This is a genomic window from Parabacteroides sp. KHUB-02, from assembly GCF_056640955.1.
In genome coordinates this window covers 2,364,022-3,286,767 of sequence record NZ_JBWQEV010000001.1, presented here as the reverse complement: position 1 = coordinate 3,286,767, position 922,746 = coordinate 2,364,022, and the positions used below count along the sequence as shown (strand labels likewise).

760 protein-coding genes, 12 tRNA genes, 3 rRNA genes, 15 pseudogenes and 1 riboswitch (1 of these 791 only partly in view) are annotated in these 922,746 nt (G+C 45.6%); of the genes and pseudogenes, 470 read left to right on the top strand and 320 right to left on the bottom strand.

The genetic code is table 11. The annotated features are described in order from the left end of the window. The first annotated feature begins 339 nt into the window (after positions 1–339). The 8 genes from ACYIA1_RS14350 (at position 340) to ACYIA1_RS14315 (ending at position 10,216) form a co-directional block, all read left to right on the top strand. Positions 340–1,560, top strand: coding sequence for a hypothetical protein (locus tag ACYIA1_RS14350; protein ID WP_147378375.1), 1,221 nt, complete (start codon positions 340–342; stop codon positions 1,558–1,560). Between the two features lie 20 nt (positions 1,561–1,580). Then, positions 1,581–3,518: a fimbrial protein gene (locus tag ACYIA1_RS14345; protein ID WP_480335623.1), complete on the top strand. Its 1,938-nt coding sequence runs from the start codon at positions 1,581–1,583 to the stop codon at positions 3,516–3,518. A gap of 23 nt (positions 3,519–3,541) precedes the next feature. Further along, positions 3,542–5,698 (top strand): hypothetical protein, encoded by a 2,157-nt coding sequence (locus tag ACYIA1_RS14340; protein WP_480335621.1) that lies wholly within the window; start codon positions 3,542–3,544, stop codon positions 5,696–5,698. 339 nt (positions 5,699–6,037) lie between these two features. Then, positions 6,038–6,190, top strand: coding sequence for a 50S ribosomal protein L34 (gene rpmH / locus ACYIA1_RS14335; protein WP_005633099.1), 153 nt, complete (start codon positions 6,038–6,040; stop codon positions 6,188–6,190). Between the two features lie 150 nt (positions 6,191–6,340). Further along, the gene (locus ACYIA1_RS14330; RefSeq protein ID WP_005861027.1) at positions 6,341–6,967 is read left to right on the top strand and encodes a PASTA domain-containing protein; all 627 of its coding nucleotides are present in this window, start codon (positions 6,341–6,343) and stop codon (positions 6,965–6,967) included. A gap of 4 nt (positions 6,968–6,971) precedes the next feature. Then, positions 6,972–8,051: an RluA family pseudouridine synthase gene (locus tag ACYIA1_RS14325; protein WP_005861030.1), complete on the top strand. Its 1,080-nt coding sequence runs from the start codon at positions 6,972–6,974 to the stop codon at positions 8,049–8,051. Positions 8,052–8,053: 2 nt separating this feature from the next. Continuing rightward, positions 8,054–9,046 (top strand): D-alanine--D-alanine ligase, encoded by a 993-nt coding sequence (locus ACYIA1_RS14320; RefSeq protein WP_022191919.1) that lies wholly within the window; start codon positions 8,054–8,056, stop codon positions 9,044–9,046. A gap of 6 nt (positions 9,047–9,052) precedes the next feature. Further along, positions 9,053–10,216: a 1-acyl-sn-glycerol-3-phosphate acyltransferase gene (locus ACYIA1_RS14315; RefSeq protein WP_009018407.1), complete on the top strand. Its 1,164-nt coding sequence runs from the start codon at positions 9,053–9,055 to the stop codon at positions 10,214–10,216. A gap of 105 nt (positions 10,217–10,321) precedes the next feature. Here the strand turns inward: ACYIA1_RS14315 and ACYIA1_RS14310 are convergent, their stop codons facing one another. Beyond that, complete coding sequence (locus tag ACYIA1_RS14310; RefSeq protein WP_048927888.1) at positions 10,322–12,001, bottom strand: tetratricopeptide repeat protein; 1,680 nt, start codon at positions 11,999–12,001, stop codon at positions 10,322–10,324. A 296-nt stretch (positions 12,002–12,297) separates the two neighbouring features. On the opposite strand from ACYIA1_RS14310, the gene ACYIA1_RS14305 reads away from it, so the two are divergent. Together ACYIA1_RS14305 and ACYIA1_RS14300 are read left to right on the top strand one after the other, a co-directional pair. Continuing rightward, the gene (locus ACYIA1_RS14305) at positions 12,298–12,771 is read left to right on the top strand and encodes a helix-turn-helix transcriptional regulator (protein WP_005866615.1); all 474 of its coding nucleotides are present in this window, start codon (positions 12,298–12,300) and stop codon (positions 12,769–12,771) included. Between the two features lie 67 nt (positions 12,772–12,838). Continuing rightward, positions 12,839–14,989, top strand: a complete 2,151-nt coding sequence (locus tag ACYIA1_RS14300) for an MAC/perforin domain-containing protein (RefSeq protein WP_480335617.1) — start codon at positions 12,839–12,841, stop codon at positions 14,987–14,989. Here ACYIA1_RS14300 and ACYIA1_RS14295 read toward each other — a convergent pair. Beyond that, entirely contained in the window at positions 14,986–15,240 is a 255-nt protein-coding gene (locus ACYIA1_RS14295) for a hypothetical protein (protein WP_158532651.1), read from the bottom strand. The two genes, ACYIA1_RS14300 and ACYIA1_RS14295, sit on opposite strands and share 4 nt — an antisense overlap. A gap of 61 nt (positions 15,241–15,301) precedes the next feature. On the opposite strand from ACYIA1_RS14295, the gene ACYIA1_RS14290 reads away from it, so the two are divergent. The 5 genes from ACYIA1_RS14290 to rocF all read left to right on the top strand — a co-directional run bounded on the left by ACYIA1_RS14290 (position 15,302) and on the right by rocF (position 24,747). Further along, on the top strand, positions 15,302–16,114 hold the full coding sequence (locus ACYIA1_RS14290; RefSeq protein WP_418191808.1) for a DUF6261 family protein: 813 nt from the start codon (positions 15,302–15,304) through the stop codon (positions 16,112–16,114). A 37-nt stretch (positions 16,115–16,151) separates the two neighbouring features. Next, entirely contained in the window at positions 16,152–20,318 is a 4,167-nt protein-coding gene (locus ACYIA1_RS14285; RefSeq protein ID WP_480335615.1) for a hypothetical protein, read from the top strand. 1 nt (position 20,319) lies between these two features. Beyond that, a complete protein-coding gene (locus ACYIA1_RS14280; protein ID WP_044544514.1) occupies positions 20,320–22,449 on the top strand; it encodes an InlB B-repeat-containing protein in 2,130 nt (709 codons plus the stop codon). A 189-nt stretch (positions 22,450–22,638) separates the two neighbouring features. After that, positions 22,639–23,847, top strand: coding sequence for an ornithine--oxo-acid transaminase (gene rocD / locus ACYIA1_RS14275; RefSeq protein ID WP_044544513.1), 1,209 nt, complete (start codon positions 22,639–22,641; stop codon positions 23,845–23,847). A gap of 3 nt (positions 23,848–23,850) precedes the next feature. Next, entirely contained in the window at positions 23,851–24,747 is an 897-nt protein-coding gene (rocF, locus tag ACYIA1_RS14270; RefSeq protein WP_005861034.1) for an arginase, read from the top strand. 105 nt (positions 24,748–24,852) lie between these two features. On the opposite strand, the gene ACYIA1_RS14265 is transcribed toward rocF, so the two are convergent. The 4 genes from ACYIA1_RS14265 to ACYIA1_RS14250 form a co-directional block, all read right to left on the bottom strand. Further along, a complete protein-coding gene (locus ACYIA1_RS14265; RefSeq protein ID WP_044544947.1) occupies positions 24,853–26,124 on the bottom strand; it encodes a hypothetical protein in 1,272 nt (423 codons plus the stop codon). A 129-nt stretch (positions 26,125–26,253) separates the two neighbouring features. Then, entirely contained in the window at positions 26,254–28,707 is a 2,454-nt protein-coding gene (gene tamL / locus ACYIA1_RS14260; protein WP_005866633.1) for a translocation and assembly module lipoprotein TamL, read from the bottom strand. Continuing rightward, complete coding sequence (locus ACYIA1_RS14255; protein ID WP_480335612.1) at positions 28,704–33,314, bottom strand: translocation/assembly module TamB domain-containing protein; 4,611 nt, start codon at positions 33,312–33,314, stop codon at positions 28,704–28,706. Before ACYIA1_RS14255 ends, tamL begins: the two co-directional genes overlap by 4 nt. Before the next feature lie 29 nt (positions 33,315–33,343). Further along, complete coding sequence (locus tag ACYIA1_RS14250; RefSeq protein ID WP_008780639.1) at positions 33,344–34,018, bottom strand: TonB-dependent receptor; 675 nt, start codon at positions 34,016–34,018, stop codon at positions 33,344–33,346. A gap of 177 nt (positions 34,019–34,195) precedes the next feature. Here ACYIA1_RS14250 and ACYIA1_RS14245 point away from each other — a divergent pair, with 177 nt between their 5' ends. The 10 genes from ACYIA1_RS14245 (at position 34,196) to ACYIA1_RS14200 (ending at position 54,570) form a co-directional block, all read left to right on the top strand. Further along, positions 34,196–34,981, top strand: coding sequence for an inositol monophosphatase family protein (locus ACYIA1_RS14245; protein WP_480335609.1), 786 nt, complete (start codon positions 34,196–34,198; stop codon positions 34,979–34,981). Positions 34,982–35,207: 226 nt separating this feature from the next. After that, on the top strand, positions 35,208–36,941 hold the full coding sequence (locus tag ACYIA1_RS14240; RefSeq protein ID WP_480335607.1) for a tetratricopeptide repeat protein: 1,734 nt from the start codon (positions 35,208–35,210) through the stop codon (positions 36,939–36,941). A gap of 86 nt (positions 36,942–37,027) precedes the next feature. Then, positions 37,028–37,393 (top strand): DUF3244 domain-containing protein, encoded by a 366-nt coding sequence (locus ACYIA1_RS14235; RefSeq protein WP_413633154.1) that lies wholly within the window; start codon positions 37,028–37,030, stop codon positions 37,391–37,393. Positions 37,394–38,011: 618 nt separating this feature from the next. After that, the gene (dxs, locus tag ACYIA1_RS14230) at positions 38,012–39,910 is read left to right on the top strand and encodes a 1-deoxy-D-xylulose-5-phosphate synthase (RefSeq protein WP_008773943.1); all 1,899 of its coding nucleotides are present in this window, start codon (positions 38,012–38,014) and stop codon (positions 39,908–39,910) included. A 20-nt stretch (positions 39,911–39,930) separates the two neighbouring features. Then, positions 39,931–41,268 (top strand): Trk system potassium transporter TrkA, encoded by a 1,338-nt coding sequence (gene trkA / locus ACYIA1_RS14225; protein ID WP_005861043.1) that lies wholly within the window; start codon positions 39,931–39,933, stop codon positions 41,266–41,268. Between the two features lie 9 nt (positions 41,269–41,277). Beyond that, complete coding sequence (locus ACYIA1_RS14220) at positions 41,278–42,732, top strand: TrkH family potassium uptake protein (protein WP_005861045.1); 1,455 nt, start codon at positions 41,278–41,280, stop codon at positions 42,730–42,732. An 11-nt stretch (positions 42,733–42,743) separates the two neighbouring features. Beyond that, a complete protein-coding gene (locus ACYIA1_RS14215) occupies positions 42,744–43,631 on the top strand; it encodes an SMP-30/gluconolactonase/LRE family protein (protein WP_048927900.1) in 888 nt (295 codons plus the stop codon). Positions 43,632–43,695: 64 nt separating this feature from the next. After that, positions 43,696–44,286: a Holliday junction branch migration protein RuvA gene (gene ruvA / locus ACYIA1_RS14210; protein ID WP_005866654.1), complete on the top strand. Its 591-nt coding sequence runs from the start codon at positions 43,696–43,698 to the stop codon at positions 44,284–44,286. A gap of 50 nt (positions 44,287–44,336) precedes the next feature. Continuing rightward, the gene (gene sov / locus ACYIA1_RS14205; RefSeq protein ID WP_413639917.1) at positions 44,337–51,755 is read left to right on the top strand and encodes a T9SS outer membrane translocon Sov/SprA; all 7,419 of its coding nucleotides are present in this window, start codon (positions 44,337–44,339) and stop codon (positions 51,753–51,755) included. A 100-nt stretch (positions 51,756–51,855) separates the two neighbouring features. Beyond that, on the top strand, positions 51,856–54,570 hold the full coding sequence (locus ACYIA1_RS14200) for a TonB-dependent receptor (protein ID WP_480335603.1): 2,715 nt from the start codon (positions 51,856–51,858) through the stop codon (positions 54,568–54,570). Between the two features lie 74 nt (positions 54,571–54,644). On the opposite strand, the gene ACYIA1_RS14195 is transcribed toward ACYIA1_RS14200, so the two are convergent. Then, a complete protein-coding gene (locus tag ACYIA1_RS14195) occupies positions 54,645–55,343 on the bottom strand; it encodes a M48 family metallopeptidase (protein ID WP_172724909.1) in 699 nt (232 codons plus the stop codon). Positions 55,344–55,449: 106 nt separating this feature from the next. Between ACYIA1_RS14195 and gpmI the strand changes: the two genes are divergently transcribed. Together gpmI and ACYIA1_RS14185 are read left to right on the top strand one after the other, a co-directional pair. Next, positions 55,450–56,973, top strand: a complete 1,524-nt coding sequence (gpmI, locus tag ACYIA1_RS14190) for a 2,3-bisphosphoglycerate-independent phosphoglycerate mutase (protein WP_011966935.1) — start codon at positions 55,450–55,452, stop codon at positions 56,971–56,973. 16 nt (positions 56,974–56,989) lie between these two features. Next, positions 56,990–57,571 (top strand): DUF3109 family protein, encoded by a 582-nt coding sequence (locus tag ACYIA1_RS14185; RefSeq protein ID WP_005861059.1) that lies wholly within the window; start codon positions 56,990–56,992, stop codon positions 57,569–57,571. Between the two features lie 93 nt (positions 57,572–57,664). On the opposite strand, the gene ACYIA1_RS14180 is transcribed toward ACYIA1_RS14185, so the two are convergent. Beyond that, positions 57,665–58,546: an Rpn family recombination-promoting nuclease/putative transposase gene (locus tag ACYIA1_RS14180; RefSeq protein WP_250788058.1), complete on the bottom strand. Its 882-nt coding sequence runs from the start codon at positions 58,544–58,546 to the stop codon at positions 57,665–57,667. A gap of 1,373 nt (positions 58,547–59,919) precedes the next feature. On the opposite strand from ACYIA1_RS14180, the gene ACYIA1_RS14175 reads away from it, so the two are divergent. Beyond that, on the top strand, positions 59,920–63,366 hold the full coding sequence (locus ACYIA1_RS14175) for a DUF6383 domain-containing protein (RefSeq protein ID WP_480335600.1): 3,447 nt from the start codon (positions 59,920–59,922) through the stop codon (positions 63,364–63,366). A 220-nt stretch (positions 63,367–63,586) separates the two neighbouring features. On the opposite strand, the gene ACYIA1_RS14170 is transcribed toward ACYIA1_RS14175, so the two are convergent. Continuing rightward, positions 63,587–63,907, bottom strand: coding sequence for a T9SS type A sorting domain-containing protein (locus ACYIA1_RS14170; RefSeq protein WP_259012110.1), 321 nt, complete (start codon positions 63,905–63,907; stop codon positions 63,587–63,589). An 86-nt stretch (positions 63,908–63,993) separates the two neighbouring features. After that, the gene (locus ACYIA1_RS14165) at positions 63,994–64,908 is read right to left on the bottom strand and encodes a ribonuclease Z (protein WP_057328035.1); all 915 of its coding nucleotides are present in this window, start codon (positions 64,906–64,908) and stop codon (positions 63,994–63,996) included. Between the two features lie 324 nt (positions 64,909–65,232). On the opposite strand from ACYIA1_RS14165, the gene ACYIA1_RS14160 reads away from it, so the two are divergent. Further along, positions 65,233–66,828: a M28 family peptidase gene (locus ACYIA1_RS14160; RefSeq protein ID WP_480335598.1), complete on the top strand. Its 1,596-nt coding sequence runs from the start codon at positions 65,233–65,235 to the stop codon at positions 66,826–66,828. Positions 66,829–66,951: 123 nt separating this feature from the next. Here the strand turns inward: ACYIA1_RS14160 and ACYIA1_RS14155 are convergent, their stop codons facing one another. Genes ACYIA1_RS14155 through ACYIA1_RS14145 form a run of 3 tightly spaced genes read right to left on the bottom strand, consistent with a single transcriptional unit; the run spans position 66,952 to position 69,941 of the window. Then, on the bottom strand, positions 66,952–68,103 hold the full coding sequence (locus ACYIA1_RS14155) for a cytochrome d ubiquinol oxidase subunit II (protein ID WP_005861074.1): 1,152 nt from the start codon (positions 68,101–68,103) through the stop codon (positions 66,952–66,954). 40 nt (positions 68,104–68,143) lie between these two features. Then, complete coding sequence (locus tag ACYIA1_RS14150; protein WP_480335596.1) at positions 68,144–69,700, bottom strand: cytochrome ubiquinol oxidase subunit I; 1,557 nt, start codon at positions 69,698–69,700, stop codon at positions 68,144–68,146. Between the two features lie 13 nt (positions 69,701–69,713). Continuing rightward, a complete protein-coding gene (locus tag ACYIA1_RS14145) occupies positions 69,714–69,941 on the bottom strand; it encodes a DUF4492 domain-containing protein (protein ID WP_005861078.1) in 228 nt (75 codons plus the stop codon). 291 nt (positions 69,942–70,232) lie between these two features. On the opposite strand from ACYIA1_RS14145, the gene ACYIA1_RS14140 reads away from it, so the two are divergent. From ACYIA1_RS14140 to ACYIA1_RS14110, 7 genes are all read left to right on the top strand, one after another. Beyond that, positions 70,233–71,723 (top strand): Gfo/Idh/MocA family protein, encoded by a 1,491-nt coding sequence (locus ACYIA1_RS14140; protein ID WP_036615329.1) that lies wholly within the window; start codon positions 70,233–70,235, stop codon positions 71,721–71,723. 22 nt (positions 71,724–71,745) lie between these two features. Next, entirely contained in the window at positions 71,746–72,600 is an 855-nt protein-coding gene (locus tag ACYIA1_RS14135) for a 3-keto-disaccharide hydrolase (protein WP_005861081.1), read from the top strand. A 117-nt stretch (positions 72,601–72,717) separates the two neighbouring features. Further along, positions 72,718–73,224, top strand: a complete 507-nt coding sequence (locus tag ACYIA1_RS14130; RefSeq protein ID WP_048927913.1) for a DoxX family membrane protein — start codon at positions 72,718–72,720, stop codon at positions 73,222–73,224. Between the two features lie 5 nt (positions 73,225–73,229). Then, the gene (locus ACYIA1_RS14125; RefSeq protein WP_005861085.1) at positions 73,230–74,888 is read left to right on the top strand and encodes a Gfo/Idh/MocA family protein; all 1,659 of its coding nucleotides are present in this window, start codon (positions 73,230–73,232) and stop codon (positions 74,886–74,888) included. A 177-nt stretch (positions 74,889–75,065) separates the two neighbouring features. Beyond that, positions 75,066–75,473: a DUF6249 domain-containing protein gene (locus ACYIA1_RS14120; RefSeq protein ID WP_008773927.1), complete on the top strand. Its 408-nt coding sequence runs from the start codon at positions 75,066–75,068 to the stop codon at positions 75,471–75,473. A gap of 10 nt (positions 75,474–75,483) precedes the next feature. After that, on the top strand, positions 75,484–76,047 hold the full coding sequence (locus ACYIA1_RS14115) for an RNA polymerase sigma factor (RefSeq protein WP_044545237.1): 564 nt from the start codon (positions 75,484–75,486) through the stop codon (positions 76,045–76,047). Positions 76,048–76,049: 2 nt separating this feature from the next. Then, on the top strand, positions 76,050–76,400 hold the full coding sequence (locus ACYIA1_RS14110; RefSeq protein ID WP_480335591.1) for a hypothetical protein: 351 nt from the start codon (positions 76,050–76,052) through the stop codon (positions 76,398–76,400). Between the two features lie 73 nt (positions 76,401–76,473). On the opposite strand, the gene ACYIA1_RS14105 is transcribed toward ACYIA1_RS14110, so the two are convergent. The 7 genes and pseudogenes from ACYIA1_RS14105 to ACYIA1_RS14075 form a co-directional block, all read right to left on the bottom strand. Continuing rightward, a complete protein-coding gene (locus tag ACYIA1_RS14105; protein WP_044545239.1) occupies positions 76,474–77,559 on the bottom strand; it encodes a DUF4097 family beta strand repeat-containing protein in 1,086 nt (361 codons plus the stop codon). A gap of 25 nt (positions 77,560–77,584) precedes the next feature. Next, on the bottom strand, positions 77,585–78,121 hold the full coding sequence (locus ACYIA1_RS14100) for a hypothetical protein (protein ID WP_008773924.1): 537 nt from the start codon (positions 78,119–78,121) through the stop codon (positions 77,585–77,587). A 2-nt stretch (positions 78,122–78,123) separates the two neighbouring features. Next, entirely contained in the window at positions 78,124–78,654 is a 531-nt protein-coding gene (locus ACYIA1_RS14095; protein ID WP_005861098.1) for an RNA polymerase sigma factor, read from the bottom strand. Positions 78,655–78,786: 132 nt separating this feature from the next. After that, entirely contained in the window at positions 78,787–79,548 is a 762-nt protein-coding gene (locus tag ACYIA1_RS14090; protein ID WP_005866685.1) for a NigD1/NigD2 family lipoprotein, read from the bottom strand. Positions 79,549–79,642: 94 nt separating this feature from the next. Further along, complete coding sequence (gene lpxB, locus ACYIA1_RS14085) at positions 79,643–80,776, bottom strand: lipid-A-disaccharide synthase (protein WP_057328043.1); 1,134 nt, start codon at positions 80,774–80,776, stop codon at positions 79,643–79,645. Between the two features lie 24 nt (positions 80,777–80,800). Beyond that, positions 80,801–81,568: a 5'/3'-nucleotidase SurE gene (gene surE, locus ACYIA1_RS14080; RefSeq protein ID WP_480335588.1), complete on the bottom strand. Its 768-nt coding sequence runs from the start codon at positions 81,566–81,568 to the stop codon at positions 80,801–80,803. Between the two features lie 125 nt (positions 81,569–81,693). After that, positions 81,694–82,610 (bottom strand): annotated as a pseudogene (locus ACYIA1_RS14075) (Rpn family recombination-promoting nuclease/putative transposase). A 1,041-nt stretch (positions 82,611–83,651) separates the two neighbouring features. Between ACYIA1_RS14075 and ACYIA1_RS14070 the strand changes: the two are divergent. The 6 genes from ACYIA1_RS14070 (at position 83,652) to ACYIA1_RS14045 (ending at position 91,296) form a co-directional block, all read left to right on the top strand. Continuing rightward, positions 83,652–87,173 carry a DUF6383 domain-containing protein gene (locus ACYIA1_RS14070; protein ID WP_480335586.1) on the top strand — a complete coding sequence of 1,174 codons (3,522 nt, stop codon included), beginning with the start codon at positions 83,652–83,654 and terminating at the stop codon, positions 87,171–87,173. A 224-nt stretch (positions 87,174–87,397) separates the two neighbouring features. Beyond that, positions 87,398–88,657: a sialidase family protein gene (locus ACYIA1_RS14065; protein ID WP_480335584.1), complete on the top strand. Its 1,260-nt coding sequence runs from the start codon at positions 87,398–87,400 to the stop codon at positions 88,655–88,657. An 11-nt stretch (positions 88,658–88,668) separates the two neighbouring features. Further along, positions 88,669–89,490, top strand: a complete 822-nt coding sequence (locus ACYIA1_RS14060; RefSeq protein WP_039848958.1) for a 3-deoxy-manno-octulosonate cytidylyltransferase family protein — start codon at positions 88,669–88,671, stop codon at positions 89,488–89,490. Next, positions 89,468–90,136 carry an AAA family ATPase gene (locus ACYIA1_RS14055; RefSeq protein ID WP_146375702.1) on the top strand — a complete coding sequence of 223 codons (669 nt, stop codon included), beginning with the start codon at positions 89,468–89,470 and terminating at the stop codon, positions 90,134–90,136. Before ACYIA1_RS14060 ends, ACYIA1_RS14055 begins: the two co-directional genes overlap by 23 nt. Next, positions 90,112–90,807 carry a histidine phosphatase family protein gene (locus ACYIA1_RS14050; RefSeq protein WP_048927922.1) on the top strand — a complete coding sequence of 232 codons (696 nt, stop codon included), beginning with the start codon at positions 90,112–90,114 and terminating at the stop codon, positions 90,805–90,807. The genes ACYIA1_RS14055 and ACYIA1_RS14050 overlap by 25 nt, the downstream gene beginning before the upstream one ends. Positions 90,808–90,813: 6 nt before the next feature. Beyond that, positions 90,814–91,296, top strand: a complete 483-nt coding sequence (locus ACYIA1_RS14045) for a hypothetical protein (RefSeq protein ID WP_005861117.1) — start codon at positions 90,814–90,816, stop codon at positions 91,294–91,296. A gap of 75 nt (positions 91,297–91,371) precedes the next feature. On the opposite strand, the gene ACYIA1_RS14040 is transcribed toward ACYIA1_RS14045, so the two are convergent. Next, on the bottom strand, positions 91,372–91,896 hold the full coding sequence (locus ACYIA1_RS14040) for a GNAT family N-acetyltransferase (RefSeq protein WP_048927923.1): 525 nt from the start codon (positions 91,894–91,896) through the stop codon (positions 91,372–91,374). 71 nt (positions 91,897–91,967) lie between these two features. On the opposite strand from ACYIA1_RS14040, the gene ACYIA1_RS14035 reads away from it, so the two are divergent. Then, the gene (locus ACYIA1_RS14035; protein WP_480335581.1) at positions 91,968–94,658 is read left to right on the top strand and encodes a LamG-like jellyroll fold domain-containing protein; all 2,691 of its coding nucleotides are present in this window, start codon (positions 91,968–91,970) and stop codon (positions 94,656–94,658) included. Between the two features lie 499 nt (positions 94,659–95,157). After that, on the top strand, positions 95,158–96,252 hold the full coding sequence (locus ACYIA1_RS14030; RefSeq protein WP_480335579.1) for a sugar phosphate isomerase/epimerase family protein: 1,095 nt from the start codon (positions 95,158–95,160) through the stop codon (positions 96,250–96,252). Between the two features lie 80 nt (positions 96,253–96,332). On the opposite strand, the gene ACYIA1_RS14025 is transcribed toward ACYIA1_RS14030, so the two are convergent. The 3 genes from ACYIA1_RS14025 to ACYIA1_RS14015 all read right to left on the bottom strand — a co-directional run bounded on the left by ACYIA1_RS14025 (position 96,333) and on the right by ACYIA1_RS14015 (position 98,518). Beyond that, positions 96,333–96,608 carry an HU family DNA-binding protein gene (locus ACYIA1_RS14025; protein WP_005866712.1) on the bottom strand — a complete coding sequence of 92 codons (276 nt, stop codon included), beginning with the start codon at positions 96,606–96,608 and terminating at the stop codon, positions 96,333–96,335. Continuing rightward, positions 96,605–97,525, bottom strand: coding sequence for an AraC family transcriptional regulator (locus tag ACYIA1_RS14020; RefSeq protein WP_005866714.1), 921 nt, complete (start codon positions 97,523–97,525; stop codon positions 96,605–96,607). The genes ACYIA1_RS14025 and ACYIA1_RS14020 overlap by 4 nt, the downstream gene beginning before the upstream one ends. 345 nt (positions 97,526–97,870) lie before the next feature. Beyond that, on the bottom strand, positions 97,871–98,518 hold the full coding sequence (locus tag ACYIA1_RS14015) for an HAD family hydrolase (RefSeq protein ID WP_005866716.1): 648 nt from the start codon (positions 98,516–98,518) through the stop codon (positions 97,871–97,873). A 178-nt stretch (positions 98,519–98,696) separates the two neighbouring features. On the opposite strand from ACYIA1_RS14015, the gene ACYIA1_RS14010 reads away from it, so the two are divergent. Then, positions 98,697–98,939, top strand: a complete 243-nt coding sequence (locus tag ACYIA1_RS14010; RefSeq protein ID WP_005861135.1) for a hypothetical protein — start codon at positions 98,697–98,699, stop codon at positions 98,937–98,939. An 82-nt stretch (positions 98,940–99,021) separates the two neighbouring features. Here the strand turns inward: ACYIA1_RS14010 and rpsA are convergent, their stop codons facing one another. Further along, positions 99,022–100,812 (bottom strand): 30S ribosomal protein S1, encoded by a 1,791-nt coding sequence (gene rpsA, locus ACYIA1_RS14005; protein ID WP_005861137.1) that lies wholly within the window; start codon positions 100,810–100,812, stop codon positions 99,022–99,024. Between the two features lie 217 nt (positions 100,813–101,029). Between rpsA and ACYIA1_RS14000 the strand changes: the two genes are divergently transcribed. Beyond that, complete coding sequence (locus ACYIA1_RS14000) at positions 101,030–102,073, top strand: ATP-binding protein (protein ID WP_318674380.1); 1,044 nt, start codon at positions 101,030–101,032, stop codon at positions 102,071–102,073. Here ACYIA1_RS14000 and ACYIA1_RS13995 read toward each other — a convergent pair. Both ACYIA1_RS13995 and ACYIA1_RS13990 read right to left on the bottom strand, forming a co-directional pair. Beyond that, positions 102,018–102,374: a hypothetical protein gene (locus ACYIA1_RS13995; RefSeq protein WP_005866723.1), complete on the bottom strand. Its 357-nt coding sequence runs from the start codon at positions 102,372–102,374 to the stop codon at positions 102,018–102,020. The genes ACYIA1_RS14000 and ACYIA1_RS13995 overlap by 56 nt on opposite strands. Then, a complete protein-coding gene (locus ACYIA1_RS13990) occupies positions 102,367–102,924 on the bottom strand; it encodes an RNA polymerase sigma factor (protein ID WP_008773907.1) in 558 nt (185 codons plus the stop codon). The genes ACYIA1_RS13995 and ACYIA1_RS13990 overlap by 8 nt, the downstream gene beginning before the upstream one ends. Before the next feature lie 149 nt (positions 102,925–103,073). Between ACYIA1_RS13990 and ACYIA1_RS13985 the strand changes: the two genes are divergently transcribed. Continuing rightward, positions 103,074–103,481 carry a DUF6249 domain-containing protein gene (locus ACYIA1_RS13985; RefSeq protein WP_022192544.1) on the top strand — a complete coding sequence of 136 codons (408 nt, stop codon included), beginning with the start codon at positions 103,074–103,076 and terminating at the stop codon, positions 103,479–103,481. A gap of 50 nt (positions 103,482–103,531) precedes the next feature. On the opposite strand, the gene ACYIA1_RS13980 is transcribed toward ACYIA1_RS13985, so the two are convergent. The 4 genes from ACYIA1_RS13980 to ACYIA1_RS13965 form a co-directional block, all read right to left on the bottom strand. Continuing rightward, positions 103,532–104,173, bottom strand: coding sequence for a carbohydrate-binding family 9-like protein (locus ACYIA1_RS13980; protein ID WP_005861151.1), 642 nt, complete (start codon positions 104,171–104,173; stop codon positions 103,532–103,534). A 1-nt stretch (position 104,174) separates the two neighbouring features. After that, complete coding sequence (locus tag ACYIA1_RS13975) at positions 104,175–104,834, bottom strand: LysE family translocator (protein WP_005861153.1); 660 nt, start codon at positions 104,832–104,834, stop codon at positions 104,175–104,177. 103 nt (positions 104,835–104,937) lie between these two features. After that, entirely contained in the window at positions 104,938–106,500 is a 1,563-nt protein-coding gene (locus ACYIA1_RS13970; protein WP_121962102.1) for an arylsulfatase, read from the bottom strand. Beyond that, positions 106,500–108,047, bottom strand: a complete 1,548-nt coding sequence (locus ACYIA1_RS13965) for a sulfatase family protein (protein ID WP_009018363.1) — start codon at positions 108,045–108,047, stop codon at positions 106,500–106,502. Before ACYIA1_RS13965 ends, ACYIA1_RS13970 begins: the two co-directional genes overlap by 1 nt. 381 nt (positions 108,048–108,428) lie before the next feature. Here ACYIA1_RS13965 and ACYIA1_RS13960 point away from each other — a divergent pair. The 4 genes and pseudogenes from ACYIA1_RS13960 to ACYIA1_RS13945 form a co-directional block, all read left to right on the top strand. Beyond that, a pseudogene (locus tag ACYIA1_RS13960) lies at positions 108,429–108,578 on the top strand (AAA family ATPase); the annotation flags it as partial. A gap of 5 nt (positions 108,579–108,583) precedes the next feature. Next, positions 108,584–108,827, top strand: a pseudogene (locus ACYIA1_RS13955) (HTH domain-containing protein); the annotation flags it as partial. Between the two features lie 689 nt (positions 108,828–109,516). Next, entirely contained in the window at positions 109,517–109,786 is a 270-nt protein-coding gene (locus ACYIA1_RS13950; protein ID WP_480335574.1) for a hypothetical protein, read from the top strand. 9 nt (positions 109,787–109,795) lie between these two features. Beyond that, on the top strand, positions 109,796–110,449 hold the full coding sequence (locus ACYIA1_RS13945; RefSeq protein ID WP_087343578.1) for a transcriptional regulator: 654 nt from the start codon (positions 109,796–109,798) through the stop codon (positions 110,447–110,449). A gap of 333 nt (positions 110,450–110,782) precedes the next feature. Here ACYIA1_RS13945 and ACYIA1_RS13940 read toward each other — a convergent pair whose 3' ends face one another. Both ACYIA1_RS13940 and ACYIA1_RS13935 read right to left on the bottom strand, forming a co-directional pair. Next, on the bottom strand, positions 110,783–111,124 hold the full coding sequence (locus ACYIA1_RS13940; RefSeq protein WP_005866743.1) for a type II toxin-antitoxin system HicB family antitoxin: 342 nt from the start codon (positions 111,122–111,124) through the stop codon (positions 110,783–110,785). Between the two features lie 11 nt (positions 111,125–111,135). Then, a complete protein-coding gene (locus ACYIA1_RS13935) occupies positions 111,136–111,396 on the bottom strand; it encodes a type II toxin-antitoxin system HicA family toxin (RefSeq protein WP_036615281.1) in 261 nt (86 codons plus the stop codon). Between the two features lie 329 nt (positions 111,397–111,725). Between ACYIA1_RS13935 and ACYIA1_RS13930 the strand changes: the two genes are divergently transcribed. The 10 genes from ACYIA1_RS13930 (at position 111,726) to ACYIA1_RS13885 (ending at position 122,445) form a co-directional block, all read left to right on the top strand. Next, complete coding sequence (locus ACYIA1_RS13930) at positions 111,726–113,039, top strand: porin (protein WP_005861166.1); 1,314 nt, start codon at positions 111,726–111,728, stop codon at positions 113,037–113,039. A 30-nt stretch (positions 113,040–113,069) separates the two neighbouring features. Then, complete coding sequence (locus ACYIA1_RS13925; protein WP_480335571.1) at positions 113,070–114,281, top strand: imelysin family protein; 1,212 nt, start codon at positions 113,070–113,072, stop codon at positions 114,279–114,281. A 17-nt stretch (positions 114,282–114,298) separates the two neighbouring features. Beyond that, entirely contained in the window at positions 114,299–115,705 is a 1,407-nt protein-coding gene (locus tag ACYIA1_RS13920) for a di-heme oxidoredictase family protein (protein WP_005866749.1), read from the top strand. Positions 115,706–115,727: 22 nt separating this feature from the next. Continuing rightward, positions 115,728–116,963 carry a porin gene (locus ACYIA1_RS13915; RefSeq protein WP_170105880.1) on the top strand — a complete coding sequence of 412 codons (1,236 nt, stop codon included), beginning with the start codon at positions 115,728–115,730 and terminating at the stop codon, positions 116,961–116,963. Between the two features lie 9 nt (positions 116,964–116,972). Next, entirely contained in the window at positions 116,973–117,680 is a 708-nt protein-coding gene (locus ACYIA1_RS13910) for a hypothetical protein (RefSeq protein WP_480335569.1), read from the top strand. Between the two features lie 11 nt (positions 117,681–117,691). Further along, positions 117,692–118,846, top strand: a complete 1,155-nt coding sequence (locus tag ACYIA1_RS13905; RefSeq protein WP_008778471.1) for a Rid family hydrolase — start codon at positions 117,692–117,694, stop codon at positions 118,844–118,846. Between the two features lie 82 nt (positions 118,847–118,928). Next, entirely contained in the window at positions 118,929–119,618 is a 690-nt protein-coding gene (locus ACYIA1_RS13900; protein ID WP_010185248.1) for a hemerythrin domain-containing protein, read from the top strand. Between the two features lie 10 nt (positions 119,619–119,628). Then, a complete protein-coding gene (locus ACYIA1_RS13895; RefSeq protein ID WP_005866756.1) occupies positions 119,629–120,240 on the top strand; it encodes a response regulator transcription factor in 612 nt (203 codons plus the stop codon). Between the two features lie 171 nt (positions 120,241–120,411). Beyond that, the gene (locus ACYIA1_RS13890; protein ID WP_121961248.1) at positions 120,412–120,978 is read left to right on the top strand and encodes a DUF3575 domain-containing protein; all 567 of its coding nucleotides are present in this window, start codon (positions 120,412–120,414) and stop codon (positions 120,976–120,978) included. A gap of 18 nt (positions 120,979–120,996) precedes the next feature. Beyond that, entirely contained in the window at positions 120,997–122,445 is a 1,449-nt protein-coding gene (locus ACYIA1_RS13885) for a DUF3868 domain-containing protein (protein WP_480335566.1), read from the top strand. Between the two features lie 60 nt (positions 122,446–122,505). On the opposite strand, the gene ACYIA1_RS13880 is transcribed toward ACYIA1_RS13885, so the two are convergent. After that, entirely contained in the window at positions 122,506–123,576 is a 1,071-nt protein-coding gene (locus tag ACYIA1_RS13880) for an NAD(P)H-dependent flavin oxidoreductase (RefSeq protein WP_005861189.1), read from the bottom strand. Between the two features lie 255 nt (positions 123,577–123,831). Between ACYIA1_RS13880 and ACYIA1_RS13875 the strand changes: the two genes are divergently transcribed. Both ACYIA1_RS13875 and ACYIA1_RS13870 read left to right on the top strand, forming a co-directional pair. Next, a complete protein-coding gene (locus ACYIA1_RS13875; protein ID WP_121962002.1) occupies positions 123,832–125,118 on the top strand; it encodes a porin family protein in 1,287 nt (428 codons plus the stop codon). Positions 125,119–125,203: 85 nt separating this feature from the next. Next, entirely contained in the window at positions 125,204–126,022 is an 819-nt protein-coding gene (locus ACYIA1_RS13870) for a PstS family phosphate ABC transporter substrate-binding protein (protein WP_005861193.1), read from the top strand. A gap of 47 nt (positions 126,023–126,069) precedes the next feature. Here the strand turns inward: ACYIA1_RS13870 and ACYIA1_RS13865 are convergent, their stop codons facing one another. The 8 genes from ACYIA1_RS13865 to rsmA form a co-directional block, all read right to left on the bottom strand. Continuing rightward, positions 126,070–126,849, bottom strand: a complete 780-nt coding sequence (locus ACYIA1_RS13865) for a UDP-2,3-diacylglucosamine diphosphatase (protein WP_005861197.1) — start codon at positions 126,847–126,849, stop codon at positions 126,070–126,072. Then, positions 126,846–127,163, bottom strand: coding sequence for a metal-sulfur cluster assembly factor (locus ACYIA1_RS13860; protein ID WP_005861198.1), 318 nt, complete (start codon positions 127,161–127,163; stop codon positions 126,846–126,848). The genes ACYIA1_RS13865 and ACYIA1_RS13860 overlap by 4 nt, the downstream gene beginning before the upstream one ends. A 71-nt stretch (positions 127,164–127,234) precedes the next feature. Beyond that, a complete protein-coding gene (gene radC / locus ACYIA1_RS13855; protein WP_005866762.1) occupies positions 127,235–127,942 on the bottom strand; it encodes a RadC family protein in 708 nt (235 codons plus the stop codon). Between the two features lie 85 nt (positions 127,943–128,027). Further along, positions 128,028–128,594, bottom strand: a complete 567-nt coding sequence (gene efp, locus ACYIA1_RS13850; RefSeq protein WP_121737042.1) for an elongation factor P — start codon at positions 128,592–128,594, stop codon at positions 128,028–128,030. Between the two features lie 100 nt (positions 128,595–128,694). Next, positions 128,695–129,399 carry an LrgB family protein gene (locus tag ACYIA1_RS13845; RefSeq protein ID WP_005861201.1) on the bottom strand — a complete coding sequence of 235 codons (705 nt, stop codon included), beginning with the start codon at positions 129,397–129,399 and terminating at the stop codon, positions 128,695–128,697. A 3-nt stretch (positions 129,400–129,402) separates the two neighbouring features. After that, positions 129,403–129,741 (bottom strand): CidA/LrgA family protein, encoded by a 339-nt coding sequence (locus tag ACYIA1_RS13840; protein ID WP_005861203.1) that lies wholly within the window; start codon positions 129,739–129,741, stop codon positions 129,403–129,405. Between the two features lie 111 nt (positions 129,742–129,852). Continuing rightward, positions 129,853–131,199, bottom strand: coding sequence for a magnesium transporter (gene mgtE, locus ACYIA1_RS13835; RefSeq protein ID WP_005861206.1), 1,347 nt, complete (start codon positions 131,197–131,199; stop codon positions 129,853–129,855). A 15-nt stretch (positions 131,200–131,214) separates the two neighbouring features. Then, complete coding sequence (rsmA, locus tag ACYIA1_RS13830) at positions 131,215–132,015, bottom strand: 16S rRNA (adenine(1518)-N(6)/adenine(1519)-N(6))-dimethyltransferase RsmA (RefSeq protein ID WP_480335561.1); 801 nt, start codon at positions 132,013–132,015, stop codon at positions 131,215–131,217. Positions 132,016–132,110: 95 nt separating this feature from the next. Between rsmA and ACYIA1_RS13825 the strand changes: the two genes are divergently transcribed. Next, on the top strand, positions 132,111–133,124 hold the full coding sequence (locus tag ACYIA1_RS13825; protein ID WP_480335559.1) for a lysylphosphatidylglycerol synthase transmembrane domain-containing protein: 1,014 nt from the start codon (positions 132,111–132,113) through the stop codon (positions 133,122–133,124). A gap of 50 nt (positions 133,125–133,174) precedes the next feature. Beyond that, the gene (locus ACYIA1_RS13820) at positions 133,175–134,629 is read left to right on the top strand and encodes an aminoacyl-histidine dipeptidase (protein WP_196006084.1); all 1,455 of its coding nucleotides are present in this window, start codon (positions 133,175–133,177) and stop codon (positions 134,627–134,629) included. A 90-nt stretch (positions 134,630–134,719) separates the two neighbouring features. Here ACYIA1_RS13820 and ACYIA1_RS13815 read toward each other — a convergent pair whose 3' ends face one another. Further along, the gene (locus ACYIA1_RS13815; RefSeq protein WP_011966904.1) at positions 134,720–135,541 is read right to left on the bottom strand and encodes an Rpn family recombination-promoting nuclease/putative transposase; all 822 of its coding nucleotides are present in this window, start codon (positions 135,539–135,541) and stop codon (positions 134,720–134,722) included. 1,053 nt (positions 135,542–136,594) lie between these two features. On the opposite strand from ACYIA1_RS13815, the gene ACYIA1_RS13810 reads away from it, so the two are divergent. Further along, on the top strand, positions 136,595–139,726 hold the full coding sequence (locus tag ACYIA1_RS13810; protein ID WP_480335557.1) for a DUF6383 domain-containing protein: 3,132 nt from the start codon (positions 136,595–136,597) through the stop codon (positions 139,724–139,726). A gap of 213 nt (positions 139,727–139,939) precedes the next feature. Here the strand turns inward: ACYIA1_RS13810 and ACYIA1_RS13805 are convergent, their stop codons facing one another. Continuing rightward, positions 139,940–140,668 (bottom strand): BRO-N domain-containing protein, encoded by a 729-nt coding sequence (locus tag ACYIA1_RS13805; protein WP_443899939.1) that lies wholly within the window; start codon positions 140,666–140,668, stop codon positions 139,940–139,942. A 136-nt stretch (positions 140,669–140,804) separates the two neighbouring features. Between ACYIA1_RS13805 and ACYIA1_RS13800 the strand changes: the two genes are divergently transcribed. From ACYIA1_RS13800 to ispF, 7 genes are all read left to right on the top strand, one after another. Further along, positions 140,805–140,906, top strand: a complete 102-nt coding sequence (locus tag ACYIA1_RS13800) for a hypothetical protein (protein ID WP_220445764.1) — start codon at positions 140,805–140,807, stop codon at positions 140,904–140,906. A gap of 245 nt (positions 140,907–141,151) precedes the next feature. Beyond that, positions 141,152–143,728 (top strand): M14 family metallopeptidase, encoded by a 2,577-nt coding sequence (locus tag ACYIA1_RS13795; protein WP_480335554.1) that lies wholly within the window; start codon positions 141,152–141,154, stop codon positions 143,726–143,728. A gap of 55 nt (positions 143,729–143,783) precedes the next feature. After that, positions 143,784–144,434 (top strand): redox-sensing transcriptional repressor Rex, encoded by a 651-nt coding sequence (locus ACYIA1_RS13790; RefSeq protein ID WP_022192530.1) that lies wholly within the window; start codon positions 143,784–143,786, stop codon positions 144,432–144,434. 3 nt (positions 144,435–144,437) lie between these two features. Next, positions 144,438–145,052 (top strand): fumarylacetoacetate hydrolase family protein, encoded by a 615-nt coding sequence (locus tag ACYIA1_RS13785; protein WP_005861219.1) that lies wholly within the window; start codon positions 144,438–144,440, stop codon positions 145,050–145,052. Then, on the top strand, positions 145,049–148,423 hold the full coding sequence (porU, locus tag ACYIA1_RS13780) for a type IX secretion system sortase PorU (RefSeq protein WP_480335552.1): 3,375 nt from the start codon (positions 145,049–145,051) through the stop codon (positions 148,421–148,423). Before ACYIA1_RS13785 ends, porU begins: the two co-directional genes overlap by 4 nt. A 91-nt stretch (positions 148,424–148,514) precedes the next feature. Beyond that, the gene (gene porV, locus ACYIA1_RS13775) at positions 148,515–149,714 is read left to right on the top strand and encodes a type IX secretion system outer membrane channel protein PorV (protein WP_480335550.1); all 1,200 of its coding nucleotides are present in this window, start codon (positions 148,515–148,517) and stop codon (positions 149,712–149,714) included. A gap of 6 nt (positions 149,715–149,720) precedes the next feature. Further along, positions 149,721–150,206 carry a 2-C-methyl-D-erythritol 2,4-cyclodiphosphate synthase gene (gene ispF / locus ACYIA1_RS13770; RefSeq protein ID WP_005866785.1) on the top strand — a complete coding sequence of 162 codons (486 nt, stop codon included), beginning with the start codon at positions 149,721–149,723 and terminating at the stop codon, positions 150,204–150,206. On the opposite strand, the gene ACYIA1_RS13765 is transcribed toward ispF, so the two are convergent. Together ACYIA1_RS13765 and ACYIA1_RS13760 are read right to left on the bottom strand one after the other, a co-directional pair. Continuing rightward, entirely contained in the window at positions 150,175–152,481 is a 2,307-nt protein-coding gene (locus ACYIA1_RS13765) for a sensor histidine kinase (protein WP_480335548.1), read from the bottom strand. The genes ispF and ACYIA1_RS13765 overlap by 32 nt on opposite strands. An 859-nt stretch (positions 152,482–153,340) precedes the next feature. After that, positions 153,341–154,474, bottom strand: coding sequence for a 6-bladed beta-propeller (locus ACYIA1_RS13760; protein WP_480335546.1), 1,134 nt, complete (start codon positions 154,472–154,474; stop codon positions 153,341–153,343). 183 nt (positions 154,475–154,657) lie between these two features. Here ACYIA1_RS13760 and ACYIA1_RS13755 point away from each other — a divergent pair, with 183 nt between their 5' ends. The 5 genes from ACYIA1_RS13755 (at position 154,658) to ACYIA1_RS13735 (ending at position 159,950) form a co-directional block, all read left to right on the top strand. Beyond that, complete coding sequence (locus ACYIA1_RS13755; RefSeq protein WP_008773880.1) at positions 154,658–155,002, top strand: translation initiation factor; 345 nt, start codon at positions 154,658–154,660, stop codon at positions 155,000–155,002. Positions 155,003–155,014: 12 nt separating this feature from the next. Next, entirely contained in the window at positions 155,015–158,182 is a 3,168-nt protein-coding gene (locus ACYIA1_RS13750; RefSeq protein ID WP_427486448.1) for a UvrD-helicase domain-containing protein, read from the top strand. Between the two features lie 72 nt (positions 158,183–158,254). Next, positions 158,255–158,917: a phosphatidylserine decarboxylase family protein gene (locus ACYIA1_RS13745; RefSeq protein ID WP_427486447.1), complete on the top strand. Its 663-nt coding sequence runs from the start codon at positions 158,255–158,257 to the stop codon at positions 158,915–158,917. After that, positions 158,914–159,615 (top strand): CDP-alcohol phosphatidyltransferase family protein, encoded by a 702-nt coding sequence (locus ACYIA1_RS13740; protein ID WP_048927943.1) that lies wholly within the window; start codon positions 158,914–158,916, stop codon positions 159,613–159,615. Before ACYIA1_RS13745 ends, ACYIA1_RS13740 begins: the two co-directional genes overlap by 4 nt. Positions 159,616–159,671: 56 nt before the next feature. Beyond that, a complete protein-coding gene (locus tag ACYIA1_RS13735; protein WP_005861240.1) occupies positions 159,672–159,950 on the top strand; it encodes a DUF4834 family protein in 279 nt (92 codons plus the stop codon). 3 nt (positions 159,951–159,953) lie between these two features. On the opposite strand, the gene ACYIA1_RS13730 is transcribed toward ACYIA1_RS13735, so the two are convergent. Then, positions 159,954–160,394, bottom strand: a complete 441-nt coding sequence (locus ACYIA1_RS13730) for a nucleoside deaminase (RefSeq protein ID WP_008780688.1) — start codon at positions 160,392–160,394, stop codon at positions 159,954–159,956. Further along, entirely contained in the window at positions 160,391–160,618 is a 228-nt protein-coding gene (locus tag ACYIA1_RS13725; RefSeq protein ID WP_005861242.1) for a hypothetical protein, read from the bottom strand. Before ACYIA1_RS13725 ends, ACYIA1_RS13730 begins: the two co-directional genes overlap by 4 nt. A 69-nt stretch (positions 160,619–160,687) precedes the next feature. Here ACYIA1_RS13725 and ACYIA1_RS13720 point away from each other — a divergent pair, with 69 nt between their 5' ends. The 12 genes from ACYIA1_RS13720 (at position 160,688) to ACYIA1_RS13665 (ending at position 174,258) form a co-directional block, all read left to right on the top strand. After that, positions 160,688–161,053: a YraN family protein gene (locus ACYIA1_RS13720; RefSeq protein WP_008773876.1), complete on the top strand. Its 366-nt coding sequence runs from the start codon at positions 160,688–160,690 to the stop codon at positions 161,051–161,053. 12 nt (positions 161,054–161,065) lie between these two features. Further along, complete coding sequence (locus ACYIA1_RS13715) at positions 161,066–161,425, top strand: MmcQ/YjbR family DNA-binding protein (protein WP_005866809.1); 360 nt, start codon at positions 161,066–161,068, stop codon at positions 161,423–161,425. Next, positions 161,412–162,161, top strand: a complete 750-nt coding sequence (locus ACYIA1_RS13710; RefSeq protein WP_427486444.1) for a biotin--[acetyl-CoA-carboxylase] ligase — start codon at positions 161,412–161,414, stop codon at positions 162,159–162,161. Before ACYIA1_RS13715 ends, ACYIA1_RS13710 begins: the two co-directional genes overlap by 14 nt. Positions 162,162–162,867: 706 nt before the next feature. Next, entirely contained in the window at positions 162,868–166,155 is a 3,288-nt protein-coding gene (locus ACYIA1_RS13705) for a DUF6383 domain-containing protein (RefSeq protein WP_480335540.1), read from the top strand. 821 nt (positions 166,156–166,976) lie between these two features. Then, the gene (locus ACYIA1_RS13700; RefSeq protein ID WP_480335538.1) at positions 166,977–167,261 is read left to right on the top strand and encodes a hypothetical protein; all 285 of its coding nucleotides are present in this window, start codon (positions 166,977–166,979) and stop codon (positions 167,259–167,261) included. 487 nt (positions 167,262–167,748) lie between these two features. Beyond that, the gene (locus tag ACYIA1_RS13695; RefSeq protein ID WP_005861254.1) at positions 167,749–168,528 is read left to right on the top strand and encodes a ParA family protein; all 780 of its coding nucleotides are present in this window, start codon (positions 167,749–167,751) and stop codon (positions 168,526–168,528) included. After that, positions 168,516–169,403: a ParB/RepB/Spo0J family partition protein gene (locus tag ACYIA1_RS13690; RefSeq protein WP_008773872.1), complete on the top strand. Its 888-nt coding sequence runs from the start codon at positions 168,516–168,518 to the stop codon at positions 169,401–169,403. Before ACYIA1_RS13695 ends, ACYIA1_RS13690 begins: the two co-directional genes overlap by 13 nt. Next, positions 169,400–170,110, top strand: coding sequence for a DUF5683 domain-containing protein (locus tag ACYIA1_RS13685; protein ID WP_005866821.1), 711 nt, complete (start codon positions 169,400–169,402; stop codon positions 170,108–170,110). Before ACYIA1_RS13690 ends, ACYIA1_RS13685 begins: the two co-directional genes overlap by 4 nt. A gap of 5 nt (positions 170,111–170,115) precedes the next feature. After that, positions 170,116–171,651, top strand: a complete 1,536-nt coding sequence (locus ACYIA1_RS13680) for a lytic transglycosylase domain-containing protein (RefSeq protein WP_048927948.1) — start codon at positions 170,116–170,118, stop codon at positions 171,649–171,651. Positions 171,652–171,719: 68 nt separating this feature from the next. Then, positions 171,720–172,778, top strand: a complete 1,059-nt coding sequence (locus ACYIA1_RS13675; protein WP_480335535.1) for a sensor histidine kinase — start codon at positions 171,720–171,722, stop codon at positions 172,776–172,778. A 6-nt stretch (positions 172,779–172,784) separates the two neighbouring features. Further along, positions 172,785–173,540 (top strand): LytR/AlgR family response regulator transcription factor, encoded by a 756-nt coding sequence (locus ACYIA1_RS13670; RefSeq protein WP_057328070.1) that lies wholly within the window; start codon positions 172,785–172,787, stop codon positions 173,538–173,540. 319 nt (positions 173,541–173,859) lie between these two features. Continuing rightward, positions 173,860–174,258: a hypothetical protein gene (locus tag ACYIA1_RS13665; RefSeq protein WP_005861266.1), complete on the top strand. Its 399-nt coding sequence runs from the start codon at positions 173,860–173,862 to the stop codon at positions 174,256–174,258. A gap of 102 nt (positions 174,259–174,360) precedes the next feature. Here ACYIA1_RS13665 and ACYIA1_RS13660 read toward each other — a convergent pair whose 3' ends face one another. Then, entirely contained in the window at positions 174,361–175,650 is a 1,290-nt protein-coding gene (locus ACYIA1_RS13660; RefSeq protein WP_480335532.1) for an O-acetylhomoserine aminocarboxypropyltransferase/cysteine synthase family protein, read from the bottom strand. Positions 175,651–175,818: 168 nt separating this feature from the next. Here ACYIA1_RS13660 and ACYIA1_RS13655 point away from each other — a divergent pair, with 168 nt between their 5' ends. Then, positions 175,819–176,289: an Lrp/AsnC family transcriptional regulator gene (locus ACYIA1_RS13655; protein WP_288656297.1), complete on the top strand. Its 471-nt coding sequence runs from the start codon at positions 175,819–175,821 to the stop codon at positions 176,287–176,289. A 97-nt stretch (positions 176,290–176,386) separates the two neighbouring features. Beyond that, positions 176,387–178,672 carry a RelA/SpoT family protein gene (locus tag ACYIA1_RS13650; protein WP_005861271.1) on the top strand — a complete coding sequence of 762 codons (2,286 nt, stop codon included), beginning with the start codon at positions 176,387–176,389 and terminating at the stop codon, positions 178,670–178,672. 45 nt (positions 178,673–178,717) lie between these two features. Here ACYIA1_RS13650 and ACYIA1_RS13645 read toward each other — a convergent pair whose 3' ends face one another. From ACYIA1_RS13645 to ACYIA1_RS13630, 4 genes are all read right to left on the bottom strand, one after another. Continuing rightward, positions 178,718–179,668: a calcium/sodium antiporter gene (locus ACYIA1_RS13645; RefSeq protein WP_008780694.1), complete on the bottom strand. Its 951-nt coding sequence runs from the start codon at positions 179,666–179,668 to the stop codon at positions 178,718–178,720. Between the two features lie 6 nt (positions 179,669–179,674). Further along, positions 179,675–180,076: a DUF3127 domain-containing protein gene (locus ACYIA1_RS13640; RefSeq protein WP_347173257.1), complete on the bottom strand. Its 402-nt coding sequence runs from the start codon at positions 180,074–180,076 to the stop codon at positions 179,675–179,677. Positions 180,077–180,155: 79 nt separating this feature from the next. Beyond that, the gene (locus ACYIA1_RS13635; RefSeq protein WP_005861277.1) at positions 180,156–180,512 is read right to left on the bottom strand and encodes a MerR family transcriptional regulator; all 357 of its coding nucleotides are present in this window, start codon (positions 180,510–180,512) and stop codon (positions 180,156–180,158) included. 14 nt (positions 180,513–180,526) lie between these two features. Beyond that, complete coding sequence (locus tag ACYIA1_RS13630; protein WP_005861279.1) at positions 180,527–181,510, bottom strand: M23 family metallopeptidase; 984 nt, start codon at positions 181,508–181,510, stop codon at positions 180,527–180,529. Positions 181,511–181,608: 98 nt separating this feature from the next. On the opposite strand from ACYIA1_RS13630, the gene alaS reads away from it, so the two are divergent. The 4 genes from alaS (at position 181,609) to ACYIA1_RS13610 (ending at position 189,345) form a co-directional block, all read left to right on the top strand. Next, positions 181,609–184,230, top strand: a complete 2,622-nt coding sequence (gene alaS / locus ACYIA1_RS13625) for an alanine--tRNA ligase (protein ID WP_270645817.1) — start codon at positions 181,609–181,611, stop codon at positions 184,228–184,230. A gap of 154 nt (positions 184,231–184,384) precedes the next feature. After that, complete coding sequence (aroB, locus tag ACYIA1_RS13620; RefSeq protein WP_122378453.1) at positions 184,385–185,446, top strand: 3-dehydroquinate synthase; 1,062 nt, start codon at positions 184,385–184,387, stop codon at positions 185,444–185,446. A gap of 36 nt (positions 185,447–185,482) precedes the next feature. Further along, positions 185,483–185,557: transfer RNA gene (locus ACYIA1_RS13615), tRNA-Pro, on the top strand. 866 nt (positions 185,558–186,423) lie between these two features. Next, positions 186,424–189,345 carry a DUF6383 domain-containing protein gene (locus ACYIA1_RS13610; RefSeq protein ID WP_480335527.1) on the top strand — a complete coding sequence of 974 codons (2,922 nt, stop codon included), beginning with the start codon at positions 186,424–186,426 and terminating at the stop codon, positions 189,343–189,345. A gap of 759 nt (positions 189,346–190,104) precedes the next feature. Here ACYIA1_RS13610 and ACYIA1_RS13605 read toward each other — a convergent pair. The 10 genes from ACYIA1_RS13605 to ACYIA1_RS13560 all read right to left on the bottom strand — a co-directional run bounded on the left by ACYIA1_RS13605 (position 190,105) and on the right by ACYIA1_RS13560 (position 212,316). Next, on the bottom strand, positions 190,105–191,376 hold the full coding sequence (locus ACYIA1_RS13605; RefSeq protein WP_005861286.1) for an ATP-binding protein: 1,272 nt from the start codon (positions 191,374–191,376) through the stop codon (positions 190,105–190,107). 239 nt (positions 191,377–191,615) lie between these two features. Further along, positions 191,616–193,034, bottom strand: a complete 1,419-nt coding sequence (locus tag ACYIA1_RS13600; RefSeq protein WP_172514231.1) for a calcineurin-like phosphoesterase C-terminal domain-containing protein — start codon at positions 193,032–193,034, stop codon at positions 191,616–191,618. Between the two features lie 37 nt (positions 193,035–193,071). Further along, the gene (locus ACYIA1_RS13595) at positions 193,072–196,242 is read right to left on the bottom strand and encodes a TonB-dependent receptor (protein WP_480335524.1); all 3,171 of its coding nucleotides are present in this window, start codon (positions 196,240–196,242) and stop codon (positions 193,072–193,074) included. A 169-nt stretch (positions 196,243–196,411) separates the two neighbouring features. After that, entirely contained in the window at positions 196,412–197,062 is a 651-nt protein-coding gene (locus ACYIA1_RS13590; RefSeq protein ID WP_008773859.1) for a hypothetical protein, read from the bottom strand. 267 nt (positions 197,063–197,329) lie between these two features. Then, positions 197,330–201,019: a phosphoribosylformylglycinamidine synthase gene (gene purL / locus ACYIA1_RS13585; RefSeq protein WP_480335522.1), complete on the bottom strand. Its 3,690-nt coding sequence runs from the start codon at positions 201,017–201,019 to the stop codon at positions 197,330–197,332. Between the two features lie 179 nt (positions 201,020–201,198). After that, positions 201,199–202,791 carry a RagB/SusD family nutrient uptake outer membrane protein gene (locus tag ACYIA1_RS13580; RefSeq protein ID WP_087343650.1) on the bottom strand — a complete coding sequence of 531 codons (1,593 nt, stop codon included), beginning with the start codon at positions 202,789–202,791 and terminating at the stop codon, positions 201,199–201,201. A 49-nt stretch (positions 202,792–202,840) separates the two neighbouring features. Beyond that, positions 202,841–205,957 (bottom strand): SusC/RagA family TonB-linked outer membrane protein, encoded by a 3,117-nt coding sequence (locus ACYIA1_RS13575; protein WP_480335520.1) that lies wholly within the window; start codon positions 205,955–205,957, stop codon positions 202,841–202,843. 547 nt (positions 205,958–206,504) lie between these two features. Beyond that, complete coding sequence (locus tag ACYIA1_RS13570; protein ID WP_288653078.1) at positions 206,505–208,988, bottom strand: S9 family peptidase; 2,484 nt, start codon at positions 208,986–208,988, stop codon at positions 206,505–206,507. Positions 208,989–209,062: 74 nt separating this feature from the next. After that, on the bottom strand, positions 209,063–211,384 hold the full coding sequence (locus ACYIA1_RS13565) for a glycoside hydrolase family 20 protein (protein ID WP_480335517.1): 2,322 nt from the start codon (positions 211,382–211,384) through the stop codon (positions 209,063–209,065). Positions 211,385–211,470: 86 nt separating this feature from the next. After that, entirely contained in the window at positions 211,471–212,316 is an 846-nt protein-coding gene (locus ACYIA1_RS13560) for an MBL fold metallo-hydrolase (RefSeq protein ID WP_250788116.1), read from the bottom strand. A gap of 201 nt (positions 212,317–212,517) precedes the next feature. On the opposite strand from ACYIA1_RS13560, the gene ACYIA1_RS13555 reads away from it, so the two are divergent. The 10 genes from ACYIA1_RS13555 to ACYIA1_RS13510 all read left to right on the top strand — a co-directional run bounded on the left by ACYIA1_RS13555 (position 212,518) and on the right by ACYIA1_RS13510 (position 227,359). Next, entirely contained in the window at positions 212,518–215,553 is a 3,036-nt protein-coding gene (locus ACYIA1_RS13555) for a SusC/RagA family TonB-linked outer membrane protein (RefSeq protein ID WP_217788580.1), read from the top strand. Positions 215,554–215,568: 15 nt separating this feature from the next. Beyond that, complete coding sequence (locus tag ACYIA1_RS13550; RefSeq protein ID WP_217788579.1) at positions 215,569–217,266, top strand: RagB/SusD family nutrient uptake outer membrane protein; 1,698 nt, start codon at positions 215,569–215,571, stop codon at positions 217,264–217,266. Positions 217,267–217,501: 235 nt separating this feature from the next. Then, positions 217,502–219,070 (top strand): ATP-binding protein, encoded by a 1,569-nt coding sequence (locus tag ACYIA1_RS13545; RefSeq protein WP_480335514.1) that lies wholly within the window; start codon positions 217,502–217,504, stop codon positions 219,068–219,070. 15 nt (positions 219,071–219,085) lie between these two features. Continuing rightward, positions 219,086–220,858 (top strand): DUF6057 family protein, encoded by a 1,773-nt coding sequence (locus ACYIA1_RS13540; RefSeq protein WP_048927959.1) that lies wholly within the window; start codon positions 219,086–219,088, stop codon positions 220,856–220,858. Next, positions 220,858–222,327 carry a TolB family protein gene (locus ACYIA1_RS13535; protein ID WP_008780707.1) on the top strand — a complete coding sequence of 490 codons (1,470 nt, stop codon included), beginning with the start codon at positions 220,858–220,860 and terminating at the stop codon, positions 222,325–222,327. Before ACYIA1_RS13540 ends, ACYIA1_RS13535 begins: the two co-directional genes overlap by 1 nt. Positions 222,328–222,390: 63 nt before the next feature. Further along, positions 222,391–223,317, top strand: a complete 927-nt coding sequence (locus tag ACYIA1_RS13530; RefSeq protein ID WP_005861318.1) for a Mur ligase domain-containing protein — start codon at positions 222,391–222,393, stop codon at positions 223,315–223,317. Beyond that, on the top strand, positions 223,314–223,862 hold the full coding sequence (locus tag ACYIA1_RS13525; protein WP_005861320.1) for a DUF4924 family protein: 549 nt from the start codon (positions 223,314–223,316) through the stop codon (positions 223,860–223,862). The genes ACYIA1_RS13530 and ACYIA1_RS13525 overlap by 4 nt, the downstream gene beginning before the upstream one ends. Before the next feature lie 14 nt (positions 223,863–223,876). Further along, positions 223,877–224,740, top strand: coding sequence for a dTDP-4-dehydrorhamnose reductase (gene rfbD / locus ACYIA1_RS13520; protein ID WP_009018324.1), 864 nt, complete (start codon positions 223,877–223,879; stop codon positions 224,738–224,740). Between the two features lie 29 nt (positions 224,741–224,769). Then, positions 224,770–226,350 (top strand): peptide chain release factor 3, encoded by a 1,581-nt coding sequence (locus ACYIA1_RS13515; RefSeq protein ID WP_005866938.1) that lies wholly within the window; start codon positions 224,770–224,772, stop codon positions 226,348–226,350. Position 226,351: 1 nt separating this feature from the next. Next, the gene (locus tag ACYIA1_RS13510) at positions 226,352–227,359 is read left to right on the top strand and encodes an FAD:protein FMN transferase (RefSeq protein WP_480335510.1); all 1,008 of its coding nucleotides are present in this window, start codon (positions 226,352–226,354) and stop codon (positions 227,357–227,359) included. 131 nt (positions 227,360–227,490) lie between these two features. Here ACYIA1_RS13510 and ACYIA1_RS13505 read toward each other — a convergent pair whose 3' ends face one another. The 5 genes from ACYIA1_RS13505 to ACYIA1_RS13485 all read right to left on the bottom strand — a co-directional run bounded on the left by ACYIA1_RS13505 (position 227,491) and on the right by ACYIA1_RS13485 (position 232,009). After that, positions 227,491–228,183, bottom strand: a complete 693-nt coding sequence (locus ACYIA1_RS13505) for a YjjG family noncanonical pyrimidine nucleotidase (protein ID WP_005866942.1) — start codon at positions 228,181–228,183, stop codon at positions 227,491–227,493. Further along, positions 228,183–229,055, bottom strand: a complete 873-nt coding sequence (locus tag ACYIA1_RS13500) for a Cbp1 family collagen-binding glycoprotein adhesin (protein WP_005861330.1) — start codon at positions 229,053–229,055, stop codon at positions 228,183–228,185. Before ACYIA1_RS13500 ends, ACYIA1_RS13505 begins: the two co-directional genes overlap by 1 nt. A 19-nt stretch (positions 229,056–229,074) precedes the next feature. Continuing rightward, positions 229,075–229,779, bottom strand: coding sequence for a 16S rRNA (cytidine(1402)-2'-O)-methyltransferase (rsmI, locus tag ACYIA1_RS13495; RefSeq protein WP_005861332.1), 705 nt, complete (start codon positions 229,777–229,779; stop codon positions 229,075–229,077). A gap of 9 nt (positions 229,780–229,788) precedes the next feature. Next, on the bottom strand, positions 229,789–230,484 hold the full coding sequence (locus ACYIA1_RS13490) for a hypothetical protein (protein WP_347172685.1): 696 nt from the start codon (positions 230,482–230,484) through the stop codon (positions 229,789–229,791). Positions 230,485–230,593: 109 nt separating this feature from the next. Then, complete coding sequence (locus ACYIA1_RS13485; RefSeq protein ID WP_005861336.1) at positions 230,594–232,009, bottom strand: ATP-dependent DNA helicase; 1,416 nt, start codon at positions 232,007–232,009, stop codon at positions 230,594–230,596. Between the two features lie 93 nt (positions 232,010–232,102). Between ACYIA1_RS13485 and ACYIA1_RS13480 the strand changes: the two genes are divergently transcribed. The 3 genes from ACYIA1_RS13480 to ACYIA1_RS13470 are packed head-to-tail and all read left to right on the top strand — an operon-like array spanning position 232,103 to position 234,123. Beyond that, positions 232,103–232,738, top strand: coding sequence for a hypothetical protein (locus tag ACYIA1_RS13480; protein ID WP_005861338.1), 636 nt, complete (start codon positions 232,103–232,105; stop codon positions 232,736–232,738). A gap of 12 nt (positions 232,739–232,750) precedes the next feature. Beyond that, the gene (locus ACYIA1_RS13475) at positions 232,751–233,575 is read left to right on the top strand and encodes a DUF3822 family protein (RefSeq protein WP_009018318.1); all 825 of its coding nucleotides are present in this window, start codon (positions 232,751–232,753) and stop codon (positions 233,573–233,575) included. Continuing rightward, positions 233,566–234,123, top strand: coding sequence for an RsmD family RNA methyltransferase (locus ACYIA1_RS13470; RefSeq protein ID WP_005861342.1), 558 nt, complete (start codon positions 233,566–233,568; stop codon positions 234,121–234,123). The genes ACYIA1_RS13475 and ACYIA1_RS13470 overlap by 10 nt, the downstream gene beginning before the upstream one ends. Here ACYIA1_RS13470 and cls read toward each other — a convergent pair. Further along, entirely contained in the window at positions 234,095–235,531 is a 1,437-nt protein-coding gene (gene cls, locus ACYIA1_RS13465; protein ID WP_005866953.1) for a cardiolipin synthase, read from the bottom strand. The genes ACYIA1_RS13470 and cls overlap by 29 nt on opposite strands. 597 nt (positions 235,532–236,128) lie before the next feature. Between cls and ACYIA1_RS13460 the strand changes: the two genes are divergently transcribed. The 3 genes from ACYIA1_RS13460 to ACYIA1_RS13450 all read left to right on the top strand — a co-directional run bounded on the left by ACYIA1_RS13460 (position 236,129) and on the right by ACYIA1_RS13450 (position 240,517). Continuing rightward, complete coding sequence (locus tag ACYIA1_RS13460; protein WP_039848939.1) at positions 236,129–237,379, top strand: hypothetical protein; 1,251 nt, start codon at positions 236,129–236,131, stop codon at positions 237,377–237,379. Between the two features lie 11 nt (positions 237,380–237,390). Then, positions 237,391–239,721: a carboxypeptidase-like regulatory domain-containing protein gene (locus ACYIA1_RS13455; RefSeq protein WP_009018316.1), complete on the top strand. Its 2,331-nt coding sequence runs from the start codon at positions 237,391–237,393 to the stop codon at positions 239,719–239,721. Between the two features lie 64 nt (positions 239,722–239,785). Then, positions 239,786–240,517: a YjbH domain-containing protein gene (locus ACYIA1_RS13450; RefSeq protein WP_009018315.1), complete on the top strand. Its 732-nt coding sequence runs from the start codon at positions 239,786–239,788 to the stop codon at positions 240,515–240,517. Positions 240,518–240,621: 104 nt separating this feature from the next. On the opposite strand, the gene glsB is transcribed toward ACYIA1_RS13450, so the two are convergent. After that, entirely contained in the window at positions 240,622–241,596 is a 975-nt protein-coding gene (gene glsB, locus ACYIA1_RS13445) for a glycine N(alpha)-acyltransferase GlsB (RefSeq protein ID WP_005866962.1), read from the bottom strand. 12 nt (positions 241,597–241,608) lie between these two features. After that, positions 241,609–242,433, bottom strand: a complete 825-nt coding sequence (gene glsA / locus ACYIA1_RS13440; RefSeq protein WP_195205471.1) for a lyso-glycine lipid O-acyltransferase GlsA — start codon at positions 242,431–242,433, stop codon at positions 241,609–241,611. A gap of 476 nt (positions 242,434–242,909) precedes the next feature. Here glsA and rsmH point away from each other — a divergent pair, with 476 nt between their 5' ends. The 14 genes from rsmH to ACYIA1_RS13370 all read left to right on the top strand — a co-directional run bounded on the left by rsmH (position 242,910) and on the right by ACYIA1_RS13370 (position 259,781). Further along, positions 242,910–243,827, top strand: coding sequence for a 16S rRNA (cytosine(1402)-N(4))-methyltransferase RsmH (gene rsmH / locus ACYIA1_RS13435; RefSeq protein WP_129984525.1), 918 nt, complete (start codon positions 242,910–242,912; stop codon positions 243,825–243,827). Between the two features lie 12 nt (positions 243,828–243,839). Next, a complete protein-coding gene (locus ACYIA1_RS13430; protein WP_005861360.1) occupies positions 243,840–244,193 on the top strand; it encodes an FtsL-like putative cell division protein in 354 nt (117 codons plus the stop codon). Between the two features lie 18 nt (positions 244,194–244,211). After that, on the top strand, positions 244,212–246,407 hold the full coding sequence (locus ACYIA1_RS13425; RefSeq protein ID WP_039848975.1) for a penicillin-binding protein: 2,196 nt from the start codon (positions 244,212–244,214) through the stop codon (positions 246,405–246,407). Between the two features lie 2 nt (positions 246,408–246,409). Then, positions 246,410–247,870 carry a UDP-N-acetylmuramoyl-L-alanyl-D-glutamate--2,6-diaminopimelate ligase gene (locus tag ACYIA1_RS13420; RefSeq protein WP_009018313.1) on the top strand — a complete coding sequence of 487 codons (1,461 nt, stop codon included), beginning with the start codon at positions 246,410–246,412 and terminating at the stop codon, positions 247,868–247,870. A gap of 13 nt (positions 247,871–247,883) precedes the next feature. Further along, positions 247,884–249,143, top strand: a complete 1,260-nt coding sequence (mraY, locus tag ACYIA1_RS13415) for a phospho-N-acetylmuramoyl-pentapeptide-transferase (protein WP_480335502.1) — start codon at positions 247,884–247,886, stop codon at positions 249,141–249,143. 3 nt (positions 249,144–249,146) lie between these two features. Continuing rightward, positions 249,147–250,484 (top strand): UDP-N-acetylmuramoyl-L-alanine--D-glutamate ligase, encoded by a 1,338-nt coding sequence (gene murD, locus ACYIA1_RS13410; protein WP_009018312.1) that lies wholly within the window; start codon positions 249,147–249,149, stop codon positions 250,482–250,484. 11 nt (positions 250,485–250,495) lie between these two features. Beyond that, complete coding sequence (locus ACYIA1_RS13405; RefSeq protein WP_005866970.1) at positions 250,496–251,803, top strand: FtsW/RodA/SpoVE family cell cycle protein; 1,308 nt, start codon at positions 250,496–250,498, stop codon at positions 251,801–251,803. Then, positions 251,800–252,906 (top strand): undecaprenyldiphospho-muramoylpentapeptide beta-N-acetylglucosaminyltransferase, encoded by a 1,107-nt coding sequence (gene murG / locus ACYIA1_RS13400; protein WP_480335499.1) that lies wholly within the window; start codon positions 251,800–251,802, stop codon positions 252,904–252,906. The genes ACYIA1_RS13405 and murG overlap by 4 nt, the downstream gene beginning before the upstream one ends. Positions 252,907–252,911: 5 nt before the next feature. Continuing rightward, the gene (murC, locus tag ACYIA1_RS13395; protein WP_005861375.1) at positions 252,912–254,300 is read left to right on the top strand and encodes a UDP-N-acetylmuramate--L-alanine ligase; all 1,389 of its coding nucleotides are present in this window, start codon (positions 252,912–252,914) and stop codon (positions 254,298–254,300) included. Next, entirely contained in the window at positions 254,297–255,025 is a 729-nt protein-coding gene (locus ACYIA1_RS13390; RefSeq protein WP_005866972.1) for a cell division protein FtsQ/DivIB, read from the top strand. Before murC ends, ACYIA1_RS13390 begins: the two co-directional genes overlap by 4 nt. A 5-nt stretch (positions 255,026–255,030) precedes the next feature. After that, complete coding sequence (gene ftsA, locus ACYIA1_RS13385; RefSeq protein ID WP_005866973.1) at positions 255,031–256,389, top strand: cell division protein FtsA; 1,359 nt, start codon at positions 255,031–255,033, stop codon at positions 256,387–256,389. Between the two features lie 33 nt (positions 256,390–256,422). Beyond that, positions 256,423–257,787, top strand: a complete 1,365-nt coding sequence (gene ftsZ / locus ACYIA1_RS13380; protein ID WP_005866974.1) for a cell division protein FtsZ — start codon at positions 256,423–256,425, stop codon at positions 257,785–257,787. 19 nt (positions 257,788–257,806) lie between these two features. Next, the gene (locus ACYIA1_RS13375) at positions 257,807–258,256 is read left to right on the top strand and encodes a GatB/YqeY domain-containing protein (protein ID WP_005861384.1); all 450 of its coding nucleotides are present in this window, start codon (positions 257,807–257,809) and stop codon (positions 258,254–258,256) included. Positions 258,257–258,371: 115 nt separating this feature from the next. Further along, positions 258,372–259,781, top strand: a complete 1,410-nt coding sequence (locus tag ACYIA1_RS13370; protein WP_087343704.1) for a carbon starvation CstA family protein — start codon at positions 258,372–258,374, stop codon at positions 259,779–259,781. 53 nt (positions 259,782–259,834) lie between these two features. On the opposite strand, the gene rprY is transcribed toward ACYIA1_RS13370, so the two are convergent. The 4 genes from rprY to ACYIA1_RS13350 form a co-directional block, all read right to left on the bottom strand. Further along, the gene (rprY, locus tag ACYIA1_RS13365) at positions 259,835–260,566 is read right to left on the bottom strand and encodes a response regulator transcription factor RprY (protein WP_005861388.1); all 732 of its coding nucleotides are present in this window, start codon (positions 260,564–260,566) and stop codon (positions 259,835–259,837) included. A gap of 2 nt (positions 260,567–260,568) precedes the next feature. Next, positions 260,569–262,128 carry a sensor histidine kinase gene (locus ACYIA1_RS13360; protein ID WP_005861390.1) on the bottom strand — a complete coding sequence of 520 codons (1,560 nt, stop codon included), beginning with the start codon at positions 262,126–262,128 and terminating at the stop codon, positions 260,569–260,571. Positions 262,129–262,392: 264 nt separating this feature from the next. Beyond that, positions 262,393–265,212, bottom strand: a complete 2,820-nt coding sequence (locus ACYIA1_RS13355; RefSeq protein WP_044545677.1) for a TonB-dependent receptor — start codon at positions 265,210–265,212, stop codon at positions 262,393–262,395. Between the two features lie 130 nt (positions 265,213–265,342). Beyond that, a complete protein-coding gene (locus tag ACYIA1_RS13350) occupies positions 265,343–265,894 on the bottom strand; it encodes an RNA polymerase sigma-70 factor (protein ID WP_034527742.1) in 552 nt (183 codons plus the stop codon). 323 nt (positions 265,895–266,217) lie between these two features. Between ACYIA1_RS13350 and ACYIA1_RS13345 the strand changes: the two genes are divergently transcribed. The 13 genes from ACYIA1_RS13345 (at position 266,218) to ACYIA1_RS13285 (ending at position 286,099) form a co-directional block, all read left to right on the top strand. Continuing rightward, complete coding sequence (locus ACYIA1_RS13345; RefSeq protein ID WP_009018305.1) at positions 266,218–267,276, top strand: FecR family protein; 1,059 nt, start codon at positions 266,218–266,220, stop codon at positions 267,274–267,276. 184 nt (positions 267,277–267,460) lie between these two features. Next, entirely contained in the window at positions 267,461–270,721 is a 3,261-nt protein-coding gene (locus ACYIA1_RS13340) for a SusC/RagA family TonB-linked outer membrane protein (RefSeq protein ID WP_196008784.1), read from the top strand. 17 nt (positions 270,722–270,738) lie between these two features. Then, a complete protein-coding gene (locus ACYIA1_RS13335; protein WP_009018303.1) occupies positions 270,739–272,427 on the top strand; it encodes a RagB/SusD family nutrient uptake outer membrane protein in 1,689 nt (562 codons plus the stop codon). A 16-nt stretch (positions 272,428–272,443) separates the two neighbouring features. Next, positions 272,444–273,115: a 3-keto-disaccharide hydrolase gene (locus ACYIA1_RS13330; protein ID WP_009018302.1), complete on the top strand. Its 672-nt coding sequence runs from the start codon at positions 272,444–272,446 to the stop codon at positions 273,113–273,115. 13 nt (positions 273,116–273,128) lie between these two features. Beyond that, positions 273,129–274,640 (top strand): Gfo/Idh/MocA family oxidoreductase, encoded by a 1,512-nt coding sequence (locus ACYIA1_RS13325; RefSeq protein WP_009018301.1) that lies wholly within the window; start codon positions 273,129–273,131, stop codon positions 274,638–274,640. Positions 274,641–274,785: 145 nt separating this feature from the next. Then, positions 274,786–275,358, top strand: coding sequence for an RNA polymerase sigma factor (locus ACYIA1_RS13320; protein WP_008773822.1), 573 nt, complete (start codon positions 274,786–274,788; stop codon positions 275,356–275,358). 68 nt (positions 275,359–275,426) lie between these two features. Further along, entirely contained in the window at positions 275,427–276,437 is a 1,011-nt protein-coding gene (locus ACYIA1_RS13315) for a FecR family protein (RefSeq protein WP_009018300.1), read from the top strand. 281 nt (positions 276,438–276,718) lie between these two features. Continuing rightward, positions 276,719–279,895 (top strand): TonB-dependent receptor, encoded by a 3,177-nt coding sequence (locus ACYIA1_RS13310; protein ID WP_480335492.1) that lies wholly within the window; start codon positions 276,719–276,721, stop codon positions 279,893–279,895. A 12-nt stretch (positions 279,896–279,907) separates the two neighbouring features. Beyond that, on the top strand, positions 279,908–281,497 hold the full coding sequence (locus ACYIA1_RS13305; protein WP_288655133.1) for a RagB/SusD family nutrient uptake outer membrane protein: 1,590 nt from the start codon (positions 279,908–279,910) through the stop codon (positions 281,495–281,497). A gap of 111 nt (positions 281,498–281,608) precedes the next feature. After that, complete coding sequence (locus ACYIA1_RS13300) at positions 281,609–282,949, top strand: glycoside hydrolase family 28 protein (RefSeq protein WP_288655135.1); 1,341 nt, start codon at positions 281,609–281,611, stop codon at positions 282,947–282,949. 17 nt (positions 282,950–282,966) lie between these two features. Beyond that, complete coding sequence (locus ACYIA1_RS13295; RefSeq protein WP_288655137.1) at positions 282,967–284,382, top strand: glycoside hydrolase family 140 protein; 1,416 nt, start codon at positions 282,967–282,969, stop codon at positions 284,380–284,382. Between the two features lie 33 nt (positions 284,383–284,415). Further along, positions 284,416–285,594, top strand: coding sequence for a glycoside hydrolase family 172 protein (locus ACYIA1_RS13290; protein ID WP_196007007.1), 1,179 nt, complete (start codon positions 284,416–284,418; stop codon positions 285,592–285,594). 121 nt (positions 285,595–285,715) lie between these two features. Then, positions 285,716–286,099, top strand: coding sequence for a hypothetical protein (locus tag ACYIA1_RS13285; RefSeq protein WP_005861419.1), 384 nt, complete (start codon positions 285,716–285,718; stop codon positions 286,097–286,099). 57 nt (positions 286,100–286,156) lie between these two features. Here ACYIA1_RS13285 and ACYIA1_RS13280 read toward each other — a convergent pair whose 3' ends face one another. Beyond that, positions 286,157–288,973, bottom strand: coding sequence for an NPCBM/NEW2 domain-containing protein (locus ACYIA1_RS13280; RefSeq protein ID WP_480335488.1), 2,817 nt, complete (start codon positions 288,971–288,973; stop codon positions 286,157–286,159). A gap of 104 nt (positions 288,974–289,077) precedes the next feature. Further along, on the bottom strand, positions 289,078–290,370 hold the full coding sequence (locus ACYIA1_RS13275) for a 3-keto-disaccharide hydrolase (protein WP_008773813.1): 1,293 nt from the start codon (positions 290,368–290,370) through the stop codon (positions 289,078–289,080). Positions 290,371–290,780: 410 nt separating this feature from the next. Between ACYIA1_RS13275 and ACYIA1_RS13270 the strand changes: the two genes are divergently transcribed. Genes ACYIA1_RS13270 through ACYIA1_RS13260 form a run of 3 tightly spaced genes read left to right on the top strand, consistent with a single transcriptional unit; the run spans position 290,781 to position 295,822 of the window. After that, positions 290,781–293,909 carry a contractile injection system tape measure protein gene (locus tag ACYIA1_RS13270; RefSeq protein ID WP_480335486.1) on the top strand — a complete coding sequence of 1,043 codons (3,129 nt, stop codon included), beginning with the start codon at positions 290,781–290,783 and terminating at the stop codon, positions 293,907–293,909. A gap of 21 nt (positions 293,910–293,930) precedes the next feature. Continuing rightward, positions 293,931–294,518 (top strand): eCIS core domain-containing protein, encoded by a 588-nt coding sequence (locus ACYIA1_RS13265; protein WP_005867018.1) that lies wholly within the window; start codon positions 293,931–293,933, stop codon positions 294,516–294,518. After that, entirely contained in the window at positions 294,515–295,822 is a 1,308-nt protein-coding gene (locus tag ACYIA1_RS13260) for an ATP-binding protein (RefSeq protein WP_480335484.1), read from the top strand. Before ACYIA1_RS13265 ends, ACYIA1_RS13260 begins: the two co-directional genes overlap by 4 nt. 1 nt (position 295,823) lies before the next feature. Here ACYIA1_RS13260 and ACYIA1_RS13255 read toward each other — a convergent pair whose 3' ends face one another. From ACYIA1_RS13255 to ACYIA1_RS13200, 12 genes and pseudogenes are all read right to left on the bottom strand, one after another. Further along, on the bottom strand, positions 295,824–297,947 hold the full coding sequence (locus ACYIA1_RS13255; protein ID WP_480335482.1) for a hypothetical protein: 2,124 nt from the start codon (positions 297,945–297,947) through the stop codon (positions 295,824–295,826). 10 nt (positions 297,948–297,957) lie between these two features. Beyond that, entirely contained in the window at positions 297,958–299,676 is a 1,719-nt protein-coding gene (locus ACYIA1_RS13250; protein WP_057325979.1) for a hypothetical protein, read from the bottom strand. 2 nt (positions 299,677–299,678) lie between these two features. After that, entirely contained in the window at positions 299,679–300,419 is a 741-nt protein-coding gene (locus tag ACYIA1_RS13245; RefSeq protein WP_005861427.1) for a thioredoxin domain-containing protein, read from the bottom strand. A 12-nt stretch (positions 300,420–300,431) separates the two neighbouring features. Then, positions 300,432–303,803: a baseplate J/gp47 family protein gene (locus ACYIA1_RS13240; RefSeq protein WP_048927986.1), complete on the bottom strand. Its 3,372-nt coding sequence runs from the start codon at positions 303,801–303,803 to the stop codon at positions 300,432–300,434. After that, positions 303,800–304,204, bottom strand: a complete 405-nt coding sequence (locus ACYIA1_RS13235; protein ID WP_005867028.1) for a GPW/gp25 family protein — start codon at positions 304,202–304,204, stop codon at positions 303,800–303,802. Before ACYIA1_RS13235 ends, ACYIA1_RS13240 begins: the two co-directional genes overlap by 4 nt. A 12-nt stretch (positions 304,205–304,216) precedes the next feature. Beyond that, positions 304,217–305,980, bottom strand: coding sequence for a type VI secretion system tip protein VgrG (vgrG, locus tag ACYIA1_RS13230; protein WP_480335478.1), 1,764 nt, complete (start codon positions 305,978–305,980; stop codon positions 304,217–304,219). Then, complete coding sequence (locus tag ACYIA1_RS13225; protein WP_005867031.1) at positions 305,980–306,636, bottom strand: CIS tube protein; 657 nt, start codon at positions 306,634–306,636, stop codon at positions 305,980–305,982. The genes vgrG and ACYIA1_RS13225 overlap by 1 nt, the downstream gene beginning before the upstream one ends. A gap of 161 nt (positions 306,637–306,797) precedes the next feature. Further along, entirely contained in the window at positions 306,798–307,301 is a 504-nt protein-coding gene (locus ACYIA1_RS13220; protein WP_005861439.1) for a phage tail protein, read from the bottom strand. After that, positions 307,301–307,753: pseudogene (locus tag ACYIA1_RS13215) on the bottom strand (phage tail protein). Before ACYIA1_RS13215 ends, ACYIA1_RS13220 begins: the two are co-directional and overlap by 1 nt. Positions 307,754–307,790: 37 nt before the next feature. After that, positions 307,791–309,299 (bottom strand): phage tail sheath family protein, encoded by a 1,509-nt coding sequence (locus ACYIA1_RS13210; protein ID WP_005867035.1) that lies wholly within the window; start codon positions 309,297–309,299, stop codon positions 307,791–307,793. A gap of 19 nt (positions 309,300–309,318) precedes the next feature. Continuing rightward, on the bottom strand, positions 309,319–310,074 hold the full coding sequence (locus ACYIA1_RS13205) for a hypothetical protein (RefSeq protein WP_005867037.1): 756 nt from the start codon (positions 310,072–310,074) through the stop codon (positions 309,319–309,321). A 90-nt stretch (positions 310,075–310,164) separates the two neighbouring features. Continuing rightward, on the bottom strand, positions 310,165–310,701 hold the full coding sequence (locus ACYIA1_RS13200; protein WP_005867039.1) for a Pvc16 family protein: 537 nt from the start codon (positions 310,699–310,701) through the stop codon (positions 310,165–310,167). Positions 310,702–311,585: 884 nt separating this feature from the next. On the opposite strand from ACYIA1_RS13200, the gene ACYIA1_RS13195 reads away from it, so the two are divergent. The 11 genes from ACYIA1_RS13195 (at position 311,586) to der (ending at position 322,187) form a co-directional block, all read left to right on the top strand. After that, positions 311,586–313,110, top strand: a 16S ribosomal RNA gene (locus ACYIA1_RS13195). A 150-nt stretch (positions 313,111–313,260) separates the two neighbouring features. Continuing rightward, positions 313,261–313,334 (top strand) — tRNA-Ile (locus tag ACYIA1_RS13190). Between the two features lie 10 nt (positions 313,335–313,344). Next, positions 313,345–313,418: transfer RNA gene (locus ACYIA1_RS13185), tRNA-Ala, on the top strand. A gap of 105 nt (positions 313,419–313,523) precedes the next feature. Next, positions 313,524–316,399, top strand: a 23S ribosomal RNA gene (locus ACYIA1_RS13180). Between the two features lie 83 nt (positions 316,400–316,482). After that, positions 316,483–316,593 (top strand): 5S ribosomal RNA (rrf, locus tag ACYIA1_RS13175). Together the 16S, 23S and 5S rRNA genes with 2 tRNA genes alongside form the textbook arrangement of a ribosomal RNA operon. 240 nt (positions 316,594–316,833) lie before the next feature. Then, positions 316,834–317,991 (top strand): sensor histidine kinase, encoded by a 1,158-nt coding sequence (locus ACYIA1_RS13170; protein ID WP_005853831.1) that lies wholly within the window; start codon positions 316,834–316,836, stop codon positions 317,989–317,991. A gap of 88 nt (positions 317,992–318,079) precedes the next feature. Next, a complete protein-coding gene (locus ACYIA1_RS13165; protein WP_005867041.1) occupies positions 318,080–318,670 on the top strand; it encodes a YceD family protein in 591 nt (196 codons plus the stop codon). A 12-nt stretch (positions 318,671–318,682) separates the two neighbouring features. After that, a complete protein-coding gene (gene rpmF / locus ACYIA1_RS13160; RefSeq protein ID WP_005634607.1) occupies positions 318,683–318,868 on the top strand; it encodes a 50S ribosomal protein L32 in 186 nt (61 codons plus the stop codon). A 102-nt stretch (positions 318,869–318,970) separates the two neighbouring features. Then, positions 318,971–319,975: a beta-ketoacyl-ACP synthase III gene (locus ACYIA1_RS13155; RefSeq protein ID WP_005867043.1), complete on the top strand. Its 1,005-nt coding sequence runs from the start codon at positions 318,971–318,973 to the stop codon at positions 319,973–319,975. Beyond that, positions 319,959–320,849, top strand: coding sequence for a GTPase Era (gene era, locus ACYIA1_RS13150; protein ID WP_008773803.1), 891 nt, complete (start codon positions 319,959–319,961; stop codon positions 320,847–320,849). The genes ACYIA1_RS13155 and era overlap by 17 nt, the downstream gene beginning before the upstream one ends. A 24-nt stretch (positions 320,850–320,873) precedes the next feature. Then, on the top strand, positions 320,874–322,187 hold the full coding sequence (gene der / locus ACYIA1_RS13145; RefSeq protein WP_008773802.1) for a ribosome biogenesis GTPase Der: 1,314 nt from the start codon (positions 320,874–320,876) through the stop codon (positions 322,185–322,187). Positions 322,188–322,239: 52 nt separating this feature from the next. On the opposite strand, the gene ACYIA1_RS13140 is transcribed toward der, so the two are convergent. The 3 genes from ACYIA1_RS13140 to ACYIA1_RS13130 form a co-directional block, all read right to left on the bottom strand. After that, the gene (locus tag ACYIA1_RS13140) at positions 322,240–322,515 is read right to left on the bottom strand and encodes a type II toxin-antitoxin system YafQ family toxin (protein WP_044545263.1); all 276 of its coding nucleotides are present in this window, start codon (positions 322,513–322,515) and stop codon (positions 322,240–322,242) included. Next, positions 322,515–322,721 (bottom strand): hypothetical protein, encoded by a 207-nt coding sequence (locus ACYIA1_RS13135; RefSeq protein ID WP_005867049.1) that lies wholly within the window; start codon positions 322,719–322,721, stop codon positions 322,515–322,517. The genes ACYIA1_RS13140 and ACYIA1_RS13135 overlap by 1 nt, the downstream gene beginning before the upstream one ends. A gap of 114 nt (positions 322,722–322,835) precedes the next feature. Further along, positions 322,836–323,687, bottom strand: a complete 852-nt coding sequence (locus ACYIA1_RS13130; protein WP_480335471.1) for a DUF6261 family protein — start codon at positions 323,685–323,687, stop codon at positions 322,836–322,838. Between the two features lie 624 nt (positions 323,688–324,311). On the opposite strand from ACYIA1_RS13130, the gene ACYIA1_RS13125 reads away from it, so the two are divergent. Both ACYIA1_RS13125 and ACYIA1_RS13120 read left to right on the top strand, forming a co-directional pair. Next, complete coding sequence (locus ACYIA1_RS13125; protein ID WP_480335470.1) at positions 324,312–325,655, top strand: hypothetical protein; 1,344 nt, start codon at positions 324,312–324,314, stop codon at positions 325,653–325,655. A 345-nt stretch (positions 325,656–326,000) separates the two neighbouring features. After that, positions 326,001–326,594, top strand: coding sequence for a hypothetical protein (locus tag ACYIA1_RS13120; protein ID WP_480335468.1), 594 nt, complete (start codon positions 326,001–326,003; stop codon positions 326,592–326,594). Positions 326,595–326,653: 59 nt separating this feature from the next. Here the strand turns inward: ACYIA1_RS13120 and ACYIA1_RS13115 are convergent, their stop codons facing one another. The 5 genes from ACYIA1_RS13115 to ACYIA1_RS13095 all read right to left on the bottom strand — a co-directional run bounded on the left by ACYIA1_RS13115 (position 326,654) and on the right by ACYIA1_RS13095 (position 333,411). After that, complete coding sequence (locus ACYIA1_RS13115) at positions 326,654–329,005, bottom strand: glycoside hydrolase family 3 C-terminal domain-containing protein (protein WP_480335466.1); 2,352 nt, start codon at positions 329,003–329,005, stop codon at positions 326,654–326,656. A gap of 176 nt (positions 329,006–329,181) precedes the next feature. After that, positions 329,182–330,957 (bottom strand): DUF4091 domain-containing protein, encoded by a 1,776-nt coding sequence (locus tag ACYIA1_RS13110; protein WP_288655806.1) that lies wholly within the window; start codon positions 330,955–330,957, stop codon positions 329,182–329,184. A 57-nt stretch (positions 330,958–331,014) separates the two neighbouring features. Further along, on the bottom strand, positions 331,015–332,091 hold the full coding sequence (locus tag ACYIA1_RS13105) for a TIGR04133 family radical SAM/SPASM protein (protein WP_217788612.1): 1,077 nt from the start codon (positions 332,089–332,091) through the stop codon (positions 331,015–331,017). A 3-nt stretch (positions 332,092–332,094) separates the two neighbouring features. After that, positions 332,095–332,565, bottom strand: coding sequence for a radical SAM-associated putative lipoprotein (locus ACYIA1_RS13100; protein ID WP_005867071.1), 471 nt, complete (start codon positions 332,563–332,565; stop codon positions 332,095–332,097). Positions 332,566–332,568: 3 nt separating this feature from the next. After that, a complete protein-coding gene (locus tag ACYIA1_RS13095; RefSeq protein ID WP_036609903.1) occupies positions 332,569–333,411 on the bottom strand; it encodes a radical SAM-associated putative lipoprotein in 843 nt (280 codons plus the stop codon). A 1,116-nt stretch (positions 333,412–334,527) separates the two neighbouring features. On the opposite strand from ACYIA1_RS13095, the gene ACYIA1_RS13090 reads away from it, so the two are divergent. The 8 genes from ACYIA1_RS13090 to ACYIA1_RS13055 are packed head-to-tail and all read left to right on the top strand — an operon-like array spanning position 334,528 to position 337,871. Continuing rightward, positions 334,528–334,743 carry a hypothetical protein gene (locus ACYIA1_RS13090; RefSeq protein ID WP_098032323.1) on the top strand — a complete coding sequence of 72 codons (216 nt, stop codon included), beginning with the start codon at positions 334,528–334,530 and terminating at the stop codon, positions 334,741–334,743. Between the two features lie 11 nt (positions 334,744–334,754). Continuing rightward, positions 334,755–334,976 (top strand): hypothetical protein, encoded by a 222-nt coding sequence (locus tag ACYIA1_RS13085; RefSeq protein ID WP_098032322.1) that lies wholly within the window; start codon positions 334,755–334,757, stop codon positions 334,974–334,976. A gap of 13 nt (positions 334,977–334,989) precedes the next feature. After that, entirely contained in the window at positions 334,990–335,406 is a 417-nt protein-coding gene (locus tag ACYIA1_RS13080; protein ID WP_103877878.1) for a PcfK-like family protein, read from the top strand. After that, positions 335,403–336,734, top strand: a complete 1,332-nt coding sequence (locus ACYIA1_RS13075; RefSeq protein ID WP_103877879.1) for a PcfJ domain-containing protein — start codon at positions 335,403–335,405, stop codon at positions 336,732–336,734. Before ACYIA1_RS13080 ends, ACYIA1_RS13075 begins: the two co-directional genes overlap by 4 nt. Positions 336,735–336,758: 24 nt before the next feature. Then, entirely contained in the window at positions 336,759–337,016 is a 258-nt protein-coding gene (locus tag ACYIA1_RS13070; protein WP_103877880.1) for a hypothetical protein, read from the top strand. Positions 337,017–337,036: 20 nt separating this feature from the next. Continuing rightward, positions 337,037–337,267 (top strand): DUF3873 domain-containing protein, encoded by a 231-nt coding sequence (locus ACYIA1_RS13065; RefSeq protein ID WP_103877881.1) that lies wholly within the window; start codon positions 337,037–337,039, stop codon positions 337,265–337,267. Next, complete coding sequence (locus ACYIA1_RS13060) at positions 337,264–337,509, top strand: DUF6956 domain-containing protein (RefSeq protein WP_103877882.1); 246 nt, start codon at positions 337,264–337,266, stop codon at positions 337,507–337,509. The genes ACYIA1_RS13065 and ACYIA1_RS13060 overlap by 4 nt, the downstream gene beginning before the upstream one ends. Positions 337,510–337,562: 53 nt before the next feature. Further along, positions 337,563–337,871 (top strand): hypothetical protein, encoded by a 309-nt coding sequence (locus ACYIA1_RS13055; RefSeq protein ID WP_103877883.1) that lies wholly within the window; start codon positions 337,563–337,565, stop codon positions 337,869–337,871. Positions 337,872–338,311: 440 nt separating this feature from the next. Here the strand turns inward: ACYIA1_RS13055 and ACYIA1_RS13050 are convergent. The 22 genes and pseudogenes from ACYIA1_RS13050 to ACYIA1_RS12945 all read right to left on the bottom strand — a co-directional run. Then, positions 338,312–338,521 (bottom strand): annotated as a pseudogene (locus ACYIA1_RS13050) (glycoside hydrolase family protein); the annotation flags it as partial. A 135-nt stretch (positions 338,522–338,656) separates the two neighbouring features. Then, positions 338,657–339,697 carry a tyrosine-type recombinase/integrase gene (locus tag ACYIA1_RS13045; RefSeq protein WP_117852433.1) on the bottom strand — a complete coding sequence of 347 codons (1,041 nt, stop codon included), beginning with the start codon at positions 339,695–339,697 and terminating at the stop codon, positions 338,657–338,659. After that, positions 339,687–340,580, bottom strand: a complete 894-nt coding sequence (locus ACYIA1_RS13040) for a tyrosine-type recombinase/integrase (protein ID WP_480334873.1) — start codon at positions 340,578–340,580, stop codon at positions 339,687–339,689. The genes ACYIA1_RS13045 and ACYIA1_RS13040 overlap by 11 nt, the downstream gene beginning before the upstream one ends. 422 nt (positions 340,581–341,002) lie before the next feature. Continuing rightward, positions 341,003–342,217 carry a tyrosine-type recombinase/integrase gene (locus ACYIA1_RS13035; protein ID WP_117991734.1) on the bottom strand — a complete coding sequence of 405 codons (1,215 nt, stop codon included), beginning with the start codon at positions 342,215–342,217 and terminating at the stop codon, positions 341,003–341,005. Positions 342,218–342,298: 81 nt separating this feature from the next. Further along, on the bottom strand, positions 342,299–342,670 hold the full coding sequence (locus tag ACYIA1_RS13030; protein WP_480335461.1) for a hypothetical protein: 372 nt from the start codon (positions 342,668–342,670) through the stop codon (positions 342,299–342,301). 4 nt (positions 342,671–342,674) lie between these two features. Beyond that, the gene (locus tag ACYIA1_RS13025; protein ID WP_098032200.1) at positions 342,675–343,250 is read right to left on the bottom strand and encodes a conjugal transfer protein TraO; all 576 of its coding nucleotides are present in this window, start codon (positions 343,248–343,250) and stop codon (positions 342,675–342,677) included. A gap of 2 nt (positions 343,251–343,252) precedes the next feature. Next, on the bottom strand, positions 343,253–344,242 hold the full coding sequence (gene traN / locus ACYIA1_RS13020) for a conjugative transposon protein TraN (protein ID WP_098032201.1): 990 nt from the start codon (positions 344,240–344,242) through the stop codon (positions 343,253–343,255). A 46-nt stretch (positions 344,243–344,288) separates the two neighbouring features. Next, positions 344,289–345,641, bottom strand: coding sequence for a conjugative transposon protein TraM (gene traM / locus ACYIA1_RS13015; RefSeq protein ID WP_098032202.1), 1,353 nt, complete (start codon positions 345,639–345,641; stop codon positions 344,289–344,291). Continuing rightward, entirely contained in the window at positions 345,622–345,900 is a 279-nt protein-coding gene (locus ACYIA1_RS13010) for a TraL conjugative transposon family protein (protein ID WP_098032203.1), read from the bottom strand. The genes traM and ACYIA1_RS13010 overlap by 20 nt, the downstream gene beginning before the upstream one ends. Positions 345,901–345,906: 6 nt before the next feature. Next, the gene (traK, locus tag ACYIA1_RS13005) at positions 345,907–346,530 is read right to left on the bottom strand and encodes a conjugative transposon protein TraK (RefSeq protein ID WP_098032204.1); all 624 of its coding nucleotides are present in this window, start codon (positions 346,528–346,530) and stop codon (positions 345,907–345,909) included. Between the two features lie 32 nt (positions 346,531–346,562). Then, on the bottom strand, positions 346,563–347,567 hold the full coding sequence (gene traJ, locus ACYIA1_RS13000; protein ID WP_098032205.1) for a conjugative transposon protein TraJ: 1,005 nt from the start codon (positions 347,565–347,567) through the stop codon (positions 346,563–346,565). 3 nt (positions 347,568–347,570) lie between these two features. Beyond that, complete coding sequence (locus ACYIA1_RS12995; RefSeq protein WP_098032206.1) at positions 347,571–348,200, bottom strand: DUF4141 domain-containing protein; 630 nt, start codon at positions 348,198–348,200, stop codon at positions 347,571–347,573. Positions 348,201–348,226: 26 nt separating this feature from the next. Beyond that, complete coding sequence (locus ACYIA1_RS12990; RefSeq protein WP_098032255.1) at positions 348,227–348,607, bottom strand: DUF3876 domain-containing protein; 381 nt, start codon at positions 348,605–348,607, stop codon at positions 348,227–348,229. 32 nt (positions 348,608–348,639) lie between these two features. Beyond that, a complete protein-coding gene (locus tag ACYIA1_RS12985) occupies positions 348,640–351,144 on the bottom strand; it encodes a TraG family conjugative transposon ATPase (protein ID WP_098032207.1) in 2,505 nt (834 codons plus the stop codon). Continuing rightward, the gene (locus ACYIA1_RS12980) at positions 351,141–351,473 is read right to left on the bottom strand and encodes a DUF4133 domain-containing protein (RefSeq protein WP_098032208.1); all 333 of its coding nucleotides are present in this window, start codon (positions 351,471–351,473) and stop codon (positions 351,141–351,143) included. The genes ACYIA1_RS12985 and ACYIA1_RS12980 overlap by 4 nt, the downstream gene beginning before the upstream one ends. Before the next feature lie 10 nt (positions 351,474–351,483). Then, positions 351,484–351,726, bottom strand: a complete 243-nt coding sequence (locus ACYIA1_RS12975) for a DUF4134 family protein (RefSeq protein WP_007845737.1) — start codon at positions 351,724–351,726, stop codon at positions 351,484–351,486. Beyond that, positions 351,723–353,378 carry a group II intron reverse transcriptase/maturase gene (gene ltrA / locus ACYIA1_RS12970; protein ID WP_004316241.1) on the bottom strand — a complete coding sequence of 552 codons (1,656 nt, stop codon included), beginning with the start codon at positions 353,376–353,378 and terminating at the stop codon, positions 351,723–351,725. Before ltrA (ACYIA1_RS12970) ends, ACYIA1_RS12975 begins: the two co-directional genes overlap by 4 nt. Before the next feature lie 636 nt (positions 353,379–354,014). Beyond that, a pseudogene (locus ACYIA1_RS12965) lies at positions 354,015–354,230 on the bottom strand (DUF4134 family protein); the annotation flags it as partial. Between the two features lie 197 nt (positions 354,231–354,427). Continuing rightward, a complete protein-coding gene (locus ACYIA1_RS12960; RefSeq protein ID WP_098032209.1) occupies positions 354,428–355,156 on the bottom strand; it encodes a conjugal transfer protein TraD in 729 nt (242 codons plus the stop codon). Positions 355,157–355,172: 16 nt separating this feature from the next. Then, positions 355,173–355,526, bottom strand: coding sequence for a DUF3408 domain-containing protein (locus ACYIA1_RS12955; RefSeq protein ID WP_098032210.1), 354 nt, complete (start codon positions 355,524–355,526; stop codon positions 355,173–355,175). 1 nt (position 355,527) lies between these two features. Continuing rightward, complete coding sequence (locus ACYIA1_RS12950) at positions 355,528–355,965, bottom strand: DUF3408 domain-containing protein (protein ID WP_098032211.1); 438 nt, start codon at positions 355,963–355,965, stop codon at positions 355,528–355,530. Between the two features lie 2 nt (positions 355,966–355,967). Then, on the bottom strand, positions 355,968–357,017 hold the full coding sequence (locus ACYIA1_RS12945; RefSeq protein ID WP_098032212.1) for a ParA family protein: 1,050 nt from the start codon (positions 357,015–357,017) through the stop codon (positions 355,968–355,970). 421 nt (positions 357,018–357,438) lie between these two features. Here ACYIA1_RS12945 and mobA point away from each other — a divergent pair, with 421 nt between their 5' ends. The 5 genes and pseudogenes from mobA to ACYIA1_RS12920 form a co-directional block, all read left to right on the top strand. After that, the gene (gene mobA, locus ACYIA1_RS12940; RefSeq protein ID WP_004291488.1) at positions 357,439–357,867 is read left to right on the top strand and encodes a conjugal transfer protein MobA; all 429 of its coding nucleotides are present in this window, start codon (positions 357,439–357,441) and stop codon (positions 357,865–357,867) included. Further along, positions 357,846–359,093: a conjugal transfer protein MobB gene (mobB, locus tag ACYIA1_RS12935; RefSeq protein ID WP_004291483.1), complete on the top strand. Its 1,248-nt coding sequence runs from the start codon at positions 357,846–357,848 to the stop codon at positions 359,091–359,093. The genes mobA and mobB overlap by 22 nt, the downstream gene beginning before the upstream one ends. 30 nt (positions 359,094–359,123) lie before the next feature. Further along, positions 359,124–359,843: pseudogene (locus ACYIA1_RS12930) on the top strand (YWFCY domain-containing protein); the annotation flags it as partial. Between the two features lie 630 nt (positions 359,844–360,473). Further along, positions 360,474–362,138 (top strand): group II intron reverse transcriptase/maturase, encoded by a 1,665-nt coding sequence (gene ltrA, locus ACYIA1_RS12925; RefSeq protein ID WP_187423474.1) that lies wholly within the window; start codon positions 360,474–360,476, stop codon positions 362,136–362,138. 104 nt (positions 362,139–362,242) lie between these two features. Then, positions 362,243–363,553 (top strand): annotated as a pseudogene (locus ACYIA1_RS12920) (TraM recognition domain-containing protein); the annotation flags it as partial. Positions 363,554–363,684: 131 nt separating this feature from the next. On the opposite strand, the gene ACYIA1_RS12915 reads toward ACYIA1_RS12920, so the two are convergent. From ACYIA1_RS12915 to ACYIA1_RS12855, 13 genes are all read right to left on the bottom strand, one after another. Beyond that, positions 363,685–366,939 (bottom strand): P-loop NTPase fold protein, encoded by a 3,255-nt coding sequence (locus ACYIA1_RS12915; protein WP_004291481.1) that lies wholly within the window; start codon positions 366,937–366,939, stop codon positions 363,685–363,687. Between the two features lie 16 nt (positions 366,940–366,955). Further along, positions 366,956–368,086, bottom strand: coding sequence for an ATP-binding protein (locus ACYIA1_RS12910; protein WP_004291480.1), 1,131 nt, complete (start codon positions 368,084–368,086; stop codon positions 366,956–366,958). A gap of 302 nt (positions 368,087–368,388) precedes the next feature. Further along, positions 368,389–368,994 (bottom strand): RteC domain-containing protein, encoded by a 606-nt coding sequence (locus tag ACYIA1_RS12905; protein WP_004304269.1) that lies wholly within the window; start codon positions 368,992–368,994, stop codon positions 368,389–368,391. A 238-nt stretch (positions 368,995–369,232) separates the two neighbouring features. Next, positions 369,233–369,655: a dihydrofolate reductase family protein gene (locus ACYIA1_RS12900; RefSeq protein WP_004291474.1), complete on the bottom strand. Its 423-nt coding sequence runs from the start codon at positions 369,653–369,655 to the stop codon at positions 369,233–369,235. 279 nt (positions 369,656–369,934) lie between these two features. Then, on the bottom strand, positions 369,935–371,257 hold the full coding sequence (locus ACYIA1_RS12895; protein ID WP_004291471.1) for a sigma-54-dependent transcriptional regulator: 1,323 nt from the start codon (positions 371,255–371,257) through the stop codon (positions 369,935–369,937). Beyond that, positions 371,250–373,568, bottom strand: a complete 2,319-nt coding sequence (locus ACYIA1_RS12890; protein ID WP_004291467.1) for a hybrid sensor histidine kinase/response regulator — start codon at positions 373,566–373,568, stop codon at positions 371,250–371,252. Before ACYIA1_RS12890 ends, ACYIA1_RS12895 begins: the two co-directional genes overlap by 8 nt. Beyond that, positions 373,568–375,493, bottom strand: coding sequence for a tetracycline resistance ribosomal protection protein Tet(Q) (gene tet(Q) / locus ACYIA1_RS12885; RefSeq protein ID WP_004291466.1), 1,926 nt, complete (start codon positions 375,491–375,493; stop codon positions 373,568–373,570). The genes ACYIA1_RS12890 and tet(Q) overlap by 1 nt, the downstream gene beginning before the upstream one ends. Before the next feature lie 657 nt (positions 375,494–376,150). Beyond that, positions 376,151–381,967 carry an N-6 DNA methylase gene (locus tag ACYIA1_RS12880; protein WP_004291462.1) on the bottom strand — a complete coding sequence of 1,939 codons (5,817 nt, stop codon included), beginning with the start codon at positions 381,965–381,967 and terminating at the stop codon, positions 376,151–376,153. Beyond that, positions 381,957–382,409 carry a DUF1896 domain-containing protein gene (locus ACYIA1_RS12875; RefSeq protein WP_004304266.1) on the bottom strand — a complete coding sequence of 151 codons (453 nt, stop codon included), beginning with the start codon at positions 382,407–382,409 and terminating at the stop codon, positions 381,957–381,959. Before ACYIA1_RS12875 ends, ACYIA1_RS12880 begins: the two co-directional genes overlap by 11 nt. 162 nt (positions 382,410–382,571) lie before the next feature. After that, entirely contained in the window at positions 382,572–384,659 is a 2,088-nt protein-coding gene (locus ACYIA1_RS12870) for a type IA DNA topoisomerase (protein ID WP_004291456.1), read from the bottom strand. Positions 384,660–384,719: 60 nt separating this feature from the next. Beyond that, positions 384,720–386,291, bottom strand: coding sequence for a DUF3945 domain-containing protein (locus ACYIA1_RS12865; protein WP_004291455.1), 1,572 nt, complete (start codon positions 386,289–386,291; stop codon positions 384,720–384,722). 20 nt (positions 386,292–386,311) lie between these two features. Further along, positions 386,312–386,662, bottom strand: a complete 351-nt coding sequence (locus ACYIA1_RS12860) for a helix-turn-helix domain-containing protein (protein WP_004291454.1) — start codon at positions 386,660–386,662, stop codon at positions 386,312–386,314. Positions 386,663–386,665: 3 nt separating this feature from the next. Then, the gene (locus ACYIA1_RS12855; protein ID WP_004291432.1) at positions 386,666–387,091 is read right to left on the bottom strand and encodes a helix-turn-helix domain-containing protein; all 426 of its coding nucleotides are present in this window, start codon (positions 387,089–387,091) and stop codon (positions 386,666–386,668) included. Positions 387,092–387,229: 138 nt separating this feature from the next. On the opposite strand from ACYIA1_RS12855, the gene ACYIA1_RS12850 reads away from it, so the two are divergent. Then, positions 387,230–387,529 (top strand): helix-turn-helix domain-containing protein, encoded by a 300-nt coding sequence (locus ACYIA1_RS12850; protein ID WP_004291426.1) that lies wholly within the window; start codon positions 387,230–387,232, stop codon positions 387,527–387,529. A 31-nt stretch (positions 387,530–387,560) separates the two neighbouring features. Next, positions 387,561–387,866, top strand: coding sequence for a helix-turn-helix domain-containing protein (locus ACYIA1_RS12845; protein WP_004291424.1), 306 nt, complete (start codon positions 387,561–387,563; stop codon positions 387,864–387,866). Positions 387,867–387,943: 77 nt separating this feature from the next. Here the strand turns inward: ACYIA1_RS12845 and ACYIA1_RS12840 are convergent, their stop codons facing one another. Both ACYIA1_RS12840 and ACYIA1_RS12835 read right to left on the bottom strand, forming a co-directional pair. Continuing rightward, a complete protein-coding gene (locus ACYIA1_RS12840) occupies positions 387,944–388,306 on the bottom strand; it encodes a hypothetical protein (protein WP_004291423.1) in 363 nt (120 codons plus the stop codon). A gap of 11 nt (positions 388,307–388,317) precedes the next feature. Then, positions 388,318–389,553: a site-specific integrase gene (locus ACYIA1_RS12835; protein WP_004291422.1), complete on the bottom strand. Its 1,236-nt coding sequence runs from the start codon at positions 389,551–389,553 to the stop codon at positions 388,318–388,320. A gap of 353 nt (positions 389,554–389,906) precedes the next feature. On the opposite strand from ACYIA1_RS12835, the gene ACYIA1_RS12830 reads away from it, so the two are divergent. Next, a complete protein-coding gene (locus tag ACYIA1_RS12830) occupies positions 389,907–391,754 on the top strand; it encodes an ABC transporter ATP-binding protein (protein WP_217788610.1) in 1,848 nt (615 codons plus the stop codon). 82 nt (positions 391,755–391,836) lie between these two features. After that, entirely contained in the window at positions 391,837–394,266 is a 2,430-nt protein-coding gene (locus ACYIA1_RS12825) for a glycoside hydrolase family 95 protein (protein WP_259013165.1), read from the top strand. A gap of 60 nt (positions 394,267–394,326) precedes the next feature. Here the strand turns inward: ACYIA1_RS12825 and ACYIA1_RS12820 are convergent, their stop codons facing one another. From ACYIA1_RS12820 to ACYIA1_RS12785, 8 genes are all read right to left on the bottom strand, one after another. Next, positions 394,327–395,547 carry an OprO/OprP family phosphate-selective porin gene (locus ACYIA1_RS12820; protein ID WP_009275551.1) on the bottom strand — a complete coding sequence of 407 codons (1,221 nt, stop codon included), beginning with the start codon at positions 395,545–395,547 and terminating at the stop codon, positions 394,327–394,329. A gap of 40 nt (positions 395,548–395,587) precedes the next feature. Then, complete coding sequence (phoU, locus tag ACYIA1_RS12815; RefSeq protein ID WP_005853873.1) at positions 395,588–396,262, bottom strand: phosphate signaling complex protein PhoU; 675 nt, start codon at positions 396,260–396,262, stop codon at positions 395,588–395,590. Positions 396,263–396,293: 31 nt separating this feature from the next. Then, the gene (gene pstB / locus ACYIA1_RS12810; protein ID WP_005867076.1) at positions 396,294–397,046 is read right to left on the bottom strand and encodes a phosphate ABC transporter ATP-binding protein PstB; all 753 of its coding nucleotides are present in this window, start codon (positions 397,044–397,046) and stop codon (positions 396,294–396,296) included. Positions 397,047–397,061: 15 nt separating this feature from the next. Continuing rightward, positions 397,062–397,949 (bottom strand): phosphate ABC transporter permease PstA, encoded by an 888-nt coding sequence (pstA, locus tag ACYIA1_RS12805; RefSeq protein WP_005867077.1) that lies wholly within the window; start codon positions 397,947–397,949, stop codon positions 397,062–397,064. A gap of 8 nt (positions 397,950–397,957) precedes the next feature. Then, the gene (gene pstC / locus ACYIA1_RS12800; RefSeq protein WP_480335453.1) at positions 397,958–399,145 is read right to left on the bottom strand and encodes a phosphate ABC transporter permease subunit PstC; all 1,188 of its coding nucleotides are present in this window, start codon (positions 399,143–399,145) and stop codon (positions 397,958–397,960) included. A 272-nt stretch (positions 399,146–399,417) separates the two neighbouring features. Then, the gene (locus ACYIA1_RS12795) at positions 399,418–399,660 is read right to left on the bottom strand and encodes a DUF6722 family protein (protein WP_008778724.1); all 243 of its coding nucleotides are present in this window, start codon (positions 399,658–399,660) and stop codon (positions 399,418–399,420) included. 91 nt (positions 399,661–399,751) lie between these two features. Then, positions 399,752–401,248 carry a butyryl-CoA:acetate CoA transferase gene (locus ACYIA1_RS12790; RefSeq protein ID WP_005867081.1) on the bottom strand — a complete coding sequence of 499 codons (1,497 nt, stop codon included), beginning with the start codon at positions 401,246–401,248 and terminating at the stop codon, positions 399,752–399,754. A gap of 101 nt (positions 401,249–401,349) precedes the next feature. After that, complete coding sequence (locus ACYIA1_RS12785) at positions 401,350–401,808, bottom strand: hypothetical protein (protein ID WP_005867082.1); 459 nt, start codon at positions 401,806–401,808, stop codon at positions 401,350–401,352. Between the two features lie 260 nt (positions 401,809–402,068). On the opposite strand from ACYIA1_RS12785, the gene miaB reads away from it, so the two are divergent. From miaB to ACYIA1_RS12770, 3 genes are all read left to right on the top strand, one after another. Then, complete coding sequence (gene miaB, locus ACYIA1_RS12780) at positions 402,069–403,442, top strand: tRNA (N6-isopentenyl adenosine(37)-C2)-methylthiotransferase MiaB (protein ID WP_005853885.1); 1,374 nt, start codon at positions 402,069–402,071, stop codon at positions 403,440–403,442. Between the two features lie 147 nt (positions 403,443–403,589). Continuing rightward, positions 403,590–403,922 (top strand): hypothetical protein, encoded by a 333-nt coding sequence (locus ACYIA1_RS12775; RefSeq protein ID WP_009017956.1) that lies wholly within the window; start codon positions 403,590–403,592, stop codon positions 403,920–403,922. Then, positions 403,919–404,557, top strand: a complete 639-nt coding sequence (locus tag ACYIA1_RS12770) for a nucleotidyl transferase AbiEii/AbiGii toxin family protein (protein ID WP_009017957.1) — start codon at positions 403,919–403,921, stop codon at positions 404,555–404,557. The genes ACYIA1_RS12775 and ACYIA1_RS12770 overlap by 4 nt, the downstream gene beginning before the upstream one ends. A 554-nt stretch (positions 404,558–405,111) precedes the next feature. On the opposite strand, the gene ACYIA1_RS12765 is transcribed toward ACYIA1_RS12770, so the two are convergent. Then, positions 405,112–406,074: an IS3 family transposase gene (locus ACYIA1_RS12765; protein WP_009018803.1), complete on the bottom strand. Its 963-nt coding sequence runs from the start codon at positions 406,072–406,074 to the stop codon at positions 405,112–405,114. Positions 406,075–406,100: 26 nt separating this feature from the next. Beyond that, the gene (locus tag ACYIA1_RS12760; RefSeq protein WP_005862367.1) at positions 406,101–406,478 is read right to left on the bottom strand and encodes a transposase; all 378 of its coding nucleotides are present in this window, start codon (positions 406,476–406,478) and stop codon (positions 406,101–406,103) included. A 738-nt stretch (positions 406,479–407,216) separates the two neighbouring features. Here ACYIA1_RS12760 and ACYIA1_RS12755 point away from each other — a divergent pair. From ACYIA1_RS12755 to metK, 12 genes are all read left to right on the top strand, one after another. After that, positions 407,217–410,804, top strand: coding sequence for a DUF1565 domain-containing protein (locus tag ACYIA1_RS12755; protein ID WP_480335449.1), 3,588 nt, complete (start codon positions 407,217–407,219; stop codon positions 410,802–410,804). A 20-nt stretch (positions 410,805–410,824) separates the two neighbouring features. Further along, positions 410,825–416,170: an Ig-like domain-containing protein gene (locus ACYIA1_RS12750; RefSeq protein WP_480335447.1), complete on the top strand. Its 5,346-nt coding sequence runs from the start codon at positions 410,825–410,827 to the stop codon at positions 416,168–416,170. Positions 416,171–416,347: 177 nt separating this feature from the next. Then, on the top strand, positions 416,348–416,500 hold the full coding sequence (locus ACYIA1_RS12745; RefSeq protein WP_005853901.1) for a hypothetical protein: 153 nt from the start codon (positions 416,348–416,350) through the stop codon (positions 416,498–416,500). Next, entirely contained in the window at positions 416,501–416,923 is a 423-nt protein-coding gene (locus ACYIA1_RS12740) for a type II toxin-antitoxin system VapC family toxin (RefSeq protein ID WP_005867093.1), read from the top strand. It abuts the gene before it with no gap. Positions 416,924–417,090: 167 nt separating this feature from the next. Beyond that, complete coding sequence (locus ACYIA1_RS12735) at positions 417,091–417,969, top strand: cell division protein FtsX (RefSeq protein ID WP_005853905.1); 879 nt, start codon at positions 417,091–417,093, stop codon at positions 417,967–417,969. A 27-nt stretch (positions 417,970–417,996) separates the two neighbouring features. Continuing rightward, on the top strand, positions 417,997–418,236 hold the full coding sequence (locus ACYIA1_RS12730; protein ID WP_005853907.1) for a DUF3098 domain-containing protein: 240 nt from the start codon (positions 417,997–417,999) through the stop codon (positions 418,234–418,236). Beyond that, positions 418,233–419,033, top strand: a complete 801-nt coding sequence (locus ACYIA1_RS12725) for an undecaprenyl-diphosphate phosphatase (protein ID WP_005867094.1) — start codon at positions 418,233–418,235, stop codon at positions 419,031–419,033. Before ACYIA1_RS12730 ends, ACYIA1_RS12725 begins: the two co-directional genes overlap by 4 nt. 3 nt (positions 419,034–419,036) lie before the next feature. Then, positions 419,037–419,744 (top strand): tRNA pseudouridine(55) synthase TruB, encoded by a 708-nt coding sequence (truB, locus tag ACYIA1_RS12720; RefSeq protein ID WP_005867095.1) that lies wholly within the window; start codon positions 419,037–419,039, stop codon positions 419,742–419,744. A 12-nt stretch (positions 419,745–419,756) separates the two neighbouring features. Then, a complete protein-coding gene (gene queA, locus ACYIA1_RS12715; protein ID WP_005853911.1) occupies positions 419,757–420,806 on the top strand; it encodes a tRNA preQ1(34) S-adenosylmethionine ribosyltransferase-isomerase QueA in 1,050 nt (349 codons plus the stop codon). Positions 420,807–420,816: 10 nt separating this feature from the next. Continuing rightward, the gene (folK, locus tag ACYIA1_RS12710) at positions 420,817–421,275 is read left to right on the top strand and encodes a 2-amino-4-hydroxy-6-hydroxymethyldihydropteridine diphosphokinase (RefSeq protein WP_087342365.1); all 459 of its coding nucleotides are present in this window, start codon (positions 420,817–420,819) and stop codon (positions 421,273–421,275) included. Positions 421,276–421,305: 30 nt separating this feature from the next. After that, complete coding sequence (locus ACYIA1_RS12705; protein WP_480335442.1) at positions 421,306–421,500, top strand: hypothetical protein; 195 nt, start codon at positions 421,306–421,308, stop codon at positions 421,498–421,500. Positions 421,501–421,688: 188 nt separating this feature from the next. Beyond that, a complete protein-coding gene (gene metK, locus ACYIA1_RS12700) occupies positions 421,689–422,975 on the top strand; it encodes a methionine adenosyltransferase (RefSeq protein ID WP_005867099.1) in 1,287 nt (428 codons plus the stop codon). A gap of 114 nt (positions 422,976–423,089) precedes the next feature. Here metK and ACYIA1_RS12695 read toward each other — a convergent pair whose 3' ends face one another. Further along, the gene (locus tag ACYIA1_RS12695) at positions 423,090–423,860 is read right to left on the bottom strand and encodes an ABC transporter ATP-binding protein (protein ID WP_005853918.1); all 771 of its coding nucleotides are present in this window, start codon (positions 423,858–423,860) and stop codon (positions 423,090–423,092) included. A 2-nt stretch (positions 423,861–423,862) separates the two neighbouring features. Then, entirely contained in the window at positions 423,863–424,609 is a 747-nt protein-coding gene (locus tag ACYIA1_RS12690; protein ID WP_008773770.1) for an MlaE family ABC transporter permease, read from the bottom strand. A 175-nt stretch (positions 424,610–424,784) separates the two neighbouring features. On the opposite strand from ACYIA1_RS12690, the gene ACYIA1_RS12685 reads away from it, so the two are divergent. Both ACYIA1_RS12685 and lptB read left to right on the top strand, forming a co-directional pair. Then, on the top strand, positions 424,785–425,900 hold the full coding sequence (locus tag ACYIA1_RS12685) for a glycoside hydrolase family 43 protein (RefSeq protein WP_036618449.1): 1,116 nt from the start codon (positions 424,785–424,787) through the stop codon (positions 425,898–425,900). 84 nt (positions 425,901–425,984) lie between these two features. Next, positions 425,985–426,737 carry an LPS export ABC transporter ATP-binding protein gene (gene lptB, locus ACYIA1_RS12680; protein WP_005853924.1) on the top strand — a complete coding sequence of 251 codons (753 nt, stop codon included), beginning with the start codon at positions 425,985–425,987 and terminating at the stop codon, positions 426,735–426,737. Here the strand turns inward: lptB and ACYIA1_RS12675 are convergent. Next, on the bottom strand, positions 426,732–427,619 hold the full coding sequence (locus ACYIA1_RS12675) for a CPBP family intramembrane glutamic endopeptidase (protein WP_480335439.1): 888 nt from the start codon (positions 427,617–427,619) through the stop codon (positions 426,732–426,734). The genes lptB and ACYIA1_RS12675 overlap by 6 nt on opposite strands. Before the next feature lie 143 nt (positions 427,620–427,762). On the opposite strand from ACYIA1_RS12675, the gene tig reads away from it, so the two are divergent. From tig to mutL, 11 genes are all read left to right on the top strand, one after another. Continuing rightward, entirely contained in the window at positions 427,763–429,115 is a 1,353-nt protein-coding gene (tig, locus tag ACYIA1_RS12670) for a trigger factor (RefSeq protein WP_005853929.1), read from the top strand. A 189-nt stretch (positions 429,116–429,304) separates the two neighbouring features. Then, positions 429,305–429,967, top strand: coding sequence for an ATP-dependent Clp endopeptidase proteolytic subunit ClpP (gene clpP, locus ACYIA1_RS12665; RefSeq protein ID WP_005853931.1), 663 nt, complete (start codon positions 429,305–429,307; stop codon positions 429,965–429,967). A gap of 21 nt (positions 429,968–429,988) precedes the next feature. After that, positions 429,989–431,221 (top strand): ATP-dependent Clp protease ATP-binding subunit ClpX, encoded by a 1,233-nt coding sequence (clpX, locus tag ACYIA1_RS12660; protein WP_005867105.1) that lies wholly within the window; start codon positions 429,989–429,991, stop codon positions 431,219–431,221. 32 nt (positions 431,222–431,253) lie between these two features. Then, entirely contained in the window at positions 431,254–433,434 is a 2,181-nt protein-coding gene (gene recQ / locus ACYIA1_RS12655) for a DNA helicase RecQ (RefSeq protein ID WP_005853936.1), read from the top strand. Positions 433,435–433,648: 214 nt separating this feature from the next. Further along, positions 433,649–435,124, top strand: a complete 1,476-nt coding sequence (guaB, locus tag ACYIA1_RS12650; RefSeq protein WP_005853938.1) for an IMP dehydrogenase — start codon at positions 433,649–433,651, stop codon at positions 435,122–435,124. A 108-nt stretch (positions 435,125–435,232) separates the two neighbouring features. Next, positions 435,233–436,819: a peptidylprolyl isomerase gene (locus ACYIA1_RS12645; RefSeq protein ID WP_057326857.1), complete on the top strand. Its 1,587-nt coding sequence runs from the start codon at positions 435,233–435,235 to the stop codon at positions 436,817–436,819. A gap of 13 nt (positions 436,820–436,832) precedes the next feature. After that, on the top strand, positions 436,833–437,687 hold the full coding sequence (locus tag ACYIA1_RS12640; protein WP_005867108.1) for a hypothetical protein: 855 nt from the start codon (positions 436,833–436,835) through the stop codon (positions 437,685–437,687). Between the two features lie 25 nt (positions 437,688–437,712). Continuing rightward, positions 437,713–439,077, top strand: coding sequence for a peptidylprolyl isomerase (locus tag ACYIA1_RS12635; RefSeq protein WP_009017967.1), 1,365 nt, complete (start codon positions 437,713–437,715; stop codon positions 439,075–439,077). Further along, positions 439,074–440,675 carry an OstA-like protein gene (locus tag ACYIA1_RS12630; protein ID WP_005867109.1) on the top strand — a complete coding sequence of 534 codons (1,602 nt, stop codon included), beginning with the start codon at positions 439,074–439,076 and terminating at the stop codon, positions 440,673–440,675. Before ACYIA1_RS12635 ends, ACYIA1_RS12630 begins: the two co-directional genes overlap by 4 nt. A gap of 29 nt (positions 440,676–440,704) precedes the next feature. Then, entirely contained in the window at positions 440,705–441,007 is a 303-nt protein-coding gene (locus ACYIA1_RS12625; protein ID WP_005867110.1) for a hypothetical protein, read from the top strand. Then, the gene (mutL, locus tag ACYIA1_RS12620) at positions 441,007–442,854 is read left to right on the top strand and encodes a DNA mismatch repair endonuclease MutL (protein ID WP_480335434.1); all 1,848 of its coding nucleotides are present in this window, start codon (positions 441,007–441,009) and stop codon (positions 442,852–442,854) included. The genes ACYIA1_RS12625 and mutL overlap by 1 nt, the downstream gene beginning before the upstream one ends. 51 nt (positions 442,855–442,905) lie before the next feature. On the opposite strand, the gene ACYIA1_RS12615 is transcribed toward mutL, so the two are convergent. Further along, positions 442,906–444,177, bottom strand: a complete 1,272-nt coding sequence (locus tag ACYIA1_RS12615) for a VapE domain-containing protein (RefSeq protein ID WP_081024239.1) — start codon at positions 444,175–444,177, stop codon at positions 442,906–442,908. A 314-nt stretch (positions 444,178–444,491) separates the two neighbouring features. Here ACYIA1_RS12615 and ACYIA1_RS12610 point away from each other — a divergent pair, with 314 nt between their 5' ends. The 35 genes from ACYIA1_RS12610 (at position 444,492) to eno (ending at position 464,870) form a co-directional block, all read left to right on the top strand. After that, positions 444,492–445,088, top strand: a complete 597-nt coding sequence (locus tag ACYIA1_RS12610) for an HU family DNA-binding protein (RefSeq protein ID WP_009017970.1) — start codon at positions 444,492–444,494, stop codon at positions 445,086–445,088. Positions 445,089–445,411: 323 nt separating this feature from the next. Continuing rightward, positions 445,412–445,822 carry a 30S ribosomal protein S12 gene (gene rpsL, locus ACYIA1_RS12605; protein ID WP_005853956.1) on the top strand — a complete coding sequence of 137 codons (411 nt, stop codon included), beginning with the start codon at positions 445,412–445,414 and terminating at the stop codon, positions 445,820–445,822. Between the two features lie 153 nt (positions 445,823–445,975). Beyond that, on the top strand, positions 445,976–446,452 hold the full coding sequence (gene rpsG / locus ACYIA1_RS12600) for a 30S ribosomal protein S7 (RefSeq protein WP_005853957.1): 477 nt from the start codon (positions 445,976–445,978) through the stop codon (positions 446,450–446,452). A 22-nt stretch (positions 446,453–446,474) separates the two neighbouring features. Beyond that, positions 446,475–448,601 carry an elongation factor G gene (gene fusA / locus ACYIA1_RS12595; RefSeq protein WP_009017971.1) on the top strand — a complete coding sequence of 709 codons (2,127 nt, stop codon included), beginning with the start codon at positions 446,475–446,477 and terminating at the stop codon, positions 448,599–448,601. A 22-nt stretch (positions 448,602–448,623) separates the two neighbouring features. Beyond that, positions 448,624–448,929 carry a 30S ribosomal protein S10 gene (rpsJ, locus tag ACYIA1_RS12590; protein WP_005853961.1) on the top strand — a complete coding sequence of 102 codons (306 nt, stop codon included), beginning with the start codon at positions 448,624–448,626 and terminating at the stop codon, positions 448,927–448,929. A gap of 19 nt (positions 448,930–448,948) precedes the next feature. Further along, positions 448,949–449,566, top strand: a complete 618-nt coding sequence (gene rplC, locus ACYIA1_RS12585) for a 50S ribosomal protein L3 (RefSeq protein WP_005853963.1) — start codon at positions 448,949–448,951, stop codon at positions 449,564–449,566. Beyond that, positions 449,566–450,195, top strand: a complete 630-nt coding sequence (gene rplD, locus ACYIA1_RS12580) for a 50S ribosomal protein L4 (RefSeq protein WP_005853966.1) — start codon at positions 449,566–449,568, stop codon at positions 450,193–450,195. The genes rplC and rplD overlap by 1 nt, the downstream gene beginning before the upstream one ends. A gap of 11 nt (positions 450,196–450,206) precedes the next feature. Continuing rightward, positions 450,207–450,500 (top strand): 50S ribosomal protein L23, encoded by a 294-nt coding sequence (rplW, locus tag ACYIA1_RS12575; protein ID WP_005853968.1) that lies wholly within the window; start codon positions 450,207–450,209, stop codon positions 450,498–450,500. An 8-nt stretch (positions 450,501–450,508) separates the two neighbouring features. Continuing rightward, complete coding sequence (gene rplB / locus ACYIA1_RS12570; protein ID WP_005853970.1) at positions 450,509–451,333, top strand: 50S ribosomal protein L2; 825 nt, start codon at positions 450,509–450,511, stop codon at positions 451,331–451,333. Between the two features lie 20 nt (positions 451,334–451,353). Further along, on the top strand, positions 451,354–451,623 hold the full coding sequence (gene rpsS / locus ACYIA1_RS12565; protein ID WP_005634738.1) for a 30S ribosomal protein S19: 270 nt from the start codon (positions 451,354–451,356) through the stop codon (positions 451,621–451,623). 52 nt (positions 451,624–451,675) lie between these two features. Next, entirely contained in the window at positions 451,676–452,086 is a 411-nt protein-coding gene (rplV, locus tag ACYIA1_RS12560; protein WP_005853972.1) for a 50S ribosomal protein L22, read from the top strand. Positions 452,087–452,093: 7 nt separating this feature from the next. Further along, positions 452,094–452,828, top strand: coding sequence for a 30S ribosomal protein S3 (gene rpsC / locus ACYIA1_RS12555; RefSeq protein WP_005853974.1), 735 nt, complete (start codon positions 452,094–452,096; stop codon positions 452,826–452,828). Between the two features lie 20 nt (positions 452,829–452,848). After that, positions 452,849–453,283, top strand: coding sequence for a 50S ribosomal protein L16 (gene rplP / locus ACYIA1_RS12550; RefSeq protein ID WP_005853976.1), 435 nt, complete (start codon positions 452,849–452,851; stop codon positions 453,281–453,283). Between the two features lie 5 nt (positions 453,284–453,288). Further along, on the top strand, positions 453,289–453,486 hold the full coding sequence (gene rpmC / locus ACYIA1_RS12545; RefSeq protein WP_005853979.1) for a 50S ribosomal protein L29: 198 nt from the start codon (positions 453,289–453,291) through the stop codon (positions 453,484–453,486). A 9-nt stretch (positions 453,487–453,495) separates the two neighbouring features. Continuing rightward, entirely contained in the window at positions 453,496–453,753 is a 258-nt protein-coding gene (gene rpsQ / locus ACYIA1_RS12540) for a 30S ribosomal protein S17 (RefSeq protein WP_005853980.1), read from the top strand. 1 nt (position 453,754) lies between these two features. Then, on the top strand, positions 453,755–454,120 hold the full coding sequence (gene rplN / locus ACYIA1_RS12535) for a 50S ribosomal protein L14 (protein WP_005853982.1): 366 nt from the start codon (positions 453,755–453,757) through the stop codon (positions 454,118–454,120). A 19-nt stretch (positions 454,121–454,139) separates the two neighbouring features. Then, a complete protein-coding gene (rplX, locus tag ACYIA1_RS12530; protein ID WP_005853984.1) occupies positions 454,140–454,460 on the top strand; it encodes a 50S ribosomal protein L24 in 321 nt (106 codons plus the stop codon). Continuing rightward, positions 454,460–455,017 (top strand): 50S ribosomal protein L5, encoded by a 558-nt coding sequence (rplE, locus tag ACYIA1_RS12525; protein WP_005853986.1) that lies wholly within the window; start codon positions 454,460–454,462, stop codon positions 455,015–455,017. Before rplX ends, rplE begins: the two co-directional genes overlap by 1 nt. A gap of 6 nt (positions 455,018–455,023) precedes the next feature. Further along, positions 455,024–455,293: a 30S ribosomal protein S14 gene (gene rpsN / locus ACYIA1_RS12520; RefSeq protein WP_005853988.1), complete on the top strand. Its 270-nt coding sequence runs from the start codon at positions 455,024–455,026 to the stop codon at positions 455,291–455,293. Positions 455,294–455,351: 58 nt separating this feature from the next. After that, a complete protein-coding gene (gene rpsH, locus ACYIA1_RS12515) occupies positions 455,352–455,747 on the top strand; it encodes a 30S ribosomal protein S8 (protein WP_005634758.1) in 396 nt (131 codons plus the stop codon). 16 nt (positions 455,748–455,763) lie between these two features. Next, entirely contained in the window at positions 455,764–456,315 is a 552-nt protein-coding gene (gene rplF, locus ACYIA1_RS12510; protein WP_005853990.1) for a 50S ribosomal protein L6, read from the top strand. A gap of 21 nt (positions 456,316–456,336) precedes the next feature. Then, a complete protein-coding gene (rplR, locus tag ACYIA1_RS12505) occupies positions 456,337–456,681 on the top strand; it encodes a 50S ribosomal protein L18 (RefSeq protein WP_005853992.1) in 345 nt (114 codons plus the stop codon). After that, positions 456,681–457,199 (top strand): 30S ribosomal protein S5, encoded by a 519-nt coding sequence (rpsE, locus tag ACYIA1_RS12500; protein WP_008773758.1) that lies wholly within the window; start codon positions 456,681–456,683, stop codon positions 457,197–457,199. Before rplR ends, rpsE begins: the two co-directional genes overlap by 1 nt. Positions 457,200–457,216: 17 nt before the next feature. Further along, a complete protein-coding gene (gene rpmD, locus ACYIA1_RS12495; RefSeq protein ID WP_005853996.1) occupies positions 457,217–457,393 on the top strand; it encodes a 50S ribosomal protein L30 in 177 nt (58 codons plus the stop codon). Positions 457,394–457,422: 29 nt separating this feature from the next. Then, positions 457,423–457,869 (top strand): 50S ribosomal protein L15, encoded by a 447-nt coding sequence (gene rplO, locus ACYIA1_RS12490; RefSeq protein WP_005853999.1) that lies wholly within the window; start codon positions 457,423–457,425, stop codon positions 457,867–457,869. Between the two features lie 3 nt (positions 457,870–457,872). After that, complete coding sequence (gene secY / locus ACYIA1_RS12485) at positions 457,873–459,213, top strand: preprotein translocase subunit SecY (protein WP_005854004.1); 1,341 nt, start codon at positions 457,873–457,875, stop codon at positions 459,211–459,213. A gap of 4 nt (positions 459,214–459,217) precedes the next feature. Beyond that, entirely contained in the window at positions 459,218–460,003 is a 786-nt protein-coding gene (gene map / locus ACYIA1_RS12480; RefSeq protein ID WP_005867121.1) for a type I methionyl aminopeptidase, read from the top strand. Positions 460,004–460,013: 10 nt separating this feature from the next. Continuing rightward, the gene (gene infA / locus ACYIA1_RS12475; protein WP_005854007.1) at positions 460,014–460,232 is read left to right on the top strand and encodes a translation initiation factor IF-1; all 219 of its coding nucleotides are present in this window, start codon (positions 460,014–460,016) and stop codon (positions 460,230–460,232) included. A gap of 13 nt (positions 460,233–460,245) precedes the next feature. Next, positions 460,246–460,362: a type B 50S ribosomal protein L36 gene (ykgO, locus tag ACYIA1_RS12470; RefSeq protein WP_005645768.1), complete on the top strand. Its 117-nt coding sequence runs from the start codon at positions 460,246–460,248 to the stop codon at positions 460,360–460,362. A gap of 35 nt (positions 460,363–460,397) precedes the next feature. Next, entirely contained in the window at positions 460,398–460,778 is a 381-nt protein-coding gene (rpsM, locus tag ACYIA1_RS12465; RefSeq protein ID WP_005854010.1) for a 30S ribosomal protein S13, read from the top strand. Positions 460,779–460,789: 11 nt separating this feature from the next. Then, complete coding sequence (rpsK, locus tag ACYIA1_RS12460) at positions 460,790–461,179, top strand: 30S ribosomal protein S11 (RefSeq protein WP_005634781.1); 390 nt, start codon at positions 460,790–460,792, stop codon at positions 461,177–461,179. 123 nt (positions 461,180–461,302) lie between these two features. Beyond that, positions 461,303–461,908, top strand: coding sequence for a 30S ribosomal protein S4 (gene rpsD / locus ACYIA1_RS12455; RefSeq protein WP_211743559.1), 606 nt, complete (start codon positions 461,303–461,305; stop codon positions 461,906–461,908). Between the two features lie 12 nt (positions 461,909–461,920). After that, positions 461,921–462,913: a DNA-directed RNA polymerase subunit alpha gene (locus ACYIA1_RS12450; protein ID WP_005867125.1), complete on the top strand. Its 993-nt coding sequence runs from the start codon at positions 461,921–461,923 to the stop codon at positions 462,911–462,913. A 7-nt stretch (positions 462,914–462,920) separates the two neighbouring features. Next, positions 462,921–463,406, top strand: coding sequence for a 50S ribosomal protein L17 (rplQ, locus tag ACYIA1_RS12445; protein WP_057319302.1), 486 nt, complete (start codon positions 462,921–462,923; stop codon positions 463,404–463,406). 180 nt (positions 463,407–463,586) lie between these two features. After that, complete coding sequence (gene eno / locus ACYIA1_RS12440; RefSeq protein ID WP_005854019.1) at positions 463,587–464,870, top strand: phosphopyruvate hydratase; 1,284 nt, start codon at positions 463,587–463,589, stop codon at positions 464,868–464,870. Positions 464,871–465,002: 132 nt separating this feature from the next. On the opposite strand, the gene ACYIA1_RS12435 is transcribed toward eno, so the two are convergent. Continuing rightward, the gene (locus ACYIA1_RS12435; protein ID WP_008778715.1) at positions 465,003–465,356 is read right to left on the bottom strand and encodes a DUF4907 domain-containing protein; all 354 of its coding nucleotides are present in this window, start codon (positions 465,354–465,356) and stop codon (positions 465,003–465,005) included. Continuing rightward, the gene (locus ACYIA1_RS12430) at positions 465,343–466,344 is read right to left on the bottom strand and encodes a Kelch repeat-containing protein (protein WP_008773751.1); all 1,002 of its coding nucleotides are present in this window, start codon (positions 466,342–466,344) and stop codon (positions 465,343–465,345) included. The genes ACYIA1_RS12435 and ACYIA1_RS12430 overlap by 14 nt, the downstream gene beginning before the upstream one ends. A gap of 271 nt (positions 466,345–466,615) precedes the next feature. Here ACYIA1_RS12430 and ACYIA1_RS12425 point away from each other — a divergent pair, with 271 nt between their 5' ends. Further along, the gene (locus ACYIA1_RS12425; RefSeq protein WP_005867135.1) at positions 466,616–467,932 is read left to right on the top strand and encodes a DUF4270 family protein; all 1,317 of its coding nucleotides are present in this window, start codon (positions 466,616–466,618) and stop codon (positions 467,930–467,932) included. Beyond that, complete coding sequence (bamG, locus tag ACYIA1_RS12420; RefSeq protein WP_008773748.1) at positions 467,919–469,124, top strand: BamG family beta-barrel-assembly machinery protein; 1,206 nt, start codon at positions 467,919–467,921, stop codon at positions 469,122–469,124. Before ACYIA1_RS12425 ends, bamG begins: the two co-directional genes overlap by 14 nt. On the opposite strand, the gene ACYIA1_RS12415 is transcribed toward bamG, so the two are convergent. The 3 genes and pseudogenes from ACYIA1_RS12415 to ACYIA1_RS12405 form a co-directional block, all read right to left on the bottom strand. After that, positions 469,125–469,562, bottom strand: a complete 438-nt coding sequence (locus ACYIA1_RS12415) for a LytR/AlgR family response regulator transcription factor (protein WP_008773747.1) — start codon at positions 469,560–469,562, stop codon at positions 469,125–469,127. It abuts the gene before it with no gap. A gap of 123 nt (positions 469,563–469,685) precedes the next feature. Then, positions 469,686–470,448, bottom strand: a pseudogene (locus ACYIA1_RS12410) (LytR/AlgR family response regulator transcription factor). Beyond that, entirely contained in the window at positions 470,445–471,626 is a 1,182-nt protein-coding gene (locus tag ACYIA1_RS12405) for a sensor histidine kinase (protein WP_005867144.1), read from the bottom strand. The pseudogene ACYIA1_RS12410 and the gene ACYIA1_RS12405 overlap by 4 nt, the downstream one beginning before the upstream one ends. Before the next feature lie 117 nt (positions 471,627–471,743). Here ACYIA1_RS12405 and ACYIA1_RS12400 point away from each other — a divergent pair, with 117 nt between their 5' ends. The 6 genes from ACYIA1_RS12400 to ACYIA1_RS12375 all read left to right on the top strand — a co-directional run bounded on the left by ACYIA1_RS12400 (position 471,744) and on the right by ACYIA1_RS12375 (position 483,354). Then, positions 471,744–473,432: a helix-turn-helix transcriptional regulator gene (locus tag ACYIA1_RS12400; protein WP_480335421.1), complete on the top strand. Its 1,689-nt coding sequence runs from the start codon at positions 471,744–471,746 to the stop codon at positions 473,430–473,432. Positions 473,433–473,557: 125 nt separating this feature from the next. Further along, positions 473,558–475,627, top strand: coding sequence for an outer membrane beta-barrel protein (locus ACYIA1_RS12395; RefSeq protein WP_480335419.1), 2,070 nt, complete (start codon positions 473,558–473,560; stop codon positions 475,625–475,627). A gap of 145 nt (positions 475,628–475,772) precedes the next feature. After that, positions 475,773–476,051 carry a DUF3791 domain-containing protein gene (locus ACYIA1_RS12390; RefSeq protein WP_005867148.1) on the top strand — a complete coding sequence of 93 codons (279 nt, stop codon included), beginning with the start codon at positions 475,773–475,775 and terminating at the stop codon, positions 476,049–476,051. Beyond that, positions 476,045–476,776: a DUF3990 domain-containing protein gene (locus ACYIA1_RS12385; RefSeq protein ID WP_008773742.1), complete on the top strand. Its 732-nt coding sequence runs from the start codon at positions 476,045–476,047 to the stop codon at positions 476,774–476,776. The genes ACYIA1_RS12390 and ACYIA1_RS12385 overlap by 7 nt, the downstream gene beginning before the upstream one ends. Before the next feature lie 795 nt (positions 476,777–477,571). Beyond that, positions 477,572–481,744: a leucine-rich repeat domain-containing protein gene (locus ACYIA1_RS12380; RefSeq protein WP_480335416.1), complete on the top strand. Its 4,173-nt coding sequence runs from the start codon at positions 477,572–477,574 to the stop codon at positions 481,742–481,744. A 5-nt stretch (positions 481,745–481,749) separates the two neighbouring features. Then, a complete protein-coding gene (locus ACYIA1_RS12375) occupies positions 481,750–483,354 on the top strand; it encodes an InlB B-repeat-containing protein (RefSeq protein WP_480335414.1) in 1,605 nt (534 codons plus the stop codon). Between the two features lie 185 nt (positions 483,355–483,539). Here ACYIA1_RS12375 and rplS read toward each other — a convergent pair whose 3' ends face one another. The 3 genes from rplS to ACYIA1_RS12360 all read right to left on the bottom strand — a co-directional run bounded on the left by rplS (position 483,540) and on the right by ACYIA1_RS12360 (position 487,683). Then, positions 483,540–483,887 (bottom strand): 50S ribosomal protein L19, encoded by a 348-nt coding sequence (gene rplS, locus ACYIA1_RS12370; RefSeq protein WP_005854040.1) that lies wholly within the window; start codon positions 483,885–483,887, stop codon positions 483,540–483,542. 137 nt (positions 483,888–484,024) lie between these two features. Next, a complete protein-coding gene (locus ACYIA1_RS12365; RefSeq protein WP_005854041.1) occupies positions 484,025–485,041 on the bottom strand; it encodes a DUF4249 domain-containing protein in 1,017 nt (338 codons plus the stop codon). Between the two features lie 5 nt (positions 485,042–485,046). Further along, on the bottom strand, positions 485,047–487,683 hold the full coding sequence (locus ACYIA1_RS12360; protein ID WP_005854042.1) for a TonB-dependent receptor domain-containing protein: 2,637 nt from the start codon (positions 487,681–487,683) through the stop codon (positions 485,047–485,049). Positions 487,684–487,797: 114 nt separating this feature from the next. On the opposite strand from ACYIA1_RS12360, the gene ACYIA1_RS12355 reads away from it, so the two are divergent. Next, positions 487,798–490,797 (top strand): serine hydrolase domain-containing protein, encoded by a 3,000-nt coding sequence (locus ACYIA1_RS12355; protein WP_121961005.1) that lies wholly within the window; start codon positions 487,798–487,800, stop codon positions 490,795–490,797. A 47-nt stretch (positions 490,798–490,844) separates the two neighbouring features. After that, entirely contained in the window at positions 490,845–491,873 is a 1,029-nt protein-coding gene (locus ACYIA1_RS12350; RefSeq protein ID WP_048927502.1) for a pyridoxal phosphate-dependent aminotransferase, read from the top strand. Between the two features lie 63 nt (positions 491,874–491,936). On the opposite strand, the gene ACYIA1_RS12345 is transcribed toward ACYIA1_RS12350, so the two are convergent. After that, entirely contained in the window at positions 491,937–492,107 is a 171-nt protein-coding gene (locus ACYIA1_RS12345; protein WP_005854067.1) for a hypothetical protein, read from the bottom strand. Positions 492,108–492,244: 137 nt separating this feature from the next. On the opposite strand from ACYIA1_RS12345, the gene ACYIA1_RS12340 reads away from it, so the two are divergent. Then, the gene (locus ACYIA1_RS12340; protein ID WP_048927503.1) at positions 492,245–492,982 is read left to right on the top strand and encodes a lysophospholipid acyltransferase family protein; all 738 of its coding nucleotides are present in this window, start codon (positions 492,245–492,247) and stop codon (positions 492,980–492,982) included. A gap of 9 nt (positions 492,983–492,991) precedes the next feature. On the opposite strand, the gene ACYIA1_RS12335 is transcribed toward ACYIA1_RS12340, so the two are convergent. Beyond that, complete coding sequence (locus tag ACYIA1_RS12335) at positions 492,992–494,479, bottom strand: capsule assembly Wzi family protein (protein ID WP_005867167.1); 1,488 nt, start codon at positions 494,477–494,479, stop codon at positions 492,992–492,994. Positions 494,480–494,538: 59 nt separating this feature from the next. Continuing rightward, entirely contained in the window at positions 494,539–495,540 is a 1,002-nt protein-coding gene (locus ACYIA1_RS12330; protein ID WP_048927504.1) for an alpha/beta hydrolase, read from the bottom strand. Between the two features lie 222 nt (positions 495,541–495,762). On the opposite strand from ACYIA1_RS12330, the gene ACYIA1_RS12325 reads away from it, so the two are divergent. Beyond that, positions 495,763–496,524: a LytR/AlgR family response regulator transcription factor gene (locus ACYIA1_RS12325; RefSeq protein ID WP_022191757.1), complete on the top strand. Its 762-nt coding sequence runs from the start codon at positions 495,763–495,765 to the stop codon at positions 496,522–496,524. A gap of 253 nt (positions 496,525–496,777) precedes the next feature. Here the strand turns inward: ACYIA1_RS12325 and ACYIA1_RS12320 are convergent, their stop codons facing one another. Next, on the bottom strand, positions 496,778–497,917 hold the full coding sequence (locus tag ACYIA1_RS12320; protein ID WP_121961016.1) for an AAA family ATPase: 1,140 nt from the start codon (positions 497,915–497,917) through the stop codon (positions 496,778–496,780). Positions 497,918–498,145: 228 nt separating this feature from the next. On the opposite strand from ACYIA1_RS12320, the gene ACYIA1_RS12315 reads away from it, so the two are divergent. The 18 genes from ACYIA1_RS12315 (at position 498,146) to ACYIA1_RS12230 (ending at position 527,145) form a co-directional block, all read left to right on the top strand. Beyond that, a complete protein-coding gene (locus ACYIA1_RS12315; protein WP_008779959.1) occupies positions 498,146–498,790 on the top strand; it encodes an HD domain-containing protein in 645 nt (214 codons plus the stop codon). Between the two features lie 9 nt (positions 498,791–498,799). Continuing rightward, positions 498,800–499,393, top strand: a complete 594-nt coding sequence (locus ACYIA1_RS12310; protein WP_005854082.1) for an RNA polymerase sigma factor — start codon at positions 498,800–498,802, stop codon at positions 499,391–499,393. A gap of 35 nt (positions 499,394–499,428) precedes the next feature. Beyond that, the gene (locus ACYIA1_RS12305; protein WP_005867179.1) at positions 499,429–500,418 is read left to right on the top strand and encodes a FecR family protein; all 990 of its coding nucleotides are present in this window, start codon (positions 499,429–499,431) and stop codon (positions 500,416–500,418) included. 213 nt (positions 500,419–500,631) lie between these two features. After that, a complete protein-coding gene (locus ACYIA1_RS12300) occupies positions 500,632–504,177 on the top strand; it encodes a TonB-dependent receptor (protein ID WP_480335409.1) in 3,546 nt (1,181 codons plus the stop codon). 25 nt (positions 504,178–504,202) lie between these two features. Further along, positions 504,203–505,945 (top strand): RagB/SusD family nutrient uptake outer membrane protein, encoded by a 1,743-nt coding sequence (locus tag ACYIA1_RS12295; RefSeq protein ID WP_005867182.1) that lies wholly within the window; start codon positions 504,203–504,205, stop codon positions 505,943–505,945. 55 nt (positions 505,946–506,000) lie between these two features. Continuing rightward, positions 506,001–507,866, top strand: coding sequence for an endonuclease/exonuclease/phosphatase family protein (locus tag ACYIA1_RS12290; RefSeq protein ID WP_005867184.1), 1,866 nt, complete (start codon positions 506,001–506,003; stop codon positions 507,864–507,866). Positions 507,867–508,000: 134 nt separating this feature from the next. Next, complete coding sequence (locus ACYIA1_RS12285) at positions 508,001–508,549, top strand: RNA polymerase sigma-70 factor (protein ID WP_005867186.1); 549 nt, start codon at positions 508,001–508,003, stop codon at positions 508,547–508,549. A gap of 80 nt (positions 508,550–508,629) precedes the next feature. Next, the gene (locus ACYIA1_RS12280) at positions 508,630–509,631 is read left to right on the top strand and encodes a FecR family protein (RefSeq protein ID WP_005867187.1); all 1,002 of its coding nucleotides are present in this window, start codon (positions 508,630–508,632) and stop codon (positions 509,629–509,631) included. 166 nt (positions 509,632–509,797) lie between these two features. Continuing rightward, positions 509,798–513,148, top strand: a complete 3,351-nt coding sequence (locus tag ACYIA1_RS12275; protein ID WP_048927507.1) for a TonB-dependent receptor — start codon at positions 509,798–509,800, stop codon at positions 513,146–513,148. Positions 513,149–513,152: 4 nt separating this feature from the next. Next, a complete protein-coding gene (locus ACYIA1_RS12270) occupies positions 513,153–514,712 on the top strand; it encodes a RagB/SusD family nutrient uptake outer membrane protein (RefSeq protein WP_008773708.1) in 1,560 nt (519 codons plus the stop codon). Positions 514,713–514,735: 23 nt separating this feature from the next. After that, the gene (locus ACYIA1_RS12265; protein ID WP_122380120.1) at positions 514,736–516,142 is read left to right on the top strand and encodes a sulfatase family protein; all 1,407 of its coding nucleotides are present in this window, start codon (positions 514,736–514,738) and stop codon (positions 516,140–516,142) included. A 12-nt stretch (positions 516,143–516,154) separates the two neighbouring features. Next, on the top strand, positions 516,155–517,534 hold the full coding sequence (locus ACYIA1_RS12260; RefSeq protein WP_008773706.1) for a sulfatase family protein: 1,380 nt from the start codon (positions 516,155–516,157) through the stop codon (positions 517,532–517,534). A gap of 26 nt (positions 517,535–517,560) precedes the next feature. After that, positions 517,561–518,919, top strand: coding sequence for a sulfatase family protein (locus tag ACYIA1_RS12255; RefSeq protein WP_005867192.1), 1,359 nt, complete (start codon positions 517,561–517,563; stop codon positions 518,917–518,919). A gap of 142 nt (positions 518,920–519,061) precedes the next feature. Next, a complete protein-coding gene (locus tag ACYIA1_RS12250) occupies positions 519,062–519,610 on the top strand; it encodes an RNA polymerase sigma factor (protein WP_122369567.1) in 549 nt (182 codons plus the stop codon). Positions 519,611–519,875: 265 nt separating this feature from the next. Further along, the gene (locus ACYIA1_RS12245) at positions 519,876–520,955 is read left to right on the top strand and encodes a FecR family protein (RefSeq protein ID WP_480335404.1); all 1,080 of its coding nucleotides are present in this window, start codon (positions 519,876–519,878) and stop codon (positions 520,953–520,955) included. 134 nt (positions 520,956–521,089) lie between these two features. Then, complete coding sequence (locus tag ACYIA1_RS12240) at positions 521,090–524,467, top strand: SusC/RagA family TonB-linked outer membrane protein (protein ID WP_122369584.1); 3,378 nt, start codon at positions 521,090–521,092, stop codon at positions 524,465–524,467. A gap of 11 nt (positions 524,468–524,478) precedes the next feature. After that, positions 524,479–526,011 (top strand): SusD/RagB family nutrient-binding outer membrane lipoprotein, encoded by a 1,533-nt coding sequence (locus ACYIA1_RS12235; RefSeq protein ID WP_259011677.1) that lies wholly within the window; start codon positions 524,479–524,481, stop codon positions 526,009–526,011. Between the two features lie 90 nt (positions 526,012–526,101). Continuing rightward, complete coding sequence (locus ACYIA1_RS12230; RefSeq protein WP_480335401.1) at positions 526,102–527,145, top strand: HU domain-containing protein; 1,044 nt, start codon at positions 526,102–526,104, stop codon at positions 527,143–527,145. Positions 527,146–527,177: 32 nt separating this feature from the next. Here the strand turns inward: ACYIA1_RS12230 and ACYIA1_RS12225 are convergent, their stop codons facing one another. Further along, positions 527,178–527,378: a type II toxin-antitoxin system antitoxin gene (locus ACYIA1_RS12225; protein ID WP_005854106.1), complete on the bottom strand. Its 201-nt coding sequence runs from the start codon at positions 527,376–527,378 to the stop codon at positions 527,178–527,180. Positions 527,379–527,406: 28 nt separating this feature from the next. Then, a complete protein-coding gene (locus ACYIA1_RS12220) occupies positions 527,407–528,357 on the bottom strand; it encodes an SPFH domain-containing protein (protein WP_057326318.1) in 951 nt (316 codons plus the stop codon). A gap of 135 nt (positions 528,358–528,492) precedes the next feature. Between ACYIA1_RS12220 and ACYIA1_RS12215 the strand changes: the two genes are divergently transcribed. After that, the gene (locus ACYIA1_RS12215) at positions 528,493–530,496 is read left to right on the top strand and encodes a tetratricopeptide repeat protein (RefSeq protein WP_480335399.1); all 2,004 of its coding nucleotides are present in this window, start codon (positions 528,493–528,495) and stop codon (positions 530,494–530,496) included. Between the two features lie 60 nt (positions 530,497–530,556). On the opposite strand, the gene ACYIA1_RS12210 is transcribed toward ACYIA1_RS12215, so the two are convergent. Continuing rightward, positions 530,557–533,847, bottom strand: coding sequence for a TonB-dependent receptor (locus tag ACYIA1_RS12210; protein WP_005867207.1), 3,291 nt, complete (start codon positions 533,845–533,847; stop codon positions 530,557–530,559). A gap of 436 nt (positions 533,848–534,283) precedes the next feature. Here ACYIA1_RS12210 and ACYIA1_RS12205 point away from each other — a divergent pair, with 436 nt between their 5' ends. Together ACYIA1_RS12205 and ACYIA1_RS12200 are read left to right on the top strand one after the other, a co-directional pair. Beyond that, entirely contained in the window at positions 534,284–537,637 is a 3,354-nt protein-coding gene (locus ACYIA1_RS12205; RefSeq protein WP_480335397.1) for a TonB-dependent receptor, read from the top strand. 81 nt (positions 537,638–537,718) lie between these two features. Further along, positions 537,719–538,924 carry an alkaline phosphatase family protein gene (locus ACYIA1_RS12200; RefSeq protein WP_005867211.1) on the top strand — a complete coding sequence of 402 codons (1,206 nt, stop codon included), beginning with the start codon at positions 537,719–537,721 and terminating at the stop codon, positions 538,922–538,924. An 87-nt stretch (positions 538,925–539,011) separates the two neighbouring features. Here the strand turns inward: ACYIA1_RS12200 and ACYIA1_RS12195 are convergent, their stop codons facing one another. The 4 genes from ACYIA1_RS12195 to ACYIA1_RS12180 form a co-directional block, all read right to left on the bottom strand. Continuing rightward, the gene (locus tag ACYIA1_RS12195) at positions 539,012–539,860 is read right to left on the bottom strand and encodes a sugar phosphate isomerase/epimerase family protein (RefSeq protein ID WP_036615478.1); all 849 of its coding nucleotides are present in this window, start codon (positions 539,858–539,860) and stop codon (positions 539,012–539,014) included. Positions 539,861–539,965: 105 nt separating this feature from the next. Then, a complete protein-coding gene (locus ACYIA1_RS12190) occupies positions 539,966–540,181 on the bottom strand; it encodes a winged helix-turn-helix domain-containing protein (protein ID WP_005854120.1) in 216 nt (71 codons plus the stop codon). Between the two features lie 126 nt (positions 540,182–540,307). After that, on the bottom strand, positions 540,308–541,801 hold the full coding sequence (locus ACYIA1_RS12185) for an NAD-dependent epimerase/dehydratase family protein (RefSeq protein WP_048927513.1): 1,494 nt from the start codon (positions 541,799–541,801) through the stop codon (positions 540,308–540,310). A gap of 94 nt (positions 541,802–541,895) precedes the next feature. After that, positions 541,896–541,967 (bottom strand) — tRNA-Glu (locus ACYIA1_RS12180). A gap of 271 nt (positions 541,968–542,238) precedes the next feature. Between ACYIA1_RS12180 and mutA the strand changes: the two genes are divergently transcribed. The 6 genes from mutA to ACYIA1_RS12150 all read left to right on the top strand — a co-directional run bounded on the left by mutA (position 542,239) and on the right by ACYIA1_RS12150 (position 551,459). After that, the gene (gene mutA, locus ACYIA1_RS12175; protein WP_048927514.1) at positions 542,239–544,098 is read left to right on the top strand and encodes a methylmalonyl-CoA mutase small subunit; all 1,860 of its coding nucleotides are present in this window, start codon (positions 542,239–542,241) and stop codon (positions 544,096–544,098) included. Positions 544,099–544,110: 12 nt separating this feature from the next. After that, positions 544,111–546,258: a methylmalonyl-CoA mutase gene (gene scpA, locus ACYIA1_RS12170; protein WP_048927515.1), complete on the top strand. Its 2,148-nt coding sequence runs from the start codon at positions 544,111–544,113 to the stop codon at positions 546,256–546,258. Between the two features lie 129 nt (positions 546,259–546,387). Next, entirely contained in the window at positions 546,388–547,242 is an 855-nt protein-coding gene (gene coaW / locus ACYIA1_RS12165; protein WP_008773692.1) for a type II pantothenate kinase, read from the top strand. A gap of 19 nt (positions 547,243–547,261) precedes the next feature. Then, positions 547,262–547,464, top strand: a riboswitch (cobalamin riboswitch). A 292-nt stretch (positions 547,465–547,756) separates the two neighbouring features. Beyond that, entirely contained in the window at positions 547,757–548,365 is a 609-nt protein-coding gene (locus tag ACYIA1_RS12160) for a porin family protein (protein ID WP_005867222.1), read from the top strand. A gap of 87 nt (positions 548,366–548,452) precedes the next feature. Continuing rightward, positions 548,453–550,915: a replication restart helicase PriA gene (gene priA, locus ACYIA1_RS12155; protein WP_480335392.1), complete on the top strand. Its 2,463-nt coding sequence runs from the start codon at positions 548,453–548,455 to the stop codon at positions 550,913–550,915. Between the two features lie 34 nt (positions 550,916–550,949). After that, a complete protein-coding gene (locus ACYIA1_RS12150) occupies positions 550,950–551,459 on the top strand; it encodes a low molecular weight protein-tyrosine-phosphatase (RefSeq protein ID WP_172618161.1) in 510 nt (169 codons plus the stop codon). Between the two features lie 106 nt (positions 551,460–551,565). On the opposite strand, the gene ACYIA1_RS12145 is transcribed toward ACYIA1_RS12150, so the two are convergent. After that, on the bottom strand, positions 551,566–553,605 hold the full coding sequence (locus tag ACYIA1_RS12145) for an HD family phosphohydrolase (protein ID WP_048927518.1): 2,040 nt from the start codon (positions 553,603–553,605) through the stop codon (positions 551,566–551,568). Positions 553,606–553,700: 95 nt separating this feature from the next. Between ACYIA1_RS12145 and gltX the strand changes: the two genes are divergently transcribed. After that, on the top strand, positions 553,701–555,218 hold the full coding sequence (gene gltX / locus ACYIA1_RS12140; protein ID WP_005867230.1) for a glutamate--tRNA ligase: 1,518 nt from the start codon (positions 553,701–553,703) through the stop codon (positions 555,216–555,218). A gap of 2 nt (positions 555,219–555,220) precedes the next feature. Continuing rightward, positions 555,221–556,456 carry a 3-deoxy-D-manno-octulosonic acid transferase gene (locus ACYIA1_RS12135; RefSeq protein WP_048927519.1) on the top strand — a complete coding sequence of 412 codons (1,236 nt, stop codon included), beginning with the start codon at positions 555,221–555,223 and terminating at the stop codon, positions 556,454–556,456. 134 nt (positions 556,457–556,590) lie between these two features. Here ACYIA1_RS12135 and ACYIA1_RS12130 read toward each other — a convergent pair whose 3' ends face one another. The 6 genes from ACYIA1_RS12130 to ACYIA1_RS12105 form a co-directional block, all read right to left on the bottom strand. After that, positions 556,591–557,994, bottom strand: coding sequence for a C1 family peptidase (locus ACYIA1_RS12130; RefSeq protein WP_048927520.1), 1,404 nt, complete (start codon positions 557,992–557,994; stop codon positions 556,591–556,593). A gap of 27 nt (positions 557,995–558,021) precedes the next feature. Further along, entirely contained in the window at positions 558,022–559,140 is a 1,119-nt protein-coding gene (locus tag ACYIA1_RS12125) for a carbohydrate-binding family 9-like protein (RefSeq protein ID WP_480335389.1), read from the bottom strand. A gap of 36 nt (positions 559,141–559,176) precedes the next feature. Then, on the bottom strand, positions 559,177–560,370 hold the full coding sequence (locus tag ACYIA1_RS12120) for a serine hydrolase domain-containing protein (protein WP_005867235.1): 1,194 nt from the start codon (positions 560,368–560,370) through the stop codon (positions 559,177–559,179). 157 nt (positions 560,371–560,527) lie between these two features. After that, entirely contained in the window at positions 560,528–561,043 is a 516-nt protein-coding gene (locus tag ACYIA1_RS12115; RefSeq protein ID WP_005854163.1) for a gamma carbonic anhydrase family protein, read from the bottom strand. A 10-nt stretch (positions 561,044–561,053) separates the two neighbouring features. Then, positions 561,054–562,841 carry an aminopeptidase P family protein gene (locus ACYIA1_RS12110; protein WP_048927523.1) on the bottom strand — a complete coding sequence of 596 codons (1,788 nt, stop codon included), beginning with the start codon at positions 562,839–562,841 and terminating at the stop codon, positions 561,054–561,056. 44 nt (positions 562,842–562,885) lie between these two features. After that, positions 562,886–563,521 carry an HU family DNA-binding protein gene (locus tag ACYIA1_RS12105; protein WP_005867237.1) on the bottom strand — a complete coding sequence of 212 codons (636 nt, stop codon included), beginning with the start codon at positions 563,519–563,521 and terminating at the stop codon, positions 562,886–562,888. A 401-nt stretch (positions 563,522–563,922) separates the two neighbouring features. On the opposite strand from ACYIA1_RS12105, the gene ACYIA1_RS12100 reads away from it, so the two are divergent. The 22 genes from ACYIA1_RS12100 (at position 563,923) to ACYIA1_RS11995 (ending at position 583,068) form a co-directional block, all read left to right on the top strand. Further along, positions 563,923–564,780: a hypothetical protein gene (locus tag ACYIA1_RS12100; protein ID WP_008773678.1), complete on the top strand. Its 858-nt coding sequence runs from the start codon at positions 563,923–563,925 to the stop codon at positions 564,778–564,780. A 14-nt stretch (positions 564,781–564,794) separates the two neighbouring features. Beyond that, positions 564,795–565,832 carry an S-methyl-5-thioribose-1-phosphate isomerase gene (gene mtnA / locus ACYIA1_RS12095; RefSeq protein WP_480335385.1) on the top strand — a complete coding sequence of 346 codons (1,038 nt, stop codon included), beginning with the start codon at positions 564,795–564,797 and terminating at the stop codon, positions 565,830–565,832. A gap of 84 nt (positions 565,833–565,916) precedes the next feature. Then, positions 565,917–566,108, top strand: a complete 192-nt coding sequence (rpsU, locus tag ACYIA1_RS12090; protein ID WP_005854174.1) for a 30S ribosomal protein S21 — start codon at positions 565,917–565,919, stop codon at positions 566,106–566,108. A gap of 73 nt (positions 566,109–566,181) precedes the next feature. Continuing rightward, complete coding sequence (locus ACYIA1_RS12085) at positions 566,182–567,090, top strand: tyrosine-type recombinase/integrase (protein WP_008773676.1); 909 nt, start codon at positions 566,182–566,184, stop codon at positions 567,088–567,090. Then, positions 567,080–567,379, top strand: a complete 300-nt coding sequence (hpf, locus tag ACYIA1_RS12080; RefSeq protein ID WP_008778704.1) for a ribosome hibernation-promoting factor, HPF/YfiA family — start codon at positions 567,080–567,082, stop codon at positions 567,377–567,379. The genes ACYIA1_RS12085 and hpf overlap by 11 nt, the downstream gene beginning before the upstream one ends. Before the next feature lie 93 nt (positions 567,380–567,472). Continuing rightward, positions 567,473–567,546 (top strand) — tRNA-Thr (locus ACYIA1_RS12075). 19 nt (positions 567,547–567,565) lie between these two features. Next, positions 567,566–567,648, top strand: a tRNA-Tyr gene (locus ACYIA1_RS12070). 44 nt (positions 567,649–567,692) lie between these two features. Then, positions 567,693–567,765 (top strand) — tRNA-Gly (locus tag ACYIA1_RS12065). Between the two features lie 10 nt (positions 567,766–567,775). Next, positions 567,776–567,847 (top strand) — tRNA-Thr (locus ACYIA1_RS12060). Between the two features lie 49 nt (positions 567,848–567,896). Continuing rightward, positions 567,897–569,084: an elongation factor Tu gene (gene tuf, locus ACYIA1_RS12055; RefSeq protein ID WP_048927526.1), complete on the top strand. Its 1,188-nt coding sequence runs from the start codon at positions 567,897–567,899 to the stop codon at positions 569,082–569,084. Between the two features lie 52 nt (positions 569,085–569,136). Then, positions 569,137–569,209, top strand: a tRNA-Trp gene (locus tag ACYIA1_RS12050). Positions 569,210–569,227: 18 nt separating this feature from the next. Next, on the top strand, positions 569,228–569,422 hold the full coding sequence (secE, locus tag ACYIA1_RS12045; RefSeq protein ID WP_005854211.1) for a preprotein translocase subunit SecE: 195 nt from the start codon (positions 569,228–569,230) through the stop codon (positions 569,420–569,422). Between the two features lie 11 nt (positions 569,423–569,433). Beyond that, positions 569,434–569,976, top strand: a complete 543-nt coding sequence (gene nusG, locus ACYIA1_RS12040; protein ID WP_048927527.1) for a transcription termination/antitermination protein NusG — start codon at positions 569,434–569,436, stop codon at positions 569,974–569,976. Between the two features lie 67 nt (positions 569,977–570,043). Beyond that, positions 570,044–570,487, top strand: coding sequence for a 50S ribosomal protein L11 (gene rplK / locus ACYIA1_RS12035; protein ID WP_005867244.1), 444 nt, complete (start codon positions 570,044–570,046; stop codon positions 570,485–570,487). Positions 570,488–570,502: 15 nt separating this feature from the next. Further along, positions 570,503–571,201 carry a 50S ribosomal protein L1 gene (gene rplA, locus ACYIA1_RS12030; RefSeq protein WP_005854218.1) on the top strand — a complete coding sequence of 233 codons (699 nt, stop codon included), beginning with the start codon at positions 570,503–570,505 and terminating at the stop codon, positions 571,199–571,201. Positions 571,202–571,215: 14 nt separating this feature from the next. After that, positions 571,216–571,746: a 50S ribosomal protein L10 gene (gene rplJ, locus ACYIA1_RS12025; RefSeq protein WP_005867245.1), complete on the top strand. Its 531-nt coding sequence runs from the start codon at positions 571,216–571,218 to the stop codon at positions 571,744–571,746. A gap of 50 nt (positions 571,747–571,796) precedes the next feature. Beyond that, the gene (gene rplL, locus ACYIA1_RS12020) at positions 571,797–572,174 is read left to right on the top strand and encodes a 50S ribosomal protein L7/L12 (protein ID WP_005854220.1); all 378 of its coding nucleotides are present in this window, start codon (positions 571,797–571,799) and stop codon (positions 572,172–572,174) included. Positions 572,175–572,281: 107 nt separating this feature from the next. After that, positions 572,282–576,094 carry a DNA-directed RNA polymerase subunit beta gene (gene rpoB / locus ACYIA1_RS12015; protein ID WP_005854221.1) on the top strand — a complete coding sequence of 1,271 codons (3,813 nt, stop codon included), beginning with the start codon at positions 572,282–572,284 and terminating at the stop codon, positions 576,092–576,094. Between the two features lie 77 nt (positions 576,095–576,171). Beyond that, a complete protein-coding gene (rpoC, locus tag ACYIA1_RS12010; RefSeq protein WP_005867246.1) occupies positions 576,172–580,467 on the top strand; it encodes a DNA-directed RNA polymerase subunit beta' in 4,296 nt (1,431 codons plus the stop codon). Positions 580,468–580,627: 160 nt separating this feature from the next. After that, positions 580,628–581,491: an endonuclease/exonuclease/phosphatase family protein gene (locus ACYIA1_RS12005; protein WP_480335379.1), complete on the top strand. Its 864-nt coding sequence runs from the start codon at positions 580,628–580,630 to the stop codon at positions 581,489–581,491. A 15-nt stretch (positions 581,492–581,506) separates the two neighbouring features. Further along, positions 581,507–582,391, top strand: a complete 885-nt coding sequence (locus ACYIA1_RS12000) for an AraC family transcriptional regulator (protein ID WP_005854224.1) — start codon at positions 581,507–581,509, stop codon at positions 582,389–582,391. Positions 582,392–582,753: 362 nt separating this feature from the next. Continuing rightward, positions 582,754–583,068 (top strand): DUF3467 domain-containing protein, encoded by a 315-nt coding sequence (locus ACYIA1_RS11995; RefSeq protein WP_005854225.1) that lies wholly within the window; start codon positions 582,754–582,756, stop codon positions 583,066–583,068. 199 nt (positions 583,069–583,267) lie between these two features. On the opposite strand, the gene ACYIA1_RS11990 is transcribed toward ACYIA1_RS11995, so the two are convergent. The 8 genes from ACYIA1_RS11990 to ACYIA1_RS11955 form a co-directional block, all read right to left on the bottom strand. Then, on the bottom strand, positions 583,268–584,230 hold the full coding sequence (locus ACYIA1_RS11990; protein WP_005867250.1) for an N-acetylornithine carbamoyltransferase: 963 nt from the start codon (positions 584,228–584,230) through the stop codon (positions 583,268–583,270). 79 nt (positions 584,231–584,309) lie between these two features. Beyond that, positions 584,310–585,785, bottom strand: a complete 1,476-nt coding sequence (locus tag ACYIA1_RS11985; protein ID WP_005854227.1) for a sensor histidine kinase — start codon at positions 585,783–585,785, stop codon at positions 584,310–584,312. A gap of 50 nt (positions 585,786–585,835) precedes the next feature. Further along, positions 585,836–587,083 (bottom strand): glutamate-5-semialdehyde dehydrogenase, encoded by a 1,248-nt coding sequence (locus ACYIA1_RS11980; protein WP_005867252.1) that lies wholly within the window; start codon positions 587,081–587,083, stop codon positions 585,836–585,838. A 5-nt stretch (positions 587,084–587,088) separates the two neighbouring features. Continuing rightward, a complete protein-coding gene (gene proB, locus ACYIA1_RS11975; protein WP_005854230.1) occupies positions 587,089–588,162 on the bottom strand; it encodes a glutamate 5-kinase in 1,074 nt (357 codons plus the stop codon). Positions 588,163–588,177: 15 nt separating this feature from the next. Then, positions 588,178–589,833 carry an AMP-binding protein gene (locus ACYIA1_RS11970; RefSeq protein WP_480335375.1) on the bottom strand — a complete coding sequence of 552 codons (1,656 nt, stop codon included), beginning with the start codon at positions 589,831–589,833 and terminating at the stop codon, positions 588,178–588,180. A 12-nt stretch (positions 589,834–589,845) separates the two neighbouring features. Beyond that, positions 589,846–590,400 (bottom strand): helix-turn-helix domain-containing protein, encoded by a 555-nt coding sequence (locus tag ACYIA1_RS11965; RefSeq protein ID WP_005854235.1) that lies wholly within the window; start codon positions 590,398–590,400, stop codon positions 589,846–589,848. 183 nt (positions 590,401–590,583) lie between these two features. After that, complete coding sequence (locus tag ACYIA1_RS11960; protein ID WP_005854236.1) at positions 590,584–591,237, bottom strand: DUF1349 domain-containing protein; 654 nt, start codon at positions 591,235–591,237, stop codon at positions 590,584–590,586. A 154-nt stretch (positions 591,238–591,391) separates the two neighbouring features. After that, positions 591,392–591,580: a ferredoxin gene (locus tag ACYIA1_RS11955; RefSeq protein WP_005854237.1), complete on the bottom strand. Its 189-nt coding sequence runs from the start codon at positions 591,578–591,580 to the stop codon at positions 591,392–591,394. Between the two features lie 216 nt (positions 591,581–591,796). Between ACYIA1_RS11955 and pruA the strand changes: the two genes are divergently transcribed. Next, positions 591,797–593,428, top strand: coding sequence for an L-glutamate gamma-semialdehyde dehydrogenase (gene pruA, locus ACYIA1_RS11950; protein WP_005854238.1), 1,632 nt, complete (start codon positions 591,797–591,799; stop codon positions 593,426–593,428). 90 nt (positions 593,429–593,518) lie between these two features. Beyond that, positions 593,519–594,706, top strand: coding sequence for a proline dehydrogenase family protein (locus tag ACYIA1_RS11945; RefSeq protein WP_036618525.1), 1,188 nt, complete (start codon positions 593,519–593,521; stop codon positions 594,704–594,706). Positions 594,707–594,768: 62 nt separating this feature from the next. On the opposite strand, the gene proC is transcribed toward ACYIA1_RS11945, so the two are convergent. Beyond that, positions 594,769–595,572 (bottom strand): pyrroline-5-carboxylate reductase, encoded by an 804-nt coding sequence (gene proC, locus ACYIA1_RS11940; RefSeq protein ID WP_005867255.1) that lies wholly within the window; start codon positions 595,570–595,572, stop codon positions 594,769–594,771. A gap of 154 nt (positions 595,573–595,726) precedes the next feature. On the opposite strand from proC, the gene ACYIA1_RS11935 reads away from it, so the two are divergent. Continuing rightward, positions 595,727–596,944 (top strand): C1 family peptidase, encoded by a 1,218-nt coding sequence (locus ACYIA1_RS11935; protein WP_121961757.1) that lies wholly within the window; start codon positions 595,727–595,729, stop codon positions 596,942–596,944. 105 nt (positions 596,945–597,049) lie between these two features. Here ACYIA1_RS11935 and ACYIA1_RS11930 read toward each other — a convergent pair whose 3' ends face one another. The 3 genes from ACYIA1_RS11930 to ACYIA1_RS11920 form a co-directional block, all read right to left on the bottom strand. After that, complete coding sequence (locus ACYIA1_RS11930; protein WP_057328206.1) at positions 597,050–597,658, bottom strand: hypothetical protein; 609 nt, start codon at positions 597,656–597,658, stop codon at positions 597,050–597,052. Positions 597,659–597,758: 100 nt separating this feature from the next. Then, positions 597,759–599,618 (bottom strand): mechanosensitive ion channel family protein, encoded by a 1,860-nt coding sequence (locus ACYIA1_RS11925; protein WP_087342521.1) that lies wholly within the window; start codon positions 599,616–599,618, stop codon positions 597,759–597,761. Between the two features lie 15 nt (positions 599,619–599,633). After that, complete coding sequence (locus tag ACYIA1_RS11920; protein ID WP_347173279.1) at positions 599,634–601,868, bottom strand: S9 family peptidase; 2,235 nt, start codon at positions 601,866–601,868, stop codon at positions 599,634–599,636. Between the two features lie 129 nt (positions 601,869–601,997). Here ACYIA1_RS11920 and ACYIA1_RS11915 point away from each other — a divergent pair. Both ACYIA1_RS11915 and ACYIA1_RS11910 read left to right on the top strand, forming a co-directional pair. After that, positions 601,998–602,512 (top strand): annotated as a pseudogene (locus ACYIA1_RS11915) (FKBP-type peptidyl-prolyl cis-trans isomerase). A 365-nt stretch (positions 602,513–602,877) separates the two neighbouring features. Beyond that, positions 602,878–604,992 carry an outer membrane beta-barrel family protein gene (locus ACYIA1_RS11910; protein WP_480335370.1) on the top strand — a complete coding sequence of 705 codons (2,115 nt, stop codon included), beginning with the start codon at positions 602,878–602,880 and terminating at the stop codon, positions 604,990–604,992. Positions 604,993–604,997: 5 nt separating this feature from the next. On the opposite strand, the gene ACYIA1_RS11905 is transcribed toward ACYIA1_RS11910, so the two are convergent. Then, positions 604,998–605,585, bottom strand: coding sequence for a hypothetical protein (locus ACYIA1_RS11905; protein ID WP_048927535.1), 588 nt, complete (start codon positions 605,583–605,585; stop codon positions 604,998–605,000). Between the two features lie 148 nt (positions 605,586–605,733). Beyond that, positions 605,734–608,412 carry a calcium-translocating P-type ATPase, PMCA-type gene (locus ACYIA1_RS11900; protein WP_005867270.1) on the bottom strand — a complete coding sequence of 893 codons (2,679 nt, stop codon included), beginning with the start codon at positions 608,410–608,412 and terminating at the stop codon, positions 605,734–605,736. A 122-nt stretch (positions 608,413–608,534) separates the two neighbouring features. Here ACYIA1_RS11900 and ACYIA1_RS11895 point away from each other — a divergent pair, with 122 nt between their 5' ends. The 3 genes from ACYIA1_RS11895 (at position 608,535) to ACYIA1_RS11885 (ending at position 610,473) form a co-directional block, all read left to right on the top strand. Further along, on the top strand, positions 608,535–608,870 hold the full coding sequence (locus tag ACYIA1_RS11895; RefSeq protein ID WP_005867274.1) for a DUF6565 domain-containing protein: 336 nt from the start codon (positions 608,535–608,537) through the stop codon (positions 608,868–608,870). Positions 608,871–608,889: 19 nt separating this feature from the next. Continuing rightward, a complete protein-coding gene (locus ACYIA1_RS11890) occupies positions 608,890–609,864 on the top strand; it encodes an alpha/beta hydrolase family protein (RefSeq protein WP_005867275.1) in 975 nt (324 codons plus the stop codon). 114 nt (positions 609,865–609,978) lie between these two features. After that, positions 609,979–610,473: a DUF4251 domain-containing protein gene (locus ACYIA1_RS11885; protein WP_005854264.1), complete on the top strand. Its 495-nt coding sequence runs from the start codon at positions 609,979–609,981 to the stop codon at positions 610,471–610,473. Here the strand turns inward: ACYIA1_RS11885 and mnmL are convergent. Then, on the bottom strand, positions 610,459–611,385 hold the full coding sequence (gene mnmL, locus ACYIA1_RS11880) for a tRNA modification radical SAM protein MnmL/YtqA (protein WP_005867278.1): 927 nt from the start codon (positions 611,383–611,385) through the stop codon (positions 610,459–610,461). The genes ACYIA1_RS11885 and mnmL overlap by 15 nt on opposite strands. Before the next feature lie 321 nt (positions 611,386–611,706). Between mnmL and ACYIA1_RS11875 the strand changes: the two genes are divergently transcribed. From ACYIA1_RS11875 to ACYIA1_RS11855, 5 genes are all read left to right on the top strand, one after another. Further along, a complete protein-coding gene (locus ACYIA1_RS11875) occupies positions 611,707–612,039 on the top strand; it encodes an LptM family lipoprotein (RefSeq protein ID WP_005867279.1) in 333 nt (110 codons plus the stop codon). A 12-nt stretch (positions 612,040–612,051) separates the two neighbouring features. After that, entirely contained in the window at positions 612,052–613,794 is a 1,743-nt protein-coding gene (locus tag ACYIA1_RS11870; protein WP_008778701.1) for a T9SS type A sorting domain-containing protein, read from the top strand. 375 nt (positions 613,795–614,169) lie between these two features. After that, positions 614,170–616,344, top strand: a complete 2,175-nt coding sequence (locus ACYIA1_RS11865) for a S9 family peptidase (protein ID WP_048927537.1) — start codon at positions 614,170–614,172, stop codon at positions 616,342–616,344. Positions 616,345–616,347: 3 nt separating this feature from the next. Beyond that, a complete protein-coding gene (gene lipA, locus ACYIA1_RS11860; protein WP_005864229.1) occupies positions 616,348–617,193 on the top strand; it encodes a lipoyl synthase in 846 nt (281 codons plus the stop codon). Positions 617,194–617,255: 62 nt separating this feature from the next. Beyond that, positions 617,256–618,374: a hypothetical protein gene (locus ACYIA1_RS11855; RefSeq protein ID WP_005864231.1), complete on the top strand. Its 1,119-nt coding sequence runs from the start codon at positions 617,256–617,258 to the stop codon at positions 618,372–618,374. Positions 618,375–618,379: 5 nt separating this feature from the next. Here ACYIA1_RS11855 and ACYIA1_RS11850 read toward each other — a convergent pair whose 3' ends face one another. After that, positions 618,380–618,880 (bottom strand): metallophosphoesterase family protein, encoded by a 501-nt coding sequence (locus ACYIA1_RS11850; RefSeq protein WP_048927538.1) that lies wholly within the window; start codon positions 618,878–618,880, stop codon positions 618,380–618,382. A 58-nt stretch (positions 618,881–618,938) separates the two neighbouring features. Between ACYIA1_RS11850 and ACYIA1_RS11845 the strand changes: the two genes are divergently transcribed. From ACYIA1_RS11845 to ACYIA1_RS11835, 3 genes are all read left to right on the top strand, one after another. Further along, positions 618,939–621,017, top strand: a complete 2,079-nt coding sequence (locus ACYIA1_RS11845; RefSeq protein ID WP_211738308.1) for an RNA degradosome polyphosphate kinase — start codon at positions 618,939–618,941, stop codon at positions 621,015–621,017. A gap of 5 nt (positions 621,018–621,022) precedes the next feature. Then, a complete protein-coding gene (locus ACYIA1_RS11840; RefSeq protein WP_005864237.1) occupies positions 621,023–621,706 on the top strand; it encodes a hypothetical protein in 684 nt (227 codons plus the stop codon). Between the two features lie 197 nt (positions 621,707–621,903). Further along, entirely contained in the window at positions 621,904–622,908 is a 1,005-nt protein-coding gene (locus ACYIA1_RS11835; RefSeq protein ID WP_048927539.1) for a DUF4837 family protein, read from the top strand. Between the two features lie 116 nt (positions 622,909–623,024). Here the strand turns inward: ACYIA1_RS11835 and ACYIA1_RS11830 are convergent, their stop codons facing one another. Continuing rightward, a complete protein-coding gene (locus tag ACYIA1_RS11830; RefSeq protein ID WP_121961763.1) occupies positions 623,025–624,422 on the bottom strand; it encodes a methyltransferase RsmF C-terminal domain-like protein in 1,398 nt (465 codons plus the stop codon). A 53-nt stretch (positions 624,423–624,475) separates the two neighbouring features. On the opposite strand from ACYIA1_RS11830, the gene ACYIA1_RS11825 reads away from it, so the two are divergent. From ACYIA1_RS11825 to ACYIA1_RS11805, 5 genes are all read left to right on the top strand, one after another. After that, positions 624,476–625,180, top strand: coding sequence for an SAM-dependent methyltransferase (locus ACYIA1_RS11825; protein ID WP_005854278.1), 705 nt, complete (start codon positions 624,476–624,478; stop codon positions 625,178–625,180). Between the two features lie 10 nt (positions 625,181–625,190). Beyond that, positions 625,191–625,793, top strand: a complete 603-nt coding sequence (locus ACYIA1_RS11820) for an acyltransferase (RefSeq protein ID WP_480335362.1) — start codon at positions 625,191–625,193, stop codon at positions 625,791–625,793. A gap of 14 nt (positions 625,794–625,807) precedes the next feature. After that, positions 625,808–628,084, top strand: coding sequence for a GH92 family glycosyl hydrolase (locus ACYIA1_RS11815; RefSeq protein WP_347511604.1), 2,277 nt, complete (start codon positions 625,808–625,810; stop codon positions 628,082–628,084). A gap of 214 nt (positions 628,085–628,298) precedes the next feature. After that, on the top strand, positions 628,299–629,672 hold the full coding sequence (locus tag ACYIA1_RS11810; protein WP_121960949.1) for an MATE family efflux transporter: 1,374 nt from the start codon (positions 628,299–628,301) through the stop codon (positions 629,670–629,672). After that, on the top strand, positions 629,641–629,844 hold the full coding sequence (locus tag ACYIA1_RS11805) for a hypothetical protein (RefSeq protein WP_009018039.1): 204 nt from the start codon (positions 629,641–629,643) through the stop codon (positions 629,842–629,844). Before ACYIA1_RS11810 ends, ACYIA1_RS11805 begins: the two co-directional genes overlap by 32 nt. Positions 629,845–629,864: 20 nt before the next feature. Here ACYIA1_RS11805 and ACYIA1_RS11800 read toward each other — a convergent pair whose 3' ends face one another. The 10 genes and pseudogenes from ACYIA1_RS11800 to ACYIA1_RS11755 form a co-directional block, all read right to left on the bottom strand. After that, the gene (locus ACYIA1_RS11800) at positions 629,865–630,467 is read right to left on the bottom strand and encodes a sugar O-acetyltransferase (protein ID WP_005854288.1); all 603 of its coding nucleotides are present in this window, start codon (positions 630,465–630,467) and stop codon (positions 629,865–629,867) included. A gap of 28 nt (positions 630,468–630,495) precedes the next feature. Then, positions 630,496–630,726 carry a hypothetical protein gene (locus ACYIA1_RS11795; protein ID WP_121960947.1) on the bottom strand — a complete coding sequence of 77 codons (231 nt, stop codon included), beginning with the start codon at positions 630,724–630,726 and terminating at the stop codon, positions 630,496–630,498. Positions 630,727–630,765: 39 nt separating this feature from the next. Beyond that, positions 630,766–632,403 carry an RluA family pseudouridine synthase gene (locus ACYIA1_RS11790; protein WP_121960959.1) on the bottom strand — a complete coding sequence of 546 codons (1,638 nt, stop codon included), beginning with the start codon at positions 632,401–632,403 and terminating at the stop codon, positions 630,766–630,768. Then, positions 632,403–633,944 (bottom strand): family 43 glycosylhydrolase, encoded by a 1,542-nt coding sequence (locus ACYIA1_RS11785; RefSeq protein WP_480335359.1) that lies wholly within the window; start codon positions 633,942–633,944, stop codon positions 632,403–632,405. The genes ACYIA1_RS11790 and ACYIA1_RS11785 overlap by 1 nt, the downstream gene beginning before the upstream one ends. 3 nt (positions 633,945–633,947) lie before the next feature. Further along, positions 633,948–634,460 carry a hypothetical protein gene (locus ACYIA1_RS11780; RefSeq protein ID WP_122382764.1) on the bottom strand — a complete coding sequence of 171 codons (513 nt, stop codon included), beginning with the start codon at positions 634,458–634,460 and terminating at the stop codon, positions 633,948–633,950. Positions 634,461–634,502: 42 nt separating this feature from the next. Then, on the bottom strand, positions 634,503–634,946 hold the full coding sequence (locus tag ACYIA1_RS11775; protein ID WP_480336319.1) for a GNAT family N-acetyltransferase: 444 nt from the start codon (positions 634,944–634,946) through the stop codon (positions 634,503–634,505). Next, a pseudogene (locus tag ACYIA1_RS11770) lies at positions 634,926–635,363 on the bottom strand (GNAT family N-acetyltransferase); the annotation flags it as partial. The gene ACYIA1_RS11775 and the pseudogene ACYIA1_RS11770, both read right to left, overlap by 21 nt. 7 nt (positions 635,364–635,370) lie before the next feature. Further along, a complete protein-coding gene (locus tag ACYIA1_RS11765) occupies positions 635,371–635,916 on the bottom strand; it encodes a GNAT family N-acetyltransferase (RefSeq protein ID WP_005864267.1) in 546 nt (181 codons plus the stop codon). Further along, complete coding sequence (locus ACYIA1_RS11760) at positions 635,913–636,470, bottom strand: GNAT family N-acetyltransferase (RefSeq protein ID WP_122144971.1); 558 nt, start codon at positions 636,468–636,470, stop codon at positions 635,913–635,915. Before ACYIA1_RS11760 ends, ACYIA1_RS11765 begins: the two co-directional genes overlap by 4 nt. 14 nt (positions 636,471–636,484) lie before the next feature. After that, positions 636,485–637,312, bottom strand: coding sequence for an SDR family NAD(P)-dependent oxidoreductase (locus ACYIA1_RS11755; RefSeq protein ID WP_009018046.1), 828 nt, complete (start codon positions 637,310–637,312; stop codon positions 636,485–636,487). An 85-nt stretch (positions 637,313–637,397) separates the two neighbouring features. Between ACYIA1_RS11755 and ACYIA1_RS11750 the strand changes: the two genes are divergently transcribed. After that, entirely contained in the window at positions 637,398–638,693 is a 1,296-nt protein-coding gene (locus tag ACYIA1_RS11750; protein ID WP_048927549.1) for a TIGR01777 family oxidoreductase, read from the top strand. A gap of 73 nt (positions 638,694–638,766) precedes the next feature. Here the strand turns inward: ACYIA1_RS11750 and ACYIA1_RS11745 are convergent, their stop codons facing one another. Next, the gene (locus ACYIA1_RS11745) at positions 638,767–639,327 is read right to left on the bottom strand and encodes a flavin reductase family protein (protein WP_039848881.1); all 561 of its coding nucleotides are present in this window, start codon (positions 639,325–639,327) and stop codon (positions 638,767–638,769) included. 6 nt (positions 639,328–639,333) lie between these two features. Next, positions 639,334–639,876 (bottom strand): flavodoxin, encoded by a 543-nt coding sequence (locus ACYIA1_RS11740; RefSeq protein WP_048927550.1) that lies wholly within the window; start codon positions 639,874–639,876, stop codon positions 639,334–639,336. A 173-nt stretch (positions 639,877–640,049) separates the two neighbouring features. Between ACYIA1_RS11740 and ACYIA1_RS11735 the strand changes: the two genes are divergently transcribed. Further along, positions 640,050–641,123, top strand: a complete 1,074-nt coding sequence (locus ACYIA1_RS11735) for an alcohol dehydrogenase (RefSeq protein WP_480335355.1) — start codon at positions 640,050–640,052, stop codon at positions 641,121–641,123. Here the strand turns inward: ACYIA1_RS11735 and ACYIA1_RS11730 are convergent. Further along, the gene (locus ACYIA1_RS11730) at positions 641,089–641,985 is read right to left on the bottom strand and encodes a HEPN domain-containing protein (RefSeq protein ID WP_008773635.1); all 897 of its coding nucleotides are present in this window, start codon (positions 641,983–641,985) and stop codon (positions 641,089–641,091) included. The two genes, ACYIA1_RS11735 and ACYIA1_RS11730, sit on opposite strands and share 35 nt — an antisense overlap. 543 nt (positions 641,986–642,528) lie before the next feature. On the opposite strand from ACYIA1_RS11730, the gene ACYIA1_RS11725 reads away from it, so the two are divergent. After that, positions 642,529–642,969: a DUF6078 family protein gene (locus ACYIA1_RS11725; protein WP_480335353.1), complete on the top strand. Its 441-nt coding sequence runs from the start codon at positions 642,529–642,531 to the stop codon at positions 642,967–642,969. Between the two features lie 117 nt (positions 642,970–643,086). Then, positions 643,087–645,162 carry a BT4734/BF3469 family protein gene (locus ACYIA1_RS11720; RefSeq protein WP_480335351.1) on the top strand — a complete coding sequence of 692 codons (2,076 nt, stop codon included), beginning with the start codon at positions 643,087–643,089 and terminating at the stop codon, positions 645,160–645,162. A 186-nt stretch (positions 645,163–645,348) separates the two neighbouring features. Here ACYIA1_RS11720 and ACYIA1_RS11715 read toward each other — a convergent pair whose 3' ends face one another. Further along, the gene (locus ACYIA1_RS11715) at positions 645,349–645,957 is read right to left on the bottom strand and encodes a type 1 glutamine amidotransferase family protein (protein WP_122370020.1); all 609 of its coding nucleotides are present in this window, start codon (positions 645,955–645,957) and stop codon (positions 645,349–645,351) included. 317 nt (positions 645,958–646,274) lie between these two features. On the opposite strand from ACYIA1_RS11715, the gene ACYIA1_RS11710 reads away from it, so the two are divergent. The 4 genes and pseudogenes from ACYIA1_RS11710 (at position 646,275) to ACYIA1_RS11695 (ending at position 648,841) form a co-directional block, all read left to right on the top strand. After that, a complete protein-coding gene (locus ACYIA1_RS11710; protein WP_317190768.1) occupies positions 646,275–646,460 on the top strand; it encodes a hypothetical protein in 186 nt (61 codons plus the stop codon). Between the two features lie 729 nt (positions 646,461–647,189). Continuing rightward, positions 647,190–647,768, top strand: a complete 579-nt coding sequence (locus ACYIA1_RS11705; RefSeq protein ID WP_011966736.1) for a metallophosphoesterase — start codon at positions 647,190–647,192, stop codon at positions 647,766–647,768. 43 nt (positions 647,769–647,811) lie between these two features. After that, positions 647,812–648,027 (top strand): annotated as a pseudogene (locus tag ACYIA1_RS11700) (hypothetical protein); the annotation flags it as partial. Between the two features lie 184 nt (positions 648,028–648,211). Next, entirely contained in the window at positions 648,212–648,841 is a 630-nt protein-coding gene (locus ACYIA1_RS11695; protein WP_413641114.1) for a hypothetical protein, read from the top strand. 1,225 nt (positions 648,842–650,066) lie between these two features. Here ACYIA1_RS11695 and ACYIA1_RS11690 read toward each other — a convergent pair. Genes ACYIA1_RS11690 through ACYIA1_RS11680 form a run of 3 tightly spaced genes read right to left on the bottom strand, consistent with a single transcriptional unit; the run spans position 650,067 to position 651,988 of the window. Then, positions 650,067–650,834: a metallophosphoesterase gene (locus tag ACYIA1_RS11690; RefSeq protein ID WP_480335348.1), complete on the bottom strand. Its 768-nt coding sequence runs from the start codon at positions 650,832–650,834 to the stop codon at positions 650,067–650,069. Positions 650,835–650,847: 13 nt separating this feature from the next. Next, a complete protein-coding gene (locus tag ACYIA1_RS11685) occupies positions 650,848–651,390 on the bottom strand; it encodes a hypothetical protein (RefSeq protein WP_480335346.1) in 543 nt (180 codons plus the stop codon). A gap of 16 nt (positions 651,391–651,406) precedes the next feature. Beyond that, positions 651,407–651,988 carry a metallophosphoesterase gene (locus ACYIA1_RS11680; RefSeq protein ID WP_220577188.1) on the bottom strand — a complete coding sequence of 194 codons (582 nt, stop codon included), beginning with the start codon at positions 651,986–651,988 and terminating at the stop codon, positions 651,407–651,409. A gap of 491 nt (positions 651,989–652,479) precedes the next feature. Here ACYIA1_RS11680 and ACYIA1_RS11675 point away from each other — a divergent pair, with 491 nt between their 5' ends. From ACYIA1_RS11675 to ACYIA1_RS11645, 7 genes are all read left to right on the top strand, one after another. Then, on the top strand, positions 652,480–652,686 hold the full coding sequence (locus ACYIA1_RS11675; protein WP_480335344.1) for a helix-turn-helix transcriptional regulator: 207 nt from the start codon (positions 652,480–652,482) through the stop codon (positions 652,684–652,686). A 5-nt stretch (positions 652,687–652,691) separates the two neighbouring features. Beyond that, positions 652,692–654,155 carry an RNA-binding domain-containing protein gene (locus ACYIA1_RS11670; protein ID WP_220577189.1) on the top strand — a complete coding sequence of 488 codons (1,464 nt, stop codon included), beginning with the start codon at positions 652,692–652,694 and terminating at the stop codon, positions 654,153–654,155. Between the two features lie 358 nt (positions 654,156–654,513). After that, complete coding sequence (locus ACYIA1_RS11665) at positions 654,514–654,720, top strand: helix-turn-helix transcriptional regulator (RefSeq protein ID WP_220577190.1); 207 nt, start codon at positions 654,514–654,516, stop codon at positions 654,718–654,720. Between the two features lie 9 nt (positions 654,721–654,729). Then, complete coding sequence (locus ACYIA1_RS11660; RefSeq protein ID WP_480335341.1) at positions 654,730–655,692, top strand: DUF4268 domain-containing protein; 963 nt, start codon at positions 654,730–654,732, stop codon at positions 655,690–655,692. Between the two features lie 23 nt (positions 655,693–655,715). Then, entirely contained in the window at positions 655,716–657,173 is a 1,458-nt protein-coding gene (locus ACYIA1_RS11655; protein WP_220577192.1) for a hypothetical protein, read from the top strand. 29 nt (positions 657,174–657,202) lie between these two features. Further along, positions 657,203–657,388, top strand: coding sequence for a hypothetical protein (locus tag ACYIA1_RS11650; RefSeq protein ID WP_480335339.1), 186 nt, complete (start codon positions 657,203–657,205; stop codon positions 657,386–657,388). 393 nt (positions 657,389–657,781) lie between these two features. Next, on the top strand, positions 657,782–657,988 hold the full coding sequence (locus ACYIA1_RS11645) for a hypothetical protein (protein ID WP_121735230.1): 207 nt from the start codon (positions 657,782–657,784) through the stop codon (positions 657,986–657,988). A 377-nt stretch (positions 657,989–658,365) separates the two neighbouring features. Here the strand turns inward: ACYIA1_RS11645 and ACYIA1_RS11640 are convergent, their stop codons facing one another. Next, positions 658,366–658,893, bottom strand: coding sequence for a hypothetical protein (locus ACYIA1_RS11640; protein ID WP_128616819.1), 528 nt, complete (start codon positions 658,891–658,893; stop codon positions 658,366–658,368). Positions 658,894–659,010: 117 nt separating this feature from the next. Here ACYIA1_RS11640 and ACYIA1_RS11635 point away from each other — a divergent pair, with 117 nt between their 5' ends. The 20 genes from ACYIA1_RS11635 (at position 659,011) to ACYIA1_RS11540 (ending at position 667,675) form a co-directional block, all read left to right on the top strand. After that, positions 659,011–659,217 (top strand): hypothetical protein, encoded by a 207-nt coding sequence (locus ACYIA1_RS11635; RefSeq protein WP_121735232.1) that lies wholly within the window; start codon positions 659,011–659,013, stop codon positions 659,215–659,217. 6 nt (positions 659,218–659,223) lie between these two features. Further along, the gene (locus ACYIA1_RS11630) at positions 659,224–659,439 is read left to right on the top strand and encodes a DNA-directed RNA polymerase subunit beta (protein ID WP_128616818.1); all 216 of its coding nucleotides are present in this window, start codon (positions 659,224–659,226) and stop codon (positions 659,437–659,439) included. 19 nt (positions 659,440–659,458) lie between these two features. Next, positions 659,459–659,851 (top strand): hypothetical protein, encoded by a 393-nt coding sequence (locus tag ACYIA1_RS11625; protein WP_128616817.1) that lies wholly within the window; start codon positions 659,459–659,461, stop codon positions 659,849–659,851. 34 nt (positions 659,852–659,885) lie between these two features. Then, positions 659,886–659,966 (top strand) — tRNA-OTHER (locus ACYIA1_RS11620). A gap of 27 nt (positions 659,967–659,993) precedes the next feature. Further along, positions 659,994–660,206 carry a hypothetical protein gene (locus ACYIA1_RS11615; protein ID WP_121735235.1) on the top strand — a complete coding sequence of 71 codons (213 nt, stop codon included), beginning with the start codon at positions 659,994–659,996 and terminating at the stop codon, positions 660,204–660,206. 7 nt (positions 660,207–660,213) lie between these two features. Further along, positions 660,214–660,432, top strand: a complete 219-nt coding sequence (locus ACYIA1_RS11610) for an ArsR family transcriptional regulator (RefSeq protein ID WP_121735300.1) — start codon at positions 660,214–660,216, stop codon at positions 660,430–660,432. Continuing rightward, positions 660,395–660,628, top strand: a complete 234-nt coding sequence (locus ACYIA1_RS11605; RefSeq protein WP_417174692.1) for a hypothetical protein — start codon at positions 660,395–660,397, stop codon at positions 660,626–660,628. Before ACYIA1_RS11610 ends, ACYIA1_RS11605 begins: the two co-directional genes overlap by 38 nt. An 18-nt stretch (positions 660,629–660,646) precedes the next feature. After that, positions 660,647–662,710, top strand: coding sequence for a kinase (locus tag ACYIA1_RS11600; RefSeq protein ID WP_480335335.1), 2,064 nt, complete (start codon positions 660,647–660,649; stop codon positions 662,708–662,710). A gap of 29 nt (positions 662,711–662,739) precedes the next feature. After that, complete coding sequence (locus ACYIA1_RS11595; RefSeq protein ID WP_196007223.1) at positions 662,740–663,612, top strand: AAA family ATPase; 873 nt, start codon at positions 662,740–662,742, stop codon at positions 663,610–663,612. Between the two features lie 41 nt (positions 663,613–663,653). Further along, a complete protein-coding gene (locus ACYIA1_RS11590) occupies positions 663,654–664,265 on the top strand; it encodes a P-loop NTPase family protein (protein WP_128616816.1) in 612 nt (203 codons plus the stop codon). A gap of 12 nt (positions 664,266–664,277) precedes the next feature. Continuing rightward, positions 664,278–664,706, top strand: a complete 429-nt coding sequence (locus ACYIA1_RS11585; RefSeq protein ID WP_234061089.1) for a hypothetical protein — start codon at positions 664,278–664,280, stop codon at positions 664,704–664,706. A gap of 2 nt (positions 664,707–664,708) precedes the next feature. Continuing rightward, the gene (locus ACYIA1_RS11580; protein WP_022192706.1) at positions 664,709–665,023 is read left to right on the top strand and encodes a hypothetical protein; all 315 of its coding nucleotides are present in this window, start codon (positions 664,709–664,711) and stop codon (positions 665,021–665,023) included. Further along, entirely contained in the window at positions 664,993–665,655 is a 663-nt protein-coding gene (locus tag ACYIA1_RS11575) for a DUF3164 family protein (protein ID WP_128616815.1), read from the top strand. Before ACYIA1_RS11580 ends, ACYIA1_RS11575 begins: the two co-directional genes overlap by 31 nt. Next, complete coding sequence (locus ACYIA1_RS11570; RefSeq protein WP_009275154.1) at positions 665,652–665,894, top strand: hypothetical protein; 243 nt, start codon at positions 665,652–665,654, stop codon at positions 665,892–665,894. The genes ACYIA1_RS11575 and ACYIA1_RS11570 overlap by 4 nt, the downstream gene beginning before the upstream one ends. Positions 665,895–665,905: 11 nt before the next feature. Beyond that, positions 665,906–666,142 carry a hypothetical protein gene (locus tag ACYIA1_RS11565; protein ID WP_230319851.1) on the top strand — a complete coding sequence of 79 codons (237 nt, stop codon included), beginning with the start codon at positions 665,906–665,908 and terminating at the stop codon, positions 666,140–666,142. Between the two features lie 178 nt (positions 666,143–666,320). Continuing rightward, positions 666,321–666,485 carry a hypothetical protein gene (locus ACYIA1_RS11560; RefSeq protein WP_172718850.1) on the top strand — a complete coding sequence of 55 codons (165 nt, stop codon included), beginning with the start codon at positions 666,321–666,323 and terminating at the stop codon, positions 666,483–666,485. A 13-nt stretch (positions 666,486–666,498) separates the two neighbouring features. After that, on the top strand, positions 666,499–666,828 hold the full coding sequence (locus ACYIA1_RS11555; protein ID WP_128616813.1) for a hypothetical protein: 330 nt from the start codon (positions 666,499–666,501) through the stop codon (positions 666,826–666,828). 17 nt (positions 666,829–666,845) lie between these two features. Beyond that, positions 666,846–667,061 carry a hypothetical protein gene (locus tag ACYIA1_RS11550; protein WP_480335331.1) on the top strand — a complete coding sequence of 72 codons (216 nt, stop codon included), beginning with the start codon at positions 666,846–666,848 and terminating at the stop codon, positions 667,059–667,061. A 13-nt stretch (positions 667,062–667,074) separates the two neighbouring features. Continuing rightward, positions 667,075–667,338 (top strand): hypothetical protein, encoded by a 264-nt coding sequence (locus ACYIA1_RS11545; RefSeq protein WP_128616812.1) that lies wholly within the window; start codon positions 667,075–667,077, stop codon positions 667,336–667,338. A gap of 115 nt (positions 667,339–667,453) precedes the next feature. Next, positions 667,454–667,675 carry a hypothetical protein gene (locus ACYIA1_RS11540; RefSeq protein WP_128616811.1) on the top strand — a complete coding sequence of 74 codons (222 nt, stop codon included), beginning with the start codon at positions 667,454–667,456 and terminating at the stop codon, positions 667,673–667,675. On the opposite strand, the gene ACYIA1_RS11535 is transcribed toward ACYIA1_RS11540, so the two are convergent. From ACYIA1_RS11535 to ACYIA1_RS11505, 7 genes are all read right to left on the bottom strand, one after another. Beyond that, positions 667,661–668,104, bottom strand: a complete 444-nt coding sequence (locus ACYIA1_RS11535; RefSeq protein WP_196007217.1) for a hypothetical protein — start codon at positions 668,102–668,104, stop codon at positions 667,661–667,663. The two genes, ACYIA1_RS11540 and ACYIA1_RS11535, sit on opposite strands and share 15 nt — an antisense overlap. A gap of 17 nt (positions 668,105–668,121) precedes the next feature. Next, positions 668,122–668,643, bottom strand: coding sequence for a phage virion morphogenesis family protein (locus ACYIA1_RS11530; RefSeq protein ID WP_128616809.1), 522 nt, complete (start codon positions 668,641–668,643; stop codon positions 668,122–668,124). 70 nt (positions 668,644–668,713) lie between these two features. Continuing rightward, positions 668,714–670,120, bottom strand: coding sequence for a phage minor head protein (locus tag ACYIA1_RS11525; RefSeq protein WP_368311895.1), 1,407 nt, complete (start codon positions 670,118–670,120; stop codon positions 668,714–668,716). Then, a complete protein-coding gene (locus ACYIA1_RS11520; RefSeq protein ID WP_368311893.1) occupies positions 670,024–671,244 on the bottom strand; it encodes a phage portal protein family protein in 1,221 nt (406 codons plus the stop codon). Before ACYIA1_RS11520 ends, ACYIA1_RS11525 begins: the two co-directional genes overlap by 97 nt. A 53-nt stretch (positions 671,245–671,297) precedes the next feature. Continuing rightward, the gene (locus ACYIA1_RS11515; protein ID WP_128616806.1) at positions 671,298–671,711 is read right to left on the bottom strand and encodes a phage protein Gp36 family protein; all 414 of its coding nucleotides are present in this window, start codon (positions 671,709–671,711) and stop codon (positions 671,298–671,300) included. A gap of 34 nt (positions 671,712–671,745) precedes the next feature. Then, positions 671,746–673,278, bottom strand: coding sequence for a hypothetical protein (locus tag ACYIA1_RS11510; protein WP_128616805.1), 1,533 nt, complete (start codon positions 673,276–673,278; stop codon positions 671,746–671,748). Then, positions 673,271–673,741 carry a terminase gpP N-terminus-related DNA-binding protein gene (locus tag ACYIA1_RS11505; RefSeq protein WP_128616804.1) on the bottom strand — a complete coding sequence of 157 codons (471 nt, stop codon included), beginning with the start codon at positions 673,739–673,741 and terminating at the stop codon, positions 673,271–673,273. Before ACYIA1_RS11505 ends, ACYIA1_RS11510 begins: the two co-directional genes overlap by 8 nt. A 128-nt stretch (positions 673,742–673,869) precedes the next feature. Between ACYIA1_RS11505 and ACYIA1_RS11500 the strand changes: the two genes are divergently transcribed. The 4 genes from ACYIA1_RS11500 to ACYIA1_RS11485 are packed head-to-tail and all read left to right on the top strand — an operon-like array spanning position 673,870 to position 676,584. Beyond that, positions 673,870–674,808 (top strand): HK97 family phage prohead protease, encoded by a 939-nt coding sequence (locus ACYIA1_RS11500; protein WP_128616803.1) that lies wholly within the window; start codon positions 673,870–673,872, stop codon positions 674,806–674,808. A gap of 18 nt (positions 674,809–674,826) precedes the next feature. Beyond that, positions 674,827–675,666 (top strand): hypothetical protein, encoded by an 840-nt coding sequence (locus tag ACYIA1_RS11495; RefSeq protein ID WP_128616802.1) that lies wholly within the window; start codon positions 674,827–674,829, stop codon positions 675,664–675,666. Between the two features lie 3 nt (positions 675,667–675,669). Continuing rightward, positions 675,670–676,128: an N-acetylmuramoyl-L-alanine amidase gene (locus ACYIA1_RS11490; RefSeq protein ID WP_272024454.1), complete on the top strand. Its 459-nt coding sequence runs from the start codon at positions 675,670–675,672 to the stop codon at positions 676,126–676,128. 51 nt (positions 676,129–676,179) lie between these two features. Beyond that, positions 676,180–676,584, top strand: a complete 405-nt coding sequence (locus tag ACYIA1_RS11485; protein WP_368311885.1) for a hypothetical protein — start codon at positions 676,180–676,182, stop codon at positions 676,582–676,584. A gap of 18 nt (positions 676,585–676,602) precedes the next feature. Here ACYIA1_RS11485 and ACYIA1_RS11480 read toward each other — a convergent pair whose 3' ends face one another. Next, on the bottom strand, positions 676,603–676,797 hold the full coding sequence (locus ACYIA1_RS11480; RefSeq protein WP_259010732.1) for a hypothetical protein: 195 nt from the start codon (positions 676,795–676,797) through the stop codon (positions 676,603–676,605). Positions 676,798–676,889: 92 nt separating this feature from the next. Here ACYIA1_RS11480 and ACYIA1_RS11475 point away from each other — a divergent pair, with 92 nt between their 5' ends. The 22 genes from ACYIA1_RS11475 to ACYIA1_RS11370 all read left to right on the top strand — a co-directional run bounded on the left by ACYIA1_RS11475 (position 676,890) and on the right by ACYIA1_RS11370 (position 702,814). Next, on the top strand, positions 676,890–677,456 hold the full coding sequence (locus ACYIA1_RS11475; RefSeq protein WP_480335325.1) for a hypothetical protein: 567 nt from the start codon (positions 676,890–676,892) through the stop codon (positions 677,454–677,456). 113 nt (positions 677,457–677,569) lie between these two features. Continuing rightward, entirely contained in the window at positions 677,570–677,935 is a 366-nt protein-coding gene (locus tag ACYIA1_RS11470; protein ID WP_480335323.1) for a hypothetical protein, read from the top strand. Further along, positions 677,839–678,147 carry a hypothetical protein gene (locus tag ACYIA1_RS11465; protein WP_128616799.1) on the top strand — a complete coding sequence of 103 codons (309 nt, stop codon included), beginning with the start codon at positions 677,839–677,841 and terminating at the stop codon, positions 678,145–678,147. The genes ACYIA1_RS11470 and ACYIA1_RS11465 overlap by 97 nt, the downstream gene beginning before the upstream one ends. Next, complete coding sequence (locus tag ACYIA1_RS11460) at positions 678,148–682,032, top strand: coiled-coil domain-containing protein (RefSeq protein ID WP_480335321.1); 3,885 nt, start codon at positions 678,148–678,150, stop codon at positions 682,030–682,032. It begins immediately after the preceding gene. Further along, positions 682,029–682,958, top strand: a complete 930-nt coding sequence (locus ACYIA1_RS11455) for a hypothetical protein (protein ID WP_480335319.1) — start codon at positions 682,029–682,031, stop codon at positions 682,956–682,958. Before ACYIA1_RS11460 ends, ACYIA1_RS11455 begins: the two co-directional genes overlap by 4 nt. Then, positions 682,951–683,688 (top strand): hypothetical protein, encoded by a 738-nt coding sequence (locus ACYIA1_RS11450; RefSeq protein ID WP_480335317.1) that lies wholly within the window; start codon positions 682,951–682,953, stop codon positions 683,686–683,688. The genes ACYIA1_RS11455 and ACYIA1_RS11450 overlap by 8 nt, the downstream gene beginning before the upstream one ends. 25 nt (positions 683,689–683,713) lie before the next feature. Continuing rightward, a complete protein-coding gene (locus tag ACYIA1_RS11445) occupies positions 683,714–684,475 on the top strand; it encodes a hypothetical protein (RefSeq protein ID WP_022192586.1) in 762 nt (253 codons plus the stop codon). A gap of 27 nt (positions 684,476–684,502) precedes the next feature. Continuing rightward, positions 684,503–685,984 carry a hypothetical protein gene (locus ACYIA1_RS11440; RefSeq protein ID WP_480335315.1) on the top strand — a complete coding sequence of 494 codons (1,482 nt, stop codon included), beginning with the start codon at positions 684,503–684,505 and terminating at the stop codon, positions 685,982–685,984. A 103-nt stretch (positions 685,985–686,087) separates the two neighbouring features. Next, positions 686,088–687,602: an RNA-dependent RNA polymerase family protein gene (locus ACYIA1_RS11435; protein ID WP_368311875.1), complete on the top strand. Its 1,515-nt coding sequence runs from the start codon at positions 686,088–686,090 to the stop codon at positions 687,600–687,602. A 198-nt stretch (positions 687,603–687,800) separates the two neighbouring features. Then, a complete protein-coding gene (locus tag ACYIA1_RS11430) occupies positions 687,801–688,073 on the top strand; it encodes a hypothetical protein (RefSeq protein WP_368311873.1) in 273 nt (90 codons plus the stop codon). Positions 688,074–688,085: 12 nt separating this feature from the next. Further along, a complete protein-coding gene (locus ACYIA1_RS11425) occupies positions 688,086–691,925 on the top strand; it encodes a tail fiber domain-containing protein (RefSeq protein ID WP_480335313.1) in 3,840 nt (1,279 codons plus the stop codon). Positions 691,926–692,112: 187 nt separating this feature from the next. After that, positions 692,113–692,367 (top strand): hypothetical protein, encoded by a 255-nt coding sequence (locus ACYIA1_RS11420; protein ID WP_259010761.1) that lies wholly within the window; start codon positions 692,113–692,115, stop codon positions 692,365–692,367. Between the two features lie 59 nt (positions 692,368–692,426). Then, positions 692,427–692,552 carry a hypothetical protein gene (locus ACYIA1_RS11415; protein ID WP_368311869.1) on the top strand — a complete coding sequence of 42 codons (126 nt, stop codon included), beginning with the start codon at positions 692,427–692,429 and terminating at the stop codon, positions 692,550–692,552. Then, on the top strand, positions 692,549–693,685 hold the full coding sequence (locus ACYIA1_RS11410; RefSeq protein ID WP_128616945.1) for a GNAT family N-acetyltransferase: 1,137 nt from the start codon (positions 692,549–692,551) through the stop codon (positions 693,683–693,685). The genes ACYIA1_RS11415 and ACYIA1_RS11410 overlap by 4 nt, the downstream gene beginning before the upstream one ends. Next, the gene (locus ACYIA1_RS11405) at positions 693,675–694,160 is read left to right on the top strand and encodes a formyltransferase family protein (protein ID WP_128616946.1); all 486 of its coding nucleotides are present in this window, start codon (positions 693,675–693,677) and stop codon (positions 694,158–694,160) included. The genes ACYIA1_RS11410 and ACYIA1_RS11405 overlap by 11 nt, the downstream gene beginning before the upstream one ends. A 187-nt stretch (positions 694,161–694,347) precedes the next feature. Next, positions 694,348–695,133 (top strand): restriction endonuclease, encoded by a 786-nt coding sequence (locus ACYIA1_RS11400; protein WP_480335309.1) that lies wholly within the window; start codon positions 694,348–694,350, stop codon positions 695,131–695,133. Positions 695,134–695,283: 150 nt separating this feature from the next. Continuing rightward, positions 695,284–695,520, top strand: coding sequence for a helix-turn-helix transcriptional regulator (locus ACYIA1_RS11395; protein ID WP_220577227.1), 237 nt, complete (start codon positions 695,284–695,286; stop codon positions 695,518–695,520). Then, complete coding sequence (locus tag ACYIA1_RS11390; RefSeq protein WP_480335307.1) at positions 695,513–698,743, top strand: type I restriction endonuclease subunit R; 3,231 nt, start codon at positions 695,513–695,515, stop codon at positions 698,741–698,743. The genes ACYIA1_RS11395 and ACYIA1_RS11390 overlap by 8 nt, the downstream gene beginning before the upstream one ends. Positions 698,744–698,748: 5 nt before the next feature. Continuing rightward, on the top strand, positions 698,749–700,401 hold the full coding sequence (locus ACYIA1_RS11385; protein WP_480335305.1) for an HsdM family class I SAM-dependent methyltransferase: 1,653 nt from the start codon (positions 698,749–698,751) through the stop codon (positions 700,399–700,401). A 3-nt stretch (positions 700,402–700,404) separates the two neighbouring features. Beyond that, complete coding sequence (locus tag ACYIA1_RS11380) at positions 700,405–701,412, top strand: virulence RhuM family protein (RefSeq protein WP_220577196.1); 1,008 nt, start codon at positions 700,405–700,407, stop codon at positions 701,410–701,412. A gap of 9 nt (positions 701,413–701,421) precedes the next feature. Further along, positions 701,422–702,198 carry an abortive infection family protein gene (locus tag ACYIA1_RS11375; protein WP_250738399.1) on the top strand — a complete coding sequence of 259 codons (777 nt, stop codon included), beginning with the start codon at positions 701,422–701,424 and terminating at the stop codon, positions 702,196–702,198. A 13-nt stretch (positions 702,199–702,211) separates the two neighbouring features. Then, the gene (locus tag ACYIA1_RS11370; protein WP_480335302.1) at positions 702,212–702,814 is read left to right on the top strand and encodes a restriction endonuclease subunit S; all 603 of its coding nucleotides are present in this window, start codon (positions 702,212–702,214) and stop codon (positions 702,812–702,814) included. Here the strand turns inward: ACYIA1_RS11370 and ACYIA1_RS11365 are convergent. The 12 genes and pseudogenes from ACYIA1_RS11365 to ACYIA1_RS11310 form a co-directional block, all read right to left on the bottom strand. Next, complete coding sequence (locus ACYIA1_RS11365; RefSeq protein WP_220577598.1) at positions 702,738–703,961, bottom strand: restriction endonuclease subunit S; 1,224 nt, start codon at positions 703,959–703,961, stop codon at positions 702,738–702,740. The genes ACYIA1_RS11370 and ACYIA1_RS11365 overlap by 77 nt on opposite strands. Before the next feature lie 76 nt (positions 703,962–704,037). Next, positions 704,038–704,994, bottom strand: coding sequence for a site-specific tyrosine recombinase/integron integrase (xerA, locus tag ACYIA1_RS11360; protein WP_408732698.1), 957 nt, complete (start codon positions 704,992–704,994; stop codon positions 704,038–704,040). Between the two features lie 857 nt (positions 704,995–705,851). Next, positions 705,852–706,379 (bottom strand): hypothetical protein, encoded by a 528-nt coding sequence (locus ACYIA1_RS11355; RefSeq protein WP_480335300.1) that lies wholly within the window; start codon positions 706,377–706,379, stop codon positions 705,852–705,854. A gap of 3 nt (positions 706,380–706,382) precedes the next feature. Then, a pseudogene (locus ACYIA1_RS11350) lies at positions 706,383–707,165 on the bottom strand (relaxase); the annotation flags it as partial. A gap of 61 nt (positions 707,166–707,226) precedes the next feature. Then, positions 707,227–707,646: a plasmid mobilization protein gene (locus ACYIA1_RS11345; protein WP_178069328.1), complete on the bottom strand. Its 420-nt coding sequence runs from the start codon at positions 707,644–707,646 to the stop codon at positions 707,227–707,229. A 312-nt stretch (positions 707,647–707,958) separates the two neighbouring features. Next, on the bottom strand, positions 707,959–709,029 hold the full coding sequence (locus ACYIA1_RS11340) for an AAA family ATPase (protein ID WP_480335297.1): 1,071 nt from the start codon (positions 709,027–709,029) through the stop codon (positions 707,959–707,961). 2 nt (positions 709,030–709,031) lie between these two features. Continuing rightward, positions 709,032–709,406 (bottom strand): helix-turn-helix domain-containing protein, encoded by a 375-nt coding sequence (locus tag ACYIA1_RS11335; protein ID WP_118154164.1) that lies wholly within the window; start codon positions 709,404–709,406, stop codon positions 709,032–709,034. Between the two features lie 99 nt (positions 709,407–709,505). Further along, positions 709,506–710,279, bottom strand: coding sequence for a hypothetical protein (locus tag ACYIA1_RS11330; protein ID WP_480335295.1), 774 nt, complete (start codon positions 710,277–710,279; stop codon positions 709,506–709,508). Between the two features lie 167 nt (positions 710,280–710,446). Then, positions 710,447–711,562, bottom strand: coding sequence for a tyrosine-type recombinase/integrase (locus tag ACYIA1_RS11325; RefSeq protein ID WP_113748688.1), 1,116 nt, complete (start codon positions 711,560–711,562; stop codon positions 710,447–710,449). A gap of 117 nt (positions 711,563–711,679) precedes the next feature. Beyond that, positions 711,680–712,558 (bottom strand): helix-turn-helix domain-containing protein, encoded by an 879-nt coding sequence (locus ACYIA1_RS11320; RefSeq protein WP_480335293.1) that lies wholly within the window; start codon positions 712,556–712,558, stop codon positions 711,680–711,682. 272 nt (positions 712,559–712,830) lie between these two features. Next, positions 712,831–714,216 carry a tRNA uridine-5-carboxymethylaminomethyl(34) synthesis GTPase MnmE gene (mnmE, locus tag ACYIA1_RS11315; protein ID WP_122379862.1) on the bottom strand — a complete coding sequence of 462 codons (1,386 nt, stop codon included), beginning with the start codon at positions 714,214–714,216 and terminating at the stop codon, positions 712,831–712,833. 8 nt (positions 714,217–714,224) lie between these two features. Continuing rightward, on the bottom strand, positions 714,225–715,343 hold the full coding sequence (locus ACYIA1_RS11310) for a DUF362 domain-containing protein (protein ID WP_480335291.1): 1,119 nt from the start codon (positions 715,341–715,343) through the stop codon (positions 714,225–714,227). Positions 715,344–715,420: 77 nt separating this feature from the next. On the opposite strand from ACYIA1_RS11310, the gene ACYIA1_RS11305 reads away from it, so the two are divergent. Together ACYIA1_RS11305 and ACYIA1_RS11300 are read left to right on the top strand one after the other, a co-directional pair. Then, on the top strand, positions 715,421–716,605 hold the full coding sequence (locus ACYIA1_RS11305) for an ATP-binding protein (protein WP_005854357.1): 1,185 nt from the start codon (positions 715,421–715,423) through the stop codon (positions 716,603–716,605). 21 nt (positions 716,606–716,626) lie between these two features. Then, positions 716,627–717,373, top strand: coding sequence for a nitroreductase family protein (locus ACYIA1_RS11300; protein ID WP_005854358.1), 747 nt, complete (start codon positions 716,627–716,629; stop codon positions 717,371–717,373). Here ACYIA1_RS11300 and rpiA read toward each other — a convergent pair. The 5 genes from rpiA to ACYIA1_RS11275 form a co-directional block, all read right to left on the bottom strand. Beyond that, a complete protein-coding gene (rpiA, locus tag ACYIA1_RS11295; protein WP_005864338.1) occupies positions 717,363–718,067 on the bottom strand; it encodes a ribose 5-phosphate isomerase A in 705 nt (234 codons plus the stop codon). The genes ACYIA1_RS11300 and rpiA overlap by 11 nt on opposite strands. Positions 718,068–718,080: 13 nt before the next feature. After that, positions 718,081–718,950, bottom strand: coding sequence for a nucleoside phosphorylase (locus tag ACYIA1_RS11290; protein ID WP_480335288.1), 870 nt, complete (start codon positions 718,948–718,950; stop codon positions 718,081–718,083). Positions 718,951–719,038: 88 nt separating this feature from the next. Then, positions 719,039–720,031, bottom strand: a complete 993-nt coding sequence (floA, locus tag ACYIA1_RS11285) for a flotillin-like protein FloA (protein ID WP_005864341.1) — start codon at positions 720,029–720,031, stop codon at positions 719,039–719,041. 10 nt (positions 720,032–720,041) lie between these two features. Then, positions 720,042–720,530 carry an NfeD family protein gene (locus ACYIA1_RS11280; protein ID WP_009275728.1) on the bottom strand — a complete coding sequence of 163 codons (489 nt, stop codon included), beginning with the start codon at positions 720,528–720,530 and terminating at the stop codon, positions 720,042–720,044. Positions 720,531–720,538: 8 nt separating this feature from the next. After that, entirely contained in the window at positions 720,539–721,987 is a 1,449-nt protein-coding gene (locus ACYIA1_RS11275) for a tetratricopeptide repeat protein (protein ID WP_005864344.1), read from the bottom strand. 111 nt (positions 721,988–722,098) lie between these two features. Between ACYIA1_RS11275 and ACYIA1_RS11270 the strand changes: the two genes are divergently transcribed. Further along, positions 722,099–722,845, top strand: coding sequence for a tRNA 2-thiocytidine biosynthesis TtcA family protein (locus ACYIA1_RS11270; RefSeq protein WP_195319851.1), 747 nt, complete (start codon positions 722,099–722,101; stop codon positions 722,843–722,845). Between the two features lies 1 nt (position 722,846). Then, entirely contained in the window at positions 722,847–723,218 is a 372-nt protein-coding gene (locus ACYIA1_RS11265; RefSeq protein ID WP_005854365.1) for a DMT family protein, read from the top strand. Between the two features lie 127 nt (positions 723,219–723,345). On the opposite strand, the gene miaA is transcribed toward ACYIA1_RS11265, so the two are convergent. The 5 genes from miaA to ACYIA1_RS11240 form a co-directional block, all read right to left on the bottom strand. Continuing rightward, positions 723,346–724,245: a tRNA (adenosine(37)-N6)-dimethylallyltransferase MiaA gene (gene miaA, locus ACYIA1_RS11260; protein WP_022192785.1), complete on the bottom strand. Its 900-nt coding sequence runs from the start codon at positions 724,243–724,245 to the stop codon at positions 723,346–723,348. Beyond that, the gene (locus tag ACYIA1_RS11255; RefSeq protein ID WP_005854369.1) at positions 724,245–724,805 is read right to left on the bottom strand and encodes an IS1096 element passenger TnpR family protein; all 561 of its coding nucleotides are present in this window, start codon (positions 724,803–724,805) and stop codon (positions 724,245–724,247) included. The genes miaA and ACYIA1_RS11255 overlap by 1 nt, the downstream gene beginning before the upstream one ends. Before the next feature lie 147 nt (positions 724,806–724,952). Next, positions 724,953–730,301, bottom strand: a complete 5,349-nt coding sequence (locus ACYIA1_RS11250) for an Ig-like domain-containing protein (RefSeq protein ID WP_480335283.1) — start codon at positions 730,299–730,301, stop codon at positions 724,953–724,955. A 19-nt stretch (positions 730,302–730,320) separates the two neighbouring features. Beyond that, positions 730,321–734,175, bottom strand: coding sequence for a hypothetical protein (locus ACYIA1_RS11245; RefSeq protein WP_480335281.1), 3,855 nt, complete (start codon positions 734,173–734,175; stop codon positions 730,321–730,323). A 181-nt stretch (positions 734,176–734,356) separates the two neighbouring features. Next, positions 734,357–734,803: an HU family DNA-binding protein gene (locus ACYIA1_RS11240; protein WP_009275732.1), complete on the bottom strand. Its 447-nt coding sequence runs from the start codon at positions 734,801–734,803 to the stop codon at positions 734,357–734,359. 523 nt (positions 734,804–735,326) lie between these two features. On the opposite strand from ACYIA1_RS11240, the gene ACYIA1_RS11235 reads away from it, so the two are divergent. Continuing rightward, the gene (locus tag ACYIA1_RS11235) at positions 735,327–736,223 is read left to right on the top strand and encodes an Rpn family recombination-promoting nuclease/putative transposase (protein ID WP_480335279.1); all 897 of its coding nucleotides are present in this window, start codon (positions 735,327–735,329) and stop codon (positions 736,221–736,223) included. A 101-nt stretch (positions 736,224–736,324) separates the two neighbouring features. Here the strand turns inward: ACYIA1_RS11235 and lpxA are convergent, their stop codons facing one another. The 8 genes from lpxA to ACYIA1_RS11195 all read right to left on the bottom strand — a co-directional run bounded on the left by lpxA (position 736,325) and on the right by ACYIA1_RS11195 (position 744,573). Next, a complete protein-coding gene (lpxA, locus tag ACYIA1_RS11230) occupies positions 736,325–737,110 on the bottom strand; it encodes an acyl-ACP--UDP-N-acetylglucosamine O-acyltransferase (RefSeq protein WP_005864347.1) in 786 nt (261 codons plus the stop codon). A gap of 17 nt (positions 737,111–737,127) precedes the next feature. Beyond that, entirely contained in the window at positions 737,128–738,513 is a 1,386-nt protein-coding gene (locus tag ACYIA1_RS11225) for a bifunctional UDP-3-O-[3-hydroxymyristoyl] N-acetylglucosamine deacetylase/3-hydroxyacyl-ACP dehydratase (RefSeq protein ID WP_005864349.1), read from the bottom strand. A 6-nt stretch (positions 738,514–738,519) separates the two neighbouring features. Continuing rightward, positions 738,520–739,563, bottom strand: a complete 1,044-nt coding sequence (gene lpxD / locus ACYIA1_RS11220) for a UDP-3-O-(3-hydroxymyristoyl)glucosamine N-acyltransferase (RefSeq protein ID WP_005864351.1) — start codon at positions 739,561–739,563, stop codon at positions 738,520–738,522. A gap of 89 nt (positions 739,564–739,652) precedes the next feature. After that, positions 739,653–740,495, bottom strand: a complete 843-nt coding sequence (gene pyrF / locus ACYIA1_RS11215) for an orotidine-5'-phosphate decarboxylase (RefSeq protein WP_005864353.1) — start codon at positions 740,493–740,495, stop codon at positions 739,653–739,655. A 32-nt stretch (positions 740,496–740,527) separates the two neighbouring features. Further along, the gene (gene prfA / locus ACYIA1_RS11210) at positions 740,528–741,637 is read right to left on the bottom strand and encodes a peptide chain release factor 1 (protein ID WP_048927563.1); all 1,110 of its coding nucleotides are present in this window, start codon (positions 741,635–741,637) and stop codon (positions 740,528–740,530) included. Positions 741,638–741,646: 9 nt separating this feature from the next. After that, the gene (locus tag ACYIA1_RS11205) at positions 741,647–742,813 is read right to left on the bottom strand and encodes an AIR synthase related protein (RefSeq protein WP_005864354.1); all 1,167 of its coding nucleotides are present in this window, start codon (positions 742,811–742,813) and stop codon (positions 741,647–741,649) included. Between the two features lie 46 nt (positions 742,814–742,859). Beyond that, complete coding sequence (locus ACYIA1_RS11200) at positions 742,860–743,768, bottom strand: glucosaminidase domain-containing protein (protein ID WP_005864355.1); 909 nt, start codon at positions 743,766–743,768, stop codon at positions 742,860–742,862. 73 nt (positions 743,769–743,841) lie between these two features. Then, positions 743,842–744,573 (bottom strand): class I SAM-dependent methyltransferase, encoded by a 732-nt coding sequence (locus ACYIA1_RS11195; protein WP_005864356.1) that lies wholly within the window; start codon positions 744,571–744,573, stop codon positions 743,842–743,844. Positions 744,574–744,698: 125 nt separating this feature from the next. On the opposite strand from ACYIA1_RS11195, the gene cdd reads away from it, so the two are divergent. Further along, complete coding sequence (cdd, locus tag ACYIA1_RS11190) at positions 744,699–745,175, top strand: cytidine deaminase (protein ID WP_005864357.1); 477 nt, start codon at positions 744,699–744,701, stop codon at positions 745,173–745,175. Positions 745,176–745,237: 62 nt separating this feature from the next. Here cdd and ACYIA1_RS11185 read toward each other — a convergent pair whose 3' ends face one another. The 5 genes from ACYIA1_RS11185 to ACYIA1_RS11165 all read right to left on the bottom strand — a co-directional run bounded on the left by ACYIA1_RS11185 (position 745,238) and on the right by ACYIA1_RS11165 (position 753,045). Then, positions 745,238–746,986, bottom strand: coding sequence for a phospho-sugar mutase (locus ACYIA1_RS11185; protein WP_008780043.1), 1,749 nt, complete (start codon positions 746,984–746,986; stop codon positions 745,238–745,240). 134 nt (positions 746,987–747,120) lie between these two features. Beyond that, positions 747,121–748,809 carry a M23 family metallopeptidase gene (locus tag ACYIA1_RS11180; protein ID WP_480335274.1) on the bottom strand — a complete coding sequence of 563 codons (1,689 nt, stop codon included), beginning with the start codon at positions 748,807–748,809 and terminating at the stop codon, positions 747,121–747,123. Positions 748,810–748,875: 66 nt separating this feature from the next. Next, a complete protein-coding gene (locus tag ACYIA1_RS11175; RefSeq protein WP_044545015.1) occupies positions 748,876–749,910 on the bottom strand; it encodes an endonuclease/exonuclease/phosphatase family protein in 1,035 nt (344 codons plus the stop codon). Between the two features lie 39 nt (positions 749,911–749,949). Further along, positions 749,950–751,437, bottom strand: a complete 1,488-nt coding sequence (locus ACYIA1_RS11170) for a hypothetical protein (protein WP_146374924.1) — start codon at positions 751,435–751,437, stop codon at positions 749,950–749,952. Positions 751,438–751,587: 150 nt separating this feature from the next. Next, a complete protein-coding gene (locus ACYIA1_RS11165) occupies positions 751,588–753,045 on the bottom strand; it encodes an aminoacyl-histidine dipeptidase (protein ID WP_121772262.1) in 1,458 nt (485 codons plus the stop codon). A gap of 147 nt (positions 753,046–753,192) precedes the next feature. Here ACYIA1_RS11165 and ACYIA1_RS11160 point away from each other — a divergent pair, with 147 nt between their 5' ends. Together ACYIA1_RS11160 and ACYIA1_RS11155 are read left to right on the top strand one after the other, a co-directional pair. Further along, positions 753,193–753,411 (top strand): hypothetical protein, encoded by a 219-nt coding sequence (locus ACYIA1_RS11160; RefSeq protein ID WP_005854411.1) that lies wholly within the window; start codon positions 753,193–753,195, stop codon positions 753,409–753,411. A gap of 25 nt (positions 753,412–753,436) precedes the next feature. Then, positions 753,437–754,042, top strand: a complete 606-nt coding sequence (locus ACYIA1_RS11155; protein ID WP_005854413.1) for an OmpH/Skp family outer membrane protein — start codon at positions 753,437–753,439, stop codon at positions 754,040–754,042. 182 nt (positions 754,043–754,224) lie between these two features. Here ACYIA1_RS11155 and ACYIA1_RS11150 read toward each other — a convergent pair whose 3' ends face one another. Together ACYIA1_RS11150 and ACYIA1_RS11145 are read right to left on the bottom strand one after the other, a co-directional pair. After that, positions 754,225–754,548 carry a hypothetical protein gene (locus tag ACYIA1_RS11150; RefSeq protein WP_036613279.1) on the bottom strand — a complete coding sequence of 108 codons (324 nt, stop codon included), beginning with the start codon at positions 754,546–754,548 and terminating at the stop codon, positions 754,225–754,227. After that, on the bottom strand, positions 754,549–754,854 hold the full coding sequence (locus ACYIA1_RS11145) for an FtsB family cell division protein (protein ID WP_122379871.1): 306 nt from the start codon (positions 754,852–754,854) through the stop codon (positions 754,549–754,551). It abuts the gene before it with no gap. A 69-nt stretch (positions 754,855–754,923) separates the two neighbouring features. Here ACYIA1_RS11145 and ACYIA1_RS11140 point away from each other — a divergent pair, with 69 nt between their 5' ends. Continuing rightward, positions 754,924–756,684: a DNA polymerase III subunit gamma/tau gene (locus ACYIA1_RS11140; protein ID WP_036613276.1), complete on the top strand. Its 1,761-nt coding sequence runs from the start codon at positions 754,924–754,926 to the stop codon at positions 756,682–756,684. Between the two features lie 45 nt (positions 756,685–756,729). Here the strand turns inward: ACYIA1_RS11140 and aldA are convergent, their stop codons facing one another. Next, on the bottom strand, positions 756,730–758,166 hold the full coding sequence (gene aldA / locus ACYIA1_RS11135) for an aldehyde dehydrogenase (protein WP_480335269.1): 1,437 nt from the start codon (positions 758,164–758,166) through the stop codon (positions 756,730–756,732). A gap of 967 nt (positions 758,167–759,133) precedes the next feature. Here aldA and ACYIA1_RS11130 point away from each other — a divergent pair. Then, positions 759,134–759,883: a hypothetical protein gene (locus ACYIA1_RS11130; RefSeq protein ID WP_196008616.1), complete on the top strand. Its 750-nt coding sequence runs from the start codon at positions 759,134–759,136 to the stop codon at positions 759,881–759,883. An 88-nt stretch (positions 759,884–759,971) separates the two neighbouring features. Here the strand turns inward: ACYIA1_RS11130 and nadC are convergent, their stop codons facing one another. Both nadC and ACYIA1_RS11120 read right to left on the bottom strand, forming a co-directional pair. Then, positions 759,972–760,811, bottom strand: coding sequence for a carboxylating nicotinate-nucleotide diphosphorylase (gene nadC / locus ACYIA1_RS11125; protein ID WP_122370007.1), 840 nt, complete (start codon positions 760,809–760,811; stop codon positions 759,972–759,974). A gap of 3 nt (positions 760,812–760,814) precedes the next feature. Continuing rightward, a complete protein-coding gene (locus ACYIA1_RS11120) occupies positions 760,815–761,186 on the bottom strand; it encodes a DUF4783 domain-containing protein (protein ID WP_008780051.1) in 372 nt (123 codons plus the stop codon). Between the two features lie 88 nt (positions 761,187–761,274). Between ACYIA1_RS11120 and rlmH the strand changes: the two genes are divergently transcribed. Then, complete coding sequence (rlmH, locus tag ACYIA1_RS11115) at positions 761,275–761,748, top strand: 23S rRNA (pseudouridine(1915)-N(3))-methyltransferase RlmH (protein ID WP_005854430.1); 474 nt, start codon at positions 761,275–761,277, stop codon at positions 761,746–761,748. A gap of 106 nt (positions 761,749–761,854) precedes the next feature. Here the strand turns inward: rlmH and ACYIA1_RS11110 are convergent, their stop codons facing one another. The 4 genes from ACYIA1_RS11110 to ACYIA1_RS11095 all read right to left on the bottom strand — a co-directional run bounded on the left by ACYIA1_RS11110 (position 761,855) and on the right by ACYIA1_RS11095 (position 765,167). Then, entirely contained in the window at positions 761,855–762,175 is a 321-nt protein-coding gene (locus ACYIA1_RS11110; RefSeq protein ID WP_005854432.1) for a DMT family transporter, read from the bottom strand. A 12-nt stretch (positions 762,176–762,187) separates the two neighbouring features. Then, positions 762,188–763,264 carry a chorismate synthase gene (gene aroC, locus ACYIA1_RS11105; protein ID WP_022192777.1) on the bottom strand — a complete coding sequence of 359 codons (1,077 nt, stop codon included), beginning with the start codon at positions 763,262–763,264 and terminating at the stop codon, positions 762,188–762,190. 103 nt (positions 763,265–763,367) lie between these two features. Further along, positions 763,368–763,943 (bottom strand): FKBP-type peptidyl-prolyl cis-trans isomerase, encoded by a 576-nt coding sequence (locus tag ACYIA1_RS11100; protein WP_005854436.1) that lies wholly within the window; start codon positions 763,941–763,943, stop codon positions 763,368–763,370. A gap of 48 nt (positions 763,944–763,991) precedes the next feature. Further along, complete coding sequence (locus ACYIA1_RS11095) at positions 763,992–765,167, bottom strand: MalY/PatB family protein (protein ID WP_480335265.1); 1,176 nt, start codon at positions 765,165–765,167, stop codon at positions 763,992–763,994. A 1,121-nt stretch (positions 765,168–766,288) separates the two neighbouring features. Between ACYIA1_RS11095 and ilvD the strand changes: the two genes are divergently transcribed. Genes ilvD through ilvC form a run of 5 tightly spaced genes read left to right on the top strand, consistent with a single transcriptional unit; the run spans position 766,289 to position 772,256 of the window. After that, a complete protein-coding gene (gene ilvD, locus ACYIA1_RS11090; RefSeq protein WP_005864376.1) occupies positions 766,289–768,124 on the top strand; it encodes a dihydroxy-acid dehydratase in 1,836 nt (611 codons plus the stop codon). A gap of 33 nt (positions 768,125–768,157) precedes the next feature. Continuing rightward, positions 768,158–769,861: a biosynthetic-type acetolactate synthase large subunit gene (ilvB, locus tag ACYIA1_RS11085; protein ID WP_048927571.1), complete on the top strand. Its 1,704-nt coding sequence runs from the start codon at positions 768,158–768,160 to the stop codon at positions 769,859–769,861. 15 nt (positions 769,862–769,876) lie between these two features. Next, entirely contained in the window at positions 769,877–770,431 is a 555-nt protein-coding gene (gene ilvN, locus ACYIA1_RS11080) for an acetolactate synthase small subunit (RefSeq protein ID WP_008780057.1), read from the top strand. A gap of 6 nt (positions 770,432–770,437) precedes the next feature. Further along, entirely contained in the window at positions 770,438–771,163 is a 726-nt protein-coding gene (locus ACYIA1_RS11075; protein ID WP_480335262.1) for an acyl-[acyl-carrier-protein] thioesterase, read from the top strand. A 49-nt stretch (positions 771,164–771,212) separates the two neighbouring features. Further along, positions 771,213–772,256, top strand: a complete 1,044-nt coding sequence (ilvC, locus tag ACYIA1_RS11070) for a ketol-acid reductoisomerase (protein WP_005864389.1) — start codon at positions 771,213–771,215, stop codon at positions 772,254–772,256. Positions 772,257–772,325: 69 nt separating this feature from the next. Here ilvC and ACYIA1_RS11065 read toward each other — a convergent pair whose 3' ends face one another. The 4 genes from ACYIA1_RS11065 to ACYIA1_RS11050 form a co-directional block, all read right to left on the bottom strand. Then, entirely contained in the window at positions 772,326–772,667 is a 342-nt protein-coding gene (locus ACYIA1_RS11065) for a type II toxin-antitoxin system RelE/ParE family toxin (RefSeq protein WP_008773528.1), read from the bottom strand. Continuing rightward, entirely contained in the window at positions 772,637–772,870 is a 234-nt protein-coding gene (locus ACYIA1_RS11060; RefSeq protein ID WP_008773527.1) for a hypothetical protein, read from the bottom strand. The genes ACYIA1_RS11065 and ACYIA1_RS11060 overlap by 31 nt, the downstream gene beginning before the upstream one ends. 119 nt (positions 772,871–772,989) lie before the next feature. Continuing rightward, complete coding sequence (locus tag ACYIA1_RS11055; protein WP_044546937.1) at positions 772,990–773,331, bottom strand: type II toxin-antitoxin system RelE/ParE family toxin; 342 nt, start codon at positions 773,329–773,331, stop codon at positions 772,990–772,992. After that, positions 773,298–773,534 carry a hypothetical protein gene (locus tag ACYIA1_RS11050; RefSeq protein WP_057327368.1) on the bottom strand — a complete coding sequence of 79 codons (237 nt, stop codon included), beginning with the start codon at positions 773,532–773,534 and terminating at the stop codon, positions 773,298–773,300. The genes ACYIA1_RS11055 and ACYIA1_RS11050 overlap by 34 nt, the downstream gene beginning before the upstream one ends. A 342-nt stretch (positions 773,535–773,876) precedes the next feature. Here ACYIA1_RS11050 and ACYIA1_RS11045 point away from each other — a divergent pair, with 342 nt between their 5' ends. The 9 genes from ACYIA1_RS11045 to leuB all read left to right on the top strand — a co-directional run bounded on the left by ACYIA1_RS11045 (position 773,877) and on the right by leuB (position 789,230). Continuing rightward, complete coding sequence (locus tag ACYIA1_RS11045) at positions 773,877–774,161, top strand: hypothetical protein (RefSeq protein WP_480335258.1); 285 nt, start codon at positions 773,877–773,879, stop codon at positions 774,159–774,161. A gap of 54 nt (positions 774,162–774,215) precedes the next feature. Then, complete coding sequence (locus ACYIA1_RS11040) at positions 774,216–778,751, top strand: T9SS type A sorting domain-containing protein (protein ID WP_480335256.1); 4,536 nt, start codon at positions 774,216–774,218, stop codon at positions 778,749–778,751. Between the two features lie 3 nt (positions 778,752–778,754). Further along, positions 778,755–782,234, top strand: a complete 3,480-nt coding sequence (locus tag ACYIA1_RS11035) for an InlB B-repeat-containing protein (RefSeq protein WP_480335254.1) — start codon at positions 778,755–778,757, stop codon at positions 782,232–782,234. A 409-nt stretch (positions 782,235–782,643) separates the two neighbouring features. Continuing rightward, positions 782,644–784,146 (top strand): 2-isopropylmalate synthase, encoded by a 1,503-nt coding sequence (locus ACYIA1_RS11030; protein WP_048927576.1) that lies wholly within the window; start codon positions 782,644–782,646, stop codon positions 784,144–784,146. Positions 784,147–784,160: 14 nt separating this feature from the next. Then, positions 784,161–785,558: a 3-isopropylmalate dehydratase large subunit gene (leuC, locus tag ACYIA1_RS11025; protein ID WP_005864399.1), complete on the top strand. Its 1,398-nt coding sequence runs from the start codon at positions 784,161–784,163 to the stop codon at positions 785,556–785,558. A gap of 26 nt (positions 785,559–785,584) precedes the next feature. Then, entirely contained in the window at positions 785,585–786,172 is a 588-nt protein-coding gene (gene leuD, locus ACYIA1_RS11020) for a 3-isopropylmalate dehydratase small subunit (protein ID WP_005854475.1), read from the top strand. A 2-nt stretch (positions 786,173–786,174) separates the two neighbouring features. Continuing rightward, a complete protein-coding gene (locus ACYIA1_RS11015) occupies positions 786,175–787,689 on the top strand; it encodes an alpha-isopropylmalate synthase regulatory domain-containing protein (protein WP_008778605.1) in 1,515 nt (504 codons plus the stop codon). 20 nt (positions 787,690–787,709) lie between these two features. After that, complete coding sequence (locus ACYIA1_RS11010) at positions 787,710–788,153, top strand: methylglyoxal synthase (protein WP_005854477.1); 444 nt, start codon at positions 787,710–787,712, stop codon at positions 788,151–788,153. Positions 788,154–788,168: 15 nt separating this feature from the next. Next, positions 788,169–789,230, top strand: a complete 1,062-nt coding sequence (leuB, locus tag ACYIA1_RS11005) for a 3-isopropylmalate dehydrogenase (protein ID WP_036613247.1) — start codon at positions 788,169–788,171, stop codon at positions 789,228–789,230. A 132-nt stretch (positions 789,231–789,362) separates the two neighbouring features. Here the strand turns inward: leuB and ACYIA1_RS11000 are convergent, their stop codons facing one another. Next, on the bottom strand, positions 789,363–790,184 hold the full coding sequence (locus ACYIA1_RS11000) for a tetratricopeptide repeat protein (protein WP_008780061.1): 822 nt from the start codon (positions 790,182–790,184) through the stop codon (positions 789,363–789,365). 158 nt (positions 790,185–790,342) lie between these two features. Between ACYIA1_RS11000 and ACYIA1_RS10995 the strand changes: the two genes are divergently transcribed. From ACYIA1_RS10995 to ACYIA1_RS10985, 3 genes are all read left to right on the top strand, one after another. After that, entirely contained in the window at positions 790,343–791,188 is an 846-nt protein-coding gene (locus ACYIA1_RS10995; RefSeq protein WP_005854480.1) for a mechanosensitive ion channel family protein, read from the top strand. A gap of 492 nt (positions 791,189–791,680) precedes the next feature. After that, a complete protein-coding gene (locus tag ACYIA1_RS10990; protein WP_005864403.1) occupies positions 791,681–792,010 on the top strand; it encodes a hypothetical protein in 330 nt (109 codons plus the stop codon). 266 nt (positions 792,011–792,276) lie between these two features. Further along, positions 792,277–794,931 (top strand): DUF6383 domain-containing protein, encoded by a 2,655-nt coding sequence (locus ACYIA1_RS10985; RefSeq protein ID WP_005864405.1) that lies wholly within the window; start codon positions 792,277–792,279, stop codon positions 794,929–794,931. 108 nt (positions 794,932–795,039) lie between these two features. On the opposite strand, the gene ACYIA1_RS10980 is transcribed toward ACYIA1_RS10985, so the two are convergent. After that, on the bottom strand, positions 795,040–795,864 hold the full coding sequence (locus ACYIA1_RS10980; RefSeq protein WP_250788224.1) for a hypothetical protein: 825 nt from the start codon (positions 795,862–795,864) through the stop codon (positions 795,040–795,042). An 88-nt stretch (positions 795,865–795,952) separates the two neighbouring features. Here ACYIA1_RS10980 and ACYIA1_RS10975 point away from each other — a divergent pair, with 88 nt between their 5' ends. After that, positions 795,953–797,383, top strand: a complete 1,431-nt coding sequence (locus ACYIA1_RS10975) for a CCA tRNA nucleotidyltransferase (RefSeq protein ID WP_005854484.1) — start codon at positions 795,953–795,955, stop codon at positions 797,381–797,383. A 129-nt stretch (positions 797,384–797,512) separates the two neighbouring features. Here the strand turns inward: ACYIA1_RS10975 and ACYIA1_RS10970 are convergent, their stop codons facing one another. Beyond that, complete coding sequence (locus ACYIA1_RS10970; protein WP_057329061.1) at positions 797,513–799,726, bottom strand: RelA/SpoT family protein; 2,214 nt, start codon at positions 799,724–799,726, stop codon at positions 797,513–797,515. 176 nt (positions 799,727–799,902) lie between these two features. On the opposite strand from ACYIA1_RS10970, the gene ACYIA1_RS10965 reads away from it, so the two are divergent. Then, positions 799,903–801,423: a DUF4301 family protein gene (locus ACYIA1_RS10965; RefSeq protein WP_005854486.1), complete on the top strand. Its 1,521-nt coding sequence runs from the start codon at positions 799,903–799,905 to the stop codon at positions 801,421–801,423. Between the two features lie 48 nt (positions 801,424–801,471). Here ACYIA1_RS10965 and ACYIA1_RS10960 read toward each other — a convergent pair whose 3' ends face one another. Beyond that, positions 801,472–802,785 (bottom strand): Gfo/Idh/MocA family protein, encoded by a 1,314-nt coding sequence (locus ACYIA1_RS10960; RefSeq protein WP_011966673.1) that lies wholly within the window; start codon positions 802,783–802,785, stop codon positions 801,472–801,474. A 507-nt stretch (positions 802,786–803,292) separates the two neighbouring features. On the opposite strand from ACYIA1_RS10960, the gene ACYIA1_RS10955 reads away from it, so the two are divergent. Then, complete coding sequence (locus ACYIA1_RS10955) at positions 803,293–804,519, top strand: site-specific integrase (RefSeq protein WP_034535980.1); 1,227 nt, start codon at positions 803,293–803,295, stop codon at positions 804,517–804,519. Positions 804,520–805,018: 499 nt separating this feature from the next. Here the strand turns inward: ACYIA1_RS10955 and ACYIA1_RS10950 are convergent, their stop codons facing one another. From ACYIA1_RS10950 to ACYIA1_RS10930, 5 genes are all read right to left on the bottom strand, one after another. After that, positions 805,019–807,496: a GLUG motif-containing protein gene (locus ACYIA1_RS10950; RefSeq protein ID WP_151856103.1), complete on the bottom strand. Its 2,478-nt coding sequence runs from the start codon at positions 807,494–807,496 to the stop codon at positions 805,019–805,021. A gap of 263 nt (positions 807,497–807,759) precedes the next feature. Beyond that, positions 807,760–808,620, bottom strand: coding sequence for a DUF6562 domain-containing protein (locus ACYIA1_RS10945; RefSeq protein WP_016661787.1), 861 nt, complete (start codon positions 808,618–808,620; stop codon positions 807,760–807,762). A 12-nt stretch (positions 808,621–808,632) separates the two neighbouring features. Continuing rightward, positions 808,633–809,694 carry a DUF6562 domain-containing protein gene (locus ACYIA1_RS10940; protein WP_016661786.1) on the bottom strand — a complete coding sequence of 354 codons (1,062 nt, stop codon included), beginning with the start codon at positions 809,692–809,694 and terminating at the stop codon, positions 808,633–808,635. After that, the gene (locus tag ACYIA1_RS10935; RefSeq protein ID WP_016661785.1) at positions 809,691–810,959 is read right to left on the bottom strand and encodes a DUF3575 domain-containing protein; all 1,269 of its coding nucleotides are present in this window, start codon (positions 810,957–810,959) and stop codon (positions 809,691–809,693) included. Before ACYIA1_RS10935 ends, ACYIA1_RS10940 begins: the two co-directional genes overlap by 4 nt. 288 nt (positions 810,960–811,247) lie before the next feature. Then, entirely contained in the window at positions 811,248–812,801 is a 1,554-nt protein-coding gene (locus ACYIA1_RS10930; protein WP_016661784.1) for a hypothetical protein, read from the bottom strand. 359 nt (positions 812,802–813,160) lie between these two features. Here ACYIA1_RS10930 and istA point away from each other — a divergent pair, with 359 nt between their 5' ends. Both istA and istB read left to right on the top strand, forming a co-directional pair. Next, on the top strand, positions 813,161–814,774 hold the full coding sequence (gene istA / locus ACYIA1_RS10925; RefSeq protein WP_016272705.1) for an IS21 family transposase: 1,614 nt from the start codon (positions 813,161–813,163) through the stop codon (positions 814,772–814,774). A gap of 21 nt (positions 814,775–814,795) precedes the next feature. Continuing rightward, positions 814,796–815,572, top strand: coding sequence for an IS21-like element helper ATPase IstB (gene istB / locus ACYIA1_RS10920; RefSeq protein WP_016272400.1), 777 nt, complete (start codon positions 814,796–814,798; stop codon positions 815,570–815,572). A 170-nt stretch (positions 815,573–815,742) separates the two neighbouring features. Here istB and ACYIA1_RS10915 read toward each other — a convergent pair whose 3' ends face one another. The 5 genes from ACYIA1_RS10915 to ACYIA1_RS10895 form a co-directional block, all read right to left on the bottom strand. Continuing rightward, a complete protein-coding gene (locus ACYIA1_RS10915; RefSeq protein ID WP_016661783.1) occupies positions 815,743–816,951 on the bottom strand; it encodes a site-specific integrase in 1,209 nt (402 codons plus the stop codon). Positions 816,952–816,958: 7 nt separating this feature from the next. Beyond that, entirely contained in the window at positions 816,959–817,771 is an 813-nt protein-coding gene (locus ACYIA1_RS10910; protein ID WP_016661782.1) for a hypothetical protein, read from the bottom strand. A 34-nt stretch (positions 817,772–817,805) separates the two neighbouring features. Continuing rightward, positions 817,806–818,738, bottom strand: coding sequence for a relaxase/mobilization nuclease domain-containing protein (locus ACYIA1_RS10905; protein ID WP_016661781.1), 933 nt, complete (start codon positions 818,736–818,738; stop codon positions 817,806–817,808). Next, positions 818,735–819,118, bottom strand: coding sequence for a plasmid mobilization protein (locus ACYIA1_RS10900; RefSeq protein WP_016661780.1), 384 nt, complete (start codon positions 819,116–819,118; stop codon positions 818,735–818,737). The genes ACYIA1_RS10905 and ACYIA1_RS10900 overlap by 4 nt, the downstream gene beginning before the upstream one ends. A 289-nt stretch (positions 819,119–819,407) precedes the next feature. Next, positions 819,408–819,920 (bottom strand): DUF3408 domain-containing protein, encoded by a 513-nt coding sequence (locus tag ACYIA1_RS10895; protein ID WP_016661779.1) that lies wholly within the window; start codon positions 819,918–819,920, stop codon positions 819,408–819,410. 745 nt (positions 819,921–820,665) lie between these two features. Here ACYIA1_RS10895 and ACYIA1_RS10890 point away from each other — a divergent pair. Both ACYIA1_RS10890 and ACYIA1_RS10885 read left to right on the top strand, forming a co-directional pair. Continuing rightward, positions 820,666–820,980, top strand: coding sequence for a helix-turn-helix domain-containing protein (locus ACYIA1_RS10890; protein ID WP_016661778.1), 315 nt, complete (start codon positions 820,666–820,668; stop codon positions 820,978–820,980). Positions 820,981–821,010: 30 nt separating this feature from the next. Next, positions 821,011–821,322, top strand: coding sequence for a helix-turn-helix domain-containing protein (locus ACYIA1_RS10885; protein WP_016661777.1), 312 nt, complete (start codon positions 821,011–821,013; stop codon positions 821,320–821,322). Positions 821,323–821,793: 471 nt separating this feature from the next. Here the strand turns inward: ACYIA1_RS10885 and ACYIA1_RS10880 are convergent, their stop codons facing one another. Next, positions 821,794–823,014 carry an IS256 family transposase gene (locus tag ACYIA1_RS10880; RefSeq protein ID WP_233550293.1) on the bottom strand — a complete coding sequence of 407 codons (1,221 nt, stop codon included), beginning with the start codon at positions 823,012–823,014 and terminating at the stop codon, positions 821,794–821,796. A gap of 352 nt (positions 823,015–823,366) precedes the next feature. On the opposite strand from ACYIA1_RS10880, the gene ACYIA1_RS10875 reads away from it, so the two are divergent. The 6 genes from ACYIA1_RS10875 (at position 823,367) to ACYIA1_RS10850 (ending at position 831,519) form a co-directional block, all read left to right on the top strand. Beyond that, positions 823,367–824,461: a PCMD domain-containing protein gene (locus ACYIA1_RS10875; protein WP_048927579.1), complete on the top strand. Its 1,095-nt coding sequence runs from the start codon at positions 823,367–823,369 to the stop codon at positions 824,459–824,461. A 13-nt stretch (positions 824,462–824,474) separates the two neighbouring features. After that, positions 824,475–825,257: a porin family protein gene (locus ACYIA1_RS10870; protein ID WP_048927580.1), complete on the top strand. Its 783-nt coding sequence runs from the start codon at positions 824,475–824,477 to the stop codon at positions 825,255–825,257. 150 nt (positions 825,258–825,407) lie between these two features. Continuing rightward, the gene (locus ACYIA1_RS10865; RefSeq protein WP_057317133.1) at positions 825,408–826,856 is read left to right on the top strand and encodes a Gfo/Idh/MocA family protein; all 1,449 of its coding nucleotides are present in this window, start codon (positions 825,408–825,410) and stop codon (positions 826,854–826,856) included. 23 nt (positions 826,857–826,879) lie between these two features. Then, entirely contained in the window at positions 826,880–827,884 is a 1,005-nt protein-coding gene (locus ACYIA1_RS10860) for a sugar phosphate isomerase/epimerase family protein (protein ID WP_195283820.1), read from the top strand. A 131-nt stretch (positions 827,885–828,015) separates the two neighbouring features. After that, entirely contained in the window at positions 828,016–831,255 is a 3,240-nt protein-coding gene (locus ACYIA1_RS10855) for a DUF748 domain-containing protein (protein WP_250788223.1), read from the top strand. A 3-nt stretch (positions 831,256–831,258) separates the two neighbouring features. Further along, the gene (locus tag ACYIA1_RS10850; protein WP_005864416.1) at positions 831,259–831,519 is read left to right on the top strand and encodes a GNAT family N-acetyltransferase; all 261 of its coding nucleotides are present in this window, start codon (positions 831,259–831,261) and stop codon (positions 831,517–831,519) included. On the opposite strand, the gene ACYIA1_RS10845 is transcribed toward ACYIA1_RS10850, so the two are convergent. Next, complete coding sequence (locus tag ACYIA1_RS10845) at positions 831,516–832,166, bottom strand: pentapeptide repeat-containing protein (protein ID WP_005864417.1); 651 nt, start codon at positions 832,164–832,166, stop codon at positions 831,516–831,518. The genes ACYIA1_RS10850 and ACYIA1_RS10845 overlap by 4 nt on opposite strands. 147 nt (positions 832,167–832,313) lie before the next feature. On the opposite strand from ACYIA1_RS10845, the gene ACYIA1_RS10840 reads away from it, so the two are divergent. Then, entirely contained in the window at positions 832,314–833,171 is an 858-nt protein-coding gene (locus ACYIA1_RS10840; protein ID WP_195318854.1) for an AraC family transcriptional regulator, read from the top strand. Positions 833,172–833,287: 116 nt separating this feature from the next. Here ACYIA1_RS10840 and ACYIA1_RS10835 read toward each other — a convergent pair whose 3' ends face one another. The 5 genes and pseudogenes from ACYIA1_RS10835 to ACYIA1_RS10815 form a co-directional block, all read right to left on the bottom strand. Further along, positions 833,288–833,704: a pyridoxamine 5'-phosphate oxidase family protein gene (locus ACYIA1_RS10835; protein WP_227154481.1), complete on the bottom strand. Its 417-nt coding sequence runs from the start codon at positions 833,702–833,704 to the stop codon at positions 833,288–833,290. A gap of 15 nt (positions 833,705–833,719) precedes the next feature. Then, positions 833,720–834,157 (bottom strand): annotated as a pseudogene (locus tag ACYIA1_RS10830) (AraC family transcriptional regulator); the annotation flags it as partial. A gap of 110 nt (positions 834,158–834,267) precedes the next feature. Beyond that, entirely contained in the window at positions 834,268–835,077 is an 810-nt protein-coding gene (locus ACYIA1_RS10825; RefSeq protein WP_057317138.1) for a helix-turn-helix domain-containing protein, read from the bottom strand. Between the two features lie 116 nt (positions 835,078–835,193). Continuing rightward, positions 835,194–836,276: a peptide-methionine (R)-S-oxide reductase MsrB gene (gene msrB / locus ACYIA1_RS10820; RefSeq protein WP_196008837.1), complete on the bottom strand. Its 1,083-nt coding sequence runs from the start codon at positions 836,274–836,276 to the stop codon at positions 835,194–835,196. A 59-nt stretch (positions 836,277–836,335) separates the two neighbouring features. Further along, on the bottom strand, positions 836,336–837,361 hold the full coding sequence (locus tag ACYIA1_RS10815; RefSeq protein ID WP_270645959.1) for an aldo/keto reductase: 1,026 nt from the start codon (positions 837,359–837,361) through the stop codon (positions 836,336–836,338). Between the two features lie 180 nt (positions 837,362–837,541). Here ACYIA1_RS10815 and ACYIA1_RS10810 point away from each other — a divergent pair, with 180 nt between their 5' ends. The 5 genes from ACYIA1_RS10810 (at position 837,542) to ACYIA1_RS10790 (ending at position 842,289) form a co-directional block, all read left to right on the top strand. Further along, positions 837,542–838,576 carry an alpha/beta hydrolase gene (locus tag ACYIA1_RS10810; RefSeq protein ID WP_270645960.1) on the top strand — a complete coding sequence of 345 codons (1,035 nt, stop codon included), beginning with the start codon at positions 837,542–837,544 and terminating at the stop codon, positions 838,574–838,576. 36 nt (positions 838,577–838,612) lie between these two features. After that, positions 838,613–839,422, top strand: a complete 810-nt coding sequence (locus ACYIA1_RS10805) for a helix-turn-helix domain-containing protein (RefSeq protein ID WP_146374962.1) — start codon at positions 838,613–838,615, stop codon at positions 839,420–839,422. 180 nt (positions 839,423–839,602) lie between these two features. After that, positions 839,603–840,055: a nuclear transport factor 2 family protein gene (locus tag ACYIA1_RS10800; protein WP_034527285.1), complete on the top strand. Its 453-nt coding sequence runs from the start codon at positions 839,603–839,605 to the stop codon at positions 840,053–840,055. A 12-nt stretch (positions 840,056–840,067) separates the two neighbouring features. Next, positions 840,068–841,219, top strand: a complete 1,152-nt coding sequence (locus tag ACYIA1_RS10795) for a cupin domain-containing carboxymuconolactone decarboxylase family protein (RefSeq protein WP_122368793.1) — start codon at positions 840,068–840,070, stop codon at positions 841,217–841,219. An 11-nt stretch (positions 841,220–841,230) separates the two neighbouring features. Beyond that, positions 841,231–842,289: an alpha/beta hydrolase gene (locus ACYIA1_RS10790; RefSeq protein ID WP_122368891.1), complete on the top strand. Its 1,059-nt coding sequence runs from the start codon at positions 841,231–841,233 to the stop codon at positions 842,287–842,289. Positions 842,290–842,341: 52 nt separating this feature from the next. Here ACYIA1_RS10790 and ACYIA1_RS10785 read toward each other — a convergent pair whose 3' ends face one another. From ACYIA1_RS10785 to ung, 3 genes are read right to left on the bottom strand one after another with little or no spacing between them, the layout of a single operon-like run. Continuing rightward, positions 842,342–842,653 carry an MGMT family protein gene (locus ACYIA1_RS10785; RefSeq protein ID WP_005864435.1) on the bottom strand — a complete coding sequence of 104 codons (312 nt, stop codon included), beginning with the start codon at positions 842,651–842,653 and terminating at the stop codon, positions 842,342–842,344. Next, positions 842,643–843,356 carry a DUF169 domain-containing protein gene (locus tag ACYIA1_RS10780; protein WP_036613193.1) on the bottom strand — a complete coding sequence of 238 codons (714 nt, stop codon included), beginning with the start codon at positions 843,354–843,356 and terminating at the stop codon, positions 842,643–842,645. The genes ACYIA1_RS10785 and ACYIA1_RS10780 overlap by 11 nt, the downstream gene beginning before the upstream one ends. 27 nt (positions 843,357–843,383) lie before the next feature. Continuing rightward, positions 843,384–844,046 (bottom strand): uracil-DNA glycosylase, encoded by a 663-nt coding sequence (ung, locus tag ACYIA1_RS10775; RefSeq protein WP_036631024.1) that lies wholly within the window; start codon positions 844,044–844,046, stop codon positions 843,384–843,386. 99 nt (positions 844,047–844,145) lie between these two features. Here ung and ACYIA1_RS10770 point away from each other — a divergent pair, with 99 nt between their 5' ends. The 9 genes from ACYIA1_RS10770 to ACYIA1_RS10730 all read left to right on the top strand — a co-directional run bounded on the left by ACYIA1_RS10770 (position 844,146) and on the right by ACYIA1_RS10730 (position 853,164). After that, the gene (locus ACYIA1_RS10770; RefSeq protein ID WP_270645961.1) at positions 844,146–846,029 is read left to right on the top strand and encodes an ABC-F family ATP-binding cassette domain-containing protein; all 1,884 of its coding nucleotides are present in this window, start codon (positions 844,146–844,148) and stop codon (positions 846,027–846,029) included. 13 nt (positions 846,030–846,042) lie between these two features. Beyond that, positions 846,043–847,218, top strand: a complete 1,176-nt coding sequence (locus ACYIA1_RS10765) for an MFS transporter (protein WP_008773494.1) — start codon at positions 846,043–846,045, stop codon at positions 847,216–847,218. A 144-nt stretch (positions 847,219–847,362) separates the two neighbouring features. Further along, a complete protein-coding gene (locus ACYIA1_RS10760; RefSeq protein ID WP_008773491.1) occupies positions 847,363–847,746 on the top strand; it encodes a hypothetical protein in 384 nt (127 codons plus the stop codon). Positions 847,747–848,202: 456 nt separating this feature from the next. Further along, entirely contained in the window at positions 848,203–848,586 is a 384-nt protein-coding gene (locus ACYIA1_RS10755) for a hypothetical protein (protein WP_005854530.1), read from the top strand. A 74-nt stretch (positions 848,587–848,660) separates the two neighbouring features. Beyond that, complete coding sequence (locus ACYIA1_RS10750) at positions 848,661–849,053, top strand: hypothetical protein (protein WP_005854532.1); 393 nt, start codon at positions 848,661–848,663, stop codon at positions 849,051–849,053. Positions 849,054–849,195: 142 nt separating this feature from the next. Further along, on the top strand, positions 849,196–850,095 hold the full coding sequence (locus tag ACYIA1_RS10745) for a YitT family protein (protein ID WP_048927593.1): 900 nt from the start codon (positions 849,196–849,198) through the stop codon (positions 850,093–850,095). 51 nt (positions 850,096–850,146) lie between these two features. Next, positions 850,147–851,346, top strand: a complete 1,200-nt coding sequence (locus ACYIA1_RS10740) for a pyridoxal phosphate-dependent aminotransferase (protein ID WP_005854538.1) — start codon at positions 850,147–850,149, stop codon at positions 851,344–851,346. Continuing rightward, on the top strand, positions 851,347–852,591 hold the full coding sequence (locus ACYIA1_RS10735; RefSeq protein ID WP_048927594.1) for an ABC transporter permease: 1,245 nt from the start codon (positions 851,347–851,349) through the stop codon (positions 852,589–852,591). 42 nt (positions 852,592–852,633) lie between these two features. After that, positions 852,634–853,164 carry a very short patch repair endonuclease gene (locus ACYIA1_RS10730; protein ID WP_122379884.1) on the top strand — a complete coding sequence of 177 codons (531 nt, stop codon included), beginning with the start codon at positions 852,634–852,636 and terminating at the stop codon, positions 853,162–853,164. Between the two features lie 67 nt (positions 853,165–853,231). On the opposite strand, the gene ACYIA1_RS10725 is transcribed toward ACYIA1_RS10730, so the two are convergent. The 11 genes from ACYIA1_RS10725 to hisH form a co-directional block, all read right to left on the bottom strand. Continuing rightward, positions 853,232–853,525: a hypothetical protein gene (locus ACYIA1_RS10725; protein ID WP_480335234.1), complete on the bottom strand. Its 294-nt coding sequence runs from the start codon at positions 853,523–853,525 to the stop codon at positions 853,232–853,234. 41 nt (positions 853,526–853,566) lie between these two features. Continuing rightward, positions 853,567–854,502: a hypothetical protein gene (locus ACYIA1_RS10720; RefSeq protein WP_480335232.1), complete on the bottom strand. Its 936-nt coding sequence runs from the start codon at positions 854,500–854,502 to the stop codon at positions 853,567–853,569. A gap of 55 nt (positions 854,503–854,557) precedes the next feature. Continuing rightward, positions 854,558–856,291: an ATP-binding protein gene (locus ACYIA1_RS10715; RefSeq protein WP_480335230.1), complete on the bottom strand. Its 1,734-nt coding sequence runs from the start codon at positions 856,289–856,291 to the stop codon at positions 854,558–854,560. Positions 856,292–856,421: 130 nt separating this feature from the next. Next, positions 856,422–857,585: a glycosyltransferase gene (locus tag ACYIA1_RS10710; RefSeq protein ID WP_480335228.1), complete on the bottom strand. Its 1,164-nt coding sequence runs from the start codon at positions 857,583–857,585 to the stop codon at positions 856,422–856,424. Positions 857,586–857,719: 134 nt separating this feature from the next. Continuing rightward, entirely contained in the window at positions 857,720–858,880 is a 1,161-nt protein-coding gene (gene lysA / locus ACYIA1_RS10705) for a diaminopimelate decarboxylase (RefSeq protein ID WP_005864472.1), read from the bottom strand. A gap of 62 nt (positions 858,881–858,942) precedes the next feature. Continuing rightward, positions 858,943–860,259 carry an aspartate kinase gene (locus ACYIA1_RS10700; RefSeq protein WP_480335226.1) on the bottom strand — a complete coding sequence of 439 codons (1,317 nt, stop codon included), beginning with the start codon at positions 860,257–860,259 and terminating at the stop codon, positions 858,943–858,945. Positions 860,260–860,325: 66 nt separating this feature from the next. Beyond that, positions 860,326–861,003: a cell division ATP-binding protein FtsE gene (locus ACYIA1_RS10695; protein WP_005854551.1), complete on the bottom strand. Its 678-nt coding sequence runs from the start codon at positions 861,001–861,003 to the stop codon at positions 860,326–860,328. An 8-nt stretch (positions 861,004–861,011) separates the two neighbouring features. Next, entirely contained in the window at positions 861,012–861,608 is a 597-nt protein-coding gene (gene hisIE, locus ACYIA1_RS10690) for a bifunctional phosphoribosyl-AMP cyclohydrolase/phosphoribosyl-ATP diphosphatase HisIE (protein WP_272060252.1), read from the bottom strand. Positions 861,609–861,624: 16 nt separating this feature from the next. Next, a complete protein-coding gene (gene hisF / locus ACYIA1_RS10685; protein ID WP_005854556.1) occupies positions 861,625–862,380 on the bottom strand; it encodes an imidazole glycerol phosphate synthase subunit HisF in 756 nt (251 codons plus the stop codon). 17 nt (positions 862,381–862,397) lie between these two features. After that, complete coding sequence (gene hisA / locus ACYIA1_RS10680; protein WP_005854558.1) at positions 862,398–863,117, bottom strand: 1-(5-phosphoribosyl)-5-[(5-phosphoribosylamino)methylideneamino]imidazole-4-carboxamide isomerase; 720 nt, start codon at positions 863,115–863,117, stop codon at positions 862,398–862,400. Further along, entirely contained in the window at positions 863,114–863,704 is a 591-nt protein-coding gene (hisH, locus tag ACYIA1_RS10675) for an imidazole glycerol phosphate synthase subunit HisH (RefSeq protein WP_005854561.1), read from the bottom strand. The genes hisA and hisH overlap by 4 nt, the downstream gene beginning before the upstream one ends. A 270-nt stretch (positions 863,705–863,974) precedes the next feature. On the opposite strand from hisH, the gene ACYIA1_RS10670 reads away from it, so the two are divergent. After that, positions 863,975–864,048 (top strand) — tRNA-Asp (locus ACYIA1_RS10670). A gap of 33 nt (positions 864,049–864,081) precedes the next feature. Beyond that, a tRNA-Asp gene (locus tag ACYIA1_RS10665) sits at positions 864,082–864,155 on the top strand. Positions 864,156–864,803: 648 nt separating this feature from the next. Here ACYIA1_RS10665 and ACYIA1_RS10660 read toward each other — a convergent pair. The 5 genes from ACYIA1_RS10660 to ACYIA1_RS10640 all read right to left on the bottom strand — a co-directional run bounded on the left by ACYIA1_RS10660 (position 864,804) and on the right by ACYIA1_RS10640 (position 869,361). Next, complete coding sequence (locus tag ACYIA1_RS10660; RefSeq protein ID WP_048927597.1) at positions 864,804–865,631, bottom strand: DNA-formamidopyrimidine glycosylase family protein; 828 nt, start codon at positions 865,629–865,631, stop codon at positions 864,804–864,806. An 87-nt stretch (positions 865,632–865,718) separates the two neighbouring features. Next, entirely contained in the window at positions 865,719–866,708 is a 990-nt protein-coding gene (locus ACYIA1_RS10655; RefSeq protein ID WP_211738222.1) for a fimbrillin family protein, read from the bottom strand. A 43-nt stretch (positions 866,709–866,751) separates the two neighbouring features. Continuing rightward, positions 866,752–867,216, bottom strand: a complete 465-nt coding sequence (locus tag ACYIA1_RS10650) for a YybH family protein (RefSeq protein WP_005864625.1) — start codon at positions 867,214–867,216, stop codon at positions 866,752–866,754. 83 nt (positions 867,217–867,299) lie between these two features. Then, positions 867,300–868,178, bottom strand: a complete 879-nt coding sequence (locus ACYIA1_RS10645) for an AraC family transcriptional regulator (protein WP_048927600.1) — start codon at positions 868,176–868,178, stop codon at positions 867,300–867,302. 13 nt (positions 868,179–868,191) lie between these two features. Next, positions 868,192–869,361: an esterase gene (locus ACYIA1_RS10640; protein ID WP_211738220.1), complete on the bottom strand. Its 1,170-nt coding sequence runs from the start codon at positions 869,359–869,361 to the stop codon at positions 868,192–868,194. 347 nt (positions 869,362–869,708) lie between these two features. Here ACYIA1_RS10640 and ACYIA1_RS10635 point away from each other — a divergent pair, with 347 nt between their 5' ends. Then, a complete protein-coding gene (locus tag ACYIA1_RS10635) occupies positions 869,709–871,091 on the top strand; it encodes an OmpP1/FadL family transporter (protein ID WP_005864631.1) in 1,383 nt (460 codons plus the stop codon). A 212-nt stretch (positions 871,092–871,303) separates the two neighbouring features. Here ACYIA1_RS10635 and glgP read toward each other — a convergent pair whose 3' ends face one another. Continuing rightward, positions 871,304–873,874 (bottom strand): alpha-glucan family phosphorylase, encoded by a 2,571-nt coding sequence (gene glgP / locus ACYIA1_RS10630; RefSeq protein WP_057326935.1) that lies wholly within the window; start codon positions 873,872–873,874, stop codon positions 871,304–871,306. Positions 873,875–873,947: 73 nt separating this feature from the next. After that, positions 873,948–875,606: a glycosyltransferase gene (locus ACYIA1_RS10625; RefSeq protein ID WP_009275771.1), complete on the bottom strand. Its 1,659-nt coding sequence runs from the start codon at positions 875,604–875,606 to the stop codon at positions 873,948–873,950. Between the two features lie 128 nt (positions 875,607–875,734). On the opposite strand from ACYIA1_RS10625, the gene ACYIA1_RS10620 reads away from it, so the two are divergent. The 4 genes from ACYIA1_RS10620 to ACYIA1_RS10605 all read left to right on the top strand — a co-directional run bounded on the left by ACYIA1_RS10620 (position 875,735) and on the right by ACYIA1_RS10605 (position 878,768). After that, positions 875,735–876,025 (top strand): C2H2-type zinc finger protein, encoded by a 291-nt coding sequence (locus ACYIA1_RS10620; protein ID WP_005854588.1) that lies wholly within the window; start codon positions 875,735–875,737, stop codon positions 876,023–876,025. Positions 876,026–876,027: 2 nt separating this feature from the next. Next, complete coding sequence (locus ACYIA1_RS10615; RefSeq protein WP_008773478.1) at positions 876,028–876,576, top strand: 1-acyl-sn-glycerol-3-phosphate acyltransferase; 549 nt, start codon at positions 876,028–876,030, stop codon at positions 876,574–876,576. A 135-nt stretch (positions 876,577–876,711) separates the two neighbouring features. Then, positions 876,712–877,497, top strand: coding sequence for an amidohydrolase (locus ACYIA1_RS10610; RefSeq protein ID WP_121961234.1), 786 nt, complete (start codon positions 876,712–876,714; stop codon positions 877,495–877,497). 20 nt (positions 877,498–877,517) lie between these two features. Further along, positions 877,518–878,768 carry an MFS transporter gene (locus ACYIA1_RS10605; RefSeq protein WP_005864650.1) on the top strand — a complete coding sequence of 417 codons (1,251 nt, stop codon included), beginning with the start codon at positions 877,518–877,520 and terminating at the stop codon, positions 878,766–878,768. A 120-nt stretch (positions 878,769–878,888) separates the two neighbouring features. Here ACYIA1_RS10605 and ACYIA1_RS10600 read toward each other — a convergent pair whose 3' ends face one another. The 4 genes from ACYIA1_RS10600 to ACYIA1_RS10585 all read right to left on the bottom strand — a co-directional run bounded on the left by ACYIA1_RS10600 (position 878,889) and on the right by ACYIA1_RS10585 (position 885,221). Beyond that, positions 878,889–880,805: a sensor histidine kinase gene (locus ACYIA1_RS10600; RefSeq protein WP_221734665.1), complete on the bottom strand. Its 1,917-nt coding sequence runs from the start codon at positions 880,803–880,805 to the stop codon at positions 878,889–878,891. Positions 880,806–881,012: 207 nt separating this feature from the next. Then, positions 881,013–882,944 carry a molecular chaperone DnaK gene (gene dnaK, locus ACYIA1_RS10595; RefSeq protein ID WP_005864708.1) on the bottom strand — a complete coding sequence of 644 codons (1,932 nt, stop codon included), beginning with the start codon at positions 882,942–882,944 and terminating at the stop codon, positions 881,013–881,015. Positions 882,945–883,145: 201 nt separating this feature from the next. Beyond that, complete coding sequence (locus tag ACYIA1_RS10590; protein ID WP_195320288.1) at positions 883,146–884,723, bottom strand: Rne/Rng family ribonuclease; 1,578 nt, start codon at positions 884,721–884,723, stop codon at positions 883,146–883,148. Between the two features lie 225 nt (positions 884,724–884,948). Then, complete coding sequence (locus ACYIA1_RS10585; protein ID WP_005854607.1) at positions 884,949–885,221, bottom strand: HU family DNA-binding protein; 273 nt, start codon at positions 885,219–885,221, stop codon at positions 884,949–884,951. Between the two features lie 189 nt (positions 885,222–885,410). Between ACYIA1_RS10585 and mutY the strand changes: the two genes are divergently transcribed. Genes mutY through ACYIA1_RS10560 form a run of 5 tightly spaced genes read left to right on the top strand, consistent with a single transcriptional unit; the run spans position 885,411 to position 889,633 of the window. Then, positions 885,411–886,490: an A/G-specific adenine glycosylase gene (mutY, locus tag ACYIA1_RS10580; RefSeq protein ID WP_005864713.1), complete on the top strand. Its 1,080-nt coding sequence runs from the start codon at positions 885,411–885,413 to the stop codon at positions 886,488–886,490. A 48-nt stretch (positions 886,491–886,538) separates the two neighbouring features. Continuing rightward, entirely contained in the window at positions 886,539–887,048 is a 510-nt protein-coding gene (locus ACYIA1_RS10575; RefSeq protein ID WP_005864715.1) for a single-stranded DNA-binding protein, read from the top strand. Between the two features lie 25 nt (positions 887,049–887,073). After that, the gene (gene gldE, locus ACYIA1_RS10570) at positions 887,074–888,426 is read left to right on the top strand and encodes a gliding motility-associated protein GldE (protein ID WP_480335217.1); all 1,353 of its coding nucleotides are present in this window, start codon (positions 887,074–887,076) and stop codon (positions 888,424–888,426) included. A gap of 6 nt (positions 888,427–888,432) precedes the next feature. Next, positions 888,433–889,014, top strand: coding sequence for a gliding motility lipoprotein GldD (gldD, locus tag ACYIA1_RS10565; protein WP_005864719.1), 582 nt, complete (start codon positions 888,433–888,435; stop codon positions 889,012–889,014). A 1-nt stretch (position 889,015) separates the two neighbouring features. Continuing rightward, positions 889,016–889,633 carry a 4'-phosphopantetheinyl transferase family protein gene (locus ACYIA1_RS10560; RefSeq protein WP_057326930.1) on the top strand — a complete coding sequence of 206 codons (618 nt, stop codon included), beginning with the start codon at positions 889,016–889,018 and terminating at the stop codon, positions 889,631–889,633. Positions 889,634–889,742: 109 nt separating this feature from the next. Here ACYIA1_RS10560 and ACYIA1_RS10555 read toward each other — a convergent pair whose 3' ends face one another. Genes ACYIA1_RS10555 through ACYIA1_RS10540 form a run of 4 tightly spaced genes read right to left on the bottom strand, consistent with a single transcriptional unit; the run spans position 889,743 to position 893,209 of the window. Continuing rightward, positions 889,743–890,486, bottom strand: coding sequence for a shikimate dehydrogenase family protein (locus tag ACYIA1_RS10555; protein ID WP_005854619.1), 744 nt, complete (start codon positions 890,484–890,486; stop codon positions 889,743–889,745). Positions 890,487–890,500: 14 nt separating this feature from the next. After that, positions 890,501–891,244, bottom strand: coding sequence for a bifunctional demethylmenaquinone methyltransferase/2-methoxy-6-polyprenyl-1,4-benzoquinol methylase UbiE (gene ubiE / locus ACYIA1_RS10550; RefSeq protein WP_008773451.1), 744 nt, complete (start codon positions 891,242–891,244; stop codon positions 890,501–890,503). A 10-nt stretch (positions 891,245–891,254) separates the two neighbouring features. After that, complete coding sequence (locus ACYIA1_RS10545) at positions 891,255–892,205, bottom strand: phosphoribosylaminoimidazolesuccinocarboxamide synthase (RefSeq protein ID WP_005864727.1); 951 nt, start codon at positions 892,203–892,205, stop codon at positions 891,255–891,257. An 11-nt stretch (positions 892,206–892,216) separates the two neighbouring features. Continuing rightward, on the bottom strand, positions 892,217–893,209 hold the full coding sequence (locus ACYIA1_RS10540; protein ID WP_005854625.1) for a PhoH family protein: 993 nt from the start codon (positions 893,207–893,209) through the stop codon (positions 892,217–892,219). Between the two features lie 226 nt (positions 893,210–893,435). Between ACYIA1_RS10540 and ACYIA1_RS10535 the strand changes: the two genes are divergently transcribed. Further along, a complete protein-coding gene (locus tag ACYIA1_RS10535; protein ID WP_008773450.1) occupies positions 893,436–894,095 on the top strand; it encodes a DUF5715 family protein in 660 nt (219 codons plus the stop codon). Here the strand turns inward: ACYIA1_RS10535 and ACYIA1_RS10530 are convergent. Beyond that, positions 894,076–894,603, bottom strand: a complete 528-nt coding sequence (locus tag ACYIA1_RS10530; protein ID WP_005854629.1) for an O-acetyl-ADP-ribose deacetylase — start codon at positions 894,601–894,603, stop codon at positions 894,076–894,078. The two genes, ACYIA1_RS10535 and ACYIA1_RS10530, sit on opposite strands and share 20 nt — an antisense overlap. Before the next feature lie 334 nt (positions 894,604–894,937). On the opposite strand from ACYIA1_RS10530, the gene ACYIA1_RS10525 reads away from it, so the two are divergent. From ACYIA1_RS10525 to ACYIA1_RS10510, 4 genes are read left to right on the top strand one after another with little or no spacing between them, the layout of a single operon-like run. Next, a complete protein-coding gene (locus ACYIA1_RS10525) occupies positions 894,938–895,309 on the top strand; it encodes a DUF2141 domain-containing protein (protein ID WP_005864733.1) in 372 nt (123 codons plus the stop codon). Positions 895,310–895,313: 4 nt separating this feature from the next. Continuing rightward, complete coding sequence (locus ACYIA1_RS10520) at positions 895,314–897,692, top strand: outer membrane beta-barrel protein (RefSeq protein WP_057326929.1); 2,379 nt, start codon at positions 895,314–895,316, stop codon at positions 897,690–897,692. A gap of 18 nt (positions 897,693–897,710) precedes the next feature. Next, positions 897,711–898,340 (top strand): hypothetical protein, encoded by a 630-nt coding sequence (locus ACYIA1_RS10515; RefSeq protein WP_005864737.1) that lies wholly within the window; start codon positions 897,711–897,713, stop codon positions 898,338–898,340. Continuing rightward, positions 898,325–898,609: a winged helix-turn-helix domain-containing protein gene (locus ACYIA1_RS10510; protein ID WP_005864739.1), complete on the top strand. Its 285-nt coding sequence runs from the start codon at positions 898,325–898,327 to the stop codon at positions 898,607–898,609. The genes ACYIA1_RS10515 and ACYIA1_RS10510 overlap by 16 nt, the downstream gene beginning before the upstream one ends. A gap of 162 nt (positions 898,610–898,771) precedes the next feature. On the opposite strand, the gene ilvA is transcribed toward ACYIA1_RS10510, so the two are convergent. Further along, positions 898,772–899,971, bottom strand: coding sequence for a threonine ammonia-lyase (gene ilvA, locus ACYIA1_RS10505; protein WP_008773447.1), 1,200 nt, complete (start codon positions 899,969–899,971; stop codon positions 898,772–898,774). Between the two features lie 97 nt (positions 899,972–900,068). Here ilvA and ACYIA1_RS10500 point away from each other — a divergent pair, with 97 nt between their 5' ends. Continuing rightward, on the top strand, positions 900,069–900,428 hold the full coding sequence (locus ACYIA1_RS10500) for a thioredoxin domain-containing protein (RefSeq protein ID WP_005854641.1): 360 nt from the start codon (positions 900,069–900,071) through the stop codon (positions 900,426–900,428). A 70-nt stretch (positions 900,429–900,498) separates the two neighbouring features. Here the strand turns inward: ACYIA1_RS10500 and ACYIA1_RS10495 are convergent, their stop codons facing one another. After that, entirely contained in the window at positions 900,499–901,809 is a 1,311-nt protein-coding gene (locus ACYIA1_RS10495; protein WP_005864743.1) for an anaerobic C4-dicarboxylate transporter family protein, read from the bottom strand. A gap of 88 nt (positions 901,810–901,897) precedes the next feature. Here ACYIA1_RS10495 and galB point away from each other — a divergent pair, with 88 nt between their 5' ends. After that, a complete protein-coding gene (galB, locus tag ACYIA1_RS10490) occupies positions 901,898–904,402 on the top strand; it encodes a beta-galactosidase GalB (protein WP_005864745.1) in 2,505 nt (834 codons plus the stop codon). A gap of 94 nt (positions 904,403–904,496) precedes the next feature. Here galB and ACYIA1_RS10485 read toward each other — a convergent pair whose 3' ends face one another. Next, a complete protein-coding gene (locus tag ACYIA1_RS10485) occupies positions 904,497–905,339 on the bottom strand; it encodes a PepSY-like domain-containing protein (protein WP_005864747.1) in 843 nt (280 codons plus the stop codon). Between the two features lie 183 nt (positions 905,340–905,522). Here ACYIA1_RS10485 and ACYIA1_RS10480 point away from each other — a divergent pair, with 183 nt between their 5' ends. The 10 genes and pseudogenes from ACYIA1_RS10480 (at position 905,523) to ACYIA1_RS10435 (ending at position 916,242) form a co-directional block, all read left to right on the top strand. After that, the gene (locus tag ACYIA1_RS10480) at positions 905,523–906,767 is read left to right on the top strand and encodes an efflux RND transporter periplasmic adaptor subunit (protein ID WP_005864748.1); all 1,245 of its coding nucleotides are present in this window, start codon (positions 905,523–905,525) and stop codon (positions 906,765–906,767) included. A gap of 3 nt (positions 906,768–906,770) precedes the next feature. Then, on the top strand, positions 906,771–908,042 hold the full coding sequence (locus ACYIA1_RS10475) for an ABC transporter permease (protein ID WP_005864750.1): 1,272 nt from the start codon (positions 906,771–906,773) through the stop codon (positions 908,040–908,042). 25 nt (positions 908,043–908,067) lie between these two features. Then, positions 908,068–909,321, top strand: a complete 1,254-nt coding sequence (locus ACYIA1_RS10470; RefSeq protein ID WP_005864752.1) for an ABC transporter permease — start codon at positions 908,068–908,070, stop codon at positions 909,319–909,321. Between the two features lie 30 nt (positions 909,322–909,351). Then, positions 909,352–910,623, top strand: a complete 1,272-nt coding sequence (locus ACYIA1_RS10465) for an ABC transporter permease (RefSeq protein ID WP_005864755.1) — start codon at positions 909,352–909,354, stop codon at positions 910,621–910,623. Between the two features lie 48 nt (positions 910,624–910,671). Continuing rightward, positions 910,672–911,940: pseudogene (locus tag ACYIA1_RS10460) on the top strand (ABC transporter permease). A gap of 50 nt (positions 911,941–911,990) precedes the next feature. Then, positions 911,991–912,272 carry a hypothetical protein gene (locus ACYIA1_RS10455; protein WP_005864759.1) on the top strand — a complete coding sequence of 94 codons (282 nt, stop codon included), beginning with the start codon at positions 911,991–911,993 and terminating at the stop codon, positions 912,270–912,272. A 61-nt stretch (positions 912,273–912,333) separates the two neighbouring features. Next, on the top strand, positions 912,334–912,612 hold the full coding sequence (locus ACYIA1_RS10450; RefSeq protein WP_005864762.1) for a type II toxin-antitoxin system RelE/ParE family toxin: 279 nt from the start codon (positions 912,334–912,336) through the stop codon (positions 912,610–912,612). A 198-nt stretch (positions 912,613–912,810) separates the two neighbouring features. Next, a complete protein-coding gene (locus ACYIA1_RS10445) occupies positions 912,811–914,073 on the top strand; it encodes an ABC transporter permease (protein ID WP_005864764.1) in 1,263 nt (420 codons plus the stop codon). A gap of 4 nt (positions 914,074–914,077) precedes the next feature. Next, the gene (locus tag ACYIA1_RS10440; protein ID WP_122368892.1) at positions 914,078–915,349 is read left to right on the top strand and encodes an ABC transporter permease; all 1,272 of its coding nucleotides are present in this window, start codon (positions 914,078–914,080) and stop codon (positions 915,347–915,349) included. A gap of 227 nt (positions 915,350–915,576) precedes the next feature. Next, positions 915,577–916,242 carry an ABC transporter ATP-binding protein gene (locus tag ACYIA1_RS10435; protein WP_005854666.1) on the top strand — a complete coding sequence of 222 codons (666 nt, stop codon included), beginning with the start codon at positions 915,577–915,579 and terminating at the stop codon, positions 916,240–916,242. A 121-nt stretch (positions 916,243–916,363) separates the two neighbouring features. Here the strand turns inward: ACYIA1_RS10435 and ACYIA1_RS10430 are convergent, their stop codons facing one another. Next, positions 916,364–916,699 (bottom strand): DNA-binding domain-containing protein, encoded by a 336-nt coding sequence (locus tag ACYIA1_RS10430; RefSeq protein WP_070104341.1) that lies wholly within the window; start codon positions 916,697–916,699, stop codon positions 916,364–916,366. A 141-nt stretch (positions 916,700–916,840) separates the two neighbouring features. Here ACYIA1_RS10430 and ACYIA1_RS10425 point away from each other — a divergent pair, with 141 nt between their 5' ends. From ACYIA1_RS10425 to ACYIA1_RS10405, 5 genes are all read left to right on the top strand, one after another. Then, positions 916,841–918,142, top strand: a complete 1,302-nt coding sequence (locus tag ACYIA1_RS10425; protein ID WP_480335206.1) for an ABC transporter permease — start codon at positions 916,841–916,843, stop codon at positions 918,140–918,142. A gap of 9 nt (positions 918,143–918,151) precedes the next feature. Then, on the top strand, positions 918,152–919,420 hold the full coding sequence (locus ACYIA1_RS10420) for an ABC transporter permease (RefSeq protein WP_480335204.1): 1,269 nt from the start codon (positions 918,152–918,154) through the stop codon (positions 919,418–919,420). Positions 919,421–919,496: 76 nt separating this feature from the next. Further along, positions 919,497–920,816, top strand: coding sequence for an ABC transporter permease (locus ACYIA1_RS10415; protein ID WP_122144337.1), 1,320 nt, complete (start codon positions 919,497–919,499; stop codon positions 920,814–920,816). Between the two features lie 17 nt (positions 920,817–920,833). After that, entirely contained in the window at positions 920,834–922,132 is a 1,299-nt protein-coding gene (locus tag ACYIA1_RS10410; RefSeq protein WP_480335202.1) for an FtsX-like permease family protein, read from the top strand. 53 nt (positions 922,133–922,185) lie between these two features. Further along, positions 922,186–922,746, top strand: partial view of an ABC transporter permease gene (locus tag ACYIA1_RS10405; protein WP_480335200.1) — the beginning only. The gene runs 729 nt beyond the window's last position; 561 of the gene's 1,290 nt are visible here — the first part of the coding sequence; it begins with the start codon at positions 922,186–922,188; its stop codon lies beyond the right edge, outside the window.

Sequence of the window (922,746 nt, the reverse complement as noted above, 5' to 3'; positions counted from 1 at the left end):
AAAGTTGAAAGTTCCGCCTATTCCATTCATTAATGTATCCATTTAATTTTGTCAGTGTAAAAAAATCCGCTAGCCTGTCCTTGGGAACTTCGTTCCGATAGGACTATATAACCTATCCTAATATTAAATCCTTATATTATAGTCTCTTATGCAAATCAATCCACTTTGGAGAAGAACTTATGAAAATTATCTTTACCTATTCTCAACAAGGTAAAGAGTTGATTCAGTCTTGTATGTCTTCTTTACTCAAGCCTGCCTAGACCTTCGTCCTATCGGAACTAAAACGATCCTTATATTCTAGACAATAAGGAATAAGTTAAACGAATAAAATATAGGGGTATGAAAATAAGGATAATAATCTCAAGTATTTGCTTGATGCTACTAGCGATCTCTTGCTCGATGGGGGATGAGGTGCTGGATGAGGTAGGCAAAGTTGTTACAGAGGAAGAATCGAGGATGGATATATATGCGGAATTCGACTTGGCTTTAACAGGTGGCACTCTACAAACTAAATCAGTAGGTACAGAAGCTCCGGATAATAATAAAACAACAGAAGGAGTTATCAATAGCTGTTATATAGCGGCATTCTTAGGGGGTGAAGATGCGTTAACAAACGGAAGTGAAATAATAGCCTCTGCTTTCTATAATACCTATCAAGGAGGTGATGCGATAGGCTCTGCACCTACGAAAGATAATCCTAATATTTATGCGTTGGGAAACCATATGATTATTAAGATTCCTGTAAGAAACGCGGATGCGACAGATAAACCTAAAGTGACGTTTGTGGCGGTCGCTAATATATTATCGGCCGATGCAAAAAAAGATCTGGATGGATTTGTGGCAAACTGCAAGACTTACGGTGATATATTGGGACGAAGAATTACTAAGACAGATCCTAATATCTTCGTGAAGTTCGGTTCAGCAACTATATCTGATTATAAAGTGCGGGAGAAGGTATTGGATGAATGTGTTGAGGGAGAGAATTGTACCAAGGTTGAAATACCGGTATATCAACTTACGTCGGCTATTCAGTTGGAGGAGTTTAAGGTAAATAAGAAGGTACAAACTGGAACAGATTCGAAAGGGGAACCTGTTTTCAAGGAAGAGACGGTACCCGATGCTAACGTTGTAAGCGTTTCATTATTAAACGCCGTTACTAGCACATATGTTAAAAAGGCTGATCCTAATGTGATTCTGAGATCTTCTCCTGTAGGTCCGCTTTCTGTAGGTGATGATAATCCTTTTCATCCGGATTATAATGATTCGAGTGTATCCCCAAAACCAACGTATGAGAATATTAGCGATATTCGTTTTTATACATATGCGAATGAAAGCAATGACGTGAATAAACAAACGGCATTGAAAGTCGTATATACGGTGAATGGAGTGGAATCTACAAGTACATTTAAGATAAAGACGGACGGCGCAGCCTGCGTACAGCCGGGGAATATATATAAACTGTATGTGACCATTACGAATGGCACGGCAGAAGGAACCTGCACGGTAAACGACTTTATATCGAATACGGTAACAGGAACTTGGGAAGAAGTAATAAAATAAACGGGTAAAATTAATAAGTTATGAGATTAAAGAATATACTATTTACGATAGCTGCCACGACATGGCTATTCTCTTCTTGCTCAGAGGAGACATTGGTTGACGGACCTGTTATAAGTGGAGGAGAGGAGGCTACGATATCGGCTACTTTGTCCATAAATAGTGTGGAGACAAAGGCTGCTGCGAATGAAGAGAATCTTGGTTATGAGACTCCGGTTAGTGACGACGAGAAGCTAATCAATAACTATGTGATAGCCGTGTTTGATGCCGCGGGAACCAATGTGGTAGGTTTAAAAGCCGAAACGTTGAGTGAGCCGGCGACGGAGTTCACGGTAGAGGTGTTGGCCAAGTGCGATGGAATATCTGCGCAAAAGATATTGACGATCGCTAACTTAACAAGCGCTCAACTTGACGCATGTAAGGCTTATACTACGTATGCGAGGTTTGAAGAATTGGTCGCACGGCAAACAGAGGCTTTCCGTTCTGGAAATTTGATGAAAGTGGCTCTGCAAACGCAAAAATTAAACAAAGGTAAAGTGAATAGCTTTGATATTAAGCTGGATCAATTGGTGGCTCGTGTGGATGTATCTTTTAACTTTTCTGATGAAGGAACAGGGGCCTCTTTCGAGATTACTTCTTTTGATGTATCGAAGTTGAACAATCAATCAACTGTATTACTTGTAGAGAAAGGTATAACACCAACAAATACCGAAAATATCCAGTCATCCATTTCATGGACAAAAGGCGATAATGGCACTTCATTGAAATCATTCGCTTTTTATACTTATGAGAAAGTGACCTCAAATGATTCTGTTATAATAAAAATGACCGGTCTATTAAAAATAAGCTCGGATGATAAGGGTTCGGTGAAGACTTATCAATTTAGGCTTGATCCTGTAAAAGAGGATGACTGCAATACGACAGGCATTGTGCATGGCAATAGCTATGACGTGGTTGGTACGATCAGCTTATCATCAAAGACCGTTACGTTTGGGGTTACGGCTGCGGGATGGATAAATAAGTCAATCAATGCGGAGATTGGCAATGTGAATTATTTATTCGTATCTGAGCGTTTGATTTATATGCCTAATATTAATGAATATACATTCTCTTATGCTTCCAATCAGAAGGTCTCTTTCTCTATCGAATCGGTTAAATATACAGGTTATGATACGAGTGGGAATAAGGTTGATGGTCGTTATGCGGAATCTGCGAATCAATATCCTCAGATTGAAATTACACCGAATGGTACGGATAAAGGATCTGTTAAGGTATCGATGAAATCTGTCCCTATAAATTATGTACCTACCTACATAACATTAAAGATAAAGACAACTGATAATAAATTGTCGGAAACTGTTACGATTATTCACTATCCGACTCCTTATGTAGAGGCGTTTCAGAACAATGGGGGGAATGATTATGGTGGAGTTCCTTCGTCTTTGCCCGGAGGACGGCACACTGATCTCAGCCAAAATAATTACAATGTCTTTAGTGTTACGTCGATCGCCTCTGGTAAGTTTATGATTGGAGATCCTACGGCAACTGGGGATATAGCAAAATATGGTACTTTTTCTACTGTTACGGGTGTGAGGATAACAGGGCGTGACGCAAAATCCAACAATCTGGTATCTCCTAAGTTTATAATTGCGTCTCAACGAGGTATCACCAATCAAATTAGCCAAAGTGGGGCGGAAATGCGTTGTCATTTATATAAGGAATATTATGACAAAGATGGTGATGGTGTAAAAGAGTTAATGACAGATTGGCGTGTCCCTACTCTGGCCGAGTTGAGATATATCGCAACGCTGCAAAAAGACGGAAATAGTGCGGTGAAGTCTTTATTGGAAGGTAGTTATTATTGGTCTGCTTTAACCAATTATGAGGTACAAATGTCGAATGCGAATGCGCATGAGAATAAGAAAGAGCAATATGTGCGCTGCGTACATGATATTTATTAATTAACCTATTAAATATAAGAGCTATGTCTAAATATATATATAACATTTTGGTATCTCTTTTGTTCTTTTCGGCTTGCTCCGTGGAAGATACATTAGGAGATTATACGATAAATGGAGGCGATGAGTCTTCGGTGGCGGTGGTTTTCTCCGTAGACGTACCTTCGGTGTCTGTGTCAACGAAAGCTTCGGTTCCAATTGCGGATGATGGGATTTCTAGTTTGAAATTAGCCACATTTGATGGTTCGGGAAATTTATTGGAGGTTGTTGCCGCTAAGTCTGCTGGAACGACAGGGAGATACATGGCATCTATCTCTAAAGAAACCCGTAAAATACATTTTGTCGCTAATTATGATGCTGATTTAAGCGGAGCGGCTGGTGATTATTTTTATACGGCGGCTACGCAAGAGTATTTATTCTGGAGAGAAATGTCTTTCAATGGTGAACCGGCGTCCGATCTTGGATTAGGAACGAGTAGTCTTGAGTTGTATCGTAATTGGTCTAAAGTGGTTGTGGATTTGGATGAGAAGGCAAAATCGTCATTAAAAGAAGTCTCTTTTTACCTGTATAATAAATCCACATATGCTACATTGGGTACGGAAGCGATAGGAACGATTAATGTTCCGGCGAGTAACGGCCATGTAAGCCCAAAAGAAGAGCCAACCTCTTCTTTTGTCGGAGTCGGGGAGGCCGATTATGCGTTTGAGAATAGTAACCAAGGGGATAATCCTACTTTTGTTATAGTGAAGGGTAAATTTAATAATTCTCAATCGTTCTCTTATTATAAAGTAGATTTAAGTGTTACGGAAACAACGGGAGAATCGAGCGTGTATGACATTATTCGAAATTATCAATATAATATTACAATAAAGGATGTTACAAGAGTCGGGGTGTCGTGGGATGAGATTATTGTTCCGGGTAGGGTTGCGGACTATAATATCATAACCTCCATGGAGTTGATTAAATATCCATCCATCTCTTTTGAGGATGCAGCTCTTTCCGTATCGAAGACAACCTATATTTTTGTGAATAAAGGGGGTAGCCAATTAAAAGCGACAGCTACTTATCGTGAAATCAGTGGCTCAACATCGACGGTGAAAAATAGTGAGTTGAAGCTAGGTACATCGGATGAGAAGCTCTATGATATAGTGAATGGTTCTATTTCTTTGAATAAATCAAATGGTGTTATCACGGCTAGTATCAAGGGGGCTGGGAATGCGGAGCAAAGAGCCGCTTTTTATGTCATGGCTGGTAAATTGCAGCGTAAGATTGATTTAATATTACGTCCTGCTTATAAATTCACTCGCTTTGAGGCAAATCCTTCAATAATAGAAGGAGGGATTGGTTCTTCCACTGTTTTAACTTTTGCGACGGAAGAAGTGGATGAATCTGCTTATCCGTTTGAGGTTAAAATTAAAACTAATTATTTGTATGCTGTAGATGATGGTGTTCGGATTGAGACGACAGGAAATGGTGAATATTATTATGTTTATGTCGTAAAGAGTTACCAAGAGTCTTATAGTTTGAATTTTAAGACAAATGCAGATGTGTTCGAGGAAACTCCGGAAATTTCCGCTGATTTGTTTGATTCAAAAACGTGTACGGTGAAGGCGGTAGCTCCAAAGGAGACTAAGGTTTCGGGTGTAATGACATGGAATATCGGTAATAATTCTTCTGTTAAAACATTTAATATCGATAATGTATATATTTCTTGGAAGACTGAGCATGCGAATGGAGCGGTTCAGTTGGAAGGTGGTACATACGAGTTTGTCGTGGATGGAGAGTTGAATAGCGACGATGAAATTACTTTCTCCTATAATACGGGAACAGTTTATGATAATGGATCAGTAACATTTGAGTATAAGGGGAAACTGTCGAATGTTCAAGGAAAAACAATTCATTTGATGCCGATACGTATTGTGGGTACATTGAAGTATAATAATAATAATGTTCCCAAAGATACAAAAGTTGAAGCACTAAATGATAATAAGAGTTATGGATCTGTGATTGTGGATGAGAATGGACATTATCAGTATGATTTACCTGCAAGTGTTACTTTGGGTAAGAAGGTTAAATTTAAAGCTGCGAATATAGGAGGTAAGTCTTATATTTCCGATGAAGTACCTTTGATCCGATGGATTAATGGTGGTAAGGATGGATTGAATATGACTATGAGTAGATAATAACGGGTTCCCATCCATCATGTGAATGACGGATGCGGGGAGCGTGCAGCACACAATGGATTGAATTTGTTTTACACATAGGCTGCACCTCCTCCCCGGCCCTTTACCTCATATAGCATTCGTGCTTTATCGATGCCATTCATTCCGTAAGGAGATGAGCGGCATCGCTTTCTTCATTTGCCGATGACGTTAACTTACTTGCCCCATGCAGTTAACTTGCTTTGGTCTGATATCAAAGGTTCTTGTGTAAAAAATTGCGCAACCCTTTGTTTATTAAAAAAAAGGCTCTATCTTTGCAGCCCGAATAAGTATGCGAATAATAATAAATAATATAGAAAGATGAAAAGAACATTCCAACCTTCCAACAGAAAAAGAAAGAACAAGCATGGCTTCCGTTCTAGAATGGCTACCGCTAATGGCCGTAGAGTATTAGCTTCTCGTCGTGCTAAAGGCAGAGCTAAATTAACGGTATCTGACGAATACAACGGATAATTAGTCACGTTCTAAAGATTTATAAAGAAAGTAGAGGTTTTTTCCTAAAAAGCCTTTACTTTCTTTGTTTTTGTAGTATTGCTCTGGTGGATATTGGTCTATATGCCGTTTTTTTTCTACTTTTGAACCGCCTACAAATACATACGTGAAATGAGTAACTTTTTTGTAAAACTGATAAAGAATCCGTTTGTCATCAATCTCTTGTTGGTGATAGTCGTGTCGTGCGGCGTTGTTTATGGCGTACTGGCGTGGCTGGATTCTTATACCCGCCATAATCAAGCGGTGGTCGTTCCGGACGTGAAAGGAATGAAGCTAGAGGACGCCGCCGAGTTTTTCGGGAATAATAAGCTACGCTATAACGTGATCGATTCCGTATTCTCGAAAGATGTGGCTCCGGGCTCCATCGTGGAGTTGGTTCCCGGTGTCGGATCGAAGGTGAAAGAGGGGCGGATCGTCTTTGTTACGATTAACGCGTTGACCTCCCAGATGGCCGTGATACCGGAGGTGGAAGACTTATCTTTCCGTCAGGCGTATGCCTTGCTGCGGGCCCGTGGCTTCTCGTCGGTCGAGATAGAGTATGTGCCGGGCGATTATAAAGATTTGGCGATGGGGGTGGAGTTAAACGGGCGTACCTTGCTCAAAGGGGAACATGTACCGTTGACCGCTCATCTGGTATTGAAAGTAAGCAGTGGCGATCCGAATATGCTTCCCGACTCATTGGCTTTGGATAGTATTCCGGTAGAACCATTGGATAGTGATATAGAAAACTGGTTTTAAGGGAATGGACGAGTTTTTGGACGATATGGATGATGAACAGGTAGACGACCTGTTGATGCCGGAAGAAGACGAAACATCGTCGAGCCAGATGTATGAGCATTTCCGTTTCGTAGCGGACAAGGGGCAATCCCTGCTCCGGGTGGATAAGTTCTTGGTAGACCGTATGATGGGCGCTACCCGTAACCGCATCCAATTGGCGGCTGAGGCGGGTTGTATCTTGGTGAACGATAAGCCGGTGAAAAGTAATTACCGGGTGAAACCTTTGGATGTGGTTTCTATCGTGATGGATCGCCCACGCCGGGAACTGGAGATTATCCCCGAAGATATCCCTTTGAATATAGTATATGAGGACGATGATTTGCTGGTGGTGAATAAGCCGGCAGGCTTGGTCGTACATCCCGGTCACGGTAATTATACCGGTACGTTGGTGAATGCCTTGGCTTATTATTTGAAGGATGATCCCTATTATGATCCTTCCGATCCTCGTTTAGGCTTGGTACACCGTATCGATAAGGATACGTCGGGCTTATTGGTGGTGGCTAAACGCCCGGAGGCCAAGAGTAACCTAAGCCTGCAGTTCTTCAACAAGACAACCAAACGTAAATACCGTGCCTTGGTATGGGGCATCGTTCAAGAGGATGAGGGGCGTATCGAGGGAAATATCGGTCGTGATCCTCGTGACCGTATGCAAATGACCGTCTTCCCGGAAGGCGATCAAGGCAAGACTGCCGTCACCCATTACACCGTGTTGGAACGTTTGGGCTACGTGAGCTTGGTGGAGTGTCGTCTGGAGACGGGGCGCACGCACCAGATCCGTGTACATATGAAATATATCGGTCATACGCTTTTCAACGATGAGCGGTATGGCGGACATGATATCTTGAAAGGAACAACTTTTACTAAATATAAACAGTTCGTGCAAAACTGTTTCGCTATTTGTCCACGTCAGGCCTTGCATGCTAAGACGTTGGGGTTCGTTCATCCTACTACGGGAGAGGAGATGTTTTTCGATTCCGAGATTCCTTCCGATATGCAGCAGCTGATCGACAGATGGCGTGTATACGCGAACACTAAAGAACTATAAAAATGAAAAAGAACATCGCTATCGTAGCAGGGGGAGATTCCTCCGAGATCGTTATTTCATTAAAAAGTGCGGACGGAATCTACTCTTTTATTGATAAAGACAAATATAATTTATATATTGCCATCGTTAAGAGGGATGAGTGGGCGGTTATACTTCCTAGCGGGGAACATACACCAATTGATAAGAATGATTTTAGCTTCAAGGAGAATGGCGTGACGAGGCATTTTGACTTCGCTTATATAACGATACACGGTACTCCGGGCGAGGACGGACGTTTACAAGGATATTTCGATATGATCGGTATGCCTTACTCGTCTTGCGGGATGCTGGTGAGCGCTTTGACATTCAATAAATACGTATGTAATCATTACTTGAAAGACTTTGGTGTAAAAATTGCCGCATCCATTCATTTATTCAAGGGAGAGACTATTACGGACGAAGAAGTCGTGACTCGTTTGGGTTTGCCTATTTTCGTGAAACCAAACGATGGGGGTAGTAGTTTTGGCGTGACGAAGGTGAAAGAGGTCTCCGCTATCCAGCCCGCTATCGCTAAGGCGTTTGGGGAAGGACGTGAGGTGATTCTTGAGAGCTTTATCGATGGAACGGAAGTGACATGCGGTTGCTATAAGGTGGAGGGTAAAGAGGTTGTCTTTCCTTTGACCGAGGTGGTTACGGATAACGAATTCTTCGATTTCGACGCAAAGTATAACGGGCAGGTGGACGAGATCACTCCGGCCCGTATCTCCGCCGAGTTGACGGAGTTGATACAGCGCAAGACATCAAGGATCTACGATATATTGGGCGCCAAAGGACTGATTCGTGTGGATTATATTATTCCGGCAGACGGGGAGCCTGTCTTACTGGAAATAAACACGACACCGGGAATGACGGCTACCAGCTTTATCCCACAGCAAGTACGTGCGGCGGGATTGGATATAAAGGATGTCATGACAGACATTATTGAAGACGAACTCAAAAACAGAAAAACAAAATGAATAGATATGGATACAGAAACAGTTTCCCCTAATTTCGACGACATCCGTCCGCTGAACAACAGTGAGGTGAAGGACGCGATTGAAAAATTGGTCGCCAATGAGGATTTCGAGCGGGCTTTACGTTACATAAAGCCGAATTTGAATTGGGAGGAATTCTCAGTTGCCATGCGTGCTTGCAAGACGAAGGAGGAGTTTAAATCTACTCTGGCCTATGACGCTGTAATGACGGTGGCGAAAAATACTACTTTCTCGCTTACTATCTCAGGGCGTAGCCGTCTGCCGAAAGATAAGGCGGCCTGTACGTTTATCTCGAACCATAGGGATATCGTATTGGATGCCTCCTTCTTGAATGTCATGTTATATGATGTGGGGTATGGTATGACGCAGGTCGCTATCGGCGACAATCTTTTAATCCGTCCGTGGATCGAGACATTGGTACGCTTGAACAATAGTTTTATTGTGAAGCGTGGTGTTTCTGTTCGTCAGATGTTGGAGGTCAGCAAGACGCTTTCCGCCTATATCCATCATGCGATCAAGAATGTGAACGAGTCTGTATGGATCGCCCAGCGTGAGGGACGTGCTAAGGATTCGGACGATCGTACGCAGGGTAGCGTATTGAAGATGTTGAGTATCGGCGGCGATAAGGATAATCTGTTGTTGAATTTGATGGACTTGAATATCGTACCGGTCGCTATCTCCTACGAGTTTGATCCTTGCGATTTCTTGAAGGCGAAAGAATTCCAGATGAAGCGGGATGATCCGGATTACGTGAAATGTCAGCGGGATGATTTGTTGAGCATGGAAACGGGTATCCTGAATAATAAGGGTCGTGTCCACTTCACGATCACTTCCCCGATCAATGATTCCTTGGCTAAACTGGACAAGGATATGGAGAAGAATGAGCTGGTAAGCGCTATCGCGTCCGTTATCGACCGGGAGATCTATAAGAACTATCGTTTCTATCCGTGCAATTACGTGGCGTATGACTTACTGAACGGCACTCGTCGTTTCCAAGAACATTATGGTCCGAAGGATAAGAAGCAATTCGAGGAATACTTGCAAGGACAATTGGATAAGATCGTCCTTCCGAACAAGGATGAGGCGTTCTTACGTAAGAAGATCTTAGAGATGTACTCCAATCCGCTGAAAAATTATCTGACAACTTTATAAGCGGCCTTTATCGGCTATGCGTAGCGGTTCGTACTTGATCCGCCCTTGATCCCCTCTTTCCGGCAAGCATGCCACCTTCGGGTGGCAGCCGCCGGAAAGGAGGGATTATCTTTTTTGCAGGAATTCGTCCAAGGATTCCTCTTTCTGCAATCCAAGTTTCTTGCGGATACGGCTGCGTCCGGAGTTGACGCTGGGACGGGAGATGCCCAAGGCCAACGAGATCTCGTCCGTGCTCTGCTTCAGGTAGATCAGCATGCAGAGCAGTTCGTCGGATTTGGTCAGTTCCGGGAAGTCCTTACGCAAGCCGGGCAGGAAGCGAGGGTACAGGGCAGCGAAGGATTGGCGGAACCGCAACTCGTCCTCGCCGCTCAGCAAGGAGGGGTTGAGCTTCTGGCGTACGCTGTCGATCACCTCGTTATGGGCGGCTTGCTCCAGCTCGGCGCTCAGTCGCTCATTGCGGCGGTTCAGTTCTTGTTGGGTAGCGAGGAGATTATCCAGTCGTTGACGCTGGATCTCCCGCTCACGTTGGTGAAGCCGGCGACGTTGGAGTGCGTAGACAATGATCCCGGTCAGCAGGCAAATGGCTAGGATCAGGATGACGCGCGTATAAACGAGCGAACGTTCCTTCAAGGCCACTTCGGCGGATAAGGCCCGATTCTCCTGCTCCTTCCGTCCGGTCTCGTAGCGTACGTTGGCACCAATGGCGTACCGCTGTTTCTCCGCCAGTTGCAACGAGTCGTGTATCTCCTTGTATTCCGGGTAGATCTCGGCCATCTTGTCTCCCTTCTTTTGTTGGGCGTAAAGGTTGAGCAAATGCCGTCCGGTCCAATCCATCATATCGTTCGCCTCGTATTTCTTGTAGAGAGCGTAGGCCTCTTCCATCAGGGGGAAGCCTTTTTCCGGCTTTCCGTCGCGTACGAGGCAGGCCCCCAGCATGAATTTGAAAAGATCTTGATACCCCGCGGAGATCGCTTCTTCCTCTTCTATCAATTCCTTGTACCCTTCGAGGGCGGCAGGGATAGAGTCGGGCACATATTCGTAGTAATAATTGTAAAGTATGTTTTTGGCGGCGAGGACATAGGCGTTCTCTTTCAGCTCCTCCCCTCTCTTTAAGGCCTGCCGTGCGTAATATAAGGTAGAGTCGTGCTGTTCCAGCTCCCAGAATATCCCGGCTTTCATCCGGTAGAGGTCGCTGATGGTAAAACTATCCAACTGGAGGGAGTAGTCGATGGAGCGTGAGATGGCCTCCATAGCCTTGTCGTACAATCCGAGGTCGCTATAGGTGGAGGAGAGGTCGGCGAAGGTGTAGACGAAACCCCGGTTGAGCTTCTCGGGGTGGGCTACGCACCAGTCCATGGCTTCCTGTATGACTTCCACCTCTTTTTCCCGCATTCCCTTGCGGCGGTAATAATGGCCGAGGGTAGAGAGCAGGTCGGCCGGATCGTCGGCGGCATCGGGGTGGAGGCGATAGACGGCGAGGGCCCTTTCTTGCACACGGATCGCATCCGAAGGGTCGCGGCGGAATTTATAGAGCGTGTTGGCTACCGCTTGGGCGATACGGATCTCTAGCCACGGGTCGTCGGAAGGGGGAAGAGCGGCGAGGCTGTCGGCGAGGCGCAAGGCCTCCTCCCGGTTGTCGCGGTCGTTGAGCTGCCGGAGTATCTCCTTGGTATCGGGCGGAAGCTGCCGGGAGAGGGAGCCGTCCGCGGGAGGCGTGTCGTGCCGGCAAGCGAGGGTGGCTAGCGAGAGGAGGGTGGCTAGCAGGAAATGCGTGATGTCTCTCATCTGCGTAGGATTTTATGGTTTATCGCGAATATACGCCGTTTTTCATGGAAAATAGCGTGTCCCGGGGGATAAATCGATTGAATCATCTATTGGTTTTTTATCCGTCCGAAGGCCCGGCGGCGTACCTTTGACTTGTCCGTACCACCGGTGCCCCGAGCGGCGTGTCAATTAAATTGATGATCGCATTTCGTGCGGATAAGGCCGTTGTTGAGGACTTGTTGAGCGGATTGCTCAAAAAAGAATTCGTCGTATAAGGATAGGAATGGTTTCCTTTGAGAAACAAAAACGAAGTAGTAATGGAAGGGTCATACTTACGGATTTTGATGATGTGCGGGATGCTGGCGCTCCTCCTCTGCGGGGGCTGCTGGGTGTTCGCATGGAAGCATCTGCGCCGGCGGATCGACGAGCGGTTCGACGTACTGTCGGAACACTTGGAGCGTCACGCCGCCGAGTGCCCGATACGGAAGGAGCACCTGCTGGCCTCGTGCCTTCCCGCCGATCCGGAGCGAAAAGGGAACGGATCGTTCCACCGATCGTTCCGGGCATCGTATCCGGGTTTCCTGCCGACGCTTAGGGAGCGGGTGCCGGGGATCACGCCGGCGGAGGAAACGCTTTGCATGCTGATCAAGATGAACCTGAGCAACCGGGAGATCGCCGACAAGATGTCTATCTCCATCGGAAGCTTGCACACCACCCGCTACCGGCTGAAACAGAAGATGCCGCCGGAGGCCGCCAAGGGCATGGACGAATGGGTACGGGCGATCGAATAGGGTCATGGGGAGGCGAACTCCCTACATTATAATATAGAGTATACACCTTTATCTAAGAAGAATCAGTATGAGAAGAGAATCTTTATTTTTCGGTATTTTGACGCTGGTGGTGTCGGCCTTCCTCACGGGATGTTCCGACGACGACACGGAAGTGTACGTCCCCCAGCGTGTGGCGGAGTTCAACCTCTCCGACGAGTCGGACGGCAACCGGCTGTTCATCATCCATCCGTGGGAGGGCGAGATCGCCATCCCGGTGCACGATGATCGTATCCGCGACTTCGAGTTCAGCGGCAAGTATTTCGATTGGGAGATGAGGCAGGGGGCCGAGAGCCGCTTCCTCGTGCTCAACCTCAAGAAGGAGGTGGAGCGTAAGCCTTTCCTCGAGAAGATCGCCCTGCGGGGGATCGCCAGCAAGTCGGGGGAGGCGGCGACGGACACGCTCTTCCTCGTGTCGCAACCCAAGCTGGAAAGCTCAGCGTCGGATAACGCCCCGAGCTATATGCACAACGTGGGCAAGACGGTGAACACGGCGGGCGATATCTTCGCCGCCCCTAGCGAGCCTTTCCTAGATTTCGACCTGATGTACGGCACGGAGGCTTTCGTGAAGACCCCCCACGCCGAGTCGTGGGGACGGGAACGCTCCGGCGTGGACTACGAGGAGATGGTGGACAACATGTGGCAGGAGCTCGGCATCTCGGTGAGCAGCCTCGGCTTCACGAACCAAGGCGCTCCTACGCCTACGAGGTCGAAACTCTTCTCCGGCTCCTTCGACCAGCGGTTCCAGCATAACCAGACCTCGTCCAACCGCTTCGAGTATCACGTGGACGTGCATGTCAAGCCGATGGTGGAGCTGCATATGGCCACCGCCATCTATACCTTCGCCAGCAATCCCGACGTCTTCCTGCCGTTCCTCACCACGACCGCCTCGCGCTTGCTGAACGAAACCAATAGCGACCTCTACAAGCGATACGGCAACACGCAGAAGGGCATCTACGATCTATACGACACCTACGGCACCCACGTGCTGGTGGGCGGTGTCTTCGGCGGGAGCTATACCTATATCTACAGCCGGAAGGAGAACCTCTATTACGACGAGACGGTGTTCGCCGCCGAGGCGGAGCTTTCCGCCAAGTCGTCGTCGCCGGCGGGAGAGAACGAGAACTGGCTCCAGACCTACTATCGCGTGATGGGTACCCACGGCGGCAAGATCGGCGCCGGGGGCGGCTATACGAAGTCGGAGCTGAACGAGCATATGTCCGAGGAGAGCATCATGATCATCACCGGCGGCAACGCCTCCGTGGACTTCGAGAGCTGGGACAAGTCCATCGCCGACGAGAACAGCAACCTCCACCTCGTAAGCTACGGCCCGAGGGGCGATACCACCCGTTGCTTCCTGGTCCCCCTGTATTACCTGACGAAGAACTATGCGCGGCAAGATGCGCTGAAGAAATATCTGGACTCCTACGTGGAGGCGCGTTCGAAGCTGGCCAAGAAACCGCAGCTGATCCTGGCCGACTTCATGATGCGTACCGGGAAGGACAATCACGGGGATCCCGCCGGACAACGTGTCTTCACCGGGCCGGACGGCAAGGAACGCATCTACAGTCCGTTGGTGCTGAATACCAAGGGACCGAACGACTCGCGGATCGGCAAGATGCTCGATACCTCGGCCCACGAGTACCTCGACGTGGGGGATAACGCCGACCAGCTCTGGTGGGTAGCCCTCGACTTCAAGGACGAGTGCCGCCCCATCTACCACATGCGCTTCATGAAGGAGGACGACGCCCGCAAGCACGGCTTCGAACCGCGGGGGCAGGACGCCGAATCGGGAATGATGTGGGACGCGATCGATAACCATTACGTTTGCTTGAAGTTCTCGCCCGACGACAGCCATAAGGAACCGGTCTCCGGCGTGGGCATCGCCCGCAAGGGGAAGAGCGATGACCTATACTACGTGATCGCCACCTCGCCCGGTACCGACATGACGCTTCCTTACTCCATCGACGAGCAATTCCCGGCCTATTGGGGAAGCAAGGAGTATAAATTGAAGAGCGAGAACCCGCCGTACCGCTTCGGGGTGGACCAAGAGAACGACCTCAACGAGGGCGACAGCTGGTTCGGCCGGAACAAGGCGACCAACCATAAGCAATGGATCTTCCCGGTCTACACCACCAAGGCATTGGACTGGCCGATCCGGTTTACGAAAGCGACGGACTAGCGAAATACCTCGGAAACGATCCCTACGACCGTAGCCATCCCTCTCGAGGCCTCCGGAACGATCCCCACGACCGTAACGGCCCCTCCCGAAGCCTCTGGAGTGATCCCTATGGTCGTAGTGGCCTCTCCCGAGGCGTCCGGAGCGATCCTTACGACCATAGCGGTCCTTTCCGGGGCCTCGGGAGAGATTTCGACACCCGTAGGCATTGTTTGATAGAAAAATATATGATTATCAAAGGGATTATCCTGCATTTGTAGGAAACCTTACGTCTGCGGACAAGAGGAAAGTATTAACGAAAAAACAACAAACAGTATGAGTTTAGCGAAACAAATCGGATCGGTATCGAAGACCGCGTTGACCAACGCCGGCCACATGAACATGAACAACGAGATCTACGCCCGTATCTTGGATACGACCGTGGCCGCCCTCCATCTGGAGGCCCTCGCCCCGGGTTACAAGGAATGCATCGACCGGGAGGCGGAGTGCGTGAACCGCGTCACCAAGAGCGCCTCCACCGCCCAGCTGGAGGCGAAAGACAAGGAGCGTGACAAGACCCTCCAGTTCATCTACTCCATGAACGGCTCCTATAAGGTATGCCCCGACGAGACCCTGCGTACCCCCGCCCTGCTGGTAGACAGCGTGCTGCGGGCCTACGACAAGATCTACGCCAAGGCCTACGCCGAGGAGACCGCCCTGATCGACGGCCTGCTGCTCGACCTCGCCAAGGCTGACGTATCGGAAGCCCTCAAGACCCTCCGCCTCGACACCTACGTGGCCCAGTTGAAAACCTTGAACGATGCCTACAAGGCTCTCGACATCACCCGCACCGACGAGTACTCCGCCCGTGTGAAGACCGATACCACCAAGGCCCGCAAGGCGACCGACGAGACCCTCGACCTCATCATCCAGCGTGTCAACGCCTACGCCGTACTTGAGCCTACCGAGGCCATCAACGCCTTCATCGACACCGTGAACCAGATCTTCCGCAAGTATAAGAACCTCATCGCCGCCAAGGGAGGCCCCACCAGCCCCTCCAAGTCCGACGACAAGCCTTATCCCACACCCGACCCTGCGCCCGACCCCGAGAACCCCGGCGGCGATAGCGAGAGCCCGGACGAGATCTGAGCCTAGCAAATTGTCAAACACTTAAAATCGAATCCATATGAACGAATTTTATCTTTCTAGAAAGATATCCGCGCGGCTCTCCCTCCGGGCCGCCGTGCGGATGTTCTGTATCCTGACGCTGGCCCTCTGGGGGCCGGCAATGGCAGGAGCGCAAGCGCAGACACAGCCGCTTGACGTGGCTAGTACTAGTATTACTGATAAACTAACTCTCACCTATAAACTGAAACCCAACAGCTCGACCGATTACGCTTGGTTTTACAAGGTCGGGACTAATGGCACCGAGACCGAGTTCTCCGGTACGCTGACGGGCACGAACGCAAACTGGCAGCAGGGCGCGATCGATATCAAAAGCGAGAAAGCGATAGCCGACGCGAATAATCTTGACAGCTACCCGATCCTAAAATTGGATGGGCTAAACCTGACCTCCACTACTGCCGACGGCTCATTATTTTATCTGGAGGGCAGTAAACCGTTCTGTATCCAAGCGACAGGCAACTCTGCCAGTAACCTGAAAGCGAAAAAGGATGTGATTAATAACTACCAAGGATGCATCCTGCTTCTGGATGGTGGCACCGCCGGATTGAATATCGCCGCGGAAGGAACTGGATCATATGGAATATATCTGTACTCTACTAGTTCTGCTATAAATACCACCATCAAAGGCAAGATAACTGTCACGGCGGAAGCTGTTGCTGTGTTTCTAGACAATTGGGGTGCTTTCTCGGCTACCGAAGACGCGAAAGTAACGGTTTCTTCGGAAGATAAAGATGGAGACGCAATTTATGGAAGCTCTAGAGTGAAATCCCCCTTCCTCCAATGGCAGTTCGCCACCGCCCCAACGAGTGGCCAGACGCTCGAGGTGAAAAACGCCAGCGGCCAATCGTTCGATCCCGTTATCCAATTCACCACCGACGGTAAAAAGAAGGGTTTCGCCATCAACGTCACAAAGAACACCGGCTACACCCTTTGGCTGGGCAACGAACAACTGATGGATTCGAAAGGAACAACCGTCTTTACGGCAACGGAAGATAAATTAGTCTCCTTCTCAGGCATGACGACTCTCCCCGCCGACTGGCCCGAGTACGCCAAATTAGCCAATGTCGGCCCGACTGGCACCGATGTCGCCGTCTCCGGCACTACCTACACCGTCAAGACCGCCTGCGGCCTCGCGTGGATCGCTTGGGTGACGAATAACGGGAAGACAATCGCCGATGCCGATAAAACCTATACCGATTCCTATCCCGCCTCCGAGGGCTTCAAAGACTGTACGGTTACGCTTGCGGACGATATCTCGCTGGCGAAACCTGCCCAAGGCGTGGCGAGCGGCTTCGAGGCTAATTGGATACCGATAGGGACTTATAAAGGCTTCGATGCACGTTACTACTTTCAAGGCACCTTCGATGGTGGCGGCCATACGATTACCGGAATGACGATCTCCTCGGCCTCGTTTTACTATATCGGCCTTTTCGGTTATCTGTATGGAGCGACCGTGCGGAATCTGACGATGGCAGGATCTGACAATATTAATTTGACAACTATTGCTAATGCTCAAGACACCGCTTACTATCTTGGCTGCGTGGCAGGTTATGTAAAGAATGGAAAAATCATCAATTGCCATAATCAATGCAAGGTTAGTTTTTCTGTGACCGGCAATTCTGGGTCTCTCGGTGGAATTGCCGGTTACTCTGAAGGTTCGGTGATTAGCGCTTGTTCAAACAGGGGAGCTGTCACTATGACCGGAAAGATGGGTCGTGGTGGTGGAATCGTAGCGACTAATAATGGCTCTTCTATCGTTTCCTGCTTCAATACGGAGGATATCCGTGTTACTGCTACCGGTTCTGGTTCTAGCGATGCCGCGTATGCGGGCGGTATCGGAGCCTATAGTAGCGGTAATTGTAGCATATCGCACTGCTATTCGACAGGGTGGATAATCGCTAAATCTTCCGCTGCTAATGCTTATTCTGGCGGCATTGCCGGACTATCTGAGAAAACGACGATTGAATCTTGTTTTGCCACAGGCGCTGTTTCTGCAGGATCAAACAGCGACAGCCGGATAGCTGCCGCAGGTGGTATTGTGGGGCAAGCTTTTGCTGGAAACATTAATATAACGATAAAGAATTGCCTCGCCTTAACTACCGCCGGCGTGAAAGCCTTAGGAAATACGTCGGATAAACAGGCCGGTCGGATTGTCGGATCTGATCCACCTACTAATAAAGTTACCCTTCTCGACAACTACGCCAGTACCATGATCCAACTGACGATAGGAGATAATACGCTAGCCGTCCCTACCGATAACATAGGTAGCGATAAGGCAAACGGTGCCGACACTTACCTCGATGATGTCGCCGCCGAGATCGCCGCTTGGGCAGGCCCCGAAAATACACAAGCCTTCACCGCCATCGGTACCGCCGAGAACGGCCTGCTCCCGCAACTGAAAGCTATTGCCGGCTATGGCGCTGACGGTCTGCCTACAGCTTACGCGAGTACTATTATCCCCGGCCAGTCCGGCTTGTCGTCTGCCTCCTATCTGAGGTCCTTGTTGTCACTGCCCTTGTCTTCTAGCGATACGATGACCTTCATGCTCTTCTACTCCAACAACAAATGGAGTTATAAAAAGGGAGCCGGAACGGAGACCCGTTTCAACGGCAAAATATCGTCACCCCCAGGCCCTTCCGCCAACAAGCTCATCGTCGCCACCGCTACCGGCAACCCGACGCTGACGTTGAATTACGTAACGATACGCCCGACCGACGGTGCTGCCTTGACCGTCAACGAAGGTTGCGATCTGACAATTGCGCAGACCGGTTCGATCCTCGGCTCGTCCGGTGCCTCTACCTTGATCAATAAAGGCACCTTGAGGCTGTCGGGCAGCAGCTTCCGCATTGAAAACAGCAGCTCGTCCGATATGCATTACTGCCTCGATAACTCTGGCACCTTCAGCGTGCTTGATCCGGTAAATGGCTATACCACTTTCCATTGTGCCCACACCGCTATCCATAACACCGGTACCCTTACCAATGCTTGGATGGAATGTCTGTTCACGGATGAGGCGGGAGATGCTGGCGCTACGATAAGGTTTCTGCCTCGCTCATCCCAGCCCATCGAAGTAAAACGCTACAACAAGACCTTAGCCACTACCGTTACGGCGGGCGAGGAGTATAAGCTCTGGGAGATGAAAGCTAGTACGTTTATCCCGCAGAAAGGCCTCGATAGCGAAGGCACGGCAATCGATCGCTTCCCTGCTCCCGAGGCGGATGGTAGGGTAACGACCTTTACGGAGGTGAGTGATTGGAAAGAGGTCGAGATCTCCGGCAATCAGAATCTCTCCGAGGCCGGCCTGTCACAGAGTGTCATCGTTAAATCCGATGGCGTGCTTACCGTCGATAGCGAGAATGCGTCCGTCTTTGAGTTGACATTGGAGGAGGGTGCGCAGGTCGTGACAACGAATGCGCTGAAGGTGTCCAAGACTTTCAAAACCAACCGTTCGCTGAATAACAAATGGACGACCTTCGGTAGCCCTATCGAATTGACAGCCTCTGCGGAATATGGTAGTGGGCTAATCCTTTATGCCGCCACCGGCTACACCGCTAAGGAGGCCGTTGCCCAAGGTTGGGAAGAGGTCTCTGTCCTTTACGGGAAAAGGGTCGATCTCACCGCCGGTAGCCCCTATCTGTTGGCCGCCGACGCAGCCTTGACTCGGGTAACCTTTAGCCAAACAGCCTCCGACGCGCCGATCGAGATACCGGCTACGGCTACGGTCGCTTCCGGCGATGCCCTCGAGAACGGCGTGTTCCTCTTCCGGACGAACCCGAATCTCGCCAACCTTACGCTCCGTGGTATCTACGTGCTCAATGCCGAGGGTACCCGCTTCGACCTTCAGGAGGCGGATTATGTGCTGAAGCCTTTCGAGGCATACATCACCGCCAATGCCGTCACCCGCTCGCTGGTTCGTAGCGTGGGTGTGTGCGATGGCTCCGTGGTGACCGCCAACGAGATCGCTACCGCTACCGCCGCTGTCCGTATCTGGGCCGCCGACGGTGCGCTGCATGTCTATTCCGGGGAGGCCGCCGCGCTTACCGTGGTACGCTCCGACGGACGTACCGTCTACGCCGCCTCTATCGTCCCCGGCGATACCCGCTTGGCTTTGCCTTCCGGTATTTACATGGTTCGAATCAATAACATCACTTATAAAATAGCGCTTTGATATGAAACAATATACTAGTTTATGGCTCGTATGCCTGCTGGCGGTCTTCTCGATGACCGCCCGGGCGCAGGAAGGGATCGAGACGAAGGCCCGTCCCGACTACCCCGCTCTTCCTTTCATGTTGACTTTCGAGGCTCCCGCGGAAGGATCTGCCTCCTTATCGATCTCGGCGGACGGTGAGACCCTCACATCCCCTACGACCTTGCATTCCGGCACCGAGGTGACGATTACCGTCACCCCCGCCGACGGCTACCGAATGGCTTCCGGTTACCCGAAGGTTTACCGCACGGGTACGCCCTCCGAAACGGTACCGGCTACGTTTAAGCCCGATGCCAGTAGCGGTATCGCCTACCTCTACACCTTCACCATGCCGGACTTCCCGGTCACGGTAGAGGTGGAGTACGAGAAGATCCAGTCCACCGTCACCTTCGCCAACCCGGCGAACGGTACGCTTACCTTGAGTACCGCCGATGCTCCGGGTAGTTCGATTGTTTCCGGCGGCGAGGTCGCCTCCGGTACGAAGGTGACGATTGCCGCCACCCCCAACAAAGGCTACCAAATGGTGTTCGGCTCCTTGAAGGTATCCGGGAAGGTCGGGGATAAAACCAATACTGTTCCGTTGCAGAAAGAGAAAGATGGTACGACCTACTTCTTGATGCCGGCCTATACGGTGGAGGCTGAGGTGAAATTTGAGCCTATCCTCGTGGCTCTGTCCTCGGAAGCCCGTTTGAGTTCCCTATCGTATAAGGAAGGAAGTGGGGAGGTTACCCCGCTTCCCGGTTTTCTTGCCTCTACGATGAAATATGAGGTGCTGCTCCCAAATTCCACGCAGAAATCGGCTACCCTCACCTTATCCGGCCAGCTGGTCGATGCGAAGGCTGAGCTGCTCGTGAATGGATCGCCTGTTTCCGTAGAACCGACAGGATCGTTCACGGCTACCGTATCGCTCGAGAGTGGATCGGCCAAGGCTACCTTGGTCGTTACCGCCGAGGATGGACAGACCAAGCGTACGTATGAGGTAAACTTCACGGTACTTCTCGAGTCGGAATATTACGTCAAGATCCTGCAGCCGGAAGGCGGTACGATCTCCGTTTCTTATACAAAAGAGGGTAAGGAAGTGAGCGTGAAATCCGGCGATGCCGTACCCGTTGGTACTGAGTTGAGCTTGGCACATACGGCCTTGCCAAAGTACGAATTCGTGAGTTACAAAGTGAATGATGACCCGCTAGCATCTGGGAATATTACCGTCTCCGGTACCGACGACTTGACGATAACCGCTGCCTTTACGCAGGAATCTTCCGTGACTCCGGAAGAGATCGCTACGATCGGTACGCCGGCCGTTCCCAAGGAAAAGGAAGGGCAGGAGGGAACGAATGTTCCAACGGATGATAACCCGATCGTGATCATCCCCGATGCCGTATCCCTGCCATCGGATACGGAACTCTCCAGCCTCCGCTTGGTGAAGGAAGATATAGAAGACCCAGCGAAAAAGGCTGAGATTGAAGAGAAAGCGAAAGCTGCCGCCCAAGATGCGGGTATCGCTCCTGATGCCCCGAAGATCGTGATGGAAGTGACCTTGGTTAAGGTGACGACCACGATTTCCGCTACCGACGCATCCACCACTACCGCCGTAACTCCCGTGCAGCCCTCCGATATCGTGACGGTACGTATCCCGTATCCGGAAGGCGTAAATAAAACCCAACATGATATCGTGATTATCCACCTCCGCTCGGACGGCGTGGTAGACGTGTATTCCGAGGGTAATAACAATTTGACATTAGAGGATGATTATATGGAGATCTCCGTTGCCAGCTTCAGCCCGTTCGTGGTAAGCTATACGCCCAAATCTGGGCCGGTGGATCCCGATTATCCTGACACACCCGACACCCCGGATACCCCGGATGTCCCGACATCGAATGCCTCGGTAGAGGGAGGCATAGCGGTTTGGACCTCTGCCAACGCCCTCCATATCCGTGCGGATCGTCCGGCTGAGGCATGGGTTGTCGGCCTGTCGGGTGCTAGTCGTGCCCGGTTTGCGGTCGTTCCCGGCGAGACAAGACACGCTCTTCCCGCGGGAGTCTATCTTGTCCGGATAGCCGACCAGACCTATAAGGTACGGATACGGAACTAAGCGTTGTTTGTTTGACGTGAGAGGGATGCCCTTGTTTCTCCTTGGGGAGAGCGGGGCATCCCTTCTTTTTTGTGGATATGTTTCTTAACATACATACCCGTAATCAATTGGTTAGCCGCAAATGCTTATCTTTGAGCTATCCCGATGTAAACGCTTACAATATGCTAGTCATTTAAACTCAATTATAGTATGAAACCGGAAGATTACATTACCAGAGAGGAGAAGTATGGTGCCCACAACTACCATCCTCTGCCGGTCGTTCTCAGAAGAGGCGAAGGCGTGTTCGTGTGGGACGTGGAAGGAAAACGTTATTTTGATTTCTTGTCTGGCTATTCTGCCTTGAGCCAAGGACATTGCCATCCTAAGATCGTGAAGGCCCTGATGGAGCAGGCGGAGAAGCTTACGCTCGTATCCCGTGCTTTTCATGCGGATATACTGGGTGAGTACATGGAATTTACCTGTAAGTTTTTCGGATATGATAAGCTCTTGCCGATGAATACGGGGGCCGAGGCGGTAGAGACGGCTTTGAAGCTTTGCCGCCGTTGGGGATACCGTCGGAAAGGGGTCGCTCCGGAGCGTGCGAAGATCGTGGTTTGTAGCGAGAATTTCCACGGACGTACGATCACGATTATCTCCATGAGCACCGATCCTAGTTCCTACGCCGATTTCGGCCCTTATACGCCCGGATTTATAAAGATACCCTATAATAAGGTGGATGCCTTGGCCGAGGCCTTGAAAGATCCCGATGTAGTAGGCTTCTTGGTGGAACCGATCCAAGGTGAGGCCGGGGTCGTGGTGCCCGGCGATGGTTATCTGCGGGCTTGCTATGATCTTTGCCATCAGCATAATGTGTTGTTTATCGCGGATGAGATACAGACAGGTATCGGTCGTACCGGTAAGTTATTGGCTTGTGATTACGAGGGGATTCGTCCGGACATCTTGATCTTGGGAAAGGCGTTGTCCGGTGGGGTCAGTCCGGTCTCGGCGGTATTGGCGGACGATGAGATCATGCTTACGATCGCTCCGGGAGAGCACGGTTCTACGTATGGTGGAAATCCGTTGGCGGCGAAAGTCGCTATCGCCGCCTTGGAGGTGGTACGTGACGAGCATTTGTCGGAGAATGCGTTTAAGATGGGTGAGCTGTTCCGTGGTGAGATGGAGCGGATTAATAATCCTATGATAAAGAAAGTACGGGGTAAGGGCTTGTTGAACGCTGTCGTGACGGAACCTAAAGATGGGAAGACGGCATGGGACATCTGTTTGGCGTTGAAGGAAAACGGCTTGATAGCCAAGCCTACCCACGATCATATCATCCGCTTCACGCCTCCTTTGGTGATTACTGAGGAGCAAATGATGGAAGCGATTGGCATTATACGAGATACGTTCGCTAAATTCTAGTGTATGAAGATAAATGTAATAGGTGTTCCCTTGAATCTGGGATGTGACCGGGCTGGCGTAGAGCGTGCCCCGAACCACCTTCGGGAACGGGGATTGATGGGGGTGATCCGGAAGAACGGGCATAAAGCCTTTGACTTGGGTAATTTGTATGTACCCCCTGTTAGCGAGGCGGATAAGTTCGTACGGGGTAACAGCATGAAATATCTGGATGCGATCGTGGAGGTGAATACGAATCTGGCGGAGTTGGTTTATGATACATTGCGTGGAGGAGCGTTCCCCTTGGTGATTGGCGGGGATCATTCGCTGGGTTTAGGTAGCGCCTCGGGCGTGGGTAAATGTTATGATGATTTCGGTATTATCTGGCTGGACGCTCATGGGGATATCAATACCAGCGAGACTTCTCCCAGTGGTAATATCCACGGGATGCCTCTGAGTGCGTTGATGGGGATGGGAAGCGAGGAACTGGTGAATATCTACGCTCCCGGGAATAAGGTGAATCCGCAGAACGTATTCTTGGTCGGGACCCGCAGTCTGGATGAGGGCGAGTGGGATTTGATCGAGCGGGAGAAGCTGAGTGTCTATACGATGGAGACGATCCATCTGAAAGGCATCGGCTTCGTAGCTGAGGACATCAAGCGGAAATTGAAGGAACGGAAGATCCGCAACGTGCATTTCAGCATAGACGTGGATAGCATAGACCCCCGTTTCGCTCCGGGCACGGGAACTCGTGTGTGTGAGGGACTGATGCCGGATGAGTTTAATAACTTCGTGGATCATATGTTGTCTACGAATCTGGTTAAGTCGATGGATTTGGTAGAGCTGAATCCGGAGCTGGACGTGAACGAGCAGACCACAAACCTTTGTCTGCAGATCATCGATTATATTACCGCCCGTCTATAAGGAATCTAAATTCCATGGTTTATGATAAGAGTGTGAAAAGGAAGTCCCCTTGTTCCGGTTAAGACCGGATACGAGGGGACTTGAAAATACGATATGTCTATTGGTTTATTTCATTCTTCGGATATTGGCGTAATTGAAGCTATCGCTCAAGAAATCGTCCTCGCTGAATTTATAGCCTTGCGGTCCCCAGTTGCCCATAGCGAGCATGGCGATCATCTTCATCGGGTTGAAACCGCTCATATCGCCGCCGGCGGCCGCTAGAGGAACGGACTCCATCAACTTGCGCATGGAATGTGGATAATTCTCGTTGATCACCATGTTGCGGTATAAGGCAAGGATTCCATCTCCTTGCTCCTTACGGTTCCAAGTCAGTATATATGTACCGTCGTTGGCTTCCGCCTTCGCTTGGAGATCGGGCAGTTTGGCGGAGTTGGCGTCCGCTATGATAAAGGTTACGAAACCTTCCTTGTCCACTTTAGGCATTTCTTTGTCGTAAATAGAGGCATACGAGTAGGTCTCGGCTGACCCAAGGCATATGGACCAGTATCGTACATCGGCGGTGGCGTATTCGCTTACGCTTTTAGGAGCCGTAGGAGGGATGAAACGGAAAGTTGCTACCTCCCCTTCGTTCAGTTTGATGCGGGCGAATAGGTATTCTGCCGGGCTGTTCGGGTACATTAGGCTCAGCGGGGCACGCATGAACGGGAGTTGCGGCAGGTCGGCGGAGAAATCCATCGGCGGCAAGTTCAACGATTCGTGGATGTTGCAGACCTCACGCTTCGGGAAATCTACTTCCTCACCTGTAGTCACATCGAAAGCTTGGATAGCAGGCATGTCCACGCCGCCATACTCATCGCCGCTATATTGTTTCGCCAAGTAAAGACGCATGAAAATGGAGACCATATTGACATCTTCCGGAAACTCGCATATGTTCTTCATCGAGGCACGTGCGCTGGCGGGGGTGTTAGCGGGAATGATGTAAATCGTATAGCCATTTGCTCCGTAGTCGTCTGTTTCCTTTACATAGGGGTTGATGGAGCTGTCATCGGGTTGGATATTTACGTCTTCAATGCTGGATACGTCTATTTGGGTCTCGTCGTTATAAACCGTGAAATTGAAGAAGCGTGACTTCGGGAACTTTCCAGTCAGACGAAGGCCGATGTTTGGATTATCTTTGTAAGAATAGGTGTATTCCCAATAATCGGCATAAATATCAGGAAAGGCCAGTAGGGTTTGATTGTCGCCCCGGAGCGTCTTGCCCCATTGTTCCTTGGGTTCCGGGTTGTTGATTTGAGGGGTATTCTCATCATCGTCGTCGCAAGCGGTGAACATACCCATAGTAAGGGCTACCAACATTAAGTAAAAAATCTTCTTCATGATTCTGTTCGTTAATTAATCTGTTTGTTATTAAAATGAGAGCGCAAAAGTATCTCATTTCCAATTAGGGTTGACCTATTGAAAATGAAATACCTTGGATAAGACCACAGAATCCTAGGAATGGAACAGCTAGAAGGGGTATCCGATAGCGAAATGGTAACCCATGCCGTCCTTGAATTTTGGGATATTGTAATAGCCTTTCTTTCCGGTATCGTAAGGGAGGTGCAGACCGATACCCACGTCGAAACGGATGACGATAAAGGTGAGGTCGTAACGCAGGCCGAAGCCGGTTCCTAAGGCTAGATCCTTGAGGAAGCTACCCCATTTCAGTTGTCCGCCGGGACGATCCGGATCGTTTCGGATCAACCAGATGTTGCCGCTGTCGAGGAAGGTAGCCCCGTGGAGGTCGCCAAGGATCGGGAAGCGGTATTCGAGGTTGGCCTCGAATTTAAGATCACCCGTACGGTCGATGTAAGCGTATTTATTGTTGTCGCTGTTCTGGTAGTAGCGTCCGGGACCGATGCTGCGGATCGTAAAGGCACGGATGCTATTCGCTCCGCCGATGTAGAATTGCTCGTTATAAGGGGAGGTACGGGCGTTGCCGTAGCTATAAATAGCGCCGGCCATTAATCGGCCTACGAGATATTGCTTATGCCCGAGGGCGTAATTATAACGTATCTCGGCGGTTCCCTTGATGAATTGGGCGAAGGGGTTGCCGAGTAATTCCTTATCCTCTTTATTGAATTTCTTCCCGGCTAACGCATAAATCCCATCCAAGACAAGGCCCGCTTGGGTAACGGATGCCTGCCACCAAAGATGGTTCCGGCGACTGGTAATCGGGGAATCATCATAGGTATAGGTATAGTTCATGGCCGGGATGAATTGATTTTGCAAACTCTTTTTTAGAGCCTTATTCACGTTGGTAATGCTGTCGAACTCGTGCGTGGTATGCTGGAGCAAGTTGAACGTCAGCTTGAAAGGGGTGATGGAATGATGAGACGTGGCGGTAGGCTGGAACTCATACGAGGCGTCACCACCGAATGCCAGCAACTTGAAGAAACGGGCCCGGTTCATCTGGTCCGCATAGAGGCGGAAGGTGGTGCTGGCCGGGAAATTCATGTCCCGTTTGCTGAATGTAGGGAACAATACCCGTGGGAAAGTCAGCGTGGTAGTCAAGCCTAACTCATAACTGTTGATCTTGGAGTTGCTACCATCCAGCTTGTTGCCGGTCTGCCATTCGTAAGAGCCGCGGAGTTTCACGCCGAAGGTCTCGCCCCCTCCGAAGACATTCCGTTTGGTCACGCTGAAAATGGCGCCCGGACCCACTTGGTCGTTGCTCTTGGCGGTAACGTTCAACTCGAGCTCGCCGTCCAATGGAAGATCGTAGACCGTATTGATCCGCAGATCCAGCGTATCTTGACGGCGCATGGTATCACGGGGGGAATATTGCAACTCGGCATAACGGAAGATACCCAAGCGGGACAGGGCCGTTTGCGTCCGTTCCTGCGCCCGCTGGTTATAAAGTTCCCCCGGCTTGAAATATAAACGGTTGTAAATGACCGAGGGGCGAACCCTTAGCTTACCCTCATAATGGATCGTAAGGTCCTTATAGCGGATCGAGTCCGTGGGAGTCTCATTCTGATAGCCGTTTAGCCAGACGGATATATCCCCGAGTTTCCAAGGACGGAGGGCCGAGGGGGGCAGGCTTTCCTTCGGGGCCACCCGTAAGGCCACTTTCCCGGGGTTCAACAAGGTATCCGCTTGATAGGTGATGAAATCGGGACGGAAATAGTAATATCCGTTGTTACGGAGCAAGGACGAGATGCGTTCCCGCTCGGCTTGCAATTGGACGACATTGAAATTCTCTCCTTTGTGGAGGATACGATCGCCGATCGTGGCATCGATCAATGAGTCGGCACGGTGACGGATATGGACGTATTGGATGCTGTCCAGCGTATACGGATCGTTCATGGTGACACTGTATTCCAGCTTCGCCTTCCGGGGATTCTTGGGATCGGGTATGACCTCGAAAGAAGTCTCTCCGTTGAAATAACCGTACTCGTTCAATAGGTTCCGGGCTACCTTGACGCGGACATCCGGGTTCACGGTGGTGATCAGCACCGGTTTCGACGCCAGTTTGTTGAAGATCCACTTGCCGACCTTCCCTTTCTTGTTCACGAAAGCGTTGTAGACCCACAGGCCGAAAGGAAAAGGCACCCGGATCGAGGAGCTTCCCAGCAAGGCGTTGTTGGGGGGATAGGCTAGGGCGGCCTCGACCTCTTCCAAGGCGGCTTCGCCGGGTTTGGTCTTATCCTCGTTCTTCACCTCTATTTTCTTGATACCGGTATATAGGACCGCTCCCTCGGGAAGGTTCTTCGTGGTGGAGCAAGAGGAGAGAAGAAGTACGGATAGGAGGATGCTCCCGGTGGCGACGTGCCATCCCCCGCTCGGGTTAGACGCTCTCCCTCGCCCGAGGGAGACATCCTCCCCTGCCCGAGGGAGACACTCTCCCCTGCCCGAGGGAGACATCCTCCCCCGCCCGAGGGAGTCGTCCCGCCTAAAATATATTAAAATGCTTTTCATTCCTTTTCATCATTTATGGGTTTCACTTTCGTTTTCTTGAAGTTGAATAACTCCCTGAGGTGCATCATTTTCTTGCGGAGCACGATACCGGCCCCGGTCTCCGTGATCTCGCCTTCCAGCAGGCTTTCGTAGTTCTTGTCGTGGAAGAGCTTGACGTATCGGGAACCGCTGCTGTCCAGCCGGTATTCTACGGATACGTTGTCGATGAACGGCTGCGCCTGCCCGTTGTTAATGTTCTCGCCGGTAGAGATACGGCCGCCTAGAACCACACGGATACGGTCATTATAGAATCGCTTGGCGAAGCGGAAGGAGTAGTCGGTACGGGTACCGCCTCCGGCGTCGCCATTATCGTCGTATGTCTCCATGCCGAAACTGATATCCACGGACTTCAAGGCGCTTCCGGCGATGTTGTTGATCTCGCTTTGCAAGAAGCTGGTCAAGGCGTCTCCCATATTCATGTTCACCTTGCCGCCACCACCGCCACCGCCGAGGTACATACCGGTCACGAGCATGCTGACAGCCAGCTTCGCCCGTTCCTCCGGACCTTTCGAGGTTAGTTCCTCTTGCATCGCCATGTCTTCCGGGGCGGTGAGGGTAAATTGCAACCCTAGGTTCTCCAGTTGTTGGGTCAGTTCGATGCCTACGTCGAAATTTACCAAGCGGGGCGATGATTGCCCGGTTAGGGTGACGGACGTACGGACTCGCTCGGTAGCCGTAAGGTTCAAGGTCGGGTCCATGGGGTTGCCCGTCCATTGCACGTAGCTACCCTCCTGTACGTTGAACTCCTTCAGCGGGATGACCGGGATGGAGTACTTGATGGTTCCGCCCGTCAGCGTGTAGCGTCCGTTCAAGAACATATCGCCTTGCGGGGTATACTGGAAGGAAAGGTCGCCGCCACCCTCCAAATTGATATGGTTGGACTGGTCGGGACTTAAATCCACGTTCGCTTGTACGGCGGGATCGATGTGGATCGTCATCAACATGTCCATGCCTCCCATCGGCAACGGGGGCTTACGAGGCATGCGCCGACGTAAGGTATCCGTGAAAGAGGTGAAGGTTACCATATCCGACATACGGTCTTGCACGGTCAGCGGGGAGTCTTTCAGCACGTAGGTGATATTCGTGCCGCCCAATAATTGCAAGTCCCCTCGCATGGTCAAGGCATCCAACGGCCCGCGTACGGTAGAATTCAGGTTGACGAACAGCTTTCCGTAGACAAGGCTTTCCTCGTTTTTCTTAACGTTCAGCAGTTGCAAGTTATTCGCCGTTAGTTTAAGATTGGCGGTCATGCGGGATAAATCGTTGAAATCCACTTCTCCGTTGATGATAAACGGATTCTTGTTGTATGCGTAAATACCATATTGGTTGAACAAGATTCGGTTGTTCTTTATCTCTATCTTCTTATCGTCGAAACGGAAGGTAGAACCTGCGGCGCCTACATAAACGGAGGCGGTATCGAGAATCAGATATCCCTCGGCCATGGGTTTATCGCTTTGTCCGCTGATAGCGAGCGTACCATCGAGGTCTCCGCCCATTTTCGCCATATCATCCGGGATGAACGGGTTGGCGATATCCAAGGGGAAGTGCATGAACTCGATATTACCGCTGATATGGTCTGTCTCGCCCATCTGGTATAAGGCGGTAATGGCACTCACCTCTTTCCGGTCCCGGAAAAGGTGCATATCCACTTGATGGTTCCCCTGCTCTAAAGGTAGATAGACAGCGTTGAACATGAGTTCGCCGACCCGCTCGTTCTCATAATACAGATCATCAATGTTCATATCCGCTACGACCATGAAGGCCGAGTCGGAAGGAGCGTACTGGAAATCGGCGTTCAATATACCTTTCATCGGCGGGATATAACTGAATGCGTTGGAGATAACCCCAAGGTCGATCTGGTTCAACTCGGCGTGGACTTCCTCCATCTCGTCACTTTCCGCTTGGGAGTGTATCCAGAGGGCGGCGTTATTATCTCCGCTGAGTCGTAGGTTCGCCTCGATATCCTTCATGCTGCGTACCACGACGTAATTATCCGGATTCAGCTTGAAAGGGCGGAACGCTATGATCGGGTCATCGGGGAAGAGATGGAACTTGACCCCGTTCTGTATCTTATCGGCCCGGATTCCGAGCAACAAGCCGGTCTCGCCTTTCCCGTCCTTGAAATAAAGGCGGGCGTCGCCGAAGCCATAACGTATTTGCCCGTCCAGCCCGGCGCTGAAAGGTTGTTGCTGCCTGTATTTATTCTTGATCACTTGGGCGCTATAGAGTAGTCCGAGCGAATCTTGGTGCATCTCCGCCCGGATGGTATCGATCTGCATCGTATCCCGTGCCAGATCGTAAATGGAGGCATCCATGCGTATACCCGTTTCCGGTGAGGTATAGGCGTTCATGGCGATGCTCTTGAAATCTACGTAATAGGTTTGGAGATAGTTGTAGATCGGATTGTCCTGTCCTGCCCGTACCTCGAGGTACATATCGGGGAGGAGCGGGCGAAGGATCTCCAGATTGACTGTCGAGTCCCGTTCCAATTGGAGGGTGATATCGTTCGATACCTTAGTCAACTTATCCGTGATGTGGTGTATGCAATCATTACCCGTGAGGATGATCCCTAAATCCCCGGCGTGGAAAGACACACGGGTGGTATCGATATCCGTCCGGGCATGCAAGGTCAGCGTTTTCGGCTTGAAACTTTGTTTTGGGGTGACGACCTCCCAGTTTCCTAACGTAACGTCGATCGTGTTATCTTCATCCAGATTACTTTCTGCCTCGGCGAAGAGCTGGAAAGAGGTGGCGAAGGGATTTGCCATTAAGTGCATACCCTGTAAATCCATGTTCTCTACATCCGCTATCAACATCGCTTTCACCTCGTGCTTGTGGAGGGTTGCGTTTAAGGAGACATCCATTTTCGCCAACGGGTATTTGCTAAGCAAGTCCACTTTCAGTAAGTTCTTTTCCAGAGAGCCATCGATGGATACGTCTGATACCGATGAGGCGCCATAGCGTATATCCGATATCTTACCGTCCAGTTTGGCCCATGTACGTTCAGAGAAAGGGTCTGTGCCCCGGCCTTCTGCTTTAACAGAGGCGGTCAGCCAAAATAGAGAGTCTTTGGGCATGAAATGAGTAGGTTCCAGACTGTCTATCCGTAAATTAGCCTCATAAGCCAGTTTTACCGGATTATAGCGGGCGGTCAGACCTACTTTGCCTTTATCTTGGGTAAGAACAAGCTCGGTGCGGTATTCTTGATTTGCGACTGTAGCTTCCCCCTTCAACTGAATTCCTGCCGGAATGGCAAATTGATCCCGTTGGGAGGCGGGAAGCATCGCCAGCAAAAAGTCCAGATTACCGGATCGAGCCTTTAACTGAATCTCACCGGTTCGCCGGATGCTATCCGTCACGGACTCCATGCTACCCGTGACGTTCATCTGAAACGCTCCCGGCAGCATGATATCGCCTTGTATGATACGTATACTGGAGAGGTTGCCTTCTACGCCAGCCGTAATAGCGAGAGGCTTGTCCGGGTAGGCTTTCTTGAAATCCTCCGGAAGAGAACCTGCCGCTATCAATAAATCCTCTTTCCCCAACGAGGCGTTTAACAGGGCTTTCATGCTACCTTGCGGATGGTCCTCGAGGGAGCTCCAAGGGATAGTCGCTGTCAATCTCACTTCGGAATTTGGTGTCTGGAGAAGTAGGTCCGGTACGTCTATCTGTTCATGGTCACTCCGGACATTTCCTGCTAATGCCGAAACCTTAAGGCCGGAACGTTCTTCCACGAAGAATTCCTTGATGTGGGCGTTTATTTCTTTTCCTTGATATAAGATGGAATCGATAGAGGTGTTCAGGTTCGTTAAACTGATATGGGAGAAATCGAGTCCTTGCTCGGGTGCCGCGTAATTCCCGTCATAAGCGAATGTAGAATTCGTTATGTCAAAGTTTCTCGCCTTATATTGTTCCGCTCCAAGATCTACGAGGCCGTTATTTAGCCCGGCTTTATTTACGAAAGCCGTAAGGCGTAAGGAATCCGAGGGCATTTGTAGGGCGAAGGCTACCCGGTCCAAACTAATTTTATCCAGCTTGAGTACCCAGTTCAGAGGTGTGGAAGTCGTGTCTTCTTTCGAGGTTGAATCATTTAATAGAAGGGTAATGGCGGTATCGGATAAATCTACGGTATTAAATGTAGCTTTTTCCTCGGACAGGTCTATACGATCGGCGTGCAGGTAAAGCTTTCCCAAGAATCCTTTGATTTCTATACCTTCAATCATAGTCCCGGTGTTAACCTTTACGTTCCGGAGGTCGATCGCCTCTACCAATACTTGCTTCCGTAAAAGAGGAAGGGCACGAACCCGTACCGTCAAGCTCTGTAAACTCAACAAGGTATCGGCGGGAGGATTTACGACCTCGACACCCTTAACCGTAAGGTCTAACGGGAAAGATAGCCTAATCTGCTCGATCCCGATTTGCATACCAGTCGCTTTTCCCGCATATTCGGTCGCTTTCCGTACCGCGAAGTTTTGGAAAGGAGGTATATATAGTAATATAGAGAGTAACAATACCAATGCGATCGGTATTAGGCATATCACTCCTATCCGTTTAATCCATACTCTCATGTTGATACGTTTCTCTTTTTCTTATTTGTTTATTTGCCTGTTTTTATGACGATCGCTCCGTTTGCGCCTCTTACCCCGTATTCACCGGCGTCTTTCAATACTTTTAATTCCGAGACATCTTCGACGGGAATCGTGTTTAGAACAGATAGGTCCATCGGTATACCGTCTACCACTACTAGCGGGTCACTAGGACTGTTTAGGGAAACGCTCGCACGGATACGTACGGAACCATCGGCGAATGTTATGCCACTCATCCTTCGTAGCAAGCAATAGAGATCCCGGCATCCGGTTTTCTGTATCTCTTCTTTATTCATAACGCTTGAGCTTACTATTTTGTTTCGTTCCCTTTCCATAATTTCTTTCAGGGCCTCATCCGGTTCAAAACTACGCTTTGCGTTGAATGTGCTATTCTCTAAAGTAATGGTTATATAATTGTATCCGTTGACCGGGACTTTGACTACATTTCTTGTTTTCTTAATAGTGACGAACAAGGTATCATTCAGGTTAGCCCCCGGGATGGTGAATACGCCATGTTTGTTCGTTTTCACGGTGATCGGATTCTGACTGCCTAGCGTGACCGGATAGCGTTTGATTATTTTATCGCTGATGTCACGCAATACACCGACTAAAGTATCATTCTGTGCCAAAAGTATTTGACTGCTGAATGATAAGATGATGATTGAAAGATAATGTATTGTTTTCATAGCTCAATCTTTTTAGCTGAACATAACACAAAGATAATATAATATTTCTTAAAGGCAGAGTTTTAGGGCAAATTCGTAATAGGTATTATTTTTACATTTCTATGTGGTCTCATTTGTCGCTAAAATGAGATTACTATAAATGGAAATCATTACATTTGCCAAAATAAAATGAACGGTATGGAATTAGATTTAGCCTATTTGTGTAAGGAGGTTCGAGAAATAGCTCGTGCTTCTGCGACATTCTTAAAAGAAGAACGCCGAAAGTTTGACCGGAACTTAGTGGAGGAAAAAAGTGCTCATAACTATGTATCTTATGTGGATAAAGAATCGGAACGACAGATCATAGAGGCTTTGTCTACTTTGCTACCCGAGGCTGGTTTTATCGCGGAGGAAGGCTCTGGAAGTTTGACCGATGAGGAATATTGTTGGGTAATTGATCCATTGGACGGTACTTCAAACTATATTCATGATATCGCGCCTTATTGCGTGAGTATCGCTTTAAGAAATCGGAAGGAGTTATTGTTAGGAGTAGTCTATGAGGTGTGTAGGGACGAGTGTTTCTATGCCGTGAAAGGCGGTAAGGCTTACTTGGATGGGAATGAGATACATGTATCGGATGTCTCAGTACTGGATAACGCTTTCATTGCGTTGGGTTTCCCTTATAACTCTGATGATTATCGTCCGGTAGCCGCTCATTTGGTTGATAGGTTGTATGGTTTTGCGGGAGGTACCCGTTTGATGGGATCTGCCGCCGCTGAACTGTGTTATGTGGCAGCAGGACGTTTTGATGCCCGTATAGAAGCCTATTTAGGCCCTTGGGACGTAGCCGCTGGTGCCTTGATTCTATTGCAGGCCGGAGGAAAAATATCGGATTTCAATGGAGGAGAGAACTGGGCTTCGGGTGAACAGGTAGTTGCCAGCAATGGCAAGGTTCACTCTCTTGTGTTGTCTTTGTTGCCCTAATACTAGAGTAATCCTGCGTATTCTAGTGCTTCTGTGTGTATTTAAAAGGTAAAAGAGTTTAAACTTACTTCTTATTTGCGGGGTGTTTGATCCGTTTTGATTTTCAAAATAGATGGAGGAATACAAATACCCGTAAATCCTCGTGTGTGTCTAATTCAGTAAAAATCAAGACTTTTAGGATTAGAGATTTTACTTACATTTGTGGGAAATAAAAATGTTACAGAGTATGAAAAACAATCTATACGTCTTTTTTCTGTTCTTTATTACTGGACTAATGTCATGTAGCCATCACTCAGGTCTATATGAACATGCGGAAAAGATAATGTCCCAACATCCCGATAGCGTTTTAACATTGCTATCAACAATACAAGATGTAAATGATCTTTCAGAAAAGGACCGTGCTATGTACTACCTACTTTTGACAGAAGCTGAAAATAAGACTTATGTCAAGCCTACTTCAGATTCATTGATTACAATAGCAGTCGAATACTTTGATAAAACCGAAGATTGGGAAAGAAAAGCAAAAGCTTGGTATTATCGAGGGAGAATAAACCAAGATCTAGGTGATGCACTTCATGCGCAAGATTATTATTTGAAAGCGTTACGAGAGGAAGATAAGATAGATGATTATGCTCTATTAGGGCGCTTGTGCAATAGTATTAGTATGCTATATACTGATCAACAGGTTTACGAGAAATCTTTAGTTTTTCAAAAAAAGGCTTTAAAATATTTTGAAACTCTACGTGATACAGTAGGGCAGTCTTTTGTTTTGAGAGGATTAGGAAGAGTCTTTTCTGTAATACATAAAAAGGATAGTGCAGTTTTTTATTACGAAAAAGCACTAAGCTTTGGGAACGAAGTTACAAAACGTTCTATATATAATGAGTTAGGTGGAGTCTATTTAGATTTAGGTTTATATTCGAAAGCTTTTGATAATATCCAAATGGCCTTGAGCTATCCTGCGAGTCAAGAACAATTATATCCAATTTATTTAACGCTAGGAGAATTGTATTTGAAAACGTCTCATTTAGATTCAGCGGATTGTTATTTGAAAAAAGGTTTAGTTAGTACAAGGCTGTCTACTAGAGCTGGTGCTTATTATCATTTATCTCAATTGTCTAAAGGTTGTAAGCGATGGGAAGAGTATGTGCTAAGACAATCCAAATATGAAGAATTACGTGATTCTTTAATGCTAATAAGACAAACAGAATCATTTAGAAGAGAGCAAGACTTATTCAATTATCATCAAACAGAGTCAAAACTTTTTCAAACTACGATAGCATTTAATAGAGCTAAAATTAATTTCCTAATAGTAAGCATAGTTGCAATAATACTTGCTATTGTTTTTGGATTGTTTGCCATTTTTGTTTATACTAAGTTTAAGAGGAAGAAAATGAGTATATTGGAACAACGTGAGAAGTTAGCAGAATTGTTGAGAAAACAACATGAAGATAAAATTCTTATAGAAAAGAATGAAGGACTCATCGCCGATTTAGAAAAGAGATTGCATGTATCTTCTATTGCTTATGATGAGAAAGAGAAAGAACTCATTACTTTGAGGAAGCAACGGCTAGAAATTGAAAATCAGAATTTATTGTTTGCTAAAACAGAAAATAAACTTTTAGTGGAGCGTTTTGTGGTTTCTGATATTTATTATCGTTTCCATATAAAAGAAGAGTGGAGACCTAGAGATTGTGATTGGGCTGAATTATTTGATGCTCTAGATAAGACCTATAATAATTTTACTCATAGATTGATGGGGCTTGTTTCAAAATTAACCCCTATAGAGCTAAAAGTTAGTTGTTTAGTGAAGTCAAATGTTCCTCCTGCTACTATTGCAATGTTAATAGTAACGACACCTACTAATGTGTCAATGATACGTAAGCGGCTTTATGAAAAAATATATACAACGGATAAAGGTTCTTCTGAGAAATTTGATAAATTTATTCGAGATTTTTAAGGATGTGCATAATTTGTGCAATAAAGTAATGCAGATTTGTGAAAAATGAATCATATGTTTGCTTCACAATTTATAAACATCAGATTATGAAAATTAAGAGACTTACTTTAATTGCATTATTATTTGCATTGTGTTTGATTCATCCTTTATTCGGTGACACTATCCCTACAGAAGGTCGTTGGGATGATGAGTATTATCGTTCCGTTGATACAAATCGTCCTCCAGTAGTATCAATCGAAGGAGACATCCTTTCTTTGAGCTTTGAAGATGCTTTATCAAACTTGACCGTATGTGTTATGAATGATAAAGGAGTGAAAGTCTATGAAGATGTTGTTTCTTCAGAGGCAGGTGGAACTTATTTTTTCTCTTTAGCGGGAGAAGCAAATGGCCAGTATCAGGTTGTGTTGTTACATCGGTTGGGACACTTGACCGGTAGCTTTACCTTGGAATAAAAAATTAAGAGGTTTTGTAAGAAGAAAGAGCTGTTAAGCTTCTCGGTAAAATGGGAAGCACAGCTCTTTTTTATTTGGACAACTGTACCAAATACGAATCTTTACTTGAAAACGTATCTATGTATATGTTTTACCGCTAAACGTATCATTAATCAGCCGGGAGTCATTCTGTTTATTGTATATTTCTTGAAAATAGGCTCCATTGTAGCCTGCTTTACTATCCATAGAAATAGCGATTAGTATTAATAGAAATTCAAAATACTATGGATACTAATCGGAGCTTGGATAGATACGATTTTATTGTATGTTGATTATTAGGTGTATAGGTAATAGTTTGGAAATATTAGACTTATTGTGCTTTTTAAGAGATCAAATTTGGTGTGGTTGGGCTATTTTTATTTCCAAATGGTGTTATTTCATGACTATATTATAACTTGAAAAATTCATAGTTATGAAATTCACAACTCATAACTATGTTTTGAAAAAAACATAACTATGAAATTTTATAGGATTTAGCTGTTAAAATCAATATGGATTTCCCCCTTGTCTAAGAAATGACAGAACAATACTATTATATATGCCGTTTATTCTGTATTTTTGCCAGAAAAATTAGCAGACATGGCTGAAAGCAAAGTTGAACACCTATTGGATAGCATTCATTTTCCGGAAGACCTGAGACATTTGTCACAGGATAAGTTGGAGCAGGTATGTGCCGATTTGCGTCAATATATTATCGATGTTTTGTCTGAGAATCCCGGTCACCTAGGTGCAAGCCTTGGTACGGTAGAGCTGACAGTCGCCCTTCATTATGTATTCAATACCCCCTATGACCGTATTGTCTGGGATGTCGGGCATCAAGCTTACGGACATAAAATACTTACAGGAAGGAAAGATATTTTCCATACGCTCCGTAAGTTTAAAGGAATTAGCGGATTCCCTAATCCTGCGGAAAGTGAGTATGACGCTTTTATCGCCGGACACGCCTCAAATTCAATCTCTGCGGCGATGGGTATGTCGGTAGCCTCGGCCTTGAAGAAGGAACTGGATCGCCATGTGATCGCCGTGATCGGGGATGGCGCTATGACCGGAGGACTCGCCTTCGAGGGGTTGAATAATGCGTCTGCCAACCCTAATAATTTGTTGATTATCCTGAATGATAACGATATGGCGATAGATCATAGCGTAGGTGGTCTTAGCCAGTATTTAGTGGATATAACGACGAGTCAAGCCTATAATAAAATGAGATACGATGTGTATCGAGGCTTAAAGAAGATCAAGCTCATCAATAACGATCGCCGGGAAAACATCTTACGTTTTAACAATAGCCTTAAAGCATTGCTTACCCAGCAACATAATTTATTTGAAGGCTTCAGCATCCGTTACTTCGGTCCGGTGGATGGGCATGATGTAAATTATCTGGTGAAGGTATTGAATGATATAAAAGATATGCAAGGCCCTAAGCTGTTGCATATCAAAACGAAAAAAGGAAAAGGCTTTAAACCTGCGGAAGAGTCCGCTACGGAATGGCATGCTCCCGGAAAGTTCAATAAGGAAACTGGCCAGCGTATTATCGTTCGTAAATTAGATGAACCTCAATTATATCAAGACGTATTCGGTCATACATTGGTAGAGCTTGCGGAGAAAGATGAGCGTATTGTAGGCGTAACTCCGGCTATGCCTTCCGGTTGCTCGATGACTTATATGATGAAAGCCTTCCCGGATCGTGCGTTTGATGTGGGAATTGCGGAAGGACATTCCGTAACTTTCTCTGCCGGATTAGCTAAGGAGGGAATGATACCTTTCTGCAACGTGTATTCTTCGTTTATGCAGCGTGCGTATGATATGGTTATCCATGATGTAGCTTTGCAAAAACTACATATGGTGATCTGTCTGGATCGTGCGGGATTAGTGGGAGAGGATGGAGCTACACATCATGGCGTGTTTGATTTAGCATATCTTCGTCCGATACCGAATTTGGTAATCGCTTCCCCATTGAATGAGTTGGATTTACGGAATTTGATGTATACAGGCTATGCCGCTTTTAATGGCCCGTTCGTAATCCGTTACCCTAGAGGTAAGGGGGAGATGAAAGATTGGCGTAACGAGATGCAAGTATTGCCTATAGGAAAAGGGAAAAAGTTGCGTGACGGGGATGATATCGCCGTACTTTCTATCGGACCGATCGGAAACGAGGTGATCAAAGCCATCGAGATGGTGAAAGAAGAGGGGGTATCGATAGCCCATTACGATATGATCTACTTGAAACCGTTGGATGAGGAGCTGTTGCATGAGATCGGGCGGAAATATAACCGTATTATTACGGTAGAGAATGGAGTGATAAAAGGTGGTTTTGGTAGCGCTGTCCTTGAGTTTATGGCAGACAATGGTTATACGCCTCATGTAAAGCGTATCGGAGTGCCGGATGCGTTTATCGAGCATGGTTCTATACCGGAACTGTATCAATTATGTGGTATGGATGCCGAGAGCATTGCGAAACAGTTGAAAAAGGAGAATTGATTATTGTCAATTAATAAAATATGAAAATTGTCATAGCCGGTGCGGGAGAAGTAGGTACACATTTAGCGAAAATGTTATCTCAAGAGAATCAGGACATCATTTTGATGGATCCGAATGAGGAACGGCTGAATTTCTCAAAATCTAGCATGGAGATTCTCCCTATGGTCGGGAATCCGACCTCGCTTAGAGATTTGGAGGAAGCGGGGATCAAGAAAGCGGACTTGTTCGTAAGTGTTACTCCCGAGGAGACTACCAATGTGACGGCTTGTATGTTGGCTCATAATCTAGGAGCGCATCGTACGTTGGCCCGAATCAATAATTACGAATATTTATTACCCAAAAATAAAGAGCTGTTCGAGAAATTAGGAATCAACTCGATGATTTATCCTGAGATGTTGGCGGCTAAGGAGATCGTGACAGCTGTACGCCGTCCGTGGACACGCCAATATTGGGAGCTGTTTGGTGGAGCCTTAATTCTGATAGGTGTTAAAGTTCGGGATAATTCCCGTTTGGTGAACCGGGTATTGGCCGAATTGCTAAATGAGCAGAAGCTATATCATATCGTCGCTATTAAGCGAAAGAACGAGACGATAATCCCCCGTGGTACGGACCGGATAGAGTCTGGTGACATCGTGTTCTTTACGACGACCCGATCTCATATAGAGGATGTGCGCTTACTGGCCGGGAAGAAAGATCCGGAAGTAAAGAAGGTTATTATTATGGGAGGAAGCCGTATCGCTATCCGTGCTTGCCAATATTTACCTAATAACATCCGGGTAAAAGTAATTGAGGCTAATAAAGAGAAAAGTCATCGAATCGCTGAGGTAGTGCCTAGTAATGTCTTGATTATAAACGGAGACGGCCGTGATACTGATTTGTTGATGCAAGAAGGCATCAAGGATGCGCAGACTTTTATAGCTTTGACGGAAAATTCCAGCACGAATATATTGGCATGTCTGGCCGCTAAGCGTTTAGGTGTGTTTAAGACAATCGCTAAGATTGAGAATATCGATTATATCCAATTGGCGGAAAGTATGGACATCGGTTCGGTTATCAACAAAAAGCTGATAGCGGCCAGCCATATCTATCAATTTCTTTTGGATGCGGATGTCTCTAACGTGAAATGTTTGACCTTTGCGAATGCGGATGTGGCGGAGTTAGTGGCTCGCCCGGATTCAAAGATTACCAAGAAACAAGTCAAGGATCTCCGTCTGCCGAAAGATATGACTCTCGGTGGGTTGATTCGTGACGGTGAACCTATGATGATCAAGGGTGATACTCAGATACAGGCATACGATCATGTTGTCGTATTCTGCTTGGATACGGCTATGCGTAAGCTGGAGGACTACTTTAACTAGTTGATAGTTATGTTGAACGTACGTTTTATAGTGAAGATGCTAGGGGTGATGTTCATCCTTGAGACTTTTTTTATGCTGGCCGCTACCGTCGTAGCCTTCCTTTATCGGGGGAGTGATGTATATCCGCTTCTTATTTCAAGCGGAATCTTATTCGGGACCGGTTTTTTGTTCTACTCTATGGGCTTTAAGGCGAATGAACACTCGGCCGGTCGGCGGGAAGGAATGTTGATCGTGACATTGACTTGGATTTTATTCTCTTTATTTGGAATGTTACCATTCTATATTGGAGGATATATAGATAATGTGACCGATGCCTTTTTCGAGACCATGTCTGGATTTACGACTACCGGCTCTACTATTTTAACGAATATAGAGGCGTTGCCTAAAGGTATCTTATTCTGGCGGAGTCTTACACAGTGGCAGGGAGGTATCGGTATGGTCGTATTCACCGTGGCTTTGATGCCTATTTTCGGAGGTGGTGCCTCGCAGATGTTTGATGCCGAAACGCCCGGTATAACCCATGAACGTTTTCGTCCTCGTATTACGCAAGTCGCTAAACGCCTGTGGGGGGTGTATGTTTTTCTGACACTTTTTTTAGTCGGCCTTTTATGGGCTGGTCCGATGAATTTGTATGATGCGGTAAATCATGCGTTCACGGCTATATCTACTGGTGGATATTCAACCAAAAACGCAAGTATCGCTTATTGGAATTCCTCTTATATAGAGTATGTAATAACTATTTTCATGTTTATCGGAGCTACCAATATGACATTGGTTTATTTCTGTTTTAATGGAAATGTGAAGAAATTGATTAAAGATGAGGAGTTCCGCTGGTTTTTCTTTTTTGTTTTAAGCGCTATTATCGTTGTCATGGTGTGGATCTTGTACCTTGGATTCGCCTCGGATGTAGAGAATGCGTTCCGTAAGGCGGCTTTCCAAGTGGTGACCTTGGTTTCTACCTGTGGATTCGCTACGGATGACTATATTCCTTGGGGACCGTTTTTCTGGTTTATCGCATTGATCTTGATGTTTATTTGTGGATGCGCCGGATCTACTTGCGGTGGCTTGAAGATGGGACGCTTCGTTATTTTAACGAAGAATCTCTCCAATGAATTTAAGAAACAGACACATCCCCATGCGGTGATTCCAGTACGAATGAACGGACATGTCGTATCTGGTGATATCGTACACCGTGTGTTAGCTTTTGTGTTCGCTTATATTACGTTAATCGTGGTGAGCTGTTTGGCTTTATCTTTGGATGGGATGGGATTTTCGGAGGCGATTGGTGCCGCTGTTTCTGCTATAAGTAACGTAGGGCCCGGCTTGGGAACGCTTGGTCCGGTAAGTAATTTTGCGGATGTCCCCACGGTGTCGAAATGGTTTCTGTCTTTTTTGATGTTAACAGGACGTCTGGAGATATTTACGGTATTAACGATATTAGTCCCCGGTTTTTGGAAACAGTAAAATTATTGAAAATGAAAAGTATACAGGTCATTGCTAGTCTGCTGTGTGGTATTCTGTATTGTGGGATTTCTTTAAATGCCCAGAATGTATTGAAAGCAACGGGTTGGATGCCAGAGCACACATTTACTTCCGGAATAGAAGGTCCGGCTGTAGATAGCGAAGGAAATTTATATGCCGTAAATTATAAGAAAGAAGGGACGATCGGTATTGTACGCCCAGATGGTAGCCATGGCTGTTTTCTCACTTTGCCGGAAGGATCTACCGGGAATAGTATCCGCTTCGGGAAAGACGGAAATATGTACGTGGCGGATTATACAGGGCATAATATCTTAAAAGTGGATATGAAATCTAAGAAGATCAGCGTATTCGCTCATGAGCCAAAGATGAATCAACCAAACGATATCGTATTCGCGTCAAATGGAAATATCTATGCGAGTGACCCGGATTGGCCGAATCAAAAAGGCCAACTTTGGTTGATTACCCCGGATGCGAAAGTCTCCTTATTGGAGACGAATATGGGAACGACTAATGGCATCGCTGTGAGTGAGGATGGTAAACGCTTGTACGTTAATGAATCTGCCCAATTAAAAGTCTGGGTATATGATATATGCCCGGATGGTACTTTAAGGAATAAACGTCTATTTCATACTTTTGAGGGGTACGGTATGGATGGTATGAAGTGTGACGAGAAAGGAAATCTTTATATTTGCCGTTATGATAAGGGCACTATAGCTTTGTTAAATCCGCAAGGAGATTTAGTTGAAGAGATTCAATTGACAGGAAAACAGCCGTCTAACTTAACATTTGGAAGACCTGATCATCGTCAATGTTATGTGACATTGCAGGATCGGGGTTGTTTTGAAACCTTTAAGGCTCCTTATCCGGGAAAAGAATGGTAACCCGATATACGTTTTTGATTAATTTTGCGTTATAATAGGTACGGAATATTAAAAAGATATATAGATGATAGAATATATAAAGGGTGAAATCGTGGAACTTACACCTACACGTATGATTTTGGAGTGTGGTGGTATAGGCTACGAGCTGAATATATCCTTGAATACATATAGTGCGTTTGGGAACAAGACTACCGGAAAAATATATATATATGAGGTAATCCGGGAAGATGCTCATTTACTATTTGGCTTTGCCGAGAAAATCGAAAGGGAGTTGTTCCTTTTGCTTACTTCCGTTTCTGGAGTGGGACCGAATACCGCACGCATGATCCTTTCTTCTCTACCGCCATCCGAATTGGTTCAAGTGATCGGTTCGAAGAATGAGGCCGCATTGACTGCCGTGAAAGGGATTGGTTTGAAGACGGCCCAGCGTATCTTGGTAGATTTGAAAAATAAGGTGAAACCTATGGAGAGTATGGCCGGAAACTTGCCGGAGGCATCAGTCTCTAATGGAGCGGTAACCGAGGAGGCCGTAGCCGCATTGGTTATGTTGGGTTTCCAGAAAGCGGCTTCGCAAAAAGCGGTATCCGCTATTTTGAAAGGCTCGCCCACTTTAGCTGTGGAACAAGTAATTAAAACTGCGCTTAGAATGCTTTGATAATTGACAATTGAGGATTAACGATTAACAATTGACAATTAAATGAGAAAATGAGAAAACGAATACTGAAATATTCCATATGGATCGTTGTATTATTGTTTGGTGTCGGCTTGTATTCGCTGAATGCTGATTACCTTGCGTATACATCATCTTTGCCGGAATTGGAGTTGCTGGAAGCTCCGGAGGATACGATTCCTCCCCGTTATCCGGTAGCTAAAACTACACCGGAGGAATATCAAGATATCGTGAAACAATCACCTGCCGATTTGCGTGATCCGGAGAATGTCAAGACTACGATTGAGTATGATTTAAAGACGAATACGTATATTGTCCGTACGAAATTAGGCGATATGGAGATTGGTACGCCGATGAGTTTAACCCCAGCGGAATACCAAGATTATTCTATGCAACAATCACTTCGTTCCTATTTCCGCCAAAAGAACGAGGAAGAATTCCAAAAAGCTACGAATAAACAGTTCAACTTAACCGATATGCAGTTTAATATCGGTGCGGCGGAACGTATTTTCGGCCCCGGTGGAGTACGTGTAAGAACACAAGGTTCGGCCGAGATCACGATGGGATTGAAGACGAATAAGAATAATGATCCTTCTCTTCCGGAGCGTTCCCGTAAACGTACTTTCTTCAATTTTGACGAGAGTGTGCAGTTGAATGTACAAGCCTCGGTGGGTAGCAAGGTGAATTTCGGAATGAATTACAATACCGAGACCTCTTTTGATTTCGATTCCAAAAAATTGAAGTTGGCGTATACAGGCGAGGAGGATGAGATTATCAAGTCGTTAGAAGCCGGTAACGTGAGCATGAATACCAGCAATTCCTTGATTAATGGAGGTGCGGCTTTATTTGGTATGAAAGCGGATTTACAATTTGGTAAGTTGCGAGTGAACGCCTTGTTTGCCCAGCAGGAATCTGAATCCAAGACGGTTAGCTCAAAAGGGGGCGTGCAGACGAAGCCCTTTGAGATCAAGGTGGATGAATACGACGAGAACCGTCACTTCTTCTTGGGCCATTATTTCTATGATAACTACGATAAGTTTATGGAGTCTTTGCCTACCGTCACCTCCGGTATCGAGATCTCCAAGATAGAAGTATGGGTAACCAATAAACGCGGTAATTATGACCAGTCCCGCAATATCGTAGCTTTCACCGATTTGGGAGAAAATGAATCTCGTAATATCGGTAATACTGCGTTGGTGATGCCTTCCGGAACGGACAGACGTCCGAATAATTCCGCAAACAATTTATATACGACTTTAACCACTCAATTTACGGATGCCCGTAAGATAAGTATGGTTAATGATGCGTTGAAAGGCTCCATGGAGGGAGGACGGGATTTTGAAAAAATCGAGAGTGCCCGTTTGCTAGAGTCATCTGAGTATACATTAAACAAGAAATTGGGTTATATTTCTTTGAGGACTCAGTTACAGGCTGATGAGGTATTGGGTGTCGCTTTTAGTTTTATCTATAATGGCAAGACCTATCAAGTCGGTGAGTTCTCTACGGATAATAAAGAGAATACGAGCGACTGTATTTATGTGAAGTTGCTAAAGGGCATCACGATGTCGCCTGATATGATGTTCTGGGACTTGATGATGAAGAACGTATACTCATTGGGTGCTTATTCGGTGCAGAAAGAGAAGTTTAAGTTAAACGTTACCTACCAGAGCGATTCTACCGGTACGTATGTAAACTATCTTCCGGAAGGTAATTGTGCGAATCAAATCTTGATTCGGGTATTAGGGCTGGATCGCTTGGATACCTATGACAATCCGAATCCGGATGGTTTCTTTGATTTTATTGACGGTTATACGATACAGGCGGAGACCGGTAAGATTATATTCCCTTGTGTACAACCTTTCGGCTCGAAATTACGGGAAAAGGTAGGTAATGCCTATGCCAGTAAATATGTATTCCAAGAGTTGTATGACTCGACATTAACTGTTGCTCGCCAGATCGCCGAGAAAAATAAATTTCTTTTAAGTGGTGAGTATAAAGCCTCGTCGGGTTCGGAGATCGACTTGGGAGCTACTAACGTGGCCCGTGGATCCGTACGTGTCACGGCAGGAGGAGCTACACTGACCGAGAATGTGGATTATACGGTAGATTACAGTTTAGGACGTGTGACGATCTTGAATGAGAGCATCATATCAAGTGGGACACCCGTTAGCGTATCTCTGGAGAACCAGTCTACTTTTAATATGCAGCGAAAGACGATGATCGGGTTAGACTTGAATTACCAGTTCAATAAGGACTTCATGGTCGGTGCCACGGTTATGCATATGTCGGAAATGCCTCTTACGGTAAAAACCACTTTGGGAGATGAGTCTATAAAGAATACTTTATGGGGCTTGAATACCTCTTATAAAGCCGAGAGCCAGTGGTTGACAAATGTATTTGATAAGTTACCCTTGTTGACATTGACCAAACCTAGCCAAATCTCATTCAATGCGGAATTCGCTCATTTAATAGCGGGACATTATGAGAATCAATATACGGGTGGTTACTCTTATTTGGATGACTTCGAGTCTACACAAAGTGGTATGGATCTTTTGAACCCGTATGCTTGGAACTTGGCGAGTACCCCCTATGAAGATTCGAATCCTAAATTTCCGGAAGCGGAGAAGGTGAACGATATCGCTTATGGTAAAAACAGAGCTTTGTTGGCTTGGTATACGGTAGACGGAATCTTCACACGGAAGAGTTCCTCTTCCCGCCCTCGACATCTTACGAATGATGATTTATCGAATCATTACACCCGTGGAGTCAGTTATAAAGAGATCTTCCCGAATAAAGAGTTGGGAACCAATGATAATACGACTTTGCCTGTATTAAACCTCGCTTTTTACCCGAATGAGCGTGGTCCGTATAACCTGGATGCGGAAAATGTAAACTCGGACGGTACGTTGGGTAATCCGGAAAAACGTTGGGGTGGTGTAATGCGCAAGATCGAGCCTAGCGATTTGGAATCTGCCAATTATGAATATATCGAATTCTGGCTTTTAGACCCGTATCTTGAGGACGAGACAGCCGAGGGTGGTGACCTATACTTTAACTTGGGTGAGATTTCCGAGGATATCTTGAAAGATGAGCGGAAATTCTTTGAGAATGGTATGCCCGTGGACGGTGATATGTCGAAAGTTGATACGACTGTTTGGGGTAAGGTGCCTCGCACGCAAAGTACGGGATATGCGTTTGATGCCCAAAATCGTGAGCTGCAAGATGTCGGTTTGAACGGTCTTTCTACGGAGGAAGAGCAAATTTTCCCTACGTATGCGGATTATTTGAATAAATTGAGGGCGAAACTATCCGGTGAGACAATCTCTAAGATGATGGATGATCCGTTTTCTCCTTTTAACGATCCTGCCGGGGATAATTATCACTATTTCCGTGGGGATGATTACGATGCTAAGGAGTTGGATATCTTATCTCGCTATAAACGATATAACGGTACAGAGGGAAACTCACAAGAATCCGATCAAAGATATGCTACAGCCGGAAAGAGTACACCGGATGTGGAAGATATCAATGGCGATAATACGTTGAATGAGACAGAGAAATATTTTGAGTACAAGATCTCTCTCCGTCCAAAAGATTTGCAGGTCGGTGTAAACAACATCGTCGATGAGCGTACTCCGGAAGTAACCTTAATGAATGGTGATAAGGAGAAAGTAAAATGGTATCTATTTAAGATTCCTATTAAAGATTATGAGAAGAGGGTTGGAGCGATCCGGGATTTCAAGACAGTCCGTTTCATGCGTATGTATATGACAGGATTCCGTAAGTCTACGGTTCTGCGTTTCGGTACCTTGGAATTGGTTCGTGGTGATTGGCGTACTTATACGCAGGATTTGTCAAATCCTCTTATTCCGCCAAAGTCTGATGGACAGATCGTCGTATCTTCTGTAAATATAGAGGAGAACGGGCAGCGTCAGCCGGTCAACTATGTGTTGCCTCCGGGTATCAGCCGTATGTTCGATTCCAGCCAGCCTCAGTTGCTTCAACAGAACGAGCAGGCATTGTCTATGAAAATAACGGATTTATCTCCTGCGGATGCACGTGCGGTTTATAAATCTACCGCTTATGACCTTCGCCGGTATAAACGATTACAAATGTTCGCTCATGCGGAAGCGCCGATTGATGAGAGCAAGACTTTGTCGAATGGTGATTTCTCTGTATTTATTCGTTTAGGTTCTGACTATAAGAATAATTATTATGAGTATGAGGTACCTTTGGATCTGACTCCCCATAGTACTATTCTTTATAATACGAACAATAGCGCGGATCAAGAAAAAGTATGGCCTTTAAATAATACCTTGAATTTTAAATTGGAGACGCTGACCGACTTGAAGTTGGAGCGAAATAAATTGAAACGTCAGGGACAGGGAAATATAAGCTACCAAAAGGTTTATTCGAAAAATGATCCGGATAATACGCGTAATAAAATCAGTATCATCGGTAACCCTAGCTTAGCGGAGGTGAAAGTGATCATGATCGGCGTACGTAATAATACGGGTGATATCAAGAGCGGTGAGGTTTGGGTAAACGAACTTCGTATGACCGATTTCGACGAGAAAGGCGGTTGGGCCGCTAATGCGAATCTGAACGTCGCTTTATCCGATTTGGGTACGGTCAATGTAAGTGGACGAATGGAAACCGCTGGTTTCGGTGCGTTGGATCAGTCGCTGGCCGAACGTCGGATGGATGATTATTCGCAATATAGTGTGGCGACCTCGATTGAGTTGGGTAAGTTGTTCCCTGAGAAAGCAAAGGTTAGCATACCTTTTTACTATGCTTATTCGAAAGAGACTACAACTCCTGAGTATGATCCGTTGAATGAGGATATTAAGCTTTCGGACGCTTTGGATGCGGTAGAGACCCAAGCCGAGAAAGACTCCATCAAGAGTTATTCTTTGAATCAGACCACTATTAAGAGCGTCTCTTTCAATAACGTAAAGGTAGATATCCGTAGCAAGAACCCGATGCCGTATGATCCGGCGAACTTCTCGTTAGGTTACTCTTATAGCCAGAACAGTAAGAAGAACCCGGAGACCGAATATGAGACAACCAAGGATTACCGGGGTAATTTCGCTTATAATTATACGCCTTACGTGAAACCGTTCCGACCCTTCGAGAAGCTGAAGAAGAATAATGGATATACGAAATATATCAAGCAATTCGGACTGAATTACGTTCCGTCGAATATTAGTTTCCAGACGGCGATGATGCGGAATTACTATGAGATTAAGCTAAGGGATTTGACAAGTTCTACGGATGGAGGTAACCAGTTGCTCTCATTCAGTCACAATTTCTTGTGGGACCGTGCCTTCAGTTTGCGTTGGGACTTTACGAATAATCTGAGCATGACGTTTACTTCCGGTACGAATGCCCGTATCGAGGAACCGAATGTTCAAGTGAATAAGAAATTGAATCCGGATGATTATCAGGTATGGAAGGATTCCGTGAAGCAAAGTATCCGTGATTTGGGTACTCCTTTGAAATATGACCAAACGTTTAATGTCACTTGGAATATGCCATTGCAATTCATACCGGCATTAGACTGGGTAAATAGTTCATTGACTTATAATGCCACGTACAACTGGGATCGTGGAGCCAATGTCGCTAGTATTGAGTTGGAACAGGGTAATATAATAAAGAACCAACGTCAATTTGACTGGCAGGGTAGTTTCAATTTGCAGTCATTGTACAATAAGAATAAATATCTGAAGAAGATCAACCAGAAATTTATGGCCTCTTCCCGGGTAAGCGCTCGTCAACCGGAGAAAAAGAAGAAAGAGGTGAAACTAGAGAAAGAGATTCAATTGAGCCCGGATAGTGGAACGATCGTGCAGCATGGAATGTTTACGAAGAAGGTTCGTATCACGGCACGTGGAGCGGATGGGAAGGTCTATTCAATTAAATATAAGCCGATCAATTATGCCCAAGTCATGATCTTGAATAAAGATACGGCTCATTTGAAGCTGACAATTGTGCCTGGTCCTCAGCCTTTGGAGGGAACTTTAACAAAAGTAGCTGAATATAGTAGCCGTTTCTTGATGATGGTACGTCGGGTAAACATACAATATTCGTTGGTAGACGGTATGATGTTGAGTGGTTACGCTCCGGAGGTTGGTGATATGTTCGGGCAACGGCGTACAGGAACTTTGGCTCCGGGACTCGGTTTTGCCTTTGGAGCGGTAAGAAGGAGCTTTATCGACGAGGCGGACGAGCGGGGCTGGCTGGTAAAGAATGAGAATATGACGACTCCCGCCATGATCAATAGCGCGAAGAATCTTACGATTCGTGCGAATCTAGAACCTATAGCCGGCTTGAAGATTGATTTGAACGCAAACCGGGTAGATACCCGTAGTACCGATATCTATTATATGCAAGACGGTATGCCCGAGCAGATGGGAGGTAGCTTTACGATGACGACGATTGCCTTGGGTAGCGCTTTCGGCGGTAGCGGAAACGCTAATAACGGTTATTCCTCGAAAGCGTTCGATAAATTTATCGCTCACCGTAGCGTGATCGCCCAGCGCTTAGCGGATACATATTCCGGTACGGTTTATCCGAGTTCCGGTTTTATGGCGGGGCATGCTTTAGCCGGAAAACCTTATGATCCAGCCGTAGGGGGAGGTGTAAGTCTGAATTCCATGGAGGTATTGGTGCCTGCTTTCTTGGCGGCTTATACAGGCAAGGACCCAAATAAGGTAGGTCTGTCAGCTTTCCCGTCCATTAAGAGTCTGCTACCGAACTGGCGTGTTACGTATGATGGCTTGATCCGTATACCGGTTATCCGCAAATACTTTAAGAGCATGATGTTGAGTCATCAATATCGTTGTTCCTATAGTGTAGGTGCGTTTTCCTCCTTCTTGGATTGGGTAGATGCCGGGCAGGATGGTTTGGGATATATCCGTGATATCCAAACCGGTAATCCTACGCCATCGTCTCCTTATGATATAGCGGCTGTGAGTATCACGGAAGGATTCAGCCCGTTGTTTGGTGTAGACGCTACTTTATTGAATAATATAACCGGTAAGTTTGAGTTGCGCAAGACTCGTAACTTAAGCCTGAATATTTCCTCTTACCAATTGGTGGAAGCGCTTTCCAACGAATTCGTGATAGGAGTAGGATATAAGTTGACTGAGTTTAACAAGGCGTTGAAAATGAAAAAGACACGGGACTTCAGTAATGATCTTACGATCCGCTTAGATTTCTCTTACCGTAAAATGCAATCGTTGATCCGTAAGATAGAGGATCAGTTTACGCAGGCTACCAGCGGGAATATCGCCAAGACCATCCAGTTCTCTGCGGATTACGGGTTAAGTCGTGCCTTGACATTGAGAGCGTTCTATGATTTACAGATCAATGAGCCGATCGTGTCCACATCTTCTTACCCGACATCGAACTCGAACTATGGTATTAGTTTACGGTTCTCCTTAGCGCAATAAAAAGAGTATAGTCTATTTACAGGACTTCTTGGTCTGTTTTTAAATACCTGTCTAGCGGTATGGAATAAACCTTTATATTTGTGCGAAATATAATTTGGATATGAAGAATACTTACAAATTGATATTATTTCTTCTCTTGATAACCCAAGCCTCTTTCGGCCAAGACGTGAAAGGGTATATTAAGGATGCGGAGAGCAAGGAAGCTTTAGCCGGGGTAAACGTTTTTTATAAGGACAAAGGGGGTACGAGAGGAACTGTGTCTGATATAAACGGTTATTATGAGCTGAAAGTGACGGATGGCGACGCTGTATTGACTTTTAGCTATCTGGGATATGAAACGTTGAGCGTTCCCGTGAAAGTAGATCCGGGAGAGTTCTTGACACGTGACGTATCCTTACGAACAAGCTCAAACATGATGGACGAGGTCGTCGTGAGCGTCGGGCGTTATGAGCAAAAGCTAAGCGATATTACCGTCTCTATGGAATTATTGAAAGCGAAAGATATCACTCGTCAGTCTCCGAAAGATTTAACGGATGTACTGAAGAATATCTCCGGAGTGGACGTAACGGACCGGCAACCTTCCGTACGCGGTGGTACGGGATGGACCTATGGCGTGGGTAGCCGTTGCTTGATTCTGGTGGACGGAATGTCGGTGCTAACTCCGGGTTCCGGCGAGATAAACTGGAATATGATCCCGATGGAGAACGTCGATCAAGTAGAGGTACTGAAAGGGGCCTCTTCCGTATTATATGGCTCTTCTGCGTTGAATGGTCTGATCCATGTGAAAACGAAACGCCCCGGATTAGATCCGGTAACACAGGTGAACGTACAAGGAGGATTGTATGGGAAGCCACGCCAAGACGGGACGCCTTTATATGGAGGGTTGGATCTCTCTCATTCCCGTAGGATCAAGAATTTTGATTTGACAGTGGGGGCTAATACATTCTTGGACGACGGGTATCGGCAGGATAATTACAATCGCCGTGTCCGGGTCGGTGGGAATCTTACGTATCACGATCCCCGGGTACAAGGGTTGAACTATGGCGTGAACGTGAATTACTTGTATAACGATTATACCGGTTTCTTTATCTGGCGTTCTCCGGAGGAACCCTATATTCAATCTCCGCTGGCGAATATGGGACGCCGTGAGAATACATTTTATATAGATCCTTTCTTGAATTATACAAATTCGGAAAAAGGAACGACTCATCGTTTCAAGGGGCGTTTCTTCCATCGGGGAAGCCGTATCATCACGCATACCACGGATAAGTCTCTTTTTGACATAACGAATAATATGGGTTTTGATATCTCATCCGTTCCGGAGATTATCAATATGGCGCAAAACTGGCAAACTGAGTTATTGCCGACCTTCTTACCGTATTTGCCGGAGGTGATGAACGGGAAGGTGAGCGGATTGATGGCTGAATTGGGCAAGCTGGGAAATCATTTTTTCCCGACAGCTACCTCGGCGGATTATATGGACTTGATTTCTTGGGTGATGGGACGTACTCCGCTACCCGATAAGAATAACGTAGGGGCTTGGTTGGTAGATGCCATGAAACCGATGGAGAAAAAAGCGCCGGAGGCTACGGATCATACCTATTCCTATAATCTGGACTATCAATTCAGCAAGAAATTTGATAACTCACAGCTCACCGTAGGCGGTACTTACGAGCGTATCCATGCGGATTCGAAGGTGACCGGACAGCATAGTAGCGATAATGTGGCTACTTTCCTGCAATATGACCATAAGTTTATCGATCGTTTGAACGTCTCGGTCGGTGTTCGTCTGGAATATTACCGGGTGGATGATTTCTACCGGGAAGCGGAGACGAAGATTTTCGGGGCGAAGGTTCCGGTAAAACCTGTTTTCCGTGGAGGCTTGAATTATGAATTGGGTGAGTATAGTTTTATCCGGGCATCTTTCGGACAGGGATACCGTTATCCGTCCGTTACGGAGAAGTTTATCCTGAAGGATATCGGAGGTGTGGGAGCTTTCCCGAACGCTGAATTGAAAGCGGAGCAAGGTTATAATGCCGAACTTGGTTTCAAGCAAGGCTATAAGTTGGGCAATTTGAAGGGCTTTATCGATGTGGCCGGCTTTTATACCCGTTACAAGGATATGATCGAGTTCCGTTTCGGCCTGTTTAATAATAAGACCTTCGATTATATCGATGGGCTTTCCAAGTTGTTCAATGCGTTCTCTAGCGGCGACGGCTTAGGAATCGGCGCTCAGTTCACGAACGTAGGCCGGGCGGAGATTTATGGGGTAGACTTGTCTACCTCGGGTGTGTATGAGTTTAACCGTGATACTCGTCTGGCATATACTTTGGGGTATGTTTATACGAATCCGATCGATATGGACGTGGATTCACGGAACGCGGAGGAGGAAGCGAATGATGACTTAATGGCGATGCGTTCGAAATCGAATGACAGCAAGTATTTAAAATATCGCCAGAAACATTCCGTAAAGGGGGTATTTGATCTGGAATGGAAACGGTTTAATATCGGAACGAATATGTCATGGAAAAGCAAGACATTGGCGGTCGATTATTTTATGGTCGATGAGCGTGCGAAAGCGGAGCCTAACCTGATGGATTATATGCGTTCGATGCTATTCGGGAACTTGCATGATTATTGGGGAGAGAACAATAAAGGATATTTCGTTATGGATATGCGTGTCGGAATGAAGGTGACAAAAAATATCCATGTACAAGGGTTGGTGAACAATATCCTGAACAAGCGCTATAGCGCCCGTCCGATGGATGTCGGTGCGCCCCGGACTTTCATCCTGCAAGTGGGAGCCAATTTCTGACAATTCACCCAGTTGTAGAGACGGAGCATGCTCCGTCTCTACAACTGTAACCTATGATGTTTTTTTAATTCATATCACAACATATGATAACTTTTCAACTCATTTCGTAAACGGATCGCTTGATTGTCCGTCACCTTATCCATCAATATCCAGAACCTTTCGCTATGGTTCATTTCTATCGTATGGCAAAGTTCATGCAATAATACATAATCCACCAAATGCCAAGGAAGCAGCATCAATGAAAGAGACAAATTAATACTTTTCTTCATCGTACAACTTCCCCAATGTGTTTTGCTATTATTGATTTTCACCCCGGTCAGCCTAAATCCATGCTGCCGTGCCAATAGCGTGATACGTTCCGGCAACAACCGTTTCGCCTCGTGGCGGAGCGCTTTCTCCAGCATAGATTTCAGTAAGGATTGTACCTCCTCCTCCTCGAAACGAGTCTCATTCGGACAAGCGATATGCAGTACTCCACCCTCCAGTCTCATATAGAAATTACTTCGCTCGGTGCGGAAGATACGCAAGCGGAATGTCGTAGCCTGTAATTCCGATCTTTCGTCGAGCAGGGGCCGGGCCGGATGCTTCTGGAGCGCTTTTACCAGCCGGGCCTTGTTCTCCATGATAAAAGCGATCATACGTTTCTCGTCTCCCCCGGGTGGCATCGTGGCGGTTATTTTTCCTTTTGATATCTTGAGCGTGTATCGAGTGGCCCGGGGAGTGGTACGGAGCGTTATGACTCCCAAATCCTTGTCTTGTATATTCTTTTCCATTCCTGCCACAAAAGTAATACATTGAGAGAAACAATAATACGATGGAATTGATTATCTTCGCGATCGTAAAGGTTAAAAACATAATCAATATAATAAATTAGCAATCATGAGCAAAAAAGCACTTTTAATTATCTGTGATGGTTGGGGAATTGGTGACAAAGGTAAAGACGACGTGATCTTTAACACGCCGACTCCATATTGGGACGAGTTATTGAAAACTTATCCAGCCTCACAGTTACAGGCTTCTGGCGAGAACGTTGGTTTGCCTGACGGACAAATGGGTAACTCTGAGGTGGGCCACTTGAACATCGGTGCTGGCCGTATCGTTTACCAAGATTTGGTGAAGATCAACATCGCTTGCCGCGAGAATACGATCATGGAGAACCCGGAGATCAAACGTGCTTATAGCTATGCGAAAGAGAATAATAAGCAGATCCACTTCATGGGCTTGGTTTCCGATGGTGGTGTACATAGCTCTTTGGAGCATCTTTTGAAGTTGACGGATATCGCCAAGGAATACGGAATCAGCAAGGCTTATGTTCATTGCTTCATGGATGGTCGTGATACGGACCCGAAGAGTGGTAAAGGTTTTATCGAGGAGTTGGAGAATCATCTGAAGACTACCGGCGGTAAGATCGCTTCTATCATCGGACGTTATTACGCTATGGACCGCGACAAACGTTGGGAACGTGTGAAAGAGGCTTACGACTTATTGGTCGAAGGTAAGGGTAAGCAAGCCGAGTGCATGGTAAAAGCGATGGAAGAGTCGTACGCCGAGGGTGTAACGGACGAGTTCATCAAGCCGATCGTTCACGTTGAGAACGGAAAGCCGGTTGCTGTTATCGAGGAAGGCGATGTCGTGATCTTCTTCAACTATCGTAACGACCGTGCGAAAGAGCTTACGGTTGTATTGACTCAGCAAGACATGCCGGAGGCCGGTATGCATACGATCCCGGGCTTGCAATATTTCTGTATGACTCCGTATGACGCTAGCTTCAAGGGTGTTCATATCTTGTTCGACAAAGAGAACGTAAATAATACGCTGGGTGAGTTCTTGGCAAACGTAGGCAAGACTCAGTTGCATATCGCCGAGACAGAGAAATACGCTCACGTGACTTTCTTCTTCAACGGTGGCCGCGAGACTCCGTTCGATAGCGAGGAGCGTATCTTGGTCCCTTCTCCTAAAGTGGCTACTTACGACTTAAAACCGGAAATGAGCGCTTTCGAGGTGAAAGATAAATTGGTGGACGCTATCAATACGAAGAAATTCGATTTCATCGTAGTGAACTACGCCAACGGTGATATGGTAGGCCATACGGGTATCTACAAAGCGATCGAGAAAGCGGTCGTAACGATCGACGCTTGCTTGCACGATACGGTTGAGGCCGCTAAAGCCAACGACTATGAGGTAATTATCATTGCTGACCATGGTAATGCGGATCACGCCTTGAACGAGGATGGCACTCCGAATACGGCTCATTCCTTGAACCCTGTTCCATTCGTTTATGTTACAGCCAACAAGGACGCTAAAGTAGAGGATGGTATCTTGGCCGATGTGGCTCCTTCAATCCTTCACATCTTGGGCTTGAAACAGCCGAAGGAGATGACTGGTAAGTCATTGATTAAATAAGAGCTAGGCGCATCTTATGATCCAGATAGATGACACTTTAGTAAGTCTTGACGTTATCGAGCGTTATTTTTTATGTGATCTTTCCAAATGTAAGGGGGAATGCTGCGTGGAAGGAGATTCCGGCGCTCCATTAGAGGATTCGGAGTTGGCGAAGCTCCAGAAAGTATTGCCCATTATCTGGGATGATTTATCCCCGAAAGCTCAAGAGGTCATTCATAAGCAAGGCGTAGCTTATATCGATGAGGAAGGCGATACGGTTACCTCTATCGTGAACGGCAAGGATTGTGTCTTTACCTGTTACGACGCCGATGGTACTTGTAAATGCGCTATCGAGAAAGCATACCGGGAAGGTAAGACGGATTTCTATAAGCCTGTTTCTTGCCATCTTTACCCGATACGTGTCACTCAGTATCGGGATTTCAAGGCCGTGAACTATCATCGCTGGAGCGTTTGTAAGGCAGCGGAGATCTTAGGAAAGAAAGAGCAATTGCCGGTTTATAAGTTCCTCAAGGAGCCCTTGATCCGTAAGTTCGGCCAGGCTTGGTATAAGGCCTTGGAAGAGTGTGCGGAGGAATGGAAGAAGCAGCGTGAGGAGTAGCTTTTAGATCGTTTATAAATATAAAAAATCCCTTCAGTCTCTTCCTTTGATAACTATACGTTAAAAACGGATGGAGGCTGAAGGGATTTTGTTTTATAGTCGCTCTATTTCCTCAAGGGAAAGGCCGGTGCATTTTTGGATGATAAGAGGGGTTATTCCCTCGGCTTTCATATTACGTGCCGTAGATTCTTTTCCTTTTTGCAATCCTTCTTGCAATCCTTCTTCCATTCCTTTTTTCATGCCTTTCTCAACGGCGAAATCCAAGGTGTTATAATAATCATTATACATCTTCCACTCCGCCTCGTACTGCGCCCGTTGTTTGGGGGTGAGGTTCGCCATGGATCCGATGCGTTCCAACCGTTCGAATATGGCCTTGCGTGCCTTGAAAGGCATTCTGTCTAATGTATCCATATGCTTTAGTACATAAATCCAACGTTCAAAATCTGTCTCGCATTCTTCCTCCTCTTTGCTGAATCGAGGAAGCTCAATATAGATTTGGCGGAACTTGGGGTTGAATACCTGTCCGTTCTCCCGGTCCGCCAATATGATGTCCCTTCGGAATTTTCCCTCCTTCCCGTTTTTGTCTGACCCGTTCTCTTCGTCGAGCGTGAAGTTCAGGAAGAATACTCCGTACACGGCCGCCAGCTCATAGTCCCATGTTCCCTTTATACCCTGTTCCACCACCGAGTGCGAGAGGTAGTATAAGGCCCTGTCCTTGAAGTGGGGCTGTTCCCTGTTCTGCATCTCGATTATGATCCGTTCGCCCTTGTCGGTCTCGCAATGGATATCGAAGATGACTTTCCTTCCTTGCTCTGTCTCGGGCAATCGCTCATTGTTCATGATCCTCAGGTCCATGATCGTATGCTCCCCTTCGAGGAGGTCATTCAGGAACTCGATTAGTATGTCCTTGTCCATTTCCCTACCGAATATGTGCTTGAAGCCGAAATCGGTGAAGGGGTTGATAAATTTTCCCATAGTGTTTATAGGTTTTAGTGATTAATAGGATATAGATGGCTCTTTTCCATCTTTGGCGATAAAGATACGATTTTTATTATATGGGGCATTCATTTAGGCTTTAAAAAAACACGAACGTCTTTTTTCGGAAACACCTTGTGTAGTTTGAGTGAAGACGAGATATAGTGAACGCATAAAGGATACAGCCTTAAAGCTAAAGGTGGGTTAATGAGGCTTTCCGCGTCAAATGTAAGCCAGAGCTTATTTTAAATGCGGGAAACATGTGCCTGTACAGGCCTTGATAACCAATAAACGGGCCCTCTCATTGGCTGTTGAAGTGAATAACTAACGGCTTGGGAAGTGAATAACTAATCACTTGGAAAGCCTCTTTATACCGGAATCAACAATGTCTTCTCAGTGGCTTTGGGATGCGGTTCAGTTATCCTGCGGGGCTTTTCTATGTCGATTATTCTGTTATAGCCCTTGCGGATGGATGGTAAGCGAAGCGGCGATAATCATGACAGTTTGTGCGAAACAAGGCTGTTTGTTTGACATACCTCTTCTTTGGAGAAGTCTAACCAGAGAGAAGAAATAGGTGAAAAGGGCCTTTTTGTCTCTTATTTATAGGTAAAAGGTCGCTTTTCCGGTGAGAAAGGTGGTGTTTGCCCACGCGAATATATGCGTTAGCCGACGCAACCGTATGTTTTAGCCGACATAACCGTATGTATTAGGTGATACATACGGTAGTAATCCCTATCGCATACGATAGAAATAGCCTTCACATACGGATGAATTATAGGTTTTAGCCTTAAGAATATGAATTAGGATGAATAATTTTCGCCAGAATGAAAGGGCGTATTCCGTTATCTTATTATGGAATAACTACTTGCGAATATTTTTTCTCGTTTTACGGAACTATATGTATAATCTCCCGGAAAATTCGATTCTCAAGGGCTTTAATTTACAAAGTGTCATAATGACAATCCGTAAATTCCGGATGACTTGTTTAATATAATATTAATGTACGCCTGTACATTATTAATGCTATACTATAAAAGTTGATGAATAATAGATTGAAATGATATCTGGAGTATGGAAACGACTAGTTTAAACGAACGATTCTTTTAGTCATTTGCAAAGGTACGCGTTTCTTCGATACTTGCAACCCTTCCGGGCTATTTTTTTACAGCTTATTCTCTTTCTTATCAATAGGATAGGTTATCCTTTACGAAACAAGCGATTCCTTCAACAAACCTTTCTATTTACCCCTTATAAAACGCAAGATTAAAACCTTCGTTTAAACTAGTCGTTTTTGAATGACAAAGCAATCGATACGATAACGTAATGAGCTGATTATCTTAATAAACACTAGTATTAATATTAATTTTAGAATTATGAACAAAAAGTTTTCTACTCTTTTGGCTGGTGCTGCGCTTCTGGGTGCGGTGACGGCTAATGCGGGAGGACCCGTGAAGACTGTCGCTGCTGATGGTTTATATCAGTTGGCGGTTGATGTCACTGGGGCAACTACTGGCACAGACAAGGTCCTTACAATGGACAAGGACGGCAAGCTTCTTCCGTTGACGTATAATCAGATTGCTGCAAATCCCGACACTCTTGCGTATTCCTTGTGGTGTGTTGAGGTAACTGCTGAGGGTTATGGAAAAGCTCCTGTCTACAACTTCACGAATAAGGCTACAGGTCAGCGTTTGGATGTTGCGTATGCCGGTACAGCGCTGAATGGTGCGGCTAAACCTGCTTCGGGTGCTACATATGCTGCAACTGGTGCTGTCGTAGGTGGTGAGATGCAAGATTGGGCTTTCTCTGCGACTTATAAGGATGCGATGAACCCTGCTACTTTGTATTCTTATTTCCACGCAGATTCAGTGGTTGGTCTTAAGCTTAATACATCAAATGTATTCGTGTTAGGAAAAGCGACTGCTACAACTGCTCAAGCAGATGCTCAAACTGGTTCTGTATTTACTAAATTCACTTTGGTAGAACCGGATTCAATCGTAATGAACGCGAATGCTGTTAATACAATCTTCGGAACTCAAACCGCTGATAAGGGTGTTAAGCTGACATTCGTTGACGACAAGAATAACACTACTTTGAAGAATTATTTCACGGACGACGCTAAGTTCTTCGCTGTAGATGCAGAGGATAACGGTACGGTAGACCCTTCTTGGTTGCGTATCATTACAGGTAAGAAAGCTGATTCTACTTTCGTTTATGTAGATACTGCTTATGTAAATGAGAATGGTGCTCGTTTCTTAGGTTTCAACACAAAACAACTTACTTATGCTAAATTGAACGCAGCTGGAACGACGAAGCATACAGTAGCTGATACATTGGGCACAGCTTTGAAAGATCAATCTAAGTTCCGTTTCGTTTACTTCCCTGCAAAAGATAGCTTGGTTATTCAGGTTAAGCAAGTTACTTATACGAAGGATGGCAAGAACGGTAAGTTTGGTGCGGCTATTGCAGCTAATACTGCGGAAATCATTAAGTTAAAAGCCGATGGTACGTTTGACGGTACTAATTCTGTTAATGCTACCAATGCGGATGTTGATCAATATGGAAAAGCAAACTACGTAACTGTTCAAGACTTGGTTAAGGCTGACCAAATCCGTATCGCTACGATCTATTTCAAGAAAGAGGTTGAGATCGCTTTGAACTATAAGGGCTGTGGCACTTATACGACAACGAAGACTTCTATCGCTGATGGCGTATATTTGATCAAGAGCGCTAAGACTGGTAAGTATTTGTCAGTCCCTATCCATAACGATACTACTTGGGTTAATAACGTAGAGCAAACGAATACAGCAGAATGGGTGACTTTGGACTTACAGGATGCTAATCATATGCCGGCTTATCAATGGGTTGTATTGAAGGTGAACGCTACGGATAAGAATAATGTTTCTCCGATCAATGCTTGGAACCGTGAGTATTCTCCAGCAGTTACTTATTCTGGTATTCAGTTGAATAAGAATGTAGGTGCTAAATATTACTATGCTTCAAACTTCGCTGGAGATTCTTTGGAATTTGTACCGGTAGATAAGAAGTACTATAGCGATAAATATCTTGGTTACAAGAATCTGTCTGAAGAAGAGTTGATGATCAACAAGTATACATTCAACTACTGGCATCCATATGCGACAGACAAATACATCGCTGTCGTGAAAGATTCTACGATGACTGTAAAGGATGGTATGACTGCGTTCAAGATCCAGACTAAAGGCAAAGAACATGCTTATGGTTATAATCCTTCCGCTATCAATGGTGACAAGGGCAGAATCCCGGGCTTGGCTCAGTTGGTTAGAAAGATGTACCAGATTTCTTATGATGGAGCGATCTTCGGTAACTACGATGAGGCTAAAGAGAACAAATACACTGTAAGTAAGTTGAATGCATCTTCGGATTCGGTTTACTTCAAGGAGAACAACTGTATTGAGTTGGCGGAAGGTGCTGGCTATAATCATTACTATGCGATCTTGGAGGCTAGTACAAATGGTATCATCCGTAACTATAAGGCTGGTGTTTCTGACTATGACGCTAACGCTTCCTTGAAGGCTCAGACCTTGAAAGAGACAAGAACTTCTGCTTTCTATATCGCTCCGGATCAGACTCCGTTGTATCGTCAGTTCGATAATAAGCTTGTAGGTGAGAATGCTGATAACTCAACAGATAGCTTGTATTTCGTTGAGTCTATTCGTCAGGAATACTTGATGGATGAGTGGAACCCGAACTTGACTACGGAGACTGTTGATTACGCTGGTATCTGGAATAAAGATAAAGCAAATGGTAAATTGGCCTTCCGTATCGATACCGCTTGGTTGACTCGTGGCGCAGGTAAGGTTAAACCTCAATACTTGGTTTCTGCTTATCGTGAGTTGATCGAGGGTGAGAAGATCATTCCTTGTACGGAGACTACAAATAATCACATCACTGCTGACGGTAAAGTTACAGATGATCCATATCAATGTGTACATGCCGTTCATGTGAAGACTCCGGCTTTCATCTATGGTAAGTATTTGGTTAACTTCTCTGACTCAGCTAAAGCAAACATCGCTGCTTCTGTTAACCCGTATTTGTTCAATACCAAGGCTGTTTCTAACAGTAGCTATACTCGCGTAGGTTTCGTTCCTGCCGTTCAATACGGTGATACTTTGTTTGTTTTGACTGGCAAATACAAAGGTATGACTGCTGAGCAATTGAAGAACGAGGGTATCGAGGCGATCAGCGCAGACTACCACAAGAACTACGCTAGCTTCATCAACGTATTGACAGGTGACAAGCATAAGAATGTAACTTGGTCATTCCGTTATGTAAATCCTGATTTGGCTGCTATCGCTTATGTAGATGGTAAAGAGGGTGAGAACAACTCATTCTTGATCGAGTCTAACGTATATGGCGCAACTGATACTCAATATCAGACCGTAGCTGGTGACGCTTCTCGTGCAATCGCTCCTAAAAATGCTGCCGCTTGGTTGAAGATGCATAATGGATGTTTAGTATTGACCGACAAGGCCGCTACATTCGAGGCTGCTAAGACTGGTGGTGACGGTGCATTGGTATTCAACGCATACCAGAAGACAGACGCTGAGGATATGGTAACTTCTAACGATGAAGTTTCTGTAGAAGGCGTATCTGTAGTAGCTGGTAACGGTACTGTAACTGTTCAAGGTGCCGCTGGCAAGTCTGTAGTTATCACTAACATCTTAGGTAAGGTTGTCGCTGAGACAGTTCTTACTTCTGATAACGCTACAATCTCCGTACCTGCTGGTATCGTAGCAGTAGCTGTTGATGGTGAAGAGGCTGTTAAGACAGTCGTTAAATAAGATAAGCCGTATAGCTTAAAATAATAGAGGCGGGGAGACCCGCCTTTATGTAATATATATAATTAAATAACTATGCCACAATAAAAAAGTATCCCGTGACGGGTGAACACGTGGCATATTAATACTAAAGTAATTAAAAGTTCTTCCGCAGGTATCCTCGTGAGAAGAGAGAGCGGATCAAAAAACAAGCCCCGTGGGATTTATCCTATGGGGCTTTTATTTATCGTATCGCCACCTTGCGTACCGTATCGCCAATGCGGATGATATAATATCCCTTTGCGATATCTACGACATATTCGGCGGTGGACTGCTTGACTTCGATTTCTTTCACCTTGATGCCTACGACACTGTAGATTTCCAAGATACTCCCGACAGGAGCGTTCTCTACCTTGATGCGATTCTCGTAGGCCGTGATTTCGATAGGAGAGGGATCTTCTTGCCTAGAAGTAAATGTCTTGACTCCCGATTTATTAGCTTGCGCGTAAACCGGATAACTTGCGGAGAATGCAAGTGCCAAAGCGATGATATGTATAAGCTTCATTTACTTGTCCCTAAATTCGTACAAATGTAGAAAGTTTTCCGCATATTAGAAAGTAATTAGCTTTATTTCGTAAAACGGATGTATGATTATACGCTAAGCCTCATACCTTCCTCTCCTAAGATCGTGCCGGGAAATATCTTGTCTGCTTCTTTCTTTAACGGTGCCATATTCTCGTAACGAGCCGAGTAATGACCGATAACCAATCGCTTCACTTGGGCTTTATAAGCAATCTCGGCCGCTTGGCGAGCGGTAGAGTGGAAGGTCTCTTTCGCACGTGCGGCGTCACATTCAGCGAAAGTCGCCTCGTGGTATAATAAATCCACCCCTTCAATGATGGGGATTATAGATGGGTGAAAAGCTGTATCCGAGCAATAAGCATACCGTTTGGGAGCGACGGCAGGACGGGTTAAGCGGGCATTCGGGATTACCTCTCCTTCCGGGGTGACGAAATCAGCGCCCCTTTTGATCTCTTGCATCATACGGACGGGAACTTGATAGAAATCTGTCATCTCCCGGATGATATGCGCTTCTTTGGCTTTCTCGGCGAATAAATAGCCACAACAGGGTATACGGTGCTTTAACGGAATGGAATAAACGCTTAAGGAGCGATCTTCCATAACCAACGAATGAGTTGTCGGGTCGATTAAGTTAAAACGGATCTCATAAGGCAACCCTTTGCAAAAGATATCAAGTACCGGACGCATATAGCTCTCGATCTCTTTCGGCCCATGAATAACAAGTTCTCCATTACGTCCCAGCATACCTAATGTAGAGATCAATCCCGGTAGCCCGAAGCAATGATCTCCGTGTAGGTGGGAGATGAAGATATGATTTAAACGGCTGAATTTTATACGCATACGACGCATTTGCACTTGCGTGCCTTCCCCGCAGTCGATCATGTATAGTTTATCTCGTAAATCTACTATTTGAGAAGTCGCCAGATGGCGTGTCGTGGGCAATGCGGAACCGCATCCCAATATGTTTATATCAAAATCAGCCATTTGTTGTCTATGGGAATAATTGAGTGCAAAGATAATACAAAAGCATTTCTGTTCTGTGAAAAATAACAAAAAAACAAAGTGTAATGTATGCAGGATGAGGTGGATTCCATATATTTGTTTGCTGTCCTTCGGGAAAGCGAATATACAGTCGGTAAATAGACTTAAGATATTTTTTTCTAAGCCTTAACTAACTTTTTCTTTTTGTTTAAAACGGTTAAATGTAGAAACGGCCAAGCGTGAGCTTCGCCGTTTCCTTTTTTTATTGTTATTTTGAAATCTAAATACCTATATCTAATAAATTATGTCATTTAACAATCTACGATTATGAACAAGAATTTTATCTCTGTTTTCTTCCTGATGCTCGCTATGGGCGTATCTGTTATGGCCCAGAGTTATGAGGAAGATTTGGCTTTTTTTAAGGAACGAGTAAAGACTTTAGGCTCGGATGAGTTCGGAGGGCGTAAGCCTTTGACCGAGTATGAGACGAAAACAATCCATTACATCGCTGATGAATTTAAGAAACTAGGTCTTCAGCCTGCTAATGGCGATAGTTATTTCCAGCCGGTGAAGGAAATATCTACTTTTACCCGTCCGGTAAAGGATAAGATCACGGTGAAATGCGCGAAAGACTCTATGGATTTGAAGTTCTCGGATGATATTGTCGTTTGGACGAACCGGGGGACTGAAAAGGTAGTTATCCCTACTACGGATTATGTGTTCTGTGGGTTTGGTATTAATGCGCCGGAATATGGTTGGAACGATTATGCGAATGTAGACGTGAAGGGGAAAATCGTTATCGCTATGGTGAATGATCCCGGTTTTTATGACGCGTCTTTGTTTCGCGGAAAGAACATGACCTATTATGGTCGTTGGACTTATAAGTTCGAGGAGGCGCAACGCCAAGGTGCCGCAGGTTTATTGGTTCTTCATAACGAGGCGGCCGCTTCGTATGGTTGGAAGGTCTGTCAGGCTTCTCACGTGCAGACAAATATCGCTCTTTGCTCGGAGACAATGAATGCGGAAGCTTTGGGCATGAAGGGATGGCTCTCGGAGGAGGCTTGCAAGAAAATGTTCGCCCTTAGCGGATTGAATTTTGATGAGACGATTGCCGCGGCGAAGAAACCGGGTTTCAAGAGTTTTACGATGAAGGCGAAGAGTAAGGTTATATTAAATGTAAAGATGACCGTAGGCGAGTCTCATAATGTGGCGGCTGTTTTACCGGGCACGGACTTGAAAGATGAATACTTGGTTTTTACCGCTCATTGGGATCATTTTGGGATCGGTACTCCGATAGATGGGGATAGTATCTATAATGGCGCTAGTGATAATGCTTCGGGTGTGGCTACCTTAATACTATTAGCTAAGAAATATCAATCATTGCCTGTTCGTCCTCGTCGCTCTATCGTATTCGTGGCGGTGACTTCCGAGGAATGTGGCTTATTAGGTTCTCAGTACTATTGTGAGCATCCTTTGTTCCCGTTATCTAAAACAGCTATTAACTTGAATTTTGACGGCACGGCCCCACGTGAGCGAACCCATGATGTTTCTCTCCGGGCAGCGGGCAAGACGGATACAGATGCCTTGGTGATCGCTATGGCCTCGGCACAAGGACGGACCGTGAAGGTTATTACCGAAGATCCTGCGGGTGGTTATTTCCGTTCCGATCATTTTAATTTCGTGAAAAAAGGCGTACCTACGATTTTAGTTGGTGGCGGTAAGGATTACGTGGATAAAGCACGCCATGAGGCTAAACCGAAAGTTTACCGGTATCACCAACCGAATGATGAGTATGATGAATCTTGGTGGGATTTTGATGGGGCTATGGAAGATATGAACTTAATGTTTAGTATCGGTTTAGTTATCGCCAACAATGATGAGATGCCTAAGTGGACAAAAGAGGCGGACTTCCAAAGGCAATAAATTAATGTGCCAATGTAGCAATATGCCAATATGCTAATGTGTCAATTAAGATACTATCACTTGCATTCTCACTGGCACATTGACATATTGGCACATTGGCATATTATTTAATTGGCACATTATTTAATAGGTATGACCTCCTTCTTGCATTTCCTTACTATTGATCTTATGTAGATCAAGCGCTCTCCAAGCATAGAAAATGTAGGCTAATACGAATGGGACGAGAATAGATACATAGCTCATTACTTTCAACGTGAATGGGCTTGAGCAACTATTCTGGATCGTCAATGAACTTTGTAGATCCGCCAAAGATGGGTAGTAAGCCGTATTATTCCATCCTGCGCAAAGTAATAAAGCTAATACGGTCAAGACAGTCCCTGCTCCCGCGAACCAGATGCCTTTTCTCCAAGTCTTCGAGAATATCGTTTTCCCTATGCCGAATAACACGCCAACCACGCCAATCAATAATACAGCTAACACGATTGGCATCTCGATCAGGTTCATAAAATACTTATACGGTTGCATAAATACTTCTCCGGTATCCGGGTTTACAGCGAAACCGTCCACCAACAATAAACGGATCAAGAATGTCAAGAAAAAGACGAGGAACAAGATTGTCTCCGGTATCAATTGTTTCCGGCTTTTAGCGACAATCTCTGGATCATCGATATTGTTGATAAAATAGAGTAGGGCCAGAGCTCGTGCCAAGAAGAAAACTGCCAGTCCTAGGCACAAATTCCAAAATACCAAAGCCGCCTCTAATCCATGCCAAGGATTGGCCCACGTGGAAATGACGGGCATGGCTACATCAGTCAACTGTTCTTTGTTAACAATAAATTCGGCGCCGTTAAAGAAGGTCGCTACAGCGGTTCCGAGTAAGATCGGACCTGCTATACCATTGATCATAAGAAATACTTGATACGTCTTTTTCCCGAGTAAGTTGCCTTTTTTCGCTTGATACTCGTAAGATACAGCTTGTATCACGAAGCAAAGTAAGATCAGCATCCATACCCAATAGGCTCCGCCGAAGCTTGTGGAATAAAATAAAGGGAAAGAGGCGAAGAAAGCACCTCCGAAAGTGACCAACGTAGTGAAAGTAAACTCCCACTTACGCCCGGTCGAGTTCAATAACATTTTTTGCTGTATCTCCGTCTTGCCGATAGTGAAGAGTAGAGATTGGCCTCCTTGTACAAAAAGAAGGAATACTAATAGCGCTCCCAGTAGAGATACCAGAAACCACCAGTAATGTTGTAACAATATATATGTACTATCCATAGGACTTTCTAATTAAGAATTGATATTTGAAAATTGAAAATTAGTGGGCGGCAGCTTCCGGCCCTTTCTTGATGGCCTTAACCATGATTCCAATCTCTGCGATCAGCAGGATCGTAAATAAGATAAGGAACAGGTAGAAAGTGGTCTGTACCGAGGACGGGTTTAACTTGGATATCGAAGCGCTGGTCGGCAAGATATCCTGTATAGCCCAAGGCTGACGTCCTATCTCCGCTACGATCCAACCGGCTTGTCCCGCTATATATCCTAAAGGTATAGACCATAGGCCCACGTATTGCAACCAACGTGTATTAGCGATTTTCCCTTTTTTATCCCATATCAACGTAATAATGAATAGTAAGATGAAGAAACAACCAAGGATCACCATCACACGGAAAGAATAGAATGTCAATCCTACATGCGGGATTAACTCTGCCGGATCCTTAATATAACCATATCCGAAATAGGGGAAATTCTCTTCCAAAGTTACCCTGTATTGCCCGGCGGCTGCGGTATCTTTATCTTTGACCGCTTTACGATAATCAGCTAACGCTTTGATAGCGGCTTTACCTTTCTCAATTTTTTCTTTGGCGGAGAGCGCTACCGTTCCCTTATTGGTCGTATAGCCTCCCTCTATCAAGTTTACGATACCCGGAACGTATGCGTTGATGTCACGTTCTGCTAAGAAGGAGAGGAGCTTGGGGAACTTAATGTCAAAAATAAATGCGTTCTGGTTATCCAGATAACTCGTCTTTGCCGGATTTAAGATGCCGATACCTACGAGTCCTACTCCGTTGCCACCCTCATAAAGACCTTCCATGGCGGCTAGTTTCATCGGCTGCTTTTGAGCGACTTGGTAAGCGGAGCCATCACCCGTCCAGATAATAAGGATGGAGGCTACCAACCCGAATATAGCGCTGACCTTGATACTTGACAAAGCGAATTCGGTATTCCGTTTCTTTAATAAATACCAGCAGCTGATTCCTAGTACGAACAAGGCGCCTACGATCCAACCGGACAATACCGTATGGAAAAACTTATTAATGGCGACAGGCGATAAGGCTACGGCCCAGAAATCGAACATCTCGTTACGGACCGTATCCGGATTGAAATGCATACCGACCGGATATTGCATCCATGCGTTAGCGATCAAGATCCAGAGAGCGGAAAGAGTAGCACCGATAATCGTCAGCCAAGTGGAGGCGAGATGAAAGCGTTTGCTAACCTTGTCCCAACCAAAAAACATAACAGCGATAAAGGTAGCTTCCATAAAGAAGGCGAGAATTCCCTCGATAGCCAAAGGTGCCCCGAAGATATCCCCGACAAACCAACTATAGTTAGACCAGTTGGTTCCGAACTCGAACTCGAGGATCAATCCCGTAGCGACACCGATAGCGAAATTGATACCGAATAATTTCATCCAAAATTGGGCGGTCTTTTTCCATGCCTCATTACCTGTCCGATAATAAATCGTCTCCATAATAGCTTGGATAACGCCAAGTCCTAGTGTTAGTGGCACGAAGAGCCAATGATACATGGCAGTAAGGGCAAATTGAGCCCTCGACCAATCGATCAATGAAGTGTCAATGTTTTCAATCATATTTATTAATGTTTTAAGGATTTATTGCCCGTTGTATGAGTTCGTTCGATACGTGGTTCTCCTTCTCACTATCGCTATCGAATTGCCCGAGATAATTAGGAAAGAAGAATAATCTCAGGATAAAAAACATGATAAACAATTTGACTAGAATGATTAGCCAAAGAGTCTTGCCCAGCTTCATCTCCCGGAATCCTTCCAGATAAAAGCGATATATTCGTATGAATGCAGATTCTTTTTTCATATAGTTGTTCTCATTTAAGATAACAGTTGTTAATATGAATATGTTTTCATGTTTTTACAAATATATCCAAACTGCGTTAATAAAATACCCCCAATCCTATAGATAATATTTATGAAATTATAAATAAGATCTATCCTGTCTGTTAAAAAAAACTATTTTAAATAAGAAAGCGGTCTTTTGATCTTGTCAATAATACAGCATTGGCTATATTTGCGACAATTTGTTGCCTGTAAAGGTGTAAAGACACATGAAATATCATTGTTAAGTGCTAATCTATAAAAAATTATTACTATGTCAAACATTACTAGAAGATCTTTTCTTCAAAAAGGTACGGCTGCCGCAGCAGCTTTGACTATTGTTCCGAGTGCGGTCCTAGGTAAAACCCATGGTCATATCGCTCCAACTGATAAATTGAATATTGCCGGTGTAGGTATCGGAGGTATGGGTAACGCTAACTTAAAGAACATGGAGACTACCGAGAATATCGTAGCTCTTTGTGATATTGACTGGAAGTATGCGAAACCGGTATTCGACCGTCATCCTCAAGCTAAGAAATACTGGGATTATCGTAAGATGTATGATGAGATGGGTAAATCTATCGACGCTGTGTTGGTAGCTACCGCCGACCATACTCATGCCATGATCACGGCTGACGCTATGACGCTTGGCAAACACGTATACACTCAGAAACCGTTGACTCACTCTGTTTATGAGTCCCGTTTGCTTACGAACTTGGCTAAGAAGTATGACGTAGCTACTCAGATGGGTAACCAAGGTTCTTCATTGGCTGAAGGTGTAGATTTGATCTGCGAATGGATTTGGAATGGTGAGATTGGTGAGGTTACTAAAGTAGAATGCGCTACCAACCGTCCTATTTGGCCGCAAGGTTTGAACGCTCCTGAGAAAGTAGATAAGATTCCTTCTACATTGAATTGGGATTTGTTTACGGGTCCTGCTAAATTGAGACCGTTTAATAAGACATATCATCCTTGGAACTGGCGCGGATGGTGGGATTATGGTACAGGTGCGTTGGGTGATATGGCTTGCCACATCTTGCATCCGGTATTCAAAGGCTTGAATTTAGGCTATCCGACAAGAGTACAAGGTTCTTCTACATTGTTATTACAAGACTGTGCTCCTAACGCTCAGCATGTTAAGTTGGTATTCCCGGCTCGTGATAATATGCCGAAGGTAGCTATGCCGGAGGTTGAAGTTCACTGGTATGATGGTGGTATGATGCCGGATCGTCCAGAAGGATTCCCTCAAGGTAAGGAATTGATGGGTGAAGGTGGTGGATTGTGTATCTTCCACGGTACGAAAGATACATTGATCTGCGGTTGCTACGGTGTTAACCCATGGTTGTTATCTGGTCGTAAACCGAACGTTCCTCAAACATTGCGCCGTGTGAAAGATGCTATGAAGGGTGGTCACGAACAAGACTGGATCCGTGCTTGTAAGGAAAGCGCTGGTAGCCGTGTTCAGACGAAGTCTAACTTCTTGGAGGCTGGTCCGTTCAATGAAATGGTTGTAATGGGTGTATTGGCTGTTCGTTTACAAAGATTGAATAAAGAATTGTTGTGGGATGGTCCTAACATGAGATTTACGAATATCGATCCGAATGATACGATCAAGATTATCCAGAAAGATACCTTCGAGGTTATCGATGGCGACCCGAAATTTAAGACAGTGTGGACGGATCCTATCAACGCTCAAGAATTTGCTGCAGGTTTGATTAAGCACAATTATCGTGACGGTTGGAAGCTGGTAGATATGCCGAGATAATAGTTTTAACTCAATAAATAAAATGAAAAAGTCAGTATTATTAGCAAGTGCTGCTATCATGATGTGTTATTTTACATCTTGTGGTGGTGGAAAGAAAACAGAAGAAGCTCCTGCAGCTGCTGAGACTACAACAGAAGCCGCAGCTCCTGAGTACAAGCTCATGACAGATCTTCCTACTGTAGATATCACGACTTTCCCGAAAGATAAAGAGGGTAGATATGTGATCTTCGATGGTAAGACATTCAATGGCTGGAGAGGTTATGACCGTGCTGACGTTCCGGGTGCTTGGACAATCGAGGACGGAGCGATCAAAATCAATGGCTCTGGTGCTGGTGAGGCTGGTGCTTCCAACGGTGGGGACTTGATCTTCGCTCATAAGTTGGGTAACTTCGAGCTTGAGTTCGAATGGAAAGTAGGTAAAGGATCTAACTCTGGTGTATTCATCATGATTCAAGAGGTAGAAGGACAACCTTCTTACATCTCTGCTCCTGAGTACCAAGTATTGGATAACGAGAACCATCCGGACGCTAAGTTAGGTAAGGATGGCAACCGTAAATCTTCTTCTTTGTATGACATGATTCCTGCTAAACCGCAGAACGCAAAACCGTTCGGTGAGTGGAACAAGGGTAAGATCATGTGCTATAAGGGTACAGTTGTTCACTATTTGAATAGCGATGAACCTGTTGTTGAGTATCACTTGTGGACTCCGCAATGGAAAGAAATGTTGGATAACAGCAAATTTAGCAAAGACAAATGGCCGTTGGCTTATGAGTTGTTGTTGAATTGCGGTGGCGCTAACAAAGAAGGTTTCATCGGATTTCAAGACCACGGGGATGATGTTTGGTTCCGTAACATTACTGTTAAAGTTTTGGATTAATCGTATCAAGCACATTTTAGCATAAATAACGCCCGAGGCCTAAATCTATGATTTTAGCTTCGGGTGTTGTGTTTTTAATAATCGACTTTTTCTAAACCAATTTTTTAGGACCAAGAAATGAAAATAGAACAAGGTTACACGAAAGCGCAGATGACTTGGCTGATGATGCTGCGTCTTTTTATAGGTTGGCACTTTATGTATGAAGGCCTAGTAAAAATCATGAACCCAAAATGGACATCTCTACCCTATCTACTCGATTCAAAGGGTCCCGCTGCTTCATTTTTTATCAAATTGACTCAAGACGACAGTTTGATGACAACTATCAACCTCTTGAATGAGTGGGCTCTGTTATTGATCGGCCTAGGCTTGACTTTAGGCTGTTTGTATCGTTTATCTTCTGTTGGAGGTATGATTCTTCTCGCTATGTACACGTTATCCCACCCCTCTTTTGTGGGAGCGAGCTATATGATGCCGTTTGAAGGCTCTTATTTATGGATTGACAAGAACCTTGTGGAGTTCGCCGCTTTAGGCTTGATGTGCGTATTCCCTACATCACAAATCATAGGATTCGATCGTGTGTTAGGACGTGTGTGTCCGATATTGCATAAACTTAAATTTATTTGATACCCATGGCAACAGAAGATGCAAAGAATACTCCTTCTCAGGAGCAAATGCCCGATAAAGGACGTCGGGACACATTGAAGACATTGGCTACAGTGCCTATCTTAGGTGCTTTGGCATATGGCGTTTACCAAAAAAGGAAAGACGCTTTAAGAGGCCGTAACATATCAGATGTATTTCAGGTAAGTAACAGACAGGCCTCCTATTTGGAGCCGCAAGGCGATGGCAAGAAGATCCGTATCGGTTTGGTCGGCTTCGGTATTCGTGGAAAGCAATTGATGCGTGCCGCAGGTTTCGCTGAGCCTTCTTGGATCGATAAGATGAAAGAAGCTAATAAGTTGAATAAGAAAGACACGCGTTATCAGCAATATATGGAGCAAGATGATCTGAATATTGAGATAACCGCGGTTTGTGATATATTTGATGTATATGGTGAGGCCGCTGTATTGACCGGTTCCAATATCCATCGTGAGGGTAGCGGCGGTAAGTTCGGGCCTGCTCCGAAACGTTACCGGACTTATCAAGAGTTGGTAACGGCTCCGGATGTGGATGCCGTTATTATCGCTGGTCCGGACCACTGGCATAGCACGATCGCTATGGCTGCGGCACGTGCCGGAAAGCATGTATATTGCGAGAAACCGTTATCATGGACGGTTCCTGAGACGTATATGGTTCGCCAAGTGATCAAAGAGACCGGCGTTGTATTTCAGTTAGGTCACCAAGGGCGTCAGACCGACTGTTATCAGAAGGCCGAGGAGATTATCGGTAACGGATTATTAGGTCCTGTTAACTTGATCGAGGTTTGTACGAACCGTAACTCTCCAAATGGTGCTTGGGTATATGATATTATCGAAGGCTCTAATCCTAATACGATTGATTGGAAGCAGTTCGAGGGTGATCCTGAGCGTATTAAGGAATATATGGATTATATGACATCCAACAAGCTTGAAAGATATATCGGTCCGGACGAGCGTAGCAAGTTCAGTCTGGAACGTTTCTTCCGCTGGCGTTGCTGGTGGGATTATAGTACAGGCCTTTCCGGTGACTTGTTGACACATGAGTATGACGCTGTCAACCAGATCATGCATGTGGGTATACCTCATTCCGCTACTTCATCCGGCGGTGTTTATTTCTTCAAGGACGGACGTACGGTACCTGATGTATTGCAGACTACTTTCGAGTGGCCGGATCGTGACTTGACGATGTTGTATAGCGCTACATTGGCAAGTAGCCGTAACCGTGGCAAGGTGTTCATGGGGCATGATGCTTCTATGGAGGTTTCCAATATCTTGGCTATTACGGTTGACCAAGATTCCACTCGTTATGCGGATAAGATCAAGGAAGGTATTATTCCTACAGATACCCCGTTCTATACCTATGTACCGGGACAAAATAGCTCGGATTCCGTTACATCTCCTACGGAGTTGTATTTCGCTAAACGTGGTTTGCTGTATACGTATGTAAATGGTAAACGTTATGATACGACTCACTTGCATATCCGTGAGTGGCTAGAATGTATCCGTCAAGGCAAGACTCCTAGCTGTAATATCGACGCCGCTTTTCAAGAGGCTATGACCGCTCATATGGGTACTCGCGCTTATCTGGAAGGACGTACGATGTACTGGGATAAGGACAAAGAAGAGATCGTAAGAGGTGAACTTGCGTAAGTATCTAAAAAGACGATAAATAACTTTCCCAAGAAGCGAACTTCATAAATGGATGGAGTTCGCTTCTTTTATTTGTGCATGTATAAAATTTCTTCTCTTTTTTGTAACCGATTTGTGATTGCTCATGTCTTATTGATAAAAGCGAATAATTTATTAAACCTTTAAAGAATAAAAGATATGAACGAGTTGTGGATTCCTATTTTAGGTGTTATTTGTGCGGTAGGTATGCCGGTATTGTTAGGTATTATCGCTAGTTACATGACCATTAAAAGTAAGCATGAGGAAAAGATGGCGATGATTGAGAAAGGAATTGTGTTGGAAGAGGCTATGCGGCCCGAGAGAAGGCCTAATCGTTATAATACCCTGCGTAACGGTATTTTTATGATCGGTTTGTCATTGGGTGTGATTGTCGGTATGATGGTCGACTCTGCTTTCACTTACGATAGCGATTGGTTCTTTTTGTTAGTTCCGGCTATTACGATTATGTTCGGTGGAGTAGCTTTTATAATTTATTTCTTTCTTTCCCGTTCTTTAATGGAGAAGGAGAGATTGGAAGACGAGAAGAAAATGCGTCTGGAAGAATAAACGATACCGGATGGATGAGCGAAAGTGGATAGAACGTATTTTGGCAGGGGACACGCAAAGTTTCTCCTGCCTTGTCGCGAAGTATGAGAAGATGGCTTATACCATCGCTCTTCGTATCTTGGAAAATCGCGAGGAGGCAGAAGAGGCTGTACAGGATGCGTTCGTGAAGATGTATCGTGCTCTTTCCGATTTTCATTTCGATAGTAAGTTCTCAACATGGTTTTATAGGATCGTGTATCGTACGGCGTTGACGGCCTTGAGACAACAGCGTATGTTCGTGAGTTATGAGGAGGCGGGCCCTGTAGACCTTTCGAATGACGAAGTTGAATCGGCTACGGCTTTATTAGAGCGTGAGGACCGGAAAGAGATGATCGCACGTACGCTGAAAAAGCTTCCGGTTGATGAGGCCTTGTTGCTTACTCTTTATTATTTGGAGGAATGCTCGGTGGAAGAGATCTGTCAGATCACTGAATTGAGCGCTTCTAATGTGAAAGTAAAACTATTCCGTGGGCGGAAACGGTTTTATGAAGTGTTGCAAGATAAAATGAAATTAGAGACAGCTGATTTGTTATGAATATGAATGAGAAAGATATTGATCATTTGACACGTAAGTTGATGCGAGGGACGGCGGAACAACCTTCGGCCTCATTAAACTCCCGTATTATGGCATTGATTATACAAGAGAAGAAGCGGGTATATAAGTACTATATCAAGAAACGGTTTACACCTGTAGGCATTTTTAGCATGTTTGTCGCTTATATGCTTGTGTTAGTAGGCATCTTGTATTTGGTTAAGCTTTCTCCGGGCGGGGCGGAAACGGTTTTAGGTTCTTTGCGAGCCTATTTCCCGATTGTTTTAACGATTGCTTCCGGGATCTCTTGTTTCTTCCTGTTTACACAACTCGATAACTGGTTGAAGAGAAAATAGATACGCCGGCAAAACACCTCAAAATAAAAATATCCGGTTGTAGAGACGGGGCACGCCCCGTCTCTACAACTGATTAATTGGTCTTGACTTTTAGATTTCCGTAACGATTTCCTTCGAAGTGAATCGTCGGTTGCTTTCCACCATTAATCTCATAGGTGTAATTCTTGTCACGATCCTCATCGTCAAAATGCTTGCGGGTGATATTGAAACCGTTCACGTCGCAGCTTGAATACTTCATGTTCTCCGCTACTATCCGGAAAGAAGTTTTTGCGGGAAGCGCTACCTCTAAATTCCCATAATGGGATTCTACGTTCACCTTCGAGAAAGAGGGAGACAAGTTCCGTATCTTTAAGTTACTATAGCTAAGGCTACTTACATTCAATGCATCCTTAAGGGTCCCGATTTTAGCGTCGCTGTACTTAATCTCCATGTCTAGTCTGCTTACGCTTTCAATGGTGAGATTACCATATTTAATCTCCATGCGTAAAGATTGTATATCCTGTATATCCAGATTGGAATATTTGCTGTCTATCGTTAAATCTTTAGCGTTGCGAATCTTGGCGGTTCCTACGTAGCCCAGATCCAGTTGGGCGTCCTGCAGATTTCCTACCTCGATGTTACCATATTTGGCCTCTATCATTGCGTTGGCTGTGAAATTACCCGCATTCAGGTTGCCGTATTTTACATGGATATCCATGTTGCCGTTATTATCGCTTGGCAAGTTGATGTTTCCGTATTTCTGGTTCAAGTCTGCGGCGAGCTTAGGAGGCATCTGGATATAATAATTGATCGTCATGGACTCATTATTCGAATTGCTATTCATCTCCTTCTTTATCGTAGTGACCGCTGAGACAATACCACCTATCTTCTTGGTCTCGATTTGGATACGGTCCAAGTTCTCTTGAGCACGTTCCTCGCTGCGAGCCTTACATTCTACCTCAACCCGTATAGCTACCGTATTCTGATTCCAGTGGGTAACGGTGATGTTTCCATAACGGTTTTCTACTTGGAGACGATCACCGGCGCTTACGCTGTAGGATTGGGATATCTCTTTTTTCTTGATCTTCTCTTGTGGCCTAGCTATTGCCGATAGATTGCATAGCAGCAATACGAAAGTCAGCAATACGGCGGGACTCAATTTTACGTGTGTCGTGTTCATGATTGATATGTATTAATTGTTATTACTATTTCTGGTTATCCGTGACTTGTTCCATTTGTTTAAGCATCAGCGTGAGGCCCTCCAAGCTATTGCTGTAATGTTGGGTCATGGCGAAAAGACCGTCGTTGGAACAAGGCAAGGTAGGGAGTATCGTTTCCTCGAACATATAATTATCCGTGAGGATCCGTTTGCTCTCTTGCAATAACTCCTCCGCTCCCGGTGTCCGGTCCTGTTTATACAACTTCTTCATTTGCGCCAATACGTCGTTCATTTGCATATTGTAATATAGGCGTAGTTCCTCGATCTCCTCTTGGGTCTCGCAGGTCTGGGCCGTGGTCTTTTGCGCGGGTTCCGGCAGACCGGTCCCTCCCGGCAAGCGGAATAAGAGCAACAAAGCGATAGAGGCAGCTATGGCAAAGACCGAAAGGCTGTATAAGGCCGCACGGTTCTTCCGTGGCTTCGGCAGCTTTTGCTCGAAACGTTCGAAGTGGCCTTCGGGAAGTATCTCATCTTCCTCGAATGCGTCACGGTTCGCGTCTATGAAATTCTTTAGTTTATCCATGTTTAATTGGCTGCTATAATGTCTAACAATTTCCGCTTGGCGCGTAGGTACTGGCTACGGACGCTTGGCGGTTGAATTTTCAGGATAGAGGCGATCTCTTCCATATCATATCCCTCAAAGAGGTAAAGCGAGAGGATTATGCGGTAGCCTGCCGGCAACTTCTTGGTAGCTTCCTTTATCTGTGCCACGGAATATTGGATTTCTTCCTCGTCCGGTCCGTCCGTTTCCGGTTCGGCCAGATTGTCGGAAAGCTCCTCTTGGTCCGGTGCTTGGCGGCGTACATAATCGATGGCCGTATGGATGGCGATGCGATGCATCCATGCCTCAAAGCATTGCCCGTCATGATATTGGTCCAAGCGTGTGAAGATCTTGAGGAACGAGTCCTGCATGGCTTCTTCCGCCTCGGATGAGTTGCCTACGATACGCAAGCAGGCTATATACAATCGCTGTGCGTATTGTTTGTACAACTTCAGTTGCGAGCTCCGGTCTCCCCGGCGGCAACCCTCGATCAGATGTTCGGTTACTTTGTCCATTTGTTTATATAAACGAGAGTGATGCCTTGACCGTTGCATCTTGTAGCGTAAAAATACAAAAAAAAGAAAGGCATCATCTCGACGCCTCTCCTCCTGAACTAAATGATAAAAATAAAAGTTATGTGGGAAGGTTTATTTCATGTCTGTTATATTGGAGATACTATCGTTCGTATAGCCTTGCGAAGTATCCTCCATTTTGGTCTTATCCGAATTATATTTTAATTTATAAGCCTGTTTTCCTTCGGAAGTCCAATAGTTTACGACAAGATCGACCGTCTCTCCTTTGGTATCCGGCAAGGAAGACAAGTTGAACGCCACACGTCCGGCCCCGATCGTATATTGGGGATCATCGTAAGCGTTATGCCTAAACTCCAGCGTATAAGGATCATTCTCGGCATCCGGTTGGATCAGGTTGATAAAGTGGGCGGTCTTGCCTCCCCAGAGTGTCTCGAAATAGATATTCAAATATCCGTCTCCGATCCACATATTATTCTCATAAATACTTACCGGGTCCGTACCATAGATAGAATCATTAGCCGCTCCCTCGTTCTTAGCGATGGATTTCGTAAGGATGTTATGGATCGCGTTAACCTTGACATAATGGGAGAAACCTCCTAGATTACTTTGGGTGGAATCCGCCAATATCGTGAAGTTCACCAAGGCACGTTGGTTAGGCTTCGGCTGATAGTTCGGATAGTTCGTGGCGGCGGGCCATAGCTTATCTCCGTCGTCCAGCCGTAAGTAATATACGTTATTACCTTCCGGTACTACGGTAGCGACCGCTATCCAGATATCACCTAAAGAATAGGAGTCATCGTCATCTAAGCAAGAGGGTAGGGTGAGGGATACTAAAGCGATCCCGATAACCAATAAAAAAGCTCTCAACGTCTTCATTCCTTTTGTTTCTTAAAAAGTTCACATTTCATCGTTCTATGAGGAAAGATGTAAGTTCGGGGTGAAATGCTGCAAAAGACGTTAATAAAAGATGTTAAGAACCAAGGGATTCAACGATTAGCCGTGCCGTACGCTTTGAAGCCCCGGGCATTCCTAGCGTATGGATAATCTCGTCGTATCCGTCTAGCATTCGTTTTCGATAGGCTGGATCTTGTAGGATACGTCCTAGCTCGTCTTGTATTTGCGATTCGGAGAAGCGGGCTCCGAATAGTTCTTGTACGATCTCCCGTCCCCCGATCAGGTTCACGAGGGATATGTATTTCGTATGGAAGAAATGCTTGAAAATAAAGCTGGCCAACTGTCCGGCCACGACATAGTAGCAAACGACTTGCGGAACCCGGAACAGGGCGGTTTCCAAGGTTGCCGTGCCGGAGGTTACCAAGGCGGCGGCGCTATGTTGTAGCAAGGGATAGGTTTTACCGAACACGATCTTGGCGGGATAAGAGCCTATGTATTCTTGATAGTAGGCGGGATCGATGCCCGGCGCTCCGGCTATTACCGGCTGGTAGTCGGGATATGCGGAGGCTACTTTCAGCATGGTCGGTAAATTATCCTTGATCTCTTGTTTGCGGCTACCGGATAGCAAGGCGAGGATAGGCTTGTCGGCCAATCCTTCCTCTTTGATAAATGCATCTTTGGGAATCGCTTGATGCTCCTTGTAATAGGCGACGGAGTCTACAGAAGGATTTCCTACGTAATCTACCGAATAATTAAGCTTCCGGAAAAACTCGGTCTCAAACGGCAGGATGCAGAACATACGATCTACATAACGCCGGAAGTCCTTGATGCGGTATTGTTTCCAGGCCCATATCTTGGGGGATATATAGTAATATACCGGGAGACCCAATTGGGTTTTCACATATTTGGCGATCTTCAGGTTGAATCCCGGGTAGTCAATTAAGATGACGACATCTGGCTGATAGCGGCGGATATCCTCTTGGCACGTCCTCATGTTATTTAAGATGGTGCGCAAGTTCAGCAATACCGGGATAAAGCCCATGAACGCCATCTCCCGGTAATGTTTGACAAGAGTTCCTCCGACGGCTCTCATCAGATCGCCGCCCAGAAAGCGGAACTCGGCCTTCGGGTCATTCTCTTTCAAGGCTGCCATCAAATTCGAGGCGTGCAGGTCTCCGGAGGCTTCTCCGGCTATCAGGTAATACTTCATGAATTGAAAATTGAGAATTGAAAATTAAAGGATCCAGTTGTTTAGGGTGGTCATGAAGTCGTAGTCCGTAACGTCAATCTTGCAGGGGGCTAGGGAGGCGTATCCGCTGTCCAGCGCAAGCATATCATTGTCCGGGTGGATGGGTTTGGCGCTTTCGAAAGCTCCTGTCAACCAGAATACGGGCTCTCCGCTGGCGTTCTCGGAACGCTTGAATTCACGTACCCAACGACCATCCGCTTGGCGACAAACTTTCAACCCTTTCACTTGCGGTAGCTTCGGCACGTTGAGGTTTAAGTAGGTTCCGTGCGGTAAGCCTTCTTTTAATACCCGGCGTGCCAGCATACGTCCAAGACGGCAGCATTCGGAGAAGTCGGCATCAGCCGCATGGTCCAGTAAGGATACACCCATGGAAGGGACATTGAAAATACAGCCCTCGGCGGCGGCACCCATCGTTCCGGAATAATTTACGCAGATAGCCATATTCCCCCCGTGGTTGATACCGGAGACTAACAGATCGGGCTTGCGCTCCAAAACCTCATTAATCGCTAATTTAACGCAATCAACCGGTGTCCCGGTGCAACTATAGATGGTAAGTCCTTCCTCCTTTTTCAACAAGGTATACTTGATAGGAACTAAAGATGTAATGGCACTACCCATCCCGGAACGAGGTCCATCGGGAGCGAATACCACCAAATCGCCTAGATCTTTCAGGCACTCAATCAATTCGTTAATACCTTTGGCCCATACGCCATCATCATTCGTGATCAGAATCAACGGTCTCTCGTTTGTCATATCGTTTTATCCTTATAGTTGTCGTACAAAGGTAACAATAATTTGCGAACAATGGTTGGGGTGTGAGGGATGGGAGTTGTCCTTTCGCCTAATCAGTTGTTGATCAGGCGAAAGGTCTCAGATTATTATAGTTTCTCTATTTCTTCTATGGAGAGGCCGGTGGCAAAGGCGATTTGCTCTATACTAACTCCTAATTTCTTAAGATTAAGTGCTATGGAGTGTTTCTCTTCCTGTCGTCCTTCTGCTTTTCCTTTTTGCAAACCTTCTTGCAAACCTTCCTGCAATCCTTTTTCCATCCCTTTTTTCATGCCTTTCTCGACGGCGAAGTCCAAGGTGTTGTAATAATCATTATACATCTTCCACTCCGCCTCGTACTGCGCCCGTTGTTTGGGGGTGAGGTTCGCCATGGATCCGATGCGTTCCAACCGCTCGAATATGGCCTTGCGTGCCTTGAAAGGCATTCTGTCTAATGTATCCATATACTTTAGTACATAAATCCAACGTTCAAAATCGGTCTCGCATTCTTCCTCCTCTTTGTTGAATCGGGGAAGCTCAATATAGATTTGGCGGAACTTGGGGTTGAATACCTGTCCGGTCTCCCGGTCCGCCAATATGATGTCCCTTCGGAATTTTCCCTCCTTCCCGTTTTTGTCTGACCCGTTCTCTTCGTCCAGCGTGAAGTTCAAGAAGAATACTCCGTACACGGCCGCCAGCTCATAGTCCCTGTTCCCTTTATACCCTGTTCCACCACCGAGTGCGAGAGGTAATACAAGGCCCTGTCCTTGAAGTGGGGCTGTTCCCTGTTCTGCATCTCGATTATGATCCGTTCGCCCTTGTCGGTCTCGCAATGGATATCGAAGATGACTTTCCTTCCTTGCTCTGTCTCGGGCAATCGCTTATTGTTCATGATTCTCAAGTCCATGATCGTATGCTCCCCTTCGAGGAGGTCGTTCAGGAACTCGATTAGTATGTCCTTGTCCATTTCCCTACCGAATATGTGCTTGAAGCCGAAATCGGTGAAGGGATTGATAAATTTTCCCATAGTGTTTATAGGTTTCAGTGATTAATAATGAATAATAGTATAATAAGACGGGGCACCCTGTCTTCCGGTTGTAAAGATACTACTTTTTTAATAGGATAGGCATCGTTTTAGCTTTTAAGAAAACACGTACGAGTTTTTCGGAAACACGTACATGTTTTTCGAAAAACTCGTACGTGTTTTTTGAGAGGCATAATGTAACTACTTCAAATACCGGATCAGCCGATAAATCGTGGGGATAATTTTCCTGAATGTATATTCCACCAAGGGATAGTATGGCCAGGCACTACATGATCTGATCATTTCACATTCGTGAAGAGATCTTTTCACCTACGTGATACAATCGTTTCGCATAGGTGAAAAGATTGTATCACAACCGTGAAACGATTTCATGGGCAGATAGAGCAAGCTACTGCCGATAATGTTTGTATTAAATAGAAAGGCTCAACGGTAACAACTCTTCGTAGGCATCTCTGCGCTCCCTTTCACATCCTTTACAACATATCACTGACATAAAGCAAGTTGGCCGACGTGAAACGTGTGATAAACAAATTGAAGTGTAGATAAAAGTACATTGCGAGATTATCCTCACTATTTATCGGGTGAGCCTGAAAAAGTCGATTCTCCGGGAGTTAAGAATACAAAATGTCAAAGTGTTATATTTTGATATAGATATAAAATGTACGTGCGTACATTAGTATAGAAGAGTAAAGTTTGTATGATTAGTAAATATTTTTCATTAGATGAAACGACTAGTTTAAACGATCGATTCTTTTAGTCATTTGCAAAGGTACGCGTTTCTTCGATACTTGCAACCCTTCCAGACGATTTTTTTATCGCTTATTCTCTTTCTTATCAATAGGATAGGTTATCCTTCACGAAACAAGCGATTCCTTCAACGAACCTCCCGTTTCGACGCTCAAAAAACGCAAGATTTAGACGATCGTTTAGACTAGTCGTTTTTAATAGCAAACGACGATTTTCAATTAGTCTAACAGGTTGATTATCTTAATAAACACTAGTATTAATATTAATTTATTTATTATGAACAAAAAGATTTCTACGCTTCTTGCCGGTGTAATGCTGGCATCTGCGTTCTCTGTCAATGCTGCGATGGAGAATGGCAAATCTTATTTGCTGAAGAGCGGAAGCAATTATTTGTCCGCTGAGACAGATAAGACTTCTGCTGATTATGGCAAACTTGTGTACGGCTCACTTAGCACTAACGATTTGAGTGAAGTTGTTGCCGGTACTTGGAAAGTTTCAACAAAGACTACTTCTGGAGCTGTTGTCTACACCTTCGTAAATAAGGTGACAGGAATGACATTGGCTGTTGATCCTACTTTGGCGAAAACGGCGACCAACGGTCTTTCTGGTGATGTGACATTAGGCAGTGGTACGGTTTCTGAATGGGTATTCGATGCTAGTAACCACATGTATTCTTACTTCAAATCGGACTCAATCGTTTTCTTTGATAATACGGGTGCCCTGAACAAAGGTAAGATTGCGGATTTGTCAGCTGCTTTGGCTGTTACAGAAGATGTAATAAGCACTCCTATTCCAATAAGTGCAGATGATTTAAATACATTGATGTGGTCTGTTGATTCTAAAGATAATTATTTTGCGTTGAATATGGACCCTGAAGTGTCAAAAGGCAAGGCGAATCATTTGACGGCGACAGGACTTCAAGCGGTTAGTGCTGGTAGTGGTTATGTTCAATTGAAAGCTAAGGACAAAAAGGCGGATGACAAACAATTGTATGTAGTTGTCGATACGGCTTATTATGAAGGAACTGAGACTAGCGGTCAGTTGTTGAAATATACCTATGACGTATTAAACGCAGACAATCGCTTGACTGGTTCTTATAAGTTCAAGTTCACTTATAATGTGAAAGAAGACAAACTCTATGTTCAAGTAGCGGAAGTTGCGGATAAATTAGTGAAAGCATCGGGTCAAACTGACGAGCAGTTTGCGAAGGATATCAAAGACAATAATAATAATTCTTATTGGTCTAATCAAGGAAAAACTGTAACGACAAGATCTGACAAGTACATCTACATGGCTAAATTGGACGGTACGAATGTGTTGACACTGAATACGAATGAGACGGATGGTGGTACTCCTACCGCTGCTTCACAGAATATTACGGTTAAGACTTCTGCTGACTATAGTAGCCTTACATTAACTACGATTCCTTCTGGTGTATACTTGATCCAGTATAAGGCTGGTGGTTCTTACAATACAGAAAAGGTAGGTTCTTATGTATTCGCTAATTTGGCTGGTTATTTCGGTTGGGCTGCTCAAGCTCGTAACCAAGAGTTCAAGCATATGCCGGCTGCTCAATGGGTAGTAGAGAAGAAAGGTACATCTTCTATTGCGCCGATCTCAATTACGAACCGTGAGTTCTCTGATGATAGCTATAAGACTTCTTATCAAATTCCTTCTGATATGCAATTATTCGCAGTAGAGGGTAGTGCTAATGAGGTATTCTATTTTAATGGAAACCAAAAGGATACGGTTAGCTTTATTAAAGTTGACGAGGATCTTGTAAAGGATGCTAAACTGGGATATAAGTATGTATCAGAAAATGAAGCTAAGGTTCAAACTTATCTGTTTAACTATTTGCATGGATTGGCATTAGATAAATATCTTAATGTTCCGTCAGGGAAGGATTCTATTGTACGTGTAGATGAGACTGGAGCTAAAGCAAGTTTCCGCTTACAAGTGGTTGTTAAAGACGATAAGTATGGTTATGGCGATGGTTTGGTAAGAAATGTTTACCGTATCACGGACGGAAAAGGTCGTTATTTGACTTATGACGGGACAACGAAGAAGTATATGATGAAGACTTATCCTACTGATTATTTCTTGAAAGAGAATAATGATATCGAAGGAAAAGAATATTATACTTTGGTTGAGGCTAATTTGCGTAATACATCTATGACACAGGCGCAAGCACAGGCATGGTATCCAGAATGGTGTAAGGGTATGGCTGTCGCAGATGCAATGACTATCGAGGAGCAATATACTCCGGAGGGAGGATCTGCTACTTATGTGACGGTTGGTGGAACCTCTTATTTGGCTTATCCGGGTTCTTCTGATATTGTTGCTGTAGCGATGTATGATAAAGACGGCCAACGATTGGTAGATGATAATAGTAAGGTAGACTACTATACTTATCAGAATGTTAATGGTAAGATTGCGTTGAAGAAAGTAGGAGCTGCTCAATATGCCTCTAGAAATTACGCTTCAGTGAAGGTCTCTGTTGACGACAACACGTTGGATTTGACTCGTGGTTCTTTGGATGATAAATTCTATAGCAATCAAGAGATTCGTACATCTGCTTTCGCCGTAGCAATGGATGATTCTCCTTTGTACCGTCGCTTCAACAACGCCGCTCTTGGTGAGAATGTAAATGACGGTCCTGATAGCTTGACATTCGTTGAGAGCGTTCGTAATGAGTACTTAATGGATGAGTGGAACCCGAACTTGACTACGGAAACTGTTGATTACGCTGGTATCTGGAATAAGGATAAGGCTGAGGGTAAATTAGCGTTCCGTATTGATACGGCTTGGTTGAATCGTGGTCTTGGAAATATCAAACCTCAATATTTGATCTCCGTGGCTCGTGACGACCAAGAGGGTGTTGAGACAGTTCCTTGTACAGAGGCTGGTCCTCACGTTGACGCTAACGGTAACATTACAACAGATCCTTCTAAGTGTGTTCATGCTCAACATGGTCGTGCTGGCTTCGCTTATGGCAAATACTTGGTTAACTTCTCAGACTCTGCCCAAGCGTTCATCGATAGAGAGGCTAAGGTTAATCCTTATATGTTCACAACGAATTCTAGTGCTAATAGCAGCTATACCCGTGTAGGTTTTGTTAAGGCTATCCATGCTGGTGACAGCTTGTTCGTATTGACAAATGGTTTCGAGAATGTAGAACCGGCTAAGTTAGATACGGCGACAATCATCGCTAACTATAAGAAAGCTAAGCTGGAAAACTTCATCGTAGACTTGGTTGGTGACAAACATAAGAATGTAACTTGGTCATTCCGTTATATTAACCCGGATAAGGCTGGTGCCGTAACAGAAGAAGGTGCAGAGAACGCATTCTTGTTCGAGTCTAATGTTTATGGCGAGAAAGATCAAAATTATAGAACCGTAAATGGTGACGCTGATCGTGCTATCGCTCCGACATATGCTGCCGCATGGTTGAAAATGCATAATGGTTGTTTGGTACTGACAGATATCAATTCACAGTTCTCTTCCGCAAAGACCAATGGTGATGGCGCATTAATCTTTAATGTCGCTCAGAAGGATGAAGAAGATATGGTTACATCTAATGATAACATCAACAATGTTGAAGGTGTATCTGTAGTAGCTGGTAATGGTACTGTAACTATCCAAGGTGCTGTTGGTAAATCAGTAGTTATCTCTAACATCTTAGGTAAGGTAGTCGCTGAGACAGTTCTTACATCTGATAACGCAACAATTGCCGTACCTGCCGGTATCGTAGCTGTAGCTGTTGATGGTGAGGAAGCTGTTAAAGTGGTTGTTAAATAATTAAACAAATAGATAGGTCAAGAGATGGGGGAATCCCCCATCTCTTCCTTTAAGAAGATATTTATAATTCTGAAATTCCCGTGTGGAGATAGATTCTTCAAGTACACCGCGATGGTAGAACATGCGGGGGTATTAATACTAAAGTAATAAATTAAAAGCTCAGGTCACGAGAACTTCTGTGAAGAAATGTCGTGACCTTTTTTTGTACTCTTAAATCTCTTGCTATGATTATATCTACTCAAGAAACATTGATCTATAAATCAATTAGTCCGGAAGACATTTATTGTTATACTCCCGGAATCACCGTGACTTCGACGGGACGCTTGGTCGTGACTTTCGACTTGGGCGGCAAGGGGGTAAAAGAAATCTATGCTTCTTCGCAGCTGTACACGGAAAGGACAAGACGGTTAGGTATCGGTAAGATTTTTGTATCGGACGACCAAGGCGCTAGTTGGTGTTTTATCTCGGATTTTAATTTTTGGCAAGCCCGCCCTTTTTGTATAGGGGAAAAGATATATATCATAGGAAATGCGGGCGATTTATGTATTATATGCTCGGAAGATGATGGGAATACGTGGAGCGTTCCCTCGTTTCTCTCCCAAGGTGAGAAATGGCATTCTTCTGCCTGTAATGTTCTTTTCGCTAACGAGCGGGTTTACTTGGCGATGGAACAGCGTTTTTATAACTCGGAGATAGAAGGCTGGAATGTGGCGGGTTTGAGCCCTACCTTGCTATCTTGCTCTATTCACGATGATTTACTGGATGCGTCTTCTTGGCGACGTTCCGATCCTTTTGTTTTCAGGGATAAGGTACATTTCCCGGAAGGGGTTGGCATTCCTTTTTACGAGTCATTGACCAATAAGCCGCTGGAATTGGCTCCCGGTCGTTTTAATGCGCCCACTGGATGGCTGGAGGCTCAAGTGGTTCAAATAAAGGATAAACATCATATTTGGTATGATCCAGAGGGGAAAACGTTCCATATGTTTCTTCGTGCGCATACCGGAGGGATTGGATACGCTTGTTTATTAAAAGTGAGGGAAGATGAGAACGCCCAGATGGTAACCGGTTTTCAAGAGGCTCCTTCCGGACAGATCTTGCTTTTCTTGCCCTTTCCCGGTGGCCATTTGAAATTTTTTATAGTGTATGATGAGATATCCCGGCTGTATTGGATGGCATCCAATCAATCCTTCGATGCTATGCGGACGATAAGTTCATTACCTGAGACTTCCCGGTATGGACTCCCGAATAATGAGAGGCATCGTTTACAATTGTTATTCTCAAAGAATTGTGTGGACTGGTGTATGGCTGGGATGATCGCTTGCCAAGAGAATGAATTGTATTCAAGAAATTATCCTTCGTTATGTATCGTAGGTGAGGATATGCACGTGGTTTGCCGTGCGGCGGATGATCATACAAAGGACCCTCAATACTCTGATTGTATTACATATTATAAAATTAAACGGTTTAGAATGTTAATCTATTAAATGAAGTGATTATGGAAAAAGTACTGATTGTAATACCGGCTCGATATGGTTCAAGCGGGTTGCCGGGTAAGCCTTTGGTTAAGATTAAAGGTATAGAGATGATAAAACGGGTCTCGGATATAGCGGATTTTGTATGTCGCAAAAATGAGTCTTGTTCTTATTTGGTAGCTACGGATGATGAGCGCATCGTCTCGTTTTGCGAATCCCGGGAGATTCCGGTGATGATGACTTCCACGAATTGTAAAAGTGGTACGGAACGTTGCTATGAGGCGGTAAGGAAACAGGACACCAATCCCGGACTGATAATAAATCTGCAAGGCGATAATCCCACGTGTCCTCCTTGGATCTTGCAAGATCTGATTGATACATGGAGAAAGGAGAAGGCGGATGTCCTTACCGCCTCGGTCTTGTTGGGATGGAGCGAATACGATCAATTACTGGCGATGAAAAAGGAAACCCCTTATTCCGGCACGACGGTATTGGTGGATCGGCTGGGATATGCCTTAGCTTTTTCGAAACAAACCATACCCGCTATCCGTAAGGAGGATCAGGCTAGGGATCTTTTGCCTAAAAGCCCTGTCAGGCGGCATGTGGGTTTATATGCGTATAGCGGTCGAGCCCTCGAGTCTTATTTCTCATTACCTCCGTCTGTGTATGAACGCTCTTATATAGAAGGATTGGAACAGATGCGCTTCTTAGAGAATGGCATCAAAATGAGGGTCGTAGACGTCGATTATCGGGGACGTGAGACAACAAGCGGGGTTGATTCCCCGGAAGATGTCAAACGGGTTGAGGAAATACTTGAGAAGTATGGAGAGTTCGATCTTTCGTGACTTAGATGGAATCGTAGATTCTATTTTATCTCCCTACCATACTTTGGAGGAGGTTCTACCTTCTGGCTGTGATGCTGGTCCGGTATGGATGGATTTTGACTGTTGGGTAGACAGCCAAAAGGTGGATATGCGGACATCGGAATCACCCTTACTCTTGAATATATGTGGTATACCCGCATCCGGTAAATCGTATTGGGCGGAGGAATGGCTATTAGAGAATGGACCTTGTTTGCATATCGCTTTCGACGCTATTATGGAGGCATTATCCGGGTATCAAGCGGATTGCTCGCTAGATAGGGAGAAAGCGTTCTTACGTTGGGAACTTCCTGCTCGTTTTTTAGGTTACCGTCTTCTTTTGTTGGGATTGAGGAATGGGTGGCCTATTTTATTTGAACATAGTAATGCGTTGAGAGAACATGTGGATTTGTATAAGAAGATAAAGAGTCTTGGATATCGGATTCATATGGTGTGCATCGATGCGACACCAGAAATGGTTATCAAAAGATTGGCTCGGAGGAATCGTTTTTTCCCGGAGGAGCAAGTGAAAAAACGTTGGGATTGCTTGATAGATTTGTTACCTGAATATCAAAAAATAGTAGATGACTTTAAATTAATACAACCATGGAAAAATGTAGAAAACTTGTGATCGTACGGCATGGTAATACGTTTCGTGCGGGAGAGACTCCGACTCGGGTTGGAGCTAGAACTGATTTGCCTCTGGTAGAGGAGGAACGAGCTAGATCTGCGGGACGTTATTTACGTGAGAAGGGGATTGTGATCGACAAGGTGATTTCGGCCCCCTTAAAACGCACATTGGAGACCGCTAATTATATCTTGGAGGAAATGAATGTGGATTTGCCTATCATTCAAGACTTACGTCTTAAAGAGATTGATTATGGGCCGGATGAGAATATGGTAGAAGATCATGTAATAAAACGTTTGGGATCTCTCTATTTAGAAAAGGAGGGAATGGGCCGGAAAGACCTAACGGAAGATCGGATCGTGGAGAGGGGACTTTCCGTGATCGCCCAATGGAATGAGAAGGCCGTGGTACCGTTAGGATGGAACGTAGATGTAGAGAAACTGATAAGCGGTTGGCAGGATTTGGCGGCTAGTATCCCTGATGGTGAGACTTGGTTACTAGTCTCTTCCAATGGAGTGATGCGTTTCTCCCCCTATATTCTGGGGAATTATGAGGATTTCTGTGCGACACATGATATTAAGGTCCCGACAGGCGGGGTTTGTATATTTGATTGCGAGGGTGATCATTGGAGGTGTACGGATTGGGGAATAAAGGCTTATAAACTCTTTAAATGATAAATCATGGAAGATATATGGAATATAACAGCTTTGGTGGTTAGTGTATTAAGTGTGCTTTTGTCTCTTTATGCTTTAAGACAGGCTACCACTAAAAATACCTCGGATATGTATCTGTTCTTTATCTCGCAATACGCGAAGGAGGATATGAAATTGGCTTTACGTAAATTGAAAGATATAAAGCGGGGGGTATATCGGTTGGAACAATGGGAGAGTGATATGAAAAATAATTTGCCGAAAGCCTTTGAGTATGACGAGGCGAGACGTTTGGTGAAATATTTTTATGATACTTTAGCCTATATGAAGTTAGAGAAACTGATAGAGGCACGTTTCGTAAGATTGATTTGCTTGAAGAAAGGAGCATGGCTTTATCTGGATACAGTCGAAGCCATGGAAAAGTTTTTTGACAGTGGCTATGATAAAAAGCCATATGCGGTTATTCGGGATGTATGCGAAAATTTACGAAAAGAAGGGTGTTGTCCTCCTTAGTTCCTGTTTCCGGCTTCTGGTGATATTAAATAAAGTCCTGATCGAAGAAACGATCGGGGCTTTGATATTTATATCTTAATTTGCCATGACGATATTCCGCAAGTCGGAACAGAATTGGATATACTCATCTTCAGTAATTGGCCTCTCTGTTGTCAGGATGATTAACGCATGTCCTTGATAGGCGTTTCTATAAGGAGGATGGAGGTGGTCGTAACTGTTTTCAAAGAAACCACATTTCTTGTAGAACTTTAACCGGTTAGCTGATACCTCGTCCATGATAGGATCGATCTCTAATAAAATGATCTTATTCAGGCGTTTATTAAAATCCTCCAGTAATAAGCTGCCATAGCCTTGTCCTCTGAAGTTCTCATGAATGGCGAAATGTTCGATATATACATAGGTGCTAAAATCCCAGTATGAGATAAAGCCAATAAAGAGGTTATCTTTCAGATAAACCTCTAGATGATAGTTGGGAGATTGGAAGGCCTGTTCTTGTTGTTCTTCTGTTCGCTGCTCAAATAGAGGGAAACTTGCCGTATATATTTGCTCAAAGGTAGGATAGAGAGGATCTTGCTTTCGCGTTATTTCTAGTATGTCCATATGACTTCGCTTTATTTTGATGCGAAGATAATAATCTAAAAACATTGTCATGTCATATTAAAGCCTTATTTTTGGATGATCTTATAATTAAGATATTGTATACGATGATAGCGTGGATTCGTTATATATGTTTAATTGTTAGCCTAATAATCACCCTGCCGGAATTACTTTCGGCACAACGTCTGGTTTCTCAACGTCAAGAGGATGTAGAGGCTGGTCTTTTATATAACGAGAGCGTCTATATCCTATCTAATTATTCTTGTCTATCCTCCAATTCCCCGGAAAAACTTTCTTTGGACGAGTTGCTGCGGAAACAGATCGAAGGCTTTTATTTCTATTTGAAGCGGGATACGGAGACAAATGTATTGCTACTAAGGAAACCCGATGGTACGTTTACTCCTTTTAGTGAATCGTTGAAAGCCATAAAGGTGGCCTTGGATGCGGACCCGGATAAGGTTATGACGCTTTTCCTTGATTTCTATGTAGAGACGGAGCTGGAATCCTCTTTTAAGGAAATAGGCTTGATGGAGTATGTGCTTGAATATGATACGAAAAACGGATGGCCATCCCTGAAAAATATGTTGAGTTCCGGAAAGCGACTGGTCGTTTTCGAGGTTCAGAAACATTTGAACAGTCCTTCATGGTTGCATAATATGAGGGATTTCGTGGAGCATACGGACGCTGATTGGGGAAACCAACCGGAAGGGGTTGAGAGTTTTGATGAGCGGCTGAAAAAGAATTTGTCTTTATTTACCGGATATAAGTTCTTGGAGACTTCCCGGGGAAATAGTAATGATATCTCGGCTTTAGCCCGGCAGACACCTTATTTAATAGAATCGTTTAAAAGAGCGTGGATCCGGGATGGAAGGGTTCCTAATTTTGTCTTGGTAGATAAGTATTACGCATGGTTGGATGTCTCGTTGGTTACTTTCCGGAATTTCGATATCATTTACGGCGCGGTTACGAATAACAATGAGCTGCTTAACTACGTGAATTGGGATGGGATGTCTAATTATACGACGGGTAAATATTGCTTTCCGCTAGAGCCCGGAGCCGAGTTGATGCTTTCCCCGATCTCTCCGGGCTATCGGATAGAGCCGGCTACGGTTTATGTCTCCGGTACCCAAAGGAAGGCTTTCGCCGGCGATTTTAAGGCTAGACCTTTGCGGATTGACGAGGATATAGAGATTTATTTACCGTTTGAGGGCGATGAGAAAGATGGTTCGTCCAATCATAATCTCACGGTATCTAGGAATGTCGAGTTTATTCAGGACCCTATACGGGGGCAGGTCGCTTCCTTGGAGAATCAGGCCCGTGTGGATTTACCGACCGCTTCGGAACTTTATATGCGGGATCATGATTTCACTGTCGGCGTTTGGTTGAAAATACCTAAGTACCTGCCGGAGAAGGAGGATTATTGTATTCTGGGAGCTAAGAACAGTACTTATCAACAAGCGTTGCATCTGTTGATACGGAATCGGAAACCGTATATGGGATTCTTTAACAACGATCTGGTTGGTAACACGGAGATCGAGCCGGGCAAATGGTATAATGTCGTATGGCGGTATAATAAGCGGAATGGGGAGCAGGCTATATTCGTAAATGGAAAACTGGACGCGATCTCTTTTGATCGTCCGGCTTATCTGGGTAGTGATAGCTTATATGTCGGTTTCGTGAATTTCAGCCAGTCCTCGAACTTCGTGGGTGTGCTGGATAATCTTTGTATTTGGTCTCGTGTGTTGAGCGATAAGGAGATATTGGGATTGAGCAACCAGTTATTAGATTTACATATATCGAATGCGATTACTTGGTTGGATGTCCTTGGAATTGGGTTGATTTTGATGGTTCTGGTCTCGATAGCTTATCTAGGCTATCGGAAGGTGAAAGAAAAGCCAAGGCAGGATGAGGCTGATGCGGGAACGGTTGCGGAGGAGGGAATCGAGGACGGAATCGAGGAGCCGGATCGTTCTTCGCGAGAGATGCCGGAGGAGATCGAGAAGGTTCCGGTTCTGCGCAATTATATCCGATTGTTTGGAGAGTTCTATGTGTTGGACCGGGATGGAAATGATATAACCTCTCTATTTACCCCCAAATTAAAACAGCTGTTTATCTTGATTATGCTTCACTCTTCCCGTGGAGGTTTCGGAATATCGAGCAAGGACTTGACACGGATGATTTGGGGGAATGACAACCCCTCGAAAAGTACGAAGAGCCTTCGAAGCGTATCTATATTGAAACTCCGGAAGATATTGGAACGTATCGATACGGTCGAGGTCCTATTTAATGCGAATCGATATATTCTCCAGCTTTCGGAAGATGTCTATTGCGATTATTTGGCTTGTTTGGATTGGCTGAAAGATAAACGGGTACGGACTCAGCCGGACTTTGAATATTTCTATGATATTATCAGCAAAGGAGAAGTGTTCAAAGGGGAATCGTTTGATTGGATGGATGATTTTAAAAGTTATATCTGTAATAGTACGGTGGATGTCTTGTCTCGCTTTATCGACACTTACTCGATCGAGGATGAGGCGGATCGGGTGATCCAGATAGCAGACCAGATCCTTCTGAACGATCCTTGCAACGAGGAGGCTTTGCTCTATAAGATCAAAGCCTTGATTTACCAGAACAACTTCAAATTGGCCCGTTATGTGTACGACCGCTTTTGCGCTTTATACCAAGAGATGTATGGCGAGGCTTTCCCCTCTTCTTTTGAGCAGGTCGTACCGTCTTCGCTGATGAGTCAGCAATCTCCCCAGTAATATTATAGTGTGCCTGCTCATTGGCAGGACTGTGCCATCGCTATTGTCACACCTGTGCCATCGTTGTGGCAAGACCGTGCCACCGTTATGGCATGCCTGTGCCATCCGTGTGGCACTCCTCTGGCATTACAGTGACAAATGTATGCGCCCCACTGATAGCGATCCTTTCGAATAGGGAGGCAGGTGCTATGCCTCTGACTTATCGAAGATTTTTATAAATATTTCTTGATTTATTTATATTGCTGTTATTATGTGAATTATGCTTTGTGCTGATATGAAATTAGCCTTAAATTAGCCCTAGGTTAATGTCTTGTTTAGCGTTCGTTAACTCATGGTTTACTGCTCATCCCTATATTCGCTCTCGTTGTTTCGCACGAGGAAGCGAGGAAGCGAAGTTGTGTTTTACTATATATTTTTTCTTACGATGAATATCGTAAAGGTTGAAGTCTGTAAGGGCCTTTCTTCTAAGAGTTGATATTTATGTATAAACTGAATAGTTATGAGTAAAGATGTGAACAATGGTCAGTCCAGACGTGAGTTTCTAGGAAGATCGGTCGCTGCTTTGGCGGCCGCATCTTTCCTTCCGAGTGCTTTCTCTTGTACGGGGAAGAGTGTGGCGGCTCCCGCTCCGGTTGATACGGCGGCGGAGGCAGGCAAGGTTAACTCGAAGTTCGGTGGCGTGCAAATCGGCACGATCACTTATAGTTGGCGTTCCATGCCGGGTGGATTGGAGAATATCATCAAGTATTGCCAAGAGGCGAATATCAGTTCCATTGAGTTGATGGGAGGTGACCTGGAAGCTTATTTAGGAGCTCCGGAGAATCCGATGATGAAATTCTTCCGTCAGCAAGCTCCTCAACCCGCAGCGAAACCGGGTGAGAAACCTGCGGCTCCTCGTCGGATGGGTCCCCCGAAGTTTACTCCGGAGCAGCAGGCTGAGATCGATAAATATAAGGAAGCGGTGAAAGCGTGGCGTCTCGGGTTGGATCTATCAAAGGTAGAAGGTGCCCGTAAGTTATTGAACGAAGCAGGAATATCGGCGCATATCGTGAAGATGGAACCTTCCCGTATGGGTTCGGACGAGGAAATCGATTATGCGTTCAAGGTAGCCAAGGTCATGGGCGCTAAAGCCGTGACGGACGAGATTAATTTGGAGACGGCGAAAAGAGTCGCTCCATTTGCCGAGAAGCATGGGATGTATATGGCTTTCCATAATCATATGCAATATGCCGAAGAAGGGTTTAGTTGCGATCCGATCTTAGCGGTCTCTCCTTCTATTATGTTGAATTTTGACGCAGGCCACTTCTTTGGCTCTACAGGTATCCACCCGAATGAGATGATCAAGAAATATCATGATCGGATCTATAGTATCCACTTGAAAGACAAGACGGGGCCTACGACAGGGAACCAGCCGAATACGAATCAAGTATGGGGACAAGGGGAGATGCCGTTGGAAGACGTGCTCTTGTTGATCAAACAAGAGAAATGGCCTATCTATTGCGATATAGAACTGGAATATGATATCAAGCCTTGGTCTGACTCCGTGAAAGAGGTAGGCACTTGCGTGAAATATGCTCGACAAATATTGATGTAGATTATAGAATGTTGTCTTTGGTATGTCATTAATAGGTATAACGAAAGGGCCGGTTCCTGATGGAGCCGACCCTTTATTTTTCATTTATTGATCTCTTTTACCAAATTGGGCGCACACTTAAAATGGACAATGGTTCTGGGGATCAACATTAAAGTCTCTCCGCTTTTCGGGTTTCTAGCCAACCTGCTTGTCTGCAAGCGGGGAGTATAAACACCGAAACCCTGTATACATACCTTTTCTCCGGCTCTCGTTTTCTCTAAGATGATGTTATTCAGTTCTTCCAATATGTACCGGATTTCTTCTTTGTCATTACCGACTCTTTTCGATAATTCCTCGATTAGCTGACTTTTATTCATATCGTATTATTTTTTGAGAAGTTTGTTCTTTGCTCTGTTGTTAAATATTTTTTCCTGTATTGCAAAGGCGATAAGCCCGTGTGCCTCCGAAAGAAGCGTCCCAACGAGGATTGGTTCGAGAACTGCGTCTTCTCAACAATCTCTTGGATATTCAAGGTAGAGTTGGTGAGTAATCCTTTTAATTCTAGGATCATATATTCCGTAATCCAATCTTTGGCGGATTTGCCGCTTACCTCCTTAACAACCATGGTCAAGTATTTAGGGGTGATGCATAGAGAGTTCGCGTAGAACGTCACGCTTCTGTTCACTTTGTAATTACTCATGACCAATTGAAAGAATTTGTGGGTCAGTTCTTTCTTGTGTACATCTATCGTTGCCGTACTGTCTAAAGAATTGACTTTATAATGGTTATATATATCAAGGAATAATATGCGAAGTAAGAGTATAACCGACTCTCTTCGATACTGGTTTTCCGGATCGACGGCTTTTCTTATAAGTAATTCAAAGAAGTCTACAAAGGAAAGAGTTTCCACGTCTTCCATCTTGAAATAGTAATGTTGCCTCATATAGAAAAAGAAATGTGGCGAGAAACGACTGATACCGCTTAATATATCAGTATAAAAGGATTCCGTGATCGTGAAATATCTGATTTGGAAATCTACGCTAACGTCCGTTAATGCGACCAATTGCCCCGGCAAGATGATGATGAGCTCTTTAGGGGTTATAATGTGCTTGTTGGAATAGATATCAATTTTAGCGTTTCCTTTTACACAATAGATGACAATCCCTAATCTTATATAAGAAGGGTAAGTGGTAATAGGGAGTTCTTTGGAAAGTGTAAAGATCTTGAAGTCCTTCTCCAAAGAATAATCAATACCACTATTCGGCTCAACTATTTTTTTAATATTTCCCGACATTCTTTTTGTCTATGTTTCTTATGTAAAATTATAACTTCGTCTTTTACTATATTTATCTAGTGGTTGTTTGGTATAATATTACAGAAATATAGGTCTCGTTTTGGCGTTTTTTAAAGTTTGGTTTAAATGATACCTTGAAAAATAACCGCTATTGGATGTTTTTGTTTGTAGGTCTAATACTTTTTTGTAAATACGGTTGAGGTGATGTTAGGGATAACTTGTATTCTAAGGGCTGTGAGAGCTGGATGGAATATGTGTTAGGAAATATTAGTAATTCAGGTTAAGGACAAGCGTGCGAGACAAGAACGGGAAGGATTGCCTCGCACGGCAGGCTTAGGTCGTCTTTTAGATAAACTTGAGTATATCTTCTGCCTTTTCCGCTATATGATCGGGTGCGTATTTCTCTAATTCCGTACGAGGGCGAAACCCCCATGTTACCCCACAGGAGGTCACTTCGCTGTTGATGGCGGTTTGCATGTCTACGTCCGAGTCACCGACATAAAGAGCGTTCTCTTTGGATATGCTCGCTCGTTCTACGATCTCATTGACGATACTGGGATCTGGCTTCGCCTTTACTCCTTCACGCTGTCCGAGAACCTCCGTAAATTGTATGGAAGGAAAGAAATGGGCGATGAGCTTACGGGTAGCGGCTTGATATTTATTAGAAGCGACCGCCAGTTTTATCCCTCTTTCCTGCAACAAGGCTAATAACTCAGGGATACCGGGGTAGGGAACGCTGCGATCTGTGTTATGCAGATCGTAATGCTTCAAGAACTCTTCCCTTACCTTTAGTATATTCTCTTCCGTCTTTTCACCTTCGGGTAACGCACGTTCGAATAATTTGTTGATGCCGTTTCCTACGAAGAAGTTATACTCCTTTACGTCATGTGTCGGAAAGCCGTTTTGCCGCAACGCATGGTTCGTGCTATGGGCTAAATCCGCGATCGTATTTAATAATGTTCCGTCAAGATCGAATATTACTAACTTTTTCATTTTAGTTTTCTGGCAAAATTAATGGAATGTAGAGATATACTTTCTCTTTCGACTGATAAAATAGATGAACCGATTTAAAAATAGATAAAAGTATTAGGTCATATATAAGATATTTGTATCTTTAGGACAGGAATAGAAATCCTTTGTAATATATTGTATAACCTAAAATTGGAACATCATGGGAAAGAATCAATTAATTCACGGGAATGAATTTCATTTGCTGAAACAAGCTGAGATTCATAAAGCTACAGGTAAATTAGTCGAGTCACTAAACTTGGCAGCCGGTTCTACGGGAGGTTTTGATATTTATAAAGTTGTAGAGGCTTATTTTACGGATTTAGAGAAAAGAAAGGAGATCAATGATTTGTTGGGTATTTCCGAGCCATGTGAGACACGTGTCACGGAAGAATGCTTTTCTTAAATAAGCCGCAGTAGGAATAACATAGAAAAAGGAGATACCTGAATCAGATATCTCCTTTTATTATATCTCAAAGAAGAATCAATTACTTACCAGAAAGTTTTTCTTTCAAAGCAGCCAATTCCTCGATGTCACCTAATGTAGTCTTTTCAACCGGACCGGTTACCATTCCAGATTCCTCTTCTTTTTTACCACCACGTTTTGAGGATGCCTTCTTTTCAGAAGTTGCCTTAGCGCCTTTTTGCTCATCTTCAAAGATGCGGCTGTGAGAAAGGATGATACGTTTAGCTTCCTTGTTGAACTCGATTACCTTGAATGAAAGTTTCTCATCTACTTGAGCTTGAGAACCATCTTCTTTTACAAGATGCTTCGGAGTAGCGAAACCTTCTACGCCGTAAGGCAAAGAGATAACGGCACCCTTATCCAATACTTCGATGATTGTACCTTCGTGGATAGAACCAACCGTGAAGATTGTCTCGAATACATCCCAAGGATTCTCTTCCAATTGCTTGTGGCCTAAGCTTAAGCGACGGTTTTCCTTATCGATTTCCAATACTTGAACCTCGATCTCTGCTCCGATCTGAGTGAATTCAGACGGATGCTTGATCTTCTTCGTCCAAGACAAGTCAGAGATGTGGATCAAGCCGTCAACACCTTCCTCGATTTCTACGAATACACCGAAGTTTGTGAAGTTACGAACCTTAGCCGCATGACGAGAACCTACCGGGAAGCGCTCCTCGATGTTTTCCCAAGGATCAGCCTTCAATTGCTTGATACCAAGAGACATCTTACGCTCGTCACGATCCAAAGTCAAGATTACGGCCTCAATCTCGTCACCAACCTTCATGAAGTCTTGAGCGGAACGCAAGTGCTGTGTCCAAGACATCTCTGAAACGTGGATCAAACCTTCTACGCCCGGAGCGATCTCGATGAACGCGCCATAGTCAGCCATAACGACAACTTTACCCTTAACCTTGTCACCAACCTTTAAGTTCGTATCCAAAGCATCCCATGGGTGCGGAGTCAATTGCTTCAAGCCAAGAGCGATACGTTTCTTCTCGTCGTCGAAGTCCAAGATAACAACATTGATCTTCTGGTCAAGCTGAACGATTTCTTCCGGATGAGAAACACGTCCCCAAGAAAGGTCTGTGATGTGGATCAAACCGTCTACGCCACCCAAGTCGATGAATACACCGTAAGAAGTGATGTTCTTGACAGTTCCTTCCAATACCTGTCCTTTCTCCAATTTGGAGATGATATCTTTCTTCTGTTGTTCCAACTCAGCCTCGATAAGAGCCTTGTGAGATACAACAACATTCTTGAATTCTTGATTGATCTTAACAATCTTGAATTCCATAGTCTTACCTACAAATACATCGTAGTCGCGGATCGGCTTCACATCGATCTGAGAACCCGGCAAGAACGCTTCGATACCGAATACGTCAACGATCATACCGCCCTTCGTACGACATTTGATGTAACCTTTGATAATTTCGTCTTTTTCAAGAGCCTCGTTAACACGATCCCAAGAACGTGTAGCGCGTGCTTTCTTGTGTGAAAGGATCAATTGTCCTTTTTTGTCTTCTTGGCTCTCGATGTAAACCTCTACCTCGTCACCAATCTTTAAATCCGGGTTATAACGGAACTCGGACATAGGAACAACACCGTCAGATTTGAAACCGATGTTTACAACAACCTCACGTTTGTTCATAGAAGTAACGGTACCCATAACCACTTCTTTGTCTTTTACCGTGTTCAGGGTCTCGTCATACGTTTTTACAAGATCGTCCTTGCTTACTTCGGTGTAAGTCTCGCCTTGCTCGAAAGCGTCCCAGTTGAAATCTTCAACCGGCTGGATGTTTTTTAAATTTTCCATTCTTTAATTGTTAATACTAAGTTTGTTTTAATTAGTAAGTTAGACTTTATGTTGTCATCTCTCAAAAATCGGGGCAAAGGTAATGCTTTTTTTCTGATTGACAAGAGTTTTGAGGGGTAAAAACATTCAATTGGGCCGTGTTGGCTGTAATTACGGAAAACTGTTGATTTTTATTGATATTTATTTTGTAAGTTTGCGAATTGTAAGCGATAAATCAATGAGTAGAGGATTTTTAAGAAAGTCCAGCGTCAATACTTTTATAGGAATAGTGTGGATTTTGTTTGCGGTGAGCGCAAGTGCGCAGAATGCCGTGAGTAAATTTCGTGCGGATAGCATACGCCAATCTTTATCGTGTATCCAAAAACCTCAGGATAAGATACCCCTTCTTAAAGAATTAATCGGCTTGTACTGGCAATTGCCGGAGGAGGTACCGGCGTTGAAAGAGATAATCGATATCGCGATGCCTTTGGATTCCATCGGGATCGTGTACGATGCGATGGCTGGCTTGAGTCGTTATTATTATAATGTGGAAAATAGAGATAGCCTATTATATTGGGTGGGGCAATTGGATTCGTTGGCCTCAAAAAGGCATGAGAGTCCCAGAGGGTTGTTTTTATCCGGTAGCTTGGTTTGTCAGGATTATCTATGGTCCGGCAATTATGAGTTGGCTATGGATAGGGCCATGCGATATATGGATCTGGCCCGGGATAGTAAGAGCGATTATGGTTTACTGCGGGCCTATCGTGATTTAGGAATGGTTTACCAACGTATCCGTAGGGATAGCGATGCCGTAGTCTCTTTTCAGGAAGGTTTGGATTTATTGAAGGATATAAAAGATGTTCCCGATATCATGGATACTAAAATCCGGTTAACTTCTTATCAATTGGAAAGTAGTGTCCGAACGAAACAATATACGTTGACGGAACGAATCTTGGAACAATATAAAGCCCTGCTGGATGAGCAATATGAGATTAACCTATCGTTCCAACTTGCGCCGGATCGGGAAAAGGTATACATAGCCGTTACGGATACGGGTGCCGGTATTCCCCTTGAAAAACAAGCTGCGGTATTCAATCGCTTTGAGAAGCTGGATGATTACAAACCCGGTGCGGGTTTAGGACTTTCTATCTGTCTTTTGATCGCCGAGCGGCTGAATGGTTCCTTGTCCATAGATTCCTCGTATACGGACGGAGCTCGCTTCGTGCTTATCCTTTCTTGTGAAATAGATTCCTCAATTTATAATCCGCCAATAGAAGTATGAGCGTGATGGCCCCTATGTATAAATAGAAAGCCAAGGCCGATGTGCTTATTGTGGGGACGGCTATCTTGGGTATCTCCATATATACGAAAGATACGATCGCAAGGGAAATCATGATAAGCGAGGCCACGATCGCCGCTAACAGGCTGAACCGTTCGTCACGTTTCTTCGCCTTTGCGGACTCAAGCATGATTTGTCGCATTACGTTCGAACGGAACGAGGCGGGAAGCTCCTCCTCCGGTATGCGTTTGAATAAATCCCCCAATAAATCGGGTTGTTCCTTATTTGTGTTTATCTTACTCATGATCCATTTCATTTAATAATACAAACAATTTTTTTCGGATGCGATGTAGCTTGACTTTAATATTCGAGGCGGTCAAGCCGGTGATAGAGACCAGTTCTTCTATTGTTTTTTCTTTCCAATAAAAGAGCAAGATCAAGGCCCGTTCGTCCGGTAGAAGTTGTTCAAGGGCGACTTCCAATCTTTGAACCTGTTCCGTGGATTCGGTTTGTCCGAACAGGTTCGTAACCTCCTCCTCCGATACGTTTTCAAGTGTAGTCTCCTCAATCGGTAGAAACTCATATCTCTTCTTCCTGACCGACGAGATCGCCGTGTTGTAAGCGATCCGGTAAATCCATGTGGAGAAACTACAATCCCCTTTGAATGAGGCGAGGTTTTTGAATACCTTCATAAACGTATCTTGCGCCAACTCCTCAGCCTCCTCTTGGCTTCGTACCACTTTGAGGATCAACGAGTGAATCGGACGGCTATACTTGTCCAAAAGGCAAGCGAAACATGCCACGTCCCCCGCTTGTATCCTTTGTATGTAATATGTATCGGTATACAATTCCATTGTACTTAATGGACGCAAGCCGGGTAAATAGGTTACAACTTGCGGTAACAAAAATAAAAAATATTTTTCAGCCCGGAGGTGTAACCTATGGGAAACTGTTGCGTCAAATTAGCAAACAATATGAATGAATCAATTAAAATTATACAGTTATGATGGATTTTATTTCTGTTCCGCTAGTTGTCGGAATCGTTTGTGCAGGTATTTACGGATTATTTGAGTTGTTTGTTCGTAGGAGAGAACGTTTGGCGATTATCGAGAAGATCGGTGATAAACTGGATGCCTCTGCTTTCGATGGCAAATTGGGACTGCCTAACTACATGCGAAACTTCTCGTTCAGTAGCTTAAAGGCCGGGTGTCTTTTGGCGGGAATCGGATTAGGTTTGTTGGTAGGCTTTATTATTAATATGTGTATGGCGACAAATTCTTATTATGATGATGGTTGGTACAGGCATGAGGTAGCGGGTACGGCTTATGGGGCTTCGGTTCTTTTGTTCGGGGGAATCGGCTTGATAATAGCGTTCGTCATTGAGTTGAAACTAGGTAAGAATAATAAATAGCCATAGGCTTGCCTGTATAGACGTAGCGTGCTGCATGCAGCACGCTACGTCTACAGGTAGATCTCCCCGAAGAATTCAGGACAATGGAAATTAGGCTCGGGAAGGTCGATCGGACTCCAACTTACGAAATGCGGATTCATTGTCTCATCGGCGCATTTATAGAAGTTCCCTAGTATTTTCTCCGGCAGATTACTAGGATCTAACCCCATCAACTTGAGTGGTATGACTACGATCAAGTTCCATGTATGAATACCTTTAATCTCCTCGAATGCCCTTCTTCTCACGGATGGGAGTCTTATGATGCTTTTATACTCTTCTTGCGAAAGCGACGTCTTGATATCCCGTGAGGTACGGCGGGCGGCATCGCAAGTCCCGATACAATTAAACTCGAAATTCATATAATGCGAGTCACCTTCCTTTTTCATGAAGAATTCCACGCAACTATCCTTATGGACCGAGGAATTGTCCATCTCATAAGACGCCTTTAGCGAATTACCCTGCACGCTATATCGTATATATAGATTTTTCTCTGTCCGGGCTATATTAAAAGCGGTGATCGGCTTATATGGATACTCATGCCAATTGGCATGGGTGAGGAACTCACGTTGGGATTGCACCTCAAGAATCGGTTCTATGGATGTTATATCGAGTACATCCAGAACAGGGATAACAGGAACTTTCAGTCTTTTCATTTTAACTATAGATTTGAAGTAAAGGCCATTGTAAGTAGGAGGTCAATAAAACCGATAGGGCACCGATAATAGACAATACGATAATGACAGAGCCCACGATCCGGTTCAGTAACCAAATACCTCTAACGTTGAACCATTTTCTCAGTTTTCCAATAATATATGTTATGCCGAACCACCAAAGAACGGCCCCTAACCCTATGCAAACAATGCCCAATACCAGCAGCCAAAACGAATGTTCAGGCAGCACGAAACCAAACCGGGCGAATAATCCGATATAGAGCAAGACGATTAAAACGTTGCTAAAGGTAAGTAGAAAAGCTGTAATAAAGTCTTGGGTGAACGATAATTTTTTTTCTCGGTGTTTCTTTAGGTTCCTAGTCGGGTTGCTTTGGAAGATATAATACCCGAAAATGCCGAGAACGATACTTCCGATCAATTGCAGGGGCGCTTGGTTCGCCTCCACGAAGTTGACCACAACTCCCATGCCCAGACAAGTCAGTGCCGCATAAATCACGTCGGATAGAGCGGCCCCTAATCCGGTGACGAACCCGTGCCAACGTCCTTTATTTAGTGTTCTTTGTATACAGAGCATACCGATGGGGCCCATGGGGGCCGAAACCAATACACCTATAATGATTCCTTTACTAACGATTCCTAGCATTAAGTTGAGTCTCTTCTAGTTTCTTGGGCAAAGATACATCCATTCCGCGATAAAAAAAAGGTAAAAAACGTAAGATACTGTAGGGACGAGGCTCGCTCGTCCCTTATTTCGGGAAATTGGGACTGTACAATAGGGTCGTATCGAGAGTCATCAATTTACCGTCTTTCACGAATGAGTCTCCTCGCTCGGACAGATGCTCTACCATCATCTTGCGTAATTCGGACAACTTATTCTGATAGGCTGCGTCCTCACTAAGGTTATGTGTCTCTCCCGGGTCTTCCCGTAAATCGAACAACTGCTCGCTTCCGTTGTGGAAATTCCAGATATACTTAATCTTCCCATCGGTAAGGGCTGCCCAGTAATTATCGTCGCTATAGCAAGTGGCATGCTCCATGTCTATATAGGGGCGCCATTGTTCCTGCTGGCCTTGGATCAGCTTAAGTAAAGACCGCCCGTCCATATCGGGAGGAACCGACCCGCCGGCGATATCGATAAAGGTAGGCAAGAAGTCTCTCAGTTCTACAGGTTGTTCTATGCTGCTTCCGTCCGGTATGGATTTGGATATACCGGCGGGCCATTTTACGATATAAGGAATATGGGCCGAACCCTCGTACGGATAGGTTTTCCGCCAATGATAATGATCGCCCAACATATCGCCATGATCCGCCGTGAAACAAATCAGGGCATTGTCGTACATACCTTTGTCTTTTAGGGTCTGGATGATTTGCCCTACTTGATCGTCGATAAAGGTGATATTGGCGTAATAATGGCGACGGGAGTTTATGGCATACGCATCCCCGAAATTACCGAATGGGGCATCTGATGCTCCTTGGCGAGGATCTTTCGGCTCGGCGTATTGTCCGCACCAATCTCCTATATGGGGTTTTGGGATATCCGCGTCCTTATACATATCCAGATAACGTTGAGGCGGATCATAAGGACTATGCGGGCGGGCGAATGATACCTTGAGGAATAAGGGCTTGTCGTTGTCGTAGTTCCGGATCAACTCGCAAGCGGTCTGTCCGGTCCAAGCCGTAGGATGAAGCCGTTCGTCTAACTTATAGACACCGGCGGCATGGTCGTTCCAGCCGATACCCGTAAGATCCGGGTCTTTGCCGGGTGCCTGCAATTGAAACCATTCCCGGTAATCGCTGATGAAATCGGGACTTTCCACCCGGCCACTCTCGTCGATCAAGGTCGCGTGGAATCCGTGAAGTGCTTTCTGCGGAAACCAATGCATCTTACCGATCCCGAAGGTATAATACCCCAGATTCCGCATCATCTGAGGCATCTCGTAACGATACTTCAAGGCCATGCGTCCGTATCCCAGCATACCATGATGCCAAGGAGACATCCCGGTCAATAAACCGGCCCGTCCCGGAGTACTACTTGGAGCGGAGGAATATCCGCTCACGAACAACGAGCCTTCTTGCGCCAGCCGGTCGATATTCGGTGAGATCACCGCCTTGTTTCCCATGCAGCCGAGGGTGTCGCCCCGTTGTTGATCGGTCATGATCAGGATGATATGCGGCTTACCGCTCTTTACGGGCATGGCGGGAGAGACGACGGTCTCTGCCTCTTTCCCGCTTTTGCTATGCGTCATCCCCGGAAGTGTCGCACCCAGACCGATTCCGAGGGATGATTTAATGAAGTTTCTTCTTTCCATTATTTAGCCTTGATTGTGTGATCCCGAACTCCTTTTAAGATTCCCTGCAATTGGAAAACGATCTCCGGATGTTGCAAGGCCTTGTTTCCTTCCTCGTAGACCTTCGTCATGTCGTATAACTGAGGCTCGGGGGAATATCCGGTCTCAATCTTCTCATATTCCATGATAGCGGAACCTACGCTCGGCTCGATATATTTCCAATCTTTCGTACGGACGGAAAGTGCCTTATTAAGCGCTTGCTCAATTACCCACGGGCGGTCTTCCTTGCTTTTCCCGATCCAAGTATCCAGATAATCATAGCTATCCGGCGCGCTTCCTTCCGGAAGACGGGAATTCGTCAGTGAGGCAAGGGAGGCGAACCAGTCGATCTGGCTCACTAGCGCATCTGATACGGCGGCTTGCTTGATCTCCTTTGGCCAATGTACGATAGCCGGGATACGGGTTCCCCCTTCGAAGGCACTGTATTTATTACCTCTAAGCGGTCCGGCGGGTTTATGATCGCCTAGTAGCTCCACGGCCCGGTCCGCGTAACCATCGTCTACGACAGGTCCGTTGTCGCTTGACAAGATGATCAAGGTGTTTTCCGTCAATCCCATCTCATCCAATGTTTTCATCAATTGGCCTACGCTCCAGTCGAATTGCTCGATAGCGTCGCCCCTCACGCCCATCGGGTTCTTTCCCCGGAAACGGTCGTGCGGGAAGCGGGGTACATGCACGTCGTTCGTGGCGAAATACATGAAGAAAGGCTTCTCTTTATTCTCCTTGATAAAATCGATGGCGTGTGTCACGATAGAATCGGCGATATTCTCGTCTTTCCAAAGCGCCTTGCCGCCACCTTTCATGTAACCGATACGGCTGATTCCGTTTACGATGGATTGGTCGTGCCCGAAACTAGGCTTCTGGTTGTATAATAATTCCGGATTATCTTTTCCGGTCGGCTCTCCGGGAAAGTTCTTCTGGTAACTGACATAGATCGGGGCGTCCGGATCGTAGTTCGCCACCTGCCCGTTCTCGATGAATACGCAGGGGACGCGGTCTGCCGTCGCCGCCATGATATAGGAATAATCAAATCCCAGATCGCCAAGGGCGGTGGGGAGTGGGGCGTTCCAGTCTTGCTCTCCCGCTTTGTCTCCTAGGCCAAGATGCCATTTGCCGATAGCGGCCGTGGCGTATCCCGCGTTCTTGAACATATCGGCTATCGTATAACGCTCCGGTCGTATGATCATTCCGGCGTTTCCCGCGGCGATGTCCGTTCCCGGGCGGCGCCATGCGTACTCTCCGGTTAGCATGGAATATCGGGAGGGCGTACTGGTAGAGGCGGTCGCGTGAGCGTTGGTGAAGCGGATACCGTTCTTGGCGAGCCGGTTGATATTCGGGGTTTTCACTTGCGTGCCGTCGTAGCATTCCAAGTCTCCATATCCCAAGTCATCCGCATAGATGAACAATACGTTTGGCGTTCTAGGTGTAATGTCTTGTCTCTGTTGGGCTTTTGCGATACCGGCTGTAAGAAGCGAGGCACCGATCCCTACGATAAGTGTTGATTTCATGTTGTTTATTATTTAGATGTTCTTGTTGTGTATCTGCGATTTCTTATTCATGGCATGTTCTATGGACATTAATTGAATTATATACAAAAATAACCAAATTATTTCAGAATAAGGGTAACCACACCAAAATATCTATGAGATGGAGCTTAGGAAGAAATGCTTTTTGGCTCTGGTTAAAAGGGGGGCTTATCGTATATTTTCATGTACGCTCTTGCTCCTTATCGAATGATGCTGTAAAAAGTCGTACGTGTTTCCCGAAAAACATGTACGACTTTTTACAGAAACACGTACGTGTTTTTCAAAAATCACAATCGTGTTTTTAAGGTGTTGATATTAAACAATTTATATATTTGTGCCATTTGTATACCTTATTGTATATTATATTACCAAGACGGAACACGCACTGCCTATACAAGAGTGGGTAATGAAAGTGTAGAATGTAATTCTCAACAACTTCTTTCATTGATATTGAAGGGTATGCACATGACATGGGATTCACTTCCTACCCAAGTGGATGCCAGCAAACATTCTTGTAAATGAAGAAAAGTTCGGAGAGTGAGTTCGGAGACACTGCGGATAAGCCTAAAAATATAGGTAGAACAGCACAGAAGATCATCGACCTTGTCATTTCCGACCTTTCTATGTCAGCCGAAGCTATGGCTTATAAAATTAGGTATAAGTTCCCGTGCTGTAGAAAAACAAATCGCAAAATTGCGTTCTATGGGTATATTGTCTCGTGAAGGCGCAGACTTTGGTGGTTATTGGCGTATTATTTTAAGTTACCATTTTGAGGGGATGAGACGCAGCACGCTGCGTCTCTACAACTGGAGACAAAATTGGGCGAAAAAAGTAAGTTAACTTCGTTGGCAAAGTAAGTTAACTTACTTCGGTATTTTAATTAACTTACTTTGCCAACGAAGTTAGCTTGCTTTGGAAGTGAGGTATTGGAGTTTGAAAATCAAATAAAATATTATACATTTGCATGACTGGATAAGTCAAAGCAAATAATAGGTATCAAACAATGATAAACTAAAAAACATATGGATTATCTTAGGTTGAAATATTATTAATACGTATATTTGCGACAAGAAAAGGCTTTTTAATTAAGAGCCTCGTGTTGCGTGTGATATTTGTGCTGTAGGACGAAAATCGGCTAATTTTCTTAAATCTCCCTATGCACGAAGAAGGCCCCGCAACCCTTTACTGGATATACGTGTTATCTATGCTAATATAGTATGGATATATTTTGTATACAGATAAAGGGGGCGTGTGGCTGACTTTATTGGGAGTTGGGTCTTAGCCGAACCTTCGTCTACATAAATGTTCAGTCCTCGCCCTTCCTTTATTTTATAAGAAAGGACCACTACTTAACAAAAGCCATATAGCGCTCGTCTTTACGAAGGACATCTTTTCTAAAACATGTCCGGATCTTGTAAATCTAATAATTAATTATGTAAAGTGAATGGCTTATGGACGCTTGTAATATTGATGAGATCCAGAATCTCTTTATTTACTACTCCGCTTGTTTCAGCAAGTATTTTCCAGAGTTAGGGTTTTATTGTAATGAGAGGGAATTCCAGATACATGGTATCGTGCGGAGATATAGTGACGTCACGGGAGTGTCCCATGATGGCTCTTATTTCTTAATTGAGATGCGAAAAGAATACCTGATCTACTTACCGTTATTGGTTGGTTCCAAATTCCGCATTTTAATTAAACAAAAACAACTTTATTCGTAATACGATCTTATGCCAGAACTCATATCCATAGAAGAAGCCGCCCGTATTACCGGTTTCCCGTACGAGGAGATTGAAGATTGGGTAAAATCCCGAAAGATAACCTCTTTCCATACGAGAACCGGTACACGTATGGTAGATCCTGAGAACCTACGTGATTTCATTGCCCATATCGAACATCTAGGGATTCAAAAACTATACTTGCAACTGGTCATTCAAGACAAGGAGGAGGAAGCCGACGAGATTATCGCCCAGTACGACGATTACCTTTTCTGCCTACGATCCTTAAAAAACATCTCTCCCCTACTTAAACAAATCATCGCCGAACTATCCACATTTATAGATGATAAGCAAGATCGGTATATATTCACGGAAATAACCTCTGGGGCAAAAATACTGGACGTAGCCAAACGGATCTCCCTACCGGTCACAAGCCTAACCCTGTCTCCCTACATCCGTAAATGCCTCCAAAAATTGGAACTGGAGACTATGGAGGACCTATTGCGCTACGCTAGGAAGAAAGGGCTCGATTCTTTGTTGAAGATTCCGGGATTCGGCCCTCTCGGTTTAGACCAGTTAAAATTTCAGCTGGAAAAGCATAAGATCATGAATAAGGCCGGAGACTCGGATCTCTATCAATACATCATCAATGAGCCGGATAGCTGAACACAAAAAGAGCCTCTCTTCACAGGGAGGCCCTTTTTATGTGATGCCGGAAATAACCAATAAAAACTTCCCGACACTACGGTGTTAATCATCTTATATGCTTACATAAAATTAGCAGAAGGCTTTGGTTTGCGATATACTAATAGTGTTACATTCTTTTTGACATTGCAAAGATACGTCGGCCTATAAGGGTGCGCAATACCTATATGTATGTAAAAAAGGAGAGTTCGTACCTATTAATTGTTATATTCTTCTTCATGGCCAGTGCAATATGGCGTAAAAAAGGCGTGAAACCAAGTGGAATCACGCCTAAATCTATCTATGCCTTTATTTTTAATGGGCAAGCTTCAACTGATTCTCCAAAGCCTGTTTTATATACCCGTTAATCGTAGTTCCCGCCTCTTGCGCCAATGCTGCGATTCGGCTATGTATTTCTGGTGAAATACGGATATTTAACGTGCCACTATAAGGTTTACGAGGTTCCACGCCATCAGCCAAACAGCCGGCAAGATAGCTTTCTACTCCGGCTTCAAAATCCGCACGAAGTTCATCGATAGTATTACCTTCATAAAGAATTAAATCTTTACTCATACCAAGTACCTTTCCGCAAAGACAGTTATCAGCCTTACTGTACTCAACAGAACCTTTATAACCTTTGTATTCCAAATAGTCCATATTGAATCATTTCATTTAATTAAACCATTACTTTTTAAATGCTGATATATCGCTTTCATCATCCACTCCTTCATAATACTACCCGGATGCGGTTTATGAATATCAATATATTGTCCCGTCTGTTCATTTTTAAATCTCACGCGAGAACCTGACGTTGCACCTTTATTATGCTCGTTATAGCCATAAGAAGAAAGCAATTTTAAAGTTTCCTCGTAGGTGAAATCTTTAGGTAGTTTACAAAAATGCTCGATCAACTTTTCTTTAGAACCCATATCCTTGTTCTTTCTGCAAATGTAACTAATATTAGTTGCAAAACAAAAGAATATGGAGGAAAACTTCCCGACACTACAGTGTTAATCATTTAATGATCTTCTCGCTTGTAATAACTAACGCTTACCTCTGAAATAATACAAAACCGTATTTTCCAAAATTAACTATCAAGTTGTCTTGCGGGTCAATAATGGGGCCTATTGGGTGTGACGTCCTGAAAATATTCTTCCGGGATACCTATGAGTAGGTAATTAGGGTCTTATTTTACCTACTTCGGGCGATTGTAGCAAATTCTCAGCCCCTGTAATTTTGCCAAAAATTATAAAACGCAATGAGAACGTTAACAAATTTATTAGCGATTGGATTACTTTCCTTTACCGCTCTACATGCTCAAGAGAGTAATATGAGCTCTACCGTAAAGGCATCGGAGATGTATGCCGACGGTTTTTCTAAATTCCGTTTTGGAGGATATGGTGAGATGGCTGCCAGTTATATGGATTATGATTGGAATTGGGTGACACCTCAAGGTACATCACATATGAATCGGGCTACTGTCTCTATCCCTCGTTTTATTTTAGCTTTTGATTATAAGTTCTCTCCCAAATGGGTACTGAGTTCCGAGATTGAGTTTGAGTATGGAGGAACAGGCGCCGCACGGGAAGTGGAGTGGTACGAGGAGAATGGAGAATATGAGACCGAGATCGAGAAAGGTGGCGAGGTCGCCTTGGAGCAGTTCCATATCTCTTATCTGATGAACAAGCATTTAAACTTCCGTTTTGGACATATGATCGTACCGGTAGGCTTGACCAACGCACATCATGAACCCTTGAACTTTTTCGGTGTATATCGTCCGGAAGGAGAGACTACCATATTACCTTCTACTTGGCATGAGACGGGTGTGGCTCTATTTGGTGATTTAGGAAATTTCGATTACGAGTTACAAGTCGTTTCCGGTCTGGACCCACAAGGTTTCCGTATGGAGAACTGGGTTGGCAAAGGTACGCAAGGCGCTTTCGAGGAAACTCAATTTACGCATCCTGCCTTTGTGGCTCGTGTCAACTATAATGGAGTGAAGAAATTTAAAGGCTTACGTGTGGGCGCTTCTTTTTATTATAACCAACCCTCTAAGAATAGTAGCAAACCGCTGCGTAACCAAGGTGAGAAATATCCGCTTACCATCGTGACGGCGGACGCTCAATATAAAAGTCCGAACAATAATTTGATCGCCAGAGGTAATATCGTTTACGGCCATCTGGGCAACAGCAACGCTTTGACAAAGGTAAACAATAACTCATCTTCAGCTTCCGGATATCCTAATTCAACCGTGGCGGAGACCGCTGTCAGTTATGCGGCTGAGGTTGGCTATAATGTAGGTTCCTTCTTTAGTCGGAAAGCCCCTAGAATTTATCCTTTCGTTCGCTACGAATATTATAATCCGATGCAATCCGTGGAGAAAGGCAGTAATAAACTGGCGGATAGACGTCTTCAAAAGAGCGTGATTACGGCTGGCCTTAACTATTACGCATTGCCTAATCTGGTCGTAAAGGCGGATTATGCGCACCGTATTGTAGGTAAGGGTGATTATAATAGCCAGAATATGGTTTCTGTCGGTATCGCTTATATCGGCTGGTTCTTATCAAGATAATAGACTATTAACAAATATATATGTAAGAATATGAAAAAAGTACTTTTATTACCCATGATGTTGATGGGTGTGGCTTTGAGCTTCACTTCTTGTGGAGACAACAATGATCCGGGCAAGGACCCCGATGTTGTAACTTATGACTTTAAGAATCTTCCTGCGGATTCGGGTGCAAAACCAACAGAAGATCAGATGAGTGCGGTTGTCGCTACTTTCGTTGATGAGGTAGCTTTGCCTACCTATAAGGACATGTTGACAAAGATGACCGCCTATAAAAATGCGGTAGACAAGTTCATCGCGTCTGGTTCTAAGAATGATTTAGCGGATGCCTGCGACGCTTGGCGTGCGGTTCGTGTACCTTGGGAACAAAGTGAGGCATTCTTGTTCGGTGTGGCGGATTTGGCACAGCTCGACCCGAGCTTGGATAGCTGGCCTTTGGATAAGAACGGTATAGAGGAGATTATAGCTACAGGAGAATTCAGCAAGATTTCAGGAGCTGTAGACGAAGATGCGGAAGATGGTCCTCAAAATTTACGTGGATTCCATACGGCGGAAAAGATGTTATTCTTAGACGGCGAGCCTCGTGATCTGGAAACAAGCCCGTTCGCAAAGAATGAATTGGAGTATTTGAAGTTAGTGTCCGAACGTATGTTATCTGATACTCAAGACTTATACAATGGTTGGTTGAAAGGCTTAGGAACTTCGGATGTTCCTTCTTCTTATGCGGAGGCTATGAAGAAACATGACGGTTCTGCCTATTCCATTGGTAATGTGTATCAGGCGATTGAGCTTATGCTGAATGGAAATAATGGTATGGCTGGAATCTCCAATGAAGTAGGTTCCGCTAAGATAACTGACCCGGTGACCGCATGGAATGGAAGTAATAAAGACGCTACTGACCCGAATAACCCCGGTGTCTTGGCTGTAGAGTCTTGGTATAGCTGGAATTCCTTGGACGACTATAAGAACAATATCGTAAGTATCAAGAACGCTTATTTCGGCGGTCGTGATTTGGATGAGGAATCCGCTTCCGAGAGTAGCTTGCATGCGTTGACTAAAATGATTAATCCTACGTTGGATAGTTTGATGGTAGTTCAAATTGATAAGACAATCGACGCTATCAATGCGATCGGCTATCCTTTCCGTAACAATCTAGGGGATACGGAGCATATCAATACAGCTACAGAAGCTTGCGCTGATTTAACGACAGGTTTGGGCGTTGTTAAGTCTAAGTTCACGAACTAATCGGACAAGCCGATACGATGAAACGAAGATTACTTCTATTATTCGCTTTATCCGGTAGTCTGCTGTGTAGTTGCGAATCCGAGGACTTGGAAAATTGGCAGGTTAAGAAACCCAATGGGCAGGTAGCTTCCGAGAAGGAATTGTCCGCGGGTATCTCAACCATTTTCTCCAATGCCCCGGATGCGTACGATACGCAGGCAAACTGGGTTACGGGCGAATTAGAGACGCGATTTAATCGTGGTGATGGATTGTACGACGATGCTCGCGGTGTTGAGAATGTGGATGGTGGAGGACTAGGGCCGCTTTATGCCGGATATTCTTGCGGTTCCTGTCATAAAAGTACCGGGCGGACCCGTCCGGCTATAGCCGATGGAGGTTCCGGCCCCGGCTTCTCATCCATGCTTATTTATATATCACGTAAAAGTGGCGGCTATTTTCAAGATTACGGCCGGGTACTACATGATCAAGCGATATACGGAACGAAACCGGAGGGAAGGGTTAAGATTACTACTACTTCCCAAAAATATACGTTCCCCGATGGGGAGGAATATGAGTTGGTCACCCCTCATTATGAGATAAAGGAATGGTATGCTGATAGTATCCCGATGTCGGATTTACGGATTTCCGTACGTCAACCCTTACGGCATGTCGGAATGGGGCAGATGATGGCGCTCGACTTGGATATGCTAAAGCAGATCGCTGCTAAAAGCAATTATCCGGAATATGGTATTAGTGGACGTATAAACTATGTGACGGAAAAGGGAAAGAAGCAGATCGGTATCTCTGGTAATAAGGCGAATCATGCCGACTTAACGGTGGAATTGGGATTCTCTTCCGACCTCGGTGTAACGAACGATCGTTTCCCGCATGAGGTAGGAGAAGGACAGAGTAATATGATGGGTTTTGCCATGACCGGGGCGCAGGTCTCTACGGAAGATATGGAAGATGTGGATTTATACCTCCAGACCTTGGGGGTACCCGCCCGTCGGAATGTGGATGATCCTACGGTTCTTCAAGGAGAGCAACTTTTCTATCAAGCGAAATGTCATTTATGCCATGTGACTTCCTTGAAGACACGCCCTCGCGGATCTGTCCTTTTGAATAATACGGAATTGCCTCAATTAGGTAATCAGGTGATCCATCCTTATTCGGACTTTTTATTGCATGATATGGGGGTTGAGCTAGGGGATGATTATCCCAGTGGCTTGGCCAACGGTAATGAATGGAGGACTACCCCGTTATGGGGATTGGGATTACAAGAGGTCGTAAACGGCCATACCTATTATTTACATGATGGCCGTGCCCGGAACCTGACGGAGGCTATTATGTGGCATGGTGGGGAAGGGGCTGCGTCGCGTACCCTATTCTCTCGCATGACAAAAGACGAGCGGGCCGCTTTGATTAAATTCCTACAAAGTTTATGAATAAATAACGCATAGAATCGAAATGAAAAAAATATATAGGACGTTGCTTGTGGTGCTTCTATCAGCGGGTGTTTTCTCTGTGAAAGCTCAAGATACAAAGAAAGAGATGGATGATAAATATGTAGAGAACGATGTGGTTTCACTAGCGGGAAAGAAGGGCTTTTCCTTTTCTACCAAGGCTGGTGACTTTTTGTTTAAGCCCTATGCGTTGGTACAGGCAAGCGTTTGCTACAACCGGTATGACGACCAAGGGCTGGAAAGCCATTATGCCAAGAGCGTAGCGAACTCTGGTTTCGCGATCCCTAACGCTATTCTCGGTTTTACGGGTAAGGCTTTTGGACGGGTTACTTTCAATTTATCGCTGAATGCCGCTAAGAGTGGAGGGGCCTTATTGCAACAGGCTTGGTTCGACGTAGCGATCAAGGAGTCGTTTCGTATCCGTGTCGGTAAGTTCAAGACACCGTTTATGCATGGCTATTTAAGTACTTTGGGGGAGACGTTGTTTCCGGTACTGCCTTATTCCGCTTCCCAATCCGTATTGCTTCCTTACGACGTGAATTATGTCATACCGAATATGTCCACGGGATTCGACTTGGGTGTACAGGTTCATGGTTTGATCAATGATAAATGGAATTATCAAGTCGGTATTTTTAATGGTACGGGTATCGACGTGAATTTGGCGACTAAGACAAACTGCGATGATCATAAATGGTTGCCTTCGCTGTTATATGCGGGTCGTCTGGCCTTTATGCCGAAGGGGGAGATGCCAACGTCTCAAGGCTCGCCGGAGAATCTGAACGACGATAAGATGTCTATCGCCGTATCTGCCTCTTATAATGCGGAGGCTGAGTTCTTGACCAGTAGCGACACCCGTGTGGGCGTTGAGTTCGCATGGATCAAGAACCGCTGGTATGTAGCAGCCGAAGGTTATTATATGAATATGCATTTTACCAAGATCATGCAAAAGCCGGATAAGAATTTCTGGGGAGCTTACGCTCAATTGGGCTATTTCATCACTCCGAAATTACAGGGTGCTTTGCGATATGATTTCTATGATCGAAACGCTACGGATGAGGGTGGTTTGTTAAATATGCCCGCCGCTGGTTTGAATTATTATTTCTTTAATAATAATTTGAAACTACAGGTTATGTATCAATATTTAGGTCGTAGCGGTCATGCTACGCAGAATGACCGGGATGAGGACGCTATTGGATTGGCTCGTCACTCCGCTACGGCTATGTTGCAGTTCACGTTCTAATCTTTGGGTATGAAACGATATAGTCTATATATAATGTATGCCGTATTCCTGTTATTCGGGCTGGGTTGTGATGAGGGTAAGATTTATCCGGATGAGACGGTTGATTCCGGGCGAACCGCTACCGTGTCACTTTCTTTCACTGGCCTGAAAGCTTGGCCGAAGGAGAATATGCTCTCGTTATGCGCTTTTGGCGAGGATAAGTCGAAACCTTTGCAAACCCAGCGTATCAGTAAGCCGGCGGAAGACGGCAAAAGACTAAAACTCCGATTGAATAATGTCACTCCGGATACGAGGAGTATAGAGGTCGCTGTGATTAGTAGGGGATTGCGGTTGGTTTACTCCTATTATACGTCTCCGGTGGATGATTCGGACGAACCGCTTGATTTGTCTGTGGGCGAATTGGATTTAGCGAGCTTCAAACGTGTACAAGCGCAGGTGTTCTACTTGAATTGCTTGTCTTGTCATGGCGGGGGATCGGGATTGGCCGGTCAGCTGGATCTTAGGGACGATGTTGCCTATAAATCCTTAGTGAATGTCAAGGCGCCCCTTTCGGAAGAGGGTAAGAACTACGTGACCCCGGGTGATATAAACGATAGTTTCTTGCTGGATATATTGGAGGATAATCCGGTACATAAGGATATGTTCAATAGTTCTGGGAAACAGGAGGTCCTTGCTTTGATCCAAGGTTGGATCTTAGGAGGGGCATTGGATAATTGATAAGAAAGAAAATGATGAATTATACGAGAAAAATAGATACGGATAAAGCGGTAGAGGTTCAGATCTCTTCATTCACGGGCAAAGGTGGAACAACGGAATATCAGGTGATGGTATCGATTACAGACCCTTGTTTGTCTTTCGTGGAGCAATTGCAAAACCTTTTGCGGGTTTATGTGACTGTCGTGAAGGAAGAGCTATCGAATGACGCTACCGCCGTTTTCCGCCGTTATTTTTTAAGTGACGCGGCTAATCAGACGGATAGCGTGATGGAGTGGGAGTGCGAGAGCGCCTTTTGTCCGCTCTCTATCGTGCAGCAACCGCCTTTGAATGGAACAAAGATCGCTATGTGGACTTATTTGCAAACGGGCATGTCGGTACAAACGTACGATTCCGGTTTACTGGAAGCGTCGCATAACGGTTATAGGCACCTCTGGGGGGGAGGTGCCTTCAATAAGGCGGCCAATTCGGAATACCAGATCCGGCTTTTATTGAATGACTATGTGATGCAATTGATGGGGCAGCGTTGTACGTTGGCCTCTCATTGTGTCCGTACTTGGTTCTTTGTGCAAAACGTAGACGTGAATTACGCCGGTGTGGTGAAAGCCCGGAAAGAAGTTTTTATCACGCAGAATCTTACGGAGAAGACGCATTATATCGCTAGTACGGGTATCGAGGGACGTCATGCCGATCCCTCGGTGTTGGTACAGATGGACAGTTATGCGGTGGATGGGTTGGAGCCGGGACAGATTCAGTTCCTTTACGCTCCCACGCACTTGAATCCTACTTATGAATATGGAGTAACCTTCGAGCGGGGTACGGCTGTTACGTATGGGGATCGTAAACAGGTCTTCATCTCGGGTACGGCGAGTATAGATAACCGGGGAGAGATTGTCTATCCGGGCGATATCGTAAAACAAACCGAGCGGATGATGGAAAATATCAGCGTGTTGCTGAAAGAGGCGGACGCTACTACTCGTGATATTACGCAGGCGATCACCTATTTGAGAGATATGGCTGATTATGCGGTGGTTAAGAAGTATTTTGAGGCGCATTACCCGGATTTGCCACATTTGATAGTCTTGGCCCCCGTTTGCCGTCCCGGATGGTTGATAGAGACTGAGTGTATAGCGGTCGTGCCGACGGAGTCGTCCTTTAAGCCTTTGTGAAATAATAATAAATGTACGAGATATGGAAGAAAAAGGAGTATATTTGGCTATTCAAACACCAAGACAAGTTAGAAAGAAGCCTATGTATAAAAATGGAATGTACCGGGAAACCGATAAAATGAGTGATCTGATCTGCGAGAACTATCCGATGGTTTTAGTCATGAGCCGTTTTGGTATAGCGCTCGGGTTCGGAGAGAAGAATATCGGGGAGGTTTGCCGGCAGAATGGGGTGGATGCTTGTACTTTCCTGACGGTCGTGAATTTCTTGGTCGAGGAAGTGAATACGCCTGTCGAGAATATCAGCAAATGCCTGTCGATCGAGAACTTGATCCGCTATTTGCATAATGCCCATGATTACTTCTTGAACTTCCGCTTGCCACATATCCGTCGTAAATTGGTAGACGCTATATCCGGGTGCCCGGAGGATGTCGCTTTTGTGATCACGAAGTTTTTCGATGAGTATGCGGAGGAGGTAAATAAACATATGTCTTATGAGGAACGTGCTGTTTTCCCTTATGTCCGTAATTTGTTGGAAGGAAAGAGAGATCCGAAATACAATATTACGATCTTCCGCAAGCGTCATGATCAGATCGAGATGAAGATCACGGAGTTGAAAAATATCCTGATCAAATACTATCCGGGAGCGGGTACGAATATGCTGAATAGTGTCTTGTTCGATATTTTTGCCACGGAGGAAGACTTGGCTTCACATACCCGTGTGGAGGATTATTTGTTTGTACCGGCCATATTGGCTTTGGAAAAACAATTATAAGCATGAATCGATGAGTACAAATCTAAAGATTGCGATAGCCGAACCTTCTGTTATCATAAGGAGCGGACTGGAGAACCTGTTGAAACGGTTACCGGGTTTCCGTATCCAGATGGTGGAGATTCATTCGGTGGAATCTCTTTTCGACTCGCTTCGTATGCACAAACCGGATGTGTTGATCGTGAACCCGGCTTTGCCCGGCTATTTCACGTTGCAGCATTTGAAGGAGGAAAGCGGCTGTGCCGAGATGAAATGTATCGCTTTATTATATTCTGTCTCAGACAGTGTGTTATTGCGTTCTTATGATGAACAAATTAACATATACGATAGCGCTGATGAGATCAAGCACAAATTGGAACGGTTGAACGCCGAGGTACTTCCGGATGACGAGCCGGAAGGGGATGACGAGCAACAATCGTTAAGCTCGAGGGAAAAAGAGATCGTAGTCTGCGTCGTGAAGGGAATGACAAACCGGGAGATAGCGGATCGTTTGTTTCTTTCTACGCATACGGTCATCACCCACCGTCGTAATATCGCTCGGAAACTTCAAATTCATAGTGCCAGCGGTCTTACGATCTATGCGATTGTCAATAAGCTGGTCGAATTAGGCGACATCAAGCAGTAATCGTATATTTATAAGTAAGTTAAAGGGAATGTGGATAAGCGATAAAAGCGCCTTCCGCATTCCCTTTACTATTAATATAATTAAATTTAATGATCATATCTTATTAACGCTTATCGAAAACTAAAACCCGTTTATTCCTGTTTCTTCTTCAAATCATTAAGCTTATAAGAAATGAAGAAAGCATTTTTACTTGGATTAGCATTGTTATTTTCCTTATCTATGAGCGCACAACATTTCGCGTTGAAGAACAATCTTCTCTACGACGCGACTACGACTCCGAACTTAGGATTCGAGGTGGGCTTAAGCAAAAAGGTTACATTGGATGTCTCGGCGGGATATAATCCTTTCAAGTTCAATGACGGTAAGAAACTGAAGCACTGGCTTGTCATGCCGGAAGTGCGTTATTGGACTTGCGAGAAATTCAACGGTACGTTTATTGGCGTGCATGCGTTGGGCGGACAGTATAATATCGCTGGGATTAAATTACCCTTTGGCATATTCCCTAATTTGAAGGACCATCGTTATGATGGTTATTTGTACGGTGGCGGACTTACGTTGGGACATCAATGGATACTGAATAAGCGTTGGAGTATAGAAGCCGCTATCGGCGCCGGTTATGCCCGTGTACATTATGATAAGTATAATTGCGGGGAATGTGGCACCAAGATCGAGACCAAGAACTCGAACTATTGGGGTGTAACGAAAGCGGCCCTTTCTATCATTTATTTTATCCACTAAAAAACGATCTAGAGAGATATGAGACATTTATTGAGTATATGTATCGCTTTATTGTTCCTCGGAGGTGTGAGCCTACAGGCACAGAACGGTGTGCGAGGAACTGTTAGTTTCGAGAATGTAAGCGCAAAGAAGGACGGAAGCCGGCTTATGATGAATTTTACGACCAATCTGAGCAATCTGCGTTTGAAATCCCAAGAGATGGTCATCCTGACACCGGTATTGCAATCGGTGGATAAATCGCAGTCTTACCAGTTTAACCCGATCGTGATTACCGGGCGGGCACGTATGAAGGCGTTGAACCGTGAGTTGGGTTTCAATAGTTATGAATTTCCCCAAACTCCTAGCTTGATTATCCGTCAGACGAAGAAGGGGCCGGAATTGATTCCGGTGGAATTGTCCGTACCCTATGCGGGATGGATGCGAAACGCTACCTTGATGGTGGATGAGAATACCACGGGATGCGCTTCTTGTGAGGTCTCAAATGACATCTATGGGGTGATGAGCCGTGTATTGCCTCCGTTAGCTCCTCCCGTTTATGAGCTTAGCTATGTTACTCCTCCGGTAGAGCCTGTGAAACAACGGAGCGAGACGCATTCCGCTTATTTAAACTTTGAGGTAGGCAAGTCCGTATTGTTACGTGATTTCAAGGATAACGCTACCGTGCTGAATGAGGTGAATAAGATTGTAACGGAAGTCCGTAACGATAAGAATCTTAGCTTTACCGAATTTAAGGTTACCGGATACGCTTCCCCGGAAGGTGGCTACGATTATAATATGAGATTGTCCGAGAGTCGTGCCAAGGCTTTTGTCGCTTACATGAAAGATAAGGAGAAGATAGATCCTTCCTTGATGAAAGTGAATTGGATGGGTGAGGATTGGATCGGATTGCGTCAAGAGGTTACGAAATCGGATTTGGCGAATAAGAAGGAGATTCTGGAGATCTTGGATATTCAAGATATAAACAAGCGCAAGGCTAAACTACATGCCTTGAACGGAGGTCGGACTTATAAGATATTATTGGATAAATACTATCCTCCTTTAAGACGTATTGATTATACCTTGGCTTATATCGCACGTCCGTTCGACGTGAACGAGGCCAAGCAAGTGATCAAGACGAAACCTCAATATTTAAGTTTGAATGAGATGTTCTTGGTAGCCAATTCTTATGATAAAGGTAGCGATCAGTTCAAGGAGGTATTCGATATCGCCGTTCGTCTTTATCCGACCGACCCGATCGCTCAATTAAATACGGCGGCCCTTGAGATTGAGACTGGTGCTTACGATCCGGCCATCAGTCGTTTGCAAGGTATTAATTTGCCGGAAGCATGGAATAACCTAGGTGTCGCTTATGCGATGAAGAAGGATTATACGACCGCTATGCAATATTTCGATCAAGCTGCCCAAGCCGGCGTGCAAGATGCCGCTGCGAACCGGGATGAGCTGGCTGCTTGGTTAGCCGAGCAATAATGGAGATACTTACCTTCGAATATAAAAAAAAGCCCCCGTTTCCGGAGGCTTTTTTTGTGCTTATAATTTCGCTTTCCATTCATTCATCAACTCGGTAATGGTTTCCCGTACCGAAGTGATCTTATTCGCTCGCCAAGCGTTACTGCCGGCGAAAGCGTATCCATTCTCGAAATTCCCTTTGAAGGCGTTGTATAAGGCGGTGACGATACAATACGGGCTGCGTGATATATCGCACGTCTTGATACAGTTGAAGGGACAAGCTTTCGGTTGCTTGATTCCCGCCTTTACTTTCTCAAGGAAACTGCAATGGATGGCTCGTCCGGGCATGCCGACGGGACTTTTGATGATCTCTATGTCCTTCTCCTCGGCCTGTATATAGGTCTGTTTGAAGGCTTCCGAGGCATCGCATTCCGTGGTGGTAACGAACCGGGTTCCTAACTGAACGCCTGATGCTCCAAGGTCTATCATGCGTTTGATATCTTCACCCGTATAAATGCCTCCTGCCGCGATTACCGGGATCTTTTTGTCGTATTTCTGCTCGAAATGAGAGACTTCCTCTACGACTTGAGGTAATAATTCTTCCAATGAGAAATGCTGGTCTTCCAACTGGTTTTCCTTATATCCCAGATGTCCACCCGCTTTCGGGCCTTCTAGTACCACCGCATCCGGAAGATAATCATAGTTATTCTTCCATTTCTCGCAGATGATACGTACGGCACGTGCGCTGGAAACGATGGGAACCAGCTTGGTGACGCTATCTTTCTTGAGGAAAGAAGGCAAGTCCAAAGGCAGTCCAGCACCGCTGAAAATGATGTCTACCTTTTCCGCTATACTGGTCTTTACCAGTTCAGCGAAGTCGGAAAGAGCTACCATTACGTTTACGCCGATGATACCTTTCGCTTTTTCCCGGGCCTTGCGGATCTCTTCCGCTAACCCGAGATTCCCAGCTTCTGTATAATTGCTGGGTGACAATTTCTTATATAAAAGTCCGAGACCGGCTGCGGAGATAACGCCGATCCCACCTTCATTTGCGACGGCCGAGGCTAAGCCGGAAAGAGAGATGCCTACGCCCATTCCACCTTGGATGATTGGAATACGAGCCTTTAGGTCTCCGATTGTTAATGTCTTCATTAAAAAAATAAATATAGTGTTTCAATAATCGAGGCAAAGGTAGCACAATATCCCAATAAATGTGCGAAATGGACCAGAATTATCGCGCAAATATTCTAGTCATGTGCAATGTATGGAACGAACCGATTATTTTATGTAAATTCGTCCCTGAATAATTAGGCAAGACGTCTGTAACAGGATTGTAATGTATGTGAAACGGGTGTGAAACAGGAGCGTTGTAACTTTGCGACGCAAATATAGTTTTTATAGTTAGGAATGAAATTTGGAAAAGTTATAGCGCTCATGTTAGTGCTGCTTCCATTCAGTATGGGAGCGCAGGAGGTGGATCAGTCGGTGGAAAAACGTATCGATTCCTTGGCTACGGAAGTGACTACCTTGGATAAGGTAGTCCAGAAGCTAAGCAATTTCAAGGTTTCCGCTTATATCCAAGGACAATACCAATATGGACAGGAGGACGCTACCTTGAAGGTGGGCGATAAGAACGAGAACTTGGATAAAGGGTTTAACCGGATCGGTATCCGCCGGGGCCGTATGAAGTTCGAGTACAATGATGGGATCGGAACAGGTGCTGTCCAGATCGAGGTGAATGATAAGGGAGTAAGTTTCCGTGATCTGTATATCGGTATCAAGGACCCTTGGACGAAGCGTAGCCAGTTGATGGCTGGTGTGTTCAACCGTCCTTTCGGTTATGAGGTCTGTTATTCCACGAGTTCTCTCGAATCTCCGGAGAGAGCGACTATTATCCAGTATTTCTTCCCGGATGAGCGTGACTTGGGAGCGATGCTTACCTTACGTACCAAGACTACCAGCCCATTGAGTTTCTTGCGATTGGATGCCGGTCTGTTTGCCGGAAACAGTATCAACCGGGAGACGGATAGCCGGAAAGATTTCATCGGGCGTCTGGGTGCCGAGAAGGCGATAGGCGACTGGGGAAAATGGGGAGCCGGTTTCTCCTATTACCATGGTTTTGTCTACAACCCGACTACCGAGGCATATGAGATGCGTGGCAATCATTTCGTTAAGAGGGATATGGGAGAGACGGGTACTTATATGAAGCGCCAGTATTTAGGTTTGGATGGACAGTTTAGTTTTCTTTCATCTTTAGGAAAGACCACTCTCCGTGCGGAAGGTTTGATCGGTACCCAACCCGGTATCGCCGGGAGCAGTAAAAGCCCGAACTACAGTACCCGACCGGAGAATTTGCCGGAAAATTCTTTGTTTAAGCGCCCTTTCCTTGGTTACTTCTTTTATTTGGTACAGGATATAGGCGCCTCTCCTTTCTCCGCCGTATTGAAATATGACGTTTACGATCCGAATACGAAGGTGAGTGGAAATGAGGTAGGGGCGGAAAATAGCTTCACCTCAAAAACCGACTTGGCTCAAAGCACGATAGGTATCGGCGGTATCTATAATTTCAATAAACATATCCGTCTACAAGCTTACTACGAGTTTAACTTCAATGAGAAAAGTAACCTCGTGAAGGGCTACGAGAACGACCGGAAGGATAATGTATTGACAGTCCGTCTTCAATATAAGTTTTAATTCATAGGATTGTAATATCTGTTTCATCCCATTGAAATACCGAAGTATTTATTTTGTATCGTAAATAAAAGATAAATACAAAGTAATGAAGAAGACGATTTTATTAGCTGCCATGGCAGCGTGTTTGTTTGCTACGAATGTGTTTGCCCAGAAGATAAAGGGTAGCGATACTTGTTTGCCTCTTACCCAGACTGAAGCCGAGAATTTCATGAATAAGAACAAAGCTGCTAAGATAACGGTGACGGGTGGTGGCTCCGGCGTGGGGATCTCCGCTTTGATGGAAGGCACTACGGATATAGCGATGGCTTCCCGTAAGATGAAATTCGACGAGCGCATGAAGTTGCAAGAAGCCGGGAAGAAAACGAAAGAGGAGGTGATCGCCTACGACGCTCTGGCTGTTGTCGTGCATCCTTCCAACAAGGTATCCAATCTGACCCGGGAGCAATTGGAAGGCATTTTTACCGGCAAGATCAAGAATTGGAAAGAAGTGGGTGGTGCGGATATGAAGATCGTGGCCTATTCCCGCGAGACTTCTTCCGGAACCTACGAGTTCTTCAAGGAGAGCGTGTTGAAAAATAAGAACTATATGAACGGTATCTTGAGCATGCCGGCTACAGGTGCCATTATCCAAAGCGTAAGCCAGACGAAAGGAGCCATTGGCTATGTAGGTCTTGCTTATTTGAATAAAGAAGTGAAGCCGATCCATGTATCGTATGATGCCGGAAAATCCTACGTGGAGCCTTCGTTGGAGAACGCAAGGAATAAGACCTATCCGGTTGTCCGTCCGTTGTTCTACTACTATGAGACGAAGAATGCCTCAAAGGTGCGACCGTTCATCGATTATGTGATGTCTGCCGAAGGACAAGCGACGGTGAAGAAGGTTGGTTATATCCCGGTAAAGTAAGCGGAGAATCCGGACAGCGTTGTATGAGCACATCATACAACGCTGTCTTATGTGTTGGGATAAGATTGTCCGTCCGTCTCTTCCAGAAACTGATCCATATACAGATTCTCGCCATCCCATACGATATAAGAGAAGAATTGCATCCAATCCCCGGCTATGAGAATACGGGAGGTACGGCTTAACATCAAGTCCAACATGATGTGGCGATGGCCGAAAATGAAGAAGTTTATATCGGGATGCGTCTTTAGATATTCCTTGGCGAAAACAACCATATATTCAGCGTCTTCCCCTTGATACTTTTTAGCCTCTTGCTTTTCCAGTCCACTCTTCCGGCTGTTGAGCGACCAACCTAAAGCGAACCCGAACGTCCAGCGGGGATGTATTCCTGCATATAACCATTGGCAGAACTTATTCCGGAAAATAGCCCTGATCAGACGGAATGCCTTACTCCGGAAATCTACCTCATCGCCATGCCCGAGGAAGAAACGTTTCCCTAATAAATCGACTGTCAAGGTATCCCGATGGATGATGGCGCCTATCTCTTTCGGCAAGTAGTCGAACATCCAGATGTCATGGTTACCGATAAAGATATGTATTTCTATGCCTCTGTCCGCTAACTCGGCCAATTTCCCCAGAAAACGTACATGGCCTTTCGGCACGACGTATTTGTATTCGTACCAATAGTCGAATAGATCTCCCAGAAACCAAATGGCGGAAGCGTCTTCCTTGATGCTATCCAGCCAACGTACCAGTTTCTTCTCGATGGCTAAAGGGTCCTTGTGGAAACGGGCTCCCAGATGTGCGTCTGAGGCGAAATATATTTTCATAGAAAACCTAATTCCAGTTTAGCCTCCTCCGTCATCATGTCCTTGTCCCATTCCGGCTCGAAGACGAGGTTTACCTCTACATTGTTCACCCCATCGACCGCTTCTACCTTCATACGGACATCTTCCAATATGAAATCGGCCGCCGGACAGTTCGGGGCGGTGAGGGTCATATCGATGCGTACATTTTTTTCCTCATCGATATCTACCTTATATATAAGCCCAAGATCGTATACGTTTACGGGTATTTCCGGGTCGTATACCGTCTTCAGCATAGCGACGATCGCTTCTTCTGTTTGGAGAAATTCGTTGTTCATCTTCTTTTGTTTTATACGCGAATATACATTAATACTTCTATATACTAAACCGGGGGAAAAGAGAATTTGTTTCACCGGACCAGCCTTCCTTCATCCGCATAGCTATAATAACCGCTATCGGACAGGATGATATGGTCCAGTATCCTAATATCCATCAGCTTCGCCGCCTTTTGGATACGCTCGGTCAAGGCATCGTCGTGCGTACTGGGGCGGAGGCTACCGGATGGATGATTATGGCATAGGATTATACCGGAGGCCAAGGCGTTGATCGCCGCTTTTAATACCAAACGGATATCCACGGAAGTCTGGTTTACTCCGCCCTGACTGATTTTTACCTTTTGTATCACCTTATTTAATGGATTGGTTAGAGCGATCCAGAGTTCCTCATAAGGTAAATCGCATAGTTGGGTACGGAATAGGAGATAGGAGTCTTTGCTGCTTCGGATAGCATCTTGAGGAGACGCCTCTGAGGTTTCCCGCCGTTTCCCTAGTTCCATAGCGGCGCAGATCGTGACCGCCTTCGCCTCTCCGATACCTTTAAAGCCGGAAGTTAATTCTTTGATGGAACGTTTACCCAATGTATTCAGATTGTTGTTTACGGAGTGAAGTATCCGTTGAGAGAGTTGTACGGCCGTCTCCTCATTGTTGCCGGATCCGATCAGTATGGCGATCAATTCGGCATCGCTTAATACGGAAGCGCCTTTTTGAAGCATTTTCTCACGGGGCCTGTCTTCTTCGGCCCATTCCTTGATGGAAAGTTTTCCTGTCTTTTCTTTCATAGTCGGGAAAGGTTTATGATTTGGTTAAAAAAATAGTTCCCGCCTGCTTATCAAGCGGGAACCGTATATTTTGACAAGACCCGGATTACTCGCGGATACGGCCTACGTAAGAACCATCAGTCGTATTGATCTCGATAATCTCGCCCTCGTTGATGAACAACGGAACGCGAACTTCCGCACCAGTCTCTACGGTTGCCGGTTTCAAGGTGTTAGTAGCAGTGTCACCTTTAATACCCGGTTCTGTATAAGTAACTTTTAATTGAACTTTTGTAGGCATGTCGGCGAAAAGAACCGTATCGGTAGATGCATCAGAAACAACGTCTACAATTTCTCCCTCTTTCATGAAATCAACGCCGTTGATCAAGTTTTTGTCGATGATCACGTCATCGAATGTCTCTTGGTTCATGAAATGATAATGCTCGCCTTCCGTATAAGTGAACTGATACGGGCGACGCTCTACACGTACATCTTCCAACTTCTCACCGATGTTGAAGCGACGCTCGATCTGACCGCCTTTTACAACATCTTTCAATGTGGTACGCATGATGGTATTACCTTTACCCGGTTTTACGTGAAGGAAATCGACGCAGAAATAGAGTTTTCCGTCCAAACGGATACAAGTTCCTTTCTTAATGTCTTGTGAATTGATCATATTTATTTTCTTTATTTATATATGTTATAGAGTAATCCTTAACGATTTTCGGGTGCAAAAGTAGTACATTCCTGCTAAAGTAGCAAAAAGTTTTGCGTATTTATATGGAAAAATAGTTGCAAATCAATCGAATAACCGGAACCAAGACCGCTGTCATGATACCCATCAAGCCAATCGCCAGTCCGCTTAATGCTCCTTCGATGGCCCCGATTTGAATGGCCGCTGCTGTTCCTACTCCATGGGAGGAAGCCCCTAACGCCAGTCCTTTAGCGATATGGCTATCTATTCCCAGTACCCTCATCACGATAGGGCCCACTATACTGCCAAAGATTCCTACCGCTACGACGATGACGGCGGTAAGTGAAGGTATGCCGCCCGCTTTCTCCGCTATCCCCATAGCGATCGGGGTGGTGACGGATTTCGGTTGGAGCGTGGCGATCAACGCTTGGTCGGCTCCCATCAATTTACCGATGATGATTACGCTTACGATTCCGACAATGGCCCCGACAAATACGGAAGTCAAGATCGAAACGACATTTCCCTTTAGATATTGGATTTGCTCATATAACACATAGCCAAGGGCCACTACGGAAGGCCCCAGCATAAAATGGATCAAATGACTGCTTTGCTGGAACGACTCATATTGAATGCCTAGGACTTCCAGTACCACGATAATCACGAAGATGGTCGTAAGCAAAGGATGCAAAAGACTGATATGGACTTTCTTGTAAAGAGCCAAGGAAGTCAGGTAGGTACCAATTACCAAGGTAAGAGCGAAAATCTCGGAATGCGCCAGATTATCCATGGTCTATTTTCCCTTTTCCAGTTTTTGTTGCACCAACGCTACGCTGGCGATGACTAAAATTGTACTTACTACGGAAGCGATCAGCAGGACTGCCCAATACTCGGAGATGATCCCGAAGGAATTCATAAGCCCTACACCGGCAGGAACGAAGAATAATCCCATGTTTTGGGTAAGAACCGTGGAAAGGCGTTTCACCTTTTCAGGTTTTACTTTCTTGAACGCGAGGGCTAAGAACAATAGCACCATCCCAATTACGCTACCCGGTATGAAACCGTCGATAAAGTAGCTGATAAACTCTCCCGTGAAATAGAAGAAGAGAATGTAAAAAGCTTCTGTTAGCATAGTTTTTCTACCTTTTTTGATAACCGCTACAAAGATAACAGCTATTTCGTAGATATGTTCTATAACATATTATTTTAACATAATAGGGGCGGGGTTCGCCCACCCGTGGCATCAAGCTAACGCAGAAGTAATGAACATATAAATCATCATACCGATAATATCGTTGGTAATGGTGATAAACGGTCCGGTCGCCAAGGCCGGATCTATCTTCATCTTATCTAAGGTCATGGGAACTAACGTGCCGAATATACTGGCGAACATTACGACGGCGAATAGGCTTAAAGATACGGAGGCCGTAATCCCCCGGTCTCCCAGCATGAAGAAGTTGTAAATGAACACGACCAGACTGATAATGCTGGCATTGATTAACGAGACTACGGACTCTTTTAGGATTTGCGGTACGATATTCCCTTCCTTCAAGGTATTGTTTGCCAAGCCTTGTACCACGATAGCGGAAGATTGTATGCCTACGTTTCCACCGGTACCACCGATCAGCGGGATAAATAGCGCCATCTTCGGGTTAGTGGCGAAACTGCTCTCGAAACCACCGAGGATAACGGAGTTTCCCAATCCTCCGATCATGCCGATCAGCAGCCAAGGTAGGCGGGCGGCGGTTTGGGTGAATACATTATCCGAGGTTTCCACGTCTTGCGAGATACCGGATGCCAACTGGTAATCACGCTCGTGTTGCTCGCGTACCTCATCCATAACGTCGTCGATCGTGATACGTCCTACCAGACGTCCGATACTATCGACTACGGGCAAGGCTACCAAGTCGTATTTCTCGATCGTCTCCGTAACCTCCTCGATACTGTCGCTGTCGCGAACGGAGATCGGGTCTTTTTTCATGACGTGCTTGATCTTGGAGACAGATGGGTGGGTGATCAGTTTCTGCAAGGGGAGCACACCTTTCAAGCGCTCGTCGTCATCCACTACATATACATAATAGATCTCGCTCATCTCCTCCGCTTGCTTGCGCATCTCGTCGATACATTTGGGCATACTCCAATTCTCGTTCACCACGATCATCTCGGTACCCATCAAACCGCCGGCGGTGTCCTCGTCGTATTTCAACAAGTCCACGATATCACCGGCCTGCTCTACGTCCTCGATATGCGAAAGGATCTCCTCTTGGGTATCCTCGTCCAACTCACGCATCAAGTCAACGGCATCATCCGTTTCCATGTTATCGACGAAACGCTTGGCGATAAGCTCATTGGGAAGTTCCTTCAATAATTTATGACGGTCTTCCTCATCCAGCTCCATCAAGACATCCGCCGCTTTGTCGCCATCCATCAATAGATAGAGATAAATGGCCTCTTGCAAGTTCAGTTCTTGATAAAGCTCGGCTATATCGGCAGGATATAGTTCATGAAGTACCTCCTGTGCCTTCGCGTCATCTTTGGCCTCGATGATGCTTTTCAGGTTCTCGATGTAATCTTTCGTCAGTTCGATCATTGGACTCTTATATTATTATAGGACATCACCAGCCTGCTTCTCCAGATGCTTTTGGCTGATCAAGGTCAGTTCCACGAATTGCTCCACGGATAACTGTTCCGGGCGCTTGTCGAATATCGGCAAGGCGTAATCCGGGCAATCTTTACCCAATAGGGGTTTCATGGAATTACGAAGCGTTTTCCTTCGTTGGTTGAATGAGGTCTTTACTACGGTCTTGAATAACTTCTCGTCGCATCCCAGCTCCTTGCGGTCGTTACGAGTCATTTTCAATACGGCGCTTTTCACTTTTGGAGGCGGATCGAATACTTTCTCACTGACGGTAAAGAGGTATTCCACGTCGTACCAAGCTTGGAGCAATACGCTCAAGATTCCGTACGTCTTGCTACCGGGACCCGCCGCTAGGCGTTCCGCTACCTCTTTTTGTAACATCCCCGAGCAGCAGGGAATCTGGTCCTTATAATCGAGGACCTTGAAGAATATCTGGCTGGAGATATTATAGGGATAATTACCGGTCACACAAAACTGCCCCGGAAATAGCTTCGAGAGATCCAATTTCAGGAAATCCTCGGCGATGATACGTCCTTTCAGATCGGGGAAATTCTGGTTCAGGTAATTTACGGATTCCATGTCCAACTCGACAACGGTTAAATCATGTCCCGCCTCCAGCAAGAACTGGGTAAGGACTCCCATTCCCGGTCCGATTTCCAAGACCGGCAAGGATTTGAAAGTATCGAGTGTGTCCGCAATGCGCTGTGCTATTTGCAGATCCTTTAGGAAATGTTGCCCTAATGCTTTTTTTGGCTTAACTAATCTCATCCACTTTTCGGTGTAATGTGTTTGTTTTTAAATATTATGCTTATCTTTGCGGATGCACAAAAGTACAATAAATAATTTAAAGTTCCCTATACCTAATGGATTTTAAGAGCATTCTACGTACGTTTCTGAAGATAATTCTACCTTTAGCCTTCGGCTGTTTACTCCTTTGGTTTTTGTATCGGAAAATGGATATCACTGAGATTTGGCGAGTAGTCAAGGAGGGGGTTCGTTATGATATTATTCTGGTTTCTTTACTGTTCGGCTTGTTCGCCAATATCGTCCGTGGCTTACGGTGGGGATTGCTGATCAGTTCCTTGGGCGAGCGCTTCAAGATGAGTAACGTGATTTACGCCGTGCTGGGTAATTATGCGGTGAATCTGGTATTGCCCCGTGTCGGCGAGGTATGGCGTTGCGGCATGATCACGAAATACGATAAGATCTCGTTTACCAAGCTTTTAGGTACCTTATTGATCGACCGTGTGAGCGATACGATCATGGTCGGTTTGATAACCTTGATGATATTCATATTTAATATAAGCTTCTTTACGAGTTTCTTCGCTAAGAACCCGGCTTTGCTCGAAGGGTTCCAATCCATGTTTAATTCGATATGGATTTACGTGGCGGTGATAATTTTTGTCGCTGTAATTTGGTTTGTATTCACTTATATGAGTAACTTTACGCTGGTACAGAAAGCCAAAGGCATGTTGAAGAATGTATGGACCGGTATGAAGAGTATCTGGTACATGGAGCATAAGATGCGTTTCGTGATAGAGACGTTATTGATTTGGGGAGGTTATTTCTGTTACTTTTATATTACGTTCTATGCTTTCGACTTTACCAAGGACTTGGGTATCGTGGTCGGGCTGATCACGTTTACGATGAGTAGTATCGGCGTGGCGGTGCCTGTTCAAGGTGGTATCGGACCATGGCATTTCATGGTGATCGCTACCTTGGTTTGTTTTGGCGTGAACGAGAATGACGCGGCGGCGTTCGCCTTGGTCGTTCATACGGTACAGACGGTATGGACTGGATTGTGCGGATTATTCGGCGTGGTGGCTTTACCGCTCACCAACCGGGAGAACAAAAAGGCTCCGGTCGCTGTTTCGTGATGAATACAAGATATGTATTAAATATGAACTGAACTAAATTATTAACATCTATGTCAGCAGAAATCAAAGATCTATCTCCGAAGCATGTATGGGGTTATTTTTATGACCTTACGCAAATCCCCCGTCCGACCGGACATATGGAGGCAGTAACCCGTTTTATGATATCCTTTGGTAAAGGATTGGGATTGGAAACCCTGCAAGATGAGGTGGGTAACGTATTGATCCGTAAGCCGGCTACGCCCGGAATGGAAGGTCGTAAGACCGTGACATTGCAGTCTCATCTGGATATGGTTCCCCAAAAAAACTCTTCCGTAAAGCATGATTTCGAGAAAGATCCGATCGACGCTTACATAGACGGTGATTGGGTGACGGCCCGTGAGACGACTTTGGGGGCGGACAATGGCATGGGCGCCGCTCTGGCGATGGCCGTGTTGGCGGACAATAGCTTGCGTCACGGACCGATCGAGGCCCTGTTTACGATTGATGAGGAACAGGGAATGGACGGCGCTTTCGGCTTGAAGCCGCATTTCTTAAAGGGTGATATTTTATTGAATTGTGATTCCGAGAAGGAAGGGGAGTTGTTCGTAGGTTGCGCAGGTGGCGCTAACGTGAATGTCTCTTTCCAATTTAAGGAGGATACTTATATTCCGGAAGGTGACGTGGCTGTCAAGGTTAGCTTGGCTGGCTTGAAAGGTGGTCATTCCGGTGTGGATATTCATTTAGGGCGTGCGAACGCGAATAAGTTGATCTTCCGTTTCTTGAAAGAGGCGGTATGCGATTATGGCGCTCGTTTGTCTTCTGTGGCGGGTGGTTCCTTGCCTAACGCTATCCCTCGTGAGGCTTTTGCCGTGATAACGATTCCGGGTGATAACGTGGAGTCTCTTTGGGAGCTAGTGGCTGATTACCAAGATATGTTCCGTACGGAGTATATGGGTGTGGAGGGTCAGATCGATTTCGTCGCGGAGATGGTTGAATTGCCGTCTACGTTGATTCCGGAGGAGATACAGGATGATTTGATCAATGCGATCGAAGGTTGCCAGAATGGTGTGATTAGCATGTTGCATGATTTCCCGGGTACGGTTGAGTCTTCCTCTAACTTGGCGATCGTGAAGACATCTGATGAGTTGATCGAGGTGAAGATCTTGGTGCGTAGCTCATCCGAGTCTCGCAGGGATTCTGTTTGCTCAAGTCTGGAAAGTGTATTCGCTTTGGCAGGGGCTAAGGTGGAGGAGTCCGGTCATTATAATGGCTGGCAGCCTAATATCAATTCCCCGATATTGAACTTGATGAAATCTACCTATCTGGATTTATTTGGTAAGGAACCTGAGGTGAAGGTGATGCATGCCGGATTGGAATGCGGTATCATCCAAGGTGCTTATCCGGATATGGATATGGTTTCTATCGGACCGGATTTGGAATATCCGCACTCACCGGACGAGCGAGTGAATATTCATTCCGTACAGAAGATATGGGAGTTTATTACAGCTACATTGGAGAGAATCTAAGGATCTCTTTCCTTATAGATATTAAACAAGCCCTCCAGCCTTGTTCTTCTAACCATTCGGTTAGCGAAAATAGGGCTGGAGGGTTTATTTTTATAGTTTCTCTATATCCTCAAGGGAGAGCCCTGTACATTTTTGGATGATGAGAGGTGCGATTCCCTCGGCTTTCATGTTACGGGCCGTAGATTCTTTCCCTTTCAATATCCCTTTCTCCTCTGCGTAATCGATCGTATTCTTATAATCCCTGTATCGTTTCAGGGCCTCGTCGTATTGTATGCGTTCTTCCTTGCTGAGGTTTGCCACGTCGGCTACTTCTAGCAACTTATCGAAGACCGCCTTTTTTGCCTTGAACGGCATTCTCTCTAAAGTGTCCATATGCTTCAATAAATAAATCCAACGTTCAAAATCATTCTCGCACTCGTCCGGTTCTTTTTGGAAGTAAGGCAGCTCGAGATAGACTTGCCGTATCCTGTCGCTGAACATCCTTCCGGTTTCCCGGTCCGCCAATATAACATCGGTCCGGAACTTTGAGTTCACGTCCATCTTGTAATTAAGTAGGAATACCCCGTATACGGGTTGTAATGCGAATTTCCAGTCCTTCCCTTTTTGTCCTTGGTTACTGATGGCCCTCGCTAGATAGTACAGTCCCCTGTCGTGGAAATAGGGTTGTGCGCCGGTTTGCATCTCAACCACGAACAGGTTTCCGTTGCTATCCTTGCAATGCACGTCAAAAACGATTCCCCTGTCGTCCAGCGTCTCGGGGGTCTGAATCGGGTTAAGGAACGTGATGTCCTCGATGTCGTGCTCTCCGAAGAACAATTGGTTCAGGAAATCGATTAGTAACTCCTTGTGTACCTCCTGTCCGAATATCCGGTGAAAGCCGAAATCGGTGAAGGGATTGATAAATTTTCCCATAGTGCTTATAGGTTTTAGTGATTAATATGAAAGGGATGGTTCTTTTTCCATCTCTTGCGGTAAAGATACGCTTTTAAAAATAAATACGTACGTCTTTTTGAAAAAACATGTACATGTTTCCGGAAAAAGACGTACGTGTTTTTTGAAGGTCATAATATTACCGTTATATCAAGTATCTTGAAGGAATCTCATGTCGTGAAAACGGTTGTTGTCTTGACTTTTTGCTTGATATAAGGCTTGAATCGTGACAATCCCTTTTTGCTGGCATCGTGAAATAGGGGGAAGGGGAAGACGATAATCGGGGTTTTTCATGGAAAAGTATGGCTTTTTACGCACGATATGCGGCAAAAGCTTGCGCCTATAGTCGCGTTGGGTAACGCCTATACTGTTGTTGGGCATTATAAACAGTCACGAATAGGGTTGTTAGTAGTCGTGAATAGGCATCGTAACCCTGTTAGAACCCAGTCGTAACCCTATGAGATAGCCCGAAGAAGTCAATAGATATGAATTACGATGAATGAATTTCGCTAGAACGGAAGGCGATTTTTAGACATTGTTCTGTCAATGAGTGGATTGCTGATTTTTTCTTGCGTATTTGGCGATGAGTTGTACGTTGGCCTAGAAAAATCGATTCTTGGGAGGTTCAGTTTACAATTTGTCAGAATGTCAAAAGGGAAAGCTTTTGATAGATGTTAGACTGAGTGGGGAATATTATTAACATATGTACGTGCGTACATTAATATTTATAAGGTATAAAACGATTAGTTTAAACCTTCGTTTAAATCTTGCATTTGCAAAGGTACGCGTTTCTTTGACACTTGCAACCCTTACTCATTATTTTTTTATCTCCTTATCCGCTTTCTTATCAATACGATAGCCTATTATTGACAAACCCGCCGCTTCTTCATACAAACGCCCTTCCGAAGAGCTAAAAAACGCAAGATTTAAACGAAGGTTTAAGCTAGCCGTTTTTACGGCGAATTGAATGTCTTCGAATGATGTAATAGCTTGATTATCTTAATAAACACTAGTATTAATATTAATTTCAGTATTATGAACAAAAAGTTTTCTACTCTTGTAGCTGCGTTTTTGTCACTGGGAACATTCGCAACCATGAATGCTGCGAATGTAGACGTGAATCCTACCGCGGTAACAGACGTAAAAGGTACGAAGTACTATTTCTTAGGCACTTCCACAACGGAAGCTTTGCAAATGACAAAGCATGACGGAAAGGATAGTGTTAAAGTTGCGTCTCTTTCTAATTTGGACTTCGCTCATGCGGATTCTATGTTATGGCAGATCAAGAAAGTTAGCCAAGAAGTTTCTGGTTCTGCTGTTTACACTTTCGTTAATAAGGCTACTGGCTCAACATTGAAATTCGCAAAGAAAGATGGTGCTACATCTATTATTGCGTCTGGTTTGGATCAATGGGCATGGACTCCGGGGCAAGCCTTGTATAACAAACAGGGAAATGATACTTACACTGTAGCTTTAGTTGGTGGCCAAGTAAAGGTGAAAAAGGCAGGTCAGTCTGCCGGGCAGGCGTTGACTGTTTATTCGCCGAAGGCTTCCGCTATGTCTGCCGCTGATTTGAATGATTATAGCGGAGCTTATTTCGAATTATCTTTTGCCAGTGATGTAAAGGATAATCCTTTTACAGGTAAGAAATTGGTAGCAGAGGGAAACGGTGAGTTTTATAAGTTGGCTTATTACGGAGTAAAGGCCGGTTATAAAAAAGATAAACCTGTTTATATCTACGTGGATAATGCTTACTACTCTTATCAATCTGTTTCAGATAATGGTAAGACTGGTGCTGGTTATAAATTCACGACGGATACAACCGTAGTAATAGCTCCTGCCGATAAAGAACAAAAAGACTTCGGTAAATTGTATGTAGAGGGAGCTAATATGTTTAAGGTGATCAAGCATATTGATGATGTAACTGGTGACAGATTCGATATTCAGATCCAAAATGTACCTTATACAACAGATAATAAGGTATTCTCTAGCTACAAGGTTCAGAATGCGAATGCTACTCCGTATGTAGCGTGGGCGTCTTTTGCTGGTGGTCCTAAGGTGTTGTCTACAGGTATCTATGAAGCTAATGTACGAGTTCCTGAGTATCCTGTTATCACTTTGAAAGAGGGTACTAAGGCTAACTTGAATACGAAGGTTGCTTATATCGTAACGGATGCCCGTGAGACTATCAAGAGTATTTCTCGTGATGACAATGAAAAGTTGATTGCTAATCCGTTTAAGGGACAAGCGTTTGGTGCTAATTGCGAGGAAAATATTAGAGAATATGTTTATACGAGCGCAAATTGGTATACGCAAAATTTGAGTCAAGGTGAACGAAATTATCTATTGCCGGTCTTGACAGACGGTAATGAAACAGTTGCTACTAATCATTGGGTCGTTTCTGGCGAGAATGGCGTATATACGATCGCAAACCGTGTTACTGAAGACAAGTTGATCGTAGGTAATGAAACTACTAATGCAACGATTGTGAATAAAAAAATGTATGTTGTAGGTGAGAATACGTACGCTATTGCCGGTACTTCTGATACGATCAAGATGGTTCCTGTAACGAATGCAAGCAAATATGTAGGTTACAAGCACTTTGATGTATTGAGTACATTCCGTGTAGCTCTGAACGTTGTATCTGAAGGCTTAGGAGATGATATATTCGTAGTAGAAGGTAAGGATGATGCTACGGCTGTTAAGTCTGGTATCACGGCTGATGAGTCTGTTAAGTTCTATCCTGAAGCTGTTAAACTTGTAGGGTTTGGTAAATATGGTACAGACTCTTTGACTTATTCTGCTTATAATTTGAAAGCTGATAATGGTAAGTATTTCAATACAGAGTATTTAAGTACTTATCCTTCGTACGCTTATTTATTCCAGGAAACAGGTGTGGAAGGTCAATATAAGATGATCGTGGCACATCGTTATGGTATGTATTCTGACGAGAAAACCTACTATAACTATAGTGGATCAGTTTTGAGTACATCTGAGTTTGTGATTGTTGATGATGAGACAGGTGAGTTATTAGGAGATTCTGAAGAAAACGCAATTACTCTTGAGTTGAATCGTACTACAGGTCGTTTTGAGATTGCTGATGAAGATGCGAAAATGCATGTTTCTTATGAGCCGTATTATGTAAAAGACGAAAATAAGGTAGCTGTAAATGTTACAACTTCTACGTTAGGTACAACATATCTATGTAATACAACTCGTGACATCTTCTCTTTGGTAGAGGGCAAGAAGGATGCTTATGCCGAGATGTCGATGGGACATAAGATCATCTCTACAATAGCCGATGATGGCAAGGCTGTGACGATGGATGGCGAAGGCTTCGCTAGCACATTGCGTGAAGGTCAATCTTTGGGTGATACTTCCGCTGTAGTTCCGGAGAATTTGAGCATGTGGTTGGATACGGCTTGCTTAGCCAATCCGGTAATGCCGTTGTATTATATCGCTACTTCTCGTGGTTTGTCAGATGAGGACAAGGCTGCCAATAAGATGAACTATTTGGTTTCCTTGACGGATTCTGTAGCCGATAAGAAATATACGGTTGTAAGTGGAGTTAAGAAAGTTCGTTTAGGATTTGTTAAGGGCGAGATTTTCGCTACGGATACATTGGTATTTGGTCCGGAGAAAGCTGATACTGTAGATGTTGAGGCTAGCCCGGCTGCTGTAGCGTTTGTATTGACAGACAACGAGGGTGAGTACATGATCGAACTTCCGAACTTGACTCGTACGCAACAGAAAGTTTACACTGGAGAGGATGGACAATATCGTGATCCTAATAATTATAATTATGCGGTTGACGAGTGGAACAACCCGATCATGGAGACTGTTGCCGAGAACGATAGATACTTCGCTGTCAACAATGACGTAATGTACTTGACGAATCGTGCGGGTGCTTACAAGTTTACGGTTGAGGCTGTAGAGGCTCCGACATCTAACGAAGGTATCGAGGCTGAGTCTTCTGTTAAGGTTATCGCTGGTAACGGTACTGTAACCGTACAAGGTGCGGCTGGCCAGACTGTAACAATCGCTACAGTTCTTGGTAAGGCTGTCGCTAACGAGGTAGTCGCTTCCGATAACGCTACGATCGCTGCTCCGGCAGGTGTAGTATTCGTAACCGTTAACGGTGAGACTACGAAGGTGGTTGTTAAATAAGCACTTTTGATATAAAATGCGAAAAGCATTTGAAGAAGATATATAATTCTAAGATTCCCGTGCGGAGATTCGTCTTCAAGTAAACCGTGAGGTTGAACATGCGGGGATATTAATACTAAAGTAAAAAATTAAAGCTCTCCGTCAGTATTTCCGTGAGGCAAGAAAGCGGAAAAAGAATAAGCCCCGGTCGGTTTCTCGATCGGGGCTTTTTGTCTATTCTTTGTCGTTTTTATCTTTAAGTCTCAATCCGGTTCTAGCGTTGAGGGGAGAGATTACCGAGTGGCCTAAATCGCTTTCAAGTTGTTTGCGGGCGGCCTCTGCTGCTTTTCCTCCTTGTTTGGCGATAACTTGGTCCTCTTCGAAATGTTGCGGATTCTTTTCTTTGGAAGTTTTACCGGCCCACGTTTGATAGATGATATCTGTAAGGGTAGCGAACTGAATACCCTCTTGTAGTCCGTGCCGTTTCCATTCGTCGGTTAGGTCTTTACGTATCTCGATGCTTTTAAGGCGTTGATTAATCCAGTTATCCGAGTAGCCCAACGCTTTATATTCCCTCATGGCTCGATCTATCGTTAACTCGGGGTCTTGCATTTCATCCAATCGCTCTTTTGCCACTTGAGCCATCCATAGTTTGAAAGGTTCAGCTTTAGGGGACGGGATGGATTGGATAAGCCGGAACAGCTGTTCTGTCGTAGCCACGTCGGTTTTGTAGTATTTCCCGTCGGTAGAAGGTAATTTCAGTTGGTGACAATTTGTCACCAACTCACTACCTTCAGCTTTTAGCCTTTGTTTGAGTTTATTCCAATATTTCCTTCCATCCACACTTTCGGTGAGGATACTTACAACGTCTACTATAGAGAAAAACCATTCCTCTGTTTCATCGTCCCAGACTGTACGTACTTTTTTTTCTTCGAAAATCTTGATAGCTTCTTTCTTTGTCATAATTGAAGTTTTTGTGTGAACACTTTAGTTAAAAGTGGATGATATCTAAATCTCAGCTATGGTTTTGGATATCTCGAAACTTTTGTGTAAAAATACAAAAGATTCGAATGTCTCCTAGGCTTATACGGGAAAAAGGATCGTAGAGACAGTTATTACTTCCGATAACGGTAGAATCGCAGTATCTGCAGGTAGCGTAGTTGTAGAAGGTGAGAATGTGATTAAGACAGTTGTTAAATAATCCGTGTAAATAGATTATGATATTATAATTCTAAAATTCCCGTGCATAGATTCGTCTCCAAGTAAGCCGTGAGGCAGAACAGACTAAGGTAATAATTAAAGCTCTCCGTCAGTACTTCCGTGAGGATGGAACCCGGAAGAAAAGACAAGCTCCGGTCGGATTTTCCACCGGAGCTTTTTTATGTTGTCAATTATTCGTAATTTTGGCAAGAACATGATCGTTTATATGAAAAATCCTTTGTCAAGATGAAAGCTAGCTGCATTATCTCTTTGCTGTTTATCTGTGTGTCGGTAGACCTTTTCGCCCAACCTAAGACGGTGGAGACAACGTATGATTTATCCTATTTCTTGCCGGAAGGCAATTACCAGTACGATTCGAATATCCCTGAACCTGCAACGGTTTTAGGTTTTCAATTGGGACGTCAACATGCCGATTGGGGACAAGTCGTTGAATATATGAAGGCTTTGGCTGAAGCCTCGGATCGGGTGACCTTGCAGGAAGTAGGGCGTACTTATCAATATCGTCCTTTTATAGAGGTGGTAATTACCTCTTCGGAAAACCAACGAAATATAGAAAAGATTAGAGAGGAACATTTGGCCTTGACCGATGTAGATCGTTCCACGGATCTGGATATACGGAAAATGCCGGTTGTTGTCAACTTGGTATATAGTATCCACGGAAATGAGCCTTCCGGCGTGAACGCTTCATTGGCTGTCGCTTACTTCTTGGCGGCGGCGCAAAGTAATGAGATCGATGACCTGTTGAGAAATACGGTGATCGTTCTATATCCGGGAGCTAATCCTGATGGCATAAACCGGTTCGCTAATTGGGTGAATACGACCCGTAGCCAAACGGACGTAAGTGACCTTAATTCCCGGGAATTCCAAGAGCCATGGCCTTCTAGCCGTACGAATCATTATTGGGCGGATTGCAACCGGGATTGGCTGATGGCGCAACACCCGGAAGGGATTACAGGAGTGAATACCTATTTTAAATGGATGCCGAATGTATTGGCCGACCAACATGAGCAAGGCGCTGATCGACCTTACTATTTCAGTCCGGGGCATCCGAAGCGTACGCATCAGTTGACTCCTCGGCAAAATCAAGAGCTTACGGCGGAAGTATCGGCTTATTGCGCAAAGGAGTTGGATAAGATCGGTACGTTGTATTACTCAAAGGAGGGATACGATGATTATTACTACGGCAAAGGAGCCGCCTATGGTGATATTCACGGATCGGTTTGCTTGCTTTATGAGCAGGGTACGTCCCGGGGGCATTTGCGGGAGACTCGTAATGGGGTGCGCTCGTTTGCGTGGACGATTCGTAACCAAGCATTCGGTTCGTATGGTACGATCCTTGCCGGCTATCGGCTAAAAGATAAATTACTGGCTTACCAACGGGATTATTATAAGAATGTCAAGGCGGATATCGCTAAGCAGCCGGTAAAAGGATATGTCTTCGATACCCGTGGCTCTCGCTCTGTGGGCTATCATTTTATCGAGAATATGGGGCATCACCGGATTAACGTATATCATTTGGCGAAAGACTTCTCGGTGGATGGGAAGACGTTTAAGGCGGATGAGGCCTTTATCATCCCGGTGGATCAGAAAAATAACACGATGATCCGTGCGATTATGGAAGATTGCCTAAGCTATGAGGATAGTACTTTCTATGATATCTCTACTTGGTCCTTCCCTTATGCGTTTAATTTGGAATTCGCGCAAGTGAAGAATACGAATGGCTTTATCGGTAAGCAGGTTGTGGAGAATCGGTTTGTACCCGGTCAAATGATTGGCGGTAAAAGTGATTATGGATACCTTTTTACGAATGTAGAGTTCTATACCCCGAAAGTGATGTATGAGTTATTGCGGAAAGGTATTCATGTACAAGCAAGTAATCGCCCGTTCCATTTCCGTTCGGGAGATATAGAGAAAGAGATGGGGTACGGTACAATCTTGGTATCTGCGTGGAATCAACCGGTATCTTCCGATGAGCTTTATGAGCTATTGTCTAAACTGGCGAAAGAATCGGGTGTGGATATCTATGCGGCTACAACCGGATTGATGCAAGACGTGGATTTGGGTAGCCCGGCTTATACGGCGTTGAAATTACCGAAGGTAGCCATTCTTGTGGGACGTACGATGGGAGTTCCGGATTCCGGCGAGGCGTGGTTTTTATTAGATCGACGTTTCCAGATGAGACCGACATTGATTGAGGCTACCGCTACGCTGACATCCCGGAAGTTGAGCCGTTATAATGTGATTATTCTGGCGAATGGAATTCCGGATCTCACGAAAGAGTCGGAAAAGGCATTGAAGGATTGGGTAGCGAATGGCGGTACGTTGATCGCCTCGGGAAAGGCCTACTCTTGGGTTGATAAATCCGGGATTCTTCCGATCTTGGTGAAAGACGCTTCATTTAAAGAGGATTCTACCCGTTATCGGGCTTACTCGGAGAAGAAAGAGGCGGCGGCAGAAAATAGCATCAGCGGTGTTATCTTGAGTTGCTCTCTGGATAGCTCTCATCCGTTGGCTTGGGGATTAGAACAACCGGAGATAGCGGTTCTAAAAAAAGGAAACTTGATTTTTGAGAAAGATAGCGATCCTTACGTCTCTCCTCTGCATTATACGGAAAAACCGTTGTTGTCCGGATTTCTTTCGGAGAAAAATGAGAGTTTATTGCGGAATACGCCGGCTGTGTTCGCTAAGAAATATAAGAGTGGGGCGGTATTTGTCTTTGCTGATGATCTGAATTTCCGCTCTTATTATTTTGGGACGAGTAAATTATTCATGAATGCGGTCTTTTTTGGTGAATGTCTTTAATTTTGTACTTTTGCAAGCTTGCACGAATGTTATACATGAATAGGAGAATTAGACAATGGCCAGCGATGATATAAAACAGGCATGGAAAGTGCCGGAACCTACGTTAAGGAGGTTGCCGTGGTATCTTGCGTTTGTAAAGTTGATGAAAGGAAAAGGGGAAACGTTTATCTCATCCACCCAGATCGCTAAGGAGATAAATGTAGATCCTAGTCAGGTCGCTAAAGATCTCTCTTTTGTGAATATCTCCGGGAAGACGAGAGTGGGATACGATATTAACGCATTGGTTGACGTACTGGAGGATTTCCTCGGTTTTACATCCCAGCATAAGGCATTTCTGTTTGGGGTAGGGAGTCTGGGCGCTTCTTTGTTGCATGACACCGGACTAAGTCAATATGGATTGGAGATCGTGGCGGGCTTTGATGTTCGTGAGGATTTGGACGGGAACATGATTAATGGCATTCCCGTTTTTCATATGGATGATTTTCCTGCCAAGCAGAAAGAATATGGCGCGACGATCGGGGTGATCACCGTGCCGGTGGAGAAAGCGCAGGAGGTGACAGACCGGATTATCGAGGGAGGAATCAAGGCTCTTTGGAATTTTACCCCCTTCCGTATACGGGTGCCGGAACATATCGTAGTCCAGAATACTTCTATGTATGCGCATTTAGCTGTTATGTTTAATCGATTGAACTCAATGAATCACTAAAATATGAAGATTATCGCCGTTGGAATGAACTATGCCGCTCACAATAAAGAGCTGCATCATTCGTTAGAATTATCAGAGCCTACTATTTTTATGAAGTCGGACTCCTCTTTGTTGAAAGATGGGAAACCGTTTTTTATTCCGGATTTCTCATCGGAAGTTCATTATGAGACGGAGATCGTGGTACGGATAGACCGTTTGGGGAAAAATATAGCCGAGCGTTTCGCTCATCGTTATTACAATGAGGTTACGGTCGGTATTGATTTCACGGCACGGGATTTGCAGAATAAATTGCGTGCGCAAGGGCTACCGTGGGAGATTAGTAAGGCGTTTGATAATTCGGCTGTGATCGGGACCTTTATTCCGCTGGAGCAAGCGGGGGATGTAAACCGGCTTCCGTTCCATCTGGATATCAATGGCTCGAAGGTACAGGAAGGCAATACCTCGAATATGCTGTTTTCGGTAGATAAGATTATCGCGTACGTAAGTCGCTTCTTTACGCTGAAAATAGGCGATTTGATTTATACCGGAACACCTGCTGGCGTAGGTCCCGTGAAGATCGACGATCATCTGGAGGGATATCTTGGCGAGCGGAAGCTTCTGGATTTTTATGTGAGATGAGAAGATTAATATATATATTCATTATAGGTTTATTACTTTGCTCATATACATGGGCGGATGGTAGCCGTTATGCTTCTAAATCCCTGTTATCGGAGGGGAAATGGGTGAAGATCCGGGTGGATAAGACCGGAATCTACAAATTATCCTATGCGGATTTGAAGAATATGGGTTTCTCGGACCCATCGAAAGTCTCTGTCCATGGCTATGGAGGATGGCCCTTGGATGAGGATTTCAGTAAGGAATATATCGATGATGTCCCTTCTACACCGGTTTGGCGTGGGAGTGATTACCTGTTATTCTACGGGAAAGGGCCGGTTAAATGGGAGTATGACTCGTCGAGCCAGACATTCGTGCATACGAATAATCCTTATTCATTGTATGGCTATTATTTTGTGACCGATGCCACTCCGACGAATGATATGACTTCCGTGGCTCAAGCGAGTGGCGCTTCCACTCGGATTACGACTTATGATGATTATCTATTGCATGAGCAAGAGTTAGTCTCCGTAAACCAATCCGGCCGGGAGTTTTTTGGAGAGGACTTTAGTGGGGCACGCCCTCGTACAATTTCTACCTTTTCTTCTATCCCCGGGATTACGGATGCGGATGGTAAGGTGACCATGCGTTTTATCTCAAGAATTAACTCTGGCTCCGGTACGGCTTCTTTAAGTATCAATGACTCCGAATTGTTGGATATAACCATACCTTCTATCCAAACAGTAAGCTCGAATGTCAGATCGTATACAAAGGCGATTCCCGGGACAACCACCGCGTTATGGAAGGGATCAAAAAGTGAGAAAAATAACGTAGTGGTTTCCTATAGTTCAAGTGGACATACGAATGTACGTTTGGACTATATCCGTATGCAATTTGTCCGTACGTTGCGCCCTTATGGGGCTTGTACTTTTTTCAGAAGCTTGACTTCTGTAGGAAATTCGTCTCGCTTTGTTATTAGCGAGGCGAATTCGAATACCTTGGTGTTTGATGTGACCGATGCGTTGAATGTGAAGAGAGTGGAAGCCGATCTGAATGGTTCTGAGCTTTCATTTACAATACCAGCGGGTAGATTGAGGGAGTTTGTGTTGGTTCAAACCAATCAAACATTTCCTTCTCCGGAAGTCGTGGGAGAAGTCGCTTCCTCGAATCTGCATGGTTTGGAACAGAGGGATATGATTATTATATCGGCCCCGTCTTTGGTTCAGCAGGCGGAGCGTTTGGCGGTTGCGCACCGTGAGAAAGATGGCTTGACTGTTGAAGTCGTAACTCCAGAGGCGATTTATAATGAGTTCTCTAGTGGAACTCCAGATGCGACGGCATATCGTCGTTTGATGAAGATGTTTTACGATCGTAGTTCTTCTTTGGGTAATCCTCCAAAATATTTATTGCTTTTCGGAGACGGGATCTATGATAATCGGGGAATAAGCGGTGAGGTTCAAGGTGTTTCGCGGAGTAATATGCTCCTGACTTTCCAGTCTCAAGAGTCATTGAATGTCTACTCTTATGCGACAGATGATTATTTTGCGTTTTTAGAGGATAATTCCGGCAGTAATTTTAGCCGAGATAAGATGTGTCTGGGTGTCGGGCGCTTTCCAATCCGTACAGTAACGGAGGCGACTCAGATGGTGGATAAGACGATTTCTTATATGGAGAACAAGGATTCGGGTAGTTGGAAGAATAACGTGACATTCGTGGCGGATGATGGAAATAATGAGGATAGCTTCACAACGAATCATATGAAGCAGGCAGATCAGCTTGCTGAGGCCATTGAAGAGATGCAACCCGGTTTTCTAGTTAATAAAGTGTATTTCGATGCTTATAAGCGTAGCAGCCTCGGGACTTATCCGGATGTGCATAATGAGATTGAGAAACTATTAAAAAGTGGTCAGTTGTTGATTAATTATACGGGGCATGGTAGTACGACCCATTGGGCGGACGAAAGCGTATGGACACAAACCGATATCAATAATTCCAGCTATAAGCATCTGCCGGTGTGGGTGACGGCTACCTGCGATTTTACCCGTTTTGACGATGTGAAAACTTCTGCGGGTGAATCTGTTTTCTTGAATCCTACCAGTGGGGGTATCGCTTTGTTTACGACGACCCGTGTCGTGTTCTCCGGTAATAATGCGAACTTAAATAAGGCGCTCATTGATAACCTGTTCCAAGAAGACGCGAATAGCCGTTATACGCTTGGAGAGGCGATGATGTATACGAAACGTCAACTCAATGACTCAAATAAATTGAACTTTATCTTAATCGGAGACCCGGCGTTAAAGTTTGCGTATCCAGAGTATAAGGCTCGGGTGACGGCTGTGAATGGAGAAGCTGTTTCTGATGAGCCTTTTGAGTTTAAGGCGTTATCCCGGATTACGGTAGAGGGTGAAATCTTGAATCCGTCAGGTTCTTTTGCCGCGGATTTCACGGGCGTATTAAGCTCGACCATATTTGATAGCCAAAGTTCCATTACGACTTTAGGGAATAGCTCTGAGAAATTCACTTATCTCGATTATCCGAATACGATTTATATAGGTAGAGACTCGGTTCGAAATGGAAAGTTCAGCTTTACTTTTATGGTCCCGAAGGATATCTCTTATTCCAATAAGAAAGGTAAATTAAACCTATATGCGTCTTCCGAGACAAAAGAGGCGCAGGGTTCTTTCTTTGATTTTATCGTGTGGGGGACTTCGGATACGGCGGAGACTGATACGATCGGTCCCGAAATCCGGCAGATCTATTTGAATGATTCCAGTTTTGTTTCGGGCGATAAGGTAAACACGACTCCTTATTTTGTAGCGAAGCTGTGGGATAAGAGCGGCGTGAATATAACCGGCAGTAGCGTAGGGCATGATATGATATTGACGATTGATAGTATGCCCTCTATGAGCTATAACTTAAATAGTTATTATGCGTTGCTACCAGATAGTGAGAACGAAGGACTTGTCCAGTTCTCCATCCCCGAGCTGGAGCCGGGAATGCATACGGCCGAGTTTAAGGTGTGGGATATCTTAAATAACTCCACGACCTATACCTTTACTTTTGAGGTGGCGGAAGGGTTGAAACCTAATCTGATCGAGATGTATGCCACCCCGAATCCGGCACGGGATCAAGTGGAATTCTTTCTGCATCACAATCGTCCGGAGTCGAACTTAAAGGTGACGGTTATGGTTTATGATATGACCGGTAAGTTCCTATGGAGTACCGAGAAGAGCGGTTCCTCCGAGTTGTTTAAGGCTTATATCGTAACTTGGAACTTGACGGATAACGGTGGCAGGCGGTTGCGCCCGGGAGTTTATCTGTATCGGGCGGCGATTAGTACGAATAACTCGAAAGAGGCGACGAAAGCGAATAAATTAATCATTCTCGCACAATAAAGTATCGGGTAATTAGTTTATAATAAGCATGGGGGTATGTTTATTACCCTCTAGGAATGATAAATGTAAATGTATTTTTAGAATAGAATATATGGTAAGAGTTTCAAGATTCAGTCTGTTACTAGCGGTTTTCAGCTTTTTGACGGCATTTACGGCTTTATTATATGCCCAAGGAGGCGCAGACGATGTTAAACATAAATTCGCCCCGATTAATACGGCGATACCGTCTTTGTCTATCGCGCCCGACGCTCGCGGAGGTGCTATGGGTGATAACGGTGTGGCTACTACGCCGGATGTGAATTCCCAATACTGGAACCCGGCTAAGTATGCTTTTAGCTATAGTAAGGCCGGAGTCGCTTTATCCTATACGCCTTGGTTACGTAAATTGGTGAATGATGTGGCTTTAGCGTATCTGGCCGGTTATTATAAATTAGGCGATAGCGATATGCAGGCGATCGGAGCTTCTTTGCGTTATTTCTCTTTAGGAGAAGTACAGGAAAGCCGGGATGGAGGAATGGGTAATCAGCTCATATTGAATCCTTATGAGATGGCTTTTGATGTAAGTTATAGCCGTAAATTATCGGATGTGTTTTCTATGGCAGTCGCCTTGCGCTATATTCGTTCGGACATGGGTGCCTCGTCGGATGCGGATATGGTTCCGGATAACGCTTTTGCCGCCGATATCGCCGGTTATCTCGAGAAATACGTGATCTTAGGGAATAGCGAGTGCTTGTGGAGCTTTGGTTTTAATGTCTCCAATATCGGTACGAAGGTCTCTTACGATGGTGGAAATACGAACCAGTTCTTGCCTACGACGCTGAAGGTAGGTACCGGCTTGCTCTACCCGATCGATGATTATAACCAGATCGGTATCTACGTGGATTTGAGTAAGTACTTGGTTCCTGTCGAGCCTCGGCAGGATAGCGGGGAGGATGAGGCCGATTTCAATAAGAGGAAAGAGGATTACAACAACATGTCGCCCATCACCGGTATCTTCAAATCATTCGGTGACTCGCCGAATGGCTTCAAGGGCGAGCTGGAGGAGATTATGGCCTCTATCGGTCTGGAGTATAATTACAATCAGCAGTTCTTTGTTCGTGGCGGTTATTACTATGAGAATAAATATCAGGGAAACCGTCAGTATTTCTCGGTCGGTGCCGGTTTCCGCATGAGTGTTTTCCAGTTGGATGCCGCTTATCTGATCAGTACGGTACAGAGTAACCCGTTGGACCAGACATTGCGCTTCTCCTTGTCGTTCGATATGGATGGAATCAAGAACCTTTTCAGATAAATGGGTATGAAGATACGTGTAGGTTTTGGTTATGACGTCCACGCCTTGGTGCCGGACCGGGAATTATGGCTGGGCGGGATTAAGATCGAGCATACGTTGGGCCTATTGGGACATAGCGATGCGGACGTGCTGATCCATGCGGTCTGTGACGCTTTACTGGGAGCGGCCAATATGCGGGATATCGGTTATCATTTCCCGGATACGGCAGGTGAATATAAGAACATTGATAGCAAGATATTGCTTCGTGACACCATGAAGCTTTTGAGAGACGCGGGCTATGAGTTGGGTAATATCGATGCCACCGTAGCCGCCGAACGCCCTAAATTGAATCCCCATATCCCTCTGATGAAGAAAACGCTGGCCGAGGTCATGAACGTGGACGAGGAGGATATCTCTATCAAGGCTACGACCACGGAGAAGCTGGGCTTTACCGGACGGCAGGAAGGGATCTCGGCTTACGCTACGGTCTTGATACAGCGCATGGGATCGTAAACCAGAAAGTACTCCCTTTTCCTTCTTCCGACTCTACGCCGATCTTCCCGTGAAGATTCTCTAGGATCGTTTGGCAAATGGATAGCCCGAGTCCGGTTCCTTGGATAAAGGAATCGAATTTGGCGAAACGCTCGAATACGTGCGGGAGGTTCTTTCGCTCAATACCTTTTCCGGTATCTTTTACGTAAAAGTATAATCCATCTTCCCTCTCCTTGTATCCCATGCGGATAGACCCTTGGAACGTGAATTTACAGGCGTTCGTGAGGAAGTTGGTGATCACTTGGGTCAAGCGATTCTTCTCGGAATAGATAACACAATCCTGTTCGGGTATCTCGCAATAGAGAGTGACTCCGCCTTTCACCCGGCTTTGGAGGGTCTGGTATAAGCTCCGGAATAGCGTGGATACGTTGAACTCGGAATAGATGAAATCCATTTGCCCGGCCTCGATCTTCGATAGATCCAGAATATCGTTCACGAGTTGAAGGAGAAGTTCGTTGTTCGTCTCGATGATCTCGCAAAATTCTTTTGTCTCCTCGGAGGGGTTTGTTTGGGCGAGCAGGTTCGAGAACCCTACGATAGCGTTCAGCGGGGTACGTATCTCGTGGCTCATGTTCGCTAGGAAGGCTGATTTCAGCCGGTTGGATTCCTCTACCTTCGCTTTGTCCCTCAATTCCTGCTCCATCAGCTTGCGTTGGTGGATCAGGGCAGTTCCCCCGATCAGGTAGATAGGTTTACCGACGGGATCGGTCTTGCCGGTGATGGCGTAAATTTCTATCCATATATAGTTTTCCCCCGTATCGTCTAGGTAGCGGATTTCCTCATCTACTGGTTGGCCCTCGCCGGAGGCAAGTGCTTCCATCTTATCACGGAGCCGGTCTAGGTCATCCGGGTACACGCCGCTATAGAACTCATCGGGCGACATCTTGAATATCCCGTTTACGCCTTTGTCACGGGCGGATCTTTGGGTGAGGTAGACATTATTGCACTCTATGATCTCGGCTCTTACGTCCCACGTCCATGTCATCATGTTGCTGGCTTTCAAGACGAGTTGATATTTCTGGTTTAAGTCCTGCGCTTGGCGTGCGATTCGTAGTTCCTTGTCTTTGCCCTTTTGCTTTTGGATAAAGAGGTGTACCCGTAATATCCCTATCGTTATCAATAACACCAGAATGACGAGTAGGCTTATGATATGGACCTTGTATTTCTGAAAGAAACCGGGAGGCTCTTGGAAATAAGTGGCGTTTGGGGGATATAAGCCGGGATCGATTTGGTGAAGCAATAGGTGTTGGTAATTCAGGTAAGTCTTCGGGGTTCCCGAAGTCAGGGTAGAGATTTCTTTGCTATCTTTTCCCGAGAGGATCATTTCGATCGTGTTGGCCGTCACCTGCGCGTAATCCTCCGGAGAAACATAATATCCCCCGGCGAAATTCCCGTTTTTTGTTTGTACGTCTTGCAAGGTAAAGACGGGGGGAACTGAGAAGCTGTTAATCATTTTCTGGACGTTATCGACTAGATAACGATTCTCGTTGTCCTTCTGGGTCCTGTACCATGAGTAATAAAGGACGCCGGTCTTATTGTCGAAAGAGGCCAACCTGTCCAATAAGTTCTCGGTGGAAATGGAAGTCGTAGACAGCGGCTCGAATTGGATGCCCGGGAAATCTTTCCGTAGCACGGCCTCCACATCCGCTTTCGTTTGCTGACTTATATAACGATGGTCGAAAATAAAGGCCAGCTTGGTTAATCCCAGTTGTAGCTTTTTGATTAGCTCGATCGTCTGCTTGATATAGACTGAGTATTTTATAAAAGTGGCGTTATAGCCTTTTACTACGTCCGTGATGGGGGTTAAGGTCTCGAGCGCGTTGGTATCCAGATCTATCAGATATTCTTCTTTCGGGTACATATTATCTCTGGCATAGCAGATGATAGAGGGAACATCTTTCCATTCCTTGTCAAACAACGGGCGGGTGATAAGCCAAGAGGGATCTCCTATGCATACGACTAAGGTGGGTGGCACAGGTACTCTCTCTAGGATCATTTTTCTCTTCTCTTGAAAACCTTCCATCGTGCGGATTCCGGGGATCTGTAAGGGAATCGCCTTTACGGTAAACCCTTCCTTCCCGAATTTATTTTCTATATCAAGATAGGTCTGTTTCGTCCAGCTTTCCTCGAAGTTGATGGAGTGCAGTACGACGATCGACTTGCCTTCTGAGGGTCGTGCGCCCACGCCCAAATGGATACAAAATAAAAGTAATATGAGAGGAATTGTATTTTTCATGGTCGATGATTCTAAGCGATATAAGCATCAATAGAAAATTTTGTAGCAAATGTAGTGAATCCGCTTTTATAAAGCAAAGGCTTTGTCTGTCATCTTCATAAAATAATGGTTTTGATACGGATACGTGTGCGACTCCTCGTTGAGACATATGATGTTTGGTGGCGTATAATATTTTTGCGCTGGACAATCGTACTGAATTTTATTTCGAAAAAATATACAATAAGTCTGTTTTTTACCTGTTATAATTGCATAATATTGATATTTAACTATTTATGTAAACGAGACTTGGTCTCTTCGAATTTCTATCCATAGTATTTTGAATTACTATGTATAGTAGATCGGGTTTACTATAGATAGTAATCATGATTATTAGGGTATCTATTCTAAGGAAACATATAATGTGTACAATAACAAAAGATATTCCATATCTCTGGATAGCGGCATATGGTGTTCTAGTGTGTTAGATATTAAAGGTTCATTCGATAAATCTTTATGATGAGTTTTGAAAATGGAAATTATTCTTGAATATGATTGATTTATTTTGCTGTATTAATATTTTTTTCACGAACTTGCAACCGTACTTTTTCTAAGTCTATTTCCGCTGAATTGTGAGCATAATCTTATTATATCAATCTAAAAACACAAGAAAATGAAAAAATGTGTATCTATTCTAATTATCTTGTTGGGGGGATTGGATTGTACATGCGGATGATGGAGACTTGAATTTTAAGTATAAAAGAAAAATGATTATTGATTTCGCTAAGAGATAATTGAATTTGAGGTTTACTCTGCCAGATCGAGTGTTTGAGGCGCTGATCCGGCAGAGTTTTTTTGTGGGTGGAAGGAAGAAGTATTCTGGTTACTCTTCATTTTTGAAAACATATTTTACTAAGATTGGATTCTCTTCTTCCGAGTGCGATTGAATAATTCTTTGCTGATCCTCATTTCTTAGCTTCTCGGGAAATAGATCATTTAGTGGAAGCCCTCCTTCCGGGGTACAAAGGATGAAGTCTTCTCCGAAGTAGATCGGGTAAAGTTGCAAGCCTTCCTTGGTTCGCTCGAATTGAAGCAAATCATGTTTTTCCCTATTATAGAACAAGTGGATGTATTTGTTTTTACGGACAACCATGGCATATCGGTATCTGCTGTTTTGCCCTTGTGAATCTATTACATAATTTACGCTCTTGGAGGAATAGGCGTCCTTTACGTATTGGATTTGTTCTTGCTTGCTCATATTGGGACGAAACTTTAAATTCTCAATGTCATTGTTTAAATCTCCGAAATCCCAGCGATAAAGCTCAGTCAAGGTCGCTCCTGAAAGTGAATAAATCGTGTTAGTCAAAGATCTGCGGAGAGCGTGTGGGAATGGAAATACACCCCTGCAAAATATATCTTTTCTCTCTTCCGGGAAATATTCATCGATTATCTCATTTCTTGATAGGGAATAGAACTTCAGGCGATTGTCATTATCATAGGTGAAGAAAGCGATCGTATCCTTGTTTTGGAACTGGAAAGAATTGTAGGCTCCAGTAATATCCGGAAGTCTCTTTTTCTCGATGAATTTACCCCCTAGGTCATAGAAAAAGAGAGCGTTGCTGACGGCGCAGAGTACTACAAGATTCCTGCGGGCTGTATCGATCGCGAAATCAGACAGATTTAGGTACTGCCCCGGGCCGTCTCCTTTTTCGTTAAGCGCGAATTGGAAACGTCCCTCCCGGTCGAAAACGAAGATTTGGGATCTTCGATAATCATGGATATAATATCGGTCCTCAAAAAACTTGATTTGGGTTATATCACGGATCAGCGATTCCGGCGTTGTCTCCAGTGGGATGACTTGGATATCGGAGAATAGGTCTTTTGTGGAGATCTTGTCTCGTCTTTCCAGATTCACGGTGATGATATCTGATTCCATATTTCTCTTTTCTTTAGATCCCGTACAAGAAAGAAAGAAAAATATGGATATCGCTGAATAGTAAACCAAACTACTCTTCATCTTATTGCTAGATTTAAGTGAAACCAAAATTAGAATATGTAAACGTAAGAAATAAATTATAATATTGGGTCACAAAAAGACGTGTTTTATTTCCCCGAAAAACATCATTGGGAGAAAAGAAATGCTTGTTTGCCTATTTCGGGATAAATCCGTAGCTTTGAACCATTAAAAACAATAGTATATATGAAGGATAACGACTGGAAAGATCGATTAGGCGTGATGTACTCCACGAATCCCGATTTTCAATATAATACGGGAGATACGGAGGAGGAAGATACGTTGCCGAAGGAGAAACAAGCTTTGCGTATTTCCTTGGACAAACGGAACCGGGGAGGGAAGATGGTTACCTTGATCACCGGGTTCCGGGGCACTTCCGAGGATCTGACCGCCTTGGGGAAACTCTTGAAAGTGAAATGCGGCGTAGGCGGCTCTGCGAAGGACGGGGAGATAATCATCCAAGGGGACCTGCGTGCCAAGGTATTGGATATCCTCCGGAAAGAGGGCTATTCGAAAAGCCGTACGATCTAATCCCCGATCGCTATGCTAACAATCTATAGGGCTTCCGCCGGGGCGGGCAAGACGCATAAATTGACAGGGGAGTACCTGATGTTACTCTTCTCCCAGCCGGGCGCTTACCGCCGGATCTTGGCCGTGACGTTTACGAATAAGGCGACGGATGAGATGAAAACCCGTATCGTCCAAGAACTTTATCACCTTGCTTCCGGCCGCACGTCCGATTATATCCAGCTACTCTCTTCCGCCTATTCCTTAACGGAGCGGCAGGTGAGGGAGCAGGCCCGGAAGATTCTGGTCGCTATCCTGCACGATTACTCCGCCTTTAATATCAGTACGATCGACCGCTTTTTCCAGCAAACGATGCGTGCCTTTACCCGCGAGATCGGTTTGCAAGGCGGCTATGGCATCGAGATGGACCAAGAACTGGTCTTGACCGAGGCGATCGATAACCTGCTGGCCGATCTGGAGAAGCCGGAGAGCAAGGATTTGCTAGGTTGGTTGCTGCGTTTCGCCGAGGACAAGATCGAGGATGGTGGCGGCTGGAGCTTGCGGAAGGATATCATGTCGCTCAGCCGGGAGGTCTTTAAGGAGAGTTATAAGGCATTTAGCGAGGAGGTCGGTAAAGATATTGCGGATAAGCAGGCCCTAGATGCCTATAAGAATGAGCTATACGCCATTATCCGCTCCGTAGAGGCGGAGACGAAACGTTTAGGAGAGGAGGGAGTGGCGTTGCTGAAACAGTTCGCGTTACAACCCTCGGATTTTAAGGGGGGAAGTCGTTCCCCCTTTTTCTATTTCGAGAAGCTGGCGAGAGGTGAGATGAAAGAGCCGACAGCCACGTTCCAAGCTTTGCCGGATAATCCGGAGGCCTATACGACCAAGACTACTCCACCGGGTCTCCGGCAGATCATCGGGTGTGTATATGAGGAAGGGTTGAATGCCTGCGTAAAGAATATCGTATCCCTGTTCGCCAACCTGACGGCCTATAACACGGCTCGGGAGATCGTGCGTTATTATTATACGTTAGGGATCTTAACCGATATCTCCCGGCAAATCGCCTCTTACCGGGAAGAAAAGAATGTGATGCTGATCGCCGATACGACCGAGTTGCTGAATAAGGTCATCAGTGGCAGCGACGCCCCCTTTATCTACGAGAAGACGGGTACGCACGTAGATCATTATATGATCGATGAGTTCCAAGATACCAGCGGCATGCAGTGGAATAATTTCCGGCCCTTGGTGGAGGAGAGTCTGGCGAATGGTAGGGCGAACTTGATCGTTGGCGATGTGAAGCAAAGTATTTATCGTTTCCGTAACTCGGATTGGAAGCTATTGGACGAGCAAGTCCGCAGGGATTTCGAGGAGGAACAGGTCCGTGAGGAAACCCTGATGGATAATTGGCGAAGCTGCCGCCATATCGTGGAGTTTAATAACGCGTTCTTCTCCGCCGCTCCGGCGATCCTGCAAGATCTATATAATGAAGCGTTGAAAACCTCCTCATTAAGCGAGGAGGAACGCACGGCCTTTTTCACGAAGATCATGACCGCTTATGATAAGAGCATTCAGCGTGTCCCTCCCCCTTTCCAGAAGAAGGACGGACATGTACGGATCGATTTCTTGTCCGGCGATGAGGAGAAGAAGTGGGAGCAAGAGGCGATGGAGCGCTTGCCGGCTACCTTGGAGCGCTTGCAGGATAACGGTTACGCGCTAAAAGACATCGCCATACTCGTGCGTACCAATCAAGAAGGCGCTTTAGTGGCTGATACGTTGCTAGCCTATAAGGAAGAGCATCCGTCCGACCGGTACAATTACGATATCATCTCCGATGATGCCCTGTTCGTGGGTAGTTCTCCGGTGGTCCGTTTCCTGATCGCCGTATTGCGCTATTTGCGAAATCCGGAGGACCGGACGAACAGGAAATTGGCGATGTATGCCTATCAAGTATTAACCGGAAAATTTGGGGAGAGCGAGGCGGACGAGTCTGTTTTTCAAAACCTTCAGTCTATCTCCCGGCAATCCTTGTACGAGGTAACCGAAGGGCTCTTCCGTAACTTCTCCGCTTACTTCCCGGAAACGGAACAGGTATTCGTGCAAGCCTTTTTGGATATGGTTTCCGAGTACGCCCAAAAAGAAAGCGCGGATTTGAACTGTTTCTTGAGATGGTGGGACGAGACCGGTTATCGAAAGACGATCGCTACCCCGGATGGGCAAAACGCTATCCGCATCTTGACCGTACATAAATCCAAGGGCTTAGGTTTTAAGGTCGTTATCATTCCTTTCGGGGACTGGGAGATCGACCATAAGCTGACAAAGCCCGTTATCCTTTGGTGCCACCCGGAGAAGAAGCCGTTTGACCGCCTGCACTTAGTTCCTGTCCGTTACGGACAGATCCTGAGTAGCACGATTTTCGCCAAGGATTATTTCAAGGAGCGCTTGCATGCTTTCATCGATAACTTGAACACCTTATACGTCGCTTTTACCCGTTCGAAAGAAGAACTGATCGTATTCTCCCCCCGTCCGAGGAAGATCAACAAGGAAGGTAAGGTTGAGAAGATAACTTCCATCGCCGATCTATTGTGGGCGGGGGTGGAGACGGATATCGAGGATGATACCTTTGAAAGGGGCGAATGGTGGCATCCAGCTTCGAGTAGAACGGCAGAAGATACCCTGGAGGAAATCCCCATGAGCCGCCTGTATTCCGTTTCCCCGGATGATCGTTTACAATTACGCCTGCATGGGAAAGGATTCTTTTTCGATAATGCCAGGCGGAAGCACGGTACCTTGATGCATGAGGTATTGAGCCGGATACGTACGCCGAAAGATATTCCCGCTTCGGTCGAAAGTTATCAGTTAGCCGGGGTGATTAACCGGGAGGAAGCGGCGGAGTTGATCAGCCGTCTGGAAGAATTATTGCAAGCGGAGGAGGTAAAGGCTTGGTATGATGGTTCCGCCCGTGTCTTGAATGAAGTGGATATCCTGTTCGGTAAAGGCTTGTCTAAACGCCCGGACCGGGTGATGATAAAAGATAACAAGGTAATTGTCGTGGATTATAAATTTGGCGAACGGCAAGATAAGCGCCATCCTAATCAGGTAAGAAATTACCTGCAATTAATTCGTAAAATGGGTTTCGAGCGGGTCGATGGATACCTTTGGTACGTAGAGTTAGGCAAAATAGAGGCAGTGAATAAGTGATATATTTTTGATATTCGGTAAAAATGAATATTTTTGCAGATTCTTAGTATAAAACGATACAGTCAAAGAAGAATGAAAGTACATAAAGAAGGAACCGGTTTACTGCTTACGTTGTTTACAATATTATTTATTGTGAATATAACTTTGTACCATACGGTAGGTAAGGGTATGCTGTTTTATTCTGTCGCTTTTGTTTCTACCGTATTGTTCCTATTGGTATTAAACTTCTTCCGTAGTCCTTTCCGTCGGTTTCCTTATGATTCGGAAGGCTTGGTGATCGCTCCCGCCGACGGTACGATCGTTGCCATCGAGGAAGTGATGGAGAACGAGATCCTTCATAAGAAGTGCCTACAGATATCTATCTTTATGTCTATCTTCAACGTACATGCCAATTGGTTTCCCGTAAACGGTACCGTTAAGCATGTTTCCCACCAGAACGGGCGTTTTATGGCGGCTTATCTGCCGAAGAGTAGTACGGAGAACGAACGTTCGGCGGTCGTGATTACCACGAGGAACGGGGTGGATGTCTTGGCTCGTCAGATTGCCGGGGCGATGGCACGCCGCATCGTTACGTATGCCAGGCCGGGAGAGAAATGTCATGTGGACGAGCAAATGGGGTTTATTAAATTCGGTTCTCGCGTGGATGTCTACCTGCCGGTAGGAACAGAGGTGTTAATAGAGATGGATCAAAAAGTAACAGGCAATCAAACGCCTATAGCCCGTTTGTCAAAATGAGTATAAGAAAACATATTCCTAATACAATTACGTGTCTGAGCCTTCTGTCCGGGTGTGTCGCCAGTGTTATGGCCTTGCACGGAAATCTTTTATCTGCGTTGATTTGGATTATTATAGCCGCGGTCTTTGATTTCTGCGATGGCTTTGCCGCTCGTTTATTGAAGGCTTACTCGCCGATGGGAAAGGAATTGGATTCCTTGTCGGATATGGTAAGTTTCGGCTTCGCTCCGGGCATGGTGGTCTATTGGTTGTTGGGAGAGGCTTCTACGGCTTTGCCTTTTGGCTCTTTGAATACGTATATCCCTTATCTGGCGTTCGTGATCCCTACGTTTTCAGGTTTGCGTTTGGCTAAGTTCAATATTGATGAACGGCAAACTACCTCGTTTATCGGCTTGCCGGTTCCGGCGCATGCTTTATTTTGGGCTTCGGCGGGGTATTCTGTTTTACCGGTTGTTCATGCGAATGAAGGCTTGTTCGTGTTGGTGACTGTTATCTTGGCGTTTATTACCTCCTTGCTGTTGGTGTCTGAGATACCGATGTTCTCGCTGAAGGTGAAATCCTTAGCGTGGAAGGGTAATGAGCTTCGCTATATATTGATCGCTTGTGCCATTATTTTCGTGGCGTTATGGGGATTCTTGGGAATCTCTGGAACCATCCTGTTATATATAGTCTTGTCTATTTTTAACAAAAAGGGATAAACAAGAATTCTTATCTTTGTGTTTGTGATAGTAAAGAATCATTTAAGTATCGGATTATGTTTAAGTTTTTGTTTGTAATATTCTTTTTCTTTATCCTGTTGGTGTTTCTGATGGGTTTCTCCATCTTGCGTACCTTTAAGAACATCTTTTTTGGTAGCGGAAACAGCACTCGTAAGGGAGAACAACGTCGTCAAACAAATAGCAATACTTCCGGACATCGTTCTACGACTACTACCGCCCGGGACGATGATGATGATCGTACACCTTATGTGCACCGTAAGAAGATATTCGCCAAGGATGAAGGGGAGTATGTGGATTACGAGGAAGTTAAATAGAGCTTAGCGTCTTTGCTTAAAGAAACGCTGCATTTCTTCCGCGCACTCTTTTTCAAGGATACCTTTTTTGATAATCGCTTTCGGATGGAAGGCTTGAGGGGCGAATTTGGAGAAACCTCTTTTATCATCGGATGCCCCGTATACGATCGTGCTTAATTGTGCCCATCCGATCGCGCCGGCACACATTATGCAGGGTTCCACGGTTACGTATAGACTACAATTTGTTAGGTATTTCGCTCCTAAGACTCCGGCGGCGGCCGTAATCGCCAACATCTCGGCATGTGCGGTCACGTCGTTCAAGCATTCGGTTTGATTATGCGCCCTCGCTATGATCTGGTTGTTGCAGACGATAACAGCTCCTACGGGAACCTCACCCTCGGACGCTGCCGCACGAGCTTCCACCAACGCTTGCTTCATGAAATATTCGTCATTGAAAGGATTCATCTTCTCATCTCATTTTCGTTGAAAAGAGTCGGATAATCCTCCTCCAAGGTCTTGAGGATGTGAGAAAGGATCGTCTCTCGGTACCAACGGGACTTGTTCTCGATCTTGTAGCGTGAAAGGTAACGTTTTACCGCTTTATGCTCTTCGTCATTCAGCATAAAGGTCACTTTGTGTACCCTCGGATGATTGGGGTGAGCCGATGAATATTTACGTTCTTCTTTCATACATTTGCAAATGTACGAGTGAATAGCCGAATAACAAAGAAAATGGCTATATTTGTGCAAATTAAAGCGATGGCAAGACAGAACGATATGGGTCGGGAAGGTGAGTCTGAGGCTCGTGCCTATCTGGTAAAACATGGATATAACGTGTTGCATACCAATTGGCATTGGCATCATTATGAACTGGATATTATCGCTGTCAAGGAAGATGAGTTAATCGTGGTGGAGGTAAAGACACGCTCTGAGGATTTTTTGCTTTCACCGGAAGATGCGGTAGACACCAAGAAGATTCGGAGGATTGTCGCCGCTGCGGATGCCTATGTCCGTTATTTTAATATAGACTTACCAGTCCGTTTTGATATCGTGACATTGATCAAGAAAGAGACGGGTTTCCTGATCGACCATATCGAAGATGCTTTCTATGCTCCTTGCCGTTAAAAGATAAAAGTTATGAATATAGAAGAAGTACGTGAATACTGCCTTTCCTTGAAGAATACCATCGAGTGTTTCCCGTTCGATGAGGTATCGCTGGTCTTTAAGGTAGAGAATAAGATGTTCCTGCTGCTTCCTTTGGATGCGGAGGAGCCTCATGTCTCCTTGAAATGCAGTACGGACTATGTGGAAGAGTTACGGGAACGGTATACGGCGGTTGAGCCGGCTTATCATTTTAATAAGAAATACTGGAATAGCATTTATCTGGATCGGGATATGGAGGACGAGGAGGTTAAACGTTGGATCTTCCACTCTTACCGGGAGGTGATCGCTAAACTACCAAAAAATATAAGGGAGATTTATAATGATGAGCACTGATAATGAATCTCCCCGCATCTTGCGTGTGGTGGAAACCACTTCTACGAATAGCCTGCTTCGTGAGTTGATCATCAAAGAATCTCTTCCGGAAGGAAGTGTAGTTGTCGCTGATTTCCAGACAGCCGGACGTGGGCAGATAGGGAATGTCTGGGAGTCTGAGGCGGGAAAGAACTTGATGTTTAGTACAGTCCTGTACCCTACGTGCATCCCTGCAAATCGCCAATTCTTGATTTCTCAAATAGCGGCCTTGAGCGTGAAAGAGACGTTAGAGTCATATACGGATCATGTCACAGTGAAATGGCCGAATGATATTTATTGGAAAGATAAGAAGATTTGCGGAATGTTGATCGAGAACGATCTATCAGGGCATAATCTATATTGCTCCATCATCGGGATCGGCATAAACTTGAATCAAGCGGTGTTTCGGGGAGATGCTCCGAATCCTGTTTCTTTATTTCAGATAATCGGCAAGGAAGTAGATCGAGAAGAGGTTTTGGACCGTTTCCTCTCGGTATTCTATCGCTATTATTTATCTCTCCTCCAAGAGGAATACGAGGATATTCGTATCCGCTATCAATCCGCATTGTATAGGAGGGAGGGCTATCATGCCTATAGGGATGAGGCGGGAGAATTCGAGGCCTGTATCCATGATATTGAATCAACCGGGCATCTTTTGCTAGCGTTACGGGATGGAAGCATCCGCCGCTATGCTTTTAAGGAGGTGTCTTATTGTTAGTGACCTCTCTTGGCGCAAATCTGGGATTTTTGCGAGGGCTTTCTCCTATGTTCTTCTTTCCATCTAAGTAGCTCGTTTATAGAATCTCTTTTCATGTTAGTCGTTTGAGTGATCACAAAAAATGAACGAATTTGAAGGATGAGGCTTTTGACGTAGGTCTGATTGGGATGATGTGTATTGGGATTGGGTGTGTGAGGAAGGTTCAGTAACGGGCGAGGATTTTGGGAGCAGTTATACTTACTTGGTTGGGGAAGTATATATCCTTTGGCACTTGCAGTATATATCCTATGAGGAGGTAAATAGTACTTTGTATCCTTTTAAGATACGGTAATTTCAGTGGAAGTAATCTTTATAACATAAATAACTAATGTACGTGTACATTAGTTATGTTGAATTTATGTTGATCGGTGGTTGAGGGATTATTATGCTTGGCCTTGGTTAGAGAATGGCTTTTATGGAGTGGGGGATATAGGTAAGGGATGGGTAGTTCGTGGTTATAATCCGCTATTTCGTAATGAATAGCCTATTTGATTGATAAGAAAGCGTGTAGGATGACAAAAAAATAATAGGGAAGATTTGCGCGAATCGAAGAAACGCGTACCTTTGCAAATGATAGATAAAGTCGGCTGCCAGTATTATGGTTTTGTGAAGGCAGCCCAATGAACGAGCTTATTACACTTTAGTATTAATATTAAATTATTTAATTATGAACAAAAAGTTTTCTACTCTTTTGGCTGGTGCTGCACTGTTAGGTGCGGTCTCGGCTAATGGTGCCATTAAACTGAATGAAGGAGCGAACAGCGGCCTTTATCAACTTAAGGCCGGTACGCAATTCTTGAGCATTACAGAGACTACGACGGGTGCTGATGAAATCAAAATGGTTGATCACACTTCAGCAAACTTAGGTGGTACAATGTGGTGCGTAACAGTTAACTCTGAGAATCAAGGACAGAATCCAAAGTTTGACTTTACGAACAAAATCGGAAAATTCTTAGGTCTTGACATTAACAAGATCGCTGGTAAGGCTGAATCTCCGTTAGTTTCTGTTCCAGCTGTTGTAGGTGGTGACCTTTCTGGTTGGAAATTCTCTCCGGTATTTAAGAATGGTGTTGAGAAATCAGTAATCTATTCTTATTTCACGAATGACTCTGTAATCGGTTTGAAAGTGAACGGGTCAGCGATAGAGATGGTTAAAACTATTGCTACCTCTGCTGGAATCACTGCTGCTAATTTTACTGAGTTTGAATTGGTTGAAGCTGATAAATTACCTATTTTAGGTGTCGATGAGTTAAACACTATCTTCGGTACTCAAGATAAGAAAGCTGGAATCACCTTGAAGTTTACTCCAGATGTATTAGGTGATGGTGCTGTGAATCCATTTGTTGAAAAGAAGTTTACTGTTGAGGCAACAGCTGATGCTGCCGACATTTCTACTACTAAGGCTTATTTCCATGTGTTGAGATCAGACTCTTCTTATTTGTATGTGGATACTGCTTATACGAATGCGGTAGGTGGAGCTAAGTTCTTAGCATACAACTGGAGCAAATTGAAAGATACGTATAAGACTGGCACGAAGACTCATGCTACTCCGAAGGATTCAATTGAAGCTTCTGATTTGAAAGACCAATATAAGTTTATGTTTACTTATTGGCCTTCAAACGATAGCTTAGAGATCCAAGTTAAGCAAGTCACATTGAAGGAAACATCTGCTGGTGTTGCTGTTGATTACTGGAATGATGCTACTGCTGCCAAAGAGACAGATCAGCATATCTCTTTGCAAGAGTTGCTTAAAGATAAGGTTCGCATCTTGACTGTCGATAAAGATCAAAATACTAAGATCGAATTAGGTTTCTCTGGTTGCAAGGCTATGCCGACAACTAAGACAACTGTTGCTGATGGCGTTTATTTGATCAAAAACAATAAGACGGGTAAGTTCTTGGCATCTCCGATCCATAATAACGGTGGTTCTGCAGAATGGGTAACTTTGGATTTGCAGGATGCTAATCATATGCCAGCTTATCAATGGGTTGTATTGAAGAATAATGTAACCGATAAGAATAATATCTCTCCGGTTAAGGCTATCAACCGTGAGTTCGATAATACTGCTGTTAATATCGCTTCTATGCAATTGAACAAGGCTGAGGGTGCTTCTTATATGTATGTTTCTGCAGCTGCTGGCGCGATAGTAACAACTGACTCATTGGAATTCATTCCTGTTGCTAAGGAGATTTATACTAACAAGTATATTGGTTACAAGCACTTGACTGAAGATGAGTTGATCACTAACAAGTATACATTCAACTACTGGCATCCGTATGCAGATGATAAGTTCATTGGTGTTAAGGACTCTACAATGAATGTATTGGAAGGTAAGAAGGCCTTCACTATCAAGTCTTCTTATAAAGAACATGCTTATGGTTATGCTCCGACTGATGAGGTTGCTGGTAACGCAGATAAGAAGATTACAGGTCGTATCCCGGGCTTGGTACAGCCGGTAAGAACAATGTATATCATCATGGACGGTGATAAGACATTCCGTAATCACGGTAGAGCTGTTGAGAACAAGTATATCTTGAGCAAGCACTATGCTGATACAAAGACTGACTCTGTTTACTTCAAGGAGAATAATGATATTAAGGGTATTCACTATTATGCTATTGTTGAGGCTGCTGAAGATGGTAAGATTAATTCTGCTAGCCAAGAAAAGGCTGGTGTATCTGACTACGATGCTACCGCTACTTTGAAAGCTCAAGTATTGGGTGAGACTCGTACCTCTGCATTTGCTATCGCTCCGGACAACACTCCGTTGTATCGTCATTTCAACAACGCCGCTTTAGGTGAGAATACTGATGACTCAACTGATAGCTTGATCTTCGTTGAAAAGATCCGTAAGGAATACTTGATGGATGAGTGGAACAAGAACTTGACAGCTGAGACTGTTGATTACGCAGGTATCTGGGCTAAGGATAAAGCAAATGGTAAGTTAGCGTTTACTGTAGATACAGCTTGGGTTAAACGTGGTTCAGGTTTGGTTAAACCTCAATATTTGATCTCTGTCGCTCGCGATGATCAAGACGCTATTCCGGGTGTTCCTTGTACATATGAGCATAATCACTATGATAACGCAGGTAACAAAGTTGATGCCGCACATTGTTCTCACGCAACTCAAGGCCGTGAAGGCTTCATCTACGGTAAGTACTTGGTAAGCTTCGCTGACTCAGTGATTGCTAAGAAATTCAAGACTCCGTACATGGATATCGATGGTGGTTACACTCGCGTAGGTTTCGTGAAAGCTATTAAGGTTGGTGATAGCTTGGTTGTTTTGACAAATGGTTTCGAGAAGATGGAACCTGCTAAATTAGATACTGCTACTATCTTCAAGAACTATCGTGACAATAAGTTGACTAACTTTATCGTTGACTTGACTGGTGACAATCACAAGAATGTAACTTGGTCATTCCGTTATGTAAATCCTGATAAGGCTGGTTCTGTGGATAAAGAAGGCGAAGCTAATGAATTCTTGTTCGAGTCTAATATTTACTCTGAGGCTGCTAATGCTGCTGTTACAGGTAATGCTGGTAAGGCTGCTGCTGGTTATGACAAGGTAGTTTCTGGTTCAATCGCTCCTGAGTTTGCTGCATGGTTAAAGATGCAGAATGGTTGCTTGGTATTAACTCGTGGTGATTCTCAGTTCTCTGCTGCTAAGACTGGTAGCGACGGTGCATTGGTATTCAACGCATACCAGAAAGATGAAGCTGACGATATGGTAACTTCTAACGACGAAGTAGCTGTAGAAGGTGTATCTGTAGTAGCTGGTAACGGTACTGTAACTGTTCAAGGCGCTGCTGGTAAGTCAGTAGTTATCACTAACATCTTAGGTAAGGTTGTTGCTGAGACAGTTCTTACTTCAGACAACGCAACTATCGCTGTACCTGCTGGTATCGTAGCTGTAGCTGTTGATGGTGAAGAGGCTGTTAAGACAATCGTTAAATAAGTAGAAAACTGACCGGATTTCCGTAAGGAAAGACACAGTTATAAGATAGAGCCCCGTCGATGTATTTCGGCGGGGCTTTTGTGGTTTTGCCTATTTGCCTGACTGTAAGCGAAACCGCAGTTATCCGAACTTTTTGATGGATAAATGGGGATATGCGTGATAAAGCCCTCTTGTAAAGACGCAGAAATAGAGGGAAAGCGGTGGCTTCAACGGGCGTTTTTGACAGGAAAAGTCCCCTTTTTGCACACGATAGGCGGTTAAAGCATATGCGATAGGTCGCGTTGGGCAACGCCAGTAGTGCCGTTGGGCATCGTAAGTAGTCAAGAATAGGGTTGTCAATACTCTAGAATGGGCATCGTAACCCTGTTACTTCCCGGTCGTAACCCTATGGAATCGCCCGAAGAACTCAATGGATATGAATTACGATGAATAAATCTCGCTAGAATGAAAGGTTATTTTTCGATAAAGGATTGTTATGCAGATGATTGCCGATTTTTTTTCTCGTATTTGCGCATGAACTGTCCGTATGCCCGGAAAAATCGATTCTCCGGGAGTTGATATTACAAATTGTCAGAATGATAATTGCGAAAATCCTCAAAGGGGAAGGCTAAGAATAAATAAATAAACATTGCTGATGTATTTTGATGAGCCCTTTTGTTTTTCGATATGAAAATATATTCTAACTTTGCATTAGTCACTAGGCTTGCCTGTGATTAGAGAATTTTCTCGAAAGAATATATAAAAGAAAGGAGTGCGGCTATGGATACGGATGGTTAGTTGTGTGAGATGATTGATTTGAATAGATTTGAAATTTTAACTATATGACCTACTTGAAGAAATACGTTTATCCTTGGTTTGTCGATATGGCATCTTTTGCTTCGATTATAGGGGTGATCATTGCCTTTGTATCAGATGACAGGGCTGTTTTTATAGCCTTGGTTACCTTTTGTCTTGTTTTGCTTATTCTTTTGTTTGCTAGTTTATTTGCGGTCAATCGGGTTATTCTTCGTAATTATCCGGTAGAGTATAAGAAGATCTCCTCTTTTTTTATTTTCCAGTGTGATGATGGAGTGCATTCCACCTTTGAGACTTATCGCTTGATTTAATGTAAAAGACCTCTGCTTACGGAACTAGAGTATAACTATAGGTGGTCTGGAAGTATTTCGCCAAAGATCAGTTCGGAAAATCAACGTATAGAGGAACTAGCCTGTAGGACGGACGATAATTACCATACCGCTATTATTAAGTTCAAGAAGCCTCTCACTTTTAAAGAAAGCGCTGTTCTCCATATAAAAACAAGCAATGATGACGCAAAAGGAGATGCTCTCTCGTCCGGACGCAGGGTATTATTATCGTATTGATTGGGAGAAATAAGATGTGAGAGGAGCCTCTGTTTGTTTAAAACTTCGTTATCATTTCCAAAAAAACACCTATATACCAGCCTTATAACCCTCTATTTGATTTATTCTGCTTATATTTGCGAGTTATCAACAGTTAGGGCGATTTATCAACAAAACAAGCATTGTTTTGATTGAACCCTGTTTGGTTCAGTTTTTAATGTTTAGTTTTGCCCTCGAATTAATTAGGTATAGTATGGGAAAGATTATCGCTTTAGCAAATCAGAAAGGTGGAGTCGGGAAGACAACCACCACGATTAATCTGGCTGCGTCATTGGCCGCTCTTGAGAAAAAGGTGCTGGTCGTAGACGCTGATCCGCAGGCGAATGCCTCATCCGGTCTGGGTGTGGACATACGTAATGTAGAGCTTTCTATCTATGAATGTCTGGTGAACGGTGAGGACGCAAGTGGCGCTATCACACAGACTGAAGTGGAAGGACTGGATATCATCCCCTCTCATATCGATTTGGTGGGAGCGGAGATCGAGATGCTAAACTTGGAGAATCGTGAACGGATATTGAAGCAGATATTGACACCGCTGAAAGAGAAGTACGATTTTATCCTGATCGACTGCTCTCCTTCTTTGGGATTGATAACCGTGAATGCCTTGACAGCCGCCGATTCGGTGATTATCCCGGTACAATGCGAGTATTTCGCCTTGGAAGGTATCAGTAAGCTGTTGAACACGATCAAGATTATCAAATCAAAGCTGAACCCGGCGCTGGAGATAGAGGGATTCCTCTTGACTATGTATGATTCCCGCCTGCGTTTGGCGAACCAGATTTATGAGGAAGTGAAACGTCCGTTCCGCGATTTGGTATTTACTACCGTGATCCAACGAAACGTGAAGTTGAGCGAGGCTTCCAGTTACGGTAAACCTGTCTTATTGTATGACGCGGATTCGAAAGGATCTATCAACCATATGCAGTTGGCACAGGAGATTGTTGAAAAAAATAAAGGATTATGGCAGCATTAAAAAGATCGGCGTTAGGCCGTGGATTAGACGCGTTAATTACGATGGATGACTTGAAGACAGGTGGTTCATCGTCTATTAGTGAGATCGAGTTAAGCAAGATCCAGCCTAATCCGGAACAACCTCGATCTGTCTTTGAGGAAGAGACCTTGGAGGAGTTGGCTACCTCTATCCGCTCGTTAGGCGTGATACAGCCGATTACGTTGAAGGAAATCGGCCCCGAGCAATATATGATCATCTCTGGCGAACGCCGTTATCGTGCGTCGCTTAAAGCAGGTTTGGAGCGTATTCCCGCTTATATTAAGACGGCGGCCGACGAGAACGTGGTGGAGATGGCTTTGATAGAGAATATCCAACGAGAGGACTTGAACTCTATCGAAATCGCGTTAGCTTATCAAAAATTAATCGATAATTACGGCTTGACCCAAGAGGGGTTGAGCGAAAGGGTTGGAAAGAAGCGTGCTACGATCGCCAATTACCTTCGTTTATTGAAACTTCCGGCCGAGATCCAAGTAGGATTGAAGGATAAGAAGATCGATATGGGACATGCCCGGGCATTGATCCCGGTGGATGATCCGGAGGTTCAATTAGCTTTATATGAGCAGATATTGGCTCAAGGACTCTCCGTTCGTAACGTGGAGGAGATGGTGCGTAATATAGCCGAGGGAATACAACCGGAATTGCCGGAAAAGAAAAAATCGGATCGTAAGCCGATACTTCCGGAAGAGTTTAAATTGCTGAAAGATCATTTGTCCCGTTACTTCAATACGAAAGTCCAGTTGACTTGCAATGAGAAGGGAAAAGGTAAAATTACGATTCCTTTCGCCACGGAAGAAGAGTTGGAGCAATTGATCGGGTTACTGGATAAATTGAAATGAGAAATCGAATCATACTCCTTTTGATCGGATTCATGTGCTATGCCGGGATGGGTAACGCACAGGAGGATAAGACGGAGAAAGCCGTTCCTGCTATAGTTTCCGATTCCGTGGAGGTAGCTGCCCCGGATTCTACCGTGCAAGCCGTCTTGATGGCGGCCGATTCGGTGGGCGTACCGGAAGTGAAGATGAAGCTGGCTTTTAAGCCGAATCCGACAAAAGCGGTCTTGTTCGCCTTGGTTCCGGGTCTGGGACAGATCTATAACCGGAAATATTGGAAATTACCGATCGTTTACGGTGGCTTGATGGGATGTATGTATGCCGTGACTTGGAATAATAAGAATTATAAGGATTATTCGACGGCTTATAAGGATATCATGTATGATGCCGCTAAGAATCTGGAAAATCCGGATGCTTGGAGTAAAAGTTGGCAAGACTTGACTTCCATGGCTCCTGAGGATGCGATTAATAATTCCAATTTCAAGGATCAATTGAAAAGACAGAAGGATTATTTTCGTCGATATAGAGACTTGAGTATAATTATTACGGTCGGGGTGTATGCGTTGAGTATCGTGGATGCTTACGTGGATGCCCAGTTATTCGATTTTGATATATCACCGGATTTATCCTTGCATTTGGAGCCGGTTGTTAGTCCGAAGACGAGTGTCACGCCTCGTACTTACGGATTGAATTGCAGTCTAAAATTCTGATATACATGAAAAGATACCTGCTAGCACTCATTTGTTTAAATTGTTTGGTCTCATTGGTCTATGCGCAGGAAGAGACCCGAATTGAGGAAAAAGATACCTTAAGCTCGCTGGAGTCTGAGGTCGGATTGATTCCGGAAAGCTTGGATGCGAACGTGGATAGTTTGCTCCGTACTTGGCATGTGCAATATTTCTCAAAAAGAGAGGACTTTTGCCATGATGACGACGAGAATGTCTATTTCCCGGATTCGGTCTATATCGACCGCCTGTCTAGGCTTCCCAGCGTGATCGCTTTGCCCTATAATAATATAGTGCGTGATTGTATTGACTTATATGCGGAGCGTAAACGAAATTTAGTGCGTTATATGCTGGGGATGGCGGACTTTTATTTTCCGATAATCGAGCAGGTGTTGGATGAGCATGGCCTGCCTATTGAATTGAAATATCTCGCCGTCGTGGAAAGTGCCTTGAATCCGGTAGCCCTCTCTCGTGTGGGCGCTTGTGGTTTATGGCAATTCATGCTTCCTACGGGTAAGAGCTATGGCTTGGAGATTAATAGCTTGGTGGACGAGCGCCGGGACCCCTTGAAAGCGACCGAGGCCGCTTGTAAGTATTTCAAGGATATGTACGCTATCTATGGGGATTGGAATTTAGTGTTGGCATCTTATAACTGCGGGCCGGGCAACGTGAATAAAGCGATCCGTCGTTCGGGGGGCAAGACGGACTTCTGGGATATCTTCCCTTATTTACCGAAAGAGACTCGTTCATACGTCCCCTTATTTATCGCCGCCAATTACGTCATGAATTATTATTGCGAGCATAACATCTGTCCGATGCAAACCAGCTTGCCGCTAGCCACGGATACGGTCATGGTGAATAATGCCCTACATTTGCAGCAAGTATCGGATCTATTGCAAGTAGATATTGAGACGTTGCGTGCGTTAAATCCACAATATAAAAGAGACATCGTTCCGGGTAATACCCGCCCTTCGGTTTTGAAACTACCTGCGGCGGAAACCTATGCTTTCATTGATAAAGAAGATACGGTCTATACGCATCGGATCGAGGAACTGTTGGCGAATTGCATTTCCGCGAATAACTCTAATGGCTCTTTACCAAGTGGTGCGACCCGGGAAAAAATCACCCACGTGGTATTGAGTGGTGAGAATCTTTATACGATCGCTAATCGCTATGGAGTGACAGCGAAAGATATCCGTAAATGGAACGGGCTAGGCTCCAACCGGGTAGCGAAAGGAAAACGGTTAAGATTATATGTAGATAATGGGGGTGTCGCTTTTGCCTCGGCTGCCAAGACTCCGGTGAAATCAACTGCGACAACAACGAAAAAGTCGGCTTCCGTCGCTACAAAACAGATCGCTTCCGCCAATAAAGATTTTGTCTCTTATAAGGTTAAATCGGGAGATTCACTTTATTCGATTTCCAAGAAATACCCTGGGGTTACCGCTTCTTCTTTACAAAAGGTGAATGGGCTGTCAAGTCCGGATATCCGTCCGGGCCAAGTACTGAAGATACCGGTAGGATGATCATTCGGGGATAAATTCGTCTTTAACTCTTTTTTTTCGCTTTCTTCGTGCACTGGAGAAGGATGTGAATGATTTTTTATTCCTTTGTATACGAAAAAAGATACAATCGTATGGGTTCATTGGATGAAAAGATATCAGTGGTCAAGGCTAAACCTTGGTTGGTCAGTTTGGTTTGCGCAGTGTTTATCGCCTATCCGAATTTGGCATGGATCTTTTGTGACATGAGCTATCTAGCTCCGAACGATCATCAAGGGTTTTTGCTCTTCTTTGGGTTTCGTTTTCTTTACTTCTGGGGACTTATTTGGTTTTTGCTGAAAAGTAACTTGAGGCACGAGGATTGTACCTCCTTCTTCGAGCGGTTGCTCTGGAATGCCCTGTACGTTTCCGGAGGCTTTGTTGTCTATAAATTGATCTCCTTCCTGACTATTAGTTATGATCGTTTTTTGAGTATCATTATCTTCCAGTTTATCGTGTTGGCGTTGTTATGTACCTTGATCGGCTATATACAAATGCTATATCACAATCAACGGGAAAAGGATCAATTGATCGAGAATCTGCGTGTCGAGAATTTGCAGAGCCGCTGCGATGCATTGGTGAACCAGATCAATCCGCATTTCTTTTTCAATTCATTGAATGGAATCTCCTCCTTGATACGGAAGAAAAACGATGAGAATACCTTGTTGTATGTTACGAAATTGTCCGATATATTCCGTTATATCCTTCAGAGTGATAAAAAGAATTTGGTACCACTGTCGGAGGAGCTTGCGTTTATAGAGGCTTTTCAGCATGTAATGGTAGTCCGTTTCGCCAATAAGCTTACTTTTACGATCGAAGTTCCCGAAGATAAGCAGAACTTGCGAATTCCCGTATTATCTTTGCTTCCGTTGGTGGAGAACGTGACGGTACATAATATTATAGACAGCGAGCACCGGATGGATATCTTGATCCGGCTGAACGAGCGAATGGAACTGGTTGTTTCTAATCCAATCTATCCGAAATTGACCTTACCGGATACGAATGGAACCGGGCTTAAGAATCTGGAGAATCGTTTCTTTCTATTAATGAATAAACAAATACGGGTAGAATCTGATGAGGATGAGTTTCAGGTATACCTACCCCTAAAATGATGCTATATGAGAATACTGATCGTAGAGGACGAGACCGCCGCCTATGAGAACTTAGCGGATATGTTGGTTACAATAGATCCCACGATTGAGATCATGGGAAATACGGAGAGTGTCCGGCAAACGGTACGTTGGCTGCAAGCCAATCCGAGGCCGGATTTGATTTTTATGGATATTCATTTATCGGACGGTTCCGCTTTCGCTATTTTTGACCAGATAGAGGTGGAGGCACCGATCATCTTTACTACGGCGTACGATCAATATGCGATCGACGCTTTCAAAGTAAACAGCATAGACTATATCTTGAAGCCGATTAAGCCGGAAGAATTGAAACGGGCCTTAGATAAGTTTAGCCGATGGAATCATCAAGATATCATCCATTATTTATCCCAATTAACACAGTTGTCTACTACTCCTAAATACAAGGATAAACTACTGATTCCTATTAAGGATAAATTGTTGCCTATTAGCTTGAAAGATGTGTCTTGTTTCTATACGGCTGATAAGAATACATATGTTTATTTAAAGACTGGTAATTCGTATCCATATGCTAAAACATTGGAACAGATAATTTCTTCTTTAAGTCCTGCTGATTTTATCCGTGCGAATAAACAATTCATCATTTCTCGTGATAGCGTGAAGGACATAACAATTTGGTTTGATAGCCGTTTGCTCGTTACTTTGGATATAGAAGTGCCTGAGCGTATATATATTAGTAAAAATAAAGCATCCGAGTTTAAGTCTTGGATAGTAAGTCTGGAATGATAATTAAATAGAAATGCCGGTTCTCTTAAAGCCGGTATTTTTTTGCCCTTTTCGTGTTCAATCCCCATTTTTTCCTTTTCGTCAACAATCGGAAACTGCCTATCCGATAATTCTTCATCTTTGCAATACAAACAAGGAGATACATCAATAAGATGTAAGTTGAAATTTTGATGTTAATCCGAGTTTTATCATACACATTAGATAGGTTAATAGGTTTGTAAAAAAGGATTAGTCCGAAACAAAAGAATGTTTAGGCTATCTTCTCTAAAATGAGTGTTTGTTTTGTGAATGGTTTTGTAATAGGTAAATTGTAGGTATTATGAGAAAGTTAATTATGGCGGTAGCGGTTTTGGGAATGAGTGCTACAATGAATTTTGCGAAAGCGCAATGTGTGAATGAATATGGGAATAAAGAACCGTTTGCGGTAGAGTTTAGCCGATTGAGTTCTTATCTAGGATTGGCTCCTTACCAAATGGAGGAGGTACTTAACATTAATGATTATTTTGTACAAGAGCAAAGAAAGAGTTTGAGCAAAGACCTGAAGCGTCAGGATGAACGATTGCAAAAAGCCGTGTATGGCAATTTGAAGCTGATGAAAGAGGCGTTGACTGCCGATCAGTATCGCAAGTATGTCATATTGTTAAATGTAACTAACAACAATAACCGATTAACCGGAGCTGTGACATTTACGGATATCTATTTGGCTGAGAATAAATGAGTGTAACCTTGGCTCGATGTGATGTTGATTAGAAAGGCGATCCTTGTGTCGAACAGGGATCGTCTTCTTTGCTTCTGTCCTTTTCCTTTTGGAAGTGCGCTATCAGATTTTAGCGAAAGCTTGATCCAGATCATCTATAATATCATCTATATATTCGGTTCCGATGCTCAAACGTACGGTGGATGGTGTTATGTGCTGTTGGGCAAGTTCTTCCGGACTCATCTGGGAATGAGTGGTCGTGTATGGATGAATGACAAGGCTCTTTACATCGGCGACATTCGCTAGTAGGGAAAAGATCTCCAGTGAGTCGATGAATTTCCAAGCGGCTTCCTGCCCGCCTTTGATCTCGAAGGTGAAGATACTGCCGGCACCATTTGGGAAATATTTATTGTAAAGTTCGTGGTCCGGATGGGTAGGAAGTGATGGATGATTCACCTTTTCTACTTTCGGATGTTTTGATAAATAATCCACGACTTTCAATGCGTTTGCTACATGGCGTTCCACGCGTAGGGATAAGGTCTCTAATCCTTGCAACAAGATAAAAGCATTGAAAGGAGAGATCGTTGCCCCGGTATCGCGAAGAATGACCGCACGGATACGGGTGACAAAGGCGGCGGAACCTGCTACGTCCGCAAATATGGCTCCATGATAACTTGGGTCTGGTTTGGCTAATGTAGGAAACTTATCGGCATTCGCCTTCCAGTCGAAAGTACCTCCATCTACAATTACGCCTCCTAGACTACTGCCATGTCCCCCTATGAACTTTGTGGCGGAATGGATGACGATGTCAGCTCCATGTTCGATCGGACGAATCAAGTAGGGGGTTCCGAACGTATTGTCTACGATTAATGGAATATGGTGTCGGTGGGCGACTTCCGCTACCGCATCCAGATTCGTTACGTCAGAGTTAGGATTCCCGAATGTCTCTACATAAATAGCTTTCGTATTTTCCCGGATGGCTGCTTCTAATGCGTTTAGGTCATTTACATTGATAATCGTATTAGTAATGTCTTGGGAGGCCAGTGTATGGGTGATGAGGTTGAAGGAACCGCCATACAAATTATCGGCCGCGATAATATGATCTCCTGCCCTCACTATGTTCTGTAACGCATAGGTGACAGCCGCTGCTCCTGAAGCCACGGCCAAACCTGCCACGCCTCCTTCTAAGGCAGCTACACGTGCCTCGAAAACGCCTTGCGTGGAGTTTGTCAAACGTCCGTAAATATTCCCCGCGTCACGTAGGCCGAAACGGTCTGCCGCATGTTGTGCGTTATGGAATACATAGGAAGTTGTTTGATAAATGGGTACCGCACGTGCGTCGGTTGCGGAATCCGGTTGTTCTTGTCCTACATGAAGTTGTAATGTCTCGAAATGTAACTTCTTTGTTGCCATAGTCATCTTGTTTATTTAGTTCTTATTCTGTTGGCAAATGTATGATGTGTGTGCTTTTTGAACAAGATTCGTTGAGAATATAGAAAATAATACTATTTTTAGGGCTATAAATAGAATACATCTTCGGCGAAGGACGCTGGGGAATCAATCCGATAGAATTTTTTTCTTATGAATGTTTCAGAAAAGTTAGACAAGGTGGATCTGCAAATCCTCCGAACGTTACAAGATAATGCCCGGTTGACTACGAAAGAGTTGGCGGCAAGGGTCAGTCTCTCGTCAACCCCGGTGTTCGAGCGTTTAAAACGTCTTGAGAATAGTGGATATATAAAGAAGTATATAGCGGTACTAGATGCGGAGAAGCTGAATCAAGGCTTTGTTGTCTTTTGTAGCGTGAAATTGGTTCGGCTGAATAAGGATATAGCTTTTGAGTTTACCCGGATTATCCAAGAAATCCCCGAGGTAACGGAGTGCTATAATATTTCAGGCGATTATGATTACTTATTGAAGATACACGCTCCCAATATGAAATATTATCAAGAGTTTATTTTAAATGTGTTAGGAACGATCGATAGTTTGGGCTCGTTGAGAAGTACTTTTGTCATGGACGAGGTTAAACACGACTATGGGATCCATATTTAAGCAGTAGATATTCTATTTTTGTCTTTTGTTAGGGTTTCCTTCCAAATATTTGTATATATTTGTGGCTATACAGTATAAAAATGGGAGGTGTAAAACCATGGACGATACAAAGGACACAAAAGATATAAAAGAAACGGGCGAGGCTGCGTCCGTTCTCTCTGCGGACGAACAGATGATACAAGATGGGTTCAATGCGTTGTTGAACGATTATTTGAAGTCAAACCACCGCCGTAAGGTCGAACGAATCACGAAAGCTTTTAATTTCGCTAATCAAGCGCACGCCGGAGTGAAACGGCGTTCCGGCGAACCTTATATAATGCATCCTATCGCCGTGGCTCGTATCGTATGCCGGGAGATGGGTTTGGGCTCTACCTCTATTTGCTCTGCGTTATTGCATGATGTCGTGGAAGATACCGAGTATACGGTGGAGGATATCCGGGATATGTTCGGAGACAAGATCGCCCAGATCGTGGATGGCTTGACAAAGATATCCGGTGGCATTTTTGGGGAACAGGCCTCGGCTCAAGCCGAGAACTTCCGTAAGTTGCTGCTGACTATGAGCGATGATATACGGGTGATTCTAATCAAGATCGCAGACCGTCTTCATAATATGAGGACTTTGGGTTCCATGCTTCCCGCCAAGCAATTTAAGATCGCGGGTGAGACTCTTTATTTGTATGCTCCTCTGGCGCATCGTCTGGGGCTCTTCTCGATCAAGACGGAACTGGAGGATTTGAGTTTTAAATATGAGCATCCGCAAGAATATGACTTTATCAGCGCTAAGTTGAAAGCGACAGAAGAGAGCCGTAATAAATTATTCGAGCGTTTCGCTGCCCCTGTGGACGAGAAGCTGAAATCGATGGGACTTCAGTATGAGATGCGTGCCCGTGTGAAATCGGTCTATTCCATTTGGAATAAGATGGAAAGCAAGGGTGTCGCTTTCGAGGATATTTATGATATTTATGCGGTCCGCATTATTTTTGACCCGCTTCCCGGTGTGGACGAGAAAAACCAATGTTGGGATATCTACTCGGCTATTACGGATATTTACCGGATTCGTCCCGACCGTATCCGTGATTGGGTGAGCCGTCCGAAAGCGAACGGTTATCAAGCGCTTCATCTGACCGTTATGGGACCGGATGGACAATGGGTAGAGATCCAGATCCGTAGCCGCCGTATGGATGATATCGCAGAGAAAGGCTTCGCTGCCCATTGGAAATACAAGGAATCCAACGTGGAGGAGGATACGGAATTGGATAAATGGATACAAACCATTACCGAGATATTGGAGAGTCCGGACCCGAATGCGCTGGATTTCTTGGATACGATCAAACTGAACTTATTTACTTCCGAGATATTTGTTTTCACTCCGAAAGGAGATATAAAGACATTGCCCCAAGGGGCTACCGCCTTGGATTTCGCTTATGCGCTTCACTCCGATATCGGTAATAAATGTATTGGCGCTAAGGTAAACCATCGTTTGGTGCCATTGAGTCATCCGCTGTCCAGTGGAGATCAGGTGGAGGTCTTGACTTCCCGTTCTCAGGAGCCGCAACCGGAGTGGTTGAACTTCGTGACTACCGCTAAGGCTCGTGCGAAGATCGATGCCGTATTAAAGCGTGTCCGTAAAGAGGTCGCTAAGTATGGAGAGATAAAAGTTCTTGATGCCTTCAAGCGTTCGGAGCTTGAGGCGAGTACATCCAATCTGGATAAATTAGGCATGTACTTTGGATTCTCGAAACGCGAGGAATTCTTTTATGCGGTAGAGAAGGGGGATGTGGTTTTGCCCGAGAATTTAAAGAAGCTGTTGAAGGAGAAGACGGATAATGTCTTGTTTAAGTATGTGAAACAGGCGTTGGGTGTCGCTTCCAAGAAGGTGAAACAACCCGAAGAGGAGGAAGCCAAGAAAGAGAAGCCTAAATATGATAAGAAAAAGCCTTATTTATTGAAAGAGGAGGCTTTTGAGCGTAATTATGTAATTGCCGAATGTTGTAAGCCGATTCCGGGAGATGACTCTTTAGGTTTTATCAATGACGATGGTAACGTAGTGGTTCATAAACGTTCCTGCCCGATCGCCATGCGCTTGAAAAGTAGCTTTGGCGAACGTATCTTGAATACGGTTTGGAGCAGCCATATGAACGCTTCTTTTGAGGCCACGCTAGAGGTGAAAGGTATAGACTCGATAGGCGTACTGAATACGATCACGAAAACGATTTCCGAGGATTTCAACGTGAACATCATGCGCTTGCTGATCGAGGCGAAAGACGGCGTGTTCGAAGGTAAGATAAAGATGAAAGTTCATGACGTAGAAGATATCCAGAAAATGTGCGTGACTTTGTCGAAGATACAGAATATTAAGTCTGTCGGACGTGTAGCGGATTAAGTGTAGCGAAGTGCTTCGCTACACTTTTGTTTTATAAAAGCTTTATCAGCCGACAATCAAATAAGTTATATAAGCTATATAACAAGCGATCAATAGGATTCCCTCCGGCCTAGTGATGGTCCGTTTCTTGAAGAAAAGGCCAAAAATATAAAGCAATACGCATGAACCGATCATGACGCCCAAATCCAGATTGGTAATGCCTTGTATGTTCATCGGCGTGATTGTCGCGCTACAACCTAATACGAAGAATATATTGAAGAGGTTGGAACCGATAACATTTCCGATCGCCATCTCCGGGTTCTTCTTTAATGCGGCCACGACGGAAGTCGCTAACTCAGGAAGAGAGGTTCCTCCGGCCACTAAAGTCAAACCGATAATAGATTCGCTGACACCCAGTCCACGGGCGATACCAGAAGCTCCATCCACGAAAAATTGTCCTCCGTAAATCAAACCAGCCAATCCACCAATGATGAATAAACTCGCTTTCCAAATGGGCATTATTTTAATCGTGCTCTCTCCATTTTCCTCTCCATTATGTGCGATCGCGAATGTATAGCCAAGGAAAATGGCGAAGAAGCATAATAGTAACATTCCATCGCTACTACTGATACTATTGTGCGATGCGCCGTTGATCAAAACGTCATTCGCACAAATAAATAATACGATTGAGGCAAGCACGCAAAGAGGGATCTCTTTGCTCAACGTACCTTTCGTGACGCTGATCGGTACGATAGCGGCCGTACAGCCGACAATCATCAAGGCGTTAAATATATTGCTTCCTACTACATTACCAATAGCGATATCCGAGCTTCCTTTCAAGGCGGATACGACACTGACCGTTAATTCCGGTGCGGAAGTCCCAAACGCCACAATAGTTAGCCCGATTACTAAGCTGGAAATATTGAAGCGTTTGGCTACCGAGGCGGCACCATCTGTCAAGGCGTTAGCCCCGACTAAAATTAGTAGTAAACCGCCAATTAGTAATACGATATCCATTAGTCTTTAGAATGGCAAATCATCGATTGGATTGGCCGGTCCGAAATCAGGAGCGGATGAGGCTGGAGCCGTAGGAGCGGAAGCCGGAGCGAAATTATCCGGAGTTACTCCCATCGGAGCGGCTTGAGGAGCTACCGCCATCGGACGGTCTACTTTCCATGCGTTGATACTGGTGAACCAGCGGCCTTGGTACTCACGGCTGTCAATGTCGAAAGAGACTGTCAATTCCTCGCCCGGCTGAATGGCCGCTTGAGCGATCTTATCCGCTCCGAATATCTGGAAGCATACTTTCTTGGGATATTGATCGTGTGTCTCTAATACGTACTCTTGTTTTTTCCATTCGTTTCCGGCTTTGCTGACACCGCCTACTTCCGGTAGGACTTGAATAATTTTTCCTGTAATTTCCATGTCTTGTATTTTATTTGCTTATGTTTTATTTAATTGGGGACGAAGGTACGGTTTTGTTCTGGTTTTATCAACAGAATAATCACACTTTCGGGGCAAAAGCATCGAATGCGTCTTTCATAGCTAACAGCTCTTCTTTGATCTGTTTCAGGCGGTTTACGATCTCTTCTTGCCGGATCGTCGTCTCTTTATTGTCCTTCAGTTTTTGCCGTGCGCCGGCCAAGGTCATCCCTCTCTCTTTAACCAGATGGTAGATGAGGCGTACCGCGTCGATATCCTCCTGCTTATAAAAACGGGTACCTTTGCTCGTCTTCCTTGGATTGATGATATCGAACTCCTTCTCCCAAAAGCGAAGGGTGGACTCGTTCACGTCGAACATCTGCGCCACCTCGCTGATGGAAAAATAGAGTTTGAGATCTTTATTCTTTTTTAGACTCATACTGCTAATGAAGTTTAATCCATAACCTGACCATGATTCTCGGCAATCTGGATCATACGGTCGTATTCCTCAGGTGAGAGATCCATGTAATAGTATTTAGATGGGTTATCATACTTCCCTCGTACGATTACCTCATAATGCAAGTGAGGACCGGTAGATTTCCCGGTATTTCCAACCTCGCCAATCACCTCTCCACGAGTAACCTTTTGTCCGACACGTTTCTTGAACTTACTCATATGACCGTATAAAGTCTGATAGCCGTAGCCATGATCGATAATCAAACAATTTCCGTATCCCTGTTTCCAAGCGGCGAAAGTGACAACGCCATTACCTGTCGCATAGATCTCCGTTCCCACTTTAGCCGAGAAATCCATTCCGGAATGGAAACGAGGTGTACGGTAAATCGGGTCGATACGTACGCCATAGCCGGAAGCGGTACGACGCAGATCCTTATTGGAAATCGGCTGGATCGCCGGGATACATTTACTTCTCTCTTCTTGGTTCTTTCCTAGGGAGATCAGTTCTTCCAAGGAATTGGATTGGATATATAATTGCTTACGTAGCATATCCATCTTTTGGGTCGTGGAGACAACAAGCTCCGGATTGGACAGGCTCATCAAATGCTCGTAACGGTTTGTCCCTCCAAACCCGGCTTTCCGAACGGACTCGGGGATGGACTCGGCTTGGAAGATCGCCCGGTACAGATTCTCATCACGCTGTTGGATATCATCCAATACGTCCAACGCGTTATTTAAGCGAAGGGAAAGTACCTCGTATTGAGTTTGCAATAGGCGGTTCTCTTTACGTAACTGAGATTCCATCGGAGAGTCCACCAAATGCATCATGACGAAAAAAGTGGCTACGCCGAACGCTATTCCGGTGCTTAAATGGCGGAGAACGGTGAACAGCCGGTCTTTGCTAGATGGGTATACACGCTCATAATTGAGAGTGTTCGGATTGTATAAATAGTATGTTTTGCGACTTTTAAAGAGTTTCATCTACATTTTTTGTTATCTGAATGCACGCAAAAATAATAATTTGCAGTACTTTTGCAAATTGTTTTTCAGAATATTAACGAGAACTATATAAATAGATTATGTTGACAGCAAAAGAAATCCGTGAATCCTTCAAGCAATTCTTCGCTTCTAAGGAACACCAGATCGTGCCTTCCGCTCCAATGGTGGTGAAGGGTGACCCCACGTTGATGTTTACGAACGCGGGAATGAATCAGTTTAAAGATATTATCTTGGGCAACGTGCCCCGTAAGTATCCTCGTGTCGCGGACTCTCAGAAATGTCTTCGTGTTAGCGGTAAGCATAACGATTTAGAGGAGGTAGGGCATGATACCTATCATCATACGATGTTTGAGATGCTCGGAAACTGGTCGTTCGGAGATTATTTTAAGAAAGAGGCGATCAACTGGGCTTGGGAATACTTGGTAGAGGTATTGAAGCTGAATCCGGAGCGTTTATATGCCACCGTATTCGAGGGAAGCCCTGCCGAAGGCTTAGATCGTGATAACGAAGCTGCTGGTTATTGGGAGCAATATTTACCGAAAGATCATATTCTGAACGGTAACAAACATGATAACTTCTGGGAAATGGGGGACACGGGTCCTTGCGGTCCCTGTTCCGAGATCCATATCGACCTTCGTTCGGACGAGGAGCGTGCGGCGGTCAGCGGCGCCGATATGGTAAATAAGGATCATCCGCAGGTAATCGAGATCTGGAACCTTGTGTTCATGCAATTCAACCGCAAGGCCGACGGCTCTTTGGAACCGCTGCCGGCTAAGGTGATCGATACCGGTATGGGATTCGAGCGTCTGTGTATGGCATTGCAGGGTAAGACCTCAAATTATGATACGGACGTATTCCAACCGATTATTAAGGTAATCGCGGGAATGGCGGGTACGACTTACGGTACGGATAAACAGCAAGATATCGCCATGCGTGTGATCGCCGATCACATCCGTACGATCGCTTTCGCTATCACGGACGGACAGTTGCCTTCCAACGCTAAGGCCGGTTATGTAATCCGTCGTATTTTGCGGCGTGCCGTTCGTTACGGTTATACGTTCTTGGATCGCAAGGAAGCGTTTATGTATAAGCTTTTGCCCGTATTGATCGAGACGATGGGCGACGCTTATCCGGAATTGATCGCTCAGAAAACCTTGATTGAGAAGGTTATCAAGGAGGAGGAAGAATCTTTCCTTCGTACCTTGGAAACCGGTATCCGTTTGCTGGATAAGAAAATGGAGGAGACGAAGGCTGCGGGCAAGACGGTCTTGAATGGCGTAGATGCCTTTACATTATATGATACCTACGGATTCCCGTTGGACTTGACGGAATTGATTCTTCGTGAGAACGGCATGGAAGCCGATATCGAGGAGTTCAATAAGGCTATGCAGAAGCAGAAAGAGCGTGCCCGTAACGCCGCCGCTATCGAGACAGGCGACTGGATCACGCTGAAAGAGGGTGAATGTAAGTTCGTGGGTTATGATTTGTTCGAATGCGAGGCAGAGATCTTGCGTTATCGCCAGATCAAACAAAAGAATAAAGTATTATATCAGATCGTTCTGGATCAAACCCCGTTCTATGCGGAAATGGGTGGACAGGTCGGTGATACGGGTTGGTTGATCGCCGATGACGAGAAGATCGACGTGATCGATACGAAACGTGAGAATAATTTGCCGGTTCATTTGGTAGCGAAACTACCGAAAGATGTGACAGCTACTTTTACTGCGAAGATCAACGAGAAAAAACGTATCCAGTGTGAGTGTAACCACTCCGCTACGCACCTTTTGCATGAGGCGTTGCGTGAGGTATTAGGTACGCACGTAGAGCAGAAAGGTTCTTATGTCTCTCCGGATTCTCTTCGTTTCGACTTCTCTCATTTCCAGAAAGTAACGGAGGAGGAGATTCGTAAAGTGGAAATCTTGGTCGGCCAGAAGATCCGTGCGAACTTCCCGTTGGAAGAGCATCGTAATATGCCGATAGCGGAAGCTAAGGCGTTAGGTGCTATGGCTCTGTTTGGCGAGAAGTATGGAGACGAGGTTCGCGTCGTGAAATATGGAAGTTCCGTGGAGTTATGTGGTGGTACACATATCCCGGCTACCGGAATGATCGGTTCTTTACATATCGTGGGCGAGAGTTCTATCGCTGCCGGTGTCCGTCGTATAGAGGCGGTTACGGCCGAGGGAGCGGAGGATTTCGTTTATGCTCAGCAAGATTTGATCCGTGAGTTGCGTTCATTGATGAACAATATGCCGAATTTGGCGCAAGCGATGAAAAAGTCTATCGAGGAAAACGCGGAGATGAAGAAACAGATCGAGGATTATATCCGTGAGAAGTCTATGCGTTTGAAGGAGGAGATCGTGGCGAAAGCTTCGGAGAGCAACGGTATCAAGGTTATGCAGTTCGTTGGTAAGGCAAATGCGGACGCTATGAAGAACGTGGCTTTCCAGATCAAGGCGGAGACAACCGATAGCTTTGTCTTTGTTGCCGGTATCATAGACGATAACAAATGCACGCTCATGCTTATGTTAAGCGATGATTTGGTGAAAGAGGGCTTGCATGCCGGTAAGATCGTAAAAGAGGCCGCTAAGCATATCCAAGGCGGTGGTGGTGGACAACCCCATTTCGCTACGGCCGGCGGTAAGAACATGGAGGGCCTTTCTATTGCGGTTGGCGCTGTGAAAGAGGCTGTTGGAGTACAATAAAATCGGTTCGGAAGAAATTGACTTTTCTTTCGGACGCAATGATAGATTCCTTCGGATCGAATAAGAATTCCATCCGAAGGAATTTTTTTATGTCGTTTTGATAATCGGAATACATGTTTTACCTTTGTGGTCTAAGGTTTTAAATAAAAAAGATATGTCAGAGCAAAAAGTGGTTATTTGCAAGGACCTGAAATCGGAACTGCAAGATTTTCTCTTCTCTCTAAAATACGATAAGTTGTTCATCCTTATGGATACGAATACCAAAGAGAAATGTTTTCCCTTGGTAGAGGATATACCGGCCTTTCAAAAGGCGCCGATTCTCGTGATGGAAGCGGGTGATATGAATAAGGGTTTTGTCTCTTTAGCCCAGATATGGACAGCTTTGTCGAATGAGGGGGCTTCCCGTAACTCCTTGCTGGTGAATTTGGGTGGCGGTATGATTACGGATATGGGTGGTTTTGCCGGCGCTACTTTCAAGCGGGGCATCCGTACGATCAATATCCCTACGACCTTGATGGCGTCCGTCGATGCTGCGGTTGGCGGTAAGACGGGTATAAACTTCAATGGGTTGAAGAACGAGGTCGGTTCTTTTTATCCCCCCTTGTGTGTATTCATCGATTGCGATTTCTTGCGCACGTTGGATCGCGATAATATCCTTTCCGGTTATGCGGAGATGATCAAGCACGGGTTGATTAGTTCGATGGAGAATTATGCGTCTGTCATGCTTTTTGATATCGACACCATGAATTATTCGTATTTGAATAGTTTGGTAGGCCAGTCGGTCGCCGTGAAAGAGCGGATCGTAGAGGAAGATCCCAAGGAACAAGGTATTCGTAAGGCATTGAATTTCGGTCATACGATCGGCCACGCTTTCGAGAGCTTGTCTTTCCTGAAAATGCGTCCGATCTTGCATGGTCATGCGGTAGCGGCGGGTATCGTGAGCGAGCTTTACCTCTCGCATAAGCTGTGTGGCTTCCCGATGGAGAAATTGAGTCAAGTCGTTTGTTATATAAAAGAGTATTATCCGGCGCTCTTCTTTGACTGCACGGACTACGATACCTTATATGAGTTAATGACACATGATAAAAAGAATGAGGGCGGTATCATCAACTTCACTTTACTGAAAAATGTAGGAGATGTCCGTATCAACCAATCGGTCACCAAGGAAAAAATCTTGGAGTCTCTTGATTTTTATCGTGAAAGTTTTGGCATTTAACGGAAAAAAACTACCTTTGCACCCGTAAAATAAAAGCGGGATGTAGCTCAGCCCGGTTAGAGTACGCGTCTGGGGGGCGTGTGGTCGCTGGTTCGAATCCAGTCATCCCGACTAAAGCTGAGATAAAAGGAGTTAAGTCTATGGCTTAACTCCTTTTTTTGCTCTCTACCACTTTCCTAAAACAATGAGGCAGTAGAAATTCCGACTCATCCGATATTCATGGGGGATAGCCTTAAATCATGACAACAGATTAAAATTGATATATTTCCGTTTGAATTTAGTGCGGTCATTCCAGCCTGTTTTAGCCATTATATCTGTTAATGGTTGCTTAGTGCCGACTTATCGGTGCATGCTCTGTGAGTTCAAAGTCTTTTGGGGCACGATTGTTTATCGGAGTAGGGAGGCCTAGCTGTTTGATAGAGTGCCATTGGCTGCTGAAGTGAATAACTAACGGCTTGTCGAATGAATAACTAGCGGCTATATATAGCCGCTAACTAACGGCTCGGGAAGTGAATAACTGATCACTTGGAAAGCCTTCTACGGCCTGCGAAATCAAGTATGCGCTAACCTAGAGGAGGATTTTTGGAAATTATATTATATATGTACACGTACATTAAAGAATATGATATATGTGAATAGGTTTTAGTAATACATACCAATAATATCAAGGACTGATTTATCTAATAAAACGGCTAGTATAAACGATCGTTTTAATCAGTCATTTGCAAAGGTACGCGTTTCTTTGACTTCTGCAACCCTTCCGAGCTATTTTTTTCATCCCTTATTCTCTTTCTTATCAATAGGATAGCCTATCCTTTACGAAACAACCGATTCCTTCAACGAACTTCTCTTTTTACTCCTCGAAAAACGCAAGATTTAGACGATGGTCTAGACTAGTCGTTTTGGTATGGCGAAGGATAATTAAAGAGTTGAGAGATATTTAATTAACACTATTATTAATATTTAAATTAGAGATTATGAACAAGAGAATTTCTACTATGTTTGCGTCGTTCTTGCTTATGGCAGGTGTGGCGTTTGCTGCGGATGGAACTACTTATTCTCAGAAAGAAGCTAAGCCAACAGAAGGTCTGAAAGTCTATTTGGGAAATGAAGAGGGTACATCTTTCTTGAAATCTGCGAAAGTGACGGACGCTGCTTATAAGTTTGCGAATACCGTTACAGAAGGCGAAGCTGGTGTCTTCACGGTTACAGGCGTAAAGACCGAGAATGGTAAATTGATGTTTAAACTGGTAGACGCTGCTGGAAAGGTGGTTTATGGTAAGGAAGGATCCACGGTTGTTGAGGCCGCTGGCGAGGATGATGTGAAGAAAGGTTATTGTTGGTTTACTTATGATGACAATAATACCTCTGATAACTATAATGATGATAAAATTACATTAGGAGGTAAAACTTTGGCTTATGATATGGCTACTGCCGCAAATGTAGCAAAAATGCTTATCGCTAAAAAAGGAACAACCTCTAATGATTTAAACAGCAATCTTTCCGGTAAAGGTTTCTCTTTTAAATTCCCGAACGCCGCTTCCGAGGCTGACGTGAATCCGTTTGGAGAGCAGATGTTCGCTATCGACGCTTCTACTGTTAATTCTACATTGGAGTTTGGTGAGACTGAGGTTTCCGGCGAGTGCTTCGTTGTAGCTAACGCCGCCGGTTTGAAGTTGGCTAAAGAGGGTGGTGTAACCGCGGATAACTTGAAAGCCGCTACTTTCATCGTATTGAACCCGAACGCTACATTCGGTATCACGAGCTTGGATGCTGCTAAAGGTGAGGGTTTCGGTTTCACTACCGTAAAGGGCGAGAAACTGAACGCTACCAATGTTAAGAAAGACGGTAAGATCGCTTTCATGAACGCTATCTATAGTGTTTCTGAAGATGACTTGGCAAACAAGGCTGGTCAATATACGATCAAGATGACAGGTGTGAAGGTAACGAAGGGCGCAGATGAGAACTTTGGTTCAGAGTTAGTTGTTTATGTAGGAGCTTATTCCTTGACCACTGGTGGTTTGAAGACTTATATCACTACGAAGGGTTCCACTGATAAGCTTTCCTTGGCCCAGACTACAGGAAATACATGGGCAAAGGCTTCTGATCTGTTGAAGACTGACGGTGCCGCTATCTATAATATCTACTTCACAGGAACTAAACCTGCCGATGGTGAAGAAGGTGAGTCTTTGTATGGTAAATATTTGGTTTCTACGTATGCGAAGACTGAAGAGCCTCGTGCTACCGCTTCTTTCTCTAAGGAGGCTTTGGCTCCTGCTAAGGTTGACTTGAAGGCTCCTGTTGCACAATGGGTAATTGTAGATATGCAGGGGTCCGGTGCTGTTACGTTTAATAATCTTGAGACGAATGAAACGTTTAATGCTAATTTGTATAAGACAGACAAGGCTGGAATTTATCAAGCCGTAAAGACTTCGGTTGGTGATATTCCTGCCGAGAATATCAAATTAGTTGCCGTAAGCGCTAATGATGGCTTCTTGGCTCTTTCTGACGCTCAATTGAAGCAAAAGGCTCAGTTGGTATTTAATGGCGAATCCTCTGTTGCCGTAGAGAAAGTGTATATGAACTATAATACCAATGATTCTAAATTTGAGCCGGTAAGTGATGCCGCTAAGAGCTACGCTTGGAGCTTGGAGAAGGCAGAGGCTGTTAAAAATAATGTTGAGTACATCTATTTGAAGGATGACGAGGTGGCTAAGAAGAAAGCGGATATGTTGACTATTCAAGCTTACTATTTGGTTGACGATAAGAAGGGTTTGAAGCATGAGAATTCTGATTATAAGTTGGTTGATCACAACGATAAGAAAGCAGACAATCTTTCTCGCTTGGTATTCAAGAAGAACGTTGACGGCACTTATTCCGTAATTTGCTTGGATGATGCTCTTAACGCTGACGAGGCTGCCGATAATTATAATGATGTTGTCAAGGCTGACGCTAAAATGTTGAAAGTGGATGTGAATACTCCTAGCTTCGATGAAGTTCTAGTTGGTGCGGAAAAGGCGGATTATGCGAAAGTAGTGGTAGATTTCTTCCAGATGGGTGCTAGCTTGGATGCTGTTCCGAGACATGCGACATTGGATAGTGAGGAAGGTTCAATCTCCTTGAAGGAAAATAAGAATGGTATCCTTGAGGGTATCATTGGCGCAGAAGGTCTGACTTTCTGGTTGGATACGGCAGATAGTAAGGCAGAGCTTCCTTCTTTCTATATCTCTAAAGGTATCGCTGAAGGTGACTCCGTTGCTCCGGTAAGAAATTTCTTGTATTTCGCTCAAGACTCATTACGTTATTGGAATGAGGCTCATGCTGAGTTTACTTATGATGAGAACTATGGTTTGGAAGGTACTTATGGAGCTGAAGCTGATGAGAATACAGATGTTAAAGCCATTTTCCGTCCGGCCACTTTAGCAGGTGTCGATACGATCAATACAACTGTAAACGGAAAGAATGTGGTTGTTGCGGCAGAAGCTAAGGAAGATGTTTGCCTTGGAGGTATAAATAACTTCAAATTTTATATCACGAAGTTGGATGGTGCTTACTCGGTGAGACCGGTAGATCAACCTACAAAATATTTGTATGCGTTGAACGGTAAGTTAGGCTTTACTACTGATACTTCTAAAGCGTTGCCGGTAACAGTAGGTGAGGGTAATCCTACATCTAATGAGTCTATCGATAACTCTGCGTCTTCTTCTATCGTAGTAACAGGCAACGCCGGTTCCGTAACGATCCAAGGCGCTCAAGGCGAGACTGCTTATGTTCGCAACTTGTTGAGTATGCCGTTGGCAGAGACAGTTGTCACTTCCGATAACGCTACGATCGCTGTTCCTGCTGGAATCGTTCTTGTAACGGTTGGCGACGAGACTGTAAAGGTGGTCGTTAAATAAGACATGTAAAGGAATAATGAAAAGATAAATCGAAAATCATTCCCGTGCGGATTATCCAAGTACCCCGAGAGGGCGAACAAGCGGGAATGGATTAATATTAATACTAAAGTAATAAATTAAAGTTCATCCGTAAGTACTTCCGTGAGGATGGAAACGGATCAAAGACAAGGGGAGACAGTATTGCGCTGTTTCCCCTTATTTGTTGATAAGGGTAGATAAGGGCTTTGTTGGTGAAATGGACGGTATTCGATCTTTTTGATTGATATAAGGGGGATATCGTGACATACCCTTTTTGAGAGAGGTATGAAGTAGGGGAGATCGGAGGGGTATAAATAGCCTTTTTCATGCAAAAGGACCACTTTTTACACACGATAGGTGGTAAAAGGCAGTGCGACTAGTCGTGTTTGGCAACGACAGTAGTGCCGTTGGGCATCGTAAACAGTCATGAATAGGGTTGTTAGTACTCATGAATGGGCATCGTAACCCTGTTATATCCCTGTCGTAACTCAATGAGATAGCCCGGATAAGCTATAGGATATGAATTAGGATGAATTAAATTCGCTAGGATAAAAGGCTGTTTTTAATTAATGCGGTATAAGACAAATGATTGCTAATATTTTTTCTCGTATTTGGGGATAAGCTGTACGTTTGCCCGAAAAAAGTGATTCTCCGGCAGTTGAGTTTACAAATTGACAAAATGCCAAGGTGCTTTTTTTGTGAGCTTATAGGAAGGGCTAGATCCGAAAACAAACCTTGATTTTAGAGAATGGCATGGGATAAATTCCATGCTTGTACGTGCTTTATTCCTTCTTTGGAAGGAAGCGGCAAATCATCGAGCGAGACAACGATCTTCTCGTAATTATCCTCAATGGCCTCTAACGAGGCATATTCCCGTTCGATGGTTTCTTTGTCGATTAGTAAATAAGTGGATTGGAGATAGATAACCCTCTCTCCTTTGATAGCGACGAAATCCACCTCTTTGTTCTTTATGCTGCCTACGTATATTTGATAGCCGGCCCTTAATAAATCTAGATAAATGAGGTTTTCTAGTTTATACCCAATGCCGTAGCCAAAGCCTTGATATAAATAATTGTTGAAACCTAGGTCATTGATGTAATACTTACAATTCCCGGCGATGGTCTCCTTTCCCTTGATTTGGTATTTCTCGACTTTATGTACCAAAAAAGTGTCCTCTATGTAACTAATGTAGGAGGCGATCGTATCATAGCTGGTCTTCCTTCCCGAGCTCTTGAAATAATTGGTGATATTCCGAATTGATATTAAATTAGATGCGTTATTTACCAGATAGACAAAAATGTCCTCAAGCAACTTAGCGTCTTTTATGTTTTGTCTTTGTATGATATCACGTAGTAATACGGTGTCTTTTAATGCGGATATATAATTTCTTTGTACTTCTGGTTGAGATAGATGGTATAATTCAGGCATACCACTACTTTGCATATATTCTAGGTAGTGTACCTTGTTGTTTTCTTTTTGGGTGATTCCAAGAAACTCTGTGTATGAAAAAGGATAGATGGCAAATTCCACATAACGTCCGGCTAATAACGTGGCGAGTTCTCCAGATAGCATTTTAGAGTTGGAGCCACTAATGAATAACTCATATTCGGCGGTATAGTCTTGTGAGTATGAGTTGGCGAAGCGTTCCCATCCCTCTACATTTTGGATTTCGTCAATGAACAGATAGATACGACCTTGAGGATTTATTTGTTTTAAGTAGAGATTAAACAGGGAATCAAGATCTTCATTGGTTTTCAAAAAATAGAAGGCGGATAGCTCACAGTTAATGAAGAATATATTTCGGGGATTTACTCCACTATTGGCGAGATGGCTAGCTAACTGACGAAGGAGATAGCTTTTCCCTACACGTCGCTGTCCTACCAAGACTTTGATTAATCTGTTTCCGGTGTAGGATAATATCCTATCTAAATAATCTTGCCGTTTATAGCCTGTTGGAAAATCGTTTCCACCCCATAGGTTATACTTCTCTAATGTCTTAAATCTATCGTCCATACTCGAAACTTTTGCGTAAAAGTACAAAAGTTTCGAATGAACTCGAAACTTTTCCCGTTAAGAATGGGATATACCCTCAAAAAAATAACGGCAACCGCCTTCCGCCGAAAGCCGAGTTGCCGTTCAAAGTTAGGAATAAGGTTTGGTTTGTTCCTTTGTAATGATTTTAACATTAATATGTAATGAGAGTTTTCTACATTTTATCGATACAAAAGTAAATGCCACTTGTTACGATTTGATTACGGGAGTGTTACATTTTTAGTAAAGGTCTCGCCAAATCGGTTGATAACCTTGATCTGTACGTCTTTGACTCCGGCTGAAGGGTGGCAACGGAATAAGTGCGATGTATGATATCCGGAAGGTTTTCCGTGCATGTCGATATAGTCTTGGTCTTCATCATCGAATTGCTCCATGCAACCTTTCTCTATGCCGTTTTCGCTCCATGTAACTTGGTAGGTCGGGTCCCAATCCCATACGTTCACCACTAGGTAATCCGCTTGCGATTTGAACTCATTCGGCCTATAAACCCTGAATTGATAATCCGAATCATGGCCGGTTGCCTTATAATACCAAGTAGCGGCATTCCCTTTCACCTCAACGACCAGATAACCGTTCGGGGCGCCGCACCGATTTACATGGCCGGCCCACCAAGCTCCGCAAGCGGCTCCGATATTATGCTCGTACAGATTCGGTGTGACTTGGTTGTTCTCGAAGAAATGCGTATGCCCGGCGAAGATATGGACATTATAAGGGCTGACGATCTCTTTCAGGCTCTCAGCGTCCTCGGCGTTTCCTCCCCCTTTATCCGTCTGGTTGAATACCGGGGCATGTACGTTGATAAATACAAGTGTTCCGGGTTTAACGTAACTCAGGTCGTTTTTCAGCCATTCCAGTTGTTCCTTTCCGAAGCGTTCGTCATATTTCTTGTCTTTATAATAATCAATATCTTTTAAGGTGATGATATGTGCATCCCCGACATTGAACGAATAATTGTAAGGGCCGAAATGATCCTCGTAGATACGCTCCGCATAGCTCTCCTCGGTTACCTTTTGATTGGATAAGGCCGGGTAACGTAAGTCGTGGTCGTGATTGCCGATCACGGAGAACATCGGGATGCCTAAGACCGAGACCGCTTCCTTATAAGGAGTGAATAAATCCATGCGATCCCAAGTAATGTCTCCCAGCGCCATACCGTAGACCTCTTTTCCTTGGTAGCGCTCTATAGTCTGCTTCAAGTCGGGGATGGTCTCTTCACGGAAACGTTTCATCTGCCGTTCGTCGATGGTCTGAGGATCGGAGATTGCCAAGTAGACAAACCCGTCGATTGGCTGTTTCCTAGGGGTGAGCGTAAAATCATGTTCATTGATCTCCTTACTTTTATCAAGTTGCTGATAGAAAAGATCCGGTATACCTTTTGTTTGCTCGATCTCATAGTCACCCGGTACGGAGAGGTAGACAAAGCGGCTTTTGTCCAGATTCGAATCTAGGCTATATTCTCCCCGCTCATTTGTTTGCGTGAAATTATAACCATCCGTAACGACTACGCCTTGTAGCGGTTTGCCTGCCGTATCGGATACAGTGCCTCTTACGGTAGCGGCTTGCGCTATCCAAGTGGATAACGCAAGTAAAAGCGTGAATGATAAGAATTGTCTCTTCATCGTAATTTTTTTATGATTTGAATATAGAATATGTTAGTTAGAATTTATAACGTACGCCGATTTGAATCTGCCAAGGGTTTCCGTTCATATTGGATACACCCGTGTTTTTGTTTACGTTATATACGTATTGCTTCTTCTCCGCGTCAAAGCTCTTGATGGAGTAGATATTCTGCTTGCCTAGATTATGTCCGGCACCCCAGTCCTTGTTCAGCATATTCAGGAAATTGAAAAAGTCTATCGAGGCCTCGATGGAATGAGTCTTATAGATCTTGAAGTTCTTGTTCAAGCGCAAATCGAAAGTACCGTAGAAGCCATTTACGCCACCGTTACGCTCGGCAACCTTCCCATAGTTTTTACGGATATAATCTTTTACGCTCTTCTCCGCTTTCGGGTTGTCCAAGATCGCTTGGATACCCTCACGAAGATATTGAGGCGTATTACTATCGTTCGGGTCATAGATATAAGCCAAGTCGTTGGATGATACGAAATCACCGTTCATATTACCACTAACCGCTAAAGAGTAGCGGGTCCCACCGATCCCGGAGAAACGCAAGCCTACGCTGATTCCCCAGAAAGAAGGAGCCGTACCGTAGAATACGACCTTATGGCGGAATTGCTTGTCCGAGTAAGTCATGGTACTCAAATCACGAGGATCATCTTTTACCATCAAGGCTAGGGTCGCTGTATTCGCTACGTTTCCGTTGTAAGAGGTGTTATCCTTGGAATCGTTCCACGTATAGCTGAAAGAAAGTTCGCCATCCTTGAAATAACGCCAAGTTCCATCTACGACGAACGCGTATTGGTTGATTTTTCCATCGCTGATTAATTCCAGCACACGGCCTACCTTATCACTTTTACGTCCTTGCATCCAGTCGGTAGCTCCGTTCTTGGTATTGATACTCTCGGCGGGGACGAACACGCCACGATTCCCCTCGGCGGCGATACGGAAGTAAGGCTCATCCACCATATTACGGTCTACGTACATATAATTATGGCGTGCCCAGTTGGCGTAAGCACTGATACCTACCCGCAAGCGATCGGAGAAGAAATGCGTGTAGCTGGCGTTCAACTTATATACTACCGGTACACGGGCATCCTTACTATTCATATTGATCGTGCTGATCTTTTGGATATTCGGGTTGTTGAATAAATCAACGCCCGGAGCGGTAGAAGGATCTTTGCGGTATGCCGGGAAATTCGGTGTCGGAACCAAATTGCCTTGTATATCCACGGACGCTACCTTCGTACCGTCGAACAGCATATTGTTGATCATGGAATAGTTGTTTAAATCCGAACCGAAGATACCGGCGCCAAGGCGGATAATATCTTGATGTTTATCATTCACGTCCCACGTGAATTGAACGCGGGGTTGCAACTGGAAGGTGGAGATTACGTTGTCCGTACGTAAGCCTAGTTCGTCATAAACAGTCTGGTTAAAGTTCGCATGGTTGAAATAGCGGGTATAATCCGCACGGATACCGGCCATGACCTCGAATCCGGTGAAAAGCTTCGTTTGTAATTGTCCGTAGATAGCGGAGTTCAAGGTATTCATCTTTACGGTAGGATCATCTACCAAGGCGATTTCCCGGGCATAGCGGTAAGGAGTCATATGCTCGAAATTATCCAGTCCCGTGAAATAAAACCGTCCGTTCATCTCACTACCGTAGAGTGATTTCATATTGGTGTACATGAAGTCCGCTCCGAGTGTATAGTTGATGCGGTCCGTATTATAATACATATTGTCTACCAATTGAAGTACATTATCCTTGAAATGTTCGGGAGCGTAGCGTTGACCTCCAAGTTGGATGGAAGTGTACATGCTCTTGTCACCAGAAATAGATTCCACGTTCTCTACGATTGCTCTCGGAATATTAGAACTAGGCAATTGCTTGTTCGGGGTCGTAGCCTCGTAAACCAAGAAATGTTGAAGCTTCAACTCGTTGGTCAGCTTTGGGCTTAATACCGAGCGTAAGGTAGCGAGTAAGCTGTTGTTATGCGATTTGCGATCGATCCAAACCTCGTAGAGATTGATACTGGAGTTATCGCTCTCGCTCTGTTTATTATCCTCGTTGATGAAATTATTGCGAATGGTTAACAAGTTGGTTGCGTTCAACTGCCAGTCGATACGGGCGAAGACCGCGTTCGTCTGCTTCTTCTTACCGAACTCCCCGAATTGAGGCTCATTCGAAACTCCGTATTTAGTACGGGCGATATCCAGATAACGGTCTAGCGTAGATTGAGTGACATTATAGCGAGACTCGTCCGCCGCCGTCTTGATATCCGCTATATAAATCGGACGGGAATCCTGTTGGTGATCCCATACGACATAGAAGTGCGCACGGTCTTTCACGATCGGACCTCCCAAAGAGAAACCATATTGATAGGTAGAGAAGTCGGAAGTCGATTTATTCCCCCGTATATCATAGGAGCTGGATAACCAATCGGCACGACCGAACCCGAATACACTTCCGGTGAAAGTATTGGTTCCTGATTTCGTGACAGCGCTCACGGTGCCGCCCCCGGAACGTCCGTTGGTCACGTCATATTGATTGGTTACCACCTCAAACTCGCGGACGGCTTCCATGGATATCGTATAAGCGCCGGAAGTCGTTCCGCTCGCTACGGTTCCTTTAGCCGTCATACCGTCGATGGTGTAATTCGTTGAGGATGATAATTGCCCGGCGATATTTCCTCCGCTACTCAATGGCGAGAGATCCATCAGGGATGTGAAGTTACGGCCGTTTACCGGAAGCTTCGTGATATTTTGAGCGGAGATAGATGTTGCCGCGCCGATCTTCGGAACCATGTTCTTCAAGGAATTAGCGACTACCTCGACAGCTTGGATCTCCACCGATTCCTCCGCTAGCTTGAAATCCACTCGAAGCATATCCCCTTGGTTCAATGCGTATCCTGTCTTTTTCTGTTCCCCATAACCGATATAAGAAGCTGTAACGGTATAAGGAGAACCTAGCGGAAGCTGCTTGATGGTGTATTCTCCTTTATCGTTCGTGATAGAGCCCGTGAAGAATCCGGTAGATTCATTCTTGACTTGGATCGTGGCCCCGATCACTGATTCCCCTTTATTATCCACGACCGTACCGGTGATAATGGCTTGCGTTCCTTGCGCGAATAGGAGAGCCGGTAAGCAATTAAAAAATAACAAACAGGCAAGTAACCTGCAAGTAATGCGTTTGTTAAACATCCTCATAACAATCTTTTTAAAATTAAACCTAAATATCTTTTACGGCGCAAAAGTAAGTGTCCCGTTTTGCAAAGAGATTACATCCGTGTGTAGGTTTAAATAAAGAAAAAAGCCTAATGAAGGATATCCATTAGGCTCAACGAGAAAATTATAAATGTGTCTATAAAGAAGAAGGTTAGTCCTCATCCAACGTTTTGATAATGCTAGATGCTATCTTGGATGAACTCTTGCGGCTGCTCTTTCTGAGTTTATCCGGATTCTCAAGATTCATACAGGTAAAGAAGTTATTCCCCCGATATACCTCGTTTTTATCTTTATCGAATAGGGTATAGCTGACGATATGGAAAAGTGTGCGCAACGGTTGGTCTTGCCATTTAAGATAATGCTGGTTTAATACCAGCAGATAATCAGCGTCGGCATTATCCAATACTTTTTGTAACTCTTCGGTCGGCACGGCTGAAAGATCGGAATAGCAATCCTCGCTCTCCCCGTTCACCTTGATCTCATTCAGTACCTGTCCGGTCACTTGTGTAGCGTTTGCCGGAATAAACTTACAATCTCCGTTCTTTACGGATGCGGCGATATTCTCGGCGATGATCGTATTATATGTTTGGTCGATACTATCCGCTTTCATACCGGTCTCTTCGGCGATCATCCCATTGTAGAAATAGTTTGATTTCACGTTATCGTGCAAACCTACGATGAGAATTTGCTTCGCATGATAATTGTCACCTTCCTTCTTACTTTCTTTAGCGTTCGCTGCTATAGAAGCTACGGCTAAAAAGAACATAACCGTAAAGATTCTGATTTTAAATAACCTTTCCATGATTCTTCTATTAAATTCTGTGTCTATTAATTTCGAAGGCAAAGATATTAGCGGGGTGTTGCAGGGATATTACGGTTGTATAAAGTAATGGTTACCGATAATCCCCCTGTACCGGCTTGGATATTAAAATCGTGGATTCGTTGTAAAGTCTATTCTGCCGTGTGGATGAGTTCAATCAAAAGGCGGTTACCAAGAAACTTTAAGGAGATATAGAAACAAGGGTTGTTTTTAAGGTTCAAAGAACGCTAAAAACAACCCCCGTTATTTTTACTTATTATTCTCGATCCACTTGCGAGCGTTCACGAACGCCTCGATCCATGGAGTGACCTCGTCGTTCTCCTTACGGTCGGCGGGGTAATAACCGCACTGCCAAGGGAAGATCGCACGTTCGGGGTGAGGCATCATAGCTAAATGGCGGCCGTCCTTTGAGCAAACACCGGCAACGGACCAAGGAGAACCGTTCGGGTTGGCGGGATAGCCATCGTAGTTGTATTTAGCGATGATGTTGTACTCCTTCTCCTCGTAGGGGAACTCGAACTTACCTTCACCATGAGCTACCCATACACCCAACTTCGTGCCGCTCAAGGAGCCGAACATTACGGAGTTGTTTTTCGGGATCTCCAAGCTAACGAAGTTAGACTCGAACTTATGGGAATCATTGTGAACCATCTTATGCTTTTTCTCGTGCTCCGGATAAACCAAGCCTAACTCGGCCATCAACTGGCAACCGTTACAGATACCCATGCTCAACGTATCTTTACGTGCGTAATAGTTGTCGATCGCTTTCTTGGCTTTCTCGTTATACAAGAAACCGCCGGCCCAGCCCTTGGCGGAACCTAATACGTCGGAGTTGGAGAAACCACCGCAGAATACGATGAAGTTTACATCCTCCAAAGTCTCGCGTCCGCTAGCCAAGTCCGTCATATGGACATCCTTCACGTCGAAACCAGCCAGATACAAGGCGTAAGCGGTCTCACGCTCGCACTGCGTACCCTTCTCGCGGATAACGGCGGCCTTGATACCGTTCGGCGTACGGCGATCGGCGGATATTCCATAAGAAGAAAGCTTTCCGGTGAAGTCCTTATGGAACTTGTACTGTACGGGCTGCATCTTATAGTTCTCGAAACGGTTTCCGGCACAAACGCTTCCGCTCTGCTTTACATCCAGCTTATAAGAAGATTCGTACCATACGTCACGCATATAGTCGATACCGAAGTGATATTGGATGCCTTCTTTCGATACCAATACATGGCGCTCGTCGGTCGGTTTGGCGATGATGGCGAAACCTACGCCAGCTTCTTCCATCAACTTTTCGAATGCCTTCTTGTCCTTTACCTGAACCAAGATACCCGGATTCTCGGCAAACAGGATCTTCACGATATCACTCTCGGAGATCTTATCCAAGTTGACATCCAAACCACCCTCTACGTTGGCGAAGCACATCTCTAACAGGGCGGTGATCATACCTCCCGCTGAGATATCGTGTCCGGCAAGGATGAGTCTCTTCTCGATCGCATCTTGTACGGCGTTGAAAGCGTCACGGAAGTATTCCGGATCTTTCACGGTAGGAACCTCGTTACCCAGCTTGTTCAAGGCTTGGGCGAAGGCGGAACCACCCAACTTCAAGGTATCGAAAGAGAAGTCTATATAATAAATGTATGTATTCTTGTCTTGAGCTACTACCGGAGAGACGATTTTCTTGATATCGCTAACCTCGGCGCCAGCGGAGATAATCACCGTACCCGGGGCGATCACCTTATCGTCGCCATATTTCTGCGTCATGGATAAGGAGTCCTTACCGGTCGGGATATTAATACCTAAGCTGCAAGCGAAGTCGGAAGCGGCTTGTACGGCCGTGTACAGACGGGCGTCCTCACCTTCGTTGCGGCACGGCCACATCCAGTTGGCACTTAAGGACACGCTCTCCAACTTATCTGTCAGCGGAGCGAATACGATATTGGTCAATGACTCGGCGATTGCCATAACGGAACCGGCGGCCGGATCAACCATGGCTACCTGGGGAGCGTGACCGATAGAAGTAGCGATACCAGCTTTCCCGCGGTAATCCAACGCTACGGCACCTAAGTCGCTCAACGGCAATTGTAATTCTCCTTGACATTGCTGGCGGGCGATCTTACCGGTTACGGAACGGTCTACTTTGTTTGTTAACCAATCCTTGCAGGCTACGGCCTCTAATTGAAGTACGTTCTCCAAATAATGGTGAAGTTCGGATTCTTTGTAAACAACCGGTTGATAAGATTCAGTGACCGTATGGTCTGTCATAACCGTTCTAGGCGGTTTACCGAACATATATTCCAGCTTGATATCGATAGGTTTTACGCCGTCCGCTTGTTCGAAGACAAACTTCATGTCGTTAGTAGTCTCGCCTACCACATACATCGGGGCACGTTCACGATCCGCGATACGTTTTACGCGGGCTACATCTTCTTCTTTCATCAATAAGCCCATGCGCTCTTGGCTCTCGTTTCCTACGATCTCCTTCGCTGAAAGAGTCGGGTCGCCAATCGGCAATTTGCTCATATCGATGTGTCCGCCGGTAGCCTCAACCAACTCAGACAAGCAGTTGAGGTGTCCACCCGCACCATGGTCATGGATAGAGACGATCGGGTTCTCGTCAGACTCGGCGATCGCACGGATCACGTTAGCCGCACGTTTCTGCATTTCTGGGTTGGCACGCTGTACGGCGTTCAACTCGATACCGCTTGTATATTGTCCCGTGTTTACGGAAGATACGGCTCCACCACCCATACCGATACGGTAGTTATCGCCACCGATCACAACCACTTTCTCGCCTGGTTCCGGATCGCCCTTCAAGGCATCACGCATATTTGCGAAACCTACACCGCCGGCAAGCATGATTACTTTGTCGTAAGCGTATTTCTTATCGTTCTCCGTGTGCTCGAAAGTCAATAAAGAACCACAGATAAGCGGCTGGCCGAAATGGTTACCGAATGTAGAGGCACCATTGGAAGCCTTGATCAAGATCTGCTCCGGAGTCTGGTATAACCAAGGGCGGGGGTCTAGGATCTTCTCCCATTCGCGAGCGCCTTCTGTACGCGGGTAAGAAGTCATGTAGACAGCTGTTCCCGCTATCGGCAAGGATGCCTTACCACCGCCCAGACGGTCACGGATCTCACCACCTGTTCCGGTAGCGGCACCGTTGAACGGTTCAACGGTTGTCGGGAAGTTATGCGTCTCGGCTTTCAAGGAGATAACCGTCTTGATATCTTTTACGGCGAAGAAATCAGGTTTGTCACCGGATAGGGGAGCGAATTGCTCTACCGTCGGTCCTTCATTGAACGCTACGTTATCTTTATAAGCGGAAACCAGTTTATTAGGGTTCTCGGCGGAAGTCTTCTTGATCAAGTTGAACAAGGAACTTTCTTTTTCCTCGCCGTCGATGATGAATACACCTCCGAATATTTTATGGCGGCAGTGTTCCGAGTTTACTTGGGAGAAACCGAACACCTCGCTATCGGTCAACTTACGTCCCAACTTCTGGCTTACCTCGTTCAAGTAAGCGATCTCCTCTTGGCTTAGAGCCAAGCCCTCTTGTTGGTTGTACACTTCCAAATCCTCAATATAGACAATAGGATCCGGTTTTTTACTGATCGTGAAGATCTCCTGATTCAAGCCATTGTAGATACGTTGTAACATCGGATCGTGATCCGCGTCGCCAGAAGAAACAGGAAAATATTCCTCAATACGGGAAATACCGGTCAGGCCCATATTCTGGGTAATTTCAACGGCGTTCGTACTCCACGGGGTAATCATTTCCCGGCGTGGCCCTACGTACCAGCCTTCCAATGTTTCTGATTGAACAGGAGTTGCCTCGCTAAACAACCAAACCAGTTTTTGAGTGTCTTCAGGAGAGAAAGCGTGCGCGGCCTCTACAGCCAGCACCGTCTTTGTTGAAGATTGAAAGAATAGAATCATATCGTTGATTTATTAGTATTTATCACGAAATAACGAATAAGCCTCTTTTAGAGAGTGCAAAGATAATGATTTCCCGTGAATTATTATGTCAATACGTTTTAAAAGAAAAGAGGACGAAACCTCCCGGCCTCGCCCTCTCATGTCCCCTGCATAGTGAAAAAATAAGAGTGTGTCTATGTTTACCAGCCTGCGTTCTGTTGTGCGGCTAGTGTGGGGTTACGTAATAAGTCGTTTTGCGGGATCGGCCAAATGAAACGTTTGTCCGTGTATGGAATGAACGCCTTGTTACTGCCGAACCACTCGGATTTCACCTCACCACCTACCACGAAGGCACCTTGCCCTTTCGTGTTGTTGTACTCTATCTTAGCGGGGATACCTCCGGAAGGACAGAGGTCGTCCGCTGCTAAACGGTGAATGTCTTCCCAACGACGTCCCTCTCCGTGGAACTCGATACGTCGTTCCCAAAGGATCGCTTCCGTCAAGGCCTTCGTGTCGGCGAAGTCATTTGCCTTATACGTTTGGCTGGCAGGATCCGCCAAGGAGCGATCGCGTACTTCATTCAGTTTCTTCAAGGCCAAGTCCTTGTCTCCTTGACGTGCGGCAGCCTCAGCCTCATTCAGCAATACCTCCGCATAACGAATGATCGGGGCATATTCCTCACGTGTAGTCGGATTCTGATACTTGTCGCAGAAATAGTATTGGTCAGACTCCCGATAGAGTAATAGATTGCGTCGTTTGTCATCACCTCTCCAAAACTTGGAATTGTAAAGAATCGGAGAAGACGGACACATCGCACGCCCACCGTCGCGTGCCGACATCATGGAAGACATTGCGCCGTTCACGCTGGCATTGTCATCCGAGCTATTGGCGATCGAGAAGATAGACTCCATGTTATTTGAATAGGCGGTAAATGGAGTGGCGGGATCCGACTCCAGTTTGAAGCGACTATTTTCCAGCTTCTTCGCATCTTCGATTACGCCTGCCCAATCACGCATGTGCAGGTGTACGCGGCTTTTCAGTGCGATAGCCGCGCCTTTGCTCGCACGGGCGATCTTGTTGACTTCGATCACATCTGGAAGCAGGCTCTCCGCTTCGTCGAGGTCTTTCAATATCTGCGCATATGTATCTTTTACGGAAGAACGTCCGATTTGCAATTGGGTTTCCACTTGCGCAGGGTCGCTTACTGCGTTCAGATAGATTGGCATACCATAATTATTGTTGCCCTCCACGTTGTAAGGTAGCGCGAAATGGATCATCAAGTTGTGATACGTCAGCGCACGCAAGAACAGTAACTCTCCTTTGTACTGGTTTCCTAATTCTTGGGAGATTATTCCGTTGGCAACAGCTCCCTCGATGCCGTCCCTTACGATGTTGTAGCGATTGATCGCCTCGAACGAGGTCTCCCACATCGCCACGTTATTGGCGGTAGACACGTTATAGGTCGCGGAATAAGTATAATCATAGAACACGGCGGTCAGGTTCATGTCCTCCCCGCGCATCTCGCCTTGTAAAATACTGGCAGCCCCAAAAGGGTAACCACGTGTACGGCCGTTGCCTGTGTTGATATACAGACCGCATTGTGCGGCATCATAAGCACCGATTACGGATAGCTCACAACGATCAGGCGTGCTGTAAGCTGTCAAATCCGAGAACTTGTCGATAGGTTGCAGATCCACCACATCACTTTCGCAGGCGGTGAATAGCGGTAGCGAGAAAAGGGCTGTGCCCAACGCTACGGTTAAAATCTTTTTATATATTTTATTCGATATCATAATTGTATTGTTTTCAACAGTTGTTATTTATGCGAATTTCTCGAAGTGATTAGAATGTAACGTTAGCACCGAACGTGAACGAGCGTTGTTGTGGCATACCATTCCAATCCACACCATTACGAGACTGTGTCTCCGGATCCAAACCGCTATAGCCGGTGATCGTGAATAAGTTCTGTCCTTGCAGATAGAGGCGGATCTTAGACATACCCAATTTGGACACGATCGTCTTCGGGATCGTGTAGCCTAAGGTTAGTGTAGCCAGTTTCAGGTAGCTGGCGTTCTCCACGAAGTGAGAATCACTGAACCCGTCATTGAAAAGCGCGGCCCCGTCACCGTAACCGATCTTCGGGGTCATACCATCACCCGGTTGCTCGGGAGATACCCAACGGCCTAAGAGCTCCGTTCCGTTGTTTGCGAAATCCATGTTCAGCAATGAGCTTTGACGTGATGCGTTCATCAACTTGTTGCCACCGGAGAAACGGAAAAATACATTCAAGTCGAAATCTCTGAAAGTAACCGTGTTGTTCCATCCTCCGTACCAAGTCGGCATGGATTTACCCAATATCTTACGATCGTCGTTGGTCAATGACGATGGTTTGGATACATCTTCGGGGTTGGAAGGATCGTATTCGGCATAATCATATGCTCCGAAAGTATCGAACTGTACCAAAGAGCCGTCCGCCTTTCTCCAAATCGGATTACCGTTGGCGGCATTCACACCGTAATAATCATAACCGTAAAGTGATTGGTAAGATTCACCTTCCCGAATGATCGTATAGTTGTCGATGATATCCGTTCCACCATACAGCTCTTTCACCGTGTTCTTCACGGTAGAGAAGTTGATGTCCGAATGCCAATTCCAGTCCTTCGTATTGATAATCGTACCCCCTACTGTCAACTCGAAACCGGAGTTCTTGATCTTTCCGATATTGTCATAGTAGTAGTTGTTGGGGATACCCATCGTCGGAGGAGTCGGTACTCGCAATACTAGGTCTTTGGAGTTCTTCTGCCAATAAGCGATCTCGAAAGTCATACGGTTATTGAAGAGAGCACCATCCAAACCGATATCGAAAGTCTCGGTTGTCTCCCATTTCAAGTTATTGTTACCCATTACGTTCCAAGCGATACCTGCCATCGGTCCTACCAATTTGGCACCATACGTTCCCAAATAGGGATAATCGCTGCCTAAAGCAGAGTTACCGATTGTCGCATAGCTGGCACGCAAGCGGAGGTCGTTGAACCATTCGTTGACAGGTGCTTCTGTCCAGAATTTCTCGCGAGACAAGCGCCAAGCGGCGGAAGCCCCCCAGAATGTACCCCAGCGAGTATCCTTCGGCAATTTAGAGAGGCCATCGTAACGAATGGAAGCGCCGATATAATACTTGCTATCATAATTATAGTTCACACGGAACATATAAGAAGCCAAGCCATTCTCCGATTTCCATCCACCTACGTCCTTCTGTCCGAACGTATTGCTGATGATATGCTCGGAAAAGAACGGATCAGACAACTCATAGACACTTCCGTCCATATATTCTGTCTCGCTGTGTGTATATTCTTGTACAGCCGTAGCAGTCAGATTATGTACCGAGTTAAACGTGCGTGTGAAGTTCAATACGTTCTGCCAGTTCCAAGTGGCGTATGTGGAGTTTACCTCCTCGATTAAACCGCCATATCCGTATCCATCACCGGATTCTGTATCCCAATACATATAGTCGCGTACGTTAGCGATGTCTAGGCCAGCTTGTGTCTTAAACGTAAGACCATCCATAAAGGTGATCTCACCCCAGCCACCTCCGATTACACGGGTGTTTGTCGTACGATTCACGTTGTTGTCTAATGCCCATACGATGTTCTGCACACCGTTATCGATATAACTCAAGTTGCCACCACGTCCCAAGGCTTTGCGGTTTTCCGCATCGATATTGTAGCCGGTAGGATCGTCTGGGTTGTACACATCCACGTTCGGCAACATACGGGTTCCGGCGAAACCTACACCGCCTAAGGAGTTTTCTCCATTCATGACACCATTCATGATCGTGCGTGTCATTTGTCCGTTCAATCCGATTCGGAACCATTTCGTAGCCTGCTGCGTCAAGTCTGCTTTCAAGCTCAGGCGGTTCAAGTCGTTGGCACGTACGATACCTTCCTGCTCCGTGAAACCGAGCGATACGTAATATTGGCTCTTATCGGTACCGCCGCTGGCAGACAAACTGTGATTGTGCTGGAAGCCCGTACGGAAGATATAGTCGTTCCAGTTGGTATCCGGGCCGTTCGGGTCGTATACGGCTTGTCCCTTCATACCCCAGTTCTCGTATTTCTCGTTAGCGATAGTGACGAAATCCTTCGCTCCTAACAGGTCATGCAATTTAGCCGGGCTGGCCGCTGTGATATAACCATCGTAGTTTACGCTGGTGCGTCCCTTGGAGCCCTTTTTCGTTGTGATCAAGATAACGCCGTTTGCCGCACGGGAACCATAAATAGCCGTAGCGGCACCGTCTTTTAAGATCTCGATCGACTCGATATCGTTCGGATTGATATCCGACATGGCGTTATATTCAGCATACAACATACCCATACCGGTGGATCCGGAACTGTTGTCTCCTACCGCCAATGGCATACCATCGATGATGAATAAAGGTTGTGAGCTTGCGGAGATGGTGCTCATACCACGTACTTTAAACTGAGGGCCGGAACCCAACACGCCGCTGGGTGTCGTTACTTGTACACCGGCGGCACGGCCTGCTAATTGGGTATCAAATGAAGGTGCCGCTAAGTTAGCTAGGTCTTCACCCCCAACTTTCGAGATGGCGCTTGTTACATCCTTTTTTCTTTGTGTACCATAGCCAACTACTACAATTTCATCCAGATTCTGCGAGTCTGATTCCATGCTAACTTTAATAATCGGTTTTACTGTTACTTCTACAGATTTCATACCGATGTAAGAGATGATTAGCTTTTGGGCATTGGAAGGAACATCTAGTGTGAACGCTCCATTGTAATCGGTTACCGTGCCGATAGTAGTTCCTGCTACTACGATAGAGGCTCCGATGATAGGTCCATCGTCTTCCGCCGAGATAACCGTACCGGTCACCTTCGTGGTCTGAGCTGTTGCGAACGCTATACTTGCAAACAAGCATAGTAAAAGATAAGTCAACCTTTTCATAGATACATACTTTTTTGTTTAATTTGTTAATAAATAGATCGTTATAATCAATTTCTGCCATTTAGTAGATCGACGTAGTTTCCGGAGAACTAAATCAATCCATCTCTTGGTATTTATTAATTATTACAAATATCTTAATAAATTATAAAGTATACAGTCTATATAAACACCTACTGTATCTGATTGTATTATTTACATTAAGTGCTTTATTTTGATCTTTATGCTGTAAATATAAAGATATATTTGCAATAAACAAGCATATTAGTGGTAAAAATGAGTTTATGTAGCAATTTACAAATATTGCTTTCCTTGGGATATGTGTTAAATTAGTGCATTATAATACTAATATATGGCATTAATATACAAATTGTTTTTAACTCAATCCCGCATCAATGCTAAAAAGTAACACCAAAAACACCTTGCTCTCATGAAGTTCTCCGGAAACTAAGTTCTTTCATGAATACTATCTAATGTATTTAAATAAAAAAGAGTATCTAACTAAAGATACTCTTTAAATATGTGTGAATAAAGTGAACTATTCTAACTCCTATAGGCTTTTGGGAGGATATAATGCGTCCCACCACTCGGGTTGGTCTTTCAGCCATTTAGCGAACCATGCGTAAATCGTGTTATTCCACAATATTCGTTTGTCATAATCCAATATATGGTGATTTTCTCCTTCTACCTGGACAAACGCTGTAGGCTTACCCAATAATTTTAATGCGGTAAACATCTGGATGCTCTCTCCAATCGGAACATTCGTGTCTGCGGTTCCATGTAAGAACAAGATCGGGGTATTGATCTTGTCTGCGTTAAACAGCGGACTTTGTAAAGTGTACATATCCCGGGCATTCCATGGATAACTGTTAGCGCTAGCCAACGAGCTGTATGAATATCCCCAGTAACCTTCTCCCCAATAGCTGGTGATGTCGCTGATTCCCGCATGAGACATGGCCGCCGCGAATATATCTGTTTTTGTTTGTAGGTATTGAGTCATGAAACCTCCGTATGAAGCCCCCATGCAACCGATTTTCTTCGTGTTGACAAAAGGATGCTCCTCACAGAACTTTTTCGTGCCTTCGATGATCTCGTCAGCGGTAAGTTTACCCCATGCGTTGACATGGCGTGCGGAGAACTCTTGGCCGAACCCTGTCGCTCCACTGGGCTGTATGATGTAGACGATGTACCCTAAGCCGGCGTATATATGCGAAGGATAACGGCTTTCCATCACCCGGGCCGTAGGAGTTGTTCCTCCGTAATAATTCACGATCATCGGATATTTCTTGGTCGCGTCAAAATGAGGAGGAAGATAGAAACGGCCGTAAATCGTATCCCCTTGGGCGGAGACGAAATTCCAATCTTGCACTTCTCCTAAAGTGACGTCTTTCAAGATCTCTTTGGAGAGATCGATCAAGCAGGAAGAGGCGTCGTTTTTCAAATTATAGGTATAAAGTCTTTGGGAATTGGAAGCGCTTAATCCGAAATAAACCATTTCGAAAGCTTGATTGGCGATGGAGTAATCGGAGATGACATCTTCCTTGGCTTGAAGTTGCTTAATCTTTCCGTTGGACGGGTTTAGACTATACATGCGAACACGGTCCTTATCTTTCGCCGTGATATAGACTTGTTTATCGAGGGCGTTCCACTCGTAGGAATCGACAGAGGGGTCAAAATCTTTCGTAAGCGGCTTTATACTTTTATCTGCTATATTGTATAGGAATAATTGCCCGTCGCTCGTATTCGATGTCTGTCCTTCTTTGATCTTTAATCCGATACCATCGAAAGCCTCTCCAGACGCGTCAATGAGTAATTGGGTGGCATCCGGGGAGAAAACGGCACGGCTTACGAATTTCTCACCTTTTATAAGGGTATCCACATGCATGGTTCGTAGATCCATCTTATATATATATGTACGTGAGAAAGGACGCTCCGTTAAATTCGGTTCCCTGCGACTGAATAGCAGATAGTGGCCGTCTTGAGATATATCGTTGATGTAAGTAGAAGTATGTCCATAGGTGAGCCGTTGGAACAATCCGGTTCGCAGGTCATATTTATGGATAAACATACGGTTTCTCCATCCCGGTTGGCGATCATCCGGCACCAGTATCTCTTGGATCTCTTTTCGTTCTTGCGGTCCTTTCTCCCGTATGGAGAATAATAGATAGTCCTCGGTAGGTCCGAAACTGAAAGAACCCTCGGGCAATTGGCTGGCAAGGATGTTCTCCTTTTTACTGGTAGGGTCTAAGGTCACCAATTCCGTGCCTTTCATCCCTTTCCGGGTGTAATAGGCCAGATTGCTTTTAGGCATCCAGCGTAAGCACTGTCCGTTCTCAACCAATACGGAACCGGTAGCCTTGTCTAGTATCTGGGTAAATGAGGACTGCTTTCCACCGGGATAGGTTTCTTGATAGGAGACGATAATGAGTTTTCCATTCGGGGACAGGCTGGCGGATTGGATACGTTTACCATCAAATACATCACTTAATGTATAACGTTTCTCCGGATTGACGGTCGCGGTTACCACCGCGTCTTTTTCCGGGTTGAATGAGGCTTTTAAGGCATTCTCTTTGTGGCTCTCAGATAAATATTTAATTACGATTTCATAGCGTCGCGGCTCCAAGGTCAACGAGGCTTCTCCTTGGGTTAGTTTTGTGAGTTGTCCATCCACGTAGACTTCTGAAATCTCAGGGCCATTGATCCTTAAGGTACCTTTTGTATAGCGGTCACTATTCAGGTAGAAGGAAACCAAATGTAGCGCGTAGGAAGAGGCCGAGGTTGGTAAGGTCAGCTCTCCGGAAGACGCCGCGTCAAGGGTTTGTCCGCTTTGGGAAAGGTTGCAGAAAGGAACGGTCGTGTTCAATAGTTCCTTGTCAGAGAATCTCTTACTGTTTACATCCAGGCTATCTGCCAAGAAGGGTTTCTTCACCTCGTAAGGGCCGGCGTAATTATAATGTCGCACGACAACCTCATCCGCCCATAGTGAGCAACAGGAGCATAGGGCTGAAAGAATTAAGATGTTTTTGTTTATCATGATATTTGTTATTTAGTTTAAAATAAGAAAGCGAGATGGCGGGTATCTCTCAGCCATCTCGCTGTATCATTATCTTATAAGATTTCTATCTCATCTACGAACAAGAATGCGGGGCTTCCGGCACCACCGTGCCATTTTGGTAGTTTGCTGCTGTTGATGATAACCTCGACATGGCGAGCCTTTACCGGGGCGAAGGATATCTCTTGGGGATATAATCCGTCCTTGTCGTTTTGGGTCAGCCCCGGGATTTTCTTGGATGCTACTTCCTTGAAATTCTTGCCATCGTCGGATACCTTTACGGTTACGGCGGAGGCTCCCATGATCCAATCGCCTTTTACCACATTCGTATTGAAAGATACCTTTTGGATTTCGGTTGATTCCTTTAGATCGATCGTGGCGTCAAGGTCTTTTCCTTGGAAACCCAGCCAATGGCCGGTCTTGTAATTGCTTCCTCCACGTAAGCCGTCTACCAATACCTGTGCCCCGTTGAAAACGTATCCTTTGCTGGGTTGCTCTTTCAAGGTGATGGGCTTCATCGTCGCTTTATTGAAGAAGATATCTTCTGAGAAGATGCGGCTCGTACCGTTCGGACGGACAACGATCGCCTTGAATTCGCAATCTTGGTTGATCTGTACCGGGCCTTCATACTTGACGCTGGCGATCGTAGGATCGCTACCATCTACCGTATAATAGATATCTCCTTCACCCAACTTCGTCAAGGCTATGTCGAGTGTTCCGTTCTCCGTATTGGTGGTCAGGGAGGCGTTAATATCGAAGATATGCTTTCCGTAATTATATCCCAAGCGATCGTAAAGTTGTGTCATGCGGGCCGCACGGGGCAGGAACGTCTGATAATCTTTCTTGGACGGATCGCTCCACTGGATATCGGCTACGGCGTCGATACGGGGCATGATCATGTATTCTACCTGTGAGAAGGTCGGGATATATTCCGTCCAGAGGTTGGCTTGCGCCCCGATCACGTACTTCTGGTCTTCAGGAGAGATACCGGCTGTCGGCTCAAAAGAATATACTTTCTCTAACGGCAAGTAACCACCGATAGCATCGGGCTCAAGATCCGTATCCGCTGATTGATAGTAATCCATATATACATATGTATTCGGTGTCATGACCACGTTATGCTTTTGCTTGGCGGCCTCGATACCTCCATCCATGCCTCTCCAGCTCATTACCGTGGCATTCGGGGCCAAGCCTCCTTCTAGGATCTCGTCCCAGCCGATGATATGGCGTCCTTTGCTCTCCACGAATTTCTCCATGCGGGAGATCACGTAGCTTTGCAAATATTCCTCGGCGGAATGCTTCTTATCTCCCTTGATACCTTCCGCCTTGATGCGAGCTTGGCATTTCGGGCATTTCTCCCAACGTACCTTCGGGCACTCATCACCACCTACATGGATATATTCGGACGGGAAAAGATCGATGACCTCGCTCAATACGTCTTCTAGGAATTGCATGGATTTCTCGTTTCCGGCGCAGATCACGTCGTCGGCTACTCCCCATTGACCCCATACGTCATAAGGGCCCCCGGTGCATCCCAGTTCCGGGTAAGTAGCCAAGGCTGCCAATTGATGTCCCGGCATATCGATTTCCGGGATGATCGTGATATGGCGTTCGGCGGCGTAGTTGATGACATCGCGGATCTGGTCTTGCGTGTAGAAGCCCCCGTATTCCTTTCCGTCGTACGTACCGGAGTTATGCCCGATCACGGTCTCCTTGCGTTTTGATCCTACCTGTGTCAATTCCGGATATTTCTTGATCTCGATACGCCAACCTTGGTCGTCGGACAGATGCCAGTGGAACGTATTTTGGTTGTGCAAGGCAAGGATATCGAGATACGTCTTTACCGAATCCACCGGGAAGAAATGGCGGCTGACGTCCAGCATCATGCCCCTATAGGCAAAACGGGGGTAATCGTTGATGGTTGCCGCGGGTAATTCCACGTTCATCCCCTGGGCCGTGGCCGGGATCGATTTGCGTAATGTCTGGATACCATAGAATACGCCGGCATCCGTGCTTCCCGCGATCCGTATCCCGTTATCGCTGACGCTCAGTTGGTATCCTTCCGGATTTTGGATGCTTTGGTCGATGACGAGGCTGATCCCCTTACCGGGCTGGCCGGTAGCGGTCGCTAATTCATAGCCCGTGATTTCCTGGATATAAGAAGCGAGGAACCGGGCGTTCCTCTTCATCTTGTCATTGCCCTCCGGATAAGATATCTTCGTGGATGGACTCAGGACGAAGGGGGCTCCGTTCGTCAATGTTACTTCTTGTGGCAAAGGCACTACTCCGTAATCTCCTTTTACGGCCTTACCACCGGAGCAAGCGATCATTCCCGCGCAAAATGCCAGGACGAGCGCTAGTTTGCTTAGGCTGTTCATGTGTTTAGAGTTTAGAATGTAAAACAATAATTGATTCAGTATCACCGCCCAAAGATAAAAAGAATTAGCCGTTTTATCTAATGCTTTTACATTTTTGTCTTCTTAAGGGGTATTTCCTTGTCTTTTTTGTAATAGGTATTCACGCGTTTTACGGTCGTGCAGCGGATGTAAGCGTCGTGGCAATAAATGATCGCTTGCCCTTCCCTGGCGGCTTCCTCCAGCATGCGCAGTTTCTCGTTATAAGAAGTGACCGGATAGGTGTCGTAAGCCGAGATCCATTCCGGAGATACGCTGGCCACAAGGGGGATAACATCCCCGGCAAAGACAAAGGTCCGGTCCTCCGTATGGATATAGGGAACAATTTGTCCCGGAGTATGCCCATCGTACAGGCGTAGCTCTATAGTGGGGCAAATCGATGTGTCGGAATCTAGCAGCCGTAAGGAATTAGCATCCGCGACGGCTTGCATATTCTCGATGAAATAGGAATCTCTCTCCAAAGCGTTCGGATGAAGGAAATTCTCCCATTGCTTGCGGCTAACCCAGTGGTTCGCGTTTGGGAATGAGAGAAATAAATGTCCGGTAGATTCATCCTTTTGCGTGGTATAACCGCAATGATCGAAATGGAGATGGGTGAGGACAACATCCGTGATTTCCTCCGGTTGAATTCCCCGGTTTCGTAGTTCCGTGCCGAGGTCTACCAAGTTGAAGAAGCGGTAATAACTTAGTTGTTTTAAGTGTTTATTTCCCGCTCCGTTATCTACTAGGACGATGCGTCCGTCATCTGTTTTTATGACAAGGCTACGCATGGCGAGCACGCAACCATTTGTCTCGTCGCTCGGATAGCGACGGCTCCAAGCGCTTTTAGGAATGGCCCCGAACATGGCGCCTCCGTCGGCGTAGAAGTAGCCGGTATCGATGATTTGTAGTTTCATGGTTTCTGCATTCTTTCTTTGGGGGAGTAAAGGTATGTTTTTTATCATACTCAATAGTATAATAAATGTAAAAACGGCTGGTCTAAACGATGGTTTAAGCTAGTCATTTTCAGTGAAAACACTAAGAATATTATATAAAGGAGAAATATCACGTGTTTGATTTTTTTTGTTAATCTCAATTAATAATAAACCATTAAGAAAATGGAGAAAAGTAGTAAGACATGCAAGCAATTATGCTTAGGCTTGCTCAAGCCAAGCGTTATGTTGCTTACCACGGGATTCCTGTCTATGGCTTTTAGCCCGGCCTTGGCCTCGGTTGAGCCGACGGTCGGCCACGGGCTGAAGATGGAATCGGTAACCCAGAAAGGTAAGACAGTCACGGTTAAGGTTTCAGATTCTATGGGTGAGTTGATCGGCGCGAACGTGCTGGTCAAGGGAACGACCATTGGTAACGTTACGGACATGAGCGGAGTAGTCGTATTGCAAGACGTGCCCGTAGGAGCCATCCTCGAGGTGTCTTATATCGGCTACCTCACGAAAGAGGTGCCGGTAGGCAGCGGCAGCCTTATCAACGTGACCCTGGAGGAAGACTCGCAGAAGCTGGACGAGGTAGTCGTAGTGGGTTACGGTACGATGGAGAAGAAACAGGTGACGAGTGCCGTTACCTCTATCAAGGCGGACGACTTGATGGTCGGTGTGAGTGGTTCGGATATCTCTACCGCCTTGCAAGGTAAGATCGGCGGTTTGGTGATGAACAACTTGGGTAGTGCCAACGCTACCACCACCTTCCAGCTGCGCGGTATGACATCCATCAACTCCGGTAAGTCTCCGCTGATCGTCATCGACGGTTTCCCCGGCGGCGATATCCGCTCGCTTACGCAAGAGGATATCAAGTCTATCGACGTGCTGAAGGACGGTTCCGCCGGAGCTATCTACGGTACACGCGCCGCTTCCGGCGTGATCTTGATCACCACGAAGAGCGGCTCCAACACCGACGGCAAGGTGAAGCTAACCTATAGCACCGAGTTTTCCAAGAAGCAGAACTACAACGCCCCCGAGATGCTGAGCGGACGGGAGTACGCGCAGCACAATATCGGTACCGATTACGGCTCGGACGTGGACTGGTGGGACGAGATGATCAATCACGACAACTTCTCGCAGAAGCACCACCTGGCCCTCGAGCTGGGTACGGAGAAGGCGCAGGTATATACCTCTTTCTTCTACGAGAAAAACGAGGGTATCGCCATCAACGATAGCCGTCAGGACTACGGTGGACGTATCAACGCCAACTTCAAGCTCTTCGACGACTGGTTGGAGGTGCGCCCCTCCGTGGATTACCGCCAGGCTGCCCGCAACAATAACTTCCCGAACTTCCAGCAGGCCATGCGTAACAACCCCACGCGCTCGCCGTACGACGCGGACAGCGAGACGGGATACAACGTCTGGACCAACGAGTCGCTGGATTACAACGTGGTGGCCGACTCTTACTTGCGCGACTATTACGGCCTCGACAAGTGGTTCAAGCCGGAGGTTACCTTGAAGCTGAACGTGAAGCCCGTGTCCGGCCTCTCCTTCCAACAGGTGTTGGGCTATGAGAACCGCCAGTGGGAGAACCATACGTATAACCCGAGCACGCACCGCGACGAGATCGAGAACTCCCGCAAGGGAACCGCTTACCTGGGCTTCAGCAAGACGGAGAACATCACCTCCGAGGGCTATTTCACTTACCTGAAAGAGTTCAAGGGCGGTCATAACATCAACGCGACGGCCGGTTACTCCTATTTCGAGCGGAACGGCGAGGGCTTCAACATGACCAACTATAACTTCTCCGTAGACGGTATCAAGTATTGGGACATGAACCAGGGCTCTTACCTGCGCGACGGAAAGGCGGCCATGAGCTCCAGCAAGGACATCTCCGAGAAGCTCTTCTCCGTGTTCGGTCGTGTGAACTACTCTTACAATGACAAGTACATGGCCTCGGCATCCATCCGCCACGAGGGATCCTCGAAGTTCGCCGCCGATAACCGCTGGGCTAACTTCTGGTCTGTGACAGCCGGTTGGCGTATCTCCAACGAGGAGTTCATGAAGGAGATCGACTGGATCCAGGACTTGAAGGTACGTTTCGGTTATGGTGTGACGGGTAACAATGATTTCGACGCTTCCTATATGGCCAACCTGCTGGGTTCCGACACAAACTGGATGTTGCCCAACGGCGTATGGGCCTATTCCTACGGAAAGACACAGAACGTGAACGCCAACCTCGGTTGGGAGCAGAAGAAAGAATGGGACTTGGGTGTGGACTACTCCTTCTTCGACGGACGGCTGTACGGTAAGTTCGACTACTATCGCCGTAAGATCGATAACCTGCTCTATAGCGTGAAGGTGCCGCAGCCGCCTTACACGATCGGCTCGCAATACCAGAACATCGGCTCGATGGAGAGCAAGGGATGGGAGTTCGAGGTAGGCGGCGATATCATCCGCACGAAGGACTTCACTTGGACCTCCAGCATCAACATGAGCCATAACACAGGCAAGATCCTTACGTTGTGGGGCAACAATACCTACTACAACGGCAACGGTTTCGTGGCTCCGGGTACGCCGGGCGACGCCGCCCGCATGGAAGAGGGATCCACGATCGGCTCCTTCTACCTGTGGAAGTTCGCCGGATTCGACGACGACGGCAACTTCTTGCTCTACAACAAGGACGGCGAGGTGATCCCCGCGTCCGACAAGAGCGAGAACGACAAGCAGTATATGGGCAACTACACGCCTAAATTGATCTTGGCATGGAACAATACCTTGTCTTACAAGAACTTCGACCTGGGTATCAACATGCGTAGCTGGATCGACTTCGATGTGTACAACACGATCAACATGTATTACGGCATCCAAGGCCGCGGTAATACGAACGTGCTGAAAGACGCTTACGGCAAGTTCAGCCATATCAAGGGCGAGAAGCAGATCTGCGACTACTACCTGGAGGACGGTACCTTCTTGAAGATCGACGCGATCACGCTGGGATATACGCTCCCTATGAAGAAGTACACGAAGAACTTGGTGGATCGTATCCGTATCTACGCCACGGTGGGTAACGTATGCACGATCACCGGTTATAGCGGTATGAATCCGGAGGTAGATATCGCCGGTTGGGATAAGGGTACGGAGAAGTTTTGGGATACGGACTATTTCTATCCGTTGACGCGTACATATACGCTAGGCTTGCAGTTTAATTTCTAAATCAGTTGTCTAAAAATGAAAAATATATTTAAATCACTATTGATGGGTGTGGCTTGCCTCGCGGCGGCTACCTCTTGTAACGTGGATCCCGAGTTCTACTCGCAGGTCGTACCGGAAACGTTCTATAGTTCGCAGGACGCTGTCTGGCAACGTTTCAATCGTTCTTTCACGCACTGGCGTTGGTATGTGGGACAAGATGATCCCCGCTGGGCCTTGCAGGAGTTGGGCACGGACGAGTATGTGCTGCCGACACGCGGAAGCGACTGGTTCGACGGTGCTAACTACCAGAAGTTCCATCACCATGAGTATACGGAGGATATGACGCGTATCGAGACTGGATGGACTAACTTCGCCATGGGCGTGGCATTGGCCTGGGACGCGGTGGAAGACCTGAACGAGGTGGATTTCGACAAGCTGGGCTTCGAGCCGGGTACGAAGGAATCCATGATCGCCCAGCAGACTGCCCTGGCGGCTTCCCTTTACCTGGATGGCTTGGACTTCTTCGGAGGCGTGGCCTTGTACACGACGACCAAGAGCGAGGTGAGAGGACGCTCTACCGACGTGGAGACGTTCCACTTCATCGACTCCTTGCTGGACGTGGCTATCCCTAACCTGCCGATCAAGACGGAGATGGGCAAGATGGAGACCGGCTCTATCAACCGCGCGGCTGCCGCTATGACGAAGGCCCGCCTGTATTTCAACGCGAAGTCTTATATCGGCAAGGAGATGTACGCCGAGGCGGCACAGATCTGCCAGGATATTCTGGATGGCAAGTATGGCGCGTACGAGCTGGATGCCGACTGGACTACCACGTTCGGCTTCAGCAACGAGTTCAGCCATGAGATCATCTGGTCCGTTCCTTCCCAGAACTCCCAGACGGAGACGGATGGCGGCTATTGGACATGGCAGGTGCCTTACAACTATAAGAACTACTTGGGTGGATTGGAAGGTTCCGGATCTAATAACGGTATCGGTCTGACCCCGGGCCTGGATCCGACCGGCAAGCCTTATACGTATAAGTTGGGTAGCCCTTACCGGAAGTTCCACGACAAGGATATCCGTAAGCAACCGTATGTGTACGAGGGTAACGGTAAGTATCGCGGTATGTTTATCGTGGGCAAGTTGGTGAATCCGTTGAATCCGGACTGGGTTTGTACGGGTAGCCGCGAGTATGCCGACCAGCCGCTTACGGTGGTAGACCAGGTGGCCTACTTCGCGAAGGTAGGTACGGAATATGCCTCCGTGGCCGATCTGCCTTCTACGATCGCTACGGCCGAGGAGAACTCTTGCGTGCGCTTGATGAAGCGTTGCCCGCGCCCGAACCAGGAGGAGTATAAGCTGAAGGGTAATCCGGACGTGCCGGTGATCCGTTTGGCGGAGGTGTATTATACCTTGGCGGAGTGTAAGATGCGTGCGGGTGATAAGCAGGGTGCGGCTAACTTGATCAATACGGTGCGCAAGCGTTACTTCCCCGAGGGAGACCCGGATCCGGTGACCGCTTCCAACTTGGACAAGTATCGTATGCTGGACGAGTGGATGATGGAGTTCTTGGGCGAGGGCCGTCGCCGTACGGACTTGGTACGTTGGGATGCTTACGTCACCGAGGACTGGTGGGATCATAAGGCCACCAACAATAAGAACCTGAACCGTTTCCCGATCCACTACAGCTTGATCGGAGCCAATAACTTATTGGAGCAGAACCCGGGATATTAATTGTTCGTAGGGTTTGATACTACGGTAAGCCCTTGGTGAGCCGTGGTCTGATAATAGGAAATCAGTCCTGACTTGGTGCGATGATTCTCTCATCGTGTCCGAGTCGGGACTGGTTGTTTTATGCCCCCTTGAAAAAGTGTCTTAAGTTCGAGTATTGAAATCATACAGACTTATTTTGTACAGGTAAAAAGGAATATCTATCTTTGTTCATGGTAAGTATATCTAAACGATCGTTATGAGTCAGACAATTTATCCTATCGGCATACAGAACTTCGAGAAGATCCGTAAAGACGGTTATCTCTATATTGATAAGACAGCTTTGATTTATCAGTTGGCTAAGACCGGAAGTTACTATTTCTTGAGTCGTCCGCGGCGTTTCGGCAAGAGTCTCTTGCTATCTACGTTGGAGGCCTATTTCCAAGGGAAGAGGGAGCTGTTCGAGGGGTTGGCGATGGAACGGTTGGAGAAAGACTGGGAGGTATATCCGATCTTGCATTTGGACTTGAATGCTCGTCATTATAAAGATACTGCCGCTCTGACTAGTATCTTGAATGAGTTCTTGGAGAAATGGGAGGCTTTATATGGAACGGAGAAACAGGATCGTGCCTTGGAGGAACGTTTCAGTTATGTGATAGAACAGGCTTACCGCCAGACCGGGCATCGCGTGGTGATATTGATTGACGAGTACGACAAGCCTTTGCTGCAAAACCTGCACGATGAAAAGACGCAAACGCAATTGCGGAATATGTTGAAGCCTTTCTACGGCGTGTTAAAGACGATGGATAGAGCCATTCGTTTCGCTTTGTTGACAGGGGTGACGAAGTTTGGTAAGGTAAGCGTGTTCAGCGATTTGAATAACCTTATGGATATCTCGATGGACAATCGCTACGTCGAGATATGTGGCATCACGGAGAAAGAGATACATGCCTACCTAGAAGAGGAGTTGAAGGAGCTGGCTGAGACACAGGAACTGGATTATGAGGAAACCAGCCAGAAACTCAAGGAGCGCTATGACGGATACCATTTTACCGCCAAGTCTGCGGGAATATACAATCCCTTTAGCCTATTGAATACCTTCGCCAAGATGGAGTTCGGAGATTATTGGTTCGAGACCGGTACGCCCTCTTACCTCGTTGAATTACTCAAGCATACCCATTACGACCTTTACGAGATGGCGAACACGGAGACTGATGCGGATGTGTTGAACAGTATCGATGCTGCCTCGAAAAATCCCGTTCCCGTAATCTACCAGAGTGGTTACTTGACGATCAAGGATTACGATCCTGAATTTGGTATCTACCGGCTAGGTTTCCCGAACCGGGAAGTGGAAGAGGGTTTCGTGAAATATCTCCTTCCATTTTACACGAGTGTTAGTGCCCCCAAGACCCCTTTCGAGATCGGGCAATTCGTACGAGAGATACGCTCCGGTGATTACGATGCGTTCTTCCGCCGTTTACAAAGCTTCTTCGCTGATACACCCTATGAGGTGATCGCCGGCCAGAAGCCGGAGCGTGATACGGAGTTGCATTACCGGAACGTGCTTTTTATCGTATTTAAGTTGGTTGGACTTTATACGCAGGTGGAATATCATACCTCACAAGGGCGTATTGATCTCGTTCTGAAGACCGATCGCTATATCTACGTGATGGAATTCAAGCTGAACGGCACCGCCGAGGAGGCGTTGCGCCAGATAGAGGAGAGACAGTATGCGCTTCCCTTTGCGAGTGATCCACGGCAAGTTTTTAAGATCGGCGTGAACTTCTCCTCTGTGACCCGTAACATCGAGCGATGGTTGGTGGAATAATAATCTATTAAGTATATGAACTGGAAACAAACGCTTTTCTGGTCTTTTTCGACAGCTGCTATTTTTTATTATTTCCTGCTTTTTGGCGTGTTTGTGTTTGTCGGTCAGGAGGAGATGCAATTGTTTATACCTGAGTGGTGGTATATCCGGGAGTTCCTTTTTCAGCCGGGAGGATTTTGCGCTGTCGCCGGGCAATGGATCATTCAATACTACCGGCAGCCTATGTCGGCGGTGGTTCTCCATACGGTTTTACTCGTTGGTTGCGGGTTTATGGTCTATAGGATCTTGCGTTGTTTTTCTGACAAGACCTACCTGCTGTTCCTTTCTTTATTGCCGGTCCTGTATCTGGTTAAGATGAGTATTCATGGGGAGTATTTGGTGGACGGGACGGTTGGCGTGGTTTTGATGCTTTTAGCTTTGTCGGTCTCGCTAAAGGTGCGGCGGGCGGGTTCTATTGCCGGATACGGAATTGCCTCTACACTTTTTTTATGTGGGCTGACCGGGCTTCTTTCGGTCTGTTACGCTTTCTTATATACGCTGTTAGCCTTACTCCGCTACAAAACGTCGCGGCAAAGATTGGCCGCCGCTGCCTGCTTGATCCCAGCGCTTTTTATCTATTTGTTTAGCGGATGGTTAGGGATTCCTGTACCTTTGTCTGATGGATGGATGCCGGAAGCCTATCTGGAGATACAGCGATTACCTCATTATTATATGTATCGTGTATGGACTTTCTTTACCCTTTCGATTGTCGGTGTTGCTTTATTTGCTCGCTTTGTTCCGGTGATTGGCGAGAAGAGTAAATGGATGGATCGGGTAGCCCTTGTTGTTTGTCTGATCACGGCGCTGGTATCCATCCGGTTTTGCCTGCCGGAACCTTGGCATGCGCAACGCATGATGCTTGACGAGCTCTCTTTCTTAGCCCGGGAGAGGCAATGGGACGCCATTATTGATAAGTACCGGGGAAAGCAGATCTATAATTATGTTAGCTTAAACTATTTGAATATGTCGTTGGCCCATAAGGGAGAATTGGCCGACCGGATGTTTACTTTCGATCAGAAAGGAACGAAAAGCTTATGTGCCGATTGGAATCAGACCTTTTACATGGATCGTTTATTGAGCGATGTTCATTTTCTTGTTGGCGATGTCTCTTTGTCTGAAAGCTTTGCGATGGACGGATTTACGCAAGCCAAACGTAAAGGGAGTGCCCGCATGATGCAACGTTTCGTGCAAGTTTGTCTGATTAGGGGTGAGGTGGCGCTGGCCAAGAAATATTTGGACTTGCTTGCCGCTATGCCATTCTATAAAGATTGGGCTTGCCGTTATGCTATCTATCTGGTACATCCGGAATTAATGGATAAAGATCCGGAGTTGAGTGACAAATATATGCCTGTTGAGAAAAGAGATCGACTGAGTTTGTCCGTACCTGTCGATTCCTTATGGAGTGGATACAATCTTCCGGATCATCGGATCGGTTGGGAATACCGGGGATGTTATTATTTGTTGGGTAAGAAGCTGGATGCATTTGGCCGATTCTTGGAAGAGACACCTTTCATGAAGGGGGAACCGATACCCCGGCATTTCCAAGAAGCCGGATTGTTGTTGGCGGACAAAGACAGTATATCGCTTTCCTCCTATTCCATACAGCCGGAGATCGTAGATCGATACCGGGAATTCAAGCAGGTTTTGGGACGATCTGCCAACCAAGTGGATGTGTCCTCGATGTATCGACAATTTGGAGATACCTATTGGTATTATTACTATTTCAAGATCTTTAAAGGAGAAGAATAATGAAGCGATTATCTATCTGTTGGATTATAGGTTGTCTTTTGGGACTTGTGGCTTGTAGACCGGAAGTTCCTGCGCAAGCGGAACAAGGAGAAACTGACGTGTTTCCGGATTACAGGGAAGTTACTGTACCGGTCAATATGGCCCCTCCCAATTTCAAGTTGGTTAATCAACAGCTACAGGGGATAACTCGGTTGAAAACTATGAATAGGGAGTTGATAATCGCAGCCGATCATGGTGTTTTCAACCTGCCGGAAACGGATTGGAAGGTCTTATCGCAGGACGCACAAGGAAAACAAATAGATGTGACGGTTTATTTTCGAGAACCTCAAAGTGATTGGAAACAAATGAGTTTCCCTATCTATGTGTCAAGAGATTCCGTTGACGCTTATTTGGTGTATCGCCGTATTTTTCCCGGATATCGGATGTGGAACGAGATGGGGATTTATAAACGATGTGTTGAAAACTATGTTGAAAAGTCTATTCTTGATAACCAATCGACAAATAATAGTTGTATGAACTGCCATGCCTTTTGTGAGCGACAAGGGGAACAAATGCTTTTTCATCAGCGGGGTTCTCATAATGGGACTTACTTGATTGATCATCGGCAGGTAAAGAAGATTGCGTTGGAACGGGACGGTAAGCCGGCTTCGTTCGTTTATCCGTATTGGCATCCATCCGGCCGGTATGTCGCTTTTTCTACCAATGAGACCCACCAAGACTTCCATCTTTCCGATGAGAATCGGATTGAGGTATATGACGTGGAATCGGACGTGCTGATCTATGACACGGAGAAGGAGAGGGTATTCAGTTCGCCATTATTGGCTTCCATGGCGTGTTATGAGACTTTTCCCACTTTTACTCCGGATGGTAACTATCTGCTGTTCTGTTCGGCGGATTCTGTCTGTATGCCGGAAAATTATCGGGATGTCCGGTATAACCTGCTACGAGTCGCTTTTGATCCGGAAGACGGTTCGATTGGAACCCAAGTGGATACCTTATATAATGCGAGGGAAGCGGGCCGGAGTGTTAAGTTCCCGAGAGTCTCCCCGGATGGGAAGCGGCTACTTTATACGGTGTCCGATTATGGCAATTTCTCTATTTGGCATAAGGATGCGGATTTGTATATGCTGGATCTGTCTACCGGGGCAATCGATTCTTTGCCGGAAGTGAATAGCCCGGATGTAGAGAGCTATCATTCTTGGAGCGGCAATAGTCGTTGGTTTGTCTTTTCCAGCCGCCGGGACGATGGGCTTTTCACACGCCCGTATTTGGTACATGTGAATGAGCGGGGGCAGTGCGGTAAACCTTTCTTGTTACCGCAAGCGTCTCCGGATTATTATGAATGCTCCCTGTTCTCGTTTAATGTTCCGGAATTTATACATACTCCGGTTATAATCTCGAAGGAAAGGCTGGTCGAGGCTTCACGAAAAGAAGACACTACGACCATTAAACATATCGAGGGCATCTAATTTTTCACTTCTTTGTGCCGAAGGTATTTATAAAAGTCGTACTTTTGCGCTAAAATCAAAACGATGCGAAAAGTTCATTTGATCTCCGTAACCGAACCTTTGGTTTTAGATCTAGCCCTAGCACTTCGAGAAAAAGGATATGAGGTAAGCGCTTCCGGTTGTGGTCTGACTGAAGAGATGATAGGAAGACTTCATAACGCGGGCTGTACCTGTTATGGGGATGGGTGGTTTCCGGAGAAATTAATAAAAGATATTCACTCGGTGGTTTTGGGTGCTAAAGTAAAGCAAGATAACCCGGAATTATTGCGTGCGAAGGAATTGGGGATGTTAATCCAATCCATTCCGGAATTTATATTTCAACGGACTCGGTCGAAAACTCGGGTTGTTGTGGCGGGTAGTCGTGGAAAGAAGACAATTATTTCCATGATGGTCTGTGCGTTGCGTCGGCAAAAGTTGGCGTTCGACTATGCGTTGACTAGCAAGGTGGACTCGCTTCCGAATCGGGTACATTTGAGTTATGAGGCACGTATCGCTTTGATCGAAGGAGATGAGCATATCACCTCTGCCTTGGACAAGCGTTTCCAATTGGAATTCTATCGTCCGCATATCGCCATCCTGACGAATTTATCTTGGTCTACCGAGACGGATCATGCGACTCCGGAGGCCTATTTATCCACTTATCAGTCTTTCTCCGTTTCTATTGAGCGGGAAGGGAAATTGATTTATTTTGGAGGTGATGATACTGTCAGTCAGTTGGCAGGGGACGTCCGGAGCGATATCACCGCTATCCCTTTTGAGGAACATCCGGTCGTGGAGAAAGACGGGCAGACTTTTTTGCATACTCGCTACGGAGACTATCCGGTACGGATTCCCAATCGCTATTTCTTGATCAATCTGAATGCTGCACGTTTGGCTTGCCGGCAGTTAGGCGTTAAAGACGCGGATTTTTATCAAGCGTTATCGGAATATAGTTTATCTTTGCCGATATGATAATAGCTAGACAAAAAAGAAAAGAGAATATCGCTGAATATCTGCTTTATATGTGGCAGGTTGAGGACTTGATCCGGGCGAATAAGTTCGATATGGATTCGATCAACCGCACGGTGATCGCCCATTACGACCAGCCCGAGGAGGTGAAGAAGGAAATCGCTCAATGGTACGAGGAATTGATCGAGATGATGCGTAGCGAAGGGGTGATGGAGAAAGGTCATATCCAATTGAACAAGAATGTGATTATTACTTTGACCGATTTGCATCTCCGTCTTTTGAAATCTCCGAAAGAGATGGTTTATAGCGCGGCTTATTATAAGACGCTTCCTTATATCGTACAGCTCCGGGCTAAATCGGGTGGAGAGGATCTGCCGGAGTTGGAAACTTGTTTCGCCGCCGTATATGGCTATCTGCTTTTGCGTATGCAAGGGAAAGAGGTGAGTGCGGAGACGTTAGAGGGTATTAAACAAATCAGCTCCTTCTTGGCGTTGCTCGCCGAGAAATATCGGGAAGATATGAAAGGGGAACTTAAACTAGAGGATTAATAATAGATATAGACATGAAGACAGTTTTGGTAACCGGAGCGAACGGTCAATTGGGAAGTTCTATCCACGCTCGTATCAGCCAGTATCCCGGCTATAATTTTCTTTTTACGGATATAGATACGTTGGATATTTGCGACAAGGAGGCCGTCCGGAAATATGTCTTGGAAAATGATGTTCAATATGTCATGAATTGCGCCGCTTATACGGCGGTGGATAAAGCGGAGGAGCATGAGGATTTGTGTATGCGCATCAACCGGGATGCGGTACGGAACTTAGGTGAGGCCGCTCATGCCGTAGGTGCGAAGGTGATTCATGTATCTACCGATTATGTGTTCGATGGAACGAGTTGCCGTCCTTATCTGGAAAGCGATGCGACTTGTCCTGTTTCCGTATATGGACATACGAAACTGGCGGGAGAGCAGGCCTTGATGGAGGTGTGTCCGGATTCCGTGATTATCCGTACGGCTTGGTTGTATTCCGAGTATGGAAACAATTTTATGAAGACGGTATTGCGTTTGGGAAAGGAGCGGGATGAGTTGCGTTTCATATTCGATCAAGTGGGTACGCCTACTTATGCCGGAGATTTAGCGGTCGCTATGCTTACCGTGCTGGAACGTGCCGAGGCGGGTAAATTTATACCGGGTATCTATCATTTCTCGGACGAGGGGGTGTGTAGCTGGTATGATTTTACGGTAAAGATCTTGCAAATAGCAGGTATGAATAACCGGGTGATACCCATAGAGACCAAGGATTATCCGACACCGGCCAGCCGGCCGCATTATAGCGTATTGAATAAAGGTAAGATAAAAAGCTCGTACGGACTGACGATTCCCCATTGGGAGACTAGCTTGGCCTACTGCATGAATAACAAAGTGTAACTGATAACAATATATACATATAAAATAGAATGAGCCAGTATTCAGAAGAGATTGAAAGAAGAAGAACGTTTGCCATAATCAGCCACCCGGATGCCGGTAAGACTACGCTTACCGAGAAATTATTGTTATTTGGTGGCGCTATCCATGTAGCGGGAGCGGTGAAGTCTAATAAAATCAAGAAGACTGCCACGTCCGACTGGATGGAGATTGAGAAGCAACGCGGTATCTCCGTAGCTACCTCCGTAATGGCTTTTGATTATTCCGATCATAAGATTAATATCTTGGATACACCGGGCCACCAAGATTTCGCCGAGGATACGTTCCGTACCTTGACGGCGGTGGATAGCGTTATTATCGTAATCGATATCGCCAAGGGAGTAGAGGCGCAGACTCGTAAGTTGATGGAGGTTTGCCGTATGCGTAAGACTCCGGTGATCGTTTTTGTCAACAAGATGGACCGTGATGGTAAAGATCCTTTTGATTTGCTGGATGAGATAGAAGAAGAATTACAGATAAAGGTACGCCCATTGAGCTGGCCGATCGATATGGGACAACGTTTCCGGGGCGTATACAATATTTTTGAGCAGAAACTGAACCTATATACCCCGAGTAAGCAATATGTGACGGAGAATGTGGAATTCAAGGATATCACTAGTCCGGATCTCGAGACTTATATTGATCCTACGCAAGCTGCGAAGCTTCGTGAGGATATAGAGTTGATAGAGGGGGTTTATCCCGAATTTGATGTGAATACGTATTTGGATGGGGATATCGCTCCGGTATTCTTTGGCTCCGCTCTGAATAACTTCGGTGTGAAAGAGCTATTGGATTGCTTTATTCGTATCGCTCCCTCGCCACGTCCGATCCATGCGGTAGAGCGTGTGGTAGACCCGAATGAGGATAATTTCACCGGCTTCATTTTCAAGATCCATGCGAATATGGACCCGAACCATCGCAGTTGTATCGCTTTTGTGAAGATTTGTTCCGGTCGTTTTGAGCGTAACGCGAACTATAAGCATGTACGCTTCGGTAAGATGATGCGTTTCAGTAGCCCGACGGCTTTCATGGCTCAGAAGAAAGAAGTGGTGGATGAGGCGTTCGCGGGTGATATTATCGGTTTGCCGGATACCGGGAACTTTAAGATCGGGGATACGTTGACTTCCGGAGAGGAATTGCATTTCAAGGGATTGCCGAGCTTCTCGCCCGAGATGTTCAAATATATAGAGAACGCCGATCCGATGAAGGCAAAGCAATTGAACAAAGGTATCGAGCAATTGATGGACGAGGGTGTCGCCCAGTTGTTTACCAATCAATTCAATGGCCGGAAGATTATCGGTACCGTGGGACAATTGCAGTTTGAGGTTATTCAATACCGCCTGTTGCATGAGTATGCCGCTCAATGTAAATGGGAGCCGATCAGCCTATATAAGGCTTGCTGGATCGAGAGTGATAACCAAGAGGCATTGGAGAATTTCAAGAAACGTAAGGCGCAATATATGGCGTTGGATAAGGAAGGCCGTGATGTTTATTTAGCGGATTCCAGCTATGTATTGATGATGGCCCAACAGGATTTTCCGGATATTAAGTTCCATTTTACATCAGAGTTCTAATATGAAAAGTCAATTCTCCATTCTTTGTTTACTTGTTAATATCTTGTTGATAAGTTGTGAACAGGCTCCCCAATACTATGAGGTATCCGGAAGGCTTCATACACCTTATCATATTAAGTTTGAGCATACTAAACCATTGGATAAGGAGATTGACGAGCAGTTGAAATATTTCTACCACCTGTTTAATGCTTTTGATTCTACTTCGGTAATCAGTCAGGTGAACCAGAACCGTGACATACGAGTAGATACGCTCTTCCAAAAAGTCTTTAAGAAGGCACTGGAAGTATCTGCCGAGACAAATGGGGCCTACGACGTGACTTGCGCCCCGTTGATCAACCTTTGGGGGTTTGGCTTCAGTCGGAAGGATAGCGTAACGCCTGCCCATATCGACAGTGTCCGTCAGTTTATCGGTTCTCAGAAAGTTCGTTTAGAAGGGGATCGCATCGTGAAGGACGATCCTCGCTTGATGATGAACTTTTCTTCTTTGGCGGATGGAACGGTTTGCGATATGATAGCCCAAATGCTGGAGAAGAAAGGGGTCCGTAATTATTTGGTGGAGTTTGGTGGCGAGATGCGTGTGAAAGGCGTGAATCCCTCGGGCATGGATTGGCGCTTAGGGATCACGAAGCCTACGGATGACGCTGCCGGCATGAATCAAGAACTCGAGCAGATCGTTAGCTTCCCTAAACCGTTAGGAATGGCTACATCAGGTAATTACCGTAATTTTTATATAAAGGATGGACGTAAATACGCCCATACGATCGACCCTCGTGAAGGTTGCCCTGTACAGCGGGATATCCTTAGCGCTACGATCGTCGCTCCGGATGCCATGACCGCTGATGCGTATGCTACCGCGTTTATGGTCTTAGGTTCGGAGGAGGCTAAGTCCTTATGCGCTAAAGTGCCGGGTCTTGAATATTTTATTATTTGTTCCGATTCGATAGGAGACGGGTATCATCCGGAATACTCTGAGGGCTTTCGTCAATATCTGGTGACTGCCGATAAGTAATCGATTTATTTATAAGCTGTTAAGATGTTGTTCTTAGAATAGGCATTGTAAGATCTTTATGATGCCCATTCTAAGGAGCTTATAATGCCCATCGTAAGCATGCTATAATGGGCATTGTAAGAAAGGTCTGTTTATAGGATGGATTTGATCTCTTCCAGAGAGCGGACTGTATGGGTCGGGGTGAATCCATCGGCAGGTAATCCTTCCGGATTCAACCATATCTGGTCGATCTTGGATTGGTAAGCCCCAATGATATCAGCTTCCCAGCTATCCCCGATCATTAAGCTCTCGGATCGGCGTGAGTTCGTGTTCTTTAAGGCGAAGTCGAAAATACCTTTATGGGGTTTTTGTATATTAGCGTCCTCGGACAGGATCATCCGTTCGAAATAAGGAGCCAAGCCTGCGTTGCTAAGTTTCTTGAATTGTACCTCACGGAATCCATTGGATAAAATAAATAACCGATAGGAAGGGCGGAGATATTCCAGTAATTCAATGGCTCCAGGCACTAATCGGGTTTTGGTGGTCGTGCGTTGCAAGAAATCATTATTTACCGATAAGACGGTTTTCTTATCCTCTATTCCTAACGGACGAAGTACGTAGAGAAATCGATCCAAGATTAAGGTTTGCCGGTCTATTTCCCCCGAACGGTACTTGGCCCATAAGTCTAGATTATGAGGCATATAAATATCGAAGAAAGCCTCGAAGGAGGCATAATACCGATTAAAGTGGTAATCGGTATATAGCTCTTCAAGGCATTCTTTATTGTTATGGTACGTATCCCAAAGGGTATCGTCCAAATCGATAAATATACTTTTATAAATCATTATCCAACTTCGATCACTAAATACTTGCCTAGGCTCCAGAAAGCCTTCTCGTCATTTATTTTCAAGGTCAAGTTTCCGTCTTCATCCTCTACGAACTCATAAGATCCTTCCGGATGATTGGATTTTAGTTTAGCCTTGCTTGCGAACAAAGGAATTTCTTTTACCTCACGGATATCGATAGAGATGAAATAATCCTTGTTGAAACCACTCTGCAATACTTTAGATTTAGAGAACAGGCCACCACCGGATAAGATCTTCTGTTCCTTCAATTCCTTGGAAGTACCGAAACAGTAGTAAGCCGTATGAAGGGCTTTATCTTGAGCGTTCAATTTCTCGGATTGAGCGGCTGCGGTAGTAGCCAGACTTTCCACATCCTCATTCAAGGAACTTACCATCTCGTCCAATTCTTGGATACGTACGTTCTTCTTTGCCAAATCCTCTTGCAAAGCGACAATCATCGTTGCCTTTTGATCCAGCTCGGAGGAAAGACGATCGATCGTCTTTCGTAATGCGGAAGATTGAATACCGCTTTTCTTCAATTTCTCCTCCAACTGGCTGATTTGCTCCTTGTTCTTCTTCAAGGTCTCGCTGATCAATTGCATGTTCTGCTTGATTTGATCTCTGCGTGACTGATTTAGCTCACCGCCGGTTTGTTGTTGGATTGTCAAATAATTCTCGGCATCACGTATAGATTGAAAATCAGATTCAATATCATTTAGGGTGGAGAGCATATCATTAAGCTCATCCGTGTTCTTCGTATTCTCGATACGTAGAGAATCGTTCTCAGCCTTTAGTTTCTTGTAATCCGCTGAATTTTGGCCACAAGAGGCCAGCATGGCTGTGCAGACACATACTAATAATACTTTCTTCATGTTCTTTTTGCTTGTTAAGTTAAACATCTTTTTCTGTCTCTTTGTCCTTTTTATCTTTTAAGCCTGCTAATACAATAACAATCTCACCCCTTGGTTCGTTCACGGTAAAATGCTGAATTACTTCTTCTAAGGAGCCTCGTACGGTTTCCTCGTGTAATTTGGAGATTTCCCGGGATACTGATACTTGGCGGTCCGTACCGAAAAACTCGGCGAATTGCGTCAAGGTCTTGAGCAGACGGAAAGGTGATTCATAAAAAATAATAGTCCGGTATTCCAAAGCCAATTCTTTTAGCCGGGTCTGCCTTCCTTTCTTTTGAGGGAGAAACCCCTCGAAACAGAACTTCTCATTGGGTAATCCGGACGCTACCAAGGCGGGCACGAAAGCCGTAGCTCCGGGCAGGCACTCTACGTCTACCCCTTGGCGAACACATTCCCTCACCAACATGAATCCCGGATCGGAGATGGCCGGCGTACCGGCATCGGAAACAAGGGCGATATTTTCGCCTCCCTTGATACGGGCCGCGATTTGCTCCACCGTCTTATGTTCATTGAACTTGTGGTGGGACTGCATCTTGTTCTGTATCTCGAAATGTTTCAGCAAGATGCCGGTCGTACGGGTATCCTCCGCTAAAATAAGATCTGCTTCTTTTAGCACACGGATCGCCCGGAATGTCATATCTTCCAAGTTACCAACAGGGGTTGGGACTACAGTCAATTTTGCCATATCGTATATTTATGAGAAGCGTTTTTCCAATAGCTTGATGAAATCGGCTACGGAAGCGTCTTCTATATTCCAGTTCAACACCTTGTTCAGATAAGTGACCGATTCCTCGTACGAGCAAAGATCGTTCAGGTCTGAGATCGCCTTATTCATTTTCTCCTCATTTCCTCCGAATAATTCCCTTCTGAAGCGGAAACGATCATTTAAACTGAATGCCTTACGGAAATCAGAAAGATTCTTTTTCTCCAATATATCATTCAGTGAAATACTGGATTTATCCGCTAATATAGTTTTATGTGGAATCTCTATCTCTTTCAAGGGGATTGTCTCTTGTACGATCTTTTCTTCTGGGATCACTTTTTCGACAATTGGTTCTACTACGATAGGTTCCTCAACGACCGGTTCTTGTACCTGTACGACCTCGATCGTAGGGGATACTTCCGGAGCCGGTTGCACCTCCGGCATCTGTAAAGGTTTACTTACGGGAATAGAATCGATAAGTCGTTGATGTTCTTCCATTTGTTTACGCAAAGCCTCTAACTGAAACTCCTCCAGCGTATGAAGCTCCTTCAATACCTTGTGGGTCAACTGGAAGGTCTGGTTGAAGAAAGAGGCGGGATAAATTTCCGCGTCCCTCATTCCGGCTACCAACTTCTCCAGCTCCCTGATATCGATCAATAGATAATCTATTTTTTCCTTGTTTGCCATTTCTATATGTTTTTCAGATGCTATAAATCATCCGGACATACGTATGTTTTGCAACAAAAATAAGTATTTCTTGTCAATGTTGCCAGTTTCGATCTTAAAATATTGTAAATCATTCGACGAACTCGTCCGGTAAATTCACCAGATATAGGTGATGGGTCGCCCGGGTAAAAGCCGTGTAGAGCCACCTATAGAAATCCTCACCAAGCATTTCCTCCGTGATGTAACCGATATCGAGAAAGACGTTCATCCATTGGCCGCCTTGGGCTTTATGGCAGGTTACCGCATAAGCGTATTTTACTTGGACGACGTTGTAATGAGGATCTACCTTCATCTTTTTCATTTTTCCCGCCTTGGTAGGAATGTCCTCGTAATCTTCCAATATGGTGTAAAAGAGCTTGTCGTTTAGCTCCTTAGGGAGGGCGGGGGAGTCGGTCTGTAAAGTATCCAATAGGATTTTCAAATCGATTTCCAGATCATAATCTTGAAAACGAGCCGTGATGTCGGCAAAGCGGAAGCCATACATCTCCGTGACACGGCGTACCCGCATGACTTGAATGATCTCTCCGTTCGCTATAAAGTCCATCTCCTTACAATTCGCTGTCCAATAATAATTGTTCTTCGCTACCATTAAACGATCGCCGGACGATAGCTCTTCTTCCCTGTATAGGATACGGTTACGTATGCCGTTATTATAAATCGTTGCTCGTTTATTCGAGCGGGAGATAATCATTGTCTCTTCCATACCGTCGCGGCTATAGGCGGAAGATATTTCCTCAATTAGCTCATCTCCATTGACTTTCGTGAAATCGGAGAAGCCTTTTAATTGTAATTTCGGAAAGATCTCGACCGTGTGGTTTCGTAGTGCGTCTCGTAGCCGGGTAGCGTTGAACAGGATTCCCGAGTCCTCGCTTTGGCGTACGACTTGAGTTAACGCTATCTCCCAAACCTGTAGGTTGTAACCCCGTAATATCTCAGGATTCAAGGCGGGACTCTCCGTTTGCATTACTGGAGGAAGCTGTGCGACATCTCCCATTAGGATAAGACGGCAGTTTTCCCCGGAATAGACATACTGGATTAAATCGTCCAATAGGCGTCCGGAACCAAAAACAAATGAATCCAACCCCTCGTTGGCGATCATAGAAGCCTCGTCGACGATAAAAAGTGTATCTTTATGTAAATTATCTGCCGGCATGAAGCCCGTCGGCTCATTGGAAAACGCCCGTTGACGATATATTTTTTTATGAATTGTATACGCTTTTTGGCCAGCGTAGCCCGAGAAAACTTTGGCTGCTCGTCCGGTTGGAGCCAACAAAAACGTTTTTTGCTTTAGTTCGTTAAGCGTTTTCACCAAAGCCCCGACCAGAGAGGTTTTTCCGGTTCCTGCGTAGCCTTTCATCAGTAGAAGGCTGTCCGGTTCCTCAGACAAGAGAAATTCGGTAAGCGTATGAAGCGCTAAAAACTGATCATCCGTCGGTTTATAGGGGAAATTTCGTTCGATTTGCTGGCTTATGTAACTATTTATCATTTTGATCGCAATAATTTTCGCGATAAAGGTAGTGTATTAAATATTCTTTTTTAAATTTGCCGAACGAAATAAATTCAAAAAACAATACAAACCATGAAAGTTACATTAAAGATTTTATTAGCTGCCGCAGTTGTACTGCTAGTTTACATGTGCTACAAGAGCGTCACTGGTCCGATTGAGTATGATGATCAGAAGACTATTCGTGACAATGCGATTATCGCCCGTTTGATTGAAATCCGTAAGGCTCAGATCGAATACAAGAACATGTATAAGACTCATGCCGGAAGTTTCGACGATTTGGAGAAATTCTTGAATACGGATAAGTTGCCGTTCTTGATCAAGGAAGGTGTATTGACGGATGAGCAGTTGGAGAAAGGTATGACAGAAGCAGAGGCTGTTAAGAAAGGTTTAATCAGACGTGATACCATGTGGGTATTGGCGAAAGATACTTTGCTGGGTAAGAACTATGATGTAGCGGCTATGCGTTATGTTCCGGCCGTTCCGGGTGAAAAGATTACTTTCAAGATGGATACGGCTACGTTGAAATCAGGTTCTGGTTATGAGATCAAAGTATTCGCTTGTGAGGTTCCTTACAAAGAATATTTGCGTGACATGGATGCTCAGTTGACTTATAACTTGATCGACAAGGCAGAGAAACAAGGTAAGTTCCCGGGATTGCGCGTAGGTTCTTTGGAAGAAATTAATAACAACGCAGGTAACTGGGAATAATCAGCAGCTCATATGACTATCAGCATTCCTGATACGTTAACTACTGATAATTCGGAAAAGTATATAGTGTCCATCCGGCTTCGGTCGGGTGGACTTTCTTTTTCCGGGTATGATCCCTCGGCTGGAGGAAGTTTCTTTTATCGGGAAACGGAATTCGATCGGGCGGTCTCTTTCATTTCTTCCCTTAAGGAGTTTTTCTTCGCTCATGAGTTTCTTACGTGGACTTATAAACGGATTAACGTGATCTGTGTATCTCCGGAATATAGCTTGGTCCCTGATAATTATTGGGGGGACGGTAAGGAAGGGCGTTTATTGGATTTCAGCTTTTCTACACTGGAATTGCATTGCTTAACCGATACTTTAAAGGAACAACAGGCTAAGTTGGTGTTTGGTGTAGACGAGGAGGTTTACGAATTTTGCTCCCGTTCTCTTTTGCATCCTTTTTTCTCCCACTACATGACTTCTCCGCTAACGCTATGGACAAAAGAAAGTAGTGCTAGCTTACCCCGGCAAATGTATGTCGTGATAGAACGAAAGCGGATGGATGTGGCCTGCTATGCTCAAGGGAAACTCTTATTTGTGAACTCTTACCCGATCGACCAATCGGACGATATAGTATACTATATATTATATGTATGGAAACAGGCGGGATTGAACCAAGAAAAGGACCAGTTGCTTTTAGCGGGGGAATCTTCCTCGCGAATGCGGGTTCTGGAGCGATTGCGAGCCTATTTACGCCATGTTAAGCCGGTGGAGATCCCTTCGGAAGCCTATTTGTTGGGAACGGATGTAACGAAAGCCCCTATGGATTTAATATCTTTATTAATATGCGAATAATAAGCGGTATATACGGTCGTCGGCGTTTTGACGTGCCCTCTTCGTTTAGCGCACGTCCTACGACGGATTTTGCGAAAGAGAATATTTTTAACGTAGTAAATAATTTGGTGGATCTGGAAGGCATGGATGCGTTGGATCTTTTTGCCGGAACCGGAAGTATCTCTTTTGAGTTGATCTCACGAGGATGCCGGAATGTAACCGCCATAGAGAAAAATAACGCTCATGCCTCTTTTATAGCCAAGGTAGCGAAAGAGCTGAAGACGGATGCGTTGGCTCTGATTCGTGGGGATGTTTTCCGTTATTTGAATTCAGCCCCTAAGCAAAGTTTCGATTTCATCTTTGCCGATCCCCCGTATGCCTTGCCGGAGTTGCCGGAAATACCCGCCTTGGTTTTCGAGCGTGATTTACTAAGGGATGGAGGGATATTCATCATGGAACATCCTAAGACCAATGACTTCTCATCTTTGCCTTATTTTTATCAGCACCGGGTGTATGGCTCCGTGAACTTTAGCATCTTCCTTAAAGAAGGGGAGAAAACAGACGCATAAATGATTCCGCCATGCGTTGCTTGAGGGGGCGCTTTAACCAGCGGGAAGGGATCAAACGCTCACAGTGATGCATGTCGTGTGTAAAGATGCGTTTCATTTGCAGGGCGAATTCCTTTTGATATACGAAAGCGTTAATCTCGAAGTTATGCTCAAAGCTACGGAAGTCCATATTGGCGGACCCGATGCTTGTCAATGCGTCGTCGGACACGACTAGCTTGGAATGCAAGAAGCCCGGTTTGTAGAGGTATACTTTTACGCCGGCCTTTACCATCTCGTCGATAAAGGAATGACTGGCCATATTCGCTGAACGTGTATCGGAACGCTTAGGCAGCATCAAACGAACATCCACTCCCCCTAAGGCGGCGGTTTGCAACGCTTGGTTCAATCCTTCGGTAGGCAGGAAATAAGGGGTTTGTATAAAGATATACTTCTTGGCGTTGGCGATCATGAAAATGGTCGCTTGCAACAAAGTTCTCCATTGACCTACCGGACCGCTAGTGGCGATTTGCATAATATTATCGCTATAGATTTGGGCGGCCGGATAGTAAATCCGATCGTTCAAGAGCTTTTTACTAACCACGTACCAATCGATGAGGAATACGGATTGAAGCCCGTGCACTCCTTTCCCTACGAATTTGAAATGCGTATCCCTCCATGTGCCCCAAGAGGTTCCCTTATCGTATCGGTCGGCTATATTCATGCCTCCCATAAACCCGACTTTACCGTCTATCACGATAATCTTGCGGTGGTTCCGGTAATTCACCTTACTGGTGAAAACGGGGAACGCTACCCTCAAGAACGCATATACCTCGATACCCGCTTCCTTCATTTCCTTAAAGAAGCCGTCTTTTACATTCCAGCAACCCACATCATCATAAAGTACACGTACCTTCACACCTTCTTTTACTTTCTTGATAAGGAGTTGTTGCACCTGTTTTCCTATCTCGTCATCACAGAATATATAATATTGTATATGGATATGGTGGGTCGCTTTCTGGATCTCTTCCAGCAAGTCTTTGAACTTATCGGTACCATTCGTATAAATCGTGATTTGTGTTCCGTATAGGAGGGAGGATTGGTTGGTGTTAGTCAACAAGGTCGATAAAGGTTTATAGGGGTCCGGAACTACGCAGGCGTCTTGAGGTAATTTACCCTCTTGCGGCCTTTTCATGATGCGTTTATAGGTACGCCTCGATATGATCCGTTGTTTCCGGTTATCTTGTCCAAAGAAGAAATAGAAAAGCAGTCCGATACCGGGTGCTAATAATAAGACGATTACCCAAGGAATTGTCTTTAACGGATTCCTATTCTCTGTAATGATAACTAATACCAGTCCTAATATAGTGACGCTATACAATATGATAAATATCGTACCAACGATTAACTGTATATGAATGGCTGCTAACATGAAACTCTCTCTTTGCTATAATCTGCTATAATTTGCTAAGATAAGAATGCTTTCCGAGAATAGCAAATTTCCGTATTCTTTTTGGGCTGTATAGAAGGGCCAAAAAGTAAGTTAACTTAAATGGCAAAGTAAGCTAACTTAAATGCCCGAGTAAGTTAACTTACTTTGCCAGCGAAGCTAGCTGACTTTGGAAGCGGGGTTATGTACATTTTAAAATAATGAGGTCGTTTTCTAAATATGAAGTGTCATTTGTTGATTTTGGCGCAGGCTATTATGAGAAGTATCTATGATAACAATAAAAATATTTAGATTGAAAACGACTGTAAAAAACGATCGTTTCAATTAGTCGTTTGCAAAGGTAGACATTTCTCCGAGACCGGCAACCTTTTCCGATTAAATTTTATCCTGCTATATATCTTCTTCTCAACAGGATAGATTAATCAAAGTGTCACGAATATGACAAAAGAGCATCATCTTTTTGCTTTCTAAAAAAATGCAAGATCTAAACGATCGTTTTCACTAGTCGTTTTTTATGTGGAAGGGTAAGAATAAGAAAAACAGTAAACCAATGATAACTTGGAATCAAACTCTAGAGATATGAATAGAAAGTCTTCTATACGAGCCATTTTACTCCGTAAGGAATGCCTTTTATTTTTTTTGCTACTATTGCCTATGTTTACAAAGGCCCAATATAATAAGGTATATGCGGATATCACCGCGAATATGCTGGTCGATATGGGTTTTGAGAATGTTGTCTGGTCGGAGGACGAGAAGGAGAGAGTGTATGTCTTGGAGAATACCCCTTGGCGTTTGCAGGGTGTGGGACTGGCCCATGCCATAGACCGCATCCAGAAAACAGGCTTGCCGGAGAAGGGCAAATCCTGCCGTATCGTCGTATTGGATAATAATATACCGCAGATCTCATTGATCTATACGGCAAATCCGGACAGCTTGAAGGCGGCTCCCGGCTCCTATGCGGCCCGTTCCGCCTGGGATGCTACTTACGATCTGGGCGATAGCTGGGATAAGGTGAAAAAAGAGTACCGTATGAATAGCTCCTTATTTAAAGTAGACGTGGTGGTTTATCCGGAGTTGTATCTGAAGAACCTCATTATCACACAAATATACCAAGTGTTATTCAACCTCTCGCCTGCGATCGAGGTCTCTTTCTGGAATGGGATGAAGCTGACGGCGCAAATGGTGTTTCCTATATATAATGATGGATATGGTCCTTGGGCGGGTAAGATTCACCCGGGCATGGTTACCCTTTCCCAATCTTTTCGTTTACCTTATCGTACGTTTGCTAGAGCCAGTATCGGTTTGTTCAATGCGGATCGTTATGGCGTGGATTTAGCGGTAACCCATCATTTGAAGGATGAACGTTTTTCTTTGGAAGGACGTATTGGTTGTACGGGTACGGGATCTTGGCATAAGTTCGAATATCATTATGGGACTCATCAGCGGGTCACTTGGTCGTTGGGAGGTAGTTTTTACTGGTCCAAATACAATACACAGGTCTCTTTGAAAGCCGAGCAGTACTTGCTGGGAGAGGTCGGTGGACGGATTGACTTGATCCGTCATTTCCGCCATTGCTCTATCGGTTTTTATGCGATGAAGGCGCAAGGTGCTTTGAAAAACGGAGGTTTCCGGTTTCAAGTGGCTCTTCCTCCTTATAAATATAAACGTAAGAATGTGCGGGTGCTTCCTTCTGACAACTGGGGTATGTCTTACAACGCCGGTAATGAACGCTATTATTATAAGGGGTATAAAGCCTCACCGAATGATAACATCATGCAACAGAATCAATTCAACCCGTACTTTATAAAGTCGGAATTACTCAATTTTTAAATAGTTTTATTATGAGAACAATTACAAAGTTACAGACCTTATTGGTCTTGTTCCTTACGACAGCCATGATTGGCTTCGTTGGTTGTAAGGATGACGATGATGATGTGCCTACTCCGGATGGTGGTGGCACTGTTGCCACCTATGCGATTGGTGGTACGGTTATGGATGCCAGCAACAACCCAATGGCTGGCGTTAGCGTAGCTCTTTCTGGAGCTCAATCTCTTAGTGCTACGACGGGTTCTGATGGAACGTACTCTTTCGACTTGAAAAGTACACCAGGCTCTTACAAAATCGCCTTTAAGTCGGAAGGCTATGCAGACAGAAGCTATGATGTGGATGTGAAGAAGATCGAATCGGGTGTTGGACAGTATGTAGTAAACGCCGTCATGGTAAAGGGCACGACTCCCGATACTCCGAAAGAGTATAAGAAGGCGAAGTACAATCTTTCCGTATCGATCGAGGATGTTGTGGGAAAAGCTATCTCTACTTCCAGCCTTTCTGTTGTCGTAAAATACGGGGATAAAGAGATCGCTAAAGAGAATAAACCTAATTTTAAGGTCTCTGATGTGACTCCCGGTATCTACGACGTAGTAGCTACAGCTTCCGGATATACTAAAGCCGTGGCTAAGGTTGTCGTTTCAGCCGTTCCGGATCAAGAAAAGAAAGAGGGCGAAGGTGATACATTCGACGTTGAGTATCCAGCTATTATCGTGATGAATGTCGCTCCTTCTATTCCAGTAGACCCGGATGATCCTTCTAAGCCGACAGATCCTTCTGACCCGTCTGATCCTTCCAAGCCAACAGACCCGTCTGATCCTTCCGATCCTTCCAAACCGACAGATCCGTCAAAAGCGACTTATATCGTATCTGGTATAATAACAGACCTATCTACGGGCGCAGACATCAAGACAGCGGAAGTCACATTGATGTTAGGAAGTGAAGAGTTATTTATTTCTAAGAATGAGAGTGAGTTCTCTTTCAATATCGCATCATCAAAGGTTACGGAGGATGCTCAATTTATCTTGAGTGTTAAAGCCGCAGGTTATACGAGCTACTCTCGTACGATCATCTTTAAGGTCGGTCAGAGTATGAACTATGTATTTCCTATCACATTGAACCCTATAGGTACAGGTGGAAATACGGAGATTGATTTTTCTAAATATGGTGTTCAGGTTCCGGAAAAAGAAGCGGAAAAAGTAGCGGATGAGATTAAGAATGCGATTAACGCAGGCGGAACCGAAGAGGTTAAGGTGTCTGGTGTCACTTATGTGGATGAGAATAATGTTGAGCAAAAAGTAGACGTTGTCATTCCTGCTAATGTCTTAGATAACTATAAAGGTGCGGATAATGAGGTTCAAGCTCCAGTTATTAAGGTTTTGAATCAAAGTGATGCTGAGAAATTGACAGAATCGATAGGAGTGATTGAAAGTACGACCGCTGATGGTATAAAAGAGAAAGATGAGGTAAGTTTGGTCGCGGAAAGTGGTAAGCCTGTCGTTATCGTTATGCCGGCAAGTAGTAATCAAACATTGGTGATTGAACGTGATATGTCTGCGGAAGCTCTGCAATCCAATAATGTGACTTCTGATGCTGGTGCGGTAGCCAGTGTAAGCCGTGTATATAAAGGCGAGCCTAGCGGTACGGTATTCTCTCCGGCTTTGAAGATCTCGTTCGACGCTCCGAAGGATTTGGTTTCTTCTACACAGCCTATGGCATTGTTATATGCGACCACAGGCATAGATAATAAGGAGATCATGAAGATTGATCCTACGGCGGACCCTGTTTATATCAATGGTACTGGTGCGGAAATGTCTGTCGCTCACTTCTCTAAGTTTGCCGCAGGTTTTGAGTTGGCATTAGCGGAAACTGAAGATATCAGTACTGATACTACAATCGTAGAAAAGGTTGTTGACTACTGCTCTGATGGTAAGGCAGGAAACATTCCTGTAGTTGTTACAACTACAAATGCTTATGTTGGAGAAAACTTGCAGGATCTAGTCGGAAAATCTAACGTAGATGGTCAAGTCGCTAAGAATGCGGTTTATAACCGAATCTCTAATCGTTTGCAAGCTGATGGTTATCAGATAGGTATCCAAACATCATTGACAACATCCGTTCCTACGGAAGCTGATCGTACGGTCGCTTCTATGAGCTTGAAGAAGACATATACTACAAATACGTATGTATTTAAGTTTATGACAAAGGGTAAAAAGGTGGAAGAGATTCAGGTTGTAGCTAAAAAACTTATCAAGATAGAAGGTACTCCTGTTTACAAGCAATCCCACGGTCACGGACATGGTGATGGCAATAACGCCGGTGGCGGTATCATCATCCCGGATTAATGCTTGATATTTGAAGCTTGATTAAATAATGTTGAGCCGGAAGTTTATAAGTAAACAAAGAAAAATGAAGAAATTACTCTTATTGATCATATTCTTAAGTTGCTGGACGATACTTCCGGCTCAATTATCTTATGGCACGACAGGGCTATTGCATGCCCCGTCCGCCGATATGCAAAAGGACAAGACCGTGATGCTTGGCGGAAACTTCTTGCATCAAGAGCTTACGCCTCCCAAGTTTAATTTTAATACGTGGAATTATTATTTGAACGTGACGATCTTCCCGTTTCTGGAAGTAGCGTATACTTGTACGCTGTTTACGGCCGAGAGCCTTGGATTGGATAAGCATGGCTATTCCGGATTCACGAACCAAGATCGTTATTTCTCCGCCCGCTTACGTGTGTTGAAAGAAAGCAAATACATCCCCGCTGTCGTGCTGGGGACTTCGGACCCTTTTACGTCATCCGGGCATAAATTCGCTTCAGCCATAGGGAACGGCTATTTCTGCCGTTATTATCTGGCCGCTACCAAACATTTTCAGCTGGGAAGGGGAACCTTAGGCGTTCATTTATCCTATCTGTATAATCGCCGTGAGGATTATCCCTTGAACGGTGTGGCGGGAGGTATCACCTACAATCCTTCATTCGCCCCGCATTTGAACGTCATAGCCGAATACGATTCGAAAGACTTCGCTATGGGAGCCACTTACCTGCTATTCAATCATATACATTTTCAATTCGAATTGCAGCGAATGAAGTATTTCTCCGGTGGACTATGCTATAAGATTTATTTGAGATAAAAAGAGGTTCAGCCTTTGTCCGTTTTTAATCCGCTTGGAGGCGAACGGTTAGGCTGAACCTTTTTATATCTTGTTACGCTGTCGCGCTAGCCATATCTACGGCTTTATTCCCCGATGAAATTCTTTCGTATCAACTCGGCGGACTTGTACTCCTCTTCCAGATACGTCTCAATATGCCGTTTCTTCTTATCCTCTAATATCTCGTTAATAGCGATTAGGATACCCGTTTCTTCCACCTCTCCAAACTCATGGTTGATCGCTGTGCCGAATACACGCATCTTAGGCGACAAGCTCATGTAAGCATTTACCAAAGGAGGCACGTTGATGCCAAATTTACGAACCTCTTGGTTCAATACCTTGTAGTTATCCTTGAAATTATCGTGAGGGAAAAGAGATCTCATCTTCTCTACATCCATATTAGTCTCCAAAGGATATACCGGAGTGATCAGTTGGTCTGCGTCCGGGAAATGCAATCCGAGGAAGTATAAGATCATATTACGGGCCTCTTGGTTGTACGTATTGTACATAGTCACCTTCCCGAAATAATACCTCAAGCTCGGATCAACCACGGATAAAGCCCCCAATCCATCCCACAGGTTATCCAACACGAATAAGCCTTTCGCCCCGGAACGGGTGGATTGATACTCCAGAGCCACGAACGAGCGTCCCAACTCTACCGTATAAGGAAGGATCTCCTTGATAAATTTCTCTGAGAAATTAAACAAGTGCGAGGTCGCCAAGATCGGTTTACCATTCTCGTCGAACTTAACGTCCGAACCGCAAAGGAAACGGTATCCCCCCAAGATCTGCTCATCTTCCGGGCTCCAGACAATCAGCTGGCGGTAAGCGTCTTCCATCGTGTCATACTCATCGATATCCACAGGGAATCCCGTGCCACCCCCGTAATAACGGAAAGCGACCTCCCGCAGACGCCCTATCTCTTGCATGACATTGGGTGAGTCGTGCGCCGTGACGATATAAATCTCATTCTTCGATTTATTGGTACTTCTCAACCTCTTCTCTTTGGTCAATTCAGCCTTCAGTAGTGCCCTGTCTATGGGATTGATAATGTCTTGCATATGTTTCGTCTGTTAATCCTTGAGTTTGTAAACCTTGTTTTTTATCCACTCTGCCCATTCGGCGGGTTTCTTGCCGTTGTCGAATGTCTGCCAAGGGATAGGCTTCCCGAAATAAATCCGGAAGGTCTTATGTTTGCTCCGGAACATCTCGTCCGGTAAATAAATCATCTCATAATTCATCTTTATACCCAGCGCCTTGCGTATCCGGGCGAGGTTGTAGAAGAAATTGGAATTCTTCCCGTCGAAATAGACCGGTACGATATCCCGCTTGTATTGCACCGCCTTCTGGATGAACGATTTCTTCCACTCCAAGTCTTGTATCTTGCCACCAATCTTGCGAGAGCATAATCCAGCGGGGAAAGTGATGATCTGGTCGTCCGAGGCAAAAGCCTCCTCCAGCATCCGTGCGTTGTCCTTTCCTTGGGTGCCGTGTTTGTTGATCGGTACAAAGATGGATTTTAGATTGGAGAGATAAAGTAATAAATCATTGACCGGATACTTGATGCGGCCTTCGAACCGGGAACCGATAACGGCGGAGAGACAGATACCGTCCAATCCTCCGAGCGGATGGTTGGAGGCGAAGATATAGCGCCCTTCGGTCGGGATGTTTTCCTCATGTACCAGATCGAGGGTAAGGTCAAAATAGCCGATAAGCTCACGCATGAAATCTACCCCTTCCTTATCGTGGTAACGGGTTAATATATCATTCAGTTCCTCTTGATGAACCGTGCGAATCAAGTAGTCCACGATAAATCCCGGAATCTTGCGTGACGCCTTGGGCGCCTTTTGTGCCAATACTTGCTTAATATCTATCTTTGTCACACCTTGTTTTGCCATCTATATAAGCTTGTCAAGGGGCAAAGATAAAGTTAATAATTAAAACGAGAGAGGTTTGAGTGAAGTTTTTGCTTTTTCGCCAGCTATCTTGGCCTTTTCCCCTTGATCTTTTAGCCGCTACCATTAGGGAGGTTAGTCCCCGGGCGCTTGACTATCGGTTATCTAACGGCTGTTGGACGATCATGCACCAACTGTTAGAAGATCATCTACCAACTGTTGCATGATCATCCAACGGCCGTTAGAAGATGAAGGTGAAAGGAAGAATTGGTTAACGAATACCGGTGAAAAGCGTAAGAGATAAGGACGAAAAGACGAAGGGTTAACGACCTGTTGATAACTTTTTCCTACTTTTCTTATATAAATGTTGGCGGGTAATTTTGGAAATGTGTACTTTTACCCACCGATAAGGCATGTGCGTGCGTATCAAAGGAGTACGGCGCTTGATTTTAAGAGGAAGTTTAACGTAAGAACGACGAATGGAAGAAAAAGATAGTTGCTATCATGTACCGGTAATGCTGCGGGAAAGTCTGGAGGGATTGGATATCCGTCCCGACGGGATTTACGTGGATGTTACGTTTGGCGGTGGAGGACATTCCCGCGAGATCTTGAAACGGTTGGGTAGCGGGGGCGAACTTTACGGCTTTGACCAAGACGCGGACGCGGAGCATAATATCCCGGCAGATCCACGATTCACTTTCGTGCGCAGTAATTTCCGTTATTTGTATAATTTTATGCGTTACTATGGAGAAAGCGGGGAGGTAGACGGTCTGTTGGCGGATTTAGGTGTCTCTTCCCATCATTTCGACGATAAGGATCGCGGTTTCTCTTTCCGTTTCGACGGGGCGTTGGATATGCGGATGAATACGCGTGCGGGGCAGACCGCCGCCGATATCGTGAATAATTATACGGCGGAGGCGTTGGCCGATGTGTTTTATCTATATGGCGAGCTGAAGGTGTCACGGAAATTAGCCTCTGTGCTGGTGAAAGCCCGTGAGACAAAGAAGATAGAGACGATCGGGGACTTCTTGGAGGTGATCAAGCCGTTTACGGGGAAGGACAAGGAGAAGAAATTCTTGGCGCAAGTCTTTCAAGCGCTTCGTATCGAGGTGAACGATGAGATGAGGGCGCTGAAAGAGATGCTGCGGAGTACCTTGCGGGTGTTGAGGCCGGGAGGACGTTTGGTGGTTATTACGTATCACTCCTTGGAAGATCGTCTGGTAAAGAACTTTTTGAAGACCGGAAACTTCGAGGGGAAATGCGAGCAGGATTTCTTCGGGAACGTACGATCGCCTTTCCGCTTGGTCAATAATAAGGTGATCGTCCCGACCGACGAGGAGGTGGAGCGGAATCCCCGTTCCCGGAGCGCCAAGTTGAGAATCGCTGAGAAGGTATAAGGAGAAATAGATATGGAAGAAAACGGACAACATAAGAAAACGAGGAAGAAGGAGAAGCGTCTTTCGTTCTGGTATATACTCGGTGGCGGCGTGCTGAAAGAGGATTTTATCTTGAGGCATACGCGCATGATCGTGTTACTTGTCGTGTTGGCGTTTTTCTTTATCGGTAACCGGTATACTTGTATGCAAAAGCTGCGTGAGATCGACCGGTTGCAACAGCAATTGAGGGATGTGCGTTTCGAGGCGTTGTCGATCTCATCCGAGTTGACCGGCAATAGCCGCCAATCGCAAATCGAGTTGCTGATCGAGGAGCAAGGTATTGATCTGGAGGGTGCGAAAACCCCTCCTTATGAGTTATATAAGTGAGATAAGGTGTAAATGGGTATGTCTGAAGAAAACGAACCGAAAGAAATAGAGCCTAAAAGTAGCCGGATTTTATTCTGTTACTTCGTGGTCGTGCTGTTGCTGGGGCTTGTGGCCGTAGGAATTCTGTTCCGTGCCTTTGATACGGCCTTCGTGGAGAGGGATAAATGGATGAAGGTGGCCGAGAGCCAGAAACGACCGAACCGTTTGGTGTTGCCCGGACGTGGCAATATCTATTCGTCGGACGGTAAGTTGATGGCTACCAGCGTGCCTCGTTATTATATGTATATCGACTTTAAGGCGGATGCGTATACTCCGGCTAAGGATGCCAAGTATAATTGGCTGGATACGTTCAAGACGTCCAAGAAGGATGGGGTGGACTCGTTGGCGTTTTATCTTTCCCGTAAATTGAAGGATCGTACGCCGGCGGGCTATAAGGCTTATCTGCTGAAAGGGCTGAGCGGTAAGAGTCGCCAGTTCCCGATTTACGCGGGGAAGGTCTCGTATTCGGATTTGAAGGAGATCCGTAAGTTCCCGTTCCTTCGTCTGGGACGTTATAAGAGCGGTTTTTATACGAAGGAGATGGTGCAGCGCCAGAAACCTTTCGGGACCTTGGCGTCTCGTACGATCGGTGATATCTACGGAGAGATCGAGGAGGGTGGAACTACGAAGGGGAAGAATGGATTGGAGTTGCAATACGATTCGCTCCTGCGGGGGCAGGCCGGGTTGAGTTCCGTTCGTCGTGTCGGTGGAGGCTGGACGAACGTGATTGAGGTGGATCCGGTGGATGGCATGGATATTCGCACCACGATCGATATCAATATACAGGATATAACCGAGAAATCGCTGGTCGATAAATTGAAGGCGATCGATGCCGAGTCTGGTACGGCTGTCGTGATGGAGGTCGAGACCGGAGAGATCAAGGCGATCACGAATATGGGGCGTATCCGTGAGGGCGTATATGGCGAGACGAAGAATCATGCCGTGGCGGACGAGATCGAGCCGGGCTCTACTTTCAAGGTGGCCTCTATCATGGTGGCCTTGGAGGATGGTTTATGCAATCCGGGAGATACGGTCGATGTAGGCAATGGTATATATATGTATAAGGGTGCCCGCATGACGGACCATAATATGAATAAAGGCGGATACGGTCGGATCTCGGTGGAGCAGGCGATTTGGTATTCCTCCAATATCGGTGTGGCCAAGACGATCCTGAAAGGTTATTCGGATAACCCGACAAAGTTCGTGGAGGGACTGTACCGTATCGGTATGAACGCGGATCTTCGTTTGGAGATACCGGGGGCGGGACGTGCCAAGATACGTCGTCCGGATGATACGACCCGTTATTGGTCCAAGACCACTTTGCCTTGGATGTCGTTCGGCTACGAGACGCAGGTACCGCCGATCAATACGCTGGCGTTCTTTAACGCGATCGCGAATAACGGAAAGATGGTTCGCCCGATGTTTACGAAAGAGATCTTACATAACGGCAAGACCGTGCAGAGTTTTTCCACGGAGGTGATCAACTCTTCGATCTGCTCGGATCATACGCTGGCGTTGATAAAAGATATGTTGCTGGGAGTCGTGGAGAAAGGGACCGGTAAGGCGGTTCATTCGGATATTGTCCGGATCGCCGGAAAGACCGGTACGGCGCAGATCGCTACGGGCGGTGTCTACCGTACGAGCGGGCACCAAGTCTCTTTCTGTGGCTATTTCCCGGCCGATCATCCGAAGTATTCTTGTATCGTGGTGATCCGCCGTCCTCGTATCGGTTATCCTTCGGGTGGTACGATGTCGGGAGGCGTGGTGCGTGCGATCGCCGAGAAGATATACGCCAGCCATATGTCGTTCGATGTCCGGGATATGGAACGGGATTCGATGGCCGTGATGGTACCTCGTGTGAAAGGCGGCGACCTGAGGGCGGTAGAGGAAGTATTAGATGAATTGGATATTAAGGCGGATACGGACAGTTTGGAGACAAAGTGGGTCGTAGCCTCCGCCGAGCAAGAAGAGAATAAGGTAAAATTAAGCGATCTGACGATTCGTGAGGGACTGGTACCCCGGGTAGTCGGCATGGGTGCTAAAGATGCGGTTTTCTTGTTGGAGCAAGCCGGTCTGCGTGTCTCTTTGTCGGGTGTCGGACGGGTCGTTTCGCAGAGTATTCAACCCGGACAGCGAGTGTCTAAGGGGCAGACCGTATTATTAACATTGAAATAGGTATGGAACTAAGGGATTTAATCGGTGCGTTGGAAGCTCCTATGTTGATGGGGGCGGATAATGTGGATATCACGAATATTCAATCAGACTCTCGTCGGGTGACGAAAGGGTCTTTGTTTGTCGCTGTGAGAGGTACGGCCGTGGATGGCCATGCCTATATGGACAGCGCCATAGAGAAGGGGGCTGTCGCTATCGTATGCGAGGAGGCTCCGTCCTATTTGGAGGGGAGATGCTCGTTTATCGTGGTGAAGGATTCGGCGGAGGCGCTGGGTCTTTTGGTTTCCCGCTGGTATGGTGATCCTTCCGGGAAATTGGTGTTGGTAGGCGTGACGGGTACGAACGGGAAGACTACGATCGCTACCTTATTATATGAGATGTTCCGGAAGATGGGGCATAAGGTGGGATTGCTTTCCACGGTATGTAATTATATAGATGGCGAGGCGGTACCGACGGATCATACGACACCGGACCCGCTTACGCTTCATTCCTTGATGGCCCGGATGGTAGAGGCCGGATGTGAGTATGCTTTTATGGAGGTTAGCTCTCATTCGATCGATCAGCGGCGCATCAGCGGCTTGTCTTTCGACGGGGGGATTTTCACGAACCTGACCCGCGATCATTTGGATTACCATAAGACCGTGGAGAATTACTTGAAAGCGAAGAAGAAATTCTTCGATGACCTGCCTGCCGGGACTTTCGCCTTGACGAATGCCGATGATAAATCCGGCTTGGTGATGTTGCAGAATACGAAGGCGAAAAAGCTGACCTATTCCTTGCGTACCTTGGCCGATTTCAAGGGAAAGATATTGGAATCTCATTTCGAGGGTACAGACTTGATCATTAACGGTCGGGAGGTTATGGTGCATTTCGTGGGACGTTTCAACGCTTATAACTTGCTGGCCGTGTACGGAGCCGCGGTTTCTTTAGGGAAAGATCCCGAGGAGGTGTTGATCGTGCTGAGCACGCTTCGCTCCGTATCCGGTCGCTTCGAGACGATCCAGTCTCCGCTCGGTTATACGGCGATCGTGGATTACGCTCACACGCCGGATGCCTTGACGAATGTACTGAATGGCATTCATGAGGTATTGGACGGGAAAGGACGTATCATTACCGTCGTGGGTGCCGGGGGAAACCGGGACAAGGGGAAACGCCCGTTGATGGCGAAAGAGGCTGCCAAGCTGAGCGATCAGGTAATTCTGACTTCCGATAACCCGCGCTTTGAGGAACCGGATGATATTATTAACGATATGGTAGCCGGATTGACGAAAATGGATATGGAACGTGCCTTATGTATCACGGACCGTACGCAAGCGATCAAGACCGCTACGATGTTGGCGAAGAAAGGGGATGTGATCCTTGTTGCCGGAAAAGGCCACGAAGACTATCAGGAGATCAAGGGGGTGAAACATCACTTTGACGACCGTGAGAAGTTACGCGAGATTTTTTCGACACAACAATCATAATATTTAAGACGACATGCTTTATTATCTTTTTAATTATTTGGATCAGTTGGATTTCCCGGGAGCGGGTATGTTTAAGTACGTATCTTTCCGCTCGGGGTTGGCCTTGATCTTGTCCTTGTTTATCTCTACGGCGATCGGCCGGCGTATCATCGATAAGTTGCAAATGTTGCAGATCGGCGAGACGGTGAGAAATCTTGGGCTGGAGGGCCAGATGAGCAAGAAGGGAACGCCAACGATGGGAGGTATTATCATTATTATCGCTATATTGATCCCGACTTTACTGTGTGCCAAGCTGAATAATATCTATGTGATATTGATGTTGGTGACTACGGTTTGGCTGGGAGCCTTGGGATTCGCGGATGATTATATCAAGGTGTTCAAGAAGAATAAGGAGGGCATGCACGGACGTTTCAAGATCGTCGGGCAGGTAGGACTGGGCCTGATCGTTGGCTTGGTATTGTTCATGAGCCCGGACGTGGTGATCAAGGAGAATATGGAGGTGCGCCATGATAACGTGATCGAGGAGGTGCGTTATCATACGGTGGAGACCAAGTCGACAAAGACGACCATCCCGTTCTTGAAAAACAATAATTTCGATTACGCCAACTTGGTGAACTGGGCGGGCGATTATAAGGAGGAGGCCGCATGGCTGGTGTTCGTGCTGATGGTGATCTTTGTGGTGACTGCCGTGTCGAACGGAGCCAATATGACGGATGGATTGGACGGCTTGGCTGCCGGGACATCGGCGATCATCGGGGTGGCGCTCGGTATTTTGGCCTATATGTCATCCCACTTTGAGTTCGCCTCGTTCTTGAATATCATGTTTATACCCGGCGCGGAGGAGTTGGTGGTTTATGCCGCTGCCTTTATCGGTGCCACGGTCGGTTTCTTATGGTACAACTCGTATCCGGCCCAAGTATTTATGGGAGATACGGGTAGCTTGACCTTGGGAGGTATTATCGCCGTTTTCGCGATCATCATCCGTAAGGAGTTGTTGATTCCGATCCTTTGCGGTATTTTCTTGGTGGAGAATATATCGGTCATGTTGCAAGTGGCCTACTTTAAATATACGAAGAAGAAGTATGGGGAAGGTAGCCGTATCTTCAAGATGGCTCCTTTACACCATCATTTCCAGAAACCGGGAAACGCGGGTATACAGGCGTTGATCCAAAAGCCGTTCAATGTCGTGCCTGAATCGAAGATCGTGGTCCGTTTCTGGTTGATCGGTATTATTTTGGCTGTTATGACGATAGTTACGTTAAAGATGAGATAAAAGATGAGTAAGAGAATGGTTATATTAGGGGCCGGGGAGAGTGGCGCGGGAGCCGCTGTCTTGGCGAAGGCGAAAGGATTCGACGTGTTCGTGTCCGATAAATCGTCTATCAAACCTAAGTATAAGGAGATGCTGGACAACCACGGGATTCGTTGGGAAGAGGGACAGCATACCGAAGCCGACATCTTGAGTGCCGACGAAATTGTCAAGAGCCCGGGTATTCCCGACAAGGCTCCTATCATACAGTTATTGAAGAAGCAAGGTACGCCGATCATCTCCGAGATCGAGTTTGCCGGAAGGTATACGGACTCGAAGATGATTTGCATCACGGGTAGCAACGGCAAGACGACAACGACGATGCTTACGTATCATATACTGAAAGAAGCGGGCGTGGACGTGGGCTTGGCCGGAAATGTCGGAAACAGCTTGGCGCTTCAGGTTGCGGAAGATCCACATGCGGTCTACGTGATCGAGTTGAGCAGTTTCCAACTGGATAATATGTACGACTTTAGAGCGGATATCGCTATTATATTGAATATAACACCGGATCATCTGGACCGTTATAACTATGAGATGCAGAATTATGTAGACGCTAAGTTCCGCATCTTGCAAAATCAGACGAAGGACGACGCCTTCATTTTCTGGAACGATGACCCGATCATAGCCCGTGAGATCGCCAAACGGCATCCTGAGGCTACTCTTTACCCATTCGCTGAGACACATGAGAACGGCGTGAAGGGATATACGGAAAATAATCAAGTAGTTATTGAAACGGCAAACGGAACATTTACGATGGAACAAGACCTATTGGCATTGACTGGTACGCATAACCTGTATAACTCTTTGGCTTCGGGGATAGCGTCCAAGATCGTGGACATTCATGATGAGAAAATACGTGCCTCACTCAGTGATTTCACGGGTGTTGAGCACCGTTTGGAAAAGGTGCTTCGCGTGCGTGGTGTTGATTATATCAATGACTCGAAAGCTACGAACGTAAACTCTTGTTGGTATGCCTTGCAGAGCATGACGACTCCGGTCGTTTTGATCTTAGGGGGCACGGATAAAGGGAATGATTACTCGGAGATCGAGGAATTAGTGAATAAGAAGGTACATTCATTGATTTTCATGGGTGTGGATAATACGAAACTGCATGCGTTCTTCGACGGGAAAGTGGCGAATATTGAAGACGCCCGCTCGATGGAGGAGGCTGTGGCGAAAGCTTATAAGATGGCTCATAAGGGAGATACGGTATTGCTCTCTCCTTGTTGCGCCAGCTTCGACCTGTTCAAGAGCTATGAGGATCGGGGCGATCAGTTCAAGGCTTGCGTACGTAATTTGTAATAAAGGATAAAATGGATCTGGCGAGTAAACTGTTTAAGGGCGACCGGGTGATATGGATCATCTTCATGTTCCTGTGTCTTATATCGGTGGTGGAGGTGTTCAGCGCGACCAGTACGATCGCTTATAAGAACGCGAATCACTGGGCGCCTATCGTACGGCACGCCACCTTTTTATTGGGGGGTTTCGTCATGGTATTGCTGTTACATAATATACCGTGTCGTTTCTTCTCTGCGTTTATTATATTATTGCCGGTCTCGATGTTGATGTTGATCGTGACGCCCTTTATCGGCGTGGACGCTAATGATGCGCATCGATGGCTGGAAATCATGGGAATACAGTTCCAGCCTTCGGAGTTCGGGAAGCTGGCTTGTGTCGTGTTTGTCGCTTTCTTGCTCAGCAAGCGGGGGAAATTAACGGAGAACCAGATCTTTAAGTATATACTGATTGGAGTAGGACTCACCTGTGTCTTGATTCTGCCAGAGAACTTCTCTACGGCGTTTATGCTATTCGGGGTTTGTTTCCTGATGATGTTTATCGGTCAGTTGCCATTTGGTAAGTTGGCGAAGCTGGCGGGCATCTTGATGTTGGCGTTGGTATTGTTCTTGGTGTTGCTTAAGTTTACGCCAGCCGCTATTACTCAGTATTTGCCGGATCGATTCGTTACTTGGCAGGGGCGTTTGGAGCGTTTCTTCGACGGGCATAAGGATAATTTGGATGAGAGTGGTACGTATAAGATAACCGATGATAATTATCAGGTAACCCATGCGAAGATAGCTATTGCCAGGGGAGGCGTATTAGGACAGATGCCCGGACATGGCCAACAGCGTGACTTCCTGCCACAGGCGTATTCAGATTTTATCTATGCGATTATCATAGAGGAACTGGGTATCGTTGGGGGGATCTTTGTACTGTTGCTTTATATAATGCTGCTAGTGCGGGTCGGGATGATCGCCCGGAAATGTGATAAATCATTCCCGAAATTCCTAGTGTTGGGATGTGGGTTGCTGGTGGTAGTCCAAGCCTTGGCGAATATGGCGGTAGCCGTGAATTTAGTGCCCGTTACCGGGCAACCGATGCCGTTGGTGAGCCGGGGGGGTACGTCTACGCTTATATCTTGTATCTATTTCGGGATCATATTGAGCGTAAGTCGTTTTGGAGCCAATATCGGAAATGAGGATGAGGAAGAGGAGGATACGGAGAATCCAGAGAATCCTTCCGACGAGCCATCCGGAGAGACAATAAATCAGGCGGTCGAGGGAGAGAAAGAAGATAATCCGCTATCGGCTGTCGAAACGATAACTGTAGAGTCAAAAGTATGAGAAAGTACCGGATCATAATAAGTGGTGGTGGTACGGGAGGCCATATCTTCCCGGCCATATCTATCGCTAATACTTTCAAGAAACGTTTTCCGGATGCGGAAATCTTATTTGTGGGGGCGGAAGACCGCATGGAAATGGATAAGGTTCCGGCAGCTGGTTATAAAATCGTAGGTTTACCAGTGAGTGGGTTTGATCGTGCCCACTTGATGAACAACGTGAAGGTCATGGCTCGTTTAGCGAAAAGCTTGCGCTTGGCGAGGAAGACGATCCGTGAGTTCAAGCCGGATATAGCGGTCGGCGTGGGCGGTTATGCCAGTGGACCGACTTTATGGATGGCGGCTTCGCAAGGTGTTCCTGCGTTGATACAGGAACAAAACTCATATGCCGGTGTGACCAATAAGTTGTTGGCGAAGAAAGCGAGCAAGATTTGTGTCGCTTACGAGGGCATGGAGAAGTTCTTTCCGGCGGATAAGATCGTGATTACGGGAAATCCGGTGCGACAGGATTTGGAAGAGGCGCTGAGTAAGAAAGAGGAGGCGTTGGCGTTCTTCGGGCTTTCTCCGGAGAAAAAAACGATCCTTGTGGTAGGTGGTAGCCTTGGCGCACGGACGATTAACCGGAGTATTCAAGGGGATCTGGATAAGTTCTTCGCCTCGGATGTACAGGTTATTTGGCAAACCGGTAGGTATTATTACAGCGACGCTTCCAAGCATTTGAAGGCGTACCGGGGAATGCCGGTTTGGTGCTCAGACTTTATTACCTGTATGGATTATGCTTATTCAGCGGCCGATTTGGTGATATCCCGTGCGGGGGCTAGTTCTATCTCGGAGCTTTGCTTATTAGGAAAACCGGTGGTCTTGGTGCCTTCGCCGAATGTGGCGGAAGATCATCAGACCAAGAATGCCTTGGCCTTGGTCCATAAGGATGCCGCCGTTATGATCGCCGATAAAGACGCGGAAAAGGATTTGGTGCCTACTGCCTTGAAGATAGTTCATGACGATGAACGTTTGCGTACGTTGAGCCGTAATATCGAGACCTTGGCGCAACGCCATAGCGCAGACCGTATCGTGGATGAGATTGTTAAGATTATAGATAAGAAATAAGGAATATGGATATAAATAAAGTGACAGCGGTGTATTTCGTAGGTGCCGGGGGCATTGGGATGAGTGCCTTGATCCGTTATTTCCTCGCTAAGGGAAAACGAGTGGGCGGATACGATAAGACCCCTTCCGATTTAACCGAGGAGTTGAAAAAGGAGGGAGCCGATATTCACTATGAGGATAATGTAGCTTTGATCGGGGAGGCGTTCAAGTCGCCCGATGATACGCTGGTGGTTTATACGCCGGCGGTCCCGGAGTCGCATACGGAATTGACCTATTTCCGGGCGCACGGTTTTGAGGTGATGAAGCGGGCACGTGTCTTGGGAGAGATTACGAAAAGCAGCCGGGGTTTATGCGTGGCGGGAACGCACGGCAAGACAACGACCTCTTCTATGCTGGCTCATTTGCTGAAACAATCGCCAGTGGATTGCAATGCTTTCCTCGGAGGAATCCTAAAGAACTACGAGAGTAATTTGATGTTGTCTGATACGAGCGACTTTACCGTGATCGAGGCGGATGAGTTCGATCGTTCTTTTCATTGGCTTACTCCTTATATGGCAGTGATTACTTCCGCAGATCCAGATCATCTGGATATTTACGGTACGGCGGAGGCTTACCGGGAGAGTTTCGAGAAATTTACCTCCTTAATTCGTCCCGATGGTTGTCTACTGATCAAGAAAGGAATCAACGTAACGCCCCGTTTACAGGAGGGTGTCAAGAAATATACCTATTCCGTTACGGAAATAGCGGACTTTTACGCTGAAAATATTCGTATTTGCGACGGAAATATTACCTTTGACTTCGTTGGTCCGGAAATCCGTATTCCTGATGTGGAATTAGGTGTTCCCGTAAAGGTTAATATAGAGAACGGGGTAGCGGCTATGGCGATCGCTTGGTTGAACGGAGTGAAACCGGAGGATTTGAAAAAGGGTATGGCTACATTTGCCGGACCTCGCCGCCGTTTCGATTTCCATTTGAAGACTGATCAAGTGGTATTGATCGATGATTATGCCCATCATCCGGCCGAATTGCGACAGAGTATCTTGTCGGTGAAGGAATTATATGCGGGTCGTAAGGTGACAGGTATTTTCCAGCCGCATCTATATACCCGTACCCGGGATTTCGCTGGTGATTTCGCCGCGAGTCTCTCTTTATTGGATGAGTTGATCTTGCTGGATATCTATCCGGCTCGTGAGGAACCGATTCCGGGGGTGAGCTCTCGGATCATTTTTGATAAGGTGACGATCCCTTCCAAGACGCTGTGTAAGAAGGAAGAGCTTTTGGACGTGGTTGCCGCCGGGAAATATGAGGTAGTATTAATGGTAGGCGCCGGTAATATCGACCGTTTGGTGGAGCCTGTAAAAGAGATTTTATGTAAACAAATAAGGAAACCGTGATCCGAATAATTTCCATAGTAGTAGCCACGTTGTTGTTCTGTTACATCGTGTTTGTGTCGTTTTTCTTTCGGGAAATACGTCAGGACTCTATTTGCCAAGATCTGCAAGTCGTGGTGAAAGACAGTCTGGATAAACACTTCGTGAGCGAGAGTGACCTTGTGTCTATACTGAAGAAAGCTGGGCTAGATCCGATCAAGCGGTCAATGGCCGACGTGAATACGGATCGGATAGAGACGGAATTGCTTAAGAATGAGATGATCGCTCAAGTGGAGGCGTATAAGACTCCTTCGGGTATTATCAAGCTAGAGGTCATGCAAAAGATGCCTATCCTCCGGATTATGGGCGTAAGAGGTAGTTATTACGTGGATAATCTGGGAACCACCATGCCGATCAGTCGTCGGTATGCCGCGCATGTGCCAATTGTGAGTGGATATGTGGAAAAAGAGCTTGCGGTGACCGACTTATACAAATTTGCATTATTTTTGCAAGAGAATGAGTTCTGGAATGACCAGATTGAACAAATCTATGTCTATCCGGATAATGATATAGAACTTATTCCAAGAGTGGGTAACCACCGGATCATGTTGGGTACTTTGGATGAATTCGAAGAAAAGCTTGCGAATTTAAAGCTTTTCTATGAACAAGCGATCCCTAAAGTGGGTTGGGAAAAGTACAGTATGATTAATTTAAAATATAAGAATCAGATTGTTTGTACTAAAAAATAGATGATATGGCATACACAGACTTTATAGCAGCTATTGACCTAGGTACCTCCCATATGGTAGGAATGGTGGGGACTAAGAATGCGACGGGCGCTCTTTCAATCATCGCCTACGAAGTTGAGAACTCTGGCACCTGCATACGAAGAGGATGTGTATATAACGTGAAGGAGACGGCGAGTAAGATAAAACGCTTGATCCTCAAGTTGGAGAATAAACTGGGGGGGACCAAGATCGGGCAGGTATATGTGGGACTGGGTGGCCAGTCACTCCGTTCTATCGAGCATACGGTTTGCAAGGTATTGGGAACGGAAGGAGTGGTCACGGAGGAGATCATAGACTCTCTTTATCAAGAGTGTAAGGATTATCGTCCGGATATGTTGACCGTTCTTGACGTGGTTTCTCCTTCCTATTTTTTAGATGATAAACCAGAGTCCAACCCGGTGGGTGTGCCTTGTAGCCGTATCGAGGCTCGTTACAAGTTGATTGTTGGACGTCCTTCGTTGAAATTAAATATTGTCAATAGCATCTCGGAACAAGCGAAAATCGAGATCGCCGGTATTCTGGTGTCACCCCTCGCGTTGGGAGATGTTGTCTTGAGCGACAATGAGAAGGACTTGGGTTGCGCCTTGATCGGTTTCGGTGCCGGCGTGACGACGATATCTGTCTATAAGGGTGGTAAGTTGGCCAGCCTTTCCGTTGTTCCCTTTGGAGGTAATTTGATAACAAAAGATATAACCAATCTCAGGGTCGTAGAGTCTGAGGCGGAACGCTTGAAGATCACTTATGGTAGCGCGAAAGCGGACCGGGATAATGATATGACCATCCAAGTGAGTTTAGCAGATGGAATGGGCTTGCGTGAGATTAAGCTGGCCGAGTTGAACGGTGTGATCGAGGCCCGTATGGATGAGATCTTAGAGAATGTATATGCTCGTCTGGAGGCTACAGGCTTGATGAGCGTTCTCGGTGCCGGCATCGTGATTACGGGTGGAGGCGCCGCTTTGAAGAATTTACCGGCTGTTATGAGCGAACGCTTGAAGATGGAGGTTCGCTATTCAGCGGTTCGCAAGGGGGTTGTCGCTAGTGGTGATTTAGTGGTCGCCAGCAATCCCGAATATGCGGTAGCCGTCGGCCTCTTGGCGAAAGGAACTAAGAATTGCGCGTTATATATTCCTCCTAAACCGGAGCCTAAGATTGAGCCGGTGGTTGAGCCTGAACCGACAGTGGAACCGACTCCGGAACCGGAACCCGTCAAGGAGAAGCCGAAGAAAGAGAAGAAAAAAGGTCCCGGCTTGTTCGGGCGGTTGACAAAAGGAATCGATACCTTTGGTAAAACCCTCTTCGATGACGATGATAACGAGAGTAAATAACGTGATCTACGAATGTAATAAAACCGGAAGACAATGGACGATACAATATTAAATTTTAATTATCCTACGGATACTCCCAAAATCATTAAGGTGATTGGTGTTGGAGGCGGTGGCGGAAACGCTGTTACTCATATGTATAAGGAGGGCATACACGATGTTACATTCGTGTTATGTAATACGGATAATCAAGCCTTGAACCGTTCGGATGTTCCTATCAAGTTATTGCTGGGACGTGAGATCACGCAGGGATTGGGCGCGGGAAATAAGCCGGAACGTGCGATGATGGCGGCCGAGGAGAGTCTGGACGATCTTCGAGGTATGTTGAACGACGGTACGAAGATGGTATTTATTACCGCCGGTATGGGTGGTGGTACCGGTACGGGTGCCGCTCCGGTTATCGCTCGTATCGCGAAGGATATGGGAATATTGACGGTAGGTATCGTAACCATTCCTTTCTTGTTCGAGGGTGAGCGTAAGATTATACAGGCCTTGAATGGTGTGGAGGAGATCGCGAAGAACGTGGATGCCTTATTGGTAATCAATAACGAGCGTTTGCGTGAGATTTATTCGGACCTTTCCGTGATGAACGCTTTCGGCAAGGCCGATGATACCTTGACGATCGCCGCCAAGAGTATCGCGGAGATCATTACGCTTCCGGGTATTATCAACCTCGACTTCGCCGATGTTAACACCACGATGAAAGATGGTGGTGTCGCTTTGATGAGTAATGGTTTTGGTGAAGGAGAAGGACGTGTTCGCCAAGCGGTGGAAGACGCTCTGAATTCTCCGCTATTAAGCAACAACGACGTAAAGAACGCCAAGAAAATCCTGTTCAACGTATATTTCAGCGAGGAAGCCGAGTTGCGCATGGAGGAGATGAACGACGTGCATAACTTTATGTCCGAGTTCAACCGTGATATAGAGGTTATCTGGGGTACTGCCGTGGATAATACATTAGGTAATAAAGTGAAAATGACGATCCTCGCTACTGGATTTACGATGGATGATATTCCATTGATCGCTGATAAACGCAGGAATGAAGCCGCTCAGATGACGGAAGAAGAATTGCGCTTAGAAGAAGAGCGAATCGAGAAAGAGCGTAAGGAGCGTGATTTGATTGGTAAATATTATGGTGCTTCCGCACAAAAGGCGGGTCGTTTTACCTCTCGTGCGAAAGCGGTAGTTTTGACTCAGGAAGAGTTGGACGATGATGCCTTGATCGCTTTGATAGAGGATAATCCGACTTATAACCGGGATCCGAAGATCGTGGCCCGTGCCCGTTCCAAAGTAGCGGGAGAGGATATTCAAGTATCGGCTCCGACAACGGCGAAGCAACCGGCTAACCAACCTCGCCAAGATTCTCAGCGGGGGGGTAAACAAGTGATCAGTTTCCGATAGTTAATAATATAATAAGGATATGGATTTATTTGAACAAGTCAGTGAAGACATTAAAAACGCGATGAAGGCGAAAGATAAAGTCGCCTTGGAGACATTGAGAAATGTAAAGAAATTTTTCTTGGAAGCGAAAACCGCTCCGGGAGCCAATGATACGCTGACGGATGCGGATGCCTTGAAGATCATGCAGAAGTTGGTGAAACAAGGGAAAGATTCTGCTACGATTTATGTGCAACAGGGCCGTCAAGACCTAGCGGATGTTGAGTTGGAGCAAGTAAAAGTGATTGAGAAATATTTACCTCAACAAATGTCTGCCGAGGAATTGGAGAAAGAATTGAAAGCTATTATCGCTCAAGTCGGTGCCGCTGGCCCGAAAGATATGGGTAAGGTAATGGGTGTAGCCTCAAAAGCATTGGCAGGAAGAGCCGAAGGACGGATGATTTCCGAGACGGTTAAGCGTTTACTTAATTAATTGATTCATACGAAGACCGCACTAAGGGCATTCTGACAATTACTCGTTAGAATGCCCTTGGTACGGTTTTCTCGTATATACCTTTTCCTTTGACAATTTAATTCTTTAGAAAACCATGATTACTTTTACATGTTGTCTGATAGCCCTTATCGTTGGATATTTTACGTATGGTAAATTTGTCGAGCGGGTGTTTGGCGTAGATCCCTCCCGGGTTACTCCCGCTTTCACAAAACAAGATGGTGTTGATTATATACCCTTGCCTACTTGGAAGATTTTCATGATCCAATTTTTGAATATAGCGGGTCTGGGACCTATTTTCGGCGCTATCATGGGGGCTAAATTTGGGGTAGCTTCTTTCCTTTGGATCGTATTGGGAAGTATATTTGCGGGCGCTACCCATGATTTCCTATCGGGAATGCTTTCGTTGCGGCATGATGGAGAAAGTCTTCCTGAATTGATCGGACGGTATCTGGGGAACAACTTTAAGCAATTTATGCGGGGCTTTACGGTTATCTTGATGATCTTGGTGGGTGCTGTTTTCGTAGCTGGGCCTGCAGGGTTGCTGGCTAAACTGACTCCGGAATATCTAGATGCTACGTTCTGGATTATCGTCGTGTTCATTTATTATATACTGGCTACTCTATTACCTGTTGATAAGATTATCGGAAAGATCTATCCATTATTCGCCATCGCTTTGCTATTTATGGCCGTAGGTATCTTGGTTATGTTATTTATTAACCAGCCGCCGTTACCTGAGATTACGGATGGACTTAGTAATACGCATCCGGGAGGCTTGCCTATTTTTCCGATCATGTTTGTTAGTATCGCTTGTGGCGCTATCTCTGGCTTTCATGCTACCCAAAGTCCATTGATGGCCCGTTGCATGAAAAGTGAGAAATACGCCCGTCCCGTATTTTACGGAGCGATGATTACCGAAGGTATCGTAGCCTTGATCTGGGCCGCCGCCGCTACGTATTTCTTCCATAATAACGGAATGGAGGAGAACAATGCCGCTGTCGTAGTAGACAGTATCACGAAAGAGTGGCTGGGCGCTGTCGGAGGTGTATTAGCGATACTGGGTGTGATAGCAGCTCCGATTACTTCTGGCGATACGGCTTTCCGCTCGGCTCGTCTGATTGTCGCAGACTTCCTGCATATGGAGCAAAAAACGGTGGTCAAACGTCTGATGATCTGTATTCCCATGTTTATCGTTGCGATAGGAATCTTATTATATAGTCAAAAAGATAAGGACGGCTTCGATATGATCTGGCGTTATTTCGCATGGAGTAACCAGACGTTAGCGGTATTTACCCTATGGGCCTTAACCGTATATTTGGTACAAGCAAAGAAATTATATGTGATAACCTTGATTCCCGCCTTATTCATGACGGCGGTATGTTCTACCTATATTTTTGTAGCTCCGGAAGGGTTTGGTCTTTCCTCCGGTTTTTCTCAACTTTTGGGGCTACTAGTTACACTGAACGTTTTCGGGATCTTCTTAGTCTGGAAAAGAAAGAAAGTATAAAAAAGGCTGGCTTACATTTAGCCAGCCTTTTCTGTCGTTATTGTTCAAGTGAATTAAAGCACTTGTATGCCTTCCTCACGGGCTTGTTCCTCCCCGGAAGGAGTGATTAATTTATAACCCTTGCCGTGGATGTTGATGATCTCGATACCCGGATCGTCTTTCAACAATTTACGTAATTTCGTGATATAAACGTCCATGCTACGAGCGTTGAAATAGTTATCGTCTACCCAGATTGTCTTCAAGGCGTAGTTACGCTCAAGGATCTCATTTGCGTGGGCGCACAACAAACTTAATAATTCGCATTCCTTCGTAGTAAGTTTCGTAACCTTGTCGCCGATAGCCAACGTTTGTTTTTGGGTATCGAACAAGAAGTTTCCTAACTTGTAGAAAGGAATATCTTTCATCTTCTTACCTTTCACACGGCGAAGGATAGCCTCGATACGAAGCAATAGCTCTTCCATGCTAAACGGTTTTGTCAAGTAGTCATCCGCACCGATCTTGAATCCTTCCAAGATGTCTTCCTTCATAGTCTTGGCTGTAAGGAAGATAATAGGGATATCAGGATTGATAGAGCGAATTTCTTGTGCCAAGGTGAAACCATCTTTCTTTGGCATCATGACATCCAACACACAAAGATCGTATTTACCTTTGGTAAAACCTTTGTATCCGGCTTCTCCGTCAGAGAATAGGTCCGTTACATACCCTTTAGCTTGTAAGTATTCTCTTAAAAGCATTCCTAAATTCTCATCGTCTTCACAAAAGAAGATCTTTAGTTTTTCTTCCATAACTAACTTTTTATAAGAGGTAAAGTAATAATAAATTTTGTTCCAATGTTTCCGGCACCACTTTCAGCACGGATCGTACCTTTGTGGTCCTCAATAATTTTGCGTACGTAAGCGAGTCCGAGACCGAACCCTTTCACGTCATGTACGTTGCCTGTCGGTACGCGGAAGAAACGGTCGAATACCTTTTTCAGATATTCTTTCTTGATACCGATACCATTATCTTCCACGGAGATCAACAGCTTTCCGTTCTCGTTCCAAGTGCGTGCCATCAATGTAAGCGGAACTTCCGGGCGGCGGTATTTAACCGCATTGTCCATCAAGTTGAACAATACATTGGTGATATGCATTTCATCCACATATATATCCGATTCTGTAGCTTGCAGGTCTATATCCATTGTACCGCCGTACTTCTCAACCTTTAAAACGAAGGTGTTAGCCACGTTCGCTACCAAATCATTCGCGTCAATTTCTTTCAATTTAAGCGCTGCTTTCTGTCGTTCGAACAAAGACATCTGTAGCACTTTCTCGACCAAGAAGCTCAATCGCTTCGTCTCGTCGTTGATTACGCCGGATATATGCTTGAATACGTCCGGACTCTTCGTTATATCCGAATCCTTCAACATCTGGGCGGCGAGCGAGATCGTGGATACCGGTGTCTTCAACTCGTGCGTCATGTTGTTGATAAAGTCGTTTTTCATCTCGGATAACTTCTTCTGACGGAATACGATGTAAATCGTGAAGACGAAGGTTATCAACAGGATCAATGAGAATATAACCGATGGAACGATGAAAGTAATAGAGCTTGAGATATAATCCCCTTTCGTCGGAAAATAAACTCTCAGGTAGTTTAGTTTCGATGGGGGATCGTTCGGGAAAAGCACTTGGGTGATCACGTCAGAGGCGATCGGTTGCTTTTGGAATTCTCCGCTCTGGTATACTACATTTCCATCTTTGTTAATAACAGAAAACACAAACGGCAAGTTCAAACCGTTGTTAATAAATTCTGTTTTTAAGTAATTGTTCAGCTTTTTAAAATCTATACGTTCCTCGATCGGCTTTAGATTCGCGGTGTATAAGATGTTGTAAATCACCTCCTCTATCAGTCCACCTTGGTACTGGTAACGTCTTTTTAGTGTCTTCTGTAAATCTTTAGATGTGTTTACGATGCTGTTGGCAGACTGCCGTTTTGACAAGGAAGAGAGCGGCTCGAACTTATGGGCGCTAAAACTTTGCATCTCTATTTGTTGAACGGTTCCATTAGAATCCTTGATCTGTAATTGGTATTTCTCATGGTTGATCACTTGTCCTAGGCTTTGGGCATCCGGGGCATTTTGATACATGAAATTTGTCTCATCCCGGTTGATATCATCCTCGAGGTATTTACGGGTCTCATCCAATTCCAGATTCTTAGATACTTGGCGCAGGCTTCTTTTGACAGTCTCATTGAACTGTTCGCTGCGTGTCTTAAGTATAATGCTCACATAGTTTACCTGTAGGTATAATAACCCGGCGAAGGCAAAAGCCATAACTACCGCAAGCAACCAAATTGTCGACTTCCTCATATCAATATCTTTCTCTTAATATTGCAACAAATAACGTATGTTTTAGTTTAATATTTACACAAAAAAGGTAAAAATAATCCGTTTAAAATGTTAATAATACTTTGTGGGCATAGAGGATGTATGCTAGCTAAGCATTGAAACTCCGCTGTTAATGCGCTAGTTAGCGTTATTTTATCCTAAGTTTTTTATATATTATCCTAAGTAAAAACAAGTCCGGTGCGTTTTTTGTTGCGTACGGACTTTATAAAGTCTCCACTTAGGGGATTAAAATCGATGTCCCGGAGGAGCGCCCATCGGACCTCTTCCCCGTCCGCCTCTACCCGGCGTTTTCACGTCGCTGGTAGTGGCTCCGCCTTTGAAGATGCTGAACCGATAGATGAAGTGTACCATGAAATAACTGCCTAGCGTGTTATATTCTGAGTCTTGTATATAGCTAGCGGTAACGGAACGGGAGATATTGCTTCGTTGTTGCAGGATGTCGTAGATCTTGAAACGGAGCGTCCCTTGGTTATTCTTTAAGAAAGACTTGGAGGCTGAGGCATTCCATAGGACTTCGTTCTGTTTGAATCCGTCCCCGTAGCCAGAGTTGGTAGACCAGTTCACGTCACTCTCTATCTTGAAATTGAGGGGCAGATAGATTGTCGTGTAACCGCCGGCTCCGTAATTGAAGGTGTTTTGGTTATTTTCCTTTTGCAGGGAGTTGCTGGTGGCATTGTAACGAATATTCCCGTTTACGCCCAGATCCAGATAAGAGGAGCGGAAGTCGATACCACCACGTTCGGACAATATGAGATTCCGGTTCGTATTCTTCTCCTCGTTGATATATCCGTTGCTATTAGCGAACGAGGCCATTGTCATGGAGTTGATGGAGAATTTCTTATTCTTCAAGGGGGTATTCAACATCATACGGACGTTGCCACTATAGTTGCCATTTACGTTTTTGTAAGTGGTGGTCTTTACACCTGTCTCTTGGTTATAAGAGGTATAACTTACGATATCGTTGATGATATAACTACCGTTTGCCATGATCATGAAGGCCCGTTGTTTCTCCGGCGTGAACTGTTGGAAACGAATAAATACGTTGTTCGTATAGCGGGGATTCAAATCCGGGTTACCGATCGTGATATTCGTCGGGTCCGAGATATCCGCTACCGGTTGTAATTGAGTCATGCTCGGTTGGCTGGTACGGCCATTATACATGATACGAAGATTCGTACGCTTATCGAACATATAGTTGAATTGAGCCATCGGGGAGAGGTTGACCACCTTACGGGTTATCTTGGATAAGGTCGTGTCGCCAACGAAATTCTCGCTGCTGGAATAGGATGGGTCCAGATTCAAGCCGATCGTGTAGTTGAACTTTTCCCGTTGAGACTTGAAGCTCAAGCTGGCCCGCTGGCTGATAAAGTTATTGCGATAGCTTTGGCTGTAGGCGGAATCTAATACATTATATATACCATCAGCGTCTTGGTTGTAAACATTCTTCAAGGCTTCTTGTTTCCGTTGGCTGATGCTATAAGTGGCTTGGATGAAATTATTATGCCCGATCGGTTCTACCCACGATACGTAGGCCCGGTAATTGAAACCTTTGTTGTCGTAACGTGAGCGCTGGTCGATAATGCTATTCTTCAAGGCATCAGTCTGGTTGAAATAAACGATGTCGGAACGGTTCATGCCGTCACTGTACGAATCGCTATTGCCTCCGGAAAGGGTGGCGCTGAACACACGCCCTTTGTTATTCAGCTTACGGCTGAAATCGATGCTGGCATTTAGGTTGTACCCGTTACTTTCCGAGTAATTGCTGGATTTGTTGGTATTGACCGTATCCCGTTCGTTATCCAAGGTGGTAGCATCACTGAAATTGTCGTTCATGCTGTGGCTGAAGCTGAAACTCGGGCGGAAGATAAGTTGAGTCATCGTATCCGGTTTCCATTCCAAGCGAAAGTCTACGCCAAAGTTATCGCTCTTCGTACGGCTCATCGCCTCGCTATTATCATAGGAGGAACTATCTCCGGGAAGGATATTCTGCCGATCACTCTTGCTGCGAGCGTCATTGTCGGAATGGGAATAACGAGTATTTCCCCCAAGAGTTAGTTTATCCGGCTTGAATTCCTTGCTGAAGTTCAAACCTGCGTTTCCGGAAGAGGTGATACCGCTACCCGCTCCGAAACCTCCTCGTCGGCCTCCACCGCCTCCCATACCGGAGAACATTGTTGAGGCTAGATCGGAAAAGCCCATATTATTCGTGTTATTCGCTCCCCCCATGAACGTGATCTGGTCATTATTCACGAAACGATTGACCATGGCGTTGCCTTCATACCGATCTTTACTTCCGTATCCACCATATGCGTTGCCAAACCAACCTTGCTTCATGCCGGGTTTCACGGTTAGGTTGATGACGGTCTCTTCCTCTCCATCGTCGAAGCCGGTCATTTGGGCCATATCGCTTTTCTTATCAAGTACCTGTAATTTATCGATCATCTTGGCTGGAAGATTCTTGGAGGCCACTTTCGGGTCATCGGAGAAGAACTCCTTTCCGTCCACCATTACCTTTTTCACCTCTTTTCCATTGACGGTGATCTTGCCTTCGCTATCTACCTCCACACCGGGCATCTTTTTCAATAAATCCTCCAAAACGGAGCCTTCGGTTACTTTATAAGAATCCGCATTGTATTCCACAGTGTCGTTGCGAACGGTAACCTCGGGTGCCTTACCTATAACTACGGCTTCTCCCAACTCGATCGCTCCGTCGCTTAATTCAAGTTTACCTACGTTTACGGGGTTTTTCTTTCCGGTGATTTGCAAGGGTTGGTACAATGGATCGTATCCGATGAATGTGATGTGTAGTAAATAACTTCCTTTCTTTACGTTTTTCAAGGTAAAACTACCATTACGGGCGCTCACCACACCTCGTACCATGGCACTGTCTTTTACGTTCAGCAATCGTACCGTTGCTTGCTCGATGGGGGTATCACTACCTTGCTCAACGACAGATCCGGTAACATTAACACCGCTTTGCTGTGCGAAAGCCATCGGTGAAAAAAGGATCATCAACAACATCAAAAGGCACTTTCCCGATTTCATAACTATATGGATTACATTGTTTACAATTACGAAAAGATAGACATGGTTCATTCAAAATAGTTTAATATAGCTTTTATGGATTTGATATTATTAACAATCGTGCAGGCCTTTGGATTTATGGAGAGTATTCTTAGAACAAGAACATTATAAAAGGTAAATAGTCCTTCAACTTAACTCGCAATATTTTCAAGGATTGTGTAATCCGGTATTCCACGGTTTTTATAGAAACCCCTAAGGCCTCTGCGATTTGGAGATTAGATTGTTCTCCGAATCGGCTAAGTTTAAATGTCTCCCGATAATTCTCAGGCAATTCTTCGATTGCTTTCGTGATATTCTCTGTAAGCTCGTTTACGAAATAGGTATCAGGATTCTCAAATTGATCTTTAATCTTATCATAAATCAGGCTATGTACTCGCTCATGATACAATTGCCTTTTGATCGCATTGAGGCAACGATGCTTAACAGCCATAAAAAGATAGGATTTCAAGGATATCTCTACAAATAAGGAATTTCGGTTTTCCCATATAAATAACATTAGCTCCTGAATAAGTTCTTCGGCATCCTCATCAGAAACATATTGGGAAGCATATTCGCATAGTGGCGAATAAAATTTGATAAACATCTGTTTAAAAGCGTCTTTACTTCCTAATTGTATTTGTTCAATTAAAGTAGAATCATCCATAGCACCTTCTTCATCCTTTCTTTTCTGTAAGCAAAGATATATTTTATCTTGGATATTCAAGGTTAAAATTAGGGTAACCACATCGAAATATCACTTTTAGGACATCCTTATCGCAAGATATACTTACTTTACCGATGAAGTACTACTTACTTTACTGATAAAGTATATATCCTATGGGAAAGTAAGTAGTAAAAGTCTAACGGTCTTCCGTAAAAAAAATTGATGCGGTTACCTTGGACTAAAAATGAGAAAGTTGAAAAAAATTGCTTTTTAGTTAAGGGTGTGTTCTTTCAGGATTGTCTTAGTTATAGAAACAGATAAGAATGAAAACTGAAAATAGACATATTAATTTCCAAGAGCCGGAAGGTATGATGCTTTTACGGTATATAAAGGACACAGCTTCCAATGAGGAAAAATCTTATATTGAAGCTTGGCTGGAAGCGGATGAAAATAATAAGAGGATCTTATTACAGACCGCCCGTATATATTATGCGAACAATGCGATGGAACGGATCGCTAGCCGAAATCCATTGATTGCCTACGAAAAGCTGGAACAACGATTAGCAAAACGGACCCGTTTATATTGGTTGAAGAGGTTCTCTGTCGCTGCGGCTTGTATAATTGCTATCATTGGACTATCAACCTTATTTTCCCATAGAAAGGTTGATTCTGAATTTGGAGATCCTCAAATTATAACACTTCAGGCAAATGCGGGAGTCCGTACACGCTTTAATTTACCGGATGGTACTGTTGTTTATCTAAATTCGGGTAGTGTTTTATCCTATCCGATGTCTTATGACCAAAAAGAAAGAAAAGTATATTTATCAGGAGAAGCCTATTTTAAAGTCACTCACAACGAAAAACAACCTTTTATTGTCAGTACTTCAGGAGATCAGCATAGGGTTAGAGTTTTAGGCACGGAGTTTAATATACAAGCTTATGGGGATGAGAATATAATTTCGACTACTTTAGTGACGGGCTCCGTAAATCTCGAGGTGAAGAATAAATCAGGGAATGTGAGTCATAGGACGTTACTACCATCCGAAAAAGCGATTTGCAACTTGGATAAAGAAGAAATTTCTGTGATGAAAATAAACACGATGTATGAAACCGCATGGATGGATGGCAAACTGATGTTCAAGGATACGCCTTTACCTGAGGCTTTGAAAAAATTGTCATATTACTATAATGTTGAATTTGTGATTCAGGATGCGGAGATTAAAAGCTATTGTTTAACCGGTATTTTAGATAATAGGTTGCTATCTCAGACACTAGACTATTTGAGAATATCTTCAAATATTGATTATCGTATAGAAGATATGAAGACAGATGACAGCAAAGGTACTAACCGTACTCGAGTTATACTTTGGAAAGGAAAATAAAGAAAAATGTATAACAATTAAATAATATGGGCCTATGGAATAAAAGAACAAGAAAGTAGACTTGGTCTATCTAAAAAACATACGGGAAAATGTTACCAGCATCTTCCCATATGAAACAATTTGATAGAAGGTCTTTAAACCGACTAAGAAATTTATTTTTTAATCTTAAATCAATTACAAAAATATGATGAATAATTTATATTTCCAACTTGATGGAGATAAATCAGCGTTTGTCAGGTTGGTATCTAAAATATCAAGAATTATGAAGTTGACCTTATTTCTTGTATGTTTATCAATTAGTATGTCATTTGCTATGACAACAAATGCTCAAAGCACCTCACTTTCTTTTAAAGCGACAGATCAATCTATAAAAGAAGTTTTGGAACTGATTGAAAGTCAAACTGATTTCCACTTCTTTTATAATAGTAAATTAGTTGATATCAATCAAGTAATATCTGTTGATATAAAGGATAAAGATGTGTTCACTACATTAGATCATATATTTGAGAATTCGAATATACGATATAAAATAGTAGGAAAAGATGTGATTCTATCAGTAAAAGGCAGTAAGTCTGATCAAGATGAAAAGACAGTAACAGGTACTGTTGTTGATGAGACGGGGGAGCCTATTATTGGTGCAAATATTGTAGAGAAGGGTAAAGCAAATGGAACTATGTCTGATTTGAATGGTCATTTCTCTATTGTAGTGTCTTCCGATGCGGTACTCCAGATTTCTTATATTGGATTTTCTCTTCATGAAGAAGCCGTGAAAAATAAAAATGTACTTCAGGTCATTATGAAAGAGGATACACAAAAATTAGATGAGGTAGTCGTTGTTGGTTATGGCTCAGTTGACAAAAAAGAGTTGACTTCTGCTGTAACCGCTGTTTCTAGTAAAGACTTTTTACAAGGAGCATTTACAAGTCCGCTGTCAATGATCGATGGAAAAGTATCAGGCGTTAATGTCTCGAATGCGGCGGCGGCAGATCCTAACTCTTCTCCTAATATCCAGATGCGAGGTGCTTCTTCCATAGAGGCAGGGAATTCGCCATTGGTTATTATAGACGGAATGCCGGGTGCAGATTTAAGAAGTGTCGCTAACCAAGATATTGAATCAATTACAATATTGAAAGATGGTTCGGCTGCAGCGATTTATGGTTCACGTGCAGCGAATGGAGTTATTTTGGTGCAAACAAAAAAAGGAAAGGCTGGAAAAGTTTCTATATCTTATGATGGCTATATCGATCATGATATGGTAGCTAATCAACCAGAAGTACTTTCTGTGGATGAGTTTCTTGCGCATGAAAGAGATGTAGATTTTGGTCATCGGGTGGATTGGTATGACAAATTGTTGAATAAGAGTAATCTGGGTCAAAGTCATTATTTAGCTGTTTCAGGAGGAGGTGAAAATTTGACCTTTAGAGCTTCAGCCAATTATAAGAAGAAAGATGGCTTGGATATAGCGTCTTCTAGAAAAGAGTATGGAGTTAGAATGGGATTCACCGCAAAGACATTAGAAGGTCTGCTAGAGATTCAAGGAAACTTGTCCACGCGAGTTATCAATGAGGAATATGTGGATTATGGCGTATTTCAGCAAGCGGTAAAATTGAATCCGACTCATCCATTGATGGATGAAAAAGATCCTTCTAAATATAGTACTCTGTATGGGTTTGATACCTATAATCCTGTAGGATGGTTGAAAGATAAGGAGGATGGAGGTGATAGACAGTTTTCCCTTGCTGATTTTAAAGTGAAACTAAATATTTTACCGACGCTAAATACTGAATTATCTCTAGCTAGACAGAGTCAAGAGTATTTTAAACGTATATATGTTAATTCAAATCATAAGGAATCTATAGATAATATGCGTTCCGGACGAGGAACTCTGCAGGAAGAAAATTATACGGATTATACATTGGAATGGATCGGTAATTATTTTACGACAATTGACAAGCATACAATTAAATTAATGGCTGGATATTCGTATCAAGAGTTTAATCATCGTAGTTTTTCTTCAGAGAATGCAAATTTTCCTTCGGATGCGATGTCCTATAACAATCTGGAAGCTGGAGATTGGAATATGGCAGCAGGTCGTTTAGGGGTATCTTCGTTGAAAGAAAAAGAAAAGACAATAGGTTTTCCTGCGCGATTGATTTATAACTATGATGATACTTACTATTTGACGGCTTCTGTTAGATATGAAGGAAATAGTAAATTTGGGGCAAATCATAAATGGGGATGGTTCCCTGCAGCCTCTGCGGCATGGCGAATGTCAAGTTTGCCTGCTATTAAAAATATTGAGGCCATCAATGATTTAAAACTCCGTTTTTCATATGGAGTTACAGGGCGCTCTGGTTTCCCAAAGTATTCAGCGTTGGCTCGTTATGAGCAAGGTGGGTATTGGCTAGACGATAATGGACAATGGACCCAAGCGTGGGGACCTACGAATAATCCTAATCCTGATTTACATTGGGAAAAGCAGATATCTTATAACTTGGGTGTGGATTTTTCTCTTTTAAAGAATAAGTTATCAGGTAGTTTGGATGCCTATGTAAAACAAGGTAAAGAAGTAATTTCTAATTATGACGCTCCACTACCCCCTTTTATGTTTGATCAGATATTTACAAATGTAGCTTCTACTAGTTCAAAAGGTTTGGAACTGACTTTAAATTGGGATGTTGTAAACATGAAAGATTTTAGTTATTCGACTAATCTAGTTGCTTCTTTTACGAAATCTAAACTGGATAAATTCTCGAATGGTACATATCAGAAAGGATATATGGATCGATATTTACTGCCAGCTCCCGGAAATCCCGGCTATGCCCAACGCTTACAAGACGGAGTGGAAATTGGTTCTTTTTATGGCTTAAGATATGCGGGAGTTGATGATAATGGCAATATGTTGGTTTGGAAAGACGCTAAAATTGGAGGAGAAAAAATACTCGCTAATGGTGAAGCTAGTGATACAGACAAAGATTATATTGGCCATGGAACACCTAGATATTCTTTGTCTTGGGGGAATACATTTCGATATAAAGGATTTGATTTAAGTCTATATTTCCAAGGGCGCTTTGACTATCAAATATTGAATATGTATCAAATGTATTATGGATTAGTTGCTGAACCGGGTATGAATTTATTAGAAGATGCTTATGGAAAGAATGGGCATATTAAGTCAGGAAAAGTGATGTGTGATTATTTTTTGGAGGATGGAGATTATTTTAGGTTGGATAACATAACTTTAGGATGGACTCCAAAATTAGATACAAAGTGGATTAGCAATTTACGGGTATATGCGACAGTTAAAAATGCGTTTACTATTACGAAATATTCAGTAATGGACCCGACATCTGTGGATATAAATGGTCTAGAACCAGGTATTAGCGGTCTAAATGTGTATCCTATTGCCAGATCATTCACATTTGGAATTCAAATTTCATATTAATCTTAATTTCATTTATTATGAAGAAGTTTAAATATATAATAGTTCTTTTCGTAATGGGATTAATCTCATTTTCTTGTACAGATTTAGATGAAGAGATTTTTAGTGAGATTACAACGGATAACTATTATCAAAATAGCAATAATATTTATGCGGCGTTGGTGAATAACTATGCTAAGGCTTTTAGTACGGGTTGGTCTGATGCTCGATACTTTTTACAGGAAGTTACTGCCGACCAGTTAATGATTCCGACAAGAGGAAAACATGGTTATAATGGTGGGGAGTATGTTCGTTTGCATGAGCATAAATGGACTGTGGAGGAGAATTTCGTATATAATGGTTGGGCTGCTCCTTTTCAAGGTATAGCATTATGTAATAATACATTGTCTGATTTTGAAAATCTAGATTTCTCTACGTTTAAATTGACGGAAGAAACGAAAAATGAATATATAGCCGAATTAAGAGCTCTTCGGGTTTGGAATTATATGTTTTTAATAGATTTCTTTAGGCATGTACCAATTGTTACAGATATAGAAGAAGTGAAGGCTCAATCTACACCCCTAGAAGTATTTAACTTTATGGAGTCAGAGCTTTTAGCTATATTACCGGACTTACCTAAAAATAGGGGGGTATCTAGGTTTGATCAAGCAGGAGTAGCTTCTATACTTGTCCGTTTATACTTGAATGCGGAAAAATGGATAGGAATCTCAAAATATGATGAATGTGAGCAAATGGCTCAGGCTATATTAGATGGAAAATATGGAGAATATAGTATTGACCCTGATTATAGAGGCCCGTTCCGCTCGGGGATAAACGGTTATAGATCTAAAGAGAATATTATGGAATTTGCGATTAAGAAAAATTATTTTGAGGCATCTTGGCTATATAATATGTGGATGCACTATCAAGATCGTTATTCCTTGGATAATGACTGGCAAGGTTGGAATGGAGGTAATTTAGCACCGTCTCGGGACTTATATGGAAATTTATACCAAGATAAATTAGGTATGCCGTTTGAAAAATTCCCGGATGGAGATATCCGAAAGAAAGCTTTTAGAGTTATTTCAAATGATGGAGATTATGAGGGCTTTTTCTTGATGGGAACTCAATATAAATTTGATTATGAAAAAGGGTATGGATTTACAGATGAAGTAATAACTGGTACGGAAGAATATAATGGTAAACCTCTAGTTTATGTGGATCAAGTTGGACGTTTTTCGGAGGGAGAGACTGGTTTAGCCAAAGGATCTCATGTAATTTACGGAGAAGAGAATACAGGATATCGTTTGATAAAATTCCCTTGGTTACCTCAATCGAAAGATTTGTTCCAAATGAACTCTATTCCAGAGATCAGATTGGCAGAGATTTATTATTCGTTAGCTGAATGTAAATATAGATCAGGGGATAAGATAGGGGCTGCTCGGTTGCTGGATGTGGTTAGGAAACGTTATTATAAAGCGGAAGATTGGTCTAAATTTAGTTACGAATCTAATATCTCGAAATTAACCGATGATGAATTTGTCGATGAATTAGGTCGTGAGTTCATAGGAGAACGTCATCGTCGTATTGATTTAATACGATGGAATCGTTTTAGTGAAGGTGCGTGGTGGGATAAAACTCCGGATGCGACGAATCAAGACGTATTTCCGATTCCTTATCGTGCATTGAATGCGAATCCTTTGTTAAAACAAACAACAGCTGGCTTTTAATAAATAGAATCGATATATGAAACAGTTTATAAATGTAAAAAGAGTATTTACCGTATTGATTATACTTTTGTTATTAATATCGTGTAGGGTCGAAACTGATTATAGACCATTATTTGACAAAGATTTATCAAATGCTGATTATGATAGTTCGGTTTGGACCTTTAAAAATGGCATACTTACTGCCACAGCCGATCAATCTATTTGGACAAAGGTGCAGTATGAAAATTTTATCTTGGATTTAGAATTCAAGACAGATGTGAATACAAATAGTGGGGTTGTGATTTATTGTACGGATAAGGGTAATTGGATCCCATCTTCCATTGAGATTCAAATAGCCGATGATCATCATCCTGAATGGCAATCATATCCAGAATATTGGCGTTGTGGTTCTATTTATGGACATAAAGGAGCAAATGAACAATTGGTCGTGAAGAAACCGGGAGAATGGAACCGAATGATTATCACTGCTAAAGGTCAGCAGATAGATATCGAATTGAATGGAAAACATATTGTTTCGGCTAATTTAGCAGATTGGACTTCTGGAACAACAAATCCAGATGGAACAGAGATTCCGGAATGGCTACCAATCCCGTATGCGAATATGCCAACAAAAGGTTATATTGGTTTGCAAGGGAAACATGGAGAATCTAATATTTGGTTTAGGAATATTCAACTGAAACAACTTTAAAATCATCATTATTATGAGACATATATCAAGAAGAGATTTTTTGAAGACAGGAGCTTTAGCAGCAGGTTTAACGATCGTACCAAATTCTGTTTTAGGTAAAACGCATGGGTTTACTTCACCAAGTGATAAATTGAATATTGCTGGAGTTGGTGTCGGTGGAATGGGCCGTGGTAATTTACGGAATATGAGTACAGAGAATATTGTGGCTTTATGTGATGTAGATTGGAGATATGCAGAGAAGACTTTCAATGATTATCCAAAAGCAAAAAAATTTAAAGATTGGCGTGTTATGTTCGATGAGTTCGGAAAATCAATTGATGCGATATTGGTTGCTACTCCAGACCATACACATGCAGGAGTTACTGCTCATGCTATTACATTAGGGAAGCATTGTTATACTCAAAAACCTTTAACTCATTCTGTTTATGAATCTCGTTTACTAGCAAAACTCGCTAAAAAATATAAAGTAGCGACGCAAATGGGTAATCAAGGAAATTCTTTTGATTGGTGTCGTCAAATAGCAGAGTGGATTCAATCCGGTGTTATTGGGGAAGTATATGAAGTTCATTGTTGGACAGATCGTCCGATTTGGCCTCAAGGATTAATGCGGCCTAGCGATAATCCGAAATGCCCGAAGACTCTTGATTGGGATTTGTTTATTGGACCGGCGCAAAAAAGACCATATAATCCAGTTTATACACCTTGGAATTGGCGGGGATGGTGGGACTTTGGAACGGGTGCTTTAGGAGATATGGCTTGCCATATTATGGACCCACTTTATTGGGCACTTGATTTGAAGTATCCGATAAGTGTGATAGGTAGTTCAACCTTGAGTAATTTATATTCGCCACCTCATGCACAAATTGTAACTTATACGTTCCCGGCTCGTCCCCCAAAAGGAAACACAAAAATGCCTGAGGTTAAGGTATATTGGTATGATGGAGGTTTAATGCCTCCTCGTCCGGAGGAATTAAAAGATGGACAAATGATGGGAGATGAAAATGGTGGTATTATTTTTATTGGGACAAAAGGGAAAATCATGACTGGCTGTTATGGAATGAATCCAACTTTATTGCCCGTATCTGATATGGAACATTTTAACCAGCCTAAGCCTTCAATACCAAGAGTTAAAGGAGGTAATGGCAATATTTGGTCTACGAATGCCCATGAGCAAGATTGGATTCGTGCTTGTAAAGAATCTCCAGAAAACCGAGTAGAATCATCTTCAAATTTCCAATTCTCCGGACCTTTTAATGAAATGGTAGTAATGGGAGTTCTTGCGGTACGTCTTTCTGGTCTTCATGGGCTACATAGAGAATTGTTATGGGATGGAGAGAATATGAAATTTACCAATATATCTCCTACTGACACAATTAAGATTGTAACAGTTGATGATTTTAAAGTTGTTGATGGTGATCCTCGTTTTGATCGTCGTTTTGCGGACTTTAATGCTCTTGATGTTGCGAATGAGTGGATTAAGCATACTTATAATAATGGGTTTAGTTTACCCAGTATGCCATTCTGAGAACATAGAAAGGTCGTGAACTTCTGTTGGATGTCATTTAGTTAAAGAGTATCTGTAGTAGATAGAGGTTATTTCTTTTCAAGAGGAAATAACCTCTTCTTATTTTTTTATTTTATATTTGTTCGGTCAATATGTGCTAGAGGAGATGGATGTAGAACGGATATACCTAGAACGATTACGAAGCGGTTCATACAGAGACTTTACGAAACTGTATGAATCATACGCTTCACGCCTATATGCGTTCGCATTGCACTTGACTCATTCTGATGCTCTTGCAAAAGATATTGTACAAGAGACATTTATCAAAGTGTGGGTGCGGAGAGAACAAATTGATTTAGATATGTCTTTCAGTGCTTTCCTATTTACGATGGCCAAGAACCAATTATTGAATGAGTTTCGTAGGCAGGCAAATAGTCCGCTTTTTTTGGAAGATGTTGTACTGAATGAGTCTGGAGATGGAGAGGAAACAGCGATTGAACGTAAATTATCTTTTGAGGAATTTAACCATAGACTGGAAATAGCGAAACAAAAGTTGACACCTCGCCAACGAGAACTGTTTGAGTTAAATAAGGAACAAGGTATAACTATAACAGAAATAGCGGCTAAAGCCTTAATTTCAGAACAATCTGTGCGTAACCAGTTATCGCAAGCCTTACATGTTTTAAGAAAGGAGCTCGGTAAGTATGCTTTGCTGTTCTCTCTTTTCTTTATCGGATAAATAAAATTGAAAAATAATATTCTTATGTTTTATAACATCTAAAAAGGCATGTTATAAATTAACGGCTCATGTGTATACCTTATAAAAAGGATATTATGCAGGAATCACATACATATTATTTGCTCTCAAAGTACATGGATCATACGATCTCTACGGAAGAGTTGAAAACACTACGGCTTTTGGTTAATTTGTCTGATGATGATGAATTATCGCTGTCATTGTCTCATTTATGGGAAAATGGGCGACCCTTTGAAGAGGTTGATGAGAGAATCATACGAGATATGTTCAGTGAGATTCAAAATCGAACGAGAAAAGAACGATTCGTTATGGTGTTTAGGAAACTGGCTCGTATCGCCGCAATACTATTAATACCTTTATTAAGTATATTGTCTGGTTATTTATATTTCAATCCAGTCGATCAGAAGGGTAGCATTGGCAATTTAGTGGTTCATGCCGATAGAGGGGAAAGATCGGGGGTGACTTTACCGGATGGAACACAAGTAAAACTAAATGCGGAATCGAGCTTAAGTTACACTCACGATTTCGGTCGAGAGCTTCGACAGGTCAATTTAGAGGGAGAGGCCTATTTTGAGGTGACTCGGAATGAGGATAAACCTTTCGTGGTACATACTGAATATCTGGATATAGAAGTGTTGGGCACAAGTTTTAATGTGTATTCGTATGAGCGGGAGAATGTCATGGAAATGGCCTTGATATCGGGACGGATCAAGATACAGACTTGTTCAGACCCTTCTCGTGTCGTTTATCTAAAACCAAATGAAAAAGCATTGTTCAATAAAGAATCGGGTATTATAACCGTGGAGAAAACAGATAATCGATTTGAAACGGCGTGGTTAAGAGGAGACCTCGTTTTTCGATCAACGAAATTAAGTGATGTCTTGGCCAAACTAGAGCGTAGATATGGCGTGAATATCCATTTGAATGATTTTTCTTTAGCGAATGACTTATTTACCGGAAATTTTGATAGTGAATATATCGTAGATGTAATGGACCTTTTAGAGAGGCATTATGACTTTACATATGATATACGAGGAGATGATATCTTTATACATCCTTGAGCGAGTGAAAATAAAATGTATAACCTTAAATCAGTTCTTATGCGACAAGATTCTTCATAATAAAAACGGAACCGAAAAATGGTCGAGATTTTCCGGTTCCCCAATTAATACTCCATTTACGAGAATGGCGATCAAGCCATAAAACGGATTGTATCAATTTTAAAAAATAATATATGTTCAAAAGTAGAAAAAATCAATGTAGCTATATAATTTTTTTGGCTCTATTTCTGTTTTTTAATCCTATTTTGGTATTAGCTCAGACAGGAAGTGTCACTCTTTCCATGAAGAATGCTACATTAAAGCAATTTTTTGAGGCTGTAGAGAAACAAACCACATATATATTCTCTTATCGGGATGCTATAGTGGAAGGAAAGAAAGAGGTAACTTTAAACGTGACGAATCAGCCGATTCGGCGTTTGTTAGATGATGTACTGCATCAAAGAGACTTGCAATATACGATGACAGGGCATTCAATTGTCGTAACTTTAAAGACTGCCGGTAATGTAAAGCTGGTATCTGGTACTGTCGTGGATAGTAACGGTGAACCGATTATCGGAGCGAATGTTGTTGAGAAAGGAACTACGAATGGAACGGTAACGGATATTTCGGGAAATTTCTCATTAAATATAAATGATAGCGGTATTTTACAGATCTCGTATATTGGGTTTAATACTCAAGATGTAGCTGTGAACGGAAAATCAAGTTTAATGATAAACTTGAAGGAAGATACTCAAAAACTGGATGAGGTAGTCGTTGTTGGTTATGGCGTGCAGAAGAAGTCGAATGTAACGGGATCTGTGGCTTCTATTAAGACGGATGATTTTAATGATTTAAATATGGATGTGTCGCATGTTATTCAAGGCCGTGTGGCAGGTGTCAATGTTTCCAATGGGAATATTATCATTCGTGGAGCGGCTTCTATCAATGGCGCAGATCCGTTGTGGATCGTGGATGGAGTGCCGGGTAGCGCTCCTAATTTTAATGATATAGAATCTATCGAGATCTTGAAGGATGCGGCTTCGACTGCTATTTACGGTGCTCGGGGAGCAGGAGGTGTGATCCTTGTTACCACTAAAAAGGGAAAGATAGGGAAACTTTCTATTAATGCGAGAGTAAACTTTGGAATAGAGACTCCGATCGATTTGCCGGATATGCTGCATACCGCGGACTTTATTGACCGGAAATTGGCGGTAGGCTTCCCTAATAATCCCAATTCCGGCTGGGATAATCCCGCTTCGCTACCAGATACAGACTGGGAAGATCTGGTTTGGCGTAATGCTTTTAGGCAAAACTATTTTTTACAGATGACGGGTGGTAATGAGAAAACTACATTTAATATGTCTGCGGAGTTCTACAAGAATCAGTTTATCGAACGTTATTCATTTGAGGATGCGGGTAATTTCCGTGTGGCTAGCCAGACAAATATAAGTAAACGCGTGAAATTTTCCGAGATCCTGACTGTTGGTTTTAATAATACGGATCCCCATTTGTATGGGCAGACGAATAATGATTATGTTTATTACCGCCAAGTTCCTACGATGGTGCCTTATGATAATACCAACGAAGCTGGTGGAGGTTGGGGAAAACATCCGGCAGGTGGTTACTACGAGGGACCTAATCATGTGGCTACACTAATGTCTCATCATGAGAATGAACGTAGGTTTTGGGCCCGGGCAAATGCGATTTTGGATTGGGAGATTATCAATGATTTAAAATTCCAAGCGAATTTCTCTGCCAATTTTGACTCCCATGCGAATAATTTGTTTTTAGAGTCATGGAATTTGGGATCTTTATCTCAACAGGATTATTACTCGAAAGATTATGGCTCCGGTTATGATTTACGTATGTTATATACATTGACCTATGACCATACTTTTGGGGAGAAACACTATGTAAAAGGTATGGTTGGCTACGAGGCTTATCGGGCGACGGCTTCTTCGGCAGGTGGTTGGAAAAATGGCTTTTTGGTTCAGCCTTCGGATGATATTAGTTTAGGTACGGGAGATAAAGATGTATCCGGAACGAAAACGGAAGGTCGTAGTTTATCCCAGTTCGCTCGTGTAAACTATGCTTATGATGACAGGTATTTGCTAGAGGCTAGTATTCGTCGGGATGGTTATGATAACTTTGGTCCAGAGAATCGGTTTGGTGTGTTTCCTTCTGCTTCTGTCGGTTGGAATGTGGGAAAAGAGAGCTTCGTAAAGGATAATATAACATGGATGTCTCAATTGAAATTGAGAGGAAGTTATGGTAAAATTGGTAACAATACAATTCCTCAATTCTTGTATGAACCTTCTTTTACGAATAATTATCTATATTATTCATATGATGGGCAAAATACGCAGAGAGGATTCTGGTATTCAAATGTTGCGAATGCTACGATTAAATGGGAAGACGTGGCCCAATGGAATATAGGTGTTGACGCAAGTTTTCTGGATAATCGCTTGAATACGACAATCGAGTATTATGATAAGAAAACTTCCGATATGTTATATTCAGTAGGTGTGCCACCTTCTGCCGGACCTTCTTCGGAACCATTTAGCGAGACTTCTTCTTATCGGGCTAATATCGGAAAGATAAGCAATAGAGGTTTCGAATGGATGGTTCAATGGAGGGATTCCTATAAAGATTTTAGGTATGACGTGGCTTTTACGTTGTCTACCAACAAGAACAAAGTGGTAAAGTTAAGTGACCAAGTGAATCCGATCATTTGGGCTGGAAGCGATGCGGCTTTGAATAGTTCTATTTATCGTACGGAAAATGGACAACCGATGGGACAGATGTATGGATATGTCGTGGATGGTATTATTCAAGACCAAGCGGAAATCGATGCCTTAAACGCTCAATCTCCGGATGGATTGTACCAACAAGCAGGTACGGCTCCGGGTGATTTGAAATATAAGGATTTAAATGGAGACGGAAAGGTGACGAATGAGGATAAGACATATATCGGTAATCCTTGGCCGGATTTGATGTATGGATTGAATATAAATTTGTCATGGAAAGGCTTTGATTTAAGTATGGGCTGGTTAGGAAACGCAGGTGTTGATGTCTTTAATAGCGCTAAGCTTTATGAAAGAAGTTTCTATGGCGACTATAATACGACTTATAAGGTATATGAGGCGTGGAGTCCGACGAACCGGGCAACTTCACATCCTCGAGTAACGAAAGAGGACCCGAATGGAAACTTCAAGAATGTCTCCTCTTATTTTGTGGAGGATGGTTCTTTCTTTAAATTGAAGAATTTACATTTCGGCTATAATTTACCGAAATCAATACTTTCTCATTTGAAGATAGAAGGTTTGAAGTTTTATATTAATTGCGATAATTTATTTATTATCACAAAGTTTCAAGGAGATCCTGAATTGGGTGGTGGATATTTGGAACGAAATATGTATTCTGTGAAACGGGCTCTATCCACCCGCACCATTATGGGCGGTTTAAGTTTAACCCTCTAAATTAATAGGAAGATGAAGAAATTAGTTATATTATTAGCTGCTGCGTTAACTTTTAATAGTTGTTCGGATAGTTTTCTGGATTTATCAAATCCCAGTGCGTTATCTCCAAGTGTCTACCCTAAATCTATGGCGGATATGGAGACTATCGTAACATCAGTTTATGCGAATATGGTCGCTGTGCCTTTGTATGGAAAGAGGGTTATGGCGAAAGGGACATTCTGTGTGGATCATACGGTAGATATGGCTTGGACTGGTGACGCCAACTGGAACCAGTTGGCGACCAATCAAGTGACTTCTGATAATGCTTACATTGGGACGTTATGGATTGGTTATTATAAAATGATTTCTTGTGCGAATACCGTATTGGAGCAATTGGAAAGAATCGACAAGGAGAAGTTTACAGATGCGGATTTAGTAAGGCTTTCGCAGATGAAGGGAGAAGCTTTGTTTTGGAGAGGTTGGGCACACCAACAGTTAGTAGCGTTTTTTGGAGAGGGATATCCTTGCAACGGGGAGGGCGATAGAAAAGGTGTACCTGTTCGTTTACAGGTAGCATCGACTCCGGATATGCTAAATATAGAACGTAGCACGGTGGCCGAGGTTTACGATCAGATCTTGAAAGATTATGAGGCAGCCAAACTTTTGCTACCTGCTGTATGGGAAGAGAGGGCGGACTATCCACGTCCAACCTCTGTTGCCGTTGCTAGTTACATCGGGCAAGCGAATTTGTATATGGGTAATTATGATGCGGCAAAGAAAGCGTTGAAAGAGGTTATTGATTCTTCCGGAAAAGAATTGCTCCCTTTCAATGAATATGCGAAGATGTTTAATGAGGATCAGGAGAAATTTAATAGAGAATCGATCTTAGAGATTAATTTCCGTAATGGGGATACTTCCGGATATTTTTGGTATGGAGAAGGTTCTCAATATGGATTGATCGCTGCCTTATGTTTCCAGAACGCAAGTGGAGATGTTGAGGCGGCCGGTTGGGGTAATATTTTCTTTCATGATGCGAATATTAAACGTTTTAATGGAGATCCTCGTTTGGATATCGCCGCTTTGCGTCCGGGAACTCCTGTTATTATGAATGGACAGCAGACGCAGGTTCTGAAATATAAGGATACGGAGGCTGACATTCAAGGTTGGAGCATGCGAAAATACAATCCGTTGAAAAGTACGGTGAATGAGTTGAATTTAGGGGTTGGTATTAATATGTATTTGATGCGTTTGGCGGATGTATATTTGATGTATGCGGAAGCTTGTCAGGCTACGGGAGATGAGGTAAATGCCCGGAACTATATGAATCTGGTAAGAAGAAGAGCTTATAATGGAGATAGTTCCCATGATATAACGGCTAGTGGAGAAGCTTTGAGAGATGCGATTCGGGAGGAACGTTTCATGGAGTTCTGCGGTGAGGGCGTACAACATTGGCAAGATGTTTGCCGCTGGAAGGTCTTGGATGAGGAGATTAGCCGTTGGTATGGAAAGACACGTGTTGGTAATCCGCATTATGATGCGAAAGATTTGTATTTCCCGATACCCAAGGTTGAAATGGAGAATAATCCGAATATGACACAAAGCATAGGTTACGAGAACGAGTAGATATAACTTGTTGAAAAGTTCATCAAAGAAAAGGAATAGGATGGTTCTCTTGGGATCGCTAATCCTATTCTTTTTTTATTCCTTTATGATCATATTAAATCTTATTGAATAATGAAGATGATAGATGTGTCGAAAGTAAGAGTCTTTCGGGGGAGTCTCTTTGTATTGTTTATGCTCTTTATGCGGATAGGTTGGGCCTCAAATGATGATAGCACCTATAATATCGTGGATTTTGGAGCTAAAGGAGATGGAATAACAGACAATACCCAGTTCATCAACAGGACAATAGAAGCTTGTACCTTGAGAGGGGGAGGAACGGTTATCATTCCGGAGGGAACGTTTTTGACAGGAAGTATTCTGCTGAGAAGTAAAGTAAACTTATTTTTAGAAAGTAATGCCGTAGTGAAAGGCATAAATAATCTGGAAAAGTACCGTTCTATATCCGATCTTAATCAAGATGAGACTTATTATAAAGTAAAACCCCGGAATTGGAACAAGGCATTGCTTTTAGGAGATCAAGTTGAAGATGTGTCAATTACAGGAGAGGGGGTAATCGATGGTGCCCATATTCAAGATAAAAAAGGTGAAGAAGGGATGAGAGGCCCTCATATTCTCTTTTTGTCGAGATCGAAAGGGATTAAGATATCGGGAGTTAAACTACGAAGAGCATCGAACTATGCTTTTATGAGTTATGATATTGAAAGGGCTTCTTTCGATAATCTTTTAGTGGAGGAAGGATGGGATGGGATTCATATTCGTGGCGGAAAAGATATCCGTATCCGAAATTGCCGTTTTAATACGGGTGATGATGCTGTTGCGGGTGGGCTATGGAAGAATGTGGTAATAGAGAATTGTTATATGAACTCATCGTGCAATGGGATAAGGTTGATAATGCCGGCTACTGGTTTAAAGATCGTTGATTGTGAATTTAGAGGTCCGGGAAAATATCCACATCGGACTTCCGGTGAGCAAAAACGTAGGAATATGCTTTCTGGGATATTGCTCCAACCGGGCGCATGGTTCCCTGCGTTTGGGGAAATAAAGGATATATTGATATCTAGCTGTTCTTTTGATCAATTGGATAATCCGTTTCTAGTCACATTGAATGAGGGGAACCGGGGAGAGCGGATCTGTCTGGAGCATATAAGAGGTACACGTTTAATGAAAGCGGCCGCCTCGGTAGAGAGTTGGGGAGATAGTAGTTTGAAAGATGTCCGGCTTTCGGATGTTTCCTTATCGTATATTGGGAATAAAGATCAAGAAATAGTAGGACGTACTCCCTCGAAGCCATTGACAGATTATCGTGCGCTCCCTTGCTGGGGGCTTTACCTTCATAATTTAGATCGAGTGATTTTACGGAATGTTCGATTAGTTTGTGAGAGTGGGAAAGTTAGCCCAGCCTCATGCTTCGATAATGTGGGGTCCGTGGAGATTTATAATGTAAGTTTTTAATCTTAAAAAGAATTAGTATGCGAAAATATCTTTTGTTTTGTCTAGCTTTTTGTGTATTGGGTTGTTTGGCTCAAGATTTGATCGTCCGTCCGAACGATCCTATTATTTATAAGAAAGAGGGCGGTGCCTTTTTATGGCTGGGGGATACGGCTTGGGAGTTATTTCATGTATTGGATAAGGAGGAGATCGTTCATTATCTGGATAACCGGCAAAAAAAGGGCTTTACGGTAATACAGGCTGTTATCTTATCTGAACTGGATGGTTTGGATAAACCGAATGCGTACGGATATTTGCCCTTGATTGATAAGAATCCTACCCAAATCACGGAAGGATACTTTGAGTTGGTGGATTTCGTGATTCGAGAGGCTGGAAAACGAGGACTGTATATTGGGCTTTTACCTACTTGGGCGAGTAATGTGGTAGAGAAAGACGGAAATCCGGCTTTGTTTAACCCAGATAATGCGTATACGTACGGGAAAATACTGGGAACCCGGTATAAAAACGAAGCTGTAATATGGATTCTTGGTGGCGATAGAAATGTAGTTACGGATAAGGAGTTTGAAATCTGGCAGTCTATGGCGAAAGGAATTCAAGAAGGAAATGGAGGAACACAACTAATGTCCTATCATCCGACAGGAGAGATTTCCTCGCATTATTGGTTTCACAATGAGTCTTGGCTATCATTCAATATTCTCCAAAGCGGACATTACCGCCGGATGGATCCGGTATATCGTTTTTCGGGTATGTATGCTCAATTGAGTCCGATTAAACCGTTTGTAAATGCGGAACCTTCATACGAGGACATACCGGTTCGTTTCTGGGAATATTTTGATTATGCTAAATTCGGGAAGAAAAAGGAGGACATAATAGGTGATAACGGGTTGATTAAGGATACGACTTATTTTACGGATGGAATTTACGATGACTATGATATTCGTATGCAGGCTTATTGGACTTATTTGTCTGGAGCTGCCGGATATACATATGGGAATAACGCTATTTGGCAAATGTATAAGCCCGGAGGTAAATATCATGTACCATGCCTCACGTTTTGGGATGGTGCGTTGGATAGGCCGGGAGCCGAATGTATGCGCTATGTAAAGTCTTTGTTTACGATGTATCCGTTAGAGCGTTTCCGTCCGGATCTATCCGTTTTGTTTGGAGTTAATTACAATGACGCAAGTTATATCACTCCAGTTTTAGCAAAAGATAAGACTTTTATTTTAGTTTATTTGAGTCAAGGGCAGGATGTAAGAATACAAATGAGTAAATTGCGATCTTTTGGTAAAGCTTATTGGTTCAATCCGAGGAATGGGGCGAGAACTTTGATCGGAGCGGTCGAGAATAAGGGAATTCGTACATTCAATGCGCCCGGAGAAGCGGGAGAGAGGGGAAATGATTGGATCTTAATTTTGGAGGCGGATGATAGGTAGACGATGTATAAATTTTAAATAATAAAAGTCATTATGAAGAAGATCAATGTTTTGCTGTTAGCCTTTTTGCTGTTAAGTTTTTGGGCGAATGCCCAGCAGTATCCTTTTAACGGGTTGGATATGAATATGGGAAACCTTTCTCGTTTGTCGAATGCGCAGAGTCGTTCGATCAGTCCGGAGAATTTTACGGGGGAGAAAGGGAAAGGAGCGATGGCTGATCCCGTGAGAGATAAGGATGTCCGGAATAAGGCGAATGCAGCTGGCCCAGCGAAAGATTTGGGGAAAGGCTGGAAAGTAAATCCTTTTATTATCGTGAAACCGGGGGAGACAGTTACTATCGCGGAGATTGATGGCCCGGGGGCTATCCAGCAGATATGGATGACTCCCACTGGCAACTGGCGATTCTCGATACTCCGTATGTATTGGGACGACGAGAAAGAGCCTTCGGTTGAATGTCCGGTCGGGGATTTCTTCGCCAGTGCTTTTAATGAGTATGCCCAACTTTCCTCGTTGGCGGTCTGTGTAAATCCCGGGAGCTCTTTCAATTGCTACTGGAAGATGCCGTTCCGTAAGAAAGCACGCATAACGTTGGAGAATATTAATAATGCGGAAGAGATGCGTTTGTATTACCAGATTAATTATACCTTGACGGAAGTGCCGGAGGATGAGGGATATTTCCATGCGCAGTTCCGCCGTTCCAACCCGACACAAGGCTCTATCCATACGTTGGTGGATGGAATCAAGGGAAAGGGACAATATGTCGGAACTTATTTAGCTTGGCGTGTCAATGATAACTGTTGGTGGGGTGAAGGAGAGATCAAGTTCTATATGGATGGCGACAAGGAATACCCGACCATCTGTGGAACAGGTACGGAGGATTATTTCTGCGGTTCGTATAACTTCGAGAATCAGAAAACACATCAATACCAAGAATTCACCACTCCTTATGCGGGAATGCACCAAGTGATCCGTCCGGATGGCCTATATCGGGCTGTTACGGCGTTCGGCTTGTATCGCTGGCATATCTTGGACCCGGTTCGTTTTGAAAAGGATCTGAAGGTTACGATTCAAGATTTGGGTTGGCGGCACGATGGTAGGTATAATAATCAAAAGTCGGATATCTCATCGACTACTTTCTGGTATCAGGCGGAACCACACGCTAAATTCCCGGCATTGCCCAGTAAGGATGATTTGGAGATTCCGAGATGGTAAATGGCCTGTGGTAAAATGTTAAATGTTATTTGTGATTAAACCTTTCCTTTTTATCGATGTCTATTTTTTCGAAGCGCTTCATAAACAGGTAATTTATAATAAAAGTAATAAGTAGTAGTTTATGAAAAAGGTAATAGGATTGTGTTTGGTTGTATTGTTGAGTTCAACTTCTGTGTTCGCTCGTGAGAACAGGCGTATGGACAAGCGTAAGATGGATCCGTCCGCACGTTGCGAGAAGATGATCGCCGACTTGAAGTTAGATGAGAAACAAGCGGTGGAGTTCCGTAAACTTCAAAAAGAGTATATGGAAAAGGCTCAGAAAGAACGTGAGGCGATGAAGGCTGAGCGTGAGAAGCAACGGGAAAAGATGTTGGCCATGCGTGAGGATAAGAACGCCCAGATGAAAAAGATATTGACGGAGGAACAATACAAACAATATCTGGAGAAACAGCAGCCTAAAGGGAATAAACATGGCAGAAAACATCTAGGTAACGGACGTAGATAAAGAAGTCTATAGATAGATAAAATGGCCGGGGTAGCGATTATCCCGGCCATTTTAGTTCTAATCGGCTGCTTCAACCACATACCAAGTATATCCGTTGGCAGGGATTTTAACCGTAAGCTCCACTGTATAGTCCCGGTTCAGTTTGTAGGTGACAGGCTTTTGCTCTTTTTCCCGGATGCGGGCTGTTTGTGTCAGGCCGGTATAATAGAGTGGGATATGGATCGTACGGGTGATCTCTTGATGGGTCGGATTGAAGAACATGGCTAGACCTTTCTCCTTCTTGTGAGGATTGACGTGTATGAACCCGTCCCAGTCTCGTGCGTCCGGTCGGCGTAAATGGATCATATCGCTGTTGAGTATATCGCGGTATTTCTTATACCATTGAATAACCTCGGTTACGGCCGCTTGGGTCTCCGGGGTATCATACAGACGTGGGCCTCGATAGCAAGCTTGGACACCAGCTCCGTAATTTTGCATCATATGTGTTTTGTATTCGAACAAGTGTTCGTGGAGGGGCTCCAAGGTAGCGGCCTCTCCTCCTCCTTGATACTCCACGAGAGGAACAAAGCTCCAGCATGCCGAAGCCATCCGATCCCATGTACCATCATAATTCAATTGGCGGGCATGGATGATCTGTCGATCCCGGGGAAGCGACCAGTTGGCTTCACGGTAACCAATGCCTGTCTTGGTAGACCCGTTCAAGAAATAGAAATCGGGAACATTGATATAAATGCCATTCTCGCACATCCAACGATAGAGATCGGTTATCTTATGGAACTGATTCCATTGGGAATCTTCCAGCCCTTTATGATAGGTATGGTGGGTAGATGCACATACGTCGCCGGGATAGGAGCCGTCGTGCTCGAAGCAACGCATGCCCGTATGCTCGAAGAAGGTTCGTATATGATGGAAATACTCATATCCCCAATCGCTGCAAAGGCAGGGAGCGCTACCGAAGCGCATCCCCCCTCGTTTACCTGTCTTGGGATTGATAACATCTACCTCGTCGCTGATCCAACGGCTTGATAAGAGGGAGTAACACCCTAACTCTACACCTTTGTTGCGGGCGTAATCCACCAAAGATTTATATTTGGCGATATTTTCTTCTGAGATATCCTCGGCGTTCAATCCGGATCCAAAGCTGATGATAACCATCTCGTATCCAACGGTAGCGCATTGATCGATAGCGGTACGAATAACATCCGGATCGGAAGAGGTAAGGTGCATGAAGATCGGATTCTCCGTAGCCCATGGAGCTACCGTATAATGTAAGCGTCGTTTAAACAAACCCTTTCGTTCCCGATCATCGCTGTCGAACGGCATCTCGTATACGCTAAAAGATTTGAATTTCTGGCCCGCCGCTAGGGTATAATCAGGACCTATCTTGGGCGATATATCTAATATACAAGGTGTTAGCAAAGGATAATTGCGTTGGGAGGTATATTCCGGATCGGCCACCCATTTCTCCGTGATATCGGTTTCCCGCTCGGTAAACTCTCCGCCACAAGCATAATCGCTTTCTACATGTATGTTCGGGAGCCTGAATTTAGAGGGATCTCCACCGCCGGGCGACTCCGGTTCGGCGAATGCCAGATATTCCAATTGAAAGGCATCGATATCTATGGACTGCGGGGTATTGTTGGTAACCTCCATACTTTTCCGGATAACCGGGATGTGATCGTATAAGTCGTAATGGAGTTCTACGGTGACACCTTCTGTTTCTTTCTCTCCTTTCAATACGAAAGTCAGTCTTTTCCCTGTAGGTACGTTCTTATTCAGTGCCCAGCGGCTTCTGGCCCATTTGATATCTTCCTGCAGCTCTTCTATGCGGAAATCCTCAATGAGAAAAGAACCGGGGCGAGTAGTCATCTGGTCGACCCATTCCATTTGGAAGTATCCGCGCTCGGGCTGGCCGGCCAGCCCGCCAAGTTCCCAACGTTTCCCGTCAATCGTCAAACTACCTTCGCTACTTACGGCACGAAGCATACTTTCTCCGGTCATCCGGTTAAAGATATCGAGAGTGGAAAGATTGGGTAAGACACGGAACATACGTGCTACCATTCCGTTTGACAATAAGATGCTTTTGCCATCGGGAGTCGCATATATGCCGGCTTTTGATCGTGAGGGTTGTAAAAGCCAGTCGAAAGAGGTGTTTTCCAAAGGAAGCCCTTGTTGGGGTAATTGCTTGATTTTATCAAGTAATTTCTTCTCCGTACCGGATGATACTTCCGGCCCTTTCCCTTGATAGCTCGTGGAGACGATCGAGGGGATGATCTCCATATACTCTATTTGGGGCGTGATCCATAAGGCATGATCTCCGCTAGGTCCATCGTCGGTAGGCTCTACAATAAGATCCAATATCTTTATGCCATTTAGGGGGATATCGATTGTTTTCGGGGCATCGCCAAGTTTGACGATACCGCTGTTATAAAGCTCCTTGTCATCTCCTTTCAAGATAAATAAGGCCGAGCCCGGATGTACTTTTCCGTCTTTACCTTCTAGACCAACAAATGTCTTGGCGTTTTTTCGGGTATCGAAATACATTTTCGTTCCGTCAACAAAAGGGATAACCGTGAGGCTTTTATCCGTATAATCGATATGTGAGTCGGCGATCCCGACCTGCGCTTGAAAGCGTGACGCATTCTTGTGTAAATCGATCTTGATATGACTTTTGGCTTGTACCCCGATCACGTCATCATACGTTTTTCCTTGTATAGAGGCGGGCTCGTTGGTAACTGATTTCCCTTTGACGGCGCCACCGTAAGTTTGGTAGGATTTATTTAGGTCCATGTCCATAAGCCGGATCTCGTTCTGGCCCATGGCGTAGAGGCCGGCAAATCCCGAAAGGATAGCTGTAAAGATAAGTTTATTCATAAAATCCAGTGATAAAAGAGGGTGTTATCAATGATAAAAATAAGGTGCTTCAAAAAGACTTCTTTTGAAACACCTTATTTGGTTTATAATCTAGCTTCGTTCTATTATAATGTCGTAAGTTTTAAATTTCGCCAAAGAACCTTGATGCCTCCACCGTCGTGAATCTGAAGGGCGATGCGGCCTTTACCCGCTCCGATCTTCTCATCATTCAAGTTTACCATTTCCTGTCCGTTCAGCCAAGTCTGTACGTTATCGCCTTGTACTTTGATACGCATCGTGTTCCAATCGCCTTCTTTCAAGATATTCTCTTTCTCATCCGGAATCTGAACCAACCAGCCACGTCCGTACGACTCATAGATACCACCTGTATCGTGACCCTTCGGAGCTACTTCTACCTGCCAGCCGTTTACTTTCACGCCTTCCTCAACGAAAGAGCGGATGAATACGCCGGAGTTTCCGTCAGCCTCTTGCTTAAACTCTACGGTCAGATCAAAATCATCATAATAATCACGGGTAGCGAGATAACCGTATTGCTTATCGGGACCACTTTCGCAAACCAATAAACCGTCTTTTACGTACCATTTCTCCGTACCGTATGGTTCCCATCCCGTCAAATCCACGCCGTTGAACAAGTTCACTTCCTTACCGGCCTTACGAGGAAGTTCTTTGATCTTCAAGTTACGGAAAGATGCGGGATAACCATGATCTTGCAAGCAAAGCACACCTTTTTTCGCCAATCCGTATTCCGGCGCGTTGGCCCATTTGCCGCTATTTTTCTTAGCGTGCCAATCGTCTGTCCATGCCTCGAACTCTAGGATCTTTTGTCCGTTCAACCAATGTTCCACATGTCCATTATCGAATACGATCTTGGAGTTGTTCCATTCGCCTTGCGGATTCACCTTCATCTTGGATTTATCCGGCAAATGCATTGCGTAATCCACACCTAATTTCTGCCACTCTTCCAATGGGTCCGGGAAGTTCGGCTCGTCGATCAATTGATACTCCGGCCCCGTTACGTAAGGAACAGCGAATTGGGGACGCTCTACCACATGGTACAACATACCGCTATTGCCACCCTTGGACAATTTCCAGTCCCAAGAAAGCTCGAAGTTCTCATACTCTTTATCGGTTACGATGTAGCCACTAGCGTCGCTACCATCTCCTTTGGCTTGTATACAACCATCCACTACATGCCAAGGCTGTGTCAATGTAGTCCCGTTGTAATCTTTCCAACCATCCAATGTCTTTCCATCAAAAAGCAGAACCCATCCGTCAGCGATTTCCTCGGGAGTAAGTGTGTTTTGTTCTTGACTGGCACAAGAGGAAAACAAGGCCAGCGATACCGCACAAGAGGCTAACAAGCTTGTGGCGGCTGTTTTTTTCATTACAGATTCCATGTAAATAAAGAATTTAGGTTGATAAATTGTAACTGAATGGCAAATTTACGTAAATATCTTTGATATCTCTCTCTGTTGGAGGAAAAACGCTTCTCTCCCTACGAAATACTTCTCCAAGAGCCTATATATTCTTTGTCGAATAAGCTCTATTTCTTAATTTGGCGGCGCTGAATTTATATTCACAGCCGCTGAATATACAAATGCCGCCGCTGATTGTAAAATCAGTGGCGATAATTTAAGAATAGAATAGGTACCGATCAGGCTTACCTATAGGTACGCATAAGTTTTATTCTGGCACAATCAACTTTTATATGTTTTTGTGGAAAAGAATCTGGATAATACTTGTTTAATCGAAGAATAATATAGATATTGCATGCATCTAATAAAGACTGAAATACCCTGCAAACCATATGATAACAATAGGCACCTTAAAACTAGATTTAGTTGCGGATCGGGAACCTTTCGTTCATGATTTATATGGTCGTTGGGATACCTTTAACCGAACCTCTTTAGAAGGGATCGTGGATGAGATTTTAAGCCGTTATGATACGGAAGATGAGTTGATCCGGATCGAGAGTTTAGACTTGGATCTAGGTGAGCTAGAAGAAGATGAATTCTATGAGCAATTCCCCCGTAGACTGGCAGAGAGACTGGACGAGACTTTCGCTTCTTATTTGCGAAGTAAGGAAGAGCATCCCGACCGAATCGCAGTTGTTCCCATCAGGCAATCTTGGCTGGAAGTATTTACCTATTATATGTCGCACGGATATTGGCCTTGGCTGGAAGAGGAGAGGCTCACCTTACCGGAACTTCTAGATAAATTAGTACGAATATCCCCGATAGAATTAAGTCATTTCCTGCGTGAGAAGGGAAAGGCGCTTACCATTCGTAAACGTCTGGTCTTTCAATTGGATGATATCTATCAAGAACGTTTGGTACATGTGGTGGCACCCTCGGAAAGCTCGTTTATAAACGCTTATGCCCGTTTCTTGCAAGACTCTTATCCCGAGATAAAGCGTCCGGAGATAGGGAAGAATGATTACAGAAACGCCATCTGGATAATCCTATGGGGATATTTATTATCTCAGGATCAAGGCTATTTCAACCGGAAACAAATGGTGACGTACACGCTGCGGGAATTATCCGGCTATTATTCCATTTCTTTTGTGGATTTACTGGGGATGCTGACGTATGATTTAGATAAGTTCGCCTCTACCCGCTTGTTCATGCCCGAGTTATTGTCGCTCTTGAAGGATATCCGGCTAGAGACATTATCGGAAAAGGAATTCACTAAAAATCTCTCTCTTTTTTCTCTGGAAGAATTGAAGGCTTTGCTCGTGCGGCGGGAGAAGAGCTTGACTTTCTTATCCGGGTATAATGAGGAACAGATTTACCAGATCGTGGAACAGGTGATCCCTGCGGAGAGTCCGTTTGTCATCGACTATGCGAGAGCGTTGGATAAGGAGAAGGAATTGGGTATGCTCGAAGGGAAAGCCGGGAATGATTTCAGGATACTGAAATGGGTGTTTATCTTCGAGGTTATTTTCGGTAGGGGGGGAAGCGTATTTTCCCGCCATCAGTTTGCCTTCTCCGTGTTAAAGGAATTGGCGGCGCATTACAATCTGACGGTAATGGAGTTATTGGGATATTTTTACCGTACCTTGGCAAGTGGGCTGCTAACGGCTTATCCAGCCGTTCGGGAATTGATCATTGCTTTGTACTTGAATGCTCTCGATGATTCTCCCGCCGATATATCCGTTTATTACCCGGAAGATTTGAAAGATCGGTTGTCTAATTCCGGTTTGTGCCGTCGCTTTATCCGTTCCTTGCGCGAGGAGCAAATCTATTCGGTGGTTAGGCAAATCGTTCCGGTGGAAAGCCATTTCATTATCCGGTATGCGCAGACGCTGGATAAGGGGAAAGAGCAAGGGCGTTTGGAAGGAAGGGTGGGCGGCGAGTTCCGGCTGTTGAAATGGGAGTTTATTTTTCTGGTACTGTTTAGCGGGCCATTAACCGCTTTTAGCCGGAAACAATTCGTATGTTCGGTGTTGGGACAGTTCTCTGCTCATTATAATATCACGGTGCGGGAGTTGATCTCCTATTTTCATGAGGGAACACATGGGGAATATCCGTGGGTTCCGGAAGAGTTACGTGAGATAATAGACCTGCTGTACGAGGATATGGATAAGGAATCTCCCGAGCTTTTATTCTCTGTTTGGTTGAATGAGGAGAGGAAAGCGTATCGGTTGGGACAATTTATAATCACGGGCCGTTCCGATGAACCGCTGGGCGATCTATTCGAGTACGTGAGTGGTTTGGAGAAGACGAACTCGAAAATATTACTGGACCAATTACGGCAATTGAAGGATATTCCTTCATCTGGAATAAGGGTGGAAGAACCGATAGAGGCCGCTCGTATCTTCGCTTCCTTATTACTGCTTGTCATCCGTGAATACGGTCTGGCTTTTCCGAATCAGGTATCCTTGATCCAATACCTTACGAATGTAAAAGAGAATCGTACATTTGGAGATGCTGCTCGGCTGCGCTTGTTATTGCATGAGTGTATGTTGGAGAATATGGATGCGTTTACACGTACCATGGATGCTTTACTGGGCACGAAACCGGGGAAAGCGCCCGAGCTTCCCATCCGTACTGCTTTTCCCGCTATCTATCCGTCCAATTCCCAAAAGATGGAATTATTGGAGGAATTATATACAGGGGCAACTCCCGCTTTGCGCTTACTTGTCGAGGAGGTAATCCGCTTGTTTCGTCTCAATAGCTTCGGGTTGGAAGAGAACCTTTGGTTGGGGTGGTTACAGGCTCTTTCCGGCAACGTTTACCGGAATTACTCCAAAGATGGATTGTTGTTCCTCTTTTGGCAGCATTTGAGGGAGTCTGTGCCCGAGGAGAAATTACATAAGATAGAGACTTTTATATGTCGACATACAACTAATTTATCTGAATTGTCAGTTTTTATATATCAACTTAAAAATAATATGGATATGGATGTTTTGAATGGCCAGTTAGAAGATCATGGCGTGTCTATTAACAATGCGGGCTTGACGATCATAGCCGTCTATCTGCCAATACTTTTTCATAGGTTAGGCTACTTGAGTGATGACAGACGTGGCTTTAAATCGAGAGAATGCCAAGTGAAGGCCATTTTTGCGTCTCAACGTTTTGTAACGGATGAGAAGGAAATCCCGGAGCCAGAATTATTCTTAAGCAAAGTCTTGACGGGCTATGATAGTCCGGAACCGCTTCCTCGCTCGTGTGATTTAGCTGAGAATGAATTAGAGATGATAGAGCAATTGAAGAAAGCGGTACTTATGAATTGGGATAAGATGAGGAATACGAGCTGGGAAGGTCTTCAAAGTACTTTTATCCGGAGAAAGGGAGTGTTAAAGATGGAGAAGAATAATTGGACGCTAACGGTCGAGGAGAGAGCTTTTGACGTCTTGTTAGATTCGATTGCTTGGAACTTCAGGTTCATTAAAACTCCATGGATGGAAAAAATACTTAGAGTAAAGTGGCGGTAAATAACATTAAAAGATAACATTATGAATGCGGATCGGATACAGATTCAAGAAGGACCTTCGCGGGTATTTCAAAACCGTAAAGGTGAATCAACACAATTGATGGAAGATAACCGGGTACAATCTGCCTTGCAGGCTAAAATGGTGGAAACTATGCAACGTGACGCAATGGATGAGGATGATTTGCTGCAAGGTAAGTTCGCCGTTCAGCGGGATGTGGAAGATGAGGATGAGCTTCTTCAAGGAAAATTTGTGGCCCAACGGCAAACTAAGAACCAGACAGGGATTCCGGATCATGTAATCCAAGGCATGGAGTCTTCCTTCGGGACGGATTTCTCATCGGTACGTGTACACCCGGATTCATCGAAAGCGCCGGAGGTTGGGGCTTTGGCATATACGCAAGGTACGGATATCCATTTCGCCCCGGGACAATTCAAACCGGATACGTCTGCCGGACAGCAGCTATTGGGACATGAGTTGACACACGTCATCCAGCAAGCCGAGGGACGTGTGCAGCCTACTACCGAGGTAGGTGGAATGGCCGTTAACGATGATTTATCCTTGGAACACGAGGCGGATGTGATGGGTGCTAAAGCTGCTTCTGTCTTATGAACGAGTGGATCGATTGGTTCCAGCGGGTATTGGATGTCTCCATTCGTTTGTATTTCCGGCAGGAGTGCGATTTATCTTCCGTCTATGATATCCCACTCCCGAAGGCAGGACCGCTTTGGAAGGCGTTGTTGCCGGAACAGGTCGATCCTACTTTCGACGAGTGGATGGTGTTGATGTTGGCCTTAATGCCTCATCTTTCTCCGCAGATGTTGGATATTTTTTTTGTGCATAATAAGAATTTTGACCGTCCTTATACGGAATTTGGCGGTTGGAAAGGACTATCGCACGGAGGATTCTTGCCAACGGGCGAGACGGTCGTTTTCCTGTTGGCGGGCGATCGTGTGGAACGCCGTCTGGAAGTGGTTCGTCTATTTCGTGAGGAGCATTGGTTCCATATGTATCACGTCGTTGGCTTGGAAGGAGCCGGGAATGGTGAACCGTTCTTGAGCGGACAACTGCGTATATCGGAGGATTTCTTGTACCGTTTATCTTTTGAGGGAGAATATAAGCCGGACTATAATATGGGTTTTCCGGCCAAACGGATTAGTACGGCTTTGAATTGGGAAGATGCCGTATTGCCTTATTATGTGCGTGAGGAGTTGGAGGAGATAAATAATTGGATTACGGGGCATCGGGTCATCCTTTCGGACTGGGGATTGAGTCGTTTTTTGAAGGCCGGTTACCGCACTTTGTTTTATGGCCCGCCGGGAACGGGTAAGACGCTTTGCGCAACCTTGATTGGCAAGAAGAACGGGATGGATGTATATCGTATCGATCTTTCCATGATTGTCTCCAAATATATCGGCGAGACTGAAAAGAACCTTGCGAATGTATTCGACCAAGCGGAAAACCGAAATTGGATTCTCTTTTTCGATGAGGCGGATGCCTTATTCGGTAAACGAACCTCGACGAACACTTCTAATGATCGCCATTCGAATCAAGAGATCGCTTATTTGCTGCAACGGATCGAGGATTTCCCGGGAACCGTTGTTTTAGCCACAAACTTAAAGAGTAATATTGATGAAGCTTTCTCCCGTCGTTTCCAGTCTATTATCTATTTCCCGATGCCGGATCAAGACTTACGTGAGGAATTATGGCGTAGAATGCTTCCCTCTTCTTGGCTACCTGCGGATGCGGACAAAATGATCCGTATGGCAGCTACTTATGAGTTATCGGGTGGCACCATCTCGAATGTGATCCGGCGTTGTGCCCTTCGGTTGCTAAAGCAAGACACTCCCCGGCTAGATTCCGATATCTTATCTATGGCGATCCGCCGGGAATTGAATAAAGAGGGCCGGTGGTGATTTAAGGCAACGGCTCTCTTTCCCGGTGCCCGATCGGTACGATGATTAAGAGAAAAAAGAAGAGTGGGAGCGCCAACAGTATCATTTGAGTCCATATGTCGAAAGTTTCCCGTGAGGATACGATATTGGTGATTAGGTATAATACCAATACGATCTCGGATATGAATACCAGTAATAGAGGCAAGACATATCGCTTATAATGTTGTGCCAACATGTAGAACTTACTGGATGTCATATACAGGGTGATTAGGATTAATAGTATGAGAAATAAGAATATATCACCCAATACGAAATAAATAAGCATCGGGTTGGAGAATTCCGTATTTGCCAGTTGCGCCAGATCATCGGAGCAACTGGTGAGTTGCTCGCCTTGCGGAAAAGGATTTAGCAAATAGAATAAAGAGTTGAAAAGATTATCTAGTAAGGATACCTCGCATTCTTCCTCATACATGACCATCTTGAGTACTGGTTCTTGCTTATTCTCTCGATTTTCGCAAGTAGTTACGGGAACGCCCATTTCATCGTAATCGACGAAACAAAGGCGGTCTACCAATTGGTATTTCAATAGAATGGATAGATAACCGATATGCTTTTTCTCCTTGATAGGGAATATGACATTTAGATCGTAGTTTTTATATATTTTATTACCATCCACGCAAAAAGAATCGATTACGAAACTAGTGGACTTCACGAATTGTACAAGTTCTCTCCGGTTCTCCAGTTTAAAATCGAAATCAGGGAAGTAAAGAGTCAATCCGTTGAGTTTCCGGAGAGACGGGTTTCGGTTGATCGTACCGGTACCCTTTGTGAATAAGTTATTTAAAAGAGCCATCTGGGATTCTTTCGATCTTAAGAAATCATTCGTCGCTTTTGAGTTTCGGAATAGGACTAGTAAATCGACGGGTGTATCCGAATAAACGGGCATATCTATCAAGCACTCCTGTTGTTGCCAGTCGCTTACTTGGCTAGGTTGCCTGCTTTCTGTATCCACTACATACCCTAGATATTCCATTCGGCTGAATTTCCGGATAAGGTTTGCCGGTAATTGCTCATATACGGATTGCAGCCAATACGGTACGATCGGAAAAGCTCGTTGGTTGTATTGACTTAGGCGTTCGGATAGGCGTTTGGTTTCTGATGATGCGCCATCTACCTTGAATACGGGAATACTGCAATTTCCCTTTTTCTTTTGTGCGGCGATCTCTTCTTTGCTACGTTTATCGAAATAACAGAAGAACGTACGAATCGTGGAGGGACGCAGCTCACGCACGGATAGCAACCAGTTCTTTACGGCTTGCGTGTAAGTGGTGTCGTAAACGAATGGGATGAAATCGGTTTCTCGGTATCCAATGGCGTCTTCTTCCCAAGGCGTGATGTTGAGGGCGATGGAAAGGGGAGCTTCCTTGATGAAAAACTCAATCGTTCCGCTTCCTCTGATAGAAGGATTCTCGTCCGGGTTGTCCAGAACACCTGTAACATCTTCTGTCCATACGGGACAAATGATATAGCCTTGTTTATCGGAGTTGAGCAACGATTGCATATTATCCAGATCTCCGGTTTTACCTTTGAAGAAATACATATTCTCGACGGTAGGGGGAGGCAAGATCTTTTCCGGTTCTCTTTTATTGAAATAATACCACAAAGCTTGCGTTACTTTGACTGGGCCAAGCTTTTCATCGAAGAAGCGGCAGAGAGGATCCGCATTGGCTTTATTCTTGGATGCGGTTAATAACTCGTTTCCGAACAGCCAAGGTGTATATGCGCATTGCTCTACATGATCGGGTAATAAAGAACTTGGGGACTGTAAATAACCCAAACGTGAGATCGCTTGGTTTGCGTCCGGGTTTGTTACGAAAGTGAAAGCATTCCCCAATTCAGCGGGATAAACGATATAACCGCATTGTTCCGTTAAGATACGCTGGGTGATCGAGTCCATAAGAGTCTGGTAAGAGACGATCGGGGTACGAATCTCTTCCAGTTCCAACTCGGTCCGCTCTCCTAAACTCCGGAAATAATCCAATCGCTCCGAGAGACTTCTTTGGGCGTTAACGGCTTGTGCCATGATTACATGAAGTAATAAGCCCAATAAAATGCCGTGGTAGGTAGTTCGATATCTGGTTGACATAAGGGTAAATTTAAAGTTCGATATTTATTCGTATCAGATTATTCTTTAAGATTTCTCCGGTGCGGCCAATCTCTTTGTTGTCATTATCGGCCCAAGCTTTTCTCCATGCCTTATAGTCCTTGACAAATAGGGCTAGCTCTTTCGGAGGAAGCCAATGAACCGTGAATCGTAGATGTGCCGGTATCTTCTCTCGCAAGAATTCTTCAAGACGAAGCTGAAAATCCGGCCGTTGCTGCGTACGTTCTGTTTGCGAGAGGATTGCCGTTAAGGTAAATTCCCGGGAGGGGACTGAATGATCAGTCGCCTCCGGTGAATGCAGGAGTATGTTTTCCAGAATGAAAATTTGCTCTTCCGCATCTTCCCATCCGAGTATGGAATAGAGATATCTTTCCAATCCGGAAAGGGAGTCTGCGTCGAATAGATTACAGCCCAGATACCGGTCCCGGATAAGTTCCGGTAGTTGTCGCAGGAACCGGACTCTTCGTTGACGGTTTATCTCTTTATGGGAGTAGCGGAGAAAAGGCTGGTTGCTATTTTCTCCGTAGATTTTATCCAACGTATCCAATAGCAGATCTTTGTTTTGTTCCATAGAAGCGGAACCGGGTGTTTCCATATTTAAGGCCATCCAATCTTTTAGATGATTCATTTCTTCATGTCCCTCCGAAAAGAGATGGTCGAATATAGAAAGATATGCCTTGAATGAATCGGTAAACGAGTCCTTGTAGCAAATTGGGAAATCATTTGTGACGCTATAATCATTCAGATGAATATGGCGACTGTCCATGAGGATCGATTTGGCTTGTTTTTTCTGTTCTCGTATTGCATGGTTGATATTATTCCGCGAATGCAAACGATTCAATACTTTTGTGGCATTAATCTCTACCGCTTGTTGGTTTTGGTAAAGTCGTATCTTGATTTGCTCAGGGGAAGATAATGCCAATGTATAGGCGTATTCACCCTCTTCAAAACCTTGAAATTCCAAAGAGTGTATCGATAGAACCCCTTGTATCTGCTTGATCCCTTTGAAAAGCTTGTATATGGGAAGTGCGCTACCTGTATAATGACTTCCCGGTGCGAATAATTGAATCGCCTCCGTATAAATGGCGATCAAGGTTTTTTCCGGAGAGATGCTACCGTCTATATCGATATTTCCAATGAGTAATAAAGGTTTCCTTCTTACGAAATGGATTGCGTGTAGGTGTTCACCTAAATTCCGGTTTGCGTGATATAGTTTCTTAATCTTTTCCTTGATTTTCTTTTCTTCCTGTTTGTGTTGATCTTCTGAGATAAAGGACGAGAGTTCTATAAATATGTCGAACCATCCGTGACAGATCTGATCATTGGATCTATAGGGATGGATTTGTATGTCCGATAAGTTAACTAAGAAGTCAGTGTTATCTAATTGATCTAAAAAATGGTCTCGGTAATCTTTGGGTGTCACAGGGGCCATCCCGGAAACCCGTTCAGGACTGAACAAGCCGTAATCCTCCGGATTGAAACGATTATCCGATCCGGTGAGATATTGTTCTAATGGGAAACTCATTTGGTAATCCAATTCGCTTAAGGCGTAATTTAAGATGTCCAGAGTCGTGATTCCCGGGTCGTGTGGGGCATGGTCTGTCCACAGTTGCCCTGAAAGCTCCCGGATTGTTTCCAAGGCATTCTTTTGGAGGCTATCGAATATGGATTCCTCCTTTTTTAGCTCTTGCAGGTTGGGCAGATCATCCATGGCTATTCTTGATTAAAGGTGTTTCTCCGGTCGGAGGCGTCCATCCGGTAATCTTTCCATAAATCGGTTATCTGGAAACAAACAAAGATGTTGTCTCCATAATCCCGTCCGCTACGTATTTGCAACTTGCATTTTTGTCCGGGGCCGTACCAACGGAATTTGATCTTGTTAAAAAAGGAACCGAACCAGGATTGATTCGTACGGATTTTTCGATGTTTTCCGTAACAATGGATAGCCGTGGCTTCCACTAATGCGTATTGTCCGCTTTTTAACTTACCGCATCCAGCCATGATGCGGTAGGCACGACATCCTTCCGTTGGTATTTGCAGGGTATGCCATTCGCCATCTGCGGGAAATTTACCCCGTATCGCACCGTCGAAGCGGGTTGCGGAAAGACTGCCGTTGATACGTATATCCATACCGGGTTGGTTCATCTCGATGCGACCGTTTGGATGAAGCGATAGTATCGGTTCATCTTGCCCTTGACGTATGATATGGAGTTGGCTATTGTTACCTAGGTATATTTTCCACTCTGGAATATTGTCTTGTATGTTCGTGAATAAGCTGATGACGGGACTGTTTTCCTTGGAAGGAGCTAACCGTAAGCCATCATCCGGATTTTTATCGATCCCGTCGTCGGAAATATTGACCATGGAATCGATTAATTCGTAGAAATGCTTTTGGTTGGGCATACTTCCGCGCTTAAAGTATTCTTTTAGTGTATTTCTGTTTGTACGAGGCATATCCGGTTTGTTTTATTTGTTAATAATAAAATTACTTCCAACTCCTAAATATCCGAGTCCGAGTTGTTCCAGTAGTTCGTCTTTTTGGTCAATATATAGCAAATGCCTATCAGAAGGAACTAATATGCACCAAGGTTGGGAAGGGCTAACGTTGAAATTTTGCCTTGCCTCTTCCGGGTAGCGGTTTAGATAATAGCTCTTTTGTTGGTCTTTTGCCGTATATACGACATGCGCTACGCTTAATATATCAATGTCCACGATGGCTTCACACTCTCGTATGGAGTTATAAAGATCTGTCGATGAGAACGAAAGCCCAAATACCGGGATCTCTTCCTTATCTCGCCAAGGCGCGATACAATTATTAATGCGTGCCTCTGTCTGGCGGAGTATATCTCCTACGGGATATCCGGGCTTTATCCGGAGGTTACAGCAAACGGTTACTTCCTCGTAGACCGGAGTGATAGCGTCAACGGTAATGAACGGACTTGTTTTGTCACCTATATAATCTTCGATTCGCATGAGTAGCCTATGTTCGCATAAAGGCAAGATCTTTTTATCTTTCTCCTTTTGCATCACGACCAATGTTACGATCGGGCTCCTGTTTTGAGCTTTACTGTCTATTCCGGGCAAGCAAAGTACTTTTTCGACTTCGGGGAACTGAGCCAATGTTATTTGCTCGTAATCCCTAGGCAATACAGCCCGGTTCCGATGGGACATCTCTTGGGTGATCCGGAGCCGCATATCCTCTGGCGTTTCCGGCGAACGTCCTCCTTTAGCGGGTATGATCTGGTAAATATCCGTAAGTCCCGGCATACTTTTCTCGAAAGAAACGAGTCCCGTGAAGCTTTCGAGTTCCTCACTGATCAGGGCTTCCATTTCTTCGGGGATTTCTAACCGGGCTTTCACTGGGTTTAGATAGACATTTCGTATGGATGAACAATTTTGCGTGTGGCAAGATACTTTTGCCGAAAGCCAGAAATCTCCATTTATGTCTAGCATTTCCTCGCTAATAGGTGAGGGAAGCAGGACGTCTACCAAACCTGTATTCAACAGATTCCCGGTTGTATCGGAAAGTAAATTACCCGGTTTGATAAACTCCCATTGCTTGCCGTTGAAGAAAGACCATTGTACGCAAGGAAGATATTCTTTTCCGATTTCCCGTTTCAAGGCAGCCATCTCGAAGAATAAACGGATCTGGTCGTTACCGATCGAGTTACCAATACCGAATAGAATAATCCCATCTTCTGTGGGAACTTCCACCATTGGGAACGGATGACGTAGATCGATTTCATGTAATTCCTTTTGCCTCAATGGATGGATATGATAGATACGGCATCTATCTCTTGGGGTATCGCCATTGAAAAAGTATTCTTCCTCGGCGCTATAACCGATACCTATACTTTCAATCATAGGGTTGTAAGGAGGTTTGGGCACCGGGGTCTGTTTACGGGTATGGCTGTTTCTTATCATGATATCCGCAAAGAGCATCCGGTACTCCGTCTGCCCAAATCCGCCGTTCGGATCTGTGAGTCTAATCCTGAAGAAGCCTTGCTGGGTTTTCGTATATTGATATTGCTCTTCTTCCGTGGAGACCGTAATGTTTTTGAACGGTTTGTCGTAAACGATCTCGCTGTACTCCGAGAGCTTTCCCCTAGGGGAAGTATGCTTGTTTTTCGTATTGAAAAGACAAGATGTACTTCCCGGTAATTTTACCCATTTCTGGTCTGTTAGTTTTTCCCATTCAATTTTGAAGGTGGTATTATCGATAGGTGTCTTATATGCTTGATACAAATCATAGAAACCTCCTTCCGAATAAGGTAGATCCGCCCATTGCAAAGTAATACCCATGGATTGGATAGGCTTGATCGCTATCTCATAATTACCGAATGCGAACCATGAGCCTTTTTGAGCTTCTAACCCGAATAAAGGGAAATGTACGCTTGCGTCTACTTCTCCCAGAGGATTATAGATTTTCAAGGATGACATGCCGGATACATGTACCTTTATCTTTAAGCTAGTAATAAAAATACGGTGTACCCAAGAGTAGGGGAATAACCAAGCATCCGTGTTCATCAATATACGGAGCGCTGGGTTCCGTGTTTGGCAACCATGAGCTTCAGAGCAAGGTGTTGTAGGGTCGAATTTCTCATTAAGGACGAATTTCAGATAAAAGGAGTTTTCGTTGATGAATGTCAAGGTGTAGGCGTATATCGGGGCCCAACCTTTCTCTGTGCTTAACTCCAATAGGAAAGCGTCGTTTAATACACGCCCGGTTTCGTGGGAAGATTGTTCCGTGGTAGCGATTAATTCTTTGAAATATGATATGGAGTCTTCTTCTAATCCGAATGTGATATGTATATCCCGATGTCCTTCCCGAAGTAATAACATGGGAGATTCGATCATCAGTCCGGCTTGTATAGAGGATTGGTTCTCAAAGATTAGCTCTGAGTCCAGATTGGGCTTCTTAGAAGGAACGTTTCCGATCCTGTCATTCAACTGTTTTTGCCAGATGGACGTAACGAAGCCTAATCGGCTCGCTGGATATTTTTTCGGATCTTTTTCCAATAGTAACGAATGTATACTCGTTATTTTCATGTCATTGACCGAATAATCTTCGTCCGTACGATAACAAAATTGGATATCTTGCGCAGGAAATGGTACCTGTGTTATAATACCTGTACCTTTGGGTAACTGGGCTTGCTGTGCGGTATTATTCTTCACGGCGATAAACCAAGCGGAAGGAATAATCGCTTTTTGGGGAGATTCCTTCAATATTTGGTTGACATAAAATAACGGATAAGCTTCCCAGCGTTTATTGAACTGATCTACCAGATATTGATAGTTTTTCAAGAAAGCGATTAAAACAGCTAATGAGGGATCGGTCTCTCCGCTTTTAGCGATTTCTTGGATGTAAATCTCTCGTTTGTTTTGTAAATTACGGAGGATACGTAATAATAGGTAGAGACTTCTACGAACCGTTTTAGGATTGGATAGGGTTATTAGCTGAAGTCTCTGGTTATATTTCTCCATATCCAGAAATAAATCGGACATGGAATCTCTAAAGATCCGATGATTCAATCTTTGATACCAATCAGAGAACTTATGGTATAGAGCGTTTCTTAGATAGGTGATTTCTCTGTTACTTTCCGGTGAGTTCTCATTTTGCCACAAAATGAAACTCTGTTCGATCCCGATTGTATCTGTTTGCTTGATCTCATTGAGTATGGCTAAGGATTGGTAATGATATAAAAAGGATGATTTCGAAAAGGCACGAGCCAATAAATTGGAGAGATTTTTCTCGAGTACTTGAAAAGGCTCATGTATCCGGAAATCATTCTCCAATTTTTTTCTTGTCAATCCATCTTTATTCCATTGTTTATTCATCGGTTAGAATCAAAATAGATAGGATAGGTCAATTCTTGTTGGACATTATTCATACGTATCGTATAATAAAGTTCGATAATCAGAATGCCATCTTGAATCGAAGCCTTATTAATTTCTATGCGATCAAGCGAGACTCTAGGCTCGTATAAGAGAACAGCTTTCTCGATAGCGCTTTTAATCATGGTCTCCATGGTAAGATCTAATTGTTCAAACTGATAACGATATAGTTCCGTACCGTAATCCGGACGATGTATTCGCTCCCCTGTGCGAGTGGAGAGAAGGATGATCAAGCTTTGCCGGATGTCTTCTTCATAATTAGACATGCGGGTGGGATTATCATTATGGCTGAATTCTGGGGGGAATGCCCATCCTTTACCTAAAAAACTATTTTTGTTCTGCATAAATCATTCGATTTAATTAATCATTACAACGCCTCCTTTTACAACGGTTTGGCCGGATGCGGATATTTCGGCGGTGGCAGACCCTTTTACTTTAACTCCCATTTGTGCGGAAACCTCGATATTCAAGCCATTTATCTTGGTATCTTGCTTAGACTTGGATTCGATACCCATTCCTTCTGTCTTGACATTCCCTCTTGCCTTAAATATGAGATCTTTGCCGGATTCTACCATAATTCCGTTTTTATCCATACAGACCTTGTTCTTATTAGCATCGGATAACAGAATTTGCTTTTTGTCATCATCCAATATGAGCGTGTTCTCTCCGGGAGTCCCTATTGTGATAATCTTTTTATCATCGTCCAAAGTAATTTTCAACTGGTTTTTTGTAACAATTGTCTTTAAATTATTTTTTGGATCTAAAGAAACCGGCGTTTTTCGTTTGCGACTGTACAAACTTCCGATAATCACAGGGTGGCAGGGGTCCTCATTGATGAATTGCAGGACTACCTCATCATCGACTTCCGGTAGAAATAACATGCCGACCCCATTGCTTGCGTACGGACTGACCGGCCGAGCCCATATCTCCGTCTTCTCACATTGTAACAAGGGTATATCGACTAATATAAAATTCTCGAAATCTTTATTATCTCCGATCTTTTTAACGATCCCTATTTGTAATCCTCGTATGCCGGGCAAGAAACCACTAGCTGCGGGAGCCACTACATCGGGCTCTTCGGTAATGACTACCGGATTGAAACCCATATAGACTTGTGTCTTCCATTCGCCTCCTTGTAGTGTATGTTCTACTGATTGAACAAATGCGTTTCCACTATAATGTTTGCTTAATCCTTCTAATTTGATAATACAGCCCGGAATAATAGACGCATTCCCGTAAATTGTGATGGAGCCTTGAAAACGTGCCAGACCGCTCCATAAAGCTTGCGCATCGGCCCAAGCATGTAAAGAAGCGTCGCCGATGGGAGCGTTGGTTTGATAAAGCATCACTTCATTTGCCAGACCGGATAGATCCTTTGCGGCGATATCGCCTTGGGCATTGAGAGAAGGTTTGCTGGCGGTGGCTTTGATAATTTGTTGACGGCTCACGTCCCAAGCGCAGGCTTTTGTATCTGTGTATTGCTCGGAAGCGGATATAGAACCATCGAAAGCGATTAAATTATCTCCATAGGTGATGGTTAAGACCGGGGAGGCAGATACATTCGGTTTACATACCTTGACTTGTTTACCGTCAGTGATAACGACTAATCCGTTATTTTGTGCTCGTGTGAGTACAAAATCCCAATCTGTACAATAATATTGTACCAGTTGTGGAATTTCTATACCGGTACTATCTACTTTGGCAGAAAGCCCGTATTGTCCCAGAATCTTCTTGATAACGGCATCATCTTTACTATTTTCATATACATTATTTTTACGTCCAAAGGTTGCAGGATATGCGAACCCCCTACATTCTAAAACAAATAGAGTTTGTTGTTCGCTATTGATTTTTAACTGATGGGTTGTAACGCATCCCTCAAATAAGGTGCTGACCTTATCTGTTGGACCCGCTTGAAACTTAAGCTCCGTACCCGGATTGAATATTTTGTTGTCTGGTATTTCAAATTGGCTGTTGTCGATAATATCAGCGCTGATGGAGATCGTTGCTTTATCGATCTTATTACATGCTCTGTATATTTTTGCATTGATTACGGAGTATTGCTCCGTTACATCTTTACCATTTAGGAATAGTTTGATTATAAATGAATTATCCATATTCATTATATTTTAGGGAACCATAATTGAGTTCCGGGTTTTATATCTCTAAAGCTGATTAGGTTATTAATGGAGGCAATCATTGGAGCGTAACCAGAATTTTTATATTCTTTTGCGCATAACCCGATTAGACTGTCTCCTTGTTTAAAAGTAACGAATTTACCCTCAGCTTTTTGATTTTTCTTTTTTGCTTGTGTCTCTCTACTACTAATCGCCTCTGTTAGTGACAAGGAGCCTTTAGCTCGTAAAGGATTGCCATTGGGCGAGAATAAGGTGTAATCCCAATTTAGGCTGGTTAATCTCCCCTTGAAAATGAGACTCCCCCAAATTACTTTAAGGAAGCAAGGGCTGGGTGGATCGATCTCTGCGCTAGGTAGAAAAATGATATTCTCCAAATCCTTGATCCTTTCTGTCACGGTTTTTTTCCCCGTCGGGATAATACCGGTACCATCGAAGTGTATATCAAAAGAGAGAGTGGAGGGGTTGGTGTGTTTATACTCCGGTAGTTGCTTATCCTCTTTTATGCTTTCGTCTTTCTTATAGGAGGTAGATTTGCTTAACTTATAGCTATCCGGATTGATTTGGACGGTGATATTACCCAATTTCTCGCCACCTTTGTATTCAATTGATTTATATGCCTCGATGATCAACTTTTGGTTCATGTTTTACCGCTCCTTTCTACAAGAAAAAAGGTTAGACAAATCTTTCTTGGCCTCACGAATTATCTCCTCTTTGATTTGTTGTATCAAATCACGGGAGAGAGGGAGGTCGGGTTCCTTTTTCTGTTGTGTCACTTTTGCGGACACTTGGATTTCTTTTATAGTTATAGCCATTGCTTAAATTGTTCTTTTTTCGTATCTTCTGTATCTCTTATCGACATACGGATCAAATTAGTATAAGCCATCTCCAATGTTTCAATCACCAACTCATTCTTTTGGGAATTCAATGCGCTAATGTCCCATTTTACAGGGTAAGCATTGAGCACAGACCAATTATTTAGGGGAAAATGCCCGGCATCCAGCAATGATATAGTTAAATTGACGGGAACGATCTGGGCACTTCCATTATTTTCCAATACTTTAACCACATATGTCTCTAGCACATGAGGCAAAGGCATTAAAGAACGTTTCAACACAAGGTTACCGTGCTTTCGTCGGGTAGGCACCTGATAGCTGAAACTGTTTTCTCCCCCTTCTTTAATCGTTTCCGTCTCCATTTCAAGTTGTAGTCCCGAGACCTCTTGGAAAGAGGTCTCGATCAATCCTTCGAAAGTCACGTTGAAATAAAACGCTACCGGAGGAGGGACAATATGATCAAACCTTAGCATTAAGCGTTTTCTATGGTCAATCCTTCATGCGCTAAATCTAAGGTTTCGATGGCGGCCTCGTTTCCATCGGATTTTAAGCTGACACCGGTAACCTTAGTCGGCCATGCGTTCGATAATTTCCAAACCATCGTAGGGCTTCCTGCTTCATCCAGTAAGCTGATTGTTACATCTTCTCGCTGTATTGTGTTCATTTTTATCTTGTTAAACCAATCGAATAATTTGTTATCCGCTTTGAAAACCCCTTTCTTTAGACTGACATTGCTCGTCTTCTTCAGTCCCGGCATCTTGATATTTGAGAAAACCGGGCTATTACCATGTCGGTACTCAATTACTTGGGCTTCCATATCCAGACCAGATACCTCTTTAAAAGCGATTTCCCCGAGGCTACCTAATTCTACCTTAAAATAAAAACTGGGTAACGGTCATACATTATCTTGTGCTTCTCCTGCCATATTCGTATTTCTTTAATAGGTTTTAATTCTTAAATTATCAGCTTTTTTGCATTTGTTGTTGGAATGTGATCTCGATAAATTCCGCAGGTCTGGTAATAGCCACGAATACAGATATCCTGAGGATACCTTCCAGAATATCCTCGGGAGTCATCGTGTCTCCCAATCCGATATGAATGCTATATGCGTCTTCGGGGGAAGTTCCTGCTAATCCACCTCGTTTCCATACGCCCCGTAAGAATCCGTCTATCATACTACGCATATTTACCCATGTATTTGCTACATTCGGTTCGAATACATAGGCACGGGCGGCGTTCTTGATTGATTCCTCTAGGAAGATCATCGTACGTCTTACGTTAATATAACGCCAGTCTAACGAGTTACCATCCATCGTGCGGGCACCCCAAACCTTGATTCCTTCACCGGGGAAGCTACGGATTGCGTTTACGGCTTTTCCGTTCATCGGTACGTTCAGATCTTCTTGCTCGGCATTTGTGATCGAGAGTGCGGGTGTGACTACGTTATTGATGGAAATATTCGCAGGGGCTTTCCATACTCCCCGGGTGTTATCTACCATAGTATAAAGACCGGCCATCGAAGCTGAAGGCGGAAGTAAATTGATCCTCAAGCGAATCTCTCTCAAAATGGAGCGGTATACGGAACTGACTTGGTATAATAAGGTATGGAAACGTTCCGCCTCGTCCTCTTTCATGGTAAGCAAAAGCTTGAACTTGTCCATAAGTTCATTGACAGCCTCATTCGTTACACCGGACTTCTTTGAGAATTCGTTCAAGATCAGTTCCTCCAATTTCTCTAAACTATCCTTTTCTATATTATAAAAAGTGATATCTTTCTCGGTGACGATAGATGTATTTATCCATGGATAATAGGAGGCACAGTACGCAAGGAAATTGCTACCTATATTTTCCCGGAAACTTTTGATAACCGCACCGTTTTCATCTTTGTATCCGTTGAAAACATCTAATATGGCAAAGCGATTTTTCATATCGTTACCACAGTGCATCAAAGCGGCAGTTTGAACTTTGTAACAATCGCCTTCCTCCATATATACGGCTTCCGGAACGACGACCAACGTGGGCTCCTGTTCTTTTTTTAAGGCTAAGAGCGCATTTGTAAAGTCTATGCTTTTAAAGTCATGCTCATAATCTCCTACGGAGACGATATAGCACGGTCCTCCACCGTTAGCGTAGAACAACAACATATTATAATATAAAGCATAGAACGTTTTTGGCAAAGTAAGCTGGCAACTTCCGTCGGGGAATAATACGTTTATGTCATTGGTGGTGTCCTCACTCTCGGAATCTTCCGGACGAATTCCGAATCGCAAGGTGGGAGCGAAACCGAAGAACGAATGGAACTCAGCCATAGAAGATATACGGAAAGGGATACCGGTCAAATCCTTGTTACCGTCCCGTGCGAATTGGGTATGCCCGATAAAGGCAGGGATGGCGGTAGCGACTTCTACGACTGAATTAGGAAAAGCGTTTTTCTCTATGATATAAACGCCAGGGGTTTTCATTTGTGCCATACGTTATTTTTTTAAGGATTTAGATATAAAGAATTTGTATAATAGAATTCTCGGTAGATTGTAATTCCTTTATAAGAAAACGTCCCAAAGAGGGAACAGGAACATGCCTTAATAGCATTCTTTTAGCATATTCTCTTTTCTCGTAAATCGTGATATCTGATCTTCTTTGGTAATAAGACTCTTCCTTAATCTTTATCGGATATTCTGTGCTGATACGAAAAACGTCCTTATCCATGAAACGGATTTGCTCGGGATTCTTGAAGCTAATATTTTCCGGTCCATTATCCTCCATAAAAATATCCATTGACGCATTTTCTGGATTACGAGGTATCAAGATAAAATCCCAATAGGCTTCTTTTGTGTGATAATGGATTTCTTTCTGTATTGGGCATTTCGTTTTTAATAATTCTTTGGTAACATGAATGATCACATTGAGCCGATTCAGTCGGTTATCGATAACACTTAATTGTATATCTGAATCATTTAGCTCTTCCGGTAGCAGGGATTGTGTATACAGTAAAAAATTCGGATCTTTTGAATGTGCTTGAAACTCAAGGTTGAGACCATCCGGGGAGGTTGAAAGGTGATCAAGAAGCTCTTCTCGATCTCCAATTAGTGCATATTGATTTCGACCCGTTTGCCTAAAAGGATATTTAGGTCCTCCTAATACGACTCTATTCGTTCTCCTGGGTTCTATTTCGAAGATTTCAGAAGGAATACATTCATTATAATATTCATGGCTAAATATAATGTTAATTAAAAAGTCAAATTTCATCATTGGTTTGTTTTATCGTTATAATATTCCAAAAGTAGATAAAAAGAATATGGCATGATATTAAATGCTATATGTTTGATAACATTATTTCTAATTTATTTTTTGACTTGATATTCGTTGTTTTATATCCTTGATTTCTGTTCCGTCAAAAGATATGATTCGTGCTTTACATAGGATTGATGGATAATAATGCCCTCCTAATATACTCCATATATTGCTGAGCTCTTGTATACTAATTGTTACGGGCTCGAGCGTTATGGTACCTTGGTCTGGTAATTTAAGAATGGAATTTTGTTGTAAGAAGGAGATTGAATCCGATAATATTTGTATAGATTCTAAGTATCTTTTAGATGAAAAAACAGCGGCAACCATAATATATATATTCAAGTACCATGGTGGAGATGTTTGTTGGAATGTGTTATTTTTTGTGTTCCTATAGGGGGCAGAGATTCCCATTGCTGTCTCTCGCTCTATATTCACGATAGAAAGTATGATTTTATCCGATTGATCCTCATTTGGAGTCGCATCAATACTTCCGGCTTCCACTATAATTTCTGCCCGTTCATAATAGCTGGAAAGAAATTCGTTCATTTTCTCTGCGAGTGTGTTTATTAATACGTGTATCATGGTCTTTTGCTTTATTTGTGCTAAAGGTAAGGAATAAATTTGTTTTTCTGCTTTATAATTTCATTGTCTGAATTCTTTCTAGCAAATTACCTTCGTTTCGATTCGTGATAAGAATTAAAATCGTTTTTTGATTATCATAGATAATTACGTCTTGGCGGTTTCCTGAAAAAGATTGAAAGAAAAGTTAATCCTGAGATTGGGCTATGCTTATTGTGTATTTTTTATCTACTCTTATTTTCTATTATGTGACTTCGGAAAAACACGTACGACTTTTTTCGAAAACACGTACGACTTTTCTCATAAACATGTACGACTTTCCGGTAAAACATAATCGTGTTTTTAAACTGTTAATGTTCAGTGATTTATATTTTTGTATCATTCACGCACTTATTGTATGGAAAATTATCACATCGCCACTCAATAAATCATAATATACCTCCATGTAGAAGTGCGGCATGCTATGTCTCTATAACAGGATGTCTCCAATAGGGTGAGAATCGAGTAGTATGGCTTTATCACACGTACATTATATAACTTGTTAAGTCTTGAAAAAAAACTTGAAAAATAATACTGAAAATGTTTGGTAGTTATGTTTTATAGCACTACTTTTGCACCCGCATTCGAGAGAGAACGCCGGTCCAAAATGATGAAACAAACTTTTAGAAAAAAAGTTCCGAAATAATTTGGAGGTTTAAAATAAAAGTCCTTATCTTTGCAGCCACGTTCGCAAAACGAAAGCGACAAAAGAGTTCTTTGAGAGATTTACATAATTCAACAAGTAGTACAAGTATTAGGAAAATTAATTTTCCGGATTGATACCGTCAAAGAAGTATGACTTTGGACTACAATAACGGATTCCGGAGCGAGGACATAAAACAATTTAAACAACGAAGAGTTTGATCCTGGCTCAGGATGAACGCTAGCGACAGGCTTAACACATGCAAGTCGAGGGGCAGCACAGGTAGCAATACCGGGTGGCGACCGGCGCACGGGTGAGTAACGCGTATGCAACTTACCTATCAGAGGGGGATAACCCGGCGAAAGTCGGACTAATACCGCATGAAGCAGGGGCCCCGCATGGGGATATTTGCTAAAGATTCATCGCTGATAGATAGGCATGCGTTCCATTAGGCAGTTGGCGGGGTAACGGCCCACCAAACCGACGATGGATAGGGGTTCTGAGAGGAAGGTCCCCCACATTGGTACTGAGACACGGACCAAACTCCTACGGGAGGCAGCAGTGAGGAATATTGGTCAATGGGCGTAAGCCTGAACCAGCCAAGTCGCGTGAGGGATGAAGGTTCTATGGATCGTAAACCTCTTTTATAAGGGAATAAAGTGCGGGACGTGTCCTGTTTTGTATGTACCTTATGAATAAGGATCGGCTAACTCCGTGCCAGCAGCCGCGGTAATACGGAGGATCCGAGCGTTATCCGGATTTATTGGGTTTAAAGGGTGCGTAGGCGGCCTTTTAAGTCAGCGGTGAAAGTCTGTGGCTCAACCATAGAATTGCCGTTGAAACTGGGAGGCTTGAGTATGTTTGAGGCAGGCGGAATGCGTGGTGTAGCGGTGAAATGCTTAGATATCACGCAGAACCCCGATTGCGAAGGCAGCCTGCCAAGCCATGACTGACGCTGATGCACGAAAGCGTGGGGATCAAACAGGATTAGATACCCTGGTAGTCCACGCAGTAAACGATGATCACTAGCTGTTTGCGATACACTGTAAGCGGCACAGCGAAAGCGTTAAGTGATCCACCTGGGGAGTACGCCGGCAACGGTGAAACTCAAAGGAATTGACGGGGGCCCGCACAAGCGGAGGAACATGTGGTTTAATTCGATGATACGCGAGGAACCTTACCCGGGTTTGAACGCATTTCGACCGCTCTGGAAACAGAGCCTCTAGCAATAGCGATTTGCGAGGTGCTGCATGGTTGTCGTCAGCTCGTGCCGTGAGGTGTCGGCTTAAGTGCCATAACGAGCGCAACCCTTGCCACTAGTTACTAACAGGTTAGGCTGAGGACTCTGGTGGGACTGCCAGCGTAAGCTGCGAGGAAGGCGGGGATGACGTCAAATCAGCACGGCCCTTACATCCGGGGCGACACACGTGTTACAATGGCGTGGACAAAGGGAAGCCACCTGGCGACAGGGAGCGAATCCCCAAACCACGTCTCAGTTCGGATCGGAGTCTGCAACCCGACTCCGTGAAGCTGGATTCGCTAGTAATCGCGCATCAGCCATGGCGCGGTGAATACGTTCCCGGGCCTTGTACACACCGCCCGTCAAGCCATGGGAGCCGGGGGTACCTGAAGTCCGTAACCGAAAGGATCGGCCTAGGGTAAAACTGGTGACTGGGGCTAAGTCGTAACAAGGTAGCCGTACCGGAAGGTGCGGCTGGAACACCTCCTTTCTGGAGCTTTAGGATTCCGTACCGAGGTCATACGAGGTATCGATCGCCTTGTGCTGCTGTTGAGATTATGTTTATTATATAGATCAATGACCGGAAGGCCGGTCGGAGAGAGAAAGATGACGCTGGGACGTAAGTCTTGGCAAAGTTGACAGTCCTATAGCTCAGTTGGTTAGAGCGCTACACTGATAATGTAGAGGTCGGCAGTTCAACTCTGCCTGGGACTACTCCGAATGAGGGGGATTAGCTCAGCTGGCTAGAGCATCTGCCTTGCACGCAGAGGGTCAACGGTTCGAATCCGTTATTCTCCACGCATCCCGCGAGGGAAAGAGGATCTTTGACATATTGGACATCAAAAAGAAGAAACAAGTAGAGCGAGCTTAAGATATATCAACCCGTACGTATGTACGAGGTGAGAGAAAGTAAGCAAGGGCAGACGGTGGATGCCTTGGCTCTCGGAGGCGACGAAGGACGTGATAAGCTGCGAAAAGCCCGGGGGAGGCGCAAATAGCCCTTGATCCCGGGATATCCGAATGGGGCAACCCGGCAGGCTGAAGGCCTGCCATCCCGTAAGGGAGGCGAACGTGGGGAACTGAAACATCTAAGTACCCATAGGAGGAGAAAATAAACAATGATTCCGTAAGTAGTGGCGAGCGAACACGGAAGAGCCCAAACCCATGTCGTCTAGGCGACACGGGGGTTGTAGGACCACGACGTGGCAAGATAGAGTCAAGTGGAACGCCTTGGAAAAGGCGGTCATAGAGGGTGAAAACCCCGTACACGACTGACGATTGAAGCCTAGTGGCATCCTGAGTAGCGCGGGGCACGAGAAATCTTGCGTGAAACAGCGGGGCCCATCCCGTAAGGCTAAATACTCCCGAGAGACCGATAGCGAACCAGTACCGTGAGGGAAAGGTGAAAAGAACCCCGAGCAGGGGAGTGAAATAGACCCTGAACCCGTCTGCCTACAAGCGGTCGGAGCATAGCAATATGTGACGGCGTGCCTTTTGCATAATGAACCTACGAGTTACCTTCCCCGGCAAGGTTAAGTACCTAAGGTACGGAGCCGAAGCGAAAGCGAGTCTGAAGAGGGCGGCCAGTCGGGGGGGGTAGACGCGAAACCGAGTGATCTACCCTTGGCCAGGTTGAAGGTTGGGTAACACCAACTGGAGGACCGGATGGGTAAGCGTTGAAAAGCTTTCCAATGAGCTGAGGGTAGGGGTGAAAGGCTAATCAAACTCGGAGATAGCTCGTACTCCCCGAAATGCATTTAGGTGCAGCCTCTTTATAGTATATCGTGAGGTAGAGCGACTGATTGGATGCGAGGGCTTCACCGCCTATCAAGTCCAGATAAACTCCGAATGCGCGATATATATTTACAGGGAGTGAGGGCGCGGGTGCTAAGGTCCGTGTCCGAGAGGAGAAGAATCCAGACCACCGGCTAAGGCCCCCAAATGATCGTTGAGTTGAACTAACGAGGTCGGATCGCAGAGACAGCTAGGATGTTGGCTTGGAAGCAGCCATTCATTTAAAGAGTGCGTAACAGCTCACTAGTCGAGCGATCTGGCGTGGATAATAATCGGGCATAAACGATCTGCCGAAGCCGTGGATGTCGTAAGACATGGTAGGGGAGCATTCCATGCGGCGTCGAAGATGAGGGATGACCCTTGTTGGAGCGCATGGAAAAGCAAATGTAGGTATGAGTAACGATAAGGGGGGCGAGAAACCCCCCCGCCGAAAGACCAAGGTTTCCTGATCAACGCTAATCGGATCAGGGTGAGTCGGGACCTAAGGCAAAGCCGAACGGCGACGCCGATGGAAGAATGGGTTAATATTCCCATACTGCCTCATGGAGTGACGTGGAGACGGAGAAGTGACAGTCCTGCCGGCTGACGGAATAGCCGGTTGAAGGGTGTAGATATTGATTCCCGTAGGCAAATCCGCGGGGAGAGTCGAACCTGAGAGTATACGGAGCGCTTGCGCAACGTAATATGGACGTAACCATGCTCCCAAGAAAATCCGCTAAACTTATCCATGCGGCACCCGTACCGTAAACGGACACACGTGGTCGGGTTGAGAATACTGAGGCGCTCGAGTGACTCACGGTTAAGGAACTAGGCAAATTGACCCTGTAACTTCGGGATAAAGGGTCCTCGTCGTAAGGCGAGGCGCAGAGAATAGGTCCAGGCAACTGTTTAACAAAAACACATGGCTGTGCTAAATGGAAACATGACGTATACAGCCTGACACCTGCCCGGTGCTGGAAGGTTAAGAGGAGATGTCATCGCGAGAGAAGCGTTGAATTGAAGCCCCAGTAAACGGCGGCCGTAACTATAACGGTCCTAAGGTAGCGAAATTCCTTGTCGGGTAAGTTCCGACCTGCACGAATGGTGTAATGATCTGGACACTGTCTCAACCGTGAGCTCGGTGAAATTGTAGTATCGGTGAAGATGCCGATTACCCGCGATGGGACGAAAAGACCCCGTGAACCTTTACTATAGCTTTACATTGAATTTGGGCAGACGATGTGTAGGATAGGCCGGAGGCTTTGAAGGGGGTACGCCAGTATCCTTGGAGCCGCCGTTGAAATACGGCCCTTCGGTTGTTTGAGTTCTAACTCCCGGACGGGAGGACACTGTATGGTGGGTAGTTTGACTGGGGTGGTCGCCTCCAAAAGCGTAACGGAGGCTTCTAAAGGTGCCCTCAGACCGATTGGTAACCGGTCGTAGAGTGTAATGGCATAAGGGCGCTTGACTGGGAGAGATACAACTCGATCAGGTAGGAAACTAGAGCATAGTGATCCGGTGGTTCCGCATGGAAGGGCCATCGCTCAAAGGATAAAAGGTACTCCGGGGATAACAGGCTGATCATTCCCAAGAGCTCATATCGACGGAATGGTTTGGCACCTCGATGTCGGCTCGTCACATCCTGGGGCTGGAGAAGGTCCCAAGGGTTGGGCTGTTCGCCCATTAAAGTGGCACGCGAGCTGGGTTCAGAACGTCGTGAGACAGTTCGGTCTCTATCTATCGTGGGCGCAGGAGATTTGAGGGGCTCTGACACTAGTACGAGAGGACCGTGTCGGACGTACCACTGGTTTACCGGTTGTCCCGCCAGGGGCACCGCCGGGTATCTAAGTACGGATCGGATAAGTGCTGAAAGCATCTAAGTACGAAGCCGGCCTCAAGATTAGATCTCCCTGAAGGGTGGTTATAGACGATGACCTTGATAGGCCACAGGTGTAAGGGCGGCGACGTCCGAGCCGAGTGGTACTAATAGCCCGGGACTTTCCTCACGTGAGGGTTGATATATTTTAAGACGATAAGGCGAAGCTGGTCTCTTCGGATTGATGTCCGGTCAAAATCTTGATAATGAAATTAAGGTGGCTATAGCACGAGGGATCCACCTCTTCCCATTCCGAACAGAGAAGTTAAGCCTCGTCACGCCGATGGTACTGCGTAACAGTGGAAGAGTAGGTAGCCGCCGTCTTAGGTGAAAGGAGTCAGTCGAAAGATTGGCTCCTTTTTTTGGTATATACACCAGCCGTTGTAGAGACCTAGCGTGCCGCGTCTCGTATCGTCTGACGGTATTCTAAGTTACCATTTGAAGGGATGAGACGCTGTGCGCTACGTCTCAACAATTGGGTGAGATTTCATTGTTTGCTGAATCGGGAACAATAAAGTTCGTATCTTGCCGTTATATTAAGAATTCACCGAATGATTCTGATTTATGAGCAGCATATATGATTCTCGTCAAAGATGGAAATTAGGCTTTATTTTTGCCGCTGTATTGATCGCTATGGCTTCTGTGGTAGTCTCGGATCTCTTGATTAAAGATCTGGCCCGAGAAGAGCGTCAGAAGATCGAGGTTTGGAGTGAGGCAACCCGGGTCATGACCAGTGAGAATCCAAGCCTTAATATGAATCTTATCCTAAAAATCATCCAAGGGAATACTTCTATTCCTGTTATATTATGCAGCGAGACGGATAGCGTGGTTTCTTACAATAATATAGAGATTCCGGAAAAGAATGTAGCGCAGTTCATGACGAATAAGGTTAAGGAACTGAGAACCAAAAATCCTCCGATCGTAATTGACATGGAGGATGGTACTTACCAATATTTATATTACGATGATTCGATTATCTTAAAGCGACTGCTTGTTTATCCCTATGCGCAATTATCAGTTGTATTTGTTTTTATATTAATCGCTTTTTTAGCCTTGGCTAGTACAAAGAAGGCAGAACAGAATAAAGTGTGGGTGGGGTTATCGAAAGAGACGGCTCACCAATTAGGAACGCCTATATCCTCGCTAATCGCTTGGGTTGAATATTTGCGAACGAAAGATATAGATCCTTCTCTATTGACAGAGATGGATAAGGATGTGAAACGCTTACAAACGATAGCGGAGCGTTTCTCTAAAATCGGTTCAGATCCAGATCCGGTTCCGACAAATATCGTGGAGTCCATCCGTGCGGCTTTGGGATATATGGAGACCCGTATTTCCTCGAAGGTGAAAATTAATACGTATTTGCCGGAGCGGCCGATATTGGTCTTAATGAATGATTCCCTGTTCGCTTGGGTAATCGAGAACCTGACGAAAAATGCGGTGGACGCCATGGAGGGGCAGGGTGAGATTTCGCTAAAAGTAGAGGAAAGAGAGAAGGTCGTGCTGATCGATTTGGCAGATACCGGAAAAGGTATCCCAAAATCAAAATTCAAGACGGTTTTCAATCCGGGGTATACGACCAAGAAACGTGGCTGGGGACTAGGCTTGTCCTTGGTAAAGCGTATTATCGAGTCCTTCCAAGGAGGAAAGATTTTCGTGAAGAGTTCGGAGCTGGGGAAAGGGACGACTTTTCGTATAAAATTGAAGAAATATAAGGGTTAAATCGTATTATAGGAAAAAATAAGCATAAAGGTATTGTTTTTGTATTTAGTTTTTTCGTACCTTTGCAAGGTTTTTACACTAAAAGGCTTTGGGGAAATTTAAATTATATAATGTAGATTTGAAAAATCTCTCTCCGGGAGTACACGAATTCGAGTATCTTTTGGAGAACAAGTTTTTTGTGGACATTGACGGAACCGAGGTCCAGAAGGGCAAAGTGAAGGTTCATCTTACCGTAAAACGGTCGTCAATGATGTTTGAGATGAACTTTCAGATAGAAGGGGTTGTTGTTGTTCCATGCGATAGATGCTTGGACGATATGGAAATTCCTATTGATACCCACAATCGTCTGGTGGTAAAATTCGGCAAGGAATATGCCGAGGAGAGTGATGAGGTTGTCGTGATACCGGAAGAGGAGGGCGCTATTAATTTGGCGTGGTTCCTGTATGAGTTTATCGCTTTGGCGGTTCCCATGAAGCATGTACATGCGCCGGGTAAATGTAATAAGGCAATGTCGTCTAAATTGAAGAAACATACCGCCAGAAGTTCGGATGAGACCGAAGACGATTTTGAGGATGACATGGGAGGTGATGATTTGGCGTTGGAAGATGACGGAAACGCTAGTCCTGCCGATCCTCGTTGGGATGCTCTGAAAGGTTTGCTAGAGAATGATAACAATTAAATAAATAAAACAATGGCACATCCTAAAAGAAGACAAGGTAAGACAAGAACAGCCAAGAGAAGAACTCATGACAAGGCTGTAGCTCCAACAATGGCAATTTGCCCGAACTGTGGCGCATGGCACATCTATCACACTGTATGTGGTGAGTGCGGTTATTACAGAGGTAAATTAGCGATTGAAAAAGAAGCTGCTGTGTAAGTTTGTCAACTTATATGGTTTGATGAACAAAAGAAATAGCCCTAAAAGTTTTTTTAGGGCTTTTTTTTAATTGGGATAAGTAGTCCTTTTATTTTTAAAGTTATGGATAAGATAAATGCGGTTATCACAGGAGTGGGTGGATACGTTCCTGAAGATGTATTGACGAATGAGGATATTTCCAAGATGGTCGATACGACGGATGAGTGGATCATGACTCGTGTGGGTATTAAGGAGCGCAGGATATTGAAAGGGGAGGGCGTAGGACTCTCTTACATGGGTATACGGGCCGTGAAGCAATTGCTCGAGAAAACGAACCTGAATCCGGAAGAAGTAGAGGTTATCTTGACAGCTACGACTACCCCGGATCATCATTTCCCGACAACTTCTTCTATCATCGCTTATCATACAGGTTGTAAGAATGCGATGACTTTTGATATGCAAGGTGCGTGCGCAGGCTTCTTGTATGCTTTGGAGACGGGCGCTAATTATATTCGCTCGGGGCGTTATAAGAAGGTGGTTGTCGTATCGGGTGATAAGATGACATCTATTACAGATTATCAAGATCGTTCTACTTGTCCTTTGTTCGGGGATGCTTGCGGAGCGGTCTTGTTGGAGCCAACTACCGAGGAGTTCGGTGTCTTGGATACTATTTTACGGACAGACGGCGTAGGCTATCCGCATCTGATCATGAAATCGGGCGGCTCGGCTTATCCTCCTTCTCACGAGACGGTGGACAACCGTGAGCATTTCGTTTATCAAGATGGACGTGTGGTGTTCAAGTACGCGGTTTCTTATATGGCGGACGTGGCCGCTGAGATCGCGGAGAAGAATGGCTTGACGCATGATGATATCGCGTGGATCGTTCCTCATCAAGCGAACCTGCGGATTATCGACGCTACGGCGAAACGCTTGGGCGTAGATATGGATAAGGTGATGATCAATATCCAGAAATATGGCAACACAAGCGCCGGTACGATTCCTATTTGTCTATGGGAATGGGAGAATCAATTGAAAAAAGGAGATAACCTGATCCTTGCCGCTTTTGGAGCGGGCTTTACGTGGGGAGCGGTTTATCTGAAATGGGGGTATGATGGAAAAAAAGCATAAATCGGGTTTTGTCAATATCGTTGGAAACCCAAACGTAGGTAAGTCTACGTTGATGAATCGTTTGGTCGGGGAGCGGATCTCTATTATCACCTCGAAGGCGCAAACGACAAGGCATCGTATTATGGGTATCGTGAATACCGACGATATGCAAATCGTGTATTCTGACACGCCGGGAGTCTTGCGGCCGAATTATAAGTTGCAGGAATCCATGCTTAATTTCTCTCAATCCGCCTTAGGCGACGCCGACGTGCTGTTGTACGTGACGGATGTCGTCGAGACGATTGATAAAAATAACGAGTTCCTAGCACGGGTACAGAGCATAGAGTGTCCGGTTCTCTTGTTGATCAATAAGATCGACCAGACCAATCAGCCGGAGCTGGAGAAGCTCGTGGCCCAGTGGAAGGAATTGCTTCCGAAGGCCGAGATCATCCCGATCTCCGCGCTTTCGAATTTCAATATAGATTACGTGAAGCGTCGGGTGGAGGAGTTGATGCCTGATTCCCCGCCTTATTTCGAGAAAGACGCCTTGACCGATAAACCGGCCCGTTTCTTCGTGACAGAGATCATTCGTGAGAAAATCTTGTTATATTATCAGAAGGAAATACCTTATGCGGTAGAAGTGGTCGTCGAGTTGTTCAAGGAGGATGATGAGCTGATCCATATCAAGGCGCTGATCATCGTGGAGCGTGATACCCAGAAAGGGATTATCATCGGGCATCAAGGGCAAGCATTGAAGAAAGTAGGTGCTATGGCCCGGAAGGATATCGAACGTTTCTTCGGAAAAAAGGTGTTTTTGGAAATGTTTGTCAAAGTGGAAAAAGACTGGCGTAATCGTGACAACATATTGAAGAACTTCGGTTATCAGCTGGACTAATAATAGCATACGAAAGGAGAATTTATGGGAAATATAGTAGCGATAGTGGGGAGACCCAATGTAGGTAAGTCCACCCTTTTCAACCGGTTGACGGGTACCCGTCAGGCGATCGTGAACGAGGAGGCTGGTACTACCCGCGACCGTCAATACGGCAAGGTGGAGTGGACCGGCAAGGAGTTTTCGCTGATTGACACAGGCGGATGGGTGGTTAACTCGGAGGATGTTTTCGAAGAGGAGATCAACAAGCAGGTAAAAGTGGCTATCGAGGAGGCGGACGTGATCTTGTTCGTCGTCGATGTATTGAATGGCATCACGGATCTGGACATGGAGGTGGCGCAGATCTTGCGCCGTTGCAAGCGGCCGGTGATCGTGGTGGCGAACAAGGCGGATAATTACGAATTGCATCCGGCCTCGGCGGAGTTTTACTCGTTTGGCTTGGGAGATCCTTTCTGCATCTCGGCCATCAATGGTTCTTATACCGGGGATTTGCTGGATAAGATCGTGGCGACGTTGCCCGAGGAGAAGGTGGAGATACTGGAGGAGGAGTTGCCCCGTATCGCGATTATAGGACGCCCGAACGCGGGAAAGTCTTCTCTTATCAATGCTTTTATTGGCGAGGATCGGCATATCGTTACCGATATCGCTGGAACGACCCGTGATTCCATCTACACGAAATATAATAAATTCGGCTTGAACTTCTATTTGGTGGATACGGCGGGTATCCGTAAGAAGGGGAAGGTGAATGAGGACTTGGAGTATTACTCGGTGATCCGTTCGATCCGCGCGATCGAGAACTCGGATGTCTGCGTGCTGATGTTGGACGCTACGAGGGGTATCGAGAGTCAGGATATGAATATCTTCTCGCTGGTGCAGAAGAATAAGAAGGGATTGGTGGTTTGCGTGAATAAGTGGGACTTGGTCGAGGATAAGAGCCAGAAGGTGATCGACTCGTACACGACCGCTATCCGCGAGCGTCTGGCTCCGTTTACCGACTTCCCGATCTTGTTTATCTCGGCCATGACGAAGCAGCGTATCCTGAAGGTGCTGGAGACCGCCAAGGAGGTTTACGAGAATCGCTCCAAGCGTGTCCCTACGGCCAAGCTGAACGAGGTGATGCTCCCGATCATCGAGAATTATCCTCCCCCAGCCTGGAAGGGTAAATATATCAAGATCAAATATATCACCCAGCTTCCGGCGGGCAGCGTGCCTTCTTTCGTGTTCTTCTGTAACTTGCCGCAATGGATCAAGGACCCGTACAAACGTTTCCTTGAGAACAAGATCCGCGAGAACTGGGATTTTACCGGTACGCCGATTAATATATTTATCCGGGAAAAGTAAATACTAGATACAAAAAAGCCGCTTCCTGTAATGGGGAGGCGGCTTTTTCTATTTAGAATAGGTCGGAATGCGTTCCGGTATCGGTGAAAAGCAAGATTAGCTCCGTGTCGTCTTGGCTCCATATCAGCAGCCAGTCTCCTTGGATATGACATTCCCACAATCCCGCGTATTTCCCGGATAGCTTATGCGGGTGGTATTGGGAGGGAAGGGAACCGGTTGTTTCAAGCAAGTTGGATACTTGCTCGAATAAGTTCATATCATATCCTCTTTTTTGGCATAGCCTCAAGTTCTTCTTGAACTTTTTGGTATAGTTGATGGAATATTTCATCAGCCTAGGATTTGTTTCATCAAATCCTTTGTGCTTTCCGCATGATAAATCCTTCCTGCCTTCACGTCCTCCAAGGCCTCGTCCAATCCGGATTTCTTCTGTGCCTTTACCTTGCCTTCCAGCGAGGTGATGAATTTCTTCAAGATGTCGGCGTATTTCTCGGGGATGGTTACCTCGAATGTCTTTAAGGATGTCGTTGTCTCCATATCGTTCTGTTTTAGGAATTTCCTTCGCGAATATACGGAATAAAAAGAGAAGGGGAATTGTTTTCCTTCTCTTTTTATTTCCCGCTTCCGCGTCGGGAGGGAGGGACGTGACGGTTAGATCTCGTCCGGGCTCTCGGAGTCTCCGCCGGGCGTAGGCTCGGGTGTAGGCTCGGGAGCGGGCGCCGGTTTCTTGGCGGAGGCCATGCGCTGGTTGTAGGCGGCGGTGGTCTCGGCGATCAGCTGGTTGAGGGCGGCGATGAAGGCGGTCGCTTTCTCGGACGGCTTCGCTACGCCATAGGACTGGGCCAGCAGGGTGAGATCGTCATAATACACGTCGATCCGCTTGCGCAGGTTGGCGCCGCTTTCCTTTTTGGAGGTGGTCCGGTTTTGGACGCGTTGCTGCGACAGGCGGTCGTAGGCGTTATTCTCTTTCTCCAGTTCGGCGAGGTAAGCGTCGAGGCCGAGCGTGGTGACGTACGGCTTGTTCTCGTCCTTGCGCAAATCCAGCAAGAGGCCCTTTATCTTGGCGGTCTCCTGCGCCATGGGGAGGCGGGCGATGCCGTTATAAGGCTTGATGACCTTGTATAGGAACTTTCCTGCGTCACGCTCGGCCTCCAACGGGAGGGTACCGGCCCGTGAGATGCGGGTGATGATATAGATGGCGAGGTTGTCGCGGTTGGTATCGTGCAAGGCCATTTGCTCGGTCTCCTGCGAGGTGCGGCTCTCGTCCACCACGTCGGCCATGGCGAGGAGGTCTGCCTCGTAGGTATCGAGGAATTCTTTGGTGAGGCCCAGCTCGGGGATGCCGTCGCTGCCGGTCAGCAGGGAGATCTCGTCGGGGGACTCGGAATCGCCGCCACCGCTGTTTCCGTTGGCTAGGTCGAGGACGTGGTTCATGAAGGAGAGGTACTCGGCGTTGTTGAAAAGAGAGAGCGGAAGTGTCTTGATTTTTGTGTAAGTACTCATGGTAAATTTGATTTAGAGTTTAAAAACTTCTCTAAGTTAGGGATATTTACTGAATAAGGGCTTCTTAGGCCTAAAAAATGGGGATTGAATGGCGCGAATAATCATCTTAGGCCTAAGAAATGGCTTTTCAAGGGTGAAAATAGGCTTTTTAGGCCTAAGAAATGGTTTCGCGGCCTTGAAAGTCCCTTCCTAGGCCAAGGAAATCACTTTTCACGGTTGAAAAACTATCTTTTAGCCCTAAGAAGTCATTTTTCACCCTTCGAGGGCATTTCTTAGGGCTAAGAGACATTAAGAATCTGATTGTTTTGCGAATGTTTTAAAAAAACACGATCTTTGCGATGTATTGGAAAAATAACGTAGAAGCGTTTCGATATTATCTTGTACTGGAATCTGGACAATTTCATTACCCAAGATAATAGGAAAATGGCTCCTGCGCTTTATCTGTTATATACCTACCCATTCATGGATAGATTATATACCTGCATAAGGCGTGGGATCATTGTCTTATTATTGGGTAAGGGCAGTCCAGAGCCTCAGTACAGTGATAGACAATGGTCTCCACGCTTCTTTTATTTGTTAACCGACGACCGGAGGAGGCACGGGAGGGGATAATTTTTTATTATAATGGTGAAATATTTGTGGGTGTTTTTCTTTTTTGTGTTTTGTGTTTCTTGTGGAGAGCAAGAGGATATAGTAGAAAATGAGGAGCCATTATTACCTTCCGCAGGAACTCCGTGGGATTACCAGTTTGAGAAGATTCTCCCTTTCTTAAAGGATACGGCGGGATTTGATAAGGAGTCTTTCTGTAAAGAGGGGACATGGCTAGCTTATGTTAAAAACGAGAAGCTGTGGATGGGGCTGTTTGGCAATGATTTCACGGGGTTAATCGGGGAATGGAATTCTTCTTTTGAATTGCCAAAGGAAACCAAAGGACTTAAGATTTGTCATATTGTCAAGGTGAATACAGGATATATTTTCTTTGTTCATGTTTATAATACGAGGGAAGTATCTCAAACATCAGGCATAACAAGTTTTTTGCTCTATTTAATAGATGGTTCTATTGAATTGATCCATCATTTTAAAGATGACTTTGATAAAGCTAGTGTTTTTGATTTTAGATGGGAAACTTATGGAGATAAACTTTTATTTACATTCTATGATAATCCGGGAGGAAAGCAATATGGCTATTTGTACTTCAATGGGGGAGTAAAGGCATCGCAGGCTACGGTCGTAAAAGATAAAAACTCTTATTTCTTTACTGGATTGAAAGATAAAAAACTGAAAATATATGTATGTGATGAGGAGAGTGGGATAACTGATTCTTGGAGTGGTGATACTTCGATCGACTTGAACCTTACGATCCATGAAGGCTATGGAGAATATAAGACGTATGAGGTTGACCTTGTTCGTTTGGAGGATATATTGACTATGCGTTGGGGCTATGTAGCCAATTTAGCTTTTCTATCAAGAAATCAAGAGATAAAAAAAGATGTGTTGATATTGAACGATCAAAATGGCATAAATAGATATGAGGAGACGGACTCTGATCCATACTCAGATATTCGTTTTTATAAGTGGTATGATGAGTCAATTCTATTTTATAATATGTATACGGACTCTTGTTTGGTAGTTTCTTCGACAGGAAAGGATATAAAGGAATTTTATAGTTCACGCTTATATGAAAAATTGGCTTCGGTAAATTATGAATCGATCTCCTATGAGGAAGCAATTTTTCTTAGCCGCGATTGGGATTTATCTCGTTTTGATTTAAGCAGATCGGAGTCTAAGTGGATTTCTCCTATTCGGATTTTGAAGGAAAATATGCAAAGGAATGCACAATTGACGGTTTCTATAGAAAATAAAAGCGGAAATCTTTGGGAATATAAATGTGATATACTTTATTATGAAGGCAATAAGAAACAGGTGAGGTTTTCCGTTGATATAGAAACAGGCGAAGTCTTTCCTTGAATGCCCTATATAGTCCGAAAACCTTTTCCATTGAATCTTATCGTATGAAATGGAGAAGGTTTTATAGTTCCATATATTTTATTTTTCCAATATCCCTATCATGCCCCCCTTCAGCACCGGGATATGGTTCATGATAAGCGTCCAAAGAAAATCGGGAGTCACGCTATCTCTCTTTTAAATGGGTCTTAGGGGATTTTCATCACGAATATATGGAATAAAAAAGATAAGGGTACGAGTTCGCCTCTCTTTTTTGTCTTTCTTTCATCCACATTTCCTTGAAACCCTTGGAATCCCCATTTATAATCGTACCTTTATGTCTCTTTACCTTAAAAATTAAAAATAATCATGTTTACGCCATCAATGACAAACGAGGAAATAGAGGCAGTGGCCTATAAGGACTTTCTGGAAATCCGGGGAAGAGTGGAAATCGCGAAGGATAAATTCGTACAAAGGGTGAGATGCACGCCCCCGGGATTTTGGACCTTGCATTCCTTGCAGGAGACACATACCCTTCAAACCCGCTCCAAGAATACATGGACTGTATATTTCTATTATTTGTACACGACACCGGCCGGTGCCGTGAAAGTCTCATCTATGATCTACACCTCCCTGCCGGGAGATGAAGGCACGGATTACCTGTTTATGAATAATCTCGACCGCTTCCGGCTGGAAAGGGTGAGTTCGCATTTCTCGCGACAATACGAGGAACGCTATATCGATCCGAACCAGATCCAACTGAACGGCCTTCTGCCCGCTATCTATTTCATGAGGACTGCTGGCGACCGGAAGATCGCTCCCTACACTCCCGATACATGGACCGAGGAGGAGAAAAAGGACAAATATCTTTTCGTGTCGGAGCAAGGGACCATGGAGGCGAAGCTGGAGGGGCGTGTGGAGACCTACCTTACTTTCTTAGAGCCGGAACAGCCGGGTGATTAATAAGTAGAGGGCGAGGTTGATACCCCGCCCTCCCGATAACTAGGTAGATACCTCCGGGCTTATCTTTTCAGAAGATCGATCCTCTCGCCGGGCAACAGTACCGCATGAACCTTCTCCGTTACCCGCCCCTTCACGTTGAAGGAATCCCTTAGGCGGATGTCGTCGGCGGAGGAGCCAATCTGCGCCTCATATTTACCGGACTCTACGACCCAATGACTGGCGCTCTCGTCGAAGGAGGCCAGATCCGTATCTTTCACCTTGAAGATGATCTCACGGCTCTCCCCCGGCTGGAGGAGTTGGGTCTTGACGAAACCTCTCAACTCTTTCGCCGGTTTATCCATGCTCTTGCCGGGGGCGGAGATATATAGCTGGACCACTTCCTTCCCGGCTACCGGGCCATTGTTCGTGATCGTGCAACTGATGCTGTAGTCCGTATCGCCCATGAACACTTTCAAGCTCGAATAATTGAAAGTAGTATACGACTGTCCGTAGCCAAACGGATAGGAGACGGGCACGCCGAACGTATCGAAGTAACGGTAGCCCACGTAGATACCCTCCTCGTAGTTGGTATAGTCAATATTCTTACGATCCGTATGCTCTGGGCCTCCTCCCATGAAGCCGGCTAACATTTCTTTCAGGTCGATACCCGAAGCGTCCGGGAAATTCTTCGTGGAGGCTACGTCGGCGATGCTCACGGGGAAAGTCATCGGGAGCTTACCGGAAGGATTCACCTTTCCGGACAGGATATCGGCTACCGTGTTACCCCCTTCCTGCCCGGCTTGCCAAGCCAATAGGATGGCGTCCGGTTCCGATTTCCAGCTGGCGGTCTCGATCACGCCTCCGATATTCAAGATTACGACCACCTTCTTCCCTTCCTTATGGAAAGCGTCGGAAACCGATTGGATCAACGCTCGCTCATTCTCCGTCAGGTTGAAATCTCCCTCGATCTTCCGGTCTTGGAACTCTCCCGAGCTACGGCCTATCGTAACGAAGGCGATATCCGCCTCTTTCGCCTTAGCGGCCAGCCCTGCGGCATCCGGTACGAACTCCGGGATACGAGGGTGGTTGAAGAAAGCGGCGGCGGGACTCGTGTCTTTCGGCTGTTTCGCCTTTTCCTCGGTACTGTATTTCTCGTATAAGGCTTTCACTTCGGCGTCCATGGTATAACCGGCGTTCTCCAGACCTTCCACGAGGGATACGGTATAAGCCTCGTTCACGTCGCCACTGCCGGTGCCTCCGGCGATAAAATCGTACGAGGTGGTACCGTAAGCCGCTATCTTCTTGATACCCGGGGCCAGCGGCAAGGCATTATTCGTATTCTTTAATAAAACCATACCTTCGGAAGCGGACGCACGGGTTACCTCGGCGTGAGCTTTTAGGTCCGGTTTGTCGGAATAGGCGTATTGGGCAAAGCGGGGGGCTTGAAGGATCAGTCGTAATACACGGGTTACGTCCGTATCCACGTCGTCGATAGAGAGAGAACCGTCCTCAAGCGCTTTTAGGAGGGCCTCTTTCTGGTCCGTCCGTCCGGGCATCAGCAGATCGTTTCCGGCGTGGATCTGGGCGGGGGCGTTCTTGCCGCCAAACCAGTCGGTCATGACAAGGCCGCTAAAGCCCCATTCGTCACGGAGGATGGTCGTTAATAAATCACGGCTTTCGGAGGCATACTCACCATTTATCTTATTGTAGGAAGACATGACCGTCCACGGGCTTGCCTCTTTTACGACCATCTCGAAACCTCTTAGGTAAATCTCCCGCAAGGCACGAGGGGTGAGGCGGGCATCCGTTCCTGTCCGGTTGGTCTCTTGATTATTGACGGCGAAATGCTTGATGGAGGTTCCCACGCCATTGCTTTGGATACCGTTTACCATCGCTGTCGCTATCCGGCCCGTCAAGTAGGGATCTTCGGAATAATACTCGAAGTTACGTCCGCAGAGAGGGCTTCGGTGGATATTCAGCGCGGGGGCCAAGAGTACGTCGCAACCGTATTCTTTCACCTCGTCGCCCATGGCGTTGCCTACGTTTTTGACCAATGCGGTGTTCCATGTGGAGGCTAGCAAGGTAGCGACCGGGAATGCCGTGCAATAATAGGTCGCCTCGTTCCCCTTGCGAGTCGGGGAGATACGTAATCCGGCGGGACCGTCGGCCACTACGATAGCGGGGATTCCCAGACGTTCGATCGGGAAGGTCGTTCCGGCGGCTCCCGGCACTATATTTTGCGTGCTGCCGACTACGGCTGATTGGCCGCCGAACCCGGGCATTCCGGTTCCGACTAACAGGGATACTTTCTCTTCGGCAGTCATGGCGGCTACGATTTTCTCGATAGGATCTTTACCCAATTGCGGCAAGGTTTGGGAGTGCCCTACTTGCATGGCCATCGTAAGGCATACGCCCATTAATAGTTTGTTCATATAGAATGGTTTTTGTGTTTTTCAGTGCCCCAAAAGTAGGCGAAGGAATCGAGGCGGACAAAGAAAAAGAAAGGTATCGGAGGTAAGGATTTCGTTTTTTGATGAATATCAAACATTGTAGGGGTTTGATGATATATTTAGGGGACGCCGACTGCGCAGTCGGCGTCCGGTACTATTTATAATGTATTCAGAAGTTTATGAATCTCATTAACCATCTGCGTAGCGGATTCTTGTGTCTCGGATAAACCTTCCGGAGTGATCTTGGCAACCGTCTTGTTCAACTTCTCGAGTTTGCCTTTAGCTCCTTTCGTTGTCAGCTCTTCCCGGAGGATGCGGATCTTCTCGCAATCTTGTATACCCTCGACCAAACGTTCGAAGCGAATGCTACTGCGTGGACCGGGATAAATACTGTATGTATCGCCTGCCGCCCAAGTGCGGAAACGCGAGTCACGCAGAGGATCGGTGGTCCAGCTATTAACTGCCCAACGTAGATAACCGTCGTAACCACCGGCTACGGCGTGCAAGACCGTCCATGCCGCTTCCGCCGGGTCGGAGAAGGTGAAGGTATTCGGGAACGCTTCCGCGCAACAGGTATAAACGGTACTGATCTGTCCCGCTTTATCACGGGCAGCCTTTACGTCTTCTGGGAATTTATGCCCATAGGGAATACTTAAATAGTATAAGTCCGATTGAATTTCCGGATGATAATTTCCGGCCAGCGTGATCTTGAACTCCGGATCGGCTTGCTTGATAACCTTGATCGCCTCACGCATCGCCTCCATCGGACGCTCGTCCATAGAGATAGCGGTTTTCTCGAACCAACCTTTCTCGCGAAGGTGGCGGGAGAAATCTTTTAGGAAAGTACCCCAATAGTCTGCGTAAGCGGCGTCACCCGGTTTCGTGTTGAGGAATTGTACACGATTTGTCGCCTCGTCGTAATAATCGAAAGATAAAGCCCAAGGGATCATGGTGTAGCAACTGATCATATCATCGATACCGATCTCGTTCATCATGAATTCCACCCATTTGTCGAAGACGGCGTAATCATATGCCCAAGTGCCGTCTATCTTCTTGATCTGGGTGATCATGCTGTCGAAATGATCCTCGGTCTGTCCGGCCCAAGGTTTATGCATGATACTGGTGGTGATAGCGCGCTGTCCGGCGTTCGCCAACATCTTCATGATCGGGCGCATAGCGTCGAAATGCTCTTTACTCCAAAGAGGAACTTGGTAGTAACGGGCCACGGAATACGGGTTCTGCCATAAGTCCAGATGGAAAGCCCAGTCCTTCGGGGCGGGAAGTGTGCGGTTCAATACGTCCACTTCTATTTGTAATTCCATGGGGGAGGCATTTTTTCCCGTGACGGTCAATGTCCCTTTATATTTACCGGCTTTCGCGGATTGAGGTACCCAGATATTCATCCAGATCGGCTGGGTGGTGCGTGCCTTGATATCACGGATCTTTACGATATCCAATACATCGGCTACGACGGAGGAATCCCATTCCGCCTTATTCTCTCGGTGGCCGCAACCGCCTTTACGGTCTTTATTCAACTCATCGGTCATGACGTATCGGACAAAGTTCGTCGTGATCGCGGAGGATGGGATGATGGAAGAACCGCTCTTTAAGTCGCTCACGGTGATAGAGGCATCCTCGAGTCCCACCTTGGTCCATAACACGGCTTGTGCGTTTACCCGTTCCCCTTTCCATGCTTTCGTCTGCCAGCGATTGCTTTTCTTGACATCGGGAATACTGAGTTTCGGATATCGTATATCGGTCGTGCCCCAGCTTAATTGGGTTGGGGCCGATAACTTGTCCCAGATCTCGTCGCTGTCATGCGGTTTCGTGTCGGTCAATTCCGTATAGTCGCCTAGCGGGTATTTCTCGGATTGCTGGGCTACGGTAAAAGAACTTAGTGCCAGAAAGGCACAAAGGATGAAAGTGTTTTTCATACGATTGCTTATTTTAGAATATTAACTAGGGCAAAGATAGGAATTAGTTGACAGTTGTCAACTGTCAACTAGCCTTTTATAGTGGCATACGAGTAGATTCCCCTCATCATCGTATAAGTGCATCCCGTTGCCCTCGCAATAACGGAACATCTTACAATCCGCGCATTCCCCTTTTTTAGCCCACTGGCGGTTACGATAAGGTTTAAACTCATTATTCCAGATATCGATGAAATTGTCTTTATAGATGTTCCCTTGGTGGAAGTTGGCCCGGATACTGGGACAACCGGAGATAGCGCCATCAGCGAGGACAGAGGCTGTATTGATACCGGCGTTGCATTGGAAAATCGAGTCTCTCACCTTAGCCTCATAATTCCCGAGGAAGCCCTCACAGCCGTAGCTAACGTGTATTTTACCCTCTTTCCGGCAGAAGCGGATGAAGTTCATGACCCATGTAAACTGCTCGTTCGTCAGTTGCAAATCGGTCTCAGTCGCGGCACGTCCAACTGGGAAGATCGTAAAGATACGCCACCGTTTTACGCCCATCTCGATCAAGAAATCCTTGAAGAGCATCAAATCCTTGAAGTTGCGTTGGTTTACGCAAGTCACCACATCCCAGATGATCTCCTTTTCCTCGGCCAACATACAGATGGCATTCAGTGCCTTCTCGAAACTTTTAGGATTACGGCGAAGCCAGTTATGCGCTTCCTCGAAACCATCCAAGCTGATAGTTGCCGAGTGCAATCCGGAAGCCAAGAGCGAGTCGAGCCGTTCCCGGGTCATCAGATAACCATTGGAGACGATCCCCCAAGGATATCCCCTGCGATACAGTTCCAACCCGCATTTCTCGATATCCTTACGAACCAGCGCCTCGCCTCCGGTAAAGATGACGAGCACTTTGTTCGGCTCGACGTAAGGCGTGATATCGTCTATGACTTTCAGGAAGTCTTCGACAGGCATATCTGGGACAGAGGCCGAGACATGGCAATCGCTCCCGCAATGACGGCAGGATACATTACAACGAAGCGTACACTCCCAAAAGAGTGTACGCAATTCATGTAATTTAGCCCTGTTCTTCTTGATACTTCGAAAAAGCTCTAGGGCGATACGTTTTTTGATGTTTGGGCGTTTGTCCATATTTTATTCTTTTTTCTCTTTAAGTTTGATGTCGGGGATGTTAACCTCCGCTTTCCCATGGAACCAAGATTTACCTCCCTTAAATCCTTCGATCTTGACATCTATCGAATCCGTCTCGAATGATCCGTTTTCAGGCCCGTCAATATCTTTAGCGATAATGCGTACGATACCCATTGGGGAATCCTCGAATTTTATATCGTAACTTCCGTCTTTTTGGGTTTGGGGTGATTTATATATTTCGCTTATATATGAGGGAGATAATACGTTATTATATATGCCCCCATAGTTGATCTCTATTCCTTGGATGGGATCTCCGTTCATATCTGTAACTTTTCCTTTCAACTCGTATTCTGCGTAGGGGCTACCATACTCATCTGTAGCGCCACAGGAAGTAACGCTGAAGCCTAGTAGAGAAAGGAGCCCCGCTAAAATCCAGTTAAAACCTTTTAATATGAAATGAAAAACTGTTTCCATTTTCTAGTTTTTGCGTGTTAGTTGGAAGTTAATTTCTTTTGATCCTTTACCCATTAACATCCCTTTCCCTTGTGATAATTCAATTTCGGCGAAATTTACGATAATAGAATCAGTTTTGCAAGCGTTTGGGTCATTCCAATACGAAGATAATTTTGTGTAGATGGTATGTTCGATAGCCGTAGCCTTATCGTAGGTGAATTGATATCGTCCGGTCTCATCCGTGATAGCCGGAAAGCTGGAAAGGTCGTCCTCTTGAGTAGGGGTATATGCCGGTGAGGTTAAGATTGCGACTCCGGCCAGCGGATAGCCTTGATCATCAGTTACTTTTCCGTAGATCGTGTACAATGCGTAAGGTTCCGTATGTGTATCTACATATTCCTTAAGTGTGATCTTGATTTCCTTAGAGGCACTACCTTCGTACCATCCATCACCTCCAGTAAGTTCCTCGCTGTCGAAGATTACTTGAGTCGTATCGGATGCGAATTGTCCTCCGTTCATTTCTTCATCTATGTCTTCCGTGATGAATCGGTATTTTAGGATTGGAAAATCAGTTTTCTTCCAATCAAACTCTCCGTTAGCGTTGGTCCTTACGGTATCGGTATGCAGCCATCCGTAAGGATAAATTCTTGCGTCATTTCGATTGATACGTATTTGGGCGTTAGGTATCGGATTATCGTTTGTATCCACGACTTTTCCTTTTATCTGAAAATTGGCGTAAGGAGTGCCATATTCACAAATTATGGGACCTTCTCCCTCGTCGTCAGTGCAGGAGAAACCTAAAAGCATTAATAAACTCGCCAATACGCAGTTGGCTTTTTTCAACAATTGCAAGTGCATCCTTTTCATGGTGTAAATTATTTTTATTTACGATTCTATTTATTTGATGAATGGGGCAGCAAAATAGTTGCATGCGAATGCGTAAGAAAATGTGATGACTTTTTGTATCTTTGCAGACAGAAGTTACGAAAAGAGTGTAATTTATTGGAAATGAGCGTAGGTTAGTCGCTCTTGATAGTAATAGGTTACGAATTAGTTAGTTATCTACTGCATTATTCCTCTGTGCGTTGCGTAACCTTCAAAGAACTCTTCGTATGCAAAAGTAGCTATTTAATCCGAGATTTTGAAATAAACTCCCGGATTTTTTATTCTCTCATTCATAAGGTTTTCCGTAAAAGCGGTTTTATCCGTCGTTACATAATCGCAGCGGACAAGTCCTAACGAATATGTGCCGACTATCGCATAGCCGGAGAAAAGGGCATTGCCTCACGCCTAAACGAAGTTTAGACTGATGATGCAATGCCCCTTTCTTTTGTGGCTATGCCAAGAGGTGCTTTTACGAGTTTTCAGATGATTTTCTTTTTAGCTGTCCATTTGTGCCGGAAGCGGAAAGGATGCCGAGTGTGTCAGCTTGCCCCATGAATGAAGCAAGCGGCCACACACAGCCGGACAAACCGGGAAGAAAGACTGTTTCCACCCGACTGGACAAGTACAGTCGGATCGGAAACTGTCATACTTCCTTGTTGATGGTTTGCCCTTTTCACGCTTCCGGTGATGTCTTTTTCTTTCAGTCGGTTCTTCTTTTTTACGGATTTTCCCTGAAGTTTTTGTATTCCAATCTGCCTCTGTTTTCGTTTACCTCCATCTTGCGCCTTTCAGTAGAATCGCATCAGGCAGTCATTTTCGTTCTGGGCGCAAAGGTAATTCCGGGATTGGACGGGAAAGCAAGGTCAGGCCTCCTGTTTTCGGCAAAAATCTCCAGCCCTTCGGGTAGTATTTTGGCCGAAAAACCTTGCATTCCCTAATCCCTACATTCAAAAAGCACCCGAAACGAAAACGACCGACGCGAAAGAAAGACGCATAAAAAAAATGTCGGATAAACGAGAGGCAGATAAGATAGTTAGAAACCAACTCCCTCAGCTCTTGAATCCGCATAAAAAACAAAAAATCAAAAACAGCGAAGATATGACAGCAACGGCAGATTTCAAACAAACGGCGCAATACATCGGGCTTGCTATATGCGGTTTGATAATGCGCACCGCCTTCGGGGTGTCCGGCATCCTTTGGGGCATCATAAGAGAGATTGTAAACGGAGTGTTCCGAGTGGCGATAGGTGTAATCGTGGCTATCCTTTCCACCATTGCCTTCTTCGGCTTCATCCTTTGGTTATTCACCCTTTAACCCTTACCGATATGGCAAAGAGAAACAGCAAGACGGCAGCGCAGCAGTGCAGATATTACGAGGTGGACAACATCTTCGAGTATATGGTGGAAACGTACATCAACGGCAATTTCAGCACATTCCGTGAACTATACCACGAACTGAACAAGGACGCACGGAGGGACTTTATAGATTTCCTTCTCAGCGAGGTAGAGCCGACCTATTGGAGAGAGATACTGAAACAGACAATCTAAAAACAACAGCGATATGAAAGGGACAGACCATTTCAAGAGAACGATAAAGATGTATTTGGAACAGCGTGCGGAGGAAGATACGCTCTTTGCGAAGAAGTACCGCAACCCTGCCAAGAACATGGACGATTGCGTGACCCACATTCTGAACTATGTGCAGAAAAGCGGTTGCAACGGCTTCACTGACGGAGAGATTTTCGGGCAAGCCATCCACTACTATGAGGAAAACGAGATAGAGGTGGGCAAACCGATGAACTGCCAAGTGGTAGTGAACCACGTTGTAGAACTCACGGCAGAGGAAAAGGCGGAGGCACGGCAGAACGCAGTCCGCAGATACCAAGAGGAGGAACTCCGCAAATTGCAGAACCGCAACAGACCGTCAGTGAGAAAAGAAAACCAACCACAACCCTCATTATTTGATTTAGGCTTATGAAACCCAAGACCAAGATACAGAAAGAGGTGGCAAGACTTTCCGCCAACCTCCGCCCCATATCCGCGACACAAATAGATTGGGCATACCGCCATTGCGTTGAGCATATCGGCTACCGCACCAAAAAAGGGAACATAACCTGCTCCGACTGCGGTCACGAGTGGCACAGCAGGAGCGAACTATGCGACACCCTTGTAGGTTGCACCTGCCCAAGATGCCATACCGAACTCAAAGTGCAGGACACCCGAAAGCGCACCTACAAGGAAACGCAGTATTTCAGCGTGATAACCACCTGCAAAGGCTATCAGGTTATCCGTGTGGCGCAGGTCAGATGCGAAAGCAGGAAAGGCGAACCGATGCACTTCTATTGCCACGAGGTTGTGCAGCGTTGGATTGCACCCAACGGCAAGGTTACGGATATGGCGTTGCTCCGAGGCTTCCTTTTCAGCTATTGCGATGTGTGGGCATTGGGCAGCGATATGGAGGTAAGACCGCACAACAGCCTATACGATGATGTGGTGGCAAGGAGCTATCCATATCCCAAGATGAGGATATTGCCACAACTCAAACGCAACGGCTTCAAGGGCGATTTCCACGGCATTTCCCCCGTGCGTCTTTTCACGGCTCTCCTTACCAATCCAAGAATTGAAACCCTTATGAAAGGCGGTGAGATTGAGGTAATGAAGCATTTTCTTTTCAATGTCCGCAATGCCGATGAATGTTGGGCGTCATATCTGATTGCCAAGCGTCACAAATACCAGATATACAACTTCCCAATGTGGTGCGACTATCTGTATATGCTCAAAAAACTCGGTCAAGACCTCCGTAACCCCAAGAACATCTGCCCCGAAGATTTCATAGTGGCGCACGACAAGGCAAGCCGAAAGATTGATGCCATACACGAGAAGGAACGAGCCGAGCAACACCGCCGTTGGGAGATTGAAAGGCGTGAGCGTGAGCAAAAGCGGTTGCTCCAAGAGAAGAAGAACGAGGAAGATTTCATCAACCTTAAATCCAAATTCTTCGGCTTGGTAATCACGGACGAGGAACTAATCGTCAAGGTGCTTGAAAGCATAGACGAATATTACAACGAGGGCAAGGCGCAGCACATCTGCGTGTTCGGCAGTGAATACTACAAGAAACCCGACACCCTCATACTCTCGGCAAGGATTGGCGATGAGATTATTGAAACCGTTGAGGTGGACTTGCGAACCCTCGAAGTGGTGCAGTGTCACGGCAAGCACAACCAAGACACCGAATACCACGAGCGCATCATAGACCTTGTGAACCGCAACGCCAACCTTATCCGTGAGCGGATGAAAGTGGCATAGCATAAACCCTAAAACGATATTGATATGGAAGTAAGAATTGAAAGTATGATTTGTGTGTGGGACGATGCAATCCCCACGATGTTCCTTGAATTTGTAAACCTCCTCACTCTTGCAACGAGTGAGGAGGGATTGAGAAAAGGCGTAAAGGAGTTTGCCGAGAAACACGAACTTGACAAGTTTTTCCATTACGGCTTCGGTTCACACCATTTCTACCTGCACCAACGCTACACGAGCAATCCCGAAATGGTGATGAAGAACAGACTTTTATCAGTACATTTTTAACATCTAAAAGAGCGATGATTATGGCAACACGAATGACCATCAATGGAGTAAGTACCTGTACGGAAGTAGGTACGGAGAAATACGAGCGTTTCCAATCGGGTATCGGCAGACGCAGGCGGACACTTGTGCAATACGACTACCGCCACACGGACGGAGAATTGTTCGCTTGTGTAAAATCCACATTGGACGAGTGTCGGGAAGCAAGGGACAAGTGGCTGAACGAAAAAGCAGGAAAGGAGGACAGACGATGAACGCAACCTATCAAACGCTGATTGTCAAGTTCAAAGAGCCGATTACGGCATTGGACGGCATATTTGACGATGCCCAAATGTGGGGAACTGACACCCTCAAAGGGTGGATAGATGATTACGAAAGCACACGCTTCACCGCTACCGACAGCCATACGGCAGTCATCACGAGCGAGTATAATATGGAGTGCGTGAAGGAGTGGCTAAAACGGCAGACACCCATTGCCGAGATGATAGAATTTTGAACGGGTTGGCGGTGTACGCACCGCCAACACTTAAAACCCTAAGAACAACGGATATGATAGCAAAGACTATATTACAGCAGATAGGCGGAAAACGCTTCGCCACTATGACAGGAAGCCGTAATTTTATAGATATGGGCAACGGCTTACGGATGAGCCTTGCGAGGAACAAGACAAGCGCAAACCGCCTTGACATCATCTATGACGGAGGGGCAGACCTCTACAATATGCGTTTCTATCGCAGGACGTTCAGCAAGAAGACATTTGACTGCAAGGAAAAGGACATTGCCGTACACGAGGGTATCTATTTTGATATGCTGGAGGAAATGTTCACGATGGTGACAGGACTTTACACACGCTTTTGAGTGGTGGGCGGCGAAAGCCGCCCTACTTTCTTTCAGTGAGCAGGATGGCGGACAAAGAAAGTAGCAAAGAAACCTTTGTTTTTTCGCTAATGAGCGAATTTTTGTGTACTTTTGTATTCAATTAAGATTGAACGTAGGAGTATGTTTAATATCTGTTCATTTCTTCGGGTGTCTGCCGCCCTCTTTTTACCAGTTTGCGGTTGGATGTATTAGCACGTTTAATTTCATTAAATCTCTGAAGAATATGATTACATTAGGTAACTTTTTTGTATGGTGGGCATTTGGCGTACTGGGCGGTTTGCGCTGCAAGGAATGAATGTACAGTGAAGACATACTCTGAACTCAATAGTTTCGCCATGAGGGTTCGACTCCCTCTCCGTCCACAAATTAGAAGAAAGAGGATATTCTATTAAGTATAGATTTATCCTCTTTCTTATTTTTTACTTGATATACAGTAGCTCAAACTCCGCCTTTCTCCGTTTGAGCAGCATGGCGTGGCGTTTCCCTTTGTAGTTGCAGAAGGCTATATACTCACGGTAGATGTTCCTGTCGCCAGCCTCCAACTTCTTGATTAGGGTACTTTTGGGAATTGTCTTGCTGCCTAAAAGCCTATATGGTCCGACATTGTAGGCAAGCGTGGCGAGCAGAAGTTATCCAAACCAAAATATTATCCCAACTTGACTTTTTATTGTATTGAATATCAGTAAATTGTTATATTTTAGTAGCAGATAATAAAGAGTGATTGTTCCATTATTCAAGAACAGTCACTCATTTATTACTAAGTATTATCTCAATCCAAGAACTGTTGCTAATGAATCTTTATTTCTGATTTTCTTATATTTCTTTTCAACGCCTAAAGTCAGATTGTCTTCCATAGAGCATAAAGCTTGTACCATTTGTTCTGATGAAACTCCTACGTATTTCATTGTCGTTTCGATGCTCTCATGCCCCAATAGTTTTTGTATCTGCGCCAAGTTTACACCGTCTTCCAACCAATGGGTAGCCCGTGCATGCCGAAAACTATGGCAATGAAAATCCGCAGGAATTTCAAGTAGCCCCTGAGACGCAATTCTAACATACATTTTCAACCGCTTGCTAATCGCTTCTGAAGTGATTTTTTTGTTTGCATGGCCATATATGGGGAAAAATACAAAATCAGAAGGTAACGGATTGGCCGGATGGAACAACTTCACATAATGTTTCAGTATTTTTACCATGCTGTTCAACAAATAAATGGTACGTTGTTTATTCCCTTTACCCAAAACAAGAATGTAACTTTTCGTTTCATCCAGGTGCAGTGCCGACAGCCTTAATGATAATATTTCATCTATTCTTGTTCCGGTACTATATAAAAGATTGAACAAGGCAAAATCCCTCTTACCTATCAATGTCCGTGTATTGATGCTTGCAAAAATCCGTTTGATTGTATCTTTTGTGATTACTTCCACTTGTTTTTTAGGTTGCTGCATTCTTTTTATTTCAGCGGCATCACAATCATATTTTATGAATTGGATTTTCTTGTGCGCAAGGAAACGGAGGAAATTTTTCAATATGGAGAGACGATGATTGCATGTTTGCGGGCTGCATTTTCTTACTTCTTTCAGCCATGCAATCCATTCTTCAATCCAGTCCTTACGGAAGCATTCCCCACAAATGGTATTTGATGTGACTCCCTTCGAGGATTCAAGGAAATCTATATAGATTCCCATTCCCTCTCCGTATGATTTTAAAGCGTTATGGCTCAGATTCCTTATACACGGAAGATAAACCGTATGCCACTCATGGATGGCATCGGCGATAATTGAATGTTCTGCTTTAGTCTTCATATTCAAAATAGTCGTTTAAATCAGGTAAAAGTTCTTCATACCCACCTCCTGTCAGATTTTCCAACTGGTGTGCAAACAGCGGTACAAGCCTGTAATAATATAATGTGTTTTGAATGTAACGGTGTCCCATGGAACGGCTGAGATATAAGAGTTTGTCCATCCATTCAATGCCGCAGTGATCCCAACCGTTTATGTTCACGACCGCATAGTGACTGCGAAAATCATATGCTCTTGCGTGTGCCGTACTGACTTTCTTCCATACTTTCTTAAAACTTGCCGTTACCCATTCTCCGGAATATGGTTTGTCGTACTCGTTAGGAAAGAATATCTTTCTTCCGGGCATGAGATTTTCCATTTTGACATTATACATCTGCAATAGCGACCACATGGATTCGTGCAAGGCAGCCCGATGTTCATCTATGCTCTTTGTGTATCTTATATTTATAACACCGGATTGCAAGTCCACGTCTTCTACTCTGAGCAGACGGGCTTCTGTTGTACGCATCCCTGTACTGTACAAAAGTCGGAAAAAGACCGGAACTTCCACTTTCATAAGCGCAGCCCTCATGTCACGGCAATTTATTGGAGGTTCGAGATTGTCCGCTTCATTAAAGAATCTTGCAAGCTCTTCTGGAGTAAACGGATGTGGTTCGAATGATGTGACATTGACTCTTGGAATGGTGGATGGAAGAGGAATATTTACGAAACCACGGCTATTCGCATATTTCAGAAATCCTCTGACACCTACAATTCTGTTATTGCATGACTTTGCGGATTCCGTTTTTTTCTTCTTGCAATAATCAAGGACAATTTCTTCTGTAAGAGCTTCGGCTGACGGATAATTTTGGGCGCAGAAGTCATTGAAACGGCGAATCTTGTCCATTGTCCGCCTACTGAATTTTCCAGAGGCTCTTTTGTAAAGTTCATATTTCTTGACTATATGGGATATTGCGGAATAAGAGTATGGCTGTTCTGAAACAAGAGTACGCTTTGGCTTAGGTGTGTATTTTATGTCCGGAGGATATGATGGCAATTTGAACGGTGCCCCATATTTCGACCGGATATAACGGATGAAGCGCCTCAAAATAATGCATCGGTTACGGTTTGTATAATAGCTTTCCTTATCTGTCCTTGATGCCCATCCGGAGATAATATCATCCGACAGCACTCCGCCATGATTCATACAGTACTTGGCGAAAGAGTTCAGGTATATGCGGGTTATATAGTCACATTTTCCGATACCAGAGATGAAATTGACATATTCAGACATCAAATCTGCAAATTGGGGTAGATGTGAATCTGTTTTCATTCGAACAACTCCTTTCTTATTGGATAACATTCAATATTGATTCCGCATTCTCTCAGATGAGGGATGTCAGCATCTATATATGGGACTATAGATGAAGAACAGATATGTCCTAAAATATGGCTGATGACCCTAATCTCGGTACCTTTACCAAGTAATTTAGAGGCGAGGTTGTGCCGAAATACGCTGACTCCACGCCCGGATTCACCTTTTCTAAGGTTTAGTTTCTCAAAGACTGTATTGACAATGGTGCCGATACTTTTGTTCTCCAACCTTTCTGTCGCATTCTTCTTGTTGGGAAACAGATACACGGATCCGGCCTCATTGTCCCGTTCATTACGTATGTAATCAAACAATGAGTTTCCAACATGAGGAAGAAGGGGCAACACTATCGGATTACCAGTCTTTTCCTGGACGAAGCTGACTCGTTCCTTCTTCCAATCTATGTCTGTCAATTTCAAGTTGGCAATGTCGCATCCTCTTATGCCAGTATATAAGGCCAATGAAACTATAGCTTTTTCCCTGAAAGTCAAAATATTGTTAGAGTCTGACAAAGCATTTTTTATCACATTGATTTCATCATCCTTAAGATAGTTGAAGTTTTTCCTTTCATATTTCAAATCAGGGAAATAACCTAATACTTTTTTCATGTCGTATAAATCCCCCAACTCTTTAAGGGCTGACGCTATGTGACCGCAATATGTCCTTGAACGCTTTTGCTGTTCTTCTTTAAGGAAAAAGGACAAAACATGTTCTTCTTTGATTTCATCCAATGAAGAGACGTGGAACTTTTGCATCTCAAAAAGGAACATTGTAACGGCATCGGTTTCCATTTTTACTGTGGACTTCTTTTTATGTTCTGCGGCACGTTTCCGGTAAATGTCTATAACTTTCTGAAAACTGGGGTTAAGCATATTATACCTGGAAGGATAGCATAACGGAACAAAGGACTTCTTGTCCGGGTAGTGCCCAAATTCATCATATGCTTGGATAGTACGTAAATGCATCATCCTAAGATCCAATGTCGCTTTTGTATATCCCCTTGTACGGATAAACTTTTCTGCAAATTGTTCATACGAATGAAAACATCCTTCATGTTCAAAAAGAAGTCTTAAAACAAATTTTACTCCTTTGATGTACTGAATGTCATAACCACGGGAAACGAGGTTGTCCAGTAACTTCTTCTGGCTTAATTTTAACTGTGCTATATTCATATTCTTCCTATTGGCTTTAGTGCCATTAGCAAAGATATAGGAATGTATTATCCAAACCTATTCATCCTATAACAGAATGATTTACAGAATAAAAAACTGTATTTTTAGGATAATGCTGGGGTTTGGATAATTGCCGTTTGCAGTGACGCCGTACATCTTCACCTCACGCACCTTTTTCATTTCGGATGCGATGAACAGGTTGAGTTCCGAGCGGTTGGCACTTCCGGTAATTTCATGGGCGAGGTCGTAAATCCCTCCATAGGTCTTATCGGGTTTCTCCTTGTCATACCAGCAGTTTATGCCGGTATCCACGATGATATTGCCTTTTGTCGAATACGGCGACTCGTATATCAGCAGGTTGGCGTTTCTATCGACAGGCTCATAGCCCATAGCCCTCATAAAATCTTCAAGGGAAAGATTTTTGATGTCAAGGTCAATCACAGTCAGTCCCATAGGCTCATCCGATTATGAATTTTACACCGAACCCTAACTGCGTGTGGAACTTCCTCGTGTCGCCACCCCACAGGCAACGCTCACGCAGGTTGGCAAGCAAGGATATACGGTCTGCCACATAGCACTCCACATCGAGCGTCAGCGCACCGCCGTAGATGAAGGCGTCCCGGTCGTGCAGCGTGGAGCCGTCATGCAGCACTTTTTTACCCCAATTCACCGATTCATATCCGGCGAGAGCCGAAGCCCCGGCATAGACAAACACGATTTTTCGGGCATCCGACAGTATCTTGAAGTAATAGCCGCCCTCCGCCGTGAACTGCGCCACGGGTATCTTGGTGTCCTTGTAGGGGTTGTTCTTCAGTAGGTATTCGCCACCGAACACCCACTTGTTCCCTTTCTTTGTGTAGGTGGAGAGTGCCGCCCCGAAGCTGTACCCGCCGTTCTTGCCACCGGGATTGAAGCCGTCCGCCATGTTCGCCCTTACCTCGATGCCCTGCATCTTCGGCAGGCATCGCTGGGCGTGCGCCTGCCCCGTGAAAAGGGCAAGCGACGCGATGATTGTTGCGATGTACTTTCTCATGGTCAGCGCACTTGAAGTTCGTTGATGGTATTGGCGCGTACCAAATCCTCGTTCTCAATCACGAAGGATTGGTGACGGCCGCCGTTCTTCTCGTTCAACTCCACCACGAGGCACTTGTCGTCGGGGATGGTGAACTTCGCCATCGTGAAGACCGTGCGCTCACTCTTCTTGCCCGGCACGAGTGTGGCGTAGTTCTGCGCACGGAGCGGCAGGATGATCTGCTCCTGCACGGCGATACGCTTCGCCACCTTCTTGTCCACGATTTTCCAAGTGATGTAGTCCACATCGAAAGGCACGTTACTCTGGTTCTTTATCTCCGTGTGGAAGTAGAGCAAGTCGTTGTGCGTGTAGATGCCTTTCAAAAGGTACTGGATGCCGAAACGCTTGCAGCCGATATGCTTCACCTCGCGCTTGTTCTGCTTGTGGATGGACTTCATGATAAGGCGTACCAGCATCGGGCTTTCGCTGCCTAATTCTTTCAGATAGATTTCCTGCGCGTTGTTCGGACGGTTCACCGTGCTGCCGTCATGGATGAAGTCGCACATCTCCACGTTGAGCAACAGCGGTTCGGCGGCATACTTCACGTTGAAGGTGTAGAAACTTCCGTCCTCGGTGATTACGGACATATTGGTTTCGTTGGGGAAATTCCGCACGGTAGCCTTCACGCGAATGATGTTCTCGGCTCCATCGGCTTTTCCGGCAATCAGGTCGGGCGAGCCTAAATCGACGTAGCGCACCTCCGCCGGAAAAATGACGTGGACGGTCTTGTCGTAGGTCACTTCCAGACCGTGCGGCGGTATCATGCGGTCGAAGGTCAGCTTGCGCGACAGACCGTGATACAGGTCGCCGTCCGCCTCCTTCTGCGGATAGACCTCTTTTGTCAAGGTCGGCTGTTCATTACTTCCGTTGTTCTGTTCAACGGTTACATTCTCCTGCGCGTTGGCAGATGCGATGCCCATAGCGAGGGCAAACATGATGATTACTTTTCTCATTACTTTTGGATTTTAGTGGTAAATATTTTTTGATTGATTGTTGTTTTCAGTCCTTTTCCTGATAGAGCATGACCCTGTATCCGGCTTTCAGATGCACCTTGACGGTTCGCATCTTCTTGGCGATATACTGGCTCGTGCCTTGTATCAGCCCCTTGCCCAAGTCGGAGGCGAGTTGCGCCCCGGCGTTGGTGGAGATGTTGATGCTGCTCCCTAACGAGCCGCCCATGTTGGCGGCGACCTCCCTGACGGCGTTCATCTCCATCGAGTTCGGGATGAAGATGCCGGACTGTCCGTCTGTGTCATAGACCGCAAGTTCCACGGGGATAATCGTGCCGTCGTATTCCAGCGAGGTGATCCCGATGTCGAGCCGCTCTCCCTGTATCTTTCCCGTGCCGACCACCACCGCATTGCGGGGGATTGTCCTGCCCGCCACCGCCATCGGTTCCAGCAGGCGGAGCCTTACCGTCTGCCCGTCCGTCACGCTCTGCGCTCCATGCACACACGCCGGGATGGTGTTCCTGTCCGATACCTCCGCCGTGCCGACAGCCGTGTTGAAATTCCGGTTGCGCTCCTGCGAGAAGGTGGCGACAAACTCCGCGTTGCTCATGGGCTGTGATAGTGAGGAAACCACTTGATGCTCCACCTTTTTGATAGGCATTGCCGTGTTCTTCTTTCCTTTCTGTACGGTGGCAGGCTCTGCCGACTGTTCCGCTGATGGTTGTCTGCCGTTCTGACCGCCCATATACTTTGCAGCCAGTTCGTAGGACTTTTCCATAAGTGCCACTTGGTCGTCCACGGCATTTGCCTTGCCTTTCTCGCTCTCAAGTTCCGATTCCAGCGAGGTGATGCGCTCCAACAGTTCTTCCATCTCGAAGTTGTCCTCCTTCGGCTGTTCATAGAAGTTGCCGAGTGTGGCGTTCAGGTCACGGTAGGCGGCAGCGGAGGATCGGATGGTCTGCGGCGTGGCTGGCTGTGCCGTTTCCTCCTTGCCGCCCGGATTGGCGAGGTCGAAGTCCTTTCCGTCCTCCATCTGCGCCACCTCACGGTCGAACATATCGCCCAACTGCCCGATGGCACGGTTGCGGCTCTCCAACCGCTCTTCCATCTCCCCATGCTCGTAGGCTTTCAGCTTGTCGCCGATAATCAGCCTGTTCTCCTTGTCAGCATCGGGCATCTCGGTGTTGTAGCCGTCCGTTCCCGGTTTCTGTTCCTTACCGGTGGACGGGGCGAATATCAGCCACATCGCCCCGATGAACACCAGCACCATAGCAGGCAGGACTATCATCTTCTGCCGTTTCAGCCGTTGCGCCTCGGTCAGCGGTTCGCGCTCCTTTTTCGGTTTTCCAGCATCGGGAGCGGCTTTGTTCTCTTTCGTCGGTTCATTCTTCTTCTGTTCCATATAAATAAGGTATTAAGTGATTGTCTGTTTCTGCCGGGGTCGGCAGTTCCACCTGTCCGGCGTGTCCCGTTTCCATGCGTGAGCCGTCGTTTCTGCCGATGTCATAGACGGCTCTGCCGAAGGTGTAGAGGGCAAGCACCGCGAAGGCGGCAAGCATCCCCAGCACGATGCGGCGGCGTGTTTCCGGCGGCAAACCGTCAAGATAGCCTTTGACTTTTGCCACGATTTGTTTTCTCTTGTCTTGAAGTTTCCGTTTCATAATCCGTTACCTTTTGATTGTCTGTAAATCTTTGTTCTCGATGATGGTGAACCCCTCGATGGTGAAGCCGTTGGGGTTGTCGTCCGACCGTGAGGCGTTCAGCAGGCGACAGGTGGTCACGAGGCTGCGCTCGGTGACGTTGCTCTGCCGGATGATTTTCTGCGTGGCGTAGGTCACGGCGCGGTAGGGATAGGCGTTGAAGTCGCACACCACGCTGTCCACCTTCAGCACTTGGTTGATGTTCCCGGCGATGACGCGGTTGTAGTACCCCTTCTCGGCGAAGTCCGAATAATAGTGGTACACGCTCTTGTCCGCCAGCAGCAACGCACGCTTCACGTTGTGTTCAATCGCGCTCTTTTCGGGCGAGAGCGTGAAGAACAGCTCGTGGAAGCGGCGTATATGCTCCCGTGCCTCCGCCGGACGGTTCTGCGACAGGTCCTGCGACAGCGCGAGCATCAGCGACTTGCCGTTGTCCAGCACATAGATCTTCTCCCGTTGCTTCTCGGCGAAGCGGTAGGAACTCCATACGCTCCACACCGTCACCACGGCGCACAACGAGAGGAAGACGATACCAAACAGGCGTATCTGCCTGAACGACGATTCGATGTTTCTGAGTGATTTGAATTCCATTTTACTTTTTCCGTTTTATGATTACACATTGGTTATTTCAGCAGCTTGCCGATGCGACCGACCGCGTTTCCTGCCGTTGCCCCGGCGACTCCGCCCGCCATGCCCCCGGCGCGTCCCGCCATCTGGTTCATGGTGCGGTTGTAGCTGCCCATGCCTCCGGCTTGGATGATCCAGCCCGCCACGGTGGGGATGGTGAAGTAGCCGATGATGCCGATGCAGAGGAACACGATATACACCCCGTCGCTCGAATCCAGCGAGAAGTTCGGGTCAGCCTGCATCCGCTCAATGTCGCTTTGCAGCATCAGCACCTGTATCTTAGCCAGTATGGTGCTGAACATATCCGATACCGGAAGCCACAGATAGACCTGTATGTAGCGGCATATCCACTGCGTGAGCGTGCTTTGGAAGCCGTCCCACACCGATATGGCGAAGGCTATCGGACCGAGTATCGCCAGCACCACGAGGAAGAAGGTGCGGACGGTGTCTATCACGAGGGCGGCGGCTTGGAACAGCAGCTCCAGTATCTCGCGGAAGAAGTCGCGGATGCCCTTCTTCATGCTGTACATACCACGGTCGATATACATCCCCGCCATCGTCACCATGTCGGCGGGCGACCAGCCGAGTTCCTCCAGCTGTTTGTCAAACTCCTCGTTGGACACAAGGTAGGCGGTTTCGGGGTTGCGCATCATCGCCTCGTATTCCAGTTTGTCCTTCTGCTGCCGGTAGGTGTTCATGTCGAGCGTTTCCGCCTCCAGCATCTTCGCCGTGCCTTGCACCACGGGCGAGAGGATGCTGTTTATCGTGCCAAGCACCACCGTGGGGAAGAACATGATGCAAAGACCTATTGCAAAAGGACGGAGCATCGGGAACACGTCTATCGGTTCGGCTCTCGCCAGCGACTGCCATACACGGTAGGCGACGTAGAACAACGCGCCCAGCCCGGCGATGCCTTTCGCCACGCCCGCCATGTCCTCGCACAGCGGCATCATCTGCTCATAGAGCGAGCGGAGTATCTGGTGAAGGTTGTCGAACTCCATAGGCTACCAGTATCTTTCGTTCATGTTCCCGTACAGCCCCATGATGCGGTCGAGGTCGTTTTTCTTCTTCGCGCGGAGGTAGCTCACCGATATGTTCTTGTTGGTGTAGTACGATACCAAGTTTCGGTATCGCCGCATCTTCGAGTGGCAGCGTTCCACCACGTCCATGCGCTCCTTGTCGGTCATGGAGAGCGTGGTGATGTTCACCACGTTTTTCAGTTCGGTCAGCACATCGTTACTCTCTTCCAACAGCTTCGTGTAGCCGAAGGCGATGGCTCCTAATTCCTCCACCGTGAAGTTGTCGTCACGCATCATCCGCTGGAAGTTGGTCACATAGATGTCGGTGATGTCGCCCACCATCAGGATGGTCTGCTGCACCTTGCGGGCATCCCGGACAAGGTTGTTCACCGATTTCAGAGCGTCGTAATACTTCTTGCCCTGCTCATAAATCTTTACGGTTTCCTGAAAGTTCTTCACCATGTTCTGAGCCGTCGTAGAGGTATGCACCACGTTCTTGGAGGTGTTCACGATGCTCTGCGCGATGTTGGACGGGTCTATCACCGCCCACTGTGCGCTTGCCCTGCCTGCGAGAAGCAGGCACAGGAAGACAATCATTGTTGTTCTTGTTCTCATGTTACTTTGGATTTTAGTGGTTGTTGTTATTCTTCAATCGGGTTTTCCGGCTGTGGCTTCACCCGTACATAGTCCCCGTTGGGCGAGAAGGTCAGCACGTCGGTAGCCTCGTTGTAGGATACGTCGATGCGGAAGCCTGTGTTCATGAACAGGTTGCCGTTCTCTTCCTGCAAGAGATAGGTTTCCGGTTTCAGCTTGCGGCGCAGACCGCTCCGGCGGAACACCGTCACCTTGTAGGCTTCGCCCTCCTTGTAGATAAGCACGTCGGGCTTCCCCTCCACGCTCTCCCAGTTCCCGCACAACATATCGCGGCGGTTTTCCTCCACGTCACAGGATTGCAGCATCACGACCGCCAATCCGATCAGACATTTGCTGACTTGCAGCATTTTCACTTTTGATAAACTCATACGCATTTTTGTTTTTAGTTGGTGATTAATGATTAACTGTTGTTTCTCCGCCTTTCGGCAAGCTGCCGGATGGCGGCTTCGATGTCGCCGCCCAACTTCTCCGCCAGACGGTAAACCTCCACTTTCTCCGTTTCCTCGGTGGTGTACGCCAGATACTCTTCAGCACTGACCTCTGTGGCATAGACCGCCGACTGTGTGCCGCCCAAGCCTATCCACACCTCCTTGTAGAGCCGTGAAGGGTTGTTCGCCATGTTGATGGAGAGTATCTGCCCCTTCTCCTTTTCCGTCAGTCCGAGCAACGCCTGTATCTGGTCAAACTTGTTCATGTACTTGCGCTGGTCGAGAAGTATCTTGCAGTCGGAGTTGTTGATGATGCTCTCCTTGACCACGGGAGAGGAAATGATGTCGTCCACCTCCTGCGTCACCACGATCGCCTCGCCGTAATACTTCCTGACGGTCTTATACATATAGCGCAGATACTCAGCCATGTTCGCTGAAGAGAGAGCCTTCCAAGCCTCTTCCACGATGAGCTGTTTCCGCACCCCTTTCAGCCGTCGCATCTTGTTGATGAAAGCCTCCATGATGATGATTGTCACGATGGGGAATAACTCCTTGTTATCGCGGATGGAATCAATCTCGAAGACAATGAACCGCTTGTTCAGCAGGTCGATGTTCTCCGTGGAGTTGAGCAGGAAGTCGTAACGTCCGCCCCGGTAATACTGCCGCATGGTGGTAAGCATATTGTCGATGTTGAAGTCGGACTTCTCCACCTTGATGTCACGCTCAGCCAGCTCACGGCGGTAGTCGTCACGCATATACTCGTAGAAGGTGTTGAACGACGGCACGATGCTACGGTCGGTCTTGATGCGCTCGATGTAGGCACTCACGGCACTGCCCAGCTCTCCGCTCTCGGTCTTCGTCACCTTGTCGTCCTCCGACTTCCAGAGCGTCAGCAGCAAGGTCTTGATGCTGTCTTTCTTCTCCACGTCGAAGACGTAATCGTCGGTGTAGAACGGGTTGAAGCTGATGGGCTTTTCTTCCGTGTAGGTGAAATACACCCCGTCCTCGCCGCCCGTCTTGCGCTGTATCATCCCGCACAATCCCTGATAGGAGTTTCCTGTATCGACCAACACGACGTGCGTGCCTTGTTCGTAGTATTGGCGAACTAAGTGATTCATAAAGAAAGATTTGCCGCTGCCTGACGGTCCTAACACGAACTTGTTGCGGTTGGTCGTGATACCCCGCTTCATCGGCAGGTCGCTGATGTCAAGGTGCAGCGGCTTCCCCGTGAGCCTGTCCACCATCTTGATGCCGAAGGGTGATAGCGAACTGCGGTAGTTGGTTTCCTCCGTGAACAGGCACACCGCCTGTTCGATGAAGGTGTGGAAACTCTCTTCCGCCGGAAAGTCAGCCGCGTTGCCGGGTATCGCCGCCCAGTAGAGTGTCGGGCAGTCGATGGTGTTGTGGCGCGGCACGCACTCCATGCTCGCCAGCTGGCTTCCCACGTCGTTCCTTATGTGCTTCAGCTCTTCCGCGTCGTCGCTCCACGCCATGACATTGAAGTGCGCCCGTACTGAGGTCAGCCCGTAGGAATGGGCTTCGTTCAGGTATTGGTCTATCCACTCGCGGTTGATGCTGTTGCTCCTTGAGTAGCGGGACAGCGACTGCATATTGCGGGCGGACTTCTCGAACTTCTGCAAGGCTTCCTCGCTGTTGTCTATCAGCACATACTGGTTGTAGATGTGGTTGCAGGAGAGCAGCAGCCCCACGGGAGAGGCGAATGACAGGCGGCAGTCGCTCCGGTCGGTGGAGAGTTTCTCGTAACGGGTATCGGTTGCCACCTTGCCCGGCAGGTCTTCCGCATCGGAGAGGGTGTGCAGGCACAGGCGGTTGTCGCCGATGCGCATATCCCTTGCCGAAAGTTCGATGTCCTGCAAGGTGGTGTCGCCCTCCGGCATGAGCGAGAAGTAACGCTCAATCAGTCCGACGGACTTTTCCGTTCCCACAATCTCGTCGGTGGATAGGCGGCGCAGGCGGACAAGCCCGCTGTCGTTCATGATGCGCTCGAACTGTTCGCAGGCTTCCAAGAACTTGGTCGTGGTTTCCTTGTCCAGCTCCTTCGGGATGATATGCCCGCGGCACAGCGTGCTGAAGTTACTCTGCATCCGGTTACGCTCCTTCGTCGTCTTGGTCAGATAGAGGTAGCAGGTGTGTTTCAGGTACGGACGCTCGTTGAAGTGACGCTCGAAGGAACGGCTTAAAAAGCTCATGCCGTCCTTTTGCAGTTCCGGCATGTACTTCTCCTTGATGAACCAGTCCTGCTTGTGGACGACGGAGTAGTCCGGCAGCACCTTGATCGCCTTGCACCAGTAGCCGTGGACAGCCTCGTACTCTGCGCCCGTCACGGTGTAAAGCTCCGGCAGTTCCACCTCGAAAGCCACCGTGATGTCGGCGTCCTTTGAGATGATGCAGCCATGCTCCACCGCAAGCAGGGGGAACTTGTTTTCCAGTGTTGTCATTTTCGATGTATTCCTCATTGTCTTTCTTCCTTTCGTTGTCGTTTGAACAGTCGGGTTATCCGCCGCCGGTTGATAAGGTATCGGGGATGGCTCCGTGCCGCTCCCAGTTTCATCAGCCCGTGTTCGCCGTACCGGGCGTTCAGCGCGAAGGTCTGCCACACAAGGAGGGAGGACGATGCCGCGCCGAAGCCGATACATATCCATTGGTCGATACCGACCATATAGAGGATGATGAACAGGACGAAGAGAGCAAGCAGACCTCCGCAGAAGATGAAGAGGTACTGAGCCTTCAAGCCCTTGAACTCTACCGGACGGCCGATACCCTTGTTTACCGGGTATTCAGCCATACGTTGTTTATTAAAGGAAGAATGAGCGCAGGATGGTGGCGGCAACAATCAGGAAGATGCACGCGCCGAACCACGAGGCGGCTGTCTTGCTGGTGTCGGGGTCGCCCGATGAGTCGAGTAGGTCAGCCCCCTTACGGGAGCTTTCCCCTCTAAGAACCGTACGTGCGAGTTTCCCCGCATACGGCTCAAGCAACATGACCGTTACCGACTTTGTTATCGGTAGAGCCATCTCATTTTCGACTTTCATATTCATAATCTACTTTGCATTTTACGTTTACAACTGGTATGTACAAGAGTTCTTACCTTTCGTCCACTGACTATTTGTTCAGTGATACTCCAAGGTCTTTCCCTGTCAATACGCTCTCCACATACAGGACATACTTTATTCTGTCGTTTCCAAATGTTTATTAGAGATTGCCTGCCTTTCAGCGTTTGCTTCATTCGGTAGGTTTCTCTCCATTCGTAGTACGATTTATCTGATGGGTCATACGGATTGGCATAATGCCGAACCTTGACGAATTTCTCATGGTGGATGGTTGGTAGATAGGTCAGTTCGAGATAATCAATCTTATCTTTCTTGCCCATATCTGCCGCAAATCTCCACGAGTGCCCATTTAGTGTTCTGAAATACTTATCCTTTACCCATCCTTTACATTTCTGCGGATGTCTGCGTCTTGCCCATTGCCATATTTTCTTGAAGATTTCCCAATCCATTCGGTGGAATACATTCGCAGAAGTACCATATTTATAATAATTACCCCAACCTTTTATGATTGGATTCAGCATCATAATAAGTGACTTCTGTTTTACACACTTGTTGGCTTCTATCGTCTTGCGGATTTTTTCGCAAAACCTCTTTTGCGCATCTTTGGATGGAGTTGTCAGCAGCGTATTATTGCGGAACTTTCGGATATTGAAACCGAGAAAGTCAAATCCCTCATTTATATGTGTGATTTTTGTCTTTTCTTCTGATAGTGTCAGACCTCTTTCCGCAAGGAACTTACGTACTAATGGAAGTATAACCTGTTCTATCGTTTCCTTATCCTTTGCCGTTACAATGAAATCATCTGCATATCGTACAAGATGTATCTTAGGAACTATCTTTTTGTAGTTCACCTGATATTTCTTGACACTCTTTTCCAACAAATCTTGCAGTCCGTCAAGTGCCATGTTTGCAAGAGTTGGGGATATTATGCCACCTTGTGGGGTTCCCTCTTCCGTAGGAAAGAGTTCTCCATTGAACACATATCCGCATTCGAGCCATTTGCGTAGTATCTCCTTATCCATAGGGATATTGTTGATTAACCACGCATGGCTGATATGGTCGAAGCATCCTTTGATGTCCCCCTCAAGAATCCATTCGGGAGCGACCGAACGAGAAAGAACGATGTAGCATTGCTCGATGGCATCATGTGTACAGCGATGTCTGCGGAATCCGTAGGAATGGCTGTCGCCAGTGGTTTCCGCTATCGGGTCAAGTGCCATTAGGTACAATGCCTGCATCGCACGGTCTTTCATCGTTGGTATTCCGAGTGGGCGTAATTTCCCGTTCTTCTTTTTGATATTTACACGTTTTAAAGGTTGTGGCTTGTAGCCATGTCTTTTCAGAGTGAATATGGCTTTGGCTTTCGCCAATGGAGAAGACCATGTAATCTTGTCAACGCCGGAAGTAGATTTTCCTTTGTTAGTCGTAACTCGTTTTACCGCCAATGCTTTGGCGTAGAACGAGTGGGTAAGCATCCATTGCAGGGCTTTCACCTTGTTATTTCTGCCTTCCCTTTGAGCCTTTACAATACGTGCTTGCAGCTTTTGGACAAAACGCTCACATTTGTCCCAGTCGATTTTCGACCAGAGTTCGTGAATGTCTATGTCTTCGGGCGCACACGCCAATTTCTTTGCGTTCATTTGCTTTCCTTTCTTTAAAAGTTCTGTAAACTATCTTGTAAAGTGTCACCATAGGCGGAAGTCTGCCCACTTTCGTGTCGGATGATGTTACCTTTACCAACCCGTGATATTGGCTCAATCCGTATCCTCCCCATTACAGGGAGGCATTCGCTTTTTCCGCTATCCTATACCCACACCCCATGTAGGCTTGCCTTGCGGCTTGCTTACCAGCTCTGATGAACTGGAGAGATACGGGCTTACCGTGTTTTACATAAGTGATAAATAAGCGGGTTAGGTCCTGTCTATTCCACCGGCAGTGCTAATGTCCGTGTGCCCCCAAAGTTCAAGAGGACAGCCGACTGCTTACCTTTTGGTCCGAGCCTGTCAACAGCCTTTGGCTCGTTATACCTTACGATGTTTATCGGACAGTTCACTTTCGTTGACCATACCGCTAAGCCAAGCTCCTCGTGCTGAATGGTGTTATCAGCCGTTGATTTCCCCTCACGGTTCAATCTTCTCCTTTTGGAAAGGCTACCTTGTCGGGACAGCTCCGTACAAAAGGATTACTCCCAATGCACGTGTCCGTAGGCTACTCCAGACGGAACTGGAGGTGTAATCTTGATGTTACACAATCACTTACGCAACTTCACGTCGCACAAACTTGCCATAGACTTTCACGCCCCCGATAAGCCCGACGACCGCGCCGATGGCGTATATCAGTTTCGTGCCGGGGTCGAAATAGGAACTCACCATAGAGGTGGCTTCGTTGATGCCCGCGATGCCGTTTCCCTGCGCGAAGGCGGAGGCGGTTGCGGCGATGATGAGTGCCGCAGAGAGGATTGCTTTTCTGTTTTTCAAAATGTTCTTGTTCATAAACTGTTCTTTTTTGTGCCGTCGAAAGGGTGGATGGTCCTTTGTCGGGCGGTTGATACTCTGTTACTTTACTTTGGTTTAGTGGTCGCCCGTTTGTTTCCACGGACTTGGGCTGTCCGTTGCAGACCGGATGCGCCTTGCGCTTCCTCGCCGCGTGGGTTGATGTCATTCTTTCATGTCCTTTCCTTTTTCTGTCGTCACACATAGTTGCGGATGTCGAACTCCTCGATGTTGTCCGGCACGACGAACACCTTTTTAGGCTTTTTCATCCGTATTTCGATAAGCCCCCTGATACGGATGCCTATCTCCGAAGAGCCTTCCATCATTTTATCGTACAGTTCCGTGCCTTCCATGTCGGTGAACACCTTTGCCGCCTTTTCACGTTCCGCCTGTGTCGCGTCCGGGTTCTTGGCGGTCTTGCAGGCATCGTCAATCTCGTCAAAGCTGTTGCCCGAAGCCTGTGGTGTATCCGAAGCGTCCTCCTCCGGTTCATCCTCGCCGAACTCCAGTTCCTCCGGCGGTATGCTCGTGAATGTTTCATCGAGTTTTTCCTCCGGGACTTGCGCTGTCGGTGAGGCGGTTTCCGTGTTTCCGTCGTCAAAAGTAGTGTCTTCCGCCGACAACTCAATGCCTTTTTCCGAAGTGGCGGCTTGTTGCGTCGGTATGGCAGCGGTTGTCCGGGTTGAAGCCATCCTGAAACGGCTCTTGCCGATGATGTCCGCATTTTCCGCAGGGGCTTCCTCTTGCGCTGTTTCCTGCTTTATCTCCGTGCTGCCCGACGACCGCCACAATCCGGCGATGCCCTTGAAGAAGCGGACAATCCGCGTGTCCATGATGCGCTCGTAAAGGAGCAGGAACAGGAACCACAGGTTGCAGCCGACCGATACCGTCAGCAGAATGTCTGTTATGCTTATTGTTTCATTCATACGCTTCCTGTCTGGGTTAAAATACCGGGTTGTAATTCTTGGCGTAAAGGCTTCTTATGGCATCCTCGCACTGGTCGAAATGCTGGGTCAGCACATGGTCGATGTAGGCGGACAGGGTGAGCCTGTCATGCCCGATTACGCGGATGATGCGCATGATGCGGTCGTGGTACTCCGGGCGCACATACGCCATCTTTCCCGCTCGCGCCTTCACTTCGGGTTCACGGATGAACAGACGCTCATAGTCTTTCTCACTGCATTTGCAGATTTCCGTGGCAAGCGATATGATTTCCACGCTCGTCTGCATTTGGGCAACCATGCCCTTGCCGTCTTGCTGCGGCACTCTTCTTTTTTTGTTCTTTTCCTTTTTCATGTCAGATTAAATCTTCCCGTTGTTTTTTATACAGTTCGTTAATTCTCTCCTTGTGCTGCTCCAGATGCTGACGCAGCACGGTATCCACATAGCCGCCTACCGAGATTTCACCTCCGGCGATGTCGTTCACGATTCTGAGGATTTTGCCGTGGACATCGCGGCTGATATAGACACACTGGCGGGTCTTTATCTCGTTGCGGCGCAGGAACAGCTCGTTATAGTCCTCGTCCTGCCTTTTCCGGCGGTTGCCTTCCCTCTGCGCTTTTTCCCGTGTGGCGGGTTGCGCAGGAGGCGGTTCCGGTGCGGCGGTGCTTTCTTCGGTCGGTACGGCTGCGGGGACTTCCTGCGTGGGGCGTGCCACCTCCTGAGTGCGTCGCCCGATGGAGGCTAACAACAGTTCCTCGTCGATGCCTTCCGTGTTCACTTTCCTGCTGCCCATGCTCACTGCGGTCTGATGATGTCGCTTATCTCTTCGGAAAACTCACGGATGCCGCTCCCTTTCAACAGTGCCGTGTCCATCGGGAAGATGGTGGAGCGGAACACGCTCCTGCGCTCTTCCGAAAGGTCGCGGCGGAACTTCTTGCTGTCGGGCAGACGGGTGGAAAGCACCGGGAAGCCCATTTCGGCGATCACTTCCTCGTAGATGCCGTACAGGTCGTTCCTCTCCCTGCCGTCCACCATCGTCCAGAACAGATAAAACCCCTTTGTTTTCGCCTGTCCGGTCGTCATCAGCCTGTCGCGGAACATCGTGACGAATTTCAGGGTACTCTCCACGACAAAGCGGTCGGCACTCAGCGGAGTGAAGATGTAGTCCATCTGCGAGAGCGTCTTTATCACGCCGTTGCTTCGGAGTGTGCCGGGCATATCGAAGAACACCACATCGGGTTTCACATCTTCGGTGGCGATCATCCTCTCGGCATCGTCGAGGGCGTCCACCGCGTTGCTCTTGACGATGGTGTAGGCGTTCTTCTTGATTTTGCGGAAATGGTCGCAGGCAAGAGCCTTGAAGTAGGTGCTGCTGTCAATCAGCCCCGTTTCGTGTTCACGCAGCCCGTGGATGCTGTGCTGGGGGTCGTCGCAGTCCACGACGGCGACATTGTAGCCTTTCACGTTGTGCAGGTAGCTGGCGGCAAGTGCCGTGACGGTGGATTTGCCGATACCACCTTTCTGTGTTGCGAATGCAACGAAGATTTCCTTACTCATAGTTCTATACATTTTATTTGTTGATGATTTGTTTTTCTGTTTCCATGCGGATTTGGCTGTCGCACCATCCGCTTCCTTGACTACACGCGCAGGCGGGTCGTCGCGTATCCGGTTCTGTGGTGAAGCGGTGCGGCGGACAAGTGATGAATGACGACATTGCGTCATGAAGTCATTGAATCCATACGTCACCGAATTGTCGGAGAACCGGGTTTCCGACGGTTCGGACATCCGCTTCGGCAAGTATCCGCAGAAGCGGGTTTCCGGGTATTTTAAGGTTCCTTTTCTCATATCTTCAAATCGTTCGTTTCTTGAATCATGCTGCAAATAAACAAGTATATTCTGGAACTTGTATCACTTCTCCGGCAAGTGGCAGCACGTTGCGCTGGTTGGCAGTCATTGACCGAGTCAAGCATCTGTCCGATACCGCGTTAAGGGTGTAACTTTGCCCCCGGACAGCAGGGTTCGCCGATAGTGGCGCAGCCGGAGTCCTGAAAGGTATCTTTTCCATCCGTCCCCTGACGGATTTTTATGTTCACCTGAACATAGCAAGATGTCTTTTCAGCCGCTCAAAATATTTTGAGCAGCCACGAAAAGCACTTGCCCTTGCAGGGGGCGGGCTTTCCCTCCGAAGTCGGGAAGCCTTTCAGAACTGCGGTGCTGTAATCCGAAGCGGCGGCTTATGCCGTCAATCCGCTAAATCCAAAGTAATATGAAAGAGAAAAGGAAAAGCAAATCAGGGAGAAATCCCAAACTTGATCCGGCGGTGTACCGGTACACCGTCCGTTTCAACGAGGAGGAACACAACCGTTTCCTCGCCATGTTCGGAAAATCGGGTGTCTATGCACGGTCTGTTTTCCTCAAAGCGCACTTCTTCGGGCAACCGTTCAAGGTGCTGAAGGTGGACAAGACGTTGGTGGACTATTACACCAAACTGTCGGATTTTCATGCACAATTCCGTGCCGTGGGTACGAATTACAACCAAGTCGTGAAGGAACTGAGGCTGCATTTTTCAGAGAAAAAGGCGATGGCGTTGCTCTACAAATTAGAGCAACACACCGTCGAACTCGTGAAACTGAGCCGCCGGATTGTGGAACTTTCAAGGGAAATGGAGGCAAAATGGTCGCAAAAATCAGTGTAGGAAGTTCGTTGTACGGCGCGATTGCCTACAACGGGGAGAAGATTAACGAGGCGCAGGGGCGGCTTCTCACCACCAACCGCATCTACAATGACGGTTCGGGAACGGTGGACATAGGCAAGGCGATGGAGGGTTTTCTCACCTTCCTGCCACCGCAGATGAAGATCGAGAAGCCGGTGGTGCATATCTCTCTCAACCCGCACCCGGAGGATGTGCTGACCGATATTGAGTTGCAGAATATCGCCCGCGAGTATCTGGAAAAACTCGGTTTCGGAAACCAGCCTTATCTTGTATTCAAGCACGAGGACATCGACCGCCACCACCTGCACATCGTGACGGTCAACGTGGACGAGAACGGGAAAAGGCTCAACCGGGATTTTCTCTACCGCCGCAGCGACCGTATCCGCAGGGAACTGGAACAGAAGTACGGATTGCATCCGGCAGAACGTAAAAATCAGAGATTGGATAATCCGTTGCGCAAGGTGGCCGCATCGGCAGGTGATGTGAAGAAGCAGGTAGGCAACACCGTGAAGGCTCTGAATGGGCAGTACCGTTTCCAGACGATGGGCGAATACCGTGCGCTCCTTTCCTTATATAATATGACGGTGGAGGAAGCGAGGGGCAACGTGCGCGGACGGGAGTATCACGGGCTGGTCTATTCCGTCACGGACGACAAGGGTAACAAGGTGGGCAACCCGTTCAAATCCTCGCTTTTCGGGAAGTCCGCAGGCTATGAAGCCGTACAGAAGAAGTTTGTCCGTTCCAAATCGGAAATCAAGGATAGGAAACTGGCAGACATGACGAAACGCACCGTCCTTTCCGTGCTGCAAGGCACTTATGACAAGGACAAATTTGTATCCCAACTCAAAGAGAAGGGCATCGACACCGTACTGCGCTACACAGAGGAAGGGCGCATCTATGGGGCTACCTTCATCGACCACCGCACGGGATGCGTGCTGAACGGTTCGCGCATGGGTAAGGAGCTTTCGGCGAATGCCTTGCAGGAACACTTCACCCTGCCATACGCCGGACAACCGCCGATACCGCTATCCATCCCTGTGGATGCTGCGGACAAGGCACACGGGCAGACCGCCTACGACAGTGAAGATATATCGGGCGGTATGGGCTTGCTCACTCCCGAAGGTCCGGCGGTAGATGCCGAGGAAGAGGCTTTCATCCGGGCGATGAAGCGCAAAAAGAAGAAAAAACGCAAGGGCTTGGGTATGTAATCAGAGTATCAACAATTAAAAAATCAATGTATGTCACAACAAGAAGACGATTTGAGGGCATTGGCGAAAATCATGGATTTTCTGCGTGCCGTGAGTATCATTTTAGTGGTCATGAACGTGTACTGGTTCTGCTACGAAGCCATCCGGCTGTGGGGCGTGAACATCGGCGTGGTGGACAAAATCCTTCTGAACTTCGACCGCACGGCGGGGCTGTTCCATTCCATTCTCTACACGAAGCTGTTTTCCGTCCTTTTGCTTGCCTTGTCCTGTCTGGGTACGAAGGGTGTCAAGGGTGAGAAAATCACTTGGGGGAGAATCTGGACAGCATTTGCCGTCGGGTTCGTGCTGTTTTTCCTGAACTGGTGGTTGCTGCCCCTGCCGCTGCCGCTTGAAGCGGTGACGGGACTGTATGTCCTTACCATTGGAACGGGCTATGTCTGCCTGTTGATGGGTGGTCTGTGGATGAGCCGCCTGTTGAAACACAATTTGATGGAGGATGTTTTCAACAACGAGAACGAGAGTTTCATGCAGGAAACGAGGCTTATCGAAAGCGAGTATTCGGTCAATCTGCCGACACGTTTCTATTACAGGAAACGCTGGAACAACGGTTGGATCAATGTAGTTAATCCCTTCCGTGCGTCCATCGTGTTGGGTACGCCGGGCAGCGGCAAGTCCTATGCCGTGGTAAACAATTTTATCAAGCAACAGATTGAAAAGGGCTTTAGTCAATACATCTACGATTTCAAGTATGTGTGACGTGGAAAGTTACGCCAGTAGCTGTCTGTCAATCGTTCATCGATAGAGCAGACCTATTGTTTCACCAATAGTAGCCTACGAGCAGGTGCGCTTATACAAGGGTATCAAGCTGCTCGGACAAGGTAGCCCTCCCGAAAGGGTAAGAATGAACCGTGAGGGAAATTCAAAGGTCGCAAGCATTATGCGGTTGGGGAGCTTGGCTCGGAAGGTATGGTCAACGTAAGTGAATTGCTAATAAACGTCGTTAAGTCGAACAAGCCTACTAATGCTATCAGGCTTGAACCAAAAGGTAAAGTGGCTGGTTGTCCCTGTGAATTTTGGGGGCACGTGAACAATAGAGCCATCGGCGAAGAGGCAAGACCTAACCCATTCCCGGTACTGGTGTAAAACACGGTAAGCCCATATATCTCCCGTAAGGGTAGGAGAACCGCAAGGTAATCTGACGGATATGTGGGTAAAGGAGAACCGGAGAAAGCGAATGCCATCCCGTAATCGGGTGGATAGGGATTGAGCCGAAACCATGAATTGTTTTTGACAACATTATCCTACGTGAAAGCGGGCAGACTTCCGGTATGGTGACGTTTTACAAGATAACTTTTAGAACTTATGAAAGAAGAAAAGCAAATGTACGAAAACAAAAAATCGTGTGCGTCTTCTGACTGCAATGGTCGGACTTGGGAAAGCATAGACTGGAACAAGTGCGAGCAGGCAGTCAATAAGCTACAAGCGCGTATTGTAAAAGCTCAGAAAGCAGGTAAGTTCGGCAAGGTAAAAGCCTTGCAATGGACACTTACCCACTCGTTTTATGCCAAAGCATTGGCGGTCAAGCGAGTTACTTCCAATAATGGAAAGAAGACTTCAGGGGTTGATAAAATTCTTTGGTCAACTCCGCAATCGAAGTTCAAAGCCATTGTGACACTAAGAAGAAGAGGCTACAAGCCCCAACCGTTAAAAAGAGTAAATATCAAGAAAAGTAACGGCAAACTTCGCCCGTTGGGAATACCGACAATGAAAGACAGAGCCATGCAAGCACTTTATCTGATGGCATTGGAACCAGTGTCTGAAACTACAGCAGACAACTATTCCTTTGGTTTCAGGAAAGACCGCAGCACGGCAGACGCTATGGCTCGATGCCATTCGCTTCTGTCCAAGAAAACATCCGCCCAATGGATATTGGAGGGAGATATTAAAGGTTGTTTCGACCATATAAGCCATGAATGGTTGATGAAGAATATCCCTATGGATAAATCCATATTACAAAAATGGCTAAAATGTGGGTACGTATATAACAGAGAACTTTTCCCGACAGAAGAAGGTACACCGCAAGGAGGTATCATATCACCGACACTTGCCAATATGACGCTTGACGGTTTACAGAACCTATTGGAAACCCATTTCCCGTGGGAACGGGTATCAGGAAAATCAGGATGGTACTGCCCGAAAGTCAGATTGGTGCGTTATGCAGACGACTTCATTATAACAGGTGATACTAAAGAAATATTGGAACATAGTGTAAAACCTTTGGTAGCTGATTTCCTCGCAGAAAGAGGACTGACACTGTCAGAAGAGAAAACTAAGATTACACATATAACGGATGGTTTCGATTTTCTTGGTTTCAATGTACGGAAATTTGGAGATACCCTGCTGACACAACCCTCTAAAGATAGGACAAAACGAATGTTGAGCAAAGTCAAAGATGAAATCAAACGATTCCGTGGCGATGCTCAACATGAGCTGATTATGCGATTGAACCCGATACTTAACGGATGGGCAAACTATTACAAACATAGTGCAGCCTCAAATGTCTTTCGTAAGACAGATTATCAAATCTATAAGAAGTTATGGCGGTGGGCACTCCGCAGGCATGGTAACAAATGCAAAGGGTGGGTTAAGAACCGCTATTTCCATAGAATTGATGGTCGTGACTGGGTATTTGCAGTTAAAAGGAAGAACGAAAAGCATGAGGAATATTTTATTCCAATCACTATTCTGTTCAATACGAAGATTGAAAGATACCCCCAACTGAAATGTGATGTCAATCCTTTTGACCCTGAATGGAAGCAATACCTTGAAAAAAGGAGAACTGCCAAAATGAAAATGAGTTTGAAAGGTAAGAGGTCACTTATCTCAATGTGGGAAAGACAAAATCGAAACTGCGTGTTATGCGGACAGCCGATAACAGCAGAAACCTCATGGCACACCATGAGCCAGCAGAAGAATGGCAGAAACCACCTCTGTTTAGTTCATGATGGTTGTTATCAAAGTGTTACACATAAAAAGAAGAAGTAAATATGAGCGTATTTCTATTTGAAAAGGAATATTGTTTGCTTGAGCCGTGTGAGGGGAAACTTTCACGCACGGTTCTTAGGGGGGAAAGCACCCGTAAGGGTGCTGACCTACCCGACCCCGACCTATCTACTATTGCCTACAACCATTTGCTGAACCACCCGGACGGCTACAAGGTAAAGCCGAAGTTCTATGTGATCAACTTCGACGACCCGCGACGCTCTCATCGGTGCAATCCCATTCACCCGGATTTTATGGAAGATATTACGGATGCCTATGAGAGTGCCTACACAATAATGCTCAACCTCAATAAAACGTGGGTGCAAAAGCAGGGCGACTTCTTCGTGGAGTCACCTATCATTCTGTTTGCCAGTATTATCTGGTATCTCAAAATCTATCAGAACGGGAAGTTTTGCACGTTTCCCCATGCTATCGAGTTTCTGAACCGCCGTTACGAGGATATATTTCCGATACTGACCTCTTATCCGGAGCTGGAGAACTACCTTTCGCCGTTCATGGATGCGTGGCTTGGAGGGGCTGCGGAGCAGCTCATGGGTCAGATAGCGTCGGCAAAAATCCCGCTTTCGAGGATGATTTCACCGCAGCTCTACTGGGTGATGTCAGACAGCGAGTTTACGCTGGACATCAACAATCCCGAAGAGCCGAAAATCCTCTGCGTGGGTAACAATCCCGACCGTCAGAATATCTACGGTGCGGCACTCGGTCTGTATAATTCCCGTATCGTGAAGCTCATCAACAAGAAGGGGATGCTGAAGTCATCGGTCATCATCGACGAGTTGCCCACAATATACTTCAAAGGGTTGGACAATCTTATAGCTACCGCCCGAAGCAACAAGGTTGCCGTGTGTCTGGGCTTTCAGGATTTCAGCCAGTTAGTGCGTGACTACGGGGACAAAGAGGCGAAAGTGGTGATGAACACTGTCGGCAATATTTTCTCCGGTCAGGTGGTGGGGGAAACAGCCAAGACGCTCTCCGAGCGGTTCGGTAAGGTGTTGCAGAAACGGCAGTCCATCTCCATCAACCGGCAGGATGTTTCCACCTCCATCAACACGCAGATGGACGCGCTCATTCCACCGAGTAAGATTTCCGGGCTTACGCAGGGAATGTTTGTCGGTTCTGTATCCGACAACTTCAACGAGCGTATCGAGCAGAAGATTTTTCATTGCGAGATTGTGGTGGATGCCGAAAAGGTGAAACGGGAAGAAAGTGCCTACAAGAAAATTCCCGTCATTACAAACTTCACGGACGAGGACGGCAACGACCGCATGAAGGAAACGGTGCAGGCGAACTACCGGCGCATCAAGGAAGAGGTGAAGCAGATTGTGCAGGAGGAACTGGAGCGTATCAAAAACGATCCGGTGCTGTGTAAACTGCTACCAGATAATGAGACTGTCTAACAAGTCCCCAAAATTGAAAATTATCCCTATCGAAGTTTGAAGTGACCCCCAAAAGTTGGATACAATTTTTTTGGGGGGCACTTCAGTTCTGACGGGTAAAATCGTAAAATTCGGACTTGTTAGACAAATACTTACGCGGTTTCAACCTCAGGTACTGAATCTATCGAATTGACAAATTTAACCAATTGCGGATCTGAATCTTTTTGTATGAGGTTTCGGAGACTCTTTTTCAATTCATAAGCATCATCCCCTGCTGTATTTATTAAATCCATATAAAAATCTTTGTTTTGCAGAATCAATGAACGGCATGCCCCATCGGAAATTACAGGTTTCACTATTTTATCAATAACGTCTCCAGCTTGACTTTTCAAATTACCATGCGATCTAAGCCATGTTTCGAAAAATTGAAACTTTATTGCATTGATAGTCTTTTTACCGATGCAGAAATCATTTCTTATATCGGTAACTGTCGATTTAATTTTTCGTTTATCCAATCTTTCAACTATATTCTTGAAACAATTAGGGAAAGGATTCAAACTTTGAGTTCCAGAAGCAATATCCATCAGAATCTTTTTGCCAAATTCAGTCAAGTTATCTGGCAAGGATTTGATTTTAGCCAGTAAATGTTTTATTGCGACAAACCAATAATATGATGTATGTGCTGTTCTTTGGGCGTATAATGTATCAACACTTATTTCAGACAACGCTTCGAACGCTATTTTATTGATATGATCGGTCAGGACATTGCTTATTTTAGTGGTCAAATCGTAAAAAGATGCGTCAGGAATTACATCTTTAATATTGTTCTTAGTGATATACTTATCCAAATCGGTATTCCACTCTGCTAAATGCTCGATAAATACCTCATCCGTTACACCTATTCTGTTCTTAATATCTTCAAATTGGGGCAATATGTCTGAGAGCAATAATTTATAGCCAAGTTTATGATTTACCATGTATTGTAGTGTTTCATTTAATAGCGGTATATTCCATCCCACACTATTTACTAATAAGTCTCCATGATCCACATAATAGTCCATGAGTTCTGCAACATATTTTATATCTCCACCCTCTATTAAGGAAACGGAATGACCATGTGCCAATTGCATGGCGACTAAATCGTAATATCCAGACTCTTTAATGTTTCGGCCATCAGTTTCTAATTCAGAATGCAACTGATTTATGTAGGTTGAATCTAACGTTACAGGTAAAGGTCTTTCTTCGTCAGATGCCAATAAACGATAGGTTGTAAATATAGCCCCTATATTATCTTTATTTACATTCTGTTCATCAATGCAATTCGTGATCGCTTGCAAAAGCGTTGGAAACGTATAGGTAGAATTATCTTTTAACGTTTTTACAATATCTGCATGGTCGAAATTATCGGGTAGTAAGTTTGCCAAATAATTATCGAGCGCCTCCGAATTTGTTGCTACTTGATAATATTTATATGCTTTAGTTGTCGCGTTATCCCGATAGGCAGCATCTGTTGCATTTGCAGCTTGAATATAATCGATAAATGTATTTGGCTTGACTGTTTTTGCTTCAATCAATGACGTAAAATCGCACGCCAACTTATTTTGCGCAATAAACCTGTCTATTGCATCTAACGTTTTGAAATAGTCGCCGCCATTGAAGTCATTGAACCGAACTATCTTCTTATATAATTGAGCAATCACATGGTTTTGGCTTTCCGTGTCTAAATGCAACAGCAGTTCTTGGTATTCGACAGGGAACACCTGCTTCTCTATGGATTCTTTTAATTTCAATTGTGCTATTCTTTGCCATACACGCAGAATAACATCGCTCTTTCGAGTTAATTTATGCAAACAATGTATAATCTTATCGATAAGCGCATTGTCCATACATTGTATAACTTCTTCTAATACAGTGTCAAATTGTTTATTAGTCTCTGCATATTGATTTATGTCGTGGTCTTCTTCTCCGTTGATGCAGCCTTCAATATATTTTTTCAATGGAATTTGTCGAGCATCTTCAACATCGACACCATATACCAAAGCTGCAATTTCGCGTTGTGTTTGCAGATCATTGTTAATTATTGTTTGAATGCCATTCAGATAGTCGCCGGACAATATTTGTTCTACTGGATTTGCCAGAATATCCGTCTTCTTCAAACAGAACAATGCTATGTTTATCATCAAAATTTCGTTACACCACTCTTGTTTAAGAGCGACCATCTCATTGATATATGATATAATTTCCCTAACATTGGCATTAGGATTTACCAATCTGAATATCCGATTTATAGTTTCTTTCGCTTCATTTTCTGTTTCTCCAAATGCTTCAACAAACAGTTTGTTGAATATACTTCGATAGTCGGTAATAACAGGAGGAGCAACACGATAAACAATAGGGAAAGTTTTATTGATAAAATACTTGGTCAGTTGTTTCGTTTGTTCGTCGGTCTCATCTCCGAATGCACAAGCTAAATGTGTTTCATCGAAAGGAATAACAGCCCAAACATTTTCAAAACCGCTATCGGCGAAGAACGTATGGATAGAAGACCATAATTCTTTTACTTTTTCAGCGGGGAGACGATCCATGTTGTCAAAAACAAGGACTAATTTACGTTGTCCTTTTTCCTTGATAAAATCAGAAATGTCTTGCATCCATGTTTTGAACTCGTAAACCGTTGGTTCGTCTTCGCTCAAAGTCTCATAGCAAACGTCCTTTTCGACTTTATCTTGATAAATAGCTAACATATAACTCCATCCATATTTATGATCTTTGCTATATGCCCATTTCCAAACGCACAATGCAATAAGAACTGGCAGTGCAGCTATGATAATAGACAATAAAGAAAACCACCATGTTGTGGGTGTAGGTTTTACTGCATACGCAATAAATGTAAATATCGGAGTTAAAACTGCAACCAAAAATGCCGCAACCATACCATTACTGATAAGGGGATATTTTTCGGTTACGGTCTCCGTTTTACGGGCTAATAAATATTTCAGCTTTTCAGACCATGATACGGTTTTCGTACCTCCACCTTTGACTTTTATTGTTGCATTTCCAGATAGGATACCATCATCAATAAGTTTGCTTGTAAGCAATTCCAATATAGAGCGGCGTTGCAAGTCCTCTTGATGTCCCCATGCGTCATACTCAAAAAAGTAATAGTCGTCTGATAATTCACGTTCCAACATTTTAACCACGTTGGATTTTCCAGATCCCCAAATACCTTCGATGCCGATAATTCGAGGTAAAGTACATTCCTCATCCAATGAATCATTCTGACAAAAATGGCGAGCAATAGTTTTTGCCAACCTTTCTTGCGAACCTCCATCGAATTTGTCAATACCACACGGTTTATTTTGGATAAACCGCGGATATTGCTGTTTGGATTGTAGTTTTGTTTCCATATACGTAATTTATTGATTATACGAACTCCAAATAATTCTCCCGATTTACCACATGAAACTCGGCATAGGGATAGGCTTCTTGGAAGGCTTTCGGTGCGGCCGGCATTTTATTTCCCCACTTGAACTCCAAGGCGGTAAGACTGTCGGCACTCTCCTCAATCAGGTCGATTTCCTGTTTGTCGTAGGTGCGCCAGAAATAGAACTCCCTGTGCAGTCCCTCATTGAAGTTCGCTTTGCGCCGCTCTCCGATGATGTAGTTCTCCCACAGCGCACCGACATCCTGCCGAATGGCCAGCGGTGAGAAAGCCCCGATAATGGCATTGCGAATGCCGTTGTCGTAGAAGTACCACTTGCCAGCTTTTGTAACCTCCTTGCGTAGGTTACGCGAATAAGCCCCCAGACGATAGATAACGAAGACCTTTTCCAATAGGTCGAGGTATTTTTCAACGGTCGTCTTGCTCATGCCGAGTTGTTTACCTAACTCTTCGTAAGAAACTTCGCTGCCCAACTGAAAAGCTATCAATCGCAGTAGATCGCGCATCTTGCTCGAATTTTTTAAGCCGTCAATTGCTAAGATATCTTTAAGCAGGTATGCACCGACAATATCACGTAGGTAGTCTGTTTTACGTTCATAGTTCTCCATCATTACTACTTCGGGATAGGAACCGTAAATCAAGCGCGCTTCGAGGTTCTGGCGGGTTTCAAGTGCCGTTTCCGTCTGTGCGATTTCCCGTTGCGAGAATGGTGTAAGGAGAAATTGCGTACTGCGGCCGACCAACGGTTCACCAGTCTTATTCAGCAAATCGAATGACGAAGAACCACTTGCCAAGACACTTATTCCCGGTATTTCATCAACTATCAACTTCAGAATACTACCGATTTGTGGTATGTTCTGTGCCTCATCAATAGCCAGCAAATCAATACCATCCAATAAATGCCGATAATTGGCTATTGAGCGATTCTCCAATAGTGCTAATGTGTCGTAGTCTTCGCCGTTGAGCATCATCGTCCTACCTGAATAGTTGTCCACAATTTTACGCATCATTACCGTTTTACCAACACGGCGAGCACCAAAAATCAGTACTGCTTTATTGGGCGCGATTCGTGCTGTAATCTTCTCTTGAAGTATTCTATTTACTGTTTCCATACCTTATAAAATATAATGCAAAGATAATCATATTTTTTTAATTGGCGAATTTTACAAAAAAAAACGGGCTATTAAATGGCGATTTTTACAACCACAATCTTATGGAAGTTGTTTCATTGTTTTTAGTAATGATATATGTTCATACTATGATGACTCAATAATTTACCAGACATACGTTTCTGAAATTTGTCCTTATAGGAATGAAAAACTCACATATATTGTGCTAATTAATATATAATTAAATGAAAATAAAAAGACAGGATACGAGTATTCCTGTCTTCTCATATGTAATGGATATTTTTTTATTTTCTCATCCGCTCCAACTCCTCATCACGCAACATTCTCTCGTTCAGTTTTTCCTGCATCCTGTCAATGAAATAGGTGCGGCTTTCGTTCTTCCGGCGTTTGATATCAGTGTAGAAGCGGTAGCAGTCTTTAGAATCAACCCCGAATATCTTATAGAGAAGTGGGGCGAGCTGTTTGAGCGGCATATTGCCGTTGTTGATGCAGCCCATCACGTCTATGCCGTAGATAAGTTCCACGAGGTCGATGGCATTGCCCGTCCATTGAAGAAGGCTGGCGGTGGTTTCTGTTGCGTTGTTGGCGGATATTAGTGGTGGCACTTGGGGCGTGGCAAGGAATTTCTGCATCTTTCTTACGAAAGACAGAGCCTTGCTGACGTAGGCGGCAATCTCTCTTTTTTCTTCTGACAGATTACGTACGGGATGGTGCTGCAACTCGATTTCGATGTAGGCAAGCGCGATGACGGTAAGGTTCATGTCCATGCCGCCGTTGCACAGTTCGATCACTTGGGTGGCGAAAGCCGTGTATGCCGTTTCCATATTGCAGTCGCCGGCTTCGTTTATCAGGCGGAAAAAGTCGGTTTCCGCCAGCAAGAAATAATTCATGGTTCTGTCAATTTTGAAAATTACACTTTGTTTTCTGCGTGCGCACATGAATATAATTGGCAAAAAACGCGGCAGAAAATAAAAAATCCAACACTCAATTTTACAAAGTGCTGGATTTCAGAGGTATAAAATTCAGTATTTTTTCACAAGGACAAATTATCTCCGACTTAAATTGTTTGTAATCGGAACATTTATTCTATTCCTGAAAATAGAAATGTATGCTTGCCGCACATTTTGGCTATCTTGCTTTTTTATCAAGGATATAGATAATGCGACATACACCGTTGGGATAGCTTTTCAAAGAGGAAAGCGTCCAGTGTTGCTCTGGCAGAGCCGACTTAAAAAAATGTCGTCCGCTTCCGGATATGAAAGGAACGGTGTATAGTATGATTTCATCCACAGCGTGCATCCGCAGCAGTCCGTTTATATAGTCTGCCGTGTCCGGTGTGGCTTCCGCGAGGTAACGGATGTTTGTGCAGTCTTTTCTCCATTCGTGCAGCATTGAAATGGAATAGTCCGGTGTCACACGGTAAAAGGCTTTCTTCCTGATTTCATCAAGACCGCAACGGTCAAGGCACAAATCCTGATGTGCTTTATCATATAACTCTGAAGAAAGACATCCGTCCATCGTCAGTACGGCGAGAATCTGAACTTTACCCATAATCGTTTCCTTTCGTTAGGCAAGGGTAAAAAAGTAGCGTGCAATTCACACTACCTTCAAGCGATGGCTCTGGTAAAGCCTTTACGGAGAGTACGTGAATGCACGCTATGCGTAAGCATAGCATAAGCATCACGCAATCGTCTCCGTAGTTCCAATTTACCAGATTTTCGCTTGAAACGCCTTGCGGTCTTATCCTATATGTTGGCGGCGAAAAGCTCCTGCCAATCGCCGTTTTTCTCAAATGTTATGCAAAGATAGCCAAATTCAGTGAATTACGGGCTATGATTGCTTGAATTTATATTTAAGTCCATACTCTTCAAGTTTGCTGTATAGTGTTGTCCTGCCTATGCCGAGCAGTTCTGCGGCGACACTCCGGTTGCCGTTTGCCTGTTTCAACGCACGCAATATCCGCTCCTTATCCTCCGCGTCATTGCGCAAGGCGAAGCTGACAGTAGAGGTCGGTTTCGTCACGGCAAGTTCCAGATGCTCTTTCATGACAACACCTTCCTGCGCCTGCAATACAGCACCCATAACTTTCTGCCGAAGTTCCCGCACGTTGCCCGGCCATGCGTGTGTCAGCAACGCTTTACGTGCTTCGGAACTGAACCCGCTCACGCTACACTCCAGCTCTCTGTTTGCCATATCACGGAAGAACTCTGCCAGCGGCATAATGTCTTCTTGACAGTCACGCAACGGAGGAACGGTTATCCCGAAGTCGTGCAGGCGGTACAGAAGATCCTGCCGAAAACGCTTTTCATTCACCGATACCTCCAAATCTTCATTGGTAGCAGCGATGATGCGGACATTGAAATTCCGGTCTGCCTTGTCTCCGACCGGGCGATACCGCCTCTCCTGTATGGCACGGAGCAACATCTGTTGGGTTTCCAACGCGAGGTTTCCTACCTCGTCCAGAAACAACGTGCCGCCTTCCGCCTCATGGAAATATCCTTTCTTGGCATTGTCCGCACCTGTAAATGCACCTTTGACGTGTCCGAAGAAAGCCGACGGTGCAAGCTCTTTGGAGAGTGAACCGCAGTCCACCGCCACAAATGGCTTGCCTGCACGTTTGCTCTTGTCATGCAACAGGTGGGCAATATGCTCCTTGCCCGTGCCGTTCTCACCAAATATCATCACGCTCATATCGGTGGCGGCTACCAGCCTTATGCGGTGCATGATTTTCTGAAAGGCGGAACCTTCACGGGCGAATATAGGCATACGGCGTTGTCCTGCCTGACGTTCTTTCAGTATGGAACGGATCAGGGGGACAAGTTTATCCTCCACAAGCTGTTTGGGAATATAGTCTATCGAGCCGAGTTTCATGCTTTCCACGGCGGTATTAACTTCGGCGTAGTCGGTCATAATGATGAAGGGCTGCATCTTTCCCTCCTTTCGCATCCAGCACAAAAGGTCTATGCCACTGCCGTCAGGCAGACGCAGGTCGGCAACCACGATATCATTATCTGTTGCCTGTTGCAGATGTTTCTTCGCGGTTGAGAGGTGGTAAGCCTTCATATTGCGGTAGCCCTCCCGTGACAGCATATTGCAGACATATTCGCAATACACGATGTTGTCTTCCACCACAATTATTTTTGTCTTATTCATCTTCGTATTTTCTCCTTTCCTCTTCTGCCAACCGTATTATTTCCACTCCCTTATCCAGCACGGCAGTCACGGCATGGCTTAACGCTTCACCATCCGGGAGAGCATCGCCACGAAGCAATCCGTAAAGTACATTCAGCGGTTGGTCGGCACGGAGCACCTCCCACGAACTGCGCAGGTGGTGGATCAGGGAATCCAGCTTTTGCAGGTCTTTTTCTTTTGCTGCATCCCGTACCGCCTGCATTTCCTTTTCTGTTTCAGTTATCAACTTTTCCAGCATGACGGCTTCATTGCCATAGGACAATAAGGCGGAAAAGTCCGGTTTCCCGTCCGGTGTCGCTTTTATGGCACACCTGTCGGAAACCTCCATCAGTTCCGATATGGAGAACGGTTTGAACAGGCATCCGGCAAAGCCTTTTGCCAATAGTTCCCCTTTGTTACAACTGCCCGAAGCGGTTGCCACAACCACCGGGATTGTTGGTGAATTGCCCACGTTGGACGAACGCAACAGTTCCAGCAATTCGAAACCGTTTATATCGGGCATATTCAAGTCTGTCAGCAACAGGCTGTATTCTTTCTGGCGTATCATTTCCATCAGTGCCGCAGCATCGGTGCAAGTGTCGCAGTGTATTCCTTCTTGGGAATACATCTCTTTCAGCATCAGAAGTAATACCTCATCATTGTCAATGGCGACAACATCATGGAATTTATTGTTATGATAAACAGGTGTATTGCTTGTATATCCAAGCTGTTCTTCAGCTTCCTGCATAGAAATTTCAACTGTGAAACGACTGCCTTTCCCTTTCTTGCTGTCTAAACGGATTGTTCCGCCAAGCATCGACACAATATTACGCATTATGGCAAGCCCAAGCCCGAAACCCTCCTTTGCGGCGGCATTTGATAGACGTTCAAACGCACCGAACGCTTGTTTCTGTTCCTCTTCTGTCATGCCTGTACCTGTATCTTCAACGACCAGTGTCAGAACTCCATTATCATATTCAGTAATCAAAGAAACACCGCCTTCTTCTGTGAACTTGACAGCGTTTGACAGCAGGTTATTCCCGATTTGTATTATTCGCTCTTTGTCGGTCAATACAATGGCATCGTGTCCAGTCTTCACGGACAAGGACAGCCCTTTGTTCACGGCAACAGGCATGAACTCCGTTTCAAGTGTGTGCGTGATTGCTGAAATCCGGCAGGGTGACAGACGGGGCTGTTCCTTGCCGTTGTCCAGGCGGAAGAAGTCAAGCAAAGTGTTAAGCATATCCCGCATACGGTCGGAGGATTGCAGTATGTTTTGGATATACTGCCCGGACTTATCCTCACACTGTTCTTTCCGTATCAGTCCGGCATAGCCTGTTATTGCTGTCAGCGGTGTGCGCAGTTCATGGGTGATAGTATGTACCGCCTTCTTCCTTGACGTTATCAGTGCCTCGTTCCGTTGTACGGATTGTTCCAGTTGCCTTATCAAATCAGTTGTCTTGTGCTTGTATTGTTTAATGCTTTTTGCATCACGATGTATGATGATGTAGGAAATTAACAACAATAGAAGAACGAATCCCATTAAACCGCCTACTTGCATAAATGACTTTTCACGCATGGCAACTATTTCGTTTTCCCGGCTTTGCAGTTCGGTTTGTACCTTTTCTTCTATTTGGCAAATCAATTCTTGCAGTTGTCTGTTAAGTTCTGCATTACGAGCTGCAAGGCTGTCGGCTTGTTCCGACAATTGGCGATCCTGCACTTTCTGTTCGCTGATTACGTTTCTATTGACCGAATGAAGGATAGTGGTTGATACTGCTGGAGTTACTTCCTTTTTTTTGCCGAATATGCCTAAGAAACCTTTTCGTTTTGGCTTTTTGGACTGTTCCTGCACACTTTTCTGTACAATAACCGGAATTTGATTGGCTATCTTCTTGTTAATAGATTGTTGTTCATCCATTAACCGGACTATCTGGAACATCTGTCGTTCCTTATCCTCTAAAAGACTGCGCACACTATCGATGCGCTCTGCTGGATAGGTGGCCTTGAAACGGCAGAGCATACTGTCCATTGCCATACGCCGTGCATGGTAATGCTCGATATCTTTATCGTTCCATTCCAGTATTGTTTCACCCAATAGAGAAAATTTTATCATTTGAATATTGATATTGTTTATTTCTTTTCGGAGCTCGTCTATTTTTTTATTGCCAAGTTCTAATGCTTCTATCTCCTGCCATTCATAGAGGCTATTATATGCCATACATCCGATAAGAATGGAGATAAGTATATATCCCAACCGTATTGCCTTATAGAAATTTCCTGACCGCTCCATTATTTTAATGACATTGATTTTTGGAACATGAATAAAAGTTTATCTTTTTCGTTCATGCGGATATTATCAGAATAACCGTCTTTTGTTATTTGATACCCACATGGCTTAACCATAAAAATGCCTAAGCCCTTAGTGTACGAACTTACTTCTGAGGCATAGTCTTTACTTGTATTTAATGGAACTTTCCCTTTAATATGACACCACTCATTATTACAACTGATGTCTTCAATCTCAGACATCAGTTTTTGCAAATCTGTAATAGCTTTGGAACTCGCTACTTGGGGTATCTGCAACTCAAAACAGAGCATCGGTTCGAGAATGTCCACACCTGACTGTTGCAAAGCCAGCCTGAAGACATAAGGGGTCAGCTGTCTGAAATCAGCAGGTGTACTTACCGGGCTATAATACTCGGCTTGAGTAAAAGTTACTTTCAGATCTGTCACTTCCCATCCATGTAAACCAGATTGGCAAGACATACGAATCCCTTCAAAAACGGCATTTTGAAAAGAATGGTTCAGATAACCATAGGAGATGTCACTTTCGATTTGCAACCCTGCCCCTAACGGTAAGGGTTCAAGAGTCAGCCCTATTGTGGCCCAGTAAGGGTTGGGTGGTACTTCGATCTGAATAATCTTATTGACCTTTTTTATAGGTCGTTCTTTGTAGATAGTCTTGATCTCATCAAAATGGACCTTTACGGAAAATCGTTCTTCCAGCAATGTCTGTATGATTTCCTTTTGGGTCAAACCATATAACGAGATTTCCAATTCATCACTATATGAGTTTATGGAAAAGGACAAAGACGGGTCTTCAATCCACAATGTATTCAGAGCGGATATCACCTTGCTTCTCTCTTCGGGCTTATTTGGCCGGACGGAGGATTTGAGAGCGGGATGCTGATGAGATAATCCTTGAATCAAACAAGGTTTAGCACCTAAATAATCTCCGATTCGAAAATCTTCTATATCTTCTACAATCGCGATATCATTGGCACCCACTTCATCAACATTTATCTCTCTGCCCTGATAAATAGTCTTTAGATTTTTAATCTTGATGAATTTTTCCGAATCGTTGATTCTTACAACGTCTCGAAGTCTCAGACTTCCGTCAATTATTTTAAGAAAACTTCTTTTATGCCCTTTGGGGTCATGCTCTATCTTATAGAGATAAGCTGAAAGTCTGTTTGAGACTGATGCCGGAGGAAGTATAAAAGAAGAAATGGCGTCCAACAACTCATTGATACCGATATTGAACATTGCTGATCCATGTAGCACCGGATAGACTTTGGCTTTTGCCACAAGAGCGATTATCGTATTCCAATAATCAGCCGGTGAAATTTCGCTATCCGCCAAATATCGTTCTAATATATCGTCGTCATGGTTGCATACAAATTCTTTGTATTCTTCCTTTATATATGTTTGGGAGCAAACCGGATAAACCGATCCATCGACAACAGTTTGCATAAACAGGACATCTTGCGACAGATTTGTTTTTATATCCATATACAAACGCTCCAAATTCACACCGGCACGGTCAATCTTATTGATAAATATAATTGTCGGGATTTGCAGCTTTTGTAAAGTACTGAACAGCAACTTTGTCTGCGCTTGTATGCCTTCCTTTGCGGATAAGATGAGGACTGCTCCATCAAGCATTTTGAATGTCCGCTCCACTTCCGCAATAAAATCCATGTGTCCCGGAGTGTCAATGATATTGCATTTCACTCCATTCCAGATAATAGATGTCGTAGAAGCCCGGACAGTAATTCCTCTACGTTTCTCTATATCCATAGAGTCCGTTATGGTGTCACCATTATCCACACGGCCGCACTTTTCCGTTGCTCCACTGGCAAACAGCAGATTCTCGGTTACGGAAGTTTTTCCTGCATCAATGTGAGCAAGAATTCCTAAATTTATAATATTCATTTGGATTAAGCAATAATATACTACAGTAGATGCATTGTCGAAACGCACCTTTTAATACCTCCTCGTAGCATATGAGAACTACAGGATTACTAACTCGTATTAATATGTATATTATTACTGCCGCATAACGATTACAAAATTACACAAAAAAATATATCTAACAAAAGTGGGAGGATTTTTTAACTTTTTACCATAGACATTTTATTAGGGAAGCGTAGGTTCAACTGGCAAGTACAAATAAGTAGAAATGTTTGAACAACACCGTTTTAGGAAGTTGAAAAATCAAGTTTCTCTCTCGGTATAGCGTTTATTTTGGCCAATATCTTCTTTAGTTTAGCATTTGTGTATTTCCCATTCGTGTTCTATTTAGCTCCTTATTATGAGTATGTAGCAAGTTACTTATCAAATTCAGCCTCTTTGAGGGTCAAATATGGTTTTGCAAATGGTGACTGACAAGACATAAACAAGGTCAGCAGGAATTTTTTACATAAATGGACATGAATGTATATAACCTAAAATAAGAATAAATTTTAATAAGGGCTGCCCAAAAAGAAAAAAATGCAGTTGCCATCCTATAGATACTTGCAGAAAGGATAAAATTTACTTTTAGACCTTTTGGGATAGCCCTTATTAATACTTCAGATAAAATTCCTTAGGTTATATTTTCAATCCTTTGGACCGGGTTTCCTCCTTGGCATACAGTCCCGGACGCCCGATTATGACATGGTTGGCAACGATACTATCCGCCGGACTGCGTATCTGCGGCGGTGCATTTTCGGGATATTGCGCCTGCCTGTTCCTCACATCTTCCGCTTCCGGCTTGAGCTGTTGCCCTTCATTCTCCTTTTCTGCGACTTCGGGCGTGGGTGGCGCAAGCTCCAGCTGAATTTTTCGGTCAAGGGCGGCAAGTTCGGACTTCAACTGCTTCAGCTCGTCCTCCTTCTTCCACACCTTACCCGCTATCTCCTGTAACTGCGGTATCTCCATCTCCAGCACCTCGTTCTTCGCCTTGTACTGGTCGATGATGGAGGGTATCCTCTCCATCGCGTTGAGGAAGTTGCGGGCGGCGGCCAACGGGTCAGCCATCGCCAGATGCCCGTTGTTGTAGGTGTACTTGTAGTTCCCCTCGACCACGAAGCGGTTGTCGGTGAACTCCAATCCCTCTTTGAGTATCCTTTCGCTCACCACCTTTATCGGAAAACCGTAAAGTTCACCGACCTGCGTGTACAACCCTCCGGTCGTGGCATTCTTGGCTATCTCCTGCAAACGCTTTCCGATGACCTTCTCATCGGCGGAATCCACTCCGTCCACCTTTATTATATTAAGGCGGTTGCCCTCCTTGTCGGTCTGCACCACCGACAGGAAGCGGTTCCAGTCCTCCGTCATGGCATCTATGAAAGCCGTGTTGTTGCGCAACTCGCCGGTCTTTGACTCCAGCTTGAACTCCGAATCACGCTTGCCCTTGTTGAACGACTTGCGTTCCCCTTCGAGCGATGCGATCCGCTTTTCCAGTTTCGCCTTGTCCAACAGGTCGGTATTGCCGGAGAGCAACGCCATGTATTCCGAGAAATTCATGCCCGATTTTTCGTCCATTGCCCCCTCGTCGATGGTACGCGCACCCATCGCACCGCTTTTGAGCTGGCTTATGAAAGTCTGCTTGCAGTGCAGGAGGTTGAACTTGTAGCTGTCCAGTGACTTCTCCACCGCGTAGATGATTACATCCACGTTGTTCCCGGCGAAATGTTTGGCAATCTCATTACCTGCCCTAACTCCGCGTCCGTCACGCTGTTGCAAGTCGGACGGTCGCCACGGCGTATCGAGATGATGGATAGCCACACACCGTTTCTGGGCGTTCACACCCGTTCCGAGCATAGAGGTAGAGCCGAACAGCACACGCACCGTCCCGGCGTTCATGGCGTCTATCACCGCCTTCCGCGCCTTGTCGGTCTTGCACTCCTGAATGAAGCGCACCTCGCTTGGCGGTATACCGTAGTCCTCCGTCAGTTTGCGCTTGATTTCCGAATAGACGTTCCACCCGTCGCCCGGCTGGTATGTCCCCAAATCAGAGAAAACGAACTGCGTGCCTTTCTGGGCGTCGTATTTTTGATAATACTCCGCGATCATCTTGGCACAGTGACTCGCTTTGTTGTCGGGATGATCTTCGTAATTCGGGTCTATCATGCGCATGTCGAGTGCCATTTTCCGGGCATAGTCCGTGGCGATGAGCATCTTCGCCTTTTCTTCCGTTTCCGAAAGCGGCAGCCTGCCCAACAAGGTGGCATCGCCCGTCTTGGCGAACTGCATCAGTTTCTGTATGAAGTCCTCCTGTTCCGGCGTGGGCGGTATATGGTGCAGTATCTCGTTCTTGGCAGGACGGTCAACGCCCACATCCTCCGCCGTGCGGTAGTCCGTGATTTCATTATAGAAGGCGGCAAGCTCCGGCACTTTGATGAAGTAGCGGAAACGCTCCTTCTGGACCACATTGTTCGTCACGTTAAATTCAAAATCCGTCGTCTTCTTGGCAAATATCGCCGCCCAAGCGTCGAAACACCTTATGTCCTGCCGTTCCAGCTCCTTCGGGCGCAGGTACTTGAACAGCAGGTACAATTCAGTCAGTGAGTTGCTGATAGTCGTGCCGGAGAGGAAGGTCGCACCCAAGTCTTTTCCTGTGCGCTCCTGTATGGTGCGTATGGCAAAGAGCATGTTAAGTGCCTTCTGGCTTCCCTCGCTGTTTCCCAATCCCGCCACACGGTCGTGGCGCGTGTTGAAAGTCAGATTCTTGAACTGGTGGCTCTCATCTATGAAGATGTGGTCGATGCCCATCTGCTTGAAATCCACCACGTCGTCCGTGCGTGACTTTATGGCGTGTTCCACCTTCTCCAGCTTCGCTTCAAGGTTGTGCTTGCGCTTCTCCAATCCTTTCAGCATCGCCCGCGACACGTTCTTTCCCTGCTGCCGTAGCACTTCGAGGTTTTCCTCCACCGTGTCAAGCTCTGCTTGCAGGATGCGCTGCTGCAATTCCGGCGACTGCGGTATCTTGCCGAACTGGTCGTGCGACATGATGACGCAATCGTAGTCGTTGTTCTTTATATTATTGAAGAAGCGCACACGGTTGGCGGTCGAAAAGTCCTTCTCCGAAGCGTACAGAATACGTGCGTTGGGATATGCCGCCTGATAGGTGGCTGCAATCTCCGCAACGTTGGCTTTCAGCCCGATAATCATCGGCTTGTGTGCCAAATTCAGACGCTTCATCTCATGCGCGGCGATGCACATTATCAGCGTCTTACCGGTTCCCACCTCGTGGTCGCAAATTCCGCCGCCGTTCTGTTTCAACATCCAGACGCAATCCATCTGTGAGGGATAGACGCTCTTGATACCCCGGCTTGCCAGCCCTTTCAGGTTGAGGTCGGGAAAGGTCTGATGGGAGCCGTCGTAGCGCGGGCGCACGAAACAGTTGAACTTGCGGTTATACATCGTCACAAGCCGCTCCTTGAACTGCGGCGACTGCTCTTCGAGCCATTCGGAGAAGCCGTTTCGTATCTCGTCAATCTTGGCGTTGGCGAGTTGTATTCCCTCGCTGTCGCGCATCTTGATGTCGTTGCCATGCTCGTCCTTGCCGATGGACTTCATCATGTCAGGGCAGGTGTTGTGCAGGGCGTGTTTTAGGAGGTGCATACCGTCATAGTTCCGGTAATACCCCTTCACCAGAAACTCGTCCGTGATTTTCATGGTGCGGTAGCCGCACACCACCGAAAACTCGTCCATGCTTGCGGAATAGGCGATTTTCACCTCCGTGTCGAACAGCCGGCTCATGTAGGCGGCATAGACACCCGTCGGAATCCAGCGTTCCCCGAAATTGAAGTCCAGATCCTCGAAGGCGATGCGCTGCGGCTCGGCATCTTTCAGAGCCTCCAACGCCTGCTTCACCTCCGGCATACGCTCATTTTCGGGATTGTCACCCATCCATGCCTCTATGCGTTCCGCTTTCTCTATGACATTTCCGGCGATGAAACGGTCTTTGATTTCGTAACCGGTCACGAGCGGATTGTAGTAGATGCGCCCTTGCAGGGCAGTGAGCAAATCCTCCGCCGTGCTGTCGGTTATCTCCCGCATATAGTCGAGATTGACCGTACCATATTTGTTGAGCGACGCAGACAGGGCTTCTTCGGGAGAGCCTACGTTGGCATGGCTCTCCACCGCGAAGGAAACAGGATGCTCGAAGATGTCCGCCTTGACGAACTTTCCGTTTTCCATCCGTTCCAGCGAAAGGATGTCGCGCCCGCCCGCATCCATCATCACTAACTTCACGTTCTGCTTGGCGTTGAGGTTGCCGTAGCGCATGACAAACTCATCGTAACAGGTATTCAGATGCTCTCGCCACGGAACATTTGCCTCGCGCCGGAGCGATTCATAACGGTACAGACGCTCGTAGGCGTCACGCAGCGACACATACAACAACGCCTTTTCCTTCTGGTATCCTTTCAGGTCGAGCGGCTGGAATGTCGCCCCGTATGGCGTGATGTCTTTCAGGTAGCCGATGTTATGACGCCCCCGGTCAGCCACCAGCGACCCTTCGCGCAGGTGCATCTCCGGCGTGCGGTGGTAGGCACGCGGAGAAAGGTCCACGACTTCCTCCTTCGGCTTTTCCGCTTCGATGTCGGGGAAAAGGAAAGTCCCCACCGCTTCCGATGGGGTATCTGTAACGGCAGGTGCGGCGACTGCCTCCGGCTGTGTTTCCTCCTGTCGTGGCTGCTCACGGGAAGTTTCCGGCACGGCTTTCACTTCCGTCTTTTCCGCCACTTGTTTCTCGTTATGCTGCCTTGCCAGTTCCCGAAGTTCTTTCCTACGCTCCGGCGTCAAACCCATCATCATTTCATAGAAACCGTTGATGGGAGGATTGGTATCCCAGTCCAGTGTGGCATAGATGTCGTCCGGGTCGGCAGGCTTGGCGGTGTTCTCCGCTTTCACCTCCTTATTCTCCATTGCGGGTTTTGCAGTTGGAGCTGTCGGTGTAACCGTGACTTTCGGTTTGGGCGGAGTGGACTTTGCCGTAACTGCCTTTTTCACCGTCTTTTTCTTTTTGGAGGTTTTCGGTTGGCTGACCTCTTCCGTCATCCCCCAGAGGTCAAGCAGGGTGAGCTGCACGCCTGCGGAATATTGCGGGCGCGGTTCTATCTCCGGCTTTTCATCTGCGGGTTGCGGCTTTTCTGTCGGAGTTTCCACCGTCTGCGCCGAGGATACTGTTTCCAATTTTATGGCAGGACGCTCTACTTTATTTTGAACGGCAACTTTTTCTTCCGTTCCTGCCTGCCGGATTGAACCCGAATACAAGCGCATGGCAAGCCTGTAATGGAAATCCTCGTCGAGCATACGGCGCAAATCCCCGGCGATGCCTGCTGCCTTGCCCTCGTGCAGATAAACCATAGCGGGCTTCCCGTAGGGGTCTGTGTCAAGTTTCGCCATCGTATGCACGATGCGTTCCGGGTGGTGGATGAAATAGGCGTTGTCGGTCAGGGCGGTTTTCGTGTCCGTCTGTATCACGGTCATCAGCCGCTCGTCCTGCGACATTTCCTTCTTGCTGAGGTTCTTTTGCAGGACAATCAGGTCACTGCCCACCTCCGTGCCCGCGTTGTCCGTGAACAGGTTGTTGGGCAGGCGTATCGCGGATACCAGATTGGCCTGACTGAACAGCTCGTTACGCACGGAGGTCTTGGTGCTATTCAATACCCCTTGCGAGGTGATGAACGCCACGATACCGCCGTCACGCACGGCATCCAGTCCTTTGAGAAAGAAATAGTTGTGGATGGTTTTCTGGGCGGAGCGTCTGCCGAAAGAGTCGCTCCGCTGAAACTCCGCGTCGAACACGGCAATGTCACCGAACGGAATGTTGGACACCGCCAAGTCGAAATAATTGTTGAACGGTCTTTCGATTTTCTCAAAACCGCAGGTGCGCATTTTCTGGTCGGGATAGAGATGCCTCAAGATTGTACCCGTGAGCAGATCCTTCTCGAAAGCCATCACATCCGCATTGGGGCTGTGCCGCAGCATGGAATCCACGAACACGCCGACACCTGCCGACGGTTCGAGCATACGGGCGGGGCGGACGCTGTAATCTGCCAGCACGTCCGCGATGGTGTCGGTTATCTCTTTGGGGGTGTAGAAAGCGGTCAGCACGGACGCTTTCAGCGAATCCACAAACCGCTTGTACTCTGTTTCGTCCTTGCTGTTCTCACGGATAAGCCTGTGCAGCTCCACCGTCGGGGCGAACAGTTCGAGGTCGGATTTCGCCCACCGGACGGCATCCGTCAGTTCCTTTGCAGGGTTGAGGATACATTTCAGACCGCCGAAACCGCAGTACCTTTGAAGTATGGCACGCTCTTCGGTTGTCGCTGTCCTATTTTCCCTGTCAAGGATGAATGCCGTCCGTATCGCCTCGATGTTGTCCCGCAGTTTCTGTTTGCGGTTAAACGCCATATTCGTCTAAGTAAAGGACGGTTGCTCCCGTCAGCTCCGTGTAGAGCAGGTCGTAATCGGAAGACAGGGCGAAATTGTCATCCGAGAGGTCATAGACGGAGAACACGTTGCCGACAAGCGGCAGCAGTTTCAGGACAAAGGCTTCACGCTTCTCTTCCGGCACTTCATCGGCAAACTCGTTTTCCACGACTTCGCGGAGGATGGCGTAACGGGAATAATGCAGCCCGCGCAGCAGCGTGTCCATCGCCAGTTCCTGCGCACCATCGGCGGGATAGCCTTCAAGCCGTGCCCTCTCATACGTTTCGGCGGCACGGTCGGCCCGTTCCCGTATGAAAGCGGTGTCGTCAGCCTGTTCAAACTTGTTCGTGCGGAGATAGTCCAGCAGGTACAGACCGTAATAGGAAAAGTCGGTCTGACCCTCGTTTTTCTTCTTGTTGTTCATTACTTTGGATTTAGCGGATTGATAATTAACGGGATAATCGGTTGGAAAAAGGAAGAAAAAGGCACTCGGTATCCCTCCGAGTGCCACCACTAAATCCAAAGTATGAGTGTAATCCGGTATCGAAGAACAATTCATTACTCTGAACAAGTGGCAAAGTTAATACTATTTCTTCCGTCCTGAAAATTTCTTGTCCTTTTTAGCCTCCGGGAACACAAAAGTCGTGTTATATTCCCCGTCAAAGGCGACAACAGCATCGAAACTCTTGCCCTGTTTGCTCTTGAACCCTTTGAGCAGCTTGGTATGCCCTTCGGTGAGCAGGTCTTTGATTTCATCGTCGGACAGGGTGCGTCCCGCTTTCAGCCGGAACACGGGCAGTCCGCACTCCGTGTTGTCGCAGCGTACCACCTTGCCGTAGAACCGCATCCTGCCCGTGCCACACTTGGGACACGCGCAGCCGGAGTCACGGCTGCCGAAGAGCTTGTCGCACGAGATCAGTTCGGAGGTTATCTCACGTGTGTACGCCTCTATCTCCTTGCGGAAGGTGTCGTCGGACAGTTCCCCGCGCTCGATACGCGCCAGCTCCTTTTCCCATTCGCCCGTCATGGCAACATCGGCGATGCGCATCGTCTTGACGACGGAATTGAGGGCAAGTCCTTTTTCGGTGGGAACAAGCGACTTCTTGCAGCGTTCCATGTAACCGCGCTTGAAAAGCGTTTCGATGATGGAGGCGCGTGTGGCGGGAGTACCGATGCCACAGTCCTTCATCGCCTGCCGCAGTGCGTCGTCCTCAATTTCCTTGCCCGCCGTTTCCATTGCCGAGAGCAGGGTGGCTTCGGTATGCAGCGGCTTGGGTTTGGTCTTTCCTTCGGTAATGGACGAGCCTTTCGGTGTCAGCGTGTCGCCTTCCTGCCAGCCGGGGATGGTAATTTCCTCTTTTTCCTCGCCATAGACGGCACGCCATCCGGTTTGCTTCACGACGCTGCCTTTTACGGTAAACTCCACTCCGGCACATTCCGCCGTGACAGTGGTCACATCCTTGACGCATTTCTCAGAGAATGCCTCGACCATGCGCCCGGCAATCATCTGATAGATGGTATTGTCCTCTTTGGAGAGGAAGAGCGGTTTCTCACCCGTGACGAGCAGGGCATGGTGGTCTGTCACCTTGCCGTCGTCCACGCTGCGGCGTGTCGGGGCGGCTTTTGCCCGCACCTTGTCTTTCCATTCGGGCTGTGTGCCGATGAAAGCGAGCAGTTTGGGAATTTCGGCAAACACGTCTTCGGGGATGTAGCGGCTTCCCGTTCTCGGATAGGTTATCAACTTCTTTTCGTAGAGTTTCTGCGCGATTTCAAGCGTCTGTTCCGCCGTGAAGCCGTGCTTGGCGTTGGCTTCTTTCTGGAGCGTGGTCAGGTCGTAGAGCAAGGGAGTTTCCTCCGTCTTCTCCTTGCGCTCGGCTTTCGTGACAGTGGCGCAACCTGCCGCCTTTACCTTATTATATAGTTCCATCGCCGGTTCTTTCTCTTTCCATTTCTCGGAGGATGAGAATTTCACGACTTCGCCGTCGCAACCGTCCGTTGCGATATGGAGCTGCCAGAATGCTTCGGACGTAAAGCGGCGGTTCTCCCAGTAGCGTTCACATACCATAGCCAACGTTGGTGTCTGCACCCGCCCCACGGAATACGTGCCGTGTCCGGCGGCGATGGATAACGCCTGTGTGCCGTTGATGCCCACGAGCCAGTCGGATTCGCTCCGCGCTTTGGCGGCGAGGTAGAGGTTGTCGTATTTGCTGCCGTCTTCGAGTTTCCGCAGTCCCTCGCGGATAGCTTTGTCGGTGAGAGAGCTGATCCACAGGCGCACGAAAGGAGTGGTGCAACCCGTATAGTGGTAGAGGTAGCGGAAGATAAGCTCTCCCTCGCGTCCGGCATCGGTCGCCACGATGATATGTTCGCTTGTGTCGAACAGTCTTTTGATGACTTTTATCTGCGACACCACGCCGCTGTCGGGCTTGTAACCTTTCTCCGTCCTGACCTGACGGGGGACGAGCGTGAATGTGTCGGGAATAATCGGGAGGTTGTCACGGACAAATCCGCGCACGCCGTAGCCGTCGGGCATGGCAAGCTGAACGAGGTGTCCGAATGCCCATGTCACGGCATAACCGCCTCCCTCGAAATATCCTTCCTCTCTCTTTGTCGCGCCCACGATGCGGGCGATTTCACGTGCCACGGAGGGCTTTTCTGCAATGATTGTCTTCATGTCTTCTTCTTTTTTGTTGATACTTTGGATTTTATTTTGGATTCAGTGGCGGACACGGGATTACATTTTCATGCCCTTGCCCGTTTTCTTCTGCGGCTTCTCCTGCTGCTGTTGCTGGCGGGCGTCCTTCGGGTTGGTCTGACCTTTCTGCAACGGCTCTCTCAGATTCTTTGTAGCCTCGTTGGTCTTGCCATCGTTGTTCACCGCCACCTGCGTGCGGCTCTCGTTGGACGGAGCAACCTGCTGTGCATTGTCAGGGTTCGTGTCGTAGCGGTACGGGCGTCCCTTCTCCGGGTTGAACTTGATATACATCGTGGCATGGAAGCCCTGCTTGTCGGTCACGTTCTCCAGCTTCACGGCTTTACCCGCCACATAGTCGGCTTTCTGCTGGTCGGTGAAGCTCACGCCGCTCCATTTGCTGATGGGGCGGATGCTGCCGTCCTCGTTCGTCCACGTGTTGCGGCGTTGCTCCTTCTTGGTCTGTGCGGCATTTTCCCCGCCCTGCGCCTGACTTTTCGATGTGTCGCCTTTGGTTTCCTGTGTCTGTGCGGTACGGGGCGACTTGCCGGTTCCCGGCACGAACTCCACGCCGCGCTGCTCCACGTTCACTTGCAGGGTGGTGACGAACTTTCTGCCGTCGTTGCGCTCGATGAGCTTGTCGCGTACGGGCAGTCCGGCGCGGAGCATGTCCCGCTCCTGCGTGGTGATTTCCGTCTTGCCGATGCGCTCCGGGATGCGCACCCTGCTTGCTGGAATGTCCGTGATTTCATTCGTCTTGCGGTCGATGCTGATGTAGGAGGGGATGATCTCGCCCGTTTCCCTGTCCACAATGTCCACGACCCTACCGAGATTGCCCGTTTCGCGGAGGTTCTTCCGGTCATTGTCGGAGAATTTGTGTTCCTTGTACTCATCCAGCTTCTGCTCCTTGCGGATGAAGTGCGGCACGAGGCTGATGTTTCCCTCACCGTCCTTCTTGAAGGAGAGGCGGGCGTCCAGCTCGAATGATTCGCCGCCGAAGGTCGGTTTGACCTTTACCAAGTCGGACTTGCCATAGTTGAGCATCTTCGTAAGGTCGCCGGACTTTTCAAGGTTGTCCCGCTTTACGCCCCATCTGTCCTCCAGCTCCTGCCAGTTGATTTTACTCTCGTCGATGGGCTGGTAGCCACGTTTGCCCTGCATCTGTTCGGATTTGTCCTGTTGCTGTTCTTTCCGTTGTTCCATGTTCTCCTGTTTTTGAGGTTCTTGTTTCTCTGTCTGTTGTGCTGCCATCTCTTCCTGCACCTTCTTCTCATAGTCGGAGGTGTCCACCTTGTGAGGGGCGAGCAGCTCCTTGTTCGCTTCGGGGTCTTTCAGCAGTTGCTTCATCACCTCTAAGAGATTTTCAGCTTGGTCTGCCGCAATGCGGTAGAAACCGAAGCGGCTGGGTTCCTTGCACTGCCGGAAGAAGTTCTTGAAGAAGTTGTCCAGCACGTCGCCATGTCGGTCGAATTGCAGGAAACTCTGCGCGTTCTCCGCTTTTGCGGGGGTGCGCTTGGGTGTGCCGTCCGCGTTCAGCCCGGCTACCACGCTGATCTCGCCTGTCTTCTCGTCACGGACTACCAGCACGTCCTTTTCGTCTTTTTTCTTTGCCATCTGAAAAATGTTTTAATGGGTTATTTATGAAAGAAATTATGGATACGAGCCTTGTAGAAGGCTATATCTTCCTTTTTGAAGTCCTTGATATGGTTGGAAAGGAATGTCAGCACGTCCTCCTCGCTGTAATAGGTCTTCTTGCCCAGCGTCTTGTAGGGCAATGCGCCTACGCTGCGGTAGCGTTGGAGGGTGCGTTTGCTTATCTGGAGCAACATGCACAAATCCTGATTGTCGAAAAGGCGGATGCTTTCCGTGATAGTGGGCTGTTTCCCCTCAGCCTTCATCGCCAGCAGCAGTTCGTCCTGACGGTCGAGCCGTTCCATCAGCTTCTGCATCCAGCCCTCGAAGTTGTTTCGTGTGAGCAGTTCCATGACCTATGTCCTCCTTCCTTTTGGTTTGCCGCCCGTGCGCAGCGTGTGGTTGTGGAACAGGGTGTCTATTGTCCCTTCCTCGTTCCTTACTGTGTTGTCCTCCAATAGCCGCAGTATCTCGGAAAGGCGGTAGCGGCAGCTTCCGCGTACCACCACATACTCGATACGGTGGTCGGTGCGCATACGCTGCATGGTGCGCTTGCTCACGTTGAGCATCTTCGCCGCCTGTGCCGTGTCAAGCAGCTTGTCTTCGGTTTCCCGCTTCCGTTTCTTCTCGTCCCTTGCCTCGCGGATGTACCCTGCGATGTTCGCAATCTGCGCCATCATCTCCTTGTAGGCGGAACTTTCCATTGTTATCACTTTCATGTTCAGTCCTTTCTTTTTGTTTCTGCGACAAAATTCGGCAATAAACAAAAGGGGCTTTAACAACTCACTACGTGACTCACGTAAGATTTTTGCGGAAGATGGCTCCGTAACCCGGTCAAACGGCGCAACAGGCAGCCTTTCAGCGGAAAACGATACGTCTTGTATGCCGTTTCGTTACCTTTGCGGCAAACTCTAAATGACATGAATATGGAAATAGTATCTATCGAGAAAAAGACTTTCGAGATGATGGTGGCGGCATTCGGCGCACTCTCGGAGAAGGTCGCCGCCCTGAGGCGCAAAAGCGACACGGGGCGCATGGAAAGATGGCTCACGGGCGAGGAGGTCTGCGGGCAGTTGAGAATAAGCCCGCGCACGTTGCAGACGCTGCGTGACAGGCGGCTTATCGGCTACTCGCAGATAAACCGCAGGTTCTATTACAAGCCAGAGGAGGTGAAGCGGCTGATACCGCTTGTCGGCACGCTCTATCCGCACGGCAGATGATTTGATTTATTCACCCACTGAATCCGAAGTTATGATGAACGAGAACAACGATGTTTTTACGATGGAAGACGAGCCGATAGCCTCTGTGGTGCAGGATATGCGCAAAGGCTCGAAATGGCTGTCCGCATTTCTGGAAAGCTACCGTCCTCCGCTGGACGGGGAACGTTACCTGACGGACGGCGAGGTGTCGGAACTGCTCCGTGTGAGCCGGCGCACCTTGCAGGAATACCGCAACAACCGCGTGTTGCCCTTCATACTTTTGGGAGGGAAGGTGCTTTACCCGGAAACGGGGCTGCGCGGGGTACTGGAAGCGAACTACCGCAAGCCGCTGGAGTGAGGCGGTTTCATGAAAAAGTAAACGGGTGACACCTTTTGTGGTGCTACCCGTTTACTTGTCTTATGGGGTATGTGCAATCAGCAATACCCGGCTTTTCCGTTCTGTATGAACATCACGTATGTCTGCCGTTTCTCTTGTGAGAGTGCCTTTCCCACCAGCCATGTGCGGAACAGGTGGGTGTTGTAGGTATTCACCCTGAAAGCGACCGGGATGATGATTTCAAGGGCGTACACGTCCGCGTGCAGCCCGTTTTCAAGCTGCATGTAGCGGCACACCTCGTAGTCGTTCAGCACGTCCGACTTGCGGACGGCTCTGATGGCGGCGTTCACTGCCGGGACGGTCGTATGGAACAATCCGGCTATTTCGGTGGCGGTCATCCACACGTCGTTACCGGTTACGCTGACTGCCTTGTCCTCGATGATGATTGTGTCACGTTTCATGGCTTTTCTTTTTAGATGGTGCAACCTGCAAATTCCTCGACGCCGTTCAATCTTGCGGCAAGGTTCTCCATGTCCTGATTGAGCTTCTCTTTGGTTATCTTTGCGTAAATCTGCGTCGTCTTTATGCTCTTGTGTCCGAGCATGGAGCTGACCGTTTCGATGGGAACACCGTTGGAGAGGAATATCGTCGTGGCTGCCGTGTGGCGGCTCTGATGCCACGTGATATGCTTGGTGATGCCGCAACGCTTGGCGACGGCACGGATACCGGCAAGGCACGTGTTATAATGCGGAACGGGAAATATCCTGCCGTCCCCGCACAGTCCCCGGTATTTGCCGATTATGCGGTTGGCGATGTCGAGCAGGCGGATGTTGGACACCACGCCCGTTTTCTGGCGGTTGATGTTTATCCACTCGTGTTCGTCGAAGTAGGTGCGGATATTCTCTTCCGTAAGGTTGCGCATATCCGCGAACGACAGCCCCGTGAAGGCGCAGAACAGGTAGAGGTCGCGGTACAATTCCTGTTTGGCGTTTTTCAGTTTCCCCTCCATCAGCAGGCGGATCTCATCTTTGGTCAGGAAACTGCGTGTTGTTTCCTCCTTCTTGATTTCATACTCGCGGAACGGGTCGCGCGTCAGCCACTCGTTGTTGATGGCGATGAATACCATCGTCCGTAACGGGCAGACGTACAGCCACACGGTATTGGTGCAGCAGTGCTTGTCCGTGCGCAGGAACATCTCGAAGTCGGAGATGAAAGCCGGGGTAAGCTCTTTTAGGGCGATGTCCTTCACATGGTAGCGGATGTCGAGGAACTCTTGCATGTGCTTGTAAACGGTGCGGTACTTCAGCAGCGTGCCTTTGGCTTTCATGCCTGCCTCCACCTGCTTCTCGTAGTCCTCGTTGTGCTGGCGGAACACCTGCATCAGCGTGTGGTAGCGGTGTTCCAGTCCGAGAAAGGCGTTCTTCACCTTCTCCGCCGTGACGAAGTTGTCACGCTCCATGATTTCCTGATAATGCCTGTTGATGCGTACCCGCATCTTGTCAAGCATACGGTTCGTTTCGAGTGCCGCCGTGCTTCTGCCCGTGACACGTCCACCTTTGGTGTCCCACAGTTTCGGATCGACAGTCAGTTTGCAGCTGAACTGTGTCTGGCTGCCGTCCACCGTGATGCGTCCCATGACGGGAACTGTCCCGTCCTTTTTCACTACCTGACGCTTGAGGTAGTAGATTACTGAAAATGTACTCTTCATTGTCCTTAATTTTTGGGTTTCAAAATTAGTTGGTGAAGAGTCCGGTGTTGGTACGCAAAACGGGGAGGAACGGCGCAATCTTTTTCCGTAACCTGATTTTTCGCATGAGTTATGGATAACTCACTATTCCTTAGAGCCTTGTTTCGCTATTCGTACCCGTTTGTCGCATTTTCGGGCATGGTTACGAACAAGTAACGTAGCGGCGTCAGGATTTGGCTTCGGCAGGGATTGTAATGGCTTCACGGATTATCGCCACTTCAACCAAAACCCTTGTAACTCAATTCTATCACTATATCTTTCCGCATTTCACTTTTTTGTAGTAACTTTGCCACTTCAATGTAACAGATCAATTTATGAGAGATTTCATACGTATTTTAAAGCGTTTCGTTCCCCCTTACAAAAAGTATATGGTTCTGAACATCGTGTTCAATGTACTTTCCGCTATCTTGAACCTGTTTTCTTTCGCCTTGATTATCCCGATCCTTCAGATCTTGTTTAAGATGGATGAGGGGAATTACACCTTTATGGATTGGAATTTTAACGCGGGAAGCTGGGAGTCGTGGAAAGCCTTGCCGGAGTTGATCAAAAATAACTTTTTTTGGTATGTATCCGATCTGATAGAGGTACACGGCGGTTCGTTCGCCTTGATTATGTTGGGAATCTTCCTGATCGTGGCGACTTTCTTGAAAGTGGCGACCATGTATCTGGCTTTTTATACGATGATCCCGATTCGAACCGGAGTCGTTCGTGATATCCGTAATCAGATTAACAAGAAGATTACGCAGTTGCCGTTGAGCTTTTTCTCCGAGGAGCGAAAAGGGGATATTATCGCCCGTGTATCCGGAGACGTGAACGAGATTGAGACATCCATAATGAGTTCATTGGACATGTTATTTAAGAACCCGATCCTGATCGTGATCTATCTGGTGGGTATGATCGCTATCAGTTGGCAACTTACCGTGTTCGTCTTGATCCTGCTGCCGTTGGCGGGTTACGTAATGGGACAAGTCGGCAAGAAGTTGAAACGGAAGTCCTTGGAAGGACAGCAACAGTGGGGATTCCTGATGAGCCAGATTGAGGAGACATTAGGCGGACTCCGTATTATCAAGGCCTTTAACGCCGAGAAGAAGATACAAGACCGCTTTGAGCGAAGCAATGATACTTTCCGCCGGTTGACGAACCGTATCTATCGCCGCCAACAAATGGCGCATCCGATGAGCGAGTTTTTGGGAACCGTTACGATCGCTATCGTACTTTGGTATGGAGGTACGCTGATCTTGAGCGCGAATAGCCCGATCGACGCTCCTACGTTTATTTATTATCTGGTTATTTTCTATAGCATTATCAATCCCGCGAAAGATCTAAGTAAGTCGGTTTATGCGATCCAGAAAGGTCTGGCCTCTATGGAGCGTGTCGATAAGATCTTGAAGGCGGAGACGGATATCCATGATCCGGAACATCCGAAGAAGATCGCCTTGAAAGAGAAAATCAGTTATAAAGATGTTTGGTTTAAATATCAGGAGGCTTGGGTCTTGAAAGGAATCAATCTGGATATCCGGAAAGGAACAACCGTGGCTTTGGTCGGTCAATCCGGTTCGGGTAAAAGTACCTTGGTGGATCTATTGCCTCGCTTTTATGATGTGAATAAAGGGAATATCCGTATTGATGATACGGATATCCGTGAGGCCACCCTTTTCGATCTTAGGGGATTGATGGGAAATGTCAATCAAGAGGCTATCTTGTTTAACGATACCTTCTTCAACAATATCGCTTTTGGAGTGGAAGGGGCTACGATGGAACAGGTGGAGGAAGCCGCCCGCATCGCCAACGCTCACGATTTTATCATAGCGAGTGAGAAAGGTTACGATACCAATATAGGCGACCGGGGTGGAAAACTGTCCGGCGGACAACGCCAGCGAATCAGTATCGCCCGTGCGATCTTAAAGAATCCCCCGATCTTGATTTTGGATGAGGCCACATCCGCCTTGGATACGGAATCCGAGCGTTTGGTACAAGAAGCGTTGGAGAACTTGATGAAGAACCGTACGATCGTAGTGATCGCCCACCGTCTCTCTACGATCCGTAACGCGGATGAGATCTGTGTGATGCATGAGGGTGAGATCGTAGAACGGGGCAAACACGAGGAGTTGTTAGCCTTGGACGGCTATTATAAACGACTATGTGATATGCAAAGCTTTTAGGGTGATACTGCAACCCGGGTTGCAGTGGATCGCCTCTTCGGCTTTTGATGGAAAAACAATAACAAGGAATAATCGTATGAATATGAAAGGACTTTATTTGATTTTGTTATCGTTCCTTTTCGGTTGTAATTTGCCGGATATGCAGACCGGGAAGGAGGTCTCATATTATTTTGACCAACCAGCGCAGATATGGGAAGAGACCTTGCCTTTGGGAAACGGCCGTATCGGTATGATGCCGGATGGTGGTATTGAGCGGGAGAATGTTGTCCTGAATGAGATCTCCCTGTGGTCCGGAAGTAAGCAAGATACGGACAATCCTTATGCGTATTATTCTTTGGCGAATATTCGTCGCCTTTTATTTGAGGGACGGAATGACGAGGCACAGGATTTGATGTATAAAACTTTCGTCTGCAAAGGGACCGGGAGTAATCTGGGTGACGGTGCGAACGCTCCGTATGGGAGTTACCAATTATTCGGAAATCTAGTGCTGAGATATACGTATCCGAATGAATCGGATTCTATCGCTGAGTATCGCAGGCGGTTGAACCTAAGCGAGGCTATCGCTTCCGTCTCTTTTAAAAGGGGGAATGTGAATTATCAACGGGAAATGTTTACCTCTTTTTCCGGGGATCTGGGAGTGATTCATTTGGTAGCGGATGCGGATCGGGCCTTGAATTTCTCATTAGGTATGAATCGTCCGGAACATGCGGCGATCTTTTTGGACGGAAAGGACTTGCTGATGCAGGGACAATTGCCGGACGGGGTGGATACGTTGGAGATGAAAGGGATGCGTTTCGCCTCTCGTGTCCGTATCGTCTTGCCGAAGGGGGGAGATTTGACCGCAACGGATAGTAGTTTATCGGTGCGAAGTGCCTCGGAAGCGATTATCTTGGTAAGTTTAGGTACGGATTATTTCGATAAAGACGGCGTCGGACAATCCTTGGAAAAATACTTATCGCAAGCGGAATCTAAGGATTTCTCCACCTTGCGCCGGGAACATACACTCGCTTATCGCTCCCTGTTTGATCGGGTCTCTTTGGATTTGGGAAAAGGCGAAAGGGATCATCTTCCGATCCATGAGCGTTTGGCCGCTTTCGCTCAAGATAAGAACGATCCGGGATTGGCGGCTTTATATTTCCAGTTCGGTCGATATTTATTGATTTCCTCGACCCGGCAGGGATTACTGCCCCCGAATTTGCAGGGCTTGTGGTGTAATACGATTCATACGCCTTGGAACGGGGATTATCACCTAAATATTAATTTACAGATGAATCATTGGCCAGCGGAGGTCACGAACCTCTCCGAGTTGCACCTTCCGCTGATCGAATGGACGAAACAGCAAGTCCCTAGCGGTGAACGTACGGCCAAAGCTTTTTATAACGCACGGGGATGGGTCACGCATATTTTAGGTAATGTCTGGGAGTTTACCGCCCCGGGCGAACATCCGTCGTGGGGAGCCACGAATACATCCGCCGCATGGCTATGCGAGCATTTGTACACGCATTATCAGTATACATTAGATAAGGCGTATTTGAGGGATGTTTATCCGACGATGAAAGGGGCTGCCCAATTCTTTGTGGATATGCTGGTGCAAGATCCCCGGACTAAATATCTGGTGACGGCACCTACTACCTCTCCGGAGAACGCTTATAAAATGCCAAACGGAAGTGTCGTGAGTATTTGTGCCGGATCGACGATGGACAATCAGATCTTGCGGGAATTATTTACGAATACCATTGAGGCCGCCGGGATTTTAGGTGTGGATAGCGCGTTCGCTGCTGAGTTGGCGGCGAAACGAGATCGCTTGATGCCTACGACGATCGGTAAAGACGGCCGTATTATGGAATGGCTCGAGCCGTATGAGGAGGTAGAGCCTACCCATCGTCATGTCTCTCATTTATATGGGCTTTATCCCGGGAATGAGATATCGATAGAGCATACGCCGGAGTTGGCAGAGGCGGCTCGTAAATCCTTGGAGGTCCGTGGCGATCAAAGCACGGGCTGGTCTATGGCTTGGAAGATTAATTTCTGGGCCCGTTTACAGGATGGCGATCATGCTTATAAATTGCTGGGTGATTTGTTACGTCCCTGTGTAGATGAGCATACGAAGGAGGTGAAGGGAGGAGGCTCTTATCCTAATTTGTTTTGTGCCCATCCTCCTTTCCAGATTGATGGTAATTTTGGAGGAACAGCCGGTATTGCGGAGATGTTGATACAGAGTCAATCCGGATTGATCGAGTTCTTGCCCGCTTTGCCATCTGCTTGGAAAAACGGAAGCTTTAGTGGTTTAAAAGTCCGGAATGGCGGAGAGGTGTCGGCTAAATGGACGGAAGGTCTGTTGACGGAAGCTCGATTGAAAGCGATCGTTCCCGGTTCTTTCCAGATCAAGCTTCCGGCGAATTCCGCGAACATGAGCCTCAAAAAGAACCAAAAGCCGGTTTCCCTACCTGTAGTCGATGGAAAAGTAACAGTGGACTTGTTACAAGGGGAAGAGTTTGTGTTGCAATTCTAAGTTACCATTCTGAGGGGATGAGACGCGGCATGCTGCGTCTCTACAACAAATGAGAAAAATTTAATATAACGGTAATCTATAAATGAAACCGATCGAAAGGCGTGCGGTGTCGTCCAAAGAGGCATCGAGCGCCTTCGCTCGTTCAGAGAGGTTATATTTTTTACCTATGGCGGTCAAGAAGATATGTAGATTATCATCGGCCATCGGATAGAACTCTAGTCCTCCTTGATACCCCCATGCCGTACGGTATTTTCCTTTCTCGTAAGTATCGTAGGCTTTATAGATCGATGCGCTTTCATACATTCCTTTTGCGAATAGTTGCCATTTGGGATGAAAACGATATTGTATTTCTCCCACCAGCGAAAGATAATCGATGTTTTGCATACGAACTGGTGGTTCCGGTTCCTCTTCCTCTTCTCCGGCGACTTCGGGCTGAGTCAATTCGGTCAATAATCCTAACGGATCTAATTTCCCCCGTGAATACATGACATCGAAATAAGCATAGACCGGTCCGGCCTCTATACTTTGACCGGTAAAGACGCTATACATATATTTTCCTTGGGCTTGCTCCGCGGCGGATACGGAGTATCGTAAATGAATCAACTCATCCAGAAAGTTACCGTTCCAGTTCAATGTGTAAAACAAGGGAACTCTCGGTTTCTTAAATCCTTCCGGCAGACGTCCATACTCATCTTCCATCGATCCCATACGACTGTTCGTCACCTGTAAGCGGATCTCTTGTGACTCATTCGGCTGATACCCCAGCCCGATTCCCGTAAGGTAGCAAAGGGAGTATTCATTCATATCGCTATACTCATAAATAAGCAAAGGATTCTCGTCGTACTCAAAACCACCGTAGAACACATCTTGTTTTCCGGCGGTTAAGGTAAAACGCTCATTCAGTTTATAGCCAATATACGCATATTCGATCGACTCATTCAAATTCTCCAAGGCTTGTCCCTCATAACCGCCATTCAGCGTTTGGCGATACCAATAGAATAACCGATCGTTCACTTCTCCGGTAACATCAATTTTGACATCCCTGAAACGAAAGGCGGCTTCATCCAGCTTCCCCGAGAAAAAGTCCGCGTTGAATCCTGCATGCATCTCCAAGTCCAGATTGAAAACCTTGTTGCGTTTCGGAATCTTAGTTGCGTATTCAAAAAGAGATACCGAAGAAGAATCCCGCTCTGGGATCGGAGAATTTGTCTGAGCGTAAGACGTTAACGCAGAACCGATAAATAAGAAGGCCGACAGCCAAGCCACTGTGAGTCGTTTCATTTACTGATGTTAATTATTAAAGTGGCCGCAAAGATACGAATTATTGCTCGGTTTTGCCCATATGCTTCATGACTTTAGCGTCCAGATAGAAAATGAGTTCTTCCGCTATATTCGTACAATGATCTCCGAAACGTTCCATTTTCCGGATAACACCGGCCATATATAACCCTGCCAACGCGCTACCTTTATGCTCCTCTATATATTTGGCGATAATAGCGGTAGAATTATGATTGATCTCATCGATCAAATTATCCTTCAAGAAGATACGGGAAGCGATCTCTGAGCTTTCTTTCTCAAAAGCCTCTTTGGTGAGTGAGATCATGCTTAATAACTCCGACAGCATTTCTTCTACCCGGGTTTCCTTGACCAGTTGCGGGTCAATCGGTTCCCCCTCGGGAAGGTTTCCTGCGAAACGGGCGATGCTTTCTGCGAAATCTCCCAGACGCTCTAGGTTTGTATTAATCTTATACATCGCCAATACGAAACGTAGGTCGATCGCTACCGGTGCGTACAAGGCGATGATATCCTCGCAATCACTGTCGATCTTTAGCTCGAAAGCATTTACCCGGCGTTCCCGGCTGATTACCTTATAAGCGAGTTCCTTATCTCCGGTAAGCATAGCCTCCCCTGCGTTGTATAATTGCTGGTGAACCAATGCCCACATCTCACTGATACTATTTTTTAAAGAATGAATCTCCTGCTCTATAACCTTCATACTCTTCTAATTTTCAATTTTTAATTTTCAATTACCCAAACCGTCCGGTAATGTAATTCTGTGTAGACTCTTTCTCCGGATTGGTGAAAATCTTCCGGGTATTATCATATTCAATCAATTCCCCTAAATAGAAATATCCGGTCTTGTCGCTAACACGAGCCGCTTGTTGCATATTATGGGTAACGATTACGATCGTATAATCATTTTTCAGCTCATGTATCAAATCCTCGATCTTACTGGTTGAAATCGGGTCCAACGCGGAAGTCGGCTCGTCCATCAACAAGATAGAAGGCGAGATCGCCAAGGCACGGGCGATACATAAACGTTGCTGTTGTCCGCCGGAAAGAGCGAATGCCGATTCTTTCAGTTTATCCTTTACCTCGTCCCAAAGGACGACCTGCTTTAAAGTCTTGACCACCGTCTCCTCAATATAATTCTCATCGTTGACACCGTTTACCCGCAGGCCATAAGCGACATTCTCATAAATCGTCTTAGGAAAAGGATTCGGTTTCTGGAAAACCATCCCCACGTTTTTACGTAAGCGATCCACTTTCTCACTTTTCGTATAGATATCTCTTCCATCAATTAGGATCTGACCTTCCATGCGAGTGCCCGGAATCAAATCATTCATGCGGTTGAACAGGCGGAGGAAAGTAGACTTTCCGCAACCGGACGGTCCGATGAAAGCGGTGGACGTATTCGGCTCTATCTCCATGGAAATGTTCTTCAACGCATGGAAATCCCCATAATAAAAGTCTACGTTTTTAGCATCAATCTTTATCATAATTGTCTTATTTTTTTAATTCATTTTTACCTTCTTGGCGAAATAACTACGCAAGGCATTTGCCAAAAGGTTTACTAATAATACGATGACAATCAGTACGAGTGCCGTGCCATAAGCCATTCCCCGGGAAGCCTCGATATCCGTACCGCTTGTAGATATAACATATAAGTGATAGGGTAATGCCATACATTGGTCGAAAATACTTTTCGGTAATTGCGGCAAGAAATAAGCGGCCACCGTAAAAAGGATAGGAGCGGTCTCTCCGGACACACGCCCGATCGAAAGAATCAATCCCGTAATAATATTGGGGAACGCCATCGGTAGCACGACCCTGCGAATGGTCTGCAATTTCGTAGCCCCTAACGCTAGGCTACCGTGGCGGAAAGAATCATCGATACTTTTCAAAGCCTCTTCCGTCGTACGGATGATAAGTGGCAAGGACATTAGCGCCAAGGTAAACGAACCCGCTATAATAGAGTCTCCCCATCCCAAGGTGCTTACGAATAGAGACATACCGAATAACCCGAAAACAACGGAAGGAACACCACTTAGATTATTCGTCATGATACGGATGAAGCGGATGAGTTTCCCGTTCGTGGCGTACTCGTTCATATAAATACCACTCATGATGCCGATAGGAAAACTAATCAAGCTACTTCCGATCACTAAATAGAGTGTACCTACGATAGCCGGAAAAATCCCCCCGGAGGTCATGCCCTCTTGGGGTGCTTGTGTCAGGAAATCCCAACTGATCACGCTCGCTCCCTTTAAGATAATGAATCCCAGTATTACGAATAAGATCACTACTACCAAATAACTCAGGAAAGAAAAGAAACCGAAAGCAACCTGTTGAGAGGCCCGTTTTCTCTTGTCTATATTCCCTAAATGTTGAATAGGTGCCATATCTTTAATTAAATTTTACGTTTGGATGAAATATATTCTACGGCGATGCTCAACCCCAAGGTGATGAGGAACAACACGACTCCCAGCATAAACAAGGCTTGGTAATGTGCTCCACCTGCGGGGGCCTCACCCAATTCCGCCGCTATCGTGGCAGGAATTGTCCGTACCGGTTCGAAGAACGAGGTAGGGATAACGGCGGCGTTTCCGGTTATCATCAATACGGCCATCGTCTCACCGATCGCACGTCCTATACCTAATACGACAGCGGACGTGATACCGGATATGGAGTAGGGGATTATTACTTTATAGATGGTTTGCCATTGCGTGGCTCCCAATGCCAAGCTGGCCTCTTTCATGGCTCGTGGTGTAGTTCGCATGGCATCTTCCGCTACCGTGATGATGGTCGGCAACGCCATGATCGCTAAAACCACGCTTCCGGCGAAAGCGGTCTCGCCTACCGGAAGGTCTAAGGTCTTTTGGATAAGGGGAACGATCACCACCAATCCGAAGAAACCATAAACGACTGAGGGAATACCAGCCAGCAACTCGATAAGCGGTTTTAATAAATTGCGTGTTTTTGTATTGGCGATCTCTGCCATATAGATCGCTACCGCTACTCCGAAGGGGAGGGATAAGGCGATCGCACCTATACTTACCAACAGCGTTCCTAGTAATAGAGGGATCAGCCCAAAGATCGGAGCGGGAGTTGAGGTCGGATACCATTTCGTCCCTCCAAAGAATTCCGAAGGCTTGATCGTGGCTCCCGATATGATTTTTCCCGTAAAGTTTTCCGACTTGTATTGTTCCGGAAAGAATGCGATAATCCCGGGCTCTTTATGGATAAGTTCATTGATTTTCTCGGGAACATATTGAAATTCTTCACCTAGCTCTTCTTCCGTATAATAGTTGGTTAGATCCGAGAACCGGAAGACTAGTATATCTTGATTTTCTCCGTTTAAATCTTCCCAATTGGTGATATTGGCATCGAAGACATCCATGATTTGCTCGGGCGACAAATGTTCGACCGGATTTTCCTGATTCACGGCCAATATATATCCTTCCTCTACCTCCGGGCTGTTAAAAAGACCTGCGGCCTCTTTAAATAAGAAGACAATGATCAACAAGATCGTAAAGCTACTGACGCTTCCACTGATCAAGAATCCTCCTTCCACTAATTTTTCAATAAACTTTCTCACAATCTTTGCCTATTTATTCTGATGCAAAGAAAGGATATCCATATTAAGAAGCTGTTAAGCCTGTTTGAAAGAATTATTACAAACATATTACGAGTTTGTAATATATACAATTGAAATAAAAAAGGCTCCGTTATGCGGAGCCTCAAAATATATTGGAGATTATAGATTTTCTAGCCATTTTTTACCAGGCTTGGTATATAGCCATACGAGGAATCCACCTCCAACAATAGCACTGATCGTGAAAACTAAACTTAGCATATCCATAATAAACCTTATTTAAAAATTTTATTTCCAATCCAGGCGAATATCACTGTTGCTATTCCACCAACGATAGCTCTATATATAAATATTGACTCTTTTAGCTCTGTATCAAAAGTAGCAATACCTCCAATAACCAGACCCGCAAAAGTTAATTTAGCCAAATCATAGAAGAACTTTCCCAGGTTTTCTCTACGGGATTGATCTCTTTCCCTGCTTTCTTTTTTTTCATCCTGTTGTTTCTCCCAGTTTCCCATATAACAAAGATATGAATAGTTTTTAGATAAACAAAAGGCCATCCCGAAATTATTCGGAATGGCCTTGAGATAAGTATGTAATATGTTTGTATTACTTATTATACTTGCTCCAATCCACATTGTGCATATCTCCGCTAGCCGCTAGTTCCTCATGGAAAGCGAAACAGCATTTCAGGTTTTGAGGCGTATGTCCCTTGATACCCATAGCGAGGTACTCTTCCAATAACGGTTTATAATCCGGGTGAACACAATTGTCGATGATACAACGAGCGCGTTGGATCGGAGATTTACCGCGTAAGTCCGCTACACCATATTCCGTGATGATGATCTTCACGGAGTGCTCGCTATGATCCAAGTGAGATACCATCGGTACGAACGCGCTGATCTTTCCATCCTTCGCCGTAGACGGAGTCGTGAAGATCGACAACATAGCCGAACGGGTAAAGTCGCCGGAACCACCGATACCATTCATCATACGAGTACCGGATACGTGTGTAGAGTTGATATTACCGAAGATATCAGCCTCCAAAGCCGTATTGATCGCAACCAAACCTAAACGGCGGGCAACCTCCGGATTGTTTGAGATCTCTTGCGGACGAAGCAAGATCTTATCCTTGAAGAAATCAAGATTAGCGTAGATCTCACGGATCACCTCGTTACTTACGGACAAAGAGCAACCGCTGGCGAATTTAACGCGACCTTGTTTCATCAATTCGATAACCGCATCTTGAATAACCTCAGTATATACATTGAATGCGGGGATAGACTCATTAGCTCCCATGCAGCCCAAGACTGCGTTAGCCACGTTACCTACGCCACTCTGCAATGGAACGAATTCTTTCGGAAGACGGCCGGCCTTGATCTCGCTAACCAAGAAGTCCGCAACGTTTTTACCGATTGCCATCGTAACATCATCCAGCGGAGAGAATTTTCCACCTTCATTCGGCTCATCGGTCCTTACCACACCAACGATCTTAGCCGGGTCTACTTTTACACAATCGTTACCGATCCTGTCAGAAGGAGTGTAGATAGGGATCTCACGGCGTAAAGGAGGATCAGCCGGCTCGTAAATATCATGCATACCGCGGATTTCTTTCGGGTGACGGCAGTTCAACTCAACGATGATACGGTCTGCCATACGACAGATAGTAGGTAAGATACCAACACCTGAAGTCGGAACGATCTCACCATCCTCAGTAACATCGGCAGCCTCTACGATCGCTACATCGATCTTACCCAAGAATCCGTAACGCAAGCTTTGTGCCAATTCAGACAGGTGCAAATCGAAATATTGTGCCTGATGAGCGTTTAATGCGGCACGTAAGTCTTTGTTCGATTGGTACGGTGTACGGAATTTGATGGCGTTAGCGCGAGCCAACTCTCCGTCTAGCTTATCACCGGTAGAAGCACCGGTAAACATACCGATTTGGAAAGGGTTACCTTTAGCGTGTTCTTCCGCTGCCTTCCGGGCGATAGCTCCGGGAACGACTTTCGGGCATCCTGCGGGTGTAAAACCACTGAAACCAACATTGTCATTATGATGCACATAAGATGCGGCTTCTTCAGCTGTAATGAATTTTAATGCCATGATAATTAGTTTTTATGTTTTTAGGTAAATACTTACTGTTCAATATTTCGGGCGCAAACTTACATAAAATTACGCTGAATCGAATATAAGTGTGGCGTAAATTAATACTTCCGGTTTAGAATCTCCGCACAAATGATCGCTTTCTTCAATTCCTCGATGTCTCTGAAGGTATCTTCCGGCATAAGCCCCGGTTCTTCCTCGATAGCACTCATCCTTACGGATGGCCGGGTCGCGATATGATTCGGGATATTCTTCTCGGCGGAAAGGAATGGAGAAGGGGCAGACGATGAGGTTGCGACCTTAGGCTTCTCAACCTTTGGCTTTACCTGCTTTTGTCGGGGAGCGGGCTTAGGTTTTCGCGTTTCCTTTTGCATATCTTCCAGTATCTCCCAGAAGCCTTTTCCTTCCGTAGGCTGGTCATTGGGCACAATTTCCCTGTCGGGTTGTCCTAATATATCGGGACGACTCTTCTTCTTTTTTTTGTCCTTCGAACTGAATAAGCCACTGACCGCGGCGATAATCAGGAAAACAATATATAACCAATCTCCTACGTTATCCATAAACTTTGATTATTTTTGCACCTCCAAATGTAAGAAGAATAATTGAGAAGTGAAAAGATGGGAGTATATAAAACATCAGATAGGTATAAAAGTAAATAAGGGTAACTTCACAGCCACCCTTATTCGATTTAACCAAAACCTTAACTATGAAAAAATTTACGTTTTTCGAATGCAAATATAACAGTGGGATTCGAACTATGCAAGCGTTTGCGTAATTATTTTTAAGAATCTTGCTTATTTAAATTCTATTAACATATAGTATGGTAAATCAAGAAAACGGTGTGGACTTAAAATCCGCTACCCAAAGCGATGAACGAAAGTTGTTTATCGAGACCTACGGCTGTCAGATGAATGTGGCGGACAGCGAAGTTGTAGCTTCTATCATGAAGATGGATGGCTATAGTATGACGGAGAATATCGAGGAGGCGGATGCCATCTTCGTGAATACTTGCTCCGTACGCGACAACGCCGAACAGAAAATCTATGGGCGGCTACAGTATTTCCAGTCTTTAAAGCGGAAAAAGAAGTCATTAATTGTCGGTGTATTGGGATGTATGGCCGAACGAGTGAAGGAAGACCTGATCCATGTGCATCATGCCGACTTGGTGGTAGGACCGGATTCTTATCTGGACTTGCCGAACTTGGTGGGAGCGGTAGAGCACGGAGAGAAAGCGATCAACGTGGAGCTTTCTACCCAAGAGACCTATAAGGATGTTATTCCTTTGAAGTTACCGGGTGTACATATCTCCGGTTTCGTGTCTATTATGCGCGGTTGTAATAATTTCTGTACGTATTGCATCGTACCTTATACAAGAGGACGCGAGCGTAGCCGGGACATCGAGAGTATCTTGAATGAGATACGGGATATGCATGAGAAAGGCTTTAAGGAAGTTACGTTGTTGGGACAAAATGTAAACTCCTATTCTTTCGAGAAAGAAGGTGAGACCATAACCTTCCCGATCTTGTTGGATCGTGTGGCGAAAGAGGTTCCCGATATGCGGATTCGTTTTACGACCTCCCATCCGAAGGACATGAGCGATGATACCTTACGTGTGATTGCCGCGAACGACAATATCTGTAAGTTTATCCATCTGCCTGCCCAATCCGGCAGCAGTCGCATCTTGAAGGTCATGAATCGTAAATATACTCGTGAATGGTATCTGGACCGTATAGCGGCGATCCGTCGTATCGTACCGGATTGCGCTATCTCGACTGATTTATTCTGCGGTTTCCATTCCGAGACCGAGGAGGATTATCAAGAGACTTTATCCTTGATGCGTGAAGTGGGATATGATAGTGCTTTCTTATTTAAATATTCCGAACGTCCGGGTACATATGCCGCTAGCCATTTGGAGGATAATGTACCGGAAGAAGAGAAGGTACGTCGTTTGCAAGGTATGATCGATTTGCAAAATAAGTTGTCCGAGGAAAGTAACTTGCGGGATATAGGCAAGACTTTCGAGGTTCTGATAGAAGGATTCTCGAAACGTTCCCGTGAGCAATTGTTCGGACGAACCAGCCAAAACAAGGTGGTCATCTTTGATAAGAAGAACTATCATGTAGGTCAATTCATAAAAGTCAAGATCCATAAGGCTTCCTCGGCAACCCTGTTCGGGGAACCTGTGGAGGAATAAGAAAAAGAAAACGCCAATACGTTCCATTTCGAGCGATATTGGCGTTTCTCTTATTTAAAAATCTTATTCACAATGTAACATTCTCTATTGTGATTTGCTTCTGACAAGAATAATCACTAAATTTGTGTCATTCTAAAACAGGAAGTTATGTCAAGAGATGTGGTAAAACAAGAACTATTGGCGAAACTGAAGCAAGAACACTGCTTCTGGTCGTACAATGAAAACTCTATCAAGGATATTCCAGATGATATGCTGATAGAGAAAACTTTGTTGCATCTTGACTTGGAAGAAATAAACCAACTGTTTCTAATTTATCCTTTCAAGAAAATCAAGCAGGTGTGGCTGGATTATCTTGTTCCCCAAGCGGAATATCTCTACACGTTGAATCGTTTCTTCGCATGGTATTATTTCAAGGCAAAGAAGCCAGATGCTTATATAAAGTCTATGGCTACTCGCCACCTTAATAAAATGTTTGCATGAAAGGTTTAGCTCCACACACGCTGCAAGTTTTTGAAGCTGTCTCTAAGCTGGACTGCATCAAACCCTATCTCTTGGTAGGTGGCACTGCTTTGTCATTGCAAATGGGAACTCGGCAAAGTGAGGACTTGGACTTTATGAAATGGCGTACTTCTAAAACAGAGAAAATGGAAGTGGCATGGTATCAGATAGAGAAAGAGCTCGCTGCAATAGGTGACACTCAGCATAAGAACATTTTAGATATAGACCATGTGGAATATTTAGTGTCTGGAGTAAAGTTCTCGTTTTATGCCTGCCCCAAATATTCTCCTGTCAGTATGCCTGTGGAATATCTGAATAATCTCAGATTGGCAGATGTAAAGTCTATTGGAGCTATGAAGATGGAGGTGCTGCTGCGCAGGAGTAATTTTCGCGATTATTATGATATTTATTCCATCTTAAAGTCTGGTGTACCTATCAACGATTTGGTATCTTTAGCCCTCACTTACTCTGGACATAAATTGAAATCCAAAAACCTGTTGGCTATGCTCACCAACGGCTCTCGTTTTACAAGAGACTCCCATTTTGAGCAACTTGCACCGACTTATGCTGTAACTGCTCAAGAAATAGAAGATTATATAAAGTCTTGTTTATTATAAACTGCTGCAACATTCTTGCGAATGGGGTTATATATAGAAATGAAAAAACTAAATCATCTACCATATCTGCCATTATCTATATAAGTATCTAATTATAAGAAATTTGTTGAATGGTGGTAGATAATAAACATCTACCACTATCAGCTTGCATCTACCACTATTTACTGCTTTTCAACCACTAAATGCAGCCGTTCACTATTCGCTATCAACATTACTCGTTCTGCGACGGTATTCCAACTGGCTGTCTGCTTGGTTATTTGTATACCTTGTGTATTGATTTAAAATATTGAATAATAGGTATTTATAGTTTTTAAGGCATAAAACAAAAGTTTTCATAGCGGAAAACTTTTGGTTCGTGCTTATGAAACTTTAGTTTTCACAGGAAGAAACTTTAGTTTTCTCTAGGAGAAACTATTTGTTCCCCTAAGGGATGTCTTTTCCTGATTTATCTAGACACTTTTTTTGTTTATAAACGTAATCAGTAGACAGTAGTTATAAAGTAATACTGATATAGTAGTCACTTCTTTTAACTTCATACTGATAACATAGACACATTACCTCTGGGCCGAACAGAGCCCTTCTGAGAGATTAGTTGTTCGGCTTTGCAAAGCTATCGTATCCATCTCTTTCTCGTTACTTTTCACGGGTTTTCTTTTATTCCGCCACATTTTTATTTGCGTTTCCTTCTCCCCGTGCACTATGCCCGGGGTTTTATAACCGACACTCATGTGCGGTCGGCGGTAGTTGTAGAAGTAGATGTAGCGCTCTATCACGCTCGCGGCACGCTCGATGGTCTCGAACAGCCCTTGCCTATAGAGGCGTTCCACTTTAATTATCCCATTGATACGTTCCGCCACGGCATTGTCCGTGGGCTTGTAGTCTTCCGTCATGCTGATGGCAATGCCATGCCGCCGAAGGCGCTCCACGTACGCGTCGCAACAATACTGCACGCCACGGTCAGAGTGGTGTATCAGGCCCTCCAGATTTTCACTCCCTGTCATCTCAACGGCCTGGTCTATGGCCTGCCGCAACGCCTCAAGCGTGGCTGAGGCACGCAAGCTATCAGCCAGTACCCATCCCACTATCTTATGGGAATAAGCATCCGTGACCAGATGCAGGTAACAGACGTCTCCGCCGGCAAGCGGTATATAGGTAATATCGCTAACCCACAGTTGATTGGGAGAGGTTGGGACAAAGCCCTTTATCAAGTTCTTCCACTTATGGTAACGATGGTTGGAATTGGTTGTGCCCCTGGCTTTGCGCGGAGGAAGCATCAGGCGGTGTCGACGAAGCAGCGTGTAGAAGCTGTCGCGACCGGGCATGAACCTCTCTCCGAAGAGGGCGGTGAGCATGATCCACAGCTTGTAACCACCGATACCGGGATCCTCGCCACGTATCTCACGTACGGTATCCAGCATGAGACGTTCATTCTTCACATGGCTCCCTATGTCAGCCTTGGACTGGTAATAGGCTTGACGACAATGGCCAAACAGACGGCAGGCTGGCGCTACTTTCATCTTGCGAAGCCTGACCAGTTCCGTTACTATTTGGCCCCAGGTTTTTTTCTGATGGGAATGTTAAAATACTCTTCCGCACGCGTGATCATTAAATCACGGGCCTCGGTTTCCAACCGGGAGAAGGCAAGGGCCTTCTCCAACTCCTTAACACGCTTCTTGAGTCGCGCGTTTTCATCATGGTAATCCTCTTTGCTTCGATCGCTCATATCCGTAGGGGCTTGACACGGAGCCAAAGATACCTCTTTTACCACTGATTCATACTTCGCCAGCCATTTATTTAACAAAGTTATCCCACTAATACCATGTTGTTTGCAAAAACTGGTTTTGCTCATGCCGGATTGATAATAAGAATGAAGAAGATGCAATTTCTCTTCTTCGCTGTAATGCTCATGTTTTTTGCGCATAATAATTACACATTTTATTGTTATTGAATGTGTCTACCTATATCAGCATAAGACAGGAATTTGTCTTTCAAAAATTGCACGTATTCTTTCCAATGCAAAGAAAAAGTATCAATGTCAAGTATAAGTGGTAGATGTTGAATGATAATTGTAGATGTCAGGCTATCTACAACCTATATGTAATGCTTTGATTTATAAAGCATACATGGCGTAGTGGTAGATATTGTAGATGTTTTCATAAAATCAATATTGTAGAATTCCTTTTATCTCAATTATGTATAGTTGCAGTCTGATATTTGGTTAGTTATGCTATTCCACATGCTTTAAGAAGAGAATCTTATAGCTTGTGATGATATAAAGTTTTTATGGTAGAAAATTTTGTTTACGTAAAAATATTTGATCTATAAGTATTCTGTAATAGATAAAAACGCCTAGTCTAAACGATCGTTTATTCTAGGCGTTAAAGATAGGCTATATTTTTGAATAAAACAAAATCCAGAGAAACTTTTAAAAATTGATTATCAACGCATAAACGTAAATATGGACGCTTATGCGTTGAATTCAATAAAACGCCAGAATAAAATGATCGTTTAGACTAGTCGTTTTATAACCGATGATTTCGCATAACTGCTTGTAAATGATGATTATGAGAAGGCTGATATGCAGAAAACTACAGAGTTTATGAATATAGGGTGAATGTTTTAAATAATTGAATATTACTAACTTATAAAAATTAATCGTATGAAAAGAAGACTACTTTTCTTGTTCGCCGTGTTTATGGTGGCAACGAGTGTGGGGTGGGGACAGACGGATTTGTATGTCAGCACTTCGGGTTCTGATGGTAACGGAGGTGGTGTAGAAGCTCCTTTGGCTACAATTGCGAAAGCGATTGAAAAAGCCGCAGATGGGGCTACCATTCGTGTGGCAGAGGGAATTTATCCCCAAGTTTCACCTATCGTTATTCCAAAGTCTATTACAATTATTGGCAGTGATTCGACAAATTGTATTATAGAAGGGCAGCTAGATATTCAACGGGATGAGGAAGAGAGCGTAATCAATGTCAATTTGCGGAATTTACAGATTACAAAAGGTACAACATTAAGCCAAGGCCTTATTAATGTGATGTCTAAGAATGTGAATTTGAATTTGTCTGGGGTCCATCTTCATCAACTAACAGCAGGTAGTGGTGATGGTTGGGGTAAAAGTTCTATGGGCATTGTTAATCTGGGAAAAAGCTATGATTCTAATAGTATTTGTGATAATGTGAATGTATCTCTTACGAATTCTTGTATTTATTTAGAAGGGTCTTACAATCGAGGGTTCTCTTCGTTTGGAAATACGACTAAGGTGAAAAATACTATTGTATTGGATAATTCTCATATTCTTTCTGCGGTATATCCGAAGAATGGTACTTATAGTAGAGGAATAAGTTTCTCAAATATGAATGGATCGTCCATAGAAATGAAAAATAATAGTACTATCAAAGGATTTTATTATGCAATAAATGTAACAGCGCTAAATGATAATCTTTCGATTTCAATTGTAGATTCAAAAATAGATTCATGGGCGGCACTCAATATTTGGTCATCTAATAATAAGTTTAAGATAGCTAATTCAACATTGGAGTCTCATAACTATCAACTTAAAGGATCAAATGATTTTGCTACGATTGTATTAAATAAAGATGAAGAAGACAATGCGATTAACAATTCCTTTGATATAAAAAATACTAATTTGTTTGCTTTTATGGAAAGTACAGCTCTGCAATATCCTATTTCTGTTCGTAGTACGGGTAATACATTTAATATTGGTGAGGGCTCTGTACTGAAAGTGAATAAAAATAATGTAGGGGTTTTGATACAGGATTATAAAACGAATACTTTTAATTGCGACAATACGGTTAAGTACCAGATCGCAGATGAGAAATCAGCGATTACTGTTTTCAACCAAGATGGTTCATTACGTAATGCGGCTTGCGATATGTCTAGTCTACTTTCTGAGGTAGATTTGACTGATCAAAATCGTATCGTTTTCCCGGAAGGAGAATATACTTTACCAATGACTCTACCATTAGATAAATCTATCACAATTCAAGGAACTGGGCGGGACAAGACTATTATAAAAGGCGCGATCTTGATTAATGGCTCTGCCAATAATACTGCTACCGATGTTAAAATAAAAGGATTGAGTATCGATTATACGCCAACGAAAGTTACTTCTGGAAAATGTACTCCAATTATAGAGGTAACCGGTAATGCGGATTTGTTGATAGATAATTGTATTATGAATAATAATACACAAGGCTATGGTGATCGTAAGAACCCAAATCCTGCAGAAGTATTACAAAATGCGATTCTTCTGGGAGCAACGGCAAAGGGGACTGTACATGTTGAAAATACTACAATAAATTTGGCGGCTAACGCACAAGCAGGAGTTCTTATTGATGGAGAACTGACGGATGTCTCTCTTGTTAACACAAAGATTGATGGACAGGTGAACGGTTCGAATCAATTTGGTGTATATATTCACCATAAAAAAACGCCAGTGACGGTAGATAGTACGACAATCTTGCTAAATAACCATTATTGTATTTATGCTAATAACGCCGGCGATCAAAAATTGACAATAAAGAATAAATCGAACATCGTAGGATACGGTGCTCTCTATTTGTATGAGACCTCAGATATGAACGTTCATGTTTCGGGCGGGAGTACCTTAACTGGTAAGACAAAAAATAAGGGTGTTTCCGATAGTTTTGCGGCTATAGCGATATCAACAAATAATTCTACAGTGGGAGCTTCCAATAACGAGATTGTGATTGAAGATTCTTATATCGGGAATAAGTTTGATGAACAAGAGACAATGGCAATGACTCCGATTAAAATAAATGGTAGTTTTACTCCTACTCCTTGTGATAATAAGATTATATTGAAAGGAAAAACAATTGTCTCAACTACTGATAACATAAAGAACCCAACTATAGTGGGTTATGGTATGAATCCTGATGAATATAATAATGTAATCATGGTGGAAGGCACTGATGTGCAATTTCAAGATCAGAAAGGGAAACCTTGTGTAATCATTAATAAACCGGATGGTTCATTTAGGAATGCGGCGGTCTCTATAGTAACAGCAATCGATTTTGGAGAATTGTATGGGAGTACATATTACCATGAAGGCATTGCCTATGCGGGAGATATAATACTGATTCCTGATACGACTATGGCAGAAACGCTTAATTCTTTAAATGCGGCAAAGCCTAATTTCTTTCCGGATGTGGACACATGGGAGCCTTATACTATCCCGGATGGTGTTATTTTTAATTGCAAGGATGGTCGTTTAGTAATAGAGGAAAATACAGCTAAAGCATATGCTATTGCTAATCCATTTAAAAGGGTTTATTGGTTGAATCAAGGTGCGCAGTCATTTTCTATAAAAGAATGTGTAGTAGCCATTGACATAAAAAGTGATACTACGTGGGCCACATCTTTTCAAGATCGACAGGTGAATATTCTAAATGGAGCGACACTGACTGTCTCGGTGCCTATGGCTTTAGATACAGTGATGATGGAAGAGGATGCACAAGTGGTATTTACCGCTACGGAAGGGAAGTTGACGGCTCGGTCTCTTCGTTTCGCTCCACTTTTGTCTGCTACGGGATGGAAGGCGTTTGGAATGCCATTTACCTCTGCCGTGATCAAGAACTCTATGGAGGAGGAGATCTCGGCTCCAAGTACTCAAAATGTTGATAATGGTATCTGGTTCGCTAGGCTGAAGGATAACAAGACTCCGGAGTTCGTGGTGGATGAGAGTGCTTTTGGCATGGCTGGTCTTTGGGCGGCTAATGGCGATACCTATACGATCTCTTCCGAAGGAGCTTTTGAATTCAAGACCTTGGAAGAACCTGCCGCTCCAACTGAAACAGGTACTTTCTTGATGTGCTCGAATCCGAATACATTTACGATTACCTTGAAACAATCCGCTTATATATTGACAGCGGATGGAACCTCTTTCGAGCAAGAGGCAAACCCGGAGATCAAGCCTTTCCAAAGCTTTGTCTTGACAGACGCCAAGACATTGAGTACGCTTCGCTCTTTACGTATTGGCGATGGCGTGGTTACGGGCAACCAGACGATCGAGCCGGTAGATGGTTATTACGTGACTACCGATCGTGGCGCTATCGTGATCCACACGCCGGAGCCTATGGACGTGGTGATCATCGGAATGAATGGCAAGGTCGCTTATCGTGGCGAGGTTACGGACGGACAGCGGATCATGGTTTCTTCGGGCATCTATGCCGTGAACGGTCAATTAGTAAGGGTTAAATAACGATTAAAACAATGATAAACATGAAAAAGAGTATATTAGCGATATTCCTTGCTGTCATCGCGATGGCACAGGTACATGCGCAAGATTCAGATTTACGTTCCGCCCCGGATCTTCCGACGTTCAAGGTGACGTTGAATTATAGCTCGGCGAATACGGATCAAGGAACCATAACCAGTACGGTAGCCACAGGTTCCAAGGTGGCATATAATAGTAAACCCGTTTTCACGATCACGGCGAAGCCCGGATATGTCCTGTCGGATATAACGATGAATACGGCTACTATTGGCACGTTGCCGAGCGGTACTTTTCAAAATGATAATACGACCACTTATTCCTATACTTCCACCGCTTTAACCGGTAGTACGGAAATCAAGGCGGTGTTCAAGGCGAAAGAGCAGGTGACGGTCACGATCTCTCCTGAGTATGCCACTTTGGATGAGATAAGAGCGAAGGTGAATTTGCCCAAGGTTACTTTTGACCCGGTTATTACGGGGTATAAAGTACAATACAGGGAGGATGGCTCTGCTGCTTTGACGGATGAGCTACCCGAAAAGGCTGGACTTTATTATGTTGTCGTAACCAAGTCGGAGACTGATACGCAAGCCGCCATAAACAAGGCGATTCTATTCAAGGTACAACCGCCCCATACGCTTTCCTACTCGTTTGAGGAGGCGCAAGGATCTGTAACCGCTTCTATGGATGGCTCCACTATCGCTAGTGATGGTGAGATCGTTTATAATAAGCCAGCCGTATTGAATATTACCTCCAAGCCCGGTTATGTGTTGAGCAAACTTACCGTAGATAATAATGAGGTGACTTTGCCGAAAGGAACTTTTAATTCTTCTACGAATGAGACTTCCTATGCGGATTATACGACATCGGCATTGACCGCTTCTACGGTTATTGACGTGCGATTTGCTGCGAAGAAAACCGTATCTGTAACAGCCAATCCATTATCTGCCACGAAGGATGAGGTTTTGGCTGGTAAGAATCTTCCGGTTATCACATTTACCCCCAATACGATAGCGGGGCAGAAGGTTCAATATAAGAACGCTTCCGGAGCTTTATCCGATAAACTTCCTGCGGCGGATGGTGTTTACACGATCGTTGCGACCAGTCCCGAGACTGCGGAATATGCCGCCTTGAAGGATGAGAACATGAAGTTTACGGTATCTAAAGCGAATGTATTAAATTATAACGTGGAAACGGCCGGACAAGGTACGGTTACCGCCAAGATGGGCTCTACGGACATGGCAAGCGGTAGCGAGATCATTAACGGGCAACCTGCCGTATTTACAATTATCGCTAACCCCGGATTTCTATTGAATAAGATTGTTGTGAATGGAACCGCGGTATCAGCCTTGCCAAAAGGTGCGCTTAACAAGGATAACACGATCTCTTATACCTATACGACCGCCTCGTTAACCGCCTCTACGACCTTGTCGGTAGGTTTCGCCGCGAAGAAAACGATTTCCGTGAGTGTAACAGGTTCTTCGGCGACAAAAGACGAGATCGTGGCCGGGAAGAATTTGCCGGTTATTAAGTTTACGCCGGAAATAGCGGGACAAGTGGTTCGATATCGTGCGGCCGATGGTTCGGAGACTTCCACGTTACCGCAGATAGTCGGAGCTTATAAGATCGTCTTATTTAGTCCGGAGACCATGGAGTATGCCGCATTAGAAGATTCCTCTAAAACGTTTACGATCCGTAATGCCAATACCTTGGCTTACGCTGTCGATGGTGGACAGGGTACGGTTACCGCCAAGATGGACAACAAGGACATCATGAGCGGTGGTGAGATCGCTTACGGTAAGCCCGTCATTTTCTCGATCGTATCGAATGCCAACTATAGGCTAGGGGCTATTAAGCAAGGCTCTTCGGACGTGGATATCTCGAAGATCAAGGGAACGTATGCCAATGGAAATACCTCTTACACGTACACGACTCCTAGTCTGACGAGTGGCGATAGCTATATCTTTGCGTTCGTCTCCAAAGATACGGTGAGGTTCGTGGCTAACAACCTTGTCCAGACGGTCGGCTCCATCAAGCCGGTCACGGTAACAAGCGCTGTCGGGGACATCAAGATCGAATATCAATTGAGCGGTACGGCTTGGGTTACGGCATTGCCTTCCACGTTGGCCGTGGGTTCTTATAAGGCCCGTTTGAGCCGTGCGGAGGACTTGACATACCGTAGCCTCTCTGATACGGTTACGTTAGTGGTGGAGAGTAAGAAAGAGGTGGAGAGTTTGGTGTTACCTACTCCGGGTCGTATTGAGGAAGGACAGGCTTTATCGGCGTGTACCTTGATCGATGGTACTTCTTCCGGATCATTTATCTGGAAAGCTCCGAACGAGATCGCTTCTCCGGATAAGAAAAAGTACGACTTGATATTCGAACCGAATGATCCTGTTCACTATGCGGCTAAAGATACGTTTATAACCTTGAACGTAATTCCTGTTTATTCTATGAATGTTACCGCCGGTAATTTCGGTACTGTCATCTTGGAGGGGCGTACCGCAAATGATAAATATGCGAGAGGCTCGGTTTTGAAAGCGACAGCCGTCGCAGATAAGAATTACCGGTTTGCCGGCTGGAGTGATGGGAATACATCGGCTACACGGGAGTTGCAAGCGAATGCGAACTTGGATATCGTAGCCCGTTTTGATCCAGTCCTTTATGGCGTGACGTTTACGGATCCGATGAATGGTTCCTTGAAGGTCTTCGCGAATGGCGTGGAGGTAAAGAATGGTGCTGAGTTTTTGCAGGGAACCTTATTGACTATCACGGCGACTCCGGATGCGGGCTATATGGTTCAGTCCGTGAAGGTGAACGGGGCTTTGGTGAATAACGGTTCTTATACTTTGACACAAGCCGCTGATATATCGGCCGATTTCCTGCAAAAAGAACCGGATAAACATTTGGTCAAGGTTGGGGAGTTGAAGAATGGTAGCGTTAATCTGATCGAGGTGGATACGAAGGCGCCTGTTACTCCCGGTGAGGCTATCTCTGAAGGTGTGAAAGTGAAGGTGATAGGAAATGCGGATTATGGCTATGAGCTGGCATCCGTGAAAGTGGAAGGTGCGAATTATAATGAGGCTGATGGCTCATTTACGGTTGGGACCGGAGATGTTACGGTGAGCGCAAGTTTCCAATTGGTGAAATATCAAATAACCTCGGCATTGAATATCCCTAATGCGGGTAAAGTCGTATTGAAAGATAAGGCCGGTAAAGAGGTGGCTTCCGGTTCTAAGGTTCCTTATATGACTCAATTGACCGCTTCTGTTGAGACGGAAACGGGATATCGTTTTATGAATATGATGGTGAACTCTTCCGAGATCAAGGATGGAGATGTATTCACCGTTTCCGGCCCTATGGTTGTTACCGCTAATTATGTGGAGAAGAAAGATTTGGCCTCGCTGATTGATAAGACGACGCAAACGGTAGTCTATAATAAGCAATACCGGAATTTCGAGGTTAAGATTACGGGCTATTCCGGTTTGGACTTTAAGGTCGCATATTCCCGGAGTGGGGTAGAAATGACAGAGAATCCTAAATCGGCCGGAACTTATAAAGTTCGGATTACCCGTGGCGAGGATGATTTATTTAAAGCCGTGGATATAACTGCCGAGCTGATTATCAAGAAGGCTGGTATGGCATTGCTGGAAGTACCGACTATAGGAGGGGATAATTATGAAAAGGTTGATGCTAAACTTACTCAAGACTTCGAGGATGTGGAATGGAATCCTTCTACACAAAAATCGGCGCTTCGTGCGAATGTGACCGGAATCCCGACAAAGGATCAGGTAAATATTCTGCGCTTTACCCCACTTGACAAGAGTAATTATGAATCGGTAGATTATTCAATGCCGGTTGGTGAAGTAAAAACGTTTTCTTTAAGTACCTCAAATACGGAGGTTACGAATGGAGGCTTGGTTATTAGCGATTATTCGGAAGTTCCGGAGAATACGGTTTTAAAGTTGCGAGCGGTAGCTCCTAGCGAGAATCAGCGTTTTGATTCTTGGAGTGATAATGTCTCAAGCGCCGATAGAAAGAACCCAGAGATAACGGTTACTTTGGCGGCTGATGCGACATACACCCCGAATTTTGTGGATAAACCTAAAATAACGGCGAATCCTTCAGATTTGGAGTTTGTTTATAATGGTTCCGTAAGGCTTGTGGAATTGAAAGACATTTTGAGCGGTAGTTATCCGACAGATGTAAATATTAAATATTCAAATACGGATGGATCGGTTGCTACTCCATTGAACGCGGGTACTTATCTTGTGACTGTAACACGTACCGGGGATGAGAACTGGCGATCTTTCGAGGCAACCAAGAAATTAGTGATAAAGAAAGCGAAGGTCGTAAAGGTAGTGGCTCCTACCGCATCTACGATCACGGAAGGTCAGTCCTTGTCGGAATCCCTATTATCCGGTGGTGTTGCGAAAGGTGCCGATGGGACTACCATATCCGGTAAATTTGAATGGGCTGACGCGTCAGCTATATTGAAACCCGGCAATAGCCAGAAAAAGGAAGTGATCTTCACGTCGTATGATCCGAATTATGAGGATGCGACTACGGAAGCGGAGGTTACGGTGAAAAGTTCGGATGCGTTAGTTGTCACGTTCGCTCAACCGGAAAATGGTTCTTTGAAAGTCTATATGTTGAAGGGTGAGGGTGAGAAGACCGAGATAACGAGTGGAACCGCTGTGGCGAAAGCGACTAAGCTAATCATTGAGGCGGAAGCCAATCCGGATTATGAATTGGCCGTTATTCAAATAGGCGAAGAGAAGTATACGACTTCGCCTGTAGAGATTGAAGTCGATAAGTCATTGGCTATTAGGACGGAGTTCAAGCCGGTTTCTACACCTCCGGGAACAGATGTGGCTGTTACGGGAGTTTCCTTGAATATCACGTCCAAGGCATTGGCCGTAGGTGAATCTTTTGCCTTGCAAGCGAAAGTTACCCCTAATAACGCCACTATGAAAACCGTCTCTTGGAGCAGCAGCGACGAGACGGTGGCTACTGTTGACGCGGATGGTGTCGTTACCGCGCTGAAGATCGGTACCTGCAAGATTACCGTGGCTACCGATGATGGAAACAAGACGGCGTCTTGTGTGGTAACTGTCTCCGGCACGGTAGGTATCGAGCAAATCATCAACGATCATCAAATCTATTGCGAGCGAGGTGCGATAACCGTTCATCCGGCCCGTCCAATCTCGATCCGTATCATCGCGGTGACTGGAGTTAGCCTGTATGGCGATTCAATTATCGGAACTACCCGTATCCCGGTATCTACCGGCATCTATCTGATAGAGATCAACGAGAATGGCAAGCGTATAACAGTGAAAGTAAACGTTCGCTAACAACCTTATTTTAAGAAACTAACCCTTGAGTCTTTAATGTTGGGGAAGGCCGCTAGGAATACTCAGTTCCGGCGGTCTTCTTTTTTATCCTATAAGCTTTACTTTATCTGTTTTTGTTCTGATATAATTAAATAAAACGTTATCTTTGTATCATAGAAAATTAAAACAGAAAGCCTTATGGAAAAAAATGAAGAAAAGAAAAAGGAAGAAAATGCCAAAACTAAAACAACTGTGGCGAAGACTGGAAAAAGAAAGGTAAGTAAGACATGGGAAGCTATGCAGCGGTTAAAGGGAAGTCTGATTGTAAATGACCCTAAATTTTTACTGTAAATGCGATATCTCATTGACACGAATATTTTTGTATATATGGCATCTGATCCCGAATATCTAAATAGGGATATAGATGCTATTATCCAAGAACCGGAAACCCTTCTTTATATAAGTGCCGAGTCCGTACGTGAGCTGATTGTCGCTTATCGAAATAAAGGACTGTGTTCTAAACGATGGAAGTCGGCAGAAGCGATGATCGTCGCCATAGAAAAGGAGTTTTATGTGAAAATATTGCCATTGAAAAAAGAACATATGCAAACGTATGCGCATATGGAGATCAATGAGGCGCAGGGACACAAAGATCCCTCAGACCACGTAATTATTGCGCATGCCATAACGGAACATCTACCGCTTATATCAAGTGATACCCGTTTCGGATTCTATAGAAGTCAAGGGTTGGACTTGGTATTCAATCAGAAATAATCTATATATTGTATATGTACGAATGGCCTTTGTTAGAGTTGTAGAGGTTAAATATTCTAAAACCCTTTCGGCTTACTTATTTTATTCGTTCTTTTGCAAGAAAATTGGGAGGTGTGTTCTCTGTACGCATCTCCTTAATTTATTTAACGTTAATAAGTGAGAGTCTGATGGCTGAAAATAAAAAAGTTAGTTCTGTTTCTTTCTTTAACTCCCGGCTTACGTCTGTTATTAGTATCTCCTTGGTACTATTCTTGCTAGGACTCATTCTATTGATAGGGATGTTGGGTAATAAACTCTCCGTTTATGTGAAAGAGAACTTATCTTTCTCCATCGTGCTGAAAGATAACCAAAAAGAAACTGAGATAAAGAAAATGCAGAAGAGCTTGGATGCTCTTCCTTTTATAAAATCAACCGAGTATATATCGAAAGAGCAAGCCGCGAAAGAGTTGGAAGAAGAACTGGGCGAGAATCCGGAAACCTTCTTAGGCTTTAACCCTTTACAGGCCTCGATTGAGGTGAAACTGCATTCGGAGTACGCCAACCCCGATAGCCTCCAAGTGATAGAGAAGAAGATTAGAAACTATACGTCGGTCTCGGAGCTGCTTTACCGAAAGGATATGATGGAGATGGTCCATAATAATATGAAGCGGTTGGGCTTGATCCTGCTAACCTTGGCTGCGGTACTGATGATTATCTCGTTCGTGTTGATCAGTAATACGATTCGCCTGTTGATTTATTCCAAACGATTCTTAATTCATACGATGAAGCTAGTGGGGGCTACTTCCGGCTTTATACGTAGGCCTTTTGTGAAATATAACATAGTAAGTGGCATTTTCGCCTCTATCTTGGCAATATTGATGCTAACCGGAGCGTTATATTATTTGCAAAATGAATTGAAAGGTTTTATCCAGATATTGGATATGCAAACATTATTATTGGTTTATGTGGCAGTGTTTGCTTTAGGTATTGTCTTGTCCGTGATCGCGACCATTTTTGCCGTGAATAAATATTTGCGGATGGGGGTCGATAAGTTGTATTATATTTAATGTACGAATAATAAAGAGTTGAGAAAGATGGCTAAAAGAGATTTTGCTTTCGGAAAAGAGAATTTTATACTGATTGCGGTAGCGGTTGCCTGCATCGTGCTTGGTTTCATATTGATGAGTGGTGGAGGTTCCGGGGATAATACGTTCAATCCCGATATATTCAGCGCCCGCCGTATCGTGGTAGCTCCGGTGGTTACGGTTATTGGTTTCGTGATGATGATTTTTGGAATCTTGAAGAATAGCAAAGATAAAGAAGTAACAGAATGAGTTGGTTTGAGGCCTTGATACTGGGTATCGTACAGGGATTGACCGAATATCTGCCGGTGAGCAGTAGCGGTCATTTAGCGATTGGCTCAGCTTTGTTTGGTATAGAGGGAGAGGAGAATCTTGCGTTTACGATCGTCGTGCATGTGGCGACCGTATTCAGTACGTTAGTGGTTTTATGGAAGGAAATCGATTGGATATTCCGTGGTTTGTTTAAATTTCAGATGAACGCGGAGACGAAGTATGTGATTAATATCTTGATTTCCATGATTCCGATCGGGATCGTTGGGGTATTCTTTAAAGATACGGTAGAACAAATCTTTGGATCAGGTTTATTGGTCGTTGGTTGTATGCTGCTATTGACGGCGGCTTTGCTGGCATTTTCGTATTATGCCAAACCACGCCAGAAAGAGTCGATCTCGATGAAAGACGCTTTTATTATCGGGCTGGCTCAGGCTTGCGCCGTGATGCCGGGTTTGTCACGTTCCGGATCAACGATCGCTACCGGTTTGTTATTGGGAAATAATAAGGCGAAACTAGCCCAGTTCTCTTTCTTGATGGTAATACCTCCGATCTTGGGAGAGGCGTTGTTGGATGTGATGAAGATGGTGAAAGGTGAAGATGTGGCCGGGAGCATTCCCGCATTATCATTAGCGGTAGGTTTCGTGGCCGCTTTTGTTTCCGGTTGCGTGGCCTGTAAATGGATGATCAACATCGTGAAAAAGGGGAAACTGATTTATTTCGCTATCTATTGCGCGATCGCGGGATTGGTGACAATTGCTTGTACATTACTGAAATAAAGAATGGATTTTATAGCTGGAGAGATTTTATATTTTAATAAACCGCTAACGTGGACTTCTTTTGACCTAGTTAATAAATTTCGCTATAAGCTAAGTCGGAAACTGAAGGTAAAGAAGATTAAAGTTGGACATGCGGGGACACTGGATCCCTTGGCTACAGGTGTGATGATCGTTTGTACCGGAAGGGCTACGAAGCGGATCGATGAGTTTCAATATCAGACGAAGGAATATATCGCTACGTTGAAGTTGGGAGAGACTACCCCGTCTTTCGATTTGGAGAAAGAGATAGACGCCGTGTATCCCACGGAACATATAACCCGTGAGCTCGTGGAGGAGGTTTTAAAGACATTCGTGGGTACGATCCAACAGATTCCCCCGGTGTTCTCCGCTTGCAAAATCGAAGGTAAACGTGCTTATGAGCTAGCCCGGAAAGGAGAGGAGGTTGAACTAAAATCCAAGACATTGGTTATAGACGAACTGGAGTTGCTGGAGTGCGATTTGCCTGTTATAAAGATACGGGTGGTATGTAGCAAAGGTACCTATATTCGTGCGTTGGCTCGTGATATCGGGAAGGCCCTGGATTCTGGCGCTCATTTGATTGGATTGGAACGGACTCGCATCGGAGAGGTAACCTTGGATATGTGTATGTCTCCGGAGGAGATCGATGATTTCTTAGAGAAGAATGTGGTAAAAATAGAAGAAGAAAAATAAATAGAGTGCATTATGAAGCTTTCGAAATTCAAATTTAACTTACCGTCGGAATTAATCGCTTTACATCCGGCGAAGAACAGAGATGAGTCGAGGTTGATGGTCGTTCATCGTGATACAGGTGAGATCGAGCATCGCGAATTCAAGGATATTCTAGACTATTATGGAAAAGGTGACGTGTTTATCTTTAATAACACGAAAGTGTTCCCCGCTCGCTTGTACGGTAACAAGGAGAAAACAGGGGCGCGTATCGAGGTGTTCTTGTTGCGCGAGCTGAACGAGGACTTACGTTTGTGGGACGTATTGGTGGATCCGGCTCGTAAGATCCGTATCGGTAATAAGTTATACTTTGGCGAGGATGATTCCATGGTCGCGGAGGTAATTGATAATACGACTTCGCGTGGTCGTACGCTCCGTTTCTTATATGACGGGAACCACGACGAGTTTAAGAAGGCTTTGTATGCCTTGGGCGAGACTCCGCTGCCTAAGTATATCGAACGTGAGGTGGAACCGGAAGACGAGGATCGTTATCAGAATATTTTCGCTGCGGAAGAAGGTGCGGTTGTGGCTCCTGCCGCGGGATTGCATTTTAGCCGTGAGTTGATGAAACGTTTGGAGATCAAGGATTGCCAGTTCGCTTTCTTGACATTGCATTCGGGCTTGGGTAATTTCCGTGAGATCGACGTGGAAGATTTGACAAAGCATAAGATGGATTCTGAGCAAATGGTCGTAAATGCCGATGTAGTGGATATCGTGAACAAGGGAAAGGATGAGGGGCACAAGGTTTGTGCTGTCGGAACTTCCGTGATGCGTGCGATCGAGACGGCTGTAAGTACGGATGGTCATCTGAAAGAGTTCGAGGGCTGGACGAATAAGTTTATCTTCCCTCCGTATGATTTCAGCGTGGCTACCAGCATGGTGACAAATTTCCACATGCCGTTGTCTACATTATTGATGATGACAGCTTCTTTCGGTGGTTATGAGTTGATCATGGACGCTTACGATATCGCTTTGAAAGAGAAATATCGTTTCGGTGCTTACGGCGACGCTATGCTAATCCTTTAATCCGGTTTCTATGGCGACAGCTTACCTTGGATTAGGTACGAACGTAGGCAATAAACGAGGAAATTTGGTGACAGCGGCGGCGCTGTTGGCTGAAAGGGTGGGAGATGTTCTTGCCCTTTCTGATATGTATGAGACGGAGCCTTGGGGATTTGAATCGGACAACACTTTCTTGAACGCCGTGATCGTTATGACGACGGAACTTTCCCCTATGGAATTATTAGACGCTACCCGTTTGATCGAGATCGAGATGGGACGTATCGAAAAAAGTGACGGTGTGTATCATGACCGTATCATCGATATCGATCTGTTAATGGTGGATGAGCAAATCCTGCATACGGAGCGGCTGACGCTACCGCACCCTCTGATGCACAAACGGTCGTTTGTTATGGAACCGTTGGCAGAAGTAGCTCCGTTGGTGAAACATCCTGTGTTTGGCAAGACGATGCGTGAACTTTTATCCGAATTATAAGTTTTAATTATGAACTACGAGATTTGAGTTATGAATAAAGAAATTAATAAAGCGATGACGCAAGGGATCGTTTTCAAGAAAGCGAAAGGCGAAGCGGAAGATCCGAATGACAAGAAAATCAAGTTCTCTGATTTCCTGAAAGGGACACATGGCTCTGATTCAGCGAAATGGAAGGCCGGTTTTAAATATAAAAAAGCCTTACGTAATTCCAAAAAGAAGAAATAATTTTCAATTTTCAACTTTCAATTCTCAATTATTGCGTATCTTTGCGAATGAATTGACGTGGATAGATTTGTATTGCTTGCAACCACGGGAAAAAATGCTAAAAACATATCCTTTTCGTTGCCGTCCGGCAGAAAAATCCTTCCAAGTTCAATTCAGTTGTAGATTAGTAATCTTTTCAATTTAAAACGATGAGTTATTTATTCACCTCCGAATCGGTGTCTGAAGGGCACCCCGATAAAGTAGCCGATCAAATATCGGATGCTTTGCTGGATGAGTTCTTGGCGTATGACAAGAATTCGAAAGTTGCTTGCGAAACCCTTGTTACAACCGGACAGGTTGTCTTGGCTGGAGAAGTTAAATCAAGTGCGTATGTGGATGTGCAGGAAGTGGCACGTGGCGTGATCGAGAAGATTGGTTACACGAAAAGCGAGTACCAGTTTGAAGCGAAATCATGTGGTGTGTTCTCTTCTATCCATGAGCAGAGTGGCGACATCAACCGTGGCGTAGAGCGTGCGGATCCCTATGAGCAGGGTGCCGGCGACCAAGGTATGATGTTCGGTTATGCTACTAATGAGACTGAGAATTACATGCCTTTGGCGTTGGACTTATCTCATAGTTTATTATGGGAATTGGCGAAGATCCGTAAGGAAGAACCGGATTTGATGCCTTATTTACGTCCGGACGCTAAGAGTCAGGTTACGATTGAATACGATGATAACGGTAAGCCGTTGCGTATCGATACGATTGTGGTATCCACGCAGCATGATGAGTTTATCGGTCCGAAAGGTATTTCACAGAAGGAAGCGGATGAGGCTATGCAAAAGAGGATTGCCTTAGACGTGAAGAAGATATTGATACCTCGTGTGAAGGCTCAATATCCGGCTCATGTACAGGCTTTGTTTAATGATAATATCATTTATCACGTGAACCCGACCGGTAAGTTCGTGATCGGTGGTCCTCACGGTGATACCGGTTTGACCGGCCGTAAGATCATCGTGGATACATACGGTGGCAAAGGTGCTCATGGCGGTGGTGCTTTCTCTGGAAAGGACCCTTCTAAGGTAGACCGTTCGGCTGCTTATGCCGCTCGTCATATCGCTAAGAATATGGTTGCTGCCGGTGTGGCGGATGAGATGCTGGTACAGGTGTCTTATGCGATCGGTGTGGCTAAACCGATGAATATTTTCGTGAATACTTTTGGCCGTGCGAAGGTGAATATGACAGACGGAGAGATCGCCGCTAAGATCTGGGATATCTTCGATATGCGTCCGAAAGCGATCGAGGAGCGTTTGAAATTGCGTAACCCGATTTATTTCGAGACCGCTTCTTATGGTCATATGGGACGCAAACCCCAGACGGTGACGAAGACATTCTCTTCCCGTTATTTGCAGAAGCCGGTTACTTGTGATGTGGAGTTATTCACATGGGAGAAATTGGATTATGCAGATAAGATCAAGGACGTGTTTGGTCTATAAAAAATAAGTGGAAAAAGTAAGCTGGCTTAAATGGCGAAGTATGTTAAGATACTTTGCCATTTAAGTTAAGATACTTAGCCGATGAAGTTAAGATACTTTGCCAAGTATGTTAACTTACCCTTCCTCTTGGAGCATTTCTACTTCTTTTACTTTCCTGAACAGGTCGGACGCAAAGATGAAATCGTTCAATGCTTGGTTATTAGAGGTGATTACCTGCTCTTTTGTTCCTTGCCATTCCTTCACGCCTTCCTTAATAAAGATGATATTATCACCAATATTCATCACGGAGTTCATGTCGTGGGTATTGATAACGGTCGTCATATTGTACTCCACCGTAATGTCGTGAATCAAATCATCGATCAATAGAGAAGTCTTGGGGTCCAGTCCGGAGTTCGGCTCATCGCAGAACAGGTATTTAGGATTTAGGGAGATCGCTCTTGCGATGGCGGCACGTTTCATCATACCTCCACTGATCTCGGAAGGATATAGATGTCCGGCCTCGGACAGGTTTACACGTTCCAAACAGAATTCCGCACGTTTCCTGCGCTCTTTCGTTGAGTCTTTAGAGAACATATCTAAAGGAAACATTACGTTTTCCATTACCGTCATGCTGTCGAATAAAGCGGAACCTTGGAACAACATACCCATTTCCCGACGCAGCATATTTAACTCATGCTTGTTCATCGTGATCAAGTCTCTGCCGTCGTATAATATCTGTCCGGTATCAGGTTTCATTAACCCGATGATATTCTTGATCATTACCGTTTTACCCGAACCGCTTCGTCCGATGATCAGATTCGTCTTACCATCCTCGAACGTCGTACTTATATCTTTCAAGACGACACGTCCATCGAAAGACTTCGTTATATTCTTAACTTCGATCATTTTTAAGTAAGCATTAAATGGGTTAATATTACGTCGGCAAGTAAAATCATGATACTGCTCATGACCACGGCATTCGTACTTGCCTTACCTACCTCTAGGGCGCCTCCCTTTACGTTATAGCCAAAATAGGCGGCGATGGATGAGATGATGAACGCATATACTACGGATTTGATAATAGAATACCAAATGTAAAACTCGTTGAAGTAGAATTGCAAACCGTACTCGAACGAGGAAGGAGTCATTCCCGTACTCGTTGAGTAACTGGCGAATATGCCGCCCATGATACCGGTGAACATACTGAAGATAACCAATACCGGAATAAAGATCATCAAACCGAGCATTTTCGGAAGGATCAAGAAATTGGCGGAATTAACACCCATGATTTCCATGGCGTCTATCTGCTCGGTGACTCGCATGGTTCCGATCTCGGAGGCGATATTACTGCCTACTTTACCCGCTAGGATGAGTGCCATGATAGAGGAAGAGAATTCCAGCAAGATAATCTCACGGGTGGTATAGCCGATCGTAAACTTAGGAATCAAGGGGGAACTGATATTCAAGGAGATCTGGATAGCGATAACCGTACCGATAAAGACCGAGATGATTATGACAATCCAAAGAGAATCCACGCCTAGCTTGTATATCTCTTTGATCAATTGCTTAAAGAACATACTCCACCGGTCTGGAAGTGTTATACTCTTCATCATCAGTAGGGTATACTCACCCATTCTGTGTAATGCTTTATTCATTTTTATCTTGATAAATTTCTGATTTCAATTTGCAAAGATAGCGTAAAATCCACTAATAACCATATAACATCTTAGAAACAAGATTGGTTTTATTTGTAAATCCTATGGTATTAAAGTTTGCCACATCCCTCTTTTTTAACTATGTTTGCTTTCTTAAATACTAAAAAATACTTTTATGAAGCGAATTCTTTTAGGAGTGATCGGCTTGCTGTGTTTATGTGTGGCTTGCCAGCGGAAGGATCTTTCTTTTAAGCCGGGGGAAGTTTGGCCGGATGATAAAGGGGTACATATAAACGCTCATGGTGGCGGTATTCTACGGGTCGGGGATACTTATTATTGGTTTGGTGAGCATAAAACGGAGGGCTCGGCTGGAAATCTGGCTCAAGTAGGCGTTCATTGCTATTCGTCGAAAGATTTATATAATTGGAAAGACGAGGGAATCGCCTTATCGGTCGTGCCGGATGATACGACGAGCCATATTGCTAAGGGATGCGTGTTGGAGCGTCCGAAAGTGATTTATAATAAAAAGAATGATCAATATGTAATGTGGTTTCATTTAGAGCCGAGAGGTGCTGGCTATTCGGGAGCATTGAGTGGAGTGGCTGTCAGTAAAAACGTGGCGGGGCCTTACTCGTTCGTAAACGCTTTCCGTCCGAATGCCGGTTTTTGGCCGGTTAATGTACAGGAACTACATAAGCAACCTTGTACGCTTTCCGCAGATCTACGTTTTAGCGGTGGAGAGTTACCAGCCCATCCGGATAGCTTGAATTTATTGGGGCGTGACCAGATCTCCGGACAAATGGCTAGGGATATGAACCTTTTCGTGGATGACGATGGCATCGCTTATCATATTTATTCCTCGGAAGAGAATAGTACCTTGCATATATCGCAGCTGACCGATGATTATACGAGTTATTCCGGTAAGTACGCCCGTTTCTTCCCGGGGCGTTTCATGGAAGCTCCAGCCTTGTTCAAACAGAAGGGGAAATATTATTTGATTATGTCCGGCTGTACGGGCTGGGCTCCGAATGCGGGACGATCGGCGGTCGCTTCCTCGATTTGGGGACCTTGGAAGGAATTGGAAAATCCGTTTAGGGGAGAGAACTCGGAGGTGTCGTTTTATTCTCAGAGCACGTACGTATTGCCTGTACCCGGCCATGCGGATCGCTTTATTTATATGGGAGATCGTTGGACTCCGGAGAACGCTATAGACGGACGTTATATCTGGCTTCCTATCCGATTCGAGGGGGAGCAACCCGTGATCGAGTGGCAATCTGAGTGGAGTTATTAAATTCTCTTATCGCTTTTTTGCGAATGTATGTGATGTAGATCTGCGGATTATCACGTACATTCGCGTTAAATTTTTAAGTAGCTTATGTCAGACGAACAACGAATGGTGCTCCGTACGGAGGACTTGGTAAAGAAATATAGGACTCGTACGGTCGTGAATCATGTATCGATTAACGTGAAACAAGGGGAGATCGTTGGTTTGCTTGGTCCGAACGGAGCGGGAAAGACGACCACCTTTTATATGACAGTAGGTTTGGTCACTCCTAACGAGGGTAAGATCTTCTTGAATGACATGGAGATTACGAAATTCCCGGTCTATAAGCGGGCTCGCAACGGCATTGGCTATCTGGCGCAAGAGGCTTCGATTTTCCGGAAAATGACGGTGGAAGATAATATCCGCTCGGTCTTGGAGATGACGGGACGTAGCGTTGAGTACCAAAAAGAGAAACTGGAAAGCTTGATTTCAGAGTTCGGTTTGAATAAGGTTCGTAAAAACTTGGGAGACCAGCTTTCGGGTGGAGAGCGGCGTCGTGCGGAGATTGCCCGCTGTCTGGCGATCGATCCGAAGTTCATTATGTTGGATGAGCCTTTTGCCGGTGTAGACCCGATCGCCGTACAAGATATCCAGACAATCGTAGCTCGCTTGAAACATAAGAATATCGGAATCTTGATTACCGACCACAATGTGTACGAGACATTGAGTATTTGTGACCGGGCCTATCTTTTGTTCGAGGGAAAAGTCCTTTTCCAAGGAACCGCCGAACAACTAGCCGAGAACGAGATCGTGCGCGAGAAATATTTGGGAAAAGACTTCGTGCTGCGTAAGAAAGACTTATAGCAGCCGTTTCAATCGCCTGTTTACCAGTATGAACAGCAGGAAAGATAAGGCGGCGATAAGACAAAAGTCCAAAAGATGCTCGGCGGGAATATTGCCTGTGATAAACTCGTTATCCTTGAGACGACTGTCCGACATCCCTATTACGGCGAAAGCATTATTGACAAAGTGGGCGAACACCGGTATCCAGATGCTCTTGCTCCAATAGAGTAGATAGCCGAAATAGGCTCCGAGTATCATCCGGGGCAAGAATCCGTAAAATTGTAAATGGAAGGCGCTAAATAGTATGGCGGCGACCCATATGATCGTATGAGGGTTGGAGGTCCATTTCCCGATCACTCGTTGCAAGGCTCCTCTGAACAGGAACTCCTCGGTTATCCCGGCCGTAACGGCGATAACGATAAGGTTGGCCAGGATTACCCAAACGCTATCGCTGGATAACAGGATCGTCGTCAGTTGTTCGGCGAGGGTTTCTTGCGCCCGCATCCATTCCTCGATAGGAGCCATAAACGCGGGTAACTCCATCTGCTTGTTGAGCAATCCTAGCAAATTGATAACCGGAGAAAATAAGAACATGCAAACTAAGGTGAGAATCCAGATCCTGCCGTCTGTGATTTTCTTGACTGATAGATAATGGCGGGGATTGTCACTACATGTCCAAGCCATGGCGATAGATGGTAGCAAAAAGGTACAGATCGCCGAGATGAACTGAATGAGCCTCATTAAATTAGCGTCTTGGGTTATATCAGTCTGTAAACCGTGGGTCGCGAGTAATAAGCCCGTGGATATAATAGATGATAAAACGGCTCCAGCCAATAAGAATAGCAGGAGGATCAAAAGTTGGATTACCGCCGGACGGGTAGCATATATTCCTTTTATTCTCATAATGATTCATTCAAAGGGTAAATAATTGCCGCCAAATATAAACAAAAGAATAAAAACAGATCAAAATTTGCACGATTAAAAGAATAAGTCTAATTTTGCGACCTAAAATTCGATACGACTATTAATTAAATAAATCATTCAGAATGAACGTTTCGCTTAAAAACAATGATGCCGTAAGCGGTATCGTGAAATTAGAAATAGTGAAAGCTGACTATGCTGATCAGGTAGACAAGAGCCTGCGTAGCCTTCGTCAGAAAGCCAATGTACCGGGTTTCCGTAAGGGCATGGTTCCTATGGGCATGGTTAAAAAAATGTACGGAAAGCACGTGCTGGTAGAGGAGATAAACAAATTAGTTTCTGAGAATCTGTTCAAGTATATCCGTGAGAACGATTTGCATATCTTAGGCGAGCCGATGCCTAACGAGACAGAGCAAAAGCCGTTGGATTTCGATAAGGAAGAGGATTTCGAATTCTGTTTTGACGTGGCTTTGGCTCCGGAGATCAATATCGAGTTGAGCAAGAACGATAAACTTCCGTTCTATCAAGTCGCTATCGATGAAGAAATGCTAAATAACCAAGTAAACGCTTATCGCTCAAACTTCGGTTCTTACGACAAGGTAGACGAGGTTGAGGAAAAAGATATGGTAAAAGGTACGGTAGCCGAGCTTGAGAATGGTGCCCCGAAAGAAGGTGGTATCGTTGTGGAGGACGCTGTCTTGATGCCTATGTATATCAAGGATGAGGAAGAAAAAGCTAAGTTTATCGGTGCTAAAGTAAATGCCGTAGTGGTATTCAACCCGAATAAGGCTTATGAGGGTGCTGAGGCAGAGATCGCTTCTTTCTTGAAGATCGATAAGGAGAAAGTGGCTGAGACTACAGGCGACTTCAGCTTCGAGATCAAGGAGATCACCCGTCATAAAGATGCTGAGATGAACCAAGAGTTGTTCGACAAGGTATTTGGCGAGAACGTGGTTACTAGCGAGGAAGAGTTCAAGAACAAGATCAAGGAAGCTTTGGCTGAGCAATTCGCTCCTCAGAGTGACTTCAAGTTCTTGACAGACACTCGTGATATGTTGGTTGAGAGAGCTGGCGAGTTGAATTTCGCTGACGATTTATTGAAACGCTGGTTGCTTGCCGCTAACGAGAAGAATACGAAAGAGAAGATCGACGAGGACTTCCCTCAGATCCTTCAGGATTTGAAATATCAGTTGATCAAGGAGAACTTGGTTAAGAAGAACGGCTTGAAGGTTGAGGACGCTGACATCGAGAACTTCGCTAAACGTGTGGCTAAGGCTCAGTTCGCTCAATACGGCATGTTGTCTGTACCGGAAGATGTACTTGACAACTACGCTAAAGACATGTTGAAAAATAAGCAAACACTTCAGAACATCATCGACCGTGCGGTTGAGGAGAAATTGGCTGCTTGGTTGAAAGAGCAAGTGGAACTTGATGTTAAGGAGGTAACCGCTGACGAGTTCAACAAACTTTTTGAATAAAAAGATCTTTACTCGGCCTCTTAGGAGGTTGTTTTATATCAAAAAAGGGATTTCTCTCTAAAAATATCTTAGCGGATAGCGAAATAAATTGTTTCTTTCAGAAATTTATTTATAACTTTGTTTTTCCGTTAAGTCACAGAGGGAAATCCCTTTTTACGTCTTCTCGGTAAATAAAAGATAGGAGAAAATATGGAAGATTTTAGAAAGTATGCTACAAAGCATTTAGGTATGAGTGGTACGGCTCTGGATAGTTATATGAACATCTCCAGTAGCTATATCTCCCCGACAATTATAGAGGAACGACAGCTGAATGTCGCTCAAATGGATGTCTTCTCTCGGTTGATGATGGACCGTATTATTTTCTTGGGCACGCAAGTGGATGATTATACCGCTAACGTGATTCAAGCGCAGTTGTTGTATCTGGATTCCAGTGATCCCGGAAAGGACATCTCTATTTATATCAATTCGCCGGGTGGCTCTGTATATGCGGGCTACGGCATTTACGACACGATGCAGTTTATTTCCAGCGACGTATCTACGATTTGTACGGGTATGGCCGCCTCTATGGCGTCTGTCTTATTGGTGGCGGGAACCAAGGGAAAACGTTTCGGCTTGAAGCACTCCCGTGTAATGATCCATCAACCGCTTGGCGGCGTACAAGGACAGGCCTCAGACATCGAGATTACCGCTCGCGAGATCTTGAAGGTTAAGAAAGAACTGTACACCATAATCTCGGATCATTCAGGTAGACCCTATGAGGAGATCGAGCGCGATGGCGACCGTGATTTCTGGATGACTGCGGAGGAAGCGAAAAAGTATGGCATGATCGACGATGTTTTAACACGTAAATAACAAAAACAACAATAAGAAACTATGGCCAAAACAACAGGCGATACATGTACGTTTTGCGGCAGGAGTAGCCGTGATGTTAATTTGCTTATCAATGGGATCTCTGGTTGTATTTGCGATGATTGTGCCCGGCAGGCGTATGAGATCGTAAAGGAGCAGACAGGAGGTAAGAAAACTTCTTTTGGTTTGAAGCAGAAAGATCTGCCTAAACCGGAAGATATCAAGACTTTCTTGGATCAGTACGTGATCGGGCAGGATGACGCGAAGCGTTATCTGTCGGTATCGGTGTACAACCATTACAAGCGTTTACTTCAAAAGGTTACCGCCGATGATGTAGAGATTGAGAAATCTAATATTATCATGGTGGGCGCTACCGGTACGGGCAAGACTTTGTTAGCCCGTACGATCGCTAAGTTATTGCATGTCCCGTTCGCTATCGTGGACGCTACGGTACTTACCGAGGCAGGTTACGTGGGGGAGGATATCGAGAGTATCTTGACCCGGCTATTGCAAGCGGCGGATTATGATGTGGAGGCGGCCCAACGGGGTATTGTCTTCATCGATGAGATCGATAAGATCGCACGTAAGAGCGATAATCCGTCTATCACTCGGGATGTCAGCGGTGAGGGTGTACAGCAAGGTTTGCTGAAACTTCTAGAAGGATCGATCGTGAATGTGCCTCCTCAGGGGGGACGTAAGCATCCGGAGCAAAAGATGATCGCGGTGGATACGAAGAATATCCTGTTCGTTTGCGGTGGTGCTTTCGATGGAATCGAAAAGAAGATCGCTCAACGCTTAAATACCCGTGTGGTCGGTTATTCGGCTAGTTTGGGTACGGCTACCGTAGACCGGAATAATTTACTGAAATACATCACCCCGACTGATTTGAAGTCGTTTGGCTTGATCCCGGAGATTATCGGTCGTTTACCTATCCTCACGTATCTGAATCCGCTGGATCGTGATACGCTTCGTAACATCTTGACCGAGCCGAAGAACTCCATTATCAAGCAATATGTCAAATTGTTCGAGATGGATGGCATTAAGCTGACGTTCGATGAGAAAGTCTATGAGTTTATCGTGGATAAGGCGCTTGAGTTTAAGCTGGGTGCCCGTGGGTTACGTTCAATCGTAGAGGCCGTGATGATGGACGCTATGTACAGTATGCCATCTCAAAAAGTAAAGGAACTCCATGTAACGTTGGAGTATGCGAAAGAGAAATTTGAAAAATCGGACGTGAACCGTTTACAGGTCGCGTAAACGTAGGCGGTTTACTATAAATAATACGAAGTATGGCAAAGAAGGATCATTTAACAGAAGAGCTAAATCGGCACTTTGGCTTCGGTACCTTTAAGGGGAACCAGAAGGCTATTATTGAGAACGTGCTGGCCGGGAAGGATACTTTTGTATTAATGCCGACGGGGGGAGGTAAATCCCTTTGTTATCAATTACCATCCATACTAATGGAAGGAACCGCGATCGTGATATCTCCGTTGATCGCTTTGATGAAGAATCAGGTGGACGCGATGCGGAATTTCAGTGAGGAAGATGGGGTCGCCCATTTTATCAATTCCTCTTTGAATAAGTCGGCTATCGACCAGGTGAAATCGGATATATTATCAGGACGTACCAAGTTGCTGTATGTAGCACCGGAGTCCTTGACCAAGGAAGAGAACGTGGATTTTCTGCGTCAGGTAAAGATCTCTTTCTATGCGGTGGACGAGGCGCATTGTATCTCGGAATGGGGACATGATTTCCGTCCGGAATATCGAAGAATCCGTCCGATTATCAATGAGATCGGTAAACGTCCGTTAATCGCTCTGACCGCTACCGCCACACCTAAGGTGCAGCACGATATCCAGAAGAATCTGGGTATGATAGACGCTACAGTCTTTAAATCATCCTTCAACCGCTCTAATTTGTATTATGAGGTTCGTCCGAAAGGAACGAATATAGACCGCGAGATCATTAAGTATATTAAAGCCAACGAGGGTAAATCGGGTATCGTATATTGTTTGAGCCGTAAAAAGGTGGAGGAATTTGCCGACATCTTGAAAGCCAACGGGATAAAGGCGTTGCCTTACCATGCGGGAATGGATTCGCAAGTACGTTCCGCCAATCAGGATGCCTTCCTGATGGAACAGGCGGATGTGATCGTGGCTACGATCGCTTTCGGTATGGGTATCGACAAGCCGGATGTCCGTTATGTGATTCATTACGATATCCCGAAGAGCCTAGAAGGTTATTACCAGGAAACCGGTCGTGCCGGTAGGGATGGCGGAGAAGGCCAATGTATCGCTTTCTATGCTTATAAGGACTTGCAAAAATTGGAGAAATTCATGCAAGGAAAGCCCGTGGCCGAACAGGAAATCGGCAAACAGTTGCTTTTAGAGACTGCGGCCTATGCCGAGACTTCCGTCTGCCGGAGAAAAGTGCTATTGCATTATTTCGGTGAGGAATACCTGGAAGATAATTGTGGTAATTGTGATAATTGTTTGAACCCAAAGAAGCAGGTGGAAGCGAAGGAATTGTTAAGTGCGGTACTGGAGGTTATCAGTACGTTGAAAGAAAAGTTTAAGGCAGATTATATCGTAAATATTTTGGTAGGTAACGAAACCTCCGAAATCCAAAATTACAAGCACAATGAATTAGAGGTCTTCGGTTCCGGACAGGACGAGGATGATAAAACTTGGAACGCCGTTATTCGCCAGGCTTTAATCGCTGGCTATTTAGCGAAGGATATTGAGAATTATGGTTTGCTGAAAATCACGGAAAAAGGTAAGGAGTTCATGAAGAAGCCGGTATCGTTCAAGATTACCGAGGACAATGAATTCGAGGAAGAGGAAGAGGAAGTTCCGGTTCGTGGGGGAGCCTCTTGTGCGGTAGACCCGGTTCTTTATTCCATGATGAAGGATTTGCGTAAGAAATTATCCAAGCGGTTGGAAGTTCCGCCTTTCGTGATTTTCCAAGATCCCTCTTTGGAGGCTATGGCTACTACTTATCCGATCACGTTGGACGAGTTGCAGAATATCCCGGGAGTGGGCGCTGGTAAGGCGAAACGTTATGGCAAGGAGTTCATTGAGTTGATCAAGAAACATGTAGAGGAGAACGAGATTGAGCGTCCGGAGGATTTGCGCGTACGTACGGTCGCTAATAAGTCCAAGTTGAAGGTCTCAATCATTCAGCGGATCGACCGCAAGGTGGCGCTGGACGAGATCGCGTTGACTAACGGACTTGAGTTCACCGAGCTTTTGGATGAGATCGAGGCGATCGTATATTCCGGTACACGTATCAATATCGATTATTTCTTGAATGATGTGATGGATGAGGATCATATCGAGGATATTTACGAGTATTTCAAGGACTCGGAGACCGACGGTCTGGAAGACGCCATCGAGGAATTAGGCGGTGACTATACGGAAGAGGAGATTCGCTTGGTCCGTATCAAGTTCTTGTCTGAAATGGCAAACTAATGGAAGGGTGGCCCGGTTCCACTCTAAAGAAAAAACAAATAAAGAAGCTTATTGTTCCTTCCGAAAGAGATTTATTTTTCCTTCGGAAGGAATTTTGTTTTCGTTCGGATGAAAGTTTATTTTCTTCTGAATCGAATTTTTAATTTCTCCCGTATCGATTTATTGCGTGAAAAGTCGTATATTTGCACGCAATAATTTTTAAAGCATAAGTTCTATGTCATTTATTGCAGACAGGGTCGTTATGGATGGGTTAACGTTTGACGATGTATTGTTAATCCCAGCTTATTCGGAAGTTCTTCCTCGTAATGTCGATCTCACGACAAAGTTTTCACGTAATATCACATTGAATATACCGATGGTATCGGCCGCTATGGATACGGTTACCGAGGCCAAGTTGGCTATCGCTATCGCCCGTGAGGGAGGTATTGGTGTGATTCATAAAAACATGACGATCGCCGAGCAGGCAAAGCAGGTCCAGACCGTTAAACGTGCGGAGAATGGAATGATCTATGATCCGGTGACTATCACGAAGGGCAAACGTGTGGCGGATGCCTTGGCAATGATGGCTGAATATAAGATTGGCGGTATTCCCGTGGTGGATGAAGGCGGGTATTTGGTTGGTATCGTGACGAACCGTGACTTGCGTTTCGAAAAGGATATGAACCGCTCTATCGATGAGGTGATGACGAAAGAGAATTTGGTCGTAACCGGACAATCTACGGATATGGAGGCCGCCGCTCAGATCCTTCAGGAACATAAGATCGAGAAGTTACCGGTGGTTGATAGCCATAATAAGTTGATCGGCTTGATTACCTATAAAGATATAACGAAAGCGAAAGATAAACCGAAGGCTTGCAAGGATTCGAAAGGTCGTTTGCGTGTAGCTGCCGGTGTAGGCGTTACGTTCAATACCTTCGAGCGTGTAGCCGCTTTGGTGGATGCTGGGGTGGATGCTTTGGTGATCGACACGGCACATGGTCACTCAAAAGGTGTGGTGGATGTCTTGAAACAGATTAAGGCGCAATATCCGCATATTGATTGTGTGGTCGGTAATATCGCTACGGGCGAGGCTGCTAAATATTTAGTGGAAGCCGGGGCGGACGCCGTGAAGGTAGGTATCGGTCCGGGTTCGATTTGTACAACTCGTGTGATCGCTGGTGTGGGTGTTCCCCAGTTGTCGGCTATTTACGATGTGGCGAAGGCGTTGGAAGGAACTGGTGTGCCTTTGATCGCTGACGGTGGCTTGCGTTACTCCGGTGATATCGTGAAGGCGATCGCCGCTGGTGGATCTTCCGTGATGATGGGATCTCTGTTGGCGGGTGTAGAGGAGTCGCCGGGCGATACGATTATCTTCAATGGCCGAAAGTTTAAGTCTTACCGTGGAATGGGGTCGTTGGAAGCTATGCAAAAGGGGTCCAAGGATCGGTATTTCCAAGATGTGGAGGACGACGTGAAGAAGCTGGTTCCGGAGGGAATCGCTGCCCGTGTTCCGTTTAAGGGTTCTTTGTATGAGGTCATTTACCAAATGGTAGGTGGTTTACGTGCGGGAATGGGTTATTGCGGGGCTCATAATATCGAGGAGTTGCATAAAGCTCGTTTTACTCGAATCACCAATGCAGGTGTGCAAGAGAGCCATCCGCATGACGTAGCGATCACGCAAGAGGCTCCGAATTATAGCCGCGGTGAATAGTAATACAAGTTTTACGTTTTATAAAAAACACTAATTTAATGGGATAGCATACTTTTCTTGTCGGCTCTCCGTTAGATTAGTGTTATTTTTGTAATGTATATTCGTGCTATGGTAAAAGAATTTTTGATGAAAAAGTTACTTATTTCATTAGGGGTATTCGCTTGTGTGACAGTTAACGCTCAAACCGCATCCGATTCGGTCGTTATGATGGTCGCTGGAAAACAAGTGCCTTTATCTGAATTTATTTTTATCGCAGAGAAGAATGGAGAGGTGGATTTATCGAATACAAAGTCCGTCAAAAACTATGTCGAGCTATTTAAAAATTTTAAGCTAAAAGTAGCGGAGGCGGAATCTTTAGGGATCGACCAGACATCCTCATTCAAAAGTGAGCTGGATGGATACCGGGCTCAGTTGATCGATAGCTATATGTCGGATAAGGAGGGTGAGAAAGCGGCTGCCCGTGCGGTATATGACCGGGGGGATCACTCGGTAGAGTTGACCCACATCTTATTCCGTTTGCCGGAGAAGACGGTCTCCAAAGATACGGTAGCTGTATATCAAGAAGCCATGCGAGTATACGAACGTCTCCAGAAAGGAGAAGATATGGAAACAGTCGGAAAAGCTTTGGCCGAGAAGGACAAGGAGCATGTCGCTTGCGAATATGTACGTTGCTTGCTCCCGATGCAATCCCTGAAAGTGTTCGAGGATGCCGCCTATTCTTTGCCGATTGGCGTGGTGTCTGAACCTGTTCGCACGAAATTAGGATTTCATTTAATAAAAGTCCATAGCCGCAAACCTAATCCGGGACGGGTACGTGTCGCTCATATCTTGATCGCATTCCCGAAAGATTCCGCTATTCAGGACTCATCGGCTTTTCTGGCAAAAGCGCAAGCTGTCTATAAGCAAGTACAAGAGGGTGCGGATTTCGGTGAGTTGGCGAAAGAGTATTCGGGGGATGCGGCTTCCGCTAAAAAAGGGGGGGTATTACCTTGGTTCGGGATCGGCGAGATGGTCCAGCCTTTTGAGCAAGCCGCTTTTGCGTTGAGCAAGCCGGGTGATTTATCCGGGGTGGTGGAAACTCGTTTTGGTTACCATATCATTAAGTTGATCGATAAGAAGGGACGCCCTTCGTTTGAGGAAGAGGAAAAAGCCTTGTCGAGACGTATGGGGCAGGGTGAACGTAACTTCGAGTTATATAAAGCTTTCGACGATCGTATGAAAAAAGAATACGGATACGTTTTCTATCCGGAAGCCTATGCGGAGCTGCAAGCGTTATGTAATGATTGTTTCCCCACGGACGAGGCGTTTTATGAGAAAGCGAAGGATATGAACAAGACGCTTATGCAATTGGATGGAAAGGATTTCCCGCAAGCGGAGTTCGCTTATTATATCCAACGTTGCCCGTTCTCGACAAAAACGTATGCGGGTGATTTTATGCAAGAGGTCTATGATTTGTTTATCCGCGATATCGTAACGACCGCCGAGCGTAAGAATCTGGAGACAAAACATCCGGAGATCCCTCATTTGATGCAGGAGTACCGGGATGGGATTCTGTTGTTTGAGGTCAGCAACCGGGAGATCTGGAGCAAACCCTCCGCCCAGCAGAAGGTGTTGGAAGCGAAGTGGATTGCGGATTTGAATAAAAAATATCCGGTGACTGTCAACTGGAAATTATTGAAGAAACTAAAGAAATAAAATAAAGATAGATATGAGGATAGTCTTCATGTTCCTAGCGTTCGTTGTGTTGTTGGGTGCCTGTAAAGGTTCTCAGCCAGCTGATACTACGGATGTCTTGGTTAGCGTGAAAGGACGTACCCTAAATCGTTCGGAGGTGAATAAGCTAATACCCCGGGGGATTTCCTCCGCTGATAGTCTGTTGCTGGCCGAGAGCTTTACCAAGAAATGGGTAAAGGATGTATTGGTGTACGATGTGGCTTTGCGTAACTTGGGGGATGAGAAAGAGGAGGTCGATAAATTGGTAGAGGAGTACAGGCGTTCCTTGGTTCGTTACCGTTATCAGGAACGATTGGTGGAGGAGAAGCTGAAAACTGATATCCGGGAAAGTGATAAATTAAACTATTACGAGGAAAACCAGAAAAAGTTTATCTTGGATAAAGGCTTGATCAAGGGATTATTCTTGAAAATCCCGGTTGATGCCCCGGGACTTACCGACGTCAAAAAGTGGTACAAATCCACAGATGTGGCCTCTTTAGAAAAAATTGAGAAATATAGTGTGCAAAATGCCACGATTTATGAGTACTTTTACGACAAATGGGTTGATTTCGATGAGGTAATGGATAATATACCGATCCATGTGTCGAATCCGAATGCGTTTCTGAAGGCGAATAAGTATGTTGAGGTGGCGGATAGCAGTTATTGTTATCTGTTGAATATCAAGGAATATTTACCTTCCGGCAGTGTGGAGCCATATGATTATGCCAGTCCGCACGTCACGGAAATGCTGGTCAACCAACGAAAAGTTGAATTCTTGAAAAAATTTGAAGACGAGTTATATAACGATGCGATCCGGAGCGGTGACGTGGAATTCCATTCCGAGCCGTGATCTCTAATTTTATAAATGGGTAGACATGATGAAAAAGATTTTAAGTGTATTCTTTCTTGCCTGTTGTTCTTGCATTGTAATGGCGCAAGACAATGTGATCGATGAAATTGTGTGGGTGGTAGGAGATGACGCTATTTTACGTTCGGATATTGAGACGCAGCGTTTGTATAATCAAAACGAGGGGGTCCGTTTGGATGGCGACCCGTATTGCGTGATCCCGGAGCAGATGGCGATACAGAAACTATATCTGAATCAAGCAAAGATCGATAGTATCACCGTGAACGAGAACCAAGTGATCCAGAGCGTGGATCAATGGATGAACATGGCTGTGAACCAAATCGGGTCTCGCGAGAAATTGGAGGAATATTTCGGTAAGAAATTTTCCCAGATCAAGGATGAGCGTAAGGAGATGGTGCGGGAGCAGCAGGTAGTGCAACAGATGCAGCATCAATTGATCGGCGAGATCAAGCTGACACCTTCCGAGGTGCGTAAATATTTCAGCCAGTTGTCTCAGGATAGCCTGCCGAACATCCCTACGACAGTAGAGGTGCAAATCGTTACCTTGGAACCGAAGATTCCGTTTGAGGAAACAGACGCTATCAAGGCCCGCTTACGTGATTTCACGGAGCAGGTTAATTCCGGCAAGATGGAATTCTCCACGTTGGCCCGTTTGTACTCGGAAGATCCGGGTTCGGCGTCTCGAGGTGGTGAGCTGGGTTTCATGAGCAAGACACAGCTGTTGCCGGAGTTCGCGAACGTCGCGTTCAACTTGAAAGACCCGAAACGTGTCTCCCAGATCGTACAGACGGAGTATGGTTACCATATCATCCAATTGATCGAGAAGCGTGGAGACCGTATTAACTGCCGCCATATCTTATTGAAACCGAAGGTTTCCGATAAGGAGTTGGCGGATGCTACCACTCGTCTGGATTCATTGTACAATGATTTGCAGGCGAATAAGTTCACGTTTGAGGAAGCCGCTACATTCGTCTCTTACGACAAGGATACACGTAATAATAAGGGTTTGATGGTAAACCAAGATTACGAGAGCAGCAATATGGGAACCCCTAAGTTCGAGATGCAAGAACTTCCACAGGAAATCGGTAAGGTGGTATATGACATGAAAGTCGGAGAGATCTCCAAGCCTTTTACCATGTTGACGAACAAGCAGAAAGAGGTAGTAGCTATTGTTAAGCTGAAAGCTCGGACGGAAGGACATAAGGCGAATTTGGCCGATGACTTCCAAGCTTTGAAAGCGATCGTAGAGGCTAAGAAACGTGAGGAATTATTGAACGACTGGATCACGAAGAAACAAAAATCAACCTATGTGCGTATTAGTGACGGCTGGAGGAATTGTGATTTCAAATATCCGGGTTGGATTAAGGAATGAGACTAATTAACAGGTTATTTCTAGCGCTCTTATCGTGTGCTTTATCGGTTGGCGTATTTGCGCAAACGCAAGATAGCACGGTGGTAGCCGCCAAAGATAGTGTCGCTCCCAAGAAGACGAAGGTCTTTTTGGAGCATGCGAATACGCTTTCGTTCGATAAGGAGAGGAACGCCGAGGCTCAAGTACTGAATGGTGATGTTTGTTTTCGCCATGATAGTTCGTATATGTATTGCGATAGCGCATATTTCTTTGAGCAGACCAATTCCTTGGAAGCGTTTAGTAATGTCCGGATGGAACAAGGGGATACCTTGTTCGTGTATGGAAATTACCTGTTTTACGATGGAAATACCCAGATCGCTTATTTGCGGGAGAATGTCCGCATGGAGAATGGGCAGGTTACCTTGTTTACGGATAGCTTGAACTATGAGCGAATCCCGGATATCGGATATTATTTCGACGGAGGTCTGATTGTCGATTCCTTGAATCAGCTCTCTTCTTTTTACGGGCAATATTCGCCTAGTACGAAATTGGCTATCTTCAATGATAGCGTCCGTCTGGAGAATGAGCAATTCACGTTGTATTCCGATACCTTGCATTATAATACGGATTCGAAGATCGCCACGATACTCGGACCATCCATTATCGTGTCGGATAGCGGCACGATCTATTCTTCTAGGGGTTGGTACGATACCGTGAATAATACCTCTTTGCTATTGGATCGTTCTCAGGTGGTTTCCGGCGACCGTATCTTGACGGGCGACTCTATCGCCTATAACCGGGAACTGGGTTTTGGGGAGGCGTTCGGTAATATGAGTCTGCAAGACACGGCGCAGCATGTCATGCTGGAAGGCCAATATGGCTTTTACAATGAGAAGACCGAGTATGCTTTCGCTACGGATAGCGCCCGTTTCTTGGAATTCAGCCAAGGGGATACATTGTTTCTGCATGGTGATACCTTGAAGATGACTACGGTGGATTCCCTTTATCGGGAGGTGAAAGCTTATTACGGCGTCCGTTTCTATCGGACGGATATGCAAGGTGTTTGTGATTCGATGCAGTTTAATACGAGAGACTCTATATTATATATGTATACGGACCCTATCGTTTGGAATGAACAGTATCAGATCTATGGGGATACGATCTTGATATTTATGAATGATAGCTCGATCGATTTCGCTCACGTGAAGCAATTCGCTTTCGCGATACAGCAAATCGATTCTACCGCGTTCAATCAATTAAAGGGAAATGACTTGAAGGCTTATTTCGAGGGACAGGTCGTGAATCAGATCGATGTGTCGGGCAACGCCGAATCGATTTTCTTCCCATTGGAGAAGGACGGTTCGATGGTCGGCATGAACGAGACCAAGAGCGGTTTCCTTACGATCTGGCTAAAAGACAATAAGTTGGATAAACTGAAGATCTGGCCGACTCCAACAGGTACGATGACCCCTATTCCTGATTTGAAGCCCGACCAGAAATACTTGAAAGACTTTTATTGGTTTGATTATATCCGTCCGAAAGATAAGGATGATATTTATCAGGTCGTGAAAAGAAAAGCTCAAGATGCTCCGAAAAGAAGCAATAAATTCGTACATTAGCGTCGTATTCATAATTAATAGGTAAAGCTATGGCACTTTTCTCGTTTTATAACATGCGTAAACCGCGTCAATATGATCATAAGCCTATTTATTGGGACCCCCATAAGGAAGCCTTGGAGGAACGTATAAGTAAGGTCAAACGTGAAATGGGTGTAGAGGAATCGTTGGAGGAATATAAGCCGCATATCAAGGGAACTTTTATTGAAGGCACCTCACATTTGAAGAGAAGCGTGGGGCGGGGCGAGGATTCCCGGGCTCGTAAGTATAAGAATGTGAAACTGGCGGTAGCCTTGGCTGTCTTGGCTGCTTTCTTTTGGTATTTGTTCTGGTAATGAGCGATATCATTCATTTACTTCCGGACCATATCGCCAATCAAATCGCGGCGGGAGAGGTGATTCAACGTCCGTCCTCTGTCGTTAAAGAGTTGGTCGAGAATGCGGTGGACGCTGGCGCTTCCAATATCCAAGTGAACATTAAGGATGCGGGTAAGACATTGATACAGGTGATCGATGACGGGAAAGGTATGTCCGAGACGGATGCTCGCATGGCTTTTGAGCGGCACGCTACTTCTAAGATTTCTACGGCCGAGGATTTATTCTCTTTGCATACGATGGGTTTCCGAGGTGAGGCATTGGCCTCTATCGCCGCTGTCGCCCATATAGAGTTGCGTACCCGGGCTAGAGGGACCGAGCTTGGCACTTGCCTATCCATCGCGGGTTCCAATTTGGAGAGTATCGAGCCGGAGGCTTGTAACGAGGGAAGTATCTTCTCGGTAAAGAATCTTTTCTTTAATGTTCCCGCCCGCCGGAAATTCTTGAAGTCGAATGAGACGGAATTCCGGAATATCATCAATGAGTTCGAGCGAATCGCCTTGGTGAATCCGCAGGTGGGTATGTCTCTTTATCATAATGACGCAGAGATATTCAATCTGCCCGAGTCGGGGTTACGTCAGCGCATCATTAATATATATGGTAAGAGTTTAAACCAGAAGTTGCTCTCTCTGGATGCCCAAAGTTCCATGGTGACTATTTCCGGTTTCGTGGGGCGTCCGGACTCGGCGAAGAAGCGAGGGGCATTGCAGTTCTTTTTTGTGAATGGTCGTTATATGAAGCATCCTTATTTCCATAAGGCGATCATGCAGGCCTATGAGCAATTGATTCCTGCCGGGGATATGCCGAATTATTTTGTTTATTTCACGTTGGATCCCTCCTCGATCGATGTCAATATCCATCCGACAAAGACGGAGATTAAGTTTGAGAACGAGCAACCGATCTGGCAGATCTTGATGGCCGCTACCCGGGAGGCGTTGGCTAAATCGAGCGCTATCCCTACGATTGATTTCGACGTGGAGGATGCGATCGATATTCCTGTTTACAACCCGGTCAAGAAAAGTGAGCCTAGTACTTATAAGGCCCCGAAAGTGCAAGTGGATTCCAGTTATAATCCGTTTGACACTACTTCCTATAAAAAACCGGAATTCGATTGGTCTAAATTATATCAAGGGTTTGAGAACGATCGAGTGGCTGCCCAACTGGAGTCCGAGAGTTTCGAGGATGCCCCGATCGAGGAATTGCCGGCCGAGGCTTCGAACCCGGAAAACCTGTTTACGGAGGTAAGCAATCCTTGCTATCAATATAAAGGGCGATATATCGTGACATCCTTGAAATCGGGTCTGGCGATTATTGATCAGCATCGTGCGCATGTGCGTATTTTGTTTGACCAATACCTGTCGAATATCCGTCAGCAACAAGGTGTATCCCAACAAGTCTTATTCCCGGAGATCGTAGAGTTTACCGCTGCCGAGGCGGCTGTACTGCCTTCCTTATTGGAGGATTTGCGCTTCGTCGGCTTTGATCTGAGCAATCTGGGAAATGACAATTACGCGATCAATGGCCTGCCCGCCGGTATAGAGAACCTTGATCCGGTGAACTTGGTAAAGGATATCGTGGACCGGGCGATCGAGACCGGATGCGAGGTGCATGAGAAGATCTGCGAAGCCATCGCCTTGTCTTTAGCGAAAGCCGCCGCTATCCGTCCCGGCAAATCCTTATCCTTGGAAGAGATGGATCATCTGATCGCCTCCCTGTTCTCTTGTCCGGACTCGAACCTGACCCCGGATGGAAAAACGATCATCTCCATGTTGACAGATGAGGAGCTGGAGAGAAGATTTAAGTGCTAGGGATGATTTCGATGACATACGTTTCACTGGCCGCATTTGCTTGTGCTACAGCTAAATCCTGTGAAACGTGTGAAGGGTGAGCGGCACTACTTGATAAAGATTGCCGTAGCGGGTGTGTTTACGCTCTATATGGAGGGCGGTCAGTACCTTTCCGAAATTGCTTGCCGTGCTACCGCGCATGGCTGCTGGGTTCTTTTCCTTTAATATCTGGAAAATGGAGGCAGCTGATAGTGGATGTACATTTAGGTCTCCCGGACATGCGGCCCGGAAGCAGGCGTGGAACACATCTTCCTCGATCGGACGTTTATAGAAAGCCTCATTCGATCGCATGATCGCCTCCTCCTCTCCGGAGGTGAACCAATGGCGCTCTCCTTTTTGTAACTCGTCTTTCAGCTGGGCGTAGATTTGATCATGCTCGATACCTTCGCAATTAATCTTGCTTTGCACCTCCACGCATAGGAAACGGCGGCTTCCCGTGGGGTCGCTTAATAGGTTCTTCTGGTTCGTAGTGCCAATAAATGAGGCTAGGCGGGGTAGGGGGTGGAAATGCTTGGCGTGTGCCTTGCGTACGTTCATCCCGGCCATCTGCATCCAATTTTTCAGCAAAGCCATTTTACGGTCGGGCAACCGGTCGAACTCATCGAGGTTGATGAGTCCGAACAATCCAAGCTTCTGCTCCATTTGCGTCGAGGCGCTAAGGTCTACGCTATCCGTGTAATAGCGGACTAGCGAAGATGGCATCAGCGACTTGCAAAAGGTAGACTTCTGACATCCTTGACGCTCGCTGACTAAAATGGGAGCCAAGCTATTTGCGTGCATTCGGTCCGAACCCATCCATTGCGAGGCCAAGGCGAGCATCCAGCGATGAAACCCCTCCACCCATAACGGTTCTGAGGAGACCCGTCGTGCCAGATCGCTTACCCGGTCTTTCCCGTCCCATTCGGGTAACCGCTCCATATATTGCCGGAAAGGATGATACTCTTTTACCTCTTTTGAATATACGAAACGATTCACATCCCGATCCCAGCAATCGATCCCCGTCCGTCTTGCCTCCATGCAAATGCTATTTAGGTCACGTTGCGTCACCGGATAGAAGCGATCCGCTTCTGATCGTTTGTATCGATATTCAGTCTCCTCGCTCAACAAGTTGAAACGGAACTCGATGATTTCTTGGAGGAAAGTCTCCAGACTCTTTTGAAGGATTGAGTTATTGTCGCTAAATCGTTTGGCTTTACCTTCGGTTTGGTGTGGTATGGTGATTGGCCCGTTTGGTTTTAAGAAGCGAAGCCATAGTTGGCCCAAAAAATCCGATACAGTTTTCATGATACTATGTTTTAGAGGTTATTTTTACCGTTTTCTTCTGCGAATATAGGTTGTTAACTTGAAGTTTTCCAAATATTTATATTATCATTTGAAATAAAAGTAATCTGTCCAAAATACTAGGAAGAACTCTTGTTTAGGTGATATGAATGTAGTACCTTTGTTAAGTACCTATAATCTTTTCACCTATGTGAAAAGAACGTATCACAATCATGAAACGATCGTTTCACATAGGTGAAAAGATCATATCACCCTTGTGAAATGACTAATAGCATACGATGTTCCTATGAATAACCTTTTAATCTCATACTAGATATATGGCAGCAAAATATGACTTTTACAAGACTCCGGTATCGAAGGATAGCATGAAACGTCCTCGTTTTCACGCACGTATCGTATCATCTGGCACGATCGATACGGATGATCTGGCCAAACGTATCCATGGTCGATGTACGGTCACGCCGGCAGACGTGGCCGCCGTGCTTATCTCTTTAAGCGAGGTGACAGCGGAATATTTGCGTGAAGGAAAACGTGTACATATCGATGGGTTGGGGTATTTGCAAGTCACGTTGCAATGCCCGGCCGTACAATCCACGCACGAGATACGTGCGGAGTCCATCCGTTTCAAGTCCGTGGCTTTCCGTCCCGAGGTAGAGCTGAAAGATAGCTTGAAGACGATGACGCTGGAACGAGCCAAGTACAAATCCCATTCCCGCCAATTAGGACCTGAGCGCATCGACCAATTGCTCGCAAGCTATTTTGCCGAGCATGAATATATGACCCGTGTCGCTTTCCAGCGGCTTTGCGGACTGACGAGTAGTACGGCCAGCCGCCGTCTGCATCAATTCGTCGAGGCGGGTAAATTGCGTGATATCGGCACCCGTCACCAGTCGCTTTACGTGCTGGTTAGGTAAATCGTCGATCCGATCCCATTGCTTTCACAGGCTTCACAGGAACTCGTTTGATTTAAGGGGATTGAGTTTGTGTGAAGCCCGTGACGCATGAAACTTATCGGTAAATAGAGATAGTAAATGTTAAATATCAATAAATACAACAAGAGCCTACCTTGCCAAACGGGAACAAATATGTACCTTTGCACCGTTTTTAGTGCGGAGTATACGAAAAAAACAGGCACAACTTATTGATTGTCCGAAAATAATGCGTAACTTTGCGGCTCGAAATAGGAAAAGATTAGATAAATAATAATAACACATTCAAAGTTTAAAAAAAGAAAGAAATGCCTACAATTCAGCAATTAGTTAGAAAAGGAAGGGAAACTTTGGTGGAGAAGGGTAAATCACCCGCATTGGACGCTTGTCCTCAAAGACGTGGCGTTTGCGTACGTGTTTACACTACGACTCCGAAGAAACCTAACTCTGCAATGCGTAAAGTAGCGAGAGTACGTTTGACAAATGGTAAGGAAGTTAACTCCTATATTCCGGGAGAAGGACACAACTTGCAAGAGCACTCTATCGTATTGGTACGTGGTGGTCGTGTAAAGGACCTTCCGGGTGTGCGTTATCACATCGTACGTGGTACGTTGGATACAGCGGGTGTTAACGGCCGTACGCAAAGACGTTCCAAATATGGAGCTAAGCGTCCGAAACCGGGTCAAGCAGCAGCTGCCGCAAAAGGTAAGAAGAAGTAATTAATTACATGCCTTCAAACTGAGATTTAAATTTAAGTATTAAAACAGGTTTGAGTTATTTGGATAGGCTATAAGGTTGAGTAAATGGTTCAGCGGAACCGTTGAAGACAAATTAAAGGCAACCAACGACAAGAACAAATTTTTGAAAACAAAATGAGAAAAGCAAAACCAAAGAAAAGACAGATCCTTCCGGATCCTGTTTTCGGTGATGTAAAGGTTACGAGATTCGTTAACCATTTGATGTATGATGGCAAGAAAAATACTGCCTTCGAAATTTTCTATTCCGCTTTGGAAACCGTTAAGGGCAAATTGCCTAACGAGGAAAAGTCCGCTCTCGAAATTTGGAAAGCTGCGCTTGATAACATTACTCCTCAAGTCGAAGTTAAGTCACGCCGTGTAGGTGGTGCTACATTCCAAGTCCCTACTGAAATCCGCCCGGATCGTAAAGAGTCAATTTCTATGAAGAACCTTATTATCTTCGCACGTAAACGTGGAGGTAAGACTATGGCTGACAAGTTGTCTGCAGAGATTGTAGATGCTTTCAATAACCAAGGTGGCGCATTCAAAAGAAAAGAAGATATGCACCGTATGGCTGAGGCTAACCGTGCGTTCGCTCACTTCAGATTTTAATTTTTAAGGCAATAAAAAGAATATGGCAAACAACGATAAGCAATTGATGTTCACTAGGAACATCGGTATCATGGCTCACATTGACGCTGGTAAGACAACGACTTCTGAACGTATCTTGTTTTACACAGGTTTGACACACAAGATCGGTGAGACTCATGATGGTACTGCTACAATGGACTGGATGGCGCAGGAGCAGGAGCGTGGTATCACGATTACTTCCGCTGCTACGACTACATTCTGGAACTATTTGGGCAACCGTTATAAAATCAACTTGATTGACACTCCGGGACACGTAGACTTCACGGTTGAGGTTGAACGTTCTCTTCGTGTATTGGATGGTGCTGTTGCTACATTCTGTGCCGTAGGTGGTGTTGAGCCCCAGTCTGAGACTGTATGGCGTCAGGCTGATAAATATAATGTGCCTCGTATCGGTTACGTTAACAAGATGGACCGCTCGGGTGCTAACTACTATGAGGTAGTACGCCAATTGAAGGACGTATTAGGAGCTAATCCTTGTCCGATCCAGATCCCTATCGGAGCTGAGGAGACTTTCAGGGGTGTTGTCGACTTGATCAAGATGAAGGCTATCTTCTGGCACGACGAGACTATGGGTGCCGAGTATAGCGTAGAGGAGATCCCGGCAGACTTGCAAGCTGAGGCTGAGGAATGGCGCGACAAGATGCTTGAGGCTTTGGCTGAGTGCGACGACGCTATCATGGAGAAATACTTCGATGATCCTTCTACGATCACGGAAGAGGAGATCATGGTTGCTATCCGCAAGGGTACGTTGGCTATGCAGATCAACCCGATGACTTGTGGTTCTTCTTTCAAGAACAAAGGTGTACAGACTTTATTGGATGCAGTTTGCGCGTTTTTGCCTTCTCCTGAAGATACTCCGGCTATCGAGGGTACGGATCCTTCAGATCCTGATAAAATAATCACTCGTAAACCTTTGTTCGAGGAGCCGTTGACGGCGTTGGCATTTAAGATCGCTACCGACCCGTATGTAGGTCGTTTGTGCTTCTTCCGTGTATACGCAGGTTCTATCAACGCTGGTTCTTATGTGTTGAACACTCGTTCCGGAAAGAAAGAGCGTATCTCGCGTTTGTTCCAGATGCACTCTAACAAGCAGAACCCGATGGAGGTGATTGGTTGTGGTGATATCGGAGCAGGTGTTGGTTTCAAGGATATCCGTACAGGTGATACGCTTTGCGACGAAAACCATCCGATCACATTGGAGTCTATGGAATTCCCGGAACCGGTTATCGGTATCGCTGTAGAGCCTAAGACTCAGAAAGACATGGATAAGTTGGGTATGGGCTTGGCTAAGTTGGCCGAGGAGGATCCTACTTTCCGCGTACAGACAAACGAGGAGACAGGTCAGACCGTTATTAGCGGTATGGGTGAGCTTCACTTGGATATCATCATCGACCGTTTGCGTCGTGAGTTCAAGGTTGAATGTAACCAAGGCCGTCCGCAGGTTACTTATAAGGAGGCTATCACGCAGCCGGTTGAGCTTCGCGAGGTTTACAAAAAGCAATCTGGAGGTCGTGGTAAGTTCGCAGATATCATCGTTCGTATGGAGCCGGCAGACGAGAGCTTCGAGGGTACTTTGCAATTCATCGATGAGGTGAAGGGTGGTAACATTCCTAAGGAATTCATCCCGTCCGTACAGAAAGGTTTCGAGAAGGCTATGAAGAACGGTGTGTTGGCTGGTTATCCGCTTGACAAGTTGAAAGTGACTTTGATCGATGGTTCTTTCCACCCGGTAGACTCAGACCAGTTGTCTTTCGAGATCGCTGCTATCCAAGCGTTCAAGAACGCTTCCGCTAAGGCAGGTCCTGTATTGATGGAGCCGATCATGCAGATGGAGGTTGTTACTCCAGAAGAGAGCATGGGTGACGTTATCGGTGACTTGAACAAGCGTCGTGGACAAGTTGAGGGTATGGAGACTAGCCGTACGGGAGCTCGTATCGTGAAGGCTAAGGTTCCATTGGCTGAGACATTCGGTTATGTGACAGCTTTGCGTACGATTACTTCAGGTCGTGCTACATCTTCAATGCAGTTCTCACACTACGCTCAAGTATCCTCTTCTATCGCTAAGCAAGTATTGACAGAGGTGCAAGGTCGCGTTGATTTGATCAAATAATATTTAGAAACATATAATAAATATGAGCCAAAAGATCAGAATTAAATTGAAGTCTTACGATTATTCTCTGGTAGACAAGTCTGCCGAGAAGATCGTAAAGACGGTAAAGGCTACAGGTGCTATCGTTAGCGGTCCTATACCTCTTCCTACGCACAAACGTATCTTTACAGTGAACCGCTCTACTTTCGTTAACAAGAAATCTCGTGAGCAGTTCGAACTCTCTTCTTATAAGAGATTAATCGATATCTATAGCTCAACTGCGAAGACAGTTGACGCTTTGATGAAGCTAGAATTACCTAGCGGTGTAGAAGTAGAAATTAAAGTGTAAGTTTTTAACAATTAGTGAAATGCCAGGATTATTAGGAAAAAAAATCGGAATGACATCCGTTTTCAGTGCCGAGGGAAAAAATCTTCCATGCACTGTTATCGAAGTGGGTCCTTGTGTGGTTACACAGATCAAGACTTTGGAGAAAGATGGCTATGAAGCTGTACAGTTGGGTTTCCAAGAGAAGAAAGAGAAGCACACGACACAGCCTGAGATGGGTCACTTCAAGAAAGCCGGTGTAGCACCTCAAAGACACTTGGCCGAGTTCAAGAATTTCGAAACTGAGTACAAGTTGGGTGACGTGATCACTGTAGACTTCTTGGAAGACGCAGGTTTCGTGGATGTAGTGGGTACATCAAAGGGTAAAGGTTTCCAAGGTGTAGTAAAACGTCATGGTTTTGGTGGTGTAGGTCAGACTACTCACGGTCAGCATAACCGTGCTCGTAAGCCGGGTTCTATCGGTGCTTGTTCTTACCCCGCAAAGGTATTTAAGGGCATGCGAATGGGCGGCCAGATGGGTAACGAACGTGTAACCGTTCAGAATCTTCAAGTGATCAAGGTAATGCCGGAACACAACCTTTTATTGGTAAAGGGATCTGTTCCAGGAGCAAAAGGTTCAATCTTATTAATTGAAAAGTAATGGAACTGAGCGTATTTAATATTAAAGGTGAAGATACCGGAAGAAAGGTAACTTTGAACGATGCGATCTTCGGCATTGAACCCAACGATCATGCTATTTACTTGGACGTAAAGCAGTATTTGGCAAATCAACGTCAGGGAACGCATAAGTCTAAAGAGAGAAGCGAAGTATCTGGTAGTACACGTAAGCTGATCCGTCAGAAAGGTGGTGGTGGCGCACGTCGTGGTGATATCAACTCTCCGGTGTTGGTTGGTGGTGGCCGTGTATTCGGTCCGAAGCCTCGTGATTATGAGTTCAAGCTGAACAAGAAAGTAAAATCTTTGGCTCGTAAGTCAGCATTGAGCTACAAGGCAAAGAACAATGCGATTGTTGTCGTAGAGGATTTCACAATGGAAGCTCCTAAGACTAAAGAATTTATAACAATTGCTAAAAACTTGAAAGTGGCTGATAAAAAGTTACTTATGGTTTTACCGGAGAAGAATAATTTAGTATATTTGTCCGCTCGAAATTTAGAGAAGGCAAGTGTAATAACTGCTTCTGAACTAAATACATACGCTGTGTTAAACGCTGTTAATTTGGTTTTAACGGAAAGTTCAGTCGCTGTTGTTGAACAAAATTTTAAAGCATAAGGAGTAGAATAATGGGAATTATTATTAAGCCTATAGTAACTGAGAAACAAACAGCGATCACAGAGAAATTTCCGAATCGCTATGGTTTTCGTGTTTCTCCTGATGCCAACAAATTGGAGATAAAGAAAGCTGTAGAGGACATGTACAGTGTTACAGTAGTTGATGTTAACACCATCAACTACTCTGGAAAGCGTAAAAGCCGTTATACAAAATCAGGTATCATCAACGGCAAGCAAGCTGCTTTCAAGAAAGCGATCGTAACGTTGAAAGAAGGAGAAACAATTGATTTCTTTAGTAATATCTAAAAAGAGAAATGGGAATACGTAAATTAAAGCCCACGACACCGGGGCAGAGACACAAAGTTATTGGTGCATTTGATAAAATCACTGCAAGTACACCAGAGAAGTCTCTTGTAGTAGGTAAGAAGAGTACAGGTGGACGTAACAACACTGGTAAGATGACAATGCGTTATATCGGTGGCGGTCACAAACAAAAGTACAGAATTATCGATTTCAAGAGAAACAAAGATGGCATTCCTGCGACAGTAAAGTCTATCGAGTATGATCCTAACCGTTCATCTCGTATCGCTTTGTTGTATTACGCTGACGGAGCAAAGAGCTATATCATCGCTCCGAACGGATTGGAAGTTGGCCAAACAGTGGTTTCAGGTAGCGACGCCGCTCCTGAGGTAGGTAATACTTTGCCTATGGCAAATATTCCCGTTGGTACTATTATTCACAATATTGAGCTTCGTCCTGGACAGGGTGCCAAAATGGTACGTTCCGCAGGTGCATTCGCTCAGCTGACTTCAAAGGAAGGCGCTTATGCGATTATTAAGATGCCTTCTGGTGAAACTAGAAAGATTCTTGCGGCTTGTAAGGCTACAATTGGCGCAGTTGGCAACTCAGACCATGCTCTTGAAAAATCAGGTAAGGCCGGTCGCTCTAGATGGTTAGGTCGTCGTCCTCGTAACCGTGGTGTTGTTATGAACCCGGTTGATCACCCAATGGGTGGTGGTGAAGGTCGTTCTTCCGGAGGTCATCCTAGATCCCGTAATGGCTTATATGCTAAGGGCTTGAAGACTAGAGCTCCTAAGAAGCATTCTTCAAAGTATATTATTGAAAGAAGAAAGAAATAATCTGATTAATTAAGTAAACTATGAGTCGTTCGCTAAAAAAAGGCCCGTATATTAATGTAAAGCTTGAGAAGAAAGTTCTGGCAATGAATGAGTCAGGAAAGAAAGCCGTAGTTAAGACATGGGCAAGAGCTTCAATGATTTCGCCTGATTTCGTAGGCCATACTATTGCAGTTCATAATGGAAATAAATTTATTCCTGTTTTCGTAACCGAGAATATGGTAGGTCACAAGTTGGGAGAGTTCTCACCGACACGTACTTTCCGCGGTCACGCCGGTAACAAGAAGAAATAATATCGGTAGTAACAGGAATTCAGGAATCTGAAAATAAAAAGAATCGAATAAAATGGGTGCTAGAAAAAGAATATCAGCTGAAGCAAGAAAAGAAGCCCAAAAGACCATGTATTTCGCGAAGTTGAACAATGTTCCTACCTCTCCTCGTAAGATGCGTTTGGTAGCAGACATGATTCGCGGTATGGAAGTATTCCGTGCGCTTGGTGTTTTGAAGTTTTCTAACAAGGAAGCTGCAGCAAGAGTAGAAAAATTGCTTCGTTCAGCAATCGCAAACTGGGAACAGAAAAATGAACGTAAAGCAGAAGCAGGAGAGTTATGCGTATCTTCAATCAGCGTTGATTGCGCTACTACGTTGAAGAGAATGCGTCCGGCTCCTCAAGGAAGAGGTTACAGAATTCGTAAACGCTCGAACCACGTAACTCTGTTTGTTGATACACTTAGTAAAAACGATAGTCAAAATTAATTTGTAGATGGGACAAAAGGTTAATCCGATTAGTAATCGTTTAGGAATTATCCGTGGTTGGGATTCCAATTGGTATGGCGGTAAGAATTACGGGGATACTTTGCTGGAAGATAGCAAAATCCGTAAATATTTGAATGCCCGTCTTGCAAAAGCTAGTGTATCTCGTATCGTTATTGAACGTACGCTTAAGTTGATCACGATCACTGTTTGTACGTCGCGTCCGGGTATCATCATCGGTAAAGGTGGTCAGGAAGTTGATAAGTTGAAGGAAGAGTTGAAGAAGATCACTGATAAAGAAGTGCAGATCAACATCTTCGAGGTGAAGAGACCTGAATTGGACGCTGTTATCGTAGCAAACAACATCGCACGTCAGCTTGAAGGTAAAATCGCATATCGTCGCGCGGTAAAGATGGCTATCGCCTCTACCATGAGAATGGGCGCCGAGGGTATAAAGATTCAAATCTCTGGTCGTTTGAATGGTGCTGAAATGGCTCGTTCGGAAATGTATAAGGAAGGAAGAACTCCGTTGCACACTCTTAGAGCAGATATCGACTATGCTTTGGCTGAGGCCTTGACAAAAGTTGGTTTGCTGGGTGTTAAGGTTTGGATCTGCCGTGGTGAGGTTTATGGCAAGCGCGATCTTGCTCCTTCTTTCACTGCTGCCAAGGAGACAGGCCGTAGAAACGACAATGCCGGTGGCAACAGAGACAAGAACTTCAAGAGAAAAAGAGCTAATCGTTAAACGTTAGAATTTAAGTAGAGATGTTACAACCAAAGAAAACCAAGTTCAGAAGACAGCAGAAAGGTCGCATGAAGGGCGAAGCTCAACGTGGCAACCAGCTGGCCTTCGGTTCTTTTGGAATAAAGTCATTAGAGAATAAATGGATTACCGGTCGTCAGATCGAGGCTGCCCGTATCGCCGTTACACGTTATATGCAACGTCAGGGTCAGGTTTGGGTTCGTATCTTCCCGGATAAGCCAATCACGAAGAAGCCTGCAGAGGTTCGTATGGGTAAAGGTAAAGGTAATCCCGAGGGATTTGTTGCGCCTGTTACTCCGGGTCGTCTGATTTTCGAGATCGAAGGTGTTCCCTTTGATATCGCTAAGGAAGCGTTGCGCCTTGCCGCACAAAAACTTCCGGTTACAACCAAGTTTGTTGTGAGACGTGATTATGACATGCAAAATCAAAATGCGTAATTGTTATGAAGATTGCAGAAATTAGAGAACTAAGCACGAAAGAGTTGCTAGAGAGAGTAGATGCAGAGGTTGCGGCCTATGATCAGAAGAAGATTAACCATAGCATCTCGCCTATGGATAATCCTTCTCAGATTAAACAGCAACGCAGATTGATTGCGCGCATGAAAACAGAATTGCGCCAGAGAGAACTTAACAACAAATAATTGAGCCTGATGGAAACTAGAAATTTAAGAAAAGAAAGAACGGGCGTGGTAACGAGCAACAAGATGGATAAAAGCATCACGGTTGCCATTAAATGGAAGGAAAAACACCCCATTTATGGAAAGTTCGTTAATAAGACGAAGAAATATCATGCTCACGACGAAAATAACGAATGCAACATTGGCGATACCGTAAAGATTATGGAGACTCGTCCTTTGAGCAAGACTAAAAGATGGAGATTAGTTCAAATAATCGAAAGGGCTAAGTAAGATGATACAACAAGAATCAAGACTAGTAGTAGCAGATAACAGTGGAGCTAAGGAAGCTTTGTGTATCCGTGTTTTGGGCGGTACGAGAAAGCGTTATGCCACTGTAGGTGATGTGATCGTAGTAGCAATCAAAAGCGTAATCCCAGCTAGCGACGTTAAGAAGGGTGCTGTTTCTAAGGCTATCATCGTTCGTACTAAGAAAGAGATCCGCCGTCCGGATGGTTCTTATATCCGTTTCGATGATAACGCTTGCGTATTATTGAATGCCGGTGGCGATATCCGTGGTAGCCGTATCTTCGGTCCGGTTGCCAGAGAGCTTCGTGCAACAAACATGAAAATTGTATCACTTGCACCTGAAGTGCTTTAATCTCGTAAAATTTAAAGTAATGAGTAAATTACATATCAAAAAAGGCGATATAGTATTTGTTAATGCCGGCGAGGACAAAGGTAAGACAGGTCGTGTTTTACAGGTACTTGTAAAAGATAATCGTGCGATTGTCGAAGGTATTAATGTGGTATCAAAGCATACCAAGCCTAATGCGAAGAATCCTCAAGGAGGAATCGAAAAGAAGGAAGCTCCTATTCATCTTTCTAACCTTAACGTGGTTGACCCGAAATCTGGTAAAGCTACACGTATCGGCCGTAAGTTGAATGAGAAGGGTGCTTTAGTGCGTTATTCTAAAAAATCAGGGGAGGAAATTAAGTAATGAGCAATACTGCCAGTCTTAAGAAAGAATACCAAGACAGAATTGTTCCTGCCTTAACGAAGGAGTTCGGTTACAAATCCGTGATGCAGGTACCTGTTTTGAAGAAAATCGTGATTAATCAGGGATTAGGTATGGCTACGGCTGACAAGAAGATCATCGATATCGCTATCAGCGAGTTGTCTACGATCACCGGTCAAAAAGCTGTCGCTACCGTATCTAAAAAGGATATCTCTAACTTTAAGTTGCGTAAGAAGATGCCGATCGGTGTGATGGTGACATTACGTCGTGAGCAGATGTACGAGTTCTTGGAGAGACTTGTTCGTGTCGCTCTTCCTCGTATCCGCGACTTCAAGGGAATTGAGAGTAAGTTAGACGGAAGAGGCAATTATACACTCGGTATTCAGGAACAAATCATTTTTCCTGAAATAAATATCGATAATATTACCAAAATATTGGGAATGAATATTACCTTTGTGACCTCTGCGAAAACAGACGAAGAAGGTTATGCTCTTTTGAGAGAATTTGGATTGCCTTTTAAAAACGGAAAAAAAGACTAAGTAGTTATGGCTAAGGAATCAATGAAGGCCCGTGAGGTTAAAAGAGCAAAGCTTGTTGCTAAGTATGCCGCTAAAAGAGCTCAGCTTAAGGCAGAAGGTAACTATGAGGCTTTGCAGGCTTTACCTAAAAATGCTTCTCCTGTACGTTTGCACAACCGTTGCAAGATTACAGGACGTCCGAAAGGGTATGTACGCCAGTTCGGTATTTCTCGTATCCAATTGCGTGAAATGGCATCTAATGGTTTAATCCCGGGTGTAAAGAAAGCAAGTTGGTAAGAGTTTTTTTAGTTTAAATATTGTCCGGGTGGCCGGATCAATTTAATTAATTATTTATATGACAGATCCTATTGCAGATTATTTGACAAGATTGCGTAACGCAATCAAAGCGAAGCACAGAGTTGTTGAGGTGCCGGCGTCAAATTTAAAGAAAGAGATCACTAAGATCCTTTTCGACAAGGGCTACATTCTTAATTTTAAGTTTGTAGAGGATGGTCCTCAAGGTACGATCAAGATCGCCTTGAAGTATGACCTAGTAAACAAAGTTAATGCGATTAAGAAACTTGAGAGAGTTTCTACGCCCGGTTTGCGTAAGTACACTGGTTACAAAGAAATGCCGAGAGTATTGAATGGTTTAGGTATTGCTGTTCTTTCTACTTCTAAAGGTGTGATGACTGACAAAGAGGCCCGCGATCTGAAGATCGGTGGCGAGGTATTATGTTACGTTTATTAATTAGGAGGGAAGAAGAATGTCAAGAATAGGAAAATTACCAATTCATGTACCGGCTGGTGTTACAGTTACAATTAAGGATAATGTAGTAACAGTTAAAGGCCCTAAAGGTGAACTTGTACAGGAAGTGAATCCTGATATTAACGTTACTTTGGAAGACGGAGTTATCCATTTAACAAGACCTACTGATGATAAGAATCATCGTGCGTTACACGGTTTGTATCGCTCTTTGATCAACAACATGGTTGTTGGCTGCTCAGAGGGATATAAGAAGGAGCTTGAGTTAGTAGGTGTTGGTTACCGTGTTTCAAATACAGGTCAGTTATTGGATCTTTCTTTAGGTTATACTCACAATATCTATTTGCAGTTGCCGAAGGAAGTGAAAGTTGAGACGAAGTCTGAGAGAAATAAGAACCCTCTTATTATCCTTGAATCGGCTGACAAACAATTATTAGGTCAGATTTGCGCGAAGATCCGTTCATTCAGAATGCCTGAACCGTATAAAGGTAAGGGTATTAAGTTCGTGGGTGAAGAGATTCGTAGAAAGTCTGGTAAGTCAGCAGGTAAGTAATCTACGTAAACTGAAATTATCATGACAACGAAGCTAGAAAGAAGATTAAAAATAAAAGCAGGCGTACGCGGCAAAATCTCAGGAACTACTGAGCGTCCGCGCCTGACTGTGTTTAGAAGCAACAAGCAAATCTACGCACAGGTGATAGATGATACTACAGGCAAGACTTTAGCCGCTGCTTCATCTTTGAAATTAGATGTTAAGGCTCCGAAAAAGGAGATCGCTGCTAAGGTTGGTGAATTAATCGCTAAAGGCGCTCAGGAAGCTGGCGTTCAGACAGTGGTTTTCGACCGTAATGGTTACCTGTATCACGGGAGAATTAAAGAATTAGCAGATGCTGCACGTAACGGCGGCCTTAAATTTTAATGAAGATGGCAAATAATAGAGTTAAATCGACCAACGACTTAGAGTTGAAGGACAGACTGGTTGCAATCAACCGTGTAACTAAGGTTACAAAAGGTGGACGTACATTCAGTTTTGCTGCTATCGTTGTAGTAGGAAACGAGGATGGTATCGTTGGCTGGGGATTAGGTAAAGCCGGTGAGGTAACGACAGCTATCGCTAAAGGTGTAGAAGCAGCTAAGAAGAACTTGATCAAGGTTCCGGTACACAAAGGTACGATCCCTCACGAACAATTAGCTAAATTCGGTGGTGCTCAAGTGCTGATTAGACCGGCATCTCACGGTACCGGTGTTAAGGCTGGTGGTGCTATGCGTGCCGTATTGGAGAGCGTAGGTATTACAGACGTTTTGGCAAAATCTAAAGGTTCTTCCAACCCTCATAACTTGGTGAAAGCTACTATCGCTGCGCTAGGTGAGTTGAGAAGCCCGTTCGATGTTGCTCAGAACAGAGGTGTTGCTGTTGAAAAAGTATTTAGAGGTTAATTAGGGAGGATAAGTTTATGGCGACTATTAAAGTAAAGCAAGTTAAAAGTAGAATTAAATGCCCGAAAGACCAAAAGAGAACGCTTGACGCACTAGGGCTGAGAAAGATGAACCAGATTGTAGAGCATGAAGCTAATCCGGCGATCTTAGGTATGGTTGAGAAAGTGAAACATTTGGTTTCTGTAGAAAAGTAATAATTGGTTGAAAAAATAAATTATACGATATGAATTTATCAAATTTAAAACCGGCTGAAGGATCTACCAAGACCAGAAAAAGAATCGGACGTGGTCCGGGTTCAGGATTAGGCGGAACTTCAACAAGAGGTCATAAAGGTGCCAAGTCTAGATCTGGCTACAAGAACAAGATTGGTTTCGAAGGTGGTCAGATGCCTATTCAAAGACGTTTGCCTAAATTCGGTTTCAAGAATATTAACCGTGTAGAATATAAAGCTATTAATATCGATACTTTGCAACAAATGGCAGAGGCTAAGCAATTGACTAAGATTGGTATTAATGAATTGATGGAGGCTGGTTTCATCTCTTCTTCTCAAGTGGTTAAAATTCTTGGTAACGGTAGCTTGACCGCTAAGTTAGAGGTTGAGGCTCACGCTTTCTCTAAGAGCGCAGAGGCAGCTATCCAAGCCGCAGGTGGAACAGTCGTTAAACTCTAAGTCATGAGAGCTGTTGAAACAATCAAGAATATCTGGAAGATTGAGGATCTGAGAAATCGGATCCTCACCACTCTTTTATTGGTGGCTATATACCGTTTTGGTACGTATGTAGTGCTTCCGGGTATCGATCCCAAAGCGTTGACCGCTTTACAGGAGCAGACAAGAGGCGGATTGCTTGCACTGTTGGATATGTTCTCAGGTGGAGCCTTTTCTAACGCATCTATTTTTGCGTTGGGAATCATGCCATATATCTCCGCTTCAATTGTTATGCAGTTGTTAGCCATCGCAGTTCCTTCTTTCCAAAAATTGCAGAGAGAGGGTGAGAGTGGCCGTAGAAAAATCAATCAGTGGACTCGTTACTTGACGATAGCGATCTTGTTATTCCAAGGTCCTACTTACTTGGTGAATTTAAGCGTTCAGCTTAAGGCTGCCGGCGCTGCTTTACCGGGTGGTATTTGGTTCACGATCTCATCTACGATCATCTTGGCTGCGGGAAGTATGTTTATCTTATGGCTAGGTGAAAGAATTACAGATAAAGGTGTTGGAAATGGTATTTCATTTATCATTTTAGTTGGTATTATAGCCCGTCTGCCGCACTCTTTGTTCCAAGAATTCGTTTCTAGAACAAGTGAGAAAACCGGTGGTCTGGTTATGTTCTTATTTGAGATGCTGTTCCTTTTGCTTGTTATCGCTGGTGCGATTTTATTGGTACAAGGTACTCGTAAGGTCCCCGTGCAATACGCAAAAAGGATTATCGGTAATAAACAATATGGTGGCGCACGTCAGTATATCCCTTTGAAGGTGAATGCCGCTAACGTAATGCCTATCATCTTCGCTCAGGCGATCATGTTTATTCCTATCTCAATTGTAGGTTTCTCTAGTACGGGAGAGCAGAGCGGTTTTTGGGCTGCTTTCATGGATAATACGGGATTTTGGTACAACTTCGTGTTTGCGGTGTTGATTATCCTGTTTACGTATTTCTATACGGCTATCACGATCAATCCGACCCAGATGTCAGATGATTTGAAGAGAAACAATGGTTTTATTCCGGGTGTGAAACCGGGTAAGAATACCAAAGACTATCTGGATACCATTATGGACCGTATTACTTTGCCGGGTGCTTTTTTCCTTGCGTTGGTTGCTATCATGCCCGCTTTCGCTAGAATTGCCGGTGTAAGTATGGAGTTCTCCCAATTCTTTGGTGGTACATCTTTGTTGATTTTGGTTGGTGTGGTGTTGGATACATTGCAGCAAGTTGAAAGTCATTTGCTAATGCGTCATTATGACGGTTTGTTGAAGTCAGGAAGAATTAAAGGCCGTACAGGCTCTGTTGCCGCTTATTAATAGAATGATCTATTTAAAGACAGATGAAGAGATTGAGTTGATGCGTGAGGCTAATCAACTGGTGGGTAAGACACTTGGCGAGGTAGCTAAGCATATTGTCCCCGGAGTCTCCACACTTCAACTTGATAAGATTGCGGAAGAGTTCATTAGAGATAATGGTGCTGTTCCGGCTTTTTTGGGATATGGTGGTTTCCCTAATTCAATATGTGCCTCAGTGAATGATCAGGTGGTGCATGGTATTCCTTCTTCTAAGATGATCTTGAAAGAGGGTGACGTGATCTCTGTGGATTGTGGGACGATATTGAATGGTTTTGTCGGTGACTCCGCTTACACTTTCTGTGTAGGTGAGGTTGCGCCGGAAGTGAAGAAATTGTTGAAAGCGACGAAGGATTCACTTTATTTAGGTATCCAATGTGCTGTTGAAGGTCACCGTTTGGGTGATATCAGTAATGCGATTCAGACTTATTGCGAGTCTCAAGGTTACTCTGTCGTAAGAGAGCTGGTGGGACATGGTATAGGTCGGAAAATGCATGAGGAACCGGAAGTGCCTAATTATGGCAGACGTGGATGCGGACCGTTATTGCGTAACGGAATGTGTATCTGCATCGAGCCGATGATCAACATGGGAAGCAAGAACGTTGCATTTGAGAAAGACGGATGGACGGTTCGCACAAAGGACAGAAAGCCTTCTGCTCATTTCGAGCATTGTATCGCTATACGTCCGGATGGTCCCCAGATCTTATCTTCATTTAAGTTTTTAGAGGAAGTTCTAGGAGAAAACGCAATTTAATTGGATTTATATGGCTAAACAATCAGCAATAGAGAAAGATGGAGTAATTGTAGAAGCATTGTCAAACGCGATGTTTCGTGTAGAATTGGAGAACGGACATGAAATTACCGCTCATATCTCAGGAAAGATGCGTATGCATTACATTAAGATCCTTCCGGGGGATAAGGTAAGAGTAGAAATGTCTCCGTATGATCTATCGAAAGGTAGAATTGCTTTTAGATACAAATAAAATTAAACACGATATGAAAGTAAGAGCATCTTTAAAGAAGCGTACACCTGAGTGCAAGATAGTAAGAAGAAAGGGTCGCTTATACGTAATTAACAAGAAAAATCCTAAGTATAAACAACGTCAAGGATAATTTATTATTTTTGCAAAATAATCTAAGTAAGTAATATGGCTATAAGAATAGTTGGTGTAGACTTGCCACAAAATAAAAGAGGAGAAATCGCTTTGACTTATATCTATGGTATTGGTCGTAGCGCTGCAAAATCCGTATTAGATAAGGCTGGGGTTGATCGTGATATCAAAGTTAAGGATTGGACAGACGATCAAGCCGCAAAGGTTCGTGAAGTCATTGGCGCTGAGTACAAGGTTGAAGGTGACCTTCGTTCAGAAGTTCAGTTGAACATCAAGCGTCTGATGGATATTGGTTGCTACAGAGGAGTTCGTCATCGCCTTGGTTTGCCTTTGAGAGGCCAAAGCACGAAGAACAACGCTCGTACTCGTAAGGGTAAGAAGAAAACTGTTGCAAATAAGAAAAAAGCTACTAAATAATAAGAGTTAATATGGCAAAGAAAACAGTCGCAGCAAAGAAGAGAAACGTAAAAGTTGACGCTTACGGTCAAGCTCATATTCATTCTTCTTTTAACAACATTATTGTGTCTTTAGCGAATAGCGAAGGACAAGTAATCAGCTGGTCTTCCGCTGGTAAGATGGGATTCAGAAGCTCTAAGAAGAATACTCCTTATGCAGCTCAGATGGCAGCACAGGATTGCGCTAAAGTAGCTTATGATCTTGGTTTAAGAAAGGTGAAAGTATTCGTTAAGGGTCCGGGTAACGGTCGTGAGTCCGCTATCAGAACGATCCATGGCGCAGGTATCGAGGTAACAGAAATCGTTGATGTTACACCGCTTCCTCATAACGGATGTCGTCCTCCGAAAAAGAGAAGAGTATAATTAATTATAGTTTCTTAAACATTGAATCCGGAATTGTGAATAGATTGCATATTGACCTTATCCTCTCTGTAATCGCGGCTGCACGGTTCCAGATTCAAACAGAACATTTAAAAAAATAAAAAAATGGCAAGATATACTGGACCAAGAACAAGAATTGTCCGTAAGTTTGGTGAGGCAATATTCGGTGCGGATAAAGTTCTTTCTAAGAAGAACTATCCTCCTGGACAACATGGTAACTCCAGAAAAAGAAAGACTTCTGAATACGGTATCCAGCTTCGTGAGAAGCAAAAAGCAAAATACACTTATGGCGTATTGGAGAAGCAATTTAGAAACTTATTCGAAAAAGCTTCACGCTCTAAAGGTATTACCGGTGAGGTGCTTCTTCAATTGTTAGAAGGCCGTCTTGACAATATGGTTTATCGTTTGGGTATGGCCCCGACAAGAGCCGCAGCTCGTCAGTTGGTTTCTCATCGTCACATTACAGTAGACGGAAGTGTTGTAAACATTCCTTCTTACTCTGTAAAACCCGGTCAGGTTATTGGTGTTAGAGAAAAATCTAAATCCATGGAGGTTATTGCCGACGCATTGTCAGGCTTCAACCACAGCAAGTATCCTTGGATTGAGTGGGATCAGTCTTCAATGAGCGGAAAATTACTGCATCTGCCGGAAAGAACTGACATTCCTGAAAACATTAAAGAGCAGTTGATCGTAGAATTGTATTCTAAATAATAATTGATTTCCATGGCGATATTAGCATTTCAAAAACCCGATAAAGTATTAATGTTGGAAGCGGACAATTTCTTCGGAAAGTTTGAATTTCGTCCGTTGGAACCCGGCTATGGTATTACAATAGGTAATGCTTTACGTCGTATTCTCCTGTCGTCACTTGAAGGTTTTGCTATTACATCCATTAAGATCGACGGGGTTGACCATGAATTTGGTACAATCCCGGGTGTTATCGAGGATGTAACAAACATTATCTTGAATCTGAAGCAAGTTCGTTTCAAGCATATCGTAGACGACATCGAGAATGAAAAAGTGAGTATTACTGTTTCGGGTTCGGAAGTGTTCAAAGCCGGTGATATTGGTAAGCAACTGACTGGATTCGAGATATTGAATCCAGATTTGGTTATTTGCCGCTTGGATCCGACCGCAAGTTTCCAGATTGAATTGACTATTAATAAAGGTCGCGGTTATGTACCCGCAGATGAGAACAGAGACCCGAACGCAGATATGCATGTGATCGCTATCGACTCTATCTTCACTCCGATACGTAACGTAAAATATTCAATCGAGAACTTCCGTGTTGAACAGAAGACGGACTACGAGAAGTTGGTTCTTGAAATAGCCACAGATGGTTCTATTCATCCGAAGGAAGCGTTGAAGGAAGCAGCGAAGATTCTGATTCATCATTTCATGTTGTTCTCAGATGAAAAGATTGCGATCGAGACAGCGGATACTGAAGGCAATGAAGAGTTCGATGAAGAAGTACTTCATATGCGTCAGTTGCTTAAGAGCAAGCTGGCTGATATGGACCTTTCCGTTCGTGCATTGAATTGCTTAAAGGCCGCAGATGTTGAAACATTAGGTGAGTTGGTTAAGTTCAATAAGAATGATTTGTTGAAATTCCGTAACTTCGGTAAGAAGTCGCTCACTGAACTTGATGAACTGCTTGAGAGCTTGAACCTTTCATTCGGTATGGATATCACAAAATATAAATTAGATAAAGAGTAAGTAAACGATGAGACATAATAAGAAATTCAATCATTTAGGTCGTACAAATACTCACCGTGACGCAATGCTTTCGAATATGGCTTGTTCTTTGATCAAGCATAAGAGAATCTTTACTACGACAGCAAAGGCAAAAGCGCTACGTAAGTATGTAGAACCACTTATCACGAAGTCTAAGGAGGATACAACTCACTCTAGACGTGTGGTATTTAGCAATTTGCAAGACAAATTTGCTGTAACAGAGTTGTTCAAGGAAATTGCTCAGAAGATCGGTGATCGTCCGGGTGGTTATACCAGAATTATCAAGACTGGTAACCGTTTAGGTGACAACGCAGCTATGTGCTTTATTGAGTTAGTAGACTATAACGAAAATATGTTGAAGGATACAGCCGCTAAGAAAGCTCCTAAAACAAGACGTTCTCGTAAAAAATCAACTGCAGCGGTTACTGAGGCTCCTGCAGCTGAAGCAGCTAGCGAGGAAAAAGCAGCTGAATAAGCAAGTTTTTTATAATCATATAAGAAAAGCGATCCGTATCACACGGATCGCTTTTTTTGTTTATTAGCGAATTGATAAATTTGATGAGTTATAAGGAACATTCCTTGCTTGGCTATTGTTATATTTGTGAAAAAGAAAAGTAAGACATCATTGAACAACTAATAAAACAAATATAGTAATATGGAAATTGTAAAAGTAGTAGGTAGAGAGATCCTTGATTCACGTGGTAACCCGACAGTAGAAGTAGACGTACATTTGGCTTCCGGTGCATTCGGTCGTGCGGCTGTACCTTCTGGCGCTTCTACCGGTGAGAACGAGGCTATCGAGTTACGCGATGGCGATAAGAATCGCTACGGTGGCAAAGGCGTTCTCCGTGCCGTGGATAATGTAAATAAGGTAATCGCTCCCGCCATTTTAGGAATGAGCGCCTTGAATCAAAGAGAGATAGACCATAAGTTGCTGGATTTGGATGGTACAAAGACAAAATCAAATCTAGGAGCTAACGCTATGTTAGGTGTATCGCTTGCCGTAGCGAAGGCAGCGGCTAATTATCTGGATCTGCCTTTATATCGTTATATCGGTGGAACAAATACCTACGTGTTGCCGGTTCCTATGATGAACATTATCAATGGAGGTTCTCACTCCGACGCTCCGATCGCTTTTCAGGAATTCATGATTCGTCCGGTAGGTGCGAAGAGTTTCCGTGAGGGGCTTCGTATGGGCGCAGAGGTTTTCCATGCGTTGAAGAAAGTATTGCACGATCGTGGCTTGAGCACGGCTGTAGGTGATGAGGGCGGTTTCGCTCCGGCATTGGATGGTACGGAAGATGCCTTGAATTCTATTATGGCCGCTATCAAAGCCGCTGGATATGAGCCGGGCAAGGATGTGACGATAGCCATGGATTGCGCTGCTTCCGAGTTTTATCACGATGGTGTGTATGATTATACGAAATTCGAGGGTGAGAAAGGCGCTAAGCGTAACGCCCAGCAACAAGTCGCTTATCTGAGTGAGTTGGTGAACAAATACCCGATTGATTCTATCGAGGATGGTATGGACGAGAATGACTGGGCCGGTTGGCAAATGCTAACCTCCACGCTAGGCGGAAAATGCCAGTTGGTAGGTGATGACTTGTTCGTTACAAACGTAGAGTTCTTGAAGAAAGGTATTGAGAAGGGTTGTGCGAACTCCATCTTGATCAAGGTAAATCAGATCGGTACATTGAGCGAGACATTAGACGCTATCGAGATGGCCCACCGTAATGGCTACACATCCGTGACTTCCCACCGTTCCGGTGAGACAGAGGATGCTACGATCGCCGATATCGCCGTAGCTACCAACAGCGGACAAATCAAGACCGGCTCCTTAAGCCGTTCCGATCGTATGGCGAAATACAACCAGTTGCTTCGTATCGAGGAGGAATTGGGTTCCTTGGCTGTTTATGGTTATAAGACTTATAAGAAGTAATTTTCATTATTTGCTTGAGAAATGGGGGAGTTCACCTATCAAGGTGGACTCCCTTTTTCTTTTTAGTGGAAAAAACGAAGCAAACCTACTAATCAATAGCCAGCCTGCTCCAAACATTTAATGATTATAAATCTATTGCCCTAAATAAGAGAGTGAATGTTGTATCTCTTCTCTAGAGACCGAGAAGTTCCTGTTCCCGGCCAATTTATTTAATACGAGTGTGCCTATGTTTTCTGCGCTTTCCTTATCCGGGAACGCAATTACCGTATCAATAGAGGGAATGGTGGGTTGGTAAATCAACACCTTTCCGTTCATCCTAATCTGGTACCCCCAGCCATCCCCCGATTGAAATGTTTGCAACTCCAGTTGCCGCCCGGGAGAAGACCCCATTTCTTCACCCCGGAAAAAAGATAAATAAAACAGTAATACCGGCAGTACCACTAGGCCCGGTACGAACCAAGCCCGTCCTTTCTTAGTACTCATCATCGTCATATTCATTCGGGTGAAGTTCCCAAATATCATCAAATTGAGTGGTACCACTTTTGCCGGATACTACGAATCCTTTCTCGCCAGAGGAGAAAGATGCTGTCGCCGTACGGGCAGTTCCCTTGAATTTAGCCACGTTTTCCCATAGATCGGTGGCCGGATAATATTTCCAAGTGTCGCTACGTAGGCTTCCGCTCTCACCGCAAGTCAGATAAGCGGCTCCATCAATCACGAAAGCAACCCCGTTCGTACGTGTGATCGTATAATCATCGTCATAATCCTCGTCCGAGGAATCCGATATATCCCTAAGTTGGGTCCATGATTCCGTGCTGGGATCGAATTTCCAGAAATCGTCTACATATTCGCCGTTATTTTGTCCGCAACATACATAAGCGATTCCATTTATCACGAAGCTGGTAGCGCCCTGACGCTTTGTCCCGCCGATACTGATCGTTTGCGTCCAGCTATTTGCCGCCGGATTAAAGGCATAAAAGTCTTTTAGGTAATTCCCGTCGTATCCGCATCCGATATACGCTTTACCGTTTACCCCGAAGGCCACGGCTCCATATCGGCCCGAGCCGGGGAAATCCGCTTTCTGTGCCCACGTATTGGTGGTCGGGTTAAATTCCCAGAAGTCATTCAAGTAATTGGTACCGTCGTATCCGGTTCCCAGATATCCCTTTTCATCTACCGCCATAGCTACGGCCGAATTGCGGGCGGTTCCGGGAAAGTCCGCCTTTTGCGTCCAAGTATCTCGTTCCATATCATATTCCCAACAATCCGATAAACGATTTTTTCCGTCGTTTCCGCAAATCAGATATCCTTTGTTACCGATCGTGAAAGAGGAGGCGTAATTTCGCGCCAATCCGTCCATGTCAGAGACACGGTACCACTTACCGATCAAATCATCGTCATCATCATCACTGCAAGCGCTGATGATGACAGGAAGAAAAGCGATCAAGAATACAAGAATCCTTTTGTGTATCATTCTAACTACGTGTTTTGTTTTTACGGAAGCAAAAGAACGAGGGTTTTACGAGACCCACAAATTAAATCGGTAAACATACGGTTTTTATCGGTGAATAAGCCGGATTTATAGGTTAGGGCCTCGAATGGTTTTGAAATCGGTTTCATCTTCAGTATCGGGCCGTTTACAGAGGAAACCGGTGGGTTCATGGGTTTATCTTGCCGGGTTTTGCGCTAAATACGTTCTTTGCCATCGGATTGATAAAAGATTATTCGCTTATTAAATAAGAAGTATGGTTAGAACATTCTTTGCTTTGGGGTGCTTGATGCTCTGTCTGGGACTGTTTTCCTGTTATGACGAGAACGGTACGTATGGCAGCGATCTGGTGGACTCCGCTTTCCGTAACGTTCGTATAGATACCAGCACGGTCGTAGTGACCTCGGTATTGATCGACTCGTTGGAGACATCCGGTAAGAACGTCGCTTTGGTAGGCCGGTACAAACATTCATTATGGGGAGTCGTCTCGTCGCATAGCTTTATCGCTTATGAGAGACCGAGCTATGGGACTGATCCGGACGAGACAGTCGTACTGGACTCGCTAGTCCTGTCTCTCGCTTTCGATGGTCGCTTTGTAGGGGACACAACCCTCCAACAAACCCTCTCGATTTATCAGCTAACGGAGAAGATCGTCTTAAACGATAACGGGTACTTATATAATAATAGCAGTGTCTCTTACGCTCCCGAGGCTTTGGCGGTCTGCTCATTTAAACCGAAGCCGAAGGGCGGGGAGAAACTGGAAGTCCGTCTTCCCGATGCGCTAGGGCAAGACCTCTTGTCCCGTTTTCATGCGCAGGATCAAGCGGTGTCCGAGGATCGCTTTGAGGACTATTTCAAGGGGGTGGCGATCGTGCCGGACTTGGCGGGAAGTGAGTCTCTGCTGACTTTCACGGTAGCCGATTCCTCCGCCGCTTTAGTCCTGCATTATCATTTATCCGATGAGCTTTCCACGGAGAAGGAATTATGGTTCTTCCCAAATACGGATACCCAGTTCAATCATATCGACCATGACCGTAGTGGAACGGATATGGCAGGATATCCGATGAAAGGAGTGGAGATACCTTCGGCTGAGCTTAGTAACCGGGGCGTATTATTCGGAGGCTTGGGTTGGTATACCCGTCTGGAATTCCCGTATTTGAATAATCTGATGCAACAAGGCACGCAAGTGGAGATCGAGAGCGCTTTACTTAAGATTTATCCCGAGCAAGGTACTTATTCGGATTACAATACCTTGCCGGACAGCCTCTACCTATATATCGCCGATGAGAATAATGTGGTGACGGATGCCGTGACCGATTATCTCGGTTCCGAGGTTCAACGAGGTACGCTATCGGAAGACAATACGTTTAACGAGAACACCTATTATTATTTCGACGTGACTCAATTCATGCAAGAGGAGCTAGGTGCCTTTGGCATGTATAAGCATAATCTTCAGTTGGTTTTTAATAGTGATGATTACACCGGCACGTTCAAGAACTTGACGTTTAACGATCAGGGAGGACGTAACCCGGTCACCCTACAACTCATTTATAAGGTCTATGAAAGTTACTAGATACCTTCTTTACCCTTGCCTCTTGATGGCGGCAAGCGCATCCGCGCAGAATGCGATGACTTCCTCACCTTACTCGATGTTTGGACTGGGTGAGATGGCTTCCGGTTTATATGGTCAAAATACCTCGATGGCGGGTGTCACTGTCGGCATGCGGGAAGGGATGCTGATGAATATAGAGAATCCTGCCGGATTGACGGCGTTGGATAGTTGTAAGTTGTTCGCTGAGGCATCTGCCTTCGTGAAGAATGAGCGATACCGCTCAGACGGGAGCTCTAGCAACGCATTCACCGGAAATTTCTCCGCTTTCTCATTGGGAGGGCGTATCATGCGACGGTGGTATATGTCCGCCGGGGTAACTCCTTATAGTTTCGTTGGGTATTATTTTAAGTCCTCGCAAGAGTTGGAAGGATCTCCCGGAACCTTTGTAACCAGTACGTTTTCGGGGACAGGCGGGCTTTCCAAGGCTTTCCTTTCCCAGGGATTTTTATTGACCAAGCATCTGTCAGTCGGTATGAATCTTAATTTTATCTTCGGAAATATGACGCAGAATGAGATACAAAGTGCGATGACAGTGTCAAGGGAGATGTCCGGTCGCTCTTTTTACGCCGATTTCGGTTTACAATATCATCGTCCGATCGCCCGGGAAACCTTTCTAACGGTCGGCGCCATTTACGGTTATAAGCAACGGATCTCATTGAAAAACACGGTGACGGTGACGGGAAGCAGCACGGAAACCCCCTATAACCAGAAAAGGGTGACACAATATCTACCTCAATATATAGGTATCGGCAGCTCATTGGCGCATAAGAAATGGACGTATGCGTTGGACTATCTGTTCCGGCAATACGGGGTATTGAACTCGGGCGATAGCCGGGTAAAGTTCCGGGATTCGCATGAGCTACGCTTGGGCGTATGCTATTTCCCGAATGGATTTAGCTCCAGCAGTTATTGGAAACGGATGTCTTATAAAGCGGGTGTTTCCGTTTCCACGCCTTACCTGCGGTTGAAAGGGCAATCCGGCGGGGCGTATCGGGTAAGCGTCGGCTTGGGGTTACCCGTCTTGAATGGCCGTATCAATACGGCGTTTTATTACGATCGTCTCCAATTGCAAGGGAATGCGTTGCGAAGGGATATCATGGGCTTTACGGTGACCTATACATTAAGCGAGAAGTTTTATCAAGTGAAACTTTAGTTACTCTTGAAGAGACAGTTTATTCATCAAGGCTGGCAGGTACGAGTCGCTGATAGGGATCAGTTCCTCGCCGATACGTATCCGCTTGCGCTCGATATAATTAATGTGGGAGAGGGATACGATGTAAGAGCGATGTACCCGGCAAAAACGATTCCTGTCCAGAAACTCCTCGAACCGCTTCAAGCTGACTTGCGTGAGCAGGGGCTTGCCATTGATACGGTGTACCTTTACATAATCGCCGTACCCCTCGAGGAAAAGGATCTCTTCCCGGCGGAGGCGGATGATCTTGCTGCCCTCCCGGACGAAGATGGGGCGTTCTGTTTGCTCCTTGCTCAGCGCTTGGTGAACATCGGCCAAAGCCTTGTCCAGTTTCTCGAAATATCCCATGAGCGTGTTCAGGGTCGAGGTGTCTCCGTCGAAAGTGATACATTTCAGCATAGTGTTTTTACCTTTATTTGTTGTACCGCAAAATAACAGGAAAGTTCGGTGAAGAAAGGTTAAGCGCCGATTAGTGGTATAATCGGGTCGGTGAATCGCCTTACGGGAGGGGGTGAAAAGACATTATTCCTCCTCCCTCAGAATCCATTTCTTGAAGATCGGGGTCTTGGTTTTGCTAATGATAATACGTTCGGGGACAGGTAAGGTGAGGTTGACGGACAGGCGGCTCCCGAACCAAAGATCTATATCCTTGATGGCGTTGCGTGAAATGATGAATTGACGGTTGGCCCGGAAGAAAAGCCTCTCGTCCAGTTGCTCTCCCAACGCGTCGAGGGTACGGTCTACGGGATGTTGTTTTCCGTCGAAGGTATAGGCGGTAACTTTCTCGTTGGCCGTATAGAAATAAAGGATCTCCTCAACCGGTAACGGATAGAATTTATCGGCCAGCATGATCAATAAGCTCTTGATCGTGTGGCGACTCTGGATTGTACGGTTCGTTTGCCGGATATGTGCCAGCCTTTCCTCGGTATCGAACAGCCGTAATTTATTCAAGGCCCTTTCCAGCGAGGCTAGCGTGACGGGTTTCAGCAAATAATCGATACTGCTCACTTGAAAAGCCTGCAATGCGTACTCATCGTAGGCGGTAGTGAAGACTACCGGGGCATCGATCTCCACCTGCTCGAATATCTTGAACGCCGATCCATCCGCTAAATGGATATCCATGAAGATGATATCCGGATGAGGCGATGTCCGGAAAAACTCCACGCTCTCTTCGATACTCTCCAGCTCGGCGATCACCTCGATCGGGGTAACCGTATTTTGCGCTAGGATTCGCCTTTAAGCTATTAACGGCGGTAGTCTCATCTTCTATAATAACTGCTTTCATGAGTGAATGGGTTTATTAAGTAAAGGAAGCGTGACCTTGAAATATTCCTTGCGGTTGGAGATCTGGATGTCCTTTCCGGTAAGCATCCGGTAGCGCCCCCATAGGTTCTTCAATCCGATACCGCTACCTTTGCTATCTTCCGACTTAGGATGTATTTTATTGGATATGATTAGTTTGTCCTCATGGGTGGTATAGATATCGATCTGTAGCGGGTATTGCTTGCTGATAACGTTGTGCTTTACGGCGTTCTCGATCAAGGGGAGTACGCTCAATATCGGCAGATACCAAAGTAAGTAAGGGGTATCCGCTTGGATGGAGAAGAATAGTTTTCCCTCGTAGCGCACGCTCAGCAGATAGGTATACGCCTTTACGAATTGAAGTTCTTCCGCTAGCGTAACCAGCTCTTTCTTGTTGCTTTGCAAGATATACCGGAAGACGTTGGATAGCTCATCCAGATAAGCCAACGTCTGTTGTTTTTCTCCGCTCTGTATCAAGGCGTTCAATCCATTTAAGGAGTTGAAGAAGAAATGTGGGTTGATTTGTCCCATCAAGGCGTTATAGGAATTCTGTAACTTCTCGGTCTTCAATTGTTCATATTCCAGTTTCATTTGTTGCTTGCTGCTTAACAGGCGGATTAGTACGGAACTTAGCATAACCGTAAGGAAGACGAAAAGATGCTCCGTCATGAAAGAGTTAGGGACCGTGAAAGGCTTGGGAGGTACCGGTATGCCCCGGCGCTCGGCAGACCTGATGGTTTGCGTAGCCATCCTGCCCCGGTCGATGCGGATCATGATATCCTGGGTAGCTGGCTGGGGCCCATCTTCCCCAAGCCATTCTACGAAAATGGCCGTGTACAAAACCGGCGACAGATGAAACATGCCGTAGGCGATGCTGATACAAGTTACGCAAACCAGCAATACCCTTTTATACTCTTTCCTGCGGAAAAGCTTGTCCCCGAGCTTATACATCAAGCTGTTGACAATAAATAAGATGAAGGAGAACACGAAGAACCAGATTAGCAAATAATACATGGTGCGATCCGGAGGCTGGATACCCATGCTCGGGTTTCCGGTCTCGAACTCATATTTACGCATCAGAAGGGCGAAGTTCACGAAAATACTAAGCAAGACGGATATCGTGAAGCCGATCAATAAGTCGTTTCTTTTTAATTGTAACATAGATAAACCCTTTGTCTGCTTACAAAGATAGGGCTTCCTTATCCGAGTGGGAAAAGGAATCGACGAAACGGATAAAAATATCGGTGAATCGCCCGGGCTTCCGAAAATAATGTACCTTTGCCGGAAATTAGGATCTCTGTCGCTATGACGAAATGGTTTGTCTACATATTGCTGGCCAATGTCTGCCTGTTGCTTTCCTGTGGCGGTAAATCCGTACGGGAGAAATTCGCGGAAGCGGACCGATTGGTAAACGAGAATAACTTAGATAGCGCCGCTTGGCTGCTGGAGGAGCAAATAACGCTTTCCGCTCTTTCGGATAGCGATAAGGCAGAGTATGGACGTAGGCTCGCTTGGCTTCATCTCTTGCAGGGGCGCAGCTTGGTGAACGACTCGCTCATCGACTACTCCGTGGATTATTATAAGGAGCATGCCTCGGAGCCTTTACTTTCCGCTTATTTCGTAAAGGCTATTTATATGGGTGATTCCCGGAAGGGGTTGGAACAAAGACGTGCCTTGTACCGAGAGGCGATAGATTCCGCTTATTCCCGTTCGGATTCGACCTACCTTGTACGTTTTTATGACCGATTGACTTCCTTGAGCTTTGGTGAGGGGTTGTATCGGGAAACGATCGCAGACTCGAAGGAATGGGAAGCCTCGCCAAAAGCTGGATTTAAGGAGATGGCCTATTATATGGCCGGGTTGAGTTATAGCCGCTTGCGAATGAGGGACTCGGCGGATTATTATCTTCGTTTGGCTGCGGACTCGGCCTTGGCTAAGAATATCGAATGGTATGCCCATCATTTTGCCCGCAATTACGCGGATTTCTTGTATGACTTTAATCCCAAGGCTTCTATCAGCTATTTACGTTTGTTGGAAGAACGATATCCGGAGCGAGAGACCCCGGGATCCTATGTTATGCCTTGGATCAATCTAGGGGAACTGGATTCTGCCCGGAAGTATATCGAGAAGAATACGTTAGGCTTGGAACTTAGTCACAGTGATGATATAGCCTCGCATGCGCTGAATTATGCCTATCAATTTATATTGGGCGTAAAGGAAAATAAACCGGTGGATATTTCCCGATTAGGGCAATATTGCGATTCTTTGTATACCGTGAAATCCCAAACGGAGAAGGCTGAGCGGGAACGATTGGTCGATCAAAATCGTTTACGCCGAGAAAATCTTCGCTTGGAGATGAGCCGGCAGCGTACGTTCTCTATCTTGGTGATCGTTTCTTTGCTTTCCATATTGGTAGCTGGTGGAGTTTTCTTATATATCCGTAACCGAAGGAACCGTTTGATTGATATGGAGGAGCGTTTGGAAGCCTTGCGTCAGCTCTTGAATGAGTCCAAGCAATCCGTAGCGGAGGAGGAGAAACCCGATAGTGCCTTTTTCCGTAAGGTCTTGTTGCAGCAATTGGGTGTTATCCGCTTGATGGCGACTACTCCCACGCAACAAAATAAGGAATTGCTCCAGCAAATGACTCGTATCACGAATGAGGATGTCCCGGTAGATACGCTTTTGGTATGGGATGACCTGTATCCGATTATCGATGCGGTCTATGATAATTTCCATACGCATCTGGTCCGATTGTCTGATGGGCGTTTGCTGGAAAAAGAAATCCAGCTTTGTTGCTTGCTATGCGCCGGCTTCTCTACCAAGGAAATCAGTGTAGTCACCCAACAAAGCGTCCGTACGATCTATCAGCGCAAGACGGACATCCGCCATAAGCTGGGTATGGACGAGAAAGAGGATATCATCGGCAATATAAGTGCTCAAACGGCAAATATAAACTTTTCTCTCTAAGTCGTTTGCTAATACTTTGTAAATCAGTGTATATGCATAATGCCTTGCACTTTAGTTTCTTGCCTGTATAAATCGATTTTAGCTGTTTCCCTCCTTACATTTGTCTCGAATCAAATTTGAATTTTATGAGAAGACAAGTATTATTTGTGGGATTGATTTGCGTTGCCTTTTTGGTAAACGCACAAGAGGAGAAAACGATCGATTTGGATGAGGTTACCATTCAAGCCTCTTCGATTATAAGGAAGAAAGACCGTCAACTTATATTCCCCTCTAAAGACCAAGTGCAGCGCTCGATGGATGGCTTGGATTTGACAAGGCGGATGTCTTTACCTCGTCTATGGGTAGATCCGAATACGAAAAGTATCTCAATGGCGAATGGAAACGTTCAGTTGCGTATAAATGGCGTGTTGGCTTCTTCCTTAGAAGTCGCAGCCCTCTCGCCGGAGGATATCAAACGGGTGGAATATCACGATAACCCCAGCTTGCGATATGGGGAAGGAGTCGATATCGTCTTGGATTATATAACGATCAAGCGGACTTCCGGAGGAAATCTCGGCGTGGATTTAAGCCATCAATTAAACACGTTTTGGATGGCAGATTATATATACGGTAAGTATAACCGAGGACGTTCGGAATTCTCTTTATCCAGCTTTGCGAACGGACACCGGTATAAAGAGGCATGGCAAGACCGGACGGAAATCTTTCATACCCCAGACGGTACCTTCCAGCGAACACAGGAAGGAATCCCCGGAAGGGATTATGAGATGTATTGGACTACGACGGCGAATTATAACTACACGAAGGATGATGATTATTTCTTGAACGCTAAGTTGAACTTTTATTATTACGACTATCCGCATAACTATAGCGACGCCCTTTTAAGAAATAGCGAGAGTATGGCTACGACCCATCTTATCGATAATAATAAATCCTTGAATACCCGTCCCTCGCTCGACTTGTATTATTTCCGGAAATTACCCCGTAAACAATCATTGGCCGTCAATGTCGTGGGAACTTATTCGAATACCGATAGCCGTCATACCTACCGGGAAGAACTGGAAAGCATCCCTCTGACAGATATTTATACGAAAGTAGATGGAAAGCGCTATTCGGTAATCGGAGAGGGTATCTACGAGAAAGAGCTAGAGACCGGTCGTATTTCCGCCGGTTTGAAACATACGCAGGCTTATACGGACAACGTATATTCCGGTTCCGGTGATTATACGACCCATATGACGGAATCTGAATCGTATATGTATGCGCAATACGTAGGAACTTGGAAGAAGTTGGTTTATAACGTAGGTTTGGGCGCCTCCCGTAATTATCTATCGCAAGAAAACTCGGGCTCTTATAATCGGTGGTATTTCCGCCCGCAGGTAACACTTACTTATACTATCAATGAGGTATTATCCGCTCGTTATCGGTATACCCTGCGCAATGTAAACCCATCCTTGTCTGAGTTGAGTAACGTGGAGCAATGGATTGATTCCTTACAGGTTCGTAGAGGTAATCCGGGTCTATCCCCTTTCTTATATCATAACAACGCCGTGGAATTTCATGTGAATACGGCAAAGGTCAAGGCCGGCTTTACTTTCTCTTACCAATACCAGCCCCGCATGGTCATGGAAGAGACCCTGTATGACGTTAGCCGGGGACTTTTTATCCGTACCTACGATAACCAACGGAGTTTCCATCGTTTTACGCCGGAACTGTATTTGAATTATTCACCCTTCGGCGATTATCTGCGCATGAATATCTCCGGAGGCTTGAACCATTTCCAATCGAATGGAAATAGCTATTCGCATACATACACGGATCCCTTCTATGTGATCTCTTTGAATAGCGATGTGAAGAACTTTAATTTTAACCTGTTGATTTATAAGAGAAGCTATAGTTTTTCGGGTGAGACCAGTCGTGAGGCCGATCGTTTTAATAGGTTGGGTATCGGTTATAGGATCGGGAAGGTTCAGTTAAGCGCTTCTTTCTCTACCCAATTTACCTCATCCGCCCGTTACCGGAGTAAGAACCATTCAGCGATCGCTCCCTATGTGACCGATCAGCGTTTTGGTGATATTTATCCGGGCTTCGAGATTGGATTCTCTTACCACTTAGATTTCGGTCGCAAATACAAATCCGTGGATCGTAAGTTGTATAATTCAGATAATGAATCGGGTATATTGAATAGTCGGAAGTAAGTTACTGTACATTCATACGTGAGGTATTGAAGTATATCTCCTATAGGGAAGGGAGTGTTATATTACGAAAATGACTTTTGATGTCTTTGTATAACTGAAAGTATTTGCTAACTTTGTTATCTATAACCAGAAAAAGGATAGGGTTATGACTATAGAGGAGAAGCAACTGGAATTTATGATTTATTGCATAGAGAGTACCGCGGAACGATTAGGGCGTTATGGTTCGGATGTATATAATAAACTGAAGGAACTAGGAGCGATCAATGGCTATATCCGCTCTTATTACGATACCTTGCATACGCAAGGGAAATCATATATCGTAGACTCCATCCTAGAATATATTTACTATCGTGATCCTCAATGGCTCCCGGACGGATATAAACCCTTCCGTAGTATTGAAGAGAAAGGGAAAACACTATGTTGACGGTTTATCATGGTTCCACTTGCCGCATAGAGGAGCCTTTGGCTGGGGTTTGCCGGCCTAATCTGGATTTTGGAATCGGGTTCTATGTTACAGACTTGAAAGAACAGGCAGTTCGTTGGGCGCTTCGTACAGCAGAGGTACGTCATAAGGATGAGGCTTGGCTGAATGTTTATTCTTTGGATATGGATGTCTGTCGTGTCTTGCCATATCGCTATTTATGTTTCGAAACTTATGATGCTGATTGGTTAGACTTTGTAGTGGCCTGTCGTCAAGGTCGAAATTTGTGGTCAGCTTATGACATGATAGAAGGAGGTATAGCGGATGACCGTGTGATTCGTACGATTGACCTTTATATGCGTGGGGATTATACACGCGAGGAGGCCTTGGCTCGTCTTATCCATCAAGAGCCTAATAACCAGATTTGCATAATTAACCAAGAGATCATAGATCGTTGCCTCTGCTTTACGGAAGCGTTTCTTTTACCTAAAACACCTGCTCCACTTGTTGTCCCTGGTGCGGCTGATACGGTTATGCAGGGTAAATATAGGGGAGTTATCGAACTGCTTGCGTCTCGTTTGCGTATTTCTGCCGATAAAGCATTAGACCTTTTTTATAATAGTGATACTTATAAATGCCTGACATTACGGAACGGAGATTTGCTTTTAAAAAGCGATCTCTACATTCTTGACGAAATCATACGAGAGCTGCAAGATAAGCAGGGCTAGTGTCTTGAATGTTCCAAGGAATGTGGATAGCAGTTGGAAAACTACTTAGTAAGCAGATCTCCATCAGCTTAGTAAGTAGATACCCCCTCTGCTTACTAAGTAGCCCCCCCCTTTACTTAGTAAGTAGATGTCGCTCTACTTAGGGAGATGATGTCGGTCTGCTTAGGGAGTTGTTGTCGATAGTTTTAAGGAGTTACTTGTATTCTTGCTTTATAACTGTTTTATTCTTTGAAAGATAAGTCTGCCTTCTTCGTTCAGCGGCGGCGAACGATCATTCGCTGCCGCCGAATATATATTCACCGCCGCCGAACGAGCGTTCGCTGTCGCTGAATAAAGTATATATTAGGTAGTGAGGAATTTCCTATACGGTTCAAGAGACATTTGTTTCGGTTTGTTTTGGCTTTTGTCCTTATGGATTGGATGAGGAATTCTAAATATTCGCATGGATGTTTGCGGGATTCATGGGAAATTCCGTACTTTGTACCGAGCCGTTAGAGTGGAAGCTCGGCGGGTTCGTTTTCGTGGAAAAGGCGTTAAAAGATATTATACCTATATCAGAAATCCCCAATTTCATATCCCGGTATAATACGACAGACGCCCATGCTTGTTATAGTTACTTCGAGAGGAGCATCCTATAATGAAGCGTGGGGCTGCTGTTCGTTACCGGGATAAAGGTATGGGGATACCATGATATAGGTGACGATGGCATAAGCCTCGCGCTTTTTCTTTGTGTAGATGATAAGGAGGAGTTGATGGTTGCAGGGTAAATCAATTATTAATTCAAATAGAATGAGTATGAAAAAACTTTTCTTTCTTTTTGCTTTTCTCGTAGGACTTGGGATAAGTAGTAGTGTATATGCACAATTGGTGAAGGAGGTAACACTGACCTCTACCAATACGCTGGCATCCGAGCTAGGAGCGGATGTGGGCAAGGTAACGAGCTTGAAAGTAAATGGCCTACTGAGAGCGGAAGACTTTAAGACGATGAAGGAGCAAATGAATATGCTCCAAGTTTTGGATATGAGTGGGGTGACGGAGTTGCCGAAAACTGCCTATTGGAATGAGAGTGTACGTGAAGAACTTCAAAGTATTCCGAGAGAGGCATTCCAAAATAAATTAACTCTTCAAAAAGTGATATTCTCGGAAGCTCTTGAAATGATAGATGAAGGGGCTTTCTCGGGTTGCAATAACCTCACGGAATTTGATTTCTCAAAAGCTACTCAATTGCGATCAATAGAATATAGAGCGTTTTATGAATGTTCCGGCTTACGGGATCTTGATTTATCGGCCTGTACGAGTTTAGTTGGAATAAGGAGTAATGCCTTTTATCGTTGTAGTAATTTACAAACGGTTAATTTATCGGGATGCGGAAAGTTGTCGAATATAGGAACCTATGCGTTTCGATATTGTTCCTCTTTGCGGACAGTAGACTTGTCTAATTGTACTGCATTGGCAATTTTGGATTCTTATGTATTTTCCGATTGTTCGAATCTGAAGAGCGTTAGTTTGGAGGAATGTACGGCATTAACTACGATTGGAGAAAGTGCGTTTAATAGTAATTATTCTATCTCTCAATTATCCGACTTTGATTTTTCTCAATTGACAGCCTTAAAAGATATAGGCGAAAGTGCTTTTAGTAATTCAGCCTTGGCTGGTGATATCGCTTTTGCATCCGGAATCACCCAATTGGGTAGAAACGCCTTTTCTGGTTGTCGTAATATCACTAGCGTCGATTTCAGTAAAAGCACACAGCTCTCAGTTATATCTTCGGGAACGTTTAGTTCTTGTCAAAATCTTAAAAAGGTAGATTTTAGTAATTGTGCCTCCTTGAATACGCTGAATATAGGAGCTTTTGACAACTGCCCAGCTTTGGAAGAAGTCGTAATCGATAACGGCTTTTATACTTCTATCGATGGTGTATTATTCGTGGTAGATAAGGCGAGCTTGTTGCTTTATCCGGCAGGGAAGAAAGCGGAGGCTTATACGATTCCTTCTACGGTGAAAACGCTTGGTGAGCGTTCGTTTCCTTATAACGAATCATTGATGGAACTGACGATCCCGGAATCTGTGTTGACTATAAAAGGAGAGGCTTTTTATAACGGATCTTTCTCGGGAAGAGGAGCGAAAGTAATCATGAAGGCTGAGAAGCCGATCGGCTTGTCGCAATCGATCGGTTTGGAGAATGCGTTGGTATATGTACCGAAAGGCTTTGCTAAGGCTTATCGTGAGGCTGCTTTTTGGAAAGAAAGCAAGATTGTAGAGATTGATGCGGATCCTGTAGTAGTGACCTTGGAGGCGGCTGGTTCGCTGGGTGCGAAATTGACGGAACTGAATATTCCATTGGCTACTATCTTAGAATTGCGTATCACCGGTCCGATGAACGCTAGTGACTTCGAGGTCATTAAGCAAATAGAGCTGTTGCAAAAGGCTGATTTGAGCAAGGCTACGATGGAAGAGGATCGATTACCGAATTATGCGTTTGGAGGGTTGCGTTATTTGGAAGATGTTATTCTTCCGAATACGATAAAGGAGATAGGTAATTCTGCGTTCTCTGGTTTATCCGCATTGCGGAAAGTGAATATGCCCGAGTTTGTAGAAAGGATCGGGGAGTCTGCGTTCTCGGACTGTTCCAGCTTACAAAAGATTGATTTATCGTTATTGTCTCACTTGAAGGCGGTCGGTTACTCTACTTTCTCTTCCAGCTCATGCGTGCCCGTTTCATTGAAACTTCCGGATGGATTGGAGCGGATTGACGGTTACGCTTTTAATAATACTGGTGTTACTTCCGTGGACTTCTTGAATACGTCCTTGTCTTATATAGGCAACAATGCATTCTGTGCATGTCCGATCACCGGCACATTATCTTTCCCCGGTACCTTACGATCCATAGGCAATTCTGCTTTCGCTTCCGCAAAGGTCTCATCTATCAAGTTGAAGTCTACAGAGATGGTACGTTTGGATGGAGCTGATGTTTTTAAATCCGTAGATAAGACCACCTGTAAAGTTTACGTCCCGAAAGGCATGAAGGATACTTATAAAGCAAACACCTATTGGTCTCCATTCGGAAATAACATTGTGGAGTTTGGGCAGTTGATTACGGCAACTTCTAATAATGAAAATTATGGATGGGTAGAAGGTAGCGGTGCCTATGAAGAGGGGGAAATAGTGACTTTGAAGGCGGTTTGTCAGGATGGAAATTGGGAAGATTATTATTGGGCTAAATATGTTAATTTGTTCTTTGGCTGGTATGATGGTGAGACAAAAGTCTCCGATGATACTATATATACTTATAAGGCAGGTAAGGAGGACAAAGCATTTGTCGGTAAATTCGTGCGTATAAGTTTCCCTAATACATCAGACCTTCTTCAAATGGTAAGAAATGATAGTAAATCCATTACGGTGAGGGTGGAGATGCCTGCCGATGATCCTCGATTGTTTGCTGGTTGGTATGAGAATGATCAATGTGTTTCCAAGGAAGAAGAGTTGACGGTGCAAGTTGGTATGGTAGACCGATCCTTGGAGGCTCGTTTCTTCGACGATGGACTTATGGTTGTTAACGGTGGTAATGTCATCGTAAATGATCAGAATAAGGTGGATGGACCTGCTGTAATTTTGCATCACGGTAGCCTCACCGTTGAGGGTAATGAGATTTGGAAACCGAAGAGCTTTGCTTACTATCGGGATGCCTCCTTGCTGGTGGATGCTGAGATACAGACCGAGGCGATCTCCTTCAATTGGAACGCTAGGAGTAACTATTGGCATTTCGTATCCTTCCCCTACGACTTGAAGATGTCCGAGATCAAGCTGACAAGCAGCGACGCTCGCTTTGTCGTACGGGAATACGATGGCAAGTCTCGTGCCGATAAGGGAGTGGGTGAGTCTTGGCGACAGCTTTGCGACTCGGAGACCTTGAAGGCAAATAAGGGATATATTATCCAATTCAATAGCGACGATACGATGGCCGATGGATTTACTACCCAGACCGGTGATATGAAAGCCCTCCTTAATCGGGCGAGCGTGGCGATTCCGTTGAATACCTACGCTTCGGATAATGCCATGAATGCCAATTGGAACTTCGTGGGGAATCCGTATCCCGCCTATTATAGCGTGGAGCGATTGTTCGCTGATGGATTGGACGCTACGGTGACGGTTTGGTCTCCCGATTTGAATAACTACGAGTATTATACGCAGGATGATAAGGATGTCTATCTGGCACCGCTTACGGCCTTCTTCGTACAAAAGAAGACTTCCAACTTAGTATTCAATCCGGAGGGCCGTGTGGCTGCCCTGCCGAGGGAAACGCAAGCAGCTTCAGCGTTACGTAGTGTGGATAACCGTCAAGTTGTCAACCTGCTGTTGGCAGGCGAGAAGGCAAGCGACCGTACCCGTGTGGTATTCAACGAGGCTGCCTCGCTGGAGTATGAGATCGGTCTTGATGCTGCCAAGTTCGGCAGTCCGAATGCGGAGGCCGCCTCTTTCTATAGCTTGGATACGCAAGGGAATCGATTGGCTATCAACGAGCGTCCGGTAGCGGATGGCGTGGTACGCCTTGGATGTGTCCTGCCAGCTAAGGGAAGCTATACGATCTCATTGAAAGAGAGGATTGGCAAAGGTATTCAGTTAGTGGATAAGCAGACGGGTGCCGTATGCGACCTGAACCAAGAGGCTTATACCTTCGAGGCCGAGGCTGGAACCCTCTCTGACCGCTTTGAGCTGAGAAGCGATGTGGTGACTTCTGTTGAGGCAATCGATGCGTCGATTCGCTGGAACGTGCGAGAAGGCTTGTTGATCGTGTCCGGCTTGCGTGATGTGGAAACTTTGAGTGTATGCGATGCGGCGGGTCGTATTCATTTCGCTGGTAAAGTGACGGATGGTGAGGTACGTATGGCCCTACCTCAGTCTGGTATTTATTACATGACATGGACGACAAAAGCGGGCGAGCGTCAGACTTGTTCCATTAAATGGTAATCGCTATGAGAAAACGATTGTTTCGATATATTACGATGGCTTTGTCTCTTTGGATCTTCCTCGGAGGATCCATCGGGCAAGTCTATGCGCAGGATGAGTTCAATCCGACTCCTCCACCGGAGCCGGGGAAACTAACGCTCTTACTCTCCACGGATCCCCACGGATCCGCTTATTTGGAGCAAACGAATCCCTCCGGCATTTATGATACGGGTACGGAAGTAACGGTACGGGCCTATCCGCATACGGATTATGAGTTTGTGGCTTGGCAGTCCGCTGATGGAGAAGAATTGTCCGGCCTCTCGGAATATACCTTCACCCTTACGGAGAAAAACGCTCGCTTGATTGCCAAGCTACGTTTTAACCCGAAGGAGAATCCATCGGAGCCGGGAGATGGTTATTATAATCTGATTACGACCGTCGCTCCTTCCATGGCCGGATGGGTAGAACAGAGTGGCCAAGGTATTTATGAGAATGGCAAAGAGGTGACACTTATCGCCCATGCTTATCCCGATTATGTGTTCGACCATTGGGAGAGCGATGGGAAGAATGTATCGGAAGAGACAACCTATCGCTTCACCATGCCGGGCAAGCATGTGTACCTGCGGGCCGTGTACGACTGGAAGCCGCAAAGTCCTATCGAGCCGGAGATCGGGTATTGCCTTTACGTAAACACTTCCGATCCGGAGGCCGGCTATGTATCGCAAAGCGGAAACGGTATCTATGAGTTAGGGGATGAGGTGACCGTGATCGCCTCGCCTACGAAAGACTATGACTTTATCGGCTGGTATGATGAGGCGGGTATGTGCCTGTCTACCGACATCTCTTATACGTTGACTATTAGTAAGCGAACCACTACGATCGAGGCTCGTTTCAAGACGAGAGAGGCACCGGTGGATGAGGTGGAGATCGTACCCGGGCCGAATCCGGATGATCCTTCATCTACGGAGAAAGGCGGCGAGGTGGAAGTGATAGGCGAAGCCATTCCCGGCCAAACGGTCGAGATCATCGCGATGCCGAAACCGGGTTATGCTTTTGAAGGTTGGTATTTGGATGGCGTGTTTATCCCGGAGGCGGAGATGAGCCATGAGATCTTGATCGGTAAAGATATGGGTAAGCTAGAGGCTAAATTTCGGGAATTACCCGTTGACTTGGAAGTAGAGGGTGGAGAGAACGGTTGGGCGGAAGTGACTCGCTATAGAGGTGATGTCATTAACTTGAAGGCTGAACCGATCGTAGACCATACCTTTATGGGATGGTACTTGCTAGATCAGTTATTGTCGAAAGCGTTGAATTATGATTTTGATGTCAATATTCTACGTGCGGCCTTGCCCGCTATTCGTGCGGTGTATACCAAAGGTACGGTAGCCAATGAGACGATCGTTAGGGAGGAACTAGTCACGATCGCTTTCTCCGGGAACCAACTCTGCGTGACTGCTCGCCAAGCGATCCGTAGATTGATGGTTTATTCGTTCGAGGGGGACTTATTAGGTACTAACGGCCAAATGGAACAAGGTGATATCTATCGCTTATCCATACGTAGCCCCTTACTTCTCGTTATCGAGGCAACGGATGGTACTCGTATCGTCTGTAAATTGTCCTCCGGACGGTAGTCCGTGGCGTGATTTGGATATATGATTCTTTCAATGCCCATTCTAAGGTTCTTATAATGCCCATCGTAAGCTCCTTTGAATGGGCATTGTTAGATGCTTACGATGGGCATTGTAAGAAACGATAAACAAAAAGCCATCCGGCATTCCGCTGGATGGCTTTTTGTATGGCAATAGAATCGGAGAGATTACACTCTCTTTTCTTTGATTCTTGCTTTCTTACCGGTAAGGGCACGCAAGTAGTACAATTTAGCACGACGTACTTTACCGACTTTGTTAACCGTGATGCTTTCGATAAACGGAGATTCGATCGGGAAAATTCTCTCTACACCTACGTTCTCAGACATCTTACGAACTGTGAAACGTTTTTTGTCGCCGTGACCGGAGATACGGATAACAACACCGCGATACTGCTGGATACGCTCTTTGTTACCCTCTTTGATACGGTAAGCTACCGTGATCGTATCACCACTCTTGAATGAAGGAAGTTCCTTCTTCGTAGCGAACGCTTCTTCTGCAATCTTAATTAAATCCATTGTTTATAGCTTTTTAATTGTAATTTATAATGAAACGCAATTTAACGGGCTACATTTCCCGACAGAGATTACGTAAAGCGGGTGCAAAGTAACGAAATAAATATTTGATTCGCAATAGATAGATGCTTTTTTGCTCGCTATTTGATTAAATCTTTTATGTCTACCAAGGATTCAAACCATTGACATCCACCAGCGATTCCCGTTCCTCCTTCCACATTGCTGTAGATTCGGACAGGCTCGGCCAGACCTACATTCGTAAGTCCGCCCATGATACCTTCATTCTTGATGTTTTGTAAAGATAGCAGATATTGGTAATAGGGTTCGGACAGGGAATATAAACGAATATGGCGTTTGGTATAATATTTAGTATCGGACCTAAGTTGTTCTTTTACTTGCAACGTGTATTCCTTCCCGTCGAACAGCTCGTCGGAAAATACCCGTCCCCGCCAATTTACCATCGAGGAGCCGAAAACCTCATCCAAGATACCTTGTTGCTGCGTGAATACGGGATCTACGGAGAAGTCCAACAGGACACCAAGATGGTCGTCATCTCCCCATATCTGTAGAGAATAGTAATTTGATTTACCCGGGGTATCTTGGAAAGTGATTTGATAGATAAGCACATCGTTTTCTTCTATGTAGGAGATATTCCCATCTCCATCGACAAGGGTACCGCCGTTGTCGGTAGCTTCTTTACGGGGAATTATGCGCAGGCCTTTGATTTCGGTCTTGGAAGGAATCTTATCTTCCGCCGAGGCTGTTCCATATTCCGGGGTGGAAGCTACAATCTTTACGGTTTGTCCGGGCTGTGGAACCGTATTCGATATATAAAGCGTATCTGTTACCCATCCACCTCGATCCTCTCCGAGCCAACGAGAAGATTTCCAATAGGAATATTCTTTCCAAGGCATCTCCTCCTTGAAGATCCCGTCTATGTATAATTCCACCTTGGCGTTTCGAATCGTCACGTCCGGCTTGCTCTCTGAGTGAAACCATGTGCGGGATATGCTGGCCATTACGACTGTATCCGGCGAGAAGGCCGAGTTGATCACCATTTTCGGTGTAGTACGATATTCCTCTAGGTCAAACTTCCTGTAGCAGGAGGTTAGGAGCAGGCTGGATAATAAGATTGATAAATAGAATATAGGTTTCATGTTCTTTAGAATTTATAAGTATATGATATAGACGGAATGATCGGTAAGAGCGATAACGTCTCGAAATAATGGCTGTAGTTTATCCAAGACCGCTTATGGATAGTTATCGGGTTCATCTGGCAATAAGCGTTATATACGCTGATATTCCAGATACCGAGATGGCCGTTCTTTTTAGGTCGATAAATATTAATCCCCAGATCTAAGCGGTGGTAAGCGGGGAGACGTACGTTATTACGCTCCGTGAAATAGTCCAAGCCTCCTTCCGGTAAGAGCGGAGGGACAGGAGTGAGGCCCAAATCCTCGTAATTCTCGAATGCCACCGTAACCCGGTTTCCGGTCATGAAAGTCCAGCTTCCTGTTAGTTCCAATTTCTCGTTGATCTTCCAGTTTGCGACGATATTCAGCTTATGGCGGTTATCGTATTTCGCGGGGAAACGTTTGCCATTATTAATCTCGTCGAACTGCCGGTCGCTCCACATTAGTCCGTATCCGATCCATCCTGTTATACGCCCCGTCTCTTTCCGGGCGATAAACTCCGCTCCATAGGCCCACCCCTTACCGGCGGCCAGTTTCTCCTCCCAACCGACGAACGAGGGTAAGAAGTTGTAACCATCTTTATAATCCAGTAAGTGATTCATCCATTTGTAATAACCTTCCACCGAGAAGGAATAGTTCTTGTGCAGATTGTAATAAGCGCCAACGGATACTTGATCACTCACCAATGGTTTTAATTTCTTGCTGACCGGCATCCACATATCGGTAGGGAGACTCATATAACTTTCGCTAATCTGATGTACGTATTGATTCATCCGGGCGTATGAGGCCTTAAGGCTTAGATCCCTCGTGAGCAGGAAGCGTACGGATAAACGAGGGTCTAAGGAGACATATGTCTTCTTTTGTATATTGTACATGTTCAGGCGTAATCCGGCGTTAGCCCGGACAATGGGAGATATCGCCCAGTCATCTTCGGCGAAAACAGCCAACTCATTCGCTGAAAGGCGCTCGTCTCCGGTAGTTCGTTTGGTCGGAGACAAATTCTCGGAGGTCTTTTCCTCGATATATTCCGGGCTGAAACGATGGTAAAGATAGTCGGTACCATAACGGATATGATGTGCCAAGGTAGGAATATAGTCGAAGTTCGCATGGACTCCGAAATCATTGATACCGTTTCGGGTTGAGGTCTCGATAAACCGTGAAGAATAATCTTTGTCACCCTCGGTTCCGTAGTATTGTGAAGTCTCTTGTTTTAGTTTGGATTGATAATGGGAATAAGCCAAGGTGACGGTACCGAACATCTTGTTGTTAAACACATACGACCAGCCGGAAGACAATGCGATGTTACCCCAGCGCATCTTTCCAAAGTCCTTGTTCTCGAAAGGGGTTATATTATCACCTACGGAGAACTCAGAACTTCCTCCTTTTAGGAAATCCTGTCCGAAATAGAAATTAACGTAAGCTTGGCTCCGGTCATTGATATGGTGGTTCACTTTTAGGTTCAGATCGGTAAAAGCATAGCGTGCGCTGAATTTCTCCCCCTTCTTTTTCTGAATTTTATTGTAGATCGCCAAACCCGGTGCGGATAAGGCATCCAGCCAAGAGCGACGGAAGGAGGCGTTGAACGAAGTCCGGTCTTTAATGATCGGCCCTTCGAAATTTAAGTTACCGGAGGTCAATCCTAGCATAGCGCTACCATGGTACTCTTTCATATTGCCATCTTTAGTATGCACATCCACTACGCTGGAAAGCCTTCCCCCATAGCGGGCGGGGAAAGCGGATTTATAAAAATCCACATCTTTCAAAGCCTCGGCGTTGAAAGCGGAGAAAAGTCCTCCGAGATGATTGACCTGATACAGTTGGATTCCGTCTATCATATACAGGTTCTCGTCTCCATTCCCCCCACGGACATACATCCCGGCTAATCCTTCCGTTCCGGCTGATACGCCGGGTTGGGTTTGCAGGGCTTTGATCACATCAGCCTCACCGAATAAGGTCGGGATGGTCTTGATCATCTTCCGGGTTATTTTAATCGTTCCCATCTGAGGGGCTTGTATCGGGTTTTGTGTGTCATTACTACCGGTAACGACAACTTCGGCCAATGCCTCACCGCTTTCCAGCAGAATTTCCATCACGGTATCCCGTTCGAGCGGTTGGAATGTATGTGAGAAACGTCCGTATCCGATGTAGGAAGTCTCCAGACGGACTACCCCGACCGGTAAGGTTAGACTGAAGAAACCGTGGTTATTGGTAGCTGTGCCCCTTTGTGTGCGAGAGTCATAAACGGAGGCCCCGATTAGATATTCTGTAGTCGCTTTATCCCGTACGAATCCGCTGATGGTTACTGAGCGGGGGAGTTTCTTCAAGATGATGTGGGTACCGTTTATCTGATAAGACAGAGGGAGCTTTTGGAATAGCCGGGTAAGGCATTCCGATATGGATTGGTTATCAGATTTGAATGTAATCCGGGAAATACCTTTGAGAATAGAAGGATCGTAGGAGAATGTCATGCCTGTTTGATGCTCTATTTTTTTCATGATTTCTTGGATCGGTTCTTGTTTAGCCTCGATACTGAGAGTCGGCGCCTGTCCCCAAGCGCTTGATTGAAAGCCGAAGATAATCAAGATTATGAGTAGTATTAGCTTCATGAAGTACTTCCTTTTTTATTACGAGACAGGAAAGATAGTAAAAACCCCTATCACAATTTACGTTACTATTGCGATATTTTCTTATTTTTGGAGAGTAATAATGATAATGTTGTGATGAGACAGATTGGTATCTTGCTTTTGTGTTGTATTTCCCTTTTATCGAGTGGGGCGCAAACAGTCCCGAACCTTTATCGTGCGGTGGATCAGGAAAAGATGAATCATTGGGTTGATTCCGTGTTTGACGCTATGAGTTATGATGAACGGATCGGGCAGTTATTTATGGTTATAGCGAATCCTAAATCCGATAACCGGAATATGCAACGGCTTATGCGTTACGTGAACGATATCAAGATCGGGGGCATCTTATTCCATAAAGGGGATCCGGTGACGCAGGCGGAGGTGACCAATCGTTTGCAAAAGGCTTCCCGGATTCCGATGTTGGTCTCTTTGGATGGGGAGTGGGGACTTTCCATGCGATTAAGTGGAACCACCCGTTTCCCGAAAAACATGATGCTAGGCGCTATCGAGGACAATGCCTTGATCGAGGAATATGGAAAAGAGGTGGGACGGCAGTGCCGGGAAATGGGAATTCATATAAATTTCGCTCCGGATATGGACGTGAATAGCAATGTGGATAATCCCGTGATCGGCCTGCGTTCGTTTGGCGAGAATCCGGAGGCTGTGTCGGAGAAAGGTATTGCTTACGCAAGAGGATTGGAAAATACGGGCATCTTGTCTGTCTCCAAACATTTCCCCGGACATGGAGATACTTCCGAGGACTCGCACGAGACATTACCCGTCGTGCGCCATAACCGGGCCCGCTTGGATAGCGTGGAACTTCTTCCTTTTAAACGTTATATATATGATGGGTTCGGCGGGATAATGACGGGACATCTTTACGTTCCAGCTTTGGATAAAAGTCATAAGCCGGCTTCTTTCTCCAAGGCGGTCGTGACGGATCTATTACAGAAAGAACTCGGTTTTCAAGGTCTGTGCTTTACGGATGCTTTAGCGATGAAAGGGGCTTCCACAAAGAAAACGGATAATCCTTCGGTGAAGGCTTTGCTTGCGGGGAATGATATCTTGCTCGCTCCGGCCGCTCCAATCAATGATTTTACGGCCGTGAAAGAGGCTATTGAAGAAGGGGTATTGGATCTGGAAGCGATCGAGGCCAAGTGCTTGAAAATATTAAGGTACAAATATATCGCTGGATTGAATGCCTATAAGCCGGTCGAAACAAAAGGCTTATCGAAACGTTTGAACTCTCCGCATGCGGCATGGATGGCGGCGAAGTTGAATTCGGAGGCTATTACTGTTTTGAAGAATGAGGATACGATCTTACCTCTTAAACAGTTGAATAAGAAAAAGATCGCAGCGCTCTCGATTGGAGACGGGGTTGGTAATGAGTTCCAGAAAATGCTGGGCGAATATGATTCGATCGCTTGCTTTAGTATCGGACGGCGTTCTACGGCTACCCAAGTCCAACAGGTTTATAATAAATTGCAAAAATACGACGTGATCATTTGTGGCGTGCATACGATTCGCATTCCCGAGAGTTTAGCGTTGAGGCAGTTGGCTGCGAAGAAAGAGTTGGTCTATACTTTCTTTACCTTACCATATGCTTGTAAGGAATATAAGAAGTCGATCGAGAAGGCGAAGGCGGTCGTGTTGGCTTACGAGGGCACTCCCTTAGCGCAGGAATATGCGGCCCAAGTGATATTCGGTGGTATTGCGGCGAAAGGGAAACTTCCGGTTTCAATTCCGGGATTGTATTATGCGGGTACTGGTATTTTTACGGAAAAGACTCGTTTGGGGTATCACCAGCCAGAAGAGGTGGGAGCGAATCCGGACCGTTTGGATGTAATTGAGTCGATCGTTAAAGAGGGATTGGATGAGAAGGCTTATCCCGGATGCCAAGTGTTGGTTGCGAAGGACGGCATGATTATCTATAATAAATCGTTTGGTTATTTTGATTACGAAAGTAGGCAGCCGGTCACGGAGGCGTCAGTTTATGACTTGGCTTCGGCATCGAAGGCGGCGGGGACTTTATTGGCAGTCATGAAAGCGTATGATGAGAAGAAATTCACCTTGAACAATAAGATCTCCGATTTTATACCGGAGTTGAAAGAGTCTAATAAAAAGGATTTATCGATAAAAGAGTTACTATATCATCAATCGGGAGTGACTCCAACTATTAATTTCTATCTGGATGCTATTGATAAGGATAGTTATAAAGGCAGTTTATATAGTTCGGCGAAGAACGCCACGCACCCGGTTCGTTTTGACGCTAAAACGTATGTCCGGAATGATTTTAAATATCTTCCGGATATAGTATCAGATACACGGAAACCCGGATTTACGACTGAGGTAGCCCGTAATTTCTATGTGAGTGATTCCTTTAAAGATACGATCCTTCAAGATATCAAGAAATCCCGTTTGGGTACGAGAGGTAGGTACGTATATAGTTGCGTGAATTTCATTATGCTGAAAATGATGGTGGAAAATCTGATGAAATCTCCGATGGACCAGCTTCTTCGGGATGATTTCTACAGCGGGTTAGGGGCTTGGCATACCACTTATAATCCGTTGAAGCGAATGGATACCTTGCAAATTGTACCTACGGAACAAGATGGATTTGTCCGCCGTCAATTGCTTCGCGGATATGTGCATGATGAGGCGGCCGCTTTTCAAGGGGGTGTTTCTGGAAACGCCGGATTATTTTCGAACGCGAATGATCTGGCGAAGGTGCTCCAATTGATGCTAAACCAAGGGACTTATGGCGGCGAGCGCTATCTTTCTTTGGAAACCAGCCGTTTGTTTACACAAAGCAAGAGCCCGACTTGCCGTAGAGGGCTAGGATTTGATAAGCCGGTGATTGGTAATCCGAAAGCCTCGCCTTGTGGGGCTTTGGCTCCCGCCTCGGTCTATGGACATACAGGATTTACGGGTACTTGTTTTTGGATAGATCCGGATAACCAGCTTATTTATATATTTTTGAGTAACCGGGTGAATCCTAGCCGGGCAAATAATAAACTGGGATCGCTTGATATACGTACTCGCATACAGGATGCGATCTATAAGGCGATTGATAGGAAAAGCCAAAAAGATTCGTAATTTTGTGACAGTTTTAACAGATAAGGTATTAATTAAAAAGCAGGTATATGTTATACGGACACGGTGATGATTTTTATAACGCAAAGAACGAGGTAAAGATAAACTTTAGCTCGAATGTGTGGCACGGAGCTAATTTAGATAAACTGAAGGAACATTTGATCGAGCATTTTGATAAGCTGACTCGTTATCCGGAGCCGGATGCCGCTACCTTGAAAAGATTGTTGGCCCGCCGGTATGAGATCAAGGAGGAGAATATCGTAGTGACGAATGGTTCGATCACCGCTTTTTATTTGTTAGCGCAAGCTTGGCGAGGTGCGAAATCCATGATCGCTATTCCTTCTTTCTCTGAATATGAGGACGCTTGCCGTTTGCATGAGCATGAGATCTCTTTCTTCCCGACATCGGACGATTTATCAGAGTTATCCTTGGAGGGACAGGATTTCTGTTGGATTTGTAATCCGAATAATCCGGATGGAAAGCTGATCCATCGTACGGAGCTTCTCCGTTTGATCTCAGCGAATCCGCAGACTACCTTCATTATTGATCAGGCATACGTGGCTTTTACGACGGAAGACATGCTAAAGCCGAGTGACGTGAAAACGCATAAGAACTTAATCCTTGTCCAGTCTATCTCGAAGGCTTATAATATCCCCGGCTTGCGTATCGGTTATCTGGTCGCTTCTCCGGAGATCGCGGAGAAAGTGAACAAGTATATCATACCTTGGTCGGTAAATGCTATCGCTATCGAGGCAAGTAAATATATCTTGATCCATCCGGCGCAATTTACGTTGCCGATCCGTAAATGGCAGCGTGAGACCGCAGATTTTATTTATCAATTAAGTAAATTGGATGGCTTGGAGGTAATCCCGACCTCTACGACTTTCTTCCTTGTCCGTTTGAAGAAGGGTACAGCCGCTGATTTAAAGCAATTCCTTTTAGATAATTACGGAATCTTGATCCGTGACGCTTCGAATTTCCGGGGCTTGGATGAGACTTATCTACGGCTCTCTACCCAGAAGGCTGATGAGAACCAGCTTTTACTTGAGGGGGTAAAGATTTGGTTGGAGCAACAATAAATGAAAAAGGGCTATTTATCGAATAGCCCTTTTTCATTTCCTTTTAAATCTAAGTAGCGTGTATTATTCTACTCGTTTGTTGATTACGATATGACCAAAATAGCCAAGGAGAACCAATCCCAGACCTGTAAGTAGAATACTATTTGTCATACCACCAGTAAAAAACGGTACAGCCAAAACTGCCGCACCAATAATGAGTACGATCACTCCTAGATTTTTAATTAACTCATTCATGGTTATAGATATTTTATAATTATTTTCTTTTCTACCGCAAATAAAGCAATAATAACCCGATCGTGAAAATATTTTCGGAGAAAAATAATGAAACGATTGAAATTAGCTTCTATATTTGTGTTATAATATAGTTACGTATGGGAAGAATACTTTACATAGTTTATTTGTGGCTGTTTTTTGTACCTGTATTTCTGGTACTGACTATACTTACGGCTGTGACGGTTATCATCGGTTGTCTATTGGGGGGAGAGAAAATCTTCGCTTATTATCCGGGTATGATCTGGTCTCGATTGACTTGCTATCTGGCGCTTTGTCCGGTGACGGTAAAAGGACGTGAGCATATTAACCGGAAACAATCGTATGTTTTCGTCGCCAATCATCAAGGTGCGTTTGATATTTTCTTGATATATGGTTTCTTAGGCGTTCCCATTAAATGGGTGATGAAAGCGGGTATCGCTAAGATTCCGTTTGTCGGGGCCGCTTGCCGTGCCGCTGGTTTTATCTTTGTCGATAATTCTACGCCGAAGGCTGCCGCTCGTAGTGTTTTGGAGGCGGAGCGTTGTCTTCGGAACGGGGCTTCCGTGGTTGTTTTCCCGGAAGGTTCGCGTACGTATACCGGGAAAATGATTCGTTTCAAGAAAGGGGCTTACCAAATGGCTCTGGATCAGCATTTGCCTATTATTCCGATCACCTTAAACGGGCCATTTGATGTCTTGCCGATCGGGTCGTTGAATGTCCATCGTCATCGGATGGAGATGGTGATCCATCCGGCGGTTTCTACCGAGAATATAGACACTTCCCACAAAGGAATGCAAGCGTTCGCTGATCAGACTCAAGAAATCATAGCATCTGCCTTGTGGGAAGAATATAAATAATTTAGGTTATTATTTCCAGCTTTTCAAGATGCCACGTTTCGCTACTTTCAGGCTGAATCCGAAGTTATCGCCGAACATGGAACCGGCATCAGCTGCCAAAGACCCTGTAAATTCCCATCCCGATAAACGGGGATGTTGATAAGAGATATCTAAAAGTCCGGAAGCTCCTCTTTTCTTGCTAAGGAAAGGGGTGGCATGTCTACCCCAACTATTCATCACGGTGACTAATACCCGATAAGATACTTGTGAGGAGATAGCGCCTTCCGCACCGAAATGCCAGTCACGAACACGATTGTTCTTGAATCCTAATGAACCGGCCTCGTTATACTCTGGGCTTGTGATCAGAGGAGAACCTATCGCTCGGTTAAAATAAGAGGCTCCGGTAGTGTATTCTCCGTTGTTATAATAATCATCACCACCGCCACCTACGCCGGGATGTAGGTCGTGATCAAAATCGATGAAGTGGAACTGTCCGCTTTGGTCTCTTGTAACCAGATACTCCACGACCACCTTACGCAACCACGGGAATTTTGGTAAATCCAATTGTCCTCCCCATAATCCATCGGTATTGTTTACGAATATCATACCGGATTTATCCTCGAAGAAATGTTGGTAATAGGCGGATACTTGCCAGTTAGGTTGTGTAAAAGCCAATTTGAAATCGTAAGAGCCATAATGATTACCCAGTACGTTGATTTGATCGGAGACTGTTGCGTCGCCACCACCTTCGCTGCCGCAAATAACCCGGATAAGGTCCTTGATGGATTGAGGCTGCTTTCCGATCTTAGGATTGGTTGAGGTTCCTCCCCATTGTGCCCAATGCTGTACTCCGATTACGCCGGATAACGGGAAGTCATTGCGTGTATCCTTAATCTGTACAAATAATGATTTATGATGCCATAAAACGTTATCTACATAAGTCTGCTTATTGTTTGTGAAGTTAGCCAGATAATCCTTGTCGAAAGAACGACCGACGGCAAAGTCTCCTTTGACTTGCATCCAGCCTTTCGTTAAAGGAACGACGGTAAATTCCGGTATACTGATGTTCACTTCCGGAATCGGGCGGGCATTGGCAGATTGTACGATATCGCCCGAGCTAAGCCAACGATCCCAAAGAGAATTATAGCGTTCCTTGCTTCCTACACTCAATAGCAAGCATTTGTAACCTAACTCGGCATATATTTGTTGGATAAAGAAATTGCGATGACGAGGAACTGCGGCCACTACGTCTAATCCGGCTCCCCAGCGAAAACCTTTGCCAAAAGTTTGATTATGGAATACTCCCGCATTCAAATATCCGTTATTCGCTTCCAAAGGAACAATTCCGTATCGATTGCTAACCATCCAGAAAGGGGTATTATCGCCACTAGCTACCGATCCGAATATCTCGGCCTTATAGGTAGTCGCTTCCGGAGTTGTCTCTTTTTCTTGAGCGAAACTAGCCGTTGCCATCCCCAGACAGGTCAGACCTATAAAAATTGATCGCACTGATTTCATGTATATATAAATGTTTTGTCTGGGCGCAAAGGTAAGGATTTATATGTTTGGTGCAACCATTATTGTTTCTTTAACCACTCGAATATAGTTTGATAGGCATCGTTCCGATAGGGCTTTTGAGATAGGATCAGATCGTGGATGCCGTTTGGTATGGTATCTCTCGTGACTTTGTCTCCTAGTTTCTCCCCGTATTTTTGAATGTCTTGAACATCCAAGACGATGTCGGAGGTCATGTATTCCTCATGCCATGTCTCTGTTTCCGGAAAAGATTTGTTGGAAGACATCACTAGTATCGGACAATCCAGTTTTAACCCTTTTTGTACCGTCTGTTGCGCTTCTTGTATGGCTTTGATCCATCCGGCTTTTTTCGGATGCCCGAATATCATTTTCCAGTTCGTGTCAAACTCCCATTCTCCTTTATATTGCTTAAGCAAGCTATAAGCGTAATTCGGGTCACCCAGTCCTTGTACGGTAAGATTCGGGAATAGCCTCCCGACAAACGCAACGGTTGGCAGTACGACTTTCTCCATGAACCATCCGAAATTCCAATCCAGAAAAGGGCTGTTCAAGATAAGCCCTTCTACCGGTAACTCCCCTTTTTTACTATTCAAATAATAAGGTGTGATCAATCCGCCTGTAGAATGCGCCATTAATAATATCCGCTCGTTGCCTTCAGACCGGATGGTGGCTAAAGCGGTATCGATATCAGCGAAATACTCTTTTAGGCTCTTGCAAAAGAACGGGTTTTGATTGGGCAATATCGAACGTCCGTATTTCCGCAAGTCCATCGCATAGAAATTATATCCGTGAGCGTTTACGCTATCCCCTAATTGTTTCTGGAAAAAATAGTCATTATAGCCATGGATATACAGCACGGCCTGTTTTACGCTATCCAGTTGAGGTTTCTTGACCAGTGTGCAAACCACCTTCCCCTCATAGTCATCCGGCATCTGGAAGGTACGGCGTAAATAACCATCTCCCAATACATCGGGTACGTATTGGGCATATACCTCGCATAAAATGAAACAGAGGAATATAATAAGATTTATTTTTCGAGACATAAATATATTGTTTCTATTTTATAACTGTATTTGCAAAGATAGGGTTTATCAATCAATGGTAATTAACCAAGATCATAAAATAAAAAATGACAGATAAGCATGAAAAACGCAAGGATAAACGTAAATATTGCAACTTATACGTAAAAAGCACTATTTATGGTAAGTCGTTAATTTTTTATCTTAACAATAAATATTTTACTTTGTTGGAAAATGGAAGCGTGTATGGAACCGGAAATAACAGTAATAATCATAGATGATGACCTTGGATCGATTCAAAAATTGCAAAACGATCTATTGGCTTTCTCGGAAATAAGGATATTGGATACAGCGACAACGGCTGAATTGGGCAAGAGGCATATTCTTAAGTATCAACCGGATTTGGTGTTTTTGGATGTGGAACTTCCGGACATGTCTGGCTTTGATTTGCTGGATGATATACGGGATGATATTCTTCCGAACTTGAGAGTCGTTTTCTATACGGTATACGATAAATATATATTGGATGCCCTACGTGCCTCTGCGTTTGATTATTTGTTAAAACCTTATTTAATTGATGAGTTAGCGGCACTCATCGAACGTTTTCATACGACAGAACCTGCGGATGTTGCCTGCATGGAGAGATCTTTGCGGAAAATATTGAATCGGGATAGTCGATTTGCGATCCAAACCGTTTCGGGTCTTTTGTTAGTCCGTTGTGAGGAGATATTCCTGTTTCAGTTCTTGGGAGACCAGCGTTGCTGGCAGATTGTCTTGACTTCCCGTACTACTCATAAACTAAAAATGAGCACGACAGCGAAAGATTTGTTGTCTATCAATAATACGTTTGTTCAAATAAGCCAAGATTGCATTGTGAACTTGACTTATTTGATGTTCATCGAGAATAAGACCTTACGATGCGAGTTCTATCCCCCCTTCCAAGAGGAGGAGAGGATCGCCTCGCATCGCTATTTTAAACAACTGAGAGAACGGCTGGATATTATTTGATGGTTACTCTTCTTTTCTCCCTAATTTTATCTGTTTTGCAGGGTGTAATAGGCTTCTGAAGTGAATAACTAACGGCTTGTCGAGTGAATAACTAATCACTTGAGAAGCCTTTTGCAAGCGATTAAGTATGTTGTCTAAATGATTCATTTTCACCGCATAAGGAATTTACATTTCAAGTCGTAAATTATTTACTTCAGTAACGGATAGTGCCTACTAAGATTTGCTTATTTTCTGACATTTACATACAAGAGAGTCAATATATTCTAGCCATCCAATCCGCGAAAAAGTAGTCATATACCCTATAAAAGCCATCTTCCTGTGTTATCAAATCATTTTTCAACAGAGGTTTGACCGCAGATTGTACAGAACTGGCTGAGGGTAGCTTGTATTTTTTGATAAATGCTGATGACGTGAGACCTTCTGCTCTGCCCTCTTTGGCGATAGCTTGTAAAACAAGTTTTTGTTTGGGAGCAAGATTGGCAAGTAGATCCTTGTAACTACTTTCTTGTGTTAGAATCACATTCTTGCGGGCTATTTCTATCTTATCCATACTACAACGCTCACCCTCTTCGGTCAATGCGAAAAGTTCGTTCATTATCATTTGCACAAACCAAGTATAGCCATCGAACATCCGATAAACTTCTTCTATTACGGATTTGTCAATAAGCTTTCCCCTTTGCTCAAAAAGCCGGTTGGCGAACTCCACATAGATATGAATGGGTATTGGCTCAAGTCCTATACTAATAGCGCTTTGATAAAAAGGCTTGGAAGAGGAATTAAACATATTACTCATCAAATGGCGTTTACTGCCGGAGAAGATAAACATAGTCTGCTTGCATTGTTGAATCTTGGTTCGCAACAACGCTTCTACATTTTTCTCCTCATAGCCGCCAATTTGTTGGAACTCATCGATCGCCACGATACATGGTTTATCTGCGGTCTCTAGATAAGCGAAGATCTCATCAAGTGTTGTTTGTGGTGCTTGAATGTCTCCTAGCCCAATATCAAAACAAGGTTCTCCGGTTACCATATCCAGTTTAAAACCCGCACGCAATGAGGTTATGATTTGAAAGAACCGTTCCGTCCAAACCGTTTTCTTTGGCTTCAATTCGTCATAGATGGCTTTTCCTAATAGATATACGAACTCTGTTAATGAAGTAGTGGCATAAATATCCACAAAGAACGCATGATAATTTTTTTCTATCGATTCTTGACGAAAAAGATGTTGGATCAATCCGGTCTTACCCAAACGGCGTGGAGAAATCAATGCGACATTACGTCCGTTCTCAATCTGTTTAATCAAGAAGCTTGTCTCTCCCTCACGGTCACAAAAATATTTGTCTGATACATACCTACCCACGACAAAAGGATTCATCATTGCGATTGTCTCCATAATATAAATACATTTTATTGCAAATATAATAATTATATCCATAATAAAGAAAGGAAACGGTATGTTTCACTTGCACGTGTGGGAGTCCGTGGCAAATAATTTGATATATAGTGATTTAATTCGATTATTTATATATCTTCGCATTGTAGAAACCGTCGTTTCGGAAACAGCGGTTTCGGAACTGTGTATTATTGCCATGCGTAAAGATTAATCTTTAGTATCGAAAGAATGGAAAAACAATCATTTATCGCTCTAGTAAAGCGTTATTATCCTTGGATCTGCAGTATGGAGAAGGCTGCTTTTCGTATACATGATGATGTGAATCAGAAATATGATCATGTGTTGCCTTATGGATTTCATCTGAAAATGACGGTATCGTATGTCTCTCGCTACGGATATCTGGTAGCTGAGACCGAGGCGGATATACTGATATTGTATGCCTCTGCTTTTCTGCATGATACGATAGAAGATGCACGGATGACCTATAATGATGTCGTGAAATTCCTGAAAGAGTTCAAGGGGGGAGGCTTTGTCTTGCCGGAAGGCGTGAGACAGCACTTGGAAGACCAAGTTCCGGAAATCGTATACGCCTTAACGAATGAAAAAGGACGAAACCGGGGAGAACGGGCGAATGACCTGTATTATCAAGGAATACGGCAGACTAAATTCGCTTCTTTTATAAAAATATGTGATCGGCTGGCGAATATCCAATATACGATGATGTTTGTTTTTGCGAACCGGATGTTGGATGTTTATCGTAGAGAGTATCCGGAATTTATCCGATCGATCAGTGAAGGTGCGGTTACACAGGTGCCGGATGCCATGAAGGAGGAAGCGGAACGTCTGTTAAATAGCGAATCGTATATTATATAGTCTTCTCGAATGTCTTTTTTTCAGAAATCCATACGGAGCGATGAAGATCTGCTCACCTCATTGAGGCAGGGGAGCGAGGATGCGTTTACTGTTATTTATGAGCGGTATCATAAATTATTGTATGTGTTGGCCTATAAATATTTGAAAAGTACATATTCTTCGGAAGATGCCGTACAGCAAGTTTTTCTGAAATTGTGGGAGGCACGTTCCCTACTGATGGTGAACGTGAATTTAAGGAACTATCTCTATACAATGCTAAAGAATCACGTATTAAATGAGATCCGGAATAATAATAGCGCCGTAGAGAAAAATTATGAGATCGTACAATCAGCGCCGGAATATGAGGATGAACTGCTTATAAAGATAGAGGAACAAGATATGATGTCTCATTTTTACCAAGCGATCGATCACTTGCCGGAGCAGAAACGCCAAGTCTGTCTGTATAAGCTGAAAGGGAATCTTTCTAATCAAGAAATCGCCGATAAGATGAATATCTCGGTCCCCACGGTAAAAACACATTATGCGCAAGCGATAAAAATACTGCGGGCACATTTCGAGAGACTATTTTTATTTCTTTTATATTTGTGGAACTCATCCTATTGATGGCTTTGCGTGTCAATTGATAAAAGGAAATGCATATGAAAATACCCGATCTATCGATCATAGAGAAAACGCTAAATAATGAGGCTACTTCCGAGGAGTCTTGTGAGGTTGTTCGTTGGTTTAAGACCCCGGAAGGACAGGCATGGCTTGCTGAGCGTATCGATCAGGATGAGAAAACGATTCATATGGGGGAGGAAGAGGCATGGATCGACCATCCGATACCCTCAGCCGTAATGTATCAGAATATTATGCGGCAACTCCGCCGACAAAAAATACGCCGTTTTATAGCGTATGCGGCTGCGGTCTTTATACCGATTGCTTTAATTATAGGACTTTTCATACGCATAAACTCACAAGTGGATTTGTTGGCGGATGGTGGGTATGACGAGGTGTACGTACCTAATGGGGAACGCATGCAGCTGCTTTTTCAAGATGGAAGTAAGGTCCATTTGAATTCGGGAAGCCGTATTCGTTATCCGAAAAAATTCGGTCTCTCCGAACGTAAGGTTTATTTGGAAGGAGAGGCTTGGTTCGAGGTCGCCAAGAACAAGAATCGGCCTTTTATCGTGGATCTTTCTTATATGGATATAAAAGTGTTGGGTACTACCTTTGATGTGAAAGCCTATCCGGAGGAAGAAGCTATATTCGTCGCTTTAGAGACAGGATCTATCGAGTTGAAATCAAGATCCTTCAAATCTTATCAATTACGCCCGGGAGAAAAAGCGGTTTATAACAAGGCTTCCGGACGTTGTGAGGTACTCCGTTCCCACGATGTCAAGATGTATTCGGCATGGAGACGTAATGTGCTCGTATTTAAGAGCGCCCCTTTATCGGACGTAATGAAAACATTGGCTCGAACTTATGATATATCCTTTGACGTGAAGGATTCTGCCGCTTTGCGATATACGTATACGATAACGACCGATAGCGTCAATTTGACCACGGTATTAAAAGAATTGGAAAAAATCACGCCTGTACTATTCGAGGAAAAAGGGGGTAAGATAGAAGTCCGGATGAAAAAATAAAAAAATTAGCTATAACGACTCATCCTTTTTGATTTGTCGTGTGTCTATTTGATAGGAGAGCAGGAAACAGAGTGTTAACCTTAAAATAGATATGCGTATGGATTCCTCATAAATAGATAACATAAGAACAGCCGAAAAGCTCCTACCCTTTTCGGCTGCCGGTCGTATTAAAAATAAATTTCTAATACCAACTATTAAAATCAATACAAATATATGAAAGAAAAGCAAGAAAGCCCTCGGCGTAGGTGCCTTTTAATATTAATTGAGAAAATACCGAATGCCATGAAGTTAACCTTTCTATTTTTAGTCATATCCTTGCTGAGTTTCACGGCTACCGCCTCGGCTCAGCGGGTTTCTATAACATTAGAGAATGCGAAAGTGGAGAAAGTTTTGGCGGCTATTACAGATCAAACGGGTTTTAATGTCGCTTATAGTAAACAAGTTGTGGATGTAGATCGAAGGGTAAGTCTGAATTTTACTAATGCGGAACTTACCCAGGTCTTGGATAAATTGACGGAAGGAACGCTGTTGGGTTATGAGGTGAATGGCGGAAAAATTTATTTGTTTAACCGTATAGAGAATAAGCCGATTAATCAGCAGTCAAAAAAAATAACAGGTCAAGTAACAGATCAGAATGGAGAACCTATTATTGGAGCTAATGTTATAGTAAAAGGTTCTACCACTGGCACCATTACAGATTTAGATGGAAACTATAGTATAGAAGCCTCTTCTTCAGATATACTTTTAATCTCTTATATAGGTTATAATACCAAGGAGATTGCGGTGAAAAATCAATCAACAGTTGATATAAAGCTTGTGGAGGATACCCAGAACTTAGATGAAGTTGTTGTGGTTGGATATGGTGTACAAAAGAAAGTCAATTTGACAGGGGCTGTAGCTCAAGTTACAGCTAAAGAATTAGAAAATAGGCCAGTGTCGAATGCGACTCAGATATTGCAAGGAACCATGCCAAATGTAAATATTACCTTTTCTACGGGAGAACCGGGTGCGGGAGGTTCTATTAATGTTCGTGGACAGGCATCAATTAATGGAGGCGAACCATTGGTCTTGATCGATGGTGTTCCAGGCGATATCAACCGTGTGAACCCGAAAGATATTGAATCTGTGTCTGTGTTGAAAGATGCAGCCGCTTCGGCAGTATATGGTGCTCGCGGTGCGTTTGGTGTGATTTTGGTGACAACGAAGAGTGCGAAGGCTGGTAAGATGAGCGTTTCCTATGGAACTTTCTTTGCGACATCCAAGCCAACGGTTCGTACGGACTTTATGACTTCTGGATATGAGGCGGTTTCATTGTTGGATGAGGCTTTCCGTCGTGCCACGGGTAATACTTATACTCGTTATACGGATGAGGATATGGCTGAATTAGAGGCTCGCCGATATGATAAGACGGAAGACCCTTCCAGACCCTGGACGGTCGTGAAGAACGTGAACGGAAAAGATATCTATAACTATTATGGTAATTATGATTGGTGGAATACAGTGTTCAATTCTCACCAGCCCTCTCAATCTCATAGTATCAATTTATCCGGTGGTACAGAGAAGATCAATTTCTTACTCTCCGGTAATTTCTATACGAAAGATGGTATTATGAAGATTAATACGGATAAGTTTACCTCTTATAATTTCCGTAGTAAGATTAATGCGCAATTGTTCCCATTCTTGAAGGTAACGAACAATACCTCCTATTACGACAAGAATTACACCTATTATGGTCGCGAGGGTGGAGGCAATCCTAACTTTGTGTATGTAACGGTACATGCTTTACCCTGTTATGCACCAGTGAATCCAGATGGTACGGCTACTTATAATACGCTGAAAAATAATTATTCCATTGGTGATGGACTTTATGCGATGTTGTTGGATGGAGGAACAAAAGGAGAGAAAGGTATCCATGAGTTTACGACAACTACCAGTTTGGAATTTGATATTGCGAAACATATCAAATTGAATGCGGATTATACTTATTCGTTTTATATAGCGGACGATTGGTATCGATCTACGGTAGCGACTTACTCTATTGAGCCTGGTGTTGTGCAGGAAGTTCCTAATTATAATACGGATCAATTGAAGAAGACAATGTGGTTTGACCCGATGCATGTGGCGAATGTTTATGCTAATTACAATCAGGTGTTTGGGAAACATACGGTTGGTTTGACTGCGGGTGTAAACTATGAGAATAAGAAACATTCTCGTCTTTTCGCTTCCCGAAAGAATTTAATATCAGAATCGTTGAGTGATTTGGAATTGGCGACTGGAGATATGTTGGTTGGTGGAGGTGCGTACGATTATGCTTTGTTTGGTGCCTTTTTCCGTGCCAACTATGATTTTAATGATCGGTACTTGATAGAGGTGAATGGCCGCTATGACGGAACGTCTCGTTTTAAATCGGGTATGCGTTACGGCTTTTTCCCATCTGTATCCGCTGGATGGAGATTAAGCGAGGAATCTTTCTTTGAAAAGGCAAAAGATGTGGTAAATAACTTGAAGATCAGGGCTTCTTTTGGATCATTGGGTAATCAGGCAGTAAATTCAAGCAAGCCGAATTATTATCCTTATATCGAAACAATGAATACAAGCTTATCCAGTTGGTTGATAGATGGACAGAAGACGCAAAACGTAAGTTCGCCGAACCCGATTATCGACAACTTGACTTGGGAAAAGGCGACGACTGTAAACGTTGGTGTAGATCTTAGTTTCTTGAATAGTCGGTTGAACGTATCAGGTGATGCGTATGTACGTAATACGACAGATATGTTAGTACCAGGAAAGACGTTGCCAGCAGTATATGGAGCGGCTTCTCCACAACAGAATGCAGGAGATCTTCGAACCAAGGGATATGAGTTGGTGGTCAGTTGGAAAGATCAATTCGACTTGAAAGGAAAACCGTTCAATTATGGCGTATCGTTTGTACTAGGTGATGCGGTGTCTGAAATTACTCGTTATGACAATCCTAACAAGTTGTTGGCAAATCATTATGAAGGCAAGCGTTTTGGTGAGATTTGGGGATACCGGATCGATGGTTTCTTTAAGACAGACGAAGAAGCCGCAAACTGGAAGATTGATCAAAAGTTGGTAAATACACAGATTCAAAAGGCTCCGGGTGAATGGGGACATTTGCGTGCGGGTGACTTGAAGTTCCGTGATTTGAATGGTGATGGTGTGATTTCTCCGGGAAAGAAGACCGCTGATGATCCGGGTGATATGGAAATCATAGGAAACTCAGAGCCTCGCTATAATTATGGACTTAATTTGAATGCTAGTTGGAATGGTTTTGATGTCTCGGCTTTCTTCCAAGGCATCGGCCGTAGGGATTGGTATCCAAGCGCAAATGCGGATAAGTTCTGGGGACCCTATTCGCATCCTTATTTCTCGTTTACTCCGAAGAATTTTAATGACTTGGTTTGGACTCCGGAGAATCCGGACGCATATTTCCCATTGTTGAGAGGATATACGGCATTGAATAGTGGTGGATGTTTGAGAGATCCGAATGACAAATATATTCAAAATATTGGTTATTTGCGTTTGAAGAACTTGGTTATTGGCTATACGCTTCCTGATCGTTGGATGAAAAAAGTCTTTGTGCAACATTGCCGTTTATATGTAAGTGGAGAGAATTTGCTTACGTGGACTCCGTTTGTTACAGATTATATTGATCCGGAGCAACCGGTGGCAGATAGTAACGGACGAAGCTATCCGATGTCAAAGACATTCTCTGTAGGTTTAGATATTACATTTTAACTAATAAATTAAAGACTTATTCGAAATGAAGAGATTACTTTATATAATAACGATAGGGCTTAGCTTGACGGCTTGTGATATGGATAAGTATCCGTTAGATGCTGTTTCTCCAGATACCTTTTTTGATACGGAAAACGATTTGCGGCTTTATTCTAATTCTTTTTATGACGCATTGCCCAGTGCTAGTGATATTTATGGTGAGGCAGTAGATAATATTATCAAGATGGATTTGGCAGATGAAATCCGCGGGACTCGGATCGTACCGACTAATGATGGAGGGTGGACATGGGAGGAATTAAGGAATATAAATTTCTATTTGGATAACTCCTCCAAATGTGTAGATGAGGCCGCTAGACTTCGTTATGATGCTTTGGCCCGTTTTTTCAGAGCCTACTTCTATTTTGACAAGGTGAAACGTTTTGGCGATGTACCTTGGTATGAACATGCCCTAAATGATAAAGATGAGGAGAGCTTGATGATGTCGCGTACATCTCGTACGGAGGTACTGGATCATATTTTGGCCGATATTGATAATGCGATTGCCTTTTTGCCTGAGGAGAAAAAGGTTAATGAGGTTACGCATTGGACGGCTTTGGCGTTGAAGGCACGTATCTGTTTGTATGAGGGTACTTTCCGGAAATATCACGATGAGTTTAATTTGCCAGATTACGAGCGTTTTCTGAATGAGGCGGTGAGTGCTGCGGACGAGTTGATGACAAAGAGCGGGTATAAGATTTATAGTATGGGAAAACCGGAAAGCGATTATCTGAACTTTTTTGCTTCGCACGAGGCTATTAAGGATGAGGTGATCCTTGCTCGTGGATATAGCGATGAGTTCCAAGTGTATCATAATCTCAATTATTATACAATGACTGCCTCTTTCGGTCGTCCGGGTTTGGAGAAACGACTCGTAAACAGTTATTTGATGCGTGACGGAAAACGTTTTACGGATCAACCGGGCTATGATACGATGTTTTTTACGGAAGAGATGAAAGGTAGAGATCCTCGTTTAAGCCAGACGGTACGTACGCCGGGATATACCCGAATTGGGGAGAACGAAACTTTGGTGCAGGAGTTTGGATCAACCGTGACTGGATATCAGATGATTAAATTCGTGACGGAACGTAAGTGGGATACGAATAATAAGGATATAAATGATATGCCTTTGTTTCGTTTTGCGGAAGCTTTATTGATTTATGCGGAAGCAAAGGCTGAGCTAGGTACATTGACACAAGCCGATTTGGATAAGTCGGTTAAGCTGCTTAGAGATCGGGTAGATATGCCTTCTATCAATATGGCGGAGGCTAACGCAAACCCGGATCCTTATTTGGAAAAACAATATCCGCATGTAAACGGTGGCAACAAGGGGGTGATCTTGGAGATCCGTCGGGAGCGTAGGATTGAGCTGGTGATGGAGAGCTTCCGTTGGGATGATATGATGCGCTGGAAAGAGGGTGCTACTTTTACGGAGCAGTTTAAGGGTATGTATTTCCCGAATATCGGTCCTTTTGATTTGGATGGAGATGGCAATATTGATGTCTGTATCTATGAAAATGAGAAACCTGATTTAGGAGGAAAAGGAATCCAGTATCTGAAACTGAATAGTGATGTTACGTTGGAACATGGAAATCATGGATGTATTGTGGTGAATCCTCATATCAAGAAGACTTGGGATGAGAAAAAGGATTATCTATATCCGATACCTATCCAGGAACGTTTGCTGAATACGAATTTGACACAGAATCCGGGTTGGAATGATGGTATATGATTGGAGGAATGGAAAGCGGGTTGTATTTTTACAACTCGTTAAAAAAGGATATAATATGAAAAGGTCAGTAGTGTTTGCAGCCTGTTTATGGGTGAGTTGTTTGTTTACGTTAAGCGCGCAGAAAACGACCATTGAGTCAAAGGAGGAGAATTCTCTTCGTGTGATGTCTTATAATGTGCGGAATTGCCGGGGTATGGATGAAGTGGTGGATTATCAGCGTGTGGCGGATATCATGAACCGGGTAGATCCGGATGTGATAGCTGTGCAGGAGTTGGATAGTGCGTCGGTTCGGAGTAATGGTGTTTTCGCACTGAAAGAGTTGGCGGATCGTACTCGTATGTATTATACTTATGGGCCTTCGATCGATTACCAAGGAGGAAAGTATGGTATTGGCATCTTGTCGAAGGAGAAACCTTTGAGCTATTGGATGTTGCCCCTTCCCGGCAGGGAAGAGCGGCGTTTGTTGTTGGTGGCAGAGTTTAAGGAGTATGTGATGTGTTGTTCGCATTTTTCATTGACGAAGGAGGATCAGGTGCTATCGGTTCCGATTATTCTTGATGCGTTGAAAGATATACGTAAACCTTTGTTCTTGGCGGGAGATATGAACTCTATCCAAGGTTCTCCTACTCAAAATGCCTTGCAAGAGAAGTTTATGCCATTGAACAATTACAAGGATAACACGATTCCGGGCCAGAGTCCGAACCGGTGTATCGATTTTATTTATGGATTTGATAATGGAAATCAATATTCTGTCTTACGTCGTCAGGTGCTTTATGACGAACCGATCGCCTCGGATCATTTGCCTCTTTTCGTAGATGTGCGATTGAAAGCGGGTGTGGCTGATATTTTCCGGACAAAACCTTATTTGCAGAATCCGCTGTCGAATGGGATTACGGTCTCTTGGTTTACGAATGTGCCTGTACATAGCTGGGTGGAGTATGGTACGGATCGTAATTTGGGAGAACGTGCGGAGACGATCGTTGACGGACAGGTTATTTGCAACAACAAGCATCATAAGGTTCGCTTGACAGGTCTTAAACCGGGAGAAACTTATTATTATCGGGTATGTTCCCGTGAAATAACACTATATGAGGCTTATAAGAAAGAATTTGGCGAAACCGCTTATTCGGATATTTATTCATTTACGATACCTACTTCGGTGGAGACGGATTTTACGGCTTTGATATTTAATGACTTGCATAAGAAAAACGAGGTGTTAGACCTGTTGGCAGATCAAATAGAAGGGATTGATTACGATTTTGTAATGTTTAATGGGGATTGTATAGATGATCCTAGAAACGAATCGGAAGTAGTTCATTTTCTTTCTTATTTGAATAAGAAGGTCAAGGCGGAAAATGTTCCTGTTTTTTATTTGCGGGGAAATCATGAAATACGAAATGCTTACTCGATTCAGTTAAGAGAGCTTTTTGATTACGTTGGTGATAAAACATATGGAGCTTTCAACTGGGGGGATACTCGTTTCGTTATCTTGGACTGTGGTGAGGATAAACCCGATTCAACTTGGGTATATTATGACTTGAATGATTTTGCGGGTTTACGTATGGAGCAAGTTGGTTTTTTAAAGGCTGAGCTATCAGGAAAAGCCTATAAAAAAGCGGCGAAGAAGGTCTTGATACATCATATCCCTCTTTATGGTATGTCTGAGAAAAGCTATCTTCCTTGTTTGGACTTGTGGGGGGGCTTGCTGGCTAAAGCTCCGTTCGATGTAAGTATAAATGCGCATACACATCGTTTCGCTTATTGGCCAAAAGGTTCCGTAGGAAATAATTTCCCAGTTGTGATAGGAGGGGGGAATCGACCGGAGAATGCGACCGTCATGATCTTGTCGAAAAAAGGGAAAGTTATGACACTGAAAGCCTTGAATACAAAAGGGGAGACTTTGCAGATAATTAATCTGTAATTGTCTTGTACAAGATTGGTAGAAACACGTACGTTACTCATAGGGTATTATGTACGTGTTTTTTCTTCTCAATCTCAAACAAATCATTACTTTTGTAGCGAACATTTAGGTTGATAAACAAGGTGGATGGAGTAATGGATGACTTGATAGACGATTTGTTTATTTTGAGATTGATAAGGGCAGGTGACCGGCTGGCCTTTAAGCATTTGTTTGAGTTATATTTCGCTCCCTTATGCCGTTTCGTTCATTTATATATAAAGAAGCCGGAAGCGGCGGAAGATATCGTATTGGATATATTCACTGGTTTCTGGGAAAAACGGGAGACATTGCAAATTCAAGTAACCATAAAAGCCTATCTTTTTCAGTCCGCACGAAATAGGGCCTTAAACTATCTGAGAGACAACGAGCATTTTGTCCCGACAAATGATTTCTCATCCCTAGAACGCTTTGAGAACGATGATACCTTAGAAACACGAGAATTACAACGTTTGATTCAAGAGGCTATTTTATCTCTTCCCCCAAAGTGCCAAGACATTTTCAACAAGAGCCGCATGGAGAACTTATCCAATAAGGATATAGCCGATCAAATGAATATCGGCGTAAAAGCTGTTGAGGGACATATCTCGCGAGCCTTGAAACATATCCGGGCTTACTTGGGAGATGCCTATCATTATTTGTGGTGATATTCTCTTTTCAACAAAAATACTAAAAAGCATGTAGGGTTATCCTCTTTTGAAGTGTCATACTATAAAAATGATGCTTTATGAATAAAGATATACCATGGCGATTCATTATCTCTCATTTGAAAGGCGATGTGGATGAAAAGGAGGAGAAGCTGTTCTGCGAATGGCTTCAAGAGGAAAGGAATACGCTCCTGTTCCGGGAACTTGAATCATTGTGGCGAGAGATTAGGGAGGAGACTTCGACCTATACGCCAGATACTGATTATTATTGGAGGCAAATGGAAAGCCGGATGTTGCGGAAGGATGAAAAGCCGAAATCTGTGCCATTGTGGAAGTTTTGGATGGCGGTATCTGTAGCTACAGTGTTATTGGTGCTTTCGCTCACTTTTTCTTTTTTATATAACAAGACGGAATATTGGACGGACTCTTCCTGCAAATTGTCTTATTCCTCTTTAAGTGGTAAATCCAAGATTATATTGCCGGATAGTAGCGTGGTTTGGCTAAACTCGGGTTCCTCTTTGCGATATGCGGTGAACTTCTTTGAGAATCGTGAGGTGGATTTAAGCGGGGAAGCCTTATTTGATGTGACAAAAGATAGTCGACATCCTTTTGTCGTATCAACTTCCGGGGTGAAAGTGAGGGTACATGGAACCCGCTTTAACGTAAACTCTTACTCAAAGGAGGAAAATATCTTGGTTACACTTTTCCAAGGTTCTGTATCCTTAGAGGCCGGAGGGCAAGAGGCTTATCTGCATCCGGGCGAGCGAGCCTCCGTGAGCAAGAAATACAGAACTTTGGATATAACCTCAGCCGATATGTTCTATGACTCATTCTGGGCAAGCGAGAGTGTGAGGTTTGAGGCGAAATCATTACGATACATCACCCGCTATCTGGAGAAATGGTATAACGTGAAGATTGAGGTAGATCCTTCCATTCCGGATTCGCAAGCCTATACCTTTACAATCAAGGATGAATCGCTGGAAGTGATCTTGCGGATCATGTCCCGTATCAATCCGATTTCCTATATGTTCGATGGGAATGATCACGTAAAAATAACACATGTCGAACCTTCTAAAAAATAATGCCTATGAGATAAACCGGATAATATGCAAGAAAAAGGCTTAAGCAGAAACTTAAGCCTTCCGGGAGAAATCCCTGATTCAAATTAAAATCTATTTACAGCTTATCTCAAATTTGGCCGTTTGTGTAAAGCCGTAAAGATGTTAACTTTAAATATCATGCAAATATATGAAGAATAAAAGACAATTTATGAAAGGAAGAAACCGTTTATGTGCGATATTCTTTCTTCTATTCTTTTCTTTACGTTTGTTAGCCGGTGAGGTTGCAGGCAAGAAAATATCCGTTTCATTCTCGAATATACCGTTGAAGGAGGCGATCTTAAAAATAGAGGTTGCCAGTGGTTACACGTTCTTCTATGACGGTAATAAAATCGACTTGGGTCAGAAAGTAAGTTTGAGCGTATCCGACCAACCGATTGAGTCAGCCTTGCATTCTATGCTGAAGACCACGAAACTTACGTTTGAGATCACCAATAAGCAGATCGCCTTATTCAGTAAGCAGAATGCTGGTTCCCCGATGGGGAAAGCGCCTCATAAAATTACAGGTACGGTGGTGGATGCCTTAGGTAGTCCGATAATCGGGGCAAATGTGATGGTGAAGGGTACGAATAATGGTACAATTACCGATTTGGGTGGAAACTTCTTGATTGAGGCCTCGGAAAATGATGTCTTGCAGGTATCTTATATCGGTTATATGCCGCAGGATATCCCGGTTCAAGGAAATAAGGAAATAATAATCACTGTTCGTGAGGATACACAGGCTTTGGATGAGGTTGTGGTTGTTGGTTATGGAACTCAGAAGAAAGTAAATTTGACAGGTTCTGTTTCTTCAGTCAAATTTGATGAGGAATTGGCGAATCGTCCGATCACTGATGCTTCTCAAGCACTTTCCGGAAAGGTTTCCGGCGTGTGGATCAGCCAGAATTCGGGTAAGCCGGGAGATGATGGAGCGCAATTGAGAATTCGTGGCTGGGGTACATTGAATAATTCGGACCCGTTGGTGATTATTGACGGAGTAGAAGGGGTATTCAGCCAAGTAAACCCGAGTGACATCGAAAGTATCACAGTCTTGAAGGATGCGGCTAGTGCGGCTATTTACGGATCAAAGGCCGCTAACGGTGTCGTTTTGGTTACGACGAAGATGGGAAAGAACAATGAGAAAACCCAAGTAGAGTTGAACTCTTACGTCGGAATGCAGCAGATCGGACGTCATTTTGATTTAGTGACGAATAGCGCCGAGCATATGACTATGGCGAATCAAGCTTTGGTGAATGGGGGAGAGAACCCTCTTTTCTCGGAAACATTGATCTCTAATTTCGCAAACGGAACAGATCCTTATAAATATCCGAATACGGATTGGTATGATTCTCTTTATCGGAATGCTTTAATAACAGGGCATAATTTATCCATTCGCGGTGGATCGGAGAAACTATCTTCCTTCTTGTCTTTGAACTATTTGAGTCAGGAAGGTATTTTGATGAACTCTAAGGCGGAGCGGTTCGGTATCCGGGCAAATGTGGAGTATAAAGTGAATTCATGGTTGAGAGTTGGCGCTCGTTTGAATTATACTCGTAGGAATTCCCAAGAGCCTTTTGATTTGTTCCGTGTATTCGAACAGCAACAAGGCGCGGCTCCTTTCATCGCTCCATATACCCGGGATGGCCGTTTCGGTTCAGTAGAGGCGATTAAGGATGATGGCACTTTATTGTATACGACTTATCAGCCGGTTATAGACGCTTCGAACGGGGCGACTAAAACATCCAAGGATTATATGGCTGTAAATGCTTTCGCTACCGTGGATTTTACGAAAGACTTGAACTTACAAGTAACATGGGCCTCTAATGGCAATTGGAAAATGGTTGATAAATATAATGAGACCCTTTATGGATATACGGATTCTGGCATAGAGACGATACCGAAAAATTACAATCGTGATGGTATTGTGTTGAGTAGAGAGCAAGTATCGACCATGCGTAATAATTTCCAAGCGACATTAAACTATAGCAAGCGATTTGCGGATAAGCATTATGTTGCCGCTATCCTTGGTACCCAATTGGAGAATTACAGTATAAAGAACGTATTTGCCCGAAGAACCAACCCACCCAAAGAAGGATTAACCCAAGTGGACGCGGGAACGGAAGGTATCAAGGGAGAGGGAAATTTTGAAGGTCTACGCATGGCATCTTATTTTGGTCGATTGAATTATGCCTTTGCGGATAAATATTTATTTGAGATGAATCTCCGTGCCGATGCCTCCTCTCGTTTTAAACGGGGAAATCGCTGGGGTGTTTTTCCGGGTTTCTCTGCAGGATGGCGTTTGAGTGAAGAGGCGTTTATTAAGAACCTGAATCTGTTTTCTAATTTGAAACTACGTGCGTCATGGGGACAATTAGGTAATCAAACCATTGAAGGATATTGGCCTTATTTAACAGTGATCTCCCAAAATTATGACTTGAGTTATAATTATGGAGGTTCATTGGCTCCGGGTGCTGCCGTAACCGCTTTGGTGGATGAGGATATTACTTGGGAAACTACTTCTTCCTTGGATATTGGCGTGGATTTGGGCTTCTTAGGTAATAAGTTGAATATTGAAGCTGATTACTTCAATAAAAAGACAACCGATATTATCGTTCAATTGCCAATACCAAATGTATTAGGGGATAAGACCGCACCGTTTGAGAATGTGGGCGAAATGAAAAATAATGGTTTTGAGTTAGTCGTGAATTATGATAATCTTGAGACGAGCAGAGATCGCCTTGGATTTAACGTAGGACTAAACTTTACGTATATCGATAATAAAGTAACGAAATTTCAAGGAGGAAACTCTCCGGACCAGCTTTATTTGATTCGTGAGGGATATCCGTATAAGGCTTTGTATGGCTATAAAGCGGTTGGCATCTATCAATCGGACGAAGAAGCCGCTCAACATATGCATAGCAATGGGCTTAAGCCGGAAATGGGAAATCTGAAATACGAGGATGTTAATAACGATGGAAAATTAGACTATCAAGATAAACAAGTACTTGGTAATACGATTCCTAAAATTACGTATGGACTTACTGCCGGCTTACGCTATAAAGGGTTTGACTTAAATATCTTATTCCAAGGTTTGGGACAGGCGAATGCGTTTACGAAGAGCGGCATGACCCGTATGCAATACGAATGGCTGACTATTTCTGATAAATGGCGGGATGCGTGGAGCCCAGAGAATCCGGACTCAAATATACCGATGCTTCGGTTTGACTCTTCATGGGACACGTATGACTCCTCATTTTGGGTGCATCGTATCGATTTCTTGAAATTGAAGAACTTACAATTAGGTTATGCGTTCCCTGAATGGATTACCTCAAAGCTAAAAATGCAACGGTTGTACGTATATGCGAATGCCCAGAACCTGTTTACGATTATGTGGAAAAAAGGGTATGAAGGATATGATCCGGAAAGAAATACGTTTGATTCGGGTACCAATTATTACCCGACTCCGAGAATATTTACATTTGGTATAAATCTTAATTTCTAAAAGTATGAAACAGTTATTAGCATATTGCTTATCAATTATACTATGTGTCTCTTTCACGGGATGTATGGAGAATTATTTGGATTTGTATCCTGAGGATAAGATTACTTCGGCGAGTTTCCCGGAAAATGAATCGGATATCAAACTCCTTTTAAATGGTGTCTATGCTCAATTGAGGGAAAAAGAGGTTTATAATCAAGGCTTGTTTGGCTTTGGCATAACGGATGGAGCTACCCCTAACGCATTTAACTGGGGAACGGATGAGGTTTTTAATAAGCTGGGTGCCGGGCGATTGAGCTCTAGTGACGGAGGAGTCGTAACGTATCGTTGGAAAAGATGTTACGAGATAATCTCCCGGGCAAACTATTTGTTGGCCTGCATGGATTTAGTGGATTTGTCGGAAGAAGCGAAAGCCAAATATTCAGGTGAGACTCATTTTCTACGGGGACTGGCTTATTCCGTGCTAGCGGAAACCTATGGTGGGGTACCTATTATATTGACGGATATATCCACGGAAGAAGCTCGTAGCTTGAAGCGGGCGAGTTTGGAGGAGACTTGGCAACAAGCGCTGGATGATTATGAGGTTGCGATCACCAATCTGGGAGTGGATGCTCCCGAGCCGGGGCGTGCTACCAAGGGGGCGGCTTTAGGTATGAAAATGCGAGCCTACTTATACCAAGGTAAATACAAGGAGGTTCTGTCTTGTGTCGAGCAAATTGATGCGTTGAAGAAATATGGTCTATTCCATAGTTATGAGGGTTTGTTTGATCCGGCGAATGAGAACAATAAGGAAGTATTGTTTGATATCCAATATATTGAAGGCGAGAATTCGCAAGGTTCCTATATTGACCAGTATTGCGGAACGGGTACCGGAAGTTGGACCCGTGGAAGCCGTTATGTCCCTACGGATGATTTGGTAGCGGCTTATGAGACGATCGACGGCTCTCCTGTAGATCCCGAGAATCCTTATGAGAACCGGGATCCTCGTTTAGGTTTCACGGCTGTACTTCCGGGTTCTTATTTCTTGGGCTATCGTTTCCCTAATTACCTGTATCCGGGAGGTGCGTTTAATCATGCCGGTAATCGGTTGAAACATTTAAGTACCCGTAAATATCGGATTCAGGATGAGTCAAAGCTTCCTCCTTCCGGGCAGTCTTATATCAATGATATCATACTGAGATATGCGGATGTCTTATTGTCAAAAGCGGAGGCGATTATAGAGACGAATGGAAGTGTAGCGGATGCGATCGCTATCCTCAACCGGATCCGTACGGAAAGGGATGACGTTAAGATCTCTTTGCTGCCGACATCTATGAGCCGTGAAGAGGCTCGTGAGAAAGTAAGGCATGAGAGACGGATTGAGTTAGCGTTGGAAGGCCGTTATTGGTCAGACGTGAAACGTTGGAAAATCGGGAAGACGCTTTATCCTATGATTATAAAAGATCATGAAGGAAGCGTGATCGAGACGAAGTTCCCGAATGGATATCTGGAATATTACGATTTACTGCCTATTCCTGATAGCGAGCGCTCTTTGAATCCGAATTTGGATCAGAACCCGGGTTGGTAATGTTCAACTAAAAGAAGGATGAAATGAAATTTATATCTAAACTAATATCTGTATTAGCTTTTTCCGGAGCGGCCGTGGCTACTCAAGCGGCGGAAAGGCCAAATGTGATCATCGTATTTATCGATGATTTCGGATATGGGGATTTAGGTTGTTACGGGAGTACGAAGCATCGTACTCCCCATATCGACCAGATGGCTAAAGAGGGAATACGACTGACCGATTTCTATGTGGGTTCGAGCGTGAGCACACCTTCCAGATCGGCTTTATTGACAGGGTGTTATCCAAGGCGAGTCTCCATGCATGTAAATGCGGACCCTACACCTTTGATGTCCAAAGGGAGGCAAGTGCTATTTCCAGCTTCGCATAAAGGCTTGAATCCCGGTGAGATAACGATCGCCGAGTTGATGAAGGAGCAGGGGTATGCGACGGCTTGTATCGGGAAATGGCATCTAGGGGATCAATTGCCATTTCTTCCTACCCGGCAGGGTTTCGACTATTATTATGGTATTCCTTATAGTAACGATATGGATCGTACGTATTGTCCGTTACCCTTGATGGAACAGGAGGAGGTAATAGTGGCTCCTGTCGGTCATGATTCCTTGACGATTCGTTATACCAATAAGACTGTGGAGTTTATAAAGTCTCATAAGGAATCACCGTTCTTTATTTATTTGTGCCATAATATGACTCATAATCCGTTAGCGGCTTCTCCCGCTTTCAAGGGAAAGTCTCAGAACGGACTCTATGGAGATGCGACCGAGGAATTGGATTGGTCGATGGGAGTCTTGCTTGAGACTTTAAAGGAGGAAGGATTGGATCAAAATACCTTGGTTATCTTTACTTCCGATAATGGTGCGGATGAACACTTCGGTGGTACGAACCGTCCGTTGAGAGGCCAAAAGGGTACGACGTATGAAGGTGGGTTCAGGGTGCCTTGTATAATGAGATGGCCCGCTAAAATACCGGCGGGACAGGAAACTGATAATCTGGTGACTTCGATGGATTTCTTACCGACATTGGCGCATTATTGCGGTTATGCGGTTCCTTCCGACCGGGTGATAGATGGGCATAATGTGTCTGGAATCTTGGAGGGAGAATCGATGGCATCGCCCACGGAGACTTTCTATTATTACCAGAAACAACAATTACAGGCGGTACGTTGGGGAAACTGGAAGTATCATTTACCTTTGAAGGAACGTATCAAAGGCCCTCACTTCCCGGAAACGGAAGTCGGTGAAGCTCGTTTATATAATTTGGCGAATGATTTGTCGGAAACAACCAATGTCATCGATAAACATCCCGAAGTAGTGACGAAGATGAATCAATGGATCGAACAGGTTCGTAGTGATATGGGAGATTGGGGATATGAAGGCCGGAACCAGCGTCCTGCCGGTATTATAGATGAACCTTTTCCCCGTTTACTTAAATAAAAAGATACGCATATGAAAACACTGAAATCATTGTCTGTTTTAACAGCGGCGGTATTATCGAACAGCTTGAGTTTGAACGCTGCCTCGGATGCGGCCAATAAGCCTAATTTTGTAATCATATTCTGTGACGATATGGGATATGGGGATTTGAGTTGCTATGGGAATCCCACGATCCGCACACCGAATATAGACCGTATGGCTTGTGAAGGAATGAAGCTGACCCAGTTTTATGTGGGGGCCGGAGTCTCTACACCAAGTCGGGCCGCGTTAATGACCGGACGTTTGCCGGTTCGAAATGGATTGTATGGAGATCGGGTAGCCGTACTTTTCCCTAACTCAAAGGCTGGGTTAGGACAAGATGAGGTCACGATCGCCAAAGTTTTACAACAAAACGGGTATGCGACCGGCTGTGTAGGCAAATGGCATTTAGGTGCGTTTTCTCCCTATTTACCGACGGATCATGGTTTTGATACCTATTTCGGCATACCTTATTCCAATGATATGAGCCCTGTTCAGAATAAAGGCGCGCATGCCCGGAATTTTCCATCGACTCCATTGATATTGGATGGTAAGCAAATCGAATCGGAACCGGATCAGGGAGAATTAACCCGTCGCTATACGGAGAAAGCGGTATCGTTCATCAAGGATCATTCAAAGGAACCTTTCTTCCTTTATTTCGCTCATACCTTCCCGCATATCCCATTGTACACGAATGCCCGTTTCGAGGGAACGAGCAAACGAGGCCTGTACGGAGATGTGGTTGAGGAAATAGACTGGAGCGTTGGGGAGGTGTTGAAGGCTCTGCGTGAAAATGGCTTGGACGAGAATACGTTTGTTATTTTTACCAGCGATAACGGCCCTTGGCTGACGGAGCATGAGAATGGTGGTTCCGCAGGTCCGTTGAAGGATGGCAAGGGTACTTGGTGGGAAGGTGGCTTCCGGGTTCCGGCCATTTGTTGGATGCCGGGAAAAATCAATCCGGCGATCAACGATGAGATTATGACCTCGATGGATTTATATCCGACTTTCCTCTCGATGGCGGGTATCGAGCAACCGAAAGATCTTGTATTGGATGGCGTGAATCAAACCGGATTATTGTTTGAGGAAAAGCATTCCGCCCGTGATGAGGTTTATTATTGGTGGGGAAGCGAGTTGATGGCGATCCGTAAAGGGGAGTGGAAGTATTATTTTAAGACGATCAAGGACCAATATCTGCGAACCTGTAAGATCGAGACTCCGACTGAACCCTTGTTGTATAACGTGGAGACAGATATCTCGGAGAGGTTCAACCAGGCGGAGAAACATCCGGAGATCGTAAAATTGCTGATTGAGGCCGGTGAGAAACATAAGAAAGGAATGAAGATCAAGCCTTCCGTATGTGATATGATGTAATGGGACATTTAAAAACACTAGATTAGATGAATAAATATATACTAACAGCGGCTTGCGGATTGGCTTTTTCCGCAGCTTCCGCACAAACAAAGGCTTTGCCGGATAGCCCGAATATCCTGCTGATTTTGGTGGATGATTTGGGATATGGCGATTTGTCCTGTCAAGGAGCCGCCAAGGACATTCAAACTCCACATATCGATAAATTATTAAATGAAGGAGTTCGTTTCACGAATTTCCATGCGAACTGTCCGGTCTCCTCTCCTAGTAGAGCCTCGTTATTAACCGGGCGTTATCCGGATATGGTAGGTGTACCGGGAGTCATTCGTACGCATAAAGAGGATAGTTGGGGGTATCTGTCGGAGGATGCCGTATTATTACCCCAGATGTTGAAGAAAAGAGGCTATCATAATGCGATGGTTGGAAAATGGAATCTAGGATTGGAGTCTCCGAATACCCCTACGGAAAGGGGTTTCGATTTCTACCGGGGATTTTTAGGGGATATGATGGATGATTATTATACCCATCGTCGTTTCGGGAATAATTATATGCGTGAGAACTTGAAAGAGATCGATCCACAAGGACATGCTACAGAGATTTTCTCTGATTGGGCGATCCGTTACCTGTCGGATATGAAGCAAAAACAAGAACCTTTCTTCTTGTATTTAGCTTATAATGCCCCACATACCCCGATACAACCTCCTCAGGAATGGCTGGAAAAGGTGAAAAAGCGTGAACCGTCACTTCCTGAGAAGCGTGCTAAGATTGTCGCCTTGATTGAGCATTTGGATTATAACGTCGGACGTGTGTATGAGGCCTTGGAACAGAATGGCCAGTTGGAGAATACGATCATTATATTTACCTCTGATAATGGAGGGCAGGACGATGCGGGTGCGAATAACGGCCCGTTCAGAGGCGCGAAGCAGGATATGTATGAGGGAGGGATCCGGGTAGCCGGAGGTATTTATTGGAAGAACCAGATCCGTCCGGCGGTACGTGATAATTTCGTCATGCTTTCGGATATGTTTCCGACCTTATGCGATCTGACAGCCGTGCCTGTATCGCATGAGATCGACGGTATCAGTATCTTGCCTCTTTTGCGGGGTGAGGAACAAGATACCGGAGATCGAATGGTGCATTGGGTACGAAGGGAAGGTAATTCCCGATATGGAGGTCAGGCATATTACGCATCTCAATACCGGGATTTCAAGATTTTACAAAATACTCCTTGGGAGCCTATCCAATTCTTTAATATAAAGGAAGATCCGAAGGAACAAAGTCCGATCGGGGAACGATCTTCGGATACGTATAAAAACTTGTTCAATGGCTTGATGGAGCATATCCGTCAGACGGGTATGATACCGTGGCAAGGCAAACGGTATAAGTGATTTTCCCATGTGATTTTTTAGAAGCACGTACATCGTTATTCATGGTGGTGTACGTGCTTTTTTGTATTTTTTTTATTGCTCTTAACTGAAATTGAATGTTTTTTGTGTATGTTTGCGGGAAATCTTCGGGAGTTTTATTTATATGGAAATATCCGATGAGAAGCTATGGGAATCGTGTCTGAAGGGAGATAAGGAAGCCTTCCGTGAGCTTTATTGCCGATTTTACGCATTGCTGCGCAATTATGGAATCAAGTTATTTCCCGACAAGAACTTGGTGGAAGATTGCGTACAGGATATTTTTATCAATTTGATTCAAAACCATACCTCCCTCTCTCCGACGGCGAATGTCAGAGGATATCTGCTTAAGGCTTTAAGACATAAGCTGTATGATACGATCGAGAAAAACAGGAAAATGGAGGATGTCTCCTTATATGAGGACGTGTTTCAAGTGGATGAGTTATTCTCCCGTATCGCATTGGATACGACAGATGCGGACGACCGGGTTAAACTTTTGATGAAAGCCTTGACAAAACTTTCTCCCCATCAGCGAGAGATCATTTATCTTTATTATGTAAATGAATTGGGGCATAATGAGATAGCTGGTATTTTAGGCATAAATTACCAATCCAGTAAAAATTTATTGTCTAGAACACTCCGTAAGTTAAGGCGGTGGTTCTCGTTGGAGCTTTAATGTATTCTTGGACTCTCTTTATGTCGCAGTATATCAAAGATATATTGTGCCAATAATTTTCACCTTGATGGCACAGTCGTGCCATCCAAGTGGCACAGCTGTGCCATCGGTGTGGCATAGTTGTGCCATCAAGGTGGCACAGCCGTGCCCTAGGGATGGCAAAAGAGGTTGTAAGAATGAAAAAAATGGCGGATTCGCTATTTTTCCCGGTAAAAAGTGAGTACCAAAACGAATTCCATCCGTAATAAGAGTAAACAGGTATCTCGTGAATAAGAAACAGGACATGGTTGAGAAGGATTCATTTCGGCAAGCCGGAGAAGATTTGTTGCGTAAAGTTCGTGAAGAGGAGCGAGTGGATTCGCGACTGGCACTTTCTTCTTGGCAGAAGCTGGAGGAACGTTTGAATGCTCCCCGTAAGACCTCTGTTTTACGTATACGCTATCTTGTTTCTTCCGTAGCGGCCGCCGTCATGTTGCTTCTTGCCGTGGGATGTTATTTTTGGATGATGGGACATGATAAATCTTCATTGCCTTTGGCCTTGTTGGAGGAAAAGAATGTTGGCGCCTTGCCGGGGGATGAGATTGTCTTGGTGAAGGATCAAGGTTGGGTTCAACTGAAAGATGAAGCTACGGTAATTTATGATACGGTAGGCAAATCAAATGTAGAGGAACACCAAATAGAAAAGAATGAGCAAGAAACTAAAATTGATGAGCCGGATCAAATAATAGTACCGAAAGGACGGCGTGCGAATATCGTATTTTCAGATGGAACTAAAATGTATATTAATGCAGAGACCCGGGTGATTTTTCCTACGGTTTTTGCTAAAGATAAGCGGGAGATATTAGTGGATGGAGAGGTCTATTTGGAAGTTGCTGCGGACCCTTCTCGCCCTTTTATTGTTAAAACGAGTACGATCGAGGTAAAAGTGCTTGGCACTCGATTCAATGTGTGTGCTTATCAGGATGAACCTGCGGCTTCCGTTGTATTAGTGGAAGGACAGGTCGAGGTGAAAAATGGCGATAATGGTAAGAATGTGCTGAGCCCTGATGATATGCTTGAGTTAAAGGGTAAAGAGATATCGATCAAAAAGGTAGATGTCTTTGAACATATTTGTTGGAAAGATAACTTGATGCTGTTAAATGATCGTAAGGTTGGAGAGGTCTTAAATCGGTTGTCTCGTTATTATGGCCGGACTATTTTATTTGGCAAAGAGATAGGTGAAATACCTATTTCAGGAAAATTGGACCTGAGAGAGAACTTGGAGGAAGTTGTTGAGATTATTTGTCAATCTCTTTTTCTACGCCAAGAGAGAGATGGGGAGAATAATATAATTTTATTAAAATAATTTGCCTATGGGAAAGGAATGATCTGTAAGCGTGTTTGCATTTACAAGAGAGCCAGAAGATACTGCCATATCTTCCGGCTCAAGAGCTTTGTTTAATCAATAATTACGTACTAAAGAAAAAACATTACAAAGGTATGAAGAAAAAAGAAGATTTCTGCCGAGGATCAAATCATTTTCTCAAAAGTCTTGGTTTAGCCTTATGTCTGGTAAGTTTTGGAGGATCTGCGATATATGCGTCTTCCCTATATGCGCAACGGACTATGCTAAGCATTCAAATGAATGATCGTACGGTAGAAGATGTATTTGAATACATTGAGAAAAACAGTGAGTTTATTTTTGTGTATCATGGTTCTAACATTGATTTGCATAGGAAAGTTAATCTGGATGTTCGGGATCAGTCTGTAGAGATAATATTAGATAAATTATTCAGCGGAACGGATATTGAGTATATTATTAATAATCGTCAAATAATCGTACGTCGAGACACGAAAAAAGAGGATTTACCGATTGCTAATCAACAGACGAAAAAGGTAAAAATAACAGGTGTCGTGAAAGATGCTCACGGGGATCCCGTGATTGGTGCGAATGTAGTAGAAAAAGGAACGACTAACGGCACTATTAGTGATCTGGACGGAAACTTTTCCTTGGATGTTTCCGCTGGGAATGTGCTAATGGTATCTTATGTCGGTTTTCAAGAAAAAGAGGTTCCTGTTGGGGATAAAAAAGTTCTCCAGATAGTGCTTGATGAAGATTCAAAAGCCTTGGAGGAAGTTGTCGTTACCGCTTTGGGTATTACTCGTTCAGAGAAAGCGTTAGGTTATGCTACACAAAAGTTCAAGGGAGATGAATTGGAGAAAGTTAAGGGCGTGAATATCGCGACGAGTTTAAGTGGTAGGATCTCGGGCATGCGAGTGTATAATTCTACGGAATTTGGGGTCGCTCCTAAGATAAAATTACGTGGAGAGGAGCCTTTGGTCGTCGTGGATGGCGTTCCTACAAATCAAGCGTTTAGTGATTTCAACCAGGATGTGATTGAGAATATTACTGTGTTGAAAGGGGCTACGGCCTCTGCGTTGTATGGTTCCCGAGGAGGTAATGGAGCGATCATGATTACCACTAAGAAAGGGGGTGATAAGGGCTTTTCTATAGAGGTAAATACCAGTAATATGTTTAATGCCGGACAGTTAAAAATACCGGAGGTGCAGACGGCTTATAGCGCCGGGTCTGGAGGTAAATTTGATAATATAGATTATGTCTGGGGCGATAAGTTGGATATTGGTCGTGTTTATACGCAATGGGATCCTATTAAGAAAGAGTATCGGGAAATGGAGTTGACTTCGAGGGGTAAGAATAATTTTAAGAATTTCTTGGAGTTTAGTATGATCAGTAATACTACGGTCAGTGTATCCTCTTCTGGTAAGAATGGAAGCATCCGCACTTCTTTGTCTTATTTGTATGATAAGAATCAATATCCGAATTCACGTAAGAATAAATTCTGGTATAATATTGGTGGAGAGCTGAAACTAGGCAATAAGGCGAGCGTGGAAGGTAGTATGAACTTTACGCAGGAATCTGCGCCGAATACGGCTGGGTATGGATATGGTACCGGATATATGTACAATATTTTATTATGGACTGGTCCGGAGTATGATCTGCGGGATTACAAGGATTATTGGCTTGTCCCAAATGAAAAGCAAAATTGGCATTATACGGATTGGTATGATAATCCTTATTTTGAGGCTTATGAGAAGATTAAGTCGATAAATAATTTTACGACGAATGGTTCATTGTCTTTTAAGTACGAGATACTCCCTTGGATGAAATTGCAATTGCGTGCGGGAGGAGTCGCTTATGCGAATAATAATGTGACTCGTTCTTCGGTGGGAACGATCTCTAAAGGCCGTGGTGGCTGGGAAGACGGAGCGCTGGGTTATTATAAAGAGGGCAAGAAGACTGGTTTTACCATGAATTATGATTTCTTCTTGCTGTTTAATAAGAAGCTGAGTGATTTTAGTGTTGACGGTTTATTGGGAGGTTCTCTTTATTATACGAAAACAAAGAATCTGGAAGCTTCCACGAAGAATGGCTTGTCTGTTCCCGGTTTTTATTCGATAAAAGCTTCCGTAGAAAGTCCGATCGTGGATGCGGAGACTAAGACGAAAAAAGTAAATAGTCTGTTCGGCACATTGACATTGGGGTATAAGGATACTTACTATCTGGAGGCTACAGGGCGTAATGACTGGTCTTCTACTTTGCCTTCAAATGATAAATCATATTTTTATCCTTCCGTGGGAGTGAGTATTATTCCTTCTAATATAATAAGCTTGCCGGATTGGATACCCTTCTGGAAATTGAGAGGATCGTGGACTGTCTCTAAAACCGATTTAGCTATTTATGATTTAGATCGGGCCTATACGATTAAACAGAATGTTTGGGATGGCTTGAATACGGCTAGTTATCCGGATTATTTGCGTGGCGACGTAAAGCCTATCACGAATCGTACATGGGAAATAGGTACGGGCATTCATTTCTTGCAAGGACATCGCTTGAAATTAGATGTGAGTTATTTCAATAAGTTGACTTATAATAATACGATCAGCCAAAGGATATCTTCCGCTACGGGATATAAATCGAGATTGATGAATATTGACGAAGAATATGTTCGTCGGGGGGTGGAGATTTCTATTGACGCTACTCCGGTGCAAGTCCGTGATTTCTCATGGGATGTGTCGTTGAATCTTTCGACGAGCAAGAGGTATTACGCTAAATTGGATGAGAGCTTCAGCCCGGATAATTTGTGGACATACGTGGGCGCTCGTACGGATTCTTATTCATATAAAGGCTATGACAAAGATCCGGATGGTAATTATATTATTAATACGAATGGCTTGATGTCTAGGAGCCAATATAGCTCTTTGATAGGTTATACGGATCCGGATTTAGAGTATGGTCTAGCAAATGTATTCAAGTATAAGAACTTTACGCTGACACTCAATTTTGATGGCCGTATTGGTGGAAAATCATGGTCGAATACGGAATTCCACATGTTGGAAACCGGCGCTCATCCGGATACGGACAATCAATGGAGATATGATGAGGTGGTGAATGGCAAGAAAAATTATGTGGGTGAAGGTGTCAAGATTGTATCAGGCGAGGTCAAATATGATCAATATGGCAGGATTACATCAGATACGCGGGTATTCGCTCCGAATGATATCGAGACTTCTTATGAGGATTTTGTAAGAAGCAGCCATAATAATCCAGATAAATTAGTTCAGAAAAAGACGTTCTTGAAATTGAGGGAAATGTCAATCGGATATAATTTGCCGAAGAAGTTTATTAGTAAGTTAAGTATGAATAGCTGTTATGTAGGCTTTATCGGACAGAACTTATTTGTGTTGACCAAAGATTTTAGATTCTCGGATCCGGATGGCTTTGAGGATATTGAGGGCGAGGATATATCTTCTCCATCTATAAGGTATGTAGGTGTAAACTTGAAAGTTGAATTTTAAAAGCTAAACGTATGAAAATGAAAAATATATTGATATGCGGACTGGTTTTGTTGGGTATGATTGGATGTGATGATTTCGAAAGCGTAAATACAAATCCCGACTCAACTAACAAAGTAACATCTGCGATGTTGGCAACAGAACTGTTACGTGATATTACCACTTATAAAAATGGGAATGGAAAGGATTTTATCCGGGATGAATTGTTAGCTAAGTATTTGTCGTGGACAGAGGCTAATGATATAGATCTGGCATTCAATTTGTTGGGTGGAGCGAATTATGATGCTTTGAGAGATTTGCGGAATGCCTCGAAGATGATTGATTTTGCGACGAATGATGAGTTGAAAAACTCCTATACGGCATTGTCTCATTTCGTACGGGTTTTCTTTTTCTTCAATTTGACAATGCAAGTGGGGGACATACCTTATTCTGAAGCTTTAAGAGCTGAGGATGAAGAGGTGTATTTCCCGAAATATGACTCTCAAAAAGATGTTTTTCTCGGGTTATTGAATGAATTGGATGAGGCGGACCGTCTCTTTAGTGCTGGCACTAATTTTGAGGGTGATTATATTTATGGAGGGGATGTGACGAAATGGCGTAAGGCTGTGAATGTTATGCAATTGAAGTTGCTTCTTAATCTGTATAAAAAGGTCGATGATCCGGATTTAAAGGTTCGGGAAAGAATCAATGAGATTATCAATAGCAGACCTGTTTTTGAGTCGATTGCGGATAATTTCCAAGTTGTGTACTCTAATAAGGCTGGACAGAAATATCCTTATTTTAAGGAAATTAATAGTTTTGTGAATAATGACAGGATGACTAATCTTTTTGTTGATAAATTGAAAGCCTTGAAAGATTATCGTTTATTTTATTATGCGAAACCGACACCGAGCTCAGAAGAGGCCAAGTTGGATCCCTCGGAATGGGATGCTTATGGTGGAGTGGACCCGACCTTACCGCAGTCTGAGATCTTGACTTTTGTGAGTGGGGGAACTGTTTCTCAAATAAATGATCGCTACGAGGAACTGCCGGAGGGCGAGCCTGTATTTTTCTTGAGTTATCAAGAACAAAATTTTATACTGGCTGAGATGGCTCTGAGAGGTTTTATCTCAAAAAGTCCCAAAGAGTATTATGAGGAAGGCGTTCGTTCTTCAATGCGGTTTGTGGCGGATAATACACCCGATGATGTTATGTTCCATCATAATCGAAAAATAACAGATGCCTATATTCAAGAATATCTCGGAAACCAAGGCGTTAAATTCGCTAGTGATTTTCAAGAACAGTTGAGTCAGATTATTTGGCAAAAGTACATATTGACGTTTCTTCAAACACCTTACAATGCTTTCTTTGAATATCGTAGGACAGGTGTACCGAATATTCCGATAAATCCGAAATCGAATAGGAATATACCTTCTGATAAAATGCCGTTAAGATGGATGTATCCATCGGAAGAGTTGGATTACAATATGGATAATGTCTCAAAATCAATTAGCGACCAGTATGGAGGGTCGGATGACTATATGGGTGTCATGTGGATTTTGAAATGAGAATGTCATGCATATAATTTTCCGGGTCATTTCAAAGGAAAAAAGTGCTCTTTTTTTGTTATTTCTATAAAGATATTTACCTTTGTCTCTATGTTAAGGATAATAACACATATTGAACGCTTATTGCTGACGCATGATTGTGTGATCTTGCCGAAGTTTGGTGGTTTCGTGCTGCAAATCTTGCCGGCGACGTATGAGGAAGAGGAACATTCGTTTCGGCCGATGCGTAAAGAGGTTATGTTCAATGTAACGCTACAGCATACAGACGGCTTGCTTTCCGAGTCGTATATGCAGACGTATGGCGTTGATTACCGGAAAGCTCAATTGATGTTGGAAGAGGATATCGAGGCTTTGAATGTTTCTTTGGAACAAGACAAGCGGATAACATTGGGGCGAATCGGGACTTTCTCTATAGGAGAGGAAGGGCAGACCATTTTTACGCCGGGCGATTCTGGGGTATTCAATGCGGATTCGTATGGTTTATCATCATTTCATTTTCCGGTTTTGCGATCATTGGAGGAGGAGCGGGAAGAGGTTACTTTACTTGCGGGTAAGAAAAAGAAAGATGTGTTCTATATCCCGGTTAGTCGTAAGTTGATCCGGGTTGTCGCGGCATCAGCTGCTGCTGTCGCATTATTCTTTGTGGTTTCGACTCCGGTGAAAGAAGTAAACCTGTCCGCTTATACAGCTAGTTTTGTTCCTACGGAGATGATAAATTATAGGTTTGAGGAACCTATTTCTCAGCCGGAGGAAATTCAAATATCTCAAGTGGGCGAGATGGTAGCGGAGGTAACTCCCAAAATAGAAGCGACTAAGGAGACTGAGATTGCCAAAGCGCCTTCTGCCCCTGAGGTAAGGAAAGAAGTCGCTGTCCCCGCTCCGAAAGCGGAACTCGTGGCGACGAAAAAGATGTATCATATCGTAATAGCGAGTTTCCCGACAGAGGAGCAGGCGAATGAGTATATATCCGGTGTAGACCGCACGCAATGTAAGAATGTAAGCAAGGTGGTTCGTGATGGTAAATATCGTATTTATGCGGATAAGTTTAATAACCGGGCGGATGCCGAGAGCTACATGGCGACACTTCGAAAAATAGAAAAGTATAAAGATGCTTGGCTGTTCATTAGCCGTTAATAAAAAAGCCTGATCGAAAGATCAGGCTTTTTTTATGACTTGTCGTCGTTTTGTGGCCGGGGCAGTCTTTTCTTCTTCAACCGTCCTGCCTTTCGTAAGGCTTGGTCCAGAATGTACTGGATTTGGCCATTGGTGCTGCGAAATTCGTCCGCAGCCCAAGCTTCGATAGCTTCCATCATATCAGCGTCCACCCGAAGGATGAAGCTTTTGACAGTATTATCTTTTTTGGCCATATACTAGTATTAATATTAAATTCTTACATTAATGATGTAGGGTCCCGGTATTTACGACAGGTTGCGCTGCCTCGTCAGCGCAAAGGACTACCAACAGGTTGCTAACCATCGCAGCCTTCCGTTCCTCATCCAATTCCACAACATTGTCTTGATCCAGTTTGTTCAAGGCGAGTCGAACCATGCTGACCGCTCCCTCCACGATCCGTTCTCTTGCGGCGATAATGGCTTCCGCTTGCTGGCGGCGTAACATGACTCCGGCGATCTCGGAAGCATACGCTAAGTAATTGATACGAGCTTCCAATACCTCAATGCCTGCTATCGCCAAACGGCTGTTTAATTCCTCCTCCAGTTTTTGAGCGACCTCCCCGTCATCGGATCGTAAGGTGACGGGATCTTTGCTCTCGTTATAATCATAGGCATACATGCCAGCTATCTTACGGATGGCGGCGTCACTTTGTATCTGCACGAAATTCTCATAATTCTGCATTCGTTGGGATAATTCAGAGGATTCTCCCAGTGATATGAATGATTTATTCGAGGAGATACTAATGGACGAAGAATCGATGTCGAACATCGCTTTATAAGTATCCTTGACTTTCCATACCATCACGGCCCCGATCATAACCGGATTACCGACCTTATCGTTAACCTTGATAGGAGGGACATCTAAGTTACGGGCACGTAACGTGATTTTCTTTTTGCTGTAAAGTGGATTGACCCAGAAAAATCCGTTATCAGTAATTGTCCCTTTATATTTTCCGAAAAAGAGCATTACTCGGGCATTGTTGGGCTCGATTTCCATGAATCCCAATAAACAAACCACTAACAGGCAGAGTCCGACGATGCCGGTGATTACGCTCCAAGTCTCGTTGGTGCCTGCGATTAAATAGCAGCAGAGACCCGATAGAGCTAATAGGAGAAAAAGGGCAATAAACCCCGAGATTCTCAGTCCGTTGAATGTCTTTTCGGTTGCTTTCATGATGATTTGTTTTTGATATTAATTTGATATCACAAAATAAGTGATTTTTATGGAGACTGCCAAATATTTTGAGGGATATTATTAGAGTGATCTGTAAATATTTTCATAGCTTTGTCTCATCTAAAAATTATATACTTGGACTTTCAGTTAGACACGAACAATAAGGAGTTTCAGGATGCCTTGCAACTGATCACCCACACTCGCCAGTCTGTTTTCCTGACAGGGAAAGCAGGGACCGGCAAGTCTACTTTTTTGAAGTATATTTGCAATCATACGAAGAAAAAGTATGTGGTGCTGGCTCCTACCGGAATAGCGGCCATAAATGCGGGCGGCGTTACCTTGCATTCCTTTTTCAAGCTCCCTTTTCGGCCGATGTTGCCGGATGATCCGGATTTAAGTTTGTCTCATGGTCGTATCTTTGAGTTTTTTAAGTATCCGAAGGAGAAACGGAAAATTATCGCGGAGGTCGATTTGATCATCATTGACGAGATATCGATGGTGAGGGCGGATATTATTGATTGTGTAGATCGTATCTTGAGGGTCTATTCCGGTAATATGCGATTGCCTTTTGGCGGAAAGCAGCTATTGTTCGTGGGAGATGTCTTCCAGTTGGAACCGGTTGTTCCGTCGGATCAAAAAGAGATATTGAGTTTGTTCTATGCGAGCCCTTTCTTTTTCTCGGCTCGTGTGTTCAAGGACATTAATTTAGTGCCGATCGAGTTGCAAAAAGTGTATCGCCAGACCGATTCTGTTTTTATCAATATATTGGATCGGATTCGTAATAATGCCGCTAGAAAACAGGAGTTGGATACGTTGAACGGTCGTTATTTTCCGTCTTTCGAGCCTCAGAATGAGGATATGTATATCACGTTGGCCACTCGCCGGGATCAGGTTGATTTTATCAATGAGAAGAAGTTGGCCGAGCTTCCCGGAGAAGAGTACGTCTCCGTGGGAAAGATCGAGGGGGATTTTCCGGAATCCTCACTACCTACCCAGCTGAATTTATCCATCAAGGAACAGGCGCAGGTTATTTTTATCGATAATGATTATGAGCGTCGTTGGGTGAACGGGACGATCGGTATGGTATCGGGTATCGATGAGAATGGAAATGTTTATGTCTTGATGGAGAGCGGTGTAGAACATTTGGTCGAACCTACCTCATGGCGAAATTATAAATACAAATATAACGAGAAAGAGAAACGGATCGAGGAAGAGATTGTCGGTACGTTCGAACAATTGCCGATTCGTTTGGCTTGGGCGATCACGGTGCATAAGAGTCAAGGCTTGACTTTTAGCCGGGTGGTAGTTGATTTGACCGGAGGGGTATTCGCCGGGGGACAAACCTATGTGGCGTTGAGTCGTTGTACTTCATTGGAAGGATTGGTGCTAAAAAGCAAGATCTCTTCCCGGGATATCTTTATCCGGAAAGAGATCGTAGAATTCAGCCAAATATTCAATAACCAAGCATTAATAGAGAAAAGTATCAAAGAGAGCGAGGCGGAATTGCAATATGGTCGGGCGGCTCAGGGTTTTCGGCAGGGTAATATGAAAGAGGCGGTCGAGGCTTTTGCCGCCGCCGTATCTAAACGGAATGAATTGGATAATCCGATGGTACAACGGCTGCTTCGTTTGAAATTGCAAGCCTTGAATAGTCAAAAGGCACAGATTAAGGCTCTGAGGGAAGAATTGCATTCGCTTCGTGAGACCCAGAAAGAGTATGCGCATGAATATTACTTGATGGGCAACGAGTGCATAACGAAGGCCCATGACGCAAATGCCGCTATCCGTTGTTTTGATAAGGCCTTGAATTTGAATCCGAATTATGTGGAAGCTTGGGTACGCAAAGGGGTTACTTTATTGGATATAGGTGAGGACTATGACGCTCAGGTTTGTTTAAACAAGGCGATAAAATTAAGCCCGAAGTCTTTTAAGGCTCGCTATAACCGTGGAAAATGCCTATTGAAACTCAAATATTACGATGAAGCTATTCTGGATTTCCAGCAGGCGATAAGCATCAAACCTAAACATGCGGCTTCCCACGAATATCTAGCGGAAGGGTTCCGGGCGATAGGAGAGGACGAATTAGCCCAGCAGCATCAAGATATTGCGGATGCCTTGCGAGGGGGAGAGGATATATGATGAAATAGAAAAGGCGAGAAAATTTATTTCCCGCCTTTTTTATGGAGTTATATCTCTTGATTAATTAAAGATGTAACGGATACCAACCTGCATTTTCCAGCATTCAGTATAGATACGGTTATAAGAATAAGTCTCAGTCGGATATTCACCATTGATCTTATACATGGAGAAAATTGGAGTCTTGTTATCATCCATGCCTTCATATTTCAAGATACGGCAACCGTTGGAAGAAGATGCGTTCTTCATTACACCCCATTTCGAGTTGATCATATTACCGATATTCATGAAATCAAGGCTCAATTGGAAATGATGTTCGGTTTTACCTGCCTTGAATGAGAAATCTTCCGTAATACGAAGGTCGAAACGATGTACCCAAGGTGCACGTGCGGCATAAGCCTCAGCGTATTCTCCCTTGTGATTCTTTAAATAAGAATCTTGGTCTACGAAGTTCCAGAAAGCGGTTCTATCTGCTTCATTCTTGAATTTGATTTCACTATCATCTTTCGGGATATACATCATATCATTATTGATACCGTCACCATTCATATCATTCGTATAAGCGAAGCTATATCCGGAAGCGGAATAACCGGAATAGAACAGATTTAAGCTTGTTTTTCTGAGCAGACCTTTATGGCGGAAGGGTAGATTGTAATTGACCGCTGCGATTACCTTGTCGGGCACTACATACCGTGAACGTTGTACGGTCGCGAAATTCGGTCCGTCTATCGTTAACATTCCCTGCCATGTAGATACAGGGTCGCTACCCGGAAGACCGGAAATTTCTTTGGATTCCGTGTGCGTATAAGCCAACATCATGTTCAAATCCTCTACGGGTTGAGCGTTAACCGTAACATTGGCGGTATAACCATGTCCTTTGGATGTGTTAGTTAATACAACCGCATTCTTACCGGATACATACGTATAATCAGATGGATAAATCAAACGGTTATCCGCTCCGTTAAAATGTTCCCAATTTGACGGGTCCTTGATGTTGATATTCTCAAGGGTTACGGCATTGATGTTCTTGTTATAGATGAACTCGCCGGTTACGGATAATGGGAAGGAAGTAGGGAGCTGATAATCTACAGCCAAGGAGGTTTTCCATATTTGTGGCATCTTGAAGTTGTCCTTTACGCCAGAGATCTTAGAACCGGCAACCGGATTCTCTATCGTGGTAGGAAGGCCGAATTTCTTGATCGCATCATCTACATTCGTAATCATGCCGCCAGCCAATTGATCCAGACGGGAATCATGACTTACCGCAATTCCATTCTCATATTTTGTGCCGAATACTACGGCATTTTGTACCATATTCGAGTTTGTCGGCATATTCGTAAAGAATACCAAGGGTAAACGTCCGGTAAATATACCTGTACCACCACGTACTTTTAAGGAATTATCCTTGAACACATCCCAAACGAAACCTACACGAGGGGATATTTGCATTCTAGACTTAGGCCATTTGCCGGTGTCGATATGTTTGCCTCCGAAATCAAGATCGTAGATTGCGTCGTTTCTTTGAAGATCGCTATTGTCGAAAATTAAATCATCGAAACGTATACCATAAGTTAACTTCACGTTCGGGCGAATGTTCCACTCATCCTGTGCGTAGAATCCGATCTGGTTAAAAGTAACCTGAGCTTTCGGGTCGGAAACACCGTTGTAACCGTATGTCCATGCGAACGTTTCAGGAGCGGCACCGTTCAAGAAATCATCTAAGCTGCTGTAACGATAATATCCCGTGCCGTTGCGCATATAAGCATTGCTAGCAAGTTGGTGCTCGAAACTGATACCAGCTGTGATCTTATGGTCGCCGGCAAAGTAAGTGAAGTTATCGATAACACTTGTGATCTTGTTCTTCACGCCGTTGTTGTAAGTAAATAATTCATATCCGGCACTCATATAAGGCTCCATAATTTGGTTACCTTCCGCATCTTTACCTGCCAAGATATCAATGAAGGGGAAAGGGGAAGAGTTGGTTCCGCGCATATCCTCGATATCCGTATAAGTGAAAAGTAACTGATTGGAAATCTTATCAGAGAAGCGACTGTTCAAATCAGCGGATACGGAAGACACTTTATTGTCTTGGGAATACATGCTGTTAGCAAAAGACATGGATTGGTAACCTACACGGCTTGTATTATACAGACGAGAGCCGGAACCACCATCCATAGAGTTAGCGTTGGGAGCGTTCCATGCGGTATTCTTTGTATAGTTGTACCGTACGCTCAATTTATGGCCATTCGTGATATTCCAGTCGATACGACCTAGCAATTTCAAATTCTTTTCGTCTGCGGGGAAGTTCGTGGCTGATCCTGTATCATAACCATATTTATCTCTTAAGAAATCGGATACCTTTTGCATGTCGGAGAGTGTAGTGCGAGATATGTAGTTATTCTCGTCTGGTTGCTCTCCTTCGGTACGAGCTCTCCATTTGATCACTTGTTGTGGTTGTTTTTCCACTTCTACATTGGCGAAGAAGAATAATTTATTCTTGATGATCGGACCGCCGAACGTAGCTCCGTAAATCGTTTTGGATTCCTTAGCACGTGCGCCCAAGTCTTCTCCATCGATTGAGTTTCCTCGCATATTCTGGTTCTGGAAGTAAGTGTAAGCGGAACCTTTGAATGTGTTTGTACCGGATTTGGTGATAGCGTTGATACCGCCACCAATGAAGTTTGTCTGGCGGACATCGAACGGGGCGATTACCACTTGTACTTCCTCGATAGCGTCCATAGAGATCGGGTTACCGCCTCCGGGAAGATTATCCGAAAGGCCGAAGTTGTTATTAAAGTTCGCTCCATCTACCGTAAAGTTCGTGGAACGGCCATCGCCACCGGCAAAACTCATGTCGGAGGCATAAGGAGAAAGGCGTGCGATATCGGAGATACTACGGTTAATGGTGGGTAAAGAGGTGATCTGTGACGAGGAGATATTGGTTGTCGCACCCGTCTTTTCCGTATTGAACTTCGTTTTCGCCGCTGTGATTACGATCTCGTCCAAGGTCTCGGAAGATTCTTTCAACTTAACATTCAAGTTGTAGTTCTCTCCCAATTGCAGGGTAATGCCGGAATAAACGGCAGATTGATAACCAACGTAAGAGATCGTAACTTTGTATGGACCTCCTGTACGCATACCTTGTAAGGAAAAGCGTCCGTCAACGTTCGTGATCGTACCATAATTTGTCCCAGAAGGTTCGTGAACCGCCAAAACGGTCGCACCAATAACGGGTTCATCTTGAAACATAACTGTTCCACTCATACTGGCTGTTGTTACCTGCGCTTGTGTCGGGATGACAAACAAGAAACTCAGTACAGCTAAAAGGAATAGCGTCTGTAAATGTCTGCTCATAATTTAAAATAGTTAATGTAATAAAAACTTTCGCAAAGTTATGGGTTATTTTTTAATATCATTGTATGTTTCTTATTTAATACTTGTTTCATATTCATGAAGTTGCTGTGACGGAGCGGAATTGAGTAATGTCCTTATTCGGAGATGGATGGCTTGTATTGGCAAAACAAGAGGGTTCTTTATGAAATTTTTAATTTGATGATTCTTAACTAACATTCCCTGTTGGGCGGTGATTTAAAAGAATTATAGACGCTTTTCCTGCATATTGTTGGATTATGGATGTGGTTGGTTGAAAATAATAATCTGGAGATCTGTGTGAGGAATGTTAATGCTATGAATATTATATATAGTTTGTGACAAAAAGAGATATCTAATCCCTATCTTTGCAGCGATATACAAAAATGTTATAATTATTTTAAATATAAATACTTCTTGTATGAGGAAAACTTATCTACTTTTAACGTTACTTTTGTTGTGCGTGGGAATATCCATACATGCTCAGGTGACGACGGCGAGTATGAGTGGTAAAGTCACGGATACATCATCGGAAGCGATGATCGGAGTGAATATCAAGGCTACGCATACGCCAACGGGTACCGAATACTACACGATTACCCAGCCGAATGGTTCTTATTCTTTTAACAACCTTCGTATCGGAGGCCCTTATGTGGTAGAGTTCTCTTATATTGGATACAATACGGAGAGCCGGACAGGAATAAACTTGGTTTTGGGTGAGGATCTGAAACTGAATGTAGTAATGCGGGAAGATACCCAAGCTCTCGACGAGGTAGTCGTGGTTGCGGATAAGAACCCCATTATTTCAGGAAGTCGTACAGGTGCGCAGGAAATCATCACTCGTGAGAAGATGGATAAGCTGCCTACGATTAACCGTTCTTTGGACGATTTCGTGAAATTAACTCCGATGAGTAGCGGTAAGAATTTTGGCGGTGTCTCTTACCGTTTTAATAATGTAACGGTGGACGGTGCTTCCTTTAATAACTCGTTTGGTCTGGCTTCTGCTCTTGGAGCTTCCGGTACGGAACCGATTTCTTTGGAGGCGCTCGAGCAGGTACAGGTGATGATCGCTCCTTTTGATGTTCGAAATGGAGGATTTACGGGTGCGGGTATTAACTCCGTAACGAAATCCGGTTCGAATGAGTTTCATGCTTCTGTATATATGTACACGAAGAGTCCGTCAATGATGGGATATCGTGTGAAGGATGAGACGATTGGTGTTTCTGAGTTCTCTAACCACCAATACGGTATCAGCTTATCCGGCCCGATCATTAAGAATAAATTATTCTTTTTCATCAATGGTGAGATGGATCGTCAGGAGGAACCGATTTCTTATACGACCGCTAATTCCGCGGCGGATGCGACAGTCTTGCAGGGTTTATCTGATTTCTTAGGTGATGAGCTTGGGTATAATCCGGGTAAATTCGACGTGAATAAGACAAATACTCAAGCGGATCGAATCACGGCTCGTTTAGACTGGAATATCAACTCAAATAATGTGTTGAGCTTAAAATATTATTATTTGAAATCGTTTAATACGAATAACCCTTCTACTTCTGGTGCGCCGAATAACGGACGTGGACCGAATGCGTTCGCTATTCCGTTCTCTTCTTCTTTCTACCGGACGAATAATAACTTCAATATTTGGATGGCCGACTTGAATACGACCATTAATGACCGTATGTCTAACTATTTGAAGATCGGTTATTCCCGTTTGCGTGATTATCGCGATATGGATGGCGGTTACTTCCCGCAAGTGGATATCTTGGATGGTGGCAACAATGCTTATACAACTTTCGGAACCGAGGCAAACTCCTATAATAACCAGTTGAACACTGATATCTGGCAGATACAGGATAACTTCTTGATGAATTTTGGCAAACATCAGATTACGGTTGGAACGCAAAGTGACTATCGTGCCTTTAAGAATGGTTTCGCTCAAAACTATCCGGGTTCTTGGGTGTTTAATTCTGTCGATGATTTCAAGTTCAACGTATTGGCTACAAAACAATACATGGCCGCTCATAACGGAAGTGTACAAGGATTTGATATCCGTGAGTTTAATCCGAAAGATTTTGGATTTGGTTCCAATGTGACGGGTATTACGAACTCTTCTTCTACGGGGTATCAATACTATGCGCAAAGATATTCGATGACGGATGATTTTCCATTCGCCGAGATAAATGTATTCCAGTTAGGTTTGTATGCCCAAGATAAGTGGACGGTAAGTGATAAATTGAACTTGACGTTAGGTTTACGTATCGATGTTCCGTTCTTTATGACTGATTTGCAGTCGAATGATAAAGTCGCCGCCGAGACCTATCGGGATGGCATCAAGATCGATGTTTCTAAATATCCGAACGCCAAACCTCAGTTTTCTCCTCGATTCGGTTTTAACTACAAACCGTTTGACGATGAGAATGGAAGCTTACAGATACGTGGTGGTACGGGACTCTTCACGGGTACTCCTCCTTATGTATGGATCAGTAATCAAGCTGGCAACAATGGTGTTTTGTTTGGTGACCTAAATGTTCGGGCGGTAAAGGATAAAAATGACAATATCATTAGCGACGGCAGACCTTCACTAGGTTTCACCGGAAATATGGATACTTATAAACCGGCTGAAGGTAGCGCTACACGTTCGGATATAGCGATTACGGATCCGGACTTTAAATATCCGGGCTTATGGAAAAGTAATATCGCTGCTGATTATAAGTTTGGTGATGGTTGGGTCGCTACCGTAGAGTTGCTGTATTCAAAAGACATTAACGCTATTTATCATGACAATATCGGATTGTATCGGACCGAGCAATTTGTAAATGACGGTGGAGCGGGTAATGCACGTCCATATTATAATGGCTATTATAGCGATAGAGAAGGAAATCAAAAGGCTGCGAATCATGTCGTGATGCTGCGTAATACCAGCAAAGGACATTCGCTTTATACGACCTTCCAGTTGCAGAAAAACTTTGTTGATGGAATCCTGAAGGGATTGTATTTGAATGGATCTTACTCTTTCGGGCAGTCTAGAGGTGTAACAGACGGAACATCGTCTGTGGCGACTTCCGCTTGGAAGTACCGTGCGGCCTTGGACGGAAATGCGGAAGAAGTAGGTTATACGGCAGGTTCTTTTGATGGTCGTTTGTTATTGTCCGCTTCTTATACGGCTAACTGGAGTAAATATGCGGCAACAAGTTTTGGTTTGATTTATCAGCGTTATCGTCCGTTCCGTTATTCTTATTGTTATAATGGTGATGCGAATGGCGATTCTCAGTTCTCCAATGACTTGATGTATATCCCTGCGAATTTTGACGAGGTAAAAGATCATTTGTTACCGGGCGATTTCGATAGCCAAGAAGATGCATGGAAAGCGATGAATGCCTTTATCGAGCAAGATCCTTATTTGAGCAAACATAGAGGTGAGTATGCCGAACGTAACGGTGCTGTCGCTCCATTTGCGAATCAATTGGATTTGAGCGTTTCTCATGATATAAAGATTTACCAGAAGAATGGTCGCTCACATACTTTGCGCTTTAGTTTCAATATCGCTAACTTCTTGAATTTGTTGAATCGTAATTGGGGTGTGGTACAAACAACCGTTTTGGGTAATCAGCAATATCAGTTCTTGACGATCCCGAAAGGACAAGGCCCGAGTGCGGCGAACAACTATACGTTGAAGTATACGATGGCGAAAGATTTGGACGAAACCTTCAAGGATAATTTGAACGATGTGTCTCGTTGGCAGATGCAATTCGGTATCAAGTATATCTTCTAAAAGAAAAATCTTTCATTAGATAAAATTTAATAATTAGAAGAGGTTCACTATCTTTGTGGACCTCTTTTTTAATTTAATGATATGTGGAATAATCGTATTGAGTTCTTACTCGTTAGTTTCTTTTGTATTTGTTCATTGGCTTTTACCGGTTGCCAAACGAAAAAACAATCGGATCGTTATGTCGTAGTTTTATCAATGGACGGTTTCCGCTCTGATTATCCGTCACGTGCTCATACTCCGACGTTGGATTCTTTGGCGAATGTGGGGGTTCGCTCCACGTTTCGCCCGTGTTATCCCAGCGTGACTTTCCCGAATCATTATAGCATGGCTACCGGATTGCATCCGGATCACCATGGTTTGGTAAATAATTTCTTTTATGACGCGGAGCTTGATAGCTCATACCGGATGGGAAATCTTGATCCGCAATTTTATGGTGGAGAACCTATTTGGAATACGGCGGAACGCCAAGGGGTTCGTACCGCCTCGTTCTATTGGGTAGGTAGTGAGGTGCCTTTAGAGAGTGGTCAGCCTTCAATATGGAAGCCGTTTGATAAATCGGTTCCTTTTTCAGATCGTGCTGATTCCGTGATATCTTGGCTGAAGTTGCCGGAAGATGTGCGTCCTCATTTGATTATGTGGTATATGGAAGAACCGGATGCGATAGGTCATTCCGCTACCCCGGATTCGTCGGCGACCTTGGATGTGGTGGAGAACTTGGATAAAGTCTTGAATCATTTCTTCACGGAAGCCCGTCAGTTGGATATTTTCGATAAGATCGATTTTATCGTTCTTTCGGATCATGGAATGGCCACCTATTATCCCGAGAAATATGTGAACTTGAATGATTATCTACCCCGGGATAGTTTCGATTGTGTTTTTGATGGCGTTCCTACATTATTGTATCCCAAGAAAACCTATGTGGATACTGCCTATGCGATTTTACAGAAAGTGCCGAATATAACCGTATGGAAGAAAAACGAGATTCCTGAGAAATTTGTTTACGGAAAGAATCCTCGAGTTAGTGACTTAGTTGTTTCTCCACATATTGGAACGTATGTAGAATTCCGAGAGAAATCATCTCCCCGTTATGCGGCGACACATGGTTACGATAATTTTACGCCGGAGATGGAGGCCATATTCTATGCGGCAGGTCCCTCGTTCAAGAGACATGCGGAGGTCCCGCAAATGGCGAACGTGAACCTTTACTTGATGATTGCCCGTTTATTGAATATACAACCTGCTCCGAATGATGGGGATAGCGCTGTCGTTCAGCAGCTATTTAAATGATAAGATTGATGCTACCATCTCATTTGACATGACATTACTGCAACCGCCGTGCGGTAATACTGCGGTGGTCTTGCGGTAATTGATGCTTTATTGATATTCGCGTGCCATCTTACGCATGAAGGCGAGACTGCCTTTGGCTAAGGCATCGGCATTGTATTTAGACGGACGCCACAAAGATACGGCTTCCGCCATACCGGGAACAGAATTGGAGAAATTCTCCAAAACTAAATTCCCATTGAAATCGATTTCCTGTAGTCCCCGGAACAAATCATCCCAGCGTACGTTTCCCTCACCCAGCATTCCCCGGTCACTTTCAGTCATGTGAATATGGCGAAGCCGGCTGCCAGCCGCAATAACCGGTTCATAAAAACTCGTCTCTTCTATATTCATATGGAAAGTATCCAGATGCAAAGACAAATTCGGTGCGTTTACGCGTTTGATAAAGCGCAGGACTTCCTCCGCAGAGGTACACATATAACTTTCATAGCGATTGATCGGCTCGATGCCGATCGTGATTCCAGATCGTGCGGCGTATTCGGCAACCTCTGCCCATACCTCACAAAGTGTATTTTCTTCTTCTTGTGTTCGCTGTTTGCCGGAAAAGACCCCGATGCCGGAATGTAAGACACCTCCCAAGTAATCAACCTCCAGTTCGCTCGCTTTATCCAGCGCCTCCTTGATCAGACAAGTCGCTTTCTTGGGATAAAAAGGAATATGCGCTTCTTTGGGAAGATTGAGAGAACAAGTCGCCTTCAATCCGTGTTGTTTCAATTGTCGCTTTACGGTTGGAGCGTCGAACTCCATGGAAGGAGGCAACAAAATTTCCAGTAAATCAAAACCGGCGGCAGATGCTTGCTGGATAGCGAAAAGACCGGCTTCTGGTGTCCACATAGGTGGTATCCAAGAAAGAATGGAAGCTCCGAAAGTAGGATTCATAATCGTATTGTTTTTATTTCGTTAGGGTTACAAAGTAAGTGTTTTTTTGAAGATTTCATTGCGAAGAAAGTGAAATCCTTCACAATGAAATATCATAAATGTCATTTAAAAATAAAAGTTGGTACCCGGACAGAAGATAGGGTGGCTGCTGGTATTATCAATTTCAATCTTATTTTCTCTAGCGAGCCAACCGATAGCGGACCATAGATCCGCATCTGTTAGAGCGGATTTTGCTCTCAACGCCTCAAAACTCCAATGTTGGCCATCTGAAAGCAAATTCCAGATAGCTCCTGCATTTAATCCGATCGATCCTTTTGTCATGATAAAATCTGTTTTTATGTTTATGGTATATAGTGCTTATATTGTTATAACAGATAATATCCGGTAAAAGTATGTTGCGTTGAGATAAATAATCTAAAAAACAAAAATCTCTTGATGCGTTGAATTTTATTCCTTGAAGTCAGTGAATATGGATTCATCATATACATTGTGTTCCTTTTTATCGTGGAATGGATACCATACTTGGGCAAAGAACGGATTTCCTTTAGCGATCTCGTCGTAATTCCAAGGGAGAGGTAAACATTCCGGGCACCAATGGCCTCCTAATAATACTAATGTGGGAGAGGCCTTAAAACGGTGACCGAATTGGCACTCCCAATCGAGTGGAGTCGATAAATCTCCTTTTGTCATGGCCGGTGACAAGCATTTTCCTCCCCTGAATTCCGCGGCTTTACGCATATCCTCGATATTCCATTCTGATTTAGGCTTACTTTCATCATAACCATGATCCAGAAAGACGGGTGTTTCGGAGGGGCGTTCTGTCCGGATCTTATCCCAACCCGGGATTGCTTGCCAATCCTCATACGAGCCAAAATATGCGGATATACGATCTTGGTGTCTGTTCTTGATCCAGTTACGAGTTCCCAGTCCCGGCTTTTTAGCGATGGCTCCCATACCCAGTTTTATGAAGATAGGAGGGACGATCTTTGCTAGGTGGAAATACCAAGGGACTTGGCTGGCCATCCATTTAAAATAATCGTCGCAAGTTTGGTTACTGCGGAAATGCAGATATCCTTCCAATAGATCTGAATCGGTATACCATTGTCCGTGGAAATTACGGATAGCGAACCAGTTCGGTTCGAATATTTTCTCTGGGGCGGGACAGCCAATCGCTTTTAACAATTTACTCTCAAACTCATAATTCGTCAGGCGGAAAGACGGGCCGCTACTAATATTATAGAAACGGTTCCAAAACTTATCCGGCACCTCCTCCTCGCATACATTCGCTAGTAAGCGACCGGAATCCTCGGCGGTAGCCCATTCCAGCACGCCGTCTAGCGGTACGTGGAATGTGATTGGGTCCGAACCCTTGAATAATAATTCGGGGCATAAGATACCGGTTTGGCGAAGGCACGCCCAATGTTTAATACCCGACTCCACGAAAATACGTTCGGCTATTGTCTTTGAGATGGCATAATGATCATAGACACTTATATTGATCGGATCTCCCGTACGTCCCCAATGAACAGGTGCGTTACGGTGGCCGGTTTGCGCTACGGAGCCGATATAGACTACCTTGATCCGGTCTGAGTTCGGTTGTGCTTTTACGGCATCCACGATATATTGGGCGGCGGTCGTGTTTACTTTCAAGGTTTTTTTAGGGAAATAATCCGCTGCCGGGGAAACCATTCCACCTACATGCAATACGTAGTCCGCCCCCATTACTCCATTTAAGACATCTTGATAATTTGTCAAGTCTCCCCAAACGATACGGATCCCTGCCATGGCCTCATATGCGGCTAATTTCTCTTTATTGATTTTGCTTGGACGAGCCAAAAGTGTTATATTAAAACGATCTAGCCGCTTGGACAACTCGACCAATCCGGCATGTCCCATCGTCCCGGTGGCTCCGGTCAGAAAGACGGTCTTTTTACTTTTCATGATATAATTTAGTGTATAATGAAAGACTTAGGATACTATCGGGTAGCGAAGGTATATAAAAAAAAACTCCCAACCAATAGATTGAGAGCTTTTGTAGTGGATACGAGAATCGAACTCGTATTACATGCGTGAGAGGCATGTGTCCTAACCGTTAGACGAATCCACCATTTAGGTGTCATTGTTTTTGTTTGACGATGCAAAGGTAGATATATTTTTTAATTCTGCAATAGTTGAACCGAGTTTTTTTGAAGAAAAAGTGTGTTTTTTATCAAAATGCCAAGAAAACGGGGAGAATACCACTAAAAGGCGTTAAAAGTAGTTGCGATTTCATTGTTTTTTCATTGTCGGTACTGTTTATTTATTCTACCTTTGCCATCTGTAATTGAACAAAATAGTATTGAACATTACTAATACCAGTTTAATAAACAACTAATATTATGGCAGAACTTAAAGAAAAACTTTTCTCAGAATTCGCTCCTGTGTCTACTGAAGAGTGGATGGCGAAGATAACGGCCGACCTGAAAGGGGTACCGTTTGAGAAAAAGCTTGTTTGGAAGACAGGCGAAGGATTTAATGTAAATCCTTTCTATCGTGCAGAAGACATCGAGGGTTTAAAGACTACAGAGTCTCTTCCCGGTGAATTCCCTTATGTTCGTGGAACGAAGAAAGACAACGATTGGAAGGTACGCCAGAACATTGAAGTTTGCTGCTTCAAGGGTGCTAATGAGAAAGCACTTGACCTTTTGACGAAAGGTGTTACTTCTCTTGGGTTCATCATCAAAGGTGATGAGGTGAACGAGGAGAATATAGCTACTTTATTAGAAGGTATTTGTCCGGCTTCCGTAGAATTGAACTTCAACACTTGCAACTGCAAAGCGGAGAAGTTGATCGGTATCTTGGCTGACTACTTCAAAGGCAAGGGTGTCGACGCAGAGAAGTGCTACGGTTCTGTAAACTATGACGCTTTCAAGAAACCTTTAGTAAAAGGTAAAGAAAACAGTGAGTGGGTAGAAGGTGCCGCAGCTGTGCTCAAAGCTGGACAGGCTTTGCCTAACTACCGTGTATTGGCTGTAAATGCGTTCCTTTTCAACAATGCTGGCGCTTACATTTCTCAGGAATTAGGTTACGCCTTGGCTTGGGGTAACGAATTGATGGCAAAACTTACCGAGGCTGGTTTCACCGCTGACGAGGTTGCCAAGAAAATCAAATTCAATTTTGGTATCAGCTCTAACTACTTCATGGAAATCGCTAAGCTCCGTGCGGCTCGTTGGTTGTGGGCCGAGATCGTAGCCGCTTATAAGCCGGCCTGCGAATGCGCTTGCAAGATGGTTGCTCACGCACAGACTTCAGAGTGGAACATGACGGTTTACGATGCTCACGTAAACTTGCTTCGTTCTCAAACTGAGGCTATGTCTGCCGCTCTTGCCGGCGTAGACTCTATCACGGTTCGCCCGTTTGATAAGATTTACCAGACTCCAGACGATTTCTCTGAGCGTATCGCACGTAACCAACAATTATTATTGAAGGAAGAGTGCCACTTGGATAAGGTCGTTGACCCGTCTGCCGGTTCTTATTATGTAGAGGTATTGACGAATTCCTTGGCTGATGTCGCTTGGAAGTTGTTCTTGGAGGTTGAGGAAAAAGGAGGATTCTCCGTTGCCGTGAACGCAGGTGAGATCCAAAATGCCGTTAACGCTTCGAATGTAGCTCGTAAGAAAGCGGTTGCTACCCGTCGTGAGATCTTGTTGGGTTCTAACCAGTATCCTAACTTCACGGAAGTAGCTGCCGATAAGATTCAAGAAAAAGGTTCTTGCTGTTGTGGCGGTGGTCATTGCGGTGAGGCAACGATCCCGGCTCTAGATTTCTCTCGCGGCGCTTCTGAATTCGAGGCTTTGCGTATGACGACAGAGAAGAGTGGCAAGACTCCGAAGGTATTTATGTTGACGATAGGTAACTTGGCGATGCGTTTGGCTCGTTCACAGTTCTCCGCTAACTTCTTCGCTTGTGCCGGATATAAGATAATTGATAACTTAGGCTTCGATACGGTTGAGGCTGGTGTTGAGGCTGCTGTCAAGGCGGGTGCCGAGATCGTGGTTCTTTGCTCTAGTGATGACGAGTATGCAGAATTCGCTCCTGCCGCTTACAAGGCTTTGGCCGGACGTGCCGAATTCGTTGTAGCCGGAGCTCCTGCTTGCGCGGACGACTTGAAGGCTCAAGGTATCGACCAGTTCGTAAATGTAAAGAGCAATGTGCTTGAGACATTGAAAGCATTCAACGCTAAATTAGGAATCGCTTAAGTATAAACAATTATGAGACCAGATTTTAAAAACATAGATATAAAGAATGCCGGATTCGCAGCTACAAACGCTGCCGAATGGGCAAAAGCCAATGGCATCGAGCCCAATTGGAAAACACCCGAGCATATCGAGGTGAAACCTGTATATACAAAAGAAGACTTGGAGGGTATGGAGCACTTGAACTATGCTTCCGGTTTGCCTCCTTATCTACGTGGCCCGTACAGCGGTATGTACGCTATGCGTCCTTGGACAATCCGTCAGTACGCAGGTTTCTCTACCGCTGAGGAGTCTAACGCTTTCTATCGCCGTAACTTGGCTTCCGGTCAGAAAGGTTTGTCCGTTGCGTTCGACCTTCCGACTCACCGTGGTTACGATGCCGACAACGAACGTGTGGTTGGTGATGTAGGTAAAGCGGGTGTATCTATCTGTTCCTTGGAGAACATGAAAGTGTTATTCGATGGTATTCCTTTGAACAAGATGTCTGTTTCCATGACCATGAATGGTGGTGTGCTTCCGGTATTGGCATTCTATATCAACGCAGGTTTGGAGCAAGGTGCTAAGTTGGAGGAAATGGCCGGTACGATCCAGAACGATATATTGAAAGAGTTCATGGTACGTAATACCTATATCTATCCGCCTGAGTTCTCCATGAAGATTATCGCTGATATCTTCGAGTACACCTCTCAGAAGATGCCGAAGTTCAACTCTATCTCTATCTCCGGTTATCATATGCAGGAGGCTGGTGCTACGGCTGATATCGAGATGGCTTATACGTTGTGCGACGGTATGGAATATCTTCGTGCCGGTATCAACGCCGGTATCGATGTGGATGCGTTCGCTCCCCGTTTGTCATTCTTCTGGGCTATCGGTGTAAATCACTTCATGGAGATCGCCAAGATGCGTGCGGCTCGTATGTTGTGGGCGAAGATCGTGAAGAGCTTCGGCGCTAAGAACCCGAAATCATTGGCATTGCGTACACATAGCCAGACTTCCGGTTGGTCATTGACCGAGCAAGATCCGTTCAATAACGTAGGACGTACTTGTATCGAGGCTATGGCCGCTACATTAGGACATACACAATCTTTGCATACGAACGCATTGGATGAGGCGATCGCTTTGCCGACCGACTTCTCTGCTCGTATCGCTCGTAATACACAGATTTACATTCAGGAAGAGACTAAGATCTGTAAGGAGATCGACCCGTGGGCTGGTTCTTACTATGTAGAGTCTTTGACGAATGAGTTGGTACATAAAGGTTGGGCATTGATCCAAGAGATCGAGAGCATGGGTGGTATGGCGAAAGCCATCGAGACAGGTCTTCCTAAGATGCGTATCGAGGAAGCTGCCGCTCGTACACAGGCTCGTATCGACTCTGGTGTTCAGACCATCGTTGGTGTTAACAAATATCGTTTGCCGAAGGAAGATCCGATCGATATCCTTGAGATCGATAATACAGCCGTACGTAACGAGCAGATCGCCGCTTTGAAGGAGTTGCGTGCTAACCGTGACGAAGCCGCTGTTCAAAAAGCTTTGGCTGATATCACGGAGTGCGTGAAGACGAAGAAGGGCAACTTATTAGAGTTGGCTGTTAAGGCTGCCGGCTTGCGTGCGTCATTGGGAGAGATCTCCGATGCTTGCGAGGTGGTTGTAGGTCGTTATAAAGCAATCATTAGAACTATTTCAGGCGTGTATTCATCAGAAACTAAGAAAGACGCAGACTTCCAGAAAGCTTGCGAGCTTTGCGAGCAATTCGCTAAGAAAGAAGGCCGTCAGCCTCGTATCATGATCGCTAAGATGGGTCAGGACGGACACGACCGTGGCGCTAAGGTTGTCGCTACTGGTTATGCGGACTGTGGTTTCGACGTAGATATGGGACCGTTGTTCCAGACTCCGGCCGAGGCTGCCCGTCAAGCTGTGGAGAACGACGTTCACGTAATGGGCGTTTCTTCTTTGGCCGCTGGTCATAAGACGTTGGTTCCGCAGGTTATCGAGGAGTTGAAGAAACTAGGTCGTGAGGACATCATCGTTATTGCTGGAGGTGTAATCCCGGCTCAAGACTATGACTTCTTGTATAAGGCTGGCGTTGCCGCTATCTTTGGCCCGGGTACTTCCGTATCGAAGGCAGCTTGCCAGATCCTTGAGATCTTGTTAGGCGAATAAATAGAGTTTAGACCTTACGGTTTTTAAATAAAGAGAGGCTGGACAATTGATTTTGTCCGGCCTTTTTTAGTATTGTATGCGGGTTTATGTACTTTTGTAGCGATTATTCAATTAAAAAGGGAAAGAATCATGGGAATCGTTATAGGTATAGATGTGGGAGGTAGCACGACCAAGATCGTCGGCGTGGAGGATAAGAAGATCAAGAACCCGATGTTCGTGAAAGCTACCGATCCGGTAACCTCTTTATTCGGAGCCTTCGGTAAGTATATTTATGATAATAACATCTCGCTCTCGAATATAGAGAAAGTGATCTTGACGGGTGTAGGTAGCGCCTATATCGATCAACCTTTATATGGCTTACCAACTGCGAAGACGGATGAGTTCCTTGCGAATGGGCTAGGGGCGCAATATAATACGGGACTGGACAGTCTATTGGTGGTCAGCATGGGAACGGGTACCTCCTTTGTCAAGGTACAAGGCTCCACGATCGAGCATATCGGGGGATTGGGTATCGGTGGCGGAACAATCCTCGGCTTGTCTAAGCTATTATTGAAAACGCATGACTTTCACCAAATAGCGTCTTTGGCCGAGCACGGTTCCTTGAATGATATCGACTTGCATATCCGGGATATTACGCCGCATCCGCTACCCGGCCTGCCGCTGGACGTGACAGCCTCTATTTTCGGAAAAGCGGACGCGAACGCTAAGGTTGAGGATATCGCTCTCGGTATCGTTCATATGGTCTTGCAGACCATCGGACAAGGAGCTGTTTTCGCCTCGTTAAATGGCGATATCAAGAATATCGTATTGATCGGTAACCTGACTCGCTTGCCACAATGCCCGGATATTTTCCCCCGTCTGGAGGAGATGTGCGATGTCCATTTCAAGATACCGGAGTATGCCGAATATCGCACGGCTATCGGGGCGGCTTTATGCTATATCAGGAACCGGGAATATAAGGATATTTTTTGTGGAAAGTGTTAGGCTACATCAAAACTTTATGTATCTTTGCTACATGCTTTGTTCCCTTTCGGCAATCGCCGGATAGGGATTAAAAGGGAATCGGGTGAGAATCCCGGACAGTCCCGCTGCTGTAAGCTTCATAAACGGGTTGAGCAATACTGTTGCCACTGTTCATTCAAGTGAATGGGAAGGCGCTTAAGACCGGAAGTAAGTCAGAAGACCTGCAAGGCGTGTATATTTTCGACGGCTTCGAGGAAAGGCCGGAAGAGAACGCAAGAACCGTATCCGGTTTTTACTATTCTTTATCCAAGGTTTTCTTATCAAGTCGTCTCATGGTTTCGGATAATTATTTTGCCATAATAATTAGGGAAAGAAGCATGAATCTGACCGACGGGATGAGCTCCGTGTGTAAGATGCATGCTTTCTTTGCGTTTAAAGGACTGGGGTATTCCGTGAACACTCTATAGAGAATATTTGTTTATTATTAGAAAAGTGCGTTTATTTGCAACGAGTAATTAACAAAAGAAGTATGAATATGAAGAAAATTGTGGGACTTGTTATGGTTGCCTTGCTAGCGTTGATGGCGCTTCCGGCGAACGCTCAGCTTAAATTCGGTATCAAGGGAGGTGTGAATATATCGTCTGTTCATTTCAACTCGGACGTGTTGAAAGCGGATAACGTAACCGGCTTCCAAGTGGGTCCGATGATCGAGACGACCTTACCGTTGGTCGGTGTCGGGATCGATGCGGCAGTGTTGTATTCGCAAAAAGGTTTGGAAACGACCTCGGCTGGCGGGGTGAAGACTTCGATGAAGACGGATTATATCGATGTTCCGGTCAACTTGAAATGGAAATTCGGCTTACCGATCGTCAAGGCGTATCTGGCAGCCGGTCCGTATATCGGTTTCCGTGTAGGCGGTGATAAGTTTTGGGATATCCCGGGTTCCGTAGCGGATCAGGTGAAGGCGAAGAATTTCAGCGCAGGTCTTAACTTCGGTGCCGGCGTGGAGCTGATCAGTCACTTGCAGGTGGGTTTCAATTATGGTCTGGGACTGACTGATAACTATAGTATTGAGAAGGTGAACCTCTCCGACGGTGCCGGAAAGAACCGTGGATGGTCTATCACGGCAGCGATCTTGTTCTAAATAGGTGAAAATAAAATGAGAGAGGCTGGGCTTTAGAAGTCCGGCCTTTTTTGTTATTTTTGGGCTCGTAATGAAACACCTGTTTGAATGAAATACGCGGACGTCATACTTCCCCTTCCTTTGGAGAATAGCTATACCTATCGGATACCCGAAGATCTGGAGAGAGCCGTGACTCCCGGTTGCCGGGTGATCGTGCATTTCGGGAAGAAACGATATTATACGGCTATCGTCATGGAGGTACACGACCGGGAACCGGTATCCGATTTTGAGACGAAGGAGATCTACGCTTTGCTGGATGCCACGCCGGTGCTCCGCCGTCCGCAACTCCGTTTCTGGAAATGGATATCTTCTTATTATATATGTAAGCTGGGCGACGTGTATAAGGCGGCCTTGCCTTCCGGCTTAAAGTTGGAAAGCGAGACGACGGTTACTTATAATGAGGATTTCGAGGCCACCGCCCCCTTGCGCCCGAACGAGCAAGCGGTACTGGATGCTTTTAGCGGGGTTTTGAAATTGACGATCTCGGAGTTGGAGAAGAAGACCGGTCTTCGAAATGTTGTCCCGATCGTCTCTTCCTTGATGGTGAAAGGGGCGGTCGAGGTGAGCGAGGAGCTAAAGCGAGGATTCGTTCCCAAGACACAGGCGTTTATCCGTTTGGCCGAGGCTTACCGGGATGAGACGAAATTACAGGCGGTGTTCGAGGATTTGAAACGAGCGAAGAAGCAAGAGCTTCTGCTGGTCAGCTTCTTGGATTTAAGCCATACCTTGAATCCCGCTTTATCGAAGGAGCTTTCCAAGAAAGAGCTATTGGAACGCAGTGGTTATACCTCTGCGGTATTGGAGGGGCTGCTGAAACGGGGTATCTTGGAGAGTTACGAGAAAGAGGTGGGTCGTTTGCAAGTATCTGTCTGCCGCTTGCAAGAGCCGAATCCGCTCAGTCCGGCGCAAGAGAAAGCCTATGGAGAGATCCATGAGGCTTTCAAGACGAAGGAGGTCTGCTTGCTTCATGGCGTGACTTCCAGTGGTAAGACCGAGATATACGTCCGTTTGATCCATGAGGTCTTGCGGCTGGGGCGGCAGGTTTTATATATGTTGCCGGAGATCGCTATCACGACCCAGATCACGGAACGGCTGGCGAAATTATTCGGGGATAAGCTATTGGTCTACCACTCTAAGTTCTCGGATAACGAGCGGGTGGAAGTTTGGAATAAGCTATTGCATAACGACGAGCCTATGCTGGTATTGGGGGTCCGTTCGTCCCTCTTCCTTCCGTTTAAGGACTTGGGCTTGATTATCGTGGACGAGGAGCATGAGAATACGTATAAGCAGCAGGACCCGGCACCCCGTTACCATGCCCGTAACGCTGCCATCGTCTTGGCGGGTATGCACGGCGGTAAGACCTTATTGGGTTCCGCCACCCCCTCCATCGATTCTTATTTCAACGCTACGGCGGGGAAATACGGTCTGGTTGAGTTATCTACCCGCTACGGTGATTGCTTGATGCCGGAGATTATTACGGTGGACGTGAAGGAGCTAAAGCGCAAGAAGATCATGAAAGATACCCTTTTCTCCCCTCTGTTGGTGGAGAAGGTGCGGGAGGCCCTATCCCGGGGCGAGCAGGCGATCCTATTCCAGAACCGCCGGGGATTCGCCCCGATGATCGAGTGCCGAGGGTGCGGGTGGGTGCCTCGTTGCGTGAATTGCGACGTTAGCCTTACCTACCACAAGGCGCATAATCAGCTGGTTTGCCATTATTGCGGTTATACCTACCGCTTGCCGCAGGTATGTCCCGAGTGTAAGGGGACGGAGTTCAAGATGCAAGGCTTCGGTACGGAGAAGGTAGAGGAGGAGATCGCTGGGCAATTCCCAGCGGCGAAGGTGGAGCGGCTGGATTTCGATACGGCCCGTACCCGCACGGCTTACGAGCGGATCATCTCGGATTTCGAGAAGGGGAAGACACAAATCTTGATTGGTACCCAGATGTTGTCGAAGGGATTGGATTTCGGGAATGTCAGCGTGGTCGGAATCCTGAGTGCCGATAGCCTGATGAATTTCCCTGACTTCCGGGCGCACGAGCGGGCTTATCAATTGATGGTACAGGTTAGCGGACGTGCCGGACGACGGGATAAGCGGGGTACGGTGATCTTGCAGACTACTCAGCCGGAGCATCCTTTGATCCGTATGGTGCAGCATTTTGCTTATAAGGAAATGGTGAGCTTGCAATTGAGCGAGCGTAGTATGTTCCGTTACCCGCCTTACTACCGTTTGATCGTCTTGATCCTTCGGAGTCGGAATGAGGAGGCTTTGCAGGAAATGTCTGCTTTATACGCCGAGAAACTTCGTGCTCGTTTGGGTGAGCGGGTGTTGGGGCCGGTTACGCCGCCTATCACTCGGGTACAGACGCTTCATATCAAGAAGATCGTCTTGAAGATCGAGATATCCGCCGGGATCGCTCCGCTTCGTGAGATATTGGAGGGTATTCATACTGAGATGCAAGGATATGTACCGTTTAAGCAGTTGCTGGTTCATTATGATGTGGACCCGGCTTGAGAATTGAAAATGGAGAATTGAAAATTGAAAATTAATGGAAAGGAGCTTAGTGATGAAGGAGGAGAAGGTACGGTTGTTGTTTGTGTGCTTGGGGAATATATGTCGCTCTCCGTCGGCGGAGGCAGTAATGAAGAGGTTGGTGAAGGATGCGGGATTGGGAGATCGGATTGAGATCGATTCCGCCGGGATCACCGGGTATCATGAAGGAGACCGGGCGGATTCACGGATGCGGGCGCATGCGGCCCGTAGGGGATATGTGTTGGATTCGATCTCCCGTCCGGTACGTCAGTGGGACTTCCATGACTTCGATTTGATTATCGGCATGGACGACCAAAATATAACGGACTTGAAACGGATGGCTCCCGATCTGGAATCCGTCGCTAAGATACATCGGATGACCGAGTTCTCCCGGAATAAGTTGTACGATCACGTCCCGGATCCTTATTATAGCGGTGCCGAGGGCTTCGAGCTGGTCTTGGATCTATTGGAAGACGCTTGCGCCGGGTTGTTGGAATATTGCCGATTATTACGATGCCCATCGTAAGGTTGCTAGAATGCCCATTGTAAGATGCTTATAACTGCGATTATAAGAACCTTACAATAGGCATTATGGTTCTGTGCCGATGGCTGTATGCCTATCTGCTTGATAATTATTGTTTTTTCAAGTCCGGATAGCTGATTCGGGTATGGAACATGGTTTTCAGTTTGTCTACGAATACGCTCTTTATGGTCTCCACGTCCTTGAAGGTCAGCGGAGCGCTCTTTAGCAAGCCGTCGGCGATCTGCCCGTCGATGATCTTGTTCACCAAGGCGCTGATACTCTCTTCGGTATGTTCCTTCAAGCTGCGGGAGGCGGCTTCCACGGAATCGGCCATCATCAGTACGGCGGTCTCCTTCGAGAAGGGATTCGGGCCGGGGTAGGTGAATAGCTCGTCGTTAATCGGCTTGTCCGGGTATTGGTTCTTGAAAGAGTTGTAAAAATACTTCGCCTTGCCACGCCCGTGGTGCGTACGGATGAAGCTGATAACCGCCTTGGGTAACAGGGCCTTCTCGGCGATCTTCACGCCCTCGGTGACGTGGCTGATGATGATCTGCGCGCTTTGGTCGAACGATAACTGGTTATGCGGGTTCACGCTCGATTGGTTCTCGGTGAAGAAGACGGGGTTGCTCATCTTCCCGATGTCGTGATAAAGGGCGCCGGTACGTACCAGTTGGGCGTTGGCGCCGATCTTGGCGGCCGCCTCGGAAGCGAGGATGGATACCTGCAAGGAGTGCTGGAACGTGCCCGGGCAAGTCTCGCTAAGCTTTTTCAAGATCGGGTTGTTGATGTTGGACAGTTCCACCAAGGTGATGTCCGATACGTAGCCGAACGTCTTCTCCAGCATATATACCAATACGTAGGTGAACATGACGAGGATGAAGTTGATGCCGAAATAGAGCATCATCATCCAGTTGATCTTATTCAGGTTCGCCTCTTGGAACAACGTGAGGCTCATGTAGCAGATGGCGTACGAGAGGAAGATGAAGAATGCGCACCGGATCAGTTGTGAACGTTCGCTCAGGTTTCTCAGGCTGAACGTCACGACCATGCCCGCTATGGTTTGTAGCAACAGGAACTCATGCGGGAAAGGTACCATCAACGAGCAGATCAGCACGATGATAAGGTGCGTGAAAAGCGCCGTCCGGGAATCGAAGAAGGTACGTACTACGATCGGTACGATGGCGAACGGCAATATATATACGTTGAATAATGCGTAGGTAACACATAGTTCCGTAAGGATGCAACTCACGAATATGCAGAGGATCAAGAATAGTACGTTCTTCCGGTTGTGGAATATCTTCAAGCGGAAAGACCATAGGTAGAGCCAGAAACAGAACATTAGCCCGAAGACGAGCACGAATTGCCCGGCCAATATGATGCCTTGCGTCTGCGTGCCTCCGGTCTTGGCCTCGTGTATGGCCTTTAGGGAACGGAGCACGTTGTAGGTATGGTTGTCGATGATCTCGCCCCGGTCTACGATACGTTCTCCGGCTTGTACCATGCCGTTGGCGATCGATACGCCCTGTAGCATATCCTCCTTGATCTTGTCGGACATGTCAGCGGCATAGGATATGTTCTCGGTGAGGTAGTTATTGATGTCACACGATTGCAGGATGGATTTGTCCAGCCGTGACGGGCAGTTGTTGATAATGAACTCGTAGGCGGTGCGCACGGTGAAGAAGTCGCTCACGTAGCGGGGCTGTGCGATGGCGTTCTCCAAGAGGTTGACACGGGAGTATTCCTCTTTCCGTAGCTCGTCCAGATCCTGCGACGAGATGATACCGTTCTTGTATAAGTTAATTAGACTGCTCTCGATGTACTGCATGTAAGCGGGGGATACTTTGCTTCGCAGGCTATTGTCGTTATTGTAGTTGGTGCGCAGTTTCTCGATCTCTTCCTTTTGGATGCCGGGGTTCATGCGGTAATAAGGCTCGAACTTACGGAGTACGCTGTCTTTCTCCGCTTTTACCTCGTCGTCGGTCTTGTAGATCGGGAAATCGCTCGGGGCGGTGAGTAATCCATATCTCCAAGGCTTGCCCTCATAGAACTGATAACGGAATTTTCCCTCCCGGGGGAAGAAGTAGGCGATAAGTAACGCGGTCACCACGAAGTAGACCACGGTCGGTATATTGTAATTCTTCTGTTTCATATAGATTCCTTTTAGCGTCCGAAATATACGTAAAAAACTTCACTAAGCGGAAAAAAAGGCGTACTTTTGCCCCATTATTATAGAATGTAAGTATTATGACTCAAAGAAAAGTAAGAGTACGCTTTGCGCCTAGTCCTACGGGGGCGCTGCATATCGGAGGTGTCCGCACGGCTTTATACAACTATTTATTCGCTAAACAGAATGGCGGTGATATGATTCTCCGTATCGAGGATACGGATTCCCAACGCTTCGTTCCCGGGGCGGAAGACTATATCATCGAGGCCTTGACTTGGCTAGGTATCAAGTTCGACGAGGGCGTGAGCTTCGGCGGCAACTACGGCCCGTATCGCCAGAGCGAGCGTCGTGAGATCTACAAGAAGTATGTCGATCAATTGCTGAACGATGGCCATGCTTATATAGCGTTCGATACGCCTGCCGAGTTGGAGGAGAAACGGAAGGAGATCGCCAATTTCCAATACGACGCCTCTACCCGTTCGCTAATGCGCAACTCGTTGACACTTTCCCCTGAAGAGGTTCAGAACCTAATCGAGTCCGGTCATCAGTATGTGGTTCGTGCTAAGATCGAGCCGAATGAGGATATCCATGTGAATGACTTGATCCGTGGCGAGGTCGTTATCAACTCCTCTATCTTGGATGATAAAGTATTATATAAATCGGCTGACCAATTGCCTACTTACCACTTGGCGAATATCGTTGACGACCATTTAATGGAGGTTACCCATGTGATCCGTGGTGAGGAGTGGTTGCCGAGCGCGCCGCTTCACGTATTATTATATCGTTTTTTCGGTTGGGAAGATACGATGCCTAGTTTCGCCCACCTGTCGTTGCTGTTGAAACCGGAAGGTAATGGTAAGTTGAGCAAGCGTGACGGCGATCGTCTGGGCTTCCCTGTATTCCCCTTGGAATGGCACGATCCGAAGACGGGTGATGTCTCATCGGGCTATCGTGAGAGTGGCTACTTCCCCGAGGCTGTCGTAAACTTCCTTGCTTTGCTGGGTTGGAATCCGGGTAACGATCAAGAGGTGATGAGCATGGATGATTTGATCCGTTTGTTCGACCTGTCTCGTTGCAGCAAGAGCGGTGCTAAGTTCGATTATGAGAAAGGCAGATGGTTTAACCATCACTATTTGCTGGAGAAGAGTAATACGGAGATCGCTGACCTATTCTTGCCGATCGTGGAAAGCCACGGTATCCAGACTACCCATGCTTATGTAGAGAAAGTAGTCGGCATGATGAAAGGCCGTGTCAATTTCGTGAGTGAGTTATGGGATCTTTGCTCTTTCTTCTTTATCGCCCCGACGGAGTACGATGAGAAGACTCGCAAGAAACGCTGGAAGGAAGATTCGGCTGTTCAATTGGGTGAGTTTATCGAGCAATTGCGTGCCCGTGAGCCGTTCGACGTAGAAGGTACCGAGAACGAGTGCAAGGCTTGGATCGAGAGCAAGGGATATCATTTGGGGAATATCATGAACGCCGCCCGTCTGGCCTTGGTTGGCGAGGGCAAGGGCCCCGGCATCTTTGATATCACCGAGGCTTTAGGTAAAGAGGAGTCTATCCGCCGTATCCAACGGGCTATCGAGATATTAAAATAATCATGTACAGTTTAGCAATACATCTCTACGCTTTTGTAGTCGCTTTGATCTCGCCTTTCCATAAAAAGGCGAGACTGATGCGATTCGGGCAATGGAAAACAAATTCCATACTTCGTGAGAAGATCGACCGGAACGCTAAATACATCTGGTTCCATGCCTCCTCGCTGGGCGAGTTCGAGCAAGGGCGTCCTATGATCGAGAAGATCAAGGCGGAACATCCGGAGTATAAGGTGTTGCTGACTTTCTTTTCTCCCTCTGGCTATGAGGTACGGAAGAATTACAAGGGAGCGGACGTGATCTGCTATCTTCCTTTCGATACGCCTTTCCGGGTGAAGAAGTTCCTGAATTTGGCGAACCCGGCGATCGCCATATTTATCAAGTACGAGTTTTGGGGGAACTATTTGCGTGAGTTGCGGAAGCGGGGAATACCGGTTTATATCATTTCCGCTATATTCCGCCCCGACCAGCTATTTTTCCAATGGTTCGGAAAGCCGTACCGGAAGATGCTATCTTATTTTAATCATCTTTTTGTTCAGGACGAGCGTTCGATGAAACTCTTGAACGAGTTCGGTATCACGAATGTGACGGTGACCGGCGATACCCGTTTTGATCGGGTGTTGGATGTCCGTAAGCAAGCTCGTGAGCTTCCGTTTATCGAACGTTTCTTGGAAAGCAAGGAGGGTAAGAGGCCGATCGTGATGGTGGCCGGCAGTTCATGGCCTCAAGACGAGGCGATCTTTATCCCTTATTTCCATGAGCATCCGGAGATGAAGTTGATTATCGCCCCGCATGAGATTCACCGGGAACATCTCCTTTCTATCGAGGCGATGCTAAAACGTCCGTCCGTCCGTCTATCGGAGGCGCATGAGGATGATCTGGCCGATAAGGATTGCTTGATCATCGACAGTTTCGGACTCTTATCTTCCATTTATCGCTATGGACAGATCGCTTATATCGGTGGTGGTTTCGGAGCGGGTATCCACAACACGTTGGAAGCCGCCGTTTATGGGATGCCGGTCTTATTCGGCCCGAGATACCATAAGTTTAAGGAGGCGAAGGATCTGATCGCCGTAGGTGGTGGTTTCTCCATCACAGACGATTCCACTTTCCGAACGAAGATGGACGAGTTATTGACCGACCCGACAGCCTTGGAAACCTCCGGGCAAGCTGCCGGTGATTTTGTGAAAAACAGTGTAGGAGCGACGGATCAGATCTTGCGGCAAATCCATATCCGTTAATAGATAAAGCCGGGTTTGCTATTCGAGTGATTGTATGCCCAGACTCTTTTGATATAGCAATGGAATACGGATGAGATAGATGTACGGATTGGTAATTGAACGATTCGCATTGTCTATCTCATCCGTATTTTATTTTAATCCTCTTCAGCGAACATCGGGTCCCAAGCGGGAAGGCGAGTCGGTGTTTGTTTCAAGATCTCTTTTACTTGATCCGTGATGTACTTCTTGTTGACTACCAGACGGAACATATACTCATTAAACCATTGGTCTGTCATGATGAGGTGGCCGGCGTTCGCTCCGGGGCCCCAACTATTCTCAACCATCCATTTCTTCGGCTTTCCATTTGCGTCGAGGTCAACAGCCATCAAGGTCATGGCGTGTGAGGAACCGCTGGCGAATGTTTGGATACGTTGTTTCTTATCCATGCCGAAAGTCGTACCCATCAGTGAACCGTAATCGTAGAAGTTTACATCCAGAATACCTCTGTCACGATCGAAGAACTTGCCCACGTCGCAAGAGAAATACATCATGGTGCTGTCCTTGATGGAAGCGATAGCCATTTGTTTGATATCCTCGATCGGAAGGTTTACGTACGTCCAGTTCTTGCCATCGTAAGCGTGGCGGTCGTAATCGATCTCATACAGCTTATAATAATCGCGGCTCGGATCGTTCATCAACATGACATAGTTGTTTTTCAAATCGTCCCCGATATATTCTTGGAAGAAGGACTGAGGCGTATATTCCTTCGTCTCTACCGGATTCCCTTTAGCGTCTTTGCGAGTCCACGTGAATTTCGTAGGCGGCTCTCCCAAGTTCAATACGAGCATACGGTAAATCGTACCTAGCATCTCTGTTTTCTTTTTCTCCAGATCCGCTACGGTCGTGCCTTTGGTCGTAGACAGGTCGCGAAGTTGCAAGCCGTATTCTTTCAGCTTTAATCCGATCAGGTTGCTCATGCGTCCGGTACTGTTGCTACTGTTGGTCTCTACCATGACCTCGGCGGGAACCACGCCATACTTGGTCAAGATATCGGAGACACCCGTGAACTGCCCTCCGTCTCCGATCGGGTTCTTGAATAACCATTCCACCATCTTGTCGTCCATCGGTTTCAGACGAGTATCGATGATGCCCTGTAAGAAAAGGTTCGCTTTCTCCAATTGATCCCAGAAGAAAGAATAATTCTGGGAGAATTGGAATTCACCCATGTCGTATTTATGGATCGCCTGCGCACGGAATACGTTCAATCCCGTGAAAAGCCAGCAACGGCCCGAGGAACGTTGGTTGGAGATCCCTTTGCTCTCTACCTTATTGGAGAAGTAAGTATCCAAATTGTTCTTGCTCTCCCCATTAACGGCAAGCTTGTTGATGTCGTTATTGGTGATTGCGTTACGGATCGCCTTATCGGCCGGCGTTCCCTGATAAGACTGTTTGATTTGCTGCAACATCGTGGGTGAGATGCCTCCACCGCTTTGTTGTCCGTGAGCCGATAGCGTGATGCCTAAAGCCAAGGCCGCTATCCATAAATTGTTTTGTTTCATGATATGTAAGTTGATTAATAAATTATGTTATTTCTTTTTAGGCCATACCAGACCGTCTTGCCGGATATTCCATACCGTACCGTCCGATGTGGGTAGCGATATCTCGTACATAGAAGGTGTCGTATGTATTTCCAGTTGATTGGCGATCTCTTGCGGGCATAGCTTGTTTGCCTTCAAGTCGTTGATGTTATTGGCATAATGCCCGAAGGTCGCGGCGAACTCATTCTGACGGTAATATAAATTACGCAAGATCCATTTCGTCTCCTCCGAAGGATGTTTTACGAAAGTAGTCTCACCTTCTCCCGCAATCTTATCCGATATTTGAACATAACCCCAGTATTCGGGCATATGGATATTGATTACCCCGGTAGGCGCCCATACCCAGTTGTACTCGCGAATCTTATCCTCTCCTTGGATAGGGACTTTCACGTATTTACCGTCTTTCACGTCCGTTGTCCATTCCACACGGGAGAAGTTCACACGGATCTGCTCGCCGATTTCCGGCTTTTCTTTTCCTCTGTCCATTTGGAATACGGAAGTCCAAGGAATGAATACCTCTACGCTCCATGATTTATCCGTGTCTTTCGGGTTATTCAGCGTACCGTCCACATAAACAGCGGATTTCATTCCAGCGAACTCCCAGTTATTCAATACTTGCGGATTATCCCGGTAGGGGCGGGTTAAGAACAAGTCCCATTCCGTACCTAAGGCGTTCACCTCGTACTCCAGATAATTATGGGTGTCGTTCGTAGGATTCAGGAAGATCTCGAAGTCGTTGTCATGGAAGATCACGGCGTCGTGTTCCGTGATGGTCGCCCATACGTGCGGCTCCTCCATAAGGACGGCGAAGTACATTCCGTTATCATCGTAAGTCATCTTGGCCCGGGTCTGGAAGTGAGGGGCCGGGCGTTTGTCTCCTTCGATATCCACGAAGTTGCTGGTCCAAGGTATCGCGTCCCATTCCCCGGGAGAAAGCTTTCCGTCGATCTTGATAGGAGCGGGGGCCTTGTAGCAAACATACGTCGGCGGATTGAACGGTGGTTGCGGCATATACGTGATGTCCGGCTTTTGCGTACTGGGTTTCTGTGCGCAAGAAAGCAATAGGAGTGCCGCCAATGGCGCTGTCGTTAAAATCGTTTTTCTCATGTGCGTTTATTTTTAGATCGTTTGATAAATAGATTCTTATTGAAGTAAGTCCATCGCCGCGTCCAACCATGTATTTATATCGTCCGGATAATGTTGGTCGGCGGTATAAGTATCGCTGCGTTTGTGCCCGAGTCTTACGATCACGGCGTTCTTTTCCGGGAGCGTGAAGACATATTGCCCCAAGATTCCTCTCATATAAGGGATCTTCATCCCTTTGTAATCGAGAATCCAGTATTGGAATCCGTAACAATGGTTGGGTTTGCCGAGATCCTTATAGACAAGACGGGTATCGGGGCTTGTCGCTTCCGCCAGATAAGCGGGAGAGATCAATTGCTGGCCATCCCATTGACCGTTGTTGAGTAATAATTGTCCGAAGCGGGCGAAATCACGGGCGTTACTGTTGAAACAGCAATAGGCTTTTTCCATGCCGTCCTTCCGGTCGAGGCTCCAAAGGGCGCTTTCCTCAGCGTGCATCGGAGTCCATAGTTTGCGGGATACATAATCGCTGAGTTTCTCCCCGGTAGCCTTCTCCACGATAAAGCCCAGCAGTTGTGTCACGCCGCTTTGGTAGATAAAGTTTACGCCGGGCTCGTCGATCTCTTTCATCCCGAAGGCGATTTCCTGTAGGTCATCGCCATAATACAACTGGGTGGTAGGAGAGAAAGGAGAGCTGTAAGCCTCGTCGAAATCCACGCCGGCGCTCATGGTCAGCAAATGGCGAAGCGTTAGGGCCTTTCCGTCGTATCCCTTGAATTCCGGGAAAAAGTCGCTTACCGGTTGATCGACATCGCGGATAAATCCATCGTCGATAGCGCAGCCGATCGCTAACGAGACGATGCTTTTCGCCATCGAGAAGGAGTTGCTATGCGATTCCGGGGAATAATCTTCCCAATATTGCTCGAATAGCAGTCGATTGTCTTGGATGATTACATAGGCAACCGTACCCAGCTCCTCAAACCGGGGAAGATAACGCTCTGGAATACTTTTCGTATTGTAAGCTTCCGATAGTTCCCAAGGGCGGGGCGAACCTGCTTTTACGACCCGGTTCTCGAAAATCGGATATTGATCGATCTTGGGTAATAAATGAGTAAGCGCTCTGCGCAAATAATAATTGGAGGGTAACGTTAGATACCCTCCGATTCCTACTATAAAAATAAACACTATCCATCTCACGCTTCGAGACAAATAGTGTTTATTGTTTTGAATTCCTTTATTTGAATTATTTTTCATGTAACCACTTTTTGCCTGAAGGGGTATACGTGTAAATTAAGCCTATTAGGCAAATAATCCCGACAACTCCAAGAAAGATTACTAACTCCATATTATTGTCCTTTTTTTCATAGATACAAATATATGGTTTATAATTCAAATAATCAAATACATGTCCTTATTCTTTATACCAAGAAGAATACATATGGTAGTTTTTGGCTATTTTCTGGTTGATCTCCTTCGCTTGCTCGGGATCAACCTTCTTGACGAACTTAGCGGGAACTCCGGCGTAGATACTGCCCGGCTCGACGATCGTCTTGCTTAGTACTACGGAACCTGCGGCGATGATCGCTCCCTCGCCTACTACGGCGTGATCCAATACCACGGAGCCCATTCCGATCAAGGCGCCATTGCAAATCTTCGCCCCGTGGATCGTTACGTTATGGCCGATGGATACATCATCGCCGATCTCGATCGTCGATTTCTCATATAAGGTGTGAAGGACGGAACCATCCTGTACGTTTACGCCGTTGCCGATGCGAATCGAGTTCACGTCGCCGCGAAGCACGGTGCCAAACCAGATACTGCAACCTTCACCGATCTCTACGTCACCTATAATCGTGGCGTTGTCTGCTAAAAAAGTGTCTTTACCGATCTTCGGGGTAAAGCCACGAACGGATTTAATTAATGCCATTTTTAGTTGTTTAAATTTCTGTTGTTTTCTCTTTCAGCCAAGCTTTCTCCTCCTCGTTCAAGAACGGGCTGATCTTGTCGTATACCATTTGGTGGTACTTGTTCAGCCAAGCGTGCTCACGGACAGAGAGCATGGGGATGATAATCAAGCTCGTGTCGATGAAACAAAGCGTCAGCGTATCGAATCCTAGGAATTTCCCGAATTCCGTTTCGCTGTCCTCACGTACCAAGATCATGTTCTCCGTACGGATACCGTATTCGCCGGTACGATACATGGCCGGCTCGTCGCTGATCACCATTCCGGGCTTCAAGGTCACCGGGTTCTCCTCCATGCGGATGCTTTGGGGGCCTTCGTGTACGTTTAGGCAATGGCCGATACCGTGACCGGTTCCGTGCAAGTAATTGATTCCGGAATCCCATAGCGCTTTACGGGCAAGGATATCGATCTGGGAACCTCGTGTTCCGGCGGGAAACTTGCTTTTCGCCAAGCTGATCGTACCTTTCAACACACGGGTGAAATCCTTTTTCATCTGCTCCGTCGGCTCTCCAAGGGCGATCGTGCGGGTGATATCCGTCGTACCGTCCAGATATTGTGCGCCGGAATCGATCAAAAGCAATCCTTCCGGCTTCAAGGTCGCATCCGTCTCCGGCGTAGCGGAGTAATGAACAATCGCTCCATGCTCGGCGTAGCCGCAGATCGTGCCGAAGCTATCCATGATGTATTGCGGTTGTTCCGCACGTAAGGCTGTCAGCTTCTCGGCGGCGCTGATCTCTGTAACTTGGGCTCCTTCCGCCATTTGTTTCTCCAGCCAGATATAGAATTTTGTCAAGGCGACACCATCTTTTACCACGGCGTTTTGGAATCCCTTGATCTCGGTCTCGTTCTTGATGCTCTTCAAGTGATTGGCGGGGGAGATCCCTTCCACGATCGTACAGTTTCCTGGGATCGCATCGTATAAGGAGACGTTCGTCTTGTTCATATCCACGAATACCCGGCTGTTTTCCGGTAGGCGGGACAGATACCTCTGGATCATGGAGTATTCGGCCAGCGTAACCCCTTCTTTCTTCAAATGCTCGGTGATCTCGGCGGTCAGCTTCTCCGGCTTGATGAAAAGCACGCTCTCATCCTCCGATACAAAGGCGTAGCTGACTACGACCGGGTTATAGGTCACGTCCGTACCCCGGATATTGAATGTCCACGCGATCTCGTCTAAGGCGGCGAGGATCAAGCAGTCGGCGCCCTCGCTCCGCAACTGGTTATTGATTAGGTCTAGTTTCTCGTGCACGGAGGCTCCGCTTAATGCTTCCGGCATCTCGAATATCGGGTTTCCGGGAACGGCGGGACGGTCCTTCCAGATACCCTCGATCAGGTCGGCCGAGGTATCCAGCTTGATTTCTTTACGGCTTAGTTTATTAGCCAAGGCACTCGCTTCGGCGGCGCTATAGGTTTGCCCGTCCAGCCCTACGGCCTGTCCGGCGTGTAACTCATGCAAGAGGAATTCCGTGATAGACGGTGTCTCCGGAAGCGCCAACTTATAGAGTTCGATACCGGAACCTTCCAGCTGGCTGGCCGCTTGCAGGAAATACCGGGAATCGGTCCATAAGCCCGCCTTGTCCGCGGTGACCACGATCGTTCCCGCCGAGCCGGTGAAGCCGGATATCCATTCTCTCGATTTCCAGCGATCGGCCGGATACTCGCTTAGGTGCGGGTCGGAACTGGGTATGATGTAAGCGTCAACCTTCTGTTGTCTCATAGCCTCCCGTAGGGCGGCGATACGTTCAGGAATGTTTGTTTTCATCGCATTTTATTTTAGTCAACATTAATACTCGCAAAGTTAATGAATTATTTTGGATTTGTCTCGCCGGAAACCGGCTCTTCTACCTTATAATATAGATGGGAAGTGCCTAGCTTTTCCCACCGCAGTTTCCCTTCCTCTACCAGCCGCCGCAAGTCGAGGGAAGCCTTGCTTCTGGAGCATCCGCAGAGCGACATATACTTCTTCTGGTGGATAAAAGGGTTCGTCTCCAGATAACGGAATACCTCTTGCTCGCATTCCTTGGCGGAGGGATACGCGGGATCGCTAACCGTGTACTCGTCACGAAACACCGGCATGGTCTTCAGCCGGTCTCTTAGTTCCTTGGACGATCTGAACTTCACGTCCTTGAAATGGATGGATTCCGCCCGGATCTCATTCTTTTCCATCACGGGCCGGCTTTTCAGTGAGACGCTGAAAGTACCGATCCCCTCTAGCTCCACGTTATAACCGAACATGAGGAAGTCCACCATCATGTCTTGGAAAAGCTGCAAGATCCCTTTCATATCCGCGGGAGAGAAAGAAGACCGGGACTTCGCTCTGCTGATGAACTCATCCGTATGTATCGTCCCGCAAGAGACCAAACGAGGATGTAGGGGTAATGACTTCCCGGATTCCTCTGGATTCGGGTTGGGATTTCTGACTAACTTGTAATTTGCTGACATCTATGCTGTGTTTAAATGGTTATAGATCTTTTATCCGATTCTTCTAGATCGCTTACTCGTTTCTATAGGCGAGCTTAGCGGTTTCTTCAAGAAGAATTCATCTTCCAACAGCCGTTGTATGATCATGCACCAACTGTTGGAAGATCATCCACCATTCGTTAGATGATCATCTAACAGATGGTGGATAATGAATACTTCAGCTTCAAAGGTACAATATATAAAAGAGAAAAGGGTAAGGATTCCGGATAAAAGAGCTAAAGGTTATGATAAATGTATATGGGCTCACAGCCTTGTGGTCCACAACCTTGTGAACCGATCCCTTTAAATCAAGTTAAAGATAAGGCACCCAATAGATATCAAGGAATAATTTGCTAGCTTTGTAGAAACAAATAAGAAGTGCCATGAGGAATCTGCTTTATCTTTTTGTCTTTGCGGCTCTGCTTCTCGGCTTGAGCGCATGTTCTTCTTATTATTATTCGATGTTGAACTCGAATGACCCCGTCGGGGAGAAGAATGAGAGAGGTGATTTTGTGCAGGAAAACGATACGGTACGTATCTCTTATCGTTTCTGGGGAGAGAACGCCCCGGTTACTATTACCATTTATAATAAATTGGATGAACCCTTGTATGTGGATTGGGGGCGGTCGGCGCTGATTATCGATGACGTGGCTACCACCTACGATCCGAAAGTGGCCTCGGTGAGAGGCGAGAGCTCTAGCGTGGCATCCGGTAGCTCCTTTCATTGGAGCGATAGGAGCAGCAGCGGGTGGAGCTACTCGGAAGGTTCCTTCTCCGGTGATGTGAGTTTGCCGAAGGGCGTTGAGTTTATCCCGCCGCATTCCAAATTAGTCAATACGCCTTTGCAATTAGCCAACTTCCCGTTTAACGAGATCCCGAAGGAAGAGTATGTAAAGGAGCAAATGACAACGAAAGCAAACACCACCGTAAATATCCGAGTGAAGGATTTTACGGAGGAAGATTCTCCTCTGAGATTCCGTAGCTACCTGACGTTGTTCGCCGGAGGGACCAATGGGAAGCCCTTGAAGCATTCCTCTTTTGAGCGGAACTTCTATCTGGCGAAATTGATCAAGGTCGGCGACGTGGCTCCCCAGTATTTCGATGAGGGACAGCAGCAATCCGGCGATTTCTTTTACGTGAAAGAGACTCATGGGGCTACGGCAGGCCTTGTCGTAGGAGCGATAGCGGTTACCGCCGCAGGGGTGGCGATAGAAGCTACGCTGGGTCCCGTGAACTATTAATATATTCATATCGAATGATACAAACTCTATCTGATTTAAAGACCGTGCGTTTCAACGAGCAAGCGGACGGTGTGATCATTTTGGACCAAACTCTGCTGCCGGGTAAGGAAGCGTATCTGACCCTTACCACTGCCGAGGAGATATGGGATGCCATCTATAAATTAAAGGTACGTGGAGCACCTGCTATCGGGGTAGCGGCCGCTTATGGTATCTATGTCTGCGCCCGTCGGATCGATACGGCGGAGAAATCCGTTTTCGTGAATGAGTTTCGGAAGATCAAGGAGTATCTGGCCGGTTCCCGTCCGACAGCGGTGAATCTGGTGGCGGCGCTGAACCGGATGGAGCGGGTATTGGTCGCTCATCCAACCTTGTCTGTCCCGGAATGGAAAGAGCTATTATATAAGGAAGCGATCGCGATCCGGGAGGAAGACGCCGCCGCTTGCCGGCAGATCGGCGAGAACTGTCTGGCGCTACTCCGTCCTGGGATGGGAATCCTTACGCATTGCAACGCCGGACATCTGGCGGTCTCGGAGTATGGCACCGCCTTGGCGCCGATTTATCTGGGGCAGGAGAGAGGTTATGGTTTCAAGGTCTTCGCCGACGAGACCCGTCCTTTGTTGCAAGGCGCCCGGCTCACGGCCTATGAGCTAAGCAGGGCCGGCGTGGACGTGATGCTGATTTGCGATAATATGGCCTCTATCGTCATGCGGAAAGGCTGGGTGCATGCCGTGGTCGTAGGTTGCGACCGTGTAGCCGCCAATGGCGACGTGGCGAATAAGATCGGCACGTCCGGAGTGGCTATCTTGGCCCGGCATTACAAGATCCCCTTCTATGTATTAGGCCCGACATCCACCATCGATGGCTCGTGCCCGGACGGCGATTCCATTGTAATAGAGGAACGTAACCCCGATGAGGTCACCGAGATGTGGTATTCAAGGCGTATGGCCCCGAAAGACGTAAAAGTCTATAACCCCGCCTTCGACATTACTCCCCACGAGCTAATCACGGCTATAATTACGGAGAAAGGCATCTTTTATAAAAATAATCGCTGAAAGTTTTGCTAATCCCGAAACAATCAGTAATTTTGCCGCTCAATTTGAGGATATAAATAATTAAACAATATAACAATTTAAATTATGATCGTAGTTCCATTAAAAGAAGGCGAAAACATCGAGAAGGCGCTTAAGAAATTCAAGAGAAAGTTCGAGAAAACAGGTGTAGTCAAGGAATTGAGAGGCCGTCAGGCTTTCGAGAAACCGTCTGTTACGAAGAGAAAGCAGACTATGCGTGCTATCTACGTACAGCATTTGCAACAAGTAGAAGAATAATTATAGCTTCCGGGCTTGTTTTATTGAATTCTTATTCCTATTTTCGTTGCATGAATGTTGATGCAACGAGAATATGCTGATCGATGACTTTCTAAACTATCTCCGGTATGAGCGGAACTATTCCAATTATACGATTGGTGCCTATTCGAAAGATTTGGACCAATTTCAGAGGTATGTAAGAGAGCATCGAGAAGGTGTATTCGACCCCGGGGAAATCGACTCGGATTTCGTGAGAAGCTGGATCGTCAGTTTGATGGACGAGAAGCTTTCTCCCGTATCGGTAAACCGGAAATTAAGTTCTTTGAAATCTTTTTTTAAGTTTCTCATGAAACGGGGGATTGTCTCCGCGAATCCGTTGAGATTGGTGAGCGGTCCGAAAACGAAGAAACCCTTACCTTATTTTATTAAGGATAGCGAGTTGGAGGCGTTGTTGGACGGGGACGGATTTGATGAGGATTTTGAAGGTGTGAGGAATCGGTTGGTCATTGAGATGCTATACGATACCGGGATGCGCCGCTCAGAGTTAATCGGCATACGAAACGTGGATGTGGATTATGAGGCGATGCAGGTCAAGGTAACCGGAAAGCGGAACAAGCAGCGGTTGATTCCTTTTGCGGAGGGTTTAAAAAACTTAATGCTTGCATACACGGAAGTCCGTGATCGTGAGGTTGAAGCAGCCGGTGAATGGTTTTTCGTTCGAAAGAACGGGAACCAGTTGTCGACGGGGATTGTTTATAATATAGTAAAAAAGCAATTGTCGGAGATACCCATGCTGGCGAAACGAAGTCCACACGTGTTACGACATTCATTTGCAACGAGTATGTTAAACAACGGAGCCGAGCTGAACGCTGTGAAAGATTTATTAGGTCATAGCAGTTTAGCGTCTACCAGTGTTTACACGCATACAACCTTTGAGGAATTAAAAAAAGTGTATCATGCTCATCCAAGAGCAAAAAAAGAAGGAGGTTATTATGGACGTTAGAATTCAAGCAATTCATTTCGACGCAACTGCACAGTTGGAGGCGTTTATTCAGAAGAAAGTTTCTAAATTGGAGCAATACTTCGATGGTATTATATTGGCAGAGGTTACATTGAAGGTGGTTAAGCCTGAGACGGTGAAGAACAAGCAAGCCAGTATAATGTTGTCCGTGAAGAACGGGGAATGTTTCGCTGATAAAATAAACGATACTTTCGAAGGGGCGATAGACGATTGTGTTGAGGCTTTGGAGAAGCAACTGGTTAAATTCAAAGAAAAAATCAGAGCCAAATAAAAAAAACGGTAGATAAATTTGGTATGTAAGAAATAATATCTAAATTTGCAGCCGTTTCGCCGTGGTGACGAAACGGCTGCTTTTAGAAGTATCGCCTCTTTAGCTCAGTTGGCCAGAGCACGTGATTTGTAATCTCGGGGTCGTTGGTTCGAATCCGACAAGAGGCTCAAAAGAATGTATTGGAATGGGCAGTTACCAGAGTGGCCAAATGGGGCTGACTGTAACTCAGCTGGCTTTCGCCTTCGGTGGTTCGAATCCATCACTGCCCACACGAATGAAACAAAGGAGAGAATCGGTTGGTTCATTCGGTCTTGCGGAAGTAGCTCAGTTGATAGAGCATTAGCCTTCCAAGCTGAGGGTCGCGGGTTTGAGCCCCGTCTTCCGCTCTTATAAGTTGCCTGTGTAGCTCAGCGGTAGAGCACTTCCTTGGTAAGGAAGAGGTCCCGAGTTCAAGTCTCGGCACCGGCTCAATTGAAAATTGAACATGATCATTAATCAAATAAAGAACAATTAAGTTATGGCAAAAGAGAAATTTGACAGATCGAAACCACATGTGAACATTGGTACGATTGGTCACGTTGACCACGGTAAAACAACTTTGACAGCTGCTATCACAACAGTATTGGCAAAGAAAGGTCTTTCAGAGTTGCGTTCATTCGATTCTATCGACAACGCTCCTGAAGAAAAAGAGAGAGGTATCACAATCAACACTTCTCACGTAGAGTATCAGACTGCAAACCGTCACTATGCTCACGTAGACTGTCCGGGTCACGCCGACTACGTAAAGAACATGGTAACTGGTGCTGCTCAGATGGACGGTGCTATCATCGTAGTTGCTGCTACTGATGGTCCTATGCCTCAAACTCGCGAGCACATCCTTTTGGCTCGTCAGGTAAACGTTCCGAGATTGGTTGTATTCATGAACAAGTGTGACATGGTTGACGACGAGGAAATGTTGGAATTGGTTGAGATGGAGATGAGAGAGTTGCTTTCATTCTATCAATTCGACGGTGACAACACTCCGATCATCCGTGGTTCTGCTCTTGGTGCATTGAACGGTGATCCTCAATGGGAAGATAAAGTAATGGAGTTGATGGAAGCTTGTGATACTTGGATTCCTCTGCCTCCGCGTGAAATCGACAAGCCGTTCTTGATGCCGGTTGAGGACGTATTCTCAATCACGGGTCGTGGTACTGTTGCTACAGGTCGTATCGAGACAGGTATTGTTAAGGTTGGTGAGGAAGTTCAGATCATCGGTCTTGGCGCTGCTGGTAAGAAATCTGTTGTTACAGGTGTTGAGATGTTCCGTAAGTTATTGGATCAAGGTGAGGCTGGTGACAACGTTGGTTTGTTGCTTCGCGGTATCGATAAGAACGAGATCAAGCGTGGTATGGTAATCTGCCACCCGGGTCAGGTTAAAGAGCATTCTAAGTTCAAGGCTGAGGTTTATATCTTGAAGAAAGAGGAAGGTGGTCGTCACACTCCGTTCCACAACAAATATCGTCCTCAGTTCTACATCCGTACATTGGATGTAACTGGTGAGATCACTTTGCCGGAAGGAACTGAAATGGTAATGCCGGGTGATAACGTAACGATCGAGGTTGAGTTGATCTATCCGGTAGCATGTAGCGTAGGTCTTCGTTTCGCTATCCGCGAGGGTGGACGTACAGTAGGTGCAGGCCAGATCACAGAATTAGAGAACTAATTCAAACATTAGATAATGTTATAGCCAGTCTTTTTAAGGGCTGGCTATTTCTACGGAAGTAGCTCAGTCGGTAGAGCACTGGTCTCCAAAACCAGGTGTCGGGAGTTCGAGCCTCTCCTTCCGTGCTAAAATCTATAGATTCGATGAAAAAGATAATTACTTATATTAAGGAATCTTATAACGAACTTGTTTATAAAGTTTCTTGGCCTACGAGAGCAGAGCTTTCCAATAGTGCGGTTGTTGTTATGTTTGCTTCCCTTATCATCGCCGCATTGATCTTTGTTGTTGACGGGGCCTTCGAGGCTGTTATGCGTTTCTTCTACAACCAAATTTTCTAATCAGTTAAGGTATGTCTGATATCCAAAAGAAATTTTATGTTCTGCGTGCCATCAGTGGCAAGGAGAACAAGGTGCGGGAATATCTAGAGGCTGAGCTGAAGAATACGGATCTGGGAGAATATGTATTTCAAGTCTTGATTCCGACCGAGAAAACCTTTACGGTACGAAACGGTAAGAAGGTCATGAAAGAAAGGGCTTACTTGCCGGGTTATGTGCTGGTCGAGGCTGCTTTGGTCGGTGAGGTTGCTCATCGATTGCGGAACATTCCAAACGTGATTGGTTTCTTGGGTGGTTCTGATACCCCCGTGCCATTACGCCCTGCGGAAGTGAATCGTATTTTGGGTACGGTTGACGAGTTGCAGGAACAACAAGAGGATCTGGATATCCAGTTCTATGTTGGCGAGAGTGTGAAGATTACTTTTGGACCGTTCAGCGGTTTCACGGGTATAATCGAAGAGGTCAACGCCGAGAAAAAGAAACTTAAGGTGATGGTTAAGGTCTTCGGACGCAAGACTCCCCTTGAGTTGGGTTATATGCAAGTTGAGAAAGAATAGTACTCTGGTTACGAAAAGTGCTACCTTTCTGTTATTGATGTTATATATCTAAAAAATTTTAGAAACAATGGCTAAAGAAGTTGCTGGACAAATCAAATTGCAGATTAAAGGAGGAGCAGCAAACCCTTCTCCCCCAGTAGGACCTGCTTTGGGTTCTAAGGGTATTAATATTATGGAGTTTTGCAAGCAATTTAATGCCAAGACCCAAGACAAGGCTGGTAAGATATTACCTGTTGTAATTACTTACTATGCCGATAAGTCTTTCGACTTTGTCGTTAAAACTCCTCCTGTGGCAATCCAGTTGTTGGAAGCTACTAAGAAGAAGAGCGGTTCCGCTCAACCTAACCGTGCTAAGATCGCTGAGATCACATGGGAGCAGGTGAAAGCTATCGCTGAAGACAAATTAGTCGATCTAAACTGCTTTACTGTCGAGTCAGCCATGAGAATGGTTGCGGGAACAGCCAGAAGTATGGGTATCACTGTTAAAGGGACATTCCCGGGTAATAATTAATAAACTTCAATTGAGATGAGTAAACTTACAAAGAATCAAAAGTTGGCTTTGGGCAAGATTGAAGCTGGGAAAGCATATACATTGAAAGAAGCTTCAGCTTTAGTGAAGGAAATTACTACAACTAAGTTTGACGCATCCGTAGATGTTGATGTCCGTTTAGGTGTTGACCCCCGTAAGGCCAATCAAATGGTGAGAGGCGTGGTTTCATTGCCTCACGGAACTGGTAAGCAGGTTAGGGTTCTCGCATTATGTACTCCGGACAAGGAAGCTGAAGCTACTGCCGCTGGAGCTGACTATGTTGGATTGGATGAGTATATTAATAAGATTAAAGGCGGTTGGACTGACATTGATGTTATCATCACTATGCCTTCTATCATGGGTAAGATCGGTGCTCTTGGTCGCGTATTAGGCCCTCGTGGTTTGATGCCTAACCCAAAGAGTGGTACGGTTACCAATGAGATCGGAAATGCGGTGAAGGAGGTTAAGCAAGGTAAGATCGACTTTAAGGTAGATAAGAGCGGTATCGTTCACACATCTGTTGGTAAGGTGTCTTTCACTCCGGAACAGATTCGTGACAATGCTAAGGAGTTTATTTCAACTTTGATCAAGTTGAAACCTACTGCGGCTAAAGGTGCGTATATAAAGAGTATTTATCTTTCTAGTACTATGAGTGCGGGTATTAAAATTGACCCCAAATCAGTTGAAGAAAACTAAAAAACAATTGAACAATGAGAAAGGAAGATAAAGGAACTGTTATAGGTCAATTAACTGAAACATTAAAGGAATATCCTAATTTCTATTTGACGGATATCGAGGCGTTGGACGCTGAGAAAACCAGCAAATTGAGAAGAGAGTGTTTCAAGCGTGAGGTTAAGTTAGTCGTTGTAAAGAATAACTTGCTTAAGAAAGCGTTGGAGAACATTGAAGGTGACTTCTCTGATCTTAACGTGGCTTTGAAAGGCAATACGGCTGTGATGTTCTCACAAGTCGCTAATGCTCCCGCTCGCCTGATTAAGGATTTTACTAAGGACGCTAAAAAAGGTGTAGTCGTTAAACCGGCTTTGAAGGCTGCTTACGTACAAGAAAGCTTCTATGTAGGTGCTGAGAATCTTGAGGCATTAGTAAATATCAAGAGCAAAAACGAACTTATTGCCGATGTTATCGCATTGTTGGAATCTCCGGCGAAGAACGTTATCTCTGCTCTTCAGTCATCAGGACAAACTATCCATGGTCTGTTGAAGACTTTGGAAGAAAGATAATTTTTCATTAAAACATTACACAGATAAATAATCATTTAAATCATACAAAAATGGCAGATTTGAAAGCTTTTGCAGAACAATTAGTAAACTTGACCGTTAAAGAAGTTAGCGAATTAGCTACTATCCTTAAAGAAGAGTACGGTATCGAACCTGCTGCTGCAGCTGTTGCTGTTGCTGGTCCTGCTGCTGGTGGTGCTGCTGCCGCTGCAGAAGAGAAGACTTCTTTCGATGTTGTATTGAAAGCAGCAGGTGCTAATAAATTAGCTATCGTTAAGTTAGTTAAAGAATTAACAGGTCTTGGCTTGAAAGAGGCTAAGGATATGGTAGATAGCGCTCCCAGTGCAATCAAGGAAGGTATCGCTAAAGCTGATGCTGAGGCATTGAAGAAACAGTTGGAAGAGGCTGGAGCTGAAGTTGAGCTTAAATAGTATTTATAACCTGGTTTCCAGGTGATTTGGTTAAGAGTCTCCGACTACGAAGACTCTTAACCTTTTTGTGTCTATAATTTCAATAAGTTCAATAAATTCCTTACTAGATGTCTTCAACAGCTGAAAACCAAAGAGTTAATTTTGCTTCGATAAAGAATCAGTTCCCGTATCCGGACTTTCTCGAAGTTCAATTGAAGTCGTTCCAAGACTTTCTTCAACTTGACACTCCTCCTGAAAAGAGAAAGAAGGAGGGATTGTATAAGGTATTTGCCGAGAATTTCCCGATTGCGGATACCCGTAACAATTTTGTGTTGGAGTTCTTAGATTACTATATAGATCCGCCTCGTTACTGTATCGATGAGTGTATCGCTCGCGGGTTAACCTATAGCGTGCCTTTAAAAGCGAAGTTAAAACTGTACTGTACGGACCCGGATCATGAGGACTTCGATACGGTGATCCAAGATGTATACTTGGGTCCGATCCCGTATATGACGGACAGAGGTACTTTCGTGATCAACGGCGCCGAGCGTGTTGTCGTGTCTCAGCTGCACCGTTCTCCGGGCGTATTCTTCGGACAAAGCACGCACGCAAACGGAACGAAGTTGTACTCCGCACGTATTATCCCGTTCAAGGGGTCATGGATCGAGTTCGCTACGGACATCAACAATGTGATGTACGCTTACATCGACCGTAAAAAGAAATTGCCTGTAACTACTCTTTTGAGAGCTATTGGTTTTGAAAGCGATAGAGATATTCTTGAAATCTTCAACCTTGCGGAAGAGGTGAAGGTAACGAAAGCAAACCTGAAGAAGTTTATCGGACGTAAGCTGGCCGCTCGTGTTTTGAAGACTTGGGTGGAGGATTTCGTAGATGAGGATACCGGTGAGGTGGTTTCTATTGAACGTAACGATGTTATCATCGACCGTGAGTCTGTACTGGATAGCGACAATATCGAGGCTATCTTGGATTCAGGCACGCAAAATATCTTGTTGCATCGTGAGGACCAGAATCTGTCCGACTATGCTATCATATATAATACGCTCCAGAAAGACCCGAGTAACTCCGAGAAGGAAGCTGTGTTGTATATCTACAGACAGTTGAGAAATGCGGAACCGGCTGATGAGGCTAGCGCACGTGAGGTTATCACGAACCTGTTCTTCTCAGAGAAACGTTATGATCTGGGTGAGGTGGGACGTTACAGGATCAACAAGAAGTTAGGCCTTACTACAAGCGCTGATGTTAAGGTTTTGACTAAAGAAGATATTATCGAGATCATCAAGTACCTGATCGAGTTGATCAACTCGAAGGCTATCGTGGATGATATCGACCACTTAAGCAACCGTCGTGTACGTACGGTTGGCGAGCAATTGTATAACCAGTTCGGTATTGGTTTGGCTCGTATGTCACGTACAGTTCGTGAACGTATGAACGTTCGCGATAATGAGGTGTTTACTCCGATTGATTTGATCAATGCGAAGACGATTTCTTCCGTGGTTAACTCTTTCTTCGGAACGAATGCCTTGTCTCAGTTCATGGACCAGACGAACCCGTTGGCGGAGATCACGCACAAGCGTCGTTTATCAGCCCTAGGTCCGGGAGGTTTGTCTAGAGAGCGTGCCGGATTCGAGGTTCGTGACGTCCACTATACGCACTATGGTCGTCTTTGTCCGATTGAGACCCCGGAAGGTCCGAACATTGGTTTGATCTCTTCTTTATGTGTATACGCTAAGATCAACGATCTTGGTTTCATCTCGACTCCGTACCGTAAGGTGGCAGATGGAAAGGTCGACTTCTCTGAGGAAGGCTTGCAATACTACACGGCGGAGGAAGAGGAAGAGTTGACAATCGCTCAAGGTAATGCTCCATTGGATGATAACGGTAAGTTTATCCGCGATAAGGTGAAGGCTCGTTTCGAGGCTGACTTCCCTGTTGTCCCTCCTTCTGAGATTGACTTGATGGACGTGGCTCCGCAGCAGATCGCTTCTATCGCGGCTTCACTGATCCCGTTCTTGGAACATGATGACGCTAACCGTGCGTTGATGGGATCTAACATGATGCGTCAGGCGGTTCCTTTGTTGCGTACGGACGCTCCGATCGTTGGTACCGGTATCGAGGCGCAGGTTGCTCGTGACTCTCGTACTCAGATTATGGCTGAGCGTGAGGGCGAGGTTGTGTTCGTTGATGCTACTTGTATCAAGATTAAATATGACCGCACGGAGGACGAGGAATTCGTTAGCTTCGAGGATGCGGTTAAGACATATAATATCCCGAAATGGCGTAAGACCAACCAAAGTACGACAGTCGATTTGAAACCGACCTGTCATCGCGGACAACGTGTGAAAGCCGGCGATATCCTTACCGAGGGTTACTCAACCCAGAAAGGCGAGCTTGCTTTGGGACGTAACGTGAAGGTGGCTTACATGCCTTGGAAGGGTTATAACTATGAGGATGCTATCGTGTTGAACGAGCGTATGGTTCGTGAGGACTTCTTTACGTCTGTCCACGTTGACGAATACATCCTTGAGGTACGTGAGACGAAGCGTGGTATGGAGGAATTGACTTCCGATATCCCTAACGTCAGCGAAGAGGCTACCAAGGATTTGGATGAGAGAGGTATCGTTCGTGTAGGTGCTCGCATCGAGCCGGGTGATATCTTGATCGGTAAGATCACTCCGAAAGGTGAGTCTGATCCATCTCCGGAGGAAAAGTTGTTGCGTGCTATCTTCGGTGATAAGGCGGGTGATGTGAAGGATGCTTCCTTGAAGGCTACTCCGTCTTTGCGCGGTGTGGTTATCGAGACCGCTTTGTTCTCGAAGGCTGTCAAGAAACGTAAATCCAGATTGACTGATAAGGCGATCTTGCCGAAGTTGGACGAGGAATACGAAGAAAAGATGGCTAGCTTGAAGACTTTGTTAGTTGATAAGTTGTTAGTGCTTACAAACGGCAAGGTTTCTCAAGGTGTTAAAGACTATATGAATACGGAGATTATCGCTAAGGGTGCTAAGTTTACCCGCAAATCTCTGGAAGAATTGGATTATAACTCCATCCAAGTAAGCAAGTGGACGGCAGACGCTCAGAAGAATGAGTTGATCAAACAGGTTATCTTGAATTATTTGAAGAAGTACAAGGAGCTTGACGCTGAGTTGAGACGTAAGAAGTTCGACTTGACGATCGGTGATGAGCTGCCGACAGGTATCGTACAGATGGCTAAGGTTTATATCGCCAAGAAACGTAAGATTCAGGTAGGTGATAAGATGGCCGGTCGCCACGGTAACAAGGGTATCGTATCAAAGATCGTTCGTCAGGAGGATATGCCGTTCTTGGAAGACGGTACTCCGGTGGATATCTGCTTGAACCCGCTGGGTGTGCCTTCTCGTATGAACTTGGGACAGATTTTCGAGGCCGTGTTGGGTTGGGCCGGACGTGAGTTGGACGTTAAGTTCGCTACTCCGATCTTCGATGGCGCGACTTTGGATGATTTGAATGAATGGACAGACAAGGCTGGTATTCCTCGCTACGGTAAGTCTTACTTGTATGATGGTGGTACTGGTGAGCGTTTCGACCAACCTGCTACGGTGGGTGTGACTTACTTCTTGAAGTTGGGCCACATGGTTGACGATAAGATGCATGCTCGTTCAATCGGTCCGTACTCTTTGATTACGCAACAGCCGTTAGGTGGTAAGGCACAGTTCGGTGGTCAGCGTTTCGGAGAGATGGAGGTTTGGGCACTGGAAGCCTTCGGTGCCGCTCATGTTCTTCAGGAAATTCTTACGATTAAGTCTGATGACGTTGTAGGACGTTCGAAGGCTTATGAGGCGATCGTGAAGGGTGATCCGATGCCACAGCCGGGTATCCCTGAATCTCTGAATGTATTATTGCACGAGTTGAGAGGACTTGGTTTGAGTTTCACTCTGGATTAATTCAATAACAATAAAGAAGTAGGTGGGCTACGGCCCGTCCTACTTTATCTATTGATAACTCTTTATAAATAAATAATATGGCCTTTAGAAAAGAAAACAAGATAAAGAGTAACTTTTCAAAAATAACCATCGGTCTGGCATCCCCTGAGGAGATCCTAGAGAACTCCAGCGGTGAGGTTTTGAAACCGGAAACAATTAACTATCGTACGTATAAGCCTGAGCGTGACGGTTTGTTCTGTGAGCGTATCTTTGGTCCGATCAAGGACTATGAGTGCCATTGCGGTAAGTACAAGCGTATCCGTTACAAAGGTATTGTCTGCGATCGTTGTGGAGTGGAAGTTACGGAAAAGAAAGTTCGTCGTGAACGTATGGGACACATTCATTTGGTGGTTCCTGTTGCCCATATTTGGTATTTCCGTTCTTTGCCTAATAAAATCGGTTACTTGCTAGGTCTTCCTACCAAGAAACTGGATTCCATCATCTATTACGAACGCTACGTCGTGATCCAGCCGGGTTGCGTAGACACGGTCGGTGAGTTAGACCTATTATCTGAGGAGGAATATCTGGATATTTTGGATAGCCTTCCAAGAGAAAATCAATTGCTAGAGGATACGGATCCGAATAAGTTCATCGCTAAGATCGGCGCTGAGGCTGTTTATGATCTGTTGGCTCGCTTGGACTTGGATTCTCTTTCTTATGAGTTGCGTCACCGTGCGAACACGGACACATCTCAACAGAGAAAGAACGAGGCCTTGAAACGCCTTCAGGTGGTTGAGTCTTTTCGTGCGTCCAGAGGTCGTAACAAACCGGAATGGATGATCATGAAGGTGATCCCGGTGATCCCTCCTGAACTGCGTCCGTTGGTTCCGTTGGACGGTGGCCGTTTCGCTACTTCTGACTTGAATGATTTATATCGTCGTGTTATTATCCGTAATAACCGTTTGAAACGATTGATCGATATTAAGGCTCCGGAAGTGATCTTACGTAATGAGAAACGTATGCTTCAGGAGGCCGTGGACTCTTTGTTTGACAACTCTCGTAAATCGAGCGCTGTTAAGACAGACGCCAATCGTCCGTTGAAGTCCTTGTCCGACAGTTTGAAAGGTAAACAAGGTCGTTTCCGTCAGAACTTGTTGGGTAAGCGTGTTGACTACTCCGCTCGTTCGGTTATTGTCGTAGGTCCGGAATTAAAGATGCACGAGTGCGGTTTGCCGAAGAATATGGCTGCCGAGCTTTATAAGCCTTTCGTTATCCGTAAATTGATCGAACGCGGTATCGTGAAGACGGTGAAATCTGCCAAGAAGATCGTTGACCGTAAGGAACCGGTTGTTTGGGATATTTTGGAGTACGTAATGAAAGGTCACCCGGTATTATTGAACCGTGCCCCGACATTGCACCGTTTGGGTATCCAAGCGTTCCAGCCGAAATTGATCGAGGGTAAGGCTATCCAGTTGCACCCGTTGGCATGTACGGCATTCAACGCCGACTTCGACGGTGACCAGATGGCTGTTCACTTGCCGTTAGGTAATGAGGCTGTTTTGGAAGCTCAAATGTTGATGTTGGCTTCACACAATATCTTGAACCCTGCGAATGGTGCTCCTATTACCGTACCTTCTCAGGATATGGTGCTTGGTTTGTATTATATTACCAAGTTGCGCAAGGGTACACAAGGCGAAGGTTTGACTTTCTATGGTCCGGAAGAGGCTACGATCGCTTACAATGAGAAGAAGTTGGATATCCATGCTCCGATCCATGTTTACGTGGAGGATTTGGATGCGAACGGTAACTTGGTGAAGACGATGGTAGAGACTTCTGTAGGTCGTTTGATGGTAAATGAGTTTGTTCCGAAAGAGATTGGTTATGTAAACGAGGTGTTGGGTAAGAAGTCTCTTCGCGACATCATCGGTCGGGTAATCAAGGCTTGTGGCGTAGCTCGTACCGCTCAGTTCTTGGATGATATCAAGAACTTGGGTTACTATATGGCATTTAAGGGTGGTCTGTCTTTCAACTTGGCCGATGTGCTTATTCCTGCTGAAAAAGATGCGTTGGTTCAGAAGGGATATGAGGAGGTTGAGCAGATCATGGCTAACTATAATATGGGTTTCATTACCAACAACGAGCGTTATAACCAGATCATTGATACTTGGACACACGTTAATAGTAACTTGTCTAATATCTTGATTAAGCAATTAACGGCGGATAACGATGGATTCAACTCAATCTACATGATGATGGATTCCGGTGCCCGTGGTTCTAAGGAGCAGATTCGTCAGTTGTCCGGTATGCGTGGTTTGATGGCGAAACCGCAGAAGAGTGGTGCAGAAGGTGGTCAGATTATCGAGAACCCGATCCTTTCTAACTTTAAGGAAGGTTTGTCCGTGTTGGAGTACTTTATCTCTACTCACGGTGCTCGTAAAGGTTTGGCTGATACCGCTTTGAAGACTGCCGACGCCGGTTACTTGACTCGTCGTTTGGTTGACGTCTCTCACGACGTGATCGTAAACGAGGAAGACTGTGGTACATTGCGTGGCTTGGTTTGTACGGAATTGAAGAATAACGAGGAGGTGATCGCTTCCTTGTATGAGAGAATCTTAGGTCGTGTATCTGTTCACGATGTGATCCATCCGATTACGGGCGAGGTTATCGTTCGTTCCGGTGAGGAAATCCGTGAGGATGCCGCTAAGGCAATCCAAGACTCTCCGATCGAGAGCGTCGAGATTCGTTCCGTATTGACTTGTGAGTCTAAGAAGGGTGTCTGCGCTAAGTGCTATGGACGTAACTTGGCTACGAACCGCATGGTTCAGAAGGGTGAGGTTGTCGGTGTAATCGCCGCGCAGTCTATCGGTGAGCCGGGTACACAGTTGACGTTGCGTACATTCCACGTCGGTGGTATCGCATCCAACATCGCAACAGAGAATAGTATTACATCTAAATATGATGGTATTTTAGAGATCGACGAGCTTCGTGCTGTTGAGGCGGTAGACGAGGTGAGCGGAAAGAAACATTTGGTAGTAGTAAGCCGTTTGGCTGAAATGCGCATTGTTGATCCGAACACGAAGATCGTGTTGTTGACTCATAATATACCTTATGGTTCTAAGTTGTTCTTCAACAACGGTGACTCAATTAAGAAGGGTGACGTGATCATCGAGTGGGACCCGTTCAATGCCGTAATCGTATCAGAGGTTTCCGGTAAGATCGAGTTCGAGAGTTTGGTAGAGAACGTAACTTACAAGGTTGAGAGTGATGAGACTACCGGTTTGAAGGAGAAGATCATCATCGAGTCTAAGGATAAGACGAAGGCTCCGGCCGCTCATATCGTGGATGAGAATGGTAATTACTTGAAGAACTACTCTTTGCCGTTGGGCGCTCACGTCGTGAAAGACAATGGTGATGTAGTGAAAGCTGGTGAGGTTTTGGTTAAGATCCCTCGTGCCGTAGGTAAGGCCGGTGATATCACCGGTGGTCTTCCTCGTGTAACCGAGTTGTTCGAGGCTCGTAACCCGTCTAACCCTGCTGTCGTATCTGAGATCGACGGAGAGGTAGGATTCGGTAAGATCAAACGTGGTAACCGTGAGATCACTGTAACGTCTAAGTTGGGTGAGGTTAAGAAATATATGGTTCCTCTGTCTAAACAATTATTGGTTCAGGAGAACGACTATATCCGTGCGGGTATGCCGCTATCAGACGGTGCTACCACTCCTTCGGATATCTTGGCGATCAAAGGTCCGACGGCTGTACAGGAATATATCGTGAATGAGGTTCAGGATGTATACCGTCTACAGGGTGTGAAGATCAACGATAAGCACTTCGAGGTTATCGTTCGTCAGATGATGCGTAAGGTAGAGGTGGTTGATCCGGGAGATACTCGCTTCTTGGAGCAGCAGATTGTTGATAAGTTGGAGGTAATGGACGAGAACGATCGTATCTGGGGCAAGAAAGTTGTTACCGATCCGGGAGATTCTCAGACATTGCAGGCCGGACAGATCGTGACTGCGCGTAAGTTGAGAGATGAGAATAGTATGTTGAAACGCCGTGACCTTAAGTTGGTCGAGGTACGTGACGCTATTCCGGCTACAGCCAACCAGATTCTTCAAGGTATCACACGTGCCGCTTTGCAGACGAACAGCTTTATGTCCGCCGCATCTTTCCAAGAGACGACGAAAGTATTGAACGAGGCTGCTATCAACGGAAAGGTAGACCGTTTGGAAGGTTTGAAAGAGAACGTTATCTGTGGTCACTTGATTCCTGCCGGTACCGGTCAGCGTGAGTTTGATAAGCTGATCGTAGGCGCAAAGGATGAGTTCGATCGTATCTTCGCTAATCGCAAGAACGTGGTTGATTTCAATGCCATGGACAAAGATGATGAAGAATAGGAACGTTTAATAAACTATAAAGAAAGGCCGGCAGAGCAATCTGTCGGCCTTTTTTGTTCTTCCTTATTTGCTTAATAAATGGATAAACTTTATTTTTGCGAGGTAACAAAGACCATAGATAAATACTGAGACATATAAGAAACATATAATAATCAATATCATGAAGAGAATTTTACTTTGTTTAATGGTGGCTTTATTTGCCACTGGCTGCTTATTCGCTAAAAACAACGATGAGAAAATGAATGTAATGTCTTATAACATCCGTTACGATAATTCGGGTGATAAGGATAATCAATGGAAATTCAGAAGAGATTTCGCTGCTGATTTAGTGAAATTCCATGAGGCGGATGTGTTCGGTGCGCAAGAGGTCTTGAATAATCAGCTGAATGATTTGCTTGATCGTTTACCGGAATACGCTTATGTGGGTGTTGGTCGTGAGGATGGCAAGACGAAAGGGGAGTACGCTCCGATTTTCTATCGTAAGGATCGTTTCTCCGTTGAGAAAAGCGGTAATTTCTGGTTAGCCGAAGATATAAATGCCGTTGGTAAGAAAGGTTGGGACGCCGCATGCGAGCGTGTAGCTACTTGGGCGATCTTGAAAGATAAGAATACGGGAAAGAAATTCTTCTTCTTGAATACGCACTTGGATCATATGGGGAAAGTGGCTCGTCATGAAGGAGCTTCTTTGGTGCTGGAGCAAGCGAAGAAATTATCCGAGAATTTGCCTATAATCGTGACTGGCGATTTCAATGCCGTGCCTTCTGATGAGCCGATACAAGTATTGACTAATCCGAGTGATCTTCGTCATTTGACTCATTCCCGCACGATCGCAGGGTTTACTTACGGCCCGAAATGGACATTCCATGATTTTGGAAAGATCCCTTACGACAAGCGTGAATGGATCGATTATATCTTCGTGAAAGGGAATATCAAGGTATTGCGTCATGGTGTATTGACTGAAACGTTGAATAATCTGTTCCCATCCGACCATTGCCCGGTAATCAGTACGTTGATACTCGAATAAAAAAGCTTTGTGTGTATGGGGAAAGTAGACGTATTGAAGGAAACTACCCCGCTTTCATCAGAAGATTGCTTCTTGGTCATGCAACGCCCGAAATCGGGGTTTAATTTTCCGTTACATGTACACATGGAGTTTGAGTTGAACTATCTGGAGAATGCCGCTGGTGCTATCCGGATAGTTGGCGATTCGGTCGAGGAAATCGATGATCTGGATTTGGTGTTGATCGCGGGAGGAACGAAGCATGCTTACTCGAACCATAAGTGTCCGTGTAATGGGATCTTTGAGATAACGATACAATTTCATAAATCGTTATTTGATAGCTTAATCAATAGACGGCATTTCAAGACCATGAAGGATATGTTTGATAACGCTTCCAGTGGTCTTGTTTTCAGCCGGGAAATGATACTTGGCATTCAAGATAAATTAAGAATGTTGTCGAACGATAACAAGCCGGATTCTTTCAAGAACCTGTTGCGTTTGGTCGAGATTCTTAAGATTCTATCTTTGGATAAAGCAGCCCGTCGGTTGAATGCCGTGAACACGGTAAAGAACTATAATAATAACGATACCGATCGTTTAGATAGTATCATGTTATATTTACACGAAAATTATCAAAAACGTATCACCTTGTCGGAAGTGGCTAAGTTAACAAATATGAGCGATGCCTCATTGATGCGTTTCTTGAAGAAGTGGACGGGAAAGACATTTATCGATAACTTGAACGAGATCCGGGTAGCCGAGGCGGTATGCCGTTTGACCGATACAAGTGACAGTATTTCTGAAATATGTTACAGGTGCGGTTTTAATAATCTATCGAATTTCAACCGGGTATTCAAACGGCGTAGGGGGAGTACCCCTACAGAGTACAGGGAGAAATATTCCCGTTCGAGGTTTATAATTTAAAACATGATTTAAAGCATGTTTACATTGATTTGTGTCAAGTGTTGATGATATAGTATTATTTATTGCACATATAGTATTTGGTGGTCTTTGCTAAAGCCCTTACTTTTGTAAAGTTCAAGTGAAAGAGATTAGCACTTAGACAAAACAAACCTTAACTAAAACGCCAAAACCAATTATATCAAACACAAAAGGTATTTTTACATTGGTCTAAAGAATTGAGAATTAAAAACACAACTAGAAAACGACTGCCTGAGAAGGTAGTCGTTTTTGCATTTATAGTCTTCAACCCCTTTGTAACCCGGAATAAATATGTATATTTGTCTTCGCAATTTTTAATCACCATAAATTTAAAAGAAGAAAGTATGGAAAACAACAAACCTGCCAATAACGAGATTCAGATCGAGTTATCTGAAGAGATGGCACAAGGAACTTACGCCAATTTGGCTATTATATCTCATTCAAGCTCTGAATTTATCCTAGATTTCATCCGGGTGGTTCCGGGAGCTCCTAAGGCACAAGTAAAAAGCCGCGTAATTTTAACTCCGGATAACGCTCAACGTTTGTTATTCGCTTTGCAAGACAATATCAAGAAATTTGGGGAGCAACTTCAAGCAGGAAATAATAATAACAAAACAGCTAATTTTGAGGACTTCGCAGGTCCGACAGGAGAGGCTTAATAGATTTGTTTTCAGCCATAGAAAGAGTACTTTTCTACAAGAGTAGGGGAGTACTCTTTTATTGTTGGGATGGCTCGTTTACATTGAAAAACCTTGATGCCTATTCTTAGATGCTTACAATGGGCATTCTAAGGTGTTAAGAATGCCCGTTATAAACACCTAAGAATGCCCATCGTAAAGAATACCCTATCTCTCTATCCTAAAGATTAGATAATCCCATCAATATTTTCTTCAATACGGTTTGTGCGGAGATCTCACGGTTTGCCGCCTCGGGGATTACGATACTTTGCGGGCTCTCTATCACATCATCGGTAACGATCATATTGCGGCGAACCGGCAAGCAATGCATGAAATAAGCGTTATTCGTAAGCGCCATTTTCTCTGCGTCTACGGTCCAGCTACGATCTGTGCTGATTACTTGTCCGTAATTCGGATCTTTATAAGCGGACCAGTTCTTTGCGTAAATGAAATCCGCTCCTTCAAAAGCCTTCTTCTGATCGTATTCCACTTTAGCGTTGCCTACGAATCTAGGATCAAGCTCATAACCTTCCGGATGAGTGATAACAAACTCATAATCTGTAGCGTTCATCCATTCAGCAAAGCTGTTTGGAACGGCTTGCGGCAATGATTTCGGATGAGGAGCCCAAGTCATGACTACCTTCGGACGAGCTGTTTTCTTATATTCCTCTATCGTGATCAAGTCGGCGAAACTTTGCAACGGATGGCGTGTCGCCGCTTCCATGCTAAATACCGGCCGGCCGGAATGCTCGATGAACTGACTCAATATCTTTTCGTTATAATCATCTTCTTTATTCTCAAAGCGTGCGAAAGAACGAACCCCGATCACATCGCAGTAACAGCCCATTACAGGAACAGCTTCCAGCAGATGCTCCGGTTTATCACCATCCATGATAACACCTCGCTCTGTTTCCAGCTTCCATGCACCTTGGTTAACGTCCAAAACGATCGTGTTCATACCTAAGTTCATGGCAGCCTTTTGGGTGCTTAAGCGGGTACGTAGGCTTGAGTTGAAAAATATCATCAACAACGTCTTGTTTTTTCCCAGTTCACTAAACTGGAAACGATCTTTCTTGATCTCGAAAGCTTCATTAAGCGCTTGTTTCAAGTCACCTAAATCCTGTACGCAAGTGAAATGTCTCATATCTGTTACAATAATATTTTGTTAAAGGCAAAGATAATGACTACTTGTCAATTATCCTTTAGAAAGACCAAGGAATTGTTTAAGAGATCGTATCCGGAGGTGTTATGGGTAGTTTGAAACTGAAGGTAGAACCTTTCCCTTCCTCCGAGTTCACCCAAATGGTACCTCCCATGGCGGTGACCAGACCTTTACAGATTGAAAGTCCCAATCCGGTACCCGGTTCAAATTCGTTCAATTGCAGGAATCGCTCGAAGATGTGCCCTAGTTTGTCCTTCGGGATGCCGTTGCCTGTATCGGACACGTAAAATTGCACGCTGACCGGATACAACGATTGGTATCCGAAATGAATTTCTCCTTTCTCCGTATATCGGAGGGCGTTAGAAAGTAGTTTTTTCAAGATAAGCATAAGCTTATGTTTATCCGTGTGAAGAGATACGTTTGGAGAATCATCCAAAATTAACCGTACGTTTTCGGATATGCGGGGAGAGGCGTATTCGTATACATCGTGCATGATAGCGAGCGGATTTACATCCTCATATGACCAATTGATCGTATTGGACTCGATTCTGGACATCTCGAGTGTGTCATTGATTAATTCGAGCAAAGCCGTGTTATTTTCTTTAATCATGGAAATATACTGTTCACGCATTTCCGGATCATCTTCCAGTCCTAACATATCGGAGAAGCCGACGATGGCATTTAGCGGAGTCCGGATCTCGTGCGTCATATTTGCCAGAAACGTAGATTTCAATAGGGAAAGATCCTTGGATTTCTGATGATCCGCGATAGCTAGCTCGTCGTTTTCCTTTTCGATAATGCTACCTATAATGACATGTGGGGTGCCGCTTTCATCAATATCCATGCTTTTACCCGATATTTCATACATCTTATAAGTCCCGTCTTGATTCCTCAGGTGGAAGGTGACGTTGTGAGACGATAATTTCTCGTCCCGGATTTTATTGAACAGATAGAAGAAATCCAAACTATCCTCTGGCTTACGTACGGATGATAAAGCCCTGCATATAAACCTGTTTTTATCTAATAGAGTATTGGTCGTGCCGTAGAATTGAAAACAGCGGTTACAATGCTTTTTGTCGCAAGTGGAGAAACGGTCGAAGCTGAATGAGTAAGCGGCTAATTTACCGTCTTCCAACGCTTGCCGCATCAATATCCGGCTCTCGTTCAATTGTCCCATCAATAGTTTATTTTCCCTGTCAGTTTCTTTTTCTCCCTGCTGCGTAAGCCAAAGCGTATACCCGCTAAGCCCCTGTTCATCGGTATAGATGGGTTCTACTTTAAACGTGACGGGCTCTTCGCATATAATTGCGTCACCTTTTCTTAAAGATGACTTCAAGGAATCGGTTAGTACGATGTTATTAAATAGATGTTCTATAATAAAGTCATGCTTATCTGCCAAGGAAAAATGAGCGAACATCGCCTTATTCAAGTCTATCAGATTTCCTTCCGTATCATAGATAGCCCCTCCTAAAGGACAGGAATAGAATGTATTTGAAACTAAAGTATTGAAAATATTTGAATCTATTACTGTTGACATTATTCGTTTAGATTTAAGTGTTGTTCTAGAAGAAAGAGACAGGCGAGTTCCTATATTCTCGTCTGCCCGTCTCCTTCTATGATGTATTTATAAGTCGTTAATTCAGGAAGCGCCATCGGTCCCCGGGCATGTAGCTTTTGGGTACTGATTCCGATCTCCGCCCCGAATCCGAATTGGGCCCCATCAGTAAAGGCGGTAGATACATTTGCGTATACGCAAGCGGCATCTACCAATTGCTGGAAGCGCCGGATAGTTTCCGGATCTTCGCTGATTATGCTTTCGCTATGTTTTGAACTGTACCGGGCGATATGTGATAGAGCCTCGTCTAAAGAGGATACGGTACGGATACTCATTTTGTAATCGAGGAACTCGGTACCGAAACTGTTTTCGTTAGCCTGTTGTAAAAGCGTCTCCGGATAATGTTCGGATAGAGCGGCATAAGCCGGTTCGTCCGCATAAATGATTACGTTGCTGTCCGGAAGCTTTCCACAGATATACGGAAGATCAGATAGACGTTCTCGGTGGATGATTAAGCAATCCAAGGCATTACATACGCTGACCCTCCGTGTCTTTGCGTTATTTACGATCTCACGTCCCTTGCCTTTATCTCCGGAGCGATCAAAATAGGTATGACAGATACCAGCGCCAGTCTCGATCACCGGAACTTTCGCGTGTTCCCGGACGAAGTGAATCAAGGAACTGCTTCCACGAGGAATGATTAAGTCAACCAAGCCGACCGCTCCCAGTAATTCCGCCGTAGCCTCTCGATCCGGAGGTAGTAAAGTGCATACCGCCGGATTTATACCCTGACGCTCTAATACAGAATGGATGATGCGTACCAAGGCTCGGTTAGAGAAGTCCGCATCCGATCCACCCTTTAGCACGCAAACATTACCGCTTCGGAAACATAAGGAAAAAACATCGAAGGTAACATTCGGACGAGCCTCATAGATCACACCGATCACCCCGAAAGGCACGGTTACTTTTCGGATAACCATTCCGTTCGGGCGGGTAGTCTCGCTCAAGACCTTATTTAATGGAGAAGGTAATGTCGATACATTCTCCATATCGGCGGCGATACCTTGTAGCCTTTCCTCTGTCAATTTCAGCCGGTCGTATTTCGGGTTCGCTGGGTCCATACGTTCCAGATCTTGGCGATTCGCGGCGAGTACCTCCTCCGTATGAGTCCGTAGAACCTGCGCTGTCTCCTTTAAGATCCCGATAATCGTTTGATCCGATAGCGTTATCAATTGTTTAGCCGCATCCGATGCCTGTCGCAGCATATCTTTTACATTCATACTTTTTAATCCAAATATAGATAATCATAATGTATAAGCGGTTTTAAATCCCGTTGCCCTATTTGCTTACGTGCTTCCTCGCTGTCATAGGCGGTACAGCCTACGCCGATTTGCACGCCTTCCTCATTCATTATCTTTACGATATCATCTTTTTCGAAATCACCCTCGATGCGGGTTACTCCAACCAATAATACGCTAGTCGCTTTCGGGGCGGTCAATGCCTCCTCGGCTCCTTTATTGATATGTATTTCCCCTTTGGCGAAACCCTCGGAGTGGGCGATCCATTTCTTTACGCTGCTGACGGGTTTCGAGGCCGGAATGAAACGGGTGCAGACCGTGTCGCTATCCACCGCCAATAACATCGGAAGGATATTATCCTTTTTGCCGTTGGCGATGATAACCGCAATACCTTCGTCTGCCACTTTTTGGGCGATATGACATTTCGTCAACATACCTCCCCGTCCAAAGGATGATTTGCTAGTCTGTACATATTCCGACAAATCTGTTTTCCCACATTCGATTTCCCGGATCACGGAACTATCCGGGTCCGACGGATTTCCATTGTAAATCCCGTCTATATTACTAAGAATCACCAAGGCATCCATTCCCATCATCGTAGCGATCAAGCCGGATAACTCATCATTATCCGTGAACATCAGCTCGGTTACGGATATCGTATCATTCTCATTCACGATGGGGATCACCTTGTTTTCAAGCATTACCTCCATGCAATGCTTCTGGTTTAGGTAATGCGTACGACTCCCGAAATTCTCTTTTGTAGTAAGCACTTGCCCGCAAGTCATGCCATGCTCCCGGAATAACTCGTAATACCGGTTGATCAACTTGGCCTGTCCTACCGCCGAATACAGTTGCCGGGCTGATACGGGATCCAGCTTTTTGCCGGCCTTTATCTCGCTTCGTCCGGAAGCCACGGCACCGGAGGAGATCAAGACGATCTCCATACCTTGCCGATGCAAGTCCGCTACTTGGTCAACCAACGCGGACATGCGGGTGATATCTAGCGTCCCATCCTTGCGGGTCAGGACATTACTTCCTATTTTTACAGCGATCCTTTTCAAGAAAGTTATGATTTATTATTTATTATCTTTATCCCGGATCTCTACCCGTCGGATCTTTCCGCTGATTGTTTTCGGCAGTTCGTCCACGAATTCGACAACACGGGGATATTTGTAAGGAGCGGTGACACGTTTCACGTGATTTTGCAATTCTTTGATCAAGGCATCACCCGCTTTATCCTTATAGTCCTTCGCCAATACGATCGTGGCCTTTACTACCTGTCCGCGGATCTCGTCGGGGACACCGGTGATAGCACATTCCACTACCGCCGGGTGAGTCATCAAGGCACTTTCCACCTCGAACGGCCCGATACGGTAGCCGGAACTCTTGATCACGTCGTCCGCGCGGCCAACGAACCATAAGTAACCATCCTCGTCACGCCAAGCCACGTCTCCCGTGTAATACAGGCCATCGTGCCAAGCTTCCCGGGTACGTTCCGCGTCCCGGTAATATTCCTTGAATAACCCGATAGGCTTGCCATTTGTTGTGTGTATCACGATCTGTCCTTGCTCGCCATCCTCCGCACGGCTTCCGTCCGGACGCAATAAATCGACATCGTACTGCGGGTTGGGAACACCCATAGAGCCCGGTTTCGGCTCCATCCACGGGAAAGTGGCGACTGTCAGCGTAGTCTCTGTCTGGCCGAAGCCTTCCATCAATTTAATGCCGGTCAACTTATAGAACGTGTCGAACACGGCGGGGTTCAAGGCCTCGCCGGCGATCGTGCAATATTGAAGGGATGATAAATCGTATTTAGTCATATCCTCACGAATTAAGAAACGGAAGATCGTAGGAGGAGCGCAAAGCGAGGTGATCCGGTAATCCTGTATCATCTGCAACATATCAGCAGGCGTGAATTTCTCGTGGTCGTAAACAAATACGGTCGCTCCGGCGATCCATTGCCCATATAGCTTACCCCAAACCGCCTTGCCCCAGCCCGTATCCGCGATCGTCAGGTGAAGGCTGTCTTTATGCAAGTTGTGCCAGAAACTACCGGTCACGATATGCCCCAGTGGATACGTAAAGTCGTGGGCCACCATTTTTGGGTTTCCAGTCGTACCGGAGGTGAAATACATCAAAGAGATATCGTCATTGCTATTTGGGTGAGACGGGCGGGCGAAAGGAGCGGCGTTTTGGATACCCTGTTGGAAATCCTCGAAACCTTCCGGTATTTCCGGCCCTACGGATACGACACTTTTTACGGTCGGTGAGTCCGGCAAAGCCTCTATGATATGTTTCGTTATCACTTCCTCTCCGGCGCAAACGATCATCTTGATATCGGCGGCATTCGCACGATAAACGATATCTTTCTTGGTCAGTAAGTGTGTAGCCGGTATCACGACAGCCCCTAATTTATGCAATGCGATGATAGAGAACCAGAACTCATAACGGCGTTTGAGTATCAGCATCACCATATCGCCATGTCCGATCCCCAAGGATTGGAAATAAGAAGCCGTCTGGTCCGTATACCGTTTCAAGTCGGCAAACGTAAAATCAATATGCTCTCCATGATCGTTTGTCCAACATAACGCTTTCTTATCCGGTTCTTCCTCTGCCCAAGCGTCTACCACATCATATCCGAAGTTGAAGTTCTCCGGAACCTTGATCTTGAAGTTTTTAATAAAATCCTCTTGCGACTCAAACGTCGTTTTATCTATAAATCTTTCTAACATGCTGTTGATCGTTTATAAAATGACGGCCAAGAAACTGACCTTTTCCCCATCCAGCGCTTTCATACCGTGAGGAAGCTCTGAGTTAAAATAAATACTATCACCTTCTTCTAAGATAAGATCTTTATTGTTGATCTGTAGTAACAGACGTCCTTTTAATACCATATTGTATTCTTGCCCCGGATGGGAATTGAGATACATCGGCTCATCCTCTGGTTTGGGATGTACGGTTACCAAGAAGGGGTCTGCTTTACGTCCGACGAAACCGGCGGCCAATGATTGGTACTTATAGGCTTTCGTACGCTCTACGGCAACACCTTTTCCATTACGAGTAATAAAGTACGTACTCATTTTAGGCTCGTCGCCAAACATCAACGTGGTTAATTCTACGCCATAAGCCTGTGAGATCTGGTGCAATACGCTAACGGAAATATCAACCGTGCCGCTTTCCAGCAGCAAATATTGCTCAGTCGTGAGGTTGCAGACCTTTGCCATTTCTTCCGGCGTAATCTCCAGTGCGTCCCGTAGTCCGGCCAGACGCTCCGCGATTTGTTGTATCTGTTCGTTCATTTTGCTGAAGTTATTGTATTATGTCGCTCCAAAGATAGGAATAAAAAGCAAAAAGAAGGTGAGAGCCCTTGTTTTCTTTTCTAATTAACAGGTATGGCTTGTTTTTAATACAAATGACGCAGATAATACGGATAAGAATAGCAAATCCGTGTCATCTGCGTCTGAAAGATAAGCATCTAATACTTATTCAGCATTTTTCTTTAGCCATTCTAACCGGCGCTGATCCGGGAGGTGTTTTACCTTGAAATGCTCGAATGTCACATTAAATCCTTTCCCGTCGGGACAAGCGGCCATAAACCCGACTTGTACGGGGATATTGTCTTGTAGCCAAGCGTTACGCATAAGGGTGTATTCCTTATCATCGAATGAGTAGAAGATCTCCACGGCGTCCAATCTCCGGACAGCTTTTATCCATACATAGGGGATCGCTTTGTCTAAGGTGATAACACTCCAGTCGGAGGTCTTATGCGTAACGACCGCACTTAGGTTGTATTTACCATCCACGAATTCTATGCCGGCTTTTATATAATTTTCATGATTGATACGAAGCATCAGGCCGGCTTGGTCAAAACGCTGCTTGTAATCGCCGGTTATCTTGACTTTCACTTCGAATTCACCCCCATAAGTCGCATAATAAAAAGGAGCGTCATCTACCGTAAACCCGTAATGGGAAATCCTCCAATAGTCGCTTTGGGGAGTGACCTGCATGGAAAGCGACTTGTCTTTAATCTCCCATTGCTCCGGCTCGTTGAACCATTGCATCTTATCCAATGATTGCGCCCCGCAAAATTGCAAAGAGGCGACAATAACAAAACTCAGTAACACTAATTTTCTCATTTTACTTCTTATTTCTTATTTCGATTCTTTCTATTCCCGTAAGAGGTTAATGTTATTAACCTTACCTCCGGCAAAGATAACGTGTTATTATAGATCGCGCAATGATTCTGTGATTTTATCTAGGAAGGAAAAGTAAGGGTTAATGTGTTTTCGTCTATTCGTATTTGATAACCTCGACCGGGCAGCTTTCGGCAGCCTCTTTAATACCCGCCTCGAAATCATCGAAATTAACTCCTTCGTTTACACGTGAACGATCTGTAACAGTGAATACTTCCGGGCAAATGCCCTCGCATGTACCGCAAGCGATGCAATCCTCCTCAATCCAAACTCTTTTAATTGCCATAATTTTATTCCTTTAAGATGATTAATATGTTAATGTAACAAACAACTTTCGCGGATTGTTTTCGGGAGAGGTCTTTTAGATCATTGTATAGACCGTGAAATGAGCTTATCTTTGGTTGATATATATTAACGTTTATACGCCACTGTTTTAAAATAAATTTGCTACGTTTACAGCAGAAAGTTTCATTGAATAACCATTTAAAAAATCTGAAGTATTATGGATAATGCTATTTTTAGATTTCCTAAACCCATTAATGAGCCGGTAAAAGCGTATGCTCCCGGATCAAGTGAAAAAGCATCCTTAAAGAAAGCGTTAGCGCAGATAAGTTCCGAGGAATGGGATATACCTCTGGTAATTGGCGGAAAAGAGATCCGTACGGGTAATACCGGTAAGGTCGTTATGCCTCATGATCATCATCATGTATTGGCTACTTATCACAAGGCGGGCGAGAAAGAAGTACAAATGGCTATCGACGCCGCCATGAAAGCGCATAAGGAATGGTCAGAACTTCCATGGGTGGAACGTGCGTCTATTATGCTTCGTGTAGCTGAGTTGTTGGCTACGAAATATCGTTATATTCTGAACGCTTCGGTCATGTTGGGACAAAGCAAGAATCCGTTCCAAGCGGAGATCGACGCTCCCTGCGAATTGATCGATTTCTTGCGTTTCAGTACCTTCTACGCTAGTCAAGTATATGCCGATCAACCCTATTCCGAGACGGGTATATTGAATCGTATGGAATACCGAGCCTTGGAAGGTTTCGTGTTCTCGCTCACGCCGTTTAACTTTACGTCGATCGCTTCCAACCTGAATATGGCTCCGGCTATGATGGGTAACGTGGCGGTATGGAAACCGTCTACTACGGCGATCCATTCGAACTATTTCTTGATGAAGGTTTTCCAAGAGGCCGGTTTGCCCGATGGCGTAGTGAATTTCATCCCGGGACAGGGTAGCGTGATCGGTAAGGTGATTACGGGTAGCCGTGATTTGGCGGGATTCCATTTTACGGGCTCTACCTCTACGTTCAATACCTTGTGGCGTCAGATCGGAGAGAACTTGGGGCATTATAAATCTTATCCAAAAATCGTAGGCGAGACAGGTGGCAAGAACTTTATCTTCGCTCATCCTTCCGCTCCGGCGTTGGATGTGGCTACCGCTATCGTACGCGGTGCGTTCGAGTATCAAGGGCAGAAGTGCTCGGCGGGTTCTCGGGCCTATATCCCGGCTTCTCTCTGGAAAGAGGTGAAAGATTATGTGGGCGATATGCTGAAAGAGATCAAGATGGGTGACGTGCAGGATTTCACGAACTTTGTCAATGCCGTGATCGATGAGGCTTCGTTCGATAACATCATGAGTTATATCGATTATGCGAAACAGTCTCCGGACGCAGAGGTTCTTTTTGGTGGTAACGGGGACAAATCGGTTGGTTATTTCGTGGAGCCAACGGTTATCCAGACCACGGACCCGATGTTCAAGAGCATGGTAGAGGAAATCTTCGGGCCGGTGATTACGATCTACGTATATGACGACGCTAAATATGAGGAGACTTTGGAACTTTGTGATCGTACTTCTCCGTACGGATTGACGGGTTCTATTTTCGCCCGTGATCGCTATGCGATTGATAAGGCATTCAATACCTTGCGCTATTCGGCCGGTAATTTCTATATCAATGATAAACCGACCGGCGCCGTGATCGCCCAGCAACCGTTCGGCGGTTCCCGTGCGTCCGGAACGAATGACAAGGCCGGTGGCCCGTTGAACTTGATTCGTTGGACGAATCCTCGTTGTATCAAGGAATGCTTGGTTCCTCCGACGAGCTACGGGTATCCGTTCTTAGGTGAGAAATAATTGTCATAATTAAGAAATACCAACTGATTGTGGGGGAGACGGGGTACGCCCCGTCTCTACGCTATGACGTTACCTTTATCTACATACAATATGTTAGACTTTAACAATACTGAGATCGCTTTCTCGTCGAAGTCGCAGGGAGAACTACAAAATGCTTACTGGCTTTTTAATACGATAAAATATCCTTGGTTGGTAAAATGCGCTAAAGTAGCCACGAGTATAGCCTTGAAAATACATTTCCCGCTGGCTTGGGCGGTGAAGCCTACCTTATATAAACAGTTCGTTGGGGGAGAAACTTTACAAGACTGTTCCGCTGCCATCAACCACTTGATGAAATACAACGTGAAATCGACGCTCGATTATTCGGCGGAGAGCGAGCAGACCCCGGAGGGCATACAGGCGACTTTCGAGGAAACCTTGCGCTCGATAGATTTTGCGAAAGGAAATACGAATCTGGCCTATGCCGTATTCAAACCATCCACGATCACGACCGATGAGTTACTGGCCAAAGCTTCCGAGAAACGGGAAGAGCTTACGATAGACGATGTCCGGCATTTCCGCGAGTTCCGCGAGCGTTTTATGGCGCTTTGCCAACGGGCTTACGATAACGACGTACGTATTTTAGTGGATGCGGAGGATTATTGTTTCCAAGATGCCATTGATGCGTTGACCGATGAGGCGATGCGTAAGTTCAACAAGAAACGTGCGATCGTATTCGCTACCTTGCAAATGTATCGTCATGACCGGATGCCTTATCTGCGTCGTATCTACGATGACGCCGTGGCGAAAGGTTATATTGCGGGCGTGAAATTCGTGCGCGGGGCTTATATGGAAGCGGAGCGTGCCCGTGCGGCGGCGTTGGATTATCCCGATCCGATTTGTAAAGATAAGCAGGCCACGGATGAGAATTATGATGCGGCGGTCCGTTTCACCATGGATCATTTAGATCGTTTTGAGATGTTTATGGGAACTCATAATGAGGAGAGTAATTATAAGTTGGCGAAATTGATGGACGAGAAGGGGATCGCCCGCGATGACTCCCGTGTTTTCTTTGCGCAGCTATTGGGAATGAGCGATAATATTTCCTTCAATTTAGCCCATGCGGGATATAACGTAACCAAATACGTACCGTACGCCTCGGTAAGGGATGTACTGCCGTATTTGATCCGGCGTGCGGAAGAGAATACTTCTGTCGCGGGGCAGACCAGCCGGGAACTCCGGATGTTGGAGATGGAAATGACTAGGCGGAAAGAACATAAACCTGCCGAGGGCAGGTAAAGTAGTTTGTCAGCATATTTCGGGGCGTATTGGTGCTGGCAAACTACTTTGTCTGCCTATTTTTATTTACTGGCCTTCAGTCCCCGGATCACGGAAGAGGTAAAACCGGAAAGTTCCATCTCATTTAGACCCTTGATCGTGATTCCGCCCGGAGTCGTTACCTTATCGATTTCCATCTCCGGGTTACTTTTGTTCTCGAGCAATAAATCAACGGCGCCTTTCACGGTATGCACCACGATCTCTTGCGCTTGTTTCGGATAGAAACCCAATTCCACGCCGCCTTCTATCGCCGCGCGGATATAACGCAAGGCGAAAGCGATGCCGCTGGAAGCCAATGCTGTTCCTGCGCCCATCAACCGTTCTTCTACCAACATGGCGTTGCCAAGCTCGTTGAAGATATGGATGATTAGATCCGTTTGCTCCTTGGAGGCGTTGCGGGCGGAGACGAAAGTCATGCTGCTCATCACCTCGATAGCCGTGTTGGGCATAATCCGGAAGATCGTGGGAGTAGCCAGACAATCGAAGTCCGTGTTCTTGGTCAAATAAGTATTTAACAGATCAAAAGTCACGCCAGCCGCTACGGATACGATCATTTGTTTCTCGAAGTCGAGCACCGACTTAATCTCATCTATAATCATTTCTACACGCCAAGGTTTAACGGCGATTATAATGATATCAGCGTTTCGTGCCGCTTCCACGTTATCATGGGTCAAGATAAAGTCCGGATCGATCTTTCTCATCTTCTCCAAGGTCTCGTCCGATTGGGCGGTACAAGTGATATCAGAGGCTTTGAACATGGTTCCTTTCGCTAAACCTCGGGCGATCGCTCCACCGATATTACCCGAACCGATAATAGATATTCTCATTTTGCAGATAATTAGTTATATATTATGTTTCCTGAGGAGGCAAACTTAGATAAAATATCTCAAATACGTACGACTTTGTAGGGTTAGCTACGGATAAAAAACTTACATTTGCGGGTGATACGGACTTAATACTAATATTAATATAAAATTTTACATGAAAAAGACTATTCTAGTTTCAAGCATGCTATTCGCTCTGACGCTGTCCGCTACGATCCAAGCGCAGGACACGGAGAAGAAAGAGAGTGAGGAGGGATTCGTGTTCACGACCGTGAAAGAGAACCCGATTACATCTGTTAAGAACCAAAATCGTGCGGGCACGTGCTGGTGCTACTCCTCATACGCTTTCTTGGAGTCTGAGTTGCTTCGTCTGGGAAAGGGTGAGTATGACTTATCCGAGATGTTTACGGTATATAACACCTATCTGGATCGTGCCGATGCTGCCGTGCGTACGCATGGGGATGTGTCGTTCTCGCAAGGTGGATCTTTCTATGACGCGCTCTATGGAATGGAAACATTCGGCTTGGTTCCGGAAGAGGAGATGCGCCCGGGCGTAATGTATTCCGATACGTTGAGTAACCATACCGAGCTTTCCGCCTTGACCGACGCTATGGTGGCCGCTATCGCCAAAGGAAAGTTACGCAAATTGCAGTCTGATGAGAATAACGCCATGTTATGGAAGCAGGCGGTCGCTGCCGTACATCAGATCTACTTGGGGGTTCCTCCTGAGAAATTCACGTATAAAGGGAAGGAATATACACCGAAATCTTTCTTCGAGTCTACAGGTTTGAAGGCTTCGGATTATGTCTCATTGACTTCTTATACGCATCATCCGTTCTATACCCAGTTCCCGCTAGAGATTCAGGATAACTGGCGTCACGGTATGTCGTATAACTTGCCGCTGGATGAGTTTATGGAGGTCTTTGATAACGCGATTAATACGGGGTATACGATCGCTTGGGGTTCCGACGTGAGCGAATCTGGTTTTACTCGTGACGGAGTGGCCGTTATGCCTGATGATGAGAAGGTACAGGAGTTGAGCGGTTCCGATATGGCTCATTGGTTGAAATTGAAACCGGAGGAAAAGAAGCTGAACACAAAACCGCAACCTCAGAAATGGTGTACGCAAGCAGAGCGCCAGTTGGCTTATGATAATTATGAGACGACCGACGACCATGGTATGCAGATCTACGGTATCGCCAAAGATCAAGAAGGTAACGAGTATTATATGGTGAAGAACTCGTGGGGAACCAACAACAAGTATAACGGTATTTGGTATGCTTCCAAAGCATTTGTCCGTTATAAGACCATGAATATCGTGGTTCATAAAGATGCCCTGCCTAAAGCGATCAAAGCCAAGTTAGGTATCAAATAATCGGTCCGCTAAGGATGGTTTAAATAAAAACTAAACCCCGATAGCTTCCGGCGATCCGGTAAGACTATCGGGGTGATCTATATATACAAAGATGTGCTGCCTATATTATTGAACAAGTTTTAGTGTGTAGTTAAGATCTGCCGCCGCTTTTTGCAACGCATCGTTCATCAAGGTCAAGTTATCCCCTTCTACTAGGAAATAAATGACGGGTTCGCCATCACTAGGAATCAACTCGTAGATTACTGCGCTAGCGTCATCGGGAGCTCCGTGCTTTACTTTTTGTTTACCGGTTGTAATGGCTTTCTGAGGAGCTTTCTTCGCCGCTCCGGTGCTTGAGGCTACTGCTTCCGGTACGGTATAAAGAGCATCCAACTCGAATACGCCTTCCTCGTCTGCGTTATCTTGTTGATAATACAAGGTTAAGTCATAATCTACATTCACGCTATCCGGAGAAGTCAGGGTTCCCTTATACTTTTTTTGGATAACCGGTCCCTTTTTAGGATCAGCCTTCAAGGAATCTCTCATATTCACGGGTTTTGCCGGTTGAGTCGCCTTAACAGAATGGATCAGTGGCAGAGACGGAGCGTCCGGAGCCGCCGACATTATGGCGAATTCTTCTTCCTCTACTTCTACGGGTACATCCTTTTGGGCTTGTTTCCCGCTACATGCGGCCAAAAATGCCATAGCCGCTACTGCGATAAAATACTTTTTCATTACCATTATTTATTTTATTAGTGACGTTTGGACATATAACATAAAATCCCCCACGATTTGTTTCGTGAGGGATCATTTTTAACTATTTACCGTGAAATATTTATTTCTTTGAAGGCTCTACCCTGTCATCCAGATAGGGAGAGGCCGGGATCGTGGAAGCGCTTCCGTCTCGTCCGGCGAAATAGTGCGGTGACATGATCTCTACGCCAGCCTCATTGAATACGTCCTGTATGTTTTGATGCAGGTCGGAATAGATATCCCCGAGTTTATCGGCGTCCTTTATATAAGCGTTGATTTGATAACAGGGATAGTAATCGCTTAGTTCGGTCTCCAATACGAAAGGCTTCGGCTCTGGCAATACCCCGGTGGTCTGGCGGGCGGCATTGATCAATAATTGATGAACTTGCCGCCAAGGTACGTCGTAGCCGATCGTAACCGTGCTGTGGATGATTAATCCGTATTGCCGTGCGGATACGCTATAATTTGTTGTATGGGAGGACATGATAAAGGAGTTCGGGATGGTCACTACCTCATTCTTAGGGGTACGTAAACGGGTGACAAACGGAGTCTTCTCGATCACGTTGCCAGTCGTCTCGTTTAGTTGGATACGGTCACCCAATTTAAAGGGCCTCATATAAGTAATGACCAGCCCTGCGATGATATTTCCGATCACCGTACTGGAACCCAACGATATGATCAAACCGACAAATACGGATATGCCTTGAAATACCCCCGAGTCCGATCCCGGCAGATAAGGATAGATCATGGCGATCATAAAGGCGTATAGCAGGAAACGGATGATATTAAACGTCGGTTGCGCCCAATCCGGGTAAAAACCTGATATTTTCAGGTTCTCGCTCTCTATCTCGTTGGCTATGTATTGGATTCCTTTTACGATGTATTTGATACAGTAATAGATCACCAAGATGATAAACAAGTTCGGAATATAGGAAGCTACCGATTTAAAGATCATCTTTACCGGCTCCAACAAGTAGGAGAATATCTTCAAGGCTAGATCTTCTGTTTGCGGGAAGATAGCGAAAAGGATCGGTACACTGATGGTTAATTGGATTAGTAACACGATCCATCGTATTACGTTGGTGAAAAACATCAATACGCGTCCTTGGCGATGTGTGTTGAGAAATTCATAATCCCGGATGGTAATAGATCTGAGTCGGTTCTGCTTTAACCAGATAATTTTCCTGCGTAGTTTCTTAAACAGATAGTTGGTCAGCTTAAACAGGAAATATTGGATGATAATTACGAGAATGAACAATAATACCCGTTTCGCTATCTGCAAGATACTATGTTGCTCCCTTAGCTCTTGTATCTTGTTTTGGATAATCGGTTGATATTGTTCTGCGAGGGCTATACGACTGAGATTTTGCCATAGGGCATCTTGATCGGTGATACTTAGGATAACCTTATCTCCGTACATGATATCCGTTACGTATTCGCTGTCATAGATATAGATGGAATCCTTCTTCAAGGAATGCGAGGTCCCGATCTTTACCATGATATTGAGGATGTCCTCAGCCCGGTCAACCGGGGTGCGGCCTCCGCGCTTGGCGTAAAGGTGAAATAAGGTATCCCCCTCTACGACTACAGGTACGCCGGGAGTCAGTGCCCGAAGGGAATCGATACGGTTTCGTTGCTCGGCCCTTTTTAGGGAGTCGGCGGTAGCGTTGCTGTTTTTCGTGCTTTCCAGCTCGTCTTTCAGTAAGATCTCGTTTAGTTTCATCTCTTGCAACTGGAGGGCTAGCTCCTGCATCTTGATGGAATCCTTCCGGTGCTGCTCATCGAGCGAAAGCGTATCGGTTGGGGTAACTGGTTCCTCCGGATCATTGCCTAATGTCGTAGACAATAGTTCTTCGGCCTTTTCCCTTAATTGGGCGTTGGATACCGTTGGCAGGAAACTGATTCCTGCCAAGATCACTAATCGCAATAAAAATTGTTTCATTGAATCGTGGATTAACTATTTACCACCGGCCGGAAGATGCTCCAGCCAGTATTTAGCCATTGTCTTACGTAGGTGAAGAGTCGTTCCTTCCCTTTCGTTGATGCTATGGCTACGCATCGGGTAACTGATTTGCGTAAACATCTTTCCGTTCTTGATCAACTTGTTCACCAGCATCTCGCAATTTTGGTAATGCACGTTATCATCTCCCGTACCATGAATAAGCAGCAGATTACCTTCCAGTCCCTCGGCATAGGTAATCGGGGAACCTTTGCGGTAGCCTTCCGGATTGTTCTGCGGAGTATTCATGTAACGTTCTTGGTAGATCGTGTCGTATAGGCGCTGGTCAGCGACAAAAGCGATCGCTATACCGGTATGGAATACTTTCGGATAACGGAACATGCAGTTCAAGGTTTGACTGCCGCCGCCGCTCCATCCGGTAATGCCGATCCGGCTGGCATCGATAAACGGATATTGACGGGCCATATCTAAAATACCTCTGCTTTGATCCTCGGAGGAGAAAGTGCCCACTTCCCCGTAAATACATTTACGCCATTCACGCCCACGAGGAGTATTCGCGCCCCGGTTCTCTATACTCACCACGATATAGCCTTGGTTTGCCATATATTGTTGCCATAAATCTCCGTTACCCCATACATCTTGTACGGTGGCGCTCGCCGGCTCGCCGTATACCTCTATGATAACCGGGTATTTCTTGGATGCGTCGAAATCGACAGGTTTTATCATCCATGCGTCCAAGGTTAGATTGCCGGACTTGACCTTGATAAATTCTTTCGGGTTTAATCCTAAGGCGGCGTATTGATCCTTGGCTTGGGCATTATCCTCAAGCATGCGTACGGATTGATGTTTCGGGAAAGAAACCATGTCGATAACGGATGGGGTAGAGGCGTTACTATACGTATGTATAGCCCATTTGCCGGTGGGTGACATGTTGTAGCGGTGCTGTCCGGATTGTTCCATGGGGCTTACACGCTCCACTTCTCCATTGCCGAATGCTTTAGCCCGGTACAAGTAGCGTTGGGTGAAATTGTCCGGGGAGGCTATGAAATAGACCCAGCCCTTTTGTAGATCGGTCCCGACCGGCGAGATATAATCAAAATCACCTTTGGTGATGGGTTGTATCTCTTTTCCGTCACGGCTTATCCGGTATAAATGCCGCCAGCCACTACGCTCGCTTTCCCATGTGAAATAGTGGTTGTCCTTTAACCATTGTATGTTATCATTCGTGTCCAGCCATGCGGCATCCGTATCGGTGAAGATATTATTCAGCGAGTTATCGGATATCTTGGCGATCCATACCTTATTTGTATTCTGCGGGCGGTTTAGTTGCTGTATGAACAACTCGTCGCTTTCGGGGATGAATTCCATACGGGGCAGGTAGTTGTTCCGGGGATCTCCGGGTATGGCGATCCAAGTGGTGTTCCCGCCGGTAGAGGAAACGTAGCCTACTTTTACGGCTGAATTGGTGGTTCCTGCCTTGGGGTATGGGAAATGAATTACCTTTGCGTAGATGGAGTCTACATTATTAATAATGTCGAACACTCCCGTTCCTTTCGTATCGCTTTGCCAATAGGCGATATGCTTTCCGTCCGGGCTCCAGCGGAAACCATCCCGGCAACTGAACTCCTCCTCATATACCCAATCGAAGGTTCCGTTGACAATCGTATCGCTTCCGTCTTTTGTTAGCTGCGTGATTTTCCCGGAGTCTATATCTTCTACATATATATTATTGTTGGAAACGTAGGCTACACGTGTGCCATCCGGAGAGAATTTAGCGAACATCATGGAGGATTCCGGCATTCCTTTTCCCAATTGACGTAAAGCGCCGTCCTTTAGGTTTAATACCCAATAGTCACCCCGTGTATCATAACGCCATACCCGTTGGGTATTGTTATAAATCAAGACTTTCTCATTATCCGCACTCCAAGAGATGCTACGTACGGGGATAGGCTTTCCGGTAGATTTGTCCGTCAATAGGGATGAGGGGATAATGACTTCACGGGAGTTATCTTTCGCTCGATAGGCGACGATATCCGTGCCTCCGGTTTGCTTATTATTTTCCAAGCAGCTATAACGTTCACCGTCTTTTAGCCAAGTCATGCTTCCGATGCCTTTTGTTTGTATGATGTTACCGGCAACTATATCCTCAAGATTCAACGCTTTTTGTGCCATGCTTATACCTCCCGACAGAAGGCTGATCGTGGCGATCGCTATTAATTTGTTTAGTTTCATGTTGTATTAGTTGGTTACTACTATATTTATGCAAAGAACGGAAAGTTAGTTGATATAACAAAATGGATTTGTATATTCGCGCCTCGGAAATCAAGAATAATCATAGTTTAATTTTATATAGAAATCGGAATGAAAGCACTTTCAATGTATGTATGGTCACTTGTAGTGATCATGATGATGGGATTTACTTCTTGTGGGGATGATGATGAGCTTCAATTCTCGGAAGAGCAATTGGCTTATATCAACAAAAACAAGGAATACATCTGGGAGAAGAAAGCGGAGAAAGACGAGAACGGTGAATTGAAATATAAGCAAGTTGTTATAGGAGGTGATACTGCCTTATATCGGATCATTCAGAAGAAAATGAGTGGACAACGACACCTTCCGCAACCTCAGTGGTTTATTTGCTTGATCTGGAAGGAAAATATATTGACGGGAAAGTCTTTCAAAAGAAACTGGATAGATCAAGTTTTTCTATGAACGGCATTATCCCGGGCTTAAGCGGTGTCTTATTGAATATCCATCTGGATGAGACCGTGGAGGCGATTATCCCGGCTTCGCTAGGTTATGGATATGGAGATTATAGCGGTATCCCCGGAGGTTCTACTTTAATCTTTACTTTTACCTTGGATAAGGTAGAATGAATAATACCTTGATGGATAAGCCTATCTTCTATATCCGTCTCCGCTGAATGTTCGTTCGCCGCCGCTGAATGTATATTCGTCGCCGCCGAACGAACATTCAGCGGCGGCGAATAAAGAAGATATCGGGTTGCGGGAGGTTTTATATAGTACTGGGAGAACTTTTTATTCGGTTTGATCTGACTTTTATCTTTATAAGATTTGGCACGGTTGCTTAATTCAGCCAACGGGTTAATAGTATAAATAGGTGTGGTGTAATTTCTTTATTTTGAATATGTATACGATTTGTTCGTAAATATTCGATAGTTTCGTTGATTATCTCCTTTTTTCTTTTTAATTTGGCGGATTATAAACATAATCTTGATATTATGAAGACTGCCATTGTTCCTTTCTTGTTGCTTCTGAATGTTCTTGTCGCTGTAAATGCACAGACTAAGGATTCTGTTATCTTGGTGAAAGATAGTATTACGGTAAAATTGCCGGATGTCTACGTTACTTCCGAGCGTCCTTTGGTTACGGTTACGGACGATGCCTTATCTTTCGACGTGCCTAACTTGATCATGGCCAAACCGGTGAATACTGCATTTGATATTTTAGGAGAGATTCCCGGATTGGTGAAAGAAGGGGACAACGTTAGTATTATCGGCGTCCCTACTACGAACATTATTATTAACGGACGTAGAAGCTCAATGTCATTGTCCCAGATTGTAGAGCTTCTGAAATCTACCTCGGCCAGCAAAGTAAAGAGTATAGAGCTTTTGTATAGCTCTCCTCCAAAATATGGCGTAAAAGGAGGTAGTATAAATATCATTATGGAGAAGAAAGTGAATGAGGATTTAAGTGCCGATATCTCTTTGACCGGAAAGCAAGCTTTCTACTTCTCGCCAACCGGATTAGTGAATTTATCCTACTCCAAAAAGAAATATAGTCTGGATCTATCTTATTCCGCTAATTATAACCATTCCCGTTCAACCGAGGATATGAACGCCTATCCCATCGTGAAGGATCGTCCTTATGAGATCCTGCAAGAAAATATGGCGGTAGGTCGTTCCATGAACCATACGATTGGGGCAAGTGCCAGTTGGTTTATGGATAAGGGGCGTGAGGTGGATATTTCTTATTATGCCAAGATAACGGATTCTAATTCTAAACGATATTCGAACACTCTATTTGTGGGTATTGAGAATGCGGAAAGTAATAATAAGTTATCGGGCCCGAAGAATCTTCAAAATGTACGGTTGAATTATGCACATTCCAAGAACTTGAACGCAGGGGTGGATTATACCTATTATAAGGATCGCAGGGATCAATATATGATCTCGGATTATCCCGATACGAAACAAGAGGTGGAGGCTACCTCCCGGCAAAATATCCATTTGGCGAATGTATTCGTTAACTACGAACGGGTATTTGGAAAAGGATGGAAAATTAACGCGGGCACGAATGTGCAGTTATCCTTTACGGATAATAGCTCCTTTACCTACCAAGATAAACAGGAGGATCTGTCAGCTACGTTTGCCCAAAAAGAAAAAGAGTATACGGCGGGATTGTATGCCGGTTTCTCTAAGCGTTTTGGCAAGAAACTGGTGTTGAGCGCTTCTCTTTCGGCGGAGTATAATAAGGCGGTGATTGATTCGGTGGGCCGGAAATGGACTTTATGGTCTGGGGTAAATCTCTATCCACAATTGAACTTGAGTTATACGATCGATCCATCGAATATGCTTCAAGTCAATTTCTCCAGCGATAAGAAGTATCCGGCGTATTGGGCCATGAGCTCGAATGTTTCTTATTTGAATGTGTATAGTCAGGTACGGGGAAATCCTTATTTGGAACCGGAACGTATTTATATGGCTAGGGCTAATTATATCTTGAAAAAGAAATATGTTTTTGGACTATTCGCCAATCATCATGTGAATTATATTCGCCAATTGTATTATCAAGATACGAAAGCGTTGAGAGCCTATTACCAATCGGTTAATTTCGATAAGCATAATACTTTCGGGGCGATGGCGGTAATCCCGTTTCGGATCGGTGGGGTGGTTAGCTCACGGTTCGTGGCATCGGGCTTCTTGATTCAAGATGAGGGAGTGTTTATCGATATTTCGTTTGATCGGAAAAAGTTGTTCGGGCAGTTGATGTTGTTCAATACGTTTACTTTATCAAGGAAAAAGAACTTATCGTTAGAAGTTAACGCTCGCTATAGTGCGCCTTCGGTACAAGGTATCTATGATGTGGATGGTAATTATAATGTATCGGCGGGTCTTGTCTGGAATCCGATACCGAAAAAGTTAAGTGTAATGCTGCGAGGTGAGGATTTGTTAAAGGGCTTACGTGCGAAAACGCATATTGATTATCCCAGCCAGAAGAGTGATATGACGATCTATTCGGATACTCGTTCTGTATCGCTCACCTTAAAATATACATTGGGCAAGATGAACCGGAAGAATAAGAAAGAGATCGATTCTTCACGGTTTGGCCAATAATGTTCTTATGGAATCCATTCGATAACGCCTGTGACTGGATGTTGTTTTTTCCAGTCCTCTAATTCCGCATATGTACGCACGCCGTCTTGAATGACTGCTTGGTAATATTCCACGCCCATGATTTTCACTGTATCCGGTGTCTCATATTTCAGTTTTAAGATGGCCTGCCGGGTCTCGTCAGTCAGTACGGCGGTTATACGTTCGGCCATTTTCTCGAAATAACCGTCATAACGGGAACCTTTTACGATATGGATCATATCAATTTGCCAGAGTTCGTTATCCGGATCTTGGAACCATGCGTGCCACTCTACGCATTGTTCTTCCGTATCGAGCGAGTTTCCGTATTCGATTCGTTTAATGAGCGGGTTCTCCGCTAGTCGGGCCATCGCTTGGAAGCTGTCGGATATACGGAAGGGAGAGGTGTAAATATGGAAGTCGATATCCTTATGTTTCATGAGTAGTCCCATATTTAAGGAGCCTACTAAGTTTATTTCCGCCCCGACAGATTTCCAGATATTTATAATGTCGGTTTGCCGGATCACTTCCCAAGCTCTTTCTTGGTTTCTTTTCGCTAATTCTAATAGATGTTCCATGATTTAAATAATTTGAGATGCGAAGTTAAAAAACGAAATGGAATAAGGAAATAGCTATTTATAGCTAGGTTGATATATCATATAGGTGTACTATTTTCAGTTGTAGAGACGGAGCGTGTCCCGTCTCTACAAGTTGTACAATATATATTTATCTTTTGAATAACCTGAATAACTCACCGATCCATAAAACCAGAGAGGAAGATCCGATAATGATCGCCCAATCTTTCAAGGACAAAGGTATTACGCTGAACATCTCGCCTCCAAAAGTGACGATCAAGTATTGACCAATCAAAATCAGTAAAGCGACCAGCAAGAAACTTTTACTATCCTTTAAATTGGCAAAAGCGGAACGTCCTTCCATAAATGCCTTTGCGTTAAACATATTCCAGAACTGTAGCATCACGAAGAAGCTGAAGAACCACGATAAATCATGCGGCGTTAAACCGTCTTGCGCATGGAAATAGAACAACAAGCCCATCAAGATTACGACAAAAGCGAATCCGACGCCGAAAATATTATAGGCCATCGGGCGGGTGATAATGAAATCTCCATCCTTACCGCTCCGGCGAGGTTTATCTTTCATCACTCGCTCATTCGGTGGGAGAGAGGCCAACGCCCCGGCAGCGAATGTATCCATGATCAAGTTTACCCATAACATCTGCGTGATAGTCAAAGGAGATTCCGTACCTAATAAAGAACCCAATAGCACGATCAAACAAGCGGCTACATTGATGGTCAATTGGAATAACAAGAATTTCTGGATATTCCGGTACAAGGAACGTCCCCACATCACCGCACGGGTAATGCTACTGAACGAGTTGTCGATAATCGTAATGTCGCTGGCTTCCTTGGCAACTGAAGTACCGTCACCCATGGAGAGGCCTACTTGTGCCGCTTTCAAGGCGGGGGCATCGTTTGTCCCGTCGCCGGTAACCGCTACCACGGCGCCTTTCTGCTGTAATAATTGTACCAAACGCTGTTTGTCCGTAGGACGGGCACGGCACATGATCTTCAAGTCTAAGACACGATCCAAGGCCTCTTGGTCGCTAAGCGTCTCGAATGCGGGACCCGTGATAATGTTCCGGTCGGTATCATTCGCTTTCCACGTACCGATCTGTCGTCCGATTTCTTTAGCCGTACCCGGTGTATCTCCGGTGACGATCTTCACGTCGATACCTGCGTCCAAGCAACTTTGAACAGCGGGGGGCACATCCGCACGTACCGGATCGGAGATAGCGACGATACCTAGGTACGTTAAATCCGTATCATGTAAACGACCCTCAACGAAGAAGGTCTCATCCATTCCATCCTCGATTATCTGGTAAGCGAAGCCAAGCGTACGCATCGCTTGGTTCTGGTAATCCAATAATTGTTTTTCGATGCCGGCTTTACATTCCGCCACCGGTTTGTAAGTTCCGTCTATCGCCACCCGGTTACTGTTGGCCAGTACGATTTCGGGAGCACCTTTCACGTAAAGTACCTTCTTGCCGAGTAACGGTGATTGTACGATTGTAGCCATATATTTCCGTTCCGTAGAGAAGGTCAATTGATCTAGGATCGTAGCGTTCTCTCTTAATTCCAGATAATTTTGGTGTTGTCCGTTCAACCAGAGTAAAAGGGCGGCCTCCGTCGGGTTTCCAAGGGTTTTTACCTTTTCTTCCGAGAAATCGAGGAATGCCGTGGAGTTCGTGGAGATACCTTCTTTGATCAGGTTACTTAACTCATCCTCCCCAAGCTTTTGGTCTTTCAGGTTGTAGAAATTCGTTTGGTAGACTTGCATTTGGTTCTGCGTCAACGTTCCGGTCTTGTCCGTACAAATTACGGTAGTCGCTCCCATGGTCTCACAGGCGTGCATTTTGCGGACAAGATTATTCGTCTTCAACATACGGTTCATGCTGAGGGCCAAACTTAACGTGACACTCATCGGTAATCCTTCCGGAACGGATACCACGATCAACGTAACCGCTACCATAAAGTAGTTGAGGATATGGGCGATGATGTCCATCGCCGGCATCCCGGGGAAACTATCTGATAAAAGGAATTTTACGGTCAAGGCGATGAACGTCACTCCGGCGATCGTGTATCCGGCTTTACTGATCACGCTAGCCAAGCCTTTCAACTGTATTTGTAAAGGAGTCTCTACATCGCTCTCGATTTGCGAGCCTTCGTAGACCTTACCGTATCCGGTAGCGTCACCCACCTTTTCTACTTGCATTACGCCATGTCCGTCCACGACCGTCGTTCCTCGCATGACTACATTGGACGGATAAGTCGCTTCCGTATCGAAATCCGCCTCGTTTGTTGTCTTGCTGATAATCGGTTCACCGGTTAGTGTGGATTCGTTGATCTGTAGGGAGATGGCTTCAAGCAAATGTCCATCTGCGGGAATTTCCTCACCTGTCTCCAAAACAACGATATCGCCTACGACGACCTCTTTTTTCGGTATTTGGCAGATATTCCCGTCACGGATTACCTTCACTAAAATATCATCATTGACTGTATTCAAGATATCGAATGCCTTGTTCGCTTTCACCTCGAAGAAAAAGCCCACGCAACTGGCAAGCATGATTGCGAAGAAAATGCCGATCGGCTCCAAGAAGGCCGTAAAACCTTTCGCCTCAGGTCCCCAGCAATGTACGCCAGCGATTATCATGGACAAGAGCCATGCCACTAATAATATACGAATAATAGGATCTTCGAATTTCTCCAAGAATTGGCTCCATAACGAAGCTTTCTTGGGCGGGGTAAGTACATTCTCGCCGTGAAGGCGCCTGCTCTCTTCTACTTCTTGTTTGGTTAATCCTCGGTACTGATGTTTTTTCTCCATAAATTTATTAATCTGATTAAGAAAATAGGATAGCAAATTACGTAAAGTTATATGACATATACAAGGGTTTAACCTTTTTGCATATATTTGTGTTGTATAACAAATTAATTTTTAATTAAAAGATGAAGAAAGTACTATTCATGTTATTGGTTATGTTCGCTTTGAGCGCCTGCCAATCAAAGGATTCATATGTGAAGGAGTTTAGTGATTTTGTAGATAAGGTGGAAATGGAGGCCGCTGATTATACCGATAAGGACTGGAAGAAGGCGGATCTGAAATTCTCGGATCTATCCACGGATATTTACGCCAAGTTCGAGGAAGAGTTAAACGCTGATGAGAAAGCGGAGATCATTAAATTGCAAGCGACATACGCCGGATTGAAAATGAAAGCGGGCGTGAAAGACGCTGCCAAAAAAGTGGATAAGTTCTTGGATGGTTTGAAGGAAGGAACAAAATAACCTCTAATACGAAAATAAGATGAACAGAAATTGGGTGTATTCGCTATTTGCTTTATGGATCGTCTGTTCGTTCGCCTGTATGCAGCCTAAACCTGTGGCGAATGTGGAAGTTCAAAAAGAGAATTTCGTATTCTCTATAAAAGGGACAGATACATTGTCCTTGGACAAGTATGAGTTGACTTCTATGTCGCCCGCCTCAAAAAAGCCTGTGATGATTTTTGCTTTTGGCGGTGGGTTTAAAGGGGGAGATAAGGCGGATAAAGGATATATTCCCTATTTCGAGTTCCTCGCCCGAAACGGATTTGTGGTCGTTTCTACGGATTATCGTACCACCTTGAAGAATCTGGATCCTTCTAAAGTCTCTTCTCCAATGGACTTTATCGCAGCCTTGCAGCATGCGATCGATACGGCGGTAGAGGATTTTTATGATGCTACCGGTTTCGTGATCAACCAAAGCTCGGATTGGAACATCGATGTGGAGCAGATCGTAGCGAGCGGTTCGAGTGCCGGGGCGATTACGGTATTGCAGGCAGAGTATGATTTATGTAACGGACATGAGTTGGCGAAAAGGCTACCGGCTGGTTTCAACTATGCCGGTGTGATCTCATATGCCGGTGCGGTCTCTGGTGTGCTTCCTCCACATTGGGAAAAGATGCCTTGTCCGATTATGCTATTCCATGGCGATGCGGATAAAACCGTTCCTTTTGAACAAGCCGCTATGGAGAACCTCGGCGGTTTATGGGGATCATCCGCTGTAGCGAAAAGTCTGGAAAATCTTCAAGCTTCCTATTATTTTTATAAGGTAGAGAATGCGGGGCATGAGATCTCTGGGCTCCCTATGTCCCGGAACCAATACGATATCATGAGCTTCTTGAGCCGTCAAGTCTTAGGCGATGAGAATTTAGCGATCACGACAGACGAACGTGTGCCCGGTGATACGATCGTACGGAAAGATTTTACCGTACAGGATTATATCTTGGATAATTTGCGTTAATATGATAATGAAATATAAACAGCCTTAATTTGACCTTTTTAGATTAAACTATTCACCCGAAGGATTGTCTTTACTATATAGAGTGATTAATAGTGTGTTTAGTTTATTAAGGTTATGAGATTAACAAGGTTAGTTGGATTTTTAGGGATTGTCCTTTTTTGTGCGGGGCAATCCCTTTTTGCTCAAAGTAAGCAAGAGCGGAAGGAGCAAAAAGAGAGAGTGGTGAGGGAGATCGTGGATAGCGGTCGTATTAAGATCGATGTGGATCGTGCCGTACCGATGGCCGGGAGATCCGTCAATCTTACTTCCCCCTACTCATTGGAAATACATGGTGACTCGATCCTGTCTTATCTTCCTTACTTTGGACGTGCTTACTCTGCTCCTTATGGTGGTGGAGAGGGCTTGACGTTTAAAGAAGTGGCGACAGAGAAGGAGCAAACCTCTGAAAAGAAAGGTAGTTCCGAAATCAAGTTCCGTGTAAAGACCAAAGAGGATGTATACATGTTTCGGGTGGAAGTCTATCCGAATGGCTCGGTGACAATCAATGTGACACCCGTGAATAAACAGGCTATTACCTTTTATGGTGATGTTGCCTTAGACTTGAAATAGTCGTCCTTGCCATGTATCTCTTTCCTCGATCCGCTTATTTACCTTAGCGGTAAATTCGAAATTCTTTAAACCCCAATCCGGTGCGATCAGTAGCTCTTTGGGGGATTGTGATACGAACCTCTCTACTACGATAGAGGGGTTCAGTCGTTCTATGAAGTCAATCACTAATTCGATATATTCATCAGCCGTATATAAATGGAAATCAGAAGGATCTTCCTTGAACTCTTTCGCCATGCGGGTATTCTTGATTAGCTGCAATTGGTGCAGTTTAAGTGTCGTGATCGGGAGGCGTGATAAGACATCCGCATGGTGTAATATTTCATCCCTACTTTCTCCCGGTAGTCCGAGTATCAGGTGTGCCCCGGTGTAAATACCTTTTGCCGCCGTACGACGGATAGCGGATTCCGATTCTTCGTGGGTATGCCCTCTGTTTATGCGGACTAAGGTCTTATCAAGCGTACTTTCCAATCCATATTCAATCATGACGAATTTTCGCTGGGAAAGCTCTGCGAAATAATCCAATAAACCTTCCGGCATACAGTCCGGACGAGTGCCGACAATCAATCCTTCCACTCCGGGATAGGCAAGCGCTTCCTCATATTTGCGAATAAGAGAGTCTAATCGGTCGTATGTATTCGTGTAGGCTTGGAAGTAGGCCAGATACCGCATATCCGGATATTTGCGGGAAAAAAAACGTACGCCTTCCTCTAATTGCTCGGTAACGCTTTTCTCCGTATGGCAGTATTCCGGACTGAATGTTTGGTTATTACAATAAGTACAGCCGCCCCATCCTTTCGCCCCGTCTCGGTTCGGGCAGGTGAAGCCGGCGTTGATGGAGATCTTCTGTACTTTATGGTCAAAACGTTCCTGAAGGAACTTGCCGTATTCGTAATATCGTTTCGTCTTTTCCATAGGGCAAAGGTAAGAGAAGTCTTTTGAAAAACACGTACGTGTTTTCCAAAAAAGTCGTACATGTTTTTCTGAAAACACGTACGTGTTTTGACGAGAGCATAATCCTGTTTTTTTTGATGTTTTTTTTGTTGGTGTTTTACTATTTTAGTATATTTGTCTTGTTGATAAATTTAATGAGATAGATATACTGTATTTGACTTTGTTCCTTGTTGATCTATTTTAATGTTGTTGATTTTATTATTTTACAAAGCTACTAAAAACGCTTTAGAGTCATTATCGGGATAATTTATATATGTTGTACCATTTTTAAAGTGAAAGCCTATGAAAATGAAATTTTTGTTTAAGTTAGTTGCTTTAATGACAATCATTAGTGTTGTCGGTTGCAGCGATGATGTTGGTGTCGGTCCTAAGGGGAAACTCTATTTCTCCGATTCTAAATCATGGAAGGATAGTGGTACTCTTATTTATGAGAATTTTGATCCTTCTTATATTGTTCCATATTCGTATCATGTAAATGCGGACTCTATTAGTTTGTTTCCTATTCACAGTAGTAATACGAATGATCTGAAAACGTATCCGTTTGAGAAAGATCTTAATAAACTTATATTGTCTTTAGAAGATACGGATAAACATGCGGTTTACAAACCACAATAAAATAATGATACCATGAAAAAGTGTTTTTTATTTGTCGCTATCGCTTGCGTTCTTTCAGTTTTATCACAAGCGCAAGTTTATAATTTCCCTGTAAGACCGGGTACGGAAACATGGAGCAATTTAGTCACAGAAGAAGATCGTTTTTCTGCTATGCAGATCCCGGAAGACCAGTTGGTGAGTATGAGTACTCAAGACTTGGTCATCACTTGTATGAACTATCCTGCTTGGCTTTATTTTACTGCATTCAATAACCCACAGGACGGGATAGATATCAATATCCATAATTTTAACGGATTACAAGAATTGATGAAGCGAGCAGATGCACCAGTAGAGTTGTTATCTGTTTACAAGCAAATGGATGCAGCTAGGATGGCTCCTAAAAGCAACGCTATCAATCAAACTTCTTGGTCTCTCAAAAGGTCTTATTTTGAATTGTTATTAGCTCAAGATGCGATTATCAACAAAATGAGTGAAACTGATCGTATGGACTTGTTGGGAGAAGCCCGTAAGAAATTGTACCAAAAAATGGAAGATCCTGTAGAATATTCTACGTCGGATTATCAATCTTCTTTGATTCTTATGAATAAGATCTTGGGGCATCCCACTGTAAAATCAAACCAAGCATTAAATAGTGATCCTATTGACCTGTTGATTGCGGGTGGATCGATACAACCTTTTGCTGATAATGCGGTATATAGCAATACTACTATTTATACCCCAAAAGGCACTGCGGTTTCTGCGCTACAATTAACAAGTGGTGAGCTAAGTAGTTCTAAAAAAAATGAATATAAAAATGAATGGTTGAGTTATTATAATAACCGAATCGTATTCAAAGGAGAAGCAACTTGCGCTTACAATTGCCATGCCTATGCTTGGTATTGTTCTGAAGGGCATAGTTATGTTTGGATCAATACTCCAGGGGATGATGCGTTTTGGAATGATGGTAGCTTCGTGCAAACCACCAATACGTCAGGTAAATACTGTAAAGTATCTTTCCCAAATGATGATCATTCAGCTGTAACATCTTCTCGAAGCGGATATTTGATATCTAAATGGGGAAAATCACCGCTTTTTGAGCATTCAATAAACGACTGTCCCTATAATTCCTCGGGATTAAGATATTATAGTTATCCGGATCCTACGTATAATACAGTACCACCTAAACCATCTGTTGAAACTTTCAGAAAAGATAATGATCAATCATTTACTGCTGCTGTCTCTTGTGATTCTCGTTACAACGTCGATCAATATGAATGGAAGAGTGATTATCCGAGTGATTGGTCTGTTGTTGCTCAAAACTCAAGTAAATCCAGTGTAAAAGTATATCGTTCGAGCACTCCTCGTTCTTGCTATCTTTCTGCTCGTGCTCACAATAGTTATGGTTGGGGTGAATGGCAAGTAATAGGATGGCTTTATGTGTCAGGAACTTATAGCCTTTCTGTTTTACGGAATCCGGTAAGCTCTACATTGCAAGTACAGATTGCGCCAAATGCGGAAATGCAGACTTTGCAGGATGGAGCGTTTGCTATGGGGGCTACGGAGCAGCGACCCATATTGAGCATGTCTTCGACATATAGTATAGGATTGTATAGTAGTACGGGAACTTGTGTTTATCAAAACACGGTGAAAGGCCAAGGTGAAAGTGTTGTTAACTTGAATATCGATGTTTCTTCTTTGTTGAACGGTATTTATATTTTGCATGTAAAGACTGCGGATGAAAATGCGCAGACATTGAATGTCGTTGTAAAACATTAAGATAGAACTTTGTGATTTATGATTGTTTAAAAACTAATGGTTCATAATAACTATTATTTCATCGTTAGAATGGCGATAATAGACCGGTAAGGGCTGTTGTCGCTATTTTTTCAAGGTGGAGTCATTCTTTGTCTTGCGGAAATTAATGAGTGCCATAACTTATATAACCGGAAAACGCAGTACTTACTTGGCCAAGTAAGTATATATCCTTTGCCACTTGCAGTATATATTCTATGGGCAAGTAAGTACTGCCGTATTTTTCGGGCTATAAAAATGGCTGTCCTACATGTTGTACTGAGGAAATAGAGAATCTCTGTTAGTGGTATTGTTTTTTATGCTAACTTCGCGTCTCAAACAGAAATAATAAGAGTATAAATGAAACGATTAGGTTTTAGTTTATTGCTTTCGTTGGCCGTATTCGGAAGTGTGGCCGCACAAACCGGAAGCAAGCATGTTGACTTAAAAGAAATAACCGATGGGAAATTTCGTCAAGTGACGGCTATCGGAGAGGTGCGATCCCTGCCGGATGGAGAACACTACACAGCCATGAACGCCGATAAGAGTATGATCATTAAATATTCCTATCGTACGGGAAATCCTGTGGATACATTGTTTAATGCCCGTAAAGCTCGTGAATGTACCTTTACGGATTTTGATGGATATACAATCAGCAGTACCGGGCATCATATCTTGGTTTGGAGGGATACGGAGTCTATTTATCGTCGCTCTACTAAGGCGGTGGTTTATGATTATGACGTGCGTCGTAATTATGTGAAGCCTATTTCCGATGCCAAGGGTAAGCAAATGATCCCGACTTTCTCGCCGGATGGTCGTATGTGCGCTTATGTACGGGATAATAATATTTGGATACGTAAGTTTGATTTCGACACGGAGGTACAAGTCACCAAGGACGGTGAGTTGAATAAGATATTGAATGGCATCACGGATTGGGTGTATGAGGAAGAATTTGCGGTGACAAATCTAATGGCGTGGTCTCCCGATAGCGAGTATCTGGCCTTTGTCCGTTTTGACGAGTCCGAGGTGCCCGAATATTCTATGCAGATGTATGGTGAGGGACTTTATCCGGGGTATTACGAATATAAATATCCGAAGGCCGGGCAGAAGAATTCAAAGGTTTCCGTACATTCTTATAGCGTAGTCACCAAAGACACGAAGGAGATGAAGGTCCCGGTAGAAGGCGACTTCTATATTCCCCGCATTACTTTCACGCAGAATCCGGATCAGTTGGCTATCATGACATTGAACCGCCAGCAGAATGTATTCAATATGTATTATGCAAATCCGAAGAGCGGTGTGTTCCGTTTGATCTTGCGTGAGGAAAATAAATGCTACGTGGATTCTGATTGGTTGACTTCCATCCAGTTCTTGAACAATGGGTTTACCTATGTGAGTGAACAAGATGGCTATTCTCATATTTATTTGTATTCCCCGACAGGTGTTATGCAACGTCAGGTAACTCAAGGGAACTGGGATGTCACGAAGTTCTTGGGCGTGGATGAGAATACGAAGACTTTCTATTACGAGTCTGCCGAAGAAAGCCCGATCCGCCGTTCTATCTATAAGATCGACGCTAAAGGCGTGAAGACAAAACTCTCTACGGAAGAGGGTATGAATAAGGCGGTCTTTAGTGACAATTTCGCTTATTTCGTGAATACCTATTCCAATGCGAATACCCCGGCGAAGATTACGGTGAATGAGACGAAGACCAAAAAGGAACTACGTGTTCTGCAAGATAACGCCGCGTTGAAGAGTAAGCTGAAGGAATATGTTTTTGCTAAGAAGGAATTTATGAAGGTACATACGGCTTCGGATTATGAGTTCAACGCTTGGATCGTAAAACCCGCTGATTTTGACCCGTCGAAGAAATATCCGGTGATGATGACGCAATATAGTGGTCCTAACTCCCAGCAAGTATTGGATCAATACGGTTTCGATTGGGAGCAATATCTGGCCTCAAATGGTATTATCGTGGTATGTGTGGATGGTCGTGGAACCGGTGCCCGTGGTGAGGCATTCCGTAAATGTACTTATTTGAGAATGGGCGAGCTGGAATCCAGAGACCAAGTGGAGGCTGCGCAAGCGTTGGGCAAGTTACCTTATATCGATAAGGATCGTATCGCGATCTGGGGTTGGAGTTTCGGAGGTTATAACACGTTGATGGCCTTGAGTACCGGAAACGGAACGTTTAAGGTGGGTATCGCCGTGGCTCCTCCGACGGACTGGAAATATTATGACTCCGTTTATACGGAGCGTTTCATGCGTACCCCGCAAGAGAATTTCGAGGGCTATGCGGCTACCTCTCCGTTACGCCGGGTGAAAGACTTGCAAGGCAAGTTATTGCTGGTTCATGGAACCGCCGATGATAATGTTCATTTTATGCAAACAATGGAATATGCCGAGGCTTTGGTTCAAGCGGGTAAGCAGTTCGATATGCATGTTTATAAAGATCGGAATCATAGCATATACGGTGGTAATACCCGTTACCATTTGTATACGAAGATGGCTAATTATTTATTCAATAATTTGTAAGACATGGCGCAGCATTTAAGAAAGCCGGATTGGTTGAAGATCCGGCTTGGCGGAAATGAGCAATTCACGAAGACAAAAAGTATTGTTGAATCTCATTGCCTTCACACAATATGCACAAGTGGTAAATGCCCGAATATGGGTGAATGTTGGAGCCGGGGAACAGCTACATTCATGATCGGTGGTGAGATCTGTACTCGCTCTTGTCGTTTTTGTAATACGCTAACGGGTAAACCTCTTCCGTTGGACCCGAAAGAGCCTGCGAATGTAGCGGAGAGCATCCGTTTAATGAATCTCAAGCATGCGGTGATCACGTCCGTTGATCGTGATGACTTACCAGACTTAGGCGCTTCTCATTGGGTAAATACGATCCGTACGATCAAAGAGGTGAATCCTCAAACGACTGTGGAAGTCTTAATCCCGGATTTTCAAGGACGATTGGATCTGGTTGATCAGGTCGTGGATGCGGCGCCTGAGATTATCTCCCATAATATGGAGACTGTACGCCGTATCAGTCCGCAAGTGCGTAGCGCCGCAAAGTATGACGTGAGCTTATCCGTTTTACGACGAATCGCTGAGCGGGGTGTGGTAGCCAAGACTGGTATCATGGTCGGACTGGGCGAGACCGAGGATGAGGTGCTTGAATTAATGGATGATGTTTTGCTGGCGGGTGTTTCTGTTTTAACAATCGGGCAGTATTTACAGCCCTCTCGCAAGAATATTCCCGTCTCTGAATATGTGACTCCTGAATGCTTTGAATATTATAGACAACAAGCCGTTGGCAAAGGTTTTAAGAAAGTAGAGAGCGCTCCGCTGGTACGCTCGTCGTACCATGCGGAAAAGCATATATGATTCATGAACTTTTGACAATCTTTGTTGTTATTAATATAAAAGTGGACTAAAGGGGGGAAGGAATGAACAGAGTAAAGAAAGGTCTAGATAATCAGGCGATAGGTTTATTGCCATTGTTGTTATTCATGTTTTTGGATAACTATTTTTCTTATTTATTATCTTTTATAATTGGGGTTACTTTCTGTTTTGTTTGTATTTTTTTGTTTCAGGTGTTGAGCAAGGATAAGGTATACCAATTTATGCTTCTGCCATCGGCGGGCACATTGGTCTTATATTCCGTATTTCTTTGTCTCAAGCTTGAACCAGTGTTGTTTATATACTCTCCTCTTATCACGGAAGTATTACTGGTCGTGGCGTTAGCGATCGTGGGGTTCACGAGGAGAACGGTCATACAACGTATACGCGATTCGAAACGTCCTTCTTTTAAACGTACTTTGCTTCGTACTACCTTGAACGAATTTTATTTCCTCGCTCAGTTGGTACAGAACCTGTACACGTTGCATCTTTTCATCATCTTGTTATATAGTATCTTGCCGGAAACGATGCAGAATATGCGTACCGAACGTTTTTTATACCGGGAGTTGGGATTGGTAATCGGTGTTTTGGTCATTGTTTATGAGCAAATACGTTTGTCCTTGATGCAAGGTAGCTTGAAAAAGGAAATGTGGCTTCCCGTATTGAATGACAATGGGAAGGTGATCGGTTGTATCGCACGTTCGGTCAGCCGCTCTTTACCGAAGAAATACTATCATCCGATCGTGCGTATCGCCGTTGTTTATAATGGTATGTTATATCTGGTGAGACGAAGTAAGGATGAGTTTGTCTCTCCGGATACGATGGATTATCCGTTCCATAATTACGTGCTCTTCCGACATAGTATAGATAGCACGGTCAAAGAGACTCTCGGAAGTTTGGCGCAAGATAAATCAATTGCTCCACGTTTCCTGATCCGTTATACATTTGAGAACGAGAAGGTGAAACATTTGGTATCTCTCTATGTTATTTGTTTACGTACGGAAGAGCAATTAAATCAATGTAAGCGCCGTAGCGGAAAGCTTTGGACAGCGAAACAAATCGAGGAGAACTTGAGCTCCGGGGTGTTTAGCGAATATTTTGAGAAAGAGTTCGCTTATTTGCAAAATACGATTCTTTTCGCCGAGAGTTTCTGTTGCGGTAACTAATCATCTTATAATGCCCGATTCCCTAGCTCTATAATTTCCAAATCTTTGATATCCTTTCCCGCAATAACGAAACGTAATAAGGTACGTACTTGATGAAAGCCACTTTTTCCAGCCGCTCCCGGATTCATATGCAGACACTTCAAGCTTCGATCGAATACTACTTTCAGGATATGCGAATGTCCGGAGATGAATAGATTTGGCCGTGTATCGTATAACTCTTTGCGGATCTCGGGATTGTAGCGGCCCGGATAACCTCCGATATGAGTCATCATAACGTTCACGTCTTCTACCTTGAAATGAGCTACTTTAGGATATTGCAGGCGAATGGCTTGTCCGTCTATATTTCCGTATACGGCCCTGAAAGGTTTCAATGCCTCGAATTTCGCGGCCAAAAGATCGGAGCCTATATCGCCCGCATGCCAGATTTCATCGCAATCTTTAAAATATTCGGCGTACTTATCATCCCAGTACGCATGGGTGTCTGAAAGCAATCCAACTTTAATCATAACAATTTCTTTTATTGCTCGAAAGTATCTATATTTACACGCCTAAGATAAGAATATTATGGAGAATTCATATCAATATTTTAAACGGGACTTAAGCTGGTTGTCGTTTAACTACCGTGTCTTGCTGGAAGCGGAAGATGATACGCTGCCTATTTATGAGCGTATTAAGTTCCTTTCTATCTATTCCTCGAATCTGGAAGAATTTTATGAGATCCGGGTTGCGGAACACCGGGGGGTAATCATGAAAAAGAATTATTCGGAGGAGAGCGCAGCTGAGGCGGAAGAGACCTTGGCGGCTATCACCCGGGAGGTTAACCGCCAGCAACGGGACTATTACCGTATTTTCTCGGAGAAGATATTGCCGGAATTGAATCGCCAGAATGTTTACTTATACCAGAATGAGAAGCCGGAACCTTTCCATGAAGAGTTTGTCCATAATTTCTTTAATGAGGAGGTTTTCCCATTCCTGTCGCCGGTCATGATTCAAGCCGGTGATATACGTACGTTCATCCGGGATCGTCGGCTTTACCTTGTGATCCGTATGATTAAGCGGAGCAAGCGGATGAATGAGCCGGGCTTCGTACCCGAGTATCATTATGCGTTGATGAAGATTCCTTATGCGAAAGTTCCCCGTTTTATAGAGTTGCCTCAGCATGACGGGAAATATTATATCATGTTTATCGACGACATTATCCGTGCGAATTTACAGAATGTTTTTCCCGGTTATATTATTGATGGCTGTTACAGCATCAAGATTTCCCGGGATGCGGATATTTATTTGGATGATGAGAGCCGGGCGAATATCGTGGAGAATATCCGTAAGAAGGTAAAGAAACGCAAGATCGGAGCCTTGAGCCGTTTTATGTATGATCAAGCGATGCCGGATGATTTTCTGGCTTTTGTTTGCGATGCCTTTGGTATTACGTCGGAGGACTTGGTGTTAGGTGGACGATATAATAATTTGCAGGACTTGATGAAATTGCCGAATCCGGCGGGAAAGCATTTGGAGCAGCAGCCACCGGTGCCTATGCGTGTGCCTTTCCTCGATGAGATGGGGTCGGTATTCAAGGTCGTGAAGAAGCGGGATATCTTATTGCATTTCCCTTATGAGTCGTTTGATTATTTGATCCGCTTTTTGATGGAGGCGGCCTTTGATCCGAAGGTGGATGAGATCAAGATTACCCAGTATCGAGTGGCAGAGAATTCGGCCGTGATTAATACGCTGGTCAGCGCTGCCCAGAATGGTAAGAAAGTGACGGTATTTGTGGAATTGAAAGCCCGTTTCGACGAGGAGAATAATATGAGTACGGCAGAGCGTATGGAGCAGGCCGGTATTCGTATCATTTATAGTATTCCGGGCTTGAAAGTACATGCGAAGGTCGCGGTCATTCTTCGGAAGGATACGTCCGAGGGACTTAAACGACGTGATTTCGCCTATTTGAGTACCGGTAATTTCAATGAGAAGACGGCCAAGATCTATTCGGATATGGCGTTATTGACTTCGAATACGGAGATTATTACGGATATCAATAAAGTATTCGCTGTTTTGGAAGGGCGTATGAAAGAACCTACTTTCCGCCATTTGTTGGTGGCCCGTTTCAATATGGTCTCGGAATTGATTGGTAGGATTCGGCGGGAGATCGAGCATGTGCAGGAAGGCCGAAGAGGACGGATCATATTAAAGATGAACGGACTGCATGACCAACATATGATCGAGGAACTCTATCATGCGAGTGAGGCGGGGGTAGAGATCGATCTGATTGTCCGGGGGATTTGTTGCCTGGTACCGAACCAACCTTACAGCGCTAACATCCGGGTTACTCGTATCGTGGATATGTTTTTGGAGCATTCCCGGGTTTGGTATTTTCTGAATGATGGTCAGGAGGATCTTTTCCTTACCTCGGCGGATTGGATGCGTCGGAATTTGAACCGACGGATCGAGACGGCTTTCCCGATCCTTGATCCGGATCTGAAGAGGGAGATAATCGATATCTTGAATATCCAGCTAAGTGACAACGTGAAAGCTTGTTATTTGGATGGCGAGTTACGTAATAATTTTAAGTGTGATGATAATCCGGTAAAAGTGCGTTCGCAATTGGCTATCTATGATTATCTGAGAAATAAATCCATACGGTAACCGGGATGGGGGAGTTTTGGGGATTTGTTGATTGGGGGGCTGGTTGCTTAGCCTTGATCGTGGCGGTGGTATTTAGCTTTTTGTTGGGAGTACGTACGGGACGTATCCGGGAGAGAAATGAATCTGTCCGTTCTCGCATTCGGCAGAATAAAGCGAATATGTATCGCTATAAACAACAATTAGCCTCCTATCAAGAGCAAGTCGTACGCTTGGAGCGGGAACGGGATTCTCTGGTCATCCGCTCGGAGGCTTATGACCGGATCGAGACGGAGCTGACAGCCTATCGCCAGAAGATGGAGCAGTTGGAGAGAGAGATCCTTGTTCTTTCCGGCGATAATAACTTATTGGACAATGCTACCGGAAAAGTAGATGTGGATGTACCTAAGCTTTTATGTGCCCTTAAAGATGATCCTCTCCATGTGAATCCAAGTAAAGAGGAATGGGCTGAGATTATTGGTATGACCGATCTTCTGTTTAATAACTTCTTAACCGATCTGAGAAATAAATACAGTATTACCCGCCATGAGCAGGAAATATGTTGCTTGATCAAATGGAATTTCTCCCGAAAGGAGCAACTAGCCGTGTTTAATAATACTCCGGATGCGTTAACCAAATCGAAAGGCCGTTTAAAAAAACGTCTAGGCTTGGATGAAAAGACGGATTTGGATGCCTATGTCCGTTTATTATAAAGCTTAAAGTTATTTTGTTTGTCGTGATTGTCCGGCAATATTATCCGTTTATCTCCCATTGCGTGGTTTATATGTGTGATTATTAGTTGTTTGATGTTCGCTTGTTTTGTCCGGTACCATTTCTTTCCTCTTTACGATCCTTCCTGTACTTTTGCGATGTGTAGTTTAGTTTTTAAGAACGAATAATCAGGAATGCTATGAGAACACAAATTGTACTACTATGGATCAGCCTTAGCCTAATGGTGGGGCTTTCCGCTTGTGATTGGACTTCGTCCTCTCCGGTGGCCTCGCTACGGCGGGCTACCGGATGGCCTTTCGAGGTGGTGGTTGTAATGGATCGAGACGCATGGAATGGTGAGGTGGGGGAGTTGCTGCAAGAACAATTGCGAGCGCCGATACCTGCTTTGCCTCAAGCGGAAGCATCTATGCGTGTCACCTATTCGGAGCCATCGGGCTTTTCCGGTTTATTACGATACGTACGAAATATCTTGATCGTATCCGTAGATACTAACCGGTATACGAAAGCTGGAACAAGAGAGAGTCCCGATGAATGGGCCAGCGGTCAGAATGTTGTGACTCTGTATGCTCCGACTACCGCTGCTTTAACCGAGTTCCTTTTATTAAATGAAGGACGGTTGGTCAACCATTTCAATCGAGTGGAAAGGGAACGTTGGATAGTTGGACTTTCTAAGAGCCATAGCAGTTGGATCAATGAGAAGTTGAAGTCCCGTTTCGGTATCTCGCTGTTCGTGCCGGAAGATATGTCGGCCTATAAGGAAGAGACCGATTTCTTTTGGGGCTCGAATAACGCAAATAGGGGACGGACTGATATCTTGGTATATAGTTTTCCCTATACGGCTCAAGAGGCATTTACCGAAGATTATCTGGTCGCTATGCGTGATTCTGTAGTGAGGCGGAACGTACCGGGCTCTTTCCCGAATTCTTATATGAAGACTGAGAAGCGCTTCGAGCTTTCTTACGAGCCGATCACCTACCGTGGCGAATACCGCGGCGTATTGCGTGGTCTTTGGCGTATGGAAGGAGATAAGATGGGCGGCCCGTTTGTCAGCCATGCCCTGCTCGACAAGAAAAAAGGGCGGGTTATCGTAGCGGAAAGCTTTGTCTATGCCCCGGAATCAAAAAAGGCGAACTTGATCCGCCGGATGGAGGCCGCCTTGTTTACGTTGCGATTCGTGGATTAGGATTGATTCTCTCACGTATATAGGCGTAACCTCATGCGTATATACGCATCGGCCTACACGTACGTAAGTGTGATCTTATACGTATATACGTGTGGCTTTATGCCTATATAGTGGTCTTATCGTCCTAAAAATAGTTTGATTTCCTCCGGAATATATCCCGTCCGTATACGCCACTCTTGCGGATACAGGTTATTGGCCCGGTTGCCAAGGTTCTTTACAAAACCTAGCGGAAGTCCTTGGTAGCGTACCAACACATATCCCTTATCTGTACCGGAGGGTAAGACGAGCGCCTCTTTCTTTAAGAATTTAATAGCGTCTTCCCATTCCAGTTCCACGGATGGAAATGCATTGGGGGTTAAGGCAGTACTTAAAGCCAGCTCTTGAGATGGGATAAAGTCTTTCCCTTTCGCTTCTCCTAGGCAAATACCGGCGGAAAGTACCCGTAAAGGCTTGGCATTGATGAGTGAAAATAGATCCGAATGGGCTTTGGGATACGCTCGAAGGAAACTGCCGTTCCATTCGAGAGAAAACGAAGTTTCATCCGAAAGGAACAGACGGGCCTCCTGTGGGATAGACGGAGCGGCTTTTCCTCGCTCTTTTTTCCCTTTGGACTTGACACGAATCTCCTCGATCTCGCCTTCCGCTTTCCGGAGGGCGGCGAGGAAAAAGCCTTCACCCCGTGTCTTATGCGGGAAGAAGCGGTAAACCGGATGTTCAAACCGGAGGGCGCCGGTGATCTGCCATTCCTCTTGGGTAGGGATAGGCAATGCCTCGGCTCCCAACTCCTCTATTATATAATGTATGTTCTCCTCATCCTCTTCCGTATTATAGGTACATGTACTGTAGATCAAGATACCTCCGGGTTTCAAGGCGTTCCAGATATCATGGATGATGCGCCGCCCACGGGAGGCGCAAAGCCGTACGTTATCTACGCTCCATTCGCCTGTGCTATCCGTATCTTTCCGGAACATGCCCTCACCGGAACAAGGTACGTCGGTGACGATCACGTCGAACAGATGAGGCAATGCCTCGCCGATCTCCTCCGGGTCATTATTGATAACGATCGTGTCCGGGCGGCCCCATTTAGCGATATTCTCGGCCAATACATAACTCCGGCTGCGGATCACCTCATTGCTCACTAACAGGCTTCCATCCGGCAATAAGCTCGCCAGATGCGTGGACTTGCCACCCGGGGCGGCGCATAAATCCAAGCAACGTACCGGCTCTTTTACGTATGCCTTGATCGCTTGTTCCAGAAACATGGAAGACGCTTCCTGCACGTAATAGGCCCCCGCATGGAATAGAGGATCGAAGGTGAAAGACAACCGTTCCGGCAAATAAAAACCGCTCTCGCACCAAGCAACCGGAGCACCTGCTTTGGGAGCGGGAGTCCCTTTCATCGAGTTGATACGGATACTTACGGGAACATCAGCGTTTAACGCTGCCTCTAAACGATCGAACTCCTCGCCAAGTAAAGCCCGTGTACGGGTAATAAAATCAATAGGAAGTGCCATGATTATTCTGTTAGTTTGCGGCAAAAGTACTACTTTCGCGGAAAACAAACAGTATGCGAGCATCTCTTTTCCTTATACCAGTTACCTTGGGCGATACGGAACATCGCCGTGTTTTACCAGAGTACAACCGTGACGTGATCTTATCTATCCGGCATTTTATCGTGGAAAACGTGCGTACGGCACGCCGTTTCTTGAAAAAGGTGGAGCCGGGGATTGTGATCGATGACTTGACATTTTATGAGCTGAATAAACATACCTCACCGGAACAAGTAGCTGGTTATCTGGCTCCTTTGGCGAAAGGCGAGAGTGTAGGCGTGATCTCGGAGGCGGGCTGTCCGGCGATCGCTGATCCGGGTGCTGACGTAGTGGCTATCGCCCAACGGAAGGATTATCCGGTGGTACCGTTGGTAGGGCCTTCGTCTATCTTGATGTCGGTGATGGGATCGGGCTTTAACGGACAGAGTTTCGCTTTTCACGGTTATCTGCCGATTGATGCTTCCGAGCGAACGAACACAATCAAGAAATTGGAGGGAAGGATCTATTCCGAGCATCAGACGCAATTGTTTATCGAGACTCCTTACCGGAATAATAAACTGGCCGAGGAGTTGATCCGTACGTGCCGTCCGTCTACGAAACTGTGTATCGCCTCGAATATAACCTGTGAGGATGAGTATATCCACACTCGCCCGGTCAAGGAATGGGCGGGTAAAGTTCCCGATCTGAGCAAGAAGCCTACTATTTTCCTAATCTATAAATAAGAGGATTGATATGAGTTATCAAGCGCACGAGACAGCGGTAATCGATGCCGGTTGTGAGATCGGGGAAGGAACCCATATCTGGCATTTTTCCCATATCATGACGGGATGCGTGATTGGCAGGGCGTGTAATATCGGCCAGAATGTAGTCGTATCGCCGGGCGTGGCCTTAGGGAATAACGTGAAGGTACAGAACAATGTGTCTATTTATACGGGGGTGATTTGCGAGGATGATGTGTTCTTGGGGCCTAGTTGCGTGTTTACAAATGTAACCAATCCGCGTAGCGCTGTCTCTCGGAAAGACCAGTATAAGGAGACGGTGATTGGCAAGGGGGCCTCGATCGGAGCTAACGCTACGATTATTTGTGGACATACGGTCGGGCGGTATGCCATGATCGGTGCCGGGGCGGTGGTAACGAAGGATGTTCCGGCTTATGCGCTGGTTGTAGGAAATCCATCGCGGCAGATCGGTTGGGTAAGCGAGTACGGCCATCGCCTTGTATTTGACTCCGAAGGATTCGCTACTTGTCCGGAAAGCGGCCAACGTTACCGCCTACACAATCACCAAGTTGTAGAGACGGGGCACGCCCCGTCTCTACAATACAGACAATATTAATATTCTATACAAACATGAAAACATCTTTTTTCAAGCAAGGGTTCTTAGCGATAGGGATAGCCTGTTGCATGCAGCTTTCCGCCGTAGAGAATCCTGTAGACTACGTGAATACGTTAGTCGGTACCCAATCCAAGTACGAATTATCTACCGGAAATACCTATCCGGCCACGGCTATGCCTTGGGGTATGAACTTCTGGACTCCCCAGACCGGCGAGATGGGCAACGGCTGGACCTATCGTTACGACGCGGATAAGATCCGGGGATTCAAGCAAACCCATCAACCGAGCCCGTGGATGAACGATTACGGGCAGTTCTCCATTATGCCTACTACCGAAGGCTTGGTCTTCGACGAGGAGAAACGGGCTAGCTGGTTCTCTCACAAAGGGGAAGTGGCTACACCTTATTATTATAAGGTCTATCTAGCCGATCATGACGTGACTACCGAGTTGGTTCCGACGGAACGTGCGGCTAAGTTCCGCTTTACATTCCCGGAAACCAAGAAAGCGTATATCGTCATCGACGCTTTCGATAAAGGCTCTTATATAAAGGTATTGCCTGCGGAACGTAAGATCATCGGTTATTCCACGAAGAACACGGGCGGTGTTCCCCGTAACTTCAAGAATTATTTCGTGATCCAGTTCGATAAGCCATTCACGTTCTCCTCTACGGTTAAGAACGGGGCGATCCAGTTGGATGAGTCGGAGGTGAAGACAAACCATGCCGGCGCTATCATCGGTTTTGAGACAAAGGCCGGCGAGGTGGTGCATGCCAATGTGGCTTCTTCTTTCATCAGCACCGAGCAGGCCGAGTTAAACTTGCGTGAGGTGGGAGATACTGGTTTCGATCAGCTAGTGACCAAAGGGAAGGAAATCTGGAACCGGGAATTAGGTAAGATCGAGGTAGAGGATACGAACATCGATAACTTGCGTACTTTCTATTCTTGCTTGTATCGTTCCTTGCTTTTCCCTCGTAGCTTCTATGAGATCGATGCCAAAGGGCAAGTCATGCATTATAGCCCTTATAACGGTGAGGTCTTGCCGGGCTATATGTTTACCGATACCGGTTTCTGGGATACGTTCCGTTGTCTTTTCCCCTTCTTGAACCTGATGTATCCGGAGATGAACCAAAAGATGCAGGAAGGTTTGGTGAACGCTTATAAAGAGAGCGGTTTCTTGCCGGAATGGGCAAGTCCGGGCCACCGGGATTGCATGGTCGGCAATAACTCCGCTTCCGTGGTAGCCGACGCTTATATCAAAGGCTTGAGAGGATACGATATCGAGACGCTTTGGGAAGCTTTGAAGCATGACGCGAATAGCCAACTGCCGAGAACGGCTTCCGGTCGTGTCGCTTACGAGGAGTATAATAAACTGGGTTATGTACCGAATAATATCGGTATCGGACAAAACGTAGCTCGTACCTTGGAATATGCTTATAATGACTGGACAATTTATGCGTTAGGAAAGAAACTAGGCAAGCCGGCAAGCGAGATCGATATCTTCAAGCAACGGGCTAACAACTATAAGAATGTGTACGACCCAAAATATAAGTTGATGGTCGGACGCTCTGATAAGGGCGAGTTCAACCCTTCTTTTAAAGGTACGGACTGGAGCCGTGATTTCTGCGAGGGTAATAGCTGGCATTGGAGTTTCTGTGTTTTCCACGACCCGCAAGGTCTTATCGACTTAATGGGAGGAAAGAAGGAATTCAACCACATGATGGATTCCGTCTTCAAGATGCCTAGTCGTTTGGGTATGGATAGCCGCGGTATGATCCATGAGATGCGTGAGATGCAAGTAATGAATATGGGACAATACGCCCACGGAAACCAACCCATCCAGCATATGGTATATCTATACAACTATTCCGGCGAGCCTTGGAAAGCCCAATACTGGGTGCGCGAGATCATGCACAAACTTTATACCGCTGAGGCGGATGGCTATTGCGGCGATGAGGATAACGGACAGACTTCCGTATGGTATGTGTTCTCTGCCTTAGGCTTCTATACCGTATGTCCGGGCACCGACCAATATGTATTAGGTACTCCTCTGTTCAAATCCGTAAAACTCCATCTGGATAACGGAAAGCAGGTGTTGATCCAAGCGGACAAGGCTGATCGGGAGAACCGTTACATCAAGGGTATGAAAGTAAACGGCAAGACATACACCCGCAATTTCTTGACACATGAGCAGTTGCTAGGTGGCGCAAAAATTCAATACCAAATGAGCGATACCCCTAATAAACAGCGAGGTACGCAGGATAGTGATCGCCCCTATTCATTCTCTTTGGAATAAGAAAACCATGATGCCCATTGTAAGCCTGTTACAATAGGCATTCTAAGCACCTTACGATGCCCATTGTGAAGACCTTACGATGGGCATTGTTATTTTATGTGAATTCCGGTTTGAAATAATGATGGAGAGAGTTGCGTTTTACCTTAGGGTTGTTACCTTTGCGATGACTAATCAGTTTTTCTATCCTCTTTGTTTATCCTTTTAATTTAGATGTATGGCAAACTCAAAAGAGATGACGAGGGGTGCTGTATTCCCTCTTCTATTCAGTTTCACGATGCCATTGTTATTAGGGAATCTGCTTCAGCAGACTTATTCTTTGATCGATGCCGCTATCGTAGGTAAATTTCTAGGTATAAATTCGCTGGCTGCCGTAGGAGCCAGTACCTCGGTGATTTTCTTGATTCTGGGATTCTGTAACGGATGTTGCGCCGGTTTTGGCATCCCGGTAGCTCAAAAGTTCGGGGCGAGGGATTATGCGACGATGCGCCGTTACGTGGCGGTGGGGTTGCAATTGGCTACGGTGATGTCCGTGGTGATCGCCGCTGTCTCCGGTTTCTATTGCCGGGATATCTTGCGGGGGATGCAGACACCCGGGAATATCTTCGATGGGGCCTATGATTATTTGTTTGTTACTTTTATCGGTATTCCTTGTACATTCTTCTATAATTTGTTGGCAAGTATCATGCGGGCTTTGGGAGATAGCAAGACTCCATTCTGGTTCTTGCTGTTCTCTACGGTCTTGAATGTTTTCTTGGATTTATTCTGCATCTTGGTGCTAGGATGGGGCGTGATGGGAGCGGCTATCGCTACGGTTTTCTCGCAAGGGCTTTCCGCCATTCTATGTTATTTATATATGCTTCGGAAATTTCCGATCTTACGGGCTACTTCTTCCGAGGATCGAAGGTTTCATGCCGGGCTGGCCCGTACCTTATTGGCGATGGGGGTTCCGATGGGATTGCAATTTTCTATTACCGCTATTGGCAGTATCATGTTGCAGAGCGCCAATAACGCCTTGGGCACGGCCTGTGTCGCTGCCTTTACTTCCGCCGCCCGTATCAAGATGTTCTTCATTTGCGCTTTTGAGAGTTTGGGTATCGCCATGGCTACGTATTGCGGACAGAATTATGGGGCGGGAAAGCCGGAGCGTATTTTGCAGGGAATTAAGGTGAGTTCGTTGATGATGCTTACGTATGCCGCCGCTACATGGATGATCTTGATGCTGGGGTCTCGTTGGCTGGCCTTGTTGTTTGTGGCTCCATCTGAGGTCGAGATACTGGACTATACGGAGCAGTTTTTGCATATTTCTTGCTGGTTCTTCCCGGCTGTCGGGCTACTGTGTATCTTGCGTTACGCGATACAAGGGGTAGGTTTTAGCAACCTTGCGATGCTCTCGGGTGTTTCAGAGATGATCGCACGTATCTTGGTGAGCTTGTATGCGGTTCCCGCTTTTGGGTTCTTAGGCGTTTGTTTCGGTGATCCGTTGGCTTGGGTTGCCGCTGACTTATTCTTGATACCTGCGTTTTTGTATGTTTATAAAAAGATAAAGAAAAGATTAGATGATGAGAAAGTATCGGTGTCCGCAGTGTGATATCCCTTCTATGTATGTAAAGAATGCGGCTGGGGAACGTCTTTTAGTGTATGTTTACGAGAATGGGGAGGTCGTTCCCAAAGACCCTGCCGCGGATCTGTCCGGATTTGACTTGACAGAGGTATTTTGCCTAGGATGCTCATGGCATGGAGCGCCTAGGAAATGCCGGTGATTTTAATGGGTGGCAAGTTCTTATAAGTCTTCTTTGGGTAATTCTCTGATCACTCTACATGGGTTACCGACGGCCACGCTATAGGTGGGAATGGATTTTGTCACTACACTGCCTGCCCCGATCACGCTGTTCCTCCCGATCGTGATGCCGGGTAAGACGATCGTTCCACCACCAATCCAAACATTGTCTTCAATGGTGATGGGGAGGGCTTTTGTCCTGAAAAATAAATCCCCCGATCGTTCGTCCCAATCATTCACGAAGCGTTCGTTCGCATTTATCGGGTGCGTAGCCGTATATAATTGTACGTTGGGGGCGATGAGGACGTTATTTCCTATTTTGATAATATTATCGTCTAAAAACGTACAGTTCATATTGATAATGACCTTGTCACCAATAAAGATGTGCTTCCCGCATTCGCAATGGAAATTTATATCAATGCTGGAATACTTGCCAATGCTTCCTAGCATTTGGCGTAAGAGGGCATCTCTTGTAGCGCTGTCGGTTATATTGGTTGCGTTCAAACGAGCGAGTAGGTTTTTCGTCTGGACGATCATTTGCAGGACTTCTTGATCCAGATGGTTGCAATACTCGCCCGCCAAGAACTTTTGATAATTTGTTTCCATAATGATTACAGGGATTTGATACGGTTATTTACATATGTTGAAGTTGTATATAGAAGACGATGAAAAAGGCGATAGTCGCAATCAGGGCGATAGAAGAATATAGACGGAAAGGCTTATCTTGTTTATAGACTCCATAGGCTAGTCCTATCAAGGCGCACAGTAGTATACCAGTAGGGATGCCGAAGAAGCCTAAAACAATGACGCTAATAAGCATTACCCATCCCATGGCTATTAATATTTTACTTCTGATAGTTCTCATCTTTAGTATCTGTTTAGTTATTGGATATAATAGACAATTTTAGTGTTGAGAAAATGGAATCTTGGCACGTATCTCTATCCTCTCGAAAGTGATAGGATGCGTGAATGCTAGATATTCAGCGTGCAGATAGAGCCGTTCCGCCTTTCGTCCGTAAAGCTCGTCGCCAAGGATGGGGCAATGAAGACCTAGGGGATGGGCGGCGTGTACCCGTAGCTGGTGGGTACGTCCGGTTTGGGGATAAAAGGCGATAAGGGTTTTTCCGGAAGTCCGTTCCAATACCCGGTAGCGCGTGAGGGCAGGTTTCCCAAATTCTTCGCTTACGATTTGCCGGGGTCTGTCCAAAGGATCGGAACATAGCGGGAGACGGATCTCACCCTCATCTTGGGGAACTTCACCCTCTAATAAGGCGATATACCTTTTCTGGATGGTTCGGTTCTTGAATTGGGCTTGTAGGTCCTGATGCGCTTCTTTGGTCTTGGCGGCGAGTAGCAAGCCGGATGTCGCCATATCCAAGCGATGTACGATAATTGGGCCGGTGGCTTCCGGGTAAAGGATCGATAGCCTTTGATAGACAGAGTCCACATCTCCCTTGCCGGGGACGGAGAGCATACCTTCCGGTTTATTGATGACCAACAAATAGTCGTCCTCATAAAGGATATCCAGCTTCGTCTCCCGGTGAGAGTCCGCCAATAACGGATTTTCATCTACCCGCAATCCCTGTAGCATATGATGGAGGATCGGCTCGCATTTTCCTTTGCAAGCCGGATAATAATATCCATGGTGCCGAATCTCCGTCTTGGGAGAATCGCCCCACCAGAACTCAGCCATGGCGATCGGTTCCAACTGATGCTGGTAGGCGTATTGCAAGAGTTTAGGGGCGGCGCACTCACCCGCTCCGGCAGGCGGCGCACCTTGGTAGGTAGGGGCGAACAGTTCGCATAAGTCCTTCACCTCGCCCCGGGCGTTCAGGATTCGGAATTGTTCGAACAACTTGCGTTGCAAGGCCGCCGACCGTCGCTTGCGTTCTTGCTTCAGTTGCTCGATCTCCTGCTCAAGCCGATCCACCTTGGCTTGATCCTCCTCCAGTATAGACCGCAATGATTTCTTGGTTAGCTTGTGAGCGGCTTTCATGTGTTGGCTCTCTTTAATAAGAAGTGCGGTCTCTTCTTCCGTGAGAGGGAACTGCCGAAGTCGGTCGCGCTCCTCTTTCCTCTTTTTCATCAAGTCTTTTGCGGCCTGTAATACGAAATCGCAGTATTCGATCGTGCTTTGTAACCTCGACCGTGCGTCTTCGAGAGCTGGAGAGGCTTGCAGGGTTCGGATACGGGCATTGATCTCATTGATCCGCTCCTCCTCTTGCCGGAAGAAACCATCCGGTTGTAATAGGTCATAGATCGGGGGGACGAAGAAAGGATGTACATTCTTCCCCGCTAGGTTACCGGAGAACGCGGCCAGATAGCCGACCTCTCCGGCGGGAGTACGAACCACCAATACGCCGAACATTTTTCCGGCTTGTAACTCTTCCCGCCATTCGGTTCGTTCTTTCAGGTATGCCTGCGTCTCCTCAGCCGCTATTACGCATAGAGGATGCGGTGTATAGTGAAAAGGATACGTGAATCGTTCCGGTAAGGGGATCGATTGTATCGGTTGGGCAAACGTGTGAAACTTAGATTCCATCATTCATTTTTTAATAGACAATAAACGTAAACGGCCGGTGCCGTAGGATCTCCCTCTTGATACAATCCCGGACGGGAGATACGATCCCATTGGGTCAACGACCGGGTCTCTTTTGCGGAGAGAGCTTCGCCGACGATCTCGTTCCATGCTTGTCCATCCTTACTCCAGTAGAACGTGCTATGCGTACCGTTGGTCACTTTCATCCGTAGATATAAAGGCGAGGCGGGAAGAGGAAGATCGGCCAATGGATGTTCTTTCCCCTCTAGGATATATTTCAATATCAAACGGTCTCCTGCGCATCCGCAGGTGATTAGGTTATTTGCGTCTCCGTACATCGTGATTCCTTTCCAACTGTCATTCCGGTTTACGATCGCTGTTTCCAACGTGTAATCCGGGGAGGTTGGGCGTAAACAAAGTGCCGCTCCGGTCTTTACGCCGGGTTTCGGTGTTCCGGATAGAGAGAGTTTACCGTTCTTGATCTCGGTCTTGACATCCGTGTAAGGATAGTTCCAACTCCATTCGGGACGCAAGGTAGCACCGGTGAAATCATCCGAGAAATCGAATACCGGCACTTGTGCGGACTCGGCAAATGGCATGGGTTGCGTGCGGCTCGCGTATTCCCCGGTTACGAAGTGAGGCCAATGATCCTCGCCCATTCTCACCTCTTGCAGGTAAGGTTGGCGACCTTGGTAGAAGCCGCTTCCCGGTTGGTAAGCGTGGCATAGGTAATACATGCGTCCGTCCGGTGTAGTCGTAATCGTTCCGTGACCGATGGAGAGAACCTCCTTGCTTCCGTGCAAGATCGGGTTTCCTTGGTATTTCTCGTAAGGACCTTCCAGCTTCTTCGAGCGAGCCACGGATACGGCGTAATCGCTCTGCGGGCCGCAACAGCCTCTCACGGAGTAGATGATATAGTAATATCCGTCTTTCTTGAACCAATGCTGACCTTCCATGCCTTGACGCTCATCGTCACGCAGCAGGCTGAAAGGCTTTCCGTCTAGGCGAAGCCCATCGTCCGTCAACTTACAGGCCAATAACTCTATGGGTTGGTTATCCAATCCATAAGCCTTCCAACTGATGTAAAGTTTGCCTTTATCCTCCAAGATAAATGCGTCTATCGCTTCCTTCCCGAACTCTACCACCGGGCCGTGATCCTTGAACTTGCCCGTAGGTGAATCCGCCACGGCAACACCGATGCACGAGATGTTATCCGATTGCTTCCGGGCCGTATAATAGACATATACCTTCCCTTTATGCTGATACCATTCCGGAGCCCAGAATGAGGACTTAGTCCATTCCGGCTTCTCGTCGAATACATGTCCGGTTTGCTGCCAGTTCACCAAATCGGTAGAGGTGAAAACCGGATAATAGGGGGCCCATTCCGAGGAGGTGCCGGTGATATAGTAAGTCTGATCGATCCGAATAATGGAAGGATCGGCTACGTCACCGTGGATCACGGGATTGGTAAAATAGGATTCTTGTTGCGCTAGTCCTGTGGCCAAGGAGGCGGCACAGAAGAATAGTGTGAAAATCTTTCTCATGTTTTATCGTATTTTTTTTAAGATGTTCTTACGTACGGTCCGCAAAGAGATTTGTAGAAAATCGGGTTCCGCCAGATCAAGTAGTGTCTTATACTCCAGTAATAGCTCTGGAATGGGACGGCATAACTCATATCCCAGTTTCATACAAAGCGTTTGTACACCGGGTAATTCCTTCGCTGAAAGCATCCGGTCCAGGCAGAAGTTCAGGAAATCTACTCGTGGGGGATTCGTCTGGGGTTGTCGTACAAGCAGGTTCAAGAGAATGCGTCGCTTTCCGGAGTGCTTACAGTTAAGCACCTCATTTATCAGCTCATCCTGTTTATCATATAGCCATTCGTTTTCCTTGGTCGAGAAATGGCTACAGACCCATAACGCTTGATAACTAACGGCATCATCCGGATCGAATATCAGATCGTATAGCTCTGCTTTCCGTTCTTGGTTCCCTTGTACATAAAATAATATCTCATGGATATCCTCTATATGACAGCGGCTTGATAGTCTCTCTTTTAGGTCCATTCTCAATCTTTGTTGTTGTGTTAAGATCATTCCCTTAAATTTTTAAGGAAGTGTAGCTTGAAGATGAAGTATCGGGAATGGCTTGTTGGAGGAATCTGTCTCGTCTCTTCCTATCACTTGGAATCCCAGATGCTGATAGAAATGAAGTGCGGTTGTGTTTTGCTCATTTACGTCGACTTTTCGGATGGGTGTCTCTTGCAAGGCGAATTGGATAAGTCGTTTACCTAATCCTTTGCCTTGCTCTTCCGGATGTACGAAAAGCATCTCGATAAGCTCATCGCTTAAGCCCATGAAGGCGGCGATCTTTCCTAGCTCATTTCGGATGATATAAAGTTCTACCAATGGGAAATATCCGGGAACAAGTTCTTTATAAAATAAGATATCCTCTTCTTTTAGGAAATGATGGGTACTACGTACGGACGCTTCCCAAAGCAGAAGAAGCTCATTGAAGTCCTCGAAGGAGGGACGGGTTATCGTTCGCTTCATCGGGGTGTACTTCATCCCATGTGTAGTTTGTTCTTCGCAGATTGGTTCGAACCCGAATTTCCGGTAGATTGGGATTGCATAGGAAGAGGAGTTGACTGTCATTTCCGAGACTGGCTTATCTTGGATAGCGGCCTCGAATAATCGTTTGCCGATACCTTTTCCATGATACATAGGCGTGATGAAGAATAAGGAGATATGCTTTCCTTCATTTTTTGTCGCGATTAGACCTATTAATGACTCACCCTCGAATGCTCCGTAAATGGTTAGCTCATTTACCAGATCCTTATTGTAAATGAAACTCTTGAAGGTTTTCAATCCCTCTTCGTCGAAGTCATTCTTGCCACATTGGATGAACACGTCCAAAGACAAGGTTAATGCCTTATCGTATTCGTTTACCTGTAATTGTCTTATTTGCATAAATGGATTATAAGTCTTTGTTCCCAACTAATTTCTCATCCGCTACGATCTCAAAATGATGCGCATCGATGAATCGCCCGTTTTTGTAACAAGCTTTTCGGAAGATGCCAGTTTTCTTGAATCCCACTTTCTCTAATACCCGCATGGATGCCAGATTATATTCATACACCGTGGCGAATATACGAATAACCTCCGTATGCTCAAAATAATACTGGATCGCATCGGCTAACGCTTCAGAGGTAATCCCTTGGTTCCAATATCTCTCACTGATCCAATAACCGACTTCCGCATTGAAACGTTCCACATCCGTTCCTCTCACAAAACCTATATTGCCGATTGCCTCACCATGAACCACAATGCAGAAATCCGATATTTCAGTTTTTTCTCGTGCTTGGCTGATGAAGCAGCGGGCATTTTCTTTTGTATAAGGATGAGGCAATCCATCCCGACAGTTATCCCAGATCTTCTTGTTATTAAGGTGCAAGGTTAAGGATTCCGTATCTTGACCTTCCCAACTCCTGAGCGTATATAAATCTTTTGTTACTACTATCATAAACTATTGTTTTTGTTTGAAAAGGAATGATGGTCAAGATAATAGCACAAATGATCCTCTATTTGTCCAGTATGCATTAGCTCTGCTTGATGAAGCCGTCCTTCGTATACGAATCCATTCTTCTCTAATACACGTTGTGAGCGTTGATTGTGAGGATAACAATTTGCCGTGATCAAATGTAAATTCATTTGAGTGAACCCATAATTCAATACGGATTGCACTGCTTCTGTCATGAAGCCTTGTCCCCAACACTCTTCTTTTAGCCAATAACCCAGCATGCGAGCATGTGGGTTTTCTCTTTTGGGATCAGGAATGATGCCAATGGAGCCAATGACTTGTTGAGTCTCTTTTGATACGATAGCCCAAACCCCTTCTTTTCCGATAAATATGGTATTTAGTACATCAATAGTCTCTTCGATCGTTTCGAGAGGTTTCCATCCGGCGTTATTGCCTAGGTTTGGATTCTTACAGCTCTCAAAAACATCAGGAGCATCGCTTTCGCTGAAAGGACGGAGCACAAGACGGTTGGTTTCTATGTTCGATGTTTGTGTCATATACGGATGTTTATTTAGTCGAGATAGATCATTTTCTTGGTCATCCCACCGTCAATCGTAATATTCTCGCCATTAATGAAATCGTTTTCCTCTTGACAGAGAAATAAGCACATACGGGCGATATCCTCCGGCTTTCCCACCCTTCCGGACGGATGTTGAGCATGATCCTCCGGACGAAGCTGGTCGTAATTGTTATTCTGTATCCAACCGGGAGCGATAGAGTTTACCGTGATATGCCATTCCGAGAGCGATAAGGCCAACGCATGCGTCAAAGAATAGATACCTCCTTTAGAGGCGGCATATCCCTCGCTACCGGGTTCACTCATCAAGTAACGGGTAGAGCAGATGTTGATAATCCTGCCGTATGGATTGGGGGTATCGAGAGATTGCCGATGGAGCGCTAATCGCCGGGAAGTGATGAACGCAGGACGTAGGTTTATGGATAATATCTTATCAAAATCCTCTACACTCGTTTCCGTGATGGATGAGAACTGGCTGATACCCGCGTTATTGATGATGATATCGATATCGCCCCATTCCTCGATGATCTTTTGCAGGCAATTCTCCAATGCGGTCTTATCGCTAACGTCCACGGGAAAGAATTGAGTTCCGGTTTGTAACGCAGTCTCTTTTCCTGATGCTTCGTTTTTATCACAGAACGCTACTCGATGGCCAGCTCCCCTGAACGTTCTCACGATGGCTTTTCCGATCCCCTCGGCCCCACCGGTAATGAAGACTCTTCTTGTTTTATGGAGTGTCTTCGTATTGTGACTGGTTCTTGTCCCGGAGATTTTCCGGGCTTGATATTGCTCGTATTTTTTTTCCAAATAGTTGTCTGCCATGATCCATTATTAGTTGAAAGAACAAATATAGTGTTTAACTAAATAGGTTGTGCGCTTGTTTATAAGGTAAAGATCATTTAGAATCATGAAAATAGCGATTAGCGGTGCGAGTGGATACATAGGACAGCATCTTACTCTTTTTTTCACGGAAAAGGGTGATGAGGTGGTTCCTTTAGGAAGGAACCTGTTCAAGGAGGAGAATTTCGATGAGCTATGCCATCGTGTGGAATCGTGTGATGTGGTCATTAATCTGGCGGGTGCTTCCATTAATAAGCGCTGGACAAAAGCGTATAAGCAAGAATTATATGATAGTAGAATCCGGACAACCCATCAGTTGGTAAATGCCATAAATACCCGGGATATTCTCCCAAAGTTGTTTATATCAACTTCTGCCGTAGGCTATTATCCCACATCCGGAGAATATGACGAATATAACAATCGGCAAGGTGAGGATTTCTTGGCCCGGTTATGTGGCGCATGGGAAAAGGAAGCGCGGGCGTGTTTGCCGGATGTGCGGCTTGTGATTGCCCGGTTCGGGGTCGTACTCTCGGAGGATGGCGGGGCATTGAGACAGATGCTTCATTTGCAACGTCTCTCCCGGATAGGTGTGGTGATAGGCGATGGCCAACAGAGTTTTCCGTGGATCAGCGTGCATGATTTGTGCCGCTCTTTTGATTTTATGATACAAAATAGTACGTTGAGAGGAGTGGTCAATCTTGTCTCTCCGCAATGTATTACCCAAAAGCAACTGGCATATGCGCTGGCGAGAGCAGATGGAATCCGTTGGGTTATGCCTTTGCCTACATTCATTTTCCGACTGATGTTCGGTGAAGGGGCTTCGTTTGTAACGAAGGGGCAAACGGTTCATCCTACGAAATTATTGGAGTCTGGTTTTACGTATGATTATCCGACAATAGAAAAGCTTATGAATATAACAGATCATCGTACCGTGCAGGCACTGGATGTCCGCCGGTATATGGGAAGGTGGTATGAGATCGCCCGTTACGAGAATCATTTCGAGAAAGGTATGACGGATGTTACGGCTACTTATACATTGCGATCGGATGGAAGAATCCGTGTGGAAAACGAGGGGTTTAAAGATGGAATCCATAAAAAAGCAGTAGGCCGGGCGAAACAGCCGGAACCAGAAAATAGTCCGGGTAAATTGAAAGTCGCTTTCTTTTTATGGTTCTATTCAGATTATTATATCTTCGAACTCGACGAACATTATCAGTATGTTGTGGTAGGCAGCAGTTCTGACAAGTATCTCTGGATTTTGAGTCGTGATAAATCCTTGCCGGAAGCGGTTATGGAAGATTTGCTTGGCAAGATAATGAAACGAGGATATGATATCTCTAAATTGGTTTATAACAGAATTTGATTACATAGTTTCCAAAATTAGTATTGATAGTAATCTAGGCTACTATCAATACTAATTGCTATTACCCTGTCATTTATTTCAATTGTTTTCCATCAGCAAAGGCATTTCCTACCTTTTCGCCCACTCTCAAATAGTCGTTGTTGAATGGATCAAAGATGATGGGAGCGGCTTTAGCTACATTCACCTTGCCGTTCTCATCAAGTACACGCTCGTCAACACTGACATTTACGATCTCGCCACGGAGTATGCAAGTATCCGGATCGTAATCTTTTAATTTACATTCGATAGCCACGGCCAATTCGTCGATCAACGGAGCATCTACGAAGTCTGATTTTGTAGCGTGAAATCCTGCTTTGGCAAACTTGTCGGTAACTTTATTGCCCGACACGATACCTACATAATCACAAGCTACGACATGATCGGCATCTGCCATGCTTACCGTGAAAGCTCTACGCTTCAGGATATTCTTAACAGTCTTGTGACCGGCGCTAAGACACATGCTGATCTCATTCATCTCACTGATACCGCCCCAAGCGGCGTTCATCGCGTCGGGAGTTCCATCTTCTCCATACGTGGCGATAATAAATACGGGTTGCGGATAGCTCAAAGGCTTCGCTCCAAAATTCTTTCTCATAATCATTTATTTTTTAGTCCAATTCTTGATATCTTCTTCTGTCGCTCCGTTCATCAACTTTCCTTTTTGCCAGTTCACATCCGGATAGGCTTTCCGCAATTCACTCTCTGCGTTCGAGATACTGCTGCTGCCTGATGTGGCGAATGGGATAACGGTTTTACCCGAGAGATCGTATTTTTCCAAAAAGGTGTTGATGAGTCTTGGGGCTTGATTCCACCAGATGGGAAATCCTAGGTAAACGGTGTCATACTCCGCTAGGTTCTTCAAATCATCGATAATGGCCGGTCGTGATGTAGGATCGTCCATCTCTACGCTGCTGCGTGAGGATTTATCCCGCCAGTTCAGATCGGCGGAGGTATAGCTTTTCTCAGGTTGGATCTTGTGAAGATCACCGCTGACAATAGATGCGACTTGTTGGGCCGCTTTTTCAGTATTTCCCGTTGCCGAGAAGTAAGCCACTAAAACTTTTGTCCCTTCGGCAGCCTTTTGCGCATAAGAGGCGATACATACCATTGAGACCATGACCATGAATAATACGATTCGTTTCATACTTCTTGAATTTTTGTTGTTTTTATATTCATTACGAGAATGCTATGTATTTATGGCGATAAAGATAGGAGAGAAAAATGAAACAGTTTGTACCCAAATTACAGATATATCTGATATTTTTAGCGATACGATCCTTATCTTTGTAAGGCGATTAACAAAAAGAAGGAAGTATCATGCTTGCGTACACTTATATTGAACAAGGGAAATTTGAATTGCGGGAGAAACCGATACCGGAAATAAAGGATTCACGGGACGCTATCGTACGAGTGACTTTGGGTAGCATTTGTTCTAGCGATCTTCATATTAAACACGGTAGCGTACCACGTGCGGTATCCGGAATAACCGTTGGGCATGAGATGGTTGGTGTGGTGGAAAAGGTGGGTGCCGATGTTACTGCAGTCAAGCCGGGTGACAGGGTGACCGTGAATGTCGAGACCTTTTGCGGAGAGTGTTTCTTCTGCCGGCGTGGATATGTCAATAATTGTACCGATCCCAATGGCGGTTGGGCGTTGGGCTGTCGTATCGATGGGGGGCAGGCGGAGTATGTCCGGGTTCCTTATGCGGATCGAGGCTTGAATCATATCCCAGATACGGTCAGTGATGAGCAGGCTTTGCTGGTCGGTGATGTGTTAGCGACAGGTTTTTGGGCCTCTCGTATCTCGGAGATTACAGAGGATGATACGGTTCTTATCATTGGCGCCGGTCCTACGGGGATCTGTACTTTGTTGTGCGTGTTGTTGAAGAAGCCACGACGTATTATTGTTTGCGAGAAGTCTCCGGAAAGGGCCCGGTTCGTTCGCCAGCGTTATCCGGAAGTCTTGGTGACAGATCCCGAAAACTGTAAGGAATTTGTTCTTCGTAACAGCGATCATGGCGGTGCGGATGTCGTATTGGAGGTCGCGGGGAGTGAGGATACCTTCCGCTTGGCATGGGATTGTGCCCGTCCGAACGCCATTGTCACCATCGTAGCCCTCTATGATAAACCTCAGCTTCTTCCTTTGCCAGACATGTATGGCAAGAACTTGACTTTCAAGACTGGTGGGGTGGATGGCTGCGATTGCGCCGAGATTCTTAACCTAATAGAAGAAGGTAAGATAGACACGACGCCTCTTATTACCCATAAGTTTCCATTGAACGAGATTGAGGAGGCTTACCGTATCTTCGAAAACAGGTTGGATGGGGTTATAAAGGTAGCGATTGAGGGGAATCTCATCAAACCTGTCTTTGTTTTGCCGCATACACCTTGATTCTCTCCTCGCAACATTGTCGCGTGATATCCCGGAGCCGTTCTACTTTGGGTATAAGCGCCTCGATATCTTCTTTAGTGACGCGGAAGTGTAAATTATAACGAGCTTGAACGTATGCGTCCTGCAGCAAGTCGAAAAGTCGTTTCTCCTCTTCCGTATCCCGGGGAAAGGCTTCGGATGATTCTAGGGAATGCGTTTTGGCTCTGCCGGATAACGTTATTAGGCTATGCTCTTTGGGGCTATACAATGTAAAAGTCAAGATTATGCTGTTGTAATAATTCTCACAAGCTTGATGAAGGTGGAACGATGCTATTTTGTAATCCTGATCCTTGTATGAATATCGGGCACTACGTAAGAAACTATTCGCACGTTCAAACCTGTCGTTGTAATACTCCTCCGCCAACTCTTTTATTTCGCGATAGTTCAGTTTACGACGGCGGGCCAACTTATAACGGCCGCTGTTGTAAAGCATGATACCTTCTCGCTTGATATCGGTATAGAAATATCGGTTTTTATCGATGGCTTTATTCAAGTCGTCGATGCTTTCGTCTATAAACTGTACGGTGGTGGATACGTATCTGTTCTTCCCTTTGTAGTAATTATCGGTGGCCTTACTCAAGATGTGATTGATAATATATCTTTGGAAACGGGTACTGGTAACTACCAAAATATCATAATCGCTCATAAAACAGGTGCGGATACCGTATTCGATGCGTTGGTCGTAGTCAACGTATGTATTCCGGGCATAACTTCCGTAGAGAATGATCATCTCACAATCGGGAAGTACTTCCAGTACGCACTCTACAATTCTTCTGAGGTCATCCCGTTTCTGTTCGGGAAGGTAATTGATGGATGTTTTCATTCTTCGTTTATCTATGCAAATTGTTTGTAATCACTTTTTACTTTCAATGAACATTGTTCTGTCCCGATAGCCTTTACGATAGCTAAAAGCGGTGCGCTGAACTGTTCGGTTAGCTTGTTCGGTACTTGTTCGGTCGACTTGTTCGGTTGGCTGTTGTGGGGTATTGATGATGAATGTTACCCTCACTACCACGGATGTATGATGCGAAATCTATGTCCATATGTATCCAATCATGATTATAAACAGGCAATAAAGATATAAAATATCCTGCTATGTGATAGTGAAAAGATGAAGAAGTTGTATTGGCTCGTTCTTTTACGTATTATGAGTTTCCTGTAACATTGAATTTATAAAAACATCTACAATATCTACCACTCTATTGTGTACTCTCTGTAAATAAGAATATTACCTATAGGTTGTAGATCTCCAAACATCTACAATTATTATTCAATATCTACCACTTATTATTGATTTTCATGCAATTTTCTTTTCGTGTGAAGGAAAAAAGTGTTATATTTGAGGAATACTGAAAATCTAAAAGATATGATAGAAAAACTCGATTACGCTATGGTGCCGACAGGCTTTGTACATTGTTTTAATGAAAATTGTAAGAACGCCAACCGCTGCTCGCGGCATCAAATTGTCCGTTTTATCCCCGATACGCTTTGGGCGGTGAGCATCGTGAATCCCGCACGTACCAGTCCTACCGGAAAGTGTGCGGCTTTCATGGCGGATACCCCCGTGCAATACGCTGTCGGCATGGATCACCTATTAGACCAGATACCTTATCTGGAGGCGAAACGCATTAAGCAACGTCTGTTGATGACATACGGTAAGAATAAGTTTTATCAGTTTAAGCGCAAGGAAAGAACCTTCTCGCCCGAAGACCAACAGTATATCCGCCAGGTTTTTCGGGCGTACGGAGTAGAGGATGAACCAGTCTTTGATGCTTGGCAGAGTGGCTACCGATGGACGAAGGGATAAGAGCTGATAAGAGTTTCTCTTAGGGAAAACAAAAGTTTCTCCTAGAGGAAACTTTTGTTTTTCTATAGAAAAAACTGTAAGCATAAGTTATTCAACTTCTTAAATAATATATTAGACATGAAAATAACCAAGCAAACAGCCTATCGACATACCGTCGCACAACGGGCGATGCGTATGGAGGAGATCGTGGCATGGGTAAAGGATGAGCGGACGAGGGATAAGCTTGCGCTCTTTCGAGAGAAATTAAGGCGGGCTTATCCCGACAAACGGTATCCGTTTACCCGGAAATTACCTCAGTTGCTCTTTGCCGGAACTTTTCGAAAAGGGGAATTGAAGGAGTATAATGGCTGGATTTTGCTGGAGATCAATCGATTGAAGAGCATAGAAGAGGCTTTGTCCTTGAAACAAAAAATAGTGGAATATCCGCAGACACTGTTCGCTATGATCGGCTCTAGCGGACGGAGCGTGAAGTTCGTGGTGGCTTATACCTATCCCGACGGGTCGCTTCCCCGTTCGCGTACGGATGCTGAGGTTTTTCATGCGCACGCTTACCGACATGCGCTCAAGACGTATGAGCCTCGCCTTTCTTATCCCATCGAGCTGAAACGTCCGGTGCTGGAGATGGGCTGCCGCCTCAGTTATGATGTCGATGTGTATTACAATCCGGACGCCCTTTCCATTCATCTGGAGCAGCCTGTGGCTATGCCCGACGAAAGCGCCTACCAGGAACGGTTCGAAAAACGGGTGCCGGTACCGGTAGAGAGTGCCGGGCAGACGCTTTATGACCAATACCGTTACGTTGCCATCCAATATGAATTCGCTTTGCAGCGGGCTTTGGAGGAACATGGAAGTTTGAGCATAAAGATGGATTTCAAACCTTTGTTGGTCACTCTTGGAAGACTTTGTTTCGCGGCTGGGGTAGAAGAGGAGGATTGTGTGAAGTGGACGATGCTCTATCTGGGGAATCTGATCTCGGAAGTGGAGATTCGGGAGACCTTGAGGCAGTCGTATCGGTTAGTCTCCGATTCGGACTTTGGTTGTACGTCCCTTTACAAGCCGGAGCAACTACAGAGCTTGAAAATGGAGGAGTTTATGAACCGCCGTTACGATTTCCGGTACAATCTGATGTCTGGCGGACCGGAATATCGGGAGAAAAACACCTTCTGTTTTGACTATCGCCCCGTGACGGATCGTGTGCTGAACAGTATCGCCTTGAATGCCCAGAAAGAAGGATTGCAGCTATGGGACAGGGATGTACGGCGTTTTGTCTTTTCAGATCGCATCCCGGACTATGCACCTATCGAGGACTATTTGACCCGCTTGCCCGTGTGGGATGGCAAGGATCGCATCCGTCCGCTGGCCGCACGCATCCCTTGCGACAACGTACGGTGGGAACAGTTGTTTTACACTTGGTTCCTGTCGATGGTAGCGCACTGGCAGGGACGTGACAAACAGCATGGCAACAGCCTTTCCCCGCTCTTGGTGGGCGGGCAGGGGTGCGGGAAGTCCACGTTCTGCTTCAACCTGTTGCCACCGGACTTGAATAAGTATTACACGGACAGCATCGATTTCAGCAAGAAGCGGGATGCCGAGCTGTATCTTACCCGTTTCGGATTGATCAATATTGATGAGTTCGACCAAGTGAGCGCGAGGCATCAAGGCTTCTTGAAGCATCTGTTGCAGAAGCCGGTCGTAAATGTGCGCAAGCCTCATGCTACGCAGGTGGAATCGGTGAAACGTTACGCTTCCTTTATCGCTACGAGCAACCATACGGATTTGCTGGGCGATCCTTCCGGCAGCCGCCGTTTCATTTGTATCGAGGTGAAAGGGATGATAGACAATGCCCAGCCTATCGATTATCTCCAGCTCTATGCGCAAGCGGTTGCCGCCTTGAATAATAACGAGCGTTATTGGCTGACGCATGAGGAAGAGGTCTCGCAGATGCAAGCGAACGAGGCGTTTCAACAACGTCCTTTGTTCGAGGATCTGTTTTTTCAATATTATCGTCCCGCTTCGCACAAGGAGGAAGGTTTGAAGATCTCTGCCGGAGAGATCTACCTATCGCTGCAAAAAAAGAGCGGCGTAAAACTTCCGATGAGCAATGTCTCCGTCTTTGGTCGCTTCTTGAAAAAGATAGGGCTAATGACACAGTTGGCGAGTAGGGGACGGTTGTATTTAGTGGTTGAAAAGTAGTAAATGGTGGTAGATGTAAGTTGTTGGTGGTAGATGTTTTATTATCTACCACCATTAGATAAGTGATTTATAGCTAGGGACTTTTAAGGGTAATGGTAGATGTGGTAGATGATTTTGTATTATTTAAATTCATACACATCTTATGGGATACATCCCCGGCTTTCAGCTATAAACCGCGATAATAATTTATCCCACTTCTGGATCTTCCCAAACACCTGTTTTGTTCAATCGATAGCTTCTCTCTATTTTCTTGGAAGAGTCAGCTTCCAGCGCATATAGTATTTCACGACAGAACTCCAGAGTGGCAAATCCGTTGGCGGTTACAATGTTTCCGGCTCTGACAGCCAGTTCATCCATATAAAGATTTTCACCTGTATAATTAACCCCCGCAAATTGTTTGAGGTAATCCAATCCGTTGCTGGTATGATTTACATGGTTCAAGAAACCGTGCCTGCCAAGAAAGACGGAGGCGTTACAAATTCCGGCCACCAGCCTCTTCTTCTCTATGGCCTCTTTAACCAGAGGGACAATGGTTTCGGCTTCCGGAGTGAACCAGCTCATGCCACCTATTAATACGATTCCTGCATAATCGGCCGGAATGTCATGGATCCCATAGTCGGGCAGCACCTTGAACCCTCCGATCGATACAACCGGCTCTTTCCTGACAGATACGGTTTTAACTATATATTTGCTTTCACTTCCGGGTTCAACACCTGCATTGAGGTTTGGAGCGATATAAGCTCCTTCCCAATCGGCAAAGTCTTTTAACAAGACGAATAGAATTTCTTTTTTCATTATTTATTGTATTTATCGAAGTTATACTTCTTTCTAATCTCGTTTTGCTCGTCAGGCGAAAGAGATTTGAAATATCCTTTCCAGCCTGGGCAGAAGTTTATGTGCCAACGCCAAAAGCGTCCCATTAATGACTGAGGGCTTTTATCGTATTTTTTCCTTAGGGGGCAGTTGTTGCAGTTACTTTTTTGCATGGATGTTACAGAATGCTTGTTGTTTACAAAGGTAATGCTTTTATTGGAATTGCTTTATTTCAATCTTTGTTTATTATGATAATATACCCCATCTGATATAATTGCCAATATTTATCGTAATTTTGCATTATTCGTGAAGATGGTAGTTGTTATGAGCATCCTCATTGGTTTGAATTGGCAAAGGATAAATGGGCGCAGGTTTATAAAACTACGGGAACTCCATGTAGTTGTTGGATGTGTAGAGGGGAGGAGTACGACCGCAAAGGATATAAGCAAGAGATTTTGCGTATTATCAAAGAATCAGAATATTAGATGTTTAATGAAAAGAAAGAAAAGATGTTGAAAGGTAAAACAGTTCTTGATGGTTTGTAAGTGTTTAATAGAGCCGTACACCGTTATAGGCTCAAAAATCTTACAAACAATGAGTAGAAGTAGAAAAGTAACCTTATGAGAAAAGTTAGAAAGAATACAGCAACTAGACAGGTCATTCATATTGTCGGTGAAGGATTGACTGAATTATTCTATTTCAACCATTTGAAAAAGTTGCTTGGTTATAGGTACTCTATTTCTCCACGTCTGTTTGACAATAATAGTGTTATAAAGCTATCAAAAAGTTAGCGAATAGTTGATTGGTTCTCAAGAAAATTCAGTATTTTTGCACTTACAATTGAATAAAAACATTAAAAAAATTACAATGCTGCAGAATAGAGTGAACATATTAGTAAACACATTATGTCGAAGCACAGTATGCTTTGAGAGTATGTCGTATGTTCATACTTTAGGCATTGAGTCATTCGGTAAATTCAAAAACACTTTCCAGCGAACGTTTTATAGACAGGTAGGAGTACATTAGATGCAGGTATTCCTATTAAAAAGATAAATTGAAGCCGTTGAAAAGTCCTTACTAAATTTTTCAACGGCTTTGTTTTTGCCCATTGGTGACGTTCGCATTATGCGCTCTACTCCGTCATTTCCGTCCATGGGCATTGAAAACTTCAGTTTTATTAACCAGCGCAGTGATGTGCATAAAAAAAGAAGATTATGGATTACAAATTCAACGGAAGCGGGGTGTTCTTTACATCCGATACCCACTTCAATCATACCAATATCATCCGGTTCTGTAGCAGACCATTCAAGGATGTAGAACACATGAATGAAACACTTATTGCCAACTGGAACCGTGTGGTCGGTCCGGATAATATCGTATTTCATCTTGGCGACTTCTGTCTTGGTGGCTCTGCTGAATGGACAAAGATACTCAAAAGGTTGAATGGGAAAATCTATCTCATAGCCGGTAATCATGACATGAAGAACTTGAGGCAGAATTATACAAAATATTTCGAACTGATCACGATGCAAATGTACATCGAGGTGGATAAACAGAAGATTTATCTGAATCATTGCCCATTCCTTTGCTATAGCGGCTCATACGATGATACCTGGCAGCTTTTCGGCCATGTGCATACAAGCAGGAATAACACCGGAAAAGATAAGCCTCGCCTTCAAATGCTTTTCTCTACACAATATGATGTGGGAGTTGACAATAACGACTTCACTCCGGTTTCATTCGCACAGGTAAAGGCAATCATAGAGAAACAGGTTGAACTATCAAAGAAATGAGAATACAATACATGAGTGATCTGCACCTATGCCCACTTTTTAGGTAGTTGCACCTTGCCACAAAGATTCGGTGCTGAACAGTGCCTTTGCGAGTGACGATGGAGACTTGGTAAGCAACAACCGGATTGATGTCTGGATATACGGTCATTCACATACGAATATTGATGCAGAGATTGGTGGAACCAAAGTATTATCCAATCAGATGGGATATGTTTTCCAGAACGAGCATCTTATGAATGGGTTTGATTCGGGAAAGTATGAAAATAAAGAAGATTTTTTTCGGGATTGGCATTCATTCAACCCGATGGAAACACGCTGGTTTCATGTCGCTTCTTCCATATACATGGAGGGAAGGGCAATCCGGTTTACAGACCGGAAATATACCCGTTTCGTTGTTTCAAATTATTCTTCGTATGTATCGGATAATAATGAATACTATAACGATGAATGGCGCAGGGAAACTATTACCCGTATTTTTGCCTATCTGCGCAGACTGGTGGATGCCATTATTAGTGTATGAGTCGTTCTACAGAAATTTGCCTGTCAGTAAATACAACCAGACTGAACAGACTTATGGCCCTAATGAATTGCATGACGTAGCTTATTATAATCGGATGAAGTTTGCAAAAATTGATGAGCAGTACGATATTGATAGTCCGGATGATTTCATCTGGTTTGCCAAGGATCATTATGGAGAACTGGGGCTTTCCCGCCTGAATATCTTTGCATCAGATACAGAACGGTCAGGATGGGTGATTGTCGTTTCCAACAGTTATTCTGCGAATGCCGGTCTCGCCATTGAAGTTGCCACAGCTCTGTATAAGTCCGGTGTTCCATTAATAATCCACGATGCCGACAAGCTTCTGAAGATTCTTGAGGAAGAAGATTATGTCAGGTTGGTTCCTTATTCATACCATAACTATATGGGCTATCAGGAGGAAGGCTCCGTTTATGAGCTACCGTGGGAATACGAATGTAGTGAAGATAGCGGATCATCTCTGACTGCTGAGCAATACAAAGAGATTGTCTCGTTTGCTGAATGGCAGGAAGAAGAGAGGGTGAAGGTAGACTAATGTCATATTTCATGTGTTAACGCACATCTGGCAATCCGTTTGGTTAGTCAGTAACATGCAAATTATCGGCACTGATTCGAAATAGTACCGATAATTTGCATAATTCTGATATTTCAAATATGACTTAATCAAATTCTAACTAACAGGCATTGTTCGATGTAATAGAATTCCCTACGATAGATGAAAGAATAAGAAATCTTTCTAATATGATGGATTGGATGAGATATCTTCCATCAGTTTCATTAGATGGAGATCAAGAATAGTATTCAATAACGAAATAATAAGTTGTAGAGTAATGGTGTAAGATTCTATTAGCATATCGAGGATAATTTCAATAAACTTGGAGTTCGTTGATAACAACTTCTAGAGTTGCTGAAATAATTAACGAGGATATTTTTCTAACATTCTAAACGGAATATCATTTGTAGTAACTTTAGCTATAGATATTTTGTTTATATTTAGCTGTATATCATTATTATAACATTTGTATGTATTCACAAATAAGAGATCCAAACAGCTTTATGAAATGATAATTGTCGATGCAGCATATTATGCCAATTGATTATCAATAGTTTACGGCTTAAAAGATAGACTGCTCAAAAATTTACTTGTTTTTTTGCCGAAAATCGAAGATTTAACGTTTTTAACCTTAGTTTGTCTTCAAACGAAGGGAAAAAGAGAAAAATGGCTCTCTTTTGCTCCGAAACCTCCGGTTCGCGAAGATAAGGCATATCGGTGATTATTTCGCCGAATGGGGCTGCAAAATCAGAGATGGATTCACGGATTTTGGGGTTGGTTTTTGTGGCTTTATAAGGGGAGAATCTTGCTTCGCTTTTGAGTTAGGATTTCGGATTCTTTTGCAGCCAAAAGAGAAAATCGGCAGATATGGTTCGGCTCGGCTTTGGCGAAGCCATCTCTTTTTCTCCCTCTGTTAGGTTTACTTTAATGCACGTATATATGAATACGGAGATAAAGTAAAGTTGGTTTCGGTGATTTATACTGTGATTCGCTTGAAAAAATGTCGTGTAATGGGGATGATTCGTTGGAAAAAGTGTAACGAATTCGGTTTATTCGCTTGAAAAAGTGTAGAACTGCTGTATTATACTTGTATTCAACAGAAAAACATTAAGCCACAATATATCATATAATATATGAACACGTGCTTTTTTGTTCACTATATGATATATTGAGGCTTTAAAGTGTATTACCGGCGAACCTATGCCTTTCACAAGACAAGGCACTTGCCCGGATCAAAACCATTGGCGATATGCTCATTTTGAAAAACATATCCCATTTGATTGCAAACGATCTTTGTTCCGTTTATCTCAGCATCAATGTTGGTATGTGAATGCCCATAAATCCATGCGTCAATGCGACTGTCGGCAATAAGCCCACTCAGTTCAGTTGCAAATGCACTATTCAGCACTGAACCTTTATGGTGAGGGGCGACGACCTCCAATGTGGGAAGATGATGTGTTACTACCACAATGTGCTTTGCGGTGCTTTCAGTTAGACTATGCTTGATGAAATCCAAGCAGAATTCATGCATCTGATTAAACTCCTCAGTTTGGAGTAATTTGCCATTATACATTATTTGCCGAAAGTCGTTCATGCCTTTCCATATAAAATACTCGTCAGAAGGAGAAATCTGAGACCACAAAGTGCTCATGATAAAATCAGTATCATCAATCTTTACTACTTGATTCTGGTAATATCCTACATTTTTCTTGAACATCCAATTCCATTGCAGTTCCTTATCCATCACATCACAATAATTGTAATACTCATGGTTTCCGGGCACAAGGAGCACTTGCCGATAATTTACAGATGCCCATTTCCAAAAATTGCTCAAAGGTGCAATCTTGTTTTTCAAATAGAATATATCTCCGGCAAGAACCAAAACATCGCCAGTTACAGGTAATTCATTATGTTTCATCCACCTGCTGTTATCGCTGAATTCCAAATGCAGGTCGCTCATATATTGTATCTTCATAATCTTTTGTTTATTAATATTTTGTATAAATCAGTTCATAATTCTTTGAATTTGATTCATCGACAATAATACCCTCCAAGAAAGAAAATTTATTATACAGGAATTGGTAGTGTTCAAGTTCTTCTTCCTCAAAGTTTATGTTCTCATAGCAGTTGTCTATCTCCTTGTTGATTTTATCGTACAAATCGACGGTTGTTTTGGCTATTCGTACTTCCAACTTGGCAATATCTTCTTTATTCTTTGCAATAGCCTTTTTACAATGTTCGATTTCTTCTTTGTAAAAGCATAAAACCTCCTCAAGAAGGACGTTTGTCAGCACACTTGGAGATGGACTACATGGAAGCACAGTCAATTCACGACTTGGGGTAGTAGTAAGATAAAACAATTTACACCCCAAAGACTTTGCAACCTGTTTGTTATATTCATCTATTTCGCGAATGACTTTCATTAAGTCTTCTTTAGATAGACTTTGGCATTCTTCATGAGACGGATGCTCTTTCTTTTTCAACAAAGGCATGTCTTTGTGCCTTAAATAGACCGTTGTATATTCACTCATAAATAAACCTCCTTTTTTATTGCTTATGAAATTGCTCTACTTGTTTTTCAATCATCCTTTTTACCTGTTCAAATGATATGGGGGTAAAGTTATTGTTATCAACCCCTACATCGTATTGCGTCGGATAGAGATACTGAAGCCGGGCAGCGTCAATTCCAGTGTTATTCTTCCTTGTATGTACGTGTCCGAAAAGTTGCCACACATCTTTATATCCGCCATCAAAACATAGAAAAGGATAATGGTTCAAATATATCCTTTGTTTACCGACCTCTATGTGCATCTGCATTGCCACATGTTCAAATCTGTCAATGTAGCCTTGACGTATATTCTTCAAATCATGGTTGCCCATAATCAGATATATCTTTCCGTTCAACCTGTCAAGGATTTTAGTCCATTCGGCTGAACCGCCAAGACAGAAATCGCCCAGATGAAAGACAATGTCATCCTGCCCGACTGTATTGTTCCAATTGGAGATTATGGTCTCATTCATCATTTCCACATCCTTAAACGGCCTGTTGCAGAAACGAATGATATTCCCATGATAAAAATGGGTATCAGATGTAAAGAACACCTTGCTGCCATCAAATTTATAGCTCATTTCTTCTCAATTTATGTGCATCACTGCACGTTAATAATCTGGTTACCAACAGCCCATCAGACGGAAATGGCAGAAGAGCATCATAAAGGCGACTGTCACAAATGGGCATACAAACAAAATAGTTGGAAAGTTTGGAAAGGACTCTCCAACTATTCAGTTTCTATTCTCTCAAAGTACAATAATGTACTCGTTATGTTCGTTGGAAAGTATTAACTCTACGAGGTTCAATGCGTGAAACATGAACACTAGACACAGAATCAGTGCGTTTGTTGCTCTGAATTGCGGTTGTTGTTAATATATTCATTCTGTTTCTTTGCATTGTTAATGTTTATATCGTTTCAAAAACGGTGCAAAATTAGCAAATAAATCCCAATCTCACATCACTTTACATTAATTTCTTTTGCCAAAAGACTTTTATTTCTTCGATTATGCTCGCGAACCAAATAAAATATATAACTTTGCATTTGACGCAATTTATAATTGAATACAATATGGCGAGTTTGAACTGTATAAAGGCAGTATTAGCTGAGAAGGGCATTATGAGTAAATGGCTTGCTAAAACTTTGCAGAAAGATCCGGCAACGGTGTCAAAGTGGTGCAACAATCATTCGCAGCCTGATTTATACACATTGGCACGGATAGCAGAAGTGCTGGATGTGGATATTCACAGATTGATTTGCCATACAAAAGAAGAATAGAGGATATGAAATATACAATTGAAGAAATACGGCATATGCAGGAAGGTCAGACTTTTGACTGTAAAAGTATCCTCATTGATCCTAAACACCTTGCCACTATCATGGTAGCTATGGCGAATGCAGATGGTGGAATGATTGCTGTGGGTATATCCGACAAGACTCGCAGAGTAGAGGGTGTTGACCAAGACAAGGAACATCTCAATGATATATTGCGCACACCTTTGGATTTTTGTGTTCCTTCAGTTTCTGTCACTACAGAATACATACCATGTACAGATGCAGAAGGACGTAATAATCGTGTATTGTTGATGCACATTCCTGCAAGTCCGCGACTTCATGCGAATCAAGCGGATGAAGTGTTTTGGCGTGTAGGAGACAAATCACGCAAATTGACTTTTGATGAGCGTTTGCAACTCATGTACGACAAAGGAGAACGCTATTACGAGGATTCCACAGCATACGATGCCACACTTGATGACATAGATATGGATGCAGTCAAAGCCTACATGAAACGGATTGGCTATGGCAAGTCTGCAATGGAGTATCTGCAAGAGAACAAAGGTTTTGTGACCTATAAAGGCGATGTACCGCAAGTCAGTGCTGCTTGTATATTGCTTTTTGGCAAGCATCCTCAGACATTCTTTCCTCGTGCGAGAGTGCGTTTTATCAAGTATTTCGGTACGGAGGAAAAGGTGGGGCGTGAAATGAATGTCATCAAAGATGTTACTTTTGATGGTCGTATTCTTGAACAGATACAGAAAACGGTAGAATATCTTGAAACGCAGGTAAAAGAGCATTCCTATCTTGGAGAGAACGGTATCTTCAAAACAGACCGTGAATATCCAAAGTTTGTGATACAAGAGATGGTCGTAAACTCTGTTTGCCATCGAGATTACAGTATTAAGGGCACGGAAATTCAGATAAAGATGTTCGATGACCGCCTTGTGTTCGAAACACCGGGCAAGTTGCCGGGTATTGTCCGCACTGACAACATTCGTCATACCCATTTCTCTCGCAATCCGAAAATAGCGGAATACCTCAAAGCATACGACTATGTAAAAGAGTTCGGTGAGGGTGTAGACCGTATGTGCCGAGAGTTGTCTGCATTGGGTGTCAAAGAGCCGCAATACAACTTAGTTGCCTTTATCATGAAAGCAACAGTATGTGCTAATATTTTGGAAGAAGTACAAGAAGCTAACCATTCCGACCAGACGCGACCAGAAGCCGACCACTTAGGGCATAACAAGGGCATAACAGGGGCACAACAGGGGCATAACAAGATACTTTCTCTTATTGCAGAAAACCCACAAATCAGTATTTCTGCATTGGCGAAACAATGCGAGGTCTCGGAGAAAGCAATGAGGATAACACTGGAACGTTTGAAAGCAGAGAATATTATTAAACGAGTTGGCCCAAGTTATGGGGGGCACTGGGAAATCCTTTTATCAACCTCTAAGGAAACAAAATAATACGAATTATGGCCAAGAAATCGACAAATAAGAAAGATGGCAACACGATTGGAGATTTCCAAGAGAGAGATGGATCTGTTTGCCGGAGTGTTGGATGAACGATATAAGTTGAAATAACTGTTTCTGTGTGCCAAATTACCAAATAAAAACACGCCAAATTTCCAAGTGATATGAGGCATAAGGTTGATTTGCATGTAATTGAGCAATAAGATGCGATTGATGTTGTATATTATGCTGCACAAACATTATGTTCGTACAACATAATATTTTTGAAGTGCATATCTGAGAAAACTTACCTTGCTTTTTGATAGTATTATAAAAATCAATATATTCGCATTGGACTATAAATACTTGCGATATGAAGCAACTTAATAGGATTAAAATAGTACTAGTAGAGCAACATAAAACAGCAAAGTGGTTGTCGGAGCAGATTGGTAAAAATGCTTGTTCTGTGTCTCGTTGGTGTACAAACACCTCACAGCCAGACCTTGAAACATTGTTTCGTATTGCGGAACTTTTGAATGTTAATGTGAGAGATTTGATTTATTCTAAAAAAACAGATTAAAACTAATGTATGACAACACCTATAACTCTATCTAAAATTACAAAAGTTGATTTGCGCGATTGTTGGCGGAGTGAGGCTACCGATTTTACTCCTTGGCTTGCAACTGAAGAAAATATAGCTATCCTTGCAGATGCTTTAGGAATGAATGAACTTGAAGTGAAAGCTCAAGAAGAACACGTAGGCCCTTTTCGCGCTGACATTCTCTGTGTTGACTCAGGAACAGATAAGTTGGTTCTGATTGAGAATCAACTTGAGAAAACTGATCATAATCATCTCGGACAGATATTAACATATGCTGCTGGTTTAGATGCTGTTACTATCATATGGATTGCAGAGCGTTTTACGGAAGAACATCGTGCAGCAATAGATTGGCTTAATCGCATCACGGATAAAGATTTCAATTTTTTTGGAGTCGAAATTGAACTTATAAAAATAGGGAATAGTCCTGCTGCTCCGATATTTAATGTAATAGCAAAACCAAACGGATGGTCTAAAGATGTACGTATGTCTTCTAACCAATCATCGAATGAAAATAGGACAGAGGCTGAAATATTTAGATATGATTTTTGGTCTGCTTTCTGCAATTATATGAATGATCATCCATCTAAAAAATTTCGTACACAATCTCCGTCATATAGTCATTGGATGAATATAGCCATTGGGCGTTCTAATTTCCAAATATGTTTATTGTTGAATTCAAGAGAGCAAAAACTAACTGTACAATTATACATTGGGAATGATCTTGAAAAGAAGAATTTTGACATGCTTTTGAAATATAAAGAGGAAGCTGAAACTTCAATAGGACAATCATTAGATTGGAGAAGGCTTGACGGAAAGAAAACATCAACAATTGATTTGTATAAAATTTGTGATTTAACTAAAAAGTCATCGCAGCAAGAGTTGTTTGCTTGGTTAAAAGATTATACTGAAAAGTTTATAGTGTTCTTTAAGCCAATTATTAAAGCTTTGTAATCTAATTATTAAATGTTGCAATTATGGTGTATTTCTCGGATATTTTTAATGTAGATGAATCTATCATAGAAGAGTATGGTGCAATGAATATTTCATTGCTTAATGATATACCTCTTTTTATAGATCCATTTCTGCTTTATGCAAGTGAAAAGCAAGAGTATAAATTATTGCATGAAAAAATACTTGATTATCTTGCTTTCTTAAGAGATAAAGCGAGTGGAGAAATTTCTTTGGAAAAAATTAAAAGATGGTATACATTTCCTGAAGTTAAACAAAATTGGCTTGGATATAGCGAAACAGGCAATGGAGGCTTGGGGCTGGGAAAAGATTTTGGGGAATCAATGTCAAGAGTTATTCAACGTGTTTTTCCGAATCTAAGAGAAGAAAAGATAACAGAAACATCTCATTTGGAAAAATTGTCCTTGTTTAGAGTTGGAGTAGGACGAGATAATATAAGTGATTTTACTTGTAACTTAATAAAACAATATCTACTTGAATATACGCAAACTTTTGCACAAAAGTACTTGACTTCAGACCAATGCAAGAAGGTTGCTGTTTCAAAAGTATATTTTGACTATGGTTATGAGACTTGGATGTCTCATAGTTATGTGTTGCCATATTTTAATAATGATTATGTTATTCTGACTCCCAAAGATATTCTTACAAAAGATGAAACATGGATTAATGCAAGTGAAATGAGACATCGTCTATTGGATATTACGAGTAGTTTGCCGAATGAAACATTAAGGGATCAAATTAATGATGTTTATCTGAGACAGCTTCCAAAGAAAAAGGTTACAGAGAAAGTGAGGAATGAAGCTGCTGCAAATACGATTCTTCAATTCCCGATGTTGATGGATTATTATATCAAGATAAAAGAAGAAGAAAGGGAAGAGGCAAAAAAGAACTCTAGGGAAATCGTCTCAGCCGTAGATAAGGTTTATGTAAGAAATATTCAAACTTTGATATGTAGCTTAAATTCTAATACGTCGTTTTATACAGAAACAGCAGTGGGATCTTATGAGGCTTCAAGGAAACGTGTTGAATTTTTGAAAGATTTCATCGAGAACAAGGATGGTTATAAGCTTTTCTATCATGATGGTAAGCCTGTAAGAAAAGAAAAAGATCTTCAACTACTTTTTAAACTCACATGGTTTGCTTCAATATTTGACATAAATGCAGAAGTTAATAATGGTAGAGGTCCTGTGGATTATAAAATTTCTATGGGAAGCTCCGATAAAACGCTTGTTGAGTTTAAACTTGCAAGTAATTCTAAACTGAAACAAAATTTGGCGAATCAGGTCAAGATATACGAAATGGCAAATAATACAAATCAAAGTATGAAAGTTATTCTTTATTTCAATGAGACCGAGCATCAAAAAACATTGAATATTTTGGACGATCTTGGACTCCAGAACGATAGAAATATTATTCTTATAGATGCTTGCGATAATAAGGCCTCTGCATCCAATGTGAAATAAGATTTTGGTAAAGCTTGTCCATAAATAATATGAATCCAAATACAGAATATGAGAAATTTACTCAAGAAATATATCAGCAGCTGTTGAGTACTGATCTTGGGAATGTTAAAACTGTAGAAGTTTTGCATAATGTAAAACTTAGAGGGCGATCTGGTCAAGACCACCAAATTGACGTATTTTGGGAATATGTAAGGGGGGTAAAACGAAATGCGTAAAAACAGTATAGAGTAAAACAGGCTTGTTTTAACTGAAAAACAACAGGTTAACAATATAGTTAAAGAACTGACCAAGAAAAACGAAACGCGCAAACGGTTTAATTGAATTGAACTGCATTTTAATTTTGAATGGGGTTTGAACGGATTTCTTGAACATAAGTTTAATTGGACGGCAGATTTGGTTTAATATGGGGTCTACATGGGCGCAAATGAAGCGCACTGGGGCGTTTTGTTGGCTCGGTTGATTGTTTGTCCGCTGAAAGAATGAAGAGGCTTAAAAAGAGCCTCTTTTCTTTTGCTTTGTTGTGGATTCGATTTGTTAAATCTGTTGATAGATTATTCTATATAAGTGCTATTTGGTATATTTGCGACAAAGTAAATACTAAATGCGTTATGATAAAGGTTATCCATGTACATTTGATCTACGAGAAGAAGAACTACTATTTCGGATCGATTTCGGCCATCTTTGATGTGCTAACGGAGAAAGAGATAGGCATTACCAAAAACAGCCTTCTGCACGCTGGTATGACTGACGGGAGTTGTAAGATCACCAAACGGGCTATGATCATTCAATCGCACCTGATAAGGGCTGCTAAGTAGTTGTTTTATCAGCTTTTAATACCTGTTTGAACGGTTTTTAGATCGAATAGCGGGTTTCCTGTCGTCTTGAACGGCTGGAAATGCCGCTTTTTTCATATTGGCTGTGCACTTGGCTGTGCGTTTGCCTGTGCATTTTAAGCAGTGCAAAAACGAAACGTGCCGTTTGGCTGTGCATTTGGCTGTGCATTATCCCACATTTTTTTATGCGATTGATGTATATAAGACGCTTTTCAGACGGTTGTTTTTGTCGTTTTTGATATTATTAGTTGGGGGAAGTTGTATTTTTCAAATATTTATTCACTCCCCTATATTTTAAGTTACTTTTTTGTCTGTTAGCTATTTACCATTTTTAGGGCAAATAGTCCGCCGAATGCGTTTTAACCTACACTGGCAATGGTGGAACCATTCGCAGCCGATACAGCATCCCCCAATTCCCTTCTGAGTTGTGTAATCGTTTGTTCTAACTTTCCTATTTCTTTCGCCTGCTCTTGTATTGTAGCAAGAAGTTTATCTACTATTTCTGGATGAACCTGTTGCTTATATTCTTCAGTTTCATTATCTTTATTATTGGATGAATGAGTGATGTGCGTATGTGTTGGCTCTACCGAACGGCTTGTTTTTGACATTGTTCCGTTTCCTGTTAATAGCCATTCCGTATTAATATCTGAAAGCATGTTTGCAATTGACAGTAAAATATCACTACTTACTTCTGGATATTCATTATTTCGTTTATCCAAATTGAATACCCGATTAAGCTTTTGAGAACTTGATAGATTTATTATTTCACTAAAGCGTTTTACACTACCTTTTGCGTAATGCTCTACTAAGATTTTCACTCTTTCATTTATTGCCGGCAAAGGCTTGCTTGAAAAAATATTTTCTTTTTCTTCTCCTTTATTGCTCATAATTGAAAACATGTTTGTATATTTGCAGCGTGATCAAAATATGACCACGCCTCAAAGATAAGCAAAGGCGGTCATATAGACGAATTTTAGAAGTAAAACTTAAAAATGACAAAGGATATGAAGGACGAGATTAAGGAATGGCAAGTACAGAGCAACAGGTTAAAGGTTGCGAACCTGCTGATGTTGGACGGTGTGAGTTTTAGCTATAACAAAGAGAATGGCATTGTGTTTTCCGCTCCAGATTCTTACGTCAAGAAAATGATTCATACCCTGAGGAACTGCTACGGATGTGGCACGAAACCGATTATAAACGAATATAAATAAGAAACGATGAAGGCAAAAGTGATTATTGCGCAGGCGACGGCAGAAACAGTAGGATTTCTTCACGAACTGGTTAAGGGAATGGCCGAGAAAACGGCTATCAAGGCTTGTCCGAGTGTGGACTATCAAGCCGTGTTTTTCCCAGTAGATAAACACGATCTGTCTTTTGTAAAGCAGGTATTGGCAGATAGGAACTTTTCTTTTAAGGTGGAAAATGCTGAATAATAACAATAAATATGAAATTATGACACAAAAAGAATTTGAAGAGAGAACAGGCATCGTGTCGACACTGGAAGATTTTGAATACATCCATGAAGTGTATATGAATACCTCAATGGATAAAGACGCATTTTGCAAAGAGTTCAAGAAGCATGGAGAAAGCCAAATTATCCGAGATATCTATATACGGGTAGTGAACTGTAATGTGAAATTGAATCGACAAAAGGAAGTTACAAATGATCTTGCCGACTTCCTGATTGGTAAAGCTCATGCGTATGAAGACACTGACTTCCGCAACCAGGCGATGAAACTGGTTGGTGAGGTGGAAGTGGTCAAGCGAACGATTGAATTAGGGCTTCCACTTTGGGACGAAGACAGGAAGTGTATTCTTTCAATGATTAACGAACAAAGCAAATAGGTTTCCGGATAACTGACAGCCCGGAAAGACGGGCGGGCGATTAGTTCAGTCAGGTAGAACAGGCGAAACTTAACCATAAAGGCCATTGTCCTCGGTTCGAATCCGGGATCGCCCACGGTGATAACATTAAACAATAAATGATATGAAAGCGATTAGAGTTTCAGTGAATTTTCGCGAATGGTCGAAAGTGGATGGCTTTTTAGGCCGGTTCAAGGGAGAAGAAGACACTTTCATCTACCAAGTGGAAAACGTGACGTTTATTGCCGTGTTTGGCGGTGAGTGCGCGATGTCTTACTTCAAGGCTGAATTGGCCAAAGCGTTTGATGAAGAAATCCTTATTGTAGAACTCAGATAATATGACGATGAAGAGACGAATCGTAGTAGAACATGGAGAAGTAAAACGGATTGCCTTGCTCATGAATTGCACTTCCGAAACTGTATCGCGTGCGCTAGCATACAAGAAAGATACCAGGTTGGCCAAAGCGATCCGGAAAATGGCTTTGCTGCGCGGAGGTTCCGAAGTGGGTGACGAACCTGTAAACAATGGAAATCATGAAAGCGGACTGGTTAAAACCGTTTAGCGGTGAGATCGCCTGGTGGCGCAGCCTTACCGGGAAAGAGAAGTTATATACCGTTTACTTTCTGCTGAGTTTTACCTTGTTGGTTGGAATGGCGGATTGTAATCCGGTATGGGTGATGTTTTTGGCCGTGTTGAATTTCGGCAACTCTGCACGGCTGGTAAAAAGAGTGCCGATCGATAAACTGGAAGATTATTAACCGGTAAAACAATCGGGAATGGAATATTACAATAAAATATTGTGCGTGACATACGAAGAACTGACATCCGGGGATGATCCGGTGATCAAGCCTAACACGCTTTACAGTAATGTCCGCCGGGGAAACATCCAATGCGTCAACCGTGGCGGCGGCGAGGGGAATCGCGCCCTGTACGTCTATTCCTCCATTCGCGACAAATACCAACAACGTTTTGTCGCCAAGTATGGCGAACCCGAAGAGATCATGAGAAGAGAGATACTGCGCGGACGTGTCCGCAAAGATGAGAAGGCGGAGGACTTCTTCGAGAAGCACCGCTATGACAAGAACGGCGAGCTGGTACCGCTTCCGGAGCCGACGATCACGGCCTATACGCTGAACGCCTCGGTGCTGAATACGCTGATCGGCGATATCGCCCGCATCCGTCCCAACCGCAACAAGCTGGGCGTATCAGGCGACTACTGGGAGGAGATAATGAAACGGAGCGAAGAGCTGCGCACAGAGTTCGGCCATACGCTGCCCGGCTGTGTCGGACGGTTGAAGGAACTGATCAAGCGGTACAGCCCCGACCATTACGAGACGCTGATCAGCGGGAAGTATGGCAACAGGAACACGCTGAAGATTGGCGAGGAGGAAGGACGGTACATCATCGCACTGAAGCGGAGCCAGATGCCCAAATATACCGACCACCAGATCTTCGAGACCTACAACCGCACGGCCCCGGAAAGGGGCTGGAAACCGCTCAAGAGCGAACGGGGCATGAAGGGCTGGCTGAACAGCCCCCGTATCAAACCCCTGTGGCACGATGCCGTGTTCGGCGAAATGCGGACACACCAGCTCTACGACCGCAAGCACCACACGTTGCTCCCCGCCAGCCGGGATTCCCTCTGGTATGGCGACGGCACGAAACTGAACCTCTATTACCGGGACGAAAGCGGAAACAAACGCACGATCAACGTCTACGAGGTGGTGGACGCCTACAGCGAGGTGTTGCTGGGCTACCATATCAGCGAGCGGGAGGACTACATCGCCCAATACCACGCCTTCCGCATGGCGATACAGCGCAGCGGGCACAAGCCTTACGAGCTGGTGTGCGACAATCAGCGAGGCCACAAGAAGAACACGGCCAAGGGGTTCTTCTCGAAGATCAGCCGGATCCACCGGCCGACCACCCCCTACAATGGCGAGTCGAAAACGATCGAGAACATCTTCGGCCGTTTCCAGCAACAGGTGCTCTGGACGCGCTTCGGCTACACGGGGCAGAACGTGACCGCCGTAAAGGCCACCAGCCGCCCGAACCTGGAGATCATCAACGCCAATATCGACGCGCTCCCCACGCTGGACGAACTGCACGAGATCTACGAGGCAGCCCGGGAAGAGTGGAACGAGATGAAACACCCGGCCACCGGTATCTCCCGGATCGAGATGTACGAAAACAGCGTGAACGAGGAGACCGATGCCGTCAGCGTGCGCGACATGGTCGACATGTTCTGGTACACGACCGAGAAGCCCTCGACCTTCACCTCCAGCGGCATCAAGATCACCGTGCAGAAAAAGGACTATACCTACGAGGTGTATGACGACCAGGGCAATCCGGATCTGGAATGGCGTCGCCGGAACACATTCAAGCAGTTCTATGTGCAATACGATCCGACCGACATGCGCAGCGTCCGGTTGCTCTGGATGGACAAAGGCGGAGCGTTGCGCTTCGAGCGCGTAGGGTTGCCGCCGATCTATATCCACTGCGCCCAACAGGAACAAACGGAAGAGGATAAGGCGTTTATCCGCCGGCAGCAGGAAGCCATAGCCGGCGAGCGTGTCGAACGACAGATTATCGCCAAGGAGATCGAATACGAACACGGTGTCGCTCCGGAACAGCACGGCCTGGTCAGCCCCGACCTGAAAGGGCTCTCCAAAGAGGCCAAGGAACAGCTTGACCGCCGTACACGCCAGTACAGCCAACCGAAGAGACGGACGCTTCGGGTATCATTGGGTCGCGACACCAAGGAATTGAGTAACGTCACCTGGGACCAGCTCGGCGGCAACAACGAGGTAAGCTTGAGTAACGTGGCAGGCAAACTATAAATTAGGAATCATAAATCGAAAATCATACAATGGAAGCATTAAGCAACAAACAGAAAGACGCCATCCGCGAGGCTCTTCGCGCCTACGTCGCCAAGTATCCCAGCCAAAACAAGGCGGCCGGGAGTTTGAAGAACACATCGGTCGGCACGATCAGTTGTATCGTGAACGGCAAGTATGAAAACATTTCGGATAAGATGTTCCGCGACATCGCCGCACAGATCGGTGGCGGAAAGAACGAAACCGGCTGGCAGATCGTCGAGACCTCCGCCTACCAAGAGATCAACTTCGCGCTCGACGATGCCCAGCGCTGGCGCAACGTCACTTGGGTGGTGGGCGAAGCCGGGTGCGGCAAGACAACGACGGCCCGCCTCTATACCGAAGAACACAAAGAGGTGTTCTATATCCTTTGTTCCGAAGATATGAAGAAAGGAGACTTCGTGCGTGAGATTGCCCGGAAGGTGGGTATCAAGACCGACGGGCACAACATCCGCGAGGTGTGGAGCCTGATCCTAGACGACGTGATCCAGATGGAAGCTCCGCTCCTGATCTTCGACGAAGCCGATAAACTGACCGAACCGGTGTTCCACTACTTCATCAGCATGTACAACAAGTTGGAGGAGAAATGCGGCATCATCTTCCTCTCGACCGACTACATCGTGAAGCGTATCCAGAACGGCCTGCGCTACCGTAAGCCCGGCTACAAGGAGTTCTACAGCCGCATGGGACGCAAGTTCTTCGAGCTGGAGGCCACCACGCCGAACGATGTCTATTCCATCTGTGTTGCCAACGGGCTGAGCGACCGGAAAAAGATCGACGAGGTGATCCGAGACGCCGAACCGTGCGACTTCGACCTCCGCCGCGTGAAAAAGGCGATCCACCGGGTCAAACGGATGGGCGAGTAAACAACCGTTCGAATGCTATTTGAACACAATTCGAAAACAACATGAAACGAGCAATAAGCGTCCGGGACATCCTAGACAAGAAATATGAGACATTCCCCTTTGAGGGAAAATGGAAAGAGGCGTTCGATACGCCCGAGAACCGGGGTGTCTGGTTCATCTGGGGCAATTCGGGCAACGGGAAGACCTCGTTCGTCATGCAACTCTGCAAAGAGCTGTGCAAATACGACCGGGTGGCGTTCAATTCGCTGGAGGAAGGCACCTGCCTGACGGTGCAGAATAACCTACGTCGGTTCGGCATGGCCGAAGTAAGCCGCCGCCTGGCATTCATCAAGGAAGACATCCCGGCACTGAAGGAACGGCTTGCCCGTCACAAGAGCTTCAACATCGTGGTGATCGACAGTATCCAGTACACGCAAATGAACTACCGCGATTATATTCTCTTGAAAGAGGCGTTCCCTGACAAACTCTTCATCTTCATCAGCCACGCACGGGGTAAAAACCCGAAAGGTGACGCAGCCACCAGCGTGATGTATGACGCCGACCTAAAGATCTATATCGAGGGCTACGTAGCTTTCAGCAAGGGGCGTTACATCGGCGACACCGGCCGGTATGTCATTTGGGAAGAGGGAGCACGTGAAGCCGGTTTAATCTAAAACGAATCAGATATGAAAGTAATACAAATGAAACCCAAACAAGGCTACGCAAAGCCCGACAATTACGCCGCTTTCTACGGCTTGCTGAAACAGATGCCGGGAGCGAGCAAGGAAGAGATCGTGCTTCAGTTCACGAACGGGCGTACCGACAGCCTGCGCGAAATGTCGCTCCACGAATACAACGAAGCCATCCGTGCGATGGAGAAGCTGACACGCGCCGAAGAGACCGAGGCCATGCGTATCCTGAAAAGCAAGCGGTCGGCCGTGCTTCACCAGATGCAACTGTCAGGTGTCGATACCGCCGACTGGAAGAGGGTCGATGCCTTCTGCCTCGACAAACGGATCGCCGGCAAACGGTTTGCCCGGCTCGATTACGAGGAACTGGAGGCATTATTAAAGAAGATTCGCGCTATCCGCCGGAAACAAAAGGAGGGGGATTGACAATGGCACGCTATATACCCCTACAAGACAAACTTGATGAGATCGAGGAACAGGGCGGACGCCTGCGCCGCCGTCTGGACTACCTGAAAGGCGAGCGCGACTTTCTGGTCGACACGCTGCTCACCCGGCCGGTGAAGGATATGGAGGCGCAACGCCGGCTGCTGCGGGAGTGGGACGAGGAGATCGAGAAACTGGAGCGATCCATCGACTACCTCCGCCGGGAATATATGAAATACAAAGAAACTCAGAATAAACAGATGTGTAACAATTCAAAAAAAGAAAAAACATGGAAGCAACAAAACAAACAGTCGAAATGACGGACGAGGAACTGAGACAGTTTGAAGCGTTCAGGAAAGAACAGGCCGCCAAACGAGCCAAGGAACAGGCCAAACGTGACCGCGAGGCCTACAAGGAACTGGTGGACGAAACGATCGAGGAGGCGATCCCGGACTTGCAAGCGGTCAGCGACTGCATCAAGACCGTGAAAAACGGCGTACTGAATAACTTCCGCCGTGTGATCGACATGAAGTCGGAAGTCTTGAAGTTGAAAAAAGACGGCCAACGCACGGACACCTTCACCAATACGGCGGGGGACAAGCGTATCACCGTAGGGTATTATGAGACCGACGGCTACCGCGACACGGTGGAGGACGGTATCGCCATCGTGAAGGAGTATATCGAGGGGCTTGCCGACAACAAGAAAACGAAGGCACTCGTAAAAATGGTACTCCGCCTGTTGGCCCGTAACGCGCAAGGAACGCTGAAGGCAAGCCGTATCGTCCAGCTTCGCAAGATAGCCGAGGAATCGGAAGACGAGCGTTTCATGGAAGGCGTGCAGATCATCGAGGAAGCCTACCAACCGGCCATCAGCAAACAGTTCATCCGGGCTGAGGTCAAGAACGACAACGGGGCATGGATAGCGATACCATTAGGAATGACAGAGGCATGAGCAAGCAACAACACGCGCTATTGATCCAGCCGCCGCTCTTCCCGAAAGAGTGTCCTGTCGAACGGGTCGAGTTCGGCGGCTTCCCCTGTAGTTATTGCCACGGCAACGGCTGGTTCTGGGGAGTGGATGATTACGGAGAGCGCATCAAGCAGGATTGCCCCGTGTGTAAAGGGAATAAACGTCTGAAGGCGGTCGTAACTATCGCCTGGCAGCCGGATGAAACAGGTAAGAATAGATAATCAAAATGAATATGAGCAACATTTTAAACAAATTCAGAAGAAAACCGGCGGAACCTGTCAAAACGGAATCCCCGGCACTCAAACGTGAAAAGACGATCCCACCGCATATCGTGGTCTGCAAAGTCTGCGAGGGTAAGGGAAGGAAGGAGGGTACGATTTGCCCGCAGTGTAAAGGCACCGGTCGGGTAATCGTATCGTGCGAGGTAACAACGTATGTATCGGCTTATATGCCGGAAGACGCCACATAAGAGTGGAGGGTCGCGTAGGCATACGGGAAAATAAAAACCGCCTTCTTTTTCGAGTTATCACAAATACGGAGGAGAAGGCGGTTTTATAAAAAATACTGAAGGTATGGACTCAAATGATCAAGCAAGAGCTGTTCCGAGATAAATCGGAGCAGATATTATTAATAAAGAAAGTAGGCGTATGAATAAAATTATTTTTGGCTTGATAGGCCTGACCGGTTACATATTGTTTCTTGTCGTTCTGGCTGTAGTGGCTTTTAGAATTAATTTTTGGCTTGGACTTCTTGTTGTCTCCATTGAAATGATGGTTACATGTGCTATTGCAGTAAAAGATAAGATAAACTAACAACTAAAAAAATATGAAGATAAGAAACAATGATTTGTCAAACAGAAGTATTGATATTGATATAGCTGATGGCGTTTCAATTCATCTTTATAAATGTGAGTATGACGAGTTTATCAAACTTCTTTTACCTGATATGGAGCAAGAAATAAAGAATGCTTATACTCTCCAACATAGAGCAATAGAAAATCGCCAAAAATGCTGGGAGATGGTAAAAGAAATTCGAGAATTATTCTACGACTGTTCCGATGAAGGGTTCTGCGTCCGGAAAAGTCTGGGTGAAATAGATGAAAAAAAATTAGTAGAAGTGTTGGAAAAATACCACAAGCTATTAGGTTTTGTTTAATTCTAAATTAAATAGATATGAATACAAGAATCGCACGTCAAATGGGTTTAGTGCCCAGCGTTTCCCAATGCATCAAGAATGCGGAGGGATCAGCGGAATTGATTAAAGAACGTATTCCACGGTTAAGAAGTCGGATTGCCAAGCGGCAAAGTGAAATGAGCCTTGAGTTTTTCGAGGCAGTGGTCTATCATTTGAAACGATTACAACATCTAGAAGCAGAAAAGAATCAATAACGACATAAGAGTGATGGTTAAAAACATTTTGATTCGCAATCTAACCGTAGATGACAACAGGATGTTGCAGGAGATAAAACGTGAAACAGGTCACCAACAGGCCTCAAGAGCCTTGTTAAGAACGGGGCACGATTATCTCCGCCTCCTTGAAACAAGCGGGTTACAAAGGGAAAAGATTGCTATACTTGAAGAGGAGAACAAAAAACTCCGACAAAGCTCCGCGGCGATTTTAAAAGCGGTTGAAGATATAGAAAGTGTTATCAAAAACGACATATAAAAGTGTTATATAAGAAATATGATAACATTACAAGAGAAAGGTCTGGAAATGGTTGTAATAACCTTCCGGGCCTTTTATCTTTGTTCACACAAAGGTTGTTTGGTTTATCTGTTCTATGGGTTATCACCGGAATACATTAAAACGCATCGCGCTTGTCTGCGACATCGTGAGGCGGCATTATGAACCAGGTAGGCGCGACCGCTGCTACAAAGAGGTGTGGCGGCGGTACGTCTATCCGGTTTATCCGATGTGCTACCGGACGTTCTTGAATTACATCGGGGTGAACATCCACCAAGAACGTACCCGCAATGAAGACCGGCAGTTATCCCTCTTCTGATTCCACCGCATACCCGGTCGTGAAAGTCATCGCATATTCGCGGATCGCGTCCTCACGGTTGTAACGGGTGACCTCCTGCTGCTCGATATCGTTGAAAGCATCGGTACCGAACCCATACAGGCAATTGCCCACCTGTTCCATCAAGTCGAAGATAGCGAATGCCCGGCTGCGGTGCTGTTCCGGAGCGGCCATGTTACCCGTGAAAACGGGACAGTCGGCAATACGGATCAGGAAGGTCAGCCGGGCACGGCGCAACCCCCACGTTTCCGACTCGAAGCCGATGTGGCTCACGCTGATCAGCGCGCAAGGAAACTTTACCGGCGGGGCTTCGTTGTAATAATCCATCTGTCCCCAGTCTTCGCTGACGTAAGCCAGATCGGGAACCTGCTCTTTTAGCCGCCGCATGACGGCTTCCAAAATCTCTTTCATGATTTATGATTTGTAATTTATGATTTGAAGGCTCGCTTAGCCTCTTCCAATGTCTTTTCAGCATTCTCCCGAACCACTTCCGCGGCGATTTCCCTTATACGGGGATGCTCGCCGATAAAGGGGCGGGCTGGTACTGAAATCGTCCGCCTGATCCGTTTGGCGAGGGCCATACGGCGGAACTTCTCTTCGCCGGGTTTGTCACCCTGTTCACGGCGTTCACGGGCTTTCGCCCATGCCCAGCGGCGCATCTTGTCGGAGGGGACGAAGTCCTGCCGCACCGTGCCGCCGTAGTTCTGTAATCCGGCATATTTCAGGCTGTTTTCATAAATCAACCTCGTGCCGTCTATCCGGCTATGCAGACTGCGCCGGAGGGCACCGGTGCGCATCAACATCGATCCCTCCGACGGATTGTAGTTCGGACTGAGCGGTGCCCACGGCCGGTCGAAGAAGGCCTTCCGCTCGAAGTTGCGGTCAAATTCGTCATCCAGCTCGACTTTCAGGTCACGCATGACATTATTTAGGAAATCGTTGTTGTCCATATTGATATGTTTTGTATATTTGCGGCGGTTCTAAGCCGAAAGGCCGTGAGCCCCCTTCTGGCAGATTTGATTACTTCAGGTCTGCCAGTCGTATTTTAAAGCCCTCCGATACGATCTCGGCCCGTGTCAGACTTACATCTTTCCCGTTTATCACGATCGTAATGGTCCGTATGTTATCAGAACGGCGCACCCTTGAACGCAAGGCGGCACTCAAATCCTCAAGCGATATATCCGAATCGATCCAAAGCACGATATGGTCGGCTTGGTTCTTGGCGTCCCGGATCAATCGGTCGATGGAGTTCTTGGAGGGCGTCTGGCTGACCTTGTATTCCTCCTCATACCCCAACGTCCGGTTGTAGCTGTCCGCCGATTTCACGCCGTCCGGGTTATCCAGCAGGTCGATCTCGTAGCCGTATTTGTTGGCGAAATAAGAGCCGACCCGGATGTTTTCTTTCCGCTCTCCCTTGCCATGCCCGCTATGGATACGAAGCTGTCCGGCGGTGGTCGGTACCACCATATATTCTTTCTCCCCCGGATGAAGGGCGTCCCGTACCGCTTCCCGTTCGCGTTGGCTTACGTCATAATAAGGATGGTGTTTCGGAAATACGACCTGTTGCTTGCCGGGATTGAAACGGAACATCTCGGCACGGTTCACGCCGTTCTTTCCCGCTTGGTAGGTCGCCTCCCGTCCCTGCTGGATGGCGGTCACGCTGTCCGATTCGGGATACTTGCCTTTGCGCACCTGTACCACCGTACAGCGGCATCGCCATCCGTTTGGCGGGAAGAACTCCTCCCAGAAGGGATCAGAGGCCGGTAGCGTCACATTGTGCAGTACCGCGTGTTCCGGACGAACCTTGCTATCGTGCGCGGTACGGTATTGCAGGTTGTAGCGGTCGCCGTCCGCCTCAAAGTCCTTCCATTTGGCGGCCATTTCCGAAGAGGCCTGGGCGAAGAGATATTCCGCTTTCAGCCAATGGCGGTTATAATCCTCCTTGATCGCCGTTATATCGTTGTAAAAACGGTTGAACGGCTTCACCGTCCCGTCTTCGTCGCGCAACAGGCGGGATGCCTCCCTCAATCCCTGGTAGGTCTTGAATCCGGAAAAGACAAAGATATCCTCCTTGAGCTTTCGCGCCATGGCCTCCGGAATCACGCCGCTCTCCAAAGAGGGAGCGATCGCCCCCTCATACGCCCCGGCATACGCGTCCACCAAGGCACGGACCTTCGGCTCCGCCAGCATCTCCGCCGTGAAACCCTCCCTGCGGAATATCTTTCGCAGGGCCGATTTGAAGACACGCTCGTCGATAGCGGGTATGTCTTCGTTACCCTCGGACTCAAAAGGAGTAAGACCGTCCCGGTACAATTCATTGATCCGTGCCGTCAGCCCCGATTCTCTTTCGGGGCTGATCCGAAAAAACCTTCCTGTCCGGATGATCGTTTGCCGGTCACCTCGATACCGAACTTGTCCTTGATCCAAGTCGGATCGATCTCATAGTATTGCATCGCTTGCGCGGTACGTTCCCACAACTGTCCGGTGTCCTCTTCCGAATTGAACGAGAAACGCAAGCCGTCCGGAAGAAAACCGATCCGGAAGAGCGCCGGAAGGACGATGGAGTTCATCCAGTCCTCCACCTGCCGTTTATCGGAATTGACATACTTCTCCAGTTGTTTGACACCCACTTCCTCTTTCGATCGGTTGCCGTTCTTGGTGTCCTGCCCGATCTGCGCCCCGCTGATGAGCAGCGACATCTCGGAGTTGCAAAGAGAGATCAGGTTGTTATACACATCCCCGTTCGTACTGACACCTTGGGCAAACTGGAACTCCTCGGTGGTATCGATGATAAAGTAGGCCGCCGACCCCATGTCGCGCAGCATATCCTCCGCCCGGTCAAGCATCGCCGGATCTTGCGTGTTGGTCTTGATGTAGCGGGGCGGTATGCCGTAGATCTCGCACAGCTCCGACCAGCACGAGTGGGCGAACTTCTTGAACAGGGCGTGCGGCACCGCCTTGTTCAACAGCCCGTAGTTACCGGGCGCGCCGAACTCCACGACATAGGTGCCGTATTCCCGCAGTTCCCGGTAATACGCCCCCTCGTCGGCGGTGCTGTCATAGAGGAGCAGCCCCTGTTCCGGTACCACGTTCTGCCGGGGTATCAGCGTCACGCCGATACCGTCCGTTTCCGAGGTGGAGAACTCGACCAATGAATGGCCGTAGAAAACCGATTCCAACATATAACGTATCAAGAGCGGGAACCAGACCGCCGACGAGAGAGTCCGGGTGGCCTCCTCGTCCACCTTGCCCGAAGCGTCTTTCAGGCTGAACTCCAAGGAGAGCGTCCGGCCGATGCGCTGCTCGATCTGGCTGGTCAGGAGCGCGTCGAGCATCACGTCGGCATACAGGTCCATCAACTCCCGGCGGCGGGGGCGGTCTACGCTGTCCGCCTGGCGGAGCGCGCACCGCCAGCTGTCGAGGTCTTTCCTGACACGGCTGATCGCTTTGGGCACGATTTTCCGCACCAATCCCTCCCGTTGCTTAACGAAAGTCTTTTGTGGCTTTTTAGAGCCTTTTTTATGTTTGGGTATATACTTATCCGTTTTCATGTTTATCTCTTGTTTTTAACGGGTTTTGATAGCGTTTTAACGGTCTTGGAAATTCACCACGAATGACGGAACTTCGGGTTACTGCCGAAGCGTACCGCTCCGACCGGATTCCCGCCGTCTTCCCGGAGGGGAAGCCCGGACGGGATATCGCCCTTCATCAGCTCTTTTAGGTAGGACATATCCCGGTCGTAGGTCTCTTTCACCCGACTGTAGAGGATGTCCACGTTGCAGCGCCGGATCAGGAACCACAGGGCGATGTTCTTGCAGATCTCCAACAGTTCTGCGTCCCGCTCGTTACCGGTGGCGGAGAAGATCTTTTCCACGTCATACCGTCCGGACAACAGACGCGTGACCCGTTGTACCGCCGCCAGCATACAGGCCTGTACGATCGTGTCGTCGTAATCGGTGATCTCCTCCAGCTTGTACTCGGCGGCCACCGTCTTCATTTCTTCAATCTCTAAAAACATGACTGTGAATTATGATTTATGAATTATCTATTGCTTAATATTTCCGGCTTGGACGTTTGCCGACCCGATAGGTTCCGGCACAGGCCATGCTACGCTGGTTCAACAGGAACACGGCACCTTCCAAGGCATCCGGCGCGTCATCGTGTACCCGGCTGCCCTTCTCGAACATCAAGAGCTGCTCCACCAATTGCGTCATGCCGGGTGAATCCTTCTCTTTCTCGTTCAGGATAATCAAGCCACGCTCGAAGAGGGGTTGCATCGCCTCGATACGCGAGAACTTGTCCGGCTTCTTGCGCCCGTCGCCCCGGATGGGGATCTGGTGGCCGATAGAGTCTCCCACCTTCTTGAACTCGTCCAGCATCAAGTCCTGTATGAAGTTCGACTCCATGTAGTACATCACCGGGACACGTCCGGCGATATAGCCGTCGATGTCGTAATGCCAAGCGACCATGTTGGAGACGCTGGTCTGGTCTGCGTAGGCTTTCAGGAGGTGGTATTGCCCACCCTTGGTCTTGCCCACCAGCATGGTCGCCTTGAAGTCGTTCTGCGTGGATGCCTTAAACGAGGGGTCGGTATAGCAGATCAGGCTGCGGTATTCTTTCAATGGCAACATTTTCCCGTAGCGGATATGTTTGCGCAGGAAAACCGCCCCCTCGTTGACGGGATTGTTCATGTATTCCTTTTGGAACCGCCGTTCACCCATGTAGGTGCGCAGCTTCAAAATCTCCTCCCGGCTGTATTTCTCCGCCCAGGAGGGCTGACCGGATGCGTCGATGGCGTTGACCACCGTGTGGTGCGTCTCCGGACGTTCGGCGAAACGGCTCAGGATGCTGTCCTTGCCGATCCGGTTCCCGACCAGCACGAATCGCCCGCGCCCCATGTCCATTGCGCCGAGCAGGGCGGTCAGGCACCAGTCGAACGCCTGCGACACACGCGCCTGGTTGCGTACCATCTCGTCATCGTCTATATCATCGATCACGATATAATCCGGACGCTGGCCCCGGTTCTTGATACCACGGGGGGACTGGCCCCGGCCGATGGACATGAAGAGCATCCCGTCCTTGGTCTTGAACTCGCCGGTGCTCCAGCTGCCCTCGTCGATCTGAATGTTGAAGTCCGCTTTCAGAAGACTGTTGAACTCCAGCTCGCATTGCAGGTCGGAAAGCAAGCGGTCGGCGCTGTCTTCCGATTTCGATACCAATATCATCACGTGGATGGAGCGTTTCTCTTGGATCATTAACCAGATAGGAATCATCAGACTGATATGGGTACTCTTGGCGTGGCCGCGGGCCCACTCGAAGACGGCACGGGTATGGGGACACGTCTTCAGGTACTTGGCCGCGTCTATCTGGAACTTGCCGCACTTGGTGATACGCCCGGTCTCCTTGTCGGTACAGAGGTGCGGGAAATAGGTCTCAACAAAGAATGAGTAGTCCTTACGTGCCATATCGGTGCGAGCTTCTACCTCTCTTGATGTGTCTGACAGGTGAAAATCATAAGAGAGGATGAGATTTTTCCGTTCCTCCCATCTTTTCCATTTCTCCTTGCTCAGTTTGTTCTTAGCCATTGTTAATGCGCATTAAAAGGTACTTGTCTTGATATTTGGTGAGCTGCTGTACGAACCCGGTCGTGATCGCCTTGTCCGACGCGCTTTGTTCGATAATCCAGTCGCCGAATTTCGTCAAGATGTCAGCTACATCGTCCAAGGTATATCCTGACTTGATTTTTTCCAGCTGACTTGCCAGTTTCGCAAACTCGTCACCGTTGAAACCCTCCTCACTGTCAAGCATCTCATTGATCTTCATCAACGTCTTGTTGATGATCTGGTCGCGGCTGACGGTTCGGGCGGCGCGTTTCAACCCCCAACCGCCGTCCTCCTTCCACTTGACCAGCGTCTGCTGGCTCACGCCTACCCGCTCGGCGATCTCCTTCTGGGGAACCTTCTGCATATACAGGAGATAGGCGTATTCATACTTTTGCGGGTCTTTCACACGGATGCCCGCCTTTTCCTTGTTTGCTTTTTCTACCATAAGCGTTCTTTGTTTTCGGCAAAGTTCAAGTGAATTAAAGTGGCTGGAAACAAGAGTGTAAAGAATTTCACCCCTGTTTTCGCTCCCGGAACGCTCCCGGTAATTTCGCCCTCAAAAACGGATCGCACATGAACGAAGACGAATATGCATTGAACGATGAGAGCGTGGTGAACAGCCACGGCTTTGTCCTCCTGAACGCCGGCGGACGCTTTGAGCGTTACAACGAGAATCCGGTGATGCTTTTCAACCACGAGTCCGCCAGCCTGATCGGCCAGATGACCGCTTTGAGGGTAGAAGGAACGAGGTTGATCGGCAAGGCGGTCTATGACGAGGAGGACACTTTGGGGGCGAAATGCAAACGCCAGGCGAAGAAAGGTTTTTTAAAAGGATGCAGCCCCGGAATCATCATCAACGCCGTGGAACTGCGCACCCTGCCGAACGGCGAGGAGCGCGTGACGGTGACCGACTGGGAGCTGTGCGAAGTGAGCCTGGTAAGCGTCCCCAGCAACAGGAACGCGCTGCGCCTGTACACCAAACAAGGCGATATCATCCCCGACGACCGGGTAAAACTAAGCGTCGAGGCATTGTTAAACATCAACAAACCCAACAACAACGAAATGGACAAAATCATCCTGACAGCCGAGGCGTATATCGCGTTAGGCTTAAAAAGCAACGAGGCGGATGGCAAGTCGATCTCCGCCGCCATCATGGAACTCCAGTCACGTGCCGAGAAAGCCGAGAAGGAACTGGACAACCACCGCAAACTGAAAGCGACCGAATTGGTGGCGTTGGCCATCAAGGAGGGCCGCATTACCGCCGATAAAAAAGAATCGTTCGAGAGACTGGCCCTTAACGATTATGACATGGCCAAGACAACCCTGGAGGCCATCCCCGCCAAGGAATCCCTGTCAGCCAAAGTCACCCATTCGACCGGCAGGACAGCCGTAGCGGATGGGCGCAAGGACTGGACCTATCTCAAATGGGCCAAGGAAGACCCCGAAGGATTGAAACGCCTGAAAGCGGACGATCCGGAGGCGTTCGAGGAATTGAAGAAACGGATTAAATAACCATTAAACAAGTATTTTATGCCTATAGAAAAGCAAATTTGGATCGCCATGTTGATGGAAGGGTTCTATCCCGACCGCACGTTCCTGACCCGTTCGGTAGATATGACACCGATGGTGGAATACAACAAAATCAACTTGGCCGAAGCCGGTGTCGCTCCAGATGTATTGATTGATAACACGGATTATCCCGTGGAGACCATGAGTCGCCCCGATACACCGTTGGATTTACCCCTTCATACCTTCGATACGAAGAACACGGTGGTGCGCAACGTGGAGGAGATGGAAACGGCCTACTCCAAGATGGAGAGCGTGGTGCGTCAGCACCGCAATACCTTGCAGTCGAAGACGGCCGCCTACGCCGCGCATAACTGGGCACCGGCGAAACACGCCGAATTGACACCGGCCAAGGAAACCCTTGCGCCGGGTAAGATTTCTTTCGAGGACATCCTAAAAATGGATGCCTGGTTCCGTTCACAGGACATCGACCCGGCTACATTGGTAGCGGTACTGAACCCGTACCACTTGGCGGACCTGCAACTGGAGGATATGAAGCTCTACAAGACAATGCTGGAGTCGAACCGTTTATTCGGGTTCAACGTCTTCACCTTCTCCAAACTCCCATATTACAAGCAAGCGGACGGTACGAAAGTGGCGTTCGGTACAGGGGACGCGGAGGCAGACGCGCAGTGCTCACTGTTCTACTCCGACCAGGAGGTGATGCGCGCCGACGGCGATATCGAGGTGTTCGCCAAGTACAAGGATCCAGGCGAGCGTGGCGACGTGATCGGTTTCCAGAAACGTTTCACGGCACTGCCTATCCGTAATAAGTACCAGGCGGTAATCTATAACAAAGCGTAACCGATGGCCAAACTCAAGCAATTAGTCATCCACTGCACCGCCACCCCCGAAGGCCGTGAAGTATCGGCGGACGAGATCCGCCGTTGGCATTGCGCCCCCCTCAGTGAAGGCGGCCGCGGCTGGAGACAGGTGGGCTATACCGACCTGATACACCTCGACGGTACGGTGGAGCGACTGGTGGATAACAACGAGGACGACGTGGTGGATCCCTGGGAGATCACGAACGGGGCGGCCGGACACAACTCCGTCTCCCGGCATATCGTCTATGCCGGAGGGGTCGCCGCCGACGGTCGCACCCCCAAGGACACCCGCACCCCGGAGCAGCGGGAAGCCCTCGCCGCCTACGTGAGGGACTTCCACCGCCGCTTCCCCTCTGCGCGGATCGTCGGCCACAACGAGCTGGCGGCGAAGGCCTGCCCCTCGTTCGACGTACAAAGGTGGCTCAAGACGGTTGACAAGTGACAGTTGACAGTTAAATCATAATTCAAAACTCATAATTCAAAATTCGGACTCATGGACTGGAACGCGTTGTTCAACTATCTCGGCACGGGAGGCGGCTTGATCGTCCTCTTGAACTGGCTGGCCGGCCTTCCGCTGCTCAAGAGGAGAAAGCGGCTGGAGAAGGACGACGTGTCCCGGCTCATGGCCGAGAAAGACAATGAGACCATATTCAAGCTATATGACGAGATACGGGATTTCCAGGCACGTATGTCGCGTCTGGAGGGCTGCGTCGCGAAGATCGTGGTGTGCCCTATGTATGATCGCTGTCCTGCTCGCCACCTCGTGCAGGACTACAAGAGAAGATATTTCCGTCCGGGCGGCCGACAGCCTCCGGTGGGAACGAAAGGTCACCGCCACCCTCGCGACAATCCCATCGAGCCTGGCGACGCTGCGGGTGCCGATCGACAGCCTCCGTAGGCTGCCCGAAGGAGCCACCTACACCCAAAAGGAGGGACAAGCCACGGCCTCGGTCGGGCTGGAGGGAGAAACGATCGTCATCCACGCCGGATGCGACAGCCTACAAGCGCTGGTCCTCTCCTTGGAGGAGAGACTGGACCGGGCGCAAGAGGAGCTGGCGAACACCTTAAAGGTGAAAGAGCCTCCGGACATCCCCTTTTGGATGACGCTCAAAGGGTATTTGACCGGCGTTCTGGCAGGCCTCGCCCTAGGCTGGGTTCTCGCCCGAAAAAGAAATCAAGACTCATAATTCAAAAATCAAAGACATGACAGGAACAAACAAGACAAGATCCATAGGCCTGAAGGTCGCCCAGTTCGGCGACGTGAACCCGGAAGGCGGCATGCCCGCCGTAATGAAGCAATTGGCACGCACCTTGAAGGGCACGGCCTCATTCACGACCGAGGCGGATACCACGACCGACTTCTACTGCGAGGAGGAACCCGCCGCGCCCGTGGAGAGCGTGGGGAACGAGCCGGGATTGAAACAGGTCAAGCTGAACTTCCTAGAATGGGACAACGACACCCTGAAGGAGGTGTTCGGGGGCACGGTATCGACCGCCGAGGACGTGACCATCGACGGGAAGACCTACTCGGTGACTAAATACCACGCCCCGCGCGACATCGTGACGGTACGGAAGGCCGTCCGTGTGATCTCCATGCACGGCGTGGTGATCGACATCCCGAACGCGCAGGTGAACGCCCGTTTCGTCTGGAACCTGACCCGTACCGACATCGCCCAGATCGAGGTGACGGCGAAGGCGCTGGCCCCGATCGGCAAGAACGAGGGACCGTACGCCATCTACAAGCTGGGCGAACCTAAATCCGACGCGTGATGGACAAGGTAGAGATAGAGGCCGCCGAGGCCCTGCTGGACCATCGGCTCAAGATCATCCTCCCGGCGCCATGGCCCTTGCGGATATTCGGCAAGAAAACCATAGGATATTGGATGAAACGGCCGGTCGGCAGCAACGTGTTCCGTATCGCCCGGCTTTTCTGCCGGATGAATATCGACATAAAGAGGTTGATGTCCGGGGATATCGGCACGTTGATGGAGTATATCGACAAGCACGGCGTGACGGCGTCGAGACTGATCGCCTACGGCATGATCCGGGGATCGATGTCGGCATGGCTGCTGAACCGCCCGCTGGCCTCATATATCCGTTCCCACATGGGGATGCGCGGCATGGCGGAGTTGATGAAGATCGTGGTGCTGACTTGCGACGGGTCGGATTTCGTGAGTATTATCACATCGGCGGCGAGCTTGAGACTGACGGAGCCGGTGATGAGCCAACCGACAGGGAAAGGGAGTTAAAGGAGGCTTACGAGCCTCCCCATAGCCCGTTCGGACAAATCCACGCGCTGATCGCCACCGGGGCGTTCACGTACGACGAGGTGATGAACAAGATCCCTTGGTGTGTCATCCTGATGATGATCAACGACCAAGGACGTATGAGAGAGAGATCCGGGGAGGAAAACGTTATCCAAACCGAGGAGGAGGAACTGGAATTCTTAGGACTGAAATAAATGGCGAACGATCCCGTATACATAACATTCGAGTTCCGGGGGAACCTGGAGGACGAGGTCGAGAAGGTTACTCTCGGCATCAAGGGCCTGCGCGACGAGTCGGCGAAAACCTACCAGCGTTTGATCGCCGACAGCGGTGCGGCCTACGGTACCATGAGCGCCGAGAACCGGAAACTGGCCGTCACCGTACAGGAGAACATCAACGCCCTGCGTGACCTCGCCGTCGTGCAGGGATCGCTGGATGACGGGTTGGGGGCCGGCACCGTCACCACCCGGCAATATACGCGGATGAAGGCGGCGCTAGCGGTGCGGGAGAACAGCCTGCGCGAGGCGATCAGCGGTGGCATGCGCACGCTGAACGAGCGGATACAGACGGAATCGAGGGCCGTCGATTCCGTCATGGCCCTGCAGAAACGCCTGCAGGAGCTTACCACGGCTTACTATAACCTGTCCAAGGCCGACCGTGAGGGAAACGCCGGACAGGGCATCCTGAGACAAATCGGCGACCTCGACAAGGAGATCCAGACGGCGCAATCCCGCCTGTCCGCCTACAGCCGCTCCGCCGGCACCGGGTTCAACGGCCTGTCGATGTCGGTGCAACAGGTGGCCCGGGAGTTGCCATCGCTCACCATGGGGGCTAACATGTTCTTCTTGGCCATCTCCAATAACCTCCCCATCTTGGCCGATAATATCCGGACCGCGCGGGTTGAGTATGACCTGCTGAAGAAATCCGGACAGATGGCCATCCCGGTATGGAAACAGGTGCTCACCTCGATCGTTAGCTGGCAGACGGCGCTGGTGGTGGGGATCACGTTGCTGTCCGTGTACGGGAAGGATATCATCAACTGGGTACAGGGGCTTTTTGGGGCCGACCAAGCCCAGAAGAGGTTGAACGATAGCATGACCGACTTCAACGCCATCCTGGCGACGGAGCGGCAACATCTACGGACATTGTTCTCCGCGTTGGAGAAGACCACGGCCGGGACGGAAGGGCACCGGAAAGCTATCAACGAGATCAACACGACGTACGGCAAGTATCTCCCGAACCTGCTATCGGAGAAGAGCTCACTGAATGAGATCCGTGAGGCTTACCGGCTGGTCAACAGGCAACTCATGGAGAACGCCGCATTAAAAGCCCAGAGTGGCGCCATCGACAAGACGCTGGAGAAAGCCATAAAGACGCAATCCGAGGCGTTGACGGAGATGCGCGAGATCACGACCAAGAAGCTCGGCGAGTCCAAATCCGGGGGGATCATGGATATCATCCCCGGTCTGACGGAGGATTTCCGGGCCGCGGGCAAAACATGGGAAGAGGCATGGCGAGGGGTGTCCGCCAAGATCCAGAGCGAGCTCGGTGGGAAGAAGCTCGGAGGCTCCTTCTACGAGGAGCTGGAGGATTACGTGAGGAGCGTGTATGAATCAGAGAAGGAGATCTCCGATATACAAAAACAATTCTCCCCGTTTTTCAACAAGGAGGCCGCCGAGAGAGATATAATCGAGAACAAGGCCTATTGGGAGGATATCAAAGAACAAGCCACCTCCGTATTGGAATCCATCGACGCGGAGCAAAAGAAACTGCTTGATTCCGGCAAGACCGCCGGGATCGAGCCTGCCATCGTCACCGCCTACAAGACGGCCAAGGCGGATATAGACAAGGCGACCGAGGCGTTGAAGACGTACGACTCCTACGAGAAGAAACGATCCACCGCGGACAAACAGCTGGGCAAGGAGCAAAAGGCCCAAGAGGCCGCCAACGTCATCAAGGCCGAGACCGCCATGCGGGAGCTGGAGATCGAGCGACAGAGAGCCGTCCTCGCCCAGAAGGAGAAGGACGCCGAGCTGGAGCTCCGCCAGCAAAACATCAACCTCATGAAAGAGGGCTCCGACAAGGAACTGGCCCAAATCACCTTAAACTATGACAAGAAAATCAACGAGATCGGGAAGAAAGGCCGGGAATATATCCTCGCCCGGCAGAAGATCGAGCAAGACCTATGGGAGAACGAGAACCCGGACTGGAAGAAGAAAGGTCTATCCTTTAAGCCGAAAACGACGACCGTCTCCCAGCTCCCCGCCTCCCAGGGCAAGGAACTATCCGACGCCACCCTGCTGGCCGACAGTACCCGCGAGAAAGCGGAGGCCGACCTGTTGGAAAAGACGTTGAGACAGTATCAAGACTACGCCGCCCGCCGGCTGGAGATCGAGCGAAAATACACGGAGGATGTCGCTTTCTTGATATCCCAACGCACCGAGAAGAACAAGGAGGCCATCAACGCGGCGATAGCCGAGGCCGCCAAGGGTAAGAAAAAAGCCCTGTCCGAATTGTCCATCGACGAGCTGAGGGACACGGGCATGTGGGACAAGATATTCGGCGACCTCGACAAGATGGCGCTGCCGTCCATGGAAGAGCTGCTCAAGCAAGCCCGGGAGGTCAACACGTCGGCGTGGGATCCCAAGAACGTGAGGGAGTACCATGACGCCATCAAGCGGCTGGAGGAGGCGATCCGTACCCGCTCGCCCTTCAAGGCGATCTGGGATGACTGGAAGAAGTTGCTGGATTCCATTGGGAAAGGTGACAGGGATGCTATGGCCGCCGCATTAGAGGGCATGGATACCTCCGTCCAATCCTTGACGGCCGACCTCGACACGATCGCCGGCGGTATCGGTGATATCCTCGGTGACGAGGCCGGCTACGCCGCCGGGCAGGTGGCGGAGCTGACCTCCGCGTTGGGCGGGTTCGTCTCGGCTGCGGCCCAGATCGCCGGCGGGAATATCGTCGGGGGGATCGCCTCGGTCATCGGCGGTATCGGCAAGATATTTACCATGGGGAAGCGGGTCAAGGAGATGAACCGTGAGGCCCGGGAAGAGCAACAAAAGTTCTACGACGAGGCGATCCAGGGCGAGATGGAGTACCAACGGCTGTTAAGGGAACGCCTCCGTACCCAGCGGCAGATCGGTGAGACGACCTTGGCTTACAACAAACGGATCACGGAGGAACTGGAAAAACAGCGACAAGCCTCCGGGAGCGAGTACGACCGGTTGCTGCGACAGATCCAAGGGGAGCAATATATCAGCGGCGTAGGCTACCGCCACGGCACGTGGTTCCGGAAGGCGAAGACGTGGAACGAGTATTCCAGCCTCGCGGGCAAGAGCTACGAGGATATAGAGAAGCTCTATACCGAGGGCAAGCTGGAGGAGAAGGTCGCCAAGCTGTTCGAGAGGTTGCGTGACCTCAAGGAAGAGGGCACGGATATCAACCAGATGCTCGCCGACCAAGACGAGGCCATGAGGGAGGCGCTTACCGGGACGACCGCGGACAGTATCGCCGACAGCATCGTCAAGGGCCTCGCCGAGGGGAAGCGATCGGCGAAGGATTTCGCCGACGATTTCCAAGAGATGTTGAATAACGCCGTCCTTCAAGGAATAAAGATGAAGGCGTTGGAAGAGCCTCTCCGGAAGTGGTACGAGTCATTCGCCGAGGCGAGCGGCAACGGGCTGACGGAGGAGAATATCGCCGGCTTGAGGGCGCAATATGACAAGATCATCGAGGACGCGGCCCGCCAGCTGGAGGAGATGGAGAAAGTGACGGGCACGACCATCGGTGATATCGCCAACGCGGGGCGTACCTCCTCCTCGAAGGGCATCCAGTCCGTCTCGCAGGACAGCGTGGACAAGGGGCTGGGCATGATATCGACGGCGTTGATATTCCTTGACAAGACCTCAAAGGGGATAACGGGCGTCAACGCCACGCTCGTGAAGGGGCTCGCCCTGCTCAACCGGATCGCCGTGAACACGGACCGGCTGAAGGCTATAGAGAAATACCTGGGGCAAATCCGCAACGCCCAGCGGGACATGAGGGACAACGGTATAAAAATGAGGACTAGATGAGAGAGGGACGATTATATATAGACAACCGGGACGCCTACATCGATTTCGGCGTATGGATCACCCGAGGCGGCTACGACGGCCTCCTGCCTTTCCCCGAGCTGGTGGAGCCGGACAGGAACGACTGGCCGGACGAGGACGGCATAGAGCCGGACCTGGAAAAGCCCACCTTGAAACCACGGGAGCTCAACATCACGTTCGTCCGCGACATGGACGGAAGATCCGCCGGCGATCTTGTCGAGCACCTATCGAAGTCCGGGTATCACCTCTTCCGTATCCCCTCGCTGGGCAGGGAGTGGAGCTTGCGACTCATCCAGAGCCCGGCGTATGAGGATTGGGACACGTTGGAGGCCTTCACGTTACGTTTCGCCGAGGACCGGCCCGTAAGACCCTCGTCCGTGGCGATCCCGGAGGGTAGAGCGTATGTTCCTCCATCCGAGTACGAGCTTGACGGCGTACCCTTGGATCGATACGGCGTGATGGTGACGGAGGGCCGGGACGAGATCATGAGATCCCCGACCGTGAAGACTAACCTGTCCCGTACGGTACTGGACGTTGACGGTAGGATCTACGATGCCGGCAAGGTGGTGTATAATAGCAAGGAGGTCACTCTTGAATGCTGTCTCATCGCCGGCTCAATGACGACATTCTGGAGTTGTTACGACGCTCTGTTGGATGCCTTGATCCAGCCGGGCGAGCGTTCGTTGTACGTGGATTACAACGTGGAGGAATACCCCTGCTACTACAAGAGGACGTCCGGCTGGAAACTGGAGAGCCTCCGGGGGCGTGTGGTGGTGACATTCAACCTCACGCTGGAGTTCACGGTGTTCCGGATGGATGGTGTCGATTACCTGCTGGCTACCGAGGCCGGGGAACTGGTGGTCACGGAGGACGGGGAGTATTACATAGACTTGAACATATATGCCTAAAAAGAAGAAGAAAATATCGGAACTCGCGTTGGCTGACAGCCTTACCGGTCTGTACACGATCGGTTGCAAGATCATAGACGGTATACAAACCAGCGTGAAGGTGAGCCTCGGAACCATCCAGACGGCTTACGAGAACATGCTCACGGAGATCTCCAACGCCCGTGCCGCTACCAAGGCGGCCAATACGGCGGCCTCCAACGCCAACACCGCCAAGCTGAACGCCGAGGCGGCCACGTCAAAGGCTAATACGGCCACGGCGAACGCCATCACCGCAACAGGGAACGCCAATACCGCAACCGGTAAGGCTAATACCGCGGCTGATCTAGCCAATAAAGCCGCGGCTAACGCTAATACCGCCCACGATGGGCTAGAGAAGATCAAGGAAGATACCGAGATCGCAACTAAAAACGCAAATGACGCGGCGAAATTGGCGAATGAGAAAGCTTCTTACGCCAACACGCAGGGTAACTTCGCCAAGACACAGGGTGACCGCGCGCAAGAGCTGGCCGACCACCCGTGGAAGGTTGGCGATAACGGCAACTGGTGGAAATGGGATCTGGATGGGGACAGGTATGTCGATACGGGCATCCTCGCTAAGGGAGGCGTCTTGTACCCGACCTTCACGATCAACCCCGCCGACATGACGCTGGTGATGTCCTACGAGGACGAGGTGTCACCAAACCTTGTCAAGCTCAACCTAGAGACCGGTGAGCTGTATTTGAACGTATGACCAAAAAAAGGAAGGAGGAATTATAATGAGTCAGATAGTATTGGGGAAGGTGGCGTTCGTCGATAAGGGCGTTTATGCCACGGCGAGTACGTACAACACCTTCGATTTCGTCGTCACGGATGATAGCTGCTACCTCTGTGTCAAGGACGGAAACAAGAACCACCCCTTGACCGATACGGCTTGGTGGAAATGTATCGCCCGTGGTACGCAGGCAACGGAAGCGGCCAAGACCGCCCTTGCGGAGGCGAATAAGGCTATCGAGGCCACGAGGAACGCTATCTCTGCTGCGGGTTTGGCTAACGCTAAAGCGTTGGAGGCTGGGAAACAGGCTGATTTGGCCGGTCGAGCATCTGATGAGGCTTTGGCTGCCGCTGTCGAGGCTGAGGCGATGATTTCCGAGGGCAATGCGCAGATCGCTTCCATGAAAGCGGCCGAGCAATCGTTGATGAGTCAAGCGCTTCTTGCCCCTACCCGTATGGAGCTGAAATATGTCAAGAGGATAACGTTAGGGAATGCCGTCGCCCAGAAGATAGCCGTGAGTCTTTTTCCAGCTTATGTATTACCTAATGTGATATTTCAACAGGCGTTTTATTCCGGTGATGCGTTGTACGTGGACCCACGTGGAAACTTGACTGTCCGTAAGACCGGCACGGCCACGATCCACGTTATCCCGTCGCATAACACCTCGTTGTCCCAAACGATAGTCATTGAGGTTACTGCCCCGGTCATTCGTAAGGCCGGTAGCGTGATGAGATTTTTATCCGGTAGCCGGATACGAAAGGTATAATTGTCTAACATTTTAATATACAGAATCATGTCATTAACAACAGCAGAGGAGGAGAAGGTACGCGCTATCATCACGGCCTTCGATAACGGCAAGACAATCGACCAGCTGCCCTTGGCCGACACGAACCAGCCCTCCAAGTATTTGATCGAGGGAGTGTCCAAGGAAACGGGCGAGTCAGTGAGGATCCCTTTCGCCGATGCGGTATCGATCGTGAACAAGCACATCGCTATCCGTCGCTGGAAACGTGGTCAGGGCACGCCAGTCGGCGAGTCCTACGGTAATATCGATTTCCTGCGGGATCTTCCCTCCGTGATCGGTCTGGGCTGCTACCTCGTGTCCGTTGACCGTAGCCGGCGTAAGCTTGACCCGACGAACCACCATCGTTTCGCCGACGGCAGTCCCGCCGCCTTGGACGGCACGATGGGCGATTACCTGTGGTGCTGGAACGCCCACTACTACTCTTGGTGGGTAGACTCCACCTATTATTACGAGGCCGTGAGCCCGACCCCGATCGAGGGTCATTTGAACTATTATATCCCGGCCGGGGGTACGTCGGCCTTGGGAGCCGGCGTCATGGATCGTACGAGCGGCACGTTGGTCTCCGTCGTCAGCGACGATCCCCGTTATCGTGGCGGGAACAACGACGCGACGAGGGACGGGAAGCACAACACGCAGCTAGGCATGGTTGCCACGAACATGAACGCCGCGGCTTTCGGCACGGCCGCCCGCAAGAAGGGTGAGGGCTGGGAATCCGGCTGGTTCGTCGCGAACAGCGTCGTCGGTTATCTCTACCGCCTTATCATGGGTACCCGTGATTGCCAGTCCGCGTTGAACCCGGTAAAGGACTCCAATGGCCTATATCAGGGCGGTACCGGTAAGGGAGTTACGGAATGGTCTTGGGATCCTTGGTCGAGCCATAACGGTGGTTATCCGATTATTCCGACGAGCGTAGGGATCGAGTTGGGGGACTCAGTCGGCGTGAGCGACTACGCCGTGAAGGGCTCGGACGGTGGTACCGTCCACCAAGCGCACGTCCCTTGCTTCCTAGGCTTGAAGAACTTCTACGGGCATATCGGTCTGATCGAGCGTGGCTCCTTGATAAACAAGCTGTCCGACGGTAGCGGAGATTATTATGTAGCCCCGTCCCTTTACTCGGCTTTCAACATCAACTCGATCGAGGGCCTGATAAAGGCGGCGAGGGTTCCTAAGAACGATCCCAGTGGCTGGAAATATATCACTGAGTTCAGTATGCAGAACCTATGCTCCGCCCCGACTGTCGCCTCCGGCAGCTCCAGCACCTATTATTGCGACGGTTGGTATAACGACAACGCTATTTCCGGCCTTCGCTGTCCGTTCCGTCGTGGTCCTGCGTACAGCGGTGCTAGTGCCGGCTTAGCGTGCCTCCTTGGTGACTGTGCGGTCTCGCGCGCTTACGTGGACTGGTCGTCGCCCCTAACATGCCGAACGAGGATTTTTTATATGAAGTGGAGAAGGGACCTTGTCACTTGACAAAAAAGCGAGGCTAAAGGTATAGTCCCGGTAGGTTTAACCGACGGCTCATGACCCGATGGCAATTGCAGACACTAGACACTATTAGACACTAGAGACACGAATGAGGAGAAAAGGTGGCTTTTCCGGGAATATAGCCCGGAAGGATAATTATTTTAAGGCTTTTGATCATGCCAGCAAGAACAAGCATGGTAAAAAGGCCATAACAAAATTCGAGGCGGACTTGGAAAAGAACCTTTCCGATCTCCTATACTCTTTTGAAAACGGGACGTTCGTAACCTCCCCGTATCGTTTCATGACCGTCCATGAGCCGAAAAAACGTCTTATCGGGATGCTCCCTTTCCCGGATCATGTCCAGCACTGGGCGATGCTCAATGAGGTGGAGGATTATTTTACGAGATCCTTCTCCGCGTATACCTACGGAGGGGTGAAAGGACGCGGTCCCCACGCCTACATGAGGATGATCCGGAAGGTCCTGAGAAAATATCCGGAACGTACCACCGACTATCTCCTGTGCGATATCCACCACTTCTATCCGACCGTCAATCACCCGGTACTGAAAAGCCAGCTCAGGACACGTATCAAGGATAATCATTTATTGCGAAGGCTTGATGAGATCATTGACAGCGTCGAGGGGGATACCGGTATGTTTCCCGGCACGAAGCTGGCGCAGTTCTTCTCGCTTGTCTATCTTTATCTTTTCGATCACGATTTGAAGCGGTGCTTCCATGTCGGGGAATGCCCGGCCTTGGTCGGGTATTATACGAGAAGATATATCGAGGAGAGGATGGCCACCGCCAAGACGGACAAGGACATGGAGGAGTTATCCAAGGGGATCCAATACCTCTCGGACAGGTTCAAGGGATATCTGAACCGTCTGGACTTCTGTTACCGTCTCGCCGATGATGTCCTGATACTGCATGAGGACACCGTATTCTTGCACCTTGTCATCGAGTGGATCGGTCTTTATTACGCTAACGAGCTTAGGATCGGTCTTAACCCGAGATGGAAGATCGGGCACGTGACGGACGGTGTCGATACGGGGGGATACGTGCATTTCCCGGATCATGTCCGTGTCCGGAAACGTAACAAGGTGGCTCTCTGCCGCCAGATAGCGAGACTGAGAAAGAAGGGTTTGCCGGACGAGGAGATAAGGAGGAGGGCCTCTTCCCGTATAGGCTTCATCCAACACGCTGATACGAGTAATCTATTAAATAAATTAGGAATGGAAACACCAAGGAAAAGACTGGGACAGGTGATAAGGAATAAAAAAAGTCCGTGGGAGGATCTCCCGGCCGACCGGAAAATGAGATTCGAGGATATACTTTATGATACCCGGATACCGGAGGATAAACGAGGGCCGGAGGATGATAAACTCATAGAGTTGATTGATTATAAAATCGAGGATAGCAAGATCGAGAGAAACGAGGACGGCACGCCAAAGAAGTGCCTCGCCATACGTTTCCGATGGAAAGGCGAGGAGCGTTACGCTTTCACCGGTTCCGCCGTCTTGATCGACCAGGCGCTCACGGACTTCTCTCACGAGGACTTGCCGGTGGATACCGTGATAAAGGTGCTCACCAACAAGTTCGGTAAGAAATTTTTCAGGTTCACTTGACCCGTAGGGATCGCTCTTGGCCGATCCTCCCGGGTCGGCTAAAAAACATTTAAATATATGGAGACAAGAGCGATTTACACGGAGAGAAAGACATTCGTAAAATACGATGACAACCATTACCTGTTATACCTGAACGAGGAGGTCCTGGAGAACCACGTTCCGGAGGGTCACGGGGGCGAACCGGAACCGGAGCCCCGCGTGGCTTACGCCTATACCGGCACGTGCGAGGATGGCGGCACGCTGATAGAGGCTGCGGATGCCACGTACGAGCGGTTCGTGTCCGGGCTCGTACGTGCGAGATATTCCGCTGACAGGGTGGAGGCGATCACCCTCAATAAATTAGGTTCGGATACGGCAAGGATGGCCGAGTTCGAGGCGGAGTTCGCGGAGCTGGAGCGTTACAGAAGCGATTGTAAGACGAGGGTGCGTGCCTTGCTGGGTATACCCGAAAGCGTCTCGAACACCCTTTAAATACCGTTCGAGATGCGTATCTATGATAAGACGGGCGAGGTATTGCTTGACATCCCGGTGGACGATGACAGCTATCGTTACCGGGCGATAGCGCAAGCGAAGAAGGTGGAGCTGCGTTACTCCCTAGTGGATCACGTGGAGCTGCCCACCGGGGCGTATATCGAGTATCAGGGGGAAAGGTACACGCTGTGGTACCCTTCGGATTTCAAGAAGGAGGGCACGAGGGTCTTCGACTATACCGTCACCTTCGGCGGCAACGAGGAGATCCTGAAAAAATATAAGTACAAGCTGTTGTCTGACAAGCCGTACAAGCTCAAGTTCGTCATGACGGCCACGCCGGGGATGTTCATGGAGCTGCTGGTGGATAACCTCAATCTCTATGATTCCGGCTGGACGGTCGGCACGGTGATCGAGGCCCCGGAGAAACTGTTGTCGTTCAACCATGAGAAATGCTGGGCTGTATTGGGGCGTTTGGCCGAGGAGTTCGACACGGAGTTCGAGATCGTGGGCAAAACTATCAACCTCCGCAAGGTGGAGTATTACAAGGACGCTCCTCTAAAGCTATCCTACGGAAAAGGTAACGGATTCCTTCCCGGTGTAGGTCGTGCGAACCAAGGCGACAACCTCCCCGTTGAGATCCTTTACGTGCAAGGCGGCGAGCGGAATATCGATTACTCGGTCTACGGTAGCCAGACATTGTTGCTTCCCAAGTCACAGGAGCTTTCCTACCAAGGCAGACGGTACAAGACCGACAAGGACGGGATGTATGTCACTCGTGCGGACAGGCCCCTTTCCTCTTATAACGAGGACAGCTACGACGCCAGCGACATCTATCCTTCCCGTGTCGGCACGGTGAGCGAGACCGATACGGAGCCGGGCAAGGACACGGACGGGAACGATGTCACGTTCTACAACTTCTATGACTCATCGGTCCCCGCCAACCTCAATTTCGAGGATTGCCTGATCGCCGGCCAGACCATGACGGTTATTTTCCAGACTGGCCGTCTGGCGGGCCGTGAGTTCGACGTAAAGTACGTACATGACGGTCGTAAGTTCGAGATCGTCTCGTCCGAGCAGGATGGCATGACGCTGCCGAACGCCTCCCTGTATCCGGAGGTCGGCGACAAGTACGCCGTTTTCAACATATCCCTTCCCGCCGCCTACGTATGCGACAACGCCACCAAGACCGGGGCGAGCTGGGACATGTTCCGGGAGGCGGTACGCTACCTTTACGAGCGTGAGGAGCGGCAATTCACGTTCAGCGGAGAGCTGGACGGCATATGGGCCAAGAAGAATTGGCTGGCGATCGGCGCCAAGCTGGTCCCCGGCGGTTATGTCGATTTCAGCGACCCGCAATTCCAGCCGGACGGCATCCTGATCCGGATCACCGGGGTGAGGGATTACATCAACAGGCCCCACAGTCCGGAGCTTGAGCTATCCAACACGCCGGTAGGCGGTTTCCTGTCCGATGAGCTGGGCAAGCTGGAGAGCGAGGAGGTGACGAACGAGACACGACACAAGCAGGCCGTATCGTTCACCCTTCGCCGTTGGCGTGACGCGATGGAGATGCAGGGGATGCTGGAGAAAGCGTTCAAGGATTACGGTAAGGGGCAGGCGATGTCGTGGCTTCGCACCATGTCGGTATTGGTGGGACATGAGTCGTTGCAGTTCCGTTTCGTCAACCGTATTCCCACGGAGGACGGACAGGCGGTCACCGAGGTGGATCACGCCTTCACGTATGACCAGCGGAAACGTACGCTTGCCACCCCCTCCGGAATCTTGCAGCACATGACGTTGGGGATAGACTCGCTCGCCCCCTCCCACAAGGTGACGGAGTACAGGTATTGGAACGTGGCGGCTTATACGTCTCCCTATCTAGGTGATGATATGGAAGCCATGTACCTGTACGCCCGCTGCACCAAGTCGGGATCGTCCGGCTCTTTCCTTCTCAGCAAGGAGCCGAGGGACTTGGATGACGGCTCGTATTACAATCTCCTTTGCGGGGCCTTGAGTACAGAGGTGGACGGCCAGCGCAGTTTCTCCACGCTTTACGGCTTCAGCGAGATCGGCCCGGGCTGGATGCGGCTGAACAAGATCATCAACACGGACGGCACGCAATACTGGGACATGCTCTCCAAGGCGTTCCGGATCGGCGATGACAACGCTTTCCTCTCATATGACCAGCGAGACGGTCTCGTGTTGAAAGGCAGTATCTACCAATCGCCCTCCGGCGAGATCGACTATCCGGAGGTGGATCGGGGCGCTTACTCCGATAAGTCCGTCTATTACCCCGGCGACAAGGTATCTTACGATGGTAACGTGTATAAGTGTATATCCCAGACCACGCCCGGTACCGATCCCACGAACACGAGGTTCTGGAAGCCATTGGTATCGAAAGGCTCGAACAGCTTCAAGAGCACGGTGTTCATCCGCACGAACGCCACGCCCGATACCCCTGTTGGCGGCTCGTACGCCTCCCCGTTGCCGACCACGGAGGGATGGAGCGACGGGATACCGTCCGGCGAGGCGATACTGTGGGCCTCCACCCGGATCTTCTCGTCGGACGGGAAGGAACCCCAGCAAACGGCATGGATGTCCCCGAGGCAGATGACGGATACGGCCGATTTCGACGTGGAGTTCTCATCCGTAGCGAGCCCGTCAGCCCCGAACGGTCATCCTAATACGAACAAGCAATGGAGCGACACCCAGTCCACGGACACGGTCTGGATGGCCACCAGCACCAAGAGAAACGGGGTATGGAGCGCGTGGAGCGTATCCAAGATCAAGGGAGAGGAAGGCAAACCGGGAAAGGACGGGATAGACGGCACGGATGGCGAGGACGGGAAAGACGGCGATCCCGGTCCCCGTGGCGATCGTGGCCCCCGCTGCACCTACCGTGGCGATTACGACTCAAGCGCTACCTATAACGCCAGCTCCAAGATTACCGATATCGTATCGATCAAGAATAGCGATGGCACCCGCACGTATTATGTGGCGAAGGTGGATGATAACGAGCCTACCTTCAAGGGGAAACATCCGACCAATACCGCCTATTGGGACACCTTCGGGGCGAACTTCTCCAGCGTGGCGACCGATTTGCTGATGGCACGGAAGATAGCTGCCTCGGAGATCGACGTGGAAAGCATCACCTCCAATATCGTCAAGATCGGGAATTTCGTATGGGGAGGGAATGCGTTGGTCGGCATCAACGACGCTATTCTTGTTGTCAGCGGGGCGGCGTCGATAGGCTACACGGATGGATGGGCCGCCCGATTCTCAGACAAGGTATATATCGAGGGGATGTTGTCTTGTGACTCTGTCAATGCGTCCAGTTTGGATGTCCCCAAAATATTATATAAAGAAGGCAACGGGGTCGTGTTTAACGCCCCGGGCGGGAGGTATCCGTTTCTGGGGGTACGGATCGATAACGGCAACGGTATCTATGGATGGAACAGTCCCGGGAATATAGCCAACCTGTATATCAACAAGGACGCCGCGAGCACGGCCCATGTGTATATCACCAATTACCAAGGCTTGACCTCCTCGGACATCCGCCTAAAGAGCGTCTTCTTCGATATCCCGGACGTGCTGGATAAGCTGGAGGGTATATCCGCCTTCTACTACACGATGAAGGAGGACGAGGACAAGATCCCTCGCATCGGCGTGTCGGCGCAAGCCGTCCGAGAGGTTCTTCCGGAGGCGGTACAACTCATAACACCGGATAACGGGGATTCCTATTACGGCGTGGATTATATCCAGATGTTGACCGCCTTCGGGATCAACGGAATCAAGGAGCTTCACGCCAAGGTCAAGGCACTTGAGAAGAGGGTGGAAGTGTTGGAGAACAGATAGAAAATATTATAAGCCTTTATCGGGGGCGGGCAAATAAAAGCCCCCGGCTGTTAGTAAAGACGCCAATCACATACTAACAAACAAATGCGAGCTACCGCACGACCGGGGGCTGTATGCCTTCAGTTGCGATAGCTCGTTTTTGTTTTATGTGATTGGCAATACAAATATACTTTAATTTTTGGAGATTATGACAATATACGAGATACTTTCTTTCAATAAGGAATTGCTCCAGCGTCTATTTAACGCCGGAATAAGGACAAGCGATTGTTTGTATGTCGATTTGTTCGATGATTATACCCGAATGCGGGCGGCGGGTGAAAAGACAACCTATATCGTGGCCGTCCTTTCTGACAAATATGCCTTGAGCGAGCGAAAGGTGTACGATATCATTCGCTATTTATCAAGCGACTGCATGGGCCGTGCAGTGCAAGATCAAGCGTAAATTCGCTCACTAGATAGTTTGGTTCTACCTTTGTTCCAAATCCTTAAAACGAGACAAGTATGGGCAAGTACACTTACAAGCCGCAATATGGCGTGATCGTCATTTGCACAGATGAAAAAGAACAAAAGGAGATTTACGAACGTCTCCTGAAAGAAGGTCTAACCCTTAAAGTGGTGAATGTATGAGAATAGAGGTACAACACCATTGTAGCGACTTCAACAGCTATCGGGCCGCACGGGTAAAAAGCCTTTTCAACGCAGAAAAAGGCTGTGATTGGGAAAAGACAGTAGAGCTACCAATCGAGGACCGGGAATGGCAAATCGGATTGATCGTTGGACCATCCGGTAGTGGAAAAACCAGTATTGGAAACAAAATATTCAAAGAACCTATTTATGACCTCTATTCCGGCTGGGATAAGGATAAGCCGATTGTGGACTGTATTGCTCCTGACGGAGACTTCAACACGGTGACGGGTATGCTTTCGGCAGTTGGCCTTGGTGATGTTCCAGCGTGGCTCCGGCCGTTCCATGTGTTGAGTAACGGCGAGAAGTTCCGGGCAGGCCTTGCGCGTTTAGCGTGCGAGCGACCGCAGCACGCCGTGGTGGACGAGTTTACATCGGTCATTGACCGGCAGATAGCCAAGGTCGGGGCCGCCGCATTCTCGAAGACATGGAGACGTGGCAGCGGGCAGATCGTGCTTCTTTCCTGCCACTATGATATAATCGAATGGCTACAACCTGACTGGGTGTATGATACTGCGGAGGCACGGTTTTACGACCGTGACTGCCTTCGGCAACGTCCAAAACTCGAACTTCAAATTTATAAAGTCAGGGGAACTATATTCCCAAGGTTGTTTAAGCAGCATTATTATTTAGACCTTCCTATGCCGGTTGCGGCCGAGTATTTCGTGGGCTTTGTCGGTGGTGAGCCCGTCTGCCATTTAGCGGTAACACCACTCTTTACGGCAAAGGCTTACCGGTCCACCCGGTTGGTAGTACTTCCCGAATGGCAGGGAATAGGTGTTGGTACTAAATTTTTAGCGGCCGTTTGTGAATATCATCTTCAGGGACATGGTAGATGTGGTAAACCTTACCCGGTGTTCTTTCACACTTCACACCCGCAACTATGTGGAGCGTTACGTCACTCTAAAAAGTGGATACAAACCGGAGCACATTTATATGGAGTTAATAAAGGGCGCAGCGCGGCTTCGATGGCACGTTCGGCCCAAAGGTTAAATAAGTCTGATCGTGCGGCAACCGGTTATGGCGGCCATTTCAGGGCGGTTCAGGCATTTAAATATATAGGGAATGGTAATTAAAATATTGGGAAATTGCGAGTCGGAGGCATTCAAGGCGGCCGAAATGTTCGTTAAGGCAAAAGGGCATACGCTTTGGTGTGAAGGGTATCGTTGTGACCTTGCCATTGCGCCACTCCTTACGGTGAAAGTTTCCGATGAAGAACTGAAAGAGGCGAACTGGGGTACGTTGATATTCCATCCGTCCCCATTACCTTATGGGCGCGGGGCATCATCTATCAAATGGGCGTATAAACGAGGGGAACCGATAACCGCCGCCACATGGTTTTGGGCAGACTCCGGCTATGACACCGGCGATATTTGCGAGCAGGAGATAGTAAAAATAGACTATGATGCGCAGCCTCGCATCTTTTATGAGCGAGAAATCATTCCGGCCATGATCCGGACGTTAGGACGTTGTTTGGATAACATCGGGAAAGGCATTATACGTCGCATCCCGCAAGTAGAAGCCTATTCGACATACGATAAAAGGCTATAACAATCCATCTTAACTACTTTGTAAAGGTACGAAAAAAGTATGGAATAAACAACTTTAGTAGACGCTTTTTTACCACAGCCGGCAATAAAAAACGGTATTCAAATAGGGTTAGAAGTCCATTTGAATGCCGTTTATTTTTATGTATAAAGAAGGTGTTTTGCTTTGATTTTGCAAATAGGCGGTTACTTTGCGGATTAAATTTGAAGCACATTTCGTTTTTGTTTCAATAAACGCATTTCGTTTTTCACAACCATCACGTTTCGTTTTGCGGGATTTATATGAAATAGCTGGACTTAGGCATAAAGTTGCTATCGAATGTAAAAATTACAAACAACTTATCCCAGTAGGAAAAATCCGAGATTTTTACGGTGTATTATCGGACTTGAATAATGTTTCCGGTATTATGGTGACAAAAGAAGGTTATCAAAAAGGTGCTAAAGAATATGCTAAGCATTATGGAATCAGCTTAAAAGAATTGAGGTCGCCAAAATCTGGAGAAGGAATTATTGCAGAAATTGAATTTTGCACTCATATGTCTGTAAGACACAGTCTATTTCTTATCGATGAGGACTGGGCAAAAGATAATGGCTATGATTTTACCAATTATAAAAAACGTTTAGATATTATGAGTGATTTCGAACGTTCAACTCGATGGAGCAATGCTACTCATATACCATTGCAAACTAAAGATGATTTGATAAGAGACTCAAGCGGGCAAGTAATATCTTCTTTGAATAATCTTCAAAGCAGCCTCCCTCAAGATTTTAAACATGGTTGTTGCCACATATTTAAATTTCAAGATGCTTTTCTTGATACCATTTGGGGTGCAGTCAAAATCAAAGAAGTAAAATTTGAAGAAGAAGAAAGTCATCAAACAAAAATTGTAGCATTGGATGCAGGCGAATTTATAAAAGCTATTTTGAAGGATGCAATAACAGGGGAGATTAAACATATAACTAAAGAGCCTTTCTGAAAGAATTTTGTATGCTTGAAATCAGAGTGAACTTAGTTCCCTTGTACAATATTGTTCTTGGTTAATTGTTAAGTTGCTATAAAAACAAAGCCATTGAAGGAAGAACCAAATAAAATCATTAAATTTGCATTCAAAGGCAATTGTATAGCAATGGGAAAAGAATTGAATCGAATAAAAGTAGTACTGGTTGAGTGTAAACGGACGAATAAATGGCTGGCTGAACAATTGGGTGTAAATCCGACTACCATATCAAAGTGGTGTACCAATACAACGCAGCCAGATTTGTATACTCTGAATAAAGTCGCAGATTTACTTGGCGTTGATGTGACGCAGTTGTTACTTAGTAATCGGGTGGAAAGCCATCAAACAGTACACAGTTATGAGTAAATTTACGGAAGCAACACGGGTTCAGATGCCGGCAATGGTGCATCTTACCCGGTTAGGATATTCATATTTCGGTAAAATACATGAGGATATGAATGGTATTGTTTATGATGGCGATACAAATATTCTTCTACAAGTATTCGAGCTGCAGTTCAAAAAATTGAATCCCGGACATGAAGGAGAGTATCTTCAAATTCTGAAAGATATAAGAAAAGAACTTAACGATGATGATCTTGGAAGGGGATTTTACAACCGTTTGAAATCTGTATCTCCTGTAAAGTTGATTGATTTTGACAATATCAGCAATAATACGTTTCACTTTACAGCAGAGTTTACATGTAAAAATGGGCAAGATGAGTTTAGACCGGACATAACTTTATTTGTCAACGGATTGCCTCTTTGTTTTGTAGAAGTAAAGAAACCCAACAATCATGGCGGGATGGTGGCTGAAAGTGCCCGGATGAATAGAGAACGATTCCCGAATAAAAAGTTTCGTCATTTTATCAATATCACGCAACTGATGATATTCTCCAATAATATGGAGTATGATACATTAGGTGGTATTGTTCCGATACAAGGTGCATTTTATTGCACTGGTGCGCGTTCGTATTCTCCATTCAATTGCTTTAGAGAAGATAATATAGGAAGTCAAAAAATAGCCTCTTTCCATCAGGATTTTCCTTATCAAGATATAGATAAGGAGATTGAAAAGAAAATTTTATCTGATTATAACTGCCAAGTGATTCATACCAGCCCAGAATATCAAACCAATCTTGGCTATAATACTCCGACCAACAGGATATTGACTTCAATGTGTTCTCCTGAAAGGTTGCTTTATATTATAAGATATGGAATTGCATATGTGAAAACCGAGAGGGAAGTTGATGGAAAAATAGAGTCTACCGACCAGAAACACATCATGCGCTATCAGCAATTATTTGCATCGTTAGCGATTAGAAAAAAGTTGTCAGAGGGCGTGAAATCCGGTGTTGTTTGGCATACACAAGGAAGTGGAAAAACAGCATTGTCATATCATTTGGCTTATATTCTTAATGATTTCTATGCTCATCAGAATAAGGTCGCAAAATTCTATTTTATAGTTGACCGCCTTGATTTGTTGGAGCAGGCTACACAAGAGTTTGAGGCAAGAGGACTTGTTGTCAGCACTGCCAATTCAAGAGCCGAATTGATGGCTCAATTCCGTAATAATCAAGCGCAGCAAGGAACTAGCGGTCAAGCAGAAATAACAGTTGTAAATATACAGCGTTTTGCTGAAGACAAAGAAAAGGTGCGTATAAGTGACTATGCAACCAATCTTCAACGTATTTTCATTCTTGATGAAGCGCACAGAGGATATAAACCCGGAGGATGTTTTCTTGCCAATTTGTTTGAGGCTGATACGGATGCCGTTAAAATTGCCTTGACTGGAACACCTCTTCTTAAAGAAGAACGTGCTTCCTGTAAGGTCTTCGGAGATTATCTTCACACTTATTATTACGATAAGTCTATTGCTGATGGTTATACATTGAAAATCATTCGCGAAGATATAGAGACGTCATACAAAGAGCGATTGTCTGACGTTTATGATAAATTGGAAACGCTGGTACAGAAAAAGGATGTCAGGAAATCCGAAATCATTGAGCATCCGAATTATGTAAATGAATTGGCTCGCTATATCATTACGGATTTAAAAGAGTTTCGTAAGATTCAAGGTGACAACTCCTTAGGAGGTATGGTTATTTGTGAAACCAGTGAGCAAGCCAGAAGACTTTACGATGTATTCCAAGAAGAGTGGGATAAATATAAGCCTAAGCCAATAAAGATAAAATTGTCGGATGGCTCATATGTGCTCGGAGAGCCTGAAGTTGATTATGCTTCTAAATACAGACCTCTTAAAGCCGGTATAATTCTTCATGACACTGAAGATAAAGAGACACGTAAACAGATAGTCAAAGACTTTAAAAAGAATATGACTATAGATATTCTTATAGTCTTCAATATGTTGCTTACCGGATTTGACGCTCCTCGTTTGAAACGCTTATACTTTGGACGAAAACTGAAGGATCATAATCTTTTACAGGCGATTACACGTGTAAACCGTCCTTATAAGGATATGCGTTATGGCTTTTTGATAGACTTTGCCGATATAAAAAGGAATTTTGACGAAACGAACGAGGCTTACCTGCAGGAACTGAATCGCTTTAATGATGTAGATGAAACCGGAGAAGGTAGTGCGACTGATACTTTTACTCAGGTTATCGAAGATAAAGAGGAAATCATCAGTCAGATGAAGAAAATCCGCCAGAGTCTATTTGACTATTCATACGACAATGCAGAAGAGTTCTCTTCGGAAATCTCAACTGAAGAGGATAAAGCAGTGCTACTTGATTTGAAACACGCATTGGTAGCCGCTAAGAATATGGCCAATATCGTACGCACTTTCGGCGATGACGATATGAAGGAAAGATTTGCCAAATTGGAGATTACGAAGTTGCCAGAATTGTTGTCTGAAGTTCAGCATCGCATCGATGTCATCAATCAAAAGGAGGCTTTCAGCGTAGGCGAAGAAACCAAAATGCTAATCAATGAAGCTATGCTTGACATTGAGTTTAACTTCTCAAAAATAGGTCAGGAAGAAATGCGTCTCATTGCTGGTGGAGTGGAACTTAAAGAAAAATGGCAGCGTACCATTACTTCTTTTACTCAGAACTTTGACCAAGATGATCCGGAGTTTATCTCCTTGCGTGAAGCCTTTATGACAAGGTTTAAAGAGCATGGCTTTGTTGTAGATACCATAGCCAAATTTAATGAGGAAACCAAAGCTTTGGATGATATTATCAAACGGTTGCAAGACCTTCAGAAGCGAAATACGGCACTGCTCAAAAAATATAAAGGCGATGAGAAATTTGCTCGTGTGCACAAACGTATCCGCGAGGTCAATAAAGAAAGGGAAGAAAAAGGCCAGAAACCGATGTTTTCATTCCTTGATGATGAAATCATGGCTATTCTGAATATCATTAAAGAAGATGTCGATGCGAAAGTATATGACCGCAATGATATTTTGAAGAAGGATGCCTATTTCAATCGTACTGTAATGTCACTTATCAATGGATGTTTGTATCATTTCCCTCAGATAAGGCCTGAAATGGAAGATTACAAGTTTATCCAGTCGAGAATATCCCAACAATATATCAATCAATATAACGCCACATATGGCGTGGCTTAACGATTATGTCTGCAATTAAAGAAAATACACTCCAGCTTATAGACAGCTTGAAAGCAACTTGCCAAACCTATGGAATGGGTAATGACGGTAATGAGTATAAGATCATCACTCAGGTATTTTTGTATAAATTCTTGAATGATAAATTCGGCTATGAGATCAAGAATGCCAAGAGCAATATTGCCGAAAAACTAAATAGTGATGTAAAATGGGAAAAGGCTTATGAAGCCTTATCAGATGATGAACGACTGCTTTTGCAGAGTGCGATTTCTCCGGATGTGCCGATGCTGGAGCCCTATCACCTTATCGCCAATCTTTGGAATCAGCAGGGGAAAGGAGACTTTGATACTATCTTTGACTCGACAATGACGGATATTGCCGAGAAAAATGCAGATGTATTCTCCACTCAGACTACGGCAAATACCAAGATACCGCTTTTTGAACCGTTGACGCAATTTGTGACGGACAGTGCACAACGTGCTCCCTTTGCGCGAGCTTTGGTGGATAAACTCGTCAACTTCTCATTTGAAGAAGCGTTTGCTCAAAACTATGATTTCTTTTCCAGCATCTTTGAGTATCTGATTAAAGATTACAATACAGCTGGCGGCGGTAAATATGCAGAATATTATACGCCCCATGCCATCGCAACTATTATGGCGCGATTGCTTGTGGGTGATAACGCTGATTTGCATAGCATAGAATGCTATGATCCATCTGCAGGTACAGGTACACTTTTAATGGCTCTCAGTCATCAGATAGGCGAAGACCGTTGTACTATCTTTTCGCAAGATATTTCGCAGCGAAGTAATAAAATGCTGAAGTTGAACCTGTTGCTTAATGGTTTGGTCTCGTCACTTGATAATGCCATTCAAGGAGATACATTGGTCAATCCATATCATAAGAGTGATGATAAACAGCAACTTCGCCAGTTTGACTTTGTGGTCAGCAACCCTCCATTCAAAATGGACTTTTCGGATACAAGGGAAAAGATTGCTGCAATGCCTGCTCGTTTTTGGGCTGGTGTGCCCAAAGTGCCGGCAAAGAAAAAAGAATCGATGGCAATATACACTTGCTTCATTCAGCACGTTATCAACTCTTTGAAAAAGTCCGGTAAAGGAGCTATCGTTATCCCAACAGGATTTATAACAGCTAAAACCGGAATAGAGAAGAATATTCTCCAAAAGATTGTAGATGATAAAATTGTATATGGCTGTGTTTCCATGCCAAGTAATGTATTTGCCAATACCGGAACGAATGTGAGCGTTCTGTTCTTTGATAAATCGGCGACAGCAGACTGCGTTATTCTTATTGATGCCAGCAAACTTGGAGAGGAATATAAAGATGCCAATGGTCTGAAAAAGGTTCGCTTGAGTGATGATGAAATCGAGCAGATTATCCGTACATTCCAGAATAAGGAGGCAGTGGAGGATTTTTCGGTTGCCGTCACTTACGATGACATCAAAGAGAAGGGGTATAGTCTTTCAGCCGGACAGTATTTCGACATCAAGATTGACTATGTAGATATTACCGAGGAGGAGTTTAATTCTCGCATGGAAGAATACAAAAGAACGCTTACGGAACAGTTTGCTGAAAGCCATCGTTTGGAAACAGAGATTATGAGACAACTTGATAGCTTGACTTTTAATCCCAATATCAGATAAGCTATGACGAATGAAATACAATTTTTGCTTTATAATCTTCCTGAAGAAGAAGGTAAGGTACAGGTCGTCATAAAAGATGAAACTATCTGGAGTACGCAAAAAGCGATGGCGCAGCTCTTTGGAGTTGGAGTCCCAGCCATTAGCAAGCATCTGAAGAATATCTTTGAGGAAGGGGAGCTGATAAAAGAAGTGGTTGTTTCCAAAATGGAAATAACCACTCGGCATGGGGCGATAGAGGGAAAGACACAGATTTCCTCGGTTGATTTTTATCATCTTGATGCCATTATAGCCGTTGGGTATCGGGTTAATTCTGCAAGGGCAACACGTTTCCGTCAATGGGCGACCAAGATACTCAATGAATATATCCGGAAAGGGTTCGTATTGGATGATGACAGGCTAAAACAAGGGACAACGGTATTTGGCATAGACTATTTCCGGGAGTTGCTTGAAAGGGTACGTTCCATCCGTGCAAGCGAACGCCGCATTTGGCAACAAATTACGGATATTTATGCTGAATGCAGTATCGACTATAATCGCACTTCTCCCACAACAAAGGAGTTCTATGCTATGGTGCAAAACCGCTTTCATTATGCTATTACAGGACAGACGGCTGCGGAAATCATATATACTAAGTCAGATCATACCAAAGATCACATGGGCTTAACCACATGGAAGAATGCACCTGATGGACGTATATTGAAATCGGATGTGTCAATAGCTAAGAATTATTTGCAGGAAAAAGAAATCCACCAGTTGGAACGAGCTGTCACTTCATATTTCGACTATATCGAAAACCAAATTGAGCGACAGAATACTTTCACGATGGAACAGTTTGCCGCCAGTGTCAATAAGTTCCTGACATTTAATGACTATAGGATTCTTCCTGACAAAGGACGTATCTCTGCATCGCAAGCTAAGGCAAAAGCTGAAGGTGAATATGATATTTTTAATAAAACTCAACGGATAGATTCTGACTTTGACAAAGAAATCAGAGCTATGTTGAATGGATAGAGAGCTGTAATGGAAAAAATATCTCCCAAATATCAAATGTCATTGGTTAAGTCTATTAATGACAAACTGTTTGATATATATCGAGGATATGCTGATGTCGAACAGTATATTCTAAAGTGGCATGAATATGATGAGTATGGAAATTGGGAAAATTTTAGTATAATAAAGAAGAAATCAAAAGATGGTCAAGATGTTATAGACGCTTTAGCAACTCTTCATCCAATGGATGGAGAATTGCTGCTAAAGATTGCAATAGATTTAGGACTGGAAACTCCCGACTATATACCATGTATACCTACTTTCAAAAATGAACTAAAGTCGAGTTATGAAACTGCTAGCCAGACTTTTGAAAAAGCTTTCAGAAATGTTGAAACAGATCCAAGTCTAGCGATAGGGCTTGCGAATTCTGCATTAGAGAGTATTATTAAGGAGATACTTAAAGATTCGAGAATTCATATCTCATGGAATGAAAAGGATACTCTTTCAAATTTGATAAAAAGTATATGTAAGGCTTTTAAATTAACCACAGATGTGAATCTTCCAAATGAAATAAAGACACTTTCCAGTTCTTTGATGAATGCTTGTAAAGCTATTGATGATTTGAGAAGTGACAAGACAATATTTCATGGAAAAACGGATTCAAACTATTTAGTATCAGAACCTTTTTATGCTTATTTTATCGTGAATTCAGTGTCTGCTGTCGGATTATTTTTGCTAAATTTCTATAAACAAAAATATCCACCTAAGACCATAGTTATAAACGCTGATGATGATTTACCATTTTAATGAATAGAAGCAAATGCAGAAATATAAATTAGGCGATATCGCCACAGTTGAAATTAGCGGTGTAGATAAAAAAAGCAAAGAAGGGGAGTTGTCTATAAAATTGTGCAATTTTACAGATGTGTATTATAATTGGGCTATTACATCTGAAATGGAAATCAATTTTATGGAAGCTACGGCACGCCCCAATGAGATTGAAAGATTTAATTTGCGACGAGGTCAAGTAGCTTTAACGAAAGATAGTGAAACACGTTATGATATAGGTATTGCTACTTATATAGCAGATAATTTTGATAATGTCGTTTTAGGCTATCATAACGCTCTTGTTATTCCGACTCCAGATAAATTAAGTGGGAAATATCTTAATGCATTGCTACATACAGACTATGCTAGAACATATTTTTCCAATAACGCATCTGGAAGTGGTCAACGATATGCTTTATCTATTGATGCTCTGAATGATTTTCCTGTACTACTTCCTACTCTCAAAGAACAAGAAAGAATAGGGACAATATTTTCATCAATAGATAGAAAGATTGCTCTTAATCGTCAGATAAATGATAATTTACCGATACTTGACCGTTCATCAGCAAGGGAAGAAGCTCATCGCGCTGCTTAGTAAGTGCTGCGATTTCTTTTTTTAGTATAAGCTGCTTATCTGCTATTCCATTTTGTAATTCAATCCATTGTTTATAAGCGTCTTTTGCTTCAATAATAAGAATTGGAAATTTACAAAGGTCATCCCTTGAAACTTCTTTGAAGGTCGTGCCAGAACCTAATTGTTCTATCTGCTTGATATGATGTTTTATGTAATAGTACAAAAAAATGGAATCTTCCATATTCTTGGGAATAAAGCTCTTGAAACCTTGATTTGTACAGACATTATGTTTTGCGATAGACACAAGACCAATTGGAGCACGACTTGACATAAGTACAGAGTTTACTGGAAGCATACTTGTACTGCAAGAATCAAAGCCTTGTTTGGTTATATTTCGCTCCCCTTGGTACACGAATTTTGATTGTTGGTCTGATAAATCCTTTGGAGTTATCCACACAATATCACCTCCGTAATTTGCTTCATCAGCAGTTGAAGGAGTTGCACCATTCTTGATTTCAGCAAAGTCTATTAAGTTTTTGACTTGCCAATCAATAGGGATTTCTCGCTTTAATCGTTTATTATAGACCATTTCACCACCACTTGACTTATAAGGCCGTCCGTTCTCATCAGGAAAATCGAACTGCACAAACCAATAGTCGTAGAGTTGCTTTGCCATCGCCTCTAAATTATCATTTATCTGACAATTAAGAGCTATTTTATTGGATATATCAGTTATCAGTTTGCCGATATTCTTCTCTTGGGTGGATATCGGTAATTCATATCTCATAATTTGCTCTTTATCTCCACGAGGCATTTTACTTCCTTTTGCCCCCTTCATAGCATAGACAAAAAAATTATCTTGGAGTAGGACAGAATATAGAAATGTTGGAAAGTGCCCTTGTTTTGCTCTGAAAACTAGGACATCAGTAGAACACCCACCTTCTATATCAGCTAGCCAAATTTTTTGGAGATAGGGGCGAATATTGCCAACTAATATATCTCCAGGTAGAAAATGGGTAAGGCTACACTTCATTGGAGGAAGATTCTGCGCAATTGTTCTTCCTCGTTTATTTTGTAAAAGTGAATCCGTAGTAACGTATTCATTTATAGAAATACTATCACTGCTAATTCTCTGGTCTACATATATTGCTATATCGGATAGTTTCATTATGCTCTGTTTGGAATGCAAAGATAGCTTAATTTGAGCATAATATGGTAATATATTGTCTGATTATATTGAGTTGCTAACCGATATATTTTCTGTGTGCCAGCTTGACATTGGTCTGATTTACCATTGCATAGTGTAATGTGGTGTCAATCTTGACATGACCAAGTAGTTTCTGCACTTGTTCAATAGGCATTCCTTTGTCAATAGCTAAAGTCGCCAATGTTCTTCTGAATTTGTGAGGATGAACTTTTGCAATATTTACTTTGCGACCGAGCAAACGAAGACGAACTTCCACACCACTAATCGTAAGGCGAGAGTGTGGCTTTGCTAAAGAGACAAATAAAGCAGGATTGGAATCTGTACGGCTGTTTAAGTAATTCTGTAAGTGTATTTTAGTGCGAGCATTGAAGTAAACTTCTCGCTCTTTATTCCCTTTCCCAAATACAACACATTGCCTTTCATGAAAATCAATGTCTTCACGATTAATATTTACCAATTCGCCTACACGTATGCCTGTGCTGGCTAATAAATCTATCATTGCCAGATCCCTGATTTCAAGACAGCTGTCCCTAAGTGTTTCTATATTTTCATCTGTTAGAACTTCCTTTACCAATGTCTCAGTGCGTACCTTACGAATGCGACGAACCGGACTTTTAGTTATATAGTCCTCATCCTCAAGCCAAGAGAAAAAAGATGAAAAGATTCTGCGCATGTTGTCAATGGTCATTCGCCCGACCTTGCGCTTTTCCTGATATTCGGACAAGTAGCATCGAATATCATTCGTGGTTATTTCTTGAGCCGCTTTTTTTACAGAGAAGAACAACATATTGATTGTGGACTGATAGTAGTGCAATGTTTTGTCAGAACAACCCTCTATCTTCTTGGCTGATAGAAAGGATTGCAATAAATCCGTAGTAGCTTTTGTGCGCAGTTCCTCCTCTGTTTCATGCATTACAACATCATAGTCATTGAATTTTTCGACTATCGTATCTTCCAACATTTGTAGCTGCTCTCCTGACAAATGGGGTTTCATGCCATCTATAATGGCTTGGATTAAAATTGCTTTCATATCTATATCACATGTTTTTGGTGTATAATATAGATAATATGCAAAAGATATATGTGTAGCTGCTAAATGATAATTTACCGATACTTGACCGTTTATCAATAAAGGCAAAAGTTCGTTTCGCTGCTTAGTAAGTTCCACTATCTGCATTTCATTTTTCTTAATCATTTGAAATAACGGTGTTATTGTTTCATCAAATTTTGCAAGGATACCTACATCAGGCTTTATCAATGAAATTGAATACAATGTAGATGAAGTCATGCTCGGTACTCCTGTCCCAGAATCCCATCGTGTAAAATCAATATCCTTAATTGAATAAAATACGTATTTTGCACAATGTGATTGTTTCATCTCAGAATAGAACATTGTATCAACAGACCAAAAAGCATCATTAACATACATAATATTATTTAATGACCCCTTACGAGGCATCAGGATAGATTCTCCCAAATATAGGTAACTATCAACCTTACGCATTTCTCCACCACTTCCATATACAGGGTATATTCCATTGCCTAAATGTTTATGGTCACGCCCATTTTTGATAATGAGATAATATTCCAAAGTGCAGTTTCCCCATCCCTTAGGAATCTCTCGTTTCAACTTTTCATTCCACACCATTGCTCCACCACTTGACTTATAAGGCCGTCCGTTCTCATCGGGAAAATCAAACTGCACAAACCAATAGTCGTAGAGTTGCTTAGCCATCGCCTCTAAATTATCATTTAGCGACATTATCGTGGTTGTCAATGATATACTTATACAGAGAAAAAATGTTAGAAAGGTCGGTAACACTCTGATTGCGTCGGAGTGTTACCTTCTTATTATTTTAACTTGTCAAGCAATTTAGGAATAGTTACCGCTATACTAATCCCCAAAACAGCCATAAGAATGCAACCAGTAATAGCCTTCCAAATCAATCCGGAATGCAAAATCTCTGCATTAGTCACTATCATGCAGACGAAAAAAGAAGATAGGGCGACCAGTATTATAATGGTAATATAGAATGCGGTAGCCGGGACGGGAATGAAGCTGGCAGCTTTCTTAATCCTCCGCTCGGCTTCTTTGCATTTGTTCTCTATCTGGCCGACAAAATTACAGAGAAGGGTAGCCCCGAATTTTAGAGCCAGGTTCTGCATTTCGTCTGAAATGTATGGTTCACACTTCTGGATGGATTCGGACAGGTTTTCAACTTTCGTTCGCAACTCATGCACATTGTCATTCAGTTTGGCCAGTTCCTTTACGTTTAAATCAAGCAGTCGGTTTTCTTCCTCTAAAAATTCGTTGTGAGGATTGCTTTTTACCGTCTTAGCTTCATTCATTTCAGCTGTGAAATCAAATTTCTCCCTCATAGCTTATCGTTTTAATCCTGTTTTAGGTTTCTTCCCTAACGAACGGCTGGCGGCACGAGCGCATCTGCGAGCCCATTGCAAATCGTCTTCGTCCTTGTCTCTCAACGGAAGGTCGCTTTGTGAGCCTCCACCACCTCCACCGGTTGTTACGTTGGGGGTATCTATCAGTCCGACAAATATAGCTACTGCCATATCGGTAAGTTCCTGACAGTTGGCAATAAACCTGTAATCAAATTCGTCATTGAAACAGTCAAGTACTTTTTCCGGGATATAGAATCTGTAATCCTTACCTTCATGGCTGAGGGTATAGGAAATCATATCCTGACTATATGTGAGATATTGGGTATAGTCAATAGGAGCAACCTTATGTATCGCTACCTGTTGAACGGTTTTGGGGGTATTATTATCAATGAAGGTAGCTGGCTGATGGTGCAGTTTCTTCCATGTTGCAGGAAGTTTCGAGACCATCAGGTTCCTGCCGATTCCTAATTCGGAAGCCTTGTATTTGGTGTTTCCATTAATGAGGGCATATCCACGAAGAATACCTTGCTTGTCCTCTCGTTCATGCACGACGTAGCCTTTCCGGGCAAGAGCATTCTTGTACTCATCCCATGACCACGATGGCATTGCTTTCAACACCTCCATACAGTCACGGTTCACTTGTGGAATGTTGCGATTCCGGATTTGTGCCGCAGTCGTCCAGCCACGTTTCTTTGCCACTCGCTCGGCGGCACGTTGCGCTCGAAGATGAATGTTATGGTCGTTGTTGATATTGCCATTTACTGTGATTCGCCGGTAATGTAACGGAGGTCGTTGATGCCGTGCGATATGGCTTTGGCTTTTGCAATCATTCTTCTTCGGATTTAAGGTTGGACGGAATTTTGTTCTTCTCTTTTACAGCATTCAGGAATTGGCAGACACTTTCGGCTACATTGCCAAGCTCCTTGAGCCAGTTGACCATGAACGGAATCTGATTGAACATTGCCATGCGCTGCTTTGTGGACATTCCGTGTAGGGCGGAGGTGTATTTTACGAGGTCTGCCCGACAATCGTCCAGATTCTGCAACAGGGCTGCTTCTTCTTTCGTAAGTCTCGCTTTGGGCTTGAAGTTATAGGCACACGACAATAGGTAATCACTTATGGTCATACCGCATTGGGTAGCCATTGATTTTATATACTCTTTCTGAGTAGGAGTGACTTTCGCTCCGATGAAGACGTTTCTGGTTTCTTTAGAGGAGTTCGATGTATTTTCAATATCTTTTTTCATTTGAATCATTGTTATAATTGTGAATAGGTGCGAGCTTGCGAGTACCGCACCGGCGAGGGAACTGAGCAGGCGAGTGCCAGTGTACAACCGTAACGTAGTGAGGTTATACCTTGGCATATCTTGCAACAGATACCTGTTGATGCTTTCCGGCACGCCATATTGGATGTGCATACAGAATCGGCAGACGGATTTGAACCAGAAACTAAGATATTCATCTAAAAGAGGGGGGATAGAATGAATACCTTGTGTGCAACCCCTGACTACTTTGCTTTATTCTTATATATACGCTCCTACAGTAAAGTAAAGTTGAACTCAGTAATGGTATTCGGTATTAACCTTATATTCTTTCCCCTCTTTTATCACCATTCGTTTATTACCGAGAAATGTGGCTACCTTGACCGCCTTGTTATGACCGAGCTTTACATTCTGCAATCCGTACCCCTCTTTCAAGCGTTCCAGATACTCATCGTAACTGCTGATGTTTTCATTCGCAAAAGCGGCATCCAATGCTGCGCGATGTACATTCTCTGAAATTTCCTTGTATGGATCAAACGGTTTTTTGGTCGGTCGTCCGATCTTCTTTTCTTTGTGCAGATAAGGTTCTACCAGTTCGGGCAGAGCTTCTTCGTTTATACGGAAAGCGAAAGGTTCAAACTCACGGTCGCGGATATGCACGGCTTCGACCACGCTTATAGTCTTGTCCTCTTTATCCACCTCGATCTGCATGATGGTTTCCGCTTTATTGTTGAGTTCAGTGCCGATGTGACCACGAGCATGTTCATCATTTTTGTTTTGATGAAGTACTGTATGGATGTGAATCTGTCTGTCGTCCGTCCATTGCATGAATTTGGAGATGATATCGGTAGATTCACCGGGAGAATTGATGTCATACAGGAAATCACGAATGCCATCTATGATGACCAATCCCAAATCCGGTATTGTGCCAATGGCTTGTTCGACTATCGCCAGACGTAGTTTAGGGGAAAACTTACGCAGAGCCAGCATGAGCAGATTATCCGGCTTCTTGTCTTCCGGCAATTCAGCCAAACGTAGGATTCGTTTCAATATCTGCTGGCAATGATGTCGTCCTTGCTCCGTGTCAATGTACAGAATATTCCGTTTATTATCGGGAAAAGTAGACCGATAATGAAGAACGGTGCTGTTTCTCAATGCCGATGCGACAATGGCCGATACGTTAAAGGTTTTCTTGCTTTTGGCTTTTCCGATGGACGCACTGAAGTTTCCCAATGTGCCGATAACAGCATCGTCTACCATCAGCACCACTGGCGACTGCTCGTAGGTATTCGTCACGCTCACGATTGACTCCTCCACATAAACCGCCAATTCTTCACATGAAGGAGTCGTATTGTCCGCCTTCTCCATCTTTACCAGTTTTTCGGGTTCGGTTTACGACGATGGGATGCGAGCAAGGATTCATTCTCGTCCTCGAAACTTTGCGGAGCCGGATTCTTACGGGAAGATTCCAGCCATCTGTCCAGTTCGTCACGATAGATGTAGAGATGTTTTCCTTGTTTTATAACCGGAATATCGTCCTTTTTGACCTTGTAATAAAAGGTTGACAACGGCATTTTAAGATAGTTGCAAGCCTCCTGTACGGTCATGGGGACGTGCGTGTTCTCTTTGGTTTCGTACTGCTTGGAAAGTTTTTCCGTCAGCAGGTTTTCCATGCTTGCGATTCTGTCGCATAGTTCGCCTACCACAGTCGGCAGGTCGTTGAATGTCAGTTGGTCTTTTCCCATATTATACTCTTTTAATCGTTTAATATGCTGCGAACCAACTCAATGAAACCTTGCAGAACAATACAGACCGGATTAATTATTTCGTCTGCATGCGTTTTTTTAGTCTGAGTTACTATTATCTGTTTCTAAATGGAAGCGATAATCGCCTTTATCGGGCACGTCAATAGGAATCTGACTTGGAACTTGATCCCGCAAATTAAGTTTGAGATATTCAAGAGTTGCATTTTCGAGTTCGTGAGGAAATGAAGACTTGATAAAAACGGCTCTTTTTGCCAATGATACTCCTAAGCGTTCACCTACATTCCATGCCAGATGGCGAAGTCCCGGTGATCTCAGCGGATTATCTATATTGGAGCGAATGGGCTTGTATAAATCAGATCTATCACAAGCCATATACTCAATATTGGAAATGAGGATTGCAATAGCTTTTTTAGACAGATAGGGTGCGGTTTTAATAGTTACATATTCACGAATAGCATTCATGACTTCTACTTGTTTTTCTGCTTCTTTCTTTTTGATGTTCTCTCGTATTGTATCATAATTATCTATAACTGAATTATTGGGCTGTTCAATAGTTTGAATTTCATCTGCACAATCGGTATTTATTTCGAAACCAGAGTCAGTAATAGTTGGAGATTGCTGGTCAAAAGAAAAATTGATTGGATTCTTCGTCAGCCATGTGTAGAAAAATCGTTGCAGTAGACCGCACAATAGAATTGTAACCACAAGGCCTATTATAACTGGAGTCGTTATTGTTGTGGTATTAATTTTGTGATAAGTGAATAGATAAGTGTCTACTGCCACATAGGCAATTACCAATAATGCAAGAATAAAACTTATCCTCTTGGTCCGAATTTGAGTATTATTTGTCATCTGCTGCAAGTATTTGAAATGGTTATATGGCAAAGTTATGTGCTATATTCCAGATATATATAATTAGTGATGACGAATCGCTCAATATTTGTAAAAAATAACGGTTAGAGTATGATTTCAGACTAAAAATCATACTCTAACCGCTTAAAAATAGGGATAAGTGGCTGTTAGTCCTTCCGTGTCAAGGTAATCTTCTTGCTAGCTTCACGTTTGTTGGCATCCACGACTTTGATATACCTTTGAGTGGTGGTGATACTCTTGTGCGCCATGATGCTCTGTATGGTACGGATGTCTGTTCCTGCTGCCGCTTGCAGAGTAGCAAATGTTCTCCGATAGGAATGGAAGGTTATATTTTTGGTGATTCCGGCAGAACGAATCCACTCTTTCATCGGAATTTGCGTCCAACTACGCATAAGTCCCTTGAATACCAAACCTTTCTTTTCAGAACTATAGCCTATCAATCCCAATGCTTCTTCACTAATAGGAATGATATCTTCCGCTTTGTTTTTTTGTGTAATGATATGTACGCATTTCCCTCCGGCTGAATAGTCTACAATATCTTCCCAGCATAGTGCGAGAATATCACTGATACGTAAACTGGTCATACATGAAAACAGCGATGCTATTTTTAGAATGGGCTTCTTGCACGGTGTTTCAGCCAACTTGTACAATTCATCTACAGACAGATACTCCTTGACTACATCCTCCGTTTCAATCTTATCCAAAAAATCATTGACATTGGTCTTTATCATTCCATTGCGGTAGAGTATTTTCAGGAATCCCCTGAAGGTAGACCAGTATCCCGATGCGGAATTTCGTGTTATGCGTCCGTTACGTCTCAGTTTTTTAGCCGTGAGCAGATATTCCCGAAACTTGTTGCAAAGGTCTATGTCAATCTCTTCAAAAGTACATTTACCATGTACGAAGTTGTTGAAATGCAGATAGACAAACTCCCATTTCTGGTCATGCTTACGGAGTTGTTTGCGATAATGCTCCAAGAAGTCTGCCTTGAGTTTGTACTTGTCAAAGAAGTCATACCGTTCATTGACAACTGACTCGAACCTGCGGCAACGGATGGCTTCGGCTTTCTCGGTCATTACCTCGTTGAAATTCTGTTCCCGTTTGTTTCTCGGATTGGCATAGACATAGATGCCAAGCGATTCATGACGGATAACTTTCATAGTCTCTTTGTCTCGATACCCAGGATAATAATCTAAATAGAAAGACATCATTCTACCTTTTAACGGACGTGTTCTCAACGTTACTGTTTTACATTCATGCATACTAATATATTTTTATGGTTATTATTAATTCGCTGGCAAAACTCTGTAATGTAATCATGCAGATTGCATACAGCAGAGATTAATTTTTGAATAATTAATGGATAGCGACAAATTAGATTATTTGTGAACACCCATAACCCTGTCAAACTCTACTTTTAGGAATCGGACGAACCGTCCGTTCTTCTCGCGATTGATCTGATGGAATTGCAGAATGCCGTAAACCGAGTCACGAGAGAGTTTGAATTTCTCCATCGCCTCCTTGACGGTGTAATATTCCGCTTTGCTTTCCTGTTCTGAACTCTTTGAGAGGTCGAAGTGGAGCTTCGAGTAGAATATCTGCCCATGTTCCTTCTTGGATGGGATATTGTTCCTATACACTTGCGAACGAATGGCGACACGTGTCATGCCGTACTTCTCCTGAATTTCTTCTGGGGTGTACCATTCGGTCAGGTCGGAATCCACCTCGTATTTGGCAAAGGCAGCATCAATATGTTTTTTGCTATAATAGTTGAACTGGCGAATACGGACTTTGGGGATATTGTTCTCTCGTGTATATGCCCAAATCCATTTTTGCGATACTTTGTACTTTTCGGAAATTTGCTCGGCAGTGTAGTACTCAGTTATATCAAGATCGTCTTTTACTCTTCTTCGTTCATAGGGGCGGGTTTTGAGCATCAGTTCAATATCGGCTCTGCGAATGATTGACATCCTTGCACTGATTCTTGAAGCTCTTAACTTATCTTCTTTGACGAGTTTATAAATGTATTGGCGAGAAACGCCCATCAACTGTGCGGCTTGTGCAAAAGTAAAGTAGTCTTGATGGTCAAGTTTACTTTTGACTTCTATCAAATCCTGTAACTCACGAAGTTCGAGTCTTCGTTCTCTCATACGATGTTTGTAGCCTTGACTGGCACATTGGTGGCTACAATAATTAGTGGTAGTTTTCTTCGCAATGAATGGCTTACCACACCATTGGCAAATTCTTTTTACTTCCATGTTGTTTTCTCCATATTTTTAGTGAAACCATATAGTTTTAATTTCGCTTTTTGTCTACTTATGTAAACCATTGTCAACACATGTTGTAGACTACCTCAGTGTGACATCGGGGACAAACCCCAATTTGTGTCACGGTAGAAATATGATAGAAAAATATGGATAAAAACCGTTACTACCAAATAAGGATTAGAAAGTGTTAAAATAGAAAAGTCGCTGAAATACAGCGACTTTATTCTAAATGATTGTAGTTGGTAACGGCTGTTTACAAGCCATCACTTGCCGATGCAAAAATGCCGAAATATATTCCCCAACACCTGATCCGTCGTAACCTCTCCTACGATATCCGATAAATGGAATATACACTCCCGTAAATCTTGCGAGATGAAATCCCCGGAAAGGCTGGAGTTCAAACCTTCTTGTACCCTATGTATAGCTTCCAGCGCATGCGTAAGTGCCTCGAAGTGGCGGGCATTCGTTACGATGATGTCGCTTTGGTGGAGGGTGGGGATGGAAGAGACTTCCGTGAGGAGTTGTTGTAGCTCTGCGATATGCAGCTTGCCTTTGGCGGAAATAGCGATTTGATGCCAGCCTTCGGTGGGGAAAGAGAAGGTTGGGAGAGAGGATGCGGGTAATACATCGCATTTGTTCATCGCTAAGATAACAGACTTATTCGTTAATCTCGGAGCTATTTCTTGATAGAAAGCCTCGAAATCCTTGAGGTCACGGGTTAAGTCGTACATGAGGATGACGATTTGCGCTTGGTCTAGAGCCTTGAAACTACGTTCAATACCAAGAGCTTCGATCGTATCGCTTGTTTCACGGATACCGGCGGTGTCGATGAAACGGAAGAGCTGGCCGTTGATATTGATCGTATCCTCGATAACGTCACGGGTCGTTCCGTGGATGTCGCTGACGATCGCTTTATCCTCGTTCAACAAGGCGTTTAGTAAAGTAGATTTGCCGGCATTCGTCTCACCGATGATGGCGACGGGAATACCGTTTTTGATAGCGTTACCTACGCTGAAAGATTGGGCGAGTTTGGAGATGACCTGTTCGATATGATCCGCAAGCGTGCGAAGCTCGCTACGATCAGCGAACTCTAATTCCTCATGGTCACTGAAATCCAGTTCCAGCTCCATGAGAGAGGTGAAATGGAGCAGCTGGTTCCGAAGTTCGGCAAGTTCCTTGCTGAAACCACCTCGCATCTGGCTTAGAGCCAAACGATGTTGGCCAGCCGAAGTGGAGGCGATTAAATCCGCAACGGCCTCCGCTTGGCTAAGGTCCATCTTGCCATTCATGAAAGCACGTTGCGTATATTCACCCGGTTGCGCTATACGGCATCCGCTGGAGATAAGGGATTGCAGGATTTGTTGTTGGATATACGTCGAGCCGTGGCAGGTGATTTCCACCGTATCTTCCCCCGTGAAAGAATGGGGGGCACGGAAAACAGCGGCGATCACCTCATCTATGGTTTCGTCATTGTTACCGACGATGGAACCATACGTTAAGGTATAAGCCTTTTGGGTAGATAAACTCTTACCTGCCTTCTTCGGTCGGAATATCCGATCACAAATCTTGAAAGCATCCGGCCCGGAGACACGGACCACTGCGATTCCTCCTACTCCCGGAGCTGTAGATATAGCGCAAATTGTACTCATTCCGTCTATTAAACCGTTATTAATTCATACGCTTGAGAACCCAGTCCGATTTCTTCCGCATAACGTAGGCCGGCTTGCCAGTTCGTATCCGGATGAATCAAATGGAATTTATCCTCTCCCTCAAGGTGTTCGTGAGGATGAGTCTCGGCTAATTTATTACCTCCGATGATAGGAGCGTTGATAACCATATCGGCGCAAGCCTTATCCAAGGCCACCGGATCGAAAGACGCGGCGATACCCAAATCGGGGATGATGGCGGCATCGTTATGATTCCAGCAATCGCATTCCGGAGATACGTTCATGATAAAACTAACATGGAAATGGGGCTTGTCTGCTAATACGGCTTTCGTGTACTCGTCTATCTTGTAATTCAATCGCTCGGAAGTATCACCTTCGCCCATTACGGCACCGTCGTATTGGCAAAGAGCCACACATTGCCCGCAACCGACGCAACGCTCGTAATCAATTTCGGCTTTTCGGTTGTTATTCAAATGGATGGCATTGTGAGCGCAGTGCTTTACACAGATGTTACAGCCTTTGCAAGCCTCCGTATCGATACGGGGTTGTGAGGCGCAATGTAATTCCAGTTTACCGCCTACGCTGGCGCATCCCATCCCGAGGTTTTTCAGCGCACCGCCGAAACCGGCTTGCTCGTGACCTTTGAAATGGTTCATGGAAATGATGATATCGGCATCGGCGATAGCGGCACCGATCTTCGGGGCCTTGCAATATTGCCCGTCGATCTCGATTTCCCGGTAGTCCGTACCTTTCACACCATCAGCGATGATAACGTTGCAACCGGCGGACATGGGATTGAACCCATTTTCCATGGCGCTTTGAAGATGATCGACAGCGTTGGAGCGGCGGCCCGAGTATAAGGTGTTACAATCGGTAAGGAACGGTTTCGCGCCTAATTCACGTAACAGGCTTACCAAGCGAGCGGCGTAATTAGGACGAATGTATGCCAAATTCCCCGGTTCGCCAAAGTGGATCTTAATGGCTACAAATTGATTTTTGAAGTCGATATTGGCGATACCGGCACGTTTTACCAGACGTTCCATCTTATCCAGCAGGTTGCTGCTGGGGGTCGTGCGTAAATTAGTAAAGTAGACTTTGGATGTATTCATCTTTTTATTGGTTTAGTGTTGACAAAGGTACGAAAAACACGGAACATTTTTTATATTCGCGTAAAACAGATTTGTATATGGACTTGCTTCAGCGGAATCATCAGCTATTGTTGAAAGGAATAAATTGTACATTCCTGCGTTATTTGCATGCACGGATAGAGTGGGAGGATCGGTTAATCGGCATCTTCGGCTCTCGAGGGGTTGGTAAGACTACCTTGTTGTTACAGCATATTAAGTTGAAATTTGAAGATTCACGGGAAGCCCTGTATGTGAATCTGGATGATTTCTGGTTTGAGACACATTCATTGACCGATGCGGTTAAGGAGTTCCTGCAAGCCGGGGGGCATTATTTGTTTTTGGATGAGATCCATTTCTATTCGGGCTGGATGGAAGAGGTCTCAACTTTATTGGATGCCAACCCCGCCTTAAAGATTGTTTTCGCTACCACTTCTTTGTACTCGCAGACAGAGGTGCGGAACGGGTTAAGGCATGAGGCTGCTTTTTATACCATGCATCCGATGTCGTTCCGTGAATTCCTTTCTTACGAAAGCATTCTGGATAAAGATCCCATTCCGTTGGAGGATATCTTAGCGAACCATCATGATTTGGTGAAGGAGATCAATGCGGAGATGAATATTGTGCCGATTTACCGGAACTATCTGGAACATGGATGTTATCCTTTTTATTGGCAAGACCCGGATATGTATTATTTCCGTCTGCAAGAATTAGTGAGAAAAGAGATTTGCCGGGATTTGCCTTCGGTGGTTTCTATTTCGATGAGTAATCTGGAACGAGCTCAAAAATATTTTATGATGGTGGCTGAGTCGGCTCCTTTACGTCCGAAATCGATTGATGTAACCCGTAAGACAAATATGCTTCGTCAGCAAAGCGATAGCCTGTTGCGTTTCTTTCACGATGTGAGGCTTATTTATTACTCGGCAGACCAACTGGGAACCACTCCGGCCAAGCAGAAAGTCTTTATGGGGGATACCAACTTGCTGATCTCTTTTTTCGGAGATAAGGAGAATCGGCAATTGATGTGTGAAACCTATTTCTTAAGCCAGATGCGTTCCGTGGCGAACGTGGAATTCATGGAGAACGGAGATTTCTTGATTGGCGGTAAATATATCTTCGCCGTAGGTGATCCCTTAAGGGGATATGATCGTCTCCGCTTCGTACCCGACGCTTATGCGGCTATCTACGGGTTACCGAAAAGCGTGTTTAACCGTATGCCGGCATGGATATTAGGATTTAGTTATTGAGAATTTAAAAATAGGATTACTATGTTAGAATGCATGAAGAATAGAAGAAGTATCCGTAAATATACGGATCAGGATATCCCGGAGTCTTTGCTGAATGAATTATTGGAAGTGGCTACTCGTGCCTCGAATACAGGAAATATGCAATTGTATAGTGTCGTGGTTACCCGCGACCCTGCGAACAAGGAGAAACTGGCTCCGGCTCATTTTAACCAACCAATGATTACGGGAGCCCCGGTGGTACTTACTTTTTGTGCGGATGCGAACCGTTTCGTGAAATGGGCGGAGTGCAGGAAAGCGGAGGCCGGATTCGATAATTTACAAACGTTTATCGCTTCGACGATAGATGCGATGTTGTTCGCCCAGAGTTTCTGCAATGCCGCTGAGGAAAAAGGCTTAGGCATTTGCTATCTGGGTACGACGGCTTATAATGCGGACCAGATCATTGAGGCGCTTTCTCTTCCCCGTCTGGTTGTCCCGATCGTTACGGTTACGGTGGGTTATCCGGCAGAGCCTATACCCGCTCAAGTTGAACGTTTACCATTGGCGGCTGTGGTACAAAACGAGACTTATACGGACTTTACTCCGGCTTCCATCGATGCCTTGTATAGTGAGAAAGAGGCATTAGAGGTGAATAAGCAGTTTGTAAGGGAGAATAATAAGGAAACACTGGCGCAGGTCTTTACGGACGTACGCTATACGAAGAAAAATAGTGAACATTTCTCCGAGGTACTCTTGAAGGTATTGAAACAACAAGGATTCATGAAGTAAGCCCTAATACTTCTACCTTATAGTTCATAAAGAGTCCACTCTCGAGTACGCCCGTAATCGACTTGAGAGTGGATTCTGTATTTTCAGGGATATAGTCCATCCATACGTCTAGGATCATATTGCCATTCTCGGTAATGATCGGTCCATCCTTACCTTGCCCCATACGAAGTTTTATCTCACCGGGATTCAAACGCTGGAGTCTGTCCTCTACATAGGTGAGAGCTTCCGGGAAAATCTCTATCGGGATCGGGAATTTAGCTCCCAGCCTCTCCACTTTCTTGGAAGGATCGACCAGTATATAGGTCTGCGGACTGGAGCTGATTAATAGCTTTTCCTTGAACATGGCGCCTCCACGCCCTTTGATCAAGTTAAAGTGGGAATCTACTTCATCAGCCCCATCGAAGGTCCAGTCCGGCTTGTGGGAAAACAGGCTGGTAACCGGAATGCCTAGCTGGGCGCAAGTCATCCGGATTTCTAATGAAGTGGGGATCGCCAAGATGGAAAGACGTTCCGTCCGGATACGTTCGGCTATGCGAATCAACGCTAGATAGGAGGTAGAACCGGAGCCAACACCTATGACTTGTCCGTTTTCGACTTTAGATGCGATAAGGTCCGCTATCTTTATTTTATCTTCCTTATGGGAGATCTGATTCCCCCATTCCAACGTATCGATTAGTGAATGATCCCACTTCATAGTCTTGATATTATTATATACGGTCTAATACAGTTTCAATCAGTTCCTCCAAAGAACCTTTATAATCCGTATTCATATGATTATCCACACGTCCGGCGATAATACAACATACGGTCATTGCCCGGTGTCCCATGAGAGCGGCCAGACCAGCTAAAGAGGAGCTCTCCATCTCGAAGTTCGTAATCTTTCGCCCGTTGTACTCGAAAGCCTCTATTTTCCGGTTCAATTCCGGATCAGTCAAGGGCAATCGGAGCTCGCGCCCTTGCGGCCCGTAGAAGCCATTGGCCGCGATAGTCGTTCCCCGGATAATATCATTACGGGTGATTTGCTCGATCAACGATGGATCTGCCGATACGACATAAGGCCATATGCCGCTAAGCCGCCAATCAAGCTGTTTTATTAATTCAGATTCCAAGTCTGCGTCACGAACGGAATTACTATTTGCGTAGAAATAAATGACTCCATCGAATCCGATCGATTTCTCCGCAGCTACGTAAGTCCCAATCGGGACAAATGGCTGTAACCCTCCGGAAGTCCCGATACGAACTAGGGAAAGTTGCTTGAATTCCGGCTTGATCGTACGGGTTGAGAAGTCAATATTAGCGAGAGCGTCCAACTCATTTAATACGATATCAATATTATCTGTACCGATGCCATGGGATACAACCGTGATACGTTTTCCCTTGTATTGGCCCGTGATGGTATGAAACTCCCGGCTGGAAACCTCACATTCCTGAGACTCAAAATAGGAAGCGACGGTTGTAACTCGTGCGGGATCACCAACAAGTACCACACGATTCGCGAGTTGTTCTGGTTTTAAATGCAGGTGGAAAACACTACCATCTGAATGGATCGCTAATTCTGAAGCGGGGATTGTTCTCATATTCGATCAGCTAATTAAGTTTACTTTTAATCATAAAAGGGCAAGGTGCGACCCTGCCCTTGGAGATAGTTCCATGTATATAACTATTTTAGTCCTTTAATGGTTTTGATGGAGTACCGGCCGGTTTAGCTATCGCTTCACGCATAGAAGTGTCCGCCTCGATGTTCTTCATCTTGTAATAGTCCATTACGCCTAGGTTTCCTGTGCGGAAAGCGTCTGCCATTGCCTTGGGAACTTCCGCTTCTGCCTCGATCACCTTGGCACGGGCTTCTTGTGCTTTCGCCTTCATCTCTTGCTCGAGGGCGACAGCCATCGCACGGCGTTCCTCGGCTTTCGCCTGAGCGATATTCTTATCCGCTTGAGCTTGATCCATTTGCAAGAAAGCGCCGATGTTCTTACCTATATCGATATCGGCGATATCGATGGAAAGGATTTCGAAAGCTGTTCCGGCATCAAGCCCTTTGCGAAGCACTAATTTCGAGATGGAATCCGGATTTTCCAATACGGTCTTATGGCTTTCGGATGAACCAATGGAAGATACGATACCTTCACCTACACGGGCTAAGATCGTCTCTTCTCCGGCACCACCCACTAATTGCTTGATATTCGCACGAACGGTGACACGTGCCTTGGCGATTAACTGGATTCCGTCTTTTGCTACCGCTGTTACCGGAGGGGTATCGATCACTTTCGGATTTACCGACATTTGTACAGCCTCGAATACGTCACGTCCGGCCAAGTCGATAGCGGTAGCCATCTGGAAAGGAAGGTCGATATTCGCTTTCGACGCGGAAACCAGCGCATGCACTACTTTCTCGACATGTCCACCCGCTAAATAGTGCGCTTCCAGCTCGTCGCGTGTAAGCGTCTTTATTCCTGCCTTATGCGCTTCGATCATTGCGCGAGTGATGATGTAGGGAGGAACTTTTCGGATACGCATCAAGAATAACTGGATCAAGGAGATATTGACTCCTGATACTTTGGCCGAGATCCATAACAGGAATGGCACATAATAGAAAAAGATTGCCAGCAGAAGTACTGCGGCCCCCAATAGGATAAGTGGCAAAAAGGTTATTTCCATATATATAAAATTAAGCGTGAATATTTGTTTCTTCTTTAGGACGGACAATTACGTTGTAACTGTCTACCCTGATCACTACGATCGGCGTGTTCTCATCGATTAATTCGTCTTGAGATTTCGCTTCCACGTTAATACCTTTAATCCGGGCCTTGCCGATAGGGGCTAAGCGTGAGAGCGTGATCCCCTCGTCTCCGGGTTCTATTCCGAGATCCCTGCTGGATGTCAGCTTGGAATCGATATCTGTCTTTAAAGCGATCTTATTAAAAGACCGGGAACGCAATAACCAAGCGAAGATTATTCCGAATGTAATGATTGATAAGGATAAAGTCAGATGCCCTACCCATATACCTACCGTATAAGCGAAAACGACTCCGCCGATAGCGAAAATAGCCCCGCCTATACCCGCGAGTGTTATTCCCGGAAGAAGGAATATCTCCGCCAGTATCAGTAGGATGGCCGCTACCATGAGGAAGACGATGATGGCTATGTCCAGTAGCATAGTTCTTCTTATTTATGGTTGTTTCTTAGGTATACGATCTCTGCGTTACGTGCCTTTTTCTCCCATTCGTCCGGTTGAGCGAGCAGGTTGTTTAACTTTTCTTCCGCATCAAGAATCGTAGGCTTCAGTTGTTCTCGCTTCGCCTTATTCCCTTTGATGTAGCTGGCTCGTAAACTCTCTAGTTTCTCATTTAGCTCCTTGATCTGTCTATGGATGGAAACTACTTTCTCGTAGTAGTTCTTCGCTTCCGGACTTTGGATATCGTCTAAGGTGTAATAAACGATATCATCATGGATCGGGAACGTGAAATCTTTCTTTATTTCTATACGTCCATAAGGAATCTCGGTATGAGCTAAATGAATAAGCTCTTCGTAATTCGATCCGGGTTTCCATGAATCCTTGATCGAGGCAATAGAGGCCCGGGCACGTTTTAGTTCGATATCCTCGCTATCTACTCGCTCGCGGTTGTCATTCGGGATGAATAGGTATACGCAGACTTTTCCTTCCGGTTGATAGCGGTCGGAAACGAACCATCCCAATTGCTTGGCTTCGTCGATCACCATCATATAATCGTTAAACGGGGAGTTATAGGGCATGCCCAATTGCTCCGGTGTAAGATAAGTATCGGAATTGATGTTGTAGCGAGTGACGAATAAATCATATCCGCCCAGAGAGCCGTTCCCTTTGGATGCGTAATAAATCGTTACGCCATCGGATAGCACGAATGGATACCCATCGTCGGCGTCACTATTGATATTCATCGGTAACTGTTTCTCGTCTCCCCATTGATCCATGAGCTTGGATTGGGTAAAAAGACAATTGTGGTTACCGTCTGTCGAGTGGGCGTAATAAATCTTATCCCCCTTCTGGTTCATGTATACCGATGAGTTGCCCGGATCGTTAGTCTGGAAGAAATCTTGGTAAGTGGTCAACGTACCGCTTTCCTCGCTTAAGGTATAGGCTGATAAGAAATCATCTTTATCAACGACCAAGCTATCGATAATCTGGACATTCTCTACCTTATCAAGCATACGGCTTGCTTTGTTCGCCAAGTCCATACGGATCTGGTAAGGCTCCACATCTTGTTTCTTTTTTGTTAGGAGGGTGATGTATTCGTCGAACATCTCCTCGGCTTCGTCAAAACGATAGGTCTGGTAGTATACTTCTCCAAGGTATCGATAAGCGTCTTGTACCCTACGCTTTACGGCAACCTTAAGATGTTTCTCCGCTCCTGCTAAATCTCCGGTCTCGAAACAGCAAACACCATACCATTGATTGTAAGAGGCATTGCTTGGCGCTTGTTTCACTAGTTTCTCGAACACAGGTTTTGCTTCTGCGTATTTCCCGTCGTTATATAATTTTTTTGCCTGATCAAGACTTTGCGCATGTAGTTGCATTCCTCCGCATAGGAGTGTAACTCCTAGCGTATAAAGCAGCTTTTTGGATAACCGTTTCATTTTGTCTATTCTAGATTATATAGTTATGCAGTTTCAAAGATAAGAATATTTTTGTAGAGGCATACAAATCGAAAAGATAAATATATAATTTTGCGCCCGTAAAGGAAGTATATGGCAAAATTGACAGAGGACGAACGTTTGTTTCGCAAGATAGAGGATAAGGTAAAGAGAGCGATTTTCGACTATGGCTTGATCAATGATGGCGACCGGATCTTGGTCGGGTTGTCCGGAGGAAAAGATTCCTTGGCCTTGGTGGATTTACTGGGGCGCAGGTCGAAAATCTATTGTCCTCGGTTTGAGGTCGTGGTAGCGCATATCGTGATGACGAATATCCCTTATTGTTCGGATCGGGAATATCTTAGAAGTTGTGCGGAGGAGCATGATTTGCCTTTCATTGTCCATGAGACAAGTTTCGATCCTTCTACGGACACTCGCAAATCCCCCTGCTTTTTATGCTCTTGGACTCGCCGGAAAGCTTTGTTTGAGATCGCTAAGGCTCATAAATGCAATAAGATTGCGCTAGGGCATCATCAAGATGATATCCTAGAGACACTGTTGATGAACCTGACCCACCAAGGGGCTTTCGGAACAATGCCTCCCCAGTTGAAAATGGATAAGTTTGATATGGAGATTATCCGTCCGATGTGTCTGGTGGAAGAGAGGGAGTTGATTCAGGTCGCCGCATGGAAAGGGTACCGGAAACAATTGAAGAACTGTCCTTATGAGTCGGGTTCCAGTCGTTCGGATATGAAAGAGCTGCTGAAAAGTCTGGAAGCGATCAATCCGGAGGCCCGTTACAGCCTTTGGGGGAGCATGACGAATATACAAGAAGATTATTTACCTCGAAAAATAAGATAATATGCAAAGTGTTTATACGATTTTATTGTTGATCGTGTCTAATATTTTTATGACATGCGCTTGGTATGGTCATTTGAAGATGAAGCAACAATTCAGTTGGTTTGAGCATCTTCCTTTGTTTGGCGTAATCCTGTTTAGTTGGTTTCTCGCTTTTTTTGAGTATTGTTTCCAAGTACCGGCGAATCGCATCGGTTTCCGGGATAACGGGGGACCGTTCAACTTGATTCAATTGAAAGTGATCCAAGAGGTGATTACGTTGGTGGTATTCGTGGCCTTCAGTACCATCGCTTTTAAGGGGGAGTCGTTTAAATGGAACCATGCGCTTGCTTTCGTATTCTTGGTAGCGGCGGTTTATCTGGTTTTCAAGAAATAAAGTCGTTGCGTTTGGCTTTGATAATCAGCGGAAAACCTTGATGCCTATTGTAAGATGCTTACAATGCCTATTCAAGCATGTTTATAATGCCCATTGTAAGCTCCTTATAATGGGCATTGTTAAAACGCTATATGATCTGTTGGCTCAGATGTGCAAATATAGCTTCGGTCTCATCCGGATGGAACCATGTTATTTCTGGGTCCCGTTTAAACCAAGTCATTTGCTTCCGGGCGTAGACCCGGGAGTTTCTTTTGATTTTCTCCACGGCGAGGTCTAATGTCCATTCTCCACTGAAGTAATTGAATAATTCTTTATAACCTACCGTGTTCAAGGAATTCAAATGACGGAAGGGATAAGCCCGGCGAGCCTCTTCCAATAATCCTTCGCTCATCATTAGATCTACACGTTGGTTGATGCGGTCGCATAATTCGTCGCGATCTCTATTAAGCCCTACTTTGATGATCCGGAACGGACGCTCTTTCTTAATGTTCGTGCGGAAGGAGGAGTAAGGCTTGCCTGTCATCCGGCAAATCTCTACGGCATGGATCACTCGTTTATAATTATTCCGGTCCACTTCCTCATAATGGACAGGGTCTGCTTCTTTTAATTCAGCGAGGATAGGGGCTAGTCCCTCGGTTTCAAATTGCATGTATAGGGCATCCCGGATCTCCGGTGTAACCGTCGGGATATCGTCAATACCTTTACATACGGCGTCGATGTACATCATAGAGCCTCCGGTCATTACGACGGTCGGGATCGTTTTATGTAATTCGGATAGGAGGGAGACCACATCTTCCTCGAAGTTGCTGGCGCTGTAATAATCGGTAAGCGAGAGAGTGCCTACCATATAATGCTTGACACGTGCCATTTGTTCCGGTGTAGGGGCAGCCGTGCCGATCGGAAGGTCTTTATAGAGCTGACGGGAGTCGGAAGAGATAATCGGAGAGCCGAAACGTTCCGCCACTTGGAGGCTTAACTCGGTCTTTCCGACTCCTGTCGGCCCAAGTAATATAACGAGGGAATTCATCAAAAGCGCTCGTCGTCGTAAGGATTATCCATCGGACCTTCGCCTAAACCGTCGAAGCCGCTTTTGTCTAATTCGTCCATATCGTATTCGGAGTCACCGTAAAAATCTTCTCCTACGTCCGTGCTACCGTTCTTAGCCTCGAACTCATCGAAAGAAACTATTTGGGCGGGAGGCGTACCTACCGATTTGCTGCAAATAGGAGCATCCAAGTCTTTTCCCGGAACGATCTCACGAAGTTCCATGAAGAAGGCACGTTCGGTCATATAATCGAAAACGAAAAGTAGTTTTTGGTGCTCGTCTTCCAACAATTCTTCCAGTTGAGTATCGGCCATGACATAGCTGTCTTCCTCGGAAGAGGTATCCATCTCCACTAATGTGATCTCTGTCTTTTTACTCCAGTCATCGTCACATATGAAGAAAGAGGTCATTTGATCCTTTGTATAACCTACAGAGTCGAGGATGGCGTTTTGCAAATCCAAGAAAGTAGACTCGGAATCAATCTTGATCTCGCGCTTGAAGTCATCTGCTTCATCTGATAGGATTAGAAATCTAAATAGCATAGTCGTTTAGTTTTATTATCGCCTCAAAAGTAGTAAAAATATGGATATACCCAATATACGTCGCTATAAATAATGAAAGAGGGTGTGCGTCTGATCCCTGTATGGGATTTTTGACGCACACCCTGCTTATACATCATCCTCGTTTGTTTATCGTACACTTACCTTCGTCGCGGCATGACGGCCATTGGCGGACAGCTCGATTAGGTAGATGCCTGCCGGGGCGGGTATGCGGGTGATATCGCTGACATTGCCGCTGTAGAGGCAATTACCGGTCACCGCGAAGATACGGATGGAAACCGGTGCGGTCGGTTCTACCATGACAGCCCCGTGGATACCATAGACACGTATGCCCTCGGCGATCTGCTCGATGCTTACCGTGGTGGATACGCTTACGTCGCAAGTGGCGGTCTTGTTACCGTCGTCGGTAGCGACCGTGATCTTGCAAGAACCCACCTTCAAGGCGGTGACGATTCCGTCAGCATCGACCGTGGCGACTGTCTCGTCGCTACTGCTCCAAGAGACGGACTGCATCGTGGCGTTACTCGGCGATACCGTGGCTTTCAAAACGAAAGACTCGCCTACGGCGATGCTCTTGGAGGTAACATTCAGTTTCACGCCTGTTACACGTACGTCGGGTACGACCGGAGCATCCGGGGTGGATTCCTTCATCGTGGCGATGATTGCCAAGGAGCCTTCCACGTTATCGATCTGTACGGAGTTGCTCGTGTATGACTTTTCACCGATCTGCAAATTCTCCAGTTCATAGCCCTTAGCCGGTTCAACCTCCACGATCAGCTTGCTATCCGGGGCAACGGCGGTGCCGCTGGTGATCTCGGTCTGCTCGCCGCTCTCGTCTACGGTGTAGACTTCCAGCGTTCCGTTCTCGGGTTGCTCGAAGGTGATGACAGAGGCGCCGGTGCTCTTCACTGTTACCTTGGCGTTTGTCTCGTTGTTCGAATAGTTCGGATCGTAAGAGGTGAACTTCACCTTGTAGGATTGATCGTCACCTACGCCCGGGATCTTGTTAGGCTCTGCCCATTCGAAGATACCGGCTACGGTCGTACCGTTTGTTGAAGCTGTTGAAGCCACGCCACCGGAAAGGATGGACGCGCTCAAAGGTTGTCCCTCGGTCAGCTCGGAAGCGGTCGGAACGGTGAAGGATTCGATCTTCGCAGGCTTGATCACCAATTTAATATTCACGTCATAGAACTCTTTCCACTCATCGTTACTGGCGAAGCTTACATTGACCATATAAGTTCCTGCGTTCACCGGAGTAGCGGAAGATCCGTCAACATTCGCATATTTCAATACGATCTCATTCTCCGGAAGACCGGTCTCGTTGAACAATTCAGACAATGAGACTACTTGGATCGCACCATCGTAAGACTTTTCAATCAAACGGTTCTTAATGGAGAGTGTCTTTAGGGCCTCGAATACCGGAGTATATGTAGCGTCAGCATTCATGGTAACCTCACGCTCGATATTCGTGTCATTGTCTTCTTTCCACTTAACGAACCGTTGGCCTTCCGGTGCGATCGCTTTCAGCGTAAGTTTCGTACCTTTTGCTATCTCTGTGCTTGTTACCTCCAAGCCGCCGTTTGTTACATAGGTATCCTTAGTTGTCAACGTTACGGGCTCAACATCACCTACTGCAATATAGTAATCTACTGGCTCATAGTTGTTCTTGTCTTTCGGGGTGAAACGGATCACGTTCACTTCGTTGTTGGTAGGAGTACCTGTAGCTGCAGCTCTAAGTTTGGATAGAGTGCTTACAGAACCTGGATTCCAAGCTATATCAGCGATATCTTGTGTCAACTCGGCGGTCACATCATTGCCGTTTACCGTAGGAACACTCTTCACTGCCATACCTGCCTTATTGATCACTAAGGTAGCGGTCTCGCTTACGGTCTTGTAAAGATCATCCTCCGGACGGGTGATGTTTACGGTGTAAGTACCTGCGTCTTGAGGTAAAGTCTCACCTAAGCTTACGCCATTCTTCGAGTAAGTTACCTGAAAGCCTTTGGCGGCGTGTCCACCTTTCACCTTCACCTCGTAGCTACGAGGTTGCTTGTTATAGACCAAGGACTGCTGGTCCGTGTTGATCTCCAGCTTAGTCTTCCCGATATAGTTCGCTGCGATCGTCATCGGGCCGGATACCACCAAGGTATCGCCGTCCTTGATCTCGGAGGAGTTCGCGGTCATGCTCTTGAAGCGGTAGCCGCTGTTGGTCGTAACCGTGGCGACTAGTTTCGTCTGATAGTCTACATCTGAACCGGAGGCGACCGTAGCGTTGTCTTCAACCTTCGTTAAAGAGACGGAACCTGCGGCTGAGATATTAGTGGCGGCTGTCACCTTGAATTTAGCCAACTTAAAGTTTACCGTAACCTCGGCATCGGCTGTACCTACCGTGAATGTACTGTCCGCAGAGTTATAGGTCGCACCCTTTACGTTTACGCTGTTCAAGGTATATCCATAATCCGCCTTGCCGATTACCTTCACCTTCACGCCTTCTTTCACTGCCGCGCCCGGTGTGATCGGGGCATTGTCCTGATCCAGTAAGGTCACGCTACCATGTTCCAACTCGCTTACGTTTACCAAGTGGGTAGCTGCCGGTTTCTCCTCGAAGGAGGCCTCTATCGTGGCGGCTTGGGCCAAGGTATAGGAGCCGGTGTTCACCAAGGCATCGTTTACCTTCACGGACTGAACCATGTAATTCCCGCTAGGTGTAGCATTGATGGTCAGCAAGGTTCCTTGCAGAAGGGTTTCGCCGCTGCTCACCTTAGCGCCGTTGGCGTAAACCTCGAGCGTGCCGTTAGCCGGGGTAACAATTTTTACCGTGTGTAAGATAGAGTCGAAGCGGGCTACCAATTCCAGATCCTTCGTCGCTGCCAATGTACGGGCGGCGGATGTGTTTCCGTCGCTCCAGCCGGCGAACGTATAGTTCTTGTCGGCGATCGCCTCGGCTGCTAGCTCATAACCCTCGGCGTAGCGATCGTTTGCGGAACGTCCGGTCAACTTGACCGTACCGAAGTTGGAGGCGGTAACCTTCATCGTATAAACAGGGGTAACCTTTACATTAATAAATGTATCTTTTGCGAGATAAAGTATCGGATCATCCGGCATGAACGTGATACTGTATTTTGTCTTCGTCAAGGAAACCGTGTCGTTCGGGTTCGTCCACACGAACGATCCAGTGGTACCCTCGACGGAGCCACCTTGTAATACGGCTATAGACAACGGCTCGCCCTCCTCGATATGTCCGGCCTTGGGCAAACCCGAGATACTTACCTCTTTCTTGCTCTCCACTACCAACGTCGCCGTATCGGAGAGGCTGCGGTATGTCAAGTTCTCCGCACGGGTGAAACGGGCCTTGTAGGAACCGGCCTTCAGTGTGGAAGGCAATTCCGTGATCCAATTCGTTCCACTCACTTGATATTCGATCTCGATGCCCTTGATATCGCTCGCTACCGTTACTTGCTTGATAGAGCCTTCCATCTGAGTCAGATTATTGGCCACGAACTTTACGGTGTCCTTCGAGATGAACACGAAGGTGTAGCCGGCTCCCTCCGTAAGTTCGGAGGTAGTGTACGTGTAAGAGGTCTTACCGTCGGCATACGTCCCCGCTATCTTGGAGATATCCACATCCGAAGAGCCTTGCTTGATAGCCCCCAGCTTATAATTTGAGTTCGACACGATCGAGAAGACGGCGGCTTTGCCATAAGCGATATCGCCACCACTAACCACGTCTTTACCATCCATCTTGGCAGTAACCGTACCATGTTCTCCCACCGCATAAACCAAGGCGTTGGCACCGGTTACCGTGAAGGTATTCGAGGAATCCGTCAAGGTGGCGTATTCCATCGTCTCCGGACTGGTCAAGACAATCTTATAAACGCCTACTACGGCGGGTAAATCCTTTGTCTCCTTACCATTGGCGGCACGATATGTCACGGCTTGTCCGTTCATTTCCGGGGTAAACTTGATTACGGGCAGATTCTGTTTCGCTACCACTTGGTCCTTGGTAGCCGAGGAGCCTGTCACCTTAGCGGTCACCTTCATCTTCTCCGTGAACACGACATTTATCGTGGCTGAAGCGGTCAGTTCGCCAGTCGTGTAGGTATAGGAGATCGTATTATCCGTGCTATTGAACTTACCTGTAGGCAAGTTAGCGGGCTTCCCATCGATCTTTATCTCGCTCAACTTGTAGCCGGGCTTGGCGGTAATCGTCAATACAGCGGCTTTGCCATTCACGATATCACTGCCGTTAGCCACGTCCTTGTCGCCCATCTTGGCGGTAACCGTACCTTGTCCCTCTACGCTCCAGCTTAAGACGTTCGCCTTGGAGATCGTAAAGATCAAGCTTGTATCATTGCTTAAGGCCGCATACTCCTCGGTCTCCGGGCTGGTTACCCAAATACGATAAGAGCCATCCTCTGTGGGAAATGTAGTTGTCGCATTCGCCGGAACATCCTTATAATACCGGATTAAATACTGGCTTGGCGACGGCTCTATCTTCACAACCGGCTTATTCTTACCGGCAGCGATCTCATCTTTTGTGGCAGATAGAGGGCTTGCGGTTATCGTTCTTGTCTTTTTAGCGGTAAACTGCACGTCAATAGCCATAGAGCCTTTCAATGCTCCTGTCGTATAAGCCGCATAGGAAGTCTCGTTCGTTGAGGTATCGAAAGTACCCTCCGGTAAATTTACTACTTGATTATCTACGGTAAGCTTGCCCAGCACATAGCCGGACTTGGCAGTGATCTTCAACACGGCCGGCTTGTCGTAAGCGATCTCGCCTCCGCTAGTCACCGCCGTCCCGTTCATGGTAGCCGCGACGGTTCCTTGCGTCGCTTCGAAAGTATAAGTCAGCGTATGGGCCGGCAGTATCTCATAATCGAATTTCTTGTCGATGGCGGCTTGCGTGGCCGTCTCTGCCTTGGTTACGAGCACGTTGTACTTTCCTGCCGTGGCGGGTAAGTCCGTTGTCTCTGTTCCGGTAGCCACGTTCTTATACTTCACTGTATATCCGGTTACATCCTCGGGAGTAAATGCCAGCTTCGGCAAGTTCACCTTCGCTTTCACCTCATCCAGCGTAGCGGAAGCGGGAGACATCGTGACCGTCACAGGGTCTTTTGCCTTGAATGTCGCCTTTATCTCCGTGGCTTTTGTCAAGGCGGGAGATGTATAGGTGTAAGTAGTCGTATTATCCCCATTAAATGTGCCAGTCGGTAACGTGCCGATAGTGGCCGTATTCATGGTTATATCCGCAAGCACATACCCGGCATTCGCCGTGATCGTAAACTTGTGGGCGGTGTTGTATGCCACCTTTGCGCCACTCGAAATGTCGCTGGTTATCGTTCCGCCCTCACTTGCGCTGTAGTTGAGCGTCACCTTGAACGTCGGTAGATCCGGTGCCGAGCGTAAATCTGAATCCTGTGCGTGTACCTGTATCAACGCCATAAGCGCGAGGAACACGGCTGATATTAGTTTTCTCATGTTATTCTGTTTTTAATCGTTACTTAACTCTTACTAATTGACCGTTTACGGCATAGATACCGGCGGGAACCATGATGCGTTGCCCGTCCGTGGCTATTCCCTTGTAGGCGATACGACCGCTCATCTCCACGATCAGTACCTGTACAGGTTCGGCGGTATGGATCATGATAGCGCCACGATCGGTAGTCACGTAATAACCTTCCACCGGCTCAATTTCCTGCGTGCCCGTTACGATATTGTCGCCGAGGCGCAAGGAACGAAGGGTGCTATACGTTGAGGCATCCGTAAAGATCACGCTCTCGAACGGTTTTAAGGTTTTTTCCGTACATTGAACGAACTCATTGCTTGCGGCATTCAGCTTATATACGTATTGGTTCTTCGTAAGTGTCAACTCATCCGTACCCGTATTGGCGAAGATCGTGAAGGTAGCCGTAGTCGGGGCGTCCGGCTCGGTAGCGGCTTTCAGCTCGATAGGATCTGCGGCGGTGGACACGATCGCATACTCACCAGTCGTTGCGGAGAGTAAACCGGCCTGTCCGAATTCGTCTGTCTTGTACTCAAACTCCGGAGAGGAAGTGCCCTTCAAGGTAGCGTACCATGCGCCGGTATCGGCTTTCGGATCCACCGTAGGTTGGGTGTATTCTGTTGCCGGTTCTGTCGTGCTCTGTACTTTATAAGTACTTGGGAAACCAAATGCTTTCCACTCGCTGTCCTTCAAGGGTGTGTTCAGTTGAAGGGTAGTAGCTGTTATCTTGTCTGTCGTAGTCGCGGGCGAAGTCGGAACCAAGCGTGCGCCTTCTTCCATCGTCACCTTAGCCAAGGCAAGCGGGGCGGTCACGTTCAGCGTACCCGTATTCTCGATGTAGACATTCCGATTGGCATAGGTAACATCGGCTGTTAGGGTTTGGCCGGCGGTCACGATCAGACGTTTCAGCCACATAGCGACGCCTTTAGATTCAGCGGACATTTGTACCAACCGTTCCCATGAATCATCCGGTACGACCACTATCTTCTCTTGATCATAAAGCTCGGAATAGATCGGGGCTTTCTCGGCGAAAGTAGAGTTCGCGTCAAAAGTGAAGCAAAGCGTAGAATACTCGGGCGTACCTTTATCGATATTGACACCGCCCCAAGCATTACCGCTCGTGTGCATATCGGTAGCGTCCACCTTGGAGTGAACCACTAAGCCTGCAGCCGTATTATCTTTCAACGTAACGAAATCCAGCTTGACAGCCATGGACGTTTGTACGTTCAAACCATTCCGTTTCGCGTTGCTCGCGGTCAGGTTGGAGATCACTACCTCGCCCCCTTCTGCCGGGGTGATACCTGTAGCGTTCTCGATGGCGATCATGTTCAGATCCGCATTATACGTATGCGCCCAATCAGCGGTACCCGCCTTAATGACCGTCTTGTCCATTCCCGCGCCGTTCAATACCATCGGCTTCGTGATTGTCAACTGGGATGGTAACTCATAGGTACCCTCCACCAACGCGATCTTATCGGCATGGACACTGGCTAAGGCTAATAAGTCGCTAGCGTCGAGAGCAGTAGCGTTTAGGGTGCCTTGTTTTGTGAAGGTCACGCCCTCGGCTATGGAAAGGCCTCCATCCAGATTCCAAGTCTTACCCTCACCTAAAGCGAACTCCGATAAGGTACCGGGAACGGCTGTTCCATCCCGGAAGCTTACCAACGAGGCTTTGGCACCACTCAAATTGATATTCACTTGATGCAAGCCACGGCTGAACACCATCAGAGGAGTAGCGCTCTTCGAATTGATGAATTCAAAAGAGACCGTCCCGTCTACGGCAGGTGCCGGTCGTCCATTCGTATCGGAATCGGCCCAACCCATGATCGCTCCCAAGGAAGCGTTCATGTTTTCCGGCTCTTGGAACGTACAACCATCGAATTTAAAAGAGGCTGTTCCTACCGCACCTCTGTTGATAGTGGCGAATTCACGATCTTTGATTGCCGTACCATTAATCGAAGTCGGGAACGTACAGCCTGTGACCGTAGCCGTAATTTCATCCGCACGACCATTCGATAACGTGCCATAGAAGGCGGCGATAGTGGCGTTCTGTATCGTGACTGTCGAGACACCGGTATGCGTATATCCGTTTCCTCCACCACAACCGATACCCCCGGCAATCACGCCACCATTCATATTGATCGTGACTGTTTTAACACCATTTACGGATTGATCGAGCGGAGTGTCGATCGTGTTTGTAGTCTTACCGCCATCATCACCTCCGGGATAAAGCTGACTCACCGTTCCCCCTTGAATCTCGATATATACCTCATTCGCTTTCGAGTAACGATATCCACCGCCTAACATTGTTCTCACCGTTCCACTGATCATATTAATAGATGTGGAAGCAACCGTAGACTCTTTAGCTCCACCATATATCTTAGAGGTAGAAGGAACCTTAAACGCTACTGCGGTTTTCCCTTGTTTCGTGATTTTAACAGAATCGGTTGAATAAGCGGTAATCTCGATAGGCGTTCCATTCGCGTATACGTCATAAGAGGTACCTTTCGGCTGTCTTACCGCTGTTATCGCCGAGACAAGCGTACCGTTATTCGTGAAAGTCACGGCAGTATCAATCACTAAGCCGTCATTGAAAGTCCACGTCTTGTCAGCAGACAAAGTGAACTCAGACAGTCCTTCCGGTATTTTCTTTCCATCCACGAAATGTCTCAAGGAGGCTTTCGCTCCGGTCAGCTCTATATTCGCATTATCCAAGCCACGCCCCACGGAGAAAGTCGGCGTCTCGGTCTTTGAATTAATGAACTTGTAAGACACATTCCCGTTTACGATTGGCTGTGGCTTTCCATTGGTATCCGAATCGGCCCAACCGTCAACCGCACCCAAACCGGCTACAATACTCTCCGGTTCCTCGAACGAGCAGCCATCAAAAGTGAAAGAGATGTTCTTCACTCCTCCGCGGTTGATCGAAGCCAATTCACGGTACTGGATATCCGAGCCATTGTATTGTTTCTTAAATGTGGTATTTGTCATGTTAACCGTTATATCATCGGCATAACCATTAGATAAGGTTCCGTAGATCGCACCTAACTCGGAATCGGTAACCGTAACAACAGACGTACCCGTATGTGTATATCCCTGTCCACCGCCGGTACCAAGACCTTCCGGTATGGTACATTTCGAGAGGGTCATATTTACGTTTTTTACGCCATTGACGGATGCGTCAACATCGGTGGTCAGCGTATTAGTTGTCTGCCCTTGATCATAGCCTCCAGCATAGATTGCCATGATCGTGGCTTGATCAGCCTTGATATTCACGGTATTGGTCTTTGCGTAATAACGACCACCACCCAACAATAGGTTGCTGACAACCGCACCCGGCTTTATTTCAATACTGACAGCATCGCTTACATCCGCGCTCACGGGAGTGTAATACGATCCGTCACTATTTTTATAGCTATATTTATCCGTGACAGCTTGGGTCGTTTTGCCTGTACCCGCATTGCCGACAAACATGCCACCACCAAATATAGACCGGATACTACCGCTTTCCAACGTGATCGAAGCAGAAGTCACGGCTTTACCTAGGCTACCACCAAAGACACCGAACTTGCCGGGCTCAAACTGCAAGGTATCCGGAGTCCCGCCATCGGTCTCTATTGTTTCCACGATCATACGACCGCTGGCTTGATTCAAATAAACACGAACCGGATTACCGTTTGCGAAGCAAGAAGGAATGCTTTCTAGAGCCGAGTTTGAAGGTGTCTGCGGCAAAATCATTTTGCAGAGCTTACCACCGGATGAATACACCAATGTGTCCACATCCTGTCCCCAGCCACTGCTTGTCGCCGTCAAAGCGAGCGCAAGCAAATAGAGTAATTTGTGTCTCATAAGCTTATGAATTTAAGTGTTAATAATGTATTAAAATGAATGGTATAGGACCTTTCCGACACCACCCGCTGATGTCTCGAGATATCACCCGCTGATGTCCACAGAGAGCACCGGCTGATGTCCGGAGAGATCACCCGGTGGTGTTGGAAGGGATCACCGGGTGATGCCGGAGGGCTGCCCTTTAGATCTCATCCGGACTCTCCGAGTCGCCGCCTTCGCTACTAGAGTCGTTGACGGGCTTGATCCGTTCGTAGGTCACTTTCGCCCGCATGTCTTGTAGGATCTTGCCGGGAGTATAGACCAGACTCGGCTTCTTCATCATGACCGAGGCGGCGAATTCCTTTTCCGTTACGCTACCCTTACTGCCGACCGCAAGACGCATGCTGCCGAACTCGCCCAGCTGGACGTTGCGGCCCTCTTTCAGGTGACGGGCCAAGATACGCGGCAAACGGTCGAAACAGCTTTTCACGTCGGCACTCGTCAAGGCGGTCTCCTCGGCTATGCTCTCGCAGAGTTCGTCGAAGCTGACGTTTCCGTTGGATAGCATTTGTGCGAAATATTTCTTCGCGTCTTTAGCAGCCCCTTTGGAGAAGTCGGGACGTTGAACTAATTTGTATTTTACACTCATAAGTATTTATGTATTGGTGAACTTGTTTTCACAATTAGTACTAGCAAGTAATTATCCCCTTGACCTAACGACCTTTACTCTGTGGCGATCAATCTCTCTTCCCTATATCCCTCATCATTGGTTGGTGCTCCGCAGCGTAATAGTTATGGTTATCAAATAAAAACGACTAGTTTAAACCAACGTTTGGATCTTGCGTTTTTAGGACTTGGAACGCACCATATATCTCCTTGCGTTAAATAGTTGGTTTATAAGAAAAATAATCAAAGAAAGTGTACCGCTATTTGAAAATAAAGCCTTAAATTTACGACGAATTTAAACGTTGGTTTAGAATAGCCGTTTTTAGCATATGATATAATGTATGTATGTACATTAGTAAGTAGTAAAATAGTGGACAATAGGTAATTGTAATATGGGTAAATAATAAAAATCACAGTATCAGATATCAATCTTTTGCATTTCGCCCGAAAAGACATATCTTTACGGCACCGCCCGCTATTGGGCCGTAACTTAAAACCTATCAACTATGGATAAAAAAGAGGAGGATCAACGCATGAAAGAATTAAAAGACCGATACATACGTTTCGATTGGGCGATCAAGAGACTGCTCCGGCAAAAAGCCAACTTCGGTGTGCTGGAGGGTTTTCTCACGGTTTTTCTTGGAGAGAAGATTACCATCGTGGAGCTACTGGAGAGCGAGGGTAATCAACTGTCTGAGGATGACAAGTTCAACCGGGTGGACATCAAGGCGCTTAACGACAAGGGCGAGATCATCATCGTGGAAATACAGAATACGCGCGAGCTTTATTATCTGGAGCGGATACTCTATGGCGTGGCGAAAGCCATAACCGAGCACATCTCACTAGGCGAGTCCTATTACAAGGTCAAGAAAATATACTCAATCAGCGTACTCTACTTCGACATAGGACGGGGCGAGGACTTCCTTTATCACGGGCAGAATCACTTCATCGGCGTACACACCAAGGATCAGTTGGTGATCAATACGAAAGAGAGGAACGCGATTGTTTCCCGGCTACCTTCCGAGATTTTCCCCGAATACATACTTATACGGGTCAACGAGTTCGATAAGGTAGCCGTCACTCCCTTAGAGGAATGGATGAACTACCTTAAGGACGGAACGATCCGTCCCGACACCATGGCTCCGGGATTAGGCGAAGCTCGAGAAAAATTAAAATACTACTCCATGACTCCTGAGGACAGACACGCTTATGACGAACACTTGAATGCGGTCATGATACAAAATGACGTGTTGGATTCGGCGAAGCTTGAGGGACGTATGGAAGGACTGGCGGAAGGCGAGGCGAAAGGTAAGGCGGAAGCGAACCTAGAAAACGCCAAGAAGATGAAAGCCATGGGGATCGATCTTGAAATGATCCGGCAGATCATGGGAATTACCCTATAAATAACCTTTTGGTGACATAAATAGCGAATCGGCGCAAACCCCTCATCGTAAGATGCGGATTTGCGCCGATTTGTTTTTGGTTGTCCGGATGTTTGTGTCGCTTATTCGTCGATCGAACCTCTTACGATCCCCCGGCTGGAAGACTTGATGAAATTGAGGATCAAATCCCGTTCCTCGCTAGGCTCGTACTCGGTCTCGATCGCTTTCAGCGCCTCCGTATTATTCAAGCCTCGGGTATACAGCGTGCGATAGATGTCTTGAATCAAGAATACCTGCTGATTCGTGAATCCCCGGCGACGTAAACCTACGATATTGATACCGCAATAAACGATCGGATCACGGCCGATCAAGGTATAAGGAGGGATATCCTTTCCGATACGAGAACCGCCTTGTACCATCACGTGCTTGGATATACGCGTGAACTGATGCACCAAGGAACCTCCGCTTACGATAGCGAAATCATCAATCTCTACCTCCCCGGCGATTTGCGAAGCGTTACCGATGATAATATGGTCTTTTAAGACGCAATCATGGGCCACGTGCGAATAAGCCATGATTAAACAATCGCAGCCTACCACGGTCTTACCTTTGGAAGCGGTACCCCGGTTGATCGTCACGCATTCGCGAAGCGTCGTGTTATCTCCGATTTCCGCCGTCGTGGTTTCCCCCGCAAATTTCATGTCTTGAGGGATACCGGCAACGACCGCTCCCGGGAAAATATTGCAATTTTTACCAATCCGTGCGCCATCCAAGATAACGGCGTGAGAATATATACGGCAATTATCACCGATTACGACATCTTTCTCAATCACGGCAAACGGATCGATAGTTACATTCTGGCCGATCTGGGCCTCTGGATGAACGACTGCTAGAGGAGATATATTCATTATCGTACTTTATCTTATTATTTGTTTTTTACAATCTGAGCCATGAACTCAGCTTCACTAACCAATTTATCACCAACGAATACATACCCTTTCATGGTAGAGATCCCGCGGCGAATCGGTGCCAATAATTCCAGACGTAAGATCAACGTATCGCCCGGAACGACTTTTTGGCGGAATTTCACGCCATCTATTTTCATGAAGTAGGTAGAATAACGCTCTGGCTCATCTACGGAATTCAAGACTAGCAAACCACCTGTTTGTGCCATAGCCTCAACCTGTAGAACTCCCGGCATGACCGGCTCCTGAGGGAAATGCCCTTGGAAGAACGGTTCGTTGGTCGTGATGTTCTTTACGCCTACGATATAGTTCCCGCCAACCTCGATGATCTTGTCAACCAATAAGAACGGATAGCGGTGCGGCAATAATTCACGGATGCGGTTGATATCCATCACCGGCTCACGGTTCGGATCGTATACCGGGGCTTGCACCTCGTTCATCTTGATATCCTTGCGGATCATACGAGCTAACTGGTTATTGATCTTATGTCCCGGACGGGTAGCGATCACACGTCCGCGGATCGGCTTACCGATCAAGGCGATATCTCCGATCACGTCGATCAATTTATGACGTGCCGGTTCGTTATCGAATACAAGCGGCTTGTTATTGATATAACCTAATTCCTGCACGTTCTTGTGAGGGATGTTCAGCATATCTGCCAATTTGTCCAAAGATTCTTGCGGTATCTTTTGGTCGTAGATAACGATCGCGTTGTCTAAATCGCCACCCTTGATCAAGTTGTGGTTGAGCAACATCTCCACTTCGCGTACGAATACGAACGTACGTGAAGCCGCCAATTCTGTCGGGAATTCGCTGAGATCGTTCAACGTGGCGAATTGGTTGGAAAGCACGGGCGAATCGAATGAGATCAATACGTTCACGCTGAACTTATCATCCGGAAGGATGATCAACGAAGAACCGGTTTCCTCATCTTTTACCTCGATCTTGTGCTTTACGATATAATAATCCTTCGGAGCGTTTTGCTCAACGACCCCTGTCTTTTGGATTTCCTCGGAGAAGAAGCGAGAACTTCCGTCTAGGATCGGAAACTCGGGTGCGTTTACCTCGATCAAGCAGTTATCGATCTCGTAAGCGTATAAAGCCGCCATCGCGTGCTCGATCGTACTTACTTGAACGCCATTCTTGCTAAGCACCGTACCCCGTTGTGTATTAACCACGTTCTCGGCCAAGGCGTCAATCGTCGGTTGGCCTTCCATATCGACACGTTTGATCTTGTATCCATGGTTCTCGGGTGCGGGATTAAACGTAATCTCTATATCTAATCCGGTATGCAACCCTTTTCCTTTCAAGGAGAAACTTGCCGCAAGCGTTTTCTGTTTTTGCATAGGTCTTTATTGTTTATTAATTTCTTTCTTGAGTTGTTCGATTTCCCGTTGCATTTGCCCCAGCGAGCGGTATATATCCGGAAGACGGTTGAAGATCGCGCTGGAACGCATGAAGTTCTTAGCATTGATCGCCGGCGCCCCGAGCAATGTCGTCGCTTCCTTCACGTCGCTGATAACGCCAGCCTGAGCTCCGAATACGACGTGGTCCGCCACATGGATATGTCCGGCCAAACCAACTTGTCCGCCAAACATACAATGCTTTCCTACTTTTACGGAACCGGCGATGCCGACTTGCGCCGCCATCACGGTATTCTCGCCTACCTCCACGTTATGAGCGATTTGTACGAGATTGTCCAGCTTAACGCCTCGGCGAATGATCGTAGAATCCATCACCGCACGGTCAATTGTCGTATTGGCTCCGATCTCTACATCATCCTCGATAATAACGTTGCCTAATTGCGGGATTTTCTTGTAAGTCTCACCTTCGGGAGCGAATCCGAAACCGTCGGCTCCAACTACGCTACCGGCATGAAGGATACAATTATTGCCGATTGTACAATTCTCGTAAACGGTGGCATGCGGATAGAATACGCAGTTATCTCCTACCGTCACGTGATCACCGATATAAGCGTGCGGGTATACCATACAGTTCTTACCCATTTTTACGCCTTCTCCGATGTAGGCGAAGTTACCGACATAACAATCGTCGCTCACGGTCGCGGAAGCGGCGATAAAAGCGGTAGAATCAACCCCCTTCTTTTTGCTCTTCGATTGCTCTACCAAATTTAATAACATCGCGAGCGCCGCATAAGCGTTCTCTACTTTTACAAGTGTGGCTCTTATCGGTTGTTCCGGTTTGAAATCATTATTCACCAAAACAATGCTTGCCTCGGTATTATAAATATGATGCGCATATTTAAGATTCGCCAAAAAGGTCAATGTACCTGGCTTTCCTTCTTCTATTTTAGAGAAGTTGCTGACTTTAACGTTCGGATCTCCTTCGATCGTTCCGTTCAGGAAGCCGGCAATTTGTTGGGCTGAAAACTCCATTACTTATTCAATTATATATGTATCTTCGTTGACTGTCCGCTGTTTATAGACAGTTAGTTTGCAAAAATGGTGAAAATTCTTTATATAGCCTATGCTTTGCAGGGAATAATTCCCTTATCATGTAGATAACCGGCCATTTCTTTCTGTACGGCATGTGCCGCCTCACGGGCTACGTTGGCGAAAGCCTCCGTCTTATCCGCGTAAATAATCGCACGGGAAGAATTTACCAAAAGACCGCATTGGTCGTTCATCCCGTATTGAGCTACTTCCGCCAAGCTTCCGCCTTGAGCGCCCACGCCCGGGACTAACAAGAAATGATTCGGAGCCTGTTTACGAATATCAAGGAACATCTTGCCTTGGGTAGCGCCCACTACATACATCATTTGCTCGTCGGTTGCCCACTCTTGCGATTTCTTTAATACTTTCTCGAAAAGACGTTCACCATTCGCGTCTTCCGTCATTTGAAAATCATGTGAGCCTTTATTGGAGGTCAAGGCCAATAAGATTACCCAAGCCTCCGGGTAGATCAAGAATGGTTTTACGCTATCCTCGCCCATATAGGGAGCGACCGTTACGGCATCTACCTTGATATGATCGAAGAAAGAACGGGCATACATCTCGGAGGTATTCCCGATATCACCACGTTTCGCGTCGGCGATGATAAATTGATCGGGATAATTCTCCCGTAAGTAAGCCACAGTCTTCTCAAAAGCCATCATGCCCTTTGTACCAAGGCTCTCGTAAAAAGCCAGATTCGGCTTGTAAGCGACACAATAATCGGCGGTAGCGTCGATGATCGCTTTATTGAACGCGAAAATAGGATCTTCTTCCGACAATAGATGTTGCGGGATCTTTTTTATATCTGTATCTAATCCGACACAAAGGAAGGATTGTTTCTTTTTAATATTCTCGAATAGCTGTTGTTTGTTCATTTTCTTATTCAGTATGAAATGATTGGATGTGTTTACAATTCAGACTCTTTCAATCGCTCAGCGTTCTCCGCTACGATCAGGTGATCCAAGCAATCTTGAATTTCACCGTCCATAAAGGCTGAAAGATTATAGATCGTGTAATTGATACGGTGATCCGTGATACGCCCTTGCGGGTAATTGTACGTACGGATCTTCGCGGAGCGGTCACCGGTAGATACCATGGTCTTACGCTTGCTGGCGATATCGTCCAAGTATTTCTGGTGTTCCTTGTCATAAATAAACGAACGAAGACGGGTAAGCGCCCTTTCTTTGTTCTTCGGTTGGTCTCGTGTCTCCGTACATTCGATCAAGATTTCCTCACTCACACCTGTAATGGGGTTCTTCCAGACATAACGCAGGCGAACACCTGATTCCACCTTGTTTACGTTCTGACCACCGGCACCACCGGAGCGGAAGGTATCCCATTTAATCTCCCCTTCATTAATCTCAACATCAAATTCATCCGCCTCAGGCAATACGGCGACCGTGGCGGCGGAGGTATGTACACGTCCTTGCGTCTCCGTAGCCGGTACGCGCTGTACACGGTGTACACCGGACTCATACTTCAACGTTCCGTATACTTTCTCGCCCGATACCGTGAAGATGATTTCCTTAAAACCGCCGGACGAGCCTTCGCTAAAGCTAGACACGCTTATTTTCCATCCCTTCAGTTCGCAATACTTCACGTACATACGATATAGATCACCGGCGAAAAGGGCGGCTTCGTCACCTCCCGTTCCTCCTCGTATCTCAACGATCGCGTTCTTGTCGTCTTGCGGATCAGCGGGAACGAGCAATAATTTTATCTCTTCTTCCAAAGCGGGAATACGTTCGTTGCAGGTATCCAGCTCTTCACGAGCCATTTCCCGCATTTCCGAATCTTGCTCGGACTCAAGCAAGGCTTTCGCTTCCTCGATCCCGTTCAATACTTTCACGTATTCCGAACGAGCTCCCACGATTTTCTCCAAATCACGGTACTCTTTGTTCAGTTTTACGAACCGTTTCATGTCGGCGATCACCGCCGGGTCGGTAATAAGCGTACCGACTTCCTCGAAACGGCTCACTAATCCGTCTAATTTACCAAGTAAACTATTTTCGGCCATTTATCTTTATTAATAGGTGAAGCGACCTTTCTCGCTTTCGATAATCAATTCATTTTTATCAGCTTCCTCTACGAAACCCACGATTTGCGCATCAATACCAAAGCTTTTTGAGATGCTGATTACTTCTTCCGCATGCTCGGGAGCGATGTAGATCTCCATCCGGTGTCCCATATTGAATACCTTGTACATCTCGCTCCAGTCCGTACCGCTCTGCTCCTGAATCGTGCGGAATAACGGTGGGATAGGGAAGAGATTGTCCTTGGTTACACGCTTGTTCTCTACGAAGTGCATAACTTTTGTCTGAGCCCCTCCCGAACAATGTACCATGCCATGGATCTGGGAGCGTAGTTTATCAAGCAATACCTTAATTACCGGCGCATAGGTACGTGTCGGCGAAAGCACCATCTTTCCGGCGTCTATCCCTAATTCCTCGATCTTATCCGTAAGTTTCAATCCTCCGGAGTAAACCAATTCTTCGGGAACGGCGGCATCGTAGCTTTCCGGATATTTCTGCGCTAAATACTTGGAGAAGACATCATGGCGGGCAGAGGTCAAACCATTGCTACCCATACCTCCATTGTATTCTTTCTCGTAAGTGGCTTGTCCGGAAGATGCCAGACCTACGATCACGTCTCCTCCTTGGATATTCTTATTGTCGATTACGTCCGAACGTTTCATGCGGCAAGTGACCGTACTATCTACGATGATGGTACGAACTAAGTCGCCAACGTCTGCGGTCTCGCCACCTGTCGCATAGCAACCAACGCCCATCTCACGTAACTCTGCCAGCAACTCATCTGTTCCATTGATGATCGCCGAGATCACCTCGCCCGGAACCAACAGCTTGTTACGTCCAATTGTAGAAGAGACCAAGATATTGTCTACGGCACCTACACAAAGCAGGTCGTCGATATTCATGATAAGAGCGTCTTGGGCGATACCTTTCCACACCGAAAGATCTCCGGTCTCTTTCCAGTACATATACGCCAAGGACGATTTGGTACCGGCGCCATCCGCATGCATAATATTACAATATTCAGGATCACCGCCTAAGATATCGGGGATGATCTTACAGAACGCTTTCGGAAAAATTCCCTTATCGATGTTCTTTATCGCGTTGTGAACATCTTCTTTTGAAGCGGAAACGCCTCGCAGGTTATAACGTTGATCACTCATTGTACTATATTATTTGAACCGCAAAGGTAATACTTTTTTATGTTACTTATCTAAGTTTTAAGACATCTCCTTCCTCCGGGATGTAATCTTTGTCTTTTTTATTCATTTTATACAGACTCTTGATCTGGATTCCGTACATCTGTGCGATACTGTGCATAGACTCTCCGACTTGTACCACGTGGTCGTAATTCGGCTTGTCCGCTTTCTTCTTTTTCTTTTCCAGATATACGATATCGCCTTCCTGCAACGGGAAGTCCTCGGGCACCTCGTTGAATTTCATCAACTGCTTGGCCTTGAATCCCATGCTTCGGGCGATCTGGTCGAAACTGTCGTTATCCTTAGCGTATACATAGATCAAACCGTGGGTACGATAGACTTGATAATTGAACACCGGAAGATTTTGCTTCTTGGTAGAGGTCTTCTTTGTTCCCTTACCGGAGTCAAAGCGGTATAACTCATAATCTTCGATAACCTTGATTAATTTATTTGCGTAAGCACGATCGGTGGCGTAACCGCATTTTTGTAGTCCTTTGGCCCAGCCTTTGTAATCCTTGATGTTTAATTTGAACAGGCGTTCGTAGCGGGAGCGTTCGGCGAGGAAGCGGGAATGGTCATCATAAGAATCCTCTACTCGTTTGTATTTCCGGAAGCACTCTCCCCGCAGGTCGTCGTCGTGATAGACCCTGCCGCCTCGCCAGTCCGAATGGCATTTGATACCGAAGTGATTGTTGGAGCGTCTGGCCAAGTCGCTTTGCCCAGCTCCGGATTCCAGTAATCCTTGCGCTAAGGTGATACTTGCCGGAATGCGATATTTCTTTTGGTGTTGAATCGCCAAATCACTGTATTTACTGATGTATTTTTGATAGGAAGTCAGCTTCCGCTGGCTTTCTGCCCCTGCGCTTAAACAGGCGAGGGACAATAATAATATACCTAAAAAATGAAGGGATAAACGCATAACTGTTCTTTTCGATCCGATTTTACCGGACAAATATATAAAAGAAAATACATATCTACTGGGAATTGATGGGTTAAAAATAGGAGATACGGGCTAGATAATCGTAATGCTCCCCATCTTCTATTTTTTCCGCTTTAAAGCCGGCTTGCCTTGCGTATAGATTCAGCGTGTTGAAATCTATATATAACCAATCAAATGAATCCCCTTTGATACTTTTATATTGCATGCGGAAATCGATCTCTCCGAAATAATCATCCTCGGGGGCGATATCCAGATTCCCGTCTTCATCTTCAAATAAATAACTTAAGTCGCTAGAGTCAAGTAAAAGCTGTCCGTCCCGGGCTAGAACCTCTTTTAAGCGGTGAAAGAAAGCCGGGAGATTTTCCAGTTTACCGATAATCCCGGAACCGTTCATTAAGAGAAGAATGGTATCGAATGGTCCGGTTAAGCTCCTGTCAAAAAAATTCTGTAAGCGGGCGTCTTTTACGCCCCGTTTGTTCATGGCCTCTATGGAAAGAGGGGATATGTCGATAGCGGTAACCTCTTTACCCATTTCCTGTAAAGCCAAGGTGTGGCATCCACTTCCGGCACCAACATCCAATATTTTACCTGTACTGAGTTGAAGGGCTTTCTGTTCCAAGGAGGGCATTTCTTGGAAAGTCCGGAATAATTGATTCACGGGAATCTCATCTTCATCGAACATGGAGGAGAATACACGGAGTTTGCTCGCTTTTCCATGTGCGAGATAATCGATGATAGCGGCGCCCATCGGGTCTTTATCGGATGTAAGAAGCATTGAATGCATATGTCTTTGTTCTATATTAAGGTATATTCTATGATGTGGGTGCGAAATTAATATATTCTTTTTATATTTATAGCCTATAAGAATTATAGTTATGTTTCTTTCAAAACATTAAAACAATCAAGAAAATGAAAGAATTGAAATTAGAGACCCGGGTAGAGGTCTATGCGGTAGGAGAATTGGACAATATATATAGGCAATTGTACGAGGCCGCTTTTGAAGCCTCGAAAAAAGCTTATGCTCCTTATTCCAAGTTTCATGTGGGAGCGGCGGTTCTATTGGAGAATGGGGAGATACTTTCCGGAAATAATCAGGAAAACGCAGCCTATCCGTCTGGGCTTTGCGCGGAGCGGACCACCTTATTTTATGCGGGAGCACGTTATCCGGATGCGGCAGTTCAGATTTTGGCGATCGCGGCTATGAAGGATGGGGAACGTGTGGATCTTATCACGCCTTGTGGTGCCTGCCGGCAAGTGATGTTGGAAACCGAGCAACGTTATAACAAACCTATGAAAGTCCTTCTTTGTGGAAAAGAGGAAGCGTATCTCGTTCCGAGCGCGACGGCCTTGTTGCCGTTTTGTTTCAGTAAGTCTGATTTGATCTGATAGAATAAAAAGAGGCAAGAACGATTCTCGCCCTTGCCTCTATATGTAATAATTAAGTTCGATTAGATCCCTAAAGAAGCCTTGATCTGATTGATCTTTTCTTCTGCCGCTTTCTCTGCCTCCGGCAATTCATCGATACTCTTTACCTTGGAGTGAACCTCGCAATAGAATTTGATCTTCGGTTCTGTTCCGGAAGGACGGATAGATACTTTCGTATTATCTTCCGTGAAGTATTGAAGCACATTAGAGGTAGTAGGCATATCTAATGTAACGGTTTCGTTCTCTGCATAGTCCTTACCTTTCAATGTAGAGTAATCGTAGAAATAAGTTACCTTAGAGCCTGCGATCTCTGTCAATGGGTTCTCGCGGAACTTTTTCATCATAGCCTCGATCTCTTCCGCTCCACTCTTGCCTTTCTTCACGACAGAGATACCTTTCTCCTTAGAGAAGCCGTATTCCACGTAAATCTTCTGAAGCAATTGATACAAACTCAAACCTTGATCTTTTGCCCAAGCTGCGATCTCGGCTAAGATAACGCAAGCGGAAACAGCGTCTTTATCGCGAACGAAATCCTCGCAAAGGAATCCGTAGCTTTCCTCGCCACCACCAATATAGTTTTTCTTGCCTTCGTTCTCACGCATAACGTTAGCGATCCATTTGAAGCCTGTATAAACATCGTACATTTCTACGCCATTACGCTCGGCGATCGTCTTGATCGTCTCTGTCGTAACGATTGTCTTTACGATATATTCTTTACCATTGATCTTACCTAACTCTTTCCAGCGGGTGATTAAATAGTAAACGAACATCAAAGCGGTTTGGTTACCATTCAAAAGTACCCATTCGCCTTCGTTATTCTTAACGGCGGCACCTACACGGTCTGCGTCCGGATCGGAAGCCATTACCAATTCAGCGTCAGTCTCTTTTGCTTTCTCTACAGCCATAGCTAAAGCAGCCGGCTCTTCCGGGTTCGGAGAGATAACCGTCGGGAAATCACCGCTAACAACATCTTGTTCCGGTACATGGATAATGTTCGTGAATCCGTAAGCTTTCAAAGCGGCAGGAACCAATTTAACACCTGTTCCGTGAATTGGAGTATACACGATCTTCATGTCCTTATGACGGGAAATAGCCTCCGGAGACAAAGAAATCGTTGTTAATTCCTTGATATATTCATCATCGATCGCTTGTCCGATGATCTCGATCAATTCTTTATTTCCTTTGAATTTAATCTCGCTAGCGTTACGGATCTTGTTAACCTCGGCGATCGTATTCTTATCGTGCGGGGCGATCATTTGTGCGCCATCATCCCAATAAGCCTTGTATCCGTTGTATTCTTTCGGATTGTGAGAAGCCGTCAAGATGATACCGCTCTGGCATCCCAGTTTACGGATAGCGAATGACATTTCCGGAGTCGGACGCAGGTCTTCGAATAAATAAACCTTGATTCCGTTAGCGGAGAAGATATCGGCTGATATTTCAGCGAATTTACGGCTGTTGTTACGGCAATCGTGACCGATGACAACCTTTATCTGCTCAAGATCTGCGAATTCCTTTTTCAGATAGTTGGATAAACCTTGGGTAGCCGCGCCAACCGTATATATATTCATACGATTTGAACCTACTCCCATGATTCCCCGCAATCCGCCTGTGCCGAATTCTAGGTCTTTATAAAAACACTCGATTAACTCAGTAGGATCTTCGTTGTCAAGTAACGCTTGAACTTGAGCACGAGTTTCCGCATCATAACTTTTCGTAAGCCATCCTTGTGCCTTACTTCTTACCATTTCTAATAAGTCGTTGTTTTCCATGTTTATAATATTATTGTGTTTATTGTTGAGCAATCTACTCAATACGATAAATATACAAGAAACAAATATACGAATTTCTTAAAGTAAAGCAATCAAAGGACTTATATTTTGCCTAAAAAATGCGATAAATCGTTCTACCACGTGAACGGATGTGTATAAATCGACTCATTTCCGCAAGCATCCGTTACGATTAATTTAAGTTCGTGCTTACCTCTTTGCAGTCTTTCTTTATCGAGGCGATAGGTAATAACCGATTTATTATTCATCTCGAATAAGACAAACTGCCCGTCTATTTCTCCCCGGTAGGTTTGTACCCCGCTTAAGTTATCGGACAAACGGAATATGAAGTTCTGTTTGTTGATCCACGTCTGTTGGTTGATCGGCGTGATAACCGGAGCCTTTGTATCTTGTTGTATCTTATAACTGCCCAATTCCTTGATATTTGCGTCGATCCAGCCATTACGGTATGTACCGCCCATCCAAGAGGCACGTCCGTTTTGTAAGCGAACCACACCATATTGTTGTTTATTCTCAAGCGTATCGCTTTGCAAGAATAGTGATAACTGGGCCGTTCCATGCAAAGGGATTGGCTTATCGTGCAATATGTGGGTGGCTGATAATGAGGTACTATCTTCTTTCACCGAATAGCGGAAGTAGAGGTCATTATATAGATTACCTTTAGGCATGACGAGACGGATGCCTTTAGCGCCGAACCTATTCTCGCCACCCCAATGGAATAATTCTGTATGAGTCGTATCGATCTGGGGGATCTCTTGTTTCTTTCCCTCGATCCAGATGGATAAACGGGTGGCATTGCCGAAAGCGTCAGCAAGTGTATACGTCAAATGATAGGTACGAGGTTCATCTATACGCAAGATTCCCCGGTTTACGCTTTCAAGGAAGCGTAGACGGTTTCCCGGCTCGATGAAACTACGCATATAGAAAGAGCGATGATCTTTCCATTCTTCGTAATCTGTGAATGTGTTCAGATAACGGGTCTCGTCAAATGCGAACCTATCGAGATTACTATGGAAAATCACTTGGCTGTCCGCCGTGAGCGTGATTTCTCGTACGCCATAAATGTTAGTCGTATTATCCATATAATCATAGGCTTTTACAGCGAGCCCTATTTCTCCCCATGCCTCGATTTTTCCAGTGATTGTCTGTTTCCCGTTTTTCGCCGTGACGGGTTTTATCTCAAGCTTCTTGCTTTTGCCGTTTACTACGCCTTTTCCTTCGATGGGGACGATCTGTATTCCTTGGATTTTAGGAGGACGGGTATCGGTTATCCGATCCGAGAAATAATCCAAGGGGTCCATGACTTCCTCGGTCTCGGTGTCTCGTACCTCAAAATGGAGATGAGGTCCACCAGAGCTTCCGGTATTGCCGCTTAACGCTACGACTTCATTTTTCTCGACAGGAAGCAAATCCGGCGTAAGGAAGAGATTTACATTGAAACTTTCTTGTGCGTATTGTTGCTCTTTTACATAATTCGCTATTTTCTTCGAGAATTTTTGTAGATGGCCGTATACGGTGGTCGTTCCATCCGGGTGTGTGATGTAAAGCCCGTTACCGTAGCCCCATGGACTTACGGATATACGTGATACGTATCCTTCTTGTACCGTATGTACGGGTTTACCTTCTACCCCTTGTGTCTTGAAGTCTATTCCGGAATGGAAATGATTACTTCTTAACTCACCGAAATTTCCGCTCAGTAAGATCGGGAAATCGAAAGGATTCCTAAGTTGCTGGGCGTTTGTGTTGATTATGTGGGAGCCGATGATCGCGAATAGACCGGCTAGATATATGGATCTAATATTCATAGGTATTACGTATTTTGTGATACAAAGATAGTGTTTTTTGTGTCTATGGAAAACACGTACGTGTTTTTACGGGCATATTTGGAAATCGATGACTAATGGCAGGTGGTCACTAAAACCGCCCTCATATTTAAAGCCGTAATAGGTTCGAAAAGGACGTACCCCCCGCCATGTTTTATCCTTAGTCAATAAAAAATCAGGAGCGAATATGTGGATGCTTTCCGGAATGATATGCATGGAAGACTCTTGCGTGATGAGATCCCGGTTTACGATTATTTGATCGAGTTGGCTCCATTCGCCTTGGTATTTATGACTACCCGGGAATTGAGTTATATGGGGGCTTGCGAACAAATTATAATAGGTACAAGATGTGGAATCTGTGATCTGCGTATTTTCAGGAAAGGCTTGGGCAGCGAATATCTCGGAAATACTTCTGTCTTGAGGGGTATCATTGAAGTCTCCCATAATGAGTATCTGCGGTTTTTCTCGTATCAGTAACAGGGAATCGCTAGATCCCCGTAAAGTGCGGGCCGCATCAAAACGATCCTTTTCACTTTCTTTTTCTCCTCCGTAGCGGGAGGGGAAATGACACACGAAAACATCTAAGGTATCGCCTGTTATGATCTTTCCATATACGTGTAGGATATCTCGGGTTAATTTGTGTTTGTTCCCGGAGAAACGAATTGGAATGGATTCATGTCGTAAATAAAAGAATTGATCTCGTTGATAAAGAAGAGCGACATTAATACCTCTGGGATCGGGGCTTTGAGTGATAATATATCGGTAATCCTGCCAGCGGAGCGGTGTGCGACGGGTAAGATGAGACAGGACGGAGTCATTCTCGACTTCGCAAAGAGCTATTAAGGCCGGTGTGCTCCATTCCCCGGCAGCGCTTATTACTTTCGCTATTTGTTGTAGCTTATGATAGTAGCGGCTTTGTGTCCAGTACCGGTTGCCGGAAGGTAGAAATTCATCGTCATTCTTGGTTGGATTATCCCTTGTGTCGAAAAAGTTCTCCACATTATAGGTCATGACCTTGAACGTAGCTTGGGCAAATAACGGAGGGGAGGCAAAGAATAAAAGAAAAAACATAAAAATCTTCATAGTTAAAGCTTTGATTAATTGTTAATATGTAATGTATTCTTATTCGTTTGAATCTTCGGTCTCTTCCTGAACAAACTCGTAGGCTCCTATGGTCGGGCCGTTCGAACTGGTTAGCCGGTTGACACCGTAACGATCGATCGGATAATTCTTCGTTATCTCGGGATCTGCTTTTCCGACTCCGGTAGTCGATACGGAATCTGGCCGGAAATCATAGGTGTATTTATTTTGCTTGCCTCCTACTTTCCGATAGGAAGGAGTCTTTTTGATAAACAAGACCTCCTTGAAGTGATCGCTGGAGGATTCTTTGGCTTTAAGCGCACAGTGATTGAACCGATAATCGAAATCTGTACTGCCATCTGCTTTTAATTCGACATCGTAACTTCCATCGATAGTGCAATTGTCAAAATAAGCTTGCGTGATAGGATACGGGCCATTTCCGTCTACTGTTACGTTATTGAGCAAGTATAGGCATTTACTATCCAAAGGAACAGTCTCGCTGGCCATTTCCCTTTTGGTTAAACTCATGTAATTAGCCATTGTACAGTGAGCGAAGTAATATTTACCACCGACTAAAGTGAGTACACTTCCTCCGGCATTGCTGAATTCCGTATTTGTAGCGATAACATCACAATTGATGGCGAAGAATAGATCGCTCCCCATATTCGTGATCTGTGAGTTGTTTATCTTGATCTTTGGGCGGTCCGGGGTGGAAAGCTCGCAATATACACCGAAGGTACCATTACGTACGATTACATTATCCCAGACATTCCCGTAGCTATCCGCCTTAAAGGTAATGCCTCCCCATTGTCCGGGAGTCCGGTCATACGGTAATATATCATTTAGTATATAATCCAAACGGTCGCCTCGGAAAGTGATAGGCTCATCCAAGGTGCCTAAAGCGTTCATGGAGCCGTGAACGATCAGGCTCGCTTTATCATGCATATAGAAAGTAGCCCCCTTCTCGATATTCAATGAAACCCCTTTAGCGATAACCAAACTATCGTAGATCAAATAAGGACGATTGGCCGTGAGGATAGAATCTTTTGTAATCGTAACACCGCCTTTGTAAAGATTAACATCCTGCCCATAGGCTTCCAATAATACGGATTGACGGATGCCATTCACGGTGAAAAGTACGGAATCCTGTATCAACAGAGGTTGATTACCCCCATTCGGATCGACCGTTACTTCCACGAATACATACATGCTGTCGTTGGCGAGTATCCCTACATTATTAAATGAGCTACCTTTGCGTCCATCCACATTCATGCGGAAGCCGGTAGCCTCTCCACTGGCCAGCATGATGGACTCAATGCTCAGAGGTTCACTATTTTTATTGTAGATCATAAATTGACGGGTAGTAGAACCGATCGTACTGAAGATCGTGTCAAAAGCGAGCGTGTCTGTCGAGAAGCTTAGCCGGTAAGTCGGGTTAGTGGAATAATGATCATCCAAACCGTCGCATGCCGGAAGCATGTTCAACAGAAGCGTCGCGAGTATAAATAGCGTTATCGTTAATCTTTTCATTTTCGTAAATGTTAACTGTAAATATCTTGTGTTCTTGTTTCAATAGATAAACAAAATTATCATAAAAAAGTTGCAAGACATTAACATAAAAAAAGAGGATAGACACGGTTATCGTGTCTTTCCTCTTCTTATAACGCAAAAAACGTTGGTTTATTTTGCGGGGATGCTCTTTAATAATTCAAGAAGGTGGCTCCACCATAAACCGACCGTAGCGATCTCGATACGCTCGTTGGGTGAATGTACGTCACGCAAAGTAGGCCCGAAAGAGATCATATCCAGTTTCGGATATTTTTCCAAGAACAAACCGCACTCTAATCCGGCGTGGATGGCCATGATCTTGGCGTCTTTGTTGAATAGGCGTTTGTAAGTCTCCTGTGCGATCTTCAAGATCTTAGAGTCGGGGTTCGGGGCCCATCCCGGATAGCCGTCGCCATGTTTTACATCTGCTCCAGCCAATAGGAACGTGGAGGCTACCGTATTGGCGATAGCGATCTTGCATGATTCGATAGAGCTACGTTGGCTGGTACCGACCAAGATCGTATTGCCTTCTTTCATCTTTACGGAAGCAAGGTTGGTAGAAGTCTCTACCAAGCCTTCTATATCGTGGCTCATACCGATTACGCCGTGCGGACAAGCGTGCAAGGCGTAGATTAATTTCTCGGCGGTGGCATTGTCTATATGGTACTCCGGACGATCCGTGGACTCCATCGCTAACTGAACGTTCGGATCTACATGTTTCAACTCATTTTCAACGTCGGCGGCGAAATGGTTCAGCAAGATACGTACATCCTCCTTATTTTCCGGATGCAAGCCGATCACGGCGTGTGCCTCGCGAGCGATTGCGTTACGTAAGTTTCCTCCATCGATAGAGCAAAGAACGAAATCATATTTCTTTTTCAATAAGAATAAGAAACGAACCAAGATCTTGTTGGCATTGCCTAATCCTTTGTGGATCTCGCCACCGGAGTGACCGCCATTCAGCCCTTTCACGTCGATACGGAAATACTGCATCTTATCGGACGTAGGAACTGGCTCGTAATGGAAAGTCGCTTGTGTGTCTTTACCTCCGGCGCAACCCATAAAGATCTCTCCCTCGTCCTCGCTATCGAGATTTAACAAGATATCTCCGGTCATGAAACCTTCTTTCAAGGCTTTCGCTCCAGTCAAACCTGTTTCTTCGTCTACCGTGAACAAACATTCGATCGGACCGTGTTGGATATCATCGGAGGCAAGCAAAGCCAACTCGGCCGCTACACCGATACCATTATCGGCTCCCAAAGTAGTGCCGTTGGCACGCAGCCATTCGCCGTCGACGATCGTCTCGATCGGATCATTGTCGAAATCGTGTTTCGTACCGTTATTTTTCTCGCAAACCATATCCATGTGAGACTGCAATACGACTACCGGACGATCCTCCATTCCCGGAGTGGCAGGCTTTGACATTAAAAGGTTGCCGGCTTCATCTTTCTTGATAGCTATTTTGTACTCTTTCGCGAATGATTCTAGGAATTCAATCATTTTGCCTTCCTTTTTTGAGGGGCGAGGCACTTGGGTTACTTGATGGAAGAACTTCCATACGATAGTAGGCTTTAAATCAGTAATCTTCATAATGTTACAATGTATTATAGATGTTACTCTAAAGTTAATAAAACCGCAACTGAAAGAGCTTAGTTCGAAAAAAAGTAGAATAAAATGCCAAAAAGACACTTAGTAATCACTTAAACTCTTATATTTGCGTCCACAAATATAGAGAAAATGCTTACAACGTTATTATTTACGGTCATAATTCTTGTTATCAGCGTCGTGTTGCTATCGATAAAAGTGCTGTTGAAAAAGGGAGGAAGGTTCCCGAATACGCATATCGAAGGAAACAGGGCGTTGGGTAAGAAAGGTATATTTTGCGCGAAGACCATGGATCGTATGGCGGTTAAGCAAAAGGGGCTCTATGACATCATGAACGAAATAAAAGAATAAAAAAATAAGATTTAAATTGCACTTTATGAAGAACATTAACTACGTTATTAACGGTGTGCTAGCGGTGGCTGTCGTAATCTTGTATATTATGCAATTTTCCGGCAAGAAAGAATCAAGCGTAACAAGAACATTTGCGTCAGCGGGAGACACAACGGCCTTACTTCCGATCGCTTATGTAAATGTGGATTCCCTGTTACTTAATTACAATTATTCCAAGGATCTGAACGAGATCATCTTGAAGAAACAAGAGAATTCCCGTGCTAACATCACCCAGAAAGCCCGTAGTTTACAAGGCGAGATGCAAGATTTCCAGCGTAAGGTAGAAAATAACGCTTTCCTTACCCGTGAGAGGGCGGAGCAAGAGCAACAACGTTTATTGAATAAGCAACAAGAGTTGCAGAACTTAGATAACCAATTGGCTCAAGAGTTGATGCAAGAGCAGCAGAAGTTGAACGAGCAATTACGCGATACGGTTGTTTCTCAATTGAAGGCTTTCAATCTGGGTAGGGGCTATCAAGTGGTATTCAGCAATACGGTAGGAGATAATATCCTTTTGGCTGGCGATTCCTATGATATCACAGGCGAATTGCTGGAATACTTGAATAAGAATTATTCCTCTCCGGCCAAGTAAGCTATTAATAGAATTTATAAAAGAAAGGGTGTATCAAAGGAACGTTTGATACACCCTTTTTTAACGGTACTTACCGGGGATTTTATAGAAGATATACTGTATCTGCAAAGTAATATATACTGCGTTGGCTTGGTCAGTATATATTCATCGGTCGGATCAGTAGCGCTGCGTTTTGCGGCCAATTACTCTTTAGGAGTAACGAAAGCGGTATATACTTGTAAGATAGCGGCTACGCTCAAGCAAAGGATCCACTCGGTACGGTTGTTGAACATAAAGCCGGAAGATACGATCATTAGAAGTCCGGCGAATACGTTGAAACGGTGGAGCCGACGGCGACGAAAGTCCAAGTCCTTAACCGGAAGGGTCAGATAGCAAACGGCTATACCCGCCGCACCGACAGCGAATAAATAAGGGGCGACAGCCCAATGAGTAAGAAACAATACGGCACCGGCTAATACGAGTAATCCCGCTACGCCGAAAATAATCGATCTGATTTGTTGATTCATTTATTTGTCCTTGATAATAAAAACATCCTCGTTCGACCTTTTCATAAAATACTCTTCACGGGCGAAACGTTCCAGTCCCTCCTTGTCCGTATGCAGGTCGTTTAATTTCTTGCTGTTGATTTCGATCTCCTTTTGGTAATGTTTGATCTCTTTCTCCAAGCTGCGTATTTTCTCGTCGTACGTATAGCGTTTATACAGGCTGCTATCGCCCACCGTAAAGGTGACGATAAGGAACACGATGGTAACCAACCAATAAGCGTTGATCCACGATAGATACTTTATGTAAAACTCTTTTATGCGTGACATCGAAACATCGTTTTCGCAAAGATAATGAATTATTTTGTTTATCTTTGTCTTATCAATAAAAAGCAGAGAATGGATAATTATATTGTATCGGCAAGAAAATATCGCCCGTCTACTTTCCGGAGTGTAGTAGGGCAGAAGTCTCTTACCACTACGCTGAAAAACGCGATACAAAGTAACAAATTAGCGCATGCTTATCTGTTTTGCGGTCCTCGTGGAGTAGGAAAGACCTCGTGTGCCCGTATCTTTGCGAAAACGATCAATTGCTTGAATCCGACGGCGGATGGCGAGGCTTGCAATGCGTGCGAGTCGTGCCGGGCTTTCAATGAGCAGCGTTCTTATAATATTCATGAACTGGATGCCGCCTCGAATAACTCGGTGGACGATATTCGTACCTTGATTGACCAAGTGCGTATCCCGCCTCCAATCGGTAAATACAAAGTCTTCATTATTGACGAGGTTCATATGTTGACGACCGCCGCTTTCAACGCATTCTTGAAGACATTGGAGGAACCTCCGCATCATGCTCTCTTTATCTTGGCTACGACCGAGAAGCACAAGGTGCTTCCCACGATCCTTTCCCGTTGTCAGATCTATGATTTCTCCCGTATATCCATCGCCGACATGGTGGAGCATTTGCAATATGTCTCTTCGCAAGAGGGGGTAACAGCGGAACCGGAAGCCTTGAACGTGATCGCCCAGAAAGCGGATGGAGGTATGCGCGACGCTTTGTCTATCTTTGACCAAGTGGTAAGTTTTACGAATGGAAATATCACGTATCAAGCGGTTATCGATAACTTGAACGTGCTGGATTATGAGTATTATTTTCGTCTGACGGATGCGATCTTATCTGGCAATGTGCGGGCATCTTTATTGATCTTGAACGAGATATTAGGCAAAGGATTCGACGGGCAGAATATCATAACCGGTTTGGCCGGGCATTTCCGGGATTTATTGGTATGCCGGGATGAGTCCACCTTGGTGCTATTCGAGGTGGGGGCTTCTATACGTGAACGATATAAGGAGATGGCGAAACATTGTCCGGATCAACTTCTGTTCAAGGCGATAGAGCTAGCGAATACGTGTGATTTGAATTATCGTGCCAGCCGCAATAAGCGTCTTTTATTGGAATTGACGTTGATTCAGCTCTGTCAATTAACACAGGTAGCCGCCGACGATAAAAAAAAAGCGCTGATTGAGCCGATCGCCGGGACGAATCCAGCTTCTCAAGCGGTGAATAGCGGGAAGCCTCAACAGCCGCCTCAAGCTCCTTCAGTTACGGCAGCGGCCGGTGCTCCACAAGTTATGAGTACGCACATGCCGAGCTCGGTTCCTGCGCCACCTCCGTCTACAGCGCCTAATCCGGTTCGTAGAACGGCTCGTCCGATGGGAATCTCCATGAAGGAGATCGGAGTGGAGAAGCCTAAGCAACAAACCGTTCAACAAGCGACAACGAACGTAAAGGAGGTAGTAACTCCCTTTGACAATGATTCCTTGGTTCGTGAATGGGATAATTACGCCGCAACGATTGACAAGAAAGTGTATCTTAAGAATACGATGATCAATTGCAAGCCTACCCTGCAAGAGAATTATTATTTCGAGGTAGCCGTACATAACCCGGGGCAGCAAGAGGAATTGATCAATAATGCGATCCATATCCTGCCATTTCTCCGCCAGCATCTTACTAATAGCCGTATCCAGATGCGTGTCCGGATCGTAGAGGGAAATGAGAAGCATTTGGCTTATACATCCACGGAGAAGTTAGAGTTGCTGATGAAGATAAATCCTACCTTGGGTCGTTTGAGGGATGAATTTAATTTGACGTTAGATTAAGTAGATATGCTAAAGATCCCAAGAAGGGATCTTTAGTCTTATTTTTTATTCCTTTGTCTCAAGATAAACCACTTGAGTTTGCAAATACTCCTCAAGTCCATGTTTTCCATCCGCGCCACCGATTCCGGATTTACGCCATCCCGCATGGAAGCCTTGCATAGCCTCAAAATTCTCACGGTTAATATAAGTCTCCCCGAATTTTAAGGAACGCATTACCTTGAATGCGTTATCCAAGTTTTGTGTATATACGGAAGATGTCAATCCATATTCGCAATCATTCGCCCATGCGATAGCGTCGTTGATATCTGAATATTCGACAACCGGCAGTATGGGGCCAAAAGTCTCTTCTTGTATGATATCCATTTTCTGTGTAACACAATCCAAAACGGTCGGTTCGAAGAAATATCCTTTTGTACCGATCCTATGGCCACCACACAGTAGCCTAGCACCTTGTTGGATCGCTCTCTCTACTTTTTTCTCCATAGACTCCAACGCGCTGGCTTCAATAAGCGGTCCCATATCCAGATCTGCGACCTCATTGGGATTTCCTACTTTTACCTGCTTCATGCCGGCGACTAGTTTTTCCATGAAGGTCTCTTTTATCGCTTTGTCTACATAAACCCGTTCGGCACAATTACATACCTGTCCGGTATTGATCACACGAGAGGCAATAATAGACTTAACAGCAAGATCGATATCTGCGTCCTTCATCACGATAGCCGGGGCTTTACCTCCTAACTCCAGAGAAACTTTCGTGATATTAGGAGCGGCAGCGGACATGGTTTGTTGTCCGGCTCCCACGCTTCCTGTCAGACTAACCATACCTACTTTCGGATTCGCCGCGAGTTCATGCCCAATCACGCTACCCCGTCCATTTACCAGATTGAAAACGCCGGCGGGCAAACCTGCCTCCTCCACGATTTGTGCGAATACGTATGCGTTCTCTGGCGTAAGCTGGCTAGGTTTTATCACGATCGTATTTCCAGTGATCAAGGCCGGAGCGGCTTTACGAGCGCCTAGAAAGAATGGGAAATTCCAAGGTAGGATACCTGTCGTTACTCCAATCGGTCTCTTAAATAAGAAAATGCTTTCATGAGGGCGGTCACTGGGAATGATTTCCCCTTCGTACCGACGGGCCCAGCCTGCCATGTAATCCATATAATCTGCGGTAAAAAGAACTTCAACATTGGCGAGTCCTTGGGTTTTGCCTCCTTCACGGACGATGATGTCGGTCAGTTCCTTCTCTCTCTTACGGATGCCTGTCGCTATCTTTGTCAGATAAGCAGCCCTTTCTATAGAGGGTGTTCTTTCCCATTGATTCTGCGCTTTCTCTGCGGCATCGATTGCTTTTCTGGCATCTTCAACCGTCCCGTCAGGCATCAGTGAAATAACCTCTTCGGTAGAAGGATTCAATACCTTGATCCATTTCCCAGACTCATTCTCAATGAATCTGCCATCTATAAACATTTTCAATTCTTTCATGATACTATTTTTAGGTTGAATAATTTGTTCTTAAAAGTACGGGAAAGGAAGGAATGGCAATGTTTTAAAAATGATAATAGTTCTATCAGAAATGATAGTGAATCAAGATAATAGGGTAGATATAGGAAAAACAGCCTCAAGAAGTTGATCTTCTCCAGGCTGTTTTTTTATAGAATGTACGTGTGATCGCTTATTGTGTGGTAAAGATGATGGTATGGATGAAGTGTTAACGGAGCAAAGTGTTCTTCTTTTTTATGGATTGTAAACTATTTGATCCTTTAAGGGGCGATATCATGACACGGTCTTCTTGAAACGGGCACGGAATAGAGGGTAAGACAAGGGGATAAGTGGTTGTTTTGGGCAAAAAACAGCTGTTTTTGCGTAGGAAAGCTGCTGTTTTAGGGTTTAAACCATGCCGTTGGGCATTGTAAACCTATAAGAATTGGATTATAAACCTACTTGAATAGGCATCGTAACCTGCTTACTTCCCCATTGAAAGCCGGTAGAATAGCCCGAAGCAGCTTGATTTGGGCGAATTGGCAACTGTTTTTTCGCTAGAATGGAAGGAGATTTTTCTATATATTCCTAATGGTGAGTGCGCTAAATATATTTTAACGTGAATTTGAAAGCAGTCTGTATCTCTGCACGGAAAAAACGATTCTCCGGGAGTTTAAATTACAATTTGTCAAAAGGAAAGCAAAAGGATATCAGGAGCGAGAAGGAAGAAAGAATATCTTGGTAAGTTTATTGCATGACCTTATCGTTGCTCTTGGGGGCGTTTTAAAAACTTTAACTCTCTCTAATCCTTTGGTACTCTACAATAGTGACTTGCGTGTAACTAGCTTTCATATATGTAACTCATTGTTTGTTAAATACTAATTGAGTACATTCGCATCGTGAGGATACAATGTGTAAGCACGTCCGAGTCTTAGCGAATAGGAATTATTAATCATAAAAACAAATGAAAATGAAAAGAATAATCGCTTTTATCTTATTGCTTTGCGTGGTGGGATTGAACGCCCAAAACAAGAAAATCATGTTCGACCTCTCGCATAGCCAGTGTACGGATACATATGTGGGCTACGAGACCTATCCGACGGTGATCCCTGCCTATACCGCGATGGCGGCTGAGCTCGGGGCGGATTTGGTCGTGAATGACAGTACCGAGATAACGCTCGATCTTCTGAAAGATGTGGATGTATTATTGATGCTTTCCCCGCTTTCCAGCCAGTTGCAGAAAGACTTGACGGATACGGAGAAGAGGGATTTGGTGGAATATGTGAGGCAAGGCGGTTCTTTGCTCTTCTTTATCGATGATAATCATCGGGTAGATAATAAACGCTATGGGGCCAACGATGTCTCCCGGGCTTTCGGAATCGAGTTTGGCGAGGATGTTCCCTTGCCGGGTAACGTGGGAGCGGTCTCGTTTCCGAGCAAGATATTCAAGCGGCGGTACGAGATCCCTTATAGCGGAGCGTGTGTTATGACAGGAGGGATACCGGTGAGCGTATGTATGGAAGGAGGTTATCTGCATGGCTCGTATGTGGAACTTGACAACGGAGGAAAGTTCTATGCCGGAGGAGATACGATGGTCGGGTTGCTTTTGGGATTTCCCGATGGTGAACGTTTGGTCATGAACAAGATGGACACTCGTTGGTGGGGGAAAGATAGCCGGGCGTATATGCTGGATTTACTCTCTTGGGCATTGGACGAATAGAGGTGAGCTTGAGGCGTGATAAAAAAGCTGCCCTTAAAGGATTGTTCCTTGCGGGAGCAGCTTCTATTTGATTAAAGCGCAAGCTCTATTAGCAAGCCTTGAAGCTCATGTCCAAGCTCTTCACGGAGTGAGTCAAAGCTCCTACGGAGATGAAGTCTACGCCACATTCCGCGTAATCACGTAATGTGGCGAACGTGATACCGCCGGAAGACTCTACCTCGAAACGTCCGTTGATGCGGCGAACCGCTTCTTTTGTATTCTCGATATTGAAATTATCCAACATGATACGATCGATACCGCCTACTTTCATGGCTTGTTCCAACTCGTCGAAGTTACGAACCTCGATCTCGATCTTTAGGCTCTTTCCTTTCTCTTTCAGATAGTTTTGCGCACGTGTGATCGCTTGCTCGATGCCGCCGGCGAAATCCACATGATTATCTTTCAATAAGATCATATCGAACAAACCGATGCGATGGTTCATGCCGCCACCGATACGTACGGCCTCTTTCTCGATCATACGCATACCGGGAGTTGTCTTGCGAGTATCTAGAACGTGTGTCTTGGTGCCTTCTAACGCCTTGGCGTATTTACGAGTCGTAGTAGCGATACCGCTCATGCGTTGCATAACGTTCAGCATCAACCGCTCAGTCTGCAATAAGGATTGGATCTTACCTTCCACCACGAACGCTATATCCCCTTTTTTCACTTCGGCTCCGTCTTGTATAAAGACCGTCATTTTCAGTTCCGGATCGAAGTCGTGGAAGATACGTTTAGCCATTTCCACGCCGGCCAATACGCCATCTTCCTTGATGATCAGCTGGCTTTTCCCCATCGCTGTCTCGGGGATGCAACATAAGGTGGTATGATCACCATCGCCAATATCCTCGGCAAACGCTAATTTGATTAAGTCGTCAATAAGTTTGTCCATCTTTTATTCTATTCTGATTGATTGTATAATCGCTGTATTCCCTTCGGCACGGTACGTGATGTTTACACGGTACTCACCGGAAGACGTCGGAAGCTTTCCGACAAGGAAACCGCTTTCCTTTTTATCCGCATGATGTACGACCGAGAATCCGGAAGGCTTATTCGAGCTGAAAAATGAGGACAACATAGAGACGGCCTCACTTCCGTTACATTTCTTAGAGGAACCGGGCAAGGCTACATCCACCACCTTATCCATAGCACCGGATAGAGAGGAGGCATTTCCTGCCTTGAAAGCATTTGATATACTGGTAATATCCGCCGCCTGCGCACATACGAATGCGAATATCAAGGCGAATGTAAGTAAGAGTCGTTTCATAAGCTTTCTTTATTTTATTGAGTAATTAGTGGCAAAGGTATGTATTTTTCTTGTAACTTAGCCTTTCTAAACCTGTAAATGTAAGTAGATGAAGATTGGACTGATTGTGATTGGTAAGACGGATGCCGGTTATTTTGTGGAGGCTATCAATGAGTATAAAAATCGCTTGACGCATTATATACCCTTTGAAATGGAAGTCATACCGGATATAAAGAACGTGAAGAACCTCTCAGAGGCGCAGCAAAAGGAGAAAGAGGGCGAATTGATTTTAAAGGCTTTGCAGCCCGGCGATTATTTGGTGTTGCTGGACGAGAAAGGGAAGGAGTTCACCTCCATGCAATTTTCTACTTATCTGGAAAAGAAAATGCATACGGTCCCGAAACGCTTGGTATTTGTGGTGGGCGGTCCTTACGGTTTTAGTGAGGCCGTGTATAAGGCGGCATCGGAAAAGATCTCGTTGAGCAAGATGACTTTTTCCCACCAGATGATCCGATTGATCTTTATCGAGCAGATTTACCGGGCGATGACGATCTTGAATAACGAGCCTTACCATCATGAATAACCGCATCGTTTAACGCCGGTATCCGCATAGCCCTACGCCTATACTGGCGTAAGTTCACACCGATACTGCCGTGAGGCTATGCGAATACTGGTGTTTTTCTCCCGGATTAATGGACTAATTTCAGGCCGACGATCCCTATCAATATCAAGGATAAGAACAATAATCTGAATATATTCGCGGAATCATGGAAAAACAAGATTCCAAGAAGAACAGTCCCTATAGCCCCGATCCCGGTCCAGATTACATAAGCCGTACCGATCGGGATGCTTTTCTGGGCGAGATATAAGAAATAACCGCTTAAGCCCATGGATAAGATCGATAAACCTATAAACCAAATAAAATATTTGGAATGCATACTTGCTAATTTAAAGCCCAGCGGCCAGCCGATCTCGAATAATCCGGCTATAATTAACAGAATCCAAGCCATATAGAATTAGTCTTAAAAGTTTTCCCGTGTCTTCTGGATCAATAAATAATCCAATAAAGTCATGGCGGTCATAGACTCGACGATAGGTACCGCACGAGGCAATACGCATGGATCATGACGTCCGCGTGCCTTTAATATCGTATCCTCTCCCTCCATGTTAACCGTTTCTTGTTCCATCAAGATCGTAGCGACCGATTTAAAGGCTACCCGGAAATAAATATCTTGTCCGTTGGAGATCCCTCCTTGGATACCGCCGGAATTATTGGTACGAGTATTGATATGCCCGTTATCATTGAAAAAGCGATCGTTCCTTTCCGATCCGCGGAAGAAGGCGGCGTTGAATCCGTCTCCATACTCGAAGCCCTTCACGGCGTTGATCGTAAGCATCGCATGTCCCAACGCGGCATGTAACTTGCCGAACACAGGCTCTCCCAATCCGACGGGAACCCCTTTCGCCACACAGGTAATAACACCGCCGATCGTATCTCCTTTTGATTTGACCTCGGCGATCAAGGTTTCCATCTCTGAGGCGGTCTTCGGGTCCGGGCAACGTACGTCGCTCTCCTCCGTCAAGCTTAGATCATAATCTTGGTAACTACCCGCTAATTGGATCGGGCCGACCTGCGAGGTATAAGCTTGAATCTGTATGCCGTATTGCTTAAGGGCGAGTTTAGCGATGGCTCCAGCCACGCAACGAGCGATCGTTTCCCGGGCGGACGAACGTCCACCTCCACGGGGATCACGGATTCCATATTTCGTTTGATAGGTATAATCAGCATGGGAAGGACGGTAAACCGTTTTCATATTGTCATAGTCCGAGGAATGTTGGTTTTTGTTCCAGATGATGAAACCTATCGGCGTGCCGGTTGTCTTTCCCTCGTAGATACCGGAAAGAAACTGTACCTCATCATCCTCTTTACGGGGGGTCGTGATACGGGATTGTCCCGGTTTACGACGGTTCAGCTCTTGCTGGATGAATGCCGTATCTAATTCGATCCCGGCTGGGCATCCGTCGATCACGCCGCCGATACCGGGGCCGTGCGATTCGCCGAACGATGTTAATCTATAAATATTACCAAAAGTATTCACCGCTTTGTCTAATTGAAAATTGAAAACTGAAAATTGAGAATCAAAAGCCGATGATTAGGCACTTCTCCTAATTTTCAATTTTCAATTCTCAATTTCCCATTATTTAGTGGCATCCACCACAACCACAACCACCCTCGTGGTTATCGCCACAATCGCTACCGCAATCGTCGCAACCGCAACTGCATCCACCTGCGGGAGCGGAGAAGGCTGCGATCTCTTCCGCTGTCGGTTCGTGTACGTCGATTACCTCGCCGCTGAAATGCAAAGTCTCGCCAGCCAACGGATGGTTGAAGTCCATTACCACGATATCATCCTTCACTTCCAATACAGAGCCGTTCATACGGTTGCCATTAGAATCCATCATTGGGACGGTATTACCTTCCTTGATCATCTCGGCGTCGAATTTACCGTCCACCTCGAAGATATTCTTCGGAAGATCCAATACGTGCTCCTCGTTATATTCGCCATAAGCCTCGGCTGGCTCGATGGAGAAGTTGAACGTGCCACCTACTTCCAGCCCGTTCAAGGCTTTCTCGAATGCCGGAAGCATCATGCCTGTTCCGTAGATGAATTTCAAAGGAGCCTCGACCGTCGCTTTTTCCATTAACTCACGTTCTTCACCTTCGCCAACGTTCAGGTCGTATGTAACCGCAACGTATTTGTTTGCTGTAATTTTCATTTGTCTTGTATTTTAAATATGTATAGAAATGCTCGCAAAGATACGATTTTATTTCTTATCCACCGCCTTTTTAAGAGCGTTCATCGCTTTATCTAAAACAGAGCGGGGGCAGCCAATGTTCAAACGCATATGGCCTTCTCCCCCGGGGCCGAAGATACTTCCGTCGTTCAGCGCTAGTCCGGCTTTGTCTTTGAACAGGTGTACGAGTTCATCTTGACTTAATTTCAGTTCCCTGCAATCCAACCAAACGAGGAAGGAGGCTTGGGACTGGTAAACTTTTATCTTGGGGAGATGTAGTTTCATGAACTCTTCCACGAAACGTACATTCTCCATGATATACATTCGCATTTGTTGCAACCATTCGGCGCCATAGGTGTAAGCGGCGGTTGTCGCCGTATAAGCGAAGATCGTGCCATCGCCAAACTCTCCGGCCTCAAGGAAAGAATAAAATTCTTCCCGGATGCGATCATTGGGAACGATTGCGTAGGAAGTCACGATACCGGCGATATTGAACGTCTTGCTCGGTGCCATGAAAGTTATGCTGCAAGAAGCGACAGTATCCGATACGGAGGCAAATGGATAATGCGTATACTGAGGATAGGCCATTTCCGCATGAATCTCATCGGAGATAACCAAAATATTGTGCTTGGCGCAAATCTCGGCCAAGCGGACCAAGGTTTCCTTTTTCCAGACGATCCCACCCGGATTGTGAGGGTTGCAGAGGATCAATACCTTGCATTTATCATCTATAATAGATTCAAGATGATCGAAATCCATCTCATAAACACCATCTACCATCTTTAGCGGATTATAAACGACCTCACGCTTCATTTTTTCCGGAACGATGCGGAACGGTTGATAAACAGGGGGCTGGATGATGACCTTATCTCCTTTTTGCGTAAAGCATTGGATAGCGAAAGCGATTCCCTTTACGATTCCGGGGATATAGCTGATCCATTCCCGTTGTATTTTCCAGTTATGTTTGTAGTGTACCCAATTGATGATACTCTCGTAATACTCGTCGGAGCCGAATGTATAGCCGAATATCTCGTGCTCACAACGTTTCTTCAGGGCCTCTACAATAAAGTCCGGTGTGCGGAAATCCATATCCGCCACCCATAGTGGTATCAGATTCTCGTCACCGAACATCTCTTTCAAACGGTCGAATTTCACGCAACTCGTCCCATGCCGTTCGATAACTTCGTCGAAGTTGTAGTGTTTCATATTTTTATTAACGATCAGTTTCTTAATTGCTATTGGGGTCAAAGATACAAATTATTATATTTATTGTTTATCCAAATCAAAGTATGAAATGCTGTATATTAGGAAATCGGCGATATATTTAATGAATCGTTTACTTAAATGGCTTATCAAACCGTGAACTGGCAAAATGTCAAAGTGTTATTATTGCTCTCTGTGGGTGATGAATTATGGGGCGGGGGCTTGGTCGCACGGAAAAAGCGCAAGCATTTGATGGTTGTGTAAATCAGAATGATGTTTGAATGCAGGTGTTGTTGGTCTTTTTTATGATTGATGTTTGAATAGCTGTCTATCGGTTGAGTATTTAAGGCTTTCTCTGTCTGAAAGTCATTTTGAAAATGTCTTTGCTTGAGCTGCTTCTAGCGTGGGTTATGCCGGATTTAGTCTTGATTTTAGGTGATTTTCATTCGAATGTTAACAAAATTTAGTCCGATACTAGATGAAATTTCTTCCTTATGTTCTTCAGAAAACTTTCTTATGTTTTTTCTAGAACACTATTATGAATTTTTTCAAGGCTATTTATAGTCTACAAGTGTTAATAAATATGTGATTTAGAGTTTATATGTATCTTTTTTATCGCTAGAATAGGATTTTCTTATGAGATACGTGTTATCGTAAGTCGTGTTATCTGATAAAAATGTTATCTGGGATCTGTTTTAGATAACATTTGTCTTTTTACTGTTTCTGTTTGGAAATCGAAGTTTTTTCCCTTCTATACCTTCCGATTCCTAAGTAATACACTCTTGCTCCTGTTAAAATGCAATCCTAAAATGGTATTTGCTTGAGAATTGAAAGAAAAATGAAGAATTTTCTTTTAAATCCTTTGCGCATATCAATTATTGTTCTACATTTGCAGCGTCAAACAAACAAAGACAATAAGAAAAGATGATGAACAACGTATTGCATATTATTCTCGTGGTGGTCCTTCTAGTCATTAGTAGGTAAGGAGAAAGGTGTGTAAGAAGTTGTGAAGTCGTAGAGATATTTCTTAAGCCTTTCTCCATATAGGGAAAGGCTTTTTTATTATAAATAAATCAAGGTAGAGGCGTGGATAAAGCGCTCTACGAACAAAAAATAGGAAAGAGATGAAGAATCCGTTAAGAAGCTCATTTAGCACCGAAGGTCGTAGGATGGCCGGAGCCCGTGCGCTATGGCGTGCCAACGGGATGAAAGAGGAACAGTTCGGCAAGCCTATTATCGCTATCGTAAATTCATTTACCCAGTTCGTGCCGGGGCATACGCATTTGCATGAGATCGGGCAATTGGTCAAGGCCGAGATCGAGAAACAAGGTTGTTTCGCCGCTGAATTTAATACGATCGCTATCGACGACGGTATCGCTATGGGGCACGATGGGATGCTTTACTCGCTTCCTTCACGCGACATTATCGCGGACAGCGTGGAATATATGGTAAATGCCCATAAGGCGGACGCTATGGTTTGCATCAGCAATTGCGATAAGATCACGCCGGGTATGCTTATGGCTTCCATGCGATTAAATATCCCGACGGTGTTCGTGTCCGGTGGCCCGATGGAGGCAGGTGAGCTGGATGGCCGCCATCTTGATTTGATCGATGCGATGATTGAGTCTGCCGATACATCGGTAAGCGATGAGCGTATCGAGCAGGTGGAACGCCATGCGTGTCCGGGTTGCGGTTGTTGTTCCGGTATGTTTACCGCTAACTCTATGAACTGCTTGAACGAGGCGATCGGTCTGGCGCTTCCGGGTAACGGGACGATCGTGGCTACCCATAAGAACCGTATCCAACTTTTCCGTGACGCGGCTAAGCAAATCGTTGAGAACGCTTACAAATACTATCGTGACGGGGATGATTCCGTGTTACCTCGCAACATCGCTACCCGTCAGGCTTTCTTGAACGCCATGTCTCTGGATATCGCCATGGGGGGGTCTACCAATACGGTGCTTCACTTATTGGCCGTGGCACAAGAAGCCGGCGCCGATTTTCATATGGAGGATATCGATATGTTATCCCGCAAGACTCCTTGCCTGTGTAAGGTAGCCCCGAATACGCACACTTATCATGTACAAGACGTAAACCGTGCCGGTGGAATCCTCGGTATCATGAACGAGTTGATGAAAGCCGGGCTTGTGGATGGCAGCACGAGACGTGCGGACGGCCTGACCTTGGCCGAGGCTGTTGATAAATACGCCGTCACTTCCCCGAACGTAACGGAGGAGGCGATCCGTAAATACAAGAGCGCTCCCGCTCATCGGTTCAGTATCCAGATGGGTTCCCAAGAATCTTATTATAAGGAATTAGATACGGATCGTGCCGAAGGTTGTATCCGTGACGTGGAGCACGCTTATTCCAAGGATGGCGGCTTGGCTGTTTTGAGAGGGAATATCGCCTTGGACGGATGTGTCGTAAAAACCGCCGGTGTGGATGAGAGTATTTGGAAATTCTCCGGCCCGGCGAAAGTCTTCGATTCACAGGATGCCGCTTGCGAGGGCATTTTAGGAGGCAAGGTCGTTTCAGGCGATGTGGTCGTCATCACGTATGAGGGTCCGAAAGGGGGGCCGGGAATGCAAGAGATGTTATATCCTACCTCTTATATAAAGAGCCGTCACTTAGGTAAGGAGTGCGCCTTGATCACGGATGGTCGTTTCAGTGGCGGTACGTCCGGTCTTTCTATCGGGCATATCTCTCCCGAGGCCGCTTCCGGTGGCGCTATCGGACTGGTGAGAGACGGGGATATCATCGAGATCAATATCCCGGAACGTTCCATCAACGTGCGGTTGAGCGACGAGGAGTTGGCCGAGCGCCGTAAGGCGGAAGAGGCACGTGGAAAGAAAGCCTTTACGCCGCCGACGCGTCAGCGTGAGGTCTCGAAAGCGTTGAGAGCGTACGGGAAGATGGTTAGCTCCGCCGATAAGGGAGGTGTAAGGATTGTTGAAGATTAAAGCCAATAATATACATTAAACACGTTATTTTTTATGGAGAAACAAAAGATAACCGGTTCGGAAGCTTTGCTGAAAGCGTTGATTGCTGAAGGAGTAGATACTATCTTCGGTTATCCCGGCGGACAGGCGATACCTATTTACGACAGTTTATATGATTATAGGGACCAGTTGAGGCATGTATTGGTGCGCCACGAGCAAGGCGCTACCCATGCGGCTCAAGGATATGCCCGTGTATCTGGCAAGGTAGGAGTGACGTTGGTTACTTCCGGCCCGGGCGCTACGAATACCATCACGGGTATCGCTGATGCGCTGATGGATAGTACGCCAATGGTCGTAATCGCCGGTCAAGTACCCTCGCCGTTGTTGGGAACCGATGCTTTTCAGGAAGTCGACGTGATTGGCATCACGCAACCGATCACGAAATGGGCTTATCAAATCCGCAAGCCGGAGGAGATCGCATGGGCTGTTTCTCGTGCTTTTTATATCGCTTCTACAGGCCGTCCGGGTCCAGTTGTGCTGGATTTAGCGAAGGATGCGCAAGTAGGGTTGGTGGAATATGAATATAAGAAGGTCGATTACGTACGTAGTTATCAACCGGAGCCGGATATCAATAAGGATCGTATCAAGGCCGCCGCCGATTTAATCAATGAGGCGAAGAAACCCTTCTGTCTGGTCGGACAGGGAGTATTGTTAGGCGGTGCGGAAGAGGAATTGAAAGCGTTTCTCCAAAAGAATGATATACCTGCCGGATCTACGGTATTGGGCTTATCCGCGTTGCCAACCGATTTCCCATTGAACAAGGGAATGCTCGGCATGCATGGAAACGTAGGGCCGAACCGGAAAACGAATGAGTGTGATGTATTGATCGCTATCGGTATGCGTTTCGACGACCGTGTGACTGGCGATTTAAAGACATACGCTAAGCAAGCCAAGATTATCCATCTGGATATCGATAACTCGGAAATAGGCAAGAATGTTGCCGTGGATGTAAAGGTGCTGGGTAATGCCAAGCACACGATACCGATGATCACGGCGTTGTTGGAAGAACGTAAACGTCCGGAATGGAATGCCGAGTTCGATCGGGACGAGAAAGAGGAATACGATAAGGTAATCGAGAAGGAATTGTATCCGACCGAGGGCCAACTGAAAATGGGCGAGGTAGTCCGTAAGGTTTCCGAGGCGACCGGTAACGACGCTGTATTGGTAACCGACGTTGGGCAGAACCAGATGATGGGCGTCCGCTATTTCAAATATAAACAAACCCGTAGCGTGGTGACTTCCGGAGGTTTAGGTACGATGGGATTTGGTCTGCCGGCCGCTATGGGCGCTAAGTTCGGGGCTCCGGACCGTACGGTCTGCTTCTTTACCGGTGATGGGGGTATGCAGATGACGATTCAGGAATTGGGTACCATCATGCAGGAGAAACTGAACGTGAAGATTATCATTCTTAATAATAACTTCTTAGGTATGGTACGTCAGTGGCAAGAATTGTTCTTCCACGAGCGTTATTCAAACACCATCATGGAGAATCCGGATTTCGTGGCGATCGCTAAAGCCTATGGTATCGCTGGCCGTGCCGTTGAAAAGCGGGAGGAATTGGACGACGCTATCGCCGAGATGCTAAACCACGACGGCGCTTACGTGTTGGTCGCTAACGTGGAGACTTGCGGAATGGTATATCCGATGGTTCCTGCCGGGGGAAGCGTGACAAACATGATTATGGGAGACGAGAAATAAGGAGGAGATGAAGCTATGACAACAAAGAAATTATATACCGTTATTATCTTTTCAGAGAATATCGTAGGTCTTTTGAACCAGATAACGATTATCTTTACACGCCGACAGCTGAACATCGAGACTCTGTCCGTCTCTCCGTCCGCTATCAAGGGCATCCATAAGTTTACGATCACGACCTTCGCCGATGAGGATATGATCGATAAGGTGGTGAAACAGATCGATAAACGTGTGGATATCTTGAAGGCTTATTATAATACGGATGAGGATCTGGTTTATCAAGAGATCGCTCTTTATAAGCTAAGTACCGAGCTTTTCATCAAGATGGGAACCGTGGAGGGATTGATCCGTAAATACAACGCCCGTATCTTGGAGATGAACGAGACCTGCGTGGTATTGGAGAAGAGTGGCCACTATGACGAGACACAAGCCTTGTTCAATGAGTTGAGCGAGACGATCGGTGTCCTGCAATTCATCCGCTCCGGACGTGTGGCTATCACGAAGAGCAAGGTGGAGCGCTTGAGCGATATGTTGGCCGATATGGAGCGAAAGTTACATGAAAAGCAACAATAATAAGATATGGAGAAAGTAGGATTATTTCATTTCGTGGCGGAGCCGTATTTGATGGATTTCAGGGGACGTGTAACGCTCCCTATGATTGGTAACTATTTGATTCACGCCGCTTCCAGCCATGCCGGAGAGCGTGGGTTCGGTTTCAATGATATGTCGGAGCGTCATACGGCTTGGGTGTTGTCCCGTCTGGCTATCGAGATGAAGGAATATCCTACCGCCTTCGATAAGATTAATCTATACACTTGGATCGATGAGGTCGGACGCCTCTTCACCAGTCGTTGTTTTGAGCTGGCGGATGAGAATGGGAAAACCTTTGGATTCGCCCGTTCTATTTGGGCGGCTATCGACGTGGAGACCCGCCGTCCTACCTTATTGGATATAGAGGCATTGGGCAAATATATCGACGAGCGTCCGTGTCCGATCGAGAAGCCGGGCAAGATCATGCCGGCGGAGAATAAGGCGGAGGGAATCCTGTATTCGATCAAATACAGCGACTTGGATATCAACGGTCACTTCAATAGCGTGAAGTATATCGAGCATCTGCTGGATTTGTTCGATATCGACCAGTTCAAGACCCGTGAGATCGGCCGTCTGGAGATCGCCTACCAATCCGAGGGTAAACAAGGTATGCCGCTTACGCTTCATAAGGCGGAGTCCGATCCCGATAAGCAAGACATGGCTATTTGCCATGAGGGAAAGGCGATCTGTCGTGCGGCGGTTACTTGGAGATAATAAAAGAGATACATAAATAGGTTTTTAAACATTAATAGTTAAAAAGAAAATGGCACAAATGAATTTTGGCGGTGTTGTAGAGAATGTAATGACCCGCGAGGAATTTCCGTTGGAAAAGGCAAGAGAGATATTAAAAGATGAGACAATCGCTGTTATCGGCTATGGCGTACAGGGACCGGGACAGTCATTGAACCTTCGTGACAATGGCTTCAACGTAATCGTTGGCCAGCGCCAAGGTAAGACTTACGATAAAGCGGTTGAGGACGGATGGGTTCCGGGTGAGACTCTGTTCGGTATCGAGGAGGCTTGCGACAAGGCCACGATCATCATGTGCTTGTTGTCCGACGCTGCCGTAATGTCTGTATGGCCTACGATGAAGCCTTATTTGACAGCTGGCAAGGCCCTGTATTTCTCTCATGGTTTCGCGATCACTTGGAACGATCGTACGGGCGTTGTTCCTCCCGCGGATATTGACGTGATCATGGTCGCTCCGAAGGGGTCTGGTACGTCTTTGCGTTCCATGTTCCTTGAGGGTCGTGGCTTGAACTCTTCTTTCGCTATCTATCAAGACGCTACCGGCAAGGCGATGGATCGTACGTTGGCGTTGGGTATCGGTATCGGTTCCGGCTACTTGTTCGAGACGACTTTCATCCGTGAGGCTACTTCCGATTTGACTGGTGAGCGTGGTTCTTTGATGGGCGCTATCCAAGGTTTGTTGTTGGCCCAGTATGAGGTATTGCGCGAGAATGGACACACTCCTTCTGAGGCTTTCAACGAGACGGTCGAGGAGTTGACTCAATCCTTGATGCCTTTATTCGCCAAGAATGGTATGGACTGGATGTACGCGAACTGCTCTACTACCGCCCAGCGTGGCGCTTTGGACTGGATGGGTCCGTTCCACGACGCAATCAAGCCGGTTGTCGAGAAATTGTACGCGAACGTAAAATGCGGTAACGAGGCTCAGATCTCTATCGACTCAAACTCTAAGCCAGATTATCGTGAGAAATTGGAGGCTGAATTGAAGGCATTGCGCGAGAGCGAGATGTGGCAGACAGCTGTTACTGTACGCAAGCTTCGTCCGGAGAACAACTAATCCAATCTTAATCCTTATATATCAGCAAAAAGAGGCGGGTCACTTACGGGTGGCTCGCCTTTCTTTGTGTTATTCGATGTGGATATTCTTTGTTTTCTTGATCTTTCGCATGCTGGATGCTGAATGGACGATGTCCAGCACCTCGATGCGTTCCTCGGTGATGCGGTAGATGATAAGGTGTGAATCTAGGATGATGTTCCGGTACATGCGGCTTTTCGTGGTTAGGTGTCGGCATTCGGGGTAATAAGGATAGTCGTTTTCTAGTTTCTCGACTGTATTCAATATATGCTCAAGATATTTCCGGGCTTGGAACATACCGAATCGTTCTATGCCTTCCACGAAAGTCCTCTCAAGGCTTTCCTCGTAAATGGGAGAACCGATTACTTTTTTCCTTGATAGCTGTCCATCCATGATCTTATTCTTTGATGTACTTCTTCAATAGGATAGAACGGTCCCTTCTCAATCTCATGGATATGTTCCCGGATCTCTTCTTGGGTGAATTGCATCGGCTTGGTAGGATCCCACTTGGGCTTTGCGGGCTCGGTCTTGGCCTTACGTGTCTTTGCGGTCTTGGCCGTAGTTTCCTTGGCGGGGATGTTGCTTAATTTTGTCATAGTCGTAATCGTTATTAATTAGTACTGTGGCAAATGTATGGAATAATTTCCATGTAATAAGATATTTAATGAGTAAAAAAGAAGGCGGGTCACTTATGGGTGGCTCGCCTTTCTTCGTGTTATTCGATGTGGATATTCCTAGTCTTCTTGATCTTTCGCATGCTGGATGCTGAATGGACGATGTCCAGCACCTCGATGCGTTCCTCGGTGATGCGGTAGATGATAAGGTGTGAATCTAGGATGATGTTCCGGTACATGCGGCTTTTCGTGGTTAGGTGTCGGCATTCGGGATAATAAGGATAGGTTTGGTCTAACTCGTATAAGATGGATTTTATCTTGTTAGCGTATAATTCCGCTTGGTAGAATCCAAATAAGTCAAGGCCTTGAACATATACATTATCGTAACTTTCCCAAAATAAACTACTGGTTATAACCTGCTTTTGAGTAGGTCTTGCTTCCATGCCTCAAAACGTTTAAAACCTTCATCTAGGGTCATGAACGGCCCCTTCTCAATCTCATGGATATGTTCCCAGATCTCTTCTTGGGTGAATTGCATCGGCTTGGTAGGATCCCACTTGAGCTTTGCGGGTCCGGTCTTGGTCTTACGTGTCTTTGCGGTCTTGGCCGTAGTTTCCTTGGCGGGGATGTTGCTTAATTTTGTCATAGTCGTAACTGTTATTTATTAGTACAGTGGCAAATGTATGGAATAATTTCCATGTAATAAGATATTTGGTAAGGAAAAAAGTAGGTCTATAGGATTAACTCATTACCCAGTTGTAGAGACGGGGCGTGCCCCGTCTCCATCCCCTCAAAATGGTATTCAAATTTATTTATGTCACATAACCGCTATTTTTAATCGCTTATCCGCTATATACGCACAATAAGCATGAATTTTGGGGTGTGGGGTGTGCAGGTCTTTATTACATATTTTTTTATTTCTTATATTTACTACGTCTTATACATTAAAAGAGTATATGAAAATCATATGATAATGTGTGATGGATATATGATGTTAACCTTTTTTATCAGTATGCGCTTGATAAATCGGAATAATTGTCTAGCAAGCAAGCAAGCAAGCAAGCAAGCAAGCAAGCAAGCAAGCAAGCAAGCAAGCAAGCAAGCAAGCAAGCAAGCAAGCAAGCAAGCAAGCAAGCTAACCCAGATCTATTATATGTATACGCCGGGCCGGTATGCGGAGGATTTCCTCCGCATACCGGCCCGGCGTGTTTGCGCTCGGCGCATGGGAAAAAGGCCATCCTACGAATACGACACGCTAAGTCGGGAATGGTGAGAGATACCGATACGTATTATGAATACAAAACACCTATTTATAAATTTATTGCTTATGAAAACAATTTTACGAGGAATTAGTATGAGGTTGTCGCTCATCGCGATGGTCTTGTGTTTATGCGCCGCATGGCCGGGGCATGGACTGGCTTGGGGTATGGCCGGGTCGGCGAGCCTGGCGGGGATGACACCCGGGGCTCCGCAGAGCCAGGCGGAAGGGGAGGTACGGTTTACCAGTACTCTGGATCCTGTAGCTTATTGCTTTATCTACGAGTGGAATCCGGTGGCTACTTGGAGCTTAAATTTCAATATCGAGAACTTCACGAAAGGCATGGCTATACGTGTACAGCTGGTGAACACCGCTAATCCGGACGGGGTAGAGTTCCGCTTTGAGGATTCTGAGCCGGCGCAAACGTTAGACAATGGCGGCTTTTGGATACCAGACGAGAAGTTGACGGACTATGGATATAGCGTTGGGCTTCGTCTGCAAATGAATAGCTCGAAGGGGTGCGAGGCTGGCTATACCGTGAAAGTGTACAGCTCGCAAGACATAAGCACGGCTGCTTTGGCCTCTACCGGGCAGACGATACGGTTTATGCTGAGTGATAAGGCTCCTGCTATGGGGGAGTTGTCGCGTACATCCGGCGATCTGAACGAGGATATCCCTTTTGCGATCAACGTGACGAAGGCGGGTTTCCTGCAGGGGCAACACGCTAAGATGAAGATTTATCTGAATGGCCCTTCTGAAGGCTTGACCCTTTCCGGGCAGAACCTAAGTAAAGAGACAGGTCTATATAATGAGCCCATATACGTATTAGATATCCCTTCCTTCTCCGCTACGCAATTCACGTTGATGGCTCACGCCACGGAGGAATGGAACGGAACGGTTCAAGTGGATATTTGTGATGCGGACGGCAATAGGGTAGGGTATGGTAGCCAAGCACCGTTCGCTTTCCCAACCAATAACTCGCAGGACGATATAGCCGCCTTGAAAGCGATCGCCGAGGCCAATCCGCTGAACTCGGACTTGCAGAACTTCATCTCCAGCAAGGATTACTTGAAAGACCGGACGCAGAGCGATGGCTACAACGTGGGCGTGACGTGGAACGCCGAGTCCCCGAGCCGGGTGAAAAGCTTCTTTATAAAGGATTATAGAACACATACGGTATCTGACATGAAGGATATAGGCTCGTTGAGTGGATTGGAAGACTTACGGTTGACTGGCACTCGGTTGAAATCTCTTGATCTGTCTGCTTTGACAAAGCTAAGGCAACTGAATATGGATGATAACGATTCGCTTACATGGTTCACGGTGAAGCTCCCGAGTCCATTACCTGAGTATTTCAATCTTTATGGTTCTACTAGGGTCATAGCCGGTACGCCAGTAGACGATTATAACGCTTATGCCGCGAAGGGCGAGGAGATCGATCTATCCGCTTACGCTACGGTGGGTGGCGTGAAATCGATCTACACTTGGTTCCTTAACGATCGAACTACTGGTAAACGGACGGAAGCGACCATGCCGATGGTCTCTGGCAAGGAGGGGGCTTTCGTGTTTAGCGGAAAGCCGGGCGAATATTATATATGTGAGATTACGAACTCGAATTACGACAATTGGCGTATGTATACGCCCCAGATCAAGGTAGCCCGTAACTCGGACAGCTACTCCCCCGCGGACATCGCCGGATTGAAGAAGCTGGCTACCGATAACCCGAATATCACCCAATTGCAGGAGTTCGTGGAAAGCAAGGGCTGGGAGCGCGAGAATTGGAACTCATATCAAGACGTGATCCGTACGGACTGGAACACCGACGAGGTCGGTCGCTTAACGCATCTGGCGATTGAGTTAGATTGGAACTCTAAGGATACGATCTCTCAATTAGACTTGAGCGCCTTCACTGAGTTGAAGTATTTCGAGTGCGAGGAATTTATGAATATAGAGAAGCTGGACGTATCGAAAAATACGAAACTGGAGCACTTGCATATATATAGCAGGAACTTAGCTTCACTTGACCTGTCCAAATGCCCGGAACTGCAATATTTTAGATTTGGAACATTATACATAGGCGAGGGAAGTTACCAGAACACGAAGCTAGCGACACTGAATCTTACCGGTTGTTCGAAGCTGACGGAGCTTTACCTTGAGCATTCGCCCTTGGCTTCGCTGGATATCTCATCCTTCAAGCAATTGAGCCGTCTGGAGATCGAGTACTGCCCGAACTTGAAGTTGCAAGGTTTCGATAAGGCTACGAGCTTGACCTATTTGGCCTTGCCGCATACAGAACAGTTCGCAGATCTGGTAAAGAACCTGCCGGCGTTTATCCGTCATCTATATCTGCAAAATACGGAGTATGAGCTTCCTTCCGCACAAGTGGGAAAGAATCTGGAGTCGTTGGGATTGCCGGGATACGTGGAGAGTCTCGATCTGGCTCAGTACCCGAACTTGAGTAACTTGAATGCGGATGGATCTCTTTTGAGATATTCTACGGTGAAGAACTACCGGCAGATAAATTATAACGGTTTGGGGCACATAACGCTTACTTCCCCCTCTCATCCGGGAGATCCATACTGGTTCGAGAACGGCGATACGATCGATCTCTCCTCGGAGGCCGTGATCGATGGCATAGAGACCGTATTCCTATGGGTAAACGCCAAATATAGGACAGAGGAGAAAGAGGCATTGAAGCCGGTGCCAAACCGTCCGGGCGTATTCGTGCTGGACAGCAAGGAGGAAAAGTATGGAGACTACTATTGTAAGCTGATGAACCCGAAGTTCTGTAAGATCTCGGAGATTAATGTACGTGACGGCTGGCAGATCGAGACCTCACGCATCCATGTGGAAACCACCGTCCCCCAAGTATTCGCCGAGAGTGACGTGGCTACCTTGGCACGTATCGTAGACGCTTCCAACAACAAGGCATTGAGCGAGTGGTGGAGCAGCGGTGCATGGCAGACGGACGAGAACTCTTCGAACGCACAAGCCGTTTGGAACGACGAGAACCCGCGGCGTTTGATCCATTTATATATGTATCAGATGGGCGAAAGCTTTACGAAGAAGGTAGATCTCGCTGCCTTGGATAAGCTGGAGATCTTGTCGTTGACAGGCAATAGGGTGGAGGAACTGACCTTGCCGAAGAACAATACGGTATTGCGTTCTTTGATGCTGGGTGGAAACTATTCTTTGAAATCTTTGATCGTATCCGAGTATCCATCGCTGGAGTATCTGGATGTGTCTAGTACGGACTTGACGGCTCTCGACTTGTCTAAGAACAAAAACTTGAAGGAGTTGTTCTTGAATTGGACGATGCTTGACGGGGTAGAGAACAGCGCTTCGGCTTCGGGCCTTGCCGCTCAATTAACCGCATATGGCTTGCCTATACCCACTACCCGGATCGATTTGGCGGACTTCCCGGCCTTGATGTCTTTCAATGCCGATGGTTCGTGCTTGGAGTTCGCTAACGTGGAGAACCCGCGGCAATTGGAGGCTGCCTTCGGTGTTGTTAGGTTGCCGGTAGGTGAGGTTCGTCCGGGAGGTTTCGTGGCTTATGGGGAGACAATCGATCTTTCCTCACAAAAGATGGTAGGTACATCCGCCTCTCGCTTTACTTGGGTATTCGACGGCGATACGATCGACCATACGGACAGCCGCTATACGATTACCGAAGACTTGACCCCAAATTATCAAATTGCTGGTCTTGTAACCAATCCATTATTCCCCGGCTGGACGGTTCAGTACGATGCGTGGGTTTACACCTGCGATGGCGATGCGAACCTCGACATGCTGGTAAACGTACAAGACGTGACCGCTACCGTAAGCTACATCTTGCGGGACAAGGATAACATGATCCCCAACTTCGGTTTTGCCGAGGCGGATGTGAACTATAATAATAATGTAGAGATCGCTGACGTAATCGGTATCGTCAACCTCATCCACGGCAAGCCGGTTACCAAGGCCAGTGCACTGCGTTCTGAGGCCGAGGTTCCCGTACAAATGGAGCTCGACGCTGATAACTTCTTGACGATGAATAGCCAAGTACCGGTAGCCGGTATCTATCTGGAGTTGGTGGGAGCCATCGACGAGATCCCGTTGCTGGGCGATGCCGCCAAGTTCCTGCAGGCTTCCAGCTTGAACGGGGATACCTTGCGGGTGATCGGTTATAGCTTGGATGGCCGCACGATTCCTTCGGGCAAGAGCCGTATCCTGCGTATGCCGGCGGGCGTTACCTTGGTAGGAGCCTCCTTCTCCGACGCGAAGGCCAACAGCTTGAGGTCTGGTGGCGATGCGATCGTGACTTCCAACGCCCCGATCGAGGCGATCAGCCAATTGGCAGCCGTGTCCAACTATCCGAACCCGTTCCGTGGCAGCACGACCTTCCGTTATCAGTTGACGGAGGCGGCTGAATCCGTGACGATCCACGTATTCTCTGCGAATGGCGCTTTGGCCGCGGTATTGAACGGTCTGCCCGGCGAGGTGGGCGATAACCAATATTCGGCCACGCTAACCTTACCGGCGGGCGTTTACTACTATCGTTTGACGGCAAAGACAGGCCATGGTGTGAAGGCAAGTAATACTAACATCTTTATCTGTAAGTAAATTATGAAAGTGAATCATATAAAACAATTATTCGTAGCCCTCTTCCTGCTGTTATCGGCGGGAACGGCTACCGCCGCCCAGTGGAAATTGGCGAAGACGAACCTGAACGCCGCTGGCAGTAAGGATACGCTCACGCTGGAGGTATCCGGCAATTCCTTTAGTTTTTCCTCCTTCCAAGTGGATTTCACCTTGTCCGAGGGTATCTTGCTAGATGGAACCCCGATCCTCGGCGAGTTGGCAAATGATCATGCCCTTACGTGGAGTACGCAAAGTGACGGCAGCTTCCGTTGCGTAGTATACAGCCCGAAGAACACCGTGATGAAAGCCTCGGAAGGCACCGTACTCCGTATCCCGGTAGTGCTGGCGGCCTCTTTTGATGGAGGGACGTTCACGGCGAAGAACGGACTCTTGTCTAACAAGGCCTCCAATGGGCAGTCGGTGACGGACTTGAGTGGGGCGACCCTTACAGCGTATAAGGAAAGAGCCCATCTGGTGGTGAACGTATCGGGCCAAGAGCAAGTGGTCAACCCGGCTATAGCCGCTGGATTGAGCTATACGACCATCCCGGAGGGTAAGACGCTTACGGTCGCTTATTTTAAGGATGATTCTTGTAAAATAGCGGCTACCGACAATGACCGCAAGAAAGAGGGTATCCTGTATGTCAAGCTATCCTATGCGGGTGACACTGACTACGCTGAGTTCGAGGAGGTCTATGTCATGAGTCTGACGAGCAAGATCGCTATTGACGCAAGTAAAATCACGAAGCCGCAAGCGACAGGTATCAAGGAGGGGCTATTGCTTTCAACCTCTTTACTGTCCGGTGGTAGCGTAAAGGATGAAGATGGATATACGATTGCCGGTACCTTCGTTTGGACGAACGGGAATGCGGTGATGCCGGCCGGGAAGCAAAGCTGTTCCGTCACTTTCTATCCGGATAACTCCTCTTATTACAATACAGCGGAGGTGTCCGTGGAGGTTGAGGTAACCCCTACGTATCTAGTCACCGCTACAGGGACAACAGGAGGTACCGTAAACGTATTGGGCAAGACCGAGGATGACGTGTACGTGAAGGGCCAAGAGATCTCCTTGGTAGCCCTGCCTCTGCCCAATTATAAGTTCGATAGTTGGTCGGTAACGGGTGCGAGCGAGACTTTGCCGGCGAATGATTCCATCTCTGTTAAGGCGGATAATAATAAGACCTATACGGCGAACTTCTCCCCGATCATGCATACGGTATCGATCGAGACGGCAGGCAACGGCAGTCTCTCTGTTAAGGCGGAAGATGCGGAGATTGCGTCTGGAGCTTCCCTGCGACAAGGTACGGTCTTGCAAATCGTGGCTACCCCGGACGTGAGCTCCCAGTTGAAATCATTGACTATAAACGGAGACTCGCTAAAGGGTAATAAGGTGACGCTAACAGGGGATTTGACGGTCAAAGCCGAATTTGGGCAAAAAGCGGGGGCACTTGTCACCATCAAAGATGTGGCGAACGGTTCTATCTTATTATATAAGGAAAATGGCAGTTTGATTGCTTCCGGCTCAACAGTTCCAATTGGTGATAAGGTGCGTGTGGTTGATCTTCCAGATGCCGGATATAGCTTGGGTGGCAGTGGTGTCACCTTATCAGGCGTGACCGGTTCTACTACGACGAACTTGTGGACCGTGACAGGCGATGTTACGGCTTCAGCTACTTTCGGTCCGAAGCCATATAATGTAGTAGCTTCTGCCGTAAGCAGCAATCCGAATGAGACTACCACCGGAAAGATTACCTTAGATAAATCCGGTGAGCAGTTTTATGGCACGGAAGTGCGTATAACCGGTATCGAAAAGAACGGAGCGAGACTGCTTTCCATCTTGGCGAACGGTAAGGAAATATCTCAAAATGATGTTTTGACCGTAACTGGCGACTTGACCGTGACAGCCGTATTCGACCATCTGGTGCCGATCAAGAGGGAATACATCTTTTGTCCGTATCAAGAATACTACTATAGTGGCGTATCCCGCCCCTTCATACCATTTGCTTCGCAGACCTATGCGGGCTTCTCATTCAATGTATCGTATATAGCCTCGGATAATAAAGAAGTTGGGAAAGCTATTGATGCTGGCAAGTATACGGTCGTGTTGAGGCGTGCTGAAGATGGTTTATATGAGGAATTTTATGAGAAGTATCCGGACCCAGAGCATCCGAATGAAGGGGAAGTAGGCTTGACAATTAAGAAGTCTAAGATTGCGGTAATGAAAGCACCCGAGGGTAATGGAAACCCGACAACCCGTCCAGCAGAAGGTACTGAGGTGAGTATTAATGTCGATCCTACTTATAATGTTTCCGGCGTGACAAAATACGTGATTAAGCCTAAGAGTGATGCGGCTAAGAAGAATTACGAAGGCACGGTTTACTATTATTCTACAAATGCCCCGGTAGAATTATCCTTTGGCACGTCCATCTGGCGTTCAGCGGAAGAGCCGAAAGGCTACGTGCATGTCACCAATGGCGGTATGTCATATCCTGAGACAGATGGAAAGGTCTCTATTCCGGCAGGTATAGAGGTGATGTTGGAGGCCGTGCCTCTTAAAGGCTATAAATTCTCCCATTGGAAAGATAACGGCGATACCAATCCTCAAAGAGAATATGTGGTAGAGAAAGGTGTTAGTGGTGTTGAACCTGTATTTGTCGGCAAGGATAAACTAGAGTTCAAGTTAGCTCAAACCTCCTCCGTATATAACGGTGCGGCTCAACTCGTATCCGTGACAGGCACGGGCAACGAGGCTTGCCTGATCACGTTCTTCTTTGACGAGGCCTGCACGCAACCGGCTGTCTTGAAGAATGCGGGTGATTATTATGTACGTATTTATCGTCCGGCTGATGCGGAGTATAATGAATATAAGACGGAAAAAGGATTGCGTTATACGATAGAGCAAGCTGAACTAGCAGAATCGAAGGTTACATGGCCTGCGGCTTCCGGTATCTTGTCCGGCCAAAAACTATCCGAGTCTGTTTTACAAGGCGGGCATGCGGGTATCGTTGCCGGAACATTCGCTTGGAGCAAACCGGAAACAGCGCCTACGTCCACCGGTCAGCAAGAGGTTACTTTTACGCCGACCGATCCGAATTATAAGCCGGTTAGTAGCAAGATAGAGGTGAAGGTTGTTTCCGCTACATCCTCTCCTTCCACGGATCCGGAAACACCGGTCACCCCTGTAGACCCCGTAGATCCGGAGAACCCGGATAAACCGGATCAACCGGATACGCCAACCGGCATCGAGTCCATCGAGGAAGGCATGAGCCTGTATACGGCCAATCAATCTATCTTCGTGAATATGCCTCAGCAGGTAGCCTTGAAGGTAGTCGATGTGTCCGGCATCGTTCTTTACGAAGGTTCGATTCTTGGCAAGGCTGAGATCCCGGTAGGGCATGCCGGAGTCTACTTCGTCCGCTGCGAGGCCTTCGGCGATTCGTTCGTACGGAAAGTCGTGGTTCGCTGATTCTGCCAATGCCCATCGTAAGGTGCTTATGATGGGCATTGTAAACATCTTATACTGCCCATCGTAACAACCTTACGATGGGCAGTGTTATTTCGTAAGGTATACGATCGTTTGGCTTACGGTTTATAATAAATAATAAGTAAAAAACTTCGGATTATATTTGCTGGTCTCGAAAAAGGCCGTATCTTTGCAACGTTCAAACAAAAACGATAAAGACAAGAACAATGACACGCAACTTGCAAAATAGTCTCATTATTTCTCTAAACATTATTCTACTCTGGGAACGGGATAGGAAGTGAGACTGTATGCTTTGCGAGCATTACGATATATGAAAGAGCCTTTCTCACTTCCTTGTGAGAGAGGCTTTTTTAGTTAGTATAGGATATTAGTAAATTAAGAATATAAGATTATGTCAGACAGATTATTTATTTTCGACACCACCTTACGTGATGGTGAACAGGTTCCGGGATGCCAGTTGAATACAGTGGAAAAGATTCAAGTAGCTAAGGCGTTGGAACAGCTAGGTGTTGATGTGATCGAGGCTGGTTTCCCTGTCTCCAGTCCCGGGGATTTTAAGAGTGTGGTTGAGATCTCAAAGGCCGTGACTTGGCCGACCATCTGTGCCTTGACCCGTGCGGTGGAGAAAGATATCGACGTGGCAGCCGAGGCGTTGAAATTCGCTAAGCGAGGACGTATTCATACGGGTATCGGTACTTCTGATTCTCATATCAAATACAAGTTTAACTCCACGAGAGAGGAGATTATAGAGCGTGCGATCGCCGCCACGAAATACGCTAAAAAGTACGTGGAGGACGTAGAATTCTACTGTGAGGATGCCGGGCGTACGGATAATGAATATCTGGCCCGTGTCGTGGAGGCCGTGATCAAGGCCGGGGCTACCGTAGTGAATATCCCGGATACGACAGGATATTGCTTGCCGGATGAGTACGGGGCGAAGATTAAGTATCTGATGGAACATGTGGATGGCGTACATAACGCTATTCTTTCCACTCATTGCCATAATGACTTGGGTATGGCTACCGCGAATACCGTACAAGGCGTGTTGAACGGAGCCCGTCAGGTGGAGGTAACCGTAAACGGTATCGGTGAGCGTGCGGGTAACACGTCATTGGAAGAAGTCGCCATGGTTTTCAAGAGCCATAAAGAACGTGATATCATCACCAATATCACGACGAATAAGATCTATAGTACGAGCCGTATGGTTTCTAGCTTGATGAATATGCCGGTACAACCGAATAAGGCTATTGTCGGACGTAACGCGTTCGCTCACTCCTCTGGTATCCATCAAGATGGCGTTTTGAAGAATGCGCAAACCTACGAGATCATCGATCCGAAGGATGTGGGTATCGATGATAACGCGATCGTATTGACTGCTCGTAGCGGTCGTGCGGCGTTGAAGCATCGCCTGCATGTTTTAGGTGTGGATCTGGAGCAGGAGAAATTGGACAAGGTGTATGATGAGTTCTTGAAACTGGCCGATCGTAAGAAAGATATTAATGATGATGATGTTTTGATGTTGGTCGGAAAGGATCGTACGGCCACACACCGTATTAAATTGGAATATTTACAGGTAACTAGTGGTGTTGGAGTACAATCAGTCGCAAGTATTTGTTTAAATTTGTCGGGAGTAAGAAAATACGAGGCCGCGGCTGGTAACGGTCCGGTTGACGCAGGCATCAAGGCGGTGAAAAAAGCGATTAGTAATAGTGACATGACGATTCAGGAATTCTTGATTCAAGCCATTAATAAAGGTAGCGATGATACGGGCAAGGTACATATGCAGGTAGAGTATAACGGGGCTACCTATTATGGGTTCTCCGCGAATACCGATATTATCGCCGCTTCCGTGGAGGCTTTCGTGGACGCCATCAATAAGTTTATAGTAGACTAAAAATAGACAAGACAATGAGCAAGACATTATTTGAGAAAATCTGGGACAAACACGTGGTGGACACGTTGCCCGACGGAACCATACAATTGTATATCGACCGTCTGTATTGTCATGAGGTGACTAGCCCGCAGGCTTTCGCCGGATTACGTGCACGTGGATTGAAGCCCTTCCGTCCCGCGCAAATCACTTGTATGCCGGACCACAATATCCCGACATTGAACCAAGATAAGCCTATCGAGGACCCTATATCCAAGAATCAAGTGGATACCTTGGAAGAGAATGCGAAGTATTTCGGCTTGACGTATTACGGTCTTCAACATCCGAAGAATGGTATCATCCATGTGGTAGGTCCGGAGACAGGCTTGACGCAGCCGGGTATGACGATCGTTTGTGGCGACTCCCATACTTCTACGCACGGTGCCATGGGCGCTATCGCCTTCGGTATCGGTACGAGCGAGGTGGAGATGACCTTGGCTACCCAATGTATCATGCAGCGTAAGCCGAAAACGATGCGTATCACGATCGATGGCGTACGCAAACCGGGCGTTACGGCGAAGGACTTTGCTTTATACATTATTAGTAAGATGAGTACCAGCGGTGCTACGGGCTATTTCGTAGAGTACGCTGGCGAGGCGATTCGTAATACGACCATGGAGGAACGTTTGACAATCTGTAACCTTTCGATCGAGATGGGTGCCCGTGGCGGTATGATCGCTCCGGATGATGTTACTTTCGATTATTTGAAAGACCGTGAGTTTGCCCCAAGAGGCGAGGAATGGGAGCGGAAGGTGAGCGAGTGGCGTCAGCTGTATAGTGATCCGGACGCTAAGTTCGATAAGGAGATCGTTTTCCACGCCGAGGATATCGACCCGATGGTTACGTACGGTACGAACCCGGGCATGGGTATGAGTATCAGCAAAGATATCCCCTCCTTAGAGAGCGTGCCCGAGGCAGGCCGTATCTCTTATAAGAAGTCTTTGGATTATATGGGCTTCAAGGCAGGCGAGTCTATGTTGGGTAAGAAAGTGGATTATGTCTTTTTAGGTAGCTGTACGAATGGCCGTATCGAGGATTTCCGTGCTTTCGCCTCTTTGGTGAAAGGAAAGAAGAAAGCGGATGATGTAACGGTTTGGCTGGTTCCCGGCAGTTGGCAGGTAGAGCGGGAGATTCGTGCCGAGGGGATCGACAAGGTTTTGGCCGAGGCCGGCTTCGTCCTTCGTCAACCGGGATGTTCCGCTTGTCTGGCGATGAATGAGGATAAGGTTCCGGCGGGTAAATATGCGGTCTCCACTTCCAACCGTAATTTCGAGGGCCGCCAAGGACCGGGTGCTCGCACCATCTTGGCGGGGCCGCTTGTGGCCGCCGCCGCCGCTGTGACAGGTAAGATCACGGACCCGAGAGAACTGATGTAAAGACTAATCTAATAAAGTAGCATAAGATGAAAACAAAATTCAATATAATCACAAGCACTTGCGTGCCTCTTCCTTTAGAGAACGTGGATACCGACCAGATTATCCCAGCCCGCTTTCTGAAAGCGACTACCAAGGAAGGGTTCGGCGAGAACTTATTCCGGGATTGGCGATATGATAAGGAAGGTAATAAGATCGAATCATTCGTCTTGAACGATCCTACGTATAGCGGAAAGATATTGGTAGCGGGAAAGAACTTCGGTTCCGGTTCCAGCCGTGAGCATGCGGCTTGGGCGATCGCCGATTACGGTTTCCGTGTCGTGGTCTCCAGTTTCTTCGCCGATATTCATAAAAACAACGAGTTGAACAACTTCGTGCTGCCGGTTGTTGTGACTGAAGAGTTCCTCGCTGAATTGTTCGATTCGATTTACAAGGACCCGAAAACTGAGGTCGAGGTAAATCTACCGGAGCAAACGATCACGAACAAGGCTACGGGCAAAAGCGAGCATTTCGAGATCAACGCCTATAAAAAGGATTGCCTGATCAACGGATTGGACGATATCGACTATTTACTGGCAAATAAATCAAAGATAGAAGCCTTCGAGGCAGCACGCTGATTATGATAGAAATAATGGATACAACCCTCAGAGATGGGGAGCAAACTTCGGGCGTCTCCTTCGCCGCTCACGAGAAGCTCAGCATAGCGCAAGTGCTGCTGAGCGACTTAGGCGTGAACCGGGTGGAGATCGCCTCCGCCCGTGTGTCGGACGGAGAGTTTGAGGCCGTGAAGCGTGTAGCCGCTTGGGCCGCCCGTTCCGGGAACCTAGACAAATTGGAGGTCTTGGGTTTCGTGGATGGTACGGTCTCTCTCGACTGGATTGAATCCGCAGGTTGCCGTGTCGTGAACTTGCTTTGCAAGGGCTCTTATAAGCATGTCACCGAACAGCTTCGAAAGACTCCCGAGCAACACGTTGACGATATTCGTACGGTCGTATTGGAAGCGGCGAAACGGAAGATCGACGTGAATATCTATTTGGAGGACTGGTCGAACGGTATTAAGCATTCCCCGGATTACGTATTCTTGGTAATCGATGCGTTGAAAGGACTTCCGATCTGCCGTTTCATGCTCCCGGATACCTTGGGAGTCTTGAATCCCGGAAATACCTACGAGTATTGCAAGATGATGGTGGACCGCTACCCGGATTTACGGTTTGACTTCCACGCGCATAACGACTATGATCTTGCCGTAGCGAATGTATATTCCGCCATCCGTGCGGGTATCAAGGGAATCCATACGACCGTGAACGGTTTGGGAGAGCGTGCGGGTAACGCTCCTTTGAGTAGCGTACTTGCCGTTATCAAGGACCAGTTGGGAGAGGAGACGAGCTTGAGGGAGGAAAAGATAAACAAGGCTAGCCGTTTGGTTGAGACCTACTCCGGGGTGCATATCCCGCCCAATAAGCCGATCATCGGAGAGCATGTGTTTACGCAATGCGCCGGTGTCCATGCGGACGGCGATAGCAAGAACAACCTGTATTGCAACGACCTGCTCCCCGAGCGTTTCGGACGGGTTCGCGAGTACGCCTTGGGCAAGACCTCTGGAAAAGCGAATATCCGCAAGAATCTGGAAGCGCTCGGTATCGACATGGACGAGGGTTCGATGCGTAAGGTTACGGAGCGGATCATTGAGCTGGGCGATAAGAAAGAAATGGTTACCCCGGAGGATCTTCCTTATATTATCAGCGATGTGCTTCATCATGATAATGCGCTGGAGGATCAGAAAATACGGATCTTGAACTATTCCTTATCCTTGGCCCAAGGGCTGAAACCGGTGGCTACCTTGAAGATCGAGATCAATGGCGAGGCTTACGAGGAATCGGCTTCCGGTGATGGCCAATACGACGCTTTCGTTCGTGCCCTACGCCGGATTTATTCCCGTTTGAACCGCCCGTTCCCGATGTTGACGAACTATTCGGTATCCATCCCGCCGGGAGGACGTACGGATGCGTTCGTGCAGACGGTCATCAGCTGGAATTATGCCGGGGTCGATTTCAAGACTCGTGGCCTGGACGCTGACCAGACCGAGGCGGCGATCAAGGCGACATTGAAGATGCTGAACAAGATAGAGGATTAATAATTAAAAAGGTAAAGGGTATGAAAAAGTTGACTATCGCGCTTGTAGCGCACGACAATCGTAAGGCGGAAATGGTAGAATGGGCGGTACATAACGCTGAGTTCTTGTCTCACCACCATATTGTTTGTACGGGTACGACCGGAAATTTGGTTCGTAAAGCTCTCGAGGAAAAAGGGGTGAACGCGGATATTGCTTGCATGCATTCCGGTCCGATGGGAGGCGATGCTGAGATTGCCGCTATGGTTGTCCGTAAGGAGATCGATTTGGCGGTCTTTTTGATAGACGACTTGAATCCGCAACCGCACGAGGCCGACATCCAGATGTTGCTTCGCCAGTGCCGTGTTCATAACGTACCTATCGCTTGTAACCGTTATAGCGCCGACTTGATGATTACAAGTACCCTGTGGGATGATGACACGTATTTCCCCACGGAGCCTAAGTATGTACATTTTAACAGAGAATAATAACAAACATTTACGATGAAACTGAATATAGCAGTACTTCCCGGAGACGGGATCGGACCAGAGATTTCCGTGCAAGGCGTGGAAGTAATGAGTGCCGTTTGTGAGAAATTTGGACATGAGGTTCACTATGAGTATGCCCTTTGTGGCGCTGACGCGATCGATAAGGTAGGCGATCCTTTCCCGGAGGAGACCTATCGGATTTGTAAGGATGCCGACGCTGTTCTTTTCTCGGCCGTGGGCGATCCTAAGTTTGATAATGACCCGACAGCGAAAGTACGCCCGGAGCAAGGTCTTTTGGCGATGCGTAAGAAGTTGGGCCTGTTCGCTAATATCCGTCCGGTGCAGACCTTCAAATGCCTATTGCATAAATCGCCGTTGCGTGCCGAATTGGTGGATGGCGCGGATTTCTTATGTATCCGTGAGTTGACCGGTGGTATGTATTTCGGTGAGAAATATCAAGACAACGATAAGGCATACGATACGAATATGTATACCCGCCCGGAAATCGAGCGTATCTTGAAAGTGGGCTTCGAGTATGCGATGAAACGGAATAAGCACCTGACGGTTGTTGACAAGGCGAACGTACTTGCCTCTTCCCGTCTATGGCGCCAGATCGCTCAAGAGATGGCTCCTAGCTATCCGGAAGTAACGACAGACTATATGTATGTGGACAACGCCGCTATGCGTATGATCCAAGAGCCGAAATTCTTCGATGTAATGGTAACCGAGAATACGTTTGGTGATATCTTGACGGACGAGGGTTCTTGCATCAGCGGCTCTATGGGCTTGCTGCCTTCCGCTTCTACCGGAGAGAGCACACCGGTTTTCGAGCCGATTCATGGCTCTTGGCCGCAGGCGAAAGGGCTGAATATAGCGAATCCTTTGGCGCAAATCCTTTCGGTAGCGATGTTATTCGAGTATTTCGACCTCAAAGAAGAGGGCGCCTTGATCCGTGAGGCCGTAGACGCTTCCCTCGACGCGAATGTCCGTACGCCGGAAATCCAAGTGGAAGGTGGAGCGAAATATGGAACGAAAGAAGTGGGTAGTTGGATTGTCAATTATATCACGGAAAAGTAGTATAAATAGGCCGATTTCGCACCAGTAGTGGCGCAGGCTCACACGTATAGTGGCATCGGCTCACGCGAGTAGTGGCGTAGGCCAATACCACTACTCGCGTGAGCCGATGCCACTATACGTATAAAAACAACCTTAACGAGCCATCTTCATCAACTCGTCGATAGTCGTTTTATCATATCCCATATCCTCAGCTTTCTTGAAGTCTAAGGCGGCCGATGCCTTCTCATATTGGGCGAGTTTTACTTTGCCTCGCAATACATATAAAGCGGCTGTCGGGGTACTTTCCACGAAAACACGATTGATATCGGCCATAGCCCGGGCGTTCTTGCCCATCATGAAGTATAGATCGGCACGGCCCTCGTATAATATCCATTCACGGGGCATCTCGCTGATCAAGTAATTAAAGATGCGTTCGCTCTCATCGTAATTCCCCCGTAGCTTTTCGAGAATCGCGTGTCCCAGACGTCCTTTCACGGATTTCTCGTTTACTTCCAGTATCTTATCGAAATCCTGCTCGGCCAAAAGATAGTTCTTATGTTGTAAATGAAGCATTGCCCTGCAATATAACGCCTCTTGATGATGGGGGTTCAAGATTAACAGGGCATTGTAATCGTTCGTCGCTTTTTCGATCTCACCCATTTCCGTATATAAGCCGGCACGATTTTCCAGTATGGCCTCATTATTCGGATGGCGGCTTAGGGCGGCGGTATAGGAGAGAAGGGCATCTTCCAGTTTCCCTTGTCTGCGCTGTATCGTCCCGAGATTCATAAGCAAGGCGTAGTTGTTGGGGTTGCCCGGTTCGAGGCGCATGGCGGCTCGTAGGCTCTCTTCGGCGGAGACTAAGTCGTTCTTGTCCAAGAAGTCAAAACTTTTCTCGACAAACTTCTCGTATGTCTGAGCGTGGCCATAGCCTATTGAAAGGAAAAGGGCGGCGAGTATCGCAAGGATTTTCATGCTGTCGAATTTAACGTGTTATTTGATTGATCGCAAAGCTACGTAATTATTTCATGGTTTTACCAGATTAAAAAAACTTTATACCTTTGCTACATTTCATAATATTTTGGAAGATCAGATTGTTATATAATTAATAGATTAATTAAAATAGAAGAGATATGGTATTATTAGCAGCTGTAGAAGCGAGTTCTAAATTAGAGGAAGCTATCAGATCCTTGGTTGAGCATGGCTCCCAATTGGGTTTTACGATTATTAAAGCCCTTATTGTCTTCTTGGTGGGACGATTGGTTATAAACTTACTTAATAAACTGGTTCGGAAGATATTGAGCAAACGGGATATCGATCCTTCTGTCAAGACTTTTGTCGGCAGTTTGGTGAATGTCAGTTTAACCATTTTATTGATTATTTCAGTCGTAGGGGCGTTAGGCGTTCAAACTACGTCGTTTGCCGCCTTGTTGGCTTCCGCCGGTGTCGCTGTCGGTATGGCATTGAGCGGTAACCTGTCAAACTTTGCCGGTGGATTGATCATCCTTCTTTTCAAGCCTTATAAGGTGGGTGATTATATAGAGGCGCAGGGCGTTGGCGGTACCGTGAAAGAGGTCCAGATGTTCCATACCGTATTAGGTACGGTTGATAATAAGGTCATTTATATACCGAACGGCTCTTTGAGCAGTGGCGTTGTGACTAATTTCAGTAACCAGACGACTCGCCGTGTAGACTGGACTTTTGGCGTGGAATACGGCAGCGATTATGAGAAAGTAAAGCAAGTGATAGAGTCTGTATTGGCGAAGGATTCCCGCATCTTGTCCGAGCCGGCCGCTCCGTTTATCGCCTTGACAGCCTTGGCGGACAGCAGCGTAAACGTGGTGGTACGTGTTTGGGTAAACAGTTCCGACTATTGGGGCGTGTATTTCGATATTAACAAGAATATCTACGCGACCTTCAATGAGGTAGGTATCGGTTTCCCATTCCCGCAACTTACCGTACACCAAGCGAAGGATTGAAGTTCGTGATAATCTATGACTTGTCCTTAAAAGGAATCTCTTTGTTCAAAAATCTTTGAGTTTCGTTAGATGTGCGGTTATTTTATAGATGGTTGAACAAAAAGATTTATCTTTGTGAATCGCAAATTAGAGATTAGACACAGAGTGTATACGATATTACGGAACTTTATTTTATTACTTTAGTATTTTTATTTGATTATATTTAAGTAGAATGATTTAAGGCTCATCCTTATATAGATTAAGGGTGGGCCTCGTTTTTTATAGTAGTGTGTAGAGATTCCACACTCTCGTGGGGAAATTTTCCACATTCCACGGTTTGTTCCACACTTTGGCAACCGAATGATTGATTCTTCGCTTTTGGTTAATTGTCGGATTTACAACTTATTATTCTCTTGTCGTTTTTTAGGGTGAGTTTTGGCACGGAGATTGCACCCTATACTGCGAATTTATGATGTAAGAGAAAAAAGGTTTAGGTATTTAGGTTTTTAAGGTATGAAAAAGATTGTTTACGGGGTTATTGTCGCTTTATGTGGCTTATTTATTGCCCCTGATGTAGAAGCGCAAGCCGGGATGGTCGGTAGCGCTAAGGAAACAGTGGCACAGGATAAATTTTATCCGATCGAGGTAACTGATATGCCCCAAGTATTGCGTGATGCGGTAAATACTTCCTATGAGGGATGTATGGTGAAATCAGTTGAGGTGTCAAACAATAGCACGTTTGTGAAGTATAAGGTAGTATTACTTTCCAGAAATGGTAAGATATATAAGGTTTATTTCGATGACAGAGGTCATGTCGTAAAAGAACATGCTTATTTCGAGTAAGCCTGTGAAGATATTTATTGAGTAGATTAGATTTCCAGCCGTTTTGCCTGTGAAGGTGGAGCGGTTTTTCTCCAAAATATATAGTTTCATGATATTACTATATAAATACACTGTTTACATTTTTAGTAGTATAGTCGTCCTGTTCGTGAGAATAGGACGATTTTTGTTATAAGACGCTAAATCGATTGTTAATCTCATACCCCCTCAAAACCTTTTCTAAACAACCCCTGTTTAGACTGTGATTAATAAATAAAATCTATTTGATTATGGACAAAAAATGTACTCTTATTGCTGCGGCCCTGATGGTTGCGGGCGTATTCTCGGCTAATGCTCAGTCGAGTACGACCGTTCCGGAGGCTCAGTGGAAAGCCGGTAACTATTATTATTTAAAGACAGGTTCTTCCGTTTTGTCTTTAAGTGGTGAGAAAGCCGACTCAGTAATTGTTAAAACTTTGGCGTCAGACGCTACCAAAGCCGCTATTGATTCTGCCTTGTGGCAAATCACGAATGCGGGCACGACTCCTGCTGGTCCTGTGTATCAATTCAAGAACAAGAAGACACAGGCCGTTTTGTCGTTTGCGGCTTCATCTACGGCAAAGCCTGTTATCACATCGGGCGTGAATCAGTGGACATTCTCTGACGCTGCCGGTGGTAGCGCTATTCAGGCTTATTACGGAAACAATCAAATCTTGGCGTTGGATGTAGCTGGGACAGACTTGAGCTTAGGTTCTTCTGCCTCTTCTACGAAATTTACCGTAGAGGCTCCTAGCGACGCTATGTATTTGAGCGCAAGTGAGCTAGGGGATGGTTTCCAAGTCTTTCAATTGACGTTTGGAGGAAATTATCAAGGAAATATCTTCGAGGGTAAGAACTTGATAGCGAAGAATACGGCGGCTCCCGCTACAGGCGCTATTGCGAACGCTAAATATGTGACCTTGCAGATCCAAGGTGACCAAGTATTTAGTGATGGTAAAGCAAAATACTTAGGTGTCGATACATTGAAGAATGTGATAGCCGGTGCTACCGGTGTATATGGGGCTAAGTTTACGGCTGACTCCACCTATGACGCTAGTGGCTTGCATACACTGGGTAACGCTGATTTCCAGAAATTCTATTTCACGATCAACTTGAAGAACGATGCTTTGGCTATGTATGCCGCTGCCGCTCCGACCGTGAACGCAAGTCCGATGACCTCCGTTCCGAACGTACGTGTCGTATATGCCAGCGTAATCGAGACGAAAGCCTTGACCGTATCTGACTTGCAGTCCGGCTCTACTCAACCTGCTCAAGGAGCCGCTCCTGTTATTACCGTAACGAAGGGAACTCCTTCTACGATCGCTACAGGTACAGGCGTATACTTCTTGAAGAGCGCGAGCAAGGGCGATAAGGGCGGACAATACGCTGTCGCTTACGATAAGAGTGCCGCTTCCGATAAGTTGGTAACCGCGGCAGGTTTCAAACCTTCTATTTATCAACCGAAGGGACAATGGTATATCAAGGAAAACAACGGAATGTATTCGGTTGTAGACCGTAATACGAATACGACTATTATTTCTAACGAGGAGATCTTCGCCGTTCAAGGTATGGCCAATACCTATACATTTGGGGGTAGCACCGATTCTATTACGGTGGAATATCAAGCGAATGTGGATTTAAAGGATAAATTCTTGGGTACTCGTCACTTCTCTGCGGAGGAACTCGCCGATAATGGTTATGTATTGAACTTGATCTCCGGTACTCCGGGTGTAGACGATCTGTATGCGTTTACTTCTGATTCCGTATTGATGATTAAATCCGGTGACGCAGCGAACGCAGCCGCTCTTCGTATCGTGGTTAGCCAAGATTCCGTACAGAATGTAACGGATGGTTTAGGTGCCCGTGCTTTAGGTGATACCTTGTATCATGCGACTTATATGTTGAAAGAACGTTTCAGCAATGATTTGGTTGCCAGCGAGAATGGCGGACCGTTGAAATTATCTGATTATACCGCTCCGTTGGAATTCGTATTCAATACGGCTACGACCGGTGGCAAATACCAGATGGCTACAAGGGTAGGCGCAACCACCCAATATGTCTTTATGAACGTGAATACGGCGAACTTGATCCTTTCCGATAAGGTTAACTACTTCGACTTTGTCGCTGTAGAGGCTCCGGAGTACGCTTCTATCGACAACTCTCACAAGCGTTTCGGCACGAATGGTAAGTTCCTGACGATGAATCCGCTGAATTTCTTCGCCGAAGTGAAGAATGAAGGCCAAGATATCTTGAAGTCAACTTATGAGACTGACAACTTCTCTTTATGGGTTCAAGAAGCCGATACCGTGATCGCTGGTAAACCGTTGTATTTCATCACGACATCGATCTATACTCCGGAGACAACTACCAAAGCTGTTTCTCCTCGCTACTATATGGTATCCTTGCGGGATTCTAACGAGACATTCGTTAGCAATGGCGCTACTTACTACCGTGTAGGCTTCAGCGATAAAGCGAATATCGTTCCGTCTTTGGATAACAACGCTTTGTTCGCCTTCAAGACAACTCAGGATGGTGGTTACTTATTGGAGAACCAGAAAGAGCTGAATCGCACCGTGGCCGCGGGCGAGTTGAAGACTCCTTATGTAGGTGTGGTAAACAATGTTGTGGTAATGTCTAATGTTGGCGTTCCGTTCACGATCGAGAATGCTCCGACTCCGGTTTCCAACGAACAATTGGAAGAGGTTGCCAGCTTCACGGTAATCGCTGGCGAGGCTAGCGTTACGGTCTTGAACGCGGCAGGCAAGACGGTTACATTGTCTAACATCTTAGGTCAGACCACCGCTTCCGCTATCGCTTCTTCAGATAACTTCGTGATGCCGGCATCGAAAGGTATCGTGGTAGTTTCCGTTGATGGCGAGACCGCTCAGAAGGTAGTCGTTAAATGATGAATAACTGATAGTGGATATCAGTTTGTATACTAACACCGGGATTCCTACTGTATGGTAGGGGTCCCGGTGCTTTGTTTATAGGTAGGCCATTTGTATGGAGGGATTCTACTCCTCCAGTTTATTCTTTAGATAAGCGATCTTCTTCTCTGATTTCTCTTTCAAGGTATTCATGCTCTTGATATCGCTTAATACGGTGGCGAGGTTGAAGGTGTTGACGATCGCTTTCTTGTCGGCGTCCGCCATATATATAATGTAAGGCTTGCCTCCCGTGTATTCCACCTTGATCCGCTCTTTCTCGTTATCGTAGATGAACTTGACGGCATCGACGCAGTGCTCCCCCTTGTAGGTCACTACCTCCGTGGTGCTTCCCATATCCTTGAAGCGGTAATTCAGTCCGCCGTCGTACGGGATGGAAGCGGTCTCGGCGAATTGGCCGTCTTTCAGGCTCAGCTTGATTCCCGTATGCTCGATGGGGCGTCCGCCGTAATATACGCTGGCCAGATACATCTCGCCCTCCTCGTTCACGCCGCAACGTACGTAACAACGTTGCACGTTGCGCTCGATCGTCTGCTGTTTCCAGATATAATTGCCGATTTCCTCGTAAACGGAATCCTTCTCGAAAGCGAAGCCTTTCTTCAATCCCTCTACTTCCTCCAGCTTGATCGGGAGTAAGCTGTCGCAGAAAGCGATGTTTCGCTCCGCCTCCTTTACTTCTACTTGGCGCATAAGCGTTAATCCCTGCTTCAGTACCTTTACTTCCTTGGGATAGAGTGCCCGGATACTGTCTATCTCGTTCTTCGCCCCGAAAAACTCGTTATTCTCGTACATGGCCCGGGCCTTGTCCAAACGGGTCTGAGCCGCTTTCTCGTCTCCGTTACAGCCCGTTAAAATGGCGGCAATGAGCGTTATACAGATCGCTAACTTTTTCATATCTTTCTCGTTCAATGTATTTGATACCGCAAAAGTACATGAAATTTGATTATCTTTGCGCTCTTTATTGGATTTGGAATACATAAATATGTATATAAACGAGGAAGAGATAGTAAATCATATATCCGCGAAGCCTTTCCATTTGATATCGGAGGCGGCGGAAGAGCTAGGTGTTGAGGTATATGTAATAGGCGGATATGTGCGGGATATTTTCTTGAACCGCCCATCTAAGGATATAGATGTGGTAGCGGTTGGCAGCGGTATCGAGTTGGCCAAACGGGTGGCCAAGAAGATCGGGCGTGGTGCTTATCTTTCTGTCTTCAAGAATTTCGGGACGGCGCAGGTGAAAGCCGGCGATCTGGAGCTGGAATTCGTGGGGGCAAGGAAAGAATCCTACAGCCATGACAGCCGTAAGCCAGTCGTGGAAGATGGCACTTTGGAGGATGACCAGAACCGCCGGGATTTCACGATCAACGCCTTGGCCCTTTGCCTGAACAAGGAGCGTTACGGAGAATTGGTCGATCCCTTCGGCGGGTTGGAGGATATGGACGAGCTTACGATCCGTACGCCTTTAGACCCGGATGTTACTTTCAGCGATGATCCGCTCCGGATGATGCGCGCGGTTCGTTTCGCCACTCAATTAGGTTTCTTTATCGATCCCGATACCTTCGACGCCATCATCCGCAACCGGGAGCGTATCTCCATCATCTCCAAGGAGCGTATCGTGGACGAGTTGAACAAGATCGTCCTCTCGCCAAAGCCCTCTATCGGTTTCGACTTGCTGGATAAATGCGGACTGTTGCCATTGATTTTCCCCGAGCTTTGCGCCTTGAAAGGTGTGGAGACCAAGGAGGGGATCGGGCATAAGGATAATTTCGCCCATACCTTGATGGTGCTGGATCGTTTGAGCAAGACTTCCGATAATCTATGGCTGCGTTGGAGCGCCCTCTTCCACGATATCGCCAAGCCTGCCACGAAGCGTTTCGACCCTCGCTTGGGATGGACGTTCCATAATCATAATTTTATCGGTGAGCGGATGATCCCCGGTATTTTTAGGAAGATGAAACTCCCGATGAACGAGAAGATGAAGTACGTGCAGAAGATGGTAAGCCTGCATATGCGTCCGATCGCCTTGTCGGACGATGAGGTGACGGATTCGGCGATCCGCCGTCTGCTGTTTGACGCGGGAGATGATATCGACGATTTGATGAAACTGTGCGAGGCCGATATCACGAGCAAGAACCCGGAGAAGGTTCGCCGTTTCTTGAACAACTTCCGTAAGGTGCGCGAGAAGCTGGCCGATATAGAGGAAAAAGACCGTGTCCGTAACTTCCAACCCCCGGTATCCGGCGAGGAGATCATGGAGACGTTTGGCTTGGCTCCCTCCAAGCCTGTCGGCGTGCTGAAAGAGGCGATCAAGAACGCCATCCTCGACGGCGTGATCCCGAACGAGTATGAGGCGGCCCGGCAGTTCCTAATACAACGTGCGGAGAAGATGGGGCTGAAGCCGATTCTGTGATCCGGGTATAGTCACAAGACCCAGTCTTACAGTTGGCACAGTCCCCTGTACGAAGTACTGCGGTACTTCCTAGAGGGTACTGTAGTACTTCGTGCAGAGTACTACGGTACTTCGTGCACAGTACACTGTCTAAGAATTTAATCGCTCTACCGCTTTCACGCCGTTTACCGCCTTGATCTTTTTCGTCAGCAAGTTTAATGCGGTCGTATCTCTTACCAATACGGTAAAGTTACCTTGGAATAATCCGTCTACCGAGTTGATGTTTAAGGAGCGAAGCGTGACGTTCGATTCTTTTCCGATCACGGAGGTGATGTTGGTGACGATCGCTATATCGTCTCGTCCGATCACCCGCAACGTAACCGTATAGCCATTGTCTCCCTTGCCGCTCCATTTCGCGCGGATGATCCGGTAACCGAAGCGGCTGAACATCTCTTGGGCGTTCGGGCAATCCATACGGTGGATCTTGATACCCTGCGTGGAGACGAAACCGAAAACCTCGTCGCCATAAATCGGGTTGCAGCATTTGGCGAGTTTATATTCGATACCCGTCAGGTTCTTGTCGATCACCAAGACATCCTTGTTTGTCGATATCTCCTCCACCGGAGTCATCGTCACGAATTCCTCCGCGCTACGCACCTCGGTACGCTCGTTCGTCTCCGTCTCCTTGCGGAAAGCCTCCAGATATTCGTCGATTACTTGGTTGGGATCGAGGCGTTCCTCGGCGATCTCGATGTAGAAGTCCGTGACGGTCTTGAATCCTTTCTTCTTGATATAGCGCATCATGGTCGGCTCGTCCATGTCGATCTTCCGGTTCTTGAAGCGGCGCTGCAACATCTCTTTGGCGAATTCCACGGCCTTCACCGTCTCCTCCTTCAAGGCCTGCTTGATCTTCACACGGGCCTTGGAGGTGACGACGAAGTTCAGCCAATCCCGCTTCGGGCTTTGGGCGGGCGACGTGATGACGGATACGCTATCGCCGTTGTTCAAGGTGTATTTGATCGGAACGTTCTTCCCGTTCACTTTCGCCGACACGCATTTGCTTCCCAGCTTCGTGTGGATGGCAAAGGCGAAATCGAGGACCGTCGCTCCCTTGGCCAGCTTGATAAGCTCGCCGGTAGGCGTGAAGACGTAGATCTCATCCTTATATAGATCCATCTTGAAATCCTGCATCAAGTCGAGCGGATTATTCTCCTTGGCCTCCAAGGCGGCACGTACGGTATTCAAGAACTCGTCTAGCCCGCTCTCCGCTTTCACGCCCTTGTATTTCCAATGCGCCGCTAGGCCTCGCTCGGCGATCTCATCCATCCGCCTCGTACGGATCTGCACCTCTACCCATTTATTTTGCGGCCCCATAACCGTGATGTGCAAGCTCTCGTAACCGTTGCTCTTCGGGATAGAGATCCAGTCCTTCATACGCTTCGGGTTGGGCTGGTACATATCGGTGACGATGGAGTAGACTTGCCAGCATTCCGAGCGTTCCTTCTCCAGCGGCGTATCCAATACGATCCGGATAGCGAAAAGATCGTAGATACCCTCGAACTCCACCTGCTGCTTTTTCAGCTTGTTATTAATGGAATGTATGGATTTGGTACGCCCCTTGATATCGAACTTGAATCCTGCCGCCGTCAGCTTTCGCTTGATCGGGGCGATGAACTCGGCGATATAAGCATCGCGGGAGCGTTTCGTCTCATTCAGCTTCCGCTTGATGAAGTCATACTGTTTCCTGTCCGTATATTTCAAGGAAAGGTCTTCCAGCTCGCTCTTGATCGTATATAAACCCAGTCGGTGGGCGAGGGGAGCGTACAAATAAGAGGCCTCGGTAGCCAGCCGGATACGATCATCCTCTTGCATCTGTTTTCCCATACGCATGAGGCAGAGGCGGTCGGCGATCATAAGCAAAATCACACGTACGTCCTCGGCAAACGAGAAAAGCAAATGATGGAAATTCTCCGAGTTGACGGCGGTGTTCCGGGCATACAAGTCGGAGGTCTTCAAGAGGCGACGGATGATCAAGGTCACGTCCGCTCCGAATTTCTGCTCCACTTCCTCTATCGTGATCGCTTTCTTCAATACCGGGCGGTATAATAGGAGGGCGATGACCGAGGTGCGTTTCAAGCCAATCTCCAAGGTGGCGATCAAGGCCGTGTCAATATTTCGCAATAAACCGTTGATACCATTCTTATCCCTGCCGTAGCAATCGAGGGCGACAACCCGCTTCATCAGCTCCTTCATCTTTCGGATATCTTCCCTCTCGAGGAAAGAGTAAAGGTTTCGTAACAGGAGCCTGTATTTGGAGAAGAACAGCTTCTTTTCCTCAGACGTAAAGAATCCAATTGTATCCATAGTTATATCATTTTTATTGCCCGGTTGAGGACAAACCGCAAAACATGCTGTAAAAATACTTTTTTCTATGGAATTTCAACATGTATCTTGCGGTTATTTTATACATTTGCGATACACATAGCGCATAAGTGCCCTGTGGTGTTACTGATGAGATTATTCACATTAAATACTATACTATGTTAAACGCAAACGATTTAGAACAGCTGAAAGCCAAAGGAATCAGCGAAAAACAGATTGAAGAGCAACTCGCTTGCTTCGTAAAAGGTTTCCCTTTCCTTGAGATAGCGGCCTCCGCTTCGGTAGAAAAAGGTATTATGGTAATATCTAAAGAGGAACAGGCTTCTTATATGGATGCTTGGGACGCTTATCTGGCTAAAAACAAGAAAATCGTAAAATTCGTACCTGCCTCCGGCGCTGCTAGCCGTATGTTTAAGAATCTGTACGAGTTCCTTTCTGCGGATTATAAGGAACCGATGAACGCTTTCGAGAAGAAATTCTTTAGCGAGATCGAGAAATTCGCTTTCTATAAGGCTTTGGACAAGAAGTGCGTGGAGAATACAGGGAAAGATATTCCTGCGTTGGTAGCCTTGGGCGAGTACAAGGAGGTGGTATCCAATTTATTGGAGCCGAAAGGCTTGAATTACGGACAGCTACCGAAAGGCTTGTTGCTTTTCCATAAATATGCCGATACGGTTCGTACGGCGATGGAAGAACATTTGGCCGAAGGCGCCATGTACGCCAAGAATAACGCCGGCGAGGTGAATATCCATTTCACGGTATCTCCGGAGCATCAGGCTTTATTCGAGCAATTGGTTGCCGATAAATCTGGCGAGTACGAGGAGAAGTTCTCTGTGAAATACGATGTCTCTTTCAGTATCCAGAAACCGAGTACTGATACGGTAGCGGCCGCTATGGATAACACGCCGTTCCGCGATAAGAATGATAAGTTATTGTTCCGTCCGGGTGGGCATGGAGCCTTGATCGAGAATTTGAACGATGTGGATGCCGACGTGGTATTTATCAAGAATATAGATAACGTGGTTCCGGATAGCTTCAAATGCTCTACGGTTATCTACAAGAAGGTGATCGCCGGTGTCTTGGTAACATTGCAGGAGAAAGCCTTCAGATATCTGGAACAGATCGAGACCGGCAAATATACCCATGCCGAGGTAGAGGAGATGATTCATTTCTTGCAAGACGACCTATGTATCAAGAACCCGGATACGAAATTACTGGAAGACGCCGAGTTAATCCTGTATATCAAGAGCAAACTGCTTCGCCCGTTGCGTGTATGCGGTATGGTGAAGAATGTGGGCGAGCCGGGTGGCGGTCCGTTCCTTGCGGTGAATCCGGACGGTACGGTTTCCTTGCAGGTGCTTGAAAGCTCCCAGATCGATATGAGCGATCCGGCTAAGAAGGCGATGTTTGAGAAGGGTACTCACTTTAATCCCGTGGATTTGGTTTGCGCCGTTAAGAATCACAAGGGAGAGAAATACAACTTGCCGGATTACGTGGATAAGAATACGGGCTTCATCTCTTATAAGAGCAAGGATGGCCGCGAATTGAAAGCGCTGGAATTGCCGGGCTTGTGGAACGGTGCCATGAGCGACTGGAACACGGTATTCGTAGAAGTTCCTATCGAGACATTCAACCCCGTGAAGACGGTGAACGACCTGTTACGCCCCGAACATCAATAAATACCCAGTTGTAGAGACGGGGCGTGCCCCGTCCCTACAACTAGATCCTTATATTTTCGGTAATTCCCACGGTGCCCTGTATTCCTTGCACAATAGTTTATCCGCCTCCGTATCATGGAAACTCTTTCCATCCCACGATAATTTCTTACCCGTGCGATAGGCTATATTCCCTAATTGGGAGAACTTGGCGATATGCGCCCCGATCTCTACGCTGGCATTGCAATTCCGGTTCCGGCTCTTGATACATTCCAAATGATTCTTCGCATGCAAATTCAAGCCACCCTCTCCGTATGACTTCTTCAAGGGAACAGCCTCCATGCGGGCCTGTCCGTTTACCTTTTCCGGAATAACCTCCCAGCCGCCACGATCGATCACCAAGGTACCGTTCTCGCCAACGAATCCTAGGCCATGATTCCGTCCGTAGGCCCCGTCGTCAATGCCGATCGCATGATCCCACATAACGGTGAAGTCCTTGAATGTATAGATGGTTTGCAATAAGTCCGGGGTCTCGCAAGCATCATCCGGATAACCAAATTTACCTCCGGAAGCCATGATAGACTCCGGTGCGGTGACGTTCATGCCATACAATGCGTAATCCAGTAAATGTACGCCCCAGTCCGTCATCAAACCTCCCGCATAATCCCAGAACCAACGGAATGTGAAATGAAAACGGTTCCGATTGAACGGACGTTTCGGGGCCGGCCCCAGCCACATATCATAGTCCACTCCGGCGGGCACCGCCTCGTCCGGCTTGACGGGGATAGAGGGGCACCAACCTTGATAAGAGAATACACGTACGGTGCGTATCTTACCCAGCTGTCCGCTATGTACGAATTGCATGGCGTCCTGCCAATGCGGATCGCTACGTTGCCATTGGCCTACCTGCACGACCCGGTTGTATTTCTGCGCCGCCCGTACCATGATGTTACATTCCTCGATACTATTTCCCAGCGGTTTCTCACAATACACATCCTTCCCGGCTTGGCAAGCGGATACCATTTGCAGGCAGTGCCAATGATCGGGAGTACCTACGATTACGAGATCGATATCCTTATTGTCTATCAATTTACGCCAGTCTTTATATAAATGCTTTACTTTCTTCCCGGTGATCTTCTCGGTCTCTGCCGCCCGATTATTCAATACGTTCTCGTCAATATCCGACAAGGCGATACACTCTACTTCCGGATTACGAAGGAACGCTTTCAGGTCTTCGAATCCCATGCCGTTACATCCGATAAGCCCGACGCCTATCTTATCGTTTGCGCCCACACCAGCGCTCCCGGCTTTAATGAAAAAAGGACTGATGGTAAGTCCGGCACCGAGCAAAGCGGTCTGCCGGAGAAAATCTCTTCGAGTTGTCATGGTATTACTATTGATTTAAAGTATTTGCAATATTAAGCGAAATCCTTTACAATCGCAAATGATAATAGCTTTTTAACTACTTACTTAGTCGATGAAGTATATATCCTATGGCACTTGAAGTATATATCCTGTGGTACTTGAAGTATATCTGTCCGGTAAGGTTGGTATTGTAAGGATATGTACCATTGCGTCTTTGTAAAAAAAGTTATTAAAAGATATAGGGATGCGATATTGGAGAATATAGTTTATCTCTGGAAAAATCTAATGAATGAGGAGAAATAATGATGGCAGCACTGGTGTTCAATGACTTATGAGGACTTTCGATGAAAGCCTCGCTGATGCAAAAGTGCAAGGAAATGAAAGGTAATGAGAGCGAACGGTTTTCAAATCATTACCCGATAATGAGGTAAGTTTATAGGTCGTTGGAGTTTATTTCTACTCTCTGCTACATTCTGCATAACAGTGTACAACTCGCTGATAACTAATTTTGTAACCAAAAAGAATTGGATTATGCGAAGTACATTTAAGGTGCTGTTCTACGTGAACGGAAGCAAGGAGAAAAACGGTATTGTTCCCATTATGGGACGAGTAACAATCAACGGTTCTGTGGCACAATTCAGTTGCAAACTGACCATTGCAAAAACAATGTGGGATGCCAAAGGTAATCGGGCAAAAGGCAAGAGCAAGGAGGCACGAGACATCAATTTAGCTTTAGATAACATCAAGGCTCAAATCATCAAGCATTATCAACGCATTTCGGATAGAGAAGCATTTGTAACTGCTGAAATGGTACGTAATGCCTATCAAGGTATCGGAACGGAATATGAAACATTGCTCGGTGCATTTGACAAGGACAACGAGAGTTTCAAGAAGCGTATCGGCATAGACCGTGCAGCAAGTTCCTACAAGGTGCGTGTTAGGTCACGAAATCATTTGGCTGCATTCATCAAAAAGTGCTACAAGCGCAGTGATATTTCTATGCTTGAACTTACTCCCGATTTTATCAAGGAGTATGAAATCTATCTTTCTACCGATGCAGGTTTGCATAATGGTAGTGTATGGTCGCATTGTATGTGGCTGAAAACAATCGTTTCAAAAGCACATTACAATGGACTGACACCGAGAAATCCGTTTGCTCAGTATCGGGTTAATCAGAATATCAAGGAGCGACAATATCTTACAGAAGATGAAATCAAGGCTGTAATGACACACGAGTTTGCAGACAAGAAGTTGGCTTATATCCGTGACTTGTTCGTGTTCGCAAGTTTTACAGCCCTGTCATTCGTGGATATTAAGGAACTAACTACCGATGATGTCGTAGAGATAAACGGAGAGAAGTGGATATTGTCGAAGCGACACAAGACAAAGGTCAATTTCCAAGTGAAGTTGTTGGATATTCCATTACAGATCATCAAGCGATATGAGAGATTTCAAGAGGACAAACTCGTATTCCCAAATCTCAACTATTGGAATATCTGTAAACCGCTGAAAAAGATGATAAAAGAGTGCGGTATCTCAAAGGATATTTCCTTCCACTGCACTCGCCATGGGTTCGCGACATTGGCTCTCAGTAAGGGTGTTCCCATTGAGAGTGTGAGCCGAGTATTGGGGCATACGAATATTACCACGACACAGCGATATGCGAAGATTACCACCGAGAAAATAGACAAGGATTTGACGATGTTCGGCAACAGACTTAATAAATCTTTTAGTGAAATTTCAATAGCAATGTAACTATGGAACGAGCAATTATAACAATCAGCGAAAATGGCAAGGTAAATATCCCAAGAGGTAATGTTTGGATGTCTGAAATGGAATTGGTGGAGTTGTTCGGGGTAATAGCCCCGACACTCCGAGTCGCTATAAAAGCGATATACAAGAGTGGAACACTTTGCCCTGTAAGCACCCAACGATGTGATTTGGCTACGCCTGCAAGTTGGGCTACATTCTACAATCTTGAAGTGGTTATTGCTCTTGCATTTCGGTTGAACACTTATGAGGCAAGCAGGATAAGGCAAAGGGTGTTGGAAGCTTTGTGCCAACGAAAAGAGAGTGAAATTAGCATACTGTTATCGTTGGAGAGTATTGGGCATCAGATTTCACCCAAAGGACACTGCTAATATAAGAATGAGACCTGCTATTCTTACGAACGGCAGGTCTCGAACTAACGTCTTATATGTAAATATCTATCAAAGGGATGATAGAGTTTCTTAATCTTCTCTATTGTGCCTCATTATTCAAAAGCCACACAGTCTGTCAATGTTCTGTTAGCTGGAAGCTCAACACTTATATATGTATTATAATTTTCTGCTGTGATTTCTACCTCACCACATACGCAATCTTTAAGTGTAATCTTTGCATTTGCAGCAAGAGCTGATAAGTCTAAATAGTAACCTTTTTCAAATACACATTCAGTAAAAGTTGTAGAAACATATGGGCGGATAAGACGGTCATAGTCTTGGTCATAGCCATTGTTTTGCCAATATTTAGATGAGTTCTCTCCAAAATTACATTTTGTGAATGAAACGGCATCAAGACCTGCAAGACTTGTCCACCCTTTCACTGTAGAGTTTGTCACTATCAGATTCTTCCCATTATGCTCAGTAGTATTGATTGCATAACCAGGACCATCAACAACTACATTATCAATATAAATATCTTGTTTAGGCGATGAAATAACAATACCACGACCGACAGGGGTGTCAATTGTTAAATTCTTGATTGTACCTCCATATGTTTCAACAGCATAACCATTGTATTGAGGATTTTCAATATCCAAAGAGAATCCATTGCCATCAAGAACACCACCTTCTTTCATAACTACAGCAACAGGCGTTCCATAAATAGCACTATTTGCAAGAGGAGCGGCTACATCTTCAGCAAATACAGTTGTATATCCTTGACTAAGAGCATAATTTACGCCATTAGCAGTACCTACTGTTGCAATATTATTTTCTACAGTATAAACATTTACAGTTACATTGTTAGTAGTATTTGAAGAAAGATCTGCGTTTGGTCTGTTATCACCCACAACTGCACCAGCAGCTGATTCCTTACCTGTATCTGCATATTCAGCAATCATATCTGCAATTACATTAGTATTATTAACTACGCAGTTTTCAACTTTAGCACCAGTCATTAAGCGTCCTGCTATACCACCAACACTTCTGTAGGCTGTTATATCAAGGTTGTTTACAGTACAGTTTGTAACAGAATAGCCCGTTTTGCTATTCTCAGAAACATATCCAACGATACCACCAACGTTATTAGCATTATTTTTCTGGCTGTTAGGAGTTGAGAGAATCTTACCACCATCTACATGACAATTCTCAATATTACCATAGATAGAACCTACGACTGCACCTGCTTTGTAATGTCCAGATATATTAACATTAGACAATTTTACATTCTTAATGTTACCAATTACATTACCAAACAAGCCAGCAGAATTTTCATCATCAGTAACCTTTACAGTCAAATTACTTATTGTCTTATTACCACCATCGAAAGTTCCCATGAATGTTTTGGTTGTACCGATAGGAGTCCAAGCAACATTTTTCATATCAACATCAGAAGTCAATTTCACTGTATAACCAGAGAATTGGTTGCTATTGGTATTACTTTCTGTTGATAACCAGTTAAGACCATCTACTGAGTAGAGATAATAGGTCTTGGTCGCTGCATCATATTTAACTCCATTTGTAACCTCTTCAAATTCAGGATAATTATAATCATCATCGAATCTTTCATCAATAACAATATTGAATTGAATATCGCCCGTCAGAAGTTTACCAAGAATATTGGTTCTCCAATTACGTTGTACGGGAACTGCATGTAAACCTTCATCGAAAACGATGTCTTCACCACCTGACTTAAATGTAAACTGCAGACCATCTGCTTCCAAAGTAGTTCTCTTTTCATCGTTATCAGTCAAAATATAGCTCATAGAAAGATACTTGTACTTCTCGTTTTCCTGAATAGTACCATCTCTATCCACATCAACTTCCAAAATTGCAGGGTCTGTAGGGATTGCTGCAAAATCATATTCAACTGCCTGTTCGCCTTTTACAGTACCATCGAGCAAGTTGATAGAAGTAGCAGCATTCTTGATGACAACCTTTGACGCGGTAATTTCTATACCTGATTCTACTGCTGCTTTCCAATCAGCTTCTGTTACACCCACATTGATTTGAGCAAAAGGACGCTTCAATACAACATCAATTTCTGTATTGCCTGTTACCTTGAAAGTTTCAGCCTTGAAGAATGCGTCACGAGTCTCATCGTTATTGTCACCCTCATAATCTACGGCTACTTTTAGTCCGTCAGTTTCTGCAGTAACTGTGTAAGCAGTGCAACTTGCATCCTGTGCCCAAAATACGGCTGTGTACTCCTGTCCCTTTGCCAATGTCACTTCTACTGCATCTTGCTTACTTCCATTTAGGAAGGCATTTTCTTTTTTAAGCAGACCAGCAGTTGAACCATTGATAGTTGTAATCAATTTTCCGTGTGCATCAAAAATAGCATAATAAAGCAAATCTGCACCTGTACCATCACTGATAGCACGGGTAGCGATACCACCTTCGGCAGCAAGTGAGAACGTCACCTGAGCCTCATTTCCTGACTGAACCACATCCAGTTCGTCATTCGAACACGATGTTGCGAGCAACATACCTGCTGCTGCAAACATACCTAAGAATAATTTCTTGTTCATCTTTGAAAAATTTAATTGTTATACAAATAGTTATTTTGATTTTCTTGTTTCTTAATGTTTGCCACATCCCTTGTGGATGTCGCACCCATTGTCGAGGGCTGTTCTGCATAGGCAGAACCGAGTATTATCATCAATCTGTTGTTTCCTGCTGATGCAGGGTAAAGGTCTCGGAACTGTTCCTCACCTTTGCGGTGTTAGCTTGTTTGTTCTTTTATGTTCGGCTTTTAACTCGTTATTAGGGTTATACTTATATTGAAAATCTCTTATTCTGTTGGTGTGAAATTTCCTGCAATGTTGCTTCTTTGGTTTGCCTCTATCTCTACCTGTGGAAATTCCACCATTTTGCTGTTATTGCCATCAGTCAAAGTCAATTTGGCAGAAATATTTGTGGCTGTGGTCGGAGCAAATACATAGCCCATAGCGAGGTAGTTATATTCCGTACCATCAGCCGAGAATGTCTCAGTTGTGGTCTCGTTGATATTCCAAGAAAATTCGGCTGCTCCACTTACGGTATTGGTGAATGGGTGGAATGTCTTGGGAGCACCACTTGCAGTAAATGTAGCTTGCATCGGTGTTCCTGTAGTACCCACATTGATTTGAGCCAACGGGCGGACAAGTTCAACAGGGTAACTGCAATCTCCTGTAATGGTAATATCTTCCATCGTGGCAAAAAAAGCGTCTGCGGCTTCTGCCTCAGAGAATGTAATCGGATTGGGCAGAGTATTCATTTCAATGGCGGTCAAATCATCTATATCGTAGATGTTCTGATTGCCATCACACGCCCAAAATACAAAACTGTATGTCTGCTCCTGAGCCAATGTAAGTTGCACATCTATCGAAGTATCGTTTATCGGGAACGATTGGCGGTCTATTTCGTAATAGTTCCAACTGCCTCCGCTGTTGTTATGCACATCGGCAACACCCTTTTTGAATATGCCGACCACAAGGGTATTTACCTGTTCCGCTTTGCCGAATGAACGGGTACGGATGTCCGTTGGGAGCGTAGCGGTGAAACTCACCTGAACATCGCCTACATCGTGCAATTCATCCGAACAGGATTGTATGCCTATCATAGTCAAGGCAAGCATTGCCAATATCTGTATGTTATGTAGTAGATTCTTCATTATGTCTATCTGTTAGGGGAAAATAAGGTTATGGTCTCCGTCAAAGTCGGGATTGATGGTAACACCTCCCGAAGCCTCCGACATCAGGAACATACCTGTCATTATGGTATGATGGCTACGTTTGAGCGGTACCTCTATTGGCTCGGTCAAGGAGAGTTGTGTACCCTCATTGTCATAGATACCTATCTGCACGGTTACAGCCGACTTCTTGCCGTTCACAAACACATAGTCAAATCCCATCGTTGCCTCCGATTCGGAGAGCTTTCTCAATGTGGATTCAAACATCACTCCCGTAGAGGAGTCCACAGGCTTGTCGGTATTCATACTGTAAGCATCGGGCATAAATCCTACATAGTAGAACACCACCTTGTAATCCTCGATGTTTACGGCTCTTGTCGGGGTATCATCTGTTGATGCAGCCTTGTTTCCGTTGGCTTTCGAAGCGACACGTACAGATTCCTTGTCTATAAACTCCACCACATCGTTTGTTACGAACTCAAATTTGGCAAGAGGACGCTGCATCGCAATATCCAATGTGTCGGGCAAATGCTCCATAATATCCGCTACGAGGGATATATTGTTAGAACCCCTGAAAGCATCACGGTAGTCATTGTTACCCTTGTGGTCGCCTTGCAGTCTGATTTCCGCAAAGTTGTCGGTATTGTGGAAATGGCTGTCACCGCTTGTCTGTACCAAGTCTGACCATACCATCACATTGTAGTTGCCGGGCAAGAGGTCGAGCGTCACTTCATGGTCGTAGCCCTCTGATATATCTTTCGTGAATACGAACTCCTGTGTATAATCCGATGTGGTACGCATTTTCTCCGACACGGGATAGGTGCGGACAATGTAACGTATCTTTCCATAATCACGATGATTGTCGTATGTTTCGCCATATCCCTGCTCAATGACCGATGTCCCATCATACAGATGTTCCCATTCGGTCATATCCGTTTCATAATTGAGGCGAAGATGCATTTTTACAAACTCCGGCGTTTCAGGCCATTCGTGAACATCACAAGCCGAAAGAAGCAATATCGGCAGGCACATAATAAAGTATAGAATCTTTCTCATCGCTTGCCTCCTTTCTTCTCATAGTCAAACGAATAGGAGAACGATACCGCTGCTTGGTCGATACCCCAGTAGGTCTTCTTGATGCTCTCTATCATCAGACCGTCTTTTGTGCGTGGGGTATTGTGGAACTTGTCGTAGTGATTTGAATATACTCCTGCTCCGAGTGAGAACTCCACCCTCCAACGGTTGTTTTTGCTGATGGGCAGACGATAACCGATGCTCACACCGCCACCGATGGCAGGCGTCTCACGGTTATGGTCTTGATAGCGGTAATCTCCATCAAAAGCAAAATTGTAGTATGCCAAGCCGAAATGTGCTCCTGCGAAGAATCCGTCATTCTCTTCCGACAACCAATAGCGGAATTCAGGTTGCAGGGCAAATGTGCGGAACTTGATGGTTGATTTGAAGTAGTCCCAAGCAGAATAATAGACAGGAAGCGTAAACGACCAATGCTTTGCCAAATCTACTTCTGCGGCAACATTGGCAATAGCCATTCCCAAGCCTATGGCATTGGTCTTCAAGTGGAGTTTGCGGTTCCATTCCTCTATTTCGGGGATAACTGTTTCTACGATAGCCGTTGTGTCGGGTACAATTTCCACAACTTCAACTATTGGCTCTATCGTAATGGTATCAGGCACGATTATAGGCACTTGTACGGGCGGTAACTCTTTCTTGTAGGTTACGAATACCGCACAAGCATTTCTCATCTGCTCGAAGAAGAGATTGTTCATCTGCTGCCATACCTTACCACCGTCCAATGCTCTCAATTTTACGACACGGTTGTCGATATGCGTATTCGGGTGATGATAGTCCACCAATCGGGCTTCTTCCTCCAAGATGGCAATTACTTCATCCTTGCGGATAAGTCCCGAATCCTCAATCTGCGATTTGAGATAATCCCACGGGATATAGCTGTCATTATAGGTAATAAGGCTGTCGGGAATATCCACCTCACTGCGGATGAACTTTTCAAGTGCCGAGAGACGGCCTTGTGCCAACTTACGGTTGAGTTGATAACTGCCTTCGGGAGAAGCTGCTCCGCAGAAGGATACTTCAATGATATTGATTGTACTGTCTTGGCGTATAGTTCGTAGGAACTCCAACATCTCCTGCATACGGGCGGCATTGTCCGAATAGGCGGAGTCTATGACAGTACTGTTCACACGGAAGTCAATACAGATTTCCGTGTGTCTCTCTTGCGAATGCGCAATACCTACACCAAACAGCAAGAGAATCAGTGTTATACAATATTTCTTAATGCGCATAAATCAGAATAATAGGTCACTTCTCTTTGGAAGAGTGATTTATGCGACATACTGCTATTGATTACGAGTAGGTTATTTGAACAGTCACGACATAATTTGCTCAACAATCCACATTGCCACTAAACAAAATCTGAATCGAGCATAACATTTTTTAGTGTAAATTGGTGCTATTTGCCGAAAAATGTGTAATTTTGTATCGGTAATCATTTCTCTTCCAAAGAGACCTTTCATTCGCTCAACAATCTATTCTGCTCTGCACCTTCAACATCAGCCCTATTCTTTTGGCTCTTACGGCTTATTGTGTCTTGACTTTATAATTTCAGGAGTATATTTATAGAGATATTTACGGAAAGAATGGATGTTAAGTCCAAATCGTTCAGCAATATCCTTCATCGTATCTGTGCCGTTTTTCAGACATTCGATAGCAGCCGCATATTTATCTGCCGTCTTTTGTTTCCTAAGTATCTGCTTGCGTTCCGTCTTACGATGAAGCAGTTCGGGATACTTGCTCTTTATGTAAGTTCTGAAATATTCATTGTAGCCACACTCGTCCATCACGGCATGGATAGTGGCGTTCCCTGATTTCAACATTTCTACCCCTTCAGCAAACATCTGTTCACTGGATACAAGCAACGAATTATGCTTTTCGATGGCTTCGGGATAGTTACGGCGTATAAAACCGCCTACACTATTATAGGTAAGTCCCAACCGTTTGGCAATGGATTTCAAGGACTCGGAAGTGGTTACATAGATGCGTAGCGCCTCCGCATACTTTTCTGCACTACGATTGGAAACGACCTTACCGTCAGATGTCCTTATCATTCCACGGGCTGTAACCAATTCGGGATGATGCTCCCTGAGATACATCCTGAATGTTTCGGGATTCAGTCCAAATTCCGCTGCGACCTTTGCCGTTGGCAAATCGGTATTCTGTAATCTTTCGATTGCATTGGCATATTTCTCAGCAGAAGATTTTTTATAACGTTTGGTTTGCTCCAATGCCATACCTTCGTCAAAGCCCCGTCTAAGAACCATCAGCTCGGGATGCCAAGTTCTCAAGTGGTAGCGGAAGCCACCGAGAGTTACCCCAACAATACGTACTATATCCTTTACATCCTTCGATGTTGTACGATACAGGTCTATAGCCTTCTCATATTTTTCAAGAGTTTCACGGTCTGGCTCACAGACAGTCCAATTCCCGTTACGCAGACCTCTGACCTTTTGACCTGTTGCACGGATACGTTTCTCCTCCCTATTACGGGTAATTTGTGGGTAATAGGCTAAGATGTGTTCTCGCAAACCCGTGTAGGATACATTACAAGCCTCTGCAACCTCTTCAATGGTTTTATCGGATGATTGCAACATCTCAATGGCAGTAGCATACTCTTCCTTGCTCCACTTGCGTGCTCCATATTGCAGATTGACGGTTATTCCTATCCGTCTGCGTTCCTGTTCTCTGCGTGGTACGATATCGGGGTAATGTCTGCGAAGTTGGCTTGCCAAAGAGGAACAATCTACGTTGAAGATACGTGCTATCTGAGATATATTGTATTCAATATACTCCATACTGTCGCAAGCGTCAATGGCATCCTTGTATTTGTAATGGGCGGCAGTAGTTTGACCTTTCTTTCCTCTAAGTTTGACATTCTTAAATTCTGTAAGATTATGTCGTTTGAGGATTAGGTCACGGTGATGAGTGGAGAGGTAAGAACTGAACGCGGAAAAGCCGACCCCGGTCTGCTCGCATATTTGTTTTATGGAAAGACCGGTCTCTACATAGAGGGTAATTGCATCGCTATACTTTTCTCTGGTTTCGTGTCTAATTCCTCGTTGCTCTTTCAATTTTCGGTTGCCATTTTTTATGGGTTACTTAATTGGGGTAGGCAATCGTCAGGTTTACAAGTTCTTAATTCTATATATAGAAGCTAAAGAGTAAACTTCTCTTGATAAGAGCAATTAATATTGTAGGTCTATTCTATGAATGAGTCTATTAGCAGGTTGACACATTGGAATTTGCTCAACAATAGACTTGTGGAGCAAAACAAAATGAAAATCAACCTGCTTTTTTAATTCCTTTTTTGTAGCTAACACTTGAAAAGGGACCCGGAACAACATTTAAAAAGTGCCCCACCCATGGGTATGTTTAACCGAACAAAATTGGTATATTCATAAAAACCAATGGCGTTCATAATATGTACCACATGGAAGAAAGAGATTCCATAATTCTCGCCTATAGGCGTGACGGATTGAGCATCCGTGAGATCGCCCGTCGTAACGGCATGAGCCGCAAGACTGTACGCAAGTATCTCCGGGCTTTCGAACAAGCGGTCGGTGACAACCCCGATGCGGAAGCAATGGACACGTACCTGCAGCAGCCGGTGCGCTATGACAGCAGCAAACGTGTCCGCAGAGTGATGAACCAGCAGGTGATGGAGGCGATAGACGGCTTCATGGCCCGCAACCGGTCTAATGCCGCGGCCGGATTGCGCAAGCAGCAGATGCGCAAGATTGACATGTGGCGCCGGTTGCGCGATCAAGGCATAGAGATTGCCTATTCGACGGTATGCCAGTATGTCCGTGCATTGGAAGTGGCGGTGTCCGCTCCAGCCAAGTCCCCGGCGGCGTTCATCCGCCAGGAGTATGAACCGGGGTTCCGGTGCGAGTTTGACTGGGGCGTGCTGACACTTTGGATTGCCGGTGTCAAGACGAAGCTGCACATGGCCGTGTTCACGATGAACCATAGCAACCTGCGGCGGGCATACCTGTTCTCCCGCGAGGACACGTTGGCCCTGATGGAAGCACACCGCAACTGCTTCCGTGCTTTGGGGGGCACGCCGCAAGTAATGGCCTACGATAACATGCGGGTGGCCGTCAAGAAGTTCCTTGGACAGGAGCGCGAACATACCGATGCCCTGCGCCGCATGGAACTCCACTATTGTTTCACCCCTCATTTCTGTAATCCGCGTTCGGGATGGGAGAAAGGTAAGGTGGAGCGTTCGGTGGAACATATCCGCCGGCGGGCTTTCGCCTATGATGTCCGTTTCGGTTCGCTGGAGCAGGCGCAGTGTCATCTTGACAAGGTCTGTGACAGGCTCAACGGGGAGGCTTCCAACATGTCTGCGCAAGAGAAGAAGGAGCGCGTACAGGCCGATATTGCGGCTTTGCGGCCGCTTGACCACGGTGACATGGGCTGCTTTGAGCAGCGGCATGCCCGTGTCGGGAAGTATTCCACCATTACCGTCGATGGTGTGCATTACTCTGTGCCTGACCGGCTTGTCGGTCGGGAGGTACCCATAAAGATGTATTCCGAGCGTATTGTCGTGCTTGACGGTCGCGACAAGGTAGCCACGCATGTACGCTCCCGGCGTCTCGGTGACTGGTGTATCGACCTGATGCACTATCTGGGCACGTTCCTTCGCAAGCCTGCGGCGTTGGGACGATCCACGGCCATGCGACAGGTACACCCGGACGTGGCGGCACTGTTTCGCAAACATTTTACGGATTCTCCCAGATCGTTTGTCGAACTGCTCGTGTTTACCCGTGACAACCAGCGCACTTATGCCGACATACTGGCTGCGGCAGACCGTCTGTCCTCCCGGGGACTCAAACGCCTGTCTTCCGAACAATTGAGCGCCGAGATGCTGGCCAGTGACGGCAATGGAACCGCAAACGTCCGTCAAGACGCAGCCACCCTGACCCCGTCCGATCCACAACAGACCGCCATTGAAGAATCGGCCTCACAGACATTGGACACACTTTCGGCGATGATCGGATGTGGCGCCACACAACAACCTGTAAACAAAGTTACCGTCTAACAACATAAAAATTGCATAGCAATGGAACAAAACGAAAATCAAGACTCCATACGCGAACGGATACGTGCGTATGCCTTCGACCTCAAACTCCCTCTGGTACGACGCGACATCGACCTGCTTATACAGCAAGGACTTGATGAACGATGGAACCTGTGGATGTTCACGGCCGAACTCCTGCGTCAGGAAAAAGAAAACCGCTCGGAGAACCAGCGTCGGCATCGCATCAAAAATGCCGCGTTCCCACAGTTGCGATACCTCAACGAAATAGATACGGACGCGCTTCCGCCAGAAGCGCGGAAGGCCTTGCCAAACCTTGAGACACTTGATTTCATCAAGGAAGGGCGCAACCTTATACTATACGGGAATCCCGGTACCGGAAAGACCCATCTGGCTACAGCCTTGGGGATTGCGGCCTGTAACGCGGGATACTCCGTACTGTTCACTTCCGTGCCCAGACTGCTTACGCAGATAAGGGAATGCCGGAACGCAATGACACTAAGGGCACTCGAGAACAAGTTCGAACGATACGACATGGTCATCTGCGACGAGTTCGGATACGTTTCTTGTGACAAGGCGGGAGCGGAGATGTTGTTCAACCATCTGTCACTCAGAACTGACAAGAAAACAACCGTCATTACAACAAATCTCGCATTCAACAGATGGGACGAGATTATTGCAGACAAAGTACTAGTTACAGCAATGGTAGACAGGCTAACGCACAAGGCGATTCTACTGAACATGACGGGAAAATCGTACAGAATGAAAGAAACACAAGATATGATAAATAAACAAATTTAATTAACTTTGCAAAACCTATCGGGTGGTACACGTTTCAAATGCTACCCGGGTCCCTTTTCAAGTGTTAGCTACATTCCTTTTTTGGTTACGATTATATAATTCTTCGTAAATTTGCAATGGTAATCATTTCTCTTATCAAGAGATTTTCTCATTCGCTCAACAATACCTCCTTATAGAGATTTCAATATCATACTGTTCGCCTTGTCGATGGCTACGGTGTCTAATGATGCCAGATAGATGCGTGTGGTGGCTTCCGAGTCGTGTCCCATACCCTCACTGATTACCGAGAGCGGTACATTCTTGCTCTTGGCGATGCTCGCCCAAGCGTGACGAGCAACATACAAGGTTAGTGAAACGGATAATCCCAACTCTTTACCGATGATTTTCAGGCAACGGTTGATATTATGGGCTGCATAGATATATTGCTTGCGTTCATCTATATCACCGAAAGGTTTGATGATAGGCAAAAGGTAATTGGATTGCGAAGTATCGTACTTATCCACAATCTCCTGCATACACTTCTCCCATTTGATGAAGAGTTGTTGCCCGGTCTTGCGTCTGCGATAGGATAGTACCCCATTCTGCAAATCCTTTTTTCGTAGGTATGCCATATCCACGAATGACATACCTCGCGTATAGAAGCTCATAAGGAACATATCTCTGGCGAAGTCAAAGGACGGATTCATAGAGAAGTCCATCTCCTTAATTCGCTTGATGACTTTCAGAGGTACGGCTCGCTTGACGGTCTTATCCACTCCCGTATAGACGTGCTTGAACGGGAAGCGTTGTGAGGTAAGTTCCTTCTCTACGGCACGATTATATACTGCTCTGAGATTACGCATATAGAATGATGAAGAGTTTGGACTCACTCCGTTATTCTTCAAATATGCTTCGTATGCCATCATCATATCTGAATCCATATCATCCAACGGCACATCCTTGTCCTCTCGGAAGCGTCTGAAACTGCATAGGGTCGCAGCATATGTTTCCGATGTACGGACTTTACCCAATGCTTTCAGATTGGCAATAACGCCCTCCATAAATGGAAAGAGAAAATTTTCGGGGTTGTCCGATGCAAATTCCGCTATCACATCACCTGCGGTATAATCACAACCGCTATGCTCAAAATCAGCGATGACCTTTTGGAAATGCTTTACATCCATCCGGATTTTGTCGCCAATCTCCGATAGGTGGCGTTTTCTGCTCTCGTTGAACTTGGGTAACACCACCTCCGAAGAGTGACTGTTCCACTCATGGCCGTAGAGACGGTAGCCCGTCTTTTGCTGACGGGCTACACGATTATGGATTACTTGATAGAAAATTGAGCCTTGTCCTCCATCAACCGTTGATGGTCGGAACTTAATCTTTACTGTTGCCATATCTCAATCAGGGTTTTGATTTATTTTGTTTAACCTTACTATTATCCTGCTTGTTCTTAATGGACTTGGCTTTGCTCTCCTGTTCCCTTGCTGCCTGCTCTTTCAAACGTGCTTGCTCGGCAAGGGCGGCTTGTTTACGAACGGCCTCTTCATAGGTTTCTACATCCTCACGCATCTGCTCAATTGCTTCGGCATTGCGGTTGAGTTCAAAGATGTCCTCCAATGTGGCTATCTGCTCAGCCGAAGCATCACCTTTCATCTTGATGTAGCGGTATTTGAGAGAATCATCCTCTTCATCCTTGTTCCGCTGCGACTCAAAGTAATATGCAGACGCTAAGAATGCGATGAAAATCGTATTGAGTGTAATCACAAACCAATCAAGTTTGGAATTGAAGTTCAGATTGATGTTATAGTCATTCTCTCTATGAAGTACTTTGGACTCCTCAATCATCGGTATAAGTGACGCTGTCAACTTTTTAAGGTTTTCAAACTCGTTCTGAATGGCTACAAAATCGGGCTTATTCTTACCTGAAACACCCTTTACATTATCATTGACAACACCGAGGTTTTCACTCAAAGTCTTTGTAAGTTCTTGAATCTTGCGTTCTGTGTACTTACAATTAGCACCTGTAGCATTCTCAACAAGAGCCTTAATTTCTTGAACTAATGCAGTGTTGTCCACATTAGGAACAGCCGAATTACCCTCATTCGGTTGAAACTTTTGCAATTCAATTACTGCGGTTTCGATTCTCTCCAAGCATCCGTAGATGCCTTCCATAAACGACTCATTGTCGTTGTGGTTAAAGTTTTTATTACTCATATCAATTTGTTTTAAGTGTGAAAAATTTGTTTGCTTAGAATCTTATTCCTTGATTCTTCTTTCGCTCCTTCTTCTTTTGTTTCTGCCAAGAAGGTGGTTGCTCTTCCTCTGGTGGAGCATCTGGAACATTTAGCAAGCCCAATCCATTGCACTCAATAAGGCTATCAGTAACACTATAATTTTGCTCTGTTTCTTGCCTTGTCGGTTGCTGTTTAGGTTCAATCTCTGTCTGCGTTTTCGGCATATCCCAACTTAATTGCTCGTTAAGTTTTGAATAACTGAACTGTCTGCTCACATCGGAAGCCTTGAAAGTGTAACCGTCTTTGGTGAAACTCAACCCCTCATTCTTACCCGTTCTTCGGTTAATCTTAAAGGTCATACCTATGCCTTGCTTTTGCAGTTGGTTGCCTAAGTCCCACCATGTCCGACTCCGTTTCAATGCAGCCTTAACAGCATTATGAATCTCATACTTCACCCGTTCAGGATCGTGGAGTTTCTTCACATTGGTCTTGCTCTTATCCTCTGCGTATGTCAATCCGTATTTGTCTTTTAGTTTCTTCGTTGCAATCTCATTTCGCTTAAAATCGTTCTGCGAAGAGATTACCTTACCATCATAGTTTATGCGATTATAAACCAAATGACAATGCGGATTATCGGTGTTATGATGCCTTACCAAGATGAATTGAGTATTCTTAATACCCATCAATTCCATATACTCCAATGCGATTTTGGTCATAAATTCATCCGTTAATAGTGGTGCATCTTCTGGTTTAAAGCTGAGTGCAATATGTCCTAACGGTTGCTTAATTTTCGGATTTAAGAGACATTGACAGTTGAAACTATCAATCATTTCTCTGTTGCTTCCGTGCAAAACGCCGTCAGATGCAATGATTTCGGCATTGTCTTTTCCCATCACATAGCGAATGCATCCACCAAAGGATTTTCCCTTCTTGATTTTGCCTATCATCTGCACCTCCTTTCTTCGGCTTTGTAGTCGCTTAATACCTCCTTCAACTTGGCAAGCAGTTCCATCACTATATTCTTTGCGCGATAGAATCCCATCTGATGCGATAGCTTTGTTAACTGATTGAGATTATTTGCCATACCCGTAAGGTTACGGATTACGGCTGCATCCTCAGCCGAATGTTTGGCAACTATGCGTGCTTCAAAAGCAGCATCTCGAATGTACTCGGCAAGCGTGCGATTGGCGTTCTTGCTTCGGTGGCGTAACTTCTCATAGTCTGGCTTCGAGAACTTCACCGTTACCGATTTTGTGAGTCGTTTCAGAGTGCTTACCTGTGGTCTGCCTCTGGGCTTGGGTTTCGTTATTTTCTTATTATTCATCATTGCGATTTTTACTTGGTTATTGATTTTTCAATTCGTTTTTTCACAATCTGCGACCATCGGGAGCAGATTGCCTCCACTCGGGAGTGGAGCGAGGTTTTTCGGGTGCAATGGCGTCCCCGCTGACATTTTTCGGCATCCCGAAAGATAACCTCGCTACACCCCAAGACTGAGGCTTGCTGCTTCAACCTTCATTTCCGGTTTTCGATAGTTCCGATTGCTTTTTCTGGTTTAGTTACCGTAATGCAGTCCGTCCGAACTGCCGTTGGGCGGTAAGGTAGGCATTGAGGCATTACATTCCTTTCCAATGCTCGAAATCTTCTGAATATAGTTCAATGTGATGGAGAACGATGTTCTCCAATAGTCCTGACATACTCATTCTATCCTCACCGATTTTGCAGGCGAACTTATCGAGCATCTTACGCAACTTACCACTGATGAATACCGGTTTGCGGTCTTCAATTTTGTAAGGTCGCATAAAGGTGTTGCGATACTCCTCCAATGAGAGCTTGCGTTGTTTACTGCTCACTCGGCGTTGGATGGGTGGTGTCGGTGGCTGTTGCTCTACTATATTGGTTGGCGGAACTTCATCTGTCACCTCTGCAACGGAAGGCACTGCTTCCGTTTGGGCTTGCTCCGCTACTGATGGCAGAGGAAGTGGCTTGATGTTTTCAATAGAGAAATCCTCCAATGCTGCATCAATACTCTTCTTTCGACTCTCTTCTATTTGCGAGTTCTGCTCGGAGAAATCCAAACCTGTCATTTCCTGCAACTCTGTTTTACTTAAAGTCTGTTTTTTACTCATTTTTTTGAATGTTTTGAAAGTTAATACTATGGTCTTTGTGCACAATTATGACCGATTATCTGCTGCAAAGAAAATGTGCATACAATTCTACCACAACTAATTAGGTCTATGTAGGCAATTATGAATAGTATTGCTTTTTGGGCTGATTCGTAGGCAGTGCAGACTGCATAATTCTTCCCAAGTTGAACGGGTTATGATGGATTGGGGCGAAACGCTTAATTGAGAGAATTAAGGTCTTAAATCTGATAGCGGATAGACGGACTGCCGAAGTGTCGGGAGTTGGTCTATCCGCTATACTGTTATTATAGAATTAGCGACTATCTGTTTCGGCTGTTCGGAGCAGAAGTTTGGCAGACGGATAGGCATCGGTCTGACAAACGACAATGCTACGGACAAGATCTGAGATGGGCAGTCGCTTGGGATATTCTTATATAATACAGATTACAGTGTTATGTATGCTTAGAAATATATCGTTGTAAACATCTAAAAGTGCCACAAACTGTGCCACATACTGCAACAGCCTCACCGAATGATTGAGGTGTGATAACTTATCTATTACTTCGCACCAACAAAACGAATTTGCATATAAGGAAAGAGCCTAATTCAATGGCTAAATATAGTGTCTGTGATGAAACGATATGACAAGGAATGACACCTGTTGTTAGTGCTATTGAAGTATGAAAATCTCTTCCTTATTTAGCAGTGCGAAACAAGAAAACAAGTGTAATAAATTAAAATAAAGCATATGGATTTAATCATTTTTGAGAGAAAGGCATTTGAGGAATTTGCCACGAAGATTGAGCAGTTCATTCTGCGAGTATCAAACTCACCCGTTGTCAAGAGCGGGAAGAAAAAGACAAACAATTGGCTCGACCATCAGGATGTTTGTCAGCGATTGAAGATTAGCAAGCGTACATTGCAGACCTTGCGTGATAATGGTACGCTTGCCTATACCAAAATCGGCAATCGTACCTACTATCTGCCCGAAGATGTGGAGAGCATTGTAACGAAGGTGGAGGACAGACGAAAAGAAGCCAGATGGCGAGGACGAGAAATCTAATCAATGTATAACAAAAAAAACATTTGAACTATGTATCAAGAAATGCGAACAAAAGACGATGCGTGGATGCAGTCCATTCACGAGAGTATCGACCAACTATCGGAAATACTCGATAGTATGCCCAAAGACAGTGCAGCCTTACAAAACGATGATGAGTATCTATGCGACAAAGAAGTTGCGTATATGCTTAAAGTGAGCCGAAGAACATTGAGCGAGTACCGAAGCAATGGCACATTGCCTTACTATGTTCTCGGTGGGAAAGTTCTGTACAAGCGAAGTGAGATTGAGCAGGCATTGAAACGGGAGTACAACGGCAAGCACCTACTTAATAGTAGTGGATAAATCCCTTCTATATTTTTGGAGGGAGTGAAATTTACCGCTTGCCCTATATTCATCTATTGCAAAATAATAGTGCCCCTATGGATAGAAGCAATAACAGCATACAAATGGGTTATCAATGTAAGAACCCGTTTGTATGCTGTCTGTTTATCTTCTTCTACATTTTCGTCAGTCGTTCATTTCCGTTGCCGTCTGCATTTCTGAGTACAGACATTGAAAGGGGAAAGGTTTTCGGGCTGAATACTCTCCGTAGGAGGAAGATTCAGTCCGAAACGGCTTGCCGCCTGACCTTTCAACTTTCAAGGGCTGATGTACTACCTTCGCAGACGAGCAAAGGAAATGGGCGAATGACGGAATCGGGAAACTCATAATATCGCAGATTGATGATTGACCAAATTCAAATATTACCCTGAACAATGAAGGCAGTATCCATAATTTTGTGTAAATAGAAACGGGATTCAGTTATAAGTTCTCTTATATCTGGATTCTGTTTTCAAAAATAAGCATAAATTGGTTCATAATCAATCCCCAGTTAGTAATCGGCATTGTCCATTTCTTCTCAATCTCCATCAAAGCGAGGTATACCATTTTCTTCACAGCATCATCCGACGGGAATGAAAGCTTTGATTTAGTGTACTTTCTGATTTTTCCATTCAGATTTTCAATGAGATTTGTTGTGTAGATTATTTTCCTGATTTCCAATGGAAACTGGAAGAAAACAGTCAGGTCATCCCAGTTATTCCTCCATGAGAGGATGGCATAAGGGTACTTCCCTCCCCATTTCTTTTCCAGATTATCCAGTTCCACGGCAGCAGCCTCCTTGTTGGGCGCGTTATAGATGTTCTTCATATCGGCTGTAAACTCTTTCTTGTCCTTGTAAACGACATATTTACAGGAGTTCCTGATTTGATGTACAACACATATTTGCGTGGAAGACTGAGGAAATACGGCACGTATGGTGTCGGTAAACCCGTTCAGGTTGTCAGTGCAGGTAATCAGTATGTCCTGTACTCCGCGGGCCTTCAAATCTGTCAGGACACCCATCCAGAATGAAGAACTTTCTGATTTTCCCACCCACATGCCAAGGACTTCTTTCAAGCCGTTCTGTTTCAGACCGACACAGAGATAGACAGTCTTGTTGATGATTTTTCCGTTGTCACGAACCTTGAATACAATACCGTCCATCCAAACGATGAGATAGACAGGATCCAAAGGGCGGTTCTGCCATTCCTGAGCAGCCTGGTTGACTTTGTTCGTAATGATGGAAATGGCTGATGTGGACAGTTCTATTTCATAGATTTCACGCATCTCCTCTTCAATGTCGGACACGCTCATTCCTTTGGAATATAGGGAGATAACAAGTTTCTCTATGGAAAGCCCACGACTCTCGTGTTTGGGAACAACTATGGGATTGAATTCACCGTTACGGTCACGGGGAATAGGTATGACCGCTTCACCGTGTTCAGTTTGGATTTTCTTGGGGTAGCTGCCGTTACGGGAATTACCGCTGTTATGACCGGAAACCGAATTCTTCTCATAACCCAGATGCGCATCCATCTCACCTTCAAGCATTTTCTCCAATACCTGCGCGTGTAACTGCTTCAGAAACTTGCTGACATCAGCTTCTGTCTTGAACTGGCTAAGGAACTCCTTACTTAATACCTCATCAGGCACTACATGATTCTTCTCTTTCATAATTTTCTTCATTTTGCAAAGCTATTAAATAAAAAATACGGAACCCATACTGAATCCCGTATTTTACATTTACACAAAATATTTTATAGTGCCACAATGAAAAATGCACCGTCCTTTTGCTCGTTTATAAAAAAGTTGTACCTTTGTTCCAAGATGAGTTGTACATCAATGCAAATCACGCAAGTATGTAGAAATCAGAACAGTTGCCAACTCATTACCTCGTTCTTGAACTTTCCGCATAAACTTTTTATTCTTAGCGGATTATGAGATTATTCCAAAAATATAGTTTAACTTTGTGCATTATGTTCACCCTAAAAGGGCGATGTGTTGTATATAATATAATGTATAGAGTATGACTTTGCGAAATTTGCTTTTCTGTTTTTTTATGGTGATGATCTCTGTTTCATGTATCCGGGAGGAGGCGCCCAATGCGGAAGCGGATATCTTGTCGTGTACGGTGGATGGCGATATATTGAAAGCCGAGCCGGAGATCGACAACGAATCCGTGACACTGACCGTGAAAAGTGACGCCGATATTACAAACCTAGCCCCGGTATTCACCTTGACTCCCGGCGCTACTATCACTCCGGCTAGTGGTTCCGCTTTTGATTTTACGACGCCGAGAACCTATACGGTAACTTCCGAGGATGGTCACTGGACAAAGACTTATACGGTGCGTTGTATCGTCTCCGGCGTAAGCACGGAATATCATTTCGAGCATATAACGATGGAGCCGAAGAATGGACGTTACCAGATATTCTATGACTTTACATCGAATGGAGATTCCGTGACTTGGGCGAGCGGGAATGCCGGATTTGCCTTGACCAATAATAAATTGGAGCCTTTAGACTTCCCAACCATGCAAGACGATAACGGATATGTCGGTAAATGCGCTAAGTTGGTGACCCGCAGCACGGGTAGTTTCGGTAGCGGATTCGGTATGCCTATCGCCGCCGGAAACCTTTTCATCGGTACGTTTGATTTGCTGAACGCTATTCCGGACGCAAGGAAAGGCACGAGATTGGGACGTCCTTTCGATCATGTGCCGACTTACTTGAGTGGTTATTATAAATATAAAGCGGGTGAGTCGTATAAAGTGAATGGCGAGGAGGTAAAAGGTAAGAAAGACCAATGTGATATCTACGCCATCTTCTATGAGACGGATGAGAATGTGAAATATTTGGATGGTTTCAACGGGCTGACAAGCCCGAACCTGATATCCGTTGCCCGGATCAGCGATCAGAAAGAGACGGATGAGTGGATGCGTTTCTATATCCCGTTCGTGGCTAAGCCCGGTAAGGTGATCGATAAGGATAAGCTGGCGAAAGGTGGTTATCAGTTATCCATAGTCTTCTCTTCGAGTTTGAAAGGTGATGTTTTCGAGGGAGCGGAAGGTAGCACGCTTTGGATCGATGAGGTTGAGATAATCCAGTCCGGTGAGAACTAAAAAAACAGAGGATATGAAAAGATATATAGTATTAATAGGTATACTGTGCTTGTCGGGTGTCGTTACGTTGAAGGCGCAACAGGAAAGAAACCAAGGAATAATCTGGTCTTCCCTAAGGGGATTGGAATATACGGTAAAGGCCGGTATCAATATCGGCGGAACCGCTCCGGTGCCATTGCCTCGTGAGATTCGTGCGATAGATAGTTATCGCCCTACGCTTTGTGTCTCCATAGAGGGCGATATCAAGAAATGGTTCGGCGAGAGCAAGGAATGGGGTATGATGATCGGTCTCCGTCTGGAGAATAAAGGTATGGAGACAAAAGCGACGGTTAAGAATTACAGCATGGAGATCATTGGCTCCGGTGGCGAGAAGCTGAAAGGAAACTGGACCGGCGGCGTGCAGACGAAAGTGGAGAACTCTTATTTCTCGATACCGGTCGTGGCTCTTTACCAATTGAATAACCGGGTGAGTTTCTCGGCGGGACCATTTGTCTCGTTCGCTACAAACCGGAACTTCTCCGGCTACGTATACGACGGATATCTGCGTGAGATCAATCCTACCGGTACGAAGGTGGAGTTTTCTGGTGACAACCGTGCTTCCTATGATTTCTCGGATAACTTAAGAAAGTTTCAGTGGGGAGCGCAGATCGGTACAGAATGGAAAGCGTTTAAGCACCTTATCGTATACGCTGACTTGACATGGGGATTGAACGATATCTTCCAAAAGGATTTCGATACGATTACCTTCGGGATGTATCCGATCTATCTGAACGTAGGCTTCGGATATGCGTTTTAGGAATTGATATGAATCAAAATAAGGCTATCCCGGACAAGGATAGCCTTTTTTATTAAAAGATTATTATGGAAATAAATTATTTTTTATAACTTTGGGGCAATAATTCTCAGACCAAGTTACATTTTATCTTATATTATTAACAAAATTACCATGAAAGAAAACACTAAGAAGGGCGTAAGCCGTAGAGAGTTTTTGGGTCTTTCCGCACTAGGATTGGCTAGTTTAACAATTCTTCCCAGTTGGGCCATGAATGGCGTTCGTATCGCTCCGAGCGATCGAGTCGTTTTAGGTTTTATCGGCCTAGGTCAGCAAGCATTATCAGACTTTAAAGGATTTGCCGCATGTCCGGGCGTACAGGTTGCCGCATGTTGTGACGTGGACACGATGAAAACAGAGCGTTTCAGAAGACGTGTCGCTGAATGGCAAGCCTCAAAGGGAATGAACCAACGTTGTGATCAATATGAGTTTTACGAGGATTTGCTGGAGCGTAAGGATATCGACGCTATCGAGGTCGCTACCCCGGACCATTGGCATGCCTTGGCTACGATCCATTCTTGCCAGTCCGGAAAAGACGTGTATTGCCAGAAACCGTTGGCTTATACGATCGCTGAAGGTTTGGCTATGGTAAAAGCCGTACGTAATAACAAACGTGTGCTTCAAGTAGGTAGCCAGCAACGTTCCAGCAGAGAGTTCCAAGCTGCGATCGATATGGTTCAGAATGGAGCCATCGGTCATATAGAGAAAATATATGCACGTGTAGGTGAGCCTCCTACGCCGCTGAGCTTGCCGGAAATGCCGGTTCCCGCTAATTTGAACTTCAATCAGTGGATGGGTCCGTTGAACGATCCGAAGATCCATTATCATCCCGATTTATGTCCTCCTATTTCTCTGGACCCGGAAGAGAACGAGAAACTATGGGGTGCATGGCGTTGGTATCAAGAGACCGGTAATGGTTATACCGCTGACTGGGGCGCTCATATGTTCGATATCGCCCAAGCCGCTATCGGTATGGATGGCTCTGGTCCGGTAGAGTTTACACCTAAGGGATACAATGGCACGCAATATTCAACCATGCGCTATGCGAATGGTATCGTAATGACTGAACAACCTTATTTGGAGGATAATCCGGATGCGCAGGGTATTAAGTTTGTTGGTGATAACGGTTGGATCGAGGTAGCTCGTGGCTACATCAACTGCTCTGATCAGTCTAAGATCCCCGCCGACTTGAAGAATTTGATCGAGAAGCGCCCGAGAATGATGACTCCGGAAGAGCGTAAGAAGATGTATGAGGAATATATGAAGAAGCTGAAAGACAGCAAAAAGAAGGGTAACGATGCGGGTAATTATGAGACTAGTGCTCCGCATATGCAGAACTTCATCGACTGCGTTCGTTCACGTGAGAATCCGATCGCACCGGTTGAGGTAGGTTGCAGTACGAATACGCTTTGCTGTTTACAGAATATTGCCCGTGAGCTAGGCCGTCCGGTTAAATGGAACCCGGCTACATTAAGCTTCGGTAATGATAAGGAGGCGGCTTCCCACCGTTTGTACTGGTATCAATATCGCAACCCGTATTCATTGCCTTATTTCTGTAAATAAGCCTATTTAAATAGAATGATGTTATGAGTAACAGACGGGATTTCTTAAAAAATATCTCTCTCTTTACCGCTGGTGGATTGCTGGCTGGTAAAGCCGGTTCCGTAAATGCGGCGAACGCTGCGTTGGGAGTTGTGGATGAGGTCCATGCCAGCAAAGAGATTGGCTTGCAGATCTATTCTTTATCCCAAGAATTATATAAAGGTGACGTGGCCGCTAATCTTCGGAAGGTGAAGGATATGGGATACTCCAAGCTGGAGTTGGCGGGTTATGGTAAAGGCGCTATCGGAGGTGTTCCTATGATGGACTTCAAGAAAATGGCGGAAGACGCAGGCTTGAAGATCATTAGCTCGCACGTGAATCCGGTAGACGCATCTATCTCTGACCCTTTTAAGGCTATGATTTTCAAATACTCGAAGGAGGTTACCCCAAAGATCATGGAGTATTGGAAAGCTACGGCTGCCGATCATGCGAAACTAGGCTGTAAATATTTGATCCAGCCGATGATGCCGACGATTACTACGCACGATGAGGCTAAACTTGTTTGCGATATTTTCAACCAGGCCTCGGATGTTATCAAGGCGGAGGGTATCGCCACTGGTTTTGGCTATCATAATCATAATATGGAGTTCAATCGTGTCGCGACGAAAGAGCAACAGGAGAAGGTGAAAGGAAATCCTTTCGCCGCTTTCATGAAAGTTGGAGACCAGATTTATGACTTGATGCTGAAAGACACGGACCCGAGCAAGGTTTACTTCGAGATGGATGTTTATTGGACTGTCATGGGACAAAACGATCCTGTCGAGTATATGCAGAAACATCCGGATCGTATCAAGGTATTACATATCAAGGATCGTGCCGTATTCGGCCAAAGTGGTATGATGAACTTTGAGATGATATTCAAGCAAATGTATGCGAACGGAATCAAAGACTATTTCGTAGAGTTGGAGCAGATGCCAGACGGACGTACTCAATTTGCGGGTGTGAAGGATTGCGCCGACTATTTGATCAAGGCTCCTTTTGTAAAATGAAGTAACAATCGATAGATCGTAAGCCTCGGGGTTAATAGACTCCGGGGCTTTTTTATTAGATGAAAGGCAACATAAACGGGTCTATTTTGTTTTTATAAAAAGAAGTTTATATCGCAAAAATCAAGGAAAGGATGAGTTCTAGGATAAGGAAGATATTGAAACATACGGTGATCGCTGTTTTATCGCTGGCTGTATTGTTCCTAGTTTTGAATCTTTTCCTGACAGGTCGTTTGGAGCGGTACCTGAAAAGAGAACTGATAGAGCGTACGGCGAATGCTACGGATGGTTTTTATCGCCTTTCTTTCGATAAGCTTTCTATTAGCTTCTTCAAGGGAGAGCTAAGGCTAGAGGGTATTTCATTGGAGCCGGACTCTAAGGTCTTTGAACATTGGGCCGCCTTGGATAGCTTGCCCGATACCTATGTAAGTACCCGGATTGAGGTGATAGATTTTAAGGGAATTAATTTGGTATGGCGTTGGAATTACCGGCAACTCCATTTCAATACCTTTGAGATCCGCTCGCCGGAGGTTCGTGTATACGGTTCTTCCGGATCAAACCCGTTAGTTTCCGGACTGGCGGCAGATACGGTAGAGCATGCCGAATCGAAGACCTTGTACGAGGTGATCTCTCCATACATAGATGCCCTGAGCGTAAAGACCTTGAACTTGGAAAATGCCAGTATCTCTTATAATGTGGAAAACCAAGTCTCGCCGATTATCTATACGTTGAATAACGTAAGTTTCCATGCGTATGGTTTTATGTTGGATTCTACCTCTTCACGGAGCGGGAAGCTGTTGTATTGCGATAACTTCGATTTTGTCACGAACCAGCCGCAAACCTTGTTGGTAAATAATGATTTTAAGTTGGAGACGGATAGTATATGCCTCAGTACCCAAGATTCCATTATCTATATCCAAAAAATCCAATTGCTTCCGCAAGAATTATTGTGGGGGGAGACCAATCGGAAACCAACGAATTATCTGGAAGGGAAGGTACAAACCGTAGAGATACAAGGGATTCACTTTAGACGGGAAGAAGCCTTGAACTATTTGTCCGCCCGTAATTTTGAGATACAATCTTCGGATATTAAGGTGTATGACTTGACTCGGGAGAAGAAGCAGGCGAATGCCGATGCGGATTCTTTGGTGCAAGCCTTATCGTTATATGATGTGATCTCTCCGGTACTACATAGTATATCCGTGGATCAAATACGAATAGAGCGAACCGCACTTCACTATTCCTTAGCCTTGAAAGGGCAGATAGAGGACTTCTCGATCCCTGAGTTTAATTTCCATGCGGAAGGTCTTCTGATCGACTCCTTGGTAGCTCCGGGCGAGGAACTGAATTATTTTCGTTCCATTGCGTTTGAGGCGAATGATATACAAGGGATCATGAGGGCTCGTAATCATCGGTTCGATATTAAGCGTTTGGCGATGAATACGGCCTTAGGCTCGTTTCATATAGATAGCATGCGACTACGTCCGTTGTCGGTCCGCTCCCGTAATGATTATTTGTCGGGAAGTATCGATACGATCCGGATAGACGGGTTGGCGTACGACAAAGGTGTTAGCGCAGATTTACTGAAGGTTCGGTCGCCTCGCTTGGTTTATTATAAAACGCCTTCTGTTGAATCTCCGGATAAAGGAAAAAGCGCATCTGTAAATAGCCGTGTGGATGTGGAAAGTTTGTTAAATCCTTTCCTTCAGTATCTTTCCATCCGTAAGATCCAGATTCAGAACGCAAATGTGACATTGGAGGATCGTGAGATAAATGACACGACCCGGTACCGACTCAACGGCCTTAATTTCTTTGCTACGAATTTCTTGGTGGATGAGCAAACGAACCGGAGTGGGCAATTGTTTTTCAAGTATGATCATTTTGGTCTTAGTTTCCGGGATTTCGATAACTATTTACCGGGGAAGGATCTGCGTGTGACTATAAGAAAAGGTTCGCTATCCACCGTAAACGGCTCTTTCCGTCTACAGGATGTGACTTTGGCTGCTAAAAAAGACTCGATACGTTTTTCAACCCCATTGATTTCTTTAACGGGAATCCGGATTCCCAAGAATAGCATCTATCAGATCGGGTTTGACCGATTTGATTTATCCGATGGTGATTTTTCTATGTCTTGGGGATCGGATACGACAATATTGCGGACTGAGAGCCAAAAGGATATCCAATTGGCTTTGGAGAATGTGTTTGTGGATTTGAAGAAGAAGACGTTTCAATTAGGTGATCTTCAGCTACAGACGAAGGATATCGATATACCGTTGGATAACGGCTTCTACCATTTGAAAATCGGGGGGCTGGATTTGAGAGAGTCAGGTTTGAGGTTGGATCACGTACATTTAGTCTCGCCTTATTCTAAAATGGAATTCGCTTATAAACAGCCTAAGCATCAAGATTGGTTTGACGTGAAGGTTGGGAACGTGAGATTGACCGACGTGGATATTCCCGGATATTTCTCAACCAAGGAATTACATGTGGGAGGGCTCTGGATAAACGATGTCTTATTACAAAACTTAAAGAACCGGAAGATCCCGGTGGAGCCTCATATCGTCCCGATGATTTATGAGGGTTTGCAAAAGGCTCCGGTCCGTTTCAAGATAGATACGGCTTCCATTGCCAATTTCTCCGTGGTTTATGAGGAATTGCCTGTTAAAGGTGACAAACCCGGTAAGCTTTATTTTACCGATATGAACGGCCAATTCTCAGGATTGACCAATATCGTTTCCTATCCGGAGCAATTCATCAGATTGCATGCGGACGGGAACCTGATGGGATCGGGGCATTTCACGGCTACATGGCAACTCCCCGTGGATTCATTATATGACCGCTTTCTATTGGATGCCCGTTTGGATAGCCTAGACTTGCTTTCCTTAAATGAGATCATAAAACCTCTGGCGCCGGCGGAAGTAGTGAGCGGTTGGGCACAGGATGTGGTCTTTCATATGGATGCCTCAAGCCGGAAAGGCCGGATACGGTTAGACTTCCCGTACCGGAAATTGAAAGTGGCTTTATTGAAAGAGAAAGACGGAGAGACCACACAAAAAGGTTTCTTGTCGAGATTGGCGAACTTAGTTCTACGGGATAATAATCCGGCTCATCCGGAGCGAAAAGATAGTAAATTGCGTAAGGTCGATATGGAAATTGTGCGAGATCCGTATCATTCCACGTTTAACTATCTATGGCAGATGCTAAGACCAGCCTTGGTGGAATCAGTTGGAGTCTCGAAAAAAGAACAGGATGCGGCCTTGAAAGTGGCAGGTTTCTTCACGAAGGTAAAGCGCTTTTTCGGTCTCGATAAAAAGAAGGATAAGCGGGAGGAGATTGATACAAATAATAAGGAAATAGAACCTTTAAAAGAATAAATAATGGAATATACAGTAAATCACTATCCGGAGAAACATCGTTTCGAGGTAGTAGAAGACGGCTTGACAGCCTATGTGGAATATCGTTTAAGAGGAGATGCCTTGGACATTATCCATACCATTGTCCCAAAAAACTTGGAAGGGCGTGGGATTGCGGCGACTCTTGTTGAAACAGCTTATAAATACGCAAAGGAACAGGGGTTGCGCCCTTTGGCTACCTGTTCCTATGCGGTTGTGTGGTTAAAACGCCATCCGGAGTTTTAATCCTTGATCGTAATACCTAACATTCTAGCGATGTCCAGTGCTTGTAAGGAGGTTACGGTAGCACCTTTCAACTCTCCTCCGGGAATCGAGCCAATACGTATACCGGCGATCTCGGAGGAAGTAAGATCGATCCCTTTCAAAGAGGTCCGGTGAAACTCGGCCTCTACTAAATTACAATGTTCGAATTCTACGTTCGTAAATTGGCAATTGTCCAATCCGCCTCCTCGTAAAAAGCATTGATTAAAAGATACGTTCCGGAGTTTGCTCATGGAGAAGATTACATAATCTCCTTTGCAATCCCGGATGGTAGTATGATTAAAGATCGATTCGGAGAAATTCGTTCCGGTAAGTTTACATCCAATGAACTCTACCCGGTAAAAGCCACATCCGGATAAATTTATATTTGATAGATCACAGTTCTTAAATACCACATCGCTAAACTGAGATTTACGATAATTGCAAGCAATGAAACCACAATTGGTGAATAAGCAGGAATTAACGGATAGGTTCTGTTTAGATACGTCCTCGACGCATAATCCATTGAAAGAACATTCCGCAAAATCATCCTCTTGTCTGGATATACAATCCATCCAGTCCACATCCTCCCGTAAGTTTTTTACCAATCTAGGCGCTGTTATTTTCAACATGTTATTGTTTCCTATTTTAATTTAGATGGTAAAGATAACGGATTTGGGCTAAATAAACGATATCTTTACTTTATAGTTCATTTTAGCAATATCGGAAAAGTGTGTTCGGGATAATTCTTCTACTTTTGCCTTGAAATCCTAAGAATCATGCGAATAAAGACAACGACAAAGACAGAGTATCAACAACGTATCAATGTATTGGTTGAATACATAAATAATCACTTAGGCGAGGATATCGATCTAAATAAGCTGGCGGAGATATCCGGATTCTCTCGTTGGCATTTTCATCGGATCTTTGCGGAGTTCTTAGGGGAACCGGTTGGTACGTTTATCGTTAGGATGCGGGTTGAGACGGCCGCTCGGCTTTTGCGTTACACGGAAATACCTGTCAAGGAGATCGCCTATAAGGTAGGATATGACGTACCCTCTTCTTTGTCTAAGGTTTTTCGCCAGTTTTATGGGATTTCTCCAAATGAATATAGAAACAATAAAGATTATGTAATTATGGAACCGAATAGAATAATGCCCGATATGGAATTGAAGGTCGAGGTAAAAGATTTACCCGGCAAACAAGTAGCCTACATTCGTCTAAACGGAGGGTATAAAGAAATCGATTATCCGGGAACTTGGATGCGCTTGCTCCAATTCGCCAAGGAGCAAAACATCCAGCCATTGAGTTTTTCACCGATCTGCTTGTACCATGATGATCCGAAAGTGACCTCACCGGATAAGCTGCGTACCGATATTTGTATGGAAGTCGCTCCTTCGGTTTGCCCTAAAGGGGAGATTGGTACGAAAAAGGTATTGGAAGGGCGTTTTATGGTCGCTCTTTATAAGGGAACTTATCAGCAATTAGGGGCTGTGTATGATACGCTTTACGGCAAATATCTCCCCGAGATGGGTCTTTCCTTACGAGAAGTGCCTAGCGGCGAGATCTACTTGAATGATCCTCGTAATACGAAGCCGGAGGATTTATTGACTCAGATTTATGTGGCGGTAGAATAATAAGAGCTAGAGAGGTTTCTGAAGTGAATAAATGAATTAATCTTGATTGCCGTCTTCTATAATTAGCGGCAATCAAGATTTTTAATATTTTAGATGCGATAGTATGATGTGATAACTTATATACTTGCTTTTACAAATTCATTATCGATCCAATAAGTCGCTTCTTCGGAAGTGAATTTCAATATACAATAGCTCGGATCTATTACTCCTCCAGGGAAATGAGCGAACATCCAGTCAGACCAAAGGGCTTTCTTGATTTCCATATCGGAAACGATCTCGACCTTACCCGTTAACACGATACTGTCTCCTCCTTTCATAAAGCAAACTCCGGCTTTCGGGTTGAGTTGGAATTGTATTGTCTTATCAGAGAACGTGCCTGTAGAGAACCATATTTGGGAAATACCATCCGCTTTTATTTTTCCCATAGGAACCGGACGGGGATAACCCTCTTCCGTAACAGATGCGAGCATAGCGGTATCACATTCCGTTAATATGGAAATTGCTTTTTCCTCGATTAGCTTGAGGTCTATCATCTGGACGGGTATACATAAATCGATCATACATTTATCTTGTGGATGTTGATCGAGGGGGATGCTTTGATAGATCTCGAATGATTTGCCCGCACAAGGTTTGCATTGGTGTTTGGATGTAAGCGTGTACATCAAGCTCCATGCGGCGGGTATTTCATCCGTTCCTATCTCAAAATGCCCGATCGCATAAAGTCCTCCGGATAATAATCCTTTTGAGATCTCATTTTCTCCCTCTACCTCTTGAGGCACTGTTAAACCGATATCCACACTTAACTCCTTTCCTTCGTGTTGGTAAACTGATATAAGTTTATTTGCTGGACCGGTTATAAGTCCTTTTGGCCCGGCCCATTGCATAAGCTTTCTGATAGAGCTTGGGATAAAGCTTATATCTCCTTGATGATGAAGATACACGATGTGTGTAGCTTGTAGTTCTTTTAGTTCAAAAGTGTAATTCATAAGATTCTTATTTGTAAAAGTTCAATAGTGCAAACATACGGAATGACTATTCTTTCTGGTTGTAAAAAAACGACTTTTTATGTGATAGATTCTTGCGATTTTATTTTTAATCAAATATAAGTAAGCGGTTCATCCGCAGGATTTGGTAAAGTAAGGAAGTAAGAGGGAACGTCTCCCGCTAAACGCTTGAATTCTTTGATAAAGTGGGAATGGTCATAGTAGCCGCAATCTAAGGCGATGCTGCTTAAGTCCGTGTGTGGGGCGTTCCTCAGTACTTCTATGGCATATTGGAATTTTATGATCCGGCTGAATTCTTTGGGAGTATATCCGGTGGCATCCTTGAACTTACGTTGGAAATGCCGCTGGCAAATGCAAATCTTGTCGATCAAGTTTTGTACGGGTAGCTGTCCGCAGGACTGTTTTATAAATGAGGTGGCGTATATAATTTGTCTGTCTACTTGAATGGATTGGGTGAGAAGGCGTATAAGATAGCCTTCGATAATGCGGATACGGACGGAATCGTCCGGCTGTTCGCAAAGCATCTCGGCAAAGGAATTATCGAATAAAAGGTTAATATCTGAAGACTGGATGCGAAGATCGGCAAACTGTCCCAAAGGCTCATTCGTGAAAGCGGCCAATCCACAGGGTTGAAAACGGACCCCCAGCATGTGCAGGGTATTTGTCGTGGCAGTCAGATCCGAATAAACCCGCATAGGACCAACGAAATAGGAACGATAAGGTTGCATGATCATCGAATGCTCGTCCGTAGGGACGGTCATGTTACCGATTGAGAAGATAAAGTCGGTGCATCCGTCCGCGAGGATCTTAAAACGTGTCCCGATGTCGGTAAAGCCTTTGAACACCCAGAACTTGTCGATAAAGGGCGCTAAGGCTGCGCAGGGGGTAAATTCGTGATACATAGTGCTTCTTTCGCTTGTTTTATACGGCGAAGATACTATTAAAAAATCATAGTTATGAAATTTTCAAAACATAGTTATGAGTTGAACAGATCATAACTATGTTTTTTTATTTGTTTTTATAGGAGTGGGAGATAGTCGGCATATCCCTCTTCTTCCATCTTTGCTTTAGGGATAAATCTTAATGATGCGCTGTTGATGCAGTATCGTAACCCACCTTTGTCGGCTGGGCCATCATTAAAAACGTGCCCTAGATGTGCATCTCCTGTTTTGCTGCGTATCTCAATCCGTTTCATCCCGTGGGAAAGATCCGTTTTTTCCATCACCAAGCTCTTGTCTATCGGCTTGGAGAAACTAGGCCATCCGCAACCCGAATCAAACTTATCGGTAGAGATAAACAAAGGTTCCCCGGTCGTGATATCTACGTAGATGCCTTCACGCTTTTCATTCCAATATTCATTCTTGAAAGCTCTTTCCGTAGCGTTTTGCTGTGTTACCGCATATTGCTCGGCGGTGAGTTTAGAGCGCAATGTCTGATCATCCGGTTTCTGGAATTTCTTTTGCGATACAGGCTTGTTCGAGGCTTTCCCCTTATTAGCCTTTCGGGCGAAATCGAATAGATCCGGGCTTATGTGGCAATAACCGTCCGGGTGTTTATCTAAATAATCCTGATGATAGTCTTCTGCCGGATAGAAATTACTTAATGGCTGAATCTCTACGACGATGGGCTTGGTATAATTCTTGGCCAATGCCTCCACGGTCTCTTTGATGATCGGCAGATCGTCCGTATTCGTATAATAGATGCCGGTACGATACTGTGATCCGATATCGTTGCCTTGCCGGTTGATACTTGTCGGATCTATCGTCTTGAAGAATAGTTCGATCAATAACTTCAAATCGGCTTGTCGCGGATCGTAGCTAACTTCCACAGTCTCTGCGAATCCGGTATTATCGTTACACACTTGTTCGTAAGTCGGGTTTTTGATACTCATCTTCCCGTTTGCGTAACCTACTCGGGTATTCGTAACGCCATCGATTTGCTTCATGAAATGTTCTGTTCCCCAGAAACATCCACCGGCAAAATAAATTTCACTTTGGGTATTCATTCTTGTTGTTTTTGAAAGTTGATCACTCATTTTTGTTTGTGCGATTACTAAACCGCTTGCCAATAGCAAAACGATTGTCAAAATTACATGTTTCATCTTATATATTTGTAGTTATATAACCTAAATAATAAAAAAATGGTTTCAACTAAAAGTGGTCATGCCTTCATGCGGAGGATTGGCTGTTGTTTGATCTTTGTCCCACCAAACACCTCGCTCATATCCATATGGTCAAGAGCCGTGTCTATCTGATTGATCTCGGCGGGATTTATCTTTATATCCACAGCCCCCGCATTCTCTTTTAGCCGGCAGAGATGACGAGTTCCGGGAATAGGAACGATCCACGGCTTTTTTTGTAGCATCCAAGCTAGGGATATTTGTGCGGGAGTAGCATGATGCTCATCGGCCAGATGGTTTATGAGATCTAGAAGAGGCTTGTTCCTCTCGAAACTTTCTTTTTTGAATTGCGGCATAGTTGCCCGGTAATCATTTTGAGGGTTGAATACGCTTTTGACATCATAGCAAGCAGAAAGTAAACCGTTTGCCAATGGCGAGAAAGCAACGAAGCCAATGCCTAATTCTTCTAGAGAGGGGAAAAGGTTTTCATGCCAACGTGCCATCATGGAATAACGATTTTGTATGGCGGTTATAGGACAGACCTTATGCGCACGGCGAATATAGTCCTCGCCCGCCTCTGATATACCCCAATGCAATACTTTGCCTTCCTTGATCAAGTAGGCCATCGTGTCAGCTACCTCTTCCGGTTCTACTTGGGGATCTATGCGATGCTGATAGTAAAGGTCAAGATGGTCTGTCTTAAGTCTGGCTAAAGAGCCTTCCACGGCTAAACGAATCGACTTCAGTTTAGAATTCGGGATAAGGGGATAAGGACCACATTCGCTAGACTTATCAAAAGTGAGTCCAAACTTAGTAGCGATCACGATTTTATCACGAAATGGCTTTAAGGCATCGCCTAAAAGCTCCTCATTGTCATGAGGATTCGTGTTTGTACCATATACTTCGGCCGTATCGAAGAAGGTATATCCCATATCAACAGCGAGGGCTAACAATTCCGTCATCTCTTTTCTGTCGGCAGGCGCTCCATAAGCATGGCTCATACCCATGCAACCCAATCCTATAGTGGAGACCCTAAGTCCGCTTAATCCCAAAACTCTGTATTCCATATTTATTTATATTTTATCTGAGCGCAAAGTTGGGAAGAAGTATCTCCACCGGTGTAACAACAATTGCGGATATAAATACAATTATTTCGGTTTTCTGTAAAAATGGTGATACAATCCGTAATCTGTATTCATTCTGTATGATTGGGTAAATGTATCTTAGCGGTCAAAAAATAATAGAATATGAAGAGTAAAATTATTGTAGCTTTATTAATTATGAACATGGTAATAAGTGCTTCCGCACAAAATCAGAATCAGTATGGATTGGTATATCGCGATGCGATAAGTGAAAATGTGGTTGGAAAAGTAACTATACATCCTGTCTCGTATGAGGTTGGAGGTATAGGGGTAGTGGCGAATATCTATACTCCTGCGAATTATGATTCCTCAAAAGAGTATGTAGCTATTGTTGTTGCTCATCCTAATGGGGGCGTGAAAGAACAAGTTGCGGGTCTCTATGCGCAACGGCTGGCAGAGCTTGGATATATAACTATCGCTGCCGATGCGCGTTATCAAGGAGCAAGTGGTGGTGAGCCTCGGAATACAGATCGTCCGGCCAACCGGATAGAAGATATTCATGGTATGGTGGATTTCATATCTCAATATCCGGGTGTAGATGCCAGTCGTATAGGTGCGCTTGGTATTTGTGGCGGTGGAGGTTACACGCTTGGGGCTGCACAGGGTGATAAACGGATAAAGGCGGTCGCTACACTCAGCATGTTTAATTCGGGGCGTGTACGTCGTAATGGTTTTCAGGATTCCCAGATAAATACCATACAACAACGTTTAACCCAAGCGGCTGAGGCTAGAAATGAAGAGGCCAAAGGCAAAGTTCTATACACGGGTGAGATGAATATCTCCGATGAGGAGGCGGCGAAACTACCGTTTGCCCTATATCGTGATGGTTATGAGTATTACTTTAAAACCCATGCTCATCCGAATTCGACATTTCGCTATACCATGAGCAGTTTATTGGATCTTATGACTTGGGATGCTACGGATCATATCGACTTGATCGACCAGCCTTTGCTATTGATCGCCGGAAGTGATGCCGATACAAAATATATGTCTGACGAAGCTTTTGAAAAGGCTACCGGAACAAAAGATAAAGAGATGTATCTTATTCCAGGAGCGGAGCATATCAAAACTTATTTTGTCCCGGAATATGTGAATCTAGCGGTAAATAAAATGAAAGATTTCTTCGGGATGAAATTGTAATTTGATTAAATTTGTACGATCTAAAATGGGGGTATCATGAAATATGACAAAGATAGTGTTATTATCTCTGATAGTCTGAATGGGCTTGGGACAGATATTTATAAAGAGTATCTGTCTCATGCCTTGTGTTTGGGTGGAGCATGTAAATTCGAGTTCAATGGAAATCCATTCGAGTTACATGAAGGGGATTGTATGATTGTGCGTAAAGGAAAACTGGTTGAGAAGATCACCCCATCTGCGGATTTTAAGGTTAAAGTCATTTATGTCACTCCCCAATTCATTGAGCTTTGTACTCCCCAGAGTAATTATGGAATGAAAGGCCAGTTATCTTTGTTCCTGAATCCTGTGATGCGTCTGGATCGCGAGCAACAGGATATCTGTAAGAAAGATTTCGAGAATATAGAGTATAGGTTTAACAATGAAAACCATAATTTTTATCGTGACATAATGATTAATGTGATCCAGACAATGATTCTGGATTTCTTCGATTTTCACTCACATATTTATGGGGAGGAGAAGATCTCGGCCCAATATGCCTCCATTATGAGTAAGTTCCTGCAAATGCTGGAAGATGGGGTTTATCGCCAGCATAGAGACGTTACATACTATGCCTCGGAATTATGCGTGACGCCGAAGTATTTATCGGAAGTGACGAAAAAGGTGAGTGGCTATGCGGCAAATTATTGGATTAACCGTTATACGATATTGGATATATCACGGCTTTTGCGTGATAAGTCATTATCTTTCGTTTATATTTCCGATTTGTTTGGTTTCTCTTCTCCCTCTTATTTCAGCCGTTATGTGCAGCATAATTTAGGTATAAAGTCCTCAGATTATAGGGAGTGACCTTGTAAGCTAGCTTCACTCCTTTCCTTTTCGGTAAAATTTGTAGTTGACACCGACTTTTTTGTATTGTCTCAAAACTCCTTTGGTCGTAACTTCGCAACGAAGAATAGGTATAAATAGATGATGGAAAACTATTTATATATAATGTATAATCAAATTAATAAAGCCATGCAAAAAATTATGAGATCATTATTTATCGCGACATTGTTGTTGGTATCGATGGGAATGGGTGCCTATGCGCAGGAAACAAAAAAGACATTTACTCCGGAACAGCAGGAGATGATAGATTTGTCTAATGCGAAATGGAAATGGATGTCAGAAAAAGATGTGGATAAGCTCGACGCCCTCTTCCACGAGAACTCTATGTTTGTACATATGGGTGGTTCGTGGGGTAAGCAGCCGGAGCTTGATGTGATCCGTACGGGAAACATACATTACAAGCATGCGGAGATACATGATGTAGATGTTAAATTCGCCGGTTGCGCCGGAATCGTATATAGCCGTATTCATCTTAATTCGGTAGTTGGTGGTAGGGAGGTCAGGTTCCCTTTCATCGTGACTGAGACGTACGTGAAGGAAGACGGACAATGGAAACTTGCTACCTTAGCATTTACTCGTACGGTAGGAGAATAATGATAAATACATATGAATATGAGACAGAACTTTCTAATCCGGCTTTTCTGCCTATGTTTGTTCCCGGTTTTCACCATGGCGCAAAATATGGATAATTTCAGACAACCGTACCCCTTGGGTACTAAGTTGCCGGAAGCGTCCGCGAAGAACTTCATTGGTCAGGCGTATATCGCTCCGATTACGGTTAATAGGGAGCTGAATGTCCCAATGTCTAATGTCACTTTTGAGCCTCGTTGCCGGAATAATTGGCATTATCATAAAGGGGGGCAGATACTTGTCGCGTCAGCAGGCATAGGCTACTATCAGGAAAAGGGGAAACCGGCCAGAAGATTGTATCCGGGGGATATCGTGGAAATTGCGCCTGACGTGATTCACTGGCATGGGGCGGCTCCGGATAGCTGGTTTGCTCACGTTGCCGTAAGTTGCAATCCTCAAACGAATGAGGCGGTGTGGCTCAGTCCGGTGGGAGAGAAGGAATATCAAGAAGCGACAAGCCAAGCGGAGAATGTGTATGCCGAAGCAAACCGGGTATTGGAAGCCAGGGAACAAGCCATTGTCTCTATCGCGGCGTACACGGGCAAGGGAGACTTGGCGCATCTGAGACAGGCGCTTGTGAAAGGACTTGAATCCGGTATGACCGTTAATGAAGTAAACGAAGTACTAATACATGCCTATGCTTATTGTGGATTTCCTCGCAGCTTAAGAGCCATACAGACATTTATGCAAGTCATTGAAGAGAGAAAAAACATGGGAATTAAAGATGTAGAGGGTCGTGAAGCCTCTGCTATCGAGGACGGTGGGAGTCGATATGAGCGGGGACGGGATATTCTGGCGGAAATATCGGGTACGTCTGCTTCTGTCCCTAAAACCGGATATGCGGTATTTGCCCCGACGATCGAACGTTTCCTCAAGGAACATCTGTTCGCGGACCTTTTTGAGCGCGACTTATTGACATATAGGGAGCGTGAATTGGCGACCGTGTCTGTATTGGCAGGCGTTGGCGGTGTTGAACCTATGGCTTACGGCCATATGTCAATTTGCTTGCATCTGGGTATTACGCCAGAGCAACTTACGGCTTTGCTAAATATCGTAGAGATAAACCTAGGGAAAAAGAGTTCAGATCCATTACGTGATGTGCTCGGACAATTAACGGATAAAAAATGAATCAGAAGAATATGAAGAAGATTTTATTATTAGCATTATTAATACCCGTGTTTGGAATGGCAGATGCCCAGGATTTGGTGATCGCTAAACAAGGACATTTCTCCGTAGGAGGACAAACCATACAGCGTCCGGGTACGTATGACAACAGTAAGTTTGTCGGTTGGGCTACCCAAGTCGAGACCGGGCAGAGCTATCGTGCGGATCATGCTTTCGTAGATTTCCAAGTTCCGGCCCATGCGAAAAAATTGCCTTTGGTTTATGTTCATGGTTATGGTGGCTCTGGGATATGTTGGCAAATGACACCCGATGGGCGGGATGGTTTCGCTACTCTCATGTTATGCCGGGGATATAGCAGTTACGTGATGGATCTTCCCGGTCGTGGCCGTGCCGGAAGGACATCTGCTACGACTACGGTCAAGCCGCTGGCCGATGAGATGTTCTGGTTTGACATCTGGCGTATCGGGATTTGGCCGGAATATAACAAAGGTGTGCAGTTTCCGTCTGATTCAGCCTATCTATCGCAGTTTTTCCGGGAGATGACGCCCGATATCAGTGATCACAAACAAGATGTACCGGCAATCAATGCCTTGACGGAAAAAATAGGGGACAATATCCTTGTAACACATTCGGCGGGAGGTTTCCCGGGATGGATGGCCGCTATACAAAATCCGAATGTCAAGGCTGTCGTTTCATATGAGCCGGGTGGCTATGTGTTTCCCGAGGGGGAGGTGCCCGATCCGATCGCCGGACTTACCGGTGGGGCGACTGGAGTAGCTATTCCTATGGAACAGTTCTTGCGACTTACCCGGATTCCAATCGTAATGTATTTCGGTGATTATATTCCGGAGACTCCATCAGAGAATCTTGGTGGCGAGAATTGGCGTGTACGTCTGCAAATGGGACGTAAATTCGTGGAGGCCATAAATAGGCATGGGGGAAACGCGACCTTAGTTGAGTTGCCCAAGATCGGTATTTATGGTAATACCCATTTCTTGATGCAGGATTTGAATAATGGCCAACTAGCGGATCTGCTGGGCGAATGGTTGGAAAAGAATGATCTTGGCAAATAGCATTGGGAATGGTTCTTTTAAGAACTTGCTGATTTTACATTTTGTTATCGGATTAGATAATCGGTAATATATCCTCCCAAATATGTTTCTTCAAGTCAACGCAGCCATTCTTCTTGAAGGTAATGCCTTCTTTCTCCAATAATCCCCGTTGTTCCGCCCAGTTGGGAGCTAATCTGCCTTGGCTGTTTACCACCCGGTGGCAAGGCAGGTTCAGTTCTTTCGGGACGTTGAACATTGCCTGCCCTACCATACGGGAACATTGTGGCCTTCGGGCGAGCTTGGCTAGCTGCCCGTAGGTAACCACACATCCTTCCGGTATCTCTCTGACGATGTTATAAACTTCCGTATAAAAATCAGCCTTCATTGATTCTGGTTTTTATTTTCGCCCATGCGTGTGTTTCGTATAGGGAGGAGTTACGCATTGTCTGATACATCGTCTTGAAACGTGACATCGGGATCGTGAGACTTAATAAGTTGCTTTCCACATATGGTCGGACCGAGGGATCGAAGAAACCAAGGAACGTGCGGTGACCTCCTTGTCTATTTTCGTTGACAGTGAGCGTGATGGTGGAGCTGCAACCGGAACCAAATGGTGTGGAGACGGCATCCGGATTATTGTTGTCGAAAAAGGTCCAAGTAATTAACCCTGACAAGATATCCGGAGTTGCGAGGAACAAAAGCCCCTCTACCTTTTCAAACGAGGTTAATCGATCGATCCTTGCGAAATGGAGGTATGGGAGGGAGGACCTTTGTACGTTCATGCCTTTTATACCCTCGACTACCATTTCCGGAGTTTGCTTATATCTCTCTTTTAAAGAGACAAAATTGGGGACATGCTCTGGCATAGGGGTGAATCCTGTATAAAACTTTCCACCTCCGCAGCCAACGCTATCTCCGTTCATACTGATAATCTCGCCTTGCCTGATAGCGGGAAGGGCCTTGAATAAACAGCCTTGTGTCTGCTTTAATTCTCCAAGCAGAGAATCGGAATACCAGAAAGCGATCGGCAATTCCGCCTTTAGAGAAAATGCCTCGTAATAATTGTTGATGAAAGTTTGAATATCCATATGCGATTGATTTAGGTTGATTTATACTTACCAATCGATTTCCGGGATGCCTTTACCCCGTAGGAAATCATTAGCCTTACTGAAATGCTTACAACCGAAGAAACCATATTCGGCGGAGCGGGGAGATGGATGTACGGTCGTTAGGACCAAATGCTGGCTCGTATCGATAAGGGAAATCTTGGCTTTAGCGTAACTGCCCCATAACATGAATACTAGATTTTCCCGTTCGTCGCTTAATTTCTTGATAACGGCGTCCGTGAATGTTTCCCATCCCATGTTCCGGTGCGAACCTGTTTGGTGGGCACGTACCGTGAGGACGGAATTCATCGGAAATACGCCTTGGCTTACCCAACGATCCAAATTCCCGGAGGAAGGGATCGGTTTCCCAAGATCATCGTGGATCTCTTTGAATATATTCATCAAGGAGCCGGGAATCGCCACGCCATCGGGTACCGAGAAACAGACCCCGTAGTATTGCCCCGGATTAGGATAGGGGTCTTGTCCCAAGATAACGACTTTAACCTTCTCGAACGGGCATGCGTTAAATATATGGAATATCTGAGGCCCGGGAGGAAGTACGTGCGCTTGCTTATATTCGTTTTTGACAAATGTCACCAATTGCTCGAAATAAGGCTTGTCGAATTCCTCTTGCAGACGTTTTCTCCAACTTTCATCTATTCTAACATTCATGGTGTTTTTCTTATTCTTCCACCAAAGGTACGGAGAAAAGCTTAAAATTCGAGGATTTTGTGTAAGTTTGCCTTCCGATTTGAATTTAAATAAGAAAACATGATAAGTTACCTTCAGATAGATAAGCTGACCAAGAGCTTCGGTGATTTGGTTCTTTTCGAGGATATAACGTTCGGAGTCGCGCAAGGACAGAAGATCGGGTTGATCGCCAAAAACGGGACGGGTAAGACTACCTTATTGAATATTATCGGTGGTAAGGAGGATTACGACTCGGGTGAGGTGGTTTTCCGGAAAGACCTGCGGGTCGGGTATTTGGAGCAATCACCTTCTTATCCGGAAGAACTGACCGTGCTACAGGCTTGCTTCCACTCGAAGAACGAGACTGTCCAGTTGATTGCTGAGTACGAGGAGGCGATGGCGAAAGAGGATCACTCGAATCTGGAGGACATCCTTACCCGTATGGATAGCTTCAAGGCGTGGGATTATGAGCAAAAGGCGAAACAAATCCTCGGGCAGTTGAAGATTCATAACTTCAATCAGAAGATCGGGGAATTGTCCGGAGGACAGTTGAAACGGGTAGCCTTGGCGAATGTCTTGATCACGGACCCTGAATTGATTATCTTGGATGAGCCGACGAACCATTTGGATCTGGAAATGACCGAGTGGCTGGAAGATTATCTGAGCCGGGCCAATATCAGTATCTTGATGGTGACGCACGACCGTTACTTCTTGGATCGTGTTTGTAGTGAGATCATCGAGATCGATAATAAGCAAATCTATTCGTATAAAGGTAATTATAGCTATTATTTGGAGAAACGCCAAGAGCGTGTCGAGGCGATGAACGCCGACGTGGAGCGTGCGAAGAATCTTCTCCGTACGGAACTGGATTGGATGCGCCGCCAGCCGCAGGCACGGGGCACGAAAGCGAAGTACCGTATCGATGCCTTTTATGAGCTGGAAAAGAAAGCGAAGCAACAATGGGATACCGGAAAGGTGAACTTGGACGTGAAGGCTTCTTACATCGGTTCGAAGATTTTCGAGGCGGTGAATGTAAGCAAACGTTTCGGTGATTTGAAGATTACGGAGGATTTCAACTATATTTTCGCCCGTTACGAGAAGATGGGTATTGTCGGGAATAACGGTACGGGCAAATCTACCTTTATCAAGATGCTGATGGGGGAGGTGGCTCCCGATAGCGGCCATTTCGATGTGGGCGAGACCGTTCGCTTTGGCTATTATAGTCAAGATGGTTTGAAGTTCGATGAGCAAATGAAAGTGATCGACGTGGTGCAGGCGATCGCCGAATACGTGGATTTGGGTAACGGACAGAAGATGGGAGTGTCCCAGTTCTTGAACTATTTCCTGTTCACGCCGGAGAAACAGCATAATTACGTTTATAAATTGAGCGGTGGCGAGAAGCGTCGCCTCTATTTATGTACGGTATTGATGCGTAGCCCGAACTTCTTGGTGCTTGATGAGCCGACCAATGATCTGGATATCGTGACCTTGAACGTATTGGAGGAATACCTTCGTAACTTCAAGGGGTGTGCTATCGTGGTTTCCCACGACCGTTACTTTATGGATAAGGTGGTAGATCACCTGCTGGTTTTCTGGGGTAACGCTGATATCAAGGATTTCCCCGGCAACTATACGCAGTACCGGGATTGGAAAGATGTGCAAGACCAACTGGAAAAAGAGGCGGAGGCTGCTTTGCAAGCGAGACAAAACCCGGCTCCGGAGAAACCGTCTCGTCCTGTCAATGAGCAAAAGAAAAAACTCACTTTCAAGGAACGGAAAGAGTTCGAGGCCCTAGAGGAGGAGATACCGGCTTTGGAGGCGGAGAAGGCGGAGTTGGAGACCGCTATGAGCAGTGGTACTTTGTCTACGGACGAGCTTATGGCTAAATCTCAACGGATCACCCAAGTCATGGAAGAGATCGACGAGAAAACGATGCGCTGGCTGGAGTTGAGTGAGCTGGCATAAGTAATAAAGAGGAATGAGCGAGACTAAACCTGTACTTTGGAACCGGAATTTCGTCCAATGTTGTATCTCTTACTTCTTGATGAATTTCGCCTTTTATATGTTGATGCCTACTATGCCGGTCTATCTGGTGGAAGAATTGGGCATCAGCACGTCCGAGGTGGGGATGGTCTTGTCTAGCTATACGATCGGGTTGCTGTGCGTGCGCCCGTTCTCGGGATATCTGGTGGATTGTTTCTCCCGCAAACCGTTATATGTATTCGCCTTCACGATATTCGCCTGTTTGTTTGCCGGTTATTGGTTTGCTATGACAGTCTATACGATCATGGCGGTTCGTTTCATCCAAGGCGGGTTTATGGGACTGACCTCAGTCTCTGGCAATACGATTACGATAGACGTAATCCCTTCCAAGCGAAGGGGAGAAGGCATGGGCTTTTACGGATTGACGATCAATCTCGCCATGTCTTTGGCTCCTTTGGTGGCGGTCGGGCTGTACGATCGGCATGGTTTCTTCTGGATCATAGGGGTCGCTTTGGTGATCGCGTTGGTCGGGATCGGCTCCGTCGGGCTGATCCGTTATCCGAAACGGGAGAAAGTGCCTCGTCCGGCCTTCTCGTTGGATCGTTTTATCTTGGTGAAAGCGCTTCCTGCGGCCTTGGCCTATTTGCTGGTCGCTATACCTTATGGGATGTTGCTCTCGTTCGTGGTATTATATGGTAAAGAGATCGAGGTGCCGGACCCCGGCTACTTCTTTATATTTATGGCGATCGGTGTAGGGACGGCCCGTTTGATTTCCGGACGGTTGGTGGACCATGGCAAGATCCATGTCGTGTCCATCGTATCCTTGGTCTCTTTAGCGATCTCGTTTTCCGTGTTCGCTACCGTACATACATCGTTTATCTTTTTCGCTTGCGCCTTGGCGATCGGTATCGGTTTTGGCGTGAGCGTACCGGCTTTTCAATGTCTTTTCGTGAATGTCGCTCCGCACCATATGCGCGGTACGGCTACCTCCACCTACTTGACCTCTTTCGATTTCGGGATGGGGATCGGGATGTTATCCGCCGGCTTTATCGCTACCCGTGCCAATCTGGCTACCGCCTACGGAGTCGGGGCGGTTTGTTGCCTTCTTTCCTTATTCGTCTATATCCGCTTGGTAAAAGCCTCGTACGAGAGGAATAAGCTGATTTCTTGATCCGCTTGATTCCCGGTTTCGTCTAAACCTACGGCGTACTTCGTCGATTCTTCCTTTTCTAGCGGGAAACCTCACCCTATATTTGTATCAAAGATCACAGAGAAATAGGTTTTTAAGGTTTAACAAATGAAAGGAATAGGTAGTATGAAACGTTTAGTAATGGCTATGTCAGCCTTGTTGGTAAGTGTGACAATGAGTTTCGCGCAGGAATCGAGCTTACATAAAGAACCGTTTGTAGTCAATGTGGGCCAATTGGTAAGCTATCTGGAATTACGTCCCAGCCAGATTAATGAGGTAGCGATGATCAACGATTATTTTAGGGAAAAGCAAAGCGAGGGCTTGAGGGGAAGTCATAAAATGCGGGATAAACGGATGCGGCAAGCCGTATTTGGCAACTTAAAGTTGATGAAAAAGGCGTTAAGCACCGATCAATATCGGAAATACGTGGCTTTGATCAACGTAACGAACAATAATAACCGGATGACGAGCGGGCTTTCCTTCCCCGATGTTTATCTAGCCGATAAATAAGTAAAGGATAGATGTAAAGTATCAAGCTATTGCATAAAAAGTATCTTGTGACTGTATCTATTCTATAAACCACGTCGTGGTCTGTATAGATCATGTCGTGGTTTTTATAGATCACGCTGTGGTTTGTATAATCCACGACGGAGATTATAGAATAGATATGGTATCGTATAAGAATACAGCTAGGCTTGTATAAGAATATATCTAGGCTTTTGCTTGTTTATAAACGGTGTCTATGATGAAATAGATAGTGTTTATCGTAATATGTATTACAAAATGATTGCTATATGCCTTGATATATATCAATAACGTCAATTGTTTGCAAAAATTAACCGTATTGAAGAACAATGTTATAAAACATACTGTTATATTTGCAGTAACAAAAAGAGAAAGATAGAAGATGCGGAAACGCCGCATTTATTAGTTAAGGTCTTAGTTTAGGTTTAAATTTTAGGTATTATGAGACGTTTAGGTATGATGGTAGTCGCTTTAATGATGGTAGCGACAATGAGCTTTGCTCAAAAGGTTAGTGATTCAAAGAGTATGAGTTTCGATAAGCTAAGCAGATATTTGCAGCTTGACGCAAACCAGATCGCTGAGGTGTCAGAGATTAATACTTACTTCGAGAATCAATTAGGTCAACCCCTGTCTGCGGAAGCGCTTTGCAATAACGCAAGACCGGAAGAAACTCGCAACGCATTGTTGTGTAATTTGAAACTGATGAAACGTGCATTGACTAAAGATCAATATCGTAAATATGTAGCGTTGATTAATGTGACTCGCGCTAATCAGGAAGATAAGGTTTCTAATCCGCTTTTGGACAGTTATTTGGCTGAGAAGTAATTAAGCCAATGTGATTGGGCTATGTGTTTTTAAGGTTTTTGTTTAGGTTTAACAATTTAAGGTTTTTAGGTATTATGAAACGTTTTGGAATGGCAGTCGCAGCCTTATTGATGTGTGCGACAATGAGCTTCGCTCAGAAACCGAGTTTGAGTAGAGAACCGTTTGTGGTAAGTACAGAGAAGTTAGCGAACTATTTGCAATTGACTCCGAGTCAGTTGGACGAGGTAGCTAACATCAACGAATATTTCATCGAGATGCAGAACGCAAGTGTAAAAGCTAGCGCTAAATTGCAGGACAAGAAGATGTATCAGGCGGTTTACGGTAACTTGAAGTTGATGAAGAAGGCTTTGAGCCCGGATCAATATCGTAAGTATGTTACTTTATTGAATATCACGAACAATAACAACCGTACGCTGGGTGTTAATACGTTCCCGGAAGTGTACTTAGCGGATAACGCAAGTAAGTAATTTATACTATATAAGAGTGTGTCCCCCCACTATTTCCTGTCAAAAGGTAAATAGTGGGGATACTTTTTTTTAAGGCTTGCGTATAAATCGGAGAAGATTGTGTAAGTTTGCGGCGTTTTACAAATAACGCTTAATTCGAGTCATGACAACACAACAACTTTTAGTCCCTTCTAATGCTACTTTGAAGAGAAATGTAATGGACTACTCCTTAATCGTGGTAGGTTCATTTTTGCAGGCACTTAGTTACGTGCTTTTCCTAGCGCCTTACAAAATCGTACCGGGAGGTGTGTATGGTATCTCTATCGTAATCCACTATGTGACGAAAGATTTGTTCCCGTTCTTCCCGGATGGTTTGCCGATGGGTGCGACGGCGCTTTGCTTCAATATCCCGTTGCTGATTTTGGCGATGAAAAAGATCGGATTGTCTTCCGGCCCGAAGACGATCGTTACTTTCTTGCTGATCTCTATATTTACCGACTCATTATCTTATTTCCTTACCGATCCATTGGTGGAGAACGATGCCTTTATCGCCGCCTTTTACGGTGGAGCTATTTTAGGATTGGGTGTGACTTGTATTTTCCGGGCGCAAAGTACGAGTGCCGGTACGGATGTATTGGCACGTGTGATCGCTAATGACTCCAACTTGAAGGTCAGCAATATGATCATCGTATTGGATTCCGCGGTCGTATTGTTGGGCTTGATCGTGTTTAAGGATTGGGCGGTACCTTTGTATTCTTGGTTTACTATTTTCGTATATGGAAAAATCGTGGAGATGTTCCAGACGGAGAACCCGAACCGTGCTGTCTTTATCGTTTCCCGAAAGACAAAGGAAATGCGTGATTTGATTGTCGATAAAATGGGTATGAGAGGAACATTTATCCATGGTAAAGGCATGTACGAGGGACATGAGACCGAGATTATCTTTACGATTGCCGAGCGTAAGGACATGCCCCGCTTGAAAGATGAGGTAAAAGAGATCGATCCGAATGCTTTTGTATCTACGATGCACGCTAGCAAAGATTCGCCAAGACCGGGTATTTGATTAATAATTTTACTATCTTTGCCCCTCAAAACGAATAAATATAAGATAGTAATGCCCAACATCTCACAAAGAGGAGTCGAAATGCCCGCTTCCCCGATCCGGAAGCTGGCTCCATTGGCCGATGCTGCCAAACAGAGAGGAGTTCATGTGTATCACCTGAATATCGGTCAGCCCGACCTTCCCACTCCGCGAGCGGCACTCGACGCGATCCGTAATGTCGATCGTACGGTGTTGGAATATAGCCCTAGTCAGGGATATCGCAGTTATCGCGAGAAGTTGGTTGGATATTATAAAAAGTATGATATTAATCTTACGGCTGACGATATTATCATCACTACCGGTGGTTCGGAGGCTGTTTTGTTTGCCTTCTTGAGCTGCTTGAATCCGGGTGATGAGATTATCGTACCGGAACCTGCTTATGCTAATTATATGGCATTCGCTATCTCGGCAGGAGCCGTGATCCGGACAGTGACGACTACGATAGAGGAAGGATTTTCTCTTCCGAAAGTAGAGAAATTCGAGGAGTTGATCAATGAGCGTACCAAAGCGATCCTGATCTGTAACCCGAACAATCCTACGGGTTATTTGTATACGCGTCGTGAGATGAATCAAATCCGGGATATCGTAAAGAAATATGATCTTTATCTTTTCTCGGATGAGGTATACCGGGAGTTTATCTATACCGGTTCCCCGTATATCTCGGCTTGTCATCTGGAAGGTATCGAGCAGAACGTGGTATTGATCGATTCTGTCTCCAAACGCTATTCGGAATGCGGTATCCGTATCGGTGCGTTGATTACGAAAAATGCCGAAGTGCGTAGTGCCGTCATGAAGTTCTGCCAAGCTCGTTTAAGCCCGCCTTTGATCGGACAGATCGCAGCCGAGGCCTCTTTGGATGCTTCCGAGGAGTATGCCCGTGAGACTTATGACGAGTATGTGGAACGGCGTAAATGCTTGATCGATGGCTTGAACCGTATTCCCGGCGTTTATTCTCCCATACCGATGGGCGCTTTCTATACGGTGGCTAAACTTCCGGTGGATGATGCCGATAAGTTCTGCGCTTGGTGTCTGGAAGAGTTTGAATACGAGGGTCAGACGGTCATGATGGCACCGGCGTCGGGTTTTTACACGACACCGGGACTTGGTAAGAATGAGGTTCGTATGGCCTATGTCTTGAAAAAGGAAGATTTGGCGAAAGCTTTGACGGTGTTATCAAAGGCGCTGGAAGCTTATCCGGGAAGAATGTTATAAATGAATTTAGAGCTATTTATCGCCAAAAAGATACATTTCAGCAAGGAGGGGGATCGTGAGGTTACTCCTCCCGCTGTTCGTATTGCCATGATCGGGATCGCTTTGGGATTGGCGGTGATGATCCTTTCGGTGGCGATCGTGATAGGCTTTAAGAAAGAGGTCCGGAACAAGGTGATCGGTTTCGGCTCGCATATCCAGATCACGAATTTCGATAGTAATTCTTCCTATGAGTCGCAGCCGATAGCGGTTAGCGATACTTTATTGAATGCGCTCGATGCATTCCCCGGTATTCGCCATGTCGAGAAATTTGCGACGAAGCTAGGCATCTTGAAGACTGACCAAGATTTTCAAGGAATTGTCTTGAAAGGGGTGGACACGGATTATGACTGGACTTTCTTCAAGGATAATTTAAAAGAAGGCGAGATCTTTACGATCCAACCGGATAAGAACTCTACAGATGTTATTGTTTCCAAGTATTTATCAGATCTGCTAGGACTAAAGGTAGGGGATTCTTTCCTGACTTATTTTGTGCAAGATGACGTGCGTGCCCGTAAGTTCACGATCACGGGGATTTATGAGACGGGTTTCCTTGATTATGACAAGATGTTCGTAATTGCTGATATTAAGCAGATACGCCGCTTGAACGGTTGGGATAAAGATCAAGTAAGCGGACTGGAGTTGCAAGTGGATGACTATGATCGTTTGGACCAAGTGGCCGAGGATGTTTATTTCGATCTGACGGAACGGCAAGACCGAAATGGCAATACGTTCTACGCCCGCTCGATCAAGGAGTTGAACCCGATGATCTTTAATTGGCTGGATGTGCTGGACATCAATGTGGTGGTTATCTTGGCGCTGATGCTTTCCGTCGCAGGGTTTACCATGATCTCCGGATTATTGATCATAATCTTAGAGCGTACCAATATGATCGGAATCCTAAAAGCCTTGGGACAAAATAATAACAGTATTCGCAAGATCTTCTTGTATGTCTCTTTCTTCTTGATCGGCAAAGGAATGTTGTGGGGGAATATCATCGGTATCTCTCTTTGTTTGCTTCAATCTCATTTCCACATTATCCAATTAGATCCTTCTATTTATTATTTGGATGCCGTGCCTATCGATCTGAGCCTATTTTCACTGTTCCTTTTGAATATAGGGACATTGGCCGCCTCCATGTTGATGATGTTAGGACCTTCCTATTTGATTACGAAGATTGATCCGGCCAAGAGTATCCGTTTTGAATAAAAGCCGTATCTTTGGCATACGTTCTAGTTTTGCCGGATTGATATGACAGATCTTATCTCTAAAGAAAAGCGTAGCTATATCATGTCTATGATTAAGGGCAAGAATACAAAGCCCGAGATTATAGTCCGTAAATACCTGTTCCATTGTGGCTTTCGCTTTCGTGTGAATGTAAAGCGCCTTCCCGGTACCCCTGATATCGTATTGCGTAAATATAAGACCGCTATCTTCGTGAACGGCTGTTTCTGGCATGGGCACGAGGGTTGCCCGGAATTTCGTCCTCCCCGTACCCGGGTAGAGTGGTGGACCGAGAAACTAAACCGGAATAAAGCCCGGGATGCCCGTGTACGTGAGGAATTACGAGCGATGGGCTGGAATACGATGGTGATTTGGGAATGCCAGCTTAAACCCAAAGAACGGCAAGCTACTTTAGAAAATGTCGTCCGTTTATTGGAAAAGACGTATTTGGAATCTACTTACCAAGCAAAGTTTACCCCGGCCTATCCACTATTAGAGGAAGAGGAACTTCCCAAGGTAGCGGAAGAAGAAGAGTGCTATGGCGTTGTAGATGACTAAAGTAACCACACTAAAATTATTTCTATGGAAGATGTGTAATCTTTCTTCTCCCTATAAGGTGCATTCATTAATCCATTTCATCTATTGCTTGTTCTATTATCACATTTTTTAATGTGATGATATAAAAGCTTGCGTCACTTGTTTTATAGATACCATAATTCACATGTTCATATCCATCTATATAAGATACTTCATATTGAACGAATACGTTGTTTGGATTATCAAGTCTTTGTTCCTCTGTATCATTGTTAGCGAATTTTTCAACGAATACAGTTGTTATCTTGGATACTAATCCTTTTAATTTTGCACTCTTATCTAAATGATGTTCTTCTTCGAAACTGATATTATGGTTGGCGAACATATATGGTTCTGTTTTGTTGCCGGTTATTGTTGAATATTCTCCTACCTGAAAGGATTACCACAACATTGCATCATTGAAGGGTCGTATAATACATTACATTGGCTTTTATATTCTTTTAGAGAAACTTGGTAACCTATCATAAAGAGAGCGGCTTCCAATGCTCTTAGTTGTTTTTCGGGAGGTAACAGGTTTGAAAAATTGGATGAATGGGATAGTATTTCTTTTAACAGCCAATTTGCTCTAAGGTTGTTCTCCAGATGATTCCCATAAAGTTCTGTATTTCTTAGTAGAGGGAATCGTCCCTCTACAGGATCTGGATTTCTATTAGCTTTGCCTCTCCCATTTGCATAAGCGAACTTTAAGTTTTTCGGTACATCTTCAAGATGCCTGTCATCACAAAATCTCTTGACAAGAAGACCTAATGCGGCTCCTACACGGCTGTCATAAATGACAAAATCATTTATATACAAGGAATAAATCTTAGTAAATCCGGAATTCATATATACTACTTGGTCATCGGACTCTGGTACTTCTATTTTCTCGCTAGTCAATATCATTTTGACGGATTCCAGATACTGAACTAGTCCTTGTTCTTCGTCTATTTTTTCGATTTTTTCCTTATTTCCACGTAAAACACCTCCCCATTCCAATATCTTTAAGCAGGTATCTTTACACAGTATATCATCTTTTGTTTCAAGGCTTTTTTTCAAGCGGCAAGATAGTTTATCCAAAATATTAGAACTTTCTTCAAAGCTGCTTCCTTTAATTGTTTTTCCCTCTAAGTCTTTTACTCTGAAATCCCAAGCGTAGTTTTCATAGGCATTGTAAATGGAATTGCATTGCCATTCTTTTTTATTTCTTTGATTTATATATTGGTGTGTAAAGCCAGAGTCTATTTTGGGTACAAACCAATTGATGAATTCTATCACTTTTTCATCTTTGTAAAAGTTGCTTTTTTGATTTATATAGCTTTTCATATCCTATGTTTTTTAGATTAACTTATTAAGTTTCCGTTAAATGAGTACGGTTCTCTTATAGAGAATGGACTTCCTCCATTCGCTTTAGCTCATAACTGCGGATTTGCATCACGATGCAGTGCAACTTCGTGTCGTGTATCAACTGCCGTACTTTGGGGGCTGCGGCATATTTCTTTATCTGTTCCACGGCCTCTTTCCATTGAGTCTCAGCTTTCTCTTCCGTGTCCTTGGAAGAAAGATATTTCAATTCAAGGATATAGCTATGCTTCACCTCATACCGGAGCAGGTCTGGCATAAGGAACAGATCACAATAACCGTGGTTCAACTCTACTTCCGGTGCGGTTAGGTAATAGGCGTTCACGCTTAGGTAGGCGGTGAAGAAGCCTTGTATGTTTCGCTCGCCCTCGATAGCGCTGCGTACGGACGAGTTCTCCTTATAAGCATTGGCTATAAATTCGAGGCTTTCGCGCCAATGGCCATCGTAAGCCATATCATAGAACATCAAGCCTAGGTCGTTCAAGTTGATATGACGCTTATCTTGATATTCCTCTAGCAAAAATTCGTAGTACTGCTTGCGCACGTTATTGTTAGGGATGCTTAGCACCAGATAATTCCCTCGTTTAGCTGTGATGGTCAGCATACCGTAATAAAAAAGCAGGCTGGGGAAGATTTCCGGGTTAACGATCTGGGTCGCGGGGAAGGTGGTTATCAAGTTTGTGACAATCTGCCCTTCCTCCGTGATCTTACGCAATACACCCTTGCGATTCCCGTCTAGCTTGTCCAGTTGGATGAGTCTTTTCATCTTATTATAGTCCGTGCGGGTATTGGGGTCGATCATCTCTTTGGGTGATTTGCCCAGCGTCATGTAATTGCGTAGATAGTAAAGCACCATGTCGCAGTTGAATATCTTTGGATCATGGTCTAAACTCTCTTCCGCGAAACAATAATTGTCGTACCACGGTTTCATCTCTTGGATCATCGCATCTATGTCTGCGTCTGCCGGGAGTTGCCCGGTTTCTTTATAATATTGGAACATGATGCGCACGTCCGTCTCGCTGAATCCCAGCATCATGTTGAATCTGTGGTCGGTACTGATATTCCAGCCGATATTGAATCCGCTGGTCAGATCGTCCAATGTGACTGGACTTACGCCGGTCATAAAAATGCGTTCGAACATGCCCTTGAATTTCTTGAATATCTCGCGATAGAATCCGCTGGCATGAGTCAAGGCATGATATACCTCGTTGCCTTGCTCGTTGAGGACAACGTTGGTGAAGTTATCATATTCATCGATGATGAGATAGAGCTTGGCGCCATATTCAGCCGAATGCAAGTCCAGATAATTCAGTTTACTAACAAAGTCTGGTTGCGCTTTCATCTCCTCAGCATAACCCGGATAGTAATATGGTTCATAAGCTTTTCCGAATATGTCCATCACCATACTACAATAACGGTCGAAATTCTCAGCTAGTGAACCACTACCACCACTGGCACGCGAGAAGTCGAGATAAACTACCTGAAACTTTCCTTGCAATGGTGTGGGATGGTTGCCTATCCACAAATTGCCGAAGCGTTTATCGAACTTTTCTTTTTGCGTAATGTCATAGTAAGCCCGTAGCATGCTTAAGAAAATGCTCTTTCCGAAGCGGCGAGGACGGATAAAGAAAAGATTTCGAGGTTGTTTTTCCAGCAAGGGCAAGTACATGGTCTTATCCACATAATACATGTTCTGCTCTACCACTTCCACGAAATTAGCAATACCATAAGGGACTTCTTTTACATTTTCCATAATCGCTCCTGTTCTTTTAGTTCATACTTACGGGAATGAGTCAAAGGTAATCCATTCTTTTAGAAGAAACAACGGAAAGAGAAAGAAAGTTGAAGGCAGATGGTTGGGCGCATATGTACCGGTACGAAACCTAGTTTTTTAATCGAAACGTATAATCTTTTCTGCTTCTGAAAAGTCGGTAAATACGTATGTAGCCATTAAACATAGGTTGAATAAACTCCAACAGGAATAACCAACCGATAGTAGGGCTTTGTTGAAGCATTCGAGCCGATTTGCCGAAAACGCTTGCCTTGATTATAAAACGTATCAAATATAATAATACGGCGATCAAGGAGATTAGCCAATTGCCCTGTAATCCGATCACTACCGTAGCGATAACCGATGCTTGGAAAAGGTAGAAACAAGTGGATTCGAGATGATAGAATGTCAAGGCGCTTCCTTTGTAATACCGTTGAGTGGCAGCACGGGAAACCTTCATCTCTTTCCAGATTCCAAAACGTTCGATTTGATCCATTTCCGTTAGGCTGTCCGGGGTATAAATTACTTTCGTATTCTCCTTGGTCGAGGCTTCGTTGATGAATAAGTCATCGTCTCCCGCATGCAAGTTCAAGGATTGATAGTAACCTTTATGCTTGAAGAATAACTCTTTCCGATAAGATAAATTTCGTCCGTTTCCGGTATATGGGTGATGGGAGAGGGCGGAAGATAGATAACGTAAACCCGTCAATAAGTTATCATAGGCGATCAACTTATGAAAGAATCCCTTGTAGTTGCTGTATTTGCAGTAGCTCAAGATAATACTGGTCTCGGGTGTGTATCCACCAACCATGGCGGATAACCATTGATCGTTGAGCGGTTGGCAATTCGCCTCCGTGAATAGAAGAATATCGTATTTGGCCGCTTTCACGCCTAGGGTAAACGCCAGTTTACGGCGGCTTAGGTAACGAGCGTCCGAGGGGACGTAAGTATGATACAAATGTTTATACTCATTTTGGAAGAACTTTAGCGTATCGTCGGTATCGTCGCTCGAGCCATCGTTGATAACGACTATCTGATATTCAGGGTAATCTTGTGTAAGTAACGCAGGAAGGTGTTTCTTGAGGTTCTCAGAATCATTTTTAGCGTATATGATGATGGATACGGGGAGTTTATTACCTTCCTCTAAGGTATCATCCGTTCGTTTTGACGCACGTAAAGGGCGGGCATAAGCGATCAGATAATAAAGAGATAAGATAACGAATTCTATTAAGGAGATTCCCAATAGGAAAAGCTCTGTATTATTGAGTAGAAACATAATAATGTGCCAATGTGATTAATATGCCAATGTGCCAATATCATTAATGAGCCAATATGATTAATACGCCAATGTGCCAATAAGCTACTCAAGGTATTTACATTGGCATATTGGCACATTGATCAATTGGCTCATTATTTTATCGTATCGGAATAATAGGCTTTCGGTAAATGACGGCAGTTGTATTGGGAGGCCATGACCTCGCCATAAGCGCCGGCGGAACGAAGGGCGATCAAGTCGCCACGATGAGCCTTATTCAACTCTACATCCTTGCCGAATACATCCGATGACTCACAGATCGGGCCCACTACATCGTAAGTCTCTACTGCCTCATCGCTGCTGATGTTCTCGATACGGTGATAAGCATCGTACATCGCCGGGCGGATCAATTCCGTGAAACCTGCATCAAGGATAGCGAATTTCTTCGTCTCTCCTTCCTTGACATATAATACCTTAGAGATTAATGTTCCGCATTGAGCGACGATCGAACGTCCCGGCTCAAAATGTACCTGTTGACCCGGACGTACTTGAAGCAGTTTATGAATGGCCGCGAAATAGTTATCGAAAGCCGGGATCGATAAATGATTCGGGTGATAGTAATCGATACCTAATCCACCTCCGAAGTTCAGGTTCTCCACCGTAACCCCGTGAGCTTCCAGTTCTTCCTGTATCTCGTTGAAACGAATTACCAAATTGCGGAAGCTAGACATATCCGTGATCTGTGAACCGATATGGCTATGGATACCGATCAACTTCACATTCTTCATCTCCTTTAATTTATCCAGTACGCCTCCTAATTGGCTAAGGTTGATACCGAATTTATTTTCCTTCATACCCGTCGTGATCTTGGCATGTGTATGGGCATCCACTTCCGGGTTGATACGAAGGGCGATAGAGGCTACTTTATTCTTGGTGGCCGCCAGCTCATTGATAATTTCCAGCTCAACGGCAGATTCCACGTTAAAGCAGAAAATATCATTGTCCAGTCCTAGGTTGATCTCCCAATCCGCTTTGCCAACACCAGCAAAGACAATCTTATCGGCAGGAAAACCGGCATCTAAAGCTGCCTGTACCTCGCCGCCACTTACGCAGTCTGCGCCAAGGCCGTTTGCCGCTATGATGGAAAGGATACGGGGATTGGCATTAGCTTTCACGGCATAATGCACGTGGTAACCATATTTCCCGGATTCGGTTTTTACTACGTCTAATGTGTCTTGCAATAGCTTGACATCATAATAATAAAAAGGCGTAGAAAGCTGCTTGAACTTTTCTACAGGAAATGTTCCTTTGAGCATATTATACGAAATTATATAAAGATAAATAAGGGCAGTCTGTAAAAGGCCGCCCTCGTTTGTTTTTATTTGTTGTTAAATAAATGATCGCTTAGAGCTTGCAGCGCTCTCTGCTTGTCCGAGGCCTTAATCAGCAAGGAGACGTTGTAGTTGCTTCCTCCGTAGGAGATCATGCGAACCGGGACATCCTTCATGGCCTGTACGATACGAGCCTCGAAGCCGATGTTATCCCATTCTAGGTCGCCAACCACGCAAACGATAACCATATCCTCGTCTACGGTCACGGTTCCGTACTTCTTCAAATCGTCAACGATCTCTTCCAGATGCTTGCGGTTATCGATCGTAACGGAGACACCCACTTCGGAAGTCGTAACCATATCGATCGGAGTCTGGTAGTTCTCGAAAGTCTCGAATACCTTACGCAAGAAACCTGTTGCTAGCAACATACGTCCGCTCTTGATCTTGATAGAGGTAATATTGTCTTTGGCGGCAACCGCCTTGATCTTACCTTTCTCGATCGCGTTAGAGATCAATGTACCCGGAGCGTCCGGCTGCATCGTATTTAACAAACGAACCGGGATGTTGTTCAATTTAGCCGGCAATATACAAGTCGGGTGAAGGATCTTGGCTCCGAAATAAGCTAATTCGGCAGCCTCCTCGAAATGCAATTGACGGACTGGAGACGTTCCCTGTACGATACGAGGGTCGTTATTGTGCATACCGTCGATGTCTGTCCATATCTGGATCTCTTCCGCACCGATAGCCGCGCCGATTAAGGATGCGCTATAGTCGCTACCACCCCGTTGTAGGTTATCGATCTCGCCGTAAGCGTTGCGGCAGATATAACCTTGTGTGATGTATAGATCAGCATCCTTATTATCAGCAAGTAATTTCACCAATTTCTCTTTGATATAGACAGGGTCCGGTTCCGCGTTCTTATCCGTACGCATATAATCCAAAGCCGGGATCAATACGGATTTCACGCCGCATTCGTTCAAATAAAGATTCATCATACCCGTAGAGATCAACTCTCCTTGTGCCAAGACAACCTTTTCCTCGAACAAGGTAAACAGATCCTTCGTGAACGTACGGATATATTCGAAATGAGATTTTATCAGTTCTTTGGCCTTCTGTTTATATTCCTCGGTGCTGTATAGTTCCTCAACATGGTCCATATATTTCATGGCAAGCTTGTTGATGATCTCATTCGCTCCGTCTGGGTTCTTTTTGTACAGGTAGTCGGAAATCTCGACTAACGAGTTGGTTGTACCCGACATGGCTGACAATACAACGATCTTACGGTCTCCCGTGATCAGTTTCGCTACATCTTTCATTCTCTGTGCAGATCCCACAGAAGTACCGCCAAACTTTAAAACTTTCATCTTCTTTTGTTCTATATTAAATTGTTTTCTTTTTCAATCGAATGCGACCGCAAAGTTACAAAAAAATTATTCTCTGACATCACTTAGACAGGCATTCTCGCATTTTACTATGCGGGCAGGATAATTATGCACGATCGTATAGTTATGAGTGGTCATAATCACCGCCGTTCCCTGCTGGCAGATGTCGTGTAAGAGTTGTACGATTTGTCCGCTCGTCTCCGGGTCCAAGTTGCCGGTCGGCTCATCCGCCAGTATCAACTTGGGGTTGTTCAGAAGGGCACGGGCAATAACGATACGTTGTTGTTCCCCGCCGGATAGCTCATGCGGCATTTTATAGCCTTTGTCTTGCATGCCTACCTGACGGAGCACGTTGTCTATCCGTTCCTTGATCTCGCTTTTCTTTTTCCATCCGGTGGCTTTCAGCACGAATTCCAGATTCTTGGAGACGGAACGGTCGGTCAACAATTGAAAATCTTGGAAGACGATACCTAGTTTCCTACGCAAATAAGGGATATCCTTCCGCTTCATCTTGGTGAGGTTGTAATCCATGATACGTGCCTCGCCTCGCAAGATCGGTATCTCGCAATACAAGGACTTGAGCAGGCTGCTTTTACCGGAGCCTACCTTCCCGATCACATATACGAACTCTCCGTTACGAAGCGTGAGGCATGCGTCGTGTAATACCCTGTTTTCCTCACGGCATATCTCCACGTTCTCTAATTTGAGTAGAATATCTTCTTCCATAGAATTTATCAACCTTTATGTCTTTTCTTTAATTCACGGGCGAGGTCTTCCAGACGAAGTCCCTTGCTTGTCAATAATACGATTAAGTGGTAAACCAAGTCGGATGCCTCATAGATGAAGCCGTCTTCGGTTCCGTTGGTCGCCTCGATAACGGTCTCTACCGCTTCTTCGCCGACTTTCTGGGCCATACGATTCACGCCTTTCTGGAATAAGGTAGTCGTATAGGAACCTTCCGGCATTTCTTGACGGCGACGCTCGATGAAGTTCTGCAAATATTTCAAGAACATGATATCCTCTACGTTCTTCTCGCCGAAACAAGTATCCGCTCCCGTATGACAAACTGGTCCGGCTGGAATCGCCTTGATCAATAATGTATCGTTGTCGCAATCCACCGTGATGCTAACCACCTGCAACGTATTTCCGCTACTCTCTCCCTTCATCCACAAACGGTTTTTCGTGCGGCTAAAGAATGTAACCTTACCCGTACTTACTGTCTCATCATAAGCTTCTTGATTCATGAAGCCCAACATTAATACCTTACTAGTGTTGTTGTCTTGTACGATAGCGGGAATTAATCCGCCCATTTTCTCGAAATCTAATTTCATCTTTATATATAATGTGTTATATCCTTACATTGATCCCCTCGTCCTTGAGGTATTGCTTCAAGTCACCTATCCGTATCTCGCCGAAATGGAAAACGCTGGCCGCTAAAGCCGCGTCCGCTTTCCCGTTGGAAAACGTATCCCGGAAATGTTCCATCTTTCCCGCTCCACCGGAGGCGATAACCGGGATATGCAACGTATCGGCCAAGGTAGCCAGAGCGTCGTTCGCGTATCCGTCTTTTACGCCATCGTGCGTCATACTGGTGAAAAGGATCTCGCCGGCGCCACGGCTTTCCGCTTCCGAGGCCCATTGAAACAAATACTTATCCGTCGGGACACGCCCTCCGTTTAGATAGCATAGCCAGTCATTGTTCTCAAAATTAGCGTCGATAGCGACTACGCATACCTGACTACCAAAGTTCTTGGCGATCTCCTCGATTAATGCCGGGTTACGTAAAGCCGCCGAGTTGATCGAGACCTTATCGGCGCCAGCGCTAAGCAAACGATCCACGTCCTTCAATTCGTTGATACCTCCACCCACGGTAAAAGGGATGCTGATATGGGCCGCCACTTGTTTTACCAACTCGGTGAAAGTCTTTCGCCCCTCGTGTGAGGCGGTAATATCCAAGTACACTAATTCGTCGGCCCCTTCACGGCTGTACTGGGCACCCAACTCCACGGGGTCTCCAGCGTCGCGAAAGTTCACGAAGTTGATGCCTTTTACGGTCTTTCCATCCTTTATATCCAGACAGGGAACAATTCTCTTGGCTAGCATATATCTATTTTATTATTTCAAGTAAAACGAAGTAAATCTTTCAACTGGATCTTCCCTTCATAAATGGCCTTGCCGAAAATGACAGCGGGAATCCCAGCCTCAGATAATTTCTCAATATCCTCGATCGAGCTTACGCCACCGCTCGCTATGATATAAAGGAAGGGGATCTCGTCCCGTATCTCTTTATATAAATCGATAGCCGGGCCTTGCAGCATACCATCCCGTGCGATATCCGTGCAGATCACCTTGGTAATCCCCTTGTCGTAATATCCTTTGATAAAAGGAATCAACTCCTGGCTGGTCGTTTCCTCCCAACCACTGATGGCGATCTTCTTTTCCTTGGCATCGGCCCCTAATATGATTTTCTCGCTACCGAACTTGCTGATCCAAGAGGTGAACATTTCCGGGTTCTTCACGGCGATACTGCCCCCGGTTACCATCTGGGCGCCGCTTTCGAAGGCGATCTCCAGATCATCCTCTTGTTTCAAGCCCCCTCCGAAATCAATGATCAAGGAAGTCCGGGTCGCTATCCGCTCAAGGATACGGTAGTTGATGATGCGTCCTTCACGGGCTCCATCCAAATCTACCACATGCAAACGCCGGATGCCGTTACCCTCGAACATCTTGGCCACCTCCAGAGGATCTTCGTTGTAAACCTTCTTGGTCGCATAATCTCCTTGCGTCAACCGGACGCATTTGCCATCTATTATATCTATAGCGGGAATAAGCTCAATCATATCTTTAAAAAGTTTTTCAATATAACCTCTCCTACCGATCCACTTTTTTCCGGATGGAACTGTGTCGCGTAGAAGTTGTCCTTATGTAAAGCGGCGCTGAACGGAAGGATGTAATCGGTCGTAGCCGCCGTATATTCATTTACAGGTACATAATAACTATGTACGAAGTAAACAAATTTGTTCTCCAATCGCTCATTGAATAGGCCGCTTTTAACGTTTGTCAAGGTATTCCAACCCATGTGAGGAACCTTGTCCTCATGCTTTCGCGGAATAAAACGTTTTACTTCCGTAGGGAAGATCCCCAAGCAATCTGCGTTTCCCTCCTCCGAACGCATGCACATCAATTGCATGCCGAGGCATATCCCGAGTACCGGTTGCTTTAGGTTCAAGATCACCTGATCCAATTTATGCTCCCTTAAATACTCCATGGTCGTGAAAGCTTCACCTACTCCGGGAAAGATAACCTTATCCGCTTTATTTAATAATTCCGGATCAGCCGTGATGATCGGGGTAACGCCCAATCGCTTCAAAGCGTAATCTACCGAGTAGATGTTTCCGGCATTATATTTAATAATGGCAACGTCCATTGTTGTTAAGCATTTATATTGAGTCGCAAAAGTAACAAATTATCATTACATAATTATGAATGGCGACTGAAAAGTTCCAAAATGAAATGTATTTGTGATAAACTGGTGTGATCGGGAAGGGGATAGGGGCGGCATAATTATGTGGTTTCTGAGGTCTCTCCAGATATTTTTGCTATCAAATATGATATTTTTTTGCGTCAGCTATTGCAGGTTTAAAAATAATACTTACCTTTGCACCGCAATCGAGAGAGATAGCGATAAAAGAAAAGAGGTTCGGTAGTTCAGCTGGTTAGAATACATGCCTGTCACGCATGGGGTCGCGGGTTCGAGTCCCGTCCGGACCGCCTCTTTTTCAAAATTATTATTGATTATAAAATGGTTCGGTAGTTCAGCTGGTTAGAATACATGCCTGTCACGCATGGGGTCGCGGGTTCGAGTCCCGTCCGGACCGCTTTCAAAGAAAGAAAAATAAAGTAAAGCTCTGTAATTTAAAGATTACAGGGCTTTTTCTTTTTCCTCACTTATCAAGAATGACGGCTCACCTGCAAAACTCTATGTTTGTAAAATACTCGCAAAAGCAGGGGGCGGCAATCTGTTTTGCGGTTGGCTTCAATGATGTTGTAAGCGAAAATGCGATAACCTTGACGTTTTGTTTGAAAATCAGGGATTATGATGACAGGGCCTTTTTGCGAATAGAAGAAATAGGGAGTGCTTTATGGTCAAATTATCCATTTTACCCTGTTTTTTTGCATGAATATCTCTGTTGGGAGACGAAAGTAATGGGATTAGGTAACGCGAAAGCCAGTGTTAGGCAACGCTACCGTATGTGTTTGGCGATATATACGGTAGAAATTGGGTACGCAACCTATAGAAATGGGCGACGCATCCGTATGAAAAGCGCCTTTCTCCTGCATAAATATGAGATAGGATGAATTAATCTCGCTAGAATGAAAGGGTATATTTAAGCAAAGTGTTATAATACAATTGATTGCTGATATTTTTTCTCGTATTTGGTAACAGCATGTACCTTTGCCCGGAAAAAACGATTCTCTGGGGTTTCAGATTACATATTGTCATATTGTCAATTTGAGCGTATTACTTATCTTTCTCGCTGGCAATGCGGGCAATAATAAATGCTGCCTCCGAGGTAAGCCTCTTTCTGTATCCGTTCGCCACAGACGGGGCAAGGGTCATGGTAGGTGTTCTTCGATAGGATCGTGCGGTAATTGCCTAAGGCGCCGTATAGATCCTTCTCCGTATCCCGGCCTCCTCGGCGAGTCATCTCTTCCAGCGTGGATTTCACGGTGTTGAAGAGGCGGTCTATATCCTCTTCTGATAAAGTCGATATTTTTCGTTTCGGGGAGATCCGGGCATTGAACAAGATATCTTGGCAGACTCCGTTGCCCAGGCCCGGAATACGTTGCTCGGTGGCGAGCAGCGCCTTTGCGGATATATCTTTCTTGAGATTCCGGATGAGACTAAGGAAATAGGCTTTATCGAATCTCTCGTCCAACGGACATAGCTTATGGATGCTACCTTGGTAATAGGGATTGTCAAACTCGCCTTTGAAAGCGTAGATGGAACCATACATCGAAACCGTGAAAGCTAGGAACGAGTCGTCCTCAAATACGATCATAAGCTGATATTTCTTCGGGGCCTTTTCCGCGGAGGTATAATAACGCATATTGGTTCCGTCTCCGATTAAGAGGTGGGTATCCGCGTCCATAAGGATGTCCACGAATGCGCCATAGCCTTGGGCGCCTAGGACCGTTCGTCCTACCAGCCTATTGGAGTATTCCGCCGGATCGCCATTATAGAACGTGAAACGGTGAGGACTGTTCGACTCGATAACATGCGCTATCCGTTTACCCTTTAGCGTTTCGCTAGCCTGTTTGCCAATGGTGGCGGATTCGGGAATCTCAATCATATTCGTATTGTTTTTAGAGGTGACGGGGTAAATATAGGCATATTTTCCGTACCAATATTCATTGATACGGAAAATAGGAACCGGGCTTTAATTCTGGGTCGGATAAAGGGGCTTTCCTGTCTCGTCCACATCTGTCCAGTCTTTTACGTTGACACTGGCCAAAGTGACCGAATTACCGTTGATTACCGCTTTAAATAAATAAGAGTTTCCCGCTTTCAACTCGCCATCCGGAAGAGGGATCTGGGTGGTATAGGTGCGGGTACTGTTTTCATTGTCGGCGGATATTTCCAGCGTGAGAGTCATTGGAGTCGTATGTCTTATCGGCAACATGATATATTGGGCGGTTAATCCGTTTATCCCCATCTTATCCGCTTTCCCGAAAGCGGTGGCGGGAGTGATGATACCTGTGCCCAGATCCATGGTCGCCCCGGTTTCGGGAGGTGTGATCATGGCGGAGACCAATTGGTTGATCGTGATACCTTCACCGCCGGTTAATTCTACTACGACTTGGGTAGCCACATGCCCATAAACAATCGGTATATTGATTTGGGAGCTATTAACATCCTGTTGTATGGCGCTCCACCAAAGATAATCGATACCGTTGAAGAGGGGTTCGGATACGCCACTCGTGAATGTCGGGGGGATCGTGGAGAAATTGTCGGATACGGCGTAGAAATTATAAGTGCCATTGGAGAGAAACATTTTATATCCGTCACTTCCTGTTAACACCCCGGGAGATGAGGTTATGTAAAGGCCTGACGCCTCGGGGCTTCCCTTGGTTCCTGCGCTGCTGTCGAAGACATAAACCCTGCTTTGTATCCCTTTATTCATGGGAGACATGGAACGTAATAGGTTCCGTCCCTCCACGGAGGCGTTGAAGGTCACCAACGTGCTGTTTCCCGGGTCCTCGTTTCCCGAAGAGCCGTTCGGGGTTGTTCCATCCTCAAAAATAATCGTGTTCTTGTTGCATCCGGCGAGGAGTAACAGGAACATCGTGCTAAATGTAAGCGCATTTGCCGCTTTCAGTAAATTCCGTATCATATAATTTGTGTTTAGTGAATAGTCTATATAATACATTTTACGAACCGTTTTGGTTCAGAAAGCGGCAAATGTTTTAACTTTAATCTAGCGGTTTCACGTAAGACCAGTGGGTTTGTATGATCTTCCATTGGTTGTCGGGGTTGCGTCTGTAAACCTCGGTGCAGTTCCATTTTATTACCTTGTCGGATAAGTAGCTATCAAGGTTGAAGGTGAGTACCGCTATGTTTTGTGCGACTTGTACGACCGGGCGGATCATGTCGAAATGATCTGCCGGAGGAAGTTGCATACCTTTATAATAAGTGCGCAGTTGTTCCAATCCCTCTATTTTCGTCTCTAGGGAAGGATCGAAGTAAATCACGTCGGTGTCTGAAAGCTCTACGAATGCCATCGGGTCGGTCGAGGCTAGAGCCTCTTTTTCAAGGGAGATGATCATCTCCGGGATGTTCTCGTTTAATGTTTTGTTCTCCATATTCTTTTGTTGTGCGTTAGCGGATAACGTGCTTCCTAATATGAGAGCCGCTATCCATGATTTGTATTGTCTCATGATGCTTTATTTATTGATAGAGGCAAAATTAGACATACCGAATGGAGTTCGTATAATACGTATAAAGGAGGAAATAGTACTTTTTACGGTTTTGTATTCCTGCGATAGTTTAGCGGGGTCATGTTTGTTTGGGAACGAAATAGACGGATGAAATAGGATGGATCCTCGTAACCTAGAGCTTCCGTTATGGCGGATATAGGTAAGTCTGTATAAGTCAATAGTCGTTTGCTCTCGATTAGTATTTTGTTTAGGATGTATTGTTTAGCGTTGATGCCTGTAGCGTTTTTCACGATCTCATTCAGGTAGTTCGGGGTGATGCAAAGCCGATCGGCATAGCTCCGGATGGAATGATCTTGCTTGAAGGAATGGTTTACTAACTCGATAAATCGGTCTACATAGATGCTTTTAGATCGGGTGTTTGTGTCTGGTGGTAAAGCGTTCGAGTTAGAATATAACCTGTTGAGCAACATTAATGTCTCGTACAACAAGGCCCGGAGTAAGTGTTTGTCTTTCGACTGATAGTTCTTGATCTCTTTATCGATCTCCGAGATCAACTCGGAGATGCGGGCATAGGCTTTCTTGTCGAGACTGAGCTTGGAAGACCGTCTTTCTGTATGGAAATAAGAGAGGTTCCGGAGAAATGCCGGATCATTGAAAAAAGAGAGCAGGAACTCTTCCTCAAAGATAAGAGCGAATCCGTCTTGTATCGTTTTATCGTCCCATTTGCGTATTTCGCCGGGCCGGGTAAAGATGATATCTTGAGGCTTTACCCGGTTCGCTTGATGATCGATAAGGAATTCTCCCTCCCCGCTAGTGATCAATGTTATATCGTAATACGTCAATATATGTACGGGTTGTTCCTTGAGATACTTCTTGATCGTGTTCAAGGGAACGACGTCGATAAGTAGCTCATCGCCGTATTTGTGTTTATAGAAGTCGTATTGCGGTATATTATGATTCATCTGCTCATGTCTTTTATTTGAAAAGCATAGGAGCGAATTGGAGGAGATAAGCCCGCCAATTGGCCCAGATATGCCCTCGGGTGGATTCTACGTACTGGTATTTCATACCTAGGCTATCCATTCGCTGGCGGAATTGCTGGTTCGCGTCGTACAGGAAATCGTCCTTTCCGATACCGATCCAGAACAATTGATAACCGGATCTCTTGAGGTTTCCTAACTTCTCGTCGAGGTTCGTGTACATCGGGCTATTGGGGTCTACACCATTTGCGCTGAGCCCGGCGGAGAAAAGTCCTATATAGTTAAAATAGTCCGGATAATTCAATGATATATATAATGTATGGAAACCACCCATCGAAAGTCCGGCTATGGCTCGGTGTCGCTTATCCGGGATCGTACGGTAACGGTTATCGATGAAATGAATGATCTCGGTGAAACTCTTCTCGTACGAGCCATCCTTATAACCGGGGAAGCTGTTGCTCATGGCCGGCTTGTAATTCAGGTTGTCGGATGTTTCGCCGGGAGCGGCCTGTTTACTGGGATTACCGTTTGGCATAACGACAAGCATTGGCTGTATCTTGCCTTCGGCAATCAAGTTATCCATGATACGGGCGGTACGGCCAAGCTCCAGCCAAGCGTTCTCGTCGCCGCCACTGCCGTGTAACAGGTACAGAACGGGATAAGACTGGATGTTCTTATCGTAAAAAGGAGGTGTATAAACGCTAAGCCTACGTTCGCTCCCGAGGATATCCGAGTGATACCACGTGGTCGTTACATCGCCATGGGGCACGTCACGTACTTGATAATAATCCCCATTTCCCCCGTTGATATAGAACAGGCTGAACAAGGTGCCTACGTCACGGCAAGAGAATGGGTTGTTTGGGGCGATGTTGTAAATACCATCTATGTTTAAACGATAGGTGTACATTTCGGATGGCAGTGGGGGAGTCGTATAGCTCCATGTACCGTTTTTCCCTTTCGTCATCTGGCCATTGCCCTCGTTGGCTTCCCAGTCTCCTTTTACGGAGACGGACTTCGCTTTTGGGGCTTCTACATAGAAAGTAACGCTATTGTCTGAGTTGATCACGAGAGGTTCTACCTTATCGGTCCTGAATCCTACGTTCTGTTGGGCGAAAGCCATGGATAGCGGCAGTAAGAGAGCCGCGAGTAATGCTAGTCTTTTCATTTTATCTATACGGTTTAAAGAATTAAGTTATAGAGACAAATATACGATTTATTTCGGAAAAATAGAAGTTATACTTACTTGGCACTTGTAGTATATCTTTTTGGGTAAAGTAAGTATATCTTCTTTAGTACTTGCTGTATATATCCTTTTCTGATTAGGATGATTCTTTTTGATTATAACTAATACCTGATTTCACGTTACTACCTTTGCGGCTCTTCTATTGTTAATTAGTCTTATGTGTTTGCACAGTATTTGCTGTTTTGTGCGGCACATTTTTATTAAAAGTGTGCAGTGTTTGAAAAAAGTATTTATCTTTGCGACCGTTTTGTAATCAAGAAAAGTAAAACATGAAGAAAAAAGTAGTATTAGGTGCGGCATTGATGATGATGCCTTTGGTTTCTTTCGCTGGAGGATATTTGACGAATACGAATCAGCATGCAGCCTTTTTAAGGTCACTTTCGCGAGGTGCTGCAATTGATATAGACGGCGCTTTGTCAAACCCGGCGGGTCTTTCTTTTTTGCCGACAGACGGTTTCCGCGTTGGTGTGAGTATCCAAAGTGCTTTCCAGACCCGGGATATCGATGCCTCTTTCAGTACATACAATGGTTTCGACCCAGTGAATAAGGTGCCGACAGTGAGCGACGTTCCCTATAAAAAGTATTACAAAGGAAAGGCAGCCGCTCCCGTGATTCCGAGTGTTTTTGCGGCTTACAAAAAAGGTGATTGGACGATCTCCGGTTTCTTTGCCATTACGGGTGGAGGTGGTAAGGCTTCGTTTGACGATGGCCTGCCAATGTTCGAATCGGCTGCTATGGCCGGTATCTTCAAGGAAAGTGTAGCGAAATATATAAAGACTGGCGGTCAAAGTCCCATCGTCACGCCGGATATGTATACTATTAACAGTGCGATGGACGGAAAACAGTATATTTATTCCCTACAACTTGGCCTATCATACAAGATCACGGATTGGCTTTCTGCCTTTGCCGGTGGCCGGATGAACTATTTCTCAGGAAACTATGACGGGTATCTGGATGCAAAATTAAAACAGAATTTTGGTGGAGCGGATTTAATGAACCTGGCTTTGGATTGCGACCAGACAGGTTGGGGGTTAACACCGGTTTTGGGTGTCGATGTCAAATATGGTAAATTCAATTTCGGAGCTAAATATGAGTTTAAGACGAACTTGAACATCGAAAACAATACCAAGAAGTTGGATTATCCCGACAGTGCCGAAGATTTGGTTGGCCCTTATAAGCATGGTGTAAATACGCCGAACGATATTCCTTCCATGCTTTCGGTGGCAGCTTCTTATCGGTTTTTGCCCATGTTGAAGGCTTCTGTTGAGTATCACTTCTTCGATGACAAGAAGGCGGGAATGGCCGGTGGAAAGCAGAAGGAACTGGAAAGAGGTACGAATGAGTATCTGTTTGGTATAGAGTGGGATGTTGTCAAGAGATTGACCATTAGCGGTGGCGCTCAAATTACAGATTATGGTTTGTCTGATAATTTCCAAAGTGATGTTAGTTTCTCCTGCGATTCTTATTCGCTGGGCTTTGGTGCTAAAGTGATGTTGAGCGAAAAAATGGCTTTGAACGTGGGATATATGTGGACAACTTACCACGATTATACCAAGAAGATGGACAACTACTGCGGCACGGGACTTCCTGGGCAGAATGTGTATAGCCGCACCAACAAGGTGTTCGGATTAAGTTTGGACTACGCTTTCTAAGCTTGAAAATATTCGTATCCTATTGAAAAAGGAAGCTGCTGTCGTGCGGCTTCCTTTTTTTGATTCATGGGTATTCACGGACTATATGAACCTATGCTTTACGGCTCATAACCATAGGTTTTTGTCGCTGTAAAGCATAGCTGGGTATGGCATAAAAAAAGAGGGTGCATGACGCACCCTCTTTCTTGATTATTTGTTTTACTTGTTGCCGATTATAACTGAATCCAACGTACATAAGCGAAGTCCATACGGTGAGGCAACTCCTTGTTTACAGGATATACACGGAAGCCCATCTTATGGTTACCGGCCTCGGAAGGAGTGGTCGTTAACTTGAAGAATAACTTGGAGCCTTCTTCCTTCATCAACTCGAACTGAGCGGTATTGATTGGTGACAGCGTGTGTTTCTCCGGATCTTCCTTCATGACAACCATTTCAGCACCTAACATACCTTGTAGTTCATGACGGTCGATTACCAAATTGAAGTTGTATTCTTTTCCTACAACCGGGCCGTTCACCGTCAAATCTTGGTCGCAAGTGAAAGATTCCACTTGGAAGCTATCCCAATGTTGCGCAACTTCCTCTTTCCAAGCAGCTAATTGCTTAGCGATCTCGTAGTTGTTAGCGGAAATATGAGCGGAACGAGTAGCCAATTTGTGATAGAAACGATCCTCATAATCGTCCAACATACGTTTCATCGTATAATCCGGAGCGATCTTGGCGATAGAGTTCTTGATATATTGGATCCAGTCCGGAGAGTAACCCTTGCTGTTCTTAGCGTAGTAAGTCGGGATGATCTCAGTTTCCAAGCAATGGTAGATCGTAGCCGCATCCAATTGGTCTTGGTATTGCTGGTTCTCATAAGTACGCTTGTCGGTCAATGCCCAACCTGCGCCTTCTACGTAACCCTCATACCACCAACCGTCAAGAACGGAGAAGTTCAATACACCGTTCATCTCGGCTTTCTCACCGGAAGTACCGGAAGCCTCTAACGGACGAGTCGGCGTGTTCAACCATACGTCTACACCGGAGATCAAACGACGGGCCAAACGCATATCGTAGTTCTCCAAGAAGATGATCTTTCCTAAGAACTCCGGACGGCGAGAGATCTCTACGATGTGTTTGATCAAACCTTGACCACCACCATCAGCCGGGTGAGCCTTACCGGTGAATACGAACTGAATCGGGAACTTCTCATTGTTAACGATCTTAGCCAAACGGTCTAAGTCCGTGAACAACAAGTGTGCACGCTTGTAAGTAGCGAAACGACGACCGAAACCGATCAGCAAGGCATTCGGGTTGATCTTCTCAAGGATAGAAACCACCTTGGAAGGATCACCTTGGTTCTTCAACCAGCTATCTTTGTATTGAACACGAATATAATCGATCAATTTATTCTTCAAGGTCATGCGGAGATTCCAGATTTCCTCGTCGGATACATTCTGGATTCCTTCCCATTGTTTTCTGTTAGATTGATCTTTGAATAAGTTTTTACCTAGTTTATCCGCATAGAATTTCTTCATCTCCGTAGCGGCCCAAGTCGGCATGTGCACACCGTTCGTTACATAACCAACGTGCAGTTCATCCGGGAAGTAACCTTTCCAAACCGGGGCGAACATACGCTGAGAAACCTTACCGTGCAACCAGCTTACGCCGTTAGCCTCTTGGCAAGTGTTCAAGGCGAATACGCTCATGGAGAATTTCTCGTTAGAGCCCGGGTTCTCACGTCCCATATCGATGAAGTCTTGCCAGCTAATACCTAACTTGCCGGGGAACTCACCCATGTAACGTCCGAACAAACCTTCGTCAAAGTAATCGTGACCTGCCGGAACCGGAGTGTGTACCGTATAGAGGGCGGAAGCACGAACTACCTCCAACGCTTGGTTGAATGAAAGGCCGTCGTTCTGGATATAGTCTACCAAACGCTGAGCGTTGATCAAAGCGGCGTGTCCCTCGTTGCAGTGATAAATTTGTTTCTTGATACCTAACTTGTTCAGCATCATGATACCACCGATACCCAACAAATACTCTTGTTTCATACGGTTCTCCCAGTCGCCACCATATAATTGGTGCGTGATGGAACGATCCCATTCGCTGTTCTGAGGAATATCCGTATCCATTAAGTACAAAGGTACACGACCTACGCTAACTTTCCAGATATGAGCGTAAACGGTTCTGCCCGGATAAGGAACTTCCAATACCATCGGCTCTCCGTTCGACTGCAATACCTGAGTCAACGGCAGGGCGTTGAAATTTTGCGGCTCGTAATTGGCGATCTGCTGACCGTCCATGGACAAAGTCTGTGTGAAATATCCGTAACGATACAAGAAACCTACGGCACATAAATCGATATTACTATCGCTGGCCTCTTTCAAGTAGTCACCGGCTAATACTCCCAGACCACCTGAGTAAATCTTTAATACATTGGTCAAACCGTACTCCATGCTGAAGTAGGCTACAGACGGTTGTGTCTTGTCGGGTTTTACATTGATATAAGCTTTGAAATCTGCGTATACCTTTTGGATTTCAGCCATTAACTCCTTATCTGCTAAGATCTCTTCCATACGTTTGTGTGAAAGGCTTTGCAATAGCTGTACAGGGTTACCTTCTGTGGATTTCCAAAGTTGTTTGTCGATCTTGCCAAATAGTTTAGCGCCTTCATGATTCCATACCCACCAAAGATTCGTAGCGATCTCATTAAGTGGTTCCAACTGTTGTGGAAGCTTGGAATGTGAGTAGACGTCCTTCCAAATAGGACTGTTTGCGTTATTCGCCTTAATTTTCATTATCGTGAAGTTTAAAGTGTTTGTCTAAAAACGAGTGCAAAGATAGCATTATCTTATTAATTATGAGCAATATTTAACTATTTCTTTCCTCGGCATGCCTCATGGCGATATCGAATGCGGTCAGATAATAGTCGATAAACTTGCTCCATTCAGCTTTTCGAGCGAGATCGAAACAACGCTGTTTGATTTCCTCGATGTCCGTAGCATCCTTTTGGCTGAGAGCCAGGATGGAGTTCATGATAGCGTCCGCTACCTCAAAATAATTGAAATCCGTACGATTAATAACCTCTACGCCTTCGCTAAGGTTATCTCCGGATACCGTTTTCTTCGCCCACATACCGAAACCGGCCAGATTGGTCGTGATCGTCGGTATACCGAAAGCGATACTTTCCAGCGGGGTATATCCCCACGGCTCGTAGTAGGAAGGATATACGGTAGCGTCCATCCCTATCAGCATATCATAATAGGTCTTATTGAAAATACCTCCTTTACCGTCCAAATAACAAGGAACGAATATAATCTTTAGTTTTTCGGATGCCGCGTTCGTGAAGCCGGCGTGGTTGATATAATTCAAGACCTTATCTTCTGGCATATTATGCAACCAGTGCGTAATGAAAGGGATTTGAAGCGGAGAGGTCGTCTTTATGTCCTGCTCGATCGCCTCTTTTAAATCCGCACGGGCGGCACGTACCCAAGCCGGTACCATGATAAAGGCGACGACCTCACGCTGCAGGCGTCCGGACGTACGTACACGGTTCATCGCCTCGATGAAGACATCGATACCTTTATTTCTGTATTCATAGCGGCCACTGGTGGAAACCAGCAAAGCGTTCGGGTCGATGGAGCAGCCCAATAATTTCTCCGCAACATTAATTAATGTACGACGTGCCTCCTTCCGCTTTTTAGCGTATTCCTTACCCTCTGGTACAAAGTTGGGCTCAAAGCCGTTCGGGGTAACGATATCCGGTGCCTTATCCAATAACTGTTTACATTCACGGGCCGTGATATCGCTTACGGTCGTGAAGCAATCCACGTAATGGGCGGCCTGCTTCTCTACAGAATGCTTGGCCTCCATGTTTAGCTCCTTAGCCATCTGATCGCCGTTGTAACCGTCCATATAAGCGTATAACGCTTTGTTGTTACCGGCGATAGAGCGTCCGATCGATGTGGCATGCGTCGTGAAAAGTGTCGCTATGGCAGGGATTTGCTTTTGAATGTAAAGCGCTCCCATCGCCAACATCCATTCGTTGAATAGGGCGGCGACTTTCTTGTTTTCCAGTTTGTAGAAGTGATAGAAACTCTCTATTACCTTACCGACCGCATACGCGAAGATACAAGACTCATCGTAATCGCCGTAGGCGTGGATGGAGTCAACTCGGAAATTTTCCCACATAGAATAGAAAAAGGCGTCTCGTTCACTGAAGTAGGACTTGAAATCTACCAGTATAACAGGGGGGGTACCCGGTACGTTCCAGCGACCAACCTTAACTTTCAAGTGATCCACTGCCTCGGCGTGCTTTCTCCAATCCTCAAACAAAGATGCGTCTTCCGTAAAATCGGGAGCGGTTGTGTTTGCCCACACATCCGGACCGATGAATATTACTTTGTCGTTAAAAATTTGTTGAAGCGTATGAGCTTTAGTCGATAGTACGGTATAAATACCTCCCACTTTATTACAGACTTCCCAGCTGCTTTCAAAAAGAAACTCTGGCGTCTTTATCATTTCGTTCATATTTGATTTGTTTATAATCAATGATTTCACCGCTGCAAAGATAATTCATTTTATGTTTTTTCTTGACCTTTCCTCGGTATTTAATAACATATGTTCTATATTTGTGGATAATTAAATATGAAATAATTATGGCTAAAAGAAGAATTTTAAAGAAAGAGATCAGCTACGTGGCTGGTGAATTGTTCACGGAAGCGCTGGTTTGCAAATTGTATATACCCGGAGTAAATCAAGAGAAAGCGGATGCTTTGATGGCTCGTATCCTAGATATGCAAGATAGTTATATCGTCCGTGCCGGACATCCCGACGGTAAGGATAACAAGGCTCTCGTACGGAATTATTATCGCAAATTAAGAGAGGACTTGCAAAACGAGGTTAACGCTATCGCCGACGAGATAGGAGAGTTGAGCAAGGACAAATAGGCATGAAGAAGGCAATTAGTAAGGCGATACTCCGTATGGCGGGGTGGAAGCTGGGCCCGGTGGATGGCGTGGATTTGCCGAAATGTATCGTATGTGTGGCTCCGCATACCAGTAACTGGGATTTTATTGTAGGGAAACTTTTTTATACCTCGATCGGGTGTAACGCCGGTTTCCTTATTAAGAAAGAGTGGTTCTTTTTCCCTTTTAATTTGCTGTTTAACTGGCTGGGAGGTGTTCCGGTGGATCGTGGTAAACGTACGTCGGTGACCGATCAGATGGTGGAACGTTTCAAGACCAGTGAGCGGTTTCAATTGGCCGTCACACCGGAAGGTACCCGGAAGCGGGCCAAGGACTGGAAAAAAGGATTCTATTTTATCGCTTTGAAAGCGAACGTGCCGATCGTGGTGGCTTATTTTGATTATGGAAAGAAAGAGGTTGGCACGAAAGGTGTTTTTTATCCGACAGGTGATGTGGATAAAGATATCCATACGATACGAGAGATGTATCGGGGAGTTACCGCCTGCCATCCTGAGAATTTCGTACAGGTATAGGAGTTTTATGGTGAAGAAATAAGAGTTTTACTATAGGAAAACAAAAGTTTTGCTATGAAGAAACTACTGTTTCTTCACCATGAAACTGTTTCCTTGTCACAATATGTCTTTTTATTACCTTAATATCTTTATTCTATGACTGAAGACTTACGTATCAGCATGATACAATCCCATATCATTTGGGAAGACCGTGAAGAGAACTTGGGTTATTACGGCGAACTGTTGCGCCGTGTTAGTGGAAGAACCGATTTAGCGGTATTGCCGGAGACGTTTACTACGGGATTTTCCATGGACGTAGAGAAACAAGCCGATACGATGGAGGGCCAGACCGTACCGACTATAAAAGAATGGGCTAAGAAATATAAACTGGCCGTGGCTGGAAGTTTTATCGCGAAAGATAATGGAAAGTTCTACAACCGGGCTTTTTTCATCACTCCGGAAGGAGAGGAGTATTATTACGATAAACGTCATTTGTTCCGTATGGCAGGGGAGGACAAGCATTTCTCGGCGGGCGACAAACGTCTGATCGTGCCTTATAAAGGCTGGAATATTTGTTTGCAGGTTTGTTATGACCTACGTTTCCCGGTTTGGAGCCGCAACGTGAATAACGAATATGATCTTTTGATTTATGTAGCCAATTGGCCCGAGGCCCGGAAGAAGGCGTGGAAGGCATTGCTGCATGCACGTGCCATCGAGAACATGGCTTATGTCTGTGGCGTGAACCGTGTGGGGGTAGATGGGAAAGGTTTTCTTTTCAGAGGGGATTCCATGATTTATAACGCAAAAGGAAAGAAATTGGCTGATGCCGGAAAACGAGAGGAAATCACCCGGACATGTACCTTGAAGAAGAGCGAGCTGGATGAGTTCCGGGCTAAGTTCCCGGCGTGGAAGGATGCGGATGGATTTAGTATTGACTTCTAATCGTTTAATTCCTTCTTATTATGGAAAAACGTAATCCTTGGGCTTGGATCCCGTCTCTTTATTTTGCCGAAGGCTTGCCCTATGTGGTAGTCATGACGCTTTCTGTGATCATGTATAAACGTCTGGGCGTCTCAAATACGGATATCGCCTTATTTACCAGTTGGCTTTATTTTCCTTGGGTGATCAAGCCCATCTGGAGCCCGTTCGTAGACTTGATTAAAACGAAGCGTTGGTGGATTTATAGCATGCAGCTATTGATTGGCGGGGGAATGGCAGGTGTGGCGTTCGTCCTTCCCGGGGATTTCTTTTTGCGGTTTACCTTGGCTTTCTTTTGGTTGATGGCGTTTAGTTCCGCTACGCACGATATCGCCGCGGATGGGTTCTATATGCTGGGCTTGACGGAGGAGCAACAAGCGTTCTTTATCGGTATCCGAAATACGTTCTACAGGGTGGCGATGCTAACGGGACAAGGTCTGCTGGTCATGCTGGCGGGGCTTTTGGAGGAGAGTACCGGGCGGATTTCTTTTGCTTGGAGTCTGGTGTTTTTTGTATTGGCCGGTACCTTTATCGCCTTGGCTTTGTGGCATAAGTATATCTTACCCCGTCCGGCGAGTGACGCGCAACGTACGAATATCACCCCTCATACCATCTTGGTGGAGTTCGGCAATACTTTCGTGAGCTTTTTCAGCAAGAAAGGGATTATCCCGGCTTTGCTTTTTATGCTGACGTATCGTCTGGGGGAATCCCAATTGGTAAAGTTGGCTTCTCCTTTCCTGCTGGATGGGCGGGAGGTTGGCGGGTTGGCGCTCAGTACCGGTGAGGTCGGGTTCGCTTATGGTACGGTGGGAGTGATCTCCTTATTGCTCGGAGGGGTTTTAGGAGGTCTGGCTATATCCCGGGGTGGCTTGAAGACTTGGTTATGGCCTATGGCATTGGCTATCTCCTTGCCGAATCTGGTTTATTTGTATATGGCTTATACGATGCCGGAGAGTATTGTTGTCGTAAACGCTTGTGTCGCTGTCGAGCAATTCGGCTACGGATTTGGCTTTACGGCTTATACGATGTATCTGATGCTTTTCGCCGAAGGGGAATATAAGACTTCGCATTATGCGATCAGTACCGGTTTCATGGCGTTAGGTATGATGCTACCGGGAATGGCATCGGGATGGATACAGGAGCAGATCGGTTACCAACATTTCTTTATCTGGGTAATGATCTGTTGCATACCTTTATTTATTGTATTGCCGTTCTTGCGTTTCAAGAAAAAATAATCTTATACCGATAATCCGGGAGTGTAGGGGAGGGTCACGATGAATGTGCTACCTTCCCTTTCTTTGGATTTTAGGGTGATCAAAGAAGTAATGTTTGTTTTCTTTGCTTCTGAGGCTGGTTTATAATTGAAAAACCAAGGAGATGCGGCAACCCTTATTCTTTTCGGACTGGAGCAAGATACGCCCGTTTAATTGTTTTACGATAGCTTGGCAGATCGATAGTCCAAGACCTGTTCCTTGCACGAAATCATCCAGCTTCTTGAAACGCTCGAATATCGCTTCTTGGTCCTCGGGAGAGATCCCGATGCCTGTATCCTGCACATAAAGTCGGACGTCTTGTGCATTGGTGGAATACTCGTAACCGATCTCTATAAAGCCTGCGGAAGTAAATTTTATGGCATTTTTCAGTATGTTCTCGAGCGCTTGGTAAAGTCGCTCTTTATCCGAATATAAGCAGATCGGCGTATCGGGGCATTTCTCCTTGAATTCGATACCTTCGGGGACATCGGAAAGATGTTGTTTATAAAGGGTTTTCACTAAATCCGTTAAATTGCAGGATTCCTTATGAAATATGATACCTCCGGATTCAATCCTTGCTAAATCCAATATGTCATTGACTAACTTTAGTAATAACTCGTTATTGGTCGTGATGATATTAGCGTATTGCTCCTTCTCTTCCGCTGTCAGATCCAGTTCGGCGATTAGGCTTGAAAAGCCGATGATCGCATTTAGCGGGGTACGTATCTCATGACTCATGTTAGCCAAGAATACGGATTTCATCCGGTCGGACTCATTGGCTTTCTCCAAGGCTTCCGCTAATGATTCCTTTTCATGTAATAGGGCTTTTTGCGCTTGTCGTTTTGCCTTGGATTCTTGGGTATACATGATGATGAAGCTACCGAAGACAAAGCAGCACATCGTGCAGACTACGATTATCAAGCTCCAGAATAATCTTGGATATTGGTCCTTAAAAGGAAAGTTCAAAAGTATAGCATCCTTCGGAAGAAGCCTTTTATCGATATTCCAATATTTGACTTCATTGAAATCAAATACATAATTCTTCTTGCTCTTTGTTATCTGTGGGAATGATTCGCTAGGGGAGCCTTTTAATATTTCCGCGGCTCTATCGGTAGATTCTTCTATTTGGGTTTCCAAGGAGGTGATATAACCACCTACAAGTTTATTCGAATATCCTAGGTCCTCGTTGATCGCCGTAAAAGAGGGTTTACTGGAAAAACGGCTGGTGTTCAATACCCGGTAATCCCGTTTGGCCTGTAGATAGTAGATGTAAGGGACGTGTTTACTCATGTACCAAGAAACAGCTGATAGCTTGTCTCCTTGCACGGGCACGACGTTGACGGTCGTACTATCCGGTCGTTTTAAGCTTTGATTGACCCTGTCCAAAGTAGCGATCTCTACCGGTATATACATGATGCGATTATTATCGACCCGAATGTCTACTTGAGCACATTGCTCATGTAACGTAGCCTTAATGTGCCTATCTATATACGTGCTATCGTGCAACATATAAATCGTAGACTTGCCCAACAGATGTTCTATCAAGCGGATGTTCGTGACGTAGTCGGGCTCGTCCCAGAATCCGGAAACATTCGAATATTGCGCTAATAGTGCCTTATTGGGGAAATTTACGCCGCCAAATACAATGGGGACTGTAGAGATTAGCGGATGATGGCATTGCATTAACGTGTAAGTCGCTTGATCCTCGTAGACCAAAATCAGATCGGGTTTCCAAGTAGAGATCGAATCTAGATACAGGTACATCCGTTTTTCTTCGGCGGGTGCCGCATATTGCTCGCAGTTCAAATAGAATGTTTGGATCGACGGATTAATCCCCTTTTTCTCGAGGGATTCCCGGATCAACCGATCGCAGTCTTTATAAGCTACATAATCGCTTTCATAGGAATGCACTACTAATATACGATATTTATTTCCCGACTGTTGACAAGAGGACTGTAGAATGGCTAGCAGAAAAAGTAGAACAAATATGTAATATTTCTGTATAGATCTCGCTAGCATAAGTCGAAAATTAGTACGTTGCCCTTAATCGTAATTTAAAATGAGTGTTTTTATGCGAGTGCAAACTTATTAATAATTATTGGATATCAATGGCTTTTTTATTGAATATATAGGGCTAAAATAAAAAACGGCTATCAGATCCCGAAGGACCCGATAGCCGTTTTTCTATCTTATGTGGAGTAAAGGAGCGATTAAAACCGCTTCTTTTTATTTTACTTCCTCAAAGTCAACGTCCGTAACGTTACCGTCTTTGCTGTTGTTGCTGCTACCTGCGTTACCGCCAGCTTGTTGACCACCGAAGTTAGGATCTGCTTGCGGGCCGCCTTGAGCGCCGCCACCTTGAGCGTTGTACATTTCTTGGCTAGCTGCTTGGAATACGCTGTTCAATTCTGCCATAGCAGCATCGATACCTGCGATATCCTGAGCCTTATGAGCTTCTTTCAATTTGTTCAAGGCACCTTCGATCGGAGCTTTCTTGTCTGCCGGAAGCTTGTCACCAAGATCTTTCAATTGTTTCTCGGTCTGGAAGATCATGCTATCCGCTTGATTCAATTTATCGATACGCTCTTTCTCTTTCTTATCGGCCTCTGCGTTTGCGGCAGCCTCTTCTTTCATACGCTTAACCTCATCATCGCTCAAACCGCTGGAAGCCTCGATACGGATACTTTGTACTTTACCGGTTCCTTTATCCTTGGCGGATACGTTCAAGATACCATTGGCGTCGATATCGAATGTAACCTCGATCTGAGGGACACCACGTTGTGCGGCAGGTATTCCATCTAGGTGGAAACGGCCGATAGACTTGTTGTCTTTAGCCAAAGAACGCTCTCCTTGCAAGATGTGGATCTCAACAGAAGGCTGGTTGTCTACAGCAGTCGTAAATGTCTCGGACTTCTTGGTCGGGATGGTCGTGTTAGACTCGATCAATTTAGTCATTACACCACCCATTGTCTCAATACCTAAAGACAGCGGAGTAACATCCAACAACAATACGTCCTTAACCTCACCTGTCAATACACCACCTTGGATCGCTGCACCTACGGCTACTACTTCATCCGGGTTAACGCCCTTAGACGGAGCTTTACCGAAGAATTTCTCAACGATAGCCTGTACGGCCGGGATACGAGTAGAACCACCTACCAAGATCACTTCGTCGATATCAGAAGTTGATAAACCTGCGTCTTTCAAGGATTGACGGCACGGTTCGATACATGCTTGGATCAGACCGTCAGCCAATTGTTCGAATTTAGCACGAGTCAAAGTCTTAACCAAGTGCTTTGGAATACCGTTTACCGGCATGATATACGGCAAGTTGATCTCCGTGCTAGTCGTACTTGACAACTCGATCTTCGCTTTCTCGGCAGCTTCTTTTAAACGTTGTAAAGCCATCGGGTCTTTACGTAAGTCTACGCCTTCCTCTCGTTCGAATTCTTCAGCCAACCAGTCGATGATTACGTGGTCGAAGTCATCACCACCTAGGTGAGTATCACCGTTTGTTGATTTTACCTCGAATACGCCGTCACCTAACTCAAGGATGGAGATATCGAATGTACCACCACCTAAGTCGAATACGGCGATCTTCATGTCTTTGTTCGTCTTATCCAAACCATAAGCTAAAGAAGCGGCAGTCGGTTCGTTTACGATACGGCGTACGGTTAAACCTGCGATCTCACCAGCCTCTTTCGTAGCCTGACGTTGAGCGTCACTAAAGTAAGCAGGTACTGTGATAACGGCTTCCGTTACTTCCTGTCCCAAATAATCCTCAGCTGTCTTTTTCATTTTCTGCAGGATCATCGCTGAGATTTCCTGCGGAGTATACAAACGTCCTTCGATATCTACACGAGGAGTGTTGTTATCACCACGCACTACTTTATAAGGAACGCGATTGATTTCCTTTTGTACTTGGTCATAAGTTTCACCCATGAAACGTTTGATAGAGAATATAGTCTTTTCAGGATTGGTGATAGCCTGACGTTTTGCGGGATCACCTACCTTACGCTCGCCGCCTTCTACGAAAGCTACGATTGAAGGTGTTGTTCTTTTACCTTCGCTGTTCGCGATAACAACCGGTTCGTTACCTTCCAATACGGCAACACAAGAGTTGGTTGTTCCTAAGTCGATTCCAATAATCTTTCCCATGATTGTAAATATTTTAATTGTTATTATTCATCGTCCGTCATCCTCCTTGTTTAAAGGATTCACATAGTATTCAACAAATGCCGTGCCAAAGAAGTTTGGGTTTGAAAATAAATAATACGTGTCATGAATCGTGACATTTTGACGGTTTGGCAGAATACAGAAAGCCCCGGAACCGCTTTAATAGGCCCGGGGCTTCTCTTGTTATTTGTTGATTATTTCCTTTTCTTCTTTCATGTCAAGCTCATTCTTGTCGGCATCAAAGAATTTGTATTCAAGAAAGGCGAGACTTTGATTGGGAATAACTTTTAAACCATGTGTGTACTTCATTTTCCACTTCATGCTCAAGGGGAACAACCCCTTGTTCACATACGCTGCGACATACGGATGTACATGCAGGGTGAATTTCTTCACGTGATGTTTGTTTACTAAGCAATCTATTTTTTCTTCCAGGCTGTCGGTAAACAGGATGGAAGGCTTAACCGTTCCTGTTCCGAAACAGGATGGGCAGTCTTCTGACGTATCCACGTCCATTGCCGGACGTACCCGCTGACGGGTAATCTGCATCAAGCCAAACTTACTAAGAGGAAGGATATTGTGTTTAGCCCGGTCATTTGCCATTGCCTTTGTCATGTGTTCAAATAGCTTTTGCCGGTTGGCAGCCTCTGCCATATCGATAAAGTCTATGACGATGATACCTCCCATGTCTCGTAAGCGGAGCTGACGGGCGATCTCATCGGCGGCGGCGGTATTTACGTCGATAGCTGTCTTCTCTTGGGCATCGCTGCCTTTGGAACGGTTCCCGCTGTTCACGTCGATAACGTGCATAGCTTCCGTGTGCTCGATAATCAAGTAAGCTCCACTCTTGTAAGTGACAGTTCGTCCGAATAGCGACTTGATTTGCTTGGTGACCGCAAAGTTGTCGAAGATAGGAAGCTCTCCCGTATATAACTGTACGATTTCTTCCCGTCCCGGTGCGATCAAGCTTACATAGTCGCGGACATTATTGTAGACCTCCTTGTCATTTACATAAATATTTTGGAAAGAGGGGTTGAATATATCCCGAAGCAAAGCTACGGTACGTGCCGTTTCCTCATAAATAATAGCCGGAGCTTTGAGTTTAGGCACCTTCACGATATTATCTTCCCATCGTTTCATCAATGTCTTTAGTTCATGATCAAGCTCTGCGACACGTTTGCCCTCCGAGGATGTCCGTACGATAACACTGAAATTCTTCGGTTTGATACTTTGGATTAACTGGCGCAAACGAGCCCGTTCCTCGCTTGATTTAATTTTGGTGGAGACAGATACTTTATCGGCGAACGGTATCAGCACAATATATCTTCCGGCAAAAGAAAGCTCGGAAGTCAATCGGGGACCTTTCGTCGAGATAGGCTCTTTAGCAATTTGAACCAACACCTCTTGTCCTACTTTCAGCACGTCGCTAATACTCCCGTTCTTTTCGATCTCCGGTAGAATCTGAGTTTTCGACAGTACCGGCGCCTTTTTGGGATCGCTCAGCAATTGCTTTAAATATTTCTGTTGGGTGTTGAAGTTAGGACCTAAGTCCAAATAGTGAAGAAACGCATCCTTTTTGTAACCGACATCAATGAACGCAGCGTTTAAGCCCGGCATCAGTTTCTTAACCTTACCTAGATAGATATCACCAACGGCGAACGAGACGTTGCGGGCCTCCTTTTGGAGCTCCACAAGGCTCTTGTCCTCCAAGACGGCGATAGATACCTCTTTGGGCTGTACATCAACTACTAATTCACTAATCACTTAAGATGTGTTTTTTAAGATCAGACCTTATAAAATACGCAAAGAACAAACTTAAAAGGTCACTTATTAAGTTTGTTCTTTAGAGTTCGTTAGATAGACTTATTTCTTCTTATGTCTATTCTTCTTCAGTCTCTTTTTGCGCTTGTGCGTAGACATTTTATGTCTTTTTCTTTTCTTTCCGCTAGGCATCGCTTTAAAATTTTAAATTAAACGTATAATAATTAATTACTTAACTTCACCAATAAAAGTCTTAGCCGGCTTGAATGACGGAATGTTGTGTTCCGGGATGATGATCGTAGTATTTTTTGAAATATTACGAGCTGTCTTTTGAGCTCTCTTCTTAATAACGAAACTTCCGAAACCTCTCAAGTAAACGTTTTCGCCTTGGGCTAAAGAACTTTTTACGATATCCATGAAGGACTCAACGCTTGCTAGCACTGTCTGTTTGTCGATACCAGTGCTTTTTGAAATCTCGCTAACAATATCTGCTTTAGTCATGTCTATAAATTAATTAATTGATTTTGACCTATTAATTTTTTGGAATGCAAATATATAGCTTTTTATTTAAGTGGAAAAAGAATTGAGCTTCAATTTTTAAATAAAAAGATTCTTCTCGATTCGTAATATATATGTATGTTTGCGGTAATCAAATAGTTATGATGTTGAAAAGAGAGAAAGGGAGCAGTTATGTTACAGTATGAAAGTGAGTTAGAAATCAGCCGGATATTGGTTGAGTGGTATGAAACCTATAAAAGAGAGCTTCCTTGGAGGGAAACGAGAGACCCTTATATCATCTGGATATCGGAGATTATATTGCAACAAACCCGGGTTGTACAGGGATTGGAGTATTTTTTGCGTTTCACCGAACGTTTCCCGGATGTGGCATCTCTAGCGGCGGCGGAAGAGGATGAGGTGCTGAAATATTGGCAGGGCTTGGGGTATTATAGCCGGGCTCGTAACTTACATGCGGCGGCTAAATCTATCATGGAGCGGTTTAACGGGGTTTTCCCGGAGAATTATAAAGAGGTATTATCCTTGAAAGGTATCGGGGAGTATACGGCGGCGGCGATCGTCTCCTTTGCTTGGAACCAACCGTGTCCGGTCGTGGATGGAAATGTGTACCGGGTACTTTCCCGTTTGTTTGCCGTAGATACGCCGATCGACACCACGAAGGGTAAAAAGCAATTCGCGGAACTGGCCGGAATGATCTTGGACCCTAAGAACGCAGGGACGCATAATCAGGCGATCATGGAATTGGGTGCTTTGCAATGTGTTCCTCAAAACCCGGACTGCGGGGTGTGCCCGCTAAAAGATAAATGCATGGCGTTCGCTTCCGGCAATGTGCAAGCTTATCCGGTGAAACAAAATAAGACGAAGACAAGGGATCGTTATTTCCACTATCTATACATTATATATAAAGGACAAACTTGGATGAACAGACGGGCGGGGAAGGATATCTGGACCGGCTTGTATGAATTTCCTTTGATCGAGACGGATCATGCGATGGATTTTTCCGGTTTGTGTGAGACGCAAGCCTTCCGTAACCTATTGGGAGATGCTGGAAAATTGAGTATCACCCAAGGGTTATCGAATGTAAAGCATACGCTCTCCCATCAAATTTTATACGCTTCTTTCTATCAAATAGAGATAGAGCTGGTTCCGGAATCCTTGGGGAATTATCTCTCTTTGCCTTGCCGGGATATTGAGAAGTATGCCGTTCCCCGGCTGATACATATTTATTTAGAGAAATTAAACGGAAACTTGTGAGAATGATTGAATTTGTGTTTCTTTGTATGGTTATTAAGAATTTGAATTATGTCATTGAATAAGGTTATATTGATCGGCAACGTAGGCAAAGATCCTGACGTTCGCTATTTTGACAGTGGTGCCGCTGTCGCTAATTTCCCGCTGGCAACCTCGGAACGTGGGTATACGTTGGCAAATGGAACGGTGGTTCCGGAACGTACGGAGTGGCATAATATCGTAGTTCGTCGGGATTTGGTTCCTTTCGTGGAAAAATGGGTACGTAAAGGTTCCGGTGTATATGTGGAAGGCAAGATTCGTACTCGTAATTATGATGACCAAAGCGGCGTGAAACGATATGTTACGGAGATCCATGCGGATCGTATCGAGTTTTACAGTACGGGTTCCCGTCCGGCCGATGGTGGAAATACGACTGCACAAGGCGGTAGTATGCAGCCCAATGTGGGGCAAGGACAATCGGCTCAACCGACTACGGCGCCAAATACCGCTTATCAACAGCCAGCCGCCTCGCAGCCTAGCGCATTCTCAGAATCCAGTGACGCGGATGATCTCCCGTTCTGATATTGTTTAACTAATACTGTTTCCCTTGGACTCGGACTATTATTTATCGGGCTTATTTGAAAACGTAACGGTGCAGGCGCTGACAGCGGGTCCTGTGATCGCATTAAGCCTCGCTTTTTTACTGCTGTTTGTTTCCGGCTTCGTGTCGGCCTCTGAAGTGGCATTCTTTTCTCTAACCCCGGGCGACCTAAATGAGATCGGGGAAGAGAATCGCCCGGCAGATCCTGTTATCAAACGTCTCCTTAAACGTTCGGAGTATCTATTGGCATCTATATTGATCGCTAATAATTTCGTAAATGTGGCGGTCGTTATGTTGTGTACCTATGCGATTAACGCTTGGATTAATTTCTCGGCCGCTCCTCTTCTAGGCTTTGTGCTTGAGACGATTCTACTGACTTTCTTGCTTTTACTTTTTGGGGAGATCATGCCTAAGATTTACGCACAGAAGAATTCTTTGCGTTTTGTTCGTTTTTCAGCCTCCGTATTAAGTGGTTTGGAACGCTTCTGCCGCCCATTCTCGAAAATCTTGGTTAATTCCACATCGGTCATCAATAAAGCGTTAGCGAAAAAGAAATATGATATCTCTGTAGATGAGCTTTCTAAAGCGTTAGAGCTAACCTCTACCGAGATCCCGGAGGAGAAGGAGATGCTGGCGGAGATTATCAAGTTTTATAATAAGACCGCTGATGAGATCATGACTCCTCGTTTGGATATGGAAGATATCGAGATCAAGATCAGTTTCCGTGAGGTGGTTGATTTTATTATCAAATCCGGCTATTCGCGTATTCCGGTATATTCCGAGACTGAGGATAATATAAAAGGTATCTTATATATCAAGGACTTATTGCCCTATATTGACAAGCCCGATACATTCCGTTGGCAGAGTTTGATCCGACCGGCCTATTTCGTGCCGGAAACCAAGAAGATCGATGATTTGCTGGAAGAGTTCCGTACCAATAAAATTCATATGGCGATCGTGGTCGATGAGTTTGGCGGTACCTCCGGTATCGTGACGATGGAAGATATCCTAGAGGAAATTGTCGGAGAGATCTCCGATGAGTATGATGAGGATGAGCAACAATTCATCCGTTTAGCAGACGGTAGCTTGATCTTTGAGGCAAAGATATTATTGACGGATTTCTTCCGAGTTATCGATGCCGATCCCTCAGATTTTGGTAAATTGACGGAAGAAGTGGAAACTTTGGCCGGTCTTTTGTTGGAGATAAAAGGGGATTTTCCACGCCGTAGGGAGATTATAGATTTTAAGGAATATCGTTTCCAAGTGCTGGAAGTGGATAACAGGAGGATATTAAAGGTTAAATTTAACCGTATCCCTGAAGGTACAGGGAATGATGAGAATGGGAAAGATACGAAGTAAATGTTTATGAAATGGATAGCTGCTGTCATAGGAGGTTCTCTGTTTTTAGGGATATGCTGTATTTCGTGTGTGGAATATACGCCGAAGCCACGGGGCTATGTTCGTATCGAACCTTCGAAGGCACAATATAAACCGCTTGATCTCAGTTACCTGCCTTTTAATTTTGATGTCTCTCAGACTGCGGTCATAGAGGTGCCGGATCAAAAGAAGGGTGTTACGGGCTTGAATATCTCGTATCCGGAGTTAGAGGCTAAGCTTTATTGCAGCTATTTGCCAATTACTCCCGCGTCCTTGGTGACGGTGGAGACGGAAAGCCGCTCTTTCGTCGCCCGCCAAATAAAGTCGGAGAATCGGATATCGGAGAAAGCGTATTCCAACCCTGCCGCAAACGTTTATGGCTCGCTGTTTCTTCTGGATGGAGAATCGGCTTCTCCCATACAATTCCTGTTGACAGATAGTGTATCGAATTTCTTCCGGGGAGCCTTGTATTTTGACTGTAAACCCAATGCGGATTCATTAGCTCCCGCTATCCAATATATCCGGGAAGATATCATAGAACTTATACAAACTTTTAGTTGGAAAGAATAATATGGCCTTGCTATATAAACAACTCTCGCCGCTGCATGGAGTCTGGAAAATGGAAGAAAGTTCTGATGAGCTTTTGGGGATGCTTGAGCATAAAGCGGACTATTCTTCTTTTTTGGAGCGGGTATCGGCAGAGAAGCGGAGGCAGGAACATTTCGCCAGCCGGGTGCTTTTAAAAGAGCTTTTAGGAGAGGAGGTAAGGGTTGACTATCATTCTACGGGTGCCCCGTTCCTCGCGTGCGTACCTTTATATATAAGTATATCTCATACGAAAGATTATGTGGCGGTAATCTTGGATAAGCGTCCGACAGGGATCGATATCGAGTATCGTTCGGACCGGATCTTGAAAATACGAAGTCGCTTTATGAATCCGGAGGAAGAGGCGGGTATCGATCTGGAGCATGAGGTCGAGCATCTATTAATCCATTGGTGCGCCAAAGAAACCTTGTTCAAGATAATCGGGCAGGAAGGAGTGGACTTTCAAAAGCATCTTCACGTGAATCCTTTTCCTTATTTATCGAGTGGGACGTTTAAGGGACGAGAAACCCGGACCGAGGCATGTCGGGAATATGAGTTGGCATATCAAGTTACACCGGACTATGTATTGACTTGGTTGAAGTAAGTTAACTTCATACGCTTGTGAAGTTAACTTCATTGGCTCACGAAGCTAACTTCATTGGCTCACGAAGCTAGCTTCATCGAATCATGTGGTTGGAAAGATATCGTTCGATCTATTTCTGCCAGATCTCCCAAGCGGCGAAAGCCTGTAATAGAAGCATTTCCAGACCATTTTTCACGACGGCGCCTTTTTCTTTTCCTTTCTTCATGAAAAGGGTCTCATCCGGATTGTAAAGTAAATCATACAATAGATGATTCGGCGTAAGTAAATCGTACGGGATATCCGGACATGAGTCTATATTAGGGAACATGCCTAAGGGAGTCGTGTTTACGATCACCGTATATTGCTCCATGGTTTTCGGAGTAATCTCATCGTACGTGATACAAAATTCTTTCGGTTTGCGAGAAACCAGCGTGGCACCAACGCCTAGCTGTTTCAGTCCGTGGAAGACTGCCTTCGACGCCCCTCCCGTACCAAGGATCAACGCTTTCCGGTGCGTTTCTTTCAATAAAGGATCAATCGATTGCTTGAATCCGATAATATCCGAGTTATATCCTTTCAGTTTAAGTTTGCCGAAAAGACCTTTTGTGAACTTGATGACATTTACCGCTCCGATCTGACGGGCATCGTCATCCAAATCGTCTAAATATGGGATTACTTGTTCCTTATAAGGAATGGTCACGTTTAAACCGTTAAGTTCAGGGTTTTCTTTGATTACGTTCTTAATCTCCTTGATAGAGGGAATCTCGAAATTCAAGTACTCAGCGTCGATCTTCTCCGCCTCAAACTTCTGGTTGAAATACGTTTTAGAAAACGAATGTCCGAGGGGATATCCCAGTAAGCCATATTTCTGCATAACCTTTTTATTGTTTATTCTTTAGATCCTGTATATAATGAACAGATCCCGAAGGTAAAGGTCCGTACACGGGCCTGCTTGAAGCCTTGGCGGGTGAGTAAATCCGTCATGACCTTTCCCTGAGGAACTACCTTGATGGAAGCCGGCAAATAATTATACGCGACTTTTTCTTTAGAGAGTAGACGTCCGATAAAGGGGATGACGGTCTTTGAATAGATCTGGTAGAGTTGTCTCATGGGAAAATGTTCCGGTGTGGAAAGTTCCAAGATCATGATATGCCCACCGGGTTTCAGCACCCGGTACATCTCTGAGATACCTTGCTCTATGTTCTCAAAATTACGAACCCCGAAAGCGGCGGTTACGGCATCGAACGAGTTTTCCTCGTAGGTCAAGGCCGTACAGTCCTGTTGCTCGAAGGATATATACTCCGAATAACCGGCGGCAGCTACTTTTTTCCGTCCCACTTCCATCATGCCTAACGAGATGTCGGCACCGACGATATGGTCGGGTCGCAGCTTTTTGTACATGGAGATAGCCAAGTCTCCGGTACCGGTAGCGATATCCAGTATCGTTTTAGGAGAGAAAGGACGCAGGAAAGCGATCCCTTTCCTGCGCCATATCTTGTCGATACCAAATGAGAGAGTATGGTTGAGTTGATCATACGTTTCGGCTATCGAGTCGAACATACGTTTGACTTGCGTACCCTTTTGTTCCTCTTTGTTATAAGGAAGTATTGTCTCTGAACCATACTGTGTCATGTGCGGTATCTTATTTATTCTGTAAATATTCGGTAACGTTTTTCTCGATGCGGTTCAGCAAGTTATCAGTCTCGCCTTTTACAAAAGTCTCCCCTGTGATATGCTCGAACAATTCGATATATCGGTTGCTGATTCCTTCTACGATCTCCGGTGTCATTTCAGGAACTTTCTGTCCGGATTTACCTTGGAAGCCATTTTCCATCAACCATTCGCGGACGAACTCCTTGGAAAGTTGCTTCTGCGGTTCCCCTTTGGCGAAACGATCCTCGTATCCTTCTGAGTAGAAATAACGGGAGGAATCCGGAGTATGGATCTCGTCGATCAAATAGATCTTGCCGTCACGATGACCGAACTCATATTTCGTGTCAACCAAGATCAAGCCACGTTCCTTAGCGATCTCGGTACCGCGTTTAAACAAGGCCATCGTATATTTCTCAAGAACCTCGTAGTCCTCTTTAGAGACCAAACCTTTAGCGAGAATCTCCTCTTTAGAGATATCTTGATCATGCTCTCCGATCTCAGCCTTTGTGGTCGGGGTGATGATGGGTTCGGGGAAACGTTGGTTTTCACGCATACCCTCCGGTAGTTTCACGCCGCAGATCTCACGCACGCCGCTCTTATAAGCACGCCATGCGCTTCCGCACAGATAACCGCGTACGATCATCTCAACCGGGAAACCTTGGCATTGAACGCCAACCGTTACCATCGGGTCCGGAGTCGCCATTTTCCAGTTCGGACAAATATCAGTCGTAGCGTCAAGGAACTTGGCGGCGATCTGGTTTAACATTTGTCCCTTGTAAGGAATACCTTCCGGCAAGATAACATCGAAAGCGGAAATACGGTCTGTAGCGACCATTACCAATACCTCGTCATTGATGTTGTACACGTCGCGTACTTTCCCATGGTATACGCTCTTTTGTCGCGGGAAATTGAAGTCTGTTTTAACTAATGCCTTCTTCATGACTCTTACTTTTAGTTGTTGTCTATATTCGTTTTCTTCTCTTTTGCCTCTTTGATCTCTTTCTTCCGTTTATCATCGAACTTATCATAAGCCTCTACGATTCGTTGGACAAGTTTATGCCGGACAATATCTTTCTTGGTGAACTCGATCTTACCGATCCCGTTTACGCCCTTCAATATTTGCATGGCCTGTATCAATCCGGACGTGGTAGAAGGCGGAAGGTCTATCTGCGTGACATCTCCGGTGACGATCATCTTGGCGTTCATACCCAAGCGGGTCAAGAACATCTTGATTTGATGCGTCGTCGTGTTTTGCGCCTCGTCCAATATAATGACGGCGTCGTTCAAGGTACGACCGCGCATAAACGCTAGCGGGGCGATCTGTATCACGTTATTCTCCATATATTCCTTCAGCTTGGCTGCCGGTATCATATCCTGCAAGGCATCGTAAAGCGGTTGCAGATAGGGATCTAGCTTATCCTTCATCTCACCCGGCAAGAAACCCAGTTTTTCTCCGGCTTCCACGGCGGGACGGCTTAAGATGATCTTCCGTACTTCCTTATTCTTTAATGCTTTTACGGCTAGGGCGATAGCGACGAATGTTTTGCCCGAACCGGCGGGTCCTGTGGCGAAAACCAGATCGTTGTTCTCGAAAGCCTTTACCAATAACTGTTGATTCTCGGTACGTGCGGTAATCGGCTTGCCATTCATGCCGTGGATGATCAGGTTCTCCTGCTTCACGACCGTGGGGCCTTTCCCTTTTATAATATCCAGAATCACGTCTTCGGAGAGCGAGTTAAACTCCTCACAGTATTTTTCCACCTCACGGATTTTCTTGAGAAAAAGCTCGGACTCATCTTCATCTCCAATCACTTTCATCACATTTCCACGGGCAACGATACGCAATTTCGGAAACAATGTCTTGATCAATTGCATATTAGAGTTATTCACACCGTAGAAAATTACCGGGTCTACGCTTTCAAGAATATAAATTCTTTCAATCATCCGCTATTCCTTTTATTAAATTACGCTTCAAAAAGATGTGCTATTTTTTATTATTCGAATCAAGTTACAAAATTAGTAATATTCTTTATCCATTGATGCAAAGGGAGAAGTTTTATTTCACGGGAACACATCTTTCAGCCGTTCGTCTACCATTTAGAGAAAAACTAATTGGAGTTAAGGGGGAATTTCGGATTTTTCCGTATGTTTGTCAGGCAAAACGAAGGAAATGAAGATGAAGACTGTGTTTAATGTGATGTTGTTGCTGGTCGTGATCGTGTCGGCGACGGCTTTTTCTTCTTGTAAGGAGAAAAGAGGTGAATTGAAGAAGATTTGGTACAATGGAAGCTATAATCGTGATTTTAATGATTTGAATGACGTTCATTTGTCCGTTGCGAAGAAGATCGGCATAGAGCCTGTCTCTTCGAGGGAAGGAGCGGAGCACGCCTCCCGGGATATGGTGGAGATCAAGACGAATGACTATTACGAGGTAGAGGAGTTGACGCACTCTATTCCGTATTTGGTGCCGGAAGCCGCTAATCTGCTGGAGGATATCGGGAAAAACTTCCAAGACTCATTGAAAAACTTGAATGCTTCCATCTATAAAATAAAGGTAACCAGTGTAACCCGTACGGTTGCCGATGTCAAGAAATTGAGAAAAAGGAATACGAACTCTTCTCTCAACTCTGCCCACCAATACGGAACTACGTTCGATGTATCATGGGTACGCTATACTAAGATAGATGAGAAAGATACCTTAAATATTGATAAGGACCGCTTGAAAATGGTGCTTGCCTCCGTGCTTCGTGATTTGCGCAGGGCGGATCGTTGCTATATCAAGCACGAACGCAAGCAAGGGTGTTTCCACATTACGGCTCGTGAGTTGTAATTTGTTCCAGCGCTTTCGTATAAACCGATTTGTCGTATCCGGAGAAACAGCACATCGTGACTTGCTGGATTTCCGGATTCTCTTTTAGGAAGGTATCGATCGTGCGGATCGCTATCCGTGCCGCCTCCTCGATAGGATAGCCATATACGCCGGTGCTTATTGATGGGAAAGCGATTGTTCTCAGTCTGTTCTCTTTCGCCAATCGCAAGGAGTTTCGATAACAATTTTCCAGTAGCTCCGGCTCTCCGTGTTGTCCGTTTCGGTAGATGGGACCGACGGTGTGTATGACATGACGGGCTTTCAATCGATAACCTTTCGTTATCTTCGCCTCTCCGGTCGGGCATCCTTGTAAAGTCCGGCATTCGTCAAGGAGTTCCGGACCGGCGGCCCAATGGATGGCACCGTCTACGCCGCCACCTCCCAATAAGCTATTGTTCGCGGCATTTACGATGGCGTCTACATCCAATGTCGTAATATCTGCTTGTATAGCAATTATTCGTTCGTTCATATCTTTAGTTATTTGTATGTTGGTCCTGTTCATATATATTCTAAATGTGCGCAATATAGCGAAAAAGTTGCTTTGTTTCAAACTTAAAATAGTTGTTTTGAAAGCATGTACGTGTTTTCTAGGAGGGTTAGTGGGGGATTTTGGCTGTATTTTGCAGAGTCAAATTTTTATTGGAATATTTTATAATATTATTTGGTTTATAAAATAAACTTATCTATATTTGTGATGTGCAAAGAGTGATGCGCAGCTCCTTTGCATTTTTTTATCCATGGATGGTTTATAAAATAAACTTGTTTGCAGTAACAGTGATAATAATTAAGAGGAGGATACTAAAATGAGACGAGTTTTATTCATATTATCTTTATTCATGTTGGTATGTGGTTGCATAGAGGCACGTACTATTATTGTAGAGATTGGAAATATACGTGATAACCATGGGAATATCCTAGTTATGGCTCAGTCAGGAAAAGATACCAAGCCTGTTTATGGCATGGCGAAGTCTGAGAAAGGAAAGGTTACGATCCGGCTGGAAAACGTGGATTGGGAAAAGTTTGATCTGTCCGTATTCCATGACGAGAACGAGAATTGGCAAATGGATATGCTGGAAGGAAAAGGGCCTGCGGAAGGATATGTGTTGAAAAGTTGCGAGGTGAAGGATGAGGAAGCGACTTTCAAATTAAAACTGTATTATCCGGTAAATCAATAGAGCCATGGTACGGTTTTTACTACTATGGCTCTGGATTTTGGCGATAGGCGGGAGTAGTGCCCAAAAGATCTCGGGACAAACGGTTTATAAAGCCCATGTTTCCGATGCGGAGGGAAATGCCGTGGAATATGCGACCGCTGTGCTTTTATCGGGAGAAAAACAGGTAGAGGGTACCGTGGCCAATAGTGATGGCGATTTTAGCATGGAGGCGGAGGCTGGGAAGTATAGGCTTGTTGTTCAATGCCTCGGATACGAGCCTTTACGGAAAGAGCTGATCTTGCCGATAAAACGGCGGGATTCCTTGATTCTAGATCTATCGAACCATGTTCTGAGGGAAGTTGTTGTTCAAGCGAAGAATATCGAGCGGAAGGCGGACCGCTTTATCATGTCGGTCATGCCATCTGCCGGAAAGGATGGTACGGAATTATTGTCACAGGCACCGGGTGTCTGGCTCTCGGATGAAACTATCTCGATAAACGGGGCGCAAGGAACGAAGGTGTTTGTGGATGATCGTGAGATTCGTTTAACGGGAGAGGAACTACTGGCTTATTTGCGGTCTTTGAAATCGGAGGATATAAAAAGGATTGAGGTAATACCGATCGCGGGAGTTGAGTATGAGGCCTCAACTAAGGGTGGAGTGATCAAGATCTCATTGCGGCGACGTCCGGATAACGGTATGCAAGGATATGTATCTTTAGGTACGTCATTGTCTCCATCTTTACAAGGGTATATTCCATCGGCGTCCGTAAATGCACGTGTCGGGAAATGGAGCTTGAATGGAGCGGTATCGGGTACTTTTACTCCCCGGGATAAAGGAGAGATGAACTCCAACAGGGAATACGGAACGGTGGGGAATAAGTTTGTGTCTCAATCTTTGTATGATACGGATTCCAAATATGGGAATGGACGTGTCGGGGCTATTTTCGAGATCGATTCGCTGAATAGTGTCGGAGCTGAGATCGAATATATCAATCAAGCTTCGGATGGAACATCTTGGAGTCAAACGGATTTAGTAAAGAACTCTTATCCTATGAAGAGTACGGGGAATTATCGACAGAAGGATGATTATAACACGTTTTCCGCTACGGTCAATTACTTACGCGAAATGGATGATCGAGGCTCGGTATTTAAGGTCATAGCCGATTACGTAAGTAAGCGATCAACCGGGGATAATTTCCATACGATCTGTTATGAACAGTCTAGTTGGAGCTATGACACGGTTTACCGGAGTCATGCGGCGGCGGATTATGATATGGCGACAACCGATATTTCTTTCCAAAAGAATTTGCGTGAAAAAATGTCTTTGAAAATCGGGACCAAATATGCCTATACATTGATGGATGATCATTCCTTGTATGAGGGGGTAACCTCTAGTGGTAGCTGGATTCCAAATGAGGAATATGGATATACCTTGAGATATAATGAAAATATAGTAGGAGCTTACGCCTCTTTCTCTGCGGAGATCAAGAACTGGTCGTTTGCTGCGGGGGTACGTGCGGAATATTCCAAGACGTCGGATAGAAGTGAGGATTTTAGTCGGGATTATCTGGATCTTTTTCCGAACTTGAACGTGACCTATGCGTTCGATCCCATCAAGAGATGGATGCTGGTCGGGCAATATGCTCGTAATATCGAACGTCCTCCGTTCTATACCTTGAATCCGAATCGTATACAGAGTTCGGACTATAGCTACCAGATCGGGAATCCCTATCTGCGTCCTACTTATATCAATCGTTTCAGTGTAACGTTGGTTTATAATTATCGTTATACGGTGACTGTAGGAGGAAACTTGCACCACGACTTGATCCGGGAGTTCTGTAAACAAGATGTGGCGAATCCCGATGTATCCTATATCACGTATGAAAATCACGATCGGGAAAACCATTGGTTTGTAGCGGTCAGCTTGCCGTATCAACCCTTTACTTGGTGTAACTTGACAGGGAATTTCATAGGCGTACGGCAGGATATCCGGATGACGGAATTGTCTTCTTTCTTGTCTCATTATTTAGGGTTTGCCAATGTGATCGCTACCTTTACGTTGCCGGCAGGTTTTACGGTGGAGGCCCGGTATAGTGGAACGAGCCAGCTATATTCCGGTAATAGCGAGGTCGCCCCCCGGCATACGGTTGGAGTAATGGCGAGGAAGAAACTTTTGAATGATAAGCTATTGTTGGCAGTTTCAGTCGATAATATCTTTAACCAAGCCAATGAGTACGCCAGTACGTTGGATGTTTATCGAACATCATCCCGTTATGAAAACGGACTTACTGGAAGGGTCTTTAAGGTTGCGTTGACATGGAATTTCAATAGCGGAAAGAAAGTAAGGAAGAGTAAGATTGAGATAGGTTCCGGTTCCGAACGGAGTCGCCTGAATGAAAAATAACATAAAATAAATACAATTATGGAAGATAGAAAATTATCAGAAAAAGAAAGTCTGGATATTATCACTCAGATGATTAACTCCAGTAAGCGAAACATGAAAGTAGGGAGTGGCAATGTGTTACTTTATTGGGGATATTTTACCGTCCTCTTATCGGTCGTGATATCCTCCTTGATATTGTGTACTCAAAATTATATTTGGTCTTGGGGATGGATGCTCATGTTTGCTGTCGGACCAGTTATTTCATATAAGCAAAGAGGTTGTGAGCCGGCCGTGGTGACTTATACGGACAAGACGATCTCCAAGGTATGGCAAGTGTTTGGCTGTATGTTTGGACTGACGTTCGTCTTGATCGCGGTATTTTGTGCGCTTTATGGGCAATCCGTCAATTTTATATTGATGCTTCCTTTATCGTTATTATATTGTGGATTAGGGGTATCTATAAATGGCATTATCTTGCGGGAGAAATGGATGATTTACTCTCCGGTGGTTGCTTTCGTTTTAGTTATCCACATGCTGATGAGTTTGATAAATCATGATCCTGTCACAGTTTTATGGTATTTGTATTTTGGCCTTTCATTTGTGGTAATGATGATTATTCCCGGGCATATTCTTAATAATAAAGCTAAAAAACAATGTTTAAAGAATTAGATCCTTTATTGCATTCCCAACTCCGGCTAGCGGTGATGTCCATTTTACTATCGGTGGAGGAGGCGGAGTTTGTCTATATCAAGGAGAAGACGAGCGCTACCGCAGGAAATCTCAGCGTCCAATTGGACAAACTTAATGAAGCTGGTTATATCGAGATCGAGAAGGGGTTTGCCGGGAAGAAGCCCCGAACGGTTTGCCGGATCACAGATAAAGGACGCTTGGCGATGGAGGAGTATGTGAATACATTAAGACAATATATTAATATTTAGCTTGTGCCATTCTTAGGGCACGCTTGTGCCACCGTGATGGCACAGCTATGCCATAAGGATGGCACAAGTGTGCCACTAAGATGGCACGGCTGTGCCACGCCTATGGAAAGTAGTGGCACAGTAATGGTTTGCCAATCAATTGTATGCTTAGGGGCGAATTGTTTATCCTTCCACTATCTTATATCCCGAAACGGTGAGTAATTGCCGGATCTCATTAATCTGCTGTTGATTCCTTGTTTCCATCTCCAACCGCAGATAACAGCCATTGATATCAGCCGTATGGCTGACACGCTCGTGATATACGGATACTACGTTAGCGCCGGTAGAGGCAATGATTTCAGATACGTGCTGTAGTTGTCCGGGTTTGTCTACCAATTCGATCGTCATGGAACAAGAGCGGCCGGATTTCTGCAAACCACGTCCGATTACCCGGGAAAGGATATTCACGTCGATATTTCCGCCGGAAATCAAACAGATTACTTTTTTCCCTTTGATGGGTACTTTATTAAACATGGCGGCGGCCACGGCTACGGCACCCGCCCCTTCGGCGATTAATTTATGTTGCTCGATCAACGCGAGGATAGCGGTGGAAATCTCATCGTCTGTCACGGATACGATCTCGTCCACATATTGCTGGCAAAGATCGAAAGTATGTATTCCCGGTTCTTTTACGGCGATACCGTCGGCTATGGTACGGACACCTTCGAGGCGTTCGATTTTCCCATGCTCGATAGAGTTTAACATGCTGGGCGCTCCTTTGGCTTGCACTCCGTAAACTCTGATATTCGGGTTCAAGTTCTTGATGGCATAGGCGACTCCGGAGATCAGCCCACCCCCTCCGATCGGAATGATTACGGCCTCTACTTCCGGGAGTTGTTCCAATAACTCCAAACCGATGGTCCCTTGTCCGGCGATCACATCCTCATCATCAAACGGATGGATAAATGTGTATCCTTTCTCATCCTTCAATTGTAAAGCCTTGTTATAGGCGTCATCGTAAACACCTTCGACAAGGCATACATCTGCCCCATAAGATTTAGTAGCCTCGACTTTAGAGATAGGAGCGTTATCGGGCAAGCAGATTAAGGACTTGATACCATGAGCGGTAGCCGCTAATGCCACACCTTGGGCATGGTTTCCTGCCGAGCAAGCCACTACGCCATGCGATTTCTCTTCTTCCGTAAGCTGGGCGATCTTGAAACAAGCGCCGCGCACTTTAAACGATCCGGTTACTTGTAAGTTCTCTGGTTTTAGAAAAATATGGGATTCCGGATTGATATTGGGAGCGCTGATTAAATCAGTGCGTCTGATGACTGTCTTCAAGGCATATGATGCCTGATAAATTTTATCAAGTGTGAGCATTCTGTCTGTTGTTAAAACGATGCCGCGAAAGTATAAAAAATACCGCAACCTATTCATACTTATCTTTGTTATATTATAAATCAAAATATAGAGAAGTATGGTAGTGATCGATTTAACGAAAGATGGTTTTATCGCCAATGTCGGTGATTTTGAGGCGAATCCCAAAGATTGGAAATATATAGGAAGTCGTCCTTGCCTCATAGATTTTCACGCTCCTTGGTGCGGTTATTGCAAACGCTTAAGCCCTATATTGGATGAGTTTGCCAAAGAATTTGATGGGAAGATTTATATTTATAAGGTGGATGTAGATCAAGAGGAGGCACTCGAGACAGCCTTTAATATCCGAACGATTCCCACTTTGATGTTTTGCCCGCTAGACGGCCCCCGTGAGATGATGATCGGCACGATGGGAAAACTGGAGTTAAAGCAGTTGATTCAGGAAAAATTGTTGAAGTAATATAATATGATATATGGTGTGGGGTGTAGAGACGTAGCGTGTATGCTGCGTCTCTATTTTTGCTTTCTTATTATATGAATTGAATGAATAGTAACCCCAATCCTACAGAAACCCCGGTCGCTATCAATCCCGGCATCATGAAAGAATGGTTCAAGATGTATTTACCGATGCGGGTCGTGCCTGTACGATCGAAGTTGATGGCGGCTACGACTGTCGGGTAGTTTGGGATGAAGAAATAACCGTTTACGGCGGGGAATAAAGCGATCAACATATAGGGTGAGATTCCCAATGCGATCCCTAGCGGCAATAACGCACGAATGGTAGCCGCTTGGCTAAATAATAAAATGGACATTACGAAAAGGGCCAATCCGAATAACCAAGGCATCTGTGTAACTATATGCTCGATAGATCCCTTTAATTCAGTCATATTGCCGGCGATAAATGTATCTCCCATCCAAGCGATACCGAAGATCGCTACCACCGCTTGCATGCCTGCGGAAAAAACGGAACCCTGTGCGGCCTTGATTCCATCCGTTTTTGTGAATAATAAGATGAAAGCGGAGGCTGTCAACATTAATACCTCAATAATATGTGACATCTGCATCGAGACCTTTTCCGTGCCGACGGTAAAGACCGGACGTAGGGACTCCATAGAACCAAAAATAACGATCGCTATCGTTGCGAGAACAAATATAGCGACCGATAAAGCCGCTTTCTTTTGGTTTTCCACGCCTTTCGTCTCGTAATGCTTCGTACTGAACTCATGGTTCGCTACCCGCTTTAAGTATTCCGGATCTTGATCCAATTCTTTACCAACCCTTAAAGAATAGATCGCTCCCGCCAATACCCCCAATAAAGTACAGGGAACAGATATCATAAGGATATCCATCAAGGAGATATGATATCCGGATAACATACTAAGCATCGCTACCGTAGCCGCCGATATCGGACTGGCCGTAATAGCCTGCTGGGAAGCGATCACGGCGATCGCCATCGGACGTTCGGGACGGATCTTCGTTTCCGTAGCGACCTCGGCGATTACCGGAAGGACCGAATAAGCCACATGCCCCGTTCCGGCTATGAAGGTAAACAAATAGGTGACGAACGGGCTTAATATCGTGATTCGTTGAGGATTCTTGCGAAGCAATTTCTCCGCCCACTTAACCATCAGATCAAGTCCACCAGCGGCTTGCATACAACTAGCTGCCGCTATTACGGCAACGATCATAAGCATGACATCGATAGGAGGGGAAGTGGGCTGGAGCCCGAATCCAAAGGTGAGTATACCGAGTCCGAGACCTCCTAACACGCCTAATCCGATACCACCGATACGGGCACCTATGATGATGGCTATTAAAACGAAAGCTAATTGTAACAACATGCTGTGCAATTCTTTTGATTTAGTTTGTATTGGAGACAAAAATACTTATTTTTGTTCCGCTATGAATAACAAAAACACAAAAAAACGAATGAAAAGAACAAGTTTCGCTATTTTGATCGGTTTGTTTTGCCTTTTCCCTGCGCTTTTCTCGCAAGTACGCAGTGAGTTCCTGTTGGAAAAGAATTGGAAGTTCGCCCGGGAAGACTGCCCGGAGTTTATCAATCCTACTTTCAATGATAGTAAGTGGCAATCCGTGACCGTTCCGCATGATTGGGCGATTTACGGCCCTTTCAGCTCTCAGAATGATAAGCAAGAGGTCGCTATCGCCCAAGACGGACAAACGGAGGCCATGGAACATGCCGGCCGAACCGGAGGTTTGCCTTTCGTGGGAGTTGGCTGGTACCGGACCGAGTTTGAGGTTCCTCAATTTACGGATGGGAAGCGTGCCACGATCCTGTTCGACGGTGCGATGAGCCATGCCAAGGTCTACGTGAACGGGCAAGAGGTTGGATATTGGCCGTATGGCTATAATTCTTTCTATTTCGATATCACGAAACAGCTCATCCCGGGGAAAAAGAACACCTTGGCGGTTCGCCTTGAGAACTTGCCGGAATCCTCCCGTTGGTATCCGGGAGCGGGATTATATAGGAATGTACATGTAATCGTGACGGAAAACGCCTATATCCCGGTCTGGGGAACTTATATTACGACCCCGACCGCCACGAAGGAATTTGCGAAAGTCAATGTACAGACGAAAATCGTACTGCCGGAAGGGGCCGATGCCAGCAAGTATAGCGTGAAAACCAGTGTATGGAATCCGAACGGGCAAAAGTTGACGGAGCAGACTACGCCTCTCTCACAGATTAAGTACAATGATAATAGCCTCTCCCAAGAGTTTATCATCCAGACCCCGACTTTATGGTCGCCGGATATGCCTGCCTTGTATTCTGCGGAGACTCGTCTCTATGAGGGCGATCAACTGAAAGATCTCTATACGACCCCGTTCGGTATCCGTTCGATCGAGATCATTCCGAATAAAGGCTTTTTCTTGAATGGTGAGAAGACGGTATTCAAAGGCGTTTGTAATCACCATGACTTAGGCCCGTTAGGGGCTGCCGTCAATGATGCCGCTATCCGTCGTCAGATCCGGATCTTGAAGGACATGGGATGCAACGCTATCCGTACTTCCCATAATATGCCGGCTCCCGAGTTGGTAAAGGCTTGCGATGAGATGGGTATGATGTTGATGGCAGAGAGCTTCGACGAATGGAACAAGGCGAAATGCGCGAACGGCTATAATTTGATTTTCGACGAATGGGTGGAGAAAGACCTCGTGAATTTGGTACATCATTACCGGAATAACCCGAGCGTCGTGATGTGGTGCGTCGGTAACGAGGTGCCTAACCAATGGGATGAGAGCGGTTGTAAGATCTCTAGGTTCTTGCAGGATATCTGCCATCGGGAAGACCCGACTCGTCCGGTGACGCAAGGTATGGATGCCCCGGATGCCGTCGTGAATAATAATATGGCGGCGGTGATGGATGTGGCTGGATTCAATTATCGTCCGTTCCGTTATCAAGTGAATTATAAGAAACTGCCTCAGCAAATAATCTTGGGAAGCGAGACGGCCTCCACAGTTAGCTCACGAGGGGTTTATAAATTCCCGGTAGAGCGTAAGGCGATGGCTGTCTATGAGGATCACCAAAGTTCCTCGTACGACGTGGAGCATTGCAACTGGTCTAATCTGCCGGAAGACGATTTTATCCAGCATGAGGACCTTCCGTATTGTATCGGGGAATTCGTATGGACAGGATTTGATTATCTGGGCGAGCCTACTCCTTATTATACGAATTGGCCAAGCCATAGCTCCTTGTTCGGTATTATCGATTTGGCGGGTATCCCCAAGGATCGTTACTATCTATACCGTAGTCATTGGAACAAAAGCGCCAAGACCTTGCATATCCTGCCGCATTGGACATGGCCGGGACGTGAGGGCGAGGTGACACCCGTATTCGTTTATACCAATTATCCTTCCGCCGAATTGTTTATCAACGGAAAGAGCCAAGGGAAACGTACGAAAGATCTAAGCATCGGTATCGATAGTAGTTATACCGAAGCGGCTCAAAAGAGTTTCGAGCGCCAGAAACGGTATCGCTTGATGTGGATGGATACCAAATACGAGCCGGGAACTTTGAAGGTGGTCGCTTATGATAAGGAGGGTAACGCTGTGGCCGAGGAGGAGGTTCATACCGCAGGGAAGCCGCATCATATTGAGTTATCCGCCGATCGTAACCAATTGACGGCTGACGGAAAAGACCTTTCTTTCATCAATGTTAGAGTCGTAGACAAGAACGGTAACCTTTGTCCGGATGATACCCGACAGATCCAGTTTAAGGTTCGTGGTGCCGGAGCCTACCGTGCGGCGGCAAATGGAAATAGCGCCAGTCTGGAACTCTTCCATCTTCCGGAAATGAAACTGTTTAGCGGGCAACTTACCGCTATCGTGCAGACGGCCGAGGAACCGGGAACGATCTATTTCGAGGCTTCCGCACCGGGAGTAAAAGGGGCGACCTTGGAATTGATCAGTAAATAAGCTTGATTATCATATAACGCAAACCGCGCGATTCAAGTCCGGAGACGGCTGTGAATCGCGCGGTTTGTTATCAGTTGGATGTTGTTTCCGCTCTTTATTCAGGCTTCACGATATTCCCGAATACATCAAAGGTAATCGTCTCGTCCTGCCCGTTATGTGAAACCTTGAATAGGTAGAAGGTGCCATTGGCATTCAATAACGTATATATGGACTGTACCTTGTCGCTAGCGTAAGCGGAGGATTCGAAGCCTTGCATCACGATCTGCGGAACCTCTTGCTCGGACATGGCCCATGTGGTACTTTGCCACCTGTAATCCTTATTCAATTGCGCCACTTTATAAATCTGGTTATCGATCATATCCAGCTCGTAACCTAGGCTGTTCTGTTGGATATCCAGCAACTCGGCGTTGGCGAAAGTGATCTCCATCAGGTTGCTGACCTCTTTCGGGATAACGATCGGTGCGTCATTATTGATCTCATCGTCCACGGCTTTGATCAGGTTTCCATACTGTGAATAATACAGGTCTACTTCGCTATTGGACTGCTCCGCCTCGATCTTGTAAACGATTCCCATATTTAGGCGATTGATGGCGTACGTGTCATCCACGGTCCAATTTGAGTAAAAGCCTTGTTTGAAGGCGGTGGATACCGCTGCCGGTAATTGGGCGAAAGAGATGTCTATCTTTTCCATCATCCATACGCCTTGATCCGTGAACCAAGCGGTTGTCTCGGAACCTTCATTATTGAAATCTACCACATAATAGTTACCTTCGATCTCAAAAACAGGGTTCTTGGCATCGGGATATTTCTCTTGAAAAGCGTTCTCTACCGGGGGGAGAGGGATAATACCTTGATGATCATCATCATTTTTGCTACAGCCAGAGAAAAAGAGAGTCAGACCGGCTATACATGTGAATAGGATAAGTCTTGTGTTCATACATTTTGCGTTTATAAGTTTTGGGCATAGAACAACAGGCCTATCGGAAAAGTTTTGAGCGAAACCGAACACAGTGTCCGAAATCGAACAGTACTAAAAATGGATATTCTCATAGAATCAGTTACTTACGTTTTTGGCACGGGGTTTGCTCTTTGGAGGGTGGAAAATAAAAACAAACGAAATATGGACAGAGAGATATCAAAAGAGGTTCGGCAGAAGGAGCAGCGTAAACAGTTTATAAAGCTGGGGGCGGGGATCGGTATTGCCGTTGTCTTGATTGGCGGGGTGATCGGTTTTATGCAAACCAGCCTGCAACGGAAGGACTTGGTTTTTTCAACGGTAGATAAAGGAGTGATCGAGGTTTCCGTTAGCGCATCCGGCAAGGTGGTACCTGCTTTCGAGGAAATCATCAACTCACCGATCAACTCCCGTATCGTCGAGATTTATAAAAAGGGAGGCGATTCCGTGGATGTAGGTACTCCGATCTTGAAACTGGACTTGCTAAGCGCCGAGACGGATTATAAGAAACAATTGGACGAGGAGCAAATGAAACGCCTCCAATTGGATCAACTCCGTATCCAAAACCGCAATAAGCTTTCCGAGATGGAGATGCAATTGAAAGTCTCTCGCATGGAACTGAACCGAAAGGAAGTGGAGTTGCGCAACGAGCGTTATCTGGATAGCCTAGGCGCCGGAACGACCGATAAGGTCCGTCAAGTGGAACTGGACTATAACGTTAGCGTCTTGAAACTGAAAGAGGATGAGCAAAAATATGAGAACGAGAAATCCTTGACGGATGCCGATTATAAAGTGAAAGAACTCGACCTGAACATCTTCCGAAAGAGCCTAGCCGAGACGAAGCGTACCTTGGAAGACGCCCAGATACGCTCTCCCCGCAAGGCGATCCTGACCTACGTGAACAACGAGGTAGGTGCCCAAGTCTCTCAAGGCAGTCGTGTCGCTATCGTCTCCGACTTGTCCCATTTCAAGATAGAGGGGGAGATCGCCGATACCTATGGTGACCGGATCGCCGCCGGTAGCAAAGCCGTTGTAAAGATCGGCAACGATAAACTGGATGGGGTGGTTAGCGATGTTACCCCCTTATCGAAGAACGGTGTAATCTCTTTCACGGTACAGTTGGAGGAGGATAATCATCGCCGCTTGCGCTCCGGTTTGAAGACCGATGTATACGTGATGAATGCCATCAAGGACGATGTGCTGCGTATTTCCAACGCCTCGTTCTACGTCGGGAAAGGAGAGTATGAGTTGTTTGTTGTCAACGGAAACCAATTGATCAAGCGGAAGGTACAGCTGGGAGACAGCAACTTTGAGTATGTCGAAGTAGTCAATGGCTTGGAACCGGGCGACGAGGTAGTCGTTTCCGATATGACAAGCTTCAAGGAAAAGAATAAACTGAAATTGAAATAAAGGATGTTCAAGCAATACTTTAAACAAGCCATCCATGCGCTGAGAGAGAATCGTCTTACAAGCGTGGTTTCTATCTTGGGTACGATGCTGTCGGTGGCCATGATCTTGGTTGTCGTGTTGCAATTCCAAATCAAGCTGGTAGGTTATAGCCCCGTATCGAAGCGAGACCGGATGCTTTATATCTACTCCGTGAACACTAAATCGAAGGATGGGAGCGAGAATAACAATACGGGCCTTTCCGCCGAGACGATACGTGAATGCCTCTATACGCTGAAAAAGCCCGAGGCCGTAACCGTGACGGCACAGAATAGCCACGTTATCTCCATTCCGGGTAAACGATTGTTCGAGGAATATACTGTCTATTATACCGATCCCGCCTTTTGGAAAGTATTTGACTTCAAGTTCCTTTCCGGCAAGCCTTTTACGGAGGCCGATTTCAATTCCGGTCTGCCTCACGTGGTTATTTCCGATAAGTTGGCGGGTATCCTGTTCGGTACCCAAGACGTGGTCGGTCGTGATATCTTGGTAAATAACGTGATGCCTTGCACGATCGCGGGAGTGGTAAAGCGCCCGTCGAAAGCGGCCAGCGAGGCATTCGCCGATGTATGGATGCCTTATACGGCGAATACCCTGTACACCAATAGCGGAGGTTGCGACGGGATGTGTGGCCCTTTCGGGGCGGAGATCTTGGCGCATAAGCTCTCGGACATCGATTCCATATATGCGGAGATCCAGCAAGGGGTAGCCCGCTACAACGCCGGCAAAGCGGATTTCATCTTGACGATTCCCAAGCCTTTCACCCATCTGGAACTGGCCTTAGGTTCCGGTAGTCGGTATGGCTATAACCGGGTAGGTTGGGGCGAATACCTGAAGACAACTGGCTGGGTGCTTCTGTTCCTGCTGCTGGTACCGACCTTGAACCTGACAGGGATCGTACAATCCGCCGTACAGAAAAGGCGGCCGGAGATGGGGCTTCGCAAGGCTTTTGGGGCTACCGGTGAACGTCTGTTTACGCAGGTTGTTTGCGAGAACCTGATCATTACGTTGATAGGAGGTGTTTTGGGGGTAGGTTTGTCGGTCGTATTGCTCTATGTAGGCCGGTCGTTCTTGCTGACAAAAGATACGGTGATAACTTTTGGCATGCTTTTCCAGCCCTTGTTGTTTGTGGCGGCCCTGTTCTTTACGTTGGTATTGAATGTACTAAGCTCGGGATTACCCGCATTCCGGATAGCGAGGGAGCGGATCGTGGAATCGTTGAAGGATGCGAACGTGTGAAAAATAACTACTGAAAAGGAATGATATGATCAAGCATATACTAAGTATAATATGGAACCAGCGCCGAAGTAACGGTTGGATATTCGCGGAGTTGTTGGTGGTGGCCGGTGTGTTCTGGCTGATGGTCGATATGTTTTATGTGGACACGCGAACCTATTACTCTCCCCTCGGATTCGATATCACGAACGTATGGCGTTTCAAGTTAAGCGAGCAGGAACGGAACCCTTCGGATTCGCTTCCCGGGCTATCCGAGCCGGAGAAGCTGACCCGCTTGATGTCGCAAATACGCCAATGGTCCGAGGTGGAGGAAGTTTGCGCTACTTATTACTCCTGTCCCTACTCGATGGGAAATTCTTGGAGGGAGATAGAGCCTCTGGATGGTGACACGAGCTTAACATCTGGGGAGAATTTCCAGATCCGGAATGTCACCCCGGAATATTTCAAGCTTTTCCGGATCAAGACTCCGGAGGGGAAACCTGTAGCGGACGAGATCGCCGGGATACATAACGCCTTGGTCTTGTCCAAGGAGATGGCAGACGTGTTTTATCATGGCCGGCTGGCTCGTGGAAGGAAGGTGAGGCATAGTAAATTGGATAATACCTTTACGGTCGCCTCCGTATCAACCTCTATCCGGACCGACGAGTATAAATCTCCGGAGCCATGTTTTTTCCAGAGCCTTGAGGGGGAATTGTTTAACGAGACTGTCAATCAGTTTGGAGCCCGGAATGCGGAGCTTTGCGTCCGGATGAAAAGAAACTATACACGGGACGACATGAATCGTTTTCTGAATGAGATGGGAGACCGGTTGGCGGCGGACAATCTATTTGTCTATGGCATCAGCAATATCAGGGAGTTCCGGGATATTCATCTGGATGGTAAGGGGCGTGAGATGAGCAATAAGTTCTCCTTGATGGCCTTCATGCTGGTAAACGTCTTTTTCGGCATTATCGGTACGTTCTGGCTCCGTGCGCAGAACCGCCGGGGAGAGATCGGCTTGAGGATGGCGCTGGGTGCTTACGATGGCACGTTACGGCGGTATCTGTATCTGGAAGGTCTTTGCCTATTGGCGTTAACCCTTCCGTTTATCGCCCTCTTCGCTATCAATATGGTGGCGACGGATGCTATAGATACCTATCGCCTGCCGTTTACGACGGGGCGTTTCGCTATCTCTTTCGGTATAACTTATTTAATGATGAGCGGCATGATCTGCCTCGGTATCTGGTTGCCTGTGCGCAAGGTTACCCGAATGGTCCCGGCGGAGGCGTTGCATTACGAATAATATGTAGAATAATAACAAACGATTAGATTTATGTATAAGCAGTACATCAAACAAGCGGTTCAAATGCTGCGTGAAAATACGCTCGTAAGCGTAATCTCTATTTCGGGAACGGCCCTTGCGATCGCCATGGTGTTGGTGATGGTATTGGTGTTCCAGATTAAATCCACGGGATATGCCCCTGAGTCCAATCGGTCTAGGTTTATGTATGTCTGGGGTACGGAAGTCGGTACGAAAAATCCCAATGGCCCGGAGTATAACCGTGGAGGTATGTCCAGCGAGGTCGTGAAGGAATGTTTCTACACCTTGCGGAAACCAGAGGCCGTATCCGGCTATTGTAGTGATAGCCATTCCTTGTCATTGCCCAATAGACGGCTCTTCAAGGAGTATGAGATTTGTTATACGGACGCGGGCCATTGGAAAATATTCGACCATCCTTTCTTGGAAGGGGGCCCCTTTAGCGAGGCTGATTTTCAATCCGGTATACCGAAGATGGTGCTGTCGGAACAAGTGGCGACCGATTTGTTCGGAACGGGACAGGCCGTCGGGCGGCAGGTCGTGATGGATTTTATCACTTTCACCGTCTGCGGTGTGGTGCGTGACGTACCTTCTTCATTGATGAGCTCCTACGCTCAGGTATGGATACCCTATAGCAGCAATGAGGCCCTGACCCGTGTAAATGGGGAGTATGGGGAGAATATGGCCGGTTATTTCAGCGTGGCCTTATTGGCTCGTTCCTCTTCCGACTTCGATGCCATACGCTCGGAGCTAGACCAACAGGTCCGTCGCTACAATGACAGCAAGACCGATTATAACGTAGGTTTCCCTTCCGGGCTACTTTCCCAGTTGGATACGGCCATGGGAAGCGGCGCTTTTCAAAAGGTGGACTGGCCTACCTTCTTGGCCGGATCGGGCGCTTTCCTATTCTTTTTGCTCTTGGTCCCGGCGCTGAACTTAACGGGCGTGATCCAATCGTCCGTGCAGAAGCGGAAAGAAGAGATCGGTTTACGTAAGGCTTTCGGGGCTACGGGGCAGAATCTTTTGATGCAGATCTTATCGGAGAACTTTGTGCTGACCTTGATCGGTGGCGTGATCGGTATCGGTCTCTCGATGGTGTTGCTGGTGGTAGGGAAGCCTTTCATGTTGAGCGAGAACGTGAGCCTTACGGCGCCTATGCTTATTAAACCGGGCTTATTTATCTCCGCCCTTATCTTTACGTTCTTGCTGAATATATTAAGCGCCGGGATACCGGCATGGCGTACGACACGGCAACCGATCGTAGAAGCGTTAAAGGGGAATGAGTGAATCCAATGAATAATGAACAATGAGTTGTCAATTGTCAACTATCAAATTATGATTAAGCATATATTTAAAATAATATGGGCCCAGCGCAAGAGCAACGGCTGGATACTGGGCGAGTTGGTTATCGTGATGTGCGCCCTTTGGTTTATGATGGATAAGTTATGGGTGGATGTGCGCTGCTATAACGCCCCGATGGGATATGATATCTCGAATACGTGGCGTTTCAAGCTTTCCACGCTCTCGTCGAACGCCCCGGGTTATGTGCCCGACTCACTTTACGACTCGAACGCAACACAGGATTTGTTGAAGCTTATGGAACGTATCCGCCAAGAGCAGGAGGTCGAGGAAGTATGTGTTACGTATTGGTCCATGCCTTATTCAAACGGAAGTTCGTGGGGTACGCTCCTTCTCTTGGGCGCTGATACCTCGAAGGCGGTAGGACAGAACTACCACAAGCTGAAAGTATCTCCTTCTTATTTCGATGTATTCCGTATGAAGGATAAGGAGGGCCGTGCCATCACCCCGCTGGTGGAGAACGCTTACCGCCCGCTCGTCGTGACGGCGGAGGCGGAGGATTTCTTCTTCGGGGGGTAGTCCGCCATAGGCCGGCAGATCTCGGAGAATGACGACCTTTCCGAGCCTTTCACGATCGCCGCTGTCCTTCCTACCTTCCGTAGCAATGACTTCGACCGTCCGGAGAACTGCGCTTTCACGATATTGAAAGGTGAGTCCTTGCGGGAGTTCGTGAAGAATTTCGGCGTAAGGAGCGCTGAACTATCGGTACGTACGAAACGCCCGATGACCGAGGATGAGATGTACGCTTTCTTGGAGAAAACAGCGGATCGGATGACGGTAAATAACATCTTCGTCCACGGTGTCACCCTCCTTGCCGACCAGCGTGATGACCAACTCCGGTTTACCAAGAACGAGAACAGCAAGAAACTCTCCATGATGGCCTTCCTGCTCGTGAACGTATTCTTCGGTATCGTAGGCACGTTCTGGTTGCGTACCGAGCGGCGGCGTAGCGAGATCGGTCTCCGCATGGCGATCGGTTCCAGCCGGGGCAGGCTGGGCGAGTACATGTATCTGGAAGGTCTGGGTCTCTTGGCGATCACTGTTCCGATTCTACTGGTCTTCGTCTTCAATATGGCCTTTTTGGATAAGCTGGATTCCTACCGCGAGCCCCTCTCCATCCTCCGCTTTCTAGTAACCCTCAGCGTCTCCTACCTCCTGATGGCCGGCATGATCTGCATGGGAATCTGGTTCCCTGTCCGCAAGGCGGTAAAGATGGCTCCGGCGGAGGCGTTGCATTACGAATAAATTGTCTATCTTTGCGTCTGTCAATTTATTAATGAGAAAGGAGCAAGCTTATGACAGCTATAGAATTAAAAATGTCGTTACTGCAAGAGGTGATGTCTTTGGAGGATGAACAGTTGATCAAGAAGGCCCTCGACAGTGTCCGCCGTATGAAGATGGCTGCCTTCGGTAAGGCAACCCCGGTAGAGAAGCCGGCAGACGATTACGTGGAGCCTACCAAGGAGGAGATCTTGGCGGGGCTAAGGAATGCCCTGCAAGACGTGAAGGATTTGCGTGAGGGCAAGGATGTGGGGCATAAGTTTAGAGACTTAAGTGAGTTGCTCAATGAGGTATAGGATAAAAACCCATTAAGACTTCGATAAAGAGTTCAAACGTCTCTGTAAGAAGTATAGCTCATTGAAGGCTGATTTATCGGCTTTGGGTAAGTCTTTGAGCGAGAACCCCGATCAAGGGACGAGCTTAGGCAAAGGCGTTCGCAAGGTACGCATGGCCATCGCCTCCAAGGGAAAAGGAAAGAGCCATGGGGCGAGAGTGATTACTTACACGGAGGCCATTGTCTGCGCAGATAATGAGGGTACGGTTGTTCTCCTCACGATCTACGATAAGGCCGACCGTGACTCCATTTCGGCAGCCGAGATCGATGAACTGCTGAGATCCTTACGTTGGGAATTATAAAATCTGAAACTGTCCATAATCGCTGTCCGATAACGAATCAAGTGTTCGTTATCGGACAGCTTTTTTTACGGGGTGATGTTAGGAATCAGGTGGTTACGTTTTTGGCACGTTATTTGCCTCCGTAGGGGCACAAAGTCGGATGATAACAAACAATCGCTGTTTAGGTCGGGTAATAGATAATTTATAATACAAAGGTTTATGATAAAGCAATACATTAAACAAGCGTTGAGGATGATCGGGGAGAACAAGCTGTTGAGCGTGATCTCGATACTCGGTACCGCCTTGGCCATTTGCATGATCATGGTGATCGTCATCCTGTATGTCGTGAATACGGCGAGTTTCAAGCCGGAGGTAAACCGTGGCCGCACCTGCTACATAACGACCGTCATGAGCAATGGCAAGGATGATAACCGGCGCATCTCCTACTCGTCGCTGGGACTGCCCTTGGTGAAGGAATGCTGCTATCCGCTGAAAGGGGCGGAGGCCGTTACCGCCATCAATATGGATCGCTACAGGCCGTTGACCGCCTCGTCCATGGACGGGCTTAAGAACCGGACGAGTTACATCTCTTATACGGATACCGCCTTCTGGAAGATCTTCCAGTTCGATTTCCTGCAAGGAGGCCCCTTCAGCCCGGCGGCTTTCACGAGCGGTATCCGCGACGCCGTGATCAGCGAGAGCGTGGCCTTGGCCCTTTTCGGCACGGACCAAGTCGTGGGGCGGGAGATGAAGCTCGATTTCATCGTCTACAATATCTGCGGGGTCGTGAAGGACGTATCCCGGTTCGCCTCGAAAGCGTGGGCGGAGGTCTGGATCCCTTACACGGTGCGGGACGACGGGGGATACCAAGAGGGTATCAACGGCTCGTATAGCTGTTGCGTCCTGCTGAAACCGGGCGTCACGAGGGAGGAGTTGAGGACCGAGGCGTTGCGGAAGGTCGAGGAGTTCAACGCCAAGACCCGGGATGTCAAGGCCGATATCCTTCACCAGCCCTCCACCCAGATCGAGGAATGGATCGGCGGCGGTAGCGAGTTCGGGGCGAACCTCTTCTATCTCTACGTCCGTTACGGCATCATCCTTTTCATCCTCCTGCTGGTTCCGGCCTTGAACCTATCGGGCATCACCCTGTCGAGGATGCGCCGCCGGATGGCCGAGCTTGGCGTACGTCGGGCTTTCGGGGCCACGCAAGGCACCATCCTCTGGCAAGTGCTGTCCGAGAACATGGTCTTGACCCTGCTCGGCGGACTGCTGGGATTGGCGATGTCGTACGGCGCCATGTTGTTGCTGAGGGACTGGTTGCTGGTCACCTCGCTGGGGAAGACGGGGCTTTCCACCGGGATGTTTAACGGGGCGGTCTTTATCGCCGCCTTCCTGTTCTGCCTCGTGCTGAACCTGTTTTCCGCCGGCCTCCCGGCTTGGCGAATGTCAAGATTGAATATTACGGACTCTATAAATGGTTGACGCTATGTATAAGATGATTCTAAAACAACTCTGGAACGAGCGCAAGGGGAACTTGTTTATCTGGTTGGAAATGCTCGTGGTCTCTATCTTCCTTTGGTATGCGGCGGACGCCTTGTTCGTGATGTACAGACTCTACTCGCAGCCCTTGGGCTTTAACATCGAGCATACGTATCATGTGAGTTTCGGCGTGATCCCGGAGGAAAGTCCCGATTATGACACGACCTCCGTGCATAGCGAACGGGGAGGCGGGGATTATCTGACCTTGATGGATCGCATCCGCCGGAACCCCTCCGTGGAATCAATCTGTTTCACCACCGGCGTGCATTTCCATTACCGGGGATCGAACCAATACGCCACGTTCCGGAAGGACTCGTTGATCCGTAATGGCTTCGTGCGTTACGTATCGCCCACCTATTTCGAGGTGTTCGACGTAAAGACGGCACAAGGCGGGTCCCCCTCGGAGTTGGTGGACGCCCTGCGTGACAACCAAGTGGTGGTGACGGGTACGGTCGCCGACAGCTTCTTCGGCGATCTTGCGGCGGCCGTGCGCCAAGAGATCTATATCACCGACCAAGGCTCTCGTGATAGCGTGGCCTACCGTATCGGTGGTGTCTGCGAGAAACAACGTTACTGCGAGTTCACCGGCTATGATTACGCTTACTATAAGCTGGTGGACGAGAACAAGGTGGCCGAGGAGGGCGATTGGGTCGGAGAGGGCTTGAACACCTTCATCCGGGTGAAGCCCGGCGCGGACGGCGCCGCTTTCGCCGCCGATTTCCGGAAGGAGATGGAGCAGCAATTGCGCGTGGGTAATATCTATTTGAAGGATGTTTTCCCGATGTCCCATTACCGGGACCAGTTCCTTGAGCGTTGGTTGGATCAAGTCCGCCTTTACGTGGCGGGCATCGCCTTCTTCCTGCTGAATGTCCTGCTCGGCGTGGTGGGAACCTTCTGGTATCGTACGCAACAAAGGAGCGCCGAGATCGGCCTCCGCATGGCGATGGGAGCCACCCGCAAGGGCATATTCTGGCAATTGGTGAAGGAGGGCTTGGCGCTACTCACCATCGCTTTCATCCCCTCCGCCGCCATCTTCGCCAACCTGCTGTATATGGAGGTGACGCAAGGCTCGGAGATACCGCCCGACATGGCCTCACGCCTGTTGTTCGGCTTCGTGTTCTCGTATGCGGTGATGGCCGCGATGATTGTCGTGGGAATTAGTTTCCCGTCTTACCGGGCCATGCGGATGCATCCGGCGGACGCCTTGCGGCAGGAATGATCGGACACGGACGGCACGGATGGCACGGGCATCCGTGTCCGGAAACGAACCGACTGTTCGGAAATGAATCGACTGTTCGATAACGGACAGTACTTTTTTATGGAGATGTCATGGAATCAATGAGATACGTTTCTGGCACGTAATTTGCTTTTAGGTGGCAAAGCCTAGCGATAGCAAGAGTTTAACAATAACAAGAGTCAAACAATAACAATTAAAATATTACAGTCATGATCAAACTAACGAATTTACAGAAGATTTACCGTACGAAAGAGATAGAGACAGTCGCGTTGGAAAACGTGAACCTAGAGGTACAGCAAGGCGAGTTTCTCAGCATTATGGGACCCTCCGGATGCGGGAAATCCACCTTATTGAACATCATGGGCCTGCTGGACTTGCCTACCTCCGGCACGGTCGAGATCAACGGCGTGAACACGGTGGGCATGAGCGACAAGGAGTTGGCCGCTTTCCGTAACAAGCAACTGGGTTTCGTGTTCCAGAGCTTTCACTTGATCAATTCCCTGAACGTGCTGGACAACGTGGAGCTTCCCTTGCTCTATCGCAAGGTATCCTCCTCGGAGCGCCGCAAGCTGGCCGAGGCCGTGCTGGAGAAGGTCGGCCTCAGCCACCGTATGCGCCATTTCCCGACGCAGCTCTCCGGCGGTCAATGCCAGCGCGTGGCCATCGCCCGTGCGATCGTAGGTAATCCCGACATCATCCTCGCCGATGAGCCGACCGGTAACTTGGACTCCAAGATGGGTATCGAGGTCATGGACCTGCTCCACCAACTCAACAAGGAGGACGGCCGCACCATCGTAATGGTAACCCACAACGAGGCGCAGGCCAAGCAAACCAGCCGCACCGTGCGCTTCTTCGACGGAAGGCAGGTGCAGTAAGAGAGCCGTATACGGAGGATCTCCATGTGTGAGGCACTACTGGTGGCACCTTGCCTCATAGCTATGAGGTACGATACCTCAAACGTATGAGGCAAGGTATCACCCGTGGTGTCTCGATACCTCACATCACGGTGAAGGTAAGCGTACCATACCGGGGCTCTTTATAAAGGTGATAAGTAGGGGTGAACTGGGTGCAGACGATGGCTTCCCACTCGCCTGCCCCGAAAGCGAAGCCGGGGACGAAGCAGAGCCGCTGCCCGCTGTTGACGAGCGTCTCCTTGCGGAACTCGCTCCGTTTGTCTACGACACGGGCGGCGATGTCATCGATGCTGAGCGTACGTTGCCATACGACGCTTCCCTTATAGCTTGCGTTACCGGGCAGGTGGCTCTTGTTGACGCGGATGCTCAGCTTGCGAAACGGCTTGGGCAGCTCCGACTTAGGTATTTCTTCATCCATGATCTCGTGGTTTAATGAATGATTGAGTGGCAAAGATAAGAAAGATAACATGAATAGTATTTGGAAATACATGCCAAGCGTATAATAATTACGGAAAGCAGGCGGCAGATACCCATAAAACGAACTAACAAATAATGAACGATGTACAAGGTATACCTTAAACAAGCTTGGGCCTTGATGGGGCAGAATCGCTTCTTCACCGCCGTTTATATCATCGGTACGGGCTTGGCGATCTCGATGGTGATGGCCATAGCGGTGGTCTATCATATCCGGACGGCGAATATCGCCCCGGAGGTGAGCAGGGACCGGATGGGCTACGTATTGAACGTATCGTATGAGTTCAACGGGGGCAAAGGCTCGTTGAACAGCGGTTGCGGACCCCGGTTCGTGAAGGAGGTCCTCTACGGCCTCGAGACACCTGAGAAAGTGGCGGTCACCACCAACGCCGCCATCATGCCTTACGAGGTGGGGGACATCTTCATCCAAGCGCCGGGTAGCGACGAGTCGCCGAAAGTACAATTGATGGGATGCGACGACGCGTTTTGGCAAGTCTACCGTTTCTGCTTCTTGGACGGGAAGCCGTTCGCCAGTGCCGAGTTCCTTTCCGGGATGCCCCGTGTGGTGCTCGACCGTTCCTTGGCACGCCGCCTGCTCGGGCGTACCGAGGTAGCCGGTCAGACCGTCTTGATCAACGATATAGAATATACGATTAGCGGCGTGGTGGAGGATATATCCGCCGTCGCTTCCGACGTTTACGCCGAGGCGTGGGTACCCTACACCTCGATGGCAAGTATCATGGATACCGCCTTGGAGGAGCGGGAAGGCTCGGTGGGACTGCTGCTCGCCAACTGCCTGCTGCGTGACGCCTCGGACCTTCCGGCCCTCTCCGCCGAGTTGGAGAAGGGAGTAAGACGCTACAACAGCGGCTTGCGGGAGGGACAGGTGAGAGTGGAGCCGCCCTGCTCGTTCGGCGACCAGTTATTGTCGCGGTTGTTCGGGCCGGAGACGTATATCGTCTTGGGAGTCGCCCTCTTCCTCTTCCTGCTAGTCCCGGCGCTGAACCTCTCGGGCCTGAACGCCTCGAGGATGCAAGACCGGGTGTCTGAGCTAGGCGTACGCAAGGCCTTCGGGGCGTCGCGGAAGACGTTGATGGGGCAGGTCTTCTGGGAGAATATGCTGCTGATGTTGCCCGGGGGCATGGCGGGACTGCTGTTCTCGTACGTGCTGGTGTTCGTATTCCGGGGCATCCTTCTTTCCCCCGGTTTGTATCGTATGGGCTCCGGGGCGGGTAACGATATCTTCCTCTCGCCGGGGATGCTGCTGAATATGGAGGTGTTCGCCTATGCGTTCGCTGTCTGCGTGGCGCTGAACCTGCTCTCTTCGATGATACCCGCTTGGCGTACCGTGCGGGTGAGTATAACGGATGCGTTGAACGATAAATAGGATACGGCTATGGTAATACATCTATTAAAGTTGATAAGGTCCCGTTTGGGAGGAAGCTGCTGGATACTGGTGGAACTGCTGGTCGTATTCGTGATCCTGTGGTTCATGATGTACTACTTCGTGGCGCAAGGGATGCTGACGCGGATGCCGGTGGGCTTCAAGCTGGATCACGTGTACAACGTGACGCTCGCCATACGGCCGTCCGACAGTCCCTCGTTCATCGCCTACGAGGAGGGAAGCGAGGAGCCGGTGCGGAACATCGAGCGTATCGTGGAGCGTATCGAGCGGCATCCCGACGTGGAGGTGGTAGGGCTCTCGTATTATTCGCTGCCTTATACCGACTCGAACATCGGCAGCAGAGTCTTGAAAGACTCGATCAACCAGCGGGTGCGGGCAATGATCGTCTCGCCGGGGTATTTCCGGGTGTTCGGCATTCGCTCCGCTAAGGGAGAAAGCCCGGAGAGACTGGGACAGACCTTGTCGAGGCTTCGGGAGGGGAGGGAGATGATCCTCTCCGCCGATCTGGCGAGCAAGCTATACGGCCATACCGACGTGATCGGGGCCGAGATCTATAATTACAACGATACCGTGCCCTGTCACGTGATAGCGGTTACGGAGCCGGTACGAAACTCCGAGTACGATTCCCGGAATCAGCATAGTGTCTTCTCTCCACTGGACTTGCGGGGGATGTTCGGCAAGGGCCAGTTGGACGAGAAGGGACTCACGCGAGTGCAGATCACGTTCCGCACCCGTCCGGAGGTCTCTACCTCCAACTACGCCGCCAAGTTCCGTAAGGAAATGAGTAGATCTTTGATGGTGGGTAATTACTGGGTATCGGAAGTGAGGAACTACGAAGGGATACGGGCCTTTTATCTCGAGAACTCGGAGCGGACGAGCGCCCATCGGCTGGTATCGGCCATGGGATTGTTCTTCTTGGTGAACGTGTTTCTGGCGGTGATCGGTACGTTCTGGTTTCACGTGAGCCGTCGCCGTTCGGAGTTGGGGCTACGTATGGCGATGGGCTCCACCCGCAAGGGTATAGAGGGGCTGATGATCGGCGAGGGCTTGTTGCTGCTGGCGATCGCTTCCGTGCCGGGCTTGCTGATCTGCCTGAATCTGGCGGTGGCCGATATCGTGCCCTGCGGCGTGATCCGCTTCACGGCCATTAGCCTGCTGACAGGGGGTGTCTTGGCACTCGTCGTCTTCTTGGCTATCTGGTACCCGGCCCGTAAGGCGGCCCGGCAGGAACCGGCTGACGCATTACGGTATGACGGATAATAGAAAACAGGTAATACCCGGTTGTAGAGACGAGGCATGCCCCGTCTCCCACCGACTGATAGAATATTTAAATCGAATGAATATGTACAAGATCTACTTAAAACAAGCATGGGCCCTGATCCGGCAAGAACGGCTGTTCAGCTCGGTCTATATCGTGGGGACGGGATTGGCGATCTCGCTGGTGATGGTGTTGTCCATCGTGTTTTACGTGAAAATGGCCTCTATTTATCCGGAGATGGACCGGGACCGGTTGCTGACCGTGAAGAGCGCCACGCTGAAGAATGAGAAAGGGGGAACGAGCAGTAGCCCGGTATCGCCCCGCTTCGTGGAAGAGTGCCTTGCGGGCGTACCCGGTTTGGAGGCGTTGGCGTTACGTTATGATGATGCCACTTCCGCTTTCGTGCAGCCGGTGGGCAGTCCCGTGCAGGTACCGGTCATGAAGATGGGGGTGAACGATGGGTTCTGGAAAGTATTCTCCTTCCGTTTCTTGGAGGGTAAGCCTTTCACCGAGGCCGATTTCCGGTCGGGGATGCCCGTGGCGGTAATCGCCCGCTCACTGGCCAAGCGGCTTTATGGAGAAGGTAGTGCCGTGGGGCAGACCTTGAGCCTCGACTTTACCTCATTTCGTGTGGTGGGCGTGGTGGACGATGTATCTTTCCTGATGGATCGGGTTTTCTCGCAGGTCTGGTATCCGTATACCCAAGCGCCCGACTTCGAGGAGCGGGTCCGATACTCGGAGGCGCATATGCCCGGGCTGGGGCCCTTGAGGGTCTATATGCTCGTGAAGGATAAGGCGGACATCGGCAAGGTGCGGGAGGCGGTGGCGGATAACGTGCGTCGCTTCAACCAATCGTTGGACGTGGATGGCAAACGTGAGTTCTCCCTTCTTGGGCAGCCGGATCGCCATTGGGAGAGTATCTTCCGGTATTGGTCGAACGTGGAGCCGGATATCGTGGGAGACTTGAGCCGTTATGGGGTGATTTTCCTGCTCCTGCTGCTCGTCCCCGCCGTCAGCCTCTCGGGCATGGCCGATTCCCGCATGGAACGGCGTCTGGGCGAGCTGGGCGTGCGGCGTGCTTTCGGGGCGCCCAAGGGATCGTTGATCGGACAGGTCTTGATAGAGAACTTCCTGTATACGCTGCTGGGCGGCTTGGTGGGACTGCTGTTCTCCTTCCTGCTGGTGACGTTCGCCAGTTCGTGGGTCTTCAAGATCGGCAAGGGGTTTTCGGAGGCCGCCCCGGATGGCGTGGACGTATCGCTTTCCATGGGGATGCTGTTAAACCCGTGGGTCTTCTTGATCGCTTTGTGCGTATGTTTCCTGTTAAACCTGATGTCGGCGTTGTGGCCCGCTTGGCGTGCGTCAAGGCGACCTATCGTTGATTCGTTGAACGCTTAAATGGAGGGAAGAAAGATATGTGGAAAATGACTTGGATACAATTGATGAACCGCTGGCGTAGCAACGTGTGGGTGTGCGTGGAGTTGCTGCTCGCCTTTTGTCTGGCGTGGTACATGGTGGATTACTTCTTCGTGGAGATCTATAACCGTAGTCTCCCCTCCGGACGTGACTATGCGAATGTCTGGCAGGTAGAAATGGGCCTCTTGCCGGAAACCTCCCCCGACTATCGAGCCGCCGAGAGTGACTCGATCGCCATGCTGGAAAATTATGAGCGGATAAAAGACCGCTTGCGTGATTATCCGGGAGTGCAGGCGATGGGCGCGGCCTCGGGCTGTTACTCCACGCCTTATACGGGCTGTTATTACGGTATCGGTTTGGCGAACGCGGCCGATACGAGCAAGCGGGAAGCGGTCATGAGGTATGAGATGGATCCTACCACGGATTTCCTGTCGGTCTTCAACCATTCGTACGCCAAAGACGGCTGTCCGGTATCTACATCCGATTTTGATTGGGGAGACCCCCGCGCTATAGTAACCACCCGGATGGTGGAGCGAAAGGTATTTGGAGAGGCATCCGCCGTTGGGCGTGAGGTGAAAGACCCTTTCGACGAGGAGGGCCCGACTTATATCGTAAAGGGCGTATTAGAGGATATCAAGCGTTTTGACAATAGCCTACCCCAAGGTGCCGCCTTCTTGGCGATCCGTCCCTCGGCGGAGGAGATCCCCGAGATGAATTATTTCATACGGATCGATCCTGCCGTGGCTGGTCCTCGTTTCGCCGATACGTTCCGGGAGAAGATGAGCCGTGAGCTTCGGGTGGGGAACTTCTACCTGAAACGCCTGACTTCCTATGACCGGATCAAGGCCGATACCGATTATTCCTTTGGCGTTACCTACGATTACCGGGTCCGTATGGCGTTGATGGCCTTCTTGGGACTGAATATCCTGCTTTGCGTGATGGGTACGTTCTGGTACCGGGTGCGGATGCGCCGGGGAGAGATCGGGTTGCGCATGGCGATCGGTTCGCCCCGCGAAGAGATACGTAGCCAGATGGCTCGTGAGGGCATATGTCTGTTACTCATGGCTACCCCGCTCGCCTTGTTGATAGAGGCTCAATTCGTGATGGTCGGCTTCTTGGACATCCCCAAAGGGACCTTGCCGGAGCATTACTGGCCGGCGATCCTGCCGCTCCGTTTCTTGCTGGTGAATATCTTGACATGGATACTGCTGGCTATCGTCATCCTGCTCGCCGTCTGGCTCCCCGCCAGCAAGGCCGCCGAGATGGAGCCGGCCGAGGCGCTGCGGTATGACGGATAACATATAATGCCCCGTCTCCCACCGACTGAATCGTATAATTAAATCAAATGAATATGTACAAGATCTATCTAAAACAAGCCTGGGCCTTATTGAAAGAGAACAAGCTCCTTTCCGGAGTCTCTATCTTCGGTACGGCCTTGGCGATTTGCATGATCATGGTGATCGTGATCGTATGGCAGATGCGTACCGCCAATTACTCACCGGAAGACTATCGGGACCGGATGATGTACGTCAGTGATACCCGTGCCTCCTACAAAGAGAACGAATCTTATAACGACTGCTACTTTCTTGCTTCCCGTGTGGTGAAAGATTGTTTCTATCCCTTGCGCTCTGCCGAGAAGGTAGGCATGGCCTATCATGGCGTGCAACGCTTGGCGGCAGTGGCGGATCATACGGTGGAGTTCAAGTGCGACGTGACCTTTACGGATGCGGCGTTCTGGAATGTCTTCAACTTTCGTTTCCTCTCCGGTAAGCCTTATGGCGAGGAAGAAGTACAAAGTGGCATCATGGATGCTGTGGTAAGCGAGTCCGTGGCACGCCGGTTGTATGGCACGACCGAGGTTGTAGGCCGTACCGTCGAGATCAGCTACGTGCCCTATACCATCCGTGCCGTC

What these genes read in the sequence shown, in the direction of transcription:
- ACYIA1_RS14350 (WP_147378375.1), top strand. Translation starts at nt 340, where the DNA reads ATGAAAATAAGGATAATAATCTCAAGTATTTGCTTGATGCTACTAGCG.
- ACYIA1_RS14345 (WP_480335623.1), top strand. Translation starts at nt 1,581, where the DNA reads ATGAGATTAAAGAATATACTATTTACGATAGCTGCCACGACATGGCTA.
- ACYIA1_RS14340 (WP_480335621.1), top strand. Translation starts at nt 3,542, where the DNA reads ATGTCTAAATATATATATAACATTTTGGTATCTCTTTTGTTCTTTTCG.
- rpmH (WP_005633099.1), top strand. Translation starts at nt 6,038, where the DNA reads ATGAAAAGAACATTCCAACCTTCCAACAGAAAAAGAAAGAACAAGCAT.
- ACYIA1_RS14330 (WP_005861027.1), top strand. Translation starts at nt 6,341, where the DNA reads ATGAGTAACTTTTTTGTAAAACTGATAAAGAATCCGTTTGTCATCAAT.
- ACYIA1_RS14325 (WP_005861030.1), top strand. Translation starts at nt 6,972, where the DNA reads ATGGACGAGTTTTTGGACGATATGGATGATGAACAGGTAGACGACCTG.
- ACYIA1_RS14320 (WP_022191919.1), top strand. Translation starts at nt 8,054, where the DNA reads ATGAAAAAGAACATCGCTATCGTAGCAGGGGGAGATTCCTCCGAGATC.
- ACYIA1_RS14315 (WP_009018407.1), top strand. Translation starts at nt 9,053, where the DNA reads ATGGATACAGAAACAGTTTCCCCTAATTTCGACGACATCCGTCCGCTG.
- ACYIA1_RS14310 (WP_048927888.1), bottom strand. Translation starts at nt 12,001, where the DNA reads ATGAGAGACATCACGCATTTCCTGCTAGCCACCCTCCTCTCGCTAGCC.
- ACYIA1_RS14305 (WP_005866615.1), top strand. Translation starts at nt 12,298, where the DNA reads ATGGAAGGGTCATACTTACGGATTTTGATGATGTGCGGGATGCTGGCG.
- ACYIA1_RS14300 (WP_480335617.1), top strand. Translation starts at nt 12,839, where the DNA reads ATGAGAAGAGAATCTTTATTTTTCGGTATTTTGACGCTGGTGGTGTCG.
- ACYIA1_RS14295 (WP_158532651.1), bottom strand. Translation starts at nt 15,240, where the DNA reads ATGCAGGATAATCCCTTTGATAATCATATATTTTTCTATCAAACAATG.
- ACYIA1_RS14290 (WP_418191808.1), top strand. Translation starts at nt 15,302, where the DNA reads ATGAGTTTAGCGAAACAAATCGGATCGGTATCGAAGACCGCGTTGACC.
- ACYIA1_RS14285 (WP_480335615.1), top strand. Translation starts at nt 16,152, where the DNA reads ATGAACGAATTTTATCTTTCTAGAAAGATATCCGCGCGGCTCTCCCTC.
- ACYIA1_RS14280 (WP_044544514.1), top strand. Translation starts at nt 20,320, where the DNA reads ATGAAACAATATACTAGTTTATGGCTCGTATGCCTGCTGGCGGTCTTC.
- rocD (WP_044544513.1), top strand. Translation starts at nt 22,639, where the DNA reads ATGAAACCGGAAGATTACATTACCAGAGAGGAGAAGTATGGTGCCCAC.
- rocF (WP_005861034.1), top strand. Translation starts at nt 23,851, where the DNA reads ATGAAGATAAATGTAATAGGTGTTCCCTTGAATCTGGGATGTGACCGG.
- ACYIA1_RS14265 (WP_044544947.1), bottom strand. Translation starts at nt 26,124, where the DNA reads ATGAAGAAGATTTTTTACTTAATGTTGGTAGCCCTTACTATGGGTATG.
- tamL (WP_005866633.1), bottom strand. Translation starts at nt 28,707, where the DNA reads ATGAAAAGCATTTTAATATATTTTAGGCGGGACGACTCCCTCGGGCGG.
- ACYIA1_RS14255 (WP_480335612.1), bottom strand. Translation starts at nt 33,314, where the DNA reads ATGAGAGTATGGATTAAACGGATAGGAGTGATATGCCTAATACCGATC.
- ACYIA1_RS14250 (WP_008780639.1), bottom strand. Translation starts at nt 34,018, where the DNA reads ATGAAAACAATACATTATCTTTCAATCATCATCTTATCATTCAGCAGT.
- ACYIA1_RS14245 (WP_480335609.1), top strand. Translation starts at nt 34,196, where the DNA reads ATGGAATTAGATTTAGCCTATTTGTGTAAGGAGGTTCGAGAAATAGCT.
- ACYIA1_RS14240 (WP_480335607.1), top strand. Translation starts at nt 35,208, where the DNA reads ATGAAAAACAATCTATACGTCTTTTTTCTGTTCTTTATTACTGGACTA.
- ACYIA1_RS14235 (WP_413633154.1), top strand. Translation starts at nt 37,028, where the DNA reads ATGAAAATTAAGAGACTTACTTTAATTGCATTATTATTTGCATTGTGT.
- dxs (WP_008773943.1), top strand. Translation starts at nt 38,012, where the DNA reads ATGGCTGAAAGCAAAGTTGAACACCTATTGGATAGCATTCATTTTCCG.
- trkA (WP_005861043.1), top strand. Translation starts at nt 39,931, where the DNA reads ATGAAAATTGTCATAGCCGGTGCGGGAGAAGTAGGTACACATTTAGCG.
- ACYIA1_RS14220 (WP_005861045.1), top strand. Translation starts at nt 41,278, where the DNA reads ATGTTGAACGTACGTTTTATAGTGAAGATGCTAGGGGTGATGTTCATC.
- ACYIA1_RS14215 (WP_048927900.1), top strand. Translation starts at nt 42,744, where the DNA reads ATGAAAAGTATACAGGTCATTGCTAGTCTGCTGTGTGGTATTCTGTAT.
- ruvA (WP_005866654.1), top strand. Translation starts at nt 43,696, where the DNA reads ATGATAGAATATATAAAGGGTGAAATCGTGGAACTTACACCTACACGT.
- sov (WP_413639917.1), top strand. Translation starts at nt 44,337, where the DNA reads ATGAGAAAACGAATACTGAAATATTCCATATGGATCGTTGTATTATTG.
- ACYIA1_RS14200 (WP_480335603.1), top strand. Translation starts at nt 51,856, where the DNA reads ATGAAGAATACTTACAAATTGATATTATTTCTTCTCTTGATAACCCAA.
- ACYIA1_RS14195 (WP_172724909.1), bottom strand. Translation starts at nt 55,343, where the DNA reads ATGGAAAAGAATATACAAGACAAGGATTTGGGAGTCATAACGCTCCGT.
- gpmI (WP_011966935.1), top strand. Translation starts at nt 55,450, where the DNA reads ATGAGCAAAAAAGCACTTTTAATTATCTGTGATGGTTGGGGAATTGGT.
- ACYIA1_RS14185 (WP_005861059.1), top strand. Translation starts at nt 56,990, where the DNA reads ATGATCCAGATAGATGACACTTTAGTAAGTCTTGACGTTATCGAGCGT.
- ACYIA1_RS14180 (WP_250788058.1), bottom strand. Translation starts at nt 58,546, where the DNA reads ATGGGAAAATTTATCAACCCCTTCACCGATTTCGGCTTCAAGCACATA.
- ACYIA1_RS14175 (WP_480335600.1), top strand. Translation starts at nt 59,920, where the DNA reads ATGAACAAAAAGTTTTCTACTCTTTTGGCTGGTGCTGCGCTTCTGGGT.
- ACYIA1_RS14170 (WP_259012110.1), bottom strand. Translation starts at nt 63,907, where the DNA reads ATGAAGCTTATACATATCATCGCTTTGGCACTTGCATTCTCCGCAAGT.
- ACYIA1_RS14165 (WP_057328035.1), bottom strand. Translation starts at nt 64,908, where the DNA reads ATGGCTGATTTTGATATAAACATATTGGGATGCGGTTCCGCATTGCCC.
- ACYIA1_RS14160 (WP_480335598.1), top strand. Translation starts at nt 65,233, where the DNA reads ATGAACAAGAATTTTATCTCTGTTTTCTTCCTGATGCTCGCTATGGGC.
- ACYIA1_RS14155 (WP_005861074.1), bottom strand. Translation starts at nt 68,103, where the DNA reads ATGGATAGTACATATATATTGTTACAACATTACTGGTGGTTTCTGGTA.
- ACYIA1_RS14150 (WP_480335596.1), bottom strand. Translation starts at nt 69,700, where the DNA reads ATGATTGAAAACATTGACACTTCATTGATCGATTGGTCGAGGGCTCAA.
- ACYIA1_RS14145 (WP_005861078.1), bottom strand. Translation starts at nt 69,941, where the DNA reads ATGAAAAAAGAATCTGCATTCATACGAATATATCGCTTTTATCTGGAA.
- ACYIA1_RS14140 (WP_036615329.1), top strand. Translation starts at nt 70,233, where the DNA reads ATGTCAAACATTACTAGAAGATCTTTTCTTCAAAAAGGTACGGCTGCC.
- ACYIA1_RS14135 (WP_005861081.1), top strand. Translation starts at nt 71,746, where the DNA reads ATGAAAAAGTCAGTATTATTAGCAAGTGCTGCTATCATGATGTGTTAT.
- ACYIA1_RS14130 (WP_048927913.1), top strand. Translation starts at nt 72,718, where the DNA reads ATGAAAATAGAACAAGGTTACACGAAAGCGCAGATGACTTGGCTGATG.
- ACYIA1_RS14125 (WP_005861085.1), top strand. Translation starts at nt 73,230, where the DNA reads ATGGCAACAGAAGATGCAAAGAATACTCCTTCTCAGGAGCAAATGCCC.
- ACYIA1_RS14120 (WP_008773927.1), top strand. Translation starts at nt 75,066, where the DNA reads ATGAACGAGTTGTGGATTCCTATTTTAGGTGTTATTTGTGCGGTAGGT.
- ACYIA1_RS14115 (WP_044545237.1), top strand. Translation starts at nt 75,484, where the DNA reads ATGGATGAGCGAAAGTGGATAGAACGTATTTTGGCAGGGGACACGCAA.
- ACYIA1_RS14110 (WP_480335591.1), top strand. Translation starts at nt 76,050, where the DNA reads ATGAATGAGAAAGATATTGATCATTTGACACGTAAGTTGATGCGAGGG.
- ACYIA1_RS14105 (WP_044545239.1), bottom strand. Translation starts at nt 77,559, where the DNA reads ATGAACACGACACACGTAAAATTGAGTCCCGCCGTATTGCTGACTTTC.
- ACYIA1_RS14100 (WP_008773924.1), bottom strand. Translation starts at nt 78,121, where the DNA reads ATGGATAAACTAAAGAATTTCATAGACGCGAACCGTGACGCATTCGAG.
- ACYIA1_RS14095 (WP_005861098.1), bottom strand. Translation starts at nt 78,654, where the DNA reads ATGGACAAAGTAACCGAACATCTGATCGAGGGTTGCCGCCGGGGAGAC.
- ACYIA1_RS14090 (WP_005866685.1), bottom strand. Translation starts at nt 79,548, where the DNA reads ATGAAGACGTTGAGAGCTTTTTTATTGGTTATCGGGATCGCTTTAGTA.
- lpxB (WP_057328043.1), bottom strand. Translation starts at nt 80,776, where the DNA reads ATGAAGTATTACCTGATAGCCGGAGAAGCCTCCGGAGACCTGCACGCC.
- surE (WP_480335588.1), bottom strand. Translation starts at nt 81,568, where the DNA reads ATGACAAACGAGAGACCGTTGATTCTGATCACGAATGATGATGGCGTA.
- ACYIA1_RS14070 (WP_480335586.1), top strand. Translation starts at nt 83,652, where the DNA reads ATGAACAAAAAGATTTCTACGCTTCTTGCCGGTGTAATGCTGGCATCT.
- ACYIA1_RS14065 (WP_480335584.1), top strand. Translation starts at nt 87,398, where the DNA reads ATGATTATATCTACTCAAGAAACATTGATCTATAAATCAATTAGTCCG.
- ACYIA1_RS14060 (WP_039848958.1), top strand. Translation starts at nt 88,669, where the DNA reads ATGGAAAAAGTACTGATTGTAATACCGGCTCGATATGGTTCAAGCGGG.
- ACYIA1_RS14055 (WP_146375702.1), top strand. Translation starts at nt 89,468, where the DNA reads ATGGAGAGTTCGATCTTTCGTGACTTAGATGGAATCGTAGATTCTATT.
- ACYIA1_RS14050 (WP_048927922.1), top strand. Translation starts at nt 90,112, where the DNA reads ATGGAAAAATGTAGAAAACTTGTGATCGTACGGCATGGTAATACGTTT.
- ACYIA1_RS14045 (WP_005861117.1), top strand. Translation starts at nt 90,814, where the DNA reads ATGGAAGATATATGGAATATAACAGCTTTGGTGGTTAGTGTATTAAGT.
- ACYIA1_RS14040 (WP_048927923.1), bottom strand. Translation starts at nt 91,896, where the DNA reads ATGGACATACTAGAAATAACGCGAAAGCAAGATCCTCTCTATCCTACC.
- ACYIA1_RS14030 (WP_480335579.1), top strand. Translation starts at nt 95,158, where the DNA reads ATGAGTAAAGATGTGAACAATGGTCAGTCCAGACGTGAGTTTCTAGGA.
- ACYIA1_RS14025 (WP_005866712.1), bottom strand. Translation starts at nt 96,608, where the DNA reads ATGAATAAAAGTCAGCTAATCGAGGAATTATCGAAAAGAGTCGGTAAT.
- ACYIA1_RS14020 (WP_005866714.1), bottom strand. Translation starts at nt 97,525, where the DNA reads ATGTCGGGAAATATTAAAAAAATAGTTGAGCCGAATAGTGGTATTGAT.
- ACYIA1_RS14015 (WP_005866716.1), bottom strand. Translation starts at nt 98,518, where the DNA reads ATGAAAAAGTTAGTAATATTCGATCTTGACGGAACATTATTAAATACG.
- ACYIA1_RS14010 (WP_005861135.1), top strand. Translation starts at nt 98,697, where the DNA reads ATGGGAAAGAATCAATTAATTCACGGGAATGAATTTCATTTGCTGAAA.
- rpsA (WP_005861137.1), bottom strand. Translation starts at nt 100,812, where the DNA reads ATGGAAAATTTAAAAAACATCCAGCCGGTTGAAGATTTCAACTGGGAC.
- ACYIA1_RS14000 (WP_318674380.1), top strand. Translation starts at nt 101,030, where the DNA reads ATGAGTAGAGGATTTTTAAGAAAGTCCAGCGTCAATACTTTTATAGGA.
- ACYIA1_RS13995 (WP_005866723.1), bottom strand. Translation starts at nt 102,374, where the DNA reads ATGAGTAAGATAAACACAAATAAGGAACAACCCGATTTATTGGGGGAT.
- ACYIA1_RS13990 (WP_008773907.1), bottom strand. Translation starts at nt 102,924, where the DNA reads ATGGAATTGTATACCGATACATATTACATACAAAGGATACAAGCGGGG.
- ACYIA1_RS13985 (WP_022192544.1), top strand. Translation starts at nt 103,074, where the DNA reads ATGATGGATTTTATTTCTGTTCCGCTAGTTGTCGGAATCGTTTGTGCA.
- ACYIA1_RS13980 (WP_005861151.1), bottom strand. Translation starts at nt 104,173, where the DNA reads ATGAAAAGACTGAAAGTTCCTGTTATCCCTGTTCTGGATGTACTCGAT.
- ACYIA1_RS13975 (WP_005861153.1), bottom strand. Translation starts at nt 104,834, where the DNA reads ATGCTAGGAATCGTTAGTAAAGGAATCATTATAGGTGTATTGGTTTCG.
- ACYIA1_RS13970 (WP_121962102.1), bottom strand. Translation starts at nt 106,500, where the DNA reads ATGGAAAGAAGAAACTTCATTAAATCATCCCTCGGAATCGGTCTGGGT.
- ACYIA1_RS13965 (WP_009018363.1), bottom strand. Translation starts at nt 108,047, where the DNA reads ATGAAATCAACACTTATCGTAGGGATCGGTGCCTCGCTTCTTACAGCC.
- ACYIA1_RS13950 (WP_480335574.1), top strand. Translation starts at nt 109,517, where the DNA reads ATGGACGCTTGTAATATTGATGAGATCCAGAATCTCTTTATTTACTAC.
- ACYIA1_RS13945 (WP_087343578.1), top strand. Translation starts at nt 109,796, where the DNA reads ATGCCAGAACTCATATCCATAGAAGAAGCCGCCCGTATTACCGGTTTC.
- ACYIA1_RS13940 (WP_005866743.1), bottom strand. Translation starts at nt 111,124, where the DNA reads ATGGACTATTTGGAATACAAAGGTTATAAAGGTTCTGTTGAGTACAGT.
- ACYIA1_RS13935 (WP_036615281.1), bottom strand. Translation starts at nt 111,396, where the DNA reads ATGGGTTCTAAAGAAAAGTTGATCGAGCATTTTTGTAAACTACCTAAA.
- ACYIA1_RS13930 (WP_005861166.1), top strand. Translation starts at nt 111,726, where the DNA reads ATGAGAACGTTAACAAATTTATTAGCGATTGGATTACTTTCCTTTACC.
- ACYIA1_RS13925 (WP_480335571.1), top strand. Translation starts at nt 113,070, where the DNA reads ATGAAAAAAGTACTTTTATTACCCATGATGTTGATGGGTGTGGCTTTG.
- ACYIA1_RS13920 (WP_005866749.1), top strand. Translation starts at nt 114,299, where the DNA reads ATGAAACGAAGATTACTTCTATTATTCGCTTTATCCGGTAGTCTGCTG.
- ACYIA1_RS13915 (WP_170105880.1), top strand. Translation starts at nt 115,728, where the DNA reads ATGAAAAAAATATATAGGACGTTGCTTGTGGTGCTTCTATCAGCGGGT.
- ACYIA1_RS13910 (WP_480335569.1), top strand. Translation starts at nt 116,973, where the DNA reads ATGAAACGATATAGTCTATATATAATGTATGCCGTATTCCTGTTATTC.
- ACYIA1_RS13905 (WP_008778471.1), top strand. Translation starts at nt 117,692, where the DNA reads ATGATGAATTATACGAGAAAAATAGATACGGATAAAGCGGTAGAGGTT.
- ACYIA1_RS13900 (WP_010185248.1), top strand. Translation starts at nt 118,929, where the DNA reads ATGTATAAAAATGGAATGTACCGGGAAACCGATAAAATGAGTGATCTG.
- ACYIA1_RS13895 (WP_005866756.1), top strand. Translation starts at nt 119,629, where the DNA reads ATGAGTACAAATCTAAAGATTGCGATAGCCGAACCTTCTGTTATCATA.
- ACYIA1_RS13890 (WP_121961248.1), top strand. Translation starts at nt 120,412, where the DNA reads ATGAAGAAAGCATTTTTACTTGGATTAGCATTGTTATTTTCCTTATCT.
- ACYIA1_RS13885 (WP_480335566.1), top strand. Translation starts at nt 120,997, where the DNA reads ATGAGACATTTATTGAGTATATGTATCGCTTTATTGTTCCTCGGAGGT.
- ACYIA1_RS13880 (WP_005861189.1), bottom strand. Translation starts at nt 123,576, where the DNA reads ATGAAGACATTAACAATCGGAGACCTAAAGGCTCGTATTCCAATCATC.
- ACYIA1_RS13875 (WP_121962002.1), top strand. Translation starts at nt 123,832, where the DNA reads ATGAAATTTGGAAAAGTTATAGCGCTCATGTTAGTGCTGCTTCCATTC.
- ACYIA1_RS13870 (WP_005861193.1), top strand. Translation starts at nt 125,204, where the DNA reads ATGAAGAAGACGATTTTATTAGCTGCCATGGCAGCGTGTTTGTTTGCT.
- ACYIA1_RS13865 (WP_005861197.1), bottom strand. Translation starts at nt 126,849, where the DNA reads ATGAAAATATATTTCGCCTCAGACGCACATCTGGGAGCCCGTTTCCAC.
- ACYIA1_RS13860 (WP_005861198.1), bottom strand. Translation starts at nt 127,163, where the DNA reads ATGAACAACGAATTTCTCCAAACAGAAGAAGCGATCGTCGCTATGCTG.
- radC (WP_005866762.1), bottom strand. Translation starts at nt 127,942, where the DNA reads ATGAAAGAAAAGACAGGAAAACTTTCCATCAAGGAATGGGCCGAAGAA.
- efp (WP_121737042.1), bottom strand. Translation starts at nt 128,594, where the DNA reads ATGATCAATTCACAAGACATTAAGAAAGGAACTTGTATCCGTTTGGAC.
- ACYIA1_RS13845 (WP_005861201.1), bottom strand. Translation starts at nt 129,399, where the DNA reads ATGGATAATCTGGCGCATTCCGAGATTTTCGCTCTTACCTTGGTAATT.
- ACYIA1_RS13840 (WP_005861203.1), bottom strand. Translation starts at nt 129,741, where the DNA reads ATGCTAACAGAAGCTTTTTACATTCTCTTCTTCTATTTCACGGGAGAG.
- mgtE (WP_005861206.1), bottom strand. Translation starts at nt 131,199, where the DNA reads ATGATCGAACTGACGAAAGATTACATCGAGAACCTGAAAAGCATCATC.
- rsmA (WP_480335561.1), bottom strand. Translation starts at nt 132,015, where the DNA reads ATGAGATTAGTTAAGCCAAAAAAAGCATTAGGGCAACATTTCCTAAAG.
- ACYIA1_RS13825 (WP_480335559.1), top strand. Translation starts at nt 132,111, where the DNA reads ATGGATTTTAAGAGCATTCTACGTACGTTTCTGAAGATAATTCTACCT.
- ACYIA1_RS13820 (WP_196006084.1), top strand. Translation starts at nt 133,175, where the DNA reads ATGTCAGCAGAAATCAAAGATCTATCTCCGAAGCATGTATGGGGTTAT.
- ACYIA1_RS13815 (WP_011966904.1), bottom strand. Translation starts at nt 135,541, where the DNA reads ATGGGAAAATTTATCAATCCCTTCACCGATTTCGGCTTTCACCGGATA.
- ACYIA1_RS13810 (WP_480335557.1), top strand. Translation starts at nt 136,595, where the DNA reads ATGAACAAAAAGTTTTCTACTCTTGTAGCTGCGTTTTTGTCACTGGGA.
- ACYIA1_RS13805 (WP_443899939.1), bottom strand. Translation starts at nt 140,668, where the DNA reads ATGACAAAGAAAGAAGCTATCAAGATTTTCGAAGAAAAAAAAGTACGT.
- ACYIA1_RS13795 (WP_480335554.1), top strand. Translation starts at nt 141,152, where the DNA reads ATGAAAGCTAGCTGCATTATCTCTTTGCTGTTTATCTGTGTGTCGGTA.
- ACYIA1_RS13790 (WP_022192530.1), top strand. Translation starts at nt 143,784, where the DNA reads ATGGCCAGCGATGATATAAAACAGGCATGGAAAGTGCCGGAACCTACG.
- ACYIA1_RS13785 (WP_005861219.1), top strand. Translation starts at nt 144,438, where the DNA reads ATGAAGATTATCGCCGTTGGAATGAACTATGCCGCTCACAATAAAGAG.
- porU (WP_480335552.1), top strand. Translation starts at nt 145,049, where the DNA reads ATGAGAAGATTAATATATATATTCATTATAGGTTTATTACTTTGCTCA.
- porV (WP_480335550.1), top strand. Translation starts at nt 148,515, where the DNA reads ATGGTAAGAGTTTCAAGATTCAGTCTGTTACTAGCGGTTTTCAGCTTT.
- ispF (WP_005866785.1), top strand. Translation starts at nt 149,721, where the DNA reads ATGAAGATACGTGTAGGTTTTGGTTATGACGTCCACGCCTTGGTGCCG.
- ACYIA1_RS13765 (WP_480335548.1), bottom strand. Translation starts at nt 152,481, where the DNA reads ATGAAAAATACAATTCCTCTCATATTACTTTTATTTTGTATCCATTTG.
- ACYIA1_RS13760 (WP_480335546.1), bottom strand. Translation starts at nt 154,474, where the DNA reads ATGAAGAGTAGTTTGGTTTACTATTCAGCGATATCCATATTTTTCTTT.
- ACYIA1_RS13755 (WP_008773880.1), top strand. Translation starts at nt 154,658, where the DNA reads ATGAAGGATAACGACTGGAAAGATCGATTAGGCGTGATGTACTCCACG.
- ACYIA1_RS13750 (WP_427486448.1), top strand. Translation starts at nt 155,015, where the DNA reads ATGCTAACAATCTATAGGGCTTCCGCCGGGGCGGGCAAGACGCATAAA.
- ACYIA1_RS13745 (WP_427486447.1), top strand. Translation starts at nt 158,255, where the DNA reads ATGAAAGTACATAAAGAAGGAACCGGTTTACTGCTTACGTTGTTTACA.
- ACYIA1_RS13740 (WP_048927943.1), top strand. Translation starts at nt 158,914, where the DNA reads ATGAGTATAAGAAAACATATTCCTAATACAATTACGTGTCTGAGCCTT.
- ACYIA1_RS13735 (WP_005861240.1), top strand. Translation starts at nt 159,672, where the DNA reads ATGTTTAAGTTTTTGTTTGTAATATTCTTTTTCTTTATCCTGTTGGTG.
- ACYIA1_RS13730 (WP_008780688.1), bottom strand. Translation starts at nt 160,394, where the DNA reads ATGAATCCTTTCAATGACGAATATTTCATGAAGCAAGCGTTGGTGGAA.
- ACYIA1_RS13725 (WP_005861242.1), bottom strand. Translation starts at nt 160,618, where the DNA reads ATGAAAGAAGAACGTAAATATTCATCGGCTCACCCCAATCATCCGAGG.
- ACYIA1_RS13720 (WP_008773876.1), top strand. Translation starts at nt 160,688, where the DNA reads ATGGCAAGACAGAACGATATGGGTCGGGAAGGTGAGTCTGAGGCTCGT.
- ACYIA1_RS13715 (WP_005866809.1), top strand. Translation starts at nt 161,066, where the DNA reads ATGAATATAGAAGAAGTACGTGAATACTGCCTTTCCTTGAAGAATACC.
- ACYIA1_RS13710 (WP_427486444.1), top strand. Translation starts at nt 161,412, where the DNA reads ATGATGAGCACTGATAATGAATCTCCCCGCATCTTGCGTGTGGTGGAA.
- ACYIA1_RS13705 (WP_480335540.1), top strand. Translation starts at nt 162,868, where the DNA reads ATGAACAAAAAGTTTTCTACTCTTTTGGCTGGTGCTGCACTGTTAGGT.
- ACYIA1_RS13700 (WP_480335538.1), top strand. Translation starts at nt 166,977, where the DNA reads ATGACCTACTTGAAGAAATACGTTTATCCTTGGTTTGTCGATATGGCA.
- ACYIA1_RS13695 (WP_005861254.1), top strand. Translation starts at nt 167,749, where the DNA reads ATGGGAAAGATTATCGCTTTAGCAAATCAGAAAGGTGGAGTCGGGAAG.
- ACYIA1_RS13690 (WP_008773872.1), top strand. Translation starts at nt 168,516, where the DNA reads ATGGCAGCATTAAAAAGATCGGCGTTAGGCCGTGGATTAGACGCGTTA.
- ACYIA1_RS13685 (WP_005866821.1), top strand. Translation starts at nt 169,400, where the DNA reads ATGAGAAATCGAATCATACTCCTTTTGATCGGATTCATGTGCTATGCC.
- ACYIA1_RS13680 (WP_048927948.1), top strand. Translation starts at nt 170,116, where the DNA reads ATGAAAAGATACCTGCTAGCACTCATTTGTTTAAATTGTTTGGTCTCA.
- ACYIA1_RS13675 (WP_480335535.1), top strand. Translation starts at nt 171,720, where the DNA reads ATGATTTTTTATTCCTTTGTATACGAAAAAAGATACAATCGTATGGGT.
- ACYIA1_RS13670 (WP_057328070.1), top strand. Translation starts at nt 172,785, where the DNA reads ATGAGAATACTGATCGTAGAGGACGAGACCGCCGCCTATGAGAACTTA.
- ACYIA1_RS13665 (WP_005861266.1), top strand. Translation starts at nt 173,860, where the DNA reads ATGAGAAAGTTAATTATGGCGGTAGCGGTTTTGGGAATGAGTGCTACA.
- ACYIA1_RS13660 (WP_480335532.1), bottom strand. Translation starts at nt 175,650, where the DNA reads ATGGCAACAAAGAAGTTACATTTCGAGACATTACAACTTCATGTAGGA.
- ACYIA1_RS13655 (WP_288656297.1), top strand. Translation starts at nt 175,819, where the DNA reads ATGAATGTTTCAGAAAAGTTAGACAAGGTGGATCTGCAAATCCTCCGA.
- ACYIA1_RS13650 (WP_005861271.1), top strand. Translation starts at nt 176,387, where the DNA reads ATGGACGATACAAAGGACACAAAAGATATAAAAGAAACGGGCGAGGCT.
- ACYIA1_RS13645 (WP_008780694.1), bottom strand. Translation starts at nt 179,668, where the DNA reads ATGGATATCGTATTACTAATTGGCGGTTTACTACTAATTTTAGTCGGG.
- ACYIA1_RS13640 (WP_347173257.1), bottom strand. Translation starts at nt 180,076, where the DNA reads ATGGAAATTACAGGAAAAATTATTCAAGTCCTACCGGAAGTAGGCGGT.
- ACYIA1_RS13635 (WP_005861277.1), bottom strand. Translation starts at nt 180,512, where the DNA reads ATGAGTCTAAAAAAGAATAAAGATCTCAAACTCTATTTTTCCATCAGC.
- ACYIA1_RS13630 (WP_005861279.1), bottom strand. Translation starts at nt 181,510, where the DNA reads ATGAAACTCTTTAAAAGTCGCAAAACATACTATTTATACAATCCGAAC.
- alaS (WP_270645817.1), top strand. Translation starts at nt 181,609, where the DNA reads ATGTTGACAGCAAAAGAAATCCGTGAATCCTTCAAGCAATTCTTCGCT.
- aroB (WP_122378453.1), top strand. Translation starts at nt 184,385, where the DNA reads ATGTCAGAGCAAAAAGTGGTTATTTGCAAGGACCTGAAATCGGAACTG.
- ACYIA1_RS13610 (WP_480335527.1), top strand. Translation starts at nt 186,424, where the DNA reads ATGAACAAGAGAATTTCTACTATGTTTGCGTCGTTCTTGCTTATGGCA.
- ACYIA1_RS13605 (WP_005861286.1), bottom strand. Translation starts at nt 191,376, where the DNA reads ATGGACGATAGATTTAAGACATTAGAGAAGTATAACCTATGGGGTGGA.
- ACYIA1_RS13600 (WP_172514231.1), bottom strand. Translation starts at nt 193,034, where the DNA reads ATGAAGAGACAATTCTTATCATTCACGCTTTTACTTGCGTTATCCACT.
- ACYIA1_RS13595 (WP_480335524.1), bottom strand. Translation starts at nt 196,242, where the DNA reads ATGAGGATGTTTAACAAACGCATTACTTGCAGGTTACTTGCCTGTTTG.
- ACYIA1_RS13590 (WP_008773859.1), bottom strand. Translation starts at nt 197,062, where the DNA reads ATGGAAAGGTTATTTAAAATCAGAATCTTTACGGTTATGTTCTTTTTA.
- purL (WP_480335522.1), bottom strand. Translation starts at nt 201,019, where the DNA reads ATGATTCTATTCTTTCAATCTTCAACAAAGACGGTGCTGGCTGTAGAG.
- ACYIA1_RS13580 (WP_087343650.1), bottom strand. Translation starts at nt 202,791, where the DNA reads ATGATATCGAATAAAATATATAAAAAGATTTTAACCGTAGCGTTGGGC.
- ACYIA1_RS13575 (WP_480335520.1), bottom strand. Translation starts at nt 205,957, where the DNA reads ATGAAAAGGTTGACTTATCTTTTACTATGCTTGTTTGCAAGTATAGCG.
- ACYIA1_RS13570 (WP_288653078.1), bottom strand. Translation starts at nt 208,988, where the DNA reads ATGATAAACAAAAACATCTTAATTCTTTCAGCCCTATGCTCCTGTTGC.
- ACYIA1_RS13565 (WP_480335517.1), bottom strand. Translation starts at nt 211,384, where the DNA reads ATGAACAGCCTAAGCAAACTAGCGCTCGTCCTGGCATTTTGCGCGGGA.
- ACYIA1_RS13560 (WP_250788116.1), bottom strand. Translation starts at nt 212,316, where the DNA reads ATGAAACTACAAATCATCGATACCGGCTACTTCTACGCCGACGGAGGC.
- ACYIA1_RS13555 (WP_217788580.1), top strand. Translation starts at nt 212,518, where the DNA reads ATGGAGAAAAGTAGTAAGACATGCAAGCAATTATGCTTAGGCTTGCTC.
- ACYIA1_RS13550 (WP_217788579.1), top strand. Translation starts at nt 215,569, where the DNA reads ATGAAAAATATATTTAAATCACTATTGATGGGTGTGGCTTGCCTCGCG.
- ACYIA1_RS13545 (WP_480335514.1), top strand. Translation starts at nt 217,502, where the DNA reads ATGAGTCAGACAATTTATCCTATCGGCATACAGAACTTCGAGAAGATC.
- ACYIA1_RS13540 (WP_048927959.1), top strand. Translation starts at nt 219,086, where the DNA reads ATGAACTGGAAACAAACGCTTTTCTGGTCTTTTTCGACAGCTGCTATT.
- ACYIA1_RS13535 (WP_008780707.1), top strand. Translation starts at nt 220,858, where the DNA reads ATGAAGCGATTATCTATCTGTTGGATTATAGGTTGTCTTTTGGGACTT.
- ACYIA1_RS13530 (WP_005861318.1), top strand. Translation starts at nt 222,391, where the DNA reads ATGCGAAAAGTTCATTTGATCTCCGTAACCGAACCTTTGGTTTTAGAT.
- ACYIA1_RS13525 (WP_005861320.1), top strand. Translation starts at nt 223,314, where the DNA reads ATGATAATAGCTAGACAAAAAAGAAAAGAGAATATCGCTGAATATCTG.
- rfbD (WP_009018324.1), top strand. Translation starts at nt 223,877, where the DNA reads ATGAAGACAGTTTTGGTAACCGGAGCGAACGGTCAATTGGGAAGTTCT.
- ACYIA1_RS13515 (WP_005866938.1), top strand. Translation starts at nt 224,770, where the DNA reads ATGAGCCAGTATTCAGAAGAGATTGAAAGAAGAAGAACGTTTGCCATA.
- ACYIA1_RS13510 (WP_480335510.1), top strand. Translation starts at nt 226,352, where the DNA reads ATGAAAAGTCAATTCTCCATTCTTTGTTTACTTGTTAATATCTTGTTG.
- ACYIA1_RS13505 (WP_005866942.1), bottom strand. Translation starts at nt 228,183, where the DNA reads ATGATTTATAAAAGTATATTTATCGATTTGGACGATACCCTTTGGGAT.
- ACYIA1_RS13500 (WP_005861330.1), bottom strand. Translation starts at nt 229,055, where the DNA reads ATGAAGAAAGTATTATTAGTATGTGTCTGCACAGCCATGCTGGCCTCT.
- rsmI (WP_005861332.1), bottom strand. Translation starts at nt 229,779, where the DNA reads ATGGCAAAATTGACTGTAGTCCCAACCCCTGTTGGTAACTTGGAAGAT.
- ACYIA1_RS13490 (WP_347172685.1), bottom strand. Translation starts at nt 230,484, where the DNA reads ATGGCAAACAAGGAAAAAATAGATTATCTATTGATCGATATCAGGGAG.
- ACYIA1_RS13485 (WP_005861336.1), bottom strand. Translation starts at nt 232,009, where the DNA reads ATGATAAATAGTTACATAAGCCAGCAAATCGAACGAAATTTCCCCTAT.
- ACYIA1_RS13480 (WP_005861338.1), top strand. Translation starts at nt 232,103, where the DNA reads ATGAAAGTTACATTAAAGATTTTATTAGCTGCCGCAGTTGTACTGCTA.
- ACYIA1_RS13475 (WP_009018318.1), top strand. Translation starts at nt 232,751, where the DNA reads ATGACTATCAGCATTCCTGATACGTTAACTACTGATAATTCGGAAAAG.
- ACYIA1_RS13470 (WP_005861342.1), top strand. Translation starts at nt 233,566, where the DNA reads ATGCGAATAATAAGCGGTATATACGGTCGTCGGCGTTTTGACGTGCCC.
- cls (WP_005866953.1), bottom strand. Translation starts at nt 235,531, where the DNA reads ATGTTAGCAGCCATTCATATACAGTTAATCGTTGGTACGATATTTATC.
- ACYIA1_RS13460 (WP_039848939.1), top strand. Translation starts at nt 236,129, where the DNA reads ATGAATAGAAAGTCTTCTATACGAGCCATTTTACTCCGTAAGGAATGC.
- ACYIA1_RS13455 (WP_009018316.1), top strand. Translation starts at nt 237,391, where the DNA reads ATGAGAACAATTACAAAGTTACAGACCTTATTGGTCTTGTTCCTTACG.
- ACYIA1_RS13450 (WP_009018315.1), top strand. Translation starts at nt 239,786, where the DNA reads ATGAAGAAATTACTCTTATTGATCATATTCTTAAGTTGCTGGACGATA.
- glsB (WP_005866962.1), bottom strand. Translation starts at nt 241,596, where the DNA reads ATGCAAGACATTATCAATCCCATAGACAGGGCACTACTGAAGGCTGAA.
- glsA (WP_195205471.1), bottom strand. Translation starts at nt 242,433, where the DNA reads ATGGCAAAACAAGGTGTGACAAAGATAGATATTAAGCAAGTATTGGCA.
- rsmH (WP_129984525.1), top strand. Translation starts at nt 242,910, where the DNA reads ATGGAAGAAAAAGATAGTTGCTATCATGTACCGGTAATGCTGCGGGAA.
- ACYIA1_RS13430 (WP_005861360.1), top strand. Translation starts at nt 243,840, where the DNA reads ATGGAAGAAAACGGACAACATAAGAAAACGAGGAAGAAGGAGAAGCGT.
- ACYIA1_RS13425 (WP_039848975.1), top strand. Translation starts at nt 244,212, where the DNA reads ATGTCTGAAGAAAACGAACCGAAAGAAATAGAGCCTAAAAGTAGCCGG.
- ACYIA1_RS13420 (WP_009018313.1), top strand. Translation starts at nt 246,410, where the DNA reads ATGGAACTAAGGGATTTAATCGGTGCGTTGGAAGCTCCTATGTTGATG.
- mraY (WP_480335502.1), top strand. Translation starts at nt 247,884, where the DNA reads ATGCTTTATTATCTTTTTAATTATTTGGATCAGTTGGATTTCCCGGGA.
- murD (WP_009018312.1), top strand. Translation starts at nt 249,147, where the DNA reads ATGAGTAAGAGAATGGTTATATTAGGGGCCGGGGAGAGTGGCGCGGGA.
- ACYIA1_RS13405 (WP_005866970.1), top strand. Translation starts at nt 250,496, where the DNA reads ATGGATCTGGCGAGTAAACTGTTTAAGGGCGACCGGGTGATATGGATC.
- murG (WP_480335499.1), top strand. Translation starts at nt 251,800, where the DNA reads ATGAGAAAGTACCGGATCATAATAAGTGGTGGTGGTACGGGAGGCCAT.
- murC (WP_005861375.1), top strand. Translation starts at nt 252,912, where the DNA reads ATGGATATAAATAAAGTGACAGCGGTGTATTTCGTAGGTGCCGGGGGC.
- ftsA (WP_005866973.1), top strand. Translation starts at nt 255,031, where the DNA reads ATGGCATACACAGACTTTATAGCAGCTATTGACCTAGGTACCTCCCAT.
- ftsZ (WP_005866974.1), top strand. Translation starts at nt 256,423, where the DNA reads ATGGACGATACAATATTAAATTTTAATTATCCTACGGATACTCCCAAA.
- ACYIA1_RS13375 (WP_005861384.1), top strand. Translation starts at nt 257,807, where the DNA reads ATGGATTTATTTGAACAAGTCAGTGAAGACATTAAAAACGCGATGAAG.
- ACYIA1_RS13370 (WP_087343704.1), top strand. Translation starts at nt 258,372, where the DNA reads ATGATTACTTTTACATGTTGTCTGATAGCCCTTATCGTTGGATATTTT.
- rprY (WP_005861388.1), bottom strand. Translation starts at nt 260,566, where the DNA reads ATGGAAGAAAAACTAAAGATCTTCTTTTGTGAAGACGATGAGAATTTA.
- ACYIA1_RS13360 (WP_005861390.1), bottom strand. Translation starts at nt 262,128, where the DNA reads ATGAGGAAGTCGACAATTTGGTTGCTTGCGGTAGTTATGGCTTTTGCC.
- ACYIA1_RS13355 (WP_044545677.1), bottom strand. Translation starts at nt 265,212, where the DNA reads ATGAAATCGGGAAAGTGCCTTTTGATGTTGTTGATGATCCTTTTTTCA.
- ACYIA1_RS13350 (WP_034527742.1), bottom strand. Translation starts at nt 265,894, where the DNA reads ATGGATGATTCTACTTTAATTGAACAAATACAATTAGGAAGTAAAGAC.
- ACYIA1_RS13345 (WP_009018305.1), top strand. Translation starts at nt 266,218, where the DNA reads ATGAAAACTGAAAATAGACATATTAATTTCCAAGAGCCGGAAGGTATG.
- ACYIA1_RS13340 (WP_196008784.1), top strand. Translation starts at nt 267,461, where the DNA reads ATGATGAATAATTTATATTTCCAACTTGATGGAGATAAATCAGCGTTT.
- ACYIA1_RS13335 (WP_009018303.1), top strand. Translation starts at nt 270,739, where the DNA reads ATGAAGAAGTTTAAATATATAATAGTTCTTTTCGTAATGGGATTAATC.
- ACYIA1_RS13330 (WP_009018302.1), top strand. Translation starts at nt 272,444, where the DNA reads ATGAAACAGTTTATAAATGTAAAAAGAGTATTTACCGTATTGATTATA.
- ACYIA1_RS13325 (WP_009018301.1), top strand. Translation starts at nt 273,129, where the DNA reads ATGAGACATATATCAAGAAGAGATTTTTTGAAGACAGGAGCTTTAGCA.
- ACYIA1_RS13320 (WP_008773822.1), top strand. Translation starts at nt 274,786, where the DNA reads ATGGATGTAGAACGGATATACCTAGAACGATTACGAAGCGGTTCATAC.
- ACYIA1_RS13315 (WP_009018300.1), top strand. Translation starts at nt 275,427, where the DNA reads ATGTGTATACCTTATAAAAAGGATATTATGCAGGAATCACATACATAT.
- ACYIA1_RS13310 (WP_480335492.1), top strand. Translation starts at nt 276,719, where the DNA reads ATGAAGAATGCTACATTAAAGCAATTTTTTGAGGCTGTAGAGAAACAA.
- ACYIA1_RS13305 (WP_288655133.1), top strand. Translation starts at nt 279,908, where the DNA reads ATGAAGAAATTAGTTATATTATTAGCTGCTGCGTTAACTTTTAATAGT.
- ACYIA1_RS13300 (WP_288655135.1), top strand. Translation starts at nt 281,609, where the DNA reads ATGAAGATGATAGATGTGTCGAAAGTAAGAGTCTTTCGGGGGAGTCTC.
- ACYIA1_RS13295 (WP_288655137.1), top strand. Translation starts at nt 282,967, where the DNA reads ATGCGAAAATATCTTTTGTTTTGTCTAGCTTTTTGTGTATTGGGTTGT.
- ACYIA1_RS13290 (WP_196007007.1), top strand. Translation starts at nt 284,416, where the DNA reads ATGAAGAAGATCAATGTTTTGCTGTTAGCCTTTTTGCTGTTAAGTTTT.
- ACYIA1_RS13285 (WP_005861419.1), top strand. Translation starts at nt 285,716, where the DNA reads ATGAAAAAGGTAATAGGATTGTGTTTGGTTGTATTGTTGAGTTCAACT.
- ACYIA1_RS13280 (WP_480335488.1), bottom strand. Translation starts at nt 288,973, where the DNA reads ATGAATAAACTTATCTTTACAGCTATCCTTTCGGGATTTGCCGGCCTC.
- ACYIA1_RS13275 (WP_008773813.1), bottom strand. Translation starts at nt 290,370, where the DNA reads ATGGAATCTGTAATGAAAAAAACAGCCGCCACAAGCTTGTTAGCCTCT.
- ACYIA1_RS13270 (WP_480335486.1), top strand. Translation starts at nt 290,781, where the DNA reads ATGATAACAATAGGCACCTTAAAACTAGATTTAGTTGCGGATCGGGAA.
- ACYIA1_RS13265 (WP_005867018.1), top strand. Translation starts at nt 293,931, where the DNA reads ATGAATGCGGATCGGATACAGATTCAAGAAGGACCTTCGCGGGTATTT.
- ACYIA1_RS13260 (WP_480335484.1), top strand. Translation starts at nt 294,515, where the DNA reads ATGAACGAGTGGATCGATTGGTTCCAGCGGGTATTGGATGTCTCCATT.
- ACYIA1_RS13255 (WP_480335482.1), bottom strand. Translation starts at nt 297,947, where the DNA reads ATGTCAACCAGATATCGAACTACCTACCACGGCATTTTATTGGGCTTA.
- ACYIA1_RS13250 (WP_057325979.1), bottom strand. Translation starts at nt 299,676, where the DNA reads ATGGATGATCTGCCCAACCTGCAAGAGCTAAAAAAGGAGGAATCCATA.
- ACYIA1_RS13245 (WP_005861427.1), bottom strand. Translation starts at nt 300,419, where the DNA reads ATGCCTCGTACAAACAGAAATACACTAAAAGAATACTTTAAGCGCGGA.
- ACYIA1_RS13240 (WP_048927986.1), bottom strand. Translation starts at nt 303,803, where the DNA reads ATGAATAAACAATGGAATAAAGATGGATTGACAAGAAAAAAATTGGAG.
- ACYIA1_RS13235 (WP_005867028.1), bottom strand. Translation starts at nt 304,204, where the DNA reads ATGCAGAACAAAAATAGTTTTTTAGGTAAAGGATGGGCATTCCCCCCA.
- vgrG (WP_480335478.1), bottom strand. Translation starts at nt 305,980, where the DNA reads ATGAATATGGATAATTCATTTATAATCAAACTATTCCTAAATGGTAAA.
- ACYIA1_RS13225 (WP_005867031.1), bottom strand. Translation starts at nt 306,636, where the DNA reads ATGAACCAAAAGTTGATCATCGAGGCATATAAATCAATTGAATACAAA.
- ACYIA1_RS13220 (WP_005861439.1), bottom strand. Translation starts at nt 307,301, where the DNA reads ATGCTAAGGTTTGATCATATTGTCCCTCCTCCGGTAGCGTTTTATTTC.
- ACYIA1_RS13210 (WP_005867035.1), bottom strand. Translation starts at nt 309,299, where the DNA reads ATGGCACAAATGAAAACCCCTGGCGTTTATATCATAGAGAAAAACGCT.
- ACYIA1_RS13205 (WP_005867037.1), bottom strand. Translation starts at nt 310,074, where the DNA reads ATGAAATTTGACTTTTTAATTAACATTATATTTAGCCATGAATATTAT.
- ACYIA1_RS13200 (WP_005867039.1), bottom strand. Translation starts at nt 310,701, where the DNA reads ATGATACACGTATTAATAAACACACTCGCAGAGAAAATGAACGAATTT.
- ACYIA1_RS13170 (WP_005853831.1), top strand. Translation starts at nt 316,834, where the DNA reads ATGAGCAGCATATATGATTCTCGTCAAAGATGGAAATTAGGCTTTATT.
- rpmF (WP_005634607.1), top strand. Translation starts at nt 318,683, where the DNA reads ATGGCACATCCTAAAAGAAGACAAGGTAAGACAAGAACAGCCAAGAGA.
- ACYIA1_RS13155 (WP_005867043.1), top strand. Translation starts at nt 318,971, where the DNA reads ATGGATAAGATAAATGCGGTTATCACAGGAGTGGGTGGATACGTTCCT.
- era (WP_008773803.1), top strand. Translation starts at nt 319,959, where the DNA reads ATGGAAAAAAAGCATAAATCGGGTTTTGTCAATATCGTTGGAAACCCA.
- der (WP_008773802.1), top strand. Translation starts at nt 320,874, where the DNA reads ATGGGAAATATAGTAGCGATAGTGGGGAGACCCAATGTAGGTAAGTCC.
- ACYIA1_RS13140 (WP_044545263.1), bottom strand. Translation starts at nt 322,515, where the DNA reads ATGAAATATTCCATCAACTATACCAAAAAGTTCAAGAAGAACTTGAGG.
- ACYIA1_RS13135 (WP_005867049.1), bottom strand. Translation starts at nt 322,721, where the DNA reads ATGGAGACAACGACATCCTTAAAGACATTCGAGGTAACCATCCCCGAG.
- ACYIA1_RS13130 (WP_480335471.1), bottom strand. Translation starts at nt 323,687, where the DNA reads ATGAGTACTTACACAAAAATCAAGACACTTCCGCTCTCTCTTTTCAAC.
- ACYIA1_RS13125 (WP_480335470.1), top strand. Translation starts at nt 324,312, where the DNA reads ATGGTGAAATATTTGTGGGTGTTTTTCTTTTTTGTGTTTTGTGTTTCT.
- ACYIA1_RS13120 (WP_480335468.1), top strand. Translation starts at nt 326,001, where the DNA reads ATGTTTACGCCATCAATGACAAACGAGGAAATAGAGGCAGTGGCCTAT.
- ACYIA1_RS13115 (WP_480335466.1), bottom strand. Translation starts at nt 329,005, where the DNA reads ATGAACAAACTATTAATGGGCGTATGCCTTACGATGGCCATGCAAGTA.
- ACYIA1_RS13110 (WP_288655806.1), bottom strand. Translation starts at nt 330,957, where the DNA reads ATGAAAAACACTTTCATCCTTTGTGCCTTTCTGGCACTAAGTTCTTTT.
- ACYIA1_RS13105 (WP_217788612.1), bottom strand. Translation starts at nt 332,091, where the DNA reads ATGGACAAACGCCCAAACATCAAAAAACGTATCGCCCTAGAGCTTTTT.
- ACYIA1_RS13100 (WP_005867071.1), bottom strand. Translation starts at nt 332,565, where the DNA reads ATGGAAACAGTTTTTCATTTCATATTAAAAGGTTTTAACTGGATTTTA.
- ACYIA1_RS13095 (WP_036609903.1), bottom strand. Translation starts at nt 333,411, where the DNA reads ATGAAAAGGATGCACTTGCAATTGTTGAAAAAAGCCAACTGCGTATTG.
- ACYIA1_RS13090 (WP_098032323.1), top strand. Translation starts at nt 334,528, where the DNA reads ATGACAGCAACGGCAGATTTCAAACAAACGGCGCAATACATCGGGCTT.
- ACYIA1_RS13085 (WP_098032322.1), top strand. Translation starts at nt 334,755, where the DNA reads ATGGCAAAGAGAAACAGCAAGACGGCAGCGCAGCAGTGCAGATATTAC.
- ACYIA1_RS13080 (WP_103877878.1), top strand. Translation starts at nt 334,990, where the DNA reads ATGAAAGGGACAGACCATTTCAAGAGAACGATAAAGATGTATTTGGAA.
- ACYIA1_RS13075 (WP_103877879.1), top strand. Translation starts at nt 335,403, where the DNA reads ATGAAACCCAAGACCAAGATACAGAAAGAGGTGGCAAGACTTTCCGCC.
- ACYIA1_RS13070 (WP_103877880.1), top strand. Translation starts at nt 336,759, where the DNA reads ATGGAAGTAAGAATTGAAAGTATGATTTGTGTGTGGGACGATGCAATC.
- ACYIA1_RS13065 (WP_103877881.1), top strand. Translation starts at nt 337,037, where the DNA reads ATGGCAACACGAATGACCATCAATGGAGTAAGTACCTGTACGGAAGTA.
- ACYIA1_RS13060 (WP_103877882.1), top strand. Translation starts at nt 337,264, where the DNA reads ATGAACGCAACCTATCAAACGCTGATTGTCAAGTTCAAAGAGCCGATT.
- ACYIA1_RS13055 (WP_103877883.1), top strand. Translation starts at nt 337,563, where the DNA reads ATGATAGCAAAGACTATATTACAGCAGATAGGCGGAAAACGCTTCGCC.
- ACYIA1_RS13045 (WP_117852433.1), bottom strand. Translation starts at nt 339,697, where the DNA reads ATGAAGACTAAAGCAGAACATTCAATTATCGCCGATGCCATCCATGAG.
- ACYIA1_RS13040 (WP_480334873.1), bottom strand. Translation starts at nt 340,580, where the DNA reads ATGGACAAGATTCGCCGTTTCAATGACTTCTGCGCCCAAAATTATCCG.
- ACYIA1_RS13035 (WP_117991734.1), bottom strand. Translation starts at nt 342,217, where the DNA reads ATGAATATAGCACAGTTAAAATTAAGCCAGAAGAAGTTACTGGACAAC.
- ACYIA1_RS13030 (WP_480335461.1), bottom strand. Translation starts at nt 342,670, where the DNA reads ATGGGACTGACTGTGATTGACCTTGACATCAAAAATCTTTCCCTTGAA.
- ACYIA1_RS13025 (WP_098032200.1), bottom strand. Translation starts at nt 343,250, where the DNA reads ATGAGAAAGTACATCGCAACAATCATCGCGTCGCTTGCCCTTTTCACG.
- traN (WP_098032201.1), bottom strand. Translation starts at nt 344,242, where the DNA reads ATGAGAAAAGTAATCATCATGTTTGCCCTCGCTATGGGCATCGCATCT.
- traM (WP_098032202.1), bottom strand. Translation starts at nt 345,641, where the DNA reads ATGGAACAGAAGAAGAATGAACCGACGAAAGAGAACAAAGCCGCTCCC.
- ACYIA1_RS13010 (WP_098032203.1), bottom strand. Translation starts at nt 345,900, where the DNA reads ATGAAACGGAAACTTCAAGACAAGAGAAAACAAATCGTGGCAAAAGTC.
- traK (WP_098032204.1), bottom strand. Translation starts at nt 346,530, where the DNA reads ATGGAATTCAAATCACTCAGAAACATCGAATCGTCGTTCAGGCAGATA.
- traJ (WP_098032205.1), bottom strand. Translation starts at nt 347,567, where the DNA reads ATGGAGTTCGACAACCTTCACCAGATACTCCGCTCGCTCTATGAGCAG.
- ACYIA1_RS12995 (WP_098032206.1), bottom strand. Translation starts at nt 348,200, where the DNA reads ATGAGAACAAGAACAACAATGATTGTCTTCCTGTGCCTGCTTCTCGCA.
- ACYIA1_RS12990 (WP_098032255.1), bottom strand. Translation starts at nt 348,607, where the DNA reads ATGAGTTTATCAAAAGTGAAAATGCTGCAAGTCAGCAAATGTCTGATC.
- ACYIA1_RS12985 (WP_098032207.1), bottom strand. Translation starts at nt 351,144, where the DNA reads ATGAGGAATACATCGAAAATGACAACACTGGAAAACAAGTTCCCCCTG.
- ACYIA1_RS12980 (WP_098032208.1), bottom strand. Translation starts at nt 351,473, where the DNA reads ATGGCTGAATACCCGGTAAACAAGGGTATCGGCCGTCCGGTAGAGTTC.
- ACYIA1_RS12975 (WP_007845737.1), bottom strand. Translation starts at nt 351,726, where the DNA reads ATGAATATGAAAGTCGAAAATGAGATGGCTCTACCGATAACAAAGTCG.
- ltrA (WP_004316241.1), bottom strand. Translation starts at nt 353,378, where the DNA reads ATGAACGCAAAGAAATTGGCGTGTGCGCCCGAAGACATAGACATTCAC.
- ACYIA1_RS12960 (WP_098032209.1), bottom strand. Translation starts at nt 355,156, where the DNA reads ATGAATGAAACAATAAGCATAACAGACATTCTGCTGACGGTATCGGTC.
- ACYIA1_RS12955 (WP_098032210.1), bottom strand. Translation starts at nt 355,526, where the DNA reads ATGAAAAAGGAAAAGAACAAAAAAAGAAGAGTGCCGCAGCAAGACGGC.
- ACYIA1_RS12950 (WP_098032211.1), bottom strand. Translation starts at nt 355,965, where the DNA reads ATGGGCAGCAGGAAAGTGAACACGGAAGGCATCGACGAGGAACTGTTG.
- ACYIA1_RS12945 (WP_098032212.1), bottom strand. Translation starts at nt 357,017, where the DNA reads ATGAGAAAAGGAACCTTAAAATACCCGGAAACCCGCTTCTGCGGATAC.
- mobA (WP_004291488.1), top strand. Translation starts at nt 357,439, where the DNA reads ATGAAAGAGAAAAGGAAAAGCAAATCAGGGAGAAATCCCAAACTTGAT.
- mobB (WP_004291483.1), top strand. Translation starts at nt 357,846, where the DNA reads ATGGTCGCAAAAATCAGTGTAGGAAGTTCGTTGTACGGCGCGATTGCC.
- ltrA (WP_187423474.1), top strand. Translation starts at nt 360,474, where the DNA reads ATGTACGAAAACAAAAAATCGTGTGCGTCTTCTGACTGCAATGGTCGG.
- ACYIA1_RS12915 (WP_004291481.1), bottom strand. Translation starts at nt 366,939, where the DNA reads ATGGAAACAAAACTACAATCCAAACAGCAATATCCGCGGTTTATCCAA.
- ACYIA1_RS12910 (WP_004291480.1), bottom strand. Translation starts at nt 368,086, where the DNA reads ATGGAAACAGTAAATAGAATACTTCAAGAGAAGATTACAGCACGAATC.
- ACYIA1_RS12905 (WP_004304269.1), bottom strand. Translation starts at nt 368,994, where the DNA reads ATGAATTATTTCTTGCTGGCGGAAACCGACTTTTTCCGCCTGATAAAC.
- ACYIA1_RS12900 (WP_004291474.1), bottom strand. Translation starts at nt 369,655, where the DNA reads ATGGGTAAAGTTCAGATTCTCGCCGTACTGACGATGGACGGATGTCTT.
- ACYIA1_RS12895 (WP_004291471.1), bottom strand. Translation starts at nt 371,257, where the DNA reads ATGAATAAGACAAAAATAATTGTGGTGGAAGACAACATCGTGTATTGC.
- ACYIA1_RS12890 (WP_004291467.1), bottom strand. Translation starts at nt 373,568, where the DNA reads ATGGAGCGGTCAGGAAATTTCTATAAGGCAATACGGTTGGGATATATA.
- ACYIA1_RS12880 (WP_004291462.1), bottom strand. Translation starts at nt 381,967, where the DNA reads ATGGCGTTTAACCGCAAACAGAAACTGCGGGACAACATCGAGGCGATA.
- ACYIA1_RS12875 (WP_004304266.1), bottom strand. Translation starts at nt 382,409, where the DNA reads ATGAACAACAAGAAGAAAAACGAGGGTCAGACCGACTTTTCCTATTAC.
- ACYIA1_RS12870 (WP_004291456.1), bottom strand. Translation starts at nt 384,659, where the DNA reads ATGAAGACAATCATTGCAGAAAAGCCCTCCGTGGCACGTGAAATCGCC.
- ACYIA1_RS12865 (WP_004291455.1), bottom strand. Translation starts at nt 386,291, where the DNA reads ATGGCAAAGAAAAAAGACGAAAAGGACGTGCTGGTAGTCCGTGACGAG.
- ACYIA1_RS12860 (WP_004291454.1), bottom strand. Translation starts at nt 386,662, where the DNA reads ATGGAACTGCTCACACGAAACAACTTCGAGGGCTGGATGCAGAAGCTG.
- ACYIA1_RS12850 (WP_004291426.1), top strand. Translation starts at nt 387,230, where the DNA reads ATGAATATGGAAATAGTATCTATCGAGAAAAAGACTTTCGAGATGATG.
- ACYIA1_RS12845 (WP_004291424.1), top strand. Translation starts at nt 387,561, where the DNA reads ATGATGAACGAGAACAACGATGTTTTTACGATGGAAGACGAGCCGATA.
- ACYIA1_RS12840 (WP_004291423.1), bottom strand. Translation starts at nt 388,306, where the DNA reads ATGAAACGTGACACAATCATCATCGAGGACAAGGCAGTCAGCGTAACC.
- ACYIA1_RS12835 (WP_004291422.1), bottom strand. Translation starts at nt 389,553, where the DNA reads ATGAAGAGTACATTTTCAGTAATCTACTACCTCAAGCGTCAGGTAGTG.
- ACYIA1_RS12830 (WP_217788610.1), top strand. Translation starts at nt 389,907, where the DNA reads ATGAGAGATTTCATACGTATTTTAAAGCGTTTCGTTCCCCCTTACAAA.
- ACYIA1_RS12825 (WP_259013165.1), top strand. Translation starts at nt 391,837, where the DNA reads ATGAAAGGACTTTATTTGATTTTGTTATCGTTCCTTTTCGGTTGTAAT.
- ACYIA1_RS12820 (WP_009275551.1), bottom strand. Translation starts at nt 395,547, where the DNA reads ATGAAACGACTCACAGTGGCTTGGCTGTCGGCCTTCTTATTTATCGGT.
- phoU (WP_005853873.1), bottom strand. Translation starts at nt 396,262, where the DNA reads ATGAAGGTTATAGAGCAGGAGATTCATTCTTTAAAAAATAGTATCAGT.
- pstB (WP_005867076.1), bottom strand. Translation starts at nt 397,046, where the DNA reads ATGATAAAGATTGATGCTAAAAACGTAGACTTTTATTATGGGGATTTC.
- pstA (WP_005867077.1), bottom strand. Translation starts at nt 397,949, where the DNA reads ATGGCACCTATTCAACATTTAGGGAATATAGACAAGAGAAAACGGGCC.
- ACYIA1_RS12795 (WP_008778724.1), bottom strand. Translation starts at nt 399,660, where the DNA reads ATGGGAAACTGGGAGAAACAACAGGATGAAAAAAAAGAAAGCAGGGAA.
- ACYIA1_RS12790 (WP_005867081.1), bottom strand. Translation starts at nt 401,248, where the DNA reads ATGGCATTAAAATTCATTACAGCTGAAGAAGCCGCATCTTATGTGCAT.
- ACYIA1_RS12785 (WP_005867082.1), bottom strand. Translation starts at nt 401,808, where the DNA reads ATGGATAACGTAGGAGATTGGTTATATATTGTTTTCCTGATTATCGCC.
- miaB (WP_005853885.1), top strand. Translation starts at nt 402,069, where the DNA reads ATGGTAAATCAAGAAAACGGTGTGGACTTAAAATCCGCTACCCAAAGC.
- ACYIA1_RS12775 (WP_009017956.1), top strand. Translation starts at nt 403,590, where the DNA reads ATGTCAAGAGATGTGGTAAAACAAGAACTATTGGCGAAACTGAAGCAA.
- ACYIA1_RS12770 (WP_009017957.1), top strand. Translation starts at nt 403,919, where the DNA reads ATGAAAGGTTTAGCTCCACACACGCTGCAAGTTTTTGAAGCTGTCTCT.
- ACYIA1_RS12765 (WP_009018803.1), bottom strand. Translation starts at nt 406,074, where the DNA reads ATGAAAGTAGCGCCAGCCTGCCGTCTGTTTGGCCATTGTCGTCAAGCC.
- ACYIA1_RS12760 (WP_005862367.1), bottom strand. Translation starts at nt 406,478, where the DNA reads ATGCGCAAAAAACATGAGCATTACAGCGAAGAAGAGAAATTGCATCTT.
- ACYIA1_RS12755 (WP_480335449.1), top strand. Translation starts at nt 407,217, where the DNA reads ATGAAAAGAAGACTACTTTTCTTGTTCGCCGTGTTTATGGTGGCAACG.
- ACYIA1_RS12750 (WP_480335447.1), top strand. Translation starts at nt 410,825, where the DNA reads ATGAAAAAGAGTATATTAGCGATATTCCTTGCTGTCATCGCGATGGCA.
- ACYIA1_RS12745 (WP_005853901.1), top strand. Translation starts at nt 416,348, where the DNA reads ATGGAAAAAAATGAAGAAAAGAAAAAGGAAGAAAATGCCAAAACTAAA.
- ACYIA1_RS12740 (WP_005867093.1), top strand. Translation starts at nt 416,501, where the DNA reads ATGCGATATCTCATTGACACGAATATTTTTGTATATATGGCATCTGAT.
- ACYIA1_RS12735 (WP_005853905.1), top strand. Translation starts at nt 417,091, where the DNA reads ATGGCTGAAAATAAAAAAGTTAGTTCTGTTTCTTTCTTTAACTCCCGG.
- ACYIA1_RS12730 (WP_005853907.1), top strand. Translation starts at nt 417,997, where the DNA reads ATGGCTAAAAGAGATTTTGCTTTCGGAAAAGAGAATTTTATACTGATT.
- ACYIA1_RS12725 (WP_005867094.1), top strand. Translation starts at nt 418,233, where the DNA reads ATGAGTTGGTTTGAGGCCTTGATACTGGGTATCGTACAGGGATTGACC.
- truB (WP_005867095.1), top strand. Translation starts at nt 419,037, where the DNA reads ATGGATTTTATAGCTGGAGAGATTTTATATTTTAATAAACCGCTAACG.
- queA (WP_005853911.1), top strand. Translation starts at nt 419,757, where the DNA reads ATGAAGCTTTCGAAATTCAAATTTAACTTACCGTCGGAATTAATCGCT.
- folK (WP_087342365.1), top strand. Translation starts at nt 420,817, where the DNA reads ATGGCGACAGCTTACCTTGGATTAGGTACGAACGTAGGCAATAAACGA.
- ACYIA1_RS12705 (WP_480335442.1), top strand. Translation starts at nt 421,306, where the DNA reads ATGAATAAAGAAATTAATAAAGCGATGACGCAAGGGATCGTTTTCAAG.
- metK (WP_005867099.1), top strand. Translation starts at nt 421,689, where the DNA reads ATGAGTTATTTATTCACCTCCGAATCGGTGTCTGAAGGGCACCCCGAT.
- ACYIA1_RS12695 (WP_005853918.1), bottom strand. Translation starts at nt 423,860, where the DNA reads ATGATCGAAGTTAAGAATATAACGAAGTCTTTCGATGGACGTGTCGTC.
- ACYIA1_RS12690 (WP_008773770.1), bottom strand. Translation starts at nt 424,609, where the DNA reads ATGAATAAAGCATTACACAGAATGGGTGAGTATACCCTACTGATGATG.
- ACYIA1_RS12685 (WP_036618449.1), top strand. Translation starts at nt 424,785, where the DNA reads ATGAAGCGAATTCTTTTAGGAGTGATCGGCTTGCTGTGTTTATGTGTG.
- lptB (WP_005853924.1), top strand. Translation starts at nt 425,985, where the DNA reads ATGTCAGACGAACAACGAATGGTGCTCCGTACGGAGGACTTGGTAAAG.
- ACYIA1_RS12675 (WP_480335439.1), bottom strand. Translation starts at nt 427,619, where the DNA reads ATGAGAATAAAAGGAATATATGCTACCCGTCCGGCGGTAATCCAACTT.
- tig (WP_005853929.1), top strand. Translation starts at nt 427,763, where the DNA reads ATGAACGTTTCGCTTAAAAACAATGATGCCGTAAGCGGTATCGTGAAA.
- clpP (WP_005853931.1), top strand. Translation starts at nt 429,305, where the DNA reads ATGGAAGATTTTAGAAAGTATGCTACAAAGCATTTAGGTATGAGTGGT.
- clpX (WP_005867105.1), top strand. Translation starts at nt 429,989, where the DNA reads ATGGCCAAAACAACAGGCGATACATGTACGTTTTGCGGCAGGAGTAGC.
- recQ (WP_005853936.1), top strand. Translation starts at nt 431,254, where the DNA reads ATGGCAAAGAAGGATCATTTAACAGAAGAGCTAAATCGGCACTTTGGC.
- guaB (WP_005853938.1), top strand. Translation starts at nt 433,649, where the DNA reads ATGTCATTTATTGCAGACAGGGTCGTTATGGATGGGTTAACGTTTGAC.
- ACYIA1_RS12645 (WP_057326857.1), top strand. Translation starts at nt 435,233, where the DNA reads ATGGTAAAAGAATTTTTGATGAAAAAGTTACTTATTTCATTAGGGGTA.
- ACYIA1_RS12640 (WP_005867108.1), top strand. Translation starts at nt 436,833, where the DNA reads ATGAGGATAGTCTTCATGTTCCTAGCGTTCGTTGTGTTGTTGGGTGCC.
- ACYIA1_RS12635 (WP_009017967.1), top strand. Translation starts at nt 437,713, where the DNA reads ATGATGAAAAAGATTTTAAGTGTATTCTTTCTTGCCTGTTGTTCTTGC.
- ACYIA1_RS12630 (WP_005867109.1), top strand. Translation starts at nt 439,074, where the DNA reads ATGAGACTAATTAACAGGTTATTTCTAGCGCTCTTATCGTGTGCTTTA.
- ACYIA1_RS12625 (WP_005867110.1), top strand. Translation starts at nt 440,705, where the DNA reads ATGGCACTTTTCTCGTTTTATAACATGCGTAAACCGCGTCAATATGAT.
- mutL (WP_480335434.1), top strand. Translation starts at nt 441,007, where the DNA reads ATGAGCGATATCATTCATTTACTTCCGGACCATATCGCCAATCAAATC.
- ACYIA1_RS12615 (WP_081024239.1), bottom strand. Translation starts at nt 444,177, where the DNA reads ATGAAAACTGTATCGGATTTTTTGGGCCAACTATGGCTTCGCTTCTTA.
- ACYIA1_RS12610 (WP_009017970.1), top strand. Translation starts at nt 444,492, where the DNA reads ATGGCAGCAAAATATGACTTTTACAAGACTCCGGTATCGAAGGATAGC.
- rpsL (WP_005853956.1), top strand. Translation starts at nt 445,412, where the DNA reads ATGCCTACAATTCAGCAATTAGTTAGAAAAGGAAGGGAAACTTTGGTG.
- rpsG (WP_005853957.1), top strand. Translation starts at nt 445,976, where the DNA reads ATGAGAAAAGCAAAACCAAAGAAAAGACAGATCCTTCCGGATCCTGTT.
- fusA (WP_009017971.1), top strand. Translation starts at nt 446,475, where the DNA reads ATGGCAAACAACGATAAGCAATTGATGTTCACTAGGAACATCGGTATC.
- rpsJ (WP_005853961.1), top strand. Translation starts at nt 448,624, where the DNA reads ATGAGCCAAAAGATCAGAATTAAATTGAAGTCTTACGATTATTCTCTG.
- rplC (WP_005853963.1), top strand. Translation starts at nt 448,949, where the DNA reads ATGCCAGGATTATTAGGAAAAAAAATCGGAATGACATCCGTTTTCAGT.
- rplD (WP_005853966.1), top strand. Translation starts at nt 449,566, where the DNA reads ATGGAACTGAGCGTATTTAATATTAAAGGTGAAGATACCGGAAGAAAG.
- rplW (WP_005853968.1), top strand. Translation starts at nt 450,207, where the DNA reads ATGGGAATTATTATTAAGCCTATAGTAACTGAGAAACAAACAGCGATC.
- rplB (WP_005853970.1), top strand. Translation starts at nt 450,509, where the DNA reads ATGGGAATACGTAAATTAAAGCCCACGACACCGGGGCAGAGACACAAA.
- rpsS (WP_005634738.1), top strand. Translation starts at nt 451,354, where the DNA reads ATGAGTCGTTCGCTAAAAAAAGGCCCGTATATTAATGTAAAGCTTGAG.
- rplV (WP_005853972.1), top strand. Translation starts at nt 451,676, where the DNA reads ATGGGTGCTAGAAAAAGAATATCAGCTGAAGCAAGAAAAGAAGCCCAA.
- rpsC (WP_005853974.1), top strand. Translation starts at nt 452,094, where the DNA reads ATGGGACAAAAGGTTAATCCGATTAGTAATCGTTTAGGAATTATCCGT.
- rplP (WP_005853976.1), top strand. Translation starts at nt 452,849, where the DNA reads ATGTTACAACCAAAGAAAACCAAGTTCAGAAGACAGCAGAAAGGTCGC.
- rpmC (WP_005853979.1), top strand. Translation starts at nt 453,289, where the DNA reads ATGAAGATTGCAGAAATTAGAGAACTAAGCACGAAAGAGTTGCTAGAG.
- rpsQ (WP_005853980.1), top strand. Translation starts at nt 453,496, where the DNA reads ATGGAAACTAGAAATTTAAGAAAAGAAAGAACGGGCGTGGTAACGAGC.
- rplN (WP_005853982.1), top strand. Translation starts at nt 453,755, where the DNA reads ATGATACAACAAGAATCAAGACTAGTAGTAGCAGATAACAGTGGAGCT.
- rplX (WP_005853984.1), top strand. Translation starts at nt 454,140, where the DNA reads ATGAGTAAATTACATATCAAAAAAGGCGATATAGTATTTGTTAATGCC.
- rplE (WP_005853986.1), top strand. Translation starts at nt 454,460, where the DNA reads ATGAGCAATACTGCCAGTCTTAAGAAAGAATACCAAGACAGAATTGTT.
- rpsN (WP_005853988.1), top strand. Translation starts at nt 455,024, where the DNA reads ATGGCTAAGGAATCAATGAAGGCCCGTGAGGTTAAAAGAGCAAAGCTT.
- rpsH (WP_005634758.1), top strand. Translation starts at nt 455,352, where the DNA reads ATGACAGATCCTATTGCAGATTATTTGACAAGATTGCGTAACGCAATC.
- rplF (WP_005853990.1), top strand. Translation starts at nt 455,764, where the DNA reads ATGTCAAGAATAGGAAAATTACCAATTCATGTACCGGCTGGTGTTACA.
- rplR (WP_005853992.1), top strand. Translation starts at nt 456,337, where the DNA reads ATGACAACGAAGCTAGAAAGAAGATTAAAAATAAAAGCAGGCGTACGC.
- rpsE (WP_008773758.1), top strand. Translation starts at nt 456,681, where the DNA reads ATGAAGATGGCAAATAATAGAGTTAAATCGACCAACGACTTAGAGTTG.
- rpmD (WP_005853996.1), top strand. Translation starts at nt 457,217, where the DNA reads ATGGCGACTATTAAAGTAAAGCAAGTTAAAAGTAGAATTAAATGCCCG.
- rplO (WP_005853999.1), top strand. Translation starts at nt 457,423, where the DNA reads ATGAATTTATCAAATTTAAAACCGGCTGAAGGATCTACCAAGACCAGA.
- secY (WP_005854004.1), top strand. Translation starts at nt 457,873, where the DNA reads ATGAGAGCTGTTGAAACAATCAAGAATATCTGGAAGATTGAGGATCTG.
- map (WP_005867121.1), top strand. Translation starts at nt 459,218, where the DNA reads ATGATCTATTTAAAGACAGATGAAGAGATTGAGTTGATGCGTGAGGCT.
- infA (WP_005854007.1), top strand. Translation starts at nt 460,014, where the DNA reads ATGGCTAAACAATCAGCAATAGAGAAAGATGGAGTAATTGTAGAAGCA.
- ykgO (WP_005645768.1), top strand. Translation starts at nt 460,246, where the DNA reads ATGAAAGTAAGAGCATCTTTAAAGAAGCGTACACCTGAGTGCAAGATA.
- rpsM (WP_005854010.1), top strand. Translation starts at nt 460,398, where the DNA reads ATGGCTATAAGAATAGTTGGTGTAGACTTGCCACAAAATAAAAGAGGA.
- rpsK (WP_005634781.1), top strand. Translation starts at nt 460,790, where the DNA reads ATGGCAAAGAAAACAGTCGCAGCAAAGAAGAGAAACGTAAAAGTTGAC.
- rpsD (WP_211743559.1), top strand. Translation starts at nt 461,303, where the DNA reads ATGGCAAGATATACTGGACCAAGAACAAGAATTGTCCGTAAGTTTGGT.
- ACYIA1_RS12450 (WP_005867125.1), top strand. Translation starts at nt 461,921, where the DNA reads ATGGCGATATTAGCATTTCAAAAACCCGATAAAGTATTAATGTTGGAA.
- rplQ (WP_057319302.1), top strand. Translation starts at nt 462,921, where the DNA reads ATGAGACATAATAAGAAATTCAATCATTTAGGTCGTACAAATACTCAC.
- eno (WP_005854019.1), top strand. Translation starts at nt 463,587, where the DNA reads ATGGAAATTGTAAAAGTAGTAGGTAGAGAGATCCTTGATTCACGTGGT.
- ACYIA1_RS12435 (WP_008778715.1), bottom strand. Translation starts at nt 465,356, where the DNA reads ATGATGAGTACTAAGAAAGGACGGGCTTGGTTCGTACCGGGCCTAGTG.
- ACYIA1_RS12430 (WP_008773751.1), bottom strand. Translation starts at nt 466,344, where the DNA reads ATGATACACAAAAGGATTCTTGTATTCTTGATCGCTTTTCTTCCTGTC.
- ACYIA1_RS12425 (WP_005867135.1), top strand. Translation starts at nt 466,616, where the DNA reads ATGGTTAGAACATTCTTTGCTTTGGGGTGCTTGATGCTCTGTCTGGGA.
- bamG (WP_008773748.1), top strand. Translation starts at nt 467,919, where the DNA reads ATGAAAGTTACTAGATACCTTCTTTACCCTTGCCTCTTGATGGCGGCA.
- ACYIA1_RS12415 (WP_008773747.1), bottom strand. Translation starts at nt 469,562, where the DNA reads ATGCTGAAATGTATCACTTTCGACGGAGACACCTCGACCCTGAACACG.
- ACYIA1_RS12405 (WP_005867144.1), bottom strand. Translation starts at nt 471,626, where the DNA reads ATGTTACAATTAAAAAGAAACGACTTATTGATCGGCTTCACGATATCC.
- ACYIA1_RS12395 (WP_480335419.1), top strand. Translation starts at nt 473,558, where the DNA reads ATGAGAAGACAAGTATTATTTGTGGGATTGATTTGCGTTGCCTTTTTG.
- ACYIA1_RS12390 (WP_005867148.1), top strand. Translation starts at nt 475,773, where the DNA reads ATGACTATAGAGGAGAAGCAACTGGAATTTATGATTTATTGCATAGAG.
- ACYIA1_RS12385 (WP_008773742.1), top strand. Translation starts at nt 476,045, where the DNA reads ATGTTGACGGTTTATCATGGTTCCACTTGCCGCATAGAGGAGCCTTTG.
- ACYIA1_RS12380 (WP_480335416.1), top strand. Translation starts at nt 477,572, where the DNA reads ATGAAAAAACTTTTCTTTCTTTTTGCTTTTCTCGTAGGACTTGGGATA.
- ACYIA1_RS12375 (WP_480335414.1), top strand. Translation starts at nt 481,750, where the DNA reads ATGAGAAAACGATTGTTTCGATATATTACGATGGCTTTGTCTCTTTGG.
- rplS (WP_005854040.1), bottom strand. Translation starts at nt 483,887, where the DNA reads ATGGATTTAATTAAGATTGCAGAAGAAGCGTTCGCTACGAAGAAGGAA.
- ACYIA1_RS12365 (WP_005854041.1), bottom strand. Translation starts at nt 485,041, where the DNA reads ATGAAACCTATATTCTATTTATCAATCTTATTATCCAGCCTGCTCCTA.
- ACYIA1_RS12360 (WP_005854042.1), bottom strand. Translation starts at nt 487,683, where the DNA reads ATGAAGCTAATACTACTCATAATCTTGATTATCTTCGGCTTTCAATCA.
- ACYIA1_RS12355 (WP_121961005.1), top strand. Translation starts at nt 487,798, where the DNA reads ATGAGACAGATTGGTATCTTGCTTTTGTGTTGTATTTCCCTTTTATCG.
- ACYIA1_RS12350 (WP_048927502.1), top strand. Translation starts at nt 490,845, where the DNA reads ATGTTATACGGACACGGTGATGATTTTTATAACGCAAAGAACGAGGTA.
- ACYIA1_RS12345 (WP_005854067.1), bottom strand. Translation starts at nt 492,107, where the DNA reads ATGAATGAGTTAATTAAAAATCTAGGAGTGATCGTACTCATTATTGGT.
- ACYIA1_RS12340 (WP_048927503.1), top strand. Translation starts at nt 492,245, where the DNA reads ATGGGAAGAATACTTTACATAGTTTATTTGTGGCTGTTTTTTGTACCT.
- ACYIA1_RS12335 (WP_005867167.1), bottom strand. Translation starts at nt 494,479, where the DNA reads ATGAAATCAGTGCGATCAATTTTTATAGGTCTGACCTGTCTGGGGATG.
- ACYIA1_RS12330 (WP_048927504.1), bottom strand. Translation starts at nt 495,540, where the DNA reads ATGTCTCGAAAAATAAATCTTATTATATTCCTCTGTTTCATTTTATGC.
- ACYIA1_RS12325 (WP_022191757.1), top strand. Translation starts at nt 495,763, where the DNA reads ATGGAACCGGAAATAACAGTAATAATCATAGATGATGACCTTGGATCG.
- ACYIA1_RS12320 (WP_121961016.1), bottom strand. Translation starts at nt 497,917, where the DNA reads ATGGAGACAATCGCAATGATGAATCCTTTTGTCGTGGGTAGGTATGTA.
- ACYIA1_RS12315 (WP_008779959.1), top strand. Translation starts at nt 498,146, where the DNA reads ATGGAAAAACAATCATTTATCGCTCTAGTAAAGCGTTATTATCCTTGG.
- ACYIA1_RS12310 (WP_005854082.1), top strand. Translation starts at nt 498,800, where the DNA reads ATGTCTTTTTTTCAGAAATCCATACGGAGCGATGAAGATCTGCTCACC.
- ACYIA1_RS12305 (WP_005867179.1), top strand. Translation starts at nt 499,429, where the DNA reads ATGAAAATACCCGATCTATCGATCATAGAGAAAACGCTAAATAATGAG.
- ACYIA1_RS12300 (WP_480335409.1), top strand. Translation starts at nt 500,632, where the DNA reads ATGAAAGAAAAGCAAGAAAGCCCTCGGCGTAGGTGCCTTTTAATATTA.
- ACYIA1_RS12295 (WP_005867182.1), top strand. Translation starts at nt 504,203, where the DNA reads ATGAAGAGATTACTTTATATAATAACGATAGGGCTTAGCTTGACGGCT.
- ACYIA1_RS12290 (WP_005867184.1), top strand. Translation starts at nt 506,001, where the DNA reads ATGAAAAGGTCAGTAGTGTTTGCAGCCTGTTTATGGGTGAGTTGTTTG.
- ACYIA1_RS12285 (WP_005867186.1), top strand. Translation starts at nt 508,001, where the DNA reads ATGGATGACTTGATAGACGATTTGTTTATTTTGAGATTGATAAGGGCA.
- ACYIA1_RS12280 (WP_005867187.1), top strand. Translation starts at nt 508,630, where the DNA reads ATGAATAAAGATATACCATGGCGATTCATTATCTCTCATTTGAAAGGC.
- ACYIA1_RS12275 (WP_048927507.1), top strand. Translation starts at nt 509,798, where the DNA reads ATGAAGAATAAAAGACAATTTATGAAAGGAAGAAACCGTTTATGTGCG.
- ACYIA1_RS12270 (WP_008773708.1), top strand. Translation starts at nt 513,153, where the DNA reads ATGAAACAGTTATTAGCATATTGCTTATCAATTATACTATGTGTCTCT.
- ACYIA1_RS12265 (WP_122380120.1), top strand. Translation starts at nt 514,736, where the DNA reads ATGAAATTTATATCTAAACTAATATCTGTATTAGCTTTTTCCGGAGCG.
- ACYIA1_RS12260 (WP_008773706.1), top strand. Translation starts at nt 516,155, where the DNA reads ATGAAAACACTGAAATCATTGTCTGTTTTAACAGCGGCGGTATTATCG.
- ACYIA1_RS12255 (WP_005867192.1), top strand. Translation starts at nt 517,561, where the DNA reads ATGAATAAATATATACTAACAGCGGCTTGCGGATTGGCTTTTTCCGCA.
- ACYIA1_RS12250 (WP_122369567.1), top strand. Translation starts at nt 519,062, where the DNA reads ATGGAAATATCCGATGAGAAGCTATGGGAATCGTGTCTGAAGGGAGAT.
- ACYIA1_RS12240 (WP_122369584.1), top strand. Translation starts at nt 521,090, where the DNA reads ATGAAGAAAAAAGAAGATTTCTGCCGAGGATCAAATCATTTTCTCAAA.
- ACYIA1_RS12235 (WP_259011677.1), top strand. Translation starts at nt 524,479, where the DNA reads ATGAAAATGAAAAATATATTGATATGCGGACTGGTTTTGTTGGGTATG.
- ACYIA1_RS12230 (WP_480335401.1), top strand. Translation starts at nt 526,102, where the DNA reads ATGTTAAGGATAATAACACATATTGAACGCTTATTGCTGACGCATGAT.
- ACYIA1_RS12225 (WP_005854106.1), bottom strand. Translation starts at nt 527,378, where the DNA reads ATGGCCAAAAAAGATAATACTGTCAAAAGCTTCATCCTTCGGGTGGAC.
- ACYIA1_RS12220 (WP_057326318.1), bottom strand. Translation starts at nt 528,357, where the DNA reads ATGAAAGCAACCGAAAAGACATTCAACGGACTGAGAATCTCGGGGTTT.
- ACYIA1_RS12210 (WP_005867207.1), bottom strand. Translation starts at nt 533,847, where the DNA reads ATGAGCAGACATTTACAGACGCTATTCCTTTTAGCTGTACTGAGTTTC.
- ACYIA1_RS12205 (WP_480335397.1), top strand. Translation starts at nt 534,284, where the DNA reads ATGAGGAAAACTTATCTACTTTTAACGTTACTTTTGTTGTGCGTGGGA.
- ACYIA1_RS12200 (WP_005867211.1), top strand. Translation starts at nt 537,719, where the DNA reads ATGTGGAATAATCGTATTGAGTTCTTACTCGTTAGTTTCTTTTGTATT.
- ACYIA1_RS12195 (WP_036615478.1), bottom strand. Translation starts at nt 539,860, where the DNA reads ATGAATCCTACTTTCGGAGCTTCCATTCTTTCTTGGATACCACCTATG.
- ACYIA1_RS12190 (WP_005854120.1), bottom strand. Translation starts at nt 540,181, where the DNA reads ATGACAAAAGGATCGATCGGATTAAATGCAGGAGCTATCTGGAATTTG.
- ACYIA1_RS12185 (WP_048927513.1), bottom strand. Translation starts at nt 541,801, where the DNA reads ATGAAAAGTAAAAAGACCGTCTTTCTGACCGGAGCCACCGGGACGATG.
- mutA (WP_048927514.1), top strand. Translation starts at nt 542,239, where the DNA reads ATGGCAGAACTTAAAGAAAAACTTTTCTCAGAATTCGCTCCTGTGTCT.
- scpA (WP_048927515.1), top strand. Translation starts at nt 544,111, where the DNA reads ATGAGACCAGATTTTAAAAACATAGATATAAAGAATGCCGGATTCGCA.
- coaW (WP_008773692.1), top strand. Translation starts at nt 546,388, where the DNA reads ATGGGAATCGTTATAGGTATAGATGTGGGAGGTAGCACGACCAAGATC.
- ACYIA1_RS12160 (WP_005867222.1), top strand. Translation starts at nt 547,757, where the DNA reads ATGAAGAAAATTGTGGGACTTGTTATGGTTGCCTTGCTAGCGTTGATG.
- priA (WP_480335392.1), top strand. Translation starts at nt 548,453, where the DNA reads ATGAAATACGCGGACGTCATACTTCCCCTTCCTTTGGAGAATAGCTAT.
- ACYIA1_RS12150 (WP_172618161.1), top strand. Translation starts at nt 550,950, where the DNA reads ATGGAAAGGAGCTTAGTGATGAAGGAGGAGAAGGTACGGTTGTTGTTT.
- ACYIA1_RS12145 (WP_048927518.1), bottom strand. Translation starts at nt 553,605, where the DNA reads ATGAAACAGAAGAATTACAATATACCGACCGTGGTCTACTTCGTGGTG.
- gltX (WP_005867230.1), top strand. Translation starts at nt 553,701, where the DNA reads ATGACTCAAAGAAAAGTAAGAGTACGCTTTGCGCCTAGTCCTACGGGG.
- ACYIA1_RS12135 (WP_048927519.1), top strand. Translation starts at nt 555,221, where the DNA reads ATGTACAGTTTAGCAATACATCTCTACGCTTTTGTAGTCGCTTTGATC.
- ACYIA1_RS12130 (WP_048927520.1), bottom strand. Translation starts at nt 557,994, where the DNA reads ATGAAACAAAACAATTTATGGATAGCGGCCTTGGCTTTAGGCATCACG.
- ACYIA1_RS12125 (WP_480335389.1), bottom strand. Translation starts at nt 559,140, where the DNA reads ATGAGAAAAACGATTTTAACGACAGCGCCATTGGCGGCACTCCTATTG.
- ACYIA1_RS12120 (WP_005867235.1), bottom strand. Translation starts at nt 560,370, where the DNA reads ATGAAAAATAATTCAAATAAAGGAATTCAAAACAATAAACACTATTTG.
- ACYIA1_RS12115 (WP_005854163.1), bottom strand. Translation starts at nt 561,043, where the DNA reads ATGGCATTAATTAAATCCGTTCGTGGCTTTACCCCGAAGATCGGTAAA.
- ACYIA1_RS12110 (WP_048927523.1), bottom strand. Translation starts at nt 562,841, where the DNA reads ATGAAAACAAACATTCCTGAACGTATCGCCGCCCTACGGGAGGCTATG.
- ACYIA1_RS12105 (WP_005867237.1), bottom strand. Translation starts at nt 563,521, where the DNA reads ATGTCAGCAAATTACAAGTTAGTCAGAAATCCCAACCCGAATCCAGAG.
- ACYIA1_RS12100 (WP_008773678.1), top strand. Translation starts at nt 563,923, where the DNA reads ATGAGGAATCTGCTTTATCTTTTTGTCTTTGCGGCTCTGCTTCTCGGC.
- mtnA (WP_480335385.1), top strand. Translation starts at nt 564,795, where the DNA reads ATGATACAAACTCTATCTGATTTAAAGACCGTGCGTTTCAACGAGCAA.
- rpsU (WP_005854174.1), top strand. Translation starts at nt 565,917, where the DNA reads ATGATCGTAGTTCCATTAAAAGAAGGCGAAAACATCGAGAAGGCGCTT.
- ACYIA1_RS12085 (WP_008773676.1), top strand. Translation starts at nt 566,182, where the DNA reads ATGCTGATCGATGACTTTCTAAACTATCTCCGGTATGAGCGGAACTAT.
- hpf (WP_008778704.1), top strand. Translation starts at nt 567,080, where the DNA reads ATGGACGTTAGAATTCAAGCAATTCATTTCGACGCAACTGCACAGTTG.
- tuf (WP_048927526.1), top strand. Translation starts at nt 567,897, where the DNA reads ATGGCAAAAGAGAAATTTGACAGATCGAAACCACATGTGAACATTGGT.
- secE (WP_005854211.1), top strand. Translation starts at nt 569,228, where the DNA reads ATGAAAAAGATAATTACTTATATTAAGGAATCTTATAACGAACTTGTT.
- nusG (WP_048927527.1), top strand. Translation starts at nt 569,434, where the DNA reads ATGTCTGATATCCAAAAGAAATTTTATGTTCTGCGTGCCATCAGTGGC.
- rplK (WP_005867244.1), top strand. Translation starts at nt 570,044, where the DNA reads ATGGCTAAAGAAGTTGCTGGACAAATCAAATTGCAGATTAAAGGAGGA.
- rplA (WP_005854218.1), top strand. Translation starts at nt 570,503, where the DNA reads ATGAGTAAACTTACAAAGAATCAAAAGTTGGCTTTGGGCAAGATTGAA.
- rplJ (WP_005867245.1), top strand. Translation starts at nt 571,216, where the DNA reads ATGAGAAAGGAAGATAAAGGAACTGTTATAGGTCAATTAACTGAAACA.
- rplL (WP_005854220.1), top strand. Translation starts at nt 571,797, where the DNA reads ATGGCAGATTTGAAAGCTTTTGCAGAACAATTAGTAAACTTGACCGTT.
- rpoB (WP_005854221.1), top strand. Translation starts at nt 572,282, where the DNA reads ATGTCTTCAACAGCTGAAAACCAAAGAGTTAATTTTGCTTCGATAAAG.
- rpoC (WP_005867246.1), top strand. Translation starts at nt 576,172, where the DNA reads ATGGCCTTTAGAAAAGAAAACAAGATAAAGAGTAACTTTTCAAAAATA.
- ACYIA1_RS12005 (WP_480335379.1), top strand. Translation starts at nt 580,628, where the DNA reads ATGAAGAGAATTTTACTTTGTTTAATGGTGGCTTTATTTGCCACTGGC.
- ACYIA1_RS12000 (WP_005854224.1), top strand. Translation starts at nt 581,507, where the DNA reads ATGGGGAAAGTAGACGTATTGAAGGAAACTACCCCGCTTTCATCAGAA.
- ACYIA1_RS11995 (WP_005854225.1), top strand. Translation starts at nt 582,754, where the DNA reads ATGGAAAACAACAAACCTGCCAATAACGAGATTCAGATCGAGTTATCT.
- ACYIA1_RS11990 (WP_005867250.1), bottom strand. Translation starts at nt 584,230, where the DNA reads ATGAGACATTTCACTTGCGTACAGGATTTAGGTGACTTGAAACAAGCG.
- ACYIA1_RS11985 (WP_005854227.1), bottom strand. Translation starts at nt 585,785, where the DNA reads ATGTCAACAGTAATAGATTCAAATATTTTCAATACTTTAGTTTCAAAT.
- ACYIA1_RS11980 (WP_005867252.1), bottom strand. Translation starts at nt 587,083, where the DNA reads ATGAATGTAAAAGATATGCTGCGACAGGCATCGGATGCGGCTAAACAA.
- ACYIA1_RS11970 (WP_480335375.1), bottom strand. Translation starts at nt 589,833, where the DNA reads ATGTTAGAAAGATTTATAGATAAAACGACGTTTGAGTCGCAAGAGGAT.
- ACYIA1_RS11965 (WP_005854235.1), bottom strand. Translation starts at nt 590,400, where the DNA reads ATGAACGAACAGATACAACAAATCGCGGAGCGTCTGGCCGGACTACGG.
- ACYIA1_RS11960 (WP_005854236.1), bottom strand. Translation starts at nt 591,237, where the DNA reads ATGAGAAAATTAGTGTTACTGAGTTTTGTTATTGTCGCCTCTTTGCAA.
- ACYIA1_RS11955 (WP_005854237.1), bottom strand. Translation starts at nt 591,580, where the DNA reads ATGGCAATTAAAAGAGTTTGGATTGAGGAGGATTGCATCGCTTGCGGT.
- pruA (WP_005854238.1), top strand. Translation starts at nt 591,797, where the DNA reads ATGGATAATGCTATTTTTAGATTTCCTAAACCCATTAATGAGCCGGTA.
- ACYIA1_RS11945 (WP_036618525.1), top strand. Translation starts at nt 593,519, where the DNA reads ATGTTAGACTTTAACAATACTGAGATCGCTTTCTCGTCGAAGTCGCAG.
- proC (WP_005867255.1), bottom strand. Translation starts at nt 595,572, where the DNA reads ATGAGAATATCTATTATCGGTTCGGGTAATATCGGTGGAGCGATCGCC.
- ACYIA1_RS11935 (WP_121961757.1), top strand. Translation starts at nt 595,727, where the DNA reads ATGAAAAAGACTATTCTAGTTTCAAGCATGCTATTCGCTCTGACGCTG.
- ACYIA1_RS11930 (WP_057328206.1), bottom strand. Translation starts at nt 597,658, where the DNA reads ATGAAAAAGTATTTTATCGCAGTAGCGGCTATGGCATTTTTGGCCGCA.
- ACYIA1_RS11925 (WP_087342521.1), bottom strand. Translation starts at nt 599,618, where the DNA reads ATGAAACAATTTTTATTGCGATTAGTGATCTTGGCAGGAATCAGTTTC.
- ACYIA1_RS11920 (WP_347173279.1), bottom strand. Translation starts at nt 601,868, where the DNA reads ATGAAACTAAACAAATTAATAGCGATCGCCACGATCAGCCTTCTGTCG.
- ACYIA1_RS11910 (WP_480335370.1), top strand. Translation starts at nt 602,878, where the DNA reads ATGAAGACTGCCATTGTTCCTTTCTTGTTGCTTCTGAATGTTCTTGTC.
- ACYIA1_RS11905 (WP_048927535.1), bottom strand. Translation starts at nt 605,585, where the DNA reads ATGGAACATCTATTAGAATTAGCGAAAAGAAACCAAGAAAGAGCTTGG.
- ACYIA1_RS11900 (WP_005867270.1), bottom strand. Translation starts at nt 608,412, where the DNA reads ATGGAGAAAAAACATCAGTACCGAGGATTAACCAAACAAGAAGTAGAA.
- ACYIA1_RS11895 (WP_005867274.1), top strand. Translation starts at nt 608,535, where the DNA reads ATGAAGAAAGTACTATTCATGTTATTGGTTATGTTCGCTTTGAGCGCC.
- ACYIA1_RS11890 (WP_005867275.1), top strand. Translation starts at nt 608,890, where the DNA reads ATGAACAGAAATTGGGTGTATTCGCTATTTGCTTTATGGATCGTCTGT.
- ACYIA1_RS11885 (WP_005854264.1), top strand. Translation starts at nt 609,979, where the DNA reads ATGAGATTAACAAGGTTAGTTGGATTTTTAGGGATTGTCCTTTTTTGT.
- mnmL (WP_005867278.1), bottom strand. Translation starts at nt 611,385, where the DNA reads ATGGAAAAGACGAAACGATATTACGAATACGGCAAGTTCCTTCAGGAA.
- ACYIA1_RS11875 (WP_005867279.1), top strand. Translation starts at nt 611,707, where the DNA reads ATGAAAATGAAATTTTTGTTTAAGTTAGTTGCTTTAATGACAATCATT.
- ACYIA1_RS11870 (WP_008778701.1), top strand. Translation starts at nt 612,052, where the DNA reads ATGAAAAAGTGTTTTTTATTTGTCGCTATCGCTTGCGTTCTTTCAGTT.
- ACYIA1_RS11865 (WP_048927537.1), top strand. Translation starts at nt 614,170, where the DNA reads ATGAAACGATTAGGTTTTAGTTTATTGCTTTCGTTGGCCGTATTCGGA.
- lipA (WP_005864229.1), top strand. Translation starts at nt 616,348, where the DNA reads ATGGCGCAGCATTTAAGAAAGCCGGATTGGTTGAAGATCCGGCTTGGC.
- ACYIA1_RS11855 (WP_005864231.1), top strand. Translation starts at nt 617,256, where the DNA reads ATGAACAGAGTAAAGAAAGGTCTAGATAATCAGGCGATAGGTTTATTG.
- ACYIA1_RS11850 (WP_048927538.1), bottom strand. Translation starts at nt 618,880, where the DNA reads ATGATTAAAGTTGGATTGCTTTCAGACACCCATGCGTACTGGGATGAT.
- ACYIA1_RS11845 (WP_211738308.1), top strand. Translation starts at nt 618,939, where the DNA reads ATGGAGAATTCATATCAATATTTTAAACGGGACTTAAGCTGGTTGTCG.
- ACYIA1_RS11840 (WP_005864237.1), top strand. Translation starts at nt 621,023, where the DNA reads ATGGGGGAGTTTTGGGGATTTGTTGATTGGGGGGCTGGTTGCTTAGCC.
- ACYIA1_RS11835 (WP_048927539.1), top strand. Translation starts at nt 621,904, where the DNA reads ATGAGAACACAAATTGTACTACTATGGATCAGCCTTAGCCTAATGGTG.
- ACYIA1_RS11830 (WP_121961763.1), bottom strand. Translation starts at nt 624,422, where the DNA reads ATGGCACTTCCTATTGATTTTATTACCCGTACACGGGCTTTACTTGGC.
- ACYIA1_RS11825 (WP_005854278.1), top strand. Translation starts at nt 624,476, where the DNA reads ATGCGAGCATCTCTTTTCCTTATACCAGTTACCTTGGGCGATACGGAA.
- ACYIA1_RS11820 (WP_480335362.1), top strand. Translation starts at nt 625,191, where the DNA reads ATGAGTTATCAAGCGCACGAGACAGCGGTAATCGATGCCGGTTGTGAG.
- ACYIA1_RS11815 (WP_347511604.1), top strand. Translation starts at nt 625,808, where the DNA reads ATGAAAACATCTTTTTTCAAGCAAGGGTTCTTAGCGATAGGGATAGCC.
- ACYIA1_RS11810 (WP_121960949.1), top strand. Translation starts at nt 628,299, where the DNA reads ATGGCAAACTCAAAAGAGATGACGAGGGGTGCTGTATTCCCTCTTCTA.
- ACYIA1_RS11805 (WP_009018039.1), top strand. Translation starts at nt 629,641, where the DNA reads ATGATGAGAAAGTATCGGTGTCCGCAGTGTGATATCCCTTCTATGTAT.
- ACYIA1_RS11800 (WP_005854288.1), bottom strand. Translation starts at nt 630,467, where the DNA reads ATGGAAACAAATTATCAAAAGTTCTTGGCGGGCGAGTATTGCAACCAT.
- ACYIA1_RS11795 (WP_121960947.1), bottom strand. Translation starts at nt 630,726, where the DNA reads ATGAGAACTATCAGAAGTAAAATATTAATAGCCATGGGATGGGTAATG.
- ACYIA1_RS11790 (WP_121960959.1), bottom strand. Translation starts at nt 632,403, where the DNA reads ATGGAATCTAAGTTTCACACGTTTGCCCAACCGATACAATCGATCCCC.
- ACYIA1_RS11785 (WP_480335359.1), bottom strand. Translation starts at nt 633,944, where the DNA reads ATGAGAAAGATTTTCACACTATTCTTCTGTGCCGCCTCCTTGGCCACA.
- ACYIA1_RS11780 (WP_122382764.1), bottom strand. Translation starts at nt 634,460, where the DNA reads ATGGACCTAAAAGAGAGACTATCAAGCCGCTGTCATATAGAGGATATC.
- ACYIA1_RS11775 (WP_480336319.1), bottom strand. Translation starts at nt 634,946, where the DNA reads ATGAAGCGAACGATAACCCGTCCCTCCTTCGAGGACTTCAATGAGCTT.
- ACYIA1_RS11765 (WP_005864267.1), bottom strand. Translation starts at nt 635,916, where the DNA reads ATGATAGTAGTAACAAAAGATTTATATACGCTCAGGAGTTGGGAAGGT.
- ACYIA1_RS11760 (WP_122144971.1), bottom strand. Translation starts at nt 636,470, where the DNA reads ATGACACAAACATCGAACATAGAAACCAACCGTCTTGTGCTCCGTCCT.
- ACYIA1_RS11755 (WP_009018046.1), bottom strand. Translation starts at nt 637,312, where the DNA reads ATGGCAGACAACTATTTGGAAAAAAAATACGAGCAATATCAAGCCCGG.
- ACYIA1_RS11750 (WP_048927549.1), top strand. Translation starts at nt 637,398, where the DNA reads ATGAAAATAGCGATTAGCGGTGCGAGTGGATACATAGGACAGCATCTT.
- ACYIA1_RS11745 (WP_039848881.1), bottom strand. Translation starts at nt 639,327, where the DNA reads ATGAGAAAGAATTTTGGAGCGAAGCCTTTGAGCTATCCGCAACCCGTA.
- ACYIA1_RS11740 (WP_048927550.1), bottom strand. Translation starts at nt 639,876, where the DNA reads ATGAAACGAATCGTATTATTCATGGTCATGGTCTCAATGGTATGTATC.
- ACYIA1_RS11735 (WP_480335355.1), top strand. Translation starts at nt 640,050, where the DNA reads ATGCTTGCGTACACTTATATTGAACAAGGGAAATTTGAATTGCGGGAG.
- ACYIA1_RS11730 (WP_008773635.1), bottom strand. Translation starts at nt 641,985, where the DNA reads ATGAAAACATCCATCAATTACCTTCCCGAACAGAAACGGGATGACCTC.
- ACYIA1_RS11725 (WP_480335353.1), top strand. Translation starts at nt 642,529, where the DNA reads ATGATAGAAAAACTCGATTACGCTATGGTGCCGACAGGCTTTGTACAT.
- ACYIA1_RS11720 (WP_480335351.1), top strand. Translation starts at nt 643,087, where the DNA reads ATGAAAATAACCAAGCAAACAGCCTATCGACATACCGTCGCACAACGG.
- ACYIA1_RS11715 (WP_122370020.1), bottom strand. Translation starts at nt 645,957, where the DNA reads ATGAAAAAAGAAATTCTATTCGTCTTGTTAAAAGACTTTGCCGATTGG.
- ACYIA1_RS11705 (WP_011966736.1), top strand. Translation starts at nt 647,190, where the DNA reads ATGGATTACAAATTCAACGGAAGCGGGGTGTTCTTTACATCCGATACC.
- ACYIA1_RS11695 (WP_413641114.1), top strand. Translation starts at nt 648,212, where the DNA reads ATGAATGGCGCAGGGAAACTATTACCCGTATTTTTGCCTATCTGCGCA.
- ACYIA1_RS11690 (WP_480335348.1), bottom strand. Translation starts at nt 650,834, where the DNA reads ATGAAGATACAATATATGAGCGACCTGCATTTGGAATTCAGCGATAAC.
- ACYIA1_RS11685 (WP_480335346.1), bottom strand. Translation starts at nt 651,390, where the DNA reads ATGAGTGAATATACAACGGTCTATTTAAGGCACAAAGACATGCCTTTG.
- ACYIA1_RS11680 (WP_220577188.1), bottom strand. Translation starts at nt 651,988, where the DNA reads ATGAGCTATAAATTTGATGGCAGCAAGGTGTTCTTTACATCTGATACC.
- ACYIA1_RS11675 (WP_480335344.1), top strand. Translation starts at nt 652,480, where the DNA reads ATGGCGAGTTTGAACTGTATAAAGGCAGTATTAGCTGAGAAGGGCATT.
- ACYIA1_RS11670 (WP_220577189.1), top strand. Translation starts at nt 652,692, where the DNA reads ATGAAATATACAATTGAAGAAATACGGCATATGCAGGAAGGTCAGACT.
- ACYIA1_RS11665 (WP_220577190.1), top strand. Translation starts at nt 654,514, where the DNA reads ATGAAGCAACTTAATAGGATTAAAATAGTACTAGTAGAGCAACATAAA.
- ACYIA1_RS11660 (WP_480335341.1), top strand. Translation starts at nt 654,730, where the DNA reads ATGACAACACCTATAACTCTATCTAAAATTACAAAAGTTGATTTGCGC.
- ACYIA1_RS11655 (WP_220577192.1), top strand. Translation starts at nt 655,716, where the DNA reads ATGGTGTATTTCTCGGATATTTTTAATGTAGATGAATCTATCATAGAA.
- ACYIA1_RS11650 (WP_480335339.1), top strand. Translation starts at nt 657,203, where the DNA reads ATGAATCCAAATACAGAATATGAGAAATTTACTCAAGAAATATATCAG.
- ACYIA1_RS11645 (WP_121735230.1), top strand. Translation starts at nt 657,782, where the DNA reads ATGATAAAGGTTATCCATGTACATTTGATCTACGAGAAGAAGAACTAC.
- ACYIA1_RS11640 (WP_128616819.1), bottom strand. Translation starts at nt 658,893, where the DNA reads ATGAGCAATAAAGGAGAAGAAAAAGAAAATATTTTTTCAAGCAAGCCT.
- ACYIA1_RS11635 (WP_121735232.1), top strand. Translation starts at nt 659,011, where the DNA reads ATGAAGGACGAGATTAAGGAATGGCAAGTACAGAGCAACAGGTTAAAG.
- ACYIA1_RS11630 (WP_128616818.1), top strand. Translation starts at nt 659,224, where the DNA reads ATGAAGGCAAAAGTGATTATTGCGCAGGCGACGGCAGAAACAGTAGGA.
- ACYIA1_RS11625 (WP_128616817.1), top strand. Translation starts at nt 659,459, where the DNA reads ATGACACAAAAAGAATTTGAAGAGAGAACAGGCATCGTGTCGACACTG.
- ACYIA1_RS11615 (WP_121735235.1), top strand. Translation starts at nt 659,994, where the DNA reads ATGAAAGCGATTAGAGTTTCAGTGAATTTTCGCGAATGGTCGAAAGTG.
- ACYIA1_RS11610 (WP_121735300.1), top strand. Translation starts at nt 660,214, where the DNA reads ATGAAGAGACGAATCGTAGTAGAACATGGAGAAGTAAAACGGATTGCC.
- ACYIA1_RS11605 (WP_417174692.1), top strand. Translation starts at nt 660,395, where the DNA reads ATGGAAATCATGAAAGCGGACTGGTTAAAACCGTTTAGCGGTGAGATC.
- ACYIA1_RS11600 (WP_480335335.1), top strand. Translation starts at nt 660,647, where the DNA reads ATGGAATATTACAATAAAATATTGTGCGTGACATACGAAGAACTGACA.
- ACYIA1_RS11595 (WP_196007223.1), top strand. Translation starts at nt 662,740, where the DNA reads ATGGAAGCATTAAGCAACAAACAGAAAGACGCCATCCGCGAGGCTCTT.
- ACYIA1_RS11590 (WP_128616816.1), top strand. Translation starts at nt 663,654, where the DNA reads ATGAAACGAGCAATAAGCGTCCGGGACATCCTAGACAAGAAATATGAG.
- ACYIA1_RS11585 (WP_234061089.1), top strand. Translation starts at nt 664,278, where the DNA reads ATGAAAGTAATACAAATGAAACCCAAACAAGGCTACGCAAAGCCCGAC.
- ACYIA1_RS11580 (WP_022192706.1), top strand. Translation starts at nt 664,709, where the DNA reads ATGGCACGCTATATACCCCTACAAGACAAACTTGATGAGATCGAGGAA.
- ACYIA1_RS11575 (WP_128616815.1), top strand. Translation starts at nt 664,993, where the DNA reads ATGGAAGCAACAAAACAAACAGTCGAAATGACGGACGAGGAACTGAGA.
- ACYIA1_RS11570 (WP_009275154.1), top strand. Translation starts at nt 665,652, where the DNA reads ATGAGCAAGCAACAACACGCGCTATTGATCCAGCCGCCGCTCTTCCCG.
- ACYIA1_RS11565 (WP_230319851.1), top strand. Translation starts at nt 665,906, where the DNA reads ATGAGCAACATTTTAAACAAATTCAGAAGAAAACCGGCGGAACCTGTC.
- ACYIA1_RS11560 (WP_172718850.1), top strand. Translation starts at nt 666,321, where the DNA reads ATGAATAAAATTATTTTTGGCTTGATAGGCCTGACCGGTTACATATTG.
- ACYIA1_RS11555 (WP_128616813.1), top strand. Translation starts at nt 666,499, where the DNA reads ATGAAGATAAGAAACAATGATTTGTCAAACAGAAGTATTGATATTGAT.
- ACYIA1_RS11550 (WP_480335331.1), top strand. Translation starts at nt 666,846, where the DNA reads ATGAATACAAGAATCGCACGTCAAATGGGTTTAGTGCCCAGCGTTTCC.
- ACYIA1_RS11545 (WP_128616812.1), top strand. Translation starts at nt 667,075, where the DNA reads ATGGTTAAAAACATTTTGATTCGCAATCTAACCGTAGATGACAACAGG.
- ACYIA1_RS11540 (WP_128616811.1), top strand. Translation starts at nt 667,454, where the DNA reads ATGGGTTATCACCGGAATACATTAAAACGCATCGCGCTTGTCTGCGAC.
- ACYIA1_RS11535 (WP_196007217.1), bottom strand. Translation starts at nt 668,104, where the DNA reads ATGAAAGAGATTTTGGAAGCCGTCATGCGGCGGCTAAAAGAGCAGGTT.
- ACYIA1_RS11530 (WP_128616809.1), bottom strand. Translation starts at nt 668,643, where the DNA reads ATGGACAACAACGATTTCCTAAATAATGTCATGCGTGACCTGAAAGTC.
- ACYIA1_RS11520 (WP_368311893.1), bottom strand. Translation starts at nt 671,244, where the DNA reads ATGAAAACGGATAAGTATATACCCAAACATAAAAAAGGCTCTAAAAAG.
- ACYIA1_RS11515 (WP_128616806.1), bottom strand. Translation starts at nt 671,711, where the DNA reads ATGTTTTTAGAGATTGAAGAAATGAAGACGGTGGCCGCCGAGTACAAG.
- ACYIA1_RS11510 (WP_128616805.1), bottom strand. Translation starts at nt 673,278, where the DNA reads ATGGCTAAGAACAAACTGAGCAAGGAGAAATGGAAAAGATGGGAGGAA.
- ACYIA1_RS11505 (WP_128616804.1), bottom strand. Translation starts at nt 673,741, where the DNA reads ATGGTAGAAAAAGCAAACAAGGAAAAGGCGGGCATCCGTGTGAAAGAC.
- ACYIA1_RS11500 (WP_128616803.1), top strand. Translation starts at nt 673,870, where the DNA reads ATGAACGAAGACGAATATGCATTGAACGATGAGAGCGTGGTGAACAGC.
- ACYIA1_RS11495 (WP_128616802.1), top strand. Translation starts at nt 674,827, where the DNA reads ATGCCTATAGAAAAGCAAATTTGGATCGCCATGTTGATGGAAGGGTTC.
- ACYIA1_RS11490 (WP_272024454.1), top strand. Translation starts at nt 675,670, where the DNA reads ATGGCCAAACTCAAGCAATTAGTCATCCACTGCACCGCCACCCCCGAA.
- ACYIA1_RS11485 (WP_368311885.1), top strand. Translation starts at nt 676,180, where the DNA reads ATGGACTGGAACGCGTTGTTCAACTATCTCGGCACGGGAGGCGGCTTG.
- ACYIA1_RS11475 (WP_480335325.1), top strand. Translation starts at nt 676,890, where the DNA reads ATGACAGGAACAAACAAGACAAGATCCATAGGCCTGAAGGTCGCCCAG.
- ACYIA1_RS11470 (WP_480335323.1), top strand. Translation starts at nt 677,570, where the DNA reads ATGAAACGGCCGGTCGGCAGCAACGTGTTCCGTATCGCCCGGCTTTTC.
- ACYIA1_RS11460 (WP_480335321.1), top strand. Translation starts at nt 678,148, where the DNA reads ATGGCGAACGATCCCGTATACATAACATTCGAGTTCCGGGGGAACCTG.
- ACYIA1_RS11455 (WP_480335319.1), top strand. Translation starts at nt 682,029, where the DNA reads ATGAGAGAGGGACGATTATATATAGACAACCGGGACGCCTACATCGAT.
- ACYIA1_RS11450 (WP_480335317.1), top strand. Translation starts at nt 682,951, where the DNA reads ATGCCTAAAAAGAAGAAGAAAATATCGGAACTCGCGTTGGCTGACAGC.
- ACYIA1_RS11445 (WP_022192586.1), top strand. Translation starts at nt 683,714, where the DNA reads ATGAGTCAGATAGTATTGGGGAAGGTGGCGTTCGTCGATAAGGGCGTT.
- ACYIA1_RS11440 (WP_480335315.1), top strand. Translation starts at nt 684,503, where the DNA reads ATGTCATTAACAACAGCAGAGGAGGAGAAGGTACGCGCTATCATCACG.
- ACYIA1_RS11435 (WP_368311875.1), top strand. Translation starts at nt 686,088, where the DNA reads ATGAGGAGAAAAGGTGGCTTTTCCGGGAATATAGCCCGGAAGGATAAT.
- ACYIA1_RS11425 (WP_480335313.1), top strand. Translation starts at nt 688,086, where the DNA reads ATGCGTATCTATGATAAGACGGGCGAGGTATTGCTTGACATCCCGGTG.
- ACYIA1_RS11420 (WP_259010761.1), top strand. Translation starts at nt 692,113, where the DNA reads ATGACAATATACGAGATACTTTCTTTCAATAAGGAATTGCTCCAGCGT.
- ACYIA1_RS11415 (WP_368311869.1), top strand. Translation starts at nt 692,427, where the DNA reads ATGGGCAAGTACACTTACAAGCCGCAATATGGCGTGATCGTCATTTGC.
- ACYIA1_RS11410 (WP_128616945.1), top strand. Translation starts at nt 692,549, where the DNA reads ATGAGAATAGAGGTACAACACCATTGTAGCGACTTCAACAGCTATCGG.
- ACYIA1_RS11405 (WP_128616946.1), top strand. Translation starts at nt 693,675, where the DNA reads ATGGTAATTAAAATATTGGGAAATTGCGAGTCGGAGGCATTCAAGGCG.
- ACYIA1_RS11395 (WP_220577227.1), top strand. Translation starts at nt 695,284, where the DNA reads ATGGGAAAAGAATTGAATCGAATAAAAGTAGTACTGGTTGAGTGTAAA.
- ACYIA1_RS11390 (WP_480335307.1), top strand. Translation starts at nt 695,513, where the DNA reads ATGAGTAAATTTACGGAAGCAACACGGGTTCAGATGCCGGCAATGGTG.
- ACYIA1_RS11385 (WP_480335305.1), top strand. Translation starts at nt 698,749, where the DNA reads ATGTCTGCAATTAAAGAAAATACACTCCAGCTTATAGACAGCTTGAAA.
- ACYIA1_RS11380 (WP_220577196.1), top strand. Translation starts at nt 700,405, where the DNA reads ATGACGAATGAAATACAATTTTTGCTTTATAATCTTCCTGAAGAAGAA.
- ACYIA1_RS11375 (WP_250738399.1), top strand. Translation starts at nt 701,422, where the DNA reads ATGGAAAAAATATCTCCCAAATATCAAATGTCATTGGTTAAGTCTATT.
- ACYIA1_RS11370 (WP_480335302.1), top strand. Translation starts at nt 702,212, where the DNA reads ATGCAGAAATATAAATTAGGCGATATCGCCACAGTTGAAATTAGCGGT.
- ACYIA1_RS11365 (WP_220577598.1), bottom strand. Translation starts at nt 703,961, where the DNA reads ATGAAACTATCCGATATAGCAATATATGTAGACCAGAGAATTAGCAGT.
- xerA (WP_408732698.1), bottom strand. Translation starts at nt 704,994, where the DNA reads ATGAAACCCCATTTGTCAGGAGAGCAGCTACAAATGTTGGAAGATACG.
- ACYIA1_RS11355 (WP_480335300.1), bottom strand. Translation starts at nt 706,379, where the DNA reads ATGAGGGAGAAATTTGATTTCACAGCTGAAATGAATGAAGCTAAGACG.
- ACYIA1_RS11345 (WP_178069328.1), bottom strand. Translation starts at nt 707,646, where the DNA reads ATGAAAAAAGATATTGAAAATACATCGAACTCCTCTAAAGAAACCAGA.
- ACYIA1_RS11340 (WP_480335297.1), bottom strand. Translation starts at nt 709,029, where the DNA reads ATGGAGAAGGCGGACAATACGACTCCTTCATGTGAAGAATTGGCGGTT.
- ACYIA1_RS11335 (WP_118154164.1), bottom strand. Translation starts at nt 709,406, where the DNA reads ATGGGAAAAGACCAACTGACATTCAACGACCTGCCGACTGTGGTAGGC.
- ACYIA1_RS11330 (WP_480335295.1), bottom strand. Translation starts at nt 710,279, where the DNA reads ATGACAAATAATACTCAAATTCGGACCAAGAGGATAAGTTTTATTCTT.
- ACYIA1_RS11325 (WP_113748688.1), bottom strand. Translation starts at nt 711,562, where the DNA reads ATGCATGAATGTAAAACAGTAACGTTGAGAACACGTCCGTTAAAAGGT.
- ACYIA1_RS11320 (WP_480335293.1), bottom strand. Translation starts at nt 712,558, where the DNA reads ATGGAAGTAAAAAGAATTTGCCAATGGTGTGGTAAGCCATTCATTGCG.
- mnmE (WP_122379862.1), bottom strand. Translation starts at nt 714,216, where the DNA reads ATGAGTACAATTTGCGCTATATCTACAGCTCCGGGAGTAGGAGGAATC.
- ACYIA1_RS11310 (WP_480335291.1), bottom strand. Translation starts at nt 715,343, where the DNA reads ATGAATACATCCAAAGTCTACTTTACTAATTTACGCACGACCCCCAGC.
- ACYIA1_RS11305 (WP_005854357.1), top strand. Translation starts at nt 715,421, where the DNA reads ATGGACTTGCTTCAGCGGAATCATCAGCTATTGTTGAAAGGAATAAAT.
- ACYIA1_RS11300 (WP_005854358.1), top strand. Translation starts at nt 716,627, where the DNA reads ATGTTAGAATGCATGAAGAATAGAAGAAGTATCCGTAAATATACGGAT.
- rpiA (WP_005864338.1), bottom strand. Translation starts at nt 718,067, where the DNA reads ATGAAGTGGGATCATTCACTAATCGATACGTTGGAATGGGGGAATCAG.
- ACYIA1_RS11290 (WP_480335288.1), bottom strand. Translation starts at nt 718,950, where the DNA reads ATGAGAACAATCCCCGCTTCAGAATTAGCGATCCATTCAGATGGTAGT.
- floA (WP_005864341.1), bottom strand. Translation starts at nt 720,031, where the DNA reads ATGGAAATAACCTTTTTGCCACTTATCCTATTGGGGGCCGCAGTACTT.
- ACYIA1_RS11280 (WP_009275728.1), bottom strand. Translation starts at nt 720,530, where the DNA reads ATGCTACTGGACATAGCCATCATCGTCTTCCTCATGGTAGCGGCCATC.
- ACYIA1_RS11275 (WP_005864344.1), bottom strand. Translation starts at nt 721,987, where the DNA reads ATGAAACGGTTATCCAAAAAGCTGCTTTATACGCTAGGAGTTACACTC.
- ACYIA1_RS11270 (WP_195319851.1), top strand. Translation starts at nt 722,099, where the DNA reads ATGGCAAAATTGACAGAGGACGAACGTTTGTTTCGCAAGATAGAGGAT.
- ACYIA1_RS11265 (WP_005854365.1), top strand. Translation starts at nt 722,847, where the DNA reads ATGCAAAGTGTTTATACGATTTTATTGTTGATCGTGTCTAATATTTTT.
- miaA (WP_022192785.1), bottom strand. Translation starts at nt 724,245, where the DNA reads ATGAATTCCCTCGTTATATTACTTGGGCCGACAGGAGTCGGAAAGACC.
- ACYIA1_RS11255 (WP_005854369.1), bottom strand. Translation starts at nt 724,805, where the DNA reads ATGCTATTTAGATTTCTAATCCTATCAGATGAAGCAGATGACTTCAAG.
- ACYIA1_RS11250 (WP_480335283.1), bottom strand. Translation starts at nt 730,301, where the DNA reads ATGAGAAAACTAATATCAGCCGTGTTCCTCGCGCTTATGGCGTTGATA.
- ACYIA1_RS11245 (WP_480335281.1), bottom strand. Translation starts at nt 734,175, where the DNA reads ATGAGACACAAATTACTCTATTTGCTTGCGCTCGCTTTGACGGCGACA.
- ACYIA1_RS11240 (WP_009275732.1), bottom strand. Translation starts at nt 734,803, where the DNA reads ATGAGTGTAAAATACAAATTAGTTCAACGTCCCGACTTCTCCAAAGGG.
- ACYIA1_RS11235 (WP_480335279.1), top strand. Translation starts at nt 735,327, where the DNA reads ATGGATAAAAAAGAGGAGGATCAACGCATGAAAGAATTAAAAGACCGA.
- lpxA (WP_005864347.1), bottom strand. Translation starts at nt 737,110, where the DNA reads ATGAATATATCTCCTCTAGCAGTCGTTCATCCAGAGGCCCAGATCGGC.
- ACYIA1_RS11225 (WP_005864349.1), bottom strand. Translation starts at nt 738,513, where the DNA reads ATGCAAAAACAGAAAACGCTTGCGGCAAGTTTCTCCTTGAAAGGAAAA.
- lpxD (WP_005864351.1), bottom strand. Translation starts at nt 739,563, where the DNA reads ATGGAGTTTTCAGCCCAACAAATTGCCGGCTTCCTGAACGGAACGATC.
- pyrF (WP_005864353.1), bottom strand. Translation starts at nt 740,495, where the DNA reads ATGAACAAACAACAGCTATTCGAGAATATTAAAAAGAAACAATCCTTC.
- prfA (WP_048927563.1), bottom strand. Translation starts at nt 741,637, where the DNA reads ATGGCCGAAAATAGTTTACTTGGTAAATTAGACGGATTAGTGAGCCGT.
- ACYIA1_RS11205 (WP_005864354.1), bottom strand. Translation starts at nt 742,813, where the DNA reads ATGAGTGATCAACGTTATAACCTGCGAGGCGTTTCCGCTTCAAAAGAA.
- ACYIA1_RS11200 (WP_005864355.1), bottom strand. Translation starts at nt 743,768, where the DNA reads ATGCGTTTATCCCTTCATTTTTTAGGTATATTATTATTGTCCCTCGCC.
- ACYIA1_RS11195 (WP_005864356.1), bottom strand. Translation starts at nt 744,573, where the DNA reads ATGCATTCAATGCTTCTTACATCCGATAAAGACCCGATGGGCGCCGCT.
- cdd (WP_005864357.1), top strand. Translation starts at nt 744,699, where the DNA reads ATGAAAGAATTGAAATTAGAGACCCGGGTAGAGGTCTATGCGGTAGGA.
- ACYIA1_RS11185 (WP_008780043.1), bottom strand. Translation starts at nt 746,986, where the DNA reads ATGGAAAACAACGACTTATTAGAAATGGTAAGAAGTAAGGCACAAGGA.
- ACYIA1_RS11180 (WP_480335274.1), bottom strand. Translation starts at nt 748,809, where the DNA reads ATGAATATTAGATCCATATATCTAGCCGGTCTATTCGCGATCATCGGC.
- ACYIA1_RS11175 (WP_044545015.1), bottom strand. Translation starts at nt 749,910, where the DNA reads ATGAAGATTTTTATGTTTTTTCTTTTATTCTTTGCCTCCCCTCCGTTA.
- ACYIA1_RS11170 (WP_146374924.1), bottom strand. Translation starts at nt 751,437, where the DNA reads ATGAAAAGATTAACGATAACGCTATTTATACTCGCGACGCTTCTGTTG.
- ACYIA1_RS11165 (WP_121772262.1), bottom strand. Translation starts at nt 753,045, where the DNA reads ATGAAGATTACTGATTTAAAGCCTACTATCGTATGGAAGTTCTTCCAT.
- ACYIA1_RS11160 (WP_005854411.1), top strand. Translation starts at nt 753,193, where the DNA reads ATGCTTACAACGTTATTATTTACGGTCATAATTCTTGTTATCAGCGTC.
- ACYIA1_RS11155 (WP_005854413.1), top strand. Translation starts at nt 753,437, where the DNA reads ATGAAGAACATTAACTACGTTATTAACGGTGTGCTAGCGGTGGCTGTC.
- ACYIA1_RS11150 (WP_036613279.1), bottom strand. Translation starts at nt 754,548, where the DNA reads ATGAATCAACAAATCAGATCGATTATTTTCGGCGTAGCGGGATTACTC.
- ACYIA1_RS11145 (WP_122379871.1), bottom strand. Translation starts at nt 754,854, where the DNA reads ATGTCACGCATAAAAGAGTTTTACATAAAGTATCTATCGTGGATCAAC.
- ACYIA1_RS11140 (WP_036613276.1), top strand. Translation starts at nt 754,924, where the DNA reads ATGGATAATTATATTGTATCGGCAAGAAAATATCGCCCGTCTACTTTC.
- aldA (WP_480335269.1), bottom strand. Translation starts at nt 758,166, where the DNA reads ATGAAAGAATTGAAAATGTTTATAGATGGCAGATTCATTGAGAATGAG.
- ACYIA1_RS11130 (WP_196008616.1), top strand. Translation starts at nt 759,134, where the DNA reads ATGAAAAGAATAATCGCTTTTATCTTATTGCTTTGCGTGGTGGGATTG.
- nadC (WP_122370007.1), bottom strand. Translation starts at nt 760,811, where the DNA reads ATGGACAAACTTATTGACGACTTAATCAAATTAGCGTTTGCCGAGGAT.
- ACYIA1_RS11120 (WP_008780051.1), bottom strand. Translation starts at nt 761,186, where the DNA reads ATGAAACGACTCTTACTTACATTCGCCTTGATATTCGCATTCGTATGT.
- rlmH (WP_005854430.1), top strand. Translation starts at nt 761,275, where the DNA reads ATGAAGATTGGACTGATTGTGATTGGTAAGACGGATGCCGGTTATTTT.
- ACYIA1_RS11110 (WP_005854432.1), bottom strand. Translation starts at nt 762,175, where the DNA reads ATGGCTTGGATTCTGTTAATTATAGCCGGATTATTCGAGATCGGCTGG.
- ACYIA1_RS11100 (WP_005854436.1), bottom strand. Translation starts at nt 763,943, where the DNA reads ATGAAAATTACAGCAAACAAATACGTTGCGGTTACATACGACCTGAAC.
- ACYIA1_RS11095 (WP_480335265.1), bottom strand. Translation starts at nt 765,167, where the DNA reads ATGAAACACTACAACTTCGACGAAGTTATCGAACGGCATGGGACGAGT.
- ilvD (WP_005864376.1), top strand. Translation starts at nt 766,289, where the DNA reads ATGAAGAATCCGTTAAGAAGCTCATTTAGCACCGAAGGTCGTAGGATG.
- ilvB (WP_048927571.1), top strand. Translation starts at nt 768,158, where the DNA reads ATGGAGAAACAAAAGATAACCGGTTCGGAAGCTTTGCTGAAAGCGTTG.
- ilvN (WP_008780057.1), top strand. Translation starts at nt 769,877, where the DNA reads ATGACAACAAAGAAATTATATACCGTTATTATCTTTTCAGAGAATATC.
- ACYIA1_RS11075 (WP_480335262.1), top strand. Translation starts at nt 770,438, where the DNA reads ATGGAGAAAGTAGGATTATTTCATTTCGTGGCGGAGCCGTATTTGATG.
- ilvC (WP_005864389.1), top strand. Translation starts at nt 771,213, where the DNA reads ATGGCACAAATGAATTTTGGCGGTGTTGTAGAGAATGTAATGACCCGC.
- ACYIA1_RS11065 (WP_008773528.1), bottom strand. Translation starts at nt 772,667, where the DNA reads ATGGATGGACAGCTATCAAGGAAAAAAGTAATCGGTTCTCCCATTTAC.
- ACYIA1_RS11060 (WP_008773527.1), bottom strand. Translation starts at nt 772,870, where the DNA reads ATGACAAAATTAAGCAACATCCCCGCCAAGGAAACTACGGCCAAGACC.
- ACYIA1_RS11055 (WP_044546937.1), bottom strand. Translation starts at nt 773,331, where the DNA reads ATGGAAGCAAGACCTACTCAAAAGCAGGTTATAACCAGTAGTTTATTT.
- ACYIA1_RS11050 (WP_057327368.1), bottom strand. Translation starts at nt 773,534, where the DNA reads ATGACAAAATTAAGCAACATCCCCGCCAAGGAAACTACGGCCAAGACC.
- ACYIA1_RS11045 (WP_480335258.1), top strand. Translation starts at nt 773,877, where the DNA reads ATGATGTTAACCTTTTTTATCAGTATGCGCTTGATAAATCGGAATAAT.
- ACYIA1_RS11040 (WP_480335256.1), top strand. Translation starts at nt 774,216, where the DNA reads ATGAAAACAATTTTACGAGGAATTAGTATGAGGTTGTCGCTCATCGCG.
- ACYIA1_RS11035 (WP_480335254.1), top strand. Translation starts at nt 778,755, where the DNA reads ATGAAAGTGAATCATATAAAACAATTATTCGTAGCCCTCTTCCTGCTG.
- ACYIA1_RS11030 (WP_048927576.1), top strand. Translation starts at nt 782,644, where the DNA reads ATGTCAGACAGATTATTTATTTTCGACACCACCTTACGTGATGGTGAA.
- leuC (WP_005864399.1), top strand. Translation starts at nt 784,161, where the DNA reads ATGAGCAAGACATTATTTGAGAAAATCTGGGACAAACACGTGGTGGAC.
- leuD (WP_005854475.1), top strand. Translation starts at nt 785,585, where the DNA reads ATGAAAACAAAATTCAATATAATCACAAGCACTTGCGTGCCTCTTCCT.
- ACYIA1_RS11015 (WP_008778605.1), top strand. Translation starts at nt 786,175, where the DNA reads ATGATAGAAATAATGGATACAACCCTCAGAGATGGGGAGCAAACTTCG.
- ACYIA1_RS11010 (WP_005854477.1), top strand. Translation starts at nt 787,710, where the DNA reads ATGAAAAAGTTGACTATCGCGCTTGTAGCGCACGACAATCGTAAGGCG.
- leuB (WP_036613247.1), top strand. Translation starts at nt 788,169, where the DNA reads ATGAAACTGAATATAGCAGTACTTCCCGGAGACGGGATCGGACCAGAG.
- ACYIA1_RS11000 (WP_008780061.1), bottom strand. Translation starts at nt 790,184, where the DNA reads ATGAAAATCCTTGCGATACTCGCCGCCCTTTTCCTTTCAATAGGCTAT.
- ACYIA1_RS10995 (WP_005854480.1), top strand. Translation starts at nt 790,343, where the DNA reads ATGGTATTATTAGCAGCTGTAGAAGCGAGTTCTAAATTAGAGGAAGCT.
- ACYIA1_RS10990 (WP_005864403.1), top strand. Translation starts at nt 791,681, where the DNA reads ATGAAAAAGATTGTTTACGGGGTTATTGTCGCTTTATGTGGCTTATTT.
- ACYIA1_RS10985 (WP_005864405.1), top strand. Translation starts at nt 792,277, where the DNA reads ATGGACAAAAAATGTACTCTTATTGCTGCGGCCCTGATGGTTGCGGGC.
- ACYIA1_RS10980 (WP_250788224.1), bottom strand. Translation starts at nt 795,864, where the DNA reads ATGAAAAAGTTAGCGATCTGTATAACGCTCATTGCCGCCATTTTAACG.
- ACYIA1_RS10975 (WP_005854484.1), top strand. Translation starts at nt 795,953, where the DNA reads ATGTATATAAACGAGGAAGAGATAGTAAATCATATATCCGCGAAGCCT.
- ACYIA1_RS10970 (WP_057329061.1), bottom strand. Translation starts at nt 799,726, where the DNA reads ATGGATACAATTGGATTCTTTACGTCTGAGGAAAAGAAGCTGTTCTTC.
- ACYIA1_RS10965 (WP_005854486.1), top strand. Translation starts at nt 799,903, where the DNA reads ATGTTAAACGCAAACGATTTAGAACAGCTGAAAGCCAAAGGAATCAGC.
- ACYIA1_RS10960 (WP_011966673.1), bottom strand. Translation starts at nt 802,785, where the DNA reads ATGACAACTCGAAGAGATTTTCTCCGGCAGACCGCTTTGCTCGGTGCC.
- ACYIA1_RS10950 (WP_151856103.1), bottom strand. Translation starts at nt 807,496, where the DNA reads ATGAACAAGAAATTATTCTTAGGTATGTTTGCAGCAGCAGGTATGTTG.
- ACYIA1_RS10945 (WP_016661787.1), bottom strand. Translation starts at nt 808,620, where the DNA reads ATGAAGAATCTACTACATAACATACAGATATTGGCAATGCTTGCCTTG.
- ACYIA1_RS10940 (WP_016661786.1), bottom strand. Translation starts at nt 809,694, where the DNA reads ATGAGAAAGATTCTATACTTTATTATGTGCCTGCCGATATTGCTTCTT.
- ACYIA1_RS10935 (WP_016661785.1), bottom strand. Translation starts at nt 810,959, where the DNA reads ATGCGCATTAAGAAATATTGTATAACACTGATTCTCTTGCTGTTTGGT.
- istA (WP_016272705.1), top strand. Translation starts at nt 813,161, where the DNA reads ATGGAAGAAAGAGATTCCATAATTCTCGCCTATAGGCGTGACGGATTG.
- istB (WP_016272400.1), top strand. Translation starts at nt 814,796, where the DNA reads ATGGAACAAAACGAAAATCAAGACTCCATACGCGAACGGATACGTGCG.
- ACYIA1_RS10915 (WP_016661783.1), bottom strand. Translation starts at nt 816,951, where the DNA reads ATGGCAACAGTAAAGATTAAGTTCCGACCATCAACGGTTGATGGAGGA.
- ACYIA1_RS10910 (WP_016661782.1), bottom strand. Translation starts at nt 817,771, where the DNA reads ATGAGTAATAAAAACTTTAACCACAACGACAATGAGTCGTTTATGGAA.
- ACYIA1_RS10905 (WP_016661781.1), bottom strand. Translation starts at nt 818,738, where the DNA reads ATGATAGGCAAAATCAAGAAGGGAAAATCCTTTGGTGGATGCATTCGC.
- ACYIA1_RS10900 (WP_016661780.1), bottom strand. Translation starts at nt 819,118, where the DNA reads ATGATGAATAATAAGAAAATAACGAAACCCAAGCCCAGAGGCAGACCA.
- ACYIA1_RS10895 (WP_016661779.1), bottom strand. Translation starts at nt 819,920, where the DNA reads ATGAGTAAAAAACAGACTTTAAGTAAAACAGAGTTGCAGGAAATGACA.
- ACYIA1_RS10890 (WP_016661778.1), top strand. Translation starts at nt 820,666, where the DNA reads ATGGATTTAATCATTTTTGAGAGAAAGGCATTTGAGGAATTTGCCACG.
- ACYIA1_RS10885 (WP_016661777.1), top strand. Translation starts at nt 821,011, where the DNA reads ATGTATCAAGAAATGCGAACAAAAGACGATGCGTGGATGCAGTCCATT.
- ACYIA1_RS10880 (WP_233550293.1), bottom strand. Translation starts at nt 823,014, where the DNA reads ATGAAAGAGAAGAATCATGTAGTGCCTGATGAGGTATTAAGTAAGGAG.
- ACYIA1_RS10875 (WP_048927579.1), top strand. Translation starts at nt 823,367, where the DNA reads ATGACTTTGCGAAATTTGCTTTTCTGTTTTTTTATGGTGATGATCTCT.
- ACYIA1_RS10870 (WP_048927580.1), top strand. Translation starts at nt 824,475, where the DNA reads ATGAAAAGATATATAGTATTAATAGGTATACTGTGCTTGTCGGGTGTC.
- ACYIA1_RS10865 (WP_057317133.1), top strand. Translation starts at nt 825,408, where the DNA reads ATGAAAGAAAACACTAAGAAGGGCGTAAGCCGTAGAGAGTTTTTGGGT.
- ACYIA1_RS10860 (WP_195283820.1), top strand. Translation starts at nt 826,880, where the DNA reads ATGAGTAACAGACGGGATTTCTTAAAAAATATCTCTCTCTTTACCGCT.
- ACYIA1_RS10855 (WP_250788223.1), top strand. Translation starts at nt 828,016, where the DNA reads ATGAGTTCTAGGATAAGGAAGATATTGAAACATACGGTGATCGCTGTT.
- ACYIA1_RS10850 (WP_005864416.1), top strand. Translation starts at nt 831,259, where the DNA reads ATGGAATATACAGTAAATCACTATCCGGAGAAACATCGTTTCGAGGTA.
- ACYIA1_RS10845 (WP_005864417.1), bottom strand. Translation starts at nt 832,166, where the DNA reads ATGTTGAAAATAACAGCGCCTAGATTGGTAAAAAACTTACGGGAGGAT.
- ACYIA1_RS10840 (WP_195318854.1), top strand. Translation starts at nt 832,314, where the DNA reads ATGCGAATAAAGACAACGACAAAGACAGAGTATCAACAACGTATCAAT.
- ACYIA1_RS10835 (WP_227154481.1), bottom strand. Translation starts at nt 833,704, where the DNA reads ATGATAGACCTCAAGCTAATCGAGGAAAAAGCAATTTCCATATTAACG.
- ACYIA1_RS10825 (WP_057317138.1), bottom strand. Translation starts at nt 835,077, where the DNA reads ATGTATCACGAATTTACCCCCTGCGCAGCCTTAGCGCCCTTTATCGAC.
- msrB (WP_196008837.1), bottom strand. Translation starts at nt 836,276, where the DNA reads ATGAAACATGTAATTTTGACAATCGTTTTGCTATTGGCAAGCGGTTTA.
- ACYIA1_RS10815 (WP_270645959.1), bottom strand. Translation starts at nt 837,361, where the DNA reads ATGGAATACAGAGTTTTGGGATTAAGCGGACTTAGGGTCTCCACTATA.
- ACYIA1_RS10810 (WP_270645960.1), top strand. Translation starts at nt 837,542, where the DNA reads ATGAAGAGTAAAATTATTGTAGCTTTATTAATTATGAACATGGTAATA.
- ACYIA1_RS10805 (WP_146374962.1), top strand. Translation starts at nt 838,613, where the DNA reads ATGAAATATGACAAAGATAGTGTTATTATCTCTGATAGTCTGAATGGG.
- ACYIA1_RS10800 (WP_034527285.1), top strand. Translation starts at nt 839,603, where the DNA reads ATGAGATCATTATTTATCGCGACATTGTTGTTGGTATCGATGGGAATG.
- ACYIA1_RS10795 (WP_122368793.1), top strand. Translation starts at nt 840,068, where the DNA reads ATGAATATGAGACAGAACTTTCTAATCCGGCTTTTCTGCCTATGTTTG.
- ACYIA1_RS10790 (WP_122368891.1), top strand. Translation starts at nt 841,231, where the DNA reads ATGAAGAAGATTTTATTATTAGCATTATTAATACCCGTGTTTGGAATG.
- ACYIA1_RS10785 (WP_005864435.1), bottom strand. Translation starts at nt 842,653, where the DNA reads ATGAAGGCTGATTTTTATACGGAAGTTTATAACATCGTCAGAGAGATA.
- ACYIA1_RS10780 (WP_036613193.1), bottom strand. Translation starts at nt 843,356, where the DNA reads ATGGATATTCAAACTTTCATCAACAATTATTACGAGGCATTTTCTCTA.
- ung (WP_036631024.1), bottom strand. Translation starts at nt 844,046, where the DNA reads ATGAATGTTAGAATAGATGAAAGTTGGAGAAAACGTCTGCAAGAGGAA.
- ACYIA1_RS10770 (WP_270645961.1), top strand. Translation starts at nt 844,146, where the DNA reads ATGATAAGTTACCTTCAGATAGATAAGCTGACCAAGAGCTTCGGTGAT.
- ACYIA1_RS10765 (WP_008773494.1), top strand. Translation starts at nt 846,043, where the DNA reads ATGAGCGAGACTAAACCTGTACTTTGGAACCGGAATTTCGTCCAATGT.
- ACYIA1_RS10760 (WP_008773491.1), top strand. Translation starts at nt 847,363, where the DNA reads ATGAAACGTTTAGTAATGGCTATGTCAGCCTTGTTGGTAAGTGTGACA.
- ACYIA1_RS10755 (WP_005854530.1), top strand. Translation starts at nt 848,203, where the DNA reads ATGAGACGTTTAGGTATGATGGTAGTCGCTTTAATGATGGTAGCGACA.
- ACYIA1_RS10750 (WP_005854532.1), top strand. Translation starts at nt 848,661, where the DNA reads ATGAAACGTTTTGGAATGGCAGTCGCAGCCTTATTGATGTGTGCGACA.
- ACYIA1_RS10745 (WP_048927593.1), top strand. Translation starts at nt 849,196, where the DNA reads ATGACAACACAACAACTTTTAGTCCCTTCTAATGCTACTTTGAAGAGA.
- ACYIA1_RS10740 (WP_005854538.1), top strand. Translation starts at nt 850,147, where the DNA reads ATGCCCAACATCTCACAAAGAGGAGTCGAAATGCCCGCTTCCCCGATC.
- ACYIA1_RS10735 (WP_048927594.1), top strand. Translation starts at nt 851,347, where the DNA reads ATGAATTTAGAGCTATTTATCGCCAAAAAGATACATTTCAGCAAGGAG.
- ACYIA1_RS10730 (WP_122379884.1), top strand. Translation starts at nt 852,634, where the DNA reads ATGACAGATCTTATCTCTAAAGAAAAGCGTAGCTATATCATGTCTATG.
- ACYIA1_RS10725 (WP_480335234.1), bottom strand. Translation starts at nt 853,525, where the DNA reads ATGTTCGCCAACCATAATATCAGTTTCGAAGAAGAACATCATTTAGAT.
- ACYIA1_RS10720 (WP_480335232.1), bottom strand. Translation starts at nt 854,502, where the DNA reads ATGAAAAGCTATATAAATCAAAAAAGCAACTTTTACAAAGATGAAAAA.
- ACYIA1_RS10715 (WP_480335230.1), bottom strand. Translation starts at nt 856,291, where the DNA reads ATGGAAAATGTAAAAGAAGTCCCTTATGGTATTGCTAATTTCGTGGAA.
- ACYIA1_RS10710 (WP_480335228.1), bottom strand. Translation starts at nt 857,585, where the DNA reads ATGTTTCTACTCAATAATACAGAGCTTTTCCTATTGGGAATCTCCTTA.
- lysA (WP_005864472.1), bottom strand. Translation starts at nt 858,880, where the DNA reads ATGCTCAAAGGAACATTTCCTGTAGAAAAGTTCAAGCAGCTTTCTACG.
- ACYIA1_RS10700 (WP_480335226.1), bottom strand. Translation starts at nt 860,259, where the DNA reads ATGAAAGTTTTAAAGTTTGGCGGTACTTCTGTGGGATCTGCACAGAGA.
- ACYIA1_RS10695 (WP_005854551.1), bottom strand. Translation starts at nt 861,003, where the DNA reads ATGGAAGAAGATATTCTACTCAAATTAGAGAACGTGGAGATATGCCGT.
- hisIE (WP_272060252.1), bottom strand. Translation starts at nt 861,608, where the DNA reads ATGAAATTAGATTTCGAGAAAATGGGCGGATTAATTCCCGCTATCGTA.
- hisF (WP_005854556.1), bottom strand. Translation starts at nt 862,380, where the DNA reads ATGCTAGCCAAGAGAATTGTTCCCTGTCTGGATATAAAGGATGGAAAG.
- hisA (WP_005854558.1), bottom strand. Translation starts at nt 863,117, where the DNA reads ATGATTGAGCTTATTCCCGCTATAGATATAATAGATGGCAAATGCGTC.
- hisH (WP_005854561.1), bottom strand. Translation starts at nt 863,704, where the DNA reads ATGGACGTTGCCATTATTAAATATAATGCCGGAAACATCTACTCGGTA.
- ACYIA1_RS10660 (WP_048927597.1), bottom strand. Translation starts at nt 865,631, where the DNA reads ATGATTGAGATTCCCGAATCCGCCACCATTGGCAAACAGGCTAGCGAA.
- ACYIA1_RS10655 (WP_211738222.1), bottom strand. Translation starts at nt 866,708, where the DNA reads ATGTATTATATAGACTATTCACTAAACACAAATTATATGATACGGAAT.
- ACYIA1_RS10650 (WP_005864625.1), bottom strand. Translation starts at nt 867,216, where the DNA reads ATGAGACAATACAAATCATGGATAGCGGCTCTCATATTAGGAAGCACG.
- ACYIA1_RS10645 (WP_048927600.1), bottom strand. Translation starts at nt 868,178, where the DNA reads ATGAATCATAATATACCGCAATACGACTTCTATAAACACAAATACGGC.
- ACYIA1_RS10640 (WP_211738220.1), bottom strand. Translation starts at nt 869,361, where the DNA reads ATGAAAAGACTAGCATTACTCGCGGCTCTCTTACTGCCGCTATCCATG.
- ACYIA1_RS10635 (WP_005864631.1), top strand. Translation starts at nt 869,709, where the DNA reads ATGAAGAAAAAAGTAGTATTAGGTGCGGCATTGATGATGATGCCTTTG.
- glgP (WP_057326935.1), bottom strand. Translation starts at nt 873,874, where the DNA reads ATGAAAATTAAGGCGAATAACGCAAACAGTCCTATTTGGAAGGACGTC.
- ACYIA1_RS10625 (WP_009275771.1), bottom strand. Translation starts at nt 875,606, where the DNA reads ATGAACGAAATGATAAAGACGCCAGAGTTTCTTTTTGAAAGCAGCTGG.
- ACYIA1_RS10620 (WP_005854588.1), top strand. Translation starts at nt 875,735, where the DNA reads ATGGCTAAAAGAAGAATTTTAAAGAAAGAGATCAGCTACGTGGCTGGT.
- ACYIA1_RS10615 (WP_008773478.1), top strand. Translation starts at nt 876,028, where the DNA reads ATGAAGAAGGCAATTAGTAAGGCGATACTCCGTATGGCGGGGTGGAAG.
- ACYIA1_RS10610 (WP_121961234.1), top strand. Translation starts at nt 876,712, where the DNA reads ATGACTGAAGACTTACGTATCAGCATGATACAATCCCATATCATTTGG.
- ACYIA1_RS10605 (WP_005864650.1), top strand. Translation starts at nt 877,518, where the DNA reads ATGGAAAAACGTAATCCTTGGGCTTGGATCCCGTCTCTTTATTTTGCC.
- ACYIA1_RS10600 (WP_221734665.1), bottom strand. Translation starts at nt 880,805, where the DNA reads ATGCTAGCGAGATCTATACAGAAATATTACATATTTGTTCTACTTTTT.
- dnaK (WP_005864708.1), bottom strand. Translation starts at nt 882,944, where the DNA reads ATGGGAAAGATTATTGGAATCGACTTAGGAACAACCAACTCTTGTGTT.
- ACYIA1_RS10585 (WP_005854607.1), bottom strand. Translation starts at nt 885,221, where the DNA reads ATGACTAAAGCAGATATTGTTAGCGAGATTTCAAAAAGCACTGGTATC.
- mutY (WP_005864713.1), top strand. Translation starts at nt 885,411, where the DNA reads ATGTTACAGTATGAAAGTGAGTTAGAAATCAGCCGGATATTGGTTGAG.
- ACYIA1_RS10575 (WP_005864715.1), top strand. Translation starts at nt 886,539, where the DNA reads ATGTCATTGAATAAGGTTATATTGATCGGCAACGTAGGCAAAGATCCT.
- gldD (WP_005864719.1), top strand. Translation starts at nt 888,433, where the DNA reads ATGAAATGGATAGCTGCTGTCATAGGAGGTTCTCTGTTTTTAGGGATA.
- ACYIA1_RS10560 (WP_057326930.1), top strand. Translation starts at nt 889,016, where the DNA reads ATGGCCTTGCTATATAAACAACTCTCGCCGCTGCATGGAGTCTGGAAA.
- ACYIA1_RS10555 (WP_005854619.1), bottom strand. Translation starts at nt 890,486, where the DNA reads ATGCAGAAATATGGCTTACTGGGATATCCCCTCGGACATTCGTTTTCT.
- ubiE (WP_008773451.1), bottom strand. Translation starts at nt 891,244, where the DNA reads ATGACACAGTATGGTTCAGAGACAATACTTCCTTATAACAAAGAGGAA.
- ACYIA1_RS10545 (WP_005864727.1), bottom strand. Translation starts at nt 892,205, where the DNA reads ATGAAGAAGGCATTAGTTAAAACAGACTTCAATTTCCCGCGACAAAAG.
- ACYIA1_RS10540 (WP_005854625.1), bottom strand. Translation starts at nt 893,209, where the DNA reads ATGATTGAAAGAATTTATATTCTTGAAAGCGTAGACCCGGTAATTTTC.
- ACYIA1_RS10535 (WP_008773450.1), top strand. Translation starts at nt 893,436, where the DNA reads ATGAAGATGAAGACTGTGTTTAATGTGATGTTGTTGCTGGTCGTGATC.
- ACYIA1_RS10530 (WP_005854629.1), bottom strand. Translation starts at nt 894,603, where the DNA reads ATGAACGAACGAATAATTGCTATACAAGCAGATATTACGACATTGGAT.
- ACYIA1_RS10525 (WP_005864733.1), top strand. Translation starts at nt 894,938, where the DNA reads ATGAGACGAGTTTTATTCATATTATCTTTATTCATGTTGGTATGTGGT.
- ACYIA1_RS10520 (WP_057326929.1), top strand. Translation starts at nt 895,314, where the DNA reads ATGGTACGGTTTTTACTACTATGGCTCTGGATTTTGGCGATAGGCGGG.
- ACYIA1_RS10515 (WP_005864737.1), top strand. Translation starts at nt 897,711, where the DNA reads ATGGAAGATAGAAAATTATCAGAAAAAGAAAGTCTGGATATTATCACT.
- ACYIA1_RS10510 (WP_005864739.1), top strand. Translation starts at nt 898,325, where the DNA reads ATGTTTAAAGAATTAGATCCTTTATTGCATTCCCAACTCCGGCTAGCG.
- ilvA (WP_008773447.1), bottom strand. Translation starts at nt 899,971, where the DNA reads ATGCTCACACTTGATAAAATTTATCAGGCATCATATGCCTTGAAGACA.
- ACYIA1_RS10500 (WP_005854641.1), top strand. Translation starts at nt 900,069, where the DNA reads ATGGTAGTGATCGATTTAACGAAAGATGGTTTTATCGCCAATGTCGGT.
- ACYIA1_RS10495 (WP_005864743.1), bottom strand. Translation starts at nt 901,809, where the DNA reads ATGTTGTTACAATTAGCTTTCGTTTTAATAGCCATCATCATAGGTGCC.
- galB (WP_005864745.1), top strand. Translation starts at nt 901,898, where the DNA reads ATGAAAAGAACAAGTTTCGCTATTTTGATCGGTTTGTTTTGCCTTTTC.
- ACYIA1_RS10485 (WP_005864747.1), bottom strand. Translation starts at nt 905,339, where the DNA reads ATGAACACAAGACTTATCCTATTCACATGTATAGCCGGTCTGACTCTC.
- ACYIA1_RS10480 (WP_005864748.1), top strand. Translation starts at nt 905,523, where the DNA reads ATGGACAGAGAGATATCAAAAGAGGTTCGGCAGAAGGAGCAGCGTAAA.
- ACYIA1_RS10475 (WP_005864750.1), top strand. Translation starts at nt 906,771, where the DNA reads ATGTTCAAGCAATACTTTAAACAAGCCATCCATGCGCTGAGAGAGAAT.
- ACYIA1_RS10470 (WP_005864752.1), top strand. Translation starts at nt 908,068, where the DNA reads ATGATCAAGCATATACTAAGTATAATATGGAACCAGCGCCGAAGTAAC.
- ACYIA1_RS10465 (WP_005864755.1), top strand. Translation starts at nt 909,352, where the DNA reads ATGTATAAGCAGTACATCAAACAAGCGGTTCAAATGCTGCGTGAAAAT.
- ACYIA1_RS10455 (WP_005864759.1), top strand. Translation starts at nt 911,991, where the DNA reads ATGACAGCTATAGAATTAAAAATGTCGTTACTGCAAGAGGTGATGTCT.
- ACYIA1_RS10445 (WP_005864764.1), top strand. Translation starts at nt 912,811, where the DNA reads ATGATAAAGCAATACATTAAACAAGCGTTGAGGATGATCGGGGAGAAC.
- ACYIA1_RS10440 (WP_122368892.1), top strand. Translation starts at nt 914,078, where the DNA reads ATGTATAAGATGATTCTAAAACAACTCTGGAACGAGCGCAAGGGGAAC.
- ACYIA1_RS10435 (WP_005854666.1), top strand. Translation starts at nt 915,577, where the DNA reads ATGATCAAACTAACGAATTTACAGAAGATTTACCGTACGAAAGAGATA.
- ACYIA1_RS10430 (WP_070104341.1), bottom strand. Translation starts at nt 916,699, where the DNA reads ATGGATGAAGAAATACCTAAGTCGGAGCTGCCCAAGCCGTTTCGCAAG.
- ACYIA1_RS10425 (WP_480335206.1), top strand. Translation starts at nt 916,841, where the DNA reads ATGTACAAGGTATACCTTAAACAAGCTTGGGCCTTGATGGGGCAGAAT.
- ACYIA1_RS10420 (WP_480335204.1), top strand. Translation starts at nt 918,152, where the DNA reads ATGGTAATACATCTATTAAAGTTGATAAGGTCCCGTTTGGGAGGAAGC.
- ACYIA1_RS10415 (WP_122144337.1), top strand. Translation starts at nt 919,497, where the DNA reads ATGAATATGTACAAGATCTACTTAAAACAAGCATGGGCCCTGATCCGG.
- ACYIA1_RS10410 (WP_480335202.1), top strand. Translation starts at nt 920,834, where the DNA reads ATGTGGAAAATGACTTGGATACAATTGATGAACCGCTGGCGTAGCAAC.